Source organism: Haladaptatus sp. CMAA 1909 (genome assembly GCF_043952005.1).
Classification (GTDB): domain Archaea; phylum Halobacteriota; class Halobacteria; order Halobacteriales; family Haladaptataceae; genus Haladaptatus.
In genome coordinates this window covers 2,413,060-3,300,040 of sequence record NZ_JBIOAV010000001.1, presented here as the reverse complement: position 1 = coordinate 3,300,040, position 886,981 = coordinate 2,413,060, and the positions used below count along the sequence as shown (strand labels likewise).

The window sequence follows — 886,981 nt, the reverse complement described above, 5'->3', positions numbered from 1 at the left end:
TACTCGCGGTGCTCGATGGCCTTCACTATTTTGTGGATTTCGGCCTCCTGGTCCTCCGTGAGGACGAGGTCGTCGAGCGTCAGTTCGACCTCCTCGGGTGCGTGGATGTCCACGAGGTCGAGCATGCTCTCCCCGTCCTCGTCCTCGTCTTCGTCGAAGTGCTCTTCGAGCAGGCTGTCTATCCACGCCCGGTCGGACTGTACCGGCCGGTTCGTTTCGAGAACCTCCTCGTAGGTCACGTCCACGTCGTCGTAGTCGGAGAGTGCGTAGGCGAGCGTCGGATTCGCGGCGATTCGCTCATCGTCGCGGTCCACGAACCACTCCTCCGCCATCTCCTGTTGTGTTATCTCGATGCTTCCCGAGAACGTGTCCCGGTCGGTGAACATCAGTTCGGAAACCGCTTCCCACGGTTGGTCGAGTTCGGTCGCCTCGCGCGCCGTCTCGATGGTCGTTCGAAGCGGTCGCTCTATCGTTCCGTCGTGCCAGAACACCTGCCGAATCTTCGGTGGCAGGTCGTTTTCGTCCAGATCTCGGTTCTCGCTGTAGACCCGTGCAGTGAGCAAGAACTCGATTACGTCCAGCGCCCCGCTGTTCATTCTCCCGTGGGTAATCACGGGAGAATCTTAAGCGCGTCGGACTAGTCTACGCGGAAATACCGCACCTCACAGGGTTTCAATCAGTTCCGTTCGCCGTTCAATTCATCCGGAATATCGTTTACGACGCGTGTGAAGCTGTTCAGACAGACCCTACCGATCCTGTATTATTGATAGATTGCTCGTAACAAAGTAATGGTGTATCCGAGTAAGAACCGAAGCCATGCAACTATCAGGATTCAATTTATCGGATTACGAACGAATACTGGACATCGGGCTGGACGCAGGGTACCGGTTTTACACGCTCGCCGACTATCTCGAATCGGACACGGTAGACGAACCCCACGTCGTCCTACGGCACGACGTCGACCGTCGGGTCGGGAACGCTCTCGCGTTGGCGTCCGCCGAAGCCGACCGGGACGTCACTTCGACGTACTACTTCAGAACGAACACCTTCTCCCCCGACGTCGCCCGTCGGATAGAATCGATGGGACACGAGGTCGGCTACCACTACGAGGACCTCGCGAAAACCCGCGGGGACGTGGAGGAGGCCCATCAGCGATTCGGAACGAACCTCGACTCGTTCCGCGAACACGTGGACATCCGAACGGCGTGTGCGCACGGAAGTCCGCTCTCCCCACACCTCAACACGGACATGTGGAAGGACGCGCGGACGGCGGCGGACTACGGACTGCTCGGTGAGGCATACAGTGCATTGGAGTTCGATTCCCGCGGTGAGTCAGACCTCCTGTACCTCTCGGACACCGGGCGAGACTGGGACGCGACGGCGCCCGATTTCGGGGCGGTTCGGTCGACGGACGACGTCGTGGAGGCGCTCGAATCACGGGCGTGTTCGTCGCTGTACGTCCTCGCACACCCGAGCCGATGGGCGGTTTCCCCGATGCAGACGATCGAACGACCTTGCTGGGACTTCGCCGCCGAGGCCGCGAAAGCCACAGCGAGCGGCGCACACTCGGTTCAGCGAGCGAGCGGTCGGCTCGCGGAAGGGACCCGTGCGGCGCGGGCGATTCGGTCGGTCGTGACTCGGGTTTCACGGGAGTGATTCGCGATGCCGGACGCAACCACCACGACGACACGCCGGGGAGCGCTCCGTACGGCCGGACTCGTCATCGGCGGCACGGCACTCGTCGGCCACGCCGCTGCGGCTCCAGCGGCGTCGAACGGAAAACTGGTGTTCACCTACGACGACGGTCCCACCGACGACTACACGCAGGCCTATCGCAAAGCGCATCGAAAGGAAGGCGTTCCGGGGTGTTCCGCCGTTCCGTCGGCGAGCGTGGGAACCAAAGGGAGCCTCGACGCGTCCCAACTCCGGAAATTGGAGGACGCCGGGTGGGAGATCATGTCCCACAGCGTTCACCACCGGGCGCTGTCGAACATCGCGGTGACGAGCGACATCTCTCCTGAGGACGAAACACTCCGCGTCGAGACGAACCTGCACGGAAAGCTGCCGGGCGACGAACTGCTCGTCAGCGACGGATCGACGTCCGCCACGGTTACGGTCGCCGGGAAGGGTTCCGACGATGAGGGGGAGTACATCGAACTTGACTCGAACGTCGGAACGTCGTTTTCGGCGAGCGACGGCGTCACCGAACGATACACCGACGAGATACTCCGTTCCGCGCTCGGAACATCGAAGAAGCAACTGGAACGTCACGGCGTGACCGTCACGAACATCGTCATGCCGTACGGCGGCTACGGCCCTCGAACGCAGGAACTCGTCGGCGAGTACTACACCGCCGTCGCGAACGGCGGACTCGCCATCGGCGGCCGCGGGCAGATACAGACACCGGACGAACTCACCCTCCCGCACCTTTCGCGGGCGATGTTTCGGCAGGGGAAGATGACCGAGACGGAACTCGGGACGTTCCTCGATTCGGTGGCCGACGAGGACGCGTTGGGAATCCTCGGAGGTCACAGTTGGTGGCGGGAGCGCCTTCCCGTGAGTCGGATTCGAACGGCCATTCGGATGGCGAAGGACCGAGACATCGACATCGTCACGCTTCGGGACGCGCTCTCGGAAACGAAAGCGACGAAGACGACGACCACGGGGACGACGGCTACGAAGGGGACGGCTACGAAGACGACAACCGGAGGGACGAACGGCGCGCGCGCGGCCGGTACGAACACGACGGACGGAGTCGCGGCCGGAGCGGAAAAGACTCGAACGGAGGGAGAAACGACGAACGGGACCGGACAACCCGGTTTCGGCGTAGTTTCGGCGTTGGTCGGTGTCGGAAGCGCCGCCGTGTGGAAGCTTCGGAAGAAGTAGCGGTGAGTATTCGGCAGGAGTAGGCCGCGATTACGCGGTCGAATTGTCGAGGGAGTCCTGCTGCACGTAGATCACGACGGTGCTGACGGTACACCCGCTGTCGAAGCCGAAGCGCTGGAACTCGTACCGCTTGTACCCCGACATGTAGCCCTCGATATCTTCCGCCGTGCCGTCCTGACTGGAACAGGTGGAGACGTTGGCGGGGGCGATGACTATCGGCGGTTTGTCGCCGCTGAGCGCGGCGGGGCTCGTCGTGCTGTCGATGTCCGCATCGGCGGTTTCGAGGTACCACGCGAGCGGGAGGCGGGCGAACCACCCGTCGCCGCCCTCACCTCCTTCGACCGGATACACGTCGTCGGCGGCCTCGTTCGGCGAGTAGAACTCGCTTCCGTAGAACATCACGTCCGTTCCCTCGTTCTCGCGCGAGATGCGCTGGAGGTCGTGGAGAAGCGGCTTCGCATCGGTCGAGGAGGACTGGGCGTACTGGACGAACTGGTTGTCCGGGCTCTGTGGGTTCTGATATGACGTGCTGTAAGCCGTCGTCCCGACGGAACCGACGATGAGCAAGAGGAGAATCGCGGCGGCGGCGAGGCTCACGTCGTCGTGATCCTCGTACGCTTCCCATCCCCAGCGGAAGATCAGCGCGAGGCCGACGGCCGCCGGGAACGCGAGTGGGACGATGGCGTGAACCGTCGCCCATCCCGCCTTGATGTCCATCACGAGGGGGTAGCCGAGGATGCTGACGAAGCCCCAGTAGAAGCCGAACGAAACGATGTCGCGCGGCCGGTCGCCGGAGTAGCGGTCGACGATGAATCCCACGACGGCGAGGATGCAGAGCGCGAGCGCGCCGACTTTCAGCGACATGAGATAGTGGTCGAGATACGGCAAGTAGGAGTGGTCGGAGTGATGCTGCCACCCGAGAAACTGGTTCCCCGCCTTGATCGTCGCGGCGGTGAACACCTCCGGTATCATCGACGGTTGCGAGAGGGACTTCCAGAGGCCCGGACCGGGTTGGCTCTGGGAGCGCGGCGCGTAGAAATAGACGAAGATGGCGAGCGCTTCCACGGCGGCGAGGAGCGCGATACCGAGTCCTTTGAGAATCGAGACGACGACGGCGATATCCCGCTCGAACAGTCGAACCGCGCCGGTTCGGATTCGTCGGGGAATCGCCGCACCGATTCCCTCGTTACCGACGCGCCGAAGCATGAGACGGTGGTCGTAGAGCAGAACCGCACCGCCCGCCCAACAAGCCGCGTAGAGGAGGGCGTTTTCCTTCATCGTGAACCCGAGCGTGAAACACGCGACGGCGGCGAAGACGTAGCGGAGGCGGCGGGTGTCGAAGTAGCGGACGACGAATCCGAGGGCGAACACCATCACGGCCGCGAGCATCACGTCGTTTCGCATGAACCGCGAATAGTAGAGGAGGACGGGGTTCAGGGCAAAGAGGAAGGCGAGCGCGACCGTTTCCGACGCTCTGAGTCGCTTCCGGAACAGGAGCGCCGCGAGCGGGAGGAGGCCGCCGATGAGCGCGACGACGAATCGCATGGTGAAGTCGTTCGCGCCGAACAGCGCGAACACGATGGAGTCCATCTGTAACAGAAACGGACCGTGAATGATGCGGCGATAGTACCAGACGCCGTTCTTCATGAACGCATAACTCCAGTAGGCGACGCGGGCCTCATCCTGATGGGCGACGCGTGCACCGAGGTTTACGAGACGGAGTGCGATGCCGAACACGGTGATGAGAACGACCAGTGGAACCGGTTCGAGAAATCGCTGGAGGAGGCTCGATTCGTCGCTCGACGTGAACGGGCGAGCGCGTTTCTGGGCGGTGTCGGAACCTTGCATCGTCGGATAGTATAGACGATATGGAATGGGTTCGGCCAAATAGTTTCTGAAGCCCCTCGATAGTCAATAAACTTACAAACTGTTTCTCATTTACTCCGAGTTCTACGGCCACTTAAGGTCCACGAGCGAGAATCGTGAACTATGGAGAACGATACCACACCGGTCATCGCGAAGGCGATTCGGACCCCACAGGGCAAGGAGGGTGGCGTGTACGCGGACGTTCGAAGCGAGGATCTCTCGATTCCGCTCGTGAACACGATTTTGTCCGAGACGGGACTGACGAGCGACCACGTGGACGACCTCATGTGGGGGGTCGCCCAACAGCGCGGCGAGCAGGATAACAACGTCGCACGCGTCATCTCGCTCCTCTCGGACCTCGGCGAAGGCGTGCCCGCCACGAGCATCAACCGCTGGTGTGCGTCCTCGATGCAGGCGCTCATCAGCGCGAGCGACGCGATTCGGGCGGGCCAGCGCACGGCCATCATCGCGGGCGGCGTCGAGAACATGTCCCGCGTCCCGATGAGCGGCGGGTACGAAGGCCGAGGGATCCACCCGCGGATGTCCGAGGAGTACAACCTCCCCCAACTCCAGATGGGGATGACCGGCGAGAAGGTCGCGGAGGAGTTCGAAATCTCCCGCGAGGACCAGGACGAGTACGCGCTCCGAAGTCACCAGCGCGCCAACGACGCGACGGAGTCCGGGCGTTTCGACGACCAACTCGTTCCCATCGAAACCGAGGAGGGACTGGTCGAGACTGACGAAGGTATCCGCCCCGATACGAGCATGGAAGCCCTGCAGGGCCTCCCGAGCGTGTTCAAAGCCGACGGCACCGTGACGCCGGGCAACGCCTCCCAGATTTCCGACGGCGCGGCAGCGCTCCTCGTCACGAGCGAGGCGTTCGCCGAGGACCACGGCCTCGAAATCATGGCGACCGTCGGCGACAACAACGTCGCGGGCGTGGACCCGACGATAATGGGCGTCGGCCCCGTCCCGGCCACGAAGGGCCTGCTGGAGCGCACGGGCGAGAGCATCGACGAGTTCGACCTCGTGGAACTGAATGAGGCCTTCGCCAGCCAGACACTGTACAGCCAACGCGAGCTCGGCGTCCCGGACGAGAAGTTCAACGTCAACGGCGGCGCTATCGCCATCGGCCACCCGCTCGGTGCCTCCGGCGCGCGCCTTCCCGTGACGCTCGTCCACGAGATGCAACAGCGCGACGCGAAAAAAGGCCTCGCCACGCTCTGTGTCGGCTTCGGCCAAGGCGCGGCGATTACGCTGAAGCGCGAGTAATTACCGCGAATCTCCGATTCACGGGGTGACGAGTGACCGGTCCGTTTTCCCCGCACGTTCCATCCGCCGACATCGGGCCATAGAATAATTACGCCGTGCGTCGAGTTCTCCGGATGTGTCTCGAAGTCGCCCCTCCTCCGCGACGCTTGCGTGGATGGTTCCCGCCATACTCGCCAGTCTCGTCGTGTTTGCCGCGTATCTCTTCGCCCACCCCTATCCCGCCACCGGCGGCGGCCTGTACCTCGCGATGGCCGACGCGATACGCGACAACGGCTACCGTCTTCCGGCGCGGATTCCGCACTACACGACGAACGGAATTCCGTTCGGCTATCCGCCGCTCGCGTTCTACGTCGCCGCGTTTCTCCGCGATTTCCTCGGCGTCGGTCCGCTGACCCTGACGCGCTTTTTCCCCGGCATCATCACCGTTCTGACCGTGGTTCCCGCGTTCTTCCTCGGGCGCGAGGTGTTCGCCGAGGACCGCGATAGAAACCGACGTGCGGGACTCGCGGCGCTCGTCGTCGCGGTCAGTCCCGCCGTGTTCAAGTGGCACCTCTCGGCGGGCGGCATCGTCCGCGCTCCCGCGTACCTGTTCACCGTGACGGGGTTGTACGTCGGCCTGCGACTGTTTCGGACGCCGGAAAAGCCCGTTCGGTGGGCGGTTGCGGGGGCGGCCTTGTTCGGTCTGACGATTCTCACCCACCCGTCGTATCCCGTCTTCTTCGGGACGAGCTATCTGGTCTTCTTCGCCGTCTTCGACCGCTCGCCCGCCGGACTGAAGCGTGGCGCGTTCGTCGCGGTCGGTGGCCTGCTCCTCGCGGTTCCGTGGTGGGGCCACATCGCCGCCGTCCACGGCCTCGACCTCATCACCCGAACCGCCGGGTCGCGCCTCGGAATCGGGCGGGGAATCTTCTGGTTCCCCTCCAAGTTCCTCCACGCCCGCCGGACGCGGTTTCTGCCCGTCTGGCACGTCCTCACGCTCGTGGGTGTGGCCGCGCTCGCGGTGCGGAAACGCTACTTCCTCCCGCTCTGGTTCGCCGCGACCGTCGTGATGTTTCCCAAGCCGCGGTTTCTCATGCTCGTCGGCGCGTTCGTCGTCGCCGCCGTGGTGTTCGATTGGCTACCGAGCGTCGCCGACGCGGCGTCGGAACGGGACGGAATCTCGACGGACGGCGGACGGTTGCCGCGCGTTTCGCTCGTCTTACTCCTCCTGCTCTCGACCTACGGCGTGGCGACCGGCGGCCTCTACGCCGCGAACTACGGACCCGTTCCCGAACGCCCGCTCCACCGACTCCAGCAGGACCCGCTTCCATCGTACATCGACGGCGACGACATGGCCGCGATGCGATGGATACGAAACCGAACCCCGCAGGACGCGACGGTCCTCGTCGCTGGCGACGCCGCGGAGTGGTTCCCGGTGTTCGCCCATCGAACCGTCGTCGCTTCCCCGTGGGGGGCCGAATGGCTGCCGCCCGACGAGCGCGAACGCCAAATCTCGCTGTACCGGAACAGTTCGACCTGCGCGTCGGCCAGTTGCATCCGCGAGATACTCGCTCGGGACGACGTGTCGCCCGATTACGTCTACCTCACCCGCGAAGGCACCCGGAGTTGGATCGCCCGCGAAACGCTGAGTCGGGCACAGTGGACGGGGATGCTGGACCGCTTCGACGCGTTGAGGGGAACCTCGGTCGTCTTCCGAAATCGGGACGTGGCGGTCGTGAAGGTAGATGGCTGAAGACGGATTCGTCGAAGTCGAGGAGTGAGTACGGGGGTCGACCGGAGCCGATGGGCCTTGTTTCTACGGGGGAGAGTTGTAAATTGACGAATATCTTTTTGCGCCCGGCAGTCCAATAAGCGGTAGTGTATCGCACGGCGGGAACGTCCCACAGTTGTCGAGAATGACCACCGAACCACCGACGGGAACGGAGGCGATTTCACGCGATACGGCGTTCGAAATCCTCACCAACCCACGGCGTCGGTACTCCCTCTCTTACCTGCGGTCGAAACCGGGAACGGTCTCCATCGGCGAGCTCGCCGAGGTGGTCGCCGCGTGGGAACAGGACACCAGCGTCGAACTCGTCTCCTCGAAGGAGCGAAAATCCGTGTACACGTCGCTGTACCAGACCCACCTCCCGAAGATGGCCGACGCGGGCGTCATCGTCTACGACCGACAACGCGGACAGGTACGACTCAGCGACACGGCGACCGAACTCGACAAGTTCGTCAATCCGTCGTCGACGGGGGGAAACTGGAGTCGGTACTATCTCGCGCTGGCGGTCGTCGGCGGAGTGGTAATCCTCTGTAACCAGCTGGGAATGTATCCGTTCACCCTCCTCGACGTCCTCGCGTACGCCGCGTTGCTCCTCGTCGCGTTCGCTCTTCTCTCGGCGGTCAACCTCGAACTCGCGCGACGAAGGTGAGAGCGAGACGGGGCGTCGTCTATCGGGGATGACACAGCGAGATGGCGTCCCTGACGGCCGACTTGCGCCCGAGGAACGTCACGTGGTCGCCGTTCTGGAGCGTGAAATCCCTGCTCGGAACCTGCGAGTTCCCGTCCCGCCCGACGAGCGCGATGAGGACGCCGTTCGGCAGTTCGGCGTCCAGTTCGTCGATGGTTTTCCCGACGAGGCTCGGTTCGGTTATCTCTATCTCCTGTACGTCCCCGCTCCGCCCGAGTTCCGTCATCCAGTTCGAGAGGGCGGGGCGTTCGATGACGTTGTCGATGGCCCACGCGGTGGCGAGCGACGAGGAGATGGTCCGAACGCCGAGGTCCTCGAAGGCGTCCACGTTGTCCGGGTTGTTGGCCCGAGCGATGATCGTCTCTACGTCGAACTTCGACTCGGCGAGTTGCGCGACGAGGAGGTTCGCGTCGTCGTCGCCGGTCGCGGCGACGACGATTTTCGCGTTGTCCGCCCCGGCGGCCCTGAGGACGTCCGTGTCGGTGCCGTCGCCTTCGTGGACGGTGTAGCCTTCCTCGCGAGCGGTCTGCACTATCGTTTCGTCGTACTCTATCAGTACGACGTTCTCTCCGCGGTCTTCGAGGCGTGCGGCGAGCGACCGGCCCACCTTTCCGCCTCCGATGATGAGTACGCGCATTGGAATCACGTTCAGATGTTCTGCGATGTGTCGAGCGAATCCGCCCTCGAGCACGACGGTCACGACGATGACGAGGAAGACGGTGCCGATGAGCACCGTCGCCGCCTCGTTCGCGTTCGGAATGACGTCGGCCTCGTTTCGGATGCGAATCGCGAACAGCGTGGCGACCGACGCCGGGATGATGCCCCGCGGGCCGACGAGGCTCATGAACGTCTTTTCGCCCCGCGTGAATCGACCGCCCGAGGTCGAAGCGAAGACGACCAAGGGGCGGATGACGAACATCACGGTGAGGACGACGACGATACCGCCGATGCCGAGGTCAAACAGGTTCCGGGGTTCCAACTGGGCCGCCAGCGTGATGAACACGAACGAGAGGACGATGAGGGTGATGTCGCCCTTGAACTCCTCTATCTTCTCCTCGTACGGGAGGTTCGCGTTTCCGAGAAGAATCCCGGCCGTCGCGACGGCCGCGATACCGGCCTCTTTGGCGACGATGTCAGCGGCGGCGTAGGCGGTCAACGCGCCGACGAGAATCAGCAGTCGGGAGTTCTGTGGCGCGTTCCCCCGCGAGAGGTTGAGGTTGCGGAGGATGTACCAGAGGAGTCCGGCGACGATGAGACCGACGAGGACGCCGGTTCCCAATCGACGCACGAACGACGCGAGAAATTCGCCGACGTCGAACGAGTTCGTCCCGGTGAGGACGAGGACTTCGAACATCACCACGGCGAGGATGGCGGCGGTCACGTCGTTCGCGATGCCTTCCGTTTCGAGGGCGGCCCCGACGCGGTCACGCACCGGCACGACCGAGAGAATCGGGGTGATGACCGTCGGACCGGTCGCCACGAGGAGCGACCCGATGAGTAGGGCGAGGTCCCACGGTTGTCCGAGCGCGTATCGCACGACCACGGCCGTCCCGAGCAAGGAGACGAGCGCTCCGATCGTGACGAGGCGTATCTGGGCCGACGGTGCCTCCCGGAGTTTGTTCACCTTGAGGTGGAACGCCCCCTCGAAGACGATGATGGCGACGCTCAGGCCGACGATGGACGAGAGCGCATCGCCGAACGCCGACGGGTCGAGCAGGCCGAGTCCGACCGGCCCGAAGATGACCCCCGCGAAGATGAGAAACAGCACGCTCGGCACCTGAAATCGGTCGGCGAGCACCTGCGAGACGACGCCGAGTCCGATGATGGCGGTGACGACGTACAGCAACTGCGCACTCACTGCTGGCCCTCCATGTATCGGGAAGGAGAGTGTGGACGGGTATTAAATTGCGTGGTATGAATGTGGCACTGCACGGGGGAAGGAGCGCAATAGAATGGACAATCGTTTCGCTTTATAGATAGAGCGCGGTCGTTCGTCATATTTTGTCCCGAAAGGGTGAACCCGACACGAGGGTGTTAGCTCACAGCACGCGGCAGGTCGGCGCGGAGGTTCGACCGTCAGTCGGCGTAGATGGCTTCGATGTCGTCGGCGAATCGGTCGAGGATGTTTCGGCGTTTCTTCTTCATCGTCGGCGTGAGGAGGTCGTTGCTCTCCGTGAACTCGATGGGGACGAGCCTGAACTGTTTTATCCGCTCGTAGGATTCGAACCGCTCGTTGATGCGCTCGACTTCCGTTTCGACCCACTCGTATACCGTGTCGTTCCGGCACAGGTCGCGGTCGTCGTCCGGGAGCGAGATTCCCTCGCGGGCGGCCCGTTCGCGGACCTCCTCGACGTTGGGGACGATGAGCGCGCTGACGAACTTCCGGCCGTCGCCCATGACCATACACTGTTCCACGACGTCGCTGGCGGCGAAGGCGTCCTCGATAGGACCGGGCGCGACGTTCTTGCCGGTCGAGAGGACGAGGAGTTCCTTGGCGCGTTCCCGGAACGCGATGTAGCCGTCGGGGCGAATTTCGACGATGTCGCCGGTTCGGAACCACCCGTCGTCCGTGAAAGCCTGTTCCGTCTCCTCGGGTTCGTTCCAGTAGCCCTCGGTGACGTTCGGCCCCTTGACGAGGAGTTCGCCCACCTCGCCCGCCGCGTCCGAGAACGCCTCGCCGACGGCCGACCCGTCGACTTTCACCTCTTCGTCCACGACGGGGTAGCCGATAGTTCCGATTTCGGGCGCTTCGGGCGGGTTGACGGAGATGACGGGAGCGGTTTCCGTGAGTCCGTAGCCTTCGAGGATGGGCAACCCCATCCCGTGATAGAGCGCGCACAGGTCGGCCGAGAGACTGCCGCCGCCGCTGATGAGGAACTCGATGTTGCCCCCGAGTCCGTCCTTGACCTTGTCGAAGACGAGTTTGTCGGCGAGCAGTTTTCGCGCCCGGAGGCCGACGCTCGGCGAATCCGCCTCGTGATAGGCGACGCCTACGTCGGTCGCCCAGTCGAAGATCCGGCGCTTCGTATCGCTCTCGTCGGCCTGCGACCGGATGGCGTCGTAAATCCGCTCGTAGACGCGCGGGACGCTGGTTCCGGTGGTTGGTTCGACCGCCTGGAAGTCCTCCTGCAGCGTATCGGGACTCTCCGCGTAGGCGACCGTCGCCCCGGCGGCGAACATCATGAAGTGACCCGCGGTTCGCTCGAAGACGTGTGCGAGCGGGAGGAACGAGACGGCTCTCGAATGTCGGTCGATGACGGGAACGTCCTTGTCCGGTCGGGGACCGAACCGTCGGTAACACTGGTTGACGTTCGACCGGAAGTTCCAGTGGGAGAGTTTCACGCCCTTCGGTTGGCCCGTCGTCCCGCTGGTGTAGATGAGCGTGGCGAGGTCGTCCACCTCACGGGCTTCGAGCCACGATTCGTACTCGTCCGCGTCGAAGGCGTCCGCACCGCGGTCGTGGACCTCGGCGAGCGTGAAGAGGTCGTCGCGGTCGTATTCGCGCGAAAGCGAGTCCATCACGACGATGAATTCGAGGTCGAGGTCGTCTTCGACCTCCACGACGCGTTCCAGCAAATCCTCGTTCTCGACGACGACGCCCGTGGCTTCGGGGTCGCCGAGGAGGTACCGAACCTGCGAGACGGAGGAACTCCGATACACGGTCGTCACGACGGCACCCGCCGCGAGCAGGGCGAAGTCCGTCTGTGCCCACTCCATGCGCGTATCGGCGAAGATGCCGATCCTGTCGTCGGACCCGACGCCGAGGTCACGGAACCCGGCGGCGAGATTGCGAACGATGTCCCGCATTTCCGCGTACGAAAGCGCCCGAAACTCGCCGTTCGGTGCCGCCGGAAGCACGGTTTCGGTGAGCGAACGGCGATACACGCCGCCCTTGTACTGCTGTGCGGGGCGGTTCTCGTGTCTCTCGGCGCTGTCCTCGAACATCCGGGACAACGTCGTCCGCTCGATAACCGGGTCGGTGAACTCCTTCTCTCCGTCACGCCACTCCATACTTCTCAGTAGCGAGTTATCACCCATTAATGTAGTGTAGAACGATACGAAAGTTTAGTTCGGTTGTTTCGGTTTCGCGCGTTTCACAGACCGTCGTCGGTATCGAGGTAGTGAAGAACGCCGCGGGTGTTTAACACCGCTTCGGCGCGCGCCTTCCGCTCGCCCCACACGTCGTCCATGTCCTGTTCCTCGACGAAGTGTTCGATTATCTCCTCGTCGTCGTCCCTCGCGGCGCGCTGGGCGTCCACCGCCGCGACCCACTTCGAAAGGACCTCGCCGTACTCGTCCATCGCCGCGTTGGAGTACTCCCGCGGGCCGAAGTGCGTGTAGAGGAGCGTCCCCGGCGCGAGTTCTCGGATGGTCTCCACGTCGTCCAGACACTGGTCCAGATCGAAATCCGTCGGCGGCGACGTCTCGTGGACTTCCGCGACGCTCGGCACCCAGATTCCGGCGGCGTCGGCGGTGAACACCGCGTCGTTCACCCCGTCGTAGAATATCGTCTGGTGCGGCGCGTGCCCCGGCGCGTGGATGACGTCCAACTCGTGACTCCCGCAGTCGATGGTGTCCCCGTCCGTCACCTCCACGATGCGCTCTTCGGGGACGGGTTTCGGTTCGACGTAGAACTCCCACTGGTCGCCGACGGCCTGCTTCGTTCCCTTCACCAAATACTCGGGGTTCACGAGGTGGCGCGCGCCGATTTCGTGGACGTACACGTCCGCGTTCGGGCACGCTTCGGCGAGGAATCCCGCGCCGCCCGCGTGGTCGAGGTGGACGTGCGTCGGCGCGATGACCGCCACGTCCTCCCGCGCGATGTCCAACTCGGAAAGCGCGTCGAGTATCTGCTCGTAGTTGGTTCCGATGCCCGTCTCCACGATTGCCGGACGGTCGGTGTCGAGGATGTACACCGCGCCGTAGGCCTCCGTGTCGTACATTCCGGTGTCGAGATAGTACAGGTCCGAGCAGTCCCCGGTCCTGACTTCCCGTAGGTCGCCGATTGCCATACCATACCTCGTGTGGGGAGACGGGAAAAACGATTCGCGTCCCGCGTGCTTCGTATTTGACCTTCGAGGGCGTTCCCGTTTCATCGAACCGGTGGTTCCGGTCGCGTTGGTTCCGTCCTCCGAGGGATTGCTGGCGGCACCCATACCCGCATCCGCACCGCCGGTGTCCCCACACCTCCCCGCCAGCGCGGCAGTGCGCTCGCCGTTCGCAGCGCTCACGCCTCGCGGACACGCGCTGGCGCACCCTCCCGGAAGCGAAATCGGGGGAGCCATGGCGTCTATTCGAGGTGCGCGATACCGACCAATACTACACTGGCGCGTGCGCCAGCAACCCTGAGGACGCTTCGTCCGAGGGGTTGGTTGGCTATCACGCGAGGGATGAGCGGAGCGAAGTGAAGCGAATCGGTTGGGGAGGGTGTGGCTGATGCGGTGCTGTGCGGTCGTCTGGGTGGATGAAAGGGGCCGCCTGCTCGCGCTTGTCGTGGTCGTTTCGGCGACCCCTCTCGACGAGGCACGCGGTTTATGCCGAGTCGAGATGTCGCCGAACGGCCGCGAGCGTGGCGGGGGCTTTCGAGGGCTGCTTCTTGGTAGCTAAAATCGCACAAGAATCAAAATCAAACGCAGATCATAGCGAGCGGACGGGGGCTTTCGAAAACGTCACCCCGCTACTCTCGTTTTCGTCTCATTCGGACGCATGTTCAACTCGTAGCGAGCGTGGCGGGGGCTCTCGGAGACACCTTATCAGTGTTATTGGGAGCGTTAGCCACGGAATTTCCTCAAAGTCCCCTCCACGGCCGTTAAGATTCAGAGACGCCCAGCTACACCGTCCTCGAATCAGATGACGAACCCTGACACATCGTCTCGATATAGCGACACGGTTTTTTGCAGGGGTGTTGAAACCCGAGTCAGGAATGCTCGACAGGAAGTTTATCCGGGACCACCCGGACGAAGTTCGGGAGGGGCTCGAAAACCGCGGCGACGACGTCGATTTGGACGGCTTTCTCGACGTGGACGCCGAGTGGCGCGAACTGAAGGCGCGGGGTGACGACCTGCGCCACGAACGAAACGAGGTCAGCCGAAGCATCGGCGAGTTGAAACAGGAAGGCAAGGAGGAGGAAGCACAGGAAGCCATCGAACGTTCGAGCGCGCTGAAGGCGGAACTGGAGGAGGTCGAAGCGAGGACGAACGAACTTGAGGAGGAACTTGAGGAGCGAATCCTCGAAATCCCGAACGTGCCACACGAGAGCGTCCCGGTCGGCGAGGACGAGGACGACAACGTGGAACAGCGACGGGAAGGGTTCGACGACCTGCGCGACCTACCCGCGAACGTGGTTCCGCACTACGACCTTGGCGAGGAGTTGGACATCATCGACGAGGAACGGGCGGCGAAAACCACCGGAAGCGGTTTTTACTTCCTGAAGGGCGACGGGGCGCGACTGGAACACGCCATCATGCAGTTCATGCTGGACGTCCACCGCGAGCAGGAGTACGTGGACATCTTCCCGCCGATTCCGATCAACAGCGACTCGATGACGGGGACGGGGCAACTGCCGAAGTTCGCCGAGGACGCCTACAAAATCGAGGGCGAGGACCTCTGGCTCTGTCCGACCGCGGAGGTTCCGGTGACGAACATGTACGCCGAGGACATCCTCCTGCGCGACGACCTGCCGCTGAAACATCAGGCCTACACGCCGAACTTCCGGCGCGAGGCGGGCGAACACGGCACCGAAACGCGCGGTATCGTGCGCGTCCACCAGTTCAACAAGGTCGAGATGGTGAACTTCGTGGAACCCGAAGGGAGCTACAACCGACTCGATATCCTGTTGGACGAGGCCGAGGAAGTCCTGCGCCGCCTCGAACTGCCGTACCGAGTCCTCGAACTCTGCACGGGCGACCTCGGGTTCAAGGCGACCAAGCAGATCGACCTCGAAGTGTGGGCACCGGGCGACGACTTGGAGGACGGCCCGGAGGAAGGCGGCCGCTGGCTCGAAGTCTCGACGGCCTCGAACTTCGAGGACTTCCAAGCCCGGCGGGCGGGCCTGCGTTACCGCCCCGAGCGCCACGAATCGACCGAATACCTCCACACGCTGAACGCCTCGGGACTCGCGCTGCCCCGCGTCATGGTCGCCATTCTGGAGTACTACCAGAACGACGACGGCACGGTGACGATTCCCGAAGCGCTCCGACCGTACATGGGCGGACAGGAAGTCATCGAAGGCCACGACCCCGTCGGCGAGAGCGCCCTCGGGTCGGGCGAACGCGAGTGAGGACCGCGCGCTTCGCACGCGAGACACAACTCGCGGTTCGTTTGACACGCGGCTCGTTTTTTCGATTCGTGGAGGTTCCGATCGAATGGGGCAAGGGGAACTGGCGACTCGTCACGAATCTGACCGAACGGATTTACGATTCAAAAGGGAAGCACCGGTATTTATTTCCATAATGAACGATGAGTTGGGATATGATTTCGGTAACGATGGACATGGTGCAGTATGACTGTCCATACATCGACGTGACGGACGAGACGGATGTCTCGTTTCACACCATGCACTGGGATTTCAACGCCGCCAAGCAGAAGTTGGAGACGAGGATTCTCGTACAGGGTGACGACCGCGGCGCGCTGACGAACGGCCTCTCGGCGTTGCAGGACCACGACCGGATGCTGGAGTTCGAACTCCTCTCGCGCCGAGGCGACACCGCGGTCATCAAGTCGTTCATCGGGCAAACCAACGCGATGCGGACGATTCGAAAGCACGACGGCTACATCACCGGCCCGTTCCGGATACGCGACGGAAGCGAACTCTGGAACGTCGGGTTCGACTCCGCCGACAACACCGACAACGCCCTCGCCGAGTTGGAGACGGGAAACGACTTCAGCGTCGAGAGCCGAAACGCCACGTCGTTCGAGGAGTACCTCGACGTCATCCAACACCTCGGCGCGGCGAAAAACGTCCTCGACGGCTGTCGCGAACTGTCGAAAACGGAACGCGAAACCCTCCGAACCGCCGTCGACGGAGGGTATTTCCGAACGCCTCGTGACGCGAACCTCGGCACGCTGGCCGAGGAGTTCGACGTTTCGAAGACGGCGGCGTCGAACAACCTGCGCCGGGCGGAGGCGAAGGTACTCGAACGCGTCGTGGCGTCGTTCCCCGAAATCGAGTCCGAGGAGTTGTTGACGCCCGAATAGCTAGCTGAAAACCGAATCCGAAATCAGAACAACCCGTCCGCCGCCTCGACGGCGATATCGACGTGCGAGAGTCGGGAGTCCTTTTCGAGCGCCGCCACGTCTTCGACCTGCGAATCCGCCGTTTTCGTCGCCGAGAGTTCGAACTCGTCGGTGTCACCGTCGGTCCACGAAACCGTCAACTTCGCCCGCCGGAACAGGGTTCCTTCCCGAAGGCGAATCGACCGAACCGAATCGAGCGGAACCGCGAAGTTTCGCTCGCTGAACGACAGGGCGCGGTCCGGCGTGGCGTCCGAAACCTCCTTCCGACCGCGTTCGCCCGTGTCCGCCCGCAACAGCATCGATTTGAACGACTCGCCGACGAAACACCAGACGAGTCGCTCGTCCGTGACGAGGAGGTCCCAGTACTCCATCGACGTGGGTCGCTGGCGGAACCACCCGGAGAGGTGGGCGATTCGCGTTTCGTCCCCGCCGTCTCGTGTCTCGGTCATGCTCATTCTATCCCTCCAGGAGGAGGGCGATGTCCTCCGGAACCGTCCCCCGTTCCTGCGTCACCAGCGAGACGCCGATGAAGAGCGCGATTGCGACGAGGAGCGCCACGGTTCCGACCGGGAACGAACCGGGGAAGGGATAGAGGTTCGGAACGGTCGTCGCAACCCACTCCGCGCCGGAGACCACGAATGTCGGAAGCGAATCGCCCATCCCGGCAACGACCTCCGCGATACTCGGCACCGCGCTGTAGAACAGGTTGACGACCAACCCGCCGAGAAGCGCGGCGATAGCGCCCTCCTTCGTCGCACCCTTCCAGTTCAGGCCGAGGGCCGCGATGGCGAAGAACGCCGCCGCGAAAAAGCCCCAACCGATGGTTCCGAGGATGCCGACCAAGGTCTGCGAGTAGAAGACGATGAGCGTCGAGGCGATGGTCAGTCCCGCCAGCGCGGCCTGCGTCACGCGAAGTTCGGTCGTGTCGTCCTCGATGGGGCGGCCGAGCGCCCGTGGGATGTCGCGTGACACCGCCGCCGCGCCGATGTTCAGGAACGAGTCGCTCGTGCTCATGATGGCCGCGAGCAGAGCCGCGAGGATGAGTCCGGCCACGACGCCGGGCGTGTGTTCGAGGACGAAAACCGGCCCGACGACGGACGCGCTCTTCGGGGCCGCGGTCTGGCCCGCCTCGACCATGGCGCGCATCGACAGTCCGGTCGAGAAGGCGAGGAGGCTGGAAATCGCGTACGTCGCCGCCGCGATGGGCGCGCCCCAGCGCAGGATTTTGAGGTTGCGACTCATGTAGAACTTGGTGACGAGGTGTGGCTGTCCCGCCGCGCCGACGGAGAACAGGATCCACCACCCGAGCGCCGTGAAGATGGTCGCCGCGGGTGCGCCCATCGCGCCGAACGGCGAGACGAACGCCGGGTCGGCAGTGGCGAGGTTGCGCGAAATCGACCCCATGCCGCCGCCGAACGACAGCGCGTAGGCGAAGACGAACAGGGAGCCGACTATCATCGTAATCGCCTGCACGAAGTCGGTCCAGACGCCCGCTATCATGCCGCCGAGCATGCTGTAGAGCAGGAGGATGAGCGCGCCGATGAGCAGGCCCCACATCACCGGCAGGCCGAAAATCGCCCGCATGACGTACTGGAGCGCGGCGAGATTCGTCGCCAGATAGGCCATGACGCCGACGATGACGGCGACAGCGGTGAGGCCCCGAACCCACGCGCTCTCGTATCTGACGTACATCCCGTCGGCGAGCGTCATCACGTCGCGGATGTCCGCGAGCAGTCGCATCCGTTTCGCCAGCAGCACCCACGTGATGACGAACCCGAGCGGCGCGGTGAAGAAGATCCAGAGTGCCGTCGTCCCGAACGAGTAGACGAGTTCGGGACCGCCGACGAAGCCGAACCCGGACTGGATGACCGAGAACGCCGTCAGCGCGAGGACCCACGTGCCGATGCTTTTCCCGGTGATGAGGAAGTCCTCGGTGCTCTCGGTCTGCATGTAGCCCCAGACGCCAATGGCCAACACGATCAGCAGATAGGCACCGCCGAACAGCAGAACGTACGGGCTGTCCGTGACCGGAATCTCCTGTAGGGGGACGAAAGGGACGGGACTCATCGCCGGTCGCCTCCGTCCGCCTGCGGGGACTTTCCGCCGGGTTCACCGCCGGAGTCCCCGCCGTCGGGTTCCGTTCGGGCGACTGACATCGGGAACTGCTTTCCCCGCTGGACCCGCCGCACGTCGTCCATCAAGTCGTCGACCACGTCGTCGCTCCCGATGTCCGGGAAGACGAGGGCGTAGTAGAGCGCGCCGAGGATCGGGAGCAACCAGAGGAAGACGAAGTACGAAAGCGTCGGCGTCGGGAGACCGAGGAGGTACGTGTACTCCGTCACGCCCGGATGCCATTGCAGCCATATCAGCGTGAACCCGGCGGCGAACACCGCCGCCAATCCGACCAACAACCCCGTATACGGGGCGAGGTTCAGTTCGCCGTCGTTCCGTTCCACGGCGGCCGCGGCGAAGTTCGCCACGATGAACAGCGCGGCACCGTACGAAAACAGCCTATACGCCCCGGTCGCCGCGGCGACCAACAACGCGACGGCCAGTACGGCTATCGCGCCCATGACTTTGTTCCGTTCGCCTCGTTTCGCCGACGTTCGTGATGATGCCATCAAGTGTGCAACAGGGTACCAAATGTCGAAAAGTGACGGGTTGATATGTGAACACTGTTCGAATGCTGATTTTTCATCGGTCCCCGAATGCTTTCGGCGGTTCTCGGGAAGGGGGACTACCGAGTTCGCGTCCGGATCCGCGCGATTCGATCCTCCTCGATGGAGAAGTCGTCCTCGAACGCAAACATCTCCTCGCCGTCGGCATCGAGCAGGCGACCCTCGGCGGTCGCGGTGGTTCCGTTTTCCTCGATTCGCGAGAGTTCGTGACTCGTCTCCTTGTTCGGGCGATCGTCACGCATGAACGAGACGAGGGCGTCGCGCCCCTCGATGGTCCGGTCGGGGCGATCGTGGACGACGTCGGGGGTCAACAGTCCGGCGAACGTCTCGTAGTCGTGTGCGTCGATGGAATCGTAGTACGCGCGAACGACCGCTTCGGAGTCCATACGCGGGAGAACACGGAGGACCCTCTTTATCCCCTCGGCGGACGGTATCGAGTTCTCGATAGGCCACGGAACGAATTTGAGATCCCTATAGCGGTCATATAAACGGCTATATCGTCTTCGCTACTTCGTCGGGATGCCGGTCGAATCCGGCACGCCTGTACGACGGGGGAACTGTTTCCATACGGCTCCGCATGCACCGCATCCCCGGCGGAGCCTTCTTCGCGCCACTTTTTACCGAGCCACGCCAATTCCCGTCCAGTGAACCTCCACGTCCGGTACGAGGGCGACGACGACCCGAAGAAGTGTACGGCGCGGAAACTCGCGCGGTTCGACCTGACCGAACTCCATCGGTCGGCGCGAGCGACGCCGTACGGAATCGTGCTCAATCCGCACGCGGAGCAGGCGCTGTCGCCCGCCGACCGCGCCGAAACGGACACCCTCGTCGCCCTCGACTGCTCGTGGGAGAGCGCCGGAAAGGCGCTCTTCGAGATGCCCGGACTCCACCGAGCGTTGCCGTTTCTCGTCGCCGCGAACCCAGTCAACTACGGCAAACCGTTTCAGTTGAACACCGTGGAGGCGTTCGCGGCGGGACTCTGCATCCTGGGGGAGCGCGAACACGCGGAGGAGATACTGTCGAAGTTCCGCTGGGGGGAGACGTTTCTCGAACTGAACGCGGAACCGCTTCGCCGCTACGCCGACTGTACCGATTCGACCGAAGTGGTGGCCGTCCAGCAGGAGTATCTGGACGCCGGGGAGGAGTAGCGACGCGGCAACTCAATAACGTTTAAACGCGCCGGGAAGCAAACGCACCGTATGGCCAGTTTCGACGCAGCAGAGAAACGAACGCTCGAAAAGATGATTTGCATGCGCTGTAACGCCCGCAACCCGCAGCGAGCCGACAAGTGCCGCAAATGCGGCTACAGCAAGCTTCGACCGAAGAGCAAGGAATCGCGCAGCGCGTAAGCGACCCGTCGGTTTTTCTCCGAATCGTACGCAGATTCCGAGCGGCGCGTTCCCCGGTGTTCGAACCTATTCTTCCCGACCGAACCACTCGTCTTCGAGAATCGCGTAGAACTCGACGTCCACGTACTCGCCGTCGAGGAACTCGGATTCGACGTGCGTCGCCTCGTGACGGAAGCCGAGCTTTTCCCAGATTCGGGCGGAACCGACGTTCCCCGAGAACACGCGGGCGATGACGCGGTGGTGGCGGCGTTCGCGGAACGCGAAGTCCGTAATGAGGCGACTGGCATCCGTGCCGTAGCCCTCCCCCCAGAACTCCTCGGCGAGGAGGATTCCGATTTCGACGTTCACGCCTGTCGGATCCTTCGGATGGAGACCGATGGACCCCATCGCTTCACCGTCACGGCAGACGAGGAGGTGGACGTGGTCGCCGTCGGTGTCGGAGGCGCGCTCCTCGTACCACTCCCGTTCCTGCCCGCCGTTGACGGGCGAACGGCTACCGAGAAATCGACGGACGTTCGGCGCGTTTATGGTGTCCTGCAGGAAGTCCAAGTCGTCCTCTTCGACCGTTCTGAGTTCGATGCGCTCGCCGCGTAGGAAAACGGGTCCGGGCATAACGGAGAGAGGTGCGACCGAGGAGAAAAGCGTGTTCGATGCGTGCTATCGTACGACACCCCTGAAACGCCTCACTCGGGATACTTCGGTTCGCGTTTCTCCGCTCGCTCTAAGGCCGTCTCGATGACGTCACGCACCTCCCCGTGGAACTCCTCGCCGTGGCCGGCGTACATGTGTTCGACGGAATCGGGCATTCGATCGAGGATGTCGCGGATGCTGTCGATGAGTTCCTCTCGGGACTGGCCCGCCATGTCGGTGCGTCCGAAACTGCCGTAATCGAACGCGCCGTCGTCGTGAACCACGACGTCGCCGCTGAAGATGGTCGAATCGCTGATGAAGGCGAGGTGGTCGTCCGCGTGGCCGGGCGTGTGGACGGCCTCGAACTCCTCGTCGCCGATTCGAACCGTGTCGCCGTCGGCGATGAGACTGTCACGGCGGGGATGCGGACTATACGCGAGGAGTTCCGCGTCGAATGCGTCCAGCACGGCATCGAGTTGCGCGACGTGGTCGCCGTGTTGGTGAGTGAGGACGACCGCGTCGAGCGTGTCCGTGTGTTCGCGGATGGCGTCCACGACGCCGTCCATCGCCCCGGCATCGACGAGAACCGAGCGCTCGCCGAGGACGAGATAGGCGTTACAGGTGAACGTCTCGGCGTCGGCAGTGACGGTAGCGACTTGCATAACGAAGCGTTTCGGGCCATCTGCCAAAATCCTGACGGGCGGCGAGCGTTTTTAGTGTCCGAAGTGCATACCATATATCGTATGGGCTTCGGGAGCTACGACGAATCAGAACAAGAGAACCAGGAGTATAGCGCGGATCTGGACGACGACAGTGGCGTTGCGACGTCGGAACACGAACACAAGGGAAGCGTCGATTTCGAGATTGGGGCATCGAACGACGAACTGTTGGACCGACTCGACGAGATAAAAGACGAAGAGTAGCGTGAAGTCCGGTGTTCGAGCGCTCGGTGTCGCGGAATCGTATCGCCGCGACACCAGCACGCTCGCTGGCGTCGTCACCCGCGCAACTCGGGTGACCGACGGATTTGTTTTTGGGAACTGTACGGTCGGCGGAACGGACGTCACCGACGGGATTATCGACCTCGTAGAACGACTGGACCGCGAGGACGTCCGCTACGTTTTCGTCGGCGGTATCGCACTCGCGTGGTACAACGTACTGGATATGCACCGCCTCCACGAAGCCGTAGACCGCCCGGTCATCACCGTCACTTTCGAGGAGAGCGACGGCCTTCGCGAATCGCTCGAAGCCGAATTTTCCGGCGACGAACTGGACCGACGACTGGAGATCTATCGAAACCAACCGACGCGGCGCGAACTCGCCGTCGACGGCGAGACGGTGTTCGTCCGGCAGGTCGGCATGGGCGAGGGGGACGCCCGCGATGTCGTCCGGTCGTTCACCCCGGAAGGTGGACGACCCGAACCGCTCCGTGTCGCTCGCTTGGCCGCCCGCGCCGCGGACGAGTGGCGCGGCGCGACGAACTGATGCGATACCGTCCCGGAAGGCATCGCATTATCGACCTTCACCGGTCGCCTGTCGCGGCGTAGGCCGAGGATACTTAATGCATTCCGTCCGTCCGAGCGAGTATGGGAACGATGGAGGGACTGGACGTGACCGACTGTACGCGCTGTCCGTCGCTGGTCGAGTGCCGGAGTCAAATCGTCAACGGCGTCGGGCCGGAAGACGCGGACGTGCTGTTCGTCGGGGAAGCGCCCGGCGCGCAGGAGGACGACCGAGGCGAACCGTTCGTCGGCAGGAGCGGGTCCGTATTGGACGACAGGCTCCGCGATAAGGGACTGTCGCGGGCGGACGTTCGAATCACCAACTGCGTACGCTGTCGTCCGCCGGAGAACCGCGACCCGACGAAGGAAGAACTCGGCAACTGCCGGGAGTATTTGGAGCGAGAAATCGACCTCGTAAACCCGGACGTCATCGTCACGCTCGGGAAGGTGCCGAGCCAACACCTGCTCGGCCGCGACGTGGCCGTGACGAAGGAAGCCGGGTCGATAGAGACGGTCGAAATCGGCGGGACGAAACGCGACGTGCTCGTCTGTCTTCACCCCGCGGCGACGCTCTACGACAGGAGTCAGGAATCGACGTTCGAGAGCACGCTCGACAAAGCGGCGACGATGGCGGGTGCGAACGGCGGTCAGTCCAACCTCGGCGATTTCTGAGCGGACGGGGCGGGCGGATTTCGGCGACGCCGTGGCTACGGAGTCGTACACGAACCGCGAGAAAATAACGACAGAATCAGCGGTCCTTTCTCTTCGTCACCTACGAGCCTCGAAACCGCTCAATCCTTGCACTTTTTCTTCTTGCCGTGGCGGTGCTTTCCCTTGCCGTGGTGATGCTTCCTCTTGCACTTTCCCTTCTTGCGGTGGTGGTGCTTTTTCTTGCCGTCTTCCTTGCACTTCCCGTCGTCCTGGTCGCTTTGGTTGCCCGCGTTCGATTCCGCGTACTGGACGTTTTCGTTCCGCTGATAGTTGAGCTGTTCCGCCGTCGCGTCGCCGTTGTCGACGGAGAACGCGATGGCGCTGTTCTGCTCGTTCACGTTCAGCTGTTCGATGTACTGTACCTGCTCGATTTCGGAGATGGCTTCCTGCGTGTTGACTTGATCGTGACCGTTGTCGTACGCGACAGCCCACGAACCGTCGCCCTTCGCGTCGGTTCCCTTCATCACGCCCTCGACCACCATGTGTCCCTCGTTCACGTTGACCGAGGTCGCCGAGGCGATTTGGGCGTTGAAGTTGCCCTGATAGCTGGCCTGCGTGGCCATCGATTCGCTGTCGTCCAGTGCGATGGCCAACGCGGCGTTCTGCACGCTGGAGTTCCGCTGACTGACGTCCTGGAACTGGTCGATTTCGGATTCGGCACCCTGCTCGTTCGCCTGCATCGACCCGTCCGAACACCGTTTCACGTCCGAATCCGAGTAGTCGCCCGTCATCTGGGCGGTCGCCATGTACTCGTCGACCGAGGTCAGGTCGAAGTTGAGCGCCGTGGCCTTCGCGATCTGCTCGTTCCGGTTGAACTGACAGCTGATCTGCCACGCTTTGGCGACGCTCCCCTCACCGACGGCGAGCGCGACCGAGATGCCCTGTTTGTTGTAGTTCAGCTGGTCCACTTCCTGTGACTGGTAGACGGACGAGTCGGCGCTCTGGTCGTCTCCGTCGCCGACGTTCGCCGCGAGCGCTTCCGCGTCCTGAACGTTCTCGTTGAGTTGGAAGCTGCGCTGATAGGACCGAGCGTAGCTTTCGCCTTCCGCGACCGCGATGGCGCGGCTCTGGCTGCTGTAGTTGACCTGATCGACTTCCTGTTCCTGGTCGATGTCGGCTTCCGCGGACTGCTCGCTCTGATACTCCTCGTCGCTGACGACCCAGCCCGAGAACTCGCTCGAACCCGACTCGTGAGCGAAGACGATGAAGGTGTTCGAGACGTCCTCGAACGTCTGCTCTTTGTGGCCCCCGTTCACGTTCTTTGACACCGCTTCGCCCGCCTGCACGTTCTGGTTGTTCTGGTACGTGCGCTGGATGGCGTCCGCCTGCCCGCCGTCTATCGAGATGGCGACGGCGTTTTCCTGCTGATTGACGTTCAGCTGGGAGACGTCCTGGTACTGGATGACCTCGGACGACGACTCCTGTGAATTCGAGTGAACGTCGTCCTTGTGGTCCGCCAACCACGATTCGAGGTCGACGTCTTCGGTATCGACGCCGAAGATGAGATAGACGTCATCCCCGTCCGCCTGCACGACGTCGCCGGACGCCGCGTTCGTCACGTCCGAAAATCGACTGGCTACACCGGCTCCGATGCCGGTTGCCGCCATTCCTTTCATATATCCTCTACGATTAAGCTTGCCGAGTGACCGCTTGTTTCCTCGCATGATGCAAGCTGGTAAAGTATCGTCTCGCATTTCGTTATGAGCCACCTGTGCAGAATACTAATCCGGTAGGAGCTAGTTATAAGTGAGAAACGACTAAAAATTGTCCGATATACAACACCTTCTCAACGATTGTATTTTCAGCGAGGAGTGAGAAGGAAACCGCAAGCAGCGAGGAATTCAACTGGAGCCATCCGAGCAATAAAATATCGTCGACGCGAGAAAAATCAGCGAACGACCGTCGCCATCATCGGTGCGCGACGCATCACTCTGTCGGCGACTGAACCGAGGAGTATCTTCGAGACGTCGTCGCGTCCGTGCATCCCGATGACGATGTGGTCGATGTCGTGTTCACGGGCATAGCGGAGGATTTGCCGCGCGGGTTGTCCCATCTTGACCACGCTCTCGACCGGAACGTCTCCGGCGCTTTCCCGTAGCTCCTCGTGCAGTTCGTGTGCGTTGTCCCATTCCTCCTGATACCACTCCTGCGAGTAGGCCGGCATCCCCGCCTTGCCGAGCGGCGACTGATAGCCCGGCGAAAGCGGGTCGATGTCGAAGGGGTTGACCACGGTGATGACGGTGAGTTCGACGTCCGGCATGGCGGCCGCGTATTCGAACGCCTCCCTCGATTTCGGCGACCCGTCCACCGGAACGAGAACCTGTTCGGTCATGGCGCGTAAGACGGCGGAAACCAAGTAAAGCGGTTTTCTCTGCGCTTGGTACGAAGCGGGGTAAAACGAACTCACCCGACGTGCAAGACGAATTCGAAGATGAGAAACGACCCGACCGCAGAGAGGGTCGGCGAGAGTACCCACAGGAGGACGATTCGACTCGTCGCCGCAGGGTCGAACAGGTTTTCGGCCGCCAACTCCTCGACGCTCTCCTCGCCGATCGGCGGCACCTGTCCGGGTTCACCCCCGTCTCCCACTGTGTTCGGGTCGGGAACCTCTCCCTCCGCAACGTCGCCGATGGTCGGTCCGGGTGGCATCTCGGATTCGCTCGTCTCCGCTATCAACGCACCCGAAGAGAGTCCCGCGGCGGGCGTCTGTTCGCCCTGCAACGCGGTGTCCGCGACCTCCGCGACGGTCACCGCGCGACTGGCCCGGCCCCATCCGAGGCCGATGATACACGACGTGGTGCTGACCGCGAGACTCGCCGGAATACCGAGGCGCGAGAGGATCGTGATGATGGTCGCGCCGATGAGCGAGACGATGAGCGCCGCCAAAATCGGCAGGTCGGTGATTCCGTCGCTGATGGTGTCGAGCGTCCGTCGGGCGATGGTAAACCCGCCGAGGCCGATGGCCCCGATGGCGAGCAGGATTCCTTCACTGGCGGTGATGGACCCGTTGCCGATGAGCGGGGCGACCGCGTTGGCCGCGTTCGACGCTCCCGCACTGAATCCCATGTAACAGGCGATGATGAGCACCGACGCCGCGCCGCCCGCTTCGCGTTTGCCGACGCTGCCACCCAACGTCGGTCGTGGAACCGACCCCGAGCGGTCAACTCGGAGCAATCCCCCCTCGATTCGCGAGAACGAGAATCGAGCGTCCAGATGCGGATAGAGGTACCGACCGATGACCAATCCGGCGATGAAGGCCGAAAGCGGCGCGACGATCCACGCAGAGACGATGGTGAACATCAGCGACTCGTCGAGCGTGTTCGACGCCAACCCCAACCCGACGATGGCACCCACCGCCGTCATCGACGTGGACGCGGGCACGCCGAAGAGGTTCGAGATGAGGAGGGCGAACCCGGCGAAAAAGAGGACGACGATGCTCGTCACCAACGTGAACTGACTCGCCGGGACGATGCCGTTGCTCATCGTCTCGATGACGTTCCGACCAACGGTCCAACCGCCCCAAAGGGCGAACGCCGTAAACAGCGCCGCCGCGCCTACTTTGCCGATGATTCGACTGCCGACCGCGGGACCGAACGCGACGCCCGTCGAGGAGCCACCGATGTTGTAGCCTACGAAGACGGCGACTATCAATCCGACTACGAGTAATGCTGTTACCACTCCGTTTCCCCCAATCGTACAACGGGGCCGAACTATTTCGTTCTTGCTCGGCCGACTCAAGCGCGAAACGCCGCCCAGCGGAGCATGTCGTCGAACTCGACGACGGACCCGTATCGATCGTCCGGGTCCTCCGCCATCGCCGTCGAGACGACGTCGTACAGTTCGGAGGAAACGGCGTCGGAACGGAGCGACTCGTACTCGTCCGAGTCGGCCCCGGCCACGACGGCGGCGCGGTACTCGGGTTTCAGCATATCCAACGCTCCATCGGCGGGCGTCTTCCCTGTGAGCACGAAGGCCGCAATCGCGCCGAGACGGTACACATCGGTTCGCTCGTCCGTCTCCCCGTCCGCGACTTGTTCGGGCGCGGCGTACGGCGACTGGTCGCGGTACTCGGCGAGCGCGGCGGCGAGTTCCCAATCGGCCACGGCGACGTCGTCGCCGTCGAGGAGAACCGATTCCGGGGTCAGACCGCCGTGAATCAGGCCGTCTCCGTGGGCGTCGTGGACTACGGCGTTCGCGTCCGAAAGCGCGTCGAGGCGCTCCTCGACCGACCGGGAGGGGTCGGCGAGCGACCCGTCCCCGTAGTACGGCAGTTCGAAACTCTCGCCGTCGGTTTCGAGGACGGAGACGACGCCAGATCTGTTGCTCATCTCGGCCCAGCGTTCCGTGGCAGACCGGAACGGTTCGGCGACGTCCGGGTCGGTCAGTCGCCGCTCCGCGACGATTTTCGGACCCTCGTCGCTACGCTTTCTGACGCGATACGTCTCCGTGAACTCGTCGGCAGCGATGCGGTCGAGGCGACCGTACTCCGGTTCGGTATCCGATTCCGCGGCGTCCGCCGTGGCCGCCTCCTCGTCGTCGTTGAACCGACGATAGGCGGCGAACGCCGCCGTGCCGAGGACGCCGACCGAAAGCGCCATCCCCGGAACCGACGAGAAGAAATCGCTCGTGCCGTCGACGACCGTGGAGACGAGCGAATGGTGGCGGTCGAACGCGTACAGGCCGCCGCGCGTTCCGAAGAAGACGTCGTCGTGCGTGACTATCGTGTTGACCGCCCGACCCGGCCCGGTGAACGACCACTCCAACGACCCGTCCTCGGCCGAAAGTACGTAGAGGGTTTTCCCGAGCATGGCGTAGACGAGTCCGTCGCGGACCTCCAATATGATGGAGTAGTAGTTGTCGGGAACGTCCGTCTCGAACGTCCACCGCTCCGTGCCGTCGGTCGCTATCGAGTAAATCGAACCCTGTCGGTTCGCGCCGAACACCGCACCATCGGCGACGACCGGGTCTACACTGACGGGAGTCACGTCGTCGTACTGCCAGATTATCGCCCCGTCTTCCGCGTCGACGGCACGGAGGGCCTCCCGCCACACGTACACGCGTCCGTCGTCCGTAACCATCGTGTTTCCGTCGGTGACGGACCAACGCTCGCTCCCGTCGCCGGGGTCGAGCGCCCACAGGTCGCCTTCGACACGACAGAAGACGTTCTTCTCCGTGACCGTCTCCACGTAGATGCTCGTTTGCCCCCACGACTTCTCCCATCGTTTCGTCCCGTCGGCCGCAGAAAGCGCGTACAGGATTCTACGTTGACTGACGTACAGGGTCCCGTCGGCGAGGACGAGGTTCGAAACGCCGTTCCCATCGATGCCGTACGACCAGGCACGGTCCCCAGTTTCCGTGTCGAGAGCGAGGACCGAATCGTCCTTGTCCGAAACCACGTACACGCGTTCGTCGCCCGCTCGTAGCCGTGACATGTACGATCCCGTGGCTTTGCGCCACCGTATTTTTCCAGTTGCCACATCGATGGCGACGAGCTGTCGCGCTTCGCCGTCGGAGTGCTCGTCGCTCCTCGCAGAGATGAACATCGTTCCGTCCTCGACGACGGGAAGTGTTATCACAGTAAATTCGCGGGACCATTTCTCGTGACCGTCTTCGACGCCGAAACCGTAGAGTGCGTACTGGGGACGATCGTCGTCGTTCCGTTGTTCGGCGATGATCGCGACCAAGACTCCGTCCTCCACGGCGATGGGATAGGCGAGTCGGGGCGACTCGTCCGAGGACGACTCCATCGATTCGGGGAACGTCCACGCCGGTTTCGGCGCGTCCCCCGAGGACGTCGACGTTCCCATCGTCGTCGTTCGTCGTGTCGTCTGCTGTGCGTTGCCGATGCCGACCGTCGCGCCGAGCGTTGCCGTCGTCGTCAGGAACCCACGTCTGGAGAGCGAGGAGGGCGAGGGATTCATACTCGTAGCCACTGCGTGGAGTTATTTATAGTTGGAGATGTGGAACGAAACTCCGAGCGGGTCGAAGTCACTTCCAGGCCGATTCGTCCATTCGCTCGGGAACGCCGCAGAGAGGGTTCACGAAGCACGTGAGGAGTCCTCGACGGACTTCGTTTCCTCGCGGGTTCAAACGTGTTTCTTTGCGGACCGTTTCGACGCTCACCAGGTGGGAGAAGATGACGGCGATGGCGAGAACCGCGTGTGACAATCACAACCACTGGAGTACGGTCATATTTTGGAGCAACACGAAACCGTTTGTATCGGGAGTCACAACCCACACCTATGGAAGGGAGCACCCACGCGAAGCAACGGACCGCGTCCGTCGTCGTGGTCGATTACGGCCTCGGAAACCTTCGAAGCGCGGTCAAGGGCCTCGAACGCGCCGGTGCGGACGTGGAGGTGTCCGACGACCCGGCGACGTTCGAGACGGCGGACGGCATCGTTCTGCCCGGCGTCGGCGCGTTCCGCGAGGGCGTCGAGAACGCCGGACCGTACCGGGAGGCGCTCGTCGATGCCGCCGAGAGCGGAACGCCGGTGTTCGGCATCTGCCTCGGCATGCAGATGCTGTTGACGACGAGCGAGGAGGCCGAACACGCCGGAGAGGGTGATGTGACCGGACTCGACCTGATTCCGGGGACGAACGTCCGGTTCACCGGCGAGCAGAAGGTGCCCCAGATGGGATGGAACGAACTGTCCGTCCAGCGCGACCATCCGCTCGTCGATGGCGTGGACGGCGAGTACGCCTACTTCGTCCACTCCTACTACGCCGTCCCCGACGACGATGATGCCGTCGTCGCCACGACTGACTACGGCACGGACTTCCCGAGCGTCATCGCCAACGAGTCGGGAACCGTCTTCGGCACGCAGTTCCACCCCGAAAAGAGCGGGGAGACGGGACTCCGCATCCTCGAAAACTTCGTGGACTACTGTCTCGACGGATAGAACGGAGATCGAATCACAGGAACTCGCGCACGTCGGAGTACCACATGTCGTGGTGGTCCATCGCGTCGATTCGGCGGGCGATTTTTGCGGCGAGGACGTGCCAGCACAGGTCGGTGGGGTCGTCGGGGTCCAGATTGTATTCGCTGTCCCGGCAGGTACACCCTTCCTCGACGATGTACTCGTCCTCGAACCCGACGACGACGACGAAATCGCGGTACTCCTTGACGCGACGTTCGGAGACGGCTTCGATGGCCTGTCTCCCCCGGTCGTCGTGTGCCGACAGGATGCGACCCACGATGTCCGGCGTGAGCGTCCGCACGTCCGCCAGTTCGGCCTCCCACTCTTCGACCCGGTTCATCGTATCCACTCCACGAGGGAGCGCGAACGACCGGGGGGGTTCGAAGCCGAACGCACGGGCCATCGGTTCGGACGGACGTAATAAACCCGTTCCGGTAGCGAGGAGACGAGTTCGAGGTTGACCGCCGACCACCGCCCGTCGACAACCCGTATCCCTTTTCGGGACGGAACGCCGACGGGCACACATGAACGTCCGCGAAGGAGGCATCGAGGTGGAGGTCCCCGAACAGGAGGGGGACGCCATCATCGACGACGTGTTTTTCAATCCGGTGCAGGAGCTAAACCGGGACCTGACGGTGGCCGTCCTGCGAACGTACCGCGACCGCGAACCGCGAGCGGAGTACTATCTCGACGCGATGGCTGCCTCGGGGATTCGTGGAGTCCGCGCCGCCGCGAACGGGTGGAACGTGACCTGTGCCGACATCGACCCGGACGCAGTCGAACTCTGCCGGGAGAACTTCGAGCGCAACGACCTGCCGGGAACGGTCGTTCACCGGAACGCCAACGCGCTCATGCACGAGGAGGTGTTCGATGTGGTGGACATCGACCCGTTCGGAACGCCGATTCCCTTCGCCGACGCCGCCTTCGCGAACACTCGCGATTTGGTCTGCGTGACGGCGACAGACACCGCGCCGCTCTGTGGCGCGCACTTTCACAGCGGCGTCCGGAAGTACGGCGCGACCCCTCGGAACACCGATTATCACGCGGAGATGGGCGTCAGAATCCTCCTATCGGCGCTGGCGCGTACCGCCGCCCGCTACGACAAGGGCGTCACGCCGCTCTTGACGCACGCGACCAGCCACTACGTCCGGACCTATCTCGAACTCGACGAGGGAGCGACGACGGCCAACGGGGCCATCGACGAACTCGGCCACCTCTATCACTGCGAGGACTGCCTCCATCGGGATCACGAGTACGGACTCATCGCCGACGCGCCGGAAACCTGCCCGGCCTGCGAGAGCAACCGCCTCCTCACCGCCGGGCCGGTTTGGCTCGGCCCGACGCACGACGCCGAGTTCGTGGATAGCGTTCGGGACAACGTCACCGAAGGAATGGGAACCGCGAAGAAAGCGAAGAAACTCCTGACCCAGCTCTCGGGCGAACTCCACCGTCCGACCCACTACGACCAACACCGCCTCTGCAAGGAGTGGACGCGCTCGGCCTCCGGAATGGACGAGTTCTTGGAACGCCTTCGGAACGCGGGGTACGAGGCCTCGCGCACCCATTACGGCGGAACGACGTTCAAGACGCCCGCCGACGTCGCCGAGATTCGCGAGGCGACGCGCCCGTAGCCAACGCTTTTGGTCGATTTCGTGGAAGTATCTGCCGTGACTATCGGAACGACGGCACGCGAAACGATCGACTACGCGCGGGAACAGGAAATCACGTTTCTCGCGGCGGGAATCGCCTACTACGCGTTCGTCTCCATTCTCCCGGCCCTGCTGTTGGCGCTCGCCATCGCGTCGTTCGTCGGCGGCGATGCGTTCGCCAGCAACGTCGTCGACACGTTTCAGACGTTGCTCTCGCCAAAGGCGAAGGACATCGTGCAGGATTCGCTCTCCAGCGCTTCGGGCCGGAGGAGCGCGACAATCGTCGGATCGCTCGTCCTCGTCTGGAGTACGTTGCGGGTGTTTCGAGGGCTTGACGAGGCGTTTTCACGGGTTTACGGCGTCGGCGAGGCCGAACCGTTCGTCGAGACGATGACGGACGCGGCCGTGGTGCTGACGGTCATCGCGCTCGGCGTCGCCGGGGTCGCGGTGGTCAACGTCCTCCTTCCGAGCCTGTCGTGGCTGCCGTTCGAGAAGACGCTCGTGTCCGTCGCGCTCCTGTTCGGACTGATTCCCGTCTTCTTACCCCTATATTATTTCTTCCCCGACACCGATGTTACGATTCGAGAGGTCCTCCCGGGAACCGCGTTCGCCACGCTCGGGTGGACCGCCCTCCAAGCGGTATTCAGCATCTACGTCGATTCGGCGGCGCAGTTTTCCGCCTACGGCGTCCTCGGCGGGGCGCTGTTGTTGGTGACGTGGCTCTACCTCGGCGGCATCGTCCTGCTGTTCGGGGCGGTCATCAACGCGGTTCTCGCGGGACGGCATTTCAGGAAAACTAAAGGCGTGGCGGGCATCAGGGAAAGACAGCAGGGAGTCAAAGGAGAGGACATGACCGACGATACAGAGCAGTCCGCACCGGACATCCTCGAACTCCACGACGATGTAGAACGGCTACAGTCCGAGTTCGAGGAGTTCGAGCACGATGTCGATGAGCGCACAGTTCAGAAGTCCGAACTGGAGTCGGAACTGAAGGGATACGTCCGTAGACGGATGCGTCGCGGCCACGCACGTGGATGGGGTCCGTACATCGTCCTCCTCTACGGGACGGCGATGACGCTCGGCGCGTTCCGGTGGCTCGACGGCGGATGGGCAATCGGGGCGATGGTAGTCATCTGGCTCTCCACGCTCGGTCTCTACACCCTGATGATGCTCGTCGGATTCGGCGTGAGCGCCGCGAGCGTTCCGGGACGCGTCAGCGGGCGAATCACCGACTGGCGCTCATAGTCATGACGCGTGGTTGGGGCGTCGTCGAACTCCTTCACAAGACGCTGCCACACTGGATACCGAAGGTGTTCTCCGTCGTCACGCAACTCGGCGACGCGTGGCTGCTCTTCGTCCTCGGTGCGCTCTTGTACTGGTACACCGACGACCGCGACACGTTCGGATTCCTCCTCGGCGCGACGCTAGGTGCACTCTCGTTGACGCTCGCGCTGAAGGGGTTCTTCGCGCTGGCGCGCCCACCGGACGCGATTCGGTTCGCCGAGGCGACGGGATACGGGTTCCCGAGCGGTCACGCGCTCGGTTCGACCGTGTTCTGGTTCCTCCTCGCGCTGTCGCTCGACCGCGGGTCTCGACGAGCACGACTCGCCGCCGCGAGCGTCATCGTCGCGGTGGTCTGCCTCTCGCGTCTCGTGCTCGGCGTCCATTTCGCGGTCGACGTGGTGGCCGGCGTGGGCGTCGGACTCGTCTACCTCGCCGTCGTGATTTGGGGACTGAAGCGGCGGCCACGGGCGGCGTTCGCCCTCGCGGTTCTCTGTGCCATCGCCGCGGTCGGTATCGCGGTGTTCATGTCGCCGGTCGAAGCCGCGCTGGCGCGAACCGATCTGGTCGATGCCGTCACCGCGCTCGGCGGCACCCTCGGCGCGTTCGTGGCGTGGGAACTGGTCGGCCCGCCGGACGGGACGGTCGGACGCTGGGCGAGCGTGGTCGGCCTGCTCGTCTTCGGAATCCTGTCGGCCATCGGACTGCGGGTACCGCTACCGCTCGTCGTCGTTCTCCTCATCAACGCCGTCGTTCAGGGTGGAATCGTCGTGTATCCCAAAATGGTGGATCGCCGGGGAATCGACGGTTAGAACTTCTCCAGGTACTTCTCCTTCTCCCAGTCGGAGACGAAGACGCGATAGTCCGCGTAGTCCGCGCGCTTGGCTTCGATGAACTTCTCGGTCACGTGCTCGCCGAGGCCTTCCGTTATCACTTCGTCGGCCTCGAGCGCGTCGACCGCTTCGTCGAGGGAACCGGGAAGCGTCGTGATACCGTACTCTTCGCGCTTCTCGTCGGTGAACTCGTAGATGTCTTCGCGGACGGGTTTGCCGGGGTCGGCGTCGTTTTCGATGCCTTCGAGCCCGGCCGAGATGACGGCGGCGAGCGAGAGGTAGGGGTTGCACGACGGGTCCGGGCTACGGATCTCGAAGCGCGAACTCGCACCGGCGGCGTCGGGAACGCGGATGAGCGCCGAGCGGTTGGTGTCGCTCCACGCGACGTAGACGGGCGCTTCGTAGCCGGGGACGAGGCGCTTGTAGGAGTTGACCGTCGGGTTCGTGACGGCGGTGAACGCTTCCGCGTGGTTCAGAATGCCGCCCATGAAGTTGTACGCCGTCTCGGAGAGGTTGAACTCGTCGTCCGGGTCGTCGAACGCGTTGCCGTCCTCGGTGAAGAGGCTGATGTGGCTGTGCATGCCCGAGCCGTTGATCTCGCTGATGGGCTTGGGCATGAACGTCGCGTGGATGTCGTTCTGTTCCGCGACGGCGCGGACGACGGCGCGGAAGGTGGCGATGTTGTCCGCCGCCGCGAGCGCGTCCTCGTATTTGAAGTTGATCTCGTGCTGACCGTCCGCGACTTCGTGGTGGCTCGCTTCGATCTCGAAGCCCATCTCCTCTAGCGTGAAGATGATTTCGCGGCGAACGTCGCTCGCCATGTCCTTCGGCGCGAGGTCGAAGTATCCGCCGGAGTCGTGCGGGATGGTCGTCGCGTTTCCGTCCTCGTCCTTTTCGAAGAGGAAGAACTCGGGTTCCGGTCCGATGCTGACGGTGTAGCCCATCTCGTCGGCCCTGTCGAGGACGCGTTTCAGCACTTGGCGCGGGCCGCCGTCGAACGGCGTACCGTCGGTGTTCACGACGTCACAGATGAGACGTGCGCTCGCCGAGTCGCCGTTGGAGCGCCACGGGAGAACCGCGAACGTCGATGGGTCCGGTTCGAGACGCATGTCGCTTTCCTGAATGCGCACGAACCCTTCGATGGACGAGCCGTCGAACCAGATTCCCTCATCGAACGCTTTTTCGACCTGATGGGCCGGGATGCTGACGTTCTTCACCGTTCCAGTGATGTCGGTGAACTGGAGACGGACGAAATCGACGTTTTCGGTCTCGATGGCATCAAGAACTTCCTGTTCCTCCGCGGATAGCCCCGTATCCTCATTGGTGGCAATATTTCCGTCTGTCATCTTTATAGACACCCTACGAAAATACATCCACCATTAAAACAGTATCGGTTGGCCAACTGTGCGATTTTGGCCTAGAATTGGATATTCGTAAAATTCTAATGGGTGGAGTGAGTTGGTAGGTGTAATGACGTACGAAAATCTGGATGCGAAACTCGTAAACGAACTACTCGGCGACGGGCGAGCGAGCCTCCGAAGTCTCGCGGAGAAACTGGACGTGTCGGTAACGACCATCTCCAACCATCTCGCACATTTGGAAGAGCAGGGAGTCATCCAAGGGTACTCCCCGCGCGTTGATTACGACGAGTTGGGCTACGACGTGACTGCAGTCGTCCAGTTGAAAGTCGAAGGGAACGCCCTCCCGGAAGTGACCGAGCGACTGCAGGACCACGACCAAATGATAAGCGTCTACGAAGTCACCGGCGATTACGACATCATCGCCATCGGCAAGTTCACCGACACGGACGGGATGAACGACCAGATAAAGAAACTGCTCATCGACCCGGACATCAAGGAGAGTAACACGAGCGTGGTCCTCAACGCCGCGAGCGAACACGAGCAGTTCAAACTCGACGAGAAGTAATCGACCAATACTACTTAGAACCCCGGGTGAGTCTCCCCGGTAATGAGCGTCATTGCGGAGTTCACCATCCGTGCGTCGGACCTCGTCCTCACAGCGACGCTCAACGCCGTCCCGGAGATGACCGTCGAACTCGAACAGCAGATGGCGAGTTCCGACGAGACCGCACTTCTCATCGTGTGGGCCACGGGCGGGGATTTCGACGCGTTCGACGACGCACTCCGCCGTGACCCGACCATCGAATCACACGAGATAGTCGAAGCGTTGGACGTTCGGAAGCTGTACCGGCTGTGGATGGACCGAGACGAACTCATCGATGTGTACCCCGCCTACGAGGAAATCGGTGCCGTTCCGATGGCGGGCCACGGCGCATCGGGCGCGTGGACACGGCGGGTTCGGTTTCCCGAACGGGACGCGCTGGTCGAATTTCAGCAGTTTTGTACCCGAGAGGGAATCGAGTTTTCCCTCAACCGGTTGTACACGCCGGGAGAGAAGGAGTCGGCCTTCCACCTCACCGAAGCACAACGCGAAGCCCTCGTCGCCGCATACGACTCGGGGTATTTCGGCGTCCCGCGCGACGCCACCCTCTCCGAGTTGAGTTCGAGACTCGATATCAGCAAACAGTCGGTTTCCGAACGACTTCGACGGGCGCAATCGCGCCTCGTCGAGAACGCGGTTCTCGGGGAGAAAAAGCAACAATAAAATAAACAGCCTGAAACATAAGGCTAGCTTTCAGATTGATTCGAACACATTATACGAGTATCAGTACGCACGCACCTCGGTTCCGGACACGACCGTATCGACGGATACATACCCTCAATGAAACCGCCACAAATGCCTCCCTTAGATAATATCGACACGCCCGCCCCGTCCGTCATCTTCTCCACACTCGCAAGTTCGCGACGCAGGCTCGTATTGCGAGAACTCCTCGAACACGGACCATCGCTCACGGTGGATGCACTCGCCGAACGGATTTCCGCCCACCGGCCGGACACCGACCCGAGACGGGTGTTCGCCCAACTCCATCACAGCCACCTTCCGAAACTCGAAGACTCCGGCATGGTTCGTATCGAGGACGACCTCGTAACCCTCGAAAAACATGCGAAAACAATCGAGCCGTACCTGTTGCTCGCCGACCGGTACGATTCGACGCGTGAAAAATAACGACTACCGCGGGAGTTCAGCCGAAACCGACCCGTGGAACAGGTCGAAACGGATGTTTTATCGTGAGTGGTTCGTCTCGCGGGCGAAGCCCGCTCAACATTCGAGGTTCGGTACGAACCTCGCCTACATAGCCTTGGCCGAGGGAACCTCGGCCGTGCAATGAAATTCGTCCTTTGGCCGAATATGGTCTCACGGGCTGCGCCCGTTCGACTGTGGAGGTTTCGAAGAAACCTCTCTTACATTGCGCCGCCCATACCACCCATGCCGCCCATGCCGCCCATGCCACCCATTCCGCCGGGGGCACCGCCGGGCGCGCCGCCTTCGTCATCGTCGTCGCCGACTTTGCCGCCGGAGAGGTCACCGGCCGCGATGACGTCGTCGATGCGAAGGAGCATGACAGCGGCTTCCGTCGCGCTCTCGACCGCTTGGGTCTTCACTCGGAGCGGTTCGACGACGCCGTCCTCTTCCATGTCCACGATGTCGCCGGTGTAGGCGTCGAGTCCGGCGCTGGTCTGGCCGGCGTCGTGTTTGCTACGGAGGTCGACGAGCGAGTCGATGGGGTCGAGTCCCGCGTTCTCCGCGAGGGTGCGCGGGATGACTTCGAGCGTGTCCGCGAAGGCTTCGACGGCCAACTGTTCGCGGCCTCCCACGCTGTCGGCGTAGTCGCGCAGGGCGAGTGCGAGTTCCGTCTCCGGAGCGCCGCCGCCGGGGAGCACTTTGCCGTCTTCGAGGGTGACGCGAACGACGCCGAGGCTGTCCTCGATGGCGCGTTCGACTTCGTCGACGACGTGTTCCGTGCCACCGCGGAGGATGAGGCTGACGGATTTCGCCTCTTCGACTTCCTCGACGAAGATTCGCTGGTCGCCGCCGACGTCCTTCTGGGCGACGCTGCCGGCGAATCCGAGGTCGTCCTCCGTGATGTCGTCGGCGCTGTTGACGAGGGTCGCGCCCGTCGCGCGGGCCAGTTTCTGCATGTCGCTGGATTTCGCACGGCGGACGGCGAGGATGCCCTCCTGTGCGAGGAAGTGCTGGGCCATGTCGTCGATACCGCCGTCGACGAAGACGACGTCAGCGCCGACATCGACCAGGCTGTCCACCATATCACGGAGCTGTTTCTCCTCTTGGTCGAGGAACTGCTGGAGTTGGTCGGGGTCGGTGACGTTGACTTCCGCGTCGATCTCCGTCTCCGCGATTTCGAGCGCGCCGTCGATGAGGGCCACGTTGGCGTCCTCGGCGAAGTACGGCATGTTGTCGTGGACGCGCTCCTTGTCGATGATGACGCCGTCGACGAGTTCGGAGTTGTCGATGGTGCCACCGACGACCTTCTCGACTTTGATGTTGTCCGTGTCGACGCCGTCCTCGTCCGCGACGCTCTGGACACCGTCGACGACGAGTTCGGCGAGGTGGTCCTTCGCGTTCTCCGCGCCCTTGCCGGTCATCGCCGTGGCGGCGATCTTCTGCAGGTATTCGGTGTCGTCGGCGTCGACCTCGATGGCGTTCTCTTCGAGGACTTCCTTCGCCTTCTCGGCGGCCTGTCGGTATCCCTGTGCAAGGGTCGTTGCGTGGATGTCCTGTTCGAGGAGGTCCTCCGCCTTCTGGAGGAGTTCACCGGCGACGACGACGGCGCTGGTCGTTCCGTCGCCGACCTCGTCCTCCTGCGTCTGGGCGACTTCGACGATCATGTTCGCCGCCGGGTGCTCGATGTCCATCTCCTTGAGGATGGTCACGCCGTCGTTCGTAACGACGACGTCGCCCATCGAATCGACGAGCATTTTGTCCATCCCTTTCGGGCCGAGTGTGGTCCGTACGGACTCCGCGACCGCCTTTCCGGCGGTGATGTTCATCGATTGTGCGTCCCGTCCGGAGGTTCGCTGGCTGTCCTCGGAAAGAACGATAAGCGGCTGATTGCCCATTGGCTGTGACATAGTCATCGGATTCGTTGATTGCGATTCTATATAAAGCTTTTCATGGCGGAGTGAGAACGTGGCACACAGGACCCTCGTAGGCAAGCGTCACGAAATAACACGGAGTATTTATATGCGATTCGAAGAATTAGCCGCCGAACTGGTGGTACTCCATCCCCTGCCGCTTCATCTCGTTGCGCTTGCGTTCGAGGAACGAGTATACCGACCCGTGTGGCGCACCGTCGAGGAGCATCTCCGCGGCGCTTCGGACGGCCTCGACCTGCGGCGGTTGCCCGATGATGCCAAGCGTCGAACCGTAGATGACCACGTCCGCGCCCGTCAGTTCCTCCATCAACTGTCTCGTTCTGCCGTTCTCGCCGATGAGACGGCCTTTGTGTCGCTGGAGGTCGTTCTTGTTGCGTGCTGCGGCTTCGATATCCACGAGGTCGAACAGCATCATGTCGTCGTCGAGGAGGGCGAGTGCCTCCTCCGGCGAGAATCCGCGTCCGATGGCCTTGACGATATCCGGCGCTTTCAGTCCGCGAACGGGATCACCCGTCTGTTCGACGCGAACGGAACCGTCGTCCGAGTCGATATCGAGACGCACCTCTGCACGGCTTTCGATTTCGCGCATCGTCTCACCACCCTGCCCGATGAGAACACCAATCCTGTCCTGCGGAATCGTCACGTGCTTCATACGAAATCCTATCACATGAGGCCGTTTAAGCCCTTCCCTACCACCTTTTGCTGCAGTCGCAGGCAGAAACGACGACCATCGCAGTCGTCGTTTCTGCTGGCTCCTTGGCAAAAGCTGGACCAAAAGCCTGCGTCATCCCCGCCGGCGCGTCTTCGACGCGCCGGTAGGGATTCCTCGGCCCGGAAAATCGGAGATTTTCCGGTGGAAAACGGGGACGACGGCGGTTGTGTCACCGGCCGTTTCGAGTGGTTGTGTCGGGGCAATTACGCTAAAATCACAGTTCCGACTCGGCGTTCTCCCGAATCCACGCTTCGAGTTCGTCGCCGTGGATGTCGATTCCTTCCCGTCGGAAGAACGAGGCGACGTTGACACAGTCCCGAGTCAGGAACTCGCCGCTGTTCGGGTGGTGGAACGTGACGGCCTGCCCCACGTCGATGATGCAGAGTTCGCCGTTGCTGACGAGGATGTTGTACTCCGAGAGGTCGCCGTGAACGAGGCCCGCATCGAACAGTCGCCGCATGTACTCCCGAACGACTTCGAAGGCGGTCCTTGGGTTTTCGAGTCGCGCGTCCGCGAGCGTGGGCGCGCGGCGGCCGTCGTTGCCCATGAACTCCATCACCAACACGTTTCGCTGGACTGCGAGCGGTTTCGGGACGCGAACGCCCGCCTTTCGTGCGCGTTCGAGGTTGGCGAACTCCTTTCTGACCCAGGCGAGGACGACCCGTTTTTTGTCCCCGCCGAGTTCCTCGAACCGGGGGTCGCCGACGAGATACTCACGCATGTCGCGGAAGTTGCTGGCGCTGATACGATAGATTTTGACGGCGACTTCCTCGTGTTCGCCGTCGTCGCCCAACGCGCTGTAGACGGTGGCTTCTTTCCCCGATGAAATCGGTCCGCCGAACGCTTGGACGTAGCCGTCTTGAACGAGTTTGTACAGCGCAGCGAGCGTGGCGTCGTCGAACACGGACTGCTCGACTTTGAACTGATCGGAGTCCTTGACCCGTTTTCTGAACTGGTTGAACTCGCGGTCACGCCGCCGTGCGATGCGGTCCGCTTCGGTGTCGGAGACGTCTATCTCCTCCCACTCGTCGCCGGGGGCGTCCGCGTTGTCCGGGTCAAGCAATCCGTACTCCTCGTTCATCTACTCCGAACTATGTGGAGGAACCGTAAAAGGGTGGCCCGTTCGGTCAGTAGGATTCGCGGTGCAGGATTTCGTCGACGGATCGACGCGGCAGTCGCTCCGGTTCCTCGCCGCCGCTCGGTCCCACGGCGAGCAACATCACGGGAATCTCGTCGTCCGGCAGGTTGAGGAACGCCGCGATTCCTTCCTGGTCGAATCCGATCATCGGCGTCGCGGTCAGGCCGCGTGCATGCGCGGAGAGCATGAGGTTCTCGGCGGCGAGGCTGGCGTTCCGAATCGCGTAATCCCGACCCATTCCGTCGTCCTCGTACATCTCAGCCGTCTGTGCCTTCGTCTGCTGGGCGGTCTCCTCGTCCATGCGACCCGCGTCGGCCCATTCCTCGAACACGCGGTCCGCCGTCTTGGCGTTCGTGTGACCGACGACGAGGATGGCCGTCCCCGCATCGCGGATGTGTTCCTGGCCGTAGGCGAGTTCGACGACTTCGTCCAGTCGTTCCTCGTCCTGCACGGCGACGAACTCCCACGGTTGGAGGTTGTACGAGGAGGGCGCGATAGCCGCGTCCTCGATGAGCGCTTCGAGCGTCTCGTCGGAGATGTTCTCCTCCGGGTCGAAGTTGTGGCCCGAGCGTCGGGTTCGCAGTCCTTCGATCAGATCGGGAAACTCCGCGTCGTGTGCAACGTCTTCGGCGGCGAGTTGTTCGGACATACATGTCACAAGGAACCGGGTATTTAACCCAAGCACGGAAACGGCCGCGATTTCCGATTGGAGTGTGGTAGCAGTCACCGTTGGAGACGATCGTCGCAGTCGCTACCGGTTCGTGAACTCGACAAAACGTCGTCCCGACTCAGTTGATGTGTCCTTCGCGTCGGAGTTGGTCCGCCTGTTGCTTTTCGTAGCGCCACGTGATGTCCGCCTTCTCGTCCTGCCAATCCCACGGTTCGACGAGGACGATGTCGTCCTCCCGAATCCAGACGCGTTTTTGCATCTTTCCGGGGATTCGAGCGGTTCGTTCCTTGCCATCGGCACAGCGCACTTTCACCCGGTTGGCACCGAGCATGTTCGTGACTGTAGCGAATACCTCGTCGTCATTCGGCATTCGGAGGTTGTTCCGTCCACTGCTGTCACTCATGTCTCGTCCCCACGTTCGTGTGGTATGCCTTTAAATCCGCCGTCCGGGTCGGACGCCACGAATGCGAGCGTCGAAGTACGTCACCCGAAAGTTCGGGGCGGAAAACGGTAACGCTCGTCTCGCCAACTGTCGGTTTTAAGGCGGTGGCAATCCCAATCCGGCCTATGTTCGACAAACTCGGTGCCAAAGGTATCGTGGGTGTGCTCGCGCTCGTCGCCGGAATCGCCGTCATCGCCGTTCAGAACATCATCATCGCCGCGGGAATCGGCCTCGTCGTCGTCGGCTTCGTCCTGACCGCGTGGGGACTCGTCTCCGGACTGCTCGCGAACTTCGGGATGGGCGGAATGGTGGGCGGCGGCGGGTTCGAATAATCGGCGAGGACGTGACGTTCGGATCGAAACCAAATCGAAAACGAACCGAGAAAGAACCGCTTATTCTGCTTCTCGAAGCTTCTCGCGGCCCGGTTCGATGAGTTCGTCGAGATACGTTGCCAGCGCTCCTTTTGCGTCCGCGGGGTGGAGTTCGCCGCTCTCCAAGTCGTCTTCGAGGGACTCGTAATCGTCGTATTCGAGGTTGCCGCCGTACTTGTCGGGGCGCTCGACGACGACGTTCTCGAAGCGCGGGAAGACGTGGTACTCGAAGATTTGGAGGACCGGGTTTTCGAGGTCCCCGTCGGGGTCGCGGGTCGGCGGGCAGAACGCGCCGTTGACTTTCTCCTCGATGTCCTCGGTCGAATCCTCCATCGAGATGGTGACGCCCTTGCTGGAGGACATTTTCCCCTCGCCGGAGGAGAGTTCGGCAATGAGCGGCGTGTGCAGGCAGGTCGGCGACTCGTAGCCGATGCTGGGGAGCGTGTCGCGGGCGAGCATGTGGACCTTACGCTGTTCCATCCCGCCGATGGCGAGGTCCAAATCGAGGTACTCGATGTCGAGCGACTGCATCAGCGGGTAGACCGCCTGCGAGACCTTCGTGGAGTCGCCGCTCTGGATTTCCGACATCGCCCTGCTCGCGCGGTTGAGCGTGGTCTCCAGTTCGAGCGAGTGGAGGTCGAGGACGTAGTCGTCGTCCATCTGGAACTCGGAGCCGAAGCGGAACTCCGTGTTCTCCTCGTCCAACCCGTAGGCGATGAACTGCTCTTTCATCCGCTCGGCCGTCTCCCGAATCTCTTCGAACGACCCCTTGTCGTTCAGGTAGGCGTGCACGTCGGCGAGGAGGATGACGACTTCGAAGCCCGCGTCCTGCAAGTCGATGAGTTTGTTCGCGGTGAGCATGTGCCCGATGTGGAGGACGCCGGAGGGCTCGTAACCGACGTAGGCGCGCTTGCCCTCGGGATTCTCGGCGAGTTCGCGCACTTCCTCTTCGGTCACCAGCTCCTCGGCGTTCCGTGAGATACGCTCGTAGGCGTCCATGCCCGGAAAAAGATGATTCACCGGCTTTAGGGTTGCGTCATCGTGTTACCGGGAGTCGCACGTCCCAACAGCCAAGTCGTCCGGGGCGAAATGCGGGGTATGAACGGAACACGGATCGGCCTCTGGTTGGCCGTCGTCGGTGGACTCGCGCTGTATCCCGCCATTCGTCTCCAAGAGGGCGTCGGGACCACGCTCCCCGAATACGTCTTCCTCTACGCGGCCGTGCTGGCCGTCGGATTCGGCATCGCAATCTGGGGACTGAGCGTCCTCCGAACGTTGACGATCGACTGGACGACGTGAAAAACGGGAGAACAAGAGCTTAGTTGCCGAACGAGGACGACCCGCGGCCGTCCGCCCGCCGTTCGGCCCGGTGTTCGCTGATGAGTTGGTCGAGTTGTTCGGCCTTCTCCTCTTTCTGGCGTTCCTCGGCGCGGTCGTGCCAATCGTCGATGACGGCTTCGACTTCCGACTCGCGCGCCACGGCGAGTTCGTCTATCTCCTGAATCGCCACCTCGTCCGCGGGACCGACCGGGACGTCGCGGTCGAACAGCACCTCGTCCGCGACGTCCGAAATCCCGCCCGCCTTGAGGACGACCCGCGGACCGATATCGGCCAATCGCTCGGCCGTCGAACGGCCCGCGCCGCTCGCGTCGCGGAGGAAAATCACGTCGCCCTCGGCGAGTCCGTAGCGCTCGTGGGCCGCGTCGATGGCGTCGTTGGTGAACTTCTCGACCGGTTTGACGGCGACGAGTCCCGCCCGCTTCTCCGAAACGTCGCTGAAGTTCGAGTGGTCGAGTTTCCACAGTTTCTTGAGACGGGCGAGTTTGCCCTCCAACTCCTCGATTCTGTCGTCGCGGTCGTCGAGTTCGTCCTCCAAGCGGTTGTTCTCGCGCAGGAGACGCGAGATGTCCCGGCGCTCGCGGGCGTTTTGGCGCTCCTTTCGCCGCGTGTCCGACAGTTCGGTTTCCAACTCCTCGATTCGCTCGTCCCGCTCCTCGACCGTCTCGTTCAACTCCGTCGTGTGCGACTGCAACCGCTCGACCTGCGATTCGAGTTGCTTGATTCGCTTCTCCTCGGCCGAGAGTTCGCGGACCGTGTGTTCGGATTCCTCCTCCTCGGGTTCCGGGTCGTCCGAGAGGTCCCGGAGGACGCTCTCGACGCTCTCGTCGTTCGCCACGACGCGGGCCGTGACTTCCCCCCTGCTCATTCCCGGCGGCACCTTTCGGGCGATCCGCTGGAACTGGTCCTCGTGGCTGTCGAAGGCGAAGAGTGCCGCCGCCATCGCATCGCGCTGGTGGTCGTTGTCGTAGCCCTCCTCCCGCGTTCGGTGTTGCTTTTCGTCCACGGGTAGGTCGCGTTCGGGCGTCCACCCGGCGGCGTCGAAGCTCCGGCGGAACTTCTCCACGGTTTCCGGCATCGGCGTCACGTCCGCCGCGACGATGACGGGGCGTCCGCGCTCGATGATCCATTCGATGACGTCGGCGGTGTCGGCGGTTCGCGTACTCAGCACGTCGAGCAGGGTGCCGTCCAGATCGGTCATCGCGACGGCCGTGGTGGTTCCGGGGTCGATGCCGACGATGACGTGGTCGCGGCGTTTGGCGAGGGGTTCGAACTCGATACCGTCGCGTCGGAGTCGTTCGATTTCGACCCGAGTGTCGCCGGAGCGCCGGGACGAAACGGGAATGTCGCTCGGGCGGGCCTCCACGTCGAACGTCGCGTTGGAGTAGCCGCCGTACTTCTCCGTCACCTCGCGCTCGTAGTCGAGTCCGGCGCTACGTAGGTCGGATTCAACCTTCCGAGAAAGTTCTTTCACCGAACCGTGAATCCGGCGGGTGTAACGGTCGGCGCTCCACCCGCCTTTTCCGGTCGAGCGCCCCCGAGAGACTTTGACGCGCGTCGTATCGGTAAAGGCGGACACCTCCTGCCCGACGTTCATCGCGGCGAGGCGGGCCGCGGCCTCCGCTTCGCGCATCGGCTTCTTGCCGTAGGGAACGCCGTGACGCGACGCGACCCGAGAGAGGGGTTCGGGTCGTTCAGCGCCCGTCACCTGTACGAGACGGGTTTCGTCGGGCAGGCTTCCGAGGAAGCCGACGAGGGCGTTCTTGTCGGCGGCGAGTTCGTACATGTTGTCCGTCGCGACGAACGTCGGTTCGTCGCGCTCGATGAGCCGCCGAAGCTTGCGGTAGGAGACGACGTCGCGGTCCATCTCCTCGCCGTCGTAGACGACCAGTGCGTAAGAGGGAGAATCGCCCCGAACGTCCCCGCTTTGGATATCGACACCGAAAACGAGGGTGTCAAGGGCACTCGTGCGCTCGCTCACGGTTCGTGGTAGGGACCCTCGAAATATAAATCCGGCGCGGGTGGTAGCGTGTCTCGTGGTGGAACCCGACGGAAGACGGCCGTCCCGCACATATCGGAATCACTCCAGTTCCGCGACGCCGACGTAGACGAGGACGGAGTAGACGAACAGACAGACGAGGAGCGCGAATGAGAGGAACATCGTGGGAGCGGAGAGGTAGCGCGCCGTCCGGTAGGAGAGCACGAGGCGGCCGAACCCGAGGAGGACGAAGCTAACGACGGTGAGGCCGAACGCGCCGAGTCCGAGGAGCGTGAACGTGCGCTTTCGCATCGATTGTGCCGAGTTACTCGGCGACCATAGCGATGTCGTTCGCGGGTTCGAAAACGTAGTTGTGTTCGATGTCCGCGTCGTAAAACAACGCCTCTCGGCCCGTTCGCCACAGTCGCCACGTCAGGTACAGGTCGCCGACGGCACCCGAGGTGTTGACGAGGAGGACGAGGTACGCCACCAACGCGACGGGAAGCGGCGCGGCCAGCAGCGGAACCGCGACGACGGTGATGACGACGAGCGGTGCCACTCCGACGAGGAGGTTGTCCCGCCACGTGATGAACTGGCCGAACGCGGCGGTGTAGAACGCGGGGACGTGGGCGGCGAAACCGAAGGAGACGCGGTAGCCCAACAGTCGAAAGACGAAGCCGTGAATCGCCTCGTGGACGAGATACGTCATCAAGCAGACGAGGAAGACGGCGACGATTTCACCGAGGCCGAACGTGACGGACCCCCCCTCAGGTCTGCCCTGTAGGAACCAGAGGAGGGCACCGAACACGACGATGGAAGCCATGAGCGCGACCAGCGACGCGACGGCGAGGAAGACGGAGGAGTAGCGGAACTGTTCGGGAGGACGGTATCCGGCGGGAGGGGACGGGGCGGTCATTGTGACTCGAACGCGTCCGGCGGTCTTGGCTGTTTCGTGCCGGGCGTCCGGGAATGAAACTCCGATTCGCAGCTCATCGTCCAGTCAACAGATCCATCAGTGTCACAGAGACTCACGATCAGCAAACGTTGCCGTAACTGCTGGTTATAAAATTCTGCGTGAATATGCGTATTACACATGAGCAACGACGGGTCGCGATTCGATACTCGAAGCGTCCACGCGGGACAGGAGCCGGACCCCGCGACGGGGGCGGTCGCCCCGCCGCTCTATCAGACCACGTCCTACGCGTTCGAGGACGCGGACCACGCCGCCGACCTGTACGCGCTGGAAGCCGACGGCCACATCTACTCCCGCTTGAGCAACCCGACGGTCGAAATGCTGGAGGAGCGCATCGCCTCGCTCGAAGGTGGAACCGGTGCGGTCGCCACCGCCAGCGGCATGGCCGCGCTGGATTCCCTCGCACTCGTCCTCGCCGAATCGGGCGACAACATCGTCCTCTCTACGGACACCTACGGCGGCACGACGGCCTACTTCGCCCACACCGCGTCCCGCCGGGGAATCGACGCCCGCCTCGTGGACACGCTGGACTACGACGCGTACGAGGACGAAATCGACGACGACACGGCGTTCGTCCACGTCGAAACCGTCGGCAACCCGTCGCTCGTCACGCCCGACTTCGAGCGCGTCGCCGACACCGCACACGACCGCGGCGTCCCGCTCGTCGTGGACAACACGTTCGCCACGCCCGCGCTCTGCCGCCCGCTCGAACACGGCGCTGACGCCGTCTGGGAGTCCACGACGAAGTGGCTCCACGGAAGCGGCACGACGGTCGGCGGCGTCCTCGTGGACGGCGGCGACTTCGACTGGAGCGAACGCGATTACCCGGAAATCGGAGGGGAAAATCCAGCGTACCACGGCGTGAACTTCTCGAAGGACTTCTCGGACGCCCCGCTGGCCGCCGCCGCGAGGCTCCGCTCGGTTCGGAGCCTCGGCAACCAACAGTCCCCGTTCGACGCGTGGCAGACCCTGCAAGGAATCGAGACGCTGCCGCTTCGGATGGACCGACACTGCGAGAACGCCGCCATCGTCGCGGAGTACCTCGCGGACCACGAGGAGGTGGCGTGGGTCGCCTACCCCGGCCTCGACGACCACCGGACGCACGACAACGCGGGCAACTACTTGGACGGCGGCTACGGCGGCATGATAGCCTTCGGACTCGGGGAGTACGAGGAGAGCAAGACGTTCTGCGAGGCGGTCGACCTCGCCTCCTTCCTCGCCAACATCGGGGACGCGAAGACGCTCGTCATCCACCCGGCGAGCACGACCCACGCCCAACTCTCGCCCGACGAACAGCGAGCGGCGGGCGTCACGCGCGACTTGATTCGCCTATCGGTGGGCATCGAAGACCCCGCGGACATCCTTTCGGACCTCGATAGAGCCATCGAGACGGCGACGAACCGGACGGGGACGAACGAATCCACACGGGCAGAGGACCCGACGCGATGACCGATACGAGCGACGCGAACGACACGCGCCGGACACGCGATTCGTCGTCGTCCGATTCGAACGAGTCCGCCGAGTCGTTCGACTCCTCGCTGTCGCTCGGGACGTTCGAGTTCGAGTGCGGGGAGGAAATCCCTGAGTTGAACGTCGCCTACGAGACGTACGGGGAGTTCACCGGCGACAACGCGATTCTCGTCTGTCACGCGCTGACTGGAAGTCACCACGTGACGGGGGCCGCCGACGGGCAGGGCGAGGGCTGGTGGGACCAAATCGTCGGACCCGGCAAAGCCATCGACACGCACGAACAGTTCGTCGTGGCCGCGAACGTTCCGGGGTCGTGCTACGGCACCACCGGTCCGGCCAGCACGAACCCCGAGACGGGCGAAACGTACGGCTCCGACTTCCCCGCCGTGACCGTCGGCGACTGGACTCGCGTCCAGAAACGACTCCTCGACGAACTCGGCGTCGACCGACTCCGGGCCGTCGTCGGCGGGAGCGTCGGCGGCATGAACACCCTCGAATGGGCGAAGCGATACCCCGAGATGGTCGAGCGCGTTGTTCCGGTCGCCACCGCCGCCCGTCTGGACCCGCAACTCGTCGCCCTCTCGGCCGTCGCACGTCGGGCAATCACCTCCGACCCCGCGTGGCAGGGCGGCGATTACTACCCCGACCACCCGGACACCGGATTGGCCCTCGCTCGACAACTCGGCCACATCACGTACCTCTCGAAGGATTCGATGGACCAGAAGTTCGGCCGGGACTTCGCCGACCGGTCGCCGGGGTCGTTCCCGTCGAACGACGGCATCGCCGGGTTCGGTGCCGACTCCTACCGCGACGTGGAGAGCTATCTCGACTATCAGGCACAGAAGTTCGTCCGGCGGTTCGACGCGAACAGCTATCTCCGTCTCACGCACGCCATGGAGAACTACGACCTCGCCGCCGGATGCGACTCGGACGCGGACGCGCTCGCCGACTTCGACGGGGAGGCGCTCCTCATCTCGATTTCCGGCGACTGGCACTTCACGGTCGAACAGTCGGACCACCTCATGGAGACCTTCCAAGCGGCGGGCGTCGAAGCGACGCACCGTTCCCTCCACAGCGATCACGGCCACGACGCGTTTCTCACCGAACCCGAACTGGTCGGCCCGCCGATCCGACGGTTCCTCTCCTCCGATTCGAGCGACTTCGCGCCGGTTCACGCCAGCTTGTTCGCCCAGTGACCGACCTCCTCGGCCACGGTACTGATTAACATAGGGGTCGTCGGGAGTTCGAGATGGAAACTCGACCACTTCTGCCGTCTCGAACGCTCACCGTCGCCATCGTCACCGCCGTCGCCGTTCTGCTCGTCACCGCGAGTTGGGGGTTCGTCCCGGCGAACGGAACGGCCCGGGCACAAAGCGCACGGGAATCGGGGGAACTGCAGCAGGAACGACGGGCACCGAACGTGCAAGAAGCGGGACAACGGGCATGTGACTTCTCGACGCTCTACGACCGGAGCATCGATTCCGTCGTCTCCGTCGGCGTCGAAACGCGACGCGGTACGGGCGAAGGGTCCGGGTTCGTCTACGAACTGTCAAACGGCGTCGGCTACGTGGTCACGAATCAACACGTCGTCGCGGGGGCGACCCGACTCGGCGTCCAGTTCAATCGCGGTCAGTGGCGGAACGCGGACGTCGTCGGTACCGCACCCCGACGTGACCTCGCGGTTCTCCGCGTGCGAAACGTCCCGTCATACGTCGATTCGCTCCCGCTCGCCGAGGGGCGGGCGGAACCCGGAGCGTCCGTCGCCGCTCTCGGCAGTCCCCTCGGCCTCCAAGGAACCATCACGCAGGGCGTCGTCAGCGGGGTCAATCGGACGCTCCCATCGCGCCATGGGGCGGCCATCTCCGGCGTCGTTCAGACCGACGCAGCCATCAATCCGGGCAACAGCGGCGGACCGCTCGTGAACTGTGATGGCCGCGTCGTCGGCGTCAACACCGCCGGAATCGCCGCCGGTGAAAACCTCGGCTTCGCGGTTTCGGCGTCGACGGTTCGTAAGACGGTGCCGCCGCTCGTCCGTGATGCGCGTCAAAAAAATCAGTCGGAAATCTCGATGCGGTCGCCGTCGTCGGTTTCCTCCTCGACGATGGGGAGTCTGACTTCGAGGACGCCGTTGCGGTAGGTCGCCTCGATACCGTCCTTCTCGACCGACTTGGGCATCGTCACGCGTTCCGAGAGTTCGCGGGCGCGAGTGAAGTCCTCGCCCGTCACCTCGTGCTTCGCGGCGATGGTCAGCGCGTCGTCCGTGAACGCGATTTCTATCTCCTCCTTCTCGAATCCGGGGAGGTCGGCCACGAGAACGAACTCACCGTCGTGTTCTTTCAAGTCCACGTGCGTTCCGCCGTTCTGTGCGCGCGTCCCGCTTCGGGGTTCGCCGTGGAAATCGCTCGTGCCCCACATTCGGGCGCGCATCTGTTCGAACATTCGGTCCATGTCCTCAAAGGGAGTGTATCGTTCCATGATAATCACCGAATGTATTAGACGACGTGTGAGATATTAAAGATAGCGGGATACGTGATATCACGCGTTTCAGCTCCCCTATCCCCACAACCGCTATTTCCTGTCGAATGGCCGTCGTTCAAAGCGCGTTCTTTCGACCCAGCACGTCGTGGAGTTCGTTCATGTGCGAGACGATGGTGTCACAGGCGGGTGCGACGGCGGGTTTCGGTTCGAATCCGACGGCCAACCCCGCAACCTCGAGCATCGGCAGGTCGTTCGCGCCGTCGCCGATTGCCACGGTGTTCACCATGTCCACGCCCAGTTCCTCCGCGAGCGCTTCGAGCGCGTCGTCCTTCGTTCCCTCGATGAGCGGTCCCTCCACTTCGCCCGTCAGTTTCGTTCCGTCGTCCAGCAACCGGTTGGCGACGATGGTGTCCACCGAGACGCCCTCGCGTTCGAGCGCGTCTTGGACGCCCCATTCGAACCCGCCGGTCAGGATGGCGACGTGGGTGCCCTTCTCCTCCAGTTCGCCGAGGATTTCGGCGGCACCGGGCCGGAGCGTCACCTCAGAGAAGGCGTCCGCCGCCTTTTTCACCGGCAACCCTTCGAGGAGGGCGGCCCGTTCGCGGAGGCTCTCCGCGTAACTGAGTTCGTCGTTCATCGCTCGGGCGGTGATGTCCGCCATCTCGTCGGCCGCACCGACCTGTTTCCCGAGGAGGACGGTCATTTCCGAATCCGAAAGCGTTCCGTCGAAGTCGAACGCGACTAGCGTCATTCGAACCGAGATTCGTGCTTCGGGTTGTTAAATGAGCGTGGTGGGCGTGGAAATTGCCGGAGATGTGAACGAATCGAGCGTGATGTGGTCGAATTCGGCCCGTTCTCGGCGAACTACTCGGGAGCGATGCTCGCTTCCTGGGTCGGCGTGGTGGAGGGCGCGATTGCGACGGTTCGCCGGGTGACGCGCCCGGTTCGAATCGGAAAGACCGTCCATCAAGAGAATCTCTCGTTCGAATTTCGTGTGTGCTGGAATAGTTGAACGTGGGTGACTGAACGATGACAAGACATATGGTAGTTCTCGCAACATCTCTCAAACGTTCTATATGAGTTCCGATAGCGACATTCCGATAGACCCCGACGATTCCTCGGGACCGAACATCCCGGACATCGACCTCCGAAGTATCTTCAGCAACACGCTTCTCATCGCCCCCGTCATCGTTCTCATCGCCGCTCCGGTGGTCGGATTCCTCTCGTGGACGCCCACCGAAGAGGGGAACGTGCAGGTCGTGAAAAAGTGGGGTGCCGCGACGGGAACGGTGTTCGAACCGGGTGCCCACTTCATCAACCCGATTTCACAGGACACCGTGTCGCTCTCCACGCGTCCCCAGTCCTACACCATGTCCAGCCAGCAGGGCGAAGGGAGCAAGTCCGATACCGACGACTCCATCACCGTCTTGACCGAGGACGGACTCCGCGTGGACATCGACATCACCGTCCGATATCGCGTAGATGCGGGACAGGCCGTGAAGTTCTACAAGAACTACCGGACGCTCGGGTCCGCGGAGCAGCGACTCATCCGCCCGAGCATTCGGTCCGTACTCCGTACCGAGGCGGGTGCGCTCCCCGTGACCGAAATCTACACTGGAAAGGGCCAGACGGAACTGAAGCAGGCCGCCCAAAGCGCCCTGAAGAAGGATTTCGCCCGCGACGCCCTCATCCTCGAAGCGGTCCAGATTCGAAAGGTCAACCTGCCGAAACAGTACGAACAGGCGGTCGAACAGAAGGAGATCACGAAACAGCGCCGCCAACAGAAGAAGAACGAACTCGAAGTCGAGAAACTCGAAGCCGACCGGAAGAAAATCGAGGCGAACGGGGAGGCGGAAGCGAACCGCATCCTGAGTGAATCGCTCGACCAGAAGGTCCTCACGCAGCAGTACATCGACAAACTCGACGACACCGATACGGTCTACATCCCGGTCGGCGATGACGGCTACCCGCAGTTCGTTCGGAACGTCGGCGGGTCGAACGACGATTCGTCATCGGGGTCGTCCACCAACTCGACGAACGCCTCGGCCTGATGGCGAACGGCGCCACGACCCGATTGACGAAGTGGGTCCTCGCCGCGGTCGGATTGGCCTTGCTCGCGATTCTCCTCGGCGTCGTCGTCCGGTCGCTGGTGAGTTGGAAAGCGATCCTCCTGCTGTGCGTCGTTCTCCTTCCGGCGGCGTTTCTGTCCTACCGACTCAGCCGAGCGGAACGTGCGTATGACCGTGGACGATACGGCGTCGGACGCCGCGTCGTGACGGGGCGAATCACGCTCGATGACGAGGGGTGTGGCGTCTGTGGCACCCGCGACGAAAACGGTGTTCGGCGGCGGTTCGTGAAGGAACTCGTCGTCGATGGCGTCCCGATCGCGCTGGTCGAAAGCGGACACAACGACTACTGTCAGGCGTGTTTCGAGGCCGAATCGGAGGAAGACGATAGGAGGAGCGGAACGGAACGGGAGGAAACGGAGCGACCGACATCCGGCCGACGCGAGCGGAACGAGTAGCGCCACCGACTGGGGATTCTCGCCGACCTGACAGCATGTTTTCAAAAGTGAAAATAAGAAAACATATTGGCAATCTTCGCTGTGAGAGAAAGGGTTAACGGGTGTGGGGTGTATTCTCTCCAGCAATGAAGGTTCTCGTCACGGACCCCATCGCGGACGCGGGTCTCGACCGACTTCGCGAAAGCGGTTTCGAGGTAGAGACGGCCTACGACGTAGAAGGCGACGCATTATTGAACGCTGTTTCTGACGCAAACGGACTCATCGTCCGCTCCGGGACGGACGTCAACCGCGACGTGTTCAAGGCCGCATCCGACCTCGTCATCGTCGGACGCGCGGGCATCGGCGTGGACAACATCGACATCGACGCCGCGACGGAACACGGCGTCATCGTGGCGAACGCGCCGGAGGGCAACGTCCGCGCCGCCGCCGAGCACACGGTCGCGATGGCGTTCGCCGCCGCACGCTCGATTCCGCAAGCACACGTCCGAATGAAGGGCGGCGAGTGGGCGAAGGGCGACTACCTCGGAACGGAACTGAAGGGCAAAACGCTCGGTATCGTCGGCCTCGGCCGCGTCGGACAGGAGGTCGCCAAGAAGCTCGACAGCCTCGGCATGGACCTCGTCGCGTACGACCCGTACATCAGCGAGGACCTCGCAAGACAACTCGGCGCGGAACTGGTCGAACTGGACGACTGTCTCGAACGAGCCGACTTCCTGACCGTACACACGCCGCTCACCCCCGAAACGGAGGGCCTCATCAGCACCGAGGAACTCGCACAGGTCGAGGGCGGCTATCTCATCAACTGTGCCCGCGGCGGCGTCGTGGACGAAGACGCGCTCGCCGAAGCGGTGGGAGACGGCATCCTCGCAGGTGCCGCACTGGACGTGTTCGCCGAGGAACCCCTCCCCGAAAACAGCCCGCTGCTCGACGAAGATGACGTCATCCTCACGCCCCACCTCGGCGCGAGTACGGAAGCCGCACAGGAGAACGTGGCCACGAGTACCGCCGACCAAGTGGTCGCGGCCCTCCGCGAGGAACCGGTCATCAACGCGCTCAACGCGCCGTCCGTCGAGGAGAGCGCGTTCCCCCGCGTCCGTCCGTACATCGAACTCGCCGAGACGGCGGGGAAAATCGCCACGCAACTGCTCGACGAGCGCATCGAGCGCATCGAAGTGAACTACGAGGGCGACATCGCCGAGGAAGATGTTGACCTCGTCACCGCCAGTGCCCAAAAGGGCGTCTTCCAGCCGCTGGAATGGCAGGTCAATGCCGTCAACGCGCCGCAGATCGCGGAGGAGCGCGGCGTCGAAGTGACCGAGAGCAAGACCCGACAGGCCGACGACTTCCAGAGCCTCATCTCCGTCACGGTCGAGAGCGACGACGAGGAGATTACGGTCGAGGGGACCCTCTTCGCCGACGACGACCCGCGAATCGTCCGCATCGACGGCTACCGCGTGGACGCCATCCCGCACGGGCACATGGTCGTCGCCCGCAATCAGGACAAACCCGGCGTCATCGGATACGTCGGCACCGTCCTCGGCGAACACGACGTCAACATCGCGGGCATGTTCAACGCCCGCGAGAACAACGGCGGCGAGGCGCTGTCGGTGTACAATCTCGACAGCGAACTCAGCCCCGCGGCGAAGGAGGCGCTCGAAGCGGACGAGCGCATCATCGAAGTGCGAAGCATCGAGCTAAACGGAAACTGAACCGCGGTCGCTGGCAGCGAACCTTTTTATACGAAGACGGGGGCAAAACCGGTGTGGATGAAAGACGTACTGACTCTTTGGCAGTTTCCCCTGCCGCGAAAGCCGGACTCAAGTAGTCGCCGTCCGACGTTCGAGACGTGTCGGACGACCAAGGAACCGTGAGCACGACGGGGGGAACGGCTCCAGCGGAACGATATCCGAACGAGGGAGAATCCCACTCGGAGCGACTGCTTTCGGGCTACACGGGGCGACTCCTGCTGACGGTTTCGCTCGGCTGGACCGCGATTCAGGCGGGGCGGCTCGTGCTCTCGCCGATGCTCCCGACCGTCATGGAGAGCCTCCGTATCACGGAAGTACAGGCGGGATTCGCGCTCACGTTGCTGTGGGGCCTGTACGCGCTCGGGCAATATCCGAGCGGTCGCCTCTCGGACGGTCTCACGCGAAAAACGCTACTCGCCGCCGGACTCACCCCGCTCGTCGTCGGGTTCGTCACCCTCGCCAGCGCGCCGACCTACTCGGTATTTCTCCTCGGCGCGGCGCTGGTCGGGACGGGCGCGGGTCTGTATCCGACCCCCGCCCGTGCGCTCATTTCGGATCTATTCGTCGCCAAGCGTGGCAAGGCGTTCGGGTTACACACGTCGTCGGGGGACACCGGCGGGGCGGTGGCGGCCGCGCTCGCCGTCACGGTGCTCGCGGTAGCGATGTGGCGAGCGGCGTTCGCGCCCGTTATCGTGGTGCTCGCCGTCGTGTTCGTCCTGCTCCACCGGTGGAGCCGCGAAGCTTACACGCCCCCGTCTTTCTCCCGAGCGACAGTCGCGGCGGCCGCAAGGGACATCGGCGCGACTGCCCGCAGGCTCGGCGACCGGAAGACGACGGCGATACTCGTCGCCTACTCCCTGTTCGCGTTCGTCTGGCAGTCGTCCGCCGGATTCCTCCCGACATTCCTCCAGGAATCGAAGGGATTCTCGGCCGGACTCGCAAGTGCCGGGTTCGCCGCCATGTTCGTCGTCGGCGCGCTGGTGAAGCCGATTTCCGGGTCGCTCGGCGACCGGATATCGCGTCCCATCGTCGCCGCCGGATCGCTCATCGTGGCGACGGCCGCCCTCGCGGGACTCCTCGCGGCGAGCAGGACGCTCGTCGTCGCGTCGTGCGTCGTGATTTTCGCGGTCGGGCTGATGGCCTACCCGCCCGTCATGCAGGCGTATCTGATGGACGTGTTTCCGGACGGGAGCATGGGCGGCGACCTCGGCGCGACGCGAACCGTCTACATCGGACTCGGCAGCCTCGGCCCGACGTACGTCGGGTTCGTCGCCGGGCGCTCGGGATACGAAACGGCGTTCGCCGGACTGCTCGCGTGTCTGCTCGTCAGTGCGACTATCGTGTTCCTGCTGGCGCGGATGGGACGAAAATAGCGGGTTCCGAACACCTACAGCACGTCGAGGACGTCGTCCGTGTCCGCCGGAACCGGTTCCGGTTCGACGCCCGCCGCGGCCGCCGCGTCGGGATCCTTGAGGAGGTGGCCCGTCGTCAGGCAGATGACGTTCTCGTCCGCCGAGATTTCGCCCGAGTCGCGGAGTTTTCGGAGGCCGGCGATGCTCGCGGCGCTCGCGGGTTCGACGCCGACGCCGTCTCGCGCCAGCGCACGTTGCGCGTCGGTTATCTCCTCGTCGGTGACGGAAATCGCGGTGCCGCCCGTCTCCCGAATCGCGGGAAGCGCCTTCGGGGAGTTGACCGGATTGCCGATTCGGATGGCGGTCGCGATGGTTTCCACCTCGTCCCAGCGCCGCACCGCGTCGGCGTCGTTCTCGACGGCTTCGACCATCGGGGCCGCGCCTTCGGCCTGTACGCCCGTCAGGACGGGAACCTCCTCGGGCGTGAGTTCTCCGGCGGCGACGAGTTCGCGGAACGCCTTGAACAGCGCGCTGGTGTTTCCGGCGTTGCCGACGGGGAGGACGATTCGGTCCGGGAGTTTCCCCGTCTGGTCGCGGAACCCCTCTATCATTTCCAGCCCGATGGTCTTCTGGCCCTCCAGTCGGAACGGGTTGAGCGAGTTGAGGAGATAGGCTTCACCGCGGTTGGCGAGGTCCGAAACGATGTCGAGACAGTCGTCGAAGTTGCCGTCCACTTCGAGGATTCGAGCGCCGTGGAGGCTGGCCTGTGCGACCTTTCCGGCCGCGACTTTTCCGGCGGGGAGGAGGACGAGGATCTCGGTTCCGGCCCGTGCGCCGTAGCAGGCGAGCGCCGCGCTGGTGTTTCCGGTACTCGCACAGGCGAGGCGGGAGACGCCAAGTTTCTCGGCGACTTTGACGCCCAGCGTCATGCCGCGGTCCTTGAAACTCCCGGTCGGGTTCATCCCCTCGTGTTTGACGCGGAGCGCGTCGACGCCGACTTCCTCCTCGATGGTGGGTACCTCGTAGAGCGGGGTGTTGCCCTCCTCGATGCTCACCCCGGATTCGACGGGCAGGGCGTCGGCGTAGCGCCAGACCCCGCTCCCCTCGAAATCGTCGAACGTCGGGTGGTCGGCGTAGCGAACTTCGAGCAGACTGTCGCAGTCGGGACAGCGATAGCGAATCTCGTCGAACGGCGCGCCGGTCCACTCGCAGTCGATGCAGGCCAGCCATACGCCGTCGTCAGCGTCGTCGGGCACCGGTGCCGTCGGATTCGAGAGCGTCAGGTTCATTGAGCGGGTGGATGGGTTCCGAGGTGAAAAAGGCGCGGACGGTGGCAACGCTGGCAGTGGCGGTCACCGCTGCTCCGAGGCCGAAAGCTTCGACGGCAGGACGATTACCGGGCGTTTCCCGCTCGAATCGAAAGGAGACGACAACTGCAAGTCGTGCGGAGCGGTTCGACGGTTCGCGAGAAACGCTACTCCGATTCCACTTTCCGAACCAGTCGAGAGCTTTGAACCACACCGTACTCGTCGTCATCGAACTGAATGAGTGCGCTGTCGCGATAGTCGGTCCCCGAATCCGTGGGATCATCGCTCGGCAGCGAGAGCACGAACTGGCCGATTTCGATAATCCTTCCTTCTTCCATTTCGTCATCAACTGCGCTCCGTCCCTGGATTTCTACGCGGTCGCCGCGTTCGTATTCTTCTATATTCGACATGGTAAATCCACGATTTGAGAATGAATAGTTCTATGGGGCGATTGTTGATATAAACGGAGGCAGAGAGGACGACCCCTTCGACGGTCGGGCCGACTGGAATTCGTCTTTCCCCCTCGTTCGTGGCCCTTACTCGACCATCGAGTACCGAATCACGTCCGTATCCGAGCCCACAAGCGGTCTTTTCGAGCGGTTCGCCGAGGAGTGGCGAGAAGGAACAACGTCACAACGAAAGCACGAGGTCATCATCGTCGTCGCGCTGGAACTCGGTTCCGAATGCCGAGGAGAGCGCGTCCATCCGCTGGATGCTCCACGTTCCCGCGTAGTGTTCCGCCTCGTGGACCGCGAGGTCGTAGATTTCCGTCGGCCGGAGCAGGAGTTCGGAGAGTTCGCCGTCCGTGACGCCCACCTCGAAGAGAAAGCTCCGGTCGTTGTGGTGTTCCGAATCGGTCGCGTAATCGTCCACGAAATCCCCCGTATCGTAGAGGACGAGGGTTTCGTCCGCGACTTCGACGCCCTGAAAGACGTGTGCGCTGTGGCCGTGTACGATGTCCACGCCTTCCTCCGCCAGCCAACTGGCGAATTCCCGGAACTCGACGATGGGTTCGGTCCGCATGTTCGGACCCCAGTGGAGCGACGCCACGAGGAGGTCCGGGTCGGCCTCTCGGGCGCGTGCGAGCGATTTGCCGACGAGACGCACCGCCTGCGGATGGGTCACGTCGAAGTTCACGTACGCCGTCCCGACCTTGTCGGGTTTCGCCGCGAACTCCGGCGTGTTGTCGGTGAACGAGACAAACGCGATGTCGAGGCCGTCCACGGTGACGAACGCCGGAGCGGTGGCCGCCTCCAAATCGGCACCGGCACCCGAATGGGCGATTCCGGCGTCGTCGAGGTACCGAATCGTGTCGGAGAGCGCGTCGGGACCGTAGTCGAGGACGTGGTTGTTCGCCAGATTCACCCAATCGACGCCGACCGATTCGAGCGCCGGAATCGCCCAGTTCGGGTCGGCCCGGAAGTGAAACGGGCGATACGTGTCCGTCCACGGCGTTCCGCCCGCCGAGAGACAGCATTCGAGATTGATGAACAGGCCATCGAGCGCTCGGAGGGTGTCTTCCATGTTCCCCCAAATTCCGGCGGCGCTCCGCTCTTTCTGCCGTTCGTTTATCAACCGTCCGAGCATCACGTCCCCCGCAAAACCGAGTCGAGTCATACTGTTTCCCCCCGGTGTACTTGGCGTGACACGGGCAAAAGGCTACTCGCCTACCGGGCAGCAGTTGTCCTGTTCGCGGTCGTTTCGGAGTCGCCTACGACGACGTGCGATACGGGGCATTCGCCAGCGCCGCCCGGCGCTGGCTACGGTTTTTCGGCGAGGAAGGCGAGGAGCGCCTTCTGTGCGTGAAGCCGGTTTTCGGCTTGATCCCACGACAGCGAGCGGTCGCTTTCGAGGACGGCCCCGGTTATCTCCTCGCCGCGGTGGGCGGGCAGACAGTGCATAACCGGCATCGAGTCGGGAAGCAGGTCCTCGTTCAGTTGGAAGCCGTCGAACGCGGCCAGTTTCGACTCGCGTTCGTCCTCCTCGCCCATGCTGACCCACACGTCCGTGTAGACCACGTCCGCGTCCGCGACCGCCGAGTCCGGATCGTTCGTCACCGCGGGCTTCGGACCGCGGTCTGCCGCCGTCGAGATGGCGGCGGGAGAGGGTTCGTACCCCTCCGGCGTCGCAATCGTCAGGTCGAGACCGACCGTCGACGCCGCGATGGCGAAGGAGTTGACGACGTTGTTGCCGTCGCCGACCCACGCGACCGAGAGGTCCTCGAACCCGCCGAAATGCTCCTGAATCGTCTGCAAGTCGGCGAGGGCCTGACACGGATGGGCGATGTCCGAAAGTCCGTTGATTATCGGAATCGTCGCGTGTTCGGCCATCCCGACCAGACTCTCGTGTTTGAACACGCGGCCCATCACGGCGTCCACGTAGCGCGAGAGTACGCGACCCGTGTCCGAGACGGGTTCGCCCCTGTTGAGTTGCGTGTCATTCGGCCCGAGGAAGATGGCGTGGCCGCCGAGTTCCGTCATCCCCGTCTCGAACGAGATACGAGTCCGCGTGCTCGGCTTCTCGAACAGCATGGCGAGCGTTTGACCGGAGAGGGCGGGCGGCGAGCCGTTTTCCTTGTACTCCGCCGCGAGCGCCAACACCTCGGCCAGCTCGTCCGGGGACAGGTCGTCCACGTCGAGGAAGTGGCGCGTCATGCGCCCACCTCCAGTTTCTCGCAGACGGCGGTCAACACCGAAATCGACCCGTCGAACTCGGCCAGTTCGATGTGTTCTTCGGGGGTGTGGTCGAGCGACGAGTCGCCCGGTCCGTACGTGACGACCGGACAGTCCCACGCGTCGGCGTAGATGTTCGCGTCGCTCGTCCCCGTCTTTCGGAGCAGGGAGGGGTCGCCACCCTGCTCGCGTATGGCGACGCGGAACGCACGGCCCAGTTCCGTCCGCGGACTCGAAAGGGTCGGCGGAATCGGGGTGTTCCACGACACGGTTCCGGCGTCGAGTTCGGCTTCGGCGACCGACTGAATCTCTTCCGCCGTCATGCCCGAGGGGATGCGGAACTGAATTTCGACCGTCGCCTCCGTGGCGAAGCCGTCCGCGGTCAGTCCGCCGTCGAATTCGACGGGTTTTACCGTCACCGACGTCGCCGTCGAGGTTTCGTCGGCGTCGGACTCCGAGTCGAACGCCGATTCGACGGCCGTCACCCACTCCGTCGCATACTGAATGGCGTTCGGTTCCGGACGCGAGGTGTGTACGGACTCCACTCTGACAGAGTAGGTTCCGGTCACGTAACCGCGATAGCCGAGCGTCAGGGCGTCCCAACCGCTGGGTTCGCCGTTGACGACGAATTCGGGGTCGTCCATGTCGGAAACGAGGTGGTGTGCGCCGCGCGAGTTCGTCTCCTCGCCGACGACGCCGACGAAACTCGCACCGGTTTTCACTGCCGCCACCGCCATCGCTGCGAGCGGTCCCTTGGCGTCCACGCTTCCGCGACCGTGGAGGATTCCGTCTTCCAGTTCGACGGGGACCTCACCGGGAACGGTGTCGATGTGCGAAGTCAGGAGAATCCCGTTTCCGGGCGCACGGACGTTGCCGACGTCGTCCATCCGGACGTCGCGCCCGTTCGCTTCGAGGAAGGCCGCGAGTCGCTCGGCGCAGTCCGCTTCCTCGCCCGAAACCGAGGGCGTTTCGACCAGTTCGACCAGCAAATCGTGCGCGTCGGCCCGTGATACTGAATCAGAGTCCATCATCGTTCCCATCATTCGTTTTCTCCCAGCACGTCTTCGAGCGCGGCGACGACGCTGTCGATGTGGTCGACGTCGATCGTCAGCGGCGGCAACAGGCGCAGAACGCTCCGTCCCGCCGGAAGCGCCAGAATCCCGTGTGACAGCGCCAGTTCCTTGAGCAGGCGGTTCGCGCCACGTCTCACCTCGATACCGACCAACAGGCCGTTCCCGCGGATATCGCGGACCGGCAAGTCGGCCGCTTCGAGTTCCGACCGGAGGTACTCGCCCATCTCGGCGGCGTGTTCCGGCAGGTTCTCCTCCACGAGCACCGAGAGCGTCGCCTCCGCCGCCGCGCTGACGACCGGACTGCCGCTGAAGGTCGAACCGTGTGACCCCGCGGACTCGGCTATCCAGTCGGCACAGAGCGTCGCGCCGATGGGGAGGCCGCTCGCCAACCCCTTCGCCGTCGTGAGCACGTCGGGGGTGACGCCGGCGTGTTCGCAGGCCCAGAAGGTACCCGTCCGGCCGAGTCCGGTTTGCACCTCGTCGAATATCAGGGCCGTCTCCGTGTCGGCGGTCACCTCGCGGGCGGCCTGAAGGTAGGACTTCGTGGCCGGGTTGACGCCGCCCTCGCCCTGTACGGGTTCGAGGATGACGGCCGCCGTGTCGTCGTCCACGACGTCAGCTAACTCCTCCTCGTCGCCGTAAGTGACGAACTCCACATCGTCCACGAGGGGTTCGAACGGCGTGCGGAACTTCTTCTTCCACGTTACCGACAGCGACCCCATGGTCCGACCGTGGAAGCCGCGTTTCGCGGCGACGAGTTTCGATTTCCCCGTCGCGCTCCGGGCGAACTTCAGGGCCGCCTCGTTCGCCTCCGTTCCCGAGTTGTTGAGCCAGACGTTTCCGAGACCCTCGGGGGCGACGGCGGCTAATTTCGCGTAGAGGTCGTCGCGGGCGTCGGTGGGATACGACGCGTGGACGAACAGCAGTTCCGCGGCCTGTTCTTGGACGGCGGAAACCACGTCCGGGTGGCAGTGGCCGACCGGTGCGACCGCGTAACTCGCGCCGAAGTCGAGGTACTCGGTTCCGTCCTCGGAGTAGAGGTACGGTCCGTCGCCGCTCGCGATGCGAATCGGCTTCTCGTTGTAGACGAATCCGCTCATGGCGACACCCCCAGCGAAGTGGGTGTAAAGCGCGTTCCGTGTCCCTTCCGCGCCGCCGTAATCGGGTCGTGGTTGTTCGCGTCAGCGACGACGACCGATTCCGCACCGCCTTCGAGGGCCTCCGTCGCGGCCATGACCTTCTTCGTCATGAACCCTTCCGCGGCCGATTTCGCGGTTTCCATCTCCGCCGGAGTGCCCACCCGTTCGATGAGCGTCGTCTCATCGTCGGGGTCTTCGAGGAGGCCGGGAACGTCCGTCAACACGACGAGTTCGCCGCTGAGTGCGCCGGCGATGGCCGCCGCCGCACGGTCGGCGTCCGCGTTGACCGGCGTTCCGTCGTCGGCCAGCATCGGAACCGTCACGACGGGCGTGTAGCCGCCCGCGAGTAGCGTTTCGAGGAGGTCGGCGTTCACGTCCTCGATCTTTCCGGAGTGGTCGCCGCGGCGTATCTTCTTCTTCCCGTTCTCGACCACCCTGACGGCCGACTTGCGCGGTCCGGTTAGGAGCGCGCCGTCGACGCCCGAAAGGCCGATGGCGCGGACGCCTTCGTTTTGCAGGTTCGCCGTCAACTCGGTGTTGAGTTTGCCCGGCATCACCATCTCGAAGACCTCCATCGCTTTCTCGTCGGTGAACCTGCCCATGATGCCGCTGGTGGATTCGACGTACACGGGTTCCTCGCCAAGCGCGTGGAGCGTGTCGTCCACCGCCGTCGAACCGCCGTGGACGACCACGACGTCCTGTCCGTTGGCGGTGAGGTGTGCCACGTCCGACAGCGCGCCGTCCGGGTCGACCGCTCGTGCGCCGCCGATTTTGACGACGACCGGTGCGGGTTCGTCCTCGACGACTCCGCCGTCCGCTCGGAGGCCGTCGTCGTTGTCGTTGTCGATCAGTTGGTCGTGTGCGGCCAGCAACTCGTCGCGGCTGTAGTGGTCGTTCATGGGCTTCCCACGGGATGTAGACCCTCGAAGTTCAATCCGGCTGTTTCCTCGAATCCCAGCGCGACGTTGGCAGCGTGGACCGCCTGCCCCGCCGACCCCTTCATCAGGTTGTCGATGGCGCTGGAGACGACGATGCGTTTGTTGCTCGGGTCGAGATCGAACCCGACCTCGGCGTAGTTGGTCCCGGCGACGACCTTGGGTTCCGGGTAGCGATAGACGCCACTTCCACCGGCCACGAGGCGGACGAAGGGTTCGTCCTCGTAGGCTCCCCGGTAGGTCTTCCAGAGGTCGCCCTTCGAGACGGGTGCGTTCGGGAACACGTGACACGTCGCGGCCGCTCCGCGGACCATGTCCACGGCGTGAGCGGTGAACGACACGCTCGTTCCCAGAATGCCCTCGATTTCGGCCTCGTGGCGGTGGCCCGTCGGCGCGTAGGGGCGAACGATGCCCGAGCGCTCGACGTGGCTGCTCGCCTTGCTCGGCGATGCACCGCCCTCCGAGGACCCGACCTTCACGTCCACGACGACCTGCTCGCCGCCGGAGAGGATTCCGGCGTCGAACAGCGGCGAGAGGCCGAGAAGCGTCGCGGTGGCGTTACAACCGCCCGCGGCGATGAGGTCCGCGCCGGGCAGTTCCTCGCGGGTGAGTTCCGGCAGGGCGTAAACGGCGTCGTCCAGATACTCGGGACAGGAGTGTCCGTCGTACCACTCGTCGTACTCTTCTTCCGTGTCGAGGCGGAAGTCCGCGCTCAAATCGACCACGGTGTCGGCAGCCCCGCGGAACGAGTCGATGTGCTCCATCGAGACGCCGTGGGGCGTCGCCGCGAACAGCACGTCCACGGATTCGAGGTCCGACGGCTCCGAAAAGCGCAGGTCGAGTTCGCGCAGGTTCGGGTGAACCGACCCGAGCGTCTTGTTCGCGTACTCCCTGCTCGTCGCCTGTGTCACCTCGAAGTTCGGGTGCCCCGCGAGCAGGCGGAGCAGTTCCCCGCCGGTGAACCCGCTGGCACCGATAACGGTCGCGGAGAGCGCTTCGCCGCCCGCGTTCTCAGTTTCATCGGAGTCGGTCGCGGCAGCCATCAGGCGACCACCTCGGCGGGAACTTTCGTCTCCAGCCAATCGACCACGGCGGCCGGTACGTCCTTCTCCACCGCGTCGTTCAGCGCTTTGAACTCGACGGTGTGGTTGACCTCGTGGACCGTGTAGCCCGATTCCGTTTCCATCAAATCGACGCCGAGGAGACCGCCGCCGACCGCGTCGCTCGCCTTCTCCACCAGCGATTTCGCGTCGGCGTCGAGTTCGAACTCGTCCGTCTCCGCGCCCTTCGCGGCGTTCGTCAGCCAGTGGTCCGAGTGGCGGACCATCGCGGCGACCGGTTCGCCGTCCAATGCGACGACGCGGATGTCGCGTTCCGGCTTGTCCACGAACTCCTGTACGTAGAAGACCTTGTGCTCGTAGTGGCCGAGCGTCGCCTTGTGTTCGAGGATGGCTTCCGCCGCGGTACGGGAGTCGATTTTCGCCATGAGGCGGCCCCACGACCCGACGACGGGTTTGAGAACGCAGGGGTAGCCGAACTCCTCGATGGCTTCCAGCGCGCTGTCGGTCGTGAACGCGACTTTCGTCTCGGGCGTCGGGACGCCTGCGCCCGCGAGCGCGAGGCTGTTTTTCGCCTTGTCGGCGCACACCTCGGCCGTCTCGTGGCTGTTGACGACGGGAATCCCGTACCCCTCGCAGAACTTCGTGGCGTAGAGGCTCCTGCTCGTCGCCAGACAGCGGTCGACGACGAGGTCGAGTCCCTCGAAGGACTCCGGCGCGTCCGTCAGGTCGAACGTCACCTTACGGACGTCGATTTTCGTCACCTCGTGCCCGCGGTCGCGCAGTTCGGCGAGCAGGAGCTTCTCGTCGAGGCGGATGCGGGAGTAGAGGATGCCGATATTCATGATCGCCACCTATTGTTGTTCACGTCAGCCAGCAAGCTCTGTGAGGTTGCGTTGTTCACGCGAGCACCCTTGTGGGTGCGAGCGTGAGCCAGCGAACTCCGCGAGTTTGCGCTGTGCAATTTACTCCCCCCAGTCCTCTTCGAGCTCCGGTGCTCGGTCGAGGACTGGCGGGTTCACGTCGATGACTTCCAGTTCGACACCGCAGGTACCGCAGTCGATGATTTCGCCCGCTTCCAAGTCGTCGTGCAAAGCCACGTCGGCTCCGCACTCAACGCATTCTACCATTGTACTATCCCGTATCGCCTTACAGGACTTAAATCCATCGTTATTAATTATGAATGAAAGTCGTAGACTGGCGTCTAACGGCGTGAGAAAGGCATACGTCGCGGTTCTGTATTAGTAATCAAGTAATTCCCCACGCGGGGGTCGCGGTAGTTTAGGCATACTCGTTTACCTCCGTCTGGAGCGTCTTTCCGGCCGTTTCAAGCGATTCTTCCAGTTCAGCGACCGCGGCCTCGTCGGCGACGAGCGTCGCCTCGGCGTCGGCCAATGCGGACGCCAGCGAGTCGCTCGCCGGGCCGCCGACCGAATCGCGCATGGCGACGCTCGTTTCCGCGTCGAGCGCCGATTCGACCTCTTCTGGCGCGACGAACTCCGAGAGCGGCGCACCGAGCACGTCTTCCGCTGCCGAATCGAGGGCATCGTAGTCCGCCTCGCCCGCCGTCGCAACGACTTCGTGGGCCGTGCGGAACGGCACGCCACACATCGCCAGCAGGTCGGCGACGCCCGTCGCGGTGGAGAACCCTTCTTTGGCCGCGTCCGCGAGCACGTCCTCGTTCCACGTCGCGGTGGCCACCGCGCCCGCCGCGACTTCCGCCGCGTCGGTCACGGCGTCGACGGCGTCCCACGCGTGTGGGGTCGCGCGTTGCAGGTCGCGGTTGTACGCGCGCGGAAGCCCCTTCAGCGTCGTGAGCAGTCCCGACAGTCCGGAGTGAGTGTCGCCCGCGACTGCACGAGCGAGTTCGAGCGTGTCGGGGTTCTTCTTCTGGGGCATGATGGACGACGTGGACGCGTAGTCGTCCGAGAGTTCCACGAAGCCGCGGTTCGAGTAGATCACGAGGTCCTCGGACACGCCGGAAACCGTCGTGGCGAGGTTCGCCGCCGCCGCGACCGTCTCGACGAGGAAGTCGCGGGTCGAAACCGCGTCCATCGAGTTTTCGAGGAGTGCGTCGAATCCGAGGAGGTCCGCGACGCGCTCGCGGTTCACGTCGAAGGGGGTCCCCGCGAACGCCGCCGCTCCGAGCGGACACTGGTTGATCCTCGCGTAGGCGTCGAGCAGGCGGGCCGTATCGCGAGCGACGGCCTGCTCGTAGGAGGCGAGGAAGTGACCGACGGTCGTCGGTTGTGCGGGTTGGAGGTGCGTGTACCCCGGCATCACCGTTTCCGCGTTCGATTCGGCGACTTCGAGGAGCGCCGAGCGGAGCGCGAGCGTCGTTTCGAGGAGCGAGAGGACGTCCTCGCGGAGGCGATAGCGGATGCAGGTCGCCACCTCGTCGTTGCGACTGCGGGCGGTGTGCATCTTCCCGCCCTCGTGGCCGACCTGTCCGACGACGGCCGTTTCGATGGCCGCGTGAACGTCCTCGCCTTCGGGCAGCGAGGCGTGGCCGTCGACCTCGACGACGTTCAGCGCGGTGAGGAGTTCGCCCGCGACCTCGTCCTCGATGATACCCTGTTCGGCCAGCATCACGACGTGTGCGCGGTCGACTTCGAGGTCCGCCTCGAAGATGCGCTGGTCCGCCGCGAGTGACGACAGGAACCCGCGGGCGGGACCGCCGCTGAAGCGGTCGCCGCGAACGACGTCGCCGTCGCCGCTCCCGCCGTCGATTTCGCTTCCGTTCCCCGTGCCGTCGCCCTCACTCATCGTTCGCGATGCGTGCCTGATAGCCGTGGTATTTCGCGACGCCCGTCGCGTCTTCCTGCTTGATTTTGCCGACCGTCTCGGTGTTGAACGAGGCGGCGTCCTCGGAGTAGACGGCGTGTTCGCTCTCGCGGGCGACCGCACGGGCCTGTCCGCCTTCGAACTTGACGGTGACCGTGCCGGTCACTTTCCCCTGAGTGGTGTCGATGAAGCCGTCGAGGGCGTCCACGAGCGGCGCGGAGAGGAGCCCTTCGTAGGCCTTCTCTGCCCACTGTTGGTCGATGCCCGTCTTGAACGAGCGCTCCTCCTTCGTCAGCACCAACCCTTCGAGCGCCTCGTGGGCGTTCAGGAGCGTCGTCGCGGCGGGGTGTTCGTAGTTCTCGCGCACCTTCAGGCCGAGCATGCGGTCTTCCATCAGGTCGGTGCGGCCGACGCCGTGTTGTCCCGCGAGTTCGTTCAGGTATTCGATGAGCGACACCGCGTCCATCGATTCGCCGTCCACGGCGACCGGTTTTCCGTCCTCGAACTCGATTTCGACGAGTTCGGTTTCGGCGCTCGGCTGTTCCGTCCACTCGTAGATGTCCTCCGGCGGAACGTAGCCGGGATCTTCGAGATTGCCGCCTTCGACGGAGCGACTCCAGAGGTTCGTGTCGATGCTCCAGACGCCCTCGTTGCCGCCCTCGACGGGCAGATCGTGTTCGTCGGCGTAGCCCATCTCCCATTCGCGCGTCAGACCCATCTCGCGCACGGGGGCGATGACCTCCAGGTCAGAGGCGCGCCAGACCGCCTCGAAACGCAACTGGTCGTTTCCTTTGCCGGTACAGCCGTGAGCGATCGCCTCACAGTCGTTTTCCTTCGCCACGTCGAGAATCGCCTCCGCGATGACGGGGCGGGCGAGTGCGGTGCCGAGGGGATAGCTCTGATACGTCGCGTTCGCTTTCACGGCGTCAAGACACTGCTCCGCGAACGCGTCCTTGGCGTCCACGACGTAGTGATCCAAATCCAATGCCTCCGCGGTTTCCTCCGCTTCTGCAAACTCCTCTTCGGGTTGACCCACGTCGACAGTGACGCCGATGACTTCGTCGTAGCCGTACTCCTCTTCGAGGAGTGGGACGCATACTGTCGTGTCGAGTCCGCCCGAGAAGGCGAGTGCAACCGTTTTCATTGTACAAATCGCCAGGGACTACACCTACTTAAATTCTTCTCAAATAGTTGAGAAATAAAGATAGAAGATAGACTAAAGACGAGTTAATCACACGTGAGTGAGTTTTGAACGAACGACCGGTCGGAGTGGAATAGGTATTATTGGGACTGGAAAAGCCCCGGTCGTCGTCGCACGCAAAAGGAGTTGCGGACGGACTCGTCGCTCACCGAAGGGGCGTCCCCGGTATCGCGAGTCCGTGACATTATCGAACCCTTCTGTCCCCCTCCTCTTAAAGCCTTTCGGGACGGCAACGATTGCCATCGGTTCGTCTCCAGCAACCGGAATTTGTTATGTTTCAGTATGAAGTCGAAGGAATGAGACGACTGCCCTCCCTCCTGCTGGTCCTCCTCGTGCTATCGTCCGGTTGTGCGGGGTTCCTCCCGTGGTCCGATTCCGGGTCCACTCGGGACGCGTCGACTACGACTTCGTCCGCTTCGCTCTCACCGCCGCCCGGCGCGAACGGGCAGTGGATATTCGACAGCGAGCGGCTGATTTCGGCTCACGAATCGGCGCTCGAATCGAGGAACTATCGAGTGACCGCTCGTATCCGACCGAAGCAGGATGTCGGGTCGGCGAGATGGATGAACTCGACCCTCGTCGCGCACGTGGGGGATGGCCGCGTGCGAATACGGGAAGCGGGAGAGAGGGTAGTGATGAACGACATAGGAAACCCGTATCGGGGGTACGCGTGGAACGATAGCGAAGCACGGTGTCTACGTGGTGCCGAACGGTGTCAATCCCGCTCCGAGAGGACTCCCAACCTCCTCCGACAACGTATCGGAACCGTCGCTCCACGAATGCAGAACATCCTTTCCAGCGCGGACTTCCTCGCAAAAGGAACGACGGTTCGCAACGGAACTCGGCTGTATCGCTACGAGGCCTCGGGGTCCACGTCGCTTGCGGACGTTGAGACGCTTTCCGCGACCGTTCTGGTGGATGAGCGGGGCATCATCCACGACCTCTCCGGAACGGTTCGAACGACGGGAACACGCTCCGCGACGGTCGAGTTTAGCTATGGGTACGAGTTGGTTTCGAATCCGCCCACGTCCCCAAAGTGGATGGATGGCCGCCCTCGGTTGACGGTCCGGAAGAACGCGAGCGAGTTCACCGTCGAACACCACGGCGGGGAGCGTGTTCCGGCGGGAACGAACGTCTCACTCATTCTCGGAAACGATACGGTCGGCGTGAGTGGTGATGTCACACTCCCGAAACCGCTCGGGAACGGCGACGTTGCCCACATCACTGTCACAGACATCGAAGACACGAACAGTAATTTAAATCGTGTCGTCGGAAACGCCACCGTCAACCGTCCGCCGTCGAGCGAACCGGGGATAGACCACGCCGACTGGACGATCATTATCCGCCTTCGAACGGAGAAGTGGCGGGTTTTCGTCCGAAATACCACGACATCGAACGAGAGCGTCCCGTGAGTTCGCAACGCCGACAAACGCCACCCTGATATTCGTTCCACTGTTCGAATCGAACAGTGTTCAGCCTCAACGTTCCGGTTCCCGGCGAAATCGCTCGGCTCGCGGAGGAGCTACGACCCGCGCTCTACGGGTTCGACACCGTCCGTGACCAGCAGACGCTCGTCGTCAAACGCTTCGGAAACGACGAGAACTACGACCGACTGGAGATGCGGGTTCGGACCGCACTCGTCGGCACGCCCACGTTCGAGGCGCGAATCTCGGGCATCGACCGCTTCGAAACTCCGACCCGCGGCGACGGTCCCGTCGTCTACCTCGCGGTGGAGAGCCCCGGTCTGCAACGGCTTCACCGTGAACTGACCGAGGAGTTCGATGCCATCGAGGGATTGGAAGGCGAGGAGTACGTCCCACACGTCACGCTCGCTCGGGGCGGGGACATCGAAACGGCGCGGCAACTCGCAGAACGGGACATCGACCCTGTTTCGTGGACCGTCACGGAACTCCACCTATGGGACGCGAAGTACGACGAAACCGCCGCGAGGCTCTCGCTCCCGGCCTGATTTTCCCGTCCTCTACGGCTGTGGCGGTTCGCCGTCCCACGCGTCGTGGTCCGTGAAGAAATTCAGCATGGCGAACTTGAGTTTCCCGGGCGCGATGTCGATCGTCTCCTCGCGTTCCTCGGGGGGAAACGTCTCCCGAACGCTGTACTTTCCCATTTCCCGGACGCTCTTTTCGGTGTAGCGTTTGTCGAGGAGGATGCGAACACCGAAGTCCTCCGGCGAGCGAATCACCCGCCCGAGCGCCTGCCGGGTCTTCCGAATCGTCGGAATCTCCACGGCGTAGTCCCACCCCGAGTTCCGTCCGGAACGGTCCGAGAACACCGTGTCGTAGGCGTCCTGCACCGCGTCCATCCGGTCGTCCAGATGCGGGTACGGAACGCCGACGACGACGACGGTTCGGGCGTCGTCGCCGTCGAAACTGACGCCCTCGGCGAGCGTCCCCCACAGCGAGGTGAAGAGGACGCCGCCGTCGTCCGACGTGAACCGTTGGCGAAGTTCCTCCACCGGTGTCCCGGCCTCGTCGAAGTACACGTTCGCATCGATCCGACTTCCCACGAGGTCGCGGTAGCGTTCCGCCTCGGCGTAACTGGGGAAGAAGACGAGCGTGTTTCCCGCGGTGAACCGGACCGCGTCGGTCAACGCGTCGGCGATGATTTCCTGCGTCTCCGGGTTGCTTCGTTCGCTCGCGAACAACGCCGGGGTTTCGGCCGCGAAGGTTCGACGGTTCTCCTCCGGAAACTGGAGTCCGTAGGCCAAGGTGATGGGATCCGCGAGTCCCAACACGTCCGACAGCACGTCGAACGGTCGAAGCGTCGCGCTCATCAGCACCGTCGCGTATACCTCGTCGAACAGGGCCTGTGTCACCTCGCGCGGGATACAGGTGTACAGTTCCGCCCGCCCGTACACTTGGTCCGTTCCCTCGTCGCGTCGAACCGCGGCGACCGGATACTGGCCGAGTTCGGCCCCCTCGTCCATGTAGGATTTGACGAACGCCGCGGCCTGCAACGTCTGGCACTCCTTTCGCGTCGTCGCGTCGCCCTCCTTGTACGCGTCCTCGTACTGCTGGTCGAGTTCCTTGGCGAGCGAGAGCGCGTCGTCCAACTCGGCGTCGATTCCCGTCCCGGAGTACTCCTGCAGGAAGTTCAGCGTCAGGTCGTCTCGTTTGTTCTCGTTGGCGACGGCCACGTCCTGCCAGTTCTCGCCGACCGCTTCGCGCTCGCCGAACCCGAAGGAGTCCTCGTAGGTGGCTTTCAGCGCGCGCTGAAACGCGGCGAGGACGTTGAAGCCCGCCTCGCTCCGGAAGTCATCGCTCTCTTGGAGTTCGTCGAGCGCGCTGTCGATCGTGTTCTCGGTCAACGTGCGCGAGGCGTGGTCCCGAGCGGTTCCCTCGATGTTGTGCGCCTCGTCGAAGATGGTGATGACGTCCTCCGGGTCGCGGCCCAACCACCGGAAGAACTGTTCGCGTATCATCGGGTCGAGGAGGTGATGGTAGTTGCAGACGACCAAATCGACGCCCTCCATCCCGTCCTTCAACAGTTCGTAGCCGCACAGTTGCTGTTGCTCGGCGTACTCGTAGATGTCGTCGGGCGTCCTAACGCCGTCGTAGAGCCACTGATAGAACTCCTCGGTATTTTGGGTGAGGTTGTTGTAGTAGTGTTCACAGACGTTCTTCTCTTTCAGATTCTCGACCTCCTCTTGAATCTGGTCGAGTTCGTCCATCACGGCGCTGCGGGCCTCGGCGGCGGTCGAATCGCCCTCCTGCATGTCCGAGAGCAGTTCGCTCTGGCGCTGTTCGAGTTCCTGCTTGTCGCGTTCCTTGTCGACGACTTCGTAGGTGTTGTCCCGCAGCACCTGACACTCCTGATAATCGACGTCGATGTGGCACATCGACCCCTTTCCCCGAAAGACGACCGCACGAAGCGGTTCCTTGCGCGTTATTTCGCGCGCTTCCGTGACGAACTGTCGCATCTGCTGGTGGACGTTGGTCGTGATGACGACGGTCTTGTCCTCCTCGCGCGCGAACTCCAGTGCGGGAACGAGCGACGAGAGCGTCTTTCCCGTTCCGCACGCGCCCTCGAAGAGCACGTCCTGTCCGCGTGAAAGTCCGTTGTAGATGCGGTCCATCGCCTCCTGCTGATTGTCGTAGGGGACATCGTACGGGAAGAACCGCATGTACTCGTTCGTCGTGGACACGATACGGGATATTCGCGGCTTGGTTCAAAAACCCTTGCCTACGTGAGAGAAGCGCGTGTTTTCCACCCGAAGCAAACCGATTTCGAGTGGGCTTAGACCACCGATTCCGACGCCGTCTCCTGCACTTCCGGTTCGATGTACACCTTCTTCACGCCCTCGTTGGTTTCGAACAGTTCGTTTTCGATGTCGGTGATGTGTTCGTCGATTTCGCCGGTGTCGAGCGTCGGGTCGAAGGCCACGTCGGCAGTGACGATGATTCGGTCCGGGCCGAAGTAGACGGTTCGGAAGTCGATAATTTCGGTGACGCCGTCCCATCCCTCCAACTGGGAGCGCAGTCGGTCCTCGTCCTCTTTCGGGAGACTTTCGCCGAGCAGGAGGCGCTTGTTCTCCCACGCCAGCGCGATGGCGAAGGACATCAACAGAATCCCGATGAGGAGCGCCGCGCTGGCGTCGTAAATCGGATTCTCGGTGACCTGCGACAGCCAAATTCCGAACAAGGCGAGACCGGCCCCGCTGACCGAGACGGTATCCTCCGTGAGCGCCGTCAGCGTCGAGACGTTGCTCGTCTTGTGGAACGCCTCTCGAAAACCGCTCCAGTTCCGTCGTTCGATCTCTAGCTTCATCGACCGGTACGCCTTGCTGAACGCGTAGCTTTCGAAGACGATGGCCCCGATAAGGACGGCATAGTTCACGTAGACCGGCGGAAACGCCTGCCCGAGCAACTGGACGGTTTCCCCGCTCACCGTTTCGTGGTGAACCAGCGCTTCGTAGCCGTGTTTCGCGCTCTCCCACCCCGCGATGCCGAAGAGGAGGACGCTCACCAGAAAACTGTAAAAGAACTGCGCCTTGCCGTAGCCGAAGGGATGGGCACGGGTCGGTTTCCGGTCGCCGAACCAGATACCGATGAGGAGAAACACCTGATTTCCGGTGTCGGAGATGGAGTGAAACGTCTCGGAGAGCATGGCCGGACTTTGGGTGAGAACGAAACCAACGAACTTCAGCACGGCAATCGCCGCATTCGCCACGAGGGCGGCGATTACGACGGACTTGCTTTCTGCCATTATGTCACTAGCGGCGAGGAGGTGTCAAAGTCCTTACGACGGAGACGGACGGGGTTGGGAGATAGCAAGAGCGTAAGGTGAGTGAGTAGGAAAGCGGTTCGACGCAAGAGGGAAAGCGAACGGCTTCCAACGTCGGCCCGTGATAACGATAGTTTCGGATACGCACAGCGCAACAGGCCACGAGTTGACAGGGCGAACGTTCGACGCCGTTCGGAACGCGGACCTCGTCGTCCACGCGGGTGACTTTACGACGGCGGCGGCGCTCGACGCGTTCGAAGCCGAAAGCTCGCGGTTGGTAGCAGTTCGGGGCAACAACGCGAGCGAAGCAGTCGAGGACCGCCTTCCGGCGGTGTGCACGTTCGAGGAGAACGGGATTCGATTCGCGCTCACGCATCGGCGACGGGGCGGAAGCACGGGACTCGAACTGTTCGGGAGGGAGCGGGGAGCGGACGTGGTGGTGTCCGGGCACACGCACCGATACCTCGCCGAGAGAGCCGGCGAGGTGCTGTTGTTGAACCCGGGGAGCCACGCACGACCGCGGGGACATCGGCCCACGCACATCGAACTCGAACCGACCGCGGAGGGCTTTGCTGGGAGGGTGTACGATCGGAATGGGGAAATCGTGGAGGAGTTCCCCGTTGAAGGGCTGGAAAGTTGATGGCGTATCGGGGGAGGGCCGAAGCAGGGCGGCTCCGTTTCATCCGATGCGGGGAGACATAATGTACTCACCGTAAGCTCAAAAAAGCGTTTTAGTTATCGATTTCGCACGAAATACACCCACGCAGAACCGAGCGCGAGGACGAGCAGACCGCCAGCAAAGAACAGCACGCCCGGCGGAATCGTCGCCAGCACGTTGCCCGTGGCGTCCGCCGCGGTGGCCGTCGATTCGGACGACGTTGAGAAGGTCCCCATCCCCCCACCGGACGGTTCGGCGGCCCTCTCGCCGATTCGAAACAGACCTTCGGAGACGGCGAACTGAACCGCAGCGCTGATGAGTCCGAGGAGGACGGCGACACCGAGGACGCGCGAGAGGACGTCTTTCAGTCCGGTCGTCTCTTCTTCCTTGCCGGCGAAGAGGATGAGCGGGCCGTCGGACGGGGCGTACACCGTCATCTCGCGGCCCTTCTCGGAGTAGATGGTATCGATAGGGGAGATGAGGTCCGCGTCTTCGAGCTTTTTCAGGTGATACTGAGCGTTCTGAAGCGACGTATCGGCACGGTCGCTCAGCTCGGACGCCGTCGCGGGTTCGTCGTGCAGTTCGGAGAGGAGGCTTCGCGCCGTGTCGGACGAGAGTGCGCTGAGTAAATCGTCGGCGTCGTCACTGTCCACCCCGAGCACTCGGGGAGTTCCACCCGAAGGAGGTTCCACGTCGGAACTGGAGGGCAAGAGGTCGGCCATATTTGTGCATATGAATCCGCTCGTCAATCAACTTTGTCACTAGGACGGCGAAACGAATTTGGTTCGTGGACTGATAGACGTTGTATGGAACCACTCGGAATCATCGGGAACACGCTGAATGACCCGCTGTTCGTCGCGCTTCTCGTCATTTTGCTCGGATTCGTCTTCTTCGTCTACCTCTTCATTCGCCGGACGCTCACGGGGTTTCAGGAAGGGATGCAGAAGGGTCAGCGTTAGACACTTATCGAGAGCTTGTCATCGTTTCGGCTATTGGCTAGTCGATACGAATTCGTCGAAAATAGTTCCACCGACACCCACGACGAGTCCGATCCACATCGTCGCCACCGCCCATTCGGCGGAAAGAACGGTGTGGCCGAGAAGTGCGATTCCGCCGAACAGAGTCAACGAGATACCGAGCAAGAGATAATCGGTCGTATGCATGCACCTGCGTGCAGATTCAACGATAAATTCTTTTGGAGGTCAGGGCGCGTCCCGAATCCGCGCCGCCGCCGTCTCCACGTCCTCGCGGTCCACGTCCCAGTGGGTACAGAACCGGACGACGTGCGTGCCGAACTCGGTCCCCAGAACGCCGCGTTCTTCGCATGCGTCGAGGAGTTCCGCGGCGGTAAGTCCCGCGTCCTCGGTGTCTACGAGGACGATGTTGGTTTCCGGGGATTGGACCGAGAGGCCGTCCACGTCGGCGAGATGCTCCGCGAGAACGCGAGCGTTTTCGTGGTCCGCTTCGAGTCGGGAGACGTTCTCCAGTGCGAGCAGACCCGGCGCGCCCACCACGCCCGCCTGTCGCATCCCGCCGCCGAGCAGTTTGCGCACCCGCCGGGCACGAGCGATGAACTCCTCGTCCCCGGCGAGCATCGACCCGACGGGCGCTCCCAGACCCTTCGAGAGACAGAACATCACGGAATCGACGTTCTCGACGATTCGGGACGGCGGCACGTCTAGCGCCACCGCCGCGTTACACACGCGGGCACCGTCGAGGTGGACCGGAAGGCCGAGGTCGTGAGCCGCTTCCGTCGCGGAATCGATTTTCTCGGGGGAGATCGCGACGCCGCCCTTGCTGTTGTGCGTGTTTTCGAGGGTCAGCAGGCCAGTTCCGGGTCGGTGGGCGTCCTCCTCGACGTAGCCGTCGCGGACCTGCTCGGGCGTCGGAATCCCGCGCTCGCCACCGTCGAGGGTCCGCACCTGAAGCGCCGAGTGTTGGGCCAGTCCGCCGAGTTCCCATTTATAGATGTGACTCTCGCGCTCGACCAGTATTTCCTGTCCCCGTTCAGTATGAACGCGTGCCGCGATTTGGTTGCCCATCGTCCCCGTCGGCACGTAGAGGGCCTCCTCCATTCCCATCAGTTCGGCAGCTGTCGCTTCCAACTCGTTTATCGTCGGGTCTTCGCCGTACACGTCGTCGCCGACGTCGGCCTCGCTGGCCGCGTTTCGCATCTCCTCGTTCGGTTTCGTTACCGTGTCGCTCCGCAAGTCAATCATGTCCGCCCCTTTCGCACCGGTGGACAAATAGTCGTGGGTAGGAGCAGGGTTTCCCCGAAGAAATCACATCGAAAGTGGTACCCAGTATCGGCGAAATTTTCCACCATGGACCAACGAATTCGGGACCACGCCGAGACGATAGTTGACCATTCCCTCGACATCGAAGCGGGCGATACGGTCGTTGTTCGTGCACCCTCGGGAACGGACGACCTCGCCGTCGCACTCTCGGAACTTCTCGGAAAACGCGGCGCGTTCCCGCTCGTCACCGCCGGTCGGCGGGACAGGAAACGGGCGGCGTTCCTGCGCTCCATCGACCCGGACGACCTCGAAACGCCCGAACACGAGCGCGCGCTGTTCGAAGCGGCGGACGCCATCGTCCACATCCGCGCACACGAGAACGCCTCCGACATGAGCGACGTGGACGCCAAAACGCACGCGGCGTACAATCAAGCGTACCAGCCCATACAACAGGAAATCCTCTCGTCCCGATGGTGTCTCACGCAGTATCCGTCGCCCGGAAGCGCGCAGCTCGCCGAGATGAGTACGGAATCCTACGAAGCGTTCGTCTACAGCGCGATGAACAAGGACTGGGACGAACAGCGCGAATTCCAGGAGCAGATGGTCGAGATTCTCGACCCCGCCGACGAGGTACGCATCGTCTCCGGCGACACGACGGACCTCACGATGTCCGTCGAAGGAATGAAAACCATCAACGACGAGGGGAAGAACAACCTTCCCGGCGGGGAAGTGTTCACCGCACCCGTCCCCGATTCCGTCGAGGGGGGAGTGCTGTTCGACAAACCGTTGGTCCACCAAGGCAACATCGTGGAGAACGTGTGGCTGAAGTTCGAGGAGGGCGAGGTCGTCGATTTCAGCGCCGAGAAGAACGAGGAGGTCCTCTCCGGGGTCCTCGATACCGACGACGGCGCGCGGCGACTCGGCGAACTCGGTATCGGCATGAACCGTGACATCGACCGATTCACCTACAACATGCTCTTCGACGAGAAGATGGGCGACACCGTCCACCTCGCCGTCGGCATGGCTTACGACATCTGCGTTCCCGACGACCGGGAACCGAACGAGAGCGCGGTCCACGTGGACATCATCGTCGACATGAGCGAGGACTCGTTCATCGAAGTCGACGGGGAAGTCGTCCAACGAAACGGCACGTTCCGGTTCGAGGACGGTTTCGAGGAGTAGGTTCAAAAACCGGAGGGGCGGGTGCGGATTTTTGCGGGAAGCGGTCACCGAGCGATTATATACTAGGCCGGGACCAACCCCGGCGTGACCTGACAACCGCCGCGCGAGTGGTCGAGGCGGGAGTGTGGCGCTCCCTCGCGCGAAGACGACTGTGCCATCTGTTCGCATCCGTTTACTGATAGGATACTCACGGGTACGACGGACGAAAAACGCTGTTTCGACTCACCGGGACGGCCGTCGAAACGGCCGCTCAACGCCGTGTTGCGACGCGTAATAGCTACAACCTATATATCTGTTGTGGCCCTGTGAAGTTAAGTGGATACGGTCGGAACACAACAAACGTGCCAAAAGTATCCTGTCCGGATTGCCGGCGGAAAATCGGGTTCCACGAACTGGAAACGAGAACCGTCGCCCAGTCCAGCGGATTCTCGACGAACTATCGCTGTCCGTTCTGCCGGAACGCTATCGAGAACGTCGCCGAGTTGCTGTGACTACGCTCCCGAAACGTCCGCTTTCAGGTGACCGCGAACCGGTTCGTTCGCACGCGAACACGCTGCATCAGTTCCGTAGCGCTTCGCACTGAATTCGCTGGACAGTGATCGGTGACACTCGACGGGCCGCTTAGTCGTCCAAATCCAGATCGTCGAAATTGTCCGCGAGGTCCGAGAGTACGTCTTTTGCATCCGATTTCGTGTCGTCGTCGATGCCGTCCATCTGCTCGACACTGTGGCCGCCGCTGTAGGCGGTTTGGATGGCGTTCTCGTTCAGCTGCCCGTCCGGACCGACGACGGGGAGGTTCAGGTCCTCGTACCGTTCCGGGTCGTCGAAGCCGGACGAAGAGAGTACGAAGTGACTGGCGATGTCCGACAGGTCGTCGGCGTCGAAATCCTTCTCCTCGGGAGCATTCCAGTCGTCGTCGGTCGTTCCATTGAACGTCGGTTCGTGAACGCTGTAGTCCGTCATCATCCACCGTTCCAACGAGGAGTAGTGTGAGAACTGGGGTTGCTACTGCAGGCTTCGTTTCCCGTGCAACGGAGCCACCGAGATATTTACCGGACGATCAACAATATTCGAACGATGGCAGAGGTGAGCCCGGACGAGAATCCATACGTCGAGGAACCGGAGACCGATTTCGAACCCGTGGCGGAGATGGACGAAGCCAGAGCGAGCGAGCAGGCAGCGCTGCTTCGAGAGGCGATTCGACACCACGACTACCGCTACTACGTCGAAAACGATCCCCGAATCGGCGACCGAACGTACGACGAACTCTTCACGCGACTGCAAGCGTTGGAAGAGGCCTTCGACATTCAAACGCCGGATAGCCCGACCCGCCGGGTCGGGGGTGAACCACTGGACGAACTCGAAACGGTGGAGCACGTCGCGCCGATGCTCTCCATCGAGTCGAGCGGCGAGGCGAAGGACGTCCGGGGATTCGACGACCGAGTTCGACGGGAAGTCGGCGACGTCGAGTACGTCTGTGATCCGAAGTTCGACGGGTTATCGCTGGAAGTCGTCTACGAGGAGGGCGAGTACGTTCGGGCCGCGACGCGCGGCGACGGCGAGACTGGGGAAGACGTGACCGAGAACGTTCGTACGATTGCGAGCATTCCACACCACCTCCGCGGCGACTACCCCGACTATCTCGCGGTTCGCGGCGAGGTGTATCTCCCGCTGGACGCGTTTACCGAGTTCAACCGCGAGCGGGTCGAGCGCGGCGAGGACCCGTTCGCCAACCCGCGAAACGCGGCGGCGGGGTCGCTTCGACAACTCGACCCGTCGGTGACGGCCGAACGCCCGCTCGACTGTTTCTTCTACGACGTGCTGGGTTCGAACGGCGAGTTCCCGACCCACTGGTCGGAGTACGATGCGTTGTCCGAGTTCGGTCTGAAGGTGAACGACCGCACGGAACACGTGGAGGACATCGACGACTGCATCGAGTATCGCGACGAATTGATGGCCGAGCGCGAGGAGTTGAACTACGAAATCGACGGCGTGGTCATCAAGGTGAACGACTGGGAGAAGTGCGAGGAACTCGGGATGACCGCACGCTCGTACCGCTGGGCGTACGCCTACAAGTTCCCGGCGCGCACCGAGCGGACGACGATTATGGACGTGACAGTGCAGGTGGGACGGACGGGGCGGCTCACCCCCGTCGCGCTCCTCGAACCCGTCGACGTCGGCGGTGTGACCGTCTCACGCGCCAGCCTCCACAACCCCGACGAAATCGCGGAGAAGGACATCAACATCGGCGACGAGGTGCAGATAAAGCGCGCCGGGGACGTGATTCCCTACGTCTCGGAAGTCGTCGAAAAGCACAGCGAGGGCCACTACGAACTGCCCGAGGAGTGCCCGGTCTGCGGAAGTCCGGTCGAGCGCGACGGCCCCATCGCCTACTGCACGGGAGGATTGGCCTGCGATGCACAACTTCGACAGGCGGTGGCGTACTACGGGAGCGACGACGGCCTCGACATCGAGGGGTTGGGCGAGGAACGGGTGGAACAACTCCTCGACGCGGGCCTCGTCGACTCTCTGCCCGATCTCTACGAACTGGACGAGGAGGACCTGCTTGAACTGGAGGGATGGGGGGAGAAGAGCGCGGAGAACCTGCTCACTGAAATCGAGAACACGAGACGACCCTCGCTCGGGGATTTCCTCTCGGCGATTGGCATCCCACGCGTCGGGACCGAAACGGCCCACGAGTTGGCACGCCACTTCGAGTCCATGCGAGACCTGATGAACGCGAGCGTCGACGAACTCGAATCCGTCCCGGACATCGGTCCGAAAGTCGCCGCCGGGATTCGGGAGTTCTTCGACTCCGAACGTAACCGGTCGGTCGTCGAGGAACTGTTGGAACACGTCGAACCCGAGCGGGAGGAAACGCCGGGGGGCGACGAACTCGACGGGTTGACGTTCGTATTCACGGGGTCGCTCTCCGAACCGCGGTCGGACATCTCGGCGCTCGTGGAGCGGCACGGCGCGAACGCGACGGGGAGCGTCTCGGGCAACACGGATTACCTCGTCGTCGGGGAAGATCCGGGACAGTCGAAGCCGAACGACGCGGAGGAAAACGACGTCCCGATACTCGACGAATCGGAGTTCCGGTCCCTGCTTTCGGAGAGGGGAATCGACCGCTAGAGGTCGGTGCGCTCGAAAACGTAGTATCCGACCGCGACGGGGACGAACAGCCAGAAGAGGAGGTAGACGACCACGAAGGCGTCGCTAAAGTAGATGGGGAGGGGTTTACCGAGCACGTTGGCGACGGCGCTTTGGTAGAGTCGGTTGAACAGCACGATCCGTGCGTTGAACTGACTCGGGAGGAGCAGGGTATCGACCAGCGTTTTGTACGCGGTTATCGGGTTGAGCAGTCTGATGAGGAGGATGGTCTTCACCTGTCCGGCGGTCCCCACGCCGGCGGACGACCCGAGGAAACTGGTGAAGCGATTGGCGAGACCGCTCCAGAAGACGAGGAAGGCGAAGTAGAGCGTGACCGCCGTGACCATCGCACGGCGACCGGTCTTCGCGGCCGCGGAAATTCCCACCGAGAGGCCGACGAAGACGAGGCCGAGGAGGATCGTGAGGAGTGCAAAGAGGAGGTAGTTGACGAGTCTGAACTGAAGGCTGGTCAACAGGAGGATGACCGCGGCGACGACGAAGCCGAGGAGGGTGGCGAGGCCCACGACACCGCTACGACCGAGAACTTTCCCGAACACCACGTCCTCGCGGGAGTGCGGAAGCGAGAGCATGAGTTTGAGCGTCCCCGACTCCCGTTCGCCGGTGATGGCGGCGTAGCCGATGACGATGGAGATGAGCGGGATGAGGATGGCCGTTCCCTGTTTCATCAGGTAAAGGTATTGGTCGGTGTTCTGCCCGGCGGCCCCGCTTTCGGATCCGCGTTCGATGAAGAAAGCGAAAATCGGCGGGACGGCGAACACCACGACGAACAGCGCCGTCAGTACCCACAGCCACCGGGACCGAAGCGAATCGCGGAAATCCTTGCGGGCGACGGACCGCCACGTCATCGTACCACCTCGTCCTGCGTGTAGGCCATGAAGAGGTCTTCGAGCGACGCCTCCTCGGTGCCGAAGTCCTCGACGGTCGTCCCGGCGGCTTCGAGCGTGGTGATGACCGTGGTCTTGTCCGCCGTTTCACAGTTCACGAACAGCACGTCGCCGTCCCGTTCGACGTCCGTCACGCCGTCGATGTCGCGGACCTGCTGGACCGCCGCCGGGGAAAGCGAGACGGTCCGGATTCGGAAGATTCCGTCGCTGCCGACGTTCCGCCGAAGCCCGTCGATGGAATCTTCGGCGACGAGTTCTCCGTCGCGGAGGATTCCCACGCGGTCACAGACGGCCTCGACTTGCCCGAGAAGATGGCTGGAGAAGAACACGGTCGCCCCCCTGTCTCGCTCCTCGCGGATGATTTTCCGCATCGCGAGCGCGCCGTTCGGGTCGAGTCCCGAGGACGGTTCGTCGAGGATGAGCAGATCCGGGTCGCCGACGAGCGCCATCGCGAGTCCGAGGCGTTGGGCCATTCCTTTCGAGTAGCCCCCCGCCTTTCGGTCGGCGGCGTCGAGGAGCGAAACCCTATCGAGAAGTGCGTCAGGGTCGTCATCCGCGTCCTTGGCTTCGATGGCGAATTCGAGGTGTTGCCTGCCCGTCAGGCGGTGATACACCGAAAATCCCTCCGGAAGGACGCCGGTTCTGTCGCGGATGGCGACGCTTTCGGCTCGGGCGTCGCGGCCGAGGACGGTGACGGCCCCGCTCGTCGGCCGAACGAAATCGAGAACGAGGTCGATGGTCGTCGATTTCCCCGCGCCGTTCGGTCCGAGAAAGCCGAACACCTCCCCCTCTTCGACCTCGAGGGAGAGGTCGTTGACGGCGGTGACGTCACCGTACCGCTTCGTCACGCCGTCGAGTCGGATGGCGGTCATAGTTTCGGATTTCGCCAACGCGCTTATAGCACTGTTGTTCCGTGCTACACGGTGTCACTTGGTTCACGTTTTTCCATTATCCGCGTCGCTTCGGTGGCGTATCGCTCCCGCTCCGTGTCGTCCGTGACGGGTGCTAATCGTTCGGCATCGACTTCGATCGCGGCGGTCGTCTCACCGCCGAGTCGTCCCGCCCGTTCCTTCCTGAGGTACTGCTCGCCGTCGGGTGTCGCGTACACCAAGGTCAGCAGGTCGCGGTCGTTGTACGTCCGCTCGACCAGCCACACTCGTACGTCGTCCATGTCGGGGCGTTCACGGGTATCGGATTTGTATCTGGCGAGGGGATCCGTAGCCGCAACCTTATTTATCGCGGTGATTGTCCCGGTAAACGATGGAACAGTCCCCGCTGTCACAGGCGTCGGACGATCGCCTGCTCGACATGCTCTTTGCGGGAGAAGAAATCGAGGAGGAAATCGAGTTGGAGGGCGCACGAATCGCGGTGACGAGTCATCGTCTGCTCGCGTTCATGCCCGACGGGGGTGAGAGACGATTCGATCACGAAGACCGACCGAACGTTCTCGATGCACGCGTCCAAGCCGCCGGTCGCCCGGATTACCTCTCGTGGAGCGTCAAGAGCTTCGTCTACGGCCTGCTCCTCGTGGGTTGTGGATACCTGCTCAACAGCAGCGGCCTGCTCACCGCATTCGATAGCGCGCGCTCGGCCGACCAACAGGCCCTCCTCGCCGTCCAGCAGATGGTCGGAACCATGGTGAGTGCGTTCTCCCTACTGGCAAGCATTCTGCTGCCCGTAGGAGGCGTGTTGATACTCGCCGCTCTCGTCTTCGCCGTCCTCTACTTCATGACGCGCTCGGACGAGTTGATAATCGAGCGTGCGGGGCGTGACCCGATACGAATCCCCGTCGATAGCTCCGAGGCGGAGGACGCCGCACACCGGATTCGAGCGGCGGTAGGGACAAGTTCAAAGCCGAGCGCCGACTAGTCGAAATCGATGGACGCGGCCACTGTCAGGGAGCGTGCAAGCGAGTTACCGCGCGAACCCGGCGTGTATCAGTTCTTGGAAGGGGAGACGGTTCGCTACGTCGGGAAAGCCGTCGACCTTCGGTCGCGGGTTCGGTCGTACGCCGACCCGCGGAGCAACCGCATCGGGCGGATGGTCGAGCGCGCCGACGTGCTGGATTTCGCGGTCACGGACACCGAGACGCAGGCGCTCCTGCTGGAAGCGAACCTCATCAAACGCTACCAGCCGCGGTACAACGTCCGCCTGAAGGACGACAAATCCTATCCGCTGGTGCAAGTGACCGGCCACGAGTTCCCACGGATCGAAATCACCCGCGACCCGGACCGCGCCGGAGCCACGGTGTTCGGCCCGTTCACGAACAAATCGACGGTCGAAACGGTCGTCAAGGCGCTCCGTGAGACGTACGGCATCCGCGGCTGTTCGGACCACAAGTTCGCGAACCGCGACCGACCGTGTCTCGACTACGATATCGGCCTCTGCACCGCGCCGTGTACGGGGGAAATCGGCGAGGCGGCGTACCTCGGCGACGTGGAAAGCGTCGAGCGATTTCTGGGCGGCGAGGATGGCGTGCTGACCGCGCCGCTCCGACGCGAGATGGAGGACGCCGCCCAAAACCGGGAGTTCGAACGCGCGGCCAACCTCCGCGACCGGTTGGAAGCCGTCGAATCGTTCCACGGCGGGGAGGCGGGAGCGATTTCCTCGCCGACGGACGAACGAACCGTGGACGTCCTCGGCGCCGCCGTCGAGGGAGAACGCGGGACGGTGGCCCGGTTGCACAGCGAGCGCGGACAGCTCGTGGACCGGGACCACCACTCGCTCTCAGTGCCGGACGGCGACGATGCGGCGGCGGTCCTCGGCGGGTTCATCCCGCAGTTCTACGCCGAGCGCGAGTTGCCCGACGCGCTCCTCCTCTCCGAGCGACCCGACGACGACGACGTTCTCGATTGGTTGGAAGCCGAAGGGGTCGCGGTCCGCGTACCGGGTGCGGGCCGGGAGGCGACGCTCGTGGACTTGGCGCTGAAAAACGCCCGCCGCGGTGCGGGCAACCCGGACGAACTCGGGGCGCTCGCGGACGCGCTCTCGCTGGACTCGGCCGAACGAATCGAGGGGTTCGACGTGAGCCACGCCCAGGGCACTTCGGTGGTCGGCAGCAACGTCGCCCTAGTCGGCGGTGCGCCCGAGAAAAGCGACTATCGGCGGAAGAAACTGACCGAGGCGAACGACGACTACGCGAACATGCACGACCTCATTCGTTGGCGTGCGACGCGGGCAATGGAGGGTCGCGACGAGCGACCCGACCCCGACCTGCTCCTCATCGACGGGGGAAAGGGCCAACTCGATGCCGCACGCGAGGCGCTGACGGACGTCGGGTGGGACGTACCCGCCGTCGGGTTGGCGAAGGCCGAGGAAATCGTCGTTACGCCTACCGGAACCTACGACTGGCCGAAGGACGCGCCGCAACTCCACGTCCTCCAGCGGGTTCGGGACGAGGCACACCGCTTCGCGGTGCAGTACCACCAGACGCTCCGCGACGACGTTTCGACGGAACTCGACGACGTGTCCGGCGTCGGCCCGCAGATGAGGCGAAAACTGTTCCGCCGGTTCGGGAGTTTGGCGGGGATTCGCGCCGCCTCCGACGACGAACTGCGGGACGTGGACGGCGTCGGCGAGAAGACGGTGGCGGCGTTACGCCGTCGATTGTAAGTCGGGCGTTGGTGAGTGGTGAGTGATGAGCGGTGAACCCCGAGCGCGCGACTACTCGCTCGTCCGTTCGAACGCGACCTCGTGAACTTCCAGTTCGTGAGGTGCGGTGAACATCTCCTTCGGCGGGTGGTCCGAGTGAGCCTCCTCGAACGCCTCGGTGTCGGTCCACGCCTCGAAATCCGCCATCGATTCCCAGTACGTCTGGGAGATGTAGGAATCGGTGTCGGCGTTGGCGGGCGTCAGCAACTCGAACTTGACGAACCCCGGTTGGGACTCCACTTTCCCCATGCTGTCTCGGAATCGCTCCACGAACTGGTCGGCGTACTCCTCGGCCACGAAGAGTCTATTTTCCACGACTATCATTGCGAGCGAAGCTTCACCGCATCTCGACGTAACTCTGTCCTCTGAAACTGACTCGATTAGTCTGAAACGGGTCATATTTCTCGACAGCGAACCGTTCGGGGTGGGGAACTGTTATGCGAACTGAACGACAATCGAGTAGCATGGATAACCCGTTCTACACCCTCGGCAAGACGACGGCGGGAGTGAGCGCGGGGAAGACCCTCCTCGCAATCGGTTTCGCCGTGTTCTTCGTCCTCGCCCTTCCGTTCCTCGATCCGGCGGCGATAGCGGGACTTCTCCTGCTCGCCCTCGCGGTCGTAACCGTCAACAGCGCCGTGGAGATCGTCGGCCCGTACGAGAAACGCGCGCTGACCGTGTTCGGCGAGTACCGCCGCCTCCTCGACCCCGGCATTCACTTCATCCCGCCGTTCGTGAGCGCCACGAGGCGCTTCGACATGCGAACACGGGTGTTCGACGTGCCAAAACAGGAGGCCATCACGCAGGACAACTCTCCCGTCATCGCGGATGCAGTCCTCTACGTTCGCGTCATGGACCCCGAACGGGCGTTCCTCGGCGTGGACGACTACGAACGCGCCGTCTCGAACCTCGGTCAGACCACCCTCCGCGCCGTCATCGGCGACATGAAACTGGACGAGACGCTGTCGCGCCGGGACGTCATCAACACGCGAATCCGCGAGGAAATCGACCCGCCGACGGACGACTGGGGCGTTCGGGTCGAGAGCGTCGAGGTTCGCGAAGTGATGCCGAGTCGGGCCGTCACCGGCGCGATGGAACAACAGACGAGCGCGGAGCGGAAACGCCGCGCCATGATCCTCGAAGCACAGGGGGAGCGTCGCGGTGCCATCGAGAAGGCGGAGGGTGACAAGTCCTCGAACATCATCCGCGCGCAAGGTGAAAAACAGAGCCAAATTCTCGAAGCGCAGGGTGATGCCGTCTCGACCGTGCTGCGCGCGAAGTCGGCCCAGTCGATGGGCGAACGTGCCGTCATCGAGAAGGGTATGGAGACGCTCCAGAGCATCGGCGAGGGGGAATCCACGACGTTCGTCCTGCCGCAGGAACTCTCCTCGCTCGTCGGCCGGTATGGCAAACACCTCACCGGCAGCGACGTGCGCGACGACGCGGAACTCCTCGAATCGAACGATTTCGACCCCGAGACCCGAGAACTGCTCGGGTTGGACGACATCGAGGAGACGCTTTCCGAACTCGACAACGACGTGGACGAAATTCCGCAAGTCGGTGCGGAAGTCGACCCCGAGTCGAACTGATTCGGGCGAAAACGACCCCTGTTGGAACCCATTTATCAGGTACAGCGCAAGGATGGTTATTCGTCTGCCGACGACCGTTTTCGGGTGGCGAAGTAATAGAGTGGTACGAATCCCGGAACTATGAACGGATAGAACAAGGGTCCAGCGATGGCTGACTCCGTTCTGGCCATGCCTCCTATTCCCACTGTCGTAATGACGAGGTATCCGATACACGACACAAGAAAACCATCGACGAGCCCGAGAAACCAGAAGACTACCGCGAGAGCGATAATAACGACCTGACCCCACGCTCCGAAGCGAAGTAAAGCGGTTGAATCGGCTCTCATGCCCGTATGATTGACACCGAGGAGTGATTACTGTCCCGAATTCAACCGTTTATCGAGCGCCTCAAGCGGTCAGTGCGGTATTCCAGACCGATATCGTGACTGCTGTACGCACGATTGCGGTGAAAAAGTCGGTGTTCGGTCCGATTCCGGAGGAGATACGTGAGAAATCCCCGTCAGAACTCGTCCAACTCGGGTTCGATCCCGCCGATTTCCGTCCCCACGTCGAACTCCTCGCGCAAGTCCCGAATCCTGTCGCGGATGTCGGCGGCGAGTTCGAACTCCAGATTGTTGGCTGCCTCCTCCATCCGGTCTTCGAGTTGGGTTATCTGTTCGAGCGCCTCCTCGTCCGTCTCCGGCGCGTTTCGAGTGACGCCGCCGGTGTCGGTCTTGCTCCCCGGCAGGTTCGCCTCCGAGACGGCCTTTTCGATGGTCCGTGGTTCGTAGCCGTGTTCCTCGTTGAACTCCTGTTGAATCCGCCGCCTGCGCTGCGTTTCGTCCATCGCGTCGTCCATCGCGTCCGTCACCTCGTCGGCGTAGAGGATCACCTCCCCGTTGACGTTGCGGGCCGCACGACCCATCGTCTGAACGAGCGCGGTTTCCGAGCGAAGGAAGCCCTGCTGGTCGGCGTCGAGGATGGCGACCATCGACACCTCGGGGATGTCCAACCCTTCGCGGAGGAGGTTGATACCGACGAGTACGTCGAACTCGCCCAACCGAAGTCCCCGGACGAGTTCGTGGCGTTCGAGCGTGTCCGTCTCGTCGTGCATGTACTCGACGGCGACGCCCGCCTCCTCCAGATACTCGGTCAGGTCTTCTGCCATCCGTTTCGTCAGCGTCGTGACGAGGACGCGCTCGTCGCGTTCGATTCGACCGTCGATTCGCGCCATCAGGTCGTCGATTTGGCCGGAGGCGTCGGCGACTTCGACCTTCGGGTCCACGAGGTGCGTCGGGCGAACGATCTGTTCCACGATCTGCTCGCTCTGCTCGCGTTCGTAGTCGGCGGGCGTGGCGGAGATGTAGAGCGTCTTCGCGCTCTTCTCCTCGAACTCCTCGAACGTGAGCGGGCGGTTGTCGTAGGCCGTGGGGAGTCGGAACCCGTTCTCGACGAGCGAATCCTTCCGTGATTTGTCGCCCGCGAACTGACCCCGAATCTGTGGCACCGTCTGGTGTGATTCGTCGATGACGCAGAGGAAGTCGTCGGGGAAGTAATCGAGGAGGGTGTACGGCGCGTCGCCCACGTCACGGTCGGAGAAGTACACGGAGTAGTTCTCGATGCCGGAACAGTAGCCCGCCTCCTTCATCATTTCGAGGTCGAAGGTCGTCCGCTCCTCGATTCGCTGGGCGGCCACCAAGTCCCCGTTCCGCTCGAAGTAGCGGATTCGTCGCTCCAAATCCGTCTCGATTTCCGCGATGGCTTCGGCCATCGTCTCCTCCGGAATCGAGTAGTGTTCCGCCGGGTGGACCAGCACGGCGGGTTCCTGTGATTTCACATCGCCTTCGAGCGGGTCGATCTTCACCATTCGGTCGATTTCGTCGCCCCAGAGTTCCACTCGAACCGCGTAGCGACCGTACATCGGGAATATTTCGACGGTGTCGCCTCGAACGCGGAACGTCCCCTGCGTGAAGTCCATGTCGTTCCGGTCGTAGTTCAGGTCCACGAGACGCGCGAGGAGGTCGTCGCGCTCGATGGTCTCGCCGACTTCCAGTCGCAGGCGCATGTCCTCGTAGTTCTGCGGGTCACCCAAGCCGTAAATCGACGACACCGACGCCACGACGATGACGTCGTCCCGAGTCAGCAGGGAACGAGTCGCGGAGTGGCGAAGGCGGTCGATTTCCTCGTTGATGGACGCGTCCTTGTCGATGTAGGTGTCCGTCTGTTCGACGTACGCTTCGGGTTGGTAGTAGTCGTAGTAGGAGACGAAGTACTCCACCGCGTTATCCGGGAAGAGGTTCCGGAACTCCTCGTACAACTGCGCCGCCAGCGTCTTGTTGTGTGCGATGACGAGCGTCGGTTTTTGCACCTCCTCCATCGTCCACGAAACCGTGTTCGTCTTCCCCGACCCTGTGACGCCCAACAGGGTCTGTTTCTCCATCCCCTCGTTGAACCCCTCGGCCAACTGCTCGATGGCCTCGGGTTGGTCCCCCGCGGGGTCGAACGGCGCGTCGACTCGAAACTCGGTTTCGGCGTCCGGGTTGTCCGGTCGAAGCGGGCCGGACTGGGTGTCGCTCATGGTATCTTTCGTAGGGATTCGAGGTACTTGAGAAGGTCGTTTGCAGGAGCCACCACGTTTCTATTTCCCAGTACTGTACGTCCATCGGGTATGTCAAGCACTGTCGTTATCGCCGGTGTCGGACCGGGACTCGGGGCATCGCTCGCTCGAAAGTTCGCGGACGAAGGCTGCTCCCTCGGTCTGTTTGCCCGATCACATGCGTACGTCGAATCGCTGGCGGACGAACTGCCGACGCCCGCCGTCGCCGCCGAAGTGGACGTCACGGACCCGGAGTGGGTCGAACGAGGGTTCGAGCGCGTCCGCGACGAACTCGGCCCCGTCGACGTGCTGGTCAACCACGCGAGCGGCGCGTCGTGGAACGGGCTTCGGGACTGTTCACCCCACGAGTTCGAGCATGCATGGCGCGTGGCGGCCTACGGCGGGTTCCTCTGCTCGAAGGAAGCGGTGGAGGACATGCTCGACGACGGCGGCACGATACTGTTCACCGGGGCGACCTCGGCGGTGCGCGGACGCGGCGGTGCGGTGGGATTCAGCAGCGCGAAGTTCGCCGTTCGAGGACTGGCCGAATCCATGGCACGAGAACTCGGCCCGGCGGGTATCCACGTCGCACACGTCGTCATCGACGGTGGTATCCGTCCGCCGAGCAGGGACGTCGATTCGCCAGAAGAGTACCTCGACCCGGACGCCATCGCCGAATCGTACTGGCATCTGGTGGAGCAAGACGAGAGCGCGTGGACGCTCGAACTGGACCTACGACCACACGTCGAGGAGTTTTAAGGCGCGACCGTTTCAGTCGTCCAACCGCGCCAACACGGCCTCAGGGTCGTATCGCAGCGACAGCGACCGCGACCGTCCGCGACCGTCGACGTTGGTGTAGGTGGCGTCGATGATGCCGAGTTGGTCGAGTTTGTTGATGATTTCCGAGTAGCGGGTGTAGCCCAAATCGGTCTCCTCGTGGAACACGTCGTACACCTCGCCTGCCTGTTCGCCGTCGTGTTCGGCGATGACGCGGACGAGCGCGACTTCGTTGTCGCTCAAGGCGTGCAGGCTGTGGGAGAGGTGGACGAACTTCGATTTCTCGTAGGCGTCCTCCACGTCCTGCAGGCTCACGGTGCGACTGGCGCGCATCTCGGCGTTCAGGCCCGCCCGTCGCAGGAGGTCGATTCCGACGCGAAGGTCGCCGCTCTCGGTGGTGAGTTCGGCGACGCGTTCCAGCACCTCCCTGGCGATGACGCCATCGTGGAAGCCGCGCTTGACGCGCTCGCCGAGGATGCTGACGATTTCCTCCCAGTCGTACACCGGGAAGTACACGTCCTCGGGCCTGAAGACGCTCTGGACGCGGGTGTCCAGTTCCTCGATGACGTCGAGGTTGAGGTCGGAGGAGATAACGATGACGCCGATCTTCGCCCCGCTGTGTGCCTCGTGAGCGCGGAGGAGCGAATAGAGCGTATCGGAGGCTTCCCCCTCGTAGAACAGGTAGTTCACGTCGTCCAGCGCGACGACGAGGACCTCGTTCTCCTCGACCAGTTTGTCCGTGATTTGGCGGAACAACTTCTTGAACGAGATGCCGCTGGACGGCGGTTCGTAGTCGAATATCCCCTCGAAGATGCGCGAAAAAATGGCGTATCGCGTCGAGTCCACCTGACAGTTGACGCGAACCGTCCGAACGTCGGTCTGGGCCGAGAGTTCGTCGAACAACTTCTGAACCGACGTCGTCTTGCCAGTTCCCGGCGGACCGCGCGCCATGACGTTGAGTGGGCGCGACCCGCGGACTGCCGGCCGAAGCGCGTATTGGAGACTCTGTGTCTGGGATTCGCGGTGTTTGAACGTCTCCGGGACGTAGTCGATTTCGAAGACGTGCTCCTCGCGGAACACCGACTCGTCCCACGACAACATCCCCTCCTCGGGGTCGTCTGCCATCACTTTCACCACGCTCCCGTAGGTACTTAATCCTTCGCCAGCGACAAAAGAGCCGAGAAACGACGCGAGAGCTTAGCGTTGCTCTATCGCACCTTGCACGTCGTTCCGATCCATCGACATACCGTGTTTTTCGCGGGCGTGTTCCTGCACCATATCGACGATTTCTTGCTCGTCGTTCGCCCGTACCATAAACTCACAATCCTGCTGTGTGCATTCGAACTGTTGTGCCATATCGAATCTCTCCTCCCCCGCGTCGGGGCACAAACGGGAACGACAGCCTCGTAAGTAACAGTTCTGGCTGTTCGGCAGACAGCGGTCTGTGGAAACCGACGGAATTCGGTCGATTAACGCACCGTGATCAGGAGATTGGAGACGGACAGTACGGCGGCCAAAACGGCGCAGTAAGTGAGCGGACTTTTAGCATTCGGACCTCCCGCATCGTCGGGTCGAAGCGTTCCGTAGATGGCGATAAGCGTCATCCCGACCGCTGAAGCACCACCGACGAGCGATACCGTACTTCGGGACCCGGAACCGTATGTTACGGCCCATCTGGTCGCCGCGCTAAGGGCGAATGTTCCGAACGAAAGCCAGAAAACGCGAGATGAGGACATACATCATCGACGATGGTAGTGGCAAAAAAACGTTCCGGGGGGTGAACTGCTCGGTTCGTCGCGATTCGGTCGAAAACGGCGCTACTCGAACTTCTCCAGCAACCGCTCGTAGAAGCCGTTTTCGCCGCCGTCGGCGAGTTTCTCGACGATGAGTTCCGGCGTCGAACGGGCCAGGTGGTCCTTTACCGGCGAGCGTTCGACCACCAGTTCGCCGTCGACCAATCCCTTCGCCTCGATTCCGTCCACCGCCACGTCGTTGTCCGCCACGTCCCGTATCTCGTCGGCGAGGTGGGAGACGAACACGCCGGTCACGTCGCGTTCGCCCAACTCCTCCAAAATCCCCGCGATGATTTTCGCGCTCGCACCGGGTTCGGTGATGCTTTCGAGTTCGTCCACGAGGACGAGACGCCCCGCCTGCCCGTCCGCGAGGGACGCGAACTCCCGGAGCGTGCTCTCGAATGCGCCCGCATCGAGCGTTCCCTGTGTCTTGCCGTGATAGTGGAGTTCCTCGAATCGTCGCAGACGAACCGCCTCCGCGGGCACCGGCAGGCCCATGTGGGCGAGGATGACCACGAGTGCCACGAGGTCGAGCGTCGACGTCTTTCCGCCGCTGTTGACCCCCGAGAGGAGGGCCACGCCCGAGACGCCGTAATCGACGGGTTCGACCGCGGAGAAGTCGACGTCAAGGAGCGGCGAGCGCCCGCCCGCGATGTCGAACCCGTCGCCGTCGAACTCGGGCATGACGCACTCGAAATCGCGGGCGAACCGCGCGACGGCGAGTTCCACGTCCAGTTCGAGCGCGGCGCGAACGAGTTCCGTTGCCGCCTCGCGTTCGTCCGCGAGTTCCCGTGCGAGTTCGCGCTTGTGTCGCGCTGCCCGTCGCGATTTTTCGGCCTCCAGTTGCTCGCGGAGCCGCGAGATCACGCTCTCGTCGCGTTCGACCGGAAACGTCGGGTCGTCGGGAAACGCCTGCCGGGCAACCTCGGACTCCCCGGCGTCCAGCGCTAACGTCTCGATTAGTTGCTCGCGGGCGGCGGCGATTGCCGCGTCGTACTCGTCGCCCAACTCGCGCGAGAGGAGCGAATCGACGCCCGCGCCGCGTTCGACCAACGAAAGCAGGTCCGAGCCTTCGATGGTCACGTCGCGCTCCCGAATCGCCTCGCGGAGTCGGTCGTTGGCGACGTTCTCCGCCATCGAGACGGCGGCGTCCAAATCCGACACCGCGTCCGTCAACCGGGCGAGTTCCTCGTCACCCGTCACGCCGCCGTCGGCCGTGACGCGAGCCAACGCGGATTCCAACCCGTCGATGTCCAGCGGCGCGTCGAGTCCCGCGACGCGGTGTACCTCCGCGGCGGCGAGCAAGGTCCCCCGATTTTCGGCGAAGAAGGCGAGCGGCCGCTCGGGGACGAGTTCCACCGGGGTTTCGAGTGCGTCGGGTTCGACGCGAACGTCGCCGTCCAGCGCGACGCCCGTGAACGCCTCGTCCAGCGCGACGACGGTGGAGTAGCCACGCGCGAGTTCCGCCAGCTCCCGCGTGTCCTCGACGACTTCGACCGGCAGTTCCGGAATCGCCTCGCGCGCCTTCGCGTACCGTTCGGCGTCCGTCGTCGCCAGACAGCGGTCGGTGACGCGAACGCCTCGGGGGGAAGAGAGCGGTTCGACGCCCGCCAGCGCCTCCCGAACCGCGTCCGTCGGCGTGCGCTCCATCGCCCGGCGGGTGAACTCGCGCACCTCCTCGATTCGGGAGGCGGACGAACTGGGGTACAGCGTTTCGAGGCGTTTCTCGGCGTACGTCGTGACGGCGCGTGCTTTCACGAGCGAGAGGGCGTCGCGGTACAACTCCCGCGCCCTGTCGGTGGCGAGAAAGCCGCCGTCGTCGTCGTGTCGAATCCTGATGGCACCGCGCGCGATGGCGGCGGCCCGCCCTTCCGTAATGCCCGGCGCTCGTGCCAGCGTGGCGACGTCGCCCGTTTCCAGCGCTCGCTCTGCGTTATCGAGTTCCGCGAGCGCGTCCGCGGTCTTCGCGCCGACGCCGGGTACCGCCTCGAGGTCCATTCGCTCCGTGATATTGCGTCGTACATAAAAAACGTTCCCGACGCGTACCGAGGAGTCGAACTCGACGGACGATGAAGTCCGCGTTCTGGACGGTGACGCTTTTGCCCGTCCGCAACAACCACGAGGTATGTCAACCGTCTCGGAGAAACTGGCCGCCGCGAAGGCGGACCTTGCGAAGCGCGACGGCGTGCTCGTCGCGTTCAGCGGCGGGGTCGATTCGAGCGTCGTCGCCGCCATCGCACACGACGCGCTGGGCGACGACGCCGTCGCGTGTACCGCGAAGAGCGAAACCCTGCCCGAAGCCGAGCTCGGGGACGCGAAACGGGTCGCCGAGGAAATCGGGATTTGCCACGTCATCGCCGAGTTCAGCGAGTTGGACGACCCGAACTTCGTCGAGAACGACGACGACAGGTGTTATCACTGCCGGACGATGCGACTCGGCGCGATGTTCGACCGGGCGGCCGAACTGGATATCGGGGTCGTCTGCGACGGGACGAACGCCGACGACGTGTCGGCGGGCCACCGCCCCGGCCTCCGCGCCGTCGAGGAGTTGGACGCCTACTCGCCGCTCCTCCAACACGACGTCTCGAAATCGGAGGTCCGAGAGATCGCGGAGCGATACGACCTCTCCGTCGCCGACAAGCCCGCGATGGCCTGCCTCTCCTCGCGCATCCCGACCGGTCTGGAAGTGACCGAGGAGCGTCTCTCACGGATCGAACAGGCCGAGACGGTGCTTCGCCAGTGGGGGTTCACCCAGTTCCGGGTGCGGGACCACGACGGATTGGCGCGCATCGAAATCGGCGAGGACGAACTGCCACGAGCGTTGGACGAGGAGTTCGTTCGCGCCGCTCGGGACCATCTGACGGAAATCGGATTCGACCACGTCACGCTCGATTTGCACGGGTATCGGACGGGAAGTGTTAGTCCGGAGGGCGATGCCGGTGAGGCATCGAACGGCGAACGGGGAGGGACGACCCGTGAGCAGGAAGGCGATGCGCGCGAGTCGGTAGACGAGCGGGCATCCGACTCGGACGAACCGCTGGTCGAGGACGTGTTCAGTACCGACTATCCGACGGGTGGTCAGTAGAAAGGAGCGTCGGGCGTTCGCACCCAAAGGGTGGCAGTCTGCTGGCACGCGAACTGCGGTCTGTAGCTGCTGGCACGCGAGCTAAGGGCAGGTACGAACGCTACATCCACACTGGCGACAAACTCCCTTAGTTATAACCCGGTTACGAATATCGAAAGGTACCGTTTCGTGATTCCGAGGGGTTGGGGACGACGCGAGAACGGTCCTAAACCGTCACTTGCCCGTCCATTTGAGGAGGAGCAGCGTCCCCTCGAACAGCCCGACCATCGTGATCGCGACGAGGAACGGGGCCATACCGGTCGGGTCGGGGCTGAACAGGAACGCGAACCCGGCGAACCCGCCCCAGAAGTACAGTCGACGGTTCGCCATCCACTGGCGCGTCGTCAAGCCCATCATGATGGCGAGCATGATGAGGAGCGGAATCTGGAACACGACGGCCAGGACGCCCATCATCATCAGAATGAGGTTGAACGTCTTCGTCAGGCCGAACGCGATCGCGACGTTCGCCTGCTGTGAGTAGGACAGGAAGTAGGTGAAGATAGCGGGGAGGATGAGGAAGTAGGCGAAACTGACGCCGACGAAGGCGAGGACGAGGCTCGTCGGCACCGCCGCGAGGTAGTACCGGCGCTCGTTCGGGTAGAGTCCGGGACGCATGAAGAGGTACGTCTGATACACCATGACGGGGAGCGCGATGATGAGGCCCGCGAGGCTGGCGACCTTGAGTTTCGTCATGACGAGCGCCAGCGGCGCGTAGAGCCGGGGACGGGCTTTTTGGACCGGCAGTATCTGATTCCAGAGGAAGTTGATGACGTGGTCCGCGGCGGGCAGCGTGAGGAGACTGACGGCTCCCGCGACGACGAGGACGATGGCGAGCCGTTTTATCATCTCCTCGACGTGGTCGGCGAGGGGCATCTCCTCGTCGTCCGTCGGCTGGCTCGGCCGCTCCACTGCCGGTTCCGGATCCTCGGGCACGTACAGGTCCTCGTCCGGCGGCTCCGGCGCTTCGTCCGACGCCGAAACGTTCGAGATATTACTGCCTGCCGTCGCCTCCGATTCTTCGCCCATTCACCCGAGGATAAGCAGCCGAGTTATTATAGGCTTTCTTCATCCTGCGAGACGGGAAGATTGATAACTGGCAGGAGGTTACCATCCGCAAGCAATGTCTACCTCGGGGAACAGTCTCATCGACGAGGATACCGCCAACACCGTCGCTTCCGGACGAGAAACCATCGGAGCGATGCTTTCGACGGCACAGACACACCTTCAGAAGGTCTTCATCGTATTCGTCATCGGCTTCATCGGCACGTTTTACGCCATGTCGTGGAAGGTGTGGCCGTTCCTGCGCGACGTGACGACCGCCAGCATGTCAGAGCAGGTGATGCGACACGTCGAAATCGTCGCGGTGACGCCGTTCGACGTCGTCCTCCTTCAAGCGAAGATAGCGATGTTCTCGGGCGCGGTTTTGGCCCTCCCCGTTCTCCTCTACCTCGGTCGTGATTCGATTCGGCAACGCGAATGGTATCCCGAATTCTCCATCTCCTACTGGAAGATCGTTCCCCTCGTCGTCCTCGCGGTGGCGCTGTTCCTCGGCGGACTGGCCTACGGATACTCCGTCTATCTCCCCCTGATGTTCCAGTTCCTCGCCAAGAACGCGGTGCAGGCGAACTTGAGTCCGAAGTACGGCATCGTCCAGTGGACCGAGTTCGTCCTCATCATCTCGCTTTCGTTCGGTCTGGCCGCGGAACTGCCGCTCATGATGAGCGGGTTGAGCTACTCCGGCATCGTGAAGTACGAGACGTTCCGCGACAAGTGGCGCTACGCCATCCTCGTCATCTTCGTCTTCGGCGCAGTTGCGTCCCCGCCGGACCCGTTCACGCAGGTCATGTGGGCGATTCCGCTCATCGTCCTCTACGGGTTCAGCCTCTATCTGTCGAAGATACTCGTCACCATCAAGCGCGGCAGTAGCGAGGTGAGCATCAGACGGTCGGTGGCGGAGCGGTGGAACTACCTCCTCGGTATCGCGTTCATCGCTGGCGGCGCGACGTACCTGTTCTTCAGCCGAGCGGGCGTCAGTTACGTGAACACCCAACTCCTTCCGGCGTTTCCGGCGGAGTACCGACCCGCGGCGCTTTCGCCCGTCGAGGAAGCACTGGGAATGCCGCGCGGAACGGCCATCCTCCTCGTTGCGGGAGCCGTCGGGCTGGTAGCACTCGTCCTCGCCGCCCTCTACTACCTCTTCGTATCGCTCGAATCGAACGCCGGAATCGGGCAGGAAGGCGGCGCACCCGCCGCGATCGACATCGACGAACTCGACGCCGCGGGCGTCCGGGCCGCCCCGCCCGAAGTGTTCGCGGAGATGGACGAGGGCGAATCGCTCGACCATGCCCGCGCCGCGATGGAAGCGGACCAACCCGAGAAGGCACAGGCCATCTTCGACCGCTTCGACGAAGCGAACCCGGAGGAAGAGGAAGCGACCGAGGAGGACGGCGAAATCCGGAAGGACGAAGACGGCACACCCCTGGCCGAGGACGTTGCTCGGCAACCGAAAGAGACCCAAGAGGAAGGCAACGTCCTCCAGCGCACTGCCGCGGGTATGACGAACGCGTTCACCGAGGAGGAGACGACGGAGGACGACATCGGCGGCTACTACTACGACTTCGCGTTCATCCTCCAGAGCCTCACCTCGAAGCTCTTCCGCATCGTCGGGGTGTTCATGCTCGTCCTCGCGGGCGTCTTCGTCTACCTCTACAACGGCGGCATCGGCTACATCAACCAGGACTTCACGAGCCGCGTCCCGCAGTCGATACTGGCGAACGGCCAACAGCTCAACGTCGTCACCCTCCATCCGGTCGAGGCGCTCATCTTCGAGGTGAAGATAAGTACGCTACTCGCCGCCGTGTCGGTGCTCCCGATGGTGCTCTACTACAGTTGGCCCGCGATGAAGGAACGCAAACTCGTCAGGGGGAACCGCAACGTGTTCTTCCTGTGGGGTGGAACGCTGTTCGTCGGCCTCATCGCCGGGAGCTACATCGGTTACACCATCGTCGCTCCGAACATCATCTCGTGGCTCGTCGTGGACGCTCACAACGCCGAGATGCTCATCTACTACCGGGTGAAGGCGTTCTTCTGGCTCGTGTTTCTCACCACGGTGGGAATCGGCCTCCTCGCCGACGTCCCGGTGACGATGTTCCTGTTCCACTGGGCGGGCATCGTCAAATTCGGTTCGATGTTCGAATACTGGCGCGGAGTCGTCATCGGCATCTTCGCCGTCGCCGCGCTGGTGACGCCGGACAGCCTCTACACGATGTTCCTCGTCGCCATCCCGGTCGCCGTCGCGTACGTCTTCGGACTTAGCGTCCTCTGGGTGGGAACGCTCGGCGGGCGACGCGCGTGACGCTGGGATTAAGTATTCTTCGCGGAATATCACGGTATGACCAAGATAAGCGTCGAAGTTCCCGACGAACTCCTCTCCGATTTGGACGACCACGTCGGTGAGGACGGCAAGTTCGTCAACAGGAGCGAGGCGATTCGCGCGTCGGTTCGAAAGATGCTCGACATCCTCGACGAGATAGACGAACGGCACGGAAGACTCGAAGATGACTGAGTCGAGGAGCGAACCGCACTCGGCCCTCGCCACCGGGCAACTCGTTCTCACCGCGCTGTTCGTGACGGCGCTCGTGACGGCACAGCTCACGGCGGCGAAGGTGCTCCAGTTCACCATCCCGCTCTCCCTCCCGATTACGGGCGACGCGCTCGTCCTTCCGGGGGCGGCGCTGGCCTACGCGCTGACCTTCTTCGCCTCCGATTGCTACGCCGAGGTGTACGGCCGGAAGGCGGCCCAGCGACTCGTGAACGTCGCCTTCGTCATGATATTCGTCATGCTGGCCCTCGTCTGGTCCACCATCGAAGCGCCCGCCGCCCAATCCAGCGTGGACCCCGGAAAGTTCCGGACCGTCCTCAGCGCGAGCACGAACATCGTCGTCGGAAGCCTCTGTGCGTACGTCGTCAGCCAGAACTGGGACGTCATCGTCTTCCACAGGATCCGCGACTTCACCGACGGCGACCACCTCTGGGCGCGCAACATCGGTTCGACGGCGAGCAGTCAGGCCATCGACACCGTCATCTTCGTCGGCGTGGCGTTCTTCGCGCTGCCGCGGTTCGTCGGTATCGGGCCGCAACTCCCGATGGACGTCGTCCTCTCGCTCGTCGTCGGCCAGTACGTCTTCAAACTGCTCGTCGCGCTCCTCGACACGCCGTTCGTCTACGCCGTCGTCGGGTTCCTGCGGTCGCAGACGTCCGCCGGTCGAATGCCCAGTTCGGCGGACTGAGTTCGAAACTCAGTCTCGGTCCAGTCGCTGTGCGAAACCGAACTTCGGCTTCACGTCGTCGACGCGGATTTCGACCGTCTCCCCCTCCTCCGTGTTCGGAACGAACAGCGTGTACTCCTCGACTTTCGCCACGCCGTCGCCCTCGCTTCCCACGCCTTCGATGGTCACTTCGAGGGTGTCGCCGGGTCTGACGGGTGCGGTGAGGCGTTTCCGAGCGACGAGGTAAACTTCGGAGGACTCGTCGCGCGAGGCATCGGGACTCATGGTTCGGACGTATTCGAACTCCGGTTCCATGTCATCGCGCAGGTCGTTCAAGTCCGGTCCCTGAAACACCTTGACGACGAAGTCGCCGCCGGAATCGAGGAGTTCGAGCGCCGTCTCGAACGCCTGTCGGGCGAGGTACACCGAGCGAGCGTGGTCGAGGCTGTACTCGCCGGTCATGTTCGGTGCCATGTCCGAGAGGACGACGTCGGCGGACCCCGCGACGTCGATGACTTCCTGCTGGGTGTCTTCCTCCGTCATGTCGCCGCGGATGGTTTCGACGCCGTCGATGTCCTTGATTCGCTGGAGGTCCACGCCGATGACGGTCCCGTCGTCACCGACCTCCTCGGCGGCGACCTGAAGCCAACCGCCGGGGGCGGCCCCGAGGTCCACGACGGTCTCGCCCTCGTGGAGAAGGTGTGCGGATTCGTCCAACTGCTTGAGTTTGTAGGCCGCCCGCGAGCGGTAGCCTTGCTGCTTGGATTTGTTGTAATAGTGGTCTTTACGGGCCATTCGTTGGGACACGGTAGTCTATGCGGATGTTTACGCCCTTCGTTCGGCGTCCCGGCGGTTGCGGTCGGGATCGAAAAGGATGGTAACGGACGCTACCCGTCCCGATACTCACACTCGGTCTGATGGCGAACGAGGTCGGATTTGTTCTTTCCGCCGACGAAGACTTTCTTCTTGCAGTAGTTGCAGATTCCCCATCGCGGGTCGTCTTCGTCGAGCGTGTACTCTTCAGGCCGCCACTCCTGCGACATATTTGTTCAAAGAATCTTCTATCGTAAAAAGTTTATCAAAATTATGTATATTATCACGATCGGTGGAGAAAAGAAAGAGCGGTGTGAGGGCGTCACTCGCGGACTGCCGCCACCGTACGTCGCGCGCGCGAACGGGTGACTTTTTATGCCAGCCTTTCATAGCCATCATCAACATGTTCAAGGCTATCGTGAGCGCGGATACGCTCCGGACGACGATTGATTCCGTGGGCGTTCTTGTGGATGAATCCAAAATCCACCTCGAGGAGGATGGCCTCACCATCAAGGCGGTCGACCCGGCCAACGTCGGGATGGTGGACCTTCAACTCGATGCCGAAGCGTTCGAATCCTACGAAGCGGACGGCGGCGTCCTCGGCGTCAACCTCGACCGCCTCGAAAGCATCGCGGGGATGGCGAGTTCCGACCAACTCATCGAGATGGCGTTGGACGAGGAAACGCGCAAACTCCACATCAAAATCGACGGGTTGGAGTACACCCTCGCGCTCATCGACCCTGATTCCATCCGCCAAGAACCCGATATCCCGGACCTCGATCTCTCGGCGACCATCGTCGTCGAAGGCTCCGACATCAACCGAGCGGTCAAGGCCGCCGACATGGTGTCCGACCACATCGCGCTCGGCGTGAACGAGGACGACGAAGTGTTCTACGTCGAAGCCGAGGGTGACACGGACAACGTCGACCTGAAACTCGACCGCGACGACCTCATCGACCTCACGACCGGCCCTGCACACTCCCTGTTCAGCCTCGATTACCTGAAAGATATGGACAAGGCGATTCCGAAGGACAGCGAAGTGAGCATCGACCTCGGCGAGGAGTTCCCCCTCAAGCTTCACTTCGAGATCGCGGAAGGGAAGGGCCAAGTGACGTACATGCTCGCACCGCGCATCCAAAGCGACTGACGGACGATTTTCGAATTTCGGTTCTACAGGTTTCGGTCGATGACCGCTTTCGCCGACTGTGCTTTTTCCTTCCACCCGTAGCCCGCCTCGTAGACGTGTCGTTTGCTTTCGGCCAACTCCTCGGGCGTGGATTCCTCGAACCCGCCGCGGCCCCACGTACCGCTCTTGTGGAGCCATTCGACGACGTTCTCGCGCGTCTCGGGCCACGACAGGCCGACCATCTCGTACCAGGCGATCATGGCGAAGACGGCGTTGTCGTGGCACCCGGGCACGCTTCCCTTCTCGTAAATCGTACTCATCGGCTCGAAACTCGGTTCCGAGACGGTTTCGCGGAACTCGTCGGCGGTGAGGAGGCGCAGCGCACCGTCGCTCTCGACGACCCGCTTTTCGTGGCGGAGTCGGTCGAGCGCCGCGACGTGGGTGGCGTCCCAGCGTCCGTGGACTGCCTCGCGGAGTTCCTCCTCGGTCAGCGAGTCGGCCGAGAGCAAGGCGATGATGTCCGTGTATGCTTTTTCGATGTCCGTCCACGGCTCGCCGTCGAACCGACAGTCCGGGCCGTGAAGGTTCGTCGTGGTTCGACAGTCGGGACACGGATATGCGAAGCGTGGCACGAAACCCGTTTCTCACGCGTCGGTAATAGGTGATTGGATTCGACCGAATCGAGGAAATGCGGCATTTCCCGCGAACCGAATGTGGAAACGCACCGTTACCGGCGACCGTCGCGTTTATCGGGCATCGCTCGTAACGTCGATTAATGAACTCGCTCCACGCCCGATACCCGTTCCTCGCGTCCGCACGTGAGGCGGTTCGGGACGCGAACCTCGACCTCGCGGAAGTCATCGCGGGGGATGGTGGCCGCCACCCCGCAGTCGAACGCGGCGTGGAGCGCGTGCGTCGAGCACTCCTCGACGGAACCGTGCGCGCGCCGGACGACGGCCGACGGTGGGCGACGACGGCGGAGGTGCTCTCCTATCCCATCGCCCGGATGCTGGTCTCGCTCCTCGACGCGCCGGGTGCGGTCGAAAAGTACGCCAACGCCGAGGCGACGACGGCCTACGAACGGTTCACCGCCGACTTCGAGACGCCGGACGACGGACTGAGGAGTACGCAGGGAGCGTCGCTCACGCTCGATGCGTTCCTCGCCGATTTCGACCTCGCCGGCGACATCACGACGCGCGGTGACGGGTTCGGCGTCGCCGTTTCGACCTACATCTCGCTCGTCGGTGAGTTCGGGGACGGATGGCGACTCGTCACGCGCCAACTCGAAGACGGCGTCGTGGTCGTCTCGCAGGGAGAACTACACGAACTGCTTCGAACGGCGGTGGAGACGCGAATCGCCGCGGACCTGCCGCTTTCCGTCCCCGACGAAATCGGCGAGGAACTCGCCGACGAACTCTCGGAACTGGAATCGTCGTTCACCGACGCCGACTTCTCGCACGACATCGACACGCTGGTTCCGGAGTTGTTCCCGCCGTGCATGACGGCGCTCCTCTCACGGGCACGCGACGCGGAAACGCTTCCCGCACACTCCGAGTTCACGCTGGTTTCGTTTCTCACCAGCATCGGACTCGACGCCGACGAAATCCTCTCGCTCTGTGAAGTCCGGTCGTCTGGACGCGGGGACCGTCTCCGCGCCAGAATCGAACGACTCCGGGACGAACGGACGACGCAGTTCGCGCCGCCGAGCTGCGCGACGCTCCAAGCGTACGGCGACTGCGTGAACAAGGACCAGCGCTGTGAGACGGTGACGCATCCACTCGTTTACTACGAGGATGCGCTGGACGAAAACGGAACCGCGACGGATTGGCGAGACCGGTAGAGATCGAGCGATCGATACGGATCGGTACGACCGGTCGGAGTCGGTTCGAACGTCAGTGCTGATTCGCCAGCCAAAAGCCGACGCCGGTCATGACGAGGACGAAGAGCGTGATGACGCCGACCATTTCGAGCGCGCCAGTGCCGGTGATCCCGCCGCTTTTGAACTGCGACCCCACGACGAACATCGCTACGATAAAGAAGCCGACCGACACGACGGAGACGACGATGTCGCGAACCGTGTCGTCCTCGAGATTCATGCTCTTCGTTTTCCGGGGTTGCATCAAAAGTTCTCCGTTTCGAAGTCGCCGTCCGAATTTCTCCGCGTTCGCGGGATGTACGCCGTTTCAGCGGGGAATCAACGCCGAACGCGAACGTCACGGACGGTTCCCGAAGAGGGGGAACGTTCCCTCGACACGGAAACGAGCTATTACCGGCGTTTCGCGGGGCGAGCAACCCGAAGACTCGCGTCGACGGGTGAAAGCCTTAGGGTCGCTCGGCACGTACGGTAATACGTCGAAACCGGCGCCGAGTGGCCGGAACGAGTCGATTTTCGTCGTTCGGTTTCACGTCGGAGGAAGCACCCATGATAGACACAGCCGCTTCCGGAAAAGTATCGCTGGCTCCGCTGGCGGAGACCGAGGAGATGAATCCTCGCTCGCAACGTGCCAGAGCGGAGCGCATGTCCGTCACGCCGCTCGGTGGCGGACTGTACGAAGTCGAAAGCCAGAGCGACAACACGTACTTCGTGGACCTGCTCGGCGGGCGCTGTACCTGCCCCGACCACATGATGCGGGGCGTTCGGTGTAAGCACCTCCGCCGGGTCGCCATCGAAATCAACGAGGGTCGCGTCCCGCCGCCGGGAAAGGAAGCAGTCGAGTGTGCCCGCTGTCAGTCCGTCATCTTCGTGGACGAGAAGACGGCGGCCGCGGGACCACACTTCTGTGACCACTGCGAACTCCAACCCGGCGAACCCGTCGTGGACCGCGCGACCGGCGATCTGCTGGTGGTCGTCGGAATGACGGACCACCGGGCCGACCAAGTCGAGGTTCCGGGCCGCGACTGCACCGTCGCGACGTACCCGGCGAACGAGGGCTACCCCGCGGACGACCCGGTCGTCGAAGTGCTCTACCCGATTCCGTCGGGGCTTCGTCCCGAGCAGGTCGAAGCGCGGCACGTTCGGCGCTACTCGTTCCCGCGCTCGCGACTCCAGCGTCCCGAGCGTCCGGGCGACCAGTCGGAACTGACCGACTTTCGGGAAGCGGAGTAGTCGAACCGATTTTTCGCCGTGGAAGTGAATCGCGGGCGACGGCTACTCCAAAATTTCCGTCGCCTCGTCCACCGAGAGGACGCCCTGTTCGACGGCGTGGAGGACGTCCGAGACGCCGTGTTTCGACCCCTCGTCGTCGTCCGCTTTCCACAAGTCGTCCATCGACTCGCCCTCATCCAGCGCGGTTTCCTTCTTCACTCGGTAGTTGCCGCCTTTCGTCTGGTGAACGTCCGCCGGGTGGAAGAAGTACCAGTCCTCCCGGTCGAACCGAACGCCGATCTTGGGCTTCGCGCCGAAGTTCTGCGAGAAGTAAACGAGGGCTTCGACTTCCTCCCCCGTGAGATAGATCGGGTCCCCCGAACTCGATTTCGCCTCGATAGCGTAGAAAACCGTCCCGTTTCCGGCCAGCACGTCCGGCAGTTCGCGCTGGGTCGCACCCCCGCTGGCGGGAGCGCGCATGACCGCGAATCCCGCGTCGTCCAGTCTGTTGACGAGTTCGCGCTCCCGTCTGTCGCCTTTCCGATTCGCCATGTGTTCGGTCGATGGTCGGCGGGGGCGGGCAATAAAACGGCCGATAGCGCGGTGAATGTGGTTCGCGAGTTCACGTCCCGTCGTCGGTCAGGAACGCCACGGTCGCTTCTTCGGCGGCGTCGCCCGGTTCGAGCCACGGAACGTGTCCGTAGCCGTCCAGCACCACCATGTCGGCGTTCGCCATCTCACCCACGACGGGACGGCCGACCGCCGGTTTCCAGAAGTAATCTTCGGTCCCCCAGACGAACCGCGTCGGAACTCCGGTCGGGAGGTCGTCCCGGAGGTCGAACCGGGGAGCCATTCCGCGAACCGACCCGAGCGCCTCCAACAGCGTCCAGAGGCTCTCGCGCTGACCGGGCACCGCTTCGGTTCGAATCTCGGGGCCGAAGTAGCAGTCGGGGAGCGCCGAGTCGTCCGCGACGTTCATCTGGCGGTTCGTCTTCCGAGCGTCCGCCACCGTCGTCGCCTCCGAGTAGTCGAACAACCACCGGCCGACCATCGGCACGCCGAACAGTCGAAAACCGAACGGGACGCTCCGCGAGAGACCGGCGGGCGCGCCGACGAGACAAAGTCGTTTTACGCGGGCCGGGTGGTCGCTGGCGAGCGCGAGCGCCTGAAATCCGCCGAGCGAATTGCCGACGACCCTCGTCTCCTCGATTCCGAGTTCGTCCAGCAGGTCCACGACGTACTCGACGCCGAACGTCCGCAGGTCCGTCTCGCGGTAGTCCGTCGGCGTCGAGAGACCTCTCCCGGGGCGGTCGGGAGCGATCACGGTGAAGCGGTCGGTGAGCGCGTCGAGGAGCGGAAGCCAGACGGCCGAGGTGCTGCCGAGGCCGTGCAGGAGGACGAGCGGCGGGCCGTCGCCAGCGGTCAGGTAGTGAACCCGAACCGCGGGGTTCGAGAAGTGAACGTATTTCGACTCGGCGTCGATATCGTAGTGGTCACAGGCCATCGAGAGGGCATCGAGATACGTCTCCTCCTCGTCGTTGCCCGGCGCGACGTGGTCGAGACTCATGGTCCCACTGTCGGTCCGTCGAAAAGAAAACGTTTGGTCGGCACAGCGGAGGTCCTCGAAAGCGGGTCGAAGCTTCGAACGTATCCACTTACGTCCCGTGCTGCCAGCTACCCATGTACTCTTCCTGTTCGTCCGTGAGCGAGTCGAACTCCACGCCGTCCGCGTCGAGTTTGATCTCCGCGATTTCCTTGTCGAGTTCGTCCGGCACTTCGTGGACGCCTGCGTCGTATTTCTCGCCGTTCTCGACTATCTCGCGGACACAGACGGACTGCACACCGAAGCTCTGATCCATGACCTCGACGGGGTGACCCAGCGCGATGGGCGCTGCGAGGTTGACGAGGCGGCCTTCAGCGATGACGTTGAGGCGGCGGCCGTCTTCCATTTCGTACTCGTGAACGCCGTCGCGGGCGTCGCGTTCGGCGACTGCGAGGTCCGAGAGGTCGTTCAGGTTGACCTCCACGTCGAAGTGCCCCGCGTTGGCGAGGAGGACGCCGTCTTTCATGACCTCGAAGTGCTCCTTCGTGATAACGTCGCGGTTGCCCGTAGTCGTGATGAACACGTCGCCGACTTCGGCGGCCTCGGCCATCGGCATCACGTCGTAGCCTTCCATGTGGGCTTCGAGGGCGCGGCGCGGTTCGACTTCCGTGACGATGACGTTCGCGTTCTGGCCCACCGCCTTCTTCGCGACGCCCTTGCCGCAGTAGCCGTAGCCGCCGACGACAACGTTCTTCCCGGCCCACGAGAGGTTGGTCGTCATGGCGATGGTCGCCAGCGACGACTCGCCGGTGCCGTGCACGTTGTCGAACAGGCGCTTCATCGGCGTGTCGTTGACGGCGAAGACGGGGTAATCGAGCGCGCCGTCCGCGTCCATCGCGCGGAGTCGGTGGACGCCGGTGGTCGTCTCCTCACACCCGCCGACGACGGTTTCGATGAGTTCGGGGTGATCCTCGTGGATGGCCGCGACCATGTCCATCCCGTCGTCCACCGTGATGGTGGGTTCGAGGTCGATGACGGACTCGATGGCCTCGTAGTAGCCCTCGTCGTCCACGCCGCGCTTCGCGTAGCAGGTGATGTTCGGGTGTTCGTCCAGCGCGGCGCTCACGTCGTCGTGGGTCGAAAGCGGATTACAGCCGGTGACGGCGACTTCCGCGCCGCCCTCGGCGAGCGTTTCGACGAGGACCGCGGTCTTCGCCTCGACGTGCATCGCCATGCCGATTCGCTGGCCGGAAAGCGGCTTGTCGGCGACGAACTCCTCCTGAATCGTCGTCATTATCGGCATGTGCTGGCGCGCCCAGTCCATCTTGCGGTGCCCCTCGACGCGAGCGGACTCCAAATCGTCCAACTGCTCGCTGATGGGCGGATAGTCTGCCATACGTCCGAGATGGTCGAGCGCGTTGAAAACGGTACCGAAGGAAAACTGGGAACGAAAAAAACAGCGAGTGGCAGTTACTCCGTCGCCCGGTCGACCAGTTCGTGTGCCTTCTCCTCGGCGGTTTCACGGACCGATTCCTCGTCCAGCGTCAGCACCTCGCGGTCCTCCATGAGAACCCGCCCGTCACAAATCGTGTGTCTCACGTCGCTGCCGCGGGCAGCGTAGGCGAGGTGGCTCACGAGGTCGTGGTGGGGAACGAGGTGGGCCGCGGAGAGGTCGACGACGGCGAGGTCCGCGTTCGCGCCCGCCTCGATGCGGCCGCTGTCGAACCCGAGCGCCGTGGCGCTTCCGCGGGTCGCCATCTCCACGACCGATTCGGCGGGGACGGCGCTGGCGTCGTTCGCGGCGAGTTTCCCGAGCATGGCCGCGTCCCGTATCTCGCCGAACATGTCGAGGTCGTTGTTCGACGCCGCGCCGTCCGTTCCGATTCCGACCGTGACGCCCGCATCCAACATCGCCTGCACGGGAGCCATCCCGCTGGCGAGTTTCATGTTCGAGGCGGGGCAGTGGACGACCGCGGTGCCCGTCTCCGCCAGCAGCCCGATTTCGGTCGTGTTGACGTGGACGCCGTGGGCGACGAAATCGGACGAGTCGGTCATGTCCTTCTCCCGGGCGTATTCGAGCGGTCGCTTCCCCCGCTCGTCGACGATGGGGACGACCTCGTCCCGCGTTTCGTTCGCGTGGTAGTGGAGCGGGACGCCCGCCTCGCGCGCTTCGGGGACGAACTCGTCCAGATACTTCTCCCCGACCGTCGTGAGGCTGTGGGGCATCACGGCCGTCGTGATTCGGCCGTCCGCCGAGCCGTCGAACTCCGTGGCGATATCGAGACTCGTCCGGAAGTCCTCGCGTGCGGCGTCCTCGTCCTTTCCGATCGTGACCACGCCGTGTCCGATTCGAGCGCGAAGTCCGGCTTCCTCGACCGCCTCGGCGACTCGGTCCACCTCGAAGTACATATCCGCGAAGCCCGTGGTTCCCGATTTGATCATCTCCAGCGCGCCGAGTTCGGTTCCGGCACGCACGTCCTCGGGCGTCAAAGCGGCCTCGACGGGCCACACGGACTCCCGGAGCCACGTTTCGAGCGGCTCGTCGTCCGCGTAGCCGCGAAGGAGCGTCATCGCGGCGTGGCAGTGCGCGTTTACGAGCCCCGGAATCACGAGGCCGTCGCTCGCGTCCAGCGTCTCGTCCGCGTCCGCGACGTCACCGACGGAGAGGACCGTTCCGTCGTCCTGATCCACCAGCACGTCCGCGCGTTCGACGGTCATGTCCGGTCGCAGTACCCGCCCACCGGAGATTTTGAGCGTCGTCATGGGCCGAAATAGTTCGCCCCCTCGCATGACTCTGCTGGATTCACCCGTGATACGGTACGGTATGGCACAATTTGCAGTTTGAACCGGGAAAGCAAGAGTAATCCGTCTGGCCGACCGAAGCCGAGATAATGCGAATCGCGGTCCCTAACAAGGGCAGGTTGCACGACCCGTCGATGGAATTGCTCGAACACGCCGGGCTGCATGTCGTGGACGGTGCGGACCGCAAACTGTACGCGAGCACCGTCGACCCGGACGTGACGCTGTTGTTCGCCCGGGCCGCCGACATCCCGGAATACGTGAGCGACGGTGCCGCCGACATCGGCATCACCGGCCTCGACCAGATGCGGGAGGCGAACCCGGGCAACGTCTCCGATATCCTCGATTTGGGGTACGGTCAATGCCGTCTCGTGCTGGCCGCACCCGAGGAAGGAGATATCAAGGAAGTGGCCGACCTCGCGGGTAAAACGGTCGCCACCGAGTTCCCGAACGTCGCGAAGCAGTACTTCGCCGAAACCGAAGTGTCGCCCGAAATCGTGGAGGTGTCGGGTGCCACGGAACTCACCCCGCACGTCGACATGGCCGACGCCATCATCGACATCACGAGCACCGGGACGACCCTCAAGGTCAACCGCCTCGGCATCATCGACGAGGTGCTGTCGAGTTCGGTTCGGCTGTTCGCCCGCGAGGACATGGTCGGCGACGAGAAGGTCGAACAGGTCACGATGGCGCTCCAGTCGGTCATCTCGGCGGAGGGCAAACGCTACCTCATGATGAACGCCCCCGAGGACAAACTCGACGAGATTCGGGACGTGATGCCCGGCCTCGGCGGACCGACCGTCATGGACATCGCGGGGAACGGCAAGGTCGCCGTCCATACCGTCGTCGACGAGCGGGACGTGTTCGAGACCATCAACGAGGTCAAGGGACTCGGTGCCAGCGGCATCCTCGTGACGGAAATCGAACGCCTCGTGGACTAACGACGGACCGTCCCGACGTTCGAACGGATATTTTGCCACTATTTCTCACGCCTGCAAAACGTATTTCACCGCGCTATCGGTAGGTTCGGGGACAGATGCCGTTTCCGAATCACCCGACGAAGCACGATTCAGCGCCGCTCGTCACCCCGCGACGGAGTTCGGAGTACAAGACTGAACGGAGCGACGAGGAATTGGAGAAGCCGCCGACGGCGGTCATCCTCGTCTACAGTCGTTCGCTGATGGAGTATCTGGTCGAAACACACGACGGGAGAGCCATCGACCACTACTACGGCGACTGCTACGCCTTCGCCGACACGGACCACACCGTCGGCGTGGTCGGGAACTTCGGCATCGGCGCGCCGACCACGGCCATGCTGATGGAGGACCTCGTCACGGACGGCGTCGAAGCGTTCCTTTCCGTCGGGTTCGCGGGCAGTCTCGACGAGTCGATAGCAATGGGCGACCTCATCGTCTGCGAGGAGGCGATACGCGACGAGGGAACATCACACCACTACGCCGAATCCGAGAAGTACGCGCTCCCCAGCGAGTCGCTCACGGCGGAGACGAAGCGACTGCTGGAGCGCCGCGACGAGGGGTTCCACGCCGGGACCTCGTGGACCATCGACGCCATCTACCGGGAGACGGAGGCCGAGGTTCGTCGGTACGCCGAAGAGGGCGTCCTCACCGTGGAGATGGAGGCGTCGGCGGTCTTCGCCGTCGCCTACTACCGCGGCGTGGACGCGGGGTCGATGTTCGTCGTCAGCGACTACCTCGGCCTCTCGGAGTGGGAACCGAAGTTCCACCTGACGGCGGAGGATATGCATCACCTCGGCGAGACGGCGAAGGAGATACTCGCGTCGTACGTGAACTGACCGAGGCGAAAACGGAAAAGAGAGAACGACCCTTACGACTCGGCACCCAACTCGGCCAGCAGGTGCGAAATCTGTAACCGGTCGCTCGTTCCGCGCGCCAAGTCCATGTCGATTTCCGCCGCGAGGACGACCAGTTCGGCGAGTTCGTCGCCGGAATAGCGGTTCTGCCGGAACGCCTCCATGATGGCTTCGAGCACCTCCTCGCCGCTGTAGCCGTCGTCCACGAGCAGGTCGTCCAAGTCCTTGCGGGCGTCGTTGAAATCGCCCCGTTCCGCCTTGTCGAGCATGTCGGTGATACGCCCGCTGATGCCGAACTCGCGGATGACCTCGTAATCGTCGCTGTGAACGCGGTCCTCCTGTTCGTACAGCAGTTGCGCGTACAGGATGGCCTTCCGCACGTCGCCTTTCACGTACCCCGAGATGAGTTGAATCCCGCCGTCGTCGTATTCGACCTCCTCCTCGTCCAAAATCGACCGGAGAATGGTCTCGATTTCCCCGCTGGTCGGTTTTCGCATCGAGACGGGGAAACACCGCGATTTGATGGGCGGGATGAGCTTCGTCGGTTGGCGCGTGGTGATGACGAACTGCGTCGTCTCGTGGTACTGTTCCATCACGCGGCGGAGCGCCTGCTGGAAGTCCTCGCGAATGGACTCGGCGTTGTCGAGGACGATGGTCTTGTACGACCCCGACGACGGCGCGTAGCCGGCGTACTCCTTGAGAACGTGGTTTATCATCTCGCGTTTCGACCAGTTTCGCTTGTACTTCTTCTTCCCCGACCCCTGTCGGTACTGCTTCGAGAACTCGGTCTGGCCCTGCAGGAAGTTGGAAAATCGCGGGTCCTCTCGAATCTCCTTTTTCGTCCGGTCGAAGAAGTCCGCGACGTTGATCTCCACGAGGTCGTTGTCCGGGTCGTCGTGTGCCTCGCGAGCCAATGCGCGCACGGCGGCGGTTTTCCCGCTCCCCTCCGGGCCGTGAAGGACGAGGTTTATCGGCTCGTTCACCGCCCGCTCCAGATAGTCGCGTACCTCCGGTTGGGGCAGGTCAGCGAGGGCAGGCGCGTGCGTTTCGGTCCACAGCGGCGACTCCATTTGGTATCGGTAGGGAGTCGTCGGACAAGAATCGGTCGGTTGCGTCGCGGCGAAAAAAGCGGCTGATGAACGCACCCGTCGAAAGAAACGACAGAGGACGTTATACGAGGTCCCCGAATGCGTCGAGAACCGAGGCGACGACGCTCGCGTTCGTCGTCTCGTTTCCGGCGCTCGTCACGGTTCCGGCTTGGGTCGTCTCGTTTCCGGCGCTGGTCATCGTTTCGGCCTGGGTCGTCGCAGCTCCGGCCGTCGTCGTTTCAGCCTGGGTCGTCTCGTTTCCGGCGCTGGTCGTCGTTTCCGCTTGCGTCACATTTTCGACAGTCGTCGTCTGCGATGCGGCCGTCGTGGTTCCTTCACTCGTCGTCCCTGCACTCGTCGTCGTTCCGGCTTGAGTCGTCGTCCCCGTCGTAGTCGTCGCGTTTTCACCGGCCCCTAGCGTTATCGTCGCTAGCTGACCGAAGTTGCGGGCGTACACGCCGTGCGGGTACGTCCCGGGTGCAACACCGGTCGTGGGAATCTCGAAGGTAACGGTCGTACTCTGATCGGCGTCCAACGTGACGTTCTGGCGCTGAACCACCGTCCCCGCCAACCGGAAGTCCACGGATTGCGTGAGTTGCTGGCTGGTCGGGTTGCTGATGGTCGCGCTGACGGATATCGTGTCACCGACCGTCGCGTTCGACGGTGCTTCGAGGTTGCTCACCGAGAACGACGGTCCGAGGTCGCTGACGTTCTCCACGGTGGCGTTTCCGGCTTGAGTCGTGGTAGTCGTACCCTCTGCCGTCGTGCCCTGCGCAGTCGTGGTTTGGGTCGTACTCGTCGATTGGGTCGTCGTTTCTGCCGCCGTCGTGGTGTTCGCACAGCCACAACCGCTCGTCGTGGTCGTTCCGGTCGCCGACGTGGTGGTCGTGGCCGCTCCGCCGCCACCGACCTGCGTCGTTGTCGACGTGCCCGTCGTGGGCGCTGCCGTCGTCGTGGACGTGGCCGTCGTAGTCGCCGCACCGCCACCGTCCTCGACGGTTACGTACGCCGGGACGGCGACGACGTTGTTGTCCACCACGTACGGCAGGTCCGCGCTGCCGCCCGAGGTCACGAAGTCGTACACCTGATTGTCGTTGGTGTCGAGGTGCGGCATCGCGATGAGCGTCTGGCTCTCGGTCAGCGGTTCGTTGAGCGTCACGCTGACGTTCTCGTGCGTTCCCGGTTCGAGGTATTCCGACGTTCCGACGACGCTCCCGACGACGTTGCCGTCGAGGAGGCTCGAATCGTGGATGGTAACGAAGCCACCCTCCGACAGGGTGGCTGAATCGACCGTCACCGTCTGTCCGTCACTGGTCTGGTTGTCGAACGTGATGTTCGCGTCCAGATTCGACATCGTCGGTTGTTCGGGAACACCCGGTCCTCCCGGCATGTGCGGGAGGTTGGGTAAGCTCACGTTCCGCGGTGCGTCCACGATGAACGTCGTGTTCTGAATCGTGATGTCGCGGAGTACCACGCGGACGGTATCGATGTCGCCCGTCGAAGTCGCGTTGGCCTGTTCCGCAACGTCGTTCACGTCGCTCTGTGAGACGTCCGGTCCGCGTTGGACGACGTCCGACGCCGACCCGTTCTGGAGCAGCTCGGTCGTGTTGACGTGAACCGTCTCGTCTTCCAAGTCGATACCGCTCACGACTTCGGTGCGGTCGGGTTGGGTGCTGTCACCAACCACGAACGACCACTCGGCGATGGAGAGCGATTCGATACGGAACACGAACTGCTGTCCCGTCTGGTTCGTCTCGTTGCCCATCGCGGGGCCTTCCTCGCCCACCGAAATCTGCGCGTCGTCGACGACGGCTTCGCCGTTTGCGGTGTACGGCCCGTCAACGGTGCCGTTTCCGATAACGAAGTCGTAGACGCCGTTCGAATTCGTGTCCATGTGCGGCATCGCGATGAGCGTCTCCGTGTCGTTGATGGGTCGCGCGAGCGTCACGCTGACGTTCTCGTGCGTCCCCGGTTCGAGATATACGGAGTTGCCCAACACGCTGCCGACGACGTTCCCGTCGAGCAGGCTTTGGTCGTGGATGGCGACGAAGCCACCCTCTTGCATGGTCACGGACGAGATGACGAGCGTCTCGCCGTCACTTTGTTGGTCGTCTATCGTTACGTTTGCCTCCGATGTGTTCATTTGTGACACATCGTTCAGGCCCGTAACCTGCGTTTCAGATGCCGTATTCGACCCCCCTCCGCCCGACGTCGCTAGCGATGTCGCAACACCGCCAGCGAAGACGACGAGAAGGGACACGAATACAGCACTCACTGTTCTCGGGATTCGTGTCATGTCTCTCCCATTCCGCGACCGATTTGACGACGAGATAACCGATAAACGGCGTCCACCGTTCACGGGTTAAGACGCCGATTCGACGGGTTAAGTCGCTCCTTCGCGCGCCGGCCCGTCCGACGACGACGAGAACAACTCTCACTTTCCACACGCACCAGCGACGCTTTCGAAGGCTGTTTAATCGTCGGCCTTCGATTTGCGGGTAGATGTCGATGCGCGTTACCTTCCTCGGAACCAGTGGGGCAGTGCCGACGACGGAACGAAACCCGAGCTCTATCCTCGTCAACCGGGAAGGCGACCGCCTGCTCTTCGACGCCGGAGAGGGGACCCAGCGCCAGATGATGCGCTTTGGAACCGGATTCACCGTCTCCGACCTCTTCATCACACACCTCCACGGCGACCACATCCTCGGAATCCCCGGCCTGGTTCAGACGTGGGATTTCAACGACCGCGACGACCCGCTCACGATATACACGCCGCGCGGAACCGGGGAGGACGTCCACGCGCTCGTTCACGCGGCGGGCCACCAACCGTCGTTCCCCGTCCACATCACGGAGGTCGCACCCGGCGAGGTCGCGGTCCGCCGCGACGAGTACGAGGTCCGCGCCTTCCGTACGGACCACGACGCGAACTCCGTCGGCTACGCGCTGGTCGAAGACGAGCGAAAGGGTCGCTTCGACCGCGAACGGGCCGAGGAACTCGGCGTCCCCGTCGGCCCGAAGTTCCAGCAGCTCCACGGCGGGGACCCCGTCGAACTCGACGACGGTTCCGTCGTCCGCCCCGAGCAAGTCGTCGGCGAACCGCGACCCGGCCGCCGGTTCGTCTACACCGGTGACACCCGCCCCACCGAGCAGGTCGTCTCGGCCGCCGAAAACGCCGACCTGCTCGTCCACGACGCGACGTTCGCCGACGACAGAAAGGACCGCGCACAGAAGACCGCTCACTCGACCGCGAGGCAGGCCGCGAACGTCGCCCGCCGCGCGGACGCGGCCCGTCTCGCCATCACGCACGTCTCCTCGCGCTACGCCGGAAACGTCTCCGCGCATCTGAACGAGGCCCGCGAGGAGTTCGACGGCGAGGTCTTCGCCCCCGACGACGGCGACCTCGTCGACGTTCCGTTCCCGGACGAATAGGGCGAGTCGGGACGATACTTCGAACGCCATCCATCGTCTCAAAAAAGGCCGACTTACACCGTCAATTCTATCGAAGCTGTTCGCGGGCGGCGGCCATACCGGCCTCCAAGTCCACGTCCTCGTCGACGTCGAGGAACGCTTCGCCGATGGTTCGAACGCCGCGTAGGACCTGCTCCGACGAGAGGTTGCCCATGTTGCTCACGCGGAATATCTCGCCGCCGAGGTGGGCCTGTCCGCCGCTGATGCTCGCGCCGCGTTCGGTCACGGCGTCGAAGAAGTCGTCCGGGTTCTCCCGGACGCCCACGGGGAGCGAAATCGCCGTCAGGGTGTTCGAGTACTCCGAGGCGTCGTTTCGCTCGGGGAACATCGACAGTCCCATCGCGGTGAACGCCGACCGGAACGCGGCGGACTGTCGGCGGTGGCGTGCGATTCGTTCCGGCATTCCCTCCTCCTCGATGTGGCCGACGGCGAGCGCGAGGCCGCGGAACAGCGGCACGGCGCTGGTAAAGGGCGTTTGATGGGAGTCGGCCTTTCGGAGGTGCCAGTCCAGATCCTCGTAGAACGGTGCGCTCTCGCCGTCGAATGCCTCCTGTGCGCGGGGCGTGGCGTACATCGCGCTCGTTCCCGGCGGGGCCGCGAGGGCCTTCTGTGCGTCCGTCACCGCGACATCGACGTTCCACTCGTCCACGAGGAACTCGTCGCCGCCGAGGGACGTCACGCCGTCCACGACGAAGTAGGCGTCGTGTTCCGCCGCGATTTCGCCGACTTCGGAGACGGGGTTCAGCAGCCCCGTACTCGTCTCGTTGTGGACCATCGTCACGACTTTCGTGTCGTCCGTGACCGCCTCGGCGACGGCCTCGGGGTCAACGGGGTGGCCCCAGTCGGACGTAACCGGCGTCACGTTCGCGTACCGGTCGGCGATTCGCTTGAATCTGCGCCCGAACTTGCCGTTCACGACGGCGACCACTTCGTCGTCTTCGCCCGCGAGGTTGGCGACGGCGGCCTCCATCGCCATCGTCGCCGTCCCGTTGAAGATGAGGCTGGTACCGCCGCTCGTCGTCGGCGTTCCGTCGAGCGAAGAGCGTTCGAAGACGTAATCGAGGCCGTCTTGGGCGTCCTCGTACACCGACTCGAACTCCGCGGAGCGGTGTGACACCATCGGTTCGCTCATCACTTGTCGAACGTCGCGCGCGAGGGGTACCGGACCCGGGTTGAGTAGGAGAAAATCCTCTCGCATACTCACCCGTTCTACCTCCCCATAAATAAGCGTCGTGCGCCGCGCAAATTCCGCCACTTGTCGTCAACCACCTGTTAGCTACCCCGACCGAATCAGGAAAGTTCGAGCAAGCAACTTCGGATTCACTCGTCGCTCGGCACGTTCGGGAGAAGCCACCTGAGGAGCGCCACCGGACTTCGAGACTGCGTCCAAATCGTCCCCGGCCCTTCGAGTTCACAGAGGAGGCCGCCCCTGCCGCCCGTCGGCGACTGAATGCTATCGGACCGCGTCACCTCGAACTCCACCGACCCCTCGAACGCGACGACGTGTCCGGTGTCCACGAGGTACGTCTCTCCGGGGTCGAGGCTGACGACCGAGACGGCCCCGTAACTGGAGAGGAACGCGAGCCCCGCGCCCGAGAGTTCGAGGAGGAAGTCGCCGGAGCACTCCACGAAGGTCTCCCCCTCGTCTAACGGCGCGTCGAAGTCGATGCCGGGTTCCGCCGCGAGAAACGAACACGACTGGACGTACAGCATCTCGTCGCGGAGTTCGTAGTGAAAGATATCGCCCGGAAACGGCGGCGCGAGCCTGACCATCCCGGGGTTGTTCGCAGCGAACGTGGTCGAAAACGCCGCCTCCTCGTCTGAAACGGAGCGTTCGAGCGACGGTGTCGTATCCGAGGGAACGCCCACCGTCGCCGAATGGCTGACCAGCGATCCCGACTCGGCCCGAATCTCCTCGCCCGCGTCCAGTGTCAGTACGAGTTCGGCGAACGCTGGCTGGTTCGTGATTTCGTACTCCATGCTCGACTAAGCCACGACGCCACGACGGATAGCCCTCCCGGCCTCCTTCTCGGTTTGTGACCTGCTTTTTCGATGATGGGCTTTCGACTGGATAATGGGCCGGTTTCTGCGCTCGGGAGTCTCAAAAATCGAACTGCGAGCGACGTTCTCGTGAGCGACTGAAAGGAGCGAACGAGAGCAAGCAAGAGCTTTGCTCTTGCTGAGCGAGGGTGACTACATCGTGCGAGCGAGACGAGCGTAAGCGAAGTCAAGCGAGCACGATGGGATTCGAACCAGAGCAAGACGTTCCGGGCATCGACTTGCAGGCTTCGAATCCCCTTTCGCACTGGTTCGCTTATCACTCCGGCGGCGGTGCGGTGGCGGTAGTCGCTAGAGATAGAGATAGAGCTGCGAGCGTAAGCGAGCAGGCCAAGGAACCCCCGAAGGGGGTGACGCAGAGCTTTTCATGAACGTTTTGCCAGCGAACGAAGTGAGCGCAGCAAAAGGTTCACGAGCACGATGGGATTCGAACCCACGGCCGTCGGATTAGAAGTCCGACGCTCTATCCAGACTGAGCTACGTGCCCTCGGTACAGCATTATCGGCGAGCCATCATAAGAAGGTGGGATTCTTCCCCGCAAACACAGCCCTTAAGCACGGTTCACGATAAATTCGAACCGATGCGAGTAATCGGAACCGTCGGTCTTCCGGGGAGCGGCAAAGGCGAGGCTGCCACCGTCGCCGAGGAGATGGACATCCCGGTCGTCACGATGGGCGACGTCATCCGCGCGGCGTGTCGCGAACGCGGTCTCGACCCGGCGAAACACCACGGCGAAATCGCCAAGGCGCTCCGGGAGGAGAACGGCCCGGACGCCATCGCACAGGCGTCTCTCCCGCAGATAGATGAGGCACTGACGGCGAGCGACACCGTCCTCGTCGACGGGATTCGGTCGGGCGTCGAGGTCGAACGGTTCGAGGACGCCTTCGGCGACGATTTCGTGCTGGTGAGCATCGAAGCGCCGTTCGACGTTCGCGCGGACCGATTGAGCGAGCGGGGGCGCGACCACTCCGATGCCGACGAAGCGCGACTTCGAGAACGCGACGAACGGGAACTCGGGTTCGGTCTCGACCGTGCGATGGCGCGGTCCGACGCCGTCATCGACAACACCGGAACGCTCGACGGGTTTCGTCGTCGAATTCGCGCGCTCCTCGAAGCCGGTGTTTCGGGGCTTGAGAACGTAAAAGCGGAGGAGAACGCATGATTTACAGCGTCGATATCCGGATCACGGCACCGGTAAACGGCACGGAGATAGCGGCGCGAATCGAGGACGCAATCGAGAACGTCTTCCCCGGTGCGGAGGTGAAATCGGACGGCGAAGAGCTCGTCGCCGAGGCCCACAGCGTCGAACACTTCTCGGAACTCCTCCACCGACAGGAAATTCTCGACACGGCGCGGGGCGAGTTCTTCTCGGGGCGGGAGGGGAACACGCTCTCGTTCGACCTGAAAAAACAGGCCGCGTTTCAGGGCGTGGTCAACTTCGCCGTCGGCAATCCGGACGAACTCGGCGAACTCCACGTTCGAATGCGGGTCGACGACCCGACCGTCGAGGAATTCGTGGACTACGTCGCACCGCCGACCGAGGACGGGAAACCGATAGATACCGACGACGAGCGGTAAGCGGCTCGTTTTTCAGACCAGCAGTTGCACCACGACGAACAGGACGATGACGCCCAGTACGTCACAGGCGTTCGTCACGACCGGAATCACGACGTCGTCGGGGTCCAACTCGAACCGGTAGGCGACGTACGTGGCAACGAGCGTCACGAGAATCGCGACGAACGCCAGCACGATGCCGCTGACCAGCGAGACGAAGACGACGATGGGTAGCCCGAGCTTCGTCCCGCCGATAACCCACGTCAGCGTCCACGCCCCGAACCCGACCAGCGGGAAAATCGTGACTGCGAGGAGAACCGTGGCGACGGCGTTTCCGGTGAGCACCTCGTCTTCACGTCCGAACGAGAGCGTCCCGAGGTGAAACGCGGTGGAGAGCCGCGCGGCGAGGATGCTCCCGAGGTTGCCCGCCGTTCCGATGGTCACGGGCACCAACGCAAGGAGCGCCGGATACTGTAACAGGGTACTCTCGAACGATCCGAGGACGAGCCCGCTTCCGATTTCGACCATCGTGAGTGCGAGCAACACTGGGAGCATCGCTCGCATGATGGATCGAATCGTCCAGCGCGTCGGCATCTAGCCGCCCCCGAGCGCGACGACGATTCGGACGGCGAGCAGGAGAAACGAGATGCCGAACACGTCGCCCGTCGTCGTCACGAGCGGACCGACGAGCGTGTCCGGGTTCTGCCCGCGGCGATACCCCGCAAAGACGACGAGGACGACGGCAACCGTCAGCGCTACGCCCGACAACAGTCCCGCGATGAGCGCGATCGCGAGGAGGGTCGGAAGCGGCGCGACGGAGTCCGAGAGGGCTTTCAGAACGACGAACGCGACCACCGACGCGAACAGGCTGGCGAGGATTCCGTTCGCCAGCGAGGCCACGATCGCCGCCCACACCCGTTCGTCGTCCGGAACGAACGACGGTTCGACCAGCCCCTGATGGAGGCCGGACGCGAGGCGTGCGCCGAGGGACCCGTAGACGTTCCCGCGGGTAGCCAGCAGCGCGGGGACGAGAACCAACAACCCCGGAACTTGGCGGAGTTCGGCGCGCATCCCGCCGAGAACGACGCCCGCGAACAGGCCGCCGACCATGCTCGCCGCAAGCGCAGGGAGGGCCTCTCGGTATGCCTCGGCGGCGACTTCCCGGACGGTCATCTACTGCTGTGGAAGGTGGCACGGGACAAAAAAGCGGTGTGTTTCGGTTTCACTTGCGGCGAGACATCGTATCCGACGAAATCGAACGAAGAGGCGGTTATCCGAACGGACCCATGCCGCCCATACCGCCACCGCCGCCGCCACCGCCGCCCTGCATCTTCTTCATCATGCGCTCCATGTCGCCGCCCTGTCCCATCCCTTGGAACTGCTTGAGGGTCTGGGCCATCATCTTGTGCTGCTGGAGCAGTTCGCGGATTCGCTCCTCGTCCTGTCCGCTCCCGCGAGCGATGCGGCGAATCTGACTCGCGCCGATGGAACGCGGGTTTTCGAGTTCCTTGTCCGTCATCGAGTCCATGATGATCTCGAAACTCCGCATCCGGTCCTTCGTCACGTCCATCGCGTCGTCCGGCAGTTCGTCCATGATTCCGCCGCCGAAGCCGGGAATCATGTCCATGACCTGGTCGAGCGGCCCCATCTTGTTCATGGCGTTCATCTGATGGCGCATGTCGGTCAGGGTGAACTGACCCTTCATCATGTCCTCGGGGTCCCAGTCCTCTTCCTCCTCCGTCTCGGACATGGCGCGTTCGACGCGCTCGGTCAGCTGTTTCAGGTCGCCCATCCCGAGCAAGCGCGAGATGAAGCCGTTCGGCTCGAACCGTTCCACGTCCTGGACCGTCTCACCGGACCCGAGGAAGGCGATGGACGAGTCCGTCTCGTTGACCGCCGTCAGCGCGCCGCCACCTTTCGCCGTCCCGTCGAGTTTCGTGATGACGACGCCGTCGATGCCGATGGAGGTGTCGAACTGCTGGGCTTGGTCCTTCGCACCCTGCCCGATTGCGGCGTCGAGAACGAGCAGGTTCCGGTCGGGGTCCACGACCGACTCGATTTCCTCGATTTCGTCGATGAGGTCGTCTTCGAGCGCGTGGCGGCCCGCCGTGTCCACGATGTGGATGTCGGCGTCGGCCGTCTCTTCGAGACCTTTCTGCGCGATGTCCACCGGATTCTCGTTGTCCGGGTCGCCGTAGAAGTCGACTTCAGCGCGGGAACACATCTCCTTCGCCTGGTCGTACGCGCCGGGCCGGAAGGTGTCCGTCTGGATGACGGCGGGACGAAGCCCCTTCTTCGAGAACCACCACGCCATCTTGGCAGCGGTGGTCGTCTTCCCCGACCCCTGCAACCCGGCGAGGAGGATGGTCTGGTTTTCGAGCGGGATTTCCGTACTCTCGCCGACGAGGCCGACGAGTTCCTCGTAGACGATACTGAGGACGTGGTCGCGGGCCGTCGTCCCTCCCGGCGGTTCTTCCTCCAGCGCGCGCTCCTTGATGGACGAGGACAGGTCCATGACGAGACTCACGTCCACGTCGGCTTGGAGGAGGGAACGCTGAATTTCCTTTACAATTTCCTCGACATCGTCTTCGCTGACGCGCGATTTCCCACTCAGTTTGTCGAGTGAGCCGCGAAGAGAACTGCCGAGATTGTCGAGCACCATCGTTGTGCTTCCTTGGGTTCGTAGTCGTTTAAAGCCTTTTTCTAGTCCGTCGGGCGTCAATCGCTGGACCGAACCTGCCCGAACTGCTGTGGCGGCAATCGGAGTTCATCCAACCCCGGCAGGTGTTTGATGTTGTAGATGACCTGCATGTGGTCCGTGACGGGCGCGCCGAGACAGGAGAGTCGGATCCCGCGGTCCATCATCTCGGACGAGAGGACGTGATTCGAGGGCATGCTCATCTCGCCCTCGACGACCGCCACCGCACAGTTCGCACAGGCACCGCCACGGCAGGCGAAAGGCCACTCGTATCCCCGGTTTTCGGCCGCTTCGAGGAGCGTCTCGTTGGGGCGGACGCGAAACTCCCCGAAATCTTCATCGTCGAGTCCCACCGCGGCGGCCTTGTTGAACAATCTATCGTCGTCCACGCTCCACCCGTAATCGTCGATGACCTCGTAGTTGAGGAACTCGACCACAGGGTACTTCGGTCTGCGGTCTCGTGCTCGTTCCTCAACGCTATCCGTGTCGGTGGTTTCCTCGTCGTCCTCGCCACCGACGTCTCCCGCCTGAATCGCTTGATACGCGGCTCGGACCTGCTGGAACTCGCGGTGAGACCCACCGTGGTCCGGGTGGGCTTCCTTTATCCGTCGTCGGTAGGCCTCGACGACTTCGTCGTCATCCGCATCCGAATCGAGTCCGAGAACGCTGAACGGGGAGTCCACGTGTAAACGATAGGAAATGGAGCGCATAAATCCTCTTCCCCTACAGTGAGGTTCACCGCGTTACGGAGGGTCTGTCCCGGTATCGGGGCGTCAACGTTCAAGCCCGCTGCCGACGAAGGATCGCGTATGCGACTGTTCGTGAGCATCGACCTGCCCAACGACCTCGCGGAGAGCGTCGAAGGCGTTCAAGACCGGTTCCGAGACGCCGACGGCCTCTCATTTACCGACCCGAAACTGGCCCACGTGACGCTCTCGTTCCTCGGCGAGGTGGACGAAGACCGCCTGCTCGAAATCGAAGACGCGCTCCGAGCGGCCGTCGAGGACGACATCGACTTCGGACCCTTCGAGGCGGAAATCGAGGGCGTGGGCGTGTTCCCGAATACGGAGTACATCCGGGTCCTGTGGATCGGCGTGGGGGACGGCGCGGAGGAGATGACGCTCCTCAACGATGCCGTCGAATCGCGCCTATACGACCTCGGCTTCTCGCCCGACGAGAACGACTTCGTTCCGCACGTCACCATCGCCAGAATGCAACACGCAGGTGGGAAGGAACTGGTTCAGCGGAACGTCCGCGAGCTCGAACCGACGGTCGGGAAGATGGAGGTCGAGGAGGTTCGACTGACGAAAAGCGAACTCGGCGCGGACGGCCCGAGCTATTCGACCGTCGCGGCGTTCCCCCTGTGAGGCCGTTTGAAAGGAACAAGATTTTATGCGACGGCGGAAAAGTGGCAACCACTATGGGCAAGAAGTCGAAGGCCAAGAAGAAGCGACTGGCCAAGCTGGAACGGCAGAACAGCCGCATCCCTGCGTGGGTCATCATGAAGACGGACCGCGACGTAATGCGAAACCCAAAGCGCCGCAGCTGGCGGCGTAGCGACACTGACGAATAATGAGCGCAAGTGATTTCGAGGAGCGAGTCGTGACGGTTCCGCTCCGAGACGTGACGGCGGAGGCAAAGCACAAACGAGCGAACAAGGCGATGAAACTGGTGCGCGGGCACCTCGCCCAGCACTTCAAGGTGGACGAGGACGACGTGCGTCTCGACCCCTCCATCAACGAGGCTATCTGGTCGCGCGGTCAGAAGAACCCGCCGCGAAAGCTCCGTGTCCACGCCGCCCGCTTCGAAGAAGAGGGCGAATCCGTCGTCGAGGCGGAATACGAAGAGTAGAGCGGTGCTTCGTACCGCGTTCAACGGCTCGGCGTATGTCGGCGTCTTCGCACGCGTGACTGACGAGTATCTCCTCGTCCGTCCGGATTTGGACGACGAACTGGTCGACTCCCTCCGAACGGAGTTGGAGGTCGACGCCGTCGGAACGACGCTCGGTGGATCGTCCACCGTCGGCGCGCTCGTGGTGGGCAACGAAAACGGACTGCTCGTCAGCAGTCGGACCACCGACCACGAGCGCGAGCGAATCGAGGACGTCGTGGACGTTCCGCTCACTGAGTTCCCGGGGCGTATCAACGCCGCCGGAAACGTCGTCCTCGCGAACGATACCGGGGCGTACGTCCACCCGGACCTCCCTCGGGAGGCCGTGCAAGCGGTTTCGGACGGGCTCGACGTTCCGGTCGAACGCGGCACCATCGCCGGCGTTCAAACGGTCGGAACGGCCGGTGTGGCGACGAACAGCGGCGTTCTCTGCCACCCGAAAGCCACCGACTCGGAACTCGATGCCATTGAGGAAGTCCTCGGCGTCCCGGCCGACATCGGCACCATCAACTACGGTGGTCCGCTGGTCGGGTCGGGACTCCTCGCCAACGCCCACGGCTACGTGGTCGGGCAGGAGACGACCGGCCCCGAACTCGGCCGTATCGAGGACGCATTGGGCTATATCGACTGATTTTCGGCCTATCGGATTTTCGGTCCGAGTTAGCAACATTCTTCCCGCTTGCTCACGCACGTGTGGACATGAGCACGATTACTCGCGGAACGGAGCGTGGAGCACAATGATGGGCGGCGGCAATCAGCAGATGCAGCAGATGCAACAGCAGCTCCAGCAGTTGGAAGCCGAGAAGGAAGAGCTGAACGGCGAAGTCGAAGACCTTCGCGGCGAGAAGGGCGAAGTCGACGAGGCCATCGAGGCCATCGAGACGCTCGACACCGATTCCACCGTGCAAGTTCCGCTCGGTGGCGGCGCGTTCATCCGCGCGAACGTCGAGGACATCGACGAAATCGTCGTCGAACTCGGCGGCGGCTACGCCGCGGAGCGCGACCAAGAGGGCGCGGTCGCCTCGCTCAAGAGCCGCAAGGACCTTCTGGACGACCAGATCGCCGACCTGCAGGAGGAGATCGGCGAGGTCGAAGCGGAAAGCGACCAGTTGGAGCAGAAGGCACAGCAGATGCAACAACAGCAGATGCAACAGCAGATGCAGCAGATGCAACAGCAGGAAGACGAGGACGAGTAACCGCGGATGTTCGACAGTCTGAAGGATAAGCTGAGCGGGTTCCGTAAGGACGTCGAAGAGACGACCGAAGAGAAGGCCGAAGAGGCCGACGAAGCCGAGGCTGACGCGGTCGAGGAGACGGCCGAAACGGAACCCGCGGAGACCGAGACGGAAACGAGAACCGAACCGGAGCCCGAATCGGCGGAGACAGCCGACGACGACTCCGAGTCGGAGGACGAAGAGTCCAGCAATGGGCGGGGCGGATTCACGCAGAAGGCGAGGTCGTTCGCCCGCGGTGAGATCATCATCGAGGAGCAGGACGTCGAGGACCCGCTCTGGGAGCTCGAAATGGCGCTCCTCGAAAGCGACGTGGAGATGAGCGTCGCCGGCGAAATGCTCGAAGGCATCCGCAACGACCTCGTCGGCGCGACCCGCAAGTTCAGTGCCGAAACGGGCGACGTCGTCGAGGACGCACTGCGCGACTCCCTGCTGTCGGTCATCAGCGTCGGGCAGTTCGACTTCGACAAGCGCGTCGCCGAGGCCGACAAACCGCTCGTCATCATCTTCACCGGCGTCAACGGCGTCGGGAAGACGACTAGCATCGCCAAGCTATCGCGGTACTTCGAGGAGCGTGGTTACTCCTCCGTGATGGCGAACGGCGACACCTACCGTGCCGGCGCGAACCAGCAGATTCGAGAGCACGCGGACGCGCTCGACACGAAACTCATCGCCCACGAGCAGGGCGGCGACCCCGCCGCCGTCATCTACGACGCGGTGGAGTACGCCGACGCCCACGACATCGACATCGTGCTGGGTGACACCGCGGGTCGCCTGCACACCAGCGAGGGCCTGATGGACCAGTTGGAGAAGATAGGGCGCGTCGTGGACCCGGACATGACCCTCTTCGTTGACGAGGCCGTGGCCGGACAGGACGCGGTCCAGCGCGCGAAGGAGTTCGACGACGCCGCCGAAATCGACGGCACGATTCTGACGAAGGCCGACGCCGACTCGAAGGGCGGTGCCGCGATTTCCATCTCCCACGTCACGGGGAAACCCATCCTGTTCCTCGGAACCGGACAGGGCTACGACGACATCGAGCAGTTCGACCCCGAACGGATGGTCGAACGGCTCCTCGGCGACGAAGAAGAAGAGGAGTAATCGACCTCGAATTTTTTCGAAACCCCGTTCGAGAGTGGCGACACGACCGGTTTCGGGACGCGCGATGGCGAACGATTCGCGCCACCTGCGCGAATCGTTCCCGTGCCCGGGGAGGCAAGGGGACGCGGAGGGAGGGCGGTCGTGCGGTTCTGACCGCCCTCCCGCATGCGGTTGCGGTCCTGGACCCTAGCAGTTGGAGTCTCAAAATCGGCGTCGAAGGCGGTCGCGGCAATCGCAGAAATTCCGCCGAACAAGCGGTAGGGGTCGCAGTCTCGAAAACGGTACCAAATCAGCTCGGAAAACGGACCGTTTCGACGCGCGATTCGGAATCCCCAAGACGACGGCACTACTCCCCTCGAACGAAACCGGACGACGGAGATATCACTCGTGTACGTACTGGAACTCGGCGGACAAGACGACGAATTCGCGGCGTGCGAAGCGGCGAGCGCGGCGACCGGGGTGGAACTTCTCGCGCCCGGTCTCGCGCGGGCGGCGACGATCACGGAGCGCGTCTCTACCCTCGCGTACACCCACCGGGCGAACGAACTGGTCGGGACGACCGATGCAGACGTGGCGAGCGCGCGGGCGTTGCTTTCCGCCGCGCCGATGGACCGCGAGGGGACCGTCGCGGTGCGCGCACGGACGGTCCGCGAGACGGCCGACATCAGCACCCAGCAGACCGAGCGCGAGTTGGGGCAGGTCCTCGTCGACCGCGGCTTCGCGGTCGATTTGGACGACCCCGACCACGAACTCCGAGCGACGTTCTCGGGGGACGTCTGTGCGCTGGGATGGACCGCAGTCGAGAGCGTGCGCGACTACGGAACGCGCAGGCCGACCGACCGGCCGTTCTTCCAACCGGGGAGCATGGACCCGCTCCTCGCCCGCGCGCTGGTGAACATCGCAGGAGCGAGGGAGGGAACGACGGTCCTCGACCCCATGTGTGGAACGGGCGGCGTCCTCATCGAGGCGGCGCTGGTCGGTGCCCGACCGCTCGGGGCCGACGCACAGGACAAGATGGTTCGCGGCGCGGCGAGGAACCTCGCTCACTACGCACCGGACGCCGACGCGGCCACGGTTCGCGGCGACGCGACCCACCTGCCGCTCGCGGACGACGCAATCGACGGCGTGGTGTTCGACGCGCCCTACGGCCGCCAGTCGAAGATAGCCAACCTCGACCTCGACGACCTCGTTTCGGGTGCGCTCGCGGAGGCGTACCGGGTAGCTTCCCGCGCCGTCGTCGTCGGTGACCGCTCGTGGGCGGGCGAAGCGAGGGACGCGGAATGGACCATCGAAGACGAGTTCGAACGTCGCGTTCATCGGTCGCTGACGCGGTACGTCGTCGTGTTGTCCGACTGATAAACGAGGGAATCGAATCACCGAGAGGGTCTTTTATATATCGTTGGGCGGGAACACCTACCCATGAAGCAGTACCTCGGACTCGTCGAGGACGTCCTCCGGGACGGGACGTACAAGCCCAATCGAACCGGCGTGGACACGATTTCGACCTTCAGCCAGCACTACGAGGTGGACCTGCGCGAGGGGTTCCCGCTCCTGACCACGAAGCGGATGGACGGGTTTCGCTGGGACTCGATGCTCCACGAACTCCTCTGGTATCTCTCCGGCGAGGAACACGTTCGAAACCTCCGCGAGAAGACCGGCATCTGGGACGAGTGGGCCGACGAAGACGGCAACCTCGACACGGCCTACGGTCGATTCTGGCGACGATTCCCGGTTCCCGAGGAGGGGCTTCCGGGCGAATCGTGGCCCGAAGCGGACCACCGCTGGATGAACGAGGACGGAACGTTCGACCAGATCCGATACGTCATCGACGGCCTACAGGAGAACCCGAACTCCCGCCGGTTCGTCGTCTCGGCGTGGCATCCCGCGAACGCGACCGTTTCGACGCTCCCGCCGTGTCACTACACGTTCGTCGTCAACGTACAGGGCGACACCCTCAACCTCCATCTCACCCAACGCTCGGGCGACGTGGCGCTCGGAATCCCGTTCAACATCGCGGCCTACGCCCTCATGGCGACGGTGCTCGCCCGCCAGACCGGATTCGAGGTCGGGAAGTTCGCCCACACCATCGTGGACGCACACGTCTACTGCGGCGAGGGCGAACGCGGCGAGTGGTACCGCGACAACCTCGAAGAACTCCAGACGCGCCTCGCCGACGTCACCCAAAAGTCCGAGTACGAGGAGGTCCGCGAATGGCTCGAATCCGAAGCACCCGAGGAGGAGACGGAGGCGATGGACCACGTGCCGGGCCTGCTGACCCAACTCTCGCGCACCCCCAAATCCCGGCCCGAAATCGAACTCACGGCGGATTCCATCGACGAGTTGACCTACGACGACATCACGCTCCGGGAGTATGACGCCCATCCCGGCATCAAATTCAGCGTGGCCGAATGACCCGCTTCGTCTGCATCGCGGCTGTCGCCGAGAACGGCGTCATCGGCCGCGACGGCGGCATGCCGTGGCACTACCCGGAAGACATGCGCCACTTCAAGGAGACCACGATGGGCCATCCGGTCATCATGGGTCGGACGACCTACGAGAGCATCGCGGGGCGGTTGGACGGACCACTGCCGGGCCGGACGAACATCGTTCTGAGTCGGTCGAATCCCGACCTGTCCGAAGAAGTTCTCCTCGTCCACAGCGTCGAGGAAGCAATGGAGACGGTGGCGGAACTGGACGACGTCGCGTTCGTCACCGGCGGCGCGACGGTGTACGAGCAGTTCCTGCCACACGCCGACGAGATGGTGCTCACCGAAATTCACGAGGAATACGATGGCGACACGCGCTTCCCCGAATGGAACGGAGAAGAGTGGCACGAAGTCGAACGGGACGACCGCGGCGAGTTCGATTTCGTCAGGTACGAGCGTTAAGTCCCCCATCGCCCGGATTTTCCTGTCGATTCGAGACCGCACGACTGCGGCCGCGAATAGCATGGCGACGACCCACTTTGCGAGCGTCGGAACGGGCGCTCGAACGCCCTCGGTGCCGGTGAGGATGCCGAGAACCGTGATTCCGAGGATGGTAAGCAGGCCGAACAGCGCGACGCGCTTCGGTTTTCCGGGACGATGGTACAGGCAGAGACAGGTCATCAGAATCGTCGCTCCGAGCGAGAGGTCGTACAGCGAACTACCGTATCCACGTCCGGATTCGATGAAGAGTAGCGGGGTGAACACCGCACCGGCACCGACGTAATACCAGAAGAGGTCGGCGAATTTCCCCATCTCATCGGCGAACTCCCCCATCTACGCCCCGCTCCGTCGGACCCGGACGCGTGGCTTCGCCCACGCGAGGACCGCACTGACGAGAAGGGCGACGACCCACACGCCAAACGCAGTCGGTTCCCAAGCGTTTCCGACTTCGAGAACCCCCCAGAGGAGGATGGTCATCGGCCAGCAGATCACGGAGAACAGCCAGACCTGTCCGTACGAGACCGGGAGCTTCCGGAGCGCGACGAGAACGCCGACGACGAGTCCCGGCACGTATTCGACGAGGATGGCCTGCCAAACGGAGGTGCCGGAGAGGAACATCGGAAGATAGGAGAACGGAATCGACAGCAGCAGCACGCTCCCGACGACGATGCCGATCTGTTCGAAACGGCGGGGGAGGTCCATACCGTTTGGGAGGAAGTTCGAGGATAAATGCTTTCTCGGGGAGTCACTGCGGCGACGGCGGGCCGATGGAGATGAGATAGACGAGGCCGCCGATGACGATGCCGCCGAGCATGGTGACGACGACGTGGATGAAAGTGACGAACCCGGCGGTGCGCCACTTCAGGCGGAAGACGACGTGGAAGAGCGAGAGGTCCAGCGCGAGAGCGATAAGGATCACGAGCGGTGGGAAGTACTGTTGGAGGAGAAACGGCAGGGCGGCTATCGGCGGGCCGATGACGAGGGCGCGCCTGAACGGGATGCTCCCGAGGACGTTTCGAGCGGCGATGAACCCCGTCACCGAGAGGAACCCCGCCAGCAGGAGGTACGTTCCGACGAGCGGCGTCAAGTCACCCAGCAGTGCCATACCCGTGGTTCGGGAGCGAATCGGCTTGTGTATGGCGATGTTACTCCGGGATTACGAACCGCGAAAGGAAAGAGAGGAGACGTTATTCCAGCAGACCGAGTTCTTCGAGGCGGTCGGTGATTTTATCGACGGCCTGTTCGGCGTCCTCGGGCTTCTTACCGCCGGTGATGACGAGTTTGCCGGAGCCGAACAGAAGAGCGACGACTTCGGGTTCGTCGAGACGGTAGACGAGGCCGGGGAACTGCTCGGGTTCGTACTCGATGTTCTCCAGACCGAGACCGATGGCGATGGCGTTGAGGTTCAGGTTGCGTCCGAGGTCCGCGCTCGTGACGATGTTCTGGACGACGATTTCGGGGTCGTCGTTGACCTGAATGTTGAGTTCGCGAAGCTTGTCGAAGACGATTTCGAGACTCTCGTGTACGTCCGCGGTGCTCTTCGCGCCGGTACAGACGATTTTGCCGGAGCGGAAGATGAGTGCGGCCGATTTGGGATTCTGGGTACGGTAGACGAGACCGGGGAACTGCTCAGGGTCGTAATCCGCGCCCTCCAAGTCCATAGCGACACTTTGAAGGTCGAGTTCCTGCCCGATGCCCGTCGAGGCGACCACGTTTTCAATGTTGATGGTTTCCTTGGGGTCGGTCATAGCGCGACTTAAATGACGTATTTAAGGTTTATAAAGGTTGGTAGTCCAGACTGACACGACGAAATGCCCCTTTATCACCGGCCGACGAACGAAACCCTGATGTAGAAGCTTCTTCGGGCGGTTTTTGGATATTTCGAAACGATGCCCTCGACGAGTCACGTGCGCAGACCTTAACAGTGCGCCGCTCCAATCGGCGGGTAATGACCGACGAGCGAAGTCACAAGTTCTCCGAGGGAGAAGGCTTCGGCGACCCGTACGACGAGTTCGACCTGGACCCGCCCGAACTCGAAGTGAACCCGGACGAGGTGGACCCGGTCGACTCCCGCGTCGTCACCGACCTCCTCGACCAGCAGGCGATTCCGCGGGACAGGGTGTCCGTCGCCGATCTCATGGAAGTCGGCTTGAGCTACATGCAGATAAACCGCTTCGAACAGGCGACCGAGACGTTCGAGCGGGCGGCCCAGTTCGCCGACGAGGATTCCCTCGACGCACAGGAGGCGTGGACCAACAAGGGCGTCGCCCACGCCGAACTCGAAGAGTGGGACGCGGCCATCGGCGCGTACCGCGAAGCGCTCCACATCGACGACGACAGCGAACACGCAGCGACGGCGGAGACGAACCTCGCCTACGCGCTCTGGGAGTCCGGGCGAACCGAACAGGCGCTCGAACACTCCGAGCGCGCCGTCGAAATCGATCAGCGGTTCCCGCAGGCGTGGTTCAACCGCGGATTCTTCCTCCTCGAACGCGGCCTCGTTGAGGACGCCGTGAACTGCTTCGACAACTCGATCCGCCTCGGCTTCCGGAACGCACAGGTCATCGAGGAGAAGGCCCGCGCGTTGGAGGAACTGGGCGAGGACGAAGAGGCGGAGAAGTTGGCCGAAGAAGCAGAAGAGATGCGTCGGGAGGCGGAGGAAGAACTGATTCAGGAATGATACTCAAGGAGCGCGACACCGGAGAGGGTCTGTTGGTCGCGGTCTGTGACACCGACGTACTCGGGAAGACGTTCGAGACGGACGAGTTGACGTTCACCGTCACCGAGGAGTTCTACGGCGGCGACGAGGTCGACGAGGACGAAGTCGTCAACAGTCTCAACCGTGCGGACGTGGCGAACATCGTCGGTGCCGACGCCGTGGCGCTCGCCGTCGACGCCGGATTCGTGGACGAGGCGAACGTCCTCGAACTGGATTCGACCAGGCACGCGCAGTTTTTACGGATGTAATCAGTCGAGATACGCCGGGACGTTCACCGCGACCAGACACAGCACCGACCCGACTATCGTTCCGATGGCGACGGACAGCAGTCCGGTGTGGAAGGCGACGGCGACGAACGCGTGAAAGACGCCGACGAACGCGAGGGCGAGAAAGATCATGCTTGCGCCGAGTCGTCGTTTGGAGACCATACGAAAAACGAGGGACCGAAGGTCCTTAATCCGCATCGCCCCCGACGTAACTGATTTCGGTTTCGATTCTCCCAGACCGAAGAAGTGTTCCCACTCGAAACCCAATTCGTACACAATGGAGCCACAACAATCCGACGCGCTGGACGTGGCGCGTATCCGCGAGGAGTTCCCCATCCTCCAGCGGGAGTTCAACGGGAATCAAGTGGTGTACCTCGATAACGCGGCGACCACGCAGACGCCGGAAGCCGTCATCGAGAGCATCAGCGACTACTACCGGAACTACAACGCGAACGTCCACCGCGGCATCCACCAGTTGAGCCAAGAGGCCTCCATCGCCTACGAAGAAGCTCACGACAAACTCGCCGAGTTCATCGGCGCGAACGGACGCGAGGAGATGGTGTTCACGAAGAACACGACCGAAGCCGAGAACCTCGTCGCCTACGCGTGGGGACTCAACGAACTCGGCCCCGGCGACGAAGTCGTCCTCTCCGAGATGGAACACCACGCGTCGCTCGTGACGTGGCAGCAACTCGGGAAGAAGACTGGCGCGGACGTGAAGTACATCCCCGTGACCGAGGACGGGTACCTCGACATGGAGGCAGCAGAAGAGATGATCACGGACGATACGAAGATGGTCAGCGTCGTCCACGTCTCGAACACGCTTGGGACGGCGAACCCCGTCGGCGAACTCGCCGACATCGCACACGACCACGACGCCTACATCTTCGTGGACGGTGCGCAGGCGGTCCCGAACCGGCCGGTGGACGTGCAGGCCATCGACGCCGACTTCTATGCCTTCTCGGGCCACAAGATGGTCGGCCCGACCGGCATCGGCGGCCTGTACGGCAAGGAACACATTCTGGAGGAGATGGAACCGTACCTCTTCGGCGGCGACATGATTCGAAAGGTCACCTACGACGACTCGACGTGGGAGGACCTGCCGTGGAAGTTCGAGGCCGGAACGCCGAACATCGCACAGGGAGTCGGACTCGCGGCCGCCGTGGACTACCTGGAGGACATCGGCATGGAGCGCGTGCAGCGCCACGAGGAGCAACTCGCCGAGTACGCCTACGACCGCCTGACCGAGGAGGGCGACGTGGAGATTTACGGCCCGCCGGGCGACGACCGCGGCGGACTCGTCTCGTTCAACGTGGACGGTGTTCACGCCCACGACCTCTCCAGCATCCTCAACGACCACGCCGTGGCCATTCGTGCGGGCGACCACTGTACGCAACCGCTCCACGACAAACTCGGTATTGCGGCCTCCGCACGGGCCTCCTTCTACATCTACAACACTCGCGAGGAAATCGACAAACTCGTCGATGCCGTGGACGACGCCCGGCAGTTGTTCGCGCAGTAAGCGACGTCGGTTTCGTTTCTTCGAGGAGTTTCGGAGTTCGGTCGTCGAATCCTTCGATAGGATAGGTCTATGACCGATGGTGACGGTAGTTCTATGGGGGGAAATGGATGAGCCAATCACGAGTCTCTCAGCTTGCTGTGCCAGTAAATCAGAACGACCACGTCGACGGGGACGATGGTGCACCCGTCACGCTCGTCGAATACGGTGATTACGAATGCTCGTACTGTGAAGGCGCACATCAGGCGGTGAAAGAACTGCGACGAACGATGGACGATCAAGTGCGGTTCGTCTTTCGGCATTTCCCGCTTTCACAGCTGCATCCGCATGCGGAGGAGGCAGCGGAAGCGGCGGAAGCGGCGGCGGCACAGGGGAAATTTTGGGAGATGCACGACCTGCTCTTCGAGCATCCGAGCGAGATAACGGGGACCGAGCTACGGGATAACGCCGCGGCTCTCGACCTCGACCTCGCTCGGTTCGACGACGAACTCGAACGACACGTCTACCGTGACCGAGTTCACGACGACATCGTCTCGGGCGCTCAGAGCGGCGTTATCGGGACACCCACGTTCTTCATCAACGGGGGACGCTACGACGAGCAGTGGGATGTCACTCCCCTTCGAGCGGAACTCGAAGACGCGATGTGATCTCGTCGGCGGGAATCGAAAGCAACGACTACGTGGCATCGTCGCTACCAGTAGCAGTAGGAACAAACATGGCGGAAACCCTTCCGGAGGCGGTCCGACCTCGGGCGAAATCCTACTTCGAAAACGTCGCACCCGCACACGACTGGCATCACGTCCAGCGGGTGGCCGCCCTCGCCGAAACGCTCGCCGAGGAGTACGACCCCGACGAGCGAATCCTGTTTTCCGCGGTGTGGTTGCACGATGTCGGCCGCGGACGCGAGGACCGCGGCGAAATAGAGGACCACGCCGAGTGGGGCGCGGAGGAAGCGGCCCGCCTCCTCGGCGGGAGCGGATTCGACGTGACGGACGCGGAAATCGGCGCAATCCAGCACTGCATCCGGGCGCATCGGTTCTCGAACGACGTGGACGCCGAGACGCTGGAGGCGAAACTGCTGTCCGACGCCGACAACCTCGACGCGCTCGGTGCGGTCGGAATCGGTCGCGTCTTCTGCTACGGTGCGGAACGCGGCCAACCCATGCACGACCCCACCGTACCGATCGACGCCGACGAGACGCGGGCGGGTGAGACGTCGGTGAACCACTTCCACAAGAAGATACTCCGACTCCCGGAACGGATGTATACCGACGCGGGACGACGGTTGGCCGAGGAGCGCCGGGAGTTCGTCGAGACGTTCATCGAGCGATTCGAAGGCGAGGCCGCTGGCGACCGCTGAGGCGGCCGACGGTGGGTATGGAGACGAACGCGTGGTATCGGGAGACGAACACGAGTTGAAAGCTATTTCACACGTCCCGTCCATCACCGGGCATGGACGCGGACGAGCGGGATTTGTCCCCCGAAGACGCCTTCTCCCTCCTCGGCAACGACACGCGAATCGAAATCATACAAGCCCTGTGGGACGCGGACGACCCGCTTTCGTTCTCGGAACTGCACGACCGAGTGGGGATTCGAGACAGCGGGCAGTTCAACTACCATCTGAACAAACTGGTCGGTCTGTTCGTCCGGGGAAAGGAGGAGAGGTACGAACTCACCTACGCCGGGTTCCGAATCATGGGCGCGATTTTCTCGGGGACCTACACCCGGCGCGCCGAAGCCGAGACGTTCGAACTCGACGCACACTGTCCCGACTGCGGAACGGAACTCACCGCGGAGTACGAAGAGGAGACGGTCACGGTTCGCTGTGAGACGTGCGAGCGCAACCGCTCGACGTTCGGGTTGCCGCCGGGCGCGTTCGAGGGGCGCGACGAGTCGGAGTTACGCCGCACGTTCGAGCGGTGGCTTCTCAACGTGTTCTCGCTCATGGCGGACGGCGTCTGTCTGAACTGCTCGGGGAAAACGGTCGGATCGCTCGTCACCGAGTCGGAATATTTCGGTGACGAACAGGAAGTGGGCGTCGAATTCCTCTGTGAGCGCTGCGGGGATTATGCGACCGGCAACGTCGGAACGTACGTCTTGGAACATCCGGCGGTCGTGGCGTTTCACTACGACCACGGTATCGACCTCACGAAAGACCCCGTGTGGGAACTCGACTGGCCCCGTCCCGGGAATGCCCGAATCGTCTCGGACGACCCGCTCGTGGCAGCCACCACCATCTCGCTCGACGGCGACGAACTCACGCTAACGGTCGACGAGGAACTGGATATTCACGTCGAACAGTAAATTTTCCAACAGAAACTGCTTTCGGATAGTTTCGTTACAGAACTGTAGTTCTGGAATCATATATTTGGCTCCCCCTCCTGTCTCGTTTCATGCGCTCTCTATTCGGGAATCGGACGTTCCGTCGTCTGTTTATCGGCCGGTTGATAACGAACGCGGGGGACAGCGCGTACGCCGTCGCAGCGATGTGGCTCGCCTTCGAACTCGGCGGGTCGTCGTTTTACACGGGTCTCGCGGGGTTTCTCACCATGCTTCCGCAGACGCTCCAGTTCCTCGCCGGGCCGTTGGTCGACCGCTGGCAACTCCGGCGGATTCTGGTCGCCACGCAGGTCGCGGAAGGTCTCCTCGTTCTCTGCGTTCCCGTCGCGTACGTGATGGGGTGGCTCTCCGTCTGGGTCGTCCTCGTCGTGATGCCCCTGCTCTCGCTCATCAACCAGTTCGTCTACCCGGCACAGCAGGCCGCCCTCCCCCGCGTCGTCGAGAAAGACGACCTCGTGGAGGCCAACTCGGCGTTCTCGTTCGCCTACCAAGGCGTCGATTTCGCCTTCACCGCGCTCGGCGGCATCGTCGTCGCGCTGGTCGGCGCGATCGCACTTTACGTCCTCGATTCCGTGACCTTCCTCGCCGCGACGCTGGTCTTCCTCGGCGTTCGAATTCCGCCCGCCGAATCCGAAACCGTACTCGAAACCGAGTCCGAATCCGAATCTGAATCCGACGTGGAGACGGATACAGAGTCCGATGCCGGCCAAACCGACGGCCTCAGCGCCGCCATCGGGGAGTATCGCACCCAACTCCGCGACGGAATCGGGTACGTCCGCGGGTCGGTCCTCGTCTGGGTACTCGCCGGGAGCCTCGTCGTCAACGCCACCATCGGCAGTACCCTCGCGGTGTTGCCCGCCTACGCGCAGGCCCACGGCGGGTCGGACGCGTACGGGTTCCTCCTCGCCACGGTGGTCGGCGGGATGCTGGTCGGGTCGCTCGCCGCGACGCCGCTCAAGCGGGTTTCGCTCGCCAAACTGAGCATCGGCGGGTTCGTCTTCAGCGGCATCACGTGGCTCGCCGCGGTCCTCATCGGCTGGTTTCCGGCCACGATGGCCCTGTTTTTCCTCGCGTGGATTCCGGTCGGCGCGACGAACGTCATCTTCGCGGCGATGATACAGTCCGTCGTCCCCGAAGAACTCATGGGCCGCGTCTCGTCGGTCCTGTCGAGTGCGTCCGTGGGAGCGATGCCGCTCGGGTCCCTCCTCGGCGGCATCGGCGGAGACGCCCTCGGAACGACGCCGGTCATGACGACTGCGGGGTTCGGGTTCCTGTGCATCGCGTTCTGTTGGTCGGCACATCCGCTGCTCCGGAACATCGCACAGGCCGACGAGTTGGACGCCGAGAAGCACGGTCTCACGACGGCGACAGGGGCCGAATCGTCGGAATCCTTTTAGGTGACTCTCTCCTATTCGGATTCAACTATGAGCATGGGTTCGGACATGTACCGGCAGCAGATTCTCGATCACTATCGGAACCCGCGAAACTACGGGGAGTTGGCCGACGCCCAGTTCAGCCACGAGGGGGTCAATCCGTCCTGTGGCGACGAACTGGAGTTCGACGTTTCCCTCGAAGACGACGGCGAAACCATCGAACGCGTCGCGTTCCGCGGCGACGGTTGTGCCATCAGCCAAGCCAGCGCCAGCATGCTCTCACAGAAGCTTCCCGGCATGACGCTCGACGAGGTGGAGGCGATGGACCGCGACGACGTTATCGACATGCTCGGCGTCGAAATCAGCCCGATGCGTGTCAAATGCGCCGTGTTGGCCGAGAAGATCGTGCAGGACGGGGCGGAGATTTACGAGGGCGAGAAGGACGACGGGCGGACCACGACCGAATAACCGGTCACGTCCGTCGGTGTCGGTGACTTGTTTCGATTCGTTCGAATCCGATTTTCCACGCGACGCAGCGGACGCTGTTCGGGTTTTTGAGTCTTGAAAGAGAGAAACCGTGGTTAGATGACGGTACGGCCGTCTATTCCGGCTTCAGACCGCCGTCCTGAACGCGCATAACCGCTTCGCCGTCCGCGAGGTTCGGCGCGTCCACGAGTCGGACGATACGCTTGTCACCCTTCGATTTGCGGAGGTACATGCGGAACGTCGACTTGTGGCCGAGGATGTTCCCACCGATAGGCTGAGTCGGGTCGCCGAAGAACGAGTCGGGGTTGGACGAAACCTGATTCGTCACCACGACTGCGGTGTTGTACAGGTTGCCGACCTTGTCGATGTCGTGCAGGTGCTTGTTGAGTTTCTGCTGGCGAGTGGCGAGCTGTCCACGGCCGACGTACTCGGCGCGGAAGTGGGCCGTGAGGCTGTCGATACAGACCAGTCGGACGGGCCAGTCGCCGTCTTCGTGTTCGCCCGCGAGTTCCTGTGCTTTCTCCGCGAGAAGCATCTGGTGGTTGGAGTTGAACGCCTTCGCGACGTGAATCTTGTCGAGTATGTCGTCGACGAGTTCCTCCATGGCCTCCTCGTCGTCAGGCGTTCCTTCGATTTCGCGGTCGTCCATCGTGGCCTGAAGGGCCTCTTCTGGCAGGCCGCGAACCATGTCGTCGATACGCTCGGGACGGAACGTGTCCTCGGAGTCGATGAAGATGACGCTGCCGTGCAAGCCGCCCTGCTCGGACGGCAACTGGACGTTCACGGAAAGCTGGTGGGTGATCTGGGACTTCCCCGAGCCGAACTCACCGTACACTTCGGTGATGGACTGCGTCTCGACGCCGCCGCCGAGGAGTTCGTCCACCTCGTCTATCTGCCAGCTGAGCTTGCCGATTCGCTCGCGTCGTTCGAGCACCTGAGAGCCGGTTTCGAACCCGCCGATGTCGGCTTCCTTTCGGGCGGCCTGAATGATGTCGGCGGACGTGCTCTCGCCGACGTCGGCGGTGTTGCTGAGTTCGCCGGGACTTGCGACGGCGAGGCTCTGATAGGAATCGAATCCCGCTTCGTTGAGTTTCTCTGCCGTTGCTGGACCGACGCCGGGGAGTGCTTCGAGGTCTACGTCTGCCATTGTACTCCTGTCTTGTTCCCCTCATCATATAAACCCCCGTTAACAGCAGAGTGAAAGTGAAAATGAAGGGCGGAATCGGGGTTCACGAATCGGAAGGGAAGCCTTTAGATACAAAGAAAAGTCAGCGAGTGAACTATTCCCACGGATGCTCGTGGGCGGAGTCGGGCCAGAGCGGATACCAGTACTGTTCGTCGGATTCGATTTCGAGTTCCCCGTCCATGTTGCTCCGGAGTTTGAACTCAGCGGCGGAGTCGCGCTCGTGGCCGCGCTGCGGTGCGAACGGGTAGTACGCCCCGCGGCGAAACGAGTACAGCCAATAGACGTAGTTCCCGTCGCGTTCGAACCCGAATATCGCGGCGAGGAGGCGCGACCCGTAGCCCTCCTCGACGAACGTGTCCGCCGCGAAGTGGACGCTCGTCACGAGATCCTCCGGGTCGTCGTCTTCGAGGACGAACCACGAGTAACCGTGACTGTCCACGTGCGCGGTCGCCTCGGTTCCGGTCTCCTCCTTTCCCGCGTCGAGGATGGCGTGTACTTCGTCGACCGCGTCCTGAAAGTCGGTGCTATCGACCTCGGAGAAACACAGGGCGGCCTGCCCGACCGAGTCGTAGCCGAGGTCGGCTTCCATCGTGACGTAGGCCGTGCTCATCCCGAAGAGGTCCTCCGGGTCGGCCGCGCGTCCCGCGTCCGTCTCAGCGCGGATGCCGAGCACCTCACGGATGCCGTCGAATAGTCCCATACCGAGGTGTACGGAGTCGGAGCGGAAAAAGGGAAGCGATGTTTATGTGGCAGATAATAAAGAGTATTCGAGCCGTCCGTGAAACCGATGGGAACGCATTCCCGACGCCGGTTTCTCGAACTGGCAGGTGCCGGCACGGCCGTCGCGCTCGCGGGGTGCTCGAACATGCCCGCCGAGAGCGAAGGCACTGCCACCACGACGGAAACCACGACGTCGACAGCGACGACCGAGACCGACGACGAAACCACGGGGACGGAAGAACCCACGGAGACTACGATGAGTTCAGTATTTCACTTCAGCGAAGGGGACGACTATCAGAAACACGCGGTGGCGAACGTCGCCAACCTGTTGAACGACGACTCGACGGACACGGAAACCATCGCGCTCGTCGCGAACGGCGTGGGCGTCAAACTCCTCACGACCGACTCGACCAAGGCGGAAACGGTGAAATCGCTCGCGGAGAAGGGCGTGACGTTCAAGGCGTGTCACAACAGCATGAACAAGCTCAACTACGCGAAATCGGACCTCCTCTCCGGCGTCGAAGTCGTCCCCGCGGGCGTCGGTGAACTCACGAAATTACAGGCGAAAAAGGGGTACGCCTATATCAAGACGCCGTAGCGTCGATCGTAGCGTCAGTACGACTCCATCTCGCGTTCCATGTCGCGGAGTCGCTCGACCCGCGCTTCGGTGCTCGGGTGCGTGCTGAACAGTTTGCTGATGAACCCGGCCTTCGCGGGGATGATGAAGAACGCGTTCATCTCCGACTGTTCGCGTAAGTCCTCCTTCGGAACCCTGTCCATCCCGCCGTCGATGGTCAGCAGGGCCGACGCGAGCGCGGACGGTTTGCCAGTGATGGTCGCCCCGCCGCGGTCGGCGGCGAACTCGCGGTAGCGCGAGAGCGCGCGGATGAGGAAGTAGCTGATTATCCACACCGCGAGCGACGCGAGGATGGCGACGAAGACGGGAACTTGGTTGTTGCCCCGGTTGTCACCGCCGCCGCCACCGAACAGCCAGCCCCAGCGAACGATCATGAACGCGATGGTCGAGAGGAACGACGCGATTGTCATCACCATCACGTCGCGGTTCTTGACGTGGGCGAGTTCGTGGGCGAGCACGCCCTCCAACTCCTCCTGATTCAGTGTCTGGAGCAGTCCCGTGGTCACGCAGACGGCCGAGTTCTTCTGCGAACGCCCGGTCGCAAAGGCGTTCGGGACGCGAGTGTCGGCGACGGCGACCTTCGGCTTCGGCAGGTCGGCCTGCTGGCAGAGCCGACTGATCGTCGCGTGGAGGTCTGGACGCTCTTCTTCGCTCACCTCGTGTGCACCCATGCTCCACAGTGCCAGTTTGTCGCTGAAGAAAAACTGGCCGAGCGAGAATCCACCGATTACTAGCAGTATGAAGAAGAACCTGACGCCAGCGGACACCAATACTCCGACGAACACGATATACAGCGCGAACAGGAGGAACATCGTCAGGCCCATCCTGGCACGAAGTCCCCAATCTGCCTTCCATTTCATGCTTCAGTCTAGGCATTCCGACCGTTTAAAGATTCGTTGACGCATGCGGATAAGTAGCAAGCGATGAGTGATGAGTTTCGTTCGGTGATAGATATCTGATATAAAATAGAAATATTCAATCACGTGGAGGCCAGAACGCTTACCCCCAGAGACGGATTACGGGGAGTATGTTCTCGTTTGAACCGGCGAGGGTATCTCGATGACCGGCACGGTCGTTTTAGCCGGTAGCCTCGACCGGACCGGTCGCTGGCTCGCCAAACACCTCGCCGAACACGGGTGGGACGTCACTTGCATCAGTCTCTCGCGGTCGAACTGGGAGCTTGGAGGATATCGAGGAATTTCCTTTCGTGCGGCGGATTTGACCGAACAGGTCGAAACGGCGGAAGCGATTTCGACGGAGGATCCCGACGCGGTCGTCCACTGGGCGACGCTTCCGTCACCCGAACGCCACAGCGGGATGCGAATCTTCGAGAACAACGTCATCGGAGCCTACAACGTCCTCACCGCCGCGGGACGAGCGAACGCCCGCATCGCGTGGGCGTCGAACGAGAGCGCCTACGGCTTCCAACTCGCGGGGGAACCGACCCTCCCCGAGTATCTCCCGTTGGACGAGGAACACCCGCTTCGGCCGCGGGATCCGTACGGAACCTCGAAGGCCGTCGGCGAACAGATCGGTGCGATGGTCGCCCGACGATACGGCGTCCCCGTCGCCTCGATTCGAGGGTCGTGGGTGCAGTTCCCCACGGAGTACGACTGTCTCGACGCCCGGGACAACCTCGCGACCGGCGCGGGGAACTTCTGGTCCTACGTGGACGTTCGAGACGTCGTGACGGCAATCGAGCGGGCCATCACGGTGGACTTCGACGGACACGAACCGTTCATCGTCTCGGCGGCGGACAACTACCTCGACGAACCCATCGAAGACGCCCTGACCGAGTTCTTCGGTGGGGTTCCGGAACGGAGTACCATTTCGGGGGCGGATTCGGCGCTTTCGACCGAGAAAGCCGAGTCGATGCTCGGGTGGACGCCGACCCACTCGTGGCGTGATTCCGTCGATGAGGACGAGTTCGTCACGCCGTGAGCCTTCTACAGGCTTAAAAGCGAGAACGACATAGAACCGTCAATGACCGATTCTGGAGAATTCTGCCCGAACTGTGGCGACCCCATCGAGGTCGATATCACGGAACGGGACTATCCGACCTCCGCCTCCCCGCGCGAGCGAAAACTCTGTGATTCGTGTTACTTCGACCGATTCGACCTCGTGGACGCGCCGGAGCGAATCGAAGTCCGGGTGTGTGCACAGTGCGGTGCGGTGTACCGCGGCCGACGCTGGGTGGACGTCGGCGCACGGGACTACACCGACATCGCCATCGAGGAGGTGAGCGAAGCGCTCGCGGTCCACGTCGACGCCCGCGACGTGTCGTGGCAGGTGGAACCCGAACAGATAGACCCGAACACGATTCGGATGCACTGTTACTTCTCCGGCGTCGTCCGCGACACGCTGATGGAGGAAGAAATCATGGTGCCCGTGATGATCGCCCGGCAGACGTGTACCCGCTGTGGCCGAATCGCGGGCGACTACTACGCCAGCATCGTCCAAGTTCGTGGCGTCGATAGGGTTCCCACGCCGAAGGAGGAAAAACGCGCCAAGGAAATCGCCAACGAAATCGTCGCGGACATGGAGGCCACGGGCGACCGGAACGCCTTCGTCACCGAGATGGACGAGACGCCAGACGGCCTGAACATCAAGGTCTCGACCACCAACATCGGAAAGAAGATTTCGAGCAAACTGGTCGAGGAGTTCGGCGGGAGCTTTTCCGATGCGGAAACCCTCGTCACGGAGGACGAGGACGGCAACGGAGTGTATCGCGTGACCTACGCCGTCCGTCTGCCGCCGTTCACGCCCGGCGACATCATCAGTCCCGACGACGACGGGCCGGTCCTCGTCAGGAGCGTGCAAGGAAACCTGAAGGGCCGACGGATTACCACCGGTGAGGAGTACGAGGCCAAGTTCGGAAACGAGGACGCCGCCGACGCACGCAAATTGGGGACCATCGACGACGCCGAGGAGACGACGCTCGTCGCGGTGACGGACGAACGCGCGGTACAGGTGCTGGACCCGGAGACCTACCAGACCGAGACGATTTCCAAGCCGTCGTACATGGACGAGGACGCGGAGACGGTATCGGTTTTCAAGAGTCGATCGGGGCTGTACGTGGTCCCTGATGCGTAACCTCGCCGTCCTCGCGGCGAAACCGCGCGCCGAGGACACCATCACGGAACTGGAAGCTGAGGGCGTCTACGACGCCTCCCGGAAGGTTCGCGAACACGACGACGAACTGGTCGAACTGCCCGTGACCGCACGGCCGACCGAAACGGGGTTCGAGGGGATACTCGAACAATCCGACCCGGAGTTCCGACACACCGACCTCGACTCCCTGCTTCGGGAACGCGGTTGGACGGACGACGAAATCGACCGCGCCCCGAAGTCGTGGGCCGTCATCGGGGACGTGATTCTCGTCCAGTGCGACGACTGCCCGCGTCCCGAGGAGGTCGGCGAGGAACTCCTCGCCCTTCACGGGGAAGCCGAAACCGTCCTCGCCCGCGGCGGGATTTCCGGCGAACACCGGGAACCCGAGGTGACCGTCATCGCGGGGTCGAGCGACACCGAAACCGTCCACACCGAACACGGAACGAAGTACGCCCTCGACCTCCGCGAGGTGATGTTCGCTCCCGGCAACCAGCGCGAGCGCTCTCGGATAGGAGACATCGTCTCGCCGGACGAGCGCGTCTTCGACATGTTCGCCGGAATCGGCTACTTCGCGCTCCCGATGGCCCGCGCCGGGGCGCGGGTGACGGCCGTCGAGCGCAACCCGGCGTCGTTCAAGTACCTCGTTGAGAATACCATGCTGAACGACGTTCCGCACCGCATCGACGCCTACCGCGCCGACTGCCGGGAGATGACGGACGTGAGCGCGGAGCGCGTCGTCATGGGCTACTACGACGCCCACGAGTATCTCGACACGGCGTTGCGCGCCCTCGAACCCGGCGGGGTCGTCCACATGCACGAGACGACGCCGGAAAACCGACTGTGGGAGCGTCCGGTTTCGCGACTCGAATCGGCGGTCCACGAACGCGGGCACGAGGTCGAAATCCTCGATAAACGCCGCGTCAAAAGCCACAGCGAGGGCGTGTGGCACGTCGTCGTCGATGCGCGGGTCGACTGAGAAAATTTCGTGGCGGAGGGGTCGAACTGTCGGGGGAAACACCTATCAAACGTGAACCGTTCGGTCACGTATGGACAGACAAAAGTGGATTTCGCTGTTCTTCGTCCTGCTGATGTTGAGTTCGGCCGTCGCCTACACCGTCACGCTCATCTGAGCCGTCGGATGGACTTCGCGGGAATCACTCCGTGTCCCACACGTCCGCCATGGGACTCTTCTTTCGGGAGCGCCGCGAACGGGAGTTCCGGCGCGAGTTCGACCCGGAATCGGAGTCGCCCGACTCGCTTCTCTGGGTCGAATCGTTGCGGCCGCTGTCGTCGCCACCGTCACCACCGAACTGCCGAGTGCTACCGTGGCCGATGCTCCCGGCGGAAGCGCCCGCCGAACGCGGGTCGAACTCGGGTAACTCGGGAGACGCCGTGCGGTCCACCTGTTCTTCGAACCAGTCGGGCATGTCGGTTCGAGCGCGGTCGAACAGTTGCAGGAGGCTCGAATCGGCGAGGTACGTCGCGCCGTAGTCGTCCGGCGCACGGATCACCCGCCCGCAGGCCTGAATGACGGTTCGGAGCGCGGCGCGGTAGTACCACGCCCACTGCCCGTGTTCGAGTCGGTGGGCGACCCGCGAGTCGCTCGTGTTCAGGAACGGCGCTTTGCAGAGCACCTGCCAGCGGGCGAGGTCGCCCTTCAAATCCAGCGCCTCCTCCATCTTCACCGAGAGGAATACGTCCGGGTCGTCGGTGGCCTTCCAGGAATCGAGGTCGGCGTCGCGGGAGTCCCGACCGTGGGCGCGCACCCGCCCGCCGACGCCGAACGCCTCCAGTTGTTCCGCGAGTTTTTTCTGAATGTGATAGGAGTGGGCGTGGACGATTCCCTTCTCGTCGGGGTGTTCCTGCATGATCCTGACGACCGTTCGCGCGATTTTGGGAATCGTCTCCTCGCGGTGTTCGTAGGTCATCTTCCCCTGCGTCACGTCGTACAGCGGTCGGTTTTCGACCGGGAAGGTGTGTCCAACGTCCACGAGGGCGACGCGTTCCGGGTCGAGGCCGACCTGCCGACAGAACGCCTCCTTGTTCAGAATCGTCGCCGAGAGGAGCGCGAACGCGTTACCCCGCTCCCAGACGGTATGGGCGAGGTAGCGTTCGGGGTTCATCGGCTTGATGGTCATCGGCCCGCCCGCGCCGTCCGGTTGGTCCACCACCCACTCCGTCGCGCTATCCGGGTCGCGGTAGTCCTCCACGAACCAGTCCAACTCGGAGACGAGTTCCTGAAACCGGTCCCGTCGTGCCACCTCGCCGGGGGTGAGTTCCGGTTGCGCGACGAGGTCGTCCTTCCGTCGTTTGCAGGTACCGGCGAGTCGCTCGGCGTACTCCACCGCCCTGTCGAGGCCGGTGATTTCGGGTACCTTCAGGTCGTCCCAGATGGGGACCGTCCGGGAGTTCAGGTCGATGGCCGCGTACATCTCCGCCCACTCGGCGAGTCCGTGCGCCTCGTCGATGACCACCACGTCCCGCTTGCGGAACACCTCCGACCCGGCGGTCCGCATGAAGTACGCCAGCGTCATCGCCGCGATTTCCCGGTTGCTGGCGATGGCGCGGTCGGAGAAGTACGGACAGCGATGTTTCACCGAACAGTCGTACCCTTTCTCCCGAGCGCAGGGCGCTCGGTTGACCGGCGTATCGTGTTCGCCGGGCAGAATACAGGAGTAGTTTCGCTTCCCACGGATGATTTTGAGGTCGTCGAGCAGGGGTTCCTCGGCCACGTCGTCCAACTGCGACACCTGCGGCGTCGTGTAGTACGCGCCCGTCGAATCGCTCGGGTCCGCCTCGTCCACGCGCCGAGCGCATCCCGCGATCGCCCGAGCGAGCAGGGACTTGCCGCTCCCCGTCGGTGCCCGCACCAACACCACGTCGTTGTCCCCCTCGAACGCCGACCGAACGTCGGCGAGCGCCTCCCGTTGGTTGCCACGGAAGGAGGGCGCGGGGAACTCGTCAAAAATCCGCTCGGGGTTCACTGTTGGTAGAACGGGAAGGAGGGTCGTAAAACCCGCCGGTCTCGCGGGGCGAAAACGGGGACGGTCGGCTACGGGGAACTGACGACGGCAACCGAACACGGCGCGTTCTTCAGCACGTGTTCGACGCGATGGCCGAGGAAGGCGCGGTGTGACGCCGGACGGATCTCCGTTCCGACGACGATGAGGTCGGTGTCGGTGAGCATCGCGCGTTCGACGATGGTCCGCTCCGGGCGCTCGCCCACGGTTACTTCGGTTCCGACCTGAGCGCCCATGTGCCGCCCCAATTCGGCTTCTCGATCGACGATGTCCTCACCCAATCGGACTGCCTCGGGGAAGTTCGTCGCGTCCTCGAACAGTTCCTCGGTCCACGGTCGGTTGACCACGTGCATCACTTCGACCAGCGCGCCGCATTCGGTGGCGACGGCGAACGCGACTTCGGCGGCGTGACGGCTGTACTCGTTCCCGACGGTCGGAAGCAGGATGCGGCGTATCGGTTCGCCGGGAGACCGTCTCGCGGAGTCCCCGGCCCGCACCGCGAGGAGAGGACACGGACTCGCGCGCAGCACGTCGTCGATCTCCGTGCTGAACAACAGTCCCTCCGCGTTCGGCCGTCGCGGCGGCGCTCCGAGTACCATCAGGTCGTACCCGTCGGCCGCTTCAGTGACGACCGTTTCGCTCGCGTCCCCCTCGACGGTGCGGACGATGTTTCTCGTCTTGTCGGCGGTGAGATCGAGCCGTTCGGCCATCGTCTCCAGACACACCTCCGCCCGAATTCCACTCGCGTCCGCCCCGACGGTCCCGCCGTCGCTCTCGACCCGATTCGTCCGCGAACCGGACGAGAGCAGGCGTTTCACGCGGCGAGAGAACCATCCGCCGGTGGCCACCCGTTCCCCGTCCACCGAGACGTACATGTTCGTCGCCTCCATCTCGCGGGTTCGGGCGATGTAGCCGACCAACCGCGCCGCCAACTGCGAGTCGGGGCTACACCGCGTCGGGAGGAGAACGCGGACGACGTTTCCGAGGAACCCCTGTGCTTCGCGCTCCTCGCGTTCGAGTCGTTCGGCCTCCTCCGATGAGAGTTCGATGTTCGACAGGGAAACGCGCAGGAGCGGCGGCGCGAGCAACGAGGTGATGATGGCGACCATCACGATGATGGTGTAGGTCGTCCCGGTGAGGACGCCGACGCTGATGCCGATGGTCGCGACGATTATTTCCAGTGCGCCGCGGGCGTTCAACCCGGACCCCATCGCGATACCTTCCCAGTTCGACAGCCCCGACGCTTTCGCGCCGACGAACGTTCCCGTGAACTTGCCGACGATGGCGACGGCGAGAACCGCGAGTCCCCCGAGGAGCGCGGTGGGTACCAACAGCGTCGTCAGGTCCACTCGAAGACCCGCCGTCGCGAAGAAGATGGGCGCGAAGATGCTCATCGTGACGACCTCGAAGGTGTGTCGCGCCGCCCGGTCGAACCGTTTGACCTGTCCGACGAGGACGCCGACGACGAACGCGCCGAGGACGGCTTCGAGGCCGAGGAACTGAGTGATCGTTCCGACGCCCAGCGCGAGTATCATCACCGTGGTCGCCATCGAGATGTCGCCGCCGAGCGTGTTGTCCACCCACCGAAGCGTCCCCCTGACCACCCGGTCGCCGAGCGTGATGGCGGCGCCGAGGAACAGGACCAACAGCACGATGGTCTCACCGGCGGTGCTGACCGCCTCTCCGCCGCCGCTGCGGGCGAGACTCGCAACCACCGCGAGTAGAATCCACCCGACGGTGTCGTTTATCATTCCCGACGCGATGGTTATCTGTCCGATGTCCCGATTCATCACCCCCATCTCGATGAGGACCTTCGCGATGACCGGGATGGCCGAGATGGAGAGCGCCGTCGCGATGAACAGGCTGAACACGAGCCGCTGATCGTCGGCCGCGAGAAACTCCGACGGGAGGAGGTACGCCAGTCCGAACCCCAGCAGGAAGGGGACGGCGATTCCGGTAGCCGCGGTGTAGGTGGCCGGTTTCGCCCGACTGGAGATGAGATCCAAATCCGTCTCGAAGCCGGTGACGACGAGCAACATCGTCAGTCCGATCCAGGAGACGACCTCTACCAGGTGATACTGGAGCGCGTTCTGCGGAAATATCGCGACGAACAGTCCCGGCGCTATCGCTCCCAGTATCGACGGCCCGAGGACGATACCCGCGAGCAGTTCGCCCAGCACGGACGGTAATCCCGTGTATCGGGCGATTTCGCCGAGGAGACGGGCGGTAAATAGCAAGAGGAACAGATGGAGGAAGAGGTAGAGGAGTTGGTGTTCACTGAGCGGTGGCAGCACGTCGGCAGTTACTGTGACTGTCGCTGTCATCGGATGTCCCCACCTTACGGGATCGGTTTCGCATTCGCACTGCGTGGTGGAGTCACCGCCGTATATAACTCTGTCCGCTCATCAGTTCGCTCGACGACGGACCGAGCGGAAAAGAGGTCTACGGGAGATTTCGGAGGTTGACGGCCGCTATCTGCTGGCGGACATCGAGCATGTGGAGGAACTCCGACGCCGTCAGCACACCGATATCGTCCGGATACGAGACGAGGACGTACTTCGTCCCATCCCGGAACAGCAGATACGCCGTGAGAGCGGTTTCGCCTTCGGGAATCGAGGCGACGTCTTCGGAAACGAGCTTTCCGACGTTCGTCGTCGCCGAGACACCCGTTCGGTCCGTCCACGATCGCAACGCGTCGGTCGTGAGGACGCCGACCGGCGCGCCGTCCCCGTCGCAGACCGGAAACGCCCGTTCGTCGCTCAGGTCGAGTCGTTCCTCGGCGAGGAAGTCGTCCACCAACGTCTTCGACGGGACGCACGGCTCCCTTCGTCGGACGAACTCCGAGACGGACGTGTCCGCGAGAAACAGCCGGTTTCTCACGAACTGCCGTTCGTCCATCGCCGAGAAGAAGAAGAACACCGCGACGAGGCCGAAGAGCAGGTGGTCAAGGACGAACGCGGCGTAGAAGATTATCACCACCGCCAGGACCTGCCCGAGGACGCTGACGATTCGCGTCGCCTGCATGGTCGAAGTGACCCGGCAGAGGAGGGACCGAAGCAGGAGTGCGCCGTCGAAGGGGAAGATGGGGAACAGGTTGGCGAGCCAAACGACGCCGTTGAACATGGCCAACAGACCCACGGACACCACCACGACCTGCGGGTCGCCGGGGATGGCCCACAGGACCGCCGTGAAGAGACCGGTGAGAAGCGCGCTGGTCAGCAATCCGGCGAGCGCGATGGGAGCTTCCCGCTCGAAGTACTTCGTGCTGTAATCGAACTGCGAGAGGCTGCCGAACACCCAGAGCATGATGTAGCGCGTCTCGACCCCGTATCGGCGGGCCAACCACGTCTGTACCAAGTCGTGAACGAGGAGACTCGCAAGGAAGCCGAAGAACACCACCGCGCCGACCAACCACGGGGTCAGTCCGACGTCGATGGCCGAATAGCGGACCGTGTGCGGCGAAATTTCCGTGAGGACGTCTATCCACACGCGGACCGAGACGCCGCGCTGAATCCACCACCCGACGACGGGAAGCGCCAACAGGAGACTGATATCGACGAGGACCGGAATCCCCCAAATCGAACCGATTCGACTACCCCGCATCCTACCCTAGCCAAGGTCCGGACAATCGTCAATATTGTGTCCAGTTTCCGCTCGATCCGCACGCGGTTCACTCGCCGACCCTGAGCGCCGCCACGTCCGCCGCCGAGGGGTAGTCCGGCAACTCCTCGATACAGGCGTAGCAGAGGAAGTGTTCGCTCCCGTCCTCGAACTCCAACGTCATTCCGCCCGTCGTCTGCGGGTTCGAACTCCAGAGGTTGGCGATACCGCCCGCAATCGGCACGTCCGCCCCACACCCGTCGCACTTGTCGGTCGTCATTGGTATCGGTTGGTCGTTCACGGGGAAAGAACGTTCGGGGAGTTCGACGAGGGAAATCGTCGAGTGGGCGAGTGGCGGTTCGTGACGAGATATCACACCACCGTCAGAACTAAATACACTACGGCGTACAGTTCGGAACGAACCGTTCTATGACGTACCGGCTTGCGTATCGTCCGGTGTTCGAACCGCTCGCGCTCACGCCGAGGAGCGAGGTCCGATAGCCGCAGCACTCGGGTTTCGTTCCGCTACATCCCGTAGCCGCAGTTTTTCGACCGAACACCTACGCATATGCCGACATCCACGGAGTCGCAGGCACGCGGCCGCGACTCGCCGATCCACGCATCGCCTTTCGAACGACAGACGCATCGCTCGCGGTCCCACGGACCGCTCGAACGACGACTGACGACCGCCGGAGGTGGTCGGAAATGACCACGACCGGCGCGGACGGGAGCGCGCCGTCGCTGTGGCGAAACCGCGATTTCCGGCGGTTCTTCGCCGGGGAGTTCGTGACGAACGCCGGGGACAGCCTCTACACCGTCGCCGTCCTGTGGCTCGTCTTCGAACTCAGCGGCTCGACGGTTCTCACGGGTATCGCGAACTCGCTGTTGTTGCTCCCGTGGCTCCTGCAGATACTCGCCGGACCCATCGTGGACCGGTTCCCGCTCAAACCCGTACTCGTGGGGGCCCAGGTTCTGCAGGGTGTCGTCGTTCTCGTCCTCCCGCTCGCCGCGTCGATGGGGTGGATGAGCGTCGACGTTCTGCTCGCCGTGGTTCCGATACTGACGCTGGCGACGCTGCTGACGTCGCCGATGCAGACGACGCTCGTCCCCCGAATCGTGACCGATTCGCGGCTATCGAGGGCGAACTCCGCGCTCGCAACCGTCACGCTCGGTCTCGACATGGTGTTCGACGCGCTCGGCGGCGCGTTCATCGCCGTCTTCGGCGCGACGACGCTGTTCCTGTTCGACTCGGCAACGTTCGCCGTCGCGGGACTGTTGTTCGCCGGTATCGTGGTCCCGAAGGACACGGCGAAGAACGAATCGGAGCGAACCGACGGGTCGATACTCGGGTCGTACATCGACGACCTGCGAGCGGGGAGCGACGTCCTCCGGGGGACCGTCTTCGTCGAACTGATACTCACGACGGCGGTAGCAAACTTGGCGACCGGCGTAACGCTGGCCATCCTCCCGGCGTTCGGCGACGCGCTGGGTGGCCCTGCCGTCTACGGTTTGCTGCTCGGTGCGCTCGGCATCGGGCGGCTCGTCGGATCGCTCGTCGCGCCCTATTTCGAAGGCGTCGCGTACGGCCGGTTGTTGCTCGTCGGCAACTCGGTGGCCGCATGCTGCTGGTTCGCCGCGGTGTACGTGCAGTCGCCCGTGCTCACCGTCGTCCTGTTCGGGCTCGCGTGGGTGCCAGCGGGAATCAACGGCGTACTCATGGCGACGCTGAACCAAACCATGTTTCCGTCCGACCTCCTCGGACGCGTGTCCTCCATCAAGGGGACGGCTTCCGGGGCCACGCTGCCGCTCGGGTCGCTCATCGGCGGCGTGGTCGCCGCGGTGATAGGAACGACGACGACAATGGGAATAGCCGCGTTTGGCTTCGGGTTCACGGGGCTGTACGCCCTCGCGCGACCGCGACTTCGGCAACTCCCCGCCGTCGCGAACGCCGACCCGGCGGCGTTCGACGTGACGGCCCCGTCGAACCACAGCGAGGAGTAACGAGCCACGCGCTCGTACGGGGTTCAACGCGGCCCGGGTGTGAAAACGGTCGAGCGGCGATCGAGCGCTTCGGTCAGAAGTCGCCGTCGACGACGTTTACGACGCGCTGGCGGTCGAATAGCCGTTCCGCTTCGGGAATCTCCGGGTACGGTTCGCCGTCGGCGTAGCCCGGCCATTCGCCGAACTGCTCCGGATAGAATTGCTTTGCGGTCATCTCCAACTGGAAGAGGTTCATGACGGGACCTTGACGCGGGTTGCCGGACGCGTAGAGGCGGTCGTTCTTCACGGCGGTCAGTTCCGAACCCACGCTGTGATTCCGGATGGACTCCTTGGTGTCGGCGACATCGTAGTACGCCGAGATACCGTGGTTCATGATGATGACGTCCGGGTCGGCTTCGAGCATCGCCTCGTAATCGACGAGTTTGCCGCCGTACTCGTCCGTCGCGATGTCCGCGAAGACGTCGGGAGCCTCCAACGGACGAGTGTGGGAGAAGAAGTACCCGGGTTGGTTGAGTTTGTGGACGTAAAACGCGTTCTCCGAAATCCGGGGGTACACCATTCCGACCGTGGGTCGGTCGTTCCGCGACGGAAGTTTCGACTGAATGTCCGACAGGAGGGTCTTCCTGATCGAATTCAGTTCCTCGAATCGGTCCCGTTCCCGGAACACCGCCGCGAACTTCTCGGTGAGTTCCCACAGGGTGTAATACCGGTAGGAGTCGCGGTAGGCTTCGGGCGGTTGTCGGTGTTTTCGACTGTACATGTTGCCGAAAACCGGCCCGATGTTCTTCTCGATTTCCTGAACGTCCGATTTACTCCAACCGTCGAGCGTGCCGAGATACGCCGGGTCGATGAAGTGAACGTCGCTGTCCAATTCGTACAGCGTTTCCTTGTTGTACCCGCCCGTTTCCGTGAAATCGAGCCACTCGTCCGAGATGCCGAGTCGGGAGTAGAAGAACGTCAGCGACGGAACGGTGTACGACGGATATCCCGTCGATTTCACCGCGGTGCGGTGGCCGAGAGCCGCTGCGATGTCGATGTAGTTCGTCGAACTCCCCAACACGTTCTTCGGAACGGCCTCAAACTCGACCGTTCCCATCGGCGACATCGTCACCGAGTAGGGTCCGTCTTCGGGGGTGGTCGTCTCGGTTGTCGTCTCCGTTCCTGATTTCGTCTCCGTGTCGGTCTCGGTCCCTGCTTCGGCCGTGGTCGAGGTCGAACCGCTCGTGTCGCTCGAACAGCCTGCAAGTAGTCCGCCACCGACCACCGCAGCGCCGTACTTCACGTACTCCCGTCGGGTCCGTTCGACCGTCGACCTCTCTTTCCCGACGGTTTCCCCCTCGATTCGCTCGCGGGAATCCCGTCGGGTGTGTTCGCTTTGCTCACTCCCGCGACGACTTCTCACTCGCTGGCGCTCGCGAGAATCCCGCCGCGTCGGACCGTCACGTTCCGTTTCGTCGTTTGCCATGGGTTTTAGGCTAGCCTAAACAATAATAGAGTTTCCGATTTTTAGGCCTGCCAAAAAGACGGGAGAAGTCCGAGAGTCGAACCCGAGAGGAGTACAAAACCGAGATCGCGGGAAACGTCCGGTCGCAAGCAGTGGTGGCGAAATATCCCCCATTCGATATAGCGCTATCCGATACATATCAGAGTTCGCTAGATACATCGATTTCCATCCAACAGTGGCCGTTCCCTTCGAAAGCAGGCAATCACTCCTCGAAACGTCTCAAAAATAAAACATCGAAACGAAGCGTCCCTTTCAGTACGACTCGCTCGTGTACAGTACGCCGCTGTCGTCGTAGACGGATACCGTGTCGCCGCCGTTGTTCCACACCGCGGAACCGGTGTTGCCCCAGTAGAGGTCGGAACTCGTGTCCGAACCGGTTCCGGTGTGGAGCGTCACCTGCGCGCCGGCGTCCAGCGTGAAGCCGCTCGGGAAGGCGTAAGTGTGGGAGGCCTCGTCCTCGACGGTAAACCCGGTGAGGTCGACGGAACCGGTTCCTGAGTTCTCGAAGACGACGTACTCGTCGTTGAGGTTGTCGTTGTCGTTACCCGATGCGTCCGCGTGGATTTGGGCGATGGAGATGTCGCCGCTGCCACTGCCGCCGTCGCCGGTCGAACCGTCGTAGGCGTCGAACAGCGGGAAGGACGTGTCGAAGACGGTCGTCGTCGGAATCGTCGAATCGCCGTTGACGTTGTTCGTGCCGTCGGTGACGTGGTCGCCGTTGATTCGCAGGTCGGTGCCCAACGAGGAAGCGAGGTCGTTCAGGTTGGAGCGGGCACCCGACGGTGCCGTGCCAGCGCCGACGAGGACTACTGCGCCGCCGTCCGCGACGAACGAGGAGAGCGCATCGATTTCGGCGCTGGTGAACGGGTCGGCGGGCGTGGTGACGACGATGGCCCGCCAGCGCGAGAGGTCGAACGTGTCGAGTTCGTTCGCCTGATCGAACGAGAGGTCGACGCCTTCGAGGTAGCGCTGGTAGTACGCCGCGTCATCGTTCGAAACGGCGTAACTCGCGTCGAACTGGCCGTGACCGCCGTCGATGAGAACATCACCGCTTCGGTTGCTCACGTAGTCGATGAGGTTCGTGAGGAAAACGAAATTTTCGTAGTCCGACGTACCAACGGCGAAACCTTCGGAACTCTCGTAGCTCTCGTCGATGAGCGGACTCCCGACCATGGCGACGTTGACGGAATCGTCGACTGCCGCGAGCGGGATGTCGCCGCTGTAAGCGTAGCCGCCGGACTGTGCGGCGGTGCTTTCCGCGTAAATCGGGACGCGGGAGTCCGGCACGCCGCCCGAGACGGTCTTGACGCTGGCGGCTTGCGGGAAGAACAGGTCGTCCACCCCACGGTTGCGAATCTCCGAGGAGGCGTCGGGGTCGCTTTGGCCCCAGACACCGGTGTCGTTCGACCGTGCGGTGTCCTCGGCGCGCCAGATGTCGTCGTGGTACGAGGAACCGGACCCGTACACGCGGGCGTGGCCGGTTTCGACGGCGCGGAGGTTGTAGAAGTCGTCACGGGTACCGTCGCCGGTCGCATCGTAGTGGAGGTAACCGAGGACGCGACCGTAGGTGTCCCGGAGCGGTTCGTTCGGGTCGAACGAGAGTTCGACGGTCGCACCGCTTAGCTCGTTCTTCCCGAAGTCGGTGGCGTTCGACCCCCACGTCTGGAGGTAGCTCAGCGCCTCGATTCCCTCCCACTCCTGAATCCGCTCGGCGGAACTGTTCGCCGCCTTCTCGGGCGTGTCGATGCCGAGGATTCGGATGCTCTCGGTGGACCCGTCGTCGAACTCCACCGTCGCCGTGTCGCCGTCCGCGACCTCGGTGACGTCGACGGTGTACGTCTCGCTCTTGTCCAGTCCGAGTCCCTCGCGGTCGGTGAAGTAATCGAAGGACGCGTTGAACCGACTCGTGAGCGGTTTGTAGTCCGCGCCGCCGTTGTTCGAGGCGTCGAGCACCTCGTCGTCGTTGAACCGGAACGGGAGGCCGAGCGAACTCGCGATGTCGTTCAGGTTCGCCGTCGTGTCGTTGTCGTTGTAGTCGGATTGGTCGTGGACGAACAACGTTCCGCCGCCGGAAACGAAGTTCCGGAGGTCGGCGAGTTCCGAGGAGGAAAACGCCGTCGCGGGAGACGTGATGACCGCCGCGTCCGCGCTCCCGAGGTCGGAGGAAAGGCTCGACGTCGCCGTCACCGTGTAGCCGTTGTTCTCGGCGTAGCTCTCGAACGTGGAGAACGACGCGAGGTCGTAGTACTGGTCGTGGCCTTCGTCCCAGAGAACGGTCCCGGAACCACCGAGTTCGGCGTCCCAAATGTTGAGGACGAACTCCTCGTTCCCGTTCTGCCAGTTGGTGTCGTCCTCGACGAGCATCGACCCGAACGCGACGACGTTCGAGTCGGAGACGACCAGCGGAATCGACGTTTCGCTGCCGTAAAGGGTCGCGTCGCCGTTCGAGTCGGCGTCGTGGTTCGTGGCGGTGTTTTCCGCCCACACCGCGATGACTGAACTGTCCGTCAGTTCACCACCCGCGGCATCGAGAAAGCTCGCCGTCGAGTGACATTCGAGCGGCGAAATATCGCCCGAAGCGGCGCGTACGTCGGAGCTGAGGGTTGCGGTTATCGGTCCCGTTGCGGTCGCTGCCGCGAGCGCGGACATGAACGTTCGTCTTCGCATTGATTATAACAGGCTACTGACGAGGCATAAATTATTGTATTCTTTTGTATATTTTTATACTTCGATGTCGTATATATTCACGTATTTGCTCAATATACGTCTCGGTACACAGATGTTCACACGGCCTCGGTGGGTTCGTATTCAGTCGCCATGCGGTCGGCTTCCGTCGCGTATCGGTCGCGGGTTTCCTCGTCCTCGACCGTTCCCAACTGGTCCGCCGAAACGTCGAGAGCGGCACTAGTTTTCCGCGCAGCACCTGTGAAACTCGGAAGCGCACGCTCTTTCCGAAAGTAGCGCGACCCGTCGGGCGTCGCGTAGACGAGGATGATGAGGTTCTGTTCGTCGTCCGAGTACGTTCGTTCGACCAACCAGACGCGCACGGTGTCGGTGTCCATACGCGGGTTTCGTCGTGAAGCCGGATAGTTCCACCAGACCGTTTATGCGATAGACTACCGTACTTCGGTCGGTATGGAGGTGAACTGTGAGGGGTGTGCAGGCTGTTGTATCGACTGGCGCGAAATCGCTCCCGAAACCACGGACCACGAGCGACGCGGCCCGCGAAAACCGCTCGACGACGCGTACAACTTCGTTCCACTCATGCGCGAGGAAGTGCAGGCGTTCGTCGAGGCGGGACTCGCCGACGCGCTGACGCCGCGTCTCTGGCGGGACGAATCCGGGCCGGAAGTGGACGGCGTGACGCTGGCAGCCATCGACGGAAATCCGGCGTTCTTCCTCGGGATTCGGAAACCTCCCAAGCCGGTCGCCCCGTTCGAAACCGGGCCGAGGTGGCTTCCGACCTGCGCCTTTCTCGACCCGGAAACCCTCCAGTGTCGGATTCACGGCGACGAGTTGTATCCCACGGAATGTGCGGAGTATCCCGGTCACAACCTCAAATTAGGGCGGGAAACCGAGTGTGAACGGGTCGAAACGGCGTTCGACGGAAATCGGTTAGTGGACGACGAACCGCCGCGAACGCTCTCCGGGTTGCTGCTGGGGCCGCAAGCCATCGGCGAAAAGGTGTTCGTCCATCCCGACCCCGACGAGTTGGCAGGAGTCGTTGAGCGTCTGCTCGCGGACGAGTTGACCGACGACGACAGGTTTCGGTTCGTCGCCACGGCCGTCGCTAACCGACCCGGCACGACGTCCATCGACGACGAAACGTACGAATCCGTCCTGACGACGGCACGCGACGCTGACTCGTGGGTCGCTCGCTCGATTCGCCGGTGGGAGGCGATGGCGCGAACCGAATCGGACGTTCCGAACGCATCGATCGCAGGACGGGTCGAAACGGATTTCGGCGCACCGGAGACTCCCGGCTGGTAAATTCGCCGCGAAGAAGAGCCGTGCTACTCGGATTTCATCTTCTCGAACTGCTTGAGCAAATCTTCGGCAGAATCGCCGGAGTCGTACTCGACAGTCCCGTGGTAATCCGACCGTTCGTCGTCGAAGGTCGTATCGACGGTACTGTTCTTCCGCTCACGGCGTTCGTGTTCTTCTTCGTCATAGGCACCCATTGACATGACAACCACACTCATACCTTGGCGTGGGGCGGTTATTAATGTAACGGATAATCACATTATTCGTTCAGGATGTACCATCGTCAGACGCAAGGGGGAAGCAGGAAAAACGGACCGAGCGAGAGGTCGGGAAAAACGACGGGGAGGGAGGTGACGACGGTCGGAGACGACCCGTGAGGTGCATAACACGTAAACATTCTCGGTTACTAGGTTCCTCCGTGGCAAGCCCGCTCCGCTTTCGCCGCTCTACGGAGCGGTGGGACGACGACCGCATAACAACGGAGTTGTACTCGCACCTCGATTCGAACCTCGGGGCGCGTTCGACGACCCCCCACTACGTGGAACCGAACGGCTTCGACGCCCGACGGTTCGAGATGGACAACGGCGACGTGGCGCTGTTCCTCTGGAACGACGAACTCGCCTATTGGCTCGGCAACACCGAGACACCTCCCGCACTATGGCGAACGAACAAGTTCACCTTCGACGAGGTTCCGTACCCCATCGCGCGGTGGAGTCAGCGCGAACTCCTCGCCGATTTGGCCGTCGAGTCGCCGTGGCTAGCCGAATACGACTACCTCTCGTGGTTCTTCCTTCCCGTTTTCTTCTCGAAGGACGGCCGCGAGACCTCGCGGGCGTTCTTCCGCAAGTACGCGGCGGGCTTTCCCGACGCGACGCGGGACGAAGCCCTCTCGTTTTACGAGCGGTTCCTCAGCACCGGCGCGTTGGACGGTTATCGGTACACGATGGCCTCGAAACTCGGGACGAGCGAGTACTTCGACGAGAACCGGATGAGTTCCACGATGAGCGAGTTCACCGTGGCGAAGGTGTTGACCGACGCTGGATACGGCGTCGAACCCGAAATCGAAGTGACGACCGGTCACTCGCTCGACTTCCGCGCCGACCCGCCCGACGACAACCAATCGTCGCTGGTCGAAGTGACGCGCCCGCGGCCGCCGACGCGGCGGGCCGCCGACACGCCCGTCGCGGCCGTGCGCGAGACGGCCGAAACGAAGACGAACGGACAGTTGAGCGAACACGGCGGCGGCGCTGTGCTGTTCGTCGACTGTACCGGCTTCAGGGACGACGAATGGGCCGCCGTCGTCGGCGAACAACCCGGCGTCCGCCACCGTCCGGCGGTCGTCTTTCGTGCTCGTCCGTCGGGACGCATCGAAGCCTACGAGAAGGGGTCGGTTCCGCTCTCGCTAAATCGGGCCCTCGAATGGGTCTGATAGATTAGAAGGAGATCTGGTCGGGGCCGAACGTCCCCATCGTCGTCGGGTCGCGGTCGCTGTAATGGCGGCGACCGATGGCCTTGCTGCTGAGGCCGTTGTACATCGCCTCTTGGGCCTGTTGTGACGAATCGTACGTCTCGTTTCCGACCCGTGCGAGCACTTCTTCCAGCGTTTCGGTCCCGTTCGGAAGGTCGATAACGTAGTCGCCGTGGGATGCGATCAACTGTTCCGTGTCGGTCGGATAGTTGTGTGAGTCGAGCAGTTCACTTGCTTGCTTCAACGTCATTACGAATCAACATGCCTCAAAGTTCATTATAAACTTTGTCGCCAAGGTATAGGGTCGAATATAAGGATGTACAATCAGTATAGTCTCATTCGTAGTCGCCGTTCCAATCCGCAAAATCTCCGGCCAAACCACAAATCCCTTCGTCCGAGATGACCGACATGGGGTATGAGCGTTTTCGCGGACCTTCACGTCCACACGACCAACTCCGACGGATCGATGGAACTCGCCGAGGTTCCGTCGGCCGCCAGGTCGGCGGGCGTTTCGGTCGTCGCCATCACGGACCACGACCGACTCCATCCGGACCTCCCGACGCCGGTCTCCGTCGTGGACGGTATCACCGTCGTCCACGGCATCGAACTCCGGGTCGAAGCTCCCGACGGACAGCATGTGGACCTCCTCGGCTACGGCGTCTATCCGACACCCGAACTCGCCGAGGAACTGGAGCGACTACAAACCGACCGCAAGGAGCGCGGACAGACGATCATCGACTGCGTGGAAGAGCGCCTCGGAATCACCCTCGGCCTCGAATCGCGCGAGGGGTTGGGACGACCGCACATCGCCCGTGCCATCGCCACACATCCGGAGACGGAGTACGACTTTTCCGGCGCGTTCGAGAACCTCATCGGTGCGGACGGGCCGTGTTACGTCGCCCGTGACGTGCCGAGTTTCGAGCGTGGCGCGGCCCTCCTCTCGGACGCGAGCGGCCTCGTCGGGCTGGCCCATCCGTACCGCTACGATGACCCGACGGCGGCGCTCGCACTGACGAGCGAGCTGGACGCCGTCGAGCGATACTATCCCTACGGTCGTGAAGTGGATACGCGGCCGATAGAACGGGCGATCGCCGACCACAACCTCGTGCCGACGGGCGGGAGCGACGCCCACGAGGACGTCCTCGGAAAGGCCGGACTCTCGAAGGAGGAGTACCGACATTTCAGAAGCGCGGTGACGCTCTGATATCGACGGCGGCGAAGAGCGGTGGGTTCAATTTCGTCGAAGCCATACGTTACCCCATGCGGTGTCATTACTGTAGCCGAGAAGCGACGTTCGCGCCGGAAGTGGGTGGCGTACAGGTCGGCCTCTGCGACACCCATTTTCGGGAGCAGTTCGAATCGCTGTCGGATTCGGACGTGATGCAAAAGCTACGGAGCGAACTCGACGTAGACGGTATGGACGGGGCCGACGGCGGAAAGGGAAACTAGTTCCCGGTACACGCCGTGAATCGTAGTTCGTCGTACTGATACAGGGAAGCAGTGCCGAGTGTCGACAGAGCGTCGATAACCGACTCCGGACTTGCCCGGACGCGAACGGTTCGGATGCCCTCCCGAAAGAGGTAGGAAAGGCCCGTTCTAACCAGCGTCGTCAGCTCCCTCTCGTCTACTGAAACGGGACGCGGACGGGTCTCCTCGCTGGCGGACAGAACGAGGGATGCGCCGCCGCCGTTCACGGTATAGACGGTGAGCGTATCGCCTTCGTGTTCCGTTCCGAGAACGTCGGTGGGGTCGAACGGGGGTTCCGCTTCGTCCAAATCGAGGTCGAGGACGTCGTCCTCTTTTCGCCCGATGGCGTGGTTCACCACCGTCGCCACCTCCCGGGCATTGGAGAGCTTCGAGGATTCATACAACTAGTTGAGAACCGATATATAAATAACGCGCGGATAGCACAAAGAAGGGTTTTGCTTACTCAGGCGCGGCCTGCATCGACGTCGATGGCATCGACCGGGCACACGTCCACACAGAGCATGCAGTCGATACACTGTGCTTCGTTGGTGGGGTCCGCCTTCTCCTCGCTCTCTGGGTGCCCCGGCGAGTCTACCCATTCGAAGACGTCGACCGGGCAGTCTTCGAGGCAGGCCCCGTCAGCGATACAGAGGTCGAAGTCCACCGCGACGTGGGTGCCGTGGATGCCGAGCTTGTCCGGTTCGTCCACCGGACCCCAAACATCGTGGCCCTCGTGGTCGTCTACCTTTTCGCGGTTTTCGTGAAATTGTGGGTCAATAGCCATGGTCTCTCACCTATCGGAGTAGACGCGAAAGGAGTACTTAAAACCAGGTCCCTTACTTAAGTTTTTGCACCATCAGAAATTTTTAGGTTGGGCTAAAAACACGCGAGAGAGGCCTCGAAAGCACCGTGTGGGTTTTTCGCTTTGCAATGGGTTTAAATACCACCGTTCGTCAGCGGGGTTTTACGGCACCACCTGCGAAGAAACCCCATGGAGAAAGTTCACGTCGACGATGTCGACGGGCAGATGAGCGCGGGCGACGTTCGGCGGCCGATTTCGAAGGCGCTCGGTGCGGACAACCTCGCCATCAACTACTACGAGCTCGCGCCCGGCGACAGTTTCGCGTTCGGCTATCACGCACACGACGACCAAGAGGAGGTCTTTTACGTCCAATCCGGCACGACGACGTTCGAGACGGAGAACGGGAACGTCGTCGTTTCGGCGGGCGAACTGATTCGCTTCGCACCCGGGGAGTTCCAACGAGGCGTCAACGAGGGCGACGAACGCGTCACCGCTCTCGCACTGGGCGCGCCACGGGACACCGAGAACGTGGAGATGTACCGCCGCTGTGAGGAGTGTGGCGAACGGACGCAGAACAAAATCGAGATGGCGGACAGCGAGGAGGAACTCGTCACCTACTGCCTCGACTGCGGGGCGGAAACCGGTCGTTTCGACTGATTGCGTTCGCGTTGGGAGGGGATTTTTCCGACGGGATATCGAACGATACGTATGGAGAAAGTCACCATCGACGAGGTCGACGGACGCATGAGTTCGGCCGACCTGACCCGACCCGTCGGGGACGCCCTCGGCACCGAAGATATGGCCATCAACTACTACGAACTCGCGCCCGGAGACACCTTCTCACCCGGACTGCACACCCACTTCGACCAAGAGGAGGTCTTCTACGTCCAGTCCGGCACCGCGACGTTCGAGACGAAGGGCGACGACGTGGTGGTCGAAGCGGGCGAGATCGTTCGCTTCGCACCGGGCGATTATCAGCAAGGCAAAAACGAGAGCGAAGGGCGCGTCGTCGCCCTCGCACTGGGTGCGCCGGGAGAGAGCGAGGACGGTGAACTCCTTCGAGATTGTCCCGAATGCGGCGAGCAAACCCAACACTGGATGCGAGTGAACGACGACGGAGACGAGGTGGAAGTGTACTGTCTCACCTGCGCTACCGTGACCGGGACGATGGACTGAAACGCGGAAAGCGGCCAGCGCGACGCGGAAACCGTAGAGAAGATGCACGGCGCGTGGTCCAAAGCCGTCGCGTTGCGGGTGGTCCCGTGGAGCGAACCCTCTGTCATCACTGGCGATCACCGAACACCCGACTTCCGTTTTCCGAATTTCCACCGGAAACGGTCCCCTACCATAACTGAGCGCTGTTTGATGGGGAACGCAACTCCTCCAAAACCCCCGTGTAACTTTTCCACCGGAAATAGAGGGGTTCGAGAAGGATTCACAAACCCCTTCACTGCAGTCGAAGTCCTGACACCGAAAGGGGAGTTTTCGAGGGTGCGCGCCAAGCGGCAGACATATGTCAGACGTGAGGGTTGGTGACGTGCCGACAACCCCCATCGTTTCCGGTGGAACTCGGGTACGGGGCGAACGGTACACGAATCAGCCAACGCTTCCGCGATACCGACCTTTTTCGCTTTCGCCCCCGTTTTCAGGTCCATGACGGAGATTCCATCGCCCGGCTTGGGAACGTCCGGCAACGAGGACCGCGACCAGTGTGCAAAAACGGTACGGACCGCGCTGTCTCTCGGCTATCGACACATCGACACCGCACAGATGTACGACAACGAATCGGGGGTCGGCGACGGAATCGCCGACGCGGACGTTCCGCGCGAGGAGGTCTTTCTCGCCACGAAGGTCCTCCCGGACAACCTCGCACGCGACGACGTGCTTTCCAGTACGGAAGAAAGCCTCGACAGGCTCGGCACCGACTACGTGGACCTGCTCTACGTCCACTGGCCGATGAAGGCCTACGACGCGGCGGACACCCTCCCGGCGTTCGACACGCTGTACGACGAGGGAACGGCGCGCAACGTCGCCGTGAGCAACTTCACGCCCGAACTGCTCGACGAGGCGCGTGACATTCTCGACGCACCCGTCACCGCCAATCAGGTCGAGATGCATCCGCTGTTTCGACAGGACGAACTACACGACTACGCGACGGAACACGACATAACGCTGGTCGCCTACGCTCCCATCATGCAGGGCGATGCGGACGACGTTCCCGAACTCCGCGACATCGCGGCGAAGTACGACGCGACGCCGACGCAGATCAGCATCGCGTGGTTACAAGGGTTGGCGAACGTCGTTCCCATCCCGAAAGCCACGGGTGAGAGCCACCTCCGAGAGAACTTCTCGGCCCCCGAATTGGACGAGGAGGACATGGCGAAGATAGCCGCCATCGACCGCGAGGAGCGACTCGTGGATCCGGACGGAGCCGCGTGGAACTAGTTACCGTTCCAGCGCGCCCACCACGACCCGTTGCCGTCGCTACCTTTCCATTCGACGGTCAAATCGTCGACCGTCTTATCGGCGGCAAGTTCGTAGGCGAGCCACCCGGATAGACTTTCGCCGGACGCGACGGTTCTGTCGCCGAACCGGTTGACTTTATACTGCCCGTCTTCCTTAGTGATGTCCGTTGGTGAAATCCTTTGGCCGCCGACAATCAATTGAATCTTCTCGCCCTTCGGAAGGGTCTGTTTCATACGGAACTTGTTCTCGGCTTTGACGGTGACGAAGGCCCACTGTTTTCCATCGCTCGCCTCCACCATCTCGGACCCACCGCTGCCCGTCTCGTATCGGTAGTGGTCGGTGAGGGTGATATCTTGTATCGTCACGGCGACCTCCGTCGGACTGCGGAAGGTCTGGCCGAGCGAGAGTTTCTCGCCGACGATGTCGATGGTGAACGTCTTTTTCAACTTCTCGATATGGTATTTGACCGTCGCCACGTACGGATACGTGAGTTTGGTGGACCACTTCGTCGTCTCTCCGGGGGCGATTTTGTCGGTCTTTAGCTGCCCCATCTGCTGTGAACCCGGCGTGTTGCCGTCCACCTGAACCGGAGACGTGAACGCCCTCTTCTTATCGCCGACGTTCTTGAGGGTCAACGAGAGCATGAACTCCTGACCCATGGTGACCTTGTTGGGCACGTTCGCCGCGACGAGTTGGAAACCGCCAACGGTGGCTTTTCCATCACCCCCGTCGTCCCCACCCGAGGTCGTTTTGTTCGACGGTCCCGACCCACCCGTTTGTTTCTTGTTCGAATCGTCCCCATTCCCGCCGTTCTTCGGCCCGGAACCGGTACACCCCGCCAAGGCCCCCCCGGCGAGTGTCGTTCCAGACGCCAGCAGAAATCTTCTACGGCGCATGGGTAATTTATATACGACCATGTAAATAAAGACTCGGGAAGTCATTCGTTTACTGAGATATCAGGTAAGCGTTCGGAGTTTTTGCGTGTGGATTGCTGACACATATGTCGGGAAAGGAGCGTTGCCGGAACTCGTATTCGAACGAAGTGCCAACGAATAGCCATGGAAACGGCGACACCCCGTCTCGTCTACGACGACGACTGCGGATTCTGTACGTGGGTCGCGGAGTACGCGGACGACCATGGCGACTTCGAACTCGTCGGCTTCTCGGACCTCACGCCAGACCGGCGCGCACGCCTGCCCGCGAGTTTCGAAGAGTGCGCACACCTCCTCACCGACGAGCGAGTGTACTCCTGTGGCGCGGCGATGGAGGAAGTCATCGCGCGACTCGACGACCCGTCTCGTCACGCCGTCACCCTCTTTCGATACCTTCCGGAGTCGACCCGCGCCCGAATCCGCGAACCGGTGTACCGATGGAATGCGGACCGCAGGGCGTGGTGGGGCAAACTCCTCAGTCGCTGAGCGGGCCCCTCAGGACAGTTGCTCGATACCGTCGCCGACCCGAATCTCTCCGGATTCGACGATGCTGGCTCGGAGTCCGCCGCGATGGACGAGCGCCGAGAGCGTCCCGTCCTCGGTCAGCGACTCCAAATGCGAACAGGGTTCACAGAGTTCGACGCCCTCACAGACCGCCTCGCCGACGCGAAACCGCTCGCCGACGAGGTGGTTCAGCGCCGCGTTCCGCGTCGTCACGTTCCGACGATGGGCACCCGGTTCGAGCGCGATCTCGGCCTCTTCCTCGATGGCGTCCAACGCCTCGGCCTCGATGAGCGTGATATCGTCACCCGAAAACGTTCCTTCGTCGCTGAAATAGCGGTCGCCGCGCAGTCCGCGCCCCGCGACCGCCTCTACCTCCGGAACTCCTTCCGGTTCTGTTTCCGCCTCGTCGGCGACGTGAATCGCCTCGATTTCGCCCGTTCCGTTCATGCACGTCGATTGTGAGCCGGGAGCATAAAATCGTGGTTGACGGCGATTCGGTTCGTTCCGTTCGCAGCGAGTCAATGTTGTCGGGAAGGAACTGATAAATAAAAAGGAAGACGAACAGACCGATAATGACCGAACTCACGCTGACGGACTTTCGAATCATGTTCGGGACGGCCCTCTGTCTGACCCTTTTCGGGACCTTCATGACCACTGCTGAAGGTCCCCAGAGTCTCATCACTACTGTGAGCGGGGTGATCGCATTCCTCGGCGCATTCTTCCTCGTCGGCTTGCTGTATCTCTTCCTGCAACGGCAGGAGGCATGGTGAGAGGTGGCGAAATTTCAACCGGCGAAACAGCCGTTCACTCCGGAGATGAACTAAACCCTAGAGCATTCGCGCGAACGCAGTGAGCGCGATTCACCGACGGCTCACTTCGTTTCGCCGTCGGCTTTTTTAGCGTAGATTTTTGCGAGCGGTTCGCGAGATGCGCGAAGCGCATCGAGGAGGACCCGAAGTAAAAAGGTACTACTCGAACGTTGCGGGAACAGAGTTCCCGCAGGCTCGACTTCGCTCCTCCGTCGCTCACAAGAACATGGCAGGATAAACCGCATCCTGCGTGCTCGAATTCACTCCCGCTGGCTGTTCATTCGAAGGCGGCGATGCCAGTGAGATCCTGCCCGAGGACGAGCGTGTGGATGTCGTGCGTTCCCTCGTAGGTGTACACCGTCTCCATGTTCGCCATGTGGCGCATCGGCGGATAGTCCGTCGTGATGCCGTTGCCGCCGAGCATCTCGCGGGCGACGCGGGCCTGATCGCGGGCCATGCTCACGTTGTTCCGCTTCGCCATCGAGACGTGCTGGGGTCGCATGTCGCCGCGCTCTTTCAACTCCGCGAGGCGGTGGGCAAGCAGTTGGGCCGTGGTGATTTCGGTCGCCATCTCGGCCAGTTTTCCTTGTTGCAACTGGAACCGCGCGATTGGGCCGCCGAACTGCTCGCGGTCGGTCGCATACTGGCGGGCCGTCTCGAAGCAGTCGCGGGCCGCGCCGACCGCACCCCACGCGATGCCGTAGCGGGCCTGCGTGAGACAGGAGAGCGGCCCCTTCATGCCGGTGACGCCCGGGAGGACGGCGTCCTCGGGAACGGCGACGTTCTGGAGGCTGATTTCGCCCGTGATGGAGGCGCGGAGGGAAAGTTTGTCGTCGATCTTGTTCGTCGTCACGCCGTCGCGGTCGGTCTCCACGAGGAAGCCGCGAACCGGCGAGTCCTCGGCGGAGCGGTCGCGCGCCCAGACGACCGCCACGTCCGAAATCGGGGAGTTCGTTATCCACGTCTTCGATCCGTTGAGGACGTACTCGTCGCCCTCTCGCTCTGCGTAGGTCTCCATCGCCGACGGGTTCGACCCGTGTTCGGGTTCCGTCAGGCCGAAACAGCCGACCGCCTTCCCCTCGCCGAGGTCGGGGAGCCACCGCTCTTTCTGTTCTTCGGAGCCGAAGGCGTGAATCGGATACATCACGAGCGCGCCCTGCACGCTCGCCATCGAGCGCAGGCCGGAGTCACAGGCTTCGAGTTCCTGCATCAGCAGGCCGTAGGCCGTCTCGCTCAGGTTCGGCAGACCGTAGCCGTCGAGGTTGGGCGCGTAAAAGCCGAGTTCGCCCATCTCGGGGATGACCTCCTTCGGGAACGTTCCCGCTTCGTAATGCTCCCCGATGTCGGGTTTCACGTTTTCTTCGACGAACTCGCGGGCGGTGTCCCGGACCATCCGCTCTTCCTGTCCGAGGTCGGCTTCCAATTCCAGGTAATCGAGCATGCAAAACCCTCCGGAGGGAACGTTAAAAAGCCCTCCTACTCCGGGGAACGAAACGAGTGAGGGCAACGGGGCAAATACTGGTCGGCATTTATGAGAGCATACTGTGAGGTTCGATAATCGAACGGGCGAACATTCATTAGTTGAGATGACCAAATATGACACGTATCAATGGCGGCCCACAACCAGCGCGCCACGAACGATGACGACGAACTCGCAACCGTCATCGGACTGTATGCCCTCGAAGAGTTGACGCTCGGACAGGCCGCAGACCGCCTGGGGATTTCTCGAATGGAGATGCGGACTATTCTCGGCGATTCGGGAGTAACTCTGCGGTTGGGGCCGAAATCGAAGGACGACCTTCTGCGCGATATCGACGCACTTTCTGACGAATAGATGAGCGGACAAGCCCAGTTTGTAGTTCTTGATGCTACTGTACTCTCTAATTTCGCGTATACGAATTCGATGGACTTTCTCGTAGATGTGTTCGAGCAATCGTATACTGCTCGTGAAGTAGTGGCTGAGTTGGAACAAGGTGTCAAAGAGGGGTACGAATTTTTAGAGCGAGCACTTTCTGAACTCCCACCTGCATCACTTTCGAGTACAGAAACAAACTATGAAATTGCTGCACCAAAACTGACTTCATCTTTTGTAGAGAGGATGTCACCTCGTCTGAATAAAAAATTGGATAACGGAGAAGCACGCGCATTGGCATTAGCTCTGTGGGAGATTAAATCTGTAAGCTATCGGAAGTCAGATTACCCCGTCGTCTTCGCGAGCGACGACGGGGATGCCCGGACATTAGCACGGGAACTCGATGTACAGGTTACGGGGTCGATTGGAATTTTGGTTCACGGCATTCGAGAGGATATGCTTTCGATAGAAACCGCAGACGATTGGCTTACCTCGTGGGTCGAAGACATCGGTTACTACTCACCGGTCGATGGTGTCGAAGAGATACTCTAACGGACTGTTCTTCGTCGTCTACAAAATGGCATTACTCCGGCGTCGGAACCGCGTCGTCCCGCGCAACCGCGATGTCGAGGTAGGCGTCGGCCTGTTCCGAGTGGATTCCCGAATCGACGAGTTTTCGCTCGTCGTCGTACTGGACGAGTCCGGCCATCGCCAGTTTCGGGAGTTGCGTGTGTTGCAGCGACATGAGGACGTTGCGGCGGTGTTCGTCGGAGACGAGGTCGATGGATTTGTCCGTCTCCCACGCGGCGACGGTGTCGACGATGTCTTCGAGCGTGACCGGCGTGTCTTCGGACCGCAACTCGTGAAGGATGTATCGGCTTCGACGGGACGATAGGGCATCGAAGAGGGCGTCCTGTGACAGCGGAGGGACGTCGGCACTCGGCCCGGCAGGCGAAGCGGTAGCGCGTGATGAGCCACCGTCGTCGTTTGTCGTCTGGTCTGCCATGGAGTGAAAACACTCGTTCTACGGGGGTGACTCTGGTGGTTCAGTATTCAGGTTATTTATCACCCTATCGGAAAATCGTGTCAGTCCGCGGCGGGATCCTGCACCGTACGGACGTAGTCGGTGAAGTTGTCGAACACCGTTTTCGCCTCGCACGCGGCCGTGTAGTTTTCGTCGTTGATACCGTCCAAGACCGCTTGGAGACGTTCTTTCGCGAGGTCCTTGCCGCGGGTGACTTTCTCCGCCGTCTTCGTATCGTACTCGGGGTGAAACTGGACGCCGAACACGTCCCCCTTTCGGAAGCCGTGATTGGAGTAGTCGTTTTCCGCGATCGGTTTCGCGCCCGGCGGGAGTTCCGCCACTTCGTCGGAGTGAGTCGTAAACGCGGTAAACTGACGGTCGATTCCCTCGAACAGCATCGAGTCGCCGGAGTGTTCGACCGCTCGGTAGCCGATTTCGTACTCGCCCATGTCCCGAACGTCGCCGCCGAGAACGTCGGCGAGCAGTTGATGGCCGTAGCAGATTCCGAGCATCGGCATGCCGGTTTCGGCGGCGTCGCCGACCCACGATTTGAGGGGCGGAATCCAACTTTCATCCCAATACACTGATGCCCGCGAACCGGAGATGACTGCCGCGTCGAAGTCGAAGCTGTCCGGGAGATGATGTTCTGTCGCGTCGAATTCCACGAGGTCCGCATCGAGTTCGCGGCGGAAATTTCGCCGCGTATTTTCGTCGCCGTGTGAGGCGTTCAAAAATGCGATTCTGAGCCGATCCATTCGGGTGACACTAGCAACCCGAAGCGTAAAATGAGTTTCGCTACAGGGGATTTCGACGTCGATGACACGGTGTCACATACAGTTCTTCCGGCAGGTTAATCACTCAACTTCGTGTCACGAATTGTCCGCGCAGTGCCGCCCGGTCGAGTTCGCCCGTCGGACGGCGCGGAAGCGACGGAACCGGTTCGATGGCCCGCGGAACTTCGTACGGCGCGAGTCGCTCCTCCGCGAACTCGCGGAGTTGGCCCGGAGACACGTCGCCGACGACCAACGCCTTCGGTGCCGTTCCACCCGTCTCGGAGACGGTTTCGACGATGCCCACCTCCCGAACGTCGGGGTGTGATTCCAGTACGGTTTCGACCGCCCGCGGATGAACGCGCGGACGCCGTTTCCCGTTCTCGGACGAATCGACACCGTCGCCGACGAGGAGATACCCACCCGTGTCGTTCGCTTCGCGTCGAAAGACGCCTTCCATCGCCACCCAGTCGCCGAACGCCTCGCCGTCGAGGTGGCCGGTCGCCGTCGCCGGACTCCGAACAAGGAGTTCGCCCATCTCGGTTCCGGCCCCGTCGTTCGCCTCGTCTACGGTATCCACGTCGCCCCCATCGATTCGCACCGCACAGTTCGGAAACGGGTACGCCACCTCGCCCGAACCCGGCGTTCCGCGGAGGACGTTGACGCCGGTTTCCGCACGGCCGTGGACGGGGAGGAGAGAAACCGAAAACGCTTCCCGAACGTCCGGCGGAACGCGGCCGCGGGCAGCCATCCATTCGAGCGCCGCCGGAGTTCCGTCGAAACCGGCGTCAGCCAGTTCGCGGAACTCGGTCGGACCGGCGACGAGACAGGTCACATCGTATTCCTCGATTGCGGTCGTGGCGTCGTCCGGATCGAACGCACGCCGAGTCACGACCCGGCCGCCGACGGTGAGAAGCGGGAGCACGAATCCGAGCAGGCAGTCCGGACGCGACAACGGCCACAGGGTGATGGTGCAATCGTTCCTGCCGAGTCCCCACCCCGCGGTTGCGATTCGGCAGTTCCATTCGACGGCTCGGGTCGACAGTTCGACGACCCGCGTACCGTCCTCGGTATGGACGTGGAGAGCGGCTTCCCCGTCCGCACGCTCGGCCGGGCGAAAGTCGGCCGGCGAGACGTGTTCGACCTCCTCGAACGAGCGGGCGTCGAACTCCCGAACAAGGTCGCGCTGCGCCGACTCGAACAACACGAGGTCCGGGTCGATTCGGTCCATCGGCCGCGAGACGGTGGCGGGCGTCAGTCGGTGTGAAACGGGCGCGAACACACCGCCGACCCGCCAAACTGCGAGCATGGAAACCAGTGATTCCGCGCAGTTTCGCGAGACGAGAGCGACCGAATCGCCCGGTTCGATGCCGAGGGCCGCGAGTCGTCCCGCCATCGATCCGACTCGTGCGTCGAGTTCGGCGTACGAAACCCGCTCATCCTCGTCCACGATGGCCGTCCGGTTCCCCCAGCGACCCGCGTGTCGCGCCGAGAGGAGTGACATACCTCGTCTGCGACGTGCACGGGGTTAGCCGTTCGGGCGACGTACACGGGTGGTATTACTACGAGCACCTATCGGGCTATATAAAATAGTTTGATGTGCAAGCATCACAATGTCACGGACGAGGTGACGAACGGTGAGTGAGAACAACCCCGACCCGGAGGAGGTACTCGTCGAGTGCGAACAGTGTGGACGAAAGACCCTCAGCGTCTACGTCGAGAACGGCGCGTGCCAGAAGTGTCGGGACGGGTAGCCGCAGACGATTCGTCCGAGATGTGTAGCTTGTAGAAGCATACGAACGATTCGGTTTCGAAGCGGAAATCAGTCGAACGTTTTCTCCGCATTCGCGGCCAGAAAGTCGACCAGTTCGTCATTGACCGCCTTCGACCGTTCGACGTGAACGAGGTGCGGCGCCCCCTCGAAGATCCGTAATTCTCCGCGCGGCAACCCGTCGGCCAGCGATTTTCCCGCGTCGACGGGCACCACGCGGTCGTCGGTCCCGTGAATCACGAGCGTCGGCGTCGTGATTTCGTAGAGGCTATCGCTCACGTCGAATCCCTCCATCGCCGCGAACTGGGCGCGTTGGGCCGGACGGTCGGCGTCGTCCGCGAGACGCCACTCCACCACCTCGTCCAGTCCGCCGGCGAAGACATCCTCGCTCACGACGGGACGAAGCGACTCGGACAGCGCGTCGGGGGTCTTCTCGGCGAGCAGTCGTTCCCGAACGTCCGGGGCGATTCGATCCCCACTCGCCGCCGTACCGATGAGCGTCAGCGTCTTCGCGCGCGAGAACCGCTTTGCGTACTGGAGCGCGACCATCCCGCCCAGTCCCGCGCCGACGAGGTGGACCTTCCGAACGCCGTGGTCGACCAATACCGCCTCCAAATCGCCCGCCAATTCCGCGACGGAATACGGGCCGTCCGGCGCGGACGAACGTCCCGCGCCTCGAATGTCCCAGACCAGCGATTCGAAGGGGCCGGCGACGGCGGCGTGTTGCCAGCCCCATTGCCACGCACCAAACGCGACGTCCCCGACGAACGCCACCGTGTCGTGATCCGTCGGGCCGTCCGTTTCGTAGTAGAGCGAAATTCCGTCGTTTTCAGTGAACGGCATTTGTGGTCGAGTGTACGGGGTTGGAGCGTTTCAAAGCGTCCGTTTCGAGTTCGGCGAGGCGTGCGGCACGGAGATGTCGATTTTGGTGACGGTGGAGCGGCCCAAAAAGTGCCGTAGAAAGCCTTCTCCGTCAACGCGTGCCAATCGGCACGACGGTTGCGCGAGTGCTGACCAGCCGCTCGGCGCGCGTGCCACCCGAAGGCGAGGGCGTTTCGTCCGAGGATTCGGGGGCTTCCCGTGCGAGGGACGAGCATCGCAGCGAGTGTGACGAGCGAGAAGCACAGTCGGTTGGGGAGAGTGGCCGTCGCGGTGTGGTTGCGGTGTGAATGCGGTGTGGTTGCGGTGTGGGTAGATTGAAAGGAGCTGGACGTTCGGATCGAAGCGAGATTCCGTTTTTCCAGCCGTCTCGTGGCCCGTAATCTCCGTTTACGCGTTCGGGACAGTGAGCTACCGACGTAATGAATAAACTAGATTTTGCTATATCAAATGCGTAGAACTGCGGGGTTGCGACGAATTCCCGACTCGCATCGATGAGCGAAAAGTGGAGTTCTCCGATTTCGGGGAGAAACGGCGAGAACGCTATTACTACAGAATACGAAGTGTACTCCATGAGCGACGACGACTTCCCTGACCCGGAAGCGGTCCTCGAACGTGGACGGCGGTACCGCGCCAAACTCGACGAGTACGGGGAGGCGGCGGAGAAGGAGACCATCACGGAGCTTTTTACGCTCCTCGGGCGTGCCTACGCCCTTCCCGTCCTCCACACGTTCTCGTGGAGCGACGAACCCCTGCGGTTCAGCGACCTCGAAGACCGCCTCGACGTGTCGCCGACGACGCTCTCGAAACGCCTCTCGGAACTCACGGAGGCGGGATTGTTGACGCGACGGTCGTACGACGAGATTCCGCCGCGTGTCGAGTACGAACCCACGGGCGCGGCGGACGACCTCGCGCCTGTGTTCATCCACCTCTACGAATGGGCCTCCGTTCACGACCTCGATGGAGAGGAGTGATAGCCGTTGGGAAACAACGATACAGATTCCGTAGTAGATACGAGACTACTGACTCGATAGTATATGACTACAGAAACGAAAGCAGGATATATGTTCCAACATTTCGTCACGTCACTTATGATGGAGAGTGCAGACGGGGGTAACCGATGAGCGATGCCATCCGTGCGGACGGCGTTCGCGTCGTCTATCCCGACGGTACGAAAGCGGTTGACGGCGTGGACCTTCGGGTACCGAAGGGCGAGTTCTTCGGCTTCCTCGGCCCGAACGGCGCGGGGAAGACGACGACAATCCGGACGCTTGTGACGTTGTTGCGACCGACCGAGGGGTCCGTCACGGTGAACGGCTACGACGTCGGAGACGACCCGAAGAGCGTGCGTCGCTCCGTGGGCTACATGGCACAGGAGACGAGCATCGACGAGGAGTTGACCGCGCGCGAGAACGTCGAGTACATGGCGGCCGCGTATGGCATTCCGAAGGCCGAGCGCGCCGACCGCGCCGACGAGCTCCTCGACCTCGCGGACCTGTTGGACGTGGCCGACAAGTCGGCAAAGACGTTCTCCGGCGGGATGAAGAAACGACTCGACGCCGTCACAGCGCTGGTCCACCGCCCGCCGGTCGTCTTCCTCGACGAACCGACCACGGGACTGGACCCCAAGGCGCGAAACCGCCTCTGGGACTACTTCCGCGAGATAAACCGAGAGGGGACCACCGTGTTCCTGACGACCCAGTACTTGGAGGAGGCCGATCAACTCTGTGACCGAATTTCACTCATCAAGGACGGTAAAATCGCGCTGACGGGTTCCCCGAACGAACTCAAAAACGAGGTCGGCGGCGACATCCTCGAACTCGAAATCGCGCCGTCGGACGTGGACGTGGCGACGCGTCTCGCCGAATCGGGCGACGTGTTCCACGATGCCGTTGTAACCGAGACGGACACCGGAATTTCGGTCGGTGCGACGACGATTCGAACGCACGGGGCGGAGTATTTCGCCGAACTGCGTGATGCGGGCGTCGAGGTGGACGGCTTCGACGTGCGGTCGCCGACGCTCGACGACGTGTTCCTCGCGGTCACCGGCGAGGGCGTCGAAGCGGAGGAGTCCGAATCGGACACGGAGGTAGTCGCATGAGTGCCGACACGGGGACGAGCGAGGACCAGACGCTCGCGCCGGGCAACGGCTTCCTCGGCGACACGTGGGTGAACATGCGCCGCTGGCTCCTCAAATCGATTCGGAACCCGTTCATCGTCACTTCCTCCATCGTGCAACCGCTCATCTTCCTCGTGCTGTTCTCGCAGGTGTTCGGCCAGGTCACCGGCGGCGCTATCGGCGGTCCCAGCGGGAACATCAAGTACATCAGTTTCCTCCTCCCGGCCATCATCATTCAGGTGTCGCTCGTCGCGGCGGCGAGTTCCGGCATCGGACTGGTCAACGATATCGAGACGGGCATGTTCGCCAAGGCGCTCGTCTCGCCGATGAACCGCGGTGCCGTGTTTTTGGGGAAGACGCTCGCCGAAGTTGCCCGCATCTGCGTTCAGATAATCATCGTCGTCGTCGTCGGTGTCCTCCTCGGTGCGAACATCGCCACGGGCTTTCTCGGCGTCCTCGCACTGATGGTCATCGGCATCCTGTTTTCCATCTGGTTCACGGCGCTCTCGAACGTCGTCGGCATCCAGACCGGTGACACGGAATCGACCATCATCGCCGTGAACTTCCTGCAACTCCCGCTGCTGTTCGTCTCCAGCGCGTTCCTCCCGGTGGACCGACTGCCGCAGTGGATTCAGTACATCAGCGCCGTCAACCCCATCACCTACGGCGTTGATGCCGCGCGGGCGCTCGTCATCACCGGTTGGGAGTGGGACACGATTCTGCCGTCCATCGCCATCCTCATCGCCCTCGACCTCGTGCTGACCGGCATCGCGTTGGTCGTACTCAGACGAGCTACTAGCGCGAACGCGTAATAGCCCCCCGTCTACGCCACATTCGTGGCGGATGTGTACCGAATTTGTGCCCGATTTCGGGCAACGCTTTTGCCATTTTCACGGAGATATCGGACCACAGAGATGAGTCCCAACCCCGCCGACATGGCACGGCGGACGTATATCGAAGCGAGTTCGGCGCTCCTCGCTGGCGGTCTCCTCGCCGGGTGTACGAGCGGCGACGCGGAAACCGAAGGCAAGGATTCGACGTCGAACGACACCGGAACGGAAAACGGTTCGTCGCTCTCCGACGACGCGGTGGACTACATGAGCGACGCGAGAGGCTATTCGGGCGACGGACCGGAGGATTACACCGGCCAATCGGAAGTCGAGGTCGAAAACGGCGGCGGCAGCCGCGGGATGGCGTCCGACCCGGCCGCGATTCGAATCAACGCCGGGACGACCGTCGTCTGGAAGTGGACGGGACGCGGCGGCGAACACGACGTCGTCGCGGTGGACGGCTCGTTCGAAAGCGAACTGGTCGAGAGCAGTTCGAAGACGTACTCGCACACGTTCGAGGAAACCGGCGAAACGCTGTACAACTGCAGTGAACACGAGGACAAGGGCATGAAAGGCGTCGTTGTCGTCGTCTGATTCGACCGATTCATGAACACCATCGAGACTCGGACGCAGCGGTCGTTGCTCTACGTCGCCATCGGCGGTGCCGTCGGATGGGTCGGGACCTACGGGGTCAACGAGGTGGGTCCGTTCTCGCTGGAACTGGACATCTACTTCGTCGTCGCCATCTGGGCGGTTTTGCTCCTCGCCGGTGTGCTTTGGGTGCGAACGGCACCGACGATTCGACGGGCGAACGCGTGGCGAATCTGGGTGTACCTGTCGGGCGTCGCACTCGCCGTCAACGCTGTCGCCAACACGCCACGACTCGTCCCGAATCCCGACCTCTTCATGCTCTTGCAGGAGTACGCGTACTACCATCCGTGGTTCGCCGTGTACGCCATCGGCTACGTCGCCACGGCGCGGTACGAACCCGAGAGCGGATTGATGGGTGGAACCGAGCGCACGATGTACGTCGTTTCCGGCGCGTTCAGCCTCGCGTTCCTCGTCGCGCTGCTCACGGTTTTGATTCCCGACGAACACGTGATACTGGCCGGTGGCCTCCTAAACGTCCTCCCGCCGCTACTCGCGATTTACATCCGACGGTGGGAAGCGGCGTCCGCTTCGCGAGATCGGATACGGGTGACCAGTGGAGAAAAACCGTAGAGACGACATCGACCAGTTGGGAAACCCACACCCGCCTTCGATGATTGAACCAGACCGCCTTTGCTCCTTCCGTCGTAACCGTCGAACATGCATCGACGGACGTACCTCCGTTCCGTTGCGGCGACGGGAACGGTGGTCAGTGCGGCCGGATGTTTGGGGTCGTTCGGCGACTCGAACCCGAACGTGGCGCTCGGCGAACCCGACAGAGAGGTCAGCAGTTCTGACCTCCCGTATCCGGCATGGGGGCAAAAGGTTCCGAACGTGACGATTCCCGCACCGCTCGAAAACCGAACCGTCTCGCTTCGAGATGTCGGAACGCCGAGCGTCCTCACGTTCTTCTACACTCACTGCAAGACCATCTGTCCGGTACTCATCTCGACGCTCCGAAACGTCCAGACCCACGCATCACAGAACGGATACGCGAACGACGTGTCCTTCCTGCCCGTGACGTTCGACCCCAAACGCGACGACGCCGAGCAGTTGCGAGCCTACGCTAAGAAGATGAACGTGGACCTGTCCGTCGGAGACTGGAATTTCCTCCGGCCGAAGTCGAAAAAGAGGGCCAAGAGCGTCATTACCAATAAATTCGGCGTCCATTTCGAACCGACGAAACAGCAATCGAAGGACAAGTACATGTTCACCCACTCCGCGCTCATCATACTCGTCAACGGGAAGGGCTACGTCGAGCGAGCATATCGGGGGAAATCGCCGAAACAACAGCGGATAATCGACGACCTCGAAACCGTCCGGAAATGAACCGACGCCGCCTCCTCACCGGACTCGCGGGACTGGGCATCACCGGCGGGAGTGCGTGGGTCGCGCTGAACGGCCTCTCCGAAAACGACGGACTGCCGAAACGCGTCGAGACGATGCGCGCGCGGGGTTCGACGGCCGGAACGGTACAGGTACCGGTTTCCGATACCGTCACCGTCATCGACCTCTTCGCGACGTGGTGTACGCCCTGCAAAAAGCAGATGACGGCGCTCACGAAACTGCACGAGGAGTACGACGGTGAAGTCCGCTTCGTCTCCATCACGAACGAGCGGATCGGCGGCACGCTGACGAAGGGCGACATCCGTTCGTGGTGGTCGGAAAACGACGGAAACTGGACCCTCGGACTGGACCCGAACTCGTCGGTGATGGCCGCGCTGAACGCGGGCGGACTCCCGTTCGTCGGCGTCGCGGCACCGGACGGAACGATCACGTGGACGCATCACGGCGTGGCGGGCATCGACGCGCTTCGCACGCAAATCGCCGCGGCGGAAAAGGGATGAGTGCCTCCGCGCTCCTGCCGACGATAGCCTTCGCGGCGAGTGCGGGGATAGCCACCTTCTTCGCACCGTGTGCGTTTCCGCTGCTTCCCGGCTACATCGGCTACTACCTGCAACAGCAGGACGACGAGACGGTTTCGTCGGCGCTACTGCCCGCTATCGGTGCCGCAGTCGGCGCGCTCGTCACACTCGGCGCGGTCGGACTCGCCGTCTTCGTGGCGGGACAGGAACTCGTCCGATATCTCGCGTGGTTCGAACCCGTCGCGGGCGTCGTCCTCCTCGCCGTCGGCCTCCTCGTCGTCGCGGGAAAACAGCCGACGATTCGCGTGCCGCTCCCGGAACGCCCCGCATCGACGACTGGATTCGTCGTCTTCGGCGGCGGATACGCCCTCGCGGCGGCGGGCTGTGTCGCACCGGTCTTCCTCGGCGTCGTCGCCCAGACGTTGACGCTCCCGCTTTCCGGACGCGTCCTCTCCTTCGGGAGTTACGCGCTGGGCGTCGTGATTCCGCTCTGCGGCGTGACGCTGCTGATGGCGGCGGGCGTCGATTGGTGGCGCGAACTGGGAAGGTATTCGTACGCCGTGGAACGCGTCGCGGGCGGACTGATGATACTGGCCGGCATCGGGCAACTGTACCTCTCGTTCGTCATCCTCGACGCGTTCTGATGCCGAACCGGGTTGGTCGTGAGAGCTACCGCAGGTTTTTTCGGTTAGAGGTCGACGCCCGCGCCGGTATCGAAGCCATTGTTTTCAACGACCACGGAGGACGGGATTTGATTCGTACCTTCCATTCGGATACTATATGTCGGATACACTATGTCCCTTCTGCGTCTAGAAATGCATCAATCCCGTCGAACAGCCGATGAATGGTGTCCTCTCCCGTGAACGGATTCAGTAGGACGACTCGAAGCCATCGATCGTCGCGATAGGTCGGTAACGAGACGAAGAACTTGTGCTTCGAGAGCAACGTCTGCTGGAGTCGGCTGTTCAGGTCGTCCCACCCCGCCGGTGGACACCACTCGGGTGCGGCGCGAAAGCAGACGAGATTCATCTCCGGCTCGCTAGCCAACTCCAACGCGTTATGCGATACGACTCGGTTGCGAACCACGGTCGACAGCCGATAGCCTTCGTCGATCAGTTGTTCGAGCCCGTCGCGGCCGAGATGCTGGAAGGAGAGCCACAGCTTCAGAATATCCGCTCGACGGGTGCCTTGGACGCTCAGTTCGCCGAGGTTCGGGGTCGCGTCGTCACCACGCATGTACGGTGCCCCAATCCGGAAGTCTTCCTGAAGTACGTCGGCGTCGGCGAACAGCGCCATCGCACACGTCTTGGCGACGTAACACCACTTCTGGGGGTTGAACGTCACCGAGTCGGCAGCCTCGATCCCGTCGAGTCGGTGACGTTCGGCCTCGGAGAAGACGAGTGCCCCGCCGTAGGCCGCATCGATGTGGAACCACAGGTCGTGTTCGTCGGAGACGTCACGGACCGCTGGAAGTGGGTCGATATTCCCGGTCGTCGTCGTACCGGCCGTCGCGACGATACAGAATGGCGCACGGCCGTCCTCTTCCGCCCGCTCGACCGCTTGCTCCAGTGCAGCCGGGTTCATTCGAGAGTCGTCGTCCGTCTCGACGGCGACGACGGCGTCGCTTCCGAGCCCGAGCAGCATCGCGGCCTTCTGCAACGACGTGTGTGCCACCTCCGAGGCGAACAGCACTGGCTTACGATCCATACCAGCGAGTCCTTCCTCGTGAACGTCGAACGCGTGATTCCGGGCAACGGACAGCGCGTGGAGGTTCGCGAGACTGCCACCGCTGGCGAGCACCCCGCCAGCGTTGGGACTGAGACCGAACTCCGCGGTGATTCTCTCGATCATCCGGACCTCAAGTTCGGAGAATACCGGTGACATCTCCACGCTCAACATGTTGTTATTGATCGCCGACGCGACGAGGTCGCCGAGCACGGAGACCGTCGTCGGGATCGTGTCCATATGGCCGATGTACCCCGGATTTGCCGGATTCATCGATCCAGCAACGACCGTTTCGAGGCCGTCGAACAGGTCGCTCGGGGACCACGGAGAATCCGGAATTGCGGCCGAGGGAGCGATTGGCTCTTCGGGTAACGGCGACCGGTCGTCGGCCGCTTCGAGTTGTGTGAGAAGTCGGTCAAGGACGCCCGCAGCGAGGTCACGGACGGCCTCGGTATTGCCCCCGTTCGGGTCCACAAACGCGGCGTCAGGTAAGGCAGAGCGATCCATAGAGTCCCTTTGCTCGAATCGGACTTGAATGCGGGGCTCCACGTGGGTTTCTCGCTCACCCATCCTCCGCGGCATTACCACCGTTTCCGAATACGATCGATTCTATATCGCAGTATGTAGTTTATTTCTGGCTGCGTCGTCCGTTCTATCGTAGCCACCGAAATCGCGTGACGCTTGGTTTCGGCGGCATCCGACGGTCATCGAACGGGAGATAACCGCGATGCAGTGAGAGTTATCGAGACGATACGGATATCCACAGCCGAACGTCCGAAGCGTCTACGCCCCGGTTATTCGATTCGTTCTCGAATCCGCTCCACGGCGGCCACGGATTCCGGATTCGTTCGCTCGCGCGGTCGCTCTACGTCGACATCGATAGTCGTAACGACGTGTCCGAGGTCGTACCCAAAGACGACGATTCGGTCGGCGAGCGTGACGGCCTCCTCGATCTCGTGAATTACGAACAGCACGGTCTTTTCAGTTCGTCGCCAGATATCGAGAAGTTCGCGCTGTCCGCGCTTTATTTCGCCACCTTCAGTGGTACGGTCCTCTCGTACGTTCATTTGGAGTGGGACCTGTGAGCGAGCACTGCCAGTGGAGAGATCACGAACGCGAATCCAATTGCCGGATCGAGAAATACGATCTTCGACAATTCGTTTGCAACAAAGGCACTCAACCCCAGTTCGTATCGATAGGGAATCATCGGCCAATTGAGATACAGACCGAACAGTAGTACTGCGAGAAGGAGAGACGGAAACAGGTGTGCGAACTGTCGTCGAACACGCCTGTCTGGGGTGTTCCAAGCGGTTACACCCATAACGAGTGCCGAACCCATGCTCGCCACCACAAAGCTACCGATACCGACGACAAGTCCTCCGAGAGTAACGACGATTGAGGGGGGACCGGACTGCAACAACAGGCCCCACACGGACATGATCGATATGAAGACTGGCCAGAGGACAATTCCAATTACGTAGCCGTAGGGGGGGTTGAGAAACCGGTACTGTAACAGAGATTCCGGTCCGGAATTGGAGGTATCTACCCACTTTTCGAGTGCTTCCGTTCTCATATTTTTTTAATACCTCTACATACAATTAAAAGTTTTGACAACTATATCGTACGCCTCTCCCGTATTGCCGTTTTGCTAAAACGAGGTCTTTGAACGGGATGAAAATCAGTCGTAACGGTGGCCCTCTTCGAGGCAACAGTGTCTCTGGTTCCCGCTAGCAATCGGAAAAATCAGCCGTCGAAGTTCAGGCGTTCTCAACCTGCTTCAGCACGTCGGGAGCGCTCTCCAACGCTTCGTCCAGTTTGGCGACATCGGGGCCGCCACCTTGGGCGAAGTTAGGGTCGGGGCCGCCGCCGCCACCGCCGACGAGGGAGGCGAGTTCGCCGACGACGGCACCGGCGTTCACCGACGAATCGTCCGGGATAGCGACGACGAACTGCGCGCCGTCGGCACCGCTGCCGATGACGGCGATTTTCCCGTCCTCGGCCATCGCGTTGGCCGTGGCGCGCAGTTCCTCCATGTCCGTGTCGATGCGCTGGATGACGGCCGTCGTATCGCCGACTTCGATTTCCTCGCCGCCGCCCCCGCCGCTGGCGCGGGCCTCGGCGAGTTGCTCTTTGAGGTCCTCGATCTGTTTGCCTTGCGCCTTCCACTCCTCGAAGAAGCGTTCAGCCGTGTCGGGCACCTCGGCGGGCGAAACGGAGAGCGTATCGGCGGCGGTCCGGAGGTAGTCCTCGGTTTCCTGCGTCGCCTCGATGGCGGCGTCGCCGGCGGCGAAGGTGAGCCGTTCGACCCCGTCCTGCACGCGCTCGGTGTTCAGAAGCTTGATTGCGCCGACGTCACCCGTGCGGCGGACGTGAGTCCCGCCGCAGGCCTGCACGTCCTCGGCGACGTGGATGAGGCGGATGTTCGTCCCGCCGGGAATTCCGCCCTGATAGAGGTCGAAGCCGAACTCCTCTTCGGCTTCGTGGCGGTTGGGCCACTCCTGTTGGACCGTCGTGTTCTCCATGACGATTTCGTTCGCCAGCAGTTCGATCCGTTTGGCCGTCTCGCGGTCGATACGCTCGTAGTGGCGTACGTCGATGCGCGAACTGTCGGTTCCCTTCTGGGCACCGGCCTGTCGGATGTGGTCGCCGAGGACCTGTCGGGCCGCGTGGACCACGATGTGGGTCGCCGTGTGGTGACGCATCAGCCTACGGCGGCGCTGGGCGTCGATTTGTCCGCGAACGATGGACCCCTTGCCGACGGATTCGTCGGTGCGGTGGAGGACGACGCCGTTCTCGATTTGCGTGTCCGTGACCTGCACCGTCTTCTCGTCGGTCGAAAGCGACCCGTGGTCGCCGGGTTGGCCACCGCCTTCGGGGTAGAACATCGTCTGGTCGAGGACGACGTCGTAGCCCTCCTCGCGGTCGAACACGTCGAGGACGACGGCCTCGAAGTCGGTTCGATACTGGTCCTCGTAGTAGAGGCGTTCGGTCTTCGGCAGATCGATGAACCGGTCGTCCTCCGATTCCTCTTCTTCGAAGGCCTCGCCGCCGTCGTGGCGTTCGGCCACGAGGCTGTAGAAGTCGTCGGGGACGTCGACAGCGGTGCCAAACTCGTCGGCGATCTCCTCGACCATATCCGGTTGCAGGCCGTGGGAGTCGTACAACTCCACGAGCGTCTCGGTCGGAATGGGTTTGCCCTCCTCGGCGTGTTGTTTTGCGAGGCGACGAACGCGGCGGCCACCCTGTTCGAGCGTTTCACGGTACTTTTCGACCTCCGTCCGAACGATGTCGCGGATGGTGTCGCGGTTCTCGTAGCCCAGTCGCTCTGCCTGCATGTCCACGAGTTCGTCCAGCGGCGCATCGACACCGGCGGTGTCGGAGAGGCGCTTGGTCCGTCGGAGCACCATCCGGGCGAGGTATCCGGTCGCGACGTTGCTCGGAACGATGCCGTCGCCGAACATGTACGCGAGCGTCCGGCAGTGATCGGCGATGGCGTAAATCGCTTCGAGCGGTTCCAGCAGTTCGACGAGTTCCGCGGTCGAGACGCCGATTTTGTCCGCGATGTTGTCGCGGGCGGCCTCCATGTCCTCGGCCTCGTCGATGTCCATGTGCCCCGCGAGCTTCGAGGCGCGGTGAACGAGTTCCTCCTCCTCCTCGGTGTGTTCGATTCCCGCGTTCTCCTTGAGGAAGTCTATCATGTCGGGATAGACCGCCTCGTACACCGTCGGCGTCCCCTGGGACACCCACGTCCAGCGTTCGAGCCCGTAGCCGGTGTCCACGATGTACGTGTCCATCGGGCTGTAGCGGTTGCCGTCCTTCATCTCGTACTCGCCCTCCGGATCCTGTTCCATCGACATGAAGACGAGCGTGGCGAGTTCGACGCCCCGGTAGATGACTTCGATGGCGGGTCCGGCGTTGCCGCCGCCGACCCACGGGTCCTCGATATAGATCACTTCCTCGGGGTTCGCGCCCATCGACTCGAAGAACTCGTCGCAGTACGCGACCGTCTGGTCCTTCCAGTAAACCTCACCTTCGTACGCGTACTGCTCGGGGTCGTCGATGTCCTCCCGGGCGTTGAACGCGTGGTGGGCCATCATCTCGAAGGCCATCGTGTGCCGTCCGGTCTTCCCGACGTTGTCGATGTCCTGCATCCGAATGCAAGGCTGACTGATGGTCAGCGGATTGGCCGGCGGCGGCGTTTCGCCCGACGTCACCAACGGTTGGAAGTCGGCGATTGAGGCGATGGTGAGCAGCATATCGTCCCGCCAGCGGTTCGCCGCCACCGGATACGGGTCGATCCGCTGGTGGTCGTGGTCTTCGAAGAAGGACAGGAACGCTTCCCGCATCTCCGCCAGTGAGTACGTCTCGTCGAAACTCGGGTTGTCGATGAACCCGTACTCCTCGCAGGGCGGTTCCCCGCACGTCTCTCGGTCGTGGTCGCGCGTCCAGAAGTGTGCTCCACACTCGGAGCATTCCTTTCGCACGAAGCCGTTTTCCTCGAAATAATCGAGGCGATACTCCTCCTCAAGTTGGCTCATTCTTGGTAGTTTGTCACCCATCAGTGCGTAAAACAGTTCCGCAAGGACGTTCAGGCCGGGATACGTGGAAGAAGCGTCACCCGTGATTTGCGACGAGAAGCGACGATACCGAATCGAGCGGGAAACGAAGAGCGGAGAACGGAAAATGGGTCGGGAGTTAGAGCAACTCGCCGACGAACTCGAAAAGGAAAATGCCCGAATCCTCGCCGCCGAGCGTGTAACTTTCGAAGCGACGAACGGAGTAGAGATAGGAGAGCGGTGGCGCGACGACACCGAGGAGCACCGCGATGGCGCCGCCGATGAGTTTGACGGTCGGCGGCGAGATGATTATCGCGTATCCGAGAACGCCGGTGACGAACTCGAACATGCTGGAGACGGATGCCGCGGTTCCGGGCGTGATGGCCGTGACGGCACCGCCGTAGCCGAGGAGCACCGCGAGCGAGTAGGTCGCGAACGCCGTCTTGCTCGGCACGACGGCCGTCCGACTCTTGGTGACGTTGACCTCGCCGAACCGCGGGAACGTGGTTCCGATACCGATTGCGACGACGGCCCCCGCGAGTCCGAGGACGACGCTGAGCGCGGTCAGCGAGAGCCACCGTATCGGTTCGAGCGGGCTCAAGAAGCCGGTGAGCGCGGTGGCGAGGACGACGATGGGGAGACCGACGATGGTCACCGAGAGGACGTGTCCCACGACGAACTCCTTGCCGCGGATGCTCGAGGTGAGCGTCACCGGCAGCATGGCACCCTCGTCGCCGAGGGGATTGAGCGCCGCGCCGCCGATGGCCCACGCGCCGTATAGCGAAATGACGGCCGGGAGCGTCCTCGTGACGTATCCCACTTGGATGGCTTCCTGTATCGGCCCGGTGACCAAGAACACCGGATAGACGACGTAGAGGAGGCGAATCGGGGAGCGTTTCGTTCGCCGCCAGACGTTTGCGACCACGGAGCGCGTCGGTCGAGACGCGATACCCGCGAGGAAGTCCGCGTTCGACTCGCTGGATTCGTACTGTTTGTTCTCGGGTTGTACCCGGTCGCCGTACCAGAGTCGCGTCGCCAATCGAACGTCGAAGATGAACAGAATCGGCAACCCGACGGCGACGAGGCCGATCGCGCCGACGACCCGCACGAGCGACGGTGACGCGCCGGGAATCCCGAAGACGAGGAGGTCGCCGAACCACGCCGTCGGAGCGTTCTGGAGCAGTCCGGAGAGCGAAGTCATGACCGTTCCGAGCGTGTTGGACATGACCACGGCCATGTAGACGACGAACGCGAGGACCGCGAGGACGGATTTGTACTGGGCGAGGACTTCCGACCGTTCGAGGGCGAGTTTGATGAGCAGGCCGAGGATGTGGCCCGCGAGCAGGGCCGTCGCGAGCAACCCGAGGAGGGCGAAGACGATGGTGATGAGCGGAAGCGGCGTGCCGAGTGCGAGGCTCAACGCCGTCGTTATCGCCACCACGGGAATCAGCCCGATGGAAGCCACCCGCGAGAACTCCGCGCCGAGCAGGCCGCCGACCACGTCGCGTGCGGGAACGGTCGTCAACATGCCCGCCTCCTGGTCGATTCGACCGGTCTTTCCGACGACGCGCGAGGCTAGCATCACGGTGAGCATGAGCCACCAGACGGCGAGGCCGCCGCGTGCGACGTCTAGCAGCGGAAGGTCCGTCGTCGCGAGTTCCCCGCCGAACTTGTACGCGAAGTACGACCCGGCGACGGTGGGCACGCCCATGAAGATGAGAGCGAACAACCCGAACGCGAGCATCTGCACGGGCTTCTTGCCGATGGCGCGGACGCTCCGTCGATACTCCATGCGAGCGATTCGAGCGCTCCGGCCGGGGGTCCAGTTCATTGCTCCACCGGCGCCGCGGCGGGTTCTTCGCTCGTCACGTCGAGGAACACGTCTTCGAGCGTCTGTTCCTCCTCCGCGCGGTGGGTGAGTCGCTCCGGCGAATCCTCCGCGACGAGCGACCCGTCGTACAGCACGCCGACCGTATCCGCGAGTTCTTCTACGACGGGAAGGATGTGCGTCGAGAGGAAGACGGTCATGCCGTCGGCGGTGAGTTCCGAGATGAGTTCGCGCACGGTGCGGGCCGCGCGCGGGTCGAGGCCGGAGGTGGGTTCGTCCAAGAAGACGACCTCGGGTTCGTGGAGGATGGTCTGAATCAGGGCCGTCTTCTGTTTCATTCCCTTCGAGTAGGTGCCGACGCGCTCGTCCGCGTCTTCGAGGAGGTCGAATCGGTCGAGGAGGGCTTCGATTCGGTCGTCGGCCTCAACGTTTCGAAGCCCGGCGATGTACCGCAACTGCTCGTGAGCCGTGAGTTCGTCGTACAACGGCGGCTCCTCGGGCATGTAGCCGATGTGCGGGACGACGGCGTCCCGGTCGGCGATGGAGTGACCGGCGACGCGGGCGGTTCCGCTCGTCGGCGGCGTCAGCGTCGTCAGCATCCGCATCGTCGTGGTCTTCCCCGCGCCGTTCGGGCCGAGGAAGCCGTAGACGGACTCGGACGGGACGGTCAGTTGGAGGTTCGAGACGACCGCCGTGTCGTCGAAGCGCTTGGTCAACCCGTCGGTTTCGATGGCGGGCCTCATGGGTTCACCTCGGGTTGCGCTCGTTTACAGTGGAGAGCAAGACTCGTGGGGACTGTGTGCGCCATACTCGGGGGACTGTTCCGAGACGTAAAAAATCCGACTGAAATCATCAGACGAGTTTTTATTTTGTAAGTGATACGACAGCGGCGAAAGATTACTCACCGAGCGCCTTCTCGAAGACGGAGTACGGTTGTGCGCCCGTGATGCTCGTAGAGAGCGTCTCGCCCTCGAAGACGAAAAAGGACGGAACGCCCTCCACACCCGCCGCGGACGCCGCCCGTTGGTCCTTCGAGAGCGCTCCTTCGTACGCCTCGTTTTTCGCGTCGTCCACGACGGCCGCCGCGTCCACGTCGGTGTTCGATTCGAGGAAGGACTTCGTCTTCGACAGGACGTTCGACTCGGAGAAAGTGTCCTGTTCGGCGAAGTAGTGTTCTTTCAGCGTCCAGAACGCGGATTCGTTCCGAGCGTACGTCGCTTCGAGCGCTTCCGCGGCGGGCGCCCCCCACGGCTGAATCGGCGCGACGGCGAATCGCGAGACGAACGAGAGTTTCCCGGAATCGATGTAGTTCGACTCGATTTTCGGGAACGTGTCGCGCTCGAACCGTCCGCAATAGTGACACGACGGGTCCTCGAACGCGATCACGGTCCTGGCCGCCGTTCCGGGCTTCGGGCCGAGCGTGGGCTGATTTTTGATTCCTCGTGCGGCGGGGAAGTCGTCGAGGGTTTTCGAGTTCGAGTTCGTCGCGGTCGTCGTATCGTTACTGCCGCTGAGGCCGGCACAGCCCGACAGAAAGAGCGCGGTTCCAGCGAGGAGGGTTCGCCGTCGGAGGGTCATGCGGGGACGTAGTGAGCGACGACGAATTATCGTTCCGGTCAGTCGAGTGCCAGCGACGCCAGCATCGCTTCGAGTTGCACGCGCTCGTTCGCGCCTTCCGTGATGCGAAAGTCGGCCTCGCCGACGCGTTCGAGGACGCGAACCGCGTCGGCGTCGTCCAAGTCGAACTCCCAAATCGAGCGGTGGAGTTGGTCGATGATGTCCCCGCCGGCCATCCCGCGTTCGGTGAGGAGTTCGTCAAGGATGGACCGCGCGCGCGTGAAGTCGCCGTCGATGGCGTGTCTCACCATCTCCTTGATGTCCTCGGGGCGAGCGGTGCTCGTGATGACGAAGACGCTCTCCTCGTCCACCTGCTCGCCCATGACGGCGGCGGCTTGCAGGGCGTTGATGGCTTTGCGCATGTCGCCGTCGGCGGCGTAGACGAGCGCCTCGATGCCGTCGTCGGTGGTTTCGATTCCCTCCTCGTCGGCGACGTAGCGGACGTACTCGGCAACCGCGTCGTCGGGAATCGGGCCGAAGCGGAACACCGCACACCGCGACTGAATTGGATCGATGATCTTCGAGGAGTAGTTACACGACATGATGAACCGTGTCTTGTCCGAGAACTGTTCCATCGTCCGGCGGAGGGCGGCCTGCGCGTCGCTCGTCAGGGAGTCCGCCTCGTCCAGGAAGATGACTTGGAAGTCCACCGCGCCGGGGTCGTGGCGGGCGAAGTTCTTGATCTGGTCGCGCACCACGTCGATACCGCGCTCGTCGGAGGCGTTCAGTTCGAGGAAGTGACTCCGCCAGCTATCGCCGTACAACTCCTTGGCGATGGCGACCGCACAGGTCGTCTTCCCGATTCCGGCCTGCCCGGAGAACAGCAGGTTGGGCAGGTCGTTTCGCTCGATGTAGCTCTGTAGTCGAGCCGTGATGTCGTCGTGGCCCGCGACGTCGTCAAGGGTTTGGGGCCGGTACTTCTCGACCCAGATGGTTCCACGTCCGGGGACGGTTTCCGCGTCGGCCTCGCTCATGGTCCAGCAGAGGAACCTATCGTTCTTAAACTCCCCGAGACTCCGCGCTCGGAGGTTTCGGTTTCCCAGGCGAAATGGTGGAATTAGGCCGTCGATTCCGACGAACAACGCACGATTCTCCGACACAACGACTCAATTACTATTCGCCCAGATGCCGACGGATGGGCCATGCGCGCACACGTGAGTATCCTCTTGTTGGTGCTCTTGCTCGCCGTCGCGCCCGCGACGGCGGCGGCGGCGGAACAGACACGCACCGGCGGGTCTATCGTCGTCGGGCAGAGAGAAACGGTTCACGGGGGGCTCACCGCGACCGGCGGCACCGTCGTGATTCGCGGGACCGTGAACGGCGACCTGAACGCCTTCAGCGGGAACGTCCTCATCGACCAAGGCGGCACCGTCAACGGCGACGTGTCGGCGTTCGCCGGAAACGTCCGAATCGCCGGGACCGTCAACGGAAACGTGGACGCACAAACCGGGAACCTCGTCATCGCTCGGTCGGCCACCGTCGGGCGGTCGCTCGAAGGGTCGTCCGGGTACACGCTCATCGCTGGAACAGTCAACGGGAACGCCCGCGTGTCGAGCGAGACGCTCACGCTCGCCAACACGGCGAACGTCGGCGGCAACCTCGTCTACGATGCCGGGACGTTCAACCGGGAGCAAGGTGCGACCGTCGGCGGGACGGTTCGGCAGGATGAGTCGCTGAACAGCGCCGGTCCGGCGTCCGTGCCGAGCGTGCCGGGATGGGTCGGCGTGATTTACGGCTTCTTCGTGAACCTCCTGTTGGGCGTGCTGCTGTTGGCGGTGTTCCCGACCTTCTCCGACGGCGTGGCGGACAAGGGACGGGACAACCCGCTGTTCTCCATCGGCGTCGGCGTTCTCCTGCTCATACTCGTTCCCATCGTTCTCATCGTCTTCGCCGTGACGCTCATCGGAATCCCCATCTCCATTATCGGGGCGATCCTCTTCGCCGTCTTCCTCTGGGTCGCGGGCGTGTACGGGTCGTTCATCGTCGGCGTCTGGTTGCTCTCGCTCGCGGACAAGGGCAGTCGCTGGCTCGGCCTGCTGCTAGGCGTGTTCGTCATCTCGGTTCTCGACCGGATTCCCGTCGTCGGCGGCATCGTCCAGTTGGTCGTCCTCCTCTTGGGACTGGGCGCGCTGGCGATGGCGCTCCGGTCGCGGTACCGCGGACGCCGGAGTACGCCGGAGTACGCCGAAACGACGCGGGGGGGAACCGACGAGGAGACGCCGGCAGACTGAGGTACTGTTTCCGTCGCTTCGATACGCTGAAGGGTCGAGAACGGTAAGGCACGGCAATGAACGTAACCGTCGAGGTGGTCGGCGAGGGGAGCCACGAGTTCGACGTGGAGGACGAAACCTACGCCGACCTGGTGTCGGAGGTGGGGTTGAGTCCGCACGAGGTGTCCGTGATGGTAGACGGGCGGCCCGTGCCGGAGGACCAACCGGTCGACACGGACCACGTGAAAATCCTCCGACTCATCAAGGGCGGATGACCGTCCGCCCCGCGACCCCGACGGACCGCCTGACCGTGTTGCGAATCGTGAACGGTGCGATGCTCGAAATCGACGCGGACGAAGTCGAGGATAGGATCGAGACGGGAGACGTGCTGGTGGCCGAAGAAGACGGAAGGCTGCTCGGTGCGGCGGTGCTGGACGGCGAAAAGCAACCCACGCACATCGACGCAATCGCGGTGCTGGGGGCGCGACGGGGGCAGGGTATCGGGAGCGAACTCGTCGCCGCCGCCGTCGAACGCGAAGGCGTGTTGACCGCCGATTTCGCGCCACGGGTTCGGCCGTTCTACGAGTCGTTGGGGTTCGACATCGAGGTGATGGGGAAGGACGATGGGAAGGAAACGAACGGAGAAAAAGAAGGAGAGGAGGGTCGATTGTGGGGACGGTTGGATGACGAGGCGAGTCATCGTATCGACTCACACTCGACATCGAAATAATCGCGGTGAAACCCGGCGTCGAACGTGAGGAGAACGTCCGCCGTGGCGGCGTGTGCGCCGATGAGGAAGTCGGCGGCGATATGCTGGGGGGCAGTAACCGACGCGCCGCAGTCGGGACACGGGTAGGTCGTTCGATGGCCGCATTCGGAACACTGGAGTTCCTCACCGCGGCGTTCGAGGTACGTTCGAAACGCCTCACCGGCGTCGAAGACGGCTTCGCGGGGGGCATCTTCGATGACGACACCGATATCTGCGAGGAACGAATCGAGGTCCTGTGCGGAGTCGAAAAACGGGTCCGCAGCGAGTTCGGCGTAGACGATTGGAGTGACGAGAAGCGACCCGGCCTCGGCCGCGTTTCGGAGGAGCGTCGAGGCACGTCGGTTGTGTTCGTCGTTCGGATAGAGGAGCGCGAGCAACGCGCTCGTATCCACGACCGTCCTCGTCACGGGATATCCCCGCGGAGGTCACGCATCCGGTCCTCGACCGTCTCGTCGGTGTCCGCCACGCCGCGCCATTTCTCGAACCGATCCTCGTCTATCTCCTTTCTGATGACGTAGCCCTCGTCGGTCTCTTCGAAGGTGATTTCGTCGCCGGGTTGGAGGCCGAGCCGTTCGCGGATATCCACAGGAATCGTGACCTGCCCCTTAGTCGTCACGCGAGTCATACATCGCTAGAGGGAGTAATACATTGTAAGTATTACTTCGAGAGGAGGGTGAGAAACGAGGTTCGGGAGGGAAAACGGGGACGGTTCGAAAGCGAACACTGATACCGCGAGTTCGCCAACGACGACCATGGACGCGACGAAACGCCGCCGCCTCTCGCTCATCTGGATAGGGTTCTCGCTGGCGATGGCCTACTACGCGCTCGCCGACGGATTCGACGGGGCGACGGGCGAGTTGTTGAGCCTGTTGGTGGCGGTTTTCGGCATCGGATTGGCCGCGCTGTACTACTTCAATCCCGGCGAAGTACTGTCGTTCGGTTGAGAGGTGTGAAAGGACGGCTCTATAGCGATAACGTCTACAGGAATTCGGTTTCGGAACCCGTTTCGCGGTTCCGAAAACCTAGATTATCGGTTCGACCAGTTCCGTCCCGGCGGCGAGCAGGTCACTGACCCGCTCGTCGCTTTCCCCCTCGGCGTAGATTCGCATCTTCGGTTCGGTACCGCTCGGGCGGACGAGCAGCCACGACCCGTCGTCGAGGAGGATTTTGAAGCCGTCCTTCGTTACAACGTCGGCCACGTCGTGGCCCGCGACCTCGTCGGGCAGTTCGGCTTCGAGGTCCGAGAGGACGCGTTCCTTTTCGGCGTCCGGACAGTCGAGGCTGGTTTTGCTCTGGTGAATCTCGCCGAACTCGGCGAGCAGATCGTCCACCCGGTCGTCGAAGGGGCGTTCGTCCGCGATCGCGGCGGCGAGGAGCGCCATGAGGACGCCGTCCTTCTCGCGGATGTGGCCGCGAATCGTGAATCCGCCGCTCTCCTCGCCGCCGACGAGCGCGTCGTGCTCCGCGATGGCCTGTGCGACCCACTTGAACCCGACCGGCGTTTCGTGAACTTCCTCGCCGTGCGCGTCGGCGATACGGTCGATGAGGAACGTGGTCGAGACGGTTCGAATCGCCGACCCCGATTCGTCTTCGAGGAGGTACTCGTACAGCGCGGCGAAAAAGAGGTTCTCGTCCAAGAAGCCGCGGTCCGGGGTGGCGATGGCGATTCGGTCGGCGTCGCCGTCGTTCGCGATGCCGATGTCGGCGTCGCCGTCCTCGACCGCTGCGATGAGTTCTTGCAGGTTCTCCTCGCTCGGTTCCGGCGACGACCCGCCGAACTCGGGGTCACGCTCACAGCGGAGACGGTCGACGTTCGCACCGGCCTCTTCGAGGAGTTCGTCGGTGACGCCGCGGCCGCTTCCGTGCATGGCGTCGTAGACGACGGAGAGGTCCTGGAAGTCGGCGTCCACGAGATCGAAGGCGTGGTCGGCGTACGGGGAGACGAAGTCTTCCTCGCTGACCCGGCCATGTTCCGATTCCGGCAGCGGGTCGGGTTCGGCGAGACGGGCCATGATTTCGTCGGTCACTTCGGGGAGGGCGGGCGCACCGTCCGATGGTATGAACTTCACGCCGTTGTATTCAGGCGGGTTGTGCGAGGCAGTTATCATCAATCCGCCCGCGAGGTCGCGGTCCACGAGCGTCCACGCGAGAATCGGCGTCGGCGTGTCGCGTTCGGGGATGAGCACGTCGAACCCGTTCGCGGCGAGGACGCGACAGAGGTCTTCTGCAAAGCCGCGCGACGTTTCGCGGGCGTCGTAACTGATTGCGACCGTCTCTCCCGCCCGGTCTTCGACTTCGCGGAGGTAGTCGGAAACCGCTTGGCCTACGATATGCACCCGCGGCGACGTGAACTCGTCGAGGGTCGCTCGCCAGCCGTCGGTTCCGAACGAAATCGGCGTATCCATACATCGTTCGTCATCGCCGGGGTCGAAAAAACCACCGTGTGCGACCGTCGCACAGAAGGTGGCAAGAGTCCAACCAAAGTGCGTTTTCGGGAACGACTTTGCACTCACGACCCGTTCTTCGATCCACGTGGTATCGGCAGAAAAGATATCGTCTTCAGCGGGTTGTCGTGAGATGAGACAGTTCAGGCAAAGGTAACGACTTCCGGAATGGAGCAATCCCGTTAAACGTACTCGGCCCCAACGAGGTCAATAATGCAAACCAAACCGACAGTCGTCGCGGTATGCGGCAGTATGCGCGACGGAAGTCACACGCGAACGGCGTTGAAACACGTTCTCGATGCGGCCGAAGAAGCGGGGGCCGAGACGGAACTCATCGACGTTCGAAAGTACGACCTCCCCGTTTTCGACCCGGACGAGGAGGAACCGGAAGCGGCGGTGGAAATCAAACGGAAGATTCGAAACGCGGATTCGGTCATCATCGGCAGTCCGGTCTACCACGGGTCGTACTCCGCCGCCTTCCGCAACGTCCACGACTACTGTAGCTTCGACGAGTTCGAGGACACCACCGTCGGCCTCCTCGCCGTCGCCGGCGGCGGGTCCTACGGAAGCACGCTCGACCACATGCGAATCACGGTTCGGGGCGTCCACGGATGGGTACTCCCGCACCAAGTCGGGATTCGCAAGGCCTACGAGCAGTTCGAGGACGGCGAGTTCGTGGACGGGGATTTGGAGGAGCGGGTGCGAAAACTCGGAACGCAGGCGGTCAAGTACGCCTTCCTCGACCCCGACGTCACGTCGTCGGAAGCGGACGAAGCCGAGGCGGAAGCGGCGGCGGACGACTGAAACCGGTGTCGAAAACGCTCAGTCGATGAGGCGTTCCTTTTCCGCGCGGCGAAGCTGTTTGATCTCGTATTCGCGGGACATGGCCGCGGACTTCGAGTCGAATCGCTCCGTGTAGCACAACGTGACGGGTGTTCTACCGCGAGTGTATTTCGCTCCGTCTCCCGCGTCGTGTTCGGCCACCCGGCGGGTAACGTCTGTCGTGTATCCGGTGTAAAAAGTGCCGTCACTGCATTCGACGACGTAGACCCAGTGTTCGGTCACACCTGACAGGCTTCGCGTGGTTCGTCTTTGTCCTGTCGGTTCCGCCCCTTCAGCCACAGTCGGCGATACTCATTGCGCTCGCTCCCGTGCCACTTCGGCGATACCGGCGTTCGCCGAACAGGCGGGGCAAGCGCGGATGTAACCGGATTCGTCAGCGAAGACGCGCGCAAATCGTTCGGACACGTGCGCGCCACAGTGGTCACAGTTTGGCATGCTGTCAGCCGACGATTGCCTCGTCGGCATCCGGTTCTTCGGGGTGAATACATAAATATGCTTTCCAGAATCCGACCCAAATTCGTGAATAGTCAAGATTTGTTTTGTGAATTCAGAACAACCTGTTGTTCTGGTATCCTTCGATCGCATATCAAAATATTCCGTTCGAGAATCCAAAAGTCGGTTTCGAACCCCTCGATTTCCACTGGAGAGTAGCGGCGATTCAGTGGCCGTCCCGCGTCTTCTCGCCCGCCGGAATCAGCACGGAGAGCCAGTTCTCCTCGGGCGGAAGCGGACACGAGAACGTCTCGCTGTAGGCACAGAAGGGGGAGTACGCGAGGTTGAAGTCCACGACGACTTCCTCGCCGTCGGTCAGGTCACGGTCGGGGTGGAGTTCGAGATAGCGCCCGTTCTCGTAGCTCTGTTGGCCCGTCGTCTTGTCCCGGAACGGAACGAACAGCGAGTCTTGGCCCTCCTGCTGATACGCCGCGAGCGAGACCTCCTCGCCGTTCACCTCGAAGTGAAGCGTCACGGTTCGCAGGTAGCGCTGTGACGGCCCCGCCGTCGTTTCGAGTTCGACCGGTTCCGGGTCGTCGTGTGCCTCCACCGTCGCCGTCACGCGATACTCCGCGTCCGGGTCGAAGTACGACAGGCCGTCGAACTCCTCGCGCTCCCCCGGCGGGATGGGTGACTGCGGGTGACTGCCGAAGAAATCGTCCTTCTCCTCGCGGGTGGCGAGGAGTTCGTCGCGCCAGTCGGCCTCCGTGGTCTCGAAGTCGGTCATACAGTGGCGTACTTGCTCACGGCGGGTAAACGCTCCGTCCTCGGTTAGCCGCGCGGGAACAGAGCGGGTACAAACATCAAATCTCCACAAAGAATTTACCGGAGAGCACGAACCGGGGGATACGTATGTGAAATCCACTCGGACTCCTCCTCGTCCTCTTCGGTATCGCACAAGCCGCAAAACCGTACGGATTCGCGCGATTTCAGGAACAGATGGACGCCATCGGAAGCAAACGACGCTCATCGGAAGTCGAACCGGCGGAATGGAAAGTACTGTGGACGCGGGTGATGGGCGTCATCTTCACCGTCATCGGGGCCGGCCTACTTCTCGGCTAAGGTCGTCGCGCACTATCCGCGCCCACCGATTCACCCTTTTCCCGCCATCACTTCCGCCGCGTGCCTAGGTTTAAATATCGAGACGGGACCACCTCAGGTCAACAGCCCTAAGCAGGGGGGAGACGGAGACAGAATGATGCCGGACTGGCGGACGATATTCGGACACGACGCCCCATACGACGAGCAGCGGGACGGTATCGAGACGGCCATCGAAACCGCCCGCGACGACGGCTTCACCGTCATCGAAGGTGCCTGTGGGACTGGCAAGACCATGCTGGCGCTGACGGCGGGACTGGACCTCGTCCGCGACCCGGACAGCCAGTACGAACGCGTGTTCGTCCTCACGAGCGTCAAACAGCAACTCCGCCAGTTCGAAACCGACCTGAAGACCATCAACGCGAACCTCCCCGACGACTGGAAACCCATCTCCGCGATGACCCTCGTCGGAAAGGCCGACGTGTGCCCCTACAGCAGGGAGAACGCGGGGAACATCGACGATGGGAACGTCTACGATCGCTGTGAGGGCCTCCGGGAACGCACCCGCGACCTGACCGGCGAGGGCGGCGCGGTGACGGCCCAGAACCTCGCGTCCCAAGCCCGAGGTCAACAGACGGGATTGGCAGACTCGGGAAAACAACGAAGCGGCGCGTCCTTCCTCGAAACGGCGGACGAACCGACGCCGTATCCGCCGCACATGCCCGAGTACAACGACGTGGAGTACTGTCCGTTCTACGCGCAGTTCTTGGACGACATGCCGGAGGACGGCGACCCCATCGAGGCCGTTCCCTTCGATTTCGAGAGCATGGGCCTCATCGAACCCGCGGACCTCGTCGCCAACTCCGTCCAGTGGGGGACCTGCCCGCACTCGATGATGGGCGCGCTGCTCGGCCACGTCGAAGTCGTCGTGGGCAACTACTACCACGCCTTCGACCCGGTGACGACGGCGACGTTCACGGGCGCGCTCGTGGACGATTCCACCTTCCTCGTCTGCGACGAAGCGCACATGCTGGAACCGCGCGTCCGCGATCTCGTGAGCCAGTCGGTCGGCGATTCGACGCTCCGGGATGCCGAGTCCGAACTGACGCGCGTCATCCAACCAGTCAAGTTCGACGACCGGGACGCGAAACAGACCACCGCAGACGCGGAACTCGTCCGAACGGAACTCGAAGACGCGAACGTCACGCTCCGCGAGTTGGAGGACACGCGGGACTTCATCCGCGATTTGCGCGACGAACTCGACCGGCGCGTGACGGCGCATCTGGAGCGCGAACATCGCGGCTGGAAGGCGAACCTCACCGACCTACCGGACGAGGAGATACCGCTCCGCGACCCGACCGTCCCCCAACCGGACGAGATTTCGAAGTGGGCGGAAGAAGCGGGATACGACGGCGGGACGTGGGCACGTGCGGAGGCGGTCGGAGCAATCGTCGCTCGAATCCTCAACGAGGCCGACGAGGAGGACAGCGAACGGGCCGCGCTTCCGGCGGGTCGCGCCCTCGGCGAGTGGTATCGCAACGACCACGAGGAGTACTTCCGCGAAATCATTCTCGAACGAACGTGGAACGACCGCGAACCGAACGACTCGTGGCGACGGGCGTACAACGCCCAGCTCGCCATGCAGAACTGCGTCCCGAGCGACGCCATCGGCGAGCAACTCGGGGAGTTCGGCGGCGGCATTTTGATGAGCGCGACGCTGGAACCGCTCGAAATCTTCGAGGAGGTGTCCGGCCTCGGACATCTCGAAAACGACGGTAGACCGGTCGTTGAGCGGACCTACGGGCTGAATTTCCCCGAGTCGAACCGCGAGAGCTTCGCGGTGGACGCGCCGAAATTCACGTACGACAACCGGGGTGCGCCGGGCGACGAGACGTCAGCGCGACAGGTGTACGCGGACGCGATTCGGGACGTGGCGCGCTCGCCGGGCAACGTCCTCGTCGGCATGCCGAACTACGCCGAGGCGACGTGGGCCGCCGAACACCTGCGGAGCGTCGTGGACAAACCGGTGTTGTTGGACGAGAGTAGCGCGGACGAGGCGACGGAGAACTTGAAAGACGAGTTCTTCGACGGCGAGGCGAAGGTGCTCGTGACGAGCCTTCGCGGAACGCTGACGGAGGGCGTCGATTATCGCGGAGACCGACTCCGCGCCGCCGTCGTCTGCGGAGTCCCCATCATCAACACCGCGAGTCCGCGGACGCGTGCCGTGCGAACCGCCTACGAGCGGAAGTTCGGCGACGGCTTCACCTACGCGCTGACCGTCCCGGCGGTCAGGAAGGCCCGACAGGCGCTCGGCAGGGTTATCCGTGGGTCGGACGAACGGGGGATTCGCGTGTTGGTCGACAGTCGCTACGCCCGTGACTCGTGGGACAGCGTTCGCGAGTTCTTCCCGGAGACGGAGCGCGAGGAGTTCCAACCGGTCAGCCCGGACATGCTCTCGTTCGGCTTGGACCGGTTCTGGGACGGCGGCTAAGCGAGAATAACGACCGTTTCGAGCGTATAGGTTCGAATTGTCGGCACGAACGGTGTGCGCGCTTTTTGCGTCGAGGAAGTGTTCCACGTCCGGAGGAACATATGACAGGATCACCCAAATCACAGCGCCGAACGCTGCTGAAAGCGGCGGGCGGGTTGACGGGACTCGGCGTTCTCGGGCGATTGACGACTGCACAGAACACCAGCGATTCGGGGACGTACACGACGAACCAAGTCGAAACGTCGAACGCGTCGAGTACCACGGACCAGTCGAATCAGTCCGGTGGGAACGGGGGACAGGAAAATCGACGGAACATCATCCTCGGCGCACGGGTCGGCCATTGGCTCGGGTTGGCTCCGAGAGCCATCGAAGGGGGGCGTAACCCGACGCTCGGATTTCTCCCCACCGAGCGGTACAAAGTCACCTGGATAAATCTCGACGGAGAGGAACACGAGTTCCAGATCATCGGCCAGAAAAACGGCGAGAACGGGCAGGTACTCTATCGGACCGGGTCGTCGTCGACACAGGGAGAAACCCGGTCGTTCACCTTCAAGCCGACCGACCGAATTCGACGGTACCGCTGTCGGTATCACCCCGAGAGCATGAACGGAAACATCGACAGGTCCGGACAGTTCGGTGGCGGCGGAACGTTCACCGGAACCTCTGGTGGAACGGGAACGACGCAAGGAACGTACGACACAGGAACCTCGGGCGGAACGTACAACACGCGGACGACGGCAGGAACGTACGACGGAGGAACCACCAATCGGAGAACGACCGAGGGAACGTACGATACCGGAACCAGTGGAACGTACAACACCCGAACGACGGATACCACGAACAGATAGCGCAAAACGAGAGACCTTCGATTTTCGCGGGAGTTGTCGGTTTTAATTGATTCGCACATTCATTTTGGGAAGAATGCACGAACAGATGTTCGGCCACCTCGTGCCCCACGAATGAAACCTCGACGGTGACGGCGCGTTCGAAACTTCGGGCGACCGTCGTACGACTATCGCTGTTCCACGAGTTCGGCAGTTCCGCCGTCGATGACGTGTACGTCGTCGGGATCGAAGCCGACGCGAACGCGCTCGTCCTCCGGATCCTCGGGAACGCGAAGCGTGACCGGTTTCCCGTCCCAATCGAGGTGGACGCGGAACGCCTCGCCGAGGAACTCGGCGTTCTCGACGGTGGCCGAAAAGGAGTTCTCGCCGCCGCCGAGTCGGAGCGCTTCGGGACGAACGCAGAACGTCACCGAATCGGCCGTCGAACCGGGGAGGCGGAATTCGTGGTCGCGAACGGCGACGCGTGACCCCCTCGTTTCGTGTGCCCGAGTCTCGCCCGAGAAGACGTTGTTCTCGCCGACGAACTCCGCGACGAAGCGCGATTCCGGGCGACGGTACACGTCCTCGGGACGGCCGACCTGCTCGATTTTTCCGTCGTTCATGACGGCCACGCGGTCGCTGATGGCGAGGGCTTCCTCCTGGTCGTGGGTGACGTACACCGTCGTGATTTCGAGTTCGGACTGGATTTGGGAGACTTGCGTTCGCAGGTCGTCGCGGAGGCGAGCATCCAGCGCGCTCATCGGTTCGTCCAACAGGAGGATGTCGGGGCCGGGAGCGAGGGCGCGTGCGAGGGCGACGCGTTGTTGTTGTCCACCCGACAGTTCGTCCGGGTTGCGGTCCTCGAATCCGGTCAATCCAACGAGTTCGAGGAGTTCGAGGACACGCTCCTCGTCCGTCATCGAACCGGGTGGGTCGCGGAACCTGAGACCGTAGCCGACGTTTTCCGCGACGGACATGTGCGGGAATAGCGCGTAGTTCTGGAAGACGATTCCGACGCCGCGGTCTTCCGGCGGGACGCCCGCCATCTCGCGCTCGCCGAATCGAACCGTGCCCGCAGTGAGGTCCTCGAACCCGGCGACGGTGCGGAGCGTCGTCGTCTTCCCGCATCCCGACGGGCCGACGAGGGTGAAGAACTCGCCGTCGGCGACCCGAAACGACACGTCCTTCAGGGCGGTCACGCCGTCGTACTCCTTTCGGACGCCGGAGAGACGGAGTTCAACCACCCTCCCACCTCCCGCCGAGGCGGTCGATGACGACGAAACTGACGGCGGTGACGACGAGGAGAACGGTTCCCATCGCCGTCGCTGGTCCGAGGGTCTGCTTGCCGAGGAAGCGTTCGACTGCGACCGGCATCGTGTAACTGCTACTGCCGGTGGCAAGAATAACTGTCGAGTCGAACTCGCCGATGCTGATAGCGAACGCGAAGGCGGCCCCGGCGGCGAGTCCGACCGCCACGAGGGGCAGTTCGATATCGACCAACGTTCGGACGCGGGTCGCGCCGAGCGCCCGCGCCGACTCGACGGTTCGTCGGTCGATTCCGGCGAGCATGGGCGAGACGTTGCGCGTGACGAACGGATAGGCCGCGACGGCGTGCGCGGCGACGATTGCCACCGCCCCGCCGACCTGTATCCGGGTTCCCGCGATGGGAATCCCGAAGACGAGTCCGCGGAGCATTCCCAAGCCGACCATGACCCCGCTCACGGCGAGCGGAGCCATGGCTACCGCTTCCACGAGTCTGCTCTTCCTCGCCCGCGTCAGCACCGAGATGACGACGCCCATCGGGAGCGCGACGAGGAGGGTTCCGACCCCGAAAAGCAGGGAGTTCCTGACCGCGACGCCGGGTTTGGTCTGGAACGACGCGCCGGACACCTGCCGCGTGACGAGGAACTCGTAGTAGCGTAGGGTGAACCCGGACGGGCCGGTGACGCTTTCGAGGACGGTGCTGACGAGCGGTCCGAGAAAGAGGACGACAATGACGAGGAGGTAGGCCGCGACTCCGGCGCGTTCGAGCGTTCCGGCGAGGGTGCCGTCATCCGAAAAGAGAGGTTTGCGAGGGAGGGGTCTGCTGGCACGCGAGACGGCGCTCTGTCGGGCCTCGTACCGGAGGTATCCGTAGGTCAGGGCGAGCGACAGGGTGGTTTCGAGGACGGCGAGGACCGCCGCCTCGGAGTAGTCGAGTCGCTGAACGAGCGCGTACACCCACACTTCGACGGTCTGGAACTGGAATCCGCCCAGCGCGAGGACGATCGGGAACGACATGAACGTGAAGATGAACGTGAGGAGCGCCCCGGTGAGAACCGCGGGGAGGAGTTGGGGGACGAGCACGTCGCGGAACGCCCGAAATCGGCCGGCGCCGAGGCTTCGAGCGGTTTCGACTTCGCGGGCGTCCACGCTCTCCCACGCCGCGTTCGTCACGCGGGCGACGAGCGGCGCGTTGTAGAAGGCGTGGGCGACGACGATCGCCGGGAGGTTGTAGAGCAGCGAGTACGGGCCGAGGCCGACGACGCCGACCACGTCGTTGAACAGGCCGTTCCGGCCGAACATGGCCACGAACCCGATGGCGACGAGGATGGACGGCATGACGAACGGGAGGATGGTCAGCGATCGGACCGTGCGCCGACCGGGGAACTCGTAGCGGGTGAGGATGTACGCACCCGGCAGGCCGAGGGCGACGCTGGCAACCGTCGAGAGCAGGGCTTGATACGCCGTGAAACCGAAGATGTCGAAGAGGTAAAACCGGTCGGTGACCACGTCGCGGAAGGCGTTCAGGCCGCCCGCGTCGGCGAAGACGATGGCGACGGGGTAGTAGAACAGGACGGCGAGCAGGGCGCTGGTGACGACGCCGAGGAGGGCGAGCGAGTGTCGTTCGAGCCAGCGCCCGGGTTTCATCTACTTGCTCGCAATCTGGCGCGCCCACTCATCAACCCATCCCTCCACGTTGCCCTTGAGTTGGTCGTAGGAGTAGGTGACGGGCTTCTCGGGTGCTTTGGCGTACTTCTCGAACTCTTTGCCCGGTTCGGCCCAGTCAGTCGCCGGGAACGAAACGTTGAGCGTTGGAATCTTCGACTGGGCCTTCTTGGAGAGCATGAAGTCGAGGAAGGCGTCGGCGAGTTTCGAGTTGTCCGTGTCCGCGAACTTCGCCATCCCTTCGGGGTTGGCGTAGCCCTGTCCGTTCAGGAAGCCGACTTGGTGTTTCTTCAGGTTCGTCCCCTCACGGTGGGCGTACACCTGGTCGGTGGAGTAGGAGACGACGATGGGTCGTTCGCCGTTCGAGAAGGCGGTGTAGGCGGCGTCCCACGACCCGAGAATCTGCACGTCGTTGTTCGAGAGGCGCTTCCAGTAATCGAGATAGTTCTTCTCGCCCATCTGGTGAATCGTCCAGAGGAGGAACGCCCGCCCCGTCGCCGCCTGTTGGGCGTTCTCGGTCAACAGCGTCCCCTCGAACTTCGGCTTCGTCAGCGCCTCGAACGTACCGGGGTCATCGACCTTCGTTTCGTCGTAAACGAGGCTGACGTAGCCCGTGTCGTACGGAACGGCCCGTTTCTGCGGGTCGAACGTCAGGTCCTCTTTGACGTGGCCGTAGTTCGAGAGAGAGTCCGCAATCGGCGTGAACAACTGCTTACCGCCGAGTTTGTCGTCGATGGTGATGAGCTGGTCCACGTTCAACCCGACGTACGCGTCCGCGTCGATGCCGACGCCCTGTGCCTTCCGCTGGATGAAGTAGTTGACCTCGTTTTCGGGAGCTTGCCACTGGAGGGTGGCTTTCGGGTACTCCTTCTCGAACTCCTTTTTCAGCCACGCGCCGGGCGACGAACTGGGTGCGTCCACGAGCGCGCTGTACGTTGCGACCTTCAACGTGCCGCTCAGTTCGGTTTGCGCCGTCGTCTTCGCAGCGGGACCGCCGGTCGTAGTCGAATCGGAATTCCCGGAGTCATCGGAGTCCCCCAGACAGCCGGCGAGGCCGGCAACCGCCGTCGAGCCCGCCGAAAGGAAGGTTCGTCGTCTCATTACTCGGTGGTTGTAGTCGGTGGTACTTAACGGCCGTGATACGACGAACAAAAACGCCGAAAACGTGGCGAAACGGTGAATTAAATTGCATGATGCTATATTAAATATCAGGAATCGAAACGACGGGCCTCGAAAGTCGCCCGCGCTACTCGCGGTTCGCCCCCTCGATTTCGTTCACCACGAGCGGCGACGCCGCCCACGAGGCGGGGATTGAACCGACTTCGTCGGCCAAACGGCGTTCGATGATATCGCGGACGTCGACCACGTCGCCGACGATTGTGACCGCTGGCGGTCTCACGTCGGCGGATGCCGCACGATCGGCGATGGTAGCTATCGTTCCCGTGACGACCCGTTCGTCGGGCAACGTCGCGCGCTCCACCGTGGCGACGGGAGTTTCGGCGTCGAGTCCGTGCGAACCGAGCGCGGCGACGTTGTCGGGAAGACGGCCGACGCCCATCAGAATGACGAGCGTCCCGCCCGCCTCGATGTTCGCGGCGAGCGCCGCCCAGTCGATAGCGGTATCGTCCTTGGCCGGGTCTTCGTGTCCGGTGACGACGGTGAGGCTGGACGCGCACTTCCGGTGGGTAGCGGGAATGCCGGCAACTCCCCCGGCGGCGACGGCGCTCGTCACGCCGGGGACGATTTCGAACCGCACCCCGTGGCGCGCCAGATGTTCGGCCTCCTCGCCGCCGCGCCCGAAGACCGTCGGGTCGCCCCCTTTCAACCGGACGACGTCGTTACCGGCGCGGGCTTCCCGCACCATTCGGGCGTTGATCTCCGCCTGCGGTGTTCGCTCGCCGTCGGCGCGCTTGCCGGTGTGGACGACGGTGGTGTGGTCCGGAAGCGATTCGATGACCGCCTCGCCGACGAGCGAATCGTGAAGGACGACGTCCGCTTCGTCGAGCAGACGGCGGGCTTTGACCGTGAGGAGTTCCGGGTCGCCCGGTCCCGCGCCGACGAGGGAGACGGTTCCGGAAGCCTTATTCACGGTACCGCCCCCGTCGGTGAGGGGTCGAACCGCATCTCAGACCAACCATCCCGCTTGGCCATTGAACGCCATGTACAGGGAGAACACCGTCACGAGCACCGCGATCAGCATCTCGGCGTACAGTGCCGCCTTTCCCCACTTGTACCACGAATCGTACTCCGTCATCAGTCATCACCTCCCGTCGACGCTCCGGACGCCCCTTTCTCGCCGAGCCAACGTTCCCTCGAACCGATGCCGTGGTCGCCGATTCCCCGCCGGGAGCGCATCGCCCAGAGGTAAAACAGCATGATGGGAACGAAGAACACGGCGGCGATGAAGGCGTACCCCATGTGTATGTTTGGCATGAAGCCGAACATGAGCGGGTAGACGATGCCGCCCGTCGTGGAGATGCCGCCGATGAACCCGGACGCCGTCCCCGGTCGGTCGGGGAAGACCAACGGGACGATGGCGAACACGCCGCCGGTGCCGAAACTCACCGCGATTCCGGAGCAGGCCAAGACGACCACCGACAACGGAAGGAGGCCGAGGAGTCCCACGGCGGTGAGGACCGTCATCGACACCGTGATGAGTATGAGCGCGGTCAGCAGCCAGTGGATGCGCGGCGAGTACGGTTGGTCGGTCGCGAGGATGGGGTATGGCGTCCACCCCTTCCGCTGCCAGAGGTCGGACATGTATCCCGAGAACGGCCGCCACAGCGACGCGTTGAACGACTGGACGGCGGCGAACGTCCCGGCGGCGACCTGAACGGACGCCGTGTCAGTGAACCCGAGTTGCCGAATGGACCCGGCGAAACCGTCCGTGTAGTACGTGGGGAGCCACGAGTTCATCGCGATTTCCAACCCGAAGGACATCGCGTAGGCGAGCATGAGGCCGATGGCGGCGTACCGCGTCCAGACGTACATCGTGTCGCTGAGGGACGTGTTGCTCCGTGCGGCCTCGGCCGTCGCCCGGTCCTTGGCCGGTTGGCCGCGCCACTTGTAGACTGCCGCGATGACGAGCGCGCCGATTCCGAGATGGAGGAAGGCGTCGCTGAAATGCGTTCCATAGAGCCGCGGAAGTACCAGCGCGCCGACGCCCGCACCCACGTTCCCGGTTCCGGCGTACAGCCCCTCCGCCGTGCCGATCTCGTGTTCGTCGAACCACTGTGCGACGTGCTGGATGCCGACGACGAAGCTGATTCCCGCCGAGGCGACGACGAGTCGTTCGACGAACAACACCTCGTAGCTCGCGGCGAACGAGGACGCGATGCTCACCACGCCGGAGTACGCGAGGATGATGGCAAAGGTGTTGTGCGCGCCGAGTCTGTCGGCCGCCCACCCGGCGATCACGCGGCCGGGCGGCGCGAGCCAGATGGCCGAACTGGCGAGCAGGGCGAGTTGGCCGGTGGTGAGCCCGTAGAAATCCCCGATACTCGTGCTGAACGCGGCGGTCGAGAACCACATCAGGAACGCCCAGAAGAACCCGACAGTCGCGATTATCAGCTGTTCGACCTTGTTAGTCATCGCCCGTCACCTCCGCTCCGCCGGCCGCGGCCCGTTCGGTTGGACGCGGCGAGAGCCGCACCGCACACTGTTTGTAGTTCGGTTCGTCGGAGCGCGGGTCCGTGTCGGGGAGCGTCAGTTCGTTCGTCCTCGGGTGGTGAATCGGAAGCCAGACGACGCCCCGCGGAACCGCCGAATCCGTCTCGATTCGGACCGGAACCTCGCTTCGTCGGGACGCGAGAACTGCCTCCGTACCGTCGATGTCGAGGGTTTCGAGCGTCTCCGGATGCACCCGCGCGTTCGGACTGGACGGGTCGAGGGAGCGGGAACGGACGCCGGTGTTGTACCCGTCCGCGGTTCGCGCCGTCGTCAGCGTGAGCGGGTATTCCCCGTTCGTGGGTTCCGGGACGCCCCGATGGGTCCCCGTCGAGAACCGGGCGCGACCGGACGCCGTCTCGAACGACCAGCCCCCGTCGTCGTAGTACCGGTAGCCGCCGCTCGATTTCGGATCGGGCGCGGGCCAGCGGACGGCCTTCTCCTCGTCGAGGCGGGGGTAGCCGATCCCGGAGAGGTCCGCGGACGTGCCCGCCGTGAGCCCGGCCAGTTCCTCGAAGACGGTCCGCGGGTCGGGTCGACCCGTCAGTCCGGGGACTGTCCCCTCAGCGATGGCGGTGACGATGTCGAGGTCGGTGCGGACGCCGGTCGGTGTGTCCATCACGGACCGAACGCGGGAGACGCGTCGCTCCATGTTCATCGTCGTCCCGTCCGACTCGCCCCACGTCGCGGCGGGGAGGACGACGTCGGCCAGTTCGACCGTCTCGGTGTGGAAGGCGTCCTGCACGACGAGGAACGCCTCGTCGAGTCGCTCACGGACGGTACCCGCGTCGGGCAATCCGGCGACGGGGTTCGTCGCGACTGTCCAGACCGTCTCGACCGGACCGCCGTCGATGGCCTCGACGATTCCGACCGGTCCGGGTCCGGAATCGTCGGGCAATCGCTCCGCGGGAACGTCCCACGCTTCCGCGACGACCGCCCGTTCGTTCGGATCGTCGAACGAACGGTGGCCGGGCCACGTTCCCTTGGACGAACAGACGCGTGTTCCCATTGAGTTCGCCTGACCGGTCAGTGAGAACGGTCCCGTTCCGGGGCCGAGGTTTCCGGTGGCGAGACAGAGGTCTATCAGAGCGCCCGCCGTCGCGGTTCCCTGCGTACTCTGGTTGACGCCCATTCCCCAGTAGAGGAGCGTCGGATCGGCGAGCGCGTCGACCAGTTCGTCGACGGCGTCGAGAACGACGCCTGCGGCCGCCGCCCCGTCCGCTGCGGTCGGGAGTTCGGCCCTGAGCGCGTCGAACCCGACCGTCGCATCGCCGATGAACGCGTCGTCCGTGGCGTCCCGTTCGACGATTCGGGCCAATACGGCGCGGGCGAGGGCGAGGTCGCCGCCGGGGTCGGGCGAAACGTGTTCGTCGGCGACGACGGCCGTCTCGGATTCGACCGGGTCGACGACGATGAGTTCGCTGTCGTCGTCGCTCGCGCTCTCCTGAATCCACCTGAACATAACCGGGTGAGCGACGGCGGGATTCGCACCCCAGACGACGTGGCTTCGGGCGTCCGGGATGTCGTCGTAGGTACACGGCGGCGCGTCGCTCCCGAAGGCGTCGTAGTAGGCCGTCACCGCGCTGGCCATACAGAGGGTGGTGTTGGCGTCGTAGTATCGGGTGCCGAATCCACCGCGGGCCAGTTTCCCGAGGAGGTACGCGGCCTCGTTCGTCTGCTGTCCGCTCCCGAGGACGGCGAGGCCGTCCGGGTCGCGTTCGACGGTGGTCGAGAATCGTTCGACAACCCGACCGAGCGCGACGTCCCACGTCGTCGGAAGGAGTTCGCCCCCCTCCCGAATCAGCGGGCGCGTCAACCACTTGCCGTCGGGGTCTCTGCTCTCCCGAATGCCGCGTTGACAGGCGAGGCCTTGATTCACCGGATGGGTGACGTCGCCGCGAACGATGTCGATACCGTACCCGACGTCTGGGGTCTGATTGACGTGACCGCAACCGACCGCACACCGCATGCACGTGGTCGAGACGGTGTTCCTCACGGGAAGCTTCCCTCCCCGGAGTTCCGGTTCGAGCGACCGGCGGACCGACTCGGATGGGCGCGTTCAGTCATCGCTAGTGATGGGGGTGCCGTCCGGCGCGGTCGGTGCGGGGCTATCCTCGTTCGAGAACGGGTACCACGACTGTTTCGCGTCGTGGAGACAGGGGTCCTCGTAGTCGGTTTCCTCGGGAGTCGCGAGTTCGACGATGGACTCGTGGCCGGTGGCATCGACCCACTCCCGGAACGTCTGTCCCTCCTCCCGAAGCGCGGCGAACGCTTCGACGAGGTTCTTCACGAGTCCCGGCACTTCGTCGGCCGGAACGCGTTGTCGGACCCACTCGATGAACGCCGGTTCGTCGCCGATGCCGCCGCCGACGCCGACGTCCATCGCCTCGACCATCTCGCCGTCCTTGCGGGCGCGCATCCCCTGCAACCCGATGTCGGCCGTCATCGCCTGCCCGCAGTCGGCGGTACAGCCCGAGAAGTGGATCTTCAGTCGGGAGACGTCGTCGGGAAGATCGACGTTGGCTCGGAGCCATCGGAGCATCGCGGTCATTCTGACCTTGGTTTCGGTGAGGGCGAGCGAGCAGAACTCGGTCCCGGTACACGCCATCGCTCCCCGTGTGAACGGGGTCGGTTCGGGCGCGTGGGTTTCCAACAGGGGTTCGGCGAGCAACTCGTCGAGTCGGTCCTCGTCCACGTCCACGATGATGGGGTTCTGTCGGCGGGTGAGCCTGATTTCGCCGCTGCCGTACTCGTCGGCGAGGTCGGCGAGGTCGACGGCCTCGGCCGCGGTAACGCGTCCGACTGGGACGTTCAAGCCGACGTAGTAGTCGCCATCGGCCTGTTCGTGAACCCCGACGTGATCGTGTTTCCCTCGTTCGTCGGGTTTCCCCGCATTGTACGTGTATCGGTCGCGGAGGTCCGTCCCGGCGTGGAGGAGGGGAAAATCGACCCGCTCGGTGAGCGCCTCGCGAATGTCGTCCGTCCCCCAATCGTCGACGAAGAAACGGCAGCGATTCTTCCGCCGGTTTTGCCGATTGCCCTCCTCGTGGTACAGTTCCACGAACGCACGGATGGTTTCGTACGCGTCGTCGGGCGTGACGAAGACGTCGAGCGACCGGGCAGGACGGGGTTCCCGTCCGCCGAGGCCGCCGCCCGCACGCATGTTGAAGCCCTTTGTCGGCGTTCCGTCGACGAGCTTTCGAGCGGGTTCGAGGGCGACGTCGTTGATGGAGTCCTGTGCACAACCCTCCCGGCAACCGGTCACGGAGATGTTGAACTTCCGCGGCATGTTACACAACACGTCGTCGTCGCGCAACTGCGACTGAATCCGGTCGAGCAACGCGCGGGTTTCGACGAACTCGTGCTCGTCCTTCCCAGCCACCGGACACCCGGAGATGTTCCGCATCGTGTCCCCGCCGGCCGAGCGGGTCGAGACGCCGACGGCCTCCAGTTTCTCCCAGATATCCGGGACGTCCTCGAGGTTTATCCAGTGGAGCTGAATCGACTGACGCGTCGTGAAATCCACGAACCCGTTTCCGAATTCCGGGTTGTCCGCCGGTCCCGTCGCATACTCGCGTGCGACGTCGCCGATGGCGCGCAGTTGTCCCGGTTCGAGGATTCCGCCGCAGTTGGTCAGACGCATCATGAAATAGCTCTCCTGACCGGTTCGTTGGTGAAATACGCCCCAGAATTTGAACCGCGTGAACCACGCGTCGCGTTCGTCCTCGGGAATCGTCTCCCAACCGCTCTCCGCGAACTCGACTATCTTTTTCCGCACCGCATCGCCGTACATCTCTCCTTTCCATTTTTCCTTTTTGTGCACCATGTGGTTGAATCACCCGATGTTCGTCTACGTATACCGCACCGTGACTCACGACGTTCGATTTCTTCTGTTAATCTCGAACAAACGCCCACTAAATAAGGATAATGGACATACACATTTCCGACTCCTTTATTTCTGAATATTGTAACCGTATATGGAGTCAGTATTATTTATTCTAGCACGCTAGTGGATAGTAAGTAGAAATATAGAAACTAGAGATTCATAGGTGGCGTTCATCCGCTCCGCGCGATGGAGACTTCGATGAGGTCCAGATTGGCGCTGAAATACGTCGCATCGTCGCTGAACCGGAACCTGGTTCCAACCGGGAGGTATCGACGGGAGAACAGAAAAACGAAGATGGGCGTCCCGTATACCTCGTAGGTGATGACGTAGCCGTTGTACTCGTCGGGTTGCGAAATCACCTGTACGTCGTCGGGCGGTTCGTCAAGGATAGTCACCGTGATGGACGCGGGCAGCTGGGAGACGATTCGGAACGGAACGTTCGGGTAGAAATCGCGGGTGAACACCAACACGGTTCCGGACGGTTGAGCGGCGATCAGCGAGCGGACGGAGGCGTCCAAATCGGCGAACGTACTCCCCGGTGGCGGCGTCTCCGTGTTGAATGAGTTTTTCATGTGTTTACGAGTATGGAAATCGGTCGTGACGTCCGTAACTCTACCGTCGGTATCGGTGTTTCGACGGTCGAAAAATGGGTACCGAACCGCGTCGTTGTTACCCCCCAATACAGTCGAACCGATCAGCTTCTGAGGTTGGTGCTCAGGAGGTTGAGTTCGCTGCTGAAGATGGACCCATCCTCGCTGAACTGCCGCGTGTCGCCCTGGCTCAGAGACTGACCACCTTGTTTGAACATGAACGTGGTGATCGAACCCTGTCCACCACCGCCGCCGTCACCGAGCAGGTAGCGGATGATGTAGCCGTTGTAGTCGTCCGGCTGGCTGATCTCCGGCACGTTGCCGCCGCCTGGTCGTTCGAGGAGGCGAACCGTCGTTGCCGCTTCCAGCGAGTTCACGACCCGGAACTGCACGTTCGGGTGGTAGTCGTAGGTGTAGACCAACACGTTGGTGGACTGGGCTGCCGCGGTGCCGGCACTGCCTAATCCCAGCGCGAGTGCGCCCGTCGCGAGTGCACCCTTCTTCATGAACGAGCGACGTTCTTTCGATTCGACGTTTTCTGCGTCTTGTTGTTCTCTTTCAGTCATCCCTTTTCCCCCCTCCCGGGGTGACAGGCTATAGGCCGGAACCGAAGATAAATGGCCGCGACTGTTTCGGCGGCCAATGGAAAACTATCGCAGTTAGGGTCAGACGAGCAATCTCTGCTCACCGGACGGGCGTAACCGATACCGAAGGGTAGTGGTCGTTACAGCGGCCTCCACGCCCGTTACCGAAAGGGAAACGGCCGCTCACTTTACTACGTGCCGAGCCTCTTTTGATGGGTAAATCGACACGAGCGACGAACGGGAGGGAACGAACCCCTCCCCGCGTAAGGGAATCACTCCCGTTCGAGTTCGCCGTCGTTCGCGGTCCACTCGGTGAGGCTTCCCTCGTAAAAGCCGAGGTCGTCGTACCCGAGCGAGGAGAGAACGACGTAGGTGTGACTGATTCGGCGAGCGGTGTTACAGTAGAGGACGATACGTTTGTCGGGGGTGACGCCGTTCGATTCGAGGACCTCCCGGAGTTCGTCGGCGGATTTGATGCCGCGCGTTTCGTCGTCCACGAGGTCGAGCCAATCGACGTTGACCGCGCCGGGGAGGTGGCCCTCGGCGAACTCCTCGGGGTCGCGGGTGTCGACCAGTACGGCGTCGGGGTCGTCGATCGCGTTTTCGACCTCCTCGCGCCCGACGAGTGGAGACCTGTCCGGCGTACGGGTCGAATAGGAAACCGCATCGGGAGACGGTGCGTCGGTCGTCGTCTCGTTGTCACGTTGCCACGAACTAAAATCGCCGTCGAGGAGGTGGAGGCGTTCGTGACCGTACAGTTCCGCGGTGACGAGGAATCGCGCCGCGAACACGCCGTGCATGTCGTCGTAGGCGACGATAGTATCCGCTTCGTCGATACCGGCGTCCCCGAGGAGGTCCTCCCACGTCTCGACGCCGGGAAGCATTCCGGCGTCGTCCGCATCGGACGAGCGGAACGCGTCGAACGGGATGTTGACCGCGCCGGGAAGGTGGCCGATTCCATCGTATTCCCACGCGTCCCGGACGTCCACGACCCGTACCTCGTCCAGTCGTTCGGCGAGCCAATCGGCCGAGACGACGACGTTCTCGTGCATTGGTGCCCGATACCGAGTCCAACGTCTTAGCCATCCGGGTTTCGTCGAATCCGGCGTGCGACTGGAGCTACCGGAATATATTACCGGTTTTCGAAGGGTGTGCCCGGTTGCCGGGTCGCGGGCGACGGGGAACCGGACGATTCGCTACCCTTTTGCGGAGATTCTTGCCGGGAAGCTCGACAGAAGGCGGAACCTTCCGGCAGATACAAGAATATAACCCGAGCGTCGAAAGAGGAACGTGCATGAGTGACAGTGACTACGCTAAGGACGTTCTCGTCAGCGCGGAGTGGGTCGAAGACCACCTCGACGAGTTCGGGAGCGACGAATCGGACTATCGGCTCGTAGAGGTCGACGTGGACACGGAAGCCTACGACGCCGCCCACGCGCCGGGTGCAGTCGGCTTCAACTGGGAGACACAGCTTCAGGACCAGACCACGCGTGACATCCTCGAAAAGAACGACTTCGAGGACCTGCTCGGCAGCCACGGCATCGGCGAGGACACCACCGTCGTTCTGTACGGTGACAACTCCAACTGGTTCGCCGCCTACACGTACTGGCAGTTCAAGTACTACGGCCACGAGAACGTGAAACTGCTCGACGGCGGGCGCGACTACTGGCTCGACAACGGCTTCCCGACGACGGACGAGGAACCGTCGTACCCCGAAGTCGAGTACGACGCCCGTGGCCCGTTCGAAGGTATCCGCGCCTACCGCGACGACGTGGAGAAAGCGATCGACCGCGGCGTTCCGCTCGTGGACGTTCGCTCGCCCGAGGAGTTCAGCGGCGAAATCCTCGCACCCCCAGGACTGCAGGAGACGGCCCAGCGCGGCGGCCACGTCCCCGGGGCGTCGAACATCTCGTGGGCGGCCACGGTGAACGACGACGGGACGTTCAAGAGCGCCGGCGAACTCCGCGACCTCTACGAGAGCGAGGGAGTCACGAACGACCAAGAGGTCGTCGCATACTGCCGTATCGGCGAGCGCTCGTCCATCGCGTGGTTCGCACTGTCGGAACTCCTCGGCTACGACAACGTCGTCAACTACGACGGGTCGTGGACCGAATGGGGCAACCTCGTGGACGCGCCCATCGAGACCGGAAACTAACCAGGGCGACGGAACCCCCGACGCCGGTTTTCTTCGGAGTCCGTTCCACTACAGAGACATCCCCAACGGTCGGGAGTTACCCACCGCTCCCGAGCGCTATTGAGAACAACTAGCAGGGGTTATTGAGAGCGGGTCGTATCTCAATAGTGAGGCGTCGTCGGGACGCCCCACGAGGACACAATGACCGGCCATTTCCATACCGTCGACAAACCGTCCGAATCGGAACAGAACGTCGTCGCCCCGCAGTCCTTCGAGCTGTCGTCCGTCGTGGTCGAGTACGACGGAAAACCGAACAGGTGTACGATTTACCCGACGGAAGCCACCCGCCTCGAACGCATGGCGAGCTGGATAACAGCCGACGCGGACGTCTTCGTCCCGTTGGACGAGATGTCCTGAGAGCGCTTCGAACCACGATCGTCGAGCTCGCGTTTTCCGCCGTCGGTGATTACAAGCCGGATGGCTTCGTACCGTGGCCCATGGATACGGAGGACTTTCTCGAAGCCGTCCGCAAAGAAAACGAAACCGCCCTCTCCCGTCTCGGTTCCTCGAAATCGCTCTACGCCGCGACCGGCGGCGAGATGGAACCGGACGAGGTGTTCGACGCCGCCGCCGATGCCGAACACGCCGCCGCACGGACGTTCGAGGGCTGGGCCGACGACGAGGACGACGAGGCCGCGAGCGAGTTGTTCGCGGGCATCGCGGAGGTCGAGAACGGCCACTACGACCGCGTGTCGGGGAAGGTGGACGACCACGAGATGGGTGACGTTCCCGCGCTCCACGAGTACCTGCGCGGACTGGACGACACCACCGCGCGCCTCGGCGGATTCGTCGGGCGGACGCTCGCCAGCGAGAAGTCGAAAGAGCAGATGACGGGCTTCTTCACGGGACAGGCCGACCCCAAGACGGCCCAGTTGTTCCGCGACCTGAAAGGCGACCTCGGCGACCAGTTGGACGACGCACTCGCGCTCCTCGGCGAGCGCTGTGAGTCGGACGAAGACTGGGAAACCGCAAAAGAGGCCGCCGCAGGGGCCATCACCGCCGCCTACGACGAGTACACCGAGTCGTTGGAGTCGATGGGCGTCAACCCGAAACCAGTCTGCTGAACGTTTTTAAACGCCGCTGACCGTTTCGCGGTGGGCTTTCACGTGGTCGTAGGCGCTCTCGATGCGTCCCGCGGTCTCCTCGTCCACGTCGCCTTTGAGTTCCGAGAGGGCGTGCATGATTCGGTCGAGTCGGCCGTGGTCCGGGCCCTGGTCGGCCTCCGCGAGCGAGTGGAGCGTGTCGGCCTGCGATTCGAGTCGATCCTTTACCTCGCCGGAGGTGTCCGCGCTGGCCTGTTTCAGTTCCTCTGCCGCGTGAACTAATTGTTCGCGTGTCATGGCCGGGGGTACGAGATCGAGGGGGATAGTGCTATTGGGAGGTGCAAAAAACGACGGTTGATGGCGGGTACGGTAATGTGGGCGAAAGGATACGGGCGACATCCGAAAGCCGACTACCACTGGTGGGTAGTCGTCGAGGAACCCGGCGTACTCCCGTTCGAAGACTGACTCGGGCGAAAGGCGTACAAGAGGAGCCGAATCTCATCCTCGGAATGTGAGGTCACATCCGGACGGATGTAGCGAAGAAGCGAGCCAGTACCTGTCGGTTCGAACGGACAGTTTATTTAACGGGAGGCGTCACGCGCCGGCACGCTAGGACCGACGCGCTAGGAACCTTTTTGCGGGGCGCGCCGATTGCCACGAACATGAAAACGACGGGTGGAAGCGACGAGGCGAAGCGGAACGCGGGCGAGAGCGCGGCGAGCGAAGTCGAAGACGGCACGGTGGTCGGACTGGGAACGGGAAGCACGACGGCCCACGCGATTCGGGCGGTCGGTCGGATGGTCGACTCCGGGCTCGACATCCGCGGCGTTCCGACGTCCTTCCAGTCGCGGCAACTGGCACGGGACGCGGGGATTCCGCTCGCGGACCTCGATTCGGTGTCGGGAATCGACGTCGCCATCGACGGCGCGGACCAGTTCGCGGACGGCGACCTGATAAAGGGCGGCGGCGCGGCGCACGCGCGCGAGAAAATCGTGGACGGCGCGGCGGACCGGTTCCTCGTCGTGGCGGACCCGAGCAAGGCCGCCGAGCGACTGGACCACCCGGTTCCGGTGGAAGTGCTGCCCGCCGCGCGGACGACGGTCGCGGACGAGGTTCGTCGTCTGGGCGGCGAACCGGTTCTACGCGAAGCGGAGCGAAAGGACGGACCGGTCGTGACCGACAACGGCAACCTCGTCCTCGACTGCGATTTCGGGACGATCGACGCGCCCGCCGACCTCGCTTCGGCCCTCTCCGCGGTTCCGGGCGTGGTCGAACACGGACTGTTCGTCGGGATGGCCGACGAGGTACACGTCGGACATGACGATGGCGTCGAAGTGAGACAATTGTAGAACGCCGTCTCCTCTCGTCGGTCCGCTATCTACCTGTCTACGCGTGTCCGTTCGCCGCGGCGAGTAATCGACAACGCAGTCACTGGGCGGCGAAATAAATGAATGAAGTGTGTTCCGTTTTTACAGGTCGCGCGGCTGGACCGTCTTTCGGTCGTTCTCTTCTGCGCGTCGTGCAGCGTCCTCGAGGAGTTCCTCGACTTCGACGTCAAGTGCGTCGTAGAAGTCCGAGGCAACGTTTTTGTCGTCGAGCGCTTCTTTCACAGCCGCTTTGACAATAAGGTCTGCCATACAGGATTGACGTTCCGTAGCCCGCTTAATAAAGCTTCCCAAATTATGCGGTCAACAGCCACGAGTAGAAGAATGTGACCTACTCTGTCGCTTGCGCCAAAAGCTTTAAGTGGAGTAAAGTTGAGAGGCCGCAGACGATAGACCGGAGTAGGAGGGCCACAGAGTAGTGAATATGCGCGAACTACTCGAATCGGTGGCGAACGGAGAAATCAGCGTCGCCGAAGCGGAGGCGATGCTATCGGGATATGCAACGAACGAGGCTGGACGGTTCGACGCCGCCCGCGAGCGGCGTCGCGGCGTTCCGGAGGCGATACTCGCCGACGGAAAGACGCCGAGCGAAGTCGCGGAGCTAGCGACCACGGCCGTCGAAACCGCGGGCAGAGCGGTCGTCACGCGGGCGGACGACGACCACGTCGAAGCGGTACGGCGGCGACTCGACGGGGACCACCCGGAAGCGAGCGTTCGGGTTCGAACACGGGCGAACGTCCTCGTCGCCCGCGCGCCGACATTCGAGCCGCCGGAACTCGACGCGACGGTTTGCATCGTCAGCGCGGGGACGAGCGACGCGATTCCCGCCGGGGAGGCTGCGGTCATCGCGTCGGAGATGGGCGCGACCATCGAGGAGATACACGATGTGGGCGTCGCGTCCCTGGTCCGAGTGCTGGACGAGGTGGACGCCCTCCGCGCGGCGGACGCCCTCGTCGTCGCCGCCGGACGCGAGGGTGCGCTTCCGACCGTCATCGCCGGTCTCGTGGACACGCCCGTCATCGGCCTGCCGGTGTCGAACGGCTACGGGCACGCGAGCGGCGGCGAGGCCGCACTCTCCGGGATGTTGCAATCCTGTACCGTTCTCTCGGTGGTGAACATCGACGCGGGCTTCGTGGCGGGCGGACAAGCCGGACTGATAGCGCGCGCGGTCGGCGCGGCGCGGGAGGAGAAGGCGGAGAAATAGACCGAAGTCGATGCTCAGGCGGACCGCGTTCGGTTGTCTCGACGCTGGCGACGGACGCTAATAACCGTGAGCGGGAGGAGAATCAGGAGCAAGACCGCCAACCCGACGGTGGCGAACTCCAGTTCGAAGAACTCCGTGACGCCGAGATACGCCCAGAAGAACGCGTATCCGGTCCCCGTGACGAGGGAAATTCGAGGTGCACCTTGGACGTACCTGCCGTAGAGCATGACCACTTGTGCGACGAAGCAGATTCCCGCGACGGCGACGAGAAAGGTATCCATTGCTCGTAAAGTCGGTTTCGCTTCGCATAGTTGTTAGGAATCCAATGATTATTGAGGGACAGAAAATCGAGTTTCGTCGAGATGGGGAGTCGAAAGGGGCAGTTCAGGGAAACGAGTCAGACGGACTGCGTTCGGTCGCTCCACCACTCGCGATGGAGGAGAACGGCCGAAAGTGAGAGAACAACCACGAGGAGGACAGCCAACCCAGCGGTGGCGAACTCCAGTTCGAAGAACGCGGTGACGCCGAGATACGCCCAGAAGACCGCGTATGCGGCCCACGTGACGAGGGTAATTGGCGGTTTGTCTCGGCGATACCAAAGATAAAGCGTGGCTACGTGTGAGACAAAACTGAACGCCGCCACGCCGACGAGAAGGGAGTTCATCGCTGGTACAATCGGATTCGCTTTGTATAGTGGTTATGATTCCAATTATTTCCGGGTGAGAAATAGTCGGATTTCGCCGGGAGTCGGAGTTCTTCGGGGAGAGACTCGGGAGTTGTTGGAACAGATTACTGGGACGGCAGTCGCTAGGGAAAAAGACCGCACCGCGTGCGGGCGGGCGGCCAGACCCGTAGGGCCGCCCGCCCTCGGAGTCCCCATACCTCCCCGGGCGCTCGAACGAGGTTTCGAAGAAACCTCGCTCTCGCCGCGCGTCCTGCCGGTTGGTCGGCCTGCTGTCTGTCGGGAAAGCGGACGAGCGAAACGGAAATCGAGAACGGAATGCTCAGTTCGAGACTTTGATTTTCTCTTCCGCGCCGAGCGCCTCCACGACCAGTTCGGCCACGTCCACGATTTCGATGTCGTCCTCGTAGCCGCCGGTCTTCCGGCCGTCCTCGTACATCGTCATGCACATCGGGCAGGCGACGACGAACTTCTCGACGCCGCTCTCGGCGTCCGTGTCTTCGAGTGCTTCGCGGATGCGCTCCTCGCTCGGTTTCGAGTCCTCCTCGAAGTCCATCCAGAGGCCGCCGCCGCCGCCGCCACAGCAGAAGGAGTTGGCGCGGTTGCGCGGCATCTCGTCCAGCGTGCAGCCGGTTCCTTTGACGATTTCGCGGGGGGCCTCGTACTCGTCGTTGTAGCGCCCGAGGTGACACGGGTCGTGGTACGTGACGGTGTAGTCGAGTTCGGTTCCCGAGAGGCCCATGCGGCCGGACCGGAACAGTTCCTCCACGACCTGCGTGTAGTGGTAGACCGGGGAGTCGAACTCCTCTTCCATCTCCGGGTACTCGTTTTTGAACGTGTTGTAGCTGTGCGGGTCGGTGCAGACGATTTTGTCGTACTCGCACTCCTCGAAGGCGGCGACGTTGTCCTCGACCAGCATCTCGTACAGGCCCTCCTCGCCGACGCGGCGCACGTCGTTGCCATCGTTCCGCTCGTCCTCGTAGAGGATGCCGTAGGAGACGTCCGTCTCGTGGAAGATGGTCGCCAGCGAACGGGCGACGCGGCGGTTGCGCTCGTCGTAGGACGGGTAGTCGCCGACGTACCAGAGGAACTCCACGTCCTCGTCGCGGGCGTCGGGAATCTCGAAGTCGAGTTCCTCGGTCCACTCCGGACGGCGGCGCTCGGGGTCGCCGAACGCGTTGCCGTTCTGGAAGACGTTCATCATCGTGTCCTGCACGTTGACGTCCATCTGGCCGGATTCGGTCAGGCGACGGTTCATCTCGGTGAACGAGGTGAGATGTTCGATTTCGACCGGACAAGCGTCCATGCAGGCCATGCAGGCCATGCAGGACTCCATCGTTTCGCTGTCGATTACGCTACTGCCTCCATCGGCGATGATGGGCTTCTCGTCGCCGCCCGCGTCCAGGTTTTCGCGGTACTGTTTCAGGTCGAGAATCACGTCGCGCGGGTCGAGCGGACGACCGGACGCCTTGGCGGGGCAGACCGACGAACAGCGTCCGCACTTGGTGCAGGCGTCCTGGTCGAGCAGTTGTCTCCACGAGAAGTCGTCGATGGAACTCGCGCCGATTTCGTCAGGGCTGGCGTCGGAGGGAACGCCCGGCAGTCGCTTGCCCGCCTTCTCGTCGCGGGTGACGACGTTGGCGTACGACGACAGCATGTGGAACGGTTTGGCGTACGGAATCGCCGCGATGAAGACGAGCGCGACGAGGGCGTGTGCCCACCAGGTGACGGGATACCACGCCATCGCCATCTCGGGGGTGACGCCCGCCGCCGAGAGCAGGTCCTTGACGAACCATCCGACGAAGCTCACCGTCTCGAAGTTCGGGGAGTTGGTGCCGAGAATCCGAACGCCCTCGGTCAGGTAGCCGCCGACGCCGAGGAGGAACAGGGTCCAGATGAACAGGTCGTCCTCGTGGCCCGTATGCTTGCCCCAGAGGCGTTCGTTGCGAACCCAGTAACGCCGATAGAGCGCCATCGAGACGCCGACGACGAACAGCAGTCCCATCGCGTCCATCACGAGCGAGTACGAGAGGTAGAAGTAGCCGACGAAGAACGATTTCTCGCCGCCGAGGAAGTAGTGGGTGAACTTGCGGTAGCCGTCCATGTCGATGGCGAGAATCGTCGTGCCGATGAGGAGGGTGAGGAAACCCCAGAGGATGAACGAGTGCATCAGGCCGCCGTACAAATCGCGGTTGAACTGTTTCTCGTTCGTGATGACGATTTTCGCCGCGCGCGTCACCCGCCCCGGAAGGTCGTCCAACCGGTCGAACCAGTCCTCCTCACCGTCGGTGTACCTCGCGAAGCGGTTGTAGACGCCGTAGACGAAAAAGAGGACGGTCACGATGGCGAGGAAGTAAAATATCGCCTCACCCATCAGACCGATCCTCCAGAACGTCGGGCGCGTCGGACCCGCCGCCTCCGCGAGCGCGAAGATTGCCATGTTTTATCAGGAGGAGACTACTTGCTTAAATCTTGCCACCCACCTCCCCGTCGCTGTCGTGCGAGAATGAAAAATAAGTTTGTAGTTTACACGAGCGTCCAACCGAGGAGAACGACGGTCAAAATCACGGCGGGAGCGTCCGCACTCGAAATCGCAAGACGAGGGAGGGTCGGATTCCACACGAAACAGCGGGCGCGGAGCGCGAGCGAGAAAGTGTCGGCGCGGTCGAACGCCCGCGACAGTCCCGCCGCACCGACCAGTTCCATCCGGTCGGTGAGCGGCCGCTCGTCGCCGAGACGGGCGGCCATGGCGTCCCGAATCGCGCGCAAATCGGCCTGCAAGACGGGGAGGAATCGAAAAACGAAGGCGACGCCCATGCCCAGAAACTGGCCGACTCGTCCGGGGACGAGCCACTGAATCGCCGCGCGCGACTCCCGAACCGGCGTCGTGCGAACGTAGGCCGCGCTGACACAGAGGACGAGGAGGACCCGGTAACTCGCCAACGCGGGCGCGAGGGCGTCCCCCGGAACCACCCACGGCGGGCCGAGCGTGAGCGCGGCGAAGGCGGGACCGCCGACGAGGAACGGAAACAGATACTTGAACTCGCGGAGCACCCAGAGCGGCGACGTGGCCGCCCCCGCGAGCACCCCCGCGACGACCAGTGTCAACACGGCGAGTCCGACGGGAGTCGTCTTGGCGAGCGCGACGGCCGCGAAAACGGCCTGAAACAGGAGTTTGACGCGGGGGTCGAGTCGTTCGACGAACGCCCCCTGCGAGCGATATGCAAGCGTCATGGCGTCTCGATACCGAGGCGTGTGAGTTCGGATGCCGTTTCTCCCGGAGACCCATCGACCGCGATTTCGCCGTCGCGAAGCGCGATTGTCCGGTCGGCGAGCGACCAGACGTCGCGCACGTCGTGGGTCACGACGATGATTCCGGTTCCCTCTTCCGATAGCGTTTCGAGGTGGGACACCACCGACTCCCGGGCCGGACCGTCCAGTCCGGTGAACGGTTCGTCCAGCACGAGATGGTCGGGTTCCATCGCCAGAGCGCCCGCGATGGCGACGCGCTGGCACTCCCCGCCGGAGAGCGTGTCGATGCGGGCGTCGCGGCGGTTCGCCATTCCGACCGCGGACAGGGACGTCTCCACACGGCGGTCGATTTCGTCGCGGGGGAGCCCGAGGTTCTCCGGACCGAACGCCACGTCCGCTCCAACCGTCGCGGCAACGAAGGTGTCCCGCGGATGTTGAAACACCATTCCGACGCGGGTTCGTGCGGCCACGAGGTCGTCTTCGACCGGTGTTTCGTCGACCGACACGGTCCCCTCGTCGGGTGTGAGGAGTCCGTTGAAATGTCGGACGAGCGTCGTCTTCCCGCTCCCGTTCGGACCGGAAATCACGACGAACTCCCCGTCCGAAATCGTGAGCGATACGTCGTCGAGCGCCACCGCGTCGCCGAACCGGTGGACGAGATTTCGCGTCGTTATCATTCCGCTTTGATGCGGTCACTCCGGACGATGCCGACCGCGGCGGCGATTTTGAGCGCCTCGAAGGGGACGAACGCCACCGCCGAGAGGGTGAACGCCTCGGCGAGCGCGTAGTTGCCGAAGTAGGAGAACCCGACGGTCCCGAAGGCGTAGATGATGGCCGTTCCGACGACCATCCCGCCGACGAGGCGAAAAACGCCGGTCCGTTTCGGGTCGCGGAGCGTCAGTCCGTCGTGGACGATGGCCCCGACGACGAACGCGGCGAAGGGGTACGAGAGGAGGTACCCGCTCGTCAGGTCACCGACGACGTTGATCAGCCCGGCGGAACCACCGACGAAGACCGGTGCGCCGACGGAACCCGCGACGAGGTAGAGGACGAGCGACGCGGACCCCCAGAGCGGTCCGAGGAAGATACCCGCGAGGAAGACGCCGAGGACTTGAAGCGTGACGGGAATCGCCGGAGCGAGGGGATTCGGGAACGAGACCTGTGCGAACGCGCCGACGATGGCGGCGAACAATGCGGTTCGTGCGATGTTCCCGACGGTTTGCTCGCCGACCAGTTCGACCGACCCGGTTTCAGTGGACATGAAACAGGGTGGCTCGTCAACCGCTATGAGAACTTCGGTTGACGGCGCTGCTTGTTTCAGCCGACGGAACGAAACTTCACGCGCTGCCCAACAGGTTTTTATAGGTACCGAGCATGAGCTACGCGCTATGGATAAGAAGACCGAGGAACTCCGTGACATGTTCCTCGATTTGACGGACGAGGAGACTGTCACGGAAAAACAGGAGGAGACGCACGGATCGCTCGGTACGGAGGAAAAAGCCGAAGAGCAGCTGCTCGCCGTCGTAGCAGAGATGCGCGAGCGCTACGAGTTCGACACGACGCTCGCCGACGAGGAGTTGGCGACGGTGGTTCGTCGGTTCTACGCCGGGGACGAGGACGCCGAAATCGCCCGCGAACTCGGGGACGAATCCCTCGAAGAAACCGTCGGCCGTGCCCGAATCGACCTCCACCTCTTTCGGCTGTCGGACACCGAAGCGCCGTTCGAAATCGAGGCGCTTCGGACGCTCGTCAATGACGGTGTATCGACCGCCGACTGCGCCACGGAACTCGGTGTGGAGGAGACGACCGTTCGGCGTTACCGGCGCGTCATCGAGGCTAAGGCCGAAGCACGGAGCGTAAATCAGCAGTACATCAGCGAGTTCGAGAACGTCTTACAGGACCGAGAGATATCCGATAGGATGACAAGTGACATCCAACAGGACGGGTTGGACGACGCCACCGACGGGATGGAGACGAACGTTTCGTTCTAAACTGATTTTATTTCGTTCGGTGACGGACCGGTGACGACTTTCGAAGAAGAGCCGCCGTTCTAGTGTACGACCGCGATAGCTACATCACCACTCGGTGAGCCGCTGGGTGGAATCGTGCCAGTACAGGAACGTCGTGCCGAGGAGGGAAAACACGAGCCAGCAGACGAGAACTATATAAATCACTTCCATAGAATTGAATATCGATTGCGTGCTATTAACGGTTCTCATTCGCGATTCGAGGTTCAACGACGGATTACCGCTTCGAAAGTAAAATCGCTACTCCTGTTTCGGGAGTTTCGTCAGCGTGATCGAGTCGGACGTCGCATGGACGACGACATCGTCTTCGACGTCCATGTTCACGAGGTCCATCACGTCGGGTGGAATAGTGACAACCACCGATCCGCCGGATTGACGGAGCGTCCGGATACCGAGCGGATGTGCCCTCTCTTCCTGTTCGTCGTCGTCTAGAAAGCGTAGATGTGGAATGTTCACCATCGGTTCACCTCCCCTCGGGATAGACGCCTCGTCAGCAAAAGTACGACGTTCGTTTACGAAATCGTACTTTGTCAGGAGAAAGTAACCGGGCGAGTACCGAGTCAGAAAGAATCCAATATCTAGAACGGACGACGGGGATAAGTGAAAACGTCACCTTCGTTTACTCGGGGGAAAAAGTATGGCAACAACAGAACGAGTAGTTGAGCGTGAGGAAACCTACACCCCACGAACGTACAAAGCGGGTGGCTTCCTGCTGATGTTGGCGGGGGTCATCGGTGCCATCGTCGGTTTCGGACTGCTCATCACCGGTGCTGGCATCCCACTGCTCGGTTTGGGTGGGTTCGCCGCCGGTGTCGCCGGGGGTGTCGTCCTCGTGTTCTCGGTCATCGAGTTCGCGGGCGGCGCGTCGGCGTTCAGAGGTCGCAACTGGTACGGAAGCATGACCGCGGGCGTGCTCGGATTGGTGACGTTCTTCACGTTGCCGCTCGACCTCATCGGCACGTTCCTCATCGCGCTCGGTGAAGGACAGTTCGACCACGCGGAAGAAGAAGAAGAGACGGTCGAAGAGGAAGTCACGACGGTCGAATAATTCGACCCAACATCCATCCGTACGAGGTCATTTATTATACGAAACGAAACCCGGCGAGCGACCGCTATTCCACGCCGGATTCGACGCTCTTTTCCACCGCGCTCGGTTCCGTCTCCTCGTCCAACCGGGTGAGTCTGGCTTTCATGATGCGAGTGTTTTCGACCTGTTCGACGTGAAGTCGAACCCCGTCGTAGTCGATGTCCTCACCCTCTTCCACCAGTCTGCCCGCACGGTTGAAGATGAACCCGGCGATGGTTTCGAACTCCTCACCCTCGGGGAGTTCGATGTCCATGGCCTCGTTCACCTCGTCGATGTTGACCTCGCCGCGAACGATGACGGTGTCCTCGTCGATGCGCTCTATGGGCTCTTCTTCCTCCCCGTCCAGGATTTCACCGACGATCTCCTCGACCATGTCCTCCATCGTGACCAGGCCCTCCGTCGTCCCGAACTCGTCGATGACGATGACCATCTGCATCCGATTTTCCCGCATTTCGGTCAGCAGTTCGTCCACGTTCTTGCTCTCGGGGACGTGAAGCGTCGGCTGAATCAGGTTGCTCAGTTTCAACCCGTCCGGCGTCGTCTCGCCGTAGTTCTTCTCGCGCACGAGGTCACGCACCGTGACGATACCGATGACGTTGTCCAAACTTCCCTCGTAGACGGGAACGCGCTCGTGGCCCGACTGGACGAGGGTTTCGATGGCCTCGTCGATGCTCGACTCCTGCGGGACGGCAGTCATGTCGAGACGCGGCGTCATGACCTCCTTGGCGATGGTGTTGTTGAACCTGAAGATGCGCTGGAGCATCTCGCGTTCGTCCTCCTCGATGACGCCCTCGCGCTCGCCGGTCTGAATCATGTCCTGAATCTCGTCGCGAGTGACGTACGAGGTCTCGATAGCCGAGCGCCCGCCGGTGACGCGGTTTACCGCTCGCGTCAAGTAGTCGAAGGTGACGACCAACGGGAGCAGAAGATATTCGGAGTATTTGAGCGGTTTCGCGATTTTGAGTGCCCACGACTCCGTGTTCTCGACGGCGTACGATTTCGGCGCGCTTTCGCCGAACAGCAGGACGAGAGAGGTAATGCCGAACGTCGAGACGAGGACGGCGAGGCTGGGATTGTCGAGATAGATCCCCACGAGCGCCGTCGCGATGGACGACATCGCGATGTTGACGATGTTGTTGCCGACGAGAATCGTCACGAGCAGACGGTGCGGGTCGCTTTTGAGCGAGTCGACGGTCTTCGCGCCGTCCACACCCTCGTCGACGAGCGCTTCCACGCGGTGTTTCGCGAGCGAGAACATCGCGATCTCGGAGGACGAAAAGAACGCCGAGAGCAAGAGGAGGAAGAGAATGCAAACGATACCACCCCAGAGGACCATTTGTCCGGTCGGGCGGATGCCAAACAGACTATTCAGTGGCGCAGTCTGTGAAAGAGCAACGAGTGTCGGGGAGAGTGCCATTCGATAACCCACCTTGACCGTCAACAGGATTAACTCTTTATTCTTTTGCTGTTCCGGGTTTTGGGTGAAACTACCGAGAGCGAAGCCCTTACAGGAGTTTCACCCTAAACACCGAGCATGAGTACCGAGACGACAGACCCGGCCATCACGCTGTATCGACTGCAGGCGTGTCCGTACTGCGAACGCGTGGTTCGAAAACTACAGGAGTACGACATTCCCTACCAGTCGCGGTTCATCGAACCGATGCACTCGGACCGAAACGTCGTCAAGCGTATCAGCGGCAAGCGAACGGTTCCGGCCATCGTGGACGAGAACACGGGCGTGACGATGAGCGAGAGCGCGAACATCGTCGAGTACGTCGAGAACACCTACGGAGTGGCGGAATAATGGTGGATTTCGACGTGGTGGAACTCGGCCCGGCGGACCACCCGAGCGTCGGCGAGACGGCACCGGACTTCACGCGCCCGCTTGTCGATGCCGAACTCTGGGAAAACGTCTCCCTGTCCGACATCACGGACGACGGGAAGACGCTGCTCGTCTTCTACAGCATGGACGGCGCGTTCCCCGCGACGTACGTGTGGAACGAACTGCGTGACCACGCGTGGGACGACACATACGACGTGCGGATAGTCGGCCTGTCGATTTCGACGCCGTACGAACACAAGACCCTCATTCAGGAGCGCGGCATGGAGTACCCTTTGTTCAGCGACCCCGCGAACGACGTCGCCGAGGCGTACGGCATCGAGAACGATCTGGACGGGATGGAAGGCATCAGCGAACCGCGACCGGCGATGTTCCTGCTGGACGAAGACCGGACGGTCGAATACGCGTGGGTCGCGGCCGAGTGGCCCGATTTCCCGGATTACGACGAAGTCGAGCAAGCTCTACAGGGCTGAGGCGAGGAGAGGACGCGACGCTTTTTTCGTGTGGGCCACAACTCACGGTATGGACGATACGAGCGGCGGAACCGACGCGACCGAAACGGAACTCGACCGAGCGGCGACGGCGATTCGTGAGGGCAAACTCGTCGTATATCCGACCGAGACGGTGTACGGTCTCGGTGCCGACGCGCTGGATTCGACGGCGATAGAGCGCGCGTTCGAGGCGAAACACAGGGCGCGTGACAAACCGGTGTCGCTCGCGGTTCCCGACGTCGAAAGCGCGAAACGCTACGCTCGTCCGACGGAACGCGAACTGGCGTTCATGGAGGCGTTCCTCCCCGGACCGGTGACGGTCCTCTGCGAGAAGCTCGATGTCGTCCCCGATGTCCTCACCGGCGGACGCTCACACGTAGGCGTTCGCATTCCGGACCAGTCGCTCGCGTTGGAACTCCTCGAACGGGTGTCTCCCATCACCAGCACGAGCGCCAACGTGAGCGGGCGGGAGAGTGCGACCCGCATCGAAGAACTCGACGCGGAGATTCGGGACGCCGCGGCGGTCGTCCTCGACGGCGGCGAAACCGGAGGCACCGGAAGCACCGTCGTGCACGTGGAGCGGGGCGAAATCGTCCGTCGGGGCGAGAATGCGGACGAAATCGAGACGTGGCTAGCCGCCGAGGAGTGACCGCAGCGTCCGGGTTTTGACCCCGCACTCCGCGCGATACTCGCAGGCGTCGCATTTCGAACGATTATGCAACCGCGGCGGCGGGCCGTCAAGCGCACGGGCGGCACGGAGGACGCGGCGATATGTCGCCTTTCGGCGGGTCGAAAGGCGAAGTCTGCGAACGATGCCGTGGGCTGGATACTCCACAAAGGCGTGTTCGACCGACCGCTCGTGTTCCCACGAGAGCGCCTTCGCGGCGGCGATCGCTCGCACGCTTTGGGGTTCCCAAACGCCCGTCTCGGGCGGGGTTCCGGTGAACACCATCGACGGTATCGGGGGGTCGCCGCCGAGGACCTTGTGGACGATTCCGCGGCAGTCCTTCCCCTCGACCAGTTTCTCGCGTGTCTCGGGCGAGCGGAGACGATCCCACGCGTCGAACTCGGTGGCGCGTTGCAGGTTCGCTCGAAACTGTGCGGGCGGGACTTCCAACGGGAGGTCCGCGAGTTCGGAATCGGACGCATCGAGGAGGCGGTCGTATTCGAACGCGAGTTGTCGCCGTTCGGCCACGATAGCCGGGATTTCGAGTTCGTCCCCTCGAAGATAGTAGAGTTTCCGGGGACAGTACGCGGCGGTTTCGAGTTCGCTGAACGGGAGCTTCGTCACGATGGGTCTGGTCTCGGTTTGGTATATAAATCTCGGGTGAGGGAAAGGGGCAAGAGTCTGGACAGTCTCTGTCCGTTCATGAGCGATTTCGATAAGGAAGCGGAGCGGGAGAAACTCCGCCAGCAGTACGAAAGCGAAAAGGAGGAGCGAAAATCGACGCAGCGGATGAGCGAACTGCTGTTGCAGGGCGCGACGATGACGGGCAAACACTGTGACACCTGCGGCGACCCGATATTCCGAATGAACGGAAACGAATTCTGCCCGACCTGCCAAGGAGCTGGAACGAACGCGGAGGCGGCGGAAGCCGACGCATCATCGACGGAGCAGTCGGGGGACGAAGCGGTCACTGGCACCGAAACCGAGGCCGCCGGCGAGGCGACCGAAATTCCGGTCGAGTCGGGCGATGAATCCGGAACGGACGCACGAGCGGAAACGGCAGGGGCGGCACGGGCAAGGTCGGGAGAGGCAAGGTCGAGGCAGACAGGGGAACCCGCGCGTGTACAGCGACCGAACCCACCGCAGCGCGTGCCGCGTCAATCCCGGCGTACACCGCCGAGTCAGACGGAGGATGCGAATCGGAGCGAGCGGGCACAGCAACCGGAGACGCGGGCGATAAAAGAGGGAGGACAGGGTGGACGAACTGGCGACCTCTCGGTTGCGCGGGAGTCGTTGGTTCGGAAACTGACCACGCTCGCACAGGAAGCCGAGGAGACGAACGACGTCGGTCACTCGCGCGAACTGCTGGCCGCGACGCGGGAGGCGGCGGAGGCGCTCGCCGCGCTGGACCGAGCGAACCGTTAAGCCGAAACCGCTCGACAGTCATCCCATGGACGTACTGGTCCCTATCGACGGCTCCGAGGGCAGTTTCCGGGCGCTCACGTTCGCGGCTGAGTTCGCCCGGAACTTCGACGCGACGCTGCACGTCGTACATTTTTCCAACGAAGCGACGCCGGCGACCGACGAGATACTCGAACGTGCCCGTAAGGTGCTCGAATCGGCAGATATCGAGTCGGACCCGGAGCTATCGACCGACATGCAACTGGAGTTTCGACCGGCGGAGCGAGTCGGGGAAAACATCCTCGAACTCGTGGAGGAAAACGACTACGACCACGTCATCATGAGTCATCGCGGGTCGGGGACGATAGAACGGGCGATTCTCGGGAGCGCCGCACAGACGATCGTCCGCGCCGAAGCGGTCCCGGTGACTATCGTTCCGTGACCGATCGGCATTTCACGTCGGCGTCTCGCTTCCCCGATAGGTCGAACCAATGCAGTGCGAAGGCGAAGTCCGGGTTAAAGTCCGACGGGAACGCTCTCCGCGTCACGTCGTGTTGTGGTTCGCCGTACAGTTCCAGTTCGCTGGTCGATGGCTCGGTCTCGTGCTGCGGCTTTCCGTACCGGTACTCGACTTCCCACTGTTCCTCGTCATCCTGCCTCGTGAGGCGGGGTAACATAGTTTACTCTCATCCGGGTAAACAGCAGGAGAGGATTTAACGTGGGTCGACCGTTCACCCCGTTTATGCACCGTCATCGGCGTCATACGATCTTCAAACGACGCAATATAGGCCGCGATGACTGATCGCGTGTGATTAGATACCATACAGCACCCCCGTGTCCCGGTAAGCACTCCTTACGAGTCGTACTCGCTTCCGATGATCTCACGGATTCTGTCGGCGGTTATCTCGCCGACCCCTTCGGTCTCCATAAGGTCGCCTTTCGATGCGGTCATGACCGCCTGAACCGTTCCGAATTCGGAGAGCAACGCCCGAGCGGTGACCGGCCCGATGTCCGCGATGGAGGCGACGACGTACTCCTGCTGTTCGGAAAGCGTCTTCGCGTGTTTGTCGCCGTGGACCGATATTTCCCGTTCGGAGACCTCCTGTTCGCGGGTGGCGATGACTTCAAGCAGGTCGGTCGTGTCCTTCTCGTCCTCGGTTCGGAGGACGCTCGCGCCGAAATCGACCGCGAGGGACGAAACCGCGCCCCGAATCGCGTTCGGGTGGATGTTTCGTTCCTCGTAGAGACCGTCGCCTTCGATGATGACGACCGGACGAGCGTAGTGACGGTTGATATCGCCCACTTGCTCGAACATCGAACGGTCGCTCCCGACGAGCGTATCGAGGAAGTCGCTCACCGACTTTCGCTCGACCGCGACCCGGTCGCTCAACACGTAGTCACCGACGGCCAGCGTTTCGAGTCGAACATCGACGCCCTCCCGAGCGGAGAGGTCGCGGGCGATGTTCGCGTCGAGTTCTCGCTGGTCGGCGACGATTTCGACGGCGTCGGAGTTCTCGCGCCCGCGCGCCGTCGCCACGACGCCGTCGGGTTCCGCCGCGTCGTCGTCGTTCGTATCCTCGTCTTCGTCGCCCGCGTCGTCCGCCGCTTCCGTGTCGAACTCCTGTAGGCCGTGGCTCACCTCGCGTTTCGTCCCGCCGTCCGCATCGCCGAACGACCCCAGCGTCTGCTGTGAATCGTCGAGTTCCTCCTCGACTTCCTTCGCGACGCCCTTGAGTTTGCGCAGTTCCTCCTCCATCTCGTCCTCGCGGCGTTTGGAAATCCAGAAGTACGCCTCGTCGCGGGTGTCCTCGGCGAGGAGGACGACGACCTGTCCCTGCGCCTGTCGCCCGGTTCGTCCCTTCCGCTGAATCGACCGCACCGCCGTCGGGACGGGTTCGTAGAAGAGCACCAAATCGACTTCGGGGACGTCCAATCCCTCCTCGGCGACGGAGGTGGAGACGAGCACCTCGAACTCGCCCGCCCGAAAGTTGTCGAGGGTTTCCTGCTGTTCCTTCTGGGTCATTCCGTCGCTTCCGTCCTTGTCCCCCTGCCCGACGAACCGCTGGGCGGTCAACTGGTTCCCGAGTTCGTCGTTGAAGAAGTCAGTCAGCGTCTCGGCAGTATCGCGCGATTCGGTGAAGACGATGATGCGCTCGCCGCCGTTCAGGCCCAACGTTTCGGCTACGTAGGTCCTGACCTTCCGGAACTTCGGATGCCGACCCTCGTACTGCACCGCCTTCCGCATCGCCTCCTGCACTTTCGGCTCCGAAACCATGCGTTGGCTCGCCTTCGACGCGCCGGACGAGCGGGCCGAGTTACGCTGGCGCTCGAAGTACCGGCGGAGCGATTCGACGCTCTGGGTTTCCGCGAGTTCGACCGCCCGGCGAAGTTTCATCACCTCCGCGTGTGCGGACATCCCCTTGTACCCCTCCGACTGGTCGTTGTCGATGAGTTTCTGTAACTGCCCGCGAACCTTGTTCAGGTCCTTCTGCGAGACGTCCGGGCGCGTCGTGTTGATGACGCCGAGGCTCTTCAGGCGCTCCAATCGGTCCGAGATGACCTCGTTCAGCGCGTCCCGAATCTCGACGATTTCCTCGGGCAGTTGCACGCGAACCCACTCGACTTCGGTGTCGTGCGTGTACGTCGAGACGTCGCTGTCCTCCTCCGTCATCACCTCGACTTCGTGCAGTCCAAGGTTCTCACAGACCTCCAGAATCGACTCCTTGTCGCCGCCCGGCGACGCACTCATCCCGGTGACGAGGGGGTCGTTCGCGTCCGAATGATAGCGTTCCGCGATGTAGTTGTACGCGTAGTCGCCGGTCGCGCGGTGACACTCGTCGAAGGTGACGTGCGTCACCGGACCGAGGTCGATTCGCCCGCCCACGATGTCGTTTTCCACGACCTGCGGCGTGGCGATGATGACTTTCGACGATTTCCAAAGCTCCGAGCGCTCGGCGGGTCGAACCTCGCCGGTGAACACGACAATCTCCTCGTCCGGAATCGAAAGGGCTTCCCGGTAGAAATCGGCGTGCTGGTTCACCAGCGGTTTCGTCGGCGCGAGGAGGAGCGATTTCCCTCCCACGTCGTCGAACCGTTCGGCCGTAACCAGCAGGCTAACCGTCGTCTTCCCCAATCCGGTCGGGAGACAAACGAGCGTGTGGTCGTTCCGCGCCGTCCCGGCGAGTTGAATCTGATAGAGTCGCCGCTCGATGAACGAGGGCGAGAGATAGGGGTGTTCCACGTAGTTCGTTGCAGCGTCCGTGGTCGCCATTCGTCGTGAGTTTGGTCGTCATTCGGTTAAAGCGTTCGCGTCGTGGGGTGAAAGTGGAACGCGACTGAGGATATTCGTGATAACCACACCCATAGCATCAATAATTCAAATGCTGATTTTCATATTATCCGTCATTGTGTTGTCCAATATGATCTTAGATTTTAGAGATGGAGTTACTATTGCCGTTGCTTCGTTCGGGTTCCTCCTCGGCACACTCGTCGGCTTCGCTCTCCAGTCCAACAACGTTGTTTTTTGGCAAATATCTGGGACCGTCCTCGGTGCCGCGTTTGCCGCGTATTTTCTTTCCGAATGATATTTCGAACTCCAAGTCAACACAGTAGCGGACTTCGAGTAGGTGTGATGGTCGGGCTATCGACTGTCGCTAGACCATCGCCGGTAGGTACCGCAACGCGACGAAAATCGCTACGGCGGCACCGATGGGAATCGTGAGGTTGTCGTCGATGACGTAGCCCGCGATGACGGGTTTGACGCCGTCCGCGAGCGTCGCGGCGACCGCACCGAGAATCGCGGCAGGAAGCGGAAGTCCCAGAACGGACGCGATGAGGACACAGACGGCGAACGTCACCAACAGTGTGTGAACCGCTTTGACGCCGAGTTCGCCCGACCCCAAGAGACCGCTGATGGGGTCGGCGATGGTCAACATGAGCATCGCCGGGATGGCGATTCGCGGTTCGAACACCCACGCCGTCGCGGTCATACCGAAGAAGTAGAGGGCGTACCCCGCGAGGTTGTCCTGTTCGTAACTCCGCGTGAGTTCGTCGTAAATCTTCCAGTCCAGTCCGATGAGCAGGCGGATGATTTCGAGGACGAGCGCGACCGCGGAACCGAGGAGGAGAAGCCAGCGCAACTGCTCCCACTTCAACAGACCCAACAGGTACAGCGCCGGAAGTCCGGTTCCGCTGACGTGTACCAGTCTGCGCTTGACTTCACCCGACACGGCTACCGGTTCCGGAGCGGCGTACTCGCGAGGTCTTCGAACGAGGTGTCGCCGTCCTTGAGCGACGACAGCAGGTCCGGCAGGTCGGCGATATCGACGCGAACCTGCTCGGTCGAATCGCGTTCGCGGAGTGTCACCGTGTCATCTTCCACGCCTTCGTAATCGACGGTGACGCAGAACGGCGTGCCGACTTCGTCCTGTCGTCGGTACCGACGGCCGATGTTGCCCGAGTCGTCGTAAGTCACGTCGAGGCCGTTCGTTCGGAGTTCGGCCGCGATGTCGCGGGCTTTCTCACCCATGCCGTCCTTGTCCATGAGCGGGAAGACGCCGACGGTCGTCGGCGCGATTTCGGAATCGAGCGACAACCGCGTCCGCGTCTCGCCCTCGACTTCGTCCGTCTCGTAGGCGTGGTCCAACACGGTGTAGAGCACCCGACCGACGCCGATGGACGGTTCGACGACGTGCGGCGTGATGTGTTCGCCCGACTCCTTTACCTCCTCGACGCTGAAACCGGTCTTTTCGACGGGGACGGTGTACGATTCGCCGTCGGATTCGACCGTCACTTCGTCGCCGTCGAACGCGGTTCGGTCGCGTTCCGCGAGGGTCTGGAGCGCCTCGGCGATGTCGGCGGCCGCGCCGCCGAACTCGGGACCGAGATAACTCATGTCGGGTTCGACCACCGCTCGTTCGACCACTTTCGGTTCGTCGTACTGCCGGAAGACGGTGAAGTCCTCGTCGGAGTGTTCGCCGTGGTTCGACAGGTCGTAGTCGCTCCGGTAGGAGTAGCCCGAGATCTCGATCCAGTCGCCGTCGATTTCGGCTTCGGCGTCCCAACAGTCGCTCGCGTAGTGGGCGCGCTCGCCGGAGAGATGTTGGCGGAAGCGGAAGCGGTCCATGTCCACGCCGATTCGTTCGTACCACTCCTGACCGACGCCGAGGTAGTAGGCGACCCAGTCGCTGCCGATGATGCCCTCGTCCACCGCCTCGCCGATGGTGGTGTGGAGATACTCGCCGTCCGCGTCGTTCTGCGCGGGGGCGGAGTACAGCGTCACTTCCACGTCCTCGACCAGATGGAGCGGCGGTTCGTCCGTTTCGGGGTCGATGAACTGTTCGAGTTCGGCCTGCGTGAACTCGCGGACGCGGATGATGGATCGTCGCGGACTGATTTCGTTCCGATAAGCCGTGCCGATCTGCGTGATGCCGAACGGGAGTTGGTTGCGGGCGTACTCCTTGAGTCGCGGGAACTCCACGAAGATACCCTGTGCCGTCTCCGGACGCAGGTAGCCGGGGTGGCCCGAACCGGGACCGATGTCCGTCGAGAACATGAGGTTGAAGTCCTCGACCGGTTCGCCCGCGAGCGGGGTGTCACAGTTCGGACAGCGAAGGTCGTTGTCGGCGATGAGGTCGCCGACTTCGTCCAACGGAAGCGCTTCGGCGTCCTCGATGTCCGTGTTGTCCTCGATGAGGTGGTCGGCGCGGTGGCTCTCACCGCACTCGGGGCATTCGACCAGCATGTCGTCGAAGCCGTCGAGGTGGCCGGACGCCTCGAAGACGGGTTCCGGCATCACCGTCGGCGCTTCGATCTCCCGGTGGCCCTCCTGTATCTGAAACCGGTCGCGCCACGAGTCCTCGATGTTCCGCTTCAGCGCGGCACCCTGCGGGCCATAGACGTAGAAGCCAGACACGCCGCCGTAGGCCTCCGAGGATTGGAAGAAGAACCCCCGTCGTTTGGCGAGTTCGACCAAATCGGTCATTCGAGCGCCTCCAGCAGGTTCACGTCGCGCACGATGCCGACGAGTAGGTCGCCGCTGACGAGGGGAACCTGTTCGATGTCGTTTGTCAGCATCATCTGTGCGACCTCGCGCGCGGTCTTGTTCTTCGAGACCGTCACCACGTTCTCCGTCATGAACTCGCTGACGGGGGTGGACGGAATCTGGACGTTCCGCGTGGGGATGTAGCTGTTTCCGACCGATTTGATTCCCTCCCACATCCATGCGTCGTCCTCGTTCGCGATACTGCCCCCGGTGTCGTCCTCTCCCTCGACGACCTCCGCGACTTCGATGATATCGACTTCGGTGAGGATACCCGTCATCTCGCCGTCGTCGCCGAGCGTGACGGCGTAGGGGACGTTCGCGTAGTAGATTTCGCGTTCGGCGACGGTCAGCGGCGTCTCGGCGTAACACGTGTTTACGTCGGGACTCGCGAGTTCGCCGACCTTCGTGTCGCCGTCCGCTTCCCCTTCGGCGATGGCGCGAACCACGTCCGTCACCGTGACGATTCCTTCGAGTTCACCGTCGACGACCGGGACGCGGCGGATTTGTTCGTCCAACATCAGGGCTGCAGCGTCCTCGATGGAGGTGTCCTGCGTCGTCGTCGCCACGTCCCGCATGAGCATGGCGAGTTGGTCCTCGTCGGGATGTTCGATGAGGTCATCGCGCGAGATGAGACCGCGGTACTGCTCGCCGTCGTCGGTCTGTTTGACGACCGGCACGGAGGAGAACGAGCGTTCCTGCAAGTATTCGAGCACGTCGTCGCGCGTGCCCGGAAGCTCGACAGTAACGACGTCTGACCGGGGTGTCATCGCTTCGGCAACGTTCATATCCGCGGGATACGGTTTCACCCTTCTTGTACCCTACGAACCGCGGGGGTGGAAAAACGAGCGAACGGCGGGGAAATCGGAACGGACGCGACAAGGTGCGGGGAGACGCGGAGGCGACTACTCGTCGTCGCCGACGTTCGCTTCGACGACGTAGTTCTGGTACTTCTCGGGGTCGGGAAAGAACTTGGTGTGGTCGTCGTGGCGGAACGTTCCGTGAACCGTGCCGTCCAAGGTCTGGACGTGGCTGAACATCTCCTCCTCTCTCACCGCCGTTTTCACGAGCGGCGGGGCGTGCATCATCTCGTACGTCCCCGCGATGAGAATCGCGGTTCGGGTGTCGGGGTCGAGAAACTGCGTGAGCATGAACACGCGCGACTCCATCTCCTTGCGGAAGACCTGATACTGCGGGAACGTCCCCTCCTCGACCGCTTCGCGGAAGTCGTTGGCGTAGTTGTCCGGGATGACGTAGACGAGACCGAATCGGTCGGTATCGCCCGCCTCGGGACCCTCCGGTGCGGTGTGGCTGGCGGGAACTTTGACGACGTCCCAGCCCTCGGATTCGAGGTCGTCAGCCATCATGTTCATGTCTTCGAGCGTCATCCCCCACGCGTCCTTCTCCGCGTCCGCGTTCGCCGCGATTCGGTCGGCATAGTTGCCTTCATCGTCGCCGGTTTCTGGCATACCGCGATGTCAGGTTCCGAAGCGGTAAAAACTGTTGTTACACACCAACGCCGAACGCGGCTTCCATGAGGAACGACGTGAGGAGGATGGCGATGCTGGCGAGGAACAGTTTCGCGCCGGTCGAAAACCGCTCCTCAGGAGGAATCGAATAGCGCGAAAGCGGCGGCAGTCGCTGCACGGCGGACTGAAACCGCGTCTCCTCGCGCGAGCCGATGACTTCACCGGTCGTCTCGGTGCGCTTGATTTCGATTTCGTCGCCGGATTTGTCCACGTTCCACGCGCGGGACGGACGCAACTGAAACGCGCCGTATCCGAACAGCACGAAGCCGACCAAAAACAGGAAGTATTTGATGCCGAGCAGGCCGCCGCCGAGCGGGAAACTCACAACGAACCCGACGACGAACGCCACACCGGTCACTGCGATGGCGTAGACGAGTGCGTCGAGCACCTGTCGTCCCCGTCGCGGAGACCGATCCAGCGCGTCCATTACCGCATCGTGTACGGCGTGAACTCGTCAGGCTCCTCGTAGTCGTCGAGGTGGCGGTGACAGTGGCTGAAGCGACCGGAGTCGCTCACCACGTTGTCGCCGGGCGAGTCCGAATCACAGACGCTTCCGAACACGTCGCGCAGGTACTCGCGAGCCTGCTGTTCGTCGTTGTTCTCGATGTATCCCGATGCCTCGTCGATGTGCTGTTGGACGTTCCGCGGAATTTTCACGTCGGCGAACAGTTCCTGTTGAATCTCCCCGATGTCGGAGAACCGCGTCTCCATGCCGAGGAGTTCCTTCACCTGATCCGTCACCGACCGGTCCGCACGTGACCGTGCGCGGACGACTTCGCGGAAGATTTCGATGTTGAGCCAGAGTTCGTCGTCAACGTTTTGGAACTCATCGGGCCGAATCTTCATCGGGCATCGCGTGCTGAACGGACATCCCTTCGGCGGGTCGCGAGGACTCGGGGGCGTCCCCCGAAGCGTGACGCGTTCGCCGCGACTCGTTGGATCGGGGTCCGGAATCGCCGAGAGGAGCGAAATCGTGTAGGGGTTCTTCGGGTTCTCGAACAGTTCCTCCGCCGGTCCGAGTTCCATGATGTGACCGAGATACATCACCGCCACGCGGTCACAGATGTGCCGAACCACGGAGAGGTCGTGGGCGATGAACAGGTAGGTCAGGCCGAACTCGTCCTGCAAGTCTTCGAGCAGGTTGAGAATCTGGGCCTGCACGGACACGTCCAGTGCCGAAACCGGTTCGTCCAGCACGATGAACTCGGGTTCGAGCGCGAGCGCGCGGGCGATGCCGATACGCTGGCGCTGCCCGCCGGAGAACTGGTGCGGATAGCGGTAGTAGTGTTCGGGCTGCAACCCGACCACGTCGAGGAGTTCACGGACGTGTTGACGGCGCTCCCGCGGCGTCTTCCAGTCGTGAACGTCCAGCGGTTCGCGGATGATTTCGCCGACCGTCATCCGGTCGTTGAGGCTGGACTCGGGGTCCTGAAAGACCATCTGGCTGTTGCGCCGCCAGTTCTTGAGGTCCTTGCCCGACAGTTCCGTGATGTCGGTACCGTCGAACACCACCTCGCCGGAGGTCGCCTCCTCCAACTGGATGAGCGTCCGGCCGAGCGTCGATTTCCCACAGCCGGATTCGCCGACCAGACCGAGCGTCTCGCCGCGGCTGATTTCGAGCGAAACGCCGTCGACGGCCTTGACGGGGGTCGAGTCGATGAGACCGCCGTCGCCGTAGTAGGTCTTCAGGTCGTTTATCTCGACGAGCGTCTCGCCTTCGGAGACGGAAGTGGATTTACTCTGTTGTACTTCGCTCATAGTTCCTCCTCAGTTTCGCTTGCGGTATTTCGATGCACGTCGATGGCTTCGGATTGCGATACGTCTTCGGGGTACAGCAAGCACGCCGCCGTGTGGTCGTCCACGTCGCCGTTGACTTCGACGGGGACCGGATGAACCTTGTCGCACGAGTCGAACGCCTCGGAACACCGAGGAGCGAACCGACAGTAGGTCGCCGGTTCGTTCGGCGTCGGAACGTCGCCCTCGATGGTGACGAGTCGGTCCGAGTCCGGGCTGTTCCCCGGAATGCTTCGAAGGAGACCACGCGTGTAGGGATGTCGTGGGTTTTCGAACAGTTCCACGACGGGCGCGCTCTCGATGATTTCGCCCGCGTACATCACGTTCACACGGTCCGCGATTTCGGCGATGACGCCCATGTCGTGCGTGATGAACATGATCCCGAGGTCGCGTTCCTCCTGCAATTCGTCGAGGAGTTCGAGGATTTGGGCCTGTATCGTCACGTCGAGCGCCGTCGTCGGTTCGTCACAGATGAGGAGTTCGGGGTCACAGGCGAGCGCCATGGCGATGACCGCGCGCTGGCGCATCCCGCCCGAGAACTCGTGGGGGTACTCACGAACGCGCCGCCCCGCGTCCGGGATACCGACCGCTTCGAGCAGGTTGATGGCTTCCTTGGTCGCCTCCGTTCCCGTCAGTCCTTGGTGGAGGCGGAGCGATTCCTTGATCTGATTTCCGACGGAGTACACGGGGTTCAGACTCGTGAGCGGGTCCTGAAACACCATCGCGATGTCGCCGCCGCGAATCTGTCGGTACTCCTTTTCGGTCTTCGTCGTCAACTCCTCGTCCTTGAACCGGATGCTTCCGTCGAGGATGCGGCCCGGCGAGTCGACGAGGCCCATGATGGAGCGCGCGGTGACGCTCTTTCCGGACCCGGATTCGCCGACGATACCGACCGTCTCTCCGGGCTTGATGTCGAACGAAACGCCGTCACAGGCCCGGATGACTTCCTTGTCGGTGAAGAAGGCCGTCTGGAGGTTCTCGACGCTGAGAATCGGCTCCGTGTCGGCCGTCGTGGAGACGCGTTGGCGCGACGCCATTATGCGCCACCTCCCGTCGCGGCGACTTCGGCACCGGTGTCGTCACCGGTTTCGCTCTGTGGGTCGATGGCGTCACGGATGCCGTCACCGAGTGCGTTGAAGGCGGTGACGACGAACACGATGAGGATACCCGGAATGAGCGAGATGTGCCACGAGGGACCCGCCACGAACCCTTGACCCATGGCCACTGCACGACCCCACTCGGGTGTCGGTGGGTTGATTCCGATGCCAAGGTACGACAGTCCCGCAATCGAGATGATGATGCCGCCGAGGGTCATCGAGGAGTAGACGAGCAGATAGCCGAGGATGTACGGTGCCATGTGCTTTTTCATGGTCGTGACCGGGCTCTGCCCGAAACTCTTCGCCGCGTCGATCCACTCCTGTTCCGAGACTTGGAACGCCGGACCGCGCACCGCACGCCAGAGGAATGGCCACCCCGTCCCGGCGAACAGCAACGCGAGTAAGAGTCCCCCGTTGTACACTCCCGCAATCCACGTGTCCTTAAAGACGGCCGAGAGCATGATGAGGAGCAGGAGGCGCGGAATCGACATGATCGAGTCACCGACGATGACGACGCCGAGGTCGACGATCCCTTTGTAGTAGGCCGTCAGTAGCGCGAACGCCGTCGCGACGAGGCCGCTCACTAGGATGGCGGTGACGCCGATGAACAGCGAGACGCGAGCGCCATGTACCATGAAGGTGTACAGATCCTTCCCGTTCTGTAACGTGCCGAACGGGTGCCATCGACCGTAGTCGTCGTAGGTCATCGGACCGACGTTACTCGACCCTTCCGACGCCGAACCCAAGTTCGCCTCACCGATGGTTACTTCTTCGACTTGATTGGTTTCCTTGTCGAGGTAGTGGACGCTGTAGGAGTACGGATTATTGATGTTCCGCTCGATGGTCGTCGTCCCCATTGCAGGGGCGAAGATTGCCATCACGACGAACATGAAGATGACGACGAACCCGAACAGTCCCCACGAGTGGCGACGGAACCGGTTCACCATGTCGTCACGCGGGGTCCAGTCGGCGTACCGATAGTGTTGCCGGAAGGTGAGGTAGCCGCGCCATATCCAGTACAGGAAGGCGAGGGAGTAGGCGTAGATGAGGACGGTACGAATCGCCCACACGATAGCCGGGGAGAGTCCGAGGAACGTCCCTTTCCAGCCACCTTGTGGCGACTGCCACCCCGTGTTGTCGAATACCTCCCGCGTCAGGAGTGTCGGCAAGTTCGCCAGCGCGTCGCCGAGCGTGGCGAACGGTGCGGCGATGGGTTTGAGGAACGGCAGTTTGTCCATCAGCGATGCCCACGGAATCGACATTATCATGCCGGACAGGGCACCAAGCTCTAGCGCGACGAGCAGCAGGAACCCGGCGAGCCATAGCGTGGCGGGTTGTGGGTTGTCCGCGATTCGTTCACGAAGCGGACGCTCTTCTCGAATGTTCGAATTGGAACTCATATCAGGCGCCTCCATCGTAGCCGACCCGGGGGTCGATGAGGGTGTACAGGATGTCCTGTACGATGTTGATTGTCACGACGAGCAGGATGAAAATGAACATCAGCGACCCGACGAGCGGCAGGTCGCCGGCCATAATCGCATTGAAGAACAGTTGCCCGAGGCCGCTGATGTCGAGCACCGACTCGACGAGCACCGAACCGCCGATGAGCAGGAACGCCTCGCCCGTGATGATGGGAACGAGCGGGATGAGCGCGTTCCGGAAGATGTGTTTCCAGACGAGCGACCGCGGCGGGACACCCTTCGCGCGTGCGGTCTCGATGAAGTTCGAGTTCACCGTCTCCAACACGGCGGTCCGGCCGATACGCATCTCGTTCCCCATCGATGCGGAACCGAGAACGATGGCCGCCGGTGCGATTTTCTTGATAGCCGCCAGAAGTCCCTGTGGGTTCGTCAATTCCTGTGGGTCGTTGAACGGAACACCGGTGACGGTGGTGTGGACGAGCCAGTTCTGCCAATCGAACCCGAACAGAATGTTTTCGGAGTTCGAGAGGACAGAAAGGAATATGATGGCCAGCCAGAAGTTCGGCATCGCACGCCAGACGATACCACCGAACGAAGCGAAGTAGTCGCTCCACGAGTTCGGGTTGAGTCCGGCGTAGAATCCGAGCGGGATGCCGACGAAGATGGCGATGAGGACCGACCAAAAGCCCAACCAGATGGTTCGCGGGGCGTATTCGATGATGAGCGAATTCGCCGTGCGGTCGGGGAACAGCACCCACGACTTGCCCAAGTTGAAGGTGAGCATGTTGGTCATGTAGTCGATGTACTGTGCCCATAACGGCTGGTTAAGGCCGAGTTGATTCTTGATCTGCTGGTATGCCTGTGGGTCTCCGGTCGGTCCGAGGATGGCTCCAACGGGGTCCATCGGACCCATACGGAGGACGATGAACGTTATCGTCATTCCGAATATCAGGATGGGAACGGACAGAAGCAGCCGACGGCCGAAGTAGCGCCATCGACTCATGCCGTCCGGTTCACCTCCTGCTCAAGCGTAATCGTGTCGTGCGGTAGGTTGCACCCTATGGTAACCGCGTTCATGGCTGATACGGATACGTATTTCGCGTTCCTCTCATTATGTCTTGCGATAACATTACCGCCGTTTTCTGGACATAGACACCGCTAACGGGCCGGAAAAAGAAATATGAACGACTGCCGGTCGTTATTTGTTCCGTTCGCTCAGCTTGACCTTATTGTACATCTGGCGACTGTAGCCGGCGCCACCGAACTTCGGCGCGTCGACCCACTCGAAGGCGAAGCGCTCGGAGAGGCCGTGATACATGTTGAGGAAGGTGACGTCCTCCCAGTTGGCCTCTTCCATCTTGATGTAGGCCTTCTGCCGGGCCTTCATCTCCTCGTCCGTCGGACCGCTGTTGTTCTGAATCGTCTCCCACGCCTTCGTCGCCTTCTTCGCGGCGGGCGTACCCGACCAGTTCGTGTACGACTGCGGCGAGTCCTTCGACGTGTCGGTCAGCGGCGGGTAGAGCAGGCCGAGGAAGTTGTCCGGCTTGGGCCAGTCCATGATCCAGCCGAGCGAGTAGGCTTCGAGCTTACCCTGACGACCGCGCTGCAGCAGCGTGGAGAACGCCGTCTTCTTGATCTCCATCTCGATGTGTGCCGACTGCAACTGGTCGCGGAGGAGTCCGGCCAGTTGGGGCCACGTCGAGGAGGACTTGTAGACGGTGAAGGTGAAGCTGAACTTGTTGTTCTCGTTGTAGCCAGCGTCCTCCATCACCTGCTTTGCCTTCTCGAGGTTGGACTCGTTGTAGCTGTACGGGTACTTGCTCTCGGCGTGGCTCTTGTACTTCGGCGCACCGCCGGGGTAGATCATCGGGGGCGTGAGGTGGTACGCCGGTGCACCACGGCCCTTGAACACTTCCTCGACGATGGTTTTCTGATTGGCCGCGTAGGCGACTGCCTGGCGGACGGCCTTCGGAACCGTCGCGGTGTTGAAGCCCATGTAGTAGGTGTTGATGGTCGATACACCGAGGTAGTCGAGCGTGTTGCCCTTCTCGGGTCCGTACTTACCGACCGTGCGACCGAGGTCGTCCGTACTCGTGTCGCTGATTTTGTCGGCGTCGTATTTGGACGTCGGGATGAAGTGGCTCCCGTACCCCATGTCCGCGTTCTGGCTCACGGCACCGTAGTTGTACTTCGCCTCGGAGCTCGAAGAGATCTTCCAGTGGACCGCGTCGACCTTCGCCACGTCTCCGTGGTAGTCCTCGTACTTCTCGACTTCGGCGGCGACGTTCGTCTGCCAGTTCTTGAACTTGAACGGCCCGGCACCGATGGGGTTCTTCGTCGCGAACTTGGTCTGTTTCATCTCGCCGTCGTAGCCCTCGATGTCGCCGACGATGCCTTCGGGGACTGCCGCGAAGGACGTGTAGGCGAGCATCTCGAGCGTGGCGTGGAACGGCTTCTCGAGCGTCATCTCGAGGGTGTAGTCGTCCTTCGCCTTGAGCGCGAGCGAGTTCGCTTTTGCGACGGTCAGTTCGTGTTCTCCCTCGTCGTCCGTGTACGTCTTCGTCGTCGTTTCGTGTTTGACGCCGATGGAGCTCAGAATGAAGTACTGCCGACGGGAGTTCTTCGATTCGGCGAGACGCCGCCACGAGTAAACGATGTCCTTCGCCGTGACTTCCTTGTCGTTGTGGAACTTTACGCCCTCTTTGAGGTGGAAGGTGTAGGTCTTCTGGTCGTCGGAGACCTCGTGCCCTTTAGCGAGCTGTTTCTCGACGGCAATCTCCCCGTTCGGATAGTTCATGAGGGAGTCGAAAATCTGCTGAATGATGGTCCCGGACGCGGTGTCTGCCGCTTTCACCGGGTCCAAGGTGGTCACCGTCGAGTTCATGAGTTGCAGCGTGTTTCCACCGCTGCCACCGTTACCGTTGCCGTCACCGTCGCCGTTGCCGTCACCGTTGCCGTCGCCGTTACCGTCGTCGCCGCCACCGGTACATCCGGCGAGCGCGACAGCCGATGCCGCACCTCCAGTTGCTTGTAGGAACCGCCGACGGGTCAGGTTGTCAGTATCTGTCATCCACACTCGGATTGTGTATCATAGCGGATAAACTTACCGTTTAGTATTGGCATCGTTACGGTCTTAAACGCACAGTTTATTGCAGTTCGTAGCCGATTCGGGTATTATATTGAAGAAATATTTTTCCCAATAGTTAGAAAGAATATAAAATGTGAAAAGGAAACACGTTGGCAAAACCGAACGGGGAACGTGGTATTATTTTCATGAAATACATCGTTGTCGGCTATTTTACCAGTTTTTCAAGAATTCCGTGTCGCCGCTAGACCGGTTGTCGGCGTTTCGGTGGCCTTATATCCCTTGGTACACACTCTCAAAGTATGACGCCGGATACGGCAGCAATGTCGGTGTCGCTTGCAAACGACTCCGAGGTCATGGCCTCGGTGGACGATGACGGACAGACGGAGCGGCTCGTCATCGCAGACGTGTCCCGAGATGACGCGTGGATTTGCATGCGAGTAACGGACACTGCCGCACTCTCGAACTGGCGATAGTCCCCCTCGATACCGCTTCGACTCCGAACAGCCCTCTCACCACGGATCCACTTTTCACCTCGCGACGAGCACCCGGAGAAACGGTAACTAATTCGATGGGAATGGATACCATACTCGGAGTACGGTCGCCAGAACGGATATCGTACTCAGGAAAGGGACCCATACTCACGCCAAGCGGAAACTCGACGGGCGATACTGAACCTTTTTTTCCCCGGACGCTGTTCCTTGCAGACATGGACTATCGGGAGGTCGCCGGGGAACGGGAGTTCGTTGCCCGACTCGGACACGGAGCGGACTGGCGCGAAGAGATAGAATCGCTGGCCGACGACGAGGATGTCGATGCCGCGTGGTTCATCGCGATGGGCGCGGTGCAGGACGCGGAAGTTTGGTTCTACGATCAGGACGAAACGGAGTACCGCGAGGTTCGATTCGACGAACCGCTCGAAGTCGCCTCGTGTGTGGGCAACATCGCGCTCCTCGACGGCGAGCGGTTCGCGCACACTCACGCGGTTCTCTCCCGACGGTCGGGGCAGTCGCTCGCCGGGCATCTCGACTCGGCGACGGTGTTCGCCGGAGAGTTGTACATGCGGACGTTCGAAGAATCACTCGTCCGGGAACACGACGACTCGACCGACTTGGACCTCTGGCTCTGACATGCGCGACGAAGACCGGCAGTATTTCGAGCGACTGGAATCGCGGTTGGACGAGGCCTTCGACGTGGCGGAAACGGCAAAAGAGCGCAGCGGCGACCCGCAACCCGAAGTCGAAATTCCGGTTGCAAAGGACATGGCGGACCGGGTGGAGAACATCCTCGGTATCGAGAACGTCGCGGAGCGCGTCCGCGAACTCGAAGGCGAGATGTCCCGCGAGGAGGCCGCCCTCGAACTGGCGAAGGACTTCGCGGACGGCAACGTCGGGGATTACGAGACCCGTGCCGGGAAAATCGAGGGTGCGGTTCGCACCGCGGTTGCACTGTTGACGGAGGGTGTCGTCGCCGCGCCCATCGAGGGAATCGACCGCGTCGAACTCCTCGAAAACGACGACGGGACGGAGTTCGTCAACGTCTACTACGCCGGGCCGATTCGGTCGGCGGGCGGGACGGCACAGGCGCTTTCGGTCCTGGTCGCGGACTACACGCGAGCGCTCATCGGGTTGGGTGAGTACGAGGCGCGCGACGACGAAATAGAGCGCTACGCCGAGGAGATAAACCTCTACGACTCCGAAACCGGACTGCAGTACTCCCCGAAGGACAAGGAATCGAAGTTCATCGCGAAGAACATGCCCGTCATGCTGGACGGGGAGGCGACGGGTGACGAAGAGGTGTCGGGGTTCCGCGATTTGGACCGCGTGGACACCAACAGCGCCCGCGGCGGGATGTGTCTCGTTCTGGCGGAGGGGATCGCGCTCAAAGCGCCCAAGATACAGCGATACACGCGGAACCTGGACGAAGTCGACTGGCCGTGGTTGCAGGACCTCATCGACGGCACCATCGGGAAGGACGATGGGGAATCGGAGGAAGACGACGCGGTGGCTGACGATGGTGACGACGATGGCGAGGAGGAAGATGGGGAACACGGAGCGGAAGGGGAAACCGACGAGTTACACGGACCGCCTCGCGTCGGCGAGGCGACGAAGTTCCTCCGCGACCTCATCGCCGGGCGTCCCGTGTTCACCCACCCGTCCAGGCCCGGCGGGTTCCGCCTCCGCTACGGGCGGGCGCGAAACCACGGCTTCGCGACGGCAGGCGTACAGCCCGCGACGATGCACCTCGTGGACGACTTCCTGGCGACGGGAACCCAAATCAAGACCGAACGCCCCGGAAAGGCCGGCGGCGTCATCCCCGTCGATACCATCGAGGGGCCGACCGTCCGGTTGGCGAACGGCGACGTGCGTCGCATCGACGACACCGACGAGGCGCTCGAAATCAGAAACGGCGTCGAGGAGATACTCGACCTCGGCGAATACCTCGTCAACTACGGCGAGTTCGTGGAGAACAACCACCCGCTCCCGCCCGCGTCCTACGTGTTCGAGTGGTGGGTACAGGACTTCGAACACGCCGGTGCCGACGTACAGGCGATGCGCGACGACCCGCACGTCGACCTCGAAAACCCTCGAACCGAGGAGGCGTTGGAGTGGGCGACGGAGTACGAGGCACCGCTTCATCCGACGTTCACCTACCTCTGGCACGACATCTCCGTGTCGGAGTTCGAGGCGTTAGCGGATGCGGTCGAAGCGGGCGAAGTCCGGGACGGACGACTCGTTCTTTCGAACACCGAAACGGTACGGACGGCGCTCGAACACCTGCTCGTCGAACACAGGCAGGGCGAACTGTTGGAGATACCCGAGTGGGAAGCGCTCGTTCGGTCGCTCGGATTCGACGCCGACCTCACGCGCACGTGGGACACTGTATCACAGGAAGCGCGCGAGTGGGGCGAGAACGAACCCGGAGACAACGCCGTGAAGGCGGTCAACGAAGTCGCGCCGTTTTCCGTCCGGGAGCGCGCACCGACCCGAATCGGGAACCGAATGGGTCGGCCGGAGAAGTCCGAGAAGCGCGAGATGAGTCCCGCGGTCCACACCCTCTTTCCGCTCGGCGAAGCGGGCGGCGACCAGCGCGACGTGGCGAAAGCCGCCTCCCACACCGAGGGAATGTCCGGAAAGCGCGGCCAAATCGAAGTGCAGATCGGTCGTCGAGAGTGTGAGGACTGTGGCACCGAGACGTTCAAAAGCCAGTGTCCGGAGTGCGGCGGGAACAGTTATCCCGTGTACCGCTGCCCCGACTGTGAAACGCGCGTCGAACCGGACCAAGCGGGACGGGCCGAGTGTCCCCGCTGTGAGGTCCCCGCGACGAGCGTCGAGTGGCAGACGATAGAGATGAACGACGAGTACCGAAGCGCGCTCGAATCGGTCGGCGAGCGCCCGAACGTCTTCGATACGCTCAAAGGCGTCAAGGGACTCACTTCGGCGCACAAGACGCCCGAACCGATCGAGAAGGGCGTCCTCCGCGCGAAACACGACGTCAGCGCGTTCAAGGACGGCACGATTCGCTACGACATGACCGACCTTCCGGTCACGTCCGTCAGAGCGTCCGAACTGGACGTGGAAGCGGGACAACTCCGCGCGCTCGGCTACGACGAGGACATTCACGGCGAACCGCTCCGACACGACGACCAGCTCGTCGAACTCCGCGTGCAGGACATCGTCCTCTCCGACGGCGCGGCCACCCACCTGCTCAAAACCGCCGACTTCGTGGACGAGTTGCTGGAGGACTACTACGGCCTCGAACCGTTCTACGACATGGACGAGCGCGACGACTTGGTCGGCGAACTCGTCTTCGGGATGGCCCCGCACACCTCCGCCGCCGTCGTCGGCCGCGTCATCGGCTTTACCAGCGCGGCGGTGGGGTACGCACATCCGTATTTTCATGCAGCGAAGCGGAGGAATTGCTTCCACCCGGAGACGAAGGTGTGGTATCGGGACGAGGACGACGAGTGGCGGTACGACGAAATTCGACAGTTGGTCGAAGAGCGGTTGGAAAACCCGCAGATGGATGATTTCGGTGCGCTGGTCGAAGAGTTAGATGAAGAAGTTCTTGTTCCGTCGATAGACGAGAACGGGAACATCATCCGGAAACCTGTCGAAGCGGTTTCAAAGCATCCGGCACCGAACCATTTGGTCGAAATCGAAACACGAAGCGGGCGGGAAATTACGGTGACTCCAGACCATTCGATGCTTCGGTGGAGCGGAAACGGCCTCGAAGAAATCGAAGCGCGAGAGTTGGAGGTCGGTGCTTCGGTTCCCGGTTTCCTCGGAGAGGCTGGTTCTGGATTCTCGGAGGAAGACACGAGTTCAGGAGCAGTTGCGGACGGTGGGTCCTTCGAGCGCGACGAAGTGACGCGAGTCGAAATCGTTCAGTCCGAGATTTCGAACACGTACTGTGTCACCGTTCGAGACACGCACAACCTCGTCGCAAACGGAATTGCGACGAAGCAGTGCGACGGTGACGAGGACTGCGTGATGCTCCTCATGGACGGCCTGCTCAACTTCTCGAAGGAGTTCCTGCCGGACAAGCGCGGCGGGCAGATGGACGCGCCGCTGGTGATGTCCTCGCGCATCGACCCCTCGGAAATCGACGACGAGGCGCACAACATGGACATCGTGGACCGATATCCGCGCGAGTTCTACGAGGCAACGCGGGAGATGGCCGACCCGGAGGACGTGGACATCACCATCGCGGAGGAGTACCTCGGAACCGACCGCGAGTACACCGGATTCCGGCACACCCACGACACTTCGAACATCGCGCTCGGGCCGGACCTCTCGGCGTACAAGACCCTCGGGTCGATGATGGACAAGATGAACGCGCAGTTGGAACTGGCGCGGAAGACCCGCGCCGTGGACGAAACCGACGTGGCCGAGCGGGTCATCGAGGGGCACTTCCTGCCCGACCTCATCGGGAACCTGCGCGCCTTTTCGCGGCAGGAAACCCGCTGTCTGGACTGCGGCGTGAAGTACCGCCGGATGCCGCTCTCGGGCGACTGTCGGGAGTGCGGCGGCCGGGTGAACCTGACGGTGCATCAGGGCTCGGTGAACAAGTACATGGACACCGCGATTCAGGTCGCCGAGGAGTACGACTGCCGAGAGTACACGAAACAGCGCCTTCGGATTCTGGAGCGCTCGTTGGAGAGTGTCTTTGAAAACGATAAAAACAAGCAGTCCGGAATTGCCGACTTCATGTGATTCACCGCGGGTGACGAACCGCAGTTGGTTCGTATGGGACCGCAAGTACAGACGTCACATGACCGCACCGCCACCGCATCAGCCACACCCTCCACAACCGACTCCTTCGCTCGTTTACTCGCTCAGTCATCCACCGTCAGAGCAAAGCTCTGACGAGCCATTCGTTCGTTCCTTCGTCACTCACGAAGACCTCGCACGCTTCGCCGAGACGACTCGGACGGGTTGTCCTCGTCGCCTCGCCAGCGTGCGCCACCCGGAAAGTCGGAGTTGCGGAAACGAATTCTTAGCTCGCTCGCGCCTGTCCTGACCTCGAATATCGGGATTCGGCGATGGCGAAGATGAGCGTGCTGGTCAGGCCGAGGAGGGTTCCCGCGGTGAGCATTCCGGCGAGGAACTGGAGCGAGGCGCGGCTGAGGAAGTAGGCGCTGACGGCGTAGAGGACGCCGCCGATGGCGAGGACGTAGAACGGCGCGTTCAGGTAGCGCCATTCGAACTCGTCGGCGAGGTACTCGTCGGTGATTTGGCCGAGGCTGGAGGTGATTCCGGCCGCGGAGAACCAGACGACCGCGCCGTAGATGAGCGCCGCGAGGACGCGGAGCGCGCCCAGACTCCGGCCGTCGTTCTGCACGCGAACGGCTTCGAGGTTTTCGATGCCGCTGACGCCGCCGATGACGAGGAGCGCGGCGGCGACGACGTAGGTGATGAGCGTCACGCGACCGGAGTAGAGGCTCCGTCTGGTCTTCTCCGCGAAGCGGTCCACCAACCGTTCGAGGCCGAGGCCGCGGAAGAGGATGTACAACCCGAGGAGGCCCGAGATACCGCCGAAGACGGCGCTGCCGGGCATCCCGAGTTGGTCGGCGGCGAGCGCGAGCGGGTAGATGAGCAGCAGGATGCCCAGCGGGACGAGAATCGTGCCGCGGGTTTCGGGGTCGTCCAACACCTGTTTGATGGTGTAGTACATCGACTCCAAGTCCTGTGCCTGTCGGACGACGACCCGGCGGACGCCATCGACGGGGATGCGGGAGCGGATGACGGGAATGACGCTCTCGTCCTGTGCCCCGTCCGTGACGATAACGGTGGTGATCTCCTCGCTGGTGCTGAGGCCGGCGAGGACAGTGTCCACCTCCTCGCCGACTTCGCGGTTGGCACTGATGTCGCTCCCTTCGTTTCCGGTGACGATGGCGACTTCGACGCTCTCGTCGGAGCGGATTCGGTCGTAGAGGTGGACCCCTTCGAACATGACGTTGACGTCGCTGTCCTCGGGGTCTGCGGTGGCGAGCGCGACGGCAGCGGTCTCTACCTCGTCCCGTCCGACGACCGGCGTATCGAATCGGGTCTTTCGGCCGAGGTCGTCGTCCAGGTCCACACACAACACCAACAGCATTGCCGGGTGGTACGCGACGGACGGTTAATTGCTTTCGGGAGCGAGCGGTAGTGGTGTCGTCCGGCGGGGAGGAAGGGGATCGGATGACGTTCTGAAAACATGAACAGTTCGGATGACAGAAACGACCGGGACGGTCGAATGAACGGTCTAAACGGTGGGTTTGACGTCGTACGATCGACATTAGCCCGCGAATAATAATACCTTCATACGGAAGTCTTCGACCAATGACTGGAACGCCGACACGTCGTCGCCTTCTCCACGCGGTCGGGGTCGCGGCGACGGCGACGCTGGCAGGATGTTCGTCCAGCGGCGACGACGAGACGTCGAGCGCGGAAACGACAGGCGGTACGCGGACGACCGGAACCGCCGTCGGATCGACGAGTACGGGTACCGGGACCGCCGAAATGACCGCTTCCGGAACGACGGACGCGACGGAAACGACCACTGACGAGACGACCGAAGAAACGACGACGAACGGGACGACGACCGAAACACCACCACCGGAGGGTGGTGGCGACGTCCGGTTTACGACTCGGAACGGGGCCACGGTTCGGGGCACGCTTCTGGGTGACGGCGAGTGTGCACTCGTCTTCGCACACGACGCTGGGTTCGACAGGAAAAGCTGGCTCCCGATGGCGAAGCGGTTCGCGGAGAACGGCAACACCTGCCTCACCATCGACGTGAAACTGGGCAGCGACGCCGCGCCGGAGTACGTTCTCGCCGCGATTCGCTACCTGCGCGAGCGGGTCGGTGTCGAGCGCGTCCTCCTCGTCGGTGCCGGTGCGGGCGCGAACGCGGTCATCCGCGCGAACGCACGGGCGGAATCGGGGACGGTGGACGGGACGTTCGCGCTCTCGCCGGAGGAAGGCGAGGACGTCGTCGCCGAGATGCAGGGGTGGAAGCTGTTCGTCGTGAGCCAAGGGGACGACGAGGAGTACGTTCAGATGGCGAAACGGATGGAAGCGGCCGCCGCGAACCCCGCTCGCCTCGAACAGGTCAGCGGAAGCGAACACGGACAGGCCGTGGTCGAATCGAACCCGGAGGAGACGTGGTCGATCATGAACAGCCTCCTGCGAACGGTTTGCGGGTGAGCGGATCGATTCGCACGCTTTTTGAGGCTCGACGGGTAAAACGGTACAACGAATGATTTCCAAGGGCTGTGAACAGTGTGCCGAAGGCGGGAAGATGGTTCTCTTCGTCTACGGCTATTGCGACCAGCGCGACTGTTTTTACTGCCCCCTCGGCGAGAACCGGAAGAACGTCACCGACGTGTACGCCAACGAACGACTCGTCGAGGACGACGAGGACGTGATTACGGAGGCAAAGCGCATGAACGCGCTCGGCACGTCCATCACGGGCGGCGAACCGCAGGAGGCGATGAACAAGACCTGTCGGTACCTCTCGCTCCTCAAGGAGGAGTTCGGCGAGGACCATCACACGCACCTCTACACCGGAATCACGGGCGGGCGGGAGAACATGCGTCGACTGTCGGAGGCCGGACTGGACGAAATCCGCTTCCATCCGCCGTACGAACAGTGGGGCGACCTGCACGGAACCGAGTGGGAAGATATCCTCTACATCGCCCGCGAGGAAGGACTCACGCCCGCGTTCGAGATTCCGGGAATCCGCGCCGAAGAAGAGTTCCTCGACTTTCTGGATGAGGGCGCGGCGGACTTCTGCAACATCAACGAGTTCGAGATGTCACAGGGGAACTACCGCCGGATGCAGGCCGAAGGGTTCGAACTCCAAGAGGGTCACATGTCCGCCGTGGATGGCTCGAAGGAGGACATCCTCGACGTGATGGGCGACCATCCGCGGACGTACTTCTGTACCTCGGTGTTCAAGGACGCCGCTCAACACCGCAACCGCCTGAAGCGGATGGCCCGCCAGATTCGCCGCGAGTTCGACGACGTGACCGACGACGGCACCCTGATTTACGGGAAGACGTGGGCCGAGAAAGGGCAGTTCGCCGACCTCGGCGTCCCCGAGGAGTTCTACGCCGTCAAATCGAACCACATCGAAGTCGCGTGGTGGCTGTTGGAGGAGATGATAGAGGAAGGAGACGTGGAGAAGGGCGAAATCGTGGAGCAGTATCCGACCTACGACGGTCAAGTCGTGGAACGGACGCCGTTGGCGTGATTTCCGCGAGCGAACGTAGTGAGTGAGCGGGATGTTTTTGGTGCAGGTTTTTGCGAGGAGTGGTTCGTGAGCGACGCGAACGGACCCGACGAAGTAAAAAGGTGCACGCGGCAGGTCGTGGAGCGGACGCCGTTGGCGTGATTTCCGCGAGCGACGCGAGACGCGGAGCGCCCCGAAGTTACAGTTCTTTTTCGAGTAGCGGCGCGTCGTAGGGACGGTTGTCGAGGCTCTGCACGCCGGTTCGTTCGTATCCACACCGACGATACCAGTCTTCGAGGAACGGGTGATCCGAGAGCGTTCGAAGGCGAACCGTTCCCCACCCTTCCGACTTCACGTGTTCCTCCGCCGATTCGAGCAGCGCGCTGCCGATTCCCCGTTCCTGCCGATCGGGACTGACCGCGAGGCGGCCGATTTCGGGGAGTTCCCAATCCGGACGAGGAATCATCTGGACGGCGCCGACGAACTCGCCGTCGTGAGCGGCAACGAACACCGTCCGGTCCCGAATCCACCGTGTGACGGTTTCCTCGTCGCAATCGGCGACGCTGGACGGGAATCCGATTTTCTCGTTCTCCGCATACGAGCGGCGATACAGTTCGGCCAACGCCGGTGCGTCTTCCACCCTCGCGTTCCGAATGACCGGGTTCACAACCACTCTACTGGGGCGTACACACATTAAATCGGTCGGCGACCCAACCGCGGAGTCCAGCAACACCCTCGAAAAATCTTCGATTTTTCGGGCCGACGAATCCCCCGACGGAGCGACGAAGACGAGCGAACGCGAGTCTTCGGACGCGACGGGAGAGGGTGAGGAGGCTTTTGGTCCAGATTTTGCCAGAGAGCGCGGCGTTGCCGCGCTCTCGCAGCAAAAGGTGGTGGATGAAGGTTGCGGAAGTGTTTAGGCGCGCGCCGCTATAGCCTGTAGCATGCCCGACTGTCCACTCGCCGACCACTGCCCCAGTTTCGAAGAGCGAATCAGCGGGATGGGGTGTCACCACTACGGCGACCGCGGCGGCGCGGAGTGGTGCAACCACTACAACCAACCCATCCGCGAGTTGAAGACCGCCCCTGTTCAGCCGGGAGAGGAAGTGGTCGTGGAAATCGACGACATCCACGAGAGCGGTTCCGGCGTCGGTCGAACGGAGGACGGATTCATCGTTCTCGTGGACGGCATCCTCCCCGACGCACGCGCCAAGGTGAAGATAACGAACGTGAAGGGCAACCACGCGCTCGCCGACCCCGTGGAGCGGTTGCCGATGGAACCGGACGAGGCGGATGAGGAGACGCCGAGCGAAGGGGACAAAGCGAACGCCGACCGGCGGTCGAACCGCCGCGAACGGGAGCGCCTCGGAAGTCGGGACAACTTCTGGGGCGGATAAACCGACGAGTGGACAGTCATTTGCGGGTGGGGGGCGTACGCCGAGTCGTGTCGGAGTGTACGAATGAGTGAGCAACCGGACGCGGACGAGATTCTCCGACGAGCGGGGTTCGACGCGGAGACGAGTGTTTTGACCCGACGACAAGCGGAGGTACTGGCGCTCCGCGAACGTGATACCGCGCAGGCGGCCATCGCGGAGCGGTTGGGAACGTCGAGGGCGAACGTTTCGAGCATCGAAGCCAGCGCTCGGGAGAACATCAGGAAGGCGCGCGAAACGGTGGCGTTCGCGGAAGCGCTTCGCGCGCCGGTTCGGGTGGAAGTCGAACCGGAGAGCGACCTCTACGACGTCCCCTCGCGGGTGTACGAAGCGTGTGACGTGGAAGGGGTGAAGGTGAACCACGCGGCACCGGAGCTGATGAAGCGGATCAGCGACGAGGCCGGCGGGGCGGTGAAAGGGCGCACGGTTCGCACCGCCCTGCTCATCGGCGTGACACGGGACGGCGAGGTGGCAGTCAGACGGCTGACTCCCGAGGAGTTTTAGCGGTTCGCACGGATTCGAACGTATGAACCTCGAGATGGAGGGCGACACGGCACTGATAACGGCGAGTTCGAGCGGACTCGGCTTGGCGAGCGCGAAGGCGTTGGCGCGGGAAGGAGCCGACGTCGTCATCTGCGCGCGGAACGAGGAGGGGTTGGCGAGCGCCGAGGAGGAAATCGCTGAACTCGACGGCGGGGACGTGCTCGCGGTTCCGACGGATATCACCGACCCGGACGAAATCGAGGCGCTGATAGAACTGACCGTCGAGGAGTTCGGCGGACTCGACCACCTCGTCACGTCGGCGGGTGGGCCGCCGAGCGGGCCGTTTCTCGACACCACGGAGCGCGATTGGTACGCCGCCTACGACCTCTTAGTGATGAGCGCGGTGTGGTTGACGAAACAGGCGTACCCGTATCTCGCGGACAGCGATACCGGAACGGTGGTGAACATCACCTCGACGAGCGTTCGGGAGGCCATCGACGGACTCGTCCTTTCGAACGCCGTTCGGCGAGCCGTCATCGGATTGATGCAGACGCAGGCCCGTGAGTTCGCGCCGGACGTTCGAGTCAACGCGGTGCTTCCCGGTGCGCACGAGACGCCGCGGATTCAGGAGTTGGTGGAGGCAGCCCTCGAACGCGGCGAGTACGACACCTACGAGGAGGGGCTAGCCGACTGGGCGAGCGACATCCCGATGGGGCGGGTGGGCGACCCGATGGAACTCGGCGACACGGTGGCGTTCCTGTCGAGCGAGCGCGCGAGTTTCGTAAACGGCGTCGCGCTTCCCATCGACGGTGGGAGACTGCGAAGCTGAAGATGGCTGAAACGCAAACGGCCGAACCGAAGACCGTGCTCTCGTGGAGCGGCGGCAAGGACGCCGCCTACGCGTTGTTCGAACTGGGTGAAGTGACGGAACTCCTCACCTCGGTCGGAGAGAACGGCCGAAGTAGCATGCACGGCGTGCGCCGGGAGTTATACGACGCACAAGCCGAGGCGCTGGGAATACCGATTCGGTACGTCGAACTCCCGATGGAGTGCTCGAACGAGGAGTACGAGTCCCGAATGGCCGCCGTGATGGCCGAGTACGAAACACGTGGAATCGAGCGAGTCGCCTTCGCGGACCTCTTCCTCGAAAACATCCGAGCGTACCGGACGGAGCAACTCGGGGAGACGGGCATCGAGGGCAGTTGGCCGGTCTGGAACCCCGACACCGACGAACAGATTCGTCGGTATCTCGACGCCGGGTTCCGCGCGACTGTCGTGACCGTCGATGGGGCGAAATTGGACGCCTCGTTTGTTGGTCGAGAGTTGGACGAGTCGTTCCTCGCCGCCGTTCCCGACGGGGTCGACCCCTGCGGCGAGAACGGCGAGTTTCATACGTTCGTCTGGGACGGGCCGACCTTCGACTCACCGCTCTCGGTCGAAGTCGGAGAAACCGTGACGAAGGAAGTGGGCGACGGCGAGTACCACTACTGCGATCTGTATTAGGACTCTATTTCCTGTGCGATTTCCTTCGCTTCGTCGCGGGCTTTCTCCTCTCCCGCCTGCGTTTTGATGAGGACGCTCTGGATTTCCCAGTCGTCGCTGCCGCCACGTTTGCCGGTCCGAACCTCCGCGCCCTCCGAGATGTCCTGTGCGGCGTTTGCGGCCCAGTCGGGCGTTCGAATCGTGTCGAACACGTCCGGGTCGCGGAATCTGACGTGAATGTAGTCGTCCGCCGTTTCGACCGATTTGATGGATGGTACGTCAGCCATAGCGTGTCGGGTTCGGGATGGAAATGCAGAAAGCTGATGGCTAGGTCAGAAACGGTCCTCCTCGCGCAGTTCCGCGACGACTTCGCGCACGCGTTGGGCCTCGGATTTCGGGACGACCAAGACGCGGTCGTCGTAGGCGGCGACCACGAGGTTCTCGACGTCGACGAGGCTCACGTGCTTATCACCCGCCACGATGTTCCCGGTGGCGTCGATGGTCAGCGCGTCACTGAGGAGGACGTTCTCTCCGGAATCGAAGCGCTCGAACGCGTCCCACGAACCGAGGTCGTCCCAGTCGAATTCGGCGGGAACGACGAAGGCGTCGTCGGTGCGCTCCATGATGGCGTAATCGACGCTCGTCGGGGATATCGCGTCGAAGCCCCGGTTCGGGTCGCCGTCTTCGAGTGCGGTGACGAGCGGTTCGAGCGGGGAATCACGTGCGGCCTGAAGAAAGGCGTCCGGCGTCCACGCGAACAGGCCGGCGTTCCAGTAGAAACCGTCTTCGACGAATCGAATCGCGGTCGATCTGTCAGGTTTTTCCCTGAACTTCGAGACGGAGAAGTAGCCGCAGAGGTCATCTCCGGGTTCGATGTAACCGTACCCTGTCGACGGTCTGTCCGGTTCGATACCGACCGTGACGACCCCCTGCGTTTCGACTGCAACTGACGCGGCGCGGCGCGCAGTCGTCTCGAAATCGCCCTCGATATGGTGGTCGCTGGGCAGGCAGAGGAGCACGCAGTCGCCGACCTGCTCCCGGATGCGATGGGTGGCGTACACCAGTGCCGGACCGGTATCCTTCGGTTCCGGTTCGACGAGGACGCCCGCCTCGGGCGCGTGTTTACGGACGAGGTCAACGTGCTCTTCGGCGGTACAGACGAAGCGTTCGTCGGCGAAGCCGGCACGGCTCACGGTTTGGGAGAGCAACGAGTCGTCCCCGAGAAGCGGAAGGAACTGCTTCGGTCGGTCGCTTCGACTCGCGGGGTAGAGTCGAGTTCCGGTACCACCGGCCATGATCAGTGCGACGAGCGGGCGGTCCATATCCCTCCCACAATCCTGTGGCGTTTAAATTCGTCTCATTAAAATTCGAACCCTTCGGATCGGGGTTCGCGTGCACATCCGTACCGAAAAAAGTGTGAAGTATGTTTACGCCGCGCCGCGCGGTTCCGATTCCGGGGTCGCGCCTTCGCGGGTCTCATGTCGGGTTCCCTGCGCCATGAACATCATCGACAGGCCGCTGATGAGGAGGTTCACGCCGAAGAGGAGGCCGAGCGCCCACGCGGCGGTTGCCGGCCACCCGACCCAGATGATCGCGGCGATGACGAGCGCACAGACGCCGCTCACGACGAGTGCGCCCCAGCCGCGGCTGCCGCGAGCCTGGAATCCCATGACGATTTCGAGGACTCCGTCGACGACGAGGAACGCCGCCAGCAGGATGGTCAACGTCGTGAGTCCGATGAGCGGGTTCGCCAGAAGCGAAATCCCGGCCACGGCGAAGATGACCGCGAGGATTCCTTGCACGAAGAACCGCTTCCACCCCCCCGAGAAGGCGTGAGCGACGTGCACGAGCGCCCCGACGATCAACAATGCCCCGAGCAGAATCGAGAGCGAAACGCCGGCCGCAAACGGCGCTAAGATGGCTAGAACGCCGATTATGGCGATGATAACTCCAGCCACCATCGAAGCACGCCACGATCTCTCGGCGGTTTCGGATACGACTTCCGCACCGCTTTGTACATTAGTGCTCATTTGAAGTTCACCAGTACACTTATTGGATTGCCAAGGTAATAAATTGTGTTGATTATTTGAAGGAAATACCAAGCATCAGACCCATTTCTTGAGATTGAAAGGAGTAGAGACATTGTAAGCAGGGAATGTGAATTTCCCAAACGTGACACCTCTCAAAGTTATTGGATCGGATACCGGTTGAAACGAACTACGAGTTGACGGTTTCGAGAAGTATTGGCCAAATCTTTGATGTGAATGACGTTCGTTTCAGCGTCCGGCCGTCACCAGGTTTCGATAGTACCCTCGCGAATGTCTTCGACGCATCCTTCACACGCGGGGTGGTCCGGATCGAAGCATTTCGGACGACCTTCCTTGTCTATCGGCGCTGCTCTCCGGTCGACGTATCGGCGGCAGACGATCTTTGCTCGACCGTGTTCGTCCCGCGGCAGATCGGCGAGAACCGTATCCTGTGCGTTTCGATACGCCTCCCTCGCCTCGTCTATCTGGCGGTTCGCCGAGTCGCGGGTTTCGGCGTACTTCTTTCCCACCGTCCGGAGTTTGACGCGGAGGAAACGGTCGAGGCGGTCGTCCATGTCACCCCTTTGGTGGTGAGGGAATGAAAGGTTAACCCGGTTCGGTCGAACGAAGCGAACGACGAGAGGGAGGCGTCCGTACGTTGTGGACGGATACCGGCAATAGCAAGCAGACGAGCCCGAATACTCCACTTTCACTTTCGCTCTGCCCACGTAACCTTTTATACCATCGCGAACCAACCACGGCATGTCTCCCATAGAAAACGAAGTGGAGACGGAGCAACCATGACCGATGTGCGACAGCATGCGGAAGAAATACACGAACAGTTCTCCGACCACCTCGACGTAACCGTAGACGACGTAGCGTCGCGTCTCGACAGCCTCGTCAACGAGTACAAAGTGCCGATGGAAGAGGCGCGTCGAAGCGTCACCAGCCATTATCTGGACGAAGCCGGGCTCGAACGCGACGAGATTCGAACGGGCGGAACCAGCGACGTGAACGTCGAAGACATCGAAACCGACGAGGAGTGGGTCAACCTCACCGCGAAGGTCGTCGACCTCTGGGAACCGCGCAGCGACTCCGTGGGCCAAGTCGGCCTCCTCGGCGACGAGACGGGCACCATCAAGTTCACGAAGTGGGCCAAATCCGACCTCCCGGAACTGGAGGAAGGGAAAGTCTACACGCTCGGCAACGTCGTTACGGACGAGTATCAGGGCCGCTATTCGGTGAAGCTCAACCGCACGACCACCGTCGAGGAACTCGACGCCGACATCGAAGTCGGCGACAACAGCAGCGAGATGGAGGGTGCACTGGTGGACATTCAGTCCGGCAGCGGCCTCATCAAGCGCTGCCCGAAAGAAGACTGCACGCGAGTCCTGCAGAACGGCCGTTGTTCGGAACACGGCGAGCAGGAGGGCGAATTCGACCTTCGAATCAAGGGCGTCTTGGACGACGGCCTCGACGTTCACGAGGTCATCTTCAACGAGGAATCGACCGAGAACCTGACCGGCATCGAACTGGAGGAGGCAAAGCAGATGGCGATGGACGCGCTCGACACGACCGTCGTGGCCGACGAAATGCGCGAGAAAACGCTCGGCCACTACTACCGCGTGACGGGACCGACGATGGGTCGGTACCTGCTCGCGAACGACGTCGAACTGCTCTCCGGACCGGTCGATGCGGAAGCGGCGCTTATCAAAGCGAGGTCGATGTAACATGAGTAACGCACCAACACGAGAGGTCGCACGCCGCACCTTCGCGGCGGAGTTCAACGACGCGAGTTACACGTTCAAGGAGTCGGACGACGAGCGCGCACCGGTCTACTTGCTCCTCCCCACGGGCGAGCGAGCGAACCGAGTCTTCGTTGTCGGGACGCTGACCGAGAAGGAAGACGTCGGCGAGGACAGCGAATACTGGCGCGGACGGGTCGTGGACCCGAACGGGGACACGTTCTTCGTCTACGCCGGGCAGTACCAACCGGACGCCGCGGCCATGCTTCGGGAACTCGAAGCGCCGGCCTACGTCGCCATCGCCGGGAAACCCCGGACGTTCGAGATGGACGACGGAACGGTGAACGTCTCCCTGCGTCCCGAATCCATCACCGTGGTGGACGAATCGACGCGGGACCGCTGGGTGGTCGAAACCGCCGAACGAACCCTCGAACGCATCGAGGCGTTCGACGACGAGACCAACCGCTACGCCGTGATGGCGAAAGAGGAGTACGAGCGACCCATCGACACCTACCGCGACAACGCGATTCGGGCGCTCGAAAGCCTCGACACCGGCGACGGAGCGGGTGACGACGGCGGCGACGAAGCTGCCGACGGAGCGGATTCCGAGGGCGAAACGCCGCCACAGTAGCGAACTTCGCCACCACCCTTTCGACCGCGGATACGATTTCGAAGGGTCCGAGTAGACGACGCAGGGAGCGACAGCTATCGGCGACGGACGGGACGAACGGAGCTGAAATCGACATCACACCGACCCATGCCCGACGAACGAACATCACCGAGCGGCGATTGGCGGGACGTGTACGCCGAGATGGGTGCGGACACGTCCGCCGAAGGCCCGAGTCGTCCGTGTCCGAAATGCGGTGCAGAATCGGCGCGCGTCTTTAGCCGCGTCTTCGAATGCGGGGAACACGGCGTGTGGGCGCTCGACAGGACGGGAAAACCGCGACTCGGGGCGCCGACGGATTCGACCCGAACGATGGCGGATTAATCGAGAGGGTCGGAGAGCGCGTGTTCCACGCGTTCTTCGAGTAGTCCGGACCAGACTAGCGTCTCGGCGGCCGAGATATCCTCGTGAATCTGCCTATCCTCCACGAGAGGCGGGACGACTTCGCGGACTGCCTCGTAGGCCGCGCCGGTGCCGACACCGTGTGCGAGGTCATCGGAGACGAACTCCGCAGCCTGTGCGCCACAGATCAGTTCGATACCGACGATGGGAATTGCGTTCGCCACGGCACGGCGGGCGTTGTACGCGCTCTGTGCGCTCATGCTCACGTGGTCCTCCTGATTGCCGCTGACCGGCGTGTTGTCCATCGAGGCGCGGCCGATGGAGCGATTTTCGTTCAACAGCGCCGCGGCGGTGTACTGGGCGATCATGTAACCCGAACGTAACCCGCCGTGTTCGGTGAGAAACGGGGGCAGGTGTGGTTCTTGGATGTTCGGATTAAGCATGCGGTCCACCCGACGCTCCGAAATGGCCGCTAGTTCGGTGACGGCGTTCGTCAGATAATCCAGCGGCAGCGCGAGCGGGTCGCCGTGGAAGTTCCCGCCGGAGAGGACGGCGGCGTCACCCGCACCGCTCGCGCGACTGTGAACGGCGTCGGCCGGGAAGATGAGCGGATTGTCCGTCGCGCTGTTGAGTTCGATTTCGACGGCGTTCCGAAGGTGGGCGACGGCGTCCCGAACCGCACCGTGAACCTGCGGCATGCATCGAATCGAGTATGCGTCCTGCACACGGTCGCAGTTGCGGTGAGACTCGACTATCTCGGAGTCGACGGTGAGGCGCTTGATGTTCCGTGCACTCTTCGCGTGGCCGTCGTGGGGGCGAACGTCGGCGATGACGGAGTCAGCGGAGGCCGTCGTTCCCATGGTGACTTCGGTCGTAAGCGCGCCGGCGACGTCCGCGGCCCGAATCGCTCGTTCGGCGTCGCGCACGACGAGCGCGGCGAGACCGACCGAAAGCTGAGTGCCGTTGATGAGCGCCAATCCTTCCTTGGCCACGAGGGGTATCGGGTCGAGTTCGGCGGTTTCGAGGGCGTCCGCGCCGTCCATTCGTTCGTCACCGACCGTCGCCGTTCCTTCGCCCATGATGACCAGCGCCAGGTGCGCGAGCGGCGCGAGGTCGCCGCTCGCGCCGAGGCTTCCGCGGGATTTGACGACCGGGTGGACGCCCTCGTTCAGCATCGTCACGAGTTGGTCCACGACGATTTCCCGGATTCCCGAATAGCCTTTGACGAGCGCGTTGACCCGCCCGAGCATCATGGCGCGCACTTCCTCGCGGCGCAGTTCCCTGCCCGCGCCCGCGGCGTGACTCCTGATGAGGTTGCTCTGGAGCGTCTCGATGTCCTCGCGCGGGATGCGTTCGTCCACGAGTTCGCCGAATCCGGTGTTGACGCCGTAGACGGCTTCGCCGCTTTCGACCACTTCTTCGACGCGTTTTCGTGCGGTTCTGACCCGTTCGCGGGCGTCGTCGGGGACGAAGACGGTCGCGTCGTCGCGCGCGACGCGTTCCACGTCCTCGGGCGTCAGCGATTCGCCGTCGATTTCGATTTCACTCATGATGGACCACCTCGCCGTTCTTCAGTACCGTCTCAACCGTGTTCACGCCGAAGTTGTAGGGGACGTGGACGTAGTTCGGCGCGTCGATGACCGCGATGTCGGCGGGGGAACCCGGTTGAAGCGTTCCGGTTCCCGCTTCCAAATCGAGCGCCATCGCGGCGTGTTTCGTCCCGGCGACCAGCGCCTCGGCGGGCGTCATGCCCATCTCGACACAGGCGAGCGACGAGGCGAAGCCCATGCTCTGGGAGTGGCAGTTCGGGTTGAAATCCGTGGCGATGGCTACGGGCGCTCCAGCGTCGAGGAACGCACGAGCGTCGGCGAACTCCGCGCCGAGGCCGAAGGCGGTTCCCGGCAGCAAAACGGGAACGACACCCGCGTCGGTCAGGGCGGCGACGTCCTCGTCCGTCGCGTGGAGGAGGTGATCCGCGCTCGTCGCGCCGAGATCGGCGGCGAGTTGCGACCCGCCGATGTGGGCGAGTTCCTCGGCGTGGACCTTCGGTGTCAACCCGTACTCCTCGCCAGTTTTCAGGACGCGGCGCGACTGCGGGACGGTGAAGACGCCCTCCTCGCAGAACACGTCGCAGAACTCCGCGATTCCCTGTTCCGCGACGGCGGGAATCTGTTCCTCGACGACCTCGTCCGCGTACTCGTCGGCGTCCCGACCCTCCGGAATTGCGTGGGCGCCCATGAACGTCGGCACGACGTCGACGGCATGGCGGTCGTCGGCCCGCGAAATCACGTCGAGCATTCGGAGTTCGGTTTTGGTGTCCAGCCCGTAGCCGGATTTGACCTCGACCGTGGTCGTCCCATGGGCGAGTATCGTATCGAGGTCGGAAAGCAGGTTCGCGAGCAACTCCTCGTCGCTCGCTTCCCGTACCGCCTGCACGGTTCGGAGGATACCGCCGCCGTCGGCGAGGATTTCTTGATACGTTTTACCCCGTAATTTCGCCTCGAACTCGTCGGATCGGTCCCCCGCGAACAGCGCGTGGGTGTGCGGGTCGACGAAGCCGGGAATCACCGCTTTGCCGCTCGCATCGACCGCGTGGGTCGCGTTCTCCGGCGGGAACTCGCGGGTGACGGGACCCGTCGCGCCGACTCGTGCGACGTCGCCGTCTACCATTGCGATTGCAGCGTCTTCGTAAATTCCGAGGGAGCCGTCCTCCTCCACGGTGACGACTTGCGCCGCGTCGTGAACGACGGCGGTGAGGTCGTTTTCCGTCGGTTCCGATTCGCTCATCGTCCACCTCCGACGGTCGAGAGGAAGTGTGCGATTGCTCGCGCACCGGCGTTTACCGTCCGGTCGTCACGGTCAAGCGACGGGGCGCACTCCACGACTTCGAAGCCAGCGACTCGGTCGTCGCTGGCGGCGAGTCGAAGCATCCGGAACAGTTCGCGGGGGGAGATGCCGCCCGGTGTCGGCGCGCTGACGCCGGGTGCGAACGCGGCGTCGAGCACGTCCAAATCGACGCTCACGTAGATGGCGTCCATGTCGCCCAGCGACTCCAACGCGGTGTCGATGGCGGAGACGGAATCCTCGCCGACCTCCTCCGCGGTGACGATTTCACCGTCCGATTCGCGGACGAACTCGGCGTACGGCGAACTCGTCTCGAAGTGGCGCACGCCGACGCAGGCGTAGGCGTCGAGACCCGCATCGAACAACTGTCGGTACGGCGTGCCGCTGGTCGGGTCGCCGCGCACTTCTCGCACGTCAAGGTGCGCGTCGAAGTTGACGACGCCGAGCGACCCGTCTTCGAGGAGCGGTACGGCGTTCGGGTAGGTGAAAGAGTTGTCGCCGCCGAGGAAGACGGGGAGCGCGTCGGCGTCGTGGAGTCGGGTCGTGAGGACGCGAGCCTCTTCCTGAAGCAGTTCGGTGGTCACGTCGCTCGACTCGTCCGAATCGAGCATGAGCATCACGTCGCCCGCGTCTCCGATACGGCCGACCGGACCGAAATCGAAGTGGTGCGTCTTCACACCGGCGAGACTCTCTCGGAGCGCCGCCGGGCCGTCCGCGGCACCTTTTCGACCGATGACGGCGTGGTCGAACGGTTCGCCGAGCAGCACCGCGTGGAACTCGGAGAGACGAGCGTCGTCCAGTTCCGGGACGGTTTCGACGACGTCGCCGAACTGTTCGTCGTTCGGGTCGTCGGACGTGCCGCGCCATTCCGACGGCGGGTTCAGTCCGGTCATCGTCGATCACGCATCGGAACCGCGACGTTCGATTTCTCGGCCTGTTCTATCGCCTCGTCGTAGCCCGCGTCGGCGTGGCGAATCACGCCCATTCCGGGGTCGGTGGTGAAGACCCGGCGGGCCTTCTCGGCGGCCAACTCGGACCCGTCGAGAACGACGTGGTTGTTCGCGTGGAGCGCGTTGCCGATGCCGACGCCGCCGCCGTCGTGGACGGACACGATGTCCGCGCCCGCCGCGCAGTTGAGCAGGGCGTTCAGAATCGGCCAGTCGGCGATGGCATCCGAGTCGTCGCGCATGGCTTCCGTCTCGCGGTTCGGGCTTGCGACCGACCCCGCGTCGAGGTGGTCGCGCGTGACGACGATGGGGGCCTCGATTTCGCCGTCCGCGACGAGTTCGTTGATTCGGAGGGCGAAGCGGGCGCGTTCGGTGAGACCGTCCTCGTCATCTTCGGCGGCTCTGCCGCCTCCGTTTCGCTGCGCTTCCCGAGCATCCCTCGTCTCATAGCCGAGCCAACACACCCGCGAGGGAAGTCCCTGGAATTCGACCTGTTCCTGCGCGAGGTCTATCCAGCGGTGGAGTTGCTCCTTTTCGGGGAACAGTTCCACGATGGCCTCGTCGGTGCGGTGAATGTCCTCGGGATTGCCGGACAGCGCGGCCCAGCGGAATGGACCCTTGCCCTGACAGAATAGGGGTCGAATGTACGCCGGAACGAATCCAGGGAAGTCGAACGCGTTCTGCATGTCGCGGTGTTCTTTCACCTGTCCGCGGATGTTGTTGCCGTACTCGAATGCGACAGCGCCTGCGTCCTGAATGTCGAGGATGCCCTGCACGTGTCGAGCCATCGTGTCCAGACTCTCCTCAACGTACGCTTCAGGGTCCTCCTCGCGGAGTTGATCAGCCTCTTCGACGGTGTAGCCCGACGGGTAGTAGCCTTCCAGTTCGTCGTGGGCGCTCGTCTGGTCGGTGATGACGTCCGGGACGAACCCCCTGTCGAGCATCCCTTCGAGCAGGTCGGCGGCGTTGATGTGGACGCCGATGGAGTATGCCTCGCCGTTCTCGGCGGCTTCCTCCGCTTTTTCGATTGCGTCGTCTAAATCGTCCGTTTTCTCCATACAGTAGCCGGTTTCGATGCGGCGGTCGATTCGGTCCTCGTCCACCTCGGCCGCGATACAGACGCCGTGGTTCATCGTGACGGCGAGCGGTTGGGCACCGCCCATCCCGCCGAGGCCGCCGGTCACGACGATTTTCCCAGTCAGGTCGCCGTCGTAGTGTTCGTCGGCGAGGGCGGCGAGCGTCTCGAACGTTCCCTGAATGATGCCCTGCGTTCCGATGTAGGCCCACGACCCGGCGGTCATCTGACCGTACATGATGAGTCCCTTCGCTTCGAGTTCGTGGAAGTGTTCCCAGTCGTCCCACTTGCCGACGAGGTTGGAGTTGGCGATGAGGACGCGGGGCGCGCGTTCGTGCGTCGTGAACCGCCCCACGGGTTTACCCGATTGGACGAGGAGCGTCTCGTCGTCGTCCAGTTCCCGCAGTTCGGCCATGATGGCGTCGTAGGCGTCCCACGAGCGGGCCGCCCGGCCCGTTCCACCGTAGACGACGAGTTCTTCGGGGTTTTCGCCGACGTCCGGGTCGAGGTTGTTGTTCAGCATGCGAAGGGCGGCCTCCTGCCGCCAACCCTTGCATTCGATGTCCGTTCCGGTGGGCGCACCCTGATAGTCGCGCCACTGGGCGCTCGGGTCGCCGATGCCGTGGTCGGATTCCGGTCGGTCGTTCATTCGGTTTCTAGGTCGTAGTATGTGCGCGGAGAGCAAAGACCCACGGCCCTGCACTCGGAGGGTTCTTTAAATAGTTTCGGCGAAAATTCCCGGTGATGCACGAGGTGGTCCTGCGAATCGAACAACCGAGCGTCCCCGCGGAAGCCACGGCCGGAACCGAGACGGCCGTCGAGTTGTGGTGTAACGACCACTGTGACCTGTTGCACGTCAGTGGACCGGACGGCGAGGATGTCCTTCGACGCCTCGAAGGACTCGTCGGCGTGCAGGAACTGCTGGTCGAAGGGGACGAACGGGTAGCGATGACCGAAGCGTGTCTGAAAGAGCGCGAAACCGATACCGTGGAGTCGTTTCTCGCCCGCCACAACTGTCTGCTTGTGCCGCCACTGCGCTACGTCGACGGGGAGAAGTGGTGTCGGATACTGTCGCTCGATTCGGCGCACCTGACCGCGCTGTACCGCAACCTCGTGACGGCGTTCCCCGTGACGGTCGAATCGAAGCGAGAGATCACGGCGGTATCGGGAGACAGACCGCTCCTCACGCCGGAAACCGCGCTTCCCGACCTCTCGTCCCGTCAGCAGGAGGCGCTGGTGTTAGCGGTCGAGATGGGGTACTATCGGATTCCGCGCGGAACGACGACGACGGAAATCGCGGACGAGATGGACATCGAGCGCCGGACGTTGGAAGAACACCTGCGGCGAGCGGAGAACAAGATCATCGGCGGGATGGTGTCGTTCTACGGCGGCCGTGGTACCGTCTGACGAAACCTTAAGTAGTGTCACGCCGCTAATCTACGTCAAGATGGGCAACAAAAACAAGACGATCTCCTTTCGGGTGAACGAGGACGCGTTCGAAACCCTGCGGGAGATCGCCGAAAAGCGCGATATCTCGCTGTCGGCAGTGTTCCGCGACTACGTGGACATGCTGGTCGCCCATGACGGAAAGGTCAAAGTCGTCCCCGAAAATCAGATCGGGGAGGAAACCAACGAGGAGTCGTTCCCGCCGAAAGTCGAGGTTCCGAAAAGCTTCGTTCGGGAACACGAACGACTCGAATTAGAAGCGGACCACCTCCGGGAACAGCTACAGGAACACAAGGAGTACCTTCGCCATCTCCAGTCGAAGGTCGACGACGACGGGGAGGAGGAGGTCATCCAACTGGAGGAGTTGGACGACGAACTGGAAAGCGACGAACCGTTCCGGTTGGGGTAGTCGTTAGCCCGACAGCGAGTGTTTCTTCTGGCGAGAGCGCGACTCCATCGAGTCGTCGCCCTCGACGACCGCGAGTTCCTCGACGGCTTCGAGCGTTCGAACAGAGTCGTCCAAAAAGGAGAGGACGTCGCCCGGATAGGCGTACACCAGATAGTCGTCGGTCATCACGTCCACGATCGCATCGGGCCCGAGGCCGCCCTCCCGGAGTTCGAGGAGGTACTGCATGAACTTCCGTTCCGGACAGCCACAGTAGGGGTTGCTCTGGCAGTCACAATCCAGAAAGTCCTCGGCGAAGTCGAGGACGCGGTCGCGCGTCGCTTCGTCGAGTTTCTGGAGGCCGTCGCCCTGAAACAGGATGTCGAGGGTCGCGCCCTTGAACGCCCCTTTCGGGATGTTCGTCTCCAACTGCGAGGAGATCTGCCGATGGTTTTTGACGTAGATTTTGTCCGTGATAGCCACGCTTGTTCGATTCCTATTCGGCGAGTTCGGATAAGGGTGTCGTCGGGGCAGTGTCGAACCGGGCATCACAGCCCTCACAGGCGACTATCGGTTGGAAGTCGGTATCGAGCGTAACGCGCAAATCGTCGACACCACATTCGGGGCACTGCTCGGGGATACGTTCGGAATCACACTCGGGACAAACGAACAGCGGTCCATCGTCGTTTACTTCGAATCGTAGTTCCCCGTGACCGCAGTCCGGGCAGTGCAGCGGGAATCGCAAGTCGTCACTGGGGTGCGGTGCGCCAAGTGCGAGAACGACGAGGTCGGCTTCGGAGTCGTTCCCGCCCGACCGAAACTCGCCGGGATCGAATCGGATAGCTTCGCCCTCGCCGACGGCAACGGTATTGCCTTCTCGGTTTCCACCGCCGACCGGCGGATACGTCTCGAATGTCGCTTCTCCCTCGATGACGACGATACCTACTCTTGGTCCATGTGAGTGTGCAACCCTCCGGGAAGCCCTTCGTCGGGAGCGAGTCGGTAGTAATTGATCGCGATATCGGTCGTTCCGAGGGGGTCGGATAGTTTTCGCTGGACAACGTCGATGCGGGTTTCGTTTTCGACGTCACCGACGGAAATGATATTCATACGTCCATTTTGGGCAGCACTGACAAATTCGTTTAGGAGGACGAGTGGGAAGGAGTCGTCAACAGCGGCCGCGGGAACGATGAAAACGGCGACGACAGCGACAAACGCGATGACAGCAGTGACAGCAGCGACGAATGCGATGACAGTTGCTAGGGAAAATGACCGCACCGCATACGGACGGTTCGCGCAATCCGCGCGAACCGCCCTCGGGGTCCCCATTCCTCCCCGGGCATTCGGACAGGTCGCGCCGTTCCCGCGACCTGTCCGAATCGCGCGTCCTGAAAGCGGGTAAAATGCGAGGAGCGGGAGAAAACCGGCTTCGTCTAAATCGGCTTCGGCTCAGTGTTCGCGCGTGACGACGAACTCGGCGAAGTCGCGCAGGTAGTCCAGCGCGGCGGAATCCGAGGCGTCCACGCTGTCGAGGGCGGCCAGCGCCGCGTCCGACTGCTCGTGGGCGAGTTCGTTCGCCTCCTCCGCGCTGAGGTCGGTCACTTGGACGATGGACGGGCGACCGATTTCCTCGTCCTGTCCCGTCGGTTTGCCGAGGTCGTCGGGGTCGGCCGTGGCGTCGAGGACGTCGTCCCGAATCTGGAAGGCGATACCGACGCGTTCGGCGTACTCGCCGAAGGCATCGACCGTCTCCGGGTCGGCGTCGGCGGCGATAGCGCCCAGTTCGGCGGCGGCGCGAAACAGCGCGCCGGTCTTCCGTCGGGCGAGTCCCATGTACTCGGACTGGTTCGACGGCATGGAAACGAGTTCCGACGCCTCGCCCATGCCGAGTTCTATCATCGACTCCGCGACGACTTCCATCGCGCGTGGGTCGGACGAGAACAGTTCGAAGGCCTCGCCGAGCATCCCGTCACTGGCGATGATGGCCGGACCATAGCCGTACTCGGCCCACGCGCTCTCCGTCCCGCGCCGCACGTCCGACCGGTCGATGATGTCGTCGACGACGAGCGACGCGTCGTGGACGAGTTCGATACCGACGCCGAAATCGACGGCGTTTTCGGCCTCACCGCCCGCGGCCTCACAGGCCAGCATGGCAACGGTGGGTCGAACCCGTTTGCCACCCGAGAGTGCCGTGTGGGCCAACTGCTCCGACAGTTCGCGTGGTTCGACCCGCCCAACAACCTCCTCCAACCGGTCCTCGACGAGCGTCCTGCGGGCCATCAGGTACTCCATTCGTCTGTGCTTCAGGACGGGGCACGCAAATACGTGACGGGTTCAGTCCGCTGTCATCACCGCCCGGAGCGACAGAAACGTCGGGAGTAATCCCTGCGTCGTCGGGCGTTCGAGGTCGGCGCACGCTTGGCGTAGCCGTCGGCCAACTGCTCGTAGGCGGAGAACGCCAGCGGCCGGTCTCGCTCGTCGGTCATACTCTCCGCTCGGCGAGAACAGTGAAAAAGCTCGCTAGTCGAACCGCCTCGTCGTTCGAGCGAAAAATACGAACCGAACGGTTCTAGTTGAACTGCTCGATGAGTTCGGGCACCACGTCGAACAGGTCGCCGACGATACCGTAGTCGGCGATGTCGAAGATGGGCGCGTTCGGGTCGTTGTTGATGGCGATGATGGTGTCCGACCCCTTCATCCCGGCGACGTGCTGCACCGCGCCGGAGATACCGATGGCGAGGTAGACCGTCGGCGTCACCTGCGAACCGGACTGGCCGACCTGCCGGTTCTTCGGCAACCAACCGTTGTCCACGATGGGACGCGACGACGACAGCGTCGCGCCGGTCGCTTCCACGAGGTCCTCGATGAGCGGGAGGTTGTCCTCCTCCTCGATACCGCGGCCGATGCTGACGAGGAACTCGGCCTCGCTGATGTCCACGTCGCCGGCACCGACTTCCTCGAAGCCGGTGACGGACGAGCGGACGGCGTCCTCGTCGGGTTCGAAGTCGAACGCGGACACGTCGGCCTCGCCGACGCCCTCCGCCTCCGGCCACTCCGCACCGCGCGTCGTGAGGGCGAACTGGTCGCCGTCAACGTCCACCGTCGTCTCGACTTTCGACCCGTACATCTCGCGCGTCGCCGTGAGCGCGTCGTCGTACTCGAAGCCGATGACGTCGGTCACGAGGGGAAGGTCGAGTCGGTTGGCGACTGCGGGCGCGTAATCGAGTCCGTTCACGCTGTTCGGCATGAGGAGGAACGTCGGTTCGAGGTCGGCGAACAGCGCCTCGATGGCCTGCACGTACACGTCGTGGTTGAACTCCTCGCCGTACTCGACGGTGTGAATCGCATCCAGGCCGTCGCGGTTCAGCGTATCCGCGTGGGAATCGACGTCGCCGCTGATGACGGCGAGGTGTAGGTTGCCACCCGCGTCGTCGGCGAGTTCGCGTCCGGCGGAGATGACTTCGAAGCTCTCGTCGCGGAGTTCGCCGCGGCGGTGTTCCGTGACGGCGAGAACGTCGCTCATTGGACGACCCCCTTCTCACGGAGAACCTCGGCAAGTTTCCCGGCCGTCTCTCCGGCGTCGCCTTCGAAGATCTCCGCGTCGCTCTCGCTCTCGGGTTCGTACATGTCCGTCAGCGTCAGGTCGCTCTCCACGGCGTCGGCGTCGAGTCCGAGGTCGTCGAGCGTCTTCGGTGCGATCTCCTTGGACTGTGCCTGCCGAATACCGCGCAGACTGGCGTATCGCGGTTCGTTGATACCCGTCTGGATGGTCAGCACGGCGGGAAGTTCGATGTCCGTAAGCTCCTCAACACCGCCTTCCAGTTCGCGGTGGACGTGTGCGACGCCTTTGTCGGCGTCCATGTCGAGCGCGTTGACGACCGCACCCCACTCGTAGCCGATTTCGTCGGCGAGCGAGACGCCGGTCGCACCGAACGCGTCGTCACCGGCCTGTACGCCAGTCAACACGAGGTCGGGGTCCTCCTCCGCGACGACGGCGGCGAGGATTTGCGTCTTCGTCTCCACGTCGAGCAAGTCGGTGGCTTCGAGCGCCTCGTCCCACACGCGGATGGAGCGGTCTGCACCCTTGGCGAGCGCCATCCGAATCGTCTCCTCGGCGCGTTCCGGGCCGATGGTGACGGTCACCACTTCGTCCGCGGTACCCGCTTCGTTCAACTGGACGCCTTCCTCGACGGCGTAGTCGTCCCACTCGTTCAGGTCATATTCGAGGTAGCGGCCGTCTACCTCGGTCCCGTCCACTTCGAAGTCATCCGCGAGTTCGGCGACTTCTTTCACCGTTACAAGGACCTTCATAATCAATTCCTTTCCGGGTAGCGGGTAAACGTTTTCGAAACAGTCGACAATGCACGTGCCGTACTAATCGGAAAAGTTACTAATTGTGGGAGTAGAGCGTGTTTACTCGTCGTCGAAGTCGGTCACGTCCTCGCCGGGGAGCGTGATGAGGTTTTCTCGGCCGATACGGAGCTTGTCGATCCGATCGGAGTCGTTCATCGCCGAGAGGAGTTGGGACACCTTCGCGTTCGACCAGTTGGTCTCCTTGACGATGGTCGCCTGCTTCATCCGACCGCCGCTCTGCTGCAACAGGTGTTCGACGCGCTCTTCGTCCGAGAGGAGTTCGAGATCCGGTTCGTCCTCCGCCGGTTCGGAGTCCGAATCCGGGTCCGGCGACGGAACGGATCGTGAGTCCGAGGGGTCGGAATCGAGGTCCGGTTCGTCCCCGTCCCGTTGAAGGAACGCGTAGATGCCGGCACCGATGATACCCACCAAAACGAGGAGGCCAGCGATGTACATCGTCCACGAAGTCGACTCTTCCACGGGCCCGGGATTCACCTCGTTGTACGTGACACGAACGAAGTCCCGACCGCCGGTCGACGAACGAATCGTCATCGGACCGTAGAGGGGTATCGTTCCGTTTGTGTGTCCGAAGTTGGAGTTTTGAATCTGGTATCCGTCGGGCGTGTGAATGAAGAGGTTCTGGTTCGCGGATAGCGAGCGAAGCCACGTGGATTCACCGCCGTCGAACAGGAACGCATCTCCGAGATAGATTTTGTCGTCGTTTACCCGGGTAAAATTCGTCCAGACGAACGAGAGCGTCAACAGTCCGGTTTCGTTGGCCACGACGGACTCGCGATCGACGTTTCGTATCTTCATCTCACGGCCGGTTTCCGCCTGTTCGATTCTCGCGATCTGTCGGAACGTTTCGGCCGAAAAACCGAGGTCGTCGTTTCCACCCCGCTCGAAGTCAGTTCCGAGGCGTTCGAACGCCTCGGTTTCGTTTTCGTCGTTGAGCGCGAACTCCATCGAGACGTTCCAATGAGCGTCACCATTGGACCGCGGTGTAATGTGAATCGAAGTCCCGTTCGTCGACGTCTGGCTGGCTGCGGTACGGTCTCCCGCTACGGAATCGGTATGGGCCGGATGAGTGTGCACATCACCTGCCACTACGGTGGTTCCTAAAACTAAAACCGTAAGGAGGACCACGAGGAGGGCGAAATGTGACCGCATATCCCACTGTGGTCAAGCAGACAAGAAAATACTTTCCATCCGTGCGATAAAACATCAGGGACGTCTTTAAAAGGTCTACTCCAATCTCCACCGGTTATCGAACCGCGTCGAATCCCGTATATATTTTAATGAGTAGTGACCTACTCACCGATATGAGCCGGGTGTCCCGTATCCTGCTAGCCGCCCTCCTCGTCCTCTGCTCACCGTCCGTTGCGTTCGGAATCGGGGTGCCGGCATCTACGGCAAGTCCACCGGCGGCGAAAAACCCGGTCCAACCGCCCGGGTTCAACAACACCTCCTCCCATCTGAGCCTCGGAACGCCCACCCGGAGTGACACGTATTCGCCGACGATGAGTCTCAGTACTACGCTGGAGATGGACAGAAACGAACTGCTGGAGCAGAAGAAACGGTACACGCTTGACGAGCAACTGTCGAAGGTAGACGACAGCAGCAAGAAAGAACAACTCCTCATCAAATTCCGATCGAACATCGAAGTGCAGTTGTCCGAACTCAAGAGCGAAGAGCGGTCCGCAAGCGAGCAGTTCACCGATCAGGAGATCGGGGCCCAAAAGTACGTGCAACGTCTCGCACTGATCGATTCGAAGGGGAAGGACGTGGAGCGTTCCATCGAGTACATGATATCGAAGCGAAAGGACGTCATTCAGTTTCCCCCCGACGAATGGAAGCTTCGGACGGATTTGATCCCGCTACAGAGTCGAATCCGGGATTATGCGGCGAGGAGCTTTCGTGGCGAAGGCGATTCGAGATCGCTCTACGTAGCGGCGACGGAGGATGGCGTCGTTCTGTCCATGGTAAACGGAAACCAGTATATCAGGGAAGCGTACAGGCCGGATTACCGGAACGTCAGTAAGAGTAGCCAACTATCCATCAGCGAAGTTTCCAACCTCACTGTCAACAGTTATCCGTGGATAGTCAAACAGTCCGAGTCCGGAACACCGCACTCGGACACGGACGTTCGATACAAAAAGGGGGCCTCGAAGACGCTAATCTATTACTCACAAGGTCTCACCGAGGCGTATCTCGATACGGGAACGGAAAAGATCTACCGAGAGATACAGTACAAACTACTCACCGGGAACAACCACGTCCCCTACGGGACGGCCATCCGAAACAACAGCACGAACCTCGAACTAACCGTCAATCGAACGTATCCCGGCGGTCCGCTTCGGGTGAAACTGACGAATTCGAGTGGCGAACCGGTTCAAGGGAAGATCGCAATCGGGGAGACACCGGTCGGGAACACCGGTCCGAGCGGTACGATGTGGACCGTCTCGCCACGGGGAACGTACACCGTCAGGGCGACCCACAGTAGCGAAACCGTGAACGTGACGCTCACGCCCTACGGCATCCCGTCCACGAACTCGACGAGCGGATCACCGGAGGAGATGGTGGGTACGGCCCAAATTTGAAATACGAACACGGGGCCACTCCCCGGCGTGTCGAATCGTGCCCTCTCACCGGTCGTCGCAATCGTCCTTTTCCTCGTTATTACGCTCGTTTTGGCGGGAACTATCGGAGCCGTTTCGGTACGGTCGGTATCGCTACACGAACCGAAGCAGGTCGCCATCGACCTCTCGGCGGACGCGGCGACGAACCGACTGACGTTTACGCATCGAGCGGGCGAGTCGCTCGATGTCGACGATATCGACCTCGAAATCCGGGTGAACGGGGAACCGCTGGCATCGCAACCGCCGATACCGTTCTTCTCGGCGGACGGGTTCCACGCTGGGCCGATGGGGCCGTTCAACAGCGCGGCGGATTCGACGTGGAAGAACGGAGAAGTCACGACGCTCGAACTCGCCGAGACGAACGCACCGTTGCTCGAACCGGGAGACGAAGTCGTCGTTCGAATCGTGGAAAACGGAGCGCTGGTCGCTGAAATCGAAACGGCTGTGCAGTGATTTCGACGAGGTTTTTGTCTTACCGTCTTCGCTTACTCGTTCTCGGGCACGCGTGCGATGGTCGTGATGGCGATATCCGGGTCGTACGTCGGTCCCATTTCGCGGTGGCGGACGTCCTCGTAGCCCGCTTCCCGGAACATCCGGTCCGCCTCTTCCCGATCGTAAAAGAGCATGATGGTGTCGGCGACTTTCTGCATGACGCCCGTTCCGGGGTAGTTGGGACCGACGACCAAGACTTCCCCGCCGGGTTTCGTGACGCGGCGGATGTCGCGGAGGGTTTCGACCGGTTCGGGCCAGTATTCGATGGACCCGGACGACCAAACGATGTCGAAGGAGTCATCCTTGAACGGAAGCCGTTCCGCGTCACCCCGGTAGAAACTCACGGGATCGTATTTCCCGAGCTTCGCCCAAGCCTTTCCGAGTTGGTGAACGCTTTGGTCGAGACCGTGAACGTTGTCCGTGTATTCGAGCAGCCCTTCGGTCCCGAACCCGGTGCCACAACCGACGTCGAGCACCGTATCATCCTCGTCGATGTCGAGCATCGACAGGGCTTCCCCACGCATCTCCTCGTTCCAGATGAACGGATTCACTTGGTCGTACACTTTCGAGAGGTACTTGTAGAAGATTCGTGCTCGACGTTTGTCTTCGAGGATACCCATTAGCCGCCGATTCGGACCGAGCGATGATGAATCCCCACCATTTCGGCCGTCGAGAGGCCGAAACGGTTCCGCAAGTAGTTTATAGCCACTCACGCAATCTTCCGCGTGATTACAGTATATGCCGAGGCCAGAGGTTCTCGAACGAATAAAGGAGGCCGAAACGGAGGCTGACGACATCGTTGCGGACGCCAAAGAAACTCGCGAGGAGCGGATTTCCGAGGCACGCACGAAAGCGGAGGACATCCGCTCGGAAGCCCACGAAGAGGCCGAAGAATTGGAACAAAAACGACTCGAGAGCGCGCGCGAAGACATCGAAGCCGAGCGCGAAAAGCTCCTCGCGGAGGGCGAGGAGGAGCGCGAGGCACTCGAAACGCGTGCTCAAGAAAACGTCGACGAGGCGATAGAGTTCGTCCTCGACAGGTTCAGGGAGGCGGTGCATGCTCAGACCTGAACAGATGAGCAAAGTCTCGGTGACGGGGTCACGAACCGTCATGTCCGACGTCATCGAAACCATCCACGAGTTGAACCTCGTCCACCTGTCGAACTACGACGGGTCGTGGGACGGGTTCGACCCCGGAAACCCGATCAGTGGTGCGGACGATGCGTCCGACAAACTCGTCACCGTTCGGTCCATCGAGAGCATTATCGGTGTGAACGCGGAGGACGCCGGGCCGCAGCGAATCGTCACCGGCGAAGCGCTGGAGGACGAACTGGAAGAGATTCGAGCGCAGGTCAACGAACTCGACGACCGCCGAAACGAACTCGGCGAGGAGCTTCGAAGCGTCGAGGACCGAATCGGATCGATGGAGCCGTTCGCCGCGCTCGGAATCGACCTCGACCTGCTGTCCGGATACGACCACATACAGGTCGCGGTCGGCGAAGGAAACGCGGACGAAATCGAGCGCGCGCTCGCCGATTCCGAGGACGTTCAGGAGTTCGAACTCTTCACGGAAGGGCAAACGGTCGCCGTCTTCGCCTACCCGGCGGACGACGCGGAGGACGACGCGCTCGATGATGCGCTCGTCGGCGTCGATTTCGCGTCGCTCGACATTCCCGAGGCGTCCGGCAGTCCCGAGGAGTACGTCGCGGAACTCGAACACGACAAACAGAAGCTCGAATCGAAGCTCAACGGCGTCGAAAACGAGCTCAACGACGTGAAACTCGATGCGGCGGGATTCCTGCTCGCGGCCGAAGAAAAGCTCGCCATCGAGGTGCAGAAGGCCGAAGCGCCGCTCCAGTTCGCGACGACGGAGAACGCCTTCGTCGCCGAAGGCTGGATTCCAACCGAGAAGTACGCCGAACTGAAGAGCAACCTCGACAGCGCGGTCGGCGACCACGTCGAAGTGGACGAACTCGAACGCGCGTCCTACGAGGAGAAGGGCGGCCACCACGCGCCGCTCGAACAGGCGGAGGAGACGGGCGTCGCCACGGACGGCGGCCACGTCACCAAGGAGGAGAACCCGCCGGTCATCCAGGACAACCCCGGCGCGGTCAAACCGTTCGAGGTGCTGGTGCAGACCATCAACCGACCGAAGTACTTCGAGTTCGACCCGACGGTCGTTCTCTTCCTCACGTTCCCGCTGTTCTTCGGGTTCATGATCGGCGACCTCGGATACGGGGCGCTGTACACCCTCATCGGCTACTTCATCTACACGAAGTTCGACAGCGAGGCCATCAAGAGCCTCGGTGGAATCGCCATCTGGGCCGGAGCGTTCACGATGCTGTTCGGTATCCTGTACGGCGAAGTCTTCGGGTTGCACATCCTCGGGGAGTTCGTCTGGAGCGGTAATCCGCCGATTCACAAGGGACTGCAGCCCATCGAAGGCGAGTTCGCTACCGGTTGGCTCGTACTGAGCCTGCTGGCCGGTATCGTCCACCTCACCATCGGGTGGGGCTTCGACTTCGTCGAGAACTTGGAACACAGTTTCAAGGACGCCATGACCGAGAGCGGGTCGTGGATCATCATGATGTTCGGCCTCTGGGTGTGGATCTTCTCGGGCGCGGGCGGAAGCGCGCCCGGTCTCCTCTTCGGGCCGGAGAGCGTCTTCAACGGGAACCCGTTCCCGTTCGGGTTCACCGGTTTCCCGGCGTTCAACCTGTTCACGATACCGGGACTCAACTTCCCGTTCTCGGTGTGGCTCCTGGTGTTCTTCCTCGGACTCGTCCTGCTCGTCGTGGGCGAACCAATCGAGGCAGTCGAGTTCCTCAACGTGCTGGTTAACGTCCTCTCGTACACCCGTCTCGCCGCCGTGCTGCTCGCCAAGGCAGGGATGGCCTTCGTGGTCAACCTCCTGTTCTTCGGCGTGTATACCGTCGAAAGTCACGGTGGTGAAGAATGGCACTTCATGCTCTCGCACGGCCCCGATTACGTGCTCCATCACCACGAGGGGGCGAGCATCATGTTCCCCGGACTCGTTCACTCCGGCATCGGGGGCATCCTCGGTGGACTGCTCATCCTCGTCCTCGGACACGCCCTCGTCCTCACGCTGGGTATCACCAGTGCAGGTCTGCAGGCGGTGCGTCTCGAGTACGTGGAGTTCTTCGGCAAGTTCTACGAGGGCGGCGGCGAAGCGTACAAACCGTTCGGCTACGACCGAAATTACACGACGCAGGACTAACCGTCCGACCCCTGTTCTCGTTCTTTTATATCAAACTGGCCTCTTTTACGTCCCTTGACACTGGCATTTGCTACCATGATTTAGCGGGTACAGCGTCCGATACAAGCGAATCCGGCGGAACGCTTTGGGAAGTTTTATGAATCCAGTGACTCGAACTACGACTTGTTCGGCTATAGAGAGCCTACAAGAGGATCAAACCAATGTTCGAAGCCATACTCGCATTCGTCAACGTAGCTGTACCGCTCCTGCAGGAAGGCGCCAACCAAGCGGCCGCCGCACCCGCAATCCCGAACAAAGCCGCAGCAGCCCTCGCAGTTGGACTTGCGGCGTTCGGTGCTGGGTACGCGGAGCGCGGTATCGGTGCCGCCGCAGTCGGCGCTATCGCAGAAGACCAAGACCTGTTCGGTACCGGACTGATCATGACGGTGCTGCCGGAGACGCTCGTCATCCTGGCACTGGTCGTCGTGTTCGTCGTTCCGAACTAAGCCCACCTTCCCTCTTCATCAATGAGCTTGGAAACGGTAGTTGAGGATATTAGAAACGAGGCCCGCGAGCGCGCGGAAAAGATTCGTACGGAAGGCGAGTCCCGCGCGGACCAGATTGTCTCCGAGGCCGAGACGGAAGCCGAGGAGATACTCGCGGCGAAAGAGCAGGAGGTTGAGAACCGAATCGAGCAGGAACGGGAGCAGAAACTCTCCAGCGCGAAACTCGAAGCCAAGCAGAAGCGGCTCGAAGCCCGTCGCGACGTGTTACAGGACGTGCGCGCCGACGCCGAGGAGAGCATCGCCACCCTCGGTGGCGACGAGCGCGAAGAACTGACGCGCTCACTGCTCGAGGCGGCCGCGGAGGAGTTCGAGTCGGGGAACACCGTCCGAATCTACGGACGCCCCGACGACGAGGGACTTCTGACCGATATCGTCGCGGACTACGACGGTTTCGAGTACGCGGGTGAGTACGACTGCCTCGGCGGCGTCGTCGCCGAGAGCGAGGCGTCCCGCGTTCGCGTGAACAACACGTTCGACTCGATTCTGGAGAACGTGTGGGAGGACAACCTCCAACAGATCAGTTCGCGGTTGTTCGAGCAATGAGCACGACCGAAGGAACATCGAACTACGAGTACGTCACCGCGCGAGTCAGGGCGCGCAGAGCGGCCCTGTTCGACGAGGAGGACTACCGAAAGCTCCTGCGCATGGGTCCGGGCGAAATCGCTCGCTACATGGAGGAGACGGAGTACGAGTCCGAGGTGAACGCACTCGGCGCGCGCTACGACGGTGTGGACCTCGTGGAGTACGCGCTGAACCGCAACCTCGCAAAGCACTTCAACGACCTGTTGGATTGGGCCGACGGGAAGCTGTACCAGCTCATCGCCCGCTACCTGCGGACGTTCGACGCGTGGAACGTCAAGACGGTTCTTCGCGGTATCTACGCGGATACCGACGGGCAGTCCGTGCGCGACGACTTGATTCACGCCGGTGAGTTCAACGAGGAGTTCCTCACGCGATTGGCCGAAGCGGGCACCATCGAGGACGTCGTCGAGATGCTCGGGACGACGATTTTCGGCGACAGCCTCGAAGACGCCTACGACGATTACGAGTCGACTGGCCTGTTGATCCCGCTGGAAAACGCGGTCGACCGGGCCTACTACGAGGGACTGATGGACGGTATGTCGGAGACGGAAGACCGCGCGACGCGGCTGTACATCGAGTTCCTGCAGGCGGAAATCGACTTCCGAAACATCCGCAACGTGCTCCGAATCAGTCGGAGCGGCGCGGACATCGACCCCTCGGAGTACTACATCTCCGGCGGTCGGCTGTTCGACGCGACGGAGTTGGCCCAACTCGCGGGCAGCACGGACGAGCTGATAGCGAGGGTTCGGGACAGTCCCTACGGGGACGAACTGGACGAAGCGCTGGACGAGCTTGAGCGAGCCGACAGTCTCATCGGATTCGAGCACGCACTGGATATTGCGCTGCTCGAATACTCAGACCACCTTTCACACGTGTTTCCGCTGTCCGTGTGTCCGGTGCTCGCTTACGTCCTCGCCAAACAGCGCGAAGTCGACAACATCCGTGCCATCGCGCGTGGGCGCGAGGCGGGACTGTCCGAAGACAGAATCGAAGAGGAACTGGTGGTACTATGAGTCAAGAAATCGCCGTCATCGGGAGTCCGGAGTTTACGACCGGATTCCGACTCGCAGGCGTCCGAAAGTTCGAGAACGTTCCGGACGACGAAAAGGACGCGGACTTGGACGAAGCCGTTTCTCGGACGTTGGAAGACGACGACATCGGCATCATCGTGATGCACGACGACGACCTCACACACCTCTCGCGGAACGTCCGAAACGACGTCGAGACGAGTGTGGAACCCACCCTTGTGACGCTGGGTGGTGGCGCGGGAAGCGGCGGACTCCGCGACAAAATCAAGCGCGCGATCGGTATCGACCTTATGGACGAAGACGAACAAGGTGATAACGAATGAGCCAGGCAACAGACAGCGACGTCGTCCGTGAGGACGGCGTCATTCAGAGCGTGAGCGGACCCGTCGTTACCGCCACGGACCTCGGCGCCCGGATGAACGACGTTGTGTACGTCGGTGAGGAAGGGCTGATGGGAGAGGTCATCGAAATCGAAGGAAACCAAACCACCATTCAGGTGTACGAAGAGACCTCGAACGTCGCCCCCGGTGAACCCGTCGAGAACACGGGCGAACCGCTGTCGGTCGACCTCGGGCCGGGCATGCTGTACTCCATCTACGACGGGGTTCAGCGCCCGCTGGACGTGCTCGAAGACAAGATGGGCGCGTTCCTCGACCGCGGTGTCGACGCTCCCGGTATCGACCAGGAGAAGACGTGGGAGTTCACCCCGACCATCAGCGAAGGCGACGAGGTGGAACCCGGCGACGTCGTCGGGACCGTTCCCGAAACCGAGAGCATCGAACACAAGGTCATGGTGCCGCCGGACTACGAGGGCGGCGAAGTCGTTGCCACGGAAGAGGGCAACTACGACGTGACCGAAACCGTCGTCGAACTCGACAACGGCGAAGAAATCGCGATGCAACAGGAGTGGCCGGTTCGTGAAGCACGGCCCTCCGTCGACAAACAGACGCCCCGGACGCCGCTCGTGTCCGGTCAGCGTATCCTCGACGGCCTGTTCCCCATCGCGAAGGGTGGAACGGCCGCGATTCCGGGACCGTTCGGCTCCGGGAAGACGGTTACCCAGCACTCGCTCGCCAAGTGGGCCGACGCGGACATCGTCGTCTACGTCGGTTGTGGTGAGCGCGGGAACGAGATGACGGAAGTTATCGAGGACTTCCCGGAACTCGAGGACCCGCGAACGGGCAAGCCGCTCATGTCGCGGACGTGCCTCATCGCGAACACGTCGAACATGCCCGTGGCAGCACGTGAGTCGTGCATTTACACGGGAATCACCATCGCGGAGTACTACCGCGACATGGGATACGACGTCGCGCTCATGGCCGACTCCACCTCGCGGTGGGCGGAGGCGATGCGTGAGATTTCCTCGCGTCTCGAAGAGATGCCCGGCGAGGAGGGATACCCGGCGTACCTCGCCGCCCGTCTCGCCGAGTTCTACGAGCGCGCAGGTAAGTTCGAGAACATCAACGGCACGGAGGGTTCGGTGTCGGTCATCGGCGCAGTGTCGCCCCCGGGCGGCGACTTCTCCGAGCCGGTCACGCAGAACACCCTGCGTATCGTGAAGACGTTCTGGGCGCTGGACGCCGACCTCGCGGAACGGCGTCACTTCCCGGCCATCAATTGGGACGAGTCCTACTCGCTGTACAAGGACCAGCTCGACCCGTGGTACGAACAGAACGTCGAACCCGACTTCCCGGAGAAGCGTCAGTGGGCGACCGACGTGCTCGACGAGGAGGGCGAACTGCAGGAGATCGTTCAGCTCGTCGGTAAGGACGCGCTGCCCGAAGACCAGCAGTTGACGCTCGAAGTCGCGCGCTACCTCCGCGAAGGGTGGCTCCAGCAGAACGCGTTCCACGACGTGGACATGTTCTGTGAGCCGAAGAAGACCTACCGGATGCTCGAAGCGATCCAGACGTTCAACAATGAGGCGTTCAGCGCACTCGAAGCCGGCGTTCCGGTGGACGAAATCACGGCTATCGACGCCGCCCCACGCCTCAACCGCATGGGAACGGCCGAGGACTGGGACGACTTCATCGGCGATATCGAAGAGGACATCAAAGACGAGCTCAGGGAGAAGTACTAATGAAAGAATACCAGACCATTACGGAAATCAGCGGCCCGCTGGTGTTCGCCGAAGTCGACGAGCCGATCGGATACGACGAAATCGTCGAAATCGAGACGCCGGCCGGCGACACACTACGCGGACAGGTGCTCGAATCGAGCGACGGCCTCGTCTCGATTCAGGTGTTCGAGGGAACGGAAGGTATCAACCGGGAGTCGTCGGTTCGATTCCTCGGCGAGACCATGAAGATGCCCGTGACCGAGGACCTCCTCGGTCGCGTGCTCGACGGGTCGGGACAACCCATCGACGGCGGCCCGGAAATCGTCCCGGACCGACGTGACGACATCATTGGTGCGGCTATCAACCCCTACGCACGCGAGTACCCCGAAGAGTTCATCCAGACCGGCGTGTCCGCCATCGACGGCATGAACACGCTGGTTCGTGGACAGAAACTGCCCATCTTCTCCGCGTCCGGGCTTCCGCACAACGACCTCGCGCTCCAGATTGCGCGACAGGCGAGCGTGCTCGAAGACGAAGCGGATGGCGAAGAGAGCGAGTTCGCAGTGGTGTTCGGCGCGATGGGCATCACGGCGGAAGAGGCGAACGAGTTCATGGAGGACTTCGAGCGCACCGGCGCACTGGAGCGCTCCGTGGTCTTCATGAACCTCGCGGACGACCCCGCAGTCGAGCGGACGGTCACCCCGCGTCTCGCACTGACGACGGCGGAGTACCTCGCGTTCGAGAAGGATTACCACGTGCTGGTCATCCTGACGGACATGACGAACTACTGTGAGGCGCTGCGCGAAATCGGTGCAGCGCGCGAGGAGGTTCCGGGTCGCCGTGGCTACCCCGGATACATGTACACAGACCTCGCGCAGCTGTACGAACGCGCGGGTCGTATCGAAGGTCGTGAAGGGTCCGTCACGCAGATTCCCATCCTCACGATGCCGGGTGACGACGACACGCACCCGATTCCCGACCTGACCGGGTACATCACCGAGGGACAGATCTACATCGACCGCGACCTGAACTCGCAGGGTATCCAACCGCCGATCAACCCGCTTCCGAGCCTCTCGCGGCTGATGGACGACGGTATCGGCGAGGGACTCACCCGCGCCGACCACTCCGGCGTTTCCGACCAGATGTACGCGGCGTACGCGCAAGGTGAGGACCTGCGCGACCTCGTGAACATCGTCGGCCGTGAAGCGCTGAGCGAGCGGGACAACCAGTACCTCGACTTCGCGGATCAGTTCGAGACGGAATTCCTCGATCAGGGATTCAACACGAACCGAAGCATCGAAGAGACGCTGGGTATCGGCTGGGACCTCCTCTCGATGCTGCCGAAGGAGGAACTCAACCGTATCGACGAGGAGTACATCGAGGAGTACTACCCCGAAGAGCAGGCGGAAGAAGTCGCCGCCGACTAACGCGGTTTCCGTTTCTTTCATTTTTCGCGCGTAACGGACGAGCAACGCGAGTATTCCGTGTCTCAGTCCGGGGGCACCCGAGCGGAGCGGCGTTCGACTGTAAAGAATTATCCCCTTCCAGTTTCTAGCATCAACCAACATGGCCAAGGACGTCAAACCCACTCGGAAGAACCTCATGGCGATAGAGGATCGCATCGACCTCTCCGAACGGGGGCACGACACGCTGGAGAAGAAGCGTGACGGTCTCATCATGGAGTTCATGGACATCCTCGACCAGGCACAGGACGTACGCTCCGGTCTCGAAGAGGATTACCAGCGCGCACAGCAGACCATCAACATGGCCCGCGCGATGGAGGGCGACGTTGCGGTTCGCGGTGCCGCCGCCGCGCTGCAGGAACACCCCGAAATCACGACGGAGTCGAAGAACATCATGGGCGTCGTCGTCCCGCAGATCGAGTCCTCGAAGGTCAAGAAGTCGCTCGACGAGCGGGGTTACGGAGTTCTCGGAACGAGCGCCCGCATCGACGAAACCGCGGACGCATACGAGGAACTGCTCGAAAGCGTCATCCTCGCCGCGGAAGTCGAGACGGCGATGAAAAAGATGCTGACCGAAATCGAGACGACGAAGCGCCGCGTCAACGCGCTCGAATTCAAACTCCTCCCGGAACTGCACGAGGCACAGGACTACATCGAGCAGAAACTCGAAGAGCAAGAGCGCGAGGAAATCTTCCGGATGAAGAAGATCAAGGCCAAGAAGGAAGAAGAAGAGAGAGCGGAGAAGGAAGCCCGCGAACCGGAAGTAGCGGAAGGCGAAGTCGTCGTCACGAGCTAAATTCGATAGTTTCTATCTGCGGTTTACACCGGAGGGGTACAGCGGTGCGTTTCGAGTCGATGAAGTGGACGTCGAAGGCTACGGTATCCCCGGCTTTCCATTCGAAACGATGCCCTTGGGTCGGGGGTGAATTTCACGGGGTCGAGCGAAGTAGTCGAGGTGAAAACTGGATCTATGCTCGGTTTTCGAATAGTTGTGGGTCCCCGAATCGAAACTCGCCGGAGTTATTCTCCGACGTACGTGAACCAGTCTTCGTGGTCGTCGGTACGGCGGTTGATGAGGTCGAAGAACGCGGACTGGAGTTCTTCCGTCACGGGGCCGCGACTGCCGTTTCCGATTTCCACGTTGTCCACCTGCCGGATGGGCGTGACTTCCGCCGCGCTGCCGGTGAAGAACAGTTCGTCGGCGGTGTTGAGTTCGCCGCGGCTGATGGTCGCGTCGTCGTGGACCGTGTAACCCATCTCCTCGGCCAGCGTGATGACGCTGTTGCGGGTGATGCCGTCGAGGATGCTCTGGGAGAGGCCGGGGGTGAAAATCTCGCCGTCGCGGACCATGAAGATGTTCTCGCCGGGTCCTTCCGCGACGTTGCCTTCCTTGTTCAGGACGATGGCTTCGACGTAGCCGTTGCGGCGGGCTTCCTCGCCGGCGAGGAGGCTGTTGACGTACAGGCCGGTCGTCTTGGCGTTGGTCGGAATCTGGCTGGAGGCGTGTTTGCGCCACGAGGAGATCATGACCTCGACGCCGTTTTCGAGGGCGTCCTCGCCGAGGTACGCGCCCCACGGCCACGCGGCGATGGTGACGTCGGTTGGGCAGTCGCCGGGACTGACCCCGAGGCTGTCGTAGCCGTAGTAGGCGATGGGCCGGATGTAACAGGAGCGGAGGTCCTGACTATCGATGAGTTCGAGGGTCGCGTCCGTGAGTTCCTCGGGGCTGTACTCGATTTCCATGTCGTAGGGTTTACACGATTCGTAGAAGCGCTGGAGGTGGTCCTCCCAGCGGAAAATCGCCGGACCCTTCTCCGTGTCGTAGCACCGAACACCTTCGAAAACGCCCGTCCCGTAGTGCAGTCCGTGTGTGAGAACGTGGATTTGTGCGTCGTCCCAATCGACGAATTCGCCGTCCATCCAGATGGTGTCCACGTCCATATCGTCAAAGCTCATACGTCCGCCTCAAGGAAGGCCACGGTAATGAGTTTTAGCGATTCCCTTCGGACGATTGTGTGAAATCACTCGGGGGAGAGTAATCGGTCGAAGGCACTCTTCCCGTGTCCGGCGTATTCGATATGGAAGGAGAAGAGTTCGTGCGTGCAGGTTCCCTTCCAGTTCGTTTCTCGCATTGCTGCTGTGAGTACGTCGAAATCCACTTTTCCGAATCCGACTGGAAGATGTTCGTCGTCGTCATCTCGACGGGTATCGTTAAGGTGGAGATGTGAAATTCGGTCGCCGTGGGTCCGGAACAACGACGCTTGTGTCTCCGCGTCGTGTCCAGTTGCGTACGCGTGGCCGGTGTCGAGACACGAGACGGCGTCCGTCTCCTCGAAGAGGTTCGAGAAATCGCTGCAGGTGAAAAAATCCCGTTTCACGTTTTCGAGACAGACCTCGAAATCCCGTTCGCGGCCGTACGTCGTGAGACGACGTACCGATTCGTACAGTGATTCACGAAGTGCTTCGTGGCCCCAGACGTGCGGGAATCCGCCGGATGCCGCGTGAAAAACGCCTTTCTCCGCACCTAATTCGACGGCCGTATCGATGGCGAATTCGAGCTGTCGGCAAGCTCCTTTTCGAACGTGGTCGTGCGGAGACCCGGGATACAGTCGATACGGAAGGTGGACAACGACATCGAGGTCGTGTGCGACCAACGTTTCCCGCAGCGAAGTCGTGTCGATATCCTGCGCTGGAAACGCCTGCTCCATATCGAGTTCGACGAAATCGAACCCGTGTTCGGCCGCGAAGGAGAACGCCTCCGAATCGGGGACGGTACCACAAACCATCAACCCTTGGCGAATCGTCATAAGCGACGTTTTGTAAACACAGATATCAAGGTTTGCAAAAAAAGTGTGGGCAGTTCATTCCGACTCAAAAATGGTGCCAGTTTCGTTTCAGGCCGGGCGCGCATCGCTGCGCCGTGCCGAGCGTCCCTTCAGCCACGACCCGAGTGCGCCACCGACGGCACCGGGGATTGCGGCGACGACGACGTACACTACGCCGAAGGCGAACAGACCCATGGTCGGGATGAGACCAGCGGCCAGCAATCCTGCAAGGGTCAGGATGACGAGTGCGACGATCGCCCCGGCGGCGGTTGCGACACCACCGTTGAGCGCGCCATCATCGAGTTTGATGCCGGACACGTAGCCAGCGACGAGACCGCCGATGATGCCGGTCAAGCCAGCGCCGACGATGGGAAGCGCCATGTCGGTGAACGGGACCGTTGCCCCACTGAGCAAGCCGACGATGATGGTCGCGACGATTCCGTATATGATCGCTCTTAGTTTGAGGTCCATACCTACTATATCGACTTCTAGAAGCATCAACATTTTTCATAATTTAGATACGTATTCCGACATTACCGCAACGCGGAGCGGGGATTTCGTTAGTAAACGCGAGTATTACGGTCCGTGAATACGGTTTTTACGGTCCGAAGAGACCGAATGCGGCAAAAGAATCAGCCGAGGGATTCGATTATCTCCGACCCTTCGAGATACGGAAACTCGTGACGCTCGGCGTAGGCGCGTGCGTCCGCCGGCGAAAGCGCACCGCCGGTTTCGTCGTCCAGCATTTCACAGACGACGACGGCGGGGGACCGGTCCGCCGCCGCCGCGAGGACGACACCGAGTTCGGTGTGGCCCTGTCGCTCGGCCAACAGGCCGGGTGCGGCTTTGAGCAGGTGAACGTGGCCGGGTGCACGGAACTCGCCCGCGAAGTCGGTGTCGTCGGGTGATGCGGCCGCGCGTGCGAGTTTCCGAATCGTCAGCGAGCGGTCGTCGTCCGTGATGCCGGTGTAGGTATCCCGATGATTCACGGTCAGGGAGAACGAAGAGCGGGAATCGTAGCCGAGGTCGTGGCCCTCGCTCGCAGGATGGTCGATGATTTCGTCCATGTAGTCGAGTCCGAACCGCTCGGCGACGTCGTGGGAGAGTGCGGTACAGACCAATCCGCCGGCGTCGTTTCGAAGGCGCGAGACGGCGGCCGGCGTGACGGCTTCGGCGGGATAGATGAGGTCGGTTTCACCTTCCCGGTCGTCCGCGTCGTGGACGAGGAGGGGCGACCCGTCGCGAAACGCGGTGACGGCCTTCTCGACGGACGCCGCGGCGGTTTGACTCATTGGACCTCCTCGATGTACACGGTCACGTGGTTGCCGTCTTCCAGTCCGAGTTCGTCGCGTAGTTTCTCCTCCGCGATGAGTTCCAACTGGTCTTCGTCGTGGTGGGTTCGTTCGGGCGCGATGACGTGGACCGGTTCGTAGGATTCGCCGTCGGTCGTTTGGACGGCCGCGGGATAGCAGACTGCGGGGCCGTACGTTCGGTCGCCGTCCTCCCACGCGTCGATGGAAACGGGAGCGAGCGCGTCCATCGCGGAGCGAGCGCGAACGCTCTCGGTGGAGAGTTCGACGTTCAAGGTTCCCGGATATGGTTCGTAACCCAACCGGTCGATGAACTGTTCCATGTAGCCCGACAGGGAGATGTAATGTTTGCCTTCGCCCATGCCGCCGGTTACGGTTCCGGAGAGTTCGACGCCGGAGAGGTCCTCGAAGATTCGACGATAATCCTCGTACTCGCGTTTCAGTTCCCATTCGCCGTCGTCGGTGATGGCGACCCACTGTCCGTTGCTAACGATTTCGCGCGTGATGAGGCCCGCATCGTCCAGACGCTGGAGGCGACGCGATGCGGTCTGATTGGACGCATCGAGGCGGTCCGCGAGGTCGGCACAGGACACTTTGACCTCGCTTTCGAGCGCCCCGTCGAGGGCGAGAAGCTTCAACGCGGCGAGTTCGTCGTACCCGACCACGAGCGATGTCGCTGACATACACGATACTCCGTGCTTGGTTCGTTTAAGCGTACCGGAACCGAGATGCGTAACAGAAGTGTTACGGCGTGCCGCGTGCGTGGGCTGCTTGGAGAGTACGTTGTGTATTATGGCTTCTAAGTGTGCTGGTTTTCACGCCGAAAACGACGCGTTCGGTGTGCTTCCTCCACACCGCCAGATATTGGATTTCTCAGACTTGAAATTTAATGGGATATTGGCTAGATTAAAGTGCGTTGTGATAATACGTAATAGATGTATGGGAGCAGAAGACGTCACGGTCGACGGTGAAAACGGTCGAACAGGTCGAGAGGGACAGCAAAAACGAGGCAAACAGTCGAGAGAGAAGGGGTCAACGAGGACGGCCGGAGAGAGTACGAGGCGAGCAACGCTGACGCGACGAGCCTTCGTCGGTGGCCTGTCGGTCGTCGGTTTGGGGGCCGGACTGGCCGCGCTCTCTGACCGTGCGGCGGCGGCGGGTGAACCCGTTCACTTCCAGTACTTCCACGAGACGTGGCCGACCATCACGGACAACCTCTCGACGGTCGCCGACAGGGGATACGACGCGGTGTGGATACAGGCACCACAGAAGAGCGACCTGACGTGGAACGACCAGAGCGGACGCAACGACCCGCCGCTCGGCTACCAACCGGTCGATTACACGGTGTTCGACAGCGAGTTCGGTACGGAGAGCGAACTCCAAGCGCTCATCGACGAGGCGCACAATCAGGGGTTGGAAGTGTTCGTCGATTGCGTGATGAATCACATGGCGACGGGATACGACTACGACTTCCCTCGTTTCTCGTACAACGATTTCCACCACGACGTCGGGTCCATCGACGACTGGAGCGACGACCATCAGGTCGAACACGGCGAACTCCTCGGACTCCCCGACCTCGCCCAGTACGAGTCGTCTTCCTCGGAGTACGTGCGCGGCGAGTTGATGAACTACATGCAGAAGATAGCCTCCTTCGGCGCGGACGGCTATCGCTTCGATGCGGTCAAACACGTCGAGGAGAAGTACTGGCGCGACTACGCGAACCCGAAGGCCGACGAACTCGGCATGAGCCGAATCGGCGAGGTGTACAGCGGAAACGTCGATTACGTGCAGGGGTACGTCGATACGGGGATGGACGCGTTCGACTATCCGCTGTACTACACCCTCAGCGACGTGTTCTCCGGCGGCAACATGAGTCAACTGCAAGGTGCGGGTCTCGTCGGTCAAGACCCGTTCCACGCCCACCCGTTCGTCCAGAATCACGACACGGGCGCGCCGTCCCAGTACCACCTCGCACACGCATTCGTCCTCACGAGCGAGGGCGTACCGATGATTTACAACCTCTACCCGAACGCCATTTTGGACGACAGCGACGTCAACAACATGGTATGGGTGAAGAAGAACCTCGCCGGCGGCGAAACTTACTGGCGACACGCGGACAGCGACCTCGGCGTTTACGAACGGTACAACAACCTGCTTGTGGGAATCAACAACGGCGGAAGCAGTCGCACCCAGTCGGTGTACACCTCGTGGACGAACACGACGCTCCACGACTACAGCGGCACGGCAGGAGACGTGACCACGGGGAGCGACGGATGGGTCGATATCACGGTTCCGTCGGAAGGCTGGGTGTTCTACGCGCCGAACTGATCACGACGGGTCTTGCCCGTTTCCACAGATAGAACACCCCGCGTTTCGACCACTCGAACGCCGATGGAGAAAGTCAATCTCGACGCAGCGTTCGGCACGTTCGATGAACACGGAGCCCCTCGACTCGCGGCCGAATTGAACGGACAGGCCGTCAAACTCGCCAAACTGGAAGGAGAGTTCGTCTGGCACCACCACGACGACGCGGACGAGATGTTCCTCGTGACGAGCGGGGAACTCCGCATCAAATTGCGGGAGGAAGACGACGTCGTGTTGGAGGAAGGTGAGTTCTTCGTCGTTCCGCGGGGAGTAGAACACAAGCCGGTATCGGAGGAGGAAACCGAGATTCTCCTGTTCGAACCGGCGGGGACGACCAACACCGGGAACGTCGAGAGCGAGTTGACGAAAACGGACCTCGAACGGGTGTAGGCAGACCGACCGCGGTTATGCCATCTACCCACCCAGCGGCGTCCACGTCGTCGAATCGCGCTCCCAGAACTCGCTGTCCTTCTTCAGTTTCGGAACCCACGTGTCCTCCGTCTTCGAGAGGAGCGCGACCCGCGAGGCGGGAACCTGCTTCAGCACGTCGTGGTCGGGCATGTGTTCGCCGACTCGCTCGGTGAACTCGACGACCTCCTCGTGGTCGAGCATGGACGAGCGGTCGAGTCGGCCCCGCGAGTGGCCGACGTGCATGTAGGCCTTGAGTTCGACGAAGTCCGGGTCGGCGCGCTCGTAGAACGCGGCGTACCAGTCCGGATTGGCGACGTTCTCCCCGCCGACGAGCGTGGTCCGGATGACGGTTCGCGTCTCGTCCTTTTCGGCCAGCACGTCCATCGTGTCGATGAGTTTCTCCCACGCGTCGTCGTCCACGGCGCGGACCACGTGATCGAAGGTGGCGCGGTCCGCGGCGTCCACGCTGACGTACAGTTGCGTCGGGTCGCAGCGTTCCAGCATCTCGGGGTTCGTCCCGTTGCTCACGAGGAACGTGGTGATGTCCCGGTCGTGGAACGCCTCGATGAGTTCCGGGAGGTAGGGATACAGCGTCGGTTCGCCGTCGAGCGAGATGGCGACGTGGCGCGGTTCCATGGACTCCTCGAACACCTCGCGCGGAACGTCGTCGTTGCCGCCGAATCCCGAGAGCAGTTTGCGTTGAAGGCGAATGCTCGCGTCCACGACGGCCTCGGGGTCGTCCCACTCCACGTCTCCTAATTCGTAGGAGTGGCCGCGGTGGTCCCGCCAACAGAAGACACAGCGCTCGTTGCACTTGACGACCGGCGTCATCTGAATGCAACGATGGGATTCGATGCCGTAGAAGATGTTCTTGTAGCACTTCCCTTCCCCGCGAAGCGCGTTCGCCGTCCAGCCACAGGTCTGGGCGGCGGTGTGGTTCTCGTGGTGGTAATTGGGAGAGTCCACCTGTTTGGGGCCGTCATCGGAACTCGAACCGTTCCGTTCGCTCGCCGACCTTTCCTCGGCCGTGTCCGATTCGCTCATTGACGGATGAATATCGTCCAACGGTAAAACGTTCTTTCCTCTCGCCCGGAACCTGCGCCGTTCACGGGGAGCGAACCTTGGACCGGAACGCCTCCGGAGCGGTGTCGGGGTGGATGGCCGACGAAAGGTCGGCCGTGTACACCATCGGCCACGGCAGACCGCGGGTCACGCGCAGCGTGTCGCCGTCGATTCGAACGTCGCGAATCCGCCGCCACGGGACGAGGGAACCGCCGACTTGGCTGTCCGGCCTGATGAGCAACCCGTCGTCGAGCGCGACGAGTTCGATTTCCTGTTTGCCGGTCAACAGCGACCCGATGGTCGTCCCGATGAGCGTTCCGACGAGCGCCGTGGAGACCAGTTGCACCGTGACGAATTTACCGAGAATTAGCCGGAGTACGAGCACACCAATGACACTGGCAACCAGCGCGTGTGGCAGTTCGTAGAGTCGCGATTTGGTGGCGGCGACATCCGCTCGGACCGACCGTGTCTGGTACAGTATCTCCGCGTACCGGCCCGACGCGAAGGCCGTCGTGACGAGCGCGACCACCGCGAAGACCGATAGCCGGATGAGGAGTCCGGTCGTGGGTTCGTAGTCGGAGTAGGTATCCGCGAGGAGGGCACCCACGAGGGGAGAGACGCCGACGATGGCGAACGACCAGCGAAGTCGAGAGGACACCGCGCGGTCGAGTTCGTCGCGGAACTGCTCGGCGGCGGTCCACCCGAGGAGGGTAACGAGGAGACCGATTTCTATTTCGTTTGCGGGTGCGTCGGGCCACAGCCACGGGAGGGAAACGGCGACGGCGCTCCCGAGAAAGAACCCGAGGGCGATGCTAAACGGGCGAAACCGGGGAGGGCGGAGCTGCATGCGAAACGGTTGTGTTTCTAACCTTATCAGTGATTCGTTAGTTCAGAACGGACAAGGGGAGAACGAGAACCGTCCGAATCGCTCCGGGAGGTTCTCGAACGAGCCACCGCGTCCGACCCGGAGGAGCGCTACGGGACTGCGCTGGCCTTCGCGGACATGCTCCGCTGGTCGGTGCGGAACGGGTAGCACCGGAACACGACTCCGGCGAGCAAAGTTGATAGCTGAGCGAGACGTTACTACGAGTGCGATTGGGGGAGTTCGCGTGGGGGCACTTGGATACGACAGACTCGGAGGAGTGGCGAGTATCGCGCTTCGGAGGGTTCGCTCCGAACTACGGCTAGCGTTCGTCGTCTTCGTGGGAGGGTTTCTGGCGACGTTCTACGGACTTCGGTACTGGATATGGCCCGCGCTGGAGCACCGACTGCTGGAGTCGAAGGCCGTCGTCGTCGCGGTGACGCCGTTCGATGTGGTCCTGCTACAGGCGAAATTGGGGCTCATCACCGGGATACTGATGGCCGCGGTGTTTCTCGTCTATCGGACACGAAGGACGGAGCGGGGCGGGGACCTCTCGCTGCCGGGAACGCGGCGGACGCGACTGCTCGTCGCGGTGATAGTGGTCGCCCTGTTCGGCGGCGGCGTGGCCTACGCCTACTTCGTCTTCCTCCCGCTGTTGTTCGACTTCCTCGTGACCAACGCGATTCAATCGGGGTTCCAGCCGACCTACTCCATCGTGGAGTGGACGCAGTTCGTCCTCCTGTTGACGGTGGTGTTGGGGTTCACCGCCGAATTGCCGTTGCTCATGGGCGGATTGGTGTACACGGACATCGTTCCCTACGACCTGTTCCGGGACCGCTGGCGCTACGCAGTTTTCGGCATCGTCGTCCTCAGTTCGATGGTGAACGGTTCGCCCGACCCGTTTTCCATGTCACTCGTGGCGATACCGATGACGACGCTGTACTTCGTCGGACTCGGTTGTGCGAGGCTCGTGGACCGCGGGAGTCGAACCGGCGGCGAAGGAAGGCGTCCCGCCGATATCGACCTCGCGGCCCTCGACACGTCGGGGATTCGTTCCGCGCCGCCGGAAGCGTTCGACTCGCTCACGGAACACGAGGCGCTCGAACTGGCGGATGCGGCGCTGGACGATGGCGACCACGAGCGGGCGACCGCCATCCTCGACCGCTTCGACGCGGCGAGCGCGGACAAGAACGACGGAGAAGCGGAACGAGCGGGGCAATTCGGTGAACAGGAACGCACCGACGAAAGCGGATTGACGACCGCCGTCGAGGGGACCGCGGCCCGGATGGCGTCGGTGTTCACGGAGGAGGAGAAAACGGAGGACGACATCGGCGGGTACTACTACGACCTTCGGTTCGTGGTCGGAAGCTTGAGGGGAAAGTCAATTCGCCTCGCGGGGGTGTTCATGGCAGTCGTCGCGGTGACGTTCACGTTCCTCTACGGCGGCGGTATCGGCGCGATAAAGCGGGATTTCCTGACGGAGCTTCCGGCGGGGGTCAATCCGGACGCGCTGAACATCGTCCTCCTGCATCCGGTCGAAGCCCTCGCGTTCGAGATGAAGGTGAGCGTCATCGCGGGTGCGGTGGCGGTGCTGCCGTTGGTGCTGTACTACGCGTGGCCAGCGGTCGAATCCCGAATGGGTGCGCGCGCCGACCGGAACGTGTTCCTCGTCTGGGGTGGCGCACTGACGGTGGGCCTGCTAGCGGGGAGTTTCGTCGGCTACCGCTACGTCGCGCCGGAGGTCATCTCCTACCTCGTCGCCGACGCTCGCGCCGCGGACATGATAATCGCCTATCGGACCGCCGCGTTCTTCTGGCTGGTGTTCGCCTTGACCGTCGGCGTCGGCCTGCTGGCCGAAGTTCCGGTGACGATGCTGTTGTTCCATCATGGGAACGTCGTTCCTTATCGGACGATGCGGCGGCGCTGGCGTGAGGTTTCCGTCGGCGTGCTGTTCGTCGCGGCGATGCTTCCGGGGGGCCTGCTGTTGATGCTGTTCGTCGCGCTCGCGGTCATGGTCGCATACGGCGTCGGGTTGGCAGTGCTGTGGGCGGACTCGCTGGGCGGGCGGTTGTTACGGGTGGCGACGTAGGCCCTTCGACCCGCGACCGGAGTCGTTCAGAAACCCCTTTACCGACCGCCCGGGAACGGACTGGTATGTTCCTGACGTTCAGGGAAGAAGTCGAGGAGGCCCTTCTCGGGGCACTCTCCAGCCTCGACCTTCCGACCGACGACCTCGGAATCGAGACCCCCCCGGAGGGCGTGGACGCCGTGCTCGCTTCCAGTGCGGCGTTCCGACTCGCCGGGGAAGTCGGCGCGCCGCCACCGAAAGTCGCGGCCGACATCGCGGCCGAAATCGACGCCGACGACTACGATCACATCGCGGCGGCGGTTGGGCAGGGTCCGTACGTCAATTTCCTGCCGAGCGACGCGTACTACGAGGAGACGGTCGAAACGGCACAGGACGACGAGTACGGCCGCCTCGAACCGACCGGCGAGAGCGTCGTGGTCGAACACACGAGCGCCAATCCGACCGGCCCGGTTCACGTGGGACGTGCGCGCAACCCGATTACCGGGGACGCCATCGCGCGCATTTTGGACTTCGCGGGTAACGACGTCGAGCGCCACTACTACGTCAACGACGCGGGCCGCCAAATCGCGGTGTTCACGTGGGCGTACGAGACGTTCGACGAGGAGGACCTCCCGGAACCCGAGCGCGAACGCGCCGACTACGACCTCGTGCGCTACTATCGCAAGGGGAACGCCTATCTCGAAGAGGCGGATCCGGAAGCCGTCGACGAGGCAGAAACGGAAATCGCCGCGATTTTGCGGGGCCTCGAAGAGCACGACGAGGCGACCTACGAGCGCATCAGCGAAGTGGTCGACACCGTCCTCTCCGGAATGCGCGTCACGTTGGACCGCCTCCCCGCGGAGTTCGACGAGTTCGTCAAGGAGACGCGGTTCATGTTCGACGGAAGCACCGACGACGTGGTGTCCCGTTTGAAGGAGAGCGAGTACGCCGTCTACGAGGACGACGCGTGGCAACTCGACCTCTCGGAGTTCGGCTTCGAGAAGAACCTCGTCTTCCTGCGCTCGGACGGAACCAGCCTGTACATCACTCGTGATTTGGCCCACCACGAATGGAAACTCGACAACTACGACCGCGCCGTGACGGTCGTCGGCGAGGATCACAAGCTACAGACCGACCAACTCGCCCAAACCCTCGAAATTCTCGGTAACGACACCGACACGTTGACCGCGTTCCACTTCTCGTGGGTCAACCTCCCCGAGGGTGGCATGAGCACCCGGAAAGGAACCGGCGTCGATATGGACGACCTGCTGGACGAGGCCGAAAAGCGCGCCCGCGAGGAGGTCGAAAGTCGGATGGACGACCGCATCCGCGACGACGACCTCACCGAGGCCGACATCGACCGCATCGCCCGGCAGGTCGGCATCGGCGCGGTTCGCTACGACATCATCTCGAAACAGCCCACGAAGAGTATCACGTTCGAGTGGGAGCGCGCGCTCGACTTCGAAGCCCAGAGCGCGCCGTACGTCCAGTACGTCCACGCGCGCTGTTGTGGGATTCTCGCGGAAGCGGGCGAGGTGCTCCGCACCTCGGATATGGCGAGCGGTGATGAACCGCGAGCAGACGGGGAAATTCCGTCCGAAATCGACCCGTCCGTCCTCGGTTCCGAGCCGGAACGGGATCTCATCGAAGTCATCGCCCGCTTCCCGCACGTCATCGAGGAGGCCGCGGCGGACCTCGAACCGCACGCCGTCGCCACTTACACCCGCGAGTTCGCGGAGACGTTCAACACGTTCTACCGCGAGTGTCCGGTCCTGACCGCCGAAGACGAGGAGGTCCGCGACGCCCGTCTCGCCTTGGTCGCCGCCTCCAAGCACACCATCGCGAACGCGCTGGGCGTCATCGGCATCGAAGCGCCGGAGTCGATGTAGGCCAAACCAAACGCCGATAAACGAGTATCGTGTGAGAACGAAGAGGATCGCAACGCGACGGATCCGTCGGTGAATGATGCTGTATCGGGTTCGGATGCAGATGATACTCGGTTACGGTGTTAGTTGACGGGAGCGAACCGCCGGGAGGGTGGCCAGCCACGAATCGACGTGGATGAACCCCGCCCCCGAGAGACTGCCACCGACGTACAGAATCCCGGCGTAGGCCAGTCCGAGCGCGACGAGGAGGAACAGCACTATCCACCAGAGCGGAACGGAATCATCGTTCACCATTTCCTTCAATAAAGTACCGCTAGCTACTTGATTATTCGCCACGTCACGACGTGATTCGCGGTTGCAGAGACCGGCGACCGAAGGGGGAAAACGGCGATAGGGAGGAAAATCGGTCACCGGAACAGGGAACCGATTCGGCCGAGGAGCCCGTTCTTTTCGTCACCGGGGCGACCGTCGTCATCGGTCCCGTCGGAGTCGGGGCCGGGGCGAACAGGTTCGTCCTGAAACGGAACCGCCTCCAAGTCATCCGTGTCATCGTCGCCGTCCGGTTCGGCTTCGACGATTTCGTCCGGTAGGTCGGCGGAGGAGTCCGCGGATTCCTCGGATGTCGATTCGGCGTGTCGGTCGGTTTGGTCGGAGAGGACGGTATCGAACTCGTCCGCGTCGTCCGTCGGGATATCGGCGTCGAGCGGCGGACCGTCGGCGTCATCTACGACCTCCTCGGAAGACGCCTCCGTTTCTAGCGGTGCCGGTTCCGCGGACGGCACGGAACCGTCCGCGTCGTCGCCGGTTTTGACGACTTTCCGATCGATGAGTTCGTGAACCGGGTCGGAAGCGGAGTCCGAGATTTCGGACGTTTCGTCTTCGGGGGGAGAAACCGGATCGGGACCCGATTCGGCGGAATCGTCTTTGAGCGGTGGGGTTTCGGACGATGAACTCTCGGATTCGGGTTCCGTTTCGGACTCCAATTCGGGATCCGTTTCCGACTCCGATTCAGGTTCCGTTTCCGATTCGGGTTCCTGTTCGACTTCCGGCGCTGATTCGGAGTCGAGCGGGGAATCGAACGGGGAAGATTCGGTTTCCGAATTCGAAGCGGTCGCCGTCGAGTGAGACGCCTTCGGGTCGGGGTCGGCGTTTTCGTGTTCCGCGGGTTCCGACTCCGGGGACGGGTCGGAACCTGGGGACTCCTCGGGGGTACCGAGTTCGAATTCGGCGTCGGAAAGCGACGGGACGTTCGACGCCGACGTGTCGGGTTCGCCGGAGAGTTCGGGAGTGTCCGTCTCCCCGGAGAGGATGTTCGAGAGTTCGCGGTAGGCCGTCGCCGCGGGACTGTTCGGCGAAAAGAGGGCCAGCGGCCGACCGGCATCGATTCCCATCGGAACGGTTTCGTCGTCCGGGACGACGGTGAGAACGTCCGTGTCGAGCGTTCCTTCCACGTTGTCCGCGTTGAGGATGTCGTTTCCGCGCTGGGTGAGGACGGCACCGCGAACGGTTCCCTCGACGCGGGAGGTGAGTTCCGCGGTTTTGGCGGTGTCCCGCACGGAAGCCACGTCGGGCGTGGTGACGAGGAGAACGTCGTCCGCGAGCGAGAGCGGGAGGATGGTGTCGTAGCTGATGCCGGCACCCGTATCCAGCAGGACGTACTCGTACTCCTCTTTGAGTTCGGCGACGACGCGCTGTAGCTGTGCCGTCTGTGATTGTGCGAACGTGTAGATATCGGTGCTGCTCGGCAATACGTCGATGTCGCCCGGCGCGTGGTAAATCGCCTCCTCGACGCTCGCATCGCCCGAAAGCACTTCGTGGAGCGTCGCACCGTCCATCTCGAAGTCGAGGTAGCCGCCGACGTTCGCCATCCCGAGGTCCGTATCCACGACGACAACCCCGTGGTCCGCCGCCGCGAGCATCGCCCCGAGGTTGATTGCGGTCGTCGTCTTCCCCACACCTCCCTTGCCGCTTGCAACCGCGAACACTGTCCCTGTCATGGTCGTTGTGTCAAACCGAACAACAGCACGTATATAAACCTAGTCCGTTAGACGATGCAAATTATAAGACAGCCAACACGGCGCGTTCGTCCCATCGAAGCGGAGTGTACCGCCAGCGGGAGTTTTCGTGAATCGTACTCGAATCGGGTCTGACAGGCATTTATGTCATCACGTCATCATCCGAATCGGACGGACAGTCGCCGGTTCAAAAGTCATACTACGACTCGCTCCGAAGGGCCGGTATGAACGAACCGGGTATCGACGTGCTGATGGACCAAGCCACCATCCGGCGTCGCGTGGACTCGGGAAGGGTTCCGAATTGGGGCGTCGGCCACTACGAGAGCTTTCGGGACGGCCTGCTCGGGGAGCGAAACGGAACGCCGTTCCCGTGTTATTTCGGCATCGAAACCGAACGGGAGGGCGACGCGCTGTACACGTTCTGTCCGTCGATGACCGACAAGGACGCGCTCCTCTCGCTCGGCGAAACCATCGTCGAATATCACGAGGTGTACGAGGACCACAGCGAGCGCGCGCCGCTGACCGTGTTCTTCCGACCGCCGGAGGAGGAGTTCACGGAGGCGGAGTATCACGAGACGATGTGGCACGTATTGCAGTTCCTTCACGTCCACGACCCGGAACCGTGGCCCGAGGAGATTCCGACCGACCCGGACGACAACGAGTGGGAGTTCTGTTTCAACGGCGAACCGATGTTCCCCACCTGCCGCGCACCGTTTTACGAGGGCAGGAAAAGCCGCTACTGTCCCGTCGGCCTCGAAATCACGTTCCAACCGCGCTCCATCTTCGAGGGTTCCAACCGCGCTCCATCTTCGAGGGCGTGACCGCGGACACGGAGCGCGGAAAGCGGGCGCGGGAAATCATTCAGGAGCGGATGGAGAGCCACGACGGCGTGTGTCCGCACACGCAACTCGGCGACTGGGGCGTCGAAGGCGACCGCGAGTGGCCCCAGTACCTCTTTTCGGAGGACGAGGAGCAAGCGCCGGACGAATGCCCGATTCGGACCACCCGCGAACACCCGAAGAGCGGAATTCTCATCGGCGCATGACGCCCGAAATCGACCTCCCGAACGACGCCGTACTGCTCGCCATCGACTTCCAGCGGGGCTTTTCCGACCCGGCGTGGGGCGAGCGCAACAACCCCGACGCCGAGGAGCGGGCCGAAGAACTCCTTCACGCGTGGCGGGAGGCGGAGCAACCCGTCGTTCACGTCCGTCACGATTCGACGGAGGAGAACTCGCCGCTCCGCGGCGATTCGGACGGCTTCGCGTTCATTCCGGGGATGGAACCGTCCGACGACGAGATGGTCTTCGAAAAGCACGTCAACAGCGGCTTCATCGGGACGGGACTGGAAACGTGGCTCCGCAACGGCGGGTACGACACCGTCGTCGTCATCGGGTTGACCACGGACCACTGCGTTTCGACCACGACGCGGATGGCGGAGAATCTCGGCTTCCGACCGTTCCTCGTCTCGGACGCAACGGCGACGTTCGACCGGGTGGCACCAGACGGGACGGAAATTTCGGCCGAGACCAACCACCGCGTCGCGCTCGCACACCTCGACGGCGAATTCGCGGCGGTCGTGGAGACCGACGACCTGCTGTCGGCGGTGACGTGATTTTTCCCTCGAACATCGCGCTAACACCCCGCAAGCGAGGTCAAAGGTTACTTACCAGTTGGAGCGGCTAGAAGGGAGTAATGAGCCAGCAGGACGGAGAACAGTCCGACAGGAAAAAGTACGAGTTCCAGAAGGTCATCGAGGACTTGAAGGAGTACGAAGGCTCGGGGACCCAACTCGTCACCATCTACATCCCGGAGGACAAGCAGATCAGCGACGTCGTCGCGCACGTCACCCAAGAGCATAGTGAAGCGAGCAACATCAAGTCGAAACAGACGCGGACCAACGTGCAGGACGCCCTCACATCTATCAAGGACCGACTGCGCTACTACGACACCTTCCCGCCGGAGCGCGGAATCGTCATCTTCAGCGGAGCCATCGACACCGGCGGCGGTCAGACCGACATGGTCACGAAGGTGCTCGAAAGTCCGCCGGACCCGGTCGAGTCGTTCCGCTATCACTGCGACTCCCAGTTTTTGACGGAACCACTGGAGGAGATGCTCGGCGACAAGGGCCTGTATGGCCTCATCGTCCTCGACCGACGCGAGGCGACCGTCGGGTGGCTGAAAGGCAAGCGAATCGAGCCGGTCAAATCCGCCTCGTCGCTCGTCCCCGGCAAACAGCGCAAAGGTGGTCAGTCCGCCCAGCGTTTCCACCGACTGCGCCTCGAAGCCATCGACAACTTCTATCAGGAAGTCGCGGGAATGGCGGACGACCTGTTCGTCCCGAAACGCCACGAGATAGACGGCGTCCTCGTCGGCGGTCCGTCGCCGACGAAGGACGAGTTCCTCGACGGTGATTACCTCCACCACGAACTCGACGGGAAGGTACTCGGCAAGTTCGACATCGCCTACACCGACGAATCCGGCCTGTACGACCTCGTCAACGCCGCCGAGGAGACGCTCGCCGACGCGGAGGTCATGAAGGACAAGCGGGAGATGGACGAGTTCTTCCGCGAACTCCACGAGGGCGACCTCGCGACCTACGGGTTCGAACCCACGCGCCGAAACCTCATCATGGGGTCCGTGGACCGTCTGCTGCTCTCCGAGGACCTTCGCAAGGACGTCGCCGTCTTCGAGTGTGGCGACAAAGACGAATACGAGTTCATCGACCAGCGGAAGGCGGACCCGAGCCACACCTGCGAGGACGGAACCGAGGCCGAGATGACCGAACGCGAGGACGCCATCGAGTTCCTCATGAACATCGCCGAACAGCGCGGGACCGAGACGAAGTTCATCAGCACCGACTTCGAGAAGGGTGAGCAACTGATGAACGCGTTCGGCGGCGTCGCCGGCATCCTCCGCTACTCGACCGGCGTGTAAATCGCTGTCCCGTTTCTGCTGACTTCTCCCTGTTTTTCGCTACTCTTCGTCCCGTTTCGGCATCGTCGAGTAGTGAGGATTGAACGCGATGTCCGGTCTGTCGTCCGGCATCGTGGAGTACGAGAACGTGACCTTCATGTCCGGGCGATCCCCCGGCCCGCCGCCGGTGCTGTCGTCCCCTCTCCCGCCACCGGACCCCAACTCGCTCTGGGCGATTTGGTCCTTCAACCGGTCTCGGGCGTCGTCGATTTGCTCCCGGAACTGCTCGGCGTTCTCCCCCAGTTCGGACTGGAGTTTTCCCTCCGTCGCCTTCGAAGCCATCTCGGCCGTGTCGCCGGTCATATCGCCGAGACCGGAGTCACCCTCGTCGGAACCGCCGGAATCGTCGCCCGAGAGCGAGCCAATCGCATCCGACAACTCCGTTCCCTGCTCCCACAGGTCCTGCATCTCCTCGGAACTCCAGAACTCGCGGAAGTTGATGGCCTTCACGAGTTCCTTCGAGTCGAGCGCATCCCGCAGGTTTCCGCTCTCGACCGCATCCGGGACGTTCTCGAACTCGATCGCGTTCGGTAACTGCCCGACGTCGACGGTCTTCATGAACGCGTCGGCGTCGAATCCGTCGAACACGTCCCCCGCTTCGTCGAGGAGGGTCCAGAGGGAGTCGGCTTCCTCCGACACTTCCTCGAACGTGTCGGCCGATCCGAAGGCGTCTTCGAGTCGCGCCAGCGCCCTCCCTATCCGCGTCATGAGTTTCGGTCGGGAGTTCTCGTCGTCGAACTCCTCGATGGACTGTCCCAGCCGATTCGAAAGGTCGTCGAGGTCGGTTGACATGGTGTATCACCTGTTGGGCGGCGAACCGTCTCGGAAGGACGGCCGTTCCGGGACTACGGGGTCCGACATGCACAGGCATAAGCGCAGTCGCTAGTAGCGAACGGTCGGAGCGAGTAAGGTCCCATTACCCGTGTATCGATTCTCCGTCCGCGGCCGCACGGCGTGCCCGAAGTTCGAGATACGAGACTGCCGAGGCGATGGCGAGGACGAGAACGCCCGAGACAGCGTGAAACGTGGTGCGGCTAGACAGTACGCCTGCCGCGAACTCGACACCCACTCCTATCACGAACAGTTTCGTTGGAATCGGAAGGAGTGCGACGACCACGACGAACGTGGCGACCCGCCGGAGGGAGAGACGCCAGCGGAACGTGACCAGATATGCGGCGGTTCCGGCGGCGAGAACGCAGAGCGCGAGAACGCCGTTTTTGGTGACGGTCGGAATGGCGATTCCGTAGAACGCGACACAGAACGCGATGGAGAGCAAAAAGGTCGAAACCAGCCAGTGAGTTTGTCGCTTCATGCCAACCTCGGAAGCCGTTCGTATCGGCGTCGATAGACGAGGAGATACGTGATGAAAAGCAGAATCACGAAGTAGACAGGTGTGTAGAGGATTTGCGTGAACACGTCGGGGGGTCCGAGTACGAATCCGAGAACCATCGCGCCGATATAGCTGATGGTGAAGGTTGCCGCGAGACCCTGCCACGGCGTCGGCGGGTATCGCCGCTCGTTCGCCCGTCGAACGACGAGGAAGTAGTAGAGGGCGGCAGGCCAGAATATCGGTCCCAAAACCGCCCAATAGGAAGGGGATGAACTGCCGCGGGCGGTCGCGTCACTTCGCATCCAGTACGAAAACGACACGATTCCGAAGAGGATTACCAGCAGAATGGGGATGGAGGCGAGATAGGTAACAATGGGGATAGACATAACCATCGATTCACGTTGGAATACAAATATTTTCTGCCGTTGTTTACGATAACTGGCAAGCCAAGGACGACGTTCGTGGAGCAATCCCCGCCGGACGGGTCGTACTGGTCGGACTGCACAACCGAACTCACTTTATTGCCGGGAGCACTCACATCGCACATGAGCAGGTTCGCCGAAGTAGACGACCAGTACGAACCACACTCGGTGGAAGACCGGGTGTTCGACTACTGGGACGACGTGAACGCCTACGAGAAGACGAAGCAGGCACGAGAGGGTGAAGAGCGATTCTTCTTCGTGGACGGGCCGCCGTACACCTCCGGCGCGGCGCACATGGGCACGACGTGGAACAAATCGCTGAAGGACGCCTATATCCGCTACAAGCGAATGCGGGGCTACGACGTGACCGACCGGCCGGGCTACGACATGCACGGCCTACCGATCGAGACCAAAGTCGAGGAGCGTCTGGGCTTCGAGAACAAGAAGGACATCGAGGAGTTCGGGATGGAGAACTTCATCGAGGAGTGCAAGGAGTTCGCCAACGACCAACTCGACGCGATGGACGAGGACTTCAAGTCCTTCGGCGTCTGGATGGACTGGGAAAATCCCTACAAGACGCTTAGTCCCGAGTACATGGAGGCGGCGTGGTGGGGATTCCAGCGCGCCCACGAACGCGGACTCGTGGAGCAGGGCATGCGCTCCATCAGCCAGTGTCCGCGCTGTGAGACGGCCATCGCCAACAACGAAGTCGAATACGAGGACGTTGACGACCCGTCCATCTACGTGAAGTTTCCATTGAAGGACCAAGAAGGAAGCCTCGTCGCGTGGACGACGACGCCGTGGACGGTTCCGGCGAACACGTTCGTCGCCGTCGACGCGGACGGGACCTACGCCGAAGTTCGGGCGACCAAGGACGGCGAGAGCGAGACGCTCTACGTCGGCGAACCGAAGGCCGAGGAAGTCCTGAAGAAAGGTCGGTACGACGACTACGAAGTCGTCGACGAACTGACCGGCGAGGAGATGCTCGGGTGGGAGTACGAACACCCGCTCGACGACGAAGTGCCGAACCACCCGAGCGGCGAAGGGACGTTGCAGGTGTACGAAGCCGACTACGTCGACGTCGAGGGAGACGGTACCGGCCTCGTCCACTCCGCGCCCGGCCACGGTGAGGAGGACTTCAATCGGGGCCAAGAACTCGGCCTCGACATCTTCTGCCCCGTCGGCGGCGACGGCACGTACGGCCCGGAAGGGGGCAAGTACGAGGGGAAGTTCGTCAAGGACGCCGACGAGGAAATCATGGCCGACTTGGAGGCGGGCGGCCACCTGCTCGCGTCCGGCACCGTCCACCACAGTTACGGCCACTGTTGGCGGTGTGACACCGGCATCCTGCAGATCGTCACCGACCAGTGGTTCATCACGGTGACGGACATCAAGGAGGAACTCCTCGACAACATCGAGGACAGCGAGTGGCACCCACAGGAAGCCCGCGACGAACGGTTCTACAACTTCGTGGAGAACTCGCCGGACTGGAACGTCTCGCGCCAGCGCTACTGGGGCGTGCCGATACCGATCTGGACACCGGAAGGATGGGACGGGAACATGAAAGACGTGGTCGTCGTCGGCACGCGCGAGGAACTCGTCGAGGCGGTGGACCAAGACGTGGACCCCGAGGACGTGGACCTACACCGTCCGACGGTGGACGACCTGACCATCACGAAGGACGGGACGACCTACACCCGCGTCCCGGACGTGTTCGACGTGTGGCTCGACTCCTCCGTCGCGTCGTGGGGCACGCTCGACTACCCGAGCAACGAGGAGGATTTCGAGGAACTGTGGCCCGCCGATCTCATCATGGAAGCCCACGACCAGACCCGCGGGTGGTTCTGGTCGCAACTCGGCATGGGCACCGCCGCGCTCGACGAAGTGCCGTACGACGAGGTGCTGATGCACGGGTGGGCGCTCGCCGAAGACGGCCGCAAGATGTCCAAGTCCATCGGGAACATCGTCTCGCCCGAGGAGGCAATCGAGCGCCACGGAGCGGACCCGATGCGCCTGTTCCTGCTCTCGCAGAACCCGCAGGGCGAGGACATGCGGTTCTCGTGGGACGAGATGCAGAACATGCAGCGGAGCCTGAACATCCTCTGGAACGTGTTCCGGTTCCCGCTGCCGTACATGCGACTGGACGACTTCGACCCGAGCGAGGTGGACGTAAAGGACGCCGAAACCGAACTCGTGGACGAATGGCTCCTGTCGCGGTTACAGACCGTGACGGCGGAGATGACCGAGGATTGGGAGGACTTCCGACAGGACAAGGCGCTCCGCGCGCTCCTCGACTTCGTCGTCGAGGACGTCTCCCGGTTCTACATTCAGGTCGTCCGCGAGCGCATGTGGGACGAGGCCGACAGCGAGAGCAAGCGGGCCGCCTACGCGACGTTCCACCACGTCCTGAAGGAACTGGTCGCCCTGCTCGCGCCGTTCGCGCCGTTCGTGAGCGAGGACATCTATCAGAACCTCACGGGCGAGAGCGGCGAGGAGAGCGTCCACATGCTCGACTGGCCCGAGGTCGACGAGTTCTGGCAGGACGAGCAGTTGGAGGAGGACGTGGCCGTCCTCCGCGCCGTCGAGGAAGCGGGTGCGAACGCACGCCAGCAGGCCGAGCGGAAACTCCGCTGGCCCGTCTCGCGAATCGTCGTGGACGCACGGGATGAATCGGTCGTCCACGCCGTGGAGAACCACGGCGACCTGCTGGCGGACCGCCTGAACGCCTACGAGGTCGAACTGGTCTCGCCCGACGAAGGGTGGGGCGAACTCGCCTACAGCGCCAAGGCGGACATGAGCGTCCTCGGTCCCGTGTTCGGCGGCGACGCGGGCAAAGTGATGAACGCGCTCAACGAGGCGCGCGTCACGGAACCGGACCTGTCCGCGCTCGAAGCGGCGGTTTCGGACGCGCTCTCCGAGGACGTCGAACTGGACGACGAGATGGTCGAGTTCGTCACGAAGACGCCCGACGACGTGTCCGGCGCGGCGTTCGACGTGGAAGGGACGGAACTCGGCGTCGTCTACGTCGATACCGCTCTCACGGAGGACATCGAGAGCGAGGGCTACGCCCGCGAGGTCATCCGCCGCGTGCAGGAGATGCGAAAGGAGGAGGACCTCGACATCGAGGAGAATATCCACCTCGAACTCGACGTGCGCGACGAGCGCGTCGCCGAGTTGGTCGAACGGCACATGGACCTCGTGAAGGAGGAGGTCCGCGCGGAGAGCGTCGGAACTGTCGAGGACGGCTACCGCAAGACGTGGGACGTAGAAGGCGTGGAGATGGAAATCGCCATCTCGCCGCTTGCGGAAGCGGAAGCGTAGGACGTCGAACCGCGAACGGCGAAGCCGTGAGCGGGCCAAGGAACCCCCAACGGAGTGCCGAAGGCACGACGGACGGGGGTGACGACGTGCTTTTGGTCCAGCTTTTACCAACGAGGGAGCGATAGCGACCGAGCGCAGTAAAAGGTGGATTGCAATCTCGCCGTTGGCGGAAGCCGAGATATAGAAACCGCGAACCGTCGATACGGACTTCGTTGGAGTGGCGGCCAACGAAGTCCGTTTCCTCTTTTAGTCGGTCAGGAAGTCCTCGACGCCGTTTCGCATGAAGCTCAAATCGGCTCCGAGGAGGAAGAAGCGAAAGCCGCGTTCGGTTCGCTCGGATTTGATTTCCGGTGTCCGTCCCGCGATTCCCGGATACACGTCGTTGGCTTTCGCCGCCTTGAACACCCGATCGACGGCCGCCGTCACGTCGGGGTGGTCCTTCTCGCCCGGATGGCCGTAGGCCGCGGACAGGTCGTTCTCGCCGATGAACGCGATGTCGATGCCGTCGACTGCCAGTATCTCTTCGACCCGTTCGACGGCGGACGGCGACTCGATTTGGACGGTGAGGAGCGTTTCGTGGTTCGCCGCCGTCACGTAGTCGTCGAAGGTTTCGCCGTATGTGTTCGCCCGCGTGGTGCCGGCGACGCCACGCTCTCCGACTGGTGGAAAGTGGGTCGCTCGGACGACGGAATCCGCGTCCTCTGGGGTTTCGACGCCGGGGACGATGACGCCTTTCGCACCGGAGTCGAGGGCGTGTTTCGCGCCGCCCGAAACGGCGGAAGCGACGGACGGAAGCCGAACGAGCGGCGTGGCGTGCGATTCGACCGCCCGGACGAGCGCTTCGACGCGCTCGGGCGAGTGGGGTGCGTGTTCGGTGTCGATGGCGACCCAATCGACCGACGTTCGCGCGAGTACTTCGGCCGCTCGCGTGCTTCCCGAGAGAAGCCACGCGCCGACGACTGCATCTCCCCGATCGAGTTTTCGCATCGAACGGTTCACGAGTGACATACGCGTACCTTCGCCGGGCACGTAATAAAACGAGGCCGTGGTTCGAGGGTGGAGTCGTGGTCGAAAATGGAGTCGTGGTTCGAGAGGAGGTCAGAAACGGACGTCTTCACAGCGCGTTCGCAATCGAGGGCGCGACGGACACCTGACTCACCGCTCGCTCGATGGTGTCGGTGCCGAACACCGCTTCGACGCCCGCCTGTGCGAGTTTGGTCCTAGCGTTCTGTGCGAGCATCGGGTGGACGCAGGTGACGTACACGCGGCCTACCTCACGCCGTTGGAGGAGGGAAACGGCCTCGCTCATGGTCGAACCGGTGGCGATGATGTCGTCGGTGACGACAACGTCGTGGCCCGCGACGTCGGTGTCGCTGGGCGTGATTTCGACCTCGGTCCCGGAGATGCGTCTCTTCTCGAAGTAGTCGATGACGCCGTCGCCGTAGGTGTCCCGCACTGTTTCCGCGATGTCGAGCGCGCCGTCGTCCGGGGAGAGGAAAACGGGGTCGGTCAGGTCGTCCGGGAGGGGTTCCGCGAGGTGGCCCGCGGCGTCGATGGATTCGGCGGGAACGTCGAAGAAGTCACAGATTGCCTCCTCGTGGGGGTTGACGGTGAGCACGCGGTCGGTTCCGGTGCTGATGGCGCGGGCGACCGCTCGGGCCGAGATGGGATGCCCGTGGTCGAACGCCTCGTCCTGTCGGCCGTAGCCCATGTAGGGGAGGACGGTGACGACTTCCTCCGCGCCCCACTCGCGGGCCGCGTCCTGTAGTTGAAGGAGTTCGATGTGTGCGTCGCTTGAAACGGTCGACGCCACGACGACGGCACGGCCCCCGTCGAACTCCGGTGCGCTCGCGAGCAGTTCGCCGTCCGGGAACGATTCGTACTCCACGAACCCGAGACGGTGGTCCGATTCGTCGGCGAGAGTGGCCGCCAGAGACTGGGAGGCGGACCCACTGAGTATCATACGCGGACACTGGATATGCCGGGTTAAACCGGTTTTCACTCGTCTCGACGCGTGCCCCGTCAGCACGTACCTGTCCCCGATTATCCGGGTCGGTTTCGATAACGCATCCGGGCTTCGGCGGCGAATATGGAGTCGACCGTCGAGCACGTGGTAGGATCCAGTTATAAATAGTCAGACATAGTGCTTGAAAATACCATACTATGGAATAATATTTTATATTCGTACACGAGTATTATCGTACGATGGTTTCGGTGACCCGATTGAGTGTCGGGAGGTCGCTTCCGGTGGACGAAAACGAGTTGACACCCGCCGAGACGGGAGTTCTGAACCTCCTCGGCGAGGGACGGTGTACGCCAGCGTACGTCGGGGACGAACTTGCCATCGAGGCGGATACGGCCCGCACCATTCTCGATAGATTTCGGAGGGACGGCTTCGTCGTAAAACCGTATCGGGGACTCTACGAACTACGGGTCGAGGAGCAGGCGAGTGGTGAACGGAAGGGACGATACAGAAACACGGAGACGGTTCTCGCCGACGTGCCGTTCGAGAACGACCAGTTCAGACCCACCGAGCGCGGGATTTTGAACCTCCTCGTCGAGGGGAGGGCGATACCCGCGTATCTCGCCCGGGAACTCGACGTGACCCAGGAGTGCGCGAAAAGTCGGCTCCGCGAACTCACCCGTCTCGGCCTCGTTCGACGACGGTATCGAGGGCTGTACGAACTCGACGCGAAGAATGACGAATCGGTCGGCGACCGAGCGTAAACTAGCGGACGGCAAGCCCCGCGACGCCGGTCAAGCCGAGATTGCGACTCCGCCATCCGTCGCCGGTGGTCGCCAAAAACGTCCCCGATTCGGTCGCGGCGTAGACGCCGTCCCCGAATGCGATGTCGACGACGGGGTCGTTCACCGGGAGGGAAACGGTCGACCACTCGTCCACCTCGTTATCCTCACAGGATACGACTCCATCAACGGTCGCAGCGTACGCCTCCCCGTCCGTGGCGCTCACGACGTGAAAATCGCCGTCGACCGTTTTCATCCATCCGTTTCCGAGTCGGTAGAGGCCGTCGGCGGTCGCCGCGAGCGGCACACCGGCCGTGGATACGTCTCGAACGTCGGCCAAACCGGCGTGTTGGACGCCGTCCGAGGAAACACGATACACGCCGTCGTCGGTGGCGACCAAGTCGCCGTCGATGGCTCGAACGGCGTCGAGCGTCGCCAGTTCGTGCCATTCGTTCCCCTCGCGACGCACGAGTCGTCCGTCCTCGTCCGCCGCGAGGAGTGTCGTGCCGTCGAACCCGACCTCGACGGCGGGACCGAACCCGAGCGACGAAAACGCAGCATCCAGCACGTCTTCGTCCGTCGCAACCGCAAGAGCGCAGTCGGTCGGAGTGCCGTCTGCCGCGGCGATATCGCGGGCGGCACAGCGGTGTGCCAGCGAGAACTCGCCGATGATGTCCCCAGAGACGTCGACGCGAGCGACGCCGAGTTCGGTGGCGACGAGAACCGTCGTCGTTCCCTCCCGGTCGCTGTAGACCCGCTTTTCGTCGATGGTGGTCATGCGCGAGTGATGAACGCAAACCGGGGAAAACGTTCGGATTCCGTCGTCACGTGAAGTCGCCGAACCCCGTTTGGGCGTCCTCCTCGGCGACGACTTCCTCCACGATGTCGGCGGAGTCGTTATCGGGGTTGTTCACCTTCGTCGAAACCGGATAGGCCCGCATCTCGCTCGCCGGGAACGGGTCGAGGACGGACCGGCGTTCGTCCTCGTCGCCGTCGAGCCACGTCACCTCCTCGTCGGGGTCGAGGATGACGGGCATCCGGTGGTGGATTTCGCCGACGACGTCGTTCGGTTCGGTGGTGACGACGGTGAACGACGTCTTCCGCTCCCCGTTCCGCCACGGTTCCCACAGTCCCGCCATCGCGAACGGTTCGCCGTCCGCTCTGGTCATCCGATAGGGTTGTTTGCCCGACGGGGTCTTCTTCCAGTCGTAAAAGCCGTCGGCGAGGACGAGACACCGACGGTCACGGTAGGCGTCCCGGAAGCTCGGCTTGTCCGCGACCGTCTCGGCGCGGGCGTTGATGTGTCCGCCGCCGAACTCGTCGGCCCAGTGGGGAACGAGTCCCCACGTCGGGAAGCGGATTTCCGCGGGCGCGTCGTTTCGCACGACGGGGTGGTCCTGCCCCGGCGCGACGTTGTAGCGCGGGCGGAGCGGACGGGTGGGCGTGGCGTCGAACCGGTCGGTGAGTTCGTCTTGGGATGCGAAGAGCGAGAGGCGACCACACATACTCGATACTTCGCCGCGGAGAAGAATAAGCACGATGGCAGCGATGTTCGGCGGTTCGAAGCCGGGATTTCCGACGGGTTTCAGCGAGGTTACGACGGCTGTTCGTGCGGGGCGAGTTCCTCCTCTGTGCGCCCGCTGCTGTTGATGATGTTGAACGCGGTCATCAGGTCCGTGCGGGAGATGATTCCCGCGACGTTTCCGTCGGCGTCGATGACCGGAAGCCGACCGATGTTGTGCTGTTGAATCGTCTCCAATGCGTCCATGGCGTCGCTGTCGGTGGGAATGGTCTTGACGTCAGTGGACATCACCTCGCGAACGGTGTAGGCGTCGCGTTCGACTTGCCTGACGCTTCGGGCGTCGTCGAGCGTTATCATGCCGACGAGTTCGCCGTTGTCGACCACGGGATAGCCGGTGTGGCGTTGTTGGAACATCATCTCGAGGAGGTCAGCGATGGACGTGTCCGACGAAACGGTGTGTAAGTTTTCGGCGTCCGTCATCACGTCCTTGACGTGGACATTGCGAAACGTCGCGGCGAGGACCGACTGCTGGGCCTCGCTGGACGCGCCGATGTAGATGAAGAAGGCGATTCCGATGAGGAGGATGTTGCCGGAGAGGAGACCGAACAGTCCCAGCATGATGGCGAACACCTTCCCGACTTCGGCGGCGGTTTGGGTGGCCTGTGCGAACGGGCGGGTTCGGGCGAGGAGCGCCCGGAGGACGCGTCCGCCGTCCATGGGGAAGCCGGGAAGCAGGTTGAACGCGGCGAGGACGAGGTTCATCAGCGCGAGATACCCGAGGACGAAGCGGACGGCCTGAAAGTCCGTGGGAACCGCGAAGAGCGCAACGAACGAGAGGACGCCGAGGATGATACTGACGACGGGACCGGCGATGGCGATGAGGAGTTCTTGGGACCACTCCTCGGGTTGGTCGGTGAGGCGGGCGATACCGCCGAAAATCCACAGCGTGATGGAGTCGATGGGGAAGCCGAAGTGGATGGAGACGACGGAGTGGCCGAGTTCATGGAGGATGACGCCGGCGAACAGACCGACGGCGGCGGCCGCGCCGAGGTACCACGGCATGGCTCCGGAGGAAAGCGGCCCGGCGACTAACCCGAGACCCCAGATCTGATTCATGATTCGAACCCAATCCGCGACCTGCGTCCCGATGAGCCACGCGAACACCGGCAGAATGAGCAGGAAGGTGAGGTCGAGTTTTATCGGGATGCCGAACACGCTCCCGATTTTGAAGCTTCGCATGGGCGTATGTTGCACCGGAGACAATATAAGCGTCTTCACGCCGAGCGGCGTCCCGAAGTATTCAAGGGGGCGCTCCGGGGAGAAAAGAACGTGAGCGGTCCCGAATATTTCAGGCGGACGGCGGTGACGCGCCTCTCGGTGGAGGCGGACGACCGAGAGCGGTTGCTGTCGATGGTGCGCGAGTGGAAGCGCGGGTGCCAAATCGCGGTCAACGCCGCGTGGGGTGTTTGCCACACTCGGAACGAGGTACAGCAACTGGCGTACGAGAAGTTGCGCGAGCGCACTCGCCTCGGAAGTCAGCACGCCGTCCTCGCCACCCACCGCGCCGCGGAAGCGATAAAAGGCGCGCTCGAACGGGAAGACGACGGAGTGAAGCCCGAATTCACCAGTCCGACCGTGGTCTACGACAGTCGCACGCTGACGCTGTTCGACGACCGGAGCATCAGTCTGACGACGACCGGTGACCGCGTCCGCTGTCGTCTCGTGTTCTCGGACCACGGCTACCAGTCGCAGTATCTGGACGACGACAGATGGGAACCCGCAAAAAGTACGCTCCACTACCGGGACGGGGAGTTCCATCTTCACCTCGGATTCCGACGGCCTCGACCGGACGTGGAACTGCCGACCGAAGACGCCACCGTCCTCGGCGTCTCGCTCGGCATCGAAAACCTCGCCGTGACGAGTACGGCCAGCTTCTTCTCCGGCGCGGAACTCACGCACCGACACGCCGAGTTCACCGACTTGCGCGAGGACCTCCGGGAGACGAACACGCGAAGCGCGCGGCGAACGCTCAGGCGGGCCAACGAACGCATCGAGAACTTCACCCGTAACACCTTGCACGAAATCGCGGGCGAAATCGTTTCCGAGGCCGAAACACACGGCTGTTCGGTGGTCGCGTTCGGCGAACTCGAAGGCGTACGGGAGATGCTCGAACGGGCGACCGCGTTCCACGGACGGACGTTCGAACGGTTGTTCGAGTTCGTCGCCTATCGCGCCGCGGAGCGGGACATCACGGTGGTACAGGTGAATCCGGAGTACACGAGCCAGCGCTGTACGTCCTGTGGCTTCACGCATCCGCAGAATCGGGACGTGGAGAACAACCGGTTCGAGTGCCTGAAGTGCGGTAACGAAGCCAACGACGACTACAACGCGGCGAAGAATATCGGGTTCCGGTGTATCCGGCGCGGGCCGCTCTCCTCACGGGGCGTCGGCGCGAAATACTGTGCGCTCGGGTCCGGACGGGTGACGCCCGACGGGGAGTTCATCCCGAACGAGGACCTCGAAGCAGTGCAAAAACCTTAGCCCACCGCCTTCGAATGGGCGGACATGTCCGAACCAATCGTGCGGGACGCGGATGACATCGAATACGAGGCCGTCGGGGCCGCCGACGGCATGGCGAAGGGCGTTCTCATCGGCGACGAACAGGACGCACCGAACTTCGCGATTCGCCGGTTCACGCTCGAACCGGGCGCGTCGGTGCCGGAACACACGAACGAAGTCGAACACGAACAGTACGTGCTCGAAGGCGAGTACGTCGTCGGCATCGGCGACGAGGAGTACGAAGTCAGCGCGGGCGATTCACTATTGATTCCGGCGGGAGCGGTACATTGGTATCGAAACGAGGGCGAAAAGTCGGGTGCGTTCCTCTGTGCGGTGCCGAACGGGGACGACGAGATTCAACTCGTCTAACGGCACTCCGAGAGCGAGACCACGGAGTCGATGGACGAGGAAACCCACGCCGTCTCCTCTCGGGTATCGGAGATTCGAACGAGCGGTCGTTCCCGGTCGGTACCGTCCTCTATCTCGAGGATAATGTCGTCGTCGAAGCGCCGTGGAAGGTCTTCTTCTTGCGTGCCTTTCATTATGCCACCGTGATGCGCGACCGTGCGCTGTCCAGCGCTAACGGGTGAACCGGCTTTGTTATGAGCCGGTTTCGAAACGGTATTGGCAGGATAACGGCCGATAGGAGCCGTTAGGGCCGCATTTCCACCGTTCAATGGCGGCTTTCTTCGGACGATGATACGGACTGGCACGGGCGTAAACCGGTGATTCGCGGTCGTCTCGTTCGAATCGCTGAAATAGCTCCGGTGTGTAGCGTGTCCCGTGTCGAAGCAGGCCCAGCAGGTGGAGACGCTCTTCTGCCACGAAACGGACAGGGGCTATCAGGTGGCCGCCCGGCGTGGCGGTGAGCGACTGTTCCGCTCCATCCTCGAACTGAAGGAGACGGACGCGGGACCGCGACCCGGACGGTTTCTGTTGAAGGACGGGTCGAGCGAGAAACCGAAGAGTCCCGACGAGTTCGTCCAACTCGCACGGAACGCGAACCGGATTCGAATCTCACAGCAGACCGCTCCCGATGCGCGCGAAGAGCTGAAAGAGATGCTCGACGGCTACCAACTCGACGCGAAAACGGTGCGGACGTGTCGGTTGTGCGCCAACAAAGGTCGGTACTCGCCCATCAACGGCGACACGGCCATCGATACGGGCGACGAGTACATCTGTCCCGACTGTGCAACGCGGGAGTTGGAGCGGGAACTCTCGTTCAGGGGAAACCTGACGAGCGCCGCTCAGGACCGACTCGAAGATCTCCTGTTGGAAGTACAGGACTTGAAGCGAATCACGAACCTGCTCAAAGGACGACTCGACCCGGACCTGACGAAGTTCGACGAGATCAGCGCGAACGTGGAAGACATCGAGATGGAGCGGGTCGATTCGCTGGACCTCCACCCCGGAATCCAGAACCTGCTGGAATCGAGATTCGATACCCTGCTACCCGTCCAGAGCCTCGCGGTGCAAAACGGCCTCCTCGACGGCGACGACCAACTCGTCGTCAGCGCGACGGCGACGGGGAAGACGCTCGTCGGCGAGATGACGGGGTTGGACCGGATGCTGAACGGGAAGGGGAAGATGCTCTTTCTCGTCCCCCTCGTGGCGCTGGCGAACCAGAAACACGAGGATTTCGAGGAGGAGTACGGTGACGTGGCGAACGTCACCATCCGCGTCGGAGCGAGTCGGGTGCGCGACGACGGCAACCGGTTCGACCCGAACGCGGACATCATCGTCGGGACCTACGAGGGAATCGATCACGCCCTCCGGACGGGACGCGATTTGGGCGATATCGGAACCGTGGTCATCGACGAAGTACACACGCTACAGGAACAGGAGCGTGGCCACCGCCTCGACGGCCTCATCTCGCGGCTGAAATACTACTGCGAGGAACGGGCCAAGCGGCGGAACAATTACGGCGGCGCACAGTGGGTGTACCTCTCCGCGACGGTCGGGAACCCGAAGGATTTGGCCAAGTCGCTGGAGGCGAACCTCGTGGAGTTCGAGGAGCGACCGGTCGCCTTGGAACGCCACGTGACGTTCGCCGAGGGGCACGAAAAGCCCGTGACGGAGAACAAACTGGTAAAGCGCGAGTTCGACCGCGAGTCCTCGAAAGGGTACCGCGGCCAGACCATCATCTTCACCAACTCGCGGCGACGCTGTCACGAGATTTCCAGAAAACTGGAGTACAACTCCGCGCCGTATCACGCCGGATTGGACTACGGACGGCGAAAGAAGGTCGAGCGCATGTTCGCCGACCAGGACCTCGCGGCGGTCGTCACGACGGCCGCGCTCGCCGCCGGTGTCGACTTCCCGGCCTCGCAGGTCATCTTCGACTCGCTGGCGATGGGCATCGAGTGGCTGACGGTACAGGAGTTCCACCAGATGCTCGGCCGCGCGGGTCGCCCGGACTACCACGACCGCGGGAAGGTGTACGTTCTCGTGGAACCCGACGGGAGCTATCACAACAGCATGGAGATGTCCGAGGACGAGGTGGCGTTCAAACTCCTCAAAGGCGAGATGGAGGACGTTCGGACCCTCTATGACGAGAGCGCGGCCATCGAGGAGACCTTGGCGAACATCACGGTCGGCGGGAAAGCCGCGAAGCGCCTGAACGACCGGATGATAGGCGACGTGCCGACGAAACACGCGCTCGGCAAACTGCTCGAATACGACTTCATCCACGGGTTCTCGCCGACGCACCTCGGGCGCGTCGTCACGAGTCACTTCCTCGCGCCGGACGAAGCCTTCCAAATTCTGGACGGCATCCGGAAGGAGAAGGAACCGTTCGAAATCGTCGCCGACCTCGAACTGTTCGGCGAGGACGAGTGACACGGGCGACGGCCAAACGAAACGTTTTACAGGGGGAGCACGCTACTGAAAGGTACGGGATCGTGGGGTAGCTTGGTATCCTTTCGGCCTTGGGTGCCGATAACCCTGGTTCAAATCCGGGCGATCCCATTCTTGGACGACAAGACTGTGAGCGGCGCGTCAGCGACGCGAACGACAACCGTCGTCCAAAATGGATTTATGAGGATTTGAATCAGACGAGTCGCAGCGCTGAACGAAGTGAAGCGACCGTCTCGGCGTGGTTCACAATCCGGGCGATCCCATTCTTGGACGAGAAGACCGTGAGCGGCGCGTCAGCGACGCGAACGATGTTCGTCGTCCGAGATGGTTCTCCGAGCATTCGAACCCTGCAAATCACGGCCCGCACACCACACGCGAGCAAAAATCGAGAGGGAGAACCTACGCCGCTTCGCCGCCTTCCGCGGCACTGTCATCCGACGAACCGGTATCGTCGGTGTCTCCCTTCATCATCGACTTCACTTTCCTTTTGGCGACGAGATAGCCGCCGACTGCGCCGATACCGAACACGACGGCGCCGAGTTTGCCGAAGCGTCGGTAGCCGAACTTCGCGGCCTTTTTTCCGACGGTGAGTGGTCCGAGTGGTCCGAACATGCCTGTGGGTGTTGCGTTCACGGGGATGTGCGGAATGTGGTTGCAGGTGCAAGGTGTATATTTTAGCGGACGGGAAGGTGGTGTGACAAGAGATGAACTCGGCGACGATAGTCCGTTTCGCACTCGAATCCGTTTGCGTGGGATGTGTCCCACCCAAATGACAGTTTTCTCACGATACTTTGCGAAACTTCTTACCTAATCGGGAACCAATGACCCATGAATGGCTCGCGCGGAAAACACGGAACTGATAGACAGGTTCGAACAGTTCTACCGGAACTACTACCGAGACGAAATCGGGGAACTCGCCCAGAACTACCCGAACGAAAAGCGGTCGCTGTACATCAACTGGAACGACCTGTATCAGTACGACGCGGACATCGCGGACGACTATCTCGCGCAACCACAGCAGCTACAGGAGTACGCCGAAGAGGCGCTCCGCCTGTACGACCTCCCCGTGGACGTGAGCCTCGGGCAGGCACACGTTCGCCTACAGAACCTGCCGGAACACACGGATATCCGCGCGATTCGTGCCCGGCACGTCAACACGCTGGTGAGCGTCCAGGGAATCGTCCGCAAGGCGACCGGCGTGCGGCCGAAGATTCAGGAGGCCGCGTTCGAATGCCAGCGCTGTGGAACGCTGACGTACATCCCGCAAGCGGGCGGGGACTTTCAGGAACCCCACGAATGTCAGGGCTGTGAGCGACAGGGACCGTTCCGCATCAACTTCGACCAGTCCGAGTTCATCGACTCGCAGAAACTCCGCATACAGGAGAGTCCCGAGGGGCTTCGCGGCGGCGAGACGCCACAGAGCATCGACGTACACATCGAGGACGACATCACCGGTCACGTCTCGCCCGGCGACCACGTGACCGTGACGGGCGTTCTCCACCTCGAACAGCAGGGAAGCGGACAGGAGAAATCCGCGGTCTTCGACGTATACATGGACGGGGTGTCCGTGGAAATCGAGGACGAAGAGTTCGAGGACATGGACATCACCGACGAGGACAAACAGGAAATCATCGAGCTCTCGAACGAGGGGAACATCTACGAGCAGATGGTCGATTCCATCGCGCCGGCCATCTACGGCTACGAGCAGGAGAAGTTGGCGATGATCTTGCAGCTGTTCTCCGGTGTGACCAAACACCTCCCCGACGGGTCGCGGATTCGCGGCGACCTACACATGCTCCTCATCGGTGATCCTGGTACGGGAAAGAGTCAAATGTTATCATATATCCAACATATTGCGCCCCGTTCCGTCTACACCTCCGGGAAGGGTTCCAGTTCGGCGGGTCTGACGGCCGCGGCGGTCCGCGACGACTTCGGCGACGGTCAGCAGTGGACGCTGGAGGCGGGGGCGTTGGTGCTCGCGGACAAAGGCATCGCGGCGGTGGACGAACTGGACAAGATGAGTCCCGAGGACCGTTCGGCCATGCACGAGGGACTGGAACAGCAGAAGATCAGCGTGAGTAAAGCGGGGATCAACGCGACGCTGAAGTCCCGCTGTTCGCTCCTCGGCGCAGCGAACCCGAAGTACGGCCGGTTCGACCAGTACGAATCCATCGCCGAGCAGATCAACCTCGAACCCGCGCTCATCTCCCGGTTCGACCTCATCTTCACGGTGACGGACAAACCGGACCCCGACCACGACTCGCGACTGGCAGAGCACATCCTTCAGACCAACTTCGCGGGCGAATTGAACACACAGCGAACCGAAATCAACGCGCCGAACATCACGGAGGACCAAGTCAACAGTCAGACCGAAGAGGTGGCACCGGCAATCGACGCGGAACTCCTGCGGAAGTACATCGCCTACGCGAAATCGAACGTCTATCCGACGATGACGTCGGAGGCCCGCCAGGAGATTCGTGATTTCTACGTCAATTTGCGTTCGAAGGGAATGGACGAAGACGCACCGGTTCCGGTGACCGCCCGTAAGTTGGAGGCGCTCGTCCGCCTCGCCGAAGCGAGCGCTCGCGTTCGGCTTTCGGACACGGTCGAACAGGAGGATGCCGACCGCGTCATCGAAATCGCACGATCCTGCATGCAGGACATCGGTGTGGACCCCGAAACGGGACAGTTCGACGCGGACGTAGTGGAGACGGGAACCTCCAGAACGCAGCGAGAACGTATCAAGGGTATCAAGCAACTCATCGGGGAAATCGAAGAGGAGTACGACGAGGGTGCCCCGGTTGATGTCGTCCTGGAACGAGCGGAGGAGACGGGGACGGACCCCTCGAAAGCCGAACACGAGATAGACAAGCTAAAACAGAAAGGAGAGGTGTATGAACCCTCGACCAACCACCTCAGAACGACCTAACGACCGGACATGGATCGTATTTCAGCGCTCAGGAACATCGAGGATGCACTCTCCGATTTCGAGTCGGGAGAGGAGGAGTTACGGGAGACACAGCGTCGGGTGGTGACCGTGTTACAGACATACGCGACCGATTTCGAAGCGGACGAGGAGGTAACAGCGTACAGAGCGACGGGGGACGAACGGGCGGCAGGAATCGTCGTCGTCGCGGAGTCGGCGGCGGCGGCACGCCGGCGGGTCGTGAAGTTACTGGACGATGATACGGTAGAATTTCAAGTGGAGACCGCCAGTAAATGACTGTATTCGGGATATGGAAAACTAGATAAACGTGCCCTGAATATGGTATAAGTGTAAAGGTTGCGTGTGCAGGTGTATCAAATGCGAGAGAACGGACAGGATCTTCGAGACTTATCGAGCCCATAATAATGCAGATGGCAGGATGATACACGAGAAATGGTACAGGATGGACGACGCATGGAGCATGCACGACGCCGAGGAACATCGGATATGAGCGGTTTTTCTGCGACTCTTGGCGATGAATCTAGTGTTCTCGTTCTCGCTCCTTCGATGAGTTCGGAAACCGATGAGGCATGCGTGGATATGTTGACAACGTCGCCACCATCCGAGGAAAACGTCCTCTGGGTGACGTTCACCCGTTCGCCGGACGCGTGTATCCAAGATTGGCTCGCACACGCAGGCGAACGACCAGCAAACTTGCGATTTATCAGTGTCGGGGAGACGCTTCGATCGGTGGCAACGTCCGCACCGATGCAGGAGACGCCGACGGACGCCGTCATGGACACGCTCTCGAATCCTGGAGATTTGACCGGCCTCGGAATCAAGATCAGCGAAGTGCTCCAGCAGTGGCATGGGAACGGCAACCGGACCGTCGCGTGTTTTCACTCGCTGACGGCACTTCTCCAGTATTCGGACGTACAGACCGTTTACAAGTTCCTTCACGTACTCACCGGTCGCTTTACGACCGCCGATGTGACCGCTCACTTCCATCTCGACCCCGATGCACACGACTCACAGACCGTCAACACCCTCAAGACGTTGTTCGATGCGGTCGCCGAGTTCGATGGCGACGAGTGGAACGTTCGAACGCGGTAGTTAATTTTAATACATATCAAATTCGAACCAACTGTAGTGCTGCTGATAATCACCTATTCCAGCGAGGCTCGGCAGACGCTTCGAAACATCTGCTCGGCACACGAGGAGTGCGTCGTACGGCGGTTCGGGCGGGCCGCCTTGTTGAAGTCGACCGAACTGGGTGCGTTTCTCGCGCTTCGTCTCTACGAGAAACACGGAGCGGACGTACAACTGGAACGGACGAAGCCGCTGAACGAGTTCCGTGACGTCCCGGAACGGATTCGAACGGCGGCGAAAGCGTACGAGAACCGTGAACAACCGAGTACACCCTATGACAAGTTCGCCGTCGGGACGGACCATCCGGCGCCAAATGCGATGCGAAACACGGAATTATGAAGGTCGAAATCGGAGGGCGAACGGTTCGAGGACGCGCAATCGACTTACGCGATGAGTCGATCTCCCTATCGAACGCGGTCACGGCGGTTCGCTCGGATACCGAATCGAACGCACTCGTCGTCGACTGCCCCGAACCGGGTCCAGCACACGCGTACGTGGGATGCATCGAATCGGGAATGTCGATTCGTTTCCGTCCGGCAATGGCCGCCGCCGCTCGGTCGGTTGGAATGAACGCACCGCAGGACGAGGAGGTCGCCGAAATCGAGGCGACGTTGCGGTCGCTCGACGTCGGAGGGAGTTCGCTTCGCGCCGAACGCCGGCGCATCGCGGAAGTAGGTGGCTCGAAAGCCGAACATCGGGAACGCGTCGCGACGTTGCGTGGCCGAGTGCAGGCCCTTCGGGATTCGGATGGGAATCTCGAGGAGGCGGAGTCGAAGTTTCGGAACGCGACGCGGAAGTTGGCGGAGAAAGAGACGGAACGGATTGCGGCGGAGCAGGCTCTCGAAGACGCACGAGAACGCCAGCGGTCGGTGAGGGACGACCGAGAGAGACGATTGCGTCTCCGGGACCGGAAATCGAATCTCGAACGTGCCGCCCGGGAGTATCTGGCCCGGCACGTTCACGCGGATTTCGTGTCGGCGATGGAAGCGATACCCGGAGGGAAACGAGAGCCGTGTCGAACGACGAAACGAAAGTCGTTCGAGGGGGAACCGGTGATCGCGGCGCTGGCAATCGCTCGCATCGCGCGGATTCGAGCGCCGGTCGTACTCGCGTGCGAGCGATTCGAATCGACACGAGCGGCCGCCGATTGCCTAAACGCGCCCGTACTACAGGTTTAAGGGCGAAAACGAATCCAATTCGGGGCATGGTGACACTACATTGGACGACGGAGGAGCGGGCGGGTAGCGTCGAAACCGTCGCGCTGGTCGCGCTGGTGGTCGAGAACTCCACGTCGACTCCCGTGAGGGTCCGTGTCGGAAATCGTCTCGACGGCGAACTCCGGCCACCGCGCGGGGGCGGCATTCCGGAAGCCGGATGGGACGAAGGCGGGTTCGAAGACGTGGTCGGTGGGGGCGAACGTCGGTCGCTCGGCTACGCGGTAGCGACAGACAGGAACCCGCGTTCGCCGCCCGCCGAAATCGTGTGGACGGAGCGGGCACCGGAAACGGAGACGTCGACGACCGACGGGAAGTTCGGGCATTCGAGCGACGAATTTGGCATCGAACCGACGGCGTCGGATGTCGTTCGAACGTTGGGGGATGCCCGGCCGCCCGCGGATGCGATACCGACATCGATCCGGACGAACCTTCCCGACGCGATCGAATCGTGGTTCTCCGCCGTCGAAGCACGAATCGAACGATACGAAGCGAGAGACGACGAAATGGGGAGACGAACGATAGCCGAACAAACCGAAGAACAGGAGCTACGGCGACAAATCGCGACGGACGAATGCACTCTCGATTCGGTTTCGAGGCGGGCGGGCGTGCTAGGTGATCGGATCGAGGCGATATCGGGGGCGGAGTCGGTCGGAGGAGCGAGATGAACGTCGCGGTTACCGGCGGAAAAGGGGGCGTCGGAAAATCGACCGTGGCGCTCAACCTCGGGGCTGAACTCGGCGGCGTCGTGGTGGACGCCGACCTCGCGATGGCGGATCTGCCGACGGCACGCGGGCCGGATTTACACGACGTGCTGGCGGGGCGCGCTGATCCGCTCGAAGCCGTGTCGAGCGTCGGCGACGTTCTGCTGCTTCCGTGTGGTCGAACGTTGGCGGGGGCACGTTCGTGTGACGTCACCGAGTTCGTCAATGCGATAGCGCGGGTGGCCTCGGAGTACGACCACGTCATTATCGACTGTCCGGCGGGGATGTCGGCGGACGCGGGACTGCCGCTGGTCGCGGCGGATGGCTACGTTCTCGTGACGATTCCGCGACCGTTCGCGCTCGCCGACGCGGTTCGGACGAAGGCGCTCGCACGGCGACTCGACGCCGGATTGTGTCGCGTCGTGCTGAACCGGGTGCGCGAAGCCCCGCCGGTAGAAACCGTCGAGAGAAGGCTGGGTGCCCCGGTGACGACGGTGCCTGAATCGAGAACGGTTGCGGAGGCACAGCGGAACGGACGTCCAGTAGCGACTGCGGCACCGGAGAGCGAGGCGAGAGAACGGTTTTCGGAACTCGGACGGGCGGTTTACTCCTGCAGGTCGTGATACGTCGAGCGGAGCGTCACAGGGGTCACGTCGGCGACGTCGGCGGCAGCGCGTTGGGTGATACGCTCGTCACAATCGCGGGCGGCGGCGTACAAGCAGGCGGCGGCGATTCCGCTCGGATTCCGTCCGCTGATGATGTTTTGCTCCTCCGCACGTGCGACGAACGACCGGGCACGTCGTTCGGCCTCCATCGAGAGGCCGAGTCTGCTGGCGAATCGCGGAAGGTACTCGCGCGGGTCGATGGGGCCGACAGGAAGACCGAGTTCGCGGTTCATCGCGTCGTAGGCGGCCGTGAGTTCGGCCCGTTCGGCGCGGGCGCGTTCGACGATTTCGTCGAGCGTTCGGGAGACGGCGGACGTTCGACAGGTGGCGTACACCGCCGCCGAGGCGAACCCCTCTATCGAACGCCCGCGAAGCAGGTCCTCCGACTGTGCTGATTCGAAGAGCACGCAGGCGCGGTCACGGACGTTTTCGGGCAACTGGAGCGCACCGACGAGACGGCGTATTTCGGTGAAGCCGTACACGCGATTCCGTTCCGCTTTGGACGAGATGCGGGCGCGGTTGTGCTGGCGGCGCATCCGCATTACGCGTCGGCGTTTCCGGCCGGTGAGTCGAACGGTGCTGTTCTTGTAGCCGATTTCGGTCGTCAGTCCACGGTCATGGCGCGAGCGGGTCAGCGGCGCGCCGGTCCGTTTCCGTTCCGTTTCGTCGTCGCGAAACGACCGCCACTCCGGGCCGCGGTCCAAACCGTCCTCGGCGATGACGAGGCCACATTCGGTACACACCGCTTCCGCACCGTCCGTACGGACGCGACTCTGACATTCGGGGCACGTTTCGGGTAGGGGTTGTGTCGTACTCATCACAGTTGAAACTTCGTCCGATATGCTATTTAAACGAGCGCAGAAATCGGGAAATCAACCGGAGTTCCGGGGAGAGAACGTACCGGTAATCGGTACGTTCGAGGAGCCGATTACCAATTTTGATACTTGTCAGCAAGTTAAAGTCAACGGGAGAAGGAGGAGTATACATGACGCTGTCGGATATTGCCGCCGGGTTGGAGGTGACAGTCGAGCAGAAGAACTACGGTGTCGCGACCGTGGACGACACCGGAGGGGACCTTCACGAACGGCTCGCACCGTTCGAGGGGGCGTTGCCGTGCGAGTCTGACGCCGCGGTGACGATAGTCGAGTCACACGCATCCGGGGTGGCGGTCGGTGAAATCGCCCGACGAGCGGGTGTCGCACCGATGACTGCCGCGAAGACGCTCCACCTGCTTGGCGCGAGCGGTATTTCTCCGCTTTCCGCCATCGGTCACGAACTCATCGAGGACTGGCTTTCCGCGAACATCTCGCGATCCGAAGCGTTCGCGCTGTCCGGCGCGAGCGAGACCGAATTCGCGCTGGCGACGTTTATCGAAACCCACGATCCGCTGGAGGGCGCGGCCGAAGTTTTGGAAGGCGCGTTGGCTTTGGACGGGGACGCCGCCGTCCAAAAGCGGAACGCGTTGGCGGAGACGATGAGCGGTGTCGGCGACCTACTGTAGCCAACCGGTACACACGGCGGAAGGAACTAGTTACGAAGCGATTTCGGTAGATAGTTTTGGGGAAGATACTCGTTCGGGTCGATGTCCGCGAACCGCCCTTCGGGGAATTCGACGTCGAGGGAAACGTCGAAGGTGGCTTCGACGGCGGCGACGATTGCGGGTGAGAACGACGTGTCGAGTTCAGGGACGCTTGCTGGTACGCTCTCGGCGGTGGTTTCGCCGCTCGTCGGGATCCCTATCGCCTCTCCCAACGGGTGTCCCTCGTCGGCGCGATTGGCGAGGACGACGTCCACGTTCGTTCCGAGGTCGGCGAGACGACCACGCATTCCCTGCACGGCGTCGGTTCCGTGTCGAGAGGCGGGTGCCACCACCGCCACCGACTCGACGGCGGTGACGGCCGCGACGGCTTGATTCGCAGCGACCGGCGGCGTGTCGACGACGACGTGGTCGAATTCGGTCGCTGCGCGTTCGACGAGCGATTCGAACGCTTCGGCGGCATCCGCGGTCTTCGCACGTGCGAACCGTTCGAAGGGTGCATATGAAGGACAGAGAGCGAGTCGTCCGGCGGTTTCGACCGGATGGTCGAGGAGCGCATCGTCGAAGTCGCTGTCCTCGGTGAGCAGTACTGTGATGTCGGTGTCGATGCGGCCCGAAACGTGACGCGCTAGGCCCTGCGTGGCGAAGGCGGCGTCCAAAATCACCACGTCGCGTCCGACGTGAGAGAGCATGGCGGCGGTTTCGACGCAGAGGCGCGTCGTTCCGGCCCCGCCGGTCGCACCGACGAATGCGGTAGTTCGGTTCACGTGTATGTATAAAAATAGATTCGTCCTGATATAAAAATATACAGTTACTGCCCCTCTCGAATCTCGTCCGCGATCGCGTCGAGTTCCTCGTCCGAGAGGTCGGGGCGAGTCCCGGCGATGGCGTGGATCGGGTTGCCGCCGTCCCCGTCGAAGCGGGGAATGATGTGGCCGTGAACGTGCGGGACTTCCTGTCCCGCCGCCTCGCCGTTGTTGAACGCGACGTTGCTGGCGTCCGCGTCCACCGCGGCCTCGACGGCGGGCGTGAGGTCGTGCAGAACGGAGAACAGGTCGTTGGCCGTGTCCTTCGGTACGTCCCCGAGCGTCTCGTGGTGGTCCTTCGAGATCACCAACGTGTGACCCGGCGCGAGCGGATTCACGTCGAGGAATGCGAGGACGCTCTCGTCCTCGTAGACGGTCTTGCTCGGGATCTCTCCGGCGACGATCTGACAGAAGATGCAGTCGTTCGGCATGATCGTGTAATCGTGGGTCACCCAGATGAAAGTTGAGGGTCCCGCGGGAGTCTCCGGAGTGGGTGGTAGTTTCGGACTTTTCTGTCCACCGATCGGTCAGTCGCGCAGCTGGAGGAGTTGCTGTCGGCGCGACTCGATGTCGAAGTCCGGGTGAATTTCGGGGTCGTCCGCCAACCGGTCGAGGACAAGGAGGGGGTCGACACCGGCCGCTTCGACGCGGTCGAACAGCGCGTCGATGTGCTGACGGTTGAGCGCGAGCGAGGAGAGGAGAGCGGTGGCGAGGACCATCGCGGCGGCGGAGTCGCCGTGGTCCGGGAGCGCGTCGCTTATCGTGTCGAAGTTCGACGGTTCGGCGTCCGGGTTCGCCACCGGTTCGAAGGCCAGACAACGCGTGCAGAGGAGAACGAATGGGGGTTCGTTCGGCAGGTCCACACGGAGTTCGGACGGGACGGCGAACGGCGACCGTTCGCCGCCACATTCGGGACATTCCATACGTAATAGAGCGGCGCAAACCTCAAAAGAATGGTAGACTTTCGTCGCGGTGGCGACGGGAATCAGGTCGGTGGGGGCGTCTCTGCCGGGTCGTCCGCCTCGTCGGTGACGTTGATGGGAATCCCTTCCTGATTGCTTTCCCCGAACCCGGCGCTGAGGATGCGAGTCAGGGCGTCTTCGACGCTCTCGTCCGTTTCGGTTATGTCGTCGGGTTCGACCTCGATGACGAACCCGGTGGTGATGTTCGGTGCGGTCGGCAAAAAGAGGAGTTCGCGGCCGTCGTCCGCCTGCTTCCCGGTTTTGAACGCGGTCATTCTGAGGCCGTTCCACGTCTCGATTTTGACGGGTTTCTGGAGTTGATTGGTGTCGGAGAGTGCGGTTTCCGCGGCCATTTTCGATGCGTTGTAGATGATTCGAAGGCCGGGAAGTCGATTCATCGTTCCGTCGATCGCGTTTTCGACCACGCTCCCGAGCGTCGTTCGCATGAGGTAACCGATGCTGAAGACGAGCGCCGTGAAGACGGCGAGGACGATGCCGACGCGGATGAGGTCGCCGGGAATCGTGATCAATCCGCCCAACAGCTTCAATGGCTGTAGTTTCTCCAAGAAGGGTAAGCCGGCTATCTTGAGAAACAACCACGCGATGATGTACGCAGTAACCAACAGGGGGGCTAAAACGATGAGACCGCTTCCGGCATCGCGTTTCCACGAAGACATTTAGGTGTAGCGTCTGGTTGCAGGAATATAAACTAGTTGCAACGTTTTCGGTTATCTGCCGAGGACCGCGCGGGCCGCGAACAGAAGATTCTCCTTGCGCTCCATTACGCGACGGTAGAAATACGACATCCACTTGCCACCGTAGGGGACGTACTGCCACACTTCGTACTCTTTCGCCAGTTCGACCTGCGCGTCCTCGCGCACGCCCATCAACATCTGGATTTCGAAGTCCGTGCCGTACTCGTCGTGGAGTTCCCGTGCGTACTCTATCATCGCCGGGTCGTGACTCCCCACCGCGATACCGCCGTCGAACTCCCGAAACATGAATTCGAGATAATCGCGGTAGGCCGCGTTGACGCGGTCTTTTTCCTTGTACGCGAGTTCGGCGGGTTCGTCGTAGGCTCCCTTTACCAGTCGAACTTTACCGGGGAGGTCGGCGAGTCGTTCGAGGTCGTCCTCGGTGCGCTTGAGGTTCGCTTGGATACAGACGCCGACGTTGCCGTCGTGTTCGACGGCCAGTCGTTCGAACACGTCGAGAGTCGCGTCGGTCGTGGTGTGGTCTTCCATGTCGATCCAGACGAAGGTGTCGTCGGTCGCGTCCGCGATTCGCTCCATGTTCTCGCGGAAGACGTTCGTCCCCACGTCCAAGCCGACCTGCGAGGGTTTGACCGAGACGCACGCCGAGAGGTCCGAGCGCTCTATGTCTTCGAGCAGGCGCAGGTACACCTCCGCGTCCTCGTCCGCCGGTCCCCGCTCGTGGTAGTGTTCGCCGAGGAGGTTGAGAATGACGTTGACGTTTCGTTGGTTCAGGTCCCGCGTGTATTCGAGCGCCTCCGCCGGGGTTTCGCCCGCGACGAACCGACTGGCAATCGGGGGTATCATGCGTCTTCTTTCACACCGCTTCGTCTTATGATTGTATATTACACCCGTGAGGGCCATCGGCGTATATTCCGGGCCATACCGCTGGGACTTAAGACCCGGAGGGTATCTGTGTCGATATGAATCTTGTCGGCGTGGACGTGTTCGAAACCGTGGCCGTCGCGGTGTGGGCGATGTTGCCCGCGTACGTCCCGAACAATTTCGCGGTGCTCGCGGGGGGCGGTGCGCCGATAGACGGCGGGCGGACGTGGAACGGCAAGCGACTCCTCGGCGACGGAAAGACGTGGCGCGGGACGGCCGCCGGAATACTTGCCGGGGCGGTGCTGGCGCTGATACTGAACGCGATTCGTCCGTCAGCGGCCGCGTTTCTGGGCGTCATGCTCCCCGACCCGTTCCCGGCGGTCGTGATATTCACGCTCCCCGCGGGCGCGATGCTCGGCGATATGGCCGCCTCCTTCCTGAAGCGGCGCACCGGGCGGGAGCGCGGCGCGGCGTTTCCGGGCATCGACCAACTCGATTTCGTCGTGATGTCGCTCCTGCTCACCCTGCTCGCCGCGCCGACGTGGACGCTCAAAACGTTCGACCCGCCCGTCATCGTCGTCGTTCTCGTGGCGACACCGCTCCTGCACATCGTGACGAACGTCGTCGCGTACGCCGTCGGACTCAAGAACGAACCGTGGTGACGCCGACTGCGGTGACGCCGCCAAAGAACTACTTTTAACCCGCCTCGCCGCACGGACTCGCACATGGCGAATCAGGAACTCATCGAGGCCTTGCGCGCGGCGGACGCCGTCCAGTACGGCGAGTTCGAACTCTCCCACGGCGGGACGAGCGACTACTACGTCGACAAGTATCTGTTCGAAACGGACCCGCACTGTCTGTCGCTCATCGCCGAAGCGTTCGCGGAGCGACTCGACGGGACGAAGTTGGCGGGCGTGGCCCTCGGTGCGGTTCCGCTCGTCGCGGTGACGAGCGTCGAGACGGAGACGCCCTACGTCATCGCGCGGAAGAAACAGAAGGAGTACGGCACGGCGAACCTCATCGAGGGGCGACTCGACGACGGCGAGGAGGTGATCGTCCTCGAAGACATCGTGACGACGGGCCAGAGCGCGGTCGACGCGGTGGAATCCCTCCGCGACGCGGGCGCGGAAGTGAACGAAATCCTCGTCGTCGTGGACCGGGAGGAAGGCGGCCGCGAGAACCTGGCCGACGCCGACGTCGAGATGGAGGCGCTGCTTTCGGCTACCGACCTCCTCGCCGAAAACGACGCCGACGAATGATTGTTGCAGGGTTCGTTCGGGGCCCTATTTGAACTGCTTTCGTGTTGTGCCAGCCGATTTTTTAGGGCGATGGCCGATGAAATACCATGTCACTGCGAAGCCACGCGAGCGTCTCGCTCATCATCTCGGGAATCGTCTCGTTTCTCATCGGCGTCGCGCCCGGAAGTTCGACCCTGTGGGGTGCGGGCCTCGTCGGTGCCGGTCTCGCTATCGGCATACTTCGAATTCTCGTGTGACCGAAGCGGTCGTCAGGCCGTTCGGAACGCCCGGTCGCCGGCGTCGCCCAGTCCGGGGACGATGAAGCCGTCGTCGTTCAGGTGGTCGTCGATGCTGACCGTCAGCAGGTCGGCTTCGGGGAACTGCTCGTGGACGTGAAGCAGGCCGTCGGGGGCGCTGACGGCCGAGAGGACGAAGAAGTTCTCCGGGTTCGGTTGCTCGCTGAGCACTTCGTCGAGGACCGCACACATCGTGCTCCCCGTTGCGAGCATCGGATCCGCGACGATGACGGTGTCATCCTCCTTGATTTCGGGGAGTTTGACGTAGTCGATGGTGATGGGGAACTCGCCGTTCTCGTTCATTCCGGCTTCCTCGTCGCGACCGGCGCTGATGACGCCCTGTTTGGCGCGGGGGAACGCCTTCAGCAGGCCTTCGACGAACGGCGTCGCGGCGCGGAGGACGTTGATAATGACCACGTCGTCCAGTCCTTTGACGCGCTCACCGGTCGTCTCGGTCAGCGGCGTGTCGATGGAGACGTACTCGGTGTCCATCGCGCCGTCGATGATTTCGTAGCCGCAGATGCGGCCGAGTTTCACGAGCCCTTTGCGGAAACCGACTTGCTCCGTGTTCTCGTCCCGAATCTTCGAGAGGGTATCCTTCGCCATCGCGTGCGTGATGAGGTGGGCGTCACCTCGTTTCTCGATAGTCATATGCGACTCGTGCGTGGGAAAGGGCTATAAGCTAACGATACGAGCGAAGCCGCGGGACCGGGTGACAACCGCGGCGTGGTAGCGGAAGAGGGCTACTCACCGACGGTCAACAGCCCCGCTTCGTCCTCGGGAAACGGGTTTTCGAACGCGTCCCAGTTTGCTTCCATCTCCGCGTCCGTCAGCACGCAATCGTCGAGGGCGGTGGTGATGACCGCCTCGTCCACGTGGGTTCCGATGAAGACGAGTCGCGTCCGTCGGTCGCCCCACTCCTCGTCCCAGTAGGACTCGGAGCGGTTGCTCCGATAGAGGTCTTGGTCGATTTCGGGAAGGCTGGCGATCCACGGTCCCGCGACTTCCACGCGGGCGGTCGCCCCGGCCTGCCCGTACTCCAGTTTCACGTCCTCCCGCCCGGCAACCCAGAACGTCCCCTTGGCGCGGACGATGCCGCTCGGGAGCGACTCGAAGAAGTCGTGGAGTCGGCCGGGATGAAGGGGTCGCGTGGCGCGATACGAGACGGAAGAAATCCCGTAGGCCTCCTGCGGGTGACGGTGGTCGGATTGGTGGTGGTCAGAGTGGTGGTGGTCAGAGTGGTGATGCGATTCGTCGTGGTCGTGTTCCATCGCCCGTTTCCATCCGGCGGAGTCGCTCACGTCGCCGAGGTCGAACAGTCCGCGGTCGAGGATACGGTCAGGGGAGATCCGTCCGTGTTCGGTTCGAATCAGTTCGGCACGTGGTTGCAGTGCGCGCAGGGTGGCCTCGATTTCGTCCAGTCGGTCCGCGTCCACGAGGTCGCACTTGTTGAGCAACAGAACATCGCAGAACTCGATCTGTTCGATGACGAGGTCCGAGAGGGGGCGCGTGTCGCCGTCCTCGGTTTCCGTGCGCTCGACCGGCGCGCCGTCCGCGAAGAACTCGTCGAACTGCCGCGCGCTGACGACGGTGACGGTCGTATCGACGTCGTATCGCGCGGCGACGCGGGATTCGGTCGTGAACAGGCGGGCGATGGGCGCGGGTTCGCTGATGCCCGAGGACTCCACGACGAGCGTGTCGAAGTCCCACTCGCGCGCGAGGCGGGTGACTTCGGTTCGCAAGTCGTCCTGCAGTTCACAGCAGATGCACCCGTTCGAGAGTTCCGCGACGCCCTCGTCGGCGACGAGTTCCGTCCCGCCCTGTAGCAGTTCGGCGTCGATGTTTATCTCGCCCATGTCGTTGACGAGTATCGCGATGTCCCTGTCGTCGCTCTCACGAAGGAGGTGGTTGAGCGTCGTCGTCTTGCCCGCGCCGAGGTTGCCGCTCAGAATCGTGACCGGAATGGACCCCTGATTCATTCGTTATCGTGGCGCACGCGTCGCAGGATGTTAAGTGGCCGCAATCGACACACGAATGTACCGGCCTGCTTAAATAGCGAGAAGCGCACTGTGTGAGTATGTCTCTCGCGGACCGAATCGAGACGTTCCGCCGCTCCGTCGAGGAGTGGCTTCGCGGCCTCTATCACGGGATGATTTCGCATCCCGCGTACGAACTGATAGAGAAGGAAGCCGAGGATTTGGAGGACGAATTCATGCTCGCGTGCTTCCCCGACGTGTTCGGGGTGCCGAGTCCCGTTTCGTACTACACCGCCGAACTGCTCCCGTACTTGACCGACGAGTTCGAAGCGTGGGAGCGCCGAATGTGGGACCGCGAATCGCTCGTCGAACGAAAGGGACAACAGTATCACTTCTAACATGCGAAAGTTCGTGTTCTTCGGCGGGAAAGGCGGCGTGGGAAAGACGACGATTTCCAGCGCGTACAGCCTAAAATGTGCACGCGCCGGATTGAAGACGCTCGTCGTCTCGACCGACCCGGCACACAGCACGTCGGACGTGTTCGACCAGCAGTTCGACGACGACCCGCGTTCCGTGGACGGCATCGAGAACCTCTGGGCGATGGAAATAGACCCCGAAACGGAGGTCGAAAACCACCTGATGGAGATAAAACGCTCGTTGGGCGACCACGTCAGCGCGGGATTGGTGAACGCCATCGATCGACAGGTGGAGATGGCCCACCAGACCCCCGGCGCGCACGAGTCGGCGCTGTTCGACCGGTTCATCGACGTGATGCGGAGTTCTGACGAGTACGATCGGGTGGTCTTCGACACCTCGCCGACCGGCGGAACTCTCCGCCTCCTCTCGCTTCCCGAGTTCCTCGAAGGGTGGATAGACCGCTTGCTTCACAAACGCAGGAAGAGCATCGACCTGTTCGAGAAGGCCGCAATCGGCGACCGGGAACCGCGTCGGGTGAGCGAGGGAGACCCCATCATCGCTCGACTGCAGGAGCGAAAGGAGATGTTCGAGTTCGCGAGCGAAGTCCTGCGAAACGACGCGGCGTTCTTCCTCGTTCTCAATCCCGACGAGTTGTCGATTCGGGAAACCGGCAGAGCGGTGGAGGAACTCACGGAATCCGGGTTGTCGGTGTCGGGACTCGTGATCAACAAAGTGACGCCGGAACCGGACGAAGAGGAGACCGGACGCGGGGCGACGTATCTCCGCGACCGCTGTCGAACCGAGCGCGATCGCATCGACCACATCCGCGAATCGTTCGACGAACCCGTGGTTGCCGTTATCGAATCACGCGTGTCGGAAGTGAAAGGAACACTGCTGGGTGACGTCGCGGACGAGTTGGACATCGAAGTGAACCCCATGATACCAGAATAATATATATTAATATCATCAAAAGTAATCGACTATTGTTTCGAAATCGTCGTTTTCAAGCATCCAATACCGACGAGAGTAAAGGAACACTTATTGTACATCATCGATGTATTTGCCACGAGGCATAATACCATGGCGACTGCAATCATATGGCTAGTGCTCGGGGTACTGGTACTTTTCAGCATAGGTTATTTGACCTACTCACGATACCTCGCACAGTTCGTAGAATTGGACGATAGCAACGAGACGCCCGCACATAAGTACGAGGACGGGCAGGAGTACGTTCCTGCGAAGAAGCCCGTTTTGCTTGGACACCACTATTCCAGTATTGCAGGAGGTGCACCAATCGTCGGACCGATAACGGCGGGGGTGATTTGGGGCTGGATTCCCGCGCTGTTGTGGATCGCCATCGGTAATCCGCTCCTCGGCGCGACGCACGACTTCATCGCGTTGTCGAGCAGTCTGCGCCACGAGGGGAAGTCCATCGGGTACATCATCGGGGAGTACGTCGGCGAGCGCGGCAAGAACATGTTGTTGTGGTTCGCGTTCCTGACCATCATCCTCGTCGTCGCCGTGTTCGCGTTCGTCGTCGGCGTCGTGTTCGAGGCGTACCCGAGCGCCGCGACGGCGAGCATCCTGTACATCGCACTGGCCGTCGTGTTTGGGGTGTACCTGTACCAACTCAACCTCCCCTTCGGACCGGGAACCGTCGTCTTCGTCGTCGGCGTGTTCGCCAGCGTCTGGGTGGGTCTGAAGTACCCCATTTCGCTCACGGCGGAAACGTGGGTTCCCATCATTTTGGTGTACGCGTTCATCGCGAGCGTCCTGCCGGTGTGGACGCTCCTGCAACCGCGCGATTACCTGTCGTCGTTCCTGTTGTACGCGGGTGTCGGCGGCGCGCTGTTGGCAGTCATCGTCGGAACCGTCGGTGGTTGGCTTAACATCGCGGCAATCACGCCGACGGAACCGCTCACCGTGAACATCTCCGGCTACAACGGATTCTGGGGCGTCACCGAACAACCCCTGTTCCCGCTGCTGTTCATCACCATCGCGTGCGGGACCATCAGCGGGTTCCACTCGCTCGTCTCCTCGGGGACGACGTCGAAACAACTCAATCAGGAATCGGACGCGCGAGTCATCGGCTACGGCGGTATGCTGGGCGAGGGTCTTCTCGCGACGCTCGCGCTTTCGACCGTCGCGCTCGTCGGCTTTACGAAGTCGGGCGGCGGTGTCGGACAGGCGCTCCCCAACTTCGCGGAGGGTGGCGGCATCATGCTCAGCAGTTTCGGAATTCCGGTCAATGACTTCGGCGCGCCGTTCATGGCGCTCGTCATGGTGAGTTTCCTACTCACCTCGACCGACACCGCGCTTCGCCTCGGTCGCTACATGTTCGAGGAAATCGTCGGCACGCCGGAAACGCAGGTCGAAAGCGTCGCCACGAACCGATTCGTCAACGCCGGATTCCAGTGTGTCATCGCGTACGCGCTCGTCGCGTCCGGCACGTGGTCGGACCTCTGGCCGCTGTTCGGCGGCGCGAACCAGTTGCTCGCGGCGCTGGCGCTGCTGACCGCGACGGTTTGGCTCGCCAACTGGAACAAGAGCAAACAGCTCATCAGCACGGGCGTCCCGATGGCGCTGATGACGTTCGTCACGATCCTCGGGTTGCTGTACCTCGCGCTCTACCAGAACCTCTGGCAGAAGTTCGTCGAGGGAGGGGATATGGCGCTCGGCAGTGCGCTGTCCGCGGGGGTACAGACGATAATCGCGCTCGTCCTCGTCGGACTCGCGCTCTCGCTGGTCCGCATCGGCTATGAAAACATCACGTCGGCGCGGGACGGACCGAGCGGACAACCGGTTACGGACGGTGGCGAGTCGGACGACTAAGGTTTGAGTCGCCGCACGAACCGTCGAAGAAATCCGGATTTTTCGGGTGTCAACGGTTCCCAGAGAGCGAACGCCTTTCCGACGTCGGCGTTCGGACTGGCGACGAGCGTCTCCCGTTCGGGGGCGACGACGGCGAGGTTGATCTCGTACTGCCCGTTGAGACCGTATTTGAGAAGCGTCCGGTCGGTGAACTCGGTCACGAACGTCTCGACCTCAGGGGAAACATCGGGGGCGATGACGACGAAAGTGAACGTCGTTCCGAAGTGTTCCTCGTCGGCCTCTATCCAGTCGTCGGCGAGTTCGTGGCCGAGTTCGACGAGCGATTCGAGGTCGGTCACGCGAACGGCGTCGGCCCGCCGGACGAACAGGTGTTCCTCGGCGCTGTGGTTGGCGTAGTTGATGGACCGGTGGAGGAACTGCTTTTGTGTCTCTATCAGCAGTCGTCCGTAGAGCGTGAACGCCTCGCCGTCGGTGGCGTACTCCTTTTCGAGGTCGTAGTTGACGAACAGGCGGTCGCTCACTCGGTCCACGTACTCGTCGTCCCAGTCCGGGACGGCGTCCGACGGGTCGTCCGAGTCGTGTGACTCGATACCGCTATCCATACTGGTTCGGTTGCGAGGGAGCGATAAATATCCGTTGTTGATACGTGAGTCGGTACCGAGACCCATCATAATTTTATTACAAATGGTAGTGTGTGACAGATTGCGATGGATGCGGATCCACTCGGTCGAGCGATACTCGACTACCGACGAGGCGGACTGCGCGGCGACTGTCTGTACCGAGATGGGGCGGAAACGTGGGATGGACACATCTACGAGAACTATTTCAGACCGCGGGAGGAGTGGAGCGATAGCTGGAAAACGCTGCTCGATTCGCTCGACCACCCGGTCGCGGATATCGGCTGTGGATCGGGACAGCACGCCGAATTCCTCCAAGAACGAGGCGAGGTGGTCGCAATCGACGTGAGTCCGGCCGCCGTCGAAGCCACCCGCGACCGGGGCGTCGAGGACGCTCGCGTGATGGACATGTTCGAGATGTCGTTTCCGCCGAATCGATTCCGCTCCGTGCTCCTCAACGGAACCCAACTCGGTCTTTCCGGGTCGCTCGCCGGTGCACGACAGTTCCTCTCGGATCTCGCGCGGATTACCGACGAGGACGGCGTCGCAGTCGTGGACAACTACGACCCGACGAACCGCGGACCGGACGACATCTTCGGTTACCGTCCCGACCCGCGCACGGGAGTCGCCCACCGAACGTTCCATTTCGAATACGAACGGGATGGCGATCGAGAAGTCGGACGAACCCTCCACTTCGTCCTCTTTTCGCCCGAACGACTGCGCGACGTGACCGTCGGAACGCCGTGGCACGTCGCCGAGGTTCGACCGAGAGAGGGCTACTACAAGGCCGTCCTTCGGAAGTGACGGACGGAACATCCAGAATATCAGGGTAACACATAACACGGAGGGTTCCGTAGGCCGAACCATGGGTGGCAAACGAACGGAAGCGTGTGGTCGATGCGGTCTCTCGACCGTCGTCGACGCGACCGACGACGGAGAGGGACGCGACATCTACGGCGACGACCGAATCGAGGTTGACGAAGCGGAGATAAAAGCCGTGAGCGGGCACGTCGCACTCCTTGGTCGGGCGAAAGACCGCCTGAATGCCTTCGCGGAGCGTGTAACGTACGGAAACGTTCGAAGCGAATAATTCTATACTTGAGAACAGTGAATCCCGAGAAATGGCGCATGAGAGCCGCTAACACGCCGTTAGCGACAAAAGATAAAACCCTGTAGAACTTACAAACGAGCAATCGAATGGAAGAGAGCATCTCTGGCTTCAAACTCCGAGGTAGCTGGGGGGATATCGTCGAACACGGGGAGCGAATCACGCAAGCCCTCCGCGAGGCGGACGCGTCGGGCGATGCGTTCACCGAATGGAACGAGTGGCGGCCGAAGGCTCACGAACGACTCGGCGAGGACGTGGCCGAGAAGACGGCCGAACAGGCCCACGTCAGCGAAGGGAAAGGCGAGCAAGCGGGCGAATCCCCCGACGACGACCTCCGAACGGCGGGAGAAAAACTGACCGAATCGTACGAGAAATTGGAAGATGACGACACCGAAGGTGCCGTAGACAGGTGGCAGGACTCGGTGAACTACGTCGCTCGGGCCGCCGATTCGGCGGGACGAAAGGCCATCCGAAGGGTCGAGGACACGGTGTACCAGAAGGTGATGACGCAACTCGCGCCGTACTACTTCGACAACGAACTCGTCAGCGCGAACATCCAGCAGACGAGTCGGATGGAGGACGGAGAAGAGGGATTCATCTTCGAAGTAAACGTCAACGACGACGACCTGAAGGACTCGGTATCGGAGTCGCTGACGTCCTACGAGGACGAAATCGACCGCTGGCACGTCGAAACCGAGAAGGAAACCGAGACCGTCGAAGCGGCGGAGGGCGTCGAACCGCCGAAGAAAAGCGGCGGGCCGCGGGCGGACAGAACCTGATTGATTGTTTGAATTTCGAGTCGGTACACTATTAGCGTGAGACGATATAGCGGATAGATATGGCTGGAGGGTTACTGACGGTGGTTATCGCCGGGGTCGCGAGTCTGTTCATGGCGTGGGCCATCGGCGCGGGGTCGAGCGGTTCGACGCCGTTCGCCCCGGCGGTCGGTGCGAATGCACTTTCGGTGATGCGTGCGGGGTTTCTCGTCGGTATTCTCGGCTTTCTGGGAGCGACACTTCAGGGGGCGAACGTCTCGGAAGCGGTGGGTCGGGAGCTGATTCACGGCGTCCAGCTTTCGCCACTCGCCGCGACGACGGGGCTGCTCACGGCCGCGCTACTGGTCGCGATCGGCGTGTTCACCGGGTATCCCATCGCCACCGCCTTCACCGTGACGGGTGCAATCGTCGGCGTCGGGTTGGCGCTCGGCGGGACCCCCGCGTGGCCGAAATACCAACAGATCGTCAGCCTCTGGATACTCACCCCCTTCGTCGGGGGAGGAATCGCATACGCGACGGCACGGATACTCCGCCGAGAGGACGTGGCGGAACGGACGTCGATTCCACTCCTCGGCGCGCTCGTCGGCATCATCATCGCCAACGTCGGCTTCGTCTTCCTCGGACCGCCCGGCGAAAGCGCGTCCATCGCACAGAGCATCGCAAGTCACCTGTCACTCCCCGCCGTCGCCGGATTCGATCTCGACGTCGTTCTCGCGTCGCTCGTCCTCGCCGGACTGGTCGGCTTCGCGCTCAGGCGCGAACTCGACACGAACATGAATCGCGGTCAGCGTCGATTCCTGCTCGTGCTCGGCGGCCTCGTGGCGTTCTCCGCCGGCGGCAGTCAGGTCGGACTGGCGATCGGGCCGCTCCTCCCGCTGTTGGACCCGTACTCCATTCCCCTGGTGCCGGTCCTCGTCGGCGGCGGACTGGGCCTGCTCGCCGGGTCGTGGACGGGGGCACCGCGGATGATAAAGGCGCTCGCTCAGGACTACTCGGCGCTCGGGCCGCGCCGGTCCATCGCCGCGCTGATCCCGGCGTTCGCCATCGCACAAAGCGCCGTCTTCTTCGGCATTCCCGTCTCGTTCAACGAAATCATCGTGAGTACGATCATCGGCAGTGGCTACGCCGCGAGCGGCGGCGGCGTCAGCGGAAAGAAGATGCTCTACACCGTCCTCGCGTGGATACTCTCGCTGGCGCTCGCGCTCGGCGTGGCCTACGGCGCGTTCAGCGCCGTTGAAGCCGTTTTCTGAGACACGCCAGAATCGGAATCACGCCACGGCTTCGATGTCGGCCCGGCCGCTCGTCGCGCTTCGAAGTCGGTCACACAGCGCGTCGCTCTCCTCGACCGGAACGCGAACCGAAAAGTCGACGCGTTCCCCGTACTCGGCGTCGAACTCGACGCCTTCGCTCTCCAAAATTCCCCGGACGGTCCCCGAATCGTCGTACTCGACGGCGATGGCGAGGCGCTGATGTGGTCGTTCCTCGACGACACCGGCCTCGTCCACGGCTTCCGTAACCGCGCGGGAGTACGCTCGAACCAGGCCGCCGACGCCGAGATTGGTTCCGCCGTAGTAGCGCGTGACGACGGCGACGACGTTCTCGACGTCGCGCTGCTGGAGGACGTTCAAGGCGGGCTTTCCCGCGCTGCTCGTCGGTTCGCCGTCGTCGCTCGACCACTCGCGGACGAAGCCAGCGACGTCGGCGCCCTCCTCGGTGGCGGCAGTTCGTTCATCTTGAACGCGGTAGGCGGGCACGTTGTGGGTCGCATCCGCGTGCAGATCCCGGACTTCTTCGATGAACGATTCGGCCGCTTCGACGCCGTCCACGGGCGCGACATAGCCGATGAACTCCGAACCCCGAACTTCGAACGCCGACTCGCCTCGACCGGCCACGGTTCGATACGTCGTGCCACCCATTGGTCGGAATTCGATGGGCAGCACCGAAAAGGCGTGGATTCCCCGCGACGGGAAAACGAGGAAGGCTCAGCTGATTTGGATGCGGTGGACGAACTCCAAGTTCTTCAGTTCGTTGAGGATGTCGCCCGGAATGTCCTCATCCGTGACGAGATAGAGGACCGGGTCGTCGGTGAACTCGGGGTCCTCACTGATGGTCTGTCGGATGGAGATGTCGTTGTCGGCGAGCAGCGACGTGACGGTCGCCACGATGCCCGGAACGTCGGCGTCGCGCACTTCGACGGTCAGGACGGACAAATCGAGAACGGGAGCCAAGTCCATCAGGCTCGGAATCGAGGAGATGTTCTGGAAGATGCGGCGCAACTCCTCGTCCTTCAGAATCGCGTCGGTGGTGGAGTCGACGACGCGGCGGTCCACGCCGATTTCGCGTGCGATCTGCGTGTTGGGAATCTCGATACCGCCCGAAACAACGCGCCCCTCGTCGCTAACCGAAAACCCGCGTTCGAGCAGGAGTCTGATGACCTGTTGTTGGCTCGGACTACCCTCGAACTTCTGCATGATTCTGTCGAACATCCTTGTCGGATAGACGCACCCGACGGTTTAGTCCTGTTGGGGTTCGTCTCGGGACGAGAGGGTTCATCACGCCATTCGGCAACGCAAAACCATGGAACGACACGTCGTTTGGAAGCTGGTGTCGTCGAGACGGAACACCTCACGGTCGAGTTCGGAGAGGAACTCGACGCCGACGGAACGGTGGTCGGGACCGCTCGGTGCTAGAGAATACATCCGGGGTATTTTTGACACGAACGGAGTGACGACGGATATGAACGATGCCAATCGGTTTTCGGACGAGGTAGCGGCCTTTTACGACGCGTCTCACGAGTACGGTGATATCGGCGACGAATCGTTCTATCTCGAAGCGGCGATGGGTGCGGACGGGCCAGTGCTGGAAGGCGCGTGTGGCACGGGACGGCTTTACCTCGAACTCCTCCGTCGAGGTGTCGATGCTGACGGATTCGACGTCTCACCCGCGATGCTGGACATCCTCCGCGAAAAGGCCGCTACCGAGGACATGGAACCGACGGTTTGGGAAGCCGACCTTCGGTCAATCGGCGCCGAGAGGACCTACTCGCTGGCAATAGTCCCCTACAACTCGTTCTGTAATCTTCGCGGAGTCGACGACCAACTCGCGGCGCTTGAAGCCCTTTACGGCGTCCTCGATTCCGGCGGCCACCTCCTGTTCGACGTGTACGTTCCGCGGTACGACACTATCGCCGAATCGTTCGGCGAGTGGCAATCGGTCCGAGAAGTGGAGTACGAAGGGAGACAACTGAGAGGACGGTCCCGAGCAACCATCGAGGACCAAGTGAAGCAGACCTACCGTGCGGAACAGGAACTCGTAGACTCGGACGGTGACGTCCTGACCCGCGACGAGTTCGTCCTCTCACATCTCCCGCCACAACAGGTCGAGTTGCTCGCACGCCACTCCCCGTTCGACCGATGGTCGGTTTCGGGCGGGTTCGACGGGGAGTCGCTCACGGACGGAGACGGCGTTCAGGTCTGGGAACTGGTGAAATAGATCGAACGGGATTCGACGGAGGAGAACCGCTTTCGAGGGAGCGTAAATCGCGGGAACGACGGCGACATCGGTTCGATTCCCCGTCGAAGTTATAAACTCTCTTTCGTACTCGCCACGTCGCTCCGCCGCTCGTCGATCTGTGTCGCGTCGTCCATCGCTCGCGCGGTGGCCTTGAACAGCGCCTCGATTTCGTGGTGGGCGTTCTCGCCGACGACGCCCGCGTGAAGCGTCAATCCGGCGTTCATCGCTAGCGAGCGGAGGAAGTGTTTCGCCATGTGGCTGGTCATGTCGCCGACGCGCTCCTGTGAGAACTCGCCCTCGAACCGGAAGAGCGGGCGGCCGCTCACGTCCACGACGATGTCGCCGACGGCCTCGTCCAGCGGGACCTTTCGGTCGGCGAATCGGTGGATTGCCCGGCGGTCGCCGAGGGCCTCGTCGAACGCCTCGCCGAGGGTGATGGCGACGTCCTCGACGGTGTGGTGGTCGTCGATGTGCAGGTCGCCGTCGGCGCGGACCGTCAGGTCGAACAGGCCGTGACGGGCGAAGCTGTCCAGCATGTGGTCGAAGAAGCCGATACCCGTCTCGACGGTGGACTCGCCGTCGCCGTCCACGTCGAGCGTCACCTCGATGGTCGTCTCCGCCGTCTCGCGAGTCACGGCGGCGGTTCGGTCGCTCATACCCAGTAGTTCGGGCGGAGATACAAGGTGGTTCCGTTCAGGGGAAAATTTGTTCGAGATTCTCGACATATGTCTGACGCAGTTATATTTATCCCCCGCCCCAAAGAGAACATGTGTTGAAACGAGATATGCTCAGCGTCCTGCTGGTCGTCATCGGGGCACTCCTCTGTGGGACGGTTCCGGGCTTGTTCATCGGGGCACCGATGGCTACCTTCGGAGCCTACGTCATGGTGGAGCCGCGCCTCGGCGATTCGCCGGACTTCCTCAATCACATCGCCGGACAGACCCGCTAGTCGAGCGCGTCCGCCGCTTCGGCGAGGGTGAATGCCCCCTGATACAGCGCGCTGCCGACGACCACAGCGCTCGCGCCCGCATCACGGAGCGTTCGAACGTCCTCCACGGATGCGACCCCGCCGCTCGCCACGACCGGAATTCCGACGGCCTCGGCGACACGCCGAACGGGACCCGTCTGAACGCCCTCCATTCGCCCTTCCACGTCGACGTCGGTGAACAGGATAGCGCCAGCGCCGAGCTTCTCGTATCGCGTCGCGGCTTCCGCCGGGTCAAGTCCCGTCGATTCCGTCCACCCCGAAACGAGGACTTCGCCGTCCTTCGCGTCGAGACTCACCATGACCGAGCCGGGATGCTCCTCGCTGATTTTCGCGACGATTTCCGGGTTCTCTATCGCGGCAGTGCCGAGTATGACGCGGTCCACCCCCAGCGAGAGGAGGTCGATTGCATCGTCAGCGGTTCGAATTCCGCCGCCGAGTTGGACATCGACATCGACCGCATCCAAAATCGCTTCGACGGTCGCGGCGTTCTTGCGTTCGCCTTCGAACGCGCCGTCCAAGTCGACGAGATGGAGCGTTTCCGCGCCGTCTTCGACCCACTCTTCTGCGGCATCGACCGGATCGCCGTATGTCGTTTCCGTGCCTTTTTCCCCCTGAACGAGTTGGACGACTTCACCGTCTTGCATATCCACCGCCGGGACGACTTCGAACGTCGGGAACATACCCTGCTTTAGACGGGGGAGTGTCTAAACCCAACGAGTCGGTACCGTTTAAGACGTTCAGACGAATGTATCTGTATGGTCGAAATTTTGCTCCTCGTCGGACTGGCGGTTGCAGCATTTGTTGGTTTCAATATCGGCGGTTCTTCGACCGGTGTCGCGTTCGGCCCCGCGGTGGGAAGTAAAACCGTCTCGAAGGGCGGTGCGGCCGGGTTGATGACGGCCTTCGCGCTCCTCGGCGGCTGGACGGTCGGTCGGAACGTCATCAAGACGATGGGCGGGGAGATCGTCCCCAGTTCGCAGTTCACGCTCGCCGCCAGCGTCGGCGTCCTCTTCTTCGTCGGGTTGGCACTCCTCATCTCGAACCTCTTCGGCGTGCCCGCGTCCACCTCGATGACCGCCGTCGGGGCGATCGCGGGACTGGGCGCAGCGACCGGAACGCTCGACGAAGGCGTCATGTTCGAAATCGTTTCCGCGTGGCTTCTCGCACCCATCACCGCGTTCTGGATTTGTGCCGTCGTCGGACGCTACCTCTACCCGTATCTTGACGTGTGGTTCCACCTCGAACAGTCGAAGGGACCGCTGTTCGAATTTAATCGCGTCGGCTCGGTACCGTATCCGACCGTCTCCGCGAACGCGACGGCGAAGGAAGTCACGGTGACGTTCCTCGTCGTCGGAATCGGCTGTTACATGGCCTTCTCCGCGGGTGCGAGCAACGTCGCGAACGCGGTGGCGCCCCTCGTCGGGAGCGGCGATATCAGCGGGAGTCAAGGCGTTCTGTTGGCGGGAGGGGCGATCGCGGTCGGTGCGTTCACCATCGCTCGTCGGACGCTCGATACCGTCGGGAACGACCTGACCGACTTGCCGCTACTGGCGGCACTCATCGTCGAAGTCGTCAGCGCGAGCCTCATCACGTTCCTCTCCCTGCTCGGTATCCCCGCCAGTCTCGCGGTGAGCGCGACGATGTGCATCGTCGGACTCGGATGGGGGCGGGCGACCCGGACTGTTCGAATCTCCGATGCGGCCGCGGCCGCCGTTCGCGGCGACGATGGGGAAAAGCGCTCGGAGATGGCGGTCAACGTCCTCCCCGAGGAGCAAGAGGAGGTGGCGAAAATCGGCGAGGAGGAACCCAAGACGCTCAAAGCGCGGGACCTGTTCGACCCCTCGACCACGGGTCGCGTCATCGTTCTCTGGATTCTGACACCCTCGATCTCCGCCCTTGCGTCGTATCTCCTCTTCGCGTTCGTCCCACTTTCTCCAGCCTGATTGCGTGGAGTTCGGGAAATCGGTCGAATCATTACTGATTTATCACTACGGACGGACGAAACAACAACTACTAACCATCCTGCGGACGAACCCTCGATTGATGCCTACCGTAGAATACCTCAATTACGAAGTGCTGGACGACCAGGGCTGGGATATTAACGACGACGACCTGTTCGAGAAGGCCGAAGACGCCGGTTTCGACAGCGAAGATTACGGCTCGCTCGACGTCAACGAAGGCGAGTACATCCTCGAAGCCGCCGAGGCACAGGGCTACGACTGGCCCTTCTCGTGCCGTGCCGGTGCCTGTGCGAACTGCGCAGCCATCGTCAAGGAAGGCGAAATCGACATGGACATGCAGCAGATTCTCAGCGACGAGGAAGTGGACGACAAGAACGTCCGACTCACCTGCATCGGTAGCGCGGCGACGGACGAGGTCAAAATAGTCTACAACGCCAAGCACCTCGACTACCTGCAGAACCGCGTCATATAAACCGAATCGGGGGGACTTTTTCGGGGGTTTCGACACGTCGAGGAGCGAAGCGTTCCCGGAGTGTTCCCGTAGCCGAAAACTCAGAGGCTTCGTTCGAACTCGTACTCCATCGGTCCAGCCAGCGCGAGCGGTTCATCCCCGGTTTCGCGGAAATCGTGGCGATACAGCGGGCGGAACTCCCCGAAATCCGTCTGCGTGTAGAACTCGAAGCACGGAAACCCGTCGTGTCGTCCGTGGACGCACACCGCTCCGTCGCGCCAAACGGCGACTTCGAGGTGGAAGTCCACGGGGTCCGCGTGCGGCGATAGCGGGTTGCTCGCGCTCGCGTGCATGTCGAATTCGACGTACTCGTCGTGCCAGAGCGGTTCGGTACAGGTGATTCCGTCGGTCGAAGCTTTCCCGCTGCGGAGTTCTCGGGTCCCGTCCGAGTGTGTGATTCGTTCGACCGACGTGCCGGTGTCGGCGTACGAGCGGAGGCTTTCGTCGGTAAAATCGACGACGGCTTCCTGTTCGACGCGACTGCGACCCGTGTTGACCGCGTGGGGCGTAAAGCCTCGGTCGTCACCCCTGTATTCGAGCGTTTCGTCGCCGTCGCTCGGACGTGAAAGCCACGTCGAGGGGATGAACGTGGCCGCACGTATCTTCACGAGGGCGACTTCCTGTGCGCTCATCGCCGGTTCGAACACATCGGATGAAAATAAAATTGATGGGAAACGTCCAAATTCTATCACGTATATCGCAACAGCTAAAACATCTCACCGAGGCCTACCGTTTGGTGCACACTTCGATTCCCGATCTCCTCCGACTACTCGCCCTGCCCGTGTTTGGATGGGCCGCGTGGCGTGACGTGAAGACTCGGCGAGTACCCAACGAGACGTGGTATCCGCTGACCGCACTGGCCATCGTGTTGCTGGTGTGGGACGGCGTGACCGCGATGGGGGCACCGCCGCTTCAACGCAAGTTGTTCCTCTTTCACGTCGCTGTGAGTCTCGGGTTCGTCGCGCCGCTTGTCGTCGCCTTCTGGTGGTTCCGGGCGTTCGGCGGCGCGGATGCGAAGGCGTTTCTCGTCATCGCCCTCCTGTTCCCGATCTATCCGACGTACCACTTGGGTGATGTGATGTTTCCCGCGCAGGGAACGGTTTTAGGTGTGTTTTCGCTGACCGTCCTGACCAACACCGTGCTGCTCGGAGCGCTTTACCCCGCGGCACTACTGGTGCGGAATCTCATCGACGGTCGGATTTCGTCGGTGATGTTCGTCGGGCGAGTCGTGGACTGGAAGGAAGTGGCGACGGCACACGGCCGACTGCTCGAAACGCCCGACCGGGTGACGCGCAACGGGGTGGATTTGGACGCGCTTCGAATGTACCTGAGGTGGCGTGGCACGACGATGGCCGAGGTTCGGGAACGGGCCAACGAGCTGCGCGACCCGGCAAGTCTGCCCGCGACGCCGAACCCGCCGACGGACGGAATGGTCACGGACGGCGGAACGGTCGTCGAACGGAAACCGGGTGCCGAGGTGGCGGGCTACGAGGACCCGTGGGGTGCCGCCGAGTTCCTCGATAGTATCGACCACGGGGCCTACGGGACGACGCCGACGCAACTCCGCGAGGGATTGGAGGTGCTGGCGACGAAGAACGAAGTGTGGGTGTCGCCCGGAATTCCGTTCATCGTCCCGATGTTCCTCGGGATGGTCATCGCGGTCGGCTACGGCGACCTGCTCTCGGGAGTGCTCGCCGCGCTCGGACTGGCGACCATCTGATTTTCGCCCGCGTTCACAGCCTTTCCCGAACCAACCGAGTGAGTCGCGGTCGGATACCGACCTCCCGGCGAGTGATGATGACCGTGGTGTCAGCACGCCGTCCGACCGCCTGTGGGACCGACCCGACGAGTTGCCGCCGCAACATACCCTGCCGAGTCGAACCGAGGACGGTGATGTCGTGTTCCGACGCTCGTTCGACGACGGTCTCGGTGACGGACCCGCTTCGAACCTCACGTTCGGCTGGAACGGGTGCGACTCGGGCCGCGATGCTGGCGAGCAAGCGGTCGGACGGAGGGTCGTCTTCCCCGACACGGAGGAGGTTGATTTCCGCATCGTTCTGGAGCGCGATTGCACGGGCGACGTCCGCCGCGAGTTCGGCGTGCGGTCCCTCGGCGACCGGCACGAGAATGGAGCCCACGGCGTCGGCCGGGCCGATTTTTTCTACGAGGACGTCGCACGGCGCGCGGGCCACGATGCGGTCGATATTGCTCCCGAGGACGATTTCGCTCGGCCGTTCGCGCGCTTGCCAACCCACGACGAGCGCGTCGCAGTCGAACTCCACGACGGCGTCAGTGAGGGCGCGGGCGACGTCGTGGGAGACGAGCAACTGGCCGCTCACGGGAACCGCCCCCTGTGCGGTTTCGACCACCCGGTCGAGGATTTCCTGATGTTCCCCGCCGAACTCGCGGATGATGACCTCGTCGGTGTACAGTGCGAACGGCGACTGTCGCTCGGTCACGAGAACCCGCAGGACGAGGACGTCGCCGTCCCGTTCGCGTGCGACATCGACCGCGGTTCGGGTCAACTGCGCGGCGTTCGCGGGGTCGGCCACCGCGACGGCGATACGATATTCACTCGTTCCCCCCATTTTCGAGAGATACGGGTGCCGTCAGCAAAAGCGTTAGCTCTCCGTGAGGTTGTTGTCCTGTCAGCAGTCGATGACTAAGAATCGTCTCACGCGGAGGCCGTCGAGAAGGGTACCGTTTCGGGTGGAGATAGGATGCCCTCCGCAGGCGTCGCTGAACGCAACGAACTACGCTAGCTTCGAGAAATCGGTATCGACGTTGCCGTCGCGGTCCAAATCGACGACGGCGTCGAACAGACCGAGGAAGCGTTCTATCTGTACCTCGTCGTGGACGCCCTTCGAGAGGTGGAACAGTCCGACCGCATCGTGTTCTTCGAGGAGGTCGAGAACTTCCTCGACCGTCCGGTAAACTCGCTGTTCGTCGGCGTAGTAGGCCATCTCGGTGATGGAGTCGAAACTGATGCGGCGCTTGCCCTCGGTCGTGCTCAGGAACTTCTCGGTGACGGAAAGGATGCCTTCGAGGTCGTCGGGAGCGGAGACGTAGTGAACGTCGTTCGTGCTTCGTCGGGAGTAGCCGCGTTCGATGCTCAGCGTGTCGAGGATGTCGGCTTTTCCCTCGTCAACGTCGTAGTGGTCGAGTTTCTGTTTTACCTCGCGGGCCGTGGTTCGCGTCGAAATGACGAGGAAGCGGTCGGTGTCAATCTTCAGAAAGTCGGTGTCGATTCGGTCGGTTTCTCCGGTGCTCGGGTGTAAAAGGAGGACGCCGGTGCCGCCCGGTATCGAGTTCGGCGTGCCCTCTATATCGAGTTGGTAATCCATATCATCCGGTAACTAGCGGAAGCGACTTAAAATATGCGGGAACGCGGGTCAGAACACCGAGTCGGCGGTCGCCGCGCCGACGACGCTGAAAACCGACCCGACGCTGACGGCCTTCGCCGTCGTGAATAGCACCTGCGTCGACGTGTGGCCGTCGAACAGACCGTCGTGAAGGAACGTCTCGGGCGCGGCGAACACCACGGCGAGGATGGCGACCGACCCGAACGAGACCAGCATGAGCGAGATGAAGCGCGTCGGGACCCCGGCCACGTCCGCCTCGCGGTCGGGGTTGCGGTCGTGGTCCGCCTTGTAGAGCGCGCCGTATCCGATTCCGAAGACGAGACAGACCGTCGCGAGCACGTGAACCGCGGACATCGTTCCCGCGACCGTCCAGACCTCCTCCGTGACGACGAACGGGCCAGCGAGGAGGAACCCGCCGAGGATCTGTTGGGCCGTATCGGCGACGGCGAATCGTTTTCTCGAACCGACCATGTCCACCGAAAGGGAGTCGAGAAATAAAGCCCTGTGCGTTCCGAACGCGTTTTGTCGGGGACGGTCGTTTCCTCGTGCATGAGCGTTCGCGAGGAGTTCGACGATTGGGCGGCGGACGGCCGCGACAAGGGAATGGAAGACCGACACTGGCACACGGCAAAACACGTCCTCGCCCGGATACCGGTGGAAGCGGGCGACACGGTACTCGATTTGGGATGCGGAAGCGGGTATGCCGGACGGGCACTGCGCGATACGAAGAACGCGGGACGCGTGTACGGACTCGACGGGTCGCCCGAAATGGCACGAAACGCGCAAGGATACACCGACGATTCGAGCGTCTCGTATCTCGTCGGCGATTTCGACCACCTGCCGTTCGCGGACGACAGCGTCGACCACGTGTTCACGATGGAGGCGTTTTACTACGCGAACGACCCGCACGAGACGCTTCGGGAGGTCCGGCGGATTCTCCGACCCGGCGGCACGTTCTTCTGTGCGGTGAACTACTACGAGGAGAACGTCCATTCCCACGCGTGGCAGGACTCGATTTCCGTCGAGATGACGCGCTGGAGCGGCGAGGAATACCGTGCGGCGTTTCGCGAGGCGGGGTTGTACGTCGCAGAACAGGACAACGTTCCCGACAGGGAAATCGGGATTCCCGATGAAAGGGAGTTTCCGACCGAAAGCTGGGAGACGCGCGAGGCGATGGTCGAACGATACCGCGAGTTCGGCACGCTATTGACCGTCGGGGTCGCGCCGTAACCCCTTCGTTTCGGGTGGAGCAGGACGACAAACTGTCGGTTTCGAGGGAGACAGTCGATGAGACCCAGCCGGGCAATAGCACGCGCTACCGGAGGATTTAACCAAACAGCAGGGCGTTTTGTAGGTGACATGGTGAAAGTAAGCGTAGTCGGCGCGGCAGGCACTGTCGGGGCCGCCGCAGGCTACAACATCGCACTGCGTGATGTCGCGGACGAACTCGTTCTCGTTGACATACCGGACATGGAAGACAAGACCGTCGGGCAGGCCGCGGACGTGAACCACGGGGCCGCCTACGACTCCAACACGGTCGTTCGACAGGGGACCTACGAGGACACCGCCGGGTCCGACGTCGTCGTCATCACCGCCGGAATCCCGCGTCAACCGGGACAGACGCGTATCGACCTCGCGGGCGACAACGCGCCCATCATGGAGGACATCGGCTCCTCCATCGCCGAGCACAACGACGATGACTTCGTCACCATCACGACGTCGAACCCCGTGGACCTCCTCAACCGCCACCTGTACGAGACGGGTGACCGAGCGCGGGAGAAAGTCATCGGCTTCGGTGGCCGTCTCGATAGCGCGCGATTCCGCTACGTCCTGAGCCAGCGCTTCGACGCGCCGGTCCAGAACGTCGAAGCGACCATCATGGGCGAACACGGCGACGCGCAGGTTCCCGTCTTCTCCAAGGTTCGCATCGACGGCGCGGATCCCGAGTTCTCGGACGACGAGAAGGAGGAAATCCTCGGCGAACTCAAAGAGAGCGCGATGAACGTCATCGAGAAGAAGGGCGCGACCCAGTGGGGTCCGGCGACGGGCGTCGGCCACATGGTCGAAGCCGTCATCCGCGACACGGGCGAAGTGCTCCCCGGTTCCATCAAACTCGAAGGCGAGTACGGACACGAAGGCGTCGCGCTCGGCGTCCCCATCAAACTCGGCGCGAACGGCGTCGAGGAAGTCGTCGAGTGGAACCTCACCGAGTTCGAGCGCGAACAGCTCGGCGAAGCGGCGGACAAACTCGCGGAGCAGTACGAGAAGATAGAGTAAGCGCGTTCACGAGCGATTTCGAGTTTATCCTTTTTTCGAGTCGATGTTCGTGGTGAGCCACGGCCATCCTCGACGTGCCGTTTCGTCCCGAACGCCGGACTACCTTACCGTCCTTTCGCCAACCGCATGCCGATTTTGTCGGGCAATCCGGCTTCCCGAACCGCCTCCTGTACCGCCTCGACGTCGTACTCGACGCGGCGTTCCTCGACGCGCAACTTGTCGAGGTCCAGAATCGCGTAGGCGGCACGCGGGTCGCCGTCACGCGGTTGGCCGACGCTACCGGGGTTCATCACGACGCCGTCGTCGTACGTTTCGTGGTGTTGAACGTGCGTGTGACCCATGACGAGGACTTCCTCGTCGCCGAGCATGTCGGCGTCGAACTCATCGGGGTAGGTGTAGTGGTCGGGGTCGTCGGGATGGCCGTGAACGATTCTGATCCGCCGGTCGCAGGCGCGGCGCGAGTCGGGGCGGTGAGAAAGCCAGTCCATCTGGAGGTCGTTCAGTTCGTCGCGGGCGTATTTGACGCCCGCTTTGGCCATGCCGTTGAACCGAAACGCGGTTCCTGTGACGACCGCCCGGTCGTGGTTTCCCATCACGCCCGCCGAAACGCGGTCGCGGAGGGTGTCGACACACTCGCCCGGCCACGGGTTGTAGCCGACGACGTCGCCCGCACAGAGGAGTGCCTCGACGGGCGGCATGTCGTCGAGAACGGCATCCAACGCGACGCGATTCGAGTGAACGTCCGAAATGATACCGACCTTCATGTCGGTCGATACGTTCGGCGGATCCTTAGTTCCCGTTCTCAACCGCGAGGGAGAAACCGCCGTTTTCGTCGGTTCGCGCGACGCCGACCCCGCAGACGGGGTGTTCGAAATCGAGTTCGTAGGCCTCCGTCGCCGCGGTTTCGGCCGCAGCGGCGTCGAAGTCGAAGGTTTCCGGCGTGTCCTTCTCGTAGGTCGCCACGAGCGTCGGTTCCGTGATCTCTTTCACCAACAAAGCGTCCCGACGGACGATACCGATGTACGACTCCTCGCCGACGGTACCGGCGATTCGCGGCGTGTCGTAGTCGTCCTTCTCGTAATCGAGCGCGAGGAGGCTTTCGGCGAGGGCGTCGCGCGCCGGGTAGCCGAGTTCGATCTTCTCGGCGATGGGGTCCACCTGCGACCCGTTGCCGATGACCGCCGTCCCGCCGACGACGCGGGCGCAGTTGTACGCGATGTAGGGGTTGTCAGTCTCCGGTGCGTCCTCGGTGGGGCCGACGGTCACGGTATCGCCGTGAACCACCGCTTTTCGGTCCGGGAACGACCGCGAGGAGACTCGATAGGCACCGACTTCGGGACCAACGACGATGAAACGTCCGATGTACATACACGAACATGCGTAAGTAGGACGGAAATAGGTGCTGGTTTGTGCATGCACACGTGATGAGAGTCGGTATCACACGCGGAGCAAACGCGCAACGCTTACAAGTGAGGGGGAAATACGATATCTTGCAGTTCGAGTCCCATGGGGTAGTGGCCAATCCTGTTGCCTTCTGGGGGCAACGACCGCGGTTCGAATCCGTGTGGGACTATCAGAAATTTTCTCGCGTCGTCTCGATGGTTCGGGTGTCGATACCCATCCCCTATATGTTTCTGACATATATTTGTTTATTTATATGGAGAGGAGAGATATGAAGCTCATGAATAGTTTGGATTGTTTTTCGTATTCAAACCAATTCTCTTCACTACCCGTCCCGTTATAGAAATAAATCGCAATAATTGTCAGTATGAATTTATATATGAACATTACATTCCATGGATATGTAAGGGATGTGGAATAGTCATCGTAAAGTACTGTATTTTAGATTGTCAAAAGAAGACATCCGAGAAACTGTAATAAACGTCGGCCTCGTCCTGATCGCATTCATCGTCGCTGGCACACTGGCCGCGTTGGCATCCCTCCTACTCGTCGCCTTCATGACGACGGGGAAGACCGATACACCGTCGCTCGTTGTTGGATGGCTGGGAGGAATCGGTCTCGCGATGGGCACTCCACTGCTCACCCACCGAATGATGCTCAAAGTAGTACAGTTCGTCGAAGAAAACGACCGACCGTGGCTTCGTGCGGTGGCACTGACCGCGAAATGGGTGAATCCGACCGCCGAACCGACCGGCGACTGAGATACGTGATCGCAACGATTCGCACGGATACTCCGCAACGGACGGTCGTAGTGAGATGGTACATCGCTGAACGATGTCGCTCGAAGAGCAACGACCGCGTATTTCACTCGTTCGTCGGGTTCGTTTGTTCGTCTTTCTCCGGATTTGCCGCGGCGGAGTTCGCGGTTGCGCGTCGGTTCGCCGCTTCGATTCGGTCGACGAGTTCGTCGACGGAATCGGTTTTCACCGAGAATCGAGTCTGTGAGTTCTGTGATCTGACTTCCACCCGATCCCCGCTTACGGTCACGTAGTTGTTCCCGTGTACCGCCGAATTGAAGTCGGAACACGCGATATCTATCGAATATCGAAGGTAGAGCAACACGTCCGGAACGGAAATCGTGTCGGAATCGATCATCGCAGCCAATCGACCGAACGTGTCGTCGCGTGATTCCGTTCGACCGAGAACATCGGAGTCAATTTTGATCGTCGAACTGGCAGATATATCACGACAATCGCTACTGCATGTGATTTTTCCGTTCGCGTCGATTCGAGCGAGCGACCGGGAGAGAACACGGCAACAGACGGTACAGTGGGCGTGAATCGTCGCCTCATCCCGTTCGGTATCGGTATCGAATCCGGCGGCTTCGATGGCGTTTTGCCACGAGCCGAAATGGTTGTAATACGTCATCCCGGAAAACGGGCCCTGTTCTTCCATTTCCTGTCGTTGGGGAACGCGGCCGAGGGTCCTCGCCAGCCGTCGTAACTCGATGATTAGCTCCCGATCCTCGATCCCGTCCCGTCGGGAATGCCGCGTTTCCAATCCCGCCGCATCGAGTGCGGCGTTCCAAGTGCCGTATCTATCGAGATATGTTTTCGGACTGTGAGTCCCTCGTTTCCACATCTCTTCCGCGGTGGGTGAACGCTCTAGTTTCGTAGCGAGGTGACGTAATTCGTCCAGAAGCGTCCGTTCGTCGATTTTGGCACTCTCACCCCGTTTGAGACGGTTCGGGTTCAATCCGGCATCGGTGAGAGCGTTTACCCAAGAGCCGAATCGGCGCCGATAGGTAGCGGCGCTATACTCGCCGAACTCGTCCATTTCGGTCGATGTCGGTGGTCGTCCGAGGACACCCGCCATTCGTTCGAGTTCATCACACATTTCCCGGGTCGAAAACCGTCGGTATGAGGACTTGTCGAACGTCTCCGAAAGCTCCGCTCTCTCTATCGCTTCGTTCCACGAACCGAATCGACGTCGGTACGTCGACGGAGAAAAACGGCCCCGCTCGGCCATCTCGGTGGAGGTCGGGATTCGGTCGAGTGATTCCGATAATTCCGAGAGGGCACGAAGCAACTCGTCTTCGGAAATTTTTATACCCCGTGTTTTCGGGGTCAGTTCAGCCTCTTCCACCGCTGCCTGCCACGAACCGAACCGTTCGAGATACGTCGATGGAGAGTGAGCACCGTGCTCTCGCATGTCCGCCTTCGTCGGTGTCCGATGTACCGAATCCGCAAGCGTCCGAAGATCCGAGAGAAGTTCGGCGCTCGAATACTCGATTTGATCGACGGAGTTAGGCGTGAGACCGGCGAGGATGATCGCGTCGTTCCAGGTGCCGAATCGCGACTGGTACGTGCTGGGTGAGTACGCGCCGTGTATTTCCATGGCTCGTATACTCGGGGTTTCGTCGAGTTGCTCTGCGACTCGTTGAAGCTCCGTGATAAGTTCATCCTCCCCGATTCGATTTACGGACGGAGAAACGGACTGGTGGACGTTCTTTTCAGAATTCCTTTCCACCATACATGTCAGTACATTCGTAGTAATATATGAATGTTTGTGTATAAACAATATTTCCATCGGTTAATACGGTACGATGATTTATATTTTAATATTATTACGTCTGTTGTATTATAATGACAAATATTTATGGGAGGTCGTACTGACATCCTACCCGCAGATGTCGGCACGAAGTTGGCATCTGTCATCCCGGGCTGGTATCCCGATATCACTACCTTCAGCCGGAGTGTTGCCGTTTCAGCGTCCTACCGGCGGGTCACCAATACGGGCACACATCGATGCGACTGTCTTCCGAATTGGTCAGGATGAGTCATGTTGAATGGCGGTTCAGCGAACCGAATCGATAGCCCCCCGGACGTCCCATGACGGAATGACCGTTCCTGCTGGAATCCCGATACGACGACTCGAGTTCGACTCCGTGCGGGGATTATTTCTCTCCGGAACATCGTCCACAGCGGTGGTCGTCTAAATCCGAAGGGTGGACTGCTCTCTCTCATTCTCGCCACGGCACGTTCTAATCGGCCTCGACAAGTTCCCATTTCCGACCGCACTGGCCGAGGATAATCGGGGTTGAGAGGAAGGAAAGTTCGATAGTCGAACCTTTCGATTTCGAACGGATGGTCGTGGCGATGACGCTTCGTCTCCGTCGATAACGGTCCAAATCGACGGGATAACCGCTCGACGACGGGTGGTTATGGAGAGACTATGCGGGGCAATCCTCGTTTCTGGAAGAGGACGATACTACACGTTTATGTCCAATTCCGCCGACAGGAGAAGAGACCGTGTCGGGCGAAGCGGGCTACTTGGAACGCCCAGGGCACGCGAAGGAATACGAAATGACGATGGACGTATCAGACGACGGTGATGCGAACGTCGCGACGGGCGGAGTATCCCCCGAGAGCGAAGCCAAAAGCATCAGGAACGAGGCGAAGGGTGAAGAAACGAATCCCGTTCTCAGTATCATCCTGCCGACGAAGAACGAGGAGGAAGGTATTGAGGAGAGCATCACGAAGGCGAAGGCGGCCATCGACTCAGTCGGACTCCCGGGCGAGATAATCGTCAGCGACAGTTCGACCGACCGAACGCCACAGATAGCCCGCGAGATGGGTGTGACCGTTATCAGTCCCGACAAGCCGGGGTACGGCTACGCGTATCGATACGCCTTCGATCGCGCTCGCGGTGACTACATCGTCATCGGTGACGCGGACAACACGTACGATTTTCTGGAGTTGCCGAAACTGCTCGTGCCCGTCAGGGACGGAGACGCGGATATCGTCTTCGGAAGTCGGCTTTCGGGAACGATAGAGGAGGGTGCGATGCCGTGGCTGCACCAGCACATCGGCAATCCTGTGTTGACGGCGTTCGTGAACGTCTTCTACGGTGCGGGGATTTCCGACGCGCACAGCGGCTTTCGCGTCATCTCGCGCGACGCGCTCGATAAACTCGATCTGCAAACGGACGGGATGGAGTTCGCCACGGAGATGGTCGTCGATGCGGGGTCGAAGGAGTTGAATCTCGAGGACGTGCCGATAACCTACCACCGTCGTACGGGAGAGGCGACCCTGAACACCTTCGAGGACGGGTGGCGGCACGTCAAATTCATGTTGCTGTACGCACCCGGCTACCTGCTGTCCATTCCGGCGCTCCTCATCGCGCTGTTCGGGATGTACATCGTCGGACTTGCGATGTTCGATACGCGATTCATCGGGAGCCTCTTCGGCTCTCGTATCGACCTCTTCTTCGGCGTCCAGATGCTGTTGGTCGGGAGCGTGATGACGCTCGCCGGGACACAAATCGGAACGCTCGGGCTCTTCCTCGCCTCGATAACGGTTGGGGACAGGTATCCGAAGGACACGGCGACCCAATGGATGAGCGAACGGTTGGACCCGGATTATGGCATCTACTTGGGTGTCGTCCTCACGCTCGTCGGTGGCACGTCGCTCCTCGGCGCGGTTATCTCCCGGAACGTCGGCGACCCGAACAGCCTCTCCATCAGCGTCACACAAATCGTCTGGCTGTTGGTCACCATCATCGGCATTCAGATGCTCGCGACCGGGTTCTACGCCCGGACGCTGCTGGCGAGGGAAGGGGTGATCGAGACGTGAGTTCGACCGCGAACGAGAATGGCCTGAAAATCGCCTACATCTACGACGCCGTCTACCCGTGGGTGAAGGGCGGCGCACAGAAGCGGGTGTGGGAAATCGCGCGCCGGATGGCCGACGACCACGACGTCCACCTCTACGGAATGCGGTACTGGGACGGACCGTCGACCATCGAGCGGGACGGGGTGACGTTGCACGGCGTCTGTGAACCCACGGAACTGTACGCCGGGGAACGGCGCTCGATTCCGGAGGCGCTGTACTTCACCGAGCGTCTGACTGCTCCCCTCCTCCGCGAATCGTTCGACGTCATCGACTGTCAGTCGTTTCCATACTTTCCCTGTTTCTCGGCGAAAGCGCACCAACTCCTTCGTCGGTCCGCGTTCGTCGTGACGTGGTACGAGGTGTGGGACGACTACTGGTACGACTATCTGGGCCGCAAGGGAGTGTTCGGCAAAGCCGTCGAACGGGCGACGGTTCGGCTTCCGCCGACGATAATCGCCATCTCGGAGTTCGTTCGAGGGAACTTGACGAACATCGGGCGGAAACGGGGAGTCGACGTGGTGCCGAACGGCATCGACTTCTACGGTATCGACGCCGTCGAACCCGTCGGTAACGACTGGGACGTCATTTACGTCGGGCGGTTGTCGAGCCACAAGAACGTCGACCTGTTGCTTGATGCGATCCTCGACGCGGAGGCCCGAATCGGGCGGCCGCTCGACTGCGGCATCATCGGAGACGGTCCGGAACGGGAGTCGCTACGGGCCTACGCTCGAGAGTTGGGACTCTCGGACAGCGTCACGTTTCTCGGGTCCGTCGAATCCGACGAGGAGGTCATCGGGAACTTCAAGGACGCCGAACTGTTCGTCCTCCCGTCCACGCGGGAGGGGTTCCCGAACACGATTCTGGAGGCCAACGCGTGCGGCGTCCCGTCAGTGGTCATCGATCACGAGGACAACGGGGGAACGGCGGTGGTGGAAGATGGAGTGACGGGGAGCATCGTGGAGTTCGACGCCGACGCGCTCGGGGCGGAAATCGCTTCGCTCCTCGCGAACGAGACGACGGGTCGGCGAATGAGCGAAAACGCGTACGAGTTCGCGCGGCGTCACGACTGGAATCGGATCGTCGCGGAAATGGAGACCGTGTATGACAGAGCAATCGCCAAACAGTAAGGGTGGAATCGGGGACGAAAACAGCGTCTTGGTGACGGGGGGTGCGGGATTCATCGGGTCGCACGTCAGTCAACGGCTGCTCGACGATGGGTGGGACGTTCACGTCGTGGACAATTGCTTTGCAGGGCGGGAAGAACTCGTTCCGGACGAAGTGACGTTCTACGACGCGGACATCCGCTCCGCGGAGTTTCGCCGTCTCGTGCAGAGTATCGCGCCGCGGCGAATCGTTCACCTCGCAGCGCTTCACTACATCCCGTACTGCAACGAACACCCGGAAGAGGCGTTCGACGTGAACGTGATGGGGTCGCGAAACGTCTACGAGGCCGCCAGAACGCTCGACGACCTCGAAACTGTCGTCTTCGCGTCTTCGGCCGCGGTGTACCCGCCGGGCGACGCGCCGAATCGGGAGGGAGACGAGGTCGCACCGGTCGACATCTACGGGCAGACGAAGCTCATCGGCGAGGACCTCTTGCAGCTGTTCGCGGCAGTCACGGACGTATCGTGTGCCGCCGCTCGGTTGTTCAACGTCTTCGGGGACGACGAGACGAACCCGCACCTCATCCCGGCCATCTTCGACCAACTTCGGGAGGGGGACCGAACGCTGACGCTCGGGAACCTCACGCCGAAGCGCGACTTCGTCCACGTCAGCGACGTCGCTGACGCGCTCGTCGCGCTCGCCGACGGCTTCGACGGGTCGTATCGCGCGTTCAACGTCGGAACGGGAACCGAATGTTCGGTGCGGGAGGTCGTCGGCTACATCGGAGGCCTCGTCGGCGAGGACATCGAAATCACGCAGACGGAGCGACGAACGCGGAAGACGGACCGCCAGCATCTCTGTGCCAACGTCGACCGAATTCGAACCGAAATCGGGTGGGAGCCTCGGTATTCGTTCGTGGACGGACTCGACGACCTGTTGCGGCGGGAACCGCTCCCGTCCGAACCGTCCGGTGCGGCGGGCACCGAAACGACCGAGAGCGAGCGGTAACGGGATGCGAGTAGTACAGACCCCGCCGCGCTATCATCCGTTCATCGGCGGCGTCGAGGAGTACGTCGCCACGCTCTCGAACCAGTTGGTCGCACGAGGCCACGACGTGACGGTGCTCTGCGCGCGGTCGGACGCGAAGACGCCGGTCGAGGAGGTCAGGGATGGGGTTCGAATCCGTCGGCTTCCGGTGGCGGGTTATCTCGCGAACACGCCGTTAACGCCGAGATTTCCGCGCGCGGCGTACGACGAACTGGAGCGAGCGGACGTCGTCCATACGCACATGCCGACGCCGTGGAGCGCCGATTGGAGCGCGTTGGTCGGCGCCGTCACGCGGACGCCGACGGTGCTGACCTACCACAACAACGTCATCGGTACCGGACTCGCGAGCGTCGCCGCGACGGCGTACAACGGCATTCCGTTGCCGATGACGCTCCGGCTCACCGACACCGTCATCACCACGCAACGGTCGTACGTCCGACGGGCGCGGCCGTTGCAGTCGGTTCGTTCGAAGGTCGAGTGCATCCCCAACGGGGTCGATGTGCGTCGATTTCGACCGATGCCGGTGTCGGCGGACGCGAAGCGGTCGCTCGGGGTCGCGTCCGACCGAGCCACGATACTCTTTCTCAGTGCGCTCGACGAATATCACCGATACAAAGGTCTCGACGTGCTGCTGGCGGCGATGGCGTCACTCGCGGAAACGATGCGAACGCCGCCGCAACTCGTCGTGGGGGGCGACGGCGTGCTCAAAGGGGAGTACGAGGCGTTGGCGAGACGACTCGGGGTGGGAGACCACGTTCGGTTCGTCGGTCGGATTCCCGATTCGCAACTGGTGACGGCGTACAACGCGGCGGACGCGTTCGTCCTCCCGTCGACGGACCCCGACCAAGAGGGGTTCGGACTCGTCCTGTTGGAGGCGCTTTCGACCGGGACGCCCGTCGTCTCGACCGATATCGTGGGAGTCGCAACGGACGTCGAAGCCGAAAACGTCGGCCGCGTCGTCGCGCGCGACGACGTTGATGCGCTGGCCGAGGGAATCCGCGATGTCCTCGAATTCGAGGACGACGAACTCTCCGAGCGCTGCCGGTCACTGTGTGAACGCCGGTATTCGGCGCGAAAGAACGCGGAACGGGTGCTCGACGTTTACGCGGAACTCGTCGAGACGGCGTGAGCGGATTCGACCGACTGGGAGGATGAGGGCGTACAGTCGCCGTCGATGCGGTACACCGTGAACTGTGGTCGCCGAACGACCGGCGTGAACAGCGAACTGCGGTCGAATTTGAGGTACGCCGAGCGGTTTATCGGTCGGCGTTGGTAGTTTTCCACGTAGAGGACCTGCGTCGATACTTCGCGGTTGAGAACGAAATAATCCGCGCCGTACGAACGCATCTCCCCGCACGCGGCAGTCGCGTTCGTCCCGTACCACACGTCGATCAGCGCCTGCCGGTCGTAATCGTCGGTGTCGCGGTAGACGACTTCGTAGCGGTCCATCCCGACCAGATACGCGCCGGTCTTCAGTTCCGTGTATATCGGCTCACCGCGTTCGACGCCGTTTCGGTGCATGCCGTCCACGAGTCCCTCGTAGTTACCTCGGTACGGAAACGTCCAGACGCCGGGAATGATGAGCAGGCTGCCGACGACCATCAACGCGACAAGGACGTACCCCGCGGCGTGGGAGAACCGGGCGAGTCGGGAGCGGGAGATGTCGGGGAGTCGCGTGTCGAACCGTCGAGACGGAAGCGAGAACCTCGAGAGAAGCCGCGGTGGAAGCGAACGATAGGCGGTGTTCGTAACGGTTCGGGGGAGGTACGGGATGTAGGTTCGAGCGGGCCGGGCGGTGGAGAGGGAGTCTAGCTCGCCGAGCGCGACGAGCAGTCCTGGTATCGAGGCCTCGAAGAAGATTCGCGTCCAGAAGAAACTCACCGAGATTCCGGCCGGAACGTACACCACGAGGACGCTGTAGAGCCAGAGCATGCGCTCGTCGAAGAGGAATCGGGGACCGTCGCGGGAGAGCGCGCGGAGGCCGCTAACCCCGCTGACGATCGCCACGGGAACGAGAATTATCATCACGTACGGCGGCCACGAGAGGAGAAACGGAACCGAACGACTGGTTCCGAACCCGAACCGACTGCCGATGACGCCGAGCGTGTTCCCGAGGTCGAAGACGGAGTCGGTGAGTTCGCTGGACTGTGAGAGTCGGTCGCCGTGCAAGAGGAGGATGATGAGCGGGCCGACGACGGTCCCGAGGACGGCGTCCCGTCGAGAACCGTCGCGTAGCCAACGGGCCACGCCGATGACGAACAGAAACGGGAGGAGCAAGAGCGCCCGAGGGAGATAGAACATCGACGTGAGCGCCAGCGTCCCCGCGGCGACCCAGAACCAGCGTCCGCCGTCGCGGTTCCACCGAAGCGTCGCGTAGAATCCGAACAGGGTGATCGGAAACGACAGCCCTCTCGCTTCGGTGAGGTACAGCGGCGAGTAGTCGGGGATCAGGAAGATGGCCGTCGCACACAGGGTCCGATATCGGACGTCCTCCGTGTACAACGACGCGAGGAGATAGCCGACGACGAACTTGACGAGCGGCGTCAACAGGAAGAATCGCGTCCACCGATGGACGAAATCCAGTCCGGTGAGCGCGGTGAGGCCGCTCGACAGGTAGGCCGCCGCGGGCGTGTCAATGTCGACACAGATCTTGCCCCAGTACGGGTCGTAGTTGCCGACCGAGGAGACGTACTCGCAGGTCGGGAGATGAAACCCGTGGGAGAGAAGCCACTCCTCGATGTACCACAGCGAATACGCCCACGGGTCGTCCAGCGGGGGCACGAGCATCGCCTTTACGACGACGGAGAGACAGGCGAGGACGAGGAGAACGAGGCCGAGTCGCTCGCGCCGCGAGAGCGGGCGAATTCTCTCGTCGTACGTTTCACGTATTCGCCGTTCTAGCGACGCGATTGCTCGATTCATCGTTCACCGGTTCCACGGAGAGGGTCGATTCGGTGGACACGACTGACGACGGCACGGGTAATGAAACGGCGGTTCATTACGGAACGGTAGGGTATCGTTGTGGTGCGGTTTCGTCCACGGCGGCGGAATCCGGATCGCCATCACCCGCGTTCGAACAGGTCGAACAGGGGTTGGAGGTTGACCGGGATCGAATTCGTGTACTGACGCAACAGGGAGACGTCCTCCGTTTCGAGACCCCCGACGGCAAGAAGGACGACGAGGTGAACGACATAGAACCCCATTCCGGCGAGGAGGACCGCGAGCAGGGACGACCGAATCCACGAACCGAGAACGAAGTACAGGAGTACGAAGAGCGCCGTCGTGGCCACGGTGACTCGGACGAGGGCGCTCGAAATCGCGTGATAGCCTCGAACGAGATACAGTCGCACCGCGGAAGCCACGTTAAGCGCGGCATACGTTCCGGCCGTCGCCGCCGCGACGCCCGCGATACCGAACGGGGAGATGAGCAACGCGCTCAGCGCGACGTTACCGACCAGGGTGGCGGTCGTGGTCCAGAAAATGAACCGGGTGTCCCCGATGGCCGTCAGCGCCGCGCGGGTCATGCCGGTCGTGACCTCGACGAAGAAACCCACGACGACGAGGGCCAGTACGACACCTCCGGAGATGTACGCCTCGCCGAAGAGGGCGGACAGTATCGCCCCGGGAAACCCGACCACGAACAGGAACACGGGAAGCGTGAGGACGACGACCCACTTCGCCATCAGCGTGTAGAGGCGCGACATCTCATCGTGATCCGCGTCCTCGTCGTCCATCTGGGAGAATATGGGCAGAAAGAGCGCCGAGAACGACCAGACGAAGAGAAGCATGATTCTGCCGGTCGTGAACGCCGCGTCGAACACGCCGATTTTTGCGGGCGGGAGGGAGTACCCGATGACCATGTCGTCGGTCGCCTGAATGAGTTGCCACGCCGCGGTCGCGATGACGAGGGGGACCGAAAATCGAAGCAGCGGAACCGTGTGCTCGGAGAGACGGGCAGTCGCCCGCTGCGCCGACGAGAGGAGTGCGGTTTCCCGACCGAGGATGAACAGGGAGATTCCGGCGGTGATCGCGGTGCCGAGCACCCAACCAGCCGACGCCCCCACGATGCCGTAGCCGAGATAGATTCCGGCGACGGCGAACAGGATGATGGCTCCCCGGAGAACGACGTTCTGTACCAGCGCGATTCGGGGTGCGTCCCCGATGCCCCGAAAGCCGCCGAGCGACAACCAGACGACCGATTGAAACGGGAGCGCCAGCGCGAAGAGGAGAACGACCGGAACAGCGGTCGGGACGAGAAAGAGTCGGGAAACGACCCCCGAGAGCACCGCGAGCGCTCCGGCCGCGACGACCGCCGCGACGAAGGCGACTTCGACCGCCGTCAGGAACACGTCACCGGGGTCGTCGGACCGTGGGATGTTTCGCGCGACTCCCTCCTCCAGACCGAGGCTGGTGAGGAGCACGAGGAGTTCGAGAAGCGAGACGCAGAACGCGAGGACGCCGTACCCGCTCACGCCGAGGAGGCGCGCCAGCACGATGCGCGTCAGGAAGGCGAGTCCCATCCCCAGCACGTTGCCGACGAGGACGACGAGCGCTCCACCGAACAGTCGTCCGTAGAGTCCGCGTTTCATCGCCGCTCACAGAACCGTCCCGGACTGTTCTTCGTCCGGATACATCCGGTCACGACGCGGTTTTCGCTCGACCGAATTCGGCGGACGTTCTCGTCGTTCTGGCCGAAGACTGTGTTGACGATTCGATTGTCGCCCGATTCGAGCAGGACGATTCCGTACTCGTTCCCGGTGAAAACGGTCCTGAACAGACGGTTCGGTCCGGAGAAGCGGAGTTCGACCCCGTTCGTGTTGTTTCGAGCGACCACGTGGACGAGGTCGTTGTTCCCGGCTTGGTCGAGGAGGACGCCGTCTTCCCCGTTCGAATTCGCGGTGTCGTCCACGAGTCTGGTCCGTTCGCTCCGTTCGAGTACGAACCCCGCCTCGTCGTTTTCGTTCGCCGTGCTGTTGCGAACCACGTTGTCATCGGCGCGCAGAAGCGTGAGACCGGATTCCCTGTTTTTCGCGGTCGTCGTCCGCTCGAAGACGACGTTTTCCACTTCGATGCCGACGATTCCGTCGGTGTTGTTCGTGGCGACGGTTCCGACGACGGTGTTGTTCAGCGCGCGGTCCAATCGGAGACCGGTGAACTCGTTGTTCTGGACGGTGTTTTCACGAAGAGAATTGCCGTTCGCTTGCTGGAGGACGATTCCGTCCTCGTTGTTCGTGACAACGTTGGTATCGACCGCGGTATCGCTCGAACGGTCCAAAAGGATGCCCTCGTTCTCGTTGCTCCCGACCCAATTTCCGGTCACATCGACGGCACTCGACTCGATGACGAGGATGCCGACGTCGTTCGTGCTCGCGACCGAAGTGCTGACGGTCGTATTACCGCCGTTGGAGACGCGGACCCCCACGTCGCCGTTGTCTCGAACGGTATCGTTTCGAACGACTGAGTCCTCGGATAGACGAACGTGAATGCCGTTTTCCCCGTTGTTCTCGACGACGTTCCCGAGGAGACGAACGTCGTTCGAATACGTCTGTATCACGCCGTCCTCCTCGTTGTCGTTGACGGTACTTCTCGTGAGTCGCGTCCTATCGGAGTACTCCAACTCGACGCCGAGTTCGTTCCCCGTACTCGTGAGGCCGGAAACCGTCGTGTTCGTGGAGTTCTGTACGAACAATCCGGTTTCGTCGCTATCGCGTATCGTCGACCCGACGACGTTCGTCCGGCCGTCCGATTCGAGGTGAATACCGTCGGCCGTGCTCCCGGAGACCGAGACGTTTCGAAGGGTCGTTCGAAGCGTCTCCAAGGTTCGAACGCCCATATCGGTGTCGGACACGGATACGGAGTCGAGGGTGGCCGCGGTGGTTCGATAGAGGACGACTCCCTGACTCCAGTTTCGAACGCTGAGGTTTTCGATTCGGACGTTCGACGTGTTGACGAACACGCCGATCAGTTCCGACTCGGGCGACGGACCGACGATTTCGTGGCCCTCGCCGTGAACCGTCACGTCGTTCGCACGGACGTCGAGACAGCGGTCGGCGTCGCTCCGAATATCGGTCGTGAGGACGTATTCGCCGGGTTCGTCGATGACCGTACACGACGAGATCGATCGAGTATCCGCCGGCTGACTCGCCGAATTCGCGGTCACGACCGTCGCGACCGGTTGAACCGCGACTACCAAGCACACACAGAGCAGCAAAACGGGCGTGTCCGGTCGATTCATCGTCCAGTGAACGATCCCATCCGGAATGAATGACCTCGACAGTTCACCGGCGTCAAAGGCGCACTAGCGTCGTTCGTGTCGCCCCATTTGAAGTTAAGGTCGTGCCAAGAGCGGGTATTTCTCGTTACTCGCCGTTCTCCAAAAGGCGAGGAACGGGGGGTTTGACGTCCGAATACGAATCTACCCGACGTTTCGCCAAACTGCCGAAAATGGACCCACCCCCGCCGACGTTGTTCGCCTCCGTCAGATTGTTCGAACCGGCCAGTTCGAACGAGTTCGTCCGGTTGCCGTAAACGTGACAGCCGACGACCGTCCAGTAGCCCGATTCTCGAATGGATATGATGGGCGGCCCGTCGCAGTTGTGGATGATGGAACTCGTGATAGAGATATGCGAGGAGTCCAATCCGTACACACCACCCTGCGTCGTACCGTCGATTATCGCTGAAATTTGTGCGTTGGTCACGGAATCGAGGACGATACCGTACTGTCCGCCGCCTCCGTTGATGGTCGAACGGATGAACGCGTTGGAGAAGTCCTGAAGGCGAACGCCCGTCTCTCGGAAGTTCCTCGTGAGCGAGATCAACTTGAGGTCTTTCCCCCCGGCCGTCAGGTTGACACCGTGATTGCCGACGTTCGTTACCTCTGTGGTGATGACCGTCGCCTCCATCGGAATAATGGAGTTGATGCCGTCCTCGACCACGTTGTCGATGACGGAGTTGATGGACAGCGTCCGACCGCGACCTTCTGCTCGCGGTGAGTTGTTCACGAGCTGAATGCCGTGTCCTTGACAGGAAACGATGGCTGCAGTTATCAGAATGTCGTCTATCGTGATGTCCGCGCTCGCCTCGTACTCGATGTGTAACTTGATACCGTTCGCGTGCACCGGACTGCTCAACACGCCGCCCGTGATGGACACCCTACCTATCGACCGTTTAATAGCTCCGATGGCGATGCTGTCGTCACCGGAGACGATTATCGGGCTCGTTATCGAAACGCGGGAGCAGTCGTACGTGTGAATCCCGTCGAGTCCACCGGCGTCCGACGGGTTCGCGATTCGATTGGGGTACGTTATGACAGTCGGTTGGAGGAACTGGACCGAGTCCACGTCCGTAATACGGAACATGAAGTTGGTGTTGTAGAGGCCGGTAACGGAGTCGGCGCGGAAGTTCGACCCCCCCGTTACTCGAATTTCATCCCGTTTCATGTTCGGGAAGTCCTGTTCCGGTCTGTTTCCGTTGATAAAGCCACCGGAGAGCGTCAAACTGGCGGACGGTGCCAGTTCGAAATCCAACATGTGGTCGTCCGTGTCGGGGGCGCGCTTCAGCGAATGGCCCTCGATGTTGATTCGAAGTTTCGACTCGACACGGGCCGAAATGGCACTGGTGAGCGTGATATCGTCAGTGACTATTACCAGTCCGTCACTCTGCACTGCGTCTTGGAGTTCCGATTCCGACGACACCGTTCGCGTCGCACCGAGCGATGACGCCTGAATCGTTCCGACGGAGAGGGACTCGAACGTCGGGGAGACCCCGGACGATTGGAGCGGCCGCCACTCCTCGCCGTCGCCGACGAACTCGTTTTCCGTGTCGGTGGCAAGATATTTCGCACCGAGTTTCGGCGCGTACGTGTCCCGCATCTCCTCGTCGTCCCGTATCTCCACGTCGGTGTCGAGTCGCTCGAAGTTCCGATTGAGAGGACGGTGCCAATCCGTCGTTCCGGATTGTGGAGTGTCGTACCGATGGTTGTCGGTCATAGCTCGTACCTCCCGTACTCCCCCGATCCGTATCCAGCGAGTCGTGCTTCGGGTGTCTCCCTGACGCGTCGGGACGTTACCGTATCATTCGAGAGCGTAGCGATAGCCGATACAGCGGTCAACCGACAAAACGTTCGACGACTTATGGCATATTCTTGTCGTGTCAGATTCCTCATTTCCCCCACCCATCAGTTCCGGTACGCCGCCAACACGGAAAACAGTTGGTTTTGTATCATTTTAATCGAACAGCAATCAGCGGCTCAAAAGCGGGTCCAAAATGGTGGTTCAACTCTTTGAGAATGGGAAACAACCCCCTCCGTTTCCACTGGAAAAGACACCGATTACTGCCAATTAGTCTCCGACTCGGAGTCGATCTCTTCTTCGTCCAACTCACTCAACTCCCGCTCCTCGTTGTACTCCGCCATGCCGCCGGCTTCGCCGGAGATTTCGTTGTACACGGCTTCGCGCGCTTCTTCAGGGGATTCGAAGCGTTCGTCCACGATGCGGTCGAAGACGCTTCCGAGCGTCTCCGTCTCGTTCGGTAAATCGAGCGGTTGGTCGCCGTATTCGGTCGCCAACTCCTCGCTCGTCGTCGGATACTTGTGTTCGCCGAGCATCCGACCCGCGTCGCCGAGCACGTCTTCGACTCGCTCCGCTCGTTCGTGTTGCCGTTCGCGGGCACTATCCTGTACGCGTTCGGCGTCGTGGTTCTCGTCGGACATTGCTCTGGACCGAACTACGCCACACCGTTTGAAATTCATACTGGCCAGCAAGAGCACGGCCGCCGACATCGTGTCCCGTCACCACACCTACTTTTCGACTTCCAACAGAGCGACGCGCTCACGGACGATATCGGTGAGGCTGGCCGTCGTCGCCGCCAATTCCCGTTCCGAGATCGAAAAGAACTCGAAAATCGGTTCGCGATCGGAGGCGTCGAGCGTGTCCTCGGGCGTCAACAACTCGGAAACGGCCGCCATGGCGGCCGTTTCGCCCTCGCCGTCTACGACCACGACGACGTCCTGTTCGCCCTCCGAGACGCCCATTTCGAGCGCCTGATTGATCTGGCGACGACCTGCCGCATAGAGGAGAATTTCGACGGCGGGGTCGCGAGCGACGTTCTCACCGCGTTCGAACGCGCGATTCGCGTGTTCCACCGCCGATTCGAGATGTGCCCGTCCGGCCACATAACCCGCGTCGAACGCCTGTATCGCACAGTCGAACTCGTCGCCGATGTCGCCGAGACGTGCCACGAACTCGTTCACGTCGGCGACGGAAGCGCTCCCCTCGACCACTCTCATTCGAAATCACCGAGGCTCTGCTGTCCGCCGTCGTTCGTCGCGCGCGCGCTCGTCGCCGCCGTCTCGGCATCCGCCTCGACGCCGTCGAGCGAGGGGTCCTGCCGGCCGACGTTTTCGAGGATGTTTTCGGCCGTCTTCTTCCGACCGCGGAGCGCACCGAGAACGACCGATTTGTCCGCCTCTCGGAGATCGGCCCGTGACTCGATGCCGGCCTCGTACAACCGCCGGGCGCGTTTTCGCCCGACGTTGCGGACGCCGGCGAGGTCGAGGAGTTCCTCCTCGACGCCGTATTCGACCCGTTTGCGTGCCTCCCTAATGGCCGTGGTCGTCGTGGACGGCAACCGCTCACCCTTGTCGCGCTGGAGTTCCGCAGCGAGGCGTTCGGCCGCGTTGAGCAACCATTCGGCCGTCTCGACCTTCCCGCGGATGTCGCCGGGACCGATGGCGTAGCGCTCCGTGATTTGGTCCTCGTCGAGTTCGCTCGCCCAGTCTTCGAGCAGACGTGCGGTCTTCAACGCCGAAAGCCAGTCCTCGAACGCGTTGTCCTCGAACTCCGAGGGCATGTGACCGAGGAACTCCTCCTCACGCTCGTACGCGATTTCGGTGTATCGCTCGCGGTCACCCGAACGAAGGTAGAGTTGATACATGTCCGGCGTTCGCGAGACGAGGTGATACAGTCCGAGCGCGGTCGGTTTTCCGTCCGCATCGCGCAGTCCGTCGATGATTTCGGCGGCGCTCATCGGGTCGAGATAGAGTTGCGAGACGCGGTGGCCGAGGCCGGTAGCGCGCAACCTGTCGTCACGTTCGAGGAAGCCGTTCCGTTCGAGGTAGTCGAGAACGCGCTGGGTGACGGATTCGAGTCGCCCCGTTTCGTCCGTCTGGGTCGCGTACAGCGTGCGTTCGAGGAAATCGAGGAGTTCCTCTTCCGTCCCGGCGAACCCGGACGCGACGGTGGCGAGAATGTGCGTCCGAAGCGCGGGTTCCACCGCGAGTTTCGAGTGGACGGGTTCCGGGTCGGCCCAGACGTACTGGTCGAACAGTTCCTGCAGTTCGTCGTGGCTCTTGGCGATGAGGACCGCCTCCCCGTGCGGGTCGAGTCCCGGTCGACCCGCTCGGCCGAACATCTGGTGGACTTCGAGGACGTCCAGCGGTTGCATGCCGCCGATGTCGCCGTCGTAGCGCCGCCAGTCGCGGACGATGACCCGCCGACTCGGAGTGTTTACGCCCGCTGCGAGCGTCGGCGTCGCGCTGATGACTTTGATGCACTTGTCGCGGAAGGCATCTTCCACCAGAGAGCGGTGGTCGCTGGCGAGCCCCGCGTGGTGAAACGCGGCCCCCTTTTCGACGGCGTTCGCGAGGTCCTCGCTCGTTTCGGTGTCGCTCACCTCGCGAATTTGGTCGGCGATGTCGAGCAACTCCCGGCACTCCTCGTCGGTCAGGTGTGCCTTCGTCACGTCCGCGAGTCGCTTCGCCGCCGCCTCCGCGTTTCGGCGGGAGTTGACGAACACGAGCGACGACCCGCCGTCTTCGAGCGTATCGCGGACGAGCGCGGCGGTTTCCTTCTCGTTTCCGCGTGCGAGTTCCTGTTGTGTGCCGTCGTCGAAGTGCAGCGCCTGCCCGTAGAGGACACCCTTCCTGAGGTCGATGGGACGCCACGTCGAATCGACGAGGGTGGCATCGAGCCACTCCGCCATCTCCTCCGCGTTGCCGACGGTCGCCGACAGCGCGACGGTCTGGAGGTTCGGGTTGACCCGGCGGAGTTTGGCGAGCGTGACTTCGAGCGTCGGTCCGCGGTGGGAGTCGTTGACGAGGTGCACTTCGTCGGCGACGACACAGGAGAGGTCGTCGACCCACTTCGCGCCGTTTCGGACGAGCGAGTCCACCTTCTCGCTCGTGGCGACGATGATGTCCTTCGATGCGAGCCAATCGCCGTCACTCTCATAGTTCCCCGTGGAGACGCCGATGGAGACGCCGTACTGTTCGAACTCCTCGAACTCCTCTTTTTTCTCGCTGGCGAGCGCTCGAAGGGGGACGATGTACAGGGCTTTGCCACCACGGGCGACGCTCGACAGCATGGCGAGTTCCGCGATGAACGTCTTCCCGCTGGCGGTCGGGATGCTGGCGACGATGCTCTCGCCGTCGGTGATACCTGCTTCGACCGCTTCCGCCTGCGGCGGGTAGAGTTCCTCGATACCCTGCGCGTGGAAGTGTTCGGGAACGCCGTCCGGCAACCCCGTCAAGTCGGTGACGTTCACGCACGTTCACCTTGCGTGCGCGGTGCGAGTCCGGTCATTACCCTCGTTTGGCGCGTCTTCCCGTTTAAACTGTCGGGTGGACTCCGAAGAAAGGTATCGAACGGCGAGTCACCATCGAGTGTTCGGCGAGCGCTCCGTCATCCATTTGAACACACACGCCAGAGAGATACGCATGAAGGTAGAATACGACCGGAACACCTGTACGGGGATGTATCAGTGCACGGCGGAGTGGGAGGAGTTCGTCGAGAACCGCGAGGAAGGCAAGGCCGACCTGCTGGAAAGCGAGGAAGTCGAAGACGGAATCTTCGTCCGAGAAGTGCCCGACGGAGCCGAGTTCGACGCCGAAATGGCCGCCCGCGTCTGCCCTGTGGACGCCATCAAGGTGTACGACGACGACGGCGAACAAATCGTCTGAAACGGGAGCGGTGGGACTCGCTGGTTACGAGAAAACAACACGGTCGAAGGCCATTGTTTCGGGTGGAAACCGATAGGTTGCGATGAAGAATTTTTGCAGTGGAAATTTATCCGGCGGACGATGCTACCGTTTCAGCTGTCGAACCGAGCCTGCTGCATGAACGGTTGAATGTCGTCGATATCGCCGAGTCGCGAATCGGACTGGAGGACGGCCTCGGTTTCCTCGATGGGGACGGAGAGGCTGATCTCCTTGGTACGCCCGTAGCGCCCCTTCGAGACGACGACGGCGTTGACGATGCCGAGCATGTCGAGTTCGCTGATGAGGTCGGTGACGCGGCGCTGGGTGAGGATGTCGGCGTCTATCTCCTCGCACAGGTGTTTGTAGACGTTGTACACCTCGCCGGTGTTGATGTTGTGGACGCCGTTTTTCTCCAGCGAGATGGTCGAAAAGAGGACGAGTTTCGATTGGGTCGGGAGCGTTCGAACCACTTCGACCACGCGGTCGAGTTCGATCTTGTCCTGTGCCTTCCGGACGTGGCCTTCCTCCACGCGTTCGGCTTGGTCGCGTTCGGCGAGTTCGCCCGCCGTTCGAAGCAGGTCGAGCGCCCGTCGCGCGTCACCGTGTTCCTGCGCGGCGAAGGCGGCACAGAGCGGAATCACGTCGTCCGAGAGGGCGTCTTCCTTGAACGCCACCTCCGCGCGGTGCTGGAGGATGTCCCGGAGTTGGTTCGCGTCGTAGGGCGGGAAGACGATTTCTTCTTCCCCCAAACTGGATTTGACGCGGGGGTCGAGGAAGTCGGTGAACTTCAGGTCGTTGCTGATACCCATGATGGACACCCGCGAGTTGTCGAGTTCCGAGTTCATCCGAGAGAGGTTATAGAGCGTGTCGTCGCCGGATTTCTCGACCAGTTTGTCGATTTCGTCCAGCATGATGACGACGACGCGCTCCTGATAATCGACGGCATCGAAGAAGGTGTTGTACACGCGGTCCGTCGGCCACCCGGTCATGGGAACCGGTTCTATCTCCTCCGAATCCGCTTCGAGTTCCTCTATGCGGTCGTCGATTTCCTGTACGGACGAGAAGTCGGTGTTCGCTAACTGCTCGGATTCGGCGGCGACGCCGTCGCGAATGTCGTTCAGTTCTTCGATTTGGCTTTCGATGTCGGCCAGATTGTTCTCGATGAACTTGTTGGCGAGTTGTGCGAGTACGCGATACTGTGTATCCGTTATCTCGCAGTTTATGTATTCGACCTCACACGGGACTTCGTACTTCAGCGAGGTTCGTTCGAGCTCCTGACTCACGAACTTGGCACTTGCCGTCTTTCCGGTCCCCGTCTTTCCGTAGATGAGGATGTTCGACGGCGTTTCGCCGCGCAGTGCGGCGACGAGAATGGTCGCCATGCGGTTGATCTGCTCTTTGCGGTGTGGGAGTTCGTGTGGCGTGTACGAGGGCCGGAGCACCTCCTTGTTCTCGAAGATCGGCTCGCCGCTGAGCAGATCGTCGAACAAACCTTGGTTGCTCTCGTCGTCCGAGTCGTCCAACACGACATCGTCCAAGTCGATACCCTCGAATCCACGGTTCGCGTGGCCGCTTCGTTCGTCCGCCGGGTCTGTGTTCTCGTCTGACATACGTCGTCTTTGTACCCCTTCGTTTCGACTGGAGTTGACGCGCCGTGCGGAGAGAGAAGGGAGGAAACCGGGAATAGCGTCCCTATTTCCGTCCCAGAGAAGCGACAGCGCGTCCAGTTGATGCAGATGAAAAAGAGGTACAGCACAGTACTAAAATCTTTCTCATCGGTGGAGTGATGAACGAAAAAGGTGTTTTTGGAGGTTTCACCCTGAATCAGCATCGTTTCGGGTCGAACGAAAGGCGAGGAGAAGTGGTAACCAAGTGGAAGGTGTGAGAAACGGACGGTGATTTTTCGAATGGATTTGGGAGCAGTCGATGTGTCCAATTTTCAACGTTTGTTCACGGCTTCGGATTCGATTGGTTGGAAAGTGGGGTTCGAATCGTCCTCGGATTCGATTCGTTCGACCTATCCGACTCGTCCAACCAGGTCGTTTCGGGTCGAGTCGAAATAGAGAGATAGGTAACAGAGTGGAAGCGTCGGAGTGGAGGATTCGGAAGGAGCGTAGCAGGATAGAGAGGCAGGAGAGAAAAGGAGTGGAGAGGAGAGGCAGGGGGAGAGAAGAAGCAAGGGGAGAGAAGAGGAGATGATGAGTAATGTACCATAGAGGGACGGTGGAACGTGAGAGAACGGTGGAACGGGAGGTGTAGTGACGGATGGCGATTCAGTAAACGGTGGGAGTGTATCCGTTCGTTGCCCCCTCATTTCGGGTGGAACGCGTGGAGTCGTGACGGAAATGTCAAAGAATGGAAGCGTGAGATGGTGTTCGCGGGGGAGGTATCGACGATTGGATATGGGTCGGAAAGTGGTCGAGAGAACGATCATGCCTTGTGATATCACGTGTCTATGGACCCCCCCACCCCTTCGTTTCGGGTGGAACGCGGAGAAGGAGGGGTGGGGGGGAGGGGGGATCTAGGACGGGAACCTTTATTACACAGTCTAGCTAACAATATCCGCAAACTATAGTTGAAACTTTTCTAGAGGGGAGTGTAGTCTGTAAGTTACCTACGGCTGACACCCCATCCCCCATCGTTCGACGTTTCCACCCGAAACGAAGGGGTGGGGGGGTCCCGAACTGGTTGTAGAGGCGACACGAAACGCGCATTCGGTAACACCAACACATCGAGATATGTGTTACCACCCGACACTGCTCGGTACGCGATGGGACGACCTCTCGCTTTTCATCCTCCCGAGACAAACCCGCTTGATTCGTTTTGGTCCGAGTACGCCGGCAAACCCCTTCGTTTCCAGTGGAAACGTCTTCCACTTCCAACGACCCTTTCCGTCTGTTCGAAATCAGTCATGACTTCGAGAACGGTTCCATCGAGTCATTTCCCTCGCGTGATATTCCTTTCCCGCTCCTGTCCGGGAATTGTGTCACGAGTTGTCTGACATAGGTTTAAGTGAGTGGCGTAAATTTGTACGCGCAACAGCCCCGCACGTCCGGCTCAATCTCGACAACCCGTTGTCTAGAGTGACTATCCGACACTGGGGTCTGGGAGGAAAAAGGATGGGATTGTTTACTGGTCTCAGGCAAAGTATTGCACGTGTGACCGACAAGCTCTTCACGTCGGAAGAGCCGAAACGTATCGGTATCTATGGGCCCCCAAATGCTGGGAAGACGACGCTTGCCAATCGCATCGCCCGTGATTGGACGGGCGACGCGGTCGGTCCCGAGAGCCACGTTCCACACGAAACACGCCGCGCGCGTAGGAAGGAAAACGTCGAAATCGAACGTGACGGACGGAAAGTCACAATCGATATCGTGGACACGCCCGGCGTCACGACGAAAGTCGATTACGAGGAGTTCCTCGACCACGATATGGACAAGGAGGACGCGGTACGTCGCTCCCGCGAGGCCACCGAGGGTGTCGCGGAAGCGATGCACTGGCTTCGAGAGGACGTCGATGGCGTCATCTATGTTCTCGACAGTTCGACCGACCCGTTCACGCAAGTGAACACGATGCTCATCGGCATCATCGAGAGTCAGGATCTGCCGGTACTTATTCTCGCTAACAAAACCGACCTCGACGATTCGAGCGTCCAGCGGATTCGCAACGCGTATCCGCAACACGAGACGATTCCACTCTCCGCATTGGAGGGTGATAACATGGACGAAGTGTACACGAAGATAGCGGAGTACTTCGGGTGATCACAATGCCGGAAGTGAAAAATTCAGACGACGGCGTTCAAGTCGACCTCATCGGTGGTGAACGGATGGCTGGGAAGACCAGCATGGAGAAGATTCGGATGATACTCGATGGTGTCCGTGACGGCAATATCGTCATCCTCGAAGAGGGATTGTCCCCCGACGAGGAGAGCAAACTCATCGAAGTGACGATGACCGAAATCAGCCCCGACGAGTTCAGCGGTATCGAAATCGAGACCTATCCGCGCTCCAAGACGTCCGACAGCGGCCTTCTCGGTCGGTTGATGGGCCGTGAGTCTTCCAGTTCCAAGCTCACGGTCATCGGTCCGGCGAACCAAATCGAGACGCTCCACAAGGATGAAAACCTCATCAGCGCACTCATCTCCCACAAATAATGCCCCACAAGTGTACGAACTGTGGACGGACGTTCGCCGACGGGTCGAAGGAGATGCTTTCGGGGTGTCCCGACTGTGGCGGTAACAAGTTCCAATTCCGTCCGTCTGGGTCATCTCCAGACGAAACAACGCCCCCCGAGTCCGCAGGAGCGAACGAGAACCTGTCGGCGACTGCCGACAGTCCGCCTGGGCCGGGAACGGTTGGTCGTGCCGCGAACACCGTCAAAGGATGGGTGGGCTCGCGCGGCGGTTCGGACACGGCGGAATCGGACCGCGGTGAACCTGTGCGGAAGCGAAAGGAATCCACACAGCCGGAATCTACACAACCGGAATCCACACAACCGCAAGCACAACAGACCGCGACTCCGGAGCAGACGGTGCAAAGGCAGGGGACAGAAGAGGGGCAGACGACAGAGAGAGGGACAGAAGAGGGGCAGTCGGCGGAGAAACGGAAACAGAACGCACGGACCGAACCATCCCAACGATCGGCAGAAGAACCCGCCGCCAATTCGAACGAAGACAGCGCACAGGCAAATGCCCGCTCCGAAATTGTCCCGGAAGACGAACTCCCGGAACGGTCGGACGATGACGGTACTGGGACGGTCATCAAACCACCCGAAGACGACCAACCGAGCCTCGACGAACTCCGCGAGGAGCTAAACAGCCAGTTCGAGAGCATCAAAGTGGTCGAACCCGGTCAGTACGAACTCAACCTGATGGAACTCTACGAGCGCGATGAGTACATCATCGCTATGCGGGAGAACGGTCGATACGTCATTCAAGTCCCCGACTCGTGGACCGGCGCTATCGATAGCTGATTCGCTTTCGTTCGAGTAACTGCCAATTCATCACCTTGGATCCTCATCGATTCATCATCCTGGATCCTCATCAATTCATCATCTTTATTCGCCAAATCATCGCCTTCAACCCTCGTCGTATCAATCCCGCGCACTAGCAGGGATTGAGGCTTTGCTCGGATATGGCGGAGACAATCGTATGAATCCGACCGAGCAACTCGCTCGAAGCCTTCTCTCCGAGTCGAAAGCGTACGGCTACACGTTGACCATCTGGGGTGGCGGTGCGATTCTGATGAATCAGTACGGCTCACCCCGAATTGTGGAGATTTTTCTCTACATCCTCGGCGCGCTTGCAGCGTTCGGCATCCTCGCGGGAATCACGTTCGATGAATTGTTCTCCACTCCGACTTCGGACCCCGACGAACAACTCATCGTCGCGTCCATGGTCCACGTCGTCGCTACCTTCGGAAACCTTATCCTCGGCTACGGTATCTTGGCGGCGCTCAACCCCGGATTCCCGGCGAACTGGGGATTCTTGCTCATCGGGTTCTGGGGCACCCTTTCGTACAACCTCCTGCTCCTGCTCGAATCGGGATTCGCCCGTTTCGTCACCTCGACGTTCGATACCGTCGAAGTCGGGTCGTAATCGAACGAAACGGACCCACGCCGGACACCGCACCGCCGATTCGACGATCAAACGACCATCTGGAGTGGAAACGAAGGGGTTTCGACCCGAGTAGGCAGATTTTAAGTAATCGAGCGGGAACGAACGGGTATGAGTACTCCGACGAAAATCGTCATCGGTACCGTCGTACTGACGATGTTGGCCGCACTTGCAGTCGTTCTCAACGCCTGGCTCGTCGCCTGATGTTCCGCGAACGGACTGTTCCGGAAGACGTGGCGGCGGTTCGAAACGAGCGCGCGCCGAACGCTCTCGTCTTGGACTGCGAACGCGATTTCGAGACGCTTCCGATTCCGGCACGCGACGACCTCGCACTCCTGACGGACGAACTGCGTCCGTTCTCGGCACCCGACGAGTGGCTACCCGACGACGCACCGGAACTCCTCCGGCGGTTCGCCGGGTCCGACCTGGTCGTCGGAATGCCCGGCGACGGAAGCGTGGCGTGGACCCATCAAACCGTCCCGCCCGTCCTCTTCGTGAAAGCGCGCGTTCAAGGGTCGCCCGAGGAGTTCGTCGACTTCCTGATCGCGGAAGCGCTCGTCGAAATCGATCTCGACCTCCCCGAACATTTCCTCGAATTCTTCGGCGAACGGTACCCGGAGTTTTCCGACACCGTTCCGCTCGGTCCCGCGAGCACGTATCAACTCGCGGTCGCCCTCTGTGATGCGTACAAAGGGCTATACACGCGCGATGAGTTCGTCGAGTGGCGTGAGTCACATCCGCGGCTGTTCGACGCGTGGCAGGACGCAGGACAACGAATCGAACCACGGGTGGACGGTATCTCGCAGGAAGTCGTCACCGGACGAACCGATTTCCCGGATGCCACCGAGTTGGCCTGTAGCGCCATCAAACACGGTATCGAACCGCCAGCGCCGTTCGCCGCGCTCGACACGCAGGCCTACCGCGACCACGGCGTCGGCTACGCCATCAAATGGGCTGAAAAGACGCTCGGGGCGCTCGATGTGGATTCGGACTCCGATTCGGCGTCGGACGCTTCCAATTCGAACCCTGAGTCGGACACCTCGGATTCGAATTCGAAATCGGACGCGGACTCGGAATAACGGTTTTCGTTTCGATCGTTGTCCTCTTTTCTCATTTACCGTCCTTCTTCGATGGGACGATTACGAGGTCGTCGGGGTAACTGTCAAGGAATACCGAATACTCCTCCGTGCCGGTGTCTTGTGCCATGGTAATCCAGAACAGTACCGTCGTATATAATGTTGCCTGACAATATCTTCCATTTATCCCACTTACAACTGTACGAACACTCGGTTTATTATCGGATACAATCCGTTTAAGGTTGTAAAGCGGGCAGAAATGAATTGCCTCTCGGCCTGTTTCTGGACGAACGTCTCATCAATTCACAAACACACGCTGCTCCGTGGCGGAGTCGGCGCGCGCGATAGCGGCGTGATACAGCGGTAGATGACTTTCACTGCCGTTTCATCGGCACCGATGACCGTCCCTTATAAGTGTTCGTTGGCGATATCGAGATTCGATCGGTCGGGTGCGGGCCCGATGCTTCATCGCCACTCGATAGCGAGACTCGATCTTTGGATTTACACCGCGTCCACTCCTCGCTTTCCTGTCCGAACTTGATACGCATCCTCGACGGGGATGATGAATATTTTGCCGTCCCCGGGTTCGCCGGTGTTTGCAGCGTCGCGAATCGCGTCGACGACGTCCTCGGCGGGAATATCGGCCACGACGCACTCGATTTTCACCTTCTGATGGAGGTCGACGACGTACTCTTCACCGCGCCACTGTCCCATCTTTGCGGGTTGGCTACCTCGACCGCTGACGTTCGTGACGGTGAGACTCGGCGCATTCACGTTGGCCAGTGACCGCTTCACGTCGCCCAACTTATCGGGCCTGATGATGGCCGTGACGAGCTTTATCTTTCCATCGTTCGGGCGTCCACCGTCCGTTTGGAGACGTTCGGGAACGACGCCGTGCGCGGCGTCGCTGCCGAATTCGGGGTACGTCTCGACGCCGTGTTCACTCGCGTCCAGTCCTTCCCTTTCGTGGCGAGGGGTGACGCGTGCTTGATCGAGTGCGCGCGCACCGCCGAAGACGAGTACGGTCGCGCACACGGTCCAGAGTCCGATCACCGCGACGCCGGTCGCCTGCACCGCGAGTCCCGAGAACACGGCTCCGACGCTGAAACTCTGCCACGTTCCGACCGCGACGAGCGGATAAGCCAACGTTCCGAGGATACCGGCGGAGCCGTGAACGGGGAACACTGCACACACGTCGTCGATTTTGAGGCGCTTTTCGACGAACTCGAACACGAACGGGAGCTGTGCACCCGCCAACAGTCCAACGGCGATAGCACCCGGCCAGACGATGTCGTCGGCGATTCCCGTAATGCCGACGAGTCCGGCGAGCAGGCCGTTCGCGACGAACAGGGTATCCACCTTTCCAGTGCGTATCAGCGACACCGTCCCTGCACCGAGCGACCCCGCAGTCATCCCGAGCGTCGTGACGATGGCGACCCGACCGACCGTTTCGAACGCGGCCAGCGAAATCGTCCCGTTGTCGACAGCAAACACCGTTGCGGCGGTTCCGACGTTGAAGCCGTACCAGCCGAACGCGAGGATGAGCGTTCCGAGGGCCGCGAACGTCACCGAGTGGCCCGGGATTACGTTCGCCGTTCCGTCTTCCTCAAAGCGCCCGATACGCGGGCCGATTATCCACGCCGCGGTCAGTCCGGCGAGGCCACCCATCCCGTGAACAACCATCCCGCCCGCGAAATCGTGAAATCCGAGCACCGAGAGGAAGCCACCTGCCCACGTGAATCCGACCACGACGGGATAGATAACCGCTGCGAGAAGGACGGTGTAGGTCACGTACGTGCGGAGTTTACACCGCCCCGCGACCGCCCCGCTGACGATGGTCGCGGCGGTCATGGCGAACACCGCGCCGAACAGCCAATCGACCCACGCGTTGACGTCACTTGGTGCGAGGGTCGCGGCGAACTCACCCATCACGGACCACGTTCCGCTCGCCCCGGTCAAGTGACCGACGACGTTCGAGAGCCCCGCGCCCACGAGGAAAAAGGTAAGGACGCCGACGCTCCACGTGAGGAGGTTTTTCGTCAATTGATTGGCGACGTTTTTCGACCGAACTTGACCGGCTTCCAGCATGGCGAATCCGGCGTGCATGAAGAAGATGAGGAACGTCGCCACGAGCACCCAGAGGAGATTCACTCCCTGCGCGATGACTTCGAGATTACTCATCCGTCGTTTCTCCTGTCGGAACGATGACGACGTCGTCTGGAAGGCTGTCCAAGAATATCGGATATTCCTCTCCGTTTGTACTCTGTGTCACGGTACAACACAACCCGATTGGTTCATATAACTCTGGTTATCAAACATTTCAAATTATGTCGGGGGAAATTGGCCAAACGCGGCTGTTATTATCGTGTACTATCGATATAAGGTTGTAAACCGGTCAGTAATCGGGCGAACGTTGTCCGAGTTTTGGACGTTCGTCTCGCCCGGTAGTCGGGCTCGACGAACGTCTCGTCTCGTTCCCACTCGTTCGGCGCGCGTGAGACGGTTAGAGAATTCGAACGAAGACGCAATCGCGATTGCGATATTGAACCTTCACGCGAGTTCGTCGGCGATATCCTCGGCGAAGTAGGTCAGAATCAGGTCCGCGCCCGCCCGTTTGATGGACAGTAGGGATTCGAGCGCCGTCTCCCGCAGGTCGAGCCATCCCTTCTCGCTCGCGGCGTGGAGCATCGCGTACTCGCCGGAGACGTTGTAGGCGGCGACCGGGTGGTCGTACTCCTCCCGGATGTCCCGCACGATGTCGAGGTACGGCAGTGCGGGTTTGACCATCAGTACGTCCGCTCCCTGCTCCACGTCGAGTTCGACTTCGCGCATAGCCTCGCGCGCGTTGGCCGGGTCCATCTGGTAGTGCCGTCTGTCGCCGAACGCGGGTGCGCCGTCTGCCGCGTCGCGGAACGGGCCGTAGAACGCGGATTCGTACTTCGCGGCGTAGCTCATGATGGGTACGTCGGAAAAGCCCGCCTCGTCTAGTCCGGTGCGAATCGCTTCCACCATTCCGTCCGTCATGCTGCTGGGTGCGACCATCTCCGCGCCCGCTTCCGCGTGCGAGACGGAAACCTTCCGCAAGAGGTCGAGCGTCTCGTCGTTTCTCACCGTGAGTCGCGGGTCGTCCGCGGCGCGGTCCTCGACGATTCCGCAGTGACCGTGGTCGGTGTACTCACAGAGACAGACGTCGGTGATGACGGTGGCGTCCGTCTCGGCCGTGATCCGACGCGTCGCCTCCTGCACGACGCCGTCTTCGGCCCACGCGCGACTGCCGCGTTCGTCCTTCGATTCGGGAATACCGAACAGCATCACGGCCTCGACGCCCGTTTCCAGAACCTCCTCCACGCGACCGACGCTCTCCGCGATCGGTACTCGCTCGTGGCCGGGCATGGACTCGATTTCGACCCGTTCGTCCGTCGTCGCATCGACGAACACCGGAGCGATGAGGTCGTTCGCTCGAAGCGTCGTCTCGCTGACCAACTCTCGGATTCCGTCGCGACGAAGCCGACGCGGCCGGTCGGTGAAGTTCATACCATTGCTACCCACGGAATCCCCAAAACCGCGTCGCTCCGGGAACGGGTCACAACGCATTTAGCCCGTCCCATCAATATTCGAATCTGATGCATATCGCCTCGCTCGTTGCTGTCGAGACGACGACCCCTGCCCTCCTCGCCCTCTTCGCTTTCGGTGCAATCCTGTCGTTTGCCCCGGATTCACGCTCGATTAGAACGTTCGTTGCTGACTACGGCGTTTTCGTCCTCGCGGGCGGCGTTGCGCTCGCGGCGGTTGCCGGTATCCTCCTCTTCCTGTTCGGCGACGAAACGCTCGCAAAACAGTGGCTTGACCAGTACGGACTGTTCGCCCTGTTTTTCATCTTCATTCTGGAAGGGGCGATGATGTTGTACTTCGCGCCGAGCGAAACCGTCGTTCCGGTCGGCGTCACCGTCCTAGCGAAATCGCCGACCGATTATCGGACGATAGCAGTCATCGTCGCCGTCGCCGTCATCGCTTCGACCGCCGGGCAGTACGCCCTGTTTTTGTTGGCGAAACGCGGCGGCCGCGAGTACCTCCTCGAAAAGCCGTGGTTCCGTATCGACGACTCCTCGCTCGACCGGTTCGACCATTGGCTCGAACGCTGGGGTCCCATCGCCATCCCGCTTAGCAACACGCTGCCGTTCACTCGCGGCATGCTGACCGTTCCCGCCGGATTCGGCGAGATGAAAGACCGGAACTTCATCCTCCTCTCCGCGCTGGGGTCGCTCTCGTTCGAAACGCTGCTCGCGATTTTCGGCCCGAGGGCGTTCGCAATCATCGTGAATGCGATTTCCAAGTTCGTGTGAGTTTTCACCACCTCGTTTGCTCACACAACCGACACCTATCCGCCACTCCGAAACTACCCGAGTGAACGGAGGACCCGATTGAAACCAGCGTCGTTCTACCATAGCGATAGACCTAACAGTATCGAAGGCGTATTTGCATTCGCGCCCGCGTACCGTTTGTCGCGTGCCATGCTACGAACACTGCGTGGGCGCACTTTCATTCCTCGAATGATTCGTCGAGAGCCATCGAACGGCGAACCCGGGGACTATCGCACAGAGACCGGTATTTCGAATCGAAAATATATTTGGCTCGCGTTCCGAGTGAAGGGATATGAAGACGATACGTGCCAACGACTATCACGACCTCGTCAGCGTGAACGACCCACAAATTTCGCCGGATGGCGATCGGGTGGCGTTCGTCCGTTCCGCTCCGGACGGGGACGAGGAGTACGAAGCGACGGTGTACGTCGTTCCCTTGGGTGGCGACGAACCGCGCCAGTTCACGATCAGCGAAGGCGTGGACAGTTCCCCGCGGTGGAGTCCGAGCGGCGACCGACTCGCGTTCGTCAGCACGCGCGGAGCGGACGACGACCGACCACAACTGTGGGTCATGCCGACGGCGGGCGGCGAGGCCCGACAGGTGACGGACGTCGCGGGCGGCGTCTCGCAGTTGGCGTGGTCCCCCGACGGGACGAAAATCGCGTTCGTCCAGTCGAGCACCGAGGAGGACCGGGAGGAAGAGCGCGACATCTCGCTCGACGGCGAGGAGTACGAACCGGGAACGCCGGACCCGCGCGTTATCGACCGGAAAATCTACCGCGCGGGAACGAGCTATTTCGACGGGAAACGGAGCCACGTCTACCTCGCCGATTTGAACGACGACTCCGTCGAACGACTGACGGACGGCGACTTCGACTTCGCGGGTCCCGACTGGGGCGACGAGACGACGCTCTATTTCGGTGCCAGACGCGAGGGCGACCCGGACGACAACATCATCGTGGACGTCATTGCCTACGATATCGACGCCGACGAGGAGGAAACCCTCTTCCAGACGAGCTCGTGGGGAGTGTCGATAGCGGCGACGGAGGACGGACGGATCGCCTACATCTACTCGCCCGAGGAGAACGCCACGCTTCGACAGACCGACCTCAAGGTATTCGACCGGACCACGGGCGAGACGGTGACGCTCACCGAAACGCTCGACAGAACGCTCGCGATCGAACCGCAGTGGGACCCGGACGAGGAGCGGGTGTACTTCGGAACTCCCGACGAGGGCGACCAAGTCATCTGGCGCGTTTCGGGCGACGGGAGCGAGGAACCACAGCGGGTCGTCGGCGACGGACACATCACCGACGTTTCGGTCGGCTCCGACGCTCTCGCCTACGCGAAGTCCGAGTGGGACCACCCGGGTGACCTGTTCGTCTCGACGCCCGGCGGAGCCGAAACGCACCAACTCGCCCGCGCCAACGCGGCGTACCTGAACGACCGCGCGGTCGGTCAACCCGAGGAACTCCGCTTCGAGTCCGACGAGGGCGTCGAGATACAGGGCTGGCTCCTCACGCCGCCGGACTTCGACGAGGACGGGCAGTACCCGCTCGTCGTCGAAATCCACGGCGGCCCACACGCGATGTGGTCCACGAGCGGCACGATGTGGCACGAGTTCCAGACGCTCGCCGCGGAGGGCTACGTCGTCTTCTGGTCGAACCCGCGCGGCTCGACCGGCTACGGCGAGGAACACATGGCCGCCATCGAACGCGATTGGGGCGATACGACCATGACTGACGTGATGGCCGGGGTTGACCTCGTCGCGGAGCGAGAGTACGTCGACGAAGGGAACATGTTCGTCACCGGCGGGAGCTTCGGCGGGTACATGACCGCGTGGATAGTCGGCCACACGGATCGGTTCAAGGGCGCGGTCAGCCAGCGCGGCGTGTACGAACTGAGTAGCTTCTACGGTTCGACGGACGCCTTCAAACTCATCGAGTGGGACTTCGACACGACGCCGTGGGAAGAACCGGAGTTCCTCTGGGAACGCTCGCCCACCGCGTACGTCGAGAACGTGACGACGCCGACGCTGCTCATTCACAGTGACAACGACTTTCGCGTCCCGGTGAACAACGCCGAGATGCTGTACCTCCTCCTCAAGAAGAACGATGTGGAGACGCGCTTGGTGCGCTATCCTCGCGAAGGTCACGAGCTCTCCCGGAGCGGCGAACCCGGGCACGTCGTGGACCGACTGGAGCGAATCGTCCGCTGGTTCGACGGCTATTCGGACTACGACGATGCGCCGAAGGCGTTGGAACGCGGCGACGACGGACTGTCCGCCGCCGAGAGCAAGGACGACGAGGAAGACGAGGAAAACGGTACGTAGAGTACAACGGTCCGCGGAGACCACCGAGCGTGAGAAACGGTGGACGAAAAACGACAACTATTGTCGTGGGGAGGTACGTTTCGTCCGGGGACGATACTCCCACAATACCATCGCCCGTTGTCGGTTTTTCACTGGAAATGAAGGGGTTGACGGGCGGGATTTTGACGCATTGAAATCATTTCTTCCCTCGAAATTCGGGCGTTTTCGGACTGCCGTCTCGGTGGGGATACTGACAGCTCCATATCGTTTCGGTGGTCCGTTTCGGTAGTCGATTCGACGGACACGTTCCCGCTTCCGTGTTCGGCTTTCTACCCGAAAGAAAGGGGTTCAGTCGACGATGATTTCCGATTCCTCGTCCGTCGAGTCGTCCGTCGGTTTCATCTCGATTTCGTAGCGGTCTATCCAATCGGCGAAACATTCCGGGCAGAGTCGCTGCTTGTCGATCTGTGAGCGGTCCACGGTCAGTCGAACCGTCCGCGCCAGCGCGTCCTGCAGCGGCTCTCGACAGTCGTCGCAGGGATCGGGTTCGCTCTCGTCACTCATGAAGGCTCAATGTGACGCAAAATACATAAAACGTCGCGGAAATCAGGCGGCTGTCGCCGCGCGCGAAGCGTTAGCCGTCGGTCGGATTTTTTCCCCCGCTGGTACCGCCGAATAGTCGGTTCCGTTCTGCTGTGTGACCGGCGGGTTCGCGACTGCCGCCTTGGAGAAGAACAGGCGGACGTGACCCAACCACGGTATCCTCAACTCGGCGGTGCCGCGAATCCACTCGGATTTCACTGGGTCGCTGATACGGACCACTTGGTCGTATGCCCCGTTGTTGTCACCTTTGGTGATGAAACCGGCGTGCGGTGCGGGACAGTTGGGCAGTTCCCTGCAGTTGTCCGCGCCGAGGATGTAGTTCGGGTTGGCCTTGTCGTACCAGTTTTCACCCTCGTTCACCCAGAACCGCGCTCGATGGATGACGGGCGTTTCGTCGCTCCGCCCGTAGCGCAGGTAGATTATCACGTCCCCGTAGTCGTGGAACTTCTTGTATCCCGTGTCCTTCCCCTCCTGGTACGTGACGATACCGGTGTTCCCGTAGGCGGCGTCGGGAGTGAAACGGTGCTGGTCCATGATGAAGATGAGGTCCCCTTTCTGCATGTGCGGTTCCATGCTTCCGCTTTCGACGGCCACCATCGGCGGCCACACGCCGCTGACGGCGAAGAGGATGAGACCGATCGCGACGACGACGGCGGCACTTTCCAGCATTTCGCGGACGAACACGACCGTCCCGTTGTCGGTATGTCGGAACCAACGAATCCACGCGACCGGACCGGAGCCATCCGGTCCCGTGTCCCGTATACCGTCCGATGACGACGACCCGTCTGGGGGACTCATTACGGTTTCCTACTGTTCCCCACGTTGTCAACCTTCTGGGTTGGTTCGCTAGCCTTTTTGCCCATCCCCGCCTCTGCTGAAATGTGCCATTGGAAACCCCGGCTCGAATCGTCAGCGAACTCACGAGTCGCGGGTACAACGCTGACCGGGAAGCCGTAACGCTTCTCGCGTCCGCCCCCGACCCCGGAGCGGCCCTCGAACGCGCAGTCGAATCCGCCCCCGAGGACGCCCTGAAACTCTCCGTGGAACACGTGCGAACCGTTCTCAATGGGTCGGACACGGGGTCGGTCCACCCCTCCGCTTCAGGTGGAGTTTCCGCCGCGAAATCAACGGCAAGCGCGGAACCGTCTCCAGTTGAAACGAAGGGGTCCGTGTCACGGAACCTCACCGAGCAGTCGGTGGATATCCTCAACGACATGACCGGGGCGAGCACCGGAACCGGCGAATACGGCGACTTCGTCACGGTGTTTCGCGACCGGTTCCAGCGCCTCTCCGGAAAACTTCGCGGGCGGGTGAACGCTCGCCCGACGAACACCGTCGCCAGCATGCCCGGCGGAAGCGACGCCGCCATCGTGGGCATGATAAGCGACATCCGTTCCACGGCGAGCGGTCATTGGCTCGTCGAACTCGAAGACACGAACGGGACGTTCCCCTGTCTCATCATGAAAGATCGGGAGTTCGCGAGTCTCGTGGACGAACTCCTGTTGGACGAAACCATCGCCGTCGAGGGAACGTTATCGGACGATGCGGGCATCCTGTTCGTGGATTCCCTCCACTTTCCGGACGTGCCGCGGACCTACCGGCCATCGACCGCCGACCGTCACGTCCAAGCCGCGCTCATCAGCGACGTCCACGTCGGCAGTCAGGAGTTCATGGCCGACGCGTGGCATCGGTTCGCCAACTGGCTTCACACCGAGGAAGCAGAGCACGTCGAATATCTGCTCATCTGCGGCGACATGGTCGAAGGCGTGGGTATCTATCCGAATCAGGACGAGGAACTCGACATCATCGACATCTTCGAGCAGTACGAGGAGTTCTCGGAGTACCTGAAGGAGGTGCCGGGCGACTTGGAGATCATCATGATACCCGGCAACCACGACGCGGTTCGTCTCGCGGAACCGCAACCGGGCTTCGACGACGAACTCCGCTCCATCATGGACGTCCACGACGCGAAAATCACGAGCAACCCGTCCACGGTGACGATAGAGGGCGTCTCGGTGCTGATGTACCACGGCGTCTCCTTGGACGAGGTTATCGCCGAACTCCCCGCCGAGAAGGCGAGTTACGAGGAACCCCACAAGGCGATGTACCAACTCCTGAAAAAGCGCCACGTCGCGCCGCAGTACGGGGGCCACACCCGCGTCGCGCCGGAGGAGAAGGATTACCTCGTCATCGACGAGGTGCCCGACATCTTCCACACCGGCCACGTTCACAAACTCGGCTTCGGCAAGTACCACAACGTCCTCGCCATGAACTCCGGATGTTGGCAGGCCCAGACCGATTTCCAGAAGAGCGTAAATATCGACCCCGACTCCGGATTCGCCCCCATCGTCGATTTGGACACGCTCGAAGTAACGGTTCGGAAGTTCGCCTGATTCGTCCCGCTCTCCGCCCGTTTTCTGCTCGTTTTCTGCTCGATTTCTGCTCGATTTCCGTTCGTTTTCCACCCGAAATCGAGGGGTTGCTTTCCTCCGTACTGAGACGACAAATTTCGGAATACGGACGTATTACCGGAGAAAGTTCGCTTGCCGTCGTCATTCAAATCCGGACTCCTTCATCCTCAACCACACACATATATAAATTGGTATTATTGTTTAGGATGAATATAGGATGAATTTGGGTGAGAATTGCGAAAATGTTCTTCTGTTCGTTGTCGGAAATAGCTGTCGTCGGTTATCATGACTGCACCAGACCTCTCGGACGATGCGAATCAATCGAGCGATTCGAATTCGACTTCCCGTCGGCGATTCCTTGCGGGTGCCGCGGTAGCGGGTTCGGCCCTCACATTGAGTAGTACCGCGATTGCGATGAAGTCGTCAGCATCGGTCACGTTCGACGACCAGACCACCGGCGGGACGTCGATATCGGTCGCGTCGGCGACGCTCCCCGAGGGTGGTTTCATCGCCATCCACGACGGCCGCCTCCTCGACGGAAAGGCGCTGGAGAGCGTCATCGGCGTCTCCGATTCGCTCGATGCGGGAACGCACGAAAACGTCGACGTCGAACTGTTCGACGTGAAGGGCGCGGAGTTCGACTCGAAGATGCTCGAAGATGATGGGACGCTCATCGCCATGCCGCACGTGGATTCGAACGACAACGGGGAGTACGAGTTCGTCTCCTCCGGCGGGCAGAAAGACGGTCCGTACACGAAGGACGAGAAGGCGGTCATCGACGACGCGAAGGTCTCCGTCGACGCAAAGCCGATGGCGTCGGTCACGTTCGACGACGGGACGTCCGACGGAACGATGGTTTCCGTCGATTCGGTCACGCTCTCCGATGGCGGCTTCGTCGCCATCCACGACAGCAGCCTCCTCGACGGCGACGTGTTCGACAGCGTCATCGGCGTGTCGAAGTACCTCGAGTCGGGCACCCACGAGGACGTGTCGGTTTCGCTCTTCAACGTCCCCGGCGGCGAGTTCGACATGGAGATGTTGAAGGATGACGCCACGCTCATCGCGATGCCGCACCTCGATTCGAACGGCAACGAGGAGTATGACTTCGTCGAATGCGAGGGCAAGTACGACGGCCCGTACACGATGGACGGGAAGGCGGTCGTGGACGACGCGATGATTACGGTCGAGATGGAGTCGAAACCGACCGCCGACGTGTGCTTCCGTGACCAGAAATCCGACGGTGAGAGCGTCTGGGTCAACAGTGCGACCCTCTCGGACGGCGGGTTCGTCACCATCCACGACGCGAGCCTCCTCGACGGCGAGGTGTTCGACAGCGTCATCGGCGTCTCCGACGCGCTCGCCGCCGGCACGCACGAGGACATCGAGATTTCGCTGTACGAGGGCGTCCCCGGCGGCGACTACGAGATGTCGATGCTCGAAGAGGACACGACGCTCATCGCCATGCCGCACGTCGACAGCGACAGAAACGGCACCTACGACTTCCTCACGTCGGAAGGCGACACGGACGGCCCGTACACGATGGACGGCGAGGCCGTCGTCGACGACGCGATGATCTCGCTCTCGGGCGGTTGCTAACCTCTCCCCAACGAATACCCCCGTCGCAACCTTCCTATATCCTCGTCGCAACCTTTCCTCGAATCCTCTTTTTCGAGCGGTCACACGACCGGTATCGACCAAAACATGTCGTCCGAAAAGTGAACGCCGCTTATCGGTTCAGCGTGTGAATCGCGTGCCCGAGCGCGTTCTCGGCACACTCCATCACGGCCTCCGAGAGCGTCGGGTGGGTGTGGACCGTCGCGGCCACGTCTTCGAGCGTCGCGCCCATCTCGATGGCTAATCCGAGTTCGGCGATGAGTTCCGAGGCTTCGGGGCCGACGATCTGTGCGCCGAGGACGAACCCGCTCGGTTCGTCGGCGACGATGCGGACGAAGCCCTCGGCGTGGCCCGTCGTGAGCGCACGACCGCTGGCTTGGAACGGGAACTTGCCGACGACGGGTTCGAAGCCCCCCTCTTCGGCTTCCGCCTCCGTCAGGCCGACCGTTCCGATTTCAGGGTCGGTGAAGACGGCGGCGGGCATGGCCTGATAGTCGAGCGCCGCGGGTTCTCCGGCGATGACTTCCGCGGCGACCTGTCCTTCCTTGCTCGCCGCGTGAGCCAGCATCGGTTCGCCGGCCACGTCGCCGATGGCGTAGATGTGGTCCTTCTCGGTCCGTGCGCGGTCGTCCGTCTCGATGAAGCCCATCTCGTCCGTCTCGATGCCCGCGCTTTCGAGGTCGAGCGTGTCCGTGACAGGTCGCCGACCGACCGCCACGAGGGCCTTCTCGGCACCGAACTCCGAGACGTCGCCGTCCTCGTTTTCGGTCATGACGGTGATGCCGTCGCCGGATTCCTCCCATTCCTTTGCGGCCTCTCCGAAGTGGAAGTCGATACCCAACTCGTCGGCCTTCTTCTTGACCGGTCGCGCGAGGTCGTCCTCGTACGTCGGGAGCACCGAATCGAGCATCTCGACGACGGTCACGTCGGAGCCGAGTTTGGCGAAGACGCCTGCCAACTCCATGCCGATGTAGCCCGCGCCGACGATGACGATGCTTTCGGGCACGTCGTCCATCGCGAGCGCCTGTCGGGAGTCGAGGATATGTTCGCCGTCGAACTCGAAGCCTGGAATCTCGATGGGTCGGCTTCCGGTCGAAACGATCGCGTGCTCGAACTCCACCGTCTCGGACCCCTGTCCTTCGCCATCGTGGACGACGCGAACCGATTTGTCGTCCGCGAACTCCGCGCGGCCTTCCATCAGGGAGACGCCGTTGGCCTTACAGAGCTTTTCGACGCCGCCGGTGAGTTGAGACACCACGCCGTCCTTCCACTCGACCATCTCGCCGTAGTTCACGTCGAGTTTCGTGTAGATGCCCATGTCCTCGGCGTGGTTGGCGTCGTAGGCCAAATCGGACGCCGTAATCATCGCCTTCGACGGGATACAGCCGTAGTTCAGGCAGGTGCCGCCGTAGGCGTCTTTCTCCACGAGCGTTACGTCGAGCCCGAGTTGCCCCGCGCGGATGGCAGCGACGTAACCGCCCGGTCCCGCGCCGATAACCAGCACCTCTGTTCCAGTCGAGATATCTCCGACGACCATTGAATGACTAGAGTAGCTACCGGGTAAAAAATCAGGTGGATTACGTTCCGAGGAGTAGACGAACGTCAGCAACTGTCACGATTTCGAACCGAGTCCGGCACTCCGGAGAAAAAATTATATTTCAGCCACTAAACATTCCAGCATGAACCGACTTCTCCGCTACGCCATCGCCCTCCTCGTCGGAGCGACAGTGACCGGCGGCGTCGCGTTTTTCCAACCACACTCGGCCGAATCGACGATTTTACTCGCCGGAATCGCGTTCGGCGTCGAGAGCACCCCGTCTGCGTAGCGTTCTCCGCTGACCCGACGTTCACTAAACGCACATGCGTTGGCAGGCGGCACACTTTCGCGTTTCACGCGTCTACCACGAACTGTATGGTGGGGGAAACTGATCACAGAACGACCCGTACCGATAGAACCGACGACGACAACAACAGCAGTTCGACGTTCAAGAACTTCGTCCAGAAGTACTCGGAGGAAGAGCTGTCTATCCTCCTGATAGCGTTCGGCGCAGTGTTGTTGTTCGTTCCCGGTGTGAACATCATCGGGTTCCTGCTGATCCTCATCGGTGCTGCGACGTGGTTCACCGATTGGTTGTGGGGATAGACTCCTAACCGTACACGATATTTTTGACGCCGAAAAAAGCCGACCAGCGACGCGTCCGGTTACTCCAGCAGGAGCAGTCGCGGGTTGTGCAGGTATTCGAGCAGTTGGTTTGCGAACGACGCGACGACCGCACCGTCGATGATGCGGTGGTCGATGGACATCGAAATCGGGAGCGTGTAGCGCGCTTCGACTTCGTCGTCGACCACGACCGGGCGCTTTTTCAGTTCGCCCAGACCGAGGATACCGACCTCGGGGTGGTTGATGATGGGCGTCGCGTACTCACCGCCGATGGCCCCGAAGTTCGTGATGGTGAACGTGCCGCCCTGCATCTCGTCGCGGGTGATGGTGCGGTCGCGGGCCTTTTCGACCAACTCGTTCATCTCCGAGGAGAGCTGGAGCATGTCCTTTTCGTCCACGTTCTTCAGGACGGGAACCATCAGGCCGTCGTCGGTTGCTACCGCGATACCGATGTTGTAGTAGTTCTTGACGACGATCTCCTCGTTCTCCTCGTCCAACGCGCTGTTGAGGTACGGGTAGTCCTTCAGCGCGGCCACGATGGCCTTCAGGACGAACGGCATGTAGGTCAGTTTGATGCCGCGCTCCTCGGCGATCTCCTTGAGTTCGGCGCGAGTCTCGACCAGTTCCGTCACGTCGATGGAGTCGTGATGGGTGACGTGGGGCGCGGTGAACTTCGACTTCTGCATCTGCTTGCCGATGCTGCGGCGAATACCGCGGTACGGAATCCGTTCCTCTCGCGGGCCGGTTTCTCCGCTCGCAATCGCGGCGGTGTCGGCGGCCTGTGCGTGCTGCTGTGCCTCGGCGTACTCCCGAACTGCTTCGGGCGTGACGAACGCCTGTCCGTCGCGCTCTTCGGTGGACGGTACGGCGTTGATGTCGATACCCTGTTCTTCAGCGAGGCGGCGCGTCGCCGGCGCTGCCAGCGTGCGCTCGCGCTCGGCCGCTTCGACCTGTGTCGGGGCGGCCGTGGTGGCGGCAGTGCCGCCGGCAGTTTCCGTTTCGGTCGCCGGTTCGGGTTCCGATTCCGTCTCGCTCTCGGGTTCGGCCTCTTTCTCGGGTTCGGACTCCGTCCCGCTCTCGGCCGCCGTCCGAACGTCGTGTTCGCTCACGCGACCGCTCGGGCCGGTTCCATCGACCGACGCGATATCGATGCCGAGTTCACGCGCGAGTCGGCGAGCGCTCGGGGCCGCGAAGACGCGGCCCTCGGGAGTCTCGGTCTCCTCCGTGTCCGCTGACGCGTCCGTTTCGGCGACTTGTTCCTGCGAGTCGGTCCCCTCCTCGGAATCGGCGCTCTCGGTCGTCGGCTCCGCCGGTTCCTCCGCTTCGCCCTCCACGTTGAACGTGAGGAGTACGTTGCCGACCGGGACGACCTCGCCCTCCTCGGCGAGCAGTTCGCGGACAGTTCCGTTGACCGGCGAGGGAATCTCCACGATCGCCTTGTCCGTTTCGACCTCCGCGACCGCTTGGTCCTCGGTGACGGTATCGCCCTCTTCGACCTTCCAACTGACGAGTTCGCCCTCGGCCACGCCTTCGCCGACGTCGGGCAGTTTGAATTCGCGTACCATGTCAGAAGTTCACCGCGTCGCGGATGCCCTCTTTGATGCGAGTCGGTTCGGGCAGGTAGTAGTCTTCGAGGCTGTACAGCGGGAACGGCGTGTCGAAGCCGGTGATGCGCTCGACGGGGGCCTCCTGATACAGCAGGGCTTCCTCCTGAATCGTCGCCGCGATTTCCCCGGCGAGGCCGCCCGTCTTGGGTGCCTCGTGGACGACCGCCGCGCGGCCAGTCTTCTTGAACGATTCGATGATGGTGTCCGTGTCGAGCGGCGAGACGGTGCGGAGGTCGACGACTTCCACGTCGATTTCGTCCGCCAACTCCTCGGCGGCCTCCATCGTCGGGCGGGTCATCGCACCCCACGTGAACACCGAGATGTCCGTCCCTTCGCGGCGCACCGCGGCCTCACCGAGCGGGACCTCGTAGGACTCGGACGGAACTTCGTCGCGGAACGCGCGGTAGATGAGTTTCGGTTCGAGGAAGATTACCGGATCCGGGTCGCGAATGGCCGAGGTGAGCAGGCCCTTCGTATCGTAGGGTGTACTCGGCATGACGACTTTGAGACCGGGTTGGTGGGTGTAGAACGCCTCCATCGACTCGGAGTGGTGTTCCGGTGCCCGGATGCCGCCGCCGTACGGCGCACGGACGACCATCGGACAGGTGAAGCGGCCGCGCGACCGGGTTCGGAGACGTGCGGCGTGCGACACGATCTGATCGAACGCCGGGTACATGAAGCCGGAGAACTGCATCTCGGGGACGGGTTTCAGTCCGTAGGCGGCCATCCCGATGGCCGTTCCGATGATGCCCGATTCCGCGAGCGGGGTGTCGATGACGCGGTCGTCGCCGAACTCCTCGTAGAGCCCTTCCGTGGCGCGGAACACGCCACCGTTTTTACCGACGTCCTCGCCCATCACGACGACGTCTTCGTCCTGTTTCATTTCGGTGTACAGTCCGTCGCGGACTGCCTGTACGAGCGTGAGATTCTCGGATTCGGTAGTTGCCTGACTCATATCTTAGTCCTCCAGGATGGTTTCGTCACCGTACTGTTCGCGGAGGCGTTCGAACGATTCCATCTGCTTGCGGAGTCGCGGCGGCATCTCCGCGTACACGTTGTTGAAGATTTCCTCGGCGTCAGGGCGTTCGACTGCCTCGGCCTCGTCGATGGCGTCGGCGACGGCCTGCTTGACCGCTTCGCCGATTTCCTCGACGTCTTCTTCGTCCAAGCGCCCCGTCTTCAGCAGGAACTTCTCCATGCGCGGGATGGGGTCCTTTCGCTTCCACTCCGCGACCTTGTCGTCGTCCCGGTAGACGGTCGGGTCGTCGGCGGTGGTGTGCGCGCCGAAGCGGTACTGGACCGCCTCGATGAGCGTCGGACGCCGCTCGTCCTCTTCGGGGTCTTTCGCCTTGTCGACGGCTTCCTTCGTCACTTTGTACACGGCGAGGGGATCCATCCCATCGACCTGCACGCCTTCGAAGCCGTAGGCCTGTGCCTTCTGGGCGATGGTGGCGCTCGCGGTCTGGCGTTCGCGGGGCACCGAAATCGCCCACTGGTTGTTGTTACAGAAGAACACCGACGGCGTGTCGAACACGCCCGCGAAGTTCAGGCCTTCGTGGAAGTCCCCCTCGCTCGTCGCGCCGTCGCCGAAGTAACAGAGGAACGCCTTCTCCTCGCCCTTGAGCTTCGACGCCCACGCCGCACCGGTCGCGTGGGGAATCTGCGTCGCGATTGGCACCGCGACGGTGAAGATGTTTGAGCCGTCCGGGATGTCGTTCCCGACCTCGTGGCCCATCCAGTAGAGCATGGTCTGTTTGAGCGAGAGGCCGCGAACGAGCGACGCGCCGTGTTCACGGTAGCTCGGGAACATCCAGTCGTCGTCCGAGAGCGCGTAGACGCTCCCGATTTGCGCCCCTTCCTGCCCCGAAAGCGGTGGGTAGGTTCCCATCCGACCCTGTCGATTGAGACTCACCGCTCGTTCGTCGAAGTGGCGGGCGAGACGCATGTAGCGGTACATCTCCACCAGTTCCTCGTCGGAGAGGTCCGGCACTTCCATCCCGTCCAGCACCGACCCGTCTTCGTCCAGTATCTGTACTCGGTCCTGGGGGTCTCGGTGTACGATGCTCACGATCGAACCCATCCTGACATACTCAAAAGAACTCTGGCGCGCATTATAGGGTTTTCGTAATTAACTTCCCATAGGAATTCTCTGTCACACTATTTCTACCCATTTGTGCTTCAATACTCGGTAATATCTCTAAATTTCAAATTTATTGGCGAATAGAACTCGAACAGTGGACAAACCGACTACTGGCAGAAATTACCGGATGAACAACTGAATACATCTTTGGACATAATCATTCGCAATCTCAGTCAAACAACTCATGTGTTTGTATATTTGAACACCACGTCCGACTTCCTTTCCCGTGGATCGTTCCTCCCCCGCTCACTACACGGAGGCCCTCCGGGCCTCCCTCCTCGCTTGCTCCACCGACTTCCCATCCCTGAGGATGGCGTCCACGAACAGTTCGCCCGCTTTATACGACGATCGGACCATCGGCCCGCTCGCACAGTAGAGGAACTCCAGTTCCTCCTCGGCGACCTCCTGCCACGTCCGGTATTTCGCCGGATGCACGTACTCCTCGACGTCGAGATGCGTCCGCGACGGCTGGAGATACTGGCCGAGCGTGACGATATCGACGTCCGTCTCCCGGAGGTCCGACAGCGCCTGATACACCTCGTGGTCGTACTCGCCGAGGCCCAACATCAGGCTCGTCTTTGTGTAGATGTCGGATTCGCGCTTGACCTGTTCGAGGACGCCGAGACTCTGTTCGTAGCCTGCCCGTACGTCCCGAACGTATCCCTGTAGGCGTTCCACCGTTTCGACGTTGTGTGCGATGACGTCCGGGTCCGCGTCGATGATCTTCCGAACGAGCTCCTCGTCGCCTTGGAAATCGGGAATCAACACTTCCACGAGGATTCCGGGATGGCGCTTTTTGATCTCCCGAATCGTTTGCGCGAAGTGTTCGGCACCTTGCCCTTCGAGGTCGTCCCTGTCCACCGAGGTGAGGACGACGTAATCCAACCCGATTTCGGCGATGGCGCTCGCCACGTTCTCCGGTTCGTCGGGGTCGAGCGGTTCACCACCGCCTGTGTCCACGTCACAAAAGCCACAACTGCGCGTACACTTGTGGCCCATCAGCATGAACGTCGCCGTTCCGCCGCCGTCGGAACCCTTCCCGCTCCAACATTCTCCGAGATTCGGACAGTTGGCCTCCTCGCAGACCGTGTGCAAATCGTGCTCTCGGAGCGTCTGTTTGATTCCCGTGAACTCCTGTCCCGACGGTGGTCGCATCTTCAACCAGTCGGGTTTGCGCCGCCCACTCATTACCGACGCTTTCGGTCCGCCAGGACAAAAGGATAGGGTATCCTCGTGGGAACGCCACGCGATTTCACTTCACGTTCGTCCGTATGGTTCGTTTCTCGGTGGAAACGGTCGAATACCTTCGGCTACACGTATGCAACTGGCAAATAACAATAACCGCTCTTTACCTAGTTCCTCCGCAATGGCCACAAATCGCAATACACAATCGAACGATGGTATGCGAACCAACGGATTGGACTGGTTCAGTATGGTCCTCATCATCATCGGCGCGCTCAACTGGGGGATTCTCGGTATCACCGATCTGACGGGCGGACGAATCAACGTCGTGCGGCAGGTGTTAGGACTGTTGTTCCTGCCGAACGTCGCACAGGTCGTTACGGACCTCATCTACGTCCTCGTCGGGTTGGCCGGACTCTACTTCATCTACACCAGCTACAAAATCGGCCGTGCGAGCCGTCGCACACGGCAACAGACGGCTCAGCAGACCGAACCCAGACAGACCGAGTAGCCGTTTCCTGTCCGTTCTGAATTTCGTTCCTTCTGCCATATCTATAAATACTACCACGATTTTATACTCGATATAACGAAAAAAACCATGCTCGATGTATCACGGGATGAAATCACCGAAGGGTCCATCGTTCGGGCGCTCGCCCTCCTCGCTGCTCCCCTCATCCTCCAAAATCTCGTCCAAGTCGCTCAACAGATAGTCGATATCTTTTGGCTCGGGCGACTCGGCGAAACCGCGGTCGCCGCAGTCGGTGTCAACATCCCCCTAACGTCGCTTATCTTTTCGGTTTTCATGATTACTACCGTCGGGACACAGGTCCTCGTCTCTCAACGCGTCGGTGCCGACGAACCGTCACGCGCGCGCCGGGCGGCGTTTCACGGGATGTCGCTCGCGTTCGCTTTCGGCATCGCCACCACCGGGCTCATCCTCGTCTTTGGCCGGGATATCATCGCGCAGTTCGGGGCCGAACCCGCCGTCGCGTCGGCGGCCGTCACGTATCTCACCACGTATTCCCTCGGGTTTTCGATCATGGGTACGGGAGACGCCATCGAGATGGGCTTCGTCGGATGGGGCGACTCGCGCGCCGCACTCTACATCAACGTGATGGCGGTCGGCATCAACATCGTCCTCGACCCGATTCTCATCTTCGGACTCGGCGTTCCGGGCTTCGACGGATACCGCATCGCCGGTGCCGCTCTCGCCACGATACTCGGCTACGGTTGCTCGTCCCTTTTCGCCCTGGGAATGATGCTCCGCGGTCGGGACGGTTTCACCCTCACCACGGAGTCGATGACGGTTCGGTTGAACGACTACCGGGAGCTATTGGATATCGGTCTCCCCATGTTCGGCCAGCACGCCGCCGGACAGTCCGTTCGCGTCCTCATCATCGCGGTCGTAACGGCCGCAGGGGGTCCGGCCGGCGTCTCCGCATACACCATCGGCGCGAGCATCGCCAGTATCGCATTCATCCCGGCAAGCGGGCTTCAACGCGCTGCACAGAGCGTCATCGGACAGAACATCGGCGCTGAGAACCCGATGCGGGCAAGCAGGACGACGTGGGTTGGCGTCGCTATCGCCGCGATTAGCTTGTCCGTCATCGGTGCCGTCCAGTGGTTCATCCCCGGCATTCTCACGAACGCGTTCGTACCCGACGTTTCACAGGCCACCTACGACCTCACCGTCGATTACCTTCGAATCCTCGCCTACGGCTACTGGGGAATCGGCGTGATGTACCTCATCAGCGCCGGATTCAACGGCGCAAGCCGGACCAAAACGACCATGGTTGCAGATATGATGAAATACTGGGTGATTCGACTTCCCATCGCCGCCATTGGCGTGTTCTGGTTGGGCTATAACGTTCACGCCGTTTTTTGGGCGGTCACCATCTCCAACTGCGTCGCCGCCGTTGGATTCAGCGCCTACTACTACTATCAAGTGAACGACGGGATGACCCTGCGCGCATCGAGAAGTATCGGCAGTTCCGTGGACGATTGATCCCGGTGGTTGGGTGGCCGTTCATCCACTCACGGATGTCTCTCGATTGTCAAAAGGGGGAGAGAATGGGAGCGCGGAGCGTGTGACCGCGTCTTGAGAGAGCGCGTGGGTGGACTTAAACGCGAGGGGTGCGGAGTGAAAGTGAAATCGGTAGCAAGCGACGGGGAGATGCTCGTGTCTGACGGAAGGCAGACGCCGGAGTCAGACGAGCGTCATACATAAATCACTCGGACGTTCGAACGCGTACCTCGGTATCTTCAATAAATCGACGAATACGCGTTTCGAGCGACCCGTCTCCGGGCCACGAAATCGCCTCCGGCACGCCGAGTTTGGCCGGATCGCCGACGTAAATGGCGACTCGCTCCCCCGACTCGCGCTCACTGGGAACGGTAATTCGACTGTAGAGCCCGTGCCCGACGCCTTCGTACGAATCGAGGGCGTCCATATCGCTCGTTTCGAGCAACCTCCCGTCCGTCCGACCACCCGGTGCGAGCGTCGGATAGCGACCATCGACGCGATGTAATCCGAGAAGGGTCGCGTCACCGGCGAACTCGAACGTTTCGACGACGGATGCGACGCGCTCGGGGTCGGTCAGGGTTCCGTAGACGAACACCAGCATGTGGTCCATCACATGCACGACGATTAATTAGCCCTGTCGGGAGCGTTCGGCCCCGTTCGCGTCGGTTGCTCGTTCCGGTACAGCCACCCCCGTGAAAAACGATTCCGCCGCGTGACAGAACGCTCACGACTCGTCGGGGTCTGGCGACGGGTTCTCGGGCTTTCGTGGCCCCTGATGGCCGAACAGGTACTCCGAACGATGATGCGAACGACGGACATCATCGTCACCGGCCTGTTCTCACCCGCCGACTTCGCTCGCGTGTACGGTCTCGCCGCGCCGTTCCTCGTCTCTTTCGTCGTTCTTGGCGGCGCACTGCAGGGAGGCAGCGACACGAAAACGCCGTTCATCGCCCGAACGTCGCGCATGTTCCTGTTCATGGTCGGCTTTTCGTGGGTCGTTGGCGTCTATGTCGGAATCCTCCTCTATTACGTCCGGGCAGTGGGTGTCGTCGGAGTCGGCTTCTATCGCGGGACGTGGGCGACCCGCGCGGTTGCGATGATGGAGGAGCGCGGAACCGCTGGCGGTCGGAGTCGAGAGGGAGGAACGTAGGTGTCGACGGATGGGGCCATCCGGCGGGTTAGTGACCCGAGTCCCCTCTGTAAGGGAAAACGGTAGGGAACGTCGGAACGATAGATCAGTATATGACAGACTCGAACTTCGACACGGACGACATCGACGGTCCACACGCTGGACAGGAGGTGGTCACGTCCGGCGTGCCACTCGACGACGCGAGGGCGGCGATGATTCTGGTCCACGGACGCGGTGCGACGGCGCGGAGCATCCTCGAACTCGGACAGGAGTTCCGACACGAAGGAATCGCTTTTCTCGCGCCACAGGCGGCCGGAAACACGTGGTACCCACAGTCGTTTCTCGCGCCACTCGACGCGAACCAACCGCACCTCTCGTCCGCGCTCTCGCTCCTCGGAACGCTCGTCTCAGACCTCGAAGCGGCCGGTATTCCGCCGGAACGGACCTTCCTGCTCGGCTTCTCCCAGGGCGCGTGCCTGACGACCGAGTTCGTCGCGCGGAACGCACGGAAGTACGGCGGCGTCGCGGCGTTCAGCGGCGGCCTCATCGGTCCCAAGGGAACGCCCCGCGAGTATGACGGTTCGCTCGACGAAACGTCCGTCTATCTCGGCTGTGGCGACAACGACCAGCACATTCCGGTCGAACGCGTTCACGAGACCGAGGCGGTTCTCACGGCGTTGGACGGGTCTGTCACCGAACGCATCTTCGAGGGGATGGGGCACGGCGTCGTTCAGGAGGAAGTCGCGCACGTTGAACGGATGGTGGCACGACTCCTCGCGGAGTGAGTCTTCGAAAACGGAAAGAGACGGTCGGAATTGGCGGTCGCAGTCGAACTCGAATCGAAACTATCGCTCGTCGATGGGGACGAACTCGACGTCCTCGTCGCCGACGTACTTGGCGCGCGGACGGATGAGGCGGTTGTCCTCGTACTGTTCGAGCACGTGTGCGATCCAGCCACCGGCCCGCGAGAGCGCGAAAATGGGCGTGTAGATGTCGATGGGGATGCCCATCTGGTAGTAGGTCGAGGCGGAGTAGAAGTCGACGTTGGGCGCGAGGCCCTTCTCCTCTTTCATGTACTCCTCGATGGCGACGGACATCTCGTACCATTTCGTGTCACCGGCGGCCTCGCCGAGTTCCTCGCTCTGCTCGCTGAGGATTTTCGCGCGCGGGTCCTTCACGTTGTAGACTCGGTGGCCGAAGCCAGCGACGCGCCGTCCCTCGTCGAGCGCGGTGTCCACCCAATCGACGGGGTCCCTGTCGCTGTCGTCGACTTCCTTTAACATCCGCATGACGTTGGCGTTCGCGCCGCCGTGCAGGGACCCGGAGAGCGTTCCGATGGCGCTCGTCACGGCGCTGTGCAGGTCCGCGAGCGTACTCGACGTGACCATCGCCGAGAACGTCGAGGCGTTCAGGCCGTGGTCGGCGTGGAGGACGAGCGCTTGGTCGAACACGTCCGCGAGCACGTCGTCCGGTTCCTCGTCGTTGAGCATGTAGAGGAAGTTGGCGGCGTGTCCGAGATCGGTTCGGGGTTCGACGGGTTCGTCGCCGTTCCGGATGCGCGTGAACGCCGCGAGAATGGTCGGAATCTTCGCGGTGATGCGGCGGCCTTTTCGGAGGTTCGCCTCGCGGTCCGCGGGGTCGCTGTCGTCGTCGGGGTCGTACGTCGCGAGCATGGAGACGGCGGTTCGGAGCGCTCCCATCGGCTCCGAATCGGATTCGGCGAGTTCGCGCACGGTGTCCATGACCCCGCCGTCCACTTCACGTTCCTCCGACATGGATTCGCTGAAGGAGTCGAGTTCGTCACGATTCGGCAGTTCGCCGTGCCAGAGGAGGTACAACACTTCCTCGTAACTCGCGCCACGAGCGAGGTCCTCTATCGTATACCCGCGATAGATGAGTTTCCCCTCGTCGCCATCGATGTGGCTCAGTGCTGACTCCGCGACCACAACACCCTCTAAGCCTTTTTTAACCTCGTCTGCCATGTCCCGACGATTCACGGGGTAGCCGCAAAAGGATTATCTTTCGTGGTCGTTTCCCAACGACCCGCGAACGTTTTTACGGGAGAGTGACCAAGGTCGGCGTATGGAACCCGCGAGCGGCGATGTCGAGTACGAACCTCGGAGCGTGAAGGAGGTCTTGGCGGAGATGAAGGACACGGCGGAACTCCTCATCGACCTCTCGTTCTCGGCCGTCCTCCACGGCAGCGACGACATCGCAGAGGAGGTACTCGCGCTCGAAGGGAAGATGGACGTCCTCCAGTTGCAGGCTCGAATGAGCCTGCTCATGGCGGCGCGGAGTCCGGAAGACGCGGAGGAACTCGCGCCCGTCCTCGGCGTCGTCGGGGCTGCGGAGAAGATCGCCGACGCGGCGGGCGACATCGCCAAGGTGATTCTGGAAGATATCGGCCTGCCGCAGGCGATGCGCGCGACGCTCCCCGAGGCGATAGAGTCGCTCGTTCACGCCAGAATTTCCGACTCGTCGTCGCTCGCCGGACTGACTCTCGGCGCGCTGAACCTCGAAACGGAAACCGGGGTTCGCGTCATCGCCATCCACCGCGGCGGCGACTGGATTTTGAATCCCGACCGGGCGACCGACCTTCGCGGCGACGACCGACTCCTCCTCCGCGGGTCGGAGGACGGCGTCGCCGAAGTGTACGAGCAGGCCACCGGACGGGAGTACCGGCCGCCCGACCCACCGGAGGCGGGGGATACCGACCTCGAACGCGCGGTCGATTCCATAGTCTTGATGAAGAACATGAGCGAACTCGCGGTCGATTTGGCTTACGGGAGCGTTCTGTTCGACAGCACGGACGTGGCCGAAGAAGTGGTCGAACTCGAAGCGGAAGTGGACGCGCTTCAGTCGCGGTTCGAAGCGTGGACGCTCCAGGCGGCGGCGCACGTGGACGACCCCGTCTCCTTGCGCGGTCTCATGCACCTCGCCAACAGCACCGAGGTCATCAGCGACGCCGCGGTGGAAATCAGCGAGGGCGTCCTGCGCGGACTCGGAACCCATCCGGTTGTCGAGTACGCGGTTCAGGAGAGCGACGAGGTCATCGTCCGAATTACGGTCACGCACGGGAGCAGGTTCGACGATACGACGCTCGGCGAGGAACGGGTCGAGACGGAGACTGGAATGCGCATCATCGCGGTTCGACGGCCCCCGGACGATTGGGTCATCTCCCCCGGTCCGGAAACGGACGTCCACGCCGGTGACGTGCTGTTGGCGAAGGGAACGCGGGCGGGTGCCGAACGGCTTCAGGAACTGTCGGGTGAGGAGCGAATGGACTGACGGGCGGGGGAGGCGACGGGGGTCAGTCGAGGTCGTTTGCGAGTCGCCGCGCCGAAACGAGCGTGAACACCGCCGTCAACAGCGCGCCGAGCGAAAACGCCAACACGAACCCGAGCGCGAGATACGCCACCGGCGTTCCCACCTGCCCTCTGACGTGCCCGACGAGGACGACTCGGTAGACGTAGACGAGCGCGGTGAACACGATGCTCATCGAGAAGCCGAACGCCGCGTTTCGGCGGACGTTCAGCGCCTCGATGAGGTTCGATCCCGGCGGGCGTTCGGGAATCTCTTCTTGCACGCTCGCTGGTTGGTACGGCCGAATAAAAGGTGCGTCGGTCACGCCGTGATGACGGCATCGGCTTCGATTTCGACGACCATCTCGGGGTCGATGAGGCCGCTGACTTCGACCATACTCGTGGCGGGGCGTACGTCGCCGAAGAACTCGGCGTGTGCCTCTCCAACCGGCTCCCAGTTCTCGATGTCCGTCACGTACATGCGCGTTCGAACGACGTCGTCGAGGCTGGCACCCGCCTCCGCGAGCGCCGATTCGACGTTTTCGAGCGCCCGTTTCGTCTGCCGGTAGGCGTCTCCCTCGCCGACGACGTTTCCCTCCTCGTCGGTAGCGGTGGTCCCGGAGACGCGGACGTCGTTTCCGGTGCGGATCGCCCGCGAGTAGCCGACGCGTTCCTCCCATTCGGTTCCGCTCGCCACCGTTTTTCGCTTCATGGAGAGTACAGGAGCTACCACCCCAAAAGCGGTCCGCTCGTCCCTGCGGGGGATTTTTCGGCAGTAGCGACGTGTCACTTTTCGCTGGGCAAGCGGAATACCGAACTGCTAAGGGTTTTCGGCGACGGTGTATCGGTAATGACAACGCTCGGAACGGCGAGCGCGGCCCCCGGGGAGATGGACACGGGTCGCCTCCCGGTCGGTGAAACCCGTGACGGGGGCCAGTTCGGCCTCCCCGTTGCCGTTATCAACGGTGCGGACGACGGAAAGACGCTCTATATTCAGGCCGTCAGCGACGGCGACGAACTCAACGGACTCGGCGTCGTCAACCGGGTCGTCCCGCAACTCGACCCGGAGGATATCTCGGGAACGATTCTCGTCACCGGTCTCGTCAACTACCACGGCTTTCAGGTGGCAGAACACAGGAATCCCATCGACGACACGAAGATGAACCGGACGTATCCCGGCAACGAGTCGGGAACGTCCAGCGAGCGAATCGCGGCGGCGACCTTCGAGGCCGCCTCGCGCGCCGACCTCATCCTCGACCTGCATCAGGGGTCGACCAGCCGGATGATAAACGAGGCTCGCGTCCGCTGTGGGCCGCGTCACCGCCTGCACGACGAGTGTCTGGAACTCGCCAAGGTGTTCGACTGTGGCTACATTCTCGACCAGAAGGGTCCCGAGGGACAGCTCGCTCGCGCCGCACCCGACGAGGGGATTCCGACCATCGACCCGGAACTCGGCGGCTGTGTCGGCTGGGACGAAGAGAGCATCCGGTACGGCGTGGACGGCGTGTTCAACGTCCTCCGGTACTACGGTTTCCTCGACGAGGACGTGACGGTAAACACGCAGACGCGAGCGACCGGATTCGACCGCTACGGCGCGCCGAGCGGCGGTATCGTCACCTTCGAAAAGGACCTCGGGGACGAGGTGTCGCCGGGCGAGACGCTGTTCACCATCACCGACGTGTTCGGCAAACTGAAGGCCGAGGTCACCGCCGACCGAACCGGCATCTTCTGGCGCTCCCGTCGCCTGCCTCAGGTCGCCACGGGCGAGTACGTCTGCTCGATCGGCATCGACATCAACCGCTACTGACGCATGTACACTATCCTCTCCTGTCCCGCTTGCGGGAACGAGTACGCCCCCGGGACGGACGAGCCGTGGCGATGTGACTGCGGCCATCCGCTGGATTTCACCGAGCAACCCATTCCCGACGGCCCCCCACCCGATTTCACCGATATCGACACGCGGGACGGCCTGTGGGCATTCGATGCGTTCCTCCCCGTCCGTCGCGTCGCCAGCCTCGGCGAGGGGTTCACGCCGCTCGTCGATGCGAACGGTTGGGACGCGCAGTTCAAACTGGACTGCGTCTTCCCGTCGGGTAGTTTCAAGGACCGCGGCGCGACCACGACCCTCTCCCGCGCCGCGGAACTCGGCGTTGAGACGGTTCTCGAAGACTCCTCGGGCAACGCGGGTGCGGCGATCGCCCAGTACGCCGCCCGCGCGGGTATCGACGCCGAGATTTACGTCCCGGCGGACGCGAAGGCGTCGAAGCTGAAGGCCATCGAGTGCGCCGGTGCGACCCCCGTCCGAGTCGAGGGGAGCAGACAGGACGTGACCGACGCCTGCATCGAAGCGGTCGAAAACGGCGACGGCTGGTACGCCAGCCACGCGTGGAACCCGGCCTTCTTCGCGGGGACGATGACGTTCGCGCTGGAACTCGCCGCCCAACGCGATTGGAACGTCCCGGACGCCATCGTGACCCCATTGGGCCACGGAACGCTCTTCCTCGGCGCGTATCGCGGCTTCCGCGCCCTCCTCGACGCGGGGTGGACCGACTCGATGCCGCGCCTTCTCGGTGTACAGGCCGAGGGCGTCTCCCCCATCGCGAACGGCCTTCATGCCGATAGCGAGGGCGAAGATGGCGCTGACGAGCGGTTCGGCGACCACGCCGCCGAGCGCAACGACGTCGCCGACGGGATTCAGATAACGCATCCCGTCCGCTGTGACGGTATTTTGGACGCCATCGAGGCCACCGACGGCGACGCCATCGCGCTGGATGCAGGTGCGACGCAAACGGCGCTCGATAAACTGCACCGAACCGGCTTCTACGTCGAACCGACGAGTGCGGTGGCCGTGGCCGGTCTGACGGCGTACCGCGACCGGGGGATTTTGGCCGACGACGCGGACGTGGTGGTCCCGCTCACGGGCAGCGGACTGAAATCGTAACTGGCGACCTGATAGCGGTTTTCGTGATGTCGTACTGTCGATTTGATGCGTCGAAATGTGACTTCGGTGACGTCGTAACCGCTGGCGTACTGTTTTCGAATTCTCCTGTTACGAGCGGGTTCTGGTTTTGGTGTGATTGCACTCGCTACGAGGCAGTCCCTGAAAGCCCCCGCCACGCTCGCTGCGAGGTGTTGCTGGTTTTGTTGAAGTCGAAACTACAGAGAGGTAGTCCCTGAAAGCCCCCGCCACGCTCGCGGCCGCTCGCCGACATCTCGACGCAAACCGCGCGTCGAGAGGGGTCGGCGAAACGACCATGCAAGCGCAAGCGGGCGGCCCCTTTCAATCCACCCAAACACAAAAACCGCACAGCACCGCGACAGCCACTCCCTCCCCAACCGATTGCGTTCCTCACTTCGTTGCGGTACTCATCCCTCGCACGTTTTTCCGAGACGACTCGGACGAGTTGTCCTCGTCGCCTCGCCAGCGCGCGCCACGATGGAAATTCAGTAGCGTGAAGCTGAATCGACTCGCCCGGCGCGTGCACCACCAACCCCCAGGACGCTCCGTCCTGGGGGTTGGTTGGTTATCACGCGAGGGATGAGCACTGGAGCGGAGTTCTCGTGAACGAAGTGAACGAGAGCACGGAAGAGCATCGCTCTTCCGGAGCGAAGCGCGCAATCGGTTGGGGAGGGAGTGGCTGAGGCGGTGCGGGTGCGGTTTCAGTGACGTCTGTAGTAGCAGTCATAGAAAAACCACCAACTCGTAGCGAACAGGCGGGGGCTTTTGAGGTCCACGTCTCAGCAGTTGCGATTCAGTCGTTCACAACGACACCACGTCGTATCGAATCCGATCAAAAAATTCCCGAATCACCCCATCCAGCTAACGGACGTAGCCGGTGCGCCAGCGTTCGACCGAGACGCTGTGCATGGGGATGCCGTGCTCCTCGAACAGGTCGTGAATGTCGACCAACAACTCCTCGCTCACGTCCTCGGGTGACACCGCGCCGAGGCGGAGGAGCGTCTGTTCGGTGGCGATACGTTTTTCCGGAGAAGGTTCGTTGTCGGACATGCTTCGATACCTCGAAGCAACCGAGGTCAGTGCCTTGAACACTGGCCTTTCGGCGGATACCTCGATTTGCTTCGTCCGATATATCAGATTACGGTGAGTTAATTCTATTGGTTTGGGAGGTTGTGAAGCCGAGCGCTTCGCCGGAAAATCGCGGAAATCTTCCACTCAACACCGAAGCCTCCCGCCCGGAATCGGTCTACCGCTCCGGATGGGTCGGTGCGTCGAATCCGCCCCTGACGAGCGGTTTCGCGATGTGACGGCGGGCCTCCGGCGGCACCTCGTACCATCCCCGTTCGAGTTCGCGGTCGATTTCCCGTTCGACCTTCCCGTCCGCCCGGGTCTTGCAGCGCCGACAGCGGTAGCCCTGTCCGGCCCCTGCGCTCTTCATCGAGCGTCCGCAGTCGGGGCAGTTCGGCGTCACGAGTTCCGTCGCGTCGAGCGACCGCACTGCGAACTTCTCCAGTTTCAGGGTTCCCTTCGTCACCTCGCCGCAGGCCGTGATTCGGTCGCCGGGGCGGAGGTTCCGAACGTGGTCGCGGAAGCGCTTCGTCGGTTCGAAGGCGGCACACGGGAGTTCGGCCTCGCCGTCCGTCACGGTGAAAAAGACGTGCCCGCCCCGTCGGGTTTCGGGGTCGGCGGAGACGGTTCCGGTCACTCGGTACGCGCTATCGTTTTCGACGGTGTGGAGGTCCGCGTCTCGAAGGTGGGCGTCCGTCCCCTGATTCGTCACGAAGAGCGCGGTTCGGGCGACGGGTTCGCCGTCGATTCCCGCGCCGACGCGTCGAACCGCGTCCGGGTCGTCGCCGCGAATCCCGTGGAGGATGGGACACGGCGTGTGCGGAATGCAGACCGCCTCGCCGGTTCCGCGGTCGACCGTGTCCCACACGTCGGGATAGCCCTCGTTTGCGGCCGCGAAGGTCGAGTCGAAATCCACGTCGCGGGGCGTCCCCCACCGCTCTCGCTCGCGGTAGGAGATGTGTTCGTAGGTCCAGTCCGAAAAGACCGCGTATGCGCCGATCGCCGCCAGCGCGCCGATTTTCCCGCGCCCGTTCTTCCATCCGGCGTGGCGATAGCCCGCGGCCTCGATCCGCGTTTCGGCCTCCTCGCGGGAGAGGAGTTCCCGAACGGCGCGTCCCGCGAAGTCGGCCACCTCCTCGGGAATCCCGTCGGGGCCGTGCGGCGCGACGACGAGGCCGGGGTTCGTTCTCGGGTCGTCGGTCTCGGCGGCGGCGGACAACTCCTCGCGTGCGACCTCGAACGCCCGCTCCGGGGCGAACTCCGTGTGAATCGCCAGCGCGGCGTTGCCGCGGGTCTTGTGTTTCACGGCGGGATTGAGTCGGACGAGGAGCAGTCGCTCCACGGACCCCCCTGCGTTTCGAATCCGCGTCGCGAGTCGCGCCGCGAGGTAGGTCGTACACATCCCTCGGGTTCGGGAGTCGGTGTCGTCGAGACCGATGACGGTCACGTCTGCTGGTTACGGCGTGGCGAACTAACCGCTTTCGAAGAAATCCAGCGTATAAGTATCTATCGCCGGTGATTTTTCCAATCGCAAGAGGGCGGCGGCGCCCATCGCCAAAACGCCTTTATACTGGAATCACTTACCCGTCACCATGTCCCGGTCTGCACTGGTCGGAAACGTGACTGCGATGCTAGAGGACGCAGGATTCGTGGTCAGCGACCGGTGTGCCATCCGACCAAAGAGCTTCGACGTGGCAGCACGACGAGGACCAGACCTCTTGCTGTTGAAAATCCTCGGCAACATCGACGCGTTCGACGCCCAGACGGGCATCGAGATGCGACGGCTCGGTACGTATCTCGACGCGACGCCGTTGGTGCTCGGGCTCCGGACGCGAAATCAGGACCTCGAACCCGGCGTGGTGTACTTCCGCCACGGCGTTCCGGTGTTCAGCCCCGATACGGCGGTGGACCTGTTCGTCGAGGGCGTCCCGCCGCTCGTGTACGCAGCGCCCGGCGGCCTGTACGTCAACATCGACGGCGACGTCATCCGCGACGAGCGCCAAGACAGGGGGTGGAGTCTCGGACAGTTGGCGTCCGAACTCGGCGTCTCCCGACGCACCGTCTCGAAGTACGAGGGCGGCATGAACGCCAGCGTCGAGGTGGCCGTCGAACTGGAAGCGCTCTTCGACCGCGAACTGACGAGTCCGGTCGAGGTGTTCGACGGTGCCGACGAGGTGACGGAGGAGGACGAACCGGACGAACCGAACGCCGAACCGGACGACAAGGACATGTTCTCCACGCTCACCCGGGTCGGCCTCACGGTCCATCCCACGCAACGCGCGCCGTTCAGGACGGTCAGCGAGGACGACAGCGACGACCGGATGCTGACGAGTCACTCGGCGTTCACCCGAACCGCCGAGAAACGCGCACGAATCATGAGTTCCATCAGCCGCGTCGCTCACACCCGCTCCGTCTACTTCGTGGACGAAGCGCGGCGGGAGACGGTCGATGGAACCGCGCTGGTCGAACGCGAGGAGATTGAGGGAATCGACGACGCGGACGAACTCCGAAAGCTGATTCGGGAACGCGCGGAAGCGTAAGTCGTCGACGGCGATTTTCCCGTTCGTTTTTTCGACAGCGACGGCTCTCCCCGTATACTTCCGAAAGACGTCTCGTGCGTGAGAGTGCAACCCGTCGCGTTCAGCACGAAATCGAACGTCGGAACTCCCCACCGCTTCACTCCGAGCGCTCCCCACCGCTTTTCCTTTCGAGCGGTTGGTACCCGCTCGCTTCGCTCGTCTACGCGCCGTACGTCTTCTCCAGATACTCGTTGATGTCGTCGCTTTCCGGCATTCCCTCGATGCCGTGTTCTTTATCGACCAACACCGGCACCCCGGTCTGGCCGCTGATTTCCTTCACTTCGGTCCGCTCCGAGTGACCTCGGGGGACGTAGTGCGATTCGTACTCCAGTCCGAGTTCGTCCAGTTTGGATCTGACTTTCGCGCAGAACGGGCAGCCCTTGAGTTCGTACAGTTCGAGCTTCGACATACCCGCACGTAGGAACGAGAGAAACAAGAGTGTGCTGTTCGCGAGGAAATCCGCCGGGTTTCGAAACGCGAAGCGACCGGTAGAGACTCAGACGTTCCCTTGCAGGATACCGCTCGTCCGAACGAAGAAGTAAACCACGAACGCGGCGGCGAGCGCCCAGTGTCCGGGGCGAATCTCCTCACGCTTACCAGCGGCGAGTTTGACGATGGGGTACGACACGATGCCCGCGGCGATGCCGTACGCGATGGAGTAGGCGAATGGCATGACGAGGATGGTCATTCCGGCCGGAACGACGTTCGTCACGTCGTCCCAGTCGATGTCCACCACGTTCTGGAGCATCACGACGCCGATGACGACCAACGCGATGTGGGAAGCGTACTGCGGAATCGCGGCGGCGATGGGGACGAACGCGAGGGAGAGGAGGAACAGGACGCCGACGACGAGCGCCGTCATGCCCGTCCGACCGCCCTCTTCGACGCCGGAGGCGGACTCAATGTAGGTCGTCACCGTCGAGGTACCGAGCATGCCGCCGACCGTCGTGCCGATGGCGTCTGCCATCAGAGGCTTGTCGATATCGGGGAGGTCACCGTCTTCGTCGAGGAAGCCGCCGATTTGCCCGACGCCGACGAGTGTTCCGGCGGTGTCGAAGAAGTCCACGAAGAAGAAGGTGAACACGATGAGCGCGAACGTGAACGCCTCGACTTCCTGCAGACCGGAAACGAACGCGCCGGCGACCGGCATGATGTTGTACGTGACGGAGGCCGAATCGGGCGTGAGTGTTCCGCTGCTCACTAGGCCCAACCACTCGGCACCGTAGCCCATCGCGGTCGTTGCGAGAACTCCGACGATGATGGACCCCGGAATACCCCGGGCGTAGAGGGCGAACGTGAGAAAGAGACCGATTACGGAGAGAGCGGCGACGGGGTCGGAGGCGACCGACCCGAGCGTGATGTAGGTCGCTTCGTCGGGGACGACGACGTTCATCGCCTGTAGACCGATGATGGCGAGGAACAGACCGATACCGGTTCCAACGGCGAACTTCACGGGTTCCGGGAACAGTCGAATAACGTACTTTCGTGCGCCGACGGCGGTCAACAGAATGAAGATAACCCCTTCGACGACGACTGCGGCGAGTGCCGTCTGCCACGGAACCCCGAGTGCGCCGACGACCGTGAACGCGAAGAAGGCGTTCAGACCGAGGCCCGGAGCCTGCGCGAACGGTCGGTTCGCGTACAGCGCCATCGTCAATGTCGCGACTGCCGCCGCGATGATGGTCACGACTGCGAGCATCGACACCGTCTGTCCGTACGAATAGCCCGCAAGTTGGATACCATCCTGAATCGGTATCTGCGGGTTGTCGGCGAGGATCGACGGGTTCACGACGACGATGTAACTCATCGTCAGGAACGTCGTTATCCCCGCGATGATCTCCGTTCCGAGGTCAGTGTCGTGTTCCTCGAAGCCGAAGTAGTCGGCCAACGACCCCGTCGAACCGGATGTCCCTCGATCACTGGTGATGTCTTTGAGCCCCATGAGTCACGAATGAGCATAAACGCGAATACCTACTTAACAGTTCTCATCGAATCTAGCCATCTATACGTAACTATGTATATGTCGGAGAGTAGTTCGATGGTTTTGGACCAAAATTCACACGACGATGACTACTGCCGTGTGTTAACGAACGGTTATTCGAACGATGCCAACGCGCCGACGGGTGCGTCGGTTCGTCCCTGCGCTCGTTCGATTCCCTCGTTTCCGGCCGCGATGAGCGCGAAGACGCCGCCGACGTTCGCGTCCGCGTCCTCGGCGATGTCGAGGAGGAGTTCCTGGGTCTCGCCCGAGCGGATGAGGTCGTCCACGACGAGGACGGTTTCGCCCGACGCGATGGCCGAGGCGGGCAGGTAGTAGGTGAGTTCGATGCCGGAGGCGAGTCGCTGGCGGGCCTCGATGAACTCCTCGACGGCGGTCTCCTTCGACTTCTTCGCATAGGCACAGCGCGCGCCGAAGTAACTCGCCATCGCGGCGGCGAGGGTGATGCCGTCCGTCGCCGCGGTCAACACCACGTCGGGCAGGTCGAAGTCGAACGTCTCGACGGCGACGGGGGCCACGAGGTCGAGAAACGACTGGTCGAAGACGACGCCGGAGTTGTCCACGTACCCCTCCGGATCGAGGCGGGTCCGGGCCTGCAACTCTTCGGCGAGTTGCTCGCGACCGACCCCCTCCACGACCGCTTCCGCACGGTCGGGACTGGGGAGGACGTGTCCGTTCACGTAGCGGTTCAGGTCGCCCGCGGGGAGTTCTGTCACCTCGGCGAGTTCGTCGTACGTTCGAGTCTCCTTGAGCATTCGAAGGACGGAGACGGCCTGTAGTTGGAGATTGGCCTTCTCTGCTCGGTTCATACCCATCTACTCATCATCGTGCAACCTTGAACACTTCGATGATGGATTCTCCGTGTTTAGGCACACCTATGTAGATTCGACTCGTGCGGCGGGTCAGTCGAGGAGATCCGGTCGGAGTCGCTTCTCGTCACGTTCGTCCACTAAATGACGTTTGAATTCGGCGAGTTCGATGCCGGCCTGCTGTCGCTCTCTCCTGTCGCGCACCGAAATCGTCCCCGACTCCGCCTCGTCGCTGCCGACGATGACCATGTACGGGACGCGGTCGTCGTGGCCCGCGCGAATCTTCTTTCCGAGCGTCCAGTCCCGGTCGTCCACTTCGACGCGGAACGACCCGAGTTCGTCGGCGATCGCCGCCGCGTACTCCGATTCGTCGTCCGTGATGGGGAGGATTCGCACCTGCTCGGGTGCCAACCAGAGCGGGAACTTCCCGGCGACGTGTTCGATGAACACGCCCATGAACCGCTCCAGCGACCCGAGGAGCGCGCGGTGAATCATCACCGGGCGGTGTTCCTCGTTGTCCTCGCCGATGTACCTAATGCCGAGGAGTTCGGGTTGGACGAAGTCCAGTTGGACCGTTCCGATCGTCCACTCGCGCCCGATGGCGTCCTCGACGTTGATGGCAATTTTCGGCCCGTAGAACGCGCCTTCCCCCTCGGCCACGTCGTACTCCAACCCCTCGTCGTCCAGCGCGTTTCGGAGCGCCTCGTGTGCTTTCTCCCATAGTTCGTCGTCGCCGACGGCGTCGTCGGGTTTCGTCTCGAGTACGAGGTGGGCGTCCAAACCGAAGACCTCGTACATGCCGTCGATGACCGACAGCGTGCCGGCGATTTCCTCGCGGATTCCGTCGCGGCGGACGAAGGCGTGTCCGTCGTCCTGCGTGAACCCGCGCACCCGCAACATTCCCGAGAGTTCGCCGGACTGTTCGTTTCGATAGCACATGCCGAACTCCGAGAAGCGAAGCGGGAGGTCGCGATAGGACCGACGCTGATCGCCGTAGATGCTCGCGTGATTCGCACAGTTCATCGGCTTCAGACCGTACTCGTGCCCGTTTTGCTCCCACGCGAACATCTCGCCCTGCTCCTTGAAGTGGTCGTAGTGTCCCGACTTCTTCCAGAGTTCCGTGTGGTTGAGTTCGGGCGTCTTCACCTCCTCGTAGCCCAGTTCCTCGTTCTTCTCGCGGACGTACTCCTCCAGTTCGCGTCGAATCGCCATTCCGTTCGGGTGGAAGTTGACGCACCCCGGCGAGTGGTCGGGCACCGAGAACAGGTCCATCTCGCGCCCGATTTTTCGATGGTCGCGCTTCTGGGCTTCCTCCCGCCGTTCGAGGTATTCCACCAGTTCGGAATCGCGCTCGAACGCCGTGCCGTAAATCCGCGTGAGCATCGCCTCGTCCTCGTCGCCGCGCCAGTAGGCACCCGCGATTTCGATGAGCGAGAGCGCGTCGATTTCCCCCGTCGATTCGACGTGCGGCCCGGCACAGAGGTCCTCGAACTCCCCTTGGCGGTAGAACGTGACCGGTTCGTCGTCGGGGATGTCGGCGAGCAGTTCGAGTTTGTAAGGCTGGTCGGCGAGTCGCTCGCGTGCCTCCTCCCGCGAAACCTCCTCGCGTACGATGTCGTAGTTCTCCGCGACGATGTCCCGCATCTCGGATTCGACGTCCGCGAGGTCCGCTTCCTCGATGTCGAGGCCGTCGAAGTCGTAGTAAAACCCCTCGTCCGTCGGCGGACCGATGGCGAGTTCCGCGTCCGGGAACAGTCGCAGCACGGCCTGCGCGAGGACGTGCGCCGCGGAGTGTCGAAGGACTCGACGAGCGTCGTCACCGTCCGACGTGACGATTCGCAGGTCGGCATTCGACTCGATTCGATACTCCGGGGCGACGAGTTCGCCGTCCACGATTCCGGCGAGACAGTCCTCGCCGAGTCCCGGCCCGATGTCGGAGGCGACATCGGAGACCGAAATCGGACGGTCGAATTCCCGTTTCGACCCGTCTGGGAGCGATACGACTACCGCGTCGTGTGATTGTCGGTTCATGGTTGTGACTGGTGATCTTCGATTTCGATGGAGCGCCGCCCCGCCTCGCCCCGCTGGCTCCGCGGACGGCGCGAACGCGCGTTCGCGCCGTCGCTCTCGCTCGGATGTTGACTCTCGCTCGAATATGCGTGGTTCTCCGCGCGAGCGCGAACGTGACCGTTCACGCTCGGATACGCGCGGCTCTCCGGGTCGGAAACGGGCGGGAAAACGACGATGGTGGTGACTGGATTAGTGGGCGGGAACCCGGCGTGTAAAGCAGTCACCTAGCATCGTGTTGCTCGTCCGAAGATACTCGTGGAACGGTATATATCTCTTGTGCGGGTGTGGCACGGACTGTGATTGCGGGACGGGCCGCGATGGGTTCCGGTTCGGTACCCGTAATCCAACAGCAGACCGAACAGTACCAATGAGCTACAGGTAAGCCGATACCCGTCGTCACGTTCTCCGATGACCAACGCGACCGTCTGTTTGACCTACGACTTCGACGCGGTATCGGTGTGGATTCACACCTTCGGGGCCGGTGACGCGCCGACCCAACTGTCCCGCGGGGTGTACGGCGCGTGGGTCGGCGCTCCGCGCATCCTCGACTTGCACGACGAGCACGAAATTCCGGCGACGTGGTTCGTGCCCGGACACACGATAGAGAGCTTTCCCGACCGCGTCGGCGAGGTTCACGACCGGGGCTACGACGTTCAGTGTCACGGCTGGCGGCACGTCAATCCGAGTACGTTCGACAGCAAGGAGCAGGAGAAGGACGAGTACCGACGCGCGATGACGAACATCGAGGACATCACGGGCAGTCCGCCGGTCGGTTTCCGGTCGCCCGCGTGGGAGTTCTCGGCGAACACCCTCGACATTTTGGACGAACTGGGGTTCGAGTGGGATTCGAGCCAGATGGGCAACGACTTCCGGCCGTACTATCTCCGGAAAAACTGGAGCGCACCGCAGGACAAACCGTACGAAATCGGGGAGAAGAGCGACATCATGGAGGTTCCGATTTCGTGGAAACGGGCGGACTTCCCGGCGCTGATGTTCGTCTGGGAGCAGTCGATTCTGTGGGGGTTCGCCGACGAGCGCTCGGTGTTCGACCTCTGGCGGGCGCAGTTCGACTGGATGTACGAGAACATGGATAACGGGATTTTCACGCTAGCGATGCACCCGCAGGTGGTCGGGCAACCGCCCCGGACGACCCGATTGGAGGAGTTGATAAGCCACATGCGGGCGAAATCGGGCGTCGAGTTTGCCGACGTGAGTACGGTCGCAAACGAAATCAAGAACGGTGACCGCGATGTTTTCGAGGTGATGCAAACGTAGCTATTGGCTCGAGTTTCCACCGCCCGAGGTTCCGCCGCCGGACGTTTCGCCGCCCGAGGTTCCGCCACCGGACGTTTCGCCACCCGATGTTCCGCCACCGGACGTTTCGCCGCCGGACGTTTCGCCGCCGGACGTTTCGCCGCCGGACGTTTCGCCGCCCGATGTTCCGCCGCCGGACGTTCCGGGTTGTTGGGTGCCCCCCGGCTGTTGGGTTCCCTGTCCCTGACCTCCTTCCGCTTGGTTTGCTGCCGTCTGCTGTACTTCCTGTGGAGACGCACCGTTTGCTGCCGCTTGGACCCCCTGTTGTGCGCCGTTTGCCGCCGCGTTGAGGATGACGTTGATGTTGACGTTCTGGTTGGTCGCTCCCAATTTGACGGCGCCAGTCGCGCCACCTATGGCTGCCGCTTTCACGCCTTTCGCGGAGACGCCCGGGTTTTGCTCGGCCGCGGCGGTGGCCCCCTGTGCCGCGCCGAACGCGGCATTGAGGATGACATTGATATTGACGTTCTGGTTGACCGCACCCGCTCCAACACATCCCTGTGCCGCGCCGGCCGCGGCGTTGAGAACGATGTTGATATTGACGTTTTGATTGAGCGCGCCCTTGGCCGCGCCGGCCGCGGCGTTGAGAACGATGTTGATGTTGACGTTTTGGTTCACCGCCCCCTGTATGGCACCTTGCACCGCGCCGGCCGCGGCGTTGAGAACGACGTTAATGTTGACGTTCTGGTTGATGGCTCCTTGCGCTGCGCCGAGTGCGGCATTGAGGATGACGTTGATGTTGACGTTTTGGTTCACCGCTCCGGCCTGAACACCGCCCTGTGCCGCGCCGGCCGCGGCGTTGAGAATAACGTTGATGTTGACGTTTTGGTTCACTGCCCCCTGTACCGCTCCCTGTGCTGCACCGACGACCGCGTTCTGAATGACGTTGACGTTGACGTTCTGATTGACCGAACTTCCCTGTACGCCGCCCTGCGCCGCGCCTGCGGCAGCGTTTTGAATGACGTTGACGTTGGCGTTCTGATTGACCGTTCCGGCTTTCACACACCCTTTTGCCGCGCCGAGAGCGGCGTTCTGTATCACGTTGACGTTCGCATTCTGGTTGGCAGACGCCCCTTTTACACACCCTTTTGCCGCGCCGAGTGCGGCGTTTTGAACGACGTTGACGTTGGCATTCTGGTTGATAGCACCTTTTGCCGCGCCGGCCGCGGCGTTCTGGATGACGTTGACGTTGACGTTCTGGTTGACCGCGCCGAGTATCGCACCTTCTGCCGCACCTGCCGCGGCGTTCTGGATGACGTTGACGTTGACGTTCTGATTGACCTGTGTCGCCCCTTGGGTAGCTCCTTGAATCGCGGCTTTTCGCTGTGCCGCGGTCACGTTCGCACCCTGGTTTTCCGCACTGGCAACACCCTGCTTCGCTCCTTTCAGTGCCGCCTGCTGTGCTCCATTATTTTGCGACCCGCCACCTTGCTGTGTCTCGGTCGTACCCTGCGTCGTTCCCTGCCCTCCCGACGTGATCGGTTCGAGTGTCGTCGTCGGCTGTGCAAGCGCCGTCGATGAACTTCCGGTGATGAGCAGTCCGGAGAGTATCGTTCCCCGCTTTATGAAGCCACGGCGGGTTCCTCGTGATTTCCTCGATTGTTTCTCTTGTGTCATTGTTACCCTCCACGACGCCTGACAAATCGAGCCGCGAGACTGTCTTCTATCGCCAGCGCCGCTGGCTTCGAACGTCGACACTCTCCGTCTTCAATCCGGCCCACCGTTTATTCGGTTTCTCACGCCGAGCGGAAATCCCTCCCGTCGTTACTCCGCAATACCGTTCGATATCTTCGCTATCCGTCCGGTATACTGTATTATTCTTCGTTAGGAAGCGATGAAAATCCGACGAAAACGGGCACATCGTGGTGAATCTGAACGTCAGTACGCCATTACCCATCCGTCGCTACATGTAATAGAGGTGTTTTGAGAGGTTGGCTATAACCGTTTTTCCAACGGAAACCGAATCCTCATCCATGGCGAAGTACGTTGCACTCGTCGACATCCGAGCGAGCGTCCAAAACGCCCAAGAACTCGTCTCGACGTGGGGCGATATCCGCCTCGAATTCGAGGAGTTCGGCGTCGAACTCGACGGGAGCTTTGCCGTCCTGGGCGAGTACGACTTCCTCCTCATCTTCGAGGCCCCTGACCGCGACACCGCGTTCAAAGCGGGCCTCGCGGTCGAAAGCCACGGGATGAACATGCAGACGATGGAGATAATCCCGATGGACGACTTCGCGGAACTGGTCGAAGACTGACGGCGAAAATGACAAATAACACGTATTTTATTCCCGAGCGGAAAAGCCTATTCTTCACCGATTCGTTCGTTCGACCATGACCGAGTCGTCCGAAGTCACCTTCGCGTTCGACGACGCCGAACTGCTCCCCGCAATCGCACAGGACGCCGACACGGGGGACGTACTCATGCTGGCCTACGTCTCGCCGGAAGCGGTCGAAAAGACCATCGAAACCGGGTTCGCACACTACTACTCCCGGAGTCGGGACGAACTCTGGAAGAAGGGCGGAACCAGCGGCCACGTCCAGCGAATCGAGGAGGTCCGCGTCGATTGCGACGCCGACACCCTCCTCTACCGCGTCGAACAGGAAGGCGGTGCCTGCCACGTTGGCTACGAGTCGTGTTTCTACCGAACCGTCGAATCGGTACGGCGTGACGAAGAGTCGCCCGAAGCGGCCGTCACCGCCGAGACGGAAATCGTCAGCGAACCCGTGTTTGACCCCGACGAAACCTATGAGTGACCCGCTTTCCGAACTCCGCGACGCCGACGAGGAGTGTCGAGAGGCGAACGCCGCGGTCGCCGAGTACGGCGAGGAGTCCATCCGCGCCGTCTCCGACGCGTACGACCGCGCGACCCGTCTGTTCGACCGCTACGAACATCGTGCGACGGGGACCGGCGACTTCGAGGCGTTCGTCCAGTTCCAAGGGCAGTTCGCCGACCTCGTGGAGAACCTGCCAGACGACCTGCCCGCACGCGAGGCGTTCGAACGGGCGGAGACGGCCATCGACAAACGCCGGTTGAGCGAGCGCGATTTCGAGAAGGGTCGAAGCGCCCTCTCGCCCGCCGAGGAGATCGTTTCCCTCTCCGGCGAGCGCAACGAGGCCCGTAAGCGCTACCGGAACGCTCGGCACTCCGTCTCACAGCGGGTGACGGAACTGGAGGAGCGAATCGCCCACCTCGAACGACTGCGGGAACTCGGGGACGCGGACTTGGACGCCCCGACGGAACTGCTTCGGGAACCCATCGACGCCGCCAACGACGCCATCACGGACGCCTTCGAGTCGTTCACCCACGACGCGAACGCCCGCGAACTGATGGAATTTCTCGCCGCGACCGAACATTACCCGCTCATCGAGTTTCAGTCACCGCCCGACGAACTCCGTACCTACCTCCGTGACAGCGACGCCGGGGACCTCACCCTCCCCGAACTGCTCGAATACGCCCACTACTCCCGGTCGAAACTCGACCACTACGTCGCCGACCCGGCGGCGCTGAAGCGGGCCGTCGCCACGAACGAGACGTACCTCGACCGTCTCGGTCCCGAACCGCTCACCATCGACTGGCCGCCCGCCGCCGCGAACGAACTCCGCTGGTGGTGCGAGGAGGCGATACGCGTCGCCGACCGGTTCGCCCCGCCGGAGGCCATCGCGCAACTCCGCGAGGTGGAACAACGCACCCGCGACGACGAGTTCGAACGCCTCCGAACCGCCGCGGAGGCGCGTTCCGAACTCACCGACGACGAACGCGAGCGACTCGCTCGCGGCGACGTGACCGACGAACTCGAACGGGTGCGGGAGCGAAAGGACACGCTGACCGACGCGCTCGATACGTATCCGCGGCGCAGGTGAACGAAACAGCCCGGGTCGAAAATAGAAAATTGCTCGGGCGAGTCGAACGCCGGTCAGATGAATAGAATACCGTTCGGACGAATCGGGGATCGAATGCCGGTCAGACGTTCGCTTTGGCCGCCCGAAGCGCGTCTTCCATCTCCTCCGCGAGCTCCTCGGCACGGTGGCGTTCCCGCGCCTCGGAGTAGATTCGAACCATGGGTTCCGTCCCGCTCGGACGGGCGAGGACCCACGCGTCGCCGTAGTCCAATCGGTAGCCGTCACGGGTGTTGAGTTCGGCGTTCGACGCCATCGCCGCTCGCTCGGCGGCGGCGAGGAGCGCGTCCTGTTCCGCGTCCGTTGTGTAGGTGATGTTCGTCCGAACGTTCTGATAGCCGTTGTACGGTTCGACGATGGCGCTGGCACGTTCGTTGACCAGCAGTTCGAGGAACTTGGCGGCGGTGTACGCGCCGTCTCGGCTCAACCGGTAGTTCGGGAAGAAGACGCCGCCGTTGCCCTCCCCCGCGACGGGGACGGACACGTCTTGGTCGGCCAGTTCTCGGATTCGCGTGATGATGTTGGTGCTGCCGATGGGCGTGAGTTCGAGCTGTGCGCCCGTCTCGTGGGCGACATCGACGAGGCGCTGGGAGACGTTGACGGCGGAGACGACGGCGTCGCCGGGTTCGAGTTGTGCGGCCGCGAGCGCGGCGAGCGTGGCGTCGCCCTCGATGTACTCGCCGGTTTCGTCGTAGAAGATGGCGCGGTCGGCGTCGCCGTCGTGGGCGATACCCACGTCAGCGTCGCTGGCTTCGACCAATCGGCCGAGGTCGCGGAGGTTTCCGGGGACGGGTTCGGGGTCACGACCGGGGAAGTGGCCGTCGGGTTGGCTGTTCGTCGTGACGACGGAACAGCCGAGTTTGCGGAAGAATTCGGGTGAGGTGAGCGACCCGGCACCGTGTCCAGGGTCGAGCGCGACGGTGAGGTTCGCGTCGGCGATTCGGTCCGCATCGACGTTGTCGAGCAGTTGTGAGACGTACCGCTCGCGGGAGTCCTCGATGACGTGGCTGTGGCCCGTCTCACTCCACCGCACTTCCTCGAACTTCTCGGTGAGGAACTTCTCCTCGACCCGTTCGAGGCTGCCGACGGACAGTTCGATGCCGTCGTCGCCGATGAGTTTCACGCCGTTGTACTCCGGCGGGTTGTGCGAGGCGGTTATCATCAGCGCGGGGACGCCCTCGATTTCGGCGTACGCCTGCACACCGGGTGTCGGAACGACGCCGAGACGGTCCACGTTCGCGCCGACGCTGGCCAATCCGCTGGCGGCCGCATCCGCGAGCATGTCCCCCGTGGCTCGTGTATCCCGTGCCAGTGCGACCCGGTCGGTTCGCCAGACCGTCCCCGCCGCTTTCGCGATTTTGAGCACGAACTCCGGGGTCAGTTCGTCGTTGGCGACCCCTCTCGTTCCGCTCGACCCGAACACCTTCATGTGGGGGCGTGGGGTTTCTGCATTCAAAGAGATTCCGAATACGGGTGCTACTCCGCCTCAGCACGCTCCGGTGACGGATTTTATCGGCGCGTCCCATCCGAGAACGGCGAGCGTACCGACGACGGCCGAAACGACGGGTTCCTCGTCGTCGAACGTCAATCGAAGTTCGTCGTCGTCGAGGATTGAGACACCCGTAACACTACCGCCGGACGGCGTTTGCTAGTTTTCGGACAAAACCTGTTTACGGTATGCTGTCATCCCACACAGTGGCGCAAAATACCAATGATTCAACTCATCGACATCGAGGTCGAACACACCATCGAGGAGTACGCCACCGACACGGTTCTCCGCGATTCGGTTCGAGCGATGCAGGACTCGGTTACGGACGACGTGGCGGCGCTCGACGGGCGCACCGTCTGGATGGTGAATTCGACCGCAAGCGGTGGTGGCGTTGCCGAGATGATGCCAAAACTCGTCGGCCTCCTTCGCGCGCTCGGTGTCGAGACGGAGTGGGCGGTCATCGACGTGGACGAACCGGTGTTCTTCGAGTTCACGAAGGGGATTCACAACCTCCTGCACGGTGCGGGCGACCCCGAACTCGTGGACCACGAGCGGTCGATTTACGAGGCGACGAGTCGGTCGGTCGCCGACGAACTCGAAGACAGAATCGACCCCGACGACGTCCTCGTCGTCCACGACCCGCAACCCCTCGCGGCGGGTGCGATGGTCGCCGACGGACTCGACGTTCCGGCCGTCTGGCGTTGTCATATCGGTTCCGAGGAGCGCTCGGAAAAGTCCCGAACCGCGTGGGAGTTCCTCCGTCCGTGGATAGCCGACTACGACCGGACGGTGTTCACGCTCCCCGCGTACGTCCCGGCGTTTTTGGAAACCGAGGCCGACATCATCCCGCCCGCAATCGACCCGTTCAGCGCGAAAAATCGCCGTCTCAAGCCACAGGAGGCCGCCACGGTTCTGGCGCGGGCGGACCTCATCGACACCGACCATCCGGTCGAGCGGTTCGACCAACCGGCGCGACGGTTACAGGCCGACGGTACGTTCGCCAGCGCGACGGACCCCGAGGACATCGGGTTGCTCTTTCGCCCCACCATCTGCCAGATTTCCCGTTGGGACAGTCTCAAGGGATTCGTCCCGCTGTTGCGCGGATTTTCGGAATTGAAACGCGACGCTCGGTCGACCATCGACGCGAGCGCCGCCAAAAACGGCGGCGACGATTCGGCCGAGACGAGTCGCTCCGACGACCACCGTCGGCGAATCGACGACGCTCGACTCCTCCTCGTCGGTCCCGACCCGTCCTCGGTAGCGGACGACCCGGAAGGTCGGGAGGCGCTCGAAAACTTGGAAGACGAATGGCTCGCACTCGACCCCGAAGTTCGATCCGACGTCGCCGTCGTCGTCATGCCGCCGGACCAGCACGACAGTGCCCTCGTCATCAACGCCCTCCAGCGGTGTTCCTCGGTCGTCGCCCAGAACTCGCTTCAGGAGGGCTTCGGCCTCACGGTGACGGAAGCGATGTGGAAGCGGGCCGTCCTGATGGGTTCCGACACCGGCGGCATCGGCGCACAGATCACCGACGGCAAGAACGGCAGACTGATTCCGGACTCCAGCGACCCGGCGTCCGTCGCACGAACGCTGGACGGCGTACTCGGGTCGCCCGAACGATGGGACGACTGGTCGTACAACGCCCAGCGCCACGTCACGGACAACTATCTGGTCTTCGAGCAGGTGACGCGATGGCTGGATACGCTCGGTGAGGTCGTCGAGTAACGCGTCTATTCGGCCCAACTCTTTGCCCACAACAGCTATTTTGCATCCTGAAGTACAGCTTCGTCCATGTCCGAAAAGACGCTTCACGAAGCGAAAGTATCGCGAGAGGAAGCGGCGGACCTCCTCAAAGGTATCGCAGAACAACTTCGCGGTGAGGGGGATGCCGACATCGACGTCGGAAACAAGACGGTCACGCTCTCTCCGCGGAAGAAAATCGGCTACGAAATCGGCACTCGCGAGTCGTCGTCCGTCCTCCGTGGGAACCGCGAGACGGTTTCCATCAAACTCGACTGGAAGCCGAAATAATCCCGTTTTCGCGCACTAAACCGACCGTTCACCACGTTTCGTTCGCAAAAAGGTCCAGGTGCGAGAATCGAACCGAAGCCAGAGGGTCCTGCTCGCTTCCTGCGCTCCGCTCGGCTATCGCCTCGCGAACCCGCAATCGCTGTGCGGGCTGCCACTGGCAGGATTCGATTCCCGCGCACGGAATCATCGAAATCAGTTTCGAGTGGAAAACAAAGCTCACGGTGTTTCGTTCCCAAAAAGGTCCAGGTGCGAGAATCGAACCCGCGTTCAAACTTAATCTACATTTCACTTGTACATAACTAAAATACCTATGTAAACGACACACTGGTTGCCATTGAATGTATTATTCCTGTTGTACACCTAACCTGAGGTAGATATTTTCTGACTACCTTCTACAGCAACGTGCAGAATGGAAGAGTACAAATCATCCATATCCCGGGAATTCACCGGACAATAGGGGGTGTAGACTACTGTTTTCGAAACTCGATTTGGACCGCTGTCGCGGGGACGGTTGCCATGACCTGAAATCTGCTGTATCGATCAAATTATGGCTTGAGAGGCTCTCATCTCCGCGTATCTCATTTCTATGCATTCGTGGTGGCACGAGCATGTTGTGCCGGGTTTCAAGCTAAAAATGGAATTCACCGGTACATCTAGGGATTCTCCCGTCAAATCGGGCGTTTTAGGATTTCACCAAGCGCCATGTCACGCCATCGCTCAAACATCGAATTCGAGGCTTTCAACCCATATCTATGAAGAATACGCCGGATTCATTTTTCTTCGGTGTATACCTCTTTGAAATTCGAGACGGTATTTGAGGGTTTTATTACCGGTACAAATCCATTTCGTCGACTGATTATTCGTTTTTGAGAGCCTAAAATTGCAAGTCAGTTATTAACTCTGAAATAGCCGATAGACGGCTTCTATCCGCGTTTTTGTTTCATCTTTTGCCTGATGGCACGACCTCGTCGCCATTATTACCCGTTCAAAATCTACATTCTCTCATTATAGGCGTTCTCCCGGGCTATTTACGGGGTGTAGATGAAACGAGACAGCTCACGCATCCTTTTCGGACGTTTTGGTACACGGAATGGACCAATTATTAGGGTGTACTCTGTGTTACCGGAACGCCCCCCGGATGGTCTTTTCGGCATGAGTTCTCATCCCCTTTGTTTCTGCTGCAACGCGAATCAGTTGGCGTTCGCGTGATTGGTAGTTGATTTTCGTGCGCCTGCGAACGGTGCAGGCGCGCCGAATCGGGCCTGCGAGATACCATGGATTGGACTGATACTTCTCACCAGAAAGCGGCTGTGCTGACGAATAACTCGACTGGCGATCTTCACACCCCGCAAAGAGGGACCGTCGAATGAACGAGTTCCCATGCCCGACGTGTAATTGCGTTTTTGACTCACAGCGTAGAGTCGAAATTCATCACTACAGAGCGCATGATGAACGACTTCCCAACCAAACGTGTGCGGGTTGCGGAACCACATTCTACCTCGAATACGAGAAGAAGTACTGTTCCGCGACGTGCCGCGAGAAAAGCACGTCCAATAGGGGACCGAACAACCCGAACTACAAGGGTGGCAAAACAGTCGGAATTTGTGACCTTTGTGGAGCCTCCTTTGAATATTATCCATCGGAGAAGAAAGGACGCTACTGTTCTGATTGTGTGAAAACAGAGGAGTGGCAGACGCCACCGAAAGCCATCGGCGAAGATAATCCACGATGGAATGGCGGCAAACGGCAGGTCGATTGCGTTATGTGTAATACTACTGTCGAGCGATATCCGAGCAATATCGGCGAGGTGGTCGTCTGTAGCGAAGGTTGCCGCCGAGAGTGGCTCTCCAAACGGTTCAGCGGATCAGATCATCCGAATTGGAAGGGTGGTGGTAATCCAGCATATGGAACGGGATGGAACGAAATCCGCCGGAAAGCCCTCGAACGCGACGACCATCGGTGTCTCACCTGTGGGGTGACTCGTGAGGAACTCGGCCGGAATCCCGACGTCCATCACATCGTTCCAGTTCGGTGGTTCATCGACTCGGGCTTCCATACGATCGAAGACGCTCACTTTCTCGACAACGTGGCTTCACTCTGTAGTAGCTGTCACCGAAAAGCCGAGTATGGGAAAATTGCACAGGACGAGCTTCGATCACTCATTGGAGCTGAATGACTCTTATCGATTGTTTACTGTAGAAAGGAGTACAGTAGCCAATTGGCTCTGTGTAGGTTTATTTCGAAGTAAGTCCAGGTGCGAGAATCGAACCCGCGTCCCAGCCTCCACAAGGCTGGAGGATAGTCCACTACCCCAACCCGGACACGCATCTCTTGGTAATCGGGAGAGATTAAAATACGTTTCGAAAAGGAACGTCGCGTATGGTGGTTTCCCCGTGTTACTCCTCCTCACTCCGTTTCAGTCGTCGGGTTTTCCAGTCGAAGCCGACGGGTTCGATGGCCGTCGAACCACGGGCCGGGTTTGGTCTCCTCGAATCCGACGCGTTCGGCGACGGAAACGGTGTCGGATTCCGGTTCGGGAAGCAGTATCTCGACCGGCATCGTCTCCTTTTCGGCGAAGCGAATCGGCTCGTCGAGGAGCAGCTCACAGGCCGTTTCCGTGCCGAAGAGGTGTGTTACGTGTACCGTCTCCTCGTCGGCTTCGAAGCCGACGAAGCCGTCGATGTCCCCGTCCGCATCCGCCACGCGAACGGTTCGGTCGTGAACCACGTCGGCCATCACCTCAGTCGGTACATCGGCGAGTGCCGCGAGACGTCCTCCGTCCGCCTCCACCGCATCTCGGACGTTCATGATGGATAGTTTTCGCCCCGCACATTAAACCCTTCAGCCGAACCACCACCGATAGCACGCCTGCCGACGAATTTGGGGCCGGGAGTAACTTGATCCCGTTCGGATGCTAACGAACAACTATGAGCGACGTATCCGGGTCCGCCGACCGGAAACTGTGCGATTTCTGTCGCCTTCCGTGTCCCGAGGAGGCGGTGCGACTCGCCTACGGCGATACGACCTACGAGTTCTGTTCGAAGACCTGCCGGGACGAAATGCAGACGAGCGACAGCGTGTTCACGGCGTATCACGGGTTTCGGCAGATAAACACGGGCGTCTCGGCGCTCGACGACCATCTGCCGGAGGGATTGCCGCGCAATTCGTTCGTCCTGCTCTCCGGCGAGGGCGGAACCCGCGACAACGCCATCCAGACGGAGCTCGTCTGGCGGACGCTCCGGCGCGGCGAACCGGCCGTCGTCGTCGGTCTCACGGAACCCCCCATCTCGGTCATCGAGCAGTTCCTCTCGCTCGAATGGAACGTCCTGCCGTACCTCGAAGCCGGTCTGCTACACGTTCTCGACTGTTTCACCTACCGGGTGAACGACCGGGACCGGATGTTCACCCGAATGGACGAGTGGAACCAGTACCTCCACCGCGTCACCGCGTCCGCGACGACGACCGTTCGCGACCCCGGGGACACGAGCGAACTCCAGAACAAACTGGACAACTGTCTCGAATCCCTATCGATGAGCGATACGGGTATCGTCGTCATCGACTCGCTGACCGAGTTCGGAACGCTCGTCCAGCCCGTTCAGGCGTACGATTTCGTCAAAGACGTCCGGGCGGACGTTTGCAAAGGTCGCTTCGTCCCCGTCTTCGCCGGAGCCACGTTCACCGGCGAGGAGGACGCCTTTCCACACGACATGGGCTACGTCATCGACGGTCTCGTCGACCTCCAGTTGAACGGGTCGCTGGTCGAGGACGTACTCATCAAACGGATTCGAATCCGGAAGATGAACGGCGTCCTCACGATTCCCGAGTGGGTCGCCTACGAGTACACCGGCGGGGACGGACTGGTCACGTTCGATCCGATAGAGGAACTCGAAAAAGCGGGGGAAGGAGGCGACGAAACGCCCGAATCCGAATCGGACGGGGACGAGTAACTGCGACTATTTCGCGGTCGTTTCGTGGCCATCTCGTCGGCATGCGTGACCGTTTTCGGGAATCGGGGGCATCGTGTCTTACTGGGACCCTTCGAACACGGCGTATCCGACCACTTCGGTGGTGTGTGCCGTTTCGGTATCCCTGCTTTGCTCCTCTTCGACCTTGACATCGACGCCAGTTCCCGTCAGGTTCCGATATCGGAGGTTCGACGGATCCGTCCCGTAGTACGTTTGCATATCCGCGATGAACTTCGGCGAGTCGTACTGTTGTTGGAAGTCGATGTGATACCAACTGTCCGTCACCACCCTGCTGGTTCGCTGAACTTCGAACGGCTTTCCGTTGAGCCGTCCTGTCGTCGGCTGGAGCGCAATATATCCGACCGTTTCGTTCCCGTGGGTTCCGCCTGCCTCCTCCTCTTGGACCCGGACGTCGAATGAACCCTGCGTAACGTTCTGAACCCGCGTGACTATTGGGTCGGCCTCGCTGACTGTCTGTGACTTCGTGAAGACGACCGGTTGCGTGGCGAAGAAACTGCCAAGCGAGACAGTAGTGAAGCCGCTATTGACGGACTTGGTTCCCGCTTTCACCGGCCAAGTGCTCCCGTCGCTCAGCCGTAGCCGCTGCTCGGTTGGCCGTACCGCGAGCATATGTGCCGTTTCGGCCGTATGCGAACCACCGAGGTACGCCCACTCTTCGATCTTGTACTCGAAGTTCCCGCTCCCGACGTTTCGAAGTCGGGTGTGACACGGGTCCGTACCGTTGTACGAGAGCGGTTTCGTGACCACGACTCGCGACTGTGAAACCCCAGTCTGAGCCTCCGTCCACGTGTCCCGGTTCGGCTGGTCGGTGGAGAGCGCTTTTGTCGCGAGCGGTGTTCCGGGCGCGAACGGCTCTCCATCGAGTGTCCACGTTGCAGACCCGCTCGCGCTGGTTGAGACGATACCACCAGTCACATAGAACGCGTACACTTGCCCCGCTGGCACTGTTCCGGAGGCCTTCGTCGAATTCGACGCGCGTTTCGCGGAGACGCTCGACGCCCAGTTCATGTAGACCGTCGCCCCGTCGTTCCCTGCCGGTCCGACGAAACTACCGGCCTCTATACTGAACGTCGTGGCCGAACTGTTACCGGTGTTGTCGATGCGAACGAGTTGTGCCGACTGGAGTGGTATCTTTCCCAGTGCAGGTGGATTCGGGAGGGATGGCGTCGTGTTCGGTGCAGTCGGATTCCCGTTGGTGGTCATTCGATTGCTGACATACGACGAATTAGTCTGTAGACCGCTCCCACCGATGGTACCGGAGATCGTTCCCCATGAGTCCGGCGTCTGGCCGATGAAGATGCCGTACTCGTTTTCGTGGTCGTTGCGCACTTGCACATTCTGAAGCTGGAGATACGCGAGGTTTGCGGGACTTCCGTTGTCCATCTTCCCGTCGAGCGTATAGATGGCATCCTGGTTCTGCTTGGTCGAATCGAAGCTCATTCGCGTATTTCGGACGCTGATTCGCTCACACGGAACCCCTGCCCCGAGTGGCGACCCACAACTCGTGTCCAGATAGCGATGATTGAAGTCGCTGTCGACGATTTCGAGCGTCCCGTTGTAGCTGTCGATACCCTCCGACGCATTCGTCGGTACGGTGGCTTCCACGTTGACCCCCCGTTGGAGCGAGCCTCCCGACCATGCTTGTCTTGGGTGTTGGCTGTTCTTTATCGAGACAGTATTGTTCACTTCCGTGTTCCCACCTAATCGCATCCCATTCTGTGTATTCCGAAGGAAACAGTTGTAGATTTTCAACGCCCCTTCCGGTTTCTTGGCGTAAATCGTGTTTTCGGCCCACAGCTCGAACCAACACCGATTCAATACGATATCACCGTCGCTGGATTCTATGAGAATCGCTCGCCGGTTGCTCGCCTCGCTCGGGGCACACGCTCCCTCGTTGAAGTAACAGTCCTGTAAGAGCCCTCGCGTTCCGTCCGCTGACGAGAGCCGAAAGTAGGTGCGCGCATCGCTCGAATTGTTCGTTCCGACGTTGGTGTCGGTGGCCGACCGAACCTTTCCGCGGGTGATGAGCCGTCTGAGTTCCCAGTTTCCAGATCCCGAGTTCATCGTCACGTACGGTGGTATCGCCGTGTTTCGCATGTCGAGTTCGAACCCGTCCATCACAAAGCCCCGCGAGGAGACGCTTATCCACCGGACGTTGTCGCCGGACCGTCCGGGAACGAGACGTGCGCCGTTCGGCGCAATGAGTTTGAGGTCGTTCGTTCCCGACGGGACGGTGAGGTCGTTGAGTTTGTACGTTCCCGACGGGAAGACGATGGTCGTGTTACTCCCTACAAGCGAGTCGAGAACGGAATCGATAGCCGTGGACCCCGTCTTGTCAGCACCCCTGTCAGCGATGTTGTAGGTGGGCATTTAGTTTCCTCCCTTTGCCCGCTGCTCGGAGGAAGTCAGTTGTGCGGCGGCCCTAGTTGTCTCGGCTGTGTCGCCTGTTCGTGTGCTTACATTGCTGATTTCTCTACGTCGCATAGTTTGTACAAAATCACGATTGGATATTGTTATGTACCTCCTGGAAATTGAATGTTCTATTCAGGAAGTTCATAACAATAGGGAATAAGCTTGTTTTTTATCCTGTAACAGATGCTTGGAGAATCCAACACACCGAACGGCACTGACCGTCGAACGTTTCTGAAAACCGTCGGTATCACGATGGGTGTCGCAGGCTACGGCAGCTCCGGTTCCACTGCGGCTGACGACGAGGCTAAGGAGTCCGATGAATGGAGTGGTCCCCGGGGTGGCCCGGGTCGAACGGGAACGACCGAAGGGAGCGGTCCGACGCCGTTCCCGACGCTCGACTGGCAGATGGACTTGGATGGAACCATGTACCATGCTGAGCCCCTCATCGCCGACGAAGTACTGTACCTCGCCGTCACGGCGAACAACACTCCCGGCGAACGCGCCGGGTATCTCGGCGCATACGACATCGAAACCGGCGACAGACGGTGGAAACGTACCGGCTTTCCGAGTCTGAAGACCCCGACGATTGACGGCGAGAGGCTTTACTTCCCGACACAGACCGGCGAAATCGAAGAATCCGACGACGGTTTCTATGCGCTCGATGCCGATTCAGGAGAGACGATGTGGGCGCGCCGTGACCACAGTCGGTGGTCCCGTCCGGTTCTCGTAGGCGACCGGGTGTTCACCGCGAACGATGACGACGTCTACGCGTTCGACGCTGAGAGCGGCGACACCCTATGGCAAACCGAGGACGCTACGGGAATCGAAGATGAAGTCGGAACGACGCTGAGTTACGCCGACGGCTCGGTCTTTACGAGCAGCGGAATCGCACTGAACGCGGACAACGGTTCGAAACGGTGGGAAGTCTCGCCCGACGACACGACCCTTGGCAACCCCGCAACGAACGGTGAGGCGGTGTTCTTCACCCAGACTGATTTCCTCGAAGGAAACGACATGCGGGTCACGATAGAGGCTCGGTCCCCGAATACCGGCGACCTGGAGTGGGAATACGAGTCCAACGCTAGCAACCGGTGGGATGGTCGGGTCGCAGTTACCGACGATCACGTGCTCGTCGTGGATTTGGACGGAGAATCCCTGTTGCAGGCTCTCGATGCCGATACCGGGGAGACGGCGTGGGAAACCACATTGTCGGGTCAGTTCTTCAGTAACCCCGTGGTGGACGAACGGACGATCTATCTCAGCGGGCAGTACGTTCCCGGGTCGGACCCGTCGGCCGGTCGCGGAGTCGTTCACGCCGTCGAGCGCACGACCGGCGAACGCCGGTGGTCGTACCTCATCGACAGCGACGGTCTTCAGACGTCGCCCGAAGACTTCCCGGCCGCTGGTACCCCTGTCGTCAGCGACGGAAAACTGTACACCGCGACGTACCCGGCCGGGGCGACGCTCGATTACAAGTACACGTACTACTCGAACTTCTTCGTCCTCGGGTCGTGCGATCAACGGCCGGACGGGGACGAGGGCCTTCCGTCGGACGAACCGGACGACGGGGACGATTCGCCGCCGCTCGACGTCTGTATCGAAGCCGTCTCGAATCTCGATTTGGATTCCCTCGACGCCGGGGATATCGTTCGACTCGTCGCTTCCTGTTCGACCGGGCAAGGGCTGGAGTTCGCGTGGGACGTCGACGGCGACGGTGAGTACGAGGAGTCCGGGTCGATCGTCTCTGTCACCGTCCCGACGTGTGGGTCGCTGACCATCGGACTCGAAGTCACGGACGAAAGCGGCAACACCGAGACGGCGAGCGTCCGTCTCTCCCCGAACTGACTCGCCCTCGGCGGGACTCTTTTCCCGATATTGTCAGACGAGTAACTGGCAGATATCCTGGACATGCAAGCAGTTATCTGGCCGCCGTTGCAATGGCCCCCCATGAATTACCGACCACGGACGGTGGTTCGGTGCGCGTAGTCGCCAAGTTCGGAGGCACCAGCCTCGGAAGCGGTGACCGCATCAACCGCGCCGCAGATTCCATCGCCGCCGCAGTCGATGCAGGACACGAAATCGCCGTCGTTGCCAGTGCAATGGGCAACACGACGGACGAACTCCTCGAAGAGATTCACTTCGATGCGGACGAACCCGACCGCGCCGAAATCGTCAGCATGGGCGAGCGCACGAGCGTCCGAATGCTCAAAGCCGCCCTGTCCGCGCGCGGCGTGGACGCGGTGTTCCTCGAACCCGGCAGCGAACGGTGGCCCGTCATCACCGACAAACGCGGGGAAGTCAACGTCGAGGCGACGCAGGAACGCGCCGACGAACTCGCATCGGAACTGGACGGCACCGTGCCGGTCATCACCGGATTCCTCGCCGAAAACGAGGACGGCGGCGTGACGACGCTTGGGCGCGGCGGCAGCGACACGACGGCCGTGATGCTCGGCACCTACATGGACGCCGACGAAGTCGTCATCGTCACCGACGTCGAGGGCGTCATGACCGGCGACCCGAGCGTCGTGGAGGGGGCACGGAACGTCGGCGAAATCACGGTGGACGAACTGCGAAACCTCTCGTTCCGCGGCGCGGAAGTCGTCGCGCCGTCGGCGCTCTCGTACAAGGACGACAACCTGCACGTTCGCGTGGTTCACTACCAGCACGGCGACCTGCTCGCTGGCGGGACGAGCGTCACGGGACAGTTCGAGAACCTCATCGACATGCGCGAGTCGCCGCTCTCCTGCATGACGTTGGCAGGGCGGGCGATTCGAAACCGCCCCGGCATCCTCGCCGACCTCTCCACCGCACTCGGTGCCGGCACCATCAACATCGACGCGGTGGCGAGCGGCATGGACAGCATCACGTTCTACGTGGACAGGGAGGAGGCCGAACGCGCCGAGAACATCCTCCATCAGGAAGTCATCGACGAGGAGTCGCTCTCCAGTGTCACGGTCGATGACCCCATCGCCGTGATTCGGGTGACGGGCGGCGAACTTCCCAACGAACCCGGCATCATCCACGAACTCGTCGCCCCCGTCGCGGAGGCGCACATCAACATCCACGACCTCATCACCAGCGCGACCAGCGTCGCCCTGTTCGTGGACTGGGACGACAAGGAACAGACCCTCGAAATCCTCCAGAACCACTTCCAGCAGTAGCGACCGACGGCCGTCGTCGTTGACTGCTGTCTACCGCTCGGTTGCACCGACCGCTGTCGGCCCCTCGGTCACACCGACCGTCGTCGAGTGGTCGTTCGTGTCGTCCGGGAGATTTCCGTATCCCGCATAAAAGCGGGTATCACAACGATAATTACTCGGCTTGACAACGTATCAATTCATGTTTGAGTCGTGGGACCTTTCGGGAGCCTCCGGACGGCGTATCATCATGGCTCTCGGCGGGATGTACGTCGTCGCCGGTTCCGGAATCTCGTTCACGAACGTCGCCACCGACTGGACGCTCGGTCTCGACTTGACCGTCTTCACCCTCGTCGCCGGTCCCGGCCTCGTCACTCTCCACGTCGGTTATTGGCTGCCCCGGAGCGAGGTTCGAACGGAACTCTTCTCCCGCATCGTCAAGTGGTGCCTGGGAGGTATCGCGATGATGCTCAGTATCTTCCTCTTCATCTATCTCGTCACCACCAACGCCGCTTCGGTTGGCAGCATGCTCATCCTCACGTCGCTCTCCTGTCTCTCCGGACTCGGAATGGGGTACAACGGCGCACGGGCGGGGACGCGAGCGCTCAACGCCGACGAACAGCGGCGGGAGGCGGAACGATACAGCCAGGAACTCCAGCGCTACGAAACCATGATCGAAACCGTCAACGACGGTATCTTCGTCATCGACGAGGACGACTACTTCATCCACGTCAACGACGCGTACGCCGAAATCGTCGGGTACGACCGCGAGGAACTCCTCGGGTCGCACACGTCGTTCGTCGTGGTGAAGGGGTTGAACGACCTCTCGAACGAACTGCAAGACGAACTCCTCGCGGACGACGGCGAACCGAAGACCTACGACGCGATTTTGGAAACGTCGTCCGGCGACAGGATAGACGTCGAAGCGACGGTGGCGAACCTCCCGAAACAAGCGGCTAACGGTCGAGACATCGTCGGCGTCGTCCGCGACGTGACCGAGCGAAACGAGCGCGAACGGCAACTCGAACGGCAGAACCAGCGACTCGATAGCTTCGCCAGCATGGTCGCCCACGAACTCCGGAACCCGCTCATGATCGGTCAGATGTACTGCAACGAACTCCCAGCGGACGCGGCCCCGGTCGCGGTCGAGTACATCACCGAATCGTTCGACCGCATCGACGACATCATCGACGTGCTGTTGGTGGTCACACAGGGACACGAGACGGTGCCCGAAAGTACGCCCGTGCGTCTCGGAGACGCGGCACAGAACGCTTGGAACAAGGTGAATCCCTCCGATGCGACATTGGAGGTACTGATTGACGGGACGATTTCCGCGGACGAGACGTACGTCGAACATCTGTTCAGAAACCTCTTCGAAAACGCCGTCGAACACGCTGGGGCGGACGTCACCGTCACCGTCGACGAACTCCCGACCGGATTCTACATCGCCGACGACGGACCGGGCGTCCCGGTGGACGCCCGCGAAACCGTCTTCGAGATGGGCTACACGACCGCATCCGGGAACGGCGGAATGGGGTTGGGGCTCGCGTTCGTTCACGAGTTGGCGACCGTGTACGGCTGGAACTGTTCGCTGACCGACAGCGCCGACGGCGGCGCACAGTTCGAGTTCACGAACGTCACCGAAACGAAAAACCCCGTCTGAGAGCCCCGTTCGCACCGCTTCCGCACTCACGACCGCTGTATTTTCACGTCCGCTTTCGTTTCCTTCCCGACCCTTCGGTCGCGTTTCCCCTCGCCCATCTCTCGACACAAACTTTACGCGGGAGTCCGAACCGGCCGAACATGAACCGCGAGCGCTCTCGAAACCTGTACGACCGTGCGCTGTCCGTGACGCCGGGCGGCGTCAACTCACCCGTTCGGGCCGTCCGCCCGTACCCGTTCTTCGTCGAACGCGGCGACGGCGCACACGTCATCGACGCCGACGGGAACAGATACATCGACTACGTGATGGGCTACGGGCCGCTCCTCCTGGGACACGACCTGCCACAACCCGTCCAGTCGGCGCTCCAATCGCAACTCGCCGACGGGCCGATGTACGGCGCGCCGACCGAAGTCGAAGTTGAACTCGCGGAGTTCGTCACCCGGCACGTCCCGAGCGTCGAGATGATTCGGTTCGTCAACAGCGGAACCGAGGCGACCACCTCCGCCGTGCGCCTCGCCCGTGGCTACACCGGGCGCGACAAAATCGTCGTCATGCAGGGCGGCTATCACGGCGCACAGGAATCGACGCTCGTGCAGGGGAAGACGGGCGCGACTTCGGAACCGAGTTCCAACGGAATTCCGGCGTCGTTTGCCGAGGAGACCATCACGCTCCCGTTCAACGACGTCGAGGCCGCCCGCGAGGTGTTCGAGAAGCACGGCGACGAAATCGCCTGCGTTCTCACCGAACCGATTCTCGGAAACTGCGCGAGCGTCCCGCCCGTCGACGGGTATCTGGAGACGCTCCGCGAACTGACCGAGGACCACGGGTCGCTGCTCGTCTTCGACGAGGTGATGACCGGATTCCGCATCGGTGGGTTGGGGTGTGCGCAGGGCAAGTTCGGCATCACGCCGGACCTCACGACGCTCGCCAAGGTCATCGGCGGCGGGTTCCCCGTCGGTGCCGTCGGCGGGCGGGCCGACATCGTCGAGCAGTTCACGCCGACCGGTAACGTGTTTCAGGCAGGTACCTACTCCGGCCATCCGCTCTCGCTCACCGCCGGACTCGAACTGCTCCGCTACGCCGCGAAAAACGACGTGTACGACCACGTGGCCGCGCTCGGCGACCAACTCCGGTCGGGCTTGACCGACATCCTCGAAGACCGCGCGCCGGAGTACACCGTCGTCGGCATGGACAGCATGTTCAAGGTCATCTTTACCCGCGACGGGCCGCGCGATTTGGAGGGCCAGTGCGAAACGGGGTGCCGCCAGAACCCCGATTGCCCCCGGTTCGACTACTGCCCGAAGGACAAGGGCGGCGTGAACCGCGCCGAAACGGAGCGCTGGGAGCGCCTGTTCTGGCCCGCGATGCTCGACGAGGGCGTCTTCCTCACGGCCAACCAGTTCGAATCGCAGTTCATCAGCTACGCCCACACCGAGGAGGACATAGAGGAGACGCTGGAAGCGTACAAAGGGGCCCTCTAACCCGCGTTCTCGACGGTTAGTCTCTCTCCCGAAGGCCGGTTCGGGAGACGACATTCGTTTTACCCCCCGATTCCAAGGAACGAACAGATGCAACGTCCACAACTCTCCGGCGACCGGGTACGCTCGCGCTGGTGGTACTGGATCGCGGCGGTACCCGTGGTGTTCGTCTTCTGGCTCGTGACGGTCGCGTGGGTCACGTTCGCCATCATGCTGGAACCGTCCCTTCTCTCCTTCACGTCCGACTCTCCGGTCGTTCACGCGGTGTCCGTCTCCCTCGTCGCGGTGGGAATTCCGTTCGCCGTCCTCATCGTCGTGTTCCCGTTCGCGGTGTTTCAGGACACGCAGGCCATCCACCGCGCCGAACCGGGGTGGGAACCGCCGAGCGGAAACTACGCGCTCGTCGGTCTCCTCGGCCTCGTGGCCGCCGTCATCGGCGGCCTCCTGACGGAAAGTCTCTCGGTTGCGGTCATCACCGGACTCGTCCTCAGCGTTCCGTTCGCGCTCTATTATCTCCGCGAACGACACGACAACCTCGGCGTTCCGTGACCGAGAGCGGCGTTCAGATATCGGTCGTCTCGGGCGGGTCCGCGGCACGCGCGGCGGCGAGTTCCGCCAGTATCTCCTCCTTCGACACCTCGGTATCCGCGTAGGGGTCGGTCACTGCCGCAAACGGTTCCTCGTCATCGAGTGCAGCGGCCCGTTCGACCGCTCGAACCATTCTCGCGGAGAAGACGGGCTTCAGCCGTTCCGCCGCCGTGTCGGGTGTGACCCACTCGTAGTCGTCGTGTTCCTCGTTCAGATCGATTCCCGTCTCTTCCGTTTCACAGCGATAGAGAAGCGTCACCAGCGGGTTTCCCGTCTCGCCGTCCAACCAGCCGCCGTACGCCGCTTCGACCGGTGGCCCGATTTTGGCGTCCACGCCGACCTCCTCCCTGAGTTCGCGGCGTAGTCCGCCGACGAGCGTTTCACCGTACTCGAATCGACCTCCCGGCGGTTCCCAATGGTCGTCGACCTTCGTCACCAACAGGTTCCCGTCCGGCCCGAAGAGGAGCGCTTTCTGCGTAATTTTGCCGACGTACTGCTCGCGTTCGTCCACCATGCGAACACTGCGTACCGACGGATAGTTTAGTTTCGCGTTCAGACGACGCTATCTCGAATTCAACGAAATCCCCGTCGACTGATGGCGACCGGTTCACGTTCGTGCGACTCGATGTCGCTGTCACTCGTTTATTCATTCGAAGAGTTCCCGTGAAATTCTAGTTCGTTTATTCTCCGTGAAACGGTATGGAATATCGCGTGACCATGTTGGATGACCACTTAGAGATCGTTTCGAACGTCCATCGACGCCGATTGTTACTCGACTTACTTCACGAAAATCCGCGGACCGTTCGGACGGATATCGACGATGCGGAGGGACCCGACGAGAGGGAACGGGCGATTCTGATGTATCATATTCACCTCCCCAAATTGGCGGACCACGGCTACATCGAGTGGGATGACGAAACCGGGAAAGTCACGAAAGGGGACCGGTTCGCGGAAATCGAACCGGTTCTCACGGCGCTAACCGAGTATCGAGATAATTCTCCCGATTCCACTTCTGCTGACTGATTAGTCTCCCGGGCCACTGTCGCCGCAGAAACGGCACGGGACGACAGTTGGTTGGGACCCTATCGTATCCCGTGCCGAGTACGGATTCGGTCTACTTCTGTATAACCTTACTGTGATTATCCGAGTGAACAATATGTTTTCTGAGAGGTACTGAATCGTTATTTCGACTTCTCTGGTTACTATTCGACAGAGATTTTATAATATAAGTGCTATATCCCTGTGATCCATAATATCTCGCCTTCCCCGAGCACTTCATTAATGTTGGAACACTAATTATAGTGGTAGTTCCTGAACTCCAACGGTCGTCCTCTCAAATAAAACTGAGGGACCGGACAGGAACTGACTTGTGAGGGGCAGAAAAACAAGGGAACGGTACCGGTGTTCCCGGTAACATGGTTGGGACCCATGAAGGACGAATCTAATCATCAGCAGGCTGTCGAATTGCTTCAGCAACTCGGACTGAAAGAGTACGAGGCGAGATGTCTCGTCGCACTGTCACGCACCCCGGAAGGGACGGCCAAGGAGATAAGCGAAATCTCCGAAGTTCCGCGGACGCGTGTCTACGATGCGATTCGAGTGTTGGAGAGCAAGGGCCTCGTCGAAATTCAACATTCGAATCCGCAGTTGTTCCGTGCCGTGCCGATAGAGGAAGCGGCCGAGACGCTCCGACAGGAGTACGAATCGCGAACGGAGACACTGGTCGAAACGATATCGACCATCGAACCGGCACGGACGCACGGGGACGACCAAACGACGCACGAGATATGGACGTTGAACGGAACCTCGGCCGTCGAGAACCGAACGCAGCAACTCATCGAGAATGCCGACGAGGAAATCGTCCTCGTCATCGGGCACGAAGCGGCCCTCACCGAGAACCTCATCGAACAGTTGCAGGCGGCACAGAGCGCCGACGTTCGCGTTCTCGTCGGCACGTCAAACGACGCGATACGCGAGCAAATAGATCGGGCCATCTCCGATGCGACAATCTTCGTCTCTCAATTGGACTGGCTCGACAGTTCGCCGATTCGGGAGTTCGACGATACGATCATCACCCGTCTCCTGCTGGTCGACAGGGAGACGATTCTGGTCAGCTCGGCCCACGAGACGGAGTCCGGGTCGTTCGAAAACGAGCGGGCGGTGTTCGGTCACGGATTCGATAACGGTATCGTCGTTATCGCGCGCCGACTGATGGCGACCGGTCTGCTCCAGTCCGAGAACGTCGAAACGGGGCGCGACGAGGCCGGAATCATCGACGGAAGCTCGGAGATCGCCGACGAATAAGCGCTCTCACCGCTGGTATCGCCCGCAAGCTACTCGATGCTTTCGAATCCGCCCCCGTTCGGAGCGTTTCCGGACGACGTTGACGACTCAATCCGACCCGCTCGACGCGACGCTCACTTCTCCGTCGCTTCGAACGGTAACGTGATACTCGCCGTATCCGAACGACACGGTGCTTCTCGCATCGGCCCGTTTCGTAAACCGCGGATCGACGATGTCATCCAACGAATCGGGGTTTATCCGCTCGTATAGCGGGTCGAGTTCCTCCTGCCTGCAGTCCGATACCGCTGCGATGGTTTCCATGACGGCGATGCTTGGCGACGTGGAGGACCAATCGTACTGAACGCGCGTCGTTTCGAGGCCCCTTTCCGAGTCATCCACGTCGATCGACGACTCCTCTCCACTCATTACGTCCTGTTTCTACGACCATGGCTATTATAACTTTATGTGATTATCCGAGTGAACTAGCTGACTTTCGATACCGACCCGCCGTTGCCGCGATTCCTCCACCGTGGATCGACGTTTCCGCGTTACGCTTCCGTCCCGGTACGTCCCCGAGACGGGTTGCGAAGGTGGTTTCAATGTCGGGTTCTCAGTATCGGCTATGAGCAATCGCGGAAAGGAACTTCGTCTCGCTACGCGAGGCTCCGACCTCGCAATCCGACAGTCGGGGGAGGTAAAGGCGGCACTGGAAGACCGCCGGTTCTCGGTCGAACTGGTCGAAGTGGAGACGACGGGTGATCAACTGGACGACGCACTCATCACGGAACTGGGGAAGACGGGCGCGTTCGTCCGTAATCTGGATCGAGAGGTGCTGGACGGGGCGGTCGACGGCGCGATTCATTCCATGAAGGACATGCCGACCGACCACCCGGACGAACTGGTCGTCGCGGCCGTCCCCGAGCGTGCCAGCGCGAACGACGTCCTCGTGACGCCGGACGGGAAACCCATCGACGCGCTTCCCGAGGGTGCCGTCGTGGGCACGTCCAGCCTTCGCCGGAAAGCCCAGCTGCTCAACTTCCGTCCCGACTTGACGGTCGAACCCCTCCGCGGAAACGTCGATACGCGGATCGAGAAACTCCTCGCGCCGACCCTTCAGGCCGAACACGAGGAGCGTACCGAGGAGGAAAAGGAGCGGAAAGGCCACCTCGGCAAGAAGGACAGCTATGAGTTCCCGTACGACGAGACCATCGACGAGTGGTTCAACGGCCTCTCGGAGGTCGAACGGCGGGCGCTCGAACGCGACATCGAGACGGAGTACGACGGCATCGTCCTCGCAGAGGCGGGACTCCAACGGAGCGGCCTCGCCCATCACGTCGAGTACGACCGACTGCCGCCGAAGCAGTTCGTCCCCGCACCGGGTCAGGGCGCGCTGGCGGTCATGACGCTGGATTCGGAACTCGCACAGGACCTACACACGGTCCTCGACCACCCGCGGACGCGGGTCGAAACCACCGTCGAACGGACGATTCTCCGCGAACTGAACGGCGGCTGTATCGCCCCCATTGGCGTCCACAGCATCATTCAGGGCGAGAACGTCCACGTCGAAGCGCAGGTGTTCAGCGGGGACGGCTCGGAGGTCGTCTCGATAAAGCGCGACGTGCCGGTCGAAACGCACGTCACCGGCGCGAAGAAGGTGGCGGAGGAACTCGCCGACCGCGGTGCCCGCGACCTCATCGCGGCGGCGCGCGAGGGGAGCGAATGAACGTCGCGGTCTTTCGCCCGGACGACGAACGGTTGGACGAGGCCGTCGACCTCCTGGAATCGCTCGACGTGACCCCCGTCCCCGACCCGATGCTCGCTGTCCGTCCGAGCGACACCGCGCCGCGACAGGCCGACTTCGTCGTCCTGACGAGCAAAACCGGCGTCGAACTCGCACACGAGGCGGGATGGAACCCCGGCGACGCGACGATTTGTGCCATCGGCGAACCCACCGCCGCGACGCTCCGCGAACACGGCTACGATGTCCACATCGTTCCCGACCGATTCTCCTCGCGGGGACTGGTCGCGACCCTCGCCGACCACGTGGACGGCAAAACCGTCGAAGTCGCCCGGAGCGACCACGGAAGCGACGTGCTGACCGACGGCCTCGCCGACGCGGGCGCGGACGTTCACGAGACGATACTGTACGAACTCGTTCGCCCCGAGGGCTCGGGGCGCTCGGCCGAACTCGCCGCCGAAGGCGACCTCGACGCCGCGCTGTTCACCTCCTCGCTTACCGTCGAACACTTCCTCGCCGCCGCCGAGGAACGGGGCATTCGAACCGAGGCGCTGGACGGTCTCCAAGACGCGACCGTCGGCACCATCGGCGATCCGACCCGCGACACCGCCCGCGAGCGAGGTATTCGAGTGGATGTCGTCCCGGACACGGCTTCGTTCGACCTGTTGGCCCGCGAAGCCGTCGAACGCCTCCGCGACGGTCACGACGAGGCTGAAGTTTAAATCGAAAGCCGTGACAAGGATGTATTCATGAGTAGCCCGGTACCGGAACTGAGTGCGCGTGCGACGGCCTGTGCGGACCGATTACGCGATGCGAACGAGGTTCTCCTCGCCTCGCACATCGACGCCGACGGCCTGACGAGCGCGGCCATCGCGTCCTCGGCCCTCGAACGCGCCGGCCTTCCTTTCGAGACGGTGTTCTGCAAACAACTCGACACCGAGGCGCTCGCGGCGATCGCGGCGACCGAGTACGACACCGTCCTCTTCACCGACTTCGGGAGCGGCCAACTCGACATCATCGCCGATCACGAGTCTGCGGGCGACTTCGAACCCGTCATCGCGGACCATCACCAGCCAGCGGACGCGGACACGGAGCTCCACCTCAATCCGCTCCTGTTCGGTCTCGACGGTTCCTCGGAACTCTCTGGAGCAGGCGCGAGTTACGTCCTTGCCCGAGCGCTCGAACCCGAAGCGGGTGACAATCGGGACCTCGCGGCCCTCGCCGTCGTCGGTGCGGTGGGTGACATGCAAATTTCGGACGGCGAACTCGTCGGCGCGAACACTGGCATCGTGGCGGAGGGAATCGACGCGGGCGTGGTCGAAACCGGGACCGACCTTGCGCTGTACGGCAAGCAGACGCGTCCGCTGCCGAAACTGCTGGAGTACGCGACGGACGTGTACATCCCCGGCATCTCGAACGACCAGAACGGCGTCCTCCGCTTCCTCAACGGCGTCGGCATCGACCTGAAGGAGGACGGCGACTGGCGTCGCTGGGTGGATTTGACCGCCGACGAGCGCCAAACCGTCGCCAGCGCGCTCGTCAAACGCGCGATGCGGAAGGGCGTCTCCGCGAGCAAAATCGAGGGCCTGGTCGGCACCACCTACACGCTTGCCGCGGAACCGGAGGGAACCGAACTCCGCGACGTGAGCGAGTTCTCCACCCTGCTCAACGCGACGGCGCGCTACGAACGCGCCGACGTCGGCCTCGCGGTCTGTCTCGGCGACAGAGACGCCGCCCTGGAACGAGCGCGGACGCTCCTGACCAACCACCGGCGAAACCTCTCGGAGGCAATCAGTTGGGTCCAGTCGGAAGGCGTCACGAAGGAGGAAAACGTCCAGTGGTTCCACGCGGAAGACCGGGTGCGCGAAACCATCGTCGGCATCGTCGCGGGCATGGCGGTGGGCGCGAACGGCATCGACCGAAACGTCCCGATTCTCGCCTTCGCGGAGAAGAACGACGAGGAAGTGAAAGTCTCCTCGCGCGGGACGCCAGCGCTCACGCGCAAGGGACTCGACCTTTCGGTCGTGATGAAAACCGCGTCACAGGCCGTCGGCGGCGACGGTGGCGGGCACAACGTCGCAGCAGGTGCGACGGTGCCGAAAGGGAAGGAAGAAGAATTCATCCAACACGCCGACGAACTGGTCGGCGAGCAACTCGGCTAGGTTTTCGAACTCGATATCTGCATTCAGTATTTCGCTGCCAACTCCTCGAACCGTTCGAGGTCGTGGCCGTGCAACACGTCGCAGTCGTGGACCCGTTCGAGTTCTTTCAGGGTGTACAGGCTGTCGCGCCACGCGCGTTCGCTCCACAACAGACCGGGACCGAGCGGGACTTCGTCGGCGTAGTTCGCATCGACATAACATTCGTCGCCCGCGATGAGGAGCGTTCCCTCGTCCGTGTCGATTCGTGCGCCGAGGACGCCTGGCGTGTGTCCCGGCAGGTGGAGGAGTTCGAATCCGTCGGCTATCGTGTGCGTGTCGCGGTGAACGATTTCCCAGTTCAAATCGCGGTCGAAATCGGAGGCGAGGTAGGCGATGGACCCGTCGTCCGTCTTCGCGGAGTAGTAGGCGAACTTCAGTTCCTCCTCGTGGACGTAGATGGGAACGTCGCGCCCCTCGAACGCCCCGAGTTGACCCGCGTGGTCGAGGTGGAGGTGGCTCATCACGACGGCGTCGATGTCGTCGAGTTCGTATCCCGCATCCGCGAGGTCGTCTTCGAGGGCGTGTTCCTCGGCGTCGTAGGCTTCGAACGCGCCGTAGAGCGGGTCGGGCCAGTACTCCGCGGCGTTCGTGGGACTGCCGGTATCCCAGAGGAACGTTCCGGCGTCCGTTTCGACGACGGCGTTCCAGACGACGAAGTCGATGCGCTCGTGGTCGGGGTTCGGGTTCTCGGCGCTCGCCATCGAGTACCCGTCGATGACGTAGGCGGTGTCGGCGCGGACGCGGCCGCGGTCGATGAGGGTGACTTCCGGCATATCGTGTCTCTCATTCTACGCGGACAAAATCTCTCACATCTTCGTGTTGGTCCTGTGGTCAGCCCGCCTGTGACCGGAAAGGCGGGACGGTCGGAAACGGTGCGACGTCAGGAGTTCGTGCGTCTTTCCACCGAATCTCTGATGTAAAACGCGGCCGCGCCGTGGTCGTTTTGCCACGAATAGGCGAACGTAAAGCGACCGGGGATCCGAGTCAGCACTCGTCCGTCATCGCTTTCGCCCGTGACCCCGCTCCACTCGGCGTCGTCCGCTTCGAACGTTGCTCCGTCGTCGGACGGCTCGAACTCGAATCCGGGATCTTCGAACGCGTCGAGTCCCTCCTCGGTTGCGAAAACGACGATCTCGGTCCCTCCCACGGTCGTCTGGACGACTCGACCCGCTTCCTCAACTCGTGGACGCGGAAAGCCGAGCGCTTCGTTGCCGAGCGTAACTCCGAGCGTTCGTGTCTTTGCAGCGATGTCCTCCAATTCGCTCACCTCCCAGTTGCGATGGCCGCCGTGAACAGGTGGAAATCCGAAGGCGTCACTTCGTTCGTAGATATCCATCGGGACGCCGTCGTACTCGACTCGCTCCTCGGCCGAACCGAATACCCAATCCGAAAGTTCGATACCGCCTTGCATGATTCGGAAGAACGGACGAACGTTCACGTTCGTGGTTCCGGATTCGGGGTCCCGAACGAGATTGGCCGCACGGACGAGATGGGATACCGCGTCCGCAACATCCCGTCCCGCCGGATGCGCGAGCAACGCCGTCATCGCTTTTTCGAAACGATAGAATTGGTACGGCGTCCGCGCGCTGGGTCGTTCGAGAACCGTCCCGTTCGGACTCTCCGCGGAGTACTCGTCCCACGTCGTCATTCGAACGGAACACAGGTCGAGTTCGTTTCCCTCGAATTCACCGCTCAGGCAGTTTCCGGTGGACTGCTTCCATTCGGAACCGGTTTCTCGATCACGCATTACGAAGTTGTTATCCACGAGTTTTCCCGCGAATTCGAACGTGAGCGTCCGCCCGTCTATTTTACGCTCGTACGCGACGCCGCTTCCGCAGAGCGGACACCACGTGACGACGACCGGTGTCCCGTCGATTTCATCGTTGATCATGTGATGCAGATCGAGGATCGGAACGGGATACGCTCTGGGTTCCCCCTCCGTCCCGATGACCAACAGTTCGTCGTCACCGTCACCGAAATACGTCGTCGTGAACGCCGGTTCGGTGACGCTCGGGATGAAGTCGGTATCGAAACCTTCGATGATTTCCATTTGGCTCATCGGTCAACCCTTCGGACTCGCCATTCAAAAAATGACATCTATGCATCAGGTTCGTTGCGGAGCGTCCCGTGAGTCGATTACCTTCGGGTAACCGATCACCGTGTCAGTCAAATCGTCGCGAGTGCCACACGAGCGACCGGACGAACTCACCTGTGGGGGCACACGAGTTCTTAAACCCATCGTGGCCCTAGCCGGGACATGGACCAGAAGGATCGTGAGTACCTGTTCACCTCCGGTCTCGACGACGAGGATTCGGTGGTTGGCTCCGTGATCGAACTCCTCAGTCGAAAATGGACACGGGCGATCATCGAAGTGTTACTCGCCGAGGACGGGCGTCGGTACAACGAACTCAATGACGAAATCGACGGTATCTCCGACAAGGTGCTCTCCGACTCCCTGAAACGACTCGAATCGTTCCACTTGGTGCGCCGCGAAGTCGTCGATGACAGGCCCGTTCAAGTCAAGTATTGGCTCACGGAACCGGGTGCCTCGTTGGAGGAAGTCGTCGATGCGGTAGTGAACTGGACCGAAAATTATCAGCAGCACCTCGACTCGGAGACAGACGCGTGATTTCCGGTTCGAACGAACGTGGGTCGAACCGCTGCGGCCGTCACTGCCAGACAACCTGCGTACCGAGGAGCGTCGATGGGTTCGAATAGCCTCATTTTTACTCCTCCCTCCCCACGGTTCCCACATGACCGAGTTCGACGCGGAAAAGTTCGAGGACAAGTACGTCCACTACTTCAACGAACTCCAGCGGGCGTACAAGAACGCCTTCAACCGCATGAACGACGAGTACGACTCCGAACTGATTCACGCCATCGACCAGCAGGTGTTGAACGAGAGCGAACCGTTTTACGAAGGGGATGGCGAGTTCCGTATCGAACTCCCTGACAATCCGGTCGACCGCGTGCAGGGCATCCTCGTGGACGACGAGAAACTCGAAGGGGTACTTTCGGCGTACGTGGACCAACTGGAGTACCAACTGGCCCGCGTGTTCGGCTTCACTTCGAGCGAGAACTGACCGTAAGGGGCGGTTCGGTCGTCGTTTTCGGAAACTGCCGAAATAGCGCTAGTCAGCGGCGATTCGTGCCGGATTTCGCCCGTGAGACAGTGGAAAGGCCTAAGGAGGCTGGCACCATACCTCGACACATGAGCACAGAAACTCAGGAAGACGGAGACGACCTCGAAGAGCGGGTCAGCAACTTCCTGCGCCGTAACTTCCCACAGATTCAGATGCACGGCGGGAGTGCTGCAATCCAGCAGATCGACCGCGAAACCGGCGAAGTCACCATCATGCTGGGCGGCGCATGCAGCGGCTGTGGCATCTCCCCGATGACGATTCAGGCCATCAAGAGCCGAATGGTCAAGGAGATTCCCGAAATCAACAAGGTCATCGCCGAAACCGGTATGGGCGGCGACGGCGGAATGGGCGGCGGCATGAGTCCGTCCTTCCCCGGCGAGTCGAGCGGCGACGGTGACGACGACGAAGGACCCCAAGCTCCCTTCTAAGGGTTATATTTTTAGTTTTCGGCCGATTCCAGGGGCTGAATCACGATATTTATCCCACCGGACGGTGTAGCAGGCGACAGTATGACGAACGACGACGCCGCGGCGCAAAACGTCGTATTCGTTGTGATGGATACGGTTCGGAAGGACCACCTCTCCGTCTACGGATACGACCGCCCGACGACGCCGGGCCTCGAACGGTTCGCCGAGGAAGCGACCGTCTTCGAGCAAGCGGTTTCTCCCGCTCCTTGGACCCTACCGGTGCACGCCTCCCTGTTCACTGGAATGTATCCCAGCGAACACGGTGCGAGCCAAGAAAACCCGTATCTGGAGGGTGCGACAACGCTCGCAGAGACCCTCTCCGCCGCCGGGTACGACACCTCGTGTTACTCCTCTAACGCGTGGATTACGCCGTACACGCACCTGACGGACGGTTTCGACGATCAGGACAACTTCTTCGAAGTGATGCCGGGGGACTTCCTCTCGGGGCCGATGGCGAAGGCGTGGAAGACGATGAACGACAACGAGTCGCTTCGAAAGGTCGCCGACAAACTGGTCAGTCTCGGCAACGTCGCCCACGAGTACCTCGCCAGCGGCGAGGGCGCGGATTCGAAGACGCCGCAGGTCATCGACCAGACCATCGAGTTCATCGACGACTCGGACGGGCCGTACTTCTCGTTCATCAACCTGATGGACGCCCACCTGCCGTACCACCCGCCGAAGGAGTACCGCAAGGAGTTCGCCCCGAACGTCGATTCGACCAAGGTGTGCCAGAACTCGAAGGAGTACAACTGCGGCGCACGCGACATCAGCGACAAGGAATGGGGCGCGATCGGTGGGCTGTACGATGCCGAAATCCGCCACATCGACGACCAACTCCAGCGACTGTTCACGTGGATGCGGGAGAACAACGAGTGGGACGATACGATGGTCGTCATCTGCGCCGATCACGGCGAACTGCATGGCGAACACGACCTGTACGGCCACGAGTTCTGTGTCTACGACCCGCTGGTCAACGTTCCGCTGATGATCAAACATCCCGAGATGGACCCCGGCGTGAGCGACGAACAGGTCGAACTCATCGACCTCTATCACACCGTTCTCGACCACACGGGCGTCTCGGGATCGGATTCGACCCGGCCGCTCGAAGAGGCGCGGTCGCTCCTCGACGCGGATTACCGCGCGTTCGCGGACGACGTCCCCGGCGACGGCGAGTGCGCCTTCGTGGAGTACTACCGACCCGTGGTCGAACTGAAACAATTGGAAGAGAAGGCAAAGGGTGCGAACATCACGCTGGACGAGAACTCGCGATTTTACTCGCGGATGCGTGCGGCCCGCAGACCCGACGCGAAGTACATCCGGAACGAGCGTATCGAGGACGAGTTCTACCATCTGGACGACGACCCTGACGAACTGAACGATGTCAAGGGCGAGGGAAGCGAGGAAGAGATCGAACTCGAAGCCGCCCTCTCCGCGTTTGAGGAGACGGTCGGCGGCGAGTGGAAGGAGGTCTCCGACGACGACGTCCTCGGCGATATGAGCGACGACGCGAAGGACCGACTCCAAGACCTCGGTTACATCGACTAGCGTGCCCGACGAGTCGGCATCGGACGGCGGGGAGGCGCTGTCCGCAGGACTGTCGGAGCGGTTGGGGACCGGGAAGCTACTGCTCGGGTTCGTCGTCGCGGTGGTCCTCATCTACCTCCTCGTCGTCGCCTCCGGGTGGCGGCGGGTGCTCCACACGTTGGCGGGCACGGATTACACGTGGGTGTGGGTAGCCTGCATCTCGACGTTCATCGGCCTCGCCGCGTGGGGCAAAGCGTGGCAAATCGTCCTCGCAGTCCTCGACATCGAGGTGGAGTTCAGACGCCTCGTGGTCACGTACCTCGCGGCGACGTTCGCCAACTACGTTACCCCGTTGGGACAGGCGGGCGGCGAACCGTTCATCGCCTACATCCTCTCGCGGGATACGGAAGCGAACTACGAGGATAGCCTCGCGAGCGTCGTGACGGCGGACCTGCTCAACCTCCTGCCGTTTTTCAACTTCGCAGCGCTCGGATTGAGCTACCTGCTCATTCGCGCGTCGCTCCCCGACAACGCGAAGACGCTCGCACAGGGACTCGTCGTGCTGGCGTTCGGCGTTCCGGCGATCGCCTACATCGGCTGGCGATATCGACAGCGCGTCGAGGACCTCGTAATTCGGCTCGCGGAACCCATCGCGAGTCGAACGTCTCGAATCTCGGTCGAGGGGGTTCGACAACGTATCGACCGATTTTACCGTTCGCTGGAGCGCATCGCCAGCGAACCGCGAGAACTGCTGTTCGCGCTCGTCTTCTCGTACACTGGGTGGGTGTTCTTCGCCTTGCCCCTCTACTTCGCGGGGCGGGCGCTCGGACTGCCGCTCCCGCTGGTGCTCGTGCTCTTCATCGTTCCGGCGAGCACGTTGGCCGGACTGACGCCGACGCCGGGCGGACTGGCGGGCGTGGAAGCCGCGCTCACCGTCCTCATCGTCGCGCTCGTTCCGGCGATTCCGTGGAGTTCGGGTGTGGCCGCCGCCATCATCTACCGCGTGGCGAGTTACTGGTTCGTCCTCCTCATCGGCGGCATCGCGTCGCTGTTCGTGATCATGCGGTCGTGAACGCTTCCGCCGTCACATTTCGTTCTCCCGTTTTCACTTCTCCTGTTTTCACTTCTCCCGTTCCCACGTTCGTACCAGTCCCGCGAGCGTCCGGTTGACGGGCGTTTCGATGCCGTGTTCTTCGCCGCGAGCGACGACGTAGCCGTTTATCGCGTCGATTTCGGTCCGGCGTCCCGCCTCGACGTCTTGGCGCATCGAGGAGGTGTTCGCCGCCGTCGCGTCGGCGACGTCCCGCATCGCCGCGACTGCGTTCGAATCGCTCAGGGAAACGCCCTCCGCACGAGCGACGGCGGCCGTCTCTCGGGCCGCCGCCGCGCCGACGCTCTCGCCATCGCCGGAGCGAAGCGCACCGTTTGCCACCCGCGCGAGCGCGGTGGTCGGATTGATTCCCGCATTCACGGCGAGTTTTTCCCACAACCGCCGCGGCATGTCGTCGGCCACCATCGTCTCGATCCCCGCGGCGGAAAACGCCTCGCCGATGCGAGCGGCCAGCACGGAGCGTCCGCCGTCGCGCCCGCCCAGAACGACTTCCCCGATGCCCGTACACTCCACCCGTCCGGGTTCGGTCAGTACCGCGCCGTAGGTCGCGGTTCCGGCGAGGACGGGACAGTCGAGGTGGGAAGCGAGTCGCTCCTCGTTTCCCATCCCGTTCTGGAGGGACAGCACGCCGTCGAACTCCCCGGTCCCCAACTGCCGGGCCGCGGTTTCAGAGTGGAACGATTTCACCGTCACGATGGCACAGTCCGCGCGGAGTTCCGTCCCGTCGGTGGTCGCGTCCAAATGTACGTGAAAGTCGAACTCGCCCCCGACCGACAGTCCGGAGTCGAGGACCGCGCTGGCGTGGGGGTCGCGGGCGACGAGCGTGACCGCGTGCTCACGGGCGAGCAAGCCCCCGACTAACGTCCCGAGGCTTCCCGCGCCGAACACGACGATGTTCATACCCGACCGAGGCGTTCGGGGGTAAAAAAGTGAGTCGTCCGCCATTTCCGCTCAGTTTTCCGTCCTCTCAATCTTCCGTCCAGTAGTAGAGGTCCTCTTTCCGCACGCCGCAGTTGGGACAGGTGTCCGGGAGTTCGTCGTCCAAGTCGCCCATCTCACCGCAGTTCGAACAGCGCCACATCAGTTCGGCTTCGCCGAGTTCGTGGCCCGCTCGGGCGTGTTCGACGGACAGCGCCTCGAACCCTTCGCGCATGGTGACATAGAACCCGGCGTCGTCGAAGCCACGGATGCTCCCGAGTTTGTTTCCCTCATCGTCGTAGACGGCCAATCCGAGTTCGAGCTTTTCCATGTCCACGTCCGCGTCCGGCGTCTCTCCTGAATCACTCACCATGGCGGAACGTACTGCGCTCAGCGTCTTAAATCCGACCGCCGTCTTGTGCTTTGCTGGCGTGTTTTCCTCCCCGCCCCGTTTTAAACTACCCTTGAATGTGCAACCGTGGAACTCACGCGGATATGGGTTGAATAAACGACAACCACTAGATAATACATGCTGCAGAACGAAACCGATCCGAAACGCGGGCAGGTGACGACGAACCACCAGACAATAACGCAGTGGGTGGAGCAACACGACGGTCGTCCGGCAACGGCCGAAGCGAGCGACCACAGCGTCGGCTATCTTCGAATCAAGTTCCCCGATATGGACGAGGCGGACGAGTTGGCGACCGTTAGCTGGCGCGAGTGGCTGAACGAGTTCGAGGCCGAGGAACTCGCGTTCGTCTACTGCGACCAAGCGGAACAGGACGACTCGAGCGGGGTGTACAAACTCGTCGACCGGACGACGGCCGCCGAACACACATAATCCACCGTCCCCGACGGGTTTTTTGCCTCCCACCCGAAATTCCCCGGCATGCAAGCAGTTACCCTCGGACCGGCCGGCACGTATTCGCATCGTGCCGCGAGCGCAGTCGCGGACGAAGTCGAGTTTCGTGAGTCCGTCACCGGAATCGTCGAAGCCGTCGCCGACGGCGACTTTCCTCGCGGCGTCGTCCCCATCGAAAACAGCATCGAGGGGAGCGTCACGGCGACGTTGGACGCGCTCGCCGGCAACGACGTTGCAGTGGTCAGCGAACTCGTCACGCCGATTCGACACGCCCTGATGGCACAGAGCGCGGAGTTCGATACCGTCGCCAGCCACGCACAGGCGCTCGCCCAGTGTCGGTTGTACCTCGAAACCGAGTACCCCGACGCGAAACGCGAGGCGGTGACAAGTACCGCTCGCGGCGTCGAACACGCCCGAACCGACCCGTCCGTGGCGGCGATCGCACACCCCGACAACGCGGAGGAGTTGGAAATCCTCGCCGAGGACATCCAAGAGCGCACCTCGAACGCGACCCGATTCTTCGTCGTCGCGCCCGCCGACGAACGCTCGCGTGCGGGCGGCAAATCGTCGCTGGTCGTCTATCCCGGTGCGAACTATCCCGGCCTCCTGCTCTCGCTCCTCGAACCGTTCGCGGACCGCGCCATCAACCTCACCCGCGTCGAGTCGCGCCCCAGCGGCGAACGGCTCGGCGACTACGTGTTTCACCTCGATTTCGAGGCGGGCCTGTACGAGGAGCGCGCGGAGGAAGCCCTCGAAGAAGTCGAAGCGCTCGCCGAAAACGGCTGGGTAAACCGGCTCGGTTCCTACGACACCCAACACGTCCTCGACGGCTGAGAGCGACCCGACAGTCGGCTCACGCCGATGTGTCGACGTGTCCCCGTGGTGTCGCTCGGCGTGAATTTTTAAGCGGTAGCGCGTCGAACGTCCGGTGAGGCGATACAATGGCCGGACGACGAAATCCTTTCGACGAAATCGAGGAACTGTTCGAACGAATGGGCCGCCAGTTCGAGGACATGGGCGACCAGTTCGGCTCCCGAGGGGCGGGTTGGCAACCCGGCGGTATGTCGCTCGACGTCGCGGATTACGACGACGAACTCGTCGTCACCGCCGACCTACCGGGGTTCGAGAAGGACGACATCGACATCTCGCTTCGCGGCGAACGACTGCGCATCTCGGCCGAGAGCCGGGCCGAAACCGAGGCGGAGGACGAAGAGTACCTCCGCCGCGAACGTCGCCAGCAGTCGATGAGCCGAACGCTGACGCTCCCGGAAGCGGTGGACGAGTCGGGCGTTTCGGCGGAGTACCGAAACGGCGTGTTGACCGTCACGCTCCCGAAAGCGAGCGGCGGCGACGACGCACACGACATCGAGGTCAACTGACGGTCCGCCACTCTCGGAAACGGTAGACGTATCGTAAACGGCGGGACTTACAGCAACCACAACTCCCTTGCTATCTCGCCGGTAATCGGGGTGTATGACGCTCGATGCAGGTGACGACGCGCCCGACGTGACCGCGCAGAACCAACACGGCGAGACGGTGTCCCCGTCCTTCGAGGAACCGACGGTCGTGTACTTCTACCCGCGCGACGACACGCCGGGATGCACCGTCGAGGCGAAGCAGTTCAACACCGAACTGGAGACGTACCACGACGCGGGCGTGACCGTGTACGGCGTCTCCACCGACGATGTCGAGAGCCACGAGGCGTTCGCCGAGAAGTTCGACCTCGAATTCGACCTGTTGGCCGACCCCGACGAGGAGATCGCGAACGCCTTCGGCATCGAAGTCGAGGACGGTTTCACCCCGAGAACCACGTTCGTCGTCGCGGACGGCACGGTGCAGGCCGTCTACCCCGGCGTGGACCCCGACGGCCACGCTCGGGAAGTCTTACAGGAGATGCTGGACGACGAACTCGCCGCGCTGTAGCGATATCCGGATTTTCGTTCGTCGCTTTTCGTCGTTCACCGATTTCCCTTCGAGCGGACGCCATCACCGGCGGACGGTGAACGCGACCCCGACGAAACCCGCTACTTACCGCGTTACTTCTCTTGTTGTCTGCGCTACTCCTCTCCGACTCGCGGTGCGTCTCCGTGAACTTCTCCGACGATTTCCCGAATCGTCCCGTTCGCGACAGTTTCCCATCCGTCGGGCCACTCGTCGCCCCGCTTCGGCGGTTCGAGTCCGAACGTCACGGGGGCGAACGAGACGTGTTCGAACGAGTCGGCGGTGACGTTCCCCACGAACTCCGCTATTTCCCGCTTCGAGGAGACGCCGCCCGAAGCCAATTCGTAGTACCCCGTGAACACCTGTACGACCGAAATCCGGTCGTATCCCTCCAAATCACCCGAATCGACGTAGTAGAACAGTTTCGCCGTGTTGTTCACGGGGTCGGCCCTGCGCCACTCCAGTTCGACGGCGACGAAGTGGTCGTCCGTGCGTCCGACGACATCGACGGGAGTTCGTCCGATTCGATGTTCGGTCTCCCAGTCGAAGCGCGGCAGTCGCTCGGCGAGGCTGTCGCGGATGTGGTCGCGAACGGTTTCGGCGAACTCGCCCACGAGCTGGCCGACGGAGCGGGTGCCTAAAAACGTTGCAGTCGGTGGACCGGTCTTTTAGTCGATATGTATCGCGGGCCGACCCGGACGGGCCTTCGACGCCACGTCGTCGTCCGCTTCGTCCGCAGCTAAGAGACGAACGTCCGCGTCGAACTCGCGCTGGAACAGCCAGTTTGCCCGTCGAAGCGCCGTTCGCTCCCGCTCCGGCGAGAGCGTTTCCGGGAGCGACTGCCGGTCCTGCTGTAACTCCTGTCCGTACTTCGCGGCGGCATCGCCCTGCTTCCGTATCTCGTCTTTCTGCATGATCTCACCGATGACGTTGTCGGCGTCCGAGTCGCGGGCCAATTCGAGCGCCCGGAACTGCCACGGCGCGGCGACGACGATGTCGATTCGCTCCGGGTCGTCGATGTCCGCGATGGTGACGATGTGCCGAACGTCCTCCTGCGTGTTCTCGACCAACTGTCGGGCGAGTTCGAGTTCGGCGGGATCCGACTTCGGTTCTGGCCACTCGGCCTCGACGACGAAGCCGTCGCCGCCGAGGTCGTTCCATAGTTCCTCGCAGACGTGCGGGGCGACGGGTGCCAGCAGTTTGACGACGGTTCGCAGTCCCCGCTCGACCGTCGGGCCGTGCGGTGCCGTCTCCTCGCGGTAGCGTGCGAGCAGCGAGGTCAGTTCCTGCGTCTCGCGGAGCGCACCGTTGAACGTCATCGATTCGAACTCCTCGTTCGCGATGGCGACGGTGGCGTCGATTTCCCGCTCGACGTACTCGGCGATCTCGTCGTGGTCGCCGTCGAACGACGATTCGGCGACCGATTCGACCGCATCGGCAAGTCGCTGGAGAAACTCGTGGCTCGACTTGACGCCCTCCTCGGTCCAGTCGAAGTCCTTATCGGGTTGTGCGGCCTGCATCGTGAACAGGCGCGCCGTGTCCGCACCGTACTCCTCGACGATGCGCTGCGGCGAGACGACGTTGCCCTTGCTCTTCGACATCTTGTCACCGTCGAGGAGCACCATGCCCTGTGCCAAGTACTCCGTAAACGGCTCACGGTGGTCGAGCAGGTCCATGTCCGCGATGGCCTTCGTCACGAACCGCGAGTACAGCAGGTGCATGACGGCGTGTTCGATGCCGCCGACGTATCGGTCGACGGGCATCCAGTCGTCCGCTCGCTCGCTGTCGAACGGTGCGTCGTCGAGGTGCGGCGAGACGTACCGCAGGAAGTACCACGACGAGTCCATGAACGTGTCCATCGTGTCCGTCTCGCGCCGCGCGTCGGCACCGCACTCGGGACAGTCCACGTGCTTCCACTCCTCGGCGGCATCCAGTGGGTTGCCGGTGGTCCGAACGAACTCCGGCAGTTCGATCGGCAGTTCCTCGTCCGGGACGCTGACGGGTCCACAGTCCTCGCAGTGGACGATGGGAATCGGCGTTCCCCAGTAGCGTTGGCGCGAGATTCCCCAGTCGCGGAGGCGGTACTGTACGTCGTGGGCGGCGCTCTCGATGCCGCCCTCCAACCGCTCGCGGGCGTCGTCGCTGTCGAGGCCGTCGTGGCCGTCGCTGTTGACGAGGACGCCGTCCTCGGTGTAGGCCGCTTCGCTCACGTCCGGCACGTCGTCCTCGCTCGGCGCGACGACGGGAACGATGTCCACGTCCATCGACGTTGCGAAGGCGTGGTCGCGGGAGTCGTGACCGGGAACGCCCATCAGCGCGCCCGTTCCCACGTCCGAGAGGACGAAGTCGGCGACGAACACCGGAATTTCTTCGCCCGTCGCGGGGTTCGTCGCGGTCAGGTCGGTGGGGATCCCTTGCGGTTCGTCGCCCTCCGGGTCGGCGATTTCGCCCACGAAGTGCGCGATGTCCTCGTCCTCTTCGGCCAGTTCCTCGGCGATGGGATGGCCGGGGGCGAGCGCGAAGAAGGTGACGCCGAAAATCGTGTCGAGTCGAGTGGTGAACACCTCGACGGGGCCGTATCCTTCGACACTGAATTCGACGGTGGAACCGTGTTGGCGGCCGATCCAGTTTCGCTGCATCTGGCGGACGTTGGACGGCCAGCCGTCGAGTTCGTCCAAGTCGTCGAGGAGTTCGTCCGCGTACTCGGTTATCTTCAGGAACCACTGGTCGAGTTCGCGCTGTTCGACCGGCGTGTCACAGCGCCAACAGAGTTCCGCGTCGCCTTCGACCTGCTCGTCCGCGAGCACCGTCTCGCACGACGGACACCAGTTGATTTCGGCGGCCTCGCGCTCGACGAGACCCCCCTCGCGGAACTGGGTGAACAGCCACTGGTTCCATCGATAGTAGTCGGGTTGGCACGTCGTGATTTCGCGCTCCCAATCGTATCCGAAGCCCATCCCCTCCATCTGTTCGCTCATCGTCTCGATGCACGAGAGCGTCCAGTCGCGCGGGTTCGTGTCGCGCTCGATGGCCGCGTTCTCGGCGGGGAGGCCGAACGAGTCCCAGCCCATCGGATGGAGGACGTTCTCGCCGTCCATTCGTTTGTACCTGGCGTAGGCGTCCGTTATCGTGTAGTTTCGGACGTGGCCCATGTGGAGTTGACCGGAGGTGTAGGGGAACATCCCGAGGACGTACGTCGGGTCGGACGCGTCGTCCGGGATGTGGAAGACGTCGGCGTCTTCCCACGCCTCCTGCCAGCGGTGCTCGATTTCCGTGTGGTCGAACTGTCGTCGTGTTTGCATGCGAGAATCCGGGTTGTTCACCATTTGTTCCGTTCTGCTTCTATACGTTGTCATCTGCCAGCGCCGCGTGTTCCGCCCGCCGTCCGTTCGCGGTCCTGTCATGTGGACAGTTCTTTTACCGTCGCACGTCTCCGATAGGACATGAACGAGTACGAGCCGCGGGAAATCGAGTCGAAGTGGCAGTCTCGATGGGCGGAAGAGGGCCGGTACGAGGTCGACCCGTCCGACGAGGAGGCCACCTTCGTCACGGTACCGTATCCGTATCCGAGCGGCGGCATGCACATCGGCCACGCCAGAACTTACACCGTTCCAGACGTGTGGGCGCGCTACCGTCGTCTGCAGGGCGACAACGTGCTGTTCCCCATCGCGTGGCACGTCACCGGAACGCCAATCGTCGGCGCGGTGGAACGCCTGAAGAACCGCGAACCGCAGCAGATGTCCGTGTTGCAGGACACCTACAACGTCTCCGACGAGGACCTGTCCGAGATGGAGACGCCGATGGGGTTCGCCCGGCACTTCATCGAGGACAGTTACAAGAAGAACATGCAGTCGCTGGGCCTGTCCATCGACTGGCGGCGCGAGTTCACGACGAACGACGAGCGGTACTCGAAGTTCATCACGTGGCAGTACGAGACGCTGAAGGACCGCGGCCTGCTGGAGAAGGGCCTGCACCCCGTCAAATACTGCACCAACGAGGGGAATCCGGTCACGACCCACGACCTGCTGGAGGGTGAGGAGGCGGAGTTTCAGGAGTACACGCTGGTCAAATTTGGATGGCGCGCGGGCGAGTACGACGTGACGGTTCCGATGGCGACGCTACGCCCCGAGACGGTTCACGGCGTCACGAACGCCTATATCGACCCCGACGCGGAGTACGTCGAGGCCGACGTCGATGGTGAGCGATGGTTCGTCTCGGAATCCGCGGCGGAGAAACTGGAACTGCAGGCACACGACGTCGAGGTTCACGACCGCTTCTCCGGGGAGCGACTGGTCGGCGAACACGTCACGAACCCCATCACGGGCGACGACGTGTTGGTCCTTCCCGCGAACTTCGTGGACGCCGAGAACGCCACGGGCGTCGTCATGTCCGTTCCGGCCCACAGTCCCGACGACTGGGTTGCTCTGCGGGAAGCAAAGGAAGATGGCACCCGGATGGAGGAGTACGGCATCGACCCCGCCGAAGTCGCCGCAATCGAACCGAAGGCCATCATCGACGTGGAGGGCTACGGCGAGTTCCCGGCGAAGGACGCCGTGGAGGAACACGGTATCGAAGACTCCTCGGACCCGGCGCTAGAGGACGCCACGCAGGAGGTGTACAACCGCGAGTTCCACAGCGGGAAACTGCGCGAGATGTACGGGGACTACGCCGGGGAAATCGTGGAGGACGTGCGCGACGACCTGAAGGCCGAGTTTCAGCAACAGGGGTCGTTCGGCACGATGCACGAGTTCAGCGAGGAGGTCGTCTGTCGCTGTGGAGGGGCCGTCGAAGTCGCGGAACAGGACACGTGGTTCCTGTGCTACAACGACGAGGAGTGGAAGGCGAAGGCCCACGAGGCGGTGGCCGAATTGGACGCGATTCCGGAGAACACCCGCGAGCAGTACGACCACACCATCGACTGGTTGAACGAGTGGCCCTGCATCCGAAACTACGGTCTGGGCACGCGCCTGCCATGGGACGACGACTTCGTCATCGAACCGCTGTCGGACTCGACCATCTATATGTCCTACTACACCATCGCCCACCGCATCTCGGACGTGCCCGTGGAGGAGATGGACAAGGAGTTCTTCGATACGTTGTTTTACGGCAGCGAGGCACAACGCGCCTCGGAAGACGCGAACGGCGACGCCGTGAGCGAGGCCGTCGAAGAACCGAACGAAACCGCGCTCTCGCTGCGCGAGGAGTGGGACTACTGGTATCCGGTCGATTACCGCTGTTCCGGGAACGACTTGGTCAGCAACCATCTGACCTTCTTCTTGTTCCACCACGCCGAGTTGTTCGATCCGGCCAACTGGCCGCAGGGCATCACCGTGATGGGGATGGGACTGCTGGAGGGCGAGAAGATGTCCTCCTCGAAGGGTCACGTCGTCCTGCCGGAAAACGCCGTCGAGAAGTACGGCGCGGACACCGTGCGCTTCTTCCTGATGAACAGCGCGGAACCGTGGCAGGATTACGACTGGCGGAGCGAACAGGTCGAGAGCACGCAAAACCAACTGCGACGGTTCTGGAACCGCGCGAACGACATTGTCTCGGCACCCGAGGGCGAACGCGACCTGCAACGCATCGACCGCTGGTTGCTGTCGAAACTGCAGGCGACGGTTCGAGAGGCCACCGACGCGATGGACCGGTTCGAGACGCGCTCGGCCAGTCAGGCCGCCTTCTACGGCTTCGAGGAGCACCTGAAGTGGTATCGCAAGCGCGCCGACACGGACCGACCGGGCGCACGCTGGACGCTCCGGACCGTCCTGAACGCCCGCCTGCGCCTGCTGGCCCCGTTCGTCCCGTTCATGGCGACGGAACTCCACGAGCGCCTGACCGGAAAGCCGATAAACGAGGCCGAATGGCCGGACGTGAACGCCGATTTCGAAAGCACCGTCACCGAAATCGAAGAATCGTTAGTCGAGGGGCTGACCGACGACGTTCGCGACATCGTGGACGTGACGGACGCCGACCCCGAGACGATTCGGGTGTACGTCGCCGCCGACTGGAAGCGGACGGTGCTCTCGGCGGTCGTCGATACCGGCCCCGACGTCGGCGCGGTGATGGGCGAAGTCATGCAGGACGAGGAATTGCGCGAGAAAGGGGACGAGGTGAACCAACTCGTCCAGAGCCTCGTCGAGGACGTACGCGAACGCCCCGACGACCAAGTCGTGGTGCTGGCCAATGTGAACGAAGTCGAGGTGTACGAGGACGCACGCGACTTCTTCGAACGCGAGTTCGACGCTGACGTCGAGGTGTACCGCGAGGGCGAAGACGTGCCCGACCCGGAGGACAAGGCGCGACACGCCACCCCGATGCGACCGGCCATCCATCTGGAAGGCTAAGGTCGCTCGTCCGTCTCCGTCCCACCAGTCGGACGGACACACAAGATTCATTGCGTAGTAATTTTCATCGTGAGGGTATGTCGTCCGACAGACCGTTTTTCACCGCCCCCGAGGAGGAAATCGATACGAATCAACTACTGTACGAAGCGCTCCCGCTCGCGAAACTCGTCGTGGCCGTCGGCGTGGTCGCGTTCATCCCGATACTCCTGCAAATCACCCTGTTCGAAATCCTCGGGTTGGCTTCCCTTTTCGAACTCCTGTTCACGCTCCTAACACAGCTCATCCTCGCCGTCGGGTCCGGTATCATCCTGCTGTACGTCATCGTCCGGGCCGACCAACTCGCCGACGAATAGCTCACGACCCAACTACCCCACCGCCCGTCCGCTTTCCCTGTCACGTCTCTATCGTCCGCGATACCCACCCCGCCGGTCCGTTCGGGTACGCGCTTCGGAACTCTTCGGGCTGAACCGTTCCGTCTCCATCGACGGCTCTGACCGCGATTTCGTGTTTACCACCCGTTGGTTTCCACTGGAACCGCCACTGTCGCCACACGTCCGTTCCGGAGAGTTTCGGCCCCGACGAAACTCGGTGTCCGCCCCGCGACGGCGAACGAGGCGGCGACGGCCAGCACACCTCCGACGACGGCGACGAACGCGTTCCGAGGTTGATTTATCGTCTTGAATCTGGAACCGAACCCGCAAAGCGGTTGTGCCGTGCGAACGCTTATGATTTAGCCCGTCGCTCGTTTCCACATGAGTCAGGGGGACTCGGGGGACCACCCCGTCACGAAGATTCTACGAACCGTCACGCCGCCCTTCCGTGGCCACTCGGATAGCGAGATGAACACCATCGGCTTCGCCATGTTTCTGGGGCTCCTCGTACTGTTGGTTCCGCTCCTGCCGTTCCTGATTATCGTGTGGGTCATCTCGAAACTGACCGACGAACTCGCCGGACGGGCACCGATCGGAGACGAGGAGTAACCAACGGACGACGGGATTCGGTGACGGACGAATCCCGCTTCTGAACTCCTCGCGGTACAACTGCCAGCTAGCGGTCCGGTTCTTCGCTTTTCACGCCCCGTCCGCGTTCACGATGGCGTATCTTTCCACATCCTGAAATCGTTCCGCTCAGTGCGTATATAAAACGACACTGATATCTCTATTCACGGGCCAGGGCGCGTATTCGGCGCGGAACTATAGGAAATCTGCTACTCTCGCGCCACTGGCGGTCGAAACGATATCTCATGACAGACGAACTATCGAAAACGGAAATGCAGCGGCGACGGGTACTGAAAACCATCGGTGCGGGAGCACTCACGAACGGCCTTGCGGGGTGTAGCTCGCTCTCGACGGGAGATGAGGCCGAGGCGGTGACGTCGGAAGCGACGGACGGTTCCCCCTCGAAAACGACCGCGGACGGAACGACACCGGGGACCGAAACCGATGCGCCGTCGGACGGAAAACGGGTCGCCTTCGGGGACTGTACCGGCATCCTTCCCGAGGTACCCGACCCACAGCGACTCGAAGCCGACATCGACCAAAACACCACGCTCGGCGACGACTGCGGTCGGTACGTCGTCAGCGGGACCGTCGACGTCACCGGCGCGACGCTCACGATAAAATCGGGAACCGAACTCGTCTTCGAACAGAACGCGGGGCTCAAAATCGCCACGGACGCGACGCTCGTCGCCAAGGGGACGTGTAAGCGCCCCGTGCTCTTCACCGGCGCGCAAGAGACTCGCGGGTTCTGGCGGGGCATCTACTTCGAAGATTCGAACAAACCGAACGAGATGGCCTACTGTGTCGTGGAATACGCTGGCGGTGGGGACGAGTTCTGGCAGGCAGACGTCGAGGCGAACCTCGCCGTCGGTGGAAACTCCCGAATCGCGGCGTCGAACTGCGCGTTCCGCGAGAGCGGAGCGTGGGGGTTCACCTTCGGATCGGAGGTACACGTCGACGACTTCTCGAAAAACGCCGTCACCGCAAACGCCGCGGGTGCGGGGTTCGTCCGCGACGCTTCCGCCCACCATATCGACGGGTCCGGGACGTACACCGGAAACGACGACGATGTCGTTCACATCTGGGGCCACGACGGACTCGGCGACGGGTTCGACGAGACGTGGAGCGCCCTCGACGCCCGCTATCGCGTCTCGAAACTCGTCGAACTCGGCACGGACGCCCACCTGACCATCGAGTTCGGGACGACGCTCTCGTTCGAACAGGAAGCAGGCCTCAAAGTCTCCGATTCGTCCCAGTTGACGGCCGCCGGTATCGACCCCGACACCGAGGAATCCAAGCCGATCACGTTCACGGGCGAGCAGAAGACCCGCGGATTCTGGCGCGGCCTCTACTTCGAGACGTCGGACCGCGTTCCGAGCGTCATCGAAAACTGCGTGGTCGAATACGGCGGCGGCGGGAAGGAATACTGGAGCGGCGACACCCACGCGAACGTCGTCGTCGGTGACGGTGCCCGCGCTCGAATCACGAACACCACGCTTCGGGAGAGCGGAGGATACGGCTTCAACTTCGCCGAGGACGTGACGATAGACTCGTTCGTGAACAACACCGTGACCCGAAACGCGAACGGAGCGGGCTACGTCCGCGACGACCGCGCTCACTTCCTTTCGGACACCGGAACCTACGCCGGCAACGATACGGATCGGGTGTACGTCTGGCAGCACGACGACATCGGCACGGACCTCGATGTGACATGGGACGCCATCGACGTCCCCTACTTCGTCGATACCGGCACGGTATCGGTGTACGGCACGCTGACCATCGAACCCGGCGCGACCCTCGAATTCGGGCAGGATAGCGGCCTGAAACTGCTCGACGGTGGCATCCTCTCGGCGGTCGGAACGGGGGACGAACCCATCACGTTCACGGGCGAACAGCAGACTCGAGGCTACTGGCGGGGCATCTATTTCGACGACACGAATCGCACCGAAAACAAGCTTCACTACTGTATCGTCGAGTACGGCGGTGGGGGGAGAGAGTTCTGGAACGCCAAAGAATACGCGAACGTGGCGGTCACGAACGGGTCGCGTCTCTCGATTCAGCACAGTACCATCCGCAACTCTGCGGGCTACGGCTACGAAGTCGCCGCGGATTCGACGCTCACCGCGAGCGCGAACTCCGTCGTCGATAACGCGCTCGGTCCAAAAATAAACACCTGAAACGGAGACCCCGACCGGGTCGTATTAGACCCCGAGAAGGTCGAAGGGATAGCCGTTGTCGTTCTCGTTCGCGTGCTCGTAGACCACGTGGGCGGCCGCGACGTCCTGAATCGCGAGGCCGGTGCTGTCGAAGACGGTCACGCCGTCGTCATCGGTGCGCCCGTCCAGTTCGCCGATGACGATGTCGCCGATGTCGCCGTGGATGTCGTCGTCCGTGAGCGTCCCCTCGTTGTACGGGACGTTGATTTCGCCCGAGTGGGTGGTCTGGGCGTGGTCGTCGATGACGAGTTTCGCGTTCAACAGGAGCTCGTCCGCGAGTTCGTGTTTGCCCTCGGCGTCGGCACCCATCGCGTTGATGTGGGTGTGGTCGCCGACAGCGTCGGCGGAAACGATGGGCGTCTCGACGGGCGTCACGGTCGAGAGGATGTCACAGGAGGCCGCTTCCGCGATGGACCCCGAGCGGACGTCGAACTCGTCGCTGAAGTAGTCGATGAACTCTGCGACCGCTTCGTCGTCCAAGTCGCTGATGACGACCTCTTCGATGGGACGAATCTTCGAGATGGCTTCGAGTTGCGTGTAGGACTGGACGCCAGCGCCGACCAGACCCATGCTCGTCGCGTCCTCGACGGCGAGGTGGTCCGTCGCCACGGCGGCGGCCGCGCCCGTGCGCTTCATCGTGAGTTCCGTCCCGTCCATGATGGCGAGCGGGAACGCCGTCTCGGGGTCGCTGTAGATCATCGTGCCCATGACCGTCGGCAGGTCGAACGACTCCGGGTTGTCGGGGTGGACGTTGACCCACTTGATTCCGGCCGCGTCCCAGCCGTCCGCGTCGAGGTAGGCGGGCATCGACCGGAAGTCGCCGTTGTACTGGGGCAGGTCGATGTAGGACTTCGCTGGCATCTGCGCGTCGCCGAGCGCGTACGCCGCGAAGGCGTCCTCGATGGCCCGAATGAGTTCGGGCATCTGCGTGTTCTCGTCGACCGCATCCTGATTGAGCAGGAGTGTCTCCATGGTCGGAGGGAAACGCGGTTCCCACTTAGTTCCATCTTTTACCGATTTTTGACCGCTATCCCGCTCTCCTGTGGTGATTTCGAGAATATTTCGAAGGATGTTCTGAGATTATTAATGCTGGGGACGTTCAAACAGAATTCATTTTTGACGGTTCGGTTGCATTCTAGTCTGGCAATCAAGTCCCGATTCGACGTTGATTCAAAAATAAATCCGAATCCAATAGATGATTCCTTGGCTGCGGTTGGGACGAAAATCTGACAGGGGTCGATTTTCGTTTCGCGGGTGACGACCGCTCGACGGGAGCGGTTTCGTAGAAACCTCGATTACCTCATTAGCACCCGTTTCCGTCGTCCGTTGCTCCTTCGTGCTGGTGTTGTCGATCGTCCTCGTGCTGGTGTCCGCTCCCTTTGCCCCCTTCGCTCCCGTCCATCGGGTCGTCTTCTCCCCCATCTTCGTCGCCGCGACCCACGATTTGCACGGAATCCCGGCCGGAAAACCCGTGTTCGCCGGACTCGTCCCGCTCCCAGCGGAGTTCGGCCTCCGCCTCGCCAGCGTCGAATTCGGCATCCGCAACGGAAAAGTGGAGCACTACGTCGTCGTTTCCGTCCCCATCCACGTCTTCGACGTGTCCGTCGTGAATCGGGCACGCTCCGCCGCCGTCGGCGACGGCGTCCGGAGCGCCGAACCGATATCGAACCGCCTCGCTGGTCGGGTCGAACGCGTCGGTCTGGAGGACGGCGACGGGGACGACGCCCCGACTGCCGAGATCGATTTCGTTCGATTCGCTATCCGGTTTCACGTCGATGTCGAGTTTCTGCGGGAAGTGGGCGACCGCGGTACTGCTGAGAGTGGGAACTGCGACTGCGCTCACGGCGATTCCAGCACCGGCCGTGAGGAGACGGCGGCGACCGAATTCTCGTGGTTGTACCTCGCTCTCGTCCGCGTTGTCTTTCGGTGTAGACACGGTACTTTCGACTCTTCACGGCACGAGAATAGGGATTCTGGCACGATTCTCGAAACGACCTGTTAGAACTAGTGACTGTACCGAAAACGTACCGCTATCAGGTACAGGTCTTCGAAAATCGGTTCGAGTTTAATCGACGATGATTCTTCGGATGGAGATTCAGTCGGCGGTTGTGACCCGTCCCCCTTCCGCGAGCGAAGTTCTCGTGAACGGAGTGAACGAGAGCACGGAAGAGCGAAGCGATTCCGGAGCGAGCGGGCCGACGACCGGACGGCGCGTTGCGCCGTCCGGGAGGAGTGCTTTTGGTCGAGCTTTCACAGGGAAGCGACGGCGACTTCGGCGGCCGTCGCCGAAGTCGCCGTCATCTGACCGTCGTAAAAGGTCGTGTTACATCGCGCCGCCCATACCGCCCATGCCGCCCATGCCGCCTGCCGGTGGGCCGCCAGCGCCCTCGTCGCCACCCTTGTCGGTGGAGAGTTCGCCGGCCGAGATGATGTCGTCTATTTTGAGGACGAGGTTCGCGGCCTCGGTAGCACTGGAGAGCGCCTGCTCCTTGGCGTGAGCCGGTTCGACGATTCCGGCTTCGAAGGTGTCCTCGACGTCGCTGCTGAAGACGTTCAGTCCGGCGCGCTTGTCGCCGTCCTCGTGGGCCGCACGGAGGTCCACGAGCGTGTCGATGGAGTCCAGTCCGGCGTTCTCGGCGAGCACGCGCGGAACGAGTTCGAGGGAGTCGGCGAACGCTTCGACTGCGAGCTGTTCGCGACCTTCGACGCTGTCGGAGTAGTCGCGGAGTCGGGACGCGAGTTCGACTTCGATGGCACCGCCGCCGGAGACGACTCGGCCGTCGCTGACGGTTTGGGCCACGACGTCGAGCGCGTCCGTGATACCGCGTTCGAGTTCGTCGACCACGTGGTCGGTGGAGCCGCGGAGGAGGAGCGTGACGCCGTGTGCGTCGTCGCCGCCCGTGACGTAGAACAGTTCGTCGCTCTCGTCGCGGGTGACGCTGCCCTCGGCGACGTCGTCCGCCGAGGCGCTGTCGAGGTCCGAGACGATGGTCGTGTTGAGGACCTCGCGGAGGAACTTGATGTCGCTCTTCTTCGCGCGGCGGACGGCGAGGATGCCTTCCTTGGCGAGGTAGTGCTGTGCGAGGTCGTCGATGCCCTTCTGGCAGAAGACGACGTTCGCGCCGGTGTCCTTGATCTGCTCGACCTTCTCCTTCAACTGGGATTCCTCGCGGTCGAGGAAGTTCTGGAGCTGGCTGGGGTCGTTGATGGAGACTTCGGTGTCGACGTCAGTCTCCTCGACTTCGACGGCCTCGTTGAGGAGGAGGACCTTCGCGTCCTCGACGGCGGTCGGCATGTTGTCGTGGACGGGGTCCTTGTCGATGACCGCTCCCTCGAGCAGTTCGGATTCGCCGGCCGAGCGGCCGGTCTGCGTCTCGATGTTGACGTATTCGAGGTCGACCGTCCCATCGACGGTGACGGCCCCGATCGCGTCGACGATGATCTCGCTGAGGGCTTCCTTGTTGAGTTCGGCACCTTTGCCGGTCATGCTGGTTTCGGCGACTTTGCGAAGGAGGTCCTCGTCGTCGGTGTCGACCTCGTCCGCGATGTCGTCGACCTCCTCGCGCGCTTTCTCGCTCGCGAGGTGGAACCCTTTGATGACCGCCGTCGGGTGGATGTCCTGTTCGAGAAGGTCCTGTGCGTTCTTGAGAAGTTCGCCCGTGACCGCCACGGCCGTCGTCGTACCGTCACCCGCTTCGTCCTCTTGGGTTTCGGCGACTTCGATGATCATCTCGGCCGTCGGGTTGTCGATGTCCATCTCCTTGAGGATGGTCACGCCGTCGTTCGTGATGGTGACGTCGCCCATCGAATCGACGAGCATCTTGTCCATCCCTTTCGGGCCGAGTGTGGAGCGTACAGCGTCCGCAACCGCTCGCGCCGCGGTGATGTTGTGTTCCTGCGCGTCCTTGTCCTTGACTCGCTGGGAATCTTCGGACATTACGATCATCGGCTGACCTTGCATGCGCTGACTCATAGTACAAGAGCGACTATGTTTGTGCTTCTATATAAATCTTTATCCACTCACCGATCACGGCAAACGGTTCGGCCGAATCAGAAATCGGAAAATCACCATACGGCGGTTGAGGAGAGAAATACCTATGTCGTTAGTTAACACGGCTCTTTTGGCTCGAACCGCTTTTCGAACCTCTATTTATATACACCGATCCCCGTGGGTTTCGACCGTTCCCGCCCGTTTTCCATCTCGCTCGGCGCGTCCGCTCGGGTCTCGTTCGATTCCTTCTCCAATTCTCATGGATTACACCGTCACTTCTCTTCGGGCACTTCCGAATGTCCGAGTCGGAGGTTCCGATAATAGTACATATGAGCGCCACCGGAAATCGTTACCAGCGCGGCGAGTCCGACTGCCCACCCGATGCCCGGAACGTGGCCGAGCGGTCCCGCGTTGAACCACGCCCCCGTCAGTAGCGTGAGGCTGATACAGCCCAGCACGAAATAGTACTCCGACCAGGGGAGGTTGTTGTCCGGAATGATTTCGAGATACGTGTTCAGCGGTTTCGCCCTGTCCGTCAGTGTGACCTCTCCGCGTGCGGGTTCGTAGTCGATGAATCCGGTCTCATCGAGTTTCGGGAGGTGGGCTTGTTGAAGCGTATTATACACCCGCTTGCGTTGTTGTGAGGTCACGTCCTCGACGGTAACGTCGTTTTCCCACGCCGCGATTTGGGTCGCGAGGTCCCCTATCTCGGCCGGCCCCTCGTTTCGCCGCAAGTAGTGGAGCGCGTACCGTCGTCGCTGATTACTTAGAATCTGGAATATGACGTCTCTCGACAGTTCGGCTTTCTTCACTCCATCGGCTCGTTCAGTCATTGTGTCGTTTCGCACACGGCGAACGTTCGTCTTTGAGACGACTCTCGAACTATTTAATTTTTTGGACCTGGCTCAGCAGAAGTCCTCCGTCGCGTATATTCGCCCGTTCTCGGTGTGATAGACGCCGAGTCCCTCGCGCTGCCATCGCTTCGAGAGGATGTTCCTCCGATGGTCGGGCGAGTGCATCCACTGCGAGACGACGCCGCGAGCGAGTTCCTTCGCGGTTCGATATCGAACGACGTCCCCGCTATCGGTTCGTACCCGTCGGTCGAAGTAGGTGTACGCGATGTTCTCCCCGGCACCTCGGAGGCAGTGATAGTTCGCCCGCCGATAGCGGTCGCCGGGGTCGATGCCTGACGGTGAAACGTGTGCGAAGTAGTCATTGCGACCCATATCGTCGCTGTGGCCCCGCGCGATGTCGCGCAGTGCCGCGTCGAATTCGAGCGGGGCCAATCCTCGCTGTGTCCGTTGCCTATTTACCGCGACGTGGATGTAGAATTCGACCCACCGACGGAACCGCGTCTCGTGCGGGTCGGTGAGCCGTCCCGGTCGGTCCTGTGGGACGTCGACCACTCGTGCGCCCTGTGCCGAATCGAGCGTTCGCTCGCCGGGGACGTGATAGCCGGCGAAGTACGACCCGAAGAACAGCACCGTCAGGAGGACGAGGGCGACGGGGAGGAGCGAGCGCATTGGTTCCCCCCTTCGACCCCCGCAAAGATGAATGTCCGGGCAGGTCGAGGCGGTTCGAGCGCCGACGACCGCGGGTTCGATACGGCCTACTCGTAGTCGATACGGGTCGATACGGCCTACTCGTAGTCGATACGGGGGTCCACGAGCACGTACGCCACGTCCTGTACGAAGTTTCCGGCCAGTCCGATGAGGATGGGAATCATCGTCGTCGCGAGGATGAGCCCCGCATCGCGGCTTTTGATGGCTTTGAACGCGAGCGAACCGAAGCCGGGGATGCCGAACACCATCTCGACGACGAGAATCGTGATGAACAGCATCGTGAGCGTTTCGGTGAAAAAGAGCGAGACGAGCGGCAACGCCGCGTTTCGTAGCACGTGTCGTGCGACATCCCACGCCGTTGCGCCGTTTGCCCGCAGCGTCTTCACGAACTCGGCGGGTACGTATTCGAGCGACGTGGACCGCGCGTACCGAATCTGTACCGTGAGGAGGGTGACCGTCACGACGAATATCGGGAGCAGCATGAACGGGAGGTTTTGGGGCGTCCATAGTCCGTACCGCATGTCGAAGTACGACGCCTGAATGCTCACCCGTTCGAGGACGATGAGGGATGACCAACTCGCCAGCCAAAAGCCAGGCATTCCCAGCCCCGGATACGTGACGGCGGTGACGAGACGGTCCACGTAGCCGTGCTGGTGGACCGCCGAGTACAGGCCGATGAACGTCCCGAGAACGGTGGACAACACGATGGCGGGGAGCAGATAGACGAGCGTGAGCGGGAGCGTATCGGCCAACAGATCCGTGACGGGTGTCCCGTTGATACTCTCACCCCAGTCGAACGTCGTGTACGCGACTATCCACTTCACGTACCGGTCGAGTATCGGTTCGTCGTAGTTTCTCGCGGCACCGTAGGCGTGTTCCGCCATCTCGACCGACCCGCCGTTCATCCCCGTAAGGAGTCCCGCCGTCTTCTGGTTGGGGTCGGGCGCGTACGCGTAAACCAAAAAGATGGATGAGAGGAGGAGGTACGCCGCGAACACCGTCCAGAGCGCTCGTTTGGCGATGTATCGACGCACGTTATGATTCCTCCCGCGACCACGATAGTTCGTTCCTGCCCGACGCTATCGGTCCCGTCTCGCGGGTCGTCCGCCTCACCACGTCCATGGTAGTAGTACGCACAATTCGTCCCCTTCGAATAAATGTTTCCTGTGCTACAAACTACGCGACGTATCCGATGCCTTCCGCGAACACCCATGAAACGAGGGCGACGTTTTTTATACTCCTGTTACATTGCTAGCATTAGTCTGTCATTCAATTGTCTCGTCTGCGGAAGAATCGCACCCTGCAGCGCGAGACGCGAGGACAGGATTCGACCGCCCATGGCTACACGAAACGACACGTTCGACACGATAGAGTGGAACGAGTATACGAGCAGTTCACGGGGGATAGCCGGGCGAACGGCGGCCTTTTCGCTCGTCGCTCTCGCGCTAGCTATCGGATTCCTCTACGACCTCCTCTTCCTCCCCGATACCGACCCGATCCTTTGGGAGTGGAACGTGACCGCGCTGGACTGGATATTCATGCTTTCGCTCGCCGTCTTCTTCTTTTTCGCTCTCCTCCCCCTCTTTCGGAATCGAGACCTCACCCGCCGTCGGTGGGATCAACTCAAAACGAATCCGGTGGCCGTCGCCAGCCTCTGCTATCTCGTCCTCTTCTTCCTCGCCGGACTCATCGCGCCGATGTTTCTGTCCCCGATTCGCGACGCCATGGTGGCCGCGGACGGGTCCAGGTACGGAATCACGCCGTATCAGCCACCGTTCGGGTTGACCGTCCCGTTCTACGGCATCGGCATCACTCGCTGTGTCGGCACCCTCGCGGACAACGTGTGCCACGGAAGCCTGGTTCATCCGCTCGGCACCACCGGAAGCGGGGAGGACCTGCTGGTCGAAATCCTCCAAGGCATGCGCGTCGCACTCGAAGTCACGCTCATCAGTGCGACGCTCATCGCTCCGTTGGCGACCGCCGTCGGGACCGTCGCGGCCTACTTCGGCGGGACGGTTGACGAGGTCCTGATGCGCTACGTGGATATTCAGCAGGCGATTCCGCCGTTGTTCGTTTTCCTCCTCCTACAAGCGCTGTACGGCGGGAGCATCCTGCTCATGATCGGCGTTTTCGGACTGTTGAGTTGGGGAAGCACCGCCAGACTCGTTCGAAGCGAGGCGCTCCAGAAGTCCGAACTCGGGTTCATCCGCGCCGCGAAGGGTGCGGGAAGCGGCCACCGAAGACTCATCCGCGACCACCTCCTCCCGAACGTTTCGAGTACCGTCCTCGTCTCCGTGACGCTCCAGATTCCGACGCTGCTCCTCATCGAGGCCATGCTCGGCTACTTCAAACTCCACGGCGAGGGGCAGAACTCGTGGGGCTACCTCGTCTACGCCGCCTTCCACAACGATTTCCACCCGACGTTCCTCTGGTGGGCGGAGGTGGTTCCGGTGGTGTTCCTCGTCCTCACCGTCGCCTCGTTCAGCTTTTTGGGCGACGCGCTCCGCGAGATTCTCGACCCGCGAACGCGGGAGGGACTATGAACGACCCGCTCCTCTCCGTTACGGGACTTCGAACGACGTTCGAAACTCCCCGCGGCACCGTCAGAGCGGTCGATGGCGTTTCGTTCGACGTGAATCGAGGGGAGACGGTCTGTCTCGTCGGCGAGAGCGGGTCCGGAAAGACCGTCGCCTGCGAGTCGATAACCCGGTTGATTCCGACGCCGCCGGGCGACATCGCGGACGGTCGAATCGTCTTCGACGGCGACGACATCCGAGACTGTTCGTCCAGCGAACTCCGCGAGATACGGGGAAACCGCATCGCCTACGTCTTTCAAAACCCGCAAAACGCGCTTGACCCGGTGTACAGCGTGGGGCGACAGGTCGCCGAGTCGGTTCGCTATCATCGGGACGTGAGCAAGGCGGCGGCCCGTCGCCGCGCGGTCGAACTCCTCGACCGGGTCGGCATTCCGAAAGCCGAGGTTCGGGCGGACGACTACCCGCACGAGTTCTCGGGCGGGATGCGCCAGCGCGTCGTCATCGCCATGGCGTTGGCGGGCGAACCGGACCTGCTCATCGCGGACGAACCGACGACGGCGCTCGACGTGACCATCGAAGCCCAAATCCTGGAGTTGCTCGCGGACTTGCAGGCCGAACGCGACATGGCGATCCTGTTCGTCACCCACGACCTCGGCGTCGTCGCTCAAATCGCGGACCGCGTGGTCGTCCTGTACGCCGGGAAGGTCATGGAACGGGGAACCGTCCACGACGTCTTCGACCGACCCGCTCATCCGTACACGCAAGCGCTTCTCGACTGTCTCCCCGGCCGTGGCGGGGCGTTACGACCCATCGGCGGGTCGATAGCCGACCCCGTTTCACCGCCGTCCGGGTGTCGCTTCCATCCGCGGTGTCCACACGCGACCGACGAGTGTACGGAACGCGGACAACCGCCACTCCACGGCGTGACGAACTCCCAGCAGGTTTCGTGCGTCTTCTACCGCGGGGACCGCGACTCCTCGGTGGTTCTCGGCGACGAACCCGCACCGACAGTGGAGGACGGTCGATGAAGGAAGACGACCCCGCGGGAACGGCGACGGCGACCGAGGCGTTGCTCTCAGTTCGCGGGCTGAAAAAGCTGTATCCCCTCACCGAGGGTATCACCCGGAAGGAGACGGGCGAAATCCACGCGGTGGACGGCATCGACTTCGACGTCTTCCCCGGCGAGACGGTCGGCCTCATCGGCGAGTCCGGAAGCGGCAAATCGACGGCCGCGACGACGCTGTTGTCGCTGGAGGACCCGACCGACGGGACGGTCGCGTTCGACGGCGAGGACATCGGCGCGTTCGACCGCGCCCAAACCAAGTCGTTCCGTCGCCGCGCGCAGATGGTGTTTCAGGACCCGACGACGACGTTCGACCCGCGGATGAAAATCGGCGAATCGGTCGCGGAACCGCTCTCGATTCACGGCATGACCGACGCCGAGCAACGCCGGACGATAACCGAGGATTTGCTCTCCCGCGTCGGCCTCTCGGCGGAGGAGTTCGACCGGTATCCACACGAACTCTCGGGGGGACAGAAACAGCGTGCGGCGTTAGCGCGGGCGTTGATTCTGAACCCCGACTTGCTCGTGTTGGACGAACCCGTTTCGGCGCTGGACGTGTCCGTGCAGGCAGAAATCCTCGCCCTTCTCTCGGACTTGCAGTCCACGTTCGACCTCTCGTTGCTCCTCATCAGTCACGACATGGGCGTCGTCCGGGAGATCTGTGACCGCGTGGCGGTGATGTACCTGGGCGAAATCGTCGAGCGCGGCCCGACGGAGGACCTGTTTCGGGATCCACAGCATCCGTACACGCAAGCGCTCGTCTCGGCGATTCCGACGCCGGACCCGGACGCGGCGACTGACCGGGTCCCCCTCCGCGGCGACGTGCCGGACGCCGCCTCGCCGCCGTCCGGGTGTCGGTTTCATCCACGCTGCCCGGTGGTCATCCCTCCCGAGGCATACGACTTCGAACAGGACGAGTGGCGGTCAGTAATGGACCTCAGGGGTGCGGTTGCGGAGGACGACATCGACCTCGGTTCGCTCCGAGGGCTGGCAGTCGCACGTGGTGAAGCGAAAACGGAGGAAGCCGTTTCCGATGTCCAACTCCGCTCCGCGCTCCGCGAGGAGTACAACATTCCCGACGAACTGTCCGATTCGGAGGCCGAAGCGGTGCTGTCGGCCGCGCTTTCGGACATCGTTTCCGGGGACGTGGCCGCTGCGGACGAACGCTTGTCCGTGAAATTCTCGACGGTCTGTGAACGTGAGTCGCCCGAGGAGCGGGCGACCGGTGCCGGACACCCGGCGGCCTGCCACCTACACGATTCGGCGACGGAACCGGACAAGGAATGGGAGTGGGCGTCGGTGGACTGAACTCCCGTTGCCGGTCCGAAAACACGCTCCGCGGCGCTCACAGTCTTGTTCACGGAAAATACGCCGGGACTGGGATTTGGACTCGCCCGGACATTCCTGCTCACCTCACATTCGTTCGGCTACGCGGGCCATGTCCGGTCTGCTCAAATCCAGTATGACGTTTTCCCGTTCGCGGCTTCGATGAGCACCGTGGAGCGGGTGCTCATCGGGTAGCTCACTCGAAAACGCCGGGACTGGGATTTGAACTCGTCGAGACGTTCCGTGTCACTTACTCCGTGCGCTCCCGGGCATGCGACTCGTCTGCTCAAACCCCTCGGCGATTTCTCGCTCCAGTCGCCGTAAGCACACGCTACGCGGTGCTTACGGTCTTGTTCGCGGAGAAATACGCCGGGACTGGGATTTGAACCCAGAATCCCATACGGGAACACGCTTTCCAGGCGTGCGCTTTGCCATTCGGCCATCCCGGCCTATCACTTCGTTACCCCGTGTCGGTTTTAAACCCTTCTTTTCTAATCGAGTACCCCGTCTGCGACGTAGCTGAGAATCGGCGCGCCGATCGCCACGATGAGCGTCGCCCCTGCCTTCACCGCTACCGAATAGCGGTAGTCGGTCAGCAGTTCGTAGCCTTGCAGGAGGACGAGAAACGAGAGGACGCCGACGACGCCCCACAGGAGACTGGCCTTGACGCGGGGGTCCACGGTTATTCGGTGCTGGCGATGGCCTCGATTTCGACGCCGACGCCCTTCGGCAGGTTGGCGACTTCGACGGCGCTTCGGGCCGGTGGATTGTCCTGGAAGTACTCCTTGTACGACTCGTTCATCTCGTCGAAATCCCCGATATCGTCCATGAACACTGTCACCTTCAGCACGTCCTGCATGGTCAGGCCCTCCTCTTCGAGGATGCCCTTGACGTTCTCCAGACTCTGGCGGGTTTGGACCGCGATTTCCTCGTCATCGAGGAGATCGCCGTCGGGCGTCATCGGTATCTGTCCGGCGGTGAACAGGATGTCGCCGTTGGTGGTCGCCTGACTGTACGCACCGACCGCCTCCGGTGCATCCTGCGTGCTGATGGTTCGCTTCATGCAGGTGACTTCGGTTCCCAGAACTTAAACCTACGTCAATAGGCGACGAAAAATCAAACGAATTGCAGGTTACACGAGAACTTCCACGTCGAATCCGTTGTCGCGGAGCGAGTCGAGAAGCGCCTCCACGTGTGCCGGTCCGCGGGTTTCGAGGTCGAGTTCGACCTCCGTCGCGTTCATCCCGATGTCGCGCGAGGTGCGGTCGTGCTGGATCGCATAGATGTTCGCCTGTGCGTCGGCGATGACGTCGAGAAGCGTTCGGAGCGACCCCGGACGGTCCTTGAGGACGGTCTTGAGTTTCACGTAGCGGCCGGTTTCGACCAACCCGCGCACGATGACCGTCGTGAGGAGGTTCATGTCGATGTTGCCGCCGCTCAGGACCGGGACGATGACCTCGTCGTCCGCGTACTCGAACTTCCCTTCGAGGAGGGCGGCAAGCGGTACCGCACCAGCGCCCTCCACGAGCGTCTTTCCCCGTTCGAGCAGGTAGGCGAGCGCCACCGCGATTTCGGAGTCGGAGACGGTGACGACCTCGTCCACGCGCGTGTCTATCACGTCGAAGGTCCGCTGACCCACACAGCGCGTGGCGATGCCGTCCGCGATGGTGTCCACGCTGTCGAGGGTCTGTACCGACCCTTTCTGGAGCGAGTCGGCGACGCTGGACGCGCCTTCCGCTTGCACGCCGATGACCCGTGCGTCCGGATTTTTCCCCTTGATGGCGGTCGCGATGCCGCTGATGAGGCCGCCCCCGCCGATGGGGACGACGACGGTGTCCACCTCGGGCAGGTCGTCCATGATCTCCAGTCCGATGGTTCCCTGTCCGGCCATCACCCGCTCGTCGTCGAAGGCGTGGACGTAGGTTCGTCCCTCAGTCTCCTCGATTTCGTGGGCGTGCCCCGCGGCCTCGTCGTAATCCTCGCCGTACAGCACCGCCTCCGCGCCGTAGTTCTCCGTCGCACGGACCTTCGAAATCGGGGCGTGCTTCGGCATGACGATCTTCGAATCGACTCCGCTTCGCGTCGCCGCGAGCGCGACGCCCTGTGCGTGATTTCCCGCGCTGGCCGTGACGACGCCGGCATCCTTTTCGGCCTCCGAAAGCGTCATGATGCGGTTGGTCGCGCCGCGAATCTTGAACGACCCCGTTCGCTGGAACGTCTCCAGTTTCAAGTGTACCTCCGCCCCCGTCATCCGAGTAAACGTGTGAGAATAATCGAGCGGCGTGTGCCGGGCAGTCTCGGCCACCCGGTCCCGGGCCGCCAGCACGTTTTCGAGCTCTAGCATGGTTGTCGGTAGTTTTTGCGACGCTTTATCGTTTGGGAACCAGCGCGGCGGATTCAGTGTCGGTTAGTGGACGAAAGTCTGTTTTGAGTGAACGTCTGGCAAATAACCCGTCGGTTCATATTTCTCCCTCAAGGAGGGTCGTCCGTCGAAATCGATGCTGGTTGGACGCCGTTCAACAGGGCACCGATTCCGTCCTTCGGTCGCTCGTTCCCTCTTCGAACACGACCGTCTCATCGAGCGAGTACCGGTCGTCCCCCGCTTCTTCGCTTCGATGTCGAACCCGGATCCGGTTCGGAACGTCTCCCTTCAGCGTTACCGTCGCGTCGTATCTGACCAGTGCTTCTTCCATCGTGCATCCGCTCATCCCTTGCTTTTTCCTGTCGGCGACCACGACGACGAGCGTCTCGGACTCTTCGTCGATTCCGACCGTCTCCAACGTCGTCTCCATACAACTCCGTCCCCCGCTCTCGATCTGTCCCGCAACCGCAACCCGTCTTTTCGTTGGCATCAGAGCGACCGTGATCCCGTCCTGCCAGCAATCGAACAGCGGTTCCATGTGAGTATCGGCCTCGAATTCGGCGTTTTCAATTCTGCCGGTATCGAGTGACGTACCGCTTCCGAATTCGGTGGGGACACCACTGCAACCGGAGAGAAAAGCTACTGCTCCGCCAACCGACGCACAAACGGTCCGTCGTCTCATAGGGCATATCAGTACCGCTCGTGACAACTATTTTGGCATGGCTCAAAGAATCGTTTGAAATACCGGAATACGGGTATTTCGGTGGTCGTAGCGAGTCGGGTACGACCATCGTTCTCATCGACCCGCTACAGAAACGCCTTTCTGTTCCCCACTCCCCCTACGAAACGATGCAGGTCTCCGAGGCGGTTCCAGGGTTCGCGGAGGCGTTCGCCTTCGAGGAGTTCAACCGGATGCAGCGCGAGATGCTTCCCGCGCTGCTCGACAGCGAGGAAAACGTCGTCGCCAGCGCGCCGACGGCGAGCGGAAAGACGGCCCTCGCGGAACTCGCCATCTGCAAGGCGCTGCGCGACGACGGAACCGCGCTGTTCATCGCCCCGCTTCGGGCGCTGACGAACGAGAAGGAAAGCGACTGGGAGCGGTTCGAGGACCTCGGCTACTCCGTCTACGTCGTCACGGGCGAACGCGATTTGAATCCACGACGCGCCGAGCGCGCCGACATCCTCGTGATGACGCCCGAAAAGACCGACTCGGCGACCAGAAAACACGATTCGGCTCGCTACTCGTTCATCACGGACATCGACTGCTGTGTCATCGACGAGGTGCACCTCCTCGATTCCGAAAAGCGCGGAGCAGTTCTCGAAGTGACCATCTCGCGCCTTCGCCGCCTCTGTGACCCCCGCGTCGTCGCGCTCTCGGCGACGATGCCGAACGTGAGCGACGTGGCCGACTGGCTCGACGCGCCGCCGGAGACCACCTTCGAGTTCGGGGACGACTACCGCCCCGTCGATTTGCACGCGGACGTGAAGACGTACTCCCACGGGGACAACTCCTTCGCGGACAAGTACCGCAGGCTGTACCGCGCGCTGGACCTCGCGGAACCGCACATCCGCGACGACGGGCAGGCCCTTGTCTTCGTCGCTTCGCGGCAGGACACCGTGCAGGCGGCGAAGAAGGCCCGCGACGAAATCGGCGAGCGGGACATCCCTATCGGCGCTCGCGGCGACTACGATTTCCACACCGAAACGCAGGAACTGCGCAACGAAACCCTCCGGAACTCCGTCCTCGACGGGGTGGCGTTCCACCACGCCGGCCTATCGAAAAACGACCGCGATAGGGTAGAAGAGTGGTTCAAGCAGGGAAAGATTCAGCTCCTCTTTTCGACATCCACGCTCGCGTGGGGCGTCAACCTCCCCGCTCGCTGCGTCGTTTTGCGCGACACCAAACTGCACGACCCGCTCGAAGGCGAGGTGGACATGAGTCCGCTCGACGTGCTTCAGATGCTCGGGCGGGCGGGCCGTCCCGGCTACGACGACGTGGGCTACGGGTGGGTCGTCTGCGACTTCAACGACGCGGACAAGTACCGGAAACTGCTGCGCGACGGCAAGGAAATCGAATCCCGACTGGCCGAGGATTTGGACTCACACCTCAACGCCGAAATCGCGATGGGGACCATCTCGGACTTGGACGACGTGATGTCGTGGCTCAGGACGACGTTCTACTACGTCCGCGCCCAGAGCAAGCCCGACGAGTACGATTTCGAGAACCACCGCGAGCGTGTCCGAAGCACCCTTCAACGCCTCGTCTCGCGCGGATTCGTCGAACAGGGCGACGACCTCAAAATCGAGGGCACGGCGCTCGCCGTGCTCGCCTCGAAGTTCTACCTCAACCTCAACACGGCAGAACGGTTCCGCCGTCTCGCGGAAACCGAGGAAATCGACGCGTCGAAGATCCTCGAAACGGTCGCCGGTGCGGCCGAGTTCGACAGCGTGAGTTCCCGTCAGTCCGAACGCGACGCCATCAACTCCGTCCTCGTCGGACAGGACTCGGGGGACCTCGAAGCGGGCGGGCGGAAGGTCCTCGCCATCCTCCGGTCCAGCATGACGGGGTCGACGCCGGGCGACCTCAGGAGCGACGCGTGGGTCATCCAGCAGAACGCCGTCAGGCTGTTCGCGGCACTCCGTGCGTTCCTGAAGCGACTCGACAGGCCGTTCGCCGCGAACCTCGTTACCAGAATCGAGGCCCGCGTGGAGAACGGCGTCGGGAAGAGTTCGGTCGGCCTCACCGCCATCGACGGCGTGGGTGCGGGGAGAGCGAGCAAACTGGCGACGGAAGGCCTCGAAACGCCCGCCGACGTCTGTGACGCGGGCGTCGACGGACTCGTGGATGCGGGTCTCACCGACGGCGTCGCGGAACAGGTAGAGGCGAGCGCGCGGAAACTCCCCGACGTGAAAGTCGAGTGGGGGTCGTTCCCCACTCGAATCGGCCGCGGCGAGAACGATATGCGCGAAGTGACAGTGCGAAATCACGGGCAGGGCGAACAGGCCGCCATCGACGTGACCGTCAACGGCGTCGAGATGACGACGAAATCGACCTACCTCGACGGAGAGGCCACCGTCCCCGTCGGCGTCTTCGGCGGCACCGACGACGAGATGGAGTTCACCGTCAGCGTGGTGTTTCCCGACCTTCCCCTTCTTCCGGTTACCGACGCTCGGTCCGTGCGGGTCGAGTGAGCAACTCCTCCCGCAACTCGGCGGGCGAGGAGACCACCACGTCCGCCATCGAGAGGTCGAGTTCCTTCGCGCCGTTCGGGTAGCCGACGCAGTACGTTCCGGCCCGAACCGCCGACTCGACGCCGTTTTCCGAGTCCTCGACCGCCGCACACTCGTCCGCTCGATAGTCGAGCAGTCCGGCCGCGTATTCGTAGATGGCGGGTTCCGGCTTGCCCGGCGCGTCGATGTCGTCCGCGCTGACGACTTCCTCGAACTCCAAATCGAAGCGCTCGGTGACGATTTCTATCCAGTCGTGCGGGGACGACGAGACGAGCGCGACGTCCACGCCGTCGTCACGCAGGCCGTCGAGCAAATCGTGAAAGCCGTCCATCAGCGAGACGTGCTCGCCGTACAGGTCCTCGGCGATTTCGTTGTAGAGGGCGACGAACTCCTCCTTCGTCACGTCCGTTCCGTACTCCTCGTCCAGATAGTCGTAGATTTCGCGATAGTTCATCCCCGTTATCTCGTCATCTTCGATGTCGTCGACGCCCACCTCCGGGAAGATGGTCTCCTCTTCGAGTTCCACCCAGAAGTCCTCGGAGTTCACGATGACGCCGTCCATGTCGAACAACACAGCGTTGGGTTCCTGCATTTCTGTCTTCCTTTGTTCTCCCGTTTCCCCCAAAACCCTTCGCCCGAAGATTTAAATCCGAACCCGCGACCAAACCGGCCCATGACCGACACGATTCGCGTGTTCGCCGGCGACTGTACGATTACGACCGATGGCGACACGGAAGAACGGCGGCGCGGCGAGATGGTCGCCCTGCTCAAACCCGACGACACCCTGCTCGTCCACGACGTGGACGGCTACCAGCCCGTGGAGTGGCTCACCCGCGCCGAAACCGCTCACGCCTCGCTCGACGGGGATACCTTTACGCTCGTGGCAGCGACCGCCGACCGCCGCGTCCGCGTCGATTGTCACACCTGCCACGGAATTTCCCGCTATCCGGGGTCCGTCGCCGGGATTCCGGTCGGACCCTGTCCGCACTGCGATGGCACGCTGACGCGAGCGAAGGGGACGGTTTCCTGTCTACGCTGTCGTCGAGCGTACCAGATTCCGCGCCACGCCAGTATCGGCGACGACACGTGCGACTGCGGTCTGCCGACCATGCACGTCGAACAGGGAGCGACGTTCGAACTCTGTATTGACCGTGACTGCGGCACCGTTCTGGACGCCGTTCGGGAGCGATTCGACCGCGGATGGAACTGTCCGGAATGCGGTGCTGACGTGCGAATTTTACGCCGCGGCGGCATCATCCGGGTGCGACCGTTATCCCGATTGCGACACCGGCTTCGGGGTTCCGAACGGAACGATTGTGGACTCGTGTGATTGTGGCCTTCCGGTGTTTCGGACGCGGTCCGGGCGGCGGTGTTTGAACACGAACTGTTCGGAGTTTCGGGAGGCGTCGCCGGTCGAGTGATGACTTCTCCCGTGGAAAAGTCGCAGTGCCTTTGATGTCCCACGCTACAGAAGAGGTATGGATGGAACCCTACGCGACGACGAAGTACACGTCGGCGGCGACGCCCGCCAACGGTACTACGACTCGCGTGGATACGGTCGCCCGCTCGGTGGCAACGAGGTAGCGTTTTCACGCGTCGAGGCCGCTCACCTGTTGCTCCGCGGCGACCTCGACTCGGTGGATGGCAACGGATTTCAGGAATTTCTACAGGATTCGACGGGGAACGGTTTCGCGGCGCGCTTTCTCGTCTACGCCGACCTGCGAGAACGGGGATTCTACCTCTCTCCCGACCGGGAAGGGTGGGTATCGAACGCGCAGGCGGGTTCGGATTTCGTGGTCTATCCTCGGGGAAGCGGGCCGTGGGACGACGAGGTGCTGTACCGGATTCGCGTCGCCAGCGAACGCGAGACGGTTCCCGTCTCGGAGTTGGGCGATGTCGTCCTCGCAATCGTAGACGAGGAGAGCGAGATAACCTACTTCGAAACCGACGACGTGGCGGTCACCGGAACGACGGACCATGCGGTTCCGACCGACCTGTCCGGGTCGCTCATCGCCGACCGCGTGTTGCTGTGGAACCCACCGGACGAACTCCACGGCAAGGCGTTTTACGGCCAGCAGATGGGTGGCCGCGATGCAACTGGCATCCTACAGTTGTCGCTCGTGGAGGCCGCGTATCTCGTCGCGGACGGGAACCTGTCGGTCGACGGCGGCTACGAGAAAATCGTCGAGCGCGGTGAGGAGGTCGAAGGCGAGCGGTTCGACCGACGGTTGCTGGTGTATCGAACCCTCCGGGAGCAGGGAGTCGTTCCGAAGACCGGGTTCAAGTTCGGAGCGGACTTCCGAACATACGCCGACGTGGAGTCCGTCGATAACCTCGGCCATTCCGAGTTTCTCGTTCGGGTGCTTCGCGACGGGCACGAGTTCGTTCCGCGCGACCTCGCGCTGGACGTTCGACTGGCTCACGGGGTTCGAAAACAAATGATATTTGCGCTCATCGCGGAAAACGAACGAATAGACACTTGGCTGTCGGTGACACGACTTACACCATGACACGAGACGATTCATTCGAGACGGGCGTGGAACCCGTTCCCGACGGTGGCACCGCGACGGGGGAGGACGATGTAGTCCTCGACCCGTGGGGTTCGGCGACGGTGTCGGACTACCGAAAGCTGTTCGAGGAGTTCGGCATCGAGGAGTTCGATGACGTGCTTCCCGGCGTTCCGAACCCGCACTACCTGATGCGCCGCAGCGTCATCTTTGGCGACCGCGGCTACCGTCGCGTCGCGGAGGCCATGCGAAACGACGAACCCTTCGCCGCGCTGTCGGGGTTCATGCCGACCGGCGACCCGCACATCGGTCACAAACTGGTGTTCGACGAACTCATCTGGCACCAACGACAGGGCGGGGACACCTACGGCCTCATCGCCGACCTCGAAGCCCACAGCGCCCGCGGCCTGTCGTGGGAGGAAATCGACGAACACGCGCGGGATTACCTCCTCTCGCTCATCGCCCTCGGATTCGACCCAGAGGAGGGAACCCTCTACCGCCAGTCCGAGAACCGCGAACTGCAGGATTTGGCGTTCGAACTGGGGTCGAAGGCGAACTTCTCGGAGTTCCAGTCCATCTACGGCTTCGACGGCGAAACCAACGTCTCGCACGTCCAGAGCGTCGTCACGCAGATGGCCGACATCCTCTACCCGCAACTCTCCGAACCGAAACCGACCGTCATCCCCGTCGGCCCCGACCAGGACCCGCACGTCAGGTTGGCCCGCGACTTGGCGGTTCGGATGCGTTACTTCGGTGTGACGAAGGCCTACGCGAGTTTCGAGGCCGACGAAGAGGAACTGTCGCACATCGCGGCGGCGTACGAAGCACGCAAGGAGTACGCGGACGACCCGGACATGCCCCGGTGCGAGGATGCGGCGGCGTGGCTGGCGGAGAACGGCGACACCGACGTTCCGGCCGTCGAGACGACGATTTCGAAGCTCGAAAACGCCGGTATGGAACCGCTTCGCCCCCGGGTTCGATTCCTCGACCGAAACGCGACGGAGGAAGCATATCAGGCGCTCATTGACACCATCGACGGCGAAAAGCGGGTCTTCGACGAGCACATCGACGTGTTCGACTACTCGCGGGAGGACGCCAAGGCGCTCGCCCGCGAGGTTGAGATGGAACATGGCGGCTACGGGTTCATCATGCCTTCGTCCATCTACCACCGGTTCATGACCGGCTTGACCGGCGGCAAGATGTCGTCGTCGGTTCCGGCGAGCCATATCAGCCTGATGGACGACCCCGAGGACGGCTACGACAAGGTGAAGTCGGCGACGACCGGCGGGCGCGAAACCGCGGAAAAGCAGCGCGAGCTGGGTGGTAGGGCCGACGAATGTCCGGTGTACGAACTGTACGCCTACCTGCTCGCGGGCGACGACGACGAGTTCACGAAGCGGGTGTACGACGAATGTGTCGGCGGCGAACGCCTTTGTGGCGACTGCAAGGAACAGGCCGCGCAGTTGATGTACGAGTTCTTGGAAGACCACCAGGAGAAGCGCGAGGAGGCACAAGGACTGCTGGACGGCCTCGACATCGAGTTGGAGTCCTCGCGGCGATAGTGCGACTCGGTTCGCACTTCGAAAACTCGATTCACACTTCGAAAAGCGCTTTGTCGACGGCGTTCGACATCGAATGGAGATGAACCGCCTCCGCTTATTGCTTGGAATCGGCACGTTCGGTGTCGTCGGTGGTGGGCTTTCCATCTGGTACGGGTTTCGACATCAGATGTGTACCGCTGCTGGCGACGTCCAGAACCAATGTGGCCCGAACATCCTCTTCCTGATTCCCGGCATCATCCTCGTCCTCATCGGAATCGGTCTCCTGTTGATGGCCTATCAGCACGACTCGTCCTCCCGTTCCTCGAACGTGGACGGGTGACGGGACGAACGCTCTCCCGATTCGCCGCTCGCCGTCGTTCATCCCGCTAGCCGAGCGGGACCTCACCCGTCCGAATCCGTGTCACCATCGTCGCCGTCCGAGTCCGAATCTCCGTCGTCACCGTCGGAATCGGTGTCTCCGTCGTCGCTATCCGAGTCCGAATCGCCATCGTCACTGTCGGAATCTGTGTCTCCACCATCGCTATCCAAATCCGTATCACCGTCATCGCTGTCGGAGTCGGCGTCTCCGCGACTCTTGTCGGAGTCCGGATGTCGCCTCGATCCGGTATCTCGCCTCGTCCCGGCATTTCTCTCCGATTCAGTTCTCGTTCCCGTTCCGGCATTTGCTCTCGTTTGGGAACCCTGTCGATCGGGTTCCGTCCCGGATTGGGTCCGCGTCGTCTTTCCGATTTCCGAGTCGAGGCTGTAGAGGAGGACGGGCGGGAAGATGTAGGAGGCGATCGCCAACAGCACGAAGAACCGGTTGACGAAGATGAGCAATCCGAACGCGGTGAGCGCCGCGGCCGAAGCGGCGTGAACCGCCGTCTGGGTGTACTCACGGTAGTACTCCCATAGCCCACGCAGCCATCGTACCGCCGATGATTCCCCCCCGCCGGTCGCGGTTGTTGGCATAGTGAACGACTAGCGACCGACGGCTAAGAACCCACTCCCCCCTTGAGGTGATGCGTCCGTGGTCGGTTCCCGTGCCTACTTTCGGACGACGACGCACGGGGTGGCGGCATCCACGAACGCCTCGTCCTCGGCGTCGGTTAATTCCCAGTAGTTTCGGGTATCCGCGCCCGTGGCCTCTCGAACGACCTCCTCGCTGATGATGTTCGCGCCGCTCAACACGAGTTCGAACGACTCGCGTTTTCTGCCCTCGAACTCCCTGTCGAACGTCGCTCTGCTCGTTTGGTTCGGATAGTTCAAGACGAGGCATCCCCCCGCCCGAACGTGTGCGTACAGGTTCTCGATCGCCCGTCGTGGCTGCTCGACGAAGTACAGCGTGGCGACGCAGTACACCACGTCGAATTTCCGATTCCTGTCGAGTTCGGGGAGCGAATCGACGGCGAAGTGGAGGTTGTCGAGTCCTTCTTCCGCGGCTTTCTCCGCGTTGTCCCGGACAACCGTCTCGGAGATGTCGAAGCCGAACACCTCGATTTCGGGGTGGCGCTCGGCGAGGAGAAACGGGACGACTGCGGGTCCGCACCCGACCGACGCGAACTCCTTTGGCGTGCCCTCGCGGTCGAAGAACCGCTCCACGAGGTCGGCCATCCGCTCGCCGCCGATGTAGGCACAGCGGTCGTAGTTCGCCCTATCGTAGAACCGCTCCCAGTCCATCATGCTGCTTTCATGGACGGGCGTGGAATAAACTCCTCCGAATCGCACACTCGTCGTCCGGGTCACGTATCGACCTATCCAAGCCGTGTATCATCTTCCCCGAGTCGCTCATCGGTTCGTTCGCAACGCTTTTATCGATTCTGTGCGACCATCTACCCATGCCATCCGAATCCCACCATGGCCGTGTCGCTGTCGAACCACGACCACCGACGGGATTCGACTTTTTCGTCGCGGCCTGAGCGGCCGGTGGACTCCTCTCGCGGCGAGGGGACGAAACCGGGCGCAGTGGCCCGACCGTCTTCAGAAGGGATAAACGGGCGCAACGGGAGATACGACCAACGACTACCCAGTGTACATGAAACTACCAGAATCACAGGTCGCGGTGCTGGACGCCGCGAGCGCAACGGAGGAACGAACGATAGCGGACCTCGCCGGGAAGACCGGCCTGAAACCCGAGACGGCGACGGGGGCGGTCTTCGAACTCGAAGATGCGGGGTTGCTGTCCGTGGACGAACGAACCGAGGAATCCGTCTCGCTGACCGAGGAAGGCGAGGAATACGCCAAGGACGGCCTTCCCGAAGTCGCGCTGTACGAAGCGGCCATCGAGGCCGGGGCGGCCGACGACCCCGTTCAGATGGGACAGGCCATCGGTGCGTCCGGTCTCGGAGGACCGAAGGTGAACATCGCCCTCTCGAACTACGCCCGGAAGGGGTACGGAACCATCGACAGCGGAGAGATTACGGCGAACCCGGACGCCGAACCCGACGAGGACGCGGAAGCGAACGCGCTCGTCTCGCTCACTGCCGGAGAACCGGTCGACGACCCCGATGTCCTCGACCAATTGGAGAGCCGTGGTCTCGTCGAGCGCGCGGAATCGACGGTCCGGTCGGTGACGCTCACCGACGACGGCGTGACGGCGATGATGGAGGGCATCGAGGCGGCCGAGACGGTCGGCCAGTTGACGCCGGAGATGCTCACGACCGGCGAATGGCGCGACGTGGAGTTCGCCGAGTACAACGTGGACGCTGACGCCGAACGGATCGACGGTGGCAAGGTTCACATCCTCCGCCAGACGGCAAATCGCGTGAAGGACGTGCTCGTCGGGATGGGCTTCGAGGAGATGGACGGGCCGCACGCGGACGCGGACTTCTGGATAAACGACTGTCTGTTCATGCCTCAAGACCACCCGGCGCGGACGCACTGGGACCGGTTCGCGCTGTCGAACCCGACCGAAATCGGCGACCTGCCGGAGGACCTCGTGGAGCGCGTCCACAGCGCCCACCGCGACGGCGTCGGCGAACACGGCGAGGGCTACCATTCGCCGTGGGACGAGGACTTCGCGCGAGCCATCGCGCTTCGCGGACACACCACGTCGCTGTCGATGCGGTATCTCTCGGGCTACGCGCAGGGCGAGCTGGAACCGCCACAGCGCTTCTTCAGTGTCGAGAAGGTGTACCGCAACGACACCCTCGACCCGACGCACCTGCTGGAGTTCTTCCAAATCGAGGGCTGGGTGATGGCCGAGGACCTCTCGGTCCGCGACCTGATGGGTACGTTCGAGGAGTTCTACGCCCAGTTCGGGATCACGGACATCCAATTCAAACCCCACTACAACCCGTACACGGAGCCGAGTTTCGAACTGTTCGGCAACCACCCGGAGACGGGCGAACTCATCGAAATCGGCAACAGCGGGATGTTCCGCCCCGAGGTGCTCGAACCGCTCGGCGTCGAGTGCGACGTGATGGCGTGGGGCCTCGCCCTCGAACGCCTGTTGATGCTGATGTACGGCTTCGAGGACATCCGCGACGTTCACGGGACGCTGTGTGACCTCGAACTGCTCCGCGACGTGGAGGTGATTCACTGATGCCAACCGTCGATGTCAACCCCGACGAACTGCGCCGACTGACCGGCCACGACGAGAAGAGCGACGACGAACTGGAGGAAGATATGTTCGCCCTCGGACTGGAGTTCGAAGGCGAGACGGAGGACGGCGACATGCAATTGGAGTTCGCTCCGGACCGTCTGGACCGCCTCTCCATCGAAGGCGTCGCCCGGTCGCTTCGCTACCAGTACGGCGACGACAGCGGCGTCTACGTGCCGAAGCCGAACGACGCCGACTGGACCATCGAAGTGGACGAGAGCGTCCCCGAGGAGCGCCCCTACGTCACGGGTGCAATCGTCCGCGGCGTGAACCTGAACGAGGAGGCCCTCGATTCGCTCATCCAACTACAGGAGAAGCTCCACGCGACGATGGGACGGAAGCGCGCGAAAGGTGCCATCGGGATTCACGACTTGACGATGTTGAAGGGGAGTTCGGCCACCGATGAAGGCGGCAACTCGATTCAGTACGTCGGCGTCGACCCCGACGGCGACCGATTCGTCCCGCTCGACGCGGACGCCGAGATGACTCCCGACGAGGTCCTCCGCGCCCATCCAACGGGCGAGAAGTACGCCGACATCGTTTCGGCGTACGACCGCTACCCGGCCATCTACGACGACATCGGCCTGTTCTCGTTCCCGCCGGTCATCAACGGCCGTCGAACCGAGGTCGAAACGGATTCGCGCGACCTGTTCATCGAACTCACCGGCACCGACCAGTGGACCATCGACAAGATGTGTACCATCATCTGCTACGCGCTCGACGCCCGCGGCGGAACCATCGAGGAAGTCGACGTCGAGTACGACGACCGAACGCTGGTCCGGCCGAACCTCGACGTGACGACGAAGGCAGTCACGCACGAGCGAATCGAGACGCTGCTCGGCATCGAGTTCACTCCCGACGAGGTCCTCGAACTCCTCGCACGCTCCGGGCTGTCCGGCGAAGCGGAGGAAAACGAGGACGGAACCGTCACATACGAAGTCCAGATACCGCCCTACCGCGTGGACGTGCTTCATCCCGTAGACATCGTGGACGACATCGGTCGGGCCTACGGCTTCAACGACCTCTCGCCGCGCTACCCCGACGTGGGAACGGTCGGCGGACGACACGAGCGTTCGCAACTCGAAGACGCGGCCCGCGAAGTCCTCGTCGGCCTCGGCTTCGAGGACCTCCTCAACTTCCACATGATAAGCGAGGAGGAGAACTTCGAGCGCATGCGCGTCGACCCCGGCACCGACGTGGTCGGTGGCGGCACGCCGGCGAGCATCAAGAACCCCTACAGCGAGGATTACACCATGCTCCGAACGTGGGCGCTCCCCTCGCTCATGATGGTGCTGGAAAACAACACCCACCGCGCCTATCCGCAGGACCTCGCGGAGATCGGGCTGGCCGCGCAGGTGGACGGGAGCGAGAACACTGGCGTCGCGGAACACCGAGCCGTGGCCGGCGTCCTCGCCCGTCACGACGCCTCCTACGAGGACGCGAAGGCTCATCTCCAAGCCGTCGCGCGGAACTTCGACGTCTCCCTCGAAACGCCGCCGACGGAACACCCGACGTTCATCTCCGGCCGCACGGCGTCGGTGATCATCGACGGCGAGACAGTGGGCGTCATCGGGGAGGTTCATCCCGAAGTTCTCGTGGAACACGACTTGGAGGTTCCCGTCTCGGGATTCGAGTTCCGACTGGACGCACTGGAATAACCGCGAACGAGCGAAGCGAGTGAGCGGGCGCGTTCCGCGGTTGAACAACGCCTAAACCCTCTCTTCACGACTGTTTTCGCATGCACTACGAGTTCTCTCCGATTTCCGTCGCCGACGTGGACGCTATCGTCTCGTGGCGGTACGACCCGCCGTACGACTTCTACGACATGGACGACGATCCCGAAGACCTCGCGTTGTTCACGAACCCCATCAACTGGGACGGTTACTACGCTGTTTTCGACGGCGATGGGGAACGAGTGGGTTTCTTCTCGTTTGAACTGGACGACGGCACGCTCGAAATCGGACTCGGCATGCGTCCCGACCTGACCGGCGACGGACACGGGCAGTCGTTCGTCGAGGCGGGCTTGGCGTTCGCCCGGAAGGAGTACGACCCGGAGGCGTTCTCGCTGTCGGTTGCGACGTTCAACGACCGGGCGATTTCGGTCTACGAGGGGGCCGGTTTCGAGCGCGTCGAGACGTTCGTTCAAGAGACCAACGGCGGCGAGTATCCGTTCGTGAGAATGCGGCGTGATACCGAAACGGACTGATGCTCCCGATTCAGTCCGCGTCGTGGGCGTATCCCGATTGTTCGTCGCTCGTCGTTGGGTCGGTGTGCCCGTACTGACTGTGCGCCGCTATCTCTGTCATCGTTACCGCCAAGAGGTAGTACCACGGTTTCTGTCCAACGGTCGCACGCAGCGCGTGGGTCGGCGGGACGACCCAAATGGCCAACGTCACGCAGAGCAGTGCGTGCGAAATGGGACGATGCTTGCGCCGAAGAAGAACGACCAACGTACTCAACAGGAGTCCGAGTTCGAACGAGTGAATCTCAGCCCAATTCGAAAACCACGTGCTTGGAACCGCAGCCATGCCAATGACCACAGTCGGTTTTCCCTTTAGTACGTGCCCCCTTCCGAAACGGATGCTGAACGCTATCTCTTTGCTACGCTTTGACAATGGGTATATTCCGATCACCAGCGGCCGATTACTTCCCGTAACCGGTCCGTGTCTTCCGGTTTTTGATGGGGAACGGGATTATTGGATGTCCGCCCCGACGGCTTCCTCTACGTCGTCGTAGCCGTCTCTGTCGAGGAGGGAAAGCAGTCCCTCGTTGATATCGCGGGCGATAGACGGTCCTCGGTAGACGAGGCCGGTGTACAACTGAACGACGTGTGCACCTGCTCGAATCTTTCGGTAGGCGTCCTCCGCGGTGAAGACTCCCCCAACACCGACTATCGGTACGTCCACCCGTTCGGCCGCGAAGCGAATCATCTCGGTCGCACGCCCTCGAATGGGCATTCCTGACAGTCCGCCCTCCTCGTCTCGGTATCGACTGCGAAGCGAGTTCGGGCGCTCGGTCGACGTGTTCGTCGCGATGATGCCATCCAACCCGAGTTCCGTCACGAGGTCCAACGCGTCCGTGATGGCTCCCTCGGGCAGATCCGGCGAGAGCTTCACGAGCAGGGGACTCGCACCCGCGTCCTGAAGCGTCGTCAGAATACGTTCGAGGTTCTCGCGGTTTTGAAGTTCGCGAAGGCCCGGCGTGTTCGGACTGGAGACGTTTACGACGAAGTAATCCGCGTGCGCCGAGACGCGCTCGTAACTGTACAAGTAGTCCTCCTCCGCCGTCTCCAGTGGCGTCGTCTTCGACTTCCCGATGTTCGCTCCTACGGGTACGTCGGGAAGCGATTGCGTCGCCATGCGCGCCCCGATCCTGTCCGCACCGTGGTTGTTGAACCCCATCCGGTTGATTATCGCCTCGTCCTCGCGGAGTCGGAACATCCGGGGCTTCGGGTTGCCCGGTTGGGCTTCGGCGGTCACGCCTCCGATTTCGACGTGTCCGAATCCGAGACTCGCGAGCGCGTGTGGAATCTCCGCGTTCTTGTCGAATCCGGCGGCGACACCGACCGGGTTCGGGAACGACTGCCCGAACGCATCGACCGTCAAGCGTGGGTCAGCGACTCGATAGTACCCCCCGAGCAATCGTTCGATCGGTGTCCCTTGGATCGTCTTCAAAAGCGTATGGACCGTCCCGTGGGCACGTTCGGTGGGTAACTGAAATAAAAGCGGTCTAACGACGTCGTATCCGTTCATCGTTCTTCTAATGAGAATTGACTGCGGTTTGGCCACAGCGACTAGAACTCGTGTTCGACCTCGTCTTTGTCGGCCTTCTGGATGATGATTTTGTCTTCCCGAACTCGCACGAAGACTTCGTCGCCGATCTCCATGCCGGCGACGGCGAGTTCGTCTTCGTGTAGGTTGACGTGGACGTTATGATATTCTCCGTCTTCGTCTTTCGCGCCACTCGGGCTAAGCTTCTTTTTCCGTACCATCGCGGTATCTTATGCAGTCCTTCACCGTAGGATGTACTTAAGTGTTTTCTACCGTACTGTTCCGCTTCGTCTTCCTTAGAAATGCCCTATGAGCCGAGGCCACTTACCTTGCTCGGCCTGTCCTTCGTCGAAAAAATCACGATACGGCGCAACTCTGGTATATATGTCTGTCGCCGGAAACCGCTCATATCGGCGATATATTTATAGTGGCCCCTGTGCTGAATTGGCATGGAGGAGAAAACCATGGTACGAGACGATGGTAAGCGAAACTTTGCACTGCGCCAATCGGACGGAGATGAATCGAGCGTCTTCTCGGGCAACACCCCACGACAGGCCGCACTGAAAGCGGCACGTCGACTTGATCCGGGTAGCTCCGAAGATGCCGCGGATAGAATCGAACTTCGTCTCCGTGAGAAGGGGACAGACAAAGTACACATCTACGAAGGATGGGCGTGGCACGAGGAAGCGCCGGACGACAAACCTGACTGGATGCCAGGCGAGATCACGGAGGCAAACGTCTCCAAGCAGGGCATCGAGCACCTGGACGAGTGAACTGCACGTATCCAACAACTGACTGTTTTATCCGATTAAGGCACATCATTATTGTTCTTCGCGTGCGCGCGATAGAGAAAAGCTTTTCCACGCCTCTACAAAACAGTACGCTTGCGCGAAGCACATCCAACCGGACTGAACGCACGATGCGTGGGATGACGGTTTGGCCTCCGCTCGCGCAATAGTTTAGTTTCGGCTGCTATTTCGAACCTTCCCTCGTGAGCCGCAGTCGGCGAGCCATTGTCTGTTCGATAGGGAGACGTCTCCCATTGATTCCACGAGTTATTCCCTCTCGGTACTCTCGTGTTTCTCTTTTCCCTGATGGTGTATGACCTAAATGAATCCGTTCGATACGATTCCAGAACCTCTGACTAATGCTAGGTAATCTATGCCGATGAGCCTTCGATTCGACGGCCTTAAGTGTATCTCCCGATTTTGTGTGAATGCGAACGACGTCTCGTGGTTTCCCCGCGAGATGGCCGCCCGAATCCGGCGCATTCATCTATGTGTCCCGGTGGATTCGGGCGAACGAAAACCCAATCCAATGCCCTTAAGTGTATGGGGGCACTCGGATAGGATGTCGACGGCGTCCCACGGTTTGGGACGAACGAAACACGTCCAATCCGGTGCCCTTAAGTACAACGGGGCACTCGGATTGAATACGACGTCGCGCCCGGCCACACATCGCCGGACGCGAACCCGATCCGACGCCCTTAAATGATAGCGGGCGTTCGGATATAAACGCGACAACAGACACAGACGCGATCTGTGGGGCGTTCAACTCGTCTCACAATCTCGGACGAACGAGGTTCGAAGGGTTTAATACCCTTCCTCGCCTCCACTCAAGTCCGAAGGAAATGAGGATTCCACCCCTGCGGTCAGCCGTATACGATGGAATCTGATGTTAGCCCTGGCAGTTCGGTGACACCCGTCCAGTTACTTGGTTCGGGGTCGTCGAACTGACGGACCAACGTATATGCGACACTATACATGCATTAGCATGCTTCCGCCAGACCCACCGAGCAGTTACTGCTCGGCAACCATTCCGGTTGATCCTGCCGGAGGCCATTGCTATTGGAGTTCGATTTAGCCATGCTAGTTGCACGAGTTTAGACTCGTGGCGGAAAGCTCAGTAACACGTGGTCAAACTACCCTATAGACCAGGATAACCTCGGGAAACTGAGGCTAATCCTAGATAACGCTCCCCTGCTGGAACTGCAGGGAGCCGGAAACGCTCCGGCGCTATAGGATGTGACTGCGGCCGATTAGGTAGACGGTGGGGTAACGGCCCACCGTGCCGATAATCGGTACGGGTTGTGAGAGCAAGAGCCCGGAGATGGATTCTGAGACAAGAATCCAGGCCCTACGGGGCGCAGCAGGCGCGAAAACTTTACACTGCACGACAGTGCGATAAGGGAACTCCAAGTGCGAGGGCATAACGTCCTCGCTTTTGTGTATCGTAAGATGGTACACGAATAAGAGCTGGGCAAGACCGGTGCCAGCCGCCGCGGTAATACCGGCAGCTCAAGTGATGGCCAATTTTATTGGGCCTAAAGCGTCCGTAGCCGGCCAGACAGGTCCGTCGGGAAATCTGCTCGCTCAACGAGCAGGCGTCCGACGGAAACCCGCTGGCTTGGGACCAGAAGACTCGAGGGGTACGTCTGGGGTAGGAGTGAAATCCTGTAATCCTAGACGGACCGCCGATCGCGAAAGCACCTCGAGAGGATGGATCCGACGGTGAGGGACGAAAGCTAGGGTCACGAACCGGATTAGATACCCGGGTAGTCCTAGCTGTAAACGATGCTCGCTAGGTGTGGCACAGGCTACGAGCCTGTGCTGTGCCGTAGGGAAGCCGAGAAGCGAGCCGCCTGGGAAGTACGTCCGCAAGGATGAAACTTAAAGGAATTGGCGGGGGAGCACTACAACCGGAGGAGCCTGCGGTTTAATTGGACTCAACGCCGGACATCTCACCAGCATCGACAATAGCTGTGACAGTCAGTGTGATGAGCTTACTAGAGCTTTTGAGAGGAGGTGCATGGCCGCCGTCAGCTCGTACCGTGAGGCGTCCTGTTAAGTCAGGCAACGAGCGAGACCCGCACTCTTAATTGCCAGCAGCACCCTTGTGGTGGCTGGGTACATTAGGAGGACTGCCGCTGCCAAAGCGGAGGAAGGAACGGGCAACGGTAGGTCAGCATGCCCCGAATGTGCTGGGCTACACGCGGGCTACAATGGTCGAGACAATGGGTTGCAACCCCGAGAGGGGGCGCTAATCTCCGAAACTCGATCGTAGTTCGGATTGAGGACTGAAACTCGTCCTCATGAAGCTGGATTCGGTAGTAATCGCGCTTCAGCAGAGCGCGGTGAATACGTCCCTGCTCCTTGCACACACCGCCCGTCAAAGCACCCGAGTGAGGTCCGGATGAGGCCATCAGGCGATGGTCGAATCTGGGCTTCGCAAGGGGGCTTAAGTCGTAACAAGGTAGCCGTAGGGGAATCTGCGGCTGGATCACCTCCTAACGAACGAGATCAGGCCGACGTGCCTGACTCACTTTGGGATTATCCTCGACGACCTCGACCACGCAACTGGTCGGGCACCTTTGAACTGCCAGGGTTAACACAGCCCTCGCCTCGTGGCGAGGCGGGCCCATAGCTCAGTGGTAGAGTGCCTCCTTTGCAAGGAGGATGCCCAGGGTTCGAATCCCTGTGGGTCCATAGCGTGGGACGGTTCGAATCGTGCCCCTTAAGTAGTGGGCGACGAAACGAACTACTCCCAACAAACCGATGCACCAACCCGTGAAAACGCGGTTGGGAAGGGTTCGACACACGCACTCGGCGACCACCGTGTCGTGTAATGACAACCGTATGTACGTGCAATCCAGACGTCCACTGGACTCACACATCGTGAGTTTACAGTGAATCCAAGTTATTCCAACGTGGCTACTGTGCCACCTGGTGAATGGCTCGGCTCGAGCGCCGACGACGGACGTGCCAAGCTGCGAAAAGCTGTAGGAAGCCGCACGGAGGCCAAGAACTACAGATCTCCGAATGGGAATCCCCTCCGCAATTGCCTTGCGCAATGGGGAACGCCGAGAATTGAAACATCTCAGTATCGGCAGGAACAAAAAGCAAACGCGATGTCGCTAGTAACGGCGAGTGAACACGACACAGTCCAAACCGAAGCCCTCACGGGCAATGTGGTGTCCGGACTGACATTCATCATCGGAACCGTCTCATGAAGTCTCCTGGAACGGAGCATGATACAGGGTGACAATCCCGTAATGAGAACCAGTACGATGTGCGTCAGCTCCCGAGTAGCAGGGGTCGGAAATCCCTTGTGAATATCGCGGGCAACGACCGCGAAGACTCAATACGACTCGAGACCGATAGCGAACAAGTAGTGTGAACGAACGCTGAAAAGCACCCCGAAAAGGGAGGTGCAATAGGGCCTGAACTCAGGTGGCGATGGAGCGACAGGGCATACAAGGCCCACTGAAAAACGACCCGGGGGCAACCCCGCAGTAGGAATCGGTGGGAGCCGATGTTCTGTCGTACGTTTTGAAAAACGAGCCAGGGAGTGTATCTAATTGGCGAGCCTAACCCGTGTATCGGGGCAGGCACAGGGAAACCAATACGGCCGCAGCGCTTTGCGCGAGGGCCACCGTCTTCAAGGGCGGGGAGTCAACTGGATACGACCCGAAACCGGATGATCTACGCATGAGCAAGACGAAGCGTGGCGAAAGCCACGTGGAGGTCTGTTAGAGTTGGTGTCCTACAATACCCTCTCGTGACTTATGTGTAGGGGTGAAAGGCCCATCGAATCCGGCAACAGCTGGTTCCAACCGAAACATGTCGAAGCATGACCTTCACTAAGGTAGTTCGTGGGGTAGAGCGACCGATTGGGAGAACCGCCTCCGAGAGGAGTCGGCCTCCCTGTCAAACTCCAAACCTACGGACGCCGTTGACGTGAGGAATCCGGTGCGCGGGGTAAGCCTGTGTACCGTGAGGGAGACAACCCAGAGCTGGGTTAAGGTCCCAAAGTGCGAGCTAAGTGCGATTGAAGGTGGTCGCAAGCCCTAAACAGCCGGGAGGTGAGCTTAGAAGCAGCTACCCTCTAAGAACAGCGTAACAGCTTACCGGCCGAGGTTTGCGGCGCCGAAAATGATCGGGGCTCAAGCTCGCCACCGAGACCTAGCAGCGCTCTTGATCGAGCGATCTAGTAGGTTGGCATTCTGGATGGGTGGAAGCGCGGGCGAGAGTTCGTGTGGACCGTTCAGTATCGAAAATCCTGGCCATAGTAGCAGCGTTAGTCGGGTTAGACCCCCGACGACCTTATGAGTAAGGGTTCCTCAGCAATGCTAATCAGCTGAGGGTTAGCCGATCCTAAGTCCTATCGTAATTCGAATAGGACAATAGGGAAACTGGTTAATATTCCAGTGCTAACACACATTCAAAGTCGACGCTTCAGGAAACATCAAGCCGGGTTTTCGCCCGGTCGAACCGTCAAAATCCGTGGAAGCCGTAATGGCAGGAAGCGGATGAATGGCGGGAGAGCGAAAGTTGGTGGTACCCGGAGCCCGTGAAAAGACGAGTGTGTTAATCGTACCGAGATCCGACACAGGTACTCTGGCGGTGAAAGCCAAGGTCTGTCGGGAGCAACCGACGTTAGGGAATTCGGCAAGTTAGTCCCGTAAGTTCGCGATAAGGGATGCCTGCTCTGCAGAAGAGCAGGCCGCAGTGACTCGGACGCTCCAACTGTCTAGTAACAACATAGGTGACCGCAAATCCGCAAGGACTCGTACGGTCACTGAATCCTGCCCAGTGCGGGTATCTGAACACCCAGTACAATGGGACGAAGGACCCGTTAACGGCGGGGGTAACTATGACCCTCTTAAGGTAGCGTAGTACCTTGCCGCTTCAGTAGCGGCTTGCATGAATGGATCAATGAGAGCGTCACTGTCCCAACGTTGGGCCCGGTGAACTGTACATTCCAGTGCGGAGTCTGGAGACCCCCAAGGGGAAGCGAAGACCCTATAGAGCTTTACTGCAGGCTGTCGCTGGGACGTGGTCGCTACTGTGCAGACATAGGTAGGAGCCGTTACACAGGTATCCGCGCTAGCGGATCACCGAGGCATCAGTGAAATACTACCCGGTAGTGACTGCGACCCTCACTCCTGGCGGAGGACACCGGTAGCCAGGCAGTTTGACTGGGGCGGTACGCGCTCGAAAAGATATCGAGCGCGCCCCAAGATTTCCTCACTCGAGTCGGAGACTCGAGGAAGAGCGCAAGAGCAAAAGGAAGTCTGACAGTGTCCTACACAACGAGGGACGCTGACGCGAAAGCGTGGTCTAGCGAACCAATGAGGCTGCTTGTTGCGGCCCATTGATGACAGAAAAGCTACCTTAGGGATAACAGAGTCGTCACCGGCAAGAGCACATATCGACCCGGTGGCTTGCTACCTCGATGTCGGTTCCCTCCATCCTGCCCGTGCAGAAGCGGGCAAGGGTGAGGTTGTTCGCCTATTAAAGGAGGTCGTGAGCTGGGTTTAGACCGTCGTGAGACAGGTCGGCTGCTATCTATTGGGGGTGTTACGATACTTGACGAGAACGTTCGTATAGTACGAGAGGAACTACGAATGGGTGCCACTGGTGTACCGGTCGTCCGAAAGGGCGCGTGCCGGGCAGCTACGCACCACGGGGTAAGAGCTGAACGCATCTAAGCTCGAAACCCACTTGGAAAAGAAGTATCACCTGAGATCACTCGTAGAAGACGAGTTCGATAGGCTCGGGATGTACGCGCCGAGGCAACGAGGCGTTCAGTCCGCGAGTACTAACAGATCGACGCCACACAATCATACCGCATTTGGTTTCACACTCACGGAGTGTGAGTCCAGGCGTAAACTGGATTGCACGTACATAATGATCGGTTCATCAACGATTGGTATCCACTGGACACGGTTCGATTCCGTGCGTTGACGTTAAGGCGGCCAGAGCGATAGGGCGACACCCGTACCCATCCCGAACACGGAAGTTAAGCCTGTCTGCGTTTCGGTCAGTACTGGAGTGCGCGAGCCTCTGGGAAATTCGATTCGCCGCCTCCCACTCATACTTACACTCATCAACCCTCACAGAGCCGCGGCTCTGTGGGGGTTTTTGTATTTCTCTCGAACGACGAGACACATCGCTCGACGAATCGTTCGATGACAGGTCATCGGTAATGAGTCGTTACCATGCATGACATGCATACTGTCGAAAATGAAGAGATCAACGACGGAGAGGGATGACGATTTCCCGAGCCATTCACCTTTAATAATCTGTCGTGAGAAGGGTGGATATAGGAATGGTCTCCATCGATTCTACGAATCGGAAACTCCTCATCGTTGCTCCGTTGGTTCTGTTGGTCGTGGTTGCTTTCGCCATCAATTTCGTGGATCTTCCATTGGGCGGCAACCACGAGACCGAATCCACCCCGCCGAAACCGGTGAAACACTGCCAAACGATTTCGAAGCCGGGGAACTATGTTTTGAAGGGCGATTTCGGAGGAGCGACCGGGTTAACCGGCAGTTGTATCGTGATCAACGCGAGCCACGTGACGTTGAACGGGTCGGGTCACTCCATCGAAGGGAGAGGAGTGACTGACACGACAGGGTTGCTCGTCGATAACGCGAGTGGCGTCTCCGACGTGACTATCCACTCGGTTCGGGTGTCACGCTGGAACCGCGCCATTCACGTCTCGAACGCATCGTCGGTGACGGTTCGAAACGTGAGCGCCGTCCGGAGTACGGAGGGAATCACGGTGTGGAACAGCACGAACGTGACTATCGAACACTCCCGGGCGGCACGGAACCTGTTCGGAATCCTCGTCGACAACCGGAGCGAGAACGTGGACTATTCGACGCTCCACTATCACGGGAATCAACTCAACAGCACGCGAGGGCGCGGACAGCTGTCCTGAGTCATTCGGGTTGTTCTTCGCCCGGCGCTCGTTTCTTCCGTTTTTTGATAACGTCGGCCCAGTCGGGGTACTCCTTGCGTTCGGTTCCGTCGAAGTCGGGGTCCCCCGACATCGCCTTGATGCTTCGGGCGTCCTCCAAATCCCAGACTGCGCCGTCCTCGTGGAAGAGGCCGTTGAGGACGCCGTTTCGGCGCATGTACAGCGAGAACGCGGGTTTGAGCATGAGCGACCAGAAGAAGTTCCCGATTCCTGACGTGCGGATGGTCGGTGCGAGCGAGGAGTAGTCGGGAACGGCCGCGTTGCCGGAAACGTCGGCGAAAAACCCCTTTCCGGGGCGAATCCGTTGCCACTCCGAGAGCCACACCGGCTTGTCGAGTTTCTCCTGGAGGTTGTTCGCCTGTCGGAGGACGCGGTTGTACAGCGCCGGACTGCGCGCGAAGTTGTAGTGGAACTGGAGGATGTCCATTCCCCAGTCGAGATACTGAGCGTTGTTCGCCAGACTGGTGGACCCCACGGAGAGGGGGATTTCGCCGCGATAGTGGGTCATGGTGTCGACGATCTGTTTGAAGAATCGGATGTCCTTGTTGTTCCATCCGGGTTCGTTCGTCAGTTCGATGGCGAGGAGACGCTCGTCGTCGCGGTACTCCCGCATGACCGAGACGATGAAATCGCGCGGGTCGTCCCACAGGGATTTGTTCGCCATCGTCCGGGTGGAGGGTGAAAACGATTGAACGGCGGTTTTCACGTCGTCGTGGACGAGGTTCTCGAAGGTGGGTTCGAGTCCGACGCTATCGAACAGGCCGAGGAGAACGCGGATTCCGTGTGTGTCGGCGGTGTCCAACAGGTGTTCGAGCGACTCCATGTGGTCTTCGGGTTCGACGAGCCAGTATTCGTAGCTAAGCCATATTCGAATGGCGTTCAGGTTGATGCTCGCCGCGTAGCCCAAATCGCGTTCGATGATATCCGGGTCGTAATCGTGCCACATCTGGTAGCGATTGAAGGCACGTGCGGGGATGTAAATCGCGCCGCGAACGTCCACGGGGGCGTCGGTTTCCGGGGGGAGGTTTAATTCTCGTCGTCTCTCGGTTTGTGCGTCGTGACCGATGGTGCGGACGCTACCGGCACCCGCGGTACTGGAGAGTCCGATGGTTGTACCGATGCCAGCGAGAAACTGGCGGCGACCAACTCGTCTGCGCATACTCTTCATCCGCTTTCGAGGAACAACAATCTGTTCCTCGTGAGGCCGCCTGCGGAAATCTGAGGACGGTTGAGGGATGCTAACTCGATTCGTACTTCGAGCAATCGGGCGAGGCTATTTGAGTCCCCTGCACGAAACGGTGATCGGGGAGAGGGTGTTCGAGATAGCCATCGATTCGAGTAGTAACGTCGTCCCACCACTACAACACGAGCAGTTGCTCTACCTGTTCGGTCAACTGTTGATTCTCCTGTTGACCGCGCGCGTTCTCGGAGAAATCGCACGATACTTCGAATTTCCGTCGGTGCTCGGTGAACTGCTCGCGGGAATCATCCTGGGCCCGTCGATACTCGGTGCGCTCGCACCGGACCTATTCCTGGCACTTTTCCCGCCGGAACCGCTGCAGTATCACCTGCTGGAGGCCGTCTCGTGGATCGGTCTCCTCATGCTGCTGGTCATCACTGGATTCGAGACCGATCTCGATCTCATCGCCAGTCGCGCGAAGCGGGCGACGTCCATCGCCAGTGCAGGCATCGTCGTTCCGTTCGCGTTCGGGTTTGCTATCGCGTGGGTGCTTCCGGCGACGTTTCATGCCGCGGAGGGTCATCGGTTCGTGTTCAGCCTCTTCATCGCTACCGCGCTTTCTATCTCCGCGATTCCCGTCATCGCGAAGATACTCCTCGACCTCGGGATAATCGACCGAGAGATAAGCCAGTTGATAATCACGTCGGGAATGATAGACGACACCGTCGGGTGGATCCTTTTGTCCGTCGTTGCCGGGATCGCTCGCGGACACGGGGGAACCGTGGTAACGACCGCGGGAACGACGATACTCCTCCTGGGGGTATTTCTCGTGCTGGCGTTCACCGTCGGCCGCCGTTCCGTTGAACGTTTGATCCGATGGGTCGATAGGACGTTCAACAGCGATCTCGCGCTCGTTACGACGGTCATGGTCCTCGCGCTCGGTGTCGGAACGATCACGCACGCGCTCGGATTGGAGGCTGTGCTCGGCGCGTTCGTCGTCGGTTTACTCGTCGGTCGAGTCAAACGGTTCCGACAGGACACACGACACGTTTTCGAGGTCATCACGCTGGGAATCTTCGCACCGATATTTTTCGCCATGGCCGGGCTTCGCGTCGATTTGACGGCGCTCGCGAATCCCACAGTCCTACTCGTCGGCGGCGCGGTGTTGGGAATCGCCACCGTCGGCAAGTTTACCGGCGCGTTCATCGGCGCGCGCCACGTCGGACTCTCGAACTGGGAGGGAATCGCCATTGGCGCGGGGTTGAACGCCCGCGGCGCGCTGGAAATCATCGTCGCTACGGTCGGTCTCGGTCTCGGCGTGCTGACCGGGACCATGTATACGATCATCGTTCTCATCGCCATCGTCACCTCCCTATCGGCGCCGACGATGCTCCGTTTCGCCCTCGACCACGTCGAACTCTCCGAGGAGGAAGCGAGGCGACTGCGGAACCGCGAGCAGGAAGAAACGTCGTTCCTCGGATCTATCTCCCGCGTCCTCCTGCCAACGCGGTGTAGTCCGGACGCACAGTTCGCAGCCCAACTCACCGGTCATGTCGCTCGAAATCGGGACATCGAAGTCACGACGATGTACGTTACGAAGGAGAACGAACCGACTCGCGGCGACCGCGGATCGATACTCGCTCTCATTCGTTCGAAACTGGTACCGGAGACGCCCCGTCCACGGGGCGACGGCGGTGACAGAGCGGAAACCGCGTCCGCCGAAGACTGTCTTTCCATGATGACCCAGCAATTGTCGCTTCCGAACGAACGCACGAGGACTCGGGCAGTCCCGATTTACGGGTCCGTGGGCGAAACCGTCGTCGGAGAGTTGGCTCGCGGCTACGACCTGCTCGCGGTCCCAACGAGTTCCAACGCTGTCACGTCTTCAGGGAGTGGTGACACCGCTCGCCCGCTCTTCGAGATGGGTATCGACGACGTGTTACTGCGCACTCCCACGCCGGTCATCGCCGTCAGTGCAAACGGAATCCGACACGAACAGCCGCTCGAACCGGTTCCGATTCGCCGAATCCTCGTCCCAACGGTTGGCACGGAGTACAGCCGTCACGCCGCCGAAATCGCGTTCGCTGTCGCCACGGACTGCAACGCCCTCGTGGAAATCGTCAACATCATCGACCTGCGGCGACTTCGGGAGTTGTTCGTCGGCGAAGCCGACGTCTCTGAATCGGTTCGAATCGGCGCGGAAATCGTCGATAGGGAAGCGACACTCGGCCGCCAATACGGTGCGTCCGTGTTGACCGATGTTCTCACCAGCGAGCATCCGGTGCGTGCCATCGTGGACCGAGCGGATGAAACCGGAGCCGACCTCGTCGTTCTGGGGAGCAGCCTGCGGCCACTCTCCCAACGTGCGTTCTTCGGGCATCGGGCTGAGTACGTGTTGGAGAACGCTCCCTGTCCGGTTGCCGTCGTGAGCTCTCGCTAACGCGTCGAAGCCAGTGTTTTCAACGCCCCCCGACTACTGGAGAGTATGTCCGACGCGCGACGTGACGTCCCTTCCAGTCACGAGGAAATCATGTGGGCGACACACGATGCCCTGTGTAAACACGGCTATGCGAACCTCACGATGCGAAACATCGCCGCCGAGTGTTCGAAGAGCCATTCGCTGTTGACCTATCACTACGATACGAAGGAGAACCTCATCGCGGCGTATCTGGAGTTCCTCGTCGAGCAGTTCGACGAGGGCGGCGACCTCATCGACGGTGACGACCCGATGGAGCGCCTCGAACGGTTTCTCGACTTCTTCACCGTCGGGTCGGACGTGTACAGCGAGGAGTTGGCGGTCGCGTTCTTCGAACTCGGCAACGCGGCGCTCCGCGACGAGGGATTCCGCGAGACGCTTCGAACGCACGAGGCGGGGAACCTTCGGATTTTGACGGACATCGTCGAGCGGGGACAGGAGACGGGTCGCTTCCGGGGGGACATCGACGCCGACGACGTGGCAAAGCTGCTCGTCTCGACCCTCGCGGGCGCGGGACAGCTGGAGATGGCTGCCGGGATGACCGGGATTTCGGCCGACGTTAGGGAACTGGTGCGCACCGAACTGCTCCCCGAACTCCTCTTTGCGGACGACGCGTAGCGCCACCTCCCAACGCACGCTCTCCAATCGTTCTCGGTACCAAACAGTTATGAACTAACCAACTGTACAGCCACCTGCACTAACCATGTGTACAGTCACTTCGACGCGCGTGCTTCGAGTCGTAAAATCGATAGCGTGGGGGCCGAGATGACGTCGGGACGGTCGCCCGCCGTCTCGGTTCGAAACCTCACGAAGGCGTACGACGGCGTCCGGGTACTCGACGGCGTGAGCTTCGACGTCGAGCGCGGATCGGTGGTCGGCCTGCTCGGCCCCAACGGTGCTGGGAAAACGACCTGCATACACTCGATTCTCGGCCTCGTTCGACCGACCGCGGGGTCGGTTCGGGTGGCGGGCATCGATGTCGCCGAAAATCCGAGGGCCGCGTACGAACACGTCGGCGCGACGCTGGAGGGTGCGCGGAACGTCTACTGGCGGTTGACCGTCCGGGAGAACGTGGAGTTCTTCGCCCGCCTCGCCGGTCACGACCCCGCCGAACTCCGCGAGCGCCACGACCGACTGTTGGAGGGGTTCGGACTCGCGGACCGCGCGGACGAACTGGTGAACGACCTCTCCCGCGGGATGAAGGGAAAGGTAGCGTTGGCCTGCACGCTTTCGCGGGACGTCGACGTCGCGTTTCTCGACGAACCGACGCTCGGATTGGACGTCGAGAGTTCGCACGAACTGCGCCGCGAACTCCGCCGCCTCGCCGAACGCGAGTCGATAACGGTGGTCGTCAGCAGTCACGACATGGACGTCATCGAGGACCTCTGCGACCGAGTCGTGGTGCTGAACGACGGACGAATCGTCGCCGACGAGGACGTCGAAGCCTTCGTCTCCCTCTTCGAGGGGCGAACCTATCGAATCGCCGTCGAAGGGAGAATCTCCGAATCGGCCAAAGCGCGACTGGTCGAATCGTTCGACGCGAGCGAATGGTCCTCGGTCCCCGACGGCACGCGGTTCGACGTGACGCTGGCGGACGGCGAACTGAACGCCGTCCTCGTCGAACTGGTCGCGGCCGGAATCCCGGTTCGGTCCATCGAAACGACCGACCCGACGCTCGAAGACGCCTTCGTCGCACTCGTCGAAGACGGTGAAACGGCGGGAGGGACGACGGAGGTGAGCGCCTGATGTCGTCGTTCCGTCGACTGTTTTCGGGCGTCGTTCGCAAACGACTGCTCCTCCTTCGTCGCTATCCGGTGAACACGGGGTCGGAACTGCTGGGTCTGTACGTCTTCTTCGCCGTCGTGGTCTTCGGCGGCCACGCCGTCGCCGCGCCGACGATAACCGACACGCTCCCCGGCATCATCGTCGGCTTCTTCCTGTTTTCGATGGCATACGTCGCCTACTCGGGGCTGTCGTGGGACGTGATGCACGAAGCGCAGTGGGGGACGCTCGAACAGCTCGTCGTCTCTCCCTACGGCCTCGGTCGGGTGATGGCTGCGAAGGTCGCCGCCGACCTCCTCGTAAGCGTCCTGTACGGGGGCATCCTCCTCTCCATGATGCTCGTGACGACGGGGAAGGAGATGTCCATCGACCTCCTCACGGTCGTTCCGTTGGTGACTCTCTCGCTCCTCTCCGTCGTCGGCGTCGGATTCTCGTTCGCCGGACTGGCGCTCCTCTACAAACGGATCGAGAACGTGCTGTTGCTCGCCGAGTTCGCGTTGGTCCCGCTCGTCGCGGCACCGGCCGGTGCCGTTCCGGCCCTGAAACTCCTCCCGCTGGTCGAGGGAACGTATCTGCTTCGTCGGGCGATGAGCCACGGGATTCGGCTCTGGGAGTTCCCGCTCGTCGACCTCGGATTACTGTTGTTGACCGCGGTCAGTTATCTCGCGCTCGGTTATTTGGTCTTCCGCGCCTGTGTTCGTCGCGCCCGACGGGACGGACTGTTCGGGCAGTACTGACCCACGACGACACCACCGTTCTCCCTCGGTTTCGGTTTTCCGCGACATTCATGCTCACACGGCGCTCTATCTCTAGTGCGAAACCGCGGTGTGGGGGAGAGGGAAATGGATAGCGATAGCAAGACAGAAAAAGCGGTTGACGATGTACGCACGGACGGCACCGGTATCGTCTCGCCGGACGACGAGACCCCGACGTGGCTCGAACGGAAACAGCGCACGCAGGGGCTCTCCCGACTGACCTACGAGTATTTCGAACGCTCCCGACTGGAGGACCAGACGCTCCGCGAGGAATCCAGCTACGTCGAGCGCGACGTGTTGGCGTTTCCGACGTGGCCCCACGAGATGATTCGAAACCTCTCAATCGTGAGCTTCTTCATCGGGATGATTCTGCTCCTCTCGGCGGCGTTGCCGCCGCATCTGGATGCCCCGGCGGACCCGAGCACGACGCCCTTCATCATCCTTCCCGATTGGTACCTGTACTGGTCGTTCGGTCTCCTGAAACTCGAACCGTTGAACCCGGAACTCGCCATCCTCGGCGGCGAGAAACTCATGGAGGACAGGACGTTCGGCGTGATCGCCAACGTCGTCCTCGTGGGTTTCATCGCCATCGTTCCGTTCCTCAACAAGGGAAGTGCCCGACGACCCGTCGAACAACCGTTCTGGGCGGCGCTCGGCGTGGCGGGCGTCGTCTTCGCCGTCATGATCAGCGCCTACTCGATACAGAACCTCATCCCGATCAGCACGCCGTTGCTCTTCGACCTCACGATGTTTCTGCCGTTCATCGCCGCACTCATCACGTACTCCGTTCTTCGCGCGATGCGGGAGGGGTACATGTTCAGTCTCAATCGGCGCTACTACCGGCTTCGACCGCCGCGATAACGTGGCGGCGATGGACGTGATTCGAGGTTTTCAGCGTTCTCCCACGCTTCCCGGAACGTTCGCGGGCACTCCCACCCGTCCGAGCGCGTCCCACAACGTCGCTTGATTGCTCGTCACGACCGGGACGCCGAGGTCGGATTCGAGGGCGTCGATGGCGGGGAGCGTGCGATAGTTCGTACACGAGACGAACACGGCGTCCACGGCGTCGGGGTCCGGGACTGCCCCTCGAACCTGTCGATAGGCGTCCTCCGGCGACAGCGACCCGATGCCCGTGTTCGCTTCGATACCCCGACCGTGGAGCGCTACCACGTCGAACCCTTCGTCGCGCAGGTACGACTCCTCCCTTTCGTTCAGTTCGTCGGTGTACGGCGTCACGACCGCGATTCGTTCGGCGTCGAGGGCCGATAGCGCCCGTTTGACCGATAGCGCCGTCGCCACCGCGGGGACACCAGCCGTTTCGGACAGCGAGGTTTCGAGTTCCGTGTCGAATCCCGGTCCGTGAAGCAGGCTCCCGGTCGTGCAGGCGTAGGCGACCACGTCGACGTTCGCGTGGGCCAGTCGTTCCGCACAATCCACCGCGTCGTCGGCCATCGCGTCCAACTCGTCGACCGTGACCGATTCGAGCGGCATTCTTGCGGTGTGGACGCTCACGCCGTCCGGGACGGCCCTCCCGAACTCGGCTTCGACGGTCGTGTTCGAGGACGGAACGACGACGCCGAGTCTGGCGCGCCACCCGAACATCAGGGACACCTCGCTCGCGTCGATTCGACGAACGGTTTCATTCGTCCCACTCCATCTTGCCGTCCTCGCGGTCGATTTCGATGGCGTCCGGGTCGCGTTCCGCCGCCGGGCCGTGACCGCCGCCGCCCGGCGTCAGCACGGTGATGGTCGTCCCGGCCGCCACGTCGCGGGTCGTCTTCGCCGGAACGCACTCCCCGTCGATTTCGTTCTCCCCGCACCGACCGTCCCCGCCGCCGGCGATACCGCGTGGTGCGACTCGCCGCCGCTCGGTGAGGAGCGAGACGGTGGCGTCGGTTTCGACCGTAACGGAGCGAACGACGCCGAGGCCGCCGCGGAACCGTCCGCGTCCGCCGCTGTTCTCGCGCAGTCCGTACTCCTCGACGAACAGCGGATACTCGGCTTCGAGCGATTCGACGGGCGTGTTCAGCGTGTTGGTCATCCCGACCTGTACGCCGTCCATCCCGTCCTTCGTCGGCCGCCCGCCGAACCCGCCGCCGATGGTCTCGTAGTAGGTGAAGCCGTCCGCGCCGCCGTCCCGGCTACCGATGGTGAGGTTGTTCATCGTTCCCTGTCCACCCGCTGGGACGCGGTCCGGGACCGCTTCCGCCAGCGCGGCGAACACGACGTCCGTCACCCGTTGGCTGGTTTCGACGTTGCCGCCAACGACGGCCGCAGGAGGTCGGGGATTCAACAGCGACCCGTCGGGGACCGACACGGAAATCGGGTCGTAACATCCCCGATTCGGCGGTATCTCGGGGTCAGTCACGCACCGAATCACGAAGTACACGGCGCTCTTCGCGACGGCGAACGGCGCGTTGACGTTCCCCGGCACCTGCGGTGCGGTTCCCGCGAAGTCCACGGAAATCCCCTCGTCGTCTATCGTCACCGCGACTTCGATGGGTATCTCCTCGCCGGTGATGCCATCGCCTTCCAGCACGTCGCGGGCGCTGTAGGTCCCGTTCGGCAACTCGGCGATTTCGGCGAGGAGTCGGTCGCGCGAGTAGGAAATCACCGCGTCGAAGGCCGAGACGACGCGGTTTCGCCCGTGTTCGCCCATGAGATCACGGAGTCGCTCCTCGCTTCGCTCGTTCGCCGCGATTTGGGCGCGGATGTCCGCCCGACGCTCGCCGGGGTTCCTGACGTTGGCGAGCAGGAGGCTCATCACGTCCTCGTTCACGTCGCCGCGCTTCACGAGGCGAACCGGCGGCAGGCGAATCCCCTCCTGATAGATTTCCCGCGCCCCGGCGGGCATGCTTCCGGGAGTCATCCCGCCCACGTCGGCGTGGTGCGCGCGCGAAACGGCGTATCCGAGGATTTCGTCCTCGACCGTAATCGGCGACACCATCGTCACGTCCGGGAGGTGCGTTCCGCCCTCGAACGGGTCGTTCAGAACGAACACGTCGCCCGGTTCCGGGTCGTAGTCGAGCACCGTGTTCACCGCCTCGGGCATCGCGCCGAGGTGAACCGGGATGTGTTCCGCTTGCGCGACGAGGCGGCCCTCGGCGTCGAAGAGGGCGGTCGAACAGTCCCGCCGCTCCTTGATGTTCGGCGAGTACGACGAGGTGATGAGTACCTGTCCCATCTCCTCTGCGACGCCCTCGAACTGATTGCGCATGATTTCGAGCGTAACGGCGTCGATGGTCGAGTTCGATTCGTCTCCGCTCATTGTCCGTCCCTCCCGAGGAGCAACGTTCCGTCCGAATTGACCGCCCCCGACCATCCCGGCGGAACCACCACCGTACTCTCGTTCTGTTCGAGGATGCACGGCCCGCCCACGGACGCCGATTCTCCGAGGCCGGTTCGGTCGAAGACCGGCGTCTCGTGGAACCCGTCGTCGAAGAACGCCTCGCGGCGTCCCTTTTCGGCGTCTCCTGTCGTCCGATACCTGACAGACGGCGAATCGCGGGCGACGACGGACGTCACCCGAACGTTCACGAGTTCGATGGGGTCGTCCATGACGTAGCCGTACGCGCCCTCGTGGGCGTCCCGGAACCGTTCCGCGACGCGCTCCGCGTCGAACTCGTCGTCCACCGGAACCGTGAGTTCGAAGCTCTGTCCCACGAACCGAAGGTCAGCGGCCCGTTGTACGTCCGCCGCGTCCGGGTCCGCCACGTCCGACAGCACCTCCTCGGTGAGGTCGGCGTAGGCCGATTCCACGTCGCCGAGCGACACGTCCGCGAGCGGACTCCTGAGGGTCCGAACCGAATCGTGTTTCTCGTCGGCGGCGAGCAGGCCGTAGGCCGACAGCACGCCGCAGGCGTGCGGAATTACGAGCGAATCCATGTCGAGGCTCTCGGCGACGGCGGCGGCGTGCATCGGTCCCGCGCCGCCGAAGGCGACGAGGCCGAACCCGCGTGGGTCGTGGCCCCGTTCGACCGTGACGGCGCGAATCGCCCGCGCCATGTTCGCGTTCGCGACCCGGAAGACGCCCCGAGCGGCCGCGAGGGCGTCGTCCAACCCGGCCTCGTCGGCCAGTCGTGACAGCGCGTCGTGGGCCGCCTCCTCGTCGAGTTCGAGCTCGCCGCCGAGCGCCGAACTCCCGCCGATGTAGCCGAGAACGACGTTCGCGTCCGTCACCGTCGGCTCCGTCCCGCCGCGTCCGTAGCAGGCGGGGCCGGGGTTCGCGCCGGCCGAGCGCGGCCCGACGCGGAGGGCGTTTCCGGCGTCCACCCACGCTATCGATCCACCGCCCGCACCGACGGTGTTCACGTCTACCATCGGCGTCTTGATGGGCCGTCCGTTGATTTCGGCGTCGGTCGTCCGTTCCACCTCGCCGTCCCGGACGAGGCTCACGTCGCTCGACGTGCCGCCCATGTCGAAGGTAACGAGGCCGTCGACGTCGCCTCCTCCAGCGGTTTCCGCCGCGCCGACGACGCCCGCCGCTGGCCCCGACATCGTGGTCGTGACCGCGTGTTCACGGACCGTCTTCGCCGACGCGATGCCGCCGTTGGCTTGCATGATTCGCGGTTCGGGAACGCCGCGTTCCCCGGCGCGCTCCTCCAATCGACCGATGTAGGCGTCGATGGCCGGCGTCACGTAGGCGTCCACGGCCGTCGTGGAGGTCCGTTCGTACTCGCGGAACTCCGCGAGGACCTCGTGGGAGGCCGAAACCGGCACGTCGAGTTCGTCGCGAAGGACGGCGGCGACCCGTCGCTCGTTCTCCGGATGCTGGTAGGCGTGGAGGAGGCTGACGGCGACGCTTTCGGCACCGCAGTCGCGGATTTTCTCGGCCACGGCGCGCACCTCACCCTCGTCGGGTTCGGTTAGCACCCCGTCAACCGTCGTGCGCTCCGCGACTTCGAACCGTCGTCGTCGCGGGACGAGCGGCGCGGGTTTGTCCACGTCTACGTCGTAGAGGTCGGGACGGGCCTGTCGCCCGATTTCGAGGACGTCGCGGAAGCCCTGCGTCGTCACGAGCGCCGTCTTCGCGCCGTCCTCTTCGAGGAGGGCGTTCACGGAGACGGTCATCGCGTGGGTGAACGCGTCCACGTCCGTCGGGTCGATGCCCGCATCCGCGCAGGCTTTTTCAATTCCCTGCACGACGCCGACGCTCTGGTCGTCCGTGCTCGGTACTTTCGCCGTCACGAGTTCGTCGTCCGACAGGAGGAGAACGACGTCCGTGAACGTGCCGCCGACGTCCACGCCGACGCGCGTCGTCCCTGCCATTCAGAACACCCCCAGATTTTGTCCGACGGTGTAGAGCGCGCGCACGCCGAGCCAAACCACGACGAGCGTCACGGCGATACCGAGGACGTTCTGCGTCGTGTCGTTGACGTAGTCCCCGAGGATGTCCCTGTCGTTCATGATGTAGATGAGGAAGAGCGCGACGATAGGCAACAGGATTCCGTTGGCGACCTGCGCGAAGACGATGGCCTGCACCGGTTCGTAGCCGAGCGCGGAGAACACCACGCCGATGAGGAGGATGCTCCCCCAGACGGCGCGGAATCGCGGGGATTTGAGGTCGGTGTCCCATCCGAACGCCCCCGCCGTCGCGTACGCGCCGGCGAGCGGCGCGGTGGTCGCGCTGGTGAACCCCGCCGCGAAGAGGCCGATGCTGAACAGCACCGTGGCGTAGGGTCCGGCGAGCGGTTCGATTTGCTCGGCCATCCGGCTCACGTTGTCGATTTCCGTTCCGACGGGGAACGCCGCGGCCGCGGTGACGAGGATGGCGATGGTGATGAGGCCGCCGATGATGATCGAAAGTATCGTGTCGGCGCGCGACTCCGGCAACTCGTCCGGCCCCGCCCATCGCTCTTGGACGCTCCCGGCGTGCAGGAACAGGTTGTAGCCGACGACGGTGGTTCCGATGAGTCCCGTGATGAGGAACGTCGAGCCCTCGGGAACGCTCGGGACGAATCCCATCGCGAGCGCGCCGAGGTCGGGGCCGATGACGATGGCGTCGATGAGGAACGAAACCGCCATGATTCCGACGAGCGCGACGAGGGCCTTCTCGATGAGTTTGTAGCGACCCGTCCAGAGGAGCGCGGCCGCACAGAGGCCCATGACCGGCCCCCAAATCTGTGCGCTGATTCCGGTGATGCCTTCCAAACCGGCGGCCCCGCCGAGGATGTTCCCCGTCTCGTAGGCCGCCGTCCCGATGCCGATGGCGCTCACGACGAGCGCGATGCTGAAGACCGACAGTACCTGACTGTCGAACTGTTCGCGCAATGCTTCGCCGAGTCCGTGGCGGGAGACGACGCCGAGGCGGGCGCTCATCTCCTGCAGGACGATGGTGGCGATTATCGAGAACACGATGGTCCAAACGAGGGCGTATCCGAACTCCGCGCCCGTCACGCTGGCCGTCGTGACCGTTCCGGGTCCGATGAAGGCCGCCGCGACCATCGCGCCGGGGCCGATGGATCGTAGTCTGTCTATAATGTTCATGGTCGTTCTCGTGCTATGTCGTCACAAACCATAGTTCGAACTTAAAACCCCGCTAAGAACGGTGTGTATCGAAGTCGTACGGGGTATGAAAAGGTGTGAACGGATACGACGCGTTCATCCGTCGGCCCGAACTTCCGTCATGAGCACCTTCGAGACGCCCTCCTCCAGTTCGAGTTCGAACGGCAGTCCGGCGGCGCTCCGTTCGACGAACCGCGTCATGAACCACTTGACCGATTCGGTCGGGAACACGACGTGGTACGTGTCGCCGTGCGTTTCGCGGACGGTCAGAAAGCCGCAGAACGAGAGCCAATCGAGGAGTTCGCCGAGGGTATCGAAGCGGTGTTCGTACTCGCGGGCGTGATACCTCGACACTTGGTCGGCCAGTTCGAGGAAATCCGGGTCGGGGTCCCCGGTTTCGTCTTCGACGTAGTCGAGGAAGCAGTGGAGAAAGTCCACATCGAGCAGGACGTGTTCGCCGCTGGATAGCATCCGATGGTACGCTTCGAGGTTCGTCCCCGCCTCCGCCGTCGCGGCGTCGTAGTTCGCGGCGTAGAAGACGAGCGCCCGTCTCACGAGTTCGCTCTGGGGTTTCTCGGTTTCCCCCACCAGTTCGTCCAAGGCACCCTGTGCCTCGTCGTCGAGCGACACCGTTATGCGGTTCGTCATGAAGGACCATACTGAACGAGCGCATTTATGGTTTCGTTCGATTCGACGTTTCACGACCGACAGTTCCGTAACCGTTCGTCGGAAATTTTGGAAAACCTTCCACGCACGTCCCGCGTCGAATCGTCATTTTTGTTCTCGATTTCCCGTCCGGGGGGATCTCCCGACGATACCCGTCGATAGCTCCGGTGCCACCGGGTACACGGTTTCGTGTCTCGACCGGGATATTTTGCAGAGTTGACGGGTAGGGAAATAATTTTATCCATTGATATAGTAAATAATTTTTATCGCAGTATTCAGAAAATAACTGCGATCAGGATGCACGTATGAACGACCCTACCAGAGAAACGGACGACAGGCGGACGCGCCCGCACGAATCGAACGGACCGAACGACTCGAACGAATCCGACATTTCGAACCAGCACAACGACTCCCTCTCGCTGTCTCGACGAACGTACTTCAAAGCGTTCGGGGCCGCCGGGTTGGCCGGTTCGGTGATTCCAACGCCGGTACTAGCCGCGAGCGACATCCACGGCGTCGGCAACGGCAGTTACGCCGGTACGAAACCGTCGGGTGAGGACGGACCTCCAGCGACGCTGTACACCACCGGGAACGTCGCGGCCCCGATTCCCTCCAACGACTGGTGGTCGTCGGCGCTGGTAACCGGCTATTCGAACAACCTCTTTTTCCACCCCGGATACGCGCTGGCGAACGACTCCGGTCTCGACGTCGGCCATCCGACGACGTGGAACTATCCCAACGAGGACGCGAAGATGAACGTCCAGCGCGACTTCACGCTGGGTCACACCGCGGGCACGTTCGCGGACACGCGGGTCGACGGCCACAGCGATTGGTCGGTGACGCTCAAATGGGGCACGGGAACGGCCGCGACCCTCACAGCGTCGCTGACGAAGGGGTCGCCGTTCGTCTTCTGTGAGTACGAGGGGGGCGGTGCCGAACTCGGATTCCCGTCGGCTCCGACCGTCTGGGCCGACCGCGGGAACGTCCTCGGCCTGACCCACGACGGGAAACACTACGGCCTGTTCGCGCCATCGGGCGACGACTGGTCCGGCGTCGGGTCGGCGACGCTGACCAACGCCCTGTCGGGAGGTTACCTGTCGGTCGCTATCCTTCCGGACGGCACGACTTCGACGCTCGACGCGTTCGAGCGGTATGCCTACAACTTCGTCATGGACACCGGCGCGGGCGACGCGACCCGCGTTTCCCCCACGTACGACCGGTCCGCTGGCGAAATCCGAACGACCTACTCCTTCGCCACCGACAACAAACCGGAGAGCCAAGTCGGCGGGAACGCGACCATCACTGGGCTGTATCCGCATCACCACAAGTACACCGACGATGCGCTGTCGAGCTACACCTACGAGTGCCCCCGCGGCACGATGAAGACGCTGAGCGGGTCGTCGTTCACGACGACCCATCCATTCCGCGGCGTGCTCCCGTTTCTCCCCGACGAGGGGACGTACGACAGGTCGGAACTGGCGAGTTACGTCGACGACGTGTCGGCCAGCCTCGGCGGCAGCGACACCTACTCGACCGGGAAGGAGTTCGGACGGGCGGCGGAGGCCGCACCGATAGCGGACCAAGTCGGGAACGCGAGCAAACGGGACGCGCTCCACGACGCCATCCGGTCGCGATTGGAAAACTGGCTGACCGCGGAAAGCGGCGAGAGCGGCACACTCTTTTACTACGACGACGGGTGGGGAACGCTCATCGGCTACCCCGACTCGTACGGGTCGGCCAGCGGCATGAACGACCACCACTTCCACTACGGCTACTTCGTTCGCGGTGCCGCCGAGACCGTCCGAAACGACGAGTCGTGGGGCGACGACGGAAACTGGGGCGGGATGGTTGACCTCATCGTCCGCGACTACGCGAACTGGGAGCGGCCGAACCGGGACAACCCACGGGAACCCGCGACGAACCCGGCCGACTCGTTCCCCTTCCTGCGGAACTTCAGTCCCTTCACCGGCCACTCGTGGGCGTCCGGCACCGCGGAGTTCGCTGGCGGAAACGACCAAGAATCGTCCTCCGAGGCCATCAACGCCTACGGTGCGATGGTCCAGTGGGCGGTGTACACGGGGAACGACGAGATGTTGAACTGGGCGGCGTATCTCTACACCCACGAGGTGATTTCGGCCATGGAGTACTGGTTCGACGTTGACGATCAAAATCAGCCCGAGGGCTGGAGCCACGACACCGCGGGCATCGTCTGGGGCGTCAAGTACTCCTACGCGACGTGGTTCAACGGGGACGCCGAGGCGATTCACGGCATCAACTACCTGCCGTTCGGCGGCCACTCGCTGTATCTGGGGTGGGACTCCCAGTTGGCCGAGCGAAACTACTCCGAGGCGGTGGAAAACGACGACAACGGCGGCGACTGGAATCTCTGGCCCGACATCATGTGGAACTACCGCGTGTTCTCGAACCCGTCGGACGCAAAGAGCATGTTCCAAGCGAAGAAAAGCTCCTACTCGCCGGAGGCGGGCGAGACGAAAGCCCGAACCTACCATTGGATTCACAACATCGACGGGATGGGGAACCCCGACCCGTCCGTGACCGCGGACTATCCGCTGGCGTACGTCTTCGACGACGGGACGGAGAAGACCTACGTCGCCTACAACGGGGAGAGTTCGGCGATTACTGTGAGCTTCTCGGACGGAACGTCGTTGTCCGTCCCCGCCGACTCGATGGCGACGAGCACCGGCGGGAACGATGACGGTGGCGATTCGTCCGACACGACGGCACCGACGATGCCGTCGAACCTCTCGTCGCCGGGCCACACAGGGTCGTCCGTCGACCTCGACTGGAGCGCCGCGAGCGACACCGGCGGGTCCGGGCTGGACCACTACGCCGTTTACGTGGACGGTTCGCGGAGCCAGAACGTATCCGCGGGAAGCACGTCCACCACGGTTTCCGGCCTCTCGGGCGGAACGACGTACGATTTCTCCGTGACGGCCGTAGACGGTGCGGGTAACGAGTCGGGTGCCTCCGACACGGTCAGCGTCACGACAAACTCGTCGGGCGGCGATTTCAGTCAGAACGTCACCCGAATCGACGGGTCGGATAGCGATACGACCACCGACGAACTCTCCTTCGAATTCGTCTCGAACGTCGGTTCGAACTGGGTCGACCTCCACTACACGGTCAACGGGAGCACGCAGTACAACTACCGGATGAACAACCCGAACAGCGACACGCACACGCTCACAACGACACCGGATTACGTCGTCGGCGACTTCTCGTCCGGGGACGTCATCGACTACTACTTCACCTACGAGAACGGCGGCACCGGCAACGACACGGGAGGCTTCAGCATCACGTACTGACGAGCACGAACGTGGACTCCCGCGAACGGTCGAGTGCGCTTGTGGCGCGCGTTCGGAACTGCCGTCGAGGTACGCACACTCAACTCGGGATGTTTTCGGTCACGAACTCGCGGTCTTCCTGTTCGATACCGAGCAGATACAGGGAGCCTCCGAAGACGGCGAGACCGACGAGTCCCCCGACCGCGCCCTGCACGAGTGCGGCGATACCCGGGGACCCGATTCCGGCCACGTAACCCGCGAGAATGGATTTCGTGGCGAGCATGGCGATAGCCGTCGCCGCCCCCGCGAGGAGCGGTTTGACGTACTTTCGGGAGTACGGGAACAGGCCGACGGTGTACCACACCTCCACGACGCGGAGGACGTTGATGGCGACGATGACCGTCGCGGTGGCGAGCGCGGCCCCGATGAGGCCGTACTCCCGGATGAACAGGTAGTTGAGGACGACGTTACAGATGCCCAGCAGCCACTGGTTCGCGACCGTCAGGTAGTGGTTGTCGGTCATCATGAGCACGTATCCCGACGGGCCGACGCTCGCGTTGGCGAGTTGCGCGACGACGAACAACAACAGGACGCCCACGCCCTGTTGGGCGAACGAATCGCTGAACAGGACCAGCAACTCGCGGGCGTAGATGGCGGCCCCGATGGCCGGGAACAATCCCATCGTGAACGTCCACCGGGTCACGCGGCGGAACAACGCCTCCAAATCGTCCATCTCGCCGTCGTTGTACAGCCGGGACGCGATGGACGGAAACAGTTGATTGAACCCGCTCAGCGGCAGGAGGAGGATGCCGCCGAGCACCGTGGCGATCTTGTAAATCCCGACGGCGTCCTTCGTGGTGATGTACGCTCCCGCGAGGAAGCCCACCATCAGCAGGTCGACCTTGTTCGCGAGGACCTGTCCGGCGTGATTGAGCGTCAGCGGCAGCGAGAAGTCGTAAAACTCGACGAGTTCCTCGCGCGACGCGCCACGGAACGTGGGCGTGATGTCCGCCCGCGTCATCACCAACCACACGGCGAGACAGAAGGTGATGCACATGGCGACCACCGTCGCGGCGACCGTTCCGACCAGCGCGGCACCGAGGAGCAGCGCGATACCGACGGAGACGACGCGGACGAACGGAATCAGGACGTTTCGAATCGTGACCTGATATTCGGGGATTTCGAGGCTCTTGAACACGCTTTCGAAACAGCTCATCAGCGTGTTGAGCGGGAGCAGGAACGCGAACAGACGAACGACGTCCGTGAAGTACGGCCGATACGCCGGTTCCACGTATCCGGTTAGCCACGGTGCGAGGAGGTAGATGAGGATCCCTATGGCGACGCCCGCGACCAACGACGTGAGATAGGAAAGCCCCAGCATGCGCTGGCGTTTCCCCGGGTCGTCCTCGTACATCGGGACGAACTTCATGATGGCCTGATTCGTCCCGAGGTTGGTGAACACCTGCGCGAAAGTCAGGATGACCAACCCGAGCGTGTAAGCGCCGAACAGCACGCCGCCGAGTCCGCGAACCAGAATCCAGTTCAGCAGGAATCGAAAGACGTTGTCGAGGCCCTTTCCGGCCATGAAAAAGGAGGCACCTCGGGAGACCGATTTGAGCGACGAGTCGGAGGAGTTGCCTGCCATTCTGAGGGTAAGGCTATATGATTCGTCCCGATTATCTCTTCCGCTTTCGTTGCTGTCGGACGCTCTACCTGTCGAAAACGGTATTAAAAGTAAACGGCACACCGGCGCGAAGTGCAGATGCTTGATTACCCCTTTCCCGCCCATCGGACAAGTTGATACTCCGCTCCGTCGTACCCCCCTTTGGGGTGGGAACGAATGTCACACATCGAGGAACGCCGTATCGAGGAGCGACCGCCTCCCGAAGAACGTCACCACGCGCACGTGGACCACCGCGGCCACGAAGCCGTCTTCCGACGTCGATTTTGGGTCTGTCTCGTCCTGTCGGTACCGGTCCTCTACTTCAGCCCGTTCGTTCAGGAGTCGCTCGGATACGTCGCGCTTCGCTTCCCGGGGAGCGAGTCGATAACCCCGCTGCTCGCCGTCGTTGTCTTCGTGTACGGCGGGTTCCCGTTCCTCTCGATGGCGCGGGTGGAGTTCGAGAACCGCCAACCGGCGATGATGATGCTCGTCTCGCTCGCCATCACCGTGGCGTTCGTCTACAGCATCGCGGCGGCGTTCTTCCTGCCCGGGACGACGGGATTCTTCTGGGAACTCGTGACGCTGATCGACATCATGCTGCTCGGCCACTGGTTGGAGATGCGGAGCGTTCGCCAGGCCTCCGGCGCGCTGGACGAGTTGGCCCGTCTCATGCCCGACACGGCGGAGCGAATCGCGAGCGACGGCGAGACGGAGGAGGTACCGGTCGCCGAGTTGGACACCGCGGACCGCGTGCTGGTTCGCCCCGGAGCGAGCATTCCCGCGGACGGCGTGGTCGAACAGGGAGAGTCGTCGGCGAACGAGTCGATGATAACCGGCGAATCGCGGCCGGTGGGCAAGCGTCCCGACGACGAGGTCATCGCTGGAACCGTCAACAGCGGCGACGGAAGCCTTCGAATCCGGGTGGACGCGACGGGTGACGAGACGGCCCTCGCGGGCATTATGCGGCTCGTCGAGGAAGCACAGGGAAGCAAATCCAGAACGCAACTGCTCGCCGACCGGGCGGCGGGATGGCTGTTTTACGTCGCCCTTTCGGTCGCCGCCGTCACCGGAATCGCGTGGTTTCTCGCCACCGGTTTCGGCCTCGACGTGGTCGAACGGGTCGTCACGGTGCTGGTCATCGCCTGCCCGCACGCGCTGGGATTGGCGGTGCCGCTCGTCGTCGCCATCAACACCTCGATGGCCGCGAACGACGGCGTCCTCGTCCGCGACCGCATCGCCATGGAGGACGCGAGAACGCTCGATACGGTCGTCTTCGACAAGACGGGGACGCTGACGGAGGGCGAACAGGGTGTCGTCGCCGTCGAAACCGTCGAGGGGTGGACCGAGGACCGGGCGACGGCGGTTGCGGCGGCCGTCGAAGCCGATTCCGAACATCCCATCGCACAGGCGATTCGACGCCACGCACGCGACGAGGACGTTTCGCCCCCAACTGCGAGCGCGTTCGAGAACAGCAAGGGGCGCGGCGTTCGCGCAACCGTCGAGGACCGCGAAACGCTCGTCGGCGGGTCAAACCTCCTCGAACTGGTCGATGCGGACCTCCCGTCCGACCTCGTCGATTTCGAGCGAACCGCCGGGGAGAACGGACAAACTGTCGTCTACCTCGTCTCGGAGGGGCACGTCGTCGCCGGGTTCGCGCTGGCCGACCTGGTTCGGGACGAGAGCAGACGCGCCGTCGACGCGCTTCACGGGATGGGTATCGAAGTCGCCATGCTGACCGGCGACAGCAAAGCCGTCGCCCGGGCCGTCTCGGAGGAGTTGGGCATCGACACGTACTTCGCCGAGGTGCTGCCCGACGAGAAGGACGAGCGCATCACGGACCTCCGGGAGGAGGGAAAGCGGGTGGCGATGGTCGGCGACGGCGTGAACGACGCACCTGCGCTGACGCGGGCCACCGTCGGCATCGCCATCGGGAGCGGCACCGACGTGGCCATCGAGTCGGCGGACATCGTCCTCGTGGAGAACGACCCGCTCGACGTGGTGAAACTGATCCGACTCAGCCGCGCGAGCTATCGAAAGATGCAGGAAAACCTCGTGTGGGCGACCGGATACAACGTCTTCGCACTTCCGCTCGCGGCGGGGATCCTCGCACCGTTCGGAATCCTCCTCTCGCCGGCGATCGGTGCCGTGTTCATGTCCGCCAGCACGGTCATCGTCGCCATCAACGCCCAGCGGTTGCGACGGGTGGATTTGACGGTTTGACGGTCCCGTCTCGCGTTCGAAAACGCCTCCCGCCCCGGAAAAACCGGACAGATTGGCCCCACATCCGCCCGTTTAACCGCCCGCAGAACGTGGGTCGAACCACGCAATGTCTCCGCGCTATCGGTCTCTATCTCGGCAGGTTCGGGGGACGCTCGACGGTCTTCGCGGCGACGGTCGGGGATGGCTCCTACTCGCCATCGCGATCGGGTGGGCGTTCACGCTCGGGATGCGGTTTATCATCCCGACCCTGTTGCCACAAATCGAGGCGACGTTTCACATCTCGGATGCGTACGCCGGACTCGCCATCACGATCCTCTGGATAGGCTACGCCCTCATGCAGTTTCCCGCCGGGGTGTTGGTCAACCGCCTCGGCGAGCGCCGACTGCTGACCGCCAGCCTCTGTCTGTCGGGCGTGAGCATGCTCGTCCTCGGGTTCGCGCCGCTGTTCGGCGTCTTCTTCGTCGGCAGTGCGGCCTACGGACTCGGCTCCGGATTGTACGGCCCGAGTCGCGGAACCGTCCTCTCGCGCACGTTCACGCGAAACGCGGGCGCCGCCTTCGGCGTGACGCTCGCCATCGGCAGTCTCGGTTCCGCCTTCCTCCCGAACGTCGCGGCGGGCGTCGTGGGTGCCGTTGGATGGCGGGCCATCCTCGCCGGATTGGCGGTTCCGTTCTTCGTCATGGCGGCGTTCGCGTGGCGCGTCGTCCCCGAACGCCCGTCCGAGGACGAGCAACCGAGTGACGACAAATCGAGCACAGCGTCGGAACGGGATTCCGATGCCGTTTCCGACGGCGGCGAATCCACTGCGTCCGCACTGCCGGATTTCGGCGAACTCCTCGGAACCCTCTCGGACCGTTCCATCCTGTTGGCGACCGTCTCGGTGGCAATTCTGCTGTTCGCCTATCAGGGTATCACGGCGTTCCTGCCGACGTACCTCCAAACGAAAGGACTGAGTCAGAGCACCGCCGCCCTGCTGTTCGGGTTCATGTTCGTCACCGGTGCCGTCTCCCAAATCGTCGCCGGTAGCGCCGCGGACAGGATCGGAATCAAACCCGTCCTCCTCGCCGTCACCGCCGTCGGAGTCGTCGCCCCCATCGCGCTCACGTTCGTCTCGGGAACCCTCGCCATCGCCGTCGTCGTCGGGGTTCTCGGCACGCGAATGGCCGTCAACGCCGTCACGAACTCCTACATCATCGGCGCGCTCCCCGACCACATCGAGGGCTCCGCGTGGGGGTTCATCCGAACCGGGTTCTTCCTCGTCGGTTCGCTCGGTTCCACGTTCATGGGGTTCTTCGCCGACGCGAACCGCCTCAATACCGCCTTCGTCATCCTCGGCGCGCTGTCGGCGGTGGCGCTCGGTCTGTACGCGTTGTTGCCGAGCGAATAATTTTCGCCGCTCTCACTACGGCGTCCGACGGCAGTAGCCGAGCCGAAATCGGGCTTTCAAGCGAGGAAATCGAACGCTCGGGCTTCGATCTTTCGCATGTGTTCGCTGACCGTACTCGCGTCGATTCCGACGCGCTTTGCGATTTCGCTATGGGTGGTGCGCCGCGGGTTCTCGTAGTAGCCGAGTTCCATGGCGATCTCCAAAATCTCCCGTTGACGGTCGGTCAACAACCCAGAGAGATCGTTCGTCCCCGCCGAGTACGCGCCGATCCGCTCGACGGTGATGTCGATCTCGTCAGGGATCTCCGCGAGCGCTCGCTGCAATATCTCGTTCGTCTCGCCGATCATGGTCATGCGGATTTCGTCCTCGGAGACGTATTCGATGGACTCGAAGAACACCTCGTGTTCATCGAGGGGGCGGATGATTCCACGCATCTGGTCCGGAAGCCGACTGTGAAGGTACATGAGTCCGGTACCGTCTCCCTCGTCCGAAACGCTGTACTCGATCACGCCTGGATTTTGTTCGATCAACTGACACGTGCGGCCGGGATCACCGTGGATGTGAGCTAACATGACCATCGTTCCGTCATCCAGCACGTTGAAGTGGAGGATCGATTTCCGAGCGGGGGCGGATTCGGTAGCGTGCAGTCCGTGAACAGTCGGGTGGAATCCGCCGGACCGCGTTACGTCGAACGTTATCGATCTCATGAGTGTTCGTGTTTGTGTGGCCGATTCGATCGGTACACCGTGCTATTGGGTACGAGACGGTTAGTTAAATACTACCCCATTTGTGGGGCTATCGGCTCATCCGAACGAGGGGCGTAGCGTTCGATGTGGTTAGACGCCGATGCTACGAATCCGACGGCACGGACGATAAACACGTCCGGTACAGTGCAGCACGGCGGTACAAATTCAGGAGCGATCATAGATGAAAGCAGTACGTGTTCACGAGTTTGGTGATGTATCGAACCTTCGGTACGAGGAGATAGAGACGTCCGAACCGGCCGCCGACGAGGTACGTGTCAGGATTCACGCGGCCGGTGTAAATCCGGTCGACTATAAGATTCGCCAAGGAGCCCCATTCCCCATCGATCTCCCCTGGATTCCAGGGTGGGATATCGCTGGCGTCGTAGACGAAGTCGGGACGGACGAAAGCGAGTTCGAACCGGGAGACGAAGTGTACGGGATACTGCCGTTTCCCGGCGACGGTGGCGCGTACGCGGAAGCGGTCACGGTTTCCCCGACGGAGGGAAAACTCAGTCAGAAACCGGAATCGCTCTCGTTCGAGGAAGCGGCCGCGGTTCCAATGGCGGGACTCACCGCGTGGCGGTCGATGCAACTGACCGATCTCCAAGCCGGTCAGCGTATACTGATCCACGCTGCGGCGGGCGGTGTGGGTCACTTCGCCGTCCAGTTCGCAAAGCACCGGGGCGCCCACGTCATCGGTACCGCCTCCGGGTCGAACGAGGAATTCCTCCGCGATCTAGGTGTGGACGAGTTCGTCAACTACCGCGAGGAGCGCTTCGAGGACGCCGTCGAACCGGTCGATGTGGTGATCGACGCAATCGGTGGCGATACCTTCACTCGCTCGCTCGAAATCGTGAAGGAAAGCGGGGTCATCGACAACCTCCCGCTGAACCTCACGCCGGAACAGGAGGTGGCAGCGGACGGGCACGGCATCCGCGTGGTTCAGGCGGATACCCTCGACAGGGAGTGGCTCGACGAGATTACCGAAGTCCTCGACGACGGTACCGTCGCGCCGACGCTCGATACGGTGTTCCCGCTGGCCGAAGCCCAGCAGGCACACGAATTGAGCGAGGAAGGACACGTCCGCGGGAAGATCGTTCTCAAGACGAGCGAGGGGGACGAGAACTGAATGGAAGTCGTCGTGTTCGGGGCAACGGGTCGCGTCGGTCGGCACGTCGTGGATACCGCGTTGTTACGGGAACACGAGGTACGAGCGTTCGTTCGAAGCCCGGAGAAAGTGGATCCGATCCACCGCGAAAACGGTCATTTGTCCATCGTCGAGGGTGACGTCCTCGACACGGACGCGGTCGAACGCGCCGTTCGGGGAGCCGATGTCGTGCTCAGCGCGCTTGGACCCGCAGAGGGTTCCCCTGTCGACGTAGCGATTCGGGGCGGGAAGAACATCTTCGCTGCGATGCGAACTCACGACGTTCCACGGGTCGTGATTCTCGGCGGCAGAATTATTCCTCATCCAAAAGATCCGTTCTCGGTTTCGGGACGGGTTCTCTCATCCGCGGCAAACCTCGTCGCAAGCGATTTCATCGAGGGAGGGGAACGGTTCATGCGAACGCTCGCAGCAAGCGATTACGAATGGGTCATGGTTAGGCCGCCGTGGCTGCGGAGCGGCCCACGCACTCGTGACGATCGAACGGGATATCTCAAACTCACCACCCTGTCGACGGTCTCACGGGCTACTGTGGCGGCGTTCATGGTCCGAGCGGCGGAGACCGACAAATGGGTCGGTGAAGCACCGATGATCGCCAACTGAACAAGGGGGATCAACGAAATTGTCGAGTCGAGTCCGCTTTCGACTCCGTTCTACTCGTCCAACTCGCTCGCGACCGAGAGCCACCAGAGGTGGCCTCGGCCGCGCGCTTCCGTGTTTTCGAGCACGCCGTCGGCCACCAACTCGTCGAGTCGGTCGCGAAGGCTCTCCCGGGAGACGCTCATCTCGTCCGCGAGATACGTCGTGTTCACCACCGGCGCTGGCGCGTCTCGAATCGCGGCAACGATATCCTCTTGGGCGATCTCGGCGGGCATGGGTGGTTTCACGCTTTCCACGGCAAACAGCGATTCGGCCGAATCGCTCGTCCGGCCACTCGCGTTTGCTACCCTTTCTCACGCCCGCGAAACCCTTTTGCCTGCAACTCCCGGAGTAGCAACCGGCATGTCTTCGTTCGCTACCGCCGGTGGTCGATTTTGGCCGACCACGGCATAGTCCACTGATGCTGTCGTATCGTTCTACTGCCATCCCAACGCCCGTTAGCCGTTCGCTCGGCGGTGGTATCAAATGACTGACATCGACCCGTGGGGAGACGTGGAAATCGCCGACTACGGGAGGACGATGGAACGGTTCGGCATCGAACCCATCGCCTCCGTCGCCGATAGGCTACCGGATAACCGCCTCGTCAGACGCGGTATCGTCTTCGGCCAGCGCGACCTGGAAACCGTCCTCGACGCGCGCGACAGGGGCGACCCGTTCGCGGTCATGACCGGCCTGATGCCCTCCGGGGTCTTCCACTTCGGGCACCTCGCCGTCCTCGATCAGGCGCGCATGTTTCAGGAGATGGGGGCCGAACTCACGCTCTGTGTGGCCGACATCGAAGCCTACGCGACGCGCGACATCCCGCTCGACGAGGCTCGGGAACTCGCCGTCGAGGAGTACCTGCTCAACTACGTCGCATTGGGCCTCGACCTCGACGCGACCGACTTTTACTTCCAGTCGGAGGCGGGCAACGATCACCTCGTCCGGAGCAAACTGTTCTCGCGGTACGTCACGCAAAACGAGTTCGAGGCCACCTACGGAACCGCCGCGCCCGGAAAACTCGCCTCGGCGCTGACCCAGTACGCCGACATCCTCCGTCCGCAGGCACCCGAAAACGGCGGGCCGAAACCGACCGTCGTCCCCGTCGGCATCGACCAAGACCCGCACGTTCGACTGACGCGGGACGTCGCGAGTCGCTACCGCGAGACCGCGTACGTAAAACCGGCGAGTACGTACCATCGGTTCATGCGCGGATTGCAGGGCGGGAAGATGAGTTCGTCGGACCCGACGAGTTACATCGCGCTCACGGACTCCGTTTCCGAGGCGAAACGCAAAATCGACGCGGCCAAAACCGGCGGACGAACCAGCGTTGAGGAACACCGGGAAAAGGGTGGGGTTATCGAGGAGGACATGGTGTTCGAACTCCTCGCGTTCCACCTGATTCGGGACGACGACGAGTTGGCCCGTATCCGCCGCGAATACGAATCCGGCGCGATGCTCTCCGGCGAACTGAAGGAAATCGCAAAAGAGCGCCTCGAAGTGTTCCTGCGCGAACACCACGAAAACCGCAAAGAGGCCCGTCCGAAAGTCGAAGCATACCTCGAAGAGCGGACCGAAACGGGATTCGGGGTGGACACCTGATGCGAATCCGGCGACTACGGGGTTCCGAACTCGTCCGGTTCGTGGACGAACTGTGGCTTCCCTTCGCCCGCGAAATGGCGGCCATGGACGACTTCGACACGCTCGCCGACAGCGGCGTCAGGGAGACCGTCTTCTCCTATGTGAAAGACCGCTTTTCGGACGATGATATCGCCACGTTCGTCGCCGAGGAAGACGGGTTGGTCGGCTACGTTTCGGTCGAGAAGCGGTCTTCGCCGCCGGTGTTCGCCCGCGGGCCGCGAGGATACATCGACGGCCTGTTCGTCCGTGTGGACCACCGGGAGGAAGGCATCGCGAGCGCGCTCCTCTCGCGGGCCGAAGCGTGGGCGCGGCGACTGGAATGTGAGTTCGTCTCGCTGGACGTCCATGCGGACAACCACGTCGCCCGGTCGCTCTACCGCCGCGCCGACTACGTGACGAAGCGATACCGGATGACGAAACGGTTGTAACCTCGATAAGAAAGCTTATGCTCGCCATTCCGACTCGTTAAGTCAATGCCCTCCAGACGCGACGTTCTCGCCGCCGTCGGGGCCGGTTCGGTCGGTCTCCTCGCCGGGTGTACCGGCGACGACCCCGTTCGGGGCGACTGGCATCGCGCGGGTTACGACGACGGGAACACCGGCGACGCCCGGCGGCACCGCGGGCCGAAATCGAACCCCGTGGTGAAGTGGTCGGCCCGCATTCCCGAGACCTACAACGTCTCGTCGCCCATCCTCGTGGACGATTCGGTGTACGTCGGTTACGGCAACGACGAGTTTTCGAGCGGTGCCGATACCGTCGGCGTGCGCGTTCTCGATATCGAAACCGGAAAACCGAAGGACGATTTCGAGGTTGCGACGTCTCCACGCGACGCCACCGAAAACGGCGCGACCTATTTCGATTCGGTCGTCCACGCGAACGGAAACCTCTTCGTCCAGTGTTTTGACGGCCTCCACAGTCTGACCACCGACGGGAAGAAACGCTGGCACGTCCCGATGCACGGCGGGCCGACCAACGGTGGCCTCCGAACGGCCCATTCCGTCGTCACCGACGGACTCGTCTACGCGCCGACGGCGGGCATCACGGCGGACACCGACGGCCCGAAGGCGAAGGAAGCGCTGTACGCCATCGACGACTCGTCCGGGCAGGTCGTCTGGAAACACGTCCCGCGAACGGACGAGCAGGGATGGACCTTCCCGCCGGCGTACGCGAGGGGCGTCGTCTACCTCTCAGTACTGGATTACGGCGTCGTCGCGCTGAACGGGAAATCGGGACACGTACTGTGGAAAAAAGAGCTAGCGGCCAACGGCCCGCCCGTCTTCGCGGACGGCCGCGTCTTCGTCTCGGGGGAACTCCCTAGCGGGGAGGCGTTCGTCGTCGCGCTGGACGCGGGAACCGGAGACGAGCAGTGGCGGGTTTCGGGTCGCGGGACGCGCCTCGGCCGCCGATTGGGTGTGGCGCACGGGAGTGTGTACTTCACCGAAAACCTCCGAAACTTCGTCGCGGTGGACGCGGCGACGGGTGACGAACTGTGGCGACACAACTACCCGTCGGGTATTGAGCGTTCGACGCCCGCCATCACGGACGAGGGGATGTACGTCGCTGTCGTGAAAAACCGGTCGGACGACGGAATCGCCGTTTTGGACCCGAAAACGGGTGAGGAAGTCTCGTTCGGGGCCATCGAAAACGGGAACGGACTCGAATCCTCCATCGCGCTGTCGGACGGCCTCGCCGTCGTCACCGCGAACTCCGACACCGTGTACGCGTTCGAGTCCTGCGGCTTTTCGCTCGCCGGTCACTGTCTGTCCTAACCCGGACGTTTCCGCGGTACTGAAATTTATGCTCTCCGAGCACCCTTCCTTTCACATGTATCTCGCCGATAAGACGTGGCCCGAACTCGGGGATTACGTGGCCAAGGAAACCGTGGCGGTCGTTCCGTTGGGTTCGACCGAACAGCACGGCCCGCACCTACCGCTCGCGACCGACCACCTCATCGCGGAGGCGTTGGCCCGCGAGGCGGCGGACCGCGCGGGCTACCTCTGCACGCCGACCATCAACGTCGGCGTCAGCACGCACCACATGCAGTTTCACGGAACGATGTCGGTGGACCCGCCGCAGTTCCGCGACTACGTCGAGAGCTTTTCGCGCAATCTCACGTACCACGGCATCGACCGAATCGTCTACGTCAACGCCCACGGCGGCAACATGCAACACCTCCGCGAAGTCGGCCGCCGCCTGCGCGAGGACGAGGTGGCCTTCGCCGTCGAGTGGATGTGGGACGAGTCGATTCCCGAACTCGTCAGCAGCATCTTCGAACACAACGGCCCGCACGGCGGCCCGAAGGAGACGGCGATGATCATGCACATCGCGCCGGAACTCGTGCGCGAGGACAGGTTGGAAGAGGCCCGCGACGGCGGACTGGTGAACCTCTTGGACGGAAACCCCACGATTCACGGCGCGCGAAACTACTACGACGCCATCGACAACAGCGAGAACGGCGTCTTCGGCGACCAGACCGACGCGACGCCGGAAAAGGGCGCGGAACTCTTCGAAGCGGCGACCGACCAGTTGGTCCAGTTGCTCGATTGGCTGGACGACGCACGGTTTTCGGACCTGATGGCGAAACCGCACGTGGACCCGCAACCCGGCAGTCGGCGGTAGACGAGTGTATTGTTCGACAGAATGTTTTCCAACTGGAATGGGATTTTACGGACATAGATAGAACCGATATCGGCAGTGTTCCCTTCGGCCTCGTTGGTGTAGCCTCCTCCTCCTCCTCCTCCTCCTCCTCCTCCTCCTCCTCCTCCTCCTTCGACTCGCAATCGCACCGCTTCGGGTTCGCCGGGGCTCTTTTCCGCACTCATTGGTATCGGCTTCTCGCGCTCGGCCGTGAATATTCTCGAAGGGTCACCCCCCGGAGAACTCCTGTCGAGCGGTAGTTGTCCCCGTTATTGCAGTTCTCGCGCTCGCCATTGAGATTAGCGTATCTTTCGATGCAAAAACAAGGTGGTTCTTTCACGGTCTGAAACTCCCCATCTCATTTTATGTCATTGTCTGTGAAACACGGAGTCGTGAGCAAGGATATTGACCCCGCGACGCTATTCGCCCTCCTTGATGACGAGTACGCCCGACACATTCTTGCTCACCTCAACGACAAACCAATGTCAGCCAAAACACTGAGCGAACGGTGTGACGCCTCGCCGCCCACGATTTACCGACGTATCGACCGTCTGAAATGCTGTGGCCTCCTTGCAGAAGAGACACGACTAGACGAAAACGGAAACCACTATGCTGTATACGAGTCGCGCTTCCACTCGCTCGGGGTAAGGATAGTGGATGGCGAATTCACCGTTGACCTCTCCCGACGTGAGGATCCCGCTGACCGTGTGACCCATCTTTGGGAGGAAATGCGATGAGCTTGTTCCCCACTGCACGCGAATTAATGGAACCGTGGATGATAGCGAATTTCGTGCTTTCGATCGTCCTGAGCCTCGTCATCGTCTATCAAACCTTTCGTGGCTATCGTCGCCATGGAAGCCGTCCAATGCTATTTCTCGCCCTTGGTGTGGTCCTTATCACCATTGTGCCAACTGTCGTCTCGCTTGTCGCGGCACAATACGTGAGCGCAGTAGTGTTCGGCTCTACGATTGCCCCTCTCTCTCAGAGCATTCGAGTTGTTGGCCTTACGAGCATCGTCTATTCGTTGTATGTGCGGCGCTAATTCACTGGTCGGACAAGTAGCCGTTATAAGTGTGAGTAGGCCAGTGATGGGACACCCACATCACCGACCGCGAATGAATCCAGAGAGCGGGAGCGATTTGCGTTAGCTAATTTGTGCTTGAGTTGGTGTGTCGCTCTAGATGTGACGTTTTTCGAGTGATTTGCTGCTCCATGTCGCACTAAGCAGGACAAAGAGAGTCTGCCAAGCGTATCGAATTTGTATACTGCCGCTTATGCTGCCCACAGGAAGACAATCACCCAAATCGGCCAAAGTTGCGAAATCGACCTCGCCACCGTCGTACGTTCTACTTCGGTTATCAAATCAATCACGCATCTCGAAACGAGTCGAAATCCCAGACGACGGACTGTTTTCGAATACGGTGCGACACGCAAAGCGACGATTCTACACTCGGTTCGGTCATTTATATATAATTTAACAATTGACTCCGGATGGAGCCGTATGAACAGTCACGGCCAGATCACTCTCAGCCGAACTCGGTGGTGTTCCCGTTCCGCCGATTCGGCCACCGCCGTCTCAGCGCCGATAGCTCACCGCGATTCCCTCGCCGAGCGGGACGACCGAGGTTTCGAAGTCCGGGTCGTCGCGCACCGCCAGCAGATACTCCGCGATGTCTCGCGTTCCGTCGTCCATCTCCGGGTTCTCGCCCTCGACGGCGGCCAGAATCGCGTCGAAGTCCTGTGCCCCGCTGACCATCGCGTTGTCGGCGATGACGACGCCGCCGGGTGCGACTTTCTCGCGAATCGCGTCCCACGCTTCGGGGTAGCCGTCCTTGTTGTGGTCGATGAGGACCACGTCGAAGGGGCCGTCGTGGCGCTCGACGATTTCGTTCGCGTCGCCGTTCTCGAAGACGGCGCGGTCAGCGAACCCGCCGCGTTCGAGGTAGTCGCGCGCTTCGCGGAGTTCGTCGGCGTCGAACTCCGTGAGGACGATTTCCCCGTCCTCGGGGAGCGCCTCGGCGAACCAGTAGGCGGAGTAGCCGAACCCGGACCCGAACTCGAAAATCCGTTCGGCGTCCACCGCGTACGCCAGAATCCTGAGGAACTGCCCCACGTCGCGTCCGACCGTCGGGAAGTCCTCGCCGCGCTCCTCCATCTCCCGTAGCGTCTCGTCGGGTTCGGCGATGGCGGCGCGCAGGAAGCGTTTCGTCTCGTCGGGGAAGATATCGGTCATGCGTTCGAGTACGCCCGGCGGGAAGTTAACCCCCGTGGGTGCCTCGAATGTATCCGTGACCCGGTTGCCGTCCGTCAGTTCGACGGGCGGTCCTCGACCCGACTCCCCTCGGCGACGGCACACGGGAAGACGTCGGGTTCGATGCCGGTTTCCGCGACGTACGCCGTCCGAACCGCCTCCGCGAAGGGTTCGACGGAATCCGCTCGGACGAGGCTCACAACGCACCCGCCGAATCCGGCGCCGGTCATGCGCGACCCGAGTTCCGCGTCCAGCGTCTCGGCCGTTTCGACCACGAAATCCAACTCCTCGCAACTGACCTCGTACAGGTCGCGGAGGCTTCGGTGGGTTTCGCCCATCAACTCCCCGACGCGCCGCACGTCGCCGCTCTCCATGGCCGCCGCGGCCTCCCGTACGCGTCCGTTTTCGTAGACGACGTGTTCACAGCGCTTTCGCACAATCTCCGGGAGCGTCCCCTTCGCCTCCTCGAACTCGGCCACGGACACGTCGCGGAGCGAGGTGATGTCGTCCGACAGCGACTCGTCCAACAGTTCGACGGCCTCCCGACACTGCGAGACGCGTTCGTTGTACGCCGAATCGACCAACTCGTGTTCGACGTTCGTGTTCGTCACGACGACCCGAACGTCGTCGGCCAAGCGGTAGCGCTCGTACTCCCGCGTCCGGCAGTCGAGAAACAGCGCCCGGTTTCGTTCCCCGAGCGCCACGACGAACTGGTCCATGATTCCACATTCGACGCCGACGAACTCACGTTCGGCCTGCCAACAGCGGTCCGCGAGTTCCGCGGCGGGCTTTCCGAGGTCCCACATCTCGTTCAGCGTGGTTGCCACCGCCAGTTCGAGCGACGCCGACGAGGAGAGGCCGCCGCCCATCGGCACGTCGCCCCCGACCACCATGTCGAAACCGCGGGGGTTCGAGGCGTCTTCGGCCAGCAACCGCGCCACGCCCTCGACGTAGTCGCCCCACGACTCCTCGCTCGTCGGCGAATCGAGCGAAAACGTCCGCGACTCGCCCACGTTGGTCGAATGAACTCGGACGGTGCGGTCGGACGGACCGGACCGGTCGAAACGGTCGGAATGGTCGGCGGAGTCAGCATGCTGACGGACGGCGACCCCGGTTCGGCGGTCGATTGCGACGGGAAGGACGAACCCGTCGTTGTAATCCGTGTGTCCGCCGAGGAGGTTCACCCGCCCGGGTGCCGAAGCCTGGTATAGTTCGCCACCCTCGCCGCCGAAGCGTTCGGTCAGAATCGTCCCGAGACCGGTCGGTTTGCCCTCCGCCATCCGTCACCGACCCCCGCTGTGAGTCATATAGACATACGAAGTTGCCGCGTGCATGCCCACTCGTTCGGGACCGACGGTGTTAATCCGACCGTCGCGGGGCGGTCAGTACTCGCCGTCGAACGGGTCGTCTCCGTTCGGGTTGTTGTCGGTCCGGTTGCTATCGGTCGGATGCTCCCCGATCGAACCGTCGCTCGGACCGCTCACGGCGGGAACGGTTCCCGACGAAGAGCGTCGCACGTCGATGAAGAACTCGACGGCGGCCGCGGTCAGCGCGACTGCGACGGGTGCCGAAACGAGGGCACCGACCACGATGCCGAAGATACCGAAGTTGATGAACAGCGTCCCGACGATGGACGCCACGAACACGAAGACGAGGTATCCGATTCCGAACGAGGCGTACGTCGTCTCGGTGTTCGACTCGCCACGGGCGAGTCGGTTGCTCCGCCGAAGCGCCTCGCCGAGCGAACGGTCGTCCACGACGACGAGGAACGGCGCGCCGTAGAACAGATAGCTGAGGACCAACAGCACGGGCAGCGCGACGAAGAGAAGCGGGGGAAACACCACGCCCACGCTGAACGACAGCAGAAGGACCACCCACACCAGCGCTGTGTACCCGAGCAGGGGAAGGAAGTACTCCTTCGCGTTGCGCGCGAAGTCGTAGTCCCCGGTTTCGACGGCGTCGCGGACGCTCCCGAGATAGCCCGCCGAGAGGACGCTCTCGACGATGATGGTGACGGGCGCGAGGAACAGCAGCGGCGAGACGTGGACGCCCGATGGTCCGTTCGGAAGGCTCACGAACGTCCAGAAGGTCGGTATCGCCGTCGGAAAGCGGAACGTCGCCCCGAAGTGATAACCGGAAATCGTCGTCGCCTTTCGGAGGTTGTCGAAATGCAGGAACGTCGAGAAGAACGGGACGAGCGCGAGCGGTAGTAGCGTTTCGAGGCGGTCGAACCCGTTTTCGAGGTAGTCGGTGAAGCTCACAGGTGAACACCGCCACGGCGACGAACGCGTTCGTTTTGCGCTGGAGGGCGCATACGTAAGGGGCGCACGCACCGAAGATAACTGTTTGCAATCCGCCATGTCATCATCTTTCGGACGAGCGGGTATCGTTCATCCCTCATCGACGCCACTCAGCCGTCTATCTCGGAGACGAAGTGAGTGACTTCCGGCGGTTCGTCGCCGACGTGGAAGGACGTGGCCCGCTTCTGTATCTCGCGGTCGGCCACCGACACGCGCTCGTGCTCCCGGAGGTGGGCCATCCACGTCCCCGTGACGTACACTTCGAAGTAGCGGTCCGGCGTCTCCGTATCCCGGAACACGTTCCAGTACCGCGCGCCGTTTCGCCGTCGAACCCCCTCTAACTCCCGCATGGCGTCCAAAAAGTCGGCCGCCGTCGTCGGGTCGATTCGGTACTCGACGCTGACGAGTATCGGACCGGCGTCGGGCGTCGGTTCGAACTCGGTTTGGGGATCGGACCATTCCTGGGAGGGTCGCAAATCGAGGTCGTCGGTTTCGGGGAACCGCCACCGAACCCCCCCGACGAGGCCGACCAGCAACCCGAGGCCCGCGACGACGAACGTCATCGGCGTACCGAGGTGGTCGGCGACGACGCCCCAACCGAGGCTGCTGACGGCCATCCCGCCGAGGAAGCAGAGCATGAACACTGACAGCGTTCGCGCACGGACCCACTCCGGAGAGAGCGTCTGCACTGCGGTGTTCAGGCTCGACAGGACCGAAATCCACGCGAGGCCGCCGAGCGCGACGGCGACGAGCGCGACGGCGACGGCGTGGACGAGCCCCAGGACCACCAGCGTGAGGCCGAACAGGGCCGACGCCCCGATGACGACCTGATTCGTCGTGAATCGCTGTCGTGCCCGTTCGAGGACGGTGATTCCGGCCGCCGACCCGAGACCCGTAACGCCGAGGACGATGCCGTAGCCACCGGCCCCGAGGCCGAGTTGGTTGCGGACGAGCAGGGGCAACAGCGCCCAAATCGCGCTGGCGAAGGCGATGAATATCACCGTCCGTATCAACACCGAGCGCAGGTCGGGGTCGTTCCGGACGAACCGAACGCCGCGATATATCGACTCCGACAGTCGCTCCGGCGGCAGTTCCGATACCGCCGGTTCCCTTTCCCAGCGATAGACGACGATGAGAACCGCGACGAACGAAACCGCGTTGAGAAAGAACACCGTCGCCGTGCCGGTCGCGGCGAGGATGAGGCCGCCGACCGCCGGACCAACCGCTCGGGCGATGTTGAACCCCACGGCACCTAACGAAATCGCCGCCGGAAGTTCCTTCCGGGGGACCAACTCCGGTTGAATCGCCTGCCACGTCGGGTTCAGGAACGCGGTGCCGATTCCGAGCGAGAACGTGAGCAACAACAGCACCAACGGCGTCGTCGCGCCGACCGCGGTCAGTCCGCTCAGTATCACGGCGGTAACTAACATCCACGCCTGAACCACGAGTAACAGCCACCGCCGGTCGACGATGTCGCCGATGGCACCCGCGGGAAGCGAGACGAGGACGACCGGAAGCGTCGTGGCCGTCTGCACTAACGCGACGAGCAAGGCGGAGGTGGTGAGCGAGGTCATCAGCCACGCCGCGCCGACGTTCTGCATCCACGTCCCGACGTTCGATACGAGCGCCGCCGTCCACATCGCCCGGAAGACGGGTTCGCGAAGCGGTTGCCAGACGGTGATGGATTCCTCTCCGTCGGTCATGCAAGTTCCCCTCGATGCGATGTTTCCCTCGCGCTCGACCTCTCCACTCTCACCGTTCCCCCCGACAGCAACCATCCCCGTTCCCCCGCCAGTGTTCGCTGCCGACGTGTGGAGACGCTCGGAGCGGTCAAAGCTCTGTCCCGTCGAAAACGGCGTGTGACCTATCGCCGTCGCCCCGGCCCCCCTCTCGTGAGGACGAAAAACACCACGACGAGCAGAATCCACACTGCGACCATTTTCACGCCTTCCCGTCCGGTTTCGCCCGATTCGGACGACTGTCCCGCTCTCTCGGTCGATTCGAGCGCCATGCCATCGTGACACCACGAGGGCGAGAATAAAACTGGTGGGCGGTCGTCGTCCCCGCCACACCTGTCACCAATCGTTATGGTACGGCGTGACGTTGTGGGCGTATGGGTGGGAGCGAGGACGATCTGATAGAGACGTCCCTTGAGGGGGAGGACCTCTACGACGTGACGACGTGGGAGGAACGAACGCGAATCGACCGAGCGTCGGTGTTCATCTATCGCGGCCTTACGGACAACTGGCGACGGGTGTTCGTCGCGCTCGCGGTGCTGCTGTTCGTCGCTCAACTCGCCGCGACCGGATTCATCCTCTTTTTGCAACCGGCACTGGGCGTGTTGACCTTCCTGTCAGTCATTCCGGCGTTCGTCCTCGCCGCGATCATCTGGTACGGCGACGAGGTCCAGCGCGAACCGCTCGCGCCGCTGGCGATAACGTTCCTCTTGGGCGTGCTGTTCGCCGGGTTCGCCGCCCTGCTCAACACGACGTTACAGCCGGTCTTCGAACTGATTCCGGTCGTCGGAACGGTTGCCTTCTTCTACGTCGTCGTCGGTCCGGTCGAGGAGACGTCGAAGTGGCTCGCGTCCCGACTGTACGCCTATCGGACGCCGTACCTCGGCGCGGCCATCGACGGCGCGGTGTTCGGCGCGTTCGCCGGACTCGGCTTCGCGACCATCGAGAACTTCACGTACATCACGAACGCGCTGTTCTCGGCGGGACGCCTCCCGATGTCGAGGCTCGCCAGCATCGCCATCGGCACCGCAGCACAGCGGTCGTTCGTCGGACCCGGGCACGTCATCTATGCTTCGTTCGCGGGCTACTACCTCGGATTGGCGAAGGGGAATCCCGAAAACCGCGGTCCCATCGTGGTGAAGGGGCTGCTCATCGCCGTCCTCATTCACGCCACCTACGACACGCTGGTGACGTATCTGCCGTTTCCCGGACTGACGTTCATCGCGTTCGTCGTCGTGTACGACGGCTTCTTCCTCTTCCTCCTCTACCGGAAGATAGCGGCCTACCGGCACAAGTACGAGCAAGCGATGGAGCAACCCGAACGAACCCCGTCGTGACGGTGACGACGGATGGAATCGGACTCACAATCGGGGGACGGGAACGGACTCGCGGGGACTGTCCTCCCCGTCTCGAACTGGCTTCCGCGATACGACCGGTCGTGGCTCCGCGCCGACGCCCTTGCGGGTATCACGGTCGGTGCGGCGGTCCTCCCCGAGGGCATGGCTTACGCGTCGTTGGCCGGGCTGCCGCCCGAAACCGGCCTGTACGCCAGCCTGCTCGCACTCCTCGTCTACGTGTTCGTCGGTACCTCCCGGCAGGTCGTGTACGGTCCCACCTCCGCGCTCGCCATATTGGTCGCCACGGGCGTCGGGTCCGTCGCCGCTGGGTCCCCGGCGGACTACGCGGCCCTCGTCGCGGTGACGACGATGCTCGTCGGACTCGTCTCCGTCGTCGCGTGGCTGTTCCGACTCGGGTTCGTCGTGAACTTCATCTCCGAGTCGGTTCTCACCGGCTTTTCCGCGGGCGCGGCGCTGTACATCACCGCCACGCAACTCGACAAACTGTTCGGGATTCCGCGGGCGAGCGGCACCTTCTTCGAACGTCTCGGGTTCGTCGCGACCCATCTCGGTGCGACGAACCTCCCGACGCTGGCCGTCGGCGTCGGCGCGCTCGCCCTCCTCGTCCTCGGCGAACGCTACGCGAGACGCCTTCCGATGGCCCTCATCGTCGTCCTCCTCGCCACCGGACTGGTCGCCGTGACGGACCTCCAACGCCGGGGTGTCGAAATCGTCGGACGGATTCCGAGCGGACTGCCGCCGCTTTCGATTCCGACGCCGCCGACGGGCACCCTCTCCGACCTCGTCCCCGTCGCGTTCGCGCTCTTCCTGCTCTCCTACGTCGAGGGGATGAGCGCCGTGGAGACGTTCGCCCGACGACACGACGACTCCGTGGACGCGAATCAGGAACTCCTCGCCGACGGCCTCACGAACGTCGCGGCGGGGATCGGTCACGGTTTCGTCGTCGGCGGGAGCATGTCCAGAAGCGCCCTCAACGACGAAATCGGCGGCAAGACGCAACTCGCGAGCGGCGTCGCCGCCGCAGTTCTCGCGCTCGTCCTCGTCTTCCTGACCGACCTGTTCACGACGCTCCCCGAGACGGTGTTGGCGGCGGTGGTCATCGTCGCCGTCGCGGGGTTGGTCGACGTGCCCGAACTCCGCCGCATCTACCGCATCGACAAACTGGAGTTCGGGACGGCGGCGTCCGCCTTTTTCGGCGTCCTCCTCTTCGGCATGTTGGACGGCGTGTTCATCGGCGTGTTCGTCTCGCTCCTCGTCGTCGTGGGGCGTGCGACGTACCCGTACACGGCGACGTTAGGTCGCGTGCCGGACTCCGACGAATTCAGCGACCTATCGCGTCACCCCGAAAACGAGCGCGTTCCCGGCGTCCTCGTCTACCGCGTCGATGCCGAGTTGTTCTTCGCCAACGCGCCGACCATCCGCGCCGAAGTCATCGACGCGGTGGACAGTCGCGACGCTCCCGTCTCCCTCGTGGTCTTCGACATGCGGTCCTCACCCACCATCGACCTCACCGCCGCCGACATGCTGGCCTCGTTGGCCGAGGACCTCGACGAACGCGGTATCGACTTCCGTCTGGCCGAAGCCGACGGCGCGGTCCGGGACGTCCTCGCCGCCACCGGCGCGGGAGTGTTCGACGACATGCCGCTCAACGAACGCGTCGTGACCGTCATCGAGGAGTGGCAACGGGAGCAGTGACGCCAATTTTGATGTTACTGATTCGAAACGACTATTCGAGACACGCGAGACAAACCGATATGAGTTGAACGACCGACACCCTCCTGTTTGCCATTCTACTCGTGCTGGTTGCCATCTGGATGACTCTCGATTACGACGTTCCCGGAACTCATGGCGATTTGATTGCCTTCGGCGGCTTGTTCATCGGTCTGATCGCGTTCGGCGGTTTACTGCTCCCCCTTCTCCCCGACGACGACCAGTCGGAATGACCCCACGGAACTATCATCCTTCTTGACGTATCCTCCGTGTCCGGAGGAGTTCATGAAATTCGAGCGCGACGACGCCCCGAATAGGAACGAACTCGGCTGGTGGCTGTTCGCCACCGCCTTGGCCCTCGTCCTCCTCACGTCGCTCGATACGTATCTCGGCTGGTCGGTGTTCGGCGTCTTCCTCTACTACGTCGCCCGTCCCATCGCCAGACGCCTTCAGCACCGAGGAGTACCGCCGGGTGTGGCGGCCGTGGTCACGCTGACTGTCATCGTTCTCCCGTTCATCGCCCTCCTCGGTGCTATCGCGGTCATCGCGTTCGGACAACTCTCGACGGTTCGCGTCGCCGACGTCGAGCGCCTCGTCCGAACGCTGTTTCCGGGGTTCGATTTTCGAGCGATTCCGACGACGCCGGAACGACTGTCCGACTCGGTCATGGAACTGCTTCGAAACCCGTCCATCCGCTCGTTTCTCTTCCGGATTCGTGGCTTCGTCGGGACGTTCGCGACCCAATCGTACAACCTGTTTCTCACGCTCATCTTCGTCTTCTTCCTCGTCCGGGACGAGCGAAACATCGCGGATTGGTTCCACCGAACCGTCGCGGACGAGGAGACGCGGACGGGGGAGTACCTGCACGCGGTGGACCGCGGCTTGAACTCCGTCTTCTTCGGTTACACGCTGACGATCTTCGTCATCATCGTCCTCTCCGCGGTCATCTACAACCTGCTGAACCTCGTCGCCCCACCGGGCATGGCGATTCCCCAGACCATGCTCGTGGCGATCGCGACCGGACTCGCCACCATCGTTCCGCTCGTCGGCCGGTCCATCGTCTACTTCGCGGTGGTCCTCTTCCTCGCCGTCGTCGCGCTGGAAACCGATCCGATTCGACTCTGGTTTCCGCTCCTGTTCCTCGCCGTCATGGAGATCGTCTTCGACAACGTTGTCCGGACGTACATTCGGCCCTCGCTCTCGGGTCGGCTGTTTCCCACCAGTCTCATCATGTTCGCGTATCTCCTCGGCCCGCCCGTGTTCGGGTGGTACGGAATCTTCCTCGGCCCGTTCGTCATGGTCGTCACGGTGCAGTTCCTGTGGGTCGTCTTTCCGGGACTGCTCGGTCGGAACACGGTCGAAACCGATGACTCCGAAGCGGAGAACGGAAACGACTCGAACGACTCGATAACGACCTGAACGGCCGCCTATTCGCTGATTTCGTTCTCCCCGACGACGAGCGCGTTCGTGAGGAGGTTCGTGTACCCGCGTCGGAGGCGCTCGGACAACGCCTGATGTGAGATACCGAGGTCTGCGGCGAGGTCGGTTCCCGAAATCTCCCGCGGGATATCGTAGTAGCCCTTCTCCAACGCCGCGATGAGCGTCTCGTACTGCTCCTCGGTGAGTCCGTACTGTCCCCGACGGGGGGACTGGTCGAGGCGGTATATCTGTTCGAGTCTGAGCGGAATGTCGTGTTCCTCGCAGTACTCGTACGTCGCTCCGAGCGCATCGCGGGCGGGAAAGAGGATTCGAAGCTGCCACTCGTCGCCCGTCCCCGTGGCGTCGATTATCGTTCCGTTCTCCTCGACGAGGATGTGGATGACGAACTTTGTCTTCCCGACCCACGTCATGCGGAACAACCATTCGTCGTCCAAATCGACGAGGAGTTCCACGTCACCGGTGGTCGGGTCGTCTTCGAGTGCCGCTTGGAGGGCGTCGAACTGCTCCGCTTCGGCCGTCGCCCAGACGTAGGGCATCACTCGGTCTGCTTCGGGTGCGACGACGCGCTCGACTTCGAAGGAAACCCCCGGAACTCGTTCGAGCGTCGCCTCCAGTGCGAACTCCGAGGCCGGAAGCCGCACGACGGCGATAGTACTCATCGGACGAACCTAGGGGCTTCGCATGGATTAGTCTGCTGGCGATCGGCGCGGGTTTCCCAACTGCTGGAATATTCAGCCGGTACGCTCTTTGTCCCCCGCCCGAGTGTGCTGGACGATGGATTCCACGGAGGATTTGTCTGTCGTCGGGAAACTACGGGAGATGGCCTTGACGGGAGTCACCGTCGTCGTTCCCCTCCTTATCACGTTGTACGTCGTCGTCGTCCTGCTCAAATTCGTTCGAAACATGCTGCTGCCGCTCCTCTCGTACGTGCCGGTCGATTCGGTGTTCGTTCTCGGTGGCATCGCCACCGGGGGTATTCTCCTGTTGATTCTGGCCGTCGGGTTTCTCGCCCACTCCCCGTTCGGGGAGCGAGCCATCGACAATTTCGATTACGCCATCAGCCAGATACCCGGACTCGGAACCGTCTACCGGAGCTTTCGGCGGATGGGCGATGCGATGGTCGAGAGCGACGAGGATCACTTTCGGGACGTGAAACTGCTCGAATTTCCGACCGACGACACCTACACGTTCGCGTTCGTGACGGCGGAAACCCCCGAGGAAATCACCGACGCGACTGGCCAAACGGACATGACGACCGTGTTCCTGCCGATGGCCCCCAATCCCGTCATGGGTGGCTTCGTCGTCAACGTGCCCACCGACGACCTCGTCGACATCGACGTCCCGCTCGAAGTGGCGTTCCGAGCCATCGTCACCAGCGGCGTCGGCCTCGACGAGATGGACTCCCACACCGGCGGCCTCAGCGAGGACCAACTCCGGAAACTGACCGGGCAAGAAGTCGTCCGCTCCCAGGACTGAATCCTTTCTCCCGTTCCGTTACCGTGCCAACGACGCCAGTCCCCCCGCGAGCGCCCGCGTCGCCGTCGCACAGTCCTCCCACTCGGTCCACTCGGCGGGGTTGTGCGAAATTCCGTCGCGGGACGGCGCGAACAGCATCGCGGCGTCCGTGACCCCCGCGACGTACATCGTGTCGTGGGCCGCCCCCGAATGCAGGTCCAGCGTTTCGATACCCGCGTTTTCTCCCGCCCCGCGTACCGCCTGACGACAGCGTTTGCTCATCTCCGTCGGTTCGAGGTCGAACCCACGCGAAAACGTCGTCTCGACGCCCCGTTCCGTTTCGATCCGCGACAGCGACTCCTCGGCCCGCGAGACGAGTTCGTTCATCGATTCGTAGCGCACGTCGCGGATATCGACGCCCATCTCGACGGTCCCGGGGACGACGTTCGTCGCGTTCGGCCGCACGTCGAGTTTGCCGACGGTCCCGACCGTCGTCTCGCCGATTTCGGTGGCCCCTCGCTCCACGTCCCCGACGAACTCGCTCGCCGCGGCCAACGCGTCGGTTCGCTCGTCCATCGGCGTCGCTCCCGCGTGGTTCGCCTCGCCGCGAACCGTCACGTCGCAGTGGGTGATCCCCGTGATCGTCGTGACGACGCCGACCGAAGCGCCCGCCCGTTCGAGGCGTCGGCCCTGTTCGACGTGCAGTTCGAGCCACGAATCCCACTCGCTCGCGTCGAGTCGCCCCTCGCCTCGGACGCCCATGGATTCGAGGGCGTCCGCCAGCGTTGTTTGCCCGTCGGTCAGCGCGAGCGCCTCCTCCACGGACCGCTCGCCGACCGCGACCGATGACCCGAGCAGGCCGCTGGCGAACCGTTGGCCCTCCTCCTCGGTGAACGAGACGACGTCGACCGGACGGGACGGTTCGACACCCGCGTCCTGCATCGCCCGAACCGCCTCCAGCGCCGAATACACGCCGAGCGGACCGTCGAAGATGCCCCCCTCGGGAACCGAATCGAGGTGGCTCCCCGCGGCGACCGCTGCCGCATCCGGGTCGGCACCCTCCGGCGTCCACCGCCCGGCGATGTTGCCGACCGCATCCACGCGAACGACCAATCCGGCGTCCTCCAGTCGCTCGACGAAGTACTCCCGCGCCCGTCGGTTGGCCTCCGTTCCCACGAGGACGGTCCGCCCGTGTCCGTCGCCGTCGAGCGCGCCGAACTCCCCGGTCGCTTCGATGTCCGCCCGCAGTCGGTCCCGGTCTACTTCCATGGCTGGGTGTCGGTGACGGGAGGCAAGAAGGTGGGGGTGGTCGGTACGGACTGCCGGAACCGCGAACTCCCCTCCCAGCTAGGACGTGTCCCCCATTCGAGCCGTGAAATCCCAACTATGGAGACGGTCCGGTTCGATTCGAACGGTCACTTCGGTTCGCCCGTCGGACAGGAGTTCACGCGCGAGTCGGGAATCGGTCCCGCCGAGATACCGACCCAACAACTCCCTGAGGAGGTCCTTCTCGGGGTCCTGTTCCACGCTCGCGGTGCCGTTTCCCCGCACCCCGCTGTACGGGGGGTCGTTCGTGGAAACCTCGAACGCGACGGTCGAATCGTTTCGGAGCAACCGCACGATATCGGCGTTCGCGCCGGTGGCACAGCACAGGGTATCGTCCTCGAAGAGGTACCACAACGATACCATCCAGAGGCGTCCCGACGGCGTGTTACACGCCAGTCGAAGCGGAACCGCCGTTCGGTCGAAGAACTCGACGACCTCGGATATCGACCACGCGCCGGAGAGTTCGGTCATGAAGACGCACCACGAACGTCATCGCTCCCGAAGACCGAATACGCTTCGTCGGGCGTGACCACGTTCGACCCCCCCCGACGGTGAGTGTAACCCCGCGACGGGGTTATTTTTCCCCTCGCCGCCGTTCGTGGCATGGAGTAGGGTTTAGACTGTCGGGATGCTAACGAATCCTATGGCAGCACGCCACTCGGCGACGGGGTCCGACGGGGGGCCGAGCGATGCGGTGACGCTGACCGATGTCAGAAAAACGTACTTCCTCGGCGAACCGGTCCACGCGCTCGACGGGGTGGACCTGTCGATTCCGCGGGGGGCGTACACGGCGGTGATGGGACCGAGTGGGTCGGGGAAAAGCACGCTCCTCAACCTCATCGGCTGTCTCGACACGCCGACCGAGGGGACGATTCACATCAACGGACGCGACGTCACCGACCTGTCCGATTCGGAACGCACGACCGTCCGCGGGGAGGAAATCGGCTTCGTCTTCCAGACGTTCAACCTGATGCCGCGTCTGACCGCCCGCGAGAACGTCGCGCTTCCCCTCGTGTTCCGGGGTATTTCGCGCACCGAGCGACGGGAACGCGCCGACGACCTGCTCTATCGCGTCGGCCTCCGCGGACGTGAGGACCACCGACCCAACGAACTGTCCGGCGGGCAACGCCAGCGGGTCGCCATCGCGCGTGCGTTGGCGAACGACCCCGCCATCATCCTCGCCGACGAACCGACCGGGAACCTCGACACCGAGACTGGAAACCAGATAATGGCGCTGTTCGAGGAACTCAACGACGAGGGTAACACCGTGCTGATGGTGACCCACGAGCGCCACATCGCGGAACACGCCGAACGCGTCGTTCACATCCTCGACGGCACCGTCGAACGCGTCGAAGAAATCGACTCACAGCGGCGGGTCGAAGGGCGGTAAAAGCGGGGGTTGGTCGTGGAGTTCAGCGAGACGCTTCGGATGAGTATCCGGGAGATTCGGAGCCACCGCGTTCGCTCTTCGCTCTCCGCGCTCGGCGTCGTCATCGGCATCGCCGCCGTCATCACGCTCGTCACCCTCGGCACCAGCCTTCGCGTTGAGATTTTACAGGAGTTCACCGGCGGCCACGCGCCGAACGTGTACGTCTGGGCGGGTCCGCCCGGTGGGCAACCCGGGACCGGCGCGCAACCCGTGTTCACCGCACACGACATCGCCCATCTCCGCGGTCTCGACGGGGTAGCGGCCGTCGTCCCGCGAGGCGTACTGCCCGTTATCGCGCTCGCTCACGACGGGCAGACGGTGAGTCAGAACGGGATCGTGGCCACGACGCCGGACCAGTTCCGAACCCGGGAATTCGCCCACGGCGAGTCGTTCGAACAGGGAAAACGCCAGGTCGTCCTGAACCCGGCGGCGGCACGTCTGTTCGACGATGACCTCTCTGTCGGCGACCGAATCGGTATTCGAACGGCCGACGGGACCACCGTTCACGCCCGCGTCGCCGGAATCCTCGCCCGGTCGAGCGGAAACGGCCAGTTCGACAGCGGCGGGTCGCTCCCGCAGGTGTACGTCCCGACGCGACCGTTCTACGGTTCGACCGTCGAGAGTCCGACGCGGGGCACCGCCCAGCGCGTCTATCCGCTGGTCACGGTGGTCGCCGAAAACCACGAACGGATTCCGGAGAGCAAACGGGCGGTGAAATCCTACCTCCGTTCGAACTCCGACGCGGCGCGACTCACGCCCGACGAGTACGACATCCGGGTCCGAACCGATCGGGACCTCGTGAACCGGGTGAGGGACGTACTCACGACGCTGACGACGTTCATCACGAGCATCGCGGTCATCTCGCTCGTCGTCGCGGCCATCGGCATCGCCAACATCATGTTAGTGAGCGTGACCGAACGTACCCGCGAGATCGGCATCATGAAAGCCGTCGGCGCGCAGAATCGCGACGTCCTCCAGTTGTTTCTCACGCAGGCAGTGTTGCTCGGCATCATCGGATCCGTCTTCGGCGTTGCGATCGGTGCCCTCGCCGGGTACGCCGCAACCCGGTACGTCGGCCTTCCGCTCGTCTTCGCGTACGAAGCGGTCCCCGTGGCCATCGGCGTCGGTCTCCTCGTCGGCGTGGTGACGGGACTCTATCCGGCGTGGAACGCGGCCCGGGTGGACCCCATCGACGCGCTCCGCTACGAGTGAATCGCACGGACACTTCGGGCATCGACCCCGGTCCGGAACTCGTCGATGAACTGACCGATGTGGGGACTCGAAGCCGTCGAAACACGGATGGACTATCGATAGTACCGATGTGCAAATCCGGTGACCGACGCCCGGAAACGCCCGTTTTCGACCGATGATTTCTCAGCAGGGTTAAGGCACTGACCGTTCCTATTTCGACCATGCGAGCCTACCGGGCCAAAGTCGTCGAACCGATTCACCTCCCCGACCGCGACGAACGCGAAGCGAACATCGAAGAAGCCGGCTACAACGTCTTCAATCTCGACTCCGAGGACGTGTTCATCGACCTGCTGACCGACAGCGGCACGGGCACGATGAGCGACGAACAGTGGGCCGCGATGATGCGCGGCGACGAAGCGTACGCGGGCAGTGACAGTTTCAAACGCCTGCAGAAGAGCGTCTCGGACGTGATGGGCTTCGAAAAGATCGTCCCCGCCCACCAGGGCCGCGGCGCGGAGAACGTCCTCTACGGCGTTCTCGTCTCCGAGGGCGACTACGTCCCCAACAACACGCACTTCGACACGACGCGGGCGCACGTCGTCAACAACGGCGGAAATCCCGTCGATTGTCCCGTTGACGTCGCGCCGGACGACCCGTTCCAGGGCAACCTCGACCCGGACAAAGTCCGCGAACTGGCCGAGGAGGTCGGTGCCGAAAACATCCCCGCGCTCGTCGTCACCATCACCAACAACTCGATGGCGGGGCAACCCGTGAGCGTTCAGAACCTCCGCGAGGCGCGCGAGGTGGCCGACGAACTCGACGCCACGTTCGTCATCGACGCCTGCCGGTTCGCCGAGAACGCCTACTTCGTTCAGCAGCGCGAAGCCGAGTTCGAGGTCGAGAGTGTCGCCGACATCGCACGCGAGGAGCTTTCGTACGCGGACGCCATCGTCATGAGCGGAAAGAAGGACGCGCTCGCCAACATCGGCGGGTTCGTCGGCGTGCGCGACGGCGAACTGTTCGAACACGCGAAACAGCGCGGCATCCTCTACGAGGGCTTTTCGACCTACGGCGGCCTCGCCGGCCGCGACTTGGAGGCCATGGCCGTCGGTCTCCGCGAGGCGGTCACGCAACCGTACATCGAATCCCGCGTCGAGCAGGTCGCGGAACTGGGCGACCTCCTCATCGGCGCCGGCGTTCCGATTTACGCGCCGACCGGCGGCCACGCGGTGTACGTGAAGGCCGAGGAGTTCCTGCCGGACATCCCGCGCGAGCAGTTCCCCGGGCAGGTGCTCGCGGGCGAACTCTACCGCGAGGGTGGCGTTCGCGCCGTCGAACTCGGCGAGTTCGCCTTCCCGGGCGAGGACCGCCCCCAACTCGTTCGGCTCTGTCTCCCCCGCCGAACCTACTTCCGCGAACATCTGGAACACATCGCGGAGACATTCGAGGCGGTCGGCGAGCGGCGCGACGAACTCTCCGGCCTGGAAATCGTCTGGGAACCGCCGATGGAGGAACTGCGCCACTTCAGCGCGAAACTGGAACCCGTCGAGTGACGCCGAGACGGCAATTTGGTTGATGCCGACTCGTTCGGCCCGTCGTCTCGAAACTCTCACGAGAGCTATGGAGTGCTATACGCTCTCCTGGGCCACTTCCTAGCAAGGTATTTTACCTCGGTGACGAACTTTCAGGTAGCGTACCAGCAGTCACCCCGACAGATGAGCACGAACGCCACACCGATAACGGTCCTGTTTACCGTCGATTCGCTCCGAGCGGATGCACTGCCCGACGACGGCGCGATCGCCGACCTCGGACGGGCGGGAACCACGTTCGAGAACGCCTTCGCGCACGGCAACTGGACGCCATTTTCCTTCCCGTCGATTCTCGGCGGCGGACACGTCTTCACCGATTCGCGCGACATCGGTCTGCCCGACCGTTCGACCCTCGCCGAAACGCTCCGCGACGCCGGAATCACGACGGCGGGGTTCAACGGCGCGAACGGGTTTCTGACCGACCACTGGGGATACGACCGCGGCTTCGAGACGTTCGAGACGTTCACGTCGAGCACGAACGACGCGTTTTACAGCAAGTATCTCACCGCCCATCCGACCGTTCAAGCGTGGTTGCAGGTTGCGGCGTCGCCGTTCCGCCGTCTCCTCGGCCGCGACGGCGGGGCGAGGAACGTCTCCCGGATGCGGGACGTGGAGGAACACGCCGTCAACTTCATCGAACGCGCCGAACCGCCCTTCTTCCTGTGGGTCCACTACATGGACGTTCACACGCCCTACGTTCCCGCACCGAAGTTCGTCCGCGACGAGACGGGCGTCAACGTCGGCTCGTTGAAGATGCTCCGGGCGCACGCCCAAGCGGGCCTCGGGAAGGAAGTCGGCGGCGAGACGCTCGACAACCTCCGATCGCTCTACCGCGCCGCGATTCGGCAGGTGGACGAGAGCGTCGGCCGCATCGTCTCGGCGCTGTCCGACAGGGGATTTCGGGACGACGCCTGCCTCGTCTTCGCGGGGGACCACGGCGAGGAGTTCATGGAACACGGCCACCTCGCCCACTACCCGAAACTCTACGAGGAGTTGGTTCACGTCCCCCTCTTCGTCTCCCATCCCGACGGCGGGTCGAAACCCGTCGAGCGGGCCGTCGGCCTCGATGCGATCCCGCCGACGCTCTGTGACGCGATGGGCGTCAACCACGATTTCGACGGCGAGAGCCTTCTCGACGAAACTCCCGACTCGTCCACCACGCCTACCACTCCAGTTACCTCCGTCGCGGTTCGCGGACCGACCGTCACCTACCAACCGATTCCGCGCCGGTTGGACGACGGGGAACTCCTCGTCAGCGCCAGAACGCGCGAGTGGTCGTACGTCTACCACACCGAGTCGGAAACCCGGGAACTGTACGACCGAACCGCCGACCCGGCGGAAACGGAAAACCTGCTGGACGACACCGTCGACGGCGACATCGATGTTCCGGACTATCTCCACGAGGCGGTGGAAAGACGAATCGACGCGATGGCCGCGGCGGACGTGAAAAACGGCGAAGATGGGGAGGAAGCACCCCCATCCGCGGTCACCGACCGGTTGAAAGCGCTGGGCTATCAATAACCGCCCTCCTCCTCGCTCGGAATACTATTTTAGGCGATGACGTCGAACGGATTCCGGGGGATGGACAGTGCAATCCATATCGAGCCACGAACGCACGCGTTCGAACGGGGGCGGAGACTGATGGCGCAGGTACTCGTGCTCTACGGTTCGACCGAAGGGCAGGCCGCGACGGTGGCCGAACGGATCGCCGACGTGCTCGAAACGGCGGGCCACGAACCCGCCGTCGTTCACATCAAACATCGACCGGAGCCGTTCGATTTGACGGACTACGACGCCGTCATCGTCGGCGCGTCGATTCACATGGGCAAACACCAGAAGTACGTGCGGAAGTACGTCAAAAAACACGCCGACGAGTTGAACCGGCTTCCGTCGGCCTTCTTCTCGGTGAGCCTCGCCGCCGCCGACGATTCCGAGGAGGGATGGGAGGGTGCCCGCGAGTACGTCGCCGAGTTCCTCGCCGAAACCGGGTGGAACCCGGACGCGACGGCGGTCGTTCCCGGCGCGCTCAAATACAGCCAGTACGGGACGCTCAAGCGGTTCGTGATGAAGCAGATAGCGAAGCGGACGAGCGGCGATACGGACACTGCCCGCGATTACGAGTACACCGACTGGAACGAAGTCGAGGGGTTCACGTCGGACTTCGCGGAATCGTTGCCGTGATTACTCGGCGAGCGACGCCAACACCCGGTCGAACCGACTTTTCACGTCGTCCGCAATGTCGTCCAGTTCGTCGTTGTCCACGACCGAAAGCATCGTTTCCGGGTCCACCATGCTGACCAGCACGCCGTCGTCGGTTTCGTAGACGACGACGTTGCAGGGCAGGAGGACGCCGAGGTCAGTTTCGGCGTCGAGGCCCTGCTTCGCGAGCGGCGGGTTGCAGGCACCGAGGATTCGGTAGTTCGGGTAGTCCTCGATGTCGAGTTTTTTGGCGAACGCCTCGCTCACGTCGATGTCCGAGAGGATTCCGAACCCCTCGTCGGCGAGCGCCTCGGTCGTTCGCTCCACGACAGTATCGAAGTCGCCGTCCACGCGCCGTTTGTCGTAGTAGGTCATCGCCGTTCCCTACGGAGCGGAGGCTGATAGTAGTTGAGGTTATTCCGTGCAATCGTGGGTGGTCGATTTCTCCCCGCTTCCAGCTACTCCAGCTTTGTTTCGCACTATCCTCTCTCTCTGTATTGAATCTACCGCACAATACAAAGCGCTTCGGACCGTACTATGCATATGAACGATTCCGAGAAGACCTGCGAGCTAGAGGAGGGTCCGAACTGCGACTCCTCACCGGTTTCGGACTACGCGTGGCTTCTGAAGCGCGTCGGTCGCAAACTTCGAACGTTCGTGGCTCGTTGAAAACGGACGTCAGTCCGCGTGAGCGGCGGCCTCTTCCCCCTCGCCGCTCGATTCGAAGTAGGTGACGTACACCTGCGCGGCGAAGACGACGGTGAATATCACGTCGAGTATCGTGGTGTAAGTGTGGGGTACCGACCCGCCCGTCGCGTCGTGTTTCGGAATCAGTCCCCCAGCGAGCCACGCGTAGTGGGTGATGATGCCCGCGAACGTCGCCACGGCGAAGATGGAGACGAACAGCACCGCGGCCAACCGCTTGCCGTAGTATCTCCGGTACATGTCCACGATGTGCGGGACGATGAGGTCGGCGTAGATGAACGACATGACGCCGCCAAAGGGGATGCCCGCGTTCCACAGCACGAGCGCGAAGGGGACGTTCGCAACCGAGCAGACGAACGTGATGACGCCGACCATCACGCCGATGGCCGACCCGAGGACGACCCATCCGACGGTTCCCTCCGGGACGAGCGTGAACAGTTGTGCCCACCACGATTTCGGGACGAACGCCGCGAGGAGCGATGCGACGATGAACCCGACGACGAGGTCGTCCCACAGCATCTCCCACTCGCCGATGGCGTTGCGGAAGGCGTTTTTCCACCCCGACACCGTCAGGAGTTTGTCCGTCCACGTCGCGTCCTCCTGTTGGTTGACGAACGTCTCCTTGCAGGACTGCGAGCAGAAATATTCCGTTCCCCCGTCGGTTTCCACGCTGAGCGTCCCGTCGTCGTTCGGGTCGACTTCCATGCCGCACACCGGGTCGCGGACCGTCCCGCTCTCCTCGTCGCCCGCCCGGACGTGGTCGCGGGCGGCCTCGAACCACGAGTCGGGGACGACGTACTTCGTGATCGCGGCGAGCAACAGGATCATCAGGATACCCCCGAACACGTCGGCGGCGACGAACTGCCAGCTCAGCAGAATCCACATTACGAGGCCGATTTCGATGACGAGGTTCGTGCTGGCGAACTGGAACCCGGCGAACGAGGCCTCCGGCGACGCGCCCTTCTCGAACAGCGACTTCGTCGTCGCCACGGCCCCGAACGAGCAACTGGACGAGAGGAAGCCGAAGAAACTCCCGATGCCGATTTCGCGTAGTCCCCGCCCGCCCAGCAGGTTCGTCATCCGCTCCTCGCTCACGAACGCCTGTACCGCCCCCGAAATCGTGAACCCGAGGACCAGCGCCCACCACGTCTTCCACGTCATCTCGCCGAAGAACGTGGCCGCGTCGGTCAGGCTCCCTGCGATGTTCATACCGGCTAGTACGGGAACGATACTTTCTACGGTTGCGGCTAACAGGGTAAACCCGATGACTCGGTTATTGACCGAACTTTTTCGATGAAACAGCGTCTGAGACGCCGAATCTGTCCGCGACCCTCGCATCAGAACACACGTTCCTCGCGTCGATGTGGATCTCACCTCAGATTGTAAAAAACATCGTTGAGAAACCTAACTTTCCGGGACATCTACACGCTCATCCCGTAGAATATCGCATCGAGGGGATTACTGGCGGACTTCCGCACACATGTTCGCCATCAACCACTGATTGTCCGTATCCTCCGGGTTTCGAATCTCTACCCACCCGTCGTCACAGAACAGCATTTCACACTCGTCGTCGGACGTCGGTGCATCCGACGACACGCCGTCGTCTTCGACCGACATCTCAGATACCTCCGCGGGTCGCGTGTCGGTCGGACTCAACCTCGCTCGCTCGAACGGAATCGTGAACTCGAACCATGGGCTTCCTCGGCTAGTCAGGCGACCGTTTCTCACTTTGTTATGCGGCGCGATACGCGTGATAAACGCCGCCTACCGCCGGGAAGGGAGTGGTTTCCCCGGTGTAATCTCCGGAGAGAACCCGTTCGGTTCCTCAGTTCGTTCCTGTGACGATGTCCGCGACGCGCTGGCGGTCGAACAACCGTTCGTCTTCGGGAATCTCCGGGTACGGGTCGCCGTTCTCGTACTCGGGCCACTCGCCGAACTGCTCGGGATAGAGCTGTTTCGCGGTCATCTCCAACTGGAAGAGGTTCATCAGCGGCCCTTGGACCGGGTTTCCGGACGGGTAGACGGCGTCGTTCTTCACGGCGGTCAACTTGCTTCCGACGGGGTGGTCGGCGAGCGTCTTCCGGATTTGCGCGACGTCGTAGTACGAGGCGACCCCGAACGTGTGAAGGATGACGTCGGGGTCGACTTTCAGCATCGTCTCGAAGTCGTACGCCGTCTGGTACGTCACCTCGCCCTCCGCGAACGCGTCGGTCGCTCCGAGGGGGCGAACGTGGGCGTTGGCGAACCCTTCCGTGTTGATCTTCGAGGGATAGAACGTCCCCTCCATGAAGATGACGGACCCGACGGTCGGGCGTTCGTTCTTCGGCGGGAGGTTCGACTCTATCCGTTCGAGGAGGTCGTCGTGAACCGACGCGAGCGCCTCGTAGCGCTCCCGTTCCCGGAACACGGCGGCCACCTTCTCCGCGATCTCCCAGAGTGTGTAGTACTCGTAGTTGTCCCGATACGCCTTCGGCGGTTGGCTGTGCTGACGGCTGTACGTGTTGCCGAACCACGGCGCTATCTTCTCCTCGATTTCGTCGATATCGGATTTCTTCCACCCGTCGAACGACAGTACGAGCGCGGGGTCGACCATGTGGAGGTCCGAATCCAACTCGTAGAACAGTTCCTTGTCGATGTTGACGCCGCCGGAACCGGTGTTGAGTTGGGTCAGTCCCTCCCGACCGAAGGAGACGCCGTCCAGTCGCTTGTAGTACGCGTCCAGCGTGTTTCCGCCCGCATCCGAATCGAATCCCAGCGAGTTCACCGCGTCGCCGTGCCCGTAGGCGACCGCCATGTCGGCGTACAGCAGGCTGTACACCATCACGTTCGCCGGGACGCTCTCGAACTCGACGGTGCCCATCGGCGACATCGTCACCGAGTACGGTCCGGACTCTCCTCCGTCCGATTCGGTCGTCGCGTCCGAGGACGTCGTCTGGGTGGCGTCCGCGTTCGTCGTCTCCGTTCCCTTTCCTTCCGAATCCGAATCGCTCGCACAGCCGGCTAACAGACCGCCGCCGACGACCGCGCCGCCGTATTTGAGGTACGTTCTCCGCGTCGGTGCCGCTCGGTTCGTGTTTTCGTTCGTCATGTTAGAACTCCCCGTTGACGATGTCCGCAACGCGCTGATGGTCGAATAACTGTTCCTCTTCGGGGATCTCGGGATACGGTTCGCCGTCGGTGTAGCCGGGCCATTCGCCGAACTGCTCGGGGTAGAGCTGTTTTGCGGTCATCTCCAACTGGAAGAGGTTCATGATCGGTCCTTGTCCGCCGACGCCCGAGGCGTAGACGCGACCGTTCGCGACCGCCGCAAGCCGCTGCCCGACGGCGTTTCCTTCGAGTTCGGCTCGAAGGTCAGCCATGTTCGTGTCCGGCGTGATTCCCCAGAACTGGAGGATGACGTCCGGGTTCAGTTCCAGCATTCCTTCCATATCCACCCATCCCGAATTCTCCTTGATACCGTCCGCGTCCGCGAACGCGTCCGCCGCGCCGAACGGCCGCGTGAATGACCGGGCGTATCCCGGGTCGTTGAGGAAGTACACCCGAAACCGTCCCTCGTAGTACATCGTGAGCGCGACGCTCGGACGCTCCGATTTCGCGGGGAGCGCCGATTCGACGTCGTTCAGGAGGGTCGCGTGGAGGTCCGCGAGCGCCTCGTACCGTTCTCGCTCCCGGAACACCGCCGCGACTTTTTCGACGATTTCCCACAGGGAGTAGTACTCGTACTCGCCGTCGTACGCCGATGGCGGGTCGGAGTGAAGCCGACTGTAGGAGTTGCCGAACCACGGCCCGACGTTCTCCGCGATCTCCTCGACGTCGGACCCTTTCCACCCGAACGCGGAACTCAGCGGCCACGTCGGGTCCATGAAGTGAACGTCCGAGTCCAGTTCGTAGAATATCTCCTTGTCGAGGCCGTTACTGTACACCTGCGGCAGCGACGACGAGTCGAACGAGACGCCATCGAGCGACTCGTAGAAGAAGTCGAGGATGTCGCCGTACCACGAGAAGCCGAGGGAGTTGACCGCACTGCCGTGACCCAAGGCGACGGCGGCGTCGGTGTACAGTTGACTGTACGTCATGGCGCTCTCGGGGACGCCTTCGAATTCGACGGTTCCCATCGGCGACATCGTCACCGTGTAGGACCCGTCGGCTTCGGTCGTCGTTTTGTCGTCGTTCGTGGTCCCCGTTCCGTCGTCCGTTTCGGTCCCGGTTTCGCTCGTCGTCACCGTTCCCTCGGCGTTCATCCCGGAATCGCTCGCACAACCAGCTAACAGGCCGCCGCCGATGACCGCGCCGCCGTATTTGACGTACTTGCGGCGCGTCGGCCTTCCGAGTCGAGTAGTGTCGTTGTCCCCTGCCATCAGAAATCCCCGTTGACGATGTCCGCGACCCGCTGGCGGTCAAACAGTTCGTCGTCGCCAGTTACGTCGCCGAACGTGTCGGGATACAGCTGTTTCGCCGCGCGTTCGGTCAGGAAGAGGTTGTGAATTGGTCCCTGATAGAGGTAGCCGCCGCGGTAGACGCGTCCGTTCTGAACGGCCGTCAGTTCGCTCGCAACCGGGTGGTTTCGCATGAACTCGAGGACGGTGTTCCGGAACTCCGTCGCGGACTGGCGCTCGTGTGCGCGCAGCATGATCACGTCGGGGTCGATTTCGAGCATCGTCTCGTAGTCGATTCGGCCGCGGTCGGTGGTGCTGATGCCGTCGATGCCGCTGCTCGCGAGCGCGTCGCTGACACCGAGGTCGCGCCACTGCTTCTTGCTGGTCCCCTTGTCGTTGAGTCGATACGGCGAGAACTTTACCGGTTCGTTGCTCCCCTCGTACACGAGCAACATGTTCGGGCGCTCGTCTGCCGAGGGGAGTTCGCTCTGTATCTCGGCGATGAACTCGTCGTGCAACGTTTCGAACGCCTCGTACCGTTCCCGCTCCTGGAAAAGCTGTGCTATCTTCTCGAACGCCTCGTAGAGGGTGTAGTACCGGTAGTCGTGCCACTCGTCCTCGCGGCGGAAGATGAGGTTCCCCACGAACGGGCCGACGTTCTTCGTTATCTCCTCGACGTCCTTCTCGCTCCAGTCGAACCAGTTGACGAGCATCTTCGGGTCCATGACGTGGACGTCGCTGTCGAGTTCGTAGAACAGCTCTTTTCCCATCCCGGCCTCGCCGATATCGTTGTTTTCGAGCTTTTTTCGGTCCACGCTCACGCCGGGCAACTCGTCGTAGAACTCCGTGTAGTATCGCGCAGCGCCGCCGATTCCCGTCATTCCGTCGGCTTTGCCGAGCGCGACGCCCATGTCGGCGTAGCCGCCGCCGTAGGCGACCCACTTCCCGGGAACCGACTCGAACGTGACTTTCCCGGACGGTGCCATCGAAACCGAGTAGGACTCGTCCTCGGCCTTCGAGGTCCCGTCGGACGAACTCGTCGCGTCCGTCGCGTCCGTCGTCGATGTCGTTTTCGACTCAGAATCTCCCGCACAACCGGCGAGCAGACTCCCGCCGAGTATCACACCGCCGTATTTGACGTACTCCCTCCGCGTCCGTCCCGAATCTGTCGTGAACTCTCTCGACATACCTTTTAGGCTCGCCTAAAGTCATAAAACGGTTTCGAATTTTTAGGTCTACCTAAACACCTGCGTATTTAATACGGCGACCCGCAGCGAGGACACATCGGCGGCCCGAAATCCGGAAGCGAAAGGCCGCAACTCGGGCACACGCCGTCCCCGTCCGGCGACGTTATCTCTTCGACCGCCTCGTCCGTCGTCGCACGGAGTCCGTCGAGCGCTCCCACCTCGATACTCCCCTCGGATGGTCGTTCGCGTCCATCCATCGCATCGAGCGCAAACTGCGCCCTGCCGCGGACGAACGTCGTCCCGTCTTCGTATCCCTCGCGCAACCGAGACGCGGTCTCCGGGGGCAACGAATCGCCGCCATCGGCACAGGCGAGCAGACCGACCGCCTCGGCGGCCCGTCCTCTGACGTAGTCGTTTTCGTCGTCCAACCGCGCCGCGAGCGCGTCGGCTTCCTCGGCGAGCGCCTCCGGTGCCGCACACCCGACGGCCGCGAGCGCCGTACAGAGATAGTAGCGGACGAGTTCGTCGTCGTCGCCGAGATGCTCCGCGAGGTTCGGCACGCGATGATCGAGGCGATCCGGGTCGCCCAGCGCGATGTCCGCGAGCGCCTTCGCCAACTTCTCCTTCACTTCCGGTTCGTCGAACGACAGCCCTATCTGTAACTCGGCGACGACGGCGGGTGAGGCGACTTCGTCCGCGTGTTCGAGCGCGACGTTCCCCAACGCTTCGGCCGCCCGAGCGCGAACGAAGTAGAACTCGTCCGGGTCGGCGAGACGGTCGGTCAGCACGGGAAGTATCGAAACCACGGCGTCTGGGTCGCGTTCGGAAACGGCGACGAACAGCTTCGCCGTCTTCAATCGGACCGAACGCTCCCCGTCGGTGAAAAACGGCGTCAGGGATGGCAAAAGCGGTCCCACGGTCGGTCCATCCGCTTCGAGACGTCGGAGAGCTTCGAGGGCGGCTTTTCGCTCCTCCGTCGGTGCCGTCTCGAACCGTTCCAGACACGCGATTGCGTCGTCGTATGCCCCCTCATCGAGCAGTTTCACGAGTTCCTCGACCGGCGGTGGGTGCGCTGATTCGTCCATCGTTCGTGTCGTTGGTGCCAGCAATGCGTGGCGACGGTATAAATACGGGGTGCGGTGAACCGACGTCGAATTCGGCTACTCCAACATCGAAACGCTCCGTTCGACTGCCTTTCGATCCCCGATGAGCGTCACCAAATCCCCCTGCTGAAGGACGAGCGTCGGTTTCGGGATGACGAACTCGCCGTCCTGCCGGATGAGCGCGATGACGGCGTCGTCGTGCAGTTCGACGTCCCGTATCTGCCGTCCGGCGGCCGACGTCGATTCGACGACCACTTCGGCGATATCGTTCTCGTCGCCGACCGACGACAGCCAGTCGGAGAAGTTCGGTCGGAGTATCAAATCGTCCATCGTGTCCACCGTCGCCGTCACCGGCGTCACCGGCTGCACGCCGAGGTCCTCGAACGCCTCCGCGTTCTCGGGTTTGTTCACCTGTGCGATGAGCCGTTGAATCCCGAATTTCGTCCGCGCCGTCTGGCAGGCGAGTATGTTCTGGTCGTCGTCGCTCGTCGCCGCGACGACCATCTTCGCCCGCTCCGCCCCCGCCTCTTCGAGGACGGCGGCGTTCGTTCCGTTGCCGCCCACGACCGAATACCCCGCCCGCCGGAGTTCGGTGATGACCGCATCGTCGCGTTCGACGATGACGGGATTTTCGCCGCGCTCTTCGAGTCTGTCCGCCAGCAGCCGTCCGGTCCGACTGCCGCCGATAATGAGTACGGTCATGGGTATGATATCGAGTGCTTTCGCCGCCAACGGTGCCCCGCCAGCCTCCACGATGACGGTCACGAGGATGACGAGGAACACCACGTGGACGACGCTCGTCGCGTTCGGGACTCCCGCGTTGGCGAGTTGGAGGGAAAACAGCGTCGCGGTGGAGGCCGGGATGATTCCGCGCGGGCCGACGGCGGCGACGAACATGCGTTCGTTTCGCGTGAACTGCGTCCCCGTCGTCGAGAGGAAGACCGAGAGCGGGCGAACGACGAGCATCGTCAGGATGACGATGGCGAGGCCGCCCAACCCCAGCGTGAGGAGGTGGTGTAAGTCCAGCAACGAGGCGAGGATTATGTACACCACGCTCAGCACTATCGACGTGATGTCGCCGCTGAACCCCGCGATTTCATCGTCGAAGGGGATATCGATACTCCCCAAAATGAGTCCGGCGACCGCCACGGTCACGACGCCCGCCTCGGCGGCGAACGCGTCCGCGATGGCGAACGAAATCAGCGCCGTACCGATCACCGTGATCCGGGAGTTCTGCGGCGAGCGGCTCAGGTATCGGAGGACGTATCCGGCGACCAGCGCCGTTATGATTCCGATGAGGACGCCGGTACCGATTCTCTCCACGAAGTCGAGGGCGACGTCGATTCTGACACCCCTCCCGAAGGGGTCGATGCCCAACACCGCGACGCTGAAGATGACCGTTCCAAGCACGGATGCGGTCACGTCGTTGATGACGCCCTCCGCCTCCAAGAGGCTCTTTACGCCCTCTCGCACCTCTATTTGCTCCAATACCGGCGTGATGACCGTCGGTCCCGTCGCCACCAGGAGCGCCGCGATGAGAAACGAGAGGTTCCACTGGATCGAGAGAAAGAAGTGAACGAGTCCCCCGAGGGCGAGGAACGTCAGGCCCGCACCGACCGTCACGAGCCGAAGCGTCGATTTCGGCGTCTCACGCATCTCCGACGCGGAGAGCGTGAACGCCCCCTCGAAGATGATGATCGCGACCGCCAGTCCGACGAGGGCCGAAAGCGAGTCGTCGAACAGCGCTGGGTCGATGAGACCGACCCCCTCCGGGCCGAACAGGATGCCGAAACCCAACAGGAACACCACGTTCGGAATCCCGTACTTGTCGGCGAGAAGCTTCGACACGGCTCCGAGCGCGATTATCGACGCCGACACGAGGAGGAGGTCAGAGGACATCTGTCGGAGGTGGTTGCTGGCGTAGGCTGGACGACCCCACCCGAACCCTTGCCATACATGAAAGTCACGCATCAGGATAGGTCTTTCCGAAAAACCGGTCACGAAGGCACCCGAGCCGAATTCTTTTGCCGTCACCCTTCACAGACTGTGGTATGTCGGACGCTCGCCATCCACTCACGCGTTATCTCGGTATCGATTCGGCCAGTTCGCCGACCATGACCGTCGACGGGACGCTCGTCTACCTCGCCGACACGACGGGGACGCCGCAGGTCTGGTCGCTCGACGAACCGGGATCGTTTCCGTCCCGTCTGACCGCCCACGACGAACGCGTCTCGTTCGTCTCCGCCTCCCCGACCCGCTCGGAGGTCGTCTTCGGCATGGACACGGGCAGCGATGAACATGACCAACTGTATCGCTACGACCTCGATACGGGAATCGAAACGGCGCTCACGGCGACCCCCGAAGCCATCCACGGATGGGGTGCGTGGCGTCCCGACGGCGACGAAATCGCGTTCGTCGCTAACCGCCGGGACAGCGGGACCTTCGACGTGTACGTGCAGGGTCGGGACGGGACGGAGGCGACGCTCGTTCACGAGGGACCGGGAGGGTTCCTGAGCATCGAAGCGTGGGGCGAACCCGGAATCGTCTTCTCGCGGGCGAACGCCAGTTTCGACCAGAACCTGTTCCTCCTCGACCCCGAGACGGGCGACCACCGGAAAATCACGGACGACGCGGACGCCCGATATCACGACGTGGCGTTCGGACCGAACGGCGAACTCTACTGCGTGACGAACCACGGCACGGACACGACCTACGTCTGCCGACTCGACCTCGACGATGGCACGCACACGGTCGTCGAGGAGGCGGGGGAGTGGAACGTCTCCCATTTCTCGCTCCACGGCGGAACGGGCCGCACGGTATGGGTGCGAAACGTCGATGGCTACTCCGAGGTTCACGCGGGGCGATTGACCGAGGACGGCGACGCCGTCGAACCGTTTGCTGAACCGAACCTCCCAACAGGTGTGGTCTTCGGTGTAGGCTTCGGCCCCGACGGCGAGTGTGCGCTCTCGATGAGTCGCAGCGACGACCCGCAGAACGTTCTCGTCTTCGATCCGAAAACCGGAACCGCCGAGCGGTGGACGGACTTCGGCACGCTCGGTATCCCCCGGGAGACGTTCCTCGACCCCGAAATCGTGCGATACGAGTCGTTCGACGGGCGGGAGATTCCGGCCTACTGGACGCTCCCGCCGAACGCGAAATCGGGCGAGACGCCCGTCATCGTGGACATCCACGGCGGGCCGCAGTACCAGCGCCAACCGTGGTTCTACCCGATGAAGCAGTACTTTCTCCAGGAGGGCTACGCGATTTTCGAACCCAACGTCCGCGGGTCGAGCGGGTACGGCACGGCCTACACCCGATTGGACGACACGGACAAACGGATGGATTCGGTGGCCGACATCGAGGCGGCGGTCGAATGGCTTCACGGGCGGGACGCCGTGGATTCGGACCGAATCGTCGCCTACGGTCGTTCCTACGGCGGCTTCATGGTCCTCGCGGCGATTACGGAGTACCCCGACCTGTGGGCCGCCGCGGTGGATTTCGTCGGCATCGCCGACTTCGAGACGTTCCTCGAAAACACGGGCGAGTGGCGGCGGAGTCACCGTGAGCAGGAGTACGGGTCCCTCGACGATACGGAGTTGCTCGAACGAATCAGCCCGATTCACGGGGCGGACCGCATTTCCTGCCCGCTGTTCATCCAGCACGGCGCGAACGACCCCCGCGTCCCGGTCGGCGAGGCGGAACAGATCGCCGAGAAGGTTCGCGAGCGCGGCGTTCCCGTCGAAACCTGTATATTCGAGGACGAGGGGCATCACACCACCTCGCGCGAAAACCTCATCGAGGAGTTCGAGCGTATCGCCGCCTTCCTCGACGAACACGTGTAGAATTCGCGCTCGCTCCCCGGTTTGAAATCTCCCGTGTAGGCAGTGCCTACCGATTACAATCGCTTCCAACGGCGAAAATACAGGGTTCGATTCGCTTCAACCACCGACCGCCTTCGTTTCTTTTTCGATCGACGAAATTCGTTTTTCGGTTGCCAGTCCATCACGTCGCCGTCGTGCCTTTCTTGCCACGCCAAACGAGACAGTATTTCTACACAATAGTCAGTACCCTCCGCGTCGAACCCCGAAACGGAGTGGATTGGGGTGGGACATGTCATCACGAGAGCGACTGGCGCGGATTTTCGAGAGGCAAACGAATGACGACCTTGTGGAACGCGCGTTCCCGCGCGGTGTTCGTCGCCGCCGGGTTGGGGTTCGGCGGGTACGCCTTCGCGGTCATCGTCGTCCTCCTCACGGCACTGGTGTTTTCGGCCGGCGGAATCGACTTGCTCTCCAGTCCGACGCTGTTGGTCGCCGTCTCCATCGTCATGGGCCAAGGGGTCTCCTTCGGCGTGTTCGCGCTGGCGTACCTCCGCTACACCGGACGCGGGCGTTCGTACATCGGGATTCGGTTCCCGACGCTTTCGGACCTCGGATGGACCGTCGGCGGGTTCGTCGTCTTCTACGGCGGCCTCATCGTGGTGTCCATCGTCCTCACGACGTTCGGAATTCAGTCGGCACAGAACGAACTCGCCAACATCGGCGAGCAGGACCCGCGGGTGTTTCTCCTGCTGATTCCGCTCTCGTTCCTCCTCATCGGCCCCGGCGAGGAACTGCTGTATCGCGGTGTCGTGCAGGAACGCCTCCGCGAGTCGTTCGGACGGTGGCCCGCCATCGCGCTGGCGAGTCTCATCTTCGCGTTCGTTCACTTCTTCTCGTTGCAGGGTGCGGGGAAGTTCGTCTACCTCGCCATCCTGTTCATCCTCTCGCCCGTCCTCGGGGCGGCCTACGAGTACACCGGCAACCTCGTCGTCTCGTCGCTGATTCACGGCGCGTTCAACGCGCTCCAGTTCGGACTCGCGTATCTGATGGTGACGGGCCAACTGCCGTCGTGAGTCGTTACTCCCGTCCTTGCCACCGCATGATGAGAAATTCGGTGTAGCCGCCGTAGGCGATTTCGAGCGACCCGACCCACCAGTTCCAGCGTTCGGGAAGCGACATGTCGTCCGGTGCGTCCTCTAGATGGCCGACGATTGCTCCGACGGTGAGGTCCATCCCCGAATGCTTTCGGTACTGCCCCGAATCCGATAGGTCGCGGGCCTCTCGAACAACGACTCTGCGGGCACCCTCGGGTGCGTCGAATCGCTCGCGCAGTCGTCGGTCGAGTTCGGTCGGGTTCATTTTAATAGCGTTCTCCGCGTTATTCCACCCATGCCGACGGTCTTCGCGGTAGACGAATACGAGGCACAGGAGTACGATGCGGTACTCGTCCAAGAAAACGCAGTCGTCTGTCTTAACGCTGACCCAGGACTCGCCCGCGTCATCCCCTTTCAGAAGGTAAACCACGTCGATTCCGACCCCGAACTGCACCTCTCCGACTCGGAAGTTCCGGATTCGTTCTTCGGCGGCGCGGAGTACGCGTTCGTGGAGGTTTCGAAATTTCCACGAATCCAACGCCATCTGGAGGATCTAGAGAAAGAACAGTACTGAATCCATTCCAGAAATCACAGTTTGACCCACCCCGTACTCCTGTCGTCCATCGGTACGTGCCAGCGCTGTTCTGCGACCAACCGGTCCCGACGCCGGAGTTCGATTCGCGCGTCGAACAGCGGCGACAACCGAGCGACCGTCCGCGAGTCGTCGGGGACGGGCAGGTGAACGTGTCCGATTCCGCTGACGCCTCGGACGAGTGCCATCACCGTCCGGAGAAACCGCGTCACGGTCCCGTAGCCGTTCGTTTCGAGGAGTCCTTCGAGCGAGTCGATGCTGACCCTGAGTTCCGCGGGGGACAGTCCGGATGCGATGTCGTCGAAATACCCGACCGCTTTGAGGAGTTCCGTCCGGATGTATTGCAGTTCGGTCTGCCCGACGTCAGTCGGCGAGTCGTTCAATTCGACATTGGTGGGTCGGATGACGCGAACGTCGGGACCGTTCCGTTCCACGCCCGGTGGGAGGCCATCGGCGATATCCATGTCCGACCGTCGCGTCGCGACGAGGACGCGTTTTCGGTCACACCGTGGGTCACCAGCGAGACGCCGTGTCGCCTGCAACGTGACGTCTTCGACCACCGCGCCGGTTATCAACAGGACGCATCCGTGTCGCTTCAGTTCCCGTAACGTCCCCTCGAAATCCCGAGCGTAACCGTCCCGATACCGGTTCCGCACGAATGACATTCTTTATTGATATATGAAACTCAATATTATAATATTTACTATTATTATTTTACATAATGCTGATTCTAACGCTCGACGGCTCAGGGTGGAGGCGTGTCGTTCTCGTCGTCGCGGTCCGATTCTCCGTCGCTGGTTTCCTCTTCGAACGGTTCTGACTCCCCATCGGTCTGCGTTCCCGATTCCGGTTTCGTTTTCGACCGCTTTCGGCCTTTCTCCGCTCGTTCGTCCCCTTCTTCATCCCACTCATCCCCTTCTTCCGTCGCGTTTCGTTCTACCGCTTCGCCATCGTTTTCCGAGTCGTCCCCTCCGATGGCGTCCGTGGCCTCCCGTGTCTGAATCGGAGTTCCCTGCATCAAATCCGGGAGCACGATGCGGTTGAACTGGACGAGGAGGATGAGCAACAGCGGGCCGAAAAACAGGCCGTACCACCCGAACAGGAGCGGACCGAAGATGTACGCGAACAGCATCAGACCGACGTGAAGTTCGCGGCCCGTGATGTACGGACGGATGATGACTTCGGCCACGAGGTCGATGACGACGATGAACAGGGCGACGAACGCGGCGGGGAACCAGAGCGTCCTCGGTCCGATTTCGAACGACCGGACGACGAGGTACGCCGCGATGGGCACGTACACGAGTTTGGTCCCGACGATGGGAACGAGGCTTGCGACCCCAGTCAGCAACCCGAGGAGGGTCGGAAGCGGAACCGAGAGCCCCGGCGGCGCGAAGACGTTGGCGAGGTTGTACACCACGGCGGCGGCGAGGCCGACGACGAAGGCGTTGAGGATGTTCCCGAAGTAGACGGTCTGGAGACTTCGGTCCACCGCGGCGACGTAGGTGTACGCCGTGCTTCGTTCGCCACCGATGTCGCTGACGAACCACCGAACCAGTTTGTCGTCGTCCCGAAGCAGGTAGAAGGCGAACGCAAGCGCGACGAACAACTGGAGGAGCCCCGTACCGAACGCCGCTAGCACGTCCGCGGCGGTTCTGAGGAGTTCCGGGCCGCCGAGTCGCATGAACTCCCCTTGGCTCTGCTGGGCCAGTTCGAGGATTCGCCGGGGATGGACCGTTAGCGACGACAGGTCGAGGTAGGGTTGCAGAACGCCCTCGTAGCCCTTCAACGACTGTCCCGCGATCGTGGCGACTTCGACCGCGCTCACGGCGACCGCGTAGGAGACGAGAATCACGACGGGCAGCGCGACGGTTACGAGCGCCGCGGCCGCGGTCAACCCCGGATGGCCCAACCGGCGTTCCAATCGGTCGTATATCGGTCGCGTCGCGTAGTACATGAACAGCCCGAGGACGAACGTCCCCTCGAACGAATGGAACACGAACAGGACGACGACTCCGAGGACGAGGCCGACCACCCACCACGCGAGACGCGCCCGCTTCCGTAACAGCGCTATGTTCCCATCCATCGTTTCGTTGGGTCCCCACCCGATACTCCGTACGGTCGCCGTCGCTATAGCCGTCGGGGTCGGTCGAGTTCGAATCGAGGACCCGGTTCGAATCCGCGGATTCGAACCGGAAATCACCCCGACTTTTACCGACTCGCGTCCTACGTTCATCGATGTACGAACGTATTCTGGTTCCGGTCGACGGGGGGAGCGAAACGCGGGGGGCGGTGAGCCACGCGATCGACATCGCCGACAAGTACGACGCGACGGTGTACGTCCTCCACGTCGTCAGCCAACAGTTGGTCGGGGACGCGGCAGAACTCGAAGCGGATGGAAAGCACATCACCGACGACGCCGTCGAACGGGCGACCGAATACGGCGTCGATGTCGTCGGTGACGTGACGGACGGACGCCCCTCCGACCGTATCCTCGGCTACGCCGACGAACGGGACATCGACCTCATCGTGATGGGGACACACGGTCGAACCGGCGTGGGTCGGGTGCTCCTCGGAAGCGTCGCGGAGCGCGTCGCCCGTCACTCCGTCGTGCCCGTCCTCCTCGTTCGCTCTCCCGGCCTGCGGACCATCGACTCCGAGGAGGAGGTGATCGACATCGCCAAAGCCGCACTCGTCGACGAGGGGTGCGACGACGTGTCCGTTACGGAAACCCCGTATCGGGCGGCCAACACGTGGATCGTTCGTGCGGCGGCGGACGAGGAGACGTTCAACGTCCACGTTGACCCGGCGACGGGCGAGACGAGCGTGGCGAGCATCCAGCCACGGGAGTGACTGCTCTCCCCGTCCCTCCTCACTCGACGGATTCCCGGCCGGGCGTGGCAGGAAGACGCCGTTTGTGATGGGTCTCTAGGTGTTTGTTGAGGACCCCCCAGACCGTCTCTATCGGGATGTCGAGTTCCTCGGCGACGGTTTCGGCGCGGTAGCGACGGTCAACCACGTAGTGTAATACGGCGTCGATGCAGTCGTACGTCGCACCTAACTCCCCCTCGTCGGTCTGTTCGGCCCACAGCCCCGCCGTGGAGGGCTTTTCGACGATTCGGCACGGCAGTCCCATGTGACGGGCGAGCGCCCGAACCTCGGTCTTGTAGAGGTTCGCCAACGGAAGGAGGTCACACCCGCCGTCCCCGTACTTCGTGAAGTAGCCGAGGAGCCGTTCCGAACGGTTTCCGGTCCCGAGAACCAGCTTCGACCGCGTGTTCGCCGCGTAGTAGAGACAGGCCATGCGCAGTCGCGCGGTGGTGTTGCCGAGCGCACGAATCCGTTCGTCGCGTCCCTCGTCGCCGACCAGAAGGCGCTCGAAACACCGGATGAGCGGTTGGAGGTGAACTTCCTCGTAGTCGATGCCGAGCGCTTCGGCGACGGTCAGGGCGTCGTGGCTTCCCACCTCGGCGGTCTTGTTGCAGGGAAGCAACAACCCGAACACGCGGTCCGGACCGAGGGCATCGACCGCGAGCGCCGCCGTCAACGTGGAATCCACGCCGCCGCTCATCCCGACCACGACGCCGCTCGTTCCCGAGCGCTCCACGTACTCCTCGATGAACAGGGTGAGCTGTTGGTGTGTCGCCTCCAGATTCTTCTCGTCGGTCAGCAGCTCGGTCGGAGGGAGGTACGACGAAGTCACGTCCCTGTCACCCCGTTGTGCGGAACGTTCGCGTCCCTCACCGAGAACTGACGTGAACGCGGAAAACAATATCGGGGACTTTGCGCATTTTTTGGGACGTTTGTGGTTGTATTCACGTGATAACGAAACAATCTGGCACTATAAAACGCTTCTCGTGGGTTGATGCATACTTCTCGGATTGTGTTTTAGGTGTTTAATCATCGACTCGCTACAGTATGATCACTGTGCGCATCGACGCGCACCCCCCTCCAACTACTGTCTGGAATTTCCCATCTACGTTTGTTGACGAACGACCGGTTATCGCGTTTGCAAAAACGCATCTCTGGACACTTTACAACCTTAAACAGAATATATTTGATTGTAAACTGACCGTCCGTCAATAAGTACTGAGATAATCAGACATTTGTAAACGCTTAGGTTTATATTCTTATGAATCACGAGTCTATAGCGTGAGTTGGATTACAAACGCAGCGGAAACGGGTGAAAAGGTAAACGATTCGGTTATGATTGATTGTTCAAAACTGGTCGAGGAGCGTGGTGACTGATGGTCGATTTGAACACCATCGCGTCGGGCATCAACAGCGTGTGGGTGCTCACCGTCTCGTTCCTCATCTTCTTCATGCAGCCGGGCTTCGCCATGCTGGAGGCCGGACAGGTTCGCGCGAAGAACGTCGCCAATGTCCTGATGAAGAACATGATGGACTGGTGTCTCGGCGTCCTCATCTACTTCCTCGTCGGTTCGGGAATCGCGGCGGTCGCCGCCGGTCTCACCTCGTCCGGCGGGTTCTCGATGGCGGAGGCGTTCGCCTACATCAACGACCCGAGCGCGTGGGTCGGCTGGCTGTTCGGTGCGGTGTTCGCCATGACCGCCGCCACCATCGTCAGCGGTGCGGTCGCGGAACGGCTACACTTCAAAGCCTACCTGTTCTACTCCATCGCGCTGACGGCGGTCATCTACCCCGTCGTTCAGGGCTTCGCGTGGGGAGGCGGCCTGCTCTCCGCGGGCGGCTACCTCGGACAGGCGGTCGGGTCCACCTTCGGCATCGCCGCAGGCGTGGGATACATGGATTTCGCGGGAGCGACCGTGGTCCACATGCTCGGCGGCATCGCCGGACTCGTGGGCGCGTACATGGTCGGCCCACGTCGCGGTCGCTTCGATAAGGACGGCAACAGCGTGCCGATTCCCGGCCACTCGCTGACGCTCGTCATGCTCGGAACGTTCATCCTCGCGTTCGGTTGGTACGGCTTCAACGTCGGGACGCAGGCGAGCGTTCTCTCCGTGGAGAACGGTGCCCTCCAGTTCGCGGGTGCCACGCTCGGTCGCGTCGCGCTCAACACGACCCTCGGAATGGGTGCGGGCGCGGCCGCCGCCGCGCTGACGACGACGTACCTCGAAGGCAAACCGGACCCGCTGTTCACGGCCAACGGCCTCCTCGCGGGCCTCGTCGCCGTCACCGGCGCGGTCCCCCACGTTACGTGGTTCGGCGGCATCGCCCTCGGCGTCATCGCGGGCGTGCAGGTTCCGCTCGTCTACCGCTGGGTCGTCGACACGCTCAAAGTCGACGACGTGTGTGGCGTCTTCTGCGTCCACGGAAGCGCGGGTGCCATCGGTACGTGGCTCATTCCCGTGTTCGCCGTCTCGGGCTTCTCGCTCGCACAGTTCACCATGCAGACCGTCGGTATCCTGGTCATCACCGTTTGGACGCTCGTCACGTCCTACCTCATCTTCAAGCTCGCCGACGTGACCGTCGGCCTGCGTGTCGACGAAAAGGAAGAGCACACCGGACTCGACAGCTCCGAACACGGCATCGTGGCCTACCCCGAGTTCGTCGAATCGTTCGACGAGACCGGCGGCGGCTCACCGACGGGGACCGCGGACGGCCCCGCCATCGCTGACGGGGGTGAGAAAAGATGAGTGCCGATTCCGGAATCGAAATGGTCGTCGCCATCATCCGCCCCGCTCGACTGGAGAACGTCAAGCGGGCGTTGGTCGAAGCTGACGCGCCGAGTCTGACCGTCACGAACGTCTCCGGACGGGGCAGTCAGCCGGCGACGAAGAGTCAGTGGCGCGGCGAGGAGTACGTGGTCGACCTCCACCAGAAGGTCAAAATCGAGTGCGTCGTCGCCGACACCCCGGCCGAAGACGTCGTCGAGGCCATCCAGGAGGCCGCCTCGACGGGCGAACCCGGTGACGGGAAGATATTCGTTCTGCCCGTCAGCGACGCCTGTCAGGTCCGAACCGGTAAACGCGGACCGGATGCGGTCTGAACCGGTCGCCGTTCCGATGAATCACTTTTCGAACGCGTAACCTTGCCCGCTCTCCGCCCTTCGTTGCCGCTTTTTCAGTCTCGATTACCCATCGAACGTTCGCCGCCGAGGATACCGAAGAGTGAACTTTTACCACAGCGGCGACGACAATCGAACCATGCCCGACGCTTTCGCGGAGCGAACCCGTAGAAGTCAACAGCGATTGCAGGCGGCCGAGGCCGACGCGCTCGTCCTCTTCCCGAGTACGAACCTGTTCTACGTCTCCGGATTCGAGGAACATCCGGCCGAACGCCACCTCCTCCTGTTCGTCCCGAGTCGGGGGGACCCCGTCTTCATCGTCCCGGATATGTACGGGGAACAGATAGCCGAGGAGTCGTGGGTTCCGGACGTTCGAACGTGGAGCGACGGCGACGATCCGCTCTCCCTCGTGAACGACGTCGCCGACGAGTTCGACCTCCGCGGCGGCCGCATCCTCGTGGACGACACGATGTGGGCGCTGTTCACGCAGGACCTCCGGCGTGCGCTCCCCGACGCGACGTTCGGGCTGGCGAGCGAGGTGCTCGAACCGCTCCGAATGCGAAAGGACGGGACGGAAATCGAGGCCCTGCGGAGGGCCGGAGCGGTCGCGGACCGCGCCAGCGTCGAAGTCCGGGAACTCGGCGAGGAGGCCATCGGCATGACCGAAACCGAACTCGCGGCCGAAATCGAGTCCAGACTGGCCGACGCTGGCGGCGACGAACCCGCCTTCGGTACCATCGTTGGGTCCGGCCCGAACGGCGCGAAACCCCACCACGGCCACGGCGACCGGAAGATAGGGTACGGCGACCCAGTGGTCCTCGATTTCGGCGCGTACGTCGGCGACTATCCCGGCGACCAGACCCGGACCGTCGTGTTCGCCGGGGACCCACCGGACGAGTACGAGCAGGTTCATCAGGCAGTCCTCGAAGCCGAGGAATCGGGCGTCGAGGCCGTCGAACCCGGAGCGACCGCCGAGTCGGTGGACCGCGCCGCCCGCGAGGTCATCGAGTCCTACGGCTACGGCGAGGAGTTCATCCACCGGACGGGCCACGGCGTCGGCCTGGACGTCCACGAAGGGCCGTACATCGTCGAGGGCAACGACTTGGAACTCGAACCCGGTATGGTGTTCAGTGTCGAACCAGGAATCTACCTCCCCGGCGAGTTCGGCGTCCGTATCGAGGATTTGGTCGTCGTCACGGAGGACGGCTGTGAGCGCCTGAACGACTCGCCGCGGACGTGGCAGGCGCTCTGAAGTCGAAGAAAGTCGAGGAGAGTCACTCGTTTTCCCGGTAGTGCTGTGCGTACATCATCGCGAACACCCCGAAGAGCGGAACGAGGTTCGCCACCGTCCCGGTGAACTCGTCCATCGGAACGAGTTGGTACAGCGCGCGACTGATACCGCCGAGTACGAACAGGGAACCGGCGACGACCGATAGGGTACTGTCTGCTCCGTGGAAGTACAGTTCCTTGACGCCGAAGAGAACGAACATGGTCGGAAACGCCCACCAGACCACGGTCCCGAACGGTGGATAGAGCACCATCCCTCCGACGAGGACGGCGATTCCGACGACGAGTATCGCTAACCGGCCGAGGAGATGGTCGGCGAGTCGGTCCGCATACCTCACTGTGTTCATGAACTCGTATCGTCCTGTTATCTACCGATACTCTTCCCTCTGTTAAAAATGTACGTCAGCCAATCGGTCGTCGGAGGGGGACCTGCTTTGGTTAACTCCCGTGAACGCACCCGTACGAATTCAGAGCGGCTGCTGTGGGTTCACTATCGGCCCGTCGGGGCCGAGTCCGACCGTCGCCTCGACGCCGAACACGTCGGCGAGCAGTTCCTCGGTGACGACTTCGTCCGGCGGTCCCCAGTCGTACGGTTCGCCGTCGCGCAACGCGACGAGGTTGTCGGCGTAACGCGCGGCTTGCGAGATGTCGTGGAGGACGATGCCGATGGTCAAATCCTCCTCGCGGGCGAGGGTTTGGACAACTTCGAGGACGCGCAACTGGTGGCGCAAATCGAGATACGTCGTCGGTTCGTCGAGCAGGAGGACGTCGGTTTCCTGTGCCAGCACCATCGCAATCCACGCGAGTTGTCGCTGGCCGCCGCTGAGACTGTTCATCGCCTCGTCCCGCAGGTGAGTGACGCCGGCGCGTTCGAGGGCCGTTTCGACGGCTTGGTGGTCCTCGCTCGTCTTCGACTCGAAGAATCCGCGGTGCGGATAGCGTCCGTAGTACGCGAGTTCCTCGACGGTCAACCCGCCGGGCGACTCGTTCTCCTGCGAGAGGAGGCCCAACTTTCGTGCCAACTCCTTCGTTCCGAACGCCTGGATGTCCTCGCCGTCGAGTCGGACGGCACCGTTCTCCGGGTCGAGTTCCCGCGAGAGCGCCCTGAGCAGCGTCGATTTGCCGCTCCCGTTCGGGCCGACGAGCGCGGTGATTTCGCCCTTCGGGAGGACGATCGAGTCACACTCGACGATGATTCCCGAGTTCGGGTAGCCTATCGCCAACTCCTCGCCGAACAGTTCGCTGGCCCGTTTGCCCGTTTCGTCGCTCGTTTCCTCGTTCAGTTCGTCGTTCATTCCTGTACTCATTCTGATTCCTCCGGTTGATGTGCCCTACCGCCAGAAACTCGCACCACGGTCGCTCGTTCGCGTTCGAATCCTTTCCTCCCGTTGCCGGCCTCGATCACACCATCCAGCGTCATCAGAGTTCACCTACCTTTTGGCGCTTCCGCATGAGATAGAGGAAGTACGGCCCGCCGATCAGTCCGGTGACGATTCCCACTGGAATCTGTATCGGGTTGAGCGCGAGGCGAGCGCCCACGTCCGCGCTGACCACCAGCGCGGGTCCGGCGAACAGGCTTCCGACGAGGAGTTTCCGGTAGTCGCTGCCGACGATGTTCCGGACGACGTGCGGCACGATGAGGCCGACGAAGCCGACGATTCCGGCGACCGAAATCGCGGAACTGGCGGCGAGAATCGCCAACGTCGAGAGTGCAAACCGGATGCGTTCGACCGACATTCCGAGCGACCGGGCGGTTCGTTCGCCGAGCAGGAGGACGTTCAACTGCCGGGACGCCAACATCGCGAGCGGGAGTATCACCAGCGTCGGGAGGAGGATGATTCGTACTTGTTCCCACCCGGTTCCGGTGAGCGACCCCGTGGTCCACGAGAGGGCCGTCTGTACCACGCCGATGTCCTGTGCGAAGAAGAACAGACCGCGCTGCAACGACGAGCAAATGGTGCCGACGATGACGCCCGCGAGGACCAGACGAACGGGGCTCGTTCCGCCCTTCCACGCGATGATGTAGACGACGATGAACGCCGCGATACCTCCCACGGCAGCGAAAATCGGCAGGAAAACGGTGAGTCCGCTGAACACGACGAGGGTGAGGAGGACGGCCAACCCGGCCCCTTGACTGACGCCGAGAATGTACGGACTGGCAAGTTCGTTGCGCGTGACGGCCTGAAATATCGCCCCCGAGACGGCCAGGTTCGCGCCGACGAAGATACCGACGAACACTCGCGGCAAGCGGAGGCTCCAGATGACCGTCGTCGTATTGCTCAACGTCACGTTCGACGGGACTTCCGTGCCGAGCAGAAGCGCGCCGAGCACGTCCGGGTTCGTGACCACTTTCGGGTTGAAGACGGCGTGCCACGCCTGGGAGAGCGTCGTGGAGTACGCCCCGAAACTGACCTGCACGAGCGCCGAAATCACGACGATGGCGATACTGGCGAGGACGAGCATCGCCAGAGAGCCGTCCAGTCGTTTCCCTATCACCGTCTCGGTTTCCTTCGTCGTTCGTGTCGTTCCATCCTCGGTTTCTTCCATCGTACCCTCCGGCAGAGCGCTACTCGCCTCGCCGTTCGTCTTTGCTTTTAGGTCCCCCTAATATCCGATAAGAGCTTTGGTTCTCGCTCCGCTACTGCGATTTCCCTCCGTCTCTCCCTTTCGTCCCGTAATCCGGGTTTGTTTCACCGTCCATCGCTGGATCTCATATTTCAGCCGTCGTATCGGACGGTGATATGGGACGACGCGAGCGATGATGCCTACCGCACTCGCGTCGCACTGATTCGCGATTCGTACTTCGATTCGTGACTCGGTTCGCGGCTCGGCGTGCGAGCCCGAACGGGAGTTTACCATGAGAGCGGCGCTACAGCCGAGGAGCGTCCGTCGTCGCATCGCGAACGTCGACTCGTCTGCTACCACGCTCACGTTTTAGGCTAACCTAAACACACGTAAACGTTGCTATTTTTCGGTGCGCCTAAAAAATCCTCGATAATTTCAGCCGACACCCGTCGAACGTGACGGTTCACTTTCAAGTGCCCGTCCGTCGTACTCCGGCTTGGGAATGGGGAAACGACACGATGGGGAGAAACGACGACATCGGACAGCGACGGCTACCGCGTTCTCTGTCCGATAGACGACTCGAAACGATGGGGAGGAGACGGTTCATCACGACGCTGGCGGGTGCAGGGTTGGGATCCATGGCCGCCCTGCTCACCCCCGACGACGTACGGGCGGCCGGCGGGGACGAAGTACCGCTCGTGTACGGCCACGGTCCCGACTCGGAACCGCTGACCACGACGGTGCCGGCGGACTGGTTCGCGGACCTCCGTGCCGCATTCGACGCACACGAACGCTCCGGCGTGCTCTCGCGTCCCGGCGTCGTCGGGAGCGCCGTCGTTCCGGGGGAGTTCGGCGGCCGAAACGCCGCCCTCTCGGTGGACGTGACCGACGACGAAGCGACGGGAACCGTTCCCGAGCGCGTCGGCGACGTCGCCGTCGAAGTCAACCGGGTTCGGTCGGAAGCCGAAACGTGGAACGAGGGTTCGGACGGGCGTCCGTTCGACGGAAATCACATTCCGGGAAGCATCGAATGCGGTAGCAGGGACGCGTCCGCCACGCTCTGCCCGGCCATGTACGACGGTGAGACGCCGTTTTTCACCACGTCGAACCACCTCTACGGCGACGATGGGGGACGACACAGCGGCGAACCGTTCTTCGTCAAACGCCGCGACGGGTGGCGAAAGGTCGGCGAGGTGCGACGCGGCTACGCGCTCGACGATTTCGTTCGCATCGACCCGGTGAACGATGCGATCCCGATGAACTCCATCGACGGCGAGTCGCCCTCCACCGTCATGGGGCAGTTCACGCGCGCGGGCCTCGCTCATCTCAAAGCCCGCGGGTCGAAACTGAAGAAAATCGCCGTCGTCTCGGGCTACACGTCCGGTGTGATTCAGGCCATCGACGGAATGACGTGCGCGTACGGCACCGTCTGCAAACACGGCCAACTGAAGTGGGGGTCCCAGTCGTCGTTCACCGACGGCGACAGCGGAAGCGTCAGTTACCACTCGGACCTCGAAAACCCGGAGGACGGTCTCCTCGTGGCCGGCATCAACAACGCGCGGACGTGGTGGCCCGTCGAGGACTACATCTGGGGGACCGCCGCGTATCGAATCACGGCCGACTACGGGTTCACGTTCTCGCCGCCGACTGCTGACGTTCCGTGAACTCCAGTTCGACCACGGTTCTGCCGCCCAGTTTCACGGAGATTCGCTTTGCTATCTTCTTCGCCAGTCCTGCATACCGCTTGCCCGACGGGCGAGTCACGAGGACCGTTACGTGCTGTGTGTTGTCCACCAAACCCATGTCGTCGAACTCGACGTTCACCTTGATGAGGTCCAGTTCCTTGTACTGCTTTCCCTCCAAGAGCGTCTGTACCTCCCCGTTCGCCGTGTTCTCCGTGTGAACCTGCTGAGCCATCAGCGCCCCCGCACCCGCGAACGAAACGAGGAGGACGGCGACGGCGACGAGCGTCGGTGCGGCCTTGCGGAGGTTCGTCTCCGTCGTCGGGCGGTAGCCCAAAACCCACAGAACTCCGCTTCCGGCGGCGTTGATGGAGACGACGTTCACCACCAGCAGGACGAACGCGCCGAACGCGAGCACCGGCGGTCCCCACGCCAGTCCGACGCCGACGGCCGCCGCCGCGGGAATGAGCGCCGCGGCGATCATGACGCCGACGAGCGACACCGGCAGGGCGGTTGCGAGGCCCAACGCTCCCGCCCCTCCCGCACAGAGCCCCACCGCGAGCGAGAGGAATCCGGGCGAGGTACGCTGACTTATCTGGTTCACCGTCGCCACGTTGAGGGCTGGAGGGATGAACTGTGCCGATTTGAGCGCCCACCCGAAAATCGTCGCGCTGACGATGGCGACGGCGAGTCCGAGGACCTGCGACCACAGGCCGTCGCGTATCATGTCGCGGTCGTTCAACACGAGTCCGACGCTCGTCGTCATCGCCGACCCCACCTGCGGCGCGATGACCATCGACCCGACGACGAGCGCGGGCGAATCGAGCAACAACCCGGCGGTGGCGACGATGGCCGACAGCACGGTCATGGCGTAGTACGTCACCGGACTCGGGTTCATCCCGAGCGCCTTCGTTCGAATCTCCTCCGTCGCGATGCTGTCGTCCTCGTCGCGTCCTTTGACGAAGCGGTCCTCCAGTTCGTCGATGTTCGGCGTTCGGGCCGTTTCCAGACTTCCGACGACGGTGTATCCCTCCTCGTCCAACCCCGCATCCCTCAGGTCCGTGAGGACGACGTCCACCGCCTGCGTCGGGACCGGAAACTGGACGACCGCCGCGTCATCTCCGTTACCCTCCTCCCGCGTGAGAACGTAATCGATGTGCTCGTCGTCGAGCACGGCGAGAACCTCGCTCCGGCAGTCGTCCGGGACGAGGATTTGAATGAGACGCATGCCCCGACCATCCGACGCGGGGATGAAAACCCCTCCGGCCGAAAACCGGCGTCTTATCGGTCAAAAAACGTTTTCAGCAGTTTCGCCTCCGCGTGTCTGAGGTGCTGATGGAACGTCGGTGCCGACACGTCCAGCAACTCCGCCACCTCCTCGCCCGTGCTGTCCCGTGGCCATTCGAAGAACCCGGCGAGATAGGCCGTCTCCATCGCCGTCCGTTGCCGGTCGGTCAGGGACTCCGACAGTTGCATGCGGAACTCCGTCGCCGTCGGTTCCGGCTTCTCGCGTTCGCGTTGGGCGACGACCCGTCCCTTCGGCGCGATGTTCTTCACCGCCTCGACCGCCCCCCTGATGTTCGCGTCGGCCGGGAGTTCGACGGTGCCACGCGCACGTTCCTCGTTCGCTTCGACGTATCCGATGGCCCCTCCCCTATCCACGAGCGTCTTGACGAACGACGGTCCCTCGTAGGTCACTTCGAAGACGCACTCGTGGTCGCCTTCGCGGATGAGCCGCGTGTCGGTTATCCCGTCCGCTTTCGCGGTTCGTTCGAGGACGACCTCCGACGGCACGCCGGTGGCGGTGATGAAACAGTGAATCTCCCCGGTCGGCGACATCGTCGTCCCGTGAAGGGTGAACGTACATCCCAACTCCTGTGGGACGCGAACGAAGTAATGATCGGCGTCCGATATCTCCATCTCCACCTCGACCACGCAGTCCGAAGCCAACGCCTTCCTGCTCTCCATCGCGGCTATCGCCATCCCCATCGTCTCCCCGAGTTCCACGAGAACTTCCCGTTCCCTGTCATCGAAGGCGCCACCCCTGTTCGCGTGGACCGCGAGGACGCCGTAACAGGTTTCGTCGTACCGAATCGGGATGGCGGCCATCGACTGTACACCGCCGTCGAGCGTCGCTTCTCCCCACGCCTCGAAATCGGGGTCGATTTTCACGTCCTCGACGACCACCGCCCGTCCCGATGTCTGTGCCTGTTCGACCGGGCAGTTACACGTGTCCGCGGCCGTTTCCACCGCCTCCATATAGGTGGTGTCGCCCGCGTTCGCCACCGTGCGGACGGTTTCGGCGCTCACTTCGCTTTCGCCGACCCACGCGAATTCGTACGGCCCCGCCGCCGCCAACCGGTTCACGACCGTCTCCTCGATTTCCTCCCGACTCGTTGCCTGTACCAACGCTTGGTCCACGTCGCGGATGACCTCGTTGATGCGATTCAGTTCCACCAACTCGGCCCGCTGGGTGGAAAGGGTTTCCTCGCGTGTCGCCCGGTCGAGTGCGGACCGGACGTTCGTCGCCAAAATCTCGGCGAAATCCCTGACGTACTCGTCCAGTTCGGCCGCCGAGAGCGATCCCAACAGAAACACGCCGTGGTCGCTCAGCGGAATCACCATCTCCTGTTCGACCGAAACCGGCCGGTCGTAGGTCGTTCGCGCGTCTGTCGCGTCGTCGAACGTGGTCGCCTCTCCCGATTCGAACGCCGACCACGTGAGGCCCTCCCCGGCCTCGAAACGCGGCAGTTCGTCCAATAGTCGCTCCGTCGTCTCCGTCACCGCGACCGGCCGCAGTACGTCCTCCTCGTCGTTCGCGAGGTAGATGCCGGAGAGGGGGAGGTCCAACTCCTCGCCGGCGGCCTCCACCGCGATTTTGCAGATGTCGGCCTTCGTTTCTGCCGTCATGAGTTCGCGCGTCGCGGACCGCAGGTACGCGAGCGTCCGCTCGCGGCCCTTCCGCTCCGAGACGTCCTTGAAGATCCCGTGAATGACCCGTCGCCCGTCGAGTCGGGTCCGGTTCGCGCTGATCTCCACCGGAACCTCCTCCCCGTCCGACCGAACGACCGTGAGGTCGTCCCTGTTTCGCATTATTCCACCTTCCTCCGCGTGCCGTTCGAAGATTCGCCGATAGTGCGTCTGTCGCTCCCGTGGATGTAGCTCCCACTGACACATCCCGCAGATCTCGCTCCGTGGCCGCCCGAGGAGTTCCTCGGCCGCGGCGTTGGCATCGACTATCTTCCCCGTTTCCGCGTCGGCGACGAGAATGGCTTCCGGACTCGTCGCCACCAGCTTTCGATAGCGCTCACGTGACGCTTCGAGTTCCGTCTCCACCGTCTTGCGCTCGGAGATATCGCGGATGATTCCCGTTATCAACTCCTCGCCGCCGTCGGTCGCGTTCCGAAGCGAAAGCGTCACCGGAACCTCGTGGCCGTCGCTGTGTCGCGCTCTCGTCTCGAAATATTCCCAGTCGAGGCTTCGCTCATCCGTTTCGGAATACCGTCTCAATGCGGCTTCGTATAGCGACTCCAACCGCTCCGGAATCACGCGCTTCAACGGTTCTCCCGCTATCCCCTTCGAGTCGTAGCCGAGTACCCGCTCGAACCCGTCGTTGGCGTACCGAACCGTTCCCTCCGTGTCGATCGTCACGATGGCGTCCGGAACCCCTTCGAGAACCGCTTTGGCCCGTGAGAGCGCCTGTTCATTCCGATAGCCAGTTACGGCGCGTTCGATTTTGTGCGACAGAACCGTCCGGTCCTCGGGACCGATACAGTCGGTTACGTCCATCGCAAACGCTTCTGCTATCGTTTCATCGTCCTCCGTCACGACGAAGAACGGAAGACTCGAATCGCGTTCTCGCACCTCGCTCAGCACGGCGAGTGCATCACACCCGGGCAGTCCGTGCTCACAGACGATGCACTCCGCCGCTTCGAGGGCGTCGAGCGCCCGCTCGACGCTCGCCGCTTCCGCTGATATCCCCGGAAGTGAAACCCCACTCGTATCGCCGACGTGGAGGATACGCGGCGTTTCAGGGTATTCTTCATGAAGGGGCATGGAAACATAAACTCACCACGGCCTCCTCTATGTTTCGGTCGAACGGGAATGATTAATAGCCGTCCGTGTCAGCGGACAGGTATGAGGCTGGAGGATTACTGGGGCGTCGGGCCGAAGACGAGCGAACTGCTCGAAGCCGAACTGGGCGTCGAACGAGCGATTCGAGCGATCGAATCGACCGACGTTCGCGCACTCACGGCCGCGGGGTTGTCCCGCGGCCGAGCGACGCGAATCCTTCGACAGGCCAACGGCGGCGAGGGAATGGCGGTCCTCGCCACCCGCGACGCCCGCTCGGTGTACAAATCGTTGCTCGACCTCGCGAGCGATTACGCCATCACGCCCGACGCTGGCGACCGAATCCGGGTTTTGACGCCGGTTCGCTCCCGGGAGGAGGCCACAGAACGACTCGATTCCGTTATGGCCGCCGTCGAATCGTGGGACGAACTGAACGAGGGGACGCGAACGACCGTTCTCGATGCCTTCGAGGAGTACGACGGCAGCGAGCGAACCGCGGTGGAGACGGCGATTTCCCTCCAGCAGACCGGCGTGACCGACGGCGCGTTCGCCACGGTGGCCGCCATCAACGCGGACGACCTCGCCGTCGCCGCCGGTGCCCTGGGAAAACTCGACGACGGCACGGTTGCCGAGGGGGCGGACGATGAACTCGACCGCCTCCGGGCCGCGCTGACCGCGGTCGAACGCCTCGAAAGCGGTGCCTTGGACGTGCTCGAATCCGTCCAATCCGGCGACGTGCGGACGCCGGACGAGTTCCGCGAGAGCTACGTCGAGTACGTCGCCCGCGAAACCGATATCGAACCGCAGCGAATCCGCGACGCGACGGTCGGTGAGGCCACCGACGCCACCGATTTCGTCGGCGGGTCGCTCCGCGAACTCGTCGCCGAAACGAAGCGCGCCGTCGAAGAGCGCGAGGAAACGGTCGTTTCGGCGCTCGAAACCGACATCGAAACTGCCCGCGACGCCATCGACGCCGCCGTGTCGGCCGTGAGCGACCTCGCGGTTTCGCTGTCGCTCGCCCGCTTTGCCGACGCGTTCGACATGACGCGCCCGGAGTTCGTGGACTCCGGATTCGCCGTCGACGATGCACGAAACCTGTTTCTCGCCACCGCGGGAGACGTGCAACCCATCACCTACGGCATCGGCGACCACGGAATCGCCGGTCCACCGAAGGGCGACCGAGTGACGGTCCTGACCGGCGCGAACAGCGGCGGGAAGACGACCCTGCTCGAAACGCTGTGTCAGATCGGTCTGCTGGCACAGATGGGGCTTCCCGTTCCCGCCTCGCACGCACAGGTGTCGATTTCGGACGCCATCGTCTTCCACCGCCGCCACGCGAGTTTCAACGCGGGCGTGCTCGAATCCACGCTCCGAAGTATCGTCCCGCCGCTCACGAACGACGGGCGGACGCTCATGCTGGTGGACGAGTTCGAGGCCATCACGGAACCCGGCAGCGCCGCGAACCTCCTCCACGGACTCGTCAGCCTGACCGTCGATAGGGGCGCGCTCGGCGTGTTCGTGACCCACCTCGCGGACGACCTGAACCCGCTCCCCGGACGGGCGCGCAAGGACGGCATCTTCGCCGAGGGGCTGAACGAGGAGTTGGACCTCCTCGTCGATTACCAGCCGCGGTTCCAGACGGTCGGCAAGTCCACGCCGGAGTTCATCGTCTCGCGCCTCATCGCCTCCTCGGACGACCGGGCGGAACGCGCCGGATACGACGTCCTCGGCCGCGCCGTCGGCGAGGCGCTGATTCAGGAGACGCTGGACTCGTGGGCGGACGCGGAGTAAATCGCTCGGTGGACCGCTCCGTCACTCCACCGGTCGCTTGAAAACTAACGCGCTCGTCTCGCTCTTCGGTCGCCCACCGAGCGTTTTGTTCGATCCGGTCAGCGACGACGCCAGTTCCCAGCCCTCTTCCCCGAGTTCGTTGAGGTCTGCCTCGGTCGGTTCTTCACTCCCGCCGAACAGCCCGCCGTCGGACAGTTCCACGATTTTGTACTCCCATTCGTCCATGGAGCCGTATTGTCCCGTTTTTCCGTATAAACCTTCGCCCGAAGGAAATCGCCACTATCTCCCCCAATCGTGGCTCAGTTCCGCTCTACGTCCCGTTCCTTCCGTCGCAGTCGTTCCTCGACGTCCTCCACGGTGTCATTTTCCATGAGCCGCTCCAGTTTTCGCTCGAACTGCTCGTCGGTGAGTTCGCCCCGCGCATAGCGGTTTTTGAGGGTTTCGAGGGCGTCCCTGTTGTTCGGTTCGCCGGTTTCGGCGGGTTCGCTGGAACGTTCGTTACCGTTCGACCAGTCCCACCAATCGTCGTCCCACATATCGTCCCACCACTCTTCGTCGCCCTCGCCGTCACCGAACAGCATTTCGACTATCGGAATGACGACGACGTAGCCGAAAAGCATCGCCGGAAGCCACCAACTCTGGCCGGTAAAGAGAGCGAGAAGCCAGAACCCCGTGACGAGAATCGACGCGATTTCAGTCGCGTTCTCGCGGAAGCGCTCGCTCGGTGTGTCGCCCATATCGGTTCGTTTCGGCGCTGGAATATAAATCGTCCTTCTTGTTCACTCGTCCACTCGTTCGGCGTCGATTCTCGGAACCGTCCCTTCGGTTCGGGACGTTCCTCGAACTCCGGAACCACACTACTTTGGTTCCGTTCTCGTAACGATGCAGTATGGAACGTGACGACGATCCAACCACTACGCGACTCGCCCCCGACGAGGCGTTCGGGTTGCTCGGCGACGAGACCCGGTTCGAAATCCTGCGGGTGCTGAATCGGGCCGAGGAGGCGTTGTCCTTCTCGGAACTTCGGACCCGCGTCGGTGCGGACGACCCCGGCGGATTCAACTACCACCTCGGGAAGCTTACGGGACAGTTCGTCCGCAAGACTGAGGACGGCTACGACGTCGCACCGCCGGGGGAACGGGTCGTCGGGGCCGTCATGTCCGGCGGGTACACCGCGGAGTTCAGCGCCGACTCCGTCCCGGTCGATGGGGACTGTCTCCACTGCGGGGGGCGGTTGGAAGCGGTCTTTCGGGACCACGGAATCACCATCGACTGTACGGGCTGTGAGTGGATGTTCACGGACCCGGAAATTCCCGCGGGACTCATGGACGGGATGGACGCGGCGGCGGCACCGAACGTCGTCGCCCGATGGCTCCGTACTTTGGACGAGGCCGCCGAGGTCGGCATGTGTGCGAACTGCTACGGGCGGTTGGATTCGACGCTGTACCTCTCCGACGACGAGGACGCACCCGACTGGCTCGAAGGTAGCGGATTGGTCGGAATGGAGTTCCACGAGTGCGGTCGGTGCGGTCACAGGTACAATCGGTCCGTTCAGTTGGCCGTCCTCTCGCACCCGCTGGTCGCCGCGTTCCACTACGAACATGGCATCGACCTCCGCGAAACGCCGCGGTGGGAACTCCCGTGGTTGAAGGAGGACAATGCGACCGTCGAATCCACCGACCCGCTTCGTATCGCGGTTCCCATGACCCTCGACGGTGAGACGAGGATATTCGTTTTCGACCGCGAGTTGGACGTCGTGGAACGGCACGATGGGGAAGTACTGACAACCGAAGAGTAGAACCGCTCTTTTGTAACCTCGCGTATAGAAATTCAATTCTACGAACACTTATTCCCGGAGCGTCGGTCGTCCCGTCCATGGCGAATAGGAACGACGCGCGGACGCCGAACGGATGGCCGGAACCGACCTCCGAGCAGGTGCAGGTGATGTTGCTCGGTACCTATCACATGGACAATCCGGGATTGGACGAGGTGAACGTCGATGCCGACGACGTGCTCGTCGACCGCCGACAGGCCGAACTGCGCGATTTGGTCGCCCGCGTTTCGGAGTGGAACCCGGACAGGGTCGCCGTCGAACGACCGTACGACCGAAACGAGGCGATAAACGACCTGTATCGAGAGTACCGGTCGGGTGGACGGGCCTACGACCGCGAAGAGACGTTTCCCGCGCCACACTCGGAACGGAGTGAACCCACGACCGAATGCCGAAGCGAAATCGTCCAAGTCGGTTTCCGGCTCGCCGACCACCTCGGCCACGAGCGGGTCGCCGCAATAGACGAATATCCTGAAGAACCCGACACCGACCCGTTCGAGGACCGCGACGTCGATTCGAGTCGGAAGACCGACATCGAACTCGTCGACAACGACACCGTACAGCGTGAGAGCGACGAACGACTCTCGTCCTCCACGATTCCCGAGTACTTCGCGTGGATCAACGACAAAGAGGAGCGCCGGGAAAACCACGATTTCATGTTCGATAGGGGAATTCGTGCGGCGGACGAGCGATTCGGGAGTCCGCTGGCGCTCGCGTACTGGTACGACCGAAACATCAGGATGGTCCATCACCTGTGGCGGACCATGGACGCCACGGACGACCGAATCCTGTTCCTCGTCGGGGCGGGTCACGTTCGCGTTCTCCGGCACCTTCTCACGGAGGCTCCGATGTTCTGTCCGGTCAGTCCGCTCCCGTATCTACCGGCACGCGACCGAGACGCCGAAGGAGTCGCATAGATTTAACCGCCGGAAGCGTCTCGGTTTCCTCGTGTCTTTAACGGGCTCCTCGCGGCCGGTCTCCGTCGCCGTCGTCCTCCTCGTCTGTGCGAGCGTCCTGACCGCCGGGTGTGCGTCGGTGCAGGATACCACGACGCCCCGCCCCGACGGAACCGCCTCGATCGGCGACTCCCGGTCCCAATCCCGCCACTGGACGGTTACCATCACCAGAATCGTGGACGGCGACACCGTGGAGTTCCGCTACGCGAACGGAACGGAGGAGACGGGTCGCCTCCTCGGCGTCGATACGCCGGAGGTCCACACCGAAAACGACCCGACGGAGTTCGAGGAGGTCCCCGACGACCGGAGCGGAGAGCGGTGTCTCCGCGATTGGGGGCACAAGGCGAGCGAGTTCGCCAGAACCGAACTCGTGGACGAGCGAGTGACGATCACGCTCGACGCGAACGAGGGACCGCGGGGCTACTACGGCCGATTGCTGATTTACGTCCGCGAATCGGACGGCACGCTCTTCAACTACCAACTGGTGAAACAGGGCTACGCGCGGGTGTACGACAGCGAGTTCACCGAGCGCGACCGGTTTTACGCCGCCGAATCACGTGCACAGAAGGACGGCGTCGGCCTCTGGGAGTGTGCGAACGGACGAGCGAGCAGGGGTGAACAAGGAAGCACGGACGAACCGACGACCCGAGTGGCGACCGACGGCGGGACGGACGGCCTCACCGTCGCTCGAATCCACGCCGACGCGGACGGCAACGACCACCAGAACTTGAACGACGAGTACGTCGTTCTGAAGAACACCGGAGACGTGACCCTCGACCTCTCCGGATGGACGATTTCGGACGACGGCGGGCACACGTACCGCGTGCCGTCGGGTGTGACGCTGGCGGGCGGGAAGACGCTCACGCTCTACACGGGGAGCGGGTCCGACTCGGCGTCGGAACGCTACTGGAACGCCGACGGTGCCGTCTGGAACAACGACGAGGATACGGTCGTCGTACGGGACACGAGCGGGAACGTGGTGGTGCGCGCGGAATATTCCGGTTGACGGGTGGTGTTCTCCGAGAGCGTGTTCGACTCGCCAGCGCGGACCAGCAGCGCTACTACCGTCGCTAGCGTACCACGTTCGCCGACCCGACACCGATAGCGGTGCGAAATCGAACACAGGTGGCGCGAAACGCACCGTCGAACAACCCGTGTCGGTGCCCGGTTGGGGGGACTCATGGAACGAGAAAGAAACACGACAAGTTTGCGAAAGCGACTCGAACGCGGCGACGTCACGCTCGGGATGGCCGAAGACACGTACTCGCCGACGCTCGTCGAACTGTACGGCGATCTCGGACTCGATTTCGTTTGGATCGATTTCGAACACGCGGGGCCGAGTCCATGGGACGCAGGCGCGGTGGAATCGTTGCTCCGCGCGAGCGAGCTGACTGGTACGGAGCTGTTGGTTCGGGTACCGGTTACGGAACCGGCGCTCGTTCGAAAAGTACTGGATGCCGGCGTGAGGAACGTGTTCCTCTCACATGTCGATACGGCTGACGAGGTGCGGGATATCGTGCGGGCAGCGTACTTCCGCTACGACGGTGGGCCGGGCGAACGCGGCCTCGCGGTTCCACGAGCGAGTCGGTGGGGATTGGAGGACGACTACGCGGCCGCCGAGGACGAAGCGGTGCTCGTCGGGGTGACGATAGAGTCCTTGGAGGCGGTCGAGAACATCGATTCTATCCTCGACGTTCCAAATCTCGGCTTCGTCTTCGTCGGTCCGTTCGACCTTTCGGTCGCGGTCGGGTCTCCCGGGGAACTCGATAATCCGGACGTACAGGACGCCGTGGAAACCGTTCGTTCGAGGAGCGTCGAACGAGGCGTACCCGTGGGTAACCTCGGCTTCGGAATGGAGGACGTCAACGAGAAGGCTGGAAACGGGTATCAAATCCTCAACGTCGGCACGACCGCCCTCGCGATTCAAGAGATAGTCGCCGAGTGGTTGAACGCGTACGAGGAACCCCGAAACCGATAGCCCGAACGACACTTCATGCCCGACTTGTTTTCAACCTGCTGTATTTTCTCCCGGTATCGCTACGTCAGGTCCTACTTCCCTTCGTATACCGCCCCACAACTGACCGCTTTCCCGAAGTTTACCACCTTCCCCGACGACCCACTCCCATGGAGTATCGAACTCTCGGTTCGACCGGCACGAAAGTCTCTGAACTGTGTTTCGGAACGTGGCGGTTCGCCATGGAGTCCGACGGCACGGTCGAGACGGATTACGACACGGCACACGACCTGCTGGACACGGCGTGGGAGAACGGCATCAACTTCATCGATATCACCAGAACGCCTCGCGTTCTGGTTAACTGCCGGACGTAGTCCGGCAATACGGCGAACGTCTACGGCGACCCGAACGGCACCAGCGAGGAGTGGATCGGCGACTGGTTGTCCGAGTACGACCGCGAGGATTTCGTCATCGCATCGAAGGTGTACTTCCCCTTCGACGGGTGGGGCGAACCCGGACCAAACGACTCCGGTCTCTCGCGCAAACACATCCGGAGGCAGATTCAGGGCACGCTCGACCGTCTCGGCACCGACTACCTCGACGTCTACTACATCCACCGCTGGGACGAGGAGACGCCCATCGAGGAGACGCTCTCCACGTTGACAGAACTCGTCGATGAAGGCAAGGTGAACTACCTCGGGGCGTCCACCATGGCGGCGTGGCAACTCACGAAGGCGCTCTGGGAAAGCGACGTGAACGGCTTCGAACGCTTCGACGTGACTCAGCCGATGTACCACGCGGCGGCCAGCGGCCCGGTGGAGGACTACCTCGACGTCTGTGCCGACCAGGACATCGCGGTCTGTCCGTACTCGCCGCTCGCGGGCGGGTTCCTGACCGGAAAGTACGAACGCGACGGCGACATCCCGGCCGGGTCGCGCGCCGACCTCGTGGACTACTTCGAGGACTACTACATGTCCGAGGAGGGCTGGGAGGTACTGGACGAGGTTCGGGGCATCGCGGACGAACTCGACGCCACCCCGGCACAGGTCGCGCTCCGATGGCTCATCCAACAGCGCGATTTCTCCTGTACGCCGATCGTTGGCGCGCGGACCGTCGAGCAGTTGGAGGAGAACGTCGGCGCGGCCGATATCGAACTTTCAACGGACCAGTACGACCGCATCGCGGACGCGAGCTAAAACGCCGGTTCGAACCCGTCCGAACGCGGGTCGCTGGGGGAACGTACTTTACGCTCGTTCCCGCATTCGTTCCCGATGAGCGAGACGACACTCGTGCTTCGACAGGCGGATGACGCTCACCGCTCGTATATTCGAACGCTGCTGAAGGAAAACGGGTTACCGTTCGAGGACGTCGGGCCGAAACTGGACTGTTTCTACGTCGCCCACGCTGGACCCGACCCCGTCGGTATCGGTGGCGTCGAAGTTCACGGAACGGACGGCCTTCTACGGTTGGTCGTCGTGGAGCGAGGCGCTCGTGACGAAGGCTACGGAAGCGTACTCTGTGCCCGATTGGAGGAACGAGCGACCGCCGACGGGGTGGAGACCCTTCACCTACTGACGACGACGGCAGCGGAGTTCTTCGCCGGACTAGAGTACGTCGAAGCGTCCCGTGGGACTGCTCCCGACGCCATCCGGCAGACGACGGAATTCGACGACCTGTGTCCCGACACCGCGACATATATGCGGAAGTCGCTGTGACGTCGGTTTCGAGTCTCGTTCACGTGTCCATCTTCCGAAACTCGACGGTGAACGAACTCTCCGTTGTCACAATCCGATGACTCCGGGAGTAAACTGAACGGAACCGACCGGTTCAACGAGGCCTGAGGTGCCGAAACCGACGTGGGAAAACATAATTATTCTCCGTCCCGTCTCTTTCCCGAGGTGTGGCCGAACGTGACAATGAACCGGCGCACCGAATGGGGGAGACAATGTCTGAAACCTACGTCGGCGCTATCGACCAAGGAACGACCGGAACGCGGTTCATGCTGTTCGACCACGACGGTCGGGTCGTCCAAAGCGCCTACGAAAAACACGAACAGAAATACCCGGAACCGGGATGGGTCGAGCACGACCCGCTCGAAATCTGGGAGAACACAAAACACGTCGTCACCACCGCGTTGGAGGAAGCCGACGTTTCCGCGGACCGGCTGGAAGCCATCGGCATCACCAACCAGCGCGAGACGACCCTGCTGTGGGACAAGGACAGCGGCAGTCCGGTCCACGACGCCATCGTCTGGCAGGACCGTCGGACGACCGACCGCGTGGAGCAGTTGGAAGACGAGGGGAAGGTAGACGACATCCGCGCGAAAACCGGGTTGGAACCCGACGCGTACTTCTCGGCGACGAAGGCCGAGTGGTTGCTCGACAATGCCGACCCGATAAAGCTCCAGCGCGCCCGACCGCAGGACATCCACGAGCGTGCCGAGGAGGGCGAAATCCTCTTCGGCACCATCGACACGTGGTTGATTTACAACCTGACCGGCGAACACATCACGGACGTGACGAACGCATCCCGAACGATGCTGTTCGACATCCACGAGATGGACTGGGACGACGACCTCTGTGCGGAGTTCGACGTCCCGCGCGAGATGTTGCCCGAGGTCCGACCGTCGAGCGACGACGAGACGTACGGTTCGACCGACCCGGACGGCTTTTTGGGTGCCGAAGTCCCCGTGGCTGGCGCGTTCGGCGACCAGCAGGCGGCGCTGTTCGGGCAGACCTGCTTCGACGCGGGCGACGCGAAGAACACCTACGGGACGGGCAGTTTCTTCCTCCTGAACACCGGCGAGGACGCGGTCGAGAGCGAACACGGTCTCCTGACGACGGTCGGGTTCCAGCGCTCGGGCGAACCGGTCCAATACGCGCTCGAAGGAGCCATTTTCGTCACCGGCGCGGCCATCGAATGGCTCGTAGATGTCGGCTTCATCGGCGACGCGGCTGAGACGGAGACGATGGCTCGAAGCGTCGATTCGACGGACGGCGTGTACATGGTTCCGGCGTTCACGGGACTCGGCGCGCCCCACTGGAACCAGCGCGCTCGCGGCACCCTCGTCGGAATGACACGGGGTACTCGCCCCGAGCACATCGTCCGGGCGACGCTCGAATCCATCGCGTATCAGACCCGCGACGTGGCCGAAGCGATGGAGGCCGACAGCGGCATCGACATCGAGTCGCTGAAGGTCGACGGCGGTGCGGTGAAGAACAACTTCCTCTGCCAACTGCAAGCCGACATCCTCGGTGCCGACATCGTTCGTCCCGTGGTGGACGAGACGACGGCGCTCGGGTCGGCCTACGCCGCCGGCCTCGCCGTCGGCTACTGGGACTCCGTGGACGACCTGCGAAAGAACTGGCAGGTCGACCGCGAGTTCGAACCGAAGATGTTAGAAACCGAGGCGGACGCGAAGTACGACCGCTGGGAGGACGCCGTCGAGCGCTCCCTTGGATGGGCACGCGAAGGAGGTGCCTGAGATGACGGACGAAGCGACAATCGGCGGCGGCGAACCAGTCTCGGATGGCGGGGAAACCGCCACCGACGACGGCTCGGTGGAGGAGTACTGGGGCGCGAAGTACGTGAACGAACTCGTCGGGACGTTCATCCTCGTTCTCCTCGGCGACGGTGCCGTCACCGTCTCGGTGTTGACGGGCGGGTTCGACCTGTTCGGCGTGGCCGTCCTGTGGGGATTCGCGGTGATGTTCGCGGTGTACTGGGTCGGCGGCGTCTCGGAGGGACACATCAACCCGGCCGTGACCATCGCGAACGCCATCTGGCGGGACTTCCCGTGGAAACACGTTCCGGGCTACATCGTCGCCCAAATCGTGGGAGCGTTCTTGGCGGCCGGGACGTTGCTCGTCACGTGGTCTGGCTACTATCAAAGTTTCAGCGAGGCGAACAACGTGGTTCGTGGCCAACCCGGCAGTTCCATCACCGGAATGACGCTCTGGACGTTCTTCCCGAATCCCGCCTTCGCGGGCGTGAAAGTGGGGGACTACAACTCGCTTCAGCAGGCCGCGTCGCTCGTCTCGTTCCCGCAAGCGTTCTTCAGCGAGATGGTCATCACGGCCATCCTCGTCGCCGTCATCTTCGCGCTCGTGGACGACGAGAACCCGATGGGTACGCGGGCGACGCCCGGAATCGCGGCGCTCCTCATCGGACTGCTCGTCGCGGCGCTCGTCCAGTACGAGGCACCCATCAGCATGGCGGCGTTGAACCCTGCCCGCGACCTCGGTCCGCGAATCATGGGGTACATCGCCGGATGGGGTCGAATCGCCTTCCCCGGACCGCGCGGCGGCTGGTGGCTTCCGACCGTTTCCACCATCGTCGGCGGTATCATCGGCGGCGGGTTGTACGACTTCCTGACACGTCGATACGTGATAAAGCTCGAAGCCGAGGAGATAGAACCCGAAGAACCGGCGGTCCACGACGAGGAGCAAGAACGACCCGCCGGAGGGAGTTAGAGCGGGACCGTGACGACTTCGGACGATCCGAAGCGTTCGACCGGTGCCTACCTCCGGTTGGTGTTTCTTGACCCGGTGAGCCTCGCGGGACTGGTCGTCCTCGCGTGTGGACTCGCGCTCGTCGCAGTCTCCGCGCCGGGACCTCCGGTCAACGAACCGCTCCTCGGCGGGTCGCTGATGTTGGTCGGCACGGTGTTGTTCGCGCTCGGCTACACTCGGGCGCAGTGGGGATTGCAGGAATGGGGGTGATGGCCGAAACGATGGCGGCGATAGCATGAAGCGGCTTCCACTCCAACTGTCGGCCATGCCTCGAATGGAACGAACCGTCACCATCGTCCCAGCGGACGGACTGCACGCCCGACCAGCCTCGAAATTCGTCAATAAAGCGAACGAGTTCGACGCCGACTGCACCGTCTCCCTCGTTGATGGCGACCCGGTCAACGCGGGAAGTATGCTGTCCGTGACGACGCTCAACGCCCGAAAGGGCGACGAAGTTCTCCTCGTGGCGGAGGGCGACGACGCTGAGGAAGCGCTCGATGCACTGACAGGAGTGCTCACCACTCCCGAGGAGAAGGAAGCGTGACGACGGAACTCTCGGGGACGGGAGTGACGCCGCGCGCCGGAATCGGTCGCGTCGTCTGGTATCGCGGAACGACCGACCTCGAAGACCCGCCCGACCCCGCGACCGTCGACCCCGACGAGGAACTCGCGGCGTTCGAGTCGGCACAGGAGGCCGCCCACGAGGAACTCGAACGCGAGCGGGAGCGGACGAGCGAACGCCTCGGGGAGGACGAAGCGGAGATTTTCGACGCACACCGCGCGTTCCTGGACGACCCGGAAATCGTCGGCGGTATCGAGACGGCCATCGAGAACGGTCTCCCGGCACCGCACGCGATTCGACGCGCGTTCACCGACCCCATCGCCCGTTTCGAGAACTTGGACGGGCCGATGGCCGAACGGGCCGACGACCTCCGCGACGTGCGCGACAGGTTGCTTCGACTCGTGACGGACGGCGACCGGATGGACCTCGGCGACCTTCCCGACGGGTCGGTTCTCGTCGCGGAACGGTTGACCCCGAGCGACACCGCACAACTCGACGCCGACGCGATCGCCGGATTCGCCACCATCTTCGGCGGCCGAACGTCGCATGCCGCGATTTTCGCCCGCTCGCTCGCCATCCCCGCCGTCGTCGGCGTCGGCGAGGAACTCGCCCAAGTCGGCGACGGGCGGGAACTGGTGGTCGACGGCGAGCGGGGAACGGTCGTCATCGATCCCGACGACGAGGCCCGAAATCGGGTTTCCGTCGCGGAGACGCCCATCGTGGCGGACCACGTTTCGACGGCGGATGGGGACGAAATCGAAGTCGCGGCCAACGTCGGGACGCTCGCGGAACTCGACGTGGCGGCCGAACAGGGTGCCGACGGCATCGGTCTCTTCCGAACGGAATTTCTGTTCCTCGACCGCGAAGCGCCGCCGGACGAGGAAGAACAGTACGAAGCCTACACCGCCGCGCTGTCGGCGTTCCCCGACGAACGCGTCGTCGTCAGGACGCTAGATATCGGCGGCGACAAACCGATTGCGTACCTCGACACGCCGGACGAGGCGAACCCGTTCCTCGGCGAGCGCGGAATCCGGCGCTCGCTCGGCCCCGATTCCGACCTGTTCGAGACCCAGTTGCGCGCCCTGCTCAGGGCCGCCGCCGACCACGAGGACTCGGATGGCTCCCTCGCCGTGATGTTCCCACTGGTCGCTAGCGTCGAGGAACTAGACGCGGCGCTCTCCCGCGTCGAATCGGTCGCGGAGGAGTTGGCCGAGGAGGGCACGACCCACGCCGTTCCCGAACTCGGCGTGATGATAGAGACGCCCGGGTCGGTGTTCATGGCCGAGGCGCTCGCCGAGCGGGTGTCGTTCCTCAGCATCGGGACGAACGACCTCACGCAGTACGTGATGGCCGCCTCCCGCGAAAACGAGCGGATTTCGGACCTCCACGACCCACGCTATCCCGCCGTCCTCCGCGCGATTCGTCGAACCGTGCGGGCGGGCCACGACGGGGACGCGTGGGTTGGCATGTGCGGCGAGATGGCTGGCGACCCCGACCTGACGGACCTCCTCGTCGGTCTCGGCTTGGACGAACTGAGCATGAGTGCGATTACGGTTCCCGACGTGAAGGCGAACGTCCCGGAAATCGACACGGACGACGCCGCCGAACGCTCCGACCGAATCCTCGCCGCCGAAACGCGCGAGGAAGTGGTTCGTCTGCTGTCGGTGGAAGACGCCGAATAAAATTGGAACCGTATTTTCCGAAACCGGCGGCGTCGGCCGCCTTCGACCTCCCTCCGACGAGTTACAACTTCGAAACCTCGGCCGCTTCCTCGGCCGCTTCGAGGACGGATTCTACGGTGGCCTTCGAACCGTTCGCCGTGACCGCCGCGTTGACGGCCCCTTCGAGGATCGGCGCGTCGGCGATTTCCGCCTCCACTTCGGCCATCTCGATGGCGAGTTCCGTGTTCATCACCGCGCTCCCCAAATCGACGAGGACGACGACGCCGTCCTCGTCGGAGAGCGAATCCAACGCCTCCTGTATCTCGGGGGCGCTCGTTCCGAGGCCGCCGTCCGGGTCGCCGCCGACCGCCACGATTGAAACGTCGTCCGCCATCTCCGCCGCCACTTCGCGAATCCCCTCCGCCGCTCGTTCACTGTGGGAGACGATTACGATGCCGATCATTCAGACGTCCTCCGGTTCGTCGTCATCGGGCGTCGGTTCCTCGTCCGGAACCGTCGGCGACTCCGCGTCCGCTTCGAGGTCCCCGTCGCCGAGGTATTCGACCGCCGTGTCCTGTATCTCCTCGACGATGAACAGCGTGCTCGTCGCGCCGGGATCCTGATGGCCGACCGACCGCCAGCCAAGGTACGACGCTCGCCCCTTCTTCGCCCGAATAGGCGTCGTGAAGTTGACGCCGCGCTCGCACGCGTCGACCGCCTTCGTAAGCGCTTCGACTGGTTCGAGGTCGTCCTCCTCGATGGACTTTTTGTAGGTGTGGACCGCGGGCGTCAATGCGTCCACCATCGTCTTCGCGCCGACCGGCGCGTCCCCCCTGTCCTGTACCTTCTCCAGAAACGCCTCGGCGAAGGCCACCGTCGATTCCGCCGTAACACCGTCGGATAGTTCCGCGCTCGCGCTCATAAACGACCCGCCGTACAGCGGTCCGGCGGCCCCGCCGACCTCCGAGATGAGCGTCACGCCGACCGTCTTCACGAGGTCTGCGGCGTCCGCCTCGTCCATTCCGTCCGTCTTTTCGAGCACGGCCTGAAAGCCGCGGTCCATGTTCGCGCCGTGGTCGGCGTCGCCGATGGCCGAGTCGAGGTCCGTCAGGTACTCCTTCTCGTCGGCCATTCGTGCCGCGACGTTCTCGATTGCAGAACGCACCGCATCCCGCTCCGTTGCTGTATCTGCCATCTCTATGCCGACCCCACGGGGCGGGGTAGGGTAAACCTTCGCTCGTGTCATCGGTGATCGGTTCCGATTCGGACAAGATCCCACCCATGGTATCGGGATGGGTTGTGACGGGATTGTGTATCGTGTTGGCGTTCCTCAAAACACATCAATCCACTGTGGATGCCTACCGAGTAGTTCAAACCGAGAGGACGGTCACTATCGTGACTCCGATTACGAATCCAACACCACCTCCGAGGAGGTCCGTAACGATTCGCGCCGGTGTCGACTGCAAAACGTTCAAGTCAGTAAATAATTTATCCGATAAAAAGGTGAGGAGGAACATACACCCGAGGACAATTACGACGCTCAGAACGTAACTGAGGACAGTCACCATATGTTCCAAACGTTTTGTTGGTACAAAAATAGCTCGAAAACGCGGTAGTCTATTCGATGTTACTGCCGGTGAAACTCCGTCTCACCCCGCGAAATAGTTCCGAAATATGATTTCGACTACGTCACCGTCAACGCCGGCGTCTCCACCGGATGCGCCAACAGTTCCTTCAACTCGTCGTCCAACGCCAACACCGTTACCGAACAGCCCTGCATGTCGAGCGAGGTCATGTAGTCGCCGACCCACGCGTCCCACGTCTCCAGTCCCTCGTCCTCCAGAATCGATTGGAGTTTCCGGTTCACGATGTACAGTTCCGACAGCGGGGTCCCGCCCATCCCGTTGACGATGGTGGCGATTTCGGTTCCCGAATCGAGGTCGAGGTCGTCGAGGACGTTTTCGGTCAGTCGCTCGGTGATTTCGTCCGCGGACATCGTCTCGGTCCGTTCGACGCCCGGTTCGCCGTGGATGCCGATGCCGAGTTCGATTTCGTCCTCGCCGAGGTCGAACGTCGGTTCGCCCTTCTCGGGCGTGATGCAGGAAGTCAGCGCGGTGCCCATCGTCGCCACGTTGTCGATGACCTTCTGGGCGACCCGCTGTACCTCGTCCAAATCGCCGCCCTCGTCAGCCATCGCGCCCGCGACCTTGTGGACGAAGATGGTGCCGCAGACTCCACGACGGCCGGAGGTGTACAGCGAATCTTCGACGGCCACGTCGTCGTTGACGACGACCTGCGCGACGTCCACGTCTGATTCCATCTCGGCCATCTCGCCCGCCGTCTCGAAGTTCATCACGTCGCCCTCGTAGTTCTTGATGACCATGAGGACGCCCTCGCCGCCGTCGCAGGCCTGTACCATCTCGCTCACCTCGTCCGCCGTCGGCGAGGTGAACACTTCGCCCGACGCCGCACCGTCCAGCATTCCTTGCCCAAGATAGCCCGCGTGTGTCGGTTCGTGCCCGCTCCCGCCGCCGCTCACGACGGCGACTTTCCCTTCGACCGGTGCGTCCGCTCGAACGAGGACGTTCGAGTCCGGCAGTCGTCGAACTTCGTCAGGATGTGCGGCGACCATCCCGTCCAGCATCTCGTCCACGACCGCCGACGGTTCGTTGATGAGTTTTTTCATGTGTCGTGTTACCATCTACTTCGTGGCGCATAAGGGTTCTTTCGATTATCGTGACAGTTCCCCGAAATTCTGGTATTTTTTTGCTTCCCGACCCGGTTCGGGGGACACACAACGATTATTGTATATCGGCTCTTCGATAGGTACGAAGGTTGAATTATGGGACGGTTCGACTCCGAGGAGCGCGATGTACGGCGATACGAGGACGGAGAGCGTGCGAACGTCTACTCGGTACGGGACGTTTCGGACCTCCTCGTGTCGCTCGACGCCGACGACCCGAAGCGACGCGCGAGCGCGGCGTGGGCGCTCGCGGAGGTGGCCGCCAACGCGCCGGAACGGGTTCCCGTCCCGGACCTGACACAGGCCATCACCCACGACGACCAGTGGGTGCGACGCGGCGCGACATGGGCGCTCGCGGAAGTCGCACAATCGAATCCCACCGACGCCAAACCGGCGATGAAACACGTCCCCGAGTTGGTCGAAGACGGCGACCCGTTGGTGCGCGAAAACGCCGTCGTGACCGTGGCTGGCGTGGCAGAAACGTATCCTCGGTCCGCGGAACCGGTGTTCGGTTCGCTTTTTTCGCTTCGAGACGAGGGGAGCGGAACCGTTCGACGGTACGCGACGGAGGCGATTCGACACATCTCCAATGCGCTTTCGGGGGCGACGCTGGACGGCCAACCGGTCGTCATCAGCGTTTCCGACCCGGAAACGGCGGCGGTGTTCCCCGTCGGAGCGAACGTCGTGCAGTCGGGACGGGGCGGGCCGGAAACGGGAACCGTCCGTATCGAACGGGCCTCGGAAGGCGAGGATGTATCGACGACTCGATCGGAATCGGGAGACGCTTTCCGCTCCGGAACCGGTCCGCCGTCCCCCGAAGACATCGAATCGCCGCAACCGCTTCCGGTCGAGTACGGCGATTTCGAGACGTTGCGTCCCGCCGGACGCTCGCCGCTCGTGGTCGCACACCACGCGCGGGCCGCGACCACCCGCGAACAGCACGCCATGACGACGCTGTTTACCCTCCGTCCCGACCATCGAACGCAGTCGATTATCGATTCGTTCTTCGACGCCATCGACCGGTGGGAGGTCATCCACGACCACGACCACGTGCTGACGGTTCGGGCGCGCGGAAGCGCCCCGCCGTGGGTCGCGACGGAGTTCACGGGTGGTGGGACGTTGGACGACCACGTGGTTGCCGGGTTGGAACCCTCGCTCTGGTTCGCACACGGCCTCGTCAGAACGGTTTCACACGCCCACGCACTCGGTGTGATTCACGGCGGCCTCTGTCCCCCCGCGGTTCGGTTCACGAGGACCTTCGGTTCGACGTGGCCCGTTCCGAAGGTCGGCGATTGGGGATTCGCCGAGGTGATGGCCGACGCCCGACTGTCGCCCGTGCCGCCGGGCTATGCCGCACCCGAGCATCTGGAACCCGAATCGTTCGGCGGCATCGACCACTCGACCGACGTGTACGGTCTCGGTGCTGTTTTGTACACCCTCTTCACCGGCAGTACGCCGTTCGTCGGTGACTCGCACTTCGTCGTAAAACAGGTGACGACGGACGCCCCGCCGACGCCGTCCGATGTGAATTCCGATGTGCCACCCGAAATCGACGACTGCCTCCGGCGCGCGATGGCGAAGCGCAAGTCGGACCGATACGAAACGATCGAGGACCTCCGGGTCGCTCTCGAACGAGTCATCGAGACACAGTATCCGGAACTGATGGGTCGAATATATTAAATAACTGCGCGCTCATCTCGGTGCACGCAGATGGTCATCTCACTCGCACAGGTCGGCGCCGACGCAAGCGGGGGCGTCGTGCGGTTCGTCGGTTCGGGTCTCCTCGCCGTCTCGGCCGGAATCTTCGGCTTCTACGCGTTCCGTAACCTGCAACTGAATCGGATGGAGTCCCAACGACCGTTCTGGTTCTACCTCGTCGCCATCGGCGTTGCGGGGGCTCTGTACGGCGTCCTCGGGATGGCGGGTGTGCTTTCGACGGGCCGATGGCTCCTCGCGCTCGCCCACGCGGCGTTTCTGTTCTGCACCGTCTTCCTCGCGTTCGCGATGCGCGAACTGTACTACAACAGCACGTTGGCCCCACCAGTTGACGAACGGCGGATTCCGCTGTCGCGACTGCGCCGGATCGAACTCGGGTTCGTCTGCGCCATCCTGTTCGAACTCCTCGTCGTCCTGGTCCTCGGTCACGGCTCCGTCGTCTCGTTCGTCAAAGGCCTCGGAAGCATCTCCTTCGCCGTCTACGGCATCGTCTTCGCCGACCGACTCGAATCGCTCGCACAGGGAACGTCCATCGACACGTTACGCCGCCACTTGCTTCCGGTTCTGGTCTGTTCGGGCCTCCTGGGCCTCGCCGACCTCGGCGTCGTCGTCGGCGTCGAGTCGGTGCTCGTGGGAAGCGTCGAAAGCGTCTTCGTGGTGATGATCGGCGCGTTCATGCTCACCGCGACGATTCGACTTCAGCAGAACGTTCGCGGGCTCTCGGCCTGATTTTCGCCTAATCGAGACGTTCCATCTCGTCGGAGGAGAGGTCGACGTGCGACGCCGCGACGTTGTCGTGCAGGTGGTCCACGCTCGACGTGCCCGGAATCGGCAGCGTGACCGGCGAATGATGAAGCAACCACGCCAAGGCTATCTGTCGGTCGGAGGCGTCGTGGTCTTCGGCGATTTGGTCCACCACGTCCCCCTTGTCGCCGAGATCGCCCGCGCCGAGCGGGAACCACGGGATGAAGCCGATGTCGTACTCCTCGCAGGCTTCGAGCACGTCCTCGTGTTCGCGGTTGCCGACGTTGTACTGGTTCTGTACCGTAGCGACGTCTACGATGTCGCGGGCCTCCTCCAACTGTTCGACCGAGACGTTGCTCAGGCCGACGTGTCGGATCTTGCCCTCGTCTTTGAGTTCCGCGAACGTGTTCACGGCGTCCTCGAACGGGACGTCCGGATCCGGCCGGTGGTACTGGTACAGGTCGATGGTATCGACTTTGAGTCGGTCGAGGCTACCGAGGATGGCGTTCCTGATGTAGCCCGGTTCGCCGCATTTTGGCCACGACCCGTCCCGGCTGTCGCGCCAGAGACCGCCCTTCGTGGCGACGACGAGGTCCGAGGGGTAGGGATGGAGCGCTTCACCGATGAGTCGCTCGCTCACCGCCGGGCCGTAGGAGTCCGCGGTGTCGATGAAGTTCGTGCCGGTCGACACGACTTCGTGCAGGACGCGTCGTGCTTCCTCCTCGTCGTCCGGGGGGCCGATGATGTCCTCGCCGGTGAGGCGCATCGCGCCGTAGCCGAGTCGGTTGACCGTCAGTTCGCCGCCGATGTCGAACGTGTCGCTCTCGTTCTCGATTGTCACGTCGGAAGGTGTGCCGCCCATCGGGTAACGTCTTTTGGCGAACCACGTGATTTGGCGGACCACGTGGCCCGTCCGTTCGGCGGATTCTCCTCGAAACGATTTTCTCCGGCGGCAGACAGGGAGTACATATAAATCGCTTCCGCTCATGCCCGTTAGTATGTCACAGGAAGTCGCGGGATTCGAGGACGACTCCGGCCTACCTCCCGCCGTCGTGGAGGGGATTCGGACGCTCAAGGCGGGTATCGTCAGCACCGCCGTCATGCTGTTCATCTTTCTCGTTTCCGAAGCGGAAACGGACTTCAATCTGGGCGTCCCGGCCGCGATCGCGAAGTTCGTCGGAATGCCTGGAAAGCCGTATTTCGGGTTCGCGGTCTTCGTCTTCGCCGGCGTCGTCGTCTGGCCGCTGGTGTTCGCGGCGATAGAGGACCGGTTCGCGGTCATCCCCGGCGCGGACGACATCGGCGTTCGAGGCATCCTGTTCGCCCTCCTGCTGTGGTTCGCGTTCCTCGGCTTGGGTTCCACGGGACTCCATCTGGAGGGGGCGTTCTTCTTCCTCTACATCGTCTTCAGCCTGCTCGCCCACCTCGCATACGGCTACTCGTTAGGCGTCTTTTACGGTCGATTCACAAGATAAAAACGCGCCGAGAATCACTCCAACCGTTCCTCGAACCACTGCCACTCGCGTGAGAAGAAGCCGTGCTCCTTCAAGTTCCACACGTCCGCGTCGGTGACGACGGGTCCGTTTCGATAGGACTGGAGCATGTTCCACACCCAGACGAGCGTGCCGAGCGCGATGATGAACGCGCCCACGGTGGCGACCTGCTGGAGGAACGCGAACTGCGGCGGGTAACTCGCATAGCGGCGCGGTAGGCCCACCATTCCGAGGACGATGAACGTGTTGAACGTCAGCATGACGCCGATGAAGGTGAGCCAGAAGTGGACCTTCGCGAGGAACTCGTTGTACATCCGCCCAGTGAAGATTGGGAACCAGAAGTACACCGCCGCGAATATGGCGAACGGAATCAGCCCCATGATGATGAGGTGGAAATGGCCGACGACGTAGTAGGTGTCGTGGAGCACGAGGTCCACCGGAATCGACGCGAGGAAGACGCCCGTCACGCCGCCGATGATGAACGTCGCAATCGATCCCACGCAGAAGAGCATGGGTGCGGTCAGGCGTATGTTCCCGTTCCACATCGTCGAAATCCAGTTGAAGACCTTGACGGCGCTCGGAACGGCGATGGCCAGCGACACCGCCATGAAACTCGCCCTGAGGCGCGGGTCCATTCCGGTGGTGAACATGTGGTGGGCCCAGACGCCGAACGAGAGCACGCCGATGGCCAGCGTCGAATAGACGACGAACTTGAACCCGAACAGCTTCCGCCCCGAGAACCGGGGAATGATGAGGCTTATCAGCCCCATCGGCGGCAGGACGAGGATGTACACCTCGGGGTGGCCGAAGAACCAAAAGAGGTTCTGCCAGAGGAGCGGCCCGCCGCCGTTCAGCGCGAAGAACGTCGTCCCGAACACGCGGTCGAACAGGAGCATCAGGATGGCGCTCCCGAGGAGCGGGAAGGCGAACAACACGAGGCCCGCCTGCGTCAGGAGCGTCCACGAGAAGATGTCGAGTTCAGCCCACTCCACGTCCTTCAGCGTGAACGTGGTCACGATGATGTTGACCGCCCCCATCGTGGTGCTGAGTCCGGAGAGGTGTAACCCGAGGAGCATCACGTTTATCATCGGGTTCCCCTGCTGTCGCGACAGCGGTGTGTACATGGTCCACCCGGTGGTCGGCGGTTCGAGCGTAAAGAAGGCCTGTGCGGCCGCGTTCCCGAGAACCGGTTGGATGACGTGGCCGAAGATGTCGGAGACGAGGCCGAACCGGACCAACAGGAACGCCGCCGGAAGGAGCCAGAATGCGATGGCGTTGATGCGCGGGAACGCCATGTCGTCCGCGCCGATGAGGAGGGGCAGGAAGTAGTTCGCGAACCCGAAGATGACGGGCGTGGCGAAAAAGAACAGCATCGTCAGGCCGTGCATGGTGAACAGGCCGTTGTAGGTCGTGGAGTTCCACACATCGACGCTCGGGGTGAACAACTCCGTCCGTATCATCATCGCGTCCATTCCACCCCAGAAGAACGCGACGCTCCCGAGCAGGAGATAGAGGAGTCCGATGTCCTTGTGGTCGACGGTCGTCAACCATCGGATGATGCCGGTCGGCTTACCGTATCCGGTCGGAAAGCCGCTGACGTATCCACCGTCGGTTTTCGGGGTTCGCTTCGGTTCGATAGCGTCTTCCATGTTGAGCGAGCGAGCGAGCAAGAGCGCGATCGCCACCAGCGCGAGTCCTAGCCCCACACCGGCAGCGGCTTCTCCGAGCAGATTCATTGTGTCTCTACCAAATATCGGTCGCAGTCGGTCGTGATTTTACGATGCAATGCGGCTCGTAATACGACGTTAGGACGGACGTGCCTTAACCGACTGGGCCGTTCCCAGTCGGTGAAAACGGACGCCGAGGTTTTATTTGGATTTCCGAAGCGGCACGCCGACGACGGGGTGACGGGTTTGCATGAGGACCGATTGTGTGTTGCTCCCGAACAACACCTTCTGGGCGGGGCTCCGTTTCTGGGTCAGCCCGATGGCGATTTCGTCCGCATCCAACTCGTCCGCGGCGGTGAGGATGTCGTGGGCGGGGTCGCTCGCGTCGGTGTTCTGCACTGTCTCGACGTCGAACTCCCCGCCGAGTCGTTCTCGAAACACGGAGAGCGCTTGCTGTCCGTCCGCAACCATCTCCTCGTCGTTACCGCCGTGGAGCGAGTTCAGTACGTGTACTTCGTCCTCCCCGTCGAGGCGTGATCGGAGGTAGTCGCAAATCTTCTCGCTCGTTTCGGCGCTGTCCGTTCCGACGACGATTCGGGTCATGCTTGCAGAGAAACCCGGGGGAACCTTAAAGAGGATGGCAGGCGGAATGACGTGATTCGGTCAGGACAGGATTCCGTCACGGTTCTTTCGATTCGTTGGGACTGACGGGTACCCGCGGGCTGATTTCCACAACTATACAAATCCACCATCACTGATTTCGGGGCATGAACGACATCGCCCGACTCGCGGAGCGCATTCGTGACGCGGAATCCGTCGTCGCCTTCACGGGCGCGGGGATGAGTACCGCATCGGGCATCCCCGACTTCCGGAGCGATTCGGGACTCTGGAATCGGTTCGACCAGGAGGAGTTCTACTATCGCCGATTCCGTAGCGACCCCGCGGCGTTCTGGGCCGACCGTCTCGAACTGTACGAGGCGATGTTCGGCGGCGATGTCGGACCGAACGCCGCCCATCGCGCACTCGCCGAACTCGCCGCTTCCGGGCAGTTGGACGCAATCATCACCCAGAACACGGACGGCCTCCACGCGGACGCCTCGAATGCTCAGCGTGGCGATTCGGCCGTCCCGGAAATCGTCGAACTGCACGGCAACGCGCACCGAGTCGTCTGTGACGAGTGCGGGCGGGAAACCGACGCCGCGCCCGTCCGCCGCCGAATCGAGTCCGGGGAACTGCCACCCCGTTGTACGGACTGTGACGGCGTCCTCAAACCCGACGTGGTGTTGTTCGGCGAGCGGTTGGACGAGGGGACGCTCCACCGTGCCCGACGCCACGCGCGGCGAGCGGACGTGTTCCTCGCCATCGGGTCGTCGCTGACGGTCGAACCCGCAGCGTCGCTTCCGCGAACCGCCGACCGCGAGGGGGCGATGACCGCCGTCATCAACTTCGACGAGACGCCGTTCAGTCCGACCGCGACCTTCGACGTTCGCGGGGACGTGACCGACCTGCTCCCCGAACTGCGCGCGAACATCGTCGAGTGAACGGCCGTTTTTCTTCGACCTTCGACGTCGGAACTATCGGATACCCGAGGGAAGAACGATTTTTGCTGTTGCAACTGCTACCATCACTCATGGTTGATAATGACACACAACCGCCCGTCGAGGTGGAGGTCGGCGAGGAAGTCGCGGAACCGGACTTCGACAGTCTCTCCGGAATCGTCACCGACGGGTTCATCGGGGCCGTCGGCGGACTCGTCGGCACCGCCGTCATGACGGCCGTATTGCTGGTCGGAACGACGCTCGGGGCGTTCGACCTCGATTCCTTCTCCGTGTTAGCACGGGTCACGGGTGCCGGCGTACTCCTCCCCTCGAACCCGGCGGCGGTCGGATACGTCATCTTTCTCGGCGGCGGGATGGTGACGTGGCCGCTCCTGTTCGTCTCCATCGGGTCGTACCTGCCGGGAGAAACGTACGCGGCGAGGGGCCTCCCGTACGGATTCGTCCTCTGGACGGGGTTCGTCCTCGCGTTCTACGACGGGTACGCCGGAGTTTTCCTCGCGCTGTATCTGGCGTTGACCCTGCTTTCCCACCTCGCCTACGGTTTTTCGCTCGGCGCGGTGTTCGATTACCTCTCGAAGCGCCCGACGACGCTCGTCTGAACGACGTGCGTTCGATTTCGTCTTACTCCTCGACCCCGTCGAGGTCGGTCGTATACTCGTGTTCCGGCCGCCGCTCGTGTTCTTCGAACGTCTCGACGAGATCCGAAACGTCTTCCCCCGTCTGCATCCGATACTCCCGCAGTATCGAGACGATCCGCTTGATATCGTCGTCGCTGAGGGACACGGTGTTGGGCATACATCGACGCACGGTTCCCGAAGTAAAAAACGTCGTGGCGGAAGGGACAAAAAGGTGAAAAGGGGGCGCGAAGCGTCGAATCGGGACCGTTCGATAGTTCCGACGAAATCGGTCGGTCCGCTCACCGCGTCCGTTCGGCGAACCACCAGCCAAAGAGGGCGATGGCCATCGCGTTAACGACGACGCCGATGCCGAGGTACAGAACCCATGACGAATCGCCGGACACCCCTACCACGAACGTTTTGATCGCCCAATACGCGGGAAACACTCCGACGACGAACTGGTGCGGTTCGGGGACCAGCGCGATGACGAACGCTGGCCCGATGAAGACGATGTTTCCGAACTTGCTGATCGCGATTCCCTCGATGCTGTTCGACGCCAGCGCTCCCAAGGCGAACGCGAAGGCTGGTGCGCCGAGCGAACTGACGGCAGTCGTTCCGACGATGACCGACGGCGAGGCGGGCACGAGGCCGATCAGTGCGACGGCAGGCAGCGTCGTACCGAAACTGAAGCAATACGCCGTCACGCAGCGGTAAACGAAATACCCGCGTGCCGATAACGGACTCGTTTTGTACGCATCGAGAACGCCTTCGTCCCGGTCCTCCAATACGAACATCCCGACGATAAACCCGTATATCGCCGGTCCGAACACCGCGATCGTTCCCGCGCTGACGGGATAGTACGGCCGTAGGTCGACCGTCGGGGAAAGCATCGACGTCACGGACGGAAGGGTCAGTCTGAGGACCAGAACCATCGCGAGCGGACCGACGGCCGCGATCGCGAGCATCGGATCTCGAACCCAGTTTCTGATATCGCCTCGAACCATCGCCATCCACGGCGAGCGTGAAAAGGGCATCCGCTCGTCATCCCTCTTCCCCTTCCGTGAGACGTCTCTCCGCCCTAACTGCCTGCCTGGATCACCGCCGCGAACGATGTGTTTCCGAAACGCACGGCGGGCCAGGATGTAGGCAACGACGTTTCCAGCTACCAAATATCCGAAGCCGTAGAGGAGGTTCAACGACGATATCGGATGGAATCCGGCCTCGATGACGAGGAGCGTCGCCTGCGTCGGGAACAGGTAGAGGAGCGGACTCTCCACCAACCCGACGTACCCGACCAGCGGCGGAACGAACAGTATTCCGCCCCAGAAGACGGCGGTGAGAAAGTATTCGTTGATCGAATCGAACCGAGCGATCGCGACGAAACCGATCGACACGAAGAGGGATGCCGACAGTGCGACGCCCACGACCAAAATGACGATGCGGGGCGTGGCACCGTGCCCGAGGACGGCGACGAGGGTCGAAACGAGCGTGGCGAGGAACGAGAGGGTGATCGCCTTCGACGCCAAATACCCGCGATCACTGAGCGGCGATACGACGAGCGCTTCCACCACGCCCTCCCGTTTCTCGAACAGGACCAACGCGGCGATGAAGTAAAAACCGAGCGCGGTCGGATCGAGAGCGATGACCAGCACGGCGACGTCCGTTCGCAGACTCAGGTCGGTCAAACGGACCCCCAGAACGAAGAGGACGGTGAGAACGGCGTAGACGGAGTATATCCCGTATCTGACCTGCAACCGCGTATCCCAGGGGAGCATCGACCGAAGTGCGGTCACGATACCCGCTCCGAATTCGACGCTTCGAGACGGGTGTCCGCGCGGGTAGCCATCACGTGAGCGTCTCCCCCGTCACGTCGATGAACACGTCTTCAAGCGTCGCCTCCTCGGTGTGGATGGTTTCGACCCGGTTCCGCGCCAGCAGGGCCTGGAACGCTTCGTTCGTCCCGAGGTCGGTCGTGGAGAACTCGGCCGAGTCGAGCACCTCGTCGTTTCGATACTCCACCCGCACCGACTCTTCGCCGTGAGAGAGTTTCAGCGCCCGTGGCGTATCGATCACCGAGAGGCGTCCGTCGACGATAAAGGCGACACGGTCGCACAATTCGTCCGCGACGGTCATATCGTGGGTGGTGAGAAACACCGTTTTTCCGCTCTCGCGGAGTTCCTCGATGACCGTTCGTACCGCACGTGCGTTCGTGGGGTCGATGCCGCCGGTCGGTTCGTCGAGAAACACCAGTTCAGGGTCGTGAACGAGTGCTCGGACGAAGTTCAACCGCATCCGCATCCCCTTCGAGTAGGCACCGACTCGCCTGTCCACCGCGTCGGCGATTCCGACCCGGTCGAGGAGTTCGATGGGATTCCGCTTCGCCCCGCCGTACAAGGACGCGAACAGTTCGAGGTTCTCACGCCCGGTCAGTTTGTGATAGAGGTTCGGCGTCTCGGCCGAGACGCCGATTCGCCGGTACAGATCCGGACCCCACTCCCTCACCTCCCGGTCGAGAACCGTCGCTCGTCCCTCGTAATCGTCGAGGAGACCGATGAGAATCTTCTGCGTCGTTGTTTTCCCGGCACCGCTCGGACCCAGAAACCCGAATATCTCCCCCTCCTCGATGTCGAAGTCCACCCCTCGTAACGCGGGGGTTTCGCTTCCCCCGTATCGGTACTGAAGGTCTGCGACCTCGATTACCCTCATCCGAAGCCCTCCCCGTTGCGGGGACTCCGTTTCGGTCGTTGCCGCCTCGCCCGTCGGATTTCCCGCTCGTCGGACGGAAGCCCGATGCCGACTTCGTTCGACCCTTCCCCGAGTGCTCGTCGGACGCCCCGAGACGGACTCATACCCGTTCGATGAGCCCATAAGCATTTAGATTTTTCGCTCATGAGGTGATGAGCGATGAATATTTGGCTCATGAACTGGTACTCTCTGCTCGTTCACGTATGCCCGGTTTCAGCGACGAGGAGAGGGACGAGATAGAGAGCGCACTAGTCGATTCAGCACAGCAGCTATTCACGTTGTACGGGTTCCAGAAGACGACGGTCGAGGACATCACGGAACCGGTCGGCATCGCCGAGAGCACGTTTTATCGGTTCTTCGACAGCAAAACGGAGATGTACACCAGAGTCCTCCTTCGGGAACAGGACGAGGTGATCGACGCGATCGAATCCGAAGTGGAAGGGATTACGGATCCCGAACGGAAACTCGAACGCCTCTTCCGGACGTGGGCGACGGAGTTCGAGAAGCGGGACCTGCTGGTACGGAGTCATCGGGAACCACAAAACACCCTCCGGTCGATGAACCACGTGGACGTGGACGAAGTGAAAAGCGATATCATAGTGCGCGTCTCGCCCATCGTCGAGGATATTCAAGCGAATTCCGACGGATTGATAAACGATCTGCGTCCGGAAGTGATTTTCCAGTTACTGTCCGTACTCGAACTGATAGCGGCCCAGAAGGAAGCCTACGACGAATACGGATGGGGCTACTCCTCCTTCAAAGACACCGTGATAACCATCTTGACGCAGGGATTGATGAGCGAGCGACCGGGGGAGTAGTTTCGGGCAGAAAAATTGGAAGCACGAGCGGACCGAGAGGCGTTTTCACTTCTATACGGTGCGATCTCCATCGAAAACTACCAGCCGTCCGATCGGATCGCCCGAACTCACGCCTCGCCGCGAGCACCCGACCCGTCGCCGATAACTGAACTACTATTTTCCGTCGGCCCCTAGGGTGGGTATGGACATTCCTGACGAGGCGCGCGTGGGGGCGAGTCAGGCGCTCTCCCGACTCTCTACCCCACTCCTCGCGCTGGACTCCGACTGGCGGGTTTCCTACCTGAACGACCCGGCCCGCGAACTCCTCGGCGTCGGTATCGACGAGCGGTTGCCGACGGCGCTCCCGACCGAGGTCGGTGAAACCATCCTCGACCGCTGCGAGACCGCACGACGAACCGACCGCACCGAGTCGTTTTTCGTTACCATCGGCACCCGGCACGAGGGCACCGTTCACCCCGGTTCGGACGGCGTGACGGTCCTGTTCCGCGAATCGGATACCACCGCCACGGAGGACGTCGTCGCCGAACTCGACCTGAAGGAGCGCGCGATCAACGAAGCTCCAGTCGGCATCACCATCGCCGACGCGAAACCGGACAACCAACCCCTCCTGTACGTAAACGAGGCGTTCGAGGAGCTGACCGGATACGAGGCCGAGGAGGTCCGAGGCCACAACTGCCGGTTCCTACAGGGGGAGAAATCGGACCCCAAGGCGGTGGCGACGATGCGCCGCGCCATCGAGGACGAGGTGCCGGTTTCGGTCGAACTGGTGAACTATCGCAAGGACGGGTCCGAGTTTTGGAACAGCGTTGACATCGCGCCGATCCGGGACGAGACGGGAACCGTCACCCACTTCGTCGGGTTCCAGATGGACATCTCGGAGCGAAAACGTGCCGAACGGGCCGCCCACCGGCGGGCCACCGAACTCGAACACCTCCTCGAACGAATCGAGGGACTTCTCGGCGACGTCACGAGCGCGGTGGTGGAAGCGCCCACCCGTGAGGCCATCGAGACGGCGGTCTGCACGCAAGTGACGCAGGTCGAACCCTACAACTTCGCGTGGATCGGCGAGCATAACGTTCGAACCGACGGGGTGGATGTGCGAACCGTCGCCGGGGATTGTGACCCCCAACCCGACCACCCCATCGTCACCGAGGCGCTGGAAACCGGCGAGTTACGGACGGATACCCTCGACGTCGAGGACTGCTCCGCGGTCGCTGCCGTCCCGCTGTCGTATCACGACACGGAGTACGGCGTGTTGGCCATCTGTGCGACGAAAGCCGACGCGTTCGACGAGCGGGAACGGGTCGTCCTTCGCTCGCTCGCCCGGGCCATCGGAAGCGCCGTCAACGCCCGCGAGACGCGCCGAATCCTCATCGCCGATAGCGTGGTCGAAGCCGAGTTCTCCTTTCGGAGTTCCGACCTCTTCTTCGTCGACATCGCGGAGCGCACCGATGCGGAAATCACCTACCTCCAGTCGACCAACCGGGACGACGGGTCGGTCGTCTCGTTCTTCTCCATGCGCTGTGACTCCGCCGAGGACGTACTGGAAATCGTCGCGGAACGGGACGACGTGCTCGACGTGCGAGTGGTCGCGGAACAGGACGACGAAACGGTGTTCGAGTTCGTCCTTCCGCCGGGGACGCTCGTCTCCACGATGTCCGACTACGGCGGCAAGACGCAGGACATCACGGCGACGCCCGACGAGGCCCGCGTCCTCGTCGAGTTCCCGCAGGACGCCGACGTTCGTAGCCTCATCGAGCGCCTGAAGGAGTCGTACGCCGGCACGGAACTCCTGGCCTATCGCCACCACGAGCGCCCCGCGAAGACCAAACAGGACTTCATCGAGAGCCTCACCGGCACCCTCACGGAGCGGCAGTTGACCTCGCTCCAGAAGGCCTACGTTAGCGGCTTTTTCGACTGGCCGCGACCGGTGACGGGGGAGGAACTCGCCGAGTCGATGCGCATCTCACGTTCGACGTTCCACGAACACCTCCGCGCGGCGGAGCGGAAACTCTGTGCCGAATTCTTCGGCGACGATTCGAGATAACCATACTAGTTGGGTATCTCTGCTTTATTAATATCCCCCAATCTGTGAAACGGGGAGATACGATGCAAACAACCCGACGGAAGACGATACAAACGTTCGGAAGTGCCGGAATCGTGGCGATGCTGGGTGGTAGCGGTGTGGCTGCTGTCGTTGGAGCCGACGGCGATTCCAGCGGAACGAGTGATTCGAACGCGGCGAACGCGGCGGACGAGGAGTCGAGCATGGCGATGGTGCGAGTCGCTCACGCGTCGCCGGATGCACCCAACGTGGACGTTTGGGTGGACGGCTCGAAAGTCCTCTCCGACGTACCGTTCATGGCGGTGAGCGACTATCTCGACGTTCCGACCGGAACTCGAACGGTGACGATTACGGCGGCAGGCGACCCCGATACGGTCGCCTTCGAAGGCGACCTCACGCTCGATGCGATGGCCTACACGGTCGCCGCAATCGGTGAACTAACCGACGACGATACGGAGTTCGTTCCGTGGGTACTCGGCGACGATGCGTCACCGGGCGACGAGATGGCGGCGGTTCGGCTCGCACACGCCGCACCCGACGCTCCGGCAGTGACCGTAACGGTCATGGACGGGAAGAAGACGCTGTTCAGCGACGTGGCTTTCGGTGAAGCGAGCGACTACGTGGAAGTGCCTGCGGGTAGCTACACCCTCGAAGTCTGGCCCGCCGAGGGCGACGGGTGCGACCCGGTCGCCACGTTCGACGTGGAAGTCGAATGCGGCAACGCGTACACCGGATTCGCGGAGGGATACTTGACGCCCGACGACGAACCGGCCGACGAGATGTTCGACCTCGTGATCGCACAGGACGCGACGAACTAGCCGTCGCCGCGGTCGAAGTAGTCCTAACCAACCTCGATTTTTCGGACCCTACGATTTCCCGCATGATAGTCCTACGTCCGTCGAAGGCGTCTCATAACAATATAGGCTCTCGTGAACGTCTCTGCCATGCCCGGCGTAACCGGTGGTACTGTCAGCAGTCGAGCGCTCGGTGAGATGCTCGACACGATGGACGACGAGGAATGGTACGGAACGGTCGAACGATCCGTTGGGGACCGTCGAATCGGACTCGTTCACCACGGCGACCGAGACCCGAACGGATGGACGACGTGGCACGACGGACGACGCGTCGGCGTGCTTCACGGCGTGATCTCGAACCGCGCGGAACTGGGATGGTCGAACGACGAACTCTTCGAGCGGGTGCTTTCGGACCCCGACGGCACGCTTCCGAAACTCAGCGGCCCGTTCCTGCTCGTCGCCGCCGACCGCTCCGCTACCGTCGTCGCGACCGACAAACTCGGTACGCGGCCGTGTTACTACTCGACCGTCAATGGATTCCTGTTCGGCAGCAAACTCTCGTCGCTCGTCACGCAACTACACGACCCGCGAGTGGACGAACGGGCGGTGAGCGACATGCTGTTCATGGGCTACGTGTTCGGTCACAAAACGTTGGTGAGCGACGTTCGCTCGCTCCGACCAGCAACGTATCTCCGCTACGAGGGAGGCAACGTCGAAACGCGTCGGTACTGGGAACCGGATTTCGGCATCGACCCGACGGACGGATACGTCGACGAGGCCGTGCGTCGGTATCGACGCGTCGTCAAGAACGCCGCGGACACCATCGACGGACGAGCGGGGGTGTGGCTCTCCGGGGGACTCGACAGCAGAACGCTCGCCTCCGCGCTAAAGGACGAAATCGGAACCTTTCGGACGTTCACCTACGACAATTCCGCGACGCAGGAGGACCGCACGGGTGCGGAACGCGTCGCGGAATCGCTCTCCCTTCCCAACCAGTTCTGTGGCTACTCTGCGAGCGAGTTCGTCGAAACCGTCGAACGCGGGGTGGACATCATGGACGGGATGTTACAGTGGGGATTCTTCGTCAACCTCCCGCCGGTCCTGAACGACGTGTCGGGAGAGGTGGACGTGCTGTTCGAAGGCAGCAGTCAGGGCGAGTTCTTCGGCGACGTACTTTACCGCTCGTATCTGACAGACATGTCGTCGGTGGACGCGCTGGTCGCCCAGAAGGGACAGATTTCGCCCGACGACGTTCGGAGGCTCCTCTCTTCGGATATCTCACCCGTCCAATCCGTGGGTCGCGTGGTCGAGGACAGTACACAACATCGTCGGGAACACCGCACGCTAGACGCGCTCTGGCAACTGTTCGCCGACTCTCACTTCCGCTCGAATCGGCTGTATCGCAGTCAGGCGGGGACCCGCGTGCCCTTCGCCGACGGCGAGTTCATGGACCACGTCGCCCGGATGCCCTTCCAGCGCTATCGAATCGGGTCCCTTCCCGGAACCCGTGGTCGAATTCCCACGGCCGTCGCGCCGCTCAAACTCGAAGTCGCGCGACGGGTCGGCGGGCCGTCCGCGACGGTTCCCTACAATCGGACGAAGCGGCCGCCGATGTCGCCACTCGCGCTCCACACGGCCGGATTCGTCGCCGACAACCTCAAAAAGCGCTTCGTCGGACCGGACACGTGCCTGATGGGTCGCTGGTACCGGAACGACCCGACGATGCGGTCGTTCGTGAACGGACTGTTGGATGCCGCCTGTGACCGCGACGTCTTCGATTCGAACGGCGTTCGTACCCTCCAGCACGAACATCTCGACGGGCACGCGGACCACCTGAAGACGATTTCGTCCATCACGACGGTCGAACTCTGGCTACAGAAGCATCTCGATGCAGTCCGTCCCAACTCCGGTCAGCGCGCTACCGTGGGCGAAGCAAGGTAGTATTTAAAACACCACAGATACATTGAACTAGAATAGCAACCTTCAAGGGTCGCGCATTGTACGGTTCGTACGCATGGTGCGTGGCAGATTGGTACGTGGTATTCGTCCATCCGAGGAGTTGTCCACCTCGAGTCCCCATTCGTGGGCTTCGCCGGGTCGTTCACGGGGGCTGTCTCCTTTCTTTTCCTCTCCGCTCTTCTTCTGTATCCCTTCGCCTACTTCGCTTACTTCCCCCTTCCCCTGTTTCGCTTCCGTCCCTTCGGCCCCCACTTTCGGCCCTCCCCGTTTCGAGCGACCGAGAAACCACGCTCACTGAGACATGTCTCACAGATTACTGTCCCAATTGTCTGATATTTTCGAACAATAGCACCAAATACTGAAAGATGCAATAAAAACTTCCCGAATTAACAGAAACATATAAGCATTCAGGCCGTGAGCCCGACACAGGCTGATTACGCGTGGCTCAACAAATGAACGACGAAACGACGAAGGAAACCCACAAACGACGTCTCATGGCCCTCGTGCTTCCCATCTTGGGCGTCTGCTGGCTCGCGTTTATGGCGTTCCCGGGACTCCTCGGCGAGGAGTCGGCCATCGATTACGCCGCGATGGTACTCGGTGCCGGGTTGATGGTCGCCGGTGCATTCCGGTTCCTCTACGACCCCTCGGAAACCGAGGAGTGACGCCGAAAGACCGAGGACTTTGCGGCACGTACGGACGACAATGACGCTCGGCGTGTTTTTGCTCGTTTATGCCCTCTTCGTCGCCGTCTTCCTTTCCGTCGGCATCGCGCTCATCGCCCGTTGCCGGGCGGACGGCGAGTGGCAACCGCGTGGTCTCGTGGACGTGGAAGAGGACGCCGGAATAGACGAGGAGTGGCGTTAGTCGCGCCACTGAGAGTGGAGTTCGCTGTGATGTGCCCGCTCGTCGGGGTCGGTGATGACCGAAATCATCTCCTCCCTGTCGAGGGCGTACTGACGTGCATCGTTCCGCGTGACGAGTGACCGATTCCGTAGTTCCGCGAGAAGGCTCTGGATCTGTTCGACGGACGCCGTCACCGCGGCCGCGATTTCGTGGACGGTCATCGGTCCTCCCGTCGCGAGCGCCTCGACCACGTCCCACGTGTGTTTCTCGTTGCACAGCGACTCCCGTCGCGCGGCCTCGATGCGCACCGCCACGGGTTCCGCGTTCGCCAGCTCCGTGAGCGAGGAGGTGTCGGGAACCGAGTCGTTCGAGACGGCGCTTCCCAGTTTCCGCCCGCGTTCCTTGAGTTTCCGCTGATACGCTTCGATGGAACCCTTGTCGTCCGGGCTCTTCCTGCTCTCGGGGCTCGAAACGTTCGCCCCCCAGCGCCTTCGCGTCCCGGTCGAGGTTTCTGCTGCGGTTTCGTGTCGTTCGTCGGCGGACGTGGTCCGCTCGCCCGCATCGCTCGGAGCGGGACGCTCGACCGGGTCGGACGAGTCATCCGACTCGTCCGATTTCACCGATTCGGTGGATTCGTCCGGTTCGACCGATTCCGTCGGTTCGACCGATTCGAACTCGCTCCGAGCGTCCTCCTCGACGTCCCCCATCCCGCCGTTCCACTCCTCGAACGAGCGGAGTTCCGTCTGCTCGTTCTCCAGTTCCTCGACGCGCTCTCCGAGTTCCCGGATGCGCTCGTTCTTCTCGCGGAGTCGTTCCTCGAACTCCTCGGGGCCGCCGAGGTCGCCGTGGGCGAGCGCGTTCGCCATCTTGCGCGCGGCGTTGGACACGTCCCGCGCCGTCTGTAGTTCGTTCTCCAAATCGGCGATCCGCTCCTGTTTGCGCTCCAGTCGGCTTTCGAGTTCGGCGACGCGGTCGTGTTCCTGTTCCTGTAGCTCCGTAATTCCCTCCAAATCCTCCATCAGCGCGTCGCTGACGGATTTGAGTTCCGGGCGCTCGAAGTCGTCCAACCCCGGCGTCGCCCCCGCGTCGAACGTCCGCTTCCGATCGAACTGCACGCGCCGAATTCCACCGTCGGTCCAGTCCGTCTGCACGAAGGCCTCCCCGGCGTTCAGGTTCGGAACCTCCTCACCGTACTCGTTTCCGACGATTCGACTGACGACCTTCGTGTCGTTCTCCCACGTCAGTCGATGCCAGACCAGCCAGTTCGCCTGCGTGATGAAGTCCTTTTTCACGTCGGCGGGTCGCTGGCTGATTCCCATGATTCCGAGGCCGTGTTTCCGCCCCCGCTTGCCCACCTTGATGAGCATCTTGCCCGTCTCGCCCATGCCGCCGCCCTCCGGGATGTACTCGTGACACTCCTCGACCACGAGCAGAAACGGCTTTTTCAGCTTCTTCTCCTTGGCGAACAGGTGACGCGCCGTCTCGCGGATGAGCGCGTCGGCCTCGTCGTCGTCCAAAAACCCCGACACGTCGAGGATGATGGGCACGTTCTGTTCGAGCGCCAATGAGGCGACCTTCTCGGCGTGTTCCGAGCCGACTTGAATGTCACACTCCTCATCGGCGCCGACGTGGAGGAGTTCGTACTCCTCCTTCAGGCCGTAGTACTCGCCGTCCGCGTCGATGATGGCGACCGGATAGCCGGCGTCCAGCAGTTGTTCGACAACGACCGACGCCGTGTTCGACTTCCCGCTTCCCGATTTTCCGGTGACGAAGCCACGCCCCGTCAGGATTTCGACGACGGGAATCGCCACTTCGGTGTCGTCGGCGACGAGATGACCGACCGGCAGTTGTTGTTCGTTGTCCATTCTCTTACATCCCGATTCGACAGGAATTCCTTCAACTTTTGCATCAGGGGGATTCCCCGTCGAAGAAATTGGCGAATATCTGTCATTTTACGGACAGGAAGTGGAATCGATGGGAGCGGTGCGGTAGTGGTGCGGTGGGCGGCGAACCGCCGTCGAGTACCACTCCCTTCGTGAACGCTCGAAAATCGTCCCCTCATCCGCCGACCCACGACCACCGCACTCTCCACCCTAACCGTCACACTTGCCACGCCACAACCACCACACTTGCCACATCACAACCTCCGCACTCGCCGTGCCACAACCACTTTGCCGCGAGCGGTCGAACGACCTCGTAGCATGGCCTTTTCGGGAGACGAAACGCTCATCGACGGAAAATCGACGTCGGGAACCGACCACGCGAAACGACCAACCGAGGCGATGACGTGACCCGCATCGCAGTCGTGGGCGGCGGCGTCGCCGGTTTAGGGGTTGCCCTCTCCGTCGGCGACGACGCGGAAGTGACGGTGTTCGAGCGCACCGAGCGTGTCGGCGGTCGCGCCGCGACGCACGAGCGAGACCGTTGCGTCTACGACGTCGGCGCGAACTACGTCAAAAGCGACGACGAGCGCGTTTCGCGCGTCATCCGTGACCTCGACGACGGCTTGGTCGAAACCGAGGGGCCGGTCTGGACGTTCGACGCCGACGGCGAGATTTCCGAGGGCCGCGACGAGGAGACCCCGAAGTGGACGTTTCGGGACGGAATCGGGACGCTCGGGGAGCGACTGCGTGAGGCGAGCGACGCGACGGTTCGAACCGACACTCGAATCTCCGGCCTCCGCCGCGACGAGGCGTGGTACGTCGAGGACGCGGACGGCGAGGAGCACGGCCCGTGGGACGCCCTCGTTCTCACGCCCCCAGCGCCGATCATGGCGTCCCTCCTCGACCTCGCGGAGTGGGAGGGAGACGTTCGCCGAGAGCTTCGGGAACACGTCGGTCACGTCCCCTACCGACCGATTCTCACCGTCGCGTTACACTACTCGTTCGAAATCGAGCGGCCGTACTACGCGCTCGTGAACGCGGACAAGGACCACGAAGTCGGATGGCTGTCGAGGGAATCCTGCAAACCGGGACACGTTCCGGACGGTGAGAGCCTGCTCGTCGTACAGATGGCTCCCGACTGGTCCGCCTCACGCTACGACGACGACGATTTCGACATCGCCACCGACGTCGCGGACCGAACGGAGGACCTCCTCTCGGAGCACCCGCTCGCGGCCCCGGACTGGTACGACGTGGTTCGCTGGCGGGACGCGCTCCCGGACGACGGAGCGGATAGGAACGTGCTACGACGGGGGGCCGCCTCGGACCTCTTTTTCGCCGGGGATTGGGTCGCGGGCGAAGGACGGGTTCACCGCGCGTTGGCGAGCGGGCTCGAAACGGGCGACGACCTCCGCGACTGAGGTCACTTCGCCCAGTCGTCGTGCTCCCGAATCGACGTCGCCTCCGCGAGGTACTCCTCGTAGAGCGACTCCGCCCACGAGCGGACTTCCGGGGCGTCGGTGTCCACGAAAACGCGGAGAATGCCGTTCTCGTCGTAGCCGCCGATACCGACTCGGTCGTCGAAGATCGCCAGCCCGAACGGCAAGTCGTCGTAAACGTACAGGTCGAGTTCGCCGCTCTCGATGGCGTTCTCGGTATCCTCGCGATGGTCGTTGAGAAGCTGGTCGATGACCGTGGGAAGGTAGATGATTTCGGTCCGCATCCCCGCCATGATGCTGTCGCGGATTTCGTCCACGTACATCGGCGCGATGGTCGTCGTGTCGAACCCACACAGCGTCTCCGACTCGCGTAACAGCGTGATGAACCGGCGAACGGGTCCGTACGGGTCGTTCGACTCCTGTACGGTGATGGTCGCCTCGGCGAGGTGTTCCACGTCGATATCCGTTCGGTCGAGGGACGGCAGCAGTGCGGAGAGCTGTTCGGCGACCGAAACGGTGTCCTGTAGGTGTTCGACTTCCTTTGCCACGATTCGTCCCAATGGGGTGAGTTCGTACACACCGTCGACACGGCGGATAAGCGATTTATCGGCCAACTCCCGAACGATTCGATGCGTCGTTGTTCTCGACACGTCGATCTCGTCCTGTAGCTCCGAGCGCGTCAGCGAGCGGCCGGCCAACGCGTGTAACGTGTCCGCTCGCTTGACAGCAGTGACGACGAGTTCCGAGTTTCTACCGTCACTCATCGACTGTCACATGGTAGTTCTCTGGTATAGTGTTTCACACTTCGAACCGCGTTTCGAGACGTGGGACGGTTCCACGGTACGGAAATATACCGCTCAGTAATTATATCATTCGTGGATTCCACTTCTCTCCATGGCTGTCGAACCAAATACGACGACCGACGTTACTGAATCGACCAGTTCGAGTTCCGGAACGGGACTCGACGAAAACATCGCGGGTGCGCTGGCGTATCTGTTCAGTCCTCTCACAGGAATTCTGTTCTTCCTCCTCGAAGGCGACAACGAGTACGTTCGATTCCACGCCGCACAGAGCATCGTTTTCGGCGTCGGCCTGTTCGCGGTGTACGTCGGCATGACCGTCTTTCAGATGATGTTGCTGTTCATTCCGCGCCTCGGTGGATTACTCTCCCTGTTGTTCTCGCTCGTGTACTTCGTCGTCGCTTTCGTCGCCTTCCTCACGTGGGCCTTCCTGCTGTACAAGGCGTACTCGCACGAACGGTACGCCCTGCCCGTGTTCGGCAAATTGGCGGCTCGATTGGCGTAACATGCGACGCGTTACGCTCCTCCTCGTCGTCGTTTCCGTCGTTCTCGCCGGATGTGCTGGCGTGTCGAACCAACTTGATGCGGGCGACGGGAGCGACTCCGGTTCGTCCGGTGGCGACGGTAGCGGTGCTGGTGACGCGGGAACCACCCAAGATGACGTGTTCCTCCCGTTCGCGTTCGAGCGACCGGGCACCTACACCTACGAAACCTACGAGATGGACGATGGAACCGGGAAAATCGTTTGGGATATCCAATCGGTCGAGGGTGAGAATATCACGATGCGGAGTACGTTCACCCACGACGGGAAGACACGGGAGCGGACCGCCACGTTCACGCGCGAAGAGGCGATGGTCCAAGTCGCGTTCCTTCCGGGCGGCGAGTACGCCACCATGACGATGTTCTCCCCGTCGATGAACGGCGTCTACGGAAACGACTTCCGCGTGGGTAACACGTGGACGGTTCCTTCCTCGGACGGGACCATGACCTACGAGATAACTGGGAAGAAGACCTACGCCGGTATCGGCTGTTACAACTCGGAGATACGGATCAACGGCTCGGTGTTCACCGACGCCTGTTACTCCCCTGATCACGGCACCGCGATGTACGGCGTCGTGTACGACGATGACGGAACGAAGGTCCGCGAGATGAAACTCGTGAGTTACGAGGCGAAATAGGAAGAGCGCCGTCATTGGGCCTGTTCCAACTTCGATTCACTTTTTTCACGCTGAACGTCACCAGAAGAGCGATAATGCCCCGGTGCACACACCATTTCTCGAAGGACTGAAAAAGGTAAACCATGTCTCGCTCCCGAACAGTCGTGGTATTGACCGCCCTGCTCCTCGTTGCGACCGTTCCCCTCGGGTTCGTCGTCTCGGCGAGTGCGAGCACGTCGGTACACCACGCGACACACGCACCGCCCGGGACGAACGCGCTGACTGTCGATTCGCCTGCACGGGCCGGGACCCACGGTGGGCCGACGCCGAGTGGCGTCTTCATCGGGGCGGAGTACGCCGACATCGACGAGGCACCCGGGTCGACCACGGTTCGAAGCTATAGCCGATACGACGGGTCCAACCCACTCGATAACGTCACTCGGGCGAAGATTTTCGCCACCGTTGGCGACGAACCCGGACTCTCCCTGTCGGCGCTAAGCGAGCGCACCGAAATCCCCCGTTCGACGGTGCGCTACCACGTCAGAATTCTCGAAGAGGAAGGGTTGGTCGAAACGGCGACGGTTCGCGGGAAACGCCGTGTACATCCGGCCGGGAACGACAACCCGGAGCTGGCCGCTTCGCTCTCGGACGATTCGACGGCCGAACTCCTCGAAACCGTCGCCCGCGACGGCCCGGCCAGCGTCTCCGACCTCGCGGACGCGCTCGACCGGACGCCGGGAACGGTCTCGTATCACTTGGAGCGCCTCGCGGACGACGGACTGATAGAGCGGGAACGCGCCGGTAACGCCGTGGTCACGACACTCGCGGACGACGTTGCGGCCGCGATGAACACCGCCGGACACGCGGCCGACGCCGACTGAAGCGGTTTCGATGAATCGGTCAAAACCTCCTTTTTACTGCTGTAACTGGTGGTAAATGCGGACGGACGCGGGGCACCGAGAAACCCGGCGACCTGACACACGAGCGATGCCGTCTCCGTCGGTGGTGACTCCCGACCGGAGACCCCTGCGCCCACCCGCGAACACTGCACCGTGTCATCGACTGTCGCTCGCGGCGAGACGAACGTGGATGACGAGACGAAACCTCATCCCCGCCTTCGGCCTTCCCAACCCTAATCGATTCGAACATCCTTGATGGTCGTAACCCGCCGAAGGCGGGCGATTCCAGACGGAAATCACGTTCGTTTTCACTTTCACTCCGCACCGGTGAACTATTAGTTTCTCACGTCCGAACCGCGGGGCATGGGACTCATTCGACGGTTCGGAGTGATAGAGAAATCGGACCGTCCGTACGAGTGCAAGCGGTGTAAAACGGCGTTCTCGGTCCAGTATCAAGTCTGTCCCGAGTGCGGAGGTTACTCGGTCGAGCGCGAGGAGTGGGACTGACGAACGAGGAGTTCGTCGCCCGGTTCCACGTCGTCGGCTCTCTCCTCCGGAAACTCGATGACCATGTCCCCGATTCCGCGGGCTGTTCCCGTCCATTTCGGCAATCGAGCGACCCGCGTCACTCGCCCATCGTTCGTCCAGACGACGTCCAGCGCGAGCGGCGTCGCTAGCGTCGAAGCGCGATGCTCACCGACCGACTCGAACTCGAACACCAGTGCGTACTCGTCGCCCGCCGCGAGCCGAACCAGTCCGACGACCCGCGACCCGAGGGAGGAGACGTGTTCCGCTCGCGAAACGAGTCGCCGCGCCGACCCGTTTCGTCGATGAACGATGTGCACGGTTCCCGTACATCTCGTGTCGATGTTATGCCTTTGGTCGTCGGTGGCCGTGACCGAGATAGAGCGTGAACGCATGGAGGACGAGCAGGCCGAAGAACAGCGGGAGGACCTTCTCACGGAGGCCGTCGAACAGCAGCGGAACGTACACCAACGGAAGCGACACCGACAGCCAGAAGCTGACGAGTCGAACCGGCGCGGCGACGAACTGGTACCGGTGATTGAACGCGGTGAGCATCTCGGGCAACGACATTATACATACTACACTTTCCACTCCGAATACTATACACCTGATAATTCCACCTAAGTGCCTGTTAATCCGGTACTCGTCGTCACACCGTTCTCCACCTTCGTTTCGTTCGTCCCGAACTGACAATCGGAGGACGTAAGACAACCTCGTTCTCGACGGGGGTCCCCCGTCTTGCCTTTTCGCGTTCGGTCGTATGACCGACACCCGTCTTTCGTCTGACAGTGATTTATGATTTTTCAGGGTGTATGTGTGACGTACAGGACACCGTGTCCCACAGGAGGTTGTCCCAATGAGCAAATCAGAAACGTACCCCTACCCGCCCGCAACGACCACCGCGACGTACCACACGCATCACGACTGGACCACCACGGAACCGCTCAGTACGTCCGTGATAAACGCCATCGCGAAATCGATGGACACCGACCCGACCGAGATAGAACCGGTATACGATCAATTCGACCCCGAAGCGTTGAACGGGTTGTTCGACCCTCGCCGCGACGGGATGCCCCACAGCGGCGGTCACGTCGGATTCACCTTCCACGGCTACCACGTCTTCATCCAGAGCGACGGTCACATCTCGGTACACCCGCCCAGCGACATCTGCGACGCTTCGGAGGGGACGTAGGACGTAGATTTTTATCGTTTCCGTACCCACAGGACGATATCGCGATGATTCAGCTACCGATACGGCGATGTCCTTCCTGTGGCTACCTCGGCCCGGTCGGACGCTTCGTCGATGAGGAATCGACCCTGACGTGTCCGCGGTGTGGCACCGCACTCACCGGAACGTTCGACCCACGACTGGCATGACGGGGACGAAACTCACCGACGCCATCGAGGAGTACCTCGTCAGCATCGAGGCGGGCAACTACCGCGCCAACGCCGGGTCCGCGCTGACGGCGTGGGCGAACTGGCTAACCCGGGAGCGCGACGTCAGCGTCCTCGACGACGTGGACGTCATCGACTGCCGTCGCTACGCCCGCCATCTCAAGCGACAGGTCCGCGAGGACGAGGTGAAGTCCTCGACGGCGCACACCTACTACGCCTACGTCCGGGCGTTTCTCGGCTTCTGCGAGGCGGACGAACTCATCTCGAAGAATCCGGCTGCCGTCTCCCGGGCGCAGGCCGAACTGCCCGAGGACACCGCCGACGCGAACCGTCAGTTCTGGTCGGCCCGCGACCGCAGCGCGATTTTGGCCTTCATGGACCGTCGCGTCGAGGAAGCCTTGGACGGCGAAGCGGACGTGTCGCGCGAACGCGCCTACCGCGACAGAGCGCTCGTGCGCCTCCTCGCGCTCTCCGGCGTCCGCGGTGCGGAGGTGTTCCGCGCCCCGGCGGACGACAAGCGAACCGGCATCGCGTGGAAGGACGTGGACATCGAGGGCGGTTCGGTTCGCGTCTTCGGCAAATCGCGGGAGTACGAGTACGCCCAACTGCCGCGGAAGGCGGCGGAGGCGTTGGAGCGATATCATCGGGTTTCGGACCCGCCAACACCACGGTTTCCGGTGTTTCCGACCGACCACGCGCCGTCGAAGTACCGCGCCGCTCGGGAGGCCTTGGGCGAGGAGTTTTCGGACGCACAGGTCGAGAAAATACTGGACGAAACCGACATCGACGACGTGATACGCGAGCACGAAATCGTCATCCCCGCGATTTCGACCCGCGGCGCGCGCAACCTGATGAAGCGCCTTTGTGAGTCCGCCGGACTGGATATCGACGGCGAGTACCTGAAACCGCACGGCGCGCGACGCGGATTGGGCCACCAACTGTACAGCGAAGGCCACGCGGAACTGGCCCAGTCGGCGCTCCGTCACACCTCCATCGCCACGACCCACGAGAGCTATTCGAACATCCGCGCCAGCGAGACGGCCGAGCGCGTGGACGACGTGTTAGACGAACGGTGAATCCCGCTACCGTCGGTCACCGCTCTCACTTTCGGGGTCCTTTTCGACGGGTGTACCAGAATCCCTTTTCTCGCGGCCCCGCTAGCGTCGAACGATGAGCGATTCGACGCGAGGAATCCCCCGGCGAGAGTTCATGAAAGCCGCCGTCGCCATCGGCGGGTCGGCGGCGCTGTCCGCCTGCCTCGACCGTGGCGGGATGCCGGACGTACCGAAGGGGCCGTCCGACCTCTCGACGCTCCCGGAGCGCCAGCACGCGTGGAACCGGTTTCTCGCCACGGACGAGTACGGGAACAACGTGGCCGCCCGCCACAAGGTGCTCGTCTTCCTGAACTACGCCGGGAACGGGACGCCGAGCGAGTCCGAACGAGAGACGGTCGAGAAGTCGCTTCGAAGCCTCGAACGTGCATACAAACGGGGTCACGACGGACTTCTGTTCTCCATCGGCTACTCCCCGTCCTACTTCGCCCGATTCGGGGCAGAGGACGTGCTTCCGAAACCGAAGGCGCTCGCGCCGTTCGAGGACCCGAAACTGGACGAACAGGACGCCGTGGTGCAACTCGAAAGCGACCACGCACAACTCGTCCTCGCTGTCGAGGAGGCGCTCCTTGGCAACCGCAACGAACTGAACGGCGTGGACGTGAGCGGCGTCGCGGACGTGTTCGAGAAGGCGGACCGACGAACGGGATTCGTCGGGGACGGTCTGCCCGCCGACAATCAGGACGTGAGAGGGATTCCGGACTCGGAACCGGTTCCGGAGGACGCGCCGCTCTACATGGGATTCAAGTCCGGCTTCAAGAAGAATCAGGCGAGCGAGGACCGAGTGACGGTTCGTGACGGCCCGTTCGCGGGCGGGACCACCCAGCACATCTCGAAAATCGAACTGCACCTCGATCAGTGGTACGAACAGGACAGCCGCGAACAGCGCGTGGGAAAGATGTTCTGCCCGGTTCACGCCGAGGAGGACAAGGTCGAGGGCGTCGGCGAGAACCTCGGCGATTCGAGCGGGATGACGGACGAGTGCATCGACCATGTGGAGGACCACGCTCGGAAGCGCGGGATGGTCGGCCACTCGCAGAAATCCGCGGGAGCGCGGAAGGACGATTCGCCCGTCATCCTCCGCCGGGACTTCGATTCGACGGACGGCGGCAAGGCGGGCCTCCATTTCGTCGCCTTCCAACGAAGCATCGAGGACTTCGAGGAGACGCGTACCGCGATGAACGGCACCGACCTCGCGGGGAACTCCTCGGTCGGTCAGCGGTTGAACAACGGAATTTTACAGTACATGACCGTGTCCCGTCGCGGAAACTTCCTCGTTCCGCCGCGCTCGCTTCGCTCGCTTCCGACGCCGAACCCGGAGTAACCGTTTCCCGTGTCTCGGCGACGAACCCCTTTTGATGCGTATCAGCATCCCTTTTCGACGGGTGTACCAGAATCCCTTTTCGCGGCGGGTCGTAAGTTCGGACCAATGAACCGACGTAACGTTTTGCGGACCGCTGGCGTTCTCGGTGTCTCCTCGCTTGCGGGGTGTTCCGGATTGTTCGAGACGCGGACGATGCCACAGGCGCCACCGCTCGTGAAGAACCGCCCGGACGCGGTGTACATTCCGACGCACAAGGAGGGAATGAAGATGGCCGGGATGGCGAAACAGGGACGATACCGTCTCGCGCTGTTTTACTCCTATCCGCATCGCTTCTGGTTAATGGGCGGCGGAACGGCCAAACAGCAGGAGAAGGTCTCCATCGAGGACGGCGACGACCTACACCTGATGGCCTCCGTCTGGGATTCGGAGACGAAGACCGTCCTCCCGACCGGGAGCCTCCAAGTCGAACTGTCGAAGGGGGACTGGAGCGACACCCGGACGATGTGGCCCATGCTCTCACAGAACATGGGTTTTCACTTCGGGGACAATATGGCCCTCGACGGGGACGGAAAATACACCGCGAAGGTGCGCGTTTCCGGCTTGAGCGTCCGTCGGACCGGCGCGCTCGCGGGGCAGTTCGAAAGCGGCGCGACGCTCACGACCGACTTCGAGTTCGACCGGGACACGTTGGAGGAGATTCCGTTCACGACGCTGGACGAGAAGAAGGGCCAGAAGGGCGCGATTTCGCCGATGCAGATGGACATGCCGATGAGCCACGTTCCGGAGAAGGCGGACCTCCCCGGTCGGTTCGTCGGCCAACAATCGAGCGGCGACGCCGACTTCCTCGTGACGACGGTTCCGGATTCGGACCTCGCAAAGGAGACGTACCTCCTCGTCTCGCCGCGGACGCCGTACAACGGCTATCCAATTCCGATGCTGTCCCTCTCGGCGACGCTGAAGCGGGATGGAGAGACGGTGTTCGACGACGTGCTGAATGCCACCATCGACCCCGACATCGGGCTTCACTACGGCGCGAACGTGACGAGCGCCGAGAAGGGCGACGAACTCACGGTTCGGGTGGACTCGCCGCCGACCGTGTCACGTCACGAGGGGTACGAAACGGCGTTCCTGAAGATGTCGAAAATGCAGTTCTCGATTTAAACGGCGTCGAGTAACGGCCAGACGAGGACGCCGACCCACATGACGAGTCCGGCCTGTACCAACGTGTTCCAGCGACCGTCCGTCTCCTGACACGAACCGCCGACCGCGAGTACGCCGACGATGCAGAGGACGGCGAGTCGGTGTACCACGACCGTGATCGGAAGCACGTTGACGCCGATGCTCCGGTAGTCGAGGAGGAACCCGAGGCCGAGGGCGAGGATGGCGATGGCGAACCAATCCGTCGACTGTCGTCCGCTCGGAAGGGAAATCGCCGCCAGCGGGAGACCGAAAGCGAGAACGAGGTAGCCCGCTCCGGCGATTGCCTTTATCGGGACGGACGGGACGGCAGTCTCGACGGCGATACTCGCGGTGCGCACGAACAACGGTAGTCCAAACAGCGAGACGCTAAACGCGATACCGCGTTGCACCGTTTTCCTCTCCAACCGTGAAACGAGGGTTCGAATCGAATCCACGACGGTACCTTTCATGTCGACCGAGCCGAGGAGTATGACGGCCATCAACGCCGCTGGCACCGGTCCCATCTCCGACTTCGGCCGCAAGTCGACGATGGACACCCACCCATTGGAGTCGATGATGCCCCCGTTCGCGTACCGTTGACGGGAGACGCCGTCGACGTACCACTTCCCGTAATACTGCCCGTCGAGGTAGTACTGTGCTTTTTCGAGTGACCCAACCGTGTGCCGGAGTCGAAACCAGTCGAAGTACTCGTGGTGTGCTTGGATCGCGGTCCAGGTCCCGGTCCCCTTTCCGCCCTCGTATAGTCGAAGGTGGTAGCGCGAACCGAAATATGCGCCGTCGTGGAGTTGGGCTGTCTCCGTCGTCCACCCGCCACGCGAACCCGGCGCTTGGATGTAGGTGTACCGAACCGCCCCTGTCGTGTTGTGCCACTCGACGGTGCGTTTGCCGACGCTGGCCGTCCCCTCGTCGTTGGCGACGCCCTGCCACTCGTTGGAGTCGTTGTTCCACTGGGCATCCCGTCGGTGTTTGAGTTCGTTGACCACCCGCGACGAATCCCCCTCGACGACGACGTTGATCGGCAGCGTCAGCGAATCGTATCGCTCCTGACGGCTCGTGAACGGCCACAGTTTCGCCGAACTGTTCGGGTTCGGCGACACGAGTCGAACGTCGCTGGGACCTTTCGGTCGTGGCTCTCCCCTGGATTGAGGGGTGAGAAATCCAGGTTGAACGATGAGGAGACCGAACAGTATGAGAAATATGAGGCTCGTGGCGACTCGCTTGTTCAACCCGATGCGAGAGCCTGGCATGGCTGTCCAAGGATAAAAAAGCGTGTGAAATTAGTGTAACGGCCGTTTAAATCAAACACCTATAATAACCATTCCAATAGTATTTCCCCAATAATATTTCCAATGAACGGTATTTTGGTCGAATCAAAACCGTCGTCGTAAATCGGACGGTATCGAAGCCGTTTAGGCCGCGATGCCGTCTTGGCCCGCTTCGAGGAGTTCCTGATATCGGTTTCGGATGGTGACTTCGCTCACGTTGGCGACGTCGCTGACCTCGCTCTGTGTCACCTTTTCGTTGCTGAGCAAGGAACCGGCGTAGACGGCGGCCGCGGCGAGTCCGACCGGCGACTTGCCGCTGTGGACGCCCTGTTCCTTCGCGGTCTTGAGCAGTTCGTTCGCCCGGCGCTCGGACTCGTCGCTGATGTCGAGATCCGAGGCGAACCGCGAGACGTAGCTCAGCGGGTCGGCGGGTTGGATTTCGAGACCGAGTTCGCGCACGATGTAGCGGTAGGTACGCTTGAACTCCATCTCGTCGATACGGCTGACGGCTGCTACCTCGTCCAGACTGCGCGGGACGCCGGTCTGGCGCGCCGCCGCGTACACCGAGGACGTCGCGACACCCTCGATGGAGCGTCCTGGCAGGAGGTCCTCGTCGAGCGCGCGGCGGTAGATGACGCTCGCCGTCTCGCGGACGTTCTTCGGCAGGCCGAGCGCGCTCGCCATGCGGTCGATTTCGCCCAACGCCTGCTTGAGGTTGCGCTCCTTGCTGTCGCGGGTGCGGAAGCGCTCGTTCCACGTTCGGAGTCGCTGCATCTTCTCGCGCTGGCGACTGCCGAGGGTGTTGCCGTAGGCGTCCTTGTCCTGCCAGCCGATGTTGGTCGACAGCCCCTTGTCGTGCATCATCTTCGTCGTCGGGGCACCGACGCGGCTCTTCTGGTCCTTCTCCTTCGAGTCGAAGGCGCGCCACTCGGGACCGCGGTCGACGGAGTCCTCCTCGACGACGAGGCCACACTCCGAGCAGACGGTTTCGCCGTGGCCCTCGTCGGTGACGAGATGGCCGCCACATTCGGGACAGGTCCCCTCCTCTTGCTCGTCCTCGGTCTCATGTTCCCGTTCGTGGGCCGTTACGCCGGACTCGCTGTAGCGTTGTATCTTGGTTGTAGTCATGGTATATGCGTTGGCGGAGGCTCCCAAGGGGGAAGACCCAAAGAATCCCGGAAGCTTAGTTCCTAACCACGAGTTAGGACGAAACGTACTTAAGGCTTTCGTGATTTGGTGCGTTCTTCACCAATCCATATTCATCGTTAATGACGCTTATTCCGCGCACTGATCGCGGTTTGAGGCTTCGACGCTCTCCGAACGCCGATTCGATCCCGACGAAATCCTATCTGTCGGGGTCGTCGCCCCGTGTTCCCGTTCGGGCCTCCCGTGATCATCCCTTTTCGTGCGCTACTCGTCCGTTAGATACGTCTTCGCCACTTCGTCGGGTACCTGATCGAACGTTCGGTAGAACTGGCCGACGGCACCGAACTGGAGCGGCGATTCGAGACAGAGGACGGAATCCGCTTCGCCGCGTAACTCTTCGATGGAACTCGGCGATCCGACCGGGACGGCTAGCGCGACGTGGCTCGCGCCCGCGTTCTTCACCTGCCGCAAACAGGCGATGGTCGTCGCACCGGTGGCCACGCCGTCGTCCACGATGAGCACCCGTTTTCCCTCGATGTCGGGTATCCGGTCGCCGCCGCGGTACGTTTCCGCTTTCTTTCGGGCCGCCTCAGTCTTGCGTTCTTTCTCCCCTTCGAGATACGTGTCGCCGACGCCGAGTCGCTCGATGAGTTCGTCGTTCAGCCAGACGCTTCCGTCCGCGCCGACGGCCCCGATTGCGAGTTCCGGATTCCCGGGCGCACCCAATTTCTTTGCGACAACCACGTCGAGCGGGACGTCGAGCGCGTCCGCGACCGGTCGTCCTATCGGTAGTCCGCCGCGTGGAATCGCGAGTACGATGTCCGCGTCTACCCCCTCCCGCGTGACGAGCGACGCGAGTTGTTGCCCCGCGTCAGTTCTGTCGTCGAACATGACTGTCCCCGTTCGAACAGAGAAGTCTCCTGTGGATAAAGGTGTCCGGCCTCCACATCCCCATAAACACCAATATTGGAACATAACAATTATGGTATCATACTCCGTTTATAGAACGAAATTGATAAATGGGTGAGAAGACAGCTCTCGCCGCTCTTTACGTGGATGGCGACACCGAGATGCTCGAAGATACGGCGAACTCCCTCGAACGGGAGTCGAGCCAGCTACGACTTCGAACCGCATCATCGGGTGAGAAAGCGCTTCACGCCCTTCGCACGACCGATATCGACTGTATCGTCTCCGAATACGACCTCCCCGACACGAACGGGTTGTCCCTCCTCGAATCGGTCAGTGACGAGTTCCCGAGGGTTCCGTTCATCCTCTTCACCAACGCGGGAAACGAGGAGATCGCAAGCCGAGCAATCTCCGCGGGCGTCACCGACTACTTTCGAAAGGAGTCTTCGCCCGAGCAGTACGCGGTGTTGGCGAACCGAATCGAAAACGTCGTTCGTTCGTCCACCACCGAAGACGCCCTACAGGAAAGCGAGGAGCGCTATCGAACGGTGGTCGAGGGAAGCCACGACGCCGTGTACATCTATCAGGACGACCGTTTCATCTTCGTCAACCAACGTGCCTGTGAGATAACTGGTTACACCGAAGCGGAGCTCAGGGGGATAAACGTCTGGTCGCTCGTTCACCCGGACGACCACGAACGTCTGCGAGCTATCGCGACAAACCGAATGGACGGAACGCACGACGTCTCGACCTACGACGCCCGCTTCCTGACGAAGGACGACGAGACGCGGTACGGAAACTTCTCGGTCCGGGAGACGACCTACGAGGGGCGCACGGCGACCATCGGGTCGGTACGCGACGTGACCGAACGCAAGCGAACCGAGGCGCGACTGAAGGCGCTCATCGAACACTCACACGACCTCGTGACGCTCATCGACGAGCGAGGAATCATCCGGTACGAAAGCCCATCCGTCGAACGTCTCGGCTACGAGCCGGACGACCTCGTCGGCGAGACGGCCTTCGACTACATCCACCCTGACGACCGGACGCACGTCGTGGAAACCTTCTATCGGGCGGTCGAAAATCCCGATATCGCCCCGACCATCACCTACCGTTTCCGACACGCGGACGGGTCCTGGCGCTACCTCGAAACGACGGGTGAAAACCACATCGCGACCGCCGACGTGGAGGGGTTGGTGTTGAACTCGCGGGACGTGACCGAACTCCTCGGAATGAAAGAGGAACACGAGGAAATCCTCGCTCGGATGACCGACGCGTTTCTCGCGTTGGACGACGACTGGCGGTTCACGTTCGTCAACGAGCGGGCCGAGGAGATACTCAACCGGACCGCGCCGGAAGTCCTCGGCGAAATCATCTGGGACGTGTTTCCCGAAGCGGCCGACACGGCGTTCCACGACAGCTACGAGGAGGCCATGCGAACGCAGGAGCCATCGACGTTCGAGGTGTATTTCGAACAGTACGGCAGCTGGTACGAAGCGACCGTCTATCCGTCTTCGAACGGCGTGTCGGTGTACCTGCGCGATGTGACCGAACGGAAGGGCAGGGAGGAAACGCTCGAAGCGCTTCACAACGCCACCAGAACGCTGATGCAAGCCGAATCCACCGCTTCCACGAGCGAAATCGCGGTTCGGGTCGCACGGGACGTCTTGGGTTTGCCGATGACCGCCATCTGGGAGTACGACGACACCACGCCACGACTCGTCGCACGGACGGAGGAGCATCGGACGGCCCATAACGGGTCCGTTCCGGCCTTCGACCGGGAGGCGGCGGTGAAGACCTACCGGACCGGAGAGCCGGTCCGCAGTAACGACCGGTTCGCGGACGAGACGTCGGAGGTGTACGTTCCGCTCGGCACCCGTGGCGTCATCACCTTCGACGCGGAGGAGCTGGACGATTTCGACGTGTACTACGCACAACTACTCGCCGCGAACACCGCCGCCGCCCTCGACCGCGCGGAACGCGAGGACGAGCGAAAGGCCCACCAACGGGAGCTGGAACGTCAGAACGTTCGCTTGGAGGAGTTCGCCAGCGTCGTCTCCCACGACCTGCGAAACCCGCTCAACGTCGCGAAGGGCTACCTCGACCTGTATCGTTCGACCGACGAGGAAGATCACCTCGACCGAGTCGAGAACGCTCACGAACGGATGGCGAACCTCGTCGGCGACGTGCTGACGCTCGCACGACAGGGACGGACGGTGAGTGAGACGGAACCGGTGTCCGGATGGACCATCACGATGAACGCGTGGGGGTCGGTCGAAACCGGGTCGGCCACGCTCGACTCCTCGTGGACGGCGACCATCAACGCCGACGAGAGTCGGTTACAGCGATTGTTCGAAAACCTGTTCCGCAACGCCGTCGAACACGGCCACCCCGACGTGACGGTTCGCGTCGGCGAACTCGACGGCATCGCCGGGGACGGCGGTCTGCAACAGGGAGGACCGACCGGAAGTACGACACCGGAGACGACCGACCACGGCTTTTTCGTCGAGGACGACGGGCCGGGAATCCCCGAGTCGGATCGAGAGGAGGTGTTCGAGTCGGGCTACTCCACCGGCGAGCGCGGCACCGGACTCGGATTGACCATCGTCAGGCAGATAGCGGAAGCCCACGGCTGGCAGGTGTCGCTCGACGAAGCGGCGGGCGGCGGCACACGATTTGAGTTCACGGGCATCGAACTGGCGAGCGAATGACGCAGGTTTCACAGGCGACCGTCCTCCGTCACTGGGTCGAACTCGAACAGCGCAAGCCCAGCGTTCCGAATCGGGACCTCGAATCGCTCTCGGAGCGCGAGCTGTTGGACCGTCTCCTCCGTTTAAAACCGGGTGTGGCGTCCTTCATCTGGCGCGAGAAGCCGATTTCGTGGCGTCGGTTGACGCTCTCCCGCGAGTCGTTCGAACGGTTACGCGTGGTCGATGGTCCGGACGGCTTGCTGTGGCGCGAACTCTCCCCCGACGGAACGATTCTCGGCGCGGCGCGGGCGATTGCGGCGGGCGACCGGGATACGCTGACGGCCGAAACTGGCGTCGATATCTCCCGAATCCTCTCGTTTCGGGAAACCCCGTCGAACGAACCGCTTGTGACCGTGACCCGGCGAAACTGCCTTCCCCCTCGCGTCGTGGACGGCAACCATCGGGCGACCGCACGGGCGCTTCGACTGCTGGAAACCGGTTCGTACGAACCGGTTTCCGTGTACCTCGCACGCTGTGAACGTCCGCTCGCGCCGCTGGTTCGTGAACGGGCGTGTTCGGCCCTCCGCCGACTGCGCGGCCGCCCGACGTGGTAGCCGCAAAGAATTTCCGGGAATCCGTCGCATGGCAGGTGTGCCATCCGCACGGGCGGTCTACTTCACGGGGGAACGCGAACTCGACGTTCGCACGACGGAGGTTTCCGAACCGGGTCCATCGGAGGTGCTCGTTCGAACGTCGGTGTCGGCAATCAGCCCCGGCAGCGAACTCCTCGTCTATCGGGGGAACGCCCCGGCCGAAATGGACGCGGACGCGACCATCGACGCGCTCTCGGGGTCGCTCGACTTCCCGCTCCAGTACGGCTACGCCGCGGCAGGAACCGTCGTCGCCGTCGGGAGCGACGTCGGGGCGGACCTCCTCGGCGAATCCGTCTTCGCGTTTCAGCCACACGCCAGTCACTTCCTCGCCTCGCCCGACGACCTGCTTCGGATACCGGAGGGCTACGCGCACGAGGAAGCCGTCTTCCTGCCGAACGTGGAGACGGCGGTCAACCTCGTCCTCGACGGGTCACCCAAGGTCGGCGAACAGGCCGTCGTTTTCGGTCAGGGCATCGTCGGGTTGCTGACGACGGGGCTCCTCGCGGAGTGCCCGCTCTCGGACCTCGTGGCCATCGATCGTCATCCATCGCGGCGCGAACTCGCACACGAGATGGGTGCGGATCGCTGTTTCGACGCCGGAGGCGACGAGAGAAATGGAATCGACGCGAATGCCGAACCCGTCGAAACCGTTCGCTCTCACCTGTCCCGCCCGGACACGCCCGCCGGTGCGGATTTGAGCTACGAGCTTTCGGGCGACCCCTCGGCGCTCGACGACGCCGTCGCGGTGACGGGCTACGACGGCCGCGTCCTCGTCGGGTCGTGGTACGGCGATAAGCGCGCGGACCTGAATCTCGGCGGACCGTTCCACCGGAGTCGAATCGACATCTCAAGTTCGCAGGTGAGCACCCTCGACCCGGAACTGCGCGGCCGTTGGGACACCGAGCGCCGACTGCGCGTCGCGTGGCGACGGCTCGGCGAACTGGACGTATCTCGGCTCGTCACCCACCGGTTCCCGGTCGAATCGGCCGCCGACGGCTACCGTCTGTTGGACGAGCGACCCGACGACGCGCTTTCGGTCCTGCTGACCTACGACTGACCGACCCCGTGCTCGGCACGCACGAAAATCACCATCGCTACCATGTACGAAGTATGCGTTTCACGGACGTTCGTCGCACAGCACTTCCTGACCGTTCCGAACCCCGGCCCGGAGGGGGATCTCCACTCGCACCGATACGAAGTCGAACTCCGACTCCGCGGCGAATCGCTGAACGAGTTCGGCTACCTCGTCGACATCGACGACGTTCGGGCATCGCTGGACGAAACGGTCGCGCGATACCGCGACGAGACCCTGAACGACCTGCCGGAGTTCGAAGGGGACAACCCCAGCGTCGAGCGCTTCGCTCGGGAGTTCTGCGCCCGCACGCTCGACACCCTCGACGCGCCCGATGTGTCGGAACTCACGGTTCGGATGCACGAGGGCGACGACGCGTGGGCCGCGTTCGAGCGGCCGGTGTGATGCGACTCGGTTTCGTCGTCTACGGGTCGCTGTCCGAACGCTCGGGGGGCTTTCGCTACGACAGAAAGCTGGTCGAGGGGCTTCGAAGCCGCGGCCACGACGTTTCCGTCGTCGGCCTCCCGTGGGACCGATACGCGAAGTCGCTGTGTCACAACCTCGCCGACCTCGAATCGCGGCTTTCGGGCTTCGACGCGGTTCTGGAAGACCACCTCTGCCATCCGTCGCTGCTTCGGGCTAACCGCGCGCTCGACGTTCCGGTCGTCGCGGTGGTTCACCACCTCAGGTCGAGCGAACCGCGGGCGGCGTGGAAGAACGCGTGCTATCGGGGCATCGAGCGGCAGTATCTCAGGGGCGTCGATGCCGCGGTCTGCAACAGCCAGACCACCCGACGGTCGGTGAAACGGCTTCGCAACCGTCCGACGACCGTGGCGTATCCCGCCGGCGATCGATTCGAAGCCGCGGTGTCGAACTCGTCGAAATCATCGAACCCGTCGAAACCGTCGGAGACACGTTCGGTCGGCGACGACACCGATGGCCCGCTTCGACTCCTCTTTCTCGGCAATCTCATCGAGCGAAAAGGGGTTCACGTCCTGCTCTCCGCGCTCGCAACCGTCTCCGGCGACTGGACTCTGACCGTCGTCGGCGCGCGAACCGACGCCGAGTACGCGGCGCGGCTACACCACCTCCGGAATCGCCTCGGACTCCGCGAATCCGTTCGGTTCACGGGCCGGCTTTCGGACGAGGAAGCGGCGGACCACCTCGCTCGAAGTCACGTCCTCGTCGGGCCGTCGCTGTACGAGGGGTTGGGGTTGGTCTACCTCGAAGCCATGGCGTTCGGCCTGCCGGCGATAGCGACGACGGCGGGCGGCGCGAGCGAAATCGTCTCCGACGGCGAAACCGGACTGCTGTGTCCGCCGGACGACGCCGACACCCTCGCCGACGCGGTTCGGACCCTGCGCGACGACCCGAACCTGCGTCGCAGGATGGGCGATTCGGCGCGCGAGCGGTACGAAAACCACCCATCGTGGGAGGAGACCACGACGACGGTTGTCCGGTTTCTCGACGACGTAACCGACCCGACAGGAGCAGTCCCGTGAGCTTCCAGACCTACCTCGACGCGAAGCGAACCGTGGACGACCGCGCGCTGAACCGGCGGGTTCTCGGTCGATTCAGCGACGAACTCCCCGAGTCGGCCCGGATCCTCGAAATCGGGGCCGGAATCGGGGCGATGGTGGAGCGATTGCGCTCGTGGAACCGTCTTCCCCCGACCGTTCGGTACACCGCCCTCGACATCGACCCGGAAAACGTTCGGTTCGCTCGCAAGCGGTTGTTGTCCTCCGGATTCGAACCGCACGGCGACGAACTGCGGCTTACGTCGGACGACCGCCGATTGACTGTCGACTTCGAAGTCGCCGACGCGGAGACGTTCGCGGCCGAAACCGACGAGCGATGGGACGCGCTCGTGGGTCACGCCGTCGCCGACCTGTTCGACCTCGATTCCGCGCTCCCGGCGTTCCGTTCCATCCTCGAACCGGGCGGCCTCTGTTACTTCCCGATAACGTTCGACGGCGGGACGACGTTTGATCCCCCACACCCGCTCGATGCGCGGGTAGAACGGGTGTATCACCGCGATATGGGAAACAGTAGCGGGACCGCGAACGCCGGTCGACGGCTCCTGTCGGCGATGCGCGGGGAACAGTTCGACCTCCTCACCGCGGGCAGTTCCGATTGGTTGGTGTATCCGTCCGACGGGTCGTATCCCGCGGCGGAGGCGCGGTTTCTTCGTTTCATTCTCGACACCGTGGCTGGCGTGCTCGCCGACAACCCCGACATCGATTCGGATGCGTTCGCGGACTGGTTACGGACGCGCCACGGGCAAGTCGAGGAAGGGGAACTGACGTACATCGCTCATCAGTTCGACGTGTTGGGTCGCCGGACGTAGCTCCCCGCACAGCTATCGAATCGATTACAGCTTTCGTCCGACAAAAAATCAGGGTACGACATTGGTAGACGAAACACAAAATACTCAAACAGTTCCTCGACATGACTATGTTATGGACTGGACGGAACGGCTGCCGCCGCGGCAATGGCTCACGCGCGGCGTCGTCTTATTGTTAGTCGTCGCCCTATTGACCCCCTCCGTGGTCTCCGCGATTACGTACGACCGAGAAGCATCGAACCTCAAACCCGGAACCATCGAGGAGCCGGCCAACGGAACGACGATAATCAGCGTTCAGGGGTATCACTTCCAAGGCCAAGGGAACAAGAAAAAGCCCGCCCGCCTCGTCGCCGTCGGTCCGAAAGGCGGCGTCGAATGGGTGTACAACGGTACGAAGGAGGGAGCGACGTGGTTCTACGACGTCGACCCGCTTCCGAACGGCAACCTGCTCGTCGTCTCGACGCAGCGCGGCGGAACGGTCGTCTACGAGATGAACCCGAAGACGAAGGAGAAGGTGTGGAAACGCTTCCTCCCCATCCACGACACCCACGACATCGATCTCATCAACAACGGGACGCAGTTGCTGGTCGGCAACATGCGGAACTACAACGAGACGACCGCGAAAAACGACGACAGGGTGTACGTCTACGACCTCGAAAAGGACGAAATCGTCTGGCAGTGGCGCCTGCGCAACTACTACGATAAGGGCGACGGCGGCGATTACACGAACGACTGGACGCACCTGAACAACGTCCAGAAGATCGGCGACGGGAAGTACGCGTTGGACCCCCGAAACATGGACGAAGTCATCGTCGTCGACCGGAACACGGGCGAGGTCACGATGAAACTCGGCGAGGACGACAACCATGACGTCCTTCACGAACAGCACAATCCCGACTACCTCGAAAGCGAATCAGGTACCCCCACCTTCCTCGTCGCCGACTCCGAGAACAACCGCATCGTCGAGTACGAGAGGAACGGCGACGACTGGAACCGGACGTGGGAACTCGGGTCCTCGGATTCCCTGACGTGGCCGCGGGACGCGGACCGCCTGCCGAACGGCAACACCCTCGTCGTCGACTCCTCGGACCACCGCGTCATCGAAGTGACTTCCGAGGGGAAGATAGTTTGGGAGTTCTACTCGCCGTGGCTCCCCTACGACGCCGAACGCATCGGCACCGGCGACGAATCCAATGGGCCGACGATCGCCGATCAGAACGCCGAGGGAACGTACCGGATAACCGGCAGCGCGAACCTCGACCCCGGAACCGGAAAGAGCCTCAGGATGTCCGTGTTCCTCTCGAACGCCTTTGCGGGAACCTCGATGCAGGACACGATGCGCCACTACGGTGCACGCTGGGACCAAGTGACGCCCTTCATCCGCCCCATCTGGATGAACGAGTACGCCTTCATCGCCCTCATCTTCGCCCTCCTGCTCCTCATCGGGTGGCTCATCGGCGAACTGGTGTACCAGCGACGGCGGATTTACAACGGCGTGAAGTATCGGTTGGGCTGACGGCGGACGACGAACCTGTTTTACTTTCGATCGGCGCGATTCCGTTCGAGTGTCGAAACGCACCTACGCAGGTATGACCGACTCGGCGGAGATGAACCGCGGATAACGTTTATTCGCCCCGAGAAGCGACGGTTCGTACGATGAACGAACCCGAACGTGAGGCGAAAACGTGGTGGAACGGTTGGGCGAGCTATTTTCAGGAGGAGTACGGCGACGGCGATATTCCGGTCGGAATCGCGTTCGGACCGGGCGCGAAACAGGGCGACGATTTGGGCCTTCTGGGCGAGTTGGACGGAACGAAAGCCATCGAACTCGGCTGTGGCGGCGCGCAGTTCGGAATCGCCGTGTCGAAGCGTGGCGCGGACGTGACGGGCGTGGACATCTCCGAGGAGCAGTTGGAATTCGCACGAACCCTCGCGGACGAACACGACCAAGACATCGACTTCGTCGAAAGCAGCGTGACGGAGATGCCGACGATTCCCGACGCGACGTACGACCTCGCGTTTTCCGCCTTCGCGTTCCAGTGGGTTCGTGACCTCGACGCCTGCTTCGCGGAGGCGTATCGGGTGCTGGAAGAGGGCGGAAAACTCGTCTTCAGCGTGGACCATCCGTACTACAAGACGCTCGAACCGGAGACGGGCGACATCGAACGGAGTTACTTCTCGGACGAACCGCGACGGGTCTACAGCGAGGAGTTCGACGCCGAGATGGCGATTTACAGTCGCGGCGTCGGGGAGACGGTGGCGCTCCTGACCGACGCCGGGTTCACCGTCGAAGCGATACGGGAACCGGGTTACGAGGACCCCGAGCGGTACGAGTCCGAGTACGGGAGTTTCGTTCCGGAGCGCATGGCGAAGGTTCCACCCACCGTCGTCTACTCGGCGCGGAAGTGAAACCTGTTCTACAAAAATGCAGTTCAGATAGCACTTAAGCCTCCCCAGTCCGACTTCGTTCACATGCTCATCGCAGGAACCGACGACGGGGTGTATCGAATTTCGGGCCTCCGCGGGTCAGGGAAAACGACGGCCGAAACACTACTCGACGCCGAGAAGGTGTTTAGAGTAAAGCAGTTCGATGGAGTGGACGGATTGTTCGCGGCCGCGAAATCGGGGCTGTACCACTCACCCGACGGGAACGAGTGGACGGCCCTCTCCGTTCCGGACGAGGAGGTGTATAGCGTCACCGTCGACCCGTCCGGCGAGCGGCTATACGCTGGTACGCGGCCCGCTCGCCTGTTCGTCGCCGACTTCGGTTCGTGCGTTCCGTCCGACGTGGAAGCGTGGGAGGAAGTCGTCGGCTTTCGGGCGTTGCGCGACCGGTTCGACTGGGGACTGGAGCGCCACGACAATCTCGCACAGGTTCGAAGCCTCTGCACGCATCCCGACGCTCCCGACCGACTCGTCGCGGGCGTCGAGGTCGGCGGCGTGTACGTGAGCGACGACGGCGGGGAGAACTGGCAGACGCGATGCATCGACTGCGACGCGCCGCACACGGACGACATCCACCACCTCGCCCTCGAAGACGAGGAAACCGTCGTCGCTTCGACGGGGAGCGGTCTGTACCGCTCCACCGACGTCGGCAGGACGTGGACGCGATTGGACGGCGACCACGACCAGCGATATTTCCGCGGCGCGTTCGTCCACGACGGCACGCTCTACGCCGGTGGCGCACCCGAATCCTCCTCGTCGTGGGAGGAGGGCGACCACGCGCTGTTCGCGTCTCGCGACGGAAATCCGCTCGAACGAATTTCCTTTCCGACGTCCGACGAGGTGGCTATCGGCTGGTGTGCGGTCGATGGGACGTTCTGACCGCGACGCACCGCGGGACGCTGTTTCGGTGTCGCTCCGGCGACTGGGAGACGGTCGGGTCGATCCCGACCCCCGGACGCGTCCGGGGACGATACGTACCGCTGACGTGGTACGAGCCCTGACGATTGCGATAAAAGGGCGGCCGCGGTTCTCGATTCGAACGAGCGGAATTATTCGGTCGCCGTCTCGAAGTCGAGTTCGACTTCCTCTTCGTCGTCGAGCATCTGCGGTTTGCCGAGCGGGAGTGAACCGAAGAGGACGTAGTGGACGGCGAAGGCGACGCCGACGAGCGCGACGAGTAGGGTCAGGGTGCGTTTGACACTTCCCATATTCGTCACGACGGGCGCGAAAAGAAAGAGTGCTTCGGTGTGAGGTCGGGCGGCGTGTCGGACCGTTACTTACTCACTTACTGATAATCGACTTCCCCTTCTCCCTCTCCTATCCACGCGCTCCGGTCGGGTTCGCGCGATTCGAGCGGGTCGATGTCCTTGTACCACGGGACGTTCTTCAACTGCTCTTTGTTGTATACCAAGTCGTCCTTCGTGTCGCCCGTGAACTCGAAGTTCTGGGTGAGCAGAATGGCGTCGACCGGACAGACCTCCTCGCAGAGTCGGCAGTAGATGCACTGGCCGACGTGGAGGTTGTACTGTTCGCCGTTACGCTGGTCGTCCATCACTATCTGGATGGTGTCGTTCGGACAGACGTTCTCGCACTGGCGACACCAGATACAACGCTCTTGGCTGAACTTGTGAATCCCGCGGAAGCGCGGACTCACTTCGGGCGGGACGTCCGGGTATTCGACCGTGAACGTCGAGCCGTCCAGCGCGTGCTTCATCGTCGTCGCCATCGATTTGAGCAGTCCGATCACCGGTCCACCTCTCCCAACACGATGTCGAGGCTGCCGAGCGAGGCGATGAGGTCCGGCACCAACTCGCCCGCAGCCATCTCGGGTAGTGCCGAAAGGTTGTGGAAACACGGGCTTCTAATCTTGAATCGCGCCGGGGTGTCCGTGTTGTCCGAGCGGATGTAGACGCCGAGTTCGCCCTTCGCGGCCTCCACCGCGCGATACGTTTCCGCGTCCATCGGCGGTTTGAGCGTCCGGGGGACGTTCGATTGGAGTTCACGCTCTTCCTCGGGCCACTCTTCGAGCAGTTCCACGCACTGTTCGACGATTCTCGCGGACTGTTCGACTTCCCGGAGGCGGACCAGGACGCGCGCGTAGTTGTCACAGCCGTCCTCGGTGACGACGTTCCAATCGAGTTGGTCGTAGTAGCCGTACGGGTCGTCGCGGCGCAGGTCGTAGTCGATTCCGGAACCCCGAGCGACCGGCCCCGTCACGCCGTACTGCTTTGCGACCTCGAGTTCGAGGATGCCGGTATCGACACACCGCAGTTGGAATATCTCGTTGCCGGTGAGGAGGTCGTGATACTCCTGGAGCGTCGATGGGAGGCCGTCGATGAAGTCCAGCGTCTTGTCGAAGAACTCCCGCCGCGGTTCCGGAACGTCCCAGATGACCCCGCCGAGGCGGAAGTAGTTGAACATCATGCGCTGGCCGGTGAGGTCCTCCAGTACGTTCTGAACGATTTCGCGGTCGCGGAAGGCGTACTGGAAGATGGCGGTGAAGTCGCCGTACACGTCCAGCGCGAAGGTTCCAACCGCGAGGAAGTGTCCGGCCATGCGCGAGAGTTCGACGCCGAGCGTACGAAGTATCTGGGCGTATTCGGGCACGTCGATGTCCGCGAGGTCCTCCGCGGCCCGCGCGTAGGCCCACTCGTTGGTCATGTTCGCCGTGTAATCCCAGCGGTCGGGGTACGGCATGATTTCGTGTCGATACTTTCCGTTCTGGGCCATCTGCTCCTCGCAGCGATGGAGGTAGCCGATGTCGGGACGCGCGTCCAACACCTGTTCGCCGTCGAGGACGGTTTCGATGTGCAGGACGCCGTGGGTCGCCGGGTGGTGCGGCCCGACGTTGAGAAACATCGTGTCGGCGTTGTCCGCGTACTCGTCCTGCGTTATCGGGTTCTTGTGTTCCTCCAGCGTGACGATTTGCGGTCGGTCCTGGTCGTACTCCAGCGAGAGCGGATGCCCTTTCCACGCCTCCGGGAGGAGAATCCGTCGCAAGTCGGGGTTGCCCTCGTACTCGATTCCCACGAGGTCGTAGGCCTCCCGTTCGTGCCACTCCGCGGTTCGGTAGACGGGTTCCGCTGTCTGGCTAACGGGGTCGTCCGTCGGCGTCGGAACGACGATGCTCACCTCTTGGGTCGGGTCGGCGTACTTCTTCAGGTGATAGATGCTCTCGTAGCGGTCCTCGTACTGCTGGGCCGTCAGGCACGAGAGGTGGTCGAACCCGGCCTCCTCCTTGAGGGTCGTCAGTGCGGACTGCACTTCGTCCGGACGAATCACGAACCCCGGCGCGTTCATGTGGTCGTCGCGGCCGATGACGTGGTCGCCGAGGAGTTCGGCCAGTTCCTCCGCCTCCAGTTCCCGCACCGCCGGGAGGCGTTCTTCGCGTTGGGAACTCACGGCGAATCCACCCAGTTGTAGCGCATGACGAGGGTGTCCTCGTCGATCTCGTCGGCCAGCGATTGCACCAATTCGTCCCGTTCCAAGTCCCCGAACCGCTCCAGTTCGTACGGTTTGACGACGACGGGGCTCGTCTCGCCGTGGGCGACACGCTCCTGTAGGTGGGCGATGCCGTAGATAAGCGCCTCGGGGCGCGGCGGACAGCCCGGAACGTGGATGTCCACCGGGATGACCTCCTCGGCACCTTTGATGACGTTGTAGCCCTCCTGAAACGGTCCGCCCGAGCAGGTGCACGACCCCATGCTGACGACGAACTTGGGTTCGGGCATCTGGTCGTAGACGCGCTTCATCCGCGGCGCGAACTTCGAGACGATGGTCCCCGGAACGATGATGACGTCGGCCTGTCGCGGCGACGCGCGCGGCACCCCCGCCCCGAAGCGGTCCAAATCGTGCTTCACGGCGTAGGTGTGCATCATCTCGATGCTACAGCAGGCGATGCCGAACTGCAACATGAACATCGACGACGACCGCACCCAGTTCATGAACGCGTCGAACTTCGTGAGGATGAACGGCGACGTGCCGAGCGACTCCCGAAGCTTCGAATCGAACCGTCCCGGTAGCTCCTCTTTCGCCCTCGCTCGTCCGGGCGGTTCGACCAATTTGCCCTCCATCGAACTATCCCCCTCCTCCGGTGGCTGTGTTTCCTGTGTTTCGCTGCTCACGATTTCCACTCCCCCGATTGCCCACGGTGGGCGTCGGAGGACGTTCGGGATGGAGGCGTATCAGTATTCGGCCGTTACCCTCCGCTTACCATCGCGTCGGCCTTCGAAGTCGCTCGTTTCGCCACGGACGGGACGGCGGCGAACTCCACGACGACGCGCTCTCCCGACGGGTAGCGCACATCCTCGACGCGAGCGTGGTCGTGGAGCCACGAGAGCAGTGCCATACCGTCGCTGGTGTTGGGAAGTCGTATCCGCTCTTCGTCCAACGGCGGGAGTTCGTGGGCGATTCGCTTTTCGAGAGTATCGAGTCCGTCGTCCTCGATGGCGCTGACTACCACTGGATTCCGCGCGAAATCGGCCACGCCCGCGAGTCGCTCGTCGATTTCCGTGGACGAAATCCCGTCCGCCTTGTTCAGTACCGTCACGACCCGCTCGACTTCGTCGTCGAGGAGGTCGCGTGAGGTTCGCAGTTTTTCGCGCAGTTCCCCAACTGAGTCGGTCACGTCGGCGACGAGGCAGACGAGGTCCGCCTCGTACGTCTCGGTCAGCGTCGTTTCGAACGATTCGACCAGCCAGTGGGGCAGGTCCCGAACGAATCCGACCGTGTCGGTGACGAGCGTTCGTCGCCCGCGAATCTCGGCCCGTCTCGTCGTCGTTTCGAGCGTCTTGAACAACCTGTCCTCGACGCCCGCGCTCTCGTGGAGGTCCTCGTGGCGTTCCGGGGAGACCTCCATCTCGTCGGCCAGCCTGCGCAGAAGCGTGGATTTTCCGGCGTTCGTGTAACCCGCAAGGGCGACGAGGAAAAACCCCTCCTCGCGGCGCTTTTCGCGCCGCTGTCCGTCGATATCCGAGAGGTTGTCCAGCTTCGTTTCGATAGTTTCGATGCGGTCCCTGATGTCCGTGATGCGTCGGTCTTCCTTCTCGCCGAGACCGTTCCGCGACCGCCGCTCGTTCGCGACCTCCTTCTCCAACCTGATTTCGGCCCGTACGCGCGGCAGTTCGTACCGTAACTCCGCGAGTTTGACCTGTAACTGTGCTTCCTTCGTTCCTGCCTGCTCCGCGAAGATTTCGAGGACGAGACGGTATCTGTCGAGAATTCGCGTCCCGTCGGGACACAGTTCCCCGATTTCGAACGTCTGCTGTGGCGAGAGCGGGTTGTCGAAGATGACGGAATCGGCGTCCGACTCCGCGACCCGTTTCGCCAGTTCCTCGGCCGTTCCGCGACCGAACTGATAGTTCGAATCCTCCGTCCGCGATTGGGTTATCGTCCCGATAACCTCGTAGCCCGCCGCGTCGGCGAGCGCGCTGATCTCGTCCGTTTTCGGGAGTCCGTCGTCCACTCGTTTCGCGATGATTGCTGAACCTGGTTGCATGCGTAAGTTCCGTTCCGCTGCGTTTCGGCGATGATGCCGCTCTGGGCTTCCGAGTTCGAATTCCGACCGGGAACGGGTCACTGACGGTCGCTACGCTGGCGTACCGAACGAGCAAACGGCGAATTGACCCGATATATCCGGTCAGTGGAGGAGAGAGGTGGTCATGGTTCGACCTTGTTCGCTGAAACGAGTATCTTCGCAAAAAACCTTGCGTAGGAGTGTGAACGAATAGCATCCCATCGATTCGGAGGCGGGTGCGCGTTCGCATGGCAGTCGAAGCACGCGTCACCGGAACGGGAATTACATCGACGGAGCGAGAACCGCCGGTCGGAGACCTCCAAATGGCCCGACCAGCTGTTTCGATAGTCACCGCGGCGTACAACTCGGCGAAGTACGTAGAGCGCGCGCTGGAAAGCGTTCGGCGGCAGACGGTTGATACCGAACGAATCGAACACATCGTCGTAGACGACGGTTCGACCGACGGGACGGCGGCAATAGTCGACTCGTTCGAGGCACCATACCTTCGCCTCGTCGAGAGCGAGGAGAACAGCGGCGACGGAACGGTCGCCTGTAATCGGGGAATCGAGCGCGCACGCGGCGAGTACGTGGTCGTTCTCGACTCGGACGACGAGTTTCTTCCGTCGCTGGTCGAGCGGTCCCTCGACGTCCTCTCGACGCGGGAGGACGTCGATTTCGTGTACACGGACTACTACGAGCGATTTCCCGACGGGGAGCGGAAACTCGTGGAGACTGGAAGCGACATCACGAAGACGGTCAAGGTCGGCACGATGCACCGGACCGAACGACTCCGGGAGTTCGGTTCGTACGACCCCGACATGATATTCGCGGAGTACGACCTCCTGTTTCGATACCTCGACGCCGGTCTGACAGGGTATCACGTTCCGGAACCGCTGTTCGTGTACCACCGTCGGAGAAACAGCCAAACGGACGATAGTGCACGTGTCGATGCGGGAAAAGTCGAATTACGAGAAAAGTTCGGCGAGAACGTTCGGATACGGGACTACGACTTCTGAATCCCACGCCGCACGGACGCCGCTCAGACGAGCAGTTGCACGTCCGATTCGGCCATGTGTTCGAGCGCGGTCGCGGCCCCGACGCCGGAGACGACGCCGTCGTAGAATTCGGCCTCGTCGTAGTCCATCAGGTCCATCGTCATCTGGCAGGCCTGCAGTTCGACGCCCGTCTCCAGCGACACGTCGATGAGTTCCTCGATGGTGGCCGTTCCGTTCTCCTCGATTTTGCGATTCATCATCCTCGTCGCCATCGAGTCCATGCCGGGGAGCGCGGCCATCGCGTTCGGCATCGGCATGCTCGGGTTGCCCACCGCGCTGAGTTTGAGGTTCTTCGACTTCTCCTCGTGGAGGATGTCGAGGCCCCAGAACGTGTGGAAGACCACGACGTCCCACCCGAAGGCGGCCGCGGTGCTGGCGAGGATGAGCGGTGGGTACGCCATGTCGAGCGTCCCCTTCGTGGCGATGATGGTCATCTTCTTGGGGCCGTCGACCTCCTCCTTCAGGTCGGCGAGTTCCGTCTCCAACTCCTCGATGCGGTCCGCGAGTTCGGGGTCCGAATCGCCATCCGACGCGTTCGTACCCTCACCGGCGTTCGGCGTGTCCGTACTCATGGTCACTCCGTCTTCCGAACGTAGTGTTTGTAGACCGACTCGCCGTCCTCCTCGTCCTCCGCTTGGTCGAGGAGTTCCACGCCGTCGGTCGTGTTGGCCCACCCCTTCAGGTCGCTCATGCTCCCCGAGTCGGTGGCGACGACTTCGAGCACGTCGCCCTCGGCGAGGGAGTCCGTCGCCTGCTTCGTCTTGACGACCGGCATCGGGCAGTTCAATCCTGTTACGTCGAGCGTCTCCGTGATATCGAATTTCGTACTCATTGTCCGACCTCCTGTATTGGACGTATCGAACAATATCGGACACATCGTTAAAAGTGTGTTGATTATTGTGGATACCACACATAGACAATATCGGAGAATCCCCCGTTGTGCGTTCTTATATGCTGCTTTTCGAGTGTATCTCGAAACTGTATTGCAGATCTTGTGAACTACTATACGAACTCTTTTGTAGCTGTAGCAGGTAGGATCGGTACAGCATGAGCGAATCAGCGTTTCCATCGCCGGACGCCGAAGTGGAATCGGTGACGCCCGACGAACTGTACGGGCGAATCGACGCCGGGAACGAGGTCACGATCCTCGACGTTCGAGCGACGGACGAGTACGAGAGGTGGCACATCGACGGCGAGAACGTCGAGACGGTAAACGTCCCCTACTTCGAATATCTCGCCGACGACCCGGACGACGAACTGTTCGAACCGGTCCCCACTGACGAGGAGGTAACGGTTCTCTGTGCCAAGGGCGGGTCGAGCGAATACATCGCCGGACTGTTCGCCGAACGGGACTACGACGTGAACCACCTCGAAGACGGGATGAAGGGATGGGCGCGTGTCCTCGAACGGAAGGAAATCGAAAGTGCGAACACCGACACGACGGTCATCCAGTATCAGCGACCCTCCAGCGGGTGTCTGTCCTACCTCGTCGTTTCCGACGACGAAGCCGCCGTCATCGACCCGCTTCGCGCCTTCGCCGACGAGTACGCCGCGGACGCGTCGGAGCGCGACGCCGACCTCCACTACGCCATCGACACGCACGTTCACGCGGACCACGTGAGCGGCGTTCGAACCGTCGCGGACGTGAGCGATGTCGAAGCCGTCGTCCCCGCACCCGCCGAGGCACGCGGCATCGAGTACGACGATTCCTACCGAACGGTCGAGGACGGAGAAACCCTCGAACTCGGCGAGACGGAAATCGAAGTCCTCCACACGCCCGGACACACGACCGGGATGACCTCGTATCGCGTCGGCGGCGTCCTCTTCACGGGAGACGGCCTCTTTACCGAGAGCGTCGCCCGCCCGGACCTCGAAGAGGGCGACGACGGTGCGCCAGAGGCCGCGGGGACCCTCTACGACACGTTGCAGGAGCGCGTCCTCTCGCTTCCGGACGATACCGTGGTCGCGCCCGCACACTTCAGCGACTCGGCGACGGCCGCCGAGGACGGTACCTACACGTCGTCCGTCGGCGAACTGCGGGACTCGATGGCTGTCCTCTCGGTGGACCGCGGGGAGTTCGTCGAGTTCATCCTCTCGGACATGCCGCCGCGGCCGTCGAACTACGAGGACATCATCGCAACGAACTTGGGGCAACGGCACACAGACGACGAAGAAGCGTTCGAACTCGAACTCGGGCCGAACAACTGCGCCGCGAGTCAAGATTCGCTCACGAGCGACTGACGCGGCGGGAGAGAACTCATGGATCCACTGCCAGCATTCGCGTTTACGAACCTGTTTCCGAACGGAATCGAGCGGTACGCTATCGGCGGCGTCTTCATCGGTCTCGGGGTCGCCGTCATCTACCTCGGTACCGGAATCATCGCCGGGGCGAGCACGTTCTTGGAGTCGACGCTGTCGTACGTCTCGGACGTGCCGCGATTCCAGAAGCCGAAGTACGTCGCCTCGCGAGACTGGCGTGTGCTGTTCACGCTGGGAATGGTCGGCGGCGCGGCCGTCTACCAACTCGCGTTCCACGGCGACGTCTGGACCACCGACGTGCAGTGGTGGCGACTCCTCGGCGGCGGCTTCCTCGTCGGCATCGGCACCCGAATCGGGAAGGGGTGTACGTCGGGCCACGGCGTCTGCGGCGTCGGGTCGGCGTCGTTCACCTCCGTCGTCAACGTGGCGACGTTCATGACGATCGCCATCGGCGTCGCACAACTGATGCAGGCCTTACAGGTGGCACCATGAGCCGAACGCCGAAACGGGAGGGCCTCCTCTTCAACCTCCTCATCGTCGCGGGTGGCCTGCTGTTCGGCTTCGGACTCGGGTTCAGCCACATGGCACAACCGGAAGTCGTCCTCCATTTCCTGCAGTTCGAGGACTTCGGCCTGTTGTTCGTCATGGGCGGTGCGGCCGTCGTCACCGGAACGACGTTCGCCGCCGCGACTCGGTGGTCGCGGCGAGCGCCGCTGACCGGGAAGGCGTACGCCCGCCGACTCAAATCGCTCGACCGGAACGTTCTCGTCGGGGGTGCCGTCTTCGGCGTCGGATGGGGACTGTCCGGCATCTGCCCCGGTGCGGCGTACGCCAGTCTCGGAATCGGAAATTTCCCCATCCTGTTCGCCATCGGCGGCATGTTCGCCGGTGCGTACGCACAGGGTCTCTGGCGAAAATACGGGACGAGCCAACCGACCGCGTCGACGGGGACGGACTGACGGCCGCGTCACGCTCTCGACGTCCGTCGTCCCCGCCTTTCGCGCGTTCCCCGTTCCAACCGTGACGATGGCGTCGTTAAAAACCGTGACTATGACGTCGTTAAGCCCGACAATGTTGCATTTATATTGAAATATTCTCGCCGATATCGGCGAGGTCACCATCCATTAAGCGGGTTGTAATGAGGAAACCTCCCGGTTGAAAACGGCCCTCAAAATCCGATCATGCCGTTCAGATCTCGAAACGAACGATGAGATCCCGTTTCGGTTTTCCCGAATTGTCTTGTACAATATTCACAAAACTATTAAGGGCCGTGAGCGGATAGACTGTACCGAGTAGAAAAGTATGATCCATACACAACCGAAGACGATGCGGAGACGGGGCCGATGAGCATGGTCGGAATAGAAGCGCTGAGCGGCGTACAGGCGGCCGCGACCGTCGGTGCAGTCCTCGGGGAGGCGGTCGTTCTCTACGCCGGATACGGCGTCGTGGTCCAATCGGTCGGTTCGAGCGTGCTCGACGTGCTCACGGGTGAGTAGTCGTGGAACCGTTGCTTATCGCCCTCTTCGTCGGGTTCGGGTTGATCATCGGCGTCCTGTTCGGGTTCTTCGGTATGGGCGGATCCTTCCTCGTCACGCCCGCGCTGTTGGTGTTCGGGTACTCGGCGAAAGTCGCCGTCGGAAGCGGACTCGCGTTCGTGTTCGGGACGTCGGTCATCGCCGCGCTCCGACACCGCGACCTCGGACAGGTCGATTACAAACTCGCGCTGTTGTTCATCGTTGGCATGACGACGGGCATCAAGGTCGGGGAACAAGTCGTGTTGTGGCTCGAAGCGACCGGAATCGCCGACGTGGTCGTCGGAACCGCCTACGTCCTCCTGTTGGCAGCGGTCGGTCTCTTCACGCTCCGCGACGCGCGCGGCGGTGGCGGCGACTCGTCGCTCCCGAACCGCTTCGACGCGCTCCGGATTCCGCCGATGGTTTCCATCAGCGGGGGCGTCGAGGTTTCGATATGGCTCACCCTCGGTATCGCGCTGTTCGTCGGAACCCTGTCCGGGTTCCTCGGGGTCGGCGGCGGCTTCCTCCTGATGCCCGCGATGGTGTACGTCCTCGGCGTTCCCGCCGTCATCGCGGTCGGAACCGACGTGCTTCAGATAACCATCTCGGGCGGGTTCGGCGCGTTCTCCTACGCACAGAACGGGGCGGTCGAACTCGCCGTCGTCGCGCCGCTCTTGGCCGGCAGCGCGCTCGGAGCGCGCATCGGCGCGGCGGCGACGAACCTGACCGACGAGGACGACATCAAGGGGTATTTCGCGGCAATGCTTCTCGCGGGCAGCGTCGCCGTCGCGAGCAATCGGGTCGGGGACGCGTTCGGCATCCACCTCCTCGACACGGTCAGTCTGGTACTCATCTTCGGGTCCGCGCTGCTCGTCGCCGCGGCGGTCGTCTACAGCGCGCTGATCAACCTCCGAAAACGCGAATCGTCCTCGGTGACGACGGTCGAATGACCGCCGGAGCGGTATCCAGATAGACGACGGGCGAGATAGCTGGCGATGGCGGACGAGACCTTCGACGGGCGGTGGAATTCGTCGTTATCCGCCCGTCACAGTAGTTTTGTACGAACTATGCAAAATCCTTATACGTGCCAACTCCCTACTCTCGACTCGATAATGGCGAACTCGATGGCCGAGTACCTGCAGCAGGACATGGAGTGTGAGGGACTGCTGGAGTGTATTCACGGACTCAAGGAACTCGACAAGCGGTGTTATCGAGTCGTGATCGAGAGCGACAACCCTCTGACCATCGACGACATCGCGGAACGCATCGACCGGGAACGCTCGACGGCCTACCGGTCCATCCAGCGACTCCTCCAGTCGGGGTTCATCCAGAAAGAACAGGTCAACTACGAACAGGGTGGCTACTACCACGTCTACAAACCCACCGACCCCAACGAGGTGTCCCACGACATGCAGCGCATGCTGAACGAGTGGTACGCCAAGATGGGGCAGTTGATTCAGGAGTTCGAGGACAAATACGACCGGATGGAACAGCCGGAACAGCCCGAACAACCGGTCTAACCGACGCCACTCCGCAACTATACGGTCCGCGTGGTCCCTGTTTTACGCGCCGTCTTCGGCGTTCCTCTCCACCGAAAGCGATCACGCTTCGACGACGATTTTTACCCGATCGTACGGAAGCCAGCGTAAATCGGCGTCCAGATACTCGGCGACGTGCGCGACGAACTCGTCCTCTTTCAACAACCCGTCGCCGTTACCGCCGTCGCTCAGTTGGAGCGTGACTTCGCTCACCTGTTCCAGCGCGTCGCTGCCGACCATGACGGAGAACAACTCCGCGGGCGTGACGGGTTTCCCGGCATCAATGGCCGCCGCAACGTCGTCCACGGCGGTTTCGACTTCGGTTTCCACGTCGAACCGGACGTCCACGGATACCGCTCGGCCGAGCGTGTCGGCGGCGTGGACCTCCTCGGCCTTCCGAACGGCGGGTTCGAGCACGTGTTCGAAATCGGTCCCGTTCTCGCGCATGCCGATGTAGGCGAACGAGAGCATTGCCGTCAGACCGTCCGTGAACCGCTCGTCGTCCGTGTCGAACACCTGCCGTCTGTCCTTCCTTTTGAGGTGATGGACGAGGACCATGAAATCCAGCACCGTGTCCGTGATTCGCGTCCTGATTCGCGCCTCGGCGTTGCGCTTCGACTGTTCGTGTTCCATCTCGGTTTCGCCGAGGAGGTAGGCCCTGTCGGCGGGCGAAAGCATCCCCCGCCCTCTGTCTACGTCTGGTTTCATAATCGGAACCGGATTATACAGCGTCCGATTCCATCCGAAGCTATTTGAAGGGTCTGAAACAACCTCCGGCGAATGACGGTTCTCGACGTGACGATGCGAATTATACACACGCTGTTCGCGGGCGTGTGGGCAGGTTGGACGGTGTTCATGGCCGCGCTCGTGATTCCGGCAGCGCGAGAGGGAAAACTCGGTGCGGACGGACTCCGATGGATGACTCGGCAGTTCTCGCGCTTCACTTCGCTTTCCTCGCTCGTGCTGTTGATCAGCGGCGGACTCATGGCGAGTACCCTCTACACCATCGAAACCCTCATGCGTGGTTCACGCGGCCACCTCGTCCTGACGATGGTCGCCCTCTGGTTCGTCCTCACAGGGTTGAGCCACGTGGGAAGCAGTCGAGTGAAGAAAAACCTCGATAGGGGGCCTTCACAGGCCGCGAAAGCCGCGACGAGGTTGTTTTACGCCGCGACGGTCGTCGCGCTCGCCCTGCTCGTCGTCGCCGGGAGGCTCTGATGACCGAAAACGGGTCGAACAGGGCGCTCGCGACGGTGTTCGCCATCGTCTTCGTGGACCTGCTCGGGTTCGGAATTCTGATTCCCATCATTCCCCTCTACGCGGAACATTTCGGTGCCAACGAGTTCGTCGTCGGCCTCCTGCTCGCGTCGTATTCGGTCATGCAGTTCCTCTTCGCGCCCGTCCTCGGCCGCCTCTCGGACGAACGGGGTCGCCGCCCCATCCTGCTCCTCTCGCTGTTCGGAAGCGTCGTCGCGTGGACGCTGTTCGGTGTGGCGGAAAGCCTCGTCGTCCTCTTCGTCGCCCGAATCCTTGCGGGCGCGATGGGCGGCAACATCGCCACGGCACAGGCGTACATCGCCGACATCACGCCGCCGGAGGAGCGGGCGAAGGGATTGGGCCTCATCGGCGCGGCGTTCGGACTCGGCTTCGTGTTCGGCCCGGCGCTCGGCGGGGTCGTTTCGAGCGATGCCGTCCTCTCCGTTGCGCGGAACTCCTTTCCCGCGTTCGTTCCCGTCACCCAGTTCTCCCTACCCAGTTTCGCCGCCGCGGCCATCTGCGGCCTGAATCTCGTCGTCGCCGCGTTCGTCCTCCCCGAGACGCGTACCAAAGAGGACGACGTCGAGGTGTCGACGAACGAGTCGCAGTCCCGCCTCGCCCGTCTCGCGGCGGCGTTCTCCAACCCGGCGCTCGCGGGGCTCATCGCCTCGTTTTTCCTCCTCTCGTTGGCGTTCTCCTCGATGGAAAGCATGTTCGTCCTATTCACCGAGCAGAAGTACGGCTTCGGCCCGGCGATGAACGGCTACGTCCTCGCCTACGTCGGCGTCGTCATCGCCATCGTCCAAGGCGGCCTCGTCGGCAAACTCACGGACCGCTACGGCGAGCGTACCCTCGCGTTGGTCGGCGTCGTCCTCGAATTCGTGACGCTCGCCTCCCTCCCGTTCTCGCCGATGCTCGGCGACCACGTTCCCACCATCGGTCCGCTCTCCGGTGGCCTGCTCGTCCTCCTGTTCATCCTCACACCGCTCGCGGCGGGTAACGGCTTTGCCAACGTCTCGCTCACGACGCTCGTCTCGAAGAGCGCGACGGAGGACACGCAGGGCGGCGCGTTCGGCCTGACCCAAAGCGCCGGGAGCATCGCCCGAGCGGTCGGTCCGGTCATGGCGGGGGCGCTTTACGCCGCCGTCGCCTACTGGCTCCCCTTCGTCCTCGGAGGATTGCTCATGCTCCCCATCGGCTACGTGTTGCTGACGACGTTTCGGACCGAAAGCACCCCGACACCGACCAACTGAGAGTACTGCCGTCCGGGTCCCAAACACACCCACTTGAAAGGCGTGTCGTGCCACCCACCGTCGACCGGAGGATTTCCGGTGACGGACGCCGCCGCAGGTGCTCAGTACGTCTCCGAGGGGTCCGCGGGGCCGCTGAAGACGGAGTATACGACGCCGAAGTACACCACGACGATGGGGAGGATGAACGCGGCGGCCACGGTCATTATCGTGAGCGGCAGGTCCGAAACGACGCCCTCCTGCACCGTCAGCCCGACGGCGGGGTCGATGGCGGGATACAGCAGGTTCCCGACGAACGCGACGAGCGCATACGGAAGCCCGGCGGCGGCCACGAACGCCGCGCGATAGCGCTCCGCCCCGCCCGCGAGGACGAGGGTGGCGACCAGTCCGACGGAGACGACGACGCTGGCGATCGAGAGCGGCGACAGCAGCGCGCCGTGGAGGTCCTGACGGGTTGCCGCGAGGTAGGCGATAACGATGACGACGAGGACGAGATACGCGAGGGCGGCCAGACGGCCGTAGTGCGTCATCTCGTCGCGGAGCGGTCCGCGCGTTTTGAGGCCGAGGAACGCTCCGCCCTCCACGAGCGTGAGCGCGACGAGCGTCAGACCGAACGCGAGCGAGGGGACGGACACGATGGTCGATGCGCCGAGCACCCAGTTGGCCGCGAACATGCCGAGCAGGAACGGTGCCAGCGCGCTCCCGACGACGAACGATCTGCCCCACCAGCGTTGCCAGCGTTCGTCCGAGCGCTGTTCGTACAACTCGGGCGCGATACCGCGGAGGATGAGCGCCCCGAGGATGGCGAACATGAGGAGGTAGTGGCGACTGAACAGTCCCGCGTAGGCCGCCGGGAAGACGGCGAACAGCGCTCCGCCGAACACGACGAGCCACACCTCGTTGCCGTCCCAAACCGGCCCGATGGCGGCGAGCAGCGTATCGCGGTCCTCCGCTTCCTCGCGGGTCGCAAAGAGCATCCCGACGCCGAAGTCGAACCCGTCGAGGAAGAGGAACGTCCCGAGCAGGACGAACACGAGCGCGAACCAGAGGATTGCGAGATCAATCATTCGCAGTCACCTCGCTTCCCGGCGCGTCGCGGCGTGTTCGCTCGACTTCGGGCGCGCCGCCGCGGATGATTCGCCGAACGACGTAGACGTACACGACTAACAGGGCGGCGTACACCCCGACGAACCCGAGGAGCGTGAGCGTCGCCTCGGTGCTCGAAAGGCCGGGCGAGACGCCCGCGCTCGTCTTCATCACGCCTTGAACGACCCACGGTTGGCGGCCGACTTCGGTGACAATCCATCCGGTCTCGACGGCGAAGAACCCGAGCAGTGACGACCACGTGAACGCCCTGTGGAGCAGGTCGTCCTCGAACAGTTCTCCTTCCCGCCAGCGGTACCCCGCCCAGAACGCGAGGAGCACGAACCAGAAGCCCATGGCGACCATCAACCGGAACGACCAGAAAACGATAGCCACGGGCGGTGACCCCTCGAACTCGTTCAGTCCGGCGATTCTGGCCTGTGCGTCGCCGCCGCTGGCCAGCCACGACGCGCCGCCCGGAATCCCGATGCCGAAGATGTCCTTCGCTCGCGGGTTGAGAACGTCGTTCAACGACGTGGGAAAGGCGACGATGTATTCGGGAACGTACGACGCGGTGTCCCAGACTGCCTCCATCGCGGCGAACTTCTGCGGTTGCGTCACGGAAACGTGGCGGGCGTACGCGTCGCCGTGGACCACCTGCAACGGCGCGGTGACGAGGAGGGCGACGAGCGCGATCTTGAGTGTCGCCCGCCAGAACCGGTCGTCGACCTCGGGGCCGCCGCGGCGGATGTAGTACGCCGCGATGCCCGCCATGAGCAGGGCGACGGAGAGGACGGCGGCGTTCTGCATGTGAACGAACATCCACGGAAAACGCGGGTTGGCGTAGGCGGCGACGGGGTCCACGAGGGTGATGACGGGGTTGCCGTTTCGCATCGCGACTTCGAAACCGCGCGGCGTCTGCATCCACGAGTTCGCCACCAGAATCCACACCGCCGACAGCCACGTTCCCAACCCCACCAGGACGGCCGAAACGAGATACATCCTATCCGAAACTCGCTCGCGACCGAAGACGAAAATTCCGAGGAAGGTCGCTTCGAGGAAGAACGCCATCATCCCCTCCACGGCCAACGGTCCGCCGAACAACTCCCCGGTCGTCGCGGCGAACGAGGCGAAGTTCGTGCCGAACTCGAACTCCAACACGAGTCCGGTGACGGTCCCGACGACGAAACTGACCGCGAATATCCGTACCCAAAATCGCCGTAACTGCTCGTAGATCCCTTCACCCGTCCGAACCTCCTTCCACGTAAAGTAGACGAGGAACGGTGCGAGTCCCATACTCACCACCGGAAACACGATGTGAACGATGGTCGTCAGCGCGAACTGAAGACGGCTTGCAAGCGTTGGGTCGAGCATGAACTCTCATTCCAAACTTCGCGCAGTATCGATTTCAGAACGAGGCTGATTCCCATCCCATGATAACCACGTTACGAGAATCGAACTGTCGTCTCCAGTAACAAGATCCACCAGTATAGCTTTGCAGGTCGATGACGTGTCGTACGTGCATGTACGAACGAATCCTGCTGCCAACGGACGGGAGCGTGTCCACCGACAAAGCCGTCGAACAGGCGCTCGCCCTCGCGGAGAAATCCGATGCGCGCCTTCACGTCCTGTCGGTCGTGGACCAGACCACGATGCCGCCGGACGTTCGGTCCGACATCCTTTACGACGAACTCGAAGCGGAGTGTAGGAACGCGGTTGCGGAAGTCAAGCGCGCGGCGACCGAAGCGGGTATCGAAGTGGAAACGTCCGTTCAGCACGGCACGCCGTACAAGGTCATCCTTGACTACGTGGACGAACACGACATCGACTGCATCGTCATGGGAACCCACGGCCGCCGCGGACTGGATCGCTATCTCCTCGGCAGCGTCACGGAAAAAGTCGTCCGCCTGTCGGACGTTCCGGTGTTGACCGTTCGAATGGTGGAGAACTGAGAAAACCGTTCGAACGGAAAAACCGACCACTTTCGAAGCAACCAAATACGGTATAATTTGGCGTTTCAGACGGTTAAGACGACGTTTCGCATCATAGACTTTTGTCGGAGGAACCCGTAGACGTTTTCGGGTAGACGAGAATATGAACGACACGCGAACTGACACGCGGACTGGCACGTGGGGATGAACGTTCTCGAAAGCGTTCGAATCAGTTGGCGAAACATCCGCGAACACAAACTTCGGTCGACGCTGACGACGCTCGGCGTCATCATCGGCGTGGCGGCGGTCATCACGTTCGTCACGCTCGGCGCGAGTTTGCAGGCGGATATCGTCAACACGGTCGCCGGTGGAAACGCGGCGACCATGTACGTCTCGGCGGAGTCGCCGAGTCAGAGCGGGATTCCCAACTTCGGGAACAGCGGCGGACAGACGATTTTCACCGAACACGACCTCGACGGCATCCGATCGCTCAGGGGCGTCGAAACCGCCGTTCCGGAGAGTGGCATCGCCGCTTCGACGGTGGCGTACAACAACTCGACGGTGGGTCGGCAGTGGATAGTCGTCACGTCGCCGCCGTACTTCGACGTGAAAAACCAACGGTTCGTCCAGGGCGGGTCGTTCCAGAGCGGGAAGCGCGAAGTCGTCCTGAATAGGCCGGCAGCGCGAATGTTCGGCGGCGGCAACGTCTCCGTCGGGGACAACATCACCGTCACCCGTGCCGTCAACGGCGAAAAGATAAACGCGACGGTGACGGGCATCGTCGAACCGTCCGACGAGACATCGCTGGGAATCAGCAGCGGACCGACGCCACGGGTGTTCGCGCCGACGGACCCCTTCTACCAACGGACGATAAACAGTCCGTCCACCGGCCGGAATCAACGCGTGTACGGGCGAATACTCGTCCTCGCACGCGATCCCGGCCAAGTGGATGCGGTGCAGGGACGCGTCTACACGTATCTCGGTGAACGGTCGGACGCGAGCCAGTTGAAGTCGGAGAACTACAAGTTCAAGGTGACGACCAAAGAGGAGCTGGTCAATCAAGTCAAGCGGGTCAGCGACACGTTCACGGCGTACATCTCCGGCATCGCGCTCATCTCGCTCATCGTCGGGGCCATCGGCATCGCCAACATCATGTTAGTGAGCGTGACCGAACGCACCCGCGAGATCGGCATCATGAAAGCCGTCGGCGCACAGAGCACCGACGTCCTCCAGTTGTTCCTCTTCGAGGCGGTGTTGCTCGGCCTGTTCGGGTCCGCGCTGGGCGCGGTGGTCGGCTTCGGCGGGGGGTACATCGCGGCCCAACTCATCGGACTTCCGGTCGCGTTCCGGGTGGAGTGGTTCGGTATCGCCGTCGTGGTCGGCGTCCTCGTCGGCGTTCTCGCCGGAATCTATCCGGCGTGGGACGCCTCCCACACGGACCCCATCGACGCGCTCCGCTACGAGTGACCGCCGGGATGACTCGACCGGCGAAACCGTTTCGTGAACTGTTTCGCCCGTTCCAAAACGGGGGACGACGGAGGACGGTGGTCTCCCGCGGCGTCTCGAAATCGAGATTCACACAACCCCGTGTTACTACTGCTGGAATTCGTACCTACCGTACGCCCGTCGTCGGTATTCGTTGATAGCCCGGGGATAGCCACTGGATAACAAAGAGTGAATCCTGCGATAGTTTCGTCCGAATGAGAACGCTGCCGCTGCCGATCTCGGAGCGGCGGCTCCCCACCCACAACCATGGTCAGTCATCAGACGGATTCGAATACGTCGCAGGAATCGAGAGGCTTGAGTTACGAACTACCATGGCTCGTCCCCGCGCTCCTCGCCGGTGCGTGCGTCCTCTATCTCTACGTCGGGAGCCATCCCTTCCCCTCCTTCGGTGCGGGGCTGTACTTTCAGATCGCCGAGGAGATACAGAAAAGCGGGTACGTCCTGCCGAAGACGATTCCCGGGTACACGCCCGACGGCGTTCCCTTCGCGTATCCGCCGTTCATGTTCTACATCTTGGCGCTCATCCTCGATACGACGCGTCTCGGTGCGTTCACCATCGCCCGGTTTCTCCCCGGACTCGTCTCGATAGTCTATCTCGTTCCGCTGTATTTCCTCGCGCGGGACCTCTTCGGCTCGCGGCCGCAGGCCTCGCTCGCCACGCTCATCGTCGCGGTCAGTCCGCCGATACTCCAGTGGCACATCTCCGCGGGCGGCATCGTCCGCGCTCCCGCGATGCTCTTTTCGCTGACCGGGATTTACGCGGGACTCCACCTCTTCCGGGACCACGACCGGCGGTTCCTCGTCCCGTCCCTCATCGCGTTCACGCTCACCGTGTTGACCCACCCGATGTACACGATATTTTTCGTCATCAGTTTCCTCGTGCTCTACGTCCGGTTCGACCGGTCGGTTCGCGGGCTCTCTTACGGACTGATAGTCGGTCTCGGCGGCGTCGTTCTCACGGCCCCGTGGTGGCTGTCGGTGATCTCGATGCACGGATCGTCGGTGTTCAGCGGAGCGGCGGGCACCCACGGCGGCCTCGGGGGTTCCCTCCCGGCGCTGAAGCAGTTGCTACGGAAACAGATCAACGAACCGCCGTTCCTGTCGGCGTGGCACCTGCTTCCCGCGGTCGGGTGTCTCTGGCTGATACGACGGCGCGAGTACTTCCTCCCGGCGTGGTTGGTCGTCATCACGGCGACGATGGACGAGGCGCGCTTCGTGTTTCTCATCGGCGCGCTCATCAGTGCACGGTTCGTCTTCGACGGGATTTTTCGATGGATTCGCGACACCTCCTCGTCCGCCGATCGGAACGAAATCGTCACGTTCTCCGTCGTTCTGCTGGCGACCATCGGACTCAGCGGAGGGATGCTGTACGCGATGGGAGGGATGAACGCCCACGCCGGAAGCCCGTCGCTTCCCCAGTTCGTCAACGGCAACGACGTCGAGGCGATGTCGTGGGCGAACGAACACACGGACCCATCCGCACAGTTTCTGGTCCTCGGCGACGCTGCCGAGTGGTTCCCACAACAGACGGACAGGACGATTTCTATCGGGCCGTGGGGCGTCGAGTGGAAGGGTGACCAGGAGTACGGCTATCAACTCCATCAGTTTCAGGAGCTGTCACGATGCCACAGTTCCAACTGTCTGACGACGGAACTAATGCGGATGGACGTACATCCACAGTACATCTACGTCCCGAAGGGGGCGTACACGATTCGCGGGATGCGTCACCATCAACCGCCGGAGATGATGTCGACGATGCTCTCGTCGCCGCAGTATCATCTCGTGTTCGAGAACGAGGACGTTGCCGTCTTCGAGATGTCGGACGGGTGGCACCCGCCGGGACCCGGAACGAGCGGACCGGTACCCGTCTGAGGGGCGAAGGGAAGGAAAATACGCCGTCGACAAATTCGTCGTGAAACCGCCACGAAAGATAAGACGGGGGCGTGCGTACCGACCACTCGTACGAATTACTTCACGAGAGAGCGACTTATGTCAGGACAATCCCCATCCCCCGAAAAGCATCGTATCGGCGTCATCGGCGGCGGTTTCATCGGAACGACCGTCGGACGGTCGTTCGAGGAAGACCCGCGTTCGACCGTCGTCGCCCTCGCGGACGTGAGCGAGACGGCCCGCGAGGAAGCCGGAAACACGCTGTATATCGGCCAAGGATCCCAATACGAATCGTACGAGGAGATGCTGAACGCGGAGGAACTGGACGCGGTGCTCATCGGAACGCCTCACGCCTTCCACTACGAACAGATAACGACGGCGCTGGACCACGGCCTTCACGTATTGTGTGACAAGCCGCTCACCATCGACACCGAGGAGGCACGGGAACTCGTGGAACACAGCGAGCGACTCGACGATCAAGTGCTGATGGTCGGCTATCAGCGCCATCTGAACGAGGCGTTCGTACGGGCACGTGAGCGGTGGACCGACTCGGACCTGACGCCGCGGTTCATCAGCGCGGAAATCACGCAAAATTGGATTTCGCGGTTCGAGGACGCGTGGCGGACCGACCCCGACCTTTCCGGCGGCGGGAACCTCTACGACACGGGGAGCCACCTCGTCGATGCGGTGCTGTGGACGACCGGCCTGACGCCGACGTCGGTGCAGGCGGAGATGAAGTTCGCCGACGAGGAAAACCGGGTGGACGAGCGCGCACAACTCACCGTCAGGTTCGAAAACGACGCGTCGGCGAGCATTTCGGTGTTCAGCGACGCCCCAAGCGTCCGCGAACACATCCACATCTGGGACGACGAGGGAGCCATCTATCTCGAAGGACGACAGTGGGAGCCGCGACAGTTGACCGAGGTTCAGGCCGACGGGACGACGGTCGCTCCGTACATCGACCAACATCGAAGCGGCGACAAGGCCGCCGTGTTCATCGACTGTATCGAGAGCGGGAAGACGCCGCCCGCCACCGCCCGCGACGCGTACGCCGTGACCGCGCTGACCGAGGCGGCCTACGAATCGGCTCGGAGCGGCGAACGCGTGGACATCTCGCTCGACTGACTGCCGCTCACCTCGCCGGTTCCGCCCGCTTTTTATCGGTGGCCCGAGGACCATTGCTCGGATGAGAACCCGAGTTCGGAACGGTTTTTCGCGGGTGTCGGAGTACGATGCGCTCCTGCTGACGGCCGCACTCTGGTTTCTCGCGAAGTTCCTTCGTTATGCGCTTCCAGCGCTGTTTCCCACCTTTCGGACCCAATTCGGCGTCTCCAACGCTCTCCTCGGGACGATATTCACGGTCACGATGCTCTGTTATTCGCTCATGCAGTTCCCGAGCGGAGTCCTCGCCGACCGGTACGGCGCGGTGCAAGTCATCGCCGCCGGTGCCGTGATCACCGGTGGAGGCGCGCTTGTTTTGGGAATCGCCGCGCCGTTCACGGTACTCGTCGGTGGAATGTTCCTCGTCGGTCTCGGGACGGGAATCCACAAAACCGTCTCCATCAGGTTGCTGTCGCGGGTATATCCCGCGAGAACGGGGCGAGCGCTCGGCCTGTTCGACACCCTCGGCGCGTTCGGCGGCGTGGCCGCTCCGACCGCCGTCGTCCTCGTGACCGACGCGGGTAACTGGCATCTCCTCTTTCTCGTCGGGACGGTGACGGGGTTCGCGCTCGCAGGCGGCGTCCTCGCGTTCGTGCCGCGACGGACGTCGGACTCCGTGGATATCGACGGCGATGGTTCGGCGAACGCACTCGCGCTTCGACAGTATCTAGCGCTCTTTCGAAGCCGTCGGTTCACGGCGTTCGTCGGCGCGACGGTGTGTTTCAGTTTCGCGTACAACGGCGTCGTCGCGTTTCTTCCGCTCTATCTCACCGAGCACGGCCTGACGGGGTCGAACGCGTCGCTCATTTACAGCGCGCTGTTCGCCGTGAGTCTGGTACAGGTCGTCACCGGCGACCTGTCGGACCGCATCGGACGACTTCCGCTCGCCACCGCCGTCCTCGCCGTCGCGGCGGGTGCGCTCGGAGCGCTCTCAATGGCCGGAACGGCGAGTCCACTCGTGTTCGGCGGTATCGTCGTCTTTTTCGGTGCCGGAAGCCATGGCTTCCGGCCGATTCGTGACTCGTACCTCGCGGCGACGATTCCCGACGACGTGACCGGCGGCGGCCTCGGGTTGGTGCGTACCCTCCTGATGGGTGTCGGCGCACTGGCCCCCGCCATCGTCGGCGTCCTCTCCGATACGGAGGGATTCGCCGCCGCTTTCGAACTCCTCGCCATCGTAATGGCGGGTGCGTCGCTCTTTTCTGTACTCACCGAACTCATCGGGCGGTGAGGCGGGAAACTCCTACGACAGCGCTACCCGACGTACCGCGCTGCGATCCACGTCAATAGCCCGAGCAGGACGAACGGAATGATGGTCAGGAGGTGTGCCATCGCGGAGATCAACGGTTCACCGTGCCACGGCGTCCAGACGAAGGCCAGGACGATGAAGAACAACAGGATGAGCATCGGGACGATGTTCACGACGATGTCGAGCATGGTCTCGCGGTCGAACGGGGAGTACGACATCAGGTATCGCCCCCCGCGTCCTCCGAACCGCCGTCGGTCAGTCCGTCACCGTCGCCGCCGTCGGCGAGCGCGGTTTCGCGTCGCTTCTCGAACCACATCCATTCGGGCGAAAGCATGCCCTCCTCCTCCAACGCCCACGGGTCGCCGCTCTCGACAGTCGGACCTTCGAGCCACGACTGGACGATGTTCCAGACGAAGATGAGCTGGCCCAAACCGATGACGAGCGCCCCGAGGGTCGCGACCTGGTGCCACGTCGTGAACTGCGGAAGGTAGGTCGCGTACCGGCGCGGCATGCCGCCGTAGCCCAAAAAGAGCATGGCGAAGAACGTCACGTTCGTCCCGATCATGGTGAGCCAAAAGTGCCAGTGGGCGAGGGTTTTCTGGTACATCCGTCCGGTGATGATGGGGAACCAGTAGTACACCCCCGCGAACAGCGCGACGGCGATGGCCCCCATCACGAGGAAGTGGAAGTGGCCGACGACGTAGTAGGTGTCGTGGAGCACGAGGTCCACCGGAATCGCGGCCAAGAAGACGCCCGTCACGCCGCCGATGATGAAGTTTTGGATGAATCCGATACTGAACAGCATTGGCGCGGTCAGGCGTATGTTCCCGTTCCACATCGTCGTGATCCAATTGAACGTCTTCACCGCACTCGGAACGGCGATGGCCAGCGACACCGCCATGAAGCTGAGACGGATACGCGGGTCGATGCCCGTGGCGAACATGTGGTGGGCCCAGACGCCGAACGAGAGCACGCCGATGGCCAGCGTCGAGTACACCACGAATTTGAACCCGAACAGCTTCCGCCCCGCGAATCGGGGGAGGATGAGGCTGACGAGTCCCATCGGCGGCAGGACGATGATGTATACCTCCGGGTGGCCGAAGAACCAGAAGAGGTGTTGCCACAGGATCGGGCTTCCACCTCCCTGCGGGGAGAAGAACGTCGTCCCGAAGTTCCGATCCAGCAGGAGCATGATGAGCGCGCTACCGAGCATCGGGAACGCGAACAGGATGAGACCCGCCTGCGTGAGGACCGTCCACGAAAACAGGTCAAGGTTTTCCCACCCGATGTTCGGGCCGCGTTCGGTGAAGATGGTGGCGATGAAGTTTATCGCCGCCATCGTGGTGCTGATGCCCGAAAGGTGGAGTCCGAGAAGCATCAAATCGGTCGCCGGACTCGGTTGCTGGGCCGAAAGGGGCGTGTACATCGTCCAACTCGTCTGTGCGGGCTGGATTCCCGACCCGATAGCCCCGAGCGGGAAGCCGATCCAAATGAGGATTGCGGCGGGCGGCAACAGCCAGAAGGCGATGGCGTTCACGCGGGGGAACGCCATGTCGTCCGCGCCGATGAGCAGCGGAATGAAGTAGTTCGCGAACGCCGCTATCATCGGCGTGGCGAACAGGAACAGCATGCTGATGCCGTGTGTCGTCATCAGGGCGTTGTACGCCTGTGCCTGCAGGAATAGCGTGTCCGGAGAGAGCAGTTCGATTCGCATCAACAGCACGCCGATACCGGCCCACACGAACGCGACCATGGCGAACACGCCGTACAGTATGCCGATGTCCTTGTGGTCGACCGTCGTCAACCACCGGAGAACCCCCGAGGGCTTTTGCTCGTAGACGGTCCGTCGTTCTTCCCCTCGACTCACCCCCCCACCAGTGGGTGTGTACGACCGCCAGTCCTCGACCTGTAGAATGAAGTACAGGACGAGGAGGAGGAACCCACCCATCAGGACGGTGAGCGCCAATGATGTGGTAAGCGCTGCCATCATACAATGGTCGGGAGCGAGGGAGTAATTCGTTTCGGTCGTTTGTCATTATTTGCGGGACGACTCGGGTCCAATCTATAACCTGAATTGTGTACGACGTGAACTGTCCCGCGAAAAGGAAAAGACCCCGCAGGTCACCAGAAAGTGAGGTTTTTCTTCACCGCTTCCCGCTTGAGCTCCTGAATGTGCTGCGTCAACGGGATGTCCTTCGGGCAGACGTTCGTACAGGAGAACTGCGTCTGGCACCGCCAGACGCCGTGTTCTTGGTCCATCTGGTTCAGTCTGTGGTCCGTCACGGATTCGCCCTCGCGTTCGTCCATGGCGAACCGATAGGCCATGTTGATGGCCGCCGGCCCGAGATACTGGTTATCCTCCGCCGCGATGTTACACGAGGACATACACGCGCCGCACCAGATACAGCGCGTGGACATCTTGATTTCCTCCCGATTCTCGCGGCTCTGGCGCTGTTCTTCGAGGTCGTCATCCGGTTTCTCCTCCGTCTGGAAGTACGGTTCGACCGAGTACATCTGGTCGTAGAAGTGTTCCATATCGACCACGAGGTCCTTGACGACGTCCTGATGCGGGAGCGGTTCGACCTGTACCGGACTGTCGAGTTCGGACACCTGCGTCTGGCACCCCAATCGCTGCGACCCGTTGATAAAGAAGGCGTCGCTCCCGCAGATAGCCTGCCGACAGGAGTGACGGAACGTGAGCGTCGTATCGAAGTTGTCGCGGGCGTAGATGAGCGCGTCGAGGACCGTCAACCCTCGCTTGTCGGGAACGTAGAAGTGGTCGAAGCGCGGCTTTTGTTTTTCCGGAACCTCCGGGTCGTAGCGAAACACCTTGAGGTGGATCCGCTCGTCCGGAAACTCCTCGGCCCGCTTCGCTTCCGCTTCCTCCTCGCGTTCGCGTCGCCGCGCTTTGCGCTCCAGTCGGCGCCGTTGTGGCGACGGCTCACCTCCCTCTTCGGCCCGTTCTTCCGCTCCTCGTTCCTCGGACTCCGGTCGCTCCTGTTCCTGTTGACTCATCGGAAACCCCGTTCACCCGTATCACGGGCCGAACGAGGATAAATCCAGTCCTCGGCGTGGACCTTCGTCGAACCGAGAAAACGGTGGGAAAGACGGACATCTCCGCGGAACCGACAAAAGTGGTAACATGTCGCACGACCATCTCGGGGCGACTCCCCATGGAACCGAAACGACACGTACGAGCCCGACGGGACGTCCTCAAACGAGGTGCCTTCGTCGCCGCGGGGGTCGCCTTTGGCGCGCCATCGCTCGCCGGAGCAGCGAGCGCACGGAACGGTGCGCAGGAGTGTTGTAAGACCTGCTGGATGGACGTGAAACCCGGCTGCTGCCCGAACACGATACACGCACGGACGAACCGACTCGTCACCGTCTACGTCGGATGGCCGAACGTGAAACCCGAGAGCATCCGATTGGTGCCGTCGTCGGTCCCACCCATGTTCGAAACGCGGAACTGCCAGAAGTACCGAAACCCGAAATGGAGGGGCGTCTCCTGTGGCGACATCGACGACCTGCTTTCGGAAGCGGACGGGCGATCCGCACGACCGTGTCGGGTGAACGTCAGGAACGTCGACGGCGACGACGACGGGGACACCGTGCTCAAGGTCTGTAGCTGTGACCTGGAACTGTGTTCCACCGACCGAACCCTACTCCTCGAAGCAGAGACGGGAAGCGGGTGCCGACTGCTCGCCATGGACAGCGTGACGCCGGTGGGCTGTGGAACCGCCAACAAACACTAATCGTTCTTCCTCGTATTTCGACCGATGAAAGCATCCGACTTACTGGTGGACTGTCTGGAACAAGAAGGGGTGGAGTACGTGTTCGGTCTGCCGGGCGAGGAACTGGGCGACGTGCTGTTCTCCCTCCGCGATTCGGGCATCGAGTTCATCCCCGTCCGACACGAGCAGGGCGCGGCGTTCATGGCCGACGTTCACGGGCGCGTGACCGGACGGGCAGGCGTCTGTCTCTCGACGCTCGGACCCGGCGCGACGAACCTTCTAACGGGGGTTGCGGACGCCCACGTGGACAAGAGCCCCGTCGTCGCCATCACCGGACAGGCGGGTCTGGAACGACAGCACAAGGAGAGCCACCAACTCCTCGACGTCCTCCACACCTTTCGGTCGGTAACGAAGTGGAACACGCAGATGACCGACCCCGAGACCATCAACGAGTCGGTCCGCAAGGCGTTCAAACTCGCGGAGTACGAGAAACCCGGCGCGACACACCTCGAATTCCCGGAGGACGTCGCGGCGGAAGAGACGAGTGCGAAGCCGCTCCAGTCCACCCGACGAATCAGGCGACCCGACCCGGACGAACGGTCGGTCGAACACGCAACTGAACTCCTTCAAGCGGCGGATAGACCGCTCGTAATCGCCGGGAACGGCGCGGTTCGGGAACGGGCGGCCGAAAGCCTCCGCGAGTTCGTCTCCGAGACCGCGGTTCCGGTCGTCGGAACCTACATGGGCAAGGGGGCGCTCTCGGACGCCGACAAACACTCGCTGTTCACGCTCGACTCGGGCGAAAACGGGGAAGCCGCGGACGCCATCGCGCAGGCGGACTGCGTACTGACGCTCGGGTACGACATCGCGGAACACGACCCGGAAAAGTGGAACCCCGACCGCGACAAGGACATCGTCCACCTCGATTCGGAACCCGCCGAAGTGTACGAACATTACAACCCGAACGTGGAGCTCGTCTGTGACATCTCCGCCGGACTCAATGCGCTCCGGACGCGACTGGACGTGGCCTGCCCCGCCGGATGGTACCGCGACCAGCGCGAGGCCATCGCGGAGCAAACGGCGCGATTCCCCGAAGCGGACGACCCGACCACGGTGAAAAGCGTCCTCCCGTTCCTCCGGGAGGCGATGGCCGACGACGACGTCCTCGTCTCCGACGTGGGCAGTCACAAGATGGCCATCGCGCGGAACTTTCCGACGTACGAACCCAACACGGTCATCATCTCGAACGGGTTGGCGAGCATGGGAATCGGCGTTCCGGGGGGCCTCGCCGCCGACCTCGCCGTCGATTCCAACGTCGTCGTCGCCACCGGAGACGGCGGATTCCTGATGAACGCGGCCGAAATCGACACCGCGACCCGACTCGGCTGTGAGTACACCATCATCGTCTTCAACGACGACGAGTACAGACTCATCACCGAGGAGCAGGAGCAGGAGTTCGGCGAACACTTCGGGACCGGCCTGACGAACCCCGACTTCGTGACGTTCGCCGAAAGCTTCGGCATCGACGCCGTGCGGGCCGAGACGTGGGACGAAATCGACGCCGCACTGGCCAATGCAATCGAAAGCGACGGCATGACACTGGTCGAGATTCCGGTGCAGTAGGGACGACCGCGCCGAAATCGTGTCGACGGGTGCCCCGACCGAAATCACCTATACGAACGCCGCCGAACCGGTTCTCAAATGACGGATGCGACGGAGCCGATAGCCCTCGACGTCCTCCTGCTTCCGGCCTTTGCGGCGGACGATTTCGACTTCACGAAGGATTTGCCCGACGAGTTCGAACTGTGGCGCGAAAGCTACGAGTTCGAGGAGTCGGTGTCGATTCCGGGCGCGAACATGCCCCTCTATTACACCGACGACGGAATCGGAATCACGTCCACGGGGATGGGGAAGGCGGACGCCGCTGCCACCGTGACGGCCATCCTCGCCTCGCCGAAAATCGACTCCTCGGAGGCGTACTTCGTTACGGTCGGCGTCGCGGGGTCACCGCCGGACGTTGGGACGCTCGGGTCGGTGTTCCTCGCGGACGACATCGTCGATTGGGATCGGAAACACCGCTGGTCGGAACGCGACGGGAAGCAGGAGGAAGAAAGGGGACAGGGAAAAGGGAAACGGGAGAAAGGAAAACGTGAGATGCCGCTCGAACTGCTCTCCTATCGCCCCTACGATTACGTCTATCACCTGAACGGGGAACTCGTGGCGGACGCTCGCCGCGCCGGAGAATCGGTCGAACTCCTCGATTCGCCGGGAACGGAGGCGTACCGAAACCGCTATTCGCAGGTTGCGGCGCGGAAGAAACCAAGCGTCGAGGTGGGAACGACGCTCTGTGGCGACGAGTTCTGGCACGGAGAAACGGTCGCCGAACAGGCCCAGTGGCTCGTGGACCGGTACGACGCCGGGACCTACGCGACGACCGAAATGGAGGAGATGGGAACCGCAACCGCGCTCGACCGGTTCGGACTGCTGGACAGGTATCTAAGCGTGCGCGGCGTCGTCAACTTCGACAGACCCTACGAGGGGCAGTCGATTCGAGAGAGCCTCGACGACGGCGTGCAAGCCGAAACGTTCGACGTCACGCTTGAGAACGTTCGCCGCGTCGGTTCGGCCATCGTGGAGGAACTGCGTGATGGTTGAAATGAAACCGGAAAATCGGCCGTCTACCGACCCAACCGACCGCGAAGCATCGACATTCCCGTTCGGAGACGCGACGGGCGTCCCACGAGGGCCATCTCGGTTTCCGACAGTTCGAAGTCGAAGATTTCGAGGTTCTGCGTCAGGTGCTCCGCGCTCGTGGACTTCGGAATCGTCACCACGTCGTCCTGTTGTGTCACCCACCGAAGCGCGACCTGCGCCGGGGATTTGTCGTACTTGTTCCCGAGTTCGGTGAGGATGTGGTCGCGCATGGCCCCGCCGTGGGCCAAGGGACTGTAGGCCGTCAACAGCACGTCGTTTCGCCGGCAGTAGTCGAGCACTTCCTCCTGCGGGTTGAACGGGTGGAACTGCACTTGGTCGGTGAACACGTCCACCGTCGCCTCCCTCCGTGCCGTCTCCAACTGCTCCGCGTCGAAGTTGCTCACGCCGATGTGGCGCGCCAACCCATCCGTCTGCATGTCCGAGAGCGTCCGCATCACCTCGCCCGTCGACGCGAGCGGGTTCGGCCAGTGGATGAGGAGCAAATCGACGTAGTCGGTGCCCAACTGCGCCAGGCTCTCGTGGACGGAGTTGACGATATCGACGCGTTTGCGGTGCATCGGCCACACCTTCGTCGTCAGAAAGACCTCCTCGCGGTCCACGTCGGAGTGTTGAATTGCTTGACCGACCTGTCGTTCGTTGCCGTACGCCTGTGCGGTGTCGATGTGTCGATAGCCGAGGTCGAGTGCGGTTTCCACCGCGTCACGGCAGGTCGCACCCTCCATTCGCCACGTCCCGAGGCCGATTTTCGGAATCTCTTCCCCCTGAATCGTCTCGTACTCCATATCCTTCGTGTCGGGATGCGGCGGTAAATATCGACTGGCGGACTGGTGAGGTACCGGACGGGCGGCCTATCCGTCCTCGTTGTACGACACCACGCGACCCCACGAACTCTTCTTCCCCCACAGACCCGAACGCATGCACTCCAACTCCACGATCTGGGAGTTGTCCACGAACAGGTTCACGTCCGGTCCGAAGTTCTTGATGTACCACTCGAACACCTGCGGGTCCGCGGCCTCGAACACGCAGTTCTCGATGCCGACCTCGTTCGCGATTTCGAAGGCCACGTCGGTCCGCCAGTCGCGGACGCGCTCCGTGATGCCCTCGGATTCGACCATGATCTTGTACGCCCCGGCGTCGAGGTGGCGCTCCGCCTCCCGAATCGCGCTCGCGGGGTCGATGGCCGCCTCGCTCTCCAACTCCTCGACGGAGGATGCCCCGCCAGCGCCGAACTGGACGTTGATTTCCGGCTTGGCCTTCAGGCCGTGGTCCTGAACGAGTTGGGTCAGTTCCACGAGGTCGTCGGTGTCGATGGCGATGAACCCCGACGATATTTCCACGATGTCGAAACCGAGGTTTCCGGCCTCCTCGATGTACCGCTCCACCTCGTCGTTGTCGCGGACGAGGACGTTCTCGATGAAACCACCCGTCGAGACCTGAACGTCGTGGTCGTGGCAGATGGAGATGAGGTCCTCCACCACGTCTTCGGGCATCAGGGCGAACGACCCGCCCGAGAACTTGTAGATGTCCACGTATTCGCCCATTGTTTCGAGGATGTCCTGCAGTTCGCGCGGCCCCATCGGGTCGTAGTACGGTCCGCGCATCTCGGTGATTCCCTTGTCGCGCGGTTTCGATTCGCGTTCGTTGACGTGCAGAAAGTCGAATGCTCTGTCGGTCATGAAAACCCCCTACGGGTACGACGAACAGATACAAAAGGAGTTGGGCGTCGGGGTATGACAGTTCGCCAATAGAAGATGCGTTCGCCAAACGTTGATGAAGAGTGGTTGGAAAACATATGTGTATGGACTCGCCGTCATCCCTCGCGTCGGAGATTAGATCGATGAGCTTCGACGATATCTTCCTGCTCACGACGATGGCGGTGGTCGCCGTCTCGTTCATCGGACCGGAATCGTACCTCGGAATCGACGACGGGACGATTGCGTGGGGACTGACCCTGCTGGGGATGGCGTGGGCGTTCTCCCGCGGGCGAGTCGCGTACTCGCCGATGACGTTCGGGACGAAACACCGCACGGACACGTATTCCATCGAAACGGGCGAGCAAATCCGCTGTGACTGCTGCGGAAAACCGGCAGAGAACGGTCGACGACGGCGATACGCGAAACAACAGGTGGCGTTCGGCATCCCGCTCAGAACGCTCGACTGGGGCGAGAACGCCTACTGCCGGGACTGTCTGTCGCCCGAATCGGATACCGAATTCGAACCAAGCGCGAACTCGGGAAAAGACCGCAATCGCACGATAGAACTCGAACACGAAAGCCCCTGAATGGGTCGTTCAACCCCGGTTCGCTACAGCGGAACCCACGGTGGTTCGCCGACGTGGTCTATCTGTTCGCCTTCCGGGAATCGAACGAAGTCGTTTCCGTGACAGCCAGCGCCGTACCGCTGGAGATGCCACGAAACGTCGTGTGGTTCAGTAGCATCGGTAGGACACGCGGCGGTCCTCGTGTCTCCGATTCGCGTGTCGGTCGCGCTCGACGTTCCGCCCGCGAAGCCGCCGAACACGCTGAGCGAGAGGACGAGAAGAACGCCCACGGTCGTTCGAAGGTGCGACGACGAGGGTCGAATACTCATGGCTGGTCGGAAACGGTGACGAGCCCCTCGTTCTTTGTTATTCGGCCGCCCGTGGTGGGATAACGACGGTTATACGGCACCTTCGATGAACGTTCGGAGACGAGTCGCGTCCCTCTGAAACAGGTCAATAACGGCGATTGAACGGGGTAGTTCCGGTGTCAGAACGGGTTTCGGTTTCTGCACCAGTTCACGGCGTTCGAACGTAGCAAAACACGCGTCGAGCGTGGCGTTGTCACTCGTCGTCGAATACGGAAAAAATCGAATCTGAATGATTCGAGGGATAACCCTCTAAGCGCGAAGGCCGACGTGCGTCGTCAGTCTTCTTGCTCTTGCTCGTTGAAGTTCTGGGCGTTGGACCAAGCAGCCTGAGCGTTCTTGTTTTCTTGATCGCTGTACTGGACGGCGTACGCGTCGCCGGATCCGGCTTCGCCACCCTTCCAGGCCGCCGAGGCCGAGACCGCGTAGTTGTCATCCTGGTGGTTGGCGTTGCCCTGAGCGACGTACTGGTCCTGGTTCACGCCGGACCACGCGTGCTGTTCGCTGTACTGTACGTTGGTGTCGCCACCGTCACGGTGATGGCGGTCTGCGGCTGCGTTTCCGGCGAAGCCCATCACGAAGAGACTGGCGACCAGACTCATTGCGATGAGAACTCTGAATCCTTTTTTCATTGTATCTACCTGGACGACACCGACACGTCGTCGTGTGTTCATCGTCCACTTTCTCGTGTCGCCGCAACTGTATTTCAATGGAGGGGACCGTTCTATCGACCCCATCGACCGGTACTCGACGGATATCCCCTCCGACGGAGGATAAGCACGACAAGCCGCTCAGAGCGTACGAATTCAGGCCTTTCAGTCCGAATCTGTTGGTCGAGCTTACCGAATAAAGCACGGCCGACCAACCGGAATATGTCCCCGATATATCGGTACGATTGGGCTGTCAGTCGAGTTATATGGTATCCATTGTCACCATACCCACGGAGTAGTGGATGACTGATACATCACCGTCAGTCGAGTAATCGAACGATGTCGGTAACGTCGCGGTTTTCGAGTCCGCGTACCGCTTCGATGATGTCCTCCTGTCTCCTCTCGTCGTATCGTCGGTCGGTCATCCGCTCGAACTTCGATTCGACCTGCCCCCACGACATGGAGTTGTTCGGATGACCCGCGAAGTGGTCCTTCTCGACGTGGTACGTCGTGCCGTCGTCCATCACGACGTCGATGGTGGCGGGCATCTCGCCCGCCTCGAAACGCTCCGTGAGTTCCTCGTCCTCCTCCACTTCGACGGTTCGGAGGAGTTCCTGCACGTCGTCCTGCCGGATTCGGTCCGGATCGTACTGTGCGTTCGTCATCTCGCGGTCGATGAGCGAGACGGCGAGCATGTACGGCAGGGAGTGGTCGGCCTGCGCCTTCGTCTCCACCTCGTAGCGCGACCCTTCACCGCCGCCGATGATGAGTTTCGCGCCCGCGAACGTGTCGAGGTGAATCGAGTCCACGCGGTCGGGGTCGATGTCCTCGCGCTCCGCCAACTCGATGATGCCTTCGACGGCCGACTGGGCGTACGTCTCGGCGACGTACCGCTTCGTCATCACGTCGTGAACGCGCTCTCCGGGCGACAGGTCGACGTCGAACTCGCCGGAGACGATCTGTTTCCACCCCTTTTGTCCCTCGAACAGGTTCTTCGGCCCCTCGACGCCGTTCTTCGCCAGCATCGCCGAGTAGACGGCGTTCCGGGCGGCGTTCGCGGACGCCAACCCTTTCCACTCCGAAATTCCCTCCGTCCGGGTCACTCGCAGGGCGTTGTGCGCGGTTCCCGCGATGCCGATGGCCGAACGCGTCTCCTCGCGGTCCAAGCCGAGGAGTTTCGACGCGCCCGCCGTCGCCGAGATGACGGTGTGGGTGACGTGGTCCCATCCCCTGTCCCGAACCGGCACGTTCCACGCCAGTTCCGCCTGCACTTCGTACGCGATGGCGATGGCCGTGAGGAGGTCCTTCCCCGTGCTGTCTTCGTACTCCCCGCAGACGATTGCGGCGGCGATGTTGTCGCTCGGATGCGGCGTCTCGCCGGGCGCGAGAAACGAATCCATGTAGTCGAGATAGCGGACGTAGGCCGTGTTCAGCATGGTCGCGTCCGGCGGTGAGGCGCTGCCGCCGCCCCACAGGGTGCAGTCCCCGTCGCCCATCTCCTCGACTGTCCCCCGCACCGCTTCGGCCGGTTCTTCGCCCATGGCACCGACGGCGATTCCGAGCGAATCGAGCACCCGCTTTTCGAGTTCGTCCACCGTGTCCTCCGAGAGGTCGTCGTAGGTCGTTTCCGCGACGAACTCCGCGAGTTCTGCTGTGGTCGTCATGGATCATGTGGGCAACGGGAACGGGTAAAAGTACAGCGGGTGATGCGGGCCGGAGGTCCGGTGGCACTTTCGGGGCGCGGGAAAGCGCTTATCGACACCTCCGCGAATGTACACGGGATGAAAAGGGTCGCGATCGAGAAGTCCGACGGGAGCGCTCGCGTATTTCAACCGCTGGCAGGGGACCTGGGGACGGACGGCCTCGCCATCAACTACTTCGAACGTGCCCCCGGCGAGCACATCGGTGACTGCTATCATCGCCACCTCGAACAGGAAGAGGTATTCTACGTCCTCTCGGGAACGGCGACGTTCGAGACCGAGGACGGGGATGTCGAAGTCGGCACGGGGGAACTGATTCGGTTTGCACCGGGCGAGTGGCAACAGGGGAGGAACGGTGGGGACGACCGACTCGTCGTCCTCGCGCTCGGTGCCCCACGCGACGACGAACCGATGGACCTCCGCCGAACCTGCCCGTCGTGTGAGGTGCGGACGCCAGCAGTCCCTGAAGAGGGGAACGGCGAAGTCGTGTTCTACTGTGAGGTTTGCGGCGGAGAAACCGGACGGTACGCCTGGTGAGCCTATTCGTGCTGCAACGACGGAACCGCACTTATTCGTGCGGCAACGATAGAACCGTCGTCTCGCCGGAGAGGACTTCCCGGTCGGTTTCCGCGCGAACTTCGACCGCGAGACGGTCGTCTCCTAAATCGTCGGTTACGGTCGCCGTCGCGCTGACCGTCTCGCCCGGTCGGACGGGATTCTCGAACTCCAAATTCTGGGAGAGATAGACGATGTCGCCGGGGAGCGCCGCGAGGGCGGCGCTGACGACACTGGCCGTGAGCGCGCCGTGGGCGACGCGGCCGCCGAACAGGCCGTCCTCGGCGTAGTCGGCGTCCACGTGAAGCGGGTTGTCGTCGCCGGTGAGCGCCGCGAACTCGTCGATTCGTTCCTGTGTCAGTTCCAACGTGGCCGTTTCTTCGTCCCCGACGGATGCGACGGGCATACGCGAACTCGGTTCGCGGCCGGAATGAATCTCCGGGTTAACATGTGAAACAGGGGGTTGATTACTCGTTCATCCGTCGCCATAGGCATGCCATTTATCGACACCGACGGCGTCTCGCTCTACTACGAGGAGCACGGCCCGGCGGACGCCGACACCGTCGTTTTCGTGGAAGGACTCGGCTACGGGCGGTGGATGTGGCGCTGGCAACGCGAGGCGTTTTCGGAGGACCATCGCGTCGTTCTGTGGGACAACCGGGGAGCGGGGAAATCCGACGCACCGGACGGCCCGTACAGCATCGAGGAGATGGCGAGCGACCTCGAATCCGTTCTGGCCGCCGTCGGGGTGGAATCAGCACACGTCGTGGGGGCGAGCATGGGAGGAATGATAGCCCAACGGTACGCGCTCGATTACGACCGGGCGGAAACCCTCTCCCTTCTCTGTACGACGCCCGGCGGTGAGAACGCGGTCCCGACACCGCCCGAAACGCAGGAGCGGATGTTCGACGTCCCCGCCGAGTACGACGAACGCGAGGCGATTCGCTACAAGATGGCACCCGCGATGAGCGAGGCGTTCGCCGAGGAACGCGACGACCTCGTTTCCGACGTCGTGGACCGGCGGCTAGCCGAAGATGCGTCCGACGAAGCCAGACGGGCACAGGCGGCCGGCGTGATGAACTTCGACGCCAGCGACCGATTAGGAGAACTCACGCTGCCGACCCTCATCGCACACGGGACCGCGGACCGCGTGCTTCCGGTGGGGAACGCGGAGCTACTCGCCGACTTGCTTTCGCACGCCGAACTCGAACGCTTCGACGGCGGGTCGCACCTCTTTTTCATCGAGGAGTCCGAGGCGGTGAACGAACGACTGCGCACCTTCCTCCACGATGCCTGAACACCCGACGCGACCGTACGAGTGGGTCGGCGCGTGGAGCGAAAAACGTGCACGACTATCGCCCGACGCGGTGGGGTTGGTGGATGCCACCACGGGCGAGCACTACACCTACCGCGAACTGAACCGGCGGGCGAACCGCACCGCTCGACTGCTGTTCGAATATGGAGTTTCGGACGGGGAGCGCGTCGCCGTTCTCTCCCGGAACCGACCCGAATTTATCGACTGCTTTTTCGCTACCGGGAAGACCGGCGGCGTGCTCGCGCCGCTCTCACACCGCCTCGCGGCGGACGAACTGGTGCGGATGCTGAACGACGTCGAACCGGAACTACTCGTCGTGGAAGAACCCTTCACAGACCTCGCCGCCGACGTGTTCTCGCACGACGCCCGCGAGTTCGACACGGCAGTTCTCACGTTTGGCGCGGGCGATTCGAACTCGCCGAGCGAGTCCGAATCGAGGAATCGAGAACGGCAGTCGTGGAAAACGGCTCTCCCGGCGGACGACTCACCGGTCGAAACCGCGACCGTTTCCATGGATGACCCGCATCTCTTCCTGCACACGGGCGGTTCGACGGGCGTGCCGAAGGAGACGGTCATCACGCACGGGTCGATTCTGTGGAACTCCTTCAACACGATTACGGCGTGGGGGTTGCGCCCGGAGGACGTGACGCCGATGGTGTTCCCGCTGTTTCACACTGGTGGGTGGAACGTCCTCACGGTTCCGCTCTTTCACATCGGGGCGCGGGTGGTCATCGCGCGCGAGTTCGACGCCGAGTCGGTCCTCCGAATCCTCGAATCGGAAGGCACAACAGTCCTCGTGGCGGTTCCCGCGGTCCTACGGATGATGTGTCGCCACGAGGAGTGGGACGGCACCGACCTCTCGACGCTCCGCTTCGCCAAGAGCGGCGGCGGGCCGTGCCGAAACGCCGTGATGGAGGCGTGGTGGGACCGCGGCGTCGAACTCTCGCAGGGCTACGGCCTCACCGAGTGCGGGCCGAACAACTTCACCCTGCCGGACGGGTGGTCACACGAGAAGTCCGACAGCGTGGGCGTCCCCGCGATGCACGTCGATGCCCGCGTCGTGGACGATTCGGGCGAACCGCTTCCGACGGACGAAATCGGTGAACTCGAACTCGCCTCGCCCCACGCCGCGGACCGCTACTGGAGGAATCCGGAGGAGAGCGCCGAGACGTTCGGTCTCTCCGTGAGCGAAGCAGGGGGCGACCCGGAAGGCGAGCAACGCGAATCTTCCGGCGGGTGGGTGTCCACGGGTGACCTCGCGCGCACGGACGACGACGGCTACGTCTACATCGAAGGGCGCAAGAAGAACATGTACGTCAGCGGCGGCGAGAACGTCTACCCCACGGAAGTCGAGAACGTCATCGCAGACCATCCGAAGGTCGGGGAAGTCGTCGTCGTCGGAGCCCCCGACGAGAGGTGGGGACAGGTCGGGAAGGCGGTAGTGGAGGGCGACGAGTCGCTGACGCTTTCGGATTTGGAGGAATTTTTGGACGGAAAACTCGCGCGGTTCAAGCGCCCGCGTCACCTCGCGTTCGTGAACGAGATGCCCACGTCGGGACCGTCGAAAATCGACCGAGGTGCGGTGAAAGCGAAGTTCAGGGATGAAGATTGATAGTCGGGGTTGTCCGCTATACGCGAAGGTTCACGCCGTTCGGGATTCGAATGCACCGAAACCGATTAGCTGGTTGAAATTAATGAAAACGGTATGAGGAAAATACGCCCGGAAAATCCGTCGGTTTTCATACCGGGAATGGTCGTCCTCAGTGCGGTGGTGTGGGTGATTATAGGGGTCCTTCTCTTCGGTGAACGCCCGGCCGATCAAGCGGTGTCCGGTGCGGGGTGCGGATTCTTTCTGTCCCTCATCTACATTTTCGACCATTGGCGGAAACGTCGGCGGGACGACGCGTGATTCGGGTCAGTTTCCGTCGAGTGTCAGCATACGACCTTTCGAACGGACGACTCGACGGCGACGAGAGGGACGGTGAACGCCGATATTTCCAATACGCATATGTCGGTGGAAAACTGATTTTGGGTATGGATATCCTCAGCCTCGAAAATCCATGGGTGTACTCGGCCATCATGGTAGTGATTTGGGTGGTGATATGGGCTGTGCTCGGTGTGTTCGTCTTCGATGAGGCACTGGCTGCCACCGCAATCACGGGTGCCTTCGGCGGACTGGCGTTCGCACTCGTCTTTCAGTATCTGCGACGGAACGAGGAGAACGCGACTGGTCCCTGACTGCCAGCGTCACCGCCTTTTCCCCTTCCTTCGATGGGAGAAATCAGCCAACAGCGAGCGATAAGGAAACTATTTTAACTCGTCTTCCGTATGTTCCGCGGTAACAGGGCGAACGATAATGATAGACCTCACGATGGACATGGAGCAGTACGACTGCCCGTTCATCGACACCTCCGACGACTACGGCGTCGCGTACTCGGCCGTTCACTGGGATTTCGACCGGGCGAGGGAGGAGTTGGACACGAGGCTGGTCGTCGAGGGTGACGACCGAACAGAACTCGAAGGTGGTCTACGGGCGCTCCGCGAACACGACAACATGCACGACTGCTCGCTCCTCTCGAAGCGGGACAACGTCGCACACATCCGCACCACAATCGGGCAGACGGAGGCGATGGAGGCCATTCGCAACCACGACGGCTACATCACCGGGCCGTTCTACATCGAGGACGGCCACGAACTCTGGCACGTCGGCTTCGACCACGAGGACGTCGCGGAGGGCGCGCTCTCGGAACTCGAATGGAACAACGAGTTCGACGTGGTGTCGCGCGAGACGCCCGACCTGCCCGACCTCCAGAACCTCGTGCAGAACGCGGGGGCCGCGATGACGCTCATCGACGGCTGTCGGGACCTCTCGGATGTGGAGCGAGAAACGCTCGAACACGCCGTCAGGGACGGCTACTTCCAAAGCCCGCGCTCGGCCACTCTCGGAACGTTGGCCGACGAGTTCGGCGTCTCGAAACCCGCCGTTTCGAAGAACCTCCGGCGCGGCCAGCGGAAGATGATTCAGCGCGTCGTGGACGCGCTGGAGCTGCTGGACTGACTTCTGCTTCTGTTCGTCCACCGGGCAAACCGCCGGTCGATCCACGGCCACGTGCGTTCCTCGGGAACCATCCTCCGACGACACCAACGTCGGGCCGCCCCTTCGACTCCCACGATTCCGACTGACGGAACCGAAGCAATGGGTCGCGTTAGATACGCCGTAACGAGAGTCCCGACCACGTCATCGGCAGAAAGTAACGAGGGAATAACCGAATCAGATAGTGTCTGATTCCGTGAACGGACAACGGCCGTAAATGACGACGACGCCTCACTCGGAGGGACGGGCGCGAAGCATGGCGCAAACTGACGGTTTGTGCTATCTCGGTCCCCATCCGAACCTGCCTCGTCAGGTTCGGACGTTCGACCCAACGCGGACGGGGAAGGCGACACCCGAGCTAACGAAACAATCGGAGGAATACAGAGATATGGCAACCGAAGAAACCGAACAGAGAACGACTACCGAAGAACAGGAAGACAACCGGTCGTTGTTCGTCAGATTCGCCGAGGAGTACGCCGAAGAGGAGTTGGCGATAATCCTGATCGCTGCCGGCGTCGTCATGATGGTCGTTCCGCCGTTCCAACCGGTCGGAATCGCGTCGATATTCCTCGGCTTGGCGGTGTGGTTCTCGGACTGGCTGTGGGGCTAAGCGGAACGAACGCCGAGAACCGACCCGGAGAACCGTCCGATGAATGTGCGGCTCGGTTTTTGTGATTTGCCTGTCGGTGACGAGAGCGTTCAGTCGTAGGTGAGCGTCATGCCGCCGTCGAACAGCAGGTCGCCGCCGTTCAGATGGTTCGCGTGTTTGGAGAAACCGAAGACGAACAGGTTCGCCACGTCCTGCGGCGTCATCATCTCCTTCGTACGCGACTGTCCGAGCATCACGTCCTCGACGACTTCGTCGACCGAGATACCCCGCTGTTCGGCGGTATCGGGAATCTGGTTCGTCACGAGCGGCGTTTTCACGTACCCCGTGCTGACCGAGAAGGCCCGAACGTCGCCGTCGCCCTCCGCCGCGATCGACTGCGTGAGGCCGCGTAGGCCGAACTTCGAGACGTTGTAGGCGACCTTATCCGAAGTCGTGTAGTGACCGTGAACGGACGCCATGTTGCCGATACAGCCCGTTCCGTCGTCGCTCGCCCGCATGTGGGGAAGGCAGGCTTTCGCCAATAGGAACGGCGCGCGGACCATCACATCGTGGAGCAGGTCGAACTGCTCGGCCGGGAACTCGTCCACGGGGTCGATGTGCTGGAGTCCGGCGACATTGACGAGGTATTTCACCGTGCCCGCATCCGCCGCTTGCGAGACGATCCAATTTATCTCGTCCTCGTCCGTGAGGTCTGCCGCGACCGTTTCGACGTTCTCGGCGAGTCCCAACACCTCGGCGCGGTCGATCGTCTCGGCGAGTCCCTCCTCGTCCACGTCCGTCCCGATCACCGTGAGGTCGTTCGCGGCGAGCGCGAACGTCGTCGCTCGCCCGATACCCGAGGCCGCACCCGTGACGCATGCCACGTTTTCGGGCCGGAAGTGATCGTCCTCGACGAGCAGTACCTCATCCGGGTCGAACGTCGGCGGCGTTATCGCGTCGTCTGCCGCATCGTCTGCCATAATCCAAATCCGAGCGGTAGCGAGGAAAAATCCCCGGTTGATATGTGAACCGCTCGGTTTGGGATCCGTTAACATGTTAACCCAGCAGTATTTGCCGCTCGTAACTCCCGGTATAGGTGGTATGACGAACTGGAGACTGACGCGGCGCAACGTCCTCACGTCGGCGGGAGCGGTCGGCGTGGCCGGACTGGCCGGATGTACGGGTGGCAGAACCGATGGCACAAACGATACAACGGGCGACACGAATTCGAAGAACGACAATGGAACGGGCGGCATGACGAAGACGACGAAGAACGTATCGGGCACGGTCAAAATCGGCGTCCTGCAACCGATTTCGGGGAGTCTCAAATACTACGGGCAACAGAGCCTGTGGGGCTTCCTTTCGGGATTAGCGTACAAGGCCGACGCCGAACCGAAGACGGGCGTCAAGAGCGGAAAGACGGTCGTCTCGGTCGGTGACACGGACTTCGAACTGTACGTCCGGGACACCGGGTTCTCCCAGAGCAAGGCCAAGAAACTGGCGACGAATCTCGTGACGGATCAAAAGGTCGATATGCTCTTCGGCTGTGCGTCGTCGTCCTCGGCGACGACGGTCATCAAGACGGTGGCCAAGACGAGCGGCGTGCCGTACGTTGCCGGACCGGCCGCCTCGGCGTCCATCACCTCGGACGGCGAGACGTGCAACGACCTCGTGTTCCGCGCGAGCGAGAACACGGCGATGGACGCCCGGAGCGGCGGGAAATACGTCGCCAAGGAAACCGACGTGAAGAAGGTGTACCTGTTCGGGGCCGACTACAGTTTCGGCAAGGCCGTCGTGAACAACTACGAGCAGGTGCTCGAGGACGAAGGCGTCGAAATCGTCGGCAAGAAGTTCGTTCCGCAGGAACACTCGGAGTGGAAGGGACTGCTCGACAAGGCACAGGGAGCGGACGCACAGGGCATCGTCGGCGGATTCACCGTCGCCACCCTCCCGAACCTGTTCACCGAGTACCTCTCCGGCGACTACGACTACCGCGTCTTCGGCGGGCTTGCGACCCGAATCACGAACAAGGTCGTCGGCCAGACGATGCGGAAGGTCCTCGGCAAACCGCTGACGAAGGAGAAAATCGAGAACGCGAAACTCGGGCCGTTCACGACCCGTTATCACTGGAACCAGTACGACAACGACATCAACTCCTCGTTCGTTGATTCGTACACCAAGGCCTACGGCGTGGTGCCGGACCTGTTCACCTCGGGAACCTTCACCGCCGCGTCGGCCATCGTGCAGGGCGTCCACCAAAGCGGTTCCACCGAGGGAACCGACATCGCGGAAGCCATGCGGGGAATGGCGGTCAAAGACACGCCCAAAGGCGAAGACGGCTACGTCTTCCAGAAGTACAACAATCAGGCCCGGTCGGCGATGACCGTCGCCAACCTCGTCCCGACGACGGACGAGTGGGCAGATAGCTGGGACGCCGCCGTCATGCCCGGTACGCCGCTCTCCACCATCGAGGGGGAGCAGGCGACCATTCCGAAGGATGCCGCCGGAATGTCCTGTTCGCTCTAACATGCTCCGAACCACGGGGCTGACACGGCGGTTCGGCGGCTTGGTCGCCGTCGATGACGTGGATTTCTCGCTCGGCGAGGGGGAACTGTGTTCGCTCATCGGGCCGAACGGGGCGGGCAAGACGACGTTTTTCAACCTGCTGACCGGCGTGCTCGCGCCGAGCGAAGGCCGTATCGAATTTCGAACGAACGGGTCGTGGCGGGACATCACGGGGACGGAACCGCACGAGACGGCGCGACTGGGCCTTCACCGCTCGTACCAGATAACGAACGTCTTTCCGACGAGTTCCGTCCTCGAAAACGTTCGCGTCGCGGTGCAGGCACACGGAGCGGGGTCGGCCAACCCGATTCGGAACGCGGGCGCGTTTCCCGAACACATCGAGGAGGCCCACGCGATTCTGGAACGCGTCGAACTCGGCGACTTCGCCGAAACGACGGCGGGGAACCTGAGCCACGGGCAGGCGCGTCAACTGGAAGTCGCCATCGCGCTCGCGGGCGATCCGGACGTCCTTTTGCTCGACGAACCGAATGCCGGTGTCTCCTCCGAGAGCGTCGGAACGATAATCGACCTCATCGAGGACGTGGCGGAGGACCACGCCGTCCTGCTGGTCGAACACAACATGGACATCGTGATGCGCGTCAGCGACCGCATCGTCGTGTTGAATCAAGGGTCGGTCATCGCCGACGACACGCCCGAATCGGTCCGCGACGACCAACGCGTTCAGAGAGCGTATCTCGGCGGCTACGAGACGGCGGAGGGAATCGCATGAGCCTCCTCACGGTCGAGGACGCACACACCTACTACGGCGAGAGTCACGTCCTGGAGGGCGTTTCGATGGAGATCGATGCGGGCGAAGTCGTCGCCCTTGTCGGCCGAAACGGCGTCGGCAAGACGACGACGCTCCGGACCATCCTCCAACTGACCCCGCCGCGGCGGGGGAGCGTCCGGTTCCGCGGCACGGAACTGATCGGGAAGAGCACCCACGAGGTCGCGGAGATGGGAATCGGTTGGATTCCCGAGGAGCGACGCATCTTCGCGCAACTCTCCGTCGAGGAGAACGTCCGAGTCGCGGTGCCGAAAGGGAACGCCGTGACCGATGCACTCTCGCTCGCGTTCGAAACGTTCCCCGACCTCGAAGCCCACCGCGACCGCGAGGCCGGAAATCTCAGCGGCGGCCAACAGCAGATGTTGGCCCTCGTCCGCGGCCTCGTCGGGGAGAACGACCTCCTGTTGGTGGACGAACCGAGCGAGGGACTGGCCCCGCTCATCGTCGAATCGGTCGCCGAAGCGCTTTCCGAGGCGGCGACCGACACCACGCTGTTGCTGGTCGAACAGAACCTCCCGTTGGCGCTCGACCTCGCGGACAGGTTCTACGTCCTCGATACTGGTCGCGTCGTCGAACGGGGTGACGCGAACGAGGTATCGACGGACGACGAGCGACTGAGGAGGTATCTCTCGGCATGATGGAACTCGTCCCGCTTGCGGGCATCGGAGGCGCGCTGGGGGATTTCCTCCGACCGTCGACGCTCGCGTCGGTGTTTATTCAGGGACTGGCGAAGGCCGCGCTGTACGTGATGATAGCGAGCGGCCTGACGCTCATCTTCGGCCTGATGGGCGTGTTGAACTTCGCCCACGGGTCGCTGACCATGCTCGGCGCGTACCTCGGCGGATTGGTGATGGTCGCGTTCGTCTCCGCCGGAGGGGGTTCTATCGCGCAGTTGGCCCTGTTCTTCGTGGCCGTCGTGGTCGTCTTCGGCCTGCTCGCTGGACTGGGAACAGCCGTCGAGGTCGGTCTCATCCGCAAACTGTACGACAGGCCGCCGGTGTACCAGATCCTCCTCACCTTCGGACTGACGCTCGTGCTGAACGAACTGGTCCGAATCGCCGTCCTGTTCTACGGCATGCAACCCCAGACCGCGTGGCAGGACGCCTTCGGAACGAAGCCCGGCTTCCTGACCACGCAAATCGGCCTCGCCGGAATTTCGGTGAGCGGCCTCGCGCTGTTCGAAATCGCGTTCGGCGTCCTCACCGTCGCGGGGATCTGGACCTTTCTGACCCGAACCCGCTACGGTCTCGTCATCCGCGCGGGAAGCGAGGACGCGGAGATGACGGAGGCGCTCGGCATCGACGTTCGCCGCGTGTTCACCGTCGTCTTCGCGCTCGGAACCGGGTTGGCCGGAATCGCTGGCGTCCTCCTGATGTGGGACCCGAAGTGGGGCGCGAGCGTTCCGGTCGCCTCGGAAGCACTGCTTCCGGCGTTCGTCGTCGTCATCGTCGGCGGCCTCGGGACGTTCCGAGGGACCGTCGTCGCGGCACTCATCGTCGGCATGGTCGACGCGACGACATCGTGGTGGTTCGTCAACGCCATCGACTTTGCTGGACTGCCCGAGATGACCATCTTCCTCATCCTCGTGGTCGTCCTCGTCCTCCGCCCGCAGGGCCTCTTCGGCGTCGAGGAGGTGGGTGGCCATTAGCACCGAAACCGGGACGGACGCGGGGCGGTCGATTTCGGAGACGGACGCGTCGTGGGTCAAGGAGTACGCCCGCGATCATATCGTCCACCTCGTAGTCATCGTCGTCCTCGCCGCGTATCCCGGCCTCCATCACCTGCTGGTGAACTCGCCGTTCGGGACGGAGGCGGCGACGCTCCTCCCGCGCGTGGAGACGATGATACCCGTCCTCTACTTCGGCCTGTTCGCCATGTCGTTCGACTTCATCAGCGGCTACACGGGCTACCTCTCGTTCGGTCACGCCGCGTTCTACGGGACCGGCGCGTACTTCGTCGTCCTCACTGCGAACGACAAAATTCCGCTCCTGCCCGCCGGAACGCCGTTCATGGTGTCGCTCGTCGTCGCGGGACTCGTGGCCGTCGTACTCGCGCTGGCCATCGGAGCCGTGTCGTTCCGCCTGACGGGGGTCTACTTCGCCATGATAACCCTCGGCTTCGCGCAGGTGTTGTACGTCTTCGTCCGCGGGTGGGATTACGTCGGGTCGAACCCGCGCGACGGCATCTTCCTGAACGGGGCCAACGGCCTCAACGTCGGCATCCCCGGCGTCGATTCGCTGAACCTCGCCATCGGGGCGCTGACGGGAGACGAGGTGTCGCTCGGATTCGTCCACCTCGGCCAGACGGCGGTGTCCTACTACATGATCGGTCTCGTGGTGCTCGTCTGCTACTTCGCCATGCAGCGAATCATCCACTCGCCGTTCGGCAGGGTGATGGTCGCGATCCGCGAAAACGAGGAGCGGGCCGTCGCCGTCGGCTACGACACCTTCCGGTACAAACTCGGCGCGTTCGCCATCAGCGCCTTCTTCGCGGCAGTGGCGGGCGGTCTGCTTGCAGGGTACGAGCGAACCGTCTCCCCCGACGAGTCGTTCAACTTCCTCGTGGCCGGGGACGCCCTGTTGGCCTCCATCATCGGCGGGTTCGGGACGCTCGCCGGACCCCTGTACGGCCACCTGTTCGACGAGACGGTCCGCGAGTTCCTCTCGAAGGACGGCGGCGGTCTCCTGCCGTACCTCAGGACCCACCTCGGGTCCGGGATCATGGGAACGACGATTTACAACGGCCTGACGGTACAGGGAGCCACCGAGACGTTCCTGAACGGCCACGCGAGTCTGTACGTCGGCGCGCTGTTCGTGCTGTTCGTGTTGTTCGTTCCGAACGGCCTCCTCGGGTCGCTGCGGGACCGACTCGGTGGTCCCGTCGCGAAAACGATTCCCGCGCGATTGTGGAGGAATCGGTAATGGTCGGACTCACGGGCTACGGACTGTACGTCCCCGAGGACACCGTGACGGGCAAGAAAATCACCCGAAAGAGCGGTATTCCCGAGGACGTCGTCGTCGAGAAGATGGGCATTCGCGAAAATCACGTCTGTCCGCGGGACGGCGACCACGTCACGGACATGTGCGTGAAGGCGGCCGAACGGGCGCTTTCCCACGCTGACATCGAGGCGCCGGACCTCGACGCCGTGTTGTATCACGGCAGCGAGTTCAAGGATTTCGTCGTCTGGAGCGCCGCCGCGAACGTCGCCGATAGAATCGGTGCCGAAAACGCGTTCGCGAGCGAGAGCTACGCGCTCTGTGCGGGAGCGCCCATCGCGCTTCGGGGGGCGAAAGCGACCCTCGTCGCCGACACCCCGGAACGAGTCCTGCTCGTCTCCGCGAGTCGGGAGGAGGACCTCGTGAACTACGAGAACGAAGACGCCTCGTTCATGTTCAACTTCGGCAGCGGTGCGTGTGCGATGGTGCTCGAAGAAACGCCCGAAACTCCGCTCGCGACGGTTCGGGAGAGCGCCGCGATAACGGACGGGAGTTTCTCGGAGGACGTGGTGATGCCCGCGGGCGGGTCGCGGAATCCACCGAGTCACACGACGGTCCAGTCGGGTCTGCACGCGCTGAACGTCCCCGACCCGGACGGCATGAAGGAGCGACTGGCCGAGGTCAGCCTCGATAACTTCCTCGACGTGGCCGACACCGCGCTCTCGCGGTCGGACTACGACCGGGACGACCTCGATTTCGTCGCGCTGACGCACATGAAACGGTCGTTCCACGACTCCCTCTGCTCGACGCTCGGCGCGTCGAACTACTATCTGGACGAGTTCGGCCACGTCCAGAGCGTGGACCAACTCCTCGCGCTGGACGCCGGCATCGAGAACGGGTCGATCGAATCGGGCGATGTCGTCTGCTTCCTCGCCGCCGGAACCGGGTACACGTGGGCAGCGACGGTGTTGGACTGGTGCGGCGAGTAGCCGACTCGGCTCACTCCTTCGGGTAGCGCACGTAGGGGCCCGGAAGCAGGGCACGAAGCGAATAGGCCCGCCGCGGCGGTTTCTCGTCGTCCGACTGCTCGGTTTCCGCGTCCGGCCGTCCTGCTTCGCGGCGCGCCGTCCGTTTCCAGTCGATTCCAAAGGTGCTCATATCACAGGGAGAATACTTCAGATGACTTTATTATGCGCTCGATAACCGCGAGACAGGACGGGAACGAATTGAAATACGGAGGTGACTAATCGTATACCATGTCCGTATGGTCGGCCCGTTCACGCCGGCGTGCCGTCGCGTTCGTGGTCGGATTCCTCGTCCCCCTCGTGGTCGTCGGCCAGCGCGTCCGGTCGGTGGTCCACCGAACGCGAGACGTTCCGTTGAGCCCGCTCGTCGCCCGAACGCGGGTAGGTTCGGACTACCTGCGACGGCACGGGGTTACGACCGGCGTGAACCTATCGGGTGAGATGGACGACATGGGGGAGTTCGCCCGCCCCGACTTCGACCCCGACGACGTCCATCCCGAAGTCCGCCGGTTCTACGAGCGCACCGCGGACTACGACATCTCGTATCGGGTACGCTGGCACCGCGGCTTTCGGGTCGGGGCGGCGCTCGCCGCACGACTCACGAGTCGAATCGAACAGCTCAATCTGCCCGGTCCGTGGCAGTCGTCCGGCGAAACCCTCACGAGCGAACTCGTCGCCATCGATCCGGACGACGACCCGCGGGACGGTGCGCGGGCGTGGATTCGAACGGACGATTCCGGAACCGCCGTCTTCGTCGCCATCTACGCCAGTCACGTCAGGGACGCGAATCGCTACGTCAACATCGCCGTCCCGCTGCCGTGGTCGAACCTGAGCACCGTTCTGCACGTTCGGACGCTCGACGCGTCGGACGGAAACGAACGTGGGAACGGGAACGCGAGCGAAAACGGAAACGCGGGTATCGAACTGACGACCGAAACGGAAACGGGCGACGAGGGGTTGTACCTCCGCACGCCGTTCGGCGCGGTTCCCCTCCCGATGGACCAGCGCTTCCGGGTGGTTCCCGACGGCGACGGTATCCACGCGGAACACGAGATGTGGGTGTTCGGTCGGCGGTTCCTGACCATCGAGTACGACGCGGACCGCTAATCTGCGTTCGGTATCGTTCGTACCATCGCTATCATCGGAACGGTCGATAGCGTCATCACCTTCGGTACGATCGGCTCTATCGGGACGTTCGTTACCGCCGTTCCGATTTCCACTCCCATCGCCGCTCTCACAACCGCCGCGATATCCCGCCGTCGCCGCAATCACCACCGCCACACATATCTAATTCGAGTGAGATTTTCACCGTATGAAGTTTAGCGACGCTAGCTCGTCGGTACGAGCAGTCCTCCTCGGCCGCCCGGCGTCGGTCCTCCCGCTGTTCCTCGCCGGTGCGAGCATCAACCTGATGGCACAGACGTTCCCGATAGTGGGACTCGTGCTGGCGTTTCTCCTCCTCGCCGGAACCGGGCGACTCGACGCCGTGTTCGCCGCGTTTCGACGGACGAATTTGAACGGAATCGAGACAGATCCCGCCGCCGTAGAGCGACTTCGGGACGCGGTCATGGGCGTGTTCACGCCCGAGGTTATCGTCCTCCTCGTCGCGTCCTTCCTGTGTAGCCTCGTCGTCGTGTTCGTCGCTCGCGCTCTCGTCGGCGCAGCGCAGGTACACGCCGTGACGGCCGCCCTGCGGAACGCAAGCGCGGGTGCGAGCGACGAATACGACGTGGCTACCGTTCCCGTCCCCACGGCGCTTCGAACCGAACGGGCGATTAAGGCCGGAATTACGGGAACGAAGCGGGACGGAATCGCGTTCGTCCTGCTCTCCCTCGCTCGAATAGTCGCGGTGCTCCTCGTTTTCGTCGCGTTCGGGGTCGTGGAGGCTGCGTTGTTGAGCGCCGGCACCATCGTCAGCATTCTCGGTTCGTTCCTGCTGGCCGTCGCGCTCTTTTTCGCCCTCTTCGTCGTCTACCTGCTGTTCCTGTTCGTCCCGCAGGCCATCGTCGTCGACGGCGTCGGCGTTCGCGGCGGACTGCGGCGAAGCGGCGGGTTCATTCGAGGTCACAAGGCCCGCGTCGCCGGATACATCATCGTCGTGGTCGCGTCGTTCGGCGTGTTCGGTGCCGTGGCCGCCGGATTGAGTTTCCTCGGAGTCAGTCGAGTCGCCGCCGTCCTCCTCTTCTTCGGGGTGCTCCCCGCGCTCTCCGTGCTGAAGACGGCGCTGTACCTCGATGCTACACCGACGGTACCCCGCGGTCGGGGGTCGGTCCGCGGCGCGTTCGGTCGCGGAATTCGCGAACTGTGGACGTTCCTCGAACGAAAACCGCTCCTCGTTCTCGCCGCGCTCTCGCTCTTCGCGGTCGGCGGCCTCGGCGGGTGGGCGGCCGTGCGACCGTTCACGCTCGAAAGCGTTCGCCCCGACTTGACGAGCAACGTGTTCGGGACGTTCCCGCTGGACGTGTTCGTCAAACTCGCCGCAAACAACTGGTTCGTCGCCATCTCGGCGGCGTTCGCCGGTCTCGGGTTCGGCGTCCCGACGCTCGTCGCGCTCCTGTTCAACGGCGCGGTGGTCGGGGCCGTCATCGGCCTCCTCCCCGACCCGACGTTCGCCCTCGCGCTCATCCTTCCCCACGGAATCATCGAAATCCCCGGCCTGTCCGTCGCGGGCGCGCTCGGCCTCCACCTCGGCGGCGTTTCGTGGTCCTACGTTCGAGGCCGGTCGTCGGCCGACGCGTTCGCGGCCGAACTCGTCCGCGCGTACTACGTCCTCCTCGGCTTGCTCCCCGTCTTCATCGTCGCGGCGTTCATCGAGGCGTTCGTCACGTGGTGGGTCGCCTCGGCGGTCGTGTGAGAGCGACTCACTGTGCGATTTCGGCGAACTCGTTCGTGTCGTCGTCGGTTCCCGCGATGATGAGTTGGTCGTCGCCGCGAATGACGAAATCGGGACCCAAATCGGTGATGACCTCGCCGTCCCGTTCGACGGCGATGACGGTACACCCCGTCCGGGTTCTGACCGCGGCGTCCCGCAACGTTTGGCCGGTCAACCGCGGCGCGGTCGTCCGGAGGATTTCTATCTGCTTGTCGGGCGAGATTATCTCCTCGCCTTCGAGGATGGTCGAGGCGAGCATCCGCCCGCTGACGGTTTCGAGCGCAAGGACGTAGTCCGCACCCGCGCTGTAGAGCTTTCCGATGTTGTCCGTCTCGTTCGCTCGGGCGACGATTTCGATCCCCGGCGCGAGTTCGCGCGCGATGAGCGTGGCGAAAATCGTCGTCGTGTCGTCCGCGAGCGCGAGGATGAGCGCGTTGGCGTACTTCACCCCGGCTTTCTGTAACACGCTCTCGTCGGTGACGTCGCCGAGCACGTCCACGCCGTCCTTGTCGGCTTTGTCGACAACCGTGGTTCGCATGGACTTCGACTCCATGGCCTCCTCCACCGTCGAACCGACTTCGCCGTACCCGGCGACGATGACCGACCCGCGAATCGGTCCGCGACCCTCCGAAAGGGTCATCTCCTTGAGTCGTTCGAGTTGGGCTTCCCGACCGGCGACGAGAAGGATCGTGTTACCGTCCAGTTCGGCCTCAGGGGAGGGAGAGCTCTGAAACTCCCCGCGTCGCCACAGGCCGATGATGCTCGCGCCGGTTCGTTCCCGGATGCCGCTTTCGTCCAGCCTCGTACCGTCGATTTCCGACCCGGCCTGAATGGATAGCTCGACGATTTCGAAGTCCTCGCCGATGGTCACGGTTTCGCCGAGGTCGGCGGTCACGGACGCCGTGACCTTCTCCGCGAGGCTGTGACCGAGGAGGTGACGCGGCGAGATGACTTGGTCCGAACCGGCGTACTGGAGATAGTTCGTCAAGTCGGGATTTTCGACGAGGGTAATGACGCGAACCGAATCGGACACCTCGCGGACCGCGAGCGCGATACTGGCGTTCTGCTCGTCCGTCGCGTCCGCGACGACGGCGTCCGCGTCCTCGACGTGGACGTTTCGGAGCGTATCCGCCGATTCGGGGTCGCCGTGGACGACGGTGATGTTACGCTCGTACAAATCGAGGGCCTCCTCTCGATCCCGAACGACGACGACGTATTCGCGGCCCCACGACCGAAACTCGTCGATGAGCGTCTCGGCGCGGGGGGAGTAGCCGCAGATGACGATGTGGTCCTCCACGTCATCGAGGGTCGTGGGGGGACTGACTCGAAGCGCCTCCTGCACCCACGGCGCGACGAACACGGGGAGTGCCATGAAGATGAGAATCACGCCCGAAATCTGCATCGTCACCATGAGCAATCGCATCTGTGGCGTCGTCCATTTGTCCGCATCGACCCCGTAGCCGGTCGTGGTGAACGTCTCGATGACGACGGAAAACGCCTGTAGAACGGTCCGCGGTGTGTCCTCGAACATCGCCATCCCCCACATGTACGCGAACGTGTACAGCACGAGTACCCCTGCGAACGATGCGAGATAGAGAAACGCCCGACGTCGCTGCCGTGAGACTGTTGGAAAGACGGTAAACGGAACGCGCCCGGGTCGGTCGACCATTATCGTAAGACTGTAAGTCGGATGACTTCATTCTGCCGTCCTCGGATGGAATCGACGCGAACGGTACCGGCGAGAACTCCCGACGAGAGGGGAAGTTCCTACGCCGATTCGCCCAACCACCCCATCCGATTCCTGACCGTCGGCACGGCGACGTTCCGGAGGACGTGATAGGTCATGATGAGGGTCCATCCGGCGACTCCCGCGAAAATGAGGAGGAAGATGACCTGTTGAATCACGGTGATGCCGCCCCGCCAGATGCTCGTGCCGAGGAGCATGTCCGAGAGCCAAAACAGGGTGCTCACGGCGACCGCGCCCCCGCCGAGCACCATCGCGGCGTTCGCGCGTTTTACCCATCGATTCAGTTCGAGTCGTTCGCTGGTTTCGGCCGCCACTTTCCGTTGCGTTTCCGATTCCGTCCGGAGTTCGAGTCGGTGGAGCGATTCCACGTCCACGAACGCTCCGTTGTCGGTGAGGTCCTCGCCGCGCGAACGGGCCGTCGAAATCAGTTCCTCCCGCTCGATTCCCCGAAGTTCACGGAATCGCTCGACCGTGAGATACGTCTCCGCCAGCGCGTCACGTACCTCCTCGTCTGACATCGAATCGAGCGCCATCTCGAACTGTTCGTCCGGGTAGTCCGACAACAGTTCGAAATCGAGGAGTCCCGATCGAACCCGCTCCCGAATCCGTTGCTGGTCCCGGCGCTTTTTCTCCTCGTCGAGGTCCGCAAACTCGTTTCGGAGTCTTCGGCGCTGTGTCTTCGTGAGCAACGACGCCGCTTTCCGTGTCATACATTCAGATAGTCAGTTAGGATAATATATCCCACGGTCGAACGGGGTTTCGCGCCGACGTGCGTGACGACTCGCAATACATCGTTCGCCGGGGTCAAAACTGATGACGTCGCCTCGAACTGCCGCCGTATTCTATGTGTAGAGCGCCCGAGATGGGTGTATCTCGATATCACGTCGAGAGCCGTCGGTGAACGGTGTCGCCCGTTTAGTACGGAACTCCCACGACGTTACATCGAATGCCAGCAATCGAAACGAACGAGTTGTCGAAGCGCTACGGAGACGTAACCGCGGTTGCCGACCTCGACCTTGTGGTCGAGGAGGGTTCGACATTCGGCTTTCTCGGACCGAACGGCGCCGGAAAATCGACTACGATAGACCTGCTTCTCGGGTTTCTGCGACCCACGGGCGGGAACGTCACCGTTCTCGGTCGTGACCCGACGACGGACGCGAAATCGGTTCGGTCCCGGCTCGGCCTCCTCCCGGACGACTTCGAACCGTATCGAAACCTCACCGGGCGACGGCACGTCGTGTCGGCGATTCGGACGAAAGGGGCGGACGACGACCCCGACGCCGTCCTCGAACGGGTTGGATTGTCGCCGGAACAAGCCCGTCGGGACGCCGGTGGCTACTCCAAGGGGATGACCCAACGGTTGGGATTGGCCGTTGCCCTCGTCGGCAACCCCGACCTGCTCATTCTGGACGAACCGTCCTCGGGCCTCGATCCGAACGGCGTCAAACTCCTCCGGCGGGCCATCGACGAGGAGAGCGAACGTGGTGCGACGGTGTTCGTCTCTTCGCACCTCCTCGACCACGTCGAGCGGGTCTGTGACCGGGTGGGAATCATGCGCGAGGGGTCGCTCGTCGCGACGGATTCCATCGAGAACCTCCGCGAGCGCTTGGGAGCGAACGTCGTCGAAGCTACCGTCGGAAGCGTTCAAGACGCGACTGCGGTCCGACGCATCGACGGAGTCACTGACGTGTCCGTTTCAGGGAACCGGATTCGAATCGCGTGTACCAGACAGGAGACGAAAACACGGGTACTGGTCGCACTCGACGAACTGACGACCGTGGAGAACGTCGAGACGAGGGATTCGTCGCTCGAATCGGTGTTCGATGAGTTCGCAGGGGGACGGGACGATTTCGACGAGGCGAATCACCTCCGCGGAATCGCCCCCGAGGGAGGTGAGCGACGATGAGTACCTACACCGTCGCACGGGACGATTTCAGGAACAGCGTCGGGTCGCTCGTCGTGCTGGGCGTCGTCGCGGCATTGGCCGCCATCGTCGCGCTCACGTTCGCCGCCGAGAGCGGGCAGTACGACGACCCGTATCGGACGTTGTTCGACGTGACACAGGCGATCATCCTGCTCGGGCCGGTTTTAGTTGCGCCGCTCGCCTACCAGTGCATCGTGGACGAGCGAACCAGCGGGCGTATCACGTTCCACATGGGCCTCCCAAACAGTCGTGCGGAGTACTTCTCGGGGAAACTCCTCTCCCGGTTCGGCGTCGTGCTGCTCGCCGTGGGGTGTAGTTCGGTCCTCGGGTTCGGCGTCGCCGCCCTGACTTTCACGAACACGCCGGACGTCGGCCGATTCGCCGTCTTCACCGCCGCGACTGCGCTCTACTTGCTCTCGTTCGTGAGCATTTACTTCGGCATCTCCGCGCTAGTGACCGGTCGCACGACGGCGATGATGGGCGCGCTCGCCATGTACTTCCTTCTGATTCCGTTCTGGGGCGGATTCACCCCGTTCGTCAACCTCGATACCCTCCTCACCGGCGTTGGAAACTTCCTCGGGACGCCGCTTACCGATGCGACGAGGGAATCGATACGAACCCTCTCACCGTGGAAAGCTTACGGCGGTTCGACGGCCTCGATGTACGCGGACATCGGCGGAGAGTATCAGCGATTACCCTCGATTCCGCCGGGGAAGATGGACGACGTGTACCGACAAACGGCGAGGAACGTCCTCGCCCTTCTCGGGTGGTCCGTCGCGTTCCTCCTCGTCGGCTACGCGAAGTTCCGGACGGCGGAGTTGCGCTGAACCGCCATCCATCGGTCGTAGTCCACCGCTCCACCGGACGACTCAACACCCCGGGGTCCGTCTACCCCGCCAATGGCGACCTATCGCGGCGCGGTTGTGGACGTGGATGGAACGCTCGTTCGCGGCGACGACGGCCTTCCCGGTGCGGGGGACGCCGTGAGAACGTTGCGAGAAGCGGGAATCACGCCGCTCTTCTTCTCGAACAATCCGACTCGACCGCCGGAACACTACGTCGACAGACTCGCGACGAATGGCATCGCCATCGACGCCGAGGAGGTACTCACCTCGGCGCTCGTCACGGCGGAGTTCCTCGAAGCCGAACACGCCGGACGGGACGTTTTCGTCGTCGGAGAGGCGTATCTCGGCGAGTTGCTCGAATCGCGCGGGTTCAGGGTTCGCGACGATCCGGATGTGGCCGATGTCGTCGTCGCGTCCATCGACCGCGCGTTCGACTACGAGGCGCTCACGGAGGCGTTCTGGGCGCTCGAAGACGGGGCACTGTTCGTCGGGACGGACCCGGACGTGACGATACCCGCCCGCGAGCGACTGGTTCCGGGGTCGGGTGCCATCCTCAACGCCATCGCGGGCGTTGCGGGGCGGGACCCGGACCACGTCCTCGGAAAGCCGTCGGCGGACGCGGGGCAGGCCGCGCTGTCCCACCTCGGCGTGTCGCCCGAGGAGTGTCTCGTCGTGGGCGACAGACTCGACACCGATATCGCACTCGGGGAGCGGATCGGCGCGACGACGGCGCTGGTCCGTTCGGGCGTGACGACGGCCGCGGACCTCGCCGAGTCGACGGTGACGCCGGACTACGTACTCGACTCAGTTAGGGAGATAGGCGAAGTACTCGCGGACTGAACGGACGGCATGGAAACCGCGCTCGTCTGGCTTCGGACCGACCTCCGCGTTCGTGACAATCGTGCGCTCGCCGCCGCAACTGATGCAGACCGACTCCTCTGCGTGTACTGCTTCGACCCACGGGCGTTCGGTTCGAGGGAGTACGGCGGGGAACGCTCGTTTCGATACACGAAGACGGGAAGCCACCGAACGCGATTTCTCCGGGAGAGCGTCGAAGCCCTCGGAGCGTCGCTCGGCGGGATGGGAAACGAACTGGTCGTTCGCCACGGACGGCCCGAGGAGGTCGTTCCGTCGCTCGCCGCGGCCATCGACGCCGACGTCGTGAGCTTCCACACCGCGCCGACGGCGGAGGAACGGGCCGTCGAGCACGCGGTGACGAGGGAAATCCGCGATTCGGAGACGCGTGGAGACACCGCTATCGAAGCGGTGTGGGGCCACACGCTCTATCATCCCGACGACCTGTCAGTACCGATCGCCGACATCGACGACACGTTCACGTCGTTTCGAGGGACGGTCGAGCGTTCCGACGCTGGGGTTCGCCCTCCCATCGAAGCGCCGACGACGCTTCCGCCGGTACCGGCTGAAGTCGGGGACGGTGGCGAAATCGAACCCGGAACGGTTCCGTCGTTCGTCGATCTCGGAGTGGAACCGGTGACGCCGGACGAACGAAGCGTCCTCGACTTCGAAGGCGGCGAAACGGCGGGGCTCGACCGGTTGGAACGGTACGTCTGGAAACGCGACCGTCTCCGCGGGTACAAGGAGACGCGAAACGGGCTGTTGGGGTCGGATTACTCCTCGAAGCTCTCGCCGTGGCTCAACTCGGGGTGCCTGTCGCCGCGGACGGTGTTCGAAACCGTCGAGCGATACGAGCGCGAGCGGGTCGAAAACGAATCGACCTACTGGCTCGTGTTCGAACTGCTGTGGCGGGATTTCTTCCAGTTTCAGTTCGCCAAACACGGAAATCAGTTCTTCAAGCGAGAGGGAATCCGTCGCCGGAACGTGGACTGGCGAAGCGGAGCGGAAGACGGAGACAGCGGAAACGGTGGAGACGGGGAAACCGAGACGGGAGGCGACGGAAAAACCGAATTCGAGCGCTGGAAGCGCGGCGAGACCGGCATCCCGTTCGTCGACGCCAACATGCGGGAGTTGAACGGGACCGGATACATGTCGAACCGCGGGCGGCAGAACGTCGCCAGCGTACTGGCGAACGACCTCCGCATCGACTGGCGAAAGGGGGCGGCGTACTTCGAAACGACGCTCGTGGATTACGACCCGGCGAGCAACTACGGCAACTGGGCGTACGTCGCGGGCGTCGGCAACGATTCACGAAACCGCTCGTTCGACGTGCAGTGGCAGGCCGGCCGGTACGACCCGGATGCGACGTACGTCAAGTACTGGCTCCCGGAACTACGGGACGTGCCCGACGAGAAAGCACACGAACCGTGGCGACTCACCCCCGAGGAACAGGACAGATACGGCGTCACGCTCGGTGAGGAGTATCCGAAACCGTTGGCCAGATGGTTGGCCTCGAACGGCTAGAGATGCCGTTTTCGGTCGGGACGTCTCGGATGGCCTCGGTTCGAGGCCATCACTCCCCCGTTTGCCAGATTTCGACGTCCCAGTTCGGAACGTCGGACGACGGGGATTCGATCAGCCATCCGCCTTCGACGTCGATATCGTTTCGATGGGCGGCCGCCAGCGCCGCCTCCAAAACGGCGGTGAATCGGTCGGAGGAGTCGATCTCGATGTCAGTTTCGTCCGTCATAGCTGTTTTCGTCGAAAAAGTACGTCACGTGGCCTTCGATTGGCGGCGTTCCTCCCGTTCGGCGGCCGAAGCGTGCACGTCGGTAGTGTTTCCATGTCATTCGTTTCGGTAGCGGGTGTCCAATACGGAGATGAGACCGTCGCTGTTCACCGCGATATCGTACTCGTCCACCTCGAACTCGACGACGACTCGTCCGCTTCGACGTCGTCCGTTCAGTTTCGGGCCGACGATACGCTCCAACGCGTCCAAATCGATGCTGAAGTAGAGTGGGTCCATATCGAGCGGGTCGATGGAAGCGACGGTCGAAACCGCGTCCACGACCGCGTCACTGACCGTGGCGTAGTCCCCGCTTTCGAATACGACCGGCTCGTGTCGCCGTTCGTCGGTGTAATCACGTTCATAGTTACGTTCCATAGTTGTAAGGAGGCGGTAGCAGGTCGTCAGTCCCCCCGTTCACTACGTGCGTCTTTATCAGGGGGCAGCAACACGCGAGAAGATGGTATCAGTGACCGAGTGCTTTCTCGACGAGTCGCTTCAACGCCCGCCGGATTCGTCGACCCAGCGCCGAAGAGGAGACGTCAGCGCTAGCGGCGAGTTCCTGCAAGGTCACAGCACGCGGGTCGTCGAAGTAGCCCCGCTCGTACGCCGTCTCGAGTATATCGTGCTGCCTCCCTGTCAGGCCAAAATTCGTCCGTCGCCCCCCATCGGTTTCGACGTAGAGGGTTTCGACCCGGAACGAAACGCCCTCGTTCCGACAGTGCTCCCGAAACGCGACCAGCGCGTCTTTATCGGGGAGTTGTAATTGAAGCTCCCACCCTTTTCCGTCGCTTCGGACGTTGAGAATCTGTACCCCAACTCCGCGAGCGTCGGCGTGACGGTTTTCGCGGACTCCTCGATTCGAACCCGGTAGATCCGTTGTGACCCGTAATCGGCAACGAGACGGGGATTCGAGACGGTCGGGTCACCATCCAAAGCGTCGTCGAATCCGTCCAAATCGACCCCTTCGACGGAAAAGAAGAGGAGTAGCTCGGAGTCGGTCTGAACCGGTTGGAATTCACGGTGAATAGTCACGTCGGGCCGTTCGCATATCGTTCGCGCCAGCGCGAGGTCGGAGTGACTGATGTGAACCTCGGCGAGGACCATCGCTACGCTCGCGCTCCCTTGTCCGTCCGGGGTGCGTCGTCGAGAAAGGGAGAGGTGTCGGAGGACCTCCAAGAACGGGGCGAGAGATCATCAACTTCGAACATTTTTCTACCATTCATCTTGGAAGAGGGATAAGCGTCATCGCTAATCGTTTTGTGTCGGCGATACGAGCACCATCGGAATCCAGCGCGTTTCTGGACGAGACGGAGGGAGGGATCGGCGGTTTAGTGATTGAAATATGATAGAAAACGTTGTCCCGGTCGCCCACGATTTCCGAAGGGATGACACTCTACGAGTCAGTCGCGGACCTGTCGCTCGAAATCGACTCCTGCTCGTTCGAACCGCACGAACGCGAGACGTCGAGTGATTTCACGCGCGTCACGACCGAAATCACCCTCCGTGGCGGCGGCGAAATCGGAAAGGGCGAGGACGTGACGTACGACGCGGAGGACCAGCGCGGATTGGAAGAGTTGGAATTCGAATTGACCGGTTCCTACACCCTCGACGAGTTCTCGGCGGAGCTATCGAAACTCGACCTGTTCCCCGTCGGACCGTCACGGGAGGACTTCCGACACTACCGCCAGTGGGCATTCGAGAGCGCGGCGCTCGACCTCGCGCTTCGGCAGGCCGACACGGACCTCGCGTCGCTCCTCGACCGCACGCCCGAACAGGTGCGGTTCGTCGTGAGTACGCGGTTGGGCGACCCGCCGAGCGCCGAGCGGGTACGCGATTGGCTCGATATCGATCCCGAGTTGGGGTTCAAACTCGACGCCACGCCGGAGTGGGACGACGAACTCGTCTCGGAACTGGCCGCGACGGAGCGGGTCCGCATCGTGGACATGAAAGCGGAGTACGGTGAGGCCGAGGTGGGTCAATCCCCGAACGCGGAACTGTACCAGCGCGTCGCCGACGCGTTGCCGGACGCCGTCATCGAGGACCCCGCGTACACCGACGAAACCGCGGCCGTTCTCGATTCCGCGAGCGAGCGCGTGTCGTGGGATGCACCGATCACAGGCGTCGAAAGCATCGAATCGCGCCCGTTCGAACCGCGATGGCTGAACATCAAGCCGTCGCGCTTCGGAAGCGTGGAATCGCTGTTCGACGCGCTCGATTACTGTGCCGAACGGGGGGTTCGCCTGTACGGCGGCGGGCAGTTCGAACTCGGCGTCGGCCGCGGACAGATTCAACTGTTGGCGTCGTTGTTCTACCCGGACGGACCGAACGACGTCGCTCCGCGGGGATACAACGATCCGGAACCGAACGCCGGGTTACAGTCGAGTCCGCTGCCAGCACCGACCGTGGACGGGTTTCGGCGGCTGTAGTTCGGGGAAGGGGATCCATGGGACTACTGGATCCCGCAAATCCGAAACCGAGCCCCGCCGTCCGGTCCGTCGCGAACGGAGATAGACCACCCGTGTGCATTGGCGATGGTTGAGACTATCGACCGCCCCAATCCCGACCCGTCCCGTACCGTCGTGTACCCGTGTTCGAACACGGCCTCGCGGTCTTCGGGCGGGATTCCGGGACCGTCGTCCTCCACGAAAAAGCCGTCCGCCAGTTCGCCGACGCGAACGGTCGTCTCGTCCCCGGCGTGTTCGACGGCGTTCCGAAACAGGTTTTCGAACAGTTCCTGCAGACGGCCGGGGTCGGCATCGAGAGTGCCGAGTTTGTCCACGACGAGCACGCTTTCGCAGGTGTCGACGCTCGACCACGCCTGTCGTACGATCTTCGGGAGTTCGACCGACTCCGTTTCGTTGACGACGTGTCCCTCTCGTGCCAACGTCAATAGGTCGGCGATCAGGGTTTCCATGCGGTCGAGGGCGTTTTCGGATTTCTCGAAGTGAACGTCCTCCTCGCGCTCTCTGGCGAGTTCGAGGTGTCCCTGTGCGACGTTCAACGGGTTGCGCAAGTCGTGGGAGATGACGCTGGCGAACTCCTCCAACCGCTCGTTCTGCCGCTGGAGTTCCTGTTTTCGCTGTTTTCGCTTCGTCACGTCGCGGGCCGAGCCGAGAAACGCCCGTTCGCCGTCGTACGTGATGACTCGGACGCTGAATTCGACGTGATGGATGTCACCTTCCTTGGTTTCGACGCGTGCTTCGTAGTGAGGGAAGCGTTCGCCCCGACCTCGACCGCTCGCGATTCGCCGTACCTCCTCGCGGTCGTCCGGGTGTATCAACTCCCAGATCTCCATCCCCATGAGTTCGTCACGGGTGTACCCGGACAGCGCGCACACACGCTGGTTTATGAACTCGAACTTGTCGTTGCGGTAGATGTAAATCGCGTCGTGGCTCTGTTCGACCAGCGTGCGATACTTCTCCTCGCTTTCGCGGAGGGCGGTCTGTGAACCGATTCGACGAAGCGCTTCCACGGTGTGTGAAAGCAACAGTTCGGCCAGTTCGGCGTCGTCTTGGTCGAAGGAAGCGACGTCGCGGGACCCCGCCTGAAAGATACCCACGTCGCCGATGGGGACGCTGAGGAGGGAGCGATACTCCGCCTGTGCCGGAACCGCATCCGACTCCGTTCGCACGTCGTCGAGGACGTAGGTTTCTCCGTTCTGGTGTGTTTTTCCGGCGATACCCTCGTCGATACGGAGTTCGGTGTACCCGTCGTCCGTCATGCCGGTCGAAATCGCGGCCGGGACGAAGTGGTCGCCCTCGATGAGATCGACGCCGCAGATGTCGAACTGGAGGATGCTTTCCGCGGCCTCGACGGTCAACTCACAGATGTCGGTCGTCGTCTGGCACGTCTCCATCTCGGATGCGACCTCGTGGAGTTCCTCGATTCGTCGTTTCTCATCGCGGAGTTCCTTCTTGACGTGTTCGTGTTCCTCGATACTCCGGAAGACGCCGACCGTCCCCCGAAACACGTCGTCGTGAACGAGTAATCCGATTCGACCTTCGCACGAGATGGTCCGCCCGTCCGCCGTATGGAGTATCGCCCGTATCGTGCCGACGTCGTCGCCGCCATCGAGGAGGTCCTTGATGAGGCGTGTGCCACGCTTCACGCTCTCCTCAGCCAGCAGGAGTGATACGTGTTGGCCGAGTAGTTCGTCGCGTTCGTACCCGGAGATATCGACGAGCGTATCGTTGACGGCGGTCATGTACCCGTTCGGATCCAGCGTGTACACGCCGTCACCCATCGCCTGCACGATGGATCGATAGTGGTTGAATCGTCGGTTCGGTCCGTTCGTATCGGACAGATGCACCAACCGTTCCGCTCTCTCTACGAGCGTCTCCGCGTCCGTTTCCTCGGCGCGGAGATAATCGCTCACGCCGGCGGAAATGGCTTCGCTGGCGATTCGTTCGCTTCCGGATTCGGTGTAGAGGAGGAACGGAAGGTCGGCCCACTTCTTTCTAACCGCGTGTAACAGTTCGATGCCGTCGGATTCTGGAAGCATGTGAGCGCTGAGAACGCAGTCGATATGATATTCGTCCAATATATCGAGTGCTTCGTCGGCGGATTGTGCCTCCAAAACGAAGAGATCGTCTGCGACTTCGGAGAGACGATCCGAGGAAACACCCGCATCCGAGAGAGGGTTAACGGATAGTACGCGGATGTCATCGATCATTGTTTCAGCTTCTCTGTCAACTATCGTATTCGTTTCCTAATAATTAGTATTATCGAAATCAATGGCGTCGTTTGAGCCGAATTGGGCAATTCTGAACGTGAAGGCGACCGCTTTTGCCGAACGAATCACCGTTGCCCGTAGCTTTTTGCTCGGCGGAAGCGAGCGAACGTACATGGAGTACACGACGCTCGGCGACACCGGAATGGAAGTCAGCCGCATCTGTCTCGGCTGTATGAGCTTCGGGTCGAGCGACTGGCGCGAGTGGGTGCTCGACGAGGAGGAAAGCATGCCCATCATCGACCGCGCCATCGACCTCGGTATCAACTTCTTCGATACGGCGAACATGTACTCGGTGGGCGAAAGCGAGCGAATCCTCGGGAAGGCACTGGACGGCCGACGCGACGAGATGGTCGTCGCCACGAAGGGCTACTTCCAGATGAACGAGGACGACCCGAACTCCGGAGGATTGTCGCGGAAGGCCATCGAGCAGGAACTCGACAACTCCCGCGAGCGACTCGGGATGGATACCATCGACCTCTACCAGATTCACCGCTGGGACCCCGACACGCCCATCGAAACCACCATGCGGGCGCTGGACGATGCGGTTCGACGCGAGAAGGTGCGCTACCTTGGCGCGAGTTCGATGTGGGCACACCAACTCGCCGAGGCGCTGTACGCAAGCGAGCGGATCGGACTGGACTGGTTCGTCACGATGCAGAACCACTACAACCTCACGTATCGAGAGGAGGAACGCGAGATGCTGCCGCTCTGTGAGAAGGAAGGGATGGGCGTCATCCCGTGGAGTCCGCTGGCCCGTGGCTACCTCACCCGTCCACACGAGGCGTTCGAGGACACCACCCGCGGTAAGACGGACGACTACGCTCACGAACACCCCTACGCTGAAGGCGGCGGCGACGAAATCAACGAGCGCGTGCAGGAACTCGCCGACGGGAAGGGCGTCACGATGGCGCAAATCGCGCTGGCGTGGCTCTTCCACAAAGACGTCGTGGACGCACCCATCGTCGGGACGACCAGCATCGAACACTTGGAGGAGGCCGTCGAAGCGCTCGACATCGACCTCTCTTCGGGCGACATGGAGTATCTCGAAGAGCCCTACGAACCGGTTCGCGTGTCCGGCCACCAATAGCAAAGACGACAGAAACCACTAGTCGGGTGTGGATTGGATTTCCGGCGTTTCGACGGCCCGTTTTTCGCCTCGATTAGCCGGAACGGTATAAAAGCGCCATCACATACGTTCCAATCCGACCGCGGTAAAGAGAGGTGTTCATCGTATGCAACTCACACATGTTCGAAAGGAGGTGGAACACGCGTTCGAACCAGTGAGAAATCTGTTGAAACCCATACTGTCGAGTCCGACGATGCTCGGGATCTGGGGACTCCTTCTCCTCGTCTGTGTCGGCATCCTCTGGTGGGACATCCGGAAGCGAAACGAAGCGCTCCCGTCGCTGATGAAGTTCGTCTGGACGCTCGTGGTGCTGTACTCCGGGCCGTTCGGGTTGGCTATCTACTGGTTCGCCGGACGAACGCAAATCTCTCACGACTCGCTCTGGCGTCGCGGTTTTCGCTCGACCGCCCACTGTTACTCCGGATGTGGAGCGGGAGAGGTCGTCGGAATGGTCTCCATCGCGGGCGCGCTCGCCATCGGAAGCACGCTCGTGCAGGCCGTGGGGACGTTCGCTCTCGCGTACACCTTCGGCTACGCGCTGACGATGGGACCGCTGATGCAGGAAGGCGAAGGGTTCGGATCGGCCTTCAGGGACGCCTTCTACAGCGAGACACCGTCGATAACCGTCATGGAAATCACGGCCATCGGCACCGACCTCCTGTTGGCGGGAGGAGCGAAATTCGGCGAGCTTCTGTTCTGGGGATCGCTCGTCTTCTCGCTCTCGGTCGGATTCCTGTTCGCCTACCCCGTGAACGCCGCGCTCGTCCGATTCGGGGTCAAGGAGGGGATGATGAACCCAAAGGAGATGCGGGACGATAGCGGCCACACTGCGGACTGACCGTCAGTCCTCGCCGCGGAGTCGCTCCCGTCGCCGTTCGAACTCCTCTTCCGAGATGTCGCCGCGAGCGTACGCCATCCGGAGTTCGGAAAGCGCGGGGTCGGTTCCGAACTCGCCGTCACGAAGTATTCGGTAGACGAGAACGCCGAGGGCGACGAGGAGACCGAATGGAAGGAGCATGATCAGCCACCCCCCAGACGGACATCGCGCCGTATCCGCCGTACCGGCCACCCATCATCCATCCGCCCATCATCGGGAAGGCGAAGAACATCACCAGCATCGGTATGAACAGCAGGACGAGAAGCGCGACGACGAGGAGTCGAAGGAGCGAATCGCCCGTTGTCGTGGTCATAGCGGCCGTACGACGGGGAAATTGATAATCGTACTGTCGCCTTCCCCCGACGCTCAAGCCCCCAGCGGTTAACTCGTCGCCACCCAAACCGACTCGACACATGGCCTTCGATTTCGACCGCGTTTCGACGGTGACGTTCGACTCGTACAGTACGCTGGTAGACGTGGACGCCGCGGAGAAAGCGCTCGCCGAGCGCGTTTCCGACCCGGAACCGGTATCGAAACTCTGGCGCGCCCGCTCGCTCGAATACACCTTCGTCGCGAACCACGTGGACGCCTACCAGCCGTTCTACGAGATGAATCGCGACGCGCTCGAATACGCCCTTTCGGTCCACGACGCCGACGTCTCGAACGAGGAGCGCGACGAAATCCTCGCCGTCTACCACGAACTCGACGTGTTCGACGACGTTCGGGACGGCATCGAGCGGTTGCGTGACGGCGGCTACGACTGCTACGTCGTCTCCAACGGCAACCCCGAGATGCTCGAATCGATGGTCGAACAAGCGGACATCGGTGACCTGCTTTCGGACACCATCAGCGCCGACGAGGTGGCGACGTTCAAACCCGACGCGGAACTGTATCGCCACGCCGCGGACAGAATCGGCACGCCGATAGCGGAACTCGCCCACGTCACCGCCGGGTGGTTCGACGTGCTGGGCGCGAGCCACGCCGGGATGCAGGGCGTGTGGCTGAACCGGAAGGACGTGCCGTGGGAACCGTTCGACGGCGAACCGGACCTGACCGTCCATTCGCTGCACGACTTCGCCGACGAACTCGGCGTGTGAGCGGGGAAGTGGAGAAGTCGGGTGAGGAAGTCGGATGGAGAAGTCGGATGAAGTTGCCCACCGACGATGGTGATTGCAGTCGCTAGGGACCACCCACCGCCCGCTCCCCTCGCGGACGCAAAACGTCCGCTCGGTCCGCCCGGCGTCCCACCCCGATAGGGAAGCGGACGGTGTGTGAGAGACGGAAATCCCTGATGCCGATATCGGACGATTGCTCGTCCGGCCGAAACGGGGCGGGAGACGAGGCAGAGCGAGGGACGCTTCGCGTCCCGAGCGAAGCCGAAAATCGGGGGTGGGTGGACCCCATCGATTGGAGTTACGGCTGAAAGGAACCGATAGTTTCGAACGGGAGCGCGTACGCTGGAGGCGAGAAACGATACTACAACGAGAAACGTCGAAACGCGTCACAATCGCCGAGCCAACGACGCGAGCGCGTCCGACCCGCCGCGCAGAATCGGCGTACCGTGGCCCATACAGAGGAGGTCGAACGGCGGAACGGAACCGGCGAACGCCCGAATACTGCGCTTGATTTCCCCGGTGTCGTAGGAGTCCCACCATTTGGGTGGCGTGAGCGTCCCGTCGCGCTCCCAGACGAGGTCGCCGAGGAGACCGAGTCTCAACCGCTCGTGGACGTAGACCGTGTGGCCCGGATTGTGGCCGGGTGTATGGTAGGCCGTGAACTCGCCGACTCGCGTGCCGTTCGAGACGGGGCGCACGTCGAACCGGGACGGAATCGAAACGACCCGGCGGGCGAAACGGTGGAACGCGCCCTTGTGGTGGAAGAGCGGCGGGTCGTACGTCCCGGTGAGGAGGGCCGCATCCCGCTCGCCGACGAACACCGGGACGTCGCGAACGGGGAGGTCACGGAGGCCACCGATGTGGTCGATGTCGTAGTGTGTGACCAGCACGCGGTCGATGTCGCCGGCGTCGTGGCCCGCGTCGCGGAGTTCACGGCACAAGCCGAATCGTGGCAAACCCGCGTCCACGAGCGTCACCTCGCCGTCATCTACGAGAAAGGCGTTCGCGCCGACGACGGGGACCGCGAGTTCGAGCACCCATACGCCGGGAGCGAGTCGCCGGGCCATACCGGGACGACGGCGCGGGGACACTTAACGTTCGAACCCCATCGAGCGTTCGAATCAGGTGGAGGGGAGCCGAAACGCCTTCCCGCACGAAACGCCCAGTGTGGGGCATGCGATTCGAAGCGGTCGGTGCAGGGGTGCTGGTCGAACTGCTCGCGGTCGCCGTCGGCGCGACGATACCCCTCCCGCGAAGCGTCCGTACGTCGGCGGCGGTTGCCCTCCTCGGCGTCGGTCTCGCGGGGGGATACGTCGCCGGATGGTTCGCGGGAGGAAACTGGCGCGACGGACTTCACCACGGCCTGGTTTCGGGAGTGATCGGCGGCGCGATGCTCGCGGTCGTCCTCGGCTATACGATGTCGACGCCGGGGAGCGAGGTGGGCGCGATGTGGGGGATGAACTACCTGATAGCGACCGGCGGCATCCCGCTCTGGATCGCCGCGTACGACGCGCAACTCGGCATCGCTCTCCCACTCCTCGCGGGGACGATCATCGCAGCGGAAGGTGCGATCGCGGGCGGCGCGGCGGGAACCGTGAGCGTCGAACCGCCGTAGGAATCGGACGGCGAAACCGACACAAGCCTCATCACCGAAAACGCTGTTGTCCCGTTCATGGGCCCGATTCAACTCGACGACGTTGACCGGGGAATACTCCACGCGCTTCAACGGGACGCACGAAACAGCACGGCGGCCGAGATGGGGGAAACCGTCGGCGTGTCGGCGAGCACCGTCAGGAACCGAATCCAACGATTGGAGGAGGCCGGAGTCATCAAGGGATACAACCCGGATATCGACTACGAGCAGGCCAACTATCAGCTACACGTCATTATCGTCTGCCGCGCACCCCCGTCCGAGCGGTCGGAACTCGCCGACCGGGTGATGGGAGTGCCCGGAGTCGTCACCGTCCGGGAACTGTTGACCGGAACCGAAAACCTGCACGTCGAGGCTGTCGCCGCCGACTCCGATACGGCCGATTCGATAACCGAACGGGTACACGAACTCGGGATGGACATCGTGAGTACGGACATCGTGAAGACCGAACACGTCCGGCCGTTCGACCACTTCGGTGAGGAAGTTACCGATGAGTGATCCGTGACAGCGGCCGCGAACGTCCACGGACTCGTTCTGCCCCCGAACCGAACGTGATTTCGTCCGAGTCGGTCCGTGACTCGGATTGTGAAAACCAGCACGAAATCGGAGGAGTCCTGTTGAATTCGTACCGTACGAGGTGTGGTTTCCGCAACGACGTTTTCCGTTGGGAGGGCATTACTAGAGGTATGATTGTGGATTCCAAAATCGACGAGTTCAGCGATCCGCCGCCCGACGGGCTATCCGTCGATACGGTACTGCGCCTGTTCGGGGAGCGACGGCGACGCCTCATCGTAAAACGCCTGAATCAGCACGATGTGGCGCTCCCGTTAGCGGATGTGGCGAAAGAAGTCGTAGCGGAGGAAAACGATGTCGCGCTTGCCGAAACCGACGACGACGAGGTCTTGTCCGTCTATCAGAACCTCTACCACAACGACATCCCCCGGCTGGCGGACCACGATGTCGTGGAGTACGAACGGGAGAAGGACGTGGTTCGGCTATCGGGAGATTCGGAGCGACTGCTAGAACTGCTCGCTATCCTCGAATGCGACGAAGACGGAACGTGATACAACTCCTACAGTGAGTTCGATAGAGGAAGGTCCACGTTCGACCATCGACTGTCCACCGAAACGGTCTATTTGAGTTCGACGGAGATAGCGGACCGGAGGTCGTTTGCCGCCCGAACGTACCGAGTTTCACTTCCACGAATCACGTCGAAAAGGAGAAACGAGACGACGAGTCGACCCCCCGTGAGCGTAGCGCGGAGGACCGGTCCGCGACTGGTAACGACGACGTACGGCGGCGCGGGGACCGGCCGCGCTGGAAGCGAAAATCCGGCGGCAGCGACCGCCGCCGAGAGCAGGTCCGGGAATCGTGCCATCAACCCCGTTTCCCGAAGTTCCCGCGAGAGCGGTCCGACGACGGCGTTTCGGGAGGTGGTCGAGTCGCCGTCCCAGCCCTCCGCAACTCGGTCGGCACAGCGCAGCGTCGCAACGGTCGTCTCCTTTCCCTCGGAACGAAGATACTCACGGACGCGCTCCGGCACGGACATCGCTCGAAGGAGCGATACGGAGGCACAAAGTCGTGTCGAACGGTATCGACTCGCATCGAGAAAGCTTATATCGGAAATGGAGCAAGTGTCCGGTGGAATGAAACGAATTCTCTCCCGCGTTGGCATTGGTTCCGCTCGCGTCGATACCGTCCTCCCGAAAACTACGCTCTCGGCCGGTGAATCGGTCGACGCCGAAGTTCGCGTCGAAGGTGGCTCCGCCGAACAGGAAGTCGACGCCATCTATTTCGCGCTGTTGACAAGGTACGAAACCGACGACAGCGTACGGACCGGCGTCATCGACAAGTTCCACGTCGCCGACCCGTTCACCGTCGGCCCGGACGAGGAGCGGACGTTCCACGTCACCATCGACGTCCCCCTCGATACGCCCATCACGGCCGGTCGGACGGACGTGTGGCTCGAAACCGGCCTCGACATCGACTGGTCGGTGGATCCCGACGACCGGGACCCGATTCAGGTCGAACCCGGCCCGAAACTCGGCGCGTTCATGGATGCGCTCGACTCGCTCGGATTCAGGCTCCGAAAAGCCCAGTGCGAGCAGGCACCTGGTTCGATTTTCGCTGGACGGTTCGTACAGGAGTTGGAGTTCGTCCCGCACGCCGGACCCTTCGCCGGAAAACTCGACGAACTCGAAGTCGTCGCCACCGAAACCGAAACGGGCCTGGACGTGAAGCTGGAAATCGACCGCCGCGGCGGTCTCCTCTCCGAGATGGCCGACATCGACGAGCGGTGGTCACAGCTCTCGTTCGCGAACGAGGGAGCGCGGGAGATGGAGACGAAGCTCCGTTCGGAAATCGAACGACACGCGTAAGCGACGACCGGGAATGGGGAACTCGGGATCCCGGAAACGAATCCTCCAAGTGCACGGCACACCTAGTTCGGCCGTGAACGAGGACGACACGAAGCCGCTGCGAGTCGAAGACGGCGACGAACTCGACCGGGCAATCGACGACCACGACCTCCTCTTGGTCGATTGCTACACGAACGGCTGTGGCCTCTGTCAGGCCATCGAACCCGTCGTCGGGAACGTCGCTCGCGTGACCGACGCCACGGTTGTGATGGTCAATCCCGGCGACGACCTCTCGTTGGTCGAACGCTACGACGTTCGGAGCGTACCGACCCTGTTACTGTTCGAGGAGGGCGAACTCGTCGCTCGGATGGCGGACGGGTTTCAGGGGACGGAAGCGGTGGTCGAGTTCGTCGAAGAGGGGAGCGTAACCGCGAAAGAAGAGCGTACGGCGATTAGCGACGCAGGAACGTGACCGCGACTGCCGTAACGGTCGCCAGCACGACCGGATACGCGGCACCGATGACAGCCGATTTGAGGAGGTCCGGTTGCGCCGTGATCGAGTCGACGTGAAGGGTGAGCATGAGCGCGACGAGGACGGCGACCACCGCGTAGCCGACGGTGATGCTCGCGCCGGAGTAAACGATGGTTTCGACGGGGTCATCCATCCGATTGCGCGAGGAGAACACGGCACTCGTCGCGAGGAGCGAAACGATCGGAATCAGGAAGTACACGAACGATGGCACGGCCGGATTCGTGGCCTCGGTGATGTAGTTGTACGATTGGTTCCCGACGGCGATCGAGATGAAGTGAGCGTTGTAGAAGGCGAACCCGAACCACTTGAGTTGGACACCGAGCGTTCCCTCGACGTTCGCGGGGCCGACGACGAACAGCGCGGCGACGAGTAGATAGCCGACGAGATACGCGAGGAGACCGAACGTGACCCCGCGAGTGCAAAACGACGCGAGGGTATTTTTCGGTAGTTTCTGCGTTCCCGTTTCCGACGAAGTTGGTGACTCCATATCCAGTTTCGCGCCGGAGCAATTGTATAAACGTTGTGATTTGTCCAGATACATATCTGAATGTTCGTGATAGACCGGTCGGTAAAAGTACGACATAGGCACCCAACTGGTAGTTTTTGGATGGTGATGGATATCATGGGACGAGTAGTGAAAGATATCAGTCATTATTTCGAAGGGCCGTCGACGCCGCGTCCGAACAAACGGATGTTAACAGTTGACACGAGGCAAAAAGCCTATAAATAACCATCCGGTATCGTTTAACACAGATGGTAGTTGAAATGATTCCGCTGTTCGGGCCGGTTCCCGGTGGGATGGAGCTCGCGGTGATTCTGCTCATCGCGGTCCTCCTGTTCGGTGCAAACAAGATTCCAAAACTCGCGCGTTCCACGGGCGAGGCCATGGGCGAGTTCAAGAAAGGTCGCGAGGAAGTCGAGACGGAACTCGCAGAGATGCGGGAGTCCGGTAGCGAAACCGAGCAGAACCCGTCGGTCGAAACCGAAGCGGAAGCACAATAACGGATTTTGGGGGGCAGGGGAACACCCGGCCCGAACCGGATTTTTTCGCCGTCAGATATCGAGCGACGGCAGCGAATCTCTATCCCTGACCACAACGGAAAAGTCACTCACCCGCAAACCGGATGGTATGTCCGAGAACACGACGGACGAGGAATCGGAAGCCGAAACCGAGAACGCGGGGAGTTCCGGGTCGGGACTCAAAACGCTCGCCCTCATCGGGGTTTCCTTCATCGCGGGCTACATCCTCGGGAAGAGCCAGAGCGAATCGAGCCTCGGCGACGAACTGGAGGAACTCGGCGAGTCGGGGACCGGCCCGATGGAAATCGAGATTCACGACACCGACGTCGGTACGACGACGGAATCCGCCGAGGAACCGGAGGAAGCGGCAGACGAAGACGGCGATGACGAAGAGGCGGCGGATGCGGAGAGCGACGATGAAGAGGAAGAAGAGTAGTTCAGTACCCGGAGGCGTTCCCGTCCTTCCGCGGTTCGGTCGCGCCCGAGAGGACGCCGTTATCGTTTCTCACGATCTGTGCGCCGCCGAAGAGCACCGGCGCGAGAACGCGAACGTCGTGTCCTTTTCGGGTGAGTTTCGTGGCGAGGTTGCCGTCCATCCTCCCCTCGACGGCGAGGGTGCCGTCCTCGCGGTAGCGCCAGCGCGGTTCGTCGAGTGCGGCCTGTAGCGGCAGGTCGTAGTCCACGATGTTCGAGACGACTTGGACGTGGCCCTGCGGTTGCATGTAGCCTCCCATCACGCCGAAGGCGGCCCAGTCGTCGTCGTCGAATTTTGCGAGCGCCGGAATCAGGGTGTGGAACGGACGCTTTCCGGGTTCGAGGTGGTTCGGATGGTCGGGGTCGAGCGAGAAGGACGCACCGCGGTTCTGGAGCGCGATGCCGGTGTCCCCGGCGACCAGTCCGGAGCCGAACCCGGCAAAGCGGGAGTTGATGAACGAGACGACGTTCCCCTCGTCGTCCGCGACGCAGAGGAGAACGGTGTCGGCGTCCTCCGCGTTCGCGTCGGGGACGCCGAACGAGACGTCGTGGTTCGCGCTCTCGCCGACGTGTTCGGCCCGCTTCTTCGCCCACGAGTCGGACGCCAGCGGCGGAACTTCCTCGTACTCGGGGTCGGTGATGTACCGGTGGCCGTCGTGGAACGCGAGTTTCATCGCCTCAGCGAAGTAGTGGACGCGTTCGGGGGAGTCGATGGGGTGGTCGTTCGCGCCGAGTTCGTCGGCGATGTTGAGCGCCTCCAACGCGATGAGCCCCTGATTGTTCGGCGGCAGTTCGTAGATCTCCGCGCCGTTGTACGTCGTCGAAACCGGGTCGGGGAATTCGGGTTCGAACGACGCGAGGTCCTCGACGGTGAGGAAGCCGCCCTGCGACTGGACCTCCGCCGCGATTTTCTCCGCGATGTCGCCTTCGTACAGCACGTCCGCACCCTCCTCCGCGATTCGACGGAGACTTTCGCCGAGGCGGGGAAGCGCCATGGTTTCACCCGCTTTCGGTGCCGTGCCGTCTTTCAGATACGCCTCGCGGGCGTGGTCGGTTTTGAAGAGCGTTTCCGCGCCGACCCAGTGGGAGGCGATGACCTCCGATACCGGATAGCCACCGATGGCGTAGTCGATGGCGGGTTGGAGCGAGTCACCGAGGGAGAGGTTTCCGAACCGCTGGATCGTCGCTTCCCATCCGCGCGCGGTTCCGGGGACGGTGACGGCGTGCGGTCCGAGGAACGGCATGCCGAGGTCGTCGGTGTCCTCCGTTCCGTCCACGGCGTAGCCCCGGTTCTCGGGGTACCACTCCGTCGGGTCGTCGCGTTCCTTCAACGACGTTCGAACGTTTTCGATGGTCGCCTCGGCGGGCGCACCGCCACAGCTCCGCATCGCGCCGACGTCGCCATCCGCGGTGCGATACAGCGCGAACACGTCGCCGCCGAGTCCGGTACTCGTCGGTTCGACGACGTTGAGCGCGGCGGCGGTGGCGACGGCGGCATCGAAGGCGTTCCCCCCCTGCTGCAGAATCGAGACGCCCGCTTGCGAAGCGAGCGGTTGACTGGTGGCGACGACGCCGTTGGGCGCGTACACGGTCGATCGTCGCGAAGTAAACCTGTCCAAATCGGGTTGCGTCATACCATGTCATACTCGGAAGCGTGCCTAAAATACATACCAAATAGGTCCGGGGTGTGTCTTATCCGGGTGTGAACGAATAGCATACCAATGACGTTCTCCATCTGCGTCAGGGAGGAACGGGCGGAAGGATTCAGTTTCGGCGTCGCCGTCGCCACGGATGCACCCGCCGTCGGCGCGCTCGCACCGTGTGTCACTCACGACGGGGTCATCAGCACGCAGAGCTTCGTCAACGTCCGTCTCGGGCGTCGGGGCGTCGCGCTCCTCCCCGACCTCGGCGTCGACGACGCGCTGTCCGGATTGCTCGAACAGGACGACCACAGCCACCTCCGGCAGGTACACGGACTCGACGCGCGTGGGAACGCCTTCGCCCACTCCGGGGACGGCTGTGACGGCTGGTTCGGGCATCAGGTTCACGAGGAAAGCGACCTCACCGTGGCCGGGAACATGCTCGTCGGCGAGGAAACGCTGGACGCGCTGGCAGAGACGTTCGCGGAGGGTGACGACGAGGACCTCGTGTCCCGACTCATCGACGCCCTCGCGGCGGGAAAAAACGCGGGGGGCGACAAACGCGGGCACACCTCGGCGGCGGTGATGGTCAAAGCGCCGCGAACGACCGCCTTCCACGATTTACGGGTCGACGCCCACGAGGAACCCATCGCCGAGCTCCGGCGCGTCTACGAGACGACGAGGGATGCGAGCGACGGCTTCAGCGAGTCCTCGAAGGAACGGATCTTCGACTGAATCGGCGACGATTCGGCTCCGTTCGCCGCTCGAACGAGTATCGCGTAGCTCTCAGCTCACCAAGACTTAACCGTCCGATGCACCTCTCTCCGGGTAACGATGGGATTGTTCAAGAACATCGGCCGGAAAGTCGAGGAGTTCAAGCGGACTTCGGAGTCGGTCGCGGCCGAGGAGGCGAGTTACGAGTGTACGGACTGCGGAAAGCGCCTCTACACCAGTCACGACGAGTGTCCCGAATGCGGTGGTCCCGTGGTTTCGCGGGGTGGCGAGTCGGAAACGAGCGACGACGGCGAAGGGGAAGCGACCACCGACGACGACAACGAATCGGAACCGGCCGACGACGAGTAGGACATCAGCCGCCGGTTCGACGGAGGGGACGCACAGTCAGCAGTTGCGCGGTTTTTCGGCGGCCGACCCCGCTATCGCGGTCGAGACCACGGTGCCGTCCCGGTCCAGCGTGAGCGAGAGGGTTTCGTCCTCCAGATTCACGTCCACTCCCAGTCGGAGCGGGTCCGTGGACAGCACCGTCTCGTGGCCGGGCGTGCAAAACTCCAGCGTCCAGAACGGAGTGGTCTGGACATCGACTCCCCGGTCGTAGTAGAAACTCGTCACGGCGGGATGACTGGCGAGGAACATCCCGACCGGGATTCCGTGATGGAACCCGCACCGACGACAAAGGCCGTGGTAGTGGTACCGTTCGGATTCTTCGGGTATCGTCTCGACTCTCCCCTCGACGTACCCCTGACACTCCGAACAGATTCCGCGACGGGTGAGCGACCCCCATCGGTTTTCGAGAAACGCGATTCGCTCGACGATTTCCTCCTCGTCTCCCTCCGGGTGCGATTCGAGGAGGCTCGGCGGTATCGAAAGCGGGACGGAATGCTCGTCGGTCCCGCAGGTGAGCCACAGGATGCCGTCCTCGTAGCGGAGTTGCAATGGGTCGTCACAGCGACTGCAATGGCCGGGTGCCTCCACCGGCCCCCACGTCCGTTCGGTGTCGAAGACGCCGGAGGAGATGGCCGAAACGACCGACATCCCGATACGCGAGAGTCTGTATCCCGGCGAACCCTTTACGACCAGTCTCCCGAGTTGGTCGAGATGGTAGTTGAAATTTCCGTTATCACGGATGCCGACGGCCTCCTGAAGTTCGCTGTACGCGAGCCACGGATCGGTCGGCGAATCGGAGTGTGCGTCCGCAAGCGCCCGCAGGATGTCGACCCGAGTCGAGTTGGTCACCGAGTCGAGGACCTCGGTCGCGTTCGATTCGCCGTCGCTCATCGTTCGGGGGTTCGGCCCTCGGAAGGAAAACGTTGGTGTCAGTTTTGAGTGAGAAATTCGTTGCTCCGAACGCATTTTTCGTTGTCAGTTCAACTGACGGATGAGGCCGAACCACCCAAGCCATGAACGAACGACAACGACGACGGCTTCTCGACCGAATTCAGCGCCCCTCGGCAACCGTCGGGAAGCAGATGGTCGACGAACTCACGATACAAGGCACGACGATAGACGTACAGGAGTTCGTCTTCGAGTGCAAGCGCCTCGAAGCGATTCCCGAGAGCGAACGCGCCGCCGTAGAGGAGATGAAGACGAAACTCAAACGGGAGCGTCTCGCCAGAAAACAGAGAATCGAACGCGAGGAGATGACGGAAGAAGAGGGGGAGCGACTCGTCCGGAGCATCCACGGAATCGACCGCGCCCTCAACGCACTGGAGGGGTTGGACTCCCCGAGCATCGAGGAGGAGATGCGACTGAAAAAACTGAAAGACGCGAGGGAACTCCTTTCCCTCATCAGACAGAGTCAGTAACGGGATACCGTGGATTATTTTCGGTGATTCGTCGCCGTCCCAGTTCCGGCGTGGTGTCGGAGACCGGACGGATGGATGACAGATGGATCCGCCCGACGAACGACTGAACGACGGTGTGAATCCGTAATCGTCAGGAGTCCCGCGGAGTCACGCGATGACACGCCGCGACGTGGCCGTCACCCGCGTCGGTCGATTGCGGCGTTTCGCGCTCGCACGGCGACGGGAACGCGCTCTCGACGATTTCGTTCGCGCGGTCGTGGTCGCCGTTGGCGAGCGCGTCCGTCGCCGAGCGAACGGCCTCGCTCGCGTCCGACGGCAAGGCCTCCGGATCGCCCGGAAGCAGTTGCGCCACGAGATACGACGCCACGCTCGAATCGTCCGTCCCGCGTCCCTCGGCTTCGAGGCGCGTTCGCGCGGCGTCGGGGTCGAGTTCGCCCGACAGCACGCGGTTTCTGAACGCGAAGGCCGCGCGGAACTCCTCGTCGCTGCCGGACCACCCCTCGGGCGGAATCACCATCGGACAGCGCGTGTGGAACCGACACCCGGACGGCGGGTTCAGCGGCGACGGGACCGATCCTTCGAGGATGATTCGCTCGTCGCGGTCCGCCGGGTCGATGCGGGGCACCGCCGACAGGAGCGATTTCGTGTAGGGATGCTGTGGATTCTCGTAGAGTTCGTCCACGGGTGCGGTCTCCACGATTCGACCGAGGTACATCACGGCGACCCGGTCCGCGACGTGGCGCACGACCGAGAGGTTGTGCGCGATGAAGACGAGCGACAGACCGAGGTCGTCCTGCAACTCCTCCAAGAGGTTGAGGATTTGGGCCTGCACGGACACGTCCAACGCCGAGACGGGTTCGTCCGCGATTATCAATTCGGGTTCCAGCGCGAGCGCGCGGGCGATGCCGACGCGTTGTTGCTGTCCGCCCGAGAACTGGTTCGGGTAGCGTTCGATGTGTCCGGCCTTCAACCCGACGCGGCGGAGGAGGTCCTTCGTCCGCTCCAGTCTGTCCTCGTCGCTGTCGCCGATCCCGTGGACCTCCATCGGCGTGGTGATGATTTCCCCGACCGTCTGGCGCGGGTTCAGCGACGCCAAGGGGTCCTGAAATATCATCTGTAGGTCGCGCCGGTACGGCCGCATCTCCTGCTGTGAGAGGTCGGCGAGGTTCGTCCCGCGGTACTCAACGGCCCCGTCGGTCGCATCGTGGAGGTTGAGAATCGTCCGCCCGAGCGTCGATTTGCCACAGCCGGACTCGCCGACGATGGCGAGCGTCTCGCCCTTTCGAACCGTCAGGTCGACGCCGTCGACGGCGCGGACGCTGGCCGTCTCGCCGACGAGTCTGTCGAGGACGCCCCCCGACTGGTCGAAGTGCTTTTTCAGGCCGCGAACGGCGAGCAACGGTTCGGCGTCGGACGTCTCGTCGGTTCTCGGCATCTGCGTGCTCATAGTCGTTCCTCCATCGGGCCGCGACGCAGACACGCCGCGACGTGGCCGTTCGAGTCGAACTGCTCGTCCGCGCCGACCGGTCTGAAGTCGGGGTCGATTTCGTAACACTCCCGCGTGGCCTCGGGACAGCGCGGCGCGAAGTGGCACGCGAAGGGAATGTCGATGAGGTCGGGGACGTTCCCGTCTATCGGTGCGAGGCTGTCCGTCGGCGCGTCGAGACGCGGCGTGCTGGCGATGAGTCCCTGCGTGTAGGGGTGTTGCGGGTCGCGGAACAGTTCGTCCGCGTCGGCCCGCTCCACGATTTTTCCGGCGTACATCACGTTCACGCGGTCGCACACCTCGGACACGACCGCGAGGTCGTGCGTGATGAGCAGAATCGACGTGTCGAAGGCGTCCTTCAACTCCCGGAGTTCGTCGAGAATCTGGGCCTGAATCGTCACGTCCAGCGCCGTCGTCGGTTCGTCCGCGATGAGCAGGTCCGGTTCCGCGGCCAGCGCCATGGCTATCATCGCCCGCTGACGCATGCCGCCGGAGAACTCGTGCGGATAGTCGCTCGCCCGCGTCTCCGGTTCGGGAATCTCGACGCTTTCGAGCATCTCGATGGCCTTCCGCCACGCCGGCCCGTTCTTCGAGGACCCGATCAGTTTGCGCTTGAGTTCCGCCGGGAGGCTGACCGACTCGCCGACTGGTTGGTGGAGTCGGACCATCTCGGCGACCTGTTCGCCGACGGTGAGCGTCGGGTTGAGGCTGTTCATGGGGTCCTGAAACACCATGGAAATCGTCCCGCCGCGAATCTCCCGGCGTTCGGACTCCGGCATGTCGAGCAACGACTCGCCGTGAAGCCGGATGTCGCCCGCCGCGATTTCGCCGGGTTCCTCGACGATTCCCATGATGCTCTCGGCGAGCACGCTCTTGCCCGACCCGCTTTCGCCGACGAGACCGAGTATTTCGCCGGATTCGATGCGGAGGTCCACCTCGTTCACCGCGTCCACCGTCCCTCTCGGGGTTGGGAAGCGGGTGTGCAGTCCGTCGACTTCGAGGACGGTCATCGGCTCTCGACCTCCCCGTCGCTCACGTCGAAGATGTCGCGCAGGCCGTCGCCGAGCATGTTGAACGCGAGGACGGTCAGCATGATGGCGAGGCCGGGCACGACGCTTATCCACCACGCTTCGCCGATGAACTGCCGCCCGTCCGAGAGCAACAGCCCCCACGTCGGCGTCGTCGGCTTGACGCCCAATCCGAGGAAGGACAGTCCCGCTTCGGCGAGAATCGCGAGCGGAATCATCAGCGTCGACTGCACGATGAGCGGCGCGACGGCGTTGGGCAGGATTTCCCGCGTCATGATGCGCCTGTCGGTCATGCCGATGGCGCGGGCCGCCATGACGTACTCCTCCTCGCGGAGCGACAGCACTTCACCCCGAACGAGTCTGGCGAAGTCGTCGATGTACGCGATACCGATGGCGATGACGACGTTCGTGATACCCAACCCGCCGGAGATGGCGATGATGCCGACTCCGAGGATGAGTTCGGGAAACGCCCACTGGAAGTCGATGTAGCGCATCAGCACGCTATCGACCCAGCCGCCGTAAAATCCGGCGAGGAGACCGATTGACGTGCCGAGCGTGAACGCGACGGCGACCGTCGAGAGGGCCACGAGCAGCGACACCCGCGCGCCGTAGATGATGCGCGAGAGGATGTCGTGGCCGAACGAGTCAGTCCCGAGCGGGTGCCACACGGTCTCGGTTCCGGGCGCGTCGTCGTAGTTGCCGACCGAGTGGGAGTTTGGCCCTTTCATGAAGCCGAACGTGGCCTCGGGGTCGTGCGGCGCGACGAACGGTGCGAACACCGCGACGAGGACGAACAGGACGACGACGACGGCACCGAACAGCGCCATCTTGTCGGCCAGTATGCCCTCGACGAGACGCTGGCGCGTCGATTTGTGTTCCTCGTAGTGTTCCTCCTCCCGATACTCCGGCGGAACGTCGATGGGACCCGAATCCGCGGAAGCGTTGGGTTCGTTGGCGGCGTTGTGGCCGACGTTCGAATCGGTGTGTTCCGTCATTGATTTCCTCCGTATCCGATACGCGGGTCGATGACGGTGTACACGAGGTCCACCGCGAGATTCGTGAACACCATCACCGCGGCGACGATGAGGATGACCGCCTGCGTCACCGGATAGTTCCGGTCGAGCATCGAATCGACGAGGAGTCTGCCGAGTCCCTGAATGCCGAAGACGAGTTCGACCGTGACGCTGCCGACGAGGACCAGCGCGAGTTGAATTCCCGCGACGGTGATGACGGGAATGAGCGCGTTCTGAAGCGCGTGTTTGAACAACATCACGCGCCCGCTGACGCCCTTCGCGCGGGCGGTTCGCATGTACGGTTCGTTCAGCACCTCCAGTAACGACGAGCGCATCATCCGCATGACGACGGCGGCGTACGGCAGGCCGACGGCGATTCCGGGGAGGAGAACGCTCTCCAACCACGGGCGGATGCCCTCGCTGGGCGGCGTGTAGCCGAAGACGGGAAGCAGATTCAACCAGACGCCGAACACCAGCGCGAGGAGGATGCCGACGAAGAAGGCGGGCATGGAAACGCCGAGGAACGCCGTCACCGTCGCGAGGTAGTCCATCGGTTCACCCTTGCGCGTCGCGCTGAGGATGCCCGTCGGTACGGCGACGCCGAGACCGATGATGATGGCGAGAATCGCGATGGAGAGCGTCTTCGGTGCGGCCTGTGAAACCAACGTCGAAACCGGCTGGCCCGTACTGAGGCTCTGGCCGAACTGCAGGGTGAGCATCTCCTTCAACCAGTCGAGGTACTGGACGTACAACGGCTGGTTCAGGCCGAGTTTCGCTCGGAGTGCCGCGACCGCTTTCGGCGTCGCTTCCTGTCCGAGCATGGTCCGAACAGGACCGCCCGGAATCAGGCGCAGGCCGAAGAACACCGTGGTCGCCACCAACCACATGATGAACGCGGCGTGTGCGACCCGCTTGACGACGTACCGGCGCATCTATTCCTCGACCCACGCGGTGTGGAAGTTACGCATGAAGGGGATGTGGACGAAGCCCTTCAGGTTCGAGCGTTTCGCCGCGATGTCGTTCTGGTGCATCAGGTAGGCGTGCGGGACCTGCTTGATGAGGTGGTCTTCGAGTTCCTGCAGGAGTTTCTTGCGCTCCTCCCGGTCGAGCGCTTTCCGCTGTTCGGCGAGCAAGTTGTGGGCCTTGTCGTCCTCGAAGTTCACCCAGTTCCACACGCCTCCGTCGTCGGGTTTGCGGTAGAAGTTCCAGAGCGACTGGTCGGGGTCCGGGTCGCCGACGCTGCCGCTGATGGTCGTGTCGTAGTTGCCCTTCTCGTAGCGTTCCCAGTAGGACGAACTCGTCACTTGTTCGATGCTCACGTCGAACCCGGCCTTGTTCAGCTGCTGGCGCATCGCCTTCGCGCCGCGGAGGCTGCTTTCGGTCGTCAGGATGGAAAAGGACGCTCCTTCGGCACCCGCCTCCTTTATGAGCTGTTTGCCCGCTTCCGGGTCGTACTGCTGGTCGGTGGGCTTGTCGTCGCGCCAGACCCAGTTCGTCGCCTTGTTGATGGGACCCGTGTCGGGAAGCGCGTTGCCGAAGTAGGCCGCGTCCACGTAGGCCTGATTGTCGATGGATTTGGCGATACCCATGCGGGCTTTCTTCGAGTCGAACGGCTTCCGGCGCTCGTTCATGGCAAATCCGTACCAGTTGATGCCGGGGGCTTCCAGTTTCGCCACGCCGCTCGCCGACTCGACCTTCTTCACGTTCTGGAGCGGCACGAGGTTCGCGAAGTCGATGTCGCCGCTCCGGAGCGCGTTCACGAGCGTCGCGGGTTCCGGAATCGGCTTGATGTCGATGCCGTCCAAGTACGGGAGCGGGTTTCCGTCGCTGTCCGTTTCGAAGTAGTCCTCGAACGCGTCGAGCGTGATGCCGGAGCCGATTTCGTGTTTCGTGACCTCGAACGGACCCGTTCCGACCGGCGTCACCTTGTACTGATCCGCACCCATCTTCTCGATGGCTTCCTTGTTGACGATGGTCGCCGCGCGTCCCGGCCCGCGCGTGAGGTAAACGAGGGCGGGTGCCATCGGCTCCTCGAAGTTGAGTTCGACCGTGTGGTCGTCCTTGACCACGACGCCGCCGTCGTCCACCGGCTTGAGCGACCCGAGTTTCGAGGCGGCGGGGGCCTCCTCCGAAATCGTCCGGTTGATGGTGTATTTCACGTCCTCGGCGGTGAAGTCCGAGCCGTTGTGGAACTTCACGCCCGTGCGCAAATTGAACGTGATCTTTTTGCCGCCGTTGGTGACTTCCCAGTCCTCGGCGAGGTCGCCGCGGATGGTCAGGTCCTTTTTGAGCGTGACGAGGCCGTTGAACACGTTCGCGGCGACTTGGAAGTACTGTCCGACGCTGATGTACGGCGGGTCGAGCACGTCGATGCTGCCGGTGAACCATCCGGCCGTCAACCGACCGCCGCGCTGGTCGTTCGACGGGACTTCTGTCGTTTCGTCGCCGCCGTTATCCCCGCTTCCGCCGTCTCCGCCGTTGTCACCGTCACCGCTGTCGCCGTTGTCGTCGCCCCCGCCGGTGCAACCGGCCAAGCCGGTGATGCCTGCCGCACCGAGGAGTTTCACGGTCGTCCGACGGTCGATAACCGGCCCGCTGAGGGCTTCGTCCGAAATTTTGCCACTGTTTCCCATGGTAGTATGGTACAGAGAAACAGGCCCCTTCGTTGTATACCCGGATAGATTCGGTTGGGCAAAAACCGACGGGGAAAATGATAGAATCATCCGATGTTTGATTCAGAAGAGTAACTAGATTGGATACAAAGGTTAAACACGTTCGGTTTCCTCGATTACAGGTATGCGAGAAGTGACGCTTCGGGTACGTCATCACGACGAGCCGGAAAGCGACATCAGCGCCGACTATCCGGCGATAACGATTCGCTCCGTCTCCTCGATGACCGGAAGCGCCGCCGAACGGAAGCGCATCATCGAGATAACCGGCCCGAAAGCGTCGATTACGGGTTTTCTCGACGAGTTCGAAGCCGCCTCAGCGGTACTGGAAATAGACGTATTGACGCCGCTCGACGTCCCGCGGGTCCTCGTCGCCGTCACCATCGACAGCTACCAGTGGGACAGTATCGCCCAACGACTGACCGACCTCGGCGTTCACTACCGAACCGGGGCGACGATAAATGCGGGGTGGGAGCGATGGACGTTGTACCTGTCCGACGACGACGACCTGAACGACATCGTCACGTCGCTCGAACGCGCCGGGAACGAAACCGACCTCGTTCGAAACGTCGAACTCGGAACGGTCGCCGAACAGGAACAGTTGGAGTTCTCGCGCGTCGTCCACGAACTCACGGGGCGACAGCGCGAAGTGCTCGGGACGGCCATCGACCTCGGCTACTACCGCCCGAAGAAGGAGACCAGCATCGAGGACATCGCGGATACGGTCGGTATCGCGTCCACGACGGCGTGGGAACACCTCGCTCGCGCCGAGCGAAAGGTGATGGAAGAGGTCGGCAAACACGTGAACTCAGACCCGTTTTGAGGAGGGGCCGCGAAGCGTGAGCAGGACGCCGAGGAGCGACGCGCTTCCCGCGAACCCCGCGAGGACGAAAAACAGCGTCGTTGGGGAGTAGTACTGGAGCACGTAGCCGGCGATGGCCGCGCCGAGCGCCCCGACTCCGAACACGCCGAGGTAGGTGTAGCCGTAGGAAAGCCCGCGAGCGTCGGGCGGCGTGAACTCGGCGACGGTGGCCTGATACAGCGGTTGCACCGCGAACAGCCAGAACCCGAGGAGGAAGCTGACGACGAGAATGGGGACGAGTCCGGCGTTCGCGGCGGGAACGAACACGAGAGCGATACCGGCGAGTGTAGCGAACGCTACGGCGATTGCGGCGGTGTTCTCCACGCGGTCGGTGAGTTTGCCGCCCACGAATTGTCCGACCATGCCGACGGTGAGGAGTCCGGCGTAGAGGTAGCGCGCCGGTTCGAGCGACTTCCCGGCGACGTCGACGGGTGCGAACAGCGGAAGTCCGGAGAGCAGGTCGGGGAGGAAGGTCAACACGCCGCGGTAGTACAGTCCGGAGAGCATGACGACGAAGAAGACGGCGACGAACCACCCGGAGAAGAGCGACCGGGAGGCGGCGAGGAGTTCCGAAATCGAGGCGAGACCGCCGTCCGTGCGGGCGGTTCGTTCCTCTTTTTCACCCTGTTCCGCCAGTTCCTCGTCCACCGCGGCCGTCTCGTCGATGGAAGTCCGAACGGCGACCACGGCGGCGAGGAGCGCGGGGACCGCGAGAACGACGACGACGAGACGCCACCCGAAGACGAGCAGGAGGAGCGCCGTCGCCAGCGGGCCGAACGCGATGCCGACATTTCCGGCGATGCCGTGGTAGGCGAAGGCGGTCCCCTGCTCCTCGGGGTCGATGCCGGTGCTGAGCAGGGAGAGACCGGAAGGATGGTAGACGCTCGCCGCCGTTCCCCAGAGCAGGAGCGCGATCGTGATGACGGGAATGGACGGAGCGAAGGAGAGGAGGAGAAACGACCCACCCATCCCGAGCAGACACGCGACGATGAGTCGTCGGGAGCCGTAGCTGTCCGAAAGGACGCCGCCGGGCAACGCACCGACGCCGAACAGTGCGTAGCCGAGCGAGAGGACGACGCCGAGGGTGGCCTTCGACGCGCCGAACTCCGCTAGCCACACCGGAATGAGGATGGGGAGTGAGAGTTCGTAGGTGTGAACCATCCCGTGTGCGAGCATGGTGAGTCCGAGGATGGTTCGGTCGTTTCGCTTCACTGGAAACGCTTTCGCCGGTCTCGTGCATAAACCGTCGCCCGATTCGATTCGGGCATCCATCGATTTCCGGCAGCAACCGCGAAAGGAGCGGTTGAACTATGGACCTATTCGAACCAGATCCTCGATGAAGGGCCTCATCTCGGTGTCACCGCACCGGACCGTTCCGCTTCTCGCGTCGTATTCGATGAGACCGAAATCCCCCAGTTTCGGAAGGTCGATATGGTGGAGGGTCGCTTCGATAGAAGTTCGGCGGAGCTCCTCTTCCCCCCCGTTTTCCTCCCGCATCGTGAGATGGTCGACGAGTTCCTCGAACGGAAACACCTCGTCGTCCGTGTCGGTCATATAGAGCCACAGCCGCCGCCGCCGTGCGCTGCTGAAAAGGTCGAACATCTCGTCTATCGTCTTCGAATCCGTGTTCACGTTCATCGTTCACTTTTCGGTTCGGTTTGATAACTAATCTGCACAAATATTCATAGTCTTTTTAACCCTGGGTTGCGAATTGTTAGCAGCTAGCAGAAGACATCGATTCCATCATCGGAATCGGGAGTGATCGACATGATAATCGTAGAATTTCGGCTCGATTACCCAATCCTCCGGGAAGCGTTGGGCGTCGTCCCCGAAATGGAGATCACGTGGGAACAGTCGGATCGGACGGCAGAAGGGCGGCATCAGATACTCTTTTGGGCGGAGAACGGCGATTTCGATGCCTTCGAAGGCGGCCTCGAATCGGACCCGACCGTCGCAACCTCGGAAGAGGCCATCGAAATCAGCGACCAACGGTTGTACCGCGTCGAATTGAAGGATGAAGGGCAACGAGCGAGCATCTACCCGGTTCTGCTCGACGAGGCGAGCGTCCTTCGACACGTCACCGCGACGCACCGCGGGTGGGAGTTCCGCGTGGCGTTTCCCACCAAAGAAGGGTTTAGTCGCTTTTGTGAGCACTGTCGGTCCCACGAAATCGGGATCGTGCTCCACCGGTTCTACGAGGAGCGCGGGAGTCTGGACACCCCGCAGTTCGGCCTGACCGATCCGCAGCGGGAAACGCTGGTTACGGCCGTCGACTGCGGCTATCTGGAGATTCCGCGGGAAAACTCGCTCGCGGAACTGAGCGATCAGTTCGACATCTCCGAAACGGCGGCGTCTGAGCGCTTCCGTCGCGGCGTGAAGACGCTCATCGAGTGTACGGTGTATCCGGACGACGAGCGAACGTAGTCCCCGCCAACCTATCGGTGCGGAAATCCGAATTCGTGCCCGAATCGAGATATTGCATCTTCGACCGTGATAATCGACAGAACCAAGGGACGAGAGGGGGTGGCTTCCAGTGATATGACAGGCGTTGACGACAGCGAGGGGGAGACGACGAGCGAGGCGCTGGTTTCGGTCCTCGAATCGCTGGGCGTGGAGTACGTGTTCGGTTATCCGGGCGGGCGCGTCATCGAACTCCTCGACGACCTCCCGGAATCGAGCGTGGACGTGGTTCGCCCGCGCGACGAACGCGAGGGGAGCGTGATGGCCGAGATGTACGGCCGTCTCCACGGCAAACCCGCGGTGCTGGCCGGACAAGGACCGTGGATAGGGAGCCTCGGCGTCATCGGCCAGATGGAGGCGCGACTCGCCTCCTCGCCGATGGTCGTCCTGACCGAGGCGAGCGAGCGCGGCGACTACTCGACGCTCGCCCCGTACCAGCAGTCGCGCGGCGACTACGGCGGCCTCTCGCTCCCGAAGATTCTGGACGGCGTGACCAAGGAACACTGGTTCCCTCGGACGCCGACCGAAACCGTACGAAGCGTCCAACTGGCGTTCAAACACTCCACGGCGGGGCGGCCGGGACCGACCGCCGTCATCCTCGACGGGAGCGCGATAACGGAGACGGTCCCCGAAAATCCGATGCCGTCCGTGTGGGACAGCGAGGATCAGGTCCGAAACTGGGATTCCAAACCGACCGACCGGGACGTGACCGCGTCGGTCGATGCGCTCGAATCCGCGGAGCGCCCCGTCATCGTCGCCGGAAACGGCGTTCACTCGGCGGGCGCATACGACGAGCTTCGGGCGGCCGCGGAAGCCTACGACTCCGTCGTGACGACTTCCTACCTCGGTAAATCCACGATTCCCGAGACGCACGACCTCGCGGCGGGCGTCATCGGCTCGTTCGGTCACGAAGGGGCGAATCAAGTTGTCAGCGAAGCCGACACCCTGCTCGTCGTTGGATGCCGGATGAACCCGATGGACACAAACTGGCAGGCACCCTCGTTCATCCGTCCGGACGAACAGACCATAATTCACGCCGACATCGATACCCGCAACGCCGGATGGGTGTACCCCGCCGACGTGGGACTCATCGGCGACGCGAAGGAGAGCCTTCGGGCGCTTTCGGACGCCGGAAACGCCAACAACGACTGGGCACGCGAACGGGCCGAAACCGCCCGCGAGTCGTTTTTCACCGAGAAATGCGAGAGCGACGCCTCGCCCATCAAACCCCAACGCGCGGTCAAGGAAATCGAGGCGATGGTGGACGAGGACACCATCGTCACGGCCGACTCGGGCAACAACCGCTTCTGGTTGCTGAACTACCTCCAGACGCCCGCCATCCGAACCTACTTCGGGTCGGGTGGCGTCGGCGGGATGGGGTGGTCCGCACCCGCCGCCGTCAGCGCCGCCATCACTACGGACAAGGACGTTATCGGCGTCGCGGGCGACGGCGGCTTTACGATGACCATGACCAGCGTCGAAATCGCCGTCGAGAACGGCGTCGCCCCGACGTTCGTTGTGTTGAACGACGCCAGTCTCGGCATGGTTCGCCAGATGCAAGAGGAGGACGGCGACATCGCGGGCGTCGAGTTCCACGACACCGACTTCGTGAAAGTCGCCGAGGGCTTCGGCGCGGACGGAACGCGAGCCACGACGCCCGATGAACTCGCTGACGCGCTTCGAGCGGGGAAGGAGAGCGACGTTCCCTTCGTCATCGACGCGCGAATCGACCGCGACGAGGATATGGCAGAACAGTTGGCGTCGTCGTTCTACGCCGAAACGGGCGGACTACACGAGTAACTCGATTCGAACCCGGTCACGAAAAAACAGGAAGAAAGCCTTTTCCTGTCGCCACGAGATGCCAAATCATGGCGCAAAGCGAGACGGTGCTCGTCACTGGCGGGACAGGCTTCATCGGGTCGTACACGGCGAAGGAACTGCTCGACCACGGCCACGACGTGGTCGCCTACGACCTCTCGACGGATACGCGCATCTTGGAAAAACTCGGCATCGCGGACGACGTCGAGGTTCGACGGGGCGACATCACCGACTCGACGGACGTGTACCGCGCGATTCGTGAGACGGGAACCACGCGAATCGTTCACCTCGCCGCCCTCCTCACGACGACGGCGCGCGAGAACCCGCGCCTCGCCATCGACGTGAACGTTCGCGGCACGAACACCATCTTCGAGGCGGCGCGCACGTTCTCCGACCAAGTGGAACGCGTGGCGTGGGCGTCCAGCGCGGCCGTGTTCGCCCCGCCTGCGAACTACGACGATGGCTGGGTGACGGAGGACGACCTCGTGTACCCCGACACGCTCTACGGCGCGAGCAAGGAGTTCAACGAACATCAGGCGAAGGTGTACTTCGAGGACCACGACCTGTCGCACGTCGCGCTCCGACCGACCGTCGCCTACGGTCCGTACCGCGAAACCGGCGGTTCGGCGTTCCTCGCGAACATCATCGAAAAGCCCGCGCTCGGCGAACCGTTCAGCGTCGAGTACGGCGACCAAGTCATCGACTGGCAGCACGTGGAGGACATCGCACAGGCGTTCCGTTTGGCGGCGTTCACGCCCGACGAGGAACTGAACCAGCGCGTCTACAACGTCCGGGGCACCGTGGCGACGATTCGGGAAGCCGCCGAAACGGTCGAGAAAATCATGCCCGACGCCGACCTCGAAGTCTCCGACGAGGGCGAACTCCCGTGGACCCAGAAGCTCGACATGACCGCGATTCAGGAGGATTTGAGCTACGAACCGCGCTACGACTTGGAGAGCGGGTTCCGCTCGTACATCAACGTGCTCCGGGAGGAGAACGGGTTGGAGACGGTCTGAGAGGACAATCGGACGTCGGTCTGGACGGAGGAATTGGACGACGATGTGAAAGGAATCGGACGATGGAACTGCTTTTGGCGACACCTTCCAATCACTTCTCAATGCTCGGCATCGAGATGGGGTGGCGACGACTGCTCTTTGCCAACTGGCCGGTCGAACCGGAAATCGTGGAGAGAGGACTTCCAGAGGGGCTTCAGGTCGATACGTACGACGGGAAGGCGTGGCTCAGCGTCGTCCCTTTCACCAACGTCGCGGTGCGTCCGCGGGGACTGCCCGCCAGCGTCGGGGTGGACCTCCCCGAACTCAACCTCCGAACCTACGTCATGGTGCCGGGGGAGGACCGCCCCGCCGTGTTCTTCTACAGCCTCGAAGCGGACGGCCCGCTGTCCGTTCTCGCCGCCCGGCTCGCCTTCGGATTGCCGTACTACAACGCGAACATCGAAATGGCCGAACGGGACGGAACGGTTCGCTTTCGAAGCCGTCGCGCCCATCCCGGCGACCAACCGCTGCGGTTCGACGCGCGCTACGAACCGACCGACGGGCGACTCGACGCCGACCCCGACTCGCTGGCCGCGTTCCTCACCGAGCGCTATCGGTTCTACGTCGGCGGGAGGGATGGGAAAATCGGGTACGCGAACGTGGACCACGACGTGTGGTCGCTTCGTCCGGCAACGGTCAACTTCGGCGAAAACGAGATTTTCCGCGCGAACAACTTCGCCCACCCGGATGGGGACCCGGTCTGTTACTACAGCCCCGGCGTGGACATCGTGTCGTCCCGTCGGAAGTGGCTCTGAATCCGATTCCGTCGAATCACTGCGTCTGGCTGTACTTCTCCACCCACTCCTGTAACGTGATTCCCATCGCGGACTGCGTGATGGCGTTCGAACTCGCCGAGTTCGCGCTCTTGACGAGTTCGGCTTCCAGCGTGCGCGTCGGAACCTCGCCGAGGAAGTGGGGAATCGCGCGCTGGACCGAAATCGGACAGCCCACCTCGTGGGCTAACGCGTATCCCGACAGGGAGTGGGGGATTTCCTCCGTGGCGTACGTCGGGTCGGGGTCGAGCAACTGGTCGTCCTCGGCGAAATCCACGTACTCGTAACACTTGCCGACGTCGTGGAGCAGACACGCGGCGATGATTGTATCCTCGTCCGGGTCGGCACCGTGGAACTCGCGCTGTTCTTCGGCCGAGCGCATGGCGATACGCGTCACGCCGCGAACGTGCTCCACGTTGGTCTTCTCGTGGATGTTCCACGCGTAGGGGATATCCTCGATGTCCTTCCATCCACCGCGTTCGAGGGCCAACACCCACGCCTCGACGACTTTCTCGCGCAACCCGTCGCTCTCGATGGACTGGAGTTCGGGATAGGCGGCCTCGACCTGCTCGCGGTAATCCGGCGTGCTCATGCGGGGTGGATTTGGTTCGCGGGAACGTAATGGTTCGTGATGAGGATATCGCGGGAAGGGCGATGGTGACGACAAGACATGTTTGGTGGGTTTGCGATTTCATCAGCTACTGCGACGAAGTCTTTGAAAGCCCCCACCCGCTCGCGGCCGCTGTTGCAGGATATTTTGGCCTCACGCCGCTCGGCCAAAATAGTGGCCTCCACAGCGACTAAAACAAGCGCGAGCGGGCGGCCCTTTCATTCCACCCAAACACCGCACCCGCAACGCAGCACACCCTCCTCAGCCGATTCCCTACAGTGCTCCCGCTGGTCACACCTTCGGTCATCCCTCGCGCGGGCGCACTAGCGTGCACCTTCGCGCGCCGTGCGGCTGGGTCATAATCGGTTAGCCCATCTAACTCCACGACGCGCGCTGACGAAGTGAGGAGGATAGCGAGGAATCGGGTGGGGAAGGAGTGTCTGTCGCAGTGCGGAGGCGGTCTTCACGCGGCCCGGTACGGGCAATCACGATAAAACCGCGACGGTCGTTCGTAGCGATTTTAGTCAAAGCCGCTGTGATGACGCCTCTAACTCACGGTCGGAGCTTTCTCGTCGTCGCGTTTCGTATCGAAACCGACCTAAGGGCCACCGACAAGGTGTCGGTAATGGCCACCCGTCGCGACGTCGTTCTCTATCTCGCGCTCGCCACCGCGTGGGGGACCGCGTTCCCCGCGACGAAGGCGGCGCTCGCCGGATTTCCGCCGATACTCCTCGGTGCCGTCCGCTTCGATTTGGCCGCGCTCGTCCTCCTCGCCGTCGCCGCCGCGTCCGGGCGCTCCCTCCGACCGCGCGGATGGGGGGACTGGACGCCCATCCTCGTCGGCGGCATTTTCAACATCGGCCTCCACCACGCGCTCCTCTTCGCCGGACAGAAGTACGTCACGAGCGCCGTCGCGTCGACCCTCCTCGGTCTGGTTCCGGTCCTCACGCCCGTCGTCACTTCGGCGTTCCGCCCGAAGGAGTCCATTTCGGCACGGGGAGCCGTCGGCGTCCTCTTCGGGTTCGTCGGGGTGGTCCTCATCGCGAATCCGAGCGCGGATAGCGTCTTCAGCGATATCGGCGTTTGGCTGGTTCTCGGTGCCGCCGTCGCGTGGGTCGTCGGGGCCGTCTTCACCGACGAGCGAGAGGCCGGACTGTCCGGTCTTTCCCTCCAGGCGTGGATGTTGGCGGTCGGCGCGCTCGCCTTGGACGCCGCGGCGCTCGTCGTTCCGGGGCAGGGGTTCGCCGCCGCCACGCCGACGACGAGTTCGTTCGCGTGGGTGCTCTACCTCGCCGTCGTTCCCGGCGCGCTGGGGTTCCTCGTCTACTTCCGCCTCCTCCACCGACTCGGCCCGATAGAGATGGGACTTATCGAGTACGTCATCCCGCCATTCGCCGCCGTCTTCGGCTGGGTCGTCCTCGGAGAGGGTCTTACCCCCACGACGGGTGGCGGCTTCCTCGCCATCCTCTGTGGCTTCCTCCTCGTGAAATGGCCGCGAGTCGTCGGGGGGATTCGGGGTTACGTCGATGGACGCGCTGCTGGACGGACCGAATCTTCGAAGGCCGACTGACCGCGTAGCGAGAAAAACCCGACACTCACCTCAGTAATCGATTCGCGTGATTTCCTTGACGGGCCACTGGCTCAGAATCTCGACGCCGTTCTCGCGGACGACGACCATCTCCTCGACGCGGACGCCCTGCCGGTCCGCGGGTTCCATCGTCTCGACAGCCATGGTCATGCCCTCCTCGATTTCGATGGGGTGGTCTGGAGAGATACCGCGCCATATGAGCGGGACTTCGTACAGTTGCAGTCCGAGGCCGTGCGCCCAGTGGTTGGTTGTCATCTGCCAGTGATCGGTGGCGTCGTACCAGTCGGCGTGTTCGCCCTCCATGTCGGGGAAGCCCTCACAAATCTCGTCCGTCGTCGCGCCGGGTTCGATGCACTCCAGCACGTCGTAGAGGTTGTCGCGGGCGGTTTCGTAGGCGTCCTGTTGGGCTTGCGTCGGTTCACCCATGCTGAATGTCCGGTAGTAACAGGAGCGGTAGCCCATGAAACCGATGTTGTAGAAGTCGGCGTAGACGATGTCGCCGGGACGGATGATGCGGTCCGTGGTGTTGGCTTGGTGTTTCGGCCACGTGTTCGGGCCGGAGGTGACGTAGCCGCCCTGCACCATCGCGCCGAGGCTCCAGAGCTTGCTGCTGGCCTCGCCCCACACCTCCGACTCGCGGACGCCGGGTTTGGCGGTTTCCGTGATGCGCTGGAAGCCGGCCTCACAGAGCGCGGCGACCATTCGCAGACACTCGATTTCGTCGCGCGTTTTGACCTTGCGGGCGCTCTCCATGACCTCCGCACATTCCTCCGTCCGAACGTCCACGCCGCGGTCCTCGAACTTCGAGATGAGCGGAGCGTTACCGATGTCGATGCCCATCGGTTCCTTGGCCACGCCGTACTCCTCCATCGCCTCGTAAACGAGTCCCGCCATCTTGTCCTTCAGCCAGTTTCGGGCAGAATTGCGCCCGGATGCTCGCGGGACGTTTCCGAGTCCGGGGCAGGCGTACCGGATGTCCGAAATCCACGGGCAGTTGAACTTCTGGTTGCTCGCGTGGTCCGCCGTGTCCCAGTGGACGATGTCGCCGTCCTCGGTCAACAGGGTGTAGTGGTCAGCACCGGACCCGCCGGTCATGGCGAGTCCCGTCACGTAGCGCACGTTCGGGTCGTTGATGAGGAGCATGCTCCCCAGTCCCGCCTCCCGCATTCGGGTGAGGGCGCGTTCCTTGCGCTCCTCGCGCATGCGCTGCATGTCGATTCGCTCCTCCCAATCGACGCTCATCGTTCCGCGCGTCCCTTCCATGAAATCACGTTGATAGAACCCCATGCGAAACCGTACACGGAGCGGCGTTATGTAATTTCCCGAATCGTCCGTGATAGATTATTCCGGGGCGGACAGTCCGTGTCCAATCGCGTCGGACAAAATCGCCCGAAGCGATGGCCCGAACACCGGAAACGATGGTGTTGAATTCGCGGACGAAAGTCGTCCGAGGCGACACGCTTCGCGTCATTTATCACAGCACGGACTGTGCCCTCGAACGAGATGTGCAAGCACGTCGCCCTGTTGGTCCGCAAGGACGACATGAGCCACGAGGAGTTCGTGGAGTATTGGCAGAACCACCACACGGAGATCGCCCGTGACATCGAGGGCGTGGTCAAATACAGCACCGTGCTCCCGGTGACGCCCGAGGCCGCGGAGTTCGACGGGTTGGCCGAACTGTACTTCGAGGACATAGACGCGCTCCACGACGCCCTCGGCAGCGAGGGCAGTCGCGATTACGACCCCGAAAAGGGCAAAGCGAAGGAGGCCCGCGAAGATGTGGACAACTTCCTCGCACTCGAAAAGCGTCCGCGCTTCATCGGCGAAATCGTCACCCAGAAGGACGAAACCGCAGCGCGAGGCACCGACCGCGAGGACGAAGTCGGCGGCCAGACGGATGGCCTGTACAAACACTCCGCGTTCCTCGTTCGCAAGGAAGGAATGACCCACGATGAGTTCGTGGACCACTGGCAGAACGACCACACGCCCATCGCCCGCGAAATCGAGGGCGTCGTCAAGTACGACACCGTCCTCCCGACGGACCCCGAGAACGCCGAATTCGACGGCATCGCCGAACTGTACTTCGAGGACTTGGACGCGCTCCACGACGCCCTCGGCAGCGAGGGCAGCCGCGACTACGACCCAGAGAAAGGGAAAGCGAAGGAGGCGCGTGAGGACGTGAACAACTTCCTCGCGCTCGAAGAGCGCCCGCGCTTCATCGGCAAGGAGACGGTGCAGAAGGACGGGACCGGGAACTGAGCCGGGAGGCGGAACCGGGCGGGACAAGTCCTCGCCACACCACGAACTTTTGTCGATCGCGCCCGTTTCGAGAGGCATGCGCGTGAGTGCGGTCCTCTCGGTCGTCTGTCTGCTCGTAATGGCCGGTTGCGTCGGGGGCGGGTTCGGAAGCGGCAGTGGAAATCAAGGAACACATACGACGACGAAGGTCGACGAAACTGTCAGCGCGGCGTTCGTCACCGGAGGGAATAGAACGGCCGTGAACCTCGAAGTCGCGAACTCCCCAGAGGAACGCGAACGGGGGCTGATGTACCGTGAGTCGCTAGCGAAAAATCACGGGATGGTGTTCGTCTTCGAGGACCTGGCGGTCCAGTCGTTCTGGATGAAAAACACGCTCATTCCCCTCGACATGGTGTTCGTCTCGGAGAACGGAACGGTCCTCAACGTCGAGCACGCCGACACGCAACCAAACGCGAGCGACAGCGAGTTACGGAGCTATCAAAGCGACGGTGACGCGAAGTACGTCGTCGAGATGCGACAGGGATTCGCCGACAGGGTCGGAGTCGAACCCGGGTCGAAACTCGTGTTCGAGGAGTCGAGACCGAAAGTAGAAGAAAGCTGACTTTTCCTTCCGCAACGACGGTTGTGATTCAACGTCGTTACCATCGGTCACGCTGAACGGACTGCCGGGGGAACGACGAATGGAGATACGACCGGCGAGCGAGGAGGATTTCGAATCGGTCCGGAACGTCGCACGACGTGCCTGGAAGGAGGCGTACGAGACGTTCGTTGACGATGAGGCCATCGACGGGACGGTTTCGTCGTGGTACTCGGACGAGTCGCTATCGGCGGCGGTGGAGAAACCCGGAACGGCGTTCCTCGTGGCGACGGGAGACGACGAACTCCTCGGCTTCTGCCACGCGGTCTGCCACGAGGACGAAGGTGATTTGCTCCGACTGTACGTCCACCCGGGCCACTGGGGAGACGGCATCGGAACCGCGCTTTACGAGCGGTTACGGGACGATTTTCGGGACATAAACATGAAGCGAATTCGGGCGATGGTGCTCTCGCAAAACGGGATGGGAATCGAGTTCTACCGGCGGTTCGGGTTCGAGAAAACCGACGAGGAAACCGTCGAAATCGGTTCCGAGGAGTACGACGAATCGGTGTACACGGTCGCGCTCTGACGCGGCCCGAGAACACAAAGCATTTATCGGATGGTCGTCAATTCCCGGTTACCTCGGGTAGGGGTACACGAGGTATTTCTTTATCACAACGCCGACAGCTACCGCTCTTTCGACCAGTCGTCTTCGAACAGTTGATACGCGCTCGCGAGGTTGAACAACAGTTCCCGCGTCGATGCGCCCGAATCGAGTGCCCGCGCCGTAGCGTGAACGACCTGTGAATACTGTATCGTCGCCTCGTCCACCGACGAATGGTCGACACCGAACTCCCCGTGTGAAAACGACGCGCGAACCGCCGCCCGCTGCTGTCGTTCGACGAGTTCGAACAGTCGCCAGTAGTCCACACCGGCACGCCGCGCGTCCACCATCGCGGCGAGCACTCGCCGTTCGAACCGCCGTTCCGGTGACTCGGTCGTCTCCTCCGTCAGTCCGAACGTCGCCAGAATCTCCGCTTCTTCCTCGTCGCCCATGTCCAGAGTCTGTGAACTCCACAGCTTTACTATTACGGATGGACTGGTCAGTAGTTGGTTACTTTTCGGCGTTCGAATCCGACGAGAGCCGACGGAGGAAGGTCCGAATCTCCGCGTATGCGGCATCGTACTCGTCGCGAAGCACGCAGTGGCCCGCATCGGGGATGTGGACGAGCCGTCCGTCCGCCAATCGGTCGGCGCGGTCGAGGTCCGTCACCCTCGTCTCGGGGTCGGCGTCGGCCTTCAAAACGAGCGTCGGACAGTCGATGTCCGGGAACGCCGCTTCGAGGGGCGGGTAGCCCTCCCGCGGGATGGTCGCGATTTCCGGACGACACTCGGTACTCGCGACCGCGAGGCGTCGCGCCAACGAAGGGTCGTACTCGTCGTGTTCGGCGACGAGTTCCTGCATCGAGGCGTTTTCCCACTCGCGGACCATCTCGCGGACCATCCGCTCACGTTCCTCCGGGGTGGTATCGGGCGGTCCGTGCATTCCGGCGGGGTCTTCGAGGACGACGGCGCGCGGGAGCGTCGGATGCATCGCGGCCGTCCACGCCGCCGTCGAACCGCCCATCGAGTGCCCGACGAGGACGGGATTTTCGAGCGACAGTTCCTCGATGAGGCCGACGAGGTCACCGACTCGGTCCTCGATTCCGTACCCCGTTTCCGTGGCTTCGGAACCGCCGTGGCCGCGCGCGTCGTAGAGCACCAGTTCGAAATCGTCGACGAGGTCGGTCGCCAACCGTTCCCAGCAGCGTCCGTTGCTATAAAAACCGTGTGCCAGAACCAACGTCGGCCCGCCGCCGGTGCGGTAGTACTGCAACTCGACGCCGTTTACGCGGACGGTGTTCGCCGTCCATCCGTCGGGAAGGTCCATACTGAAAGGCCGTAGCGAGTGTAAAAAACACCTTGGACGTCGGATCGGAGTACTCAATCGAGGTCCCGAAACGCGCCGACGAAATCGTCGTGATCCTGTAAGTTCTCGCGGGAGTCGTCAACGGTCTTGCGGAGGGTATCGGCCTCTTGCCGGAGTTGTTGATACTCCTCGTTGTTCTGCAAACTCTCCTCGTCCTTTTCGATTTCGAGGATGGCCAGTTTGGACACGTGAGAGAAATACGTCTGCATCGTTTCGTCGTATTCGACCCGCGTGAGCATCCCCCGAACGGTCGTGAAGAGGTCGTCCTTCGAAACCGGTTTGACGAGGTAATCGTCGAACCCCATGTCGATGATGTCGAAGTCGGGTTTGACGGCCGTGACCATCACGACGCGCGAGTGGAGTTCTCGGTTCCGGAGTTCCGAAAGCACTTCGTCGCCGGAGAGGCCGGGCATCCGACGGTCGAGGAGGACGATATCCACCTCACCGTCGAGCAGTTCCAGCGCCTCACGGCCCTCGTATGCGCGACGGACATCGTAGGAACTCTCTAACCACGTCGCGTACAGGTCCGTAACGTCTGCCTCGTCATCGACGACGAGTATCGTTGGTTCGTCAACAGCCATGATTGGTCCCGGTGTCCCCGTTTCCTCACGAAATCGGTTCGTTAATGAACAATTCGCGATAGCATCTTTATATCTTGTGGTTATGGAATCTATGAATAACTCAACGGTGGTTGCGTGTGGCGATTCTTCTATACGTCTATCAGTACCGAAATAAATAACACCCACGATATCCAAGGGGTGAGTGGTATGTCGAACACCAGTGATCGATTTTGCCGGACACTCCGGCAGTAACAGTACCCCGTACGAACGATTCGAGCGGCTTATCGAACTGCCACCCAGTGCAAAACTCGTCTTCCGGGTCCTCGAAGAGGACGCACCGATGACACAGAAGGGGGTGCGCAACGAGGCGCTATTACCCGCCCGAACGACACGAGACGCACTGCTGAAACTGAAAGACGGGAATCTCATCGAGGAGCGACTCTATCTTCCCGACGCGCGAAAACGCCTGTACGCGCCACTCGAAGTAAAACGGCCGGACGACGCCATGGAGTGACGAACGCGCCGCGGAATCGCCGAAAAACGAAGTATCGATCGTGGCCACGGGGGCGGATTACGCGGACATGGCCGGCGGATGCCGGGGCGGCGTCCGTCGCTACTGGTCGTCATCACGCTCTCCAGCCACACCCATCGAGAAAGTCGTATTTTCCGATATCCTACCTGTTACTTTCTATTGCAAGCCGATACTATCGACTTCTCGCATCCGCCGACCCATTGATACCCGTCAATCCCGTTCGATACCGTGAGAAAATGATGACGGACAAGCACGATCGGTGGCGTTCCCGACGACCACGTATCGATGCGACGGACTCCCGACGGGAGCACGCACGACGAAGGCTGTTTGACCAACTGCACGCCGAAATAGAGTCGCTCCAACGGCGTCTCGAGGAAGCCGAAGAGAGAATCGAACTCCTCGAAGCCCGGCACGAGCGTCGTGAACGTCGGATCAGGTCGTGTTCGATGTGCGGTCGCGTCGCCACGCGGTCCGGTCCCGATGCCCGCTGTCCGTACTGCGAAACGGGAGAGTTGGAACGAGTGTAGCGAGGAGACGGGACCACGGTTCGTTCGAGACGGACACGCCTATGGTCTATCGATTCGAACCGTCCGTCGATGGAACCGGAGACCCGCGAGGAACTGCTTTCCGCGGCCGAACGCTACGCCGAGACGGTTCCGATAGCCGTCGACTTCGACGCTCTCGACTGGGAGTACTCTGACCGGGCGGTTCGTCGGGCGGGGGTGTGTCTGTACGACCGGACGACCGGAAAAGTAACGATTCGGTTGACGTGGGACGCGTATCGCTCGTTCGGGTGGGAGGAGTTCACGGGCACGATTCGACACGAGTTGATACACGCGTGGGAGTTTCAGCAGTTCGGCGAGTCGGGACACGGCGCGCGGTTCGGCGCGAAAGCGGAGGAACTCGACGCGCCGCGTCACTGCCAATCGTTCTCGGACGCGCGACTCCGACTCGTCTGTTCGTCGTGCGACTGGGATGCGCGCCGGTTTCGCGCGTCGAAAGCGGTCAAACGACCGGAACGCCGACGATGCGGGAGTTGCGGAGCGCGCTATCGCGTCGAACACGTGAAAAGCGGACGACGGTGGCGAACGCACGCCGGATACCTCGTCGCGCGGCGAAAGTTGGCCGACGACTGGTAAGGATGGACGGCGGAACTGGAGAAAAAACGTCGAACTCACTCCGAAATCGACTCGATGAACGAGAGGAGTTCCGAGAGGGGTTTCGCGTTCTCCCCGGGGACGAGCATCCCGCTGGGACCGTCGGGTGCCGAGAGAACGTCGGCGTCGTCCAAGATGGCGATATGTTGCTGGTAGAATGTCGTGTAGACGGTGGTCCGTTCGTTCGTGGTCCGGTCGGGACCGAACTCGCGGGACGCGACCTCATCCACGAGCGTCCGCATCGGAATGACGTCCTCCACGTCGGCCATTATCGTGATAGCGTGTCTGCGTCGTTCGACCCGACAGAGGTTGAACAACTCATCCAGGGACAGCGATATCGTGGAAGAGACGGGTTGTCGACCGAACAATCGCCCGAACATTCATTGGATTGTCAGTGGAGCGCCACCTTACCTGTTGTGATTCCGAGAAAAGAAAGGACGGGCGGACTTACTCCGTGACGACGGTGACAGCACCGTCGAAGTCGAGGATGACCGCCTGGGTTTTGTCGCCGAACAGGGCTTTACCGGTGGGGGAGCGCTTTCGCCCCGCGAGGAACACGTGATCACAATCCAAATCGTCCGCCGAGTCTAAAATCTGGTCGCGTTCGTCGCCCACACGCCCGACGGCGTCGTATTCGACGTCGACGCCGTCGAGGACTTCCCGCCCGATGTCCTGTGCGAACTGGCGGGCACCTTGGAGCGCCTGCCCGGCGGTGTATGAACTTTCGAGGTTCGGGATTCGCTCCAGCGACGTGCGCGTTTCCTCGTACTCCTCGTTGGTCGTGACGTGGAGCAAGACGAGTTCTGCCCCGACGCCTGCTGCCAATTTGCCTGCCTCTCGAACGAGTTCTTTCGCCGATTCGGATGCCTCGACGACCGCGAGTGCCCGTTTCATACCAAATATTGCCTGAGACGGAGAATAAATAAATTACCTTTTGATCGTGTTCGGATTGCCTTTCCGCGGTCGGGGAGGTATCATTTCGTTACGTGGTTGGAATACGAACCGATTTATACCCTCGCGGAGTGGAACGGAACGAGAACAACGAATGTCCGAATCCGTCGAGAAAAACGTCTGTCCGGTGGTCGAATCGGTCGAACAGATCGGGTCCCAGTGGCGTCTGGTCGTCCTCCACGATTTACAGGACGGGGAAAAGCGTTTCAACGAACTCAAGCGCTCCACGGGGGCGAGTTCGCGGACGCTTTCGCGCGTGTTGGACGACCTCGGCGAGATGGGGTTCGTCAGTCGCCGCACCGAGGAAGACGCGCCGATTGCGACGTACTACAGTCTCAACGAGAAGGGCCGCTCGCTCTGTCCGATTTTCGAGGAACTGGAGCTGTGGGCCGACGAGTGGCTGTGAGCGATTTCGGTAGAAACCGCTATCGCGTCGACAGCGGGGAATCGTCGGAAACGACGGTGTCCGAATCGCGATGAAAAACGTTCGCCCGCACACCGCAAACGACAACTATTCGGCGTGTCCGTCCCGACGTTCGACCATGACGACTGGCGTCGTGGTACTCAACTTCGGAGAGCCGGACGAACCGACGCGAGAGAGCGTGATCGACTATCTCGAGCGCATTTTCATGAACAACGCCGACCTCGAAGGGGACACCACCGAAGAGGAGGCACGCCGACGCTCCCGGCAGTTGGCCGAACGCCGCGCACCCGGACTCATCGAGGAGTATGAGGAGATAGGCGGGTCGCCCCTCGACCCGCAAGCGAGAGCGCAAGCCGACGACCTGCAAACCGAGCTCGAAGCGCGTGACCTCGACGCGAAAACCTACGTGGGCTTTCAGTTCACCGAACCGTTCATCGCGGACGCAGTGGAGAAGGCACACGAAGACGGGATGGACGAACTCATCGGCCTTCCGGTTTACCCGCTCTGCGGTGCCTCGACCACCGTCGCGTCGCTCGAAGAACTCACCGACGCGGTGGAAGCGCGCGAGTGGGACGTACCGGTTCACGAGATCACGGGATGGCACAAACACCCGACGTACAACCGGATTCGCGCGGAGAACATCGGGGAGTTCGCCGACGAGGAGGGTCTCGACCTGACCGACGACGACACCGAACTCCTCTTTTCCGCACACGGAACGCCGAGCCACTACCTGGACGAGGGCAGTCGGTACGATACCTACGTGGACGAGTTCTGTGACGTGATGGCGAGTAAACTCGGCGTCGAGTCGTACTCGCTCGGCTTTCAGAACCACGGCAACCGGGAGATTCCGTGGACCGAACCCGAAGTCGAGGAAGTCGTGAACGGCATCGACGCCGAACGCGTCGTCGTCGACCCGGTCAGTTTCATGCACGAACAGAGCGAGACGCTCTCGGAGTTGGACGACGAACTCCGCGAGGAGGCCGAGGAGGTCGGACTGGACTTCTATCGCGTTCCAGTTCCGCACGACGACGAGCGCTTCGGCGGCGTCCTCGCCGACCTCGTGGAGCCGTTCGTCGCCGATTTCGACCCCACTTACTACCAGTTCCGCCAGTGCCAGTGCAAGGACACGCCCGGCACGATGTGTCTCAACTCCCCGCTCAGCCGATGACGGTCGGAATCGTCGGCGCGGGCATCACCGGCCTCGCGCTCGCTCACGAACTCCAACGGACGGGAACCGAGTACGTCGTCCTCGAAGCCGACGACGAACCGGGCGGCGTGATTCGGAGCGGACGCGTCGATGGCCACCTGCTGGAATGGGGGCCACAGCGACTCCGACGGACCGGACCGGTCGACGAACTCATCACCGACCTCGGGTTGGACGAGGAAGTCATCGAAGCGGGGGACACCAAACTGTTCGTTTACGCGAACGGCGCCCTTCGACGCGCGCCGTTCTCCATCGAGGAGTTCGGGCACACCGACCTCCTCTCGTGGCGGGGCAAACTCGACGTGCTGGAAGAACCCCAAACCGCGCCAGCGGACCCCGATGAGACGGCCGCCGAGATGTTCACCCGGAAGTTCGGCGAGGAGGCGTACAAAAACCTCATCGGACCGCTGTTCGGCGGGACGTACGGTTCGCTCCCGGAACGAATGCCCGTCAAACACTCGCTGTCCGGCGTGTTGCGGATGGAGGAGACGTACGGCGACCTGCTGACGCCAGTCCTGAAACGCGCGATGGACGGCGGGAGTTCGGCACCCGCCATGTCCTTCGAGGAGGGCGTCCAACGGCTTCCGGAGGCGCTGTACGACGCCCACCACGAGAACGTCCATCTGGGAACGCCGGTCGGGGCGATTCGGGAAGCGGGTGACGGCTATCGCCTCGAAACGGACGACGGGTCGTTCGACGTCGATTCGGTCGTCGTCACCACGCCCGCCGAGGTGAGCGCGGACCTCCTCTCGCCGTTCGCCGAGCGCGCGGACTCGCTCCGAGAACTGACCTACAATCCGCTCGCGCTCGTCCACCTACGGGCCGATTCCGACCGGGACGGCTTCGGCTATCAGGTCCGTCACGACGAAGGGCTCGACACCCTCGGCGTCTCGTGGAACGCGAGCATGTTCGGACGGACTGGAAAATCCGAAAGCACGGGAGTTTACACCGCCTTCCTCGGCGGGATGAAGAACCCGGAACTGCTGGACGAGAGCGACGAAACGCTCGGCGACATCGCCGCGACGGAGTTCGCGGACGTGATGCGAACGGACGCCGAGGTGCTGAGCGTCCGCAAACTCCACCGGGGATTCCCCGCCTACGACGAGTCGTGGGATGCGCTGAAGGGATTCGAAACGCCGGACGGAATCCACCTCGCCACTAACTACACCGGACGGATGGGCGTCCCGAGTCGGATTCGGGAGGCGAAGGCGTTGGCCGAACGGTTCGCGGCGTAGCTACTGAATATCCGCTTTTTCGAACCGACAGTAACCGAGAGCGAGCGGACGAGCAGGGCGAGGACGACAGAAGTCGCCCGAAAGGATTTTTCCGATTTTGCTCGGAAAAAGTCGTTTCGGGCGACCAAGCGGAGGGACATACGTGGTCGTGTCGTCAGGAAGGAATAAGATTTCCTAGCGCTCGATTTCCTTCGCCGCGTCCACGAACGCCCTCGCGTTCTCGACGGGTGTCGTTCGGTCGATACCGTGGCCGAGGTTGAGGATGTGGCCGGAGTCGCCCGCCTTCTCGATGACCTCGTGGGTCTTCTCGCGGACGAACTCGGGACTCCCGAGGAGATACGACGGGTCGAGGTTGCCCTGAACCGGCGTGTCGCCCAGTTGCTCGCGGGCGTCGGCCATGTCCACCGTCCAATCGAGGCCGACGACGTCCGCGCCCGCCTCCGCGAGCAGGTCGAGTTTGCCGCCCGGGTGACGCGCGAAGACGATGGACGGCACGTCGATGGCGTCGAAGATGCGCTTGTGGTGCGGGAGGACGAACTCGCGGTAGTCGTCCGGCGTTAACACGCCGGCCCACGTGTCGAACACCTGAATCACGTCCGCGCCCCGTTCGACTTGGTACCGGACGTACTCCTCCACAACGTCGGTGAAGATTTCGAGCAGGTCGCGGAACGCCTCTGGATGGTTCGTCCGAAACCGACGAATGGGCTTTCTGGACGTGGGTTCGTCGCCCACGACGTAGGAGGCGAGCGTGTACGGTCCGCCGGAGAAGCCGATGATGCTGGTCTCGTCGCCGATGCTCGCCTGCAATCGGCCTAATAGGTCGCCCACGTAGCCGATTTCGCAGGCGACGTCCGCGAACTCCGTCGGCACGTCGGACGGGTCGGTGACGGGATTCGAGACGACGGGGCCGACGCCGCTCTCGATGTGATAGTCGAAGCCGAGCGGTTCGAGGACGGTGAGGATGTCCGAGAACATGACGAGTCCGTCCGGTTCGAACAGGTCCCACGGGAGGAGGGTGATTCGTTCGGCCACCTCGGGCGTCTTGATGGCCTCCTTGAAGGTGTACTCCTCGCGGATGTCGCGGTACTCCGGGATGTATCGCCCGGCCTGCCGCATCAGCCAGACCGGTGGGCGTTCGGTCCGTTCGCCGCGTGCCGCCCGAACCAACAGGTCGCTCATGTGCCGACGTTGGCCGGATAGCGTCTAAGCGTTTCGACTCACGGTTTCGAGGCGGCAGAACGGCGAGCGCGTTTCAGTCGGAGGCGTCGTACCCGGCGTCCTCGACGGCGGCGACCAAGTCGGCGTCGTTCGCGTCGCCTTCGACGGTTGCCGTTCCCGCTTCGTGGTCGGCGCTCGCGTCCGAGACGCCCGAAACGCCTTCGAGCGCTTCGACGACGTTCTGTTCACAGCCACCGCAACTCATTCCGTCTACGTCGATGATTTGGACCATACACGAACGTACTCGCGGGTTACTTTTTGCGATTTCGGGAAAATATCCAAGCCGCGGACGACGAATCCGACGGGCGATACAGGCGGCAGAACGGGGCTGCCGAAGAGACGAAACGTTCGCGGGGATAATTCGCTTTTTAAACAAACGGAATTTTGTATTTCTCCGAAGATATACAGGATGTCCGTGGCAGAGACGTGGGATAACGAAAACTGTTTTTATTCCATAACTCGAAGGGAGGTGTAATGCGACAACTCGACGACACTGACCGGGAGATAATCCGGTTGCTCGTAGAGGACGCACGCCGCCCGTACAACGAAATCGCGGAGACGGTTGGTCTCTCTCCGCCGACCGTCTCCGACCGCGTGGAGCGCCTCCAAGAGATCGGCATCATCCGTCGATTTACGGCGGACTTGAACCACGGCCTCCTCATCGACGGCCTCTCGTTGCTCGTCACGGTCAACGCCAAACCGGGGCACGTGGACGCGATCAAGCGCTCGTTCGGGTCGTTCGACGGCGTCGAACACGTCTTCGTCACGGCCGACGCACACATCGTCTGCAAAGCGAACCTCCACGAACAGGCGGTCGAAGCGCTCCTCTCGGACGCCATCGAGGACGACGCCGTCCGTGATTACGACGTGCAGTTGCTGGTGGACGAGGAATGGAACCCGCAACCGGGTACCATCGAGTTCGCGCCCGACTGCGTCGAATGCGGCAACACAGTCACGAACGAGGGCGAGTCGACCCGCATCGACGGCGAACTGTACCACTTCTGCTGTTCGTCGTGCAAGGGACAGTTCGCCGAGCGATACGAGCGCCTGCAAGAGGGTGCGGCCGACTGAAATCGAAATTACATAAATCCGTTTCAGGGAAGGGTTTTGGTGTCATGTAGCAAACGCTCAGACATGGCAACGGAACAATCGTTCGTCCGGGTCGCCGACGCGGACGAGTTACGGGAGGACAGTCCCCAAATCGTCAGCGCGAACGGCCACTCCATCGGACTCTTCTTCCACGAAGGGGAGGTACACGCGATAGACAACAGATGTCCGCACATGGGTTTCCCCCTCACGAAGGGGTCGGTGGACGAGGGAATCCTCACCTGTCACTGGCATCACGCGCGGTTCGAACTGTCCTGCGGGGACACGTTCGACCCGTTCGCCGACGACGTGCGGACCTACCCCGTCGAGGTCCGTGACGGGGACGTGTACGTCCAACCGAACCCGCCGCGTGACGAACCGCCCGAGGAACACTGGCGCGATCGACTCGAACACGGCCTCCGGGAGGACATCAACCTCGTCGTCGCGAAGTCCGTCATCGGGTTGGAGTCGGAGGGCGTTCCATCAACCGTCCCCGTCGAACTCGGCACGGAGTTCGGGACCCACTACCGGCAGATGGGATGGGGCAGAGGGTTGACGACGCTGGGCGTGATGGCGAACCTCCTCCCCGACCTGCGCCCGGAGGACCGCCGTCGGGCGCTCTACGTCGGACTGACGGAAGTTGCGGACAACTGCTCGGGCGAACCGCCGTTCTTCGTCCAGGAGGCGCTTTCGACGGACGACGTGTCGGCCGAACGGCTCGCGGACTGGTTCCGGGACAACATCGAAGTTCGGGATTCGGACGGCGCGGAGCGCGTCCTTCGGGCGGGAATCACGGCGGACCTCGACGAGTCCGAAATCGCCGGAATGCTCGTCGCCGCCGCGACTGACCACCTGTATCTCGACACCGGACACCGACTCGACTTCATCAACAAGGCGTTCGAGACGCTGGACCTCATCGGGTGGGAACGCGCGGACGACGTGCTTCCCAGCCTCGTCCCCGGGCTCGCGTCAGCCAATCGCGCCGAGGAGAACTCCTCGTGGCGACAACCCATCGACGTGGCGGCGTTGTGTTTCGACGCCGCCGACGAACTTCCCGAACTCATCGAAGCTGGCGAGGGGAAGACGTGGGAAGAACCGGACGACTTCGTGGACATCCTCCTCGGCGAGGACCCGCACGCCATCATTGACGCCGTGACTACTGCCGTCGAGGACGGCGCGACGGCGACCGAACTCGCCCGCGTCGTGACGTTCGCCGCGGCGCGCCGCGTCGCCCACTTCGGCACGTCGAACGAGTTCCGCGACTGGAACACGGTCCACCACACCTACACCTACGCGAACGCGGTGGACGGACTCTCTCAACGGACGGACGCGCCGGAAGTGTATCGCGGCGTCTTCGATGCCGCGATGAACGTCTACCTCGACCGGTTCCTCAACACGCCGCCGACGCCGATTCCCGACCCGGAGGGTGAACGCGACCCGACGGCCGTCCTCGACGAACTGATGGAGACGTTCGAGGTGGAGGCCGACGAGGAGGTGGACCTCGCCGGGGAGTTGACGGCGGAGTACCTCGCCGCCGAGGGCGACGTGGCCCGACTGAAGCGAAAACTCGGGGAGGCGCTCCTGCGCGAGGACGTCGGCTTCCACACCCGACAGAACGTCGAGGTGGCGTTCAGGCAGTACGACGCGCTCGAAGACGAGGGAACCGAGGAGAGCGAACGGAGAGCGCGAATTCACCTCATCGCGACCGCACGCTACCTCTCGGCCCACACGCCGACGCGGCGGGCGGGCGAACAGACGTTCCGAATCGCCGAACGCCTCAACCGCGGGGAGAACATCCACGAGATGGACTGACGGAGGTGTCGACCCTGTCGGTGGAATCGGAACGGCGAACGATGCCGGCTGTTTTTTCGAATCGGAAAGCCAGAAATCGGCGTCCACTGCGGTCGTGTCGTCCGACTCGGCGGGTTTTAGCGATCCAATACAACCTCATTTGTTTTACTGCAACTGAATTGGGTAAAGTTTATGGGTGGGCGGGAGGACACCACATATAGCGGTTGGAGTAGGACAAGCCCCACATGTGGGCTTACAAGACTGGAGGTGCAAGGAGTGACAACCATGGACTGCCCGGATTGCGGGAACGAGCGGACGCGAGTCATCGACACCACGAGTGCCGACGGAACCTCGGTACGACGGCGTCGCGAGTGCCAACGCTGCTCGTTTCGGTTTACCACGTACGAGCGTCCGGAGTGGGATTCCCTCCAGGTGAAAAAGCGCGACGGGAACATCGAGGCGTTCAGCCGCGAGAAACTCCGCTCGGGTATCGAACGGGCCGTTGAAAAGCGCCACGTGAGCGAGGCCGACGTGACGGACCTCGTCGAGGCGGTGGAGTCCGAACTCGGAAAACGAGAGACTCGAATCGTCTCGTCGAGTCTGGTCGGCGACCTCGTCTCGGAACGACTCCGCGAACTCGACCAAGTGGCGTACATCCGCTTCGTTTCGGTGTACAAGGCCTTTTCCGAACCCGAGGAGTTCCTCCGCGAACTCGACGCCGTTCTCGACGCGGAACTGGACGACGACCCTCCTCATCCGACCGACAAGTAAAACGAGTTAACGATTTATGAGCCACCAATCAACAGCGACGACGACGAACGCTCGGTCTATTCTGGACCGAGCACGAACGGGCCACGAAACGATACTTTCGGCGGACGACTGGGACGATATCGTCACCGAAATCGAGCGGAACTCATATGACGGCGCGAGCACCGACGAACTTTATCAAGCCGTCGTCGACGCGCTCTCCGCGCGCGTCGAACGCGACCCGACGTTCAAGAAAATCGCCGCCGCGGCTTCGCGCCAGCGGTACTATCGCGAGGTTATCGGCGAGGATTTGGAAGGGTACGAACTGGACAAGAAGTACCGCTCGACATTCGTCGACAACCTCGAACGCGGCGTCGAAATCGGCCGTCTCGACCCGCGACTGACCGAAACGTTTGATCTCGAATCGCTGGCCGACTACCTCGAACCGAGCCGCGACGAGCGGTTCGAGCACATGGCGATGGACACGCTGATTCAGCGATACTTCCTCAAAACAGAGGAGAACGGCGAGCACCTCGAACTGCCGCAGGCGTTCTGGATGCGCGTCGCGATGGGATTGGCGGTCGAAGAGGACGAACCCCAGCGCCGGGCCGAGGAGTTCTACGACGTCCTCTCGAAACTGGAGTTCACCCCCTCGACGCCGACGCTGTTCCACAGCGGAACGACCCACCCGCAACTGTCGTCGTGTTACCTGACGACGGTCTCGGACGACCTCGAACATATCTTCGAGTCGTACAAGGGCCACGCACAGCTTTCGAAGTGGAGCGGCGGCCTCGGCAACGACTGGACCAACCTCCGCGCGGGCGGCGCGCTCATCGAATCGACGGGCGTGGAATCAACCGGCGTGGTGCCGTTCCTCCGCATCAGCAACGACGTGACGGCGGCGATAAACCGCTCCGGCAAGCGGCGAGGAGCGGCCTGTGGCTACCTCGCGTGCTGGCATCTCGATTTCCCCGCGTTCATCGACCTGAAACGGAACACGGGCGACGAGCGCCGACGCACGCCGGACATGAACACGGCGGCGTGGGTTCCGGACTTGTTCATGAAACGCGTCGAGGAAGGTGAACAGTGGACGCTGTTCAGCCCGGACGAGGTCCCCGACCTCCACGACCTGTCCGGTGCCGCCTTCGAGGAGAAGTATCGCGAGTACGAAGCGATGGCGGACGAGGGCGAGTTCCGGCAGTACGAACGCGTCGACGCCGAAGAGCTGTGGCGAAAGATGCTTACGCGACTGTTCGAGACGGGCCATCCGTGGCTGACGTTCAAGGACCCGTGTAACGTCCGCTCGCCGCAGGACCACGCCGGGACGGTGCACTCCTCGAACCTCTGCACCGAAATCACGCTGAACACGAGCGAGGACGAACACGCCGTCTGCAACCTCGGCAGCGTGAACTTCGTTACGCACGTCGAAGGAAATGAACTCGATCGCGAGCACCTCGCGGACACCATCGAAACCGCCATGCGGATGTTGGACAACGTCGTGGACCTCTGTTTCTATCCCACGGACGAGGCCGAGTATTCGAACATGCGACATCGGCCGGTCGGACTCGGAACGATGGGATTCCACGACGCGCTGATGGAACTCGGAATTCCGATGGACTCCGAGGACGGCATCGAAGCCGCGAACCGCTGGCAGGAGTTCGTCTCCTACCACGCCATCCTGAACTCCTCGAAACTCGCCGCCGAACGGGACCCCTATCCGTCCTACGACGGTTCGAAGTGGGACCGCGGCCTGCTCCCGCAGGACACCGTCGATTCGCTCGAAGCGGAACGAGGGAGGGAGATTCCGACGGACCGCGAGGAGACCCTCGACTGGTACGTCGTCCGCGAACACGTCGAGGAGCACGGAATGAGAAACTCGAACACGATGGCCATCGCGCCGACGGCCACGGTTTCGACCATCAACGGAACCACGCCGTCGATCGAACCGCAGTACTCGAACCTCTACGTGAAATCGAACATGTCCGGCGAGTTCACCGTCGTCAACGACCACCTCGTCGACGACCTGCAAGAAATCGGCGAGTGGGACGAGGAGATGGTGGACAGGATCAAGTATCACGACGGGTCGATTCAGGAGATCGACACCGTTCCGGACGACCTGAAGGAACTGTATCGCGGGGCGTTCGAAATCGATCCGCGTCACCAACTCGAACTGACCGCCCACCGACAGACGTGGATCGATCAATCGGTCTCGCACAACGTCTTCTTCCCGTCCACGGACGGTACGCTGCTGGACGACGTGTACAAGACCGCGTGGCGGTTGGGCCTGAAGACGACCTACTACCTGCGGACGCTCGGCGCGTCGGGAATCGAAAAGTCGACGCTCGACATGGCCGAGTACGGCAAGAGCCAGCACCGGGACGAGTTCGGAGCCGACGAGGCCGAGACCGACGGCGGTCAACCGGCGGACGAAACGGACGGGAAGGACCTCTGTACCGTCGAAGATCCGACGTGCGACGCCTGTCAGTAATCGACCACACGCTCACCATTTCAACCCATCCATGCCACTCATCAACAACGACGCCGAACACGACCCGAACAGGATACTCCCGCTGGACTACGACTGGGCCCGCGACTACTACCAAGCGGGCGTCAACAACAACTGGGTTCCCGAAGAGATTCCCATGCAGGACGACATCTCCCAGTGGAACGGAACCGCCCTCTCGGATGCCGAGCGCCAACTCGTGGAGTGGAACCTCGGCTTCTTCTCGACGGCCGAGTCGCTCACCGCGAACAACATCGTCCTCGCACTGTACGAGTACGTGACCGCGCCCGAGTGCCGCCAGTACCTCCTCCGACAGGCCTACGAGGAGGCCATCCACACGGACACGTTCATCTACTGCTGTGACTCGCTCGGCTTCGACCCTGACTACCTGTACGGGATGTACGAGCGGGTCCCCTCCATCGAGGAGAAAGACGAGTTCGTGGTGAACCTGACGCGGGCTATCAACCGCCCGGATTTCACCATCGACACCGAAGACGACGTCCGCGAATTCCTGCGCGACCTCGTCGGCTTCTACGTCATCATGGAAGGCGTCTTCTTCTACGCCGGGTTCGCCATGATGCTCGGGCTGAAACGCCAGAACAAGATGGTCGGCATCGGCCAGCAGTTCGAGTACATCATGCGCGACGAGTCGCTCCACGTCGGGTTCGGCGTCGACCTCATCAACGAGATTCGGGCCGAGAACCCGGGCGTGTGGACCGACGAATTCGGCGACGAGGTGACCGACCTCATCACCGAAGCCGTCGAGCTGGAAAAGCTCTACGCCTACGAGGCGTGTCCCGACGAAATCCTCGGCATGAGCGCAGAGCAGTTCGCCGAGTACGTCGAGCACGTCGCCGACCGCAGGCTCGGACAGTTGGACCTCCCGGAGCAGTACGGTACCGACAATCCCTTCCCGTGGATGTCCGAGCAGGTGGACCTGAACAAGGAGAAGAACTTCTTCGAGACGCAGGTCACGGAGTATCAGAGCGGCGGGTCGCTCGACTGGTGATCACCGCGCACTGAGCGACGTTCTGCGGTTTTCCCGGCGACGAAGGGCGTCGTCGCGCAACGTCTGTTGTTCGTCCGTCGGACAGTCGAGGTCAGGAACCGAGGCGGGTCGTTCGTCCTCGTCGAGCGCGACCATGGTGAAAAACGACGTCGCTGTGTCGCGCTTTTCGTTCCGACTCGGCCGCTCCGCACGGACGGTGACGACGACGTCCATGCTCGTTCGCCCGGTGTCGAACACGTACCCCTCGACGGTCACGATGTCGCCGAGGTCGATGGGACCGAGGAAATCGACGTGGTCCATCGACGCGGTGACGACCTGCCGCCGCGAGAAGCGACGCGAGGCTATCGCGGCGCAGATGTCCATCCAGTGCAGCACCGACCCGCCGAGCGCCCGACCGAGGTTGTTCGTATCGTTCGGCATCAGGATTTCACTCACGACCGTCCGCGATTCGGCGAGGGTCTCCGTTTCGTTCATCGATGGGTCCTACACGATGCTTCCAGATAAATCACCTGTACTTGTATTTTTGCAAGTCTGTTTGTTTTAGTGGCCGTCTCACTTATCCGGCGACGAATCGTGATAGTGGACGGATATGATGGAACGGACGGAAACGAGGGGGAACGGAACGGTTATCGCCGGACTGGCGCTCGGCGTCTGGTTGCTCGTCGCGCCGTTCACCGTTTACGGCGCGATGCTCGCACCGAACTTCTGGAACGACGTACTCATGGGGGTCGTCGTAGTGGCGCTCGCACTCTACGGCCTCCGCCGTGTGTGGCGTGGACGGCCGATGAGCATCGCGGCGGGCGGACTGTTCGGCCTCCTCGGACTCTGGCAGGTGACGCGCCCGTTCGTCGTCGCTACCGCTGGGCCGATTCCGAAGTGGGGCGACGCGATCGTCGGCGTCCTGTTGGCGTTCCTTGGGGGACGAATGGTACGGGAAGCGCGGACGGCGGCGCTTGAACAGCACGCCCCGAGCGACGTGAGTGGCGACTGACTCGGCGCACGGAGTCAGCCCGCCGTGTGAGTACGATGTGCTGCCCTCGTGACGTTCCTCCGACGGGAAGTGGCGTTCATCGCGGCCGAATACCACGACGGTCGGCGTATCGTCGTCGCACCGACGTTCGTTATTTCGAAGGTCTCGGTTCGCTGAACCGTCTCTCCGTCCTTCGTTCCCGTCGCCACGAGTCGATAACGATGGACGACGCCCCACGTGTCGATGGTTGCGACGAGGGAAGCGTTTTCGACGGTGTCGAAGTTCGGAAACAGGGGCGGATGCCTGACGTCGTTCATGACGACGCGGTACGTCGGCGTCCCGGGTCGGTCGATTCGCTCGATTTCGGTCACGTTCAGCGCCACAAAGCGGTTGTACAGTCGTTCGCTACTCGTGGTCCGTCGAACGTATCCCAACGAATCCGGGTCGTGAGTCAGTCGATAACTCGTGTGTTCGTTCCCCGTGTTGGCGAAAAGGGTCGTCGTTCCGTTCGTCCACGCTGAAAGCCGGTACGACGCTTGTATCGGACTCAACGATCCGTTTTTCACGATATCGTACGTGAAACGGGTACCGTTCGAACCGACCTCGTGCGTGATTTGGACGTGTCCGAGAACGCTTCCGTTGCCGGCCGTTTCGGTGACTCGATACCGGAAGGTGTACGATTTCTCCCGAAGGACCTTACCGTGAGCCTCGGTCAATTTCGCGCGATCCGTGAATCCGTTCGCGGTCAGTCCGGGCGCGAGTCGGCCCGAAAGCTCCGTGGTCATTTCGGGGGCAGGATAGGGGTCGGGAGCGACGAGGGAGTTACACCCGGCGGTCACGAGGACGACGACGAGGGGCGCCGCGAGGAGGGCACGACGCATGAACGAAAATGGATTCGTCGTGATATAAAAACATGAGATATAATGAGAGTCAAGACAGTAACAAAGGCGGTGACGGCTGTTTCGTATTTCTCTGAGACAGAAAGGGCGAATAACAGATTAGTATCAAAGGTTTCGAGGAGAGTGAACCGAACTTTCTAAGGGACAACGGGGATGAACACGGATAGCATATAGAAACACAAGGAGTTACCATGACGGAACGAACGCAACTCGAAATTCGCGGGATGAGTTGCGCGAACTGTTCGGGAACGGTCGGCGAGGCGCTGAACTCGCTCGACGGCGTCGAGGAGGCGAACGTCAACTTCGCCACCGACGAGGGAACCGTCGAGTACGACCCCGAGGTCGTCTCGCTGTCCGAGATCTACGCGGCCATCGAGGACGCGGGATACGACCCGGTTCGCGCGACGACGACCATCGGAATCACGGGCATGTCCTGTGCGAACTGCGCGGACGCGAACCGGACGGCCCTCGAATCGGTGCCGGGCGTGGTGAGCGCGGACGTCAACTACGCCACCGACGAGGCGAGCGTCGCGTACAATCCGGGACAGGTGAGCCTCGCCGACCTCTACGACGCCGTCGAGGAGGCTGGTTACGAACCGGTTCGGGAGGAAACCGACGGGGAAGAGGAGGACGCCCGCGAAGCGGCCCGCGACGCCGAGATACGCAAGCAGTTTCGACTGACTCTGTTCGGCGCGGTGCTCGCGGTGCCGCTCGTCCTCTTCATGCTCGAACACCTGTTCTTCCCGGGGATGGTGGGAGAGACGCTGTTCGGCGTCGACGTGGCGGTGATACAGTTCGTCCTCGCCACGCCCGTCCAGATTTGGCTGGGCAAGGAGTTCTACGGCAACGCGTACAACGCGCTCGTGAAGAATCGGACGGCCAATATGGACGTACTCATCGCGCTCGGTTCGACCACGGCGTACGTTTACAGCGTCGCCGTCATGCTGTCGCTCATCCCGGGCGGCACCTACTTCGACAGCGCGGTGCTCATCCTCGTGTTCATCACCCTCGGCAACTGGCTCGAAGCCCGGTCGAAGGGGCGGGCCAGCGACGCGCTCCGCGAACTCCTCGAACTGGAAGCGGACACGGCGACGGTCGTCACGGACGACGGTGAACGCGAAATCCCGCTCGAAGACGTGAAGGAAGGCGATCTGCTTCGCGTGCGTCCCGGCGAGAAAATTCCGACGGACGGTATCGTCGCGGACGGAGAGAGCGCTGCGGACGAGTCGATGGTGACGGGCGAGTCCGTCCCCGTGGAAAAGAGCGAAGGCGACGAGGTCATCGGCGCGACCATCAACGAGAACGGCGTGCTGACGGTTCGCGCGACGAAAGTCGGCGAGGAGACCGCCCTTCAGCAAATCGTCGGCATGGTGAAGGAGGCACAGGCCCGTCAACCCGAGATTCAGACCCTCGCCGACCGCATCAGTGCCTACTTCGTCCCAGCGGTCATCACGAACGCGCTGGTGTGGGGGATTCTCTGGTATCTCTTCCCCGAGACGCTGGCCGGGTTCGTGAACGGCCTCCCGCTCTGGGGACCGGTCGCGGGGGGTCCGAGCGTGGCGGGTGCGGGCGCTGCCGCGGGCGGCGTCACGGTGTTCGAGTTCGCCGTGGTCGTCTTCGCCAGCGCGGTGCTCATCGCGTGTCCGTGTGCGCTCGGCCTCGCCACCCCGACGGCGACGATGGTGGGGACCGCAATCGGCGCACGGACGGGCGTCCTGTTCAAGGGCGGCGACGTGCTGGAGCGGGTGAAGGACGTAGAGACGGTCGTCTTCGACAAGACGGGAACCCTCACGGAAGGGGAGATGCAGTTGACCGACGTGGTGGCGATTCCGGGCGACGCCGACCCGACGATGGCGGATGGAGGAGGGGACGTAGTCGGAACCGAAGTGGGTACCGAAACGGCCACCGAGGAACACGTCCTCTCCGCGGCGGCGAGCGCGGAGCGGGGAAGCGAACACCCGCTGGCGAAGGCCATCGTGGCGGGAGGGGAGGAACGCGGCGTCGAAATCGAGGAGCCGAGTTCCTTCGAGAACGTCCCCGGCCACGGGATTCGGGCGGAAACGAGCCACGGGAGCGTTCTCGTCGGCAATCGAAAACTCCTCCGCGAGGCGGGAATCGACACCGACCCCGCCGAGGGGACGATGGAACGACTCGAACACGAGGGGAAGACGGCGATGTTGGTCGCTATCGATGGCTCGCTGGCGGGTGTCGTGGCCAATGCCGACGAGGTGAAAGAGAGCGCGAAGGAGGCCGTCGCGGACCTCCGGGAACGCGGCTTGGACGTACACATGCTCACGGGGGACAACGAGCGAACCGCCCGCGCCGTCGCGGAGCGGGTCGGCATCGTCACCGAGCAAAGCTCGGTTGGCACACCAGAACGGCTCCGCCGTTCTGGGGACGACCCCGAAAACGTCCGCGCGGAAGTCCTCCCCGACGAGAAAGCTGACGCGGTCGAGGAGATACAATCGGGCGGCGTGAACGCGATGATGGTCGGCGACGGCGTGAACGACGCCCCGGCGCTCGCGGCGGCGTTCGTCGGCACCGCCATCGGGAGCGGTACGGACGTCGCCATCGAGGCGGCGGACGTGACGCTGATGCGCGACGACCCGCGCGACGTGGTGAAGGCGATTCGAATCTCCGCGGGGACGCTGTCGAAGATCAAACAGAACCTCTTCTGGGCGCTCGGCTACAACACGGCCATGATTCCGCTGGCGTCGCTGGGGTTGTTGCAACCCGCGCTCGCCGCGGCGGCGATGGCGTTCTCCAGCGTGAGCGTCCTGACGAACAGTTTATCCTTCCGTCGGTACACCCCGGACCGCGACTACCGCCTCCTCGGCTTCCTTCGCTGAACAACGGAAATCGTGGTGTGTGACTCCGTACCGTCCTCCGTTTTTCGATGATTCTCGTCCGCCGAGAACGTTCAAAGTAGTCGAACCAATTATGTACTGAGAAACGAAAGGTGGGGTCGAATGGTGCGGGATTTGGCAGACGATGCGCCCGAATTACAGGACATCCTCGACGCCCTGGACGACCCCGCATGCCGACGAATAATCATGGAATTACGCGCCCCGATGACAGCGCGGGAAATCGCCGACGCGACGGACATCCCGCTCTCGACGCTCTACCGAAAGCTCGACATGCTAAGCGAAGCCTCGCTCGTCGACGAACGAACCGAGATTCGTGAGGACGGCCATCACACTTCCCGGTACCGAATTACAGTGGAGTCGGTCAACATCTCGCTGACCGACGATAGCGAGTTCGAAGTGTCGATAGACCGGCCGCCGGAGACGACCGACGAACGCCTCGAACGACTGTGGACGGAGGTGAGAAAGGAAACATGAACGTCACCGTCATCGTCATCGCGCTCAAAACCCTCACGCTCGTCCTCGGCGGACTGATAACGTACTTCGCCTTCAAAGCGTATCGACGAACCGGTTCTCCGGCACTCAGGTCGCTCGCCATCGGTTTCGGCGTCGTCACCCTCGGAGCCCTTCTCGCCGGACTAGCGGACCAAGCGTTCAACGTGAACCGGGATTTCGTCCTCGTCATCGAGAGTACGCTGACCGCCCTCGGGTTCGCCGCGATCGCCTACTCGCTTTACGCGGAGTAAACTTATCCCACAGGCGGGAGTTTTGAAAGTAATGAACGGAAACCGTGGAGCGACCGCGGACTCTACGGAATCGTTGGACGAAACCGTCCGACAGGCCCTCGAACACCTCATCGGCGAACACCTCGAAACGACCGACCCGACGGCCGACGAACTGGAATCGGCGTTCGACGCCGCCCTCCTCCATACCATCGAGCGTCTCGTCGCCGGGTTCGCCACGGCACGCGACCACGACCGACCGCCGTTCGCGACCGGTCCCGAACTGCAGGACGAACGGAGGCGACGGGACTCGCTCTCGAAAGGCGCGAACGAACGGGTGGACGAACTCCTCGGGACGCTCGAATACGACGCGTTCTCGTTTCAGCAGCTGGGCGGCGTGTACGAGCGATCGCTCGATTACGAACCCGAAATGGAGGACGACGGAGTTTTCCTCACGGACGACGCGACGCGGCGGGCATCGGTCGGCGCGTACTACACGCCGACCGAGGTGGTCGAATACGCCGTCTCGCGGGCGCTCGATGGGAGCGAATCCGACGGCGAAACCCGCGTTCTCGACCCGGCGATGGGAAGCGGGAACTTCCTGACCTGTGCCATCGACCGGGTGGCCGAATCGCGCGACGAACCGACCGAAGCGGCCCGACGATACGCCGCGGAGAACCTCGTGTTCGGCGTGGACGTGGACCCGCTGGCGGTCGAACTCGCGCGGTCGGCCGTCTGGTTCGAAACCGGCGTCTGGCCGGACGATACCCTCGTCGTCGGCGATGCGCTCGCCCCCGACCCCGAGTGGATGGATGGGAAGGGGTTCGACGAAACGGGATTCGATGTCGTGGTCGGGAATCCCCCCTACGTTCGGAGCCGACACCTTCCGGCGGGGCGAAAGGCCGACCTTCGGGAGCGTTTCGAAACCGTACGCGGCGCGTTCGACCTCTACGTGCCGTTCGTCGAGCGCATGGCGTCCCTCGGCGGTCGGGTGTCCTGTATCGTCCCGAACAAGTGGACGACGGCGCGGTACGGCCGCACCCTTCGTGACCACCTCTTCGACCGGCATCGGGTGGTGGAACTGCTCGACGTGTCCACCGCCTCGGTGTTCGCCGACGCGAGCGTCTATCCGCTGGTCCTGACCTTCGACTCCGGCGACGGACCGACCGAGGAGATACCGATTCGGCAGTCGAAATCGGAGGACGGAGCGGCGGAAACAGCGGAAACGGTGCTCTCGCGCTCGTTCGTAGACGCGCTCGGCGACAGGGTGATTCCCGTCGGTATCGACCCGGCGTTCGCCCCTGTGGCAGAACGACTCGTGCGGGAGTTCGACGAACTCGGAACGCACGTCGACATGACGGAAGGAATTCACACCGGCAACGTGCGCGAGAAACTCATCGCGGACGAATCCGACCCAGACTGTGAGCGGGTCGTGGGCGGTGGGGACGTCTCGCGCTACCGAATCGAATGGAGCGGCGACTGGATTCGGTTCGATCCGTCACTCATCGGCGACGATGAGTACGGCGCGTTGCGTGAACGGACGGTGTTCGACGACGAGAAACTGCTCCTTCGGGACATCAGCGAACGCCCCGTCGCGGCGTATAGCAACGATGGAATGTACGCACTCAACACGCTCTACAGCGTCCAGTCCCGCCCGCGGTCGGACCTGCCGCTCCGCTATCTCCTCGGAGTCATCAACGCCACCGCGTCGGCCTGTTGGTTTCAGCAGGTGTACGGCGGGACGCACGTCAGCGGCGGCTATCTCCGGTTCAAGCCGATGTTCGCCAGCCAGTTGCCGGTACCCGACGGAAGCGACGAGCGCGACGAACTGGTCGCGCTGACGAAGCGGTCGGAACGCTTGCGCTCGGCGCGTGCCGACCTCGAAATCGAACTGCCGGAAGGAGGCGGCGGCCCGCGACTCGGGGACATCTCCCGACGGATCGATACCGACTCCCCGCTGACCGAAACGACGGCGACGCGGGACGCGCTTCGTCTCGGCGACGTGCGCGTCGAAAAGCGGGAGGAAAAACTCGCCTTTTGGGCGACTGCACGCTACCGTCCCGCGGAGGATCGTGCGACCGATTCGTGGGGATTCACAGCGACGGAACCGGTTCGGGCGCTCGTGGTCGAGGGCAACGAGATGACCACGTGGGACGACGTGCTCGGGTGGTACGTGCCGCGCCTCGTGGCGAACGACGGATTTACCGAGGAAGCAAGGAAGACCATCTCGCCGCTCGACCGACTCGAATCCGTACGTCTGCCGCCGCTCGAACGCGCGACGGCGTTCGTGGAGGCGTGCCGGACGGCGGCGCAACTGGACGCGAAAATCGCTCGAACGGACGCGGAAATCGACCGACTCGTCTATCGAGCCTACGGACTTTCGGCGGACGAAATCGAACTGATCGAACGACTCGTGGAGTGACGTCTGTTCCGGACTTGTTATTAACGTATTTCCGTCCGATTGTTAGAAGATGTTATTCTACCCCGTATCGCTGACAGGGGAATTAATACCCGAGAAGGCGCTCCGTTCTCACATGAGCGATCACTCGCACGGTCATGGACACGACCATGACCACGATGGCCACGACCACGGTCACAGTCACGACCACGGAGGGGGTCACGGACACGACCACGGCGGGTCGGGCAATCGACGGGCGTTGAAAATCGCGCTCGTTATCAACACCGCGTTCTTCGTCGTGGAGATCGCGGGGGCGTTGTACGCCAACTCGCTCACGCTCCTCGCCGACGCCGCACACATGCTCACGGACTCGGCGAGCATCCTCCTCGCGCTCTTCGCCGCGTGGATCGCGACGCTCGATGCGGACTCGAAACGGACCTACGGCTATCAGCGCGCCGAGATTCTCGCCGCGCTGGCGAACGGCGTCTTCCTCGTGCTAATCGTCGTCTACGTCGCCTACGAAGCCGTCATGCGATTCCAGAACCCACAGGACGTGAAGGCGCTCCCGACCATCGTCGTGGGTATCGTGGGACTCGGCGCGAACCTCGCCGGGGCCTACGTCCTCCACGGCGGCCGGGACAGCCTCAACGTCGAGGGCGTGTACCTCCACCTGCTGACCGACGCCGCCGGAAGCCTCGCCGCCATCGCATTGGGTGTCGGATTGTACGTCTCCGACCTCTACATCCTCGACCCGATCTTCAGCCTCGTCATCGCCGCGCTCGTCCTGTACTCCGCGAAGGATCTCCTCGTGGAAAGTACCAACATTCTTCTTCAAGGAACGCCGTCCAGCATCGACGTGGACGACATCACCGAGACGCTCCGCGGGTTGGACGGGACGGAGAACGTCCACGACGTGCACGTCTGGGCGCTCACCAACCGCAGTTTGGCCTGTAGCGCCCACGTCGTCGTCCGCGACGACGCGGACCGCGACGCGGTTCTCGATGCCGCACGCCACGCCCTCAGCGAGCGACACGACATCGGCCACGCCACCATTCAAATCGAGTCCGAGAGCGGCGACTGCGAAACCGCCGACTTCGACTGCTATCCGGCGAGCGACGGCGGTCACGCCGCCGATTGAAAGGAACTGGTTTTGAATCGAGATACTCTAAGCACGGGATGGCTCAAAAAACCCGGAAACGGGACCGAGCGTTGAAAGAAGAGGAAGAGCCATGTAATAATTCATAAGAATATCACTAAAAGGCTTTTTGGACTATTTTTGAGGGTTTCTCATAAGTTATCAGCAACCTTTTTTAGGGCAAAATCCGTACACAGGGACATGATGCAGACCGGGTTGGCTGGTGTGACGACGGACATGCTGGTGGTGTTCGCCATCGTCGTCCTCGCGCTGGTGTTCTTCGCGACGGAGTTGCTTCCCGTGGACGTGACCGCAATCCTGGTCATGGTCACGCTGATGGTGCTCGAACCGTGGACCGGAATCGGTACGACCGAAGGAATCGCCGGGTTCGCCAACGAGGCGACCATCACCGTGCTGGCGATGCTCATCCTCAGCGCGGGCGTCAGCCAGACCGGGGTCGTTCAGTTGCTCGGCAGTCGCCTCGCCGAGTTCGCCGGAACTGACCTCAGAAAACAGCTGTTCGCCACCATTGGCGTCGCTGGACCCGCGTCCGGGTTCGTGAACAACACGCCAGTCGTGGCGATTCTCGTCCCCGTCATCACGGACCTCGCACACGAGGGAAAAACCTCGCCGTCGAAGCTCCTCATCCCGCTCTCGTACGCCTCGATGCTCGGCGGGATGCTCACGCTCATCGGCACCTCGACCAACATCCTCGCCAGCAACGTCACGGGGCGACTCGCGGAGCGAACCGGCAACCCGCAACTCCACGCCTTCTCGATGTTCGAGTTCACCGGACTCGGTCTCATCGTCCTCGTGACCGGGGGCCTCTACCTGCTGTTCGTCGGCCACCGACTCCTCCCTGAACGCGTCCCACCGGAGGAGGACTACATCGAGGAGTACGACATGGAGGACTACCTCACGGAAGTGCAAGTGGCCGAGGGGTCGCCGTTCGTGGGACGAACGGTCGAAGCCGCCATCGACGAGGCGGTGTTCGACGCCGAAATCATCCAACTCGTTCGCGACGACGAGACGTTCATCGAACCCATCGGCCAGAAGACGATTCGGGCCGGGGACGTGCTCACGCTCCGAATCGACAAGCCGACCCTCAAAACGCTCACGACGACGGAGCACCTGACGCTCGTCGGGACGCCGACCGAGGCGGAAATCGACCCCGGAGAGGAACAGACGTTGGTCGAAGTCGTCATCCCCTCCGGGTCCACGCTCGTCGGCGAAACGCTGTCGAGTTCGACGTTTCGCGAGCGTTTCAACGCGGCGGTGCTCGCGTTCCGGAGCCGCGGGGAAGTCATCCACGAGCGGCCCGAGCGGGTGACGATTCGGATCGGCGACACCCTCCTCGTTCAAGCGTCGGCGGACAGCATCGACCGACTCGCGGCGAACCGGGACTTCATCGTGGCACACCAAGTCAGCGACCCGGACTACCGAACGGGGAAGATTCCGGCGGCGCTGGCCATCATCGTCGGCGTCGTCTCGATCGCCGCGCTCGGGATTTTCCCGATTCTCGTCACGGCGCTCGGCGGCGTGGTGGCCATGGTCGCGACCGGCGTCCTGAAACCCGGCGAGTTGTACGAATCGGTCGAGTGGAACGTCATCTTCCTGCTGGCAGGCGTCATCCCGCTCGGTGTCGCCCTCGAAAATTCCGGCGGGGCGGAACTCCTCGGCGGCCTCGTCGCGGCCAGCGCGAATTACCTTCCGGTCGTGGCCGTCCTCTGGATATTCTACATCGCCACGGGACTCATCACGGAGGTCATCAGCAACAACGCGAGCGTCGTGCTGATGATTCCCGTCGCCGTCGAGGCCGCGACACGCATCGGCGTGAACGCGTTCGCGTTCGTCCTCGCGGTGACGTTCGCCGCCTCGACGTCCTTCCTCGGACCTGTCGGCTACCAGACCAATCTGTTCGTTTACGGACCGGGCGGATACAAGTTTACGGATTACTTCCGTATCGGCGCGCCACTCCAACTACTCCTATCGGTTGTGACCGTGGCAGGAATCGTAGTGTTCCGGGGGCTCTGACATGAAACAATTCTCGGAACTTATTAGAGCGTAAACGACGTACTATAACCAACGTTCGATGACGTTCGCGGTGTTCGTGTTCTGTTGCGACGGTACTTCGTCATCGACCGGGGGGAGATGGATGAAAATAGGATTGGAAGCCGAGTATTGGGTCATCGACGAATCGGGAGAGCTAGCGACCGAAACGGACGACCTCACCACCGTGAGCGACTACGTCGTCCCAGAGTTCGTCGCACCGCTGATAGAGGTGCAAACACCGCCCGTATCGAGTACGGCGGAGCTACGGCGCGAATTCGGGTCGGTCCTCGAAGCCGTCCGTGACGAAGCGGACGAACAGGGGTTGGCACTCGTTCCGCTCGGGACGCCGCTGGCCCGCGAATCGCTCGACATCACGAGCGAGCGCGGTCGGCTGTTGGAACGGATGTACGGCGACGACATGGAGTACGCGATGAACTGCGCGGGGACGCACGTTCACTTCGACAAGACGGACGTCGTACGGCAGTTGAACCTGTTGACGGCGCTCGACCCCGCGCTCGCGTTGGTCTGCTCCTCGCCGTACTACAACGGGAGTAAGTTGGCGAGTTCGTCGCGCGCGGCGGTGTATCGGTACGAATCGCACTCGACGTTCGCCCGCTACCGTGATCTGTGGGATTACGTCGAAAGCGAGGACCAGTGGGAGGCGAGAATCGACGAACAGTACACCATCCTGCAAATCATCGCACGGGAGCGCGGTATCGATATCGGGACGTTCACTGACCACTTCCAGCGGGAGGACGCGGTGCTGACCCCGGTACGACTCCGTCACCGTTCGCCGACGGTCGAATGGCGCGCGCCGGACACCGCGTTGCCGACGGAAATCGTCCGACTCGTGGGGGAAGTGATGGAACTCATGGAGCAGACGACGTACAAGGACGTCGTCGTGGGGGAAACCGGGATTCGTTCGACGGAGATAGGCGTCCCGCCGTACCCGGAACTACGCGGGCTCAGCACCGCGGCCATCAGCGAGGGAATCGGGTCCCTTCGCGTTCAGGAGTACTTGGCAACGATGGGGTTCGACGTGACGCGTTACCACCCGGTTTCGGAACAGATAGAGGCGGGATGGACGTTGCCACACGAGGAAGCCCTCCGTCTCAGGCGCGAGTTCGCCGACGCCCTGTGGGAGGATATCGACGAGATGAACGGAACCGGGTGAGCGGCGATTCAGTTTTTGTTCGGGCGGAACCCGGAGAGCACGTCGAGCCACGAGATGAAGATGAACGCCCCGATGACGGCGGTCATCGTGCCGCCGAACAGGGTCGCCATCCGTTCCGTGATGTGTTCGCGTTCGGAAATCGAGAGCGCGTACACCTGTTCACCGTCGATGACGAACGAATGGTCTTCGAGCGCCCCCGGCGGGTCGTCCGACAGCCGATACGACCCGTGGATTTTCGCGCGACCGAAGGCGACCCGTGCATCGTTCGATAGCCTTCCGTAGTCCACCGACGAGGAGCGAACGCCGGGGTCGTTTTTCTCCGCCTTCTCCAGCGAGAGCGTGTACGTCGTCGTGCTTTGCGGTGGCTGGAGGAGTGCATAGCCGGAGAGACCGAGGCCGACCAGCAGCATGAGCGTCGCGAGCGCCTGAATCAGAAAGCTGTCGAACCGCATTCGATATTCGTTGTCGTGCGGCGGGGGATGTAAAGCGTTTCCATCGGACGCGGGAAGAAAGAAAGACGGTCGGTCGAAACGTTGATTATCGGTGCGACGGGAGAACGTCCTGAATCGGATACAAGTCCTCGTGGATTCCCGCACCGTCACAGTCCTCGTTCGGACACCGATAGTGCCATCCGTCGTCCGTCGCGGCGTCGGCGTCGAAGCGCTCCCCACATTCCTGGCAGAACAGCCGGTCCATCTCACCGGACCGCGTTTTGCTTGCTAGTTCAGGCTGCATATACACATATTCACAGGCATCCATGAAAGAACCTACGTTTTTCCGGTGACAGGTGTGTCACTTCGAATCGTCCGGTGACGGGTATGATACTCCCTGACGCCCGGGTGACATGCGTGATACCGGGTTACCGCACAGTTAGCGAGCCGTTTAGTGGGTGGATTCCGTTGGGCCGTGTATGGAGAAGCCAACCCTGACCGGCCTGTGTGAGCTACCGCCAAGCGCGAAGCTCGTGTTCAAAGTGTTGGAGTACAGCGGTGCCCACACACAGAAGGAAATCGTGGAGCGATCACGACTTTCGGCGCGGACGGTCAGGAGCGCATTGGAGAACCTGACGGATATCGGTGCCGTCACGGAGGAAGTGTACATCCCCGATGCCCGGCAACGGCTCTATCGGCTCGACGAGACGGGCGACTGGGAGCAGGTGAACTGCCTGAACGAAGTGCCGGTCTGAACCACGGGACGGTCAGAACATCCCTATTTCTACGCGAACCGAGCGAACAGACGCGTCATATCGTCGGTGTCGCCGGTCAACGACCAGATACCCGAGCCGAGAAGCGACAGCGGCGCGACGACCAACAGCAACCAACCGCCCGGCCCGGCACCCGCCGTCAGCGCCGCGGCGATGAGGACGAACGGCGTCGCCAGCAACAGGAGGCCGATGATGATGGCGCGTCGAAGCGAAAGCCCGCCGGTGGAACCGTCCGAAGACATACCGATGAGTTTCATATAAGAATAAATAACTGTTTTGTAGCCGGAGTTTTACGGGGACAATGAGAAATCCACGACTTCGATACCGGTCGTTTCGAAGTCGTTCATCGCGGCGAGGCGGTCGGGAACCTCGGCAAGCGGGACGGTGTTCGTCACGAGCTTTTCGGGCGAGAGCGTCCCTCGGTCGAGCATCCGGAGCAGTTCGTCGTATCGTGACGGCGGCATCCCGCGCGAGCCGAGGAACGTGATTTCGCGCATCGTCATCGTGTCCGTCGGGAGGGAGACTTCCCCGCGCTCCTCGTCCGTCGTCAATCCGAGTTGGACGTGCTGGCCGCGCGGACGGAGGCAGTCGATGGAGTTGCGACAGGTCTCGGCGATTCCGAGCGCGTCGATGGAGACGTCAGCCCCGCCGACGCGGGCTTCGATCACGGTCGGAACGTCGGTGTCCGAATCGACGAGGAGCGTCTCGTCCGCGCCGAGGTTCCGGGCCGCGTCGAGTTTGTCGTCGTCCAAATCGACGGCGACGACGTTCGCGCCGAGGGCGTCGGCGACGTGAACCGCCGAGAGGCCGACGCCGCCACACCCGTGGACCGCGACCCAGTCGCCCGGCGTCAGGTCGGCCCGGTGGGCGAGCGCGTGGTACGCCGTGACGAACCGACAGCCCAACCCGGCCATCTCGACGGGGGAGACGGATTCGGGAAGCGCTACCGCGTTGTAATCGGCGTACGGAACGTGGACCCGTTCGGCGAACGCGCCCGGTGCGGCCTCCTCGAAACCGAGGGCGATGCCGTGTTCGCAGACGTTCCCGTGGCCGTTCTGGCAGTATCCACAGTGGCCCCGTCCGAGGTTGAACGGAACCGCGATTCGGTCTCCCGCTCCGATGTCTCGTACCTGTTCACCGACCGCGACGACCCGTCCGGCGGGTTCGTGGCCGAGGATTTGCCCGAGCGGCACTCGGTCGTCGGCCCATTCGCCGTGGCCCTGCCACGCGTGCCAGTCGCTTCGACAGATACCACAGGCCCCGGTTTCGATGACCACGCCGTGTGGGTCGGGCGTCGGTTCCGGCACCTCCTCGATGGAGAGCGGTTCGCCGTACTCGCACAATACAGCGGCTTTCATACGCGAACGTCGGGCGTCGCCGGCTTAAAACGGATGGAGGGGGCAAGCGGAAAACGACGCGGAACACGGTTGGAACTTTTAGGCTCGCTCACCATAGACGGGATATGAGCCCTCGACTCCGGCGCGTCGTCTCACTCGGCCGGGACATCGTGCGGGAAGTGCGCGAGGAGAACATCAAATTCATGGCGGGGAGCATCGCGTATCACTCCTTCGTCTCCCTGCTTCCCGTCCTCCTGCTGTTGACGGTCATCGTGTCCACGGTGGGAAGCGAAACCCTCGCCAGACAGTTGGTTCGGGACATCGGTTCGTACCTCCCAGCGAGCGCCAACATCTTCCTGCAGAACGCGATTTCGGGCGCGCCGTCGCCCGGCGACTCGTTCGTCGTCGTCGCCGTGCTTCTCTGGGGGACGTTTCGGATCTTCCGGGCGCTCGACGCCGCGTTCGCGGACATCTACGACGTCGAGCGCAAGACGTCGGTCGCGGAGGAAATCAAAGACGGCGTCGTCGTCCTCGTCGCGCTCGTCCTCGTCGTCGTCACCATCGGCGTGACCAGCGCGACGGTTTCGACGCCACGGGGGTTGCCCTTCGACGACTATCTGGTCGAGGGGATGTCGATACTCGTCCTCGGCGTCGCGTTCCTGCCCATGTACTACGTGTTCCCGAACATCGACGTCGGGTTCGGCGAAGTCCTCCCCGGCGTCGCCATCGCCGCCGTCGGTTGGCAGGCCCTGCATTCCGTCTTCCACATGTACGCCCAAATCTCCGCGTACAACACCAGCCTCTACGGAACCATCGGAAACCTGCTCCTCGTCATCGTCTGGCTGTACGTCGGCAGTTTCGTCATCCTGTTCGGTGCGGCGGTCAACGCCGTCCTCGCCGGACGAACCGGAGACGCCTCCGAGAGTGACCCCGAACGCGAATCGACGGTGCGGGAAACGAATTTCGGGACGGAAGCCGAGGCGGTGATGAACGGTGGAATCGAGGACGAAGGGGAGTTCGCCGCGGCCCTTCATCGACTGACGACGCGAGCACGAAAGGAAGGTCTTTCCGCGGCGGAAGTTCGCCGCCAGTTGCGGCGCGAAATCACGGAAACCGAGCGAAGCGGGGAGTAGAAAACGGCACAACTGTTTTGCTCATTCGTCACGATACGTACGCGATACGGGGAATGGGGTTATGCCAGACAAACCACACCAAAACTTGGCCATCATCGGCCACGTAGACCACGGAAAATCGACATTAGTCGGGAGACTCCTCTTCGAGACGGGGAGCGTCCCGGAACACGTAATCGAACAGCACAAACAAGAAGCCGAGGAGAAGGGAAAAGGAGGGTTCGAGTTCGCCTACGTGATGGACAACCTCGCGGAGGAGCGAGAGCGTGGTGTCACCATCGACATCGCCCATCAGGAGTTCGACACCGACGAGTACTACTTCACCATCGTCGATACGCCGGGCCACCGTGACTTCGTGAAGAACATGATCACGGGCGCGTCGCAGGCGGACAACGCGGTTCTCGTCGTCGCCGCCGACGACGGTGTCGCGCCGCAGACCCAGGAACACGTCTTCCTCGCGCGCACCTTGGGCATCAACGAACTCATCGTCGCGGTCAACAAGATGGACTCGGTCAATTACGACGAGGACCGCTATCGAGAGGTCGTAGACGAGGTAACGAAGCTCCTGAACCAAGTCCGGTTCGACACGGAGGACGCCTCGTTCATCCCGATGTCGGCGCTCGCGGGGGACAACGTCGTCGACCACAGCGACGAGATGTCGTGGTACGACGGGAAGACCGTCCTCGAAGCGCTGAACGACCTGCCGATGCCGGAACCGCCGACCGATGCGCCGCTTCGCCTGCCGATTCAGGACGTGTACACGATTTCGGGAATCGGAACCGTCCCGGTCGGGCGCGTCGAGACCGGCATGTTGAACACGGGCGAATCGGTGTCGTTCCAACCGAGCGACGTGAGCGGCGAGGTGAAAACCATCGAGATGCACCACGAGGAGGTTCCGGAGGCGGGACCGGGCGACAACGTGGGGTTCAACGTCCGCGGAGTCGGTAAAAACGACATCCGACGCGGGGACGTCGCGGGTCCGGCGGACGACCCGCCGAAGGTGGCGGACACCTTCACGGCCCAAATCGTCGTGATGCAACACCCGTCGGTCATCACCGCGGGGTACACGCCGGTGTTCCACGCGCACACCGCACAGGACGCCTGCACCATCGAATCCATCGACCAGAAAATAGACCCATCCAGCGGCGAAGTCGTGGAGGAGGAACCGGATTACATCCAGAGCGGCGATGCGGCCATCGTGACCGTCAGACCGCAGAAACCGCTCTCCATCGAACCCTCCTCGGAGATTCCCGAACTCGGTAGTTTCGCGGTTCGGGACATGGGCCAAACCATCGCCGCGGGACGCGTGTTGGAAGTGAACGAGCGGTAGCGGGAGACGACGGGCAGGATGCGGTTCAAGCCGCTGATTTTTCGAGGGACGATTCGAGGCGGAGCGGCGTCTCGGGCGAGAGCGGAGATACGCGAAGCACGCGGAGTTCGAAATCGTGCCCGTGCCAGCGACAGCGACCCACACTGCTCCGCGAAGAACCCGATATCGGATAAAGTAAAATTGGAAATTATTCTGTCCGTAGTTCGACGTTCGAACATTTTTAATGGAGTGGAAACTGCATATGAGATTCTCAGAGACGATTTTCACCACAAGAACTAAATAGTAATCAACCGTCGTAAAATATGCTATGACATACCAAAAGGGAGGGGAAGAATAAGGTTCGACGTCGCATCCGACATGATCACGGCTTTGCGCCTGTCAAAATCTACAGCTCTGTGTCTGGTTCGGTGCATCACTCAATGCATCTACCGTTTTCAGTACATCCGTCAATTCCTGTGAGAGACTCGTTGAACCGCCAGCGAAGCGTTCGACGTACCGACGCGCTTTTTCATACGGGACTGCTATTGAGAATGTGAAGTGGCTCCACGAGGAAGAGCAGGCAAGCAATCCGTTCGGAATGCGACCACCCTGTCGGTGTAACGGTTCGCACGACGGGGACTGTGCAGTATTCGGCTACGGCGACGCCAACGCGGATTTTCATCTCATCGGCGACCATCCGGGAGTGCACGGCGGTGCCGACTCGAACGTCCCGTTTACCGGCGGGATCGTCGGCGAGCGTCTCCAACCGGTGTTGAACGAGGTGGGTCTCCTCGGCGACGTGTACAGCGACGAACCGGTCATCGCCAACCTGTTCATGAGCTATCTCCACATGTGCAGGCTTCCCGATGGGCGACAGCCAACGCAGAAGGAGTACGACGACATGGAGCGGTTCTTCGACGCCGAACTCAGGGCAATCGCGGCACACGTCCTGCTTCCGGTCGGCGAGACGGCGACGGAACACGTCTTCCGCGAGTTCACGGCGCAAGCCGACAAACACGGGATGGGTGCCGACGGGGACGGTCTCGACATGGCGGCGCTCCACGCACAGGAGATCAAAGGACGCGGCTTCCTCGTCGTCCCGATTCGCGACCCCCGCGAGTGGGGACCGGACGACGGCGACCGACTGCAGGAACGGCTGAGTGGAATTCTGTCCTCCGACTACCAGCAGACGGTCGATTTGGGACGTTTCATGCCGGGCGCCGATCCGTACGAGGTTCGATGACGACGCGAACTATTCCGACCACGATTCCCGCGACGAACTCGACTGCGAGGAGCGCGACTGGAAGCACGACGAACGAGGCGGCGAAAAATCCGAGCGCGATGCCACCGATGATGGCGGCGCGTTTCCAGCGCGATTCCGGGCGTTCGAACTCCATGCGGCTGCCGACGGCGAGGAGGCGGGTAAAACACGCTGAGCGTTCGCCCGGTAAGGTGAGCTTACCACGATCGTCGGATTACGGGAACGGACCGGTCCACTCGTCCAAACAGTCCTCGCTACAGAAGTGAAGCGTTAGGTTCTCCGTTTGGTTGGCGGTGACGTTGTGTCTGACGACCACCGTTGGATGGTACTCCGAGAGGTCCACGAGTTTACCACAGTTGGAACAGGAGACGAACTCCTCGTCCGGACGGGCGCTACTGGGCATGGAATCAACACGACACGGAAGCGCCTAAACGTGTCGCCTAATCGCTACATTCTGGGCGGTCGACTCCGAGATTTAGGGCTTCCCGCTCAACGGAAACCGTGTTTTCGACCACGTCACGCACGTCCTGTTCGAGGACGGAAAACGCCATCGCGCGAACGAACACCTCGTAGTCGGCGTGCGTCTCCGTCGCGTCCTCGGCGACGATCTCGGTCACCATCTCGATTTCCGGTTCCCGCTCGGAGAGTTCACAGACGCGAAGCGACACGTCACGGTTCCAGAGATCCCCCACGCATTCGCCGACCGACCGATAGAGAGCAGAGCGCATGCTCATTCCGGACCCAACTCGTTCCCGAACGTTGCCGGCGAGTCGCTGCACGACTCGCCTGTACTCCCTCCCGTCGAAGTTTGCCATCGTCGTGGAAAGCTTCCATTTCGAGATATTAAAACCCCGACAACGTCCCCTTGGCGAAACAAACATGGCGGGAAAGAACGTACCGTTCTGTGACCGGGAGATAAATTAGAGCTTTATCATCGACACAGACCCAATACCTTTATAAAATGGACAGGAGATATTGAACCACATGGCACGCGAGAAACGAAACGACCGATTACCGAGACGACGGGGAATCTCGGTGCGAAGTAACGGCGTAACTCCCCGATCGAGTGTTCGGGCACACGTGGAAAGCACCGCATACCAGGGCACGAAACGATGAGCGTTAGTTCCGACTCGACGGCGGTAGAGGAGTTCGATCACGCGTCCGACGAATCAGTCGAACCGCTCTCGCGCGACAAGATATTTCATATTCTCCAGACACAACGTCGCCGAGACGCTCTTCGGTTCCTGAAGGACACCGGCGGCACGGTCGAGATGCGCGACCTCGCAGAGCAGGTCGCGGCGTGGGAAAACGACACCACCGTCCAAGCGCTCACATCCGACGAGCGCCAGCGCGTCTACATCGCGCTGTATCAGTCCCACCTGCCGAAACTCGAAAGCGAGGGGATCATCCGATACAACAAGAGTCGCGGCATCGTCGAACGCGGGCCGCTGGCCGACCAGTTCGACCCGTATCTCGACGCTAACGGACGACCCGCGGACGACGTGGAGACGACCGAAGAGTTCCAGAGCGAAGACGAAATCCCATGGCTGCGCTACTACCGGGTCCTCACCGCAGTCGGCGTCGGCCTCATGGCGGCGACGTGGATGGGCGTCTCACCGCTCACCGTCGTTCCGGACCTCGTCTGGAACGTCCTCATCGTCGCTTCGTTCGCGGCGCTGTCGCTCGCACAACTGCTCACGAACGATGAATGACACGAGGTGTGACGCGAACGCAACCTATCGTTATCGAGATAAGCATAAAAAATATCATAAGCATCGGCTCTGAAAAACGGGTGTGAACCGAATTCGACTCGAAAACACGCAGTTCGAGGGGGAAAACAGCATCTACCTCCTCGGTTCCGACGCCGACGCTCCCACGACGCTCATCGATACGAGCGTCAGGAAGCCCGAAACGCTCGATTCGTTGGAGTCCGGGTTGGCCGACTACAACCGTTCGATCGGCGACATAGACGACGTGTTCATCACCCATTGGCATCCCGACCACGCCGGACTCGCGGGAACCATCCAAGAGCGAAGCGACGCCACCGTTTTCGTCCACGAGGAAGACGCCGCGCTCGTCGCCCAATCGGAGTCCGCGTGGGACGCCATCGAGGCCCGCCAACGACGTCTGCTCGACGAGTGGGGACTTCCCGAGCGAATACAAGCCCCGGTGTTCCAGCACGCACAGGACGTCGGTCGTCTCGACGGTCCCGAACCCACCGTCGAACCGTTCGCCGCGGGCGACACGTTCGACGTCGGCGGCCTCGAACTCGAAGCCGTCCACCTTCCCGGCCACACCGCCGGCCTCGCCGGATTCGCCTTCGACGGCGACTCGGGTCGCGAACTGTTCTGCGGTGACGCCCTCCTCGAAAACTACACGCCCAACGTCGGCGGCGCGGACGTCCGCCTCGAAAACCCGCTCGCCACCTACCTCGATACGCTTTCTCACTTCGTCGCGGAGGAGTACACCCGCGCGTGGCCCGGCCACGGCGACCCGCTCGACCCGGCGGAGCGCGCCGACGAGATTTACGCCCATCACCGCGAACGCGCCGAGGACGTCATCGACGTGTTGGAGGACAACGGTCCCACCGACCCGTGGACCATGGGGTCCCACCTGTTCGGCGAACTGGACGGCATCCACCTCCTCCACGGCCCCGGCGAGTCCTACGCCCACCTTCGGCACCTCGCGGAAGCGGGCTACGCCGAGCGCGTCGGCGACGAGTACGAACTGGTCGACTCCCCGGATTTGGACGCCCTATTCGAAGAACGGATGAAAGCGGGTCGGTGAGCGGGAAGTCCCTTTTCCAGACCGAGAGGGAACGGTGCAGTCGTGGCAGTTTTCGGATAGTTCGGTCACTTTTGCTACGAGATGATTTTGTCTTTAGAGACCTAGCAACGACTGGGAAGTAGACTTCTACAGCCCCCGCTCGTTCCTCGCGGGGAGTTGAAAGACGAAGACTTTCGGAAGTCTCACCCAGATACAACAACCGCACCGCGTGCTCACGGCGTTGCCGTTCGCATTCGAGGTTTCGGAGAAACCTCGCAAGCCACACCCTCCCCAACCGATTGCGTTTCTCGGCCTCCGAAAGAGCCTCGCTCTTTCGTGTTCCCCCTCGCTCGCACGGGAAGACAAACCGCGTCTTCCTGCCCTCGCTCGCGGGAACTCCGGCCTCCGATACTCATCCCTCGCACGCTTCACCGAGGCGTTCCGGCCGAATGCTGGCCGGAACGCCTCGCCAGCACGCGCCAAATTGGAGATACGAACACTCGAAACTGGAAACCGATTCCACGGAGCTGAAAAAGTCGAAATCGTTCCGAAACGAGCCGAAAATCGGAGTAGATTCGGATTCAGGGAAGGTGACGCGCGAACACGTCGTCGTGGAGCGTCTCGCAGGCGTAATCGAGGATCGTTTCGAGGTTCTGCGTGTCGTACTGGTTGTACCTGACGAGAGTGTCGAGGGCGTCCTCGTCGCCCGCTTCGTACTGGTGCCAGAGTCGAACCGCGTCCTCGCCGCCGATATCCATGCCGCCGCGACCGATGTCGAGGTCTGCTTCCACCGCGCTGAGGCCGCCGGTGAGACCGAGGCGTTTGCAGACGTACATCAAATCGACGTGGGGCGTGTCGAGCGACAGGTCGAACTCGTGTTCGAGGAACGGCTGGTCGAATCGCTTGCCGTTGAACGAGACGATCAAATCCGACTCGCCGAGTTCGCGCCGGAGGGCATCGGCGGTCAAATCGTCGCCGCGGACGAGCGTCTTCGTCTCGCCGTCCCGATGGAGGCTGACCGTGGTGACGACGCTCGAATAGTGGCTCAAGCCGGTCGTCTCGATGTCGAAAAAGCAGGTCGAAGAACGGAAGTTCTCGTACAGTCGCCAACTTTCGCCGCTGGGAAACGCGGAGGAGAAGAACGCGGAGTTACCGTCGTCCAAGTGTTCGCTCGCGGTGGCGATGAACGACGCGATGCGGTCGCCGGTCGCATCGCCGACGTGCGACGGGTCGAACTCGTCCCAGTGAGCGACGCCGTTTTGCCAGAGTTTCCGCTCCGTCTTCTCACCCACCCCGCGGACGGGAATGAAACTGTTCTCGATTCGCATTTGCGAAAGGATACCCCGAGAGCGTTAAAGGCGTTGTCTCTCGCGGACGAGAAGCGTCAGCGCGATGAGCGAAACGAGCGAGACGAGGACGCTGAAACCGGCTGACCGCCGCTCTCGACATTCCCCGTAAGTGCTGGAAACGTGGAGTTCCCGGCCACGGGAGTCGATTCGGCCGTTCGTTCGACGACGTGGTGCGTAGCGTGTCGCCTATAAATGGACAGCCTATGTCCGTGTTTCTACGTGTGTAGATTCCGACGTTATGAACGCATCAGTGTCTCAGTCCGTATTGAGCATGCCGCGTATCGTCGCGCGCAAGTCGGCCGTATCGACCGGTTTTTCGAGGATGGAACGAACGCCGCGACTGATGGCTTCGCGTCTGAGGTGCGGCGGCGTCTCGGGAGTGAGAATCACGGTGGGAATTTCGCGTTCATGGAGGTGCTCACAGCGCTTCCAGAGGTCGGCGGTGTACCCCTCGGTGTCAAGGACGGCGACGGCTATCGAGGCCTCGCCGCGTAACACGGCGTCGAACTCCTCGACCGACGTGACCGGTTTCGTTTCACACCCCTCCTCGGAAACGAGGTCGGCGAGGAGCGAGAGGTTGCGCTCGTTCCTGCTCAAGACGAGCACGAATGATGGAGCGGTCATCCATCATCGAGTTCGGGTGCGGATTCGACCCACTCGGGAGCACCCGAGAGGACGCCGCGAAGGCCGATCAGCGGTTCGCCGACTTCGAGGCCGTGTTCGGTGATACGGAACTCGCGGAGCGTGCGCTCGAAGTCGCTCGTCCGTTTTTTCAACACGCCGATGGCTTTCCGCATCTCGCCGGCGATTTCGAGGTGCCGGAGGAAGACGAGGTTGTCGGCGAGATAGCTGATTCCCGCCTCCGTCGCCTTGAAATCGCCGGTCACGGTGCCGATTTCGTCCACGAGGATGACGGTCACGCCCATGCTCTTCAGGTACCGCGACAGGGTGTGGAGTTTCCGAACCAACGTCTGTTTGTCCTCGCTACTGACGGAGAGTTTGTACCCCTGTATTCCGTCTATCATCACGATACTGCTGTCGTTTTCCTCCACCTCGTGGCGCACCTTCCTCGCGAACTCCATCGCCGAGTGGTCGAGCGGTTCTACCTCCTCGACCGAGAGCGTCCCCTCGGCGATCATCTCCTCGACCGGGATGCCGATGGCTTTGTTGCGCTGCATGAACGTCTCGGTCGACTCCTCGAACATGTAGATTATCGACCGCTCGCGGCGGTTCGCGGCCTCCTTCATGAACTGGGTTCCGGCCGTCATCTTGCCGACGCCGGTCGGACCGCTGAGGACCGATACAGTACCGCGCTCCAAGCCGCCGTGCAGCAGTTCGTCGATTTCGCTGACGCCCGAGGGAATCGGTTCGGCGACGTACTCGCTGCTCTCCTCGTTCGTGATGAGTTCCGGGTAGACGGCCAGACCGCCCTCCTCGATTCGCATCGAGTGTTTTCCCTCCCGAATGGACGACCCGCGGAACTTCGGCACCTCGATCGTCCGCCCGCGTTCCGACCGTTCGAGTTGGACGGTCCCGTCGGTCATGTACTGCAAGTCGTCGTCGGGCGAGGTTTCCGTGTTCTCCGACGTGACCAGCACGGTGGCACCTTGCTCTTTCAGGTATCGCATGAACGCGATGACCTGCTTTCGGAACTGGTACTCGCCCGAGGTCAGGTGGCGAAGTTTCGTGAGCGGGTCGATGAACACCCGGTCGGGATCGATGGATTCGACCCGGTCGGTGATCGCCTGCGTGAGCGGTTCCTGTTCGACTTCGCTCGGCGTGAAGATGTCGTAGGACTGGTCGTCGACGAACACGTCCGAGTCCGGACTCAAGTCGAGAAAATGTACGCCCGAGAGGTCGATATCGAGGGTCGAAGCGTTCGCTCGGACCTCGTCCTTCGACTCCTCCAAATTCACGAACAGCACCGTCTCGCCCGACTCGATGTTCGCGGTGAGATAGTTGATGCCGAGAATCGTCTTCCCCGTTCCCGGATCGCCCCGAACGAGATAGCTCCGTCCTGGAATAAGTCCGTCGTGCAGTATCTCGTCCAGTCCAGAGACACCGGTCGAAATTCGCGTTGGTGGACCGAGAGTCATACTCTAGTACATAATCGCTCGAACACACATATATCTCTATTGGGCGTGAAAGCAACGAATCGCAAGCAAGCGACGCTGTAGTTCGGAGTCCTGTCGCGAAAGGGAGCGAAAAATAACAGTTTCTAGAGAACAGATGGCGAGAAGATAACCCCGCGAGGAAGGAAGGAAGTGATAGAAAGTCGATACTTACCCATCGGTGTCCGAGGGTAAGGACTGGGCAACGAACCGATTGGCTACCAATAACAAAGAACGGCGGGGACTTAGTCGCGACCGATAGCGTGGAACGCTCGTTCCGTGACCCTGACAGGAGCGAGCGACACGCAGGTGAAAAATGTCTGATTCGGACAAATATCCGGAAGAGTCCTCTCGTCGGCGATTCGTCAAAGGCGTCGTCGGCAGTGCGGCACTGGCGGGAATCGGCACGGGAACGGCGGCGATGATGAAAACCGCAACCGCTCCGTCGGGAGCGGGCGGTGGGACGGTCGAATACTACGGCGTGGAGAACATCGCCGGACCCGCACCGCGCGGGATGCCCCAGATTCCGGTCGAAATCGACGCCAACGGCGACCTGAAAGGCGTCTGGCCCGAAGTGAAACAGGTCGAACGAGGCAGTAACACCGTCACCGTCGCCGAACAGCAGATGGGTGGAATCACCTACTCCTCGCAGTGGTTCCAGTACTGTGGCGTCCAGACGTATCCCGGCATCAAACCCGACGCGGACCAGGACAACTACTTCCGTTACACCGCCTCGCAGTACACGTGGCAGTCCGAGACGGCCTCGGAGGGGGACAAGGTCAACATCGACGATTTCGACGACTACAAGACGTGGGGCGACGGTATCGGAAAGGCCGGGCTTGGAAAGCCAGCCTCCGCGACGTGGCGGTCGCAGGACGTCCCCGCGAGCGGGACGATCCCCGTCCAGATCATCAGGAGCGTGATAATCGAGGAGAAAGCAAAAAACAACGAGTGGCTGAAAGCGAGCACGCAGGAGGGGTTCATCGCCGTTCTCGACAAATGCACCCACTTCTGCTGTGTGCCGCTGTTCAAGGCCGACCCGGCGAGCGCGAAGTTCAACGCGCAAAACGACATCTACTGTCCGTGTCACCAGTCCGTCTACGACCCGTTCTCCATCGAACGACTGTCGTACGTCGCACTCCCGCGCCCGACGGATTCGACCAGTTCGGAAGTGTAACCCCGAGTCACCGGTCCTCGACCGGCACCCACCTCCGGTCGCGCTCCCCGACGTACGCCGAACGCGGACGGATTATGCGATTGTCCTCCAACTGTTCCAGACAGTGTGCAGTCCACCCGCCGACGCGGGCGATGGCAAACGTCGTCGTGAACAGTTCCGACGGAATCCCGATGCCGTGGAGGAGGACGGCCGTGTAGAACTCGACGTTCGTCGCCAGACTCAAGTCGGGCCGTCGCTCGGCCAGCAGGTCGGTCGTGGTCGTCTCGACCGTTTTCGCCGTCTCGAAGAAGTCGCGTTCGCCGCCGGATTCGTAGAACGACTCGGCGGCCGAGGAGAGGACGGCGGCGCGCGGGTCCCGGACGTTGTAGACGCGGTGGCCGAAACCCATGATTCGCTCGCCCGCGTCGAGTTTTTCCTCGACGTAGCCCTCGGTGTCACCGGACTCGTGAATGTCGAGGAGCATGTCCAGCACCGGACCGGGAGCGCCGCCGTGAAGCGGTCCCTTCAGCGCACCCACCGCGCCGGTAACGGCCGACACGAGGTCCGTCTCCGTCGAGACGATGGCTCGACCGCTGAACGTCGAGGCGTTGAGACCGTGGTCAACGACGGAGTTGAGGTAGGTTTCGAGGCCTCGTGTCTCGGCGTCGGTCGGTCGCTCGTCCGTGAGCATGTAGAGGTAGTTCGCGGCGTGTGAGAGGTCGCCGTCGGGGGCGACCGGTTCGTCGCCGTTCCGGAGTCGCCAGTACGCCGCCACGATGGTCGGCAGTTGCGCGACGAGAAGACGGGCTTCGTCCTCGGGGCGGTCGGTGTCGTGGCCGATGGTCGCCGCCGCGACGCCCATCCGAAGCGCGTCCATCGGGTCGGCGTCGTCCGCCGTGGCCGCCTGAAGGAGGTCGAGCGTGGCGGGGGAGAGGTCGCGGTACGCGGCGAGGTCGGCGCGAAACGACGTCAACTCGTCACCGTCCGGAAGCCGGTCGTTCCAGAGGAGGTAGACGGTCTCCTCGAACGTCGCGTGTTCGGCGAGTTCCGCGAGCGGAAATCCACCGATTATCAGTTCGCCGGCGTCGCCGTCGATGTAACTGCGGCGCGTTTCCGCGACGGTGACGTTCTCCAGTCCCTCGTTCGTCGGTTGGTCGGTCATGCTTCGAATGAACTACGACCGCCGAGCCATATATACTCCCTATATTTCCTATTACTGAACGGATTTTCGTGAATATCAGGTAGTTTTGCGTCGAAAAGCAGTCAGTCGGTTGCCACGGGGCGGCCGGATTCGAACGGATCGGAAACGGAGCGAAAGAGGAGGACCGAACCGACGGCGACGGCCCCGAACGCCGAGAGCGCCACGAGCGGCGTCGTGGCGTTTGCGACAGCGCCGCCGGTCGTCCGGGCGAGGAAGAAGAGGAGACCGTGAATCATCGAGACGCCGCTGAGCGTGGTCGCGCGGCCGTGCGATTCGACCCGGTCGTTGAGAAACGCGCTCTTGAGCGTCGCCGACACGGTGTTGGAACTTCGGGAGAGGAGGAACGCGGGAAGGGCGACGACGGGGACGACGCTGGCACCGAGCAGAGCGCACGCGAGCAGAACCGGACCGAGCGTGAACCAGCCGTCGATGCCGAACCGATCGCCGATTTTCGCGGCGACCGAGGACCCGGTCGCGGCGGCGAGCATCAACCCCGCGTACAGGCCGCCGAGCGTCGCGGGAGTGAACCCGACCGAGAGCGCGACCGGTTGGACGAACACCTCGACGGTTTCCGGGACGGCGAGGACGACGCCCGAGAGGAACACGAACGACCGAACGCGGCGGTTCGAGACGACGCGGGAGAGCGCGGCGCGAGCGTCCGCGAGCGAAAAGCCCTCGTTCGAACCGCTGACCGTCGGTTCGGGGAGCGTGAGGATGACGAGCGACCCGAGGCCCGTCAGAGTCGCCGCCGCGAGGAACGGTAGCGGTGCCCACCGTTCGTACAGCACGCCCCCGGCGAGCGCGGTTATCGCAGCGGCCGCATAGAAGATCGCGCCGCTCCGGCCGTGGATTCGGATGAACGAACCGGTTTCGCCGTGGTCGGCGAGGGTGTCGTACAGCCACGCGTCGGTGGTTCCCGAGCGGAACGTCGCGGAGATACCCCAGAAACACCAGAGCGCGACGAACGCGGTCAGGGAGTCGGCGAACGCGAACCCAAGATGGGTCAATGATATGAGGGCTGAACCGAGGGCGAGTCCGTTCCGGCGACCGATTTTGTCGCCGAGATAGCCCGTCGGGACCTCGCCAAGGAGCGTCCCGACGAAGAACGACCCGGCGGCGAAACCGACGCCCGCGAGGTCAAGACCCTGTGCGAGGGCGTGGACGGTGAGAATGGGGTAGACGAACCCCTCCGAAGTGAGCCCCCGGTAGAGGTAGAACCGACGGACGGAGCGGTCAACGGAGACCATCGACGGTGTCGAAGGGACGGTGCGTTCGAGAGGCGACGCGAGTCGGGTGGAACGGTTTGGAAGGGAAAATCATATCCATGAATCGTCGGAGTTCGTGGTCTGTGGGACACAGCGCGACGGGAAAAGCGTTCGTTGAAGGCTATTTCAGTTGATTTTCTGTCGTTTTCGAACGGCGAAGCGACCCGCTGAAATCCCCCGCCGTAGTACGTATCCCGTGAACGCGGGAGACATCGACGCGGAGGTGTGGGACGCCTTCCAGTTGCTGGCGAACGAGACTCGATTGAAAATCCTGTACGCGCTCTGGAATGCGCCCGAGTGGACGGCGACGTTCACGGAGTTGAAGGAGGCGGTGGGAATGCGCGACAGCGGGCAGTTTCAGTACCACCTGAACGAGCTGGCCGGGACGTTCGTCCGAAAGACCGACGATGGCTACACGCACCTCGCCGGAGGTATCGCCCTCTATCGGGCGATGCTCGGAAGCGTCACGGGTCCGGAAACGGCGACCCCGATTTCGCTCGATACGGCGTGTCCGATCTGCGGCGCGCCGCTCACCCTGCGATACGACCATCAAGTGTTCGACGCTCGCTGCCCCGACTGCGACGAGACGGTATCGAACGCGCCGTTTCTCCGGGCAGGTCTGGAAAACAGGACGGACAGCGACCGGTCGAAGGCGTTCGACGCATGGACGCGACGCTCGGTGGGCCTCCTCCGCGACGGCGTCTGTCCGTGGTGTGCGAGTACCGTGACGCACGAGTTTTCGGGAACGGGGAACGACGGAACGGAGGAAGATGACGAAATTCACATCACGCACACCTGCGACCGCTGCGGTGGCTTCCTCCGGACGACGCCCGTCGAGAACGTCGTCGACCATCCCGCCGTGGTCGCGTTCTGCTACGACCACGGAATCGACCTCACCGAGACACCGCACTGGGAGATGGAGACGTACGTCGCCGAGAGCACACGACTCGGCTCGGACGACCCGGCGGAGGTTCGACTGACGATTCGACTGGCGGACGACGAACTGACGCTCTCGCTGGACGAAGGGATGCGGGTTCGGGACGTCGAGTGAAAGCATCCGAGGCGAAAAGCGATTCCTGAGGCAACAGCTAAAAGGATTTCTGGAAAGCTTTCTAGAGATATATCCGGATATATTTCGAGAGAGACAGCCGGCAGGTTGGATGGGAAGACCCCGAAACTATTCATCGGCGGTCCGCGGAGGGGCCGAACCGCAGTCGAGGTGGTCCCGGTGGACCCGTCGGTGGAAACCGGAAGTGACGTGGGGAAACCGCACCGCTAAGGCCGAGAAAAACGTATCGGGCGACATGAACATGCTCGTGGACGGCGAGTGGCGAACCGGCGCGTACGAGAGTACGAACGAGGAGGGCGAGTTCGAGCGACAAACGACCTCGTTCCGCGAGTGGGTCGAGGACGACCCGGAGAGCGAGTTCCCGGCGGAGTCGGGACGCTACCACCTCTACGTCTCCTACGCCTGCCCGTGGGCGCATCGAACGCTCCTCGTGCGGGCGCTGAAGGGACTCGAAGACCACATCTCGGTGTCCGTCGTGGACCCCCATCGCCAAAACGACGGCTGGGAGTTCTCGCCCGACCGGTTGGGTTGTACCGCCGACAGCGTGAACGGCGCGGCGTTCCTCCGAGACGTGTACACGAAAGCCGATTCGGCGTTCACCGGGCGCGTGACTGTCCCCGTTCTGTGGGACAAAGAGCAGGATACCATCGTCAACAACGAGTCGGAGGAGATACTGCGGATGCTGGACACTGAGTTCGACGCGGTTGCGGACCGGGACGTCACTCTCTATCCCGAAGGGTACCGCGAGGAGGTGGACGACACCATCGAGGCGATTTACGAACCGATCAACAACGGCGTGTACCGGGCGGGGTTCGCGGAGACGCAGACGGCCTACGAGGAGGCCGTGGGCGACCTGTTCGACGCGCTCGACCACTGGGAGGAGGTGCTCGCCGACCGGCGGTATCTCTGCGGTCCGGAGCTGACGGAGGCGGACCTCTGCATGTTCACGACGTTGGTGCGTTTCGACGCGGTGTACGCGACGCACTTCAAATGTAACGTCCGGCGAATCGTGGACTATCCGAACCTCTGGAACTACCTGAAGGAACTGATGCAACTGCCCGACGTCGCCGAGACGGTCCGGATGGACCACATCAAGGAACACTACTATCGAAGCCACACGGGAATCAACCCGTCCGGAATCGTCCCCGTCGGCCCGGAACTCGACTTCGAGTCGGACCACGACCGGGAGCGGTTGGCGGGCGGCCCTCCGGAAGCGGTTCGACGCTGAACCGCTCGGTGACGATCTGCAACGTTCCGTCTCAGTACATCGAACCGACGAGAACGGCGATGAGAGGGGCCGTAAAAGCACATCGAGTTTTTTATTCCTCCGTAGATTCTCGAAAGGGGACGAGCTATGACCGCCGACGATTCGATTCCCTTCGAGAGCACGGAACGGCACTACGCCGAACACCGACCCGGATACGACGAGGCGGCGCTCGCGTATCTGGCGGACCGATTCGAGTTGGGCGACTCGTCGCGCGTCCTCGATTTGGGATGTGGAGCGGGCCAAATCGCCGTTCCGCTCGCGGAACACGCGGGAGAAGTCGTGGCGATGGACCCGAACGAAACCATGCTCCGGCACGTTCGGCGGCGGGCGGAGCGGGCGGGACGCGAAAACGTCGATTGCGTCGTCGGGTCCGATACGGACCTCGGCGAGGAACTCGGCACGTTCAGGCTGACGACCATGGGTCGCTCGTTTCACTGGATGGACGGAAAACCGACGCTAGAAACGCTGTACCGCCTGACCGAATCCGGTGGCGGCGTCGCGCTCCTCACCGGCCAAGAGTGGCTGACGAAGGGGACGCGAGGGTGGCAAGAAGAAGTCTACGAGGTTGCGGGCGAGTACGCTTCCCTCCCCGAACGAACCGGACCGGTCGAGGAGTACGACGATCCGTGGGACGAGTTGCTGGCCGAAGTGGGGTTCGAGGACGTAACGGTCGAGCGGTTCGCGTTCGAGCGCGAATGGGACGCGGACGGAATCGTCGGGTACCTTCGCTCGCTGTCGTTCTGCTCGCCGGACGTCTTGGGCGAGCGGGAAGCGGCGTTCACGTCGGAACTCACCGACCGACTGAACGCGATGGACGGGGAGCCGTTCACTCAAACGGGGACGATAAACGTGATATCCGGCCGGAAGTAGGCCGGACCTTGCGGGGCGGCGAACGTATTTTGAGGCTCGACGGGAATGATGGGATATGGTGATGAAAGAGTCCGAGGAGAAAATCGGACGCGACGACGCCGCACCGAACTTCGAACTCCGCGGGACCGACGAGGAGACGTACGCGCTTTCGAACTTCGACGACTACGACGCCGTGTTGCTCGTGTTCACGTGCAACCACTGTCCGTACGCGCAGGCGAAGTTCGACCTGTTGAACGACATCGCGGACGAGTACGACGACGTGGCCGTGGTGGGCGTCAACTCGAACGACGCCGAGGAGTACCCCGACGACTCCTTCGAGGCCATGCAGGAGCGAGTCGAGGACGGAACGATCGGGTACGACGCCTATCTCCACGACGAATCGCAGGAGGTCGCACGGGCCTACGGCGCGGTCTGTACGCCCGACCCGTTCCTGCTCCGCAACGAGGGCGACGGCTTCACGCTTGCCTACCACGGGCGACTGGACGACGCGCTGAATCCCGACGCGGAAGCCACCGAGTACTACATCCGCGACGCCATCGACAGCGTCCTCTCGGGCGAGGACGTGGACTTGGATTTCATGCCGTCCCGCGGTTGTTCCATCAAGTGGAAATGAGTTCGAAATTTGACGGCGGGCGGTAACACTCGTGTCACGCACAGACGTGAGCGTTACCGAATATTTTGGGAACCAGCTATAAGTGAGAAATCGTCGTGGGGTAAACCATGGCAGAACGTAGCGACACGGTGGTGAAATCGACGGGGTTCAGAGTGGCGAGATTGATTTACGGCGGTCTGCTCGCATACATGGGAATCTCCGGACTCCGGAACATCGAAGCGCAGGCGGGGTACGCGGAATCGAAGGGCGTCCCGATGCCTGAGGCGTCCGTCGTGGCGTCACACTGGCTTCTCGTGGTCGGCGGCGTCGGAATCAGCCTGTGGAAACTCCCGGGTCTCGCCGCCAGCGCCGCCATCGGCTTCCTCGTCAGCGTCACCCCGTTCACGCACGACTTCTGGAATCAGGAGGGACAGGAGCGACAGAACGAACAGAACCACTTCCTTAAGAACGCCGCCATGCTCGGTGCGGCGTTCGCCTTCCTCGGCATCGCGGAAAGCGAGAAAGAGAAGGCAAAGGAGGAGAAAGCGGAGAAGGAGACGACGAAAGAATCGAAGGGAACGAAGAAGGCGACGGCGAACTGACGGACGGGACGACGCTTTTTTCGACCGAATCCGCCGACCCCACGAAGCTTTACGGGCGAATCCGACGAACCCGTGAGCACCGTGGCCAACCTCGAAGACCCGCTCGAAATCGGGGGCGTCGAACTGCCGAATCGCCTCTACCGCGCTCCGCTGCTCGAATGTGCTGGCAACGACGAGGAGACGGTTGACGTCCTGATTCGGGAACTCGAGCCCGCCGCCGAATCGGGCGTGGGGCTGATTTGTCAAGGTGCGACCATCGTTCGCGGCGAGGGTGGCTGTGCCGCGCCGGGGATGACACGAGTACACGACCCGGCGTTCGTCTCGCGCTTGTCCCGCCTCACGGACGCGGTGCACGACCACGGGAGCCGGATTTTCGTCCAGCTCGAACACGGCGGCCTGCGGAGCATGGAGACGTGGCACGCGGGCTATCGCGCCGAACATCCCGACCTGCGGCAACTCGCGGTTTCGCGGCCACCCGCCGTACTTCGATTGCTAGACGGCGTCGAGTTTCTCGACTACGACCCGCACGTCCTTTCGACGGCGGAGGTGTACGACCTCGCGGCCGATTTCGGCCGCTCGGCGGAGTATGCGGTCGATGCGGGCTACGACGGGATTCACATCGCCGGGGCGAACATGGGCATCGTCCAGCAGTTCCTCTCGCCGTTCTACAACCGCCGCGACGACGAGTTCGGCGGGTCGCTCGCCGCCCGTACCACATTCCTGGAAATCGTGTACGAGGAGATTCGCGAGCGCGTCGGTCCCGACGTTCCCATCGTGACCAAAGTACCAGCCGAAACGACCGCCCCGGCGTTCGTGCGACGACACCTCTCGCTCGCCGACGGCGTTCGGGTCTGCGAGCGATTGGCCGACGTGGGCTTCGACGCCCTCGTTCCGGTGCAGGCGTCGGTGTTCTGGGACGCGAGCATCATCCGCGGCGCGTTCCCGGCCCGCGCGTGGCGCGACGAGCGGTTCCGTGAGGGGTATTCGGAAGCGTTCGGGAGCAAACCGCGCGCCGCGCTCGTTGCCCTCCTCAACTGGCTTCAATCCCGGAAATACAACTTCGACCCGGCGTGGAATCGCCCGTTCACCCGTCGCGTCGGGTCGCGGGTGTCGGTTCCGGTGCTGGCCGAGGGCGGGATTCGAACCCGATCCCAAATCGACCGATTGTTGGCCGACGGGTCGTGTGACGCCGTGGGGATGGGGCGGCCGTTTTACGCGGAACCGCGGCTTCCGGCGCGGCTTCTCGGAACGAACTCGCGCGACGACGCGCGCGAAACCACAGTCGTCTGCGAGAACTGCAACAACTGCACGGTGCCGCAGGCGGCGGGCGCACGCGGCGTCTGTCGCACACCCGGCGTCCTCGAAAAGCGCGGCGAACTCCGCAGGTCGGGGGCCTACGACGGACCGGGGGACCTAGGCGGCCGCGAGGAGTCGTAACGAGTATTCGACCCGGGACCCAACATCGGAGCAGTGACCGACGACTACGAGATTTCCGACTTCTACGACGCCATCGAGGACGTCGGGCGGCCGGTGCTGACCGCGGACGAGGTGGCCCGCGCCCTCGACTGTTCGCACGAGGAAGCCAACCGCGTGCTGGAGCGCCTGACCGAGGAGCGCGACGTGACGCGTCTCGACGTGGAGAACGACCCGGTGGTCTGGTTCCCGACAGAGTGGGAGCGGTTGGCCGACCGCGAGCGAATCGTGGTGTTTCCGAAGCGTCGCGAAATCGTCGCGGATCAACCGGAGCAGTTCACGCGGGCGCAACTCTCGCAGTTCGCCCACCTCACCGACACGACGCGGGCGGGAAGCTACAGCTATCGGGTTCGGCAGGAGGACGTCTGGTCCGCACCGTACGAGTCCTTGGAGGACCTTATGCGAACCGTCCGACAGGTGCTCCCGGAACCGTCGCCGGATGTGGAGTCGTTTATCGAGGCGCAATGGAAGCGTGCGAAGCAGTTCCGCCTCTACACCCACGAGGACGGCTACGTCGTCCTCCAAGCCGCCAGCGACGACCTGATGGGAAACGTCGCCCGCCAGAAGTTGGACGAGAGCCACCTCCGCGCCCCGATAGCCGACGACGAGAGTTGGGTCGCAGAGGACAAAGTAGCCGAAGTGAAGCGAATCCTCTACGAAGCGGGCTATCCGGTGCAGGACGACCGGGAGCTAGAAACCGGCGACGAACTGCCCGTCGAATGTTTCCTCGATTTGCGTGACTACCAGCGCGAATGGGTCGAGGAGTTCGTGGACCTGAAATCCGGCGTCCTCGTCGGGCCGCCGGGAAGCGGAAAGACGGTGGCCGCGATGGGTGTCCTCGAAGCCGTCTCCGGGGAGACGCTGATTTTAGTTCCCGGCCGCGAACTCGCCGCACAGTGGCGCGACGAACTGCTCACCCACACGAACCTCACGCGGGACCAAATCGGCGAGTACCACGGCGGCGAGAAGAACGTCCGCCCGGTGACGATTGCGACCTACCAAACCGCCGGAATGGACCGCCACCGGCAACTGTTCGACCAGCGACGGTGGGGCCTCATCGTCTACGATGAATGCCAGCACATTCCGAGTCGGGTCTTCCGCCGGAGCGCGAACCTCCAATCCAAACATCGACTGGGGCTTTCCGCGACGCCAGTCCGCGAGGACGACAAGGAAAAGGACATCTTCACGCTCATCGGCCCGCCCATCGGCACCGACTGGGACGCGCTGTTCGAGGCCGGATTCGTCGCGGAACCGGAGGTCGAAATCCGCTACGTCGGGTGGGACGACGAGACGTATCACGGGGAGTACGCTAGCGCCGACGGCCGGGGGAAGCGCCAAATCGCCGCGACGAACCCCGCGAAGTTGGACGAGATTCGGTTCCTCCTCGCGGAACATCCCACGGCGAAGGCGTTGGTGTTCGTGGAGTACCTCGAACAGGGGAACGAAATCGCGGACGCCCTCGACGTCCCCTTCCTGAGCGGCGAGATGCGCCACCCCGAACGCGAGCGCCACCTGCAAGCGTTCCGCGACGGACGGGAGGATACGTTGGTCATCTCGCGCGTCGGCGACGAGGGAATCGACCTCCCCGACGCCGAAATCGCCATCGTCGCGTCCGGCTTGGGCGGGTCGCGGCGGCAGGGCGCACAGCGCGCGGGGCGGACCATGCGCCCCGCCGGACGCGCCCGGATGTACGTGCTGGCGACGCGCGGCACCCGCGAGGAGGAGTTCGCCCGCCAGCAGTTGCGTCACTTGGCATCGAAGGGCATCCGGATTCAGGAAACCGTGCTGGACGAGTAGGCGGTCCGCCCGGCCGTCGGCAACGGGACTGAAGTGAGCGCGGACCCGAGTTCGAGTATGGTCCGCGAAGTTCGACACGACGCGACCGGTCCCCTCAAAGTGGACGAAGGCGACTTCGACGACGAGAAGGGAAACATCGCCATCTGCTTGTGCGGCCTGTCCGACAAGTACCCCTTTTGTGACGGGTCGCATCGCACGACGCGGGACGAGGAGGGCGACACCGTCTACCGGTACGAAAACGGCGAGCGACGGATAATCGAGGAGATAGTGTACCGCGATAGTGGAAGCGACGGCGGTAGCGTCAGTGGCGGCGGTAGCGGCGAATAACGACGGCTGGCGGGTCACATCGGCAACAACGAATAACCGACTTCCCGGCGTGCCAACGGTATGCGCTTCGGGGGAACTGCGGGGAGATTGGGAACGGCGGGAACGCTCGCAGTGGTCGTGGTCGTCGTCGTCGCGGGCACCGGGGTGGTCACGGGCGGCGGCAGTCCGAAGTTTTCCGGAGCAGCGGGATACCAAGCGGTCGGCGTGAACGCCGACATCGACTACACATGTCGAAACGTGACCGTCTCGGTCGAACCGAAGTGGGTTCGGTACGACCTCGTGGTGTTCTACGAGGACACGGTCACGGGAAAGCAGGGTAAAGCGCTCCTCGGCCCGATGCAGGGAAAAACGGTCGAACCGTACGGAAACGGCATCGTGTTCACGAGCGTCGAGGTGGTCGTCAACGGCGCGACGGTCGAAACCGACACGATTCTCGCGAGGTGCTATCCGGACACCAGCGACGCGATGCGCCCCGGAAGGTCGGCAATCGGTATGGCGTCGGGAGTATCCATACTCGAAGTACGTTCGCGGAATCCGGTTCCGGTCACGACGGCGACGACTGACTCCTCGGGGCCGATCTCGCCCGCGTTCGAAAGCCGACGAACGCCCGCCAACGTCGTCGCGGAGGCTGGTTCGACGCAGAGACCGGCACGGCGCGCGAACTGACGTTTCGCATCGATGATAGCCTCGTCCGAAACGGAGAGGACGGCACCGCCGGTGTCGCGAACCGCGGCGAGGACCCGGTTTCCGCTCGGCGGGGAGGCGTTCGCGATGGAGTACGCGACCGTCTCGCCGGCCTCGACGGGCGACACGTCGTCCGCGTCCGCTCGATAGGCTTTCGCGATGGGGTCGCAGGCCGCTGCCTGCACGAAGTACAGGCGGGGAACCGACTCCGAATCGAGGAGGTTAGCGTCGCGGAGTTCGCACACCGCTTTCCAGATGGCGCTCGCGTGTCCGCCGCTGCTGACGGGCGCGACGATGGCGTCGGGCGCGTTCGGCGCGGTGTCGGACTCGGCGAACGCCTCGCAGATTTCGAGCGCCGTCGTCTTCTGGCCCGCGACCCGAAGCGGGACGTCGGAGTTGACGAACCGGACGCTGGGGAGGTCGAGGCTCACGTCGTACAGTCGCCCGTAATCGCCCTCGACCCGCAACAGCGTCGGGTCGTACTGGGCGATGTGGGCCAGTCGCTCCGGCGGGATGTCGTCGGGGACCAGGACGAGGCAATTCATCCCCGCGCTCGCCGCCGTCGCGGCCATGCTCATCGCCATGTTGCCGTGCGAAACCGTGCCCACCCAGGCGTCGCCAGCATCAAACGCGCGAGCGACGCCGACGGCACTGCCGCGGTCGTTGAAACTGCCCGTCGGATTCGCGCTTTCGTCCTTTACTCGGAGTACGCACCCCGCGTACTCATCCAATCCGGGCGTACGGAGCAGGGGCGTTCCGCCGACGACGGAACCGATACCCGGCGGTCGGGTGCCGGGGAGCAACGCCCTGTAGCGCCAGATGGACGATTCCGGAATTTCCGGCCACGTGAATTTCGTCGCGGGGGTTTTCAGCCAGAGCGGTTCGCCGCACGAGCATCGCGCACCGGCCGTCGCTTCGGTTTCACACCGATAGCAGACGCGTTCGAGCGGCTTTTCCGCCGTCATCGAATCGCCTCCTTGTAGGTTCGTTTGGCCCGGCTCGCACCGTCGAGGAGGTAGTCGGCGTCGACGCCGACTACCTGAAAGTCGAATCCGGCGTCGACCCAGCGTTCCACGTCCTCGGACGCGAGCGCGATGCTACCGACCGGAACGTTCGCGTCGCGTCCCGCGTCCAAAACAGCGGAAATCTCGGTGTCCAGCGACTCGGTGTCGTCGAACCGTCCGAGCGACGCCGAGAGGTCCGCCGGGCCGAGAAAGAGCGCATCGATGCCGTCAACGGCCGCGATTTCGGCGGCGTTCTCGACGCCGAGTTCGGATTCTATCTGCGTGACGACGAGGCGTTCGTCGTTCGCGCGCTCGAAGTAGTCGGCGAGTTCGCGTCCGTAGCGCGACGCCCGCGATCCGGCGACGCCGCGAACTCCCTCCGGCGGATAGCGTGTCGCGTCGGCGATTCCGCGGGCCTGTGCTTCCGTCTCGACCATCGGAACGATGACACCGGAAACGCCGGTGTCGAGGACGCGTTTGAGTCGAGCGGGGTCGTCGTCGGCCACGCGAACGAGCGGTTCCGTCTCCCCGCTCGCTGCGTCCACCGCACGGGCGAGGGTTTCGACGGTTTCGAGCGACATCGACGTGTGTTCGGCGTCGATGACCACGAAGTCGAAGCCGAGTTCGGCGCTCATCTCCGCGACGGCGGGGTGGCCGATGGAGATCCACGACCCGACCACGGCCTCACCCGTGCGAACGGCGGTTGCGAGTGTACGCATGAAGAGGGTGATGTGAGGAAGGGAAAAATAGCACCGGGTCGGGGAAATACGCGTTCTCAGTCCGCGCCGGTGACGCTGTAGATGACGAACAGATATCCGACCGTCGAGACGCCGTAGTTCACCGTGAGGAGCATCCGACTGTTTTCGAAGTCGGTGAGGAACGCGCTGAACGTGGTTGCAATCGCGGCCGCGACGAGAACCGAGAACCCGATCGACAGGGCGAGCATCGACTGACGGGACGTTTGGAGATACGCCCGCATTGCCAAGCCGACCATGGTGAGGCCGGTCGCGGCGAGAACGATGCTGAGTAGTATGTACGTGATTTCGATAGCTTGCATGGAGTGAATCGCCTACGATTTTCGTGAACTACAAATCAAGCAACTGACTTAAAATTATTCAATACTGTAATTCGGCAAACCGATACGGAAAACTGCTTCCGATTTTTCGGTCGAAGTCGCCGTTCGTGACAACGAAATGTATTGATAGGAGGAGTCACGCTTAGAACACCGTCGCGGCGAGAAAGCCGACGAGGAGCGTGCCCGTCACGAGCAACTGGAACACCGCCGAGGCAAGCAGGCCGACGACGGCGAAGGCAGCGGTTCGTGTGCCGTGTTCGAAATCCCCCGTTCGTGCCAGTTCGACGGCGAACGTGGCGAGCGCGACGGCGAGAAGCATCCCCAACGGTCCCGTCGTTAGGAGGGCGACGAGGCCGACAATGCCCGCGACGAGGGCCGACCAGACGGACCCGCCGCCCGCCCGCGCGGAAATCGCTCCACCGGCGTACTCGGCGAGGACGGCGGCGACTCCGAGGAGCGTCGCGATCACGACGAAGAGGAGTCCGGGGGTTCCGAACCCGGTCCACCACCAGTAGGCGTAGATGCCCGCGAGCGAGAGTGGAACGCCCGGAAGGAGCGGGACGACGCTCCCGAGGACGCCGCCGAGCAGGAGGACGAGGGCGAGGAGGAAGGGCCAATCCATGTGGAACGGATGGCGTTTGTGCGGCATAACCCTTCAGGTTGCCCGATAGTTTTTGAACGATAGCGATCCGAGTTACGGGCGATGACGGTACTCGTGGCCGGAGCGACCGGGTTCGTCGGCCGCCACCTCGTTCCCGAACTCGTTGCGAGCGGCAAGGACGTCGTGGCGATGACCCGGAACGCTTCGACGTACGACCCGCCGGACGGCGTCTCGGTCGTGGAGGCCGACCTGAACGACCGTGAGAGCCTTCGCGGCGTCTTCGACGGCGTGGACGCCGCGTACTACCTCGTCCACTCGATGGGCGAGAGCGAAGATTTCATGGCCCACGACAGGGTCGCCGCACGGAACTTCGTCTCCGCTGCGCGCGAAGGGAACCCTTCTCGGGTCGTGTATCTCTCCGGACTGGGCGGCGAACGCGTCACCCTCTCGGACCACCTCAAATCGCGCCGCGAGGTGGAGTACATCCTCAGCACCGGACCCTACGACCTGACCGTCCTCCGGGCGGCCATCGTGGTCGGCGGCGACAGCGCGAGTTTCCGCATGGTTCGACAACTGGCGGAACGACTGCCGCTGATGATAACGCCGCGGTGGGTCGGAACGGACTGCCAACCCATCGCCGTCGAGGACGTGGTGGCCTACCTCGTCGGCGTCCTCGACGTTCCCGAGACGGCGGGGAAGACGTTCGAAATCGGCGGCCCGGACGTACTCACCTACGGCGAGATGGTGCTTCGAACGGGCGACCTGCTGGGCACGCATTCTACCATGGTTCCCGTCCCCGTCCTCACGCCCAAGCTATCGGCCTACTGGGTCGATCTGGTGACGGACGTTCCGAAGGACGTCGCCCACCCGCTCATTCTCGGGTTGAAGACGCGCACCGTCGTCGAGGACGACCGAATACGCTCGCTCGTCCCCATCGAGTTGACGCCGTTCGACGACGCCGTCCGGCGCTCCATCGCATGAGTCGCCCCGTCTATCGGTGGACGTACGAGAGCATCGTCGATGCGATTCCGGGCGTCACGTTTCCCGATTGGCTCGCACTCACGATTCAGTTCGTCCTCTTCGAGGGACTGATGGTGCTTCTCGCGTGGCGATACGACCTCTGGAACGCCGTTCCGGCCGGCACTGCGGCCATCGTCGTCGCCACCACGGGGAGCGCGCTGATGCTCCTCATCGGACGAAGGATGCGAGATCTGTCGATTCCGATGGCGTACCGAAAACTGTTGTTCGGATCGAGCATCGAGGTGGTCCTCGGCGTCATCGCCTACGTCGCCCTCGTCACGTACCTGTTGGTGTACACCCCGCGGACCGGCGCACCGCTCCTCGAATCGCTTCTGGGGACCTCGCCGCCGATTCCGGCGGTGTTCCTCACATTGCTCGTCCTGTGGGACGTGTGCTATCGCATCGGCACCGCGTGGTGGGCGAGCGTCACCGGGTTCTGGGTCGCGGTTCGGTATCCGACCGAGAAAGCCACCCAGCGGAAACTCCTGCGCGTGGACGCCTTCGTCATCGGGTTCGCGCTATTGCAACTCGTCCTCGTACCGTTCGTGTGGGGGTACGACCTGCTGGTGTTCGCGCTGGTCGGACACGTCGTCGCCGTGTTCTGTGTGTCGGGGAGCGCGATTTTCATCCGCACCCGCGGCTGAACTATTTAACGGATGACGGTGTTATTCGGTGGTACAGGTATCACAGTCATGTCCGACAGCGACCCGTCGTTCTCGATTCCACACCGGCCGCGCCGGACGTATCCGCAACAAGGCGGCGTCCGCTACGAGGGAGAGACGTTCTTCCGCCTGTCGCCGAGTTCCGACCCCACCGAGAGCGACCTCCTGACACTCGTCAAGGACGTGCTAGACGGGGAGGCCTACACCTACGGCGATTGGTTCGACCTTCCCGTCCCGATGTACCTCGTCCGCGACCGAGAGCGCGATACCACGTTCCGCGTCGTCGTCAGATACGGATCTATCGAACTGCACGTCCTCCCGGACACGCGTTCGTCGGGTCTGCAGGCCATTTATCACCGACTGATCGCACGGTCCGACATCTCGTGGCGCGTTTCCTGTGAATCGAATCCAACCTGAGATATCGAATTGGAGTACAACCATTATATACCGTCGGCGGGTGAATGGAAACTAATGGTGCTCCAGGTAGACACACGCGATTGGACCCTCCGTACGACGAACAATCGAGACGAAATGTGGACGCTTGCGGACGAGGAAGGAATTCGGGCCGCACGGGCGGCATACCCGTCAGGGTGGCTCTTTCTGACCCGCGACACGGAGACTCGCGAACTGGTTCGACTCGCCGCAGCGACCGGTGGCGAATGGCAGGTAGACGAACTCGCGCGCGAACTCGACTGCGACGTCGATGCGGTCGAACGGAGTTTAGAGGACCTCGTTTCGCTTCGCGTGTTCCGTAAGGAAGAAGAGACGTATCGGCCCAACACCGAAAGCGTCGTCGCCAACGCCGTCGGAGAGTTGCGGAGCGCGGCGGACGAACGCGGCGCATCCGACGGCTTTCGCGACCTCGCACATCCCGAGGAAGTTCGCCTGCTCTTGGACGCCCTCCTCGCCATGGACGAAACGGAGGAGTTCACGCAGGACGACCTGCACGACCACGTCGGACTCTCCCGGAAAGCAGTGTGGATGCACGTCGAACAGTTGGAGGAACTCGACGTCCTCACACCGTCCGGTGATGGCTACAAAATAAACGATTCGAGTTCAGTCTTCGCTCACGTCAGAGCGCTCAACGCCGCCGTCCTCGGCACCGCTCTCTCTCCCTAAGCGGTCTGTGTTTGGCCGAGGTCGGGACCGACGTAGCGTTCTTCCCACTCACGGCGCGCTTCGATTTCGCGCGCACCTCTGCGCGTGAGCGTGTAGTAGTTCGTCCGACGGTCTCGCTGGCCCTTCTCCACCAATCCCTTGTCCACGAGGGAATCGAGATTCGGATACAGTCGCCCGTGATGAATCTCCTTCTCGTAGTACGCTTCGAGTTCTTCTTTGATCGCGAGGCCGTGCGGTTCGTCCAAACCAGCGATGACGTACAGCAAGTCCCGCTGGAAACCAGTCAGGTCGTGCATGGTTCTCCCTATCCCTACAGAATCATGCAACAGACAAAAGAGTGATGGCCGGAGTGAGATATACCCGACGCCCGCTTGCGATTTTTTCGATACGCGTCTTCACCGGCCTTTCTCCGGAGAGTATTGATAAATCGATACGAACCGGCTCTCCCCAAACTCTATAGATACTCCCGCGCCCGTCACGTCCCGGAGGAGGACACGTCGAAAAAAGGACCGCTCGAACCGCGTGTGACGACAGAAAACGTATACGTTTCTGAACCGGTCTACCGTGTCTCCCGATACATCAGGAAGGCAACCGATATATTTCATCATATTACGTGCTAACGGATTCAACCGCGGATTTATGTCCGTGTGAACGGTTGGATTTTTCATGGCAATTCGGGACGACCAACCCGACTTCGAGACGTACCGCACCGCTCTCGGACACGAACCCCCCGACGCCCACCCCTCCCTCGCGGACGACTTGCAGAGCGCCATCGACGGGGAGGTCCGGTTCGATCGATACACTCGCGTCCTGTACGCGACCGACGGGAGTATCTATCAGGCCCAACCCGCAGGCGTCGTCCTTCCCACGGACGTGGAGGACGTGCAGGCCGCCGTCAGCGTCGCGGCCGACCACGACATGCCCGTCCTCCCGCGCGGTGCCGGGTCCTCGCTCGCCGGGCAAACCGTCGGGCCGGGGTGTATCGTCCTCGACTGCTCGCGGCACATGGATTCGATTCTCGACGTGGACCCCGACGCCCGGCAGGCGGTCGTGGAACCCGGCGTCGTGCAGGACGATTTGGACGACCACCTCGAACAGTGGGGGCTGAAGTTCGCCCCCGACCCCGCCTCCTCCAATCGAGCGACGATCGGCGGCGGCATCGGCAACAACTCCACGGGCGCACACTCCGTCCGCTACGGCATCACCGACGCCTACACCGCCGAATTGGACGTCGTCCTCGCGGACGGGTCGCTGATTCACACCCGCGACGTCGAACTCGACGGCGAGGAGTGGGACGAAATCGTCGGGAAGGACGACCAGGAAGCCGAACTGTACCGCACCGTCCGAAAACTCGTCGAGGAGAACGCGGAGGAAATCGAAGGGCGCTATCCGACGCTCAAACGCTCCGTCAGCGGCTACAACCTCCACAAAGTGATTTTCGAACGGGACGGGACGCGCTACATCAACCTCTCGAAACTGTTCGTGGGGGCGGAGGGGACCTTGGGCGTCGTCGTCCGCGCGACGCTGGATTTGGTGTCGCGTCCCGACGAAACCGCGCTCGCGCTCTACTGCTTCGACGACCTCGTGTCGGCGATGGAGGCGGTTCCGGAGGCGCTGGAGTTCGACGTGAGCGCCGTCGAGTTGATGGACGACGAGGTGTTCCGTCTGGCGCGCAACTCCTCGGAGTTCGCCGCGTACGCCGAACCGATTCCCGAAGGGGCCGCCGCAGCCCTCATGCTGGAGTTCGACGGCGAGATGTGCGACGATTTCGAGGACGCCATCGCGGAGACGAATGCCCACTTCGTCCACGCGGGCGAGGCGTTCGACGTACTCGAAGCCTACACCCCGGACGAGCAGGCGGACCTCTGGAAGCTCCGGAAGGCGGCGATTCCCCTGTTGATGAGCATGGAGGGCGACCCGAAACCGTACCCGTTCATCGAAGACGCGTCGGTGCCGCCCGAGGAACTCGCCGAGTACGTGCGCGAGTTCATGGACGTGCTCGAAGCCCACGACACGTCGGCGGCCTACTTCGCCCACGCCGGGAGCGGGACGCTCCACATCCGCCCGATTCTGAACCTCAAAGACGCGGAGGGAATCGAGACGATGCACTCCATCGCCGACGACGTGACTTCGCTCGTCCTCGACCACCACGGGTCCTTCTCGGGCGAGCACGGCGACGGACTGGCCCGAACCGAGTTCAATCCGAAGATGTACGGCCCGCAACTGTGGGCGGCGTTTCAGGACCTCAAAACGGCGTTCGATCCGGATTGGCGGCTGAACCCTGGAACCGTCGTCTTCCGCGACGAGGAGGGAGCCGACATGCGCGAACACCTCCGGTACGGACCCGAGTACTCCTCGCTCGAACCGACGACGGTGCAGGACTTCTCCGACGAGGGCGGCTTCTCGCACCTCGTGGAACTGTGTAACGGCTGTGGAACCTGCCGTCAAACCGGCAGCGAAACGATGTGTCCCTCGTATCGCGGCATGAAGGACGAGATGGCGACCACGCGGGGGCGAGCGAACATGCTCCGTGCCGCCATCAGCGGGGAGATTCCGACCGAGGAACTGTACACCGACCGGTTCCAGGAGGAGGTGCTCGACCTCTGTTTGGGCTGTAAGGGCTGTGCCCGCGACTGCCCGACTGGCGTCGATTTGGCGAAGTTGAAAGCGGAGGTGAAACACGCCCATCACGAGGAGCGCGGCCCGAGTCGTCGGGACCGCTTCTTCGCGAACGCGGACACGATTTCGGCGCTCGGGAGCGCGCTCGCCCCGGTTTCAAACTGGGCGACGAAACTTCCGGGGTCGGACGTCATCGCCGAGAAACTCCTCGGAATCGCGCCCGAACGGGACCTCCCGTCGTTCAGCAGGGAGTCCTTCGAGGAGTGGTTCGAGGCGCGCGGCCCCCGCGTTCCGAAGGACATCGCCACGGAGCACGTCGTCCTCGTGCCCGACACCTTCACGAACTACAGCTATCCCGCACCCGGCAAGGCCGCCGTCCGCGTCCTCGAAGCGGCGGGCGTCCACGTGCAAGTTCCCTCAAACCTCGCGCCGAGCGGCCGGGCGGCCTACTCCGAGGGCTTTCTCGATACGGCGAAAGAAAACGCGGAGAAGAACGTCTCGGCGCTCGAACCGGCTGTTTCGAAGGGTTGGTCGGTCGTCTTCGTGGAACCCTCCGACGCGGTGATGGTGCAGGACGAGTATCAGGACCTCGTGTCGGACTCCGCCGTCGAGCGGGTCGGCGCGAGCACCTTCGGCGTCTGCGAATTCGTGGACAGGAAGCGACTCGACGACGACATCGAGTTCCGCGAGGTGACGGAGTCGCTCTCCTATCACGGCCACTGCAACCAGAAGGCGCTCGGGCGGGACCACCACGCCGTCGGCGTCCTCCGGCGGGCGGGCTACGCGGTGGACCCCTTGGAGAGCGGGTGTTGTGGCATGGCAGGCAGTTTCGGCTACCGCGCCGAACAGTACGACCTCTCGCAGGCCATCGGTCGAATCCTGTTCGAACAGGTGGACGAGAGCGACGCCGAAACCGTCGTCGCGCCCGGCGCGTCCTGCCGGACGCAACTTGAAGGCCACGACTCGCGTCCGCCCCATCCCATCGAAAAGGTAGCGGAGGCGCTCCCACGGGGGAGCACGTCGTACTGACGCGATTCACCGTTTCCGACCCGTTTTTGGCCGTTTCAGCCGAGGAAGTACATCGCGGCGAAGAACAGGACGAGCAACGCGAGCAACACCATCACCGGCTTGAACGCGTTCAGTATCGAACTATCCGGTTTCTTCGGGCCGGAACTGGTGAGTGGACCATCCATAGTTTCGATTTTCCAACTCGTGTGGTAAGTCTTGTGGTGGGGATGCCGAGCGAGTACCGGCCGAATTTCCACTTATAAACCATTAAGGTACCGCCGTCCGATTTTCCGAACATGAAACTCGGGACGGGGCTGTTCACCTGTCAGCGACGACCGGACGACGACCGCTCGATGACCGAGATTTACGACGAGATGCTCGAACTCGGCGAGGTCATCGACGACTCCGGCCTCGACAGCATGTGGGTGTCGGAACACCACTTCGCGGAGGACGGGTACCTCCCGGCCACCATGCCCTCGCTCGCGGCGCTCGCCGCTCGCACCGAAACCGTCGAAATCGGGACCTGTATCGCACTCGCGCCGCTCTACGACGGAGTTCGCCTCGCCGAGGACGCCGCGACGGTGGACCTGCTCGCCGAAGGGCGACTGACGATGGGTCTCGCCATCGGGTCGAACCCCCGCGAGTTCGAATCGTTCGGCGTCCCCCGAGAGGAGCGCGTGGAACGCATGACCGACCTGACGGCCCTCCTCCGCGCCTCGTGGTCCGACGGACCGCTCGACTACGACGCCGAGTTCCACGACGTGTCCGCCGACGTGAGCGTGACGCCGAAACCCGAATCGGAGATACCTATCATGTACGGCGGGTCGGTCAAACCCGCCGTCCGACGCGCCGCCCGCGTCGCGGACGCGTGGTGTGCACCCTCCTCGCTCTCCATCGAGGGAGTCAAAAAGCGAAAGGAGGACATCGAACGCGTCCGCGAGAAGGAAGACATCGAGGGGGACTTCGAGGTGTACGTCCTCCAGCACGGCTTCGTCGCCGACTCGAAGGAGGAAGCGTGGGAGATCATGAAACCCGGTTTCTTCTACATCCAGCGACGCTACGCCGAAATCTTCTCCGGCGAATCGGTGGACGAACTCGACCCCGAACGGAAGGAAGAACTGAAAGAACAGGCCATCTTCGGCACGCCCGAGCAGGTAGCAGGGGAGTTGAACGAGTACCGCGACGCGCTGGGCGACGACGTCCACTTCATTTTCCGCACCTACCACCCCGGCATCGGCACCGACGCGATGGTGGAGTGCGTGGAACGGTTGGGGAACGAAGTTGCACCGGTCGTTCGCGAGTAAAGTACTATACGCGAGGAGCACACACCCCCACCGTTTCCGTTGTTTTACGGCCGCTCGGCGACGAACGTGTCGAGGGAGTCCAACAGTTCCGTGCTTCCATCGACGAGCACTTCCTCCATCACCGCCGCGTGTTCGTCGTCGATGTCGAAATCGGAGTCCTCGACGGCGGCTTTCGATTCGGCGATGTCCGCCGCCTCCATGAAGGTGAACAGGAAATCGCCGTCGGCCGTGGAGCGGAGGAACCGACATTCCGTATAGACACCCTCGTTGTCGAGGGTTTCGAACACCTCCTCTTCCCGCGACTCCAGTTCGGCACACCACTCGCGGAGACGCTCCGTTTTTCCGGGACGGATTTCCTGTCTGACGAGGACGACGTCGGTCATGACCGACCCGACGTGTGAACGGAACAATAAGTTTCTGCTGGGGGACGGGAGCGGACCGGCAGACGATACGCGTCAGGGCCAGAGGCCGCGAACGCGGTGAGCTTCCCCGATACGCGAGAGGGCGACGACGTACGCGGCTTCGCGCCACGTCACCGCCCGCTTCTCGACTTCCTCGCGCACGTCGTTCCACGCGGCGAGCATCTCGGCTTCGAGTTCGTCGTTCACGCGTTCGAGCGACCACTGGCGGCGGTTGATGTCCTGTAGCCACTCGAAGTACGAGACCGTGACGCCGCCCGCGTTGGCGAGGATGTCCGGTATCACCGGGACGTCCCGCTCGGCGAAGACGGCGTCCGCGGACGCCGTCGTCGGGCCGTTCGAACCCTCGACGACGAGCGACGCCCGCACGTCGTCCGCGTTGGCCTCCGTGAGGACGTTGCCGACGGCGGCGGGAACCAATACGTCCACGTCGAGCGTGAGGAGGGCCTCGTTGCTGATGCGCTCCGCGCCGTACCGGGTGACGGCCTCCGGTTCCTCTTCGTGTGACGGGACGTCACCCGTATCGATACCGTCGGGGTCGTACGCCGCGCCGTTCACGTCGGAAATCGCGACGACTGTCGCCTCCCACTTGTCGAGGAGGCGGGCGGCGTTCGCGCCGACGCTTCCGAATCCCTGTACCGCGACGGTCGTTCCGTCGAGGCCGAAATCGTAGTACTCACACGCCTCGCGGGTTACGAGCGCCACGGAGCGGCCGGGTGCCTCTCCGCGTCCGAACGAGCCGCCGATGACCGGCGGTTTCCCCGTGACGACGCCGGGTTGGGTTTCGCCCTCCTGCATCGAGTAGGCATCCATGAACCACGCCATCGTCTGGGCGTCGGTTCCCATGTCGGGAGCCGGGATGTCGCGGTTCGGCCCGACGGTGTCGCGGAGTTCCTGTGCGAACCGTCGGGTCAGGCGCTCCCGTTCCGTCTCCGAGAGGCGCTTCGGATTCACGACGAGGCCGCCCTTCGCGCCCCCGAAGGGGATGTCCATGACGGCGCACTTCCACGTCATCCACATCGAGAGGCCGATACACTCCTCCTCGGTGACGCCGGGATGGTACCGGAGGCCGCCCTTGTAGGGCCCCCGCACGCTGTCGTGTTGTGCTCGATAGCCGGTGAACACCTCCACGGACCCGTCGTCGCGCTTCAGCGGGACGGTAACGCGATGGACGTGTCTGGGGTACCGCAGGCGTTCGACGATGTTCGGGTCGATATTCATACCCTCGGCCGCGCGATTCAACTGCCGTCTGGCGGTATCGAGCGCCGATTCCGCGGCGTCGTCGGTCGATTCGTCCGCGTCCGATTTCGATCCCGAATGTACGGTGTTGGATGCCATAGGGAAACTATTCGAGGGGCGTCCCTCTGTTACGAAGATGAACGTGGCAGTCGGTGCACGTTCCGGGGTGGTGCGTTGCCGTCACGATGGTACCGCAGCGCGGACATTCGTACTTCGATTCCGTCGTCGGGTCGTGTTCTATATCTCGCATCGGGAAGTCCTCCGGTGGACGACGACCCGCTATCGAAAACGATACGGACAGGTCGCCGCCCTACATCGCAATTTTTGCGAAGAGGGGAAGTAGGAAGCGGTTGAATAGAGAGGCAGTAAAGAACGGGTGGGGCTAGATAGTCAACCTATTCCGAGACGGACCGAATTCCGTCGAACACCGAACCGAGGAGTTTCCGCTGGACCTTTCGCACGTGTTCGTAGAACGCAGCGGACGAGATGTCGAGCATGGCGGCGACGGCGGCACCGTCGTTCGTCCGAGGAGAGTCGAAGTAGCCGCTGTAGTAGGCCGTCTGGACGACTTCGAGTTGTCTATGGGTGATCTCGTCCAAGAACCGTTCGCGGAACCGACCCCCGGTTTCGGGTGGTCGCTCGCGTTCGCGCTGTGCGACGAGTTCGGACGACGGGTAGACGTCCGAGAGAACGTCGTCGATGGTTCGGACCGTGACGGGCGAGGGGACGAATATCGTCGCCGTCGTGTCGCCGTTATCGGAGCGGAGGCGTTCGAGCGTCGCACCCGACTCCGCCAACCTGGTCGCGACGAACGGCGAGGTGAGCGTCAACTGCACCAATCCGCCGTCGGCGTGGGTCGAAACGACGCGGGCGGATTCGACGGCGACGACGGTATTTGCGGCCGTAACGACGGCGTCCGGCGAAGCGTTCGACACGGAGACGAGGATTCGGGCACCCGGGTCGAGTTCGCGGACGCCGCCCTTCAGTTCGAGGGTGGCGTCCGTCCGCCGCGAGAGCGCGTGCAGGACGCAGGTTTCGTCCGTGATGCGGTAGTCGAGTTCGACGACGGTGTCGCTCACGAGCGCCCGCTTTCGCTCGGCCGACTGAATGGCGGACGCGATGGTTTCCCCGAGTTCGGAGATGACCGTCCGCGCCCTGTCGTCGAACGCGTCCGGACGACCGGCGTACACCGAAAGGGCTCCGTAGGCGGCATCGCCGTGCGTCAGCGGAACGGCGATTATCGACTGGAACCCGCGCGATATCGCTTCCTTCCGCCACGACGTCCCCCGCAAATCGTCCGCGACGTTCGAGACGACCGAGACGGACCCCGTCGCCGCCGTTCTCCCCGCTGGGTCGCCGGATTCGGACAGGTCGACGGCGTCGAGATATCCCCGGTCGTCGCCCGACCACGCACGGGGTTCGATGACGCCCGTACTCGGGTCGATGTCGCCGACCCACGCGAAATCGAATCGGTCGCTCGCGGTCAAGAGTTCACACACTTCGGACTCTATCTCCTCGCGCGAGTCCGCCCGAACGAGGGCGTGATCGATTTCGCGGATTATCCCGTTCGTCCGGTTCAACCGGGAGAGTTGGCGGTTCCGTCGCTGGAGTTCCCGGTCGCGGTCGCGCAGTTCGTCTTCCCGTTCGATACGGTCCAGCGCCGCCTCGACGGTCGCCGCGAGGAGGTCGATTATCTCCCTCGTTACCGCGTCGAGGGACCCGCGTTCGTCCGCCGCGACGAAGACGCCGTGATCCCGGAGCGGGATGAAGAGACCGCTCCGTCGTTCGATAGCGGTCGGGGAGAAGACGACGGGGTCGTCCGCGTCGTCGAACTCGACCGTCGTCTGTTCGACGAACGCCCGTCCGAGCGCGCTCGGTTCGTCGAGTCGGACCGTCGGCAGCGCACCCGAGAGGGATTCGATGGCCTCCGTCGCCGCGGCGGGCCACAGTTCGTTCGCGTCCGTGTCGAAGAAGTAGACGGCACAGTCGTCCACGTCGAAGATGTCGGTCGCGTCGTCGGTGACGAGCGTGGCGATTTCCCGAGTCGTCTCCGCGTAGAGGAGGTCGCGGCTCGTCCGATGGAGCGCGGTCAACGCCCGCTCGCGTTCCTTTCGCTTGGTGATGTCGCGGCAACTGTAGAGCGTCGTCCCTCCCTGAATCGAAACCCGCTTCACGTTGACGAGGAGCGTGTGTTCGCGCCCCGCTTTATCCGTTGCGGTACACTCGACGTTCGTGAGCAACCCGTGGGAGTCGAGCGCTTCCCGGTCGAAGAGGTCGTCACCGAGGAGGGCGTCGATGCTCCCGAGGTCCCGAATCTCCTCGACCGAGTAGCCGAAGATGTAGTGGACGTTCGGACAGATGTAGGTAAACTCGCCCGCGTCGTCGGTGACGAGGACGGTGTCCGTCATGTTGTTGAGCGTGACCCGGTGGAGTTCCTCGGACTCGCGGAGTTCCCGTTCGAGGTGGGCGCGTTCGCTCACGTCGAGCGCTTCGACCACGACGCTGACGATGGTCCCCCCTCGGTCGGTCACCGGACGGAACGAGACGTCGAGTTCGACGGACCCGTCCGGAGCGTCGAAGGACGTTTCGAACCGCGCGACTGAACCGCCCCTCGCGGTTCGAAGGGCGTCCTGAACCGCCTCGGGGGACGCGTCCGATCGGACCCACCACGGCGATTCGGCGAACGACGCTCCGGCCACCGACTCCGGTGAAACATCGAGAAAGTCGAGGGCGGTGTGGTTCGTTCGCCGAAGCGTTCCGTCCGGGTCGATGACCCACATGAACGACCGGGGGTCGTCGAAGAGCGCATCGAACTGACGCGCTCTTCGGCGGCGGGTCAGCGCCGTTCGATATTCGACCGCGGCCCGGCGAATGCGTCGGAGGAGGTCCTCCGTGAGTGAGGGTTGAGCGTCGACAGGAACGTACTCCGTCACGTCGGCGGCGACGGCCCTGCTGGCGACGGTCGCGTCCGCGTCGGCGTCGAGGAGGACCACCGGAAGGTCGGGGTAGAGGGTTCGAACGACTTCCAGAAAGCTCACGCCAGACATATCCGCCAGGTCGGGTGCACAGACGATACAATCGACGTCGCCCGGTTGTGACGTGAGCCACTCGTACCCGTCGTGGCCGCGAACCGCGGTCGTGACGAGGACTTCCTCGGCGGTCGAAAGGCCAGAGACGAGCGATTCCCGCCAGTTCGGGTCGCCGACCACGAGGACCGAAATCGGTCCCGTGGGAGAGTCCGCGGGGCGTCGCGTCGGTTCCATGGTGGGGAGATGACGCAAGGAGTTGTTAAATCACGTCGGTATTCGAATCGAGTGCGAACCGCGGTCAACGAACGGCGCGGGGAAGAGCCGCGTGATGGAGGACAGTCGAACGAACCGTCTCGCTGTACGAGCGTCGAAGAGAAGGCGGACGTTTCCGCCGTCGCTCGAACCGCGCACCGGCAGTCGCTGAAATCCGCCGAAAACCATCGAACTCACTCCGCGAACAGCGTCCGGTCTACGGACGGTTCGGCGTGGTCGTTCTCGGAACGGGTCGGCAGTCGCGCCAAGAGACTCATCACCGCGGCACCACCCCGCAGCAGATGCGGTTCGAGGGCGTTCGGGAGGCAGTCGCGGGACGAGAGCAGCGAGGCCAAGCCCCGACCCCTCGACCGTTGTCCCGCTATCGCCTCCTCGACGTCGGGGCGACGGCTTCCCTCGACGCGACGGAGGACGGCGTTCGGAATCGGCCCATCGCCGCGGGTGAGCGCCGGCGTCAACAGACGGTGTGCGACGACGGCGTCCTGAATGGCGAGGTTGTTGCCCTCGGCACCGATTGGCGACGCGACGTGCGCGGCGTCTCCGATGAGCAGGAATCCGTCGTCCGTCCACCGGTCCGCGAGGCCGGAGCGTATCGAAAGCAGCGAGCATTGGTCGAAGGACGTCAGGTCTGATTCCACGCTGTCCGCGATCGCGGGTTCGATTCCCGCGACGGTGCGTCGAAACCGTGCGATGCCACGGTCCCGCATTGCGGGATACCGTCCGGCAGGAATCAGCAACCCGTACTGCGATTCGTGCTCGCTGAGCGGGGAGTAGACCAGTACTCCCTCCTCCTCGATGCGAATGTGGGTCGTGAAGTCCGCCGCCGCGCGCGGCAGCCTGAACCAGACGACTTCAGCGCCGGTTTCGTCCATTTCCACGCCGATTCCGGCGGCCTTCCGGGTCGTCGAAAACCGACCGTCCGCCCCGACGACGAGTCGGCTACTGATTTCGTGTTCCTCGCCGCCGGGACGGGACGTGGCGGTGATTCCGGCGACCGCACCGTTCTCGAGGCGAAAGCCGTCGAACGTCGTTCCGCTGTGAAACGTGAACGTATCGAACTCCCGAGCGCGTTCGATGAGGAGTCGAAGCAGCGGCGGCTGTTTCAGCAACAGCACCCGCTCGTCGTTGAAATCGAACACCGGGTACGATTTTCCGTAGGCGACGACCGTTCCGCTGGAGATGGTTTCGTGGGGAAGGGCCTCGACGTCCGCGAGGAGGTCCATCTCCCCGAAGAGCCGCGGAATCGGCGGCCGAAAGCCGTAGCCTCGAAACTCGCGTTCCAACGTGCGCTGCCGTTCGACGAGGACCGTCTCGACGCCGCTTCGAGCGAGGAGATAGCTCACGACGCATCCGGCCAGTCCGGCACCGACGACGACCACGTCGGCGGACTCGGTGGTCATCGCCTGTCCCCCGCGGCGAATCTCTGCGTGAAAATGCGTCGGAGAAACGGCGAGCGACGACGAGTTCGCATGGACGAGTGAAAATCGAGGCGAAGGGGTAGAAAAGGTTTCGAGCGTGTATAATCCGAAATGGATCATCGCGCCGTCGATGAACGACGCTTAGACCGTTCCGTTGACGATGTCCGCGACGCGCTGGCGGTCGAACAGTTGCTCGTCCTCGGGAATCTCGGGGTAGGGGCCGTCGGTGTACGTCGGCCACTCGCCGAAGACGGCGGGGTAGAGCTGTTTGGCCGCCATCTCGGTCTGGAAGAGGTTCATCAGGGGTCCCTGATTTCGCCCGCCCTGCGTGTGGATGCGGCCGTTCTGCACGGCCGACACCGACTTGGTCGTCGGGTCGTCCTCCAAGCGCTCGCGGGTCTTCGTCACGTGCCGATAGTCGGACATTCCGGCGAGGCAGAGGATGACGTCGGGGTCGGCCTCGATGAGCGCCTCGTAATCGACCGTCGATTCGGTCTGTACGTCTGCGAAGACGTCCGTCGCGCCGAGGGGCCGGGTGTGAGCCGTCAGGAAACCGGGACCGTTGAGAGCGTACGTGTACATGCTGTCCTCTCCCTGCACGAGGATTATCATCGCCACGGTCGGCCGCTCGTCCTCGGGCGGGAGGTTAGACTCGATGTGCGATACCATCTCGGTGTGAACGGATTCGAGCGCCTCATAACGCTCCTCCGCCTGAAATACTCGCGCAACTTTCTCGAAAATTTCCCAGAGCGTGTAGTACTCGTAGTCACCGTCCCATCCCGACGGCGGTTCCTTGTGGGCGTTGCTGAGCGCGTTCCCGAACCACGGAGCCACGTTGTCGCCGATTTCCTCGACGTCGTCGGTGGTCCAACCCTTCATCATCGTCATGTAGGCCGGGTCGGCGAGGTGCAGGTCGCAGTCGAGTTCGTACAGCAGTTCCTTGCTCGGGTTCCACGACCCCGGCAGGTCCTGCCACTGGACGGAGACGCCCGGGAGGGGATCGAGGCATTTCCCCCAAATCGTGTCGTTGTACTCGGGGTTGTACAGCATCGCGGCGACGGCATCACCGTGTCCGGCCGCGAGCGCCATGTCGGCGTGATGGGGCAGAATCGTGAGCACGCTCTCGGGAGGTTGCTCGAACTCGACGGCACCGGCGGGCGACATCGTGACCGAGTACGGCCCGTCTTCCGATGCCGTAGTCTCGCTCCCCGATGCAGTCGCAGTCTCGGTTCCCGATGTCGTTTCCGTCGCCGTCGATTCCGCACCACTGTCGTCCGTACACCCGGCAAGCAGTCCGCCACCGATGACCGCCCCGCCGTATTTCACATAATCGCGTCGCGTCGGTGCCTCGGTCGTCCGTTTGTTGTCGTTATCGCTCATTGTTAGAACTCCCCGTTGATGATGTCAGCGAGGCGTTGGCGGTCGAACAGCCGTTCGTCCTTGAGAACTTCGGGGAAACGTTCGGGGTCGAACGCGCCGAATTCGTCCGGGTGGAGCTGTTTCGCCATCGCTTCGGTTTCGAAGTGTGCGATGATCGGTCCCTGATGCCGGCCGCAACCACGGACGACGGCATCGTTCTTCACGGCCGAAAGTTCCCGTCCGACGGGGTCATCGCTCATCGTATCGATGAATTTCGACTCGAACTCCTGCGGAGAGAGTTGGCTGATCGCTGAATCGACACAGATGTAGTCGGGGTCCATTTCGAGAAGCCCCTCGTAGTCCGTTTGATACGTTTCGGCGTCGGTGAGATCCGCGAACCCGTTCGTAACGTCGAGCACTCCGTACGGGAAGTTCCCAACTCCGGCCGCGGTAGGCGATGCGATGAAGAACGTGCCCTTACTCGGGTCCGAACCCGAGTAGATGATCCCGACGTCCGGCGTTGATTCGGGTAATCGGTCTGCGATGTCAGCCGTAAACGATTCGAGTTGGCGGGTCCACACCGACGCTCGTTCCCGTTGCTTGAATACGTTCCCGACGAGGGTGATCGCCTCCGGGAGCGTGTAGTAGGGGAACGAAAACTCCATTCCGAGCGCGTTCCCGCTCCACTCCCCGCGGATGTACGACCCGGCAAACGGCCCCACGTTGTTCTCTATCTGATCGAAACCGTCGCCGTCCCAACCCGAATAGCTGGCGACGAGTTGCTTGTCGACGATGTGAACGTCCGCGTCGATTTCGAACAGCTGTTCGGTGCTCATCGCACTGACCTCACCGAGATCAGTGACGGCGTTCTCGTCGAACGAGACGTCGGGCAACGACCGATAGTACTGGAACGGGTAGTAGCTCATCGACATCGCTATCGGCTCGTTTCCGAACGCAAAGCCGATATCCGTCCACGCACCCGAGCCCATCGTGACGTACGTTTTCGGGACTTCGTCGAACGCGACGGGACCGTACGGTTCGACGGTGACTTCGTACGAGGAATCCGTCTCGGATGTGGTCGTCGTCTTCCGCTCTGTCGTCGTTGTTTCAGACGTTTCCGCGGGTGTCGTCTCCGGTGCGCTGTCACCTGCACACCCGGCCAGTAGTCCGCCGCCGACGACCGCGCCGCCGTACTTCACGTACTCTCTCCGGGTCGGTGCCTCGGTACTACCTGTCTCGTCGCTCATGGTCAGAACTCTCCGTTAACGATGTTCGTGAGTCGCTGCCGGTCGAACAGCTGTTCTTCTTCCGGAATTTCGGGATACGCGCCGCCCGTGTAGGTTGGCCACTCGCCAAACCGCTCGGGGTACAACTGCTTGGCGGTCATCTCCAGTTGGAACAGGTTGACGAGGGGTCCCTGAAGCCGCGTCCCGAGGGGATAGATGCGGTCGTTTTCCACCGCGGAGATGGCTTGTGTAGCGCCATCGTATAGCTGCTGTCGCTTTTCGTCCATATCGGTGCCCCCCGCCATACCGTCGGTAAGGAGGAGGATGGCGGGGTCCGCGTCGATGAGTTTCTCGTAGCCCACCGAGGAATCGACCGCGATCCGTTCGAACGCGTCGACCGCGCCGAGCGGTCTCGTATGCGCACGGTAGAACCCAGGCCCGTTCATGTTGTACACGTACACCGCTTTCTCGGCGAGAATGACGTTTGCGACCGTCGGACGGTCTCCTTTCGACGGGAGATTGCTCTCGATATTCGATACCACGTTCCGATGGATCGACGTGAGAGCGTCGTACCGGTCAGTCTCGCGGAAGACCTGTGCAACCTTCTCGAACATATCCCACAAAGTGTAGTACTGATAACCCCCAGCCCAGTCGGGCGTGGTGGTGTTCCCGTTGCTGTACATGTTGCCGAAGAACGGAGCGATGTTGTTCCGAACTTCCTCTATATCGCTGCGTCCCCAGGCGTCCATCATCGCGACCATATAGACCGGGTCGGCGAGATGGAGGTCGCTGTCGAGTTCGTAGAGCAGTTCTTTACCGGGGTTCCACGTAGTAGCCACGTCCGCCCAATTGACGGAAACACCGGGGAGGCGTTCGAGGAATTTGTTCCAGATATCGTCGAAGTACTCGGGAGCGTAGATCGAATTCACCGCATCTCCGTGACCGAGTGCGACCGTCATCCCCGCGAGATGGGGACTTACGGTGAAGACGTTCTCCGGGGGTGTTTCCAACTCGACGGTGCCGACCGGTGACATCGCCACCGAGTACGGTCCATCCTCGGCCGTCGTCGTCTCGGTATCGGTCGTCGTTACGGCCTCCGAGTCAGTGCCGGTGTCTGTCTCGGTCGCTGTCCCTGCCGGGATCGTGTCCGACCCATTACTGGAACAGCCGGCAAGTAGCCCGACGACGACTGCCCCGCCGTACTTCACGTACTTCCTGCGAGTCGGGTCGCTCTGACCGCTGTCATCCTTTGACATATTATTTAGGCTCGCCTAAAATATCTTAACCCTTCTGATTTAGGCAAGCCTAAAACAATCGATATTGTGGCTCTCAGGTGCCGTTCACTCCCAATTAACGCTGACACGATTCCGACATCACGAAACCGCATGCGATTTCGGCCGCGTCGGGTGGTCGTCGAACTCGGGCTACGGACGTGTCCGGCATCACCTCCACTCTAGAGTCCTCACTCGCCGCTCATTCGGATTTCCTATCGGCGTCGTGAAGGGGATGAAGCGGCATGATTTGCGGGCTGTGTTCCGTGGACGTGACCGTCGCCTCGATTTCGAAGACGTCCGCGAGGAGGTCCTCCGTGAGAACCTCGTCGGGCGACCCGCGGGCGTAAATCGACCCGTCCTTGAGCGCGACCATCCGATCCGCGTACCGCGCCGCCTGTGAGATGTCGTGGAGGACGACGACGACCGTGATGTCGCTCTCGTCCCGGAGCGTTTCGACGATTTTCATCACTTCGAGTTGGTGATGCAGGTCGAGGAACGTCGTCGGTTCGTCGAGCAACAGGACGTCTGTATCCTGTGCGAGAACCATCGCGATCCACACCAGTTGTTTTTGACCGCCGCTGAGACTCCCGACCGGGCGCTCGCGAAGGTGTTCGACGCCCGCCAAGGAGATGGCTCGGTCGACAGCTGCCTCGTCCTCGGAGGTCATCGCCTCGAAAAATTCGCGATACGGATAGCGGCCGTGTTCGATGAGGTTTTCGACGGAGAGACTACCCGGCGAAACGTTCTCCTGTGAGAGCAGGCCGAGTTTTCGAGCCAGCTCCTTGGTCGTGAGCGAGTGGATGTCCGCTCTGTCCAGGAGAACGGTTCCGTCGTCGAGCGCGAGTTGATTGGCGAGCCCCTTCAGAAGCGTGCTCTTTCCGCTGCCGTTCGGGCCGACGAGTGCGGTCACTTCGCCCGGCGAGACGTGAACCGACTCGTCGTCGAGAATTGGTTCGTCCGAAGCAGGATAGCCGATGACTAGGTCCTCACCGCTGAACTCGCTCGCCGAGTCAGCGGCTATACCGGTCGGTACGTCGGAACCGTCTCGACGACCGGTCGGCGATTCCGGCGTCTCGTCCAAGCGCGTCGTGTCCTTACTGGCCATCAGATTTCACCCATGTTGTCCTGTTTGCGCATCAGGTAGAGGAAGTACGGTCCACCGATGAGACCGGTGACGATTCCCACCGGAATCTGCACCGGATTCAGCGCTAGGCGCGCGCCGACGTCGGCGGCGACCATCAACGCCGGTCCGACGAACAGACAGCCGACGACGAGTTTCTTGTAGTCGCTGCCGACGATGTTGCGGACCATGTGTGGAACGATGAGTCCCACGAATCCCACGATACCCGCGACGGCGATGCTCGCCGCGGCCGCCAGCACGGCGATTCCCGACAACAGGAACCGGACCTTCTCGACGTTCATTCCGAGCGATTTCGCCGTTTTCTCGCCGAGCAGGAGGAGGTTGAGCTGTCGGGAACTGATGAGGGCCAGCAGCATGGTGACGACTGTCCACGGGAGGGCCATTCGAACCTGCTCCCAGTCGGTTCCTGTCAAGGACCCGGTCGTCCACGCGATGGCGGACTGAACGACGCCGAGGTCGTCGGCGAAGAAGAAGAGCGCCGTCTGGAGCGACCCGAACACCGTTCCGACGATGACGCCGGCCAGCACGAGTCGGACGGGAGACGTGCCGTTTTTCCACGCGATGGCGTACACGATGAGGAACGCGACGGCACCACCGATGGATGCGATGAGCGGGAGGAACGTCGACAACCCGGAGAACACGACCAGCGTGAGCAGAATCATCAACCCCGCGCCCGAGGAGACGCCGAGAATGAACGGACTCGCCAGTTCGTTTCTCGTCACGGCCTGGAAGATGGCACCCGAGATGGCGAGGTTCATCCCGACCAGGATCGCGACGAACACGCGCGGGAGACGGATGTTCCAGACGATGAGGCTCTGTTTGCCCATCTCCGGGACCTCGGCGCCGAGAAGGAAGGCTTTCCACGCTTGCAAGCTGAAAATCACGTCGGGATTGAACACGGCGTGCCACGCCTCCGCGATGGTCATGCTGAACGCGCCGAAGCTCACTTGGACGAGCGCGCCAGCGACGACGACCAAAACGCTCCCGACACAGAGGGTGAACAACGACCCGTCGAACCAACCGAGCCACTGCTCTCGGAGGCTCGTCGATTCGGAATTGGAAACCGATTTACTCGCCATCGTCTCAGTCCTCGCTCGTCTCGGACGCTTGCCGCTCGGCCTCGATATCGCGGGCAGCGTCGAGAATGCGTTCGTCGTCGATATGTTCGAGCAGCCGTTTCTGACCGCGCTCGACCCGTCGGTCTATCTCCTCGTCGGAGAGGTACGTCGCGAACTTCCGGTCTATCTCCTGCTCTCGGAGTTCGACCAGACGTTCCTCGTCGAGGTCGTGGTCGTCCGGGGTGCGTTCGTCGAACCACTCCCGCCATCTGTCGGGGTCGGCCCACTCCCCGGTCAGGTTGGCGTCACGACGTATCCAGTCCCAGTGGTCGGCGATATCGTCGGGGAACCCGCGTTCGCGTCGGACCTCCGCGAGTATCGTCCGGGCGACTCGCGCACCCTGACCGGCAGAAATTATCGCCTGTGCTTCCGCGTCGCCCGCCGGGGCGGCCACGTACAACCCGTCGATCGGCGTCGTTCCGTCCTCGTCCGGGTAGTCCCGGTCGAAGTGTTCGTGTTCCTCGCCGCCGTGACTGTGCGTTACGAACATCTCCTCCGCGTCGTCGAGGGGGCGAAGGAAATCGGCGTCGTATCTGGCGGCCGCCACGACGCGTTCGGCCGTGACGGTATCCCCGTCCTGCGTTTCGACGAGGAAGCCGTCGCCGTCCCGGTCGACCGACTCGACCATGTCCGAGACGAGTTCACAACCCGCTTCCTCGGCGTGGTCGTGCATCAAGGCGTACAGCGTCCCGATGTCGATGCCCGCGGGGAAACCGAGATAGTTCTCCAGGTACGCACACCGCTGAATCGAGGAGTTACCGCGGTCGAAGATGACCGTGTCGAGACCGTATCGCGCGGTGAACAGACCCGCCGAACAACCCGTCGGACCGCCGCCGGCGATGACGACGTCGTAGTCGAATTCGGCGTCCCCGCCGGTGGCATCACCGGTGCTCATGGAGAGAACCCCCCTCGATGAAGTCCGCGATGCGCTGCCGGGAAGCTTTCACGGACGAAGGTCGCTTTCCGGCGGAGTGCCGTTCGGAGCTCTCGCGCGGTGTGCCTTCGATTCTGTCCGTCGCCTCCCGTCGAACGTTTGCGGAGTCGCGTCGTGTGGGTATCTCGTCTGTCAGGTCGTTCACCATGGGTTTAGGTCCGCCTAAATCGTACAAAAACGTTCCGACTTTTAGGACAGCCAAAAGCCGGCAATCCGTGGCGCACAGAGCACGAGTCAGTACCGCACATCGGTGGTCGTTCTCGGAAACCCGTCGTCGGAATATGCGATAGGCGGCAGTATCTCTACCGCCACGAATCGACGTTTCCACGGGCGAAATATGAAAACTCGTCCCCAACATCACCCCGCGTGGCAAAAGCGGTTAGTTTCGACCGTCCGAACGACCGCCCATGCAAGCCGATGAAATCGATCCGCAGGCGCGGGCGGCGGTCGAACGGCAAGACCGGCTTCCGCTCCCGCACAGTCGCCGCGGACTGAAGCTCCTCCGCCTCATCAGCCGGGGTACGATGCGGATACGGAACCGAAACCCGCCCGTCGTCGGCGCGACCGTCGACCGAAGCATTCCCGGTCCAGCAGGTGACCTCGACACCCGCCTCTACCTCCCGGACGCCGACGGGCCGTTTCCCACGGTCGTCTTCTTCCACGGCGGGGGGTTCGTCCTCGGCAGCATCGCGACGCACGATTGGCTCTGCCGTCACCTCACCCGGGAGAGCGGCTGTGCCGTCCTCTCGGTCGACTACCGACTCGCTCCGGAACACCCCTTTCCCGCGGCGGTCGAGGACGCGTACGCCGCCGTCGAGTGGGCGGCCGCGAATCCGGCCGCCGTCGATGGGAATGGGGACATCGCGGTCGCGGGCGACTCCGCGGGCGGGAACCTCGCGGCCGTCGTCGCCCTCATGGCCGCCGAACGCGACGGCTCCGCTTCCGGTGGCGACCGGACGGCGGCCGGTGGCACACCGAATCGCGCTGTTCCCGAAGTCGCCTATCAGGCGCTCATCTACCCCGCCGTCGGCGTCGAGGAGGACCAGCGGTCCGTACGAGAACACGCGGGTATCGTCCTCAGCAAAGCCGACATGGAGTGGTACGACCGCTGTTATTACGCGAGCGAGATCCACGAGCGAAACCCGTACGCCGACCCGACGAACGCCGCCGACGTCTCCGGTATCGCGCCGGCGACCGTCGTCACCGCCGGATACGACCCGCTCCGAGACGGCGGAAAGCGATACGCCGAACAGCTCGTCCACGACGGCGTTCCTACCCGCTACGAGAACTACGAGGACATGGTCCACGGTTTCGTGACGTTTCGAGGCGTGGACCGAGCTCGCGAAACTATCGCCGACGTCGGCGATGACCTCGCGGACGCGCTCGGCGCGGACTGACAGTATCGTGTAATCGCTTTCGGTCTCCCCGGTCGAGTTCCGGCTCGAGCAGAACTGTGCGACGGAACGTGTTTGTCGTCGTTACGGGTTCACTGTCGTCCCCACCGTTCCTCGATCGGAAGTCGTTCGTCAATCGGCGATCTGTCCTTTCGAGAGTGCGGGGATGACGAGGTCGTAGCGGCTCGAACTATCCCAGCCCCCGACGTCCGTGTCGTGGACGTGCGAACGAATCGCCTCCCTCTAGCCGGTTTTACACGTTACTCGGCGTGACATCGTGTCCGGGTCCGGTGATCTCGTGAATCGGCCCATCGCCGGAGGCAACGACGTCTTCGGCGAGCAGGCGATTGCTGTCGAGGTCAACGTACGAGAACGCACCCATCCCGGCTACCACGTGTGCACCGGTGTGGGTGCCGATCGAACTTTCGAGCATACAGCCGACCATACAGTCGAGATTCGCACCGCGTGCGATCGCCACGATGTCCGCGACCGCCAGCGGCCCGGACTTGCCGAGTTTGGCGTTTATGATGTCCGCAGCCCCGGCCTCGACGATTCGCACGGCGTCCGCTGGGGTGAACACCGCCTCGTCGGCGGCGATGGGCACGTCGACGTGTCGGCGCACGTCGGCCATCCCCCGAACGTCGGCGGCGGCGACCGGTTGTTCGATGAGTTCGAGTTCGATACCGTCGTCGGCGACGGCATTCGCGAAGGTTCGGGTCTCCTTCGGCGTCCACCCCTGGTTCGCATCCACTTTGATCGCCGCATCCTCTGCCACCTCTCGAACGGCGACGACGCGCTCGACGTCCTCGTGCACGTCGTTCCCGGTCTTGATTTTGAGGTGGTCGAATCCCGATTCGACCGCTTCCTCCGCACGACGTACGGTCCCTTCGACGGAGTCGATTGGAACCGTTATGTCGGTCTCGACCGGTGCAGGCATCCCGCCGAACAGTTCCGAGAGTGCGATATCGCGTTCGCGGCAGAACGCGTCGAGCACGGCCGTCTCGACCGCGAAGTTGGCAGACACCGCTCCGGGAAACGTGCTCCGAAGCGCTTCGACGAGGCGTCGGTAGTCCCCGACCGGCCGACCCTCGACCACCGCCGCCGCGGCGCGTGCAGTCGCGAGCGCCGCCTCGCGCGTCTCCCCGGTGACGGGGGGGACTGGTGCACCCTCACCGTACCCGACGACGCCGGACTCGGTTTCGGCCGTCACGAGGACGTTCGCCGCCTCGTGCTGGACGCCCAGCGAAATCTCGAACGATTCGGTCAGCGGGAGGTCGAGCGGTTGCGCCGTGATGTCGACGATTCGACTCATCTGTACTCTCCCGATACGTCGTGATCCGTTCCGGTTCGAGGTCTATTCCGAGCGGTTTCCCACGGTCGGAGGGGGCCTCCCGGTCGTTTCCGCGTCTTCCCGCCGGTCTCACCGAACTCCTCGTCCGCGAGTACGACGGCGGTGGCGGAAGCGCCAAACGGTTCGTGAAGGCTCATACCGACTCATGGCGAGTTCCATCTAAAATCCCACAACCTCCCATAGCAGGTACCATCGCCGTCTCCGTCCACGAACGTATTGGTTTCGTGATCGAACCCTCCAAGGAGAACGGTCTCGTTCGTCGTGATCCACGGTTCGGCTTGCTCTCGATAAAACGAGAACCTCACATGAGCGGCGGTCTACCCCTCCGGAACGGCGTTTGACCGTTCGATACTCGAACCCGATGTCAGTTCGTCTGCCCGAGAATCTTCGCTTCGGCCTTACGGAGGTGTTCGAGAAACGTGGTCTTCGAGACGCCAATCCGGGCGGCGAGCGCGCTGGCGGAGGTTTCTCGGGGCCAGGTGTAGTATCCCTCCCGTTGGGCGAACTCGAATATCTCCCGCTGTCGCTCGGACAGTTGCGCAGATGGCGTCGCCTGTACGGTACTCGTGTGTGCGGACTTCATTCCCTCGACGGTGATGTCGGCGTCCATCTGGCGGCGAACTTCGTCGAGGCGAGAGTGAATCTCCGAGCGCGGAGCGTCCACGTTAACGGTCCAGTACTCGTAACCGTCGTGGACGCGTATCTTCTCCTCGGGGACGAACCCCCGAGATATCAGGGCGTCGTGGATGCTGTATCGAGGTTCGTACTCGACGAGCAGTTCTTCGGTGGCGTTGCCGGCGGTGGTGGTCCGGAACTTCGACCCGAAATACTCGTTGATGACTTTGACCTCCAGAGTCAGACTCGACTCGCGGATGTTCTCGACGAGTTCGTCGATAGCGTCGGTCGTATCCCCGTATGCCGTCATCCTCGCTTCCAGCACCCCGTCGTGTTCGTAGACGCCGTGGCCGATGAGACCGGCATCGGCGTTCTCCGTGACCAGAAGCGTCCAGCACTTGGGGTGCCAGATACGGAGGGAGATCTGGGAAGTCCGGAACGTCTCCCCCGTACTTTGATTGACATTCTCACTCATGTCACGTCGTTTCGAATCACCACTATTGATTGTTTCGATAGGGTGAATTTTCCACTCCAACCGGCCCTAAACTGTCGCTCTATCGCGTTACGGGTAGCGCAGAATCCGGCGAAGACGATGTCGCTGGGCGACGGGTTCACCGTCCCGGTTTTGCCCATATTTCTCGCTCCGGGCACCGAGATATACGTACACCCGTCCATAGGAGGCCGTCACTACTTGCGGACCCTTTCGCAGGAGACACCATGGAAACGCTCGCGAAACCAAGGCGTTCCGAAATCGAATCGTTTGTCGCTGACTGGCTGAGCGACGAGCGTATCCCCGGTGCGGCGATTTCAGTGGTCGACCCGAAGGGAACGCTCTACGCCGAAGGGTTCGGCGCTCGGAACCTCGAACGGAACGTGCCCGCGACACCCGATACCCTGTTCGGTATCGGCTCCTGTACGAAGTCCTTCACCGCCATGGCCATCATGCAACTCGTCGAGGCCGGCGAACTGTCCGTCGAGGACCCCGTCTCCGAGTACATCCCTCACCTCGACGACGTGCCGGGTGAACCGATTACGATCCGTGAACTACTCACCCACACCTCGGGGATGCCAAGCGACGGATCCGCCGCCCCGCTTATCACCCGGTCGCTCGGAATCGGTCACGTCGAGATCCCCCTCTCCAGCAAGGACGATTTCCGGCGTCACGTACAGGCGTCGGCCGACCGGCGGGTGACCGACCGCGAGACGTTCTTCTACTACAACTCCGGGTACACGATGCTCGGCGAGATAGTAGAGGCAGTGACGGGGGACACCTACGCGGAGTACGTGAACGAACGGATTCTCGCCCCGCTCGGGATGGACCGTTCGACGTTCGACCGCGAGGAGTTCGAGGGCGAAGAGGATCGGATGACGCCGTACATCAAGCCGGAAGGGAGCTCGACCCCGTCCGACTTCCCGTTCGACCCATTGCTTCACGCGCCGGGCGGAATGGTCAGTTCCGTTCGGGAGATGAGCGAGTACGTGCGAATGTACCTGAACGGCGGCACCCTCGACGGTGCGTCGGTGCTCCCCGAGTCGCGTATCGACGAGATGACGACACCCGAGGGGGAATTCGCCACCTACCTCGATGACAGCAAACTTCGGTACGGCTACGGCATGATGACCGAGTCGTTCCTCGACGACACGCTCGTCGGTCACGGCGGCTCGATATCCGTATCGAACTTCTGGTTCGGCTACCTCGAAGACGCGGAAGTCGGCCTCGCCATCGGTTGTACCACCACCCCCGAAGCCCACCCGTTGCTGGTCGGACCGGCGCTTCTCTCCATCCTGCGGGGGACCGACCCCACCGAGTCGGTCCCGTACTATCGGTTGACCGACGCGCTCGATTCGGTCTGTGGCTCCTACGAGACGTACCGCGACATCGGTACCGCGAGCGTCGAGCGCAACGACGGCATGCTCAAGTTCTCACAACAATCGAGCGTGGGCGGGGTGGAGCTCTACCTCAAGCCCGAGACGATAGAGGAGGACCTGCTGGTATGTTCGAGCGTCGCTGCGCCGGGGATGCGCCATCCCGTTCGGTTCGAACTCGACGGCGACGACGTGACCTGCTTCTTCGATCGAAACCGACTCGTCAAAGAGTGAGACAAGAGATTTTTTGGCGGAGCGTGGAAAGCCGGGTGGGAAAGTTCCCCTCGATTCTGCGGCAGAAATCGCCCGCCTCAGCCGACGGAGCGGCCGATCGATGTGGAGTTTTCGGAGAACGGCTACCCGCGTCGGTGACGCCATCGGGTGTTCAGAAACAGAGACGAGGTCGAAATCGGTGCAGCGCTTTGCTCGCCGGGATAACGACCCTCGTTCACCGCTATCCCAGTCGATCTACCGCTCTTTTCTCGTCCGGCCCGTTCTCGACGCTATCGTAGAGATGGCAGGCGGTGTGGCGTGCTCCGTCAGTCGCCCCGCGCTCCCGTTCCACGAGTTCCGGATTGACCTCCTCGCACTCCGGCATCGCCATCGGACATCGGGTTCGAAAGCGACAGCCGGACGGAGGATCGATGGGTGAAGGGATTTCACCCTGAATGCCGCCTTCCCGATCGAGTTCGCCCGGTTCGGGGAGCGTGATGGAGTCGAAGAGTGCCTGCGTGTACGGGTGGTACGGGTCGTCGAACAGCTCCGCCGTGAGCGCGTTCTCTACGATCTCCCCGAGGTACATTACCGATACCTCGTCACAGACCCGGCGGACGACGTTCAGGTCGTGAGTGATAAACAGCAGCGTCAGATCGTACTCGGATTTCAGATCGTCGATGAGTTCGAGAATCTTGGACTGCACGCTCACGTCCAGCGCCGAGACCGGTTCGTCGAGGACGATGAACTCGGGTTTCACCGAGAGCGCCCGCGCGATCGCGATGCGTTGCTGTTGTCCGCCGGAAAATTCGTGCGGATAGCGGTCGGTGTGTTCCGGCTGCAGGCCGACGTCTTCGAGGCACCGTTCGGCCAGTGACGCTGCATCCGCGCTGGAGGCGACGTCGTGGAACCATATCGCCTTACGGAGAATCTTCCCGACGGTGTGTTTGGGGTTGAGGCTGTTCCGTGGGTTCTGAAACACGATCTGCATTTTGCTGCGGTAGGGTCTGAGTTCACGGTCACTCAGTCCGGTTATCTCGGTCCCATCGAATCGAACAGTGCCGGCCGTCGGATCGTGGATGCGCAACAGGAGGTTGCCGAGCGTGCTCTTGCCACACCCGGATTCGCCGACGAGCCCCATGGTTTGGCCGCTCTCGATGTCGAGATCCACGCCATCGACGGCGTGAACCACGTCGTCGGAGAAGAACCGCGCGGCCACCCCCGACCCCGTCGAGAACCGCTTTTCGAGACCACGTGCTTCGATGAGGCTCATTCCGCTTCCTCCTCCACGAGATAGCAGGCGACCTCTCGTTCGCCGACGTCGTACCGAGGCGGGTGGACGTCTCGACAGCGATCATGAACCTTCGGACACCGATCCGCGAACTGACAGCCGTCGGGGCTGTCGAGCGGGCTCGGAATCTCTCCCTCCATCACGAACAGGTCCTCGTCGGGCCTATCGTATCTGGGAATCGAGTTCAGTAGCGCCTGCGTATAGGGGTTTTTCGGTGACGACAGCACCGTCTCCGTGGGTCCCACCTCCATGATCTTCCCGGCGTACATCACGGCCACTCGATCACAGAGTTTCGCGACGACCGAGAGGTCGTGGGTGATCCAGAGCACCGCCGTGTTCCGTTCCTCGACCATATCCTTGAACAGTGCCAGGATCTGACGCTCGATACTCACGTCCAACCCCGTCGTCGGTTCATCCGCAAGCACGAGGTTCGGGTCACAGAGGAGCGCCATCCCGATCATCGCTCGCTGAAGCATGCCGCCGGAGAACTCGTGCGGATAGTCGGTGTACCGATCCTCGGGGGAAGGGATACCGACGGCGTCGAGCATCTCGATGACCGCTTCCCGACACGCGACGTCGTGGTCGAGGCCGAGTATCCGTCTGAACGGATGGACCGGCCCACTTCGGTGGCTCCGGAGTACGTCGTGGAGTTGCCGCCCGATCGTCTGTGTCGGGTTGAACGCCTCCTCCGGGCTTTGGAATATCATGGACATCTCTTTGCCACGGAGTTCCGCGAGTTCCGATTCCGTGAGCGAGAGCACGTCTCGACCGTCGTACTCCACCGAGCCGTCGGCGATGCGGCCGGGTCGTTCGACGAGGTTCATTATCGAGTCCGCGGTAACGCTCTTGCCGCTCCCGCTCTCGCCAACGAGACCGACGATTTCTCCGGGGTCGATGGAGAGGTCGATGCCGTCGACGGCTCGAACCGTGCCGCCGGTAGTGTCAAAGTACGTGTGCAAGTCGTCGATATGGAGAATACTCATGGTTACAGTCTCCGTTCCCCGCTGTCACCCTGGGGATCGAGGGCATCTCGAATACTGTCGCCGAGGAGGTTGAATCCGAGAACGGTCGTCATGATGGCAAGCCCCGGGAACAGCGAATACCACCATGCGGAATCGATGTACTCCTGACTCGTCGAGAGCATGATGCCCCACGTCGGCGTCGGCGGCGTGACTCCCAGTCCGAGGAAGGAGAGCCCCGCCTCAGCGATGATCGCGACCGCCAGCGAGAACGTCGCTTGCACGATGATCGGCGTGACACAGTTCGGCAGAATCTCGTCCCGTAAGACGTTTCTGGTCGGATATCCCATCACCTCCGCTGCGGTGACGTACTCCTCGGACTTGACCGAGAGAGCCTTACTCCGGGTGATTCTAGCGAACAGCGGAATGAAGGCGATGCCGAGCGCGAGGATGATGCTGGAGAAGCCACGCCCCAGCGATGCCAACAGGGCGATAGCGAGCAGAATGGCGGGGAACGCCAGCAGCACGTCGACCGCACGCATCCCCACGTTGTCGACGAGGCCACCGTAATAGGCGGTGACGAGTCCCACCGTCACGCCGACGACTCCTGCGAACGTCACTGCGCCGATCCCGACGACGATACTCGTCCGAGTGCCGTAGATGACGCGTGCGAGGATGTCTCGGCCCTGCTCGTCGGTTCCGAACGGGTGGGCGAGACTGGGCGAGACGAGTCGGTTCTCGGGGTGGAGCACGTACGGATCGTGGAGCAACGTCTTGATGAGTAGGCCGTTGAGCACGAACTCGTCGACGATGGAGAACATCGCGAGCAGAACGCATCCGACGACTATGAGCGCACCGAGGGCCATAGCGGGATCGGACATAGTCCGCCGGTACAACCGCAACCGGACGGTCGTTCCGGTGCTCATCGGTCACCTCCTTCGATATCGATGCGGGGATCGAAGCGGACGTACACCAAGTCGACGAGCAGATTAGCCGCGACGAACGTCACCGCAACCAACATCGTGATGCCCTGAATGACCGGGAAATCCTTGCTGAAGATGGCCCCGACCGTCATCCGGCCGATACCGGGGATGCTGAACACCTGCTCGACGATGACCGCGCCGCCGAGCAGCGATCCCAACTGGAGACCGAGGACGGTTATCGTCGGCAGGATGGCGTTCTTTAGCGCGTAGACGTAGGTCACCTCCCGCGTGTCGATTCCGTACGCTTTCGCCGTCCGGACGTACCCCTCCTGCAGTTCGTCGAGCATACCGCCGCGCAGGAGACGGGTTAGGATCGCCGCCTGTGCGGTACCGAGGGCGATAGCGGGCAACAACGTCGACGTGATTCCCTCGATCGGGTCCTCGGTTATCAGCGTCATCCCGAAGATCGGAAACGCCCGCATCGGAACCGCTATCACCAAGATGAGCACCAAGCCGAGCCAGAAGTTGGGCGTACTGATGCCCAGCAGCGCGCCAACCCGACTCGCGTGGTCGGCGAACTTCCCTTTCCTGACCGCGCCGGTGATGCCGAGCGGAAACGAGACGATAACGGCGATGAGAAGCGCCGAGATCGATAGCTGAGCGGTATACGGGAGCCGCTGGAGGATCATCGAGGTAACGCCCCGATGAGTCTTGAGTGACCGGCCGAAGTCGCCGCGAACCGCGCCCGTGACGAAATCGAGGTACTGGGCGTAGATCGGCTGATTGAGCCCCATCTGTTGTCGGAGCCTCTCCACGGTCTCGGGGGTGGCGCGTTGACCCAAGGCGAACCGTGCGGGATCGCCGGGCGTGAGGTGCATGATACCGAAGGTGACGATGGAGGCTCCGACGAGGACCGGAATCGCCCAGAGTATCCGGCTCACCAGATATCGTAGCAGTCTACTCATCTTTCACGTAGATATCCGACCACATGTGGCCGGTCGAACCCTCCAGGTAGTGGTACCCCCCTAACTTCGAACTGAGGGCGATCTCGATCGACGGCGACATGATGGGTATCGTCCCGCAGAGCTCCATCACTCGCAGTTGCATCTTCTCGTAGATGTTCGCACGCTCGGCGTCGTCGAGTGTGCTCGCTGCCTCGTTGAGGTACTGGTCGGTCTTGTCGTCTTTGAAGAACTGGACGTTCGAAGCGCCGGCGTACGGCGACGCCAGCATGAACTGCATCACGTCGGGGGTGCCCCAACCCAATCCGGTGTTCAGGAGATTGGTCTCCCCCTGGGCCATCTGTACCGATGCTTGATTGGACTGGGTAGTCGTGAGGTCGACGTCGAACCCCACCTCACCCAGCATCGCCACGATCTCCTCGGAACTCTGGAGCAACGGCTGCGGCGCGTTCCCCGTCACCATGCTGAGTTTGAGCCGCTTCCCATCCTTCGCGCGGGAGTCACCGTCCTGCTCCCAGCCCGCGTCTTCGAGGAGTTGGCGCGATTTGTCCGGATCGTACTCGTAGCCGATCTCTTCGAGCACGGTCTCGCCCGCCCACGGTCCCTGACCGACGGGCATCGGGGAGTAGTTGACTTCCCCGGCCCCTTTGTAGATGTCATCGACGATCCGCTCCCTATCGATCGCGTGGGCGATGGCCTGACGGACCCTTCGGTCGTCCGTCGGGGGGAGTCCGTTGTGCGGAGCCAAGTATCGAATTGACGTTCCGGAAAACGAGTGAAACGCCGCCTCGTCGGACTCCTGCAGTTTCGCCCGGTCCTTCGTCGGGGCCGGAAGCACCACGTCCACGTCCCCTGTCAGGAGCCCCTGCGTGCGGGGCGTCGTGGAGGGGATGACTTGGAAGACGATCCGCTTGGGGCGCGGCGGGTCATCGGCCTCCACGACGTCGAGCACCGGCGTCTCGTAGTCGTCGTTTCGGGCCAGAGTGAGGTGTTCGTCTTTTACCCATTCCTCGAGTCGGTATGGGCCGGTACCGACCGGATTCTGCGCGAACTCCTCTTTGGACGCCCCGGCGAGGTCCTCGGGGAGGATGCCGAAGTACGAAGAGTAGGCGGTGTGGATGTCGAAGAAGGCGTACGGCTTCTCAAACTGAAAGGTCACCCGTCGGTCGTCGACCTTCTCGACATTCTGGAGCGAGCCGACGGCCCACGGGATCAGCGATTGGTCACGTAACCGCTCGAAGGTGAACACGACGTCGTCGACCGTGAACTCGTCGCCGTTGTGGTACGTTATCCCGCTATCGACGTTGAACTCGATAGTCCATTCGGTGCCGTCGTCGCTGATCTCGTATCCCTTTCCGAGCGACTCCCGGATGTTCCGGTCGCCGTCCATCTGCACCATGCTGTCGTAGAGCAGCGCCATCACGTAACTCGCGCCGTTGTCGGTAGTTTGGTGCGGGTCGAGCAAATCGGGTCCCGAGGGAAGCGCGATAACCAGTTCCTCCGGGACAGTTACACCGCCGGCCACCGCCCCACCATCGGTGCCGTTCCCCCCGTTGCCGGAACAGCCGGCGAGCGATGTGCCGAGGAGCATCGTGCCGCCGACTTTGAGCATGTCGATGAACTCCCTGCGGTCCAGCGCAGTGCCCTTCAGGTCCGTTGGGGCCTCTGCGACCGTAATTTCGTCATTTGGATCCATGTGTGGTTTTCACAAACCATCGGAGGATAATCCCACCACCCCACATGGGAGGGTCGATACAGCGGCGGTTACCTGCTGGTTGGAGTGAAGCCACGAGCCCCCGCGTTCGTCCGTTCACGACCAACTGGAAAACCGCTCCGTCACTCCGTGTCCGCCAGCAGCTCCGTGTCGTACTGCGGCGCGAGTGCTTCGATTTTCTCCAGCTGTGCTCGCTCATCCTCCTCGCTTTGATTGGCGACCGTCGTTGGCCCGTCAACCGGGACGCCGACGGCGCGGAAGAACTCGTCCTGACCGGCCGGTTCACAGGTGCACAGCATCTGCGTCGGCCGATCCGTCACATTCGTGAACTGGTGTGGTGCATTCGCCGGAACGTGAATCGTCCGACCCGCCTTCGCGGTGATAGATTCACCGCGGAACGTTACTTCGATTTCGCCTTCGAGGACCACGAACGTTTCTTCGAAATCGTGGCGATGTGGACCGGGTCCGCCACCCGGCGGAACGTGCATGTAGATGAGACACATCTTGTCGGCGGTGTCTTCGCCCGACAGGAGGACCGTGTACGTATCGCCAACGAGGGACAGGTGCGGGGCGTCTGGATCGTTCGGATCCACAAGGGTGGCATCGCGGTTGGAGTCGTCGACAGGAAGCGTGGTTGAATGTTCTGACATTGTCATTTTCTCTCTGGATTTTTATCACTCGGCTCGGATCCTCACTCACCGCTTGATTCGAGCCCGTTACACTTGCTGAGACGACGCGACCGACGGTAACCGTGACCGTGAACATGTATAGCATCGCTGCCGTACGGGGGAGCATCGGGAGAGACAAATGCCCAGAGCACAGTTTACATTCGAAGTTCGCGGGGAACTTGGCGCGCTCTCGACAGCCCACCCAGAGACTGAGTTTCGAATCGTGTCTAACTTCCCAACGGAAAACGGACTGATCGTGATCCTCGACATCGGAGCACCGAAGCGTTCGATCACACAGGCGCTCGACGAGGAGGAGCTACTGCCCCAATACGAAGTCCTGCACGCTGACGATCAGCGAACGGTCATCCAGTACGAAATATCGTACGTTCCCGCGCCACACCGCGCAATCCTGGAGTCGGGGAACCTCATTCAGTTCCCGCTCCCGATCCGAGAGGGATGGGCCATCGCCGATCTGACGACCTCACGGGAGCGCTTGTCCCGACTCGGAGACGCGTTCGACGCCACTGGAGTCGCGTACGAACTCGCCGCCGTCCGGCAATCGAGCGACGAGACCGCACTGCTGACCGATCGCCAGCTGGAGTTTATCGTCGAGGCGGTCGAGCGCGGGTACTACGAGAGTCCGCGCCAGTGTACGCTCACGGAACTCGCCGAATCGTTCGGCGTGAGCAAGGGCGCTGCGAGCGGGATCCTCCACCGCGCCGAACGACGGATCATCAAGCGATTCCTCGGTAAGCCGCCGATCTGAGTCCCGTGGCTCCGGGCGATACCGCACGAACCGGGACGCCCTGCCATCATCATTGTACAGTTCCGGAGGAGAAACTGATGTGTGTCTTGATTACATCCTACGTCAGTTAGAAAATTGGCTGATAAGAGCGTACGGTAATACCTCAATCGACCAGGGCAGTTGGTGTGGTCCAGACGGTCATGTCAGGACCGACTCCAACTACCCCGCCATGTCGGATTGGCGTCCACATTGCAGGGGTATGAGCAGGTTCGCTCGCTAGTAAAAAATGATCAGTCGCTCCGTTCCCGACTGCCCACGACCTCTCTTGATCCCCATGATTGATCGTCGGCGCATGGACAAAGAGCGACTTTCCACCCTGGTGTCCAATGAGAGTATCACCATCTGTGAGGACGAACGTTAGATATGTTTCATCAGATGGACCGTTGGTATCATCGTGCATACCACCAGCCAGTTCAGCCACTCGCTCCACAACGGAGCGGATACTTTTCCAGAGCGATTGTGGATCGACTTGCCCTGATTCTGTATCGAGGATACCTGCATCAGCCATCGCGGTCAGGAGTCGGAAAAACAGCACCTCGCTATCCGTGGTACCCACGATATGGGGACGCAGGGACGGTGCTATTTCGTCCAGCAGCGTCGGTCGCAAGTCGTCGAACCCGGCGATATTGCCGTTGTGCGCGAACACCCACCGACCGTATTGGAAGGGATGAGTATTTGCGACGGTGTGGTCACCATGTGTCGCACGACGGACGTGGGCGACGACACAACTCGACTCGATCTGATTCGACAGAGCCGAATATACAGGGCTCTCAGCAGCCATCTCTGGACTCTTGACGATCTGCGGAACGCCCTGAACGTAGTGTGCGACACCCCATCCGTGTGGATTGATCTCGCTCAACCGTTGAAGCGACCGGTCGGCGTCCGTCAACGATTCCTGCACCGGACAGCTAACGGTGCTCCGCAACGCGAACATTCGACACATTGGGGTTATTGGTCCTCTTGAGGATCGTAAGCCGGCTCTTCGTCACTTCGTTCAGCGACCAAGACGCCCACTTGGTCATGCACACGTTCGACAGCCGTGACCACGAATCCGACATCAGTGAGTACGTCCACGAGCATCCCGACGGTAGCCCCATCGACTCCGTGGCCGAATAGCGGTTCGTCAGGGTCGGGTGAGCCGAAGAACATCGCGTCCCCGAGGACGAATCGACGCGGACCGAGGTCGGCGATGACCTCGATAGCCTCGCGCTTTTTCTCGTCGGGGAGGTGGTGCAGGGCGAAGTTCGAGACCACGATGTCGACGCGAGCACCACGAGCGTCGGCTTGGGGCGTCTCCGACGACCCGGTATCTACGTCGCCGTCGTAGTGCGGGTCGCGGAACTCGCCGTAGCCGAACTCCACGTTCTCGAAACCGTTGTCGGCGGCCTTCGACCGGGCCTGCTCTATCATCCCGTCGCTGATGTCGCGACCGACGACATGGCCGGCGTCCTCGGCCAACGCGAGCGCGATCAGGCCCGTCCCCGTTCCGAGGTCGAGAACGACGTCGTCGGGGCCAGGGTTGGCGTGCTCGACGACGAGCGAGGCGCACGCGTTGTAGATCGGCTTCTCGTCGCTGTCGTGTTTGTCGTCATACTGATCCGCGACCTCCGAAAAGCGATCGGCGAGCTCCTCTAAGGACATTTCCATAGTTACCACCCCCCTCCGAAGTCTTCCATGGAGAGTTCCCCATTCACGGTTGCCCCGACTGCGTACCCATCCGCGGCGGCGGATGCTATGGAGGGAGGGCCTCCGCTAGAGGCGTCGCCAGCAACGAACAGGCCCTCGACCGATGTCAACCCGATTCCACGCTGGGAGCGCGTTGCATCGACGAGCCCAGCCTCATCCACTTCGAGACCGAGCTGTTCTGGGATCTCGCTGTGTTGCTCCATCGGCGGCGGGTAGAACAGAGCGTGGCGAGCGACCTCGCGGCCATCCGCGAGGGAAATGCTTTCGAGAGCACTATTCGAGCCGTTGAGTGCGGTAATCGGTTCGTCCTCGATTCCGATTCCGTGCTTGACGAACAGCGACCGCGATTCTTCGTCGAAGACGTCATGCCCATCAGTGAACACGACGAGGTCGTCACTCAGGTTGTAGATGAGCTTCGCGTAGTGGACCATGTGTTCGTCCGTGACCATCACGCCGAGGGGTTCATCACGAACTTCGTAGCCGTGGCAGTAGGGACAGTGATGCACGCCACTCCCCCAGAATTCCTCGAAGCCGTCGGTATCTGGAAGGTTGTCACTGACACCTGTCGCTAGTACGACTTTCCGGCTTGTGACGGTCTCGCCGGAATCCAGGGTACTGGTGAAGCTGTTGTTGTCCCTGCTGACATCCGTTACTTTCGTGTCCCGAAACTCGCCGCCGTATTTCACGACTTCCTCCTGACCGAGCCGACGGAGCTCCTCCGGCGGGATACCGTCCCTCGTCAGGTATCCGTGGGCTTCAGCTGCTGGACCATTGCGCGGTTCGCCGTTATCACAGACCAAGACACTGCGGAGCGAGCGCCCTAACTGGAGGGCTGCACTCAAACCAGCAGGCCCGCCCCCGATGATGAGAACGTCGTATTCCGAATCGCCGCTGTCAGTTGTTTGCACATCTTATGCAATGAGGCAGTGTGTGATAAGGATGTCGCTGACGAGGGAGAGCCTATTAATTCTTGTATATTGGAGTTATCTGGCCTCAATGGCTCGTATTCTTCATTATAGCTGTTCTGTCCTCTCCGCTCAATTTCTTCATGTCGATTCCGAACTCGCGTTTGATTGCATAAGAGTGCAAACCTTATGTGGCGGCAGCACTAATGGTCGATAACAATGCCAGAAGCCGTACAAAAGCAACTTGGGGATGAACGGGAGTGTGAAGGTCTTCTAGACTGTATGTTCGGACTGAGTGAGCTAGACAGAGCCGTATTTAGATTGTTAGCAGAGTCTTCTGAGCCGCTTACCGTGGACTACGTTGCGAAGTTCATCGGTAAAGAGCGGACGACTGCGTACCGTTCAGTCAAACGACTCGAAGAGGCAGGAGTTGTCGTGCAAGAACAGGAAAGTTGTCCGAAGGGAGGCTATCACCACGTGTATAGGGTCTCTGACCCTGACGAGATAGCGAATGAGCTCCAACGAATGCTCAACCAGTGGTACGCTGAGACTGGCCAACTCATTCAGGAATTCCGAGATACATATGTCAAGGACCGTCCTTCTGAATAGATCGATACCTTTCCCCTCGTGACGAATTCGTAGTCGGCTTAGTATAGCGAGATGCGGTATATTCCCAGCTCACGTCGCTAAAAGGACGACGGCACCGGCGGCCAAACCGATGCCCGCTACGTCCCGTAAACCGACCGACTCGCCGAGGAATACCGCGCCGAGAACGGCGGCGACGACGAAATAGAGCGCGGTGACGGTCGTCGCGATCGCGGTATTCCCGCGTTGAAGCGCCACGTAGTAGCTGATGGAACCGATGCCGGAGAACAGTCCGCCAGCGATGGCGAACGTGACCCCCGACCCCGAGATCGAGAGGGGATCGGGTCGCGTGGCTATGTATGCGATCGCGAGGCCGACGCCCACGGTGTAGGATATCGCCATCGCCACTTCGGGCGCGAGCGTTCGGGTGGCGAAATCGGCAAACAGCGCCCAGACACCCCACGCGAGCATACCGACGAGGGCGAAATATATCGCGGTTCGAACCATGCCGTTCAGGAAACCGTCCACCGACGAAGCCCTTCGGGTTCGGGCGGGACAGGCGGTGCCAACCGACGGACAGTTACCGCCTGATTCGAGTGCAGGGGAGCTATAACAAATTGGTCATCTCCCGACGAAGGGCACATGGGACGCCCGACGACCCTCGTATTCGCCCTGTTCGTCGCCTCCGCGGTCGGAGCGATGGCTGTAGTGGCGGCAGAACCGCAGTCGAACTCGAAACCGGAAGAGCGCTGGAACGAAACGTACGGCGGGTCCGGCGACGACATCTTCAACGATGTCGCACGGACGGACGACGGCGGCTACGTACTCGTGGGAGAGAAAGAGAGCGAGAGCACCGGAATCGACGGCTGGGTGATGAAAATCGACGGCGATGGAAACAAGCAGTGGGAGCGAACGCTCTCCGGACCGGGAACGGATCGGTTGTACTCCGTCGCCGTGATGGACGGCCAGATCGTCGTCGCCGGGCGAACCGACCGCGGCGGAAGCCCGACGGGATGGGTGCTGGAACTCGATACGGACGGACGGACGCGGAACGAGCGAACGCCGGGAACGGGCGCGTTTTACGGCGTCGAGCAGGACGGAGACGGATACGTACTCGCCGGTTGGACCCAAGGGGACAGCGGCGTCGGCGGGTGGCTACTGAAGCAAGGTGCGTCGGGGTCGAAGGCGTGGGAACGGACGTACGCGGCTCCGAACGGGAGTACGGGACGCTTCAAGGCAGTCGTTCCGACGGCTGACGGATACCTCGTCGCCGGGGAGGTCGATAGCGGAGGACAAAACGCGTGGATTCTCGAGGCCGGAAACAACGGCGAGCGACAGTGGCAACGTACCCTCGGCGGGGCGGACCGGGAAGCCGTCTGGGCGGCGACGGGTGACGAAAGCGGAATCGTCGTGGCCGGCGAGTCGGAAAGCGGCGAATCGCGTGACGGCTGGGTGTTCCGGTACGATTCGAGCGGAACACTGGACTGGGAAAAGCGATTCGGTGGCGAGAAGGTCGATTGGCTCGACTCGGCGATGTCGACGGAGGACGGCGGGTACCTGTTCACGGGCGGAACGCTGACCGGTGGAATCGGGAGTGCGGACGGGTACGTGGTGAAAACGGGCGCTGACGGGAACCTTCAGTGGGAAAAGGCGTACGGAAGTACGGGCTGGGATAAACCATGGCCCGCGATACAGACTCATGACGGAGGTTACCTCCTCGCGGGACAAACCGGCGGGTTCGGCGCCCAAGGCATGGACGGATGGGTGCTGGAACTCGGTCCGGGATCGATGACGGAAACGACGAACCAGAGCACCACGGAGGAGACAACGGGGGAGAAATCCACGACGACGAATGCGGCTTCAGGTGAAACTGGTTCGTCGTCCGGGAACACCAGTTTGCCCGGGTTCACGGTTCCAGTGGCGTTGGTCGCGCTCCTGCTGTTGGGCTGGTGGCGGGGTGGACAGTCGTAGAGCGGAAAAGGTGAGAACCGAGCGGGGATGAGGAACTGGGACGACGGAAGAGTCACCCGTCGCGACGCACATTCGAGCCATTTCAAATCGTTTTTCGGACATGTCACGGAGAGATATTAGTTTCAGATACAATCGAGATTCTTTTATTGCTGTAATCAGTTTAACACCCTAACTGAACACTCGAATCGGCAGATCATGAAAGAGAATCGATTTACCGAACGGGCGACGGACCTCGACCGAGACGGACGAAAAGCGTATCGAGTCGCGGGAGGGAACGACGACCCGAGCACACGAGTCATCAGGGGAGTGGAGGAGATAGTTGGACAGGGGGCGGAAAAACAGACGTGGCTCTACGATAGCGTCGACCCCGACGCGTTGGATGCGATTTTCGGACAGAAACACGACGGGACGCTACGGACGAACGGTAAGATCACGTTTCTCGCCCGTGGATGTGAGATACTCATCAATGCGGACGGAGAAATAGTCGTGTACGGGCCGGTGGACGAAGACGAAACGGAGTAGGAAACGATTTCGAAACGGTATTGATGCCCGGGCCACGAATGGGGTCAAGAACCGATTGATGACCGACAAAGCACCCGTTACGTTCCGTGAACTGTTCTCCGAGCTGCCGGTACAGACCGGACTGTTCAGTTTCGGACCAGTGTTGCTGGGCCTCGCCCAGTTGTGGAACGGCTACTCACACCAGACCGCACTCTCGTTCCATGCGATGTTCGCCGTCGTGATGGTCGGATTCGCAGTCCTCGTCACTCGATACCATCTCGCATCGTTCCAATTGGACAAACTGGAACGACTTTAAGCCGTTCCGGCGGGCGCGCCCGCTCTCTCCTCACGGCCCGCGTAGGCGTTGTACCCGGCGATGATGGCCACGACGATGCCGGAGATGATGTCGCTCCAGAACGCCGTCGACGCGGTCATGATGAACGGCACGAGTATCATCCAAAGTCCCAACAGTGCGACGAAGGACGAACTACCCACGCTCGTCGACATCCCCCGAGACATGCGGTAGTAGTTGTACCCCGCGATGAGGAATATCGCTGCCCCGATGATGAGGTTGTTCCAATAACTCGTCGATGACATCGATGGGTAGACGAAGGCGGAGATGAATATCCACGCCCCTACGAGCGATACGAAACCGCTCAGCCATTTCAGTCCCGATTCGTCAGTGTCGGTACTTCGAGACGTTCCTTCTCTCGCTTCTGTTTCACTCATCAGTGTTTCCCCGAACGAGGGTAGGTCGAGCGCGTGAATAAAGCGAGCGACCGTTTAATCGAAAGCGGGGACCGTTCAACCGCTAACGTCCCGTTACGGCCGTTCGGGATCGTGAGTTGTGAACCATTCCGTCAGTTGCTCGATTCGGTGCACTGCCCTGTCCGGGTCGCCGATGTTGTGATGCTCGTCGGGGTAAACCACGAGTTTTGCGGGAACGTTCCGCTTTTTGACGCTGATGTATAGCTGTTCGGACTGCGACGGGGGACAGCGCCAGTCCTCGCCGCCGGCCGTGACCAACAGGGGCGTTTCGATGTTGCCGATGTCCGTGATGCTAGATGAGGAATCGTAGGCTTCCGGGTTCTCCCACGGCAGGCCGAAGTCGTTTTCCCACCAGATGTGAGCGTCGTCGGTTCCGTACGCCGACCGGAGGTCGTAGATGCCGTGTTCGGCGGCGGCCGCGGCGAAGCGATTCGTCCGCGTCACGAGATAGCCCGTCGTGATGCCGCCGTAGGAGAGGCCGGTGACGAAGGTGCGGTCCGAATCGGCCCACCCCTGATCGACGAGATGCTCGACGCCCGCGAGCACGTCCTCGGATTCGCGGGGACCCCAGTCGCCACGGATGGCTTCGCTGAACGCCCGACCGTATGAACTGCTTCCCCGGTAGTTTGGGCGGAGGACGACGTATCCCCGATCGGCCCAAAAGGCGTACTCAAACGAGAACTCGGGCGCGTCGTAGGCGACGGGACCGCCGTGGATGCTGACGATTAGCGGCCTCGGGTCGGGGTCTTCGGGATCGAAGTCCGAAGGGCTGTAGACGATGCCCTCGATGTCGTCACCGGACTCGTTCGGATACACGACACGCCGACAGTCGGGCATGGCGTGCGTTTGCTCGAAGGATTCGTTGCATGCAGTCACTCGAACGGCGTCGCCGGAATCGAGGTCGGCAACGGGGAGGCTGTACAAATCCCCGACGGTTTCGGGGTCCGTGAGGAGCAGTGCAACTGTCCCTCCCGCGTAATCGAACGTTTCGACGGTTCGGTACTCGCCTTGCGAATCGAACGTGAACGTCGGCGAGTCCTCGGCCGCCGAACAGCGAACGAGGCGCGTGCTTCCCTCGTCCCCGACGGCGACGAGGAGCGTCCCGTCGTCTTCCCACCGGAACCGTCCGGAGCGTGCGACGGTCCGGTCGAGCGATTCCGAGACGGACCGGTAGTCGCCGTCCTCGGCGACGTACAACTGGGTCGGGACGTGCGTGTTCGTCGGATGGTTTCCGGTAAACGCGAGACTGGACCCGTCCGGCGACCACCGGAGAACACCGGCAGCGAGGTCCGAGTCGGTTACTTTTCGCAGATTTCCTCCGTCGGGCGCGATGGTGTACACGTCCATCACCTCGGAATCGTCGGGACGGTCCGTGCGGTTCGAAAGGAACGCGATTCGCTCCGGCCCCCACGCGGGTTGCAGACCCAGCGAGGGTTCGTACGCCCCGCCGCCGTAGGCGTCGTCGAGGCGGCGCGTTTCGCGCGTTTCGGCGTCGACGACGAACAGATAGGTCGTCACGTCGTCCAGCAGTCCCTTCCCGTCGAACCGGTGTTGCAGTCGTTCGGTTTCGACGGGGCCGCCGTCCCGGAGGTCCGCGAGGTAGTCGAGTTCCTCCTCGGTCGGGTCGCGCGAGGAGATGACGAGTCGGTCAGCGTCGGATGCCCAATCGAACTCGCGGACGCCCTCCTCCCGATCCGTGAGTTGCCGAGCGTCGCCGCCGCGAACCATGTCGAACAGCCATAGCTGAGGTTTGGGTTCGTCGTCCGCGCCGTTTGCTTCGTTCTCATCGCCCTCACCGTCCTCGTCCTCGTTCCCTTCGTCCGTCGTCACCGAGAGCGCGACGTCCTCCTCGCGGGCGGCGAGGAATCCGAGTTTCGCGCCGTCCGGGGACCACTTCGGCGACCCGGCGTCGGACGCCCGCGAGAGCCGATACGGGTCGTCGCTCCCGTCCGCCGGGACGACGAACAGGGACGTTCGTCGGTCGTCCTTCATCCGGTCGAATTCGTCGGCGAGGAAGGCGATTCGAGTGCCGTCGGGCGATAGCGCGAGGTCGCTCACCAGCGTCAGGTCGTAGAAATCGTCCGGCTGAAACGTGTCTGTCACGCATACTTCCTGCCGCGGGATGATAATAATTGTATGTGCGCCAGCAAATCGGATGGTTGCCGGGACGCAACGGAGGGTTCGGTTTTCACGCGACGACAGACCGTCCTTTACGCGACGTTCCGTTCGTCGACGGTACGTCCCTCCGCGAATCTATCCGAATCGAGCATGGAGATGTCCACGAGCGACGCCTCGCCGTCGAAGACGAGTTCCGTGACGAGTTGGCCGGTCGCCGGCGCGTGCTGAAAGCCGTGCCCCGAAAATCCGACGGCGTTCACGAATCCCGGAATCGTCTCCTCGATGATGGGATGGTGGTCCGGCGTGACGGCGTACAGACCCGCCCAACCGCGACGAATCTCGGAGTCGGGGCCGAAGTAGGTTGTCCACTCCGCCGACTTCTCCACGGCCTCGACGGTCCAGTCGAGGTCCGTCGTTCGGTCGTAGGCGTTCGGGTCGGCCGTCGTGTCGCCGCCGAAATGCCCGCCGACGAGCGCGGCACCCTCGCGTTCCGGGCGGAAGTACGACCCCGTATCGAGGTCGATGGTCAGCGGAACTGACTCGGCGACGGGCGTTTCCGGGGCGACGACCGCCATTTGGCGACGTTCGGGCGAAATCGGGAGGTCGAGGTCCGCCATGGCGGCGACCCTGCTCGCCCACGGTCCGGCGGCGTTGACGACGAAATCGGCATCGACGGGTCCGTCGGTCGTCTCGACGCCCTCGATTCCGGTCGAATCGCCGAGGACGCCCGTCACCTCGACGCCGGTTCGGATGTCGGCACCGACTTCACGGGCGCGGGTGGCGAACGCCTGGAGCGCCAGATGTGGGTCCGCGAACCCGTCGTTCGGGGAGTAAGTCGCAGCGCGGAACAGGTCGGCGCGGAGACCGGGGCAAACCTCGCGCGCTTCCTCGGGGGTGAGCAACTCGCTTTGAACGCCGCGCTCGTTCTGCATCGCGACCGTCTCCGCGAGTTCGTCCGCCGACGCCTCGTCCCTGGCGAGGAAGAGATACCCCGAGCGTCTGTGGGAGATGTCGGCGTCGAACTCTTCCGCGAACCGGTTCCACACGCGCATGCTGGCCCGCGAGAGCGCGACGTTGACGGACGTCGAAAACTGAGCTCGAATGCCGCCAGCGGAGCGTTCGGTGCTTCCGGCACCGACGTTCGAACGTTCACAGACGACCACTTCGGCCCCGCGTTTCGCGAGATAGTACGCGCTCGAACAGCCAACGATTCCGCCACCGATCACGACGACTCGCATGGCTACCAAAATGGACTCCAGGATAATGGTTCCATGGTCGGGAAATAAGCATGTTCGCGGTCAATGCCCCCCCATGGTTCGAATCCTCTCCGACGACGATGTTGCGTCGCTCCTCGAAATCGACGCCTTGCTTCCCGTCGTCCGCGACGCGTTCGTCAAACAGGAACGCGGTGACGTCGAACGACCCGACCGCCCCCACTTTCCGGTCGGTGCGGGGATCGACGGCGACGCACCGCTCGGAACCGGCCTCGTCATGCCCGCCTATATCCACGGCGAACCCCACTACGCCACGAAATTAGTCGGGGTCCACGGAGGAAACGAAAACCGCGGGCTTCCGACGGTCAACGCCCAAATCGCGCTGACCGATGCCGAGACGGGACTCCCCGCCGCCCTCCTCGCCGGAACGAGAATCACGAACGCTCGAACGGGCTGTATCGGTGGGCTGGCCGCCGCCGAACTCGCCTCGTCGTCCCCGGTGAAACTCGCCGTCATCGGAGCGGGGACGCAAGCCCGTTGGCAAGCCCGCTGTATCGTGACCGCGACGGACGTCGAATCGATTCGGGTCTATTCCCCCAGCGATTCCAAGCGCGAGTGTGCAAAAGAACTCGAATCGGAACTCGGCGTGCCAACCACACCGGTCGAATCGGCGGATGACGCGGTGGCAGACGCGACGGTCGTCGTCACCGCGACGACCGCGACAACTCCCGTCTTTTCCGGCGAGGCACTCCACCCCGGAACGCTGGTCATCGCGGTCGGTGCCTACAACGCGGAGATGCGCGAACTCGACCGGGAGACGTTCTCCCGTGCGGATAAAACGGTCGCCGACGTACCGGGAGAAGTCGCCGAAACTGGGGACGTACGAGCGACCGACCTCGAAGCCGACGACTTCGTTCCGCTGGGCGACGTGTTGGACGGAGCGGCCGGCCGGGATTCCGACTCGGAAATCGTCGTCGTCGAAAGCGTCGGGTCGGCCGTACTCGACGCCGCCGCGAGCGAGTTCGTGTTCGATCGAGCGGTGGAGACGGAAGCCGGACGGGAAGTCGAACTGTAACGACCTTCGAGGAAGTCTCGTCAGACATAGTTGTAGAAATCTTGCCAGGGAGCCATCCAGATATCCGAATAGATTTCCGACGAGCGTATCGGAAGGGAGGTAGAGAGGTACAGATAGATTTCTGGGGAGATACATAGACAGATAGCTATAGAGAGACATACACAGAAACCCAATCGGAACGAGACCGAGCATCGCGTTTTGCGAAAACCCGGGTGTGAAATCACATAGCTCCGCTGCCGTCATGCAGGTTTCTTCGTAGAAATTCGATTAGATATCTGGAAAGATATCCAGGAAGTTAGCTATCTGTATAGCTATCCGCATAGTTTCGCCCAGTTGTCTGACGAGAATTTATGAGGAGCCAGCGTATATCGACCGACTGTATGAAACGGGCCATCACACTGTGGAGCGAGTCCGGCGGGGTCGGCAAGACGACCATGGCGACGAACGTTTCCGCCGCGCTGGGCCGACAGGACGAGCGGGTTCTCGTTATCGACTTGGACCCCCAACTGGGAAGTCTGACCGACCACGTCGGCTACCAGGAGTTGAAAACCGGCGACCGCGACCACCTCGGGCACGTTCTGCTGGACGACGAAAAGGATATCCGGTCGCTCATCGTCGAAACGGAGGATTTCGACCTCGTGCCGTCTCACGAGGGGCTCGCGAACATCGAGAGCGAGATGGCCGCACGGAACACCTCGCTTCGGGAGTTCCAACTCAGGTCCGCGCTCAAATCCGTCGCGTCGGAGTACGATTACTTCATCATCGATCCGCCGGCGACGCTGAACGTGCTCGTGGACAACGCGCTCGTTGCGGCGCGAAACGTCCTCATTCCCATCGAACTCACTCGAAAGGGAAGCATCTCCATCGAAGGGCTGGAAGACACCCTCGACAGCATGGAGCGCGGGTTCAAGAAGTTCGACGACAGCTTCAAACTGGGAATCCTCGCCGTCGTGCCGAACGAGGTCGGCGACTCGAACATCTACCGCGACACGCGCGAGGAACTCGAAACGGACGGGAAACCGGTGACGCCCTTCGGCGTTCGAAAACGTGACGTGCTGAAGGAAGCGTGGAAAAACCAGATGAACCTGTTCGAGTTCGCGGAGAGCGGGGATACGCGCGACCTTCGCGAGTACGAGGAGGACCTGCTCGCGAACTTCGAGCAACTGGCGCGAATCGTCCAGCAGGGGACGGTCGACGCGGTGGAGGTCGAGGCATGACCAAAGACGACAGGTATGGCGCGACGGACGACGATTACAGCGATGACGTCGGCGCGTACGCCGAATCACCCGCGGATACGGCTTCGAGCGCCGAGGCCGTCGCGACCGAGTCGAGGAGCAGCGAATCGACGCCGACCGAATCGGAACCGGAGACGACGAGTACGAGTACCGACCCGCTCCCGTTCATCTTCGCACGTCGAACCGTGAAAGCCGACCGGGACGCCGTTCCGGTGTACGTGCAAGACCAAACGGCGACGAAAATCGACGAGCTGGAGCGCGAACTCGGGAAAACCTTCGATGGCGACAAGGTGATGGCACTGGACGTTCGCGAGGCGCTCATCCGAGCAGGGCTTGAGAACGCGGACGACGTTCGCCGCGTGATGGAAGATTGGGGCTACGGTCGCCGGTAAAAGTCGCTTCTTGCTTGTGGATATCTCGATAGATTACCGGAGAGAATTATGACGATACAGCTGTAAAGATTTCCAGAGAGATTTACGGATACATAGACAGACATGTTTCTGTCAAACAGCTCCGGATGGTTCTTCGAAGAGGTATGGGTACGAAACGGGACATCTGTGACATCCAAATTGTGAAGATAGTGCAAAACCGTTAAATCGGAGCGGTCCCTACGATGGGTGAATGACGGACGAACTCAGCGAGATACGGGAGCGAAAGCGTGAAGAATTGGTGAACGGAGAGTCGGAGGCGAACGGGGAAACCGCCGAACAACCGGTTCACGTCGAGAGCGAACCGCAATTCCGGGAGCTGACGGAGGCGGGCGGAATCGTACTGGTCGATTTCTACGCGGATTGGTGTGGACCGTGCAAGATGCTCGAACCGGCGCTCGAAACCGTGGCGGCACAAACCGACGCCGTCGTCGCCAAGGTGAACATCGATCAGCACCAACCGCTCGCACAGCGACACGGGGTTCGCGGCGTGCCGACGCTGCAGTTGTACGCCGACGGGGAACCCGTAAAGCGGTTGGTCGGAATGCAGGACGAGGCAGCGCTGACGGACCTAGTCGAGCGGTTCGCCTAAACGGAGTTCTTTATTCTGGCGCTGACGATAGGAGTACGAGATGGGTTTTCACACGTTCGACCCCGAGAAGGCGGAAAAGCTCGAAGATGCGGGACGGTATCGATACGTCTCCCGCGACGAATTGGTAGCGGAACTGGACGTCTCTACCGACGAAACCGTCGCCGATCTCGGGAGCGGGACGGGGTTTTACACCGACGACGTGGCCTCGTTCGGCGAGAACATGGGCGTCTCCGTGTACGCCGTCGACATGCAAGAGGAGATGCACGACCACTATCGGGAGAAGGGCGTCCCGGAGAACGTCGCGCTCGTTACGGCGGCGATAGACGACCTGCCGTTCGAGGACAATGAACTCGATGCCGCGTTTTCGACGATGACATTTCACGAGTTCGCGGGAGCGGACGCGCTCTCAGAGGTGGCACGCGTGCTTCGACCGGGAGGCCGATTGGTCATCGCCGATTGGAGCGCCGACGGACGAGGGGAGAGCGGGCCGCCGGTCGATGAGCGATATGACGAGGAGAAGGCGAGCGAACTCCTTACTGCCGCAGGATTCGACGTGGAGTTCGGGAAGGAACGCCCGGAAACGTTCGTTTTGGTGGCGACGAACTGAGAAGTGGATCACTACTTTCGAATTCGTGAATCGAACACCGCGAAATCGTTCCGTTGTCGGCGCGGTTTCGGGAATCGAATCTACGATGCCCGACTAACCTCGGACGCGGATCGATCGAACCGGGAGTCGACCTCCTCGAACGCCACCAATCCGACGAGGACACCAGCGGCGAGGGTGACGGTCACCAGAGCAAGGTCATCCACGAGAGAGAGCAGGCCGAGCAGTCCGACCGCGACGAGTCGAATCGAGAGGACGCGAACAGAGATCGAACGCGGTGCGGCCCATTGACTCGCCGTAATCGCGAACAGATACAGCATCAAGCCACCGACGAATGCGAACCGTCCGCCGACCGAGAAAGGATGGCCGCTGGCGGTTGATTCGATGGCCCCCTGAACACCGACGCCGGTGGCCACGATTCCGGCGAAAACGAGCGGGTGGTTGTATCCGTAGATGAACTCGCGAGCCAACGTTCGGCGGTCACCGCTGATCCCTTGCGTGGTGGCGGTCCAATCGAAGTTCCGGAAATACAACGAGTAGATACAAACGGCAACGACGAAACCGCTGGCGGCGACGATGCTACCACGGAATTCCCAGTCGATATCGATGGTTCCGGCACCGACCGCGAGGATGACCTCGCCGAGGACGAGAATCGTGAACAGACCGAACCGTTCGGGGAGGTGTGAGACCTGTATCGGCGCGTTCGAGTCCAGATTCGAAACTATCGGCGTCGCCATTTCGATACCCAATCCGAGGACCCAGAGCAGATACCGCGTCGGCGGCGGGACGAACAGCGAAGCGACCCAAACGGTGGCTCCGAGCGCGAATCCAGCGATCCACGGGCGGCAGAGTTCGCGAAGATCGGACGTCACGAGCCACGTTTGCACGTACAGTCCCACGACCAGCAGTCGGAGGGACAGATACGCTGCGGCGAAGGCGACGGTTCCGCCCGCGAGAACGTCGTGAACCGTCGTCGCGAACGCGATGACTCCGAACATCGCGACGACGATGACGCTCCGGAAAATCGGGTCGTCCGTGCCGAACTGGTCGGCGTAGTACGTAAACCCGACCCACGCCCACCAAACCGGGAAGAACAACGCGACCAAAAGGAGAAATCCCTGGGGTGAGAGATTGTCGTGAAGCAACCGCCCAAGTTGGGCCACGGCGAGTACGAATACCAGGTCGAAGAAGAGTTCGAGCCAGGTGGCGTGGCGCTCCTCCCCCGTTTCGGTGTGAAGCCTGACCGAACGATTCCGACGCATGGAGGATACAGACCGCGAACGCGCTTATCGTTGCTTCATGAAATATTTTTTATATTTTTGTGTAGTCGCGTTCGAGGTTCGAGCGGCCTACGCCGACAACTCGATGGAGCGACGAACGGTCGAGTCGACCTCCGCGAGATGGCACAGCGGGTTTCCGGGATAGACGACGGGATTTTCGAGAACGCCGACGAGGAGGCCGGTAAACGGCGCGACCACTTCGACGCGCTCGCGTTCGAACGGATCGCTGATGGCACAGATCGTGTCGCCTTCGTACACGAGTTCGCCTCGGAAGCGATGCATGTCGACCAATCCACCCTCGTCCGCGCGAATCCACGTTCGTTCGTCGTCCGTTTCCACGACGGTTCGCCATCCGGGCCAGCGGACGAGTTCCTGCTCGTAGATGCCGTATGCGGCGAAGACGCTTTTCACGCCGTCTAAGGCGTGTTCGATGAGGCCGCGTTCGAAGCGGTGTGCTTCGCCCATCTCGATGGTGATGGTCGGAATCCCCCGATCAGTGGCTTCCCGACGGAGCATTCCGGGTGCGCCGCGCCCGGCGATGACGAGGTTCGTCCCGAAGGCGTTGGCGAGGCGTGAGACGGCGAGGTCTCTCATGTCGGCCCGGACGTGCAGCATGTTGGTCCGGCCGCGCGTGGACGTGTGGAAATCGATGCCGAAGTCACACGGTTCGACGAAGTTGCGAAAGATGCGGTCGGCGATACGGCGGTCGTTCGTCCCGGCCGGGTCGCCCGGAAAGGCACGATTCAAGTCCTGTTCGTACCCCGGCAGATAGCGCTCTTGGGCGAGGAAGCCGGGAACGTTGAGGACGGGCAGACAGACGATGGTTCCGTGAACGTCCGTGTGTTCCCACTCGCCCGCAACTTCCCGGACCACTTCGATGCCGTTGAGTTCGTCGCCGTGAAGCGCCGCTCCGAGAAACACCGTCGGGCCGGGGTTCTCCCCGTTTATCACAGTGACCGGGATCCGAACCGGATCGCCGAGGTAGGTTTCGCTGGTCGGAAAGCGGAACTGCTGGGTCGTGCCGGATTCGACGCGCCCCCCGTCGAATTCGAACGTCGATGAATCCCCCATACGAGGAGAGAGGACGGAAACCGACTTGGAGATTGACCCGACGGATGAATTTGGGTGAGAGTGGGGAGACAGTCCCGAAACATCCTCGGCGCATTCATGTCACAGTTCGGAAAATCGTTTTTGACCCCGCTGGACTCGATGGGAGTGAAGCCATGAAACAGACCAACGACGCCACCGACGACTCGACTCACGCGGGACAGCGACGAACGCGGCGGGCGTTCCTCGGAACCACGGCGGCGGTCGGTGCGGTTACGCTCGCGGGTTGTTCGGGGAGTACCGACGGCGGGGCCGGATCCACGACGGACACCACGTCCAGCATGGGGACGACCACCGCGGACATAGAAACGACGACCGAGAGAGAAGGGGAGATGGCGAACCCCGACGTTCCGATACTCAACTACGCGTTGACGCTCGAACATCTGGAGAACGCCTTCTACCGCGACGGCCTGAAGGAGTTCAGCGACGACGAGTTGATGGGCGCAAAGGTGCTTTCGAAGTTCGGCGAGGGAGTCCGTATGGACGTTCCGACCTACCTGAAGACCGTCGGCGACCACGAGGCTGCCCACGTCGACGCTCTCACCAAGACGGTGAAGAAACTGGGTGGCACGCCGGTCGAAGAAGCGGACTACGACTTCGGCTACGAGACGCCGAGCGAGTTCCTCGGGGTCGCACGAGCGCTCGAAAACACCGGTGTCGCCGCCTACGCGGGTGCAGCACCTTCCGTCGTCAACAACGACGTGCTCGCCGCGGCGGCGGGAATCCACAGCGTCGAGGCGCGCCACGCGAGTTTCCTCAACCTCCTCAACGGGAAAGTACCGTTCCCGAACGCGGTCGACAAGGCGAAGTCGATGGACGAAGTGCTCGAAATCGCGGGCGGGTTCATCACCTCGGACGTCGATACGAGCGCCTACGAGATGGGCGACTCGCGCCCGACACAGGACCGGAAAAAGGAAGACGACACGACCGACGTGAACGTCCTGAATTACGCGCTGACGCTCGAACACCTGGAGAACGCTTTCTACCGCGACGGCCTGAAGGAGTTCGGCAACGACAATCTGATGAACGCCGACGCGCTGTCGGACTTCGACGAACACACCCGGAAGAAGGTGCCATCCTTCCTACAGACGGTGAGCGACCACGAAGCCGCCCACGTCGACGCCCTCACCAAGACGGTGAAGAAACTGGGTGGCACGCCGGTCGAAGAAGCGGACTACGACTTCGGCTACGGCAACGCCTCCGAGTTCCTCGGGGTCGCGAAGGCGCTGGAGAACACGGGCGTCGCCGCGTACAAGGGTGCCGCGCCGACGGTCGAAAACGACGACGTGTTCGCCGCTGCGATCGGCATCCACAGCGTCGAGGCCGAACACGCGTCCTTCCTCAACGAACTCGACATGGAGTCGCCGTTCCCGAAGGCCGTGGACGAACCGAAAACGATGTCGGAAGTGAAGAAGATAGCCGGTCAGTTCATCGTCAGTAACTGAGATCTGTCGGTATCGTCATCCGTTTCGGGTTGTGTCGATGGCCTTAGGTAGGTCGATTCGTTCGTAAGGGACGATGGAGGCAGTCCTCTGGTACGTGTTGGCCGGGACGCGCGGCGGCGTCAACCGCGCGCGTATCCTGCGTTCGCTCGACGAACGCCCGCGGAACGCCAACCAACTCGCGGAGGACTTGGACCTCAACTACGACACCATCCGACACCACCTCGACGTCCTCGCCGACAACGAGGTGGTGAAATCGAGCGGCAACGATTACGGTGCGGTGTACTTGCCGACCGACAGAGCACGCCACCACTGGGATATCGTCGAAGACATCATTACCCAACTCGGCTGACAATGACCGAACCCCTACACGAGCGACACGCTTCCGAGAACTCCCCGCCGGAGGAGCAGCGATGAACGTCTGGATAGACACCGCCCGCGTCGCCACCGCGGTCAGCATGGTGCTTCTCGCACTGCTCGGGAGCGTCTGGGCTCGCAACTACGTGCGACTGCGCTCGAAGCACACGCTCGGGATGCTCGTGTTCGCAACCCTGCTCTTCTTCGAGAACGCGTCCGGGTTGTACTACTACCTCATCGACCCGGACCTGTCCGTCTGGTTCAGCACGCAGGTCCCGGACATCGCGTGGCACGCAATGCTCCTCTTTCACGTGTTGGAGGCCTTGGCAATCGGCTTCCTCGCGTGGGTGACGTTGGATTGAGTTGGTCGGCCGGTGCAGGTCGGGTGAGAGATTGGGGAGGGGGTCCGGGGGAGGGGAACAGGGATGGATAGGTCGCTTTTCGCCGTGATTTCTCCGGTTCGTCAGTGTTGTGTGCTGCCGTGTATCAACAACTGATTTCGGGTTCCTGTCGGAGTTCTATGACATGCCGATTCCGAACTACGGTGACAAGTACGACTCACCGGCGCTGTTCTCACCCTCGGACGCCATCGACGAACAGGGCGGAGATTCCGAACGGGAGATTCCGCGCGCCATCCTCATCACCTATCAGCGCGACTTCTTCGAGCGGATACTCGCGGAGCGAGCGGACGATCCGATACCGCTCGTGAGGGATTTCGAGGTACATCCTATCGACGAGACGGTGGGCGTCGTCGGCGGGTTCAGTATCGGCGCGCCGGCGACGGGTACCGTCGCCGAAAACCTCATCGCGGCGGGTGCGGAAGTCCTCTGCATCGTCGGCGGGTGTGGGACGCTCCAGCGCTCGATAGAACCGACCGACGCGGTCATCGCGGACCGGGCGATTCGGGACGAAGGCGTCTCGTATCACTACCTCCCGCCGGAAGCAAATGCGGAACCCTCGTCGAAACTCACCGACCGCCTCGAAGCCCGGTTCGACGGCAGCGAGGTGACGGCACATCGCGGAACGACGTGGACGACCAGTGCGTTCTACCGCGAAACGGTGGACGAGATCGAACAGTACGCGTCGAACGGCGTCGTCAGCGTGGAGATGGAAGCGGCGGCCCTGTTCGCCGTCGCGGAGTACCGCGGCGTGGACGCGGCCGCCGTGTTCGACATCGGCGATTTGTTGACCGCGGAGGAGTGGGACCCCGGCGTCGAGTACGAGAACGTTCAACCGAAACTGCTCGACCCGGCAATCGATGCGATTCACGACCACCTCGGCGTGCTCGTGGACGGGTCGTGAGAGGTATCGATTCGAAGACGGTTTGTATCGGCTGACAAAGGGTGACACACTTAAGCGTGTTCGGCACTAACCTAACGTGAATTCGGCCATCGGGCCGTCGCCCTCCACGATTCGCGGTTCGTGTCGTTCGGGATTGGAACTCGGTTCACCGACCGCGAAGCCGATAGTCGGGACGAAGTTCAGTGGTCGGAAGGAACATGAACGAACACGAAACGAACGAACAGTCAACGGGAGAGCAGTTGACATACGAGCAGTTGTACAGCGAAACGATTCCGTCGGTCGTGTCGGTGTACGTCACCCCACGCAACGCGAACGGGCCGACGAGGGTCGGCGCGGGGTCGGGATTCATCTACGGCCCTGACGGAGACGAAGCGGTGAACGAAGGCGAGACGATGAGTGGAGGTGAGACGAGGAGCGGAACCGGGGCGACGAGTGAGGGTGAGGCGATAAGCCCAGCACGGGTGGAAAACGGATACGTCGTGACGAACGGACACGTCGTCGGTACGGCCAAGGAGGTGGAACTACGATTCAGCGACGGCGATTGGAGAACCGGACGCGTCGTCGGACGCGACGAGGGAACGGATCTCGCTGTCGTGGAAGTGGCCGACCTTCCGGCGTACGCCACGCCGCTTCCCGTCGCGGAGGACGCGCCCGAACCGGGCCAACGGGTCGTCGCGCTCGGGAATCCGATGGGACTCGATGGGACGATAACGAGGGGAATCGTCAGCGGAACGAACCGCTCGCTTCCCACCGAAAACGGCTTCGCCATCCCCGATACGGTCCAGACGGACGCCGCCATCAACCCCGGCAACAGCGGCGGTCCGCTCGTGACCCTGGACGGGGAAGTCGTCGGCGTCAACCGGGCTCGGCAGGGTGATGGTATCGGATTCGCCATCTCGGGAGCCATCGTCTCGCGGGTCGTGCCACACCTGATAGAAACCGGCTACTACCGTCATCCGTTCCTCAAGATATCGACGGTGGACGTCTCGCCGCTCGTCGCCGAGGCGAACGAGTTGGCCGAAACTCGCGGCGTTCTCGTCGTGGACGTTCGTCTCGGCCCGGCGAGCGGTGCGCTCGTGGGATGTGAATCGGTTCGAACGCTTCGCGGGCGCGACGTTCCCGTCGGCGGTGACGTTATCGTCGGTCTGGACGGAGTGGCAGTACGCTCACACGAGGAGTTGATGCGACACCTCCTCATCGAGACGCGGCCGGGAGAGCGGATCGAAGTCGAACTCATCAGAGACGGGCGACGGTTGACGGAAACCGTCGTACTGGGTGAACGTCCGAAAACACCCGGACGCGGAGGAATCAGTATCGGAGTGGAGTGAATCGAGGGAATCGGAGTGGAGTGAATCGTGGGGATCGGTGTCGGATGAACCGATATAATCTGCGTGGAGTAACTCACGAGAGCCAGCGGGGAAAGGCGTAGAAGCCGGACGAAAATCGAAAAACAGCGGAAATAGAGGTGGGGCCAGGGGAAGACGGGGACGAAGCCGCCCTATCGGGAAAACAACGGAAATTGTGGCGTTAATTCGACCGTTGAAATGAGAGTGTAACAACGGAAATAGTGGGGTTAGAGACGTTGATACCGAAGGACCATCAACCACCCGGGTGTACGGTTTCCCGACCGTCTGATTTCCCGATATCCGTCCTCTCCGTCGTCCGTTACCCGTCCGTTCGTTCGTCAAGGAGTGACTGGTAGTACGGGCGGATGCTCTCGTGAACACCAGCGAGTTCGATGGTCTCTTCGAGGGCGCTCACCACGAGGTGGAGGTCCTGCTTGAGCGCGTGTTCGCGGTACTTCCCGCCGGACATTCCCTCGTTTTTCTCGGTCGAGGAGATGACGCCGAGCATCGCGAGGTCGGCGAGATGGTCGCGCATTCGCCTGCTCGTGAGCGCCTCGGTGCCGATGTGATTGCACAGCTGTTCGTACCGTGGTCGAATGTCCCGCGAGCGGGCGGGCGAATTGTCCTCCGCTTCCAGCGAGGTGAGCGCGTAGAGGATGAGACGTGCGTGCTGGGTGAGGTCCGCGACGCCCTCCATGATTCGGTCGCGTTCGAGTTTCCGGCGCGCCTCTTGGACGTGATGGTCGACGACCTGGCCTTCGGCGTCCTTACGCGCGAGGTCCCCTGCTTCGAGAAGCAGGTCCAACGCTTGTCGTGCGTCACCAGCGTCCTGTGCGCCGTACGCCGCACAGAGCGGAATGACGTCCTCCGCGAGGGCGTTCTCGTGAAACGCGACCTGTTCACGCTGGGAAAGCACCTTCTGGAGTTCCGTCGCGTCGTACGGCGGGAACGAGACCTCCTTTTCACAGAGCGAGGAACGGACTTTCGCCGAGAGGGAATCGCGAAACGAGAGGTCGTTGCTGATGCCGATGAGGCCGATTTTGGCGTGTTCGAGGTAGCCGTTGCTTCGTGCGCGAGGAATTTGGTAGAGGATGGAGTTGTCGTTGATGTGGTCCACCTCGTCCAGAACGATGATGATGGTGCCGTTGAGGTGGTCGAGTTCGTCCCAGAGAAAGCTGTACACTTGTGCCTGCGGGTAGCCCGTGTTGCTGATCTGATCCGCGGGGTCACGGAGCGTGTTGACGAGGCGAACCGCGACCTGATAACTCGAGTTCAGGCCGTCGCAGTTGATCTCGACGACGGAAAGGGAGATATCGTCGTACCGGGCGGCGTCCTCTTGGAGTTGGTTTAGGAGAAATCGGGTTGCGGCGGTTTTTCCGACTCCGCTTTTCCCGTACAGAAAGATGTTCGACGGCGCTTCACCGTTGATGATCGGTTGGAGTGCAGCGTGGTACTCCTCGAGTTCGTCGTCCCGACCGACCAAATTGTTCGGCGTATACTCCTCCAAGAGAGCGTCGCGGTTCTTGTAAAGGGAATTATCCCGGTCGAAACTGAACGAGGTCATTATACAACGTATTCACAGTCGAGCATATAAAACTGGACCGTCCGTTGTTTCTTTTGTTCCGAACGCTTTAAGTAGTATCGGAGTTTGTGACGGTGCACCGTTTCCGATGTTCAGGCGAAAAGGAGGCGACGGAAAGCGGTGAGAAGTGGACGTGAACCTGTCGTGAAGTCGATGGAAAGTGACGGAGGGTGACGGAGAGTTGCTGGAAAGTAGCGGAGGGTGACGGGAGTGACAAGAGTGATGGGAGTGACGGAGAGAGGGCGAAGAGGTGACGAGAAGTCGATGGGAAGTCGATGGGGGGTCGATGCGGGTAACGAATTCGAAACGGAGACGACCGTCCGAGAGACAGACAAACCGAAACGACCGCTCGATGAACAGCGGAAATGGTGGGGTTGTGGAGGGAGCGGCGAGAAGTGATCGTGCGTTAAAGACGGGAGAAAGCCGCAGAAGACGTTGAATACGGTCGGTTCTCGGAGTGGAGACTGCAGAGAGGTTGACTTCCTTTATAAACACACACCCACCCCACTATTTCCGGAGTCTTTAGGGAAGGATGGTGGTGGGGGGTGAAAAGGCATCTAGGCGACCGATAGATTTATACCAGAGTTTACCCAACAATACCCGTAATGTGTACTAATACTTAGTTAGTGAAGTGATTAAACTAGAATCTAGTTGTTTTGATTCCGTTTTTTGATTCTCGCTTATTCGTCCGGTTGTTCATTCAATCACTCGCCTATCCATTCTCAATTCCGTCACAGTCTTGACGCTAACCGCATGGGTAACTTCGGTTTTCCCGGAGTATCACGTCTTCATACCAAAACGTCAATTCCACGCCTATTTCTCCGATTTAGACCGTTTCAGTGCGTTTTATCCCACTCGGAACCCCTCCATTTCCGCTGTTCTCCTCGGCTGGTGACTCGTTTCCTGAACACGAGTTTCCTACTCCGAGTTCGCCTTCATGTATTCCCACCCCACCTGTCCCTTTACTCCCGTCCCCACCCGCCCCTTCACTCTCGCCCCCCCCACCCTTTCCCACCAAAACAGCGGAAACCATGGGGTGGGTGTCCACCCTTACCCATATCTTCTACAGTCGGACATCTCGTGTTCCGTCCGCCGAACTTCCTCCATCTAACTTCCTCCATCTAACTTCGTTCACTCGGGCCGTTTACCCTCGTCCGTCCAACAGCGGAAATCGTGGGGTATGTAGAACCGTGTACGTCGAGCACTACGTCAAGCACCGAATTCGTCAACCATCGTGCATGTCAATCAATTATTCTTCTCTATCGATGACTCTTCTATCGATGTACCTCGTGCCATGATGCTTGAGTCAAATACTGTATATTATTTCCCGGTCGACTCTCTCATGGCGACTTTCTCACAATGATTTCAACAGTGACTTCCCGACAGTGACTTCTCCATATCGAGTCCGACTATCTCCACGGAATAGTGAACTGAATCCCGTTCTCCCCTCGGGCGGCTGTCCCCGATGGTAACTCGATATTCGTGAACCGAGGAGCGGGCATCGTCCGACGGAGACCCCATCGAGAGCGGACGAGTTCCGACACTATCCGTTTCGGCAGTGATCGCGTCTCCATCGTCACCATCACCGAAATTACGTGTACGAAAACAACGGAAACGGTGGGGTCGTGGCGAAATCCACCCAAACGATGGAAACAACGGAAATCACGGGGTAACTTATACGTTGTTCGAAACCCACTCGTCGTCACTCGGATACGAAGACAGCGGAAAGAGAGGAGTCAACAATACAGCCAATGAAAACAAACACCGGTTGGCTGCCTTCTCGTGCGCTCTCTGACGTTATTCCTCGAAACTCATCTCCGAAATCGAACGGTCAAAATGGACGTTTCTCCGCGCGAAAACAACGGAAATGGCGGTGTGGTGTTCGATACGGGTTCGATGGAAATCAGTCTTCGAACGCCACAAGCACGGTGGACTGGTAATTCGTCTTACTCCATTTGTTCGACTTCGAGGATACGCGCATCACACCCTTCACAGGTGGCTGCGACGACCTCTATCGACCGACAGCAGGATTCGACCGTTTCCTGCTCTATCGTGATATCCGCGCCACATTCCGGACACGTATCGAGGAAGATGCGGAGGCCGCTGAGGATGCGGCTTTGGTTGTCGATGGATAGCCGGTCCCACTGGTGGTATCTGTCGCTCAACTCTCGGGCGGCGGCGAGATCCGCGATCAGCGATGGACGCGACTCCCACTGTCCAAGCCGACGTCCGTCGATTTTGGCGATGAAGGCGGAATCGTGTTCCTCGAACTCCAACTCCGACTCGTCCGCGCCGAGAATTCGGCTCAAGTCCCGCTTTTCAGCCCCTTCTTCCATGACACGCTCCATGTTCTCGTGCCATACCGCTCGGAACTCCTCGTTGAGACAGAGGTCGTCCATCTCTTCGCAGGGTCCGACGACGTTTGCTGCGGCGAGAACCGCTTCGGGTTCGTGATCCGTGGCTTTCGGCTCTGCGGTCTGCGGTTCGTGCTTATCGAACTTGCGAAGCAACCAGTCGGGGAAATATGTTTTCGTGAACCTCGGTGTGCCGGGAACGAGATATCCACGGAGGTAAATCGCGACCAGACTGAACACGAAGAACGCGACCCCGAGCGGAATCGCCAGGAAGGTCAGTACCGTACTGGCAACGACGGCGATGCTGACGTTCACTATCGTACACGGAGTGCAGCGGTTCTCACCGGTGTACTCCGGCCGTCGGAATCGATCCATAGTTTCTGATAGTTCTGTACTCATTTCGTTTCTATCATTTTATTTCTCATTTATATACTTATTGCTGGTTGGTTTAGACAGTAAACAAAAGACAAGCAATCGAACCGAAACGCGGTCATCGACTGAAACGGCCATGACTGACCGGTAACGGGGATTGTCGGGGGGACGACCCGACAAAAACCGGACCTCGGCCGGGAAAACTGTCCCTCTCGTCAGCTAATCGATCGAGGGATTCGCTTCCTTGAGTCGAATCGTTACGATGCTTCCTCGGGGCTGGTTGGTTCCGAAACGAAGTTCTCCGCCGAACTTGCCGACGATCCAGTTCGTCAACCATAGCCCGAGTCCGCTTCCGTGCTGAAGAGCGGTTTCCCTTCCTTCGATAAGCACCTCTCGTTCCCCCTCCGGAATTCCCGGCCCATCGTCCGTAACGACGATTTTGACCCACCGGTTTTCGTTCGCCTCGATGGTCGATACCGAAAGCGTCACTCTCGGCATCCCCCGATCGTTGTGTTTGATGGCGTTTTCGACGATCTCGTTGATCACCGTATCGAGCGTTTTGTCCCCGTATACCCACACGCTCTCGGGGAGGTCCGCCGAGAGGTCCGCCATGGGATACGTTTCCCGCAGGTCCGAACACGTCCGCTGTATGAGCCCCGTAATTTCGATGGCCGCGCGCGCTTTGCTCGGTTTGTCGAGCGTCCGTCCGACCTCACGTGCTTTTTCACTTACGTCTATCAGTTCGGTTGCCTTTCGTTTGATTATCCGTGCGCTTTGTGCTGCTTCCGGAACTCCCTCCATCAGATTGTCCGCGTGACCGAGAACCACGTTGAGATCGTTTCGCAGGTTGTGACGGAGGATTCGATTGAACACTTGGAGGCGTTGTTCACGACGGAGTAACTCCTGTCGCGTCCGAACGGAGTTGATGGCGTACGCGATACTGTTTCCGAACTTCGAGAGAACGTGGCGCTCGGTCTCGTTGAACGCGTGTGGTTGCCCGGAGTAAAGGTTCAACATACCATACGTGGTGTTTTCGTACTGAAGCGGAATCGTTGCTCTAGAGCGATAGCCACGTTCGAGCGCCTTTCGTTGCCACTTTTGGTCCGTCGAACCGCTTCCGATGTTTTGGATCACCTGTATTCGCTTGCTTTCGAGCGCGCTCAAAAGCGGTGTGTACTGCCGTCCTCCCGGATCATCGCGAAACACGTCTTCGAGATAGCCCTCCTCGACTCCCGCGGAAACACGGGGAATAACCGTTCCATCGTCCTCGGTCTTTCCTATCCAGACGAACCGATACGATTCGGATGCGGCGAGACGTTTACACACGGATTCGACTATTTCCTCCCGCGTCGACGCCTCGTGGAGCGATTGGCTTATTCCCCAGATGAGTTCGTTGATGGCCATCTGTCGCCGGACGGTTTCCTCCGCGCGCCGGTGGGAAACGGCGTTTTCGATTCGGTTTGCGAGGGCGACGAACTGCCGTTTCCCGGTTCCCTTTTTGAGGTAGTCGGTGACGCCGGCGGAGATAGCTTTACTCGCGGTCCTCTCGCTTCCGCCGCCCGTCATGAGTATATAGGGCATCTTCGGCGCCGTCTTTCGCACCGCATCGAGAAGTTCGAGCCCGTCCATTCCCGGCATCTCGTAGTCACTAACGACGCAATCGAACCGTTCCTGTTCGAGACGGGTAAGAGCGTCCGTTGGGACGGTCTCCGTGTGAACGCTCGCATTGGAAAGTTCCTGTTGGAGGACTTCCGATGCGACCGTTCCGAAGAACTTGTTGTCTTCGACATGGAGAACCCGTATCGGGCGACCTTCCATTCTACACTACAGGTCTCGTTTGTGACCAATATATAACTTTGTCCTCTTCTTGTAGGGTAAATTATATTGACCGTGCTTTCTGTTTTATTCACGGCTCCATACTCGAAGAGCTCAATGCCGTGTTATTCGTCCCGTGGGCGGCGCTACTGCTGCTCGGGCGATTCCGGAACGTTTCCAAAATCGGGCCGCGGTCCGTTTCCGGACGAAGCCCACTCGACGGCGTTGCCCAGAATCTGTCGGATTTCCTGTTGGCGATAAATCGGGTACGTCTCGTGGCCGGGACGGAAGTAGAAGATCCTTCCCGACCCCCGACGGTAACAACACCCGCTCCGGAACACTTCGCCCCCTTCGAACCAACTGACGAAGACGAGTTCGTCGGGCGCTGGAACGTCGAACCGCTCACCGTACATTTCTGCTTCCGGAACGACGACCTGTTCGTCGATACCCTCCGCGATGGGGTGACTCGGTTCGACGACCCACAAGCGCTCTCGTTCGCCGTCCTCCCGCCACTTCAGGTCACAACTCGTTCCCATCAACCGCTTGAAGATCTTCGAGAAGTGTCCGGAATGCAGAACGAGGAGTCCCATTCCGTCGAGGACGTGCTGGTGTACTCGCTCAACGACCTCGTCCGCCACCTCGTCGTGTGCCATATGGCCCCACCACGTGAGCACGTCCGTCTCCCCAAGCACCTCCTCGGTCAGGCCGTGTTCGGGTTCGTCAAGCGTCGCCGTCCTGACCTCGAAACCCTGCTCCTCGAACGCTTCGGCGAGCACCGCGTGAATGCCGTCGGGATAGCAGTCCTTGCTCGCTTCGTCCTCGCGTTCGTGCCGGAATTCGTTCCACACCGTGATGCGCGGAGTGTCCATATCTCCCGTCTCTCATCCCGTTCGATTGGATGTTTCGGAACGTGGTGGTTTCCGTGACTCTCCCCCTCCGGATTTCACTCCTCGGAAACCTCGTCTTCCTCCCATCCTTCGCTGTAAATCCGTTCCTCCGGGACGCCGATATCGGTCAGCCTCTCCTCCGTTTCGACGACCATGCCGGGAACGCCACAGCAGTAGAAATCCGTCCCTTCGGGGTCGGGAACGACGTCCTCGACGTGTTCCTGGATGTGGCCCGTTCGGCCGCTCCAGTCCTCGTCGGAAAGCGAGTAGACCACCCGCAGGTCGTCGTTTTCGGCTTCGAGTTGATCCAACGTCTCGCGATACATCACGTCCTCCTGTGATTTCTCGCCGTAGAGGAAGGTCGCGTGACCGTTTCCGTCCCGAAGGTACTGTTTCACCATCGCCATCATGGGGGTGATACCGGTTCCGGTGGAGACAAAAGCCACGTCGCTATCGAGGTCACGGAGATAGAGGTTGCCGTCCAATTCCTCGATTTCGATGGTGTCTCCGGGGTCGCGTTCGTGCATGTACACCGAGGCCGTCCCGTCGTCGTAGCGCTTTATCGCCAGCGTGATGCTGTCCGTTCCCGGCAATCCGGTCGCCGTGTACGGCCGAACGACTTCCTCGTCTTCGCTCCCTTCTCCATCGTTCTGATCTCCTTCTCCGTCGCTATCGCGTTCGAAGTGAAGTTGGGTGTGTTGGCCGGGTTCGTACTCGAATGTCTCGTCCGCGACGAGTTCGAACTGCTTTACCCGTGGCGTCATTCGATGTATCGACGTGATTTCGACCTCGCGCATGGTTCTCCCTGACGTGGGTGATTTCCCTAAATGAACTGGCTAGGTAAACTCGACTGCCGGAACACATAACCGGTAAAAGCCCCTGGATATATCCGGATGAAACCCGCCGAATTCCCCGAAGGCCTCCCCCGTCACAAGCGAAAATCCATGCAGCGGGTTCGGAAAGTGAGCCACCTCCTCGACGAGGCGTTTCGCGTTCCGGGAACGAATTACCGCGTCGGTCTGGATCCAATTCTCGGTCTGCTTCCGGTCGGCGGAGACCTCGCGTCCGCGCTCATCTCGCTGTACATAGCGTTCGAAGGCTACCGAATGGAGGTCCCGCGTCACGTCCTCGCGCGAATGCTCGCGAACGTCGCGATCGACACCTTCGGCGGGTCGGTGCCCGTCCTCGGTTCGATCTTCGACGCGACGTGGAAGGCGAACCGAAAGAATCGGAACCTCCTCGAACGACACGTCGACCGTTACTGAGCGAGTTCGAGCGTCACGGTCTCGGCTTCGAAATCCTCGACGAACGACCCGCTTCCGCCGACCGTCACCTCGCCGTCCTCGGTTTCGAGGACGAGGGCCGCTTCGACCGGGAACGCGTTGGATGCCGGTTCGAGCAGCGACTGTCGAACGTCGATGATACTTCCTTCGACCGTCGTGAGGTCCGCCTCCCCGCCGACGGGCCGGCCTCGTACGCGTGCGAGAATCTCGTTATCTTCCCTGAGATGGAGCGTCGCCTGTAACACCGCAGAGCGAAAGTCGTCGAACGTCTTCGGCAGCGCCACCGGTTCGGCCGCGTATACTTCGTTCGCCATCGGCCAGTAGTTGCCGAAGAACGATCCGACGAGGACCGGCACGAGCTGTTCCTGTGCGAACGTGATGGCCTGTTTGTCGCTGTTCGATCGGACTATCATCTCCGTCGGGGAGACGAGGCCGAACTGTTTGTCCACCGTGAGCGTCGTCGGCATCGGTTCGCGCCACACGCGAACCGTACTGGCGAGTCCCTCGAACTCCGACCCGTCCACGTCGTCTTTGTGGACGCCGCTCAGGACGAGTAACACCAGTACCCCCCGCTCGACTGCGCTTTCGAGTTCGCTCGCGACTTCGGGGAGGTGTTCGTACGGTATCGACAGCGTCACTTCTTCGTTCGCCGCGGCGAGCCTGTTCTGAATCCGTTTGATGACGGTGACGCGGGATTTGATGACCTCGAACTGGTCGGGTTCGCTGGTCGTCGCCGAGTAGCGTTCGTCCAGCGCCGGTCGCATGGTCTCCACTCGGTCCGCGAGCGTGCCGATGACCCGCTCCGGCGGGTTCGCCCGAATCATCGTCGGAACGACGTGGTCGTCGACCTCCACGAACCCGCGTTCCGCCAACTTCTCGCTGGTGCTGTAGACGTACCGCTTCGACACCCCGGCGTCGTCGGCGATGGTGCTTGCTTTGGCCTCGCCCTGTTCGAGAATCGCGAGATACGTATCGACTTCCTTCTCCGAGAGTCCGAACTGACGGAGCAGTCCTGAGAGCGTGCGGTCGTCCATTTCCTGACTCATGATTTATCGGGTGCCTATTTACTTTCCTCGGTGATTCGAACCACGACGACGTCCGAAACGAGGAGTTCGGTTCCGATGGCCGTCCCGCCCTCGTTTCGAGTCACGGTCGGAACTGCCTCACCCGTCACGAGGTCCACCGTTTCGGTTCGCTCGCCGATTCGTACCGCTTGTGCCCGCTCCGAGAAGTTCAGTGCCACGACGACGCGTTCGGAGTCCGTTTCGCGGGCGAACGCCACGACGTCCGACGAACCGCTCTCCCATTCGACCCGTTCGACCGTCCCGTCGCGGAGGACGGGATACTCCTCGCGTGCGGCGCTGAGCGAGCGGTGGAACGCCGTCAACTCGTCGTCGCCGTCGGCCCAGCACATCGTTCCCCGGTACTCGGTCATACCACGCTCCTGTCCGTAGTATATCATCGGCGCGCCGGGCAGCGTGAACGTCGCCGCCGCCGCCGCCTTTAGCGCTTCCCTCCCGCACTCATCGCGGTAGCGCGGTTCGTCGTGGTTCTCCACGTATCTGAGGTGAACCGCGCTGTCGGGGAATCCGACGTGCGCCGCGTCCTCCAGCGCGTCCAAGACGGCGGACGCGGGTTTCTCCCCGTTCCCGATTTCACGCAGAGTGCCGTACAGCGTCGTGTCGTAGTGCATCGTGAACTCGCCCTCGTGGTAGTCCGGGTCGCGCGGAATCGTCTCGTCGAGGAGCAGGAAATCGTCGGGGACACGGTCCGCGACTTCCTTCCAGAACTCGTGCGGGACGCCCCACGCCACGTCGCATCGGAACCCGTCCACGAGGCCCGCCCACTCGTCAACCACGTCGAGGAGGAAGCGCCGGACGGCGAGCGAATCGAAGTTGAAGTTCGGTATCCGTTCCCAGTCGAAGTAGCGCTGTGCTTTCGTTTCTCCCGTTTCCCCGTCGTCCTCCCAGACGTACCAATCGCGGTACTCGGGCACTCCCGCCGCGCTCATCTGGAATGCCGGGTGGTCGCGCGAGGAGTGGTTGATGACGAGGTCGAAGACGACGCGAATCCCGGCGTCGTGGCAGGCGGCGACGAAGGATTCGAACTCGGAACGCGTGCCAAGGTCCTCGGCCGTCTCGAAGTAGTTCGTCGTGTGATATCCGTGCTCGGTCGGACTTCCCAGAATCGGCGTCAACCATACGCAGTCGGTCCCGAGCCATTCGAGGTAGGGAATCCGACGCTCCAGTTCCGAAAACGTGGTATCGACCGTCTCCCCCGCGAACGACCGGACGAAAATCTCGTACACCGTCGGCGATTCCGCCCACTCCGGCGGGTCGTTCGGATGGTGGACTCGCGCTCGCACCTCCTCGCTTCGCTCGGAACCGTTTGCGTTCGCGCTCGCGATTTCCGTCGCACTTACGTGCTCGCTTTCCACCTCGTTTGCGCGCTCGTCGTACCCGCGGATCTCCACGCGATCGGCGACGCTGTGGCGCTCGCCGACCGCGACTGCGTGTAACCGAACTCCATCGCCGATTTCGTCGCGTGGGATTCGAACGGTTCGTTCGTATTCGCCGACGTGATCGAGCGGTTCGTCGTCGGCATAGAACTCCACGGCGAGTTCGTCGTCCGCAAACTCGCTGTCGGGTGCCGACTTCGCGTCGGCCGTGACGACGACGGCTTCGGGCCCTCGCTCCGCGTCGAGTTTGACTCTGGGCCGTCCCGGTCCCGAAACCGTGAGCGTTCCCTGAACCTGCTCGGTGAGGTCGTCGTTCAGCAGGAACCCGTAGGGGTGTTCTCCGGGCGGAAGCTTCGTTTCGTACACGTACGCGCCGTCCTCGTAGGTCGGCCGGTCTTTCCCCACGAGTTGCTCGTTGAACGGCCCCATGACGCAGATGGTATCCACCTCCTCGTGAGGAATCGGGAGGTCGGACAGCGGCAACTCGAACCGCGCGGTGCGGCGCACGTCGGGAAACACGCGAACGAGTCGTTCGTACTCGTCGTCGGGCGCACTCAATCGAAGTCGATAGACGCCCGGAGCGTCGGGCGCGAAGTGGATGACCGGGCCGTCTCCGGCGACCGCGGAACTTCCTTCGGGTCGCTCTTCGACGTTCCAATCGTACTTCGAATTCGCATCCGTAACGGGGTCGCGTGGCGCGAGTTCCACCGACTCCCCGACCGTCGTGAACCGCGGGGGATCTGCATCGTGCATGTTTCCCACGCCGTAGGGGAGATGTATCTATCTTGCGCTCTTCCGATAATTTGTGAAGGATTATTTCACCAAGCCTTTTATCACTCCTCCTCGTGGTCCTATCCGATGACGCTCCGCGACGCACTTTACGACTTTAAACGCCACCGCGGGAATGCGACCCGTTTCCCCGGTGAACGCCGGACGACGGCGGGACGGTTCTCCGGTCTCGACGCTCGTCTCGTCCACGTCGGCCCGCACGGGTCGCTCCGCGATTACTCCCTCCCGCTCTGCGGTCACTACGGCATCGACCGCTCTCGATTCGGCCTTCGTCGTGATAGGGACATCGTGTGGTTCGACGCTGTCGATTCGACACAACGGTATCACGGCGGAACCGGCCTCGTCGTCACCGAACACGAGGGGGACGACTGGTCGGTGACACAGTACGACCTAACGCGTTCGGATTCCCACATCACGCATTTCGTGGCGGACGGCGGGGGTCTCCCCGACGACGCCGAACTCGTCGCCTACTTCGGGTTCGCACCGGACGGACGGGACGACAGAATCGGACAACTCCGCCACGGCGATGTGTTCGAGGTGTTCCACGCCGAGGAACACGACTACCTCGCCACGGAACCCAGTCCGACCCGAATCGACGGCCTCGTCCCCGCGAACTTCGAAACCCTCCTCTCGGACCGCCCGCAGGACGTTCCGCCCGTGGGCGAGGCCGGGCGATACGAGGAGAGCAGACTGAGCGGCGAACTCGTCGTTTCGCTCGCGCTCGACGGCGGTGCGACGCTCGTCTCTCTACTCGCCGATCACGACGAAACGCCGCGCGATGACGCGCTCGGCCGCGTTCGGGAACTCGTGTCGACGTACGATTCGTCCGAAGCGCTCCGCGCTGCCGCCGAAGAAGGGTCCCTCGAACGGGACCTCGACGCGACCCTCGATGCGCAAACGACGACTGCCATCACGGACGATTTGCGCGTCCTTTCGTTCCTCTCCGCGGACACCGGCGCTCGAATCGCCGGCCCGGATTTCGACCCGTTCTACCGCTACTCCGGCGGGTACGGCTACACGTGGTTCCGCGACGACGCCGAAATCTCGGGGTTCCTGCTCGCGGCCGACGACCACTTCGACCTCTCCCTGTCGGACTGGCACGACCGCAGCGCGCGTTTTTACTGTGAAACCCAACACGATGACGGCACGTGGCCCCACCGCGTCTGGCCCCGAAACGGGACCATCGCGCCCGGATGGGCGAACGCCCGCGTCGAGGTCGGAGACGGTGCGGACTATCAGGCCGACCAGACGGGAAGCGTCATCGCGTTTCTCGCGCGGTACCTCCGAATGCGTGACCCCGCTTCGGACCTCGAATCGGCGGTTCGGGTGACGCTTCGGGAGGCGCTCGACGGCCTCGACGACACGCTCGAACCCGACGGGTTGCCGATTCACTGCCAGAACGCGTGGGAGAACATGACCGGACGGTTCGCCCACACCGCGGCGACGTACCTCGAAGCGTACGCAGAACTCGCGCGCGCGCCGGTCGAAGACGACCTCAAAAAACGCGCGCTGGAGGGAACCAACGCGGTCCTCGACGGCCTCGACGAGTTGTGGACGGGCGAGTTCTACGCCCTTCGACTCGTCGACGGCGAACGGGACGAACGACTGGATTCCAGCGCGCTCGCGCTCGCGGCCGCACACAACGCCGCCGCGTCGGTCGTCGACATCGAAGCGGAGCAGGTGGACCGTCTCGTCTCACACACCGAGGGCGTTCTCGATGGCCTCCGGCGAAACCCGGACGAGAGCGATATCCGCGGCCTCGCCCGATTCGAGCGCGACGACTGGCGAGTCCGCGAACAGAACTCTCCGAAAATCTGGACGGTTTCGACGGCGTGGGGTGCTAACGCCGCGAGCGAACTGGCCGACCTGCTTTCGGCGCGCGACGACCCCCGTACCGAGGAGTTCTCGCGCCACTCCCGTGACCTCCTTTTGCTCCTCCTGCCGGAAGGACCGCTCTGTGCGGACAGCGGCTACCTTCCGGAACAGTTCTTCGACGCGGGCGCGGCCGACAGCGCGACGCCGCTCGGATGGCCCCACGCGATTCGACTGGCGACGGTCGCGGCGCTGGACGAACGAAACGCGTTGCAACCGTCCCAACGAGTCGCCGACCACTGAATCGAGACTCGAACCTCAGACCGACGCTTTTGCGGTTTCTTTCTCGGTTCGGACGACCCTTCCACTTTCCCCATCGAATACGTGAACGTCGTCCTCTGCAAACGTGACCCGAATCGTGTCGCCGGGTGCCGGTTCCACGTCGGAGTCGACCCGCGCGATGAAGTCCTCGGATGCGTCGAGGTAGAGGTAGTTGTCGCTCCCGATGGGTTCGACGACCTCCACGGTGGTCGCGAGGACGTTTGTATCCCCCTCGCTCGCCGGGAAGATGTCCTCCGGGCGGATGCCGATGGTGAACGCCTCCGCGGTGGCGTCGATTCGGTCGGCGAACGCGGTGGAGAGGCGACACGAGAACGCGCCGTCGTCGTCGGTGAGAACGACGTCCTCGCCCTCACGGGTCGCGCGAACGTCGATGAAGTTCATGCTCGGCGATCCGATGAAGCCGCCGACGAAGCGGTTCGTCGGTCGGTCGTAGACGGCGGTCGGCGCGCCCATCTGTTGGAGTTCGCCGTCGCGTAGGATGACGATTCGGTCGCCCATCGTCATCGCCTCCTCTTGGTCGTGCGTGACGTACACCGACGTGATTCCGAGTTCCTGCTGAATCCGCTGGATTTCGGTGCGCATCGTGGTTCGCAACTTGGCGTCGAGGTTCGACAGCGGTTCGTCGAAGAGGAAGATGTCCGGTTCGCGGACGATGGCGCGGCCGAGCGCGACGCGCTGTTTCTGCCCGCCGGATAACTCGTCCGGCTTGTCCGAGAGCAGGTTCTCGATTCCCATCATCTCGGCGGCCTCGTACACCCGTTCGTGACGCACCTGCTTCGAGAGGTCGGTACTCATCCGGAGGCCGAAACCCATGTTCTCCTCGACGGTCTTGTGGGGGTAGAGCGCGTAGTTCTGGAATACCATCGCCACGTCCCGGTTCTTGGCGTGAACGTTCGTCACGTCCTCGTCGCCGATGTAGATGCGGCCGTCGGTGGCGCTTTCCAGACCGGCTATCATGCGGAGGGTCGTCGTCTTCCCGCACCCTGACGGGCCGACGAGGGTGACGAACTCTCCGTCCTCGATGTTGAGGTCGAGGCTGTCGACCGCGACGATCTTCCCGCGGTCGAACTCCTTTCTGAGGGACTCCAGTCGAAGCTTTGCCATTACTCGTGTTGTGTCGTACCACGGTAAAGTTCTTTCCCATCGGGCCAAATCTGTGACGGGATATTTCGTACTACTTTCTCAACCGGTGAATTCTCCCTTCTCATCCGTTTTCTCGAATATGTCGATGGGAAAACGACACGAAAATCCCTAAGGATTAAATACGTGAAGTCATATTTCATAACGGATAGCAAATGTCGTACTCACGGCGGAAATTCCTACGGACGGGCGGTGCACTGGCCGGAATCACCCTTGCAGGTTGTATCAGCGTCAGCGACGACGGGAAGGACGCGGGCGGCGAGAAGACGTCCGACGACGGCGGTGGCGGCGACGGAAACGACGGCGACAACGGCGGTAACGAGCAGACGGACGGTGGGACCGCACAGCTATGGCACGCTCGCTCCGAGGGGCCGAAAAAGAGCCTCGAAGCGAACGTGAAGGCGTTTCAGGACGAGACGGGCAACTCGATACAACTCTCGGAAATCTCGGACCTCCAGAAGACCATCGAGAACAAACTCCCCGCCGGAAAGGGGCCACACCTCTTCCAGTGGGCCCACGACTGGATCGGCGAGTATCAGATGGCGGGTCTCCTTTCCGACCAGAGCGACACCCTCTCCGTCGACCCCGAATCGACGTACACCAGCGCGGCGGCACAGGCGGTCCAGTTCGACGGCGAAACGCTCGGCCTGCCCTACGCCGCGGAAACGGTCGCGCTCCTGTACAACAAAGATTTGGTCGACGAGCCACCCGAAACGGTGAGCGAGATGCAGTCGATCATGGAGGAACACCACGACCCATCCAACGGGAAGTACGGTCTCTCCTTCCCCATCGATCCCTACTTCATCAGCGGCTACGTCCAGTCGTTCGGCGGATTCTACTACGACGAGAAAAAGGACGAACTCGGCCTCACGAAACCGGAGACGCTCAAAGGTTTCCGCTTCGTGCGCGACGAACTGGCGAAATACTCGCCGCGGGACCAGAAGTACGACCCGCAGGCCGCGGTGTTCAACGAGGGCAACGCGCCGTTCGCCATCAACGGCCCGTGGTACCTCGGAACCGTTCGAGACGCCGGACTCGACGTCGGGGTCGCACCGCTGCCGAAGCCGAAGGGCGGCGAGCCGAAACCGTACACTGGCGTCAAGATGTGGTACTTCGCCAAGAAGATGAACGAAGGCGGAAAGAACGCGAAAGCCGGGCGGAAGTTCACGGAGTGGCACACCACGAACACCGACCTCCTCCTCGAACTCGCAAAGGAACACGGTTTCATTCCGGTTCACAAGGACCTCGCGGGAAGCGACGACCTCCCGGCGGCGGTGAAAGGCTTCTCCGAATCCGTCGCCATGGGCGAACCCATGCCGACCGCCCCGCACATGAACAAGGTGTGGGACCCGGTGAAAAACGCCTTCCTCAAGGTGCTCAAGGGCAAGCAGGACGCCAAGCCCGCGTTCGAATCGGCGGAGAAGACGATCAAGCAGAACTGGGAATAAGGTCGAAATGAGTATACGATCGACGTTCACACGCGGCGCGCAAGCGCTGGAAAACCCCGTGTTCGACCGGGACGACCTGCCCCTGTTGCTGATACTGCCAGGGCTGTTCCTGTTCTCGGCGTTCATGTTCTACCCCATCCTCTACTCGGTGTACCTATCGATGACGGACGCGACGAACCTGACGCTGTTCACGGACAGTTTCTCGTTCGTCGGCTTCGCGAACTACGAGAACGTGCTGTTCGGCGCGCCGCATTTCGAACTGGTCCTCTTCGGGACCAGCACCACCCTCCCGCTCAACGAGGGCTTTTGGAACTCGATGGGGGTCTCGTGGCTGTTCGTCGTCACGAGCGTGTCGCTCAAAATCGTGCTGAGCATCGGCATCGCGCTCGTGTTGACCAACCCCTACGTCATCGGTCGGCGCTACATGCGCTCGGTCATCATCGTCCCGATGGGACTTCCCACCATCTTCACCATCACCGTCTGGCGCGGCATCTTCAGCAACGCCCGGTACGGATTGGCGAACCAGGTGTTGAAGGGTCTGCACATCCAGCCGATTCTGTGGCTCGACCAGCGGTGGACCGCGTTTCTGGCCTACAACGTCACTGAGGCGTGGTTGGCCTACCCGTTCATGGTCATCATCATCGTGAGCGCGTTACAGGACGTTCCCGAGCAGCTTCACGACGCGGCGATGGTTGACGGTGCGGGTTTCCTGAACCGATTCCTGCACGTTACGCTCCCGTCCATCAAACGGCCCGTCCTCTTCGCGTCGATACTGACGGCGGCGGCGTCGTTCCAACAGTTCCTCATCCCGTACGTGATGAACAAGGGAGGGCCGCTTCGACAGAACGAACTCCTCATCGTGTACGGCTACCGCGAGGCGTTCCGCTTCGACAAGTACGGCAAGGGAGCGGCCATCATGACCGCGACGCTCATCGTCATCAGTGGCTTCATGGTCCTGAACGTCAAACGCGGCCGTCTCGCGGAGGGGGTGAACGAATGAGCGGCGGTATCCTCGGCGGATTCGCGGACGACGCTCGGCACGCGCTCGGTGCGCCCGGACGCGCCGCCGAATCGGTCAGGTACACCGTCGTCGGCCTCCGAACCGGCGAGGTGTCGGCGCGCACCGTGGCGGCGAAACTCGTCGCCACCGCGCTCGCGTTGGTGATGCTCGGGGCGCTGTTGTTCCCTATCTACTGGATTTTCCTCGCCTCCCTCTCCGGGACCGGCGGGTCGCTCTACAGTACGAGCGGCATCCGACTCCTCCCGAAGCAACCCTCGTTCGACGCGTATCTGTGGGTTCTCGGCGGCATGGAGGTTCCGAGCTACGACATCGCCGTCCACCTGTTCGGGAAACAAATCGCGCTGCACACGCCCGGCATCTCGACCACGGTGGATTGCGCCCGGTTTGGCGGCTGTTCAGACTTTCCGCTGTTCCTCTGGAACAGTTTCACCGTCGCGGTGCCGACCGTTATCCTCACGATGGCAATAGTGATTCCGGCGGCGTACGCGCTCTCGCGCCGGAAGTTCCTCTTCCGATCGAAGGTGCTCTATCTGTACGTCCTGTTCACCCAGGTCGGCGGCGGACTCGGCGTCGCGGCGCTCATCGCGCTGTACGCCACGTTCGTTCAGTTCGGACTCGACAACAGCAAACTCGCGCTCGCGGCCTACTACGCCGCGACGGCCGTCCCGTTCAACACGTGGCTGTTGAAGACCTACATGGACAACATCCCGACGTCCTACGAGGAGGCGGCGATGATGGACGGCGCGCCCTCGTGGCGCATCGTCTGGGAAATCATCATCCCGCTGTCGAAGGCGGGGCTGGCGACGGTCTTCGTCTTCAGTTTCCTCGCCGGATGGACGGAGTTCATCGTCGCACAGCTGCTGCTCGATACGAGCAAATACACGCTTCCCGTCGGCCTGTACAGCCTCGTCGGGAAGTATTCGACGCCGTGGGCGCGCTTTTCGGCCTTCGCCCTGACCTTCGCGACGCCCATCGTCCTCGTGTATCTGTTCGCCCAGCGCTACATCGAGAGCGGGCTTTCGTTCGGCGGTATGGAAGGCTGACGGGCGAGCGGCCGCGAACGGTTTGAAAGGGCTCGTCCCCTTCGAACACCTCCTCTTACTCGATTTCCGCGCCTTCGGTGTTCGCGTCGCCTTCGTCGCGGAGTTCCTTCCATTGCACGAGGAAGAACGAAAACACGGCCCACACGCCGAAAAAGAACATCGACGTGCCGAGCGCTTTCGCTCCCGTCACTCCGACCGCAATGGTCCCGAGAAACGAGGCACAGACGAACAACGATAAGACGATGAGGTCCAGTCGGATTCGGAGGGCGTCATCCATGAATTCAGGGATTTTCGACTGGGAATCAACCTGTCGGTTCGCCAGTTCGTCGCGGTTCCGCTCCGTTCTTCCTATTCCCGAACTCCGCTACCGCCCGGACCGGCGCGCCGTCGGCGTTTTCCACCGACAGCGGGAACGCCGAAAGCCGGAACCGTCGAGGAAGGCCGTCGAGGTTCGTCAGGTTCTCCACGATGAGGTGGTCGGTGCCGAGCAGTTCGTGGTGGGCGGGCACACCGTCGGGTTCGTCATCGCGTGCGTTCTCGCTCGGCGTGGGGTCCACGTTGAGGGCGTCGATGGCGACGTGATAGTCGCGGTCGGCGCACCACGCCGCCGCGTCGGCCGTGAGATACGGGTGGTCGAAGTAGGCGTCGGTCCCCCAGTGGGCGTCCCATCCGGTGTGGAAGACGAGCAGATCGCCGTCCGTGGCGTCCGGTAAGTCGCCTCCGTCGATCGGTTCGCGCGGCGATTTTCCGCGCACGTCGACGCGGAGTGCGTCGAAGGCGAACGTCTCGACGGGAAACGAATCGAGGGTCCGGCCGTCGGGTTCGGTGTGGCAGGGTGCATCGACGTGGGTCCCGCTGTGGGTTCCGAGTTCGAGTCGGGTGACGCGATAGCCGTCCTCCTCGTGTGTCGCGTGCGGAACCCGCTTTACCTGTGGGTCGCCGGGGTACACCGCGGTCGTTGTTGTCAACGGTTGAGTACAATCGCGGAACATCCTCGTTCGATCCACAGGTCGCCGGAATAAAATCCCGGCGCTCGGGAGTCCCTCTTAAAACCTTGTATAGCTACCACCTACCGTTCGATTTTGGGTCGATCGATTCGATAGAAATATACTCTCCGAATCGCTACTTATGACAACGCGTGCATGAGTGATTCTAATCTGACAAAAATTTCGACCGGAACATCGGGCCTCGACGAGATTTTACGTGGGGGATTCATCGCGGAACGGAGCTATCTCCTCCGCGGTGACCCAGGAACGGGGAAGACGATTCTCGGGATGAAGTATCTCACCGCCGGCATCGAGTCGGACGAGACGGTGCTGTTCGTGAATTTGGAGGAGTCGAAGGACGAGGTCCGAGCGAACGCTTCGACCCTCGATATCGACCTCTCGGGCGTACATTTTCTCGACTTGAGTCCGGACTCGGACGTGTTCGTCGACGACCAGTCCTACGACATCTTCACGCCGAGCGAAGTCGAACAGGAACCGCTCACGCAGGCGATCACCGACCGGGTCGAATCCATCGATCCCGACCGGGTGTTCATCGACCCGCTCACGAAACTTCGCCACCTGACCTCGGGCGAGTACCAGTTCCGAAAGCAGGTCATCGCGTTCATGCACTACCTGAAAGAACAGGGGGCGACGGTCCTCTTCACGTCCCAGCACAGCGACGAGTCGTCGGACGACGACCTGCAGTACATGACCGACGGGACGATAGAACTCGAACACTCCTCGTACGGTCGGACCATCAACGTGCCGAAGTTCCGTGGGTCCTCGGTCAACGAGGGTGACCACGCTTTGCGTATTCAGGACGGTGGCATCGTGGTGTTCCCCGAACTCACGCCCGCTGAACACTCGGAACCGTTCGAACTGAAGTCCATCTCCTCGGGCGTCCCGGAGGTGGATCAACTCCTCAACGGCGGTTTCGAGCGCGGAACCATCACCATCCTGAGCGGCCCCACAGGCGTCGGCAAAACCACCGTCGGAACGCAGTTCATGAAGGAGGCCGCGGGCCGCGGTGAACGCTCGGTCATGTACATGTTCGAGGAAACCCTCGAAACGTTCCGCGAGCGAAGCCAGAATATCAACATCCCGGTCGAACAGATGGAAGCACAGGGAGCGCTCTCCATCGAGGAGATGAAGCCCCTCGACTGCTCCGCGACCGAGTTCGCCCACCGCGTTCGAATGGACGTCGAGGACAACGACGCCAGCATCGTCATGATAGACGGTATCGACGGCTACAAGCTATCGCTCCGCGACACCGATGACCGCGTGTTGGTCCGCAAACTCCACACGCTCTGTCGCTACCTGAAGAACATGGGTATCACCGTCATTCTGGTGGACGAGATCGACACCGTAACCGGCGAGTTCCAAGCCACCGAAGCGGGTATCAGCTATCTGGCGGACAACATCGTTTTCCTTCGGCATCTCGAAATTGCCGGCGAGATGCGCAAGGCCATCGGCGTGTTGAAAAAACGGACGAGCGACTTCGAACGAATGCTCCGCGAATTCGAGATAACCGAACACGGTCTCAAAGTCGGCGAACCCCTGACCGAACTCAACGGTGTACTCTCGGGGTCTCCCGAATTGGCCCAGGGACGGTCGGAGCCGAATAATGGGTGAGGCGGCGCTCATCCTCGCGCTGGGAAAGCGGGAACGAAACCTCGAACTCCTCGCGGACCTGCTCAAAAACGGCGGTTACGATGTAGAGATAGCGACCAGTATGGACGAGTTCGACGAACTCCTCCAGCAGCGTGACGACGTTGCGCTCGCCGTCCTCGACGTCGACGGCTTTACTGAAGACATCTGGAAGCGCTGTGAGCAACTCAACGACCGCGACATCCCGATGCTCGTCCTCGCCGCACAGATTCCGCCCGCGATGCGACAGAAGGCGGTCAGTCGGGGCGCACAGACCATCCTCGAAAAGCCGGTGGACAAGGCCGACTTACAGGCGACGATACGCGGACTGATGGAATACATCCGCATGAACCGCTGATCCGTACCGTCCCAATTTTGGCGATAGCACGTCTCCGATACCTTGCCAGTTTCGACATGAGTGCACGCGAACCTCTCGGTATCACCGGATTGCAGAACGGTGTGGAGGAAGAATGGAGGAGAGATGACGAACGTTCGCGTCCCACCGGAGGCCATGCGGGCAGCAGGGGCGGCTGAGGGCCGAAGCGTGGTCGTCGGAAAAACGACCGTGGGGGGTGGCCATCGGGAACCGACGGCCATGGGGCGGTTGGGGAGGGCCGAAGCGTGGCCGTTAGGGGAACGACCATCGGGGTGGTGGGGCGCTACTTCGTCATCGTTTAGTCATACACGGAATGGGTAATTCAGTTCTACTATAGTACTATCGATAGTATTGCAACTCTTCATACTATCAATACTCATCATGCAATTTCTACTCTCATTCCTGAATCTACGTAGAATACTATCCCCTCCCGTCGGTCGATTTCAGCCCTTACAGTTTGTGCCGGAACGCGTGAAGTACGTCGTGTCCCGTCTCGGTCAGCGTCACCTGCTTCTGTCGTCCGACTTTTTGTACCTCGATATAGCCGTCCCGTTCGAGCGGGTCCACGATGTTTGCGTTCAGCAGGGCGAACTTCGCCTTGTCGTTCGCCGGATTGCTGTCGGCGATGTACGACAGGCCCTCGTCCTCGGAGTAGTCGATGAGGTCCTTTTTCTTCGGCGTGTACACGTCCGTGTTCGCCTCTTCGAGATAGTTCATCACCGACACTTGGTCGTGGGTCGGCGATTCGATGGGATACGTCGGAACCACCTCCTCTCCGACGTACCCGTAGCTCTGGCGTTCGTCCCTGTCCGCGTGTGCATATCCCTCGGGATGGACGTAGTACGCCGTCGCATCGGTCGCCATGCAGGCGATCGCCGCACCGACCGCGGAGAGTTTCGACCCGCTCGCGACGTTCACTCGAACGATGTCGTCTTCGTGTTCGGAGACGAGCGTCGTGACGATCCCCAACACGTCGTAGATGTCCATCAGATCGACCGTCCGCGACCGGACTTCGATACCCTCCGCTTCGAGTTCCTCTTTCAGCGCCTCGTGATAGTCGGGTCGCTCCGACGCCGGTCCATCGTGTTCGAGGAGATAGAGGATATCGACCCCGTGTTGCTTGACGGGACCCAAAATCCGGTCGTACTCGAACCCGAGCGGAGCGATGTGTACCTCGTCGATGGATTGCATAGCGAACCCGTTCGCGTGCGACCCGTTAAAACCGCTAGATCTTCACCGTGATCCACCATCGGGGGAGAACGGCCTTTCGAACCCCCATTTCGACTTCGAACGTTACAGTCGTACCCAGATGGTCGTCTTCCCGAACGCGGGGACGTGCCACCGCTGTTCGGGTGGCTGGCCGGGTTCCTGCCGGAGTTCGATACGGGCATCGAACAGCGGCGAAAGCGTATCGACGAGCGGATCGTCGTCCGGTTTCGGGAGGTGATAGTGGGCCATTCCGCGGTGTTCGACGACGATCTCGGCCGTTTCGTCGAGAAACCGCTCGATAGACTCGGGATCCTCCTCGGCACCCAAATCAACTCCGACTCTGAGTTCGGAGGGTCCGAGTTCGCCGAACCTGTCGTCGTAGAACTCCGCCGCGGTGGCGATTTCGCGCCGAACCGAATCCAGATCGCCGGGATCGTCCACTGACACGGTATCCGACGCGCTCGCCGGGATCGAGCGCTCTTCGCCGGCCCGGTTGACCACCCATAAATGGTCCTCGTCGATCGAGAGCGACTCCGGAATCCGATTGGTCGCATCGAGGAGTGCGAGAACTCGATACCGCCGACTGCCCTGCCCGAACAGCGTCTGCGTTGCCCGTACCGTAACGTCATCGGGGACGTTTCCCGTGACGAGCAGGTTGCTTCCCCGTTTTTTGAGTTCGTGCAGATAACGCGCGAACTCGTGCGAGGAGTCGGCGAATCGAGCCCGGCCGGGATCCATGTTATATCAAACTAACGCTGGTTTCGAAATAAATGTTTCGTCATTCAGAGTCGGTTGCGAGGAGTACCGTGAACGATACGACCGCTACCAACAGGAGGACGAGCGCGAGGTAGGCACGCCACGAACTCGTCGGAAGCGACACCGGGCCGACGAACGAAAGCGTCCCGACCGCGAGACCGACGCCGAGACCTGCGACGAGAATTCCACCGGTCGCGTGGGCGATCTCCCCTCGACGCGTTTTCGCGGATCGGCCGATTTGCAGTCCGACCTCCGCGGCGTGGTCGCCGACGTCGCGGACGACGAGGGCGGCACCGACCGCACAGAAGACGACGACCGGCGGCGCACTCAATCCCGCGGCGACGAGCGCCCCGAGGAAGAGGGCCGCACCGCCGAACGCGAACCCGCTCGCCGAATCGAGGGCGACCCACGGACGGACGGCCAAGACGGCCACGACTTGCACCAACACGAGGAGCAACAGCACGCCGGTCACGCCGCCCGTGATGACCGTCGCCGGACCGAGTTGTTCCACCAGTCCCCACGGTTCCGCACTCGCAAACCTCGCCCCGACGGTCGGGAAGAGTGCCGATGTTACCGCGACGACGGCGGCCAACGCGACGGCGGCGATTCCCCCCGTCGCGAACGCGAGCGTCTGCGGCGGTTCGTCGCCCATCCACGCGATGATGACGTGTTGTGCGCCGCGCGCGGCGAGAACGACCAGTTCGAACAGGATGACTGCTCCAACCGCGGTTTGAAGCACGCCGGAACCGATCACCAGTCGGATCACGTCGCCCAACACCGACAGCACTGTGAGCAGTCCGTCGAACCAGCGCGGCCCCCAGTCGGAGAACACCACGATGATCTGCATCGCGAGAAACACCCAATACGCCGTCGGCACCGTTTCGAGTCGGAACCCGAACGGTTCGAGGATCCGATGGCGGAGGTTCGCCGTCGACGGGAGCCAGTCGTCTAGTATCGGAACGACCCAATGGAGGAGTTCGACGGCCACCAAACAGCCGATTTGCAGGCTGATGAGCATGGCGAGCGTACTCGATGTGACGGTTTCGACGAGTATCGCGCTCCCCACTCCGCCGAGCGTTCTGAACACCGTCGCGTGGATGCACATCGCGAGAAGCGTCCCGACGGCCAACACCGCGAGCGACCGACGGAGCATGAGGTAGACCGGATAGCTGACTCCCGAAGAGAGGGCGACGGTCGCGTTGAGGGCGACTGCCGTCACGCCGAGTCCGAGCAGGAGTGAGAACAACGGCGGTGTCCCCCGACCGAGGCTGATGGTGAGCGCAATCACCCCGGCGATGATGCCGAGGCTCGCCGCCGCCCGTCGCTCGTTCGCCGCCGACTGCATTCCCATCGCGCCGAGCGCGATACAGACCGCGCCGACGACGCCCGCTGCGACGCTGGCGAGGTTGCCGGTTCCCCAACCGAGGAGGAGCGCCGCACAGGCCGCGATAACGGCGGCCAGTGCGCCGCCGAAGCGCGTCGAACTGTGGTTCACTTCGCCGTTCATGCGGACCACCTCGCGCTCTTTTCGACCGCCGTCGCGAGCGGTTCGTCCGGCGACCAGTCGATGGTTCGGACGCTGCCCCGTCGAATCTCGTTCAGCCGTTTCGTCCGTGCGATGTCCGACACCGCGCCGCCGGGCGTCTCCGTCCCCGTCAGGTCCGGCGCGACGACCGTCACCGCGTGGCCGTAGGCGTCGAAGCACTTCGCTACGTCCACGGCGATATCGTCGGTGAGCGGTGTGAGGAATATCACCTGCGTGTCCGAGGAGAGCCGCTTTCGAAGGCGTTTGAACCGCCGCTCCATCGTTCGCTCCTTCTGCCTCGAACCGAACAGTCCGCTGACGCCCGACAGTTCGTCCGGCGTCTCGACTTCCTCCAACGCTCCGCGAACGCGGGCGACCTGCTCCCGTCCGCCGTCGGGCGGGAGATACAACTCCTGTGGGCCGTACAGGGCCAGACCGACGCGGTCGTTCTGCCGGACGAGCGCGTTGGCGATTCGCTCCGCGGCGTACACCGAGAGGTCGATGGCGTCGGGTTCGCCCGACCGGCGAGCGATGCAGGCGGCGGGGCGGGCGTCCACGAGAAGTATCACGGTCGCCGCGCGACTCTCCCGGAAGTTCACCGTCGTCAGTTTCCGCGTCCGGGCGAACCGCTTCCAGTCGATTCGGCTCATTGGGTCCGATGGCCGATACTCGCGCGTCGAATGGAACTCGATGCCTTCGCCGCTTGCGTCCGTCTCGATGTGTCCCGGCGTCGGGGTCGTCAACTTCGACAACGGCACGTCCTCGACGAACGTGTCGCAGGTCATCGTCGCGGGAAGGGTCCGTTCCTCGCGGACTTCCTTCGTCCCGCTCGTGGATTTGGCGACGAGCGTCGTCGGCGTGAACTCGTGCGTTCCGCGCTGGCTTCGAACCGTATAGGAGAACGAGACGGTTTCACCGGGTCCGAGACTCGTCCCGTGGCGCGGCGACCCATCGACCACGGCCAATCGCTCCGGCACGCCGTCGACGATGCGAAGGTCCGCAATCGCGTCCTCGCCGCGATTTTCCACCGTGAGGGTAACCGTGACGTCCTCGCTCGGTCGCGGCGACCGTTCTTCCACATCGCGATCGAGTTCGACGTTCATGTCCGGCGTCCCTGACGTGAACTGGTAGGCCGCGTAGACGAACCCGACGACGGCGGAGAGGAACATCACGGTGTTCCCGGTGACGACGCCCGCCGCACCGGCGAGGAGGGCGACCGTCATTCCGGCGTTCAATTCGGGACCCTTGCTCATCGAGACTCACCCCCGTTTCGGGATTGCAGTTCGGATACCGCCCGTTCGGCGCGGCGGTCGAACGTCTCCCCCTGCGCCCAATCGACGATACGCGTCCGAAGCGGGATGTTCGCGCTCGACGCGCCGAAGAACGCCGTCGCCCGCGGGTCGTCGCTCCACGACCCGTTTTCGATTCGCGCTCTGGCTTCGTTCCTCGTGTAGCCCTCCGAACGGAGCGTCTCTATCGCGGCGCGTCTGACGTGGCGACGCGTCGTCGCCCGCCGACTGCGGCGCTCCCTGGGTTTCAGCCCGAGGTTTCCGGATAGGCCGAGTCCTTCGTCCACCTCCGACCCGCTCGTCCGATGCTCGTAGTAGTGTGCCCGCTCCGGTTCGAGTTTTGGTCGCCAGACTTCCTCACGCTCGCCCGTCACGTCGCCGCCGAGCGACCAGATAGCCAACAGTCCGCCAACTCCGGCGAGGACGAAAATCGTCGTCGGAGCGGCTATCCACCCGACCAGCGGTTTGACCGTCGCTTCCGGCACGGCCCACGGTGTGAACACCGTGGCGAACGAGAGTACCAGCGAACAGATACCGAGACCGAGGAGGAGTCGTTCACGGGTCCGACCGTCCCTGAACACCGCTCCGACACGCCCGGTGGCTCGTCCGATGGTGCGTCCGACGAAGCGCATCATTCGTCTCCCTCCCTGAATCGCTCGATTTTGTCCAGCGCCGCGCGGGCGAGTTTCGTCCGCTTCGCCGTCGGCGGGAAACTCCCGTACCGAACTTCACGGAAGGCGTCGGTCAACTGTCGCACCGCGTCGGCGGGATAGCCGCGTTCCGTCGCTTCCCGTGCGTACTCGGCGGGCGTCCTCGTCCGCCGACGCCTGACCGACAGGTGTTCGGTCATGGATTCCCACGCCTCTTCGATGCTCGGCGGTCCGCGCTCCTCGGGTTCCGCCGTGGCGGTTCCCTCGTTCGTCGCGGCTCGATTCCCGGAGTTCCCCTTCGAACGCCCCGACAGGGTCGGCCGGGAGAGCGCGCTTGGGATCGAAAACAGGCCGCTTCCGACGCTCCCGATGGCGAGGAGCGTCCCGCTGAAACCCCGTCCGATGACGGCCACCGTCCGTCCGAGCGCCGACCCGAGTCCGACGGTACTCGCGGAGAGGCCGCGTCCGACCTCGGCGAGGAGGTCGAGTGCGTCGTCTGCGAGCCGCGGAATCGACGCCGAAAACCCCACGACGAGTCCCATCGTGCGGGCGGGGATCTTCCCGACGAGTTCGCCGACGGGTACCCCGCGAACGGTGAGGGGTATCGTGCCGGTGCCGTCGAGCGCGACGTTTCCCGTTCGAAAGCCGATGCCGAGGACGACGAGTCCGCCGAGAACCACGAGTCCACCCAGTTTCACCAGCGTTCGCAGGAGCGGCGTACCGCCGGACGAGTCGGGCGACGCATCCGCGACGGTCGTGGTCGTCGTGGTGGCCGTCCCGGAATTGGCCGACGCGTCGCTCGACTCGCTGTCAGTCGTCTGTACCGTCGTCGATTGCACCGGTCCTACATCTGACGGGTTCCCGCTACCGGCGGCCGAGTTGCTACCGGAGTCGGGTACCCCCGGATTCACGGCGCGATCGCCGCCCCCCGGCCCGGCGGGATACGACCCGAATCCGGTGGCGGGAAACAGCGACGCGCCGAAAACGACCGCGAGGACACAGAGGGCGATGAGGGCGGCGCGGAGGCGATTGCGTTCCACTGGTGTTGGGGTTCTTCCCCATCCGGCAAATATCTTCTCCTCACTGAACACATCCTTGAACCAACATTCATGTGGTGTGGGCTCGACAGGTTACGTACGACATGTCACGAGATCCCGCTCTGACTCGGCGAATCGTCGCCACCCTCGCGTGCGTGCTGATTGCAGACTTCCTGCTCGTGGGCTGTGTCGCGTTCCTCCTCCGTCCGTGGCTCGCTCCAATCGCGACCGCCCTCCCGTCCGGTTTGGGATGGCTGGCACTGGTCGTCCCCGCAACCGCGGTCGTCGCGTGGGCACAACTGCGATACACCCGCCGTGAGGCCCTCTCGGAGGTGGATGCGACCGTCGTCACCGACGAGGAGTATCCGGATTTGCTCGCCCGCGTCCGACGGCTCGCCGCCGGAGCGGACGTCGCCGTCCCGACCGTCGCCGTCACCGAGAGGGACGTTCCGAACGCCTTCACCGTCGGAACCCCCCGACGTGCGACAGTCGTCGTTTCGACCGGCCTTCTCGCCGCGCTCTCCGCGGACGAACTCGACGCCGTACTCGCCCACGAACTCGCCCACGTCAAAAACCGCGACGCGACGGTGCTGACCTTGGCGACCTTCCTCCCAGCGGTGGCGGGCGATTACTCCCTGCTCGAAGACCTCGGGTTGGGCCGCTCGGCCCGCCGAACCGCGTGGCTCGTCGCAATCGCCCTCCTCTACGTTCCGAGCGCGGCGGTCATCGATGCGCCGCTGTTCGGCCTCCGATACACCGTCACGTACGTCCTCCTCGTTGCCTTCGTCCTGCTGTTCGGCGGGGTCGCGCTGGGATTGCTGGTGATGCCCGTCGTCTCGCTCGCGGGGCGGCTTTCACACGACCGGGAGTTCATCGCCGACCGCGCGGGGGCGACGCTTTCGGGCAGTCCGGCGTCGATGGCGTCCGCGCTCAGGACGCTCGGCACGGATGGATCATCCGCGCCCGACCGTGACGCACGCGCCGTCGACGGCGTCAAACAGCTCTGTTTCCTTCCCGGCGGATTCGGAGAGGAGGGCGGCGCGTTCGATTCGCTCCCGATTTCAGTGCGAACCCATCCGGAAATCGAGGATCGCCTCGACGGCCTTCGCTCGCTCGCGGCCGAATCCAACCACTGAACGGTCTCGGTGTCCCCTTTCTGCCGAAAAAACGAGCGGTCGATACCGAATTTCGTGCGTTTTACTCGGTGATTCGATTCGCGTGCCGAATCGAGCTACCGCGTTTCGTTCAGCGACTCGATTCGTTGCCGGACCGACGTGAAGACGCCTCGCCACTTCAGTTCGAACAGCCCCCACGTCACGAGCGAGAGGACGCCGATGAGGACGGCGAACAGTTCGGGAACGCCGATCCAGACCGGCGTGATGTACATCAGGCCGTTGAGGTACTTGCCGGGGATGGCGTCCTTCACGCCGATCCAGAACTTGTTGACGACGCCGTTGGACCTCGATTCGAGACCGGCCTTTTTAGCGCTCGGCCCGCCGGCGCTCTCGTCGCCGGTTCCGAGCCGTTCGGCTTCGTACGGGAACGCTATCTGCACGTCCCACACGATTTTACCCTTCTCGTTCACCTCGAAAACCCGATTGCCGTTCGAGTCGGTGATGAGTGTGTGGCCGTTCGGGAGGCGGTCCGCGTCGCGGGGCCATTGCGTCTTCGAATCCTGCCACGTCCATGTCCGCTCCCACGTGCCGTTCTCGCGCTGGTATTCGACCACGCGGTTGTTCTCGGAGTCAGCGACGAGTTCGGCCGGACCGCCCTCGTCCTCCTCGATGAAGTCGGGGTTGTGCTGCTCGTAGAGGATGTCGTAGTTGTCCTCTTCACCGAGCGTCCAGTTCTTCACCAGGCCCTGCCCGCGCTTCAGGAACAGCACTCGGTCGTTGTTGCGGGCGCTGACGGCGATCCTACCGTCGTCGAGGACTTCAACGTTGTTGATGTGCGTCCAGTCGTCCGGGTACGGCCCGCCGGTGTCGCTGGTCGAAAACGCGTCGCTCGCGTTCCACGTCCACTCGACCTGTCCGTCCCTCGTATCCACGATGAACACCCGGTCGAGGAAGATGTCCGCCACGACGAAGTGCGTTTTATTCAGACGGTCCACGTCGTGATAGCGCGTCGCTTCCTTTCCCGGCGTGGCCTCCGACCAGACGTCGGTAACTTCACCCGTGGTCAGGTTGACGCGCTCGATTCCGTTTCGCGTACACGCGTCCACCTCGCCGTGAACTTTCATGTACTCGTTCCACGTCTTTTCGTCGACGTTTCGACGCGAGAGATTCCAGTCGGTCGGACACTCCGCCTTCTTCAGGTGGTCCGCGTACGAGTATTCGACCGTGGCCGCCGTCCCCTTCACGGGGTCCACGTCCCAGTAGCGTGTATGGGAGTCGTTGTAGTACAGAATCGACCCGTTCGGGTTGAACGCGACGAGTTCCGCCCGTGCGCGGGGACCGCTTGCTTCCCGGCCGAGCCACGAGTTGGAGTCCGTTGCGATGACGGTGATGTTCTGACGGGGGGGAACCATTTGACCCGTTTCGGCCCTAATCTCGGACTGTGATTTGCCGCGGAAATCCGCGGAACTGCCGGGGGTGGAGGCGTACGAGTTCACGACCGCGACCCCGGATAGTATCACCAGTCCGGCGAAGAAGAGCCGACACATCCGCTTTGATACCATTACCCCCCACTATTAGTTCCGAAAATATACCGGTTTTGACCGAACGCGTGATATAACTATCATTTTTTGCGAAAAGATGAACTGTCGGTGACAGTAATGTGACAACTAGTAATACGCTTTCTCGGATGAATCCACTCCGTGGTCGTCTACCGTTCCGCAACCGAAAGAGGAAGAAAGGGTGCGTCCGTATTCTGCACGGATGAGTAATTCAGGTACCCAGCTTCGGACGTTCGGCGTCGGATTCCTCCTTTCGTTCGGAGCATTTGGTGTCGGACAGGTCGTCGTCGCACTGGCCGCGTTCGCCTTCGCGGCCGTCGGTATCGACGTTCTGAACCGACCCGCGCTTCTCATTGCGATCAGTACCGTCATGCTCCAGGGCGTGACCTTCGGCGGTATCGCGCTCGGCTACTTGACGTATCGAAATCTCGGGCTCGATTTCATCCACGCCCACGTCCCCTCGCTTCGGGATATCGGTATGGCCCTCGTCGGATTCGTCGTCCTCTTCGGAGCCCTCCAGATAATCTCACAACTTATTCAGCGCCTCGGCCTCCAATCGGCACAGAACACCGTCGTCGATATGGCGAGCGGAAACCCCGACATCTATCTGTTGTTGATTCCGCTCTCGTTCCTCCTCATCGGTCCCGGCGAGGAGTTGCTGTATCGGGGACTCATTCAGGGACTCCTGCGCAAAACGTTTCGCCCGGCACGAGCCATCGTTCTGGCGAGCGCGCTCTTCGCCGTCGTCCACGTCTTCTCGCTCTCGGGGGCCGGAAAACTCGTCTCCATCGGAACCGTGTTCACGCTGTCGCTCATCCTCGGAATCCTGTACGAGTACACCGACAACCTCGTGGTTCCCATCCTCGTCCACGGCGCGTACGATGCGGTACTGTTCAGCCTCCAATACCTCATGGCGACGGGCCAAATCCCGTCGTAATCACGATAACAATCTGAATCACTCATTTTAATAATCTCTACGTAACGAACCGGCGATTCGTAGCAGTTGGATTAATAAGTCGATGGGGACTACGTTCGAGTATGAACGACGCGGGTTCGGATCCATCCTCCCCCGACTCCGGTTCGTGTGGTTGTAGTGACGACCACGGCAACCACGTCCGCGAGAGCCACGACGGCGGCCAGCGCAGTGGGTCGGAAAACGGAGACATCGTCGCCGACGGCGCTGGAAACCGCGATGTCGTCCGATTGTCCGTTCCCGATATGGACTGTCCCTCCTGTGCCGGGAAGGTCGAAACCAGCGTCCGAAAACTGGACGGCATCGACGCCATCGACCCGCAGGTCACGACCGGAACCCTCACCGTGGAGTTCGATGCGACGGAAACGGACGCCGCGGCCGTCGAAAATCGGGTCGAAAAGGCTGGCTATGCGGTCGAAGACGACTCCTCGGAGGTGACACTCTCCGTCCCGGACATGGACTGTGCGTCCTGTGCCGGAAAAATCGAGAACGCCCTCGACGGCGTTTCCGGCCTTCGAACGTACGATACGCGACCGACGACAGGGAAGGTCGTCGTCACCACCGATCCGTCCGCGTCCGTGAGCGACGTGACGGCGGCCATCGAAACCGCCGGTTACGACGTCGTCGGGACGAGCGCGGACGAAACCGACGGCGGGTCGCTCGATTCGGAGAGCGTCTGGCGGAGTTCGCGCGCGCTCAAAACGTGGACCAGCGGCGTCTTCGTCGCGCTCGGTCTGCTCTTCGAGTTCCTGCTCGTCGGGCAAAACGCCACCGTCGTCGGCGCTGGCGGCCTCCTCTCGGCCGGGACCATCGAAATCACGATTGCGGACGTGGCGTTCCTGCTGGCCGTCCTCGTCGGCGGGCAGGCCATCGTCACGAACGGCTACTACTCGCTTCGTAACCGGAACCTCGACATCGACCTGCTGATGAGCGTCGCCATCCTCGGCGCGCTCGCGGTCAGCGTCGGTTTCGGACGGTCGCTCTACTTGGAAGCCGCGACGCTCGCGTTCCTGTTCAGCGTCGCGGAACTCCTCGAACGCTACTCGATGGACAAGGCGAGAAACTCCCTCCAAGAACTGATGGACCTCTCGCCGGACGAGGCGACGGTCAAACGCGACGGCGAGGAGGAGACGGTTCCCGTCGATGCCGTGACCGTCGGCGACGTGGTCGTGGTCCGTCCCGGCGAGAAAATCCCGATGGACGGGACGGTCGCAGACGGCGAGAGCGCGGTCAATCAGGCGCCGATCACGGGCGAGAGCGTCCCGGTGGATAAGGCGGCGGGCGACGAGGTCTTCGCGGGAACCATCAACGAGGGCGGCTACCTCGAAGTGGAAGTCACCTCGGACGCCTCCGACAACACCCTCTCGCGCATCATCGACATGGTCGAGGAGGCACAGGGGAACAAGACCGAGCGCGAGCAGTTCGTGGAACGGTTCGCGGCCTACTACACGCCCGTCGTTCTCGCCTTCGCCGTGCTCGTCGCCGTCGTTCCGCCGCTGTTCTTCGCGGAACCGTGGGTAACGTGGTTCGTCTACGGGTTGACGCTCGTCGTCCTCTCGTGTCCCTGCGCGTTCGTCATCAGCACGCCGGTCACCGTCGTCTCGGGCATCACCAGCGCGGCGAAGAACGGCGTCCTCATCAAGGGCGGCAACCACCTCGAAGCGATGGGCGAGGTCGAGGCCGTCGCCTTCGACAAGACGGGAACGCTGACGAAGGGCGAACTGACCGTCACCGACGTGATTCCGCTCAACGGCAACACCGAGGAGGACGTCCTCCGCTGTGCACACGGCCTCGAATCGAGGAGCGAACACCCCATCGGCGAGGCCATCGTCGCCGAAGCGGACGGCGTGAACGTCACCAAACACGAAATCGACGACTTCGAGAGCCTCACGGGCAAGGGCGTCCGCGCGGACCTCAGCGGCACGACCCACTACGCGGGCAAACCCGGCCTGTTCGAGAGCCTCGGGTTCGACCTGAACCACGTTCACGCGACGGACGGAGGCGTCGCCGCCGCGGCGACGACCCGCGACCTCTGCGAGCGAAACGACTGCCTCGACCTGCTCGAAGACGCGGTTCCCTCGCTCCAGAGCGAGGGGAAGACGGTCGTTCTGGTCGGAACCGAGGACGAACTCGAAGGCGCGATCGCCGTCGCGGACGAGGTGCGCGACGACGCGAAAGCCGCCGTCCAACGCCTCCGTGACCTCGGTATCGACCGCCTCGTGATGCTCACGGGCGACAACGAGCGGACGGCGAAGGCCATCGCCGAACGGGTCGGCGTGGACGAGTATCGCGCCGGACTCCTTCCGGAGGAGAAGGTCGAAGCCATCGAAGAACTCGATTCGAACGTCGATGGTACTGCGATGGTCGGCGACGGCATCAACGACGCCCCGGCGCTCGCCACCGCGACGGTCGGCGTCGCCATGGGTGCCGCCGGCACTGACACCGCGCTCGAAACCGCCGACATCGCGCTGATGGCCGACGACCTCTCGAAACTGCCGTATGTCTACGATCTCGCACACGACGCGAACGGCGTCATCCGCCAGAACGTCTGGACGAGCCTCGCCGCGAAAGCCGCGCTCGCCGTCGCGGTGCCGTTCGGCCTCGTCCCAATCTGGGCCGCCGTCCTCGTCGGCGACGCGGGCATGACGACGGCGGTCACGGGCAACGCGATGCGGTTGTCGCGGATTCGGCCCGAAAACCTTCGAGAATAGCCACTTCCGATTCGCTTCTCCGCCCAGTCACCGTTCTCGGTCGTTTTCGACGGCCGTACCAGCGGCGCTATTTCCGTCCCCGACCTATGGGACCCCGAGAATCCGACGAGCGACCCGTCGAATTCCGTTTCGGAGCCACCGACCATGAACACCTCTGCACGACGTGCCGACGCGACGGCCACCGACGCGAATCGCCGATCGAGACGCCACCAGTTCGCGGTTGCGGGTGCCGGACTCGTCCTCATCACGGGGCTGCTTCATCTCGCTTTGGTCTCCGAGCATCTGGAGGAAGCCACCTACCTCGGCGTGCTCTTCGCCGCGGACTTCGTCGCGACAGTGGTCGCTGCGGTCGGAATCTATCGGTATCGGCAGTGGGGATGGTGGCTCGGCGTCGCCATCGCGGCCGTCGCCATCGTCCTCTACGTCGCTCACGTTACGGTCGGGCTTCCGGTCGTCGGGGTCGAGGAACCGGAGACGCTGGGAGTGGTGACGAAAGTCGTGGAACTGCTGTACCTGGGCGTCGCGGCGGTGTGGCTACGTAACGGCTGACCACCGCCGTTTCTGACGTCGGATCCGTCCCGTTTCAGGAGACCACTGGTTGCGAGATTATCCACAGCGAGAGGACCGTGTACCCGACCATCAGCACGACCAACGGGAGGTGTCCCCGTCGGGCGGCGGCCAGGGTTTCGAATCGCTCGACTGCGACGTAGTGGGCGGCGACCACCGCGATTACGTGGCCCACCACGATGAGGAGGACTTGTGACCCCCAGAACGCCGGGAGTGAGAGCCAGCCGAGCGGATTCACCGCTTGGACGCCGGGCGCGACGGGGTGGAGCGCGACGGCGACGAGTTGCCCGACGTAGCGGAACACGTAGGTGTAATTGTGCGCCACCTCGTAGGCAGCCGCGATGGGCAGGACCGTCGGCGCGAACGCCTGTGCGGCCCCGCGCCATCCGGGCGCGAGCGGTTGTCCGTCCCCGTCCGCCACTTGTCCACCGTCGGTGTTCGCGTCGGCGATGCGTCCCGTACGCGCCCCCTCGCTCCCGCCCAGTCGCTCGACGAGCACACTGGCGAGCGTGAACGAGACGACAAACCCGACCAGTCCGACGGCGTACAGCAGGACGCTCGTTTCCGGCCCCGTCCCCAGCGCGTCTCGGGTGCCGAACAGCACGTCCTGATACGTCCGCGTGTTGGTGAACCCGTCGAAGCTCACGGTGTAGACTGCGGTGACGACGAACGCGACCAGCGAAAAGCTTCGAACCGGTTCGACGCTCCCGCGCCACGGCGCTCGAAGCGAGACGTCCGTGCTTCCGTCCTCCGTCCGGTCGATGGTGACGGAGGAAACCCGTCCGAAAAGCCGATAGAGAACCGAGAGCGGGTCGGCGCGCCGGAACCACTCCGTTCCGTACAGCACGCTCCCGATGATCATCAGGCTGGCGTACACCGCGAGAACGACGGTGGTCAACTGCGGACTGGTCGGAATGTAGGTCAAGTTCTCGAAGATGCCCATGAGGAGGACGAACCCGACGAACGCCGGCCAACTGGCGAGTCGTTTCGGGTAGGACCCGAGGACGGCCAATCGTTCGCCTTCGAGCCACGTGAACCCGCGATAGAGGGTCCGCCACGGCGAGAGGACGGCCCACGGCGTTCCGAGGAGAATCGAGAGGAGGGCGACCCCGCGGAACCAGACCGGCCACGTGAATACGGTCGCGAAGTTCCCCTCCTGTGCTTGTTTTCCGACCACGCCGAGGACCAGCGCGGCGACGAACCCGGCGAAGAAGACGAGCCGAAGGGTCAGCCGAATCGCCGCCGAAACCGACGGCGGAACGGTGAGAACGCGGGTCCGCTGCGCGCTCTCCGCGGGCGTCCGTTCGGTGAACGCGAGCCATCCCGCGGTCAGCGCGACGGTCGCGCCCGCACCGAGAAACAACAGCGGAAGCGGGAGCGGCGAAGCGAACTTCGAGGACGGGACTTGGTGTGCGCTCGCCAGTCCCGGCACCGCTCCGAGCGCGAACAGAACGACGAGGAGGACTCGTAACCGTCCCCCGGTTCTACGAGGCTTCCCGTTTCCACGCTTCATCGTGCGCCCGTAGAGGCCGAACGGGAAAAGCAACTGCGGTTCTGCGTCGGAACGGCACCGCCCGATTCCGCTCGTCAGGAGCCACCCGGAATCTCCGACCCAGAACGTATTTGCGCCCGTGACGGCAATCCACCGCCATGTCTTCGTCATCGTTCGACGCGGCGGCGCTGTCGTCGCTCCCGTCGTTCGTCGCGCTCGAAACCGCGCCCGTTCTCATGGGACGAAAGGACGGTGCGAGCATCCAGATGAGCGACCGCTACTTCGAAAATCAGCTCTCGGTGCTTCGAAGCCTCGACGGCGCGTCGTTCACCGATCGAATCGACTCGCTTTCGGACTCCTACGAAACCGTTCGGAACGCATCGGTACACCTGAATTCGGTGTCCGTCGGCACGCTCGAACACGCGGCGAACAACCTCCACGAAACGTATCGCTCGATGCCGGAGACGAAACATCTCCGCTCGTCGTTTCCCGGCGACTGTCTCACCCTCCCCGAGTTCGTCCGGACCGGCAGGAACGGCATCGACTTCGGCCTTCGGGCGTACTTCTTCCGCGAGGGCGACGCGCCGGACCCGGAGGACGTCATCCACCAGAACGTCGTCGGCGTCGTGGAGGAGACGGAACGCGAGTTCGAACGCTATCAGGGCGGCCTCCACGGCTACCCCGATTGCTGCATCGAAGCCTTCATGCACCGCTCGCCGAACGCGGACGCGCCCGAAGTGCGTTCCGTCGAGGCGCTATCGTGCGTCCGAGAGGAGCGAATCGGCGCGTCCGGCGTCTCCATCGTGGACATCCTCCCCGACTTCTTCGAGGAGCCACACGCCTACTCCTTCTTCTCGCGCAAGTTCTTCCCCGAACCCGACTGCGAAACGGCCCAAGAGAGCGGCCGCGATATCTTCGAGGCGCTGACGGCGGCGTTTCCGGAGCGGATGGTTCGGGATACCTTTCGGCTGAACTACGCGCTCTGTTACACCCTCGCCCACAGCCTCACCCCGGAGGGCGGAGAACTCCCCCACGTCGGGTCGTTGGGAACCGAACACGTCTACGCCTCTCTCCCGCTGAAAAACGCGCTCTCGGTGCCGCGGTATCGGTCGTCGTAAAATCGAAGTCGAATACGAATTCGAACTCCCCGTCCGGCGATCTCCGCCCGCCGACTTCCCGTCCGCCGTCCCCTATTCCTCGCTGTAGTCCAGCGCTACGACCCGTCCGTCGCCGTAGACGGCCAGTATCTCGGGTTTCCCGTCGCCGTCGATGTCGGCCAGTTTGACGTGGGTCCAGATGGGAACGGTGCGCTCGTAGTTCGCGAGGACGGACCCGGTGTCCGGATTTATCACCGACACGCTGCCGGTTTCGGTGACCGCGACCAGTTCTTTCCTTCCGTCCCCGTTCAGGTCCCCGAGCATCGGTGGCGGCATCGTCTGGACGTCCTCGGTGGTCAGCGTCGTCGTCCACTCGACGCTCCCGTCGTTCGCGTTGAGCGCCCTGACCTTCCCGACTTCCGTATCTCCCTGTTCGTGAAGCCCGGACGCGTACACCTCCACCTGCCCGTCGCCGTCACCGTCGCCGACGGACTTCACGGCGGCCATTCCGTCGAACGATTTCGACCACTGATCTTTTCCCGTCTTCCCGTCGATAACGGTAACCGCTCCGTTGAACGTTCCCGCGACGATTTCGACGGCGGGGTCGTCGTCGGTCTGTCCGGTCGTCATCCAGTTGACGCTCCCGTCGGTTCCCGTCCGCCACTTCACGCTCCCGTCCGGTTCGTACACGGTGACGTTTTTCTCACCGACGGCGAGTTCCGACGTTCCATCGCCGTCGAAATCGGCGACGGCCGGCGCGGCGACGACCGTGGTCGAGGTGTCGATGTGTTTCTTCCAGACTAAGCTTCCGTCCTCCGAGTAGACGAAGACGGTTCCGTTCAGGTCCGTGACGACGATTTCCTTCCCCGGTTCGGGCGTAAAGTCGGTCACGATGGGTTTCGTGTAGCCCCACCACGAGAGGTTCCCCGAGAACTCCCGTTCGCCCCCGGCCGAGAACCCGAGGATCTTCTCCTCGGTCGACGCCACGAACACGTCCTGGGTGCCGTCACCGTCGTAATCCGCGAAAACCGGGTCGCCGTAGCCGTGGATGTTGCAGGTCTCTTTCGGCATCGTCGTCTGCCACCCTTTCGTCCCGTTCGCGTCCAACTCGACGAGCGAGCACGTCCCTTTGTCCTGCTCGACGTTGACCGAGACGACGATTCGCTTCGACCCGTTCACCTCCGCCACCGCCGGAACGTGGTGGTTTCCGATCGTGTTCCGGTCGGTGTCGGACACCCACTTCTCCGTCAGTTGCCCCTGCCGATTCGGTTGGGTGACGGCGTACACCCCGGCACCGACGAGGGAGAGAAGGAGGACCGCGATGACCGCCATCGTTCGGGTACGCATTGGTTCACTCTACCGACGGACAACGGAAAAACTGCCCGCATCGTTCGTCTCGCGTACTAGTCGTTCGTTTGGAAGGCGGGGGCAACTCACCCGTATCGACGGGTGATTTCTACCGGGTCGTCCTGGTTCCCGTCCGAAAATTCGACTTCGTACACGTCCGGCATCGTCAGGTCTGTTCGCCAGAACTCGACGCCGAACCGTTCGTCGTACGCGTTCAGGACGAGCGTGAGGAGGTTTCCGTGCGTTCCGACGACCACGGACTCCCCCGCGTGGCGGTCGATTGTCCGCTCGACTGCCGCGAGGCCACGGGTCTGTGCGTCATCGTTCGACTCGCCGTCGGGCCACGCGAACGACCAGTCCGACCAGACCCGATCGATGGCTCTTTCGAACGTTTCGCCGATGGTTTCCACGGGACCGTCGGTCAACTGTCGTTCGCGGAAGCCCGCCTCCTCGATGATTTCCACCCCGTGGTCGTCCGCGACCGGACGGACCGTCTGCCGGGCACGGGCGAACGGGCTCGAAACCACGGCGTCGATTTCCTCGTCCGCGAGCACCGCCGCGACGCGCTTTGCGTCGCGATGCCCTCGCTCGGAGAGCGGCCGTTCCGACTCGCGGTTCGGCACCCACGGCGAATGGGCGTGGCGAACGAAGTAGATAGTCGTCATGTGGTCCCCTCGTTCGGTTCCGGAATGAGGGTTTTGAATCTCGCTCACCCACACCGGATTTTCACGCTTCCGACAGCGGATTTTATATCGTTCCTCCTCTTCGCTTCTATCGAATGCGAGATTTTCACACCCACTCGAACTACTCCGACGGGACGTTCCTCTTTCGGATGGTTCGTGCCGCCGAGGACGCGAACCTCGACGGAATCGGGTTCGCGGACCACTGCACCGTCTCCGCCCGCGAGTACACGAAGGACGCTCGCGCCGCGAGGGGATTCAATCTCGACGTCACGTACGAACGACGACGGCGGGCCATCGAGGAGTTGCGCGAGGACGCGACCGTCGAGATTTACGACGCCGTCGAAATGGATTACGACCCCCGCGACGAGGCCGAGATACGCGACTTCCTCGAACGCGCCGACTTCGATTACGCCATCGGCAGCGTCCACGACATCTCGGAGATGAACGTGCAGGTCCCCTCGAACTTCGCGGCCATGTCGGACGACGAACGCGACGGCATCGTGGACCGCTACTTCGACAACCTCTCCGCCCTCATCGAGTCCGAGTTGTTCGACATCGCCGCCCATCCCGACCTGATAGAGCGAACCCCCGGTCTCCGCGGGCGCGCGACGGACGACCACTACCGGCGGCTCGCGCGGGCGTTCGCGTCGTCCCGAACCGTCCCCGAAATCAACGCCGGTCGCGCCCTGACCGACGCGGGAATCGTCCATCCTACCGAACGCTTCTTCTCGACTCTCCGCGAGTACGACGTTCCGTTCACCGTCGGGTCCGATTCGCACGAACCCGAACAGGTCGGTGCCCGCCGCGAGTTCCTCGGAACCCACCTCGAAACGGTCAACGTGGACCCCGTTTCCCCGCCGAGTCTCGATTTCGACGGCTGACCTGTCGGCCGCTCTTCGGTCACTCCCCGCCGTCGGTCGCTTCGCCACCTCGCTTCGTGTCGTCGAATCCCTCGTCCGTCTCCCGAGTCGTGGTCGGGCCGATGTCGAGACGGCCGGAGCGCTCCTCGCCGCGAAGTCGCGGCACGGCAACTTGGAAGAACTGAACGACGACGACCATCAGGAGCGGCCCCAAAAAGACGCCGTACCATCCGAACAGTATCGGCCCGAGGAGGTAGGCGAACATGACCAGCGACAGGTGAAACAGCTTTCCCGAGAGGTACGGCCGGATGTACGTCCGAACCACGTTGTCGAACGCGAGCGTCATGAACAGGAAGAACACCAGCGGGTACCAGAGGTCGTTTGGGTTGCGCTGAATCGCTCCTAACGCGAGGAACGCGGATATCGCGATGTAGACGACGGAGCGCCCGACCAGCGGGACGAGCGTGAAGATGCCCGTGATGACGGCGAGGAGTATCGTCGCCGGAATGAGGAGGTTGTTCGGCGCGAAGAGGTTGAAGAGGTTGTAGATTATCGCGGTGAGTATCATGATGACGAAGATGGTCAACGTGTACCCGAAGTACACCGAGTTCAGCCCCGAATCGACCGCTTCGAGGTAGTCCGTGAACACCGGGTCGCCGTCGAGCAGTTGCTCTTTTCCCCACCGAGCGAGGCGTTCGTCCTCCACGAGGAGGAAAAAGCCGAGCAGCAACGAGAGGAACAGCATGAAGATGCTTGACGCTACGGCACCGACGAACGACTGCGCGCTGGTCAGCGCCGACTGCACCGACGGGTCCTTGAGCGTCGTGGTCGCCGTATCGAGCAACTTGTTCGGGTCGTTCGGAATCGTAGTGCTCGGCAGTCCGCCGAGCAGGCGCGCCGCCGCGCTCGTGTTCGCAAAGGAGGCCAACTGCCCGATAGCTATCGAAAAAAAGACGCCCAGGAAGAGCACGACGGGAACGACGATGAGCAACAGCGACAACGCCGCCGAGGCGTTCCCCCCCTCGACTCGACGCCCGATATATCGGTTAATCGGTCGCGCAACGTAGTAGATGAACAGGCCGAATATCACCCACGGCAGGAACGTGTAGGCTACCGCGGCGACGATGCCGAACACTATCAGGCCGACGACCCACCACTTCAGCCCCGGCCGAACGATACGAACCCGCATGGCTTCCGAACTTGCCCCACTCCCAGCCATATGCTACCGTACGTCACCGACAGCGTTAGCTCTGCCGTCGGTGGTCATCCGCCAGCGGTCGTCCTCGTCCGTCAGCGGTCGTCTTATGTCTCTCCCACGTGGACACCACCGCAACGGATATCGTGTTAGCCAACCTACGTATATCGAACGGCACGACTCGGCGCTCGCGCTCGGTCGTGTCTCAGTGGGAGCGACATGATCGACTCGAAATCGACAATCGGGGGGTATGGACGCCGGGAACGTCGAGCAGTGGTGCGATACGGCGGAACGCGGGGACGATGAGTTTTCTCCAAGTCCTTCCGCTGGCGTTCGTGATGATCGCGGGACCCCAGATCCTCAGTGCTATCTTTCTCGCCACGAGCGAGAACTGGCGTCGGAACTCCGCCGCGTTCGTCTTCGGCGCGGCGCTCTCCATCACCCTGCTCGTCTCGCTCGCCTTCTTTCTCGGCATCGGCGCGAACCGCCAACGGGGGTCGAACACCACCCTCTCGGCCATCGTTCTCGTCCTCCTGCTCGTCGCCATGGTGCACACCTATCTGACCCGCGAGGAGTCGGAACCGCCGAAGTGGATGGGGAAGTTGACGTCCGCGGATCCGCGCTTCGCGTTCAGACTCGGCTTTCTCCTCCTCGGGTTCTTCCCCACCGACATCCTCACTTCGGTCGCCGTCGGGTCCTACCTCGCCGCGAACGGGTTGGCGTGGACGGATTCCCTCGGGTTCATCGCGATCACGCTGCTGTTATTGGCGCTCCCGTCGCTCACCCTGCTCACGTTCGGCGAACGGGCACAAGCGTGGCTACCGAAGGCGCGCGAGTGGATGAACGATAACTCCTGGGTCGTCAGCGAAGCCGTGATTTTACTGTTCATCGGCATGAGCCTGAACAACCTCCTCAGGTAGCCGTTCCTCTATCGCTCCAACCTTCTACGCCACTCCGAAAGTTGAGACCGGTGCGCTCGATGCAAGGATTCTCACCCTCCTCGATTTATTCACTCATTCTCCGACGAAACAGCTATCGCATCCGCTTCGTGTATTATTCGATCGTTACACGATCAGGAGATGGTAACTCACGAAGCTCTGGATTCAAAAGTACATACAACGCCAATGCGATCGCTGCGACCCCGAGTGCGGCCATCGCAGCTCGAGGACTGACCCAGCCGGCGAACACTCCTCCAGCTAGTGAACCGATCGGAATCATGGATGCTGATGCCGATCCGTAAATGCTACTCACCCGTCCAACCTTCTCTGCTGGCGGTGCGGCTTGAAACACTGTGGCTACATACACGGAAACAACCCCGATCGGAATGTTAGTCAGCGCAAAGAGCAAGGCCGTCAAAGGGAGCCAGTTCGCGAGAAGTGCACCACTCCAAAGGAGCCCTGCAACGGTGTATCCGACGATCATGCTCCGTCCCAATGGACGTGTCGCAACGATGTTTGCGGCGAGGGCTCCGACGAAGCCGCCGGCTGCGATCGATCCCATGAGGATCCCATACGAACCAGCGGCACCGATTTGACTCACCACTTCTGGAACGACAAGGGAGTCAGCGTACGCAGGTGTCGCTGCCAGCATCATCCCAACAGAAAAGTTGGCAACTACTGCCCCGGCAAGTAGCGGTACAAGAGGTGTCCCACGAAGAACGCCCGCTCCTTCGCGCATACGCGTCAAATAGGAGTCGGATTCTTCTGCTCCCGTGTATGATCCGTCACCGTCTGTAACTACTGAATTCCCGCTGTCCTTGGCTTGCCGCTCGTCACCCGACAACGTCGAGGGTTCTTCGGACTGGTTGTCATCCGATACCGTATTTGCGGATGGGATCGAGACAGTTGCAAATACGATCGCAGCGATTCCGAACGTAATGGCGTCAAAGATAAACAATGTAATCGCGCTGAAAAGCCCAATAAGGACACCGCCAACCCCATTCGCTACCGTGTCGAACCCCTGGTAGGCGACCGAAAACGCTGAATTGGCCGCGACCAGTTCTTCCCTATCGAGGATTCGTGGGAGTGCGGTACTCTGCGCCGGATACACTAACTGATTGAGTGCGGAAAGGACGGGCATTACGATGAGCACTAACTCGACGGTAAGGAATCCGAAAACGTGGGCTATCGGAATCACCGAGACGACAACCGCCTGAATGAGTTGTGTGCCGACGAGCGTTCGGCGAATCGACCACCGATCAACCAGTGGTCCTGCGAGGAACTGAAACACTTGTGGGGTCATCGTCACGAAACCAGCGATTCCCGTGTAGACCGGATCGTTCGTCAAACTGTAGACGAGCCACATCGCAGCGACAAGATAGAAGCTGTCACCGACATTGGTTATCACACGACCTGTAAACAACCGACAAAACGTCCGATCTCGAAAGGCTTCACGCATATTCTGATCGGTCGAACGATGAGGCCATAAATATAATTAGAATGATATTTCTGTTACGAACTGTACAGAAGTCCTGTTCTATATTCCGATTGACAATCCAACCAAGTTCGATCCCAGAGATCAGATTCTGTACCGAGAAACCCTTTTGATCGGTGGATAACGCGAACACCGTCAAGTTACGTGTCTATCTCGATGATGTCGAACGTTCCGTCGACGGCAACGCTACGAGTGGAGTCACCGGCTCGGTACGTTACCTCCACTCGGATCGGATTTCGGCTTTCGATATCCACCGTAACGGGATCGAGTTCAGATAGCTCCCAGATAAACCGATCCTGAACGACAATTCCATTCTCGTAGTGAAAACTGGCAACACCAGGCTCAGCGAGCAAGAGTGCGTGGTATACTGCGACTTGCGACTCGGTGCCACACTGTTGGCAATCAAACAGAACTACTGGGTCGAGGGACTGGTTATTCGAGTTTGAAAACTCGATCTCCGATGATCGATCTCCATCCATCGCGTTAACCAGTTCTACAGTTGGCTTCATCTGCCCGTTACAGAATGGGCAGAAGCCGTTGGTGACTTGTTGCACTTTCGTCCGGAAATACTGACTCACAGTTTCAGGGATCTCGTTCCGGTCGCACCCGGCAAACACGGAAGGCGGAATGGGAGCCTCCCAACCGGCTGGACAGGATGAACAGGAATCACACCCGATGTGGACGGTTTCATTTTCATACCGTAGCAGTAGAGGCTCACCACTATTTTGGCACGAGTGATTCAACACGATCGGATCGAGAGTCCCGTCCGCCGTGTACATCCCCGACGCAATCGCCCCGTTCACGTGCTTGCCCGCTTGTGTCAGCCGATATCCTTCATCGGTCTTGATGACGAATTGTCCTACGAGTTTGTCCAAGTGGTAGTTGAATTGGCCAGGGTCGCGCATTCCGACGGTCCGCCGTAACTCCGAAAAGGGTATCGTTTGAACATCGGATTTCCAGAGCACCTGTAGGATCTTGAGGCGTGTCTCGTCGGAGAGATCAGCAAACGCCTCCTCAGGCTCGGTCTGCTGGACGAACTGGTCACTCATATCTCTCTCTCTTAGAGACGTTTTCTCATAGGGATACCGGGGAATTGCGTGATCCACAGTCCGCTCGCCTGCTGAGTCTTGTCGATCGCAGCATCTAGCTCTTGCTCTGAAAGACGTTTAATTACCTCTAATCGACAAGTTTCACTCCTGTAGATTCTAGGTGCTGTGAGTATCCAGACTCTGCGCCGATTACTCCGCCGAGCGCTCGCTGGTCGAAGTTGGGAAGTCACCCTCATATTCGCCATCACTACCATTGAACTGCTCTGCGAACCATTCTGACTGGACTCAGCAGCTATTCACTACGGCAGAAAGGAGGCTGCTTGGAAGGGTCGCGCAGGTCCGAACCAGCTAGCGAGAGGCCGACAGAGAGGATTAGCCCTCGGACATGTCCGTTACTGCCATTCCGATCCCGTATGTCAGTGAGACTAACGCGACACCGAACATGAGAAGCCACAAGATGAGAATGAGGTTAAGCGGAACGCTCCTCACTCCCTCGGGGAGGCCGTGCTTTACTGCGATCTTATTTGGAACGATCGGGCGGTAGACCAGCTGTACAACCATCAGAACGAGTCCAGTGGTGGCACCGAAGGCAATCGTCCACCAACTTCCGCCATCGTTGGGGGTCTGTCGGAGGATACTGACATAGTCGATCATGAGCGTAACCCCGATGGAGTACAGGAGACAGATGGTAATCGATACTACAGAATAATCCAGTAACAGAAAATGCGAACCGAGGCCGATACATATCCCTACAACCCCACCAACGAGTGCTGCTCGCTTCGTTGGCGGATCTCGAGTCGTCTTCTTGGACGCTGAAAACAGGGTGGAGTGGTTTGATCGATCGGGATTCATCTGATACTCACTAGATGTTGACAGGAAAATCGGCTCAGGGGTTCCGTTCAATATACAAGAAAGTCTATAATCGTAATAAAGAAACCGATCTTCTATAGCGGATTGTTCGTGAGTGCTCGCCGTCTCCAGATCAGCAAGGCGAGTGTCTCGAAGAACAAAGGTTCGTAGAGATTAGCATAAACGTCTCCGCTCTTCTTGATGACCTCCTTTGTGTTGTAGAGGTCGCCGTAGATAGCAGTCGAAGAACCGTACTCTATCTCATTGAACTTCTGAAGGAGTGTGTTCTCTTCATCCTCAGTTGTGAACTAGGTCTGATTGTGACTCGAAACGAAGATTTCATATCGCATTAATCGGTTTATACTATCGATTATTCGGATCATGGGCCCTCCCTCCTTGGAATTCGTTGCTTTCGACCTTCCCCACCCGACTTCTCATTAGGGCCATAAGCGGAAGTGCGACCACCCCGGGACCCCCGAATCAATCTATGCACAACACTTTCTCACCCTAAATCGGAGGGTGGTCTGAGAGAATTGTAACGAGCGGCCATAGACCGGTCAAGATCTGGGAAAACCGGTCACTCTATTCATTGGTATCTTCTGGCGTAAACAAATCTTCAATCGTACAGTCGAAATAATCTGCCAGTTTAAATGCTAATTCGAGACTAGGATCGTACCGTCCAGTTTCGATTGCATTGATTGTTTGCCGACTAACTCCGAGCGCCGTTGCAAGATCCCCTTGTGTGAGGTCGTGGATTGCTCGTTGCACTTTGAGCGTGTTTTCCATCTCGCCACCTTAGATGAAATTGCGATGCTGTATCTCGGATACTCCCATAACGAGCGTCGTTACAGTTACTCCTGCGAGAATACTCCCGACAAAGATGGTCTCTATCGACATGGATGAGAGTGTAGTATATGTCATCCCGAGCATAAATCCAGCAACAATTGTCAGAAATCCCCATGCCATCGCAGAATCCAGAATCTCTTGATCACGCTCATCAACTGTGGTTTCAGGGGCAGTTCCTTGGCGAAAGTTATATCCAATATTTGAGCCGATAAGGGCCCCGATTGGCAATCCCCAGAGAAACACGAGATCGAAGTCACCGAAGTACAATCCCATTGTAGCTCCAACAACAGCAGTTGCACTGAATATGAGACCGTTGTATTTCGGTGGTAAGAGATTCATCCCGGCTGTTGATTGATTGGAAACCATACTTTACACAATGTAAACGCTACTTATCAATATTCCCCTTCTTCACTCTTGCTGAAATCTATTGGCAAATGTGGATAGCGAAGATATAATGTCAATTCGAGCCCGCTCCTGGCTACCGATTTCGATCCCTCGTATTCTCTCATTCGTTCATTTTTCCGGTGCTACAAGAATTAAGAGAGTTAGTATATCACACTAACTTCGACGTATTTACTTCCGATTTGACTGCCGACTGTTTGCGATGCATTCTAGCGAAGTAGCTGTATATGCTGCATGAGACGGCCCTGTTTGATGCACTCTATAGCGAGTTTGCTATCGTATTGGACGAGACACGAGATTACGGGATGACGCTGAGCGACTTGCAATGCGAATGCTCAAAAATGATGGGAACAGACGACTGCTAATCGGCGTCACTGAGGGAGTAGCAGCGGTGCTTACCTACAACCAACTGATGAACTCAATCACGCGAATGTCAATTGAGACGGACCGATTAGACGGCAATGGGAGTCGGCATATCGACCGGCAACGGACGGAAGGGCAAGTGCTTGAAGCATAGCGACAGCTTGGGAGTGACTATTTCGACTGGGTTCATCCACGCTTTTGGTGGGTATTCAATGTAGAGTATATGGTCGGATGAGAACGCTAAACGTCGTTAGAATACCCTTCAGTTTTGCTCTGGGGATCAATTGAGAGAAAAGTAGTCTGATGTCCAGGACTCGGCAGTGGATTGTCTTAGGGTTTTCTCGCAGCATACAATTTACTCAGTTGTTGTCTGTCGTATCTCATGGACCATTGCTCCAAGTGTCAAGACTAACATTATGAGGAGTGCGACTTCGTCAAGCGTATCGATGACAGACGGTCCTTTGGTGATAATCGAACCAAGAGTATCCCATTGAAGGGAGGCCCAGACGATACAGAGTAAGAACAGAGATATTGCAGCACTCCACCGTTTTAAGCTACCGACAATTTCCATCTAACGAGTTTACTCTCGTATCTCCCTTGAAATTTTTTATTCACGAACTCATATCCCACATCAGTATGGTACGAGTTCGATAAGTATAGGATTCTAATAATATGTTCATTAAGTTGATGGGTGGGGATTTACCTGTGAAGTCATGGATGTGGTTGTTATCCTCATCAGCCATCAAAATTTAATGTTTGAACCGAAGGTATTAAATGGGCAATAGATTGCTTTCAGACACTTCGATCTGTTTTAACATGCGTGATTGATTCTATAATCGAAGTAGAATGTACGGCGGCAGCGAGGTCGAATTCTCGAATTCATCCGATTTGGGCGGTTTACTTCCTGTGGGCAGTATAAGCAGAAGTGGATTCTATCGAGCAGAAACAGAGATTTATGAGAACATACGTCGAAGGTTAGATATAGAGTGGCTCAACATGGATGGTGGCCTGATCGTACGACTTGGAGTATACTTCGTGTTCTTTTGGGCGATTATTGGTGTATATATCTATCGGGAAGCAAAGAAAGAGCGCCGGTCATCCCCAAAATTGCGAGGGTTTGGTTGGGGCGTATTTGCTCTGATAGGTGTCGTAAAATATCTCATTCATTTGCCCGAGTCTGATAAGAGCCGGACGAAATGGCTAGCACTTGCACTAGCCTGCTTTGTATTTTGGGGAATTGGAACTTTTGGCCTACAAGAACTTGCAGCATGGTACCCATGGGCAGCGTTCTACGCTGGACTTTTCATTCTATATGTGAAGTTTGACCTTGCGACATTTAATTCTTCTAGAAGAAATGAAAATACGCTCTAAGCCGAGTGCTGGCAATAGATAGTAAGAGAATAGGAGGCGATCAGACCACGAATAGCTGTGCAAGAACGATCGCTGTGATTGCAAGCGAAAAACCCGCCATCGCATAGGTCAATGCGCCATACTCGGTTGGCTTTCGCTCTTCTTTCTCTGGGAACCATAATCGAACAAGCCCAATTAGTAAAATCGGTAATCCAACCCCTGTTCGAAGGATGCTCTCAACATTCAACTGGAACTGTGAGGCCATTAGAGACTGGACCAATAACAACACTCCGCTATACAGAAAACAGTACGTTACGAACCGTGCTGGCCGCATCACTCCTATAATTGTAGTCTAATCACCATATTCCTACCGGTACCTTCTCTTCTGATAATTGTGCAGTGAACCGCTGGAACTGATCGACTGATTTGCAGAAAAATTCTCTTCTGTCTCGTTAAGACGTGAAAAATCAGCAAAACGGCTTTGTTTCCTCTCATATCCACTCTTATCTCGTATGAGATTGATGGTCAGTTAGACCGCTTGTTGGCCAGTAGACCGTGTGTCGAACCAAAGAGAAACACCTGCTCCAAGTGCTAATGCAAGACCGAATCCTGCAAACAACACTTCATCCATCATCAGGAACGCAATCGCCTGAATACCACCTAATATGAGGAGATATACTGAGACAAGTGAGCGGTACTGTCTATTATGCATACTTCTCTATTGTAGCTGTTCGTGAATAAGAGTATCTCCTGCAGCATATAACGAAATTTCGAGAAACCGGATCTTCACTCGAAATCGGGTGTGAATCGATAAACGGGAGTGGATCATCCCAGGTTTCCCTGAATCTATCTGTGGCCGGTTCGCCGTGCGTATTGAACGAATGGATCGAATCATCCTAATCACTTAGTAGAGTGGTGAGGAATGACGATTCATGGAACGAATGTATCTCTATAACGGGGCTCTTGCTGTCCTCGGACTGTCGTTTCTTCTGAACGCGAGTGCCACATTTGTTGCCGGAGAATGGAGTGTTATTTCACTCCTTTTTGCGGTGAGTGGGGGCGGAATGATTCTCGGCGCTGGCTACGAGTCGCTCCGAACTGATCCTGCCGAGTTCAGTATTTCTGCCGGTGCACTCGTTGTGATCATTGGTTGTGCTTGCTTGAGTCTTGTCGCGACCGTCCTGGATATCGTGTTTAGCGCCTGATCGATAGACTCACACTCTCTATTCAACAATAAGCCGGATTTGTGATCAGTATTGATAGAAGCGGCAGTGGATTCTCATGAGCGGTAACTTCTTAGTGGTTTGAATTGTAGTTCTTGCTATGGACGTTATTGGGTCAATCGTCGCGACTGCCATTTTCCTTGCCATTGGATATGTGTGGCTTCGCGGCTATTGGAAGGGGTATGATGGACTCAATAGAGAGTTATTCAAATAACTACTATTTGTCTGGTTTTGAAACCACAAATATTGGTTATGCGTGTGCCAACGGCCCTTCTAATAAGCGGAAGTCGATTTACCCACCTCCACGCCCCGGGGAAGCGTGAAACCTTGCCATGAGGAGAGCTTCAGAAGCCAGCTTGGCCCGCTCGAAGAAAATAGAGCGACCAGTCAGGTCTAACGTCGTGCAATCACGGACGGTCTGGATTTGCTAAATGATACAGGGGTTCGATACTCTCCTCGGGTTGGTCTTCAGCTACGATTTCTCCAAGAAGTTGTTTGAACTCTAGATCAAGGTCGTGCTGGGAAGATTCGAATACTTCGTGAGCCGTCTCGAGATCCTCGGCCTCCATGTAGAACATGACGTAATCCTCATCCTCCGTCGAGTTAAGGAATGCCGCCTCAGAAAAGACGCTTTCGTCTTGCAATGTTTCGACGGCTTCGTCCCGTCGGGAATTCACTTCTTCTACCCACTCGCGGAGTTGCTCTATTTGCCCTGGTTTGAGTCGATATCGAAATAGCGTAGTCTCAGCCATTGGTTAGACATTTATTATTTGTAATAAATACGTTTGGGATGATGGGAAACGGTCAGAATTATCTGAAAAACACATACAGCTGATTTCAACTGTGCCAAGATATAGACTATCCCATAATCCCAAATCGATCTGTGCACAGTGTGTGGTGCAGATTGAATACTAATTCAGAGATATGAGCGAAGCACCTCGCCATCATGAAGCTGTTCAGGAACCGTGTCGAACCACTGTGCCGCTAAAATTTCTTCTCCAGCCACTCCTAACTGTGAGACTTCGGGTATTTCGCCATCAGCGGATGCCGAATAGACAATAAATGCTGCTGAGAACCATTCTTCACCAGTATTCTCCGAGATATACGTCTGGTCGAGCACAACGAGCGGACGATCAACTACCGCATTCAATCCAGTTTCCTCATGTATCTCTCGTCGAGCTGCCTCAGATGGCGTTTCATGTGCTTCAACGGCACCCCCAGGTAAGAACCAGCCATCAGTCCAGCTATTCTTCACAAGAGCAATTCGTCCATCAGAGTCATGAACTCGGGCTGCGGCTGTCAACCCAGAACCACTGACCGCCCAGTCTTGAAGCGAGGTGAGATTTGATTCTGGAAGTAGCAGCGTTTGATCTACGTGTGGCACCTCTGGGTTGGTGTAGCACATACTGTTTTTCCTACTAGAAGATACGATTATCTAAGGGTAAAACCCGTTCGTTGTCTAGAAACTCAGTTCATACTACCGCATAAAAATGTATAAGTTCTTCGGCATACTTGAACGCTACCGTTGAGCTTTCTATTCCGTGTATTCAACGGATGACTGGAATTGCAATGGTACACCAACTCTTCCCTGAACGAATTGAGACACGTCGGCTTCTCTTTGAACGCGTTAGTCACAAAATAGTAGACCCATTCGAGTTGTATGACCTCGTTAGTCGAGATGATTGGCAGAAGGATTCGACTGAACATATGCCGTGGTTTCGGTTCAAACACCTCAATCACGTTGCTGGGTTCATAGACAAGGCCGAACAGGAGTGGGCCGACCGTGACACTGCTCGATACCTCCTGCGATCGAAAGACGAAAGAGGAGAGCTGGTTGGCCTGACAGCCTATGGTCCGGAATGGAACGAACGACGGGCAGGGTCAGGTATCGTTCTAGCGAAACCGTACTGGGGGCAAGAATATGGTCTCGAGCGAGCGTCTGTGTTCATCGAATTGACGTTCGAACAGTATGGTCTCGACGCCTACTATACTACTTGTAGTGCTCGTAACGAACCGTCTCGACGTATGATCGAAAAATACGTCGAGAAGTATGGTGGCCGCCACGAAGGATTGCTGCGCCAACACTCACCTCGCCCGAACGGCGAAGTCACCGATCAGCATCGATTTACTATTCTAAAAAGCGAATACGAGAACGCAACTAAGAATATGAATACACTTGAATTTGATACCAAATAGTAGATTCACACTAGATACTCCAGATATATCCGATTCTTTGTCGTCTATCTCAGAAGCACAGTGGATGATCTTCCACTTCCTCTTTCCCAGGTATACCCACATAGTTGGTTGAGCTCCTTTTGATGCTGAGAAAGATATTTGCCGCTTTTAGAATAATTGTGCCGTATGATCCCGAACTATACGGATAAGTATGATGTAGACGCGCTCTTTTCACCCAGAGACGCTGTCGAAGCGCAGGATGGCGGACTCCCGGATATTCCTCCTGCTGTCATTCTTGGCTATCAAGACGAACTCACCGACGTAGTGCGTGAACGTGCAGATTCGACGGTGGACATCGTACGCTCACAATATCTCTATCTACTCTCTGACGCTGTAGGGTATGTTCCGGTCCATGAATGGGGTATCGGAGCTCCAGTAACTGCAACAGTCACGGAGAATCTCATCGCTGGGGGTGCTGAGGTCGTGGTAATGTTGGGTGGCTGTGCTGCACTGCAGACAGAGATTGCTCCCGATGCAGCGATCCTTCCAACAGAATCGATTCGGGACGAAGGAGTCTCCTATCACTATCTGCCGCCATACGAATCGGTAACAGCGACTGAACCACTCGTCGATTCTCTTGACGAAGCCCTCTCTGAGGCGGGATTCGATACCCCACGAGGTCGGACCTGGACGACAAGTGCGATGTATAGAGAAACAATCCCTGAGATCGAACACTATCGCGATGAAGGAGTAGTTTCGTTATGTATGGAATCAGCCGCATTCTGGGCAGTCTGTAAGTACCGTGATGCTGATGCTGCGACGGTGCATGAGATTGGCGACTATTTGACGCCCAATGACTGGGTTCCGGATTCAGACGCGGAACGAGGATTGCCAGAAATGCTTGATCCAACCGTCCAGGCCTTAGAGAACCATTTGAACAGAGAATAGTCTCACCTGAACGCTCCAACTAGCGGTGCATATCTCACCGGTCGGATTTCGTGAATACGAGGCAATAGGTGTGGTCATAGCCGTAGCCAAACCGTCCGGCTCTATCGTTGGGGCTGCCGTCTCCTTCCCAGGTAATCACCACTTCCCCATCGAAGTGAAACACGTTCGAAATACGTTCTGCGACGTCCCACGCTAGTGTCGTCACTCGGCCTTCGTATTTGATGTTACAAACATCAACGATAAGACGCCCACCAGGAGCAAGCAGTGAGTCGAGTCGCGTAAATGCGGTTTCAATATCGTCGAGATAGTCTTCATACGTACTGGTGCCCGAATAGTTCTGGAATGGGTTTTGTTCGCCCGTCTGTTCCATAAATGGTGGTGAGGTGAAACAACAGTCACAGGCTGGAAACCACGACGGATCTAAATCAAGTATACTCCCCTGGTGTACATGAGTGAGTGTTGAGACCTGTGTCTGGATGTGCGAAACTCGGTCGGATTCGTATTCGAGACCATATGGCACTCGTTGCAATCGTTCAGCTACTTTGAGTGTGGTCC

At 62.2% G+C, this 886,981-nt stretch carries 902 protein-coding genes, 6 tRNA genes, 3 rRNA genes and 4 pseudogenes (2 of these 915 running past the window's edge); 467 read left to right on the top strand and 448 right to left on the bottom strand.

Annotated elements, in window-relative coordinates; translation table 11 throughout:
* Positions 1-596 carry the 5' end (the start) of an ATP-binding protein gene (locus tag ACGYLY_RS17790; RefSeq protein WP_395283455.1) on the bottom strand. 733 nt of this gene lie to the left of the window's left edge, so only the first 596 of its 1,329 coding nucleotides appear in the window; its start codon is at positions 594-596; its stop codon lies beyond the left edge, outside the window.
* 220 nt (positions 597-816) lie between these two features.
* Between ACGYLY_RS17790 and ACGYLY_RS17785 the strand changes: the two genes are divergently transcribed.
* Together ACGYLY_RS17785 and ACGYLY_RS17780 are read left to right on the top strand one after the other, a co-directional pair.
* Positions 817-1,656: a hypothetical protein gene (locus tag ACGYLY_RS17785; RefSeq protein WP_395283454.1), complete on the top strand. Its 840-nt coding sequence runs from the start codon at positions 817-819 to the stop codon at positions 1,654-1,656.
* A gap of 6 nt (positions 1,657-1,662) precedes the next feature.
* On the top strand, positions 1,663-2,886 hold the full coding sequence (locus tag ACGYLY_RS17780; protein ID WP_395283453.1) for a polysaccharide deacetylase family protein: 1,224 nt from the start codon (positions 1,663-1,665) through the stop codon (positions 2,884-2,886).
* 30 nt (positions 2,887-2,916) lie between these two features.
* Here ACGYLY_RS17780 and ACGYLY_RS17775 read toward each other — a convergent pair whose 3' ends face one another.
* Positions 2,917-4,734: a flippase activity-associated protein Agl23 gene (locus tag ACGYLY_RS17775; protein ID WP_395283452.1), complete on the bottom strand. Its 1,818-nt coding sequence runs from the start codon at positions 4,732-4,734 to the stop codon at positions 2,917-2,919.
* 141 nt (positions 4,735-4,875) lie between these two features.
* Here ACGYLY_RS17775 and ACGYLY_RS17770 point away from each other — a divergent pair, with 141 nt between their 5' ends.
* From ACGYLY_RS17770 to ACGYLY_RS17760, 3 genes are all read left to right on the top strand, one after another.
* Complete coding sequence (locus ACGYLY_RS17770; RefSeq protein WP_395283451.1) at positions 4,876-6,024, top strand: thiolase family protein; 1,149 nt, start codon at positions 4,876-4,878, stop codon at positions 6,022-6,024.
* 115 nt (positions 6,025-6,139) lie between these two features.
* A complete protein-coding gene (locus ACGYLY_RS17765) occupies positions 6,140-7,756 on the top strand; it encodes an ArnT family glycosyltransferase (RefSeq protein ID WP_395283450.1) in 1,617 nt (538 codons plus the stop codon).
* Between the two features lie 163 nt (positions 7,757-7,919).
* Positions 7,920-8,441, top strand: a complete 522-nt coding sequence (locus ACGYLY_RS17760; RefSeq protein ID WP_395283449.1) for a hypothetical protein — start codon at positions 7,920-7,922, stop codon at positions 8,439-8,441.
* 19 nt (positions 8,442-8,460) lie between these two features.
* Here ACGYLY_RS17760 and ACGYLY_RS17755 read toward each other — a convergent pair whose 3' ends face one another.
* The 3 genes from ACGYLY_RS17755 to ACGYLY_RS17745 form a co-directional block, all read right to left on the bottom strand.
* Positions 8,461-10,338: a cation:proton antiporter gene (locus ACGYLY_RS17755; RefSeq protein WP_395283448.1), complete on the bottom strand. Its 1,878-nt coding sequence runs from the start codon at positions 10,336-10,338 to the stop codon at positions 8,461-8,463.
* 218 nt (positions 10,339-10,556) lie between these two features.
* Positions 10,557-12,491 carry an AMP-dependent synthetase/ligase gene (locus ACGYLY_RS17750; RefSeq protein ID WP_395283447.1) on the bottom strand — a complete coding sequence of 645 codons (1,935 nt, stop codon included), beginning with the start codon at positions 12,489-12,491 and terminating at the stop codon, positions 10,557-10,559.
* Positions 12,492-12,574: 83 nt separating this feature from the next.
* Positions 12,575-13,492: an MBL fold metallo-hydrolase gene (locus ACGYLY_RS17745; RefSeq protein WP_395284177.1), complete on the bottom strand. Its 918-nt coding sequence runs from the start codon at positions 13,490-13,492 to the stop codon at positions 12,575-12,577.
* Between the two features lie 911 nt (positions 13,493-14,403).
* Between ACGYLY_RS17745 and serS the strand changes: the two genes are divergently transcribed.
* Together serS and ACGYLY_RS17735 are read left to right on the top strand one after the other, a co-directional pair.
* A complete protein-coding gene (gene serS, locus ACGYLY_RS17740; RefSeq protein ID WP_395283446.1) occupies positions 14,404-15,759 on the top strand; it encodes a serine--tRNA ligase in 1,356 nt (451 codons plus the stop codon).
* Between the two features lie 191 nt (positions 15,760-15,950).
* Positions 15,951-16,676 (top strand): helix-turn-helix domain-containing protein, encoded by a 726-nt coding sequence (locus ACGYLY_RS17735; RefSeq protein ID WP_395283445.1) that lies wholly within the window; start codon positions 15,951-15,953, stop codon positions 16,674-16,676.
* Positions 16,677-16,699: 23 nt separating this feature from the next.
* On the opposite strand, the gene ACGYLY_RS17730 is transcribed toward ACGYLY_RS17735, so the two are convergent.
* The 4 genes from ACGYLY_RS17730 to ACGYLY_RS17715 all read right to left on the bottom strand — a co-directional run bounded on the left by ACGYLY_RS17730 (position 16,700) and on the right by ACGYLY_RS17715 (position 19,779).
* A complete protein-coding gene (locus ACGYLY_RS17730) occupies positions 16,700-17,164 on the bottom strand; it encodes a hypothetical protein (protein WP_395283444.1) in 465 nt (154 codons plus the stop codon).
* 7 nt (positions 17,165-17,171) lie between these two features.
* Positions 17,172-18,782, bottom strand: a complete 1,611-nt coding sequence (locus ACGYLY_RS17725) for a sodium/proline symporter (protein ID WP_395283443.1) — start codon at positions 18,780-18,782, stop codon at positions 17,172-17,174.
* Entirely contained in the window at positions 18,779-19,336 is a 558-nt protein-coding gene (locus ACGYLY_RS17720; protein ID WP_395283442.1) for a hypothetical protein, read from the bottom strand. The genes ACGYLY_RS17725 and ACGYLY_RS17720 overlap by 4 nt, the downstream gene beginning before the upstream one ends.
* Positions 19,337-19,452: 116 nt before the next feature.
* Positions 19,453-19,779, bottom strand: coding sequence for a nuclear transport factor 2 family protein (locus ACGYLY_RS17715; RefSeq protein ID WP_395283441.1), 327 nt, complete (start codon positions 19,777-19,779; stop codon positions 19,453-19,455).
* A 258-nt stretch (positions 19,780-20,037) separates the two neighbouring features.
* Between ACGYLY_RS17715 and ACGYLY_RS17710 the strand changes: the two genes are divergently transcribed.
* Complete coding sequence (locus ACGYLY_RS17710) at positions 20,038-20,541, top strand: DUF367 family protein (RefSeq protein ID WP_395283440.1); 504 nt, start codon at positions 20,038-20,040, stop codon at positions 20,539-20,541.
* 51 nt (positions 20,542-20,592) lie between these two features.
* Complete coding sequence (locus ACGYLY_RS17705) at positions 20,593-20,742, top strand: 50S ribosomal protein L40e (RefSeq protein WP_231185584.1); 150 nt, start codon at positions 20,593-20,595, stop codon at positions 20,740-20,742.
* 66 nt (positions 20,743-20,808) lie between these two features.
* Here the strand turns inward: ACGYLY_RS17705 and ACGYLY_RS17700 are convergent, their stop codons facing one another.
* Both ACGYLY_RS17700 and ACGYLY_RS17695 read right to left on the bottom strand, forming a co-directional pair.
* Entirely contained in the window at positions 20,809-21,354 is a 546-nt protein-coding gene (locus ACGYLY_RS17700) for a GNAT family N-acetyltransferase (protein ID WP_395283439.1), read from the bottom strand.
* Positions 21,355-21,425: 71 nt separating this feature from the next.
* The gene (locus tag ACGYLY_RS17695) at positions 21,426-22,034 is read right to left on the bottom strand and encodes an MBL fold metallo-hydrolase (RefSeq protein ID WP_395283438.1); all 609 of its coding nucleotides are present in this window, start codon (positions 22,032-22,034) and stop codon (positions 21,426-21,428) included.
* Positions 22,035-22,115: 81 nt separating this feature from the next.
* Between ACGYLY_RS17695 and ACGYLY_RS17690 the strand changes: the two genes are divergently transcribed.
* From ACGYLY_RS17690 to ACGYLY_RS17680, 3 genes are all read left to right on the top strand, one after another.
* Positions 22,116-22,295, top strand: a complete 180-nt coding sequence (locus ACGYLY_RS17690) for a DUF5786 family protein (protein ID WP_231185587.1) — start codon at positions 22,116-22,118, stop codon at positions 22,293-22,295.
* A 1-nt stretch (position 22,296) separates the two neighbouring features.
* Positions 22,297-22,857, top strand: a complete 561-nt coding sequence (locus ACGYLY_RS17685; protein WP_395283437.1) for a DUF99 family protein — start codon at positions 22,297-22,299, stop codon at positions 22,855-22,857.
* Positions 22,858-22,958: 101 nt separating this feature from the next.
* Complete coding sequence (locus ACGYLY_RS17680) at positions 22,959-23,546, top strand: uracil-DNA glycosylase family protein (RefSeq protein WP_395283436.1); 588 nt, start codon at positions 22,959-22,961, stop codon at positions 23,544-23,546.
* 119 nt (positions 23,547-23,665) lie between these two features.
* Here ACGYLY_RS17680 and ACGYLY_RS17675 read toward each other — a convergent pair whose 3' ends face one another.
* The 4 genes from ACGYLY_RS17675 to ACGYLY_RS17660 form a co-directional block, all read right to left on the bottom strand.
* Complete coding sequence (locus ACGYLY_RS17675) at positions 23,666-25,201, bottom strand: hypothetical protein (RefSeq protein WP_395283435.1); 1,536 nt, start codon at positions 25,199-25,201, stop codon at positions 23,666-23,668.
* A 272-nt stretch (positions 25,202-25,473) separates the two neighbouring features.
* Positions 25,474-25,917 (bottom strand): universal stress protein, encoded by a 444-nt coding sequence (locus tag ACGYLY_RS17670; RefSeq protein ID WP_395283434.1) that lies wholly within the window; start codon positions 25,915-25,917, stop codon positions 25,474-25,476.
* A 71-nt stretch (positions 25,918-25,988) separates the two neighbouring features.
* A complete protein-coding gene (locus ACGYLY_RS17665) occupies positions 25,989-27,263 on the bottom strand; it encodes an anion permease (protein ID WP_395283433.1) in 1,275 nt (424 codons plus the stop codon).
* Between the two features lie 56 nt (positions 27,264-27,319).
* Entirely contained in the window at positions 27,320-29,506 is a 2,187-nt protein-coding gene (locus ACGYLY_RS17660; RefSeq protein ID WP_395283432.1) for a PQQ-binding-like beta-propeller repeat protein, read from the bottom strand.
* A gap of 321 nt (positions 29,507-29,827) precedes the next feature.
* On the opposite strand from ACGYLY_RS17660, the gene hisH reads away from it, so the two are divergent.
* Positions 29,828-30,487: an imidazole glycerol phosphate synthase subunit HisH gene (gene hisH / locus ACGYLY_RS17655; protein WP_395283431.1), complete on the top strand. Its 660-nt coding sequence runs from the start codon at positions 29,828-29,830 to the stop codon at positions 30,485-30,487.
* 13 nt (positions 30,488-30,500) lie between these two features.
* On the opposite strand, the gene ACGYLY_RS17650 is transcribed toward hisH, so the two are convergent.
* Complete coding sequence (locus ACGYLY_RS17650; protein ID WP_395283430.1) at positions 30,501-30,845, bottom strand: hypothetical protein; 345 nt, start codon at positions 30,843-30,845, stop codon at positions 30,501-30,503.
* Positions 30,846-31,029: 184 nt separating this feature from the next.
* Here ACGYLY_RS17650 and ACGYLY_RS17645 point away from each other — a divergent pair, with 184 nt between their 5' ends.
* Genes ACGYLY_RS17645 through ACGYLY_RS17635 form a run of 3 tightly spaced genes read left to right on the top strand, consistent with a single transcriptional unit; the run spans position 31,030 to position 34,247 of the window.
* Entirely contained in the window at positions 31,030-32,136 is a 1,107-nt protein-coding gene (locus ACGYLY_RS17645) for a tRNA (guanine(26)-N(2))-dimethyltransferase (RefSeq protein ID WP_395283428.1), read from the top strand.
* A gap of 36 nt (positions 32,137-32,172) precedes the next feature.
* A complete protein-coding gene (locus ACGYLY_RS17640; protein WP_395283427.1) occupies positions 32,173-33,399 on the top strand; it encodes a YihY/virulence factor BrkB family protein in 1,227 nt (408 codons plus the stop codon).
* A 2-nt stretch (positions 33,400-33,401) separates the two neighbouring features.
* On the top strand, positions 33,402-34,247 hold the full coding sequence (locus tag ACGYLY_RS17635) for a phosphatase PAP2 family protein (protein ID WP_395283426.1): 846 nt from the start codon (positions 33,402-33,404) through the stop codon (positions 34,245-34,247).
* On the opposite strand, the gene glnA is transcribed toward ACGYLY_RS17635, so the two are convergent.
* Complete coding sequence (gene glnA / locus ACGYLY_RS17630) at positions 34,244-35,614, bottom strand: type I glutamate--ammonia ligase (protein ID WP_395283425.1); 1,371 nt, start codon at positions 35,612-35,614, stop codon at positions 34,244-34,246. The genes ACGYLY_RS17635 and glnA overlap by 4 nt on opposite strands.
* A 124-nt stretch (positions 35,615-35,738) precedes the next feature.
* On the opposite strand from glnA, the gene lrp reads away from it, so the two are divergent.
* The 3 genes from lrp (at position 35,739) to ACGYLY_RS17615 (ending at position 37,355) form a co-directional block, all read left to right on the top strand.
* Positions 35,739-36,194: an HTH-type transcriptional regulator Lrp gene (gene lrp, locus ACGYLY_RS17625; protein WP_231185600.1), complete on the top strand. Its 456-nt coding sequence runs from the start codon at positions 35,739-35,741 to the stop codon at positions 36,192-36,194.
* A 42-nt stretch (positions 36,195-36,236) separates the two neighbouring features.
* Entirely contained in the window at positions 36,237-36,893 is a 657-nt protein-coding gene (locus ACGYLY_RS17620) for a helix-turn-helix domain-containing protein (protein WP_395283424.1), read from the top strand.
* A 132-nt stretch (positions 36,894-37,025) separates the two neighbouring features.
* Positions 37,026-37,355, top strand: coding sequence for an ArsR family transcriptional regulator (locus tag ACGYLY_RS17615; protein WP_395283423.1), 330 nt, complete (start codon positions 37,026-37,028; stop codon positions 37,353-37,355).
* Positions 37,356-37,591: 236 nt separating this feature from the next.
* Here ACGYLY_RS17615 and thsA read toward each other — a convergent pair whose 3' ends face one another.
* The 5 genes from thsA to eif1A form a co-directional block, all read right to left on the bottom strand.
* Positions 37,592-39,268, bottom strand: a complete 1,677-nt coding sequence (thsA, locus tag ACGYLY_RS17610; RefSeq protein WP_395284176.1) for a thermosome subunit alpha — start codon at positions 39,266-39,268, stop codon at positions 37,592-37,594.
* 139 nt (positions 39,269-39,407) lie between these two features.
* Complete coding sequence (locus tag ACGYLY_RS17605; RefSeq protein ID WP_231185603.1) at positions 39,408-39,956, bottom strand: pre-rRNA-processing protein PNO1; 549 nt, start codon at positions 39,954-39,956, stop codon at positions 39,408-39,410.
* Positions 39,957-40,230: 274 nt separating this feature from the next.
* Positions 40,231-41,097 (bottom strand): serine/threonine-protein kinase Rio1, encoded by an 867-nt coding sequence (gene rio1 / locus ACGYLY_RS17600; protein WP_395283422.1) that lies wholly within the window; start codon positions 41,095-41,097, stop codon positions 40,231-40,233.
* Between the two features lie 46 nt (positions 41,098-41,143).
* Entirely contained in the window at positions 41,144-41,803 is a 660-nt protein-coding gene (locus tag ACGYLY_RS17595; RefSeq protein WP_395283421.1) for a nitroreductase family protein, read from the bottom strand.
* A 139-nt stretch (positions 41,804-41,942) separates the two neighbouring features.
* Positions 41,943-42,227 carry a translation initiation factor eIF-1A gene (gene eif1A / locus ACGYLY_RS17590; RefSeq protein WP_395283420.1) on the bottom strand — a complete coding sequence of 95 codons (285 nt, stop codon included), beginning with the start codon at positions 42,225-42,227 and terminating at the stop codon, positions 41,943-41,945.
* Positions 42,228-42,391: 164 nt separating this feature from the next.
* Between eif1A and ACGYLY_RS17585 the strand changes: the two genes are divergently transcribed.
* Positions 42,392-42,598 carry a hypothetical protein gene (locus ACGYLY_RS17585; protein ID WP_395283419.1) on the top strand — a complete coding sequence of 69 codons (207 nt, stop codon included), beginning with the start codon at positions 42,392-42,394 and terminating at the stop codon, positions 42,596-42,598.
* A gap of 60 nt (positions 42,599-42,658) precedes the next feature.
* Here the strand turns inward: ACGYLY_RS17585 and ACGYLY_RS17580 are convergent, their stop codons facing one another.
* Positions 42,659-43,636 (bottom strand): tyrosine--tRNA ligase, encoded by a 978-nt coding sequence (locus ACGYLY_RS17580; protein WP_395283418.1) that lies wholly within the window; start codon positions 43,634-43,636, stop codon positions 42,659-42,661.
* A gap of 99 nt (positions 43,637-43,735) precedes the next feature.
* On the opposite strand from ACGYLY_RS17580, the gene ACGYLY_RS17575 reads away from it, so the two are divergent.
* A complete protein-coding gene (locus tag ACGYLY_RS17575; RefSeq protein WP_395283417.1) occupies positions 43,736-43,936 on the top strand; it encodes a hypothetical protein in 201 nt (66 codons plus the stop codon).
* A 19-nt stretch (positions 43,937-43,955) separates the two neighbouring features.
* On the opposite strand, the gene ACGYLY_RS17570 is transcribed toward ACGYLY_RS17575, so the two are convergent.
* The 3 genes from ACGYLY_RS17570 to ACGYLY_RS17560 all read right to left on the bottom strand — a co-directional run bounded on the left by ACGYLY_RS17570 (position 43,956) and on the right by ACGYLY_RS17560 (position 46,869).
* The gene (locus tag ACGYLY_RS17570) at positions 43,956-45,956 is read right to left on the bottom strand and encodes a DUF460 domain-containing protein (protein WP_395283416.1); all 2,001 of its coding nucleotides are present in this window, start codon (positions 45,954-45,956) and stop codon (positions 43,956-43,958) included.
* Between the two features lie 99 nt (positions 45,957-46,055).
* Complete coding sequence (locus tag ACGYLY_RS17565; protein ID WP_395283415.1) at positions 46,056-46,265, bottom strand: hypothetical protein; 210 nt, start codon at positions 46,263-46,265, stop codon at positions 46,056-46,058.
* 13 nt (positions 46,266-46,278) lie between these two features.
* Complete coding sequence (locus ACGYLY_RS17560) at positions 46,279-46,869, bottom strand: DUF3267 domain-containing protein (protein WP_395283414.1); 591 nt, start codon at positions 46,867-46,869, stop codon at positions 46,279-46,281.
* A gap of 177 nt (positions 46,870-47,046) precedes the next feature.
* Between ACGYLY_RS17560 and ACGYLY_RS17555 the strand changes: the two genes are divergently transcribed.
* The 3 genes from ACGYLY_RS17555 to ACGYLY_RS17545 are packed head-to-tail and all read left to right on the top strand — an operon-like array spanning position 47,047 to position 50,533.
* The gene (locus ACGYLY_RS17555; protein ID WP_395283413.1) at positions 47,047-48,375 is read left to right on the top strand and encodes an O-acetylhomoserine aminocarboxypropyltransferase/cysteine synthase family protein; all 1,329 of its coding nucleotides are present in this window, start codon (positions 47,047-47,049) and stop codon (positions 48,373-48,375) included.
* A complete protein-coding gene (gene metX / locus ACGYLY_RS17550; protein ID WP_395283412.1) occupies positions 48,372-49,592 on the top strand; it encodes a homoserine O-acetyltransferase in 1,221 nt (406 codons plus the stop codon). Before ACGYLY_RS17555 ends, metX begins: the two co-directional genes overlap by 4 nt.
* 53 nt (positions 49,593-49,645) lie before the next feature.
* Positions 49,646-50,533, top strand: coding sequence for a S1C family serine protease (locus ACGYLY_RS17545; protein ID WP_395283411.1), 888 nt, complete (start codon positions 49,646-49,648; stop codon positions 50,531-50,533).
* Here the strand turns inward: ACGYLY_RS17545 and ACGYLY_RS17540 are convergent.
* Together ACGYLY_RS17540 and serB are read right to left on the bottom strand one after the other, a co-directional pair.
* Positions 50,449-50,871 (bottom strand): Hsp20/alpha crystallin family protein, encoded by a 423-nt coding sequence (locus ACGYLY_RS17540; protein ID WP_395283410.1) that lies wholly within the window; start codon positions 50,869-50,871, stop codon positions 50,449-50,451. The two genes, ACGYLY_RS17545 and ACGYLY_RS17540, sit on opposite strands and share 85 nt — an antisense overlap.
* 118 nt (positions 50,872-50,989) lie before the next feature.
* Positions 50,990-51,625, bottom strand: coding sequence for a phosphoserine phosphatase SerB (gene serB, locus ACGYLY_RS17535; RefSeq protein ID WP_395283409.1), 636 nt, complete (start codon positions 51,623-51,625; stop codon positions 50,990-50,992).
* 84 nt (positions 51,626-51,709) lie between these two features.
* Between serB and ACGYLY_RS17530 the strand changes: the two genes are divergently transcribed.
* The 5 genes from ACGYLY_RS17530 (at position 51,710) to ACGYLY_RS17510 (ending at position 56,519) form a co-directional block, all read left to right on the top strand.
* Complete coding sequence (locus ACGYLY_RS17530) at positions 51,710-51,886, top strand: hypothetical protein (RefSeq protein WP_395283408.1); 177 nt, start codon at positions 51,710-51,712, stop codon at positions 51,884-51,886.
* 64 nt (positions 51,887-51,950) lie between these two features.
* Positions 51,951-52,925 carry a prohibitin family protein gene (locus tag ACGYLY_RS17525; RefSeq protein ID WP_395283407.1) on the top strand — a complete coding sequence of 325 codons (975 nt, stop codon included), beginning with the start codon at positions 51,951-51,953 and terminating at the stop codon, positions 52,923-52,925.
* A complete protein-coding gene (locus tag ACGYLY_RS17520; RefSeq protein WP_395283406.1) occupies positions 52,925-53,398 on the top strand; it encodes a hypothetical protein in 474 nt (157 codons plus the stop codon). The genes ACGYLY_RS17525 and ACGYLY_RS17520 overlap by 1 nt, the downstream gene beginning before the upstream one ends.
* Before the next feature lie 125 nt (positions 53,399-53,523).
* Positions 53,524-55,107, top strand: a complete 1,584-nt coding sequence (gene serA, locus ACGYLY_RS17515) for a phosphoglycerate dehydrogenase (RefSeq protein WP_395283405.1) — start codon at positions 53,524-53,526, stop codon at positions 55,105-55,107.
* 137 nt (positions 55,108-55,244) lie between these two features.
* Positions 55,245-56,519, top strand: coding sequence for an MFS transporter (locus tag ACGYLY_RS17510; protein ID WP_395283404.1), 1,275 nt, complete (start codon positions 55,245-55,247; stop codon positions 56,517-56,519).
* 14 nt (positions 56,520-56,533) lie between these two features.
* Here the strand turns inward: ACGYLY_RS17510 and thrC are convergent, their stop codons facing one another.
* The 13 genes from thrC to ACGYLY_RS17445 all read right to left on the bottom strand — a co-directional run bounded on the left by thrC (position 56,534) and on the right by ACGYLY_RS17445 (position 68,610).
* On the bottom strand, positions 56,534-57,787 hold the full coding sequence (thrC, locus tag ACGYLY_RS17505; protein ID WP_395283403.1) for a threonine synthase: 1,254 nt from the start codon (positions 57,785-57,787) through the stop codon (positions 56,534-56,536).
* The gene (locus tag ACGYLY_RS17500; protein ID WP_395283402.1) at positions 57,738-58,034 is read right to left on the bottom strand and encodes a hypothetical protein; all 297 of its coding nucleotides are present in this window, start codon (positions 58,032-58,034) and stop codon (positions 57,738-57,740) included. Before ACGYLY_RS17500 ends, thrC begins: the two co-directional genes overlap by 50 nt.
* Complete coding sequence (locus tag ACGYLY_RS17495) at positions 57,973-58,215, bottom strand: hypothetical protein (protein WP_395283401.1); 243 nt, start codon at positions 58,213-58,215, stop codon at positions 57,973-57,975. Before ACGYLY_RS17495 ends, ACGYLY_RS17500 begins: the two co-directional genes overlap by 62 nt.
* Positions 58,216-58,435: 220 nt before the next feature.
* On the bottom strand, positions 58,436-59,422 hold the full coding sequence (locus ACGYLY_RS17490) for a CapA family protein (protein WP_395283400.1): 987 nt from the start codon (positions 59,420-59,422) through the stop codon (positions 58,436-58,438).
* 143 nt (positions 59,423-59,565) lie between these two features.
* Positions 59,566-60,459, bottom strand: a complete 894-nt coding sequence (gene argF / locus ACGYLY_RS17485) for an ornithine carbamoyltransferase (RefSeq protein WP_395283399.1) — start codon at positions 60,457-60,459, stop codon at positions 59,566-59,568.
* Positions 60,456-61,520: a [LysW]-lysine hydrolase gene (locus tag ACGYLY_RS17480; RefSeq protein ID WP_395283398.1), complete on the bottom strand. Its 1,065-nt coding sequence runs from the start codon at positions 61,518-61,520 to the stop codon at positions 60,456-60,458. Before ACGYLY_RS17480 ends, argF begins: the two co-directional genes overlap by 4 nt.
* Entirely contained in the window at positions 61,517-62,650 is a 1,134-nt protein-coding gene (locus ACGYLY_RS17475; RefSeq protein ID WP_395283397.1) for an aspartate aminotransferase family protein, read from the bottom strand. The genes ACGYLY_RS17480 and ACGYLY_RS17475 overlap by 4 nt, the downstream gene beginning before the upstream one ends.
* Positions 62,647-63,588: an acetylglutamate/acetylaminoadipate kinase gene (locus tag ACGYLY_RS17470; RefSeq protein ID WP_395283396.1), complete on the bottom strand. Its 942-nt coding sequence runs from the start codon at positions 63,586-63,588 to the stop codon at positions 62,647-62,649. Before ACGYLY_RS17470 ends, ACGYLY_RS17475 begins: the two co-directional genes overlap by 4 nt.
* On the bottom strand, positions 63,585-64,667 hold the full coding sequence (gene argC, locus ACGYLY_RS17465; RefSeq protein ID WP_395283395.1) for an N-acetyl-gamma-glutamyl-phosphate reductase: 1,083 nt from the start codon (positions 64,665-64,667) through the stop codon (positions 63,585-63,587). Before argC ends, ACGYLY_RS17470 begins: the two co-directional genes overlap by 4 nt.
* Complete coding sequence (gene lysX / locus ACGYLY_RS17460) at positions 64,667-65,527, bottom strand: lysine biosynthesis protein LysX (RefSeq protein WP_395284175.1); 861 nt, start codon at positions 65,525-65,527, stop codon at positions 64,667-64,669. The genes argC and lysX overlap by 1 nt, the downstream gene beginning before the upstream one ends.
* Positions 65,528-65,647: 120 nt before the next feature.
* Positions 65,648-65,812 (bottom strand): lysine biosynthesis protein LysW, encoded by a 165-nt coding sequence (gene lysW / locus ACGYLY_RS17455; protein ID WP_231185630.1) that lies wholly within the window; start codon positions 65,810-65,812, stop codon positions 65,648-65,650.
* Between the two features lie 151 nt (positions 65,813-65,963).
* Positions 65,964-67,448 carry an argininosuccinate lyase gene (argH, locus tag ACGYLY_RS17450; protein WP_395283394.1) on the bottom strand — a complete coding sequence of 495 codons (1,485 nt, stop codon included), beginning with the start codon at positions 67,446-67,448 and terminating at the stop codon, positions 65,964-65,966.
* Entirely contained in the window at positions 67,441-68,610 is a 1,170-nt protein-coding gene (locus ACGYLY_RS17445) for an argininosuccinate synthase (protein ID WP_395283393.1), read from the bottom strand. The genes argH and ACGYLY_RS17445 overlap by 8 nt, the downstream gene beginning before the upstream one ends.
* 353 nt (positions 68,611-68,963) lie before the next feature.
* On the opposite strand from ACGYLY_RS17445, the gene ACGYLY_RS17440 reads away from it, so the two are divergent.
* Both ACGYLY_RS17440 and ACGYLY_RS17435 read left to right on the top strand, forming a co-directional pair.
* Positions 68,964-70,079, top strand: coding sequence for a hypothetical protein (locus ACGYLY_RS17440; RefSeq protein WP_395283392.1), 1,116 nt, complete (start codon positions 68,964-68,966; stop codon positions 70,077-70,079).
* A gap of 56 nt (positions 70,080-70,135) precedes the next feature.
* On the top strand, positions 70,136-70,636 hold the full coding sequence (locus ACGYLY_RS17435) for a 2'-5' RNA ligase family protein (protein WP_395283391.1): 501 nt from the start codon (positions 70,136-70,138) through the stop codon (positions 70,634-70,636).
* Positions 70,637-70,648: 12 nt separating this feature from the next.
* On the opposite strand, the gene ACGYLY_RS17430 is transcribed toward ACGYLY_RS17435, so the two are convergent.
* Both ACGYLY_RS17430 and ACGYLY_RS17425 read right to left on the bottom strand, forming a co-directional pair.
* Positions 70,649-72,829: an ATP-dependent DNA helicase gene (locus ACGYLY_RS17430; RefSeq protein ID WP_395283390.1), complete on the bottom strand. Its 2,181-nt coding sequence runs from the start codon at positions 72,827-72,829 to the stop codon at positions 70,649-70,651.
* A gap of 92 nt (positions 72,830-72,921) precedes the next feature.
* The gene (locus tag ACGYLY_RS17425; protein ID WP_395283389.1) at positions 72,922-73,890 is read right to left on the bottom strand and encodes a cation diffusion facilitator family transporter; all 969 of its coding nucleotides are present in this window, start codon (positions 73,888-73,890) and stop codon (positions 72,922-72,924) included.
* A gap of 139 nt (positions 73,891-74,029) precedes the next feature.
* On the opposite strand from ACGYLY_RS17425, the gene ACGYLY_RS17420 reads away from it, so the two are divergent.
* Entirely contained in the window at positions 74,030-74,548 is a 519-nt protein-coding gene (locus ACGYLY_RS17420) for a metallophosphoesterase (RefSeq protein WP_395283388.1), read from the top strand.
* A 95-nt stretch (positions 74,549-74,643) separates the two neighbouring features.
* On the opposite strand, the gene ACGYLY_RS17415 is transcribed toward ACGYLY_RS17420, so the two are convergent.
* Entirely contained in the window at positions 74,644-75,288 is a 645-nt protein-coding gene (locus tag ACGYLY_RS17415) for an ArsR/SmtB family transcription factor (protein WP_395283387.1), read from the bottom strand.
* Between the two features lie 84 nt (positions 75,289-75,372).
* Here ACGYLY_RS17415 and ACGYLY_RS17410 point away from each other — a divergent pair, with 84 nt between their 5' ends.
* Positions 75,373-75,525 (top strand): hypothetical protein, encoded by a 153-nt coding sequence (locus tag ACGYLY_RS17410; RefSeq protein ID WP_231185637.1) that lies wholly within the window; start codon positions 75,373-75,375, stop codon positions 75,523-75,525.
* Between the two features lie 30 nt (positions 75,526-75,555).
* Here ACGYLY_RS17410 and ACGYLY_RS17405 read toward each other — a convergent pair whose 3' ends face one another.
* Together ACGYLY_RS17405 and ACGYLY_RS17400 are read right to left on the bottom strand one after the other, a co-directional pair.
* Positions 75,556-75,729, bottom strand: coding sequence for a hypothetical protein (locus ACGYLY_RS17405; protein ID WP_395283386.1), 174 nt, complete (start codon positions 75,727-75,729; stop codon positions 75,556-75,558).
* Positions 75,730-75,768: 39 nt separating this feature from the next.
* Positions 75,769-76,785, bottom strand: a complete 1,017-nt coding sequence (locus tag ACGYLY_RS17400) for a threonine aldolase family protein (RefSeq protein ID WP_395283385.1) — start codon at positions 76,783-76,785, stop codon at positions 75,769-75,771.
* 105 nt (positions 76,786-76,890) lie between these two features.
* On the opposite strand from ACGYLY_RS17400, the gene ACGYLY_RS17395 reads away from it, so the two are divergent.
* Together ACGYLY_RS17395 and ACGYLY_RS17390 are read left to right on the top strand one after the other, a co-directional pair.
* On the top strand, positions 76,891-77,985 hold the full coding sequence (locus tag ACGYLY_RS17395; RefSeq protein ID WP_395283384.1) for an aminopeptidase: 1,095 nt from the start codon (positions 76,891-76,893) through the stop codon (positions 77,983-77,985).
* A gap of 341 nt (positions 77,986-78,326) precedes the next feature.
* Complete coding sequence (locus ACGYLY_RS17390; protein WP_231185642.1) at positions 78,327-78,476, top strand: hypothetical protein; 150 nt, start codon at positions 78,327-78,329, stop codon at positions 78,474-78,476.
* Between the two features lie 130 nt (positions 78,477-78,606).
* Here the strand turns inward: ACGYLY_RS17390 and ACGYLY_RS17385 are convergent, their stop codons facing one another.
* The gene (locus tag ACGYLY_RS17385; protein WP_395283383.1) at positions 78,607-78,948 is read right to left on the bottom strand and encodes a hypothetical protein; all 342 of its coding nucleotides are present in this window, start codon (positions 78,946-78,948) and stop codon (positions 78,607-78,609) included.
* 114 nt (positions 78,949-79,062) lie between these two features.
* Here ACGYLY_RS17385 and ligA point away from each other — a divergent pair, with 114 nt between their 5' ends.
* Positions 79,063-81,120 carry an NAD-dependent DNA ligase LigA gene (gene ligA / locus ACGYLY_RS17380; protein WP_395283382.1) on the top strand — a complete coding sequence of 686 codons (2,058 nt, stop codon included), beginning with the start codon at positions 79,063-79,065 and terminating at the stop codon, positions 81,118-81,120.
* Here ligA and ACGYLY_RS17375 read toward each other — a convergent pair.
* Genes ACGYLY_RS17375 through ACGYLY_RS17365 form a run of 3 tightly spaced genes read right to left on the bottom strand, consistent with a single transcriptional unit; the run spans position 81,117 to position 83,214 of the window.
* Entirely contained in the window at positions 81,117-82,004 is an 888-nt protein-coding gene (locus ACGYLY_RS17375) for an ABC transporter permease (RefSeq protein WP_395283381.1), read from the bottom strand. The genes ligA and ACGYLY_RS17375 overlap by 4 nt on opposite strands.
* Entirely contained in the window at positions 82,001-82,915 is a 915-nt protein-coding gene (locus tag ACGYLY_RS17370; protein WP_395283380.1) for an ATP-binding cassette domain-containing protein, read from the bottom strand. The genes ACGYLY_RS17375 and ACGYLY_RS17370 overlap by 4 nt, the downstream gene beginning before the upstream one ends.
* A gap of 44 nt (positions 82,916-82,959) precedes the next feature.
* Positions 82,960-83,214 carry a hypothetical protein gene (locus ACGYLY_RS17365; RefSeq protein WP_395283379.1) on the bottom strand — a complete coding sequence of 85 codons (255 nt, stop codon included), beginning with the start codon at positions 83,212-83,214 and terminating at the stop codon, positions 82,960-82,962.
* A gap of 89 nt (positions 83,215-83,303) precedes the next feature.
* Here ACGYLY_RS17365 and ACGYLY_RS17360 point away from each other — a divergent pair, with 89 nt between their 5' ends.
* Positions 83,304-83,912, top strand: coding sequence for a hypothetical protein (locus ACGYLY_RS17360; protein WP_395283378.1), 609 nt, complete (start codon positions 83,304-83,306; stop codon positions 83,910-83,912).
* A gap of 9 nt (positions 83,913-83,921) precedes the next feature.
* A complete protein-coding gene (locus tag ACGYLY_RS17355; RefSeq protein ID WP_395283377.1) occupies positions 83,922-85,655 on the top strand; it encodes an excinuclease ABC subunit C in 1,734 nt (577 codons plus the stop codon).
* A gap of 51 nt (positions 85,656-85,706) precedes the next feature.
* Here ACGYLY_RS17355 and ACGYLY_RS17350 read toward each other — a convergent pair whose 3' ends face one another.
* Positions 85,707-86,018, bottom strand: a complete 312-nt coding sequence (locus tag ACGYLY_RS17350; RefSeq protein ID WP_231185659.1) for an antibiotic biosynthesis monooxygenase — start codon at positions 86,016-86,018, stop codon at positions 85,707-85,709.
* A gap of 140 nt (positions 86,019-86,158) precedes the next feature.
* On the opposite strand from ACGYLY_RS17350, the gene ACGYLY_RS17345 reads away from it, so the two are divergent.
* Positions 86,159-87,283 (top strand): SPFH domain-containing protein, encoded by a 1,125-nt coding sequence (locus tag ACGYLY_RS17345; RefSeq protein ID WP_395283376.1) that lies wholly within the window; start codon positions 86,159-86,161, stop codon positions 87,281-87,283.
* 499 nt (positions 87,284-87,782) lie between these two features.
* Here the strand turns inward: ACGYLY_RS17345 and uvrB are convergent, their stop codons facing one another.
* A complete protein-coding gene (gene uvrB, locus ACGYLY_RS17340) occupies positions 87,783-89,840 on the bottom strand; it encodes an excinuclease ABC subunit UvrB (protein ID WP_395283374.1) in 2,058 nt (685 codons plus the stop codon).
* Between the two features lie 90 nt (positions 89,841-89,930).
* Between uvrB and ACGYLY_RS17335 the strand changes: the two genes are divergently transcribed.
* Entirely contained in the window at positions 89,931-90,617 is a 687-nt protein-coding gene (locus ACGYLY_RS17335; RefSeq protein ID WP_395283373.1) for an SDR family NAD(P)-dependent oxidoreductase, read from the top strand.
* Positions 90,618-90,629: 12 nt separating this feature from the next.
* Here the strand turns inward: ACGYLY_RS17335 and ACGYLY_RS17330 are convergent, their stop codons facing one another.
* The 4 genes from ACGYLY_RS17330 to ACGYLY_RS17315 form a co-directional block, all read right to left on the bottom strand.
* Complete coding sequence (locus tag ACGYLY_RS17330) at positions 90,630-91,760, bottom strand: ORC1-type DNA replication protein (RefSeq protein WP_395283372.1); 1,131 nt, start codon at positions 91,758-91,760, stop codon at positions 90,630-90,632.
* Between the two features lie 72 nt (positions 91,761-91,832).
* The gene (locus ACGYLY_RS17325) at positions 91,833-91,991 is read right to left on the bottom strand and encodes a DUF1059 domain-containing protein (protein WP_231185668.1); all 159 of its coding nucleotides are present in this window, start codon (positions 91,989-91,991) and stop codon (positions 91,833-91,835) included.
* 113 nt (positions 91,992-92,104) lie between these two features.
* Entirely contained in the window at positions 92,105-92,371 is a 267-nt protein-coding gene (locus tag ACGYLY_RS17320; protein WP_395283370.1) for a hypothetical protein, read from the bottom strand.
* A gap of 81 nt (positions 92,372-92,452) precedes the next feature.
* On the bottom strand, positions 92,453-94,426 hold the full coding sequence (locus tag ACGYLY_RS17315; RefSeq protein ID WP_395283369.1) for an endonuclease MutS2: 1,974 nt from the start codon (positions 94,424-94,426) through the stop codon (positions 92,453-92,455).
* Between the two features lie 127 nt (positions 94,427-94,553).
* Here ACGYLY_RS17315 and larE point away from each other — a divergent pair, with 127 nt between their 5' ends.
* Complete coding sequence (gene larE / locus ACGYLY_RS17310) at positions 94,554-95,513, top strand: ATP-dependent sacrificial sulfur transferase LarE (RefSeq protein WP_395283368.1); 960 nt, start codon at positions 94,554-94,556, stop codon at positions 95,511-95,513.
* Between the two features lie 213 nt (positions 95,514-95,726).
* Here the strand turns inward: larE and ACGYLY_RS17305 are convergent, their stop codons facing one another.
* On the bottom strand, positions 95,727-96,578 hold the full coding sequence (locus ACGYLY_RS17305; protein ID WP_395283367.1) for a twin-arginine translocase subunit TatC: 852 nt from the start codon (positions 96,576-96,578) through the stop codon (positions 95,727-95,729).
* Positions 96,579-96,672: 94 nt separating this feature from the next.
* On the opposite strand from ACGYLY_RS17305, the gene ACGYLY_RS17300 reads away from it, so the two are divergent.
* From ACGYLY_RS17300 to ACGYLY_RS17290, 3 genes are read left to right on the top strand one after another with little or no spacing between them, the layout of a single operon-like run.
* A complete protein-coding gene (locus tag ACGYLY_RS17300; RefSeq protein WP_395283366.1) occupies positions 96,673-98,907 on the top strand; it encodes a twin-arginine translocase subunit TatC in 2,235 nt (744 codons plus the stop codon).
* A gap of 36 nt (positions 98,908-98,943) precedes the next feature.
* On the top strand, positions 98,944-99,117 hold the full coding sequence (locus ACGYLY_RS17295; protein ID WP_113274720.1) for a ribbon-helix-helix domain-containing protein: 174 nt from the start codon (positions 98,944-98,946) through the stop codon (positions 99,115-99,117).
* Positions 99,110-99,841, top strand: coding sequence for a queuosine precursor transporter (locus ACGYLY_RS17290; RefSeq protein ID WP_395283365.1), 732 nt, complete (start codon positions 99,110-99,112; stop codon positions 99,839-99,841). Before ACGYLY_RS17295 ends, ACGYLY_RS17290 begins: the two co-directional genes overlap by 8 nt.
* A 9-nt stretch (positions 99,842-99,850) precedes the next feature.
* Here ACGYLY_RS17290 and ACGYLY_RS17285 read toward each other — a convergent pair whose 3' ends face one another.
* Both ACGYLY_RS17285 and ACGYLY_RS17280 read right to left on the bottom strand, forming a co-directional pair.
* Complete coding sequence (locus ACGYLY_RS17285; RefSeq protein ID WP_395283364.1) at positions 99,851-100,615, bottom strand: 23S rRNA (uridine(2552)-2'-O)-methyltransferase; 765 nt, start codon at positions 100,613-100,615, stop codon at positions 99,851-99,853.
* A gap of 92 nt (positions 100,616-100,707) precedes the next feature.
* Entirely contained in the window at positions 100,708-100,863 is a 156-nt protein-coding gene (locus ACGYLY_RS17280; protein ID WP_395283363.1) for a hypothetical protein, read from the bottom strand.
* Between the two features lie 173 nt (positions 100,864-101,036).
* Here ACGYLY_RS17280 and ACGYLY_RS17275 point away from each other — a divergent pair, with 173 nt between their 5' ends.
* Positions 101,037-101,780: a DNA polymerase sliding clamp gene (locus ACGYLY_RS17275; RefSeq protein ID WP_395283362.1), complete on the top strand. Its 744-nt coding sequence runs from the start codon at positions 101,037-101,039 to the stop codon at positions 101,778-101,780.
* A gap of 23 nt (positions 101,781-101,803) precedes the next feature.
* On the opposite strand, the gene ACGYLY_RS17270 is transcribed toward ACGYLY_RS17275, so the two are convergent.
* Positions 101,804-102,391: a hypothetical protein gene (locus tag ACGYLY_RS17270; protein ID WP_231185690.1), complete on the bottom strand. Its 588-nt coding sequence runs from the start codon at positions 102,389-102,391 to the stop codon at positions 101,804-101,806.
* 143 nt (positions 102,392-102,534) lie between these two features.
* On the opposite strand from ACGYLY_RS17270, the gene ACGYLY_RS17265 reads away from it, so the two are divergent.
* Positions 102,535-103,599: a DNA primase gene (locus ACGYLY_RS17265; protein ID WP_395283361.1), complete on the top strand. Its 1,065-nt coding sequence runs from the start codon at positions 102,535-102,537 to the stop codon at positions 103,597-103,599.
* A 52-nt stretch (positions 103,600-103,651) separates the two neighbouring features.
* Here the strand turns inward: ACGYLY_RS17265 and ACGYLY_RS17260 are convergent, their stop codons facing one another.
* Positions 103,652-103,855 carry a transporter gene (locus ACGYLY_RS17260; RefSeq protein ID WP_395283360.1) on the bottom strand — a complete coding sequence of 68 codons (204 nt, stop codon included), beginning with the start codon at positions 103,853-103,855 and terminating at the stop codon, positions 103,652-103,654.
* 326 nt (positions 103,856-104,181) lie between these two features.
* Between ACGYLY_RS17260 and ACGYLY_RS17255 the strand changes: the two genes are divergently transcribed.
* On the top strand, positions 104,182-104,865 hold the full coding sequence (locus tag ACGYLY_RS17255) for an SWIM zinc finger family protein (protein ID WP_395283359.1): 684 nt from the start codon (positions 104,182-104,184) through the stop codon (positions 104,863-104,865).
* A gap of 42 nt (positions 104,866-104,907) precedes the next feature.
* On the opposite strand, the gene hjc is transcribed toward ACGYLY_RS17255, so the two are convergent.
* The 4 genes from hjc to ACGYLY_RS17235 form a co-directional block, all read right to left on the bottom strand.
* Complete coding sequence (hjc, locus tag ACGYLY_RS17250; protein WP_395283358.1) at positions 104,908-105,396, bottom strand: Holliday junction resolvase Hjc; 489 nt, start codon at positions 105,394-105,396, stop codon at positions 104,908-104,910.
* A 70-nt stretch (positions 105,397-105,466) separates the two neighbouring features.
* Complete coding sequence (locus tag ACGYLY_RS17245) at positions 105,467-106,411, bottom strand: alpha/beta fold hydrolase (protein ID WP_395283357.1); 945 nt, start codon at positions 106,409-106,411, stop codon at positions 105,467-105,469.
* Positions 106,412-106,499: 88 nt separating this feature from the next.
* A complete protein-coding gene (locus tag ACGYLY_RS17240) occupies positions 106,500-107,783 on the bottom strand; it encodes an adenosylhomocysteinase (protein ID WP_395283356.1) in 1,284 nt (427 codons plus the stop codon).
* Positions 107,784-107,857: 74 nt separating this feature from the next.
* A complete protein-coding gene (locus ACGYLY_RS17235; protein ID WP_395283355.1) occupies positions 107,858-109,150 on the bottom strand; it encodes an amidohydrolase in 1,293 nt (430 codons plus the stop codon).
* Between the two features lie 128 nt (positions 109,151-109,278).
* Between ACGYLY_RS17235 and hisG the strand changes: the two genes are divergently transcribed.
* Complete coding sequence (gene hisG, locus ACGYLY_RS17230; protein ID WP_395283354.1) at positions 109,279-110,127, top strand: ATP phosphoribosyltransferase; 849 nt, start codon at positions 109,279-109,281, stop codon at positions 110,125-110,127.
* Between the two features lie 95 nt (positions 110,128-110,222).
* Positions 110,223-110,999, top strand: coding sequence for a nucleoside phosphorylase (locus ACGYLY_RS17225; RefSeq protein WP_395283353.1), 777 nt, complete (start codon positions 110,223-110,225; stop codon positions 110,997-110,999).
* A 32-nt stretch (positions 111,000-111,031) separates the two neighbouring features.
* On the opposite strand, the gene ACGYLY_RS17220 is transcribed toward ACGYLY_RS17225, so the two are convergent.
* Together ACGYLY_RS17220 and ACGYLY_RS17215 are read right to left on the bottom strand one after the other, a co-directional pair.
* Positions 111,032-112,087 carry an AAA family ATPase gene (locus ACGYLY_RS17220; protein WP_395283352.1) on the bottom strand — a complete coding sequence of 352 codons (1,056 nt, stop codon included), beginning with the start codon at positions 112,085-112,087 and terminating at the stop codon, positions 111,032-111,034.
* 100 nt (positions 112,088-112,187) lie between these two features.
* Positions 112,188-114,248, bottom strand: coding sequence for a hypothetical protein (locus ACGYLY_RS17215; protein WP_395283351.1), 2,061 nt, complete (start codon positions 114,246-114,248; stop codon positions 112,188-112,190).
* A 359-nt stretch (positions 114,249-114,607) separates the two neighbouring features.
* Here ACGYLY_RS17215 and rnz point away from each other — a divergent pair, with 359 nt between their 5' ends.
* Positions 114,608-115,534, top strand: coding sequence for a ribonuclease Z (gene rnz / locus ACGYLY_RS17210; RefSeq protein ID WP_395283350.1), 927 nt, complete (start codon positions 114,608-114,610; stop codon positions 115,532-115,534).
* Positions 115,535-115,601: 67 nt separating this feature from the next.
* Here rnz and ACGYLY_RS17205 read toward each other — a convergent pair whose 3' ends face one another.
* The 3 genes from ACGYLY_RS17205 to ACGYLY_RS17195 form a co-directional block, all read right to left on the bottom strand.
* On the bottom strand, positions 115,602-116,771 hold the full coding sequence (locus ACGYLY_RS17205; protein ID WP_395283349.1) for a pyridoxal-phosphate-dependent aminotransferase family protein: 1,170 nt from the start codon (positions 116,769-116,771) through the stop codon (positions 115,602-115,604).
* A gap of 122 nt (positions 116,772-116,893) precedes the next feature.
* Positions 116,894-117,553: a TIGR00266 family protein gene (locus ACGYLY_RS17200; protein ID WP_395283348.1), complete on the bottom strand. Its 660-nt coding sequence runs from the start codon at positions 117,551-117,553 to the stop codon at positions 116,894-116,896.
* Positions 117,554-118,043: 490 nt separating this feature from the next.
* Positions 118,044-118,118 (bottom strand) — tRNA-Arg (locus ACGYLY_RS17195).
* Positions 118,119-118,211: 93 nt separating this feature from the next.
* Between ACGYLY_RS17195 and ACGYLY_RS17190 the strand changes: the two genes are divergently transcribed.
* On the top strand, positions 118,212-118,793 hold the full coding sequence (locus tag ACGYLY_RS17190; protein ID WP_395283347.1) for an AAA family ATPase: 582 nt from the start codon (positions 118,212-118,214) through the stop codon (positions 118,791-118,793).
* A complete protein-coding gene (locus ACGYLY_RS17185) occupies positions 118,790-119,209 on the top strand; it encodes a coaE operon protein (protein WP_395283346.1) in 420 nt (139 codons plus the stop codon). The genes ACGYLY_RS17190 and ACGYLY_RS17185 overlap by 4 nt, the downstream gene beginning before the upstream one ends.
* A gap of 12 nt (positions 119,210-119,221) precedes the next feature.
* On the opposite strand, the gene ACGYLY_RS17180 is transcribed toward ACGYLY_RS17185, so the two are convergent.
* The 4 genes from ACGYLY_RS17180 to fer (ACGYLY_RS17165) all read right to left on the bottom strand — a co-directional run bounded on the left by ACGYLY_RS17180 (position 119,222) and on the right by fer (ACGYLY_RS17165) (position 122,566).
* Entirely contained in the window at positions 119,222-119,779 is a 558-nt protein-coding gene (locus ACGYLY_RS17180; protein WP_395283345.1) for a magnesium transporter, read from the bottom strand.
* Positions 119,780-120,358, bottom strand: a complete 579-nt coding sequence (locus ACGYLY_RS17175) for a magnesium transporter (RefSeq protein ID WP_395283343.1) — start codon at positions 120,356-120,358, stop codon at positions 119,780-119,782.
* Positions 120,359-120,455: 97 nt separating this feature from the next.
* A complete protein-coding gene (locus ACGYLY_RS17170) occupies positions 120,456-121,847 on the bottom strand; it encodes a signal recognition particle protein Srp54 (protein ID WP_395283342.1) in 1,392 nt (463 codons plus the stop codon).
* 56 nt (positions 121,848-121,903) lie between these two features.
* Complete coding sequence (fer, locus tag ACGYLY_RS17165) at positions 121,904-122,566, bottom strand: ferredoxin Fer (RefSeq protein WP_395283341.1); 663 nt, start codon at positions 122,564-122,566, stop codon at positions 121,904-121,906.
* A 126-nt stretch (positions 122,567-122,692) separates the two neighbouring features.
* On the opposite strand from fer (ACGYLY_RS17165), the gene thpR reads away from it, so the two are divergent.
* The 9 genes from thpR (at position 122,693) to ACGYLY_RS17120 (ending at position 128,994) form a co-directional block, all read left to right on the top strand.
* Entirely contained in the window at positions 122,693-123,250 is a 558-nt protein-coding gene (gene thpR / locus ACGYLY_RS17160) for an RNA 2',3'-cyclic phosphodiesterase (RefSeq protein ID WP_395283339.1), read from the top strand.
* Between the two features lie 53 nt (positions 123,251-123,303).
* Entirely contained in the window at positions 123,304-123,456 is a 153-nt protein-coding gene (locus ACGYLY_RS17155; protein WP_026177798.1) for a 50S ribosomal protein L39e, read from the top strand.
* Complete coding sequence (locus ACGYLY_RS17150) at positions 123,456-123,734, top strand: 50S ribosomal protein L31e (protein WP_231185738.1); 279 nt, start codon at positions 123,456-123,458, stop codon at positions 123,732-123,734. The genes ACGYLY_RS17155 and ACGYLY_RS17150 overlap by 1 nt, the downstream gene beginning before the upstream one ends.
* Before the next feature lie 4 nt (positions 123,735-123,738).
* Positions 123,739-124,404 carry a translation initiation factor IF-6 gene (locus ACGYLY_RS17145; protein WP_395283336.1) on the top strand — a complete coding sequence of 222 codons (666 nt, stop codon included), beginning with the start codon at positions 123,739-123,741 and terminating at the stop codon, positions 124,402-124,404.
* A gap of 109 nt (positions 124,405-124,513) precedes the next feature.
* Positions 124,514-124,969, top strand: coding sequence for a prefoldin subunit alpha (gene pfdA, locus ACGYLY_RS17140; protein WP_395283334.1), 456 nt, complete (start codon positions 124,514-124,516; stop codon positions 124,967-124,969).
* A 6-nt stretch (positions 124,970-124,975) separates the two neighbouring features.
* Positions 124,976-126,106: a signal recognition particle-docking protein FtsY gene (gene ftsY, locus ACGYLY_RS17135; protein ID WP_395283333.1), complete on the top strand. Its 1,131-nt coding sequence runs from the start codon at positions 124,976-124,978 to the stop codon at positions 126,104-126,106.
* A 387-nt stretch (positions 126,107-126,493) separates the two neighbouring features.
* On the top strand, positions 126,494-127,462 hold the full coding sequence (locus tag ACGYLY_RS17130) for a methyltransferase domain-containing protein (RefSeq protein ID WP_395283332.1): 969 nt from the start codon (positions 126,494-126,496) through the stop codon (positions 127,460-127,462).
* Between the two features lie 63 nt (positions 127,463-127,525).
* Complete coding sequence (gene thyA, locus ACGYLY_RS17125) at positions 127,526-128,518, top strand: thymidylate synthase (RefSeq protein WP_395283330.1); 993 nt, start codon at positions 127,526-127,528, stop codon at positions 128,516-128,518.
* Positions 128,515-128,994: a dihydrofolate reductase gene (locus tag ACGYLY_RS17120; RefSeq protein WP_395283328.1), complete on the top strand. Its 480-nt coding sequence runs from the start codon at positions 128,515-128,517 to the stop codon at positions 128,992-128,994. The genes thyA and ACGYLY_RS17120 overlap by 4 nt, the downstream gene beginning before the upstream one ends.
* Before the next feature lie 372 nt (positions 128,995-129,366).
* Here ACGYLY_RS17120 and ACGYLY_RS17115 read toward each other — a convergent pair whose 3' ends face one another.
* The 3 genes from ACGYLY_RS17115 to ACGYLY_RS17105 form a co-directional block, all read right to left on the bottom strand.
* Positions 129,367-129,735, bottom strand: a complete 369-nt coding sequence (locus tag ACGYLY_RS17115) for a hypothetical protein (RefSeq protein ID WP_395283327.1) — start codon at positions 129,733-129,735, stop codon at positions 129,367-129,369.
* 43 nt (positions 129,736-129,778) lie between these two features.
* On the bottom strand, positions 129,779-130,138 hold the full coding sequence (locus tag ACGYLY_RS17110; RefSeq protein WP_395283325.1) for a hypothetical protein: 360 nt from the start codon (positions 130,136-130,138) through the stop codon (positions 129,779-129,781).
* Between the two features lie 82 nt (positions 130,139-130,220).
* Positions 130,221-130,781 carry a TATA-box-binding protein gene (locus tag ACGYLY_RS17105; RefSeq protein WP_231185757.1) on the bottom strand — a complete coding sequence of 187 codons (561 nt, stop codon included), beginning with the start codon at positions 130,779-130,781 and terminating at the stop codon, positions 130,221-130,223.
* 200 nt (positions 130,782-130,981) lie between these two features.
* Here ACGYLY_RS17105 and ACGYLY_RS17100 point away from each other — a divergent pair, with 200 nt between their 5' ends.
* Positions 130,982-131,713, top strand: coding sequence for a tetratricopeptide repeat protein (locus tag ACGYLY_RS17100; protein WP_395283323.1), 732 nt, complete (start codon positions 130,982-130,984; stop codon positions 131,711-131,713).
* Positions 131,710-132,000: a DUF424 domain-containing protein gene (locus ACGYLY_RS17095; RefSeq protein ID WP_395283322.1), complete on the top strand. Its 291-nt coding sequence runs from the start codon at positions 131,710-131,712 to the stop codon at positions 131,998-132,000. Before ACGYLY_RS17100 ends, ACGYLY_RS17095 begins: the two co-directional genes overlap by 4 nt.
* Here the strand turns inward: ACGYLY_RS17095 and ACGYLY_RS17090 are convergent, their stop codons facing one another.
* Complete coding sequence (locus ACGYLY_RS17090; protein WP_395283320.1) at positions 132,001-132,180, bottom strand: hypothetical protein; 180 nt, start codon at positions 132,178-132,180, stop codon at positions 132,001-132,003.
* A gap of 115 nt (positions 132,181-132,295) precedes the next feature.
* Here ACGYLY_RS17090 and ACGYLY_RS17085 point away from each other — a divergent pair, with 115 nt between their 5' ends.
* The 6 genes from ACGYLY_RS17085 (at position 132,296) to ACGYLY_RS17060 (ending at position 137,718) form a co-directional block, all read left to right on the top strand.
* The gene (locus ACGYLY_RS17085; RefSeq protein ID WP_395283318.1) at positions 132,296-133,540 is read left to right on the top strand and encodes an aminotransferase class V-fold PLP-dependent enzyme; all 1,245 of its coding nucleotides are present in this window, start codon (positions 132,296-132,298) and stop codon (positions 133,538-133,540) included.
* Between the two features lie 107 nt (positions 133,541-133,647).
* The gene (locus ACGYLY_RS17080) at positions 133,648-134,184 is read left to right on the top strand and encodes a DsbA family protein (RefSeq protein ID WP_395283317.1); all 537 of its coding nucleotides are present in this window, start codon (positions 133,648-133,650) and stop codon (positions 134,182-134,184) included.
* A 68-nt stretch (positions 134,185-134,252) separates the two neighbouring features.
* Positions 134,253-134,897 carry an HD domain-containing protein gene (locus tag ACGYLY_RS17075; protein ID WP_395283315.1) on the top strand — a complete coding sequence of 215 codons (645 nt, stop codon included), beginning with the start codon at positions 134,253-134,255 and terminating at the stop codon, positions 134,895-134,897.
* A 92-nt stretch (positions 134,898-134,989) separates the two neighbouring features.
* Complete coding sequence (locus tag ACGYLY_RS17070; RefSeq protein ID WP_395283314.1) at positions 134,990-135,841, top strand: helix-turn-helix domain-containing protein; 852 nt, start codon at positions 134,990-134,992, stop codon at positions 135,839-135,841.
* A gap of 89 nt (positions 135,842-135,930) precedes the next feature.
* The gene (locus ACGYLY_RS17065) at positions 135,931-137,274 is read left to right on the top strand and encodes an MFS transporter (RefSeq protein WP_395283313.1); all 1,344 of its coding nucleotides are present in this window, start codon (positions 135,931-135,933) and stop codon (positions 137,272-137,274) included.
* A gap of 27 nt (positions 137,275-137,301) precedes the next feature.
* Positions 137,302-137,718 carry an iron-sulfur cluster assembly scaffold protein gene (locus ACGYLY_RS17060; RefSeq protein ID WP_395283311.1) on the top strand — a complete coding sequence of 139 codons (417 nt, stop codon included), beginning with the start codon at positions 137,302-137,304 and terminating at the stop codon, positions 137,716-137,718.
* A gap of 133 nt (positions 137,719-137,851) precedes the next feature.
* On the opposite strand, the gene radA is transcribed toward ACGYLY_RS17060, so the two are convergent.
* Together radA and ACGYLY_RS17050 are read right to left on the bottom strand one after the other, a co-directional pair.
* Entirely contained in the window at positions 137,852-138,883 is a 1,032-nt protein-coding gene (radA, locus tag ACGYLY_RS17055) for a DNA repair and recombination protein RadA (protein ID WP_395283310.1), read from the bottom strand.
* A 133-nt stretch (positions 138,884-139,016) separates the two neighbouring features.
* Complete coding sequence (locus ACGYLY_RS17050; protein WP_395283309.1) at positions 139,017-139,622, bottom strand: hypothetical protein; 606 nt, start codon at positions 139,620-139,622, stop codon at positions 139,017-139,019.
* Between the two features lie 87 nt (positions 139,623-139,709).
* Here ACGYLY_RS17050 and ACGYLY_RS17045 point away from each other — a divergent pair, with 87 nt between their 5' ends.
* Positions 139,710-140,240 carry a DsrE family protein gene (locus ACGYLY_RS17045; RefSeq protein WP_395283307.1) on the top strand — a complete coding sequence of 177 codons (531 nt, stop codon included), beginning with the start codon at positions 139,710-139,712 and terminating at the stop codon, positions 140,238-140,240.
* A gap of 14 nt (positions 140,241-140,254) precedes the next feature.
* Here the strand turns inward: ACGYLY_RS17045 and htpX are convergent, their stop codons facing one another.
* On the bottom strand, positions 140,255-141,139 hold the full coding sequence (htpX, locus tag ACGYLY_RS17040) for a zinc metalloprotease HtpX (RefSeq protein ID WP_395283306.1): 885 nt from the start codon (positions 141,137-141,139) through the stop codon (positions 140,255-140,257).
* Between the two features lie 199 nt (positions 141,140-141,338).
* On the opposite strand from htpX, the gene ACGYLY_RS17035 reads away from it, so the two are divergent.
* The 3 genes from ACGYLY_RS17035 to ACGYLY_RS17025 are packed head-to-tail and all read left to right on the top strand — an operon-like array spanning position 141,339 to position 144,366.
* Positions 141,339-142,220, top strand: coding sequence for an NAD-dependent epimerase/dehydratase family protein (locus tag ACGYLY_RS17035; RefSeq protein ID WP_395283305.1), 882 nt, complete (start codon positions 141,339-141,341; stop codon positions 142,218-142,220).
* A gap of 42 nt (positions 142,221-142,262) precedes the next feature.
* Entirely contained in the window at positions 142,263-143,372 is a 1,110-nt protein-coding gene (locus ACGYLY_RS17030) for a 60S ribosomal export protein NMD3 (protein WP_395283303.1), read from the top strand.
* Positions 143,365-144,366 carry a class I SAM-dependent methyltransferase gene (locus tag ACGYLY_RS17025; RefSeq protein WP_395283302.1) on the top strand — a complete coding sequence of 334 codons (1,002 nt, stop codon included), beginning with the start codon at positions 143,365-143,367 and terminating at the stop codon, positions 144,364-144,366. Before ACGYLY_RS17030 ends, ACGYLY_RS17025 begins: the two co-directional genes overlap by 8 nt.
* Positions 144,367-144,544: 178 nt before the next feature.
* Here ACGYLY_RS17025 and ACGYLY_RS17020 read toward each other — a convergent pair whose 3' ends face one another.
* The 4 genes from ACGYLY_RS17020 to ACGYLY_RS17005 form a co-directional block, all read right to left on the bottom strand.
* Positions 144,545-146,374 carry a helicase C-terminal domain-containing protein gene (locus ACGYLY_RS17020; RefSeq protein WP_395283300.1) on the bottom strand — a complete coding sequence of 610 codons (1,830 nt, stop codon included), beginning with the start codon at positions 146,372-146,374 and terminating at the stop codon, positions 144,545-144,547.
* Between the two features lie 68 nt (positions 146,375-146,442).
* Positions 146,443-148,734, bottom strand: coding sequence for a cation:proton antiporter (locus ACGYLY_RS17015; RefSeq protein ID WP_395283298.1), 2,292 nt, complete (start codon positions 148,732-148,734; stop codon positions 146,443-146,445).
* Positions 148,735-148,852: 118 nt separating this feature from the next.
* The gene (locus ACGYLY_RS17010; RefSeq protein ID WP_395283296.1) at positions 148,853-150,013 is read right to left on the bottom strand and encodes a hypothetical protein; all 1,161 of its coding nucleotides are present in this window, start codon (positions 150,011-150,013) and stop codon (positions 148,853-148,855) included.
* Positions 150,014-150,080: 67 nt separating this feature from the next.
* The gene (locus ACGYLY_RS17005; RefSeq protein ID WP_395283295.1) at positions 150,081-150,290 is read right to left on the bottom strand and encodes a hypothetical protein; all 210 of its coding nucleotides are present in this window, start codon (positions 150,288-150,290) and stop codon (positions 150,081-150,083) included.
* Between the two features lie 425 nt (positions 150,291-150,715).
* Between ACGYLY_RS17005 and ACGYLY_RS17000 the strand changes: the two genes are divergently transcribed.
* A complete protein-coding gene (locus ACGYLY_RS17000) occupies positions 150,716-152,011 on the top strand; it encodes an MFS transporter (protein ID WP_395283294.1) in 1,296 nt (431 codons plus the stop codon).
* 73 nt (positions 152,012-152,084) lie between these two features.
* Here ACGYLY_RS17000 and ACGYLY_RS16995 read toward each other — a convergent pair whose 3' ends face one another.
* The 3 genes from ACGYLY_RS16995 to ACGYLY_RS16985 form a co-directional block, all read right to left on the bottom strand.
* Positions 152,085-153,476: an ABC transporter substrate-binding protein gene (locus tag ACGYLY_RS16995; protein WP_395283293.1), complete on the bottom strand. Its 1,392-nt coding sequence runs from the start codon at positions 153,474-153,476 to the stop codon at positions 152,085-152,087.
* A gap of 291 nt (positions 153,477-153,767) precedes the next feature.
* A complete protein-coding gene (locus tag ACGYLY_RS16990; RefSeq protein ID WP_395283291.1) occupies positions 153,768-156,182 on the bottom strand; it encodes a DUF4350 domain-containing protein in 2,415 nt (804 codons plus the stop codon).
* A gap of 116 nt (positions 156,183-156,298) precedes the next feature.
* Positions 156,299-156,577, bottom strand: coding sequence for a hypothetical protein (locus tag ACGYLY_RS16985; protein ID WP_395283290.1), 279 nt, complete (start codon positions 156,575-156,577; stop codon positions 156,299-156,301).
* Positions 156,578-156,650: 73 nt separating this feature from the next.
* Between ACGYLY_RS16985 and ACGYLY_RS16980 the strand changes: the two genes are divergently transcribed.
* Positions 156,651-157,505: a YkgJ family cysteine cluster protein gene (locus ACGYLY_RS16980; protein ID WP_395283289.1), complete on the top strand. Its 855-nt coding sequence runs from the start codon at positions 156,651-156,653 to the stop codon at positions 157,503-157,505.
* Positions 157,506-157,528: 23 nt separating this feature from the next.
* Here ACGYLY_RS16980 and ACGYLY_RS16975 read toward each other — a convergent pair whose 3' ends face one another.
* Entirely contained in the window at positions 157,529-157,702 is a 174-nt protein-coding gene (locus ACGYLY_RS16975) for a DUF5786 family protein (protein WP_395284174.1), read from the bottom strand.
* A gap of 215 nt (positions 157,703-157,917) precedes the next feature.
* On the opposite strand from ACGYLY_RS16975, the gene ACGYLY_RS16970 reads away from it, so the two are divergent.
* Positions 157,918-158,928 carry a DUF5784 family protein gene (locus tag ACGYLY_RS16970; protein ID WP_395283288.1) on the top strand — a complete coding sequence of 337 codons (1,011 nt, stop codon included), beginning with the start codon at positions 157,918-157,920 and terminating at the stop codon, positions 158,926-158,928.
* Positions 158,929-158,932: 4 nt separating this feature from the next.
* Here ACGYLY_RS16970 and ACGYLY_RS16965 read toward each other — a convergent pair whose 3' ends face one another.
* Entirely contained in the window at positions 158,933-159,217 is a 285-nt protein-coding gene (locus tag ACGYLY_RS16965; protein WP_231185812.1) for a DUF2795 domain-containing protein, read from the bottom strand.
* 165 nt (positions 159,218-159,382) lie between these two features.
* Here ACGYLY_RS16965 and ACGYLY_RS16960 point away from each other — a divergent pair, with 165 nt between their 5' ends.
* Both ACGYLY_RS16960 and ACGYLY_RS16955 read left to right on the top strand, forming a co-directional pair.
* Positions 159,383-160,171 (top strand): PHP domain-containing protein, encoded by a 789-nt coding sequence (locus tag ACGYLY_RS16960; protein WP_395283287.1) that lies wholly within the window; start codon positions 159,383-159,385, stop codon positions 160,169-160,171.
* A gap of 56 nt (positions 160,172-160,227) precedes the next feature.
* The gene (locus tag ACGYLY_RS16955; RefSeq protein WP_395283286.1) at positions 160,228-160,416 is read left to right on the top strand and encodes a DUF6757 family protein; all 189 of its coding nucleotides are present in this window, start codon (positions 160,228-160,230) and stop codon (positions 160,414-160,416) included.
* On the opposite strand, the gene ACGYLY_RS16950 is transcribed toward ACGYLY_RS16955, so the two are convergent.
* A complete protein-coding gene (locus tag ACGYLY_RS16950; RefSeq protein WP_395283285.1) occupies positions 160,413-160,793 on the bottom strand; it encodes a hypothetical protein in 381 nt (126 codons plus the stop codon). The genes ACGYLY_RS16955 and ACGYLY_RS16950 overlap by 4 nt on opposite strands.
* Before the next feature lie 104 nt (positions 160,794-160,897).
* A complete protein-coding gene (locus tag ACGYLY_RS16945) occupies positions 160,898-161,218 on the bottom strand; it encodes a ferredoxin family protein (protein ID WP_231185820.1) in 321 nt (106 codons plus the stop codon).
* Positions 161,219-161,425: 207 nt separating this feature from the next.
* On the opposite strand from ACGYLY_RS16945, the gene ACGYLY_RS16940 reads away from it, so the two are divergent.
* The 3 genes from ACGYLY_RS16940 to ACGYLY_RS16930 all read left to right on the top strand — a co-directional run bounded on the left by ACGYLY_RS16940 (position 161,426) and on the right by ACGYLY_RS16930 (position 163,681).
* Entirely contained in the window at positions 161,426-161,893 is a 468-nt protein-coding gene (locus ACGYLY_RS16940; RefSeq protein WP_395283283.1) for a cupin domain-containing protein, read from the top strand.
* A gap of 51 nt (positions 161,894-161,944) precedes the next feature.
* Positions 161,945-162,412 carry a cupin domain-containing protein gene (locus tag ACGYLY_RS16935; RefSeq protein WP_395283282.1) on the top strand — a complete coding sequence of 156 codons (468 nt, stop codon included), beginning with the start codon at positions 161,945-161,947 and terminating at the stop codon, positions 162,410-162,412.
* Between the two features lie 477 nt (positions 162,413-162,889).
* Positions 162,890-163,681, top strand: coding sequence for an aldo/keto reductase (locus tag ACGYLY_RS16930; RefSeq protein WP_395283281.1), 792 nt, complete (start codon positions 162,890-162,892; stop codon positions 163,679-163,681).
* Here the strand turns inward: ACGYLY_RS16930 and ACGYLY_RS16925 are convergent.
* A complete protein-coding gene (locus tag ACGYLY_RS16925) occupies positions 163,678-164,598 on the bottom strand; it encodes a DUF4352 domain-containing protein (protein ID WP_395283280.1) in 921 nt (306 codons plus the stop codon). The two genes, ACGYLY_RS16930 and ACGYLY_RS16925, sit on opposite strands and share 4 nt — an antisense overlap.
* Before the next feature lie 162 nt (positions 164,599-164,760).
* On the opposite strand from ACGYLY_RS16925, the gene ACGYLY_RS16920 reads away from it, so the two are divergent.
* Positions 164,761-165,120 carry a DCC1-like thiol-disulfide oxidoreductase family protein gene (locus tag ACGYLY_RS16920; protein ID WP_395283278.1) on the top strand — a complete coding sequence of 120 codons (360 nt, stop codon included), beginning with the start codon at positions 164,761-164,763 and terminating at the stop codon, positions 165,118-165,120.
* Between the two features lie 9 nt (positions 165,121-165,129).
* Here ACGYLY_RS16920 and ACGYLY_RS16915 read toward each other — a convergent pair whose 3' ends face one another.
* A complete protein-coding gene (locus ACGYLY_RS16915; protein WP_231185830.1) occupies positions 165,130-165,585 on the bottom strand; it encodes an MOSC domain-containing protein in 456 nt (151 codons plus the stop codon).
* A gap of 125 nt (positions 165,586-165,710) precedes the next feature.
* Between ACGYLY_RS16915 and ACGYLY_RS16910 the strand changes: the two genes are divergently transcribed.
* Positions 165,711-165,908 (top strand): hypothetical protein, encoded by a 198-nt coding sequence (locus tag ACGYLY_RS16910; RefSeq protein WP_395283277.1) that lies wholly within the window; start codon positions 165,711-165,713, stop codon positions 165,906-165,908.
* A gap of 316 nt (positions 165,909-166,224) precedes the next feature.
* Here ACGYLY_RS16910 and ACGYLY_RS16905 read toward each other — a convergent pair whose 3' ends face one another.
* A complete protein-coding gene (locus ACGYLY_RS16905; RefSeq protein ID WP_395283276.1) occupies positions 166,225-167,388 on the bottom strand; it encodes an acyl-CoA dehydrogenase family protein in 1,164 nt (387 codons plus the stop codon).
* Positions 167,389-167,556: 168 nt separating this feature from the next.
* Between ACGYLY_RS16905 and ACGYLY_RS16900 the strand changes: the two genes are divergently transcribed.
* Positions 167,557-167,781, top strand: a complete 225-nt coding sequence (locus ACGYLY_RS16900; RefSeq protein ID WP_395283275.1) for a UPF0175 family protein — start codon at positions 167,557-167,559, stop codon at positions 167,779-167,781.
* Positions 167,782-168,351 carry a hypothetical protein gene (locus tag ACGYLY_RS16895; RefSeq protein ID WP_395283274.1) on the top strand — a complete coding sequence of 190 codons (570 nt, stop codon included), beginning with the start codon at positions 167,782-167,784 and terminating at the stop codon, positions 168,349-168,351. It abuts the gene before it with no gap.
* Positions 168,352-168,382: 31 nt separating this feature from the next.
* Here ACGYLY_RS16895 and ACGYLY_RS16890 read toward each other — a convergent pair whose 3' ends face one another.
* From ACGYLY_RS16890 to ACGYLY_RS16875, 4 genes are all read right to left on the bottom strand, one after another.
* Positions 168,383-168,805, bottom strand: a complete 423-nt coding sequence (locus tag ACGYLY_RS16890; protein ID WP_395283273.1) for a hypothetical protein — start codon at positions 168,803-168,805, stop codon at positions 168,383-168,385.
* 80 nt (positions 168,806-168,885) lie between these two features.
* Positions 168,886-169,578, bottom strand: coding sequence for a type 1 glutamine amidotransferase (locus ACGYLY_RS16885; RefSeq protein WP_395283272.1), 693 nt, complete (start codon positions 169,576-169,578; stop codon positions 168,886-168,888).
* 103 nt (positions 169,579-169,681) lie between these two features.
* Positions 169,682-171,097 (bottom strand): class I adenylate-forming enzyme family protein, encoded by a 1,416-nt coding sequence (locus ACGYLY_RS16880; RefSeq protein ID WP_395283271.1) that lies wholly within the window; start codon positions 171,095-171,097, stop codon positions 169,682-169,684.
* Positions 171,098-171,415: 318 nt separating this feature from the next.
* Positions 171,416-172,207 (bottom strand): alpha/beta fold hydrolase, encoded by a 792-nt coding sequence (locus tag ACGYLY_RS16875; protein ID WP_395283270.1) that lies wholly within the window; start codon positions 172,205-172,207, stop codon positions 171,416-171,418.
* Positions 172,208-172,815: 608 nt separating this feature from the next.
* Here ACGYLY_RS16875 and ACGYLY_RS16870 point away from each other — a divergent pair.
* The 8 genes from ACGYLY_RS16870 to ACGYLY_RS16835 all read left to right on the top strand — a co-directional run bounded on the left by ACGYLY_RS16870 (position 172,816) and on the right by ACGYLY_RS16835 (position 178,349).
* Positions 172,816-173,217 carry a winged helix-turn-helix transcriptional regulator gene (locus ACGYLY_RS16870; protein ID WP_395283269.1) on the top strand — a complete coding sequence of 134 codons (402 nt, stop codon included), beginning with the start codon at positions 172,816-172,818 and terminating at the stop codon, positions 173,215-173,217.
* Between the two features lie 146 nt (positions 173,218-173,363).
* The gene (locus ACGYLY_RS16865; protein ID WP_395283268.1) at positions 173,364-174,344 is read left to right on the top strand and encodes an ATP-binding cassette domain-containing protein; all 981 of its coding nucleotides are present in this window, start codon (positions 173,364-173,366) and stop codon (positions 174,342-174,344) included.
* Positions 174,341-175,174 carry an ABC transporter permease gene (locus ACGYLY_RS16860; protein WP_395283266.1) on the top strand — a complete coding sequence of 278 codons (834 nt, stop codon included), beginning with the start codon at positions 174,341-174,343 and terminating at the stop codon, positions 175,172-175,174. Before ACGYLY_RS16865 ends, ACGYLY_RS16860 begins: the two co-directional genes overlap by 4 nt.
* 102 nt (positions 175,175-175,276) lie before the next feature.
* Positions 175,277-175,786 (top strand): halocyanin domain-containing protein, encoded by a 510-nt coding sequence (locus ACGYLY_RS16855; RefSeq protein ID WP_395283265.1) that lies wholly within the window; start codon positions 175,277-175,279, stop codon positions 175,784-175,786.
* 12 nt (positions 175,787-175,798) lie between these two features.
* Positions 175,799-176,413, top strand: a complete 615-nt coding sequence (locus tag ACGYLY_RS16850) for a hypothetical protein (protein WP_395283264.1) — start codon at positions 175,799-175,801, stop codon at positions 176,411-176,413.
* Between the two features lie 87 nt (positions 176,414-176,500).
* Positions 176,501-177,169: an SCO family protein gene (locus ACGYLY_RS16845; protein WP_395283262.1), complete on the top strand. Its 669-nt coding sequence runs from the start codon at positions 176,501-176,503 to the stop codon at positions 177,167-177,169.
* Positions 177,166-177,687 (top strand): TlpA family protein disulfide reductase, encoded by a 522-nt coding sequence (locus ACGYLY_RS16840; protein ID WP_395283260.1) that lies wholly within the window; start codon positions 177,166-177,168, stop codon positions 177,685-177,687. The genes ACGYLY_RS16845 and ACGYLY_RS16840 overlap by 4 nt, the downstream gene beginning before the upstream one ends.
* Positions 177,684-178,349, top strand: coding sequence for a cytochrome c biogenesis CcdA family protein (locus ACGYLY_RS16835; RefSeq protein WP_395283259.1), 666 nt, complete (start codon positions 177,684-177,686; stop codon positions 178,347-178,349). The genes ACGYLY_RS16840 and ACGYLY_RS16835 overlap by 4 nt, the downstream gene beginning before the upstream one ends.
* Before the next feature lie 148 nt (positions 178,350-178,497).
* Here the strand turns inward: ACGYLY_RS16835 and ACGYLY_RS16830 are convergent, their stop codons facing one another.
* The 8 genes and pseudogenes from ACGYLY_RS16830 to ACGYLY_RS16795 all read right to left on the bottom strand — a co-directional run bounded on the left by ACGYLY_RS16830 (position 178,498) and on the right by ACGYLY_RS16795 (position 188,405).
* On the bottom strand, positions 178,498-179,937 hold the full coding sequence (locus ACGYLY_RS16830) for a pyridoxal phosphate-dependent decarboxylase family protein (protein WP_395283258.1): 1,440 nt from the start codon (positions 179,935-179,937) through the stop codon (positions 178,498-178,500).
* Positions 179,938-180,224: 287 nt separating this feature from the next.
* Positions 180,225-180,446 (bottom strand): annotated as a pseudogene (locus tag ACGYLY_RS16825) (nitrate ABC transporter ATP-binding protein); the annotation flags it as partial.
* A gap of 47 nt (positions 180,447-180,493) precedes the next feature.
* A complete protein-coding gene (locus ACGYLY_RS16820) occupies positions 180,494-181,003 on the bottom strand; it encodes a hypothetical protein (RefSeq protein WP_395283256.1) in 510 nt (169 codons plus the stop codon).
* 184 nt (positions 181,004-181,187) lie between these two features.
* Positions 181,188-183,968 carry an alanine--tRNA ligase gene (gene alaS, locus ACGYLY_RS16815; RefSeq protein WP_395283255.1) on the bottom strand — a complete coding sequence of 927 codons (2,781 nt, stop codon included), beginning with the start codon at positions 183,966-183,968 and terminating at the stop codon, positions 181,188-181,190.
* 157 nt (positions 183,969-184,125) lie between these two features.
* Entirely contained in the window at positions 184,126-185,817 is a 1,692-nt protein-coding gene (locus ACGYLY_RS16810; protein WP_395283253.1) for a hypothetical protein, read from the bottom strand.
* Positions 185,814-186,557 (bottom strand): ABC transporter ATP-binding protein, encoded by a 744-nt coding sequence (locus ACGYLY_RS16805; RefSeq protein WP_231185869.1) that lies wholly within the window; start codon positions 186,555-186,557, stop codon positions 185,814-185,816. The genes ACGYLY_RS16810 and ACGYLY_RS16805 overlap by 4 nt, the downstream gene beginning before the upstream one ends.
* A 154-nt stretch (positions 186,558-186,711) precedes the next feature.
* The gene (locus tag ACGYLY_RS16800) at positions 186,712-187,392 is read right to left on the bottom strand and encodes a thioredoxin domain-containing protein (RefSeq protein WP_395283252.1); all 681 of its coding nucleotides are present in this window, start codon (positions 187,390-187,392) and stop codon (positions 186,712-186,714) included.
* Between the two features lie 38 nt (positions 187,393-187,430).
* Positions 187,431-188,405, bottom strand: a complete 975-nt coding sequence (locus tag ACGYLY_RS16795) for a replication factor C small subunit (RefSeq protein WP_395283251.1) — start codon at positions 188,403-188,405, stop codon at positions 187,431-187,433.
* Between the two features lie 168 nt (positions 188,406-188,573).
* Here ACGYLY_RS16795 and ACGYLY_RS16790 point away from each other — a divergent pair, with 168 nt between their 5' ends.
* From ACGYLY_RS16790 to ACGYLY_RS16780, 3 genes are read left to right on the top strand one after another with little or no spacing between them, the layout of a single operon-like run.
* Entirely contained in the window at positions 188,574-189,662 is a 1,089-nt protein-coding gene (locus ACGYLY_RS16790; RefSeq protein ID WP_395283249.1) for a polymer-forming cytoskeletal protein, read from the top strand.
* A gap of 56 nt (positions 189,663-189,718) precedes the next feature.
* Positions 189,719-189,916: a ubiquitin-like small modifier protein 2 gene (locus tag ACGYLY_RS16785; protein WP_395283248.1), complete on the top strand. Its 198-nt coding sequence runs from the start codon at positions 189,719-189,721 to the stop codon at positions 189,914-189,916.
* Complete coding sequence (locus ACGYLY_RS16780) at positions 189,913-190,371, top strand: GNAT family N-acetyltransferase (protein WP_395283247.1); 459 nt, start codon at positions 189,913-189,915, stop codon at positions 190,369-190,371. The genes ACGYLY_RS16785 and ACGYLY_RS16780 overlap by 4 nt, the downstream gene beginning before the upstream one ends.
* Here the strand turns inward: ACGYLY_RS16780 and ACGYLY_RS16775 are convergent.
* Both ACGYLY_RS16775 and ACGYLY_RS16770 read right to left on the bottom strand, forming a co-directional pair.
* Positions 190,338-190,817 carry a nucleotide-binding protein gene (locus ACGYLY_RS16775; RefSeq protein WP_395283245.1) on the bottom strand — a complete coding sequence of 160 codons (480 nt, stop codon included), beginning with the start codon at positions 190,815-190,817 and terminating at the stop codon, positions 190,338-190,340. The genes ACGYLY_RS16780 and ACGYLY_RS16775 overlap by 34 nt on opposite strands.
* A complete protein-coding gene (locus ACGYLY_RS16770; RefSeq protein WP_395283243.1) occupies positions 190,814-191,035 on the bottom strand; it encodes an AbrB/MazE/SpoVT family DNA-binding domain-containing protein in 222 nt (73 codons plus the stop codon). The genes ACGYLY_RS16775 and ACGYLY_RS16770 overlap by 4 nt, the downstream gene beginning before the upstream one ends.
* Positions 191,036-191,162: 127 nt before the next feature.
* On the opposite strand from ACGYLY_RS16770, the gene ACGYLY_RS16765 reads away from it, so the two are divergent.
* Entirely contained in the window at positions 191,163-191,354 is a 192-nt protein-coding gene (locus ACGYLY_RS16765) for a hypothetical protein (protein WP_395283242.1), read from the top strand.
* A 78-nt stretch (positions 191,355-191,432) separates the two neighbouring features.
* On the opposite strand, the gene ACGYLY_RS16760 is transcribed toward ACGYLY_RS16765, so the two are convergent.
* Positions 191,433-192,815 carry a phosphoglucomutase/phosphomannomutase family protein gene (locus ACGYLY_RS16760; RefSeq protein ID WP_395284173.1) on the bottom strand — a complete coding sequence of 461 codons (1,383 nt, stop codon included), beginning with the start codon at positions 192,813-192,815 and terminating at the stop codon, positions 191,433-191,435.
* A gap of 252 nt (positions 192,816-193,067) precedes the next feature.
* Here ACGYLY_RS16760 and ACGYLY_RS16755 point away from each other — a divergent pair, with 252 nt between their 5' ends.
* Positions 193,068-193,658, top strand: a complete 591-nt coding sequence (locus ACGYLY_RS16755) for an NADPH-dependent FMN reductase (RefSeq protein ID WP_395283240.1) — start codon at positions 193,068-193,070, stop codon at positions 193,656-193,658.
* Between the two features lie 18 nt (positions 193,659-193,676).
* Here the strand turns inward: ACGYLY_RS16755 and ACGYLY_RS16750 are convergent, their stop codons facing one another.
* From ACGYLY_RS16750 to ACGYLY_RS16740, 3 genes are all read right to left on the bottom strand, one after another.
* Entirely contained in the window at positions 193,677-193,919 is a 243-nt protein-coding gene (locus tag ACGYLY_RS16750) for a GIY-YIG nuclease family protein (RefSeq protein WP_231185889.1), read from the bottom strand.
* A gap of 69 nt (positions 193,920-193,988) precedes the next feature.
* On the bottom strand, positions 193,989-194,162 hold the full coding sequence (locus ACGYLY_RS16745) for a hypothetical protein (RefSeq protein WP_395284196.1): 174 nt from the start codon (positions 194,160-194,162) through the stop codon (positions 193,989-193,991).
* Between the two features lie 193 nt (positions 194,163-194,355).
* Positions 194,356-194,916 carry a DUF1684 domain-containing protein gene (locus ACGYLY_RS16740; protein ID WP_395283238.1) on the bottom strand — a complete coding sequence of 187 codons (561 nt, stop codon included), beginning with the start codon at positions 194,914-194,916 and terminating at the stop codon, positions 194,356-194,358.
* A 212-nt stretch (positions 194,917-195,128) separates the two neighbouring features.
* On the opposite strand from ACGYLY_RS16740, the gene ACGYLY_RS16735 reads away from it, so the two are divergent.
* From ACGYLY_RS16735 to ACGYLY_RS16725, 3 genes are all read left to right on the top strand, one after another.
* On the top strand, positions 195,129-195,251 hold the full coding sequence (locus ACGYLY_RS16735; protein ID WP_395283237.1) for a hypothetical protein: 123 nt from the start codon (positions 195,129-195,131) through the stop codon (positions 195,249-195,251).
* Positions 195,252-195,384: 133 nt separating this feature from the next.
* Positions 195,385-197,718, top strand: coding sequence for an ATP-dependent DNA helicase (locus ACGYLY_RS16730; RefSeq protein WP_395283235.1), 2,334 nt, complete (start codon positions 195,385-195,387; stop codon positions 197,716-197,718).
* Between the two features lie 101 nt (positions 197,719-197,819).
* A complete protein-coding gene (locus ACGYLY_RS16725; protein ID WP_395283234.1) occupies positions 197,820-198,566 on the top strand; it encodes a hypothetical protein in 747 nt (248 codons plus the stop codon).
* A 164-nt stretch (positions 198,567-198,730) separates the two neighbouring features.
* Here the strand turns inward: ACGYLY_RS16725 and ACGYLY_RS16720 are convergent, their stop codons facing one another.
* The 11 genes from ACGYLY_RS16720 to ACGYLY_RS16670 all read right to left on the bottom strand — a co-directional run bounded on the left by ACGYLY_RS16720 (position 198,731) and on the right by ACGYLY_RS16670 (position 211,248).
* The gene (locus tag ACGYLY_RS16720) at positions 198,731-199,786 is read right to left on the bottom strand and encodes an ABC transporter ATP-binding protein (RefSeq protein ID WP_395283233.1); all 1,056 of its coding nucleotides are present in this window, start codon (positions 199,784-199,786) and stop codon (positions 198,731-198,733) included.
* Positions 199,779-201,452 carry an ABC transporter permease gene (locus ACGYLY_RS16715; RefSeq protein WP_395283232.1) on the bottom strand — a complete coding sequence of 558 codons (1,674 nt, stop codon included), beginning with the start codon at positions 201,450-201,452 and terminating at the stop codon, positions 199,779-199,781. Before ACGYLY_RS16715 ends, ACGYLY_RS16720 begins: the two co-directional genes overlap by 8 nt.
* Complete coding sequence (locus ACGYLY_RS16710; protein ID WP_395283231.1) at positions 201,453-202,571, bottom strand: thiamine ABC transporter substrate binding subunit; 1,119 nt, start codon at positions 202,569-202,571, stop codon at positions 201,453-201,455.
* A gap of 145 nt (positions 202,572-202,716) precedes the next feature.
* Positions 202,717-203,559, bottom strand: coding sequence for a uroporphyrinogen-III C-methyltransferase (cobA, locus tag ACGYLY_RS16705; protein ID WP_395283230.1), 843 nt, complete (start codon positions 203,557-203,559; stop codon positions 202,717-202,719).
* A gap of 36 nt (positions 203,560-203,595) precedes the next feature.
* Entirely contained in the window at positions 203,596-203,724 is a 129-nt protein-coding gene (locus ACGYLY_RS16700) for a hypothetical protein (RefSeq protein ID WP_395283229.1), read from the bottom strand.
* Positions 203,724-205,061: an MFS transporter gene (locus tag ACGYLY_RS16695; RefSeq protein WP_395283228.1), complete on the bottom strand. Its 1,338-nt coding sequence runs from the start codon at positions 205,059-205,061 to the stop codon at positions 203,724-203,726. The genes ACGYLY_RS16700 and ACGYLY_RS16695 overlap by 1 nt, the downstream gene beginning before the upstream one ends.
* Positions 205,054-207,132, bottom strand: coding sequence for an assimilatory nitrate reductase NasA (gene nasA / locus ACGYLY_RS16690; RefSeq protein ID WP_395283227.1), 2,079 nt, complete (start codon positions 207,130-207,132; stop codon positions 205,054-205,056). The genes ACGYLY_RS16695 and nasA overlap by 8 nt, the downstream gene beginning before the upstream one ends.
* A 63-nt stretch (positions 207,133-207,195) precedes the next feature.
* Entirely contained in the window at positions 207,196-208,962 is a 1,767-nt protein-coding gene (locus tag ACGYLY_RS16685) for a nitrite/sulfite reductase (RefSeq protein WP_395283226.1), read from the bottom strand.
* Between the two features lie 230 nt (positions 208,963-209,192).
* Complete coding sequence (locus ACGYLY_RS16680) at positions 209,193-209,594, bottom strand: hypothetical protein (protein ID WP_395283225.1); 402 nt, start codon at positions 209,592-209,594, stop codon at positions 209,193-209,195.
* 122 nt (positions 209,595-209,716) lie between these two features.
* The gene (locus ACGYLY_RS16675; RefSeq protein ID WP_395283224.1) at positions 209,717-210,178 is read right to left on the bottom strand and encodes a hypothetical protein; all 462 of its coding nucleotides are present in this window, start codon (positions 210,176-210,178) and stop codon (positions 209,717-209,719) included.
* 290 nt (positions 210,179-210,468) lie between these two features.
* Positions 210,469-211,248 carry a sulfurtransferase gene (locus tag ACGYLY_RS16670; RefSeq protein ID WP_395283223.1) on the bottom strand — a complete coding sequence of 260 codons (780 nt, stop codon included), beginning with the start codon at positions 211,246-211,248 and terminating at the stop codon, positions 210,469-210,471.
* A gap of 242 nt (positions 211,249-211,490) precedes the next feature.
* Between ACGYLY_RS16670 and ACGYLY_RS16665 the strand changes: the two genes are divergently transcribed.
* The 3 genes from ACGYLY_RS16665 (at position 211,491) to ACGYLY_RS16655 (ending at position 213,454) form a co-directional block, all read left to right on the top strand.
* A complete protein-coding gene (locus ACGYLY_RS16665; protein WP_395283222.1) occupies positions 211,491-212,351 on the top strand; it encodes a sulfurtransferase in 861 nt (286 codons plus the stop codon).
* Positions 212,352-212,531: 180 nt separating this feature from the next.
* The gene (locus ACGYLY_RS16660) at positions 212,532-212,747 is read left to right on the top strand and encodes a hypothetical protein (protein ID WP_395283221.1); all 216 of its coding nucleotides are present in this window, start codon (positions 212,532-212,534) and stop codon (positions 212,745-212,747) included.
* An 80-nt stretch (positions 212,748-212,827) separates the two neighbouring features.
* Positions 212,828-213,454: a rubrerythrin family protein gene (locus ACGYLY_RS16655; protein WP_395283220.1), complete on the top strand. Its 627-nt coding sequence runs from the start codon at positions 212,828-212,830 to the stop codon at positions 213,452-213,454.
* 6 nt (positions 213,455-213,460) lie between these two features.
* Here the strand turns inward: ACGYLY_RS16655 and ACGYLY_RS16650 are convergent, their stop codons facing one another.
* The gene (locus ACGYLY_RS16650; protein ID WP_231185924.1) at positions 213,461-213,730 is read right to left on the bottom strand and encodes a hypothetical protein; all 270 of its coding nucleotides are present in this window, start codon (positions 213,728-213,730) and stop codon (positions 213,461-213,463) included.
* A gap of 365 nt (positions 213,731-214,095) precedes the next feature.
* Here ACGYLY_RS16650 and rpiA point away from each other — a divergent pair, with 365 nt between their 5' ends.
* Positions 214,096-214,782: a ribose-5-phosphate isomerase RpiA gene (gene rpiA / locus ACGYLY_RS16645; RefSeq protein WP_395283219.1), complete on the top strand. Its 687-nt coding sequence runs from the start codon at positions 214,096-214,098 to the stop codon at positions 214,780-214,782.
* Between the two features lie 120 nt (positions 214,783-214,902).
* On the opposite strand, the gene ACGYLY_RS16640 is transcribed toward rpiA, so the two are convergent.
* On the bottom strand, positions 214,903-215,070 hold the full coding sequence (locus ACGYLY_RS16640) for a DUF1931 family protein (protein WP_018128851.1): 168 nt from the start codon (positions 215,068-215,070) through the stop codon (positions 214,903-214,905).
* A gap of 172 nt (positions 215,071-215,242) precedes the next feature.
* Here ACGYLY_RS16640 and larB point away from each other — a divergent pair, with 172 nt between their 5' ends.
* Positions 215,243-216,022 carry a nickel pincer cofactor biosynthesis protein LarB gene (gene larB, locus ACGYLY_RS16635; protein WP_395284172.1) on the top strand — a complete coding sequence of 260 codons (780 nt, stop codon included), beginning with the start codon at positions 215,243-215,245 and terminating at the stop codon, positions 216,020-216,022.
* Positions 216,023-216,036: 14 nt separating this feature from the next.
* On the opposite strand, the gene ACGYLY_RS16630 is transcribed toward larB, so the two are convergent.
* From ACGYLY_RS16630 to ACGYLY_RS16605, 6 genes are all read right to left on the bottom strand, one after another.
* Positions 216,037-216,303 carry a hypothetical protein gene (locus ACGYLY_RS16630; protein ID WP_395283218.1) on the bottom strand — a complete coding sequence of 89 codons (267 nt, stop codon included), beginning with the start codon at positions 216,301-216,303 and terminating at the stop codon, positions 216,037-216,039.
* Positions 216,304-216,419: 116 nt separating this feature from the next.
* The gene (locus ACGYLY_RS16625) at positions 216,420-216,686 is read right to left on the bottom strand and encodes a hypothetical protein (RefSeq protein ID WP_395283217.1); all 267 of its coding nucleotides are present in this window, start codon (positions 216,684-216,686) and stop codon (positions 216,420-216,422) included.
* A 340-nt stretch (positions 216,687-217,026) separates the two neighbouring features.
* Positions 217,027-219,144, bottom strand: a complete 2,118-nt coding sequence (locus ACGYLY_RS16620; protein ID WP_395283216.1) for a heterodisulfide reductase-related iron-sulfur binding cluster — start codon at positions 219,142-219,144, stop codon at positions 217,027-217,029.
* Between the two features lie 86 nt (positions 219,145-219,230).
* Positions 219,231-219,938 carry an energy-coupling factor transporter transmembrane component T family protein gene (locus tag ACGYLY_RS16615; RefSeq protein WP_395283215.1) on the bottom strand — a complete coding sequence of 236 codons (708 nt, stop codon included), beginning with the start codon at positions 219,936-219,938 and terminating at the stop codon, positions 219,231-219,233.
* Positions 219,935-220,633 carry an energy-coupling factor ABC transporter ATP-binding protein gene (locus ACGYLY_RS16610; RefSeq protein ID WP_395283214.1) on the bottom strand — a complete coding sequence of 233 codons (699 nt, stop codon included), beginning with the start codon at positions 220,631-220,633 and terminating at the stop codon, positions 219,935-219,937. Before ACGYLY_RS16610 ends, ACGYLY_RS16615 begins: the two co-directional genes overlap by 4 nt.
* Positions 220,630-221,217: a biotin transporter BioY gene (locus ACGYLY_RS16605; RefSeq protein WP_395283213.1), complete on the bottom strand. Its 588-nt coding sequence runs from the start codon at positions 221,215-221,217 to the stop codon at positions 220,630-220,632. The genes ACGYLY_RS16610 and ACGYLY_RS16605 overlap by 4 nt, the downstream gene beginning before the upstream one ends.
* 127 nt (positions 221,218-221,344) lie before the next feature.
* Here ACGYLY_RS16605 and ACGYLY_RS16600 point away from each other — a divergent pair, with 127 nt between their 5' ends.
* Positions 221,345-221,947, top strand: coding sequence for a conditioned medium-induced protein 4 (locus ACGYLY_RS16600; RefSeq protein WP_395283212.1), 603 nt, complete (start codon positions 221,345-221,347; stop codon positions 221,945-221,947).
* Positions 221,948-222,223: 276 nt separating this feature from the next.
* Here the strand turns inward: ACGYLY_RS16600 and ACGYLY_RS16595 are convergent, their stop codons facing one another.
* The gene (locus ACGYLY_RS16595) at positions 222,224-222,442 is read right to left on the bottom strand and encodes a hypothetical protein (RefSeq protein WP_395283211.1); all 219 of its coding nucleotides are present in this window, start codon (positions 222,440-222,442) and stop codon (positions 222,224-222,226) included.
* A 178-nt stretch (positions 222,443-222,620) separates the two neighbouring features.
* On the opposite strand from ACGYLY_RS16595, the gene ACGYLY_RS16590 reads away from it, so the two are divergent.
* The gene (locus ACGYLY_RS16590) at positions 222,621-223,031 is read left to right on the top strand and encodes a hypothetical protein (RefSeq protein WP_395283210.1); all 411 of its coding nucleotides are present in this window, start codon (positions 222,621-222,623) and stop codon (positions 223,029-223,031) included.
* Between the two features lie 64 nt (positions 223,032-223,095).
* On the opposite strand, the gene ACGYLY_RS16585 is transcribed toward ACGYLY_RS16590, so the two are convergent.
* Positions 223,096-224,487, bottom strand: coding sequence for a hemolysin family protein (locus ACGYLY_RS16585; RefSeq protein ID WP_395283209.1), 1,392 nt, complete (start codon positions 224,485-224,487; stop codon positions 223,096-223,098).
* Between the two features lie 117 nt (positions 224,488-224,604).
* On the opposite strand from ACGYLY_RS16585, the gene ACGYLY_RS16580 reads away from it, so the two are divergent.
* The 3 genes from ACGYLY_RS16580 to ACGYLY_RS16570 are packed head-to-tail and all read left to right on the top strand — an operon-like array spanning position 224,605 to position 226,050.
* On the top strand, positions 224,605-224,874 hold the full coding sequence (locus ACGYLY_RS16580; protein WP_395283208.1) for a glutaredoxin family protein: 270 nt from the start codon (positions 224,605-224,607) through the stop codon (positions 224,872-224,874).
* On the top strand, positions 224,874-225,383 hold the full coding sequence (locus ACGYLY_RS16575; RefSeq protein ID WP_395283207.1) for a redoxin domain-containing protein: 510 nt from the start codon (positions 224,874-224,876) through the stop codon (positions 225,381-225,383). The genes ACGYLY_RS16580 and ACGYLY_RS16575 overlap by 1 nt, the downstream gene beginning before the upstream one ends.
* Before the next feature lie 49 nt (positions 225,384-225,432).
* Positions 225,433-226,050: an L-threonylcarbamoyladenylate synthase gene (locus ACGYLY_RS16570; RefSeq protein WP_395283206.1), complete on the top strand. Its 618-nt coding sequence runs from the start codon at positions 225,433-225,435 to the stop codon at positions 226,048-226,050.
* Here the strand turns inward: ACGYLY_RS16570 and ACGYLY_RS16565 are convergent.
* Positions 226,033-226,692: a hypothetical protein gene (locus tag ACGYLY_RS16565; RefSeq protein WP_395283205.1), complete on the bottom strand. Its 660-nt coding sequence runs from the start codon at positions 226,690-226,692 to the stop codon at positions 226,033-226,035. The genes ACGYLY_RS16570 and ACGYLY_RS16565 overlap by 18 nt on opposite strands.
* A 78-nt stretch (positions 226,693-226,770) precedes the next feature.
* Between ACGYLY_RS16565 and ACGYLY_RS16560 the strand changes: the two genes are divergently transcribed.
* Positions 226,771-227,493: an Sjogren's syndrome/scleroderma autoantigen 1 family protein gene (locus tag ACGYLY_RS16560; protein ID WP_395283204.1), complete on the top strand. Its 723-nt coding sequence runs from the start codon at positions 226,771-226,773 to the stop codon at positions 227,491-227,493.
* Between the two features lie 25 nt (positions 227,494-227,518).
* On the top strand, positions 227,519-227,911 hold the full coding sequence (locus ACGYLY_RS16555; protein ID WP_395283203.1) for a universal stress protein: 393 nt from the start codon (positions 227,519-227,521) through the stop codon (positions 227,909-227,911).
* On the opposite strand, the gene ACGYLY_RS16550 is transcribed toward ACGYLY_RS16555, so the two are convergent.
* Complete coding sequence (locus tag ACGYLY_RS16550) at positions 227,898-228,146, bottom strand: hypothetical protein (protein ID WP_395283202.1); 249 nt, start codon at positions 228,144-228,146, stop codon at positions 227,898-227,900. The genes ACGYLY_RS16555 and ACGYLY_RS16550 overlap by 14 nt on opposite strands.
* A 176-nt stretch (positions 228,147-228,322) precedes the next feature.
* Positions 228,323-230,740 carry a DEAD/DEAH box helicase gene (locus tag ACGYLY_RS16545; RefSeq protein ID WP_395283201.1) on the bottom strand — a complete coding sequence of 806 codons (2,418 nt, stop codon included), beginning with the start codon at positions 230,738-230,740 and terminating at the stop codon, positions 228,323-228,325.
* Between the two features lie 76 nt (positions 230,741-230,816).
* Between ACGYLY_RS16545 and ACGYLY_RS16540 the strand changes: the two genes are divergently transcribed.
* Positions 230,817-231,053 carry a hypothetical protein gene (locus ACGYLY_RS16540; RefSeq protein ID WP_395291251.1) on the top strand — a complete coding sequence of 79 codons (237 nt, stop codon included), beginning with the start codon at positions 230,817-230,819 and terminating at the stop codon, positions 231,051-231,053.
* A gap of 69 nt (positions 231,054-231,122) precedes the next feature.
* Here ACGYLY_RS16540 and ACGYLY_RS16535 read toward each other — a convergent pair whose 3' ends face one another.
* The 10 genes from ACGYLY_RS16535 to ACGYLY_RS16490 form a co-directional block, all read right to left on the bottom strand.
* Positions 231,123-231,698, bottom strand: coding sequence for a dolichol kinase (locus ACGYLY_RS16535; RefSeq protein ID WP_395283200.1), 576 nt, complete (start codon positions 231,696-231,698; stop codon positions 231,123-231,125).
* Between the two features lie 2 nt (positions 231,699-231,700).
* Positions 231,701-233,452, bottom strand: a complete 1,752-nt coding sequence (gene glyS, locus ACGYLY_RS16530; protein ID WP_395283199.1) for a glycine--tRNA ligase — start codon at positions 233,450-233,452, stop codon at positions 231,701-231,703.
* Entirely contained in the window at positions 233,449-234,297 is an 849-nt protein-coding gene (locus tag ACGYLY_RS16525) for a CBS domain-containing protein (protein ID WP_395283198.1), read from the bottom strand. The genes glyS and ACGYLY_RS16525 overlap by 4 nt, the downstream gene beginning before the upstream one ends.
* 117 nt (positions 234,298-234,414) lie before the next feature.
* Entirely contained in the window at positions 234,415-234,978 is a 564-nt protein-coding gene (locus ACGYLY_RS16520) for a hypothetical protein (RefSeq protein WP_395283197.1), read from the bottom strand.
* A gap of 37 nt (positions 234,979-235,015) precedes the next feature.
* Positions 235,016-235,465 (bottom strand): hypothetical protein, encoded by a 450-nt coding sequence (locus ACGYLY_RS16515; protein WP_231185971.1) that lies wholly within the window; start codon positions 235,463-235,465, stop codon positions 235,016-235,018.
* Positions 235,465-236,796: an ABC transporter ATP-binding protein gene (locus tag ACGYLY_RS16510; RefSeq protein ID WP_395291250.1), complete on the bottom strand. Its 1,332-nt coding sequence runs from the start codon at positions 236,794-236,796 to the stop codon at positions 235,465-235,467. The genes ACGYLY_RS16515 and ACGYLY_RS16510 overlap by 1 nt, the downstream gene beginning before the upstream one ends.
* Positions 236,793-237,869 carry an ABC transporter ATP-binding protein gene (locus tag ACGYLY_RS16505; protein ID WP_395283871.1) on the bottom strand — a complete coding sequence of 359 codons (1,077 nt, stop codon included), beginning with the start codon at positions 237,867-237,869 and terminating at the stop codon, positions 236,793-236,795. The genes ACGYLY_RS16510 and ACGYLY_RS16505 overlap by 4 nt, the downstream gene beginning before the upstream one ends.
* Complete coding sequence (locus tag ACGYLY_RS16500) at positions 237,869-239,344, bottom strand: ABC transporter permease (protein WP_395283872.1); 1,476 nt, start codon at positions 239,342-239,344, stop codon at positions 237,869-237,871. Before ACGYLY_RS16500 ends, ACGYLY_RS16505 begins: the two co-directional genes overlap by 1 nt.
* Positions 239,331-240,353 (bottom strand): ABC transporter permease, encoded by a 1,023-nt coding sequence (locus tag ACGYLY_RS16495; RefSeq protein ID WP_395283873.1) that lies wholly within the window; start codon positions 240,351-240,353, stop codon positions 239,331-239,333. The genes ACGYLY_RS16500 and ACGYLY_RS16495 overlap by 14 nt, the downstream gene beginning before the upstream one ends.
* 195 nt (positions 240,354-240,548) lie before the next feature.
* Positions 240,549-242,420: an ABC transporter substrate-binding protein gene (locus ACGYLY_RS16490; RefSeq protein WP_395283874.1), complete on the bottom strand. Its 1,872-nt coding sequence runs from the start codon at positions 242,418-242,420 to the stop codon at positions 240,549-240,551.
* A gap of 317 nt (positions 242,421-242,737) precedes the next feature.
* Here ACGYLY_RS16490 and ACGYLY_RS16485 point away from each other — a divergent pair, with 317 nt between their 5' ends.
* The 3 genes from ACGYLY_RS16485 (at position 242,738) to ACGYLY_RS16475 (ending at position 247,651) form a co-directional block, all read left to right on the top strand.
* Positions 242,738-242,911, top strand: a complete 174-nt coding sequence (locus ACGYLY_RS16485) for a hypothetical protein (RefSeq protein ID WP_231185983.1) — start codon at positions 242,738-242,740, stop codon at positions 242,909-242,911.
* Between the two features lie 233 nt (positions 242,912-243,144).
* On the top strand, positions 243,145-243,564 hold the full coding sequence (locus ACGYLY_RS16480; RefSeq protein ID WP_395283875.1) for a PPC domain-containing DNA-binding protein: 420 nt from the start codon (positions 243,145-243,147) through the stop codon (positions 243,562-243,564).
* 1 nt (position 243,565) lies between these two features.
* Positions 243,566-247,651: a DNA-directed DNA polymerase II large subunit gene (locus tag ACGYLY_RS16475; RefSeq protein WP_395283876.1), complete on the top strand. Its 4,086-nt coding sequence runs from the start codon at positions 243,566-243,568 to the stop codon at positions 247,649-247,651.
* 283 nt (positions 247,652-247,934) lie between these two features.
* On the opposite strand, the gene ACGYLY_RS16470 is transcribed toward ACGYLY_RS16475, so the two are convergent.
* On the bottom strand, positions 247,935-249,035 hold the full coding sequence (locus tag ACGYLY_RS16470) for a DUF373 family protein (RefSeq protein WP_395283877.1): 1,101 nt from the start codon (positions 249,033-249,035) through the stop codon (positions 247,935-247,937).
* 224 nt (positions 249,036-249,259) lie between these two features.
* Between ACGYLY_RS16470 and ACGYLY_RS16465 the strand changes: the two genes are divergently transcribed.
* Positions 249,260-250,126: an alpha/beta hydrolase family protein gene (locus ACGYLY_RS16465; protein ID WP_395283878.1), complete on the top strand. Its 867-nt coding sequence runs from the start codon at positions 249,260-249,262 to the stop codon at positions 250,124-250,126.
* Between the two features lie 52 nt (positions 250,127-250,178).
* Complete coding sequence (locus tag ACGYLY_RS16460; protein ID WP_395283879.1) at positions 250,179-251,174, top strand: radical SAM protein; 996 nt, start codon at positions 250,179-250,181, stop codon at positions 251,172-251,174.
* Between the two features lie 178 nt (positions 251,175-251,352).
* Here ACGYLY_RS16460 and ACGYLY_RS16455 read toward each other — a convergent pair whose 3' ends face one another.
* Positions 251,353-251,793, bottom strand: coding sequence for a GNAT family N-acetyltransferase (locus ACGYLY_RS16455; RefSeq protein WP_395283880.1), 441 nt, complete (start codon positions 251,791-251,793; stop codon positions 251,353-251,355).
* A gap of 13 nt (positions 251,794-251,806) precedes the next feature.
* On the opposite strand from ACGYLY_RS16455, the gene ACGYLY_RS16450 reads away from it, so the two are divergent.
* The 5 genes from ACGYLY_RS16450 to ACGYLY_RS16430 are packed head-to-tail and all read left to right on the top strand — an operon-like array spanning position 251,807 to position 254,572.
* Entirely contained in the window at positions 251,807-252,073 is a 267-nt protein-coding gene (locus ACGYLY_RS16450; protein ID WP_395283881.1) for a hypothetical protein, read from the top strand.
* 24 nt (positions 252,074-252,097) lie between these two features.
* Positions 252,098-252,550, top strand: a complete 453-nt coding sequence (locus ACGYLY_RS16445; RefSeq protein ID WP_395283882.1) for a TRAM domain-containing protein — start codon at positions 252,098-252,100, stop codon at positions 252,548-252,550.
* Positions 252,551-252,568: 18 nt separating this feature from the next.
* Positions 252,569-253,090, top strand: coding sequence for a Tfx family DNA-binding protein (locus ACGYLY_RS16440; RefSeq protein WP_395284188.1), 522 nt, complete (start codon positions 252,569-252,571; stop codon positions 253,088-253,090).
* Positions 253,091-253,112: 22 nt separating this feature from the next.
* Complete coding sequence (locus ACGYLY_RS16435) at positions 253,113-253,898, top strand: SDR family oxidoreductase (RefSeq protein ID WP_395283883.1); 786 nt, start codon at positions 253,113-253,115, stop codon at positions 253,896-253,898.
* Positions 253,899-253,900: 2 nt separating this feature from the next.
* The gene (locus ACGYLY_RS16430; RefSeq protein ID WP_395283884.1) at positions 253,901-254,572 is read left to right on the top strand and encodes an ATP-binding protein; all 672 of its coding nucleotides are present in this window, start codon (positions 253,901-253,903) and stop codon (positions 254,570-254,572) included.
* On the opposite strand, the gene ACGYLY_RS16425 is transcribed toward ACGYLY_RS16430, so the two are convergent.
* The 4 genes from ACGYLY_RS16425 to ACGYLY_RS16410 form a co-directional block, all read right to left on the bottom strand.
* Positions 254,569-254,838 carry a hypothetical protein gene (locus ACGYLY_RS16425; RefSeq protein WP_395283885.1) on the bottom strand — a complete coding sequence of 90 codons (270 nt, stop codon included), beginning with the start codon at positions 254,836-254,838 and terminating at the stop codon, positions 254,569-254,571. The two genes, ACGYLY_RS16430 and ACGYLY_RS16425, sit on opposite strands and share 4 nt — an antisense overlap.
* Positions 254,839-254,883: 45 nt before the next feature.
* Positions 254,884-255,873 carry a mannose-1-phosphate guanylyltransferase gene (locus ACGYLY_RS16420; protein WP_395283886.1) on the bottom strand — a complete coding sequence of 330 codons (990 nt, stop codon included), beginning with the start codon at positions 255,871-255,873 and terminating at the stop codon, positions 254,884-254,886.
* A gap of 105 nt (positions 255,874-255,978) precedes the next feature.
* Entirely contained in the window at positions 255,979-256,581 is a 603-nt protein-coding gene (locus ACGYLY_RS16415; protein WP_395283887.1) for an HdeD family acid-resistance protein, read from the bottom strand.
* A 260-nt stretch (positions 256,582-256,841) separates the two neighbouring features.
* The gene (locus tag ACGYLY_RS16410) at positions 256,842-257,153 is read right to left on the bottom strand and encodes a hypothetical protein (RefSeq protein WP_395283888.1); all 312 of its coding nucleotides are present in this window, start codon (positions 257,151-257,153) and stop codon (positions 256,842-256,844) included.
* Between the two features lie 225 nt (positions 257,154-257,378).
* On the opposite strand from ACGYLY_RS16410, the gene ACGYLY_RS16405 reads away from it, so the two are divergent.
* The 3 genes from ACGYLY_RS16405 to ACGYLY_RS16395 all read left to right on the top strand — a co-directional run bounded on the left by ACGYLY_RS16405 (position 257,379) and on the right by ACGYLY_RS16395 (position 259,314).
* Positions 257,379-258,308 carry a replication factor A gene (locus tag ACGYLY_RS16405; RefSeq protein ID WP_395283889.1) on the top strand — a complete coding sequence of 310 codons (930 nt, stop codon included), beginning with the start codon at positions 257,379-257,381 and terminating at the stop codon, positions 258,306-258,308.
* A 1-nt stretch (position 258,309) separates the two neighbouring features.
* Positions 258,310-258,954 (top strand): RPA family protein, encoded by a 645-nt coding sequence (locus tag ACGYLY_RS16400; protein ID WP_395283890.1) that lies wholly within the window; start codon positions 258,310-258,312, stop codon positions 258,952-258,954.
* A 126-nt stretch (positions 258,955-259,080) separates the two neighbouring features.
* Positions 259,081-259,314 carry a hypothetical protein gene (locus ACGYLY_RS16395; protein WP_395283891.1) on the top strand — a complete coding sequence of 78 codons (234 nt, stop codon included), beginning with the start codon at positions 259,081-259,083 and terminating at the stop codon, positions 259,312-259,314.
* Here ACGYLY_RS16395 and hutH read toward each other — a convergent pair.
* From hutH to hutU, 4 genes are read right to left on the bottom strand one after another with little or no spacing between them, the layout of a single operon-like run.
* On the bottom strand, positions 259,311-260,882 hold the full coding sequence (gene hutH / locus ACGYLY_RS16390) for a histidine ammonia-lyase (RefSeq protein WP_395283892.1): 1,572 nt from the start codon (positions 260,880-260,882) through the stop codon (positions 259,311-259,313). The two genes, ACGYLY_RS16395 and hutH, sit on opposite strands and share 4 nt — an antisense overlap.
* Positions 260,875-262,119, bottom strand: a complete 1,245-nt coding sequence (gene hutI / locus ACGYLY_RS16385) for an imidazolonepropionase (RefSeq protein WP_395283893.1) — start codon at positions 262,117-262,119, stop codon at positions 260,875-260,877. The genes hutH and hutI overlap by 8 nt, the downstream gene beginning before the upstream one ends.
* On the bottom strand, positions 262,116-263,069 hold the full coding sequence (gene hutG / locus ACGYLY_RS16380; RefSeq protein ID WP_395283894.1) for a formimidoylglutamase: 954 nt from the start codon (positions 263,067-263,069) through the stop codon (positions 262,116-262,118). The genes hutI and hutG overlap by 4 nt, the downstream gene beginning before the upstream one ends.
* Complete coding sequence (gene hutU / locus ACGYLY_RS16375) at positions 263,066-264,847, bottom strand: urocanate hydratase (RefSeq protein ID WP_395283895.1); 1,782 nt, start codon at positions 264,845-264,847, stop codon at positions 263,066-263,068. Before hutU ends, hutG begins: the two co-directional genes overlap by 4 nt.
* Positions 264,848-264,942: 95 nt before the next feature.
* Between hutU and ACGYLY_RS16370 the strand changes: the two genes are divergently transcribed.
* Entirely contained in the window at positions 264,943-265,605 is a 663-nt protein-coding gene (locus tag ACGYLY_RS16370) for a helix-turn-helix domain-containing protein (protein ID WP_395283896.1), read from the top strand.
* A gap of 40 nt (positions 265,606-265,645) precedes the next feature.
* A complete protein-coding gene (locus ACGYLY_RS16365; protein ID WP_395283897.1) occupies positions 265,646-266,053 on the top strand; it encodes a ribbon-helix-helix protein, CopG family in 408 nt (135 codons plus the stop codon).
* Positions 266,054-266,056: 3 nt separating this feature from the next.
* Here ACGYLY_RS16365 and ACGYLY_RS16360 read toward each other — a convergent pair whose 3' ends face one another.
* Positions 266,057-266,512, bottom strand: a complete 456-nt coding sequence (locus ACGYLY_RS16360) for a DUF5814 domain-containing protein (RefSeq protein ID WP_395283898.1) — start codon at positions 266,510-266,512, stop codon at positions 266,057-266,059.
* A gap of 226 nt (positions 266,513-266,738) precedes the next feature.
* On the opposite strand from ACGYLY_RS16360, the gene ACGYLY_RS16355 reads away from it, so the two are divergent.
* Complete coding sequence (locus ACGYLY_RS16355; RefSeq protein WP_395283899.1) at positions 266,739-266,990, top strand: hypothetical protein; 252 nt, start codon at positions 266,739-266,741, stop codon at positions 266,988-266,990.
* Here ACGYLY_RS16355 and ACGYLY_RS16350 read toward each other — a convergent pair.
* The 6 genes from ACGYLY_RS16350 to ACGYLY_RS16325 all read right to left on the bottom strand — a co-directional run bounded on the left by ACGYLY_RS16350 (position 266,972) and on the right by ACGYLY_RS16325 (position 271,348).
* Positions 266,972-267,139, bottom strand: coding sequence for a hypothetical protein (locus ACGYLY_RS16350; protein ID WP_395283900.1), 168 nt, complete (start codon positions 267,137-267,139; stop codon positions 266,972-266,974). The two genes, ACGYLY_RS16355 and ACGYLY_RS16350, sit on opposite strands and share 19 nt — an antisense overlap.
* 339 nt (positions 267,140-267,478) lie before the next feature.
* Complete coding sequence (locus ACGYLY_RS16345; protein ID WP_395283901.1) at positions 267,479-268,321, bottom strand: polyprenyl synthetase family protein; 843 nt, start codon at positions 268,319-268,321, stop codon at positions 267,479-267,481.
* Between the two features lie 56 nt (positions 268,322-268,377).
* Positions 268,378-268,515 carry a hypothetical protein gene (locus ACGYLY_RS16340; protein ID WP_395283902.1) on the bottom strand — a complete coding sequence of 46 codons (138 nt, stop codon included), beginning with the start codon at positions 268,513-268,515 and terminating at the stop codon, positions 268,378-268,380.
* Positions 268,516-268,598: 83 nt separating this feature from the next.
* The gene (locus tag ACGYLY_RS16335) at positions 268,599-269,552 is read right to left on the bottom strand and encodes an electron transfer flavoprotein subunit alpha/FixB family protein (protein ID WP_395283903.1); all 954 of its coding nucleotides are present in this window, start codon (positions 269,550-269,552) and stop codon (positions 268,599-268,601) included.
* Positions 269,549-270,340 (bottom strand): electron transfer flavoprotein subunit beta/FixA family protein, encoded by a 792-nt coding sequence (locus ACGYLY_RS16330; RefSeq protein WP_395283904.1) that lies wholly within the window; start codon positions 270,338-270,340, stop codon positions 269,549-269,551. Before ACGYLY_RS16330 ends, ACGYLY_RS16335 begins: the two co-directional genes overlap by 4 nt.
* Before the next feature lie 102 nt (positions 270,341-270,442).
* A complete protein-coding gene (locus tag ACGYLY_RS16325; RefSeq protein ID WP_395283905.1) occupies positions 270,443-271,348 on the bottom strand; it encodes a helix-turn-helix transcriptional regulator in 906 nt (301 codons plus the stop codon).
* Between the two features lie 332 nt (positions 271,349-271,680).
* Here ACGYLY_RS16325 and ACGYLY_RS16320 point away from each other — a divergent pair, with 332 nt between their 5' ends.
* Positions 271,681-272,982: a hypothetical protein gene (locus ACGYLY_RS16320; protein WP_395283906.1), complete on the top strand. Its 1,302-nt coding sequence runs from the start codon at positions 271,681-271,683 to the stop codon at positions 272,980-272,982.
* Between the two features lie 27 nt (positions 272,983-273,009).
* On the top strand, positions 273,010-273,474 hold the full coding sequence (locus ACGYLY_RS16315; RefSeq protein ID WP_395283907.1) for a type IV pilin N-terminal domain-containing protein: 465 nt from the start codon (positions 273,010-273,012) through the stop codon (positions 273,472-273,474).
* Between the two features lie 32 nt (positions 273,475-273,506).
* Here the strand turns inward: ACGYLY_RS16315 and ACGYLY_RS16310 are convergent, their stop codons facing one another.
* Positions 273,507-274,133, bottom strand: a complete 627-nt coding sequence (locus tag ACGYLY_RS16310; RefSeq protein WP_231186045.1) for a methyltransferase domain-containing protein — start codon at positions 274,131-274,133, stop codon at positions 273,507-273,509.
* Positions 274,134-274,251: 118 nt separating this feature from the next.
* Between ACGYLY_RS16310 and ahaH the strand changes: the two genes are divergently transcribed.
* The 9 genes from ahaH (at position 274,252) to ACGYLY_RS16265 (ending at position 283,224) form a co-directional block, all read left to right on the top strand.
* A complete protein-coding gene (gene ahaH / locus ACGYLY_RS16305) occupies positions 274,252-274,584 on the top strand; it encodes an ATP synthase archaeal subunit H (RefSeq protein WP_395283908.1) in 333 nt (110 codons plus the stop codon).
* Positions 274,571-276,751, top strand: coding sequence for a V-type ATP synthase subunit I (locus ACGYLY_RS16300; RefSeq protein WP_395283909.1), 2,181 nt, complete (start codon positions 274,571-274,573; stop codon positions 276,749-276,751). The genes ahaH and ACGYLY_RS16300 overlap by 14 nt, the downstream gene beginning before the upstream one ends.
* Positions 276,752-276,951: 200 nt before the next feature.
* Complete coding sequence (locus tag ACGYLY_RS16295) at positions 276,952-277,236, top strand: F0F1 ATP synthase subunit C (RefSeq protein WP_395283910.1); 285 nt, start codon at positions 276,952-276,954, stop codon at positions 277,234-277,236.
* A gap of 21 nt (positions 277,237-277,257) precedes the next feature.
* Positions 277,258-277,839: a V-type ATP synthase subunit E gene (locus ACGYLY_RS16290; protein ID WP_395283911.1), complete on the top strand. Its 582-nt coding sequence runs from the start codon at positions 277,258-277,260 to the stop codon at positions 277,837-277,839.
* Entirely contained in the window at positions 277,836-278,891 is a 1,056-nt protein-coding gene (locus ACGYLY_RS16285; RefSeq protein WP_395283912.1) for a V-type ATP synthase subunit C, read from the top strand. The genes ACGYLY_RS16290 and ACGYLY_RS16285 overlap by 4 nt, the downstream gene beginning before the upstream one ends.
* Entirely contained in the window at positions 278,888-279,229 is a 342-nt protein-coding gene (locus ACGYLY_RS16280) for a V-type ATP synthase subunit F (protein WP_395283913.1), read from the top strand. Before ACGYLY_RS16285 ends, ACGYLY_RS16280 begins: the two co-directional genes overlap by 4 nt.
* Positions 279,226-280,986, top strand: a complete 1,761-nt coding sequence (locus tag ACGYLY_RS16275; RefSeq protein ID WP_395283914.1) for an ATP synthase subunit A — start codon at positions 279,226-279,228, stop codon at positions 280,984-280,986. Before ACGYLY_RS16280 ends, ACGYLY_RS16275 begins: the two co-directional genes overlap by 4 nt.
* Positions 280,986-282,392 (top strand): ATP synthase subunit B, encoded by a 1,407-nt coding sequence (locus ACGYLY_RS16270; protein WP_395283915.1) that lies wholly within the window; start codon positions 280,986-280,988, stop codon positions 282,390-282,392. Before ACGYLY_RS16275 ends, ACGYLY_RS16270 begins: the two co-directional genes overlap by 1 nt.
* A 139-nt stretch (positions 282,393-282,531) precedes the next feature.
* Positions 282,532-283,224 carry a V-type ATP synthase subunit D gene (locus ACGYLY_RS16265; protein WP_395283916.1) on the top strand — a complete coding sequence of 231 codons (693 nt, stop codon included), beginning with the start codon at positions 282,532-282,534 and terminating at the stop codon, positions 283,222-283,224.
* 224 nt (positions 283,225-283,448) lie between these two features.
* Here the strand turns inward: ACGYLY_RS16265 and ACGYLY_RS16260 are convergent, their stop codons facing one another.
* From ACGYLY_RS16260 to ACGYLY_RS16240, 5 genes are all read right to left on the bottom strand, one after another.
* The gene (locus ACGYLY_RS16260) at positions 283,449-284,384 is read right to left on the bottom strand and encodes a branched-chain amino acid transaminase (protein WP_395283917.1); all 936 of its coding nucleotides are present in this window, start codon (positions 284,382-284,384) and stop codon (positions 283,449-283,451) included.
* A gap of 65 nt (positions 284,385-284,449) precedes the next feature.
* Positions 284,450-285,235 (bottom strand): sugar phosphate isomerase/epimerase family protein, encoded by a 786-nt coding sequence (locus tag ACGYLY_RS16255; protein WP_395283918.1) that lies wholly within the window; start codon positions 285,233-285,235, stop codon positions 284,450-284,452.
* 87 nt (positions 285,236-285,322) lie between these two features.
* On the bottom strand, positions 285,323-285,724 hold the full coding sequence (locus ACGYLY_RS16250; RefSeq protein WP_395283919.1) for a DUF5518 domain-containing protein: 402 nt from the start codon (positions 285,722-285,724) through the stop codon (positions 285,323-285,325).
* Between the two features lie 161 nt (positions 285,725-285,885).
* Complete coding sequence (gene ribB / locus ACGYLY_RS16245; protein ID WP_395283920.1) at positions 285,886-286,545, bottom strand: 3,4-dihydroxy-2-butanone-4-phosphate synthase; 660 nt, start codon at positions 286,543-286,545, stop codon at positions 285,886-285,888.
* A complete protein-coding gene (locus ACGYLY_RS16240; RefSeq protein WP_395283921.1) occupies positions 286,542-287,246 on the bottom strand; it encodes a DUF120 domain-containing protein in 705 nt (234 codons plus the stop codon). Before ACGYLY_RS16240 ends, ribB begins: the two co-directional genes overlap by 4 nt.
* A 256-nt stretch (positions 287,247-287,502) precedes the next feature.
* Between ACGYLY_RS16240 and ACGYLY_RS16235 the strand changes: the two genes are divergently transcribed.
* Together ACGYLY_RS16235 and ACGYLY_RS16230 are read left to right on the top strand one after the other, a co-directional pair.
* Positions 287,503-288,891 (top strand): alpha-amylase domain-containing protein, encoded by a 1,389-nt coding sequence (locus tag ACGYLY_RS16235; RefSeq protein WP_395283922.1) that lies wholly within the window; start codon positions 287,503-287,505, stop codon positions 288,889-288,891.
* Between the two features lie 63 nt (positions 288,892-288,954).
* Positions 288,955-289,317, top strand: coding sequence for a cupin domain-containing protein (locus ACGYLY_RS16230; RefSeq protein WP_395283923.1), 363 nt, complete (start codon positions 288,955-288,957; stop codon positions 289,315-289,317).
* A 24-nt stretch (positions 289,318-289,341) separates the two neighbouring features.
* Here ACGYLY_RS16230 and twy1 read toward each other — a convergent pair whose 3' ends face one another.
* The gene (gene twy1 / locus ACGYLY_RS16225; RefSeq protein ID WP_395283924.1) at positions 289,342-290,382 is read right to left on the bottom strand and encodes a 4-demethylwyosine synthase TYW1; all 1,041 of its coding nucleotides are present in this window, start codon (positions 290,380-290,382) and stop codon (positions 289,342-289,344) included.
* 61 nt (positions 290,383-290,443) lie between these two features.
* Positions 290,444-291,247 carry a hypothetical protein gene (locus ACGYLY_RS16220; RefSeq protein ID WP_395283925.1) on the bottom strand — a complete coding sequence of 268 codons (804 nt, stop codon included), beginning with the start codon at positions 291,245-291,247 and terminating at the stop codon, positions 290,444-290,446.
* 262 nt (positions 291,248-291,509) lie between these two features.
* Between ACGYLY_RS16220 and ACGYLY_RS16215 the strand changes: the two genes are divergently transcribed.
* Positions 291,510-293,351, top strand: a complete 1,842-nt coding sequence (locus ACGYLY_RS16215; RefSeq protein WP_395283926.1) for a twin-arginine translocase subunit TatC — start codon at positions 291,510-291,512, stop codon at positions 293,349-293,351.
* Between the two features lie 65 nt (positions 293,352-293,416).
* Positions 293,417-295,219, top strand: coding sequence for an arginine--tRNA ligase (gene argS / locus ACGYLY_RS16210; protein ID WP_395283927.1), 1,803 nt, complete (start codon positions 293,417-293,419; stop codon positions 295,217-295,219).
* A 111-nt stretch (positions 295,220-295,330) separates the two neighbouring features.
* Here argS and ACGYLY_RS16205 read toward each other — a convergent pair whose 3' ends face one another.
* Together ACGYLY_RS16205 and minD are read right to left on the bottom strand one after the other, a co-directional pair.
* On the bottom strand, positions 295,331-295,510 hold the full coding sequence (locus ACGYLY_RS16205; protein WP_395283928.1) for a hypothetical protein: 180 nt from the start codon (positions 295,508-295,510) through the stop codon (positions 295,331-295,333).
* Between the two features lie 113 nt (positions 295,511-295,623).
* Entirely contained in the window at positions 295,624-297,213 is a 1,590-nt protein-coding gene (minD, locus tag ACGYLY_RS16200; protein WP_395283929.1) for a cell division ATPase MinD, read from the bottom strand.
* Positions 297,214-297,455: 242 nt separating this feature from the next.
* On the opposite strand from minD, the pseudogene ACGYLY_RS16195 reads away from it, so the two are divergent.
* The 3 genes and pseudogenes from ACGYLY_RS16195 to prf1 all read left to right on the top strand — a co-directional run bounded on the left by ACGYLY_RS16195 (position 297,456) and on the right by prf1 (position 300,167).
* Positions 297,456-298,276: pseudogene (locus ACGYLY_RS16195) on the top strand (YqcI/YcgG family protein).
* Positions 298,273-298,845: a cysteine hydrolase family protein gene (locus tag ACGYLY_RS16190; protein ID WP_395284189.1), complete on the top strand. Its 573-nt coding sequence runs from the start codon at positions 298,273-298,275 to the stop codon at positions 298,843-298,845. The pseudogene ACGYLY_RS16195 and the gene ACGYLY_RS16190 overlap by 4 nt, the downstream one beginning before the upstream one ends.
* 80 nt (positions 298,846-298,925) lie before the next feature.
* Entirely contained in the window at positions 298,926-300,167 is a 1,242-nt protein-coding gene (prf1, locus tag ACGYLY_RS16185) for a peptide chain release factor aRF-1 (protein WP_395283930.1), read from the top strand.
* Positions 300,168-300,206: 39 nt separating this feature from the next.
* Here the strand turns inward: prf1 and ACGYLY_RS16180 are convergent, their stop codons facing one another.
* The 3 genes from ACGYLY_RS16180 to ACGYLY_RS16170 form a co-directional block, all read right to left on the bottom strand.
* Entirely contained in the window at positions 300,207-300,998 is a 792-nt protein-coding gene (locus tag ACGYLY_RS16180) for a hypothetical protein (protein WP_395283931.1), read from the bottom strand.
* Positions 300,999-301,122: 124 nt separating this feature from the next.
* On the bottom strand, positions 301,123-301,518 hold the full coding sequence (locus ACGYLY_RS16175; protein WP_395283932.1) for a hypothetical protein: 396 nt from the start codon (positions 301,516-301,518) through the stop codon (positions 301,123-301,125).
* On the bottom strand, positions 301,515-301,922 hold the full coding sequence (locus ACGYLY_RS16170; protein WP_395283933.1) for a hypothetical protein: 408 nt from the start codon (positions 301,920-301,922) through the stop codon (positions 301,515-301,517). Before ACGYLY_RS16170 ends, ACGYLY_RS16175 begins: the two co-directional genes overlap by 4 nt.
* A 159-nt stretch (positions 301,923-302,081) precedes the next feature.
* Between ACGYLY_RS16170 and ileS the strand changes: the two genes are divergently transcribed.
* Positions 302,082-305,279 (top strand): isoleucine--tRNA ligase, encoded by a 3,198-nt coding sequence (ileS, locus tag ACGYLY_RS16165; protein WP_395283934.1) that lies wholly within the window; start codon positions 302,082-302,084, stop codon positions 305,277-305,279.
* A gap of 246 nt (positions 305,280-305,525) precedes the next feature.
* On the opposite strand, the gene ACGYLY_RS16160 is transcribed toward ileS, so the two are convergent.
* Positions 305,526-306,287, bottom strand: a complete 762-nt coding sequence (locus tag ACGYLY_RS16160) for an HpcH/HpaI aldolase/citrate lyase family protein (RefSeq protein WP_395283935.1) — start codon at positions 306,285-306,287, stop codon at positions 305,526-305,528.
* Between the two features lie 106 nt (positions 306,288-306,393).
* Entirely contained in the window at positions 306,394-307,242 is an 849-nt protein-coding gene (locus ACGYLY_RS16155) for a ribose-phosphate diphosphokinase (protein ID WP_395283936.1), read from the bottom strand.
* 242 nt (positions 307,243-307,484) lie between these two features.
* On the opposite strand from ACGYLY_RS16155, the gene ACGYLY_RS16150 reads away from it, so the two are divergent.
* A complete protein-coding gene (locus ACGYLY_RS16150; RefSeq protein ID WP_395283937.1) occupies positions 307,485-308,006 on the top strand; it encodes a hypothetical protein in 522 nt (173 codons plus the stop codon).
* Between the two features lies 1 nt (position 308,007).
* On the opposite strand, the gene ACGYLY_RS16145 is transcribed toward ACGYLY_RS16150, so the two are convergent.
* From ACGYLY_RS16145 to ACGYLY_RS16135, 3 genes are all read right to left on the bottom strand, one after another.
* On the bottom strand, positions 308,008-308,802 hold the full coding sequence (locus ACGYLY_RS16145; protein ID WP_395283938.1) for a hypothetical protein: 795 nt from the start codon (positions 308,800-308,802) through the stop codon (positions 308,008-308,010).
* 46 nt (positions 308,803-308,848) lie between these two features.
* The gene (locus ACGYLY_RS16140; RefSeq protein WP_395283939.1) at positions 308,849-309,529 is read right to left on the bottom strand and encodes an SOS response-associated peptidase; all 681 of its coding nucleotides are present in this window, start codon (positions 309,527-309,529) and stop codon (positions 308,849-308,851) included.
* Between the two features lie 89 nt (positions 309,530-309,618).
* On the bottom strand, positions 309,619-310,785 hold the full coding sequence (locus tag ACGYLY_RS16135) for a M50 family metallopeptidase (protein WP_395283940.1): 1,167 nt from the start codon (positions 310,783-310,785) through the stop codon (positions 309,619-309,621).
* 90 nt (positions 310,786-310,875) lie between these two features.
* On the opposite strand from ACGYLY_RS16135, the gene ACGYLY_RS16130 reads away from it, so the two are divergent.
* Together ACGYLY_RS16130 and ACGYLY_RS16125 are read left to right on the top strand one after the other, a co-directional pair.
* Complete coding sequence (locus tag ACGYLY_RS16130; RefSeq protein WP_395283941.1) at positions 310,876-312,087, top strand: RNA-guided endonuclease InsQ/TnpB family protein; 1,212 nt, start codon at positions 310,876-310,878, stop codon at positions 312,085-312,087.
* A gap of 24 nt (positions 312,088-312,111) precedes the next feature.
* Complete coding sequence (locus ACGYLY_RS16125; protein ID WP_395283942.1) at positions 312,112-312,474, top strand: cupin domain-containing protein; 363 nt, start codon at positions 312,112-312,114, stop codon at positions 312,472-312,474.
* Here the strand turns inward: ACGYLY_RS16125 and ACGYLY_RS16120 are convergent.
* Positions 312,471-312,647, bottom strand: coding sequence for a hypothetical protein (locus ACGYLY_RS16120; protein WP_395283943.1), 177 nt, complete (start codon positions 312,645-312,647; stop codon positions 312,471-312,473). The two genes, ACGYLY_RS16125 and ACGYLY_RS16120, sit on opposite strands and share 4 nt — an antisense overlap.
* Before the next feature lie 241 nt (positions 312,648-312,888).
* Here ACGYLY_RS16120 and ACGYLY_RS16115 point away from each other — a divergent pair, with 241 nt between their 5' ends.
* Positions 312,889-314,943, top strand: a complete 2,055-nt coding sequence (locus ACGYLY_RS16115) for a DEAD/DEAH box helicase (protein WP_395283944.1) — start codon at positions 312,889-312,891, stop codon at positions 314,941-314,943.
* Between the two features lie 56 nt (positions 314,944-314,999).
* Positions 315,000-315,072: transfer RNA gene (locus ACGYLY_RS16110), tRNA-Pro, on the top strand.
* 288 nt (positions 315,073-315,360) lie between these two features.
* Here the strand turns inward: ACGYLY_RS16110 and ACGYLY_RS16105 are convergent.
* On the bottom strand, positions 315,361-315,573 hold the full coding sequence (locus ACGYLY_RS16105) for a hypothetical protein (protein WP_395283945.1): 213 nt from the start codon (positions 315,571-315,573) through the stop codon (positions 315,361-315,363).
* A 220-nt stretch (positions 315,574-315,793) separates the two neighbouring features.
* Between ACGYLY_RS16105 and ACGYLY_RS16100 the strand changes: the two genes are divergently transcribed.
* The 7 genes from ACGYLY_RS16100 (at position 315,794) to ACGYLY_RS16070 (ending at position 321,577) form a co-directional block, all read left to right on the top strand.
* Positions 315,794-317,890, top strand: coding sequence for a minichromosome maintenance protein MCM (locus tag ACGYLY_RS16100; RefSeq protein WP_395283946.1), 2,097 nt, complete (start codon positions 315,794-315,796; stop codon positions 317,888-317,890).
* Between the two features lie 9 nt (positions 317,891-317,899).
* Positions 317,900-318,184 carry a hypothetical protein gene (locus ACGYLY_RS16095; protein WP_395283947.1) on the top strand — a complete coding sequence of 95 codons (285 nt, stop codon included), beginning with the start codon at positions 317,900-317,902 and terminating at the stop codon, positions 318,182-318,184.
* Positions 318,185-318,454: 270 nt separating this feature from the next.
* Positions 318,455-319,000: a hypothetical protein gene (locus ACGYLY_RS16090; protein ID WP_395283948.1), complete on the top strand. Its 546-nt coding sequence runs from the start codon at positions 318,455-318,457 to the stop codon at positions 318,998-319,000.
* Positions 319,001-319,036: 36 nt separating this feature from the next.
* The gene (locus ACGYLY_RS16085) at positions 319,037-319,375 is read left to right on the top strand and encodes a hypothetical protein (protein WP_395283949.1); all 339 of its coding nucleotides are present in this window, start codon (positions 319,037-319,039) and stop codon (positions 319,373-319,375) included.
* Positions 319,372-320,214, top strand: coding sequence for a hypothetical protein (locus ACGYLY_RS16080; RefSeq protein ID WP_395283950.1), 843 nt, complete (start codon positions 319,372-319,374; stop codon positions 320,212-320,214). Before ACGYLY_RS16085 ends, ACGYLY_RS16080 begins: the two co-directional genes overlap by 4 nt.
* 26 nt (positions 320,215-320,240) lie before the next feature.
* On the top strand, positions 320,241-320,918 hold the full coding sequence (locus tag ACGYLY_RS16075) for a hypothetical protein (RefSeq protein WP_395283951.1): 678 nt from the start codon (positions 320,241-320,243) through the stop codon (positions 320,916-320,918).
* Positions 320,915-321,577 (top strand): MinD/ParA family protein, encoded by a 663-nt coding sequence (locus ACGYLY_RS16070; RefSeq protein ID WP_395283952.1) that lies wholly within the window; start codon positions 320,915-320,917, stop codon positions 321,575-321,577. Before ACGYLY_RS16075 ends, ACGYLY_RS16070 begins: the two co-directional genes overlap by 4 nt.
* Here ACGYLY_RS16070 and ACGYLY_RS16065 read toward each other — a convergent pair.
* Positions 321,559-322,437: a transcription initiation factor IIB family protein gene (locus tag ACGYLY_RS16065; protein WP_395283953.1), complete on the bottom strand. Its 879-nt coding sequence runs from the start codon at positions 322,435-322,437 to the stop codon at positions 321,559-321,561. The two genes, ACGYLY_RS16070 and ACGYLY_RS16065, sit on opposite strands and share 19 nt — an antisense overlap.
* A 167-nt stretch (positions 322,438-322,604) precedes the next feature.
* Here ACGYLY_RS16065 and ACGYLY_RS16060 point away from each other — a divergent pair, with 167 nt between their 5' ends.
* Positions 322,605-323,120, top strand: a complete 516-nt coding sequence (locus tag ACGYLY_RS16060; RefSeq protein ID WP_395283954.1) for a hypothetical protein — start codon at positions 322,605-322,607, stop codon at positions 323,118-323,120.
* Positions 323,121-323,146: 26 nt separating this feature from the next.
* Here the strand turns inward: ACGYLY_RS16060 and ACGYLY_RS16055 are convergent, their stop codons facing one another.
* From ACGYLY_RS16055 to ACGYLY_RS16035, 5 genes are all read right to left on the bottom strand, one after another.
* Positions 323,147-323,923 carry an AAA family ATPase gene (locus tag ACGYLY_RS16055; RefSeq protein WP_395283955.1) on the bottom strand — a complete coding sequence of 259 codons (777 nt, stop codon included), beginning with the start codon at positions 323,921-323,923 and terminating at the stop codon, positions 323,147-323,149.
* A gap of 44 nt (positions 323,924-323,967) precedes the next feature.
* Positions 323,968-324,393, bottom strand: coding sequence for an HIT family protein (locus tag ACGYLY_RS16050; protein ID WP_395283956.1), 426 nt, complete (start codon positions 324,391-324,393; stop codon positions 323,968-323,970).
* A gap of 96 nt (positions 324,394-324,489) precedes the next feature.
* Positions 324,490-324,885 carry a DUF6276 family protein gene (locus ACGYLY_RS16045; RefSeq protein ID WP_395283957.1) on the bottom strand — a complete coding sequence of 132 codons (396 nt, stop codon included), beginning with the start codon at positions 324,883-324,885 and terminating at the stop codon, positions 324,490-324,492.
* 62 nt (positions 324,886-324,947) lie between these two features.
* Complete coding sequence (locus ACGYLY_RS16040) at positions 324,948-325,601, bottom strand: DUF502 domain-containing protein (RefSeq protein WP_231186148.1); 654 nt, start codon at positions 325,599-325,601, stop codon at positions 324,948-324,950.
* 51 nt (positions 325,602-325,652) lie between these two features.
* Entirely contained in the window at positions 325,653-326,483 is an 831-nt protein-coding gene (locus ACGYLY_RS16035; RefSeq protein WP_395283958.1) for a proline dehydrogenase family protein, read from the bottom strand.
* Positions 326,484-326,599: 116 nt separating this feature from the next.
* Between ACGYLY_RS16035 and ACGYLY_RS16030 the strand changes: the two genes are divergently transcribed.
* The 3 genes from ACGYLY_RS16030 (at position 326,600) to ACGYLY_RS16020 (ending at position 327,996) form a co-directional block, all read left to right on the top strand.
* Positions 326,600-327,163 carry a CDP-2,3-bis-(O-geranylgeranyl)-sn-glycerol synthase gene (locus ACGYLY_RS16030; RefSeq protein WP_395283959.1) on the top strand — a complete coding sequence of 188 codons (564 nt, stop codon included), beginning with the start codon at positions 326,600-326,602 and terminating at the stop codon, positions 327,161-327,163.
* Between the two features lie 63 nt (positions 327,164-327,226).
* Positions 327,227-327,760: an orotate phosphoribosyltransferase gene (gene pyrE, locus ACGYLY_RS16025; RefSeq protein WP_395283960.1), complete on the top strand. Its 534-nt coding sequence runs from the start codon at positions 327,227-327,229 to the stop codon at positions 327,758-327,760.
* A gap of 86 nt (positions 327,761-327,846) precedes the next feature.
* Positions 327,847-327,996: a hypothetical protein gene (locus ACGYLY_RS16020; RefSeq protein ID WP_395283961.1), complete on the top strand. Its 150-nt coding sequence runs from the start codon at positions 327,847-327,849 to the stop codon at positions 327,994-327,996.
* Positions 327,997-328,008: 12 nt separating this feature from the next.
* Here ACGYLY_RS16020 and upp read toward each other — a convergent pair whose 3' ends face one another.
* Positions 328,009-328,686: a uracil phosphoribosyltransferase gene (gene upp, locus ACGYLY_RS16015; RefSeq protein WP_395283962.1), complete on the bottom strand. Its 678-nt coding sequence runs from the start codon at positions 328,684-328,686 to the stop codon at positions 328,009-328,011.
* Between the two features lie 92 nt (positions 328,687-328,778).
* Entirely contained in the window at positions 328,779-330,014 is a 1,236-nt protein-coding gene (locus ACGYLY_RS16010) for a GTP-binding protein (RefSeq protein WP_395283963.1), read from the bottom strand.
* A 98-nt stretch (positions 330,015-330,112) separates the two neighbouring features.
* Between ACGYLY_RS16010 and ACGYLY_RS16005 the strand changes: the two genes are divergently transcribed.
* From ACGYLY_RS16005 to ACGYLY_RS15995, 3 genes are all read left to right on the top strand, one after another.
* Positions 330,113-330,409 carry a hypothetical protein gene (locus ACGYLY_RS16005; RefSeq protein ID WP_231186163.1) on the top strand — a complete coding sequence of 99 codons (297 nt, stop codon included), beginning with the start codon at positions 330,113-330,115 and terminating at the stop codon, positions 330,407-330,409.
* 1 nt (position 330,410) lies between these two features.
* Positions 330,411-331,379 carry an ArsA family ATPase gene (locus tag ACGYLY_RS16000; protein ID WP_395283964.1) on the top strand — a complete coding sequence of 323 codons (969 nt, stop codon included), beginning with the start codon at positions 330,411-330,413 and terminating at the stop codon, positions 331,377-331,379.
* 129 nt (positions 331,380-331,508) lie between these two features.
* Complete coding sequence (locus ACGYLY_RS15995) at positions 331,509-333,260, top strand: carbon starvation protein A (protein ID WP_395283965.1); 1,752 nt, start codon at positions 331,509-331,511, stop codon at positions 333,258-333,260.
* Here the strand turns inward: ACGYLY_RS15995 and ACGYLY_RS15990 are convergent.
* Positions 333,257-333,862, bottom strand: a complete 606-nt coding sequence (locus tag ACGYLY_RS15990) for a hypothetical protein (protein ID WP_395283966.1) — start codon at positions 333,860-333,862, stop codon at positions 333,257-333,259. The two genes, ACGYLY_RS15995 and ACGYLY_RS15990, sit on opposite strands and share 4 nt — an antisense overlap.
* Positions 333,863-333,967: 105 nt before the next feature.
* Here ACGYLY_RS15990 and ACGYLY_RS15985 point away from each other — a divergent pair, with 105 nt between their 5' ends.
* From ACGYLY_RS15985 to ACGYLY_RS15970, 4 genes are all read left to right on the top strand, one after another.
* Entirely contained in the window at positions 333,968-334,681 is a 714-nt protein-coding gene (locus ACGYLY_RS15985) for a class I SAM-dependent DNA methyltransferase (RefSeq protein ID WP_395283967.1), read from the top strand.
* A 61-nt stretch (positions 334,682-334,742) separates the two neighbouring features.
* A complete protein-coding gene (locus ACGYLY_RS15980; RefSeq protein WP_395283968.1) occupies positions 334,743-334,967 on the top strand; it encodes a hypothetical protein in 225 nt (74 codons plus the stop codon).
* Between the two features lie 107 nt (positions 334,968-335,074).
* Positions 335,075-335,764, top strand: coding sequence for a DUF5828 family protein (locus tag ACGYLY_RS15975; protein WP_231186175.1), 690 nt, complete (start codon positions 335,075-335,077; stop codon positions 335,762-335,764).
* Positions 335,765-335,823: 59 nt separating this feature from the next.
* Positions 335,824-337,011 (top strand): anion permease, encoded by a 1,188-nt coding sequence (locus ACGYLY_RS15970; RefSeq protein ID WP_395283969.1) that lies wholly within the window; start codon positions 335,824-335,826, stop codon positions 337,009-337,011.
* A gap of 18 nt (positions 337,012-337,029) precedes the next feature.
* On the opposite strand, the gene ACGYLY_RS15965 is transcribed toward ACGYLY_RS15970, so the two are convergent.
* Together ACGYLY_RS15965 and ACGYLY_RS15960 are read right to left on the bottom strand one after the other, a co-directional pair.
* Positions 337,030-337,677 carry an IMPACT family protein gene (locus ACGYLY_RS15965; protein WP_395283970.1) on the bottom strand — a complete coding sequence of 216 codons (648 nt, stop codon included), beginning with the start codon at positions 337,675-337,677 and terminating at the stop codon, positions 337,030-337,032.
* A gap of 66 nt (positions 337,678-337,743) precedes the next feature.
* Positions 337,744-338,247: an ACT domain-containing protein gene (locus ACGYLY_RS15960; protein WP_231186181.1), complete on the bottom strand. Its 504-nt coding sequence runs from the start codon at positions 338,245-338,247 to the stop codon at positions 337,744-337,746.
* 250 nt (positions 338,248-338,497) lie between these two features.
* Here ACGYLY_RS15960 and ACGYLY_RS15955 point away from each other — a divergent pair, with 250 nt between their 5' ends.
* Positions 338,498-339,253, top strand: a complete 756-nt coding sequence (locus tag ACGYLY_RS15955) for a class I SAM-dependent methyltransferase (RefSeq protein WP_395283971.1) — start codon at positions 338,498-338,500, stop codon at positions 339,251-339,253.
* 89 nt (positions 339,254-339,342) lie between these two features.
* Here ACGYLY_RS15955 and hisB read toward each other — a convergent pair whose 3' ends face one another.
* Positions 339,343-339,930, bottom strand: coding sequence for an imidazoleglycerol-phosphate dehydratase HisB (hisB, locus tag ACGYLY_RS15950; RefSeq protein WP_395283972.1), 588 nt, complete (start codon positions 339,928-339,930; stop codon positions 339,343-339,345).
* Between the two features lie 116 nt (positions 339,931-340,046).
* Here hisB and ACGYLY_RS15945 point away from each other — a divergent pair, with 116 nt between their 5' ends.
* Complete coding sequence (locus ACGYLY_RS15945; protein WP_395283973.1) at positions 340,047-340,223, top strand: hypothetical protein; 177 nt, start codon at positions 340,047-340,049, stop codon at positions 340,221-340,223.
* On the opposite strand, the gene hisA is transcribed toward ACGYLY_RS15945, so the two are convergent.
* Complete coding sequence (gene hisA / locus ACGYLY_RS15940; protein WP_395283974.1) at positions 340,220-340,942, bottom strand: 1-(5-phosphoribosyl)-5-[(5-phosphoribosylamino)methylideneamino]imidazole-4-carboxamide isomerase; 723 nt, start codon at positions 340,940-340,942, stop codon at positions 340,220-340,222. The genes ACGYLY_RS15945 and hisA overlap by 4 nt on opposite strands.
* Before the next feature lie 75 nt (positions 340,943-341,017).
* Between hisA and ACGYLY_RS15935 the strand changes: the two genes are divergently transcribed.
* A complete protein-coding gene (locus tag ACGYLY_RS15935) occupies positions 341,018-342,205 on the top strand; it encodes an anion permease (protein WP_395283975.1) in 1,188 nt (395 codons plus the stop codon).
* Positions 342,206-342,305: 100 nt separating this feature from the next.
* Positions 342,306-342,695 (top strand): ferredoxin Fer, encoded by a 390-nt coding sequence (gene fer, locus ACGYLY_RS15930; RefSeq protein ID WP_231186187.1) that lies wholly within the window; start codon positions 342,306-342,308, stop codon positions 342,693-342,695.
* An 80-nt stretch (positions 342,696-342,775) separates the two neighbouring features.
* Here the strand turns inward: fer (ACGYLY_RS15930) and ACGYLY_RS15925 are convergent, their stop codons facing one another.
* Entirely contained in the window at positions 342,776-343,366 is a 591-nt protein-coding gene (locus ACGYLY_RS15925) for a DUF3238 domain-containing protein (protein WP_395283976.1), read from the bottom strand.
* Between the two features lie 104 nt (positions 343,367-343,470).
* On the opposite strand from ACGYLY_RS15925, the gene ACGYLY_RS15920 reads away from it, so the two are divergent.
* A complete protein-coding gene (locus ACGYLY_RS15920) occupies positions 343,471-344,454 on the top strand; it encodes an A24 family peptidase C-terminal domain-containing protein (protein WP_395283977.1) in 984 nt (327 codons plus the stop codon).
* 13 nt (positions 344,455-344,467) lie between these two features.
* Here the strand turns inward: ACGYLY_RS15920 and ACGYLY_RS15915 are convergent, their stop codons facing one another.
* The 3 genes from ACGYLY_RS15915 to ACGYLY_RS15905 form a co-directional block, all read right to left on the bottom strand.
* The gene (locus tag ACGYLY_RS15915; protein ID WP_395283978.1) at positions 344,468-345,322 is read right to left on the bottom strand and encodes a universal stress protein; all 855 of its coding nucleotides are present in this window, start codon (positions 345,320-345,322) and stop codon (positions 344,468-344,470) included.
* A 165-nt stretch (positions 345,323-345,487) separates the two neighbouring features.
* Positions 345,488-346,078 (bottom strand): hypothetical protein, encoded by a 591-nt coding sequence (locus ACGYLY_RS15910; RefSeq protein ID WP_395283979.1) that lies wholly within the window; start codon positions 346,076-346,078, stop codon positions 345,488-345,490.
* Positions 346,079-346,126: 48 nt separating this feature from the next.
* Positions 346,127-346,567, bottom strand: coding sequence for a DUF2391 family protein (locus ACGYLY_RS15905; RefSeq protein WP_395283980.1), 441 nt, complete (start codon positions 346,565-346,567; stop codon positions 346,127-346,129).
* Between the two features lie 78 nt (positions 346,568-346,645).
* On the opposite strand from ACGYLY_RS15905, the gene ACGYLY_RS15900 reads away from it, so the two are divergent.
* Positions 346,646-347,326, top strand: a complete 681-nt coding sequence (locus ACGYLY_RS15900) for a class I SAM-dependent methyltransferase (protein ID WP_395283981.1) — start codon at positions 346,646-346,648, stop codon at positions 347,324-347,326.
* A 129-nt stretch (positions 347,327-347,455) separates the two neighbouring features.
* On the top strand, positions 347,456-348,373 hold the full coding sequence (gene mdh, locus ACGYLY_RS15895; RefSeq protein ID WP_395283982.1) for a malate dehydrogenase: 918 nt from the start codon (positions 347,456-347,458) through the stop codon (positions 348,371-348,373).
* 104 nt (positions 348,374-348,477) lie between these two features.
* Here the strand turns inward: mdh and ACGYLY_RS15890 are convergent, their stop codons facing one another.
* Together ACGYLY_RS15890 and ACGYLY_RS15885 are read right to left on the bottom strand one after the other, a co-directional pair.
* Complete coding sequence (locus ACGYLY_RS15890) at positions 348,478-349,137, bottom strand: metallophosphoesterase family protein (RefSeq protein ID WP_395283983.1); 660 nt, start codon at positions 349,135-349,137, stop codon at positions 348,478-348,480.
* 25 nt (positions 349,138-349,162) lie between these two features.
* A complete protein-coding gene (locus ACGYLY_RS15885; protein ID WP_395283984.1) occupies positions 349,163-349,741 on the bottom strand; it encodes an IMP cyclohydrolase in 579 nt (192 codons plus the stop codon).
* 132 nt (positions 349,742-349,873) lie between these two features.
* Between ACGYLY_RS15885 and ACGYLY_RS15880 the strand changes: the two genes are divergently transcribed.
* Positions 349,874-349,946: transfer RNA gene (locus tag ACGYLY_RS15880), tRNA-Gln, on the top strand.
* A 274-nt stretch (positions 349,947-350,220) separates the two neighbouring features.
* Positions 350,221-350,535 carry a hypothetical protein gene (locus tag ACGYLY_RS15875; protein ID WP_395283985.1) on the top strand — a complete coding sequence of 105 codons (315 nt, stop codon included), beginning with the start codon at positions 350,221-350,223 and terminating at the stop codon, positions 350,533-350,535.
* A 103-nt stretch (positions 350,536-350,638) separates the two neighbouring features.
* Here the strand turns inward: ACGYLY_RS15875 and ACGYLY_RS15870 are convergent, their stop codons facing one another.
* A complete protein-coding gene (locus ACGYLY_RS15870) occupies positions 350,639-352,306 on the bottom strand; it encodes a homing endonuclease associated repeat-containing protein (protein ID WP_395291249.1) in 1,668 nt (555 codons plus the stop codon).
* A 779-nt stretch (positions 352,307-353,085) separates the two neighbouring features.
* Between ACGYLY_RS15870 and ACGYLY_RS15865 the strand changes: the two genes are divergently transcribed.
* Genes ACGYLY_RS15865 through ACGYLY_RS15850 form a run of 4 tightly spaced genes read left to right on the top strand, consistent with a single transcriptional unit; the run spans position 353,086 to position 357,727 of the window.
* The gene (locus ACGYLY_RS15865) at positions 353,086-354,408 is read left to right on the top strand and encodes a glycosyltransferase family 2 protein (protein WP_395283987.1); all 1,323 of its coding nucleotides are present in this window, start codon (positions 353,086-353,088) and stop codon (positions 354,406-354,408) included.
* Positions 354,405-355,574, top strand: a complete 1,170-nt coding sequence (locus tag ACGYLY_RS15860) for a glycosyltransferase family 4 protein (RefSeq protein WP_395283988.1) — start codon at positions 354,405-354,407, stop codon at positions 355,572-355,574. Before ACGYLY_RS15865 ends, ACGYLY_RS15860 begins: the two co-directional genes overlap by 4 nt.
* Positions 355,549-356,559: an NAD-dependent epimerase/dehydratase family protein gene (locus tag ACGYLY_RS15855; protein WP_395283989.1), complete on the top strand. Its 1,011-nt coding sequence runs from the start codon at positions 355,549-355,551 to the stop codon at positions 356,557-356,559. The genes ACGYLY_RS15860 and ACGYLY_RS15855 overlap by 26 nt, the downstream gene beginning before the upstream one ends.
* A 4-nt stretch (positions 356,560-356,563) precedes the next feature.
* Complete coding sequence (locus ACGYLY_RS15850) at positions 356,564-357,727, top strand: glycosyltransferase family 4 protein (RefSeq protein WP_395283990.1); 1,164 nt, start codon at positions 356,564-356,566, stop codon at positions 357,725-357,727.
* Here the strand turns inward: ACGYLY_RS15850 and ACGYLY_RS15845 are convergent.
* The 7 genes from ACGYLY_RS15845 to ACGYLY_RS15815 form a co-directional block, all read right to left on the bottom strand.
* Complete coding sequence (locus tag ACGYLY_RS15845; protein WP_395283991.1) at positions 357,700-359,520, bottom strand: hypothetical protein; 1,821 nt, start codon at positions 359,518-359,520, stop codon at positions 357,700-357,702. The genes ACGYLY_RS15850 and ACGYLY_RS15845 overlap by 28 nt on opposite strands.
* 140 nt (positions 359,521-359,660) lie before the next feature.
* On the bottom strand, positions 359,661-361,187 hold the full coding sequence (locus ACGYLY_RS15840; protein ID WP_395283992.1) for an oligosaccharide flippase family protein: 1,527 nt from the start codon (positions 361,185-361,187) through the stop codon (positions 359,661-359,663).
* Positions 361,184-362,833 (bottom strand): nitrous oxide reductase family maturation protein NosD, encoded by a 1,650-nt coding sequence (locus ACGYLY_RS15835; RefSeq protein WP_395283993.1) that lies wholly within the window; start codon positions 362,831-362,833, stop codon positions 361,184-361,186. Before ACGYLY_RS15835 ends, ACGYLY_RS15840 begins: the two co-directional genes overlap by 4 nt.
* A gap of 124 nt (positions 362,834-362,957) precedes the next feature.
* Positions 362,958-364,586, bottom strand: a complete 1,629-nt coding sequence (locus ACGYLY_RS15830; RefSeq protein WP_395283994.1) for a right-handed parallel beta-helix repeat-containing protein — start codon at positions 364,584-364,586, stop codon at positions 362,958-362,960.
* Between the two features lie 341 nt (positions 364,587-364,927).
* Positions 364,928-365,308, bottom strand: a complete 381-nt coding sequence (locus ACGYLY_RS15825; RefSeq protein ID WP_395283995.1) for a hypothetical protein — start codon at positions 365,306-365,308, stop codon at positions 364,928-364,930.
* An 87-nt stretch (positions 365,309-365,395) separates the two neighbouring features.
* Positions 365,396-365,884: a KEOPS complex subunit Cgi121 gene (gene cgi121, locus ACGYLY_RS15820; RefSeq protein ID WP_395283996.1), complete on the bottom strand. Its 489-nt coding sequence runs from the start codon at positions 365,882-365,884 to the stop codon at positions 365,396-365,398.
* The gene (locus ACGYLY_RS15815; protein WP_395283997.1) at positions 365,881-368,139 is read right to left on the bottom strand and encodes an ATP-dependent DNA helicase; all 2,259 of its coding nucleotides are present in this window, start codon (positions 368,137-368,139) and stop codon (positions 365,881-365,883) included. The genes cgi121 and ACGYLY_RS15815 overlap by 4 nt, the downstream gene beginning before the upstream one ends.
* A 172-nt stretch (positions 368,140-368,311) precedes the next feature.
* Here ACGYLY_RS15815 and ACGYLY_RS15810 point away from each other — a divergent pair, with 172 nt between their 5' ends.
* Positions 368,312-368,554 carry a ferredoxin gene (locus ACGYLY_RS15810; protein ID WP_395283998.1) on the top strand — a complete coding sequence of 81 codons (243 nt, stop codon included), beginning with the start codon at positions 368,312-368,314 and terminating at the stop codon, positions 368,552-368,554.
* 131 nt (positions 368,555-368,685) lie between these two features.
* Here ACGYLY_RS15810 and ACGYLY_RS15805 read toward each other — a convergent pair whose 3' ends face one another.
* Positions 368,686-370,182: a Cdc6/Cdc18 family protein gene (locus ACGYLY_RS15805; protein WP_395283999.1), complete on the bottom strand. Its 1,497-nt coding sequence runs from the start codon at positions 370,180-370,182 to the stop codon at positions 368,686-368,688.
* Positions 370,183-371,691: 1,509 nt separating this feature from the next.
* Here ACGYLY_RS15805 and ACGYLY_RS15800 point away from each other — a divergent pair.
* The 5 genes from ACGYLY_RS15800 (at position 371,692) to ACGYLY_RS15780 (ending at position 375,265) form a co-directional block, all read left to right on the top strand.
* On the top strand, positions 371,692-372,333 hold the full coding sequence (locus ACGYLY_RS15800; RefSeq protein ID WP_231186207.1) for an Era-like GTP-binding protein: 642 nt from the start codon (positions 371,692-371,694) through the stop codon (positions 372,331-372,333).
* Between the two features lie 5 nt (positions 372,334-372,338).
* Entirely contained in the window at positions 372,339-372,725 is a 387-nt protein-coding gene (locus ACGYLY_RS15795) for a DUF2073 domain-containing protein (RefSeq protein WP_231186209.1), read from the top strand.
* Complete coding sequence (locus tag ACGYLY_RS15790) at positions 372,725-373,543, top strand: Zn-ribbon containing protein (protein ID WP_395284000.1); 819 nt, start codon at positions 372,725-372,727, stop codon at positions 373,541-373,543. The genes ACGYLY_RS15795 and ACGYLY_RS15790 overlap by 1 nt, the downstream gene beginning before the upstream one ends.
* A gap of 178 nt (positions 373,544-373,721) precedes the next feature.
* Positions 373,722-374,168 (top strand): hypothetical protein, encoded by a 447-nt coding sequence (locus ACGYLY_RS15785; protein ID WP_395284001.1) that lies wholly within the window; start codon positions 373,722-373,724, stop codon positions 374,166-374,168.
* Positions 374,169-374,389: 221 nt separating this feature from the next.
* Positions 374,390-375,265: a hypothetical protein gene (locus ACGYLY_RS15780; RefSeq protein ID WP_395284002.1), complete on the top strand. Its 876-nt coding sequence runs from the start codon at positions 374,390-374,392 to the stop codon at positions 375,263-375,265.
* 498 nt (positions 375,266-375,763) lie between these two features.
* Here the strand turns inward: ACGYLY_RS15780 and ACGYLY_RS15775 are convergent, their stop codons facing one another.
* Both ACGYLY_RS15775 and hemB read right to left on the bottom strand, forming a co-directional pair.
* Positions 375,764-377,443 (bottom strand): ammonium transporter, encoded by a 1,680-nt coding sequence (locus ACGYLY_RS15775; RefSeq protein ID WP_395284003.1) that lies wholly within the window; start codon positions 377,441-377,443, stop codon positions 375,764-375,766.
* 369 nt (positions 377,444-377,812) lie between these two features.
* Positions 377,813-378,796 carry a porphobilinogen synthase gene (gene hemB / locus ACGYLY_RS15770; protein ID WP_395284004.1) on the bottom strand — a complete coding sequence of 328 codons (984 nt, stop codon included), beginning with the start codon at positions 378,794-378,796 and terminating at the stop codon, positions 377,813-377,815.
* A gap of 89 nt (positions 378,797-378,885) precedes the next feature.
* Here hemB and ACGYLY_RS15765 point away from each other — a divergent pair, with 89 nt between their 5' ends.
* Together ACGYLY_RS15765 and ACGYLY_RS15760 are read left to right on the top strand one after the other, a co-directional pair.
* Complete coding sequence (locus tag ACGYLY_RS15765; RefSeq protein ID WP_395284005.1) at positions 378,886-379,605, top strand: DedA family protein; 720 nt, start codon at positions 378,886-378,888, stop codon at positions 379,603-379,605.
* 310 nt (positions 379,606-379,915) lie between these two features.
* Entirely contained in the window at positions 379,916-381,955 is a 2,040-nt protein-coding gene (locus tag ACGYLY_RS15760; protein WP_395284006.1) for a prolyl oligopeptidase family serine peptidase, read from the top strand.
* Between the two features lie 327 nt (positions 381,956-382,282).
* Here ACGYLY_RS15760 and ACGYLY_RS15755 read toward each other — a convergent pair whose 3' ends face one another.
* Both ACGYLY_RS15755 and ACGYLY_RS15750 read right to left on the bottom strand, forming a co-directional pair.
* Positions 382,283-382,498, bottom strand: coding sequence for a hypothetical protein (locus ACGYLY_RS15755; RefSeq protein ID WP_395284007.1), 216 nt, complete (start codon positions 382,496-382,498; stop codon positions 382,283-382,285).
* 42 nt (positions 382,499-382,540) lie between these two features.
* Positions 382,541-383,335: a S26 family signal peptidase gene (locus ACGYLY_RS15750; RefSeq protein WP_395284008.1), complete on the bottom strand. Its 795-nt coding sequence runs from the start codon at positions 383,333-383,335 to the stop codon at positions 382,541-382,543.
* An 83-nt stretch (positions 383,336-383,418) separates the two neighbouring features.
* Between ACGYLY_RS15750 and ACGYLY_RS15745 the strand changes: the two genes are divergently transcribed.
* Together ACGYLY_RS15745 and ACGYLY_RS15740 are read left to right on the top strand one after the other, a co-directional pair.
* Positions 383,419-384,930, top strand: coding sequence for a DNA-directed DNA polymerase II small subunit (locus tag ACGYLY_RS15745; protein WP_395284009.1), 1,512 nt, complete (start codon positions 383,419-383,421; stop codon positions 384,928-384,930).
* A 303-nt stretch (positions 384,931-385,233) separates the two neighbouring features.
* A complete protein-coding gene (locus ACGYLY_RS15740; RefSeq protein WP_395284010.1) occupies positions 385,234-386,544 on the top strand; it encodes a twin-arginine translocation signal domain-containing protein in 1,311 nt (436 codons plus the stop codon).
* Positions 386,545-386,674: 130 nt separating this feature from the next.
* Here ACGYLY_RS15740 and lpdA read toward each other — a convergent pair whose 3' ends face one another.
* Entirely contained in the window at positions 386,675-388,099 is a 1,425-nt protein-coding gene (gene lpdA / locus ACGYLY_RS15735) for a dihydrolipoyl dehydrogenase (RefSeq protein WP_395284011.1), read from the bottom strand.
* 142 nt (positions 388,100-388,241) lie between these two features.
* Here lpdA and ACGYLY_RS15730 point away from each other — a divergent pair, with 142 nt between their 5' ends.
* Both ACGYLY_RS15730 and ACGYLY_RS15725 read left to right on the top strand, forming a co-directional pair.
* Positions 388,242-388,388: a hypothetical protein gene (locus ACGYLY_RS15730; RefSeq protein WP_395284012.1), complete on the top strand. Its 147-nt coding sequence runs from the start codon at positions 388,242-388,244 to the stop codon at positions 388,386-388,388.
* An 86-nt stretch (positions 388,389-388,474) separates the two neighbouring features.
* Positions 388,475-388,705: a hypothetical protein gene (locus tag ACGYLY_RS15725; RefSeq protein WP_395284013.1), complete on the top strand. Its 231-nt coding sequence runs from the start codon at positions 388,475-388,477 to the stop codon at positions 388,703-388,705.
* Between the two features lie 59 nt (positions 388,706-388,764).
* Here the strand turns inward: ACGYLY_RS15725 and ACGYLY_RS15720 are convergent, their stop codons facing one another.
* The 4 genes from ACGYLY_RS15720 to lipA all read right to left on the bottom strand — a co-directional run bounded on the left by ACGYLY_RS15720 (position 388,765) and on the right by lipA (position 393,658).
* Complete coding sequence (locus ACGYLY_RS15720) at positions 388,765-390,288, bottom strand: 2-oxo acid dehydrogenase subunit E2 (protein ID WP_395284014.1); 1,524 nt, start codon at positions 390,286-390,288, stop codon at positions 388,765-388,767.
* Between the two features lies 1 nt (position 390,289).
* Positions 390,290-391,285 carry an alpha-ketoacid dehydrogenase subunit beta gene (locus ACGYLY_RS15715; protein WP_395284015.1) on the bottom strand — a complete coding sequence of 332 codons (996 nt, stop codon included), beginning with the start codon at positions 391,283-391,285 and terminating at the stop codon, positions 390,290-390,292.
* A 3-nt stretch (positions 391,286-391,288) separates the two neighbouring features.
* Positions 391,289-392,398: a pyruvate dehydrogenase (acetyl-transferring) E1 component subunit alpha gene (gene pdhA, locus ACGYLY_RS15710; protein WP_395284016.1), complete on the bottom strand. Its 1,110-nt coding sequence runs from the start codon at positions 392,396-392,398 to the stop codon at positions 391,289-391,291.
* A 321-nt stretch (positions 392,399-392,719) separates the two neighbouring features.
* Entirely contained in the window at positions 392,720-393,658 is a 939-nt protein-coding gene (gene lipA, locus ACGYLY_RS15705) for a lipoyl synthase (protein WP_395284017.1), read from the bottom strand.
* Between the two features lie 214 nt (positions 393,659-393,872).
* Here lipA and ACGYLY_RS15700 point away from each other — a divergent pair, with 214 nt between their 5' ends.
* Together ACGYLY_RS15700 and ACGYLY_RS15695 are read left to right on the top strand one after the other, a co-directional pair.
* Entirely contained in the window at positions 393,873-394,163 is a 291-nt protein-coding gene (locus ACGYLY_RS15700; protein WP_395284018.1) for a DUF378 domain-containing protein, read from the top strand.
* A gap of 87 nt (positions 394,164-394,250) precedes the next feature.
* Positions 394,251-395,657 carry an MATE family efflux transporter gene (locus ACGYLY_RS15695; RefSeq protein WP_395284019.1) on the top strand — a complete coding sequence of 469 codons (1,407 nt, stop codon included), beginning with the start codon at positions 394,251-394,253 and terminating at the stop codon, positions 395,655-395,657.
* A 223-nt stretch (positions 395,658-395,880) separates the two neighbouring features.
* Here the strand turns inward: ACGYLY_RS15695 and ACGYLY_RS15690 are convergent, their stop codons facing one another.
* Positions 395,881-396,276, bottom strand: coding sequence for a gamma-glutamylcyclotransferase (locus ACGYLY_RS15690; RefSeq protein WP_395284190.1), 396 nt, complete (start codon positions 396,274-396,276; stop codon positions 395,881-395,883).
* A 111-nt stretch (positions 396,277-396,387) separates the two neighbouring features.
* On the opposite strand from ACGYLY_RS15690, the gene ACGYLY_RS15685 reads away from it, so the two are divergent.
* Entirely contained in the window at positions 396,388-396,825 is a 438-nt protein-coding gene (locus ACGYLY_RS15685; RefSeq protein ID WP_395284020.1) for a hypothetical protein, read from the top strand.
* A gap of 92 nt (positions 396,826-396,917) precedes the next feature.
* The gene (locus ACGYLY_RS15680; RefSeq protein WP_395284021.1) at positions 396,918-397,589 is read left to right on the top strand and encodes an alpha/beta hydrolase; all 672 of its coding nucleotides are present in this window, start codon (positions 396,918-396,920) and stop codon (positions 397,587-397,589) included.
* Positions 397,590-397,649: 60 nt separating this feature from the next.
* On the opposite strand, the gene citZ is transcribed toward ACGYLY_RS15680, so the two are convergent.
* Positions 397,650-398,786: a citrate synthase gene (gene citZ / locus ACGYLY_RS15675; RefSeq protein ID WP_395284022.1), complete on the bottom strand. Its 1,137-nt coding sequence runs from the start codon at positions 398,784-398,786 to the stop codon at positions 397,650-397,652.
* Between the two features lie 100 nt (positions 398,787-398,886).
* Between citZ and ACGYLY_RS15670 the strand changes: the two genes are divergently transcribed.
* On the top strand, positions 398,887-400,092 hold the full coding sequence (locus ACGYLY_RS15670) for a potassium channel family protein (protein ID WP_395284023.1): 1,206 nt from the start codon (positions 398,887-398,889) through the stop codon (positions 400,090-400,092).
* A 22-nt stretch (positions 400,093-400,114) separates the two neighbouring features.
* Here ACGYLY_RS15670 and ACGYLY_RS15665 read toward each other — a convergent pair whose 3' ends face one another.
* Both ACGYLY_RS15665 and ACGYLY_RS15660 read right to left on the bottom strand, forming a co-directional pair.
* Entirely contained in the window at positions 400,115-400,390 is a 276-nt protein-coding gene (locus ACGYLY_RS15665; RefSeq protein ID WP_395291248.1) for a hypothetical protein, read from the bottom strand.
* 38 nt (positions 400,391-400,428) lie between these two features.
* A complete protein-coding gene (locus ACGYLY_RS15660; protein WP_395284025.1) occupies positions 400,429-400,818 on the bottom strand; it encodes a RidA family protein in 390 nt (129 codons plus the stop codon).
* Positions 400,819-400,956: 138 nt separating this feature from the next.
* On the opposite strand from ACGYLY_RS15660, the gene ACGYLY_RS15655 reads away from it, so the two are divergent.
* Together ACGYLY_RS15655 and ACGYLY_RS15650 are read left to right on the top strand one after the other, a co-directional pair.
* Complete coding sequence (locus tag ACGYLY_RS15655) at positions 400,957-401,913, top strand: succinylglutamate desuccinylase/aspartoacylase family protein (protein WP_395284026.1); 957 nt, start codon at positions 400,957-400,959, stop codon at positions 401,911-401,913.
* Between the two features lie 3 nt (positions 401,914-401,916).
* On the top strand, positions 401,917-403,047 hold the full coding sequence (locus ACGYLY_RS15650; protein ID WP_395284027.1) for a pyridoxal-phosphate dependent enzyme: 1,131 nt from the start codon (positions 401,917-401,919) through the stop codon (positions 403,045-403,047).
* A gap of 879 nt (positions 403,048-403,926) precedes the next feature.
* Here the strand turns inward: ACGYLY_RS15650 and ACGYLY_RS15645 are convergent.
* Both ACGYLY_RS15645 and ACGYLY_RS15640 read right to left on the bottom strand, forming a co-directional pair.
* Entirely contained in the window at positions 403,927-404,115 is a 189-nt protein-coding gene (locus ACGYLY_RS15645) for a hypothetical protein (RefSeq protein ID WP_395284028.1), read from the bottom strand.
* Positions 404,116-404,311: 196 nt separating this feature from the next.
* Positions 404,312-405,580, bottom strand: a complete 1,269-nt coding sequence (locus ACGYLY_RS15640) for a DUF1743 domain-containing protein (RefSeq protein ID WP_395284029.1) — start codon at positions 405,578-405,580, stop codon at positions 404,312-404,314.
* 145 nt (positions 405,581-405,725) lie between these two features.
* On the opposite strand from ACGYLY_RS15640, the gene ACGYLY_RS15635 reads away from it, so the two are divergent.
* Entirely contained in the window at positions 405,726-406,673 is a 948-nt protein-coding gene (locus ACGYLY_RS15635; RefSeq protein WP_395284030.1) for a transcriptional regulator, read from the top strand.
* Positions 406,674-406,872: 199 nt separating this feature from the next.
* Here the strand turns inward: ACGYLY_RS15635 and ACGYLY_RS15630 are convergent, their stop codons facing one another.
* The 5 genes from ACGYLY_RS15630 to ACGYLY_RS15610 all read right to left on the bottom strand — a co-directional run bounded on the left by ACGYLY_RS15630 (position 406,873) and on the right by ACGYLY_RS15610 (position 411,814).
* The gene (locus ACGYLY_RS15630; protein WP_395284031.1) at positions 406,873-407,121 is read right to left on the bottom strand and encodes a glutathione S-transferase N-terminal domain-containing protein; all 249 of its coding nucleotides are present in this window, start codon (positions 407,119-407,121) and stop codon (positions 406,873-406,875) included.
* Between the two features lie 87 nt (positions 407,122-407,208).
* Entirely contained in the window at positions 407,209-408,654 is a 1,446-nt protein-coding gene (locus ACGYLY_RS15625) for an NCS2 family permease (RefSeq protein ID WP_395284032.1), read from the bottom strand.
* 152 nt (positions 408,655-408,806) lie between these two features.
* Positions 408,807-409,520 (bottom strand): phosphoribosyltransferase family protein, encoded by a 714-nt coding sequence (locus tag ACGYLY_RS15620; RefSeq protein WP_231186245.1) that lies wholly within the window; start codon positions 409,518-409,520, stop codon positions 408,807-408,809.
* Positions 409,521-409,613: 93 nt separating this feature from the next.
* A complete protein-coding gene (gene thrS / locus ACGYLY_RS15615; protein WP_395284033.1) occupies positions 409,614-411,551 on the bottom strand; it encodes a threonine--tRNA ligase in 1,938 nt (645 codons plus the stop codon).
* The gene (locus ACGYLY_RS15610; protein ID WP_395284034.1) at positions 411,548-411,814 is read right to left on the bottom strand and encodes a hypothetical protein; all 267 of its coding nucleotides are present in this window, start codon (positions 411,812-411,814) and stop codon (positions 411,548-411,550) included. The genes thrS and ACGYLY_RS15610 overlap by 4 nt, the downstream gene beginning before the upstream one ends.
* A 184-nt stretch (positions 411,815-411,998) precedes the next feature.
* Between ACGYLY_RS15610 and ACGYLY_RS15605 the strand changes: the two genes are divergently transcribed.
* A complete protein-coding gene (locus tag ACGYLY_RS15605) occupies positions 411,999-412,865 on the top strand; it encodes a polysaccharide deacetylase (RefSeq protein WP_395284035.1) in 867 nt (288 codons plus the stop codon).
* Here ACGYLY_RS15605 and ACGYLY_RS15600 read toward each other — a convergent pair whose 3' ends face one another.
* Positions 412,866-414,521: a hypothetical protein gene (locus tag ACGYLY_RS15600; RefSeq protein ID WP_395284036.1), complete on the bottom strand. Its 1,656-nt coding sequence runs from the start codon at positions 414,519-414,521 to the stop codon at positions 412,866-412,868. It abuts the gene before it with no gap.
* Between the two features lie 356 nt (positions 414,522-414,877).
* Here ACGYLY_RS15600 and ACGYLY_RS15595 point away from each other — a divergent pair, with 356 nt between their 5' ends.
* The 3 genes from ACGYLY_RS15595 to ACGYLY_RS15585 all read left to right on the top strand — a co-directional run bounded on the left by ACGYLY_RS15595 (position 414,878) and on the right by ACGYLY_RS15585 (position 416,766).
* Positions 414,878-415,159 carry a GYD domain-containing protein gene (locus ACGYLY_RS15595; protein ID WP_231186249.1) on the top strand — a complete coding sequence of 94 codons (282 nt, stop codon included), beginning with the start codon at positions 414,878-414,880 and terminating at the stop codon, positions 415,157-415,159.
* A 76-nt stretch (positions 415,160-415,235) separates the two neighbouring features.
* The gene (hisI, locus tag ACGYLY_RS15590) at positions 415,236-415,658 is read left to right on the top strand and encodes a phosphoribosyl-AMP cyclohydrolase (RefSeq protein WP_395284037.1); all 423 of its coding nucleotides are present in this window, start codon (positions 415,236-415,238) and stop codon (positions 415,656-415,658) included.
* Complete coding sequence (locus ACGYLY_RS15585) at positions 415,651-416,766, top strand: hypothetical protein (protein WP_395284038.1); 1,116 nt, start codon at positions 415,651-415,653, stop codon at positions 416,764-416,766. The genes hisI and ACGYLY_RS15585 overlap by 8 nt, the downstream gene beginning before the upstream one ends.
* 100 nt (positions 416,767-416,866) lie before the next feature.
* Here the strand turns inward: ACGYLY_RS15585 and glmM are convergent, their stop codons facing one another.
* Positions 416,867-418,231 (bottom strand): phosphoglucosamine mutase, encoded by a 1,365-nt coding sequence (glmM, locus tag ACGYLY_RS15580; protein ID WP_395284039.1) that lies wholly within the window; start codon positions 418,229-418,231, stop codon positions 416,867-416,869.
* 282 nt (positions 418,232-418,513) lie between these two features.
* Between glmM and ACGYLY_RS15575 the strand changes: the two genes are divergently transcribed.
* Complete coding sequence (locus ACGYLY_RS15575; RefSeq protein ID WP_395284040.1) at positions 418,514-420,016, top strand: glycosyltransferase; 1,503 nt, start codon at positions 418,514-418,516, stop codon at positions 420,014-420,016.
* 66 nt (positions 420,017-420,082) lie between these two features.
* Positions 420,083-420,322 carry an amphi-Trp domain-containing protein gene (locus tag ACGYLY_RS15570; RefSeq protein WP_395284041.1) on the top strand — a complete coding sequence of 80 codons (240 nt, stop codon included), beginning with the start codon at positions 420,083-420,085 and terminating at the stop codon, positions 420,320-420,322.
* Positions 420,323-422,186: 1,864 nt separating this feature from the next.
* Here the strand turns inward: ACGYLY_RS15570 and ACGYLY_RS15565 are convergent.
* A complete protein-coding gene (locus ACGYLY_RS15565; protein WP_395284197.1) occupies positions 422,187-422,378 on the bottom strand; it encodes a hypothetical protein in 192 nt (63 codons plus the stop codon).
* Here ACGYLY_RS15565 and ACGYLY_RS15560 point away from each other — a divergent pair.
* The gene (locus ACGYLY_RS15560; protein ID WP_395284191.1) at positions 422,298-422,498 is read left to right on the top strand and encodes an HNH endonuclease; all 201 of its coding nucleotides are present in this window, start codon (positions 422,298-422,300) and stop codon (positions 422,496-422,498) included. The two genes, ACGYLY_RS15565 and ACGYLY_RS15560, sit on opposite strands and share 81 nt — an antisense overlap.
* 72 nt (positions 422,499-422,570) lie before the next feature.
* Here ACGYLY_RS15560 and ACGYLY_RS15555 read toward each other — a convergent pair.
* Both ACGYLY_RS15555 and ACGYLY_RS15550 read right to left on the bottom strand, forming a co-directional pair.
* A tRNA-His gene (locus ACGYLY_RS15555) sits at positions 422,571-422,643 on the bottom strand.
* Positions 422,644-422,728: 85 nt separating this feature from the next.
* The gene (locus tag ACGYLY_RS15550; protein WP_395284042.1) at positions 422,729-423,130 is read right to left on the bottom strand and encodes a hypothetical protein; all 402 of its coding nucleotides are present in this window, start codon (positions 423,128-423,130) and stop codon (positions 422,729-422,731) included.
* Between the two features lie 119 nt (positions 423,131-423,249).
* Here ACGYLY_RS15550 and ACGYLY_RS15545 point away from each other — a divergent pair, with 119 nt between their 5' ends.
* Entirely contained in the window at positions 423,250-424,269 is a 1,020-nt protein-coding gene (locus ACGYLY_RS15545; protein WP_395284043.1) for an ATPase domain-containing protein, read from the top strand.
* A 78-nt stretch (positions 424,270-424,347) separates the two neighbouring features.
* On the opposite strand, the gene ACGYLY_RS15540 is transcribed toward ACGYLY_RS15545, so the two are convergent.
* Positions 424,348-426,678 carry a hypothetical protein gene (locus tag ACGYLY_RS15540; RefSeq protein WP_395284044.1) on the bottom strand — a complete coding sequence of 777 codons (2,331 nt, stop codon included), beginning with the start codon at positions 426,676-426,678 and terminating at the stop codon, positions 424,348-424,350.
* Positions 426,679-426,903: 225 nt separating this feature from the next.
* Here ACGYLY_RS15540 and ACGYLY_RS15535 point away from each other — a divergent pair, with 225 nt between their 5' ends.
* From ACGYLY_RS15535 to ACGYLY_RS15515, 5 genes are all read left to right on the top strand, one after another.
* Positions 426,904-428,565, top strand: coding sequence for a PQQ-binding-like beta-propeller repeat protein (locus ACGYLY_RS15535; RefSeq protein ID WP_395284045.1), 1,662 nt, complete (start codon positions 426,904-426,906; stop codon positions 428,563-428,565).
* A 131-nt stretch (positions 428,566-428,696) separates the two neighbouring features.
* On the top strand, positions 428,697-429,881 hold the full coding sequence (locus ACGYLY_RS15530; RefSeq protein WP_395284192.1) for an aspartate kinase: 1,185 nt from the start codon (positions 428,697-428,699) through the stop codon (positions 429,879-429,881).
* Between the two features lie 178 nt (positions 429,882-430,059).
* Positions 430,060-431,520 carry a PAS domain S-box protein gene (locus tag ACGYLY_RS15525; protein WP_395284046.1) on the top strand — a complete coding sequence of 487 codons (1,461 nt, stop codon included), beginning with the start codon at positions 430,060-430,062 and terminating at the stop codon, positions 431,518-431,520.
* Between the two features lie 140 nt (positions 431,521-431,660).
* On the top strand, positions 431,661-433,001 hold the full coding sequence (locus ACGYLY_RS15520) for a glutamate-1-semialdehyde 2,1-aminomutase (RefSeq protein WP_395284047.1): 1,341 nt from the start codon (positions 431,661-431,663) through the stop codon (positions 432,999-433,001).
* A gap of 87 nt (positions 433,002-433,088) precedes the next feature.
* Complete coding sequence (locus tag ACGYLY_RS15515; protein ID WP_395284048.1) at positions 433,089-433,547, top strand: hypothetical protein; 459 nt, start codon at positions 433,089-433,091, stop codon at positions 433,545-433,547.
* A 13-nt stretch (positions 433,548-433,560) separates the two neighbouring features.
* Here the strand turns inward: ACGYLY_RS15515 and ACGYLY_RS15510 are convergent, their stop codons facing one another.
* Positions 433,561-434,100, bottom strand: coding sequence for an NUDIX domain-containing protein (locus ACGYLY_RS15510; protein WP_395284049.1), 540 nt, complete (start codon positions 434,098-434,100; stop codon positions 433,561-433,563).
* Between the two features lie 185 nt (positions 434,101-434,285).
* Here ACGYLY_RS15510 and ACGYLY_RS15505 point away from each other — a divergent pair, with 185 nt between their 5' ends.
* Both ACGYLY_RS15505 and ACGYLY_RS15500 read left to right on the top strand, forming a co-directional pair.
* Positions 434,286-434,609 (top strand): transcriptional regulator, encoded by a 324-nt coding sequence (locus ACGYLY_RS15505; RefSeq protein ID WP_395284050.1) that lies wholly within the window; start codon positions 434,286-434,288, stop codon positions 434,607-434,609.
* 405 nt (positions 434,610-435,014) lie between these two features.
* On the top strand, positions 435,015-435,890 hold the full coding sequence (locus ACGYLY_RS15500; RefSeq protein WP_395284051.1) for a TrmB family transcriptional regulator: 876 nt from the start codon (positions 435,015-435,017) through the stop codon (positions 435,888-435,890).
* 87 nt (positions 435,891-435,977) lie between these two features.
* Here the strand turns inward: ACGYLY_RS15500 and ACGYLY_RS15495 are convergent, their stop codons facing one another.
* Positions 435,978-436,295: a HalOD1 output domain-containing protein gene (locus ACGYLY_RS15495; RefSeq protein ID WP_395284052.1), complete on the bottom strand. Its 318-nt coding sequence runs from the start codon at positions 436,293-436,295 to the stop codon at positions 435,978-435,980.
* Between the two features lie 196 nt (positions 436,296-436,491).
* Between ACGYLY_RS15495 and hemC the strand changes: the two genes are divergently transcribed.
* From hemC to ACGYLY_RS15480, 3 genes are read left to right on the top strand one after another with little or no spacing between them, the layout of a single operon-like run.
* The gene (gene hemC / locus ACGYLY_RS15490) at positions 436,492-437,592 is read left to right on the top strand and encodes a hydroxymethylbilane synthase (RefSeq protein ID WP_395284053.1); all 1,101 of its coding nucleotides are present in this window, start codon (positions 436,492-436,494) and stop codon (positions 437,590-437,592) included.
* Positions 437,589-438,329: a uroporphyrinogen-III synthase gene (locus ACGYLY_RS15485; RefSeq protein WP_395284054.1), complete on the top strand. Its 741-nt coding sequence runs from the start codon at positions 437,589-437,591 to the stop codon at positions 438,327-438,329. The genes hemC and ACGYLY_RS15485 overlap by 4 nt, the downstream gene beginning before the upstream one ends.
* A 27-nt stretch (positions 438,330-438,356) precedes the next feature.
* Complete coding sequence (locus ACGYLY_RS15480) at positions 438,357-439,769, top strand: DHHA1 domain-containing protein (RefSeq protein ID WP_395284055.1); 1,413 nt, start codon at positions 438,357-438,359, stop codon at positions 439,767-439,769.
* A gap of 23 nt (positions 439,770-439,792) precedes the next feature.
* Here ACGYLY_RS15480 and ACGYLY_RS15475 read toward each other — a convergent pair whose 3' ends face one another.
* A complete protein-coding gene (locus ACGYLY_RS15475) occupies positions 439,793-440,581 on the bottom strand; it encodes an N-acyl homoserine lactonase family protein (RefSeq protein WP_395284056.1) in 789 nt (262 codons plus the stop codon).
* 107 nt (positions 440,582-440,688) lie between these two features.
* Positions 440,689-441,858, bottom strand: coding sequence for a DUF3179 domain-containing (seleno)protein (locus tag ACGYLY_RS15470; protein WP_395284057.1), 1,170 nt, complete (start codon positions 441,856-441,858; stop codon positions 440,689-440,691).
* A gap of 207 nt (positions 441,859-442,065) precedes the next feature.
* Between ACGYLY_RS15470 and ACGYLY_RS15465 the strand changes: the two genes are divergently transcribed.
* The 5 genes from ACGYLY_RS15465 (at position 442,066) to ACGYLY_RS15445 (ending at position 446,014) form a co-directional block, all read left to right on the top strand.
* A complete protein-coding gene (locus tag ACGYLY_RS15465; RefSeq protein ID WP_395284058.1) occupies positions 442,066-442,437 on the top strand; it encodes a winged helix-turn-helix transcriptional regulator in 372 nt (123 codons plus the stop codon).
* Between the two features lie 124 nt (positions 442,438-442,561).
* Entirely contained in the window at positions 442,562-442,891 is a 330-nt protein-coding gene (locus ACGYLY_RS15460; RefSeq protein ID WP_395284059.1) for a DUF5783 family protein, read from the top strand.
* 128 nt (positions 442,892-443,019) lie between these two features.
* Positions 443,020-443,379 carry a NifU family protein gene (locus ACGYLY_RS15455; RefSeq protein ID WP_231186274.1) on the top strand — a complete coding sequence of 120 codons (360 nt, stop codon included), beginning with the start codon at positions 443,020-443,022 and terminating at the stop codon, positions 443,377-443,379.
* An 81-nt stretch (positions 443,380-443,460) separates the two neighbouring features.
* Complete coding sequence (locus tag ACGYLY_RS15450) at positions 443,461-444,963, top strand: sulfatase (protein WP_395284060.1); 1,503 nt, start codon at positions 443,461-443,463, stop codon at positions 444,961-444,963.
* Position 444,964: 1 nt separating this feature from the next.
* Entirely contained in the window at positions 444,965-446,014 is a 1,050-nt protein-coding gene (locus tag ACGYLY_RS15445; RefSeq protein ID WP_395284061.1) for a YbhN family protein, read from the top strand.
* Between the two features lie 48 nt (positions 446,015-446,062).
* Here ACGYLY_RS15445 and ACGYLY_RS15440 read toward each other — a convergent pair whose 3' ends face one another.
* Together ACGYLY_RS15440 and ACGYLY_RS15435 are read right to left on the bottom strand one after the other, a co-directional pair.
* Positions 446,063-446,953 carry a ketopantoate reductase family protein gene (locus ACGYLY_RS15440; protein WP_395284062.1) on the bottom strand — a complete coding sequence of 297 codons (891 nt, stop codon included), beginning with the start codon at positions 446,951-446,953 and terminating at the stop codon, positions 446,063-446,065.
* A gap of 67 nt (positions 446,954-447,020) precedes the next feature.
* Positions 447,021-447,344 carry a rubredoxin-like domain-containing protein gene (locus tag ACGYLY_RS15435; RefSeq protein WP_231186278.1) on the bottom strand — a complete coding sequence of 108 codons (324 nt, stop codon included), beginning with the start codon at positions 447,342-447,344 and terminating at the stop codon, positions 447,021-447,023.
* A gap of 156 nt (positions 447,345-447,500) precedes the next feature.
* Between ACGYLY_RS15435 and ACGYLY_RS15430 the strand changes: the two genes are divergently transcribed.
* The 4 genes from ACGYLY_RS15430 to ACGYLY_RS15415 all read left to right on the top strand — a co-directional run bounded on the left by ACGYLY_RS15430 (position 447,501) and on the right by ACGYLY_RS15415 (position 449,756).
* A complete protein-coding gene (locus tag ACGYLY_RS15430; RefSeq protein WP_395284063.1) occupies positions 447,501-447,812 on the top strand; it encodes a hypothetical protein in 312 nt (103 codons plus the stop codon).
* Positions 447,813-447,860: 48 nt separating this feature from the next.
* Entirely contained in the window at positions 447,861-448,667 is an 807-nt protein-coding gene (gene pheA / locus ACGYLY_RS15425; protein ID WP_395284064.1) for a prephenate dehydratase, read from the top strand.
* Positions 448,668-448,774: 107 nt separating this feature from the next.
* On the top strand, positions 448,775-449,212 hold the full coding sequence (locus tag ACGYLY_RS15420; protein ID WP_395284065.1) for an Hsp20/alpha crystallin family protein: 438 nt from the start codon (positions 448,775-448,777) through the stop codon (positions 449,210-449,212).
* A 94-nt stretch (positions 449,213-449,306) separates the two neighbouring features.
* Positions 449,307-449,756: a peroxiredoxin gene (locus ACGYLY_RS15415; protein WP_395284066.1), complete on the top strand. Its 450-nt coding sequence runs from the start codon at positions 449,307-449,309 to the stop codon at positions 449,754-449,756.
* A 134-nt stretch (positions 449,757-449,890) separates the two neighbouring features.
* Here ACGYLY_RS15415 and ACGYLY_RS15410 read toward each other — a convergent pair whose 3' ends face one another.
* Entirely contained in the window at positions 449,891-450,388 is a 498-nt protein-coding gene (locus ACGYLY_RS15410) for a hypothetical protein (protein WP_395284067.1), read from the bottom strand.
* Between the two features lie 54 nt (positions 450,389-450,442).
* Positions 450,443-453,076, bottom strand: a complete 2,634-nt coding sequence (leuS, locus tag ACGYLY_RS15405) for a leucine--tRNA ligase (protein ID WP_395284068.1) — start codon at positions 453,074-453,076, stop codon at positions 450,443-450,445.
* Positions 453,077-453,217: 141 nt separating this feature from the next.
* Between leuS (ACGYLY_RS15405) and leuS (ACGYLY_RS15400) the strand changes: the two genes are divergently transcribed.
* Together leuS (ACGYLY_RS15400) and ACGYLY_RS15395 are read left to right on the top strand one after the other, a co-directional pair.
* Positions 453,218-456,118 carry a leucine--tRNA ligase gene (leuS, locus tag ACGYLY_RS15400; protein ID WP_395284069.1) on the top strand — a complete coding sequence of 967 codons (2,901 nt, stop codon included), beginning with the start codon at positions 453,218-453,220 and terminating at the stop codon, positions 456,116-456,118.
* Between the two features lie 77 nt (positions 456,119-456,195).
* On the top strand, positions 456,196-456,471 hold the full coding sequence (locus ACGYLY_RS15395) for a hypothetical protein (RefSeq protein WP_395284070.1): 276 nt from the start codon (positions 456,196-456,198) through the stop codon (positions 456,469-456,471).
* A gap of 40 nt (positions 456,472-456,511) precedes the next feature.
* Here the strand turns inward: ACGYLY_RS15395 and ACGYLY_RS15390 are convergent, their stop codons facing one another.
* Positions 456,512-456,751 carry a hypothetical protein gene (locus ACGYLY_RS15390; RefSeq protein WP_395284071.1) on the bottom strand — a complete coding sequence of 80 codons (240 nt, stop codon included), beginning with the start codon at positions 456,749-456,751 and terminating at the stop codon, positions 456,512-456,514.
* A 119-nt stretch (positions 456,752-456,870) separates the two neighbouring features.
* Between ACGYLY_RS15390 and ACGYLY_RS15385 the strand changes: the two genes are divergently transcribed.
* Both ACGYLY_RS15385 and ACGYLY_RS15380 read left to right on the top strand, forming a co-directional pair.
* Entirely contained in the window at positions 456,871-457,098 is a 228-nt protein-coding gene (locus ACGYLY_RS15385) for a hypothetical protein (protein ID WP_395284072.1), read from the top strand.
* Between the two features lie 263 nt (positions 457,099-457,361).
* Positions 457,362-459,293 (top strand): hypothetical protein, encoded by a 1,932-nt coding sequence (locus ACGYLY_RS15380; RefSeq protein ID WP_395284073.1) that lies wholly within the window; start codon positions 457,362-457,364, stop codon positions 459,291-459,293.
* Positions 459,294-459,317: 24 nt separating this feature from the next.
* Here ACGYLY_RS15380 and ACGYLY_RS15375 read toward each other — a convergent pair whose 3' ends face one another.
* From ACGYLY_RS15375 to ACGYLY_RS15345, 7 genes are all read right to left on the bottom strand, one after another.
* Complete coding sequence (locus ACGYLY_RS15375) at positions 459,318-460,304, bottom strand: ornithine cyclodeaminase family protein (protein ID WP_395284074.1); 987 nt, start codon at positions 460,302-460,304, stop codon at positions 459,318-459,320.
* A gap of 331 nt (positions 460,305-460,635) precedes the next feature.
* On the bottom strand, positions 460,636-461,268 hold the full coding sequence (locus ACGYLY_RS15370) for a hypothetical protein (protein ID WP_395284075.1): 633 nt from the start codon (positions 461,266-461,268) through the stop codon (positions 460,636-460,638).
* A 159-nt stretch (positions 461,269-461,427) separates the two neighbouring features.
* Positions 461,428-461,586 (bottom strand): hypothetical protein, encoded by a 159-nt coding sequence (locus ACGYLY_RS15365; protein ID WP_395284076.1) that lies wholly within the window; start codon positions 461,584-461,586, stop codon positions 461,428-461,430.
* A gap of 69 nt (positions 461,587-461,655) precedes the next feature.
* Complete coding sequence (gene thsB, locus ACGYLY_RS15360; RefSeq protein WP_395284077.1) at positions 461,656-463,305, bottom strand: thermosome subunit beta; 1,650 nt, start codon at positions 463,303-463,305, stop codon at positions 461,656-461,658.
* 290 nt (positions 463,306-463,595) lie between these two features.
* Positions 463,596-464,156: a hypothetical protein gene (locus ACGYLY_RS15355; RefSeq protein WP_395284078.1), complete on the bottom strand. Its 561-nt coding sequence runs from the start codon at positions 464,154-464,156 to the stop codon at positions 463,596-463,598.
* Positions 464,157-464,228: 72 nt separating this feature from the next.
* Entirely contained in the window at positions 464,229-464,846 is a 618-nt protein-coding gene (locus ACGYLY_RS15350) for a CAP domain-containing protein (protein WP_395284079.1), read from the bottom strand.
* 116 nt (positions 464,847-464,962) lie between these two features.
* Entirely contained in the window at positions 464,963-465,919 is a 957-nt protein-coding gene (locus ACGYLY_RS15345; protein WP_395284080.1) for an ABC transporter permease, read from the bottom strand.
* Between the two features lie 303 nt (positions 465,920-466,222).
* On the opposite strand from ACGYLY_RS15345, the gene ACGYLY_RS15340 reads away from it, so the two are divergent.
* Genes ACGYLY_RS15340 through ACGYLY_RS15330 form a run of 3 tightly spaced genes read left to right on the top strand, consistent with a single transcriptional unit; the run spans position 466,223 to position 469,793 of the window.
* Positions 466,223-467,428, top strand: coding sequence for an ABC transporter permease (locus ACGYLY_RS15340; RefSeq protein ID WP_395284081.1), 1,206 nt, complete (start codon positions 466,223-466,225; stop codon positions 467,426-467,428).
* Positions 467,425-468,450: an ABC transporter ATP-binding protein gene (locus ACGYLY_RS15335; RefSeq protein WP_395284082.1), complete on the top strand. Its 1,026-nt coding sequence runs from the start codon at positions 467,425-467,427 to the stop codon at positions 468,448-468,450. The genes ACGYLY_RS15340 and ACGYLY_RS15335 overlap by 4 nt, the downstream gene beginning before the upstream one ends.
* Positions 468,447-469,793, top strand: a complete 1,347-nt coding sequence (locus ACGYLY_RS15330) for an ABC transporter ATP-binding protein (protein ID WP_395284083.1) — start codon at positions 468,447-468,449, stop codon at positions 469,791-469,793. The genes ACGYLY_RS15335 and ACGYLY_RS15330 overlap by 4 nt, the downstream gene beginning before the upstream one ends.
* A gap of 385 nt (positions 469,794-470,178) precedes the next feature.
* Here the strand turns inward: ACGYLY_RS15330 and ACGYLY_RS15325 are convergent.
* The 5 genes from ACGYLY_RS15325 to ACGYLY_RS15305 form a co-directional block, all read right to left on the bottom strand.
* Positions 470,179-470,260: transfer RNA gene (locus ACGYLY_RS15325), tRNA-Ser, on the bottom strand.
* A gap of 42 nt (positions 470,261-470,302) precedes the next feature.
* Entirely contained in the window at positions 470,303-470,491 is a 189-nt protein-coding gene (locus ACGYLY_RS15320; protein ID WP_231186294.1) for a hypothetical protein, read from the bottom strand.
* A gap of 2 nt (positions 470,492-470,493) precedes the next feature.
* Positions 470,494-470,874 carry a Rid family detoxifying hydrolase gene (locus ACGYLY_RS15315; protein ID WP_395284084.1) on the bottom strand — a complete coding sequence of 127 codons (381 nt, stop codon included), beginning with the start codon at positions 470,872-470,874 and terminating at the stop codon, positions 470,494-470,496.
* A 69-nt stretch (positions 470,875-470,943) separates the two neighbouring features.
* Positions 470,944-472,155 (bottom strand): threonine ammonia-lyase, encoded by a 1,212-nt coding sequence (gene ilvA, locus ACGYLY_RS15310; protein WP_395284085.1) that lies wholly within the window; start codon positions 472,153-472,155, stop codon positions 470,944-470,946.
* A 172-nt stretch (positions 472,156-472,327) separates the two neighbouring features.
* Positions 472,328-472,603: a hypothetical protein gene (locus tag ACGYLY_RS15305; protein WP_395284086.1), complete on the bottom strand. Its 276-nt coding sequence runs from the start codon at positions 472,601-472,603 to the stop codon at positions 472,328-472,330.
* A gap of 419 nt (positions 472,604-473,022) precedes the next feature.
* On the opposite strand from ACGYLY_RS15305, the gene ACGYLY_RS15300 reads away from it, so the two are divergent.
* Complete coding sequence (locus ACGYLY_RS15300; RefSeq protein WP_395284087.1) at positions 473,023-475,365, top strand: DEAD/DEAH box helicase; 2,343 nt, start codon at positions 473,023-473,025, stop codon at positions 475,363-475,365.
* On the opposite strand, the gene ACGYLY_RS15295 is transcribed toward ACGYLY_RS15300, so the two are convergent.
* Positions 475,334-475,996 carry an HAD family hydrolase gene (locus ACGYLY_RS15295; RefSeq protein ID WP_395284088.1) on the bottom strand — a complete coding sequence of 221 codons (663 nt, stop codon included), beginning with the start codon at positions 475,994-475,996 and terminating at the stop codon, positions 475,334-475,336. The genes ACGYLY_RS15300 and ACGYLY_RS15295 overlap by 32 nt on opposite strands.
* 81 nt (positions 475,997-476,077) lie before the next feature.
* Between ACGYLY_RS15295 and ACGYLY_RS15290 the strand changes: the two are divergent.
* From ACGYLY_RS15290 to ACGYLY_RS15275, 4 genes and pseudogenes are all read left to right on the top strand, one after another.
* A pseudogene (locus ACGYLY_RS15290) lies at positions 476,078-476,825 on the top strand (DUF91 domain-containing protein).
* Positions 476,826-476,882: 57 nt separating this feature from the next.
* The gene (gene endA, locus ACGYLY_RS15285) at positions 476,883-477,914 is read left to right on the top strand and encodes a tRNA-intron lyase (protein ID WP_395284089.1); all 1,032 of its coding nucleotides are present in this window, start codon (positions 476,883-476,885) and stop codon (positions 477,912-477,914) included.
* A complete protein-coding gene (locus tag ACGYLY_RS15280; RefSeq protein ID WP_395284090.1) occupies positions 477,911-479,473 on the top strand; it encodes a tryptophan--tRNA ligase in 1,563 nt (520 codons plus the stop codon). Before endA ends, ACGYLY_RS15280 begins: the two co-directional genes overlap by 4 nt.
* Positions 479,474-479,552: 79 nt before the next feature.
* Positions 479,553-479,792 (top strand): hypothetical protein, encoded by a 240-nt coding sequence (locus ACGYLY_RS15275; RefSeq protein ID WP_395284091.1) that lies wholly within the window; start codon positions 479,553-479,555, stop codon positions 479,790-479,792.
* A gap of 62 nt (positions 479,793-479,854) precedes the next feature.
* Here ACGYLY_RS15275 and ACGYLY_RS15270 read toward each other — a convergent pair whose 3' ends face one another.
* The gene (locus ACGYLY_RS15270) at positions 479,855-480,424 is read right to left on the bottom strand and encodes a hypothetical protein (RefSeq protein WP_395284092.1); all 570 of its coding nucleotides are present in this window, start codon (positions 480,422-480,424) and stop codon (positions 479,855-479,857) included.
* 75 nt (positions 480,425-480,499) lie between these two features.
* Positions 480,500-481,135, bottom strand: a complete 636-nt coding sequence (locus ACGYLY_RS15265) for a class I SAM-dependent methyltransferase (RefSeq protein WP_395284093.1) — start codon at positions 481,133-481,135, stop codon at positions 480,500-480,502.
* 352 nt (positions 481,136-481,487) lie between these two features.
* Between ACGYLY_RS15265 and ACGYLY_RS15260 the strand changes: the two genes are divergently transcribed.
* The 3 genes from ACGYLY_RS15260 (at position 481,488) to ACGYLY_RS15250 (ending at position 485,259) form a co-directional block, all read left to right on the top strand.
* Positions 481,488-482,996 carry a phenylalanine--tRNA ligase subunit alpha gene (locus tag ACGYLY_RS15260; RefSeq protein ID WP_395284094.1) on the top strand — a complete coding sequence of 503 codons (1,509 nt, stop codon included), beginning with the start codon at positions 481,488-481,490 and terminating at the stop codon, positions 482,994-482,996.
* A complete protein-coding gene (pheT, locus tag ACGYLY_RS15255; protein WP_395284095.1) occupies positions 482,996-484,711 on the top strand; it encodes a phenylalanine--tRNA ligase subunit beta in 1,716 nt (571 codons plus the stop codon). Before ACGYLY_RS15260 ends, pheT begins: the two co-directional genes overlap by 1 nt.
* A gap of 80 nt (positions 484,712-484,791) precedes the next feature.
* Positions 484,792-485,259 carry a GNAT family N-acetyltransferase gene (locus ACGYLY_RS15250; protein ID WP_395284096.1) on the top strand — a complete coding sequence of 156 codons (468 nt, stop codon included), beginning with the start codon at positions 484,792-484,794 and terminating at the stop codon, positions 485,257-485,259.
* Between the two features lie 10 nt (positions 485,260-485,269).
* On the opposite strand, the gene ACGYLY_RS15245 is transcribed toward ACGYLY_RS15250, so the two are convergent.
* The 3 genes from ACGYLY_RS15245 to ACGYLY_RS15235 form a co-directional block, all read right to left on the bottom strand.
* Positions 485,270-485,581: a hypothetical protein gene (locus tag ACGYLY_RS15245; RefSeq protein WP_395284097.1), complete on the bottom strand. Its 312-nt coding sequence runs from the start codon at positions 485,579-485,581 to the stop codon at positions 485,270-485,272.
* A 165-nt stretch (positions 485,582-485,746) separates the two neighbouring features.
* Positions 485,747-486,805, bottom strand: a complete 1,059-nt coding sequence (locus tag ACGYLY_RS15240) for a quinone-dependent dihydroorotate dehydrogenase (protein ID WP_395284098.1) — start codon at positions 486,803-486,805, stop codon at positions 485,747-485,749.
* Positions 486,806-486,846: 41 nt separating this feature from the next.
* On the bottom strand, positions 486,847-487,044 hold the full coding sequence (locus ACGYLY_RS15235; RefSeq protein ID WP_007982308.1) for a hypothetical protein: 198 nt from the start codon (positions 487,042-487,044) through the stop codon (positions 486,847-486,849).
* A gap of 243 nt (positions 487,045-487,287) precedes the next feature.
* On the opposite strand from ACGYLY_RS15235, the gene ACGYLY_RS15230 reads away from it, so the two are divergent.
* From ACGYLY_RS15230 to ACGYLY_RS15205, 6 genes are all read left to right on the top strand, one after another.
* Positions 487,288-487,596 (top strand): non-histone chromosomal MC1 family protein, encoded by a 309-nt coding sequence (locus tag ACGYLY_RS15230; RefSeq protein ID WP_231186312.1) that lies wholly within the window; start codon positions 487,288-487,290, stop codon positions 487,594-487,596.
* Between the two features lie 1,042 nt (positions 487,597-488,638).
* Positions 488,639-490,111 (top strand): 16S ribosomal RNA (locus ACGYLY_RS15225).
* A 125-nt stretch (positions 490,112-490,236) separates the two neighbouring features.
* Positions 490,237-490,308 (top strand) — tRNA-Ala (locus ACGYLY_RS15220).
* A gap of 216 nt (positions 490,309-490,524) precedes the next feature.
* Positions 490,525-493,446: ribosomal RNA gene (locus tag ACGYLY_RS15215) — 23S ribosomal RNA — on the top strand.
* Between the two features lie 126 nt (positions 493,447-493,572).
* Positions 493,573-493,694, top strand: a 5S ribosomal RNA gene (rrf, locus tag ACGYLY_RS15210).
* Together the 16S, 23S and 5S rRNA genes with 1 tRNA gene alongside form the textbook arrangement of a ribosomal RNA operon.
* Before the next feature lie 239 nt (positions 493,695-493,933).
* Entirely contained in the window at positions 493,934-494,548 is a 615-nt protein-coding gene (locus tag ACGYLY_RS15205) for a NosD domain-containing protein (protein WP_395291247.1), read from the top strand.
* A gap of 1 nt (position 494,549) precedes the next feature.
* On the opposite strand, the gene ACGYLY_RS15200 is transcribed toward ACGYLY_RS15205, so the two are convergent.
* The gene (locus tag ACGYLY_RS15200) at positions 494,550-495,746 is read right to left on the bottom strand and encodes a glycoside hydrolase (protein WP_395291246.1); all 1,197 of its coding nucleotides are present in this window, start codon (positions 495,744-495,746) and stop codon (positions 494,550-494,552) included.
* A 118-nt stretch (positions 495,747-495,864) separates the two neighbouring features.
* Between ACGYLY_RS15200 and ACGYLY_RS15195 the strand changes: the two genes are divergently transcribed.
* From ACGYLY_RS15195 to ACGYLY_RS15175, 5 genes are all read left to right on the top strand, one after another.
* Positions 495,865-498,207 (top strand): cation:proton antiporter, encoded by a 2,343-nt coding sequence (locus ACGYLY_RS15195; protein ID WP_395291245.1) that lies wholly within the window; start codon positions 495,865-495,867, stop codon positions 498,205-498,207.
* A 45-nt stretch (positions 498,208-498,252) separates the two neighbouring features.
* On the top strand, positions 498,253-498,861 hold the full coding sequence (locus ACGYLY_RS15190; RefSeq protein ID WP_395291244.1) for a TetR/AcrR family transcriptional regulator: 609 nt from the start codon (positions 498,253-498,255) through the stop codon (positions 498,859-498,861).
* Positions 498,862-499,008: 147 nt separating this feature from the next.
* On the top strand, positions 499,009-499,989 hold the full coding sequence (locus ACGYLY_RS15185) for an ATP-binding cassette domain-containing protein (RefSeq protein ID WP_395291243.1): 981 nt from the start codon (positions 499,009-499,011) through the stop codon (positions 499,987-499,989).
* A complete protein-coding gene (locus ACGYLY_RS15180; protein WP_395291242.1) occupies positions 499,989-500,762 on the top strand; it encodes an ABC transporter permease in 774 nt (257 codons plus the stop codon). Before ACGYLY_RS15185 ends, ACGYLY_RS15180 begins: the two co-directional genes overlap by 1 nt.
* Before the next feature lie 105 nt (positions 500,763-500,867).
* A complete protein-coding gene (locus ACGYLY_RS15175) occupies positions 500,868-501,641 on the top strand; it encodes a cytochrome bc complex cytochrome b subunit (protein WP_395291241.1) in 774 nt (257 codons plus the stop codon).
* Between the two features lie 30 nt (positions 501,642-501,671).
* Here ACGYLY_RS15175 and ACGYLY_RS15170 read toward each other — a convergent pair whose 3' ends face one another.
* The 5 genes from ACGYLY_RS15170 to ACGYLY_RS15150 form a co-directional block, all read right to left on the bottom strand.
* Complete coding sequence (locus ACGYLY_RS15170; RefSeq protein WP_395291240.1) at positions 501,672-502,382, bottom strand: aspartate/glutamate racemase family protein; 711 nt, start codon at positions 502,380-502,382, stop codon at positions 501,672-501,674.
* A gap of 37 nt (positions 502,383-502,419) precedes the next feature.
* The gene (locus tag ACGYLY_RS15165; protein ID WP_395291239.1) at positions 502,420-504,048 is read right to left on the bottom strand and encodes a hydantoinase B/oxoprolinase family protein; all 1,629 of its coding nucleotides are present in this window, start codon (positions 504,046-504,048) and stop codon (positions 502,420-502,422) included.
* Positions 504,045-506,048 carry a hydantoinase/oxoprolinase family protein gene (locus ACGYLY_RS15160; RefSeq protein ID WP_395291238.1) on the bottom strand — a complete coding sequence of 668 codons (2,004 nt, stop codon included), beginning with the start codon at positions 506,046-506,048 and terminating at the stop codon, positions 504,045-504,047. Before ACGYLY_RS15160 ends, ACGYLY_RS15165 begins: the two co-directional genes overlap by 4 nt.
* Complete coding sequence (locus ACGYLY_RS15155) at positions 506,049-507,266, bottom strand: Nramp family divalent metal transporter (RefSeq protein WP_395291237.1); 1,218 nt, start codon at positions 507,264-507,266, stop codon at positions 506,049-506,051.
* Positions 507,267-507,380: 114 nt separating this feature from the next.
* Positions 507,381-507,932 (bottom strand): ribbon-helix-helix protein, CopG family, encoded by a 552-nt coding sequence (locus tag ACGYLY_RS15150; protein ID WP_395291236.1) that lies wholly within the window; start codon positions 507,930-507,932, stop codon positions 507,381-507,383.
* A 323-nt stretch (positions 507,933-508,255) separates the two neighbouring features.
* On the opposite strand from ACGYLY_RS15150, the gene ACGYLY_RS15145 reads away from it, so the two are divergent.
* Positions 508,256-511,276, top strand: coding sequence for a glycosyl hydrolase (locus tag ACGYLY_RS15145; RefSeq protein ID WP_395291235.1), 3,021 nt, complete (start codon positions 508,256-508,258; stop codon positions 511,274-511,276).
* A 79-nt stretch (positions 511,277-511,355) separates the two neighbouring features.
* On the opposite strand, the gene ACGYLY_RS15140 is transcribed toward ACGYLY_RS15145, so the two are convergent.
* Positions 511,356-512,900: an oligosaccharide flippase family protein gene (locus tag ACGYLY_RS15140; RefSeq protein ID WP_395291234.1), complete on the bottom strand. Its 1,545-nt coding sequence runs from the start codon at positions 512,898-512,900 to the stop codon at positions 511,356-511,358.
* A gap of 195 nt (positions 512,901-513,095) precedes the next feature.
* Here ACGYLY_RS15140 and ACGYLY_RS15135 point away from each other — a divergent pair, with 195 nt between their 5' ends.
* Together ACGYLY_RS15135 and ACGYLY_RS15130 are read left to right on the top strand one after the other, a co-directional pair.
* Positions 513,096-515,138 carry a copper-translocating P-type ATPase gene (locus tag ACGYLY_RS15135; protein ID WP_395291233.1) on the top strand — a complete coding sequence of 681 codons (2,043 nt, stop codon included), beginning with the start codon at positions 513,096-513,098 and terminating at the stop codon, positions 515,136-515,138.
* 106 nt (positions 515,139-515,244) lie between these two features.
* A complete protein-coding gene (locus tag ACGYLY_RS15130; RefSeq protein ID WP_395291232.1) occupies positions 515,245-516,525 on the top strand; it encodes an MFS transporter in 1,281 nt (426 codons plus the stop codon).
* 56 nt (positions 516,526-516,581) lie between these two features.
* Here the strand turns inward: ACGYLY_RS15130 and ACGYLY_RS15125 are convergent, their stop codons facing one another.
* Complete coding sequence (locus tag ACGYLY_RS15125) at positions 516,582-517,232, bottom strand: helix-turn-helix domain-containing protein (RefSeq protein ID WP_395291231.1); 651 nt, start codon at positions 517,230-517,232, stop codon at positions 516,582-516,584.
* A 220-nt stretch (positions 517,233-517,452) separates the two neighbouring features.
* Between ACGYLY_RS15125 and ACGYLY_RS15120 the strand changes: the two genes are divergently transcribed.
* A complete protein-coding gene (locus ACGYLY_RS15120; RefSeq protein WP_395291230.1) occupies positions 517,453-518,400 on the top strand; it encodes an NADP-dependent oxidoreductase in 948 nt (315 codons plus the stop codon).
* On the top strand, positions 518,401-519,039 hold the full coding sequence (locus ACGYLY_RS15115) for an NAD(P)-dependent oxidoreductase (protein WP_395291229.1): 639 nt from the start codon (positions 518,401-518,403) through the stop codon (positions 519,037-519,039). It abuts the gene before it with no gap.
* 50 nt (positions 519,040-519,089) lie between these two features.
* Here ACGYLY_RS15115 and ACGYLY_RS15110 read toward each other — a convergent pair whose 3' ends face one another.
* Entirely contained in the window at positions 519,090-519,311 is a 222-nt protein-coding gene (locus tag ACGYLY_RS15110) for a hypothetical protein (RefSeq protein WP_395291228.1), read from the bottom strand.
* A 250-nt stretch (positions 519,312-519,561) separates the two neighbouring features.
* Between ACGYLY_RS15110 and trpS the strand changes: the two genes are divergently transcribed.
* The 6 genes from trpS (at position 519,562) to ACGYLY_RS15080 (ending at position 524,395) form a co-directional block, all read left to right on the top strand.
* A complete protein-coding gene (gene trpS, locus ACGYLY_RS15105) occupies positions 519,562-520,677 on the top strand; it encodes a tryptophan--tRNA ligase (protein ID WP_395291227.1) in 1,116 nt (371 codons plus the stop codon).
* Positions 520,677-521,144, top strand: coding sequence for a GNAT family N-acetyltransferase (locus ACGYLY_RS15100; protein WP_395291226.1), 468 nt, complete (start codon positions 520,677-520,679; stop codon positions 521,142-521,144). Before trpS ends, ACGYLY_RS15100 begins: the two co-directional genes overlap by 1 nt.
* A 45-nt stretch (positions 521,145-521,189) precedes the next feature.
* Positions 521,190-522,485, top strand: coding sequence for a PQQ-binding-like beta-propeller repeat protein (locus ACGYLY_RS15095; protein WP_395291225.1), 1,296 nt, complete (start codon positions 521,190-521,192; stop codon positions 522,483-522,485).
* A 55-nt stretch (positions 522,486-522,540) separates the two neighbouring features.
* Positions 522,541-523,335, top strand: a complete 795-nt coding sequence (locus tag ACGYLY_RS15090; RefSeq protein WP_395291224.1) for a creatininase family protein — start codon at positions 522,541-522,543, stop codon at positions 523,333-523,335.
* 410 nt (positions 523,336-523,745) lie between these two features.
* Entirely contained in the window at positions 523,746-524,090 is a 345-nt protein-coding gene (locus tag ACGYLY_RS15085) for a helix-turn-helix domain-containing protein (protein WP_395291223.1), read from the top strand.
* Positions 524,087-524,395 (top strand): hypothetical protein, encoded by a 309-nt coding sequence (locus ACGYLY_RS15080; protein ID WP_395291222.1) that lies wholly within the window; start codon positions 524,087-524,089, stop codon positions 524,393-524,395. Before ACGYLY_RS15085 ends, ACGYLY_RS15080 begins: the two co-directional genes overlap by 4 nt.
* Before the next feature lie 534 nt (positions 524,396-524,929).
* Here the strand turns inward: ACGYLY_RS15080 and ACGYLY_RS15075 are convergent.
* From ACGYLY_RS15075 to ACGYLY_RS15055, 5 genes are all read right to left on the bottom strand, one after another.
* The gene (locus tag ACGYLY_RS15075) at positions 524,930-525,586 is read right to left on the bottom strand and encodes an O-methyltransferase (protein ID WP_395291259.1); all 657 of its coding nucleotides are present in this window, start codon (positions 525,584-525,586) and stop codon (positions 524,930-524,932) included.
* A gap of 74 nt (positions 525,587-525,660) precedes the next feature.
* A complete protein-coding gene (gene galK, locus ACGYLY_RS15070; protein ID WP_395291221.1) occupies positions 525,661-526,884 on the bottom strand; it encodes a galactokinase in 1,224 nt (407 codons plus the stop codon).
* A gap of 102 nt (positions 526,885-526,986) precedes the next feature.
* On the bottom strand, positions 526,987-527,865 hold the full coding sequence (locus ACGYLY_RS15065) for a hypothetical protein (protein ID WP_395291220.1): 879 nt from the start codon (positions 527,863-527,865) through the stop codon (positions 526,987-526,989).
* A 149-nt stretch (positions 527,866-528,014) separates the two neighbouring features.
* Positions 528,015-529,607, bottom strand: a complete 1,593-nt coding sequence (locus tag ACGYLY_RS15060; RefSeq protein WP_395291219.1) for an MFS transporter — start codon at positions 529,605-529,607, stop codon at positions 528,015-528,017.
* Between the two features lie 161 nt (positions 529,608-529,768).
* Positions 529,769-529,915, bottom strand: coding sequence for a hypothetical protein (locus tag ACGYLY_RS15055; protein ID WP_395291218.1), 147 nt, complete (start codon positions 529,913-529,915; stop codon positions 529,769-529,771).
* Between the two features lie 102 nt (positions 529,916-530,017).
* On the opposite strand from ACGYLY_RS15055, the gene ACGYLY_RS15050 reads away from it, so the two are divergent.
* The 4 genes from ACGYLY_RS15050 (at position 530,018) to ACGYLY_RS15035 (ending at position 534,127) form a co-directional block, all read left to right on the top strand.
* Entirely contained in the window at positions 530,018-530,977 is a 960-nt protein-coding gene (locus tag ACGYLY_RS15050; RefSeq protein ID WP_395291217.1) for a PrsW family intramembrane metalloprotease, read from the top strand.
* Positions 530,978-530,989: 12 nt separating this feature from the next.
* Entirely contained in the window at positions 530,990-532,693 is a 1,704-nt protein-coding gene (locus ACGYLY_RS15045; protein WP_395291216.1) for a SulP family inorganic anion transporter, read from the top strand.
* Positions 532,694-532,812: 119 nt separating this feature from the next.
* Entirely contained in the window at positions 532,813-532,941 is a 129-nt protein-coding gene (locus tag ACGYLY_RS15040; protein WP_395291215.1) for a hypothetical protein, read from the top strand.
* A gap of 52 nt (positions 532,942-532,993) precedes the next feature.
* Positions 532,994-534,127: an AI-2E family transporter gene (locus tag ACGYLY_RS15035; protein WP_395291214.1), complete on the top strand. Its 1,134-nt coding sequence runs from the start codon at positions 532,994-532,996 to the stop codon at positions 534,125-534,127.
* An 8-nt stretch (positions 534,128-534,135) separates the two neighbouring features.
* On the opposite strand, the gene ACGYLY_RS15030 is transcribed toward ACGYLY_RS15035, so the two are convergent.
* Positions 534,136-534,807, bottom strand: a complete 672-nt coding sequence (locus tag ACGYLY_RS15030) for a helix-turn-helix domain-containing protein (protein ID WP_395291213.1) — start codon at positions 534,805-534,807, stop codon at positions 534,136-534,138.
* A 115-nt stretch (positions 534,808-534,922) separates the two neighbouring features.
* Between ACGYLY_RS15030 and ACGYLY_RS15025 the strand changes: the two genes are divergently transcribed.
* The gene (locus tag ACGYLY_RS15025; RefSeq protein ID WP_395291212.1) at positions 534,923-535,624 is read left to right on the top strand and encodes a DUF502 domain-containing protein; all 702 of its coding nucleotides are present in this window, start codon (positions 534,923-534,925) and stop codon (positions 535,622-535,624) included.
* An 18-nt stretch (positions 535,625-535,642) separates the two neighbouring features.
* Here ACGYLY_RS15025 and ACGYLY_RS15020 read toward each other — a convergent pair whose 3' ends face one another.
* Positions 535,643-536,872: a M20 family metallo-hydrolase gene (locus ACGYLY_RS15020; protein WP_395291211.1), complete on the bottom strand. Its 1,230-nt coding sequence runs from the start codon at positions 536,870-536,872 to the stop codon at positions 535,643-535,645.
* Between the two features lie 78 nt (positions 536,873-536,950).
* Positions 536,951-537,400: a pyridoxamine 5'-phosphate oxidase family protein gene (locus ACGYLY_RS15015; protein WP_395291210.1), complete on the bottom strand. Its 450-nt coding sequence runs from the start codon at positions 537,398-537,400 to the stop codon at positions 536,951-536,953.
* 172 nt (positions 537,401-537,572) lie between these two features.
* Between ACGYLY_RS15015 and ACGYLY_RS15010 the strand changes: the two genes are divergently transcribed.
* The 5 genes from ACGYLY_RS15010 (at position 537,573) to hemG (ACGYLY_RS14990) (ending at position 543,319) form a co-directional block, all read left to right on the top strand.
* Entirely contained in the window at positions 537,573-538,319 is a 747-nt protein-coding gene (locus ACGYLY_RS15010; RefSeq protein WP_395291209.1) for an ABC transporter ATP-binding protein, read from the top strand.
* A 15-nt stretch (positions 538,320-538,334) separates the two neighbouring features.
* A complete protein-coding gene (locus ACGYLY_RS15005; RefSeq protein ID WP_395291208.1) occupies positions 538,335-539,570 on the top strand; it encodes an ABC transporter permease in 1,236 nt (411 codons plus the stop codon).
* A gap of 200 nt (positions 539,571-539,770) precedes the next feature.
* Positions 539,771-541,102 carry a tryptophanase gene (locus ACGYLY_RS15000; RefSeq protein WP_395291207.1) on the top strand — a complete coding sequence of 444 codons (1,332 nt, stop codon included), beginning with the start codon at positions 539,771-539,773 and terminating at the stop codon, positions 541,100-541,102.
* Between the two features lie 162 nt (positions 541,103-541,264).
* Positions 541,265-542,659 carry a sulfatase-like hydrolase/transferase gene (locus ACGYLY_RS14995; RefSeq protein ID WP_395291206.1) on the top strand — a complete coding sequence of 465 codons (1,395 nt, stop codon included), beginning with the start codon at positions 541,265-541,267 and terminating at the stop codon, positions 542,657-542,659.
* Between the two features lie 120 nt (positions 542,660-542,779).
* Positions 542,780-543,319: a menaquinone-dependent protoporphyrinogen IX dehydrogenase gene (gene hemG / locus ACGYLY_RS14990; RefSeq protein WP_395291205.1), complete on the top strand. Its 540-nt coding sequence runs from the start codon at positions 542,780-542,782 to the stop codon at positions 543,317-543,319.
* On the opposite strand, the gene ACGYLY_RS14985 is transcribed toward hemG (ACGYLY_RS14990), so the two are convergent.
* Positions 543,320-543,712, bottom strand: a complete 393-nt coding sequence (locus ACGYLY_RS14985) for a DUF302 domain-containing protein (RefSeq protein ID WP_395291204.1) — start codon at positions 543,710-543,712, stop codon at positions 543,320-543,322.
* 168 nt (positions 543,713-543,880) lie between these two features.
* Here ACGYLY_RS14985 and ACGYLY_RS14980 point away from each other — a divergent pair, with 168 nt between their 5' ends.
* Complete coding sequence (locus tag ACGYLY_RS14980) at positions 543,881-544,006, top strand: hypothetical protein (protein WP_395291203.1); 126 nt, start codon at positions 543,881-543,883, stop codon at positions 544,004-544,006.
* A gap of 9 nt (positions 544,007-544,015) precedes the next feature.
* Here ACGYLY_RS14980 and ACGYLY_RS14975 read toward each other — a convergent pair whose 3' ends face one another.
* The 7 genes from ACGYLY_RS14975 to ACGYLY_RS14945 all read right to left on the bottom strand — a co-directional run bounded on the left by ACGYLY_RS14975 (position 544,016) and on the right by ACGYLY_RS14945 (position 552,679).
* Positions 544,016-545,251 carry a permease gene (locus tag ACGYLY_RS14975; RefSeq protein ID WP_395291202.1) on the bottom strand — a complete coding sequence of 412 codons (1,236 nt, stop codon included), beginning with the start codon at positions 545,249-545,251 and terminating at the stop codon, positions 544,016-544,018.
* Positions 545,252-545,500: 249 nt separating this feature from the next.
* Positions 545,501-545,659 (bottom strand): hypothetical protein, encoded by a 159-nt coding sequence (locus ACGYLY_RS14970; RefSeq protein ID WP_395291201.1) that lies wholly within the window; start codon positions 545,657-545,659, stop codon positions 545,501-545,503.
* Between the two features lie 208 nt (positions 545,660-545,867).
* On the bottom strand, positions 545,868-547,130 hold the full coding sequence (locus tag ACGYLY_RS14965) for an ABC transporter substrate-binding protein (RefSeq protein ID WP_395291200.1): 1,263 nt from the start codon (positions 547,128-547,130) through the stop codon (positions 545,868-545,870).
* 1 nt (position 547,131) lies between these two features.
* Positions 547,132-548,400: an ABC transporter substrate-binding protein gene (locus tag ACGYLY_RS14960; RefSeq protein ID WP_395291199.1), complete on the bottom strand. Its 1,269-nt coding sequence runs from the start codon at positions 548,398-548,400 to the stop codon at positions 547,132-547,134.
* Positions 548,400-549,605 (bottom strand): ABC transporter substrate-binding protein, encoded by a 1,206-nt coding sequence (locus ACGYLY_RS14955; protein WP_395291198.1) that lies wholly within the window; start codon positions 549,603-549,605, stop codon positions 548,400-548,402. The genes ACGYLY_RS14960 and ACGYLY_RS14955 overlap by 1 nt, the downstream gene beginning before the upstream one ends.
* Before the next feature lie 68 nt (positions 549,606-549,673).
* Complete coding sequence (locus ACGYLY_RS14950) at positions 549,674-550,690, bottom strand: HEAT repeat domain-containing protein (protein ID WP_395291197.1); 1,017 nt, start codon at positions 550,688-550,690, stop codon at positions 549,674-549,676.
* A 75-nt stretch (positions 550,691-550,765) separates the two neighbouring features.
* Complete coding sequence (locus ACGYLY_RS14945; protein ID WP_395291196.1) at positions 550,766-552,679, bottom strand: cation:proton antiporter; 1,914 nt, start codon at positions 552,677-552,679, stop codon at positions 550,766-550,768.
* A gap of 80 nt (positions 552,680-552,759) precedes the next feature.
* Between ACGYLY_RS14945 and ACGYLY_RS14940 the strand changes: the two genes are divergently transcribed.
* Together ACGYLY_RS14940 and ACGYLY_RS14935 are read left to right on the top strand one after the other, a co-directional pair.
* Positions 552,760-554,550, top strand: a complete 1,791-nt coding sequence (locus ACGYLY_RS14940; protein ID WP_395291195.1) for an alpha/beta fold hydrolase — start codon at positions 552,760-552,762, stop codon at positions 554,548-554,550.
* Between the two features lie 314 nt (positions 554,551-554,864).
* Positions 554,865-555,602 carry a lysostaphin resistance A-like protein gene (locus tag ACGYLY_RS14935; protein WP_395291194.1) on the top strand — a complete coding sequence of 246 codons (738 nt, stop codon included), beginning with the start codon at positions 554,865-554,867 and terminating at the stop codon, positions 555,600-555,602.
* Positions 555,603-555,606: 4 nt separating this feature from the next.
* Here ACGYLY_RS14935 and ACGYLY_RS14930 read toward each other — a convergent pair whose 3' ends face one another.
* The gene (locus tag ACGYLY_RS14930; RefSeq protein ID WP_395291193.1) at positions 555,607-555,888 is read right to left on the bottom strand and encodes a hypothetical protein; all 282 of its coding nucleotides are present in this window, start codon (positions 555,886-555,888) and stop codon (positions 555,607-555,609) included.
* Positions 555,889-555,918: 30 nt separating this feature from the next.
* On the opposite strand from ACGYLY_RS14930, the gene ACGYLY_RS14925 reads away from it, so the two are divergent.
* Positions 555,919-556,197 (top strand): hypothetical protein, encoded by a 279-nt coding sequence (locus tag ACGYLY_RS14925; protein ID WP_231187131.1) that lies wholly within the window; start codon positions 555,919-555,921, stop codon positions 556,195-556,197.
* Positions 556,198-556,211: 14 nt separating this feature from the next.
* Here the strand turns inward: ACGYLY_RS14925 and ACGYLY_RS14920 are convergent, their stop codons facing one another.
* Positions 556,212-556,880: a hypothetical protein gene (locus tag ACGYLY_RS14920; RefSeq protein ID WP_395291192.1), complete on the bottom strand. Its 669-nt coding sequence runs from the start codon at positions 556,878-556,880 to the stop codon at positions 556,212-556,214.
* 80 nt (positions 556,881-556,960) lie between these two features.
* The gene (locus tag ACGYLY_RS14915; protein WP_395291191.1) at positions 556,961-558,298 is read right to left on the bottom strand and encodes an AI-2E family transporter; all 1,338 of its coding nucleotides are present in this window, start codon (positions 558,296-558,298) and stop codon (positions 556,961-556,963) included.
* 152 nt (positions 558,299-558,450) lie between these two features.
* Here ACGYLY_RS14915 and ACGYLY_RS14910 point away from each other — a divergent pair, with 152 nt between their 5' ends.
* Positions 558,451-559,065 (top strand): universal stress protein, encoded by a 615-nt coding sequence (locus ACGYLY_RS14910; protein WP_395291190.1) that lies wholly within the window; start codon positions 558,451-558,453, stop codon positions 559,063-559,065.
* 19 nt (positions 559,066-559,084) lie between these two features.
* Here ACGYLY_RS14910 and ACGYLY_RS14905 read toward each other — a convergent pair whose 3' ends face one another.
* A complete protein-coding gene (locus ACGYLY_RS14905) occupies positions 559,085-559,915 on the bottom strand; it encodes an NAD+ synthase (RefSeq protein ID WP_395291189.1) in 831 nt (276 codons plus the stop codon).
* Positions 559,916-560,459: 544 nt separating this feature from the next.
* On the opposite strand from ACGYLY_RS14905, the gene ACGYLY_RS14900 reads away from it, so the two are divergent.
* The 3 genes from ACGYLY_RS14900 (at position 560,460) to ACGYLY_RS14890 (ending at position 563,453) form a co-directional block, all read left to right on the top strand.
* Positions 560,460-561,830 (top strand): ammonium transporter, encoded by a 1,371-nt coding sequence (locus tag ACGYLY_RS14900; protein WP_395291188.1) that lies wholly within the window; start codon positions 560,460-560,462, stop codon positions 561,828-561,830.
* Positions 561,827-562,183, top strand: a complete 357-nt coding sequence (locus tag ACGYLY_RS14895) for a P-II family nitrogen regulator (protein WP_395291187.1) — start codon at positions 561,827-561,829, stop codon at positions 562,181-562,183. Before ACGYLY_RS14900 ends, ACGYLY_RS14895 begins: the two co-directional genes overlap by 4 nt.
* 157 nt (positions 562,184-562,340) lie before the next feature.
* A complete protein-coding gene (locus ACGYLY_RS14890) occupies positions 562,341-563,453 on the top strand; it encodes a M24 family metallopeptidase (protein ID WP_395291186.1) in 1,113 nt (370 codons plus the stop codon).
* 22 nt (positions 563,454-563,475) lie between these two features.
* Here the strand turns inward: ACGYLY_RS14890 and ACGYLY_RS14885 are convergent, their stop codons facing one another.
* The 3 genes from ACGYLY_RS14885 to ACGYLY_RS14875 form a co-directional block, all read right to left on the bottom strand.
* Positions 563,476-563,835 carry a hypothetical protein gene (locus ACGYLY_RS14885; protein WP_395291185.1) on the bottom strand — a complete coding sequence of 120 codons (360 nt, stop codon included), beginning with the start codon at positions 563,833-563,835 and terminating at the stop codon, positions 563,476-563,478.
* Between the two features lie 120 nt (positions 563,836-563,955).
* Positions 563,956-564,795, bottom strand: a complete 840-nt coding sequence (locus tag ACGYLY_RS14880; protein WP_395291184.1) for an ABC transporter ATP-binding protein — start codon at positions 564,793-564,795, stop codon at positions 563,956-563,958.
* Positions 564,796-564,907: 112 nt separating this feature from the next.
* Positions 564,908-566,035, bottom strand: coding sequence for a FecCD family ABC transporter permease (locus ACGYLY_RS14875; protein WP_395291183.1), 1,128 nt, complete (start codon positions 566,033-566,035; stop codon positions 564,908-564,910).
* Between the two features lie 536 nt (positions 566,036-566,571).
* Between ACGYLY_RS14875 and ACGYLY_RS14870 the strand changes: the two genes are divergently transcribed.
* On the top strand, positions 566,572-567,717 hold the full coding sequence (locus ACGYLY_RS14870) for a hypothetical protein (protein ID WP_395291182.1): 1,146 nt from the start codon (positions 566,572-566,574) through the stop codon (positions 567,715-567,717).
* Here ACGYLY_RS14870 and ACGYLY_RS14865 read toward each other — a convergent pair.
* Positions 567,683-568,963, bottom strand: coding sequence for a TIGR00341 family protein (locus ACGYLY_RS14865; protein ID WP_395291181.1), 1,281 nt, complete (start codon positions 568,961-568,963; stop codon positions 567,683-567,685). The two genes, ACGYLY_RS14870 and ACGYLY_RS14865, sit on opposite strands and share 35 nt — an antisense overlap.
* A gap of 53 nt (positions 568,964-569,016) precedes the next feature.
* A complete protein-coding gene (locus ACGYLY_RS14860; protein WP_395291180.1) occupies positions 569,017-571,791 on the bottom strand; it encodes a PAS domain S-box protein in 2,775 nt (924 codons plus the stop codon).
* 81 nt (positions 571,792-571,872) lie between these two features.
* On the opposite strand from ACGYLY_RS14860, the gene ACGYLY_RS14855 reads away from it, so the two are divergent.
* A complete protein-coding gene (locus tag ACGYLY_RS14855; protein ID WP_395291179.1) occupies positions 571,873-573,597 on the top strand; it encodes a DNA mismatch repair protein in 1,725 nt (574 codons plus the stop codon).
* Positions 573,598-573,618: 21 nt separating this feature from the next.
* Here the strand turns inward: ACGYLY_RS14855 and ACGYLY_RS14850 are convergent, their stop codons facing one another.
* Together ACGYLY_RS14850 and ACGYLY_RS14845 are read right to left on the bottom strand one after the other, a co-directional pair.
* Positions 573,619-573,822 (bottom strand): DUF4177 domain-containing protein, encoded by a 204-nt coding sequence (locus ACGYLY_RS14850; RefSeq protein WP_395291178.1) that lies wholly within the window; start codon positions 573,820-573,822, stop codon positions 573,619-573,621.
* A 74-nt stretch (positions 573,823-573,896) separates the two neighbouring features.
* Positions 573,897-574,334 (bottom strand): SHOCT domain-containing protein, encoded by a 438-nt coding sequence (locus ACGYLY_RS14845; RefSeq protein ID WP_395291177.1) that lies wholly within the window; start codon positions 574,332-574,334, stop codon positions 573,897-573,899.
* Between the two features lie 152 nt (positions 574,335-574,486).
* Here ACGYLY_RS14845 and ACGYLY_RS14840 point away from each other — a divergent pair, with 152 nt between their 5' ends.
* From ACGYLY_RS14840 to ptsP, 11 genes and pseudogenes are all read left to right on the top strand, one after another.
* Entirely contained in the window at positions 574,487-575,395 is a 909-nt protein-coding gene (locus ACGYLY_RS14840; protein ID WP_395291176.1) for a winged helix-turn-helix domain-containing protein, read from the top strand.
* Positions 575,396-575,472: 77 nt separating this feature from the next.
* Positions 575,473-576,345, top strand: coding sequence for a DUF5694 domain-containing protein (locus ACGYLY_RS14835; protein WP_395291175.1), 873 nt, complete (start codon positions 575,473-575,475; stop codon positions 576,343-576,345).
* A gap of 31 nt (positions 576,346-576,376) precedes the next feature.
* A complete protein-coding gene (locus ACGYLY_RS14830; RefSeq protein WP_395291174.1) occupies positions 576,377-577,390 on the top strand; it encodes a lamin tail domain-containing protein in 1,014 nt (337 codons plus the stop codon).
* Between the two features lie 174 nt (positions 577,391-577,564).
* Entirely contained in the window at positions 577,565-578,362 is a 798-nt protein-coding gene (locus tag ACGYLY_RS14825; RefSeq protein ID WP_395291173.1) for an HpcH/HpaI aldolase/citrate lyase family protein, read from the top strand.
* A 146-nt stretch (positions 578,363-578,508) separates the two neighbouring features.
* Positions 578,509-579,534: pseudogene (locus ACGYLY_RS14820) on the top strand (aldo/keto reductase).
* A gap of 75 nt (positions 579,535-579,609) precedes the next feature.
* Entirely contained in the window at positions 579,610-580,053 is a 444-nt protein-coding gene (gene arsN2 / locus ACGYLY_RS14815) for an arsenic resistance N-acetyltransferase ArsN2 (RefSeq protein ID WP_395291172.1), read from the top strand.
* Between the two features lie 230 nt (positions 580,054-580,283).
* Complete coding sequence (glpK, locus tag ACGYLY_RS14810) at positions 580,284-581,822, top strand: glycerol kinase GlpK (RefSeq protein WP_395291171.1); 1,539 nt, start codon at positions 580,284-580,286, stop codon at positions 581,820-581,822.
* A 1-nt stretch (position 581,823) separates the two neighbouring features.
* Entirely contained in the window at positions 581,824-582,810 is a 987-nt protein-coding gene (locus tag ACGYLY_RS14805) for an MIP/aquaporin family protein (protein ID WP_395291170.1), read from the top strand.
* A gap of 9 nt (positions 582,811-582,819) precedes the next feature.
* The gene (locus tag ACGYLY_RS14800) at positions 582,820-583,059 is read left to right on the top strand and encodes a hypothetical protein (protein ID WP_231187085.1); all 240 of its coding nucleotides are present in this window, start codon (positions 582,820-582,822) and stop codon (positions 583,057-583,059) included.
* A gap of 64 nt (positions 583,060-583,123) precedes the next feature.
* The gene (locus ACGYLY_RS14795; RefSeq protein WP_395291258.1) at positions 583,124-583,393 is read left to right on the top strand and encodes an HPr family phosphocarrier protein; all 270 of its coding nucleotides are present in this window, start codon (positions 583,124-583,126) and stop codon (positions 583,391-583,393) included.
* A complete protein-coding gene (gene ptsP, locus ACGYLY_RS14790) occupies positions 583,390-585,093 on the top strand; it encodes a phosphoenolpyruvate--protein phosphotransferase (RefSeq protein WP_395291169.1) in 1,704 nt (567 codons plus the stop codon). The genes ACGYLY_RS14795 and ptsP overlap by 4 nt, the downstream gene beginning before the upstream one ends.
* Before the next feature lie 61 nt (positions 585,094-585,154).
* On the opposite strand, the gene dhaM is transcribed toward ptsP, so the two are convergent.
* The 3 genes from dhaM to dhaK form a co-directional block, all read right to left on the bottom strand.
* Positions 585,155-585,535, bottom strand: a complete 381-nt coding sequence (gene dhaM / locus ACGYLY_RS14785) for a dihydroxyacetone kinase phosphoryl donor subunit DhaM (protein WP_395291168.1) — start codon at positions 585,533-585,535, stop codon at positions 585,155-585,157.
* Positions 585,536-586,267 (bottom strand): dihydroxyacetone kinase subunit DhaL, encoded by a 732-nt coding sequence (gene dhaL / locus ACGYLY_RS14780; protein WP_395291167.1) that lies wholly within the window; start codon positions 586,265-586,267, stop codon positions 585,536-585,538. It abuts the gene before it with no gap.
* Positions 586,268-586,756: 489 nt separating this feature from the next.
* Positions 586,757-587,758, bottom strand: a complete 1,002-nt coding sequence (gene dhaK / locus ACGYLY_RS14775) for a dihydroxyacetone kinase subunit DhaK (protein WP_395291166.1) — start codon at positions 587,756-587,758, stop codon at positions 586,757-586,759.
* Between the two features lie 156 nt (positions 587,759-587,914).
* Here dhaK and ACGYLY_RS14770 point away from each other — a divergent pair, with 156 nt between their 5' ends.
* Positions 587,915-589,495, top strand: a complete 1,581-nt coding sequence (locus ACGYLY_RS14770; protein WP_395291165.1) for a HEAT repeat domain-containing protein — start codon at positions 587,915-587,917, stop codon at positions 589,493-589,495.
* Between the two features lie 30 nt (positions 589,496-589,525).
* Positions 589,526-590,260 carry a hypothetical protein gene (locus tag ACGYLY_RS14765; protein ID WP_395291164.1) on the top strand — a complete coding sequence of 245 codons (735 nt, stop codon included), beginning with the start codon at positions 589,526-589,528 and terminating at the stop codon, positions 590,258-590,260.
* Between the two features lie 7 nt (positions 590,261-590,267).
* On the opposite strand, the gene ACGYLY_RS14760 is transcribed toward ACGYLY_RS14765, so the two are convergent.
* The gene (locus tag ACGYLY_RS14760) at positions 590,268-591,116 is read right to left on the bottom strand and encodes an aldo/keto reductase (RefSeq protein ID WP_395291163.1); all 849 of its coding nucleotides are present in this window, start codon (positions 591,114-591,116) and stop codon (positions 590,268-590,270) included.
* A 157-nt stretch (positions 591,117-591,273) separates the two neighbouring features.
* Between ACGYLY_RS14760 and ACGYLY_RS14755 the strand changes: the two genes are divergently transcribed.
* Complete coding sequence (locus tag ACGYLY_RS14755) at positions 591,274-591,750, top strand: DUF6789 family protein (RefSeq protein WP_395291162.1); 477 nt, start codon at positions 591,274-591,276, stop codon at positions 591,748-591,750.
* 14 nt (positions 591,751-591,764) lie between these two features.
* Here the strand turns inward: ACGYLY_RS14755 and ACGYLY_RS14750 are convergent, their stop codons facing one another.
* Both ACGYLY_RS14750 and ACGYLY_RS14745 read right to left on the bottom strand, forming a co-directional pair.
* Positions 591,765-593,504: a cbb3-type cytochrome c oxidase subunit I gene (locus ACGYLY_RS14750; protein ID WP_395291161.1), complete on the bottom strand. Its 1,740-nt coding sequence runs from the start codon at positions 593,502-593,504 to the stop codon at positions 591,765-591,767.
* A gap of 132 nt (positions 593,505-593,636) precedes the next feature.
* Positions 593,637-594,038, bottom strand: a complete 402-nt coding sequence (locus tag ACGYLY_RS14745) for a universal stress protein (RefSeq protein WP_395291160.1) — start codon at positions 594,036-594,038, stop codon at positions 593,637-593,639.
* 164 nt (positions 594,039-594,202) lie between these two features.
* Here ACGYLY_RS14745 and ACGYLY_RS14740 point away from each other — a divergent pair, with 164 nt between their 5' ends.
* Positions 594,203-594,976, top strand: a complete 774-nt coding sequence (locus tag ACGYLY_RS14740; RefSeq protein WP_395291159.1) for an SIR2 family NAD-dependent protein deacylase — start codon at positions 594,203-594,205, stop codon at positions 594,974-594,976.
* 89 nt (positions 594,977-595,065) lie between these two features.
* Positions 595,066-595,593 carry a DUF6789 family protein gene (locus ACGYLY_RS14735; RefSeq protein ID WP_395291158.1) on the top strand — a complete coding sequence of 176 codons (528 nt, stop codon included), beginning with the start codon at positions 595,066-595,068 and terminating at the stop codon, positions 595,591-595,593.
* 22 nt (positions 595,594-595,615) lie between these two features.
* On the opposite strand, the gene ACGYLY_RS14730 is transcribed toward ACGYLY_RS14735, so the two are convergent.
* From ACGYLY_RS14730 to ACGYLY_RS14715, 4 genes are all read right to left on the bottom strand, one after another.
* Complete coding sequence (locus ACGYLY_RS14730) at positions 595,616-595,789, bottom strand: hypothetical protein (RefSeq protein ID WP_231187058.1); 174 nt, start codon at positions 595,787-595,789, stop codon at positions 595,616-595,618.
* 121 nt (positions 595,790-595,910) lie between these two features.
* The gene (locus tag ACGYLY_RS14725; RefSeq protein ID WP_395291157.1) at positions 595,911-597,404 is read right to left on the bottom strand and encodes an ABC transporter; all 1,494 of its coding nucleotides are present in this window, start codon (positions 597,402-597,404) and stop codon (positions 595,911-595,913) included.
* Positions 597,405-597,456: 52 nt separating this feature from the next.
* Complete coding sequence (locus ACGYLY_RS14720) at positions 597,457-598,317, bottom strand: ABC transporter ATP-binding protein (RefSeq protein WP_395291156.1); 861 nt, start codon at positions 598,315-598,317, stop codon at positions 597,457-597,459.
* Positions 598,314-598,460 carry a hypothetical protein gene (locus ACGYLY_RS14715; protein ID WP_395280807.1) on the bottom strand — a complete coding sequence of 49 codons (147 nt, stop codon included), beginning with the start codon at positions 598,458-598,460 and terminating at the stop codon, positions 598,314-598,316. The genes ACGYLY_RS14720 and ACGYLY_RS14715 overlap by 4 nt, the downstream gene beginning before the upstream one ends.
* A 99-nt stretch (positions 598,461-598,559) precedes the next feature.
* On the opposite strand from ACGYLY_RS14715, the gene ACGYLY_RS14710 reads away from it, so the two are divergent.
* From ACGYLY_RS14710 to ACGYLY_RS14685, 6 genes are all read left to right on the top strand, one after another.
* On the top strand, positions 598,560-599,174 hold the full coding sequence (locus tag ACGYLY_RS14710; RefSeq protein WP_395280808.1) for a TetR/AcrR family transcriptional regulator: 615 nt from the start codon (positions 598,560-598,562) through the stop codon (positions 599,172-599,174).
* Positions 599,175-599,355: 181 nt separating this feature from the next.
* A complete protein-coding gene (locus ACGYLY_RS14705) occupies positions 599,356-601,221 on the top strand; it encodes a bacterio-opsin activator domain-containing protein (RefSeq protein ID WP_395280810.1) in 1,866 nt (621 codons plus the stop codon).
* Positions 601,222-601,283: 62 nt separating this feature from the next.
* Positions 601,284-602,057: a DUF4397 domain-containing protein gene (locus ACGYLY_RS14700; protein WP_395280811.1), complete on the top strand. Its 774-nt coding sequence runs from the start codon at positions 601,284-601,286 to the stop codon at positions 602,055-602,057.
* A gap of 126 nt (positions 602,058-602,183) precedes the next feature.
* Entirely contained in the window at positions 602,184-603,974 is a 1,791-nt protein-coding gene (locus ACGYLY_RS14695) for an asparagine synthase-related protein (protein WP_395280812.1), read from the top strand.
* Positions 603,975-604,444: 470 nt separating this feature from the next.
* Positions 604,445-604,657, top strand: a complete 213-nt coding sequence (locus ACGYLY_RS14690; protein WP_395280814.1) for a hypothetical protein — start codon at positions 604,445-604,447, stop codon at positions 604,655-604,657.
* Between the two features lie 40 nt (positions 604,658-604,697).
* Entirely contained in the window at positions 604,698-604,859 is a 162-nt protein-coding gene (locus ACGYLY_RS14685) for a hypothetical protein (RefSeq protein WP_395280816.1), read from the top strand.
* Here the strand turns inward: ACGYLY_RS14685 and ACGYLY_RS14680 are convergent.
* On the bottom strand, positions 604,856-606,703 hold the full coding sequence (locus tag ACGYLY_RS14680) for a helicase HerA domain-containing protein (protein WP_395280818.1): 1,848 nt from the start codon (positions 606,701-606,703) through the stop codon (positions 604,856-604,858). The two genes, ACGYLY_RS14685 and ACGYLY_RS14680, sit on opposite strands and share 4 nt — an antisense overlap.
* Positions 606,704-607,125: 422 nt before the next feature.
* Here ACGYLY_RS14680 and ACGYLY_RS14675 point away from each other — a divergent pair, with 422 nt between their 5' ends.
* A complete protein-coding gene (locus ACGYLY_RS14675; protein ID WP_395280820.1) occupies positions 607,126-608,139 on the top strand; it encodes an NAD(P)/FAD-dependent oxidoreductase in 1,014 nt (337 codons plus the stop codon).
* Between the two features lie 2 nt (positions 608,140-608,141).
* On the opposite strand, the gene ACGYLY_RS14670 is transcribed toward ACGYLY_RS14675, so the two are convergent.
* Positions 608,142-608,921 (bottom strand): helix-turn-helix transcriptional regulator, encoded by a 780-nt coding sequence (locus ACGYLY_RS14670; RefSeq protein ID WP_395280822.1) that lies wholly within the window; start codon positions 608,919-608,921, stop codon positions 608,142-608,144.
* Between the two features lie 130 nt (positions 608,922-609,051).
* Between ACGYLY_RS14670 and ACGYLY_RS14665 the strand changes: the two genes are divergently transcribed.
* The 3 genes from ACGYLY_RS14665 to ACGYLY_RS14655 all read left to right on the top strand — a co-directional run bounded on the left by ACGYLY_RS14665 (position 609,052) and on the right by ACGYLY_RS14655 (position 610,995).
* On the top strand, positions 609,052-609,462 hold the full coding sequence (locus tag ACGYLY_RS14665) for a DUF4870 domain-containing protein (RefSeq protein WP_395280824.1): 411 nt from the start codon (positions 609,052-609,054) through the stop codon (positions 609,460-609,462).
* 1 nt (position 609,463) lies between these two features.
* On the top strand, positions 609,464-610,135 hold the full coding sequence (locus tag ACGYLY_RS14660) for a hypothetical protein (protein WP_395280825.1): 672 nt from the start codon (positions 609,464-609,466) through the stop codon (positions 610,133-610,135).
* 122 nt (positions 610,136-610,257) lie between these two features.
* A complete protein-coding gene (locus tag ACGYLY_RS14655) occupies positions 610,258-610,995 on the top strand; it encodes a winged helix-turn-helix transcriptional regulator (protein ID WP_395280826.1) in 738 nt (245 codons plus the stop codon).
* Positions 610,996-611,489: 494 nt separating this feature from the next.
* Here ACGYLY_RS14655 and ACGYLY_RS14650 read toward each other — a convergent pair whose 3' ends face one another.
* Together ACGYLY_RS14650 and ACGYLY_RS14645 are read right to left on the bottom strand one after the other, a co-directional pair.
* Complete coding sequence (locus tag ACGYLY_RS14650; protein WP_395280828.1) at positions 611,490-611,858, bottom strand: DUF192 domain-containing protein; 369 nt, start codon at positions 611,856-611,858, stop codon at positions 611,490-611,492.
* Between the two features lie 25 nt (positions 611,859-611,883).
* Positions 611,884-612,108 (bottom strand): hypothetical protein, encoded by a 225-nt coding sequence (locus ACGYLY_RS14645; RefSeq protein WP_395280830.1) that lies wholly within the window; start codon positions 612,106-612,108, stop codon positions 611,884-611,886.
* Positions 612,109-612,394: 286 nt separating this feature from the next.
* On the opposite strand from ACGYLY_RS14645, the gene ACGYLY_RS14640 reads away from it, so the two are divergent.
* The 5 genes from ACGYLY_RS14640 (at position 612,395) to ACGYLY_RS14620 (ending at position 616,530) form a co-directional block, all read left to right on the top strand.
* The gene (locus ACGYLY_RS14640) at positions 612,395-612,730 is read left to right on the top strand and encodes a HalOD1 output domain-containing protein (RefSeq protein WP_395280832.1); all 336 of its coding nucleotides are present in this window, start codon (positions 612,395-612,397) and stop codon (positions 612,728-612,730) included.
* Positions 612,731-612,774: 44 nt separating this feature from the next.
* Complete coding sequence (locus ACGYLY_RS14635) at positions 612,775-612,915, top strand: hypothetical protein (protein WP_231187025.1); 141 nt, start codon at positions 612,775-612,777, stop codon at positions 612,913-612,915.
* Positions 612,912-614,009 carry a tyrosine-type recombinase/integrase gene (locus tag ACGYLY_RS14630; protein ID WP_395280834.1) on the top strand — a complete coding sequence of 366 codons (1,098 nt, stop codon included), beginning with the start codon at positions 612,912-612,914 and terminating at the stop codon, positions 614,007-614,009. Before ACGYLY_RS14635 ends, ACGYLY_RS14630 begins: the two co-directional genes overlap by 4 nt.
* 94 nt (positions 614,010-614,103) lie before the next feature.
* Entirely contained in the window at positions 614,104-615,369 is a 1,266-nt protein-coding gene (locus tag ACGYLY_RS14625; protein WP_395280836.1) for a Tat pathway signal protein, read from the top strand.
* A 105-nt stretch (positions 615,370-615,474) separates the two neighbouring features.
* Positions 615,475-616,530, top strand: a complete 1,056-nt coding sequence (locus ACGYLY_RS14620; RefSeq protein WP_395280838.1) for a hypothetical protein — start codon at positions 615,475-615,477, stop codon at positions 616,528-616,530.
* On the opposite strand, the gene ACGYLY_RS14615 is transcribed toward ACGYLY_RS14620, so the two are convergent.
* The 3 genes from ACGYLY_RS14615 to ACGYLY_RS14605 form a co-directional block, all read right to left on the bottom strand.
* Positions 616,527-617,816, bottom strand: coding sequence for a hypothetical protein (locus ACGYLY_RS14615; protein WP_395280839.1), 1,290 nt, complete (start codon positions 617,814-617,816; stop codon positions 616,527-616,529). The two genes, ACGYLY_RS14620 and ACGYLY_RS14615, sit on opposite strands and share 4 nt — an antisense overlap.
* 162 nt (positions 617,817-617,978) lie before the next feature.
* The gene (locus ACGYLY_RS14610; RefSeq protein WP_395280841.1) at positions 617,979-618,962 is read right to left on the bottom strand and encodes a transcription initiation factor IIB family protein; all 984 of its coding nucleotides are present in this window, start codon (positions 618,960-618,962) and stop codon (positions 617,979-617,981) included.
* 282 nt (positions 618,963-619,244) lie between these two features.
* Positions 619,245-619,871, bottom strand: coding sequence for a phosphoribosyltransferase (locus ACGYLY_RS14605; protein ID WP_395280843.1), 627 nt, complete (start codon positions 619,869-619,871; stop codon positions 619,245-619,247).
* Positions 619,872-619,999: 128 nt separating this feature from the next.
* Between ACGYLY_RS14605 and ACGYLY_RS14600 the strand changes: the two genes are divergently transcribed.
* From ACGYLY_RS14600 to ACGYLY_RS14560, 9 genes are all read left to right on the top strand, one after another.
* Positions 620,000-622,597: a PAS domain S-box protein gene (locus tag ACGYLY_RS14600; protein WP_395280844.1), complete on the top strand. Its 2,598-nt coding sequence runs from the start codon at positions 620,000-620,002 to the stop codon at positions 622,595-622,597.
* Positions 622,594-623,190: a hypothetical protein gene (locus tag ACGYLY_RS14595; protein WP_395280846.1), complete on the top strand. Its 597-nt coding sequence runs from the start codon at positions 622,594-622,596 to the stop codon at positions 623,188-623,190. Before ACGYLY_RS14600 ends, ACGYLY_RS14595 begins: the two co-directional genes overlap by 4 nt.
* A gap of 37 nt (positions 623,191-623,227) precedes the next feature.
* Entirely contained in the window at positions 623,228-624,286 is a 1,059-nt protein-coding gene (locus ACGYLY_RS14590) for a zinc-binding dehydrogenase (RefSeq protein ID WP_395280848.1), read from the top strand.
* Positions 624,287-624,328: 42 nt separating this feature from the next.
* The gene (locus ACGYLY_RS14585; protein ID WP_395280849.1) at positions 624,329-624,706 is read left to right on the top strand and encodes a 6-pyruvoyl trahydropterin synthase family protein; all 378 of its coding nucleotides are present in this window, start codon (positions 624,329-624,331) and stop codon (positions 624,704-624,706) included.
* Positions 624,679-625,803: a glycosyltransferase family 4 protein gene (locus ACGYLY_RS14580; RefSeq protein WP_395280851.1), complete on the top strand. Its 1,125-nt coding sequence runs from the start codon at positions 624,679-624,681 to the stop codon at positions 625,801-625,803. The genes ACGYLY_RS14585 and ACGYLY_RS14580 overlap by 28 nt, the downstream gene beginning before the upstream one ends.
* Complete coding sequence (locus ACGYLY_RS14575; protein ID WP_395280853.1) at positions 625,800-626,648, top strand: class I SAM-dependent methyltransferase; 849 nt, start codon at positions 625,800-625,802, stop codon at positions 626,646-626,648. Before ACGYLY_RS14580 ends, ACGYLY_RS14575 begins: the two co-directional genes overlap by 4 nt.
* A 112-nt stretch (positions 626,649-626,760) precedes the next feature.
* Entirely contained in the window at positions 626,761-628,161 is a 1,401-nt protein-coding gene (locus ACGYLY_RS14570) for an ArsR family transcriptional regulator (protein ID WP_395280855.1), read from the top strand.
* Between the two features lie 140 nt (positions 628,162-628,301).
* Positions 628,302-629,054, top strand: a complete 753-nt coding sequence (locus tag ACGYLY_RS14565; RefSeq protein ID WP_395280857.1) for a class I SAM-dependent methyltransferase — start codon at positions 628,302-628,304, stop codon at positions 629,052-629,054.
* A gap of 63 nt (positions 629,055-629,117) precedes the next feature.
* Positions 629,118-629,969, top strand: a complete 852-nt coding sequence (locus ACGYLY_RS14560; protein ID WP_395280859.1) for a WD40/YVTN/BNR-like repeat-containing protein — start codon at positions 629,118-629,120, stop codon at positions 629,967-629,969.
* Positions 629,970-630,139: 170 nt separating this feature from the next.
* On the opposite strand, the gene ACGYLY_RS14555 is transcribed toward ACGYLY_RS14560, so the two are convergent.
* From ACGYLY_RS14555 to hflX, 5 genes are all read right to left on the bottom strand, one after another.
* A complete protein-coding gene (locus ACGYLY_RS14555) occupies positions 630,140-630,298 on the bottom strand; it encodes a hypothetical protein (RefSeq protein ID WP_231186998.1) in 159 nt (52 codons plus the stop codon).
* 77 nt (positions 630,299-630,375) lie between these two features.
* Entirely contained in the window at positions 630,376-630,837 is a 462-nt protein-coding gene (locus tag ACGYLY_RS14550; RefSeq protein WP_395280862.1) for a NuoI/complex I 23 kDa subunit family protein, read from the bottom strand.
* Complete coding sequence (locus tag ACGYLY_RS14545) at positions 630,834-632,492, bottom strand: NADH-quinone oxidoreductase subunit D (RefSeq protein ID WP_395280864.1); 1,659 nt, start codon at positions 632,490-632,492, stop codon at positions 630,834-630,836. Before ACGYLY_RS14545 ends, ACGYLY_RS14550 begins: the two co-directional genes overlap by 4 nt.
* The gene (locus ACGYLY_RS14540; RefSeq protein ID WP_395284099.1) at positions 632,489-633,163 is read right to left on the bottom strand and encodes an NADH-quinone oxidoreductase subunit B; all 675 of its coding nucleotides are present in this window, start codon (positions 633,161-633,163) and stop codon (positions 632,489-632,491) included. The genes ACGYLY_RS14545 and ACGYLY_RS14540 overlap by 4 nt, the downstream gene beginning before the upstream one ends.
* Positions 633,164-633,288: 125 nt before the next feature.
* Complete coding sequence (gene hflX / locus ACGYLY_RS14535; protein WP_395280865.1) at positions 633,289-634,587, bottom strand: GTPase HflX; 1,299 nt, start codon at positions 634,585-634,587, stop codon at positions 633,289-633,291.
* 266 nt (positions 634,588-634,853) lie between these two features.
* Between hflX and ACGYLY_RS14530 the strand changes: the two genes are divergently transcribed.
* Positions 634,854-635,621, top strand: coding sequence for a glycosyltransferase (locus tag ACGYLY_RS14530; protein WP_395280867.1), 768 nt, complete (start codon positions 634,854-634,856; stop codon positions 635,619-635,621).
* Positions 635,622-635,644: 23 nt separating this feature from the next.
* On the opposite strand, the gene ACGYLY_RS14525 is transcribed toward ACGYLY_RS14530, so the two are convergent.
* Together ACGYLY_RS14525 and ACGYLY_RS14520 are read right to left on the bottom strand one after the other, a co-directional pair.
* Positions 635,645-636,232, bottom strand: coding sequence for a DsrE/DsrF/DrsH-like family protein (locus ACGYLY_RS14525; RefSeq protein WP_395280869.1), 588 nt, complete (start codon positions 636,230-636,232; stop codon positions 635,645-635,647).
* A gap of 2 nt (positions 636,233-636,234) precedes the next feature.
* Positions 636,235-636,492: a sulfurtransferase TusA family protein gene (locus ACGYLY_RS14520; protein ID WP_395280871.1), complete on the bottom strand. Its 258-nt coding sequence runs from the start codon at positions 636,490-636,492 to the stop codon at positions 636,235-636,237.
* Positions 636,493-636,707: 215 nt separating this feature from the next.
* On the opposite strand from ACGYLY_RS14520, the gene ACGYLY_RS14515 reads away from it, so the two are divergent.
* The 6 genes from ACGYLY_RS14515 (at position 636,708) to ACGYLY_RS14490 (ending at position 640,953) form a co-directional block, all read left to right on the top strand.
* The gene (locus tag ACGYLY_RS14515; RefSeq protein WP_395280873.1) at positions 636,708-637,901 is read left to right on the top strand and encodes an MBL fold metallo-hydrolase; all 1,194 of its coding nucleotides are present in this window, start codon (positions 636,708-636,710) and stop codon (positions 637,899-637,901) included.
* 18 nt (positions 637,902-637,919) lie between these two features.
* Entirely contained in the window at positions 637,920-638,411 is a 492-nt protein-coding gene (locus ACGYLY_RS14510; protein ID WP_395280874.1) for a YeeE/YedE family protein, read from the top strand.
* A complete protein-coding gene (locus ACGYLY_RS14505) occupies positions 638,408-638,878 on the top strand; it encodes a DUF6691 family protein (protein WP_395280876.1) in 471 nt (156 codons plus the stop codon). Before ACGYLY_RS14510 ends, ACGYLY_RS14505 begins: the two co-directional genes overlap by 4 nt.
* Before the next feature lie 390 nt (positions 638,879-639,268).
* Positions 639,269-639,415 carry a hypothetical protein gene (locus ACGYLY_RS14500; RefSeq protein ID WP_231187263.1) on the top strand — a complete coding sequence of 49 codons (147 nt, stop codon included), beginning with the start codon at positions 639,269-639,271 and terminating at the stop codon, positions 639,413-639,415.
* A gap of 2 nt (positions 639,416-639,417) precedes the next feature.
* Positions 639,418-640,383, top strand: a complete 966-nt coding sequence (locus ACGYLY_RS14495; protein WP_395280879.1) for a sulfite exporter TauE/SafE family protein — start codon at positions 639,418-639,420, stop codon at positions 640,381-640,383.
* A gap of 162 nt (positions 640,384-640,545) precedes the next feature.
* Entirely contained in the window at positions 640,546-640,953 is a 408-nt protein-coding gene (locus tag ACGYLY_RS14490) for a helix-turn-helix domain-containing protein (protein WP_231186977.1), read from the top strand.
* A gap of 81 nt (positions 640,954-641,034) precedes the next feature.
* Here ACGYLY_RS14490 and ACGYLY_RS14485 read toward each other — a convergent pair whose 3' ends face one another.
* On the bottom strand, positions 641,035-641,679 hold the full coding sequence (locus ACGYLY_RS14485) for a hypothetical protein (protein WP_395280882.1): 645 nt from the start codon (positions 641,677-641,679) through the stop codon (positions 641,035-641,037).
* Between the two features lie 72 nt (positions 641,680-641,751).
* On the opposite strand from ACGYLY_RS14485, the gene ACGYLY_RS14480 reads away from it, so the two are divergent.
* Positions 641,752-642,189 carry a CopD family protein gene (locus tag ACGYLY_RS14480; RefSeq protein ID WP_395280884.1) on the top strand — a complete coding sequence of 146 codons (438 nt, stop codon included), beginning with the start codon at positions 641,752-641,754 and terminating at the stop codon, positions 642,187-642,189.
* Positions 642,189-643,481, top strand: coding sequence for an MFS transporter (locus ACGYLY_RS14475; protein ID WP_395280886.1), 1,293 nt, complete (start codon positions 642,189-642,191; stop codon positions 643,479-643,481). Before ACGYLY_RS14480 ends, ACGYLY_RS14475 begins: the two co-directional genes overlap by 1 nt.
* Positions 643,482-643,582: 101 nt before the next feature.
* On the opposite strand, the gene ACGYLY_RS14470 is transcribed toward ACGYLY_RS14475, so the two are convergent.
* Positions 643,583-644,545 (bottom strand): cytochrome d ubiquinol oxidase subunit II, encoded by a 963-nt coding sequence (locus ACGYLY_RS14470; RefSeq protein ID WP_395280887.1) that lies wholly within the window; start codon positions 644,543-644,545, stop codon positions 643,583-643,585.
* Positions 644,538-645,935 carry a cytochrome ubiquinol oxidase subunit I gene (locus ACGYLY_RS14465; protein ID WP_395280889.1) on the bottom strand — a complete coding sequence of 466 codons (1,398 nt, stop codon included), beginning with the start codon at positions 645,933-645,935 and terminating at the stop codon, positions 644,538-644,540. Before ACGYLY_RS14465 ends, ACGYLY_RS14470 begins: the two co-directional genes overlap by 8 nt.
* Positions 645,936-646,084: 149 nt before the next feature.
* Here ACGYLY_RS14465 and ACGYLY_RS14460 point away from each other — a divergent pair, with 149 nt between their 5' ends.
* The 5 genes from ACGYLY_RS14460 (at position 646,085) to ACGYLY_RS14440 (ending at position 652,280) form a co-directional block, all read left to right on the top strand.
* Entirely contained in the window at positions 646,085-646,513 is a 429-nt protein-coding gene (locus ACGYLY_RS14460) for a universal stress protein (RefSeq protein ID WP_395280890.1), read from the top strand.
* 183 nt (positions 646,514-646,696) lie between these two features.
* Positions 646,697-647,959 (top strand): ABC transporter permease, encoded by a 1,263-nt coding sequence (locus ACGYLY_RS14455; RefSeq protein ID WP_395280891.1) that lies wholly within the window; start codon positions 646,697-646,699, stop codon positions 647,957-647,959.
* 333 nt (positions 647,960-648,292) lie between these two features.
* Complete coding sequence (locus ACGYLY_RS14450) at positions 648,293-649,870, top strand: ArnT family glycosyltransferase (RefSeq protein WP_395280892.1); 1,578 nt, start codon at positions 648,293-648,295, stop codon at positions 649,868-649,870.
* Between the two features lie 117 nt (positions 649,871-649,987).
* Complete coding sequence (locus ACGYLY_RS14445; protein WP_395280893.1) at positions 649,988-651,013, top strand: Gfo/Idh/MocA family protein; 1,026 nt, start codon at positions 649,988-649,990, stop codon at positions 651,011-651,013.
* A 61-nt stretch (positions 651,014-651,074) separates the two neighbouring features.
* Positions 651,075-652,280, top strand: coding sequence for an MFS transporter (locus ACGYLY_RS14440; protein WP_395280894.1), 1,206 nt, complete (start codon positions 651,075-651,077; stop codon positions 652,278-652,280).
* A 23-nt stretch (positions 652,281-652,303) separates the two neighbouring features.
* Here the strand turns inward: ACGYLY_RS14440 and ACGYLY_RS14435 are convergent, their stop codons facing one another.
* From ACGYLY_RS14435 to ACGYLY_RS14425, 3 genes are all read right to left on the bottom strand, one after another.
* Positions 652,304-652,516, bottom strand: a complete 213-nt coding sequence (locus tag ACGYLY_RS14435; RefSeq protein WP_231186965.1) for a DUF6684 family protein — start codon at positions 652,514-652,516, stop codon at positions 652,304-652,306.
* Positions 652,516-654,246 (bottom strand): cytochrome c oxidase subunit I, encoded by a 1,731-nt coding sequence (gene ctaD / locus ACGYLY_RS14430; protein WP_395284100.1) that lies wholly within the window; start codon positions 654,244-654,246, stop codon positions 652,516-652,518. Before ctaD ends, ACGYLY_RS14435 begins: the two co-directional genes overlap by 1 nt.
* A 173-nt stretch (positions 654,247-654,419) precedes the next feature.
* Positions 654,420-655,313: a succinate dehydrogenase/fumarate reductase iron-sulfur subunit gene (locus tag ACGYLY_RS14425; protein WP_395280895.1), complete on the bottom strand. Its 894-nt coding sequence runs from the start codon at positions 655,311-655,313 to the stop codon at positions 654,420-654,422.
* A 158-nt stretch (positions 655,314-655,471) separates the two neighbouring features.
* Here ACGYLY_RS14425 and ACGYLY_RS14420 point away from each other — a divergent pair, with 158 nt between their 5' ends.
* The 3 genes from ACGYLY_RS14420 (at position 655,472) to ACGYLY_RS14410 (ending at position 658,684) form a co-directional block, all read left to right on the top strand.
* Positions 655,472-656,050: a hypothetical protein gene (locus ACGYLY_RS14420; protein ID WP_395280897.1), complete on the top strand. Its 579-nt coding sequence runs from the start codon at positions 655,472-655,474 to the stop codon at positions 656,048-656,050.
* A gap of 24 nt (positions 656,051-656,074) precedes the next feature.
* Entirely contained in the window at positions 656,075-657,652 is a 1,578-nt protein-coding gene (locus tag ACGYLY_RS14415; protein WP_395280898.1) for an acetolactate synthase large subunit, read from the top strand.
* Positions 657,653-657,730: 78 nt separating this feature from the next.
* The gene (locus ACGYLY_RS14410) at positions 657,731-658,684 is read left to right on the top strand and encodes a phosphorylase (protein WP_395280900.1); all 954 of its coding nucleotides are present in this window, start codon (positions 657,731-657,733) and stop codon (positions 658,682-658,684) included.
* A gap of 23 nt (positions 658,685-658,707) precedes the next feature.
* Here ACGYLY_RS14410 and ACGYLY_RS14405 read toward each other — a convergent pair whose 3' ends face one another.
* Positions 658,708-659,526, bottom strand: coding sequence for an aldo/keto reductase (locus ACGYLY_RS14405; RefSeq protein ID WP_395280901.1), 819 nt, complete (start codon positions 659,524-659,526; stop codon positions 658,708-658,710).
* A gap of 66 nt (positions 659,527-659,592) precedes the next feature.
* Complete coding sequence (locus ACGYLY_RS14400) at positions 659,593-660,420, bottom strand: phosphosulfolactate synthase (RefSeq protein WP_395280902.1); 828 nt, start codon at positions 660,418-660,420, stop codon at positions 659,593-659,595.
* A gap of 161 nt (positions 660,421-660,581) precedes the next feature.
* Here ACGYLY_RS14400 and ACGYLY_RS14395 point away from each other — a divergent pair, with 161 nt between their 5' ends.
* Positions 660,582-661,025 carry a hypothetical protein gene (locus ACGYLY_RS14395; protein WP_395280904.1) on the top strand — a complete coding sequence of 148 codons (444 nt, stop codon included), beginning with the start codon at positions 660,582-660,584 and terminating at the stop codon, positions 661,023-661,025.
* Positions 661,026-661,048: 23 nt separating this feature from the next.
* On the opposite strand, the gene ACGYLY_RS14390 is transcribed toward ACGYLY_RS14395, so the two are convergent.
* The 3 genes from ACGYLY_RS14390 to ACGYLY_RS14380 all read right to left on the bottom strand — a co-directional run bounded on the left by ACGYLY_RS14390 (position 661,049) and on the right by ACGYLY_RS14380 (position 663,683).
* Positions 661,049-661,333 carry a hypothetical protein gene (locus tag ACGYLY_RS14390; RefSeq protein WP_395280905.1) on the bottom strand — a complete coding sequence of 95 codons (285 nt, stop codon included), beginning with the start codon at positions 661,331-661,333 and terminating at the stop codon, positions 661,049-661,051.
* Between the two features lie 314 nt (positions 661,334-661,647).
* Positions 661,648-661,971, bottom strand: a complete 324-nt coding sequence (locus ACGYLY_RS14385; protein WP_395280906.1) for a hypothetical protein — start codon at positions 661,969-661,971, stop codon at positions 661,648-661,650.
* Positions 661,972-662,339: 368 nt separating this feature from the next.
* Complete coding sequence (locus ACGYLY_RS14380; RefSeq protein ID WP_395280908.1) at positions 662,340-663,683, bottom strand: MmgE/PrpD family protein; 1,344 nt, start codon at positions 663,681-663,683, stop codon at positions 662,340-662,342.
* A gap of 117 nt (positions 663,684-663,800) precedes the next feature.
* Between ACGYLY_RS14380 and ACGYLY_RS14375 the strand changes: the two genes are divergently transcribed.
* The gene (locus ACGYLY_RS14375) at positions 663,801-664,256 is read left to right on the top strand and encodes a cupin domain-containing protein (protein ID WP_395280909.1); all 456 of its coding nucleotides are present in this window, start codon (positions 663,801-663,803) and stop codon (positions 664,254-664,256) included.
* Positions 664,257-664,287: 31 nt separating this feature from the next.
* On the opposite strand, the gene ACGYLY_RS14370 is transcribed toward ACGYLY_RS14375, so the two are convergent.
* On the bottom strand, positions 664,288-664,680 hold the full coding sequence (locus ACGYLY_RS14370) for a MaoC/PaaZ C-terminal domain-containing protein (RefSeq protein ID WP_395280910.1): 393 nt from the start codon (positions 664,678-664,680) through the stop codon (positions 664,288-664,290).
* Positions 664,681-664,767: 87 nt separating this feature from the next.
* On the opposite strand from ACGYLY_RS14370, the gene ACGYLY_RS14365 reads away from it, so the two are divergent.
* From ACGYLY_RS14365 to ACGYLY_RS14340, 6 genes are all read left to right on the top strand, one after another.
* Complete coding sequence (locus tag ACGYLY_RS14365; protein WP_395280911.1) at positions 664,768-665,571, top strand: alpha/beta fold hydrolase; 804 nt, start codon at positions 664,768-664,770, stop codon at positions 665,569-665,571.
* Entirely contained in the window at positions 665,564-667,201 is a 1,638-nt protein-coding gene (locus ACGYLY_RS14360) for an AMP-binding protein (protein WP_395280912.1), read from the top strand. The genes ACGYLY_RS14365 and ACGYLY_RS14360 overlap by 8 nt, the downstream gene beginning before the upstream one ends.
* Positions 667,202-667,294: 93 nt before the next feature.
* A complete protein-coding gene (locus tag ACGYLY_RS14355) occupies positions 667,295-667,498 on the top strand; it encodes a hypothetical protein (RefSeq protein WP_395280913.1) in 204 nt (67 codons plus the stop codon).
* Positions 667,499-667,623: 125 nt separating this feature from the next.
* Positions 667,624-667,827, top strand: a complete 204-nt coding sequence (locus ACGYLY_RS14350) for a hypothetical protein (protein ID WP_395280914.1) — start codon at positions 667,624-667,626, stop codon at positions 667,825-667,827.
* A 118-nt stretch (positions 667,828-667,945) separates the two neighbouring features.
* Positions 667,946-668,647 carry a helix-turn-helix domain-containing protein gene (locus tag ACGYLY_RS14345; RefSeq protein WP_395280915.1) on the top strand — a complete coding sequence of 234 codons (702 nt, stop codon included), beginning with the start codon at positions 667,946-667,948 and terminating at the stop codon, positions 668,645-668,647.
* A gap of 424 nt (positions 668,648-669,071) precedes the next feature.
* Entirely contained in the window at positions 669,072-669,293 is a 222-nt protein-coding gene (locus ACGYLY_RS14340; RefSeq protein ID WP_395280916.1) for a hypothetical protein, read from the top strand.
* An 89-nt stretch (positions 669,294-669,382) separates the two neighbouring features.
* Here ACGYLY_RS14340 and ACGYLY_RS14335 read toward each other — a convergent pair whose 3' ends face one another.
* On the bottom strand, positions 669,383-670,252 hold the full coding sequence (locus ACGYLY_RS14335) for an SDR family NAD(P)-dependent oxidoreductase (protein ID WP_395280917.1): 870 nt from the start codon (positions 670,250-670,252) through the stop codon (positions 669,383-669,385).
* A 121-nt stretch (positions 670,253-670,373) separates the two neighbouring features.
* Here ACGYLY_RS14335 and ACGYLY_RS14330 point away from each other — a divergent pair, with 121 nt between their 5' ends.
* The 6 genes from ACGYLY_RS14330 (at position 670,374) to ACGYLY_RS14305 (ending at position 676,549) form a co-directional block, all read left to right on the top strand.
* Positions 670,374-671,798 carry an ABC transporter substrate-binding protein gene (locus ACGYLY_RS14330; RefSeq protein WP_395280918.1) on the top strand — a complete coding sequence of 475 codons (1,425 nt, stop codon included), beginning with the start codon at positions 670,374-670,376 and terminating at the stop codon, positions 671,796-671,798.
* Position 671,799: 1 nt separating this feature from the next.
* Complete coding sequence (locus ACGYLY_RS14325; RefSeq protein WP_395280919.1) at positions 671,800-672,567, top strand: ABC transporter ATP-binding protein; 768 nt, start codon at positions 671,800-671,802, stop codon at positions 672,565-672,567.
* Positions 672,564-673,262, top strand: coding sequence for an ABC transporter ATP-binding protein (locus ACGYLY_RS14320; protein WP_395280920.1), 699 nt, complete (start codon positions 672,564-672,566; stop codon positions 673,260-673,262). The genes ACGYLY_RS14325 and ACGYLY_RS14320 overlap by 4 nt, the downstream gene beginning before the upstream one ends.
* Positions 673,259-674,272, top strand: a complete 1,014-nt coding sequence (locus tag ACGYLY_RS14315; protein ID WP_395280921.1) for a branched-chain amino acid ABC transporter permease — start codon at positions 673,259-673,261, stop codon at positions 674,270-674,272. Before ACGYLY_RS14320 ends, ACGYLY_RS14315 begins: the two co-directional genes overlap by 4 nt.
* A gap of 139 nt (positions 674,273-674,411) precedes the next feature.
* The gene (locus ACGYLY_RS14310; RefSeq protein WP_395284101.1) at positions 674,412-675,545 is read left to right on the top strand and encodes a branched-chain amino acid ABC transporter permease; all 1,134 of its coding nucleotides are present in this window, start codon (positions 674,412-674,414) and stop codon (positions 675,543-675,545) included.
* On the top strand, positions 675,545-676,549 hold the full coding sequence (locus ACGYLY_RS14305; RefSeq protein WP_395280922.1) for a 3-oxoacyl-ACP synthase: 1,005 nt from the start codon (positions 675,545-675,547) through the stop codon (positions 676,547-676,549). Before ACGYLY_RS14310 ends, ACGYLY_RS14305 begins: the two co-directional genes overlap by 1 nt.
* Positions 676,550-676,559: 10 nt before the next feature.
* Here the strand turns inward: ACGYLY_RS14305 and ACGYLY_RS14300 are convergent, their stop codons facing one another.
* On the bottom strand, positions 676,560-676,718 hold the full coding sequence (locus ACGYLY_RS14300) for a hypothetical protein (RefSeq protein WP_395280923.1): 159 nt from the start codon (positions 676,716-676,718) through the stop codon (positions 676,560-676,562).
* 98 nt (positions 676,719-676,816) lie between these two features.
* Here ACGYLY_RS14300 and ACGYLY_RS14295 point away from each other — a divergent pair, with 98 nt between their 5' ends.
* Entirely contained in the window at positions 676,817-677,692 is an 876-nt protein-coding gene (locus ACGYLY_RS14295) for a hypothetical protein (RefSeq protein ID WP_395280924.1), read from the top strand.
* Positions 677,693-677,897: 205 nt separating this feature from the next.
* Complete coding sequence (locus tag ACGYLY_RS14290; protein WP_395280925.1) at positions 677,898-679,439, top strand: stage II sporulation protein M; 1,542 nt, start codon at positions 677,898-677,900, stop codon at positions 679,437-679,439.
* Between the two features lie 7 nt (positions 679,440-679,446).
* Here ACGYLY_RS14290 and ACGYLY_RS14285 read toward each other — a convergent pair whose 3' ends face one another.
* Both ACGYLY_RS14285 and ACGYLY_RS14280 read right to left on the bottom strand, forming a co-directional pair.
* Entirely contained in the window at positions 679,447-681,126 is a 1,680-nt protein-coding gene (locus ACGYLY_RS14285; protein ID WP_395280927.1) for a potassium channel family protein, read from the bottom strand.
* A gap of 98 nt (positions 681,127-681,224) precedes the next feature.
* Positions 681,225-681,914, bottom strand: coding sequence for a hypothetical protein (locus ACGYLY_RS14280; RefSeq protein WP_395280928.1), 690 nt, complete (start codon positions 681,912-681,914; stop codon positions 681,225-681,227).
* Positions 681,915-682,150: 236 nt separating this feature from the next.
* Between ACGYLY_RS14280 and ACGYLY_RS14275 the strand changes: the two genes are divergently transcribed.
* The 4 genes from ACGYLY_RS14275 to ACGYLY_RS14260 all read left to right on the top strand — a co-directional run bounded on the left by ACGYLY_RS14275 (position 682,151) and on the right by ACGYLY_RS14260 (position 686,352).
* On the top strand, positions 682,151-683,110 hold the full coding sequence (locus ACGYLY_RS14275; RefSeq protein WP_395280929.1) for an ABC transporter ATP-binding protein: 960 nt from the start codon (positions 682,151-682,153) through the stop codon (positions 683,108-683,110).
* Positions 683,107-683,955, top strand: coding sequence for an ABC transporter permease (locus ACGYLY_RS14270; protein WP_395280930.1), 849 nt, complete (start codon positions 683,107-683,109; stop codon positions 683,953-683,955). Before ACGYLY_RS14275 ends, ACGYLY_RS14270 begins: the two co-directional genes overlap by 4 nt.
* 72 nt (positions 683,956-684,027) lie before the next feature.
* Positions 684,028-684,813, top strand: a complete 786-nt coding sequence (locus ACGYLY_RS14265) for an HAD-IIA family hydrolase (RefSeq protein WP_395280931.1) — start codon at positions 684,028-684,030, stop codon at positions 684,811-684,813.
* A 9-nt stretch (positions 684,814-684,822) separates the two neighbouring features.
* Entirely contained in the window at positions 684,823-686,352 is a 1,530-nt protein-coding gene (locus ACGYLY_RS14260) for a DASH family cryptochrome (RefSeq protein WP_395280932.1), read from the top strand.
* A gap of 49 nt (positions 686,353-686,401) precedes the next feature.
* Here ACGYLY_RS14260 and ACGYLY_RS14255 read toward each other — a convergent pair whose 3' ends face one another.
* From ACGYLY_RS14255 to ACGYLY_RS14240, 4 genes are all read right to left on the bottom strand, one after another.
* Complete coding sequence (locus ACGYLY_RS14255; protein ID WP_395280933.1) at positions 686,402-686,578, bottom strand: hypothetical protein; 177 nt, start codon at positions 686,576-686,578, stop codon at positions 686,402-686,404.
* 96 nt (positions 686,579-686,674) lie between these two features.
* Entirely contained in the window at positions 686,675-686,992 is a 318-nt protein-coding gene (locus ACGYLY_RS14250; RefSeq protein WP_395280934.1) for a HalOD1 output domain-containing protein, read from the bottom strand.
* An 88-nt stretch (positions 686,993-687,080) separates the two neighbouring features.
* Entirely contained in the window at positions 687,081-687,236 is a 156-nt protein-coding gene (locus ACGYLY_RS14245; RefSeq protein ID WP_395291257.1) for a helix-turn-helix domain-containing protein, read from the bottom strand.
* Between the two features lie 17 nt (positions 687,237-687,253).
* Positions 687,254-687,793 carry a bacterio-opsin activator domain-containing protein gene (locus ACGYLY_RS14240; protein ID WP_395280935.1) on the bottom strand — a complete coding sequence of 180 codons (540 nt, stop codon included), beginning with the start codon at positions 687,791-687,793 and terminating at the stop codon, positions 687,254-687,256.
* A gap of 209 nt (positions 687,794-688,002) precedes the next feature.
* On the opposite strand from ACGYLY_RS14240, the gene ACGYLY_RS14235 reads away from it, so the two are divergent.
* Positions 688,003-689,043, top strand: coding sequence for a hypothetical protein (locus ACGYLY_RS14235; protein ID WP_395280936.1), 1,041 nt, complete (start codon positions 688,003-688,005; stop codon positions 689,041-689,043).
* 23 nt (positions 689,044-689,066) lie between these two features.
* Here the strand turns inward: ACGYLY_RS14235 and ACGYLY_RS14230 are convergent, their stop codons facing one another.
* A complete protein-coding gene (locus tag ACGYLY_RS14230) occupies positions 689,067-691,289 on the bottom strand; it encodes a PAS domain S-box protein (protein WP_395280937.1) in 2,223 nt (740 codons plus the stop codon).
* 172 nt (positions 691,290-691,461) lie between these two features.
* Between ACGYLY_RS14230 and ACGYLY_RS14225 the strand changes: the two genes are divergently transcribed.
* Positions 691,462-692,436, top strand: a complete 975-nt coding sequence (locus ACGYLY_RS14225; RefSeq protein WP_395284103.1) for an aldo/keto reductase — start codon at positions 691,462-691,464, stop codon at positions 692,434-692,436.
* A 145-nt stretch (positions 692,437-692,581) separates the two neighbouring features.
* Positions 692,582-693,313 (top strand): DUF4396 domain-containing protein, encoded by a 732-nt coding sequence (locus ACGYLY_RS14220; RefSeq protein WP_395280939.1) that lies wholly within the window; start codon positions 692,582-692,584, stop codon positions 693,311-693,313.
* Between the two features lie 3 nt (positions 693,314-693,316).
* On the opposite strand, the gene ACGYLY_RS14215 is transcribed toward ACGYLY_RS14220, so the two are convergent.
* Positions 693,317-693,493 carry an SHOCT domain-containing protein gene (locus tag ACGYLY_RS14215; protein WP_395280940.1) on the bottom strand — a complete coding sequence of 59 codons (177 nt, stop codon included), beginning with the start codon at positions 693,491-693,493 and terminating at the stop codon, positions 693,317-693,319.
* Between the two features lie 272 nt (positions 693,494-693,765).
* Between ACGYLY_RS14215 and ACGYLY_RS14210 the strand changes: the two genes are divergently transcribed.
* Entirely contained in the window at positions 693,766-694,449 is a 684-nt protein-coding gene (locus tag ACGYLY_RS14210) for a haloacid dehalogenase type II (protein ID WP_395280941.1), read from the top strand.
* A 194-nt stretch (positions 694,450-694,643) separates the two neighbouring features.
* On the top strand, positions 694,644-694,775 hold the full coding sequence (locus ACGYLY_RS14205) for a hypothetical protein (RefSeq protein ID WP_395280942.1): 132 nt from the start codon (positions 694,644-694,646) through the stop codon (positions 694,773-694,775).
* 78 nt (positions 694,776-694,853) lie between these two features.
* Here the strand turns inward: ACGYLY_RS14205 and ACGYLY_RS14200 are convergent, their stop codons facing one another.
* Entirely contained in the window at positions 694,854-695,534 is a 681-nt protein-coding gene (locus tag ACGYLY_RS14200) for an MBL fold metallo-hydrolase (protein WP_395280943.1), read from the bottom strand.
* Between the two features lie 107 nt (positions 695,535-695,641).
* Here ACGYLY_RS14200 and ACGYLY_RS14195 point away from each other — a divergent pair, with 107 nt between their 5' ends.
* The 3 genes from ACGYLY_RS14195 to ACGYLY_RS14185 all read left to right on the top strand — a co-directional run bounded on the left by ACGYLY_RS14195 (position 695,642) and on the right by ACGYLY_RS14185 (position 697,182).
* On the top strand, positions 695,642-696,082 hold the full coding sequence (locus ACGYLY_RS14195) for a hypothetical protein (RefSeq protein WP_395280944.1): 441 nt from the start codon (positions 695,642-695,644) through the stop codon (positions 696,080-696,082).
* 57 nt (positions 696,083-696,139) lie between these two features.
* Complete coding sequence (locus ACGYLY_RS14190; protein ID WP_395280945.1) at positions 696,140-696,616, top strand: Lrp/AsnC family transcriptional regulator; 477 nt, start codon at positions 696,140-696,142, stop codon at positions 696,614-696,616.
* Between the two features lie 188 nt (positions 696,617-696,804).
* Entirely contained in the window at positions 696,805-697,182 is a 378-nt protein-coding gene (locus ACGYLY_RS14185) for a hypothetical protein (RefSeq protein ID WP_395280946.1), read from the top strand.
* Positions 697,183-697,250: 68 nt separating this feature from the next.
* Here the strand turns inward: ACGYLY_RS14185 and ACGYLY_RS14180 are convergent, their stop codons facing one another.
* Positions 697,251-697,667 (bottom strand): hypothetical protein, encoded by a 417-nt coding sequence (locus ACGYLY_RS14180; protein WP_395280947.1) that lies wholly within the window; start codon positions 697,665-697,667, stop codon positions 697,251-697,253.
* 97 nt (positions 697,668-697,764) lie between these two features.
* On the opposite strand from ACGYLY_RS14180, the gene ACGYLY_RS14175 reads away from it, so the two are divergent.
* Positions 697,765-698,496, top strand: coding sequence for a sporulation protein (locus tag ACGYLY_RS14175; protein ID WP_395280948.1), 732 nt, complete (start codon positions 697,765-697,767; stop codon positions 698,494-698,496).
* Positions 698,497-698,509: 13 nt separating this feature from the next.
* On the top strand, positions 698,510-698,947 hold the full coding sequence (locus ACGYLY_RS14170; RefSeq protein WP_395280949.1) for a thioredoxin family protein: 438 nt from the start codon (positions 698,510-698,512) through the stop codon (positions 698,945-698,947).
* Here ACGYLY_RS14170 and ACGYLY_RS14165 read toward each other — a convergent pair.
* On the bottom strand, positions 698,928-699,494 hold the full coding sequence (locus ACGYLY_RS14165) for a hypothetical protein (RefSeq protein WP_395280950.1): 567 nt from the start codon (positions 699,492-699,494) through the stop codon (positions 698,928-698,930). The two genes, ACGYLY_RS14170 and ACGYLY_RS14165, sit on opposite strands and share 20 nt — an antisense overlap.
* Positions 699,495-699,760: 266 nt before the next feature.
* On the opposite strand from ACGYLY_RS14165, the gene ACGYLY_RS14160 reads away from it, so the two are divergent.
* A complete protein-coding gene (locus ACGYLY_RS14160) occupies positions 699,761-700,009 on the top strand; it encodes a twin-arginine translocase TatA/TatE family subunit (RefSeq protein WP_231186921.1) in 249 nt (82 codons plus the stop codon).
* A gap of 127 nt (positions 700,010-700,136) precedes the next feature.
* Complete coding sequence (locus tag ACGYLY_RS14155) at positions 700,137-700,463, top strand: hypothetical protein (protein ID WP_395280952.1); 327 nt, start codon at positions 700,137-700,139, stop codon at positions 700,461-700,463.
* Between the two features lies 1 nt (position 700,464).
* On the opposite strand, the gene ggt is transcribed toward ACGYLY_RS14155, so the two are convergent.
* On the bottom strand, positions 700,465-702,135 hold the full coding sequence (gene ggt, locus ACGYLY_RS14150; protein ID WP_395280953.1) for a gamma-glutamyltransferase: 1,671 nt from the start codon (positions 702,133-702,135) through the stop codon (positions 700,465-700,467).
* A gap of 87 nt (positions 702,136-702,222) precedes the next feature.
* Here ggt and ACGYLY_RS14145 point away from each other — a divergent pair, with 87 nt between their 5' ends.
* Positions 702,223-702,876 (top strand): DUF1028 domain-containing protein, encoded by a 654-nt coding sequence (locus ACGYLY_RS14145; RefSeq protein ID WP_395280954.1) that lies wholly within the window; start codon positions 702,223-702,225, stop codon positions 702,874-702,876.
* Positions 702,877-702,975: 99 nt separating this feature from the next.
* A complete protein-coding gene (locus ACGYLY_RS14140) occupies positions 702,976-703,224 on the top strand; it encodes a DUF1272 domain-containing protein (RefSeq protein WP_395280955.1) in 249 nt (82 codons plus the stop codon).
* Between the two features lie 36 nt (positions 703,225-703,260).
* Here ACGYLY_RS14140 and ACGYLY_RS14135 read toward each other — a convergent pair whose 3' ends face one another.
* Positions 703,261-704,154 (bottom strand): hypothetical protein, encoded by an 894-nt coding sequence (locus ACGYLY_RS14135; protein ID WP_395280956.1) that lies wholly within the window; start codon positions 704,152-704,154, stop codon positions 703,261-703,263.
* A 122-nt stretch (positions 704,155-704,276) separates the two neighbouring features.
* On the opposite strand from ACGYLY_RS14135, the gene ACGYLY_RS14130 reads away from it, so the two are divergent.
* On the top strand, positions 704,277-704,681 hold the full coding sequence (locus ACGYLY_RS14130; RefSeq protein ID WP_395280958.1) for a DUF5788 family protein: 405 nt from the start codon (positions 704,277-704,279) through the stop codon (positions 704,679-704,681).
* 130 nt (positions 704,682-704,811) lie between these two features.
* Here the strand turns inward: ACGYLY_RS14130 and ACGYLY_RS14125 are convergent, their stop codons facing one another.
* The 5 genes from ACGYLY_RS14125 to ACGYLY_RS14105 are packed head-to-tail and all read right to left on the bottom strand — an operon-like array spanning position 704,812 to position 710,841.
* A complete protein-coding gene (locus ACGYLY_RS14125; RefSeq protein WP_395280959.1) occupies positions 704,812-706,128 on the bottom strand; it encodes an ABC transporter ATP-binding protein in 1,317 nt (438 codons plus the stop codon).
* Positions 706,125-707,177, bottom strand: a complete 1,053-nt coding sequence (locus ACGYLY_RS14120) for an ABC transporter ATP-binding protein (protein WP_395280960.1) — start codon at positions 707,175-707,177, stop codon at positions 706,125-706,127. The genes ACGYLY_RS14125 and ACGYLY_RS14120 overlap by 4 nt, the downstream gene beginning before the upstream one ends.
* Positions 707,174-708,190 carry an ABC transporter permease gene (locus ACGYLY_RS14115; protein WP_395280961.1) on the bottom strand — a complete coding sequence of 339 codons (1,017 nt, stop codon included), beginning with the start codon at positions 708,188-708,190 and terminating at the stop codon, positions 707,174-707,176. The genes ACGYLY_RS14120 and ACGYLY_RS14115 overlap by 4 nt, the downstream gene beginning before the upstream one ends.
* Complete coding sequence (locus ACGYLY_RS14110) at positions 708,187-709,140, bottom strand: ABC transporter permease (protein ID WP_395280962.1); 954 nt, start codon at positions 709,138-709,140, stop codon at positions 708,187-708,189. Before ACGYLY_RS14110 ends, ACGYLY_RS14115 begins: the two co-directional genes overlap by 4 nt.
* Positions 709,141-710,841: an ABC transporter substrate-binding protein gene (locus tag ACGYLY_RS14105; protein ID WP_395280963.1), complete on the bottom strand. Its 1,701-nt coding sequence runs from the start codon at positions 710,839-710,841 to the stop codon at positions 709,141-709,143.
* Between the two features lie 163 nt (positions 710,842-711,004).
* Here ACGYLY_RS14105 and ACGYLY_RS14100 point away from each other — a divergent pair, with 163 nt between their 5' ends.
* Positions 711,005-711,700 carry a helix-turn-helix domain-containing protein gene (locus ACGYLY_RS14100; RefSeq protein ID WP_395280964.1) on the top strand — a complete coding sequence of 232 codons (696 nt, stop codon included), beginning with the start codon at positions 711,005-711,007 and terminating at the stop codon, positions 711,698-711,700.
* Here ACGYLY_RS14100 and ACGYLY_RS14095 read toward each other — a convergent pair.
* On the bottom strand, positions 711,686-712,951 hold the full coding sequence (locus ACGYLY_RS14095) for an MFS transporter (RefSeq protein WP_395280965.1): 1,266 nt from the start codon (positions 712,949-712,951) through the stop codon (positions 711,686-711,688). The two genes, ACGYLY_RS14100 and ACGYLY_RS14095, sit on opposite strands and share 15 nt — an antisense overlap.
* A gap of 96 nt (positions 712,952-713,047) precedes the next feature.
* A complete protein-coding gene (locus ACGYLY_RS14090) occupies positions 713,048-713,293 on the bottom strand; it encodes a hypothetical protein (protein WP_395291155.1) in 246 nt (81 codons plus the stop codon).
* A 213-nt stretch (positions 713,294-713,506) separates the two neighbouring features.
* Between ACGYLY_RS14090 and ACGYLY_RS14085 the strand changes: the two genes are divergently transcribed.
* From ACGYLY_RS14085 to ACGYLY_RS14070, 4 genes are all read left to right on the top strand, one after another.
* Positions 713,507-714,163, top strand: a complete 657-nt coding sequence (locus tag ACGYLY_RS14085; protein ID WP_395280968.1) for a helix-turn-helix domain-containing protein — start codon at positions 713,507-713,509, stop codon at positions 714,161-714,163.
* Between the two features lie 114 nt (positions 714,164-714,277).
* On the top strand, positions 714,278-715,999 hold the full coding sequence (locus tag ACGYLY_RS14080) for a thiamine pyrophosphate-binding protein (protein WP_395280970.1): 1,722 nt from the start codon (positions 714,278-714,280) through the stop codon (positions 715,997-715,999).
* A 68-nt stretch (positions 716,000-716,067) separates the two neighbouring features.
* Positions 716,068-717,033: an NAD-dependent epimerase/dehydratase family protein gene (locus tag ACGYLY_RS14075; protein ID WP_395280971.1), complete on the top strand. Its 966-nt coding sequence runs from the start codon at positions 716,068-716,070 to the stop codon at positions 717,031-717,033.
* 101 nt (positions 717,034-717,134) lie between these two features.
* Positions 717,135-717,827: a YqjF family protein gene (locus tag ACGYLY_RS14070; RefSeq protein WP_395280972.1), complete on the top strand. Its 693-nt coding sequence runs from the start codon at positions 717,135-717,137 to the stop codon at positions 717,825-717,827.
* Between the two features lie 16 nt (positions 717,828-717,843).
* On the opposite strand, the gene ACGYLY_RS14065 is transcribed toward ACGYLY_RS14070, so the two are convergent.
* A complete protein-coding gene (locus tag ACGYLY_RS14065; RefSeq protein WP_395280973.1) occupies positions 717,844-718,437 on the bottom strand; it encodes an HD domain-containing protein in 594 nt (197 codons plus the stop codon).
* A 29-nt stretch (positions 718,438-718,466) separates the two neighbouring features.
* On the opposite strand from ACGYLY_RS14065, the gene ACGYLY_RS14060 reads away from it, so the two are divergent.
* Together ACGYLY_RS14060 and ACGYLY_RS14055 are read left to right on the top strand one after the other, a co-directional pair.
* Positions 718,467-718,649, top strand: coding sequence for a hypothetical protein (locus tag ACGYLY_RS14060; protein WP_395280974.1), 183 nt, complete (start codon positions 718,467-718,469; stop codon positions 718,647-718,649).
* 431 nt (positions 718,650-719,080) lie between these two features.
* A complete protein-coding gene (locus ACGYLY_RS14055; RefSeq protein WP_395280976.1) occupies positions 719,081-720,025 on the top strand; it encodes a DMT family transporter in 945 nt (314 codons plus the stop codon).
* A 30-nt stretch (positions 720,026-720,055) separates the two neighbouring features.
* On the opposite strand, the gene ACGYLY_RS14050 is transcribed toward ACGYLY_RS14055, so the two are convergent.
* The gene (locus ACGYLY_RS14050) at positions 720,056-721,330 is read right to left on the bottom strand and encodes a M24 family metallopeptidase (protein WP_395280977.1); all 1,275 of its coding nucleotides are present in this window, start codon (positions 721,328-721,330) and stop codon (positions 720,056-720,058) included.
* 216 nt (positions 721,331-721,546) lie between these two features.
* On the opposite strand from ACGYLY_RS14050, the gene ACGYLY_RS14045 reads away from it, so the two are divergent.
* The 3 genes from ACGYLY_RS14045 to ACGYLY_RS14035 all read left to right on the top strand — a co-directional run bounded on the left by ACGYLY_RS14045 (position 721,547) and on the right by ACGYLY_RS14035 (position 723,468).
* Positions 721,547-722,302 carry an EthD domain-containing protein gene (locus tag ACGYLY_RS14045; RefSeq protein ID WP_395280978.1) on the top strand — a complete coding sequence of 252 codons (756 nt, stop codon included), beginning with the start codon at positions 721,547-721,549 and terminating at the stop codon, positions 722,300-722,302.
* Positions 722,303-722,378: 76 nt separating this feature from the next.
* The gene (locus ACGYLY_RS14040; protein ID WP_395280979.1) at positions 722,379-722,903 is read left to right on the top strand and encodes a DUF192 domain-containing protein; all 525 of its coding nucleotides are present in this window, start codon (positions 722,379-722,381) and stop codon (positions 722,901-722,903) included.
* 79 nt (positions 722,904-722,982) lie between these two features.
* Positions 722,983-723,468, top strand: coding sequence for a GNAT family N-acetyltransferase (locus ACGYLY_RS14035; RefSeq protein WP_395280980.1), 486 nt, complete (start codon positions 722,983-722,985; stop codon positions 723,466-723,468).
* A gap of 98 nt (positions 723,469-723,566) precedes the next feature.
* Here ACGYLY_RS14035 and ACGYLY_RS14030 read toward each other — a convergent pair whose 3' ends face one another.
* Genes ACGYLY_RS14030 through ACGYLY_RS14020 form a run of 3 tightly spaced genes read right to left on the bottom strand, consistent with a single transcriptional unit; the run spans position 723,567 to position 725,429 of the window.
* Positions 723,567-723,935 carry a hypothetical protein gene (locus tag ACGYLY_RS14030; RefSeq protein WP_395280981.1) on the bottom strand — a complete coding sequence of 123 codons (369 nt, stop codon included), beginning with the start codon at positions 723,933-723,935 and terminating at the stop codon, positions 723,567-723,569.
* Between the two features lie 58 nt (positions 723,936-723,993).
* Positions 723,994-724,809, bottom strand: a complete 816-nt coding sequence (locus ACGYLY_RS14025; RefSeq protein WP_395280983.1) for an alpha/beta fold hydrolase — start codon at positions 724,807-724,809, stop codon at positions 723,994-723,996.
* Positions 724,810-724,862: 53 nt separating this feature from the next.
* Positions 724,863-725,429 carry a response regulator transcription factor gene (locus ACGYLY_RS14020; protein WP_395280984.1) on the bottom strand — a complete coding sequence of 189 codons (567 nt, stop codon included), beginning with the start codon at positions 725,427-725,429 and terminating at the stop codon, positions 724,863-724,865.
* A 199-nt stretch (positions 725,430-725,628) separates the two neighbouring features.
* Here ACGYLY_RS14020 and ACGYLY_RS14015 point away from each other — a divergent pair, with 199 nt between their 5' ends.
* The 3 genes from ACGYLY_RS14015 (at position 725,629) to ACGYLY_RS14005 (ending at position 727,079) form a co-directional block, all read left to right on the top strand.
* The gene (locus tag ACGYLY_RS14015; RefSeq protein ID WP_231186894.1) at positions 725,629-725,922 is read left to right on the top strand and encodes a hypothetical protein; all 294 of its coding nucleotides are present in this window, start codon (positions 725,629-725,631) and stop codon (positions 725,920-725,922) included.
* A 257-nt stretch (positions 725,923-726,179) separates the two neighbouring features.
* Positions 726,180-726,467, top strand: coding sequence for a hypothetical protein (locus tag ACGYLY_RS14010; protein WP_395280985.1), 288 nt, complete (start codon positions 726,180-726,182; stop codon positions 726,465-726,467).
* Positions 726,468-726,536: 69 nt separating this feature from the next.
* Positions 726,537-727,079, top strand: coding sequence for a SprT-like domain-containing protein (locus ACGYLY_RS14005; RefSeq protein ID WP_231186892.1), 543 nt, complete (start codon positions 726,537-726,539; stop codon positions 727,077-727,079).
* Positions 727,080-727,114: 35 nt separating this feature from the next.
* Here the strand turns inward: ACGYLY_RS14005 and ACGYLY_RS14000 are convergent, their stop codons facing one another.
* Positions 727,115-727,477: a hypothetical protein gene (locus ACGYLY_RS14000; protein WP_395280986.1), complete on the bottom strand. Its 363-nt coding sequence runs from the start codon at positions 727,475-727,477 to the stop codon at positions 727,115-727,117.
* Between the two features lie 67 nt (positions 727,478-727,544).
* Positions 727,545-727,991: a universal stress protein gene (locus ACGYLY_RS13995; RefSeq protein WP_395280987.1), complete on the bottom strand. Its 447-nt coding sequence runs from the start codon at positions 727,989-727,991 to the stop codon at positions 727,545-727,547.
* 151 nt (positions 727,992-728,142) lie between these two features.
* Here ACGYLY_RS13995 and ACGYLY_RS13990 point away from each other — a divergent pair, with 151 nt between their 5' ends.
* From ACGYLY_RS13990 to hemG (ACGYLY_RS13980), 3 genes are all read left to right on the top strand, one after another.
* Complete coding sequence (locus ACGYLY_RS13990) at positions 728,143-728,454, top strand: helix-turn-helix domain-containing protein (protein ID WP_231186889.1); 312 nt, start codon at positions 728,143-728,145, stop codon at positions 728,452-728,454.
* Positions 728,455-728,590: 136 nt separating this feature from the next.
* Positions 728,591-729,640, top strand: a complete 1,050-nt coding sequence (gene hemH / locus ACGYLY_RS13985; RefSeq protein ID WP_395280988.1) for a ferrochelatase — start codon at positions 728,591-728,593, stop codon at positions 729,638-729,640.
* On the top strand, positions 729,613-730,911 hold the full coding sequence (gene hemG, locus ACGYLY_RS13980) for a protoporphyrinogen oxidase (protein ID WP_395291154.1): 1,299 nt from the start codon (positions 729,613-729,615) through the stop codon (positions 730,909-730,911). The genes hemH and hemG (ACGYLY_RS13980) overlap by 28 nt, the downstream gene beginning before the upstream one ends.
* A gap of 174 nt (positions 730,912-731,085) precedes the next feature.
* Here the strand turns inward: hemG (ACGYLY_RS13980) and hemE are convergent, their stop codons facing one another.
* On the bottom strand, positions 731,086-732,090 hold the full coding sequence (gene hemE, locus ACGYLY_RS13975) for a uroporphyrinogen decarboxylase (RefSeq protein ID WP_395280990.1): 1,005 nt from the start codon (positions 732,088-732,090) through the stop codon (positions 731,086-731,088).
* A gap of 73 nt (positions 732,091-732,163) precedes the next feature.
* Complete coding sequence (locus ACGYLY_RS13970) at positions 732,164-732,361, bottom strand: heavy-metal-associated domain-containing protein (RefSeq protein WP_395280992.1); 198 nt, start codon at positions 732,359-732,361, stop codon at positions 732,164-732,166.
* 242 nt (positions 732,362-732,603) lie between these two features.
* On the opposite strand from ACGYLY_RS13970, the gene ACGYLY_RS13965 reads away from it, so the two are divergent.
* The 5 genes from ACGYLY_RS13965 to ACGYLY_RS13945 all read left to right on the top strand — a co-directional run bounded on the left by ACGYLY_RS13965 (position 732,604) and on the right by ACGYLY_RS13945 (position 739,265).
* Entirely contained in the window at positions 732,604-733,200 is a 597-nt protein-coding gene (locus ACGYLY_RS13965) for an AsnC family transcriptional regulator (protein WP_395280994.1), read from the top strand.
* A 63-nt stretch (positions 733,201-733,263) separates the two neighbouring features.
* On the top strand, positions 733,264-735,027 hold the full coding sequence (locus ACGYLY_RS13960; RefSeq protein ID WP_395280995.1) for a Rieske (2Fe-2S) protein: 1,764 nt from the start codon (positions 733,264-733,266) through the stop codon (positions 735,025-735,027).
* A 264-nt stretch (positions 735,028-735,291) separates the two neighbouring features.
* On the top strand, positions 735,292-735,777 hold the full coding sequence (nrdR, locus tag ACGYLY_RS13955) for a transcriptional regulator NrdR (protein WP_395280996.1): 486 nt from the start codon (positions 735,292-735,294) through the stop codon (positions 735,775-735,777).
* Positions 735,778-735,793: 16 nt separating this feature from the next.
* The gene (locus ACGYLY_RS13950) at positions 735,794-738,241 is read left to right on the top strand and encodes a ribonucleoside-diphosphate reductase subunit alpha (protein ID WP_395280997.1); all 2,448 of its coding nucleotides are present in this window, start codon (positions 735,794-735,796) and stop codon (positions 738,239-738,241) included.
* A gap of 31 nt (positions 738,242-738,272) precedes the next feature.
* On the top strand, positions 738,273-739,265 hold the full coding sequence (locus tag ACGYLY_RS13945; protein ID WP_231186881.1) for a ribonucleotide-diphosphate reductase subunit beta: 993 nt from the start codon (positions 738,273-738,275) through the stop codon (positions 739,263-739,265).
* On the opposite strand, the gene ACGYLY_RS13940 is transcribed toward ACGYLY_RS13945, so the two are convergent.
* Entirely contained in the window at positions 739,266-739,739 is a 474-nt protein-coding gene (locus tag ACGYLY_RS13940) for an acyl-CoA thioesterase (protein WP_231186880.1), read from the bottom strand.
* 118 nt (positions 739,740-739,857) lie between these two features.
* On the opposite strand from ACGYLY_RS13940, the gene ACGYLY_RS13935 reads away from it, so the two are divergent.
* Positions 739,858-740,256 (top strand): SPW repeat protein, encoded by a 399-nt coding sequence (locus ACGYLY_RS13935; protein ID WP_395280998.1) that lies wholly within the window; start codon positions 739,858-739,860, stop codon positions 740,254-740,256.
* A gap of 14 nt (positions 740,257-740,270) precedes the next feature.
* Here ACGYLY_RS13935 and ACGYLY_RS13930 read toward each other — a convergent pair whose 3' ends face one another.
* A complete protein-coding gene (locus tag ACGYLY_RS13930) occupies positions 740,271-741,116 on the bottom strand; it encodes a hypothetical protein (RefSeq protein WP_395281000.1) in 846 nt (281 codons plus the stop codon).
* Positions 741,117-741,325: 209 nt separating this feature from the next.
* Between ACGYLY_RS13930 and ACGYLY_RS13925 the strand changes: the two genes are divergently transcribed.
* From ACGYLY_RS13925 to ACGYLY_RS13895, 7 genes are all read left to right on the top strand, one after another.
* Complete coding sequence (locus ACGYLY_RS13925; RefSeq protein ID WP_395281001.1) at positions 741,326-743,983, top strand: heavy metal translocating P-type ATPase; 2,658 nt, start codon at positions 741,326-741,328, stop codon at positions 743,981-743,983.
* Between the two features lie 120 nt (positions 743,984-744,103).
* Complete coding sequence (locus ACGYLY_RS13920) at positions 744,104-744,475, top strand: helix-turn-helix domain-containing protein (protein ID WP_231186876.1); 372 nt, start codon at positions 744,104-744,106, stop codon at positions 744,473-744,475.
* Positions 744,472-744,744 carry a hypothetical protein gene (locus ACGYLY_RS13915; RefSeq protein WP_395281002.1) on the top strand — a complete coding sequence of 91 codons (273 nt, stop codon included), beginning with the start codon at positions 744,472-744,474 and terminating at the stop codon, positions 744,742-744,744. The genes ACGYLY_RS13920 and ACGYLY_RS13915 overlap by 4 nt, the downstream gene beginning before the upstream one ends.
* Before the next feature lie 31 nt (positions 744,745-744,775).
* Positions 744,776-747,142 (top strand): Eco57I restriction-modification methylase domain-containing protein, encoded by a 2,367-nt coding sequence (locus tag ACGYLY_RS13910; RefSeq protein WP_395281003.1) that lies wholly within the window; start codon positions 744,776-744,778, stop codon positions 747,140-747,142.
* 112 nt (positions 747,143-747,254) lie between these two features.
* Positions 747,255-748,256: a cation diffusion facilitator family transporter gene (locus ACGYLY_RS13905; RefSeq protein ID WP_395281004.1), complete on the top strand. Its 1,002-nt coding sequence runs from the start codon at positions 747,255-747,257 to the stop codon at positions 748,254-748,256.
* Between the two features lie 198 nt (positions 748,257-748,454).
* Positions 748,455-750,287 (top strand): SLC13 family permease, encoded by a 1,833-nt coding sequence (locus ACGYLY_RS13900; RefSeq protein WP_395281005.1) that lies wholly within the window; start codon positions 748,455-748,457, stop codon positions 750,285-750,287.
* Positions 750,288-750,408: 121 nt separating this feature from the next.
* Complete coding sequence (locus ACGYLY_RS13895; protein ID WP_395281006.1) at positions 750,409-751,479, top strand: glutamate-cysteine ligase family protein; 1,071 nt, start codon at positions 750,409-750,411, stop codon at positions 751,477-751,479.
* An 8-nt stretch (positions 751,480-751,487) separates the two neighbouring features.
* Here ACGYLY_RS13895 and ACGYLY_RS13890 read toward each other — a convergent pair whose 3' ends face one another.
* Positions 751,488-751,931: a hypothetical protein gene (locus ACGYLY_RS13890; protein ID WP_231186869.1), complete on the bottom strand. Its 444-nt coding sequence runs from the start codon at positions 751,929-751,931 to the stop codon at positions 751,488-751,490.
* Positions 751,932-752,016: 85 nt separating this feature from the next.
* Positions 752,017-752,214 carry a transcriptional regulator gene (locus ACGYLY_RS13885; RefSeq protein ID WP_231186868.1) on the bottom strand — a complete coding sequence of 66 codons (198 nt, stop codon included), beginning with the start codon at positions 752,212-752,214 and terminating at the stop codon, positions 752,017-752,019.
* A 175-nt stretch (positions 752,215-752,389) separates the two neighbouring features.
* Here ACGYLY_RS13885 and ACGYLY_RS13880 point away from each other — a divergent pair, with 175 nt between their 5' ends.
* Positions 752,390-752,665: a MarR family transcriptional regulator gene (locus ACGYLY_RS13880; RefSeq protein ID WP_395281007.1), complete on the top strand. Its 276-nt coding sequence runs from the start codon at positions 752,390-752,392 to the stop codon at positions 752,663-752,665.
* A 29-nt stretch (positions 752,666-752,694) separates the two neighbouring features.
* Here ACGYLY_RS13880 and ACGYLY_RS13875 read toward each other — a convergent pair whose 3' ends face one another.
* Complete coding sequence (locus ACGYLY_RS13875) at positions 752,695-752,925, bottom strand: hypothetical protein (protein ID WP_395281008.1); 231 nt, start codon at positions 752,923-752,925, stop codon at positions 752,695-752,697.
* Between the two features lie 48 nt (positions 752,926-752,973).
* Entirely contained in the window at positions 752,974-754,041 is a 1,068-nt protein-coding gene (locus tag ACGYLY_RS13870; RefSeq protein ID WP_395281009.1) for a zinc-dependent alcohol dehydrogenase family protein, read from the bottom strand.
* Between the two features lie 104 nt (positions 754,042-754,145).
* Between ACGYLY_RS13870 and ACGYLY_RS13865 the strand changes: the two genes are divergently transcribed.
* The 3 genes from ACGYLY_RS13865 (at position 754,146) to ACGYLY_RS13855 (ending at position 757,702) form a co-directional block, all read left to right on the top strand.
* Entirely contained in the window at positions 754,146-755,153 is a 1,008-nt protein-coding gene (locus ACGYLY_RS13865; protein WP_395281011.1) for a YihY/virulence factor BrkB family protein, read from the top strand.
* Between the two features lie 61 nt (positions 755,154-755,214).
* Positions 755,215-756,480 (top strand): translation elongation factor EF-1 subunit alpha, encoded by a 1,266-nt coding sequence (gene tuf / locus ACGYLY_RS13860; RefSeq protein WP_395281012.1) that lies wholly within the window; start codon positions 755,215-755,217, stop codon positions 756,478-756,480.
* A gap of 577 nt (positions 756,481-757,057) precedes the next feature.
* Positions 757,058-757,702, top strand: a complete 645-nt coding sequence (locus ACGYLY_RS13855) for a uracil-DNA glycosylase family protein (RefSeq protein WP_395284104.1) — start codon at positions 757,058-757,060, stop codon at positions 757,700-757,702.
* Here the strand turns inward: ACGYLY_RS13855 and ACGYLY_RS13850 are convergent.
* From ACGYLY_RS13850 to ACGYLY_RS13840, 3 genes are all read right to left on the bottom strand, one after another.
* The gene (locus tag ACGYLY_RS13850; protein WP_395281014.1) at positions 757,668-757,856 is read right to left on the bottom strand and encodes a hypothetical protein; all 189 of its coding nucleotides are present in this window, start codon (positions 757,854-757,856) and stop codon (positions 757,668-757,670) included. The two genes, ACGYLY_RS13855 and ACGYLY_RS13850, sit on opposite strands and share 35 nt — an antisense overlap.
* A 78-nt stretch (positions 757,857-757,934) precedes the next feature.
* Positions 757,935-758,123, bottom strand: coding sequence for a hypothetical protein (locus ACGYLY_RS13845; RefSeq protein WP_395281016.1), 189 nt, complete (start codon positions 758,121-758,123; stop codon positions 757,935-757,937).
* A gap of 37 nt (positions 758,124-758,160) precedes the next feature.
* The gene (locus ACGYLY_RS13840; RefSeq protein WP_395281017.1) at positions 758,161-758,535 is read right to left on the bottom strand and encodes a hypothetical protein; all 375 of its coding nucleotides are present in this window, start codon (positions 758,533-758,535) and stop codon (positions 758,161-758,163) included.
* Between the two features lie 297 nt (positions 758,536-758,832).
* Here ACGYLY_RS13840 and ACGYLY_RS13835 point away from each other — a divergent pair, with 297 nt between their 5' ends.
* The gene (locus ACGYLY_RS13835; protein WP_395281018.1) at positions 758,833-759,432 is read left to right on the top strand and encodes a hypothetical protein; all 600 of its coding nucleotides are present in this window, start codon (positions 758,833-758,835) and stop codon (positions 759,430-759,432) included.
* A gap of 82 nt (positions 759,433-759,514) precedes the next feature.
* On the top strand, positions 759,515-760,507 hold the full coding sequence (locus ACGYLY_RS13830) for an MBL fold metallo-hydrolase (protein ID WP_395281019.1): 993 nt from the start codon (positions 759,515-759,517) through the stop codon (positions 760,505-760,507).
* Between the two features lie 560 nt (positions 760,508-761,067).
* On the opposite strand, the gene ACGYLY_RS13825 is transcribed toward ACGYLY_RS13830, so the two are convergent.
* From ACGYLY_RS13825 to ACGYLY_RS13815, 3 genes are all read right to left on the bottom strand, one after another.
* Positions 761,068-761,814, bottom strand: coding sequence for a ribonuclease H-like domain-containing protein (locus ACGYLY_RS13825; RefSeq protein ID WP_395281020.1), 747 nt, complete (start codon positions 761,812-761,814; stop codon positions 761,068-761,070).
* Between the two features lie 276 nt (positions 761,815-762,090).
* Positions 762,091-762,459, bottom strand: a complete 369-nt coding sequence (locus tag ACGYLY_RS13820) for a response regulator (RefSeq protein WP_395281021.1) — start codon at positions 762,457-762,459, stop codon at positions 762,091-762,093.
* Complete coding sequence (locus tag ACGYLY_RS13815; protein ID WP_395281022.1) at positions 762,456-763,931, bottom strand: ATPase domain-containing protein; 1,476 nt, start codon at positions 763,929-763,931, stop codon at positions 762,456-762,458. Before ACGYLY_RS13815 ends, ACGYLY_RS13820 begins: the two co-directional genes overlap by 4 nt.
* A gap of 331 nt (positions 763,932-764,262) precedes the next feature.
* On the opposite strand from ACGYLY_RS13815, the gene ACGYLY_RS13810 reads away from it, so the two are divergent.
* Positions 764,263-765,123: a ubiquinol-cytochrome c reductase iron-sulfur subunit gene (locus ACGYLY_RS13810; protein ID WP_395281023.1), complete on the top strand. Its 861-nt coding sequence runs from the start codon at positions 764,263-764,265 to the stop codon at positions 765,121-765,123.
* Between the two features lie 7 nt (positions 765,124-765,130).
* Here ACGYLY_RS13810 and ACGYLY_RS13805 read toward each other — a convergent pair whose 3' ends face one another.
* The gene (locus ACGYLY_RS13805; protein ID WP_395281024.1) at positions 765,131-766,264 is read right to left on the bottom strand and encodes a citrate synthase; all 1,134 of its coding nucleotides are present in this window, start codon (positions 766,262-766,264) and stop codon (positions 765,131-765,133) included.
* A 101-nt stretch (positions 766,265-766,365) separates the two neighbouring features.
* Positions 766,366-767,550, bottom strand: coding sequence for an MFS transporter (locus tag ACGYLY_RS13800; protein ID WP_395281025.1), 1,185 nt, complete (start codon positions 767,548-767,550; stop codon positions 766,366-766,368).
* A gap of 214 nt (positions 767,551-767,764) precedes the next feature.
* Here ACGYLY_RS13800 and ACGYLY_RS13795 point away from each other — a divergent pair, with 214 nt between their 5' ends.
* The 8 genes from ACGYLY_RS13795 (at position 767,765) to ACGYLY_RS13760 (ending at position 775,565) form a co-directional block, all read left to right on the top strand.
* Positions 767,765-768,619 carry an ArsR family transcriptional regulator gene (locus tag ACGYLY_RS13795; protein ID WP_395281026.1) on the top strand — a complete coding sequence of 285 codons (855 nt, stop codon included), beginning with the start codon at positions 767,765-767,767 and terminating at the stop codon, positions 768,617-768,619.
* 253 nt (positions 768,620-768,872) lie between these two features.
* Positions 768,873-769,865: a glutathione S-transferase family protein gene (locus ACGYLY_RS13790; RefSeq protein WP_395284105.1), complete on the top strand. Its 993-nt coding sequence runs from the start codon at positions 768,873-768,875 to the stop codon at positions 769,863-769,865.
* A gap of 126 nt (positions 769,866-769,991) precedes the next feature.
* Positions 769,992-770,774, top strand: coding sequence for a class I SAM-dependent methyltransferase (locus ACGYLY_RS13785; protein WP_395281028.1), 783 nt, complete (start codon positions 769,992-769,994; stop codon positions 770,772-770,774).
* Between the two features lie 55 nt (positions 770,775-770,829).
* Positions 770,830-771,387 carry a thioredoxin family protein gene (locus tag ACGYLY_RS13780; protein WP_395281029.1) on the top strand — a complete coding sequence of 186 codons (558 nt, stop codon included), beginning with the start codon at positions 770,830-770,832 and terminating at the stop codon, positions 771,385-771,387.
* A 107-nt stretch (positions 771,388-771,494) separates the two neighbouring features.
* The gene (locus ACGYLY_RS13775; RefSeq protein ID WP_395281030.1) at positions 771,495-771,968 is read left to right on the top strand and encodes a DoxX family protein; all 474 of its coding nucleotides are present in this window, start codon (positions 771,495-771,497) and stop codon (positions 771,966-771,968) included.
* An 81-nt stretch (positions 771,969-772,049) separates the two neighbouring features.
* Positions 772,050-773,405 carry a tRNA-dihydrouridine synthase gene (locus tag ACGYLY_RS13770; RefSeq protein ID WP_395284106.1) on the top strand — a complete coding sequence of 452 codons (1,356 nt, stop codon included), beginning with the start codon at positions 772,050-772,052 and terminating at the stop codon, positions 773,403-773,405.
* Positions 773,406-773,438: 33 nt separating this feature from the next.
* On the top strand, positions 773,439-775,238 hold the full coding sequence (locus ACGYLY_RS13765) for a DEAD/DEAH box helicase (protein WP_395281031.1): 1,800 nt from the start codon (positions 773,439-773,441) through the stop codon (positions 775,236-775,238).
* Positions 775,239-775,295: 57 nt separating this feature from the next.
* Positions 775,296-775,565, top strand: coding sequence for a CDGSH iron-sulfur domain-containing protein (locus ACGYLY_RS13760; protein ID WP_395281032.1), 270 nt, complete (start codon positions 775,296-775,298; stop codon positions 775,563-775,565).
* A 443-nt stretch (positions 775,566-776,008) separates the two neighbouring features.
* Here ACGYLY_RS13760 and ACGYLY_RS13755 read toward each other — a convergent pair whose 3' ends face one another.
* The 4 genes from ACGYLY_RS13755 to ACGYLY_RS13740 form a co-directional block, all read right to left on the bottom strand.
* Positions 776,009-777,214 carry a pyridoxal-phosphate dependent enzyme gene (locus ACGYLY_RS13755; protein ID WP_395281034.1) on the bottom strand — a complete coding sequence of 402 codons (1,206 nt, stop codon included), beginning with the start codon at positions 777,212-777,214 and terminating at the stop codon, positions 776,009-776,011.
* Complete coding sequence (locus tag ACGYLY_RS13750; protein ID WP_395281035.1) at positions 777,211-777,972, bottom strand: HpcH/HpaI aldolase/citrate lyase family protein; 762 nt, start codon at positions 777,970-777,972, stop codon at positions 777,211-777,213. The genes ACGYLY_RS13755 and ACGYLY_RS13750 overlap by 4 nt, the downstream gene beginning before the upstream one ends.
* Positions 777,973-778,028: 56 nt before the next feature.
* On the bottom strand, positions 778,029-778,310 hold the full coding sequence (locus ACGYLY_RS13745) for a hypothetical protein (protein WP_231186843.1): 282 nt from the start codon (positions 778,308-778,310) through the stop codon (positions 778,029-778,031).
* 160 nt (positions 778,311-778,470) lie between these two features.
* Positions 778,471-778,950, bottom strand: coding sequence for a DUF456 domain-containing protein (locus ACGYLY_RS13740; protein ID WP_395281036.1), 480 nt, complete (start codon positions 778,948-778,950; stop codon positions 778,471-778,473).
* An 81-nt stretch (positions 778,951-779,031) separates the two neighbouring features.
* Here ACGYLY_RS13740 and ACGYLY_RS13735 point away from each other — a divergent pair, with 81 nt between their 5' ends.
* Genes ACGYLY_RS13735 through ACGYLY_RS13720 form a run of 4 tightly spaced genes read left to right on the top strand, consistent with a single transcriptional unit; the run spans position 779,032 to position 781,730 of the window.
* Positions 779,032-779,910: an NAD(P)H-binding protein gene (locus tag ACGYLY_RS13735; RefSeq protein ID WP_395281037.1), complete on the top strand. Its 879-nt coding sequence runs from the start codon at positions 779,032-779,034 to the stop codon at positions 779,908-779,910.
* Positions 779,907-780,593 carry a hypothetical protein gene (locus ACGYLY_RS13730; RefSeq protein ID WP_395281038.1) on the top strand — a complete coding sequence of 229 codons (687 nt, stop codon included), beginning with the start codon at positions 779,907-779,909 and terminating at the stop codon, positions 780,591-780,593. The genes ACGYLY_RS13735 and ACGYLY_RS13730 overlap by 4 nt, the downstream gene beginning before the upstream one ends.
* A gap of 48 nt (positions 780,594-780,641) precedes the next feature.
* Positions 780,642-781,028 (top strand): hypothetical protein, encoded by a 387-nt coding sequence (locus ACGYLY_RS13725; RefSeq protein ID WP_395281039.1) that lies wholly within the window; start codon positions 780,642-780,644, stop codon positions 781,026-781,028.
* 54 nt (positions 781,029-781,082) lie between these two features.
* Complete coding sequence (locus tag ACGYLY_RS13720; protein WP_395281040.1) at positions 781,083-781,730, top strand: hypothetical protein; 648 nt, start codon at positions 781,083-781,085, stop codon at positions 781,728-781,730.
* On the opposite strand, the gene ACGYLY_RS13715 is transcribed toward ACGYLY_RS13720, so the two are convergent.
* The gene (locus ACGYLY_RS13715; protein ID WP_231186837.1) at positions 781,727-782,026 is read right to left on the bottom strand and encodes a PadR family transcriptional regulator; all 300 of its coding nucleotides are present in this window, start codon (positions 782,024-782,026) and stop codon (positions 781,727-781,729) included. The genes ACGYLY_RS13720 and ACGYLY_RS13715 overlap by 4 nt on opposite strands.
* Before the next feature lie 370 nt (positions 782,027-782,396).
* On the opposite strand from ACGYLY_RS13715, the gene ACGYLY_RS13710 reads away from it, so the two are divergent.
* The gene (locus tag ACGYLY_RS13710; RefSeq protein WP_395281041.1) at positions 782,397-785,378 is read left to right on the top strand and encodes an FAD-linked oxidase C-terminal domain-containing protein; all 2,982 of its coding nucleotides are present in this window, start codon (positions 782,397-782,399) and stop codon (positions 785,376-785,378) included.
* Positions 785,379-785,413: 35 nt separating this feature from the next.
* Here ACGYLY_RS13710 and ACGYLY_RS13705 read toward each other — a convergent pair whose 3' ends face one another.
* Positions 785,414-785,542: a hypothetical protein gene (locus ACGYLY_RS13705; RefSeq protein ID WP_395281042.1), complete on the bottom strand. Its 129-nt coding sequence runs from the start codon at positions 785,540-785,542 to the stop codon at positions 785,414-785,416.
* A gap of 111 nt (positions 785,543-785,653) precedes the next feature.
* Between ACGYLY_RS13705 and ACGYLY_RS13700 the strand changes: the two genes are divergently transcribed.
* Entirely contained in the window at positions 785,654-786,661 is a 1,008-nt protein-coding gene (locus ACGYLY_RS13700) for an LLM class flavin-dependent oxidoreductase (protein ID WP_395281043.1), read from the top strand.
* A gap of 44 nt (positions 786,662-786,705) precedes the next feature.
* Here the strand turns inward: ACGYLY_RS13700 and ACGYLY_RS13695 are convergent, their stop codons facing one another.
* The 13 genes from ACGYLY_RS13695 to ACGYLY_RS13635 all read right to left on the bottom strand — a co-directional run bounded on the left by ACGYLY_RS13695 (position 786,706) and on the right by ACGYLY_RS13635 (position 800,239).
* Positions 786,706-787,044, bottom strand: coding sequence for a DUF6176 family protein (locus tag ACGYLY_RS13695; protein ID WP_395281045.1), 339 nt, complete (start codon positions 787,042-787,044; stop codon positions 786,706-786,708).
* A gap of 72 nt (positions 787,045-787,116) precedes the next feature.
* Positions 787,117-788,418, bottom strand: a complete 1,302-nt coding sequence (gene gdhB, locus ACGYLY_RS13690) for a glutamate dehydrogenase GdhB (RefSeq protein WP_395281047.1) — start codon at positions 788,416-788,418, stop codon at positions 787,117-787,119.
* Positions 788,419-788,425: 7 nt separating this feature from the next.
* Positions 788,426-788,569, bottom strand: coding sequence for a rubrerythrin-like domain-containing protein (locus ACGYLY_RS13685; protein WP_231186833.1), 144 nt, complete (start codon positions 788,567-788,569; stop codon positions 788,426-788,428).
* 145 nt (positions 788,570-788,714) lie between these two features.
* Positions 788,715-791,582, bottom strand: a complete 2,868-nt coding sequence (locus ACGYLY_RS13680) for a bacterio-opsin activator domain-containing protein (RefSeq protein ID WP_395281048.1) — start codon at positions 791,580-791,582, stop codon at positions 788,715-788,717.
* A gap of 30 nt (positions 791,583-791,612) precedes the next feature.
* Entirely contained in the window at positions 791,613-791,789 is a 177-nt protein-coding gene (locus tag ACGYLY_RS13675; RefSeq protein ID WP_395281049.1) for a hypothetical protein, read from the bottom strand.
* 5 nt (positions 791,790-791,794) lie between these two features.
* Positions 791,795-793,021: an FAD-dependent monooxygenase gene (locus ACGYLY_RS13670; RefSeq protein WP_395281050.1), complete on the bottom strand. Its 1,227-nt coding sequence runs from the start codon at positions 793,019-793,021 to the stop codon at positions 791,795-791,797.
* Positions 793,022-793,180: 159 nt separating this feature from the next.
* Positions 793,181-794,419 carry an ABC transporter substrate-binding protein gene (locus ACGYLY_RS13665; protein ID WP_395281052.1) on the bottom strand — a complete coding sequence of 413 codons (1,239 nt, stop codon included), beginning with the start codon at positions 794,417-794,419 and terminating at the stop codon, positions 793,181-793,183.
* Between the two features lie 2 nt (positions 794,420-794,421).
* Positions 794,422-795,645: an ABC transporter substrate-binding protein gene (locus tag ACGYLY_RS13660; RefSeq protein ID WP_395281053.1), complete on the bottom strand. Its 1,224-nt coding sequence runs from the start codon at positions 795,643-795,645 to the stop codon at positions 794,422-794,424.
* 2 nt (positions 795,646-795,647) lie between these two features.
* On the bottom strand, positions 795,648-796,880 hold the full coding sequence (locus ACGYLY_RS13655) for an ABC transporter substrate-binding protein (protein ID WP_395281054.1): 1,233 nt from the start codon (positions 796,878-796,880) through the stop codon (positions 795,648-795,650).
* A gap of 217 nt (positions 796,881-797,097) precedes the next feature.
* Entirely contained in the window at positions 797,098-798,003 is a 906-nt protein-coding gene (locus tag ACGYLY_RS13650; RefSeq protein ID WP_395281056.1) for an ABC transporter ATP-binding protein, read from the bottom strand.
* Positions 798,003-799,118, bottom strand: coding sequence for a FecCD family ABC transporter permease (locus ACGYLY_RS13645; RefSeq protein WP_395281057.1), 1,116 nt, complete (start codon positions 799,116-799,118; stop codon positions 798,003-798,005). Before ACGYLY_RS13645 ends, ACGYLY_RS13650 begins: the two co-directional genes overlap by 1 nt.
* Positions 799,119-799,122: 4 nt before the next feature.
* Positions 799,123-800,052 (bottom strand): FAD-dependent oxidoreductase, encoded by a 930-nt coding sequence (locus tag ACGYLY_RS13640; protein ID WP_395281058.1) that lies wholly within the window; start codon positions 800,050-800,052, stop codon positions 799,123-799,125.
* Positions 800,039-800,239, bottom strand: coding sequence for a hypothetical protein (locus ACGYLY_RS13635; RefSeq protein ID WP_395281059.1), 201 nt, complete (start codon positions 800,237-800,239; stop codon positions 800,039-800,041). The genes ACGYLY_RS13640 and ACGYLY_RS13635 overlap by 14 nt, the downstream gene beginning before the upstream one ends.
* Before the next feature lie 259 nt (positions 800,240-800,498).
* Here ACGYLY_RS13635 and ACGYLY_RS13630 point away from each other — a divergent pair, with 259 nt between their 5' ends.
* The gene (locus tag ACGYLY_RS13630; protein ID WP_395281060.1) at positions 800,499-801,488 is read left to right on the top strand and encodes an alpha/beta hydrolase; all 990 of its coding nucleotides are present in this window, start codon (positions 800,499-800,501) and stop codon (positions 801,486-801,488) included.
* Between the two features lie 250 nt (positions 801,489-801,738).
* Here the strand turns inward: ACGYLY_RS13630 and ACGYLY_RS13625 are convergent, their stop codons facing one another.
* The 3 genes from ACGYLY_RS13625 to ACGYLY_RS13615 all read right to left on the bottom strand — a co-directional run bounded on the left by ACGYLY_RS13625 (position 801,739) and on the right by ACGYLY_RS13615 (position 803,926).
* Complete coding sequence (locus ACGYLY_RS13625; RefSeq protein ID WP_395281061.1) at positions 801,739-802,797, bottom strand: dipeptide epimerase; 1,059 nt, start codon at positions 802,795-802,797, stop codon at positions 801,739-801,741.
* A complete protein-coding gene (locus tag ACGYLY_RS13620) occupies positions 802,794-802,973 on the bottom strand; it encodes a hypothetical protein (RefSeq protein ID WP_395281062.1) in 180 nt (59 codons plus the stop codon). Before ACGYLY_RS13620 ends, ACGYLY_RS13625 begins: the two co-directional genes overlap by 4 nt.
* A gap of 227 nt (positions 802,974-803,200) precedes the next feature.
* Positions 803,201-803,926 (bottom strand): helix-turn-helix domain-containing protein, encoded by a 726-nt coding sequence (locus ACGYLY_RS13615; protein WP_395281063.1) that lies wholly within the window; start codon positions 803,924-803,926, stop codon positions 803,201-803,203.
* Positions 803,927-804,168: 242 nt separating this feature from the next.
* Here ACGYLY_RS13615 and ACGYLY_RS13610 point away from each other — a divergent pair, with 242 nt between their 5' ends.
* On the top strand, positions 804,169-805,551 hold the full coding sequence (locus ACGYLY_RS13610; protein WP_395281064.1) for a serine hydrolase: 1,383 nt from the start codon (positions 804,169-804,171) through the stop codon (positions 805,549-805,551).
* Between the two features lie 220 nt (positions 805,552-805,771).
* Here the strand turns inward: ACGYLY_RS13610 and ACGYLY_RS13605 are convergent, their stop codons facing one another.
* The 6 genes from ACGYLY_RS13605 to ACGYLY_RS13580 all read right to left on the bottom strand — a co-directional run bounded on the left by ACGYLY_RS13605 (position 805,772) and on the right by ACGYLY_RS13580 (position 812,029).
* The gene (locus ACGYLY_RS13605; protein WP_395281065.1) at positions 805,772-806,803 is read right to left on the bottom strand and encodes an ABC transporter ATP-binding protein; all 1,032 of its coding nucleotides are present in this window, start codon (positions 806,801-806,803) and stop codon (positions 805,772-805,774) included.
* Complete coding sequence (locus ACGYLY_RS13600) at positions 806,800-807,804, bottom strand: ABC transporter ATP-binding protein (protein WP_395281066.1); 1,005 nt, start codon at positions 807,802-807,804, stop codon at positions 806,800-806,802. The genes ACGYLY_RS13605 and ACGYLY_RS13600 overlap by 4 nt, the downstream gene beginning before the upstream one ends.
* 2 nt (positions 807,805-807,806) lie before the next feature.
* Positions 807,807-808,661, bottom strand: coding sequence for an ABC transporter permease (locus ACGYLY_RS13595; protein WP_395291153.1), 855 nt, complete (start codon positions 808,659-808,661; stop codon positions 807,807-807,809).
* Positions 808,662-808,702: 41 nt separating this feature from the next.
* Positions 808,703-809,668: an ABC transporter permease gene (locus ACGYLY_RS13590; RefSeq protein ID WP_395281068.1), complete on the bottom strand. Its 966-nt coding sequence runs from the start codon at positions 809,666-809,668 to the stop codon at positions 808,703-808,705.
* Positions 809,661-811,361: an ABC transporter substrate-binding protein gene (locus ACGYLY_RS13585; RefSeq protein ID WP_395281069.1), complete on the bottom strand. Its 1,701-nt coding sequence runs from the start codon at positions 811,359-811,361 to the stop codon at positions 809,661-809,663. The genes ACGYLY_RS13590 and ACGYLY_RS13585 overlap by 8 nt, the downstream gene beginning before the upstream one ends.
* A 140-nt stretch (positions 811,362-811,501) precedes the next feature.
* A complete protein-coding gene (locus tag ACGYLY_RS13580; RefSeq protein WP_395281071.1) occupies positions 811,502-812,029 on the bottom strand; it encodes a cupin domain-containing protein in 528 nt (175 codons plus the stop codon).
* Positions 812,030-812,270: 241 nt separating this feature from the next.
* On the opposite strand from ACGYLY_RS13580, the gene ACGYLY_RS13575 reads away from it, so the two are divergent.
* Positions 812,271-812,813, top strand: a complete 543-nt coding sequence (locus ACGYLY_RS13575) for a helix-turn-helix domain-containing protein (protein WP_395291152.1) — start codon at positions 812,271-812,273, stop codon at positions 812,811-812,813.
* 142 nt (positions 812,814-812,955) lie between these two features.
* Here the strand turns inward: ACGYLY_RS13575 and ACGYLY_RS13570 are convergent, their stop codons facing one another.
* Genes ACGYLY_RS13570 through ACGYLY_RS13560 form a run of 3 tightly spaced genes read right to left on the bottom strand, consistent with a single transcriptional unit; the run spans position 812,956 to position 815,446 of the window.
* Positions 812,956-813,786 (bottom strand): class II glutamine amidotransferase, encoded by an 831-nt coding sequence (locus tag ACGYLY_RS13570; RefSeq protein WP_395291151.1) that lies wholly within the window; start codon positions 813,784-813,786, stop codon positions 812,956-812,958.
* 14 nt (positions 813,787-813,800) lie between these two features.
* Complete coding sequence (locus ACGYLY_RS13565; protein ID WP_395281075.1) at positions 813,801-814,499, bottom strand: class I SAM-dependent methyltransferase; 699 nt, start codon at positions 814,497-814,499, stop codon at positions 813,801-813,803.
* A gap of 2 nt (positions 814,500-814,501) precedes the next feature.
* Positions 814,502-815,446: an NAD(P)/FAD-dependent oxidoreductase gene (locus tag ACGYLY_RS13560; RefSeq protein ID WP_395281076.1), complete on the bottom strand. Its 945-nt coding sequence runs from the start codon at positions 815,444-815,446 to the stop codon at positions 814,502-814,504.
* Positions 815,447-815,662: 216 nt separating this feature from the next.
* Between ACGYLY_RS13560 and ACGYLY_RS13555 the strand changes: the two genes are divergently transcribed.
* The gene (locus ACGYLY_RS13555; protein WP_231186801.1) at positions 815,663-816,052 is read left to right on the top strand and encodes a helix-turn-helix domain-containing protein; all 390 of its coding nucleotides are present in this window, start codon (positions 815,663-815,665) and stop codon (positions 816,050-816,052) included.
* A gap of 69 nt (positions 816,053-816,121) precedes the next feature.
* Here the strand turns inward: ACGYLY_RS13555 and ACGYLY_RS13550 are convergent, their stop codons facing one another.
* Positions 816,122-816,535 (bottom strand): EamA family transporter, encoded by a 414-nt coding sequence (locus tag ACGYLY_RS13550; protein ID WP_395281077.1) that lies wholly within the window; start codon positions 816,533-816,535, stop codon positions 816,122-816,124.
* A 135-nt stretch (positions 816,536-816,670) separates the two neighbouring features.
* Here ACGYLY_RS13550 and ACGYLY_RS13545 point away from each other — a divergent pair, with 135 nt between their 5' ends.
* The 3 genes from ACGYLY_RS13545 (at position 816,671) to ACGYLY_RS13535 (ending at position 818,816) form a co-directional block, all read left to right on the top strand.
* Complete coding sequence (locus ACGYLY_RS13545; protein WP_395281078.1) at positions 816,671-817,999, top strand: hypothetical protein; 1,329 nt, start codon at positions 816,671-816,673, stop codon at positions 817,997-817,999.
* Between the two features lie 195 nt (positions 818,000-818,194).
* Positions 818,195-818,521, top strand: a complete 327-nt coding sequence (locus ACGYLY_RS13540) for a HalOD1 output domain-containing protein (RefSeq protein WP_395281079.1) — start codon at positions 818,195-818,197, stop codon at positions 818,519-818,521.
* A 58-nt stretch (positions 818,522-818,579) separates the two neighbouring features.
* On the top strand, positions 818,580-818,816 hold the full coding sequence (locus ACGYLY_RS13535) for a hypothetical protein (protein ID WP_395281080.1): 237 nt from the start codon (positions 818,580-818,582) through the stop codon (positions 818,814-818,816).
* Here the strand turns inward: ACGYLY_RS13535 and ACGYLY_RS13530 are convergent.
* The 3 genes from ACGYLY_RS13530 to ACGYLY_RS13520 all read right to left on the bottom strand — a co-directional run bounded on the left by ACGYLY_RS13530 (position 818,813) and on the right by ACGYLY_RS13520 (position 822,624).
* Complete coding sequence (locus tag ACGYLY_RS13530) at positions 818,813-819,229, bottom strand: hypothetical protein (RefSeq protein WP_395281081.1); 417 nt, start codon at positions 819,227-819,229, stop codon at positions 818,813-818,815. The two genes, ACGYLY_RS13535 and ACGYLY_RS13530, sit on opposite strands and share 4 nt — an antisense overlap.
* A gap of 93 nt (positions 819,230-819,322) precedes the next feature.
* The gene (locus ACGYLY_RS13525; protein WP_395281082.1) at positions 819,323-821,371 is read right to left on the bottom strand and encodes a S9 family peptidase; all 2,049 of its coding nucleotides are present in this window, start codon (positions 821,369-821,371) and stop codon (positions 819,323-819,325) included.
* Between the two features lie 107 nt (positions 821,372-821,478).
* Positions 821,479-822,624 carry an NAD(P)/FAD-dependent oxidoreductase gene (locus tag ACGYLY_RS13520; RefSeq protein ID WP_395281083.1) on the bottom strand — a complete coding sequence of 382 codons (1,146 nt, stop codon included), beginning with the start codon at positions 822,622-822,624 and terminating at the stop codon, positions 821,479-821,481.
* 73 nt (positions 822,625-822,697) lie between these two features.
* On the opposite strand from ACGYLY_RS13520, the gene ACGYLY_RS13515 reads away from it, so the two are divergent.
* The 5 genes from ACGYLY_RS13515 (at position 822,698) to ACGYLY_RS13495 (ending at position 826,537) form a co-directional block, all read left to right on the top strand.
* Complete coding sequence (locus tag ACGYLY_RS13515) at positions 822,698-823,675, top strand: ornithine cyclodeaminase family protein (protein ID WP_395281084.1); 978 nt, start codon at positions 822,698-822,700, stop codon at positions 823,673-823,675.
* Between the two features lie 380 nt (positions 823,676-824,055).
* Positions 824,056-824,892, top strand: coding sequence for a ParA family protein (locus tag ACGYLY_RS13510; protein ID WP_231186792.1), 837 nt, complete (start codon positions 824,056-824,058; stop codon positions 824,890-824,892).
* On the top strand, positions 824,889-825,302 hold the full coding sequence (locus ACGYLY_RS13505) for a hypothetical protein (protein ID WP_395281085.1): 414 nt from the start codon (positions 824,889-824,891) through the stop codon (positions 825,300-825,302). Before ACGYLY_RS13510 ends, ACGYLY_RS13505 begins: the two co-directional genes overlap by 4 nt.
* Positions 825,303-825,531: 229 nt before the next feature.
* Positions 825,532-825,930: a thioredoxin gene (trxA, locus tag ACGYLY_RS13500; RefSeq protein WP_395281086.1), complete on the top strand. Its 399-nt coding sequence runs from the start codon at positions 825,532-825,534 to the stop codon at positions 825,928-825,930.
* Between the two features lie 40 nt (positions 825,931-825,970).
* Entirely contained in the window at positions 825,971-826,537 is a 567-nt protein-coding gene (locus ACGYLY_RS13495) for a class I SAM-dependent methyltransferase (RefSeq protein WP_395281088.1), read from the top strand.
* Between the two features lie 80 nt (positions 826,538-826,617).
* Here the strand turns inward: ACGYLY_RS13495 and ACGYLY_RS13490 are convergent, their stop codons facing one another.
* Together ACGYLY_RS13490 and ACGYLY_RS13485 are read right to left on the bottom strand one after the other, a co-directional pair.
* The gene (locus ACGYLY_RS13490) at positions 826,618-827,796 is read right to left on the bottom strand and encodes a low temperature requirement protein A (protein ID WP_395281090.1); all 1,179 of its coding nucleotides are present in this window, start codon (positions 827,794-827,796) and stop codon (positions 826,618-826,620) included.
* An 87-nt stretch (positions 827,797-827,883) separates the two neighbouring features.
* Positions 827,884-828,885: a succinylglutamate desuccinylase/aspartoacylase family protein gene (locus ACGYLY_RS13485; RefSeq protein ID WP_395281092.1), complete on the bottom strand. Its 1,002-nt coding sequence runs from the start codon at positions 828,883-828,885 to the stop codon at positions 827,884-827,886.
* Between the two features lie 152 nt (positions 828,886-829,037).
* On the opposite strand from ACGYLY_RS13485, the gene ACGYLY_RS13480 reads away from it, so the two are divergent.
* The 5 genes from ACGYLY_RS13480 (at position 829,038) to ACGYLY_RS13460 (ending at position 833,350) form a co-directional block, all read left to right on the top strand.
* Positions 829,038-830,366 carry a ferritin-like domain-containing protein gene (locus ACGYLY_RS13480; protein ID WP_395281093.1) on the top strand — a complete coding sequence of 443 codons (1,329 nt, stop codon included), beginning with the start codon at positions 829,038-829,040 and terminating at the stop codon, positions 830,364-830,366.
* 73 nt (positions 830,367-830,439) lie between these two features.
* Positions 830,440-830,715 carry an ArsR/SmtB family transcription factor gene (locus ACGYLY_RS13475; RefSeq protein ID WP_395281095.1) on the top strand — a complete coding sequence of 92 codons (276 nt, stop codon included), beginning with the start codon at positions 830,440-830,442 and terminating at the stop codon, positions 830,713-830,715.
* Between the two features lie 61 nt (positions 830,716-830,776).
* Positions 830,777-831,082, top strand: a complete 306-nt coding sequence (locus ACGYLY_RS13470; RefSeq protein WP_395281097.1) for a hypothetical protein — start codon at positions 830,777-830,779, stop codon at positions 831,080-831,082.
* 163 nt (positions 831,083-831,245) lie between these two features.
* The gene (locus tag ACGYLY_RS13465; RefSeq protein ID WP_395281099.1) at positions 831,246-832,022 is read left to right on the top strand and encodes a nucleoside phosphorylase; all 777 of its coding nucleotides are present in this window, start codon (positions 831,246-831,248) and stop codon (positions 832,020-832,022) included.
* A gap of 197 nt (positions 832,023-832,219) precedes the next feature.
* Positions 832,220-833,350, top strand: coding sequence for a S1C family serine protease (locus ACGYLY_RS13460; protein WP_395281101.1), 1,131 nt, complete (start codon positions 832,220-832,222; stop codon positions 833,348-833,350).
* A 337-nt stretch (positions 833,351-833,687) separates the two neighbouring features.
* Here ACGYLY_RS13460 and ACGYLY_RS13455 read toward each other — a convergent pair whose 3' ends face one another.
* Positions 833,688-834,932 carry an orc1/cdc6 family replication initiation protein gene (locus tag ACGYLY_RS13455; RefSeq protein WP_395281103.1) on the bottom strand — a complete coding sequence of 415 codons (1,245 nt, stop codon included), beginning with the start codon at positions 834,930-834,932 and terminating at the stop codon, positions 833,688-833,690.
* Positions 834,933-835,172: 240 nt separating this feature from the next.
* Here ACGYLY_RS13455 and ACGYLY_RS13450 point away from each other — a divergent pair, with 240 nt between their 5' ends.
* Positions 835,173-835,349 (top strand): hypothetical protein, encoded by a 177-nt coding sequence (locus ACGYLY_RS13450; RefSeq protein WP_395291150.1) that lies wholly within the window; start codon positions 835,173-835,175, stop codon positions 835,347-835,349.
* 1,547 nt (positions 835,350-836,896) lie between these two features.
* On the opposite strand, the gene ACGYLY_RS13445 is transcribed toward ACGYLY_RS13450, so the two are convergent.
* From ACGYLY_RS13445 to ACGYLY_RS13430, 4 genes are all read right to left on the bottom strand, one after another.
* Complete coding sequence (locus ACGYLY_RS13445) at positions 836,897-837,619, bottom strand: hypothetical protein (protein WP_395291149.1); 723 nt, start codon at positions 837,617-837,619, stop codon at positions 836,897-836,899.
* Positions 837,620-837,895: 276 nt separating this feature from the next.
* Positions 837,896-839,494, bottom strand: a complete 1,599-nt coding sequence (locus tag ACGYLY_RS13440; RefSeq protein ID WP_395281109.1) for a response regulator — start codon at positions 839,492-839,494, stop codon at positions 837,896-837,898.
* 143 nt (positions 839,495-839,637) lie between these two features.
* Entirely contained in the window at positions 839,638-840,360 is a 723-nt protein-coding gene (locus tag ACGYLY_RS13435) for a ThuA domain-containing protein (RefSeq protein WP_395281110.1), read from the bottom strand.
* A gap of 74 nt (positions 840,361-840,434) precedes the next feature.
* The gene (locus tag ACGYLY_RS13430; protein WP_395281111.1) at positions 840,435-841,175 is read right to left on the bottom strand and encodes a ferredoxin--NADP reductase; all 741 of its coding nucleotides are present in this window, start codon (positions 841,173-841,175) and stop codon (positions 840,435-840,437) included.
* A 96-nt stretch (positions 841,176-841,271) separates the two neighbouring features.
* On the opposite strand from ACGYLY_RS13430, the gene ACGYLY_RS13425 reads away from it, so the two are divergent.
* Positions 841,272-841,643 carry a DUF4112 domain-containing protein gene (locus tag ACGYLY_RS13425; protein WP_395281113.1) on the top strand — a complete coding sequence of 124 codons (372 nt, stop codon included), beginning with the start codon at positions 841,272-841,274 and terminating at the stop codon, positions 841,641-841,643.
* On the opposite strand, the gene ACGYLY_RS13420 is transcribed toward ACGYLY_RS13425, so the two are convergent.
* Both ACGYLY_RS13420 and ACGYLY_RS13415 read right to left on the bottom strand, forming a co-directional pair.
* Complete coding sequence (locus ACGYLY_RS13420) at positions 841,637-842,695, bottom strand: TrmB family transcriptional regulator (RefSeq protein ID WP_395284107.1); 1,059 nt, start codon at positions 842,693-842,695, stop codon at positions 841,637-841,639. The two genes, ACGYLY_RS13425 and ACGYLY_RS13420, sit on opposite strands and share 7 nt — an antisense overlap.
* A gap of 26 nt (positions 842,696-842,721) precedes the next feature.
* A complete protein-coding gene (locus tag ACGYLY_RS13415; protein WP_395281115.1) occupies positions 842,722-844,872 on the bottom strand; it encodes an alpha-amylase family glycosyl hydrolase in 2,151 nt (716 codons plus the stop codon).
* Between the two features lie 105 nt (positions 844,873-844,977).
* On the opposite strand from ACGYLY_RS13415, the gene ACGYLY_RS13410 reads away from it, so the two are divergent.
* Positions 844,978-847,023, top strand: coding sequence for a glycoside hydrolase family 15 protein (locus ACGYLY_RS13410; protein ID WP_395281117.1), 2,046 nt, complete (start codon positions 844,978-844,980; stop codon positions 847,021-847,023).
* A 15-nt stretch (positions 847,024-847,038) separates the two neighbouring features.
* On the opposite strand, the gene ACGYLY_RS13405 is transcribed toward ACGYLY_RS13410, so the two are convergent.
* Positions 847,039-848,166, bottom strand: a complete 1,128-nt coding sequence (locus tag ACGYLY_RS13405; protein WP_395281118.1) for an ABC transporter ATP-binding protein — start codon at positions 848,164-848,166, stop codon at positions 847,039-847,041.
* A 191-nt stretch (positions 848,167-848,357) separates the two neighbouring features.
* On the opposite strand from ACGYLY_RS13405, the gene ACGYLY_RS13400 reads away from it, so the two are divergent.
* From ACGYLY_RS13400 to ACGYLY_RS13390, 3 genes are read left to right on the top strand one after another with little or no spacing between them, the layout of a single operon-like run.
* The gene (locus tag ACGYLY_RS13400) at positions 848,358-849,650 is read left to right on the top strand and encodes an extracellular solute-binding protein (protein WP_395281119.1); all 1,293 of its coding nucleotides are present in this window, start codon (positions 848,358-848,360) and stop codon (positions 849,648-849,650) included.
* 7 nt (positions 849,651-849,657) lie between these two features.
* A complete protein-coding gene (locus ACGYLY_RS13395) occupies positions 849,658-850,650 on the top strand; it encodes a carbohydrate ABC transporter permease (protein WP_395281120.1) in 993 nt (330 codons plus the stop codon).
* Positions 850,647-851,714 (top strand): sugar ABC transporter permease, encoded by a 1,068-nt coding sequence (locus ACGYLY_RS13390; protein ID WP_395281121.1) that lies wholly within the window; start codon positions 850,647-850,649, stop codon positions 851,712-851,714. Before ACGYLY_RS13395 ends, ACGYLY_RS13390 begins: the two co-directional genes overlap by 4 nt.
* 55 nt (positions 851,715-851,769) lie before the next feature.
* On the opposite strand, the gene ACGYLY_RS13385 is transcribed toward ACGYLY_RS13390, so the two are convergent.
* Positions 851,770-851,991, bottom strand: a complete 222-nt coding sequence (locus tag ACGYLY_RS13385; RefSeq protein WP_395281122.1) for a hypothetical protein — start codon at positions 851,989-851,991, stop codon at positions 851,770-851,772.
* Between the two features lie 25 nt (positions 851,992-852,016).
* A complete protein-coding gene (locus ACGYLY_RS13380; protein WP_395281123.1) occupies positions 852,017-852,706 on the bottom strand; it encodes a cyclase family protein in 690 nt (229 codons plus the stop codon).
* Positions 852,707-852,856: 150 nt separating this feature from the next.
* Between ACGYLY_RS13380 and ACGYLY_RS13375 the strand changes: the two genes are divergently transcribed.
* From ACGYLY_RS13375 to ACGYLY_RS13365, 3 genes are all read left to right on the top strand, one after another.
* Positions 852,857-854,332: an ATPase domain-containing protein gene (locus ACGYLY_RS13375; protein ID WP_395281124.1), complete on the top strand. Its 1,476-nt coding sequence runs from the start codon at positions 852,857-852,859 to the stop codon at positions 854,330-854,332.
* Entirely contained in the window at positions 854,325-854,705 is a 381-nt protein-coding gene (locus ACGYLY_RS13370; protein WP_395281125.1) for a two-component system response regulator, read from the top strand. The genes ACGYLY_RS13375 and ACGYLY_RS13370 overlap by 8 nt, the downstream gene beginning before the upstream one ends.
* 123 nt (positions 854,706-854,828) lie before the next feature.
* Positions 854,829-855,044: a hypothetical protein gene (locus ACGYLY_RS13365; RefSeq protein ID WP_395281126.1), complete on the top strand. Its 216-nt coding sequence runs from the start codon at positions 854,829-854,831 to the stop codon at positions 855,042-855,044.
* Positions 855,045-855,173: 129 nt separating this feature from the next.
* On the opposite strand, the gene ACGYLY_RS13360 is transcribed toward ACGYLY_RS13365, so the two are convergent.
* From ACGYLY_RS13360 to ACGYLY_RS13335, 6 genes are all read right to left on the bottom strand, one after another.
* Complete coding sequence (locus ACGYLY_RS13360; protein WP_395281128.1) at positions 855,174-855,914, bottom strand: DUF6293 family protein; 741 nt, start codon at positions 855,912-855,914, stop codon at positions 855,174-855,176.
* A 102-nt stretch (positions 855,915-856,016) separates the two neighbouring features.
* The gene (locus ACGYLY_RS13355) at positions 856,017-856,670 is read right to left on the bottom strand and encodes a hypothetical protein (protein WP_395281129.1); all 654 of its coding nucleotides are present in this window, start codon (positions 856,668-856,670) and stop codon (positions 856,017-856,019) included.
* A 40-nt stretch (positions 856,671-856,710) separates the two neighbouring features.
* Positions 856,711-858,195, bottom strand: a complete 1,485-nt coding sequence (locus tag ACGYLY_RS13350; RefSeq protein WP_395281130.1) for a hypothetical protein — start codon at positions 858,193-858,195, stop codon at positions 856,711-856,713.
* On the bottom strand, positions 858,192-859,466 hold the full coding sequence (locus tag ACGYLY_RS13345; RefSeq protein WP_395281131.1) for a DUF58 domain-containing protein: 1,275 nt from the start codon (positions 859,464-859,466) through the stop codon (positions 858,192-858,194). The genes ACGYLY_RS13350 and ACGYLY_RS13345 overlap by 4 nt, the downstream gene beginning before the upstream one ends.
* Positions 859,463-860,137, bottom strand: a complete 675-nt coding sequence (locus ACGYLY_RS13340) for a hypothetical protein (protein WP_395281132.1) — start codon at positions 860,135-860,137, stop codon at positions 859,463-859,465. Before ACGYLY_RS13340 ends, ACGYLY_RS13345 begins: the two co-directional genes overlap by 4 nt.
* On the bottom strand, positions 860,134-861,192 hold the full coding sequence (locus ACGYLY_RS13335) for a DUF4129 domain-containing protein (protein ID WP_395281133.1): 1,059 nt from the start codon (positions 861,190-861,192) through the stop codon (positions 860,134-860,136). Before ACGYLY_RS13335 ends, ACGYLY_RS13340 begins: the two co-directional genes overlap by 4 nt.
* A 101-nt stretch (positions 861,193-861,293) precedes the next feature.
* Here ACGYLY_RS13335 and ACGYLY_RS13330 point away from each other — a divergent pair, with 101 nt between their 5' ends.
* Complete coding sequence (locus ACGYLY_RS13330) at positions 861,294-862,325, top strand: M48 family metalloprotease (RefSeq protein ID WP_395281134.1); 1,032 nt, start codon at positions 861,294-861,296, stop codon at positions 862,323-862,325.
* A gap of 95 nt (positions 862,326-862,420) precedes the next feature.
* Here the strand turns inward: ACGYLY_RS13330 and ACGYLY_RS13325 are convergent, their stop codons facing one another.
* Entirely contained in the window at positions 862,421-863,866 is a 1,446-nt protein-coding gene (locus ACGYLY_RS13325) for an arylsulfotransferase family protein (RefSeq protein ID WP_395281135.1), read from the bottom strand.
* A 199-nt stretch (positions 863,867-864,065) separates the two neighbouring features.
* On the opposite strand from ACGYLY_RS13325, the gene ACGYLY_RS13320 reads away from it, so the two are divergent.
* From ACGYLY_RS13320 to ACGYLY_RS13310, 3 genes are all read left to right on the top strand, one after another.
* Positions 864,066-864,800, top strand: a complete 735-nt coding sequence (locus ACGYLY_RS13320) for a lysostaphin resistance A-like protein (RefSeq protein ID WP_395281136.1) — start codon at positions 864,066-864,068, stop codon at positions 864,798-864,800.
* 101 nt (positions 864,801-864,901) lie between these two features.
* Positions 864,902-867,547, top strand: coding sequence for a heavy metal translocating P-type ATPase (locus ACGYLY_RS13315; protein WP_395281137.1), 2,646 nt, complete (start codon positions 864,902-864,904; stop codon positions 867,545-867,547).
* A 144-nt stretch (positions 867,548-867,691) separates the two neighbouring features.
* Positions 867,692-868,096, top strand: a complete 405-nt coding sequence (locus ACGYLY_RS13310; protein WP_395281138.1) for a hypothetical protein — start codon at positions 867,692-867,694, stop codon at positions 868,094-868,096.
* Positions 868,097-868,130: 34 nt separating this feature from the next.
* Here the strand turns inward: ACGYLY_RS13310 and ACGYLY_RS13305 are convergent, their stop codons facing one another.
* A complete protein-coding gene (locus ACGYLY_RS13305; RefSeq protein WP_395281139.1) occupies positions 868,131-869,777 on the bottom strand; it encodes a hypothetical protein in 1,647 nt (548 codons plus the stop codon).
* Between ACGYLY_RS13305 and ACGYLY_RS13300 the strand changes: the two genes are divergently transcribed.
* The gene (locus tag ACGYLY_RS13300; RefSeq protein ID WP_395281140.1) at positions 869,765-870,724 is read left to right on the top strand and encodes a hypothetical protein; all 960 of its coding nucleotides are present in this window, start codon (positions 869,765-869,767) and stop codon (positions 870,722-870,724) included. The genes ACGYLY_RS13305 and ACGYLY_RS13300 overlap by 13 nt on opposite strands.
* Before the next feature lie 72 nt (positions 870,725-870,796).
* On the opposite strand, the gene ACGYLY_RS13295 is transcribed toward ACGYLY_RS13300, so the two are convergent.
* Together ACGYLY_RS13295 and ACGYLY_RS13290 are read right to left on the bottom strand one after the other, a co-directional pair.
* Positions 870,797-872,050 carry an FG-GAP-like repeat-containing protein gene (locus tag ACGYLY_RS13295; protein ID WP_395281141.1) on the bottom strand — a complete coding sequence of 418 codons (1,254 nt, stop codon included), beginning with the start codon at positions 872,048-872,050 and terminating at the stop codon, positions 870,797-870,799.
* An 86-nt stretch (positions 872,051-872,136) separates the two neighbouring features.
* Positions 872,137-872,715, bottom strand: a complete 579-nt coding sequence (locus ACGYLY_RS13290) for a histidine phosphatase family protein (RefSeq protein ID WP_395281142.1) — start codon at positions 872,713-872,715, stop codon at positions 872,137-872,139.
* 113 nt (positions 872,716-872,828) lie between these two features.
* Between ACGYLY_RS13290 and ACGYLY_RS13285 the strand changes: the two genes are divergently transcribed.
* A complete protein-coding gene (locus ACGYLY_RS13285) occupies positions 872,829-873,614 on the top strand; it encodes a PHP domain-containing protein (RefSeq protein ID WP_395281143.1) in 786 nt (261 codons plus the stop codon).
* A gap of 19 nt (positions 873,615-873,633) precedes the next feature.
* Here the strand turns inward: ACGYLY_RS13285 and ACGYLY_RS13280 are convergent, their stop codons facing one another.
* A complete protein-coding gene (locus ACGYLY_RS13280; RefSeq protein WP_395281144.1) occupies positions 873,634-874,812 on the bottom strand; it encodes an AI-2E family transporter in 1,179 nt (392 codons plus the stop codon).
* A 278-nt stretch (positions 874,813-875,090) separates the two neighbouring features.
* On the opposite strand from ACGYLY_RS13280, the gene ACGYLY_RS13275 reads away from it, so the two are divergent.
* The gene (locus tag ACGYLY_RS13275; protein WP_395281145.1) at positions 875,091-875,708 is read left to right on the top strand and encodes a GAP family protein; all 618 of its coding nucleotides are present in this window, start codon (positions 875,091-875,093) and stop codon (positions 875,706-875,708) included.
* A gap of 133 nt (positions 875,709-875,841) precedes the next feature.
* Here the strand turns inward: ACGYLY_RS13275 and ACGYLY_RS13270 are convergent, their stop codons facing one another.
* The 5 genes from ACGYLY_RS13270 to ACGYLY_RS13250 form a co-directional block, all read right to left on the bottom strand.
* Positions 875,842-877,185, bottom strand: coding sequence for an MFS transporter (locus ACGYLY_RS13270; RefSeq protein WP_395281146.1), 1,344 nt, complete (start codon positions 877,183-877,185; stop codon positions 875,842-875,844).
* A 176-nt stretch (positions 877,186-877,361) separates the two neighbouring features.
* Entirely contained in the window at positions 877,362-878,270 is a 909-nt protein-coding gene (locus ACGYLY_RS13265) for a winged helix-turn-helix domain-containing protein (protein WP_395281147.1), read from the bottom strand.
* A 372-nt stretch (positions 878,271-878,642) separates the two neighbouring features.
* On the bottom strand, positions 878,643-879,122 hold the full coding sequence (locus ACGYLY_RS13260) for a hypothetical protein (RefSeq protein ID WP_395281149.1): 480 nt from the start codon (positions 879,120-879,122) through the stop codon (positions 878,643-878,645).
* Between the two features lie 579 nt (positions 879,123-879,701).
* Positions 879,702-879,905, bottom strand: a complete 204-nt coding sequence (locus ACGYLY_RS13255) for a helix-turn-helix transcriptional regulator (protein WP_082838011.1) — start codon at positions 879,903-879,905, stop codon at positions 879,702-879,704.
* 9 nt (positions 879,906-879,914) lie between these two features.
* Positions 879,915-880,331 carry a hypothetical protein gene (locus ACGYLY_RS13250; protein WP_395281150.1) on the bottom strand — a complete coding sequence of 139 codons (417 nt, stop codon included), beginning with the start codon at positions 880,329-880,331 and terminating at the stop codon, positions 879,915-879,917.
* Positions 880,332-881,576: 1,245 nt separating this feature from the next.
* On the opposite strand from ACGYLY_RS13250, the gene ACGYLY_RS13245 reads away from it, so the two are divergent.
* Complete coding sequence (locus ACGYLY_RS13245) at positions 881,577-882,101, top strand: hypothetical protein (protein ID WP_395281151.1); 525 nt, start codon at positions 881,577-881,579, stop codon at positions 882,099-882,101.
* Positions 882,102-883,710: 1,609 nt separating this feature from the next.
* Here the strand turns inward: ACGYLY_RS13245 and ACGYLY_RS13240 are convergent.
* Together ACGYLY_RS13240 and ACGYLY_RS13235 are read right to left on the bottom strand one after the other, a co-directional pair.
* A complete protein-coding gene (locus ACGYLY_RS13240; RefSeq protein WP_395281153.1) occupies positions 883,711-884,055 on the bottom strand; it encodes a DUF6176 family protein in 345 nt (114 codons plus the stop codon).
* A gap of 164 nt (positions 884,056-884,219) precedes the next feature.
* Entirely contained in the window at positions 884,220-884,708 is a 489-nt protein-coding gene (locus ACGYLY_RS13235; RefSeq protein ID WP_395281154.1) for an NUDIX hydrolase, read from the bottom strand.
* Between the two features lie 149 nt (positions 884,709-884,857).
* Between ACGYLY_RS13235 and ACGYLY_RS13230 the strand changes: the two genes are divergently transcribed.
* Positions 884,858-885,499, top strand: coding sequence for a GNAT family N-acetyltransferase (locus ACGYLY_RS13230; RefSeq protein ID WP_395281155.1), 642 nt, complete (start codon positions 884,858-884,860; stop codon positions 885,497-885,499).
* A 165-nt stretch (positions 885,500-885,664) separates the two neighbouring features.
* Positions 885,665-886,426, top strand: coding sequence for a nucleoside phosphorylase (locus ACGYLY_RS13225; RefSeq protein WP_395281156.1), 762 nt, complete (start codon positions 885,665-885,667; stop codon positions 886,424-886,426).
* 34 nt (positions 886,427-886,460) lie between these two features.
* On the opposite strand, the gene ACGYLY_RS13220 is transcribed toward ACGYLY_RS13225, so the two are convergent.
* Positions 886,461-886,981 carry the 3' portion of a DNA methyltransferase gene (locus ACGYLY_RS13220; RefSeq protein ID WP_395281157.1) on the bottom strand. The gene runs 154 nt beyond the window's last position, so only the last 521 of its 675 coding nucleotides appear in the window; its start codon lies beyond the right edge, outside the window; its stop codon occupies positions 886,461-886,463.

What these genes read in the sequence shown, in the direction of transcription:
- ACGYLY_RS17785 (WP_395283454.1), top strand. Translation starts at nt 817, where the DNA reads ATGCAACTATCAGGATTCAATTTATCGGATTACGAACGAATACTGGAC.
- ACGYLY_RS17780 (WP_395283453.1), top strand. Translation starts at nt 1,663, where the DNA reads ATGCCGGACGCAACCACCACGACGACACGCCGGGGAGCGCTCCGTACG.
- ACGYLY_RS17775 (WP_395283452.1), bottom strand. Translation starts at nt 4,734, where the DNA reads ATGCAAGGTTCCGACACCGCCCAGAAACGCGCTCGCCCGTTCACGTCG.
- ACGYLY_RS17770 (WP_395283451.1), top strand. Translation starts at nt 4,876, where the DNA reads ATGGAGAACGATACCACACCGGTCATCGCGAAGGCGATTCGGACCCCA.
- ACGYLY_RS17760 (WP_395283449.1), top strand. Translation starts at nt 7,920, where the DNA reads ATGACCACCGAACCACCGACGGGAACGGAGGCGATTTCACGCGATACG.
- ACGYLY_RS17750 (WP_395283447.1), bottom strand. Translation starts at nt 12,491, where the DNA reads ATGGAGTGGCGTGACGGAGAGAAGGAGTTCACCGACCCGGTTATCGAG.
- ACGYLY_RS17745 (WP_395284177.1), bottom strand. Translation starts at nt 13,492, where the DNA reads ATGGCAATCGGCGACCTACGGGAAGTCAGGACCGGGGACTGCTCGGAC.
- serS (WP_395283446.1), top strand. Translation starts at nt 14,404, where the DNA reads ATGCTCGACAGGAAGTTTATCCGGGACCACCCGGACGAAGTTCGGGAG.
- ACGYLY_RS17735 (WP_395283445.1), top strand. Translation starts at nt 15,951, where the DNA reads ATGATTTCGGTAACGATGGACATGGTGCAGTATGACTGTCCATACATC.
- ACGYLY_RS17730 (WP_395283444.1), bottom strand. Translation starts at nt 17,164, where the DNA reads ATGACCGAGACACGAGACGGCGGGGACGAAACGCGAATCGCCCACCTC.
- ACGYLY_RS17725 (WP_395283443.1), bottom strand. Translation starts at nt 18,782, where the DNA reads ATGAGTCCCGTCCCTTTCGTCCCCCTACAGGAGATTCCGGTCACGGAC.
- ACGYLY_RS17720 (WP_395283442.1), bottom strand. Translation starts at nt 19,336, where the DNA reads ATGGCATCATCACGAACGTCGGCGAAACGAGGCGAACGGAACAAAGTC.
- ACGYLY_RS17715 (WP_395283441.1), bottom strand. Translation starts at nt 19,779, where the DNA reads ATGGACTCCGAAGCGGTCGTTCGCGCGTACTACGATTCCATCGACGCA.
- ACGYLY_RS17705 (WP_231185584.1), top strand. Translation starts at nt 20,593, where the DNA reads ATGGCCAGTTTCGACGCAGCAGAGAAACGAACGCTCGAAAAGATGATT.
- ACGYLY_RS17700 (WP_395283439.1), bottom strand. Translation starts at nt 21,354, where the DNA reads ATGCCCGGACCCGTTTTCCTACGCGGCGAGCGCATCGAACTCAGAACG.
- ACGYLY_RS17695 (WP_395283438.1), bottom strand. Translation starts at nt 22,034, where the DNA reads ATGCAAGTCGCTACCGTCACTGCCGACGCCGAGACGTTCACCTGTAAC.
- ACGYLY_RS17690 (WP_231185587.1), top strand. Translation starts at nt 22,116, where the DNA reads ATGGGCTTCGGGAGCTACGACGAATCAGAACAAGAGAACCAGGAGTAT.
- ACGYLY_RS17680 (WP_395283436.1), top strand. Translation starts at nt 22,959, where the DNA reads ATGGGAACGATGGAGGGACTGGACGTGACCGACTGTACGCGCTGTCCG.
- ACGYLY_RS17675 (WP_395283435.1), bottom strand. Translation starts at nt 25,201, where the DNA reads ATGAAAGGAATGGCGGCAACCGGCATCGGAGCCGGTGTAGCCAGTCGA.
- ACGYLY_RS17670 (WP_395283434.1), bottom strand. Translation starts at nt 25,917, where the DNA reads ATGACCGAACAGGTTCTCGTTCCGGTGGACGGGTCGCCGAAATCGAGG.
- ACGYLY_RS17660 (WP_395283432.1), bottom strand. Translation starts at nt 29,506, where the DNA reads ATGAATCCCTCGCCCTCCTCGCTCTCCAGACGTGGGTTCCTGACGACG.
- hisH (WP_395283431.1), top strand. Translation starts at nt 29,828, where the DNA reads ATGGAAGGGAGCACCCACGCGAAGCAACGGACCGCGTCCGTCGTCGTG.
- ACGYLY_RS17650 (WP_395283430.1), bottom strand. Translation starts at nt 30,845, where the DNA reads ATGAACCGGGTCGAAGAGTGGGAGGCCGAACTGGCGGACGTGCGGACG.
- ACGYLY_RS17645 (WP_395283428.1), top strand. Translation starts at nt 31,030, where the DNA reads ATGAACGTCCGCGAAGGAGGCATCGAGGTGGAGGTCCCCGAACAGGAG.
- ACGYLY_RS17635 (WP_395283426.1), top strand. Translation starts at nt 33,402, where the DNA reads ATGACGCGTGGTTGGGGCGTCGTCGAACTCCTTCACAAGACGCTGCCA.
- glnA (WP_395283425.1), bottom strand. Translation starts at nt 35,614, where the DNA reads ATGACAGACGGAAATATTGCCACCAATGAGGATACGGGGCTATCCGCG.
- lrp (WP_231185600.1), top strand. Translation starts at nt 35,739, where the DNA reads ATGACGTACGAAAATCTGGATGCGAAACTCGTAAACGAACTACTCGGC.
- ACGYLY_RS17620 (WP_395283424.1), top strand. Translation starts at nt 36,237, where the DNA reads ATGAGCGTCATTGCGGAGTTCACCATCCGTGCGTCGGACCTCGTCCTC.
- ACGYLY_RS17615 (WP_395283423.1), top strand. Translation starts at nt 37,026, where the DNA reads ATGCCTCCCTTAGATAATATCGACACGCCCGCCCCGTCCGTCATCTTC.
- thsA (WP_395284176.1), bottom strand. Translation starts at nt 39,268, where the DNA reads ATGGGCAATCAGCCGCTTATCGTTCTTTCCGAGGACAGCCAGCGAACC.
- ACGYLY_RS17605 (WP_231185603.1), bottom strand. Translation starts at nt 39,956, where the DNA reads ATGAAGCACGTGACGATTCCGCAGGACAGGATTGGTGTTCTCATCGGG.
- rio1 (WP_395283422.1), bottom strand. Translation starts at nt 41,097, where the DNA reads ATGAACGAGGAGTACGGATTGCTTGACCCGGACAACGCGGACGCCCCC.
- ACGYLY_RS17595 (WP_395283421.1), bottom strand. Translation starts at nt 41,803, where the DNA reads ATGTCCGAACAACTCGCCGCCGAAGACGTTGCACACGACGCGGAGTTT.
- eif1A (WP_395283420.1), bottom strand. Translation starts at nt 42,227, where the DNA reads ATGAGTGACAGCAGTGGACGGAACAACCTCCGAATGCCGAATGACGAC.
- ACGYLY_RS17585 (WP_395283419.1), top strand. Translation starts at nt 42,392, where the DNA reads ATGTTCGACAAACTCGGTGCCAAAGGTATCGTGGGTGTGCTCGCGCTC.
- ACGYLY_RS17580 (WP_395283418.1), bottom strand. Translation starts at nt 43,636, where the DNA reads ATGGACGCCTACGAGCGTATCTCACGGAACGCCGAGGAGCTGGTGACC.
- ACGYLY_RS17575 (WP_395283417.1), top strand. Translation starts at nt 43,736, where the DNA reads ATGAACGGAACACGGATCGGCCTCTGGTTGGCCGTCGTCGGTGGACTC.
- ACGYLY_RS17565 (WP_395283415.1), bottom strand. Translation starts at nt 46,265, where the DNA reads ATGCGAAAGCGCACGTTCACGCTCCTCGGACTCGGCGCGTTCGGCCTC.
- ACGYLY_RS17560 (WP_395283414.1), bottom strand. Translation starts at nt 46,869, where the DNA reads ATGACCGCCCCGTCCCCTCCCGCCGGATACCGTCCTCCCGAACAGTTC.
- ACGYLY_RS17555 (WP_395283413.1), top strand. Translation starts at nt 47,047, where the DNA reads ATGAGCAACGACGGGTCGCGATTCGATACTCGAAGCGTCCACGCGGGA.
- metX (WP_395283412.1), top strand. Translation starts at nt 48,372, where the DNA reads ATGACCGATACGAGCGACGCGAACGACACGCGCCGGACACGCGATTCG.
- ACGYLY_RS17545 (WP_395283411.1), top strand. Translation starts at nt 49,646, where the DNA reads ATGGAAACTCGACCACTTCTGCCGTCTCGAACGCTCACCGTCGCCATC.
- ACGYLY_RS17540 (WP_395283410.1), bottom strand. Translation starts at nt 50,871, where the DNA reads ATGGAACGATACACTCCCTTTGAGGACATGGACCGAATGTTCGAACAG.
- serB (WP_395283409.1), bottom strand. Translation starts at nt 51,625, where the DNA reads ATGACGCTAGTCGCGTTCGACTTCGACGGAACGCTTTCGGATTCGGAA.
- ACGYLY_RS17525 (WP_395283407.1), top strand. Translation starts at nt 51,951, where the DNA reads ATGAGTTCCGATAGCGACATTCCGATAGACCCCGACGATTCCTCGGGA.
- ACGYLY_RS17520 (WP_395283406.1), top strand. Translation starts at nt 52,925, where the DNA reads ATGGCGAACGGCGCCACGACCCGATTGACGAAGTGGGTCCTCGCCGCG.
- serA (WP_395283405.1), top strand. Translation starts at nt 53,524, where the DNA reads ATGAAGGTTCTCGTCACGGACCCCATCGCGGACGCGGGTCTCGACCGA.
- thrC (WP_395283403.1), bottom strand. Translation starts at nt 57,787, where the DNA reads ATGAACCTGACGCTCTCGAATCCGACGGCACCGGTGCCCGACGACGCT.
- ACGYLY_RS17500 (WP_395283402.1), bottom strand. Translation starts at nt 58,034, where the DNA reads ATGACGACGAGTACGGTGTGGTTCAAAGCTCTCGACTGGTTCGGAAAG.
- ACGYLY_RS17495 (WP_395283401.1), bottom strand. Translation starts at nt 58,215, where the DNA reads ATGTCGAATATAGAAGAATACGAACGCGGCGACCGCGTAGAAATCCAG.
- ACGYLY_RS17490 (WP_395283400.1), bottom strand. Translation starts at nt 59,422, where the DNA reads ATGACTCGACTCGGTTTTGCGGGGGACGTGATGCTCGGACGGTTGATA.
- argF (WP_395283399.1), bottom strand. Translation starts at nt 60,459, where the DNA reads ATGACGCGCCACTTCCTCGACGTGGACGACCTGTCCCCGGACGAGCTG.
- ACGYLY_RS17480 (WP_395283398.1), bottom strand. Translation starts at nt 61,520, where the DNA reads ATGATGGGAACGATGATGGACTCTGATTCAGTATCACGGGCCGACGCG.
- ACGYLY_RS17475 (WP_395283397.1), bottom strand. Translation starts at nt 62,650, where the DNA reads ATGAGCGGATTCGTCTACAACGAGAAGCCGATTCGCATCGCGAGCGGC.
- ACGYLY_RS17470 (WP_395283396.1), bottom strand. Translation starts at nt 63,588, where the DNA reads ATGAACGACCACTACAGCCGCGACGAGTTGCTGGCCGCACACGACCAA.
- argC (WP_395283395.1), bottom strand. Translation starts at nt 64,667, where the DNA reads ATGGCTGCCGCGACCGACTCCGATGAAACTGAGAACGCGGGCGGCGAA.
- lysX (WP_395284175.1), bottom strand. Translation starts at nt 65,527, where the DNA reads ATGAATATCGGCATCCTCTACTCCCGCATCCGCCTCGACGAGAAGCTC.
- lysW (WP_231185630.1), bottom strand. Translation starts at nt 65,812, where the DNA reads ATGGTAGAATGCGTTGAGTGCGGAGCCGACGTGGCTTTGCACGACGAC.
- argH (WP_395283394.1), bottom strand. Translation starts at nt 67,448, where the DNA reads ATGAGTGAGGGCGACGGCACGGGGAACGGAAGCGAAATCGACGGCGGG.
- ACGYLY_RS17445 (WP_395283393.1), bottom strand. Translation starts at nt 68,610, where the DNA reads ATGAAAACGGTTGCACTCGCCTTCTCGGGCGGACTCGACACGACAGTA.
- ACGYLY_RS17440 (WP_395283392.1), top strand. Translation starts at nt 68,964, where the DNA reads ATGAGACGACTGCCCTCCCTCCTGCTGGTCCTCCTCGTGCTATCGTCC.
- ACGYLY_RS17425 (WP_395283389.1), bottom strand. Translation starts at nt 73,890, where the DNA reads ATGGCAGAAAGCAAGTCCGTCGTAATCGCCGCCCTCGTGGCGAATGCG.
- ACGYLY_RS17415 (WP_395283387.1), bottom strand. Translation starts at nt 75,288, where the DNA reads ATGGCCGACCTCTTGCCCTCCAGTTCCGACGTGGAACCTCCTTCGGGT.
- ACGYLY_RS17410 (WP_231185637.1), top strand. Translation starts at nt 75,373, where the DNA reads ATGGAACCACTCGGAATCATCGGGAACACGCTGAATGACCCGCTGTTC.
- ACGYLY_RS17405 (WP_395283386.1), bottom strand. Translation starts at nt 75,729, where the DNA reads ATGCATACGACCGATTATCTCTTGCTCGGTATCTCGTTGACTCTGTTC.
- ACGYLY_RS17400 (WP_395283385.1), bottom strand. Translation starts at nt 76,785, where the DNA reads ATGATTGACTTGCGGAGCGACACGGTAACGAAACCGAACGAGGAGATG.
- ACGYLY_RS17395 (WP_395283384.1), top strand. Translation starts at nt 76,891, where the DNA reads ATGGACCAACGAATTCGGGACCACGCCGAGACGATAGTTGACCATTCC.
- ACGYLY_RS17385 (WP_395283383.1), bottom strand. Translation starts at nt 78,948, where the DNA reads ATGACGGACTACAGCGTTCACGAACCGACGTTCAATGGAACGACCGAC.
- ligA (WP_395283382.1), top strand. Translation starts at nt 79,063, where the DNA reads ATGGCAGAGGTGAGCCCGGACGAGAATCCATACGTCGAGGAACCGGAG.
- ACGYLY_RS17375 (WP_395283381.1), bottom strand. Translation starts at nt 82,004, where the DNA reads ATGACGTGGCGGTCCGTCGCCCGCAAGGATTTCCGCGATTCGCTTCGG.
- ACGYLY_RS17370 (WP_395283380.1), bottom strand. Translation starts at nt 82,915, where the DNA reads ATGACCGCCATCCGACTCGACGGCGTGACGAAGCGGTACGGTGACGTC.
- ACGYLY_RS17365 (WP_395283379.1), bottom strand. Translation starts at nt 83,214, where the DNA reads ATGGACGACGTACGAGTGTGGCTGGTCGAGCGGACGTACAACGACCGC.
- ACGYLY_RS17360 (WP_395283378.1), top strand. Translation starts at nt 83,304, where the DNA reads ATGGAACAGTCCCCGCTGTCACAGGCGTCGGACGATCGCCTGCTCGAC.
- ACGYLY_RS17355 (WP_395283377.1), top strand. Translation starts at nt 83,922, where the DNA reads ATGGACGCGGCCACTGTCAGGGAGCGTGCAAGCGAGTTACCGCGCGAA.
- ACGYLY_RS17350 (WP_231185659.1), bottom strand. Translation starts at nt 86,018, where the DNA reads ATGATAGTCGTGGAAAATAGACTCTTCGTGGCCGAGGAGTACGCCGAC.
- ACGYLY_RS17345 (WP_395283376.1), top strand. Translation starts at nt 86,159, where the DNA reads ATGGATAACCCGTTCTACACCCTCGGCAAGACGACGGCGGGAGTGAGC.
- uvrB (WP_395283374.1), bottom strand. Translation starts at nt 89,840, where the DNA reads ATGAGCGACACCCAGTCCGGCCCGCTTCGACCGGACAACCCGGACGCC.
- ACGYLY_RS17335 (WP_395283373.1), top strand. Translation starts at nt 89,931, where the DNA reads ATGTCAAGCACTGTCGTTATCGCCGGTGTCGGACCGGGACTCGGGGCA.
- ACGYLY_RS17330 (WP_395283372.1), bottom strand. Translation starts at nt 91,760, where the DNA reads ATGGCAGACGACCCCGAGGAGGGGATGTTGTCGTGGGACGAGTCGGTG.
- ACGYLY_RS17325 (WP_231185668.1), bottom strand. Translation starts at nt 91,991, where the DNA reads ATGGCACAACAGTTCGAATGCACACAGCAGGATTGTGAGTTTATGGTA.
- ACGYLY_RS17320 (WP_395283370.1), bottom strand. Translation starts at nt 92,371, where the DNA reads ATGTCCTCATCTCGCGTTTTCTGGCTTTCGTTCGGAACATTCGCCCTT.
- ACGYLY_RS17315 (WP_395283369.1), bottom strand. Translation starts at nt 94,426, where the DNA reads ATGGACCTCGAGGCGGTACCCGGCGTCGGCGCGAAGACCGCGGACGCG.
- larE (WP_395283368.1), top strand. Translation starts at nt 94,554, where the DNA reads ATGTCAACCGTCTCGGAGAAACTGGCCGCCGCGAAGGCGGACCTTGCG.
- ACGYLY_RS17305 (WP_395283367.1), bottom strand. Translation starts at nt 96,578, where the DNA reads ATGGGCGAAGAATCGGAGGCGACGGCAGGCAGTAATATCTCGAACGTT.
- ACGYLY_RS17300 (WP_395283366.1), top strand. Translation starts at nt 96,673, where the DNA reads ATGTCTACCTCGGGGAACAGTCTCATCGACGAGGATACCGCCAACACC.
- ACGYLY_RS17295 (WP_113274720.1), top strand. Translation starts at nt 98,944, where the DNA reads ATGACCAAGATAAGCGTCGAAGTTCCCGACGAACTCCTCTCCGATTTG.
- ACGYLY_RS17290 (WP_395283365.1), top strand. Translation starts at nt 99,110, where the DNA reads ATGACTGAGTCGAGGAGCGAACCGCACTCGGCCCTCGCCACCGGGCAA.
- ACGYLY_RS17285 (WP_395283364.1), bottom strand. Translation starts at nt 100,615, where the DNA reads ATGGCCCGTAAAGACCACTATTACAACAAATCCAAGCAGCAAGGCTAC.
- ACGYLY_RS17280 (WP_395283363.1), bottom strand. Translation starts at nt 100,863, where the DNA reads ATGTCGCAGGAGTGGCGGCCTGAAGAGTACACGCTCGACGAAGACGAC.
- ACGYLY_RS17275 (WP_395283362.1), top strand. Translation starts at nt 101,037, where the DNA reads ATGTTCAAGGCTATCGTGAGCGCGGATACGCTCCGGACGACGATTGAT.
- ACGYLY_RS17265 (WP_395283361.1), top strand. Translation starts at nt 102,535, where the DNA reads ATGAACTCGCTCCACGCCCGATACCCGTTCCTCGCGTCCGCACGTGAG.
- ACGYLY_RS17260 (WP_395283360.1), bottom strand. Translation starts at nt 103,855, where the DNA reads ATGAATCTCGAGGACGACACGGTTCGCGACATCGTCGTCTCCGTCGTG.
- ACGYLY_RS17255 (WP_395283359.1), top strand. Translation starts at nt 104,182, where the DNA reads ATGATAGACACAGCCGCTTCCGGAAAAGTATCGCTGGCTCCGCTGGCG.
- hjc (WP_395283358.1), bottom strand. Translation starts at nt 105,396, where the DNA reads ATGGCGAATCGGAAAGGCGACAGACGGGAGCGCGAACTCGTCAACAGA.
- ACGYLY_RS17245 (WP_395283357.1), bottom strand. Translation starts at nt 106,411, where the DNA reads ATGAGTCTCGACCACGTCGCGCCGGGCAACGACGAGGAGGAGACGTAT.
- ACGYLY_RS17240 (WP_395283356.1), bottom strand. Translation starts at nt 107,783, where the DNA reads ATGGCAGACTATCCGCCCATCAGCGAGCAGTTGGACGATTTGGAGTCC.
- ACGYLY_RS17235 (WP_395283355.1), bottom strand. Translation starts at nt 109,150, where the DNA reads ATGACGACGCTCAAAATCTCCGGTGGGCGGGTACTGCGACCGGACATG.
- hisG (WP_395283354.1), top strand. Translation starts at nt 109,279, where the DNA reads ATGCGAATCGCGGTCCCTAACAAGGGCAGGTTGCACGACCCGTCGATG.
- ACGYLY_RS17225 (WP_395283353.1), top strand. Translation starts at nt 110,223, where the DNA reads ATGCCGTTTCCGAATCACCCGACGAAGCACGATTCAGCGCCGCTCGTC.
- ACGYLY_RS17220 (WP_395283352.1), bottom strand. Translation starts at nt 112,087, where the DNA reads ATGGAGTCGCCGCTGTGGACCGAAACGCACGCGCCTGCCCTCGCTGAC.
- ACGYLY_RS17215 (WP_395283351.1), bottom strand. Translation starts at nt 114,248, where the DNA reads ATGAACACATCGGAGGCAAACGTAACGATAGACGACCAACAAAGTGAC.
- rnz (WP_395283350.1), top strand. Translation starts at nt 114,608, where the DNA reads ATGTCGATGCGCGTTACCTTCCTCGGAACCAGTGGGGCAGTGCCGACG.
- ACGYLY_RS17205 (WP_395283349.1), bottom strand. Translation starts at nt 116,771, where the DNA reads ATGCGAGAGGATTTTCTCCTACTCAACCCGGGTCCGGTACCCCTCGCG.
- ACGYLY_RS17200 (WP_395283348.1), bottom strand. Translation starts at nt 117,553, where the DNA reads ATGGAGTACGAAATCACGAACCAGCCAGCGTTCGCCGAACTCGTACTG.
- ACGYLY_RS17190 (WP_395283347.1), top strand. Translation starts at nt 118,212, where the DNA reads ATGCGAGTAATCGGAACCGTCGGTCTTCCGGGGAGCGGCAAAGGCGAG.
- ACGYLY_RS17185 (WP_395283346.1), top strand. Translation starts at nt 118,790, where the DNA reads ATGATTTACAGCGTCGATATCCGGATCACGGCACCGGTAAACGGCACG.
- ACGYLY_RS17180 (WP_395283345.1), bottom strand. Translation starts at nt 119,779, where the DNA reads ATGCCGACGCGCTGGACGATTCGATCCATCATGCGAGCGATGCTCCCA.
- ACGYLY_RS17175 (WP_395283343.1), bottom strand. Translation starts at nt 120,358, where the DNA reads ATGACCGTCCGGGAAGTCGCCGCCGAGGCATACCGAGAGGCCCTCCCT.
- ACGYLY_RS17170 (WP_395283342.1), bottom strand. Translation starts at nt 121,847, where the DNA reads ATGGTGCTCGACAATCTCGGCAGTTCTCTTCGCGGCTCACTCGACAAA.
- thpR (WP_395283339.1), top strand. Translation starts at nt 122,693, where the DNA reads ATGCGACTGTTCGTGAGCATCGACCTGCCCAACGACCTCGCGGAGAGC.
- ACGYLY_RS17155 (WP_026177798.1), top strand. Translation starts at nt 123,304, where the DNA reads ATGGGCAAGAAGTCGAAGGCCAAGAAGAAGCGACTGGCCAAGCTGGAA.
- ACGYLY_RS17150 (WP_231185738.1), top strand. Translation starts at nt 123,456, where the DNA reads ATGAGCGCAAGTGATTTCGAGGAGCGAGTCGTGACGGTTCCGCTCCGA.
- pfdA (WP_395283334.1), top strand. Translation starts at nt 124,514, where the DNA reads ATGGGCGGCGGCAATCAGCAGATGCAGCAGATGCAACAGCAGCTCCAG.
- ftsY (WP_395283333.1), top strand. Translation starts at nt 124,976, where the DNA reads ATGTTCGACAGTCTGAAGGATAAGCTGAGCGGGTTCCGTAAGGACGTC.
- thyA (WP_395283330.1), top strand. Translation starts at nt 127,526, where the DNA reads ATGAAGCAGTACCTCGGACTCGTCGAGGACGTCCTCCGGGACGGGACG.
- ACGYLY_RS17120 (WP_395283328.1), top strand. Translation starts at nt 128,515, where the DNA reads ATGACCCGCTTCGTCTGCATCGCGGCTGTCGCCGAGAACGGCGTCATC.
- ACGYLY_RS17115 (WP_395283327.1), bottom strand. Translation starts at nt 129,735, where the DNA reads ATGGACCTCCCCCGCCGTTTCGAACAGATCGGCATCGTCGTCGGGAGC.
- ACGYLY_RS17110 (WP_395283325.1), bottom strand. Translation starts at nt 130,138, where the DNA reads ATGGCACTGCTGGGTGACTTGACGCCGCTCGTCGGAACGTACCTCCTG.
- ACGYLY_RS17105 (WP_231185757.1), bottom strand. Translation starts at nt 130,781, where the DNA reads ATGACCGACCCCAAGGAAACCATCAACATTGAAAACGTGGTCGCCTCG.
- ACGYLY_RS17100 (WP_395283323.1), top strand. Translation starts at nt 130,982, where the DNA reads ATGACCGACGAGCGAAGTCACAAGTTCTCCGAGGGAGAAGGCTTCGGC.
- ACGYLY_RS17095 (WP_395283322.1), top strand. Translation starts at nt 131,710, where the DNA reads ATGATACTCAAGGAGCGCGACACCGGAGAGGGTCTGTTGGTCGCGGTC.
- ACGYLY_RS17090 (WP_395283320.1), bottom strand. Translation starts at nt 132,180, where the DNA reads ATGGTCTCCAAACGACGACTCGGCGCAAGCATGATCTTTCTCGCCCTC.
- ACGYLY_RS17085 (WP_395283318.1), top strand. Translation starts at nt 132,296, where the DNA reads ATGGAGCCACAACAATCCGACGCGCTGGACGTGGCGCGTATCCGCGAG.
- ACGYLY_RS17080 (WP_395283317.1), top strand. Translation starts at nt 133,648, where the DNA reads ATGAGCCAATCACGAGTCTCTCAGCTTGCTGTGCCAGTAAATCAGAAC.
- ACGYLY_RS17075 (WP_395283315.1), top strand. Translation starts at nt 134,253, where the DNA reads ATGGCGGAAACCCTTCCGGAGGCGGTCCGACCTCGGGCGAAATCCTAC.
- ACGYLY_RS17070 (WP_395283314.1), top strand. Translation starts at nt 134,990, where the DNA reads ATGGACGCGGACGAGCGGGATTTGTCCCCCGAAGACGCCTTCTCCCTC.
- ACGYLY_RS17065 (WP_395283313.1), top strand. Translation starts at nt 135,931, where the DNA reads ATGCGCTCTCTATTCGGGAATCGGACGTTCCGTCGTCTGTTTATCGGC.
- ACGYLY_RS17060 (WP_395283311.1), top strand. Translation starts at nt 137,302, where the DNA reads ATGAGCATGGGTTCGGACATGTACCGGCAGCAGATTCTCGATCACTAT.
- radA (WP_395283310.1), bottom strand. Translation starts at nt 138,883, where the DNA reads ATGGCAGACGTAGACCTCGAAGCACTCCCCGGCGTCGGTCCAGCAACG.
- ACGYLY_RS17050 (WP_395283309.1), bottom strand. Translation starts at nt 139,622, where the DNA reads ATGGGACTATTCGACGGCATCCGTGAGGTGCTCGGCATCCGCGCTGAG.
- ACGYLY_RS17045 (WP_395283307.1), top strand. Translation starts at nt 139,710, where the DNA reads ATGGGAACGCATTCCCGACGCCGGTTTCTCGAACTGGCAGGTGCCGGC.
- htpX (WP_395283306.1), bottom strand. Translation starts at nt 141,139, where the DNA reads ATGAAATGGAAGGCAGATTGGGGACTTCGTGCCAGGATGGGCCTGACG.
- ACGYLY_RS17035 (WP_395283305.1), top strand. Translation starts at nt 141,339, where the DNA reads ATGACCGGCACGGTCGTTTTAGCCGGTAGCCTCGACCGGACCGGTCGC.
- ACGYLY_RS17030 (WP_395283303.1), top strand. Translation starts at nt 142,263, where the DNA reads ATGACCGATTCTGGAGAATTCTGCCCGAACTGTGGCGACCCCATCGAG.
- ACGYLY_RS17025 (WP_395283302.1), top strand. Translation starts at nt 143,365, where the DNA reads ATGCGTAACCTCGCCGTCCTCGCGGCGAAACCGCGCGCCGAGGACACC.
- ACGYLY_RS17015 (WP_395283298.1), bottom strand. Translation starts at nt 148,734, where the DNA reads ATGACAGCGACAGTCACAGTAACTGCCGACGTGCTGCCACCGCTCAGT.
- ACGYLY_RS17010 (WP_395283296.1), bottom strand. Translation starts at nt 150,013, where the DNA reads ATGCGGGGTAGTCGAATCGGTTCGATTTGGGGGATTCCGGTCCTCGTC.
- ACGYLY_RS17005 (WP_395283295.1), bottom strand. Translation starts at nt 150,290, where the DNA reads ATGACGACCGACAAGTGCGACGGGTGTGGGGCGGACGTGCCGATTGCG.
- ACGYLY_RS17000 (WP_395283294.1), top strand. Translation starts at nt 150,716, where the DNA reads ATGACCACGACCGGCGCGGACGGGAGCGCGCCGTCGCTGTGGCGAAAC.
- ACGYLY_RS16995 (WP_395283293.1), bottom strand. Translation starts at nt 153,476, where the DNA reads ATGGCAAACGACGAAACGGAACGTGACGGTCCGACGCGGCGGGATTCT.
- ACGYLY_RS16990 (WP_395283291.1), bottom strand. Translation starts at nt 156,182, where the DNA reads ATGCGAAGACGAACGTTCATGTCCGCGCTCGCGGCAGCGACCGCAACG.
- ACGYLY_RS16985 (WP_395283290.1), bottom strand. Translation starts at nt 156,577, where the DNA reads ATGGACACCGACACCGTGCGCGTCTGGTTGGTCGAACGAACGTACTCG.
- ACGYLY_RS16980 (WP_395283289.1), top strand. Translation starts at nt 156,651, where the DNA reads ATGGAGGTGAACTGTGAGGGGTGTGCAGGCTGTTGTATCGACTGGCGC.
- ACGYLY_RS16975 (WP_395284174.1), bottom strand. Translation starts at nt 157,702, where the DNA reads ATGTCAATGGGTGCCTATGACGAAGAAGAACACGAACGCCGTGAGCGG.
- ACGYLY_RS16965 (WP_231185812.1), bottom strand. Translation starts at nt 159,217, where the DNA reads ATGACGTTGAAGCAAGCAAGTGAACTGCTCGACTCACACAACTATCCG.
- ACGYLY_RS16960 (WP_395283287.1), top strand. Translation starts at nt 159,383, where the DNA reads ATGAGCGTTTTCGCGGACCTTCACGTCCACACGACCAACTCCGACGGA.
- ACGYLY_RS16955 (WP_395283286.1), top strand. Translation starts at nt 160,228, where the DNA reads ATGCGGTGTCATTACTGTAGCCGAGAAGCGACGTTCGCGCCGGAAGTG.
- ACGYLY_RS16945 (WP_231185820.1), bottom strand. Translation starts at nt 161,218, where the DNA reads ATGGCTATTGACCCACAATTTCACGAAAACCGCGAAAAGGTAGACGAC.
- ACGYLY_RS16940 (WP_395283283.1), top strand. Translation starts at nt 161,426, where the DNA reads ATGGAGAAAGTTCACGTCGACGATGTCGACGGGCAGATGAGCGCGGGC.
- ACGYLY_RS16935 (WP_395283282.1), top strand. Translation starts at nt 161,945, where the DNA reads ATGGAGAAAGTCACCATCGACGAGGTCGACGGACGCATGAGTTCGGCC.
- ACGYLY_RS16930 (WP_395283281.1), top strand. Translation starts at nt 162,890, where the DNA reads ATGACGGAGATTCCATCGCCCGGCTTGGGAACGTCCGGCAACGAGGAC.
- ACGYLY_RS16925 (WP_395283280.1), bottom strand. Translation starts at nt 164,598, where the DNA reads ATGCGCCGTAGAAGATTTCTGCTGGCGTCTGGAACGACACTCGCCGGG.
- ACGYLY_RS16920 (WP_395283278.1), top strand. Translation starts at nt 164,761, where the DNA reads ATGGAAACGGCGACACCCCGTCTCGTCTACGACGACGACTGCGGATTC.
- ACGYLY_RS16915 (WP_231185830.1), bottom strand. Translation starts at nt 165,585, where the DNA reads ATGAACGGAACGGGCGAAATCGAGGCGATTCACGTCGCCGACGAGGCG.
- ACGYLY_RS16910 (WP_395283277.1), top strand. Translation starts at nt 165,711, where the DNA reads ATGACCGAACTCACGCTGACGGACTTTCGAATCATGTTCGGGACGGCC.
- ACGYLY_RS16905 (WP_395283276.1), bottom strand. Translation starts at nt 167,388, where the DNA reads ATGCTCGATTACCTGGAATTGGAAGCCGACCTCGGACAGGAAGAGCGG.
- ACGYLY_RS16900 (WP_395283275.1), top strand. Translation starts at nt 167,557, where the DNA reads ATGGCGGCCCACAACCAGCGCGCCACGAACGATGACGACGAACTCGCA.
- ACGYLY_RS16895 (WP_395283274.1), top strand. Translation starts at nt 167,782, where the DNA reads ATGAGCGGACAAGCCCAGTTTGTAGTTCTTGATGCTACTGTACTCTCT.
- ACGYLY_RS16890 (WP_395283273.1), bottom strand. Translation starts at nt 168,805, where the DNA reads ATGGCAGACCAGACGACAAACGACGACGGTGGCTCATCACGCGCTACC.
- ACGYLY_RS16885 (WP_395283272.1), bottom strand. Translation starts at nt 169,578, where the DNA reads ATGGATCGGCTCAGAATCGCATTTTTGAACGCCTCACACGGCGACGAA.
- ACGYLY_RS16880 (WP_395283271.1), bottom strand. Translation starts at nt 171,097, where the DNA reads ATGTCACTCCTCTCGGCGCGACACGCGGGTCGCTGGGGGAACCGGACG.
- ACGYLY_RS16875 (WP_395283270.1), bottom strand. Translation starts at nt 172,207, where the DNA reads ATGCCGTTCACTGAAAACGACGGAATTTCGCTCTACTACGAAACGGAC.
- ACGYLY_RS16870 (WP_395283269.1), top strand. Translation starts at nt 172,816, where the DNA reads ATGAGCGACGACGACTTCCCTGACCCGGAAGCGGTCCTCGAACGTGGA.
- ACGYLY_RS16865 (WP_395283268.1), top strand. Translation starts at nt 173,364, where the DNA reads ATGAGCGATGCCATCCGTGCGGACGGCGTTCGCGTCGTCTATCCCGAC.
- ACGYLY_RS16860 (WP_395283266.1), top strand. Translation starts at nt 174,341, where the DNA reads ATGAGTGCCGACACGGGGACGAGCGAGGACCAGACGCTCGCGCCGGGC.
- ACGYLY_RS16855 (WP_395283265.1), top strand. Translation starts at nt 175,277, where the DNA reads ATGAGTCCCAACCCCGCCGACATGGCACGGCGGACGTATATCGAAGCG.
- ACGYLY_RS16850 (WP_395283264.1), top strand. Translation starts at nt 175,799, where the DNA reads ATGAACACCATCGAGACTCGGACGCAGCGGTCGTTGCTCTACGTCGCC.
- ACGYLY_RS16845 (WP_395283262.1), top strand. Translation starts at nt 176,501, where the DNA reads ATGCATCGACGGACGTACCTCCGTTCCGTTGCGGCGACGGGAACGGTG.
- ACGYLY_RS16840 (WP_395283260.1), top strand. Translation starts at nt 177,166, where the DNA reads ATGAACCGACGCCGCCTCCTCACCGGACTCGCGGGACTGGGCATCACC.
- ACGYLY_RS16835 (WP_395283259.1), top strand. Translation starts at nt 177,684, where the DNA reads ATGAGTGCCTCCGCGCTCCTGCCGACGATAGCCTTCGCGGCGAGTGCG.
- ACGYLY_RS16830 (WP_395283258.1), bottom strand. Translation starts at nt 179,937, where the DNA reads ATGGATCGCTCTGCCTTACCTGACGCCGCGTTTGTGGACCCGAACGGG.
- ACGYLY_RS16820 (WP_395283256.1), bottom strand. Translation starts at nt 181,003, where the DNA reads ATGAGAACGGAAGCACTCGAAAAGTGGGTAGATACCTCCAATTCCGGA.
- alaS (WP_395283255.1), bottom strand. Translation starts at nt 183,968, where the DNA reads ATGAGCCAACTTGAGGAGGAGTATCGCCTCGATTATTTCGAGGAAAAC.
- ACGYLY_RS16810 (WP_395283253.1), bottom strand. Translation starts at nt 185,817, where the DNA reads ATGAACTGGACCCCCGGCCGGAGCGCTCGAATCGCTCGCATGGAGTAT.
- ACGYLY_RS16805 (WP_231185869.1), bottom strand. Translation starts at nt 186,557, where the DNA reads ATGAGGCCCGCCATCGAAACCGACGGGTTGACCAAGCGCTTCGACGAC.
- ACGYLY_RS16800 (WP_395283252.1), bottom strand. Translation starts at nt 187,392, where the DNA reads ATGACCCTCCGACGGCGAACCCTCCTCGCTGGAACCGCGCTCTTTCTG.
- ACGYLY_RS16795 (WP_395283251.1), bottom strand. Translation starts at nt 188,405, where the DNA reads ATGAGCGAGGCCGACGCGGAAACCGTCCCCGGACGTGGAACCATCTGG.
- ACGYLY_RS16790 (WP_395283249.1), top strand. Translation starts at nt 188,574, where the DNA reads ATGCGCGCACACGTGAGTATCCTCTTGTTGGTGCTCTTGCTCGCCGTC.
- ACGYLY_RS16785 (WP_395283248.1), top strand. Translation starts at nt 189,719, where the DNA reads ATGAACGTAACCGTCGAGGTGGTCGGCGAGGGGAGCCACGAGTTCGAC.
- ACGYLY_RS16780 (WP_395283247.1), top strand. Translation starts at nt 189,913, where the DNA reads ATGACCGTCCGCCCCGCGACCCCGACGGACCGCCTGACCGTGTTGCGA.
- ACGYLY_RS16770 (WP_395283243.1), bottom strand. Translation starts at nt 191,035, where the DNA reads ATGACTCGCGTGACGACTAAGGGGCAGGTCACGATTCCTGTGGATATC.
- ACGYLY_RS16765 (WP_395283242.1), top strand. Translation starts at nt 191,163, where the DNA reads ATGGACGCGACGAAACGCCGCCGCCTCTCGCTCATCTGGATAGGGTTC.
- ACGYLY_RS16760 (WP_395284173.1), bottom strand. Translation starts at nt 192,815, where the DNA reads ATGGATACGCCGATTTCGTTCGGAACCGACGGCTGGCGAGCGACCCTC.
- ACGYLY_RS16755 (WP_395283240.1), top strand. Translation starts at nt 193,068, where the DNA reads ATGCAAACCAAACCGACAGTCGTCGCGGTATGCGGCAGTATGCGCGAC.
- ACGYLY_RS16745 (WP_395284196.1), bottom strand. Translation starts at nt 194,162, where the DNA reads ATGCCGACGAGGCAATCGTCGGCTGACAGCATGCCAAACTGTGACCAC.
- ACGYLY_RS16740 (WP_395283238.1), bottom strand. Translation starts at nt 194,916, where the DNA reads ATGACCGACTTCGAGACCACGGAGGCCGACTGGCGCGACGAACTCCTC.
- ACGYLY_RS16735 (WP_395283237.1), top strand. Translation starts at nt 195,129, where the DNA reads ATGGACGCCATCGGAAGCAAACGACGCTCATCGGAAGTCGAACCGGCG.
- ACGYLY_RS16730 (WP_395283235.1), top strand. Translation starts at nt 195,385, where the DNA reads ATGATGCCGGACTGGCGGACGATATTCGGACACGACGCCCCATACGAC.
- ACGYLY_RS16725 (WP_395283234.1), top strand. Translation starts at nt 197,820, where the DNA reads ATGACAGGATCACCCAAATCACAGCGCCGAACGCTGCTGAAAGCGGCG.
- ACGYLY_RS16715 (WP_395283232.1), bottom strand. Translation starts at nt 201,452, where the DNA reads ATGAAACCCGGGCGCTGGCTCGAACGACACTCGCTCGCCCTCCTCGGC.
- ACGYLY_RS16710 (WP_395283231.1), bottom strand. Translation starts at nt 202,571, where the DNA reads ATGAGACGACGAACCTTCCTTTCGGCGGGCTCGACGGCGGTTGCCGGC.
- ACGYLY_RS16700 (WP_395283229.1), bottom strand. Translation starts at nt 203,724, where the DNA reads ATGACGGAGTACGATTCGTGGTACAAGTGGGGAAAGGCGGCACTGTAC.
- ACGYLY_RS16695 (WP_395283228.1), bottom strand. Translation starts at nt 205,061, where the DNA reads ATGACTAACAAGGTCGAACAGCTGATAATCGCGACTGTCGGGTTCTTC.
- ACGYLY_RS16685 (WP_395283226.1), bottom strand. Translation starts at nt 208,962, where the DNA reads ATGGTGCACAAAAAGGAAAAATGGAAAGGAGAGATGTACGGCGATGCG.
- ACGYLY_RS16680 (WP_395283225.1), bottom strand. Translation starts at nt 209,594, where the DNA reads ATGAAAAACTCATTCAACACGGAGACGCCGCCACCGGGGAGTACGTTC.
- ACGYLY_RS16675 (WP_395283224.1), bottom strand. Translation starts at nt 210,178, where the DNA reads ATGACTGAAAGAGAACAACAAGACGCAGAAAACGTCGAATCGAAAGAA.
- ACGYLY_RS16670 (WP_395283223.1), bottom strand. Translation starts at nt 211,248, where the DNA reads ATGCACGAGAACGTCGTCGTCTCGGCCGATTGGCTCGCCGAACGACTG.
- ACGYLY_RS16665 (WP_395283222.1), top strand. Translation starts at nt 211,491, where the DNA reads ATGAGTGACAGTGACTACGCTAAGGACGTTCTCGTCAGCGCGGAGTGG.
- ACGYLY_RS16660 (WP_395283221.1), top strand. Translation starts at nt 212,532, where the DNA reads ATGACCGGCCATTTCCATACCGTCGACAAACCGTCCGAATCGGAACAG.
- ACGYLY_RS16655 (WP_395283220.1), top strand. Translation starts at nt 212,828, where the DNA reads ATGGATACGGAGGACTTTCTCGAAGCCGTCCGCAAAGAAAACGAAACC.
- ACGYLY_RS16650 (WP_231185924.1), bottom strand. Translation starts at nt 213,730, where the DNA reads ATGACACGCGAACAATTAGTTCACGCGGCAGAGGAACTGAAACAGGCC.
- rpiA (WP_395283219.1), top strand. Translation starts at nt 214,096, where the DNA reads ATGAAAACGACGGGTGGAAGCGACGAGGCGAAGCGGAACGCGGGCGAG.
- ACGYLY_RS16640 (WP_018128851.1), bottom strand. Translation starts at nt 215,070, where the DNA reads ATGGCAGACCTTATTGTCAAAGCGGCTGTGAAAGAAGCGCTCGACGAC.
- larB (WP_395284172.1), top strand. Translation starts at nt 215,243, where the DNA reads ATGCGCGAACTACTCGAATCGGTGGCGAACGGAGAAATCAGCGTCGCC.
- ACGYLY_RS16630 (WP_395283218.1), bottom strand. Translation starts at nt 216,303, where the DNA reads ATGGATACCTTTCTCGTCGCCGTCGCGGGAATCTGCTTCGTCGCACAA.
- ACGYLY_RS16625 (WP_395283217.1), bottom strand. Translation starts at nt 216,686, where the DNA reads ATGAACTCCCTTCTCGTCGGCGTGGCGGCGTTCAGTTTTGTCTCACAC.
- ACGYLY_RS16620 (WP_395283216.1), bottom strand. Translation starts at nt 219,144, where the DNA reads ATGGCAATCTTCGCGCTCGCGGAGGCGGCGGGTCCGACGCGCCCGACG.
- ACGYLY_RS16615 (WP_395283215.1), bottom strand. Translation starts at nt 219,938, where the DNA reads ATGACGCTTGCATATCGCTCGCAGGGGGCGTTCGTCGAACGACTCGAC.
- ACGYLY_RS16610 (WP_395283214.1), bottom strand. Translation starts at nt 220,633, where the DNA reads ATGATAACGACGCGAAATCTCGTCCACCGGTTCGGCGACGCGGTGGCG.
- ACGYLY_RS16605 (WP_395283213.1), bottom strand. Translation starts at nt 221,217, where the DNA reads ATGTCCACTGAAACCGGGTCGGTCGAACTGGTCGGCGAGCAAACCGTC.
- ACGYLY_RS16600 (WP_395283212.1), top strand. Translation starts at nt 221,345, where the DNA reads ATGGATAAGAAGACCGAGGAACTCCGTGACATGTTCCTCGATTTGACG.
- ACGYLY_RS16595 (WP_395283211.1), bottom strand. Translation starts at nt 222,442, where the DNA reads ATGGTGAACATTCCACATCTACGCTTTCTAGACGACGACGAACAGGAA.
- ACGYLY_RS16590 (WP_395283210.1), top strand. Translation starts at nt 222,621, where the DNA reads ATGGCAACAACAGAACGAGTAGTTGAGCGTGAGGAAACCTACACCCCA.
- ACGYLY_RS16585 (WP_395283209.1), bottom strand. Translation starts at nt 224,487, where the DNA reads ATGGCACTCTCCCCGACACTCGTTGCTCTTTCACAGACTGCGCCACTG.
- ACGYLY_RS16580 (WP_395283208.1), top strand. Translation starts at nt 224,605, where the DNA reads ATGAGTACCGAGACGACAGACCCGGCCATCACGCTGTATCGACTGCAG.
- ACGYLY_RS16575 (WP_395283207.1), top strand. Translation starts at nt 224,874, where the DNA reads ATGGTGGATTTCGACGTGGTGGAACTCGGCCCGGCGGACCACCCGAGC.
- ACGYLY_RS16570 (WP_395283206.1), top strand. Translation starts at nt 225,433, where the DNA reads ATGGACGATACGAGCGGCGGAACCGACGCGACCGAAACGGAACTCGAC.
- ACGYLY_RS16560 (WP_395283204.1), top strand. Translation starts at nt 226,771, where the DNA reads ATGAGCGATTTCGATAAGGAAGCGGAGCGGGAGAAACTCCGCCAGCAG.
- ACGYLY_RS16555 (WP_395283203.1), top strand. Translation starts at nt 227,519, where the DNA reads ATGGACGTACTGGTCCCTATCGACGGCTCCGAGGGCAGTTTCCGGGCG.
- ACGYLY_RS16550 (WP_395283202.1), bottom strand. Translation starts at nt 228,146, where the DNA reads ATGTTACCCCGCCTCACGAGGCAGGATGACGAGGAACAGTGGGAAGTC.
- ACGYLY_RS16545 (WP_395283201.1), bottom strand. Translation starts at nt 230,740, where the DNA reads ATGGCGACCACGGACGCTGCAACGAACTACGTGGAACACCCCTATCTC.
- glyS (WP_395283199.1), bottom strand. Translation starts at nt 233,452, where the DNA reads ATGACCGATTTGGTCGAACTCGCCAAACGACGGGGGTTCTTCTTCCAA.
- ACGYLY_RS16525 (WP_395283198.1), bottom strand. Translation starts at nt 234,297, where the DNA reads ATGAACGTTGCCGAAGCGATGACACCCCGGTCAGACGTCGTTACTGTC.
- ACGYLY_RS16520 (WP_395283197.1), bottom strand. Translation starts at nt 234,978, where the DNA reads ATGCCAGAAACCGGCGACGATGAAGGCAACTATGCCGACCGAATCGCG.
- ACGYLY_RS16515 (WP_231185971.1), bottom strand. Translation starts at nt 235,465, where the DNA reads ATGGACGCGCTGGATCGGTCTCCGCGACGGGGACGACAGGTGCTCGAC.
- ACGYLY_RS16510 (WP_395291250.1), bottom strand. Translation starts at nt 236,796, where the DNA reads ATGAGCGAAGTACAACAGAGTAAATCCACTTCCGTCTCCGAAGGCGAG.
- ACGYLY_RS16505 (WP_395283871.1), bottom strand. Translation starts at nt 237,869, where the DNA reads ATGGCGTCGCGCCAACGCGTCTCCACGACGGCCGACACGGAGCCGATT.
- ACGYLY_RS16500 (WP_395283872.1), bottom strand. Translation starts at nt 239,344, where the DNA reads ATGGAGGCGCCTGATATGAGTTCCAATTCGAACATTCGAGAAGAGCGT.
- ACGYLY_RS16495 (WP_395283873.1), bottom strand. Translation starts at nt 240,353, where the DNA reads ATGAGTCGATGGCGCTACTTCGGCCGTCGGCTGCTTCTGTCCGTTCCC.
- ACGYLY_RS16490 (WP_395283874.1), bottom strand. Translation starts at nt 242,420, where the DNA reads ATGACAGATACTGACAACCTGACCCGTCGGCGGTTCCTACAAGCAACT.
- ACGYLY_RS16485 (WP_231185983.1), top strand. Translation starts at nt 242,738, where the DNA reads ATGACGCCGGATACGGCAGCAATGTCGGTGTCGCTTGCAAACGACTCC.
- ACGYLY_RS16480 (WP_395283875.1), top strand. Translation starts at nt 243,145, where the DNA reads ATGGACTATCGGGAGGTCGCCGGGGAACGGGAGTTCGTTGCCCGACTC.
- ACGYLY_RS16475 (WP_395283876.1), top strand. Translation starts at nt 243,566, where the DNA reads ATGCGCGACGAAGACCGGCAGTATTTCGAGCGACTGGAATCGCGGTTG.
- ACGYLY_RS16470 (WP_395283877.1), bottom strand. Translation starts at nt 249,035, where the DNA reads ATGCTGTTGGTGTTGTGTGTGGACCTGGACGACGACCTCGGCCGAAAG.
- ACGYLY_RS16465 (WP_395283878.1), top strand. Translation starts at nt 249,260, where the DNA reads ATGACTGGAACGCCGACACGTCGTCGCCTTCTCCACGCGGTCGGGGTC.
- ACGYLY_RS16460 (WP_395283879.1), top strand. Translation starts at nt 250,179, where the DNA reads ATGATTTCCAAGGGCTGTGAACAGTGTGCCGAAGGCGGGAAGATGGTT.
- ACGYLY_RS16450 (WP_395283881.1), top strand. Translation starts at nt 251,807, where the DNA reads ATGACCGGGTTCACAACCACTCTACTGGGGCGTACACACATTAAATCG.
- ACGYLY_RS16445 (WP_395283882.1), top strand. Translation starts at nt 252,098, where the DNA reads ATGCCCGACTGTCCACTCGCCGACCACTGCCCCAGTTTCGAAGAGCGA.
- ACGYLY_RS16435 (WP_395283883.1), top strand. Translation starts at nt 253,113, where the DNA reads ATGAACCTCGAGATGGAGGGCGACACGGCACTGATAACGGCGAGTTCG.
- ACGYLY_RS16430 (WP_395283884.1), top strand. Translation starts at nt 253,901, where the DNA reads ATGGCTGAAACGCAAACGGCCGAACCGAAGACCGTGCTCTCGTGGAGC.
- ACGYLY_RS16425 (WP_395283885.1), bottom strand. Translation starts at nt 254,838, where the DNA reads ATGGCTGACGTACCATCCATCAAATCGGTCGAAACGGCGGACGACTAC.
- ACGYLY_RS16420 (WP_395283886.1), bottom strand. Translation starts at nt 255,873, where the DNA reads ATGGACCGCCCGCTCGTCGCACTGATCATGGCCGGTGGTACCGGAACT.
- ACGYLY_RS16415 (WP_395283887.1), bottom strand. Translation starts at nt 256,581, where the DNA reads ATGAGCACTAATGTACAAAGCGGTGCGGAAGTCGTATCCGAAACCGCC.
- ACGYLY_RS16410 (WP_395283888.1), bottom strand. Translation starts at nt 257,153, where the DNA reads ATGGACGACCGCCTCGACCGTTTCCTCCGCGTCAAACTCCGGACGGTG.
- ACGYLY_RS16405 (WP_395283889.1), top strand. Translation starts at nt 257,379, where the DNA reads ATGACCGATGTGCGACAGCATGCGGAAGAAATACACGAACAGTTCTCC.
- ACGYLY_RS16400 (WP_395283890.1), top strand. Translation starts at nt 258,310, where the DNA reads ATGAGTAACGCACCAACACGAGAGGTCGCACGCCGCACCTTCGCGGCG.
- ACGYLY_RS16395 (WP_395283891.1), top strand. Translation starts at nt 259,081, where the DNA reads ATGCCCGACGAACGAACATCACCGAGCGGCGATTGGCGGGACGTGTAC.
- hutH (WP_395283892.1), bottom strand. Translation starts at nt 260,882, where the DNA reads ATGAGTGAAATCGAAATCGACGGCGAATCGCTGACGCCCGAGGACGTG.
- hutI (WP_395283893.1), bottom strand. Translation starts at nt 262,119, where the DNA reads ATGAGCGAATCGGAACCGACGGAAAACGACCTCACCGCCGTCGTTCAC.
- hutG (WP_395283894.1), bottom strand. Translation starts at nt 263,069, where the DNA reads ATGACCGGACTGAACCCGCCGTCGGAATGGCGCGGCACGTCCGACGAC.
- hutU (WP_395283895.1), bottom strand. Translation starts at nt 264,847, where the DNA reads ATGAACGACCGACCGGAATCCGACCACGGCATCGGCGACCCGAGCGCC.
- ACGYLY_RS16370 (WP_395283896.1), top strand. Translation starts at nt 264,943, where the DNA reads ATGCACGAGGTGGTCCTGCGAATCGAACAACCGAGCGTCCCCGCGGAA.
- ACGYLY_RS16365 (WP_395283897.1), top strand. Translation starts at nt 265,646, where the DNA reads ATGGGCAACAAAAACAAGACGATCTCCTTTCGGGTGAACGAGGACGCG.
- ACGYLY_RS16350 (WP_395283900.1), bottom strand. Translation starts at nt 267,139, where the DNA reads ATGAATATCATTTCCGTCGGTGACGTCGAAAACGAAACCCGCATCGAC.
- ACGYLY_RS16345 (WP_395283901.1), bottom strand. Translation starts at nt 268,321, where the DNA reads ATGGAGTACCTGATGGCCCGCAGGACGCTCGTCGAGGACCGGTTGGAG.
- ACGYLY_RS16340 (WP_395283902.1), bottom strand. Translation starts at nt 268,515, where the DNA reads ATGACCGACGAGCGAGACCGGCCGCTGGCGTTCTCCGCCTACGAGCAG.
- ACGYLY_RS16335 (WP_395283903.1), bottom strand. Translation starts at nt 269,552, where the DNA reads ATGAGCGACGTTCTCGCCGTCACGGAACACCGCCGCGGCGAACTCCGC.
- ACGYLY_RS16330 (WP_395283904.1), bottom strand. Translation starts at nt 270,340, where the DNA reads ATGAAGGTCCTTGTAACGGTGAAAGAAGTCGCCGAACTCGCGGATGAC.
- ACGYLY_RS16325 (WP_395283905.1), bottom strand. Translation starts at nt 271,348, where the DNA reads ATGGAGTTCGCGCTCAACGACGAAAACGAAACCGAGGCGTTCGAACGC.
- ACGYLY_RS16320 (WP_395283906.1), top strand. Translation starts at nt 271,681, where the DNA reads ATGAGTAGTGACCTACTCACCGATATGAGCCGGGTGTCCCGTATCCTG.
- ACGYLY_RS16310 (WP_231186045.1), bottom strand. Translation starts at nt 274,133, where the DNA reads ATGGGTATCCTCGAAGACAAACGTCGAGCACGAATCTTCTACAAGTAC.
- ahaH (WP_395283908.1), top strand. Translation starts at nt 274,252, where the DNA reads ATGCCGAGGCCAGAGGTTCTCGAACGAATAAAGGAGGCCGAAACGGAG.
- ACGYLY_RS16300 (WP_395283909.1), top strand. Translation starts at nt 274,571, where the DNA reads ATGCTCAGACCTGAACAGATGAGCAAAGTCTCGGTGACGGGGTCACGA.
- ACGYLY_RS16295 (WP_395283910.1), top strand. Translation starts at nt 276,952, where the DNA reads ATGTTCGAAGCCATACTCGCATTCGTCAACGTAGCTGTACCGCTCCTG.
- ACGYLY_RS16290 (WP_395283911.1), top strand. Translation starts at nt 277,258, where the DNA reads ATGAGCTTGGAAACGGTAGTTGAGGATATTAGAAACGAGGCCCGCGAG.
- ACGYLY_RS16285 (WP_395283912.1), top strand. Translation starts at nt 277,836, where the DNA reads ATGAGCACGACCGAAGGAACATCGAACTACGAGTACGTCACCGCGCGA.
- ACGYLY_RS16280 (WP_395283913.1), top strand. Translation starts at nt 278,888, where the DNA reads ATGAGTCAAGAAATCGCCGTCATCGGGAGTCCGGAGTTTACGACCGGA.
- ACGYLY_RS16275 (WP_395283914.1), top strand. Translation starts at nt 279,226, where the DNA reads ATGAGCCAGGCAACAGACAGCGACGTCGTCCGTGAGGACGGCGTCATT.
- ACGYLY_RS16270 (WP_395283915.1), top strand. Translation starts at nt 280,986, where the DNA reads ATGAAAGAATACCAGACCATTACGGAAATCAGCGGCCCGCTGGTGTTC.
- ACGYLY_RS16265 (WP_395283916.1), top strand. Translation starts at nt 282,532, where the DNA reads ATGGCCAAGGACGTCAAACCCACTCGGAAGAACCTCATGGCGATAGAG.
- ACGYLY_RS16260 (WP_395283917.1), bottom strand. Translation starts at nt 284,384, where the DNA reads ATGAGCTTTGACGATATGGACGTGGACACCATCTGGATGGACGGCGAA.
- ACGYLY_RS16255 (WP_395283918.1), bottom strand. Translation starts at nt 285,235, where the DNA reads ATGACGATTCGCCAAGGGTTGATGGTTTGTGGTACCGTCCCCGATTCG.
- ACGYLY_RS16250 (WP_395283919.1), bottom strand. Translation starts at nt 285,724, where the DNA reads ATGGACCTCAAACTAAGAGCGATCATATACGGAATCGTCGCGACCATC.
- ribB (WP_395283920.1), bottom strand. Translation starts at nt 286,545, where the DNA reads ATGAGTCAAACCGCCGCGGCGTCCGTCGAGAAGGCCGTCACCGCGTTT.
- ACGYLY_RS16240 (WP_395283921.1), bottom strand. Translation starts at nt 287,246, where the DNA reads ATGTCAGCGACATCGCTCGTGGTCGGGTACGACGAACTCGCCGCGTTG.
- ACGYLY_RS16235 (WP_395283922.1), top strand. Translation starts at nt 287,503, where the DNA reads ATGGGAGCAGAAGACGTCACGGTCGACGGTGAAAACGGTCGAACAGGT.
- ACGYLY_RS16230 (WP_395283923.1), top strand. Translation starts at nt 288,955, where the DNA reads ATGGAGAAAGTCAATCTCGACGCAGCGTTCGGCACGTTCGATGAACAC.
- twy1 (WP_395283924.1), bottom strand. Translation starts at nt 290,382, where the DNA reads ATGAGCGAATCGGACACGGCCGAGGAAAGGTCGGCGAGCGAACGGAAC.
- ACGYLY_RS16220 (WP_395283925.1), bottom strand. Translation starts at nt 291,247, where the DNA reads ATGCAGCTCCGCCCTCCCCGGTTTCGCCCGTTTAGCATCGCCCTCGGG.
- argS (WP_395283927.1), top strand. Translation starts at nt 293,417, where the DNA reads ATGTTCCTGACGTTCAGGGAAGAAGTCGAGGAGGCCCTTCTCGGGGCA.
- ACGYLY_RS16205 (WP_395283928.1), bottom strand. Translation starts at nt 295,510, where the DNA reads ATGGTGAACGATGATTCCGTTCCGCTCTGGTGGATAGTGCTGTTCCTC.
- minD (WP_395283929.1), bottom strand. Translation starts at nt 297,213, where the DNA reads ATGACAGGGACAGTGTTCGCGGTTGCAAGCGGCAAGGGAGGTGTGGGG.
- ACGYLY_RS16190 (WP_395284189.1), top strand. Translation starts at nt 298,273, where the DNA reads ATGACGCCCGAAATCGACCTCCCGAACGACGCCGTACTGCTCGCCATC.
- prf1 (WP_395283930.1), top strand. Translation starts at nt 298,926, where the DNA reads ATGAGCCAGCAGGACGGAGAACAGTCCGACAGGAAAAAGTACGAGTTC.
- ACGYLY_RS16180 (WP_395283931.1), bottom strand. Translation starts at nt 300,998, where the DNA reads ATGTCAACCGACCTCGACGACCTTTCGAATCGGCTGGGACAGTCCATC.
- ACGYLY_RS16175 (WP_395283932.1), bottom strand. Translation starts at nt 301,518, where the DNA reads ATGAAGCGACAAACTCACTGGCTGGTTTCGACCTTTTTGCTCTCCATC.
- ACGYLY_RS16170 (WP_395283933.1), bottom strand. Translation starts at nt 301,922, where the DNA reads ATGTCTATCCCCATTGTTACCTATCTCGCCTCCATCCCCATTCTGCTG.
- ileS (WP_395283934.1), top strand. Translation starts at nt 302,082, where the DNA reads ATGAGCAGGTTCGCCGAAGTAGACGACCAGTACGAACCACACTCGGTG.
- ACGYLY_RS16160 (WP_395283935.1), bottom strand. Translation starts at nt 306,287, where the DNA reads ATGTCACTCGTGAACCGTTCGATGCGAAAACTCGATCGGGGAGATGCA.
- ACGYLY_RS16155 (WP_395283936.1), bottom strand. Translation starts at nt 307,242, where the DNA reads ATGATACTCAGTGGGTCCGCCTCCCAGTCTCTGGCGGCCACTCTCGCC.
- ACGYLY_RS16150 (WP_395283937.1), top strand. Translation starts at nt 307,485, where the DNA reads ATGGTTTCGGTGACCCGATTGAGTGTCGGGAGGTCGCTTCCGGTGGAC.
- ACGYLY_RS16145 (WP_395283938.1), bottom strand. Translation starts at nt 308,802, where the DNA reads ATGACCACCATCGACGAAAAGCGGGTCTACAGCGACCGGGAGGGAACG.
- ACGYLY_RS16140 (WP_395283939.1), bottom strand. Translation starts at nt 309,529, where the DNA reads ATGTGTGGTCGCCTCTCGCTCTTCGCATCCCAAGACGAACTCACCGAC.
- ACGYLY_RS16135 (WP_395283940.1), bottom strand. Translation starts at nt 310,785, where the DNA reads ATGCGAAGCTTCAAAATCGGGAGCGTGTTCGGCATCCCGATAAAACTC.
- ACGYLY_RS16125 (WP_395283942.1), top strand. Translation starts at nt 312,112, where the DNA reads ATGTCCGAACCAATCGTGCGGGACGCGGATGACATCGAATACGAGGCC.
- ACGYLY_RS16120 (WP_395283943.1), bottom strand. Translation starts at nt 312,647, where the DNA reads ATGAAAGGCACGCAAGAAGAAGACCTTCCACGGCGCTTCGACGACGAC.
- ACGYLY_RS16105 (WP_395283945.1), bottom strand. Translation starts at nt 315,573, where the DNA reads ATGTTCGGACCACTCGGACCACTCACCGTCGGAAAAAAGGCCGCGAAG.
- ACGYLY_RS16100 (WP_395283946.1), top strand. Translation starts at nt 315,794, where the DNA reads ATGGCTCGCGCGGAAAACACGGAACTGATAGACAGGTTCGAACAGTTC.
- ACGYLY_RS16095 (WP_395283947.1), top strand. Translation starts at nt 317,900, where the DNA reads ATGGATCGTATTTCAGCGCTCAGGAACATCGAGGATGCACTCTCCGAT.
- ACGYLY_RS16090 (WP_395283948.1), top strand. Translation starts at nt 318,455, where the DNA reads ATGAGTTCGGAAACCGATGAGGCATGCGTGGATATGTTGACAACGTCG.
- ACGYLY_RS16080 (WP_395283950.1), top strand. Translation starts at nt 319,372, where the DNA reads ATGAAGGTCGAAATCGGAGGGCGAACGGTTCGAGGACGCGCAATCGAC.
- ACGYLY_RS16075 (WP_395283951.1), top strand. Translation starts at nt 320,241, where the DNA reads ATGGTGACACTACATTGGACGACGGAGGAGCGGGCGGGTAGCGTCGAA.
- ACGYLY_RS16070 (WP_395283952.1), top strand. Translation starts at nt 320,915, where the DNA reads ATGAACGTCGCGGTTACCGGCGGAAAAGGGGGCGTCGGAAAATCGACC.
- ACGYLY_RS16065 (WP_395283953.1), bottom strand. Translation starts at nt 322,437, where the DNA reads ATGAGTACGACACAACCCCTACCCGAAACGTGCCCCGAATGTCAGAGT.
- ACGYLY_RS16060 (WP_395283954.1), top strand. Translation starts at nt 322,605, where the DNA reads ATGACGCTGTCGGATATTGCCGCCGGGTTGGAGGTGACAGTCGAGCAG.
- ACGYLY_RS16050 (WP_395283956.1), bottom strand. Translation starts at nt 324,393, where the DNA reads ATGCCGAACGACTGCATCTTCTGTCAGATCGTCGCCGGAGAGATCCCG.
- ACGYLY_RS16045 (WP_395283957.1), bottom strand. Translation starts at nt 324,885, where the DNA reads ATGGAATGTCCCGAATGTGGCGGCGAACGGTCGCCGTTCGCCGTCCCG.
- ACGYLY_RS16040 (WP_231186148.1), bottom strand. Translation starts at nt 325,601, where the DNA reads ATGTCTTCGTGGAAACGCGATGCCGGAAGCGGTCTCATCGTTTTAGCC.
- ACGYLY_RS16035 (WP_395283958.1), bottom strand. Translation starts at nt 326,483, where the DNA reads ATGATACCCCCGATTGCCAGTCGGTTCGTCGCGGGCGAAACCCCGGCG.
- ACGYLY_RS16030 (WP_395283959.1), top strand. Translation starts at nt 326,600, where the DNA reads ATGAATCTTGTCGGCGTGGACGTGTTCGAAACCGTGGCCGTCGCGGTG.
- pyrE (WP_395283960.1), top strand. Translation starts at nt 327,227, where the DNA reads ATGGCGAATCAGGAACTCATCGAGGCCTTGCGCGCGGCGGACGCCGTC.
- ACGYLY_RS16020 (WP_395283961.1), top strand. Translation starts at nt 327,847, where the DNA reads ATGTCACTGCGAAGCCACGCGAGCGTCTCGCTCATCATCTCGGGAATC.
- upp (WP_395283962.1), bottom strand. Translation starts at nt 328,686, where the DNA reads ATGACTATCGAGAAACGAGGTGACGCCCACCTCATCACGCACGCGATG.
- ACGYLY_RS16010 (WP_395283963.1), bottom strand. Translation starts at nt 330,014, where the DNA reads ATGAATCAGGGGTCCATTCCGGTCACGATTCTGAGCGGCAACCTCGGC.
- ACGYLY_RS16005 (WP_231186163.1), top strand. Translation starts at nt 330,113, where the DNA reads ATGTCTCTCGCGGACCGAATCGAGACGTTCCGCCGCTCCGTCGAGGAG.
- ACGYLY_RS16000 (WP_395283964.1), top strand. Translation starts at nt 330,411, where the DNA reads ATGCGAAAGTTCGTGTTCTTCGGCGGGAAAGGCGGCGTGGGAAAGACG.
- ACGYLY_RS15995 (WP_395283965.1), top strand. Translation starts at nt 331,509, where the DNA reads ATGGCGACTGCAATCATATGGCTAGTGCTCGGGGTACTGGTACTTTTC.
- ACGYLY_RS15990 (WP_395283966.1), bottom strand. Translation starts at nt 333,862, where the DNA reads ATGGATAGCGGTATCGAGTCACACGACTCGGACGACCCGTCGGACGCC.
- ACGYLY_RS15985 (WP_395283967.1), top strand. Translation starts at nt 333,968, where the DNA reads ATGGATGCGGATCCACTCGGTCGAGCGATACTCGACTACCGACGAGGC.
- ACGYLY_RS15980 (WP_395283968.1), top strand. Translation starts at nt 334,743, where the DNA reads ATGGGTGGCAAACGAACGGAAGCGTGTGGTCGATGCGGTCTCTCGACC.
- ACGYLY_RS15975 (WP_231186175.1), top strand. Translation starts at nt 335,075, where the DNA reads ATGGAAGAGAGCATCTCTGGCTTCAAACTCCGAGGTAGCTGGGGGGAT.
- ACGYLY_RS15970 (WP_395283969.1), top strand. Translation starts at nt 335,824, where the DNA reads ATGGCTGGAGGGTTACTGACGGTGGTTATCGCCGGGGTCGCGAGTCTG.
- ACGYLY_RS15965 (WP_395283970.1), bottom strand. Translation starts at nt 337,677, where the DNA reads ATGGGTGGCACGACGTATCGAACCGTGGCCGGTCGAGGCGAGTCGGCG.
- ACGYLY_RS15960 (WP_231186181.1), bottom strand. Translation starts at nt 338,247, where the DNA reads ATGTTCGACAGAATCATGCAGAAGTTCGAGGGTAGTCCGAGCCAACAA.
- ACGYLY_RS15955 (WP_395283971.1), top strand. Translation starts at nt 338,498, where the DNA reads ATGAACGATGCCAATCGGTTTTCGGACGAGGTAGCGGCCTTTTACGAC.
- hisB (WP_395283972.1), bottom strand. Translation starts at nt 339,930, where the DNA reads ATGAGCGACCGAACCGCCGCCGTGACTCGCGAGACGGCGGAGACGACC.
- hisA (WP_395283974.1), bottom strand. Translation starts at nt 340,942, where the DNA reads ATGTTCCCGACGTTCGAAGTCGTCCCGGCGGTGGATATGCAAGACGGT.
- ACGYLY_RS15935 (WP_395283975.1), top strand. Translation starts at nt 341,018, where the DNA reads ATGGTCGAAATTTTGCTCCTCGTCGGACTGGCGGTTGCAGCATTTGTT.
- fer (WP_231186187.1), top strand. Translation starts at nt 342,306, where the DNA reads ATGCCTACCGTAGAATACCTCAATTACGAAGTGCTGGACGACCAGGGC.
- ACGYLY_RS15925 (WP_395283976.1), bottom strand. Translation starts at nt 343,366, where the DNA reads ATGAGCGCACAGGAAGTCGCCCTCGTGAAGATACGTGCGGCCACGTTC.
- ACGYLY_RS15915 (WP_395283978.1), bottom strand. Translation starts at nt 345,322, where the DNA reads ATGGGGGGAACGAGTGAATATCGTATCGCCGTCGCGGTGGCCGACCCC.
- ACGYLY_RS15910 (WP_395283979.1), bottom strand. Translation starts at nt 346,078, where the DNA reads ATGGATTACCAACTCGATATAGAGGGCACGCCGAACTCGATACCGGGC.
- ACGYLY_RS15905 (WP_395283980.1), bottom strand. Translation starts at nt 346,567, where the DNA reads ATGGTCGGTTCGAGAAAACGATTCGCCGTCGCCGATACGGCCCAACAG.
- ACGYLY_RS15900 (WP_395283981.1), top strand. Translation starts at nt 346,646, where the DNA reads ATGAGCGTTCGCGAGGAGTTCGACGATTGGGCGGCGGACGGCCGCGAC.
- mdh (WP_395283982.1), top strand. Translation starts at nt 347,456, where the DNA reads ATGGTGAAAGTAAGCGTAGTCGGCGCGGCAGGCACTGTCGGGGCCGCC.
- ACGYLY_RS15890 (WP_395283983.1), bottom strand. Translation starts at nt 349,137, where the DNA reads ATGAAGGTCGGTATCATTTCGGACGTTCACTCGAATCGCGTCGCGTTG.
- ACGYLY_RS15885 (WP_395283984.1), bottom strand. Translation starts at nt 349,741, where the DNA reads ATGTACATCGGACGTTTCATCGTCGTTGGTCCCGAAGTCGGTGCCTAT.
- ACGYLY_RS15870 (WP_395291249.1), bottom strand. Translation starts at nt 352,306, where the DNA reads ATGGTGGAAAGGAATTCTGAAAAGAACGTCCACCAGTCCGTTTCTCCG.
- ACGYLY_RS15855 (WP_395283989.1), top strand. Translation starts at nt 355,549, where the DNA reads ATGACAGAGCAATCGCCAAACAGTAAGGGTGGAATCGGGGACGAAAAC.
- ACGYLY_RS15850 (WP_395283990.1), top strand. Translation starts at nt 356,564, where the DNA reads ATGCGAGTAGTACAGACCCCGCCGCGCTATCATCCGTTCATCGGCGGC.
- ACGYLY_RS15845 (WP_395283991.1), bottom strand. Translation starts at nt 359,520, where the DNA reads ATGAATCGAGCAATCGCGTCGCTAGAACGGCGAATACGTGAAACGTAC.
- ACGYLY_RS15840 (WP_395283992.1), bottom strand. Translation starts at nt 361,187, where the DNA reads ATGAAACGCGGACTCTACGGACGACTGTTCGGTGGAGCGCTCGTCGTC.
- ACGYLY_RS15835 (WP_395283993.1), bottom strand. Translation starts at nt 362,833, where the DNA reads ATGAATCGACCGGACACGCCCGTTTTGCTGCTCTGTGTGTGCTTGGTA.
- ACGYLY_RS15830 (WP_395283994.1), bottom strand. Translation starts at nt 364,586, where the DNA reads ATGACCGACAACCATCGGTACGACACTCCACAATCCGGAACGACGGAT.
- ACGYLY_RS15825 (WP_395283995.1), bottom strand. Translation starts at nt 365,308, where the DNA reads ATGTCCGACGAGAACCACGACGCCGAACGCGTACAGGATAGTGCCCGC.
- cgi121 (WP_395283996.1), bottom strand. Translation starts at nt 365,884, where the DNA reads ATGAGAGTGGTCGAGGGGAGCGCTTCCGTCGCCGACGTGAACGAGTTC.
- ACGYLY_RS15810 (WP_395283998.1), top strand. Translation starts at nt 368,312, where the DNA reads ATGAAGGTAGAATACGACCGGAACACCTGTACGGGGATGTATCAGTGC.
- ACGYLY_RS15805 (WP_395283999.1), bottom strand. Translation starts at nt 370,182, where the DNA reads ATGTCAGACGAGAACACAGACCCGGCGGACGAACGAAGCGGCCACGCG.
- ACGYLY_RS15800 (WP_231186207.1), top strand. Translation starts at nt 371,692, where the DNA reads ATGGGATTGTTTACTGGTCTCAGGCAAAGTATTGCACGTGTGACCGAC.
- ACGYLY_RS15795 (WP_231186209.1), top strand. Translation starts at nt 372,339, where the DNA reads ATGCCGGAAGTGAAAAATTCAGACGACGGCGTTCAAGTCGACCTCATC.
- ACGYLY_RS15790 (WP_395284000.1), top strand. Translation starts at nt 372,725, where the DNA reads ATGCCCCACAAGTGTACGAACTGTGGACGGACGTTCGCCGACGGGTCG.
- ACGYLY_RS15785 (WP_395284001.1), top strand. Translation starts at nt 373,722, where the DNA reads ATGAATCCGACCGAGCAACTCGCTCGAAGCCTTCTCTCCGAGTCGAAA.
- ACGYLY_RS15780 (WP_395284002.1), top strand. Translation starts at nt 374,390, where the DNA reads ATGTTCCGCGAACGGACTGTTCCGGAAGACGTGGCGGCGGTTCGAAAC.
- ACGYLY_RS15775 (WP_395284003.1), bottom strand. Translation starts at nt 377,443, where the DNA reads ATGAGTAATCTCGAAGTCATCGCGCAGGGAGTGAATCTCCTCTGGGTG.
- hemB (WP_395284004.1), bottom strand. Translation starts at nt 378,796, where the DNA reads ATGAACTTCACCGACCGGCCGCGTCGGCTTCGTCGCGACGGAATCCGA.
- ACGYLY_RS15765 (WP_395284005.1), top strand. Translation starts at nt 378,886, where the DNA reads ATGCATATCGCCTCGCTCGTTGCTGTCGAGACGACGACCCCTGCCCTC.
- ACGYLY_RS15760 (WP_395284006.1), top strand. Translation starts at nt 379,916, where the DNA reads ATGAAGACGATACGTGCCAACGACTATCACGACCTCGTCAGCGTGAAC.
- ACGYLY_RS15755 (WP_395284007.1), bottom strand. Translation starts at nt 382,498, where the DNA reads ATGAGTGACGAGAGCGAACCCGATCCCTGCGACGACTGTCGAGAGCCG.
- ACGYLY_RS15750 (WP_395284008.1), bottom strand. Translation starts at nt 383,335, where the DNA reads ATGAGTCCCCCAGACGGGTCGTCGTCATCGGACGGTATACGGGACACG.
- ACGYLY_RS15740 (WP_395284010.1), top strand. Translation starts at nt 385,234, where the DNA reads ATGACTGCACCAGACCTCTCGGACGATGCGAATCAATCGAGCGATTCG.
- lpdA (WP_395284011.1), bottom strand. Translation starts at nt 388,099, where the DNA reads ATGGTCGTCGGAGATATCTCGACTGGAACAGAGGTGCTGGTTATCGGC.
- ACGYLY_RS15730 (WP_395284012.1), top strand. Translation starts at nt 388,242, where the DNA reads ATGAACCGACTTCTCCGCTACGCCATCGCCCTCCTCGTCGGAGCGACA.
- ACGYLY_RS15725 (WP_395284013.1), top strand. Translation starts at nt 388,475, where the DNA reads ATGGTGGGGGAAACTGATCACAGAACGACCCGTACCGATAGAACCGAC.
- ACGYLY_RS15720 (WP_395284014.1), bottom strand. Translation starts at nt 390,288, where the DNA reads ATGGTACGCGAATTCAAACTGCCCGACGTCGGCGAAGGCGTGGCCGAG.
- ACGYLY_RS15715 (WP_395284015.1), bottom strand. Translation starts at nt 391,285, where the DNA reads ATGAGTCAGGCAACTACCGAATCCGAGAATCTCACGCTCGTACAGGCA.
- lipA (WP_395284017.1), bottom strand. Translation starts at nt 393,658, where the DNA reads ATGAGTGGGCGGCGCAAACCCGACTGGTTGAAGATGCGACCACCGTCG.
- ACGYLY_RS15700 (WP_395284018.1), top strand. Translation starts at nt 393,873, where the DNA reads ATGCGAACCAACGGATTGGACTGGTTCAGTATGGTCCTCATCATCATC.
- ACGYLY_RS15695 (WP_395284019.1), top strand. Translation starts at nt 394,251, where the DNA reads ATGCTCGATGTATCACGGGATGAAATCACCGAAGGGTCCATCGTTCGG.
- ACGYLY_RS15690 (WP_395284190.1), bottom strand. Translation starts at nt 396,276, where the DNA reads ATGCTGGTGTTCGTCTACGGAACCCTGACCGACCCCGAGCGCGTCGCA.
- ACGYLY_RS15680 (WP_395284021.1), top strand. Translation starts at nt 396,918, where the DNA reads ATGACAGACTCGAACTTCGACACGGACGACATCGACGGTCCACACGCT.
- citZ (WP_395284022.1), bottom strand. Translation starts at nt 398,786, where the DNA reads ATGGCAGACGAGGTTAAAAAAGGCTTAGAGGGTGTTGTGGTCGCGGAG.
- ACGYLY_RS15670 (WP_395284023.1), top strand. Translation starts at nt 398,887, where the DNA reads ATGGAACCCGCGAGCGGCGATGTCGAGTACGAACCTCGGAGCGTGAAG.
- ACGYLY_RS15660 (WP_395284025.1), bottom strand. Translation starts at nt 400,818, where the DNA reads ATGAAGCGAAAAACGGTGGCGAGCGGAACCGAATGGGAGGAACGCGTC.
- ACGYLY_RS15655 (WP_395284026.1), top strand. Translation starts at nt 400,957, where the DNA reads ATGACAACGCTCGGAACGGCGAGCGCGGCCCCCGGGGAGATGGACACG.
- ACGYLY_RS15650 (WP_395284027.1), top strand. Translation starts at nt 401,917, where the DNA reads ATGTACACTATCCTCTCCTGTCCCGCTTGCGGGAACGAGTACGCCCCC.
- ACGYLY_RS15645 (WP_395284028.1), bottom strand. Translation starts at nt 404,115, where the DNA reads ATGTCCGACAACGAACCTTCTCCGGAAAAACGTATCGCCACCGAACAG.
- ACGYLY_RS15635 (WP_395284030.1), top strand. Translation starts at nt 405,726, where the DNA reads ATGTCCCGGTCTGCACTGGTCGGAAACGTGACTGCGATGCTAGAGGAC.
- ACGYLY_RS15630 (WP_395284031.1), bottom strand. Translation starts at nt 407,121, where the DNA reads ATGTCGAAGCTCGAACTGTACGAACTCAAGGGCTGCCCGTTCTGCGCG.
- ACGYLY_RS15625 (WP_395284032.1), bottom strand. Translation starts at nt 408,654, where the DNA reads ATGGGGCTCAAAGACATCACCAGTGATCGAGGGACATCCGGTTCGACG.
- ACGYLY_RS15620 (WP_231186245.1), bottom strand. Translation starts at nt 409,520, where the DNA reads ATGAACCGAGCAGAGAAGGCCAATCTCCAACTACAGGCCGTCTCCGTC.
- thrS (WP_395284033.1), bottom strand. Translation starts at nt 411,551, where the DNA reads ATGAACCGACAATCACACGACGCGGTAGTCGTATCGCTCCCAGACGGG.
- ACGYLY_RS15605 (WP_395284035.1), top strand. Translation starts at nt 411,999, where the DNA reads ATGACCAACGCGACCGTCTGTTTGACCTACGACTTCGACGCGGTATCG.
- ACGYLY_RS15600 (WP_395284036.1), bottom strand. Translation starts at nt 414,521, where the DNA reads ATGACACAAGAGAAACAATCGAGGAAATCACGAGGAACCCGCCGTGGC.
- ACGYLY_RS15595 (WP_231186249.1), top strand. Translation starts at nt 414,878, where the DNA reads ATGGCGAAGTACGTTGCACTCGTCGACATCCGAGCGAGCGTCCAAAAC.
- hisI (WP_395284037.1), top strand. Translation starts at nt 415,236, where the DNA reads ATGACCGAGTCGTCCGAAGTCACCTTCGCGTTCGACGACGCCGAACTG.
- ACGYLY_RS15585 (WP_395284038.1), top strand. Translation starts at nt 415,651, where the DNA reads ATGAGTGACCCGCTTTCCGAACTCCGCGACGCCGACGAGGAGTGTCGA.
- glmM (WP_395284039.1), bottom strand. Translation starts at nt 418,231, where the DNA reads ATGAAGGTGTTCGGGTCGAGCGGAACGAGAGGGGTCGCCAACGACGAA.
- ACGYLY_RS15575 (WP_395284040.1), top strand. Translation starts at nt 418,514, where the DNA reads ATGATTCAACTCATCGACATCGAGGTCGAACACACCATCGAGGAGTAC.
- ACGYLY_RS15570 (WP_395284041.1), top strand. Translation starts at nt 420,083, where the DNA reads ATGTCCGAAAAGACGCTTCACGAAGCGAAAGTATCGCGAGAGGAAGCG.
- ACGYLY_RS15565 (WP_395284197.1), bottom strand. Translation starts at nt 422,378, where the DNA reads ATGGAAGCCCGAGTCGATGAACCACCGAACTGGAACGATGTGATGGAC.
- ACGYLY_RS15550 (WP_395284042.1), bottom strand. Translation starts at nt 423,130, where the DNA reads ATGAACGTCCGAGATGCGGTGGAGGCGGACGGAGGACGTCTCGCGGCA.
- ACGYLY_RS15545 (WP_395284043.1), top strand. Translation starts at nt 423,250, where the DNA reads ATGAGCGACGTATCCGGGTCCGCCGACCGGAAACTGTGCGATTTCTGT.
- ACGYLY_RS15540 (WP_395284044.1), bottom strand. Translation starts at nt 426,678, where the DNA reads ATGCCCACCTACAACATCGCTGACAGGGGTGCTGACAAGACGGGGTCC.
- ACGYLY_RS15535 (WP_395284045.1), top strand. Translation starts at nt 426,904, where the DNA reads ATGCTTGGAGAATCCAACACACCGAACGGCACTGACCGTCGAACGTTT.
- ACGYLY_RS15525 (WP_395284046.1), top strand. Translation starts at nt 430,060, where the DNA reads ATGTTTGAGTCGTGGGACCTTTCGGGAGCCTCCGGACGGCGTATCATC.
- ACGYLY_RS15520 (WP_395284047.1), top strand. Translation starts at nt 431,661, where the DNA reads ATGAACCGCGAGCGCTCTCGAAACCTGTACGACCGTGCGCTGTCCGTG.
- ACGYLY_RS15515 (WP_395284048.1), top strand. Translation starts at nt 433,089, where the DNA reads ATGCAACGTCCACAACTCTCCGGCGACCGGGTACGCTCGCGCTGGTGG.
- ACGYLY_RS15510 (WP_395284049.1), bottom strand. Translation starts at nt 434,100, where the DNA reads ATGGTGGACGAACGCGAGCAGTACGTCGGCAAAATTACGCAGAAAGCG.
- ACGYLY_RS15505 (WP_395284050.1), top strand. Translation starts at nt 434,286, where the DNA reads ATGGAATATCGCGTGACCATGTTGGATGACCACTTAGAGATCGTTTCG.
- ACGYLY_RS15500 (WP_395284051.1), top strand. Translation starts at nt 435,015, where the DNA reads ATGAAGGACGAATCTAATCATCAGCAGGCTGTCGAATTGCTTCAGCAA.
- ACGYLY_RS15495 (WP_395284052.1), bottom strand. Translation starts at nt 436,295, where the DNA reads ATGAGTGGAGAGGAGTCGTCGATCGACGTGGATGACTCGGAAAGGGGC.
- hemC (WP_395284053.1), top strand. Translation starts at nt 436,492, where the DNA reads ATGAGCAATCGCGGAAAGGAACTTCGTCTCGCTACGCGAGGCTCCGAC.
- ACGYLY_RS15485 (WP_395284054.1), top strand. Translation starts at nt 437,589, where the DNA reads ATGAACGTCGCGGTCTTTCGCCCGGACGACGAACGGTTGGACGAGGCC.
- ACGYLY_RS15480 (WP_395284055.1), top strand. Translation starts at nt 438,357, where the DNA reads ATGAGTAGCCCGGTACCGGAACTGAGTGCGCGTGCGACGGCCTGTGCG.
- ACGYLY_RS15475 (WP_395284056.1), bottom strand. Translation starts at nt 440,581, where the DNA reads ATGCCGGAAGTCACCCTCATCGACCGCGGCCGCGTCCGCGCCGACACC.
- ACGYLY_RS15470 (WP_395284057.1), bottom strand. Translation starts at nt 441,858, where the DNA reads ATGGAAATCATCGAAGGTTTCGATACCGACTTCATCCCGAGCGTCACC.
- ACGYLY_RS15465 (WP_395284058.1), top strand. Translation starts at nt 442,066, where the DNA reads ATGGACCAGAAGGATCGTGAGTACCTGTTCACCTCCGGTCTCGACGAC.
- ACGYLY_RS15460 (WP_395284059.1), top strand. Translation starts at nt 442,562, where the DNA reads ATGACCGAGTTCGACGCGGAAAAGTTCGAGGACAAGTACGTCCACTAC.
- ACGYLY_RS15455 (WP_231186274.1), top strand. Translation starts at nt 443,020, where the DNA reads ATGAGCACAGAAACTCAGGAAGACGGAGACGACCTCGAAGAGCGGGTC.
- ACGYLY_RS15450 (WP_395284060.1), top strand. Translation starts at nt 443,461, where the DNA reads ATGACGAACGACGACGCCGCGGCGCAAAACGTCGTATTCGTTGTGATG.
- ACGYLY_RS15440 (WP_395284062.1), bottom strand. Translation starts at nt 446,953, where the DNA reads ATGAACATCGTCGTGTTCGGCGCGGGAAGCCTCGGGACGTTAGTCGGG.
- ACGYLY_RS15435 (WP_231186278.1), bottom strand. Translation starts at nt 447,344, where the DNA reads ATGGTGAGTGATTCAGGAGAGACGCCGGACGCGGACGTGGACATGGAA.
- ACGYLY_RS15430 (WP_395284063.1), top strand. Translation starts at nt 447,501, where the DNA reads ATGCTGCAGAACGAAACCGATCCGAAACGCGGGCAGGTGACGACGAAC.
- pheA (WP_395284064.1), top strand. Translation starts at nt 447,861, where the DNA reads ATGCAAGCAGTTACCCTCGGACCGGCCGGCACGTATTCGCATCGTGCC.
- ACGYLY_RS15420 (WP_395284065.1), top strand. Translation starts at nt 448,775, where the DNA reads ATGGCCGGACGACGAAATCCTTTCGACGAAATCGAGGAACTGTTCGAA.
- ACGYLY_RS15415 (WP_395284066.1), top strand. Translation starts at nt 449,307, where the DNA reads ATGACGCTCGATGCAGGTGACGACGCGCCCGACGTGACCGCGCAGAAC.
- leuS (WP_395284068.1), bottom strand. Translation starts at nt 453,076, where the DNA reads ATGCAAACACGACGACAGTTCGACCACACGGAAATCGAGCACCGCTGG.
- leuS (WP_395284069.1), top strand. Translation starts at nt 453,218, where the DNA reads ATGAACGAGTACGAGCCGCGGGAAATCGAGTCGAAGTGGCAGTCTCGA.
- ACGYLY_RS15395 (WP_395284070.1), top strand. Translation starts at nt 456,196, where the DNA reads ATGTCGTCCGACAGACCGTTTTTCACCGCCCCCGAGGAGGAAATCGAT.
- ACGYLY_RS15385 (WP_395284072.1), top strand. Translation starts at nt 456,871, where the DNA reads ATGAGTCAGGGGGACTCGGGGGACCACCCCGTCACGAAGATTCTACGA.
- ACGYLY_RS15380 (WP_395284073.1), top strand. Translation starts at nt 457,362, where the DNA reads ATGACAGACGAACTATCGAAAACGGAAATGCAGCGGCGACGGGTACTG.
- ACGYLY_RS15375 (WP_395284074.1), bottom strand. Translation starts at nt 460,304, where the DNA reads ATGGAGACACTCCTGCTCAATCAGGATGCGGTCGACGAGAACACGCAG.
- thsB (WP_395284077.1), bottom strand. Translation starts at nt 463,305, where the DNA reads ATGAGTCAGCGCATGCAAGGTCAGCCGATGATCGTAATGTCCGAAGAT.
- ACGYLY_RS15355 (WP_395284078.1), bottom strand. Translation starts at nt 464,156, where the DNA reads ATGACTGAACGAGCCGATGGAGTGAAGAAAGCCGAACTGTCGAGAGAC.
- ACGYLY_RS15350 (WP_395284079.1), bottom strand. Translation starts at nt 464,846, where the DNA reads ATGCGCTCGCTCCTCCCCGTCGCCCTCGTCCTCCTGACGGTGCTGTTC.
- ACGYLY_RS15340 (WP_395284081.1), top strand. Translation starts at nt 466,223, where the DNA reads ATGGCTACACGAAACGACACGTTCGACACGATAGAGTGGAACGAGTAT.
- ACGYLY_RS15335 (WP_395284082.1), top strand. Translation starts at nt 467,425, where the DNA reads ATGAACGACCCGCTCCTCTCCGTTACGGGACTTCGAACGACGTTCGAA.
- ACGYLY_RS15330 (WP_395284083.1), top strand. Translation starts at nt 468,447, where the DNA reads ATGAAGGAAGACGACCCCGCGGGAACGGCGACGGCGACCGAGGCGTTG.
- ACGYLY_RS15315 (WP_395284084.1), bottom strand. Translation starts at nt 470,874, where the DNA reads ATGAAGCGAACCATCAGCACGCAGGATGCACCGGAGGCGGTCGGTGCG.
- ilvA (WP_395284085.1), bottom strand. Translation starts at nt 472,155, where the DNA reads ATGCTAGAGCTCGAAAACGTGCTGGCGGCCCGGGACCGGGTGGCCGAG.
- ACGYLY_RS15305 (WP_395284086.1), bottom strand. Translation starts at nt 472,603, where the DNA reads ATGGAGACGACGTTGGAGACGGTCGGAATCGACGAAGAGTCCGAGACG.
- ACGYLY_RS15300 (WP_395284087.1), top strand. Translation starts at nt 473,023, where the DNA reads ATGCAGGTCTCCGAGGCGGTTCCAGGGTTCGCGGAGGCGTTCGCCTTC.
- ACGYLY_RS15295 (WP_395284088.1), bottom strand. Translation starts at nt 475,996, where the DNA reads ATGCAGGAACCCAACGCTGTGTTGTTCGACATGGACGGCGTCATCGTG.
- endA (WP_395284089.1), top strand. Translation starts at nt 476,883, where the DNA reads ATGGATGGAACCCTACGCGACGACGAAGTACACGTCGGCGGCGACGCC.
- ACGYLY_RS15280 (WP_395284090.1), top strand. Translation starts at nt 477,911, where the DNA reads ATGACACGAGACGATTCATTCGAGACGGGCGTGGAACCCGTTCCCGAC.
- ACGYLY_RS15275 (WP_395284091.1), top strand. Translation starts at nt 479,553, where the DNA reads ATGAACCGCCTCCGCTTATTGCTTGGAATCGGCACGTTCGGTGTCGTC.
- ACGYLY_RS15270 (WP_395284092.1), bottom strand. Translation starts at nt 480,424, where the DNA reads ATGCCAACAACCGCGACCGGCGGGGGGGAATCATCGGCGGTACGATGG.
- ACGYLY_RS15265 (WP_395284093.1), bottom strand. Translation starts at nt 481,135, where the DNA reads ATGATGGACTGGGAGCGGTTCTACGATAGGGCGAACTACGACCGCTGT.
- ACGYLY_RS15260 (WP_395284094.1), top strand. Translation starts at nt 481,488, where the DNA reads ATGAAACTACCAGAATCACAGGTCGCGGTGCTGGACGCCGCGAGCGCA.
- pheT (WP_395284095.1), top strand. Translation starts at nt 482,996, where the DNA reads ATGCCAACCGTCGATGTCAACCCCGACGAACTGCGCCGACTGACCGGC.
- ACGYLY_RS15250 (WP_395284096.1), top strand. Translation starts at nt 484,792, where the DNA reads ATGCACTACGAGTTCTCTCCGATTTCCGTCGCCGACGTGGACGCTATC.
- ACGYLY_RS15245 (WP_395284097.1), bottom strand. Translation starts at nt 485,581, where the DNA reads ATGGCTGCGGTTCCAAGCACGTGGTTTTCGAATTGGGCTGAGATTCAC.
- ACGYLY_RS15240 (WP_395284098.1), bottom strand. Translation starts at nt 486,805, where the DNA reads ATGAACGGATACGACGTCGTTAGACCGCTTTTATTTCAGTTACCCACC.
- ACGYLY_RS15235 (WP_007982308.1), bottom strand. Translation starts at nt 487,044, where the DNA reads ATGGTACGGAAAAAGAAGCTTAGCCCGAGTGGCGCGAAAGACGAAGAC.
- ACGYLY_RS15230 (WP_231186312.1), top strand. Translation starts at nt 487,288, where the DNA reads ATGGTACGAGACGATGGTAAGCGAAACTTTGCACTGCGCCAATCGGAC.
- ACGYLY_RS15205 (WP_395291247.1), top strand. Translation starts at nt 493,934, where the DNA reads ATGGTCTCCATCGATTCTACGAATCGGAAACTCCTCATCGTTGCTCCG.
- ACGYLY_RS15200 (WP_395291246.1), bottom strand. Translation starts at nt 495,746, where the DNA reads ATGCGCAGACGAGTTGGTCGCCGCCAGTTTCTCGCTGGCATCGGTACA.
- ACGYLY_RS15190 (WP_395291244.1), top strand. Translation starts at nt 498,253, where the DNA reads ATGTCCGACGCGCGACGTGACGTCCCTTCCAGTCACGAGGAAATCATG.
- ACGYLY_RS15185 (WP_395291243.1), top strand. Translation starts at nt 499,009, where the DNA reads ATGACGTCGGGACGGTCGCCCGCCGTCTCGGTTCGAAACCTCACGAAG.
- ACGYLY_RS15180 (WP_395291242.1), top strand. Translation starts at nt 499,989, where the DNA reads ATGTCGTCGTTCCGTCGACTGTTTTCGGGCGTCGTTCGCAAACGACTG.
- ACGYLY_RS15175 (WP_395291241.1), top strand. Translation starts at nt 500,868, where the DNA reads ATGGATAGCGATAGCAAGACAGAAAAAGCGGTTGACGATGTACGCACG.
- ACGYLY_RS15170 (WP_395291240.1), bottom strand. Translation starts at nt 502,382, where the DNA reads ATGTTCGGGTGGCGCGCCAGACTCGGCGTCGTCGTTCCGTCCTCGAAC.
- ACGYLY_RS15165 (WP_395291239.1), bottom strand. Translation starts at nt 504,048, where the DNA reads ATGAGCGGAGACGAATCGAACTCGACCATCGACGCCGTTACGCTCGAA.
- ACGYLY_RS15160 (WP_395291238.1), bottom strand. Translation starts at nt 506,048, where the DNA reads ATGGCAGGGACGACGCGCGTCGGCGTGGACGTCGGCGGCACGTTCACG.
- ACGYLY_RS15155 (WP_395291237.1), bottom strand. Translation starts at nt 507,266, where the DNA reads ATGAACATTATAGACAGACTACGATCCATCGGCCCCGGCGCGATGGTC.
- ACGYLY_RS15150 (WP_395291236.1), bottom strand. Translation starts at nt 507,932, where the DNA reads ATGACGAACCGCATAACGGTGTCGCTCGACGACGAGGCACAGGGTGCC.
- ACGYLY_RS15145 (WP_395291235.1), top strand. Translation starts at nt 508,256, where the DNA reads ATGAACGACCCTACCAGAGAAACGGACGACAGGCGGACGCGCCCGCAC.
- ACGYLY_RS15140 (WP_395291234.1), bottom strand. Translation starts at nt 512,900, where the DNA reads ATGGCAGGCAACTCCTCCGACTCGTCGCTCAAATCGGTCTCCCGAGGT.
- ACGYLY_RS15135 (WP_395291233.1), top strand. Translation starts at nt 513,096, where the DNA reads ATGTCACACATCGAGGAACGCCGTATCGAGGAGCGACCGCCTCCCGAA.
- ACGYLY_RS15130 (WP_395291232.1), top strand. Translation starts at nt 515,245, where the DNA reads ATGTCTCCGCGCTATCGGTCTCTATCTCGGCAGGTTCGGGGGACGCTC.
- ACGYLY_RS15125 (WP_395291231.1), bottom strand. Translation starts at nt 517,232, where the DNA reads ATGAGATCGATAACGTTCGACGTAACGCGGTCCGGCGGATTCCACCCG.
- ACGYLY_RS15120 (WP_395291230.1), top strand. Translation starts at nt 517,453, where the DNA reads ATGAAAGCAGTACGTGTTCACGAGTTTGGTGATGTATCGAACCTTCGG.
- ACGYLY_RS15115 (WP_395291229.1), top strand. Translation starts at nt 518,401, where the DNA reads ATGGAAGTCGTCGTGTTCGGGGCAACGGGTCGCGTCGGTCGGCACGTC.
- ACGYLY_RS15110 (WP_395291228.1), bottom strand. Translation starts at nt 519,311, where the DNA reads ATGCCCGCCGAGATCGCCCAAGAGGATATCGTTGCCGCGATTCGAGAC.
- trpS (WP_395291227.1), top strand. Translation starts at nt 519,562, where the DNA reads ATGACTGACATCGACCCGTGGGGAGACGTGGAAATCGCCGACTACGGG.
- ACGYLY_RS15100 (WP_395291226.1), top strand. Translation starts at nt 520,677, where the DNA reads ATGCGAATCCGGCGACTACGGGGTTCCGAACTCGTCCGGTTCGTGGAC.
- ACGYLY_RS15095 (WP_395291225.1), top strand. Translation starts at nt 521,190, where the DNA reads ATGCCCTCCAGACGCGACGTTCTCGCCGCCGTCGGGGCCGGTTCGGTC.
- ACGYLY_RS15090 (WP_395291224.1), top strand. Translation starts at nt 522,541, where the DNA reads ATGTATCTCGCCGATAAGACGTGGCCCGAACTCGGGGATTACGTGGCC.
- ACGYLY_RS15080 (WP_395291222.1), top strand. Translation starts at nt 524,087, where the DNA reads ATGAGCTTGTTCCCCACTGCACGCGAATTAATGGAACCGTGGATGATA.
- ACGYLY_RS15075 (WP_395291259.1), bottom strand. Translation starts at nt 525,586, where the DNA reads ATGACCGATATCTTCCCCGACGAGACGAAACGCTTCCTGCGCGCCGCC.
- galK (WP_395291221.1), bottom strand. Translation starts at nt 526,884, where the DNA reads ATGGCGGAGGGCAAACCGACCGGTCTCGGGACGATTCTGACCGAACGC.
- ACGYLY_RS15060 (WP_395291219.1), bottom strand. Translation starts at nt 529,607, where the DNA reads ATGACCGACGGAGAGGAATCCATCACCGTCTGGCAACCGCTTCGCGAA.
- ACGYLY_RS15055 (WP_395291218.1), bottom strand. Translation starts at nt 529,915, where the DNA reads ATGGCGCTCGAATCGACCGAGAGAGCGGGACAGTCGTCCGAATCGGGC.
- ACGYLY_RS15050 (WP_395291217.1), top strand. Translation starts at nt 530,018, where the DNA reads ATGGGTGGGAGCGAGGACGATCTGATAGAGACGTCCCTTGAGGGGGAG.
- ACGYLY_RS15045 (WP_395291216.1), top strand. Translation starts at nt 530,990, where the DNA reads ATGGAATCGGACTCACAATCGGGGGACGGGAACGGACTCGCGGGGACT.
- ACGYLY_RS15040 (WP_395291215.1), top strand. Translation starts at nt 532,813, where the DNA reads ATGACTCTCGATTACGACGTTCCCGGAACTCATGGCGATTTGATTGCC.
- ACGYLY_RS15035 (WP_395291214.1), top strand. Translation starts at nt 532,994, where the DNA reads ATGAAATTCGAGCGCGACGACGCCCCGAATAGGAACGAACTCGGCTGG.
- ACGYLY_RS15030 (WP_395291213.1), bottom strand. Translation starts at nt 534,807, where the DNA reads ATGAGTACTATCGCCGTCGTGCGGCTTCCGGCCTCGGAGTTCGCACTG.
- ACGYLY_RS15025 (WP_395291212.1), top strand. Translation starts at nt 534,923, where the DNA reads ATGGATTCCACGGAGGATTTGTCTGTCGTCGGGAAACTACGGGAGATG.
- ACGYLY_RS15020 (WP_395291211.1), bottom strand. Translation starts at nt 536,872, where the DNA reads ATGGAAGTAGACCGGGACCGACTGCGGGCGGACATCGAAGCGACCGGG.
- ACGYLY_RS15015 (WP_395291210.1), bottom strand. Translation starts at nt 537,400, where the DNA reads ATGACCGAACTCTCCGGCGCGTGGTCGATATCCGAGGTCGTCGAGTTC.
- ACGYLY_RS15010 (WP_395291209.1), top strand. Translation starts at nt 537,573, where the DNA reads ATGGCAGCACGCCACTCGGCGACGGGGTCCGACGGGGGGCCGAGCGAT.
- ACGYLY_RS15000 (WP_395291207.1), top strand. Translation starts at nt 539,771, where the DNA reads ATGCGAGCCTACCGGGCCAAAGTCGTCGAACCGATTCACCTCCCCGAC.
- ACGYLY_RS14995 (WP_395291206.1), top strand. Translation starts at nt 541,265, where the DNA reads ATGAGCACGAACGCCACACCGATAACGGTCCTGTTTACCGTCGATTCG.
- hemG (WP_395291205.1), top strand. Translation starts at nt 542,780, where the DNA reads ATGGCGCAGGTACTCGTGCTCTACGGTTCGACCGAAGGGCAGGCCGCG.
- ACGYLY_RS14985 (WP_395291204.1), bottom strand. Translation starts at nt 543,712, where the DNA reads ATGACCTACTACGACAAACGGCGCGTGGACGGCGACTTCGATACTGTC.
- ACGYLY_RS14980 (WP_395291203.1), top strand. Translation starts at nt 543,881, where the DNA reads ATGAACGATTCCGAGAAGACCTGCGAGCTAGAGGAGGGTCCGAACTGC.
- ACGYLY_RS14975 (WP_395291202.1), bottom strand. Translation starts at nt 545,251, where the DNA reads ATGAACATCGCAGGGAGCCTGACCGACGCGGCCACGTTCTTCGGCGAG.
- ACGYLY_RS14970 (WP_395291201.1), bottom strand. Translation starts at nt 545,659, where the DNA reads ATGTCGGTCGAAGACGACGGCGTGTCGTCGGATGCACCGACGTCCGAC.
- ACGYLY_RS14965 (WP_395291200.1), bottom strand. Translation starts at nt 547,130, where the DNA reads ATGACGAACGAAAACACGAACCGAGCGGCACCGACGCGGAGAACGTAC.
- ACGYLY_RS14960 (WP_395291199.1), bottom strand. Translation starts at nt 548,400, where the DNA reads ATGGCAGGGGACAACGACACTACTCGACTCGGAAGGCCGACGCGCCGC.
- ACGYLY_RS14955 (WP_395291198.1), bottom strand. Translation starts at nt 549,605, where the DNA reads ATGTCGAGAGAGTTCACGACAGATTCGGGACGGACGCGGAGGGAGTAC.
- ACGYLY_RS14950 (WP_395291197.1), bottom strand. Translation starts at nt 550,690, where the DNA reads ATGGACGAATCAGCGCACCCACCGCCGGTCGAGGAACTCGTGAAACTG.
- ACGYLY_RS14945 (WP_395291196.1), bottom strand. Translation starts at nt 552,679, where the DNA reads ATGCGTGACTTTCATGTATGGCAAGGGTTCGGGTGGGGTCGTCCAGCC.
- ACGYLY_RS14940 (WP_395291195.1), top strand. Translation starts at nt 552,760, where the DNA reads ATGTCGGACGCTCGCCATCCACTCACGCGTTATCTCGGTATCGATTCG.
- ACGYLY_RS14935 (WP_395291194.1), top strand. Translation starts at nt 554,865, where the DNA reads ATGACGACCTTGTGGAACGCGCGTTCCCGCGCGGTGTTCGTCGCCGCC.
- ACGYLY_RS14930 (WP_395291193.1), bottom strand. Translation starts at nt 555,888, where the DNA reads ATGAACCCGACCGAACTCGACCGACGACTGCGCGAGCGATTCGACGCA.
- ACGYLY_RS14925 (WP_231187131.1), top strand. Translation starts at nt 555,919, where the DNA reads ATGCCGACGGTCTTCGCGGTAGACGAATACGAGGCACAGGAGTACGAT.
- ACGYLY_RS14920 (WP_395291192.1), bottom strand. Translation starts at nt 556,880, where the DNA reads ATGTCATTCGTGCGGAACCGGTATCGGGACGGTTACGCTCGGGATTTC.
- ACGYLY_RS14915 (WP_395291191.1), bottom strand. Translation starts at nt 558,298, where the DNA reads ATGGATGGGAACATAGCGCTGTTACGGAAGCGGGCGCGTCTCGCGTGG.
- ACGYLY_RS14910 (WP_395291190.1), top strand. Translation starts at nt 558,451, where the DNA reads ATGTACGAACGTATTCTGGTTCCGGTCGACGGGGGGAGCGAAACGCGG.
- ACGYLY_RS14900 (WP_395291188.1), top strand. Translation starts at nt 560,460, where the DNA reads ATGGTCGATTTGAACACCATCGCGTCGGGCATCAACAGCGTGTGGGTG.
- ACGYLY_RS14895 (WP_395291187.1), top strand. Translation starts at nt 561,827, where the DNA reads ATGAGTGCCGATTCCGGAATCGAAATGGTCGTCGCCATCATCCGCCCC.
- ACGYLY_RS14890 (WP_395291186.1), top strand. Translation starts at nt 562,341, where the DNA reads ATGCCCGACGCTTTCGCGGAGCGAACCCGTAGAAGTCAACAGCGATTG.
- ACGYLY_RS14885 (WP_395291185.1), bottom strand. Translation starts at nt 563,835, where the DNA reads ATGAACACAGTGAGGTATGCGGACCGACTCGCCGACCATCTCCTCGGC.
- ACGYLY_RS14880 (WP_395291184.1), bottom strand. Translation starts at nt 564,795, where the DNA reads ATGAGTACAGGAATGAACGACGAACTGAACGAGGAAACGAGCGACGAA.
- ACGYLY_RS14875 (WP_395291183.1), bottom strand. Translation starts at nt 566,035, where the DNA reads ATGGAAGAAACCGAGGATGGAACGACACGAACGACGAAGGAAACCGAG.
- ACGYLY_RS14870 (WP_395291182.1), top strand. Translation starts at nt 566,572, where the DNA reads ATGGGGAGAAACGACGACATCGGACAGCGACGGCTACCGCGTTCTCTG.
- ACGYLY_RS14865 (WP_395291181.1), bottom strand. Translation starts at nt 568,963, where the DNA reads ATGCGTCTCATTCAAATCCTCGTCCCGGACGACTGCCGGAGCGAGGTT.
- ACGYLY_RS14860 (WP_395291180.1), bottom strand. Translation starts at nt 571,791, where the DNA reads ATGCCCCTTCATGAAGAATACCCTGAAACGCCGCGTATCCTCCACGTC.
- ACGYLY_RS14855 (WP_395291179.1), top strand. Translation starts at nt 571,873, where the DNA reads ATGAGGCTGGAGGATTACTGGGGCGTCGGGCCGAAGACGAGCGAACTG.
- ACGYLY_RS14850 (WP_395291178.1), bottom strand. Translation starts at nt 573,822, where the DNA reads ATGGACGAATGGGAGTACAAAATCGTGGAACTGTCCGACGGCGGGCTG.
- ACGYLY_RS14845 (WP_395291177.1), bottom strand. Translation starts at nt 574,334, where the DNA reads ATGGGCGACACACCGAGCGAGCGCTTCCGCGAGAACGCGACTGAAATC.
- ACGYLY_RS14840 (WP_395291176.1), top strand. Translation starts at nt 574,487, where the DNA reads ATGGAACGTGACGACGATCCAACCACTACGCGACTCGCCCCCGACGAG.
- ACGYLY_RS14835 (WP_395291175.1), top strand. Translation starts at nt 575,473, where the DNA reads ATGGCGAATAGGAACGACGCGCGGACGCCGAACGGATGGCCGGAACCG.
- ACGYLY_RS14825 (WP_395291173.1), top strand. Translation starts at nt 577,565, where the DNA reads ATGGAACGAGAAAGAAACACGACAAGTTTGCGAAAGCGACTCGAACGC.
- arsN2 (WP_395291172.1), top strand. Translation starts at nt 579,610, where the DNA reads ATGAGCGAGACGACACTCGTGCTTCGACAGGCGGATGACGCTCACCGC.
- glpK (WP_395291171.1), top strand. Translation starts at nt 580,284, where the DNA reads ATGTCTGAAACCTACGTCGGCGCTATCGACCAAGGAACGACCGGAACG.
- ACGYLY_RS14805 (WP_395291170.1), top strand. Translation starts at nt 581,824, where the DNA reads ATGACGGACGAAGCGACAATCGGCGGCGGCGAACCAGTCTCGGATGGC.
- ACGYLY_RS14795 (WP_395291258.1), top strand. Translation starts at nt 583,124, where the DNA reads ATGGAACGAACCGTCACCATCGTCCCAGCGGACGGACTGCACGCCCGA.
- dhaM (WP_395291168.1), bottom strand. Translation starts at nt 585,535, where the DNA reads ATGATCGGCATCGTAATCGTCTCCCACAGTGAACGAGCGGCGGAGGGG.
- dhaL (WP_395291167.1), bottom strand. Translation starts at nt 586,267, where the DNA reads ATGGCAGATACAGCAACGGAGCGGGATGCGGTGCGTTCTGCAATCGAG.
- dhaK (WP_395291166.1), bottom strand. Translation starts at nt 587,758, where the DNA reads ATGAAAAAACTCATCAACGAACCGTCGGCGGTCGTGGACGAGATGCTG.
- ACGYLY_RS14770 (WP_395291165.1), top strand. Translation starts at nt 587,915, where the DNA reads ATGGGACGGTTCGACTCCGAGGAGCGCGATGTACGGCGATACGAGGAC.
- ACGYLY_RS14765 (WP_395291164.1), top strand. Translation starts at nt 589,526, where the DNA reads ATGGTCATCTCACTCGCACAGGTCGGCGCCGACGCAAGCGGGGGCGTC.
- ACGYLY_RS14755 (WP_395291162.1), top strand. Translation starts at nt 591,274, where the DNA reads ATGTCACAGGAAGTCGCGGGATTCGAGGACGACTCCGGCCTACCTCCC.
- ACGYLY_RS14750 (WP_395291161.1), bottom strand. Translation starts at nt 593,504, where the DNA reads ATGAATCTGCTCGGAGAAGCCGCTGCCGGTGTGGGGCTAGGACTCGCG.
- ACGYLY_RS14745 (WP_395291160.1), bottom strand. Translation starts at nt 594,038, where the DNA reads ATGACCCGAATCGTCGTCGGAACGGACAGCGCCGAAACGAGCGAGAAG.
- ACGYLY_RS14740 (WP_395291159.1), top strand. Translation starts at nt 594,203, where the DNA reads ATGAACGACATCGCCCGACTCGCGGAGCGCATTCGTGACGCGGAATCC.
- ACGYLY_RS14735 (WP_395291158.1), top strand. Translation starts at nt 595,066, where the DNA reads ATGGTTGATAATGACACACAACCGCCCGTCGAGGTGGAGGTCGGCGAG.
- ACGYLY_RS14730 (WP_231187058.1), bottom strand. Translation starts at nt 595,789, where the DNA reads ATGCCCAACACCGTGTCCCTCAGCGACGACGATATCAAGCGGATCGTC.
- ACGYLY_RS14720 (WP_395291156.1), bottom strand. Translation starts at nt 598,317, where the DNA reads ATGAGGGTAATCGAGGTCGCAGACCTTCAGTACCGATACGGGGGAAGC.
- ACGYLY_RS14715 (WP_395280807.1), bottom strand. Translation starts at nt 598,460, where the DNA reads ATGAGTCCGTCTCGGGGCGTCCGACGAGCACTCGGGGAAGGGTCGAAC.
- ACGYLY_RS14710 (WP_395280808.1), top strand. Translation starts at nt 598,560, where the DNA reads ATGCCCGGTTTCAGCGACGAGGAGAGGGACGAGATAGAGAGCGCACTA.
- ACGYLY_RS14705 (WP_395280810.1), top strand. Translation starts at nt 599,356, where the DNA reads ATGGACATTCCTGACGAGGCGCGCGTGGGGGCGAGTCAGGCGCTCTCC.
- ACGYLY_RS14700 (WP_395280811.1), top strand. Translation starts at nt 601,284, where the DNA reads ATGCAAACAACCCGACGGAAGACGATACAAACGTTCGGAAGTGCCGGA.
- ACGYLY_RS14695 (WP_395280812.1), top strand. Translation starts at nt 602,184, where the DNA reads ATGCCCGGCGTAACCGGTGGTACTGTCAGCAGTCGAGCGCTCGGTGAG.
- ACGYLY_RS14690 (WP_395280814.1), top strand. Translation starts at nt 604,445, where the DNA reads ATGAACGACGAAACGACGAAGGAAACCCACAAACGACGTCTCATGGCC.
- ACGYLY_RS14685 (WP_395280816.1), top strand. Translation starts at nt 604,698, where the DNA reads ATGACGCTCGGCGTGTTTTTGCTCGTTTATGCCCTCTTCGTCGCCGTC.
- ACGYLY_RS14680 (WP_395280818.1), bottom strand. Translation starts at nt 606,703, where the DNA reads ATGGACAACGAACAACAACTGCCGGTCGGTCATCTCGTCGCCGACGAC.
- ACGYLY_RS14670 (WP_395280822.1), bottom strand. Translation starts at nt 608,921, where the DNA reads ATGAGTGACGGTAGAAACTCGGAACTCGTCGTCACTGCTGTCAAGCGA.
- ACGYLY_RS14665 (WP_395280824.1), top strand. Translation starts at nt 609,052, where the DNA reads ATGGCTGTCGAACCAAATACGACGACCGACGTTACTGAATCGACCAGT.
- ACGYLY_RS14660 (WP_395280825.1), top strand. Translation starts at nt 609,464, where the DNA reads ATGCGACGCGTTACGCTCCTCCTCGTCGTCGTTTCCGTCGTTCTCGCC.
- ACGYLY_RS14655 (WP_395280826.1), top strand. Translation starts at nt 610,258, where the DNA reads ATGTCTCGCTCCCGAACAGTCGTGGTATTGACCGCCCTGCTCCTCGTT.
- ACGYLY_RS14645 (WP_395280830.1), bottom strand. Translation starts at nt 612,108, where the DNA reads ATGTCGTTGCCCGAGATGCTCACCGCGTTCAATCACCGGTACCAGTTC.
- ACGYLY_RS14640 (WP_395280832.1), top strand. Translation starts at nt 612,395, where the DNA reads ATGAGCAAATCAGAAACGTACCCCTACCCGCCCGCAACGACCACCGCG.
- ACGYLY_RS14635 (WP_231187025.1), top strand. Translation starts at nt 612,775, where the DNA reads ATGATTCAGCTACCGATACGGCGATGTCCTTCCTGTGGCTACCTCGGC.
- ACGYLY_RS14630 (WP_395280834.1), top strand. Translation starts at nt 612,912, where the DNA reads ATGACGGGGACGAAACTCACCGACGCCATCGAGGAGTACCTCGTCAGC.
- ACGYLY_RS14625 (WP_395280836.1), top strand. Translation starts at nt 614,104, where the DNA reads ATGAGCGATTCGACGCGAGGAATCCCCCGGCGAGAGTTCATGAAAGCC.
- ACGYLY_RS14620 (WP_395280838.1), top strand. Translation starts at nt 615,475, where the DNA reads ATGAACCGACGTAACGTTTTGCGGACCGCTGGCGTTCTCGGTGTCTCC.
- ACGYLY_RS14615 (WP_395280839.1), bottom strand. Translation starts at nt 617,816, where the DNA reads ATGCCAGGCTCTCGCATCGGGTTGAACAAGCGAGTCGCCACGAGCCTC.
- ACGYLY_RS14610 (WP_395280841.1), bottom strand. Translation starts at nt 618,962, where the DNA reads ATGACTACAACCAAGATACAACGCTACAGCGAGTCCGGCGTAACGGCC.
- ACGYLY_RS14605 (WP_395280843.1), bottom strand. Translation starts at nt 619,871, where the DNA reads ATGTTCGACGACAGAACTGACGCGGGGCAACAACTCGCGTCGCTCGTC.
- ACGYLY_RS14600 (WP_395280844.1), top strand. Translation starts at nt 620,000, where the DNA reads ATGGGTGAGAAGACAGCTCTCGCCGCTCTTTACGTGGATGGCGACACC.
- ACGYLY_RS14595 (WP_395280846.1), top strand. Translation starts at nt 622,594, where the DNA reads ATGACGCAGGTTTCACAGGCGACCGTCCTCCGTCACTGGGTCGAACTC.
- ACGYLY_RS14585 (WP_395280849.1), top strand. Translation starts at nt 624,329, where the DNA reads ATGTACGAAGTATGCGTTTCACGGACGTTCGTCGCACAGCACTTCCTG.
- ACGYLY_RS14570 (WP_395280855.1), top strand. Translation starts at nt 626,761, where the DNA reads ATGGACTGGACGGAACGGCTGCCGCCGCGGCAATGGCTCACGCGCGGC.
- ACGYLY_RS14565 (WP_395280857.1), top strand. Translation starts at nt 628,302, where the DNA reads ATGAACGAACCCGAACGTGAGGCGAAAACGTGGTGGAACGGTTGGGCG.
- ACGYLY_RS14560 (WP_395280859.1), top strand. Translation starts at nt 629,118, where the DNA reads ATGCTCATCGCAGGAACCGACGACGGGGTGTATCGAATTTCGGGCCTC.
- ACGYLY_RS14555 (WP_231186998.1), bottom strand. Translation starts at nt 630,298, where the DNA reads ATGGGAAGTGTCAAACGCACCCTGACCCTACTCGTCGCGCTCGTCGGC.
- ACGYLY_RS14540 (WP_395284099.1), bottom strand. Translation starts at nt 633,163, where the DNA reads ATGGAGGGCAAATTGGTCGAACCGCCCGGACGAGCGAGGGCGAAAGAG.
- hflX (WP_395280865.1), bottom strand. Translation starts at nt 634,587, where the DNA reads ATGCAACCAGGTTCAGCAATCATCGCGAAACGAGTGGACGACGGACTC.
- ACGYLY_RS14530 (WP_395280867.1), top strand. Translation starts at nt 634,854, where the DNA reads ATGGCAGTCGAAGCACGCGTCACCGGAACGGGAATTACATCGACGGAG.
- ACGYLY_RS14525 (WP_395280869.1), bottom strand. Translation starts at nt 636,232, where the DNA reads ATGAGTACGGACACGCCGAACGCCGGTGAGGGTACGAACGCGTCGGAT.
- ACGYLY_RS14520 (WP_395280871.1), bottom strand. Translation starts at nt 636,492, where the DNA reads ATGAGTACGAAATTCGATATCACGGAGACGCTCGACGTAACAGGATTG.
- ACGYLY_RS14515 (WP_395280873.1), top strand. Translation starts at nt 636,708, where the DNA reads ATGAGCGAATCAGCGTTTCCATCGCCGGACGCCGAAGTGGAATCGGTG.
- ACGYLY_RS14510 (WP_395280874.1), top strand. Translation starts at nt 637,920, where the DNA reads ATGGATCCACTGCCAGCATTCGCGTTTACGAACCTGTTTCCGAACGGA.
- ACGYLY_RS14505 (WP_395280876.1), top strand. Translation starts at nt 638,408, where the DNA reads ATGAGCCGAACGCCGAAACGGGAGGGCCTCCTCTTCAACCTCCTCATC.
- ACGYLY_RS14500 (WP_231187263.1), top strand. Translation starts at nt 639,269, where the DNA reads ATGGTCGGAATAGAAGCGCTGAGCGGCGTACAGGCGGCCGCGACCGTC.
- ACGYLY_RS14490 (WP_231186977.1), top strand. Translation starts at nt 640,546, where the DNA reads ATGGCGAACTCGATGGCCGAGTACCTGCAGCAGGACATGGAGTGTGAG.
- ACGYLY_RS14485 (WP_395280882.1), bottom strand. Translation starts at nt 641,679, where the DNA reads ATGAAACCAGACGTAGACAGAGGGCGGGGGATGCTTTCGCCCGCCGAC.
- ACGYLY_RS14480 (WP_395280884.1), top strand. Translation starts at nt 641,752, where the DNA reads ATGACGGTTCTCGACGTGACGATGCGAATTATACACACGCTGTTCGCG.
- ACGYLY_RS14475 (WP_395280886.1), top strand. Translation starts at nt 642,189, where the DNA reads ATGACCGAAAACGGGTCGAACAGGGCGCTCGCGACGGTGTTCGCCATC.
- ACGYLY_RS14470 (WP_395280887.1), bottom strand. Translation starts at nt 644,545, where the DNA reads ATGATTGATCTCGCAATCCTCTGGTTCGCGCTCGTGTTCGTCCTGCTC.
- ACGYLY_RS14465 (WP_395280889.1), bottom strand. Translation starts at nt 645,935, where the DNA reads ATGCTCGACCCAACGCTTGCAAGCCGTCTTCAGTTCGCGCTGACGACC.
- ACGYLY_RS14460 (WP_395280890.1), top strand. Translation starts at nt 646,085, where the DNA reads ATGTACGAACGAATCCTGCTGCCAACGGACGGGAGCGTGTCCACCGAC.
- ACGYLY_RS14455 (WP_395280891.1), top strand. Translation starts at nt 646,697, where the DNA reads ATGAACGTTCTCGAAAGCGTTCGAATCAGTTGGCGAAACATCCGCGAA.
- ACGYLY_RS14445 (WP_395280893.1), top strand. Translation starts at nt 649,988, where the DNA reads ATGTCAGGACAATCCCCATCCCCCGAAAAGCATCGTATCGGCGTCATC.
- ACGYLY_RS14440 (WP_395280894.1), top strand. Translation starts at nt 651,075, where the DNA reads ATGAGAACCCGAGTTCGGAACGGTTTTTCGCGGGTGTCGGAGTACGAT.
- ACGYLY_RS14435 (WP_231186965.1), bottom strand. Translation starts at nt 652,516, where the DNA reads ATGTCGTACTCCCCGTTCGACCGCGAGACCATGCTCGACATCGTCGTG.
- ctaD (WP_395284100.1), bottom strand. Translation starts at nt 654,246, where the DNA reads ATGGGTGGGTTCCTCCTCCTCGTCCTGTACTTCATTCTACAGGTCGAG.
- ACGYLY_RS14425 (WP_395280895.1), bottom strand. Translation starts at nt 655,313, where the DNA reads ATGAGTCAACAGGAACAGGAGCGACCGGAGTCCGAGGAACGAGGAGCG.
- ACGYLY_RS14420 (WP_395280897.1), top strand. Translation starts at nt 655,472, where the DNA reads ATGGAACCGAAACGACACGTACGAGCCCGACGGGACGTCCTCAAACGA.
- ACGYLY_RS14415 (WP_395280898.1), top strand. Translation starts at nt 656,075, where the DNA reads ATGAAAGCATCCGACTTACTGGTGGACTGTCTGGAACAAGAAGGGGTG.
- ACGYLY_RS14410 (WP_395280900.1), top strand. Translation starts at nt 657,731, where the DNA reads ATGACGGATGCGACGGAGCCGATAGCCCTCGACGTCCTCCTGCTTCCG.
- ACGYLY_RS14405 (WP_395280901.1), bottom strand. Translation starts at nt 659,526, where the DNA reads ATGGAGTACGAGACGATTCAGGGGGAAGAGATTCCGAAAATCGGCCTC.
- ACGYLY_RS14400 (WP_395280902.1), bottom strand. Translation starts at nt 660,420, where the DNA reads ATGACCGACAGAGCATTCGACTTTCTGCACGTCAACGAACGCGAATCG.
- ACGYLY_RS14395 (WP_395280904.1), top strand. Translation starts at nt 660,582, where the DNA reads ATGAGCTTCGACGATATCTTCCTGCTCACGACGATGGCGGTGGTCGCC.
- ACGYLY_RS14390 (WP_395280905.1), bottom strand. Translation starts at nt 661,333, where the DNA reads ATGAGTATTCGACCCTCGTCGTCGCACCTTCGAACGACCGTGGGCGTT.
- ACGYLY_RS14385 (WP_395280906.1), bottom strand. Translation starts at nt 661,971, where the DNA reads ATGAGTCTGGTCGCCAGTCTCTTCGTGATGGGCTTCGCCGGAAACGCA.
- ACGYLY_RS14380 (WP_395280908.1), bottom strand. Translation starts at nt 663,683, where the DNA reads ATGACGACCACAGCAGAACTCGCGGAGTTCGTCGCGGAAACGACCTAC.
- ACGYLY_RS14375 (WP_395280909.1), top strand. Translation starts at nt 663,801, where the DNA reads ATGAAAAGGGTCGCGATCGAGAAGTCCGACGGGAGCGCTCGCGTATTT.
- ACGYLY_RS14370 (WP_395280910.1), bottom strand. Translation starts at nt 664,680, where the DNA reads ATGCCCGTCGCATCCGTCGGGGACGAAGAAACGGCCACGTTGGAACTG.
- ACGYLY_RS14365 (WP_395280911.1), top strand. Translation starts at nt 664,768, where the DNA reads ATGCCATTTATCGACACCGACGGCGTCTCGCTCTACTACGAGGAGCAC.
- ACGYLY_RS14360 (WP_395280912.1), top strand. Translation starts at nt 665,564, where the DNA reads ATGCCTGAACACCCGACGCGACCGTACGAGTGGGTCGGCGCGTGGAGC.
- ACGYLY_RS14355 (WP_395280913.1), top strand. Translation starts at nt 667,295, where the DNA reads ATGAGGAAAATACGCCCGGAAAATCCGTCGGTTTTCATACCGGGAATG.
- ACGYLY_RS14350 (WP_395280914.1), top strand. Translation starts at nt 667,624, where the DNA reads ATGGATATCCTCAGCCTCGAAAATCCATGGGTGTACTCGGCCATCATG.
- ACGYLY_RS14345 (WP_395280915.1), top strand. Translation starts at nt 667,946, where the DNA reads ATGATAGACCTCACGATGGACATGGAGCAGTACGACTGCCCGTTCATC.
- ACGYLY_RS14340 (WP_395280916.1), top strand. Translation starts at nt 669,072, where the DNA reads ATGGCAACCGAAGAAACCGAACAGAGAACGACTACCGAAGAACAGGAA.
- ACGYLY_RS14335 (WP_395280917.1), bottom strand. Translation starts at nt 670,252, where the DNA reads ATGGCAGACGATGCGGCAGACGACGCGATAACGCCGCCGACGTTCGAC.
- ACGYLY_RS14330 (WP_395280918.1), top strand. Translation starts at nt 670,374, where the DNA reads ATGACGAACTGGAGACTGACGCGGCGCAACGTCCTCACGTCGGCGGGA.
- ACGYLY_RS14325 (WP_395280919.1), top strand. Translation starts at nt 671,800, where the DNA reads ATGCTCCGAACCACGGGGCTGACACGGCGGTTCGGCGGCTTGGTCGCC.
- ACGYLY_RS14320 (WP_395280920.1), top strand. Translation starts at nt 672,564, where the DNA reads ATGAGCCTCCTCACGGTCGAGGACGCACACACCTACTACGGCGAGAGT.
- ACGYLY_RS14315 (WP_395280921.1), top strand. Translation starts at nt 673,259, where the DNA reads ATGATGGAACTCGTCCCGCTTGCGGGCATCGGAGGCGCGCTGGGGGAT.
- ACGYLY_RS14305 (WP_395280922.1), top strand. Translation starts at nt 675,545, where the DNA reads ATGGTCGGACTCACGGGCTACGGACTGTACGTCCCCGAGGACACCGTG.
- ACGYLY_RS14300 (WP_395280923.1), bottom strand. Translation starts at nt 676,718, where the DNA reads ATGAGCACCTTTGGAATCGACTGGAAACGGACGGCGCGCCGCGAAGCA.
- ACGYLY_RS14295 (WP_395280924.1), top strand. Translation starts at nt 676,817, where the DNA reads ATGTCCGTATGGTCGGCCCGTTCACGCCGGCGTGCCGTCGCGTTCGTG.
- ACGYLY_RS14290 (WP_395280925.1), top strand. Translation starts at nt 677,898, where the DNA reads ATGAAGTTTAGCGACGCTAGCTCGTCGGTACGAGCAGTCCTCCTCGGC.
- ACGYLY_RS14285 (WP_395280927.1), bottom strand. Translation starts at nt 681,126, where the DNA reads ATGGTCGACCGACCCGGGCGCGTTCCGTTTACCGTCTTTCCAACAGTC.
- ACGYLY_RS14280 (WP_395280928.1), bottom strand. Translation starts at nt 681,914, where the DNA reads ATGACACGGAAAGCGGCGTCGTTGCTCACGAAGACACAGCGCCGAAGA.
- ACGYLY_RS14275 (WP_395280929.1), top strand. Translation starts at nt 682,151, where the DNA reads ATGCCAGCAATCGAAACGAACGAGTTGTCGAAGCGCTACGGAGACGTA.
- ACGYLY_RS14270 (WP_395280930.1), top strand. Translation starts at nt 683,107, where the DNA reads ATGAGTACCTACACCGTCGCACGGGACGATTTCAGGAACAGCGTCGGG.
- ACGYLY_RS14265 (WP_395280931.1), top strand. Translation starts at nt 684,028, where the DNA reads ATGGCGACCTATCGCGGCGCGGTTGTGGACGTGGATGGAACGCTCGTT.
- ACGYLY_RS14260 (WP_395280932.1), top strand. Translation starts at nt 684,823, where the DNA reads ATGGAAACCGCGCTCGTCTGGCTTCGGACCGACCTCCGCGTTCGTGAC.
- ACGYLY_RS14255 (WP_395280933.1), bottom strand. Translation starts at nt 686,578, where the DNA reads ATGACGGACGAAACTGACATCGAGATCGACTCCTCCGACCGATTCACC.
- ACGYLY_RS14250 (WP_395280934.1), bottom strand. Translation starts at nt 686,992, where the DNA reads ATGGAACGTAACTATGAACGTGATTACACCGACGAACGGCGACACGAG.
- ACGYLY_RS14235 (WP_395280936.1), top strand. Translation starts at nt 688,003, where the DNA reads ATGACACTCTACGAGTCAGTCGCGGACCTGTCGCTCGAAATCGACTCC.
- ACGYLY_RS14230 (WP_395280937.1), bottom strand. Translation starts at nt 691,289, where the DNA reads ATGATCGATGACATCCGCGTACTATCCGTTAACCCTCTCTCGGATGCG.
- ACGYLY_RS14225 (WP_395284103.1), top strand. Translation starts at nt 691,462, where the DNA reads ATGGAGTACACGACGCTCGGCGACACCGGAATGGAAGTCAGCCGCATC.
- ACGYLY_RS14220 (WP_395280939.1), top strand. Translation starts at nt 692,582, where the DNA reads ATGCAACTCACACATGTTCGAAAGGAGGTGGAACACGCGTTCGAACCA.
- ACGYLY_RS14215 (WP_395280940.1), bottom strand. Translation starts at nt 693,493, where the DNA reads ATGCTCCTTCCATTCGGTCTCCTCGTCGCCCTCGGCGTTCTCGTCTAC.
- ACGYLY_RS14210 (WP_395280941.1), top strand. Translation starts at nt 693,766, where the DNA reads ATGGCCTTCGATTTCGACCGCGTTTCGACGGTGACGTTCGACTCGTAC.
- ACGYLY_RS14205 (WP_395280942.1), top strand. Translation starts at nt 694,644, where the DNA reads ATGCCGATATCGGACGATTGCTCGTCCGGCCGAAACGGGGCGGGAGAC.
- ACGYLY_RS14200 (WP_395280943.1), bottom strand. Translation starts at nt 695,534, where the DNA reads ATGGCCCGGCGACTCGCTCCCGGCGTATGGGTGCTCGAACTCGCGGTC.
- ACGYLY_RS14195 (WP_395280944.1), top strand. Translation starts at nt 695,642, where the DNA reads ATGCGATTCGAAGCGGTCGGTGCAGGGGTGCTGGTCGAACTGCTCGCG.
- ACGYLY_RS14190 (WP_395280945.1), top strand. Translation starts at nt 696,140, where the DNA reads ATGGGCCCGATTCAACTCGACGACGTTGACCGGGGAATACTCCACGCG.
- ACGYLY_RS14185 (WP_395280946.1), top strand. Translation starts at nt 696,805, where the DNA reads ATGATTGTGGATTCCAAAATCGACGAGTTCAGCGATCCGCCGCCCGAC.
- ACGYLY_RS14180 (WP_395280947.1), bottom strand. Translation starts at nt 697,667, where the DNA reads ATGTCCGTGCCGGAGCGCGTCCGTGAGTATCTTCGTTCCGAGGGAAAG.
- ACGYLY_RS14175 (WP_395280948.1), top strand. Translation starts at nt 697,765, where the DNA reads ATGAAACGAATTCTCTCCCGCGTTGGCATTGGTTCCGCTCGCGTCGAT.
- ACGYLY_RS14170 (WP_395280949.1), top strand. Translation starts at nt 698,510, where the DNA reads ATGGGGAACTCGGGATCCCGGAAACGAATCCTCCAAGTGCACGGCACA.
- ACGYLY_RS14165 (WP_395280950.1), bottom strand. Translation starts at nt 699,494, where the DNA reads ATGGAGTCACCAACTTCGTCGGAAACGGGAACGCAGAAACTACCGAAA.
- ACGYLY_RS14160 (WP_231186921.1), top strand. Translation starts at nt 699,761, where the DNA reads ATGGTAGTTGAAATGATTCCGCTGTTCGGGCCGGTTCCCGGTGGGATG.
- ACGYLY_RS14155 (WP_395280952.1), top strand. Translation starts at nt 700,137, where the DNA reads ATGTCCGAGAACACGACGGACGAGGAATCGGAAGCCGAAACCGAGAAC.
- ggt (WP_395280953.1), bottom strand. Translation starts at nt 702,135, where the DNA reads ATGACGCAACCCGATTTGGACAGGTTTACTTCGCGACGATCGACCGTG.
- ACGYLY_RS14145 (WP_395280954.1), top strand. Translation starts at nt 702,223, where the DNA reads ATGACGTTCTCCATCTGCGTCAGGGAGGAACGGGCGGAAGGATTCAGT.
- ACGYLY_RS14140 (WP_395280955.1), top strand. Translation starts at nt 702,976, where the DNA reads ATGGGATTGTTCAAGAACATCGGCCGGAAAGTCGAGGAGTTCAAGCGG.
- ACGYLY_RS14135 (WP_395280956.1), bottom strand. Translation starts at nt 704,154, where the DNA reads ATGAGCGACGGCGAATCGAACGCGACCGAGGTCCTCGACTCGGTGACC.
- ACGYLY_RS14130 (WP_395280958.1), top strand. Translation starts at nt 704,277, where the DNA reads ATGAACGAACGACAACGACGACGGCTTCTCGACCGAATTCAGCGCCCC.
- ACGYLY_RS14125 (WP_395280959.1), bottom strand. Translation starts at nt 706,128, where the DNA reads ATGAGCACGCAGATGCCGAGAACCGACGAGACGTCCGACGCCGAACCG.
- ACGYLY_RS14120 (WP_395280960.1), bottom strand. Translation starts at nt 707,177, where the DNA reads ATGACCGTCCTCGAAGTCGACGGACTGCACACCCGCTTCCCAACCCCG.
- ACGYLY_RS14115 (WP_395280961.1), bottom strand. Translation starts at nt 708,190, where the DNA reads ATGACGGAACACACCGATTCGAACGTCGGCCACAACGCCGCCAACGAA.
- ACGYLY_RS14110 (WP_395280962.1), bottom strand. Translation starts at nt 709,140, where the DNA reads ATGCGCCGGTACGTCGTCAAGCGGGTCGCACACGCCGCGTTCATCATG.
- ACGYLY_RS14105 (WP_395280963.1), bottom strand. Translation starts at nt 710,841, where the DNA reads ATGGGAAACAGTGGCAAAATTTCGGACGAAGCCCTCAGCGGGCCGGTT.
- ACGYLY_RS14100 (WP_395280964.1), top strand. Translation starts at nt 711,005, where the DNA reads ATGCGAGAAGTGACGCTTCGGGTACGTCATCACGACGAGCCGGAAAGC.
- ACGYLY_RS14090 (WP_395291155.1), bottom strand. Translation starts at nt 713,293, where the DNA reads ATGACCGACACGGACGACGAGGTGTTTCCGTTCGAGGAACTCGTCGAC.
- ACGYLY_RS14085 (WP_395280968.1), top strand. Translation starts at nt 713,507, where the DNA reads ATGATAATCGTAGAATTTCGGCTCGATTACCCAATCCTCCGGGAAGCG.
- ACGYLY_RS14080 (WP_395280970.1), top strand. Translation starts at nt 714,278, where the DNA reads ATGACAGGCGTTGACGACAGCGAGGGGGAGACGACGAGCGAGGCGCTG.
- ACGYLY_RS14075 (WP_395280971.1), top strand. Translation starts at nt 716,068, where the DNA reads ATGGCGCAAAGCGAGACGGTGCTCGTCACTGGCGGGACAGGCTTCATC.
- ACGYLY_RS14070 (WP_395280972.1), top strand. Translation starts at nt 717,135, where the DNA reads ATGCTCGGCATCGAGATGGGGTGGCGACGACTGCTCTTTGCCAACTGG.
- ACGYLY_RS14065 (WP_395280973.1), bottom strand. Translation starts at nt 718,437, where the DNA reads ATGAGCACGCCGGATTACCGCGAGCAGGTCGAGGCCGCCTATCCCGAA.
- ACGYLY_RS14060 (WP_395280974.1), top strand. Translation starts at nt 718,467, where the DNA reads ATGGTTCGTGATGAGGATATCGCGGGAAGGGCGATGGTGACGACAAGA.
- ACGYLY_RS14055 (WP_395280976.1), top strand. Translation starts at nt 719,081, where the DNA reads ATGGCCACCCGTCGCGACGTCGTTCTCTATCTCGCGCTCGCCACCGCG.
- ACGYLY_RS14050 (WP_395280977.1), bottom strand. Translation starts at nt 721,330, where the DNA reads ATGGGGTTCTATCAACGTGATTTCATGGAAGGGACGCGCGGAACGATG.
- ACGYLY_RS14045 (WP_395280978.1), top strand. Translation starts at nt 721,547, where the DNA reads ATGTGCAAGCACGTCGCCCTGTTGGTCCGCAAGGACGACATGAGCCAC.
- ACGYLY_RS14040 (WP_395280979.1), top strand. Translation starts at nt 722,379, where the DNA reads ATGCGCGTGAGTGCGGTCCTCTCGGTCGTCTGTCTGCTCGTAATGGCC.
- ACGYLY_RS14035 (WP_395280980.1), top strand. Translation starts at nt 722,983, where the DNA reads ATGGAGATACGACCGGCGAGCGAGGAGGATTTCGAATCGGTCCGGAAC.
- ACGYLY_RS14030 (WP_395280981.1), bottom strand. Translation starts at nt 723,935, where the DNA reads ATGGGCGACGAGGAAGAAGCGGAGATTCTGGCGACGTTCGGACTGACG.
- ACGYLY_RS14025 (WP_395280983.1), bottom strand. Translation starts at nt 724,809, where the DNA reads ATGGACCTTCCCGACGGATGGACGGCGAACACCGTCCGCGTAAACGGC.
- ACGYLY_RS14020 (WP_395280984.1), bottom strand. Translation starts at nt 725,429, where the DNA reads ATGGCTGTTGACGAACCAACGATACTCGTCGTCGATGACGAGGCAGAC.
- ACGYLY_RS14010 (WP_395280985.1), top strand. Translation starts at nt 726,180, where the DNA reads ATGACGGACAAGCACGATCGGTGGCGTTCCCGACGACCACGTATCGAT.
- ACGYLY_RS14005 (WP_231186892.1), top strand. Translation starts at nt 726,537, where the DNA reads ATGGAACCGGAGACCCGCGAGGAACTGCTTTCCGCGGCCGAACGCTAC.
- ACGYLY_RS14000 (WP_395280986.1), bottom strand. Translation starts at nt 727,477, where the DNA reads ATGTTCGGGCGATTGTTCGGTCGACAACCCGTCTCTTCCACGATATCG.
- ACGYLY_RS13995 (WP_395280987.1), bottom strand. Translation starts at nt 727,991, where the DNA reads ATGAAACGGGCACTCGCGGTCGTCGAGGCATCCGAATCGGCGAAAGAA.
- ACGYLY_RS13990 (WP_231186889.1), top strand. Translation starts at nt 728,143, where the DNA reads ATGTCCGAATCCGTCGAGAAAAACGTCTGTCCGGTGGTCGAATCGGTC.
- hemH (WP_395280988.1), top strand. Translation starts at nt 728,591, where the DNA reads ATGACGACTGGCGTCGTGGTACTCAACTTCGGAGAGCCGGACGAACCG.
- hemE (WP_395280990.1), bottom strand. Translation starts at nt 732,090, where the DNA reads ATGAGCGACCTGTTGGTTCGGGCGGCACGCGGCGAACGGACCGAACGC.
- ACGYLY_RS13970 (WP_395280992.1), bottom strand. Translation starts at nt 732,361, where the DNA reads ATGGTCCAAATCATCGACGTAGACGGAATGAGTTGCGGTGGCTGTGAA.
- ACGYLY_RS13965 (WP_395280994.1), top strand. Translation starts at nt 732,604, where the DNA reads ATGCGACAACTCGACGACACTGACCGGGAGATAATCCGGTTGCTCGTA.
- ACGYLY_RS13960 (WP_395280995.1), top strand. Translation starts at nt 733,264, where the DNA reads ATGGCAACGGAACAATCGTTCGTCCGGGTCGCCGACGCGGACGAGTTA.
- nrdR (WP_395280996.1), top strand. Translation starts at nt 735,292, where the DNA reads ATGGACTGCCCGGATTGCGGGAACGAGCGGACGCGAGTCATCGACACC.
- ACGYLY_RS13950 (WP_395280997.1), top strand. Translation starts at nt 735,794, where the DNA reads ATGAGCCACCAATCAACAGCGACGACGACGAACGCTCGGTCTATTCTG.
- ACGYLY_RS13945 (WP_231186881.1), top strand. Translation starts at nt 738,273, where the DNA reads ATGCCACTCATCAACAACGACGCCGAACACGACCCGAACAGGATACTC.
- ACGYLY_RS13940 (WP_231186880.1), bottom strand. Translation starts at nt 739,739, where the DNA reads ATGAACGAAACGGAGACCCTCGCCGAATCGCGGACGGTCGTGAGTGAA.
- ACGYLY_RS13935 (WP_395280998.1), top strand. Translation starts at nt 739,858, where the DNA reads ATGGAACGGACGGAAACGAGGGGGAACGGAACGGTTATCGCCGGACTG.
- ACGYLY_RS13930 (WP_395281000.1), bottom strand. Translation starts at nt 741,116, where the DNA reads ATGCGTCGTGCCCTCCTCGCGGCGCCCCTCGTCGTCGTCCTCGTGACC.
- ACGYLY_RS13925 (WP_395281001.1), top strand. Translation starts at nt 741,326, where the DNA reads ATGACGGAACGAACGCAACTCGAAATTCGCGGGATGAGTTGCGCGAAC.
- ACGYLY_RS13920 (WP_231186876.1), top strand. Translation starts at nt 744,104, where the DNA reads ATGGTGCGGGATTTGGCAGACGATGCGCCCGAATTACAGGACATCCTC.
- ACGYLY_RS13915 (WP_395281002.1), top strand. Translation starts at nt 744,472, where the DNA reads ATGAACGTCACCGTCATCGTCATCGCGCTCAAAACCCTCACGCTCGTC.
- ACGYLY_RS13910 (WP_395281003.1), top strand. Translation starts at nt 744,776, where the DNA reads ATGAACGGAAACCGTGGAGCGACCGCGGACTCTACGGAATCGTTGGAC.
- ACGYLY_RS13905 (WP_395281004.1), top strand. Translation starts at nt 747,255, where the DNA reads ATGAGCGATCACTCGCACGGTCATGGACACGACCATGACCACGATGGC.
- ACGYLY_RS13900 (WP_395281005.1), top strand. Translation starts at nt 748,455, where the DNA reads ATGATGCAGACCGGGTTGGCTGGTGTGACGACGGACATGCTGGTGGTG.
- ACGYLY_RS13895 (WP_395281006.1), top strand. Translation starts at nt 750,409, where the DNA reads ATGAAAATAGGATTGGAAGCCGAGTATTGGGTCATCGACGAATCGGGA.
- ACGYLY_RS13890 (WP_231186869.1), bottom strand. Translation starts at nt 751,931, where the DNA reads ATGCGGTTCGACAGCTTTCTGATTCAGGCGCTCGCGACGCTCATGCTG.
- ACGYLY_RS13885 (WP_231186868.1), bottom strand. Translation starts at nt 752,214, where the DNA reads ATGCAGCCTGAACTAGCAAGCAAAACGCGGTCCGGTGAGATGGACCGG.
- ACGYLY_RS13880 (WP_395281007.1), top strand. Translation starts at nt 752,390, where the DNA reads ATGGAGAAGCCAACCCTGACCGGCCTGTGTGAGCTACCGCCAAGCGCG.
- ACGYLY_RS13875 (WP_395281008.1), bottom strand. Translation starts at nt 752,925, where the DNA reads ATGTCTTCGGACGGTTCCACCGGCGGGCTTTCGCTTCGACGCGCCATC.
- ACGYLY_RS13870 (WP_395281009.1), bottom strand. Translation starts at nt 754,041, where the DNA reads ATGAAAGCCGCTGTATTGTGCGAGTACGGCGAACCGCTCTCCATCGAG.
- ACGYLY_RS13865 (WP_395281011.1), top strand. Translation starts at nt 754,146, where the DNA reads ATGAGCCCTCGACTCCGGCGCGTCGTCTCACTCGGCCGGGACATCGTG.
- tuf (WP_395281012.1), top strand. Translation starts at nt 755,215, where the DNA reads ATGCCAGACAAACCACACCAAAACTTGGCCATCATCGGCCACGTAGAC.
- ACGYLY_RS13855 (WP_395284104.1), top strand. Translation starts at nt 757,058, where the DNA reads ATGCGACCACCCTGTCGGTGTAACGGTTCGCACGACGGGGACTGTGCA.
- ACGYLY_RS13850 (WP_395281014.1), bottom strand. Translation starts at nt 757,856, where the DNA reads ATGGAGTTCGAACGCCCGGAATCGCGCTGGAAACGCGCCGCCATCATC.
- ACGYLY_RS13845 (WP_395281016.1), bottom strand. Translation starts at nt 758,123, where the DNA reads ATGCCCAGTAGCGCCCGTCCGGACGAGGAGTTCGTCTCCTGTTCCAAC.
- ACGYLY_RS13840 (WP_395281017.1), bottom strand. Translation starts at nt 758,535, where the DNA reads ATGGCAAACTTCGACGGGAGGGAGTACAGGCGAGTCGTGCAGCGACTC.
- ACGYLY_RS13835 (WP_395281018.1), top strand. Translation starts at nt 758,833, where the DNA reads ATGAGCGTTAGTTCCGACTCGACGGCGGTAGAGGAGTTCGATCACGCG.
- ACGYLY_RS13825 (WP_395281020.1), bottom strand. Translation starts at nt 761,814, where the DNA reads ATGCGAATCGAGAACAGTTTCATTCCCGTCCGCGGGGTGGGTGAGAAG.
- ACGYLY_RS13820 (WP_395281021.1), bottom strand. Translation starts at nt 762,459, where the DNA reads ATGACCGCTCCATCATTCGTGCTCGTCTTGAGCAGGAACGAGCGCAAC.
- ACGYLY_RS13815 (WP_395281022.1), bottom strand. Translation starts at nt 763,931, where the DNA reads ATGACTCTCGGTCCACCAACGCGAATTTCGACCGGTGTCTCTGGACTG.
- ACGYLY_RS13810 (WP_395281023.1), top strand. Translation starts at nt 764,263, where the DNA reads ATGTCTGATTCGGACAAATATCCGGAAGAGTCCTCTCGTCGGCGATTC.
- ACGYLY_RS13805 (WP_395281024.1), bottom strand. Translation starts at nt 766,264, where the DNA reads ATGACCGACCAACCGACGAACGAGGGACTGGAGAACGTCACCGTCGCG.
- ACGYLY_RS13800 (WP_395281025.1), bottom strand. Translation starts at nt 767,550, where the DNA reads ATGGTCTCCGTTGACCGCTCCGTCCGTCGGTTCTACCTCTACCGGGGG.
- ACGYLY_RS13790 (WP_395284105.1), top strand. Translation starts at nt 768,873, where the DNA reads ATGAACATGCTCGTGGACGGCGAGTGGCGAACCGGCGCGTACGAGAGT.
- ACGYLY_RS13785 (WP_395281028.1), top strand. Translation starts at nt 769,992, where the DNA reads ATGACCGCCGACGATTCGATTCCCTTCGAGAGCACGGAACGGCACTAC.
- ACGYLY_RS13780 (WP_395281029.1), top strand. Translation starts at nt 770,830, where the DNA reads ATGGTGATGAAAGAGTCCGAGGAGAAAATCGGACGCGACGACGCCGCA.
- ACGYLY_RS13775 (WP_395281030.1), top strand. Translation starts at nt 771,495, where the DNA reads ATGGCAGAACGTAGCGACACGGTGGTGAAATCGACGGGGTTCAGAGTG.
- ACGYLY_RS13760 (WP_395281032.1), top strand. Translation starts at nt 775,296, where the DNA reads ATGGTCCGCGAAGTTCGACACGACGCGACCGGTCCCCTCAAAGTGGAC.
- ACGYLY_RS13755 (WP_395281034.1), bottom strand. Translation starts at nt 777,214, where the DNA reads ATGACGGCGGAAAAGCCGCTCGAACGCGTCTGCTATCGGTGTGAAACC.
- ACGYLY_RS13750 (WP_395281035.1), bottom strand. Translation starts at nt 777,972, where the DNA reads ATGCGTACACTCGCAACCGCCGTTCGCACGGGTGAGGCCGTGGTCGGG.
- ACGYLY_RS13745 (WP_231186843.1), bottom strand. Translation starts at nt 778,310, where the DNA reads ATGCAAGCTATCGAAATCACGTACATACTACTCAGCATCGTTCTCGCC.
- ACGYLY_RS13740 (WP_395281036.1), bottom strand. Translation starts at nt 778,950, where the DNA reads ATGGATTGGCCCTTCCTCCTCGCCCTCGTCCTCCTGCTCGGCGGCGTC.
- ACGYLY_RS13735 (WP_395281037.1), top strand. Translation starts at nt 779,032, where the DNA reads ATGACGGTACTCGTGGCCGGAGCGACCGGGTTCGTCGGCCGCCACCTC.
- ACGYLY_RS13730 (WP_395281038.1), top strand. Translation starts at nt 779,907, where the DNA reads ATGAGTCGCCCCGTCTATCGGTGGACGTACGAGAGCATCGTCGATGCG.
- ACGYLY_RS13725 (WP_395281039.1), top strand. Translation starts at nt 780,642, where the DNA reads ATGTCCGACAGCGACCCGTCGTTCTCGATTCCACACCGGCCGCGCCGG.
- ACGYLY_RS13720 (WP_395281040.1), top strand. Translation starts at nt 781,083, where the DNA reads ATGGTGCTCCAGGTAGACACACGCGATTGGACCCTCCGTACGACGAAC.
- ACGYLY_RS13715 (WP_231186837.1), bottom strand. Translation starts at nt 782,026, where the DNA reads ATGCACGACCTGACTGGTTTCCAGCGGGACTTGCTGTACGTCATCGCT.
- ACGYLY_RS13710 (WP_395281041.1), top strand. Translation starts at nt 782,397, where the DNA reads ATGGCAATTCGGGACGACCAACCCGACTTCGAGACGTACCGCACCGCT.
- ACGYLY_RS13705 (WP_395281042.1), bottom strand. Translation starts at nt 785,542, where the DNA reads ATGGATGGTCCACTCACCAGTTCCGGCCCGAAGAAACCGGATAGTTCG.
- ACGYLY_RS13700 (WP_395281043.1), top strand. Translation starts at nt 785,654, where the DNA reads ATGAAACTCGGGACGGGGCTGTTCACCTGTCAGCGACGACCGGACGAC.
- ACGYLY_RS13695 (WP_395281045.1), bottom strand. Translation starts at nt 787,044, where the DNA reads ATGACCGACGTCGTCCTCGTCAGACAGGAAATCCGTCCCGGAAAAACG.
- gdhB (WP_395281047.1), bottom strand. Translation starts at nt 788,418, where the DNA reads ATGGCATCCAACACCGTACATTCGGGATCGAAATCGGACGCGGACGAA.
- ACGYLY_RS13685 (WP_231186833.1), bottom strand. Translation starts at nt 788,569, where the DNA reads ATGCGAGATATAGAACACGACCCGACGACGGAATCGAAGTACGAATGT.
- ACGYLY_RS13680 (WP_395281048.1), bottom strand. Translation starts at nt 791,582, where the DNA reads ATGGAACCGACGCGACGCCCCGCGGACTCTCCCACGGGACCGATTTCG.
- ACGYLY_RS13675 (WP_395281049.1), bottom strand. Translation starts at nt 791,789, where the DNA reads ATGGTTTTCGGCGGATTTCAGCGACTGCCGGTGCGCGGTTCGAGCGAC.
- ACGYLY_RS13670 (WP_395281050.1), bottom strand. Translation starts at nt 793,021, where the DNA reads ATGACCACCGAGTCCGCCGACGTGGTCGTCGTCGGTGCCGGACTGGCC.
- ACGYLY_RS13665 (WP_395281052.1), bottom strand. Translation starts at nt 794,419, where the DNA reads ATGAGCGATAACGACAACAAACGGACGACCGAGGCACCGACGCGACGC.
- ACGYLY_RS13660 (WP_395281053.1), bottom strand. Translation starts at nt 795,645, where the DNA reads ATGAGCGACGAGACAGGTAGTACCGAGGCACCGACCCGGAGAGAGTAC.
- ACGYLY_RS13655 (WP_395281054.1), bottom strand. Translation starts at nt 796,880, where the DNA reads ATGTCAAAGGATGACAGCGGTCAGAGCGACCCGACTCGCAGGAAGTAC.
- ACGYLY_RS13650 (WP_395281056.1), bottom strand. Translation starts at nt 798,003, where the DNA reads ATGGCCAGTAAGGACACGACGCGCTTGGACGAGACGCCGGAATCGCCG.
- ACGYLY_RS13645 (WP_395281057.1), bottom strand. Translation starts at nt 799,118, where the DNA reads ATGGCGAGTAAATCGGTTTCCAATTCCGAATCGACGAGCCTCCGAGAG.
- ACGYLY_RS13640 (WP_395281058.1), bottom strand. Translation starts at nt 800,052, where the DNA reads ATGAGCACCGGTGATGCCACCGGCGGGGACGCCGAATTCGACTACGAC.
- ACGYLY_RS13635 (WP_395281059.1), bottom strand. Translation starts at nt 800,239, where the DNA reads ATGGTGAACGACCTGACAGACGAGATACCCACACGACGCGACTCCGCA.
- ACGYLY_RS13630 (WP_395281060.1), top strand. Translation starts at nt 800,499, where the DNA reads ATGCAAGCCGATGAAATCGATCCGCAGGCGCGGGCGGCGGTCGAACGG.
- ACGYLY_RS13625 (WP_395281061.1), bottom strand. Translation starts at nt 802,797, where the DNA reads ATGAGTCGAATCGTCGACATCACGGCGCAACCGCTCGACCTCCCGCTG.
- ACGYLY_RS13620 (WP_395281062.1), bottom strand. Translation starts at nt 802,973, where the DNA reads ATGAGCCTTCACGAACCGTTTGGCGCTTCCGCCACCGCCGTCGTACTC.
- ACGYLY_RS13615 (WP_395281063.1), bottom strand. Translation starts at nt 803,926, where the DNA reads ATGAGTGAGAATGTCAATCAAAGTACGGGGGAGACGTTCCGGACTTCC.
- ACGYLY_RS13610 (WP_395281064.1), top strand. Translation starts at nt 804,169, where the DNA reads ATGGAAACGCTCGCGAAACCAAGGCGTTCCGAAATCGAATCGTTTGTC.
- ACGYLY_RS13605 (WP_395281065.1), bottom strand. Translation starts at nt 806,803, where the DNA reads ATGAGCCTCATCGAAGCACGTGGTCTCGAAAAGCGGTTCTCGACGGGG.
- ACGYLY_RS13600 (WP_395281066.1), bottom strand. Translation starts at nt 807,804, where the DNA reads ATGAGTATTCTCCATATCGACGACTTGCACACGTACTTTGACACTACC.
- ACGYLY_RS13595 (WP_395291153.1), bottom strand. Translation starts at nt 808,661, where the DNA reads ATGTCCGATCCCGCTATGGCCCTCGGTGCGCTCATAGTCGTCGGATGC.
- ACGYLY_RS13590 (WP_395281068.1), bottom strand. Translation starts at nt 809,668, where the DNA reads ATGAGTAGACTGCTACGATATCTGGTGAGCCGGATACTCTGGGCGATT.
- ACGYLY_RS13585 (WP_395281069.1), bottom strand. Translation starts at nt 811,361, where the DNA reads ATGGATCCAAATGACGAAATTACGGTCGCAGAGGCCCCAACGGACCTG.
- ACGYLY_RS13580 (WP_395281071.1), bottom strand. Translation starts at nt 812,029, where the DNA reads ATGTCAGAACATTCAACCACGCTTCCTGTCGACGACTCCAACCGCGAT.
- ACGYLY_RS13570 (WP_395291151.1), bottom strand. Translation starts at nt 813,786, where the DNA reads ATGTTCGCGTTGCGGAGCACCGTTAGCTGTCCGGTGCAGGAATCGTTG.
- ACGYLY_RS13565 (WP_395281075.1), bottom strand. Translation starts at nt 814,499, where the DNA reads ATGGAAATGTCCTTAGAGGAGCTCGCCGATCGCTTTTCGGAGGTCGCG.
- ACGYLY_RS13555 (WP_231186801.1), top strand. Translation starts at nt 815,663, where the DNA reads ATGCCAGAAGCCGTACAAAAGCAACTTGGGGATGAACGGGAGTGTGAA.
- ACGYLY_RS13550 (WP_395281077.1), bottom strand. Translation starts at nt 816,535, where the DNA reads ATGGTTCGAACCGCGATATATTTCGCCCTCGTCGGTATGCTCGCGTGG.
- ACGYLY_RS13545 (WP_395281078.1), top strand. Translation starts at nt 816,671, where the DNA reads ATGGGACGCCCGACGACCCTCGTATTCGCCCTGTTCGTCGCCTCCGCG.
- ACGYLY_RS13540 (WP_395281079.1), top strand. Translation starts at nt 818,195, where the DNA reads ATGAAAGAGAATCGATTTACCGAACGGGCGACGGACCTCGACCGAGAC.
- ACGYLY_RS13535 (WP_395281080.1), top strand. Translation starts at nt 818,580, where the DNA reads ATGACCGACAAAGCACCCGTTACGTTCCGTGAACTGTTCTCCGAGCTG.
- ACGYLY_RS13530 (WP_395281081.1), bottom strand. Translation starts at nt 819,229, where the DNA reads ATGAGTGAAACAGAAGCGAGAGAAGGAACGTCTCGAAGTACCGACACT.
- ACGYLY_RS13520 (WP_395281083.1), bottom strand. Translation starts at nt 822,624, where the DNA reads ATGCGAGTCGTCGTGATCGGTGGCGGAATCGTTGGCTGTTCGAGCGCG.
- ACGYLY_RS13515 (WP_395281084.1), top strand. Translation starts at nt 822,698, where the DNA reads ATGGTTCGAATCCTCTCCGACGACGATGTTGCGTCGCTCCTCGAAATC.
- ACGYLY_RS13510 (WP_231186792.1), top strand. Translation starts at nt 824,056, where the DNA reads ATGAAACGGGCCATCACACTGTGGAGCGAGTCCGGCGGGGTCGGCAAG.
- ACGYLY_RS13505 (WP_395281085.1), top strand. Translation starts at nt 824,889, where the DNA reads ATGACCAAAGACGACAGGTATGGCGCGACGGACGACGATTACAGCGAT.
- trxA (WP_395281086.1), top strand. Translation starts at nt 825,532, where the DNA reads ATGACGGACGAACTCAGCGAGATACGGGAGCGAAAGCGTGAAGAATTG.
- ACGYLY_RS13495 (WP_395281088.1), top strand. Translation starts at nt 825,971, where the DNA reads ATGGGTTTTCACACGTTCGACCCCGAGAAGGCGGAAAAGCTCGAAGAT.
- ACGYLY_RS13490 (WP_395281090.1), bottom strand. Translation starts at nt 827,796, where the DNA reads ATGCGTCGGAATCGTTCGGTCAGGCTTCACACCGAAACGGGGGAGGAG.
- ACGYLY_RS13485 (WP_395281092.1), bottom strand. Translation starts at nt 828,885, where the DNA reads ATGGGGGATTCATCGACGTTCGAATTCGACGGGGGGCGCGTCGAATCC.
- ACGYLY_RS13480 (WP_395281093.1), top strand. Translation starts at nt 829,038, where the DNA reads ATGAAACAGACCAACGACGCCACCGACGACTCGACTCACGCGGGACAG.
- ACGYLY_RS13475 (WP_395281095.1), top strand. Translation starts at nt 830,440, where the DNA reads ATGGAGGCAGTCCTCTGGTACGTGTTGGCCGGGACGCGCGGCGGCGTC.
- ACGYLY_RS13470 (WP_395281097.1), top strand. Translation starts at nt 830,777, where the DNA reads ATGAACGTCTGGATAGACACCGCCCGCGTCGCCACCGCGGTCAGCATG.
- ACGYLY_RS13465 (WP_395281099.1), top strand. Translation starts at nt 831,246, where the DNA reads ATGCCGATTCCGAACTACGGTGACAAGTACGACTCACCGGCGCTGTTC.
- ACGYLY_RS13460 (WP_395281101.1), top strand. Translation starts at nt 832,220, where the DNA reads ATGAACGAACACGAAACGAACGAACAGTCAACGGGAGAGCAGTTGACA.
- ACGYLY_RS13455 (WP_395281103.1), bottom strand. Translation starts at nt 834,932, where the DNA reads ATGACCTCGTTCAGTTTCGACCGGGATAATTCCCTTTACAAGAACCGC.
- ACGYLY_RS13450 (WP_395291150.1), top strand. Translation starts at nt 835,173, where the DNA reads ATGGGAGTGACGGAGAGAGGGCGAAGAGGTGACGAGAAGTCGATGGGA.
- ACGYLY_RS13440 (WP_395281109.1), bottom strand. Translation starts at nt 839,494, where the DNA reads ATGGAAGGTCGCCCGATACGGGTTCTCCATGTCGAAGACAACAAGTTC.
- ACGYLY_RS13435 (WP_395281110.1), bottom strand. Translation starts at nt 840,360, where the DNA reads ATGGACACTCCGCGCATCACGGTGTGGAACGAATTCCGGCACGAACGC.
- ACGYLY_RS13430 (WP_395281111.1), bottom strand. Translation starts at nt 841,175, where the DNA reads ATGCGCGAGGTCGAAATCACGTCGATACATCGAATGACGCCACGGGTA.
- ACGYLY_RS13425 (WP_395281113.1), top strand. Translation starts at nt 841,272, where the DNA reads ATGAAACCCGCCGAATTCCCCGAAGGCCTCCCCCGTCACAAGCGAAAA.
- ACGYLY_RS13420 (WP_395284107.1), bottom strand. Translation starts at nt 842,695, where the DNA reads ATGGACGACCGCACGCTCTCAGGACTGCTCCGTCAGTTCGGACTCTCG.
- ACGYLY_RS13415 (WP_395281115.1), bottom strand. Translation starts at nt 844,872, where the DNA reads ATGCACGATGCAGATCCCCCGCGGTTCACGACGGTCGGGGAGTCGGTG.
- ACGYLY_RS13410 (WP_395281117.1), top strand. Translation starts at nt 844,978, where the DNA reads ATGACGCTCCGCGACGCACTTTACGACTTTAAACGCCACCGCGGGAAT.
- ACGYLY_RS13405 (WP_395281118.1), bottom strand. Translation starts at nt 848,166, where the DNA reads ATGGCAAAGCTTCGACTGGAGTCCCTCAGAAAGGAGTTCGACCGCGGG.
- ACGYLY_RS13400 (WP_395281119.1), top strand. Translation starts at nt 848,358, where the DNA reads ATGTCGTACTCACGGCGGAAATTCCTACGGACGGGCGGTGCACTGGCC.
- ACGYLY_RS13395 (WP_395281120.1), top strand. Translation starts at nt 849,658, where the DNA reads ATGAGTATACGATCGACGTTCACACGCGGCGCGCAAGCGCTGGAAAAC.
- ACGYLY_RS13390 (WP_395281121.1), top strand. Translation starts at nt 850,647, where the DNA reads ATGAGCGGCGGTATCCTCGGCGGATTCGCGGACGACGCTCGGCACGCG.
- ACGYLY_RS13385 (WP_395281122.1), bottom strand. Translation starts at nt 851,991, where the DNA reads ATGGATGACGCCCTCCGAATCCGACTGGACCTCATCGTCTTATCGTTG.
- ACGYLY_RS13380 (WP_395281123.1), bottom strand. Translation starts at nt 852,706, where the DNA reads ATGTTCCGCGATTGTACTCAACCGTTGACAACAACGACCGCGGTGTAC.
- ACGYLY_RS13375 (WP_395281124.1), top strand. Translation starts at nt 852,857, where the DNA reads ATGAGTGATTCTAATCTGACAAAAATTTCGACCGGAACATCGGGCCTC.
- ACGYLY_RS13370 (WP_395281125.1), top strand. Translation starts at nt 854,325, where the DNA reads ATGGGTGAGGCGGCGCTCATCCTCGCGCTGGGAAAGCGGGAACGAAAC.
- ACGYLY_RS13365 (WP_395281126.1), top strand. Translation starts at nt 854,829, where the DNA reads ATGACGAACGTTCGCGTCCCACCGGAGGCCATGCGGGCAGCAGGGGCG.
- ACGYLY_RS13360 (WP_395281128.1), bottom strand. Translation starts at nt 855,914, where the DNA reads ATGCAATCCATCGACGAGGTACACATCGCTCCGCTCGGGTTCGAGTAC.
- ACGYLY_RS13355 (WP_395281129.1), bottom strand. Translation starts at nt 856,670, where the DNA reads ATGGATCCCGGCCGGGCTCGATTCGCCGACTCCTCGCACGAGTTCGCG.
- ACGYLY_RS13350 (WP_395281130.1), bottom strand. Translation starts at nt 858,195, where the DNA reads ATGAACGGCGAAGTGAACCACAGTTCGACGCGCTTCGGCGGCGCACTG.
- ACGYLY_RS13345 (WP_395281131.1), bottom strand. Translation starts at nt 859,466, where the DNA reads ATGAGCAAGGGTCCCGAATTGAACGCCGGAATGACGGTCGCCCTCCTC.
- ACGYLY_RS13340 (WP_395281132.1), bottom strand. Translation starts at nt 860,137, where the DNA reads ATGATGCGCTTCGTCGGACGCACCATCGGACGAGCCACCGGGCGTGTC.
- ACGYLY_RS13330 (WP_395281134.1), top strand. Translation starts at nt 861,294, where the DNA reads ATGTCACGAGATCCCGCTCTGACTCGGCGAATCGTCGCCACCCTCGCG.
- ACGYLY_RS13325 (WP_395281135.1), bottom strand. Translation starts at nt 863,866, where the DNA reads ATGGTATCAAAGCGGATGTGTCGGCTCTTCTTCGCCGGACTGGTGATA.
- ACGYLY_RS13320 (WP_395281136.1), top strand. Translation starts at nt 864,066, where the DNA reads ATGAGTAATTCAGGTACCCAGCTTCGGACGTTCGGCGTCGGATTCCTC.
- ACGYLY_RS13315 (WP_395281137.1), top strand. Translation starts at nt 864,902, where the DNA reads ATGAACGACGCGGGTTCGGATCCATCCTCCCCCGACTCCGGTTCGTGT.
- ACGYLY_RS13310 (WP_395281138.1), top strand. Translation starts at nt 867,692, where the DNA reads ATGAACACCTCTGCACGACGTGCCGACGCGACGGCCACCGACGCGAAT.
- ACGYLY_RS13300 (WP_395281140.1), top strand. Translation starts at nt 869,765, where the DNA reads ATGTCTTCGTCATCGTTCGACGCGGCGGCGCTGTCGTCGCTCCCGTCG.
- ACGYLY_RS13305 (WP_395281139.1), bottom strand. Translation starts at nt 869,777, where the DNA reads ATGACGAAGACATGGCGGTGGATTGCCGTCACGGGCGCAAATACGTTC.
- ACGYLY_RS13295 (WP_395281141.1), bottom strand. Translation starts at nt 872,050, where the DNA reads ATGCGTACCCGAACGATGGCGGTCATCGCGGTCCTCCTTCTCTCCCTC.
- ACGYLY_RS13290 (WP_395281142.1), bottom strand. Translation starts at nt 872,715, where the DNA reads ATGACGACTATCTACTTCGTTCGCCACGCCCATTCGCCGTGGGTGCCG.
- ACGYLY_RS13285 (WP_395281143.1), top strand. Translation starts at nt 872,829, where the DNA reads ATGCGAGATTTTCACACCCACTCGAACTACTCCGACGGGACGTTCCTC.
- ACGYLY_RS13280 (WP_395281144.1), bottom strand. Translation starts at nt 874,812, where the DNA reads ATGGCTGGGAGTGGGGCAAGTTCGGAAGCCATGCGGGTTCGTATCGTT.
- ACGYLY_RS13275 (WP_395281145.1), top strand. Translation starts at nt 875,091, where the DNA reads ATGAGTTTTCTCCAAGTCCTTCCGCTGGCGTTCGTGATGATCGCGGGA.
- ACGYLY_RS13270 (WP_395281146.1), bottom strand. Translation starts at nt 877,185, where the DNA reads ATGCGTGAAGCCTTTCGAGATCGGACGTTTTGTCGGTTGTTTACAGGT.
- ACGYLY_RS13265 (WP_395281147.1), bottom strand. Translation starts at nt 878,270, where the DNA reads ATGAGTGACCAGTTCGTCCAGCAGACCGAGCCTGAGGAGGCGTTTGCT.
- ACGYLY_RS13260 (WP_395281149.1), bottom strand. Translation starts at nt 879,122, where the DNA reads ATGAATCCCGATCGATCAAACCACTCCACCCTGTTTTCAGCGTCCAAG.
- ACGYLY_RS13255 (WP_082838011.1), bottom strand. Translation starts at nt 879,905, where the DNA reads ATGGAAAACACGCTCAAAGTGCAACGAGCAATCCACGACCTCACACAA.
- ACGYLY_RS13250 (WP_395281150.1), bottom strand. Translation starts at nt 880,331, where the DNA reads ATGGTTTCCAATCAATCAACAGCCGGGATGAATCTCTTACCACCGAAA.
- ACGYLY_RS13245 (WP_395281151.1), top strand. Translation starts at nt 881,577, where the DNA reads ATGTACGGCGGCAGCGAGGTCGAATTCTCGAATTCATCCGATTTGGGC.
- ACGYLY_RS13240 (WP_395281153.1), bottom strand. Translation starts at nt 884,055, where the DNA reads ATGGCTGAGACTACGCTATTTCGATATCGACTCAAACCAGGGCAAATA.
- ACGYLY_RS13235 (WP_395281154.1), bottom strand. Translation starts at nt 884,708, where the DNA reads ATGTGCTACACCAACCCAGAGGTGCCACACGTAGATCAAACGCTGCTA.
- ACGYLY_RS13230 (WP_395281155.1), top strand. Translation starts at nt 884,858, where the DNA reads ATGACTGGAATTGCAATGGTACACCAACTCTTCCCTGAACGAATTGAG.
- ACGYLY_RS13225 (WP_395281156.1), top strand. Translation starts at nt 885,665, where the DNA reads ATGATCCCGAACTATACGGATAAGTATGATGTAGACGCGCTCTTTTCA.